Source organism: Halalkaliarchaeum desulfuricum (assembly GCF_002952775.1).
Classification (GTDB): domain Archaea; phylum Halobacteriota; class Halobacteria; order Halobacteriales; family Haloferacaceae; genus Halalkaliarchaeum; species Halalkaliarchaeum desulfuricum.
Window position 1 is genome coordinate 1 of sequence record NZ_CP025066.1, and the last position, 901835, is coordinate 901835.

The 901835-nt window shown below is 63.4% G+C and carries 873 protein-coding genes, 15 tRNA genes, 10 pseudogenes and 2 CRISPR repeat arrays (1 of these 900 running past the window's edge); of the genes and pseudogenes, 455 read left to right on the top strand and 443 right to left on the bottom strand.

All coding sequences use genetic code 11. The features are described 5' to 3' along the window. The first annotated feature begins 349 nt into the window (after window positions 1-349). Complete coding sequence (locus AArcSl_RS00005; RefSeq protein WP_119813500.1) at window positions 350-2212, top strand: Cdc6/Cdc18 family protein; 1863 nt, start codon at window positions 350-352, stop codon at window positions 2210-2212. 34 nt (window positions 2213-2246) lie between these two features. On the opposite strand, the gene AArcSl_RS00010 is transcribed toward AArcSl_RS00005, so the two are convergent. Next, window positions 2247-3248, bottom strand: a complete 1002-nt coding sequence (locus tag AArcSl_RS00010) for a S24/S26 family peptidase (RefSeq protein ID WP_154670795.1) — start codon at window positions 3246-3248, stop codon at window positions 2247-2249. A 113-nt stretch (window positions 3249-3361) separates the two neighbouring features. Between AArcSl_RS00010 and AArcSl_RS00015 the strand changes: the two genes are divergently transcribed. From AArcSl_RS00015 to mptA, 5 genes are all read left to right on the top strand, one after another. After that, a complete protein-coding gene (locus tag AArcSl_RS00015; RefSeq protein ID WP_119813504.1) occupies window positions 3362-4954 on the top strand; it encodes a DNA-directed DNA polymerase II small subunit in 1593 nt (530 codons plus the stop codon). A 53-nt stretch (window positions 4955-5007) separates the two neighbouring features. Further along, window positions 5008-5628, top strand: coding sequence for a GTP-binding protein EngB (gene engB / locus AArcSl_RS00020; protein ID WP_119813507.1), 621 nt, complete (start codon window positions 5008-5010; stop codon window positions 5626-5628). Between the two features lie 132 nt (window positions 5629-5760). Beyond that, window positions 5761-6999: an NAD(P)/FAD-dependent oxidoreductase gene (locus AArcSl_RS00025; protein WP_119813509.1), complete on the top strand. Its 1239-nt coding sequence runs from the start codon at window positions 5761-5763 to the stop codon at window positions 6997-6999. 111 nt (window positions 7000-7110) lie between these two features. After that, entirely contained in the window at window positions 7111-7527 is a 417-nt protein-coding gene (locus tag AArcSl_RS00030) for a DUF7124 domain-containing protein (protein WP_119813511.1), read from the top strand. A gap of 91 nt (window positions 7528-7618) precedes the next feature. Then, the gene (mptA, locus tag AArcSl_RS00035) at window positions 7619-8554 is read left to right on the top strand and encodes a GTP cyclohydrolase MptA (protein WP_119813513.1); all 936 of its coding nucleotides are present in this window, start codon (window positions 7619-7621) and stop codon (window positions 8552-8554) included. A gap of 37 nt (window positions 8555-8591) precedes the next feature. On the opposite strand, the gene AArcSl_RS00040 is transcribed toward mptA, so the two are convergent. Further along, complete coding sequence (locus AArcSl_RS00040) at window positions 8592-9395, bottom strand: TrmB family transcriptional regulator (RefSeq protein ID WP_119813515.1); 804 nt, start codon at window positions 9393-9395, stop codon at window positions 8592-8594. 286 nt (window positions 9396-9681) lie between these two features. Between AArcSl_RS00040 and minD the strand changes: the two genes are divergently transcribed. After that, a complete protein-coding gene (gene minD, locus AArcSl_RS00045; RefSeq protein WP_119813517.1) occupies window positions 9682-11037 on the top strand; it encodes a cell division ATPase MinD in 1356 nt (451 codons plus the stop codon). Window positions 11038-11061: 24 nt separating this feature from the next. Here the strand turns inward: minD and AArcSl_RS00050 are convergent, their stop codons facing one another. After that, the gene (locus tag AArcSl_RS00050) at window positions 11062-11694 is read right to left on the bottom strand and encodes a DUF309 domain-containing protein (protein WP_245883304.1); all 633 of its coding nucleotides are present in this window, start codon (window positions 11692-11694) and stop codon (window positions 11062-11064) included. A 47-nt stretch (window positions 11695-11741) separates the two neighbouring features. Further along, window positions 11742-13661: an aldehyde ferredoxin oxidoreductase family protein gene (locus AArcSl_RS00055; protein WP_119813519.1), complete on the bottom strand. Its 1920-nt coding sequence runs from the start codon at window positions 13659-13661 to the stop codon at window positions 11742-11744. A gap of 155 nt (window positions 13662-13816) precedes the next feature. Here AArcSl_RS00055 and AArcSl_RS00060 point away from each other — a divergent pair, with 155 nt between their 5' ends. Continuing rightward, window positions 13817-15649: a radical SAM protein gene (locus AArcSl_RS00060; RefSeq protein WP_119813521.1), complete on the top strand. Its 1833-nt coding sequence runs from the start codon at window positions 13817-13819 to the stop codon at window positions 15647-15649. On the opposite strand, the gene AArcSl_RS00065 is transcribed toward AArcSl_RS00060, so the two are convergent. Next, complete coding sequence (locus AArcSl_RS00065) at window positions 15558-16166, bottom strand: undecaprenyl diphosphate synthase family protein (protein ID WP_119813523.1); 609 nt, start codon at window positions 16164-16166, stop codon at window positions 15558-15560. The genes AArcSl_RS00060 and AArcSl_RS00065 overlap by 92 nt on opposite strands. 89 nt (window positions 16167-16255) lie before the next feature. On the opposite strand from AArcSl_RS00065, the gene AArcSl_RS00070 reads away from it, so the two are divergent. Beyond that, window positions 16256-17575, top strand: coding sequence for a DUF92 domain-containing protein (locus tag AArcSl_RS00070; RefSeq protein ID WP_119813525.1), 1320 nt, complete (start codon window positions 16256-16258; stop codon window positions 17573-17575). Between the two features lie 61 nt (window positions 17576-17636). Further along, entirely contained in the window at window positions 17637-18095 is a 459-nt protein-coding gene (locus tag AArcSl_RS00075; protein ID WP_119813528.1) for a DUF5814 domain-containing protein, read from the top strand. Here AArcSl_RS00075 and AArcSl_RS00080 read toward each other — a convergent pair. Continuing rightward, window positions 18082-18483, bottom strand: a complete 402-nt coding sequence (locus AArcSl_RS00080) for a ribbon-helix-helix protein, CopG family (RefSeq protein ID WP_119813530.1) — start codon at window positions 18481-18483, stop codon at window positions 18082-18084. The two genes, AArcSl_RS00075 and AArcSl_RS00080, sit on opposite strands and share 14 nt — an antisense overlap. 88 nt (window positions 18484-18571) lie before the next feature. On the opposite strand from AArcSl_RS00080, the gene hutH reads away from it, so the two are divergent. Continuing rightward, window positions 18572-20176 (top strand): histidine ammonia-lyase, encoded by a 1605-nt coding sequence (hutH, locus tag AArcSl_RS00085; RefSeq protein WP_119813532.1) that lies wholly within the window; start codon window positions 18572-18574, stop codon window positions 20174-20176. 19 nt (window positions 20177-20195) lie between these two features. On the opposite strand, the gene AArcSl_RS00090 is transcribed toward hutH, so the two are convergent. Further along, window positions 20196-20822, bottom strand: a complete 627-nt coding sequence (locus tag AArcSl_RS00090; RefSeq protein ID WP_119821606.1) for an RPA family protein — start codon at window positions 20820-20822, stop codon at window positions 20196-20198. 10 nt (window positions 20823-20832) lie between these two features. Further along, complete coding sequence (locus tag AArcSl_RS00095) at window positions 20833-21762, bottom strand: replication factor A (protein ID WP_119813534.1); 930 nt, start codon at window positions 21760-21762, stop codon at window positions 20833-20835. 190 nt (window positions 21763-21952) lie between these two features. Between AArcSl_RS00095 and AArcSl_RS00100 the strand changes: the two genes are divergently transcribed. Next, window positions 21953-22816 (top strand): AAA family ATPase, encoded by an 864-nt coding sequence (locus AArcSl_RS00100; RefSeq protein WP_119813536.1) that lies wholly within the window; start codon window positions 21953-21955, stop codon window positions 22814-22816. Window positions 22817-22858: 42 nt separating this feature from the next. Here the strand turns inward: AArcSl_RS00100 and AArcSl_RS00105 are convergent, their stop codons facing one another. Continuing rightward, on the bottom strand, window positions 22859-23722 hold the full coding sequence (locus AArcSl_RS00105) for a transcription initiation factor IIB (RefSeq protein ID WP_119813538.1): 864 nt from the start codon (window positions 23720-23722) through the stop codon (window positions 22859-22861). A 166-nt stretch (window positions 23723-23888) separates the two neighbouring features. Between AArcSl_RS00105 and AArcSl_RS00110 the strand changes: the two genes are divergently transcribed. Further along, a complete protein-coding gene (locus AArcSl_RS00110; RefSeq protein WP_119813540.1) occupies window positions 23889-24410 on the top strand; it encodes a DUF7858 family protein in 522 nt (173 codons plus the stop codon). Window positions 24411-24443: 33 nt separating this feature from the next. On the opposite strand, the gene AArcSl_RS00115 is transcribed toward AArcSl_RS00110, so the two are convergent. The 6 genes from AArcSl_RS00115 to AArcSl_RS00140 form a co-directional block, all read right to left on the bottom strand. Then, complete coding sequence (locus AArcSl_RS00115; RefSeq protein ID WP_119813542.1) at window positions 24444-25100, bottom strand: MinD/ParA family ATP-binding protein; 657 nt, start codon at window positions 25098-25100, stop codon at window positions 24444-24446. Beyond that, window positions 25097-25960, bottom strand: coding sequence for a DUF7857 domain-containing protein (locus AArcSl_RS00120; protein ID WP_119813544.1), 864 nt, complete (start codon window positions 25958-25960; stop codon window positions 25097-25099). Before AArcSl_RS00120 ends, AArcSl_RS00115 begins: the two co-directional genes overlap by 4 nt. A gap of 30 nt (window positions 25961-25990) precedes the next feature. Next, complete coding sequence (locus AArcSl_RS00125; protein WP_449267268.1) at window positions 25991-26869, bottom strand: DUF7856 family protein; 879 nt, start codon at window positions 26867-26869, stop codon at window positions 25991-25993. Then, on the bottom strand, window positions 26866-27204 hold the full coding sequence (locus tag AArcSl_RS00130; RefSeq protein WP_119813548.1) for a DUF7855 family protein: 339 nt from the start codon (window positions 27202-27204) through the stop codon (window positions 26866-26868). The genes AArcSl_RS00125 and AArcSl_RS00130 overlap by 4 nt, the downstream gene beginning before the upstream one ends. 71 nt (window positions 27205-27275) lie before the next feature. Next, entirely contained in the window at window positions 27276-27554 is a 279-nt protein-coding gene (locus AArcSl_RS00135) for a DUF7854 family protein (RefSeq protein WP_119813550.1), read from the bottom strand. Window positions 27555-27556: 2 nt separating this feature from the next. Beyond that, complete coding sequence (locus tag AArcSl_RS00140) at window positions 27557-33184, bottom strand: LAGLIDADG family homing endonuclease (protein ID WP_119813552.1); 5628 nt, start codon at window positions 33182-33184, stop codon at window positions 27557-27559. Window positions 33185-33521: 337 nt separating this feature from the next. Here AArcSl_RS00140 and ahaH point away from each other — a divergent pair, with 337 nt between their 5' ends. The 10 genes from ahaH to AArcSl_RS00190 all read left to right on the top strand — a co-directional run bounded on the left by ahaH (window position 33522) and on the right by AArcSl_RS00190 (window position 42782). Continuing rightward, window positions 33522-33854 carry an ATP synthase archaeal subunit H gene (gene ahaH, locus AArcSl_RS00145; RefSeq protein WP_119821608.1) on the top strand — a complete coding sequence of 111 codons (333 nt, stop codon included), beginning with the start codon at window positions 33522-33524 and terminating at the stop codon, window positions 33852-33854. Next, complete coding sequence (locus AArcSl_RS00150; protein ID WP_245883306.1) at window positions 33841-35934, top strand: V-type ATP synthase subunit I; 2094 nt, start codon at window positions 33841-33843, stop codon at window positions 35932-35934. Before ahaH ends, AArcSl_RS00150 begins: the two co-directional genes overlap by 14 nt. Before the next feature lie 257 nt (window positions 35935-36191). Beyond that, window positions 36192-36470 carry a hypothetical protein gene (locus tag AArcSl_RS00155; RefSeq protein WP_119813556.1) on the top strand — a complete coding sequence of 93 codons (279 nt, stop codon included), beginning with the start codon at window positions 36192-36194 and terminating at the stop codon, window positions 36468-36470. Between the two features lie 19 nt (window positions 36471-36489). After that, complete coding sequence (locus AArcSl_RS00160) at window positions 36490-37068, top strand: V-type ATP synthase subunit E (protein WP_119813558.1); 579 nt, start codon at window positions 36490-36492, stop codon at window positions 37066-37068. Next, window positions 37065-38111: a V-type ATP synthase subunit C gene (locus tag AArcSl_RS00165; RefSeq protein WP_119813560.1), complete on the top strand. Its 1047-nt coding sequence runs from the start codon at window positions 37065-37067 to the stop codon at window positions 38109-38111. The genes AArcSl_RS00160 and AArcSl_RS00165 overlap by 4 nt, the downstream gene beginning before the upstream one ends. Further along, window positions 38108-38434 (top strand): V-type ATP synthase subunit F, encoded by a 327-nt coding sequence (locus tag AArcSl_RS00170; RefSeq protein WP_119813562.1) that lies wholly within the window; start codon window positions 38108-38110, stop codon window positions 38432-38434. Before AArcSl_RS00165 ends, AArcSl_RS00170 begins: the two co-directional genes overlap by 4 nt. Window positions 38435-38436: 2 nt before the next feature. Further along, entirely contained in the window at window positions 38437-40197 is a 1761-nt protein-coding gene (locus AArcSl_RS00175; protein ID WP_119813564.1) for an ATP synthase subunit A, read from the top strand. A gap of 3 nt (window positions 40198-40200) precedes the next feature. Next, entirely contained in the window at window positions 40201-41634 is a 1434-nt protein-coding gene (locus tag AArcSl_RS00180) for an ATP synthase subunit B (protein WP_119813566.1), read from the top strand. Between the two features lie 6 nt (window positions 41635-41640). Then, complete coding sequence (locus tag AArcSl_RS00185; RefSeq protein ID WP_119813568.1) at window positions 41641-42387, top strand: V-type ATP synthase subunit D; 747 nt, start codon at window positions 41641-41643, stop codon at window positions 42385-42387. Then, window positions 42384-42782: a DUF6276 family protein gene (locus AArcSl_RS00190; protein WP_119813570.1), complete on the top strand. Its 399-nt coding sequence runs from the start codon at window positions 42384-42386 to the stop codon at window positions 42780-42782. The genes AArcSl_RS00185 and AArcSl_RS00190 overlap by 4 nt, the downstream gene beginning before the upstream one ends. 30 nt (window positions 42783-42812) lie before the next feature. Here AArcSl_RS00190 and argF (AArcSl_RS00195) read toward each other — a convergent pair whose 3' ends face one another. The 11 genes from argF (AArcSl_RS00195) to upp form a co-directional block, all read right to left on the bottom strand. Next, window positions 42813-43766 carry an ornithine carbamoyltransferase gene (argF, locus tag AArcSl_RS00195; RefSeq protein ID WP_119813572.1) on the bottom strand — a complete coding sequence of 318 codons (954 nt, stop codon included), beginning with the start codon at window positions 43764-43766 and terminating at the stop codon, window positions 42813-42815. 24 nt (window positions 43767-43790) lie between these two features. Then, a complete protein-coding gene (locus AArcSl_RS00200; protein WP_119813574.1) occupies window positions 43791-44945 on the bottom strand; it encodes a [LysW]-lysine hydrolase in 1155 nt (384 codons plus the stop codon). Beyond that, window positions 44945-46081 (bottom strand): aspartate aminotransferase family protein, encoded by a 1137-nt coding sequence (locus AArcSl_RS00205; RefSeq protein WP_119813576.1) that lies wholly within the window; start codon window positions 46079-46081, stop codon window positions 44945-44947. The genes AArcSl_RS00200 and AArcSl_RS00205 overlap by 1 nt, the downstream gene beginning before the upstream one ends. Before the next feature lies 1 nt (window position 46082). Next, window positions 46083-47093, bottom strand: coding sequence for an acetylglutamate/acetylaminoadipate kinase (locus tag AArcSl_RS00210; RefSeq protein WP_119813578.1), 1011 nt, complete (start codon window positions 47091-47093; stop codon window positions 46083-46085). Continuing rightward, complete coding sequence (argC, locus tag AArcSl_RS00215) at window positions 47090-48139, bottom strand: N-acetyl-gamma-glutamyl-phosphate reductase (RefSeq protein ID WP_119813580.1); 1050 nt, start codon at window positions 48137-48139, stop codon at window positions 47090-47092. The genes AArcSl_RS00210 and argC overlap by 4 nt, the downstream gene beginning before the upstream one ends. After that, the gene (gene lysX / locus AArcSl_RS00220; RefSeq protein ID WP_119813582.1) at window positions 48136-49062 is read right to left on the bottom strand and encodes a lysine biosynthesis protein LysX; all 927 of its coding nucleotides are present in this window, start codon (window positions 49060-49062) and stop codon (window positions 48136-48138) included. The genes argC and lysX overlap by 4 nt, the downstream gene beginning before the upstream one ends. 2 nt (window positions 49063-49064) lie before the next feature. Further along, the gene (gene lysW, locus AArcSl_RS00225) at window positions 49065-49235 is read right to left on the bottom strand and encodes a lysine biosynthesis protein LysW (RefSeq protein WP_119813584.1); all 171 of its coding nucleotides are present in this window, start codon (window positions 49233-49235) and stop codon (window positions 49065-49067) included. Window positions 49236-49371: 136 nt separating this feature from the next. Further along, complete coding sequence (locus tag AArcSl_RS16725) at window positions 49372-49548, bottom strand: hypothetical protein (RefSeq protein WP_154670797.1); 177 nt, start codon at window positions 49546-49548, stop codon at window positions 49372-49374. After that, complete coding sequence (gene argH, locus AArcSl_RS00230; RefSeq protein ID WP_119813586.1) at window positions 49545-51014, bottom strand: argininosuccinate lyase; 1470 nt, start codon at window positions 51012-51014, stop codon at window positions 49545-49547. The genes AArcSl_RS16725 and argH overlap by 4 nt, the downstream gene beginning before the upstream one ends. 1 nt (window position 51015) lies before the next feature. Next, window positions 51016-52287 (bottom strand): argininosuccinate synthase, encoded by a 1272-nt coding sequence (locus tag AArcSl_RS00235; RefSeq protein WP_119813588.1) that lies wholly within the window; start codon window positions 52285-52287, stop codon window positions 51016-51018. Window positions 52288-52612: 325 nt separating this feature from the next. After that, on the bottom strand, window positions 52613-53290 hold the full coding sequence (gene upp / locus AArcSl_RS00240; protein WP_119813590.1) for a uracil phosphoribosyltransferase: 678 nt from the start codon (window positions 53288-53290) through the stop codon (window positions 52613-52615). Window positions 53291-53421: 131 nt separating this feature from the next. Here upp and pyrG point away from each other — a divergent pair, with 131 nt between their 5' ends. The 5 genes from pyrG (at window position 53422) to AArcSl_RS00265 (ending at window position 57886) form a co-directional block, all read left to right on the top strand. Then, window positions 53422-55122, top strand: a complete 1701-nt coding sequence (gene pyrG / locus AArcSl_RS00245) for a glutamine hydrolyzing CTP synthase (RefSeq protein ID WP_119813592.1) — start codon at window positions 53422-53424, stop codon at window positions 55120-55122. After that, entirely contained in the window at window positions 55122-56039 is a 918-nt protein-coding gene (gene guaA, locus AArcSl_RS00250) for a glutamine-hydrolyzing GMP synthase (RefSeq protein WP_119813594.1), read from the top strand. Before pyrG ends, guaA begins: the two co-directional genes overlap by 1 nt. An 18-nt stretch (window positions 56040-56057) precedes the next feature. Continuing rightward, window positions 56058-56423, top strand: coding sequence for a DUF7126 family protein (locus AArcSl_RS00255; RefSeq protein WP_245883308.1), 366 nt, complete (start codon window positions 56058-56060; stop codon window positions 56421-56423). A 209-nt stretch (window positions 56424-56632) separates the two neighbouring features. Then, a complete protein-coding gene (locus AArcSl_RS00260) occupies window positions 56633-57163 on the top strand; it encodes a hypothetical protein (protein WP_119813596.1) in 531 nt (176 codons plus the stop codon). A 3-nt stretch (window positions 57164-57166) separates the two neighbouring features. Further along, window positions 57167-57886, top strand: coding sequence for a DUF4382 domain-containing protein (locus AArcSl_RS00265; RefSeq protein WP_119813598.1), 720 nt, complete (start codon window positions 57167-57169; stop codon window positions 57884-57886). Window positions 57887-57959: 73 nt separating this feature from the next. On the opposite strand, the gene AArcSl_RS00270 is transcribed toward AArcSl_RS00265, so the two are convergent. Next, a complete protein-coding gene (locus tag AArcSl_RS00270; RefSeq protein ID WP_245883311.1) occupies window positions 57960-58451 on the bottom strand; it encodes a type II toxin-antitoxin system VapC family toxin in 492 nt (163 codons plus the stop codon). Window positions 58452-58457: 6 nt separating this feature from the next. Next, window positions 58458-58769 (bottom strand): hypothetical protein, encoded by a 312-nt coding sequence (locus AArcSl_RS16730; protein ID WP_154670798.1) that lies wholly within the window; start codon window positions 58767-58769, stop codon window positions 58458-58460. Between the two features lie 152 nt (window positions 58770-58921). On the opposite strand from AArcSl_RS16730, the gene AArcSl_RS00280 reads away from it, so the two are divergent. The 5 genes from AArcSl_RS00280 to AArcSl_RS00300 all read left to right on the top strand — a co-directional run bounded on the left by AArcSl_RS00280 (window position 58922) and on the right by AArcSl_RS00300 (window position 64333). Beyond that, window positions 58922-59569, top strand: a complete 648-nt coding sequence (locus AArcSl_RS00280; protein WP_119813603.1) for a class I SAM-dependent methyltransferase — start codon at window positions 58922-58924, stop codon at window positions 59567-59569. A gap of 77 nt (window positions 59570-59646) precedes the next feature. Further along, on the top strand, window positions 59647-61053 hold the full coding sequence (locus AArcSl_RS00285; protein WP_119813605.1) for a signal recognition particle protein Srp54: 1407 nt from the start codon (window positions 59647-59649) through the stop codon (window positions 61051-61053). Window positions 61054-61057: 4 nt separating this feature from the next. Continuing rightward, window positions 61058-62419 (top strand): MFS transporter, encoded by a 1362-nt coding sequence (locus AArcSl_RS00290; RefSeq protein ID WP_119813607.1) that lies wholly within the window; start codon window positions 61058-61060, stop codon window positions 62417-62419. A gap of 55 nt (window positions 62420-62474) precedes the next feature. Continuing rightward, a complete protein-coding gene (gene hemC / locus AArcSl_RS00295; RefSeq protein WP_119813609.1) occupies window positions 62475-63569 on the top strand; it encodes a hydroxymethylbilane synthase in 1095 nt (364 codons plus the stop codon). Further along, window positions 63566-64333 carry a uroporphyrinogen-III synthase gene (locus AArcSl_RS00300; RefSeq protein WP_119813611.1) on the top strand — a complete coding sequence of 256 codons (768 nt, stop codon included), beginning with the start codon at window positions 63566-63568 and terminating at the stop codon, window positions 64331-64333. Before hemC ends, AArcSl_RS00300 begins: the two co-directional genes overlap by 4 nt. Window positions 64334-64350: 17 nt before the next feature. On the opposite strand, the gene serB (AArcSl_RS00305) is transcribed toward AArcSl_RS00300, so the two are convergent. After that, window positions 64351-65004: a phosphoserine phosphatase SerB gene (gene serB, locus AArcSl_RS00305; protein ID WP_119813613.1), complete on the bottom strand. Its 654-nt coding sequence runs from the start codon at window positions 65002-65004 to the stop codon at window positions 64351-64353. A gap of 151 nt (window positions 65005-65155) precedes the next feature. Between serB (AArcSl_RS00305) and polX the strand changes: the two genes are divergently transcribed. Both polX and AArcSl_RS00315 read left to right on the top strand, forming a co-directional pair. Further along, a complete protein-coding gene (gene polX, locus AArcSl_RS00310; protein WP_119813615.1) occupies window positions 65156-66907 on the top strand; it encodes a DNA polymerase/3'-5' exonuclease PolX in 1752 nt (583 codons plus the stop codon). Next, window positions 66868-67407 carry a Mut7-C RNAse domain-containing protein gene (locus tag AArcSl_RS00315; protein ID WP_394337310.1) on the top strand — a complete coding sequence of 180 codons (540 nt, stop codon included), beginning with the start codon at window positions 66868-66870 and terminating at the stop codon, window positions 67405-67407. Before polX ends, AArcSl_RS00315 begins: the two co-directional genes overlap by 40 nt. 46 nt (window positions 67408-67453) lie before the next feature. Here AArcSl_RS00315 and AArcSl_RS00320 read toward each other — a convergent pair whose 3' ends face one another. Continuing rightward, the gene (locus AArcSl_RS00320) at window positions 67454-68428 is read right to left on the bottom strand and encodes a DUF7139 domain-containing protein (RefSeq protein ID WP_119813619.1); all 975 of its coding nucleotides are present in this window, start codon (window positions 68426-68428) and stop codon (window positions 67454-67456) included. Between the two features lie 109 nt (window positions 68429-68537). On the opposite strand from AArcSl_RS00320, the gene AArcSl_RS00325 reads away from it, so the two are divergent. Together AArcSl_RS00325 and AArcSl_RS00330 are read left to right on the top strand one after the other, a co-directional pair. Next, window positions 68538-68825: a DUF5789 family protein gene (locus AArcSl_RS00325; protein ID WP_119813621.1), complete on the top strand. Its 288-nt coding sequence runs from the start codon at window positions 68538-68540 to the stop codon at window positions 68823-68825. Between the two features lie 43 nt (window positions 68826-68868). Further along, window positions 68869-69327: a DUF302 domain-containing protein gene (locus tag AArcSl_RS00330; protein ID WP_119813624.1), complete on the top strand. Its 459-nt coding sequence runs from the start codon at window positions 68869-68871 to the stop codon at window positions 69325-69327. A 12-nt stretch (window positions 69328-69339) separates the two neighbouring features. Here the strand turns inward: AArcSl_RS00330 and AArcSl_RS16940 are convergent, their stop codons facing one another. The 3 genes from AArcSl_RS16940 to AArcSl_RS00345 all read right to left on the bottom strand — a co-directional run bounded on the left by AArcSl_RS16940 (window position 69340) and on the right by AArcSl_RS00345 (window position 72299). Continuing rightward, window positions 69340-69594, bottom strand: a complete 255-nt coding sequence (locus AArcSl_RS16940; protein ID WP_119813626.1) for a preprotein translocase subunit TatA — start codon at window positions 69592-69594, stop codon at window positions 69340-69342. A gap of 60 nt (window positions 69595-69654) precedes the next feature. Continuing rightward, a complete protein-coding gene (gene nreA / locus AArcSl_RS00340; protein ID WP_119813628.1) occupies window positions 69655-70986 on the bottom strand; it encodes a DNA repair protein NreA in 1332 nt (443 codons plus the stop codon). A gap of 347 nt (window positions 70987-71333) precedes the next feature. Then, on the bottom strand, window positions 71334-72299 hold the full coding sequence (locus tag AArcSl_RS00345; RefSeq protein WP_119813630.1) for a transcription initiation factor IIB: 966 nt from the start codon (window positions 72297-72299) through the stop codon (window positions 71334-71336). A gap of 114 nt (window positions 72300-72413) precedes the next feature. Between AArcSl_RS00345 and rnhA the strand changes: the two genes are divergently transcribed. Beyond that, a complete protein-coding gene (rnhA, locus tag AArcSl_RS00350) occupies window positions 72414-73004 on the top strand; it encodes a ribonuclease HI (RefSeq protein ID WP_119813632.1) in 591 nt (196 codons plus the stop codon). Continuing rightward, on the top strand, window positions 72997-73608 hold the full coding sequence (locus AArcSl_RS00355; RefSeq protein ID WP_119813634.1) for a DUF7108 family protein: 612 nt from the start codon (window positions 72997-72999) through the stop codon (window positions 73606-73608). The genes rnhA and AArcSl_RS00355 overlap by 8 nt, the downstream gene beginning before the upstream one ends. Window positions 73609-73680: 72 nt before the next feature. Here the strand turns inward: AArcSl_RS00355 and AArcSl_RS00360 are convergent, their stop codons facing one another. Beyond that, window positions 73681-74040, bottom strand: coding sequence for a PadR family transcriptional regulator (locus AArcSl_RS00360; RefSeq protein WP_119813636.1), 360 nt, complete (start codon window positions 74038-74040; stop codon window positions 73681-73683). Window positions 74041-74294: 254 nt separating this feature from the next. Between AArcSl_RS00360 and AArcSl_RS00365 the strand changes: the two genes are divergently transcribed. From AArcSl_RS00365 to AArcSl_RS00380, 4 genes are all read left to right on the top strand, one after another. Continuing rightward, on the top strand, window positions 74295-74828 hold the full coding sequence (locus tag AArcSl_RS00365; RefSeq protein WP_119813638.1) for an inorganic diphosphatase: 534 nt from the start codon (window positions 74295-74297) through the stop codon (window positions 74826-74828). A 359-nt stretch (window positions 74829-75187) separates the two neighbouring features. Beyond that, entirely contained in the window at window positions 75188-76129 is a 942-nt protein-coding gene (locus tag AArcSl_RS00370; protein WP_119813640.1) for a rhomboid family intramembrane serine protease, read from the top strand. Between the two features lie 10 nt (window positions 76130-76139). Then, on the top strand, window positions 76140-77033 hold the full coding sequence (locus AArcSl_RS00375; RefSeq protein WP_119821612.1) for an endonuclease V: 894 nt from the start codon (window positions 76140-76142) through the stop codon (window positions 77031-77033). A gap of 60 nt (window positions 77034-77093) precedes the next feature. Continuing rightward, window positions 77094-77705, top strand: a complete 612-nt coding sequence (locus tag AArcSl_RS00380; protein ID WP_119813642.1) for an L-threonylcarbamoyladenylate synthase — start codon at window positions 77094-77096, stop codon at window positions 77703-77705. A 38-nt stretch (window positions 77706-77743) separates the two neighbouring features. On the opposite strand, the gene AArcSl_RS00385 is transcribed toward AArcSl_RS00380, so the two are convergent. From AArcSl_RS00385 to AArcSl_RS00395, 3 genes are read right to left on the bottom strand one after another with little or no spacing between them, the layout of a single operon-like run. Further along, window positions 77744-78715: an aminotransferase class IV gene (locus AArcSl_RS00385; RefSeq protein ID WP_119813644.1), complete on the bottom strand. Its 972-nt coding sequence runs from the start codon at window positions 78713-78715 to the stop codon at window positions 77744-77746. After that, a complete protein-coding gene (locus AArcSl_RS00390) occupies window positions 78708-79427 on the bottom strand; it encodes an anthranilate synthase component II (RefSeq protein ID WP_119813646.1) in 720 nt (239 codons plus the stop codon). The genes AArcSl_RS00385 and AArcSl_RS00390 overlap by 8 nt, the downstream gene beginning before the upstream one ends. Continuing rightward, window positions 79420-81072, bottom strand: a complete 1653-nt coding sequence (locus AArcSl_RS00395; protein WP_119813648.1) for an anthranilate synthase component I family protein — start codon at window positions 81070-81072, stop codon at window positions 79420-79422. The genes AArcSl_RS00390 and AArcSl_RS00395 overlap by 8 nt, the downstream gene beginning before the upstream one ends. Window positions 81073-81185: 113 nt before the next feature. Between AArcSl_RS00395 and AArcSl_RS00400 the strand changes: the two genes are divergently transcribed. From AArcSl_RS00400 to AArcSl_RS00425, 6 genes are all read left to right on the top strand, one after another. Then, window positions 81186-81476 carry a winged helix-turn-helix domain-containing protein gene (locus tag AArcSl_RS00400; RefSeq protein WP_119821614.1) on the top strand — a complete coding sequence of 97 codons (291 nt, stop codon included), beginning with the start codon at window positions 81186-81188 and terminating at the stop codon, window positions 81474-81476. A gap of 38 nt (window positions 81477-81514) precedes the next feature. After that, the gene (locus AArcSl_RS00405) at window positions 81515-81829 is read left to right on the top strand and encodes an EMC6-like membrane protein (protein ID WP_119813650.1); all 315 of its coding nucleotides are present in this window, start codon (window positions 81515-81517) and stop codon (window positions 81827-81829) included. A gap of 1 nt (window position 81830) precedes the next feature. After that, on the top strand, window positions 81831-83642 hold the full coding sequence (locus AArcSl_RS00410) for a ribosome biogenesis/translation initiation ATPase RLI (RefSeq protein ID WP_119813652.1): 1812 nt from the start codon (window positions 81831-81833) through the stop codon (window positions 83640-83642). A gap of 428 nt (window positions 83643-84070) precedes the next feature. Next, the gene (locus tag AArcSl_RS00415; protein ID WP_133412108.1) at window positions 84071-84352 is read left to right on the top strand and encodes a hypothetical protein; all 282 of its coding nucleotides are present in this window, start codon (window positions 84071-84073) and stop codon (window positions 84350-84352) included. Next, window positions 84349-84606 (top strand): DUF7123 family protein, encoded by a 258-nt coding sequence (locus tag AArcSl_RS00420; protein WP_119813656.1) that lies wholly within the window; start codon window positions 84349-84351, stop codon window positions 84604-84606. Before AArcSl_RS00415 ends, AArcSl_RS00420 begins: the two co-directional genes overlap by 4 nt. Window positions 84607-84669: 63 nt before the next feature. After that, window positions 84670-84912 (top strand): ferredoxin, encoded by a 243-nt coding sequence (locus tag AArcSl_RS00425; protein WP_119813658.1) that lies wholly within the window; start codon window positions 84670-84672, stop codon window positions 84910-84912. A 15-nt stretch (window positions 84913-84927) separates the two neighbouring features. Here the strand turns inward: AArcSl_RS00425 and AArcSl_RS00430 are convergent, their stop codons facing one another. Then, window positions 84928-86469, bottom strand: a complete 1542-nt coding sequence (locus tag AArcSl_RS00430) for a replication factor C large subunit (protein ID WP_119813660.1) — start codon at window positions 86467-86469, stop codon at window positions 84928-84930. A gap of 52 nt (window positions 86470-86521) precedes the next feature. Then, window positions 86522-87829 carry a cobyrinic acid a,c-diamide synthase gene (locus AArcSl_RS00435; RefSeq protein ID WP_119813662.1) on the bottom strand — a complete coding sequence of 436 codons (1308 nt, stop codon included), beginning with the start codon at window positions 87827-87829 and terminating at the stop codon, window positions 86522-86524. A 189-nt stretch (window positions 87830-88018) separates the two neighbouring features. Here AArcSl_RS00435 and AArcSl_RS00440 point away from each other — a divergent pair, with 189 nt between their 5' ends. After that, window positions 88019-88654, top strand: coding sequence for a GNAT family N-acetyltransferase (locus AArcSl_RS00440; RefSeq protein WP_119813664.1), 636 nt, complete (start codon window positions 88019-88021; stop codon window positions 88652-88654). A 23-nt stretch (window positions 88655-88677) separates the two neighbouring features. Here the strand turns inward: AArcSl_RS00440 and AArcSl_RS00445 are convergent, their stop codons facing one another. Then, window positions 88678-89322, bottom strand: coding sequence for a metal-dependent hydrolase (locus AArcSl_RS00445; protein WP_119813666.1), 645 nt, complete (start codon window positions 89320-89322; stop codon window positions 88678-88680). A gap of 222 nt (window positions 89323-89544) precedes the next feature. On the opposite strand from AArcSl_RS00445, the gene AArcSl_RS16945 reads away from it, so the two are divergent. Then, on the top strand, window positions 89545-89682 hold the full coding sequence (locus tag AArcSl_RS16945; RefSeq protein ID WP_193588483.1) for a DUF7503 family protein: 138 nt from the start codon (window positions 89545-89547) through the stop codon (window positions 89680-89682). Here AArcSl_RS16945 and AArcSl_RS00450 read toward each other — a convergent pair. Further along, window positions 89679-91841: a CHAT domain-containing protein gene (locus AArcSl_RS00450; protein ID WP_119813668.1), complete on the bottom strand. Its 2163-nt coding sequence runs from the start codon at window positions 91839-91841 to the stop codon at window positions 89679-89681. The genes AArcSl_RS16945 and AArcSl_RS00450 overlap by 4 nt on opposite strands. A 194-nt stretch (window positions 91842-92035) precedes the next feature. Here AArcSl_RS00450 and AArcSl_RS00455 point away from each other — a divergent pair, with 194 nt between their 5' ends. After that, the gene (locus AArcSl_RS00455) at window positions 92036-92752 is read left to right on the top strand and encodes a helix-turn-helix domain-containing protein (RefSeq protein WP_119813670.1); all 717 of its coding nucleotides are present in this window, start codon (window positions 92036-92038) and stop codon (window positions 92750-92752) included. Between the two features lie 45 nt (window positions 92753-92797). On the opposite strand, the gene AArcSl_RS00460 is transcribed toward AArcSl_RS00455, so the two are convergent. From AArcSl_RS00460 to AArcSl_RS00470, 3 genes are all read right to left on the bottom strand, one after another. Continuing rightward, the gene (locus AArcSl_RS00460) at window positions 92798-93169 is read right to left on the bottom strand and encodes a thioredoxin family protein (protein ID WP_119813672.1); all 372 of its coding nucleotides are present in this window, start codon (window positions 93167-93169) and stop codon (window positions 92798-92800) included. A 107-nt stretch (window positions 93170-93276) separates the two neighbouring features. Further along, a complete protein-coding gene (gene hmgB, locus AArcSl_RS00465; RefSeq protein ID WP_119813674.1) occupies window positions 93277-94614 on the bottom strand; it encodes a hydroxymethylglutaryl-CoA synthase in 1338 nt (445 codons plus the stop codon). Between the two features lie 111 nt (window positions 94615-94725). Then, a complete protein-coding gene (locus AArcSl_RS00470) occupies window positions 94726-94881 on the bottom strand; it encodes a preprotein translocase subunit Sec61beta (protein WP_119821616.1) in 156 nt (51 codons plus the stop codon). Between the two features lie 127 nt (window positions 94882-95008). Between AArcSl_RS00470 and AArcSl_RS00475 the strand changes: the two genes are divergently transcribed. From AArcSl_RS00475 to AArcSl_RS00490, 4 genes are read left to right on the top strand one after another with little or no spacing between them, the layout of a single operon-like run. Then, complete coding sequence (locus AArcSl_RS00475) at window positions 95009-95479, top strand: helix-turn-helix domain-containing protein (RefSeq protein WP_119821618.1); 471 nt, start codon at window positions 95009-95011, stop codon at window positions 95477-95479. A 25-nt stretch (window positions 95480-95504) separates the two neighbouring features. Beyond that, the gene (locus tag AArcSl_RS00480) at window positions 95505-97511 is read left to right on the top strand and encodes a NosD domain-containing protein (RefSeq protein WP_217563477.1); all 2007 of its coding nucleotides are present in this window, start codon (window positions 95505-95507) and stop codon (window positions 97509-97511) included. Then, window positions 97508-98272 (top strand): ABC transporter ATP-binding protein, encoded by a 765-nt coding sequence (locus AArcSl_RS00485; protein WP_119813678.1) that lies wholly within the window; start codon window positions 97508-97510, stop codon window positions 98270-98272. The genes AArcSl_RS00480 and AArcSl_RS00485 overlap by 4 nt, the downstream gene beginning before the upstream one ends. Continuing rightward, the gene (locus tag AArcSl_RS00490) at window positions 98269-99162 is read left to right on the top strand and encodes an ABC transporter permease (protein ID WP_217563479.1); all 894 of its coding nucleotides are present in this window, start codon (window positions 98269-98271) and stop codon (window positions 99160-99162) included. The genes AArcSl_RS00485 and AArcSl_RS00490 overlap by 4 nt, the downstream gene beginning before the upstream one ends. 65 nt (window positions 99163-99227) lie before the next feature. Here AArcSl_RS00490 and AArcSl_RS00495 read toward each other — a convergent pair whose 3' ends face one another. The 3 genes from AArcSl_RS00495 to AArcSl_RS00505 form a co-directional block, all read right to left on the bottom strand. Continuing rightward, the gene (locus tag AArcSl_RS00495) at window positions 99228-100322 is read right to left on the bottom strand and encodes a dipeptidase (protein WP_119813680.1); all 1095 of its coding nucleotides are present in this window, start codon (window positions 100320-100322) and stop codon (window positions 99228-99230) included. Continuing rightward, the gene (locus tag AArcSl_RS00500; protein WP_119813682.1) at window positions 100315-101496 is read right to left on the bottom strand and encodes a M24 family metallopeptidase; all 1182 of its coding nucleotides are present in this window, start codon (window positions 101494-101496) and stop codon (window positions 100315-100317) included. The genes AArcSl_RS00495 and AArcSl_RS00500 overlap by 8 nt, the downstream gene beginning before the upstream one ends. A gap of 82 nt (window positions 101497-101578) precedes the next feature. Beyond that, entirely contained in the window at window positions 101579-102190 is a 612-nt protein-coding gene (locus AArcSl_RS00505) for a translation initiation factor IF-2 subunit beta (protein WP_119813684.1), read from the bottom strand. A 182-nt stretch (window positions 102191-102372) separates the two neighbouring features. Here AArcSl_RS00505 and AArcSl_RS00510 point away from each other — a divergent pair, with 182 nt between their 5' ends. The 3 genes from AArcSl_RS00510 to ftsZ all read left to right on the top strand — a co-directional run bounded on the left by AArcSl_RS00510 (window position 102373) and on the right by ftsZ (window position 104565). Next, entirely contained in the window at window positions 102373-102984 is a 612-nt protein-coding gene (locus tag AArcSl_RS00510; protein WP_119813686.1) for a double zinc ribbon domain-containing protein, read from the top strand. Window positions 102985-103224: 240 nt separating this feature from the next. Beyond that, complete coding sequence (locus AArcSl_RS00515; RefSeq protein WP_119813688.1) at window positions 103225-103404, top strand: ribbon-helix-helix domain-containing protein; 180 nt, start codon at window positions 103225-103227, stop codon at window positions 103402-103404. 3 nt (window positions 103405-103407) lie between these two features. Beyond that, window positions 103408-104565: a cell division protein FtsZ gene (gene ftsZ, locus AArcSl_RS00520; protein WP_119813690.1), complete on the top strand. Its 1158-nt coding sequence runs from the start codon at window positions 103408-103410 to the stop codon at window positions 104563-104565. A 30-nt stretch (window positions 104566-104595) separates the two neighbouring features. On the opposite strand, the gene ncsA is transcribed toward ftsZ, so the two are convergent. Together ncsA and thsB are read right to left on the bottom strand one after the other, a co-directional pair. Beyond that, entirely contained in the window at window positions 104596-105600 is a 1005-nt protein-coding gene (gene ncsA, locus AArcSl_RS00525; protein ID WP_119813692.1) for a tRNA 2-thiolation protein NcsA, read from the bottom strand. Between the two features lie 87 nt (window positions 105601-105687). Beyond that, the gene (gene thsB / locus AArcSl_RS00530; RefSeq protein WP_119821622.1) at window positions 105688-107328 is read right to left on the bottom strand and encodes a thermosome subunit beta; all 1641 of its coding nucleotides are present in this window, start codon (window positions 107326-107328) and stop codon (window positions 105688-105690) included. 279 nt (window positions 107329-107607) lie between these two features. On the opposite strand from thsB, the gene AArcSl_RS00535 reads away from it, so the two are divergent. From AArcSl_RS00535 to AArcSl_RS00545, 4 genes are all read left to right on the top strand, one after another. Further along, complete coding sequence (locus AArcSl_RS00535) at window positions 107608-107748, top strand: hypothetical protein (protein WP_193588484.1); 141 nt, start codon at window positions 107608-107610, stop codon at window positions 107746-107748. 113 nt (window positions 107749-107861) lie between these two features. Continuing rightward, window positions 107862-107996, top strand: a complete 135-nt coding sequence (locus tag AArcSl_RS17540) for a hypothetical protein (protein WP_281259887.1) — start codon at window positions 107862-107864, stop codon at window positions 107994-107996. Between the two features lie 34 nt (window positions 107997-108030). Next, window positions 108031-108432 carry an ArsR/SmtB family transcription factor gene (locus AArcSl_RS00540; RefSeq protein ID WP_119821624.1) on the top strand — a complete coding sequence of 134 codons (402 nt, stop codon included), beginning with the start codon at window positions 108031-108033 and terminating at the stop codon, window positions 108430-108432. Then, complete coding sequence (locus AArcSl_RS00545; RefSeq protein ID WP_119813694.1) at window positions 108429-109466, top strand: permease; 1038 nt, start codon at window positions 108429-108431, stop codon at window positions 109464-109466. The genes AArcSl_RS00540 and AArcSl_RS00545 overlap by 4 nt, the downstream gene beginning before the upstream one ends. A 14-nt stretch (window positions 109467-109480) precedes the next feature. Here the strand turns inward: AArcSl_RS00545 and AArcSl_RS00550 are convergent, their stop codons facing one another. Both AArcSl_RS00550 and AArcSl_RS00555 read right to left on the bottom strand, forming a co-directional pair. Continuing rightward, window positions 109481-109885, bottom strand: a complete 405-nt coding sequence (locus tag AArcSl_RS00550; protein WP_119813696.1) for a DUF7383 domain-containing protein — start codon at window positions 109883-109885, stop codon at window positions 109481-109483. Window positions 109886-109939: 54 nt separating this feature from the next. Further along, window positions 109940-110143 carry a hypothetical protein gene (locus tag AArcSl_RS00555; protein WP_119813698.1) on the bottom strand — a complete coding sequence of 68 codons (204 nt, stop codon included), beginning with the start codon at window positions 110141-110143 and terminating at the stop codon, window positions 109940-109942. 161 nt (window positions 110144-110304) lie between these two features. Here AArcSl_RS00555 and AArcSl_RS00560 point away from each other — a divergent pair. From AArcSl_RS00560 to artA, 3 genes are all read left to right on the top strand, one after another. Then, window positions 110305-110386: transfer RNA gene (locus AArcSl_RS00560), tRNA-Ser, on the top strand. Between the two features lie 129 nt (window positions 110387-110515). Then, window positions 110516-111301, top strand: coding sequence for an NAD-dependent glucose-6-phosphate dehydrogenase Azf (gene azf / locus AArcSl_RS00565; protein WP_119813700.1), 786 nt, complete (start codon window positions 110516-110518; stop codon window positions 111299-111301). A gap of 64 nt (window positions 111302-111365) precedes the next feature. Further along, window positions 111366-112538: an archaeosortase A gene (gene artA, locus AArcSl_RS00570; RefSeq protein WP_119813702.1), complete on the top strand. Its 1173-nt coding sequence runs from the start codon at window positions 111366-111368 to the stop codon at window positions 112536-112538. On the opposite strand, the gene dph5 is transcribed toward artA, so the two are convergent. After that, the gene (gene dph5 / locus AArcSl_RS00575; protein WP_119813704.1) at window positions 112539-113336 is read right to left on the bottom strand and encodes a diphthine synthase; all 798 of its coding nucleotides are present in this window, start codon (window positions 113334-113336) and stop codon (window positions 112539-112541) included. It abuts the gene before it with no gap. Window positions 113337-113618: 282 nt separating this feature from the next. Here dph5 and AArcSl_RS00580 point away from each other — a divergent pair, with 282 nt between their 5' ends. The 4 genes from AArcSl_RS00580 to AArcSl_RS00595 are packed head-to-tail and all read left to right on the top strand — an operon-like array spanning window position 113619 to window position 116600. Next, window positions 113619-114158 carry a pyruvate ferredoxin oxidoreductase subunit gamma gene (locus AArcSl_RS00580; protein WP_119813706.1) on the top strand — a complete coding sequence of 180 codons (540 nt, stop codon included), beginning with the start codon at window positions 113619-113621 and terminating at the stop codon, window positions 114156-114158. Further along, window positions 114155-114427 carry a 4Fe-4S binding protein gene (locus AArcSl_RS00585; protein ID WP_119813708.1) on the top strand — a complete coding sequence of 91 codons (273 nt, stop codon included), beginning with the start codon at window positions 114155-114157 and terminating at the stop codon, window positions 114425-114427. The genes AArcSl_RS00580 and AArcSl_RS00585 overlap by 4 nt, the downstream gene beginning before the upstream one ends. Further along, a complete protein-coding gene (locus AArcSl_RS00590) occupies window positions 114427-115644 on the top strand; it encodes a transketolase C-terminal domain-containing protein (protein WP_217563482.1) in 1218 nt (405 codons plus the stop codon). Before AArcSl_RS00585 ends, AArcSl_RS00590 begins: the two co-directional genes overlap by 1 nt. Beyond that, window positions 115644-116600 (top strand): thiamine pyrophosphate-dependent enzyme, encoded by a 957-nt coding sequence (locus AArcSl_RS00595; RefSeq protein WP_119813712.1) that lies wholly within the window; start codon window positions 115644-115646, stop codon window positions 116598-116600. The genes AArcSl_RS00590 and AArcSl_RS00595 overlap by 1 nt, the downstream gene beginning before the upstream one ends. Window positions 116601-116626: 26 nt before the next feature. Here AArcSl_RS00595 and AArcSl_RS00600 read toward each other — a convergent pair whose 3' ends face one another. Beyond that, window positions 116627-118009: a metallophosphoesterase gene (locus AArcSl_RS00600; protein WP_119813714.1), complete on the bottom strand. Its 1383-nt coding sequence runs from the start codon at window positions 118007-118009 to the stop codon at window positions 116627-116629. A 133-nt stretch (window positions 118010-118142) separates the two neighbouring features. Here AArcSl_RS00600 and AArcSl_RS00605 point away from each other — a divergent pair, with 133 nt between their 5' ends. Further along, window positions 118143-119798, top strand: coding sequence for an ABC transporter substrate-binding protein (locus AArcSl_RS00605; protein WP_119813716.1), 1656 nt, complete (start codon window positions 118143-118145; stop codon window positions 119796-119798). Window positions 119799-119856: 58 nt separating this feature from the next. Next, window positions 119857-120261, top strand: a complete 405-nt coding sequence (locus AArcSl_RS00610) for a zinc ribbon domain-containing protein (protein ID WP_119813718.1) — start codon at window positions 119857-119859, stop codon at window positions 120259-120261. A 695-nt stretch (window positions 120262-120956) separates the two neighbouring features. Here the strand turns inward: AArcSl_RS00610 and AArcSl_RS00615 are convergent. Next, window positions 120957-121029 (bottom strand) — tRNA-Pro (locus tag AArcSl_RS00615). 173 nt (window positions 121030-121202) lie between these two features. On the opposite strand from AArcSl_RS00615, the gene AArcSl_RS00620 reads away from it, so the two are divergent. The 5 genes from AArcSl_RS00620 (at window position 121203) to AArcSl_RS00640 (ending at window position 126940) form a co-directional block, all read left to right on the top strand. Beyond that, window positions 121203-121826 carry a helix-turn-helix domain-containing protein gene (locus AArcSl_RS00620; RefSeq protein ID WP_119813720.1) on the top strand — a complete coding sequence of 208 codons (624 nt, stop codon included), beginning with the start codon at window positions 121203-121205 and terminating at the stop codon, window positions 121824-121826. A 268-nt stretch (window positions 121827-122094) separates the two neighbouring features. Further along, the gene (locus tag AArcSl_RS00625) at window positions 122095-124419 is read left to right on the top strand and encodes a molybdopterin-containing oxidoreductase family protein (protein WP_119813722.1); all 2325 of its coding nucleotides are present in this window, start codon (window positions 122095-122097) and stop codon (window positions 124417-124419) included. After that, window positions 124416-125036, top strand: coding sequence for a 4Fe-4S dicluster domain-containing protein (locus tag AArcSl_RS00630; protein ID WP_119813724.1), 621 nt, complete (start codon window positions 124416-124418; stop codon window positions 125034-125036). The genes AArcSl_RS00625 and AArcSl_RS00630 overlap by 4 nt, the downstream gene beginning before the upstream one ends. 6 nt (window positions 125037-125042) lie before the next feature. Beyond that, window positions 125043-126113, top strand: a complete 1071-nt coding sequence (nrfD, locus tag AArcSl_RS00635) for an NrfD/PsrC family molybdoenzyme membrane anchor subunit (protein ID WP_119813726.1) — start codon at window positions 125043-125045, stop codon at window positions 126111-126113. A gap of 98 nt (window positions 126114-126211) precedes the next feature. After that, on the top strand, window positions 126212-126940 hold the full coding sequence (locus AArcSl_RS00640; protein WP_119813728.1) for a TorD/DmsD family molecular chaperone: 729 nt from the start codon (window positions 126212-126214) through the stop codon (window positions 126938-126940). Between the two features lie 27 nt (window positions 126941-126967). Here AArcSl_RS00640 and AArcSl_RS00645 read toward each other — a convergent pair whose 3' ends face one another. Next, window positions 126968-129970, bottom strand: a complete 3003-nt coding sequence (locus AArcSl_RS00645) for a DEAD/DEAH box helicase (RefSeq protein ID WP_119813730.1) — start codon at window positions 129968-129970, stop codon at window positions 126968-126970. A gap of 108 nt (window positions 129971-130078) precedes the next feature. On the opposite strand from AArcSl_RS00645, the gene AArcSl_RS00650 reads away from it, so the two are divergent. Next, the gene (locus AArcSl_RS00650) at window positions 130079-130855 is read left to right on the top strand and encodes a sugar phosphate isomerase/epimerase family protein (RefSeq protein WP_119813732.1); all 777 of its coding nucleotides are present in this window, start codon (window positions 130079-130081) and stop codon (window positions 130853-130855) included. Window positions 130856-130879: 24 nt separating this feature from the next. Next, the gene (locus tag AArcSl_RS00655) at window positions 130880-132679 is read left to right on the top strand and encodes a formate/nitrite transporter family protein (RefSeq protein WP_119813734.1); all 1800 of its coding nucleotides are present in this window, start codon (window positions 130880-130882) and stop codon (window positions 132677-132679) included. A 42-nt stretch (window positions 132680-132721) separates the two neighbouring features. On the opposite strand, the gene AArcSl_RS00660 is transcribed toward AArcSl_RS00655, so the two are convergent. The 4 genes from AArcSl_RS00660 to AArcSl_RS00675 form a co-directional block, all read right to left on the bottom strand. Then, window positions 132722-133498, bottom strand: a complete 777-nt coding sequence (locus AArcSl_RS00660) for a metallophosphoesterase (protein ID WP_394337326.1) — start codon at window positions 133496-133498, stop codon at window positions 132722-132724. Continuing rightward, window positions 133495-134988, bottom strand: coding sequence for an RPA family protein (locus AArcSl_RS00665; RefSeq protein ID WP_245883313.1), 1494 nt, complete (start codon window positions 134986-134988; stop codon window positions 133495-133497). Before AArcSl_RS00665 ends, AArcSl_RS00660 begins: the two co-directional genes overlap by 4 nt. Beyond that, window positions 134985-136295, bottom strand: a complete 1311-nt coding sequence (locus AArcSl_RS00670) for a Single-stranded DNA binding protein (protein ID WP_119813738.1) — start codon at window positions 136293-136295, stop codon at window positions 134985-134987. Before AArcSl_RS00670 ends, AArcSl_RS00665 begins: the two co-directional genes overlap by 4 nt. 83 nt (window positions 136296-136378) lie before the next feature. Then, on the bottom strand, window positions 136379-137224 hold the full coding sequence (locus AArcSl_RS00675) for a universal stress protein (RefSeq protein WP_119813740.1): 846 nt from the start codon (window positions 137222-137224) through the stop codon (window positions 136379-136381). A gap of 334 nt (window positions 137225-137558) precedes the next feature. On the opposite strand from AArcSl_RS00675, the gene AArcSl_RS16950 reads away from it, so the two are divergent. From AArcSl_RS16950 to AArcSl_RS00700, 6 genes are all read left to right on the top strand, one after another. Beyond that, a complete protein-coding gene (locus tag AArcSl_RS16950) occupies window positions 137559-137705 on the top strand; it encodes a DUF7512 family protein (protein WP_449267273.1) in 147 nt (48 codons plus the stop codon). A 3-nt stretch (window positions 137706-137708) separates the two neighbouring features. After that, window positions 137709-138755, top strand: coding sequence for a sulfite exporter TauE/SafE family protein (locus AArcSl_RS00680; protein ID WP_119813742.1), 1047 nt, complete (start codon window positions 137709-137711; stop codon window positions 138753-138755). A 1-nt stretch (window position 138756) separates the two neighbouring features. Continuing rightward, entirely contained in the window at window positions 138757-141033 is a 2277-nt protein-coding gene (locus tag AArcSl_RS00685) for an amino acid permease (RefSeq protein ID WP_119813744.1), read from the top strand. Between the two features lie 63 nt (window positions 141034-141096). After that, window positions 141097-141549, top strand: a complete 453-nt coding sequence (locus tag AArcSl_RS00690) for a TIGR00725 family protein (RefSeq protein ID WP_119813746.1) — start codon at window positions 141097-141099, stop codon at window positions 141547-141549. Window positions 141550-141609: 60 nt separating this feature from the next. After that, on the top strand, window positions 141610-142323 hold the full coding sequence (locus AArcSl_RS00695) for a hypothetical protein (RefSeq protein ID WP_193588486.1): 714 nt from the start codon (window positions 141610-141612) through the stop codon (window positions 142321-142323). Window positions 142324-142395: 72 nt separating this feature from the next. Then, complete coding sequence (locus AArcSl_RS00700) at window positions 142396-142716, top strand: hypothetical protein (RefSeq protein ID WP_119813750.1); 321 nt, start codon at window positions 142396-142398, stop codon at window positions 142714-142716. 15 nt (window positions 142717-142731) lie between these two features. Here the strand turns inward: AArcSl_RS00700 and aglJ are convergent, their stop codons facing one another. Together aglJ and aglF are read right to left on the bottom strand one after the other, a co-directional pair. After that, a complete protein-coding gene (aglJ, locus tag AArcSl_RS00705) occupies window positions 142732-143652 on the bottom strand; it encodes an S-layer glycoprotein N-glycosyltransferase AglJ (RefSeq protein ID WP_119813752.1) in 921 nt (306 codons plus the stop codon). Between the two features lie 70 nt (window positions 143653-143722). After that, window positions 143723-144502 carry a UTP--glucose-1-phosphate uridylyltransferase AglF gene (gene aglF, locus AArcSl_RS00710; protein ID WP_119813754.1) on the bottom strand — a complete coding sequence of 260 codons (780 nt, stop codon included), beginning with the start codon at window positions 144500-144502 and terminating at the stop codon, window positions 143723-143725. 176 nt (window positions 144503-144678) lie between these two features. On the opposite strand from aglF, the gene carB reads away from it, so the two are divergent. Next, window positions 144679-147942 carry a carbamoyl-phosphate synthase large subunit gene (carB, locus tag AArcSl_RS00715; RefSeq protein ID WP_119813756.1) on the top strand — a complete coding sequence of 1088 codons (3264 nt, stop codon included), beginning with the start codon at window positions 144679-144681 and terminating at the stop codon, window positions 147940-147942. A 1-nt stretch (window position 147943) separates the two neighbouring features. Here the strand turns inward: carB and AArcSl_RS00720 are convergent, their stop codons facing one another. Both AArcSl_RS00720 and AArcSl_RS00725 read right to left on the bottom strand, forming a co-directional pair. Continuing rightward, window positions 147944-148456 carry a redoxin domain-containing protein gene (locus AArcSl_RS00720; RefSeq protein WP_193588514.1) on the bottom strand — a complete coding sequence of 171 codons (513 nt, stop codon included), beginning with the start codon at window positions 148454-148456 and terminating at the stop codon, window positions 147944-147946. Further along, entirely contained in the window at window positions 148453-148707 is a 255-nt protein-coding gene (locus AArcSl_RS00725) for a glutathione S-transferase N-terminal domain-containing protein (protein WP_119821628.1), read from the bottom strand. The genes AArcSl_RS00720 and AArcSl_RS00725 overlap by 4 nt, the downstream gene beginning before the upstream one ends. A gap of 137 nt (window positions 148708-148844) precedes the next feature. Between AArcSl_RS00725 and AArcSl_RS00730 the strand changes: the two genes are divergently transcribed. Further along, on the top strand, window positions 148845-150227 hold the full coding sequence (locus tag AArcSl_RS00730; RefSeq protein WP_119813760.1) for a hemolysin family protein: 1383 nt from the start codon (window positions 148845-148847) through the stop codon (window positions 150225-150227). Window positions 150228-150259: 32 nt separating this feature from the next. Here the strand turns inward: AArcSl_RS00730 and AArcSl_RS00735 are convergent, their stop codons facing one another. From AArcSl_RS00735 to AArcSl_RS00740, 3 genes are all read right to left on the bottom strand, one after another. Then, window positions 150260-151456 (bottom strand): inorganic phosphate transporter, encoded by a 1197-nt coding sequence (locus AArcSl_RS00735; RefSeq protein WP_119813762.1) that lies wholly within the window; start codon window positions 151454-151456, stop codon window positions 150260-150262. A 4-nt stretch (window positions 151457-151460) separates the two neighbouring features. Then, on the bottom strand, window positions 151461-151595 hold the full coding sequence (locus AArcSl_RS17545) for a DUF7859 family protein (protein ID WP_281259888.1): 135 nt from the start codon (window positions 151593-151595) through the stop codon (window positions 151461-151463). 71 nt (window positions 151596-151666) lie between these two features. Beyond that, complete coding sequence (locus AArcSl_RS00740; protein WP_119813764.1) at window positions 151667-152239, bottom strand: DUF5813 family protein; 573 nt, start codon at window positions 152237-152239, stop codon at window positions 151667-151669. Between the two features lie 123 nt (window positions 152240-152362). Between AArcSl_RS00740 and AArcSl_RS00745 the strand changes: the two genes are divergently transcribed. The 3 genes from AArcSl_RS00745 to AArcSl_RS00755 all read left to right on the top strand — a co-directional run bounded on the left by AArcSl_RS00745 (window position 152363) and on the right by AArcSl_RS00755 (window position 155735). Further along, entirely contained in the window at window positions 152363-153016 is a 654-nt protein-coding gene (locus AArcSl_RS00745; protein WP_119813766.1) for a DUF7119 family protein, read from the top strand. A 97-nt stretch (window positions 153017-153113) separates the two neighbouring features. Next, a tRNA-Arg gene (locus AArcSl_RS00750) sits at window positions 153114-153186 on the top strand. A 1718-nt stretch (window positions 153187-154904) separates the two neighbouring features. Beyond that, on the top strand, window positions 154905-155735 hold the full coding sequence (locus AArcSl_RS00755) for an IS5 family transposase (RefSeq protein ID WP_119813768.1): 831 nt from the start codon (window positions 154905-154907) through the stop codon (window positions 155733-155735). Between the two features lie 112 nt (window positions 155736-155847). Here AArcSl_RS00755 and AArcSl_RS00760 read toward each other — a convergent pair whose 3' ends face one another. After that, a complete protein-coding gene (locus AArcSl_RS00760; protein ID WP_193588487.1) occupies window positions 155848-156186 on the bottom strand; it encodes a hypothetical protein in 339 nt (112 codons plus the stop codon). Window positions 156187-156334: 148 nt separating this feature from the next. Here AArcSl_RS00760 and AArcSl_RS00765 point away from each other — a divergent pair. The 5 genes and pseudogenes from AArcSl_RS00765 (at window position 156335) to AArcSl_RS00785 (ending at window position 159504) form a co-directional block, all read left to right on the top strand. Continuing rightward, a pseudogene (locus AArcSl_RS00765) lies at window positions 156335-157026 on the top strand (IS6 family transposase). 90 nt (window positions 157027-157116) lie between these two features. Continuing rightward, on the top strand, window positions 157117-158106 hold the full coding sequence (locus AArcSl_RS00770) for a hypothetical protein (protein ID WP_119813772.1): 990 nt from the start codon (window positions 157117-157119) through the stop codon (window positions 158104-158106). After that, the gene (locus AArcSl_RS00775) at window positions 158103-158642 is read left to right on the top strand and encodes a hypothetical protein (RefSeq protein WP_119813774.1); all 540 of its coding nucleotides are present in this window, start codon (window positions 158103-158105) and stop codon (window positions 158640-158642) included. Before AArcSl_RS00770 ends, AArcSl_RS00775 begins: the two co-directional genes overlap by 4 nt. Beyond that, on the top strand, window positions 158600-159046 hold the full coding sequence (locus tag AArcSl_RS00780) for a hypothetical protein (RefSeq protein WP_119813776.1): 447 nt from the start codon (window positions 158600-158602) through the stop codon (window positions 159044-159046). The genes AArcSl_RS00775 and AArcSl_RS00780 overlap by 43 nt, the downstream gene beginning before the upstream one ends. Further along, a complete protein-coding gene (locus AArcSl_RS00785) occupies window positions 159040-159504 on the top strand; it encodes a hypothetical protein (RefSeq protein ID WP_119813778.1) in 465 nt (154 codons plus the stop codon). Before AArcSl_RS00780 ends, AArcSl_RS00785 begins: the two co-directional genes overlap by 7 nt. Before the next feature lie 15 nt (window positions 159505-159519). On the opposite strand, the gene AArcSl_RS00790 is transcribed toward AArcSl_RS00785, so the two are convergent. The 3 genes from AArcSl_RS00790 to AArcSl_RS00800 all read right to left on the bottom strand — a co-directional run bounded on the left by AArcSl_RS00790 (window position 159520) and on the right by AArcSl_RS00800 (window position 162456). Next, window positions 159520-160008: an SMC-Scp complex subunit ScpB gene (locus AArcSl_RS00790; protein ID WP_119813780.1), complete on the bottom strand. Its 489-nt coding sequence runs from the start codon at window positions 160006-160008 to the stop codon at window positions 159520-159522. Between the two features lie 73 nt (window positions 160009-160081). Beyond that, on the bottom strand, window positions 160082-160624 hold the full coding sequence (locus tag AArcSl_RS00795) for a hypothetical protein (RefSeq protein WP_119813782.1): 543 nt from the start codon (window positions 160622-160624) through the stop codon (window positions 160082-160084). A 20-nt stretch (window positions 160625-160644) separates the two neighbouring features. Continuing rightward, entirely contained in the window at window positions 160645-162456 is a 1812-nt protein-coding gene (locus AArcSl_RS00800; RefSeq protein ID WP_119813784.1) for an SWIM zinc finger family protein, read from the bottom strand. A 235-nt stretch (window positions 162457-162691) separates the two neighbouring features. On the opposite strand from AArcSl_RS00800, the gene AArcSl_RS00805 reads away from it, so the two are divergent. Beyond that, window positions 162692-163957, top strand: a complete 1266-nt coding sequence (locus AArcSl_RS00805) for an RNA-guided endonuclease InsQ/TnpB family protein (protein ID WP_119813786.1) — start codon at window positions 162692-162694, stop codon at window positions 163955-163957. Between the two features lie 266 nt (window positions 163958-164223). On the opposite strand, the gene AArcSl_RS00810 is transcribed toward AArcSl_RS00805, so the two are convergent. After that, complete coding sequence (locus tag AArcSl_RS00810; RefSeq protein ID WP_119813788.1) at window positions 164224-164892, bottom strand: DUF7509 family protein; 669 nt, start codon at window positions 164890-164892, stop codon at window positions 164224-164226. A 111-nt stretch (window positions 164893-165003) separates the two neighbouring features. On the opposite strand from AArcSl_RS00810, the gene AArcSl_RS00815 reads away from it, so the two are divergent. Next, window positions 165004-165396: a winged helix-turn-helix domain-containing protein gene (locus tag AArcSl_RS00815; protein WP_119813790.1), complete on the top strand. Its 393-nt coding sequence runs from the start codon at window positions 165004-165006 to the stop codon at window positions 165394-165396. A gap of 434 nt (window positions 165397-165830) precedes the next feature. Here the strand turns inward: AArcSl_RS00815 and AArcSl_RS00820 are convergent. Further along, window positions 165831-166984: pseudogene (locus AArcSl_RS00820) on the bottom strand (ISH3 family transposase); the annotation flags it as partial. A gap of 53 nt (window positions 166985-167037) precedes the next feature. Between AArcSl_RS00820 and tnpA the strand changes: the two are divergent. Further along, complete coding sequence (tnpA, locus tag AArcSl_RS00825; protein WP_119813792.1) at window positions 167038-167394, top strand: IS200/IS605 family transposase; 357 nt, start codon at window positions 167038-167040, stop codon at window positions 167392-167394. Here tnpA and AArcSl_RS17725 read toward each other — a convergent pair. The 3 genes from AArcSl_RS17725 to AArcSl_RS00840 are packed head-to-tail and all read right to left on the bottom strand — an operon-like array spanning window position 167348 to window position 170204. Further along, window positions 167348-167779, bottom strand: coding sequence for an aminotransferase class V-fold PLP-dependent enzyme (locus AArcSl_RS17725; protein ID WP_119813794.1), 432 nt, complete (start codon window positions 167777-167779; stop codon window positions 167348-167350). The genes tnpA and AArcSl_RS17725 overlap by 47 nt on opposite strands. A 25-nt stretch (window positions 167780-167804) precedes the next feature. Further along, the gene (locus tag AArcSl_RS00835; RefSeq protein WP_119813796.1) at window positions 167805-169088 is read right to left on the bottom strand and encodes an MFS transporter; all 1284 of its coding nucleotides are present in this window, start codon (window positions 169086-169088) and stop codon (window positions 167805-167807) included. Between the two features lie 3 nt (window positions 169089-169091). Then, entirely contained in the window at window positions 169092-170204 is a 1113-nt protein-coding gene (locus AArcSl_RS00840) for an MBL fold metallo-hydrolase (RefSeq protein ID WP_119813798.1), read from the bottom strand. An 87-nt stretch (window positions 170205-170291) separates the two neighbouring features. Between AArcSl_RS00840 and AArcSl_RS00845 the strand changes: the two genes are divergently transcribed. From AArcSl_RS00845 to AArcSl_RS00865, 4 genes are all read left to right on the top strand, one after another. Then, complete coding sequence (locus AArcSl_RS00845) at window positions 170292-171029, top strand: helix-turn-helix domain-containing protein (RefSeq protein ID WP_119813800.1); 738 nt, start codon at window positions 170292-170294, stop codon at window positions 171027-171029. A 717-nt stretch (window positions 171030-171746) separates the two neighbouring features. After that, window positions 171747-172633, top strand: a protein-coding gene (locus AArcSl_RS00855; RefSeq protein WP_119813804.1) for an IS1595 family transposase whose coding sequence is annotated in 2 segments (ribosomal slippage) — window positions 171747-172212 and window positions 172212-172633 — 888 coding nt in all. Because the reading frame shifts where the segments join, the coding sequence is not laid out codon by codon here. Beyond that, window positions 172630-172995 carry an organomercurial lyase gene (merB, locus tag AArcSl_RS00860; RefSeq protein WP_119813806.1) on the top strand — a complete coding sequence of 122 codons (366 nt, stop codon included), beginning with the start codon at window positions 172630-172632 and terminating at the stop codon, window positions 172993-172995. Before AArcSl_RS00855 ends, merB begins: the two co-directional genes overlap by 4 nt. 81 nt (window positions 172996-173076) lie before the next feature. Continuing rightward, complete coding sequence (locus AArcSl_RS00865; protein WP_119813808.1) at window positions 173077-173967, top strand: class I SAM-dependent methyltransferase; 891 nt, start codon at window positions 173077-173079, stop codon at window positions 173965-173967. Between the two features lie 26 nt (window positions 173968-173993). On the opposite strand, the gene AArcSl_RS00870 is transcribed toward AArcSl_RS00865, so the two are convergent. The 4 genes from AArcSl_RS00870 to AArcSl_RS00885 form a co-directional block, all read right to left on the bottom strand. Beyond that, a complete protein-coding gene (locus tag AArcSl_RS00870; RefSeq protein WP_119813810.1) occupies window positions 173994-174311 on the bottom strand; it encodes a hypothetical protein in 318 nt (105 codons plus the stop codon). 204 nt (window positions 174312-174515) lie between these two features. Then, on the bottom strand, window positions 174516-175151 hold the full coding sequence (locus AArcSl_RS00875) for a helix-turn-helix domain-containing protein (RefSeq protein WP_119813812.1): 636 nt from the start codon (window positions 175149-175151) through the stop codon (window positions 174516-174518). Between the two features lie 108 nt (window positions 175152-175259). Next, the gene (locus AArcSl_RS00880) at window positions 175260-176462 is read right to left on the bottom strand and encodes an MFS transporter (RefSeq protein WP_119813814.1); all 1203 of its coding nucleotides are present in this window, start codon (window positions 176460-176462) and stop codon (window positions 175260-175262) included. Window positions 176463-176604: 142 nt separating this feature from the next. Continuing rightward, window positions 176605-178140: a lipopolysaccharide biosynthesis protein gene (locus AArcSl_RS00885; RefSeq protein ID WP_119813816.1), complete on the bottom strand. Its 1536-nt coding sequence runs from the start codon at window positions 178138-178140 to the stop codon at window positions 176605-176607. A gap of 142 nt (window positions 178141-178282) precedes the next feature. Here AArcSl_RS00885 and AArcSl_RS00890 point away from each other — a divergent pair, with 142 nt between their 5' ends. From AArcSl_RS00890 to AArcSl_RS00900, 3 genes are all read left to right on the top strand, one after another. Next, on the top strand, window positions 178283-179305 hold the full coding sequence (locus tag AArcSl_RS00890; RefSeq protein WP_119813818.1) for a hypothetical protein: 1023 nt from the start codon (window positions 178283-178285) through the stop codon (window positions 179303-179305). Between the two features lie 168 nt (window positions 179306-179473). Next, complete coding sequence (locus AArcSl_RS00895; protein WP_119813820.1) at window positions 179474-179863, top strand: DUF2237 family protein; 390 nt, start codon at window positions 179474-179476, stop codon at window positions 179861-179863. 69 nt (window positions 179864-179932) lie between these two features. Beyond that, window positions 179933-180490 carry a DNA-3-methyladenine glycosylase family protein gene (locus AArcSl_RS00900; RefSeq protein WP_119813822.1) on the top strand — a complete coding sequence of 186 codons (558 nt, stop codon included), beginning with the start codon at window positions 179933-179935 and terminating at the stop codon, window positions 180488-180490. Here the strand turns inward: AArcSl_RS00900 and AArcSl_RS00905 are convergent. After that, window positions 180487-181227, bottom strand: coding sequence for a LiaF transmembrane domain-containing protein (locus tag AArcSl_RS00905; protein ID WP_119813824.1), 741 nt, complete (start codon window positions 181225-181227; stop codon window positions 180487-180489). The genes AArcSl_RS00900 and AArcSl_RS00905 overlap by 4 nt on opposite strands. Window positions 181228-181562: 335 nt before the next feature. Here AArcSl_RS00905 and AArcSl_RS00910 point away from each other — a divergent pair, with 335 nt between their 5' ends. Both AArcSl_RS00910 and AArcSl_RS16585 read left to right on the top strand, forming a co-directional pair. Then, complete coding sequence (locus AArcSl_RS00910) at window positions 181563-182279, top strand: hypothetical protein (protein WP_119813826.1); 717 nt, start codon at window positions 181563-181565, stop codon at window positions 182277-182279. Window positions 182280-182354: 75 nt separating this feature from the next. Continuing rightward, window positions 182355-183098 (top strand): fumarylacetoacetate hydrolase family protein, encoded by a 744-nt coding sequence (locus tag AArcSl_RS16585; protein ID WP_133412109.1) that lies wholly within the window; start codon window positions 182355-182357, stop codon window positions 183096-183098. Between the two features lie 111 nt (window positions 183099-183209). On the opposite strand, the pseudogene AArcSl_RS17730 reads toward AArcSl_RS16585, so the two are convergent. The 4 genes and pseudogenes from AArcSl_RS17730 to AArcSl_RS00930 form a co-directional block, all read right to left on the bottom strand. Next, window positions 183210-183893, bottom strand: a pseudogene (locus AArcSl_RS17730) (response regulator); the annotation flags it as partial. Between the two features lie 71 nt (window positions 183894-183964). After that, window positions 183965-184330 (bottom strand): hypothetical protein, encoded by a 366-nt coding sequence (locus tag AArcSl_RS00920; RefSeq protein WP_119813831.1) that lies wholly within the window; start codon window positions 184328-184330, stop codon window positions 183965-183967. A gap of 103 nt (window positions 184331-184433) precedes the next feature. Further along, window positions 184434-184673 (bottom strand): hypothetical protein, encoded by a 240-nt coding sequence (locus AArcSl_RS16595; RefSeq protein ID WP_133412110.1) that lies wholly within the window; start codon window positions 184671-184673, stop codon window positions 184434-184436. Between the two features lie 241 nt (window positions 184674-184914). Beyond that, window positions 184915-187608, bottom strand: coding sequence for a heavy metal translocating P-type ATPase (locus tag AArcSl_RS00930; RefSeq protein WP_119813835.1), 2694 nt, complete (start codon window positions 187606-187608; stop codon window positions 184915-184917). 206 nt (window positions 187609-187814) lie between these two features. On the opposite strand from AArcSl_RS00930, the gene AArcSl_RS00935 reads away from it, so the two are divergent. After that, complete coding sequence (locus tag AArcSl_RS00935; RefSeq protein WP_119813837.1) at window positions 187815-188876, top strand: NAD(P)/FAD-dependent oxidoreductase; 1062 nt, start codon at window positions 187815-187817, stop codon at window positions 188874-188876. A 32-nt stretch (window positions 188877-188908) separates the two neighbouring features. On the opposite strand, the gene AArcSl_RS00940 is transcribed toward AArcSl_RS00935, so the two are convergent. After that, entirely contained in the window at window positions 188909-190285 is a 1377-nt protein-coding gene (locus AArcSl_RS00940) for a hypothetical protein (RefSeq protein ID WP_119813839.1), read from the bottom strand. A 79-nt stretch (window positions 190286-190364) separates the two neighbouring features. Between AArcSl_RS00940 and AArcSl_RS00945 the strand changes: the two genes are divergently transcribed. The 3 genes from AArcSl_RS00945 to AArcSl_RS00955 all read left to right on the top strand — a co-directional run bounded on the left by AArcSl_RS00945 (window position 190365) and on the right by AArcSl_RS00955 (window position 192207). Next, window positions 190365-191030, top strand: coding sequence for a MinD/ParA family ATP-binding protein (locus tag AArcSl_RS00945; RefSeq protein ID WP_119813841.1), 666 nt, complete (start codon window positions 190365-190367; stop codon window positions 191028-191030). 25 nt (window positions 191031-191055) lie between these two features. Then, window positions 191056-191682 carry an RAD55 family ATPase gene (locus tag AArcSl_RS00950; protein WP_119813843.1) on the top strand — a complete coding sequence of 209 codons (627 nt, stop codon included), beginning with the start codon at window positions 191056-191058 and terminating at the stop codon, window positions 191680-191682. A gap of 108 nt (window positions 191683-191790) precedes the next feature. Further along, on the top strand, window positions 191791-192207 hold the full coding sequence (locus AArcSl_RS00955) for a DUF3054 domain-containing protein (protein ID WP_119813845.1): 417 nt from the start codon (window positions 191791-191793) through the stop codon (window positions 192205-192207). An 18-nt stretch (window positions 192208-192225) separates the two neighbouring features. On the opposite strand, the gene AArcSl_RS00960 is transcribed toward AArcSl_RS00955, so the two are convergent. Next, window positions 192226-193530, bottom strand: coding sequence for an MFS transporter (locus AArcSl_RS00960; protein ID WP_119821630.1), 1305 nt, complete (start codon window positions 193528-193530; stop codon window positions 192226-192228). A 344-nt stretch (window positions 193531-193874) separates the two neighbouring features. Between AArcSl_RS00960 and AArcSl_RS00965 the strand changes: the two genes are divergently transcribed. Both AArcSl_RS00965 and AArcSl_RS00970 read left to right on the top strand, forming a co-directional pair. Next, entirely contained in the window at window positions 193875-194126 is a 252-nt protein-coding gene (locus AArcSl_RS00965; protein WP_119813847.1) for a hypothetical protein, read from the top strand. Between the two features lie 80 nt (window positions 194127-194206). After that, a complete protein-coding gene (locus AArcSl_RS00970; RefSeq protein WP_119813849.1) occupies window positions 194207-195205 on the top strand; it encodes an ornithine cyclodeaminase family protein in 999 nt (332 codons plus the stop codon). 47 nt (window positions 195206-195252) lie between these two features. On the opposite strand, the gene AArcSl_RS00975 is transcribed toward AArcSl_RS00970, so the two are convergent. The 8 genes from AArcSl_RS00975 to AArcSl_RS01010 form a co-directional block, all read right to left on the bottom strand. Beyond that, window positions 195253-195792 (bottom strand): hypothetical protein, encoded by a 540-nt coding sequence (locus AArcSl_RS00975; RefSeq protein ID WP_245883319.1) that lies wholly within the window; start codon window positions 195790-195792, stop codon window positions 195253-195255. Further along, the gene (locus AArcSl_RS00980) at window positions 195789-196856 is read right to left on the bottom strand and encodes an mRNA surveillance protein pelota (protein ID WP_119813851.1); all 1068 of its coding nucleotides are present in this window, start codon (window positions 196854-196856) and stop codon (window positions 195789-195791) included. Before AArcSl_RS00980 ends, AArcSl_RS00975 begins: the two co-directional genes overlap by 4 nt. 65 nt (window positions 196857-196921) lie before the next feature. Beyond that, a complete protein-coding gene (locus AArcSl_RS00985; RefSeq protein WP_119813853.1) occupies window positions 196922-197578 on the bottom strand; it encodes a DUF4013 domain-containing protein in 657 nt (218 codons plus the stop codon). Window positions 197579-197635: 57 nt separating this feature from the next. Then, the gene (locus AArcSl_RS00990) at window positions 197636-198646 is read right to left on the bottom strand and encodes a DUF4013 domain-containing protein (protein ID WP_161945901.1); all 1011 of its coding nucleotides are present in this window, start codon (window positions 198644-198646) and stop codon (window positions 197636-197638) included. Between the two features lie 218 nt (window positions 198647-198864). After that, window positions 198865-199071, bottom strand: a complete 207-nt coding sequence (locus AArcSl_RS00995) for a ferredoxin (RefSeq protein WP_119813857.1) — start codon at window positions 199069-199071, stop codon at window positions 198865-198867. 183 nt (window positions 199072-199254) lie between these two features. Beyond that, complete coding sequence (rqcH, locus tag AArcSl_RS01000; protein ID WP_119813858.1) at window positions 199255-201432, bottom strand: ribosome rescue protein RqcH; 2178 nt, start codon at window positions 201430-201432, stop codon at window positions 199255-199257. 371 nt (window positions 201433-201803) lie between these two features. After that, window positions 201804-202307, bottom strand: a complete 504-nt coding sequence (locus tag AArcSl_RS01005) for a hypothetical protein (protein ID WP_217563486.1) — start codon at window positions 202305-202307, stop codon at window positions 201804-201806. Window positions 202308-202381: 74 nt separating this feature from the next. Next, window positions 202382-203539, bottom strand: coding sequence for a DUF3179 domain-containing protein (locus AArcSl_RS01010; protein WP_119813860.1), 1158 nt, complete (start codon window positions 203537-203539; stop codon window positions 202382-202384). Between the two features lie 144 nt (window positions 203540-203683). Between AArcSl_RS01010 and AArcSl_RS01015 the strand changes: the two genes are divergently transcribed. Further along, the gene (locus AArcSl_RS01015; protein WP_119813862.1) at window positions 203684-204469 is read left to right on the top strand and encodes a sulfite exporter TauE/SafE family protein; all 786 of its coding nucleotides are present in this window, start codon (window positions 203684-203686) and stop codon (window positions 204467-204469) included. A 198-nt stretch (window positions 204470-204667) separates the two neighbouring features. Next, window positions 204668-205159: a redoxin domain-containing protein gene (locus tag AArcSl_RS01020; protein WP_119813864.1), complete on the top strand. Its 492-nt coding sequence runs from the start codon at window positions 204668-204670 to the stop codon at window positions 205157-205159. 18 nt (window positions 205160-205177) lie between these two features. Here the strand turns inward: AArcSl_RS01020 and AArcSl_RS01025 are convergent, their stop codons facing one another. Together AArcSl_RS01025 and AArcSl_RS01030 are read right to left on the bottom strand one after the other, a co-directional pair. Continuing rightward, window positions 205178-206656, bottom strand: coding sequence for an AMP phosphorylase (locus AArcSl_RS01025; protein WP_119813866.1), 1479 nt, complete (start codon window positions 206654-206656; stop codon window positions 205178-205180). 293 nt (window positions 206657-206949) lie between these two features. Next, entirely contained in the window at window positions 206950-207543 is a 594-nt protein-coding gene (locus AArcSl_RS01030; protein ID WP_119813868.1) for a 2Fe-2S iron-sulfur cluster-binding protein, read from the bottom strand. A gap of 124 nt (window positions 207544-207667) precedes the next feature. Between AArcSl_RS01030 and AArcSl_RS01035 the strand changes: the two genes are divergently transcribed. The 3 genes from AArcSl_RS01035 (at window position 207668) to AArcSl_RS01045 (ending at window position 209627) form a co-directional block, all read left to right on the top strand. Next, a complete protein-coding gene (locus AArcSl_RS01035) occupies window positions 207668-208768 on the top strand; it encodes a DUF2891 domain-containing protein (RefSeq protein WP_119813870.1) in 1101 nt (366 codons plus the stop codon). Between the two features lie 89 nt (window positions 208769-208857). Further along, entirely contained in the window at window positions 208858-209073 is a 216-nt protein-coding gene (locus AArcSl_RS01040) for a hypothetical protein (protein WP_119813872.1), read from the top strand. Beyond that, window positions 209073-209627, top strand: coding sequence for a metal-dependent hydrolase (locus AArcSl_RS01045; RefSeq protein WP_245883322.1), 555 nt, complete (start codon window positions 209073-209075; stop codon window positions 209625-209627). The genes AArcSl_RS01040 and AArcSl_RS01045 overlap by 1 nt, the downstream gene beginning before the upstream one ends. A gap of 43 nt (window positions 209628-209670) precedes the next feature. Here AArcSl_RS01045 and AArcSl_RS01050 read toward each other — a convergent pair whose 3' ends face one another. Together AArcSl_RS01050 and AArcSl_RS01055 are read right to left on the bottom strand one after the other, a co-directional pair. Next, a complete protein-coding gene (locus tag AArcSl_RS01050) occupies window positions 209671-210009 on the bottom strand; it encodes a hypothetical protein (protein ID WP_119813876.1) in 339 nt (112 codons plus the stop codon). A 36-nt stretch (window positions 210010-210045) separates the two neighbouring features. Further along, window positions 210046-211062 carry a DUF7490 domain-containing protein gene (locus AArcSl_RS01055; RefSeq protein WP_119813878.1) on the bottom strand — a complete coding sequence of 339 codons (1017 nt, stop codon included), beginning with the start codon at window positions 211060-211062 and terminating at the stop codon, window positions 210046-210048. Window positions 211063-211193: 131 nt separating this feature from the next. Here AArcSl_RS01055 and AArcSl_RS01060 point away from each other — a divergent pair, with 131 nt between their 5' ends. Beyond that, window positions 211194-211589 (top strand): universal stress protein, encoded by a 396-nt coding sequence (locus AArcSl_RS01060; protein WP_119813880.1) that lies wholly within the window; start codon window positions 211194-211196, stop codon window positions 211587-211589. 22 nt (window positions 211590-211611) lie between these two features. On the opposite strand, the gene AArcSl_RS01065 is transcribed toward AArcSl_RS01060, so the two are convergent. After that, complete coding sequence (locus tag AArcSl_RS01065) at window positions 211612-212859, bottom strand: ornithine cyclodeaminase (RefSeq protein ID WP_119813882.1); 1248 nt, start codon at window positions 212857-212859, stop codon at window positions 211612-211614. 170 nt (window positions 212860-213029) lie between these two features. Between AArcSl_RS01065 and AArcSl_RS01070 the strand changes: the two genes are divergently transcribed. Beyond that, a complete protein-coding gene (locus tag AArcSl_RS01070; RefSeq protein WP_119813884.1) occupies window positions 213030-214097 on the top strand; it encodes a phosphoribosylaminoimidazolesuccinocarboxamide synthase in 1068 nt (355 codons plus the stop codon). Window positions 214098-214145: 48 nt separating this feature from the next. On the opposite strand, the gene AArcSl_RS01075 is transcribed toward AArcSl_RS01070, so the two are convergent. Then, window positions 214146-214412 carry an HAH_0734 family protein gene (locus AArcSl_RS01075; RefSeq protein ID WP_119813886.1) on the bottom strand — a complete coding sequence of 89 codons (267 nt, stop codon included), beginning with the start codon at window positions 214410-214412 and terminating at the stop codon, window positions 214146-214148. Window positions 214413-214470: 58 nt separating this feature from the next. After that, a complete protein-coding gene (locus tag AArcSl_RS01080) occupies window positions 214471-215055 on the bottom strand; it encodes a hypothetical protein (RefSeq protein ID WP_119813888.1) in 585 nt (194 codons plus the stop codon). A gap of 259 nt (window positions 215056-215314) precedes the next feature. On the opposite strand from AArcSl_RS01080, the gene AArcSl_RS01085 reads away from it, so the two are divergent. Further along, complete coding sequence (locus AArcSl_RS01085; protein WP_119813890.1) at window positions 215315-217240, top strand: beta-CASP ribonuclease aCPSF1; 1926 nt, start codon at window positions 215315-215317, stop codon at window positions 217238-217240. A gap of 114 nt (window positions 217241-217354) precedes the next feature. Beyond that, on the top strand, window positions 217355-217783 hold the full coding sequence (locus AArcSl_RS01090; protein ID WP_119813892.1) for a DUF5518 domain-containing protein: 429 nt from the start codon (window positions 217355-217357) through the stop codon (window positions 217781-217783). A gap of 153 nt (window positions 217784-217936) precedes the next feature. On the opposite strand, the gene AArcSl_RS01095 is transcribed toward AArcSl_RS01090, so the two are convergent. Then, entirely contained in the window at window positions 217937-218257 is a 321-nt protein-coding gene (locus tag AArcSl_RS01095; RefSeq protein ID WP_119821636.1) for an MTH1187 family thiamine-binding protein, read from the bottom strand. Between the two features lie 86 nt (window positions 218258-218343). On the opposite strand from AArcSl_RS01095, the gene AArcSl_RS01100 reads away from it, so the two are divergent. The 13 genes from AArcSl_RS01100 to AArcSl_RS01160 all read left to right on the top strand — a co-directional run bounded on the left by AArcSl_RS01100 (window position 218344) and on the right by AArcSl_RS01160 (window position 229683). Next, window positions 218344-218757: a DUF5810 domain-containing protein gene (locus AArcSl_RS01100; RefSeq protein WP_119813894.1), complete on the top strand. Its 414-nt coding sequence runs from the start codon at window positions 218344-218346 to the stop codon at window positions 218755-218757. 38 nt (window positions 218758-218795) lie between these two features. Next, on the top strand, window positions 218796-219212 hold the full coding sequence (locus tag AArcSl_RS01105; RefSeq protein ID WP_119813896.1) for a DUF5809 family protein: 417 nt from the start codon (window positions 218796-218798) through the stop codon (window positions 219210-219212). A gap of 94 nt (window positions 219213-219306) precedes the next feature. Beyond that, window positions 219307-220719: a serpin family protein gene (locus tag AArcSl_RS01110; RefSeq protein ID WP_119813898.1), complete on the top strand. Its 1413-nt coding sequence runs from the start codon at window positions 219307-219309 to the stop codon at window positions 220717-220719. A gap of 106 nt (window positions 220720-220825) precedes the next feature. Further along, window positions 220826-222061: a translation initiation factor IF-2 subunit gamma gene (locus AArcSl_RS01115; protein WP_119813900.1), complete on the top strand. Its 1236-nt coding sequence runs from the start codon at window positions 220826-220828 to the stop codon at window positions 222059-222061. A gap of 33 nt (window positions 222062-222094) precedes the next feature. Further along, complete coding sequence (locus AArcSl_RS01120) at window positions 222095-222457, top strand: PIN domain-containing protein (protein WP_119821638.1); 363 nt, start codon at window positions 222095-222097, stop codon at window positions 222455-222457. Window positions 222458-222633: 176 nt separating this feature from the next. Beyond that, window positions 222634-223218: a DNA-directed RNA polymerase gene (locus AArcSl_RS01125; protein WP_119813902.1), complete on the top strand. Its 585-nt coding sequence runs from the start codon at window positions 222634-222636 to the stop codon at window positions 223216-223218. Next, window positions 223219-223416, top strand: a complete 198-nt coding sequence (spt4, locus tag AArcSl_RS01130; protein ID WP_119813904.1) for a transcription elongation factor subunit Spt4 — start codon at window positions 223219-223221, stop codon at window positions 223414-223416. It abuts the gene before it with no gap. Continuing rightward, a complete protein-coding gene (locus AArcSl_RS01135; RefSeq protein ID WP_394337311.1) occupies window positions 223417-224055 on the top strand; it encodes a GTP-dependent dephospho-CoA kinase family protein in 639 nt (212 codons plus the stop codon). Between the two features lie 69 nt (window positions 224056-224124). Beyond that, on the top strand, window positions 224125-225261 hold the full coding sequence (locus AArcSl_RS01140; RefSeq protein WP_119813906.1) for an RNA 3'-terminal phosphate cyclase: 1137 nt from the start codon (window positions 224125-224127) through the stop codon (window positions 225259-225261). 71 nt (window positions 225262-225332) lie between these two features. After that, the gene (locus AArcSl_RS01145) at window positions 225333-225608 is read left to right on the top strand and encodes a zinc ribbon domain-containing protein (RefSeq protein ID WP_119813908.1); all 276 of its coding nucleotides are present in this window, start codon (window positions 225333-225335) and stop codon (window positions 225606-225608) included. Window positions 225609-225695: 87 nt separating this feature from the next. Next, window positions 225696-226832, top strand: coding sequence for a CBS domain-containing protein (locus tag AArcSl_RS01150; protein WP_119813910.1), 1137 nt, complete (start codon window positions 225696-225698; stop codon window positions 226830-226832). A 77-nt stretch (window positions 226833-226909) separates the two neighbouring features. Then, entirely contained in the window at window positions 226910-227107 is a 198-nt protein-coding gene (locus AArcSl_RS01155) for a hypothetical protein (protein ID WP_119813912.1), read from the top strand. 62 nt (window positions 227108-227169) lie between these two features. Next, window positions 227170-229683: a DEAD/DEAH box helicase gene (locus AArcSl_RS01160; protein WP_119813914.1), complete on the top strand. Its 2514-nt coding sequence runs from the start codon at window positions 227170-227172 to the stop codon at window positions 229681-229683. 24 nt (window positions 229684-229707) lie between these two features. On the opposite strand, the gene AArcSl_RS01165 is transcribed toward AArcSl_RS01160, so the two are convergent. Then, a complete protein-coding gene (locus AArcSl_RS01165; protein ID WP_119813916.1) occupies window positions 229708-229989 on the bottom strand; it encodes an aspartate 1-decarboxylase in 282 nt (93 codons plus the stop codon). Between the two features lie 95 nt (window positions 229990-230084). On the opposite strand from AArcSl_RS01165, the gene AArcSl_RS01170 reads away from it, so the two are divergent. The 4 genes from AArcSl_RS01170 to AArcSl_RS01185 all read left to right on the top strand — a co-directional run bounded on the left by AArcSl_RS01170 (window position 230085) and on the right by AArcSl_RS01185 (window position 233271). Next, window positions 230085-230627 (top strand): hypothetical protein, encoded by a 543-nt coding sequence (locus AArcSl_RS01170; RefSeq protein WP_119813918.1) that lies wholly within the window; start codon window positions 230085-230087, stop codon window positions 230625-230627. Between the two features lie 7 nt (window positions 230628-230634). Further along, window positions 230635-231270, top strand: a complete 636-nt coding sequence (locus AArcSl_RS01175; protein WP_217563488.1) for a transporter — start codon at window positions 230635-230637, stop codon at window positions 231268-231270. A gap of 84 nt (window positions 231271-231354) precedes the next feature. Beyond that, window positions 231355-231600, top strand: coding sequence for a hypothetical protein (locus tag AArcSl_RS01180; RefSeq protein ID WP_119813920.1), 246 nt, complete (start codon window positions 231355-231357; stop codon window positions 231598-231600). A gap of 102 nt (window positions 231601-231702) precedes the next feature. Then, window positions 231703-233271, top strand: a complete 1569-nt coding sequence (locus AArcSl_RS01185; protein ID WP_119813922.1) for an ABC1 kinase family protein — start codon at window positions 231703-231705, stop codon at window positions 233269-233271. 211 nt (window positions 233272-233482) lie between these two features. Here the strand turns inward: AArcSl_RS01185 and AArcSl_RS01190 are convergent, their stop codons facing one another. After that, a complete protein-coding gene (locus tag AArcSl_RS01190; RefSeq protein WP_119821644.1) occupies window positions 233483-234118 on the bottom strand; it encodes a phosphoribosyltransferase in 636 nt (211 codons plus the stop codon). Window positions 234119-234378: 260 nt separating this feature from the next. Continuing rightward, window positions 234379-235032, bottom strand: coding sequence for a phosphoserine phosphatase SerB (gene serB / locus AArcSl_RS01195; protein WP_119813924.1), 654 nt, complete (start codon window positions 235030-235032; stop codon window positions 234379-234381). Between the two features lie 153 nt (window positions 235033-235185). On the opposite strand from serB (AArcSl_RS01195), the gene AArcSl_RS01200 reads away from it, so the two are divergent. Next, window positions 235186-235653: a DUF2267 domain-containing protein gene (locus AArcSl_RS01200; RefSeq protein WP_119813926.1), complete on the top strand. Its 468-nt coding sequence runs from the start codon at window positions 235186-235188 to the stop codon at window positions 235651-235653. A gap of 36 nt (window positions 235654-235689) precedes the next feature. Here the strand turns inward: AArcSl_RS01200 and AArcSl_RS01205 are convergent, their stop codons facing one another. The 5 genes and pseudogenes from AArcSl_RS01205 to AArcSl_RS17555 form a co-directional block, all read right to left on the bottom strand. Next, window positions 235690-236094, bottom strand: a complete 405-nt coding sequence (locus AArcSl_RS01205) for an MFS transporter (RefSeq protein WP_193588530.1) — start codon at window positions 236092-236094, stop codon at window positions 235690-235692. Next, a pseudogene (locus AArcSl_RS01210) lies at window positions 235982-236389 on the bottom strand (MaoC family dehydratase); the annotation flags it as partial. The pseudogene AArcSl_RS01210 and the gene AArcSl_RS01205, both read right to left, overlap by 113 nt. A 98-nt stretch (window positions 236390-236487) precedes the next feature. Continuing rightward, window positions 236488-237639: an NAD(P)/FAD-dependent oxidoreductase gene (locus tag AArcSl_RS01215; RefSeq protein ID WP_119813929.1), complete on the bottom strand. Its 1152-nt coding sequence runs from the start codon at window positions 237637-237639 to the stop codon at window positions 236488-236490. 167 nt (window positions 237640-237806) lie between these two features. Continuing rightward, window positions 237807-238853, bottom strand: a complete 1047-nt coding sequence (locus AArcSl_RS01220) for a Glu/Leu/Phe/Val family dehydrogenase (protein WP_119813931.1) — start codon at window positions 238851-238853, stop codon at window positions 237807-237809. A gap of 132 nt (window positions 238854-238985) precedes the next feature. After that, window positions 238986-239117 (bottom strand): hypothetical protein, encoded by a 132-nt coding sequence (locus AArcSl_RS17555; protein ID WP_281259889.1) that lies wholly within the window; start codon window positions 239115-239117, stop codon window positions 238986-238988. Window positions 239118-239315: 198 nt separating this feature from the next. Between AArcSl_RS17555 and AArcSl_RS01225 the strand changes: the two genes are divergently transcribed. Continuing rightward, the gene (locus AArcSl_RS01225; protein ID WP_119813933.1) at window positions 239316-239672 is read left to right on the top strand and encodes a hypothetical protein; all 357 of its coding nucleotides are present in this window, start codon (window positions 239316-239318) and stop codon (window positions 239670-239672) included. Here AArcSl_RS01225 and AArcSl_RS01230 read toward each other — a convergent pair. The 9 genes and pseudogenes from AArcSl_RS01230 to AArcSl_RS01270 form a co-directional block, all read right to left on the bottom strand. Continuing rightward, window positions 239665-240298 (bottom strand): annotated as a pseudogene (locus AArcSl_RS01230) (IS6 family transposase). The gene AArcSl_RS01225 and the pseudogene AArcSl_RS01230 overlap by 8 nt on opposite strands. Before the next feature lie 76 nt (window positions 240299-240374). Continuing rightward, window positions 240375-241148 (bottom strand): SDR family oxidoreductase, encoded by a 774-nt coding sequence (locus AArcSl_RS01235; protein WP_193588488.1) that lies wholly within the window; start codon window positions 241146-241148, stop codon window positions 240375-240377. A 424-nt stretch (window positions 241149-241572) separates the two neighbouring features. Then, window positions 241573-242139, bottom strand: a complete 567-nt coding sequence (locus AArcSl_RS01240; protein WP_119813935.1) for a DUF7110 family protein — start codon at window positions 242137-242139, stop codon at window positions 241573-241575. 213 nt (window positions 242140-242352) lie between these two features. Next, window positions 242353-242697, bottom strand: coding sequence for a glutaredoxin family protein (locus tag AArcSl_RS01245; RefSeq protein WP_119813937.1), 345 nt, complete (start codon window positions 242695-242697; stop codon window positions 242353-242355). Window positions 242698-242754: 57 nt separating this feature from the next. Then, on the bottom strand, window positions 242755-243402 hold the full coding sequence (gfcR, locus tag AArcSl_RS01250) for a transcriptional regulator GfcR (RefSeq protein ID WP_119813939.1): 648 nt from the start codon (window positions 243400-243402) through the stop codon (window positions 242755-242757). Beyond that, entirely contained in the window at window positions 243389-244465 is a 1077-nt protein-coding gene (locus AArcSl_RS01255) for a glucose 1-dehydrogenase (protein WP_119813941.1), read from the bottom strand. Before AArcSl_RS01255 ends, gfcR begins: the two co-directional genes overlap by 14 nt. Window positions 244466-244628: 163 nt before the next feature. After that, the gene (locus AArcSl_RS01260) at window positions 244629-245219 is read right to left on the bottom strand and encodes an Sjogren's syndrome/scleroderma autoantigen 1 family protein (protein WP_119813943.1); all 591 of its coding nucleotides are present in this window, start codon (window positions 245217-245219) and stop codon (window positions 244629-244631) included. Between the two features lie 85 nt (window positions 245220-245304). Next, on the bottom strand, window positions 245305-245727 hold the full coding sequence (gene sufU, locus AArcSl_RS01265; RefSeq protein ID WP_119813945.1) for a Fe-S cluster assembly sulfur transfer protein SufU: 423 nt from the start codon (window positions 245725-245727) through the stop codon (window positions 245305-245307). Window positions 245728-245796: 69 nt separating this feature from the next. Then, window positions 245797-246930 (bottom strand): ORC1-type DNA replication protein, encoded by a 1134-nt coding sequence (locus tag AArcSl_RS01270; RefSeq protein ID WP_119813947.1) that lies wholly within the window; start codon window positions 246928-246930, stop codon window positions 245797-245799. 202 nt (window positions 246931-247132) lie between these two features. On the opposite strand from AArcSl_RS01270, the gene AArcSl_RS01275 reads away from it, so the two are divergent. Next, entirely contained in the window at window positions 247133-248464 is a 1332-nt protein-coding gene (locus tag AArcSl_RS01275) for an MFS transporter (RefSeq protein ID WP_119813949.1), read from the top strand. On the opposite strand, the gene AArcSl_RS01280 is transcribed toward AArcSl_RS01275, so the two are convergent. Continuing rightward, window positions 248465-248980, bottom strand: a complete 516-nt coding sequence (locus AArcSl_RS01280) for a CBS domain-containing protein (RefSeq protein ID WP_119813951.1) — start codon at window positions 248978-248980, stop codon at window positions 248465-248467. It lies immediately after the preceding gene. 169 nt (window positions 248981-249149) lie between these two features. Here AArcSl_RS01280 and udk point away from each other — a divergent pair, with 169 nt between their 5' ends. The 3 genes from udk to AArcSl_RS01295 all read left to right on the top strand — a co-directional run bounded on the left by udk (window position 249150) and on the right by AArcSl_RS01295 (window position 253414). After that, a complete protein-coding gene (gene udk / locus AArcSl_RS01285; protein WP_119813953.1) occupies window positions 249150-249851 on the top strand; it encodes a uridine kinase in 702 nt (233 codons plus the stop codon). Window positions 249852-250014: 163 nt separating this feature from the next. Next, on the top strand, window positions 250015-251742 hold the full coding sequence (locus AArcSl_RS01290; RefSeq protein ID WP_119813955.1) for a cation:proton antiporter: 1728 nt from the start codon (window positions 250015-250017) through the stop codon (window positions 251740-251742). Then, a complete protein-coding gene (locus AArcSl_RS01295; protein WP_119813957.1) occupies window positions 251735-253414 on the top strand; it encodes a cation:proton antiporter in 1680 nt (559 codons plus the stop codon). Before AArcSl_RS01290 ends, AArcSl_RS01295 begins: the two co-directional genes overlap by 8 nt. A gap of 35 nt (window positions 253415-253449) precedes the next feature. Here the strand turns inward: AArcSl_RS01295 and AArcSl_RS01300 are convergent, their stop codons facing one another. After that, window positions 253450-253923, bottom strand: coding sequence for an MGMT family protein (locus AArcSl_RS01300; RefSeq protein ID WP_119813959.1), 474 nt, complete (start codon window positions 253921-253923; stop codon window positions 253450-253452). 104 nt (window positions 253924-254027) lie between these two features. Between AArcSl_RS01300 and mutS the strand changes: the two genes are divergently transcribed. From mutS to AArcSl_RS01350, 10 genes are all read left to right on the top strand, one after another. Further along, window positions 254028-256706, top strand: coding sequence for a DNA mismatch repair protein MutS (mutS, locus tag AArcSl_RS01305; RefSeq protein WP_119813962.1), 2679 nt, complete (start codon window positions 254028-254030; stop codon window positions 256704-256706). Continuing rightward, window positions 256699-258507 carry a DNA mismatch repair endonuclease MutL gene (gene mutL, locus AArcSl_RS01310; RefSeq protein WP_119813964.1) on the top strand — a complete coding sequence of 603 codons (1809 nt, stop codon included), beginning with the start codon at window positions 256699-256701 and terminating at the stop codon, window positions 258505-258507. Before mutS ends, mutL begins: the two co-directional genes overlap by 8 nt. A 77-nt stretch (window positions 258508-258584) precedes the next feature. Beyond that, complete coding sequence (gene tgtA / locus AArcSl_RS01315) at window positions 258585-260081, top strand: tRNA guanosine(15) transglycosylase TgtA (RefSeq protein ID WP_119813966.1); 1497 nt, start codon at window positions 258585-258587, stop codon at window positions 260079-260081. Window positions 260082-260138: 57 nt separating this feature from the next. Beyond that, the gene (gene arcS, locus AArcSl_RS01320) at window positions 260139-261962 is read left to right on the top strand and encodes an archaeosine synthase subunit alpha (protein WP_119813968.1); all 1824 of its coding nucleotides are present in this window, start codon (window positions 260139-260141) and stop codon (window positions 261960-261962) included. Between the two features lie 126 nt (window positions 261963-262088). Further along, a complete protein-coding gene (locus AArcSl_RS01325; RefSeq protein WP_119813970.1) occupies window positions 262089-262772 on the top strand; it encodes a LysE family translocator in 684 nt (227 codons plus the stop codon). Further along, on the top strand, window positions 262769-263224 hold the full coding sequence (locus AArcSl_RS01330; RefSeq protein WP_133412111.1) for a hypothetical protein: 456 nt from the start codon (window positions 262769-262771) through the stop codon (window positions 263222-263224). The genes AArcSl_RS01325 and AArcSl_RS01330 overlap by 4 nt, the downstream gene beginning before the upstream one ends. Before the next feature lie 80 nt (window positions 263225-263304). After that, complete coding sequence (locus tag AArcSl_RS01335) at window positions 263305-263757, top strand: DUF371 domain-containing protein (RefSeq protein ID WP_119813974.1); 453 nt, start codon at window positions 263305-263307, stop codon at window positions 263755-263757. A gap of 56 nt (window positions 263758-263813) precedes the next feature. Next, window positions 263814-264650: an endonuclease III domain-containing protein gene (locus tag AArcSl_RS01340; RefSeq protein ID WP_119813976.1), complete on the top strand. Its 837-nt coding sequence runs from the start codon at window positions 263814-263816 to the stop codon at window positions 264648-264650. A 99-nt stretch (window positions 264651-264749) separates the two neighbouring features. Then, a complete protein-coding gene (locus AArcSl_RS01345; protein WP_119813978.1) occupies window positions 264750-265763 on the top strand; it encodes a M48 family metalloprotease in 1014 nt (337 codons plus the stop codon). After that, window positions 265760-266944 carry an outer membrane protein assembly factor BamB family protein gene (locus tag AArcSl_RS01350; RefSeq protein WP_119813980.1) on the top strand — a complete coding sequence of 395 codons (1185 nt, stop codon included), beginning with the start codon at window positions 265760-265762 and terminating at the stop codon, window positions 266942-266944. The genes AArcSl_RS01345 and AArcSl_RS01350 overlap by 4 nt, the downstream gene beginning before the upstream one ends. A 31-nt stretch (window positions 266945-266975) precedes the next feature. Here AArcSl_RS01350 and AArcSl_RS01355 read toward each other — a convergent pair whose 3' ends face one another. After that, a complete protein-coding gene (locus tag AArcSl_RS01355) occupies window positions 266976-267272 on the bottom strand; it encodes an amphi-Trp domain-containing protein (protein WP_119813983.1) in 297 nt (98 codons plus the stop codon). 59 nt (window positions 267273-267331) lie between these two features. On the opposite strand from AArcSl_RS01355, the gene AArcSl_RS01360 reads away from it, so the two are divergent. After that, window positions 267332-267655 (top strand): ArsR/SmtB family transcription factor, encoded by a 324-nt coding sequence (locus tag AArcSl_RS01360; protein WP_119813985.1) that lies wholly within the window; start codon window positions 267332-267334, stop codon window positions 267653-267655. Window positions 267656-267748: 93 nt separating this feature from the next. Here the strand turns inward: AArcSl_RS01360 and AArcSl_RS01365 are convergent, their stop codons facing one another. The 3 genes from AArcSl_RS01365 to AArcSl_RS01375 form a co-directional block, all read right to left on the bottom strand. Next, entirely contained in the window at window positions 267749-268198 is a 450-nt protein-coding gene (locus tag AArcSl_RS01365) for a DUF2062 domain-containing protein (protein WP_119813987.1), read from the bottom strand. Between the two features lie 131 nt (window positions 268199-268329). After that, the gene (locus tag AArcSl_RS01370; RefSeq protein WP_119813989.1) at window positions 268330-269721 is read right to left on the bottom strand and encodes a M28 family peptidase; all 1392 of its coding nucleotides are present in this window, start codon (window positions 269719-269721) and stop codon (window positions 268330-268332) included. 86 nt (window positions 269722-269807) lie between these two features. Further along, window positions 269808-270089 carry a DUF5808 domain-containing protein gene (locus AArcSl_RS01375; protein WP_119813991.1) on the bottom strand — a complete coding sequence of 94 codons (282 nt, stop codon included), beginning with the start codon at window positions 270087-270089 and terminating at the stop codon, window positions 269808-269810. 125 nt (window positions 270090-270214) lie between these two features. On the opposite strand from AArcSl_RS01375, the gene AArcSl_RS01380 reads away from it, so the two are divergent. The 7 genes from AArcSl_RS01380 (at window position 270215) to AArcSl_RS01405 (ending at window position 277741) form a co-directional block, all read left to right on the top strand. Further along, on the top strand, window positions 270215-271057 hold the full coding sequence (locus AArcSl_RS01380) for an RAD55 family ATPase (protein ID WP_119813993.1): 843 nt from the start codon (window positions 270215-270217) through the stop codon (window positions 271055-271057). Window positions 271058-271090: 33 nt separating this feature from the next. Next, window positions 271091-271975: a coiled-coil domain-containing protein gene (locus tag AArcSl_RS17290; protein ID WP_245883325.1), complete on the top strand. Its 885-nt coding sequence runs from the start codon at window positions 271091-271093 to the stop codon at window positions 271973-271975. Next, window positions 271968-272396 (top strand): hypothetical protein, encoded by a 429-nt coding sequence (locus tag AArcSl_RS01385; protein WP_245883327.1) that lies wholly within the window; start codon window positions 271968-271970, stop codon window positions 272394-272396. Before AArcSl_RS17290 ends, AArcSl_RS01385 begins: the two co-directional genes overlap by 8 nt. 82 nt (window positions 272397-272478) lie before the next feature. Further along, the gene (locus AArcSl_RS01390; protein ID WP_119813995.1) at window positions 272479-272808 is read left to right on the top strand and encodes a transcription factor S; all 330 of its coding nucleotides are present in this window, start codon (window positions 272479-272481) and stop codon (window positions 272806-272808) included. A gap of 116 nt (window positions 272809-272924) precedes the next feature. Then, window positions 272925-274643, top strand: coding sequence for a cation:proton antiporter (locus tag AArcSl_RS01395; RefSeq protein ID WP_119813997.1), 1719 nt, complete (start codon window positions 272925-272927; stop codon window positions 274641-274643). After that, window positions 274636-276279, top strand: a complete 1644-nt coding sequence (locus tag AArcSl_RS01400) for a cation:proton antiporter domain-containing protein (protein WP_119813999.1) — start codon at window positions 274636-274638, stop codon at window positions 276277-276279. Before AArcSl_RS01395 ends, AArcSl_RS01400 begins: the two co-directional genes overlap by 8 nt. A gap of 91 nt (window positions 276280-276370) precedes the next feature. Beyond that, window positions 276371-277741: an isochorismate synthase gene (locus AArcSl_RS01405; protein WP_119814001.1), complete on the top strand. Its 1371-nt coding sequence runs from the start codon at window positions 276371-276373 to the stop codon at window positions 277739-277741. Window positions 277742-277796: 55 nt separating this feature from the next. On the opposite strand, the gene AArcSl_RS01410 is transcribed toward AArcSl_RS01405, so the two are convergent. After that, on the bottom strand, window positions 277797-278537 hold the full coding sequence (locus AArcSl_RS01410; protein ID WP_119814003.1) for a proteasome assembly chaperone family protein: 741 nt from the start codon (window positions 278535-278537) through the stop codon (window positions 277797-277799). Between the two features lie 138 nt (window positions 278538-278675). On the opposite strand from AArcSl_RS01410, the gene AArcSl_RS01415 reads away from it, so the two are divergent. Both AArcSl_RS01415 and AArcSl_RS01420 read left to right on the top strand, forming a co-directional pair. Further along, on the top strand, window positions 278676-279584 hold the full coding sequence (locus tag AArcSl_RS01415; RefSeq protein ID WP_119814005.1) for an RsmB/NOP family class I SAM-dependent RNA methyltransferase: 909 nt from the start codon (window positions 278676-278678) through the stop codon (window positions 279582-279584). Next, a complete protein-coding gene (locus AArcSl_RS01420) occupies window positions 279581-280120 on the top strand; it encodes a DUF7122 family protein (RefSeq protein ID WP_119814007.1) in 540 nt (179 codons plus the stop codon). The genes AArcSl_RS01415 and AArcSl_RS01420 overlap by 4 nt, the downstream gene beginning before the upstream one ends. Before the next feature lie 37 nt (window positions 280121-280157). On the opposite strand, the gene AArcSl_RS01425 is transcribed toward AArcSl_RS01420, so the two are convergent. Next, on the bottom strand, window positions 280158-281333 hold the full coding sequence (locus AArcSl_RS01425; RefSeq protein WP_119814009.1) for an inorganic phosphate transporter: 1176 nt from the start codon (window positions 281331-281333) through the stop codon (window positions 280158-280160). A 116-nt stretch (window positions 281334-281449) separates the two neighbouring features. On the opposite strand from AArcSl_RS01425, the gene AArcSl_RS01430 reads away from it, so the two are divergent. Together AArcSl_RS01430 and AArcSl_RS01435 are read left to right on the top strand one after the other, a co-directional pair. Beyond that, window positions 281450-282736 carry a S8 family serine peptidase gene (locus tag AArcSl_RS01430; protein WP_119814011.1) on the top strand — a complete coding sequence of 429 codons (1287 nt, stop codon included), beginning with the start codon at window positions 281450-281452 and terminating at the stop codon, window positions 282734-282736. Between the two features lie 73 nt (window positions 282737-282809). Further along, window positions 282810-283424, top strand: coding sequence for an ArsR/SmtB family transcription factor (locus AArcSl_RS01435; RefSeq protein WP_217563489.1), 615 nt, complete (start codon window positions 282810-282812; stop codon window positions 283422-283424). Between the two features lie 36 nt (window positions 283425-283460). On the opposite strand, the gene AArcSl_RS01440 is transcribed toward AArcSl_RS01435, so the two are convergent. Together AArcSl_RS01440 and AArcSl_RS01445 are read right to left on the bottom strand one after the other, a co-directional pair. Next, window positions 283461-284759 carry a BGTF surface domain-containing protein gene (locus AArcSl_RS01440; RefSeq protein WP_119814013.1) on the bottom strand — a complete coding sequence of 433 codons (1299 nt, stop codon included), beginning with the start codon at window positions 284757-284759 and terminating at the stop codon, window positions 283461-283463. 90 nt (window positions 284760-284849) lie between these two features. Next, the gene (locus AArcSl_RS01445) at window positions 284850-286247 is read right to left on the bottom strand and encodes an NAD(P)/FAD-dependent oxidoreductase (RefSeq protein ID WP_119814015.1); all 1398 of its coding nucleotides are present in this window, start codon (window positions 286245-286247) and stop codon (window positions 284850-284852) included. Between the two features lie 160 nt (window positions 286248-286407). Here AArcSl_RS01445 and AArcSl_RS01450 point away from each other — a divergent pair, with 160 nt between their 5' ends. The 14 genes from AArcSl_RS01450 (at window position 286408) to AArcSl_RS01515 (ending at window position 302383) form a co-directional block, all read left to right on the top strand. Beyond that, complete coding sequence (locus AArcSl_RS01450) at window positions 286408-287760, top strand: sodium-dependent transporter (RefSeq protein ID WP_119814017.1); 1353 nt, start codon at window positions 286408-286410, stop codon at window positions 287758-287760. Window positions 287761-287840: 80 nt separating this feature from the next. Next, window positions 287841-288035, top strand: coding sequence for a methytransferase partner Trm112 (locus tag AArcSl_RS01455; RefSeq protein WP_119814019.1), 195 nt, complete (start codon window positions 287841-287843; stop codon window positions 288033-288035). 169 nt (window positions 288036-288204) lie between these two features. Continuing rightward, window positions 288205-288795, top strand: a complete 591-nt coding sequence (locus tag AArcSl_RS01460) for a DUF7524 family protein (RefSeq protein ID WP_119814021.1) — start codon at window positions 288205-288207, stop codon at window positions 288793-288795. 133 nt (window positions 288796-288928) lie between these two features. Beyond that, complete coding sequence (locus tag AArcSl_RS01465; RefSeq protein WP_119814023.1) at window positions 288929-289567, top strand: 50S ribosomal protein L1; 639 nt, start codon at window positions 288929-288931, stop codon at window positions 289565-289567. Continuing rightward, the gene (locus AArcSl_RS01470; protein ID WP_119814025.1) at window positions 289564-290610 is read left to right on the top strand and encodes a 50S ribosomal protein L10; all 1047 of its coding nucleotides are present in this window, start codon (window positions 289564-289566) and stop codon (window positions 290608-290610) included. Before AArcSl_RS01465 ends, AArcSl_RS01470 begins: the two co-directional genes overlap by 4 nt. 15 nt (window positions 290611-290625) lie before the next feature. Continuing rightward, entirely contained in the window at window positions 290626-290961 is a 336-nt protein-coding gene (gene rpl12p, locus AArcSl_RS01475) for a 50S ribosomal protein P1 (protein ID WP_119814027.1), read from the top strand. A 79-nt stretch (window positions 290962-291040) separates the two neighbouring features. Beyond that, on the top strand, window positions 291041-292279 hold the full coding sequence (locus tag AArcSl_RS01480) for a tripartite tricarboxylate transporter permease (protein WP_119814029.1): 1239 nt from the start codon (window positions 291041-291043) through the stop codon (window positions 292277-292279). Window positions 292280-292451: 172 nt separating this feature from the next. Further along, on the top strand, window positions 292452-296105 hold the full coding sequence (locus AArcSl_RS01485; RefSeq protein ID WP_119814031.1) for an ATPase, T2SS/T4P/T4SS family: 3654 nt from the start codon (window positions 292452-292454) through the stop codon (window positions 296103-296105). Beyond that, entirely contained in the window at window positions 296102-298147 is a 2046-nt protein-coding gene (locus AArcSl_RS01490) for a type II secretion system F family protein (protein WP_119814033.1), read from the top strand. Before AArcSl_RS01485 ends, AArcSl_RS01490 begins: the two co-directional genes overlap by 4 nt. Further along, window positions 298144-298665, top strand: coding sequence for a DUF7287 family protein (locus tag AArcSl_RS01495; protein ID WP_119814035.1), 522 nt, complete (start codon window positions 298144-298146; stop codon window positions 298663-298665). Before AArcSl_RS01490 ends, AArcSl_RS01495 begins: the two co-directional genes overlap by 4 nt. Next, window positions 298665-299273 (top strand): DUF7288 family protein, encoded by a 609-nt coding sequence (locus AArcSl_RS01500; RefSeq protein WP_119814037.1) that lies wholly within the window; start codon window positions 298665-298667, stop codon window positions 299271-299273. The genes AArcSl_RS01495 and AArcSl_RS01500 overlap by 1 nt, the downstream gene beginning before the upstream one ends. Further along, entirely contained in the window at window positions 299261-300259 is a 999-nt protein-coding gene (locus tag AArcSl_RS01505; protein ID WP_119814039.1) for a hypothetical protein, read from the top strand. Before AArcSl_RS01500 ends, AArcSl_RS01505 begins: the two co-directional genes overlap by 13 nt. Then, window positions 300252-300770, top strand: coding sequence for a DUF7266 family protein (locus AArcSl_RS01510; protein ID WP_119814041.1), 519 nt, complete (start codon window positions 300252-300254; stop codon window positions 300768-300770). Before AArcSl_RS01505 ends, AArcSl_RS01510 begins: the two co-directional genes overlap by 8 nt. Before the next feature lie 71 nt (window positions 300771-300841). Continuing rightward, the gene (locus AArcSl_RS01515) at window positions 300842-302383 is read left to right on the top strand and encodes a DUF7289 family protein (protein WP_119814043.1); all 1542 of its coding nucleotides are present in this window, start codon (window positions 300842-300844) and stop codon (window positions 302381-302383) included. Window positions 302384-302401: 18 nt separating this feature from the next. On the opposite strand, the gene AArcSl_RS01520 is transcribed toward AArcSl_RS01515, so the two are convergent. Beyond that, a complete protein-coding gene (locus tag AArcSl_RS01520) occupies window positions 302402-302884 on the bottom strand; it encodes a DUF7321 family protein (protein ID WP_119814045.1) in 483 nt (160 codons plus the stop codon). Window positions 302885-302973: 89 nt separating this feature from the next. On the opposite strand from AArcSl_RS01520, the gene AArcSl_RS01525 reads away from it, so the two are divergent. The 7 genes from AArcSl_RS01525 to AArcSl_RS01555 all read left to right on the top strand — a co-directional run bounded on the left by AArcSl_RS01525 (window position 302974) and on the right by AArcSl_RS01555 (window position 307316). Continuing rightward, the gene (locus tag AArcSl_RS01525) at window positions 302974-303831 is read left to right on the top strand and encodes a DUF308 domain-containing protein (RefSeq protein ID WP_245883330.1); all 858 of its coding nucleotides are present in this window, start codon (window positions 302974-302976) and stop codon (window positions 303829-303831) included. 88 nt (window positions 303832-303919) lie between these two features. Continuing rightward, the gene (locus tag AArcSl_RS01530; protein ID WP_119814047.1) at window positions 303920-304564 is read left to right on the top strand and encodes a halocyanin domain-containing protein; all 645 of its coding nucleotides are present in this window, start codon (window positions 303920-303922) and stop codon (window positions 304562-304564) included. A 3-nt stretch (window positions 304565-304567) separates the two neighbouring features. Then, window positions 304568-304960 carry a DUF7318 family protein gene (locus tag AArcSl_RS01535; protein WP_119814049.1) on the top strand — a complete coding sequence of 131 codons (393 nt, stop codon included), beginning with the start codon at window positions 304568-304570 and terminating at the stop codon, window positions 304958-304960. A gap of 1 nt (window position 304961) precedes the next feature. Then, window positions 304962-305756 (top strand): cytochrome b, encoded by a 795-nt coding sequence (locus tag AArcSl_RS01540; protein ID WP_119814051.1) that lies wholly within the window; start codon window positions 304962-304964, stop codon window positions 305754-305756. A gap of 1 nt (window position 305757) precedes the next feature. Then, window positions 305758-306543, top strand: coding sequence for a cytochrome b family protein (locus AArcSl_RS01545; RefSeq protein ID WP_119814053.1), 786 nt, complete (start codon window positions 305758-305760; stop codon window positions 306541-306543). 37 nt (window positions 306544-306580) lie between these two features. Next, window positions 306581-307048 carry a DUF7315 family membrane protein gene (locus tag AArcSl_RS01550; protein WP_321167770.1) on the top strand — a complete coding sequence of 156 codons (468 nt, stop codon included), beginning with the start codon at window positions 306581-306583 and terminating at the stop codon, window positions 307046-307048. Next, the gene (locus tag AArcSl_RS01555; RefSeq protein WP_119814055.1) at window positions 307041-307316 is read left to right on the top strand and encodes a DUF7314 family protein; all 276 of its coding nucleotides are present in this window, start codon (window positions 307041-307043) and stop codon (window positions 307314-307316) included. Before AArcSl_RS01550 ends, AArcSl_RS01555 begins: the two co-directional genes overlap by 8 nt. A gap of 23 nt (window positions 307317-307339) precedes the next feature. Here AArcSl_RS01555 and AArcSl_RS01560 read toward each other — a convergent pair whose 3' ends face one another. From AArcSl_RS01560 to AArcSl_RS01580, 5 genes are all read right to left on the bottom strand, one after another. Further along, on the bottom strand, window positions 307340-307780 hold the full coding sequence (locus AArcSl_RS01560) for a DUF7313 family protein (RefSeq protein WP_119814057.1): 441 nt from the start codon (window positions 307778-307780) through the stop codon (window positions 307340-307342). A gap of 104 nt (window positions 307781-307884) precedes the next feature. Beyond that, window positions 307885-308565: an NAD(+)/NADH kinase gene (locus AArcSl_RS01565; protein WP_133412112.1), complete on the bottom strand. Its 681-nt coding sequence runs from the start codon at window positions 308563-308565 to the stop codon at window positions 307885-307887. 118 nt (window positions 308566-308683) lie between these two features. After that, on the bottom strand, window positions 308684-310033 hold the full coding sequence (locus tag AArcSl_RS01570; RefSeq protein ID WP_119814061.1) for a M28 family metallopeptidase: 1350 nt from the start codon (window positions 310031-310033) through the stop codon (window positions 308684-308686). A 68-nt stretch (window positions 310034-310101) separates the two neighbouring features. After that, window positions 310102-311412 (bottom strand): MFS transporter, encoded by a 1311-nt coding sequence (locus tag AArcSl_RS01575; protein ID WP_245883332.1) that lies wholly within the window; start codon window positions 311410-311412, stop codon window positions 310102-310104. A gap of 243 nt (window positions 311413-311655) precedes the next feature. After that, on the bottom strand, window positions 311656-312111 hold the full coding sequence (locus tag AArcSl_RS01580) for a halocyanin domain-containing protein (protein ID WP_119814063.1): 456 nt from the start codon (window positions 312109-312111) through the stop codon (window positions 311656-311658). 140 nt (window positions 312112-312251) lie between these two features. Between AArcSl_RS01580 and AArcSl_RS01585 the strand changes: the two genes are divergently transcribed. Both AArcSl_RS01585 and AArcSl_RS01590 read left to right on the top strand, forming a co-directional pair. Further along, window positions 312252-312635, top strand: coding sequence for a helix-turn-helix domain-containing protein (locus tag AArcSl_RS01585; protein WP_119814065.1), 384 nt, complete (start codon window positions 312252-312254; stop codon window positions 312633-312635). After that, complete coding sequence (locus AArcSl_RS01590; RefSeq protein ID WP_119814067.1) at window positions 312632-312916, top strand: DUF7521 family protein; 285 nt, start codon at window positions 312632-312634, stop codon at window positions 312914-312916. The genes AArcSl_RS01585 and AArcSl_RS01590 overlap by 4 nt, the downstream gene beginning before the upstream one ends. Before the next feature lie 63 nt (window positions 312917-312979). On the opposite strand, the gene AArcSl_RS01595 is transcribed toward AArcSl_RS01590, so the two are convergent. Further along, window positions 312980-314281, bottom strand: coding sequence for an MFS transporter (locus AArcSl_RS01595; protein WP_119814069.1), 1302 nt, complete (start codon window positions 314279-314281; stop codon window positions 312980-312982). 9 nt (window positions 314282-314290) lie between these two features. Further along, window positions 314291-315790, bottom strand: a complete 1500-nt coding sequence (locus tag AArcSl_RS01600) for an MATE family efflux transporter (protein WP_119814071.1) — start codon at window positions 315788-315790, stop codon at window positions 314291-314293. A 163-nt stretch (window positions 315791-315953) separates the two neighbouring features. Between AArcSl_RS01600 and AArcSl_RS01605 the strand changes: the two genes are divergently transcribed. Next, the gene (locus AArcSl_RS01605; RefSeq protein WP_119814073.1) at window positions 315954-317168 is read left to right on the top strand and encodes a cystathionine gamma-synthase; all 1215 of its coding nucleotides are present in this window, start codon (window positions 315954-315956) and stop codon (window positions 317166-317168) included. A gap of 72 nt (window positions 317169-317240) precedes the next feature. Continuing rightward, on the top strand, window positions 317241-318188 hold the full coding sequence (locus AArcSl_RS01610; protein WP_119814075.1) for a D-2-hydroxyacid dehydrogenase: 948 nt from the start codon (window positions 317241-317243) through the stop codon (window positions 318186-318188). 45 nt (window positions 318189-318233) lie between these two features. Here AArcSl_RS01610 and AArcSl_RS01615 read toward each other — a convergent pair whose 3' ends face one another. Then, window positions 318234-319187, bottom strand: coding sequence for a radical SAM protein (locus AArcSl_RS01615; RefSeq protein WP_119814077.1), 954 nt, complete (start codon window positions 319185-319187; stop codon window positions 318234-318236). 145 nt (window positions 319188-319332) lie between these two features. Between AArcSl_RS01615 and AArcSl_RS01620 the strand changes: the two genes are divergently transcribed. After that, window positions 319333-320325, top strand: a complete 993-nt coding sequence (locus tag AArcSl_RS01620; RefSeq protein WP_119814079.1) for an AI-2E family transporter — start codon at window positions 319333-319335, stop codon at window positions 320323-320325. Window positions 320326-320355: 30 nt separating this feature from the next. Here AArcSl_RS01620 and AArcSl_RS01625 read toward each other — a convergent pair whose 3' ends face one another. The 4 genes from AArcSl_RS01625 to serS all read right to left on the bottom strand — a co-directional run bounded on the left by AArcSl_RS01625 (window position 320356) and on the right by serS (window position 322802). Beyond that, window positions 320356-320529: a 50S ribosomal protein L37e gene (locus AArcSl_RS01625; RefSeq protein ID WP_119814081.1), complete on the bottom strand. Its 174-nt coding sequence runs from the start codon at window positions 320527-320529 to the stop codon at window positions 320356-320358. Beyond that, complete coding sequence (locus tag AArcSl_RS01630) at window positions 320526-320753, bottom strand: LSM domain-containing protein (RefSeq protein ID WP_119814083.1); 228 nt, start codon at window positions 320751-320753, stop codon at window positions 320526-320528. Before AArcSl_RS01630 ends, AArcSl_RS01625 begins: the two co-directional genes overlap by 4 nt. A gap of 61 nt (window positions 320754-320814) precedes the next feature. Further along, complete coding sequence (locus AArcSl_RS01635) at window positions 320815-321417, bottom strand: tRNA (cytidine(56)-2'-O)-methyltransferase (RefSeq protein WP_119814085.1); 603 nt, start codon at window positions 321415-321417, stop codon at window positions 320815-320817. 2 nt (window positions 321418-321419) lie between these two features. Next, on the bottom strand, window positions 321420-322802 hold the full coding sequence (serS, locus tag AArcSl_RS01640; protein WP_119814087.1) for a serine--tRNA ligase: 1383 nt from the start codon (window positions 322800-322802) through the stop codon (window positions 321420-321422). Between the two features lie 89 nt (window positions 322803-322891). Between serS and AArcSl_RS01645 the strand changes: the two genes are divergently transcribed. The 3 genes from AArcSl_RS01645 to AArcSl_RS01655 all read left to right on the top strand — a co-directional run bounded on the left by AArcSl_RS01645 (window position 322892) and on the right by AArcSl_RS01655 (window position 325422). Then, complete coding sequence (locus AArcSl_RS01645; protein WP_119814089.1) at window positions 322892-323647, top strand: proteasome assembly chaperone family protein; 756 nt, start codon at window positions 322892-322894, stop codon at window positions 323645-323647. A 150-nt stretch (window positions 323648-323797) separates the two neighbouring features. Next, a complete protein-coding gene (locus tag AArcSl_RS01650) occupies window positions 323798-324964 on the top strand; it encodes a thiolase domain-containing protein (RefSeq protein ID WP_119814091.1) in 1167 nt (388 codons plus the stop codon). Continuing rightward, window positions 324961-325422 carry a Zn-ribbon domain-containing OB-fold protein gene (locus tag AArcSl_RS01655; RefSeq protein ID WP_119814093.1) on the top strand — a complete coding sequence of 154 codons (462 nt, stop codon included), beginning with the start codon at window positions 324961-324963 and terminating at the stop codon, window positions 325420-325422. Before AArcSl_RS01650 ends, AArcSl_RS01655 begins: the two co-directional genes overlap by 4 nt. 38 nt (window positions 325423-325460) lie before the next feature. Here AArcSl_RS01655 and AArcSl_RS01660 read toward each other — a convergent pair whose 3' ends face one another. From AArcSl_RS01660 to AArcSl_RS01670, 3 genes are all read right to left on the bottom strand, one after another. Further along, window positions 325461-326387: an alpha/beta fold hydrolase gene (locus AArcSl_RS01660; protein ID WP_119814095.1), complete on the bottom strand. Its 927-nt coding sequence runs from the start codon at window positions 326385-326387 to the stop codon at window positions 325461-325463. A 108-nt stretch (window positions 326388-326495) separates the two neighbouring features. Next, window positions 326496-327350 (bottom strand): 3-hydroxyacyl-CoA dehydrogenase family protein, encoded by an 855-nt coding sequence (locus AArcSl_RS01665; protein ID WP_119814097.1) that lies wholly within the window; start codon window positions 327348-327350, stop codon window positions 326496-326498. Between the two features lie 142 nt (window positions 327351-327492). After that, window positions 327493-328650 (bottom strand): signal peptidase I, encoded by a 1158-nt coding sequence (locus AArcSl_RS01670; protein ID WP_119821654.1) that lies wholly within the window; start codon window positions 328648-328650, stop codon window positions 327493-327495. A 155-nt stretch (window positions 328651-328805) separates the two neighbouring features. On the opposite strand from AArcSl_RS01670, the gene pan2 reads away from it, so the two are divergent. Together pan2 and AArcSl_RS01680 are read left to right on the top strand one after the other, a co-directional pair. Then, window positions 328806-330029: a proteasome-activating nucleotidase Pan2 gene (gene pan2, locus AArcSl_RS01675; protein ID WP_119814099.1), complete on the top strand. Its 1224-nt coding sequence runs from the start codon at window positions 328806-328808 to the stop codon at window positions 330027-330029. 70 nt (window positions 330030-330099) lie between these two features. After that, complete coding sequence (locus AArcSl_RS01680; RefSeq protein WP_119814101.1) at window positions 330100-330579, top strand: pyruvoyl-dependent arginine decarboxylase; 480 nt, start codon at window positions 330100-330102, stop codon at window positions 330577-330579. Window positions 330580-330688: 109 nt separating this feature from the next. Here the strand turns inward: AArcSl_RS01680 and AArcSl_RS01685 are convergent. The 3 genes from AArcSl_RS01685 to AArcSl_RS16960 all read right to left on the bottom strand — a co-directional run bounded on the left by AArcSl_RS01685 (window position 330689) and on the right by AArcSl_RS16960 (window position 331752). Then, window positions 330689-330773: transfer RNA gene (locus AArcSl_RS01685), tRNA-Ser, on the bottom strand. A 69-nt stretch (window positions 330774-330842) separates the two neighbouring features. After that, window positions 330843-331490, bottom strand: coding sequence for a DsbA family protein (locus AArcSl_RS01690; protein WP_119814103.1), 648 nt, complete (start codon window positions 331488-331490; stop codon window positions 330843-330845). Between the two features lie 88 nt (window positions 331491-331578). After that, complete coding sequence (locus tag AArcSl_RS16960; protein ID WP_193588489.1) at window positions 331579-331752, bottom strand: hypothetical protein; 174 nt, start codon at window positions 331750-331752, stop codon at window positions 331579-331581. Between the two features lie 311 nt (window positions 331753-332063). Between AArcSl_RS16960 and AArcSl_RS01695 the strand changes: the two genes are divergently transcribed. From AArcSl_RS01695 to AArcSl_RS01705, 3 genes are all read left to right on the top strand, one after another. Next, window positions 332064-332426 (top strand): DUF555 domain-containing protein, encoded by a 363-nt coding sequence (locus tag AArcSl_RS01695; protein ID WP_119814105.1) that lies wholly within the window; start codon window positions 332064-332066, stop codon window positions 332424-332426. A 74-nt stretch (window positions 332427-332500) separates the two neighbouring features. Further along, window positions 332501-333979 carry a cysteine--tRNA ligase gene (cysS, locus tag AArcSl_RS01700; protein ID WP_119814107.1) on the top strand — a complete coding sequence of 493 codons (1479 nt, stop codon included), beginning with the start codon at window positions 332501-332503 and terminating at the stop codon, window positions 333977-333979. A gap of 87 nt (window positions 333980-334066) precedes the next feature. Beyond that, window positions 334067-334573: a DUF2062 domain-containing protein gene (locus tag AArcSl_RS01705; RefSeq protein WP_119814109.1), complete on the top strand. Its 507-nt coding sequence runs from the start codon at window positions 334067-334069 to the stop codon at window positions 334571-334573. Between the two features lie 55 nt (window positions 334574-334628). On the opposite strand, the gene AArcSl_RS01710 is transcribed toward AArcSl_RS01705, so the two are convergent. Continuing rightward, entirely contained in the window at window positions 334629-334913 is a 285-nt protein-coding gene (locus tag AArcSl_RS01710) for a DUF357 domain-containing protein (protein ID WP_119814111.1), read from the bottom strand. Window positions 334914-335024: 111 nt separating this feature from the next. Here AArcSl_RS01710 and AArcSl_RS01715 point away from each other — a divergent pair, with 111 nt between their 5' ends. The 4 genes from AArcSl_RS01715 (at window position 335025) to AArcSl_RS01730 (ending at window position 340529) form a co-directional block, all read left to right on the top strand. Then, on the top strand, window positions 335025-335657 hold the full coding sequence (locus AArcSl_RS01715) for a thymidine kinase (protein ID WP_119814113.1): 633 nt from the start codon (window positions 335025-335027) through the stop codon (window positions 335655-335657). A 61-nt stretch (window positions 335658-335718) separates the two neighbouring features. Next, window positions 335719-336330 carry a YIP1 family protein gene (locus tag AArcSl_RS01720; RefSeq protein WP_119814115.1) on the top strand — a complete coding sequence of 204 codons (612 nt, stop codon included), beginning with the start codon at window positions 335719-335721 and terminating at the stop codon, window positions 336328-336330. Between the two features lie 110 nt (window positions 336331-336440). Continuing rightward, window positions 336441-338711: a DHH family phosphoesterase gene (locus AArcSl_RS01725; protein WP_119814117.1), complete on the top strand. Its 2271-nt coding sequence runs from the start codon at window positions 336441-336443 to the stop codon at window positions 338709-338711. Window positions 338712-338807: 96 nt separating this feature from the next. Beyond that, window positions 338808-340529: a tRNA uridine(34) 5-carboxymethylaminomethyl modification radical SAM/GNAT enzyme Elp3 gene (locus AArcSl_RS01730; protein WP_119814119.1), complete on the top strand. Its 1722-nt coding sequence runs from the start codon at window positions 338808-338810 to the stop codon at window positions 340527-340529. A 2-nt stretch (window positions 340530-340531) separates the two neighbouring features. On the opposite strand, the gene AArcSl_RS01735 is transcribed toward AArcSl_RS01730, so the two are convergent. The 3 genes from AArcSl_RS01735 to AArcSl_RS01745 form a co-directional block, all read right to left on the bottom strand. Beyond that, window positions 340532-341191, bottom strand: coding sequence for a hypothetical protein (locus tag AArcSl_RS01735; RefSeq protein WP_119814121.1), 660 nt, complete (start codon window positions 341189-341191; stop codon window positions 340532-340534). A gap of 523 nt (window positions 341192-341714) precedes the next feature. Continuing rightward, window positions 341715-341788, bottom strand: a tRNA-Thr gene (locus tag AArcSl_RS01740). Window positions 341789-341863: 75 nt separating this feature from the next. Then, entirely contained in the window at window positions 341864-342349 is a 486-nt protein-coding gene (locus tag AArcSl_RS01745) for a GNAT family N-acetyltransferase (protein WP_119814124.1), read from the bottom strand. A gap of 95 nt (window positions 342350-342444) precedes the next feature. Here AArcSl_RS01745 and AArcSl_RS01750 point away from each other — a divergent pair, with 95 nt between their 5' ends. Next, the gene (locus AArcSl_RS01750) at window positions 342445-343809 is read left to right on the top strand and encodes a DEAD/DEAH box helicase family protein (protein WP_119814127.1); all 1365 of its coding nucleotides are present in this window, start codon (window positions 342445-342447) and stop codon (window positions 343807-343809) included. Window positions 343810-343833: 24 nt separating this feature from the next. On the opposite strand, the gene AArcSl_RS01755 is transcribed toward AArcSl_RS01750, so the two are convergent. The 3 genes from AArcSl_RS01755 to AArcSl_RS01765 all read right to left on the bottom strand — a co-directional run bounded on the left by AArcSl_RS01755 (window position 343834) and on the right by AArcSl_RS01765 (window position 345577). Then, complete coding sequence (locus AArcSl_RS01755; protein WP_119814130.1) at window positions 343834-344241, bottom strand: hypothetical protein; 408 nt, start codon at window positions 344239-344241, stop codon at window positions 343834-343836. A gap of 82 nt (window positions 344242-344323) precedes the next feature. Next, window positions 344324-344995, bottom strand: coding sequence for a CPBP family glutamic-type intramembrane protease (locus tag AArcSl_RS01760; RefSeq protein WP_119814133.1), 672 nt, complete (start codon window positions 344993-344995; stop codon window positions 344324-344326). 81 nt (window positions 344996-345076) lie between these two features. After that, a complete protein-coding gene (locus tag AArcSl_RS01765; RefSeq protein WP_119814136.1) occupies window positions 345077-345577 on the bottom strand; it encodes a hypothetical protein in 501 nt (166 codons plus the stop codon). A 121-nt stretch (window positions 345578-345698) separates the two neighbouring features. On the opposite strand from AArcSl_RS01765, the gene AArcSl_RS01770 reads away from it, so the two are divergent. From AArcSl_RS01770 to AArcSl_RS01785, 4 genes are all read left to right on the top strand, one after another. Beyond that, window positions 345699-347249, top strand: a complete 1551-nt coding sequence (locus AArcSl_RS01770; RefSeq protein WP_119814139.1) for a DUF790 family protein — start codon at window positions 345699-345701, stop codon at window positions 347247-347249. Between the two features lie 71 nt (window positions 347250-347320). Further along, a complete protein-coding gene (locus AArcSl_RS01775) occupies window positions 347321-348088 on the top strand; it encodes a topoisomerase DNA-binding C4 zinc finger domain-containing protein (RefSeq protein ID WP_193588490.1) in 768 nt (255 codons plus the stop codon). Window positions 348089-348165: 77 nt separating this feature from the next. Continuing rightward, window positions 348166-349272, top strand: a complete 1107-nt coding sequence (endA, locus tag AArcSl_RS01780) for a tRNA-intron lyase (protein WP_119814142.1) — start codon at window positions 348166-348168, stop codon at window positions 349270-349272. 13 nt (window positions 349273-349285) lie between these two features. After that, window positions 349286-350863: a tryptophan--tRNA ligase gene (locus tag AArcSl_RS01785; protein WP_119814145.1), complete on the top strand. Its 1578-nt coding sequence runs from the start codon at window positions 349286-349288 to the stop codon at window positions 350861-350863. A 26-nt stretch (window positions 350864-350889) separates the two neighbouring features. Here the strand turns inward: AArcSl_RS01785 and AArcSl_RS01790 are convergent, their stop codons facing one another. Together AArcSl_RS01790 and AArcSl_RS01795 are read right to left on the bottom strand one after the other, a co-directional pair. Then, window positions 350890-352185 (bottom strand): hypothetical protein, encoded by a 1296-nt coding sequence (locus AArcSl_RS01790; RefSeq protein WP_119814148.1) that lies wholly within the window; start codon window positions 352183-352185, stop codon window positions 350890-350892. A 32-nt stretch (window positions 352186-352217) separates the two neighbouring features. Continuing rightward, window positions 352218-352820: a conditioned medium-induced protein 4 gene (locus tag AArcSl_RS01795; protein WP_119814151.1), complete on the bottom strand. Its 603-nt coding sequence runs from the start codon at window positions 352818-352820 to the stop codon at window positions 352218-352220. A gap of 82 nt (window positions 352821-352902) precedes the next feature. On the opposite strand from AArcSl_RS01795, the gene AArcSl_RS01800 reads away from it, so the two are divergent. The 6 genes from AArcSl_RS01800 to gyrA all read left to right on the top strand — a co-directional run bounded on the left by AArcSl_RS01800 (window position 352903) and on the right by gyrA (window position 363013). Next, window positions 352903-353484, top strand: a complete 582-nt coding sequence (locus tag AArcSl_RS01800) for a biotin transporter BioY (RefSeq protein ID WP_119814154.1) — start codon at window positions 352903-352905, stop codon at window positions 353482-353484. 45 nt (window positions 353485-353529) lie between these two features. Next, window positions 353530-354258 carry an energy-coupling factor ABC transporter ATP-binding protein gene (locus AArcSl_RS01805; protein WP_119814156.1) on the top strand — a complete coding sequence of 243 codons (729 nt, stop codon included), beginning with the start codon at window positions 353530-353532 and terminating at the stop codon, window positions 354256-354258. Continuing rightward, window positions 354251-354982: an energy-coupling factor transporter transmembrane component T family protein gene (locus AArcSl_RS01810; protein ID WP_119814159.1), complete on the top strand. Its 732-nt coding sequence runs from the start codon at window positions 354251-354253 to the stop codon at window positions 354980-354982. Before AArcSl_RS01805 ends, AArcSl_RS01810 begins: the two co-directional genes overlap by 8 nt. 78 nt (window positions 354983-355060) lie before the next feature. After that, on the top strand, window positions 355061-357217 hold the full coding sequence (locus tag AArcSl_RS01815; RefSeq protein WP_119814162.1) for a heterodisulfide reductase-related iron-sulfur binding cluster: 2157 nt from the start codon (window positions 355061-355063) through the stop codon (window positions 357215-357217). Window positions 357218-357332: 115 nt separating this feature from the next. Continuing rightward, complete coding sequence (gene gyrB, locus AArcSl_RS01820) at window positions 357333-360548, top strand: DNA topoisomerase (ATP-hydrolyzing) subunit B (protein WP_119814165.1); 3216 nt, start codon at window positions 357333-357335, stop codon at window positions 360546-360548. Further along, window positions 360548-363013, top strand: coding sequence for a DNA gyrase subunit A (gene gyrA, locus AArcSl_RS01825; RefSeq protein WP_119821658.1), 2466 nt, complete (start codon window positions 360548-360550; stop codon window positions 363011-363013). Before gyrB ends, gyrA begins: the two co-directional genes overlap by 1 nt. A 39-nt stretch (window positions 363014-363052) precedes the next feature. Here the strand turns inward: gyrA and rocF are convergent, their stop codons facing one another. Beyond that, window positions 363053-363958: an arginase gene (gene rocF, locus AArcSl_RS01830; RefSeq protein WP_119814168.1), complete on the bottom strand. Its 906-nt coding sequence runs from the start codon at window positions 363956-363958 to the stop codon at window positions 363053-363055. A 115-nt stretch (window positions 363959-364073) separates the two neighbouring features. Here rocF and AArcSl_RS01835 point away from each other — a divergent pair, with 115 nt between their 5' ends. Further along, window positions 364074-364556 carry a DUF5793 family protein gene (locus AArcSl_RS01835; RefSeq protein ID WP_119814171.1) on the top strand — a complete coding sequence of 161 codons (483 nt, stop codon included), beginning with the start codon at window positions 364074-364076 and terminating at the stop codon, window positions 364554-364556. Further along, a complete protein-coding gene (locus tag AArcSl_RS01840; protein WP_119814174.1) occupies window positions 364553-365188 on the top strand; it encodes a uracil-DNA glycosylase family protein in 636 nt (211 codons plus the stop codon). The genes AArcSl_RS01835 and AArcSl_RS01840 overlap by 4 nt, the downstream gene beginning before the upstream one ends. Window positions 365189-365473: 285 nt before the next feature. On the opposite strand, the gene AArcSl_RS16965 is transcribed toward AArcSl_RS01840, so the two are convergent. Continuing rightward, the gene (locus AArcSl_RS16965; RefSeq protein WP_119814178.1) at window positions 365474-366766 is read right to left on the bottom strand and encodes a DnaJ domain-containing protein; all 1293 of its coding nucleotides are present in this window, start codon (window positions 366764-366766) and stop codon (window positions 365474-365476) included. A 120-nt stretch (window positions 366767-366886) separates the two neighbouring features. Here AArcSl_RS16965 and AArcSl_RS01850 point away from each other — a divergent pair, with 120 nt between their 5' ends. Beyond that, on the top strand, window positions 366887-367918 hold the full coding sequence (locus tag AArcSl_RS01850; RefSeq protein WP_119814181.1) for an MBL fold metallo-hydrolase: 1032 nt from the start codon (window positions 366887-366889) through the stop codon (window positions 367916-367918). 32 nt (window positions 367919-367950) lie between these two features. Here AArcSl_RS01850 and AArcSl_RS01855 read toward each other — a convergent pair whose 3' ends face one another. Further along, window positions 367951-369183 carry an asparagine synthase C-terminal domain-containing protein gene (locus AArcSl_RS01855; protein ID WP_119814184.1) on the bottom strand — a complete coding sequence of 411 codons (1233 nt, stop codon included), beginning with the start codon at window positions 369181-369183 and terminating at the stop codon, window positions 367951-367953. A gap of 22 nt (window positions 369184-369205) precedes the next feature. Next, a complete protein-coding gene (locus AArcSl_RS01860) occupies window positions 369206-369904 on the bottom strand; it encodes a PHP domain-containing protein (RefSeq protein ID WP_119814187.1) in 699 nt (232 codons plus the stop codon). Between the two features lie 131 nt (window positions 369905-370035). Here AArcSl_RS01860 and purL point away from each other — a divergent pair, with 131 nt between their 5' ends. Together purL and argF (AArcSl_RS01870) are read left to right on the top strand one after the other, a co-directional pair. Continuing rightward, the gene (gene purL, locus AArcSl_RS01865; protein ID WP_119814190.1) at window positions 370036-372273 is read left to right on the top strand and encodes a phosphoribosylformylglycinamidine synthase subunit PurL; all 2238 of its coding nucleotides are present in this window, start codon (window positions 370036-370038) and stop codon (window positions 372271-372273) included. Between the two features lie 97 nt (window positions 372274-372370). Beyond that, complete coding sequence (argF, locus tag AArcSl_RS01870; protein ID WP_119814193.1) at window positions 372371-373258, top strand: ornithine carbamoyltransferase; 888 nt, start codon at window positions 372371-372373, stop codon at window positions 373256-373258. Between the two features lie 7 nt (window positions 373259-373265). Here the strand turns inward: argF (AArcSl_RS01870) and AArcSl_RS01875 are convergent, their stop codons facing one another. Beyond that, entirely contained in the window at window positions 373266-374609 is a 1344-nt protein-coding gene (locus AArcSl_RS01875) for a cyclic 2,3-diphosphoglycerate synthase (protein ID WP_119814196.1), read from the bottom strand. 305 nt (window positions 374610-374914) lie between these two features. Between AArcSl_RS01875 and AArcSl_RS01880 the strand changes: the two genes are divergently transcribed. Further along, window positions 374915-376087, top strand: a complete 1173-nt coding sequence (locus AArcSl_RS01880) for an ABC transporter ATP-binding protein (RefSeq protein WP_119814199.1) — start codon at window positions 374915-374917, stop codon at window positions 376085-376087. Window positions 376088-376092: 5 nt separating this feature from the next. Here the strand turns inward: AArcSl_RS01880 and AArcSl_RS16970 are convergent, their stop codons facing one another. Continuing rightward, window positions 376093-376239 (bottom strand): DUF7550 family protein, encoded by a 147-nt coding sequence (locus AArcSl_RS16970; RefSeq protein ID WP_193588491.1) that lies wholly within the window; start codon window positions 376237-376239, stop codon window positions 376093-376095. A gap of 207 nt (window positions 376240-376446) precedes the next feature. Between AArcSl_RS16970 and AArcSl_RS01885 the strand changes: the two genes are divergently transcribed. Further along, window positions 376447-377019 (top strand): DUF7344 domain-containing protein, encoded by a 573-nt coding sequence (locus AArcSl_RS01885; RefSeq protein WP_119814202.1) that lies wholly within the window; start codon window positions 376447-376449, stop codon window positions 377017-377019. 18 nt (window positions 377020-377037) lie between these two features. On the opposite strand, the gene AArcSl_RS01890 is transcribed toward AArcSl_RS01885, so the two are convergent. Next, window positions 377038-378039, bottom strand: coding sequence for a TIGR04024 family LLM class F420-dependent oxidoreductase (locus tag AArcSl_RS01890; RefSeq protein ID WP_119814205.1), 1002 nt, complete (start codon window positions 378037-378039; stop codon window positions 377038-377040). Between the two features lie 80 nt (window positions 378040-378119). Here AArcSl_RS01890 and AArcSl_RS01895 point away from each other — a divergent pair, with 80 nt between their 5' ends. Next, the gene (locus AArcSl_RS01895; protein WP_119814209.1) at window positions 378120-379589 is read left to right on the top strand and encodes a cryptochrome/photolyase family protein; all 1470 of its coding nucleotides are present in this window, start codon (window positions 378120-378122) and stop codon (window positions 379587-379589) included. 19 nt (window positions 379590-379608) lie between these two features. Here the strand turns inward: AArcSl_RS01895 and AArcSl_RS01900 are convergent, their stop codons facing one another. The 3 genes from AArcSl_RS01900 to AArcSl_RS01910 all read right to left on the bottom strand — a co-directional run bounded on the left by AArcSl_RS01900 (window position 379609) and on the right by AArcSl_RS01910 (window position 383837). Next, a complete protein-coding gene (locus AArcSl_RS01900) occupies window positions 379609-381435 on the bottom strand; it encodes an ABC transporter permease (RefSeq protein WP_245883334.1) in 1827 nt (608 codons plus the stop codon). A 95-nt stretch (window positions 381436-381530) separates the two neighbouring features. After that, complete coding sequence (locus AArcSl_RS01905) at window positions 381531-382763, bottom strand: extracellular solute-binding protein (RefSeq protein WP_119814212.1); 1233 nt, start codon at window positions 382761-382763, stop codon at window positions 381531-381533. A 72-nt stretch (window positions 382764-382835) separates the two neighbouring features. Further along, window positions 382836-383837, bottom strand: coding sequence for a substrate-binding domain-containing protein (locus AArcSl_RS01910; RefSeq protein WP_119814215.1), 1002 nt, complete (start codon window positions 383835-383837; stop codon window positions 382836-382838). A gap of 79 nt (window positions 383838-383916) precedes the next feature. On the opposite strand from AArcSl_RS01910, the gene AArcSl_RS01915 reads away from it, so the two are divergent. Further along, window positions 383917-384918, top strand: a complete 1002-nt coding sequence (locus AArcSl_RS01915; RefSeq protein WP_119814218.1) for a substrate-binding domain-containing protein — start codon at window positions 383917-383919, stop codon at window positions 384916-384918. 67 nt (window positions 384919-384985) lie between these two features. Further along, window positions 384986-385645 carry a flavin reductase family protein gene (locus AArcSl_RS01920; RefSeq protein ID WP_119814221.1) on the top strand — a complete coding sequence of 220 codons (660 nt, stop codon included), beginning with the start codon at window positions 384986-384988 and terminating at the stop codon, window positions 385643-385645. A gap of 35 nt (window positions 385646-385680) precedes the next feature. Here AArcSl_RS01920 and AArcSl_RS01925 read toward each other — a convergent pair whose 3' ends face one another. Next, a complete protein-coding gene (locus tag AArcSl_RS01925) occupies window positions 385681-386859 on the bottom strand; it encodes an ABC transporter ATP-binding protein (RefSeq protein ID WP_119814224.1) in 1179 nt (392 codons plus the stop codon). 135 nt (window positions 386860-386994) lie between these two features. On the opposite strand from AArcSl_RS01925, the gene AArcSl_RS01930 reads away from it, so the two are divergent. Further along, window positions 386995-387960 (top strand): ABC transporter substrate-binding protein, encoded by a 966-nt coding sequence (locus AArcSl_RS01930; protein WP_119814227.1) that lies wholly within the window; start codon window positions 386995-386997, stop codon window positions 387958-387960. A gap of 814 nt (window positions 387961-388774) precedes the next feature. Here AArcSl_RS01930 and AArcSl_RS01940 read toward each other — a convergent pair. Beyond that, window positions 388775-388969, bottom strand: coding sequence for a hypothetical protein (locus AArcSl_RS01940; RefSeq protein ID WP_119814232.1), 195 nt, complete (start codon window positions 388967-388969; stop codon window positions 388775-388777). Window positions 388970-389190: 221 nt separating this feature from the next. Here AArcSl_RS01940 and AArcSl_RS01945 point away from each other — a divergent pair, with 221 nt between their 5' ends. Together AArcSl_RS01945 and AArcSl_RS01950 are read left to right on the top strand one after the other, a co-directional pair. Then, window positions 389191-389877: a helix-turn-helix domain-containing protein gene (locus AArcSl_RS01945; RefSeq protein WP_119814235.1), complete on the top strand. Its 687-nt coding sequence runs from the start codon at window positions 389191-389193 to the stop codon at window positions 389875-389877. Between the two features lie 161 nt (window positions 389878-390038). Next, window positions 390039-393398 (top strand): PAS domain S-box protein, encoded by a 3360-nt coding sequence (locus AArcSl_RS01950; protein ID WP_119814238.1) that lies wholly within the window; start codon window positions 390039-390041, stop codon window positions 393396-393398. A 93-nt stretch (window positions 393399-393491) separates the two neighbouring features. Here AArcSl_RS01950 and AArcSl_RS01955 read toward each other — a convergent pair whose 3' ends face one another. The 7 genes from AArcSl_RS01955 to AArcSl_RS01985 form a co-directional block, all read right to left on the bottom strand. Then, window positions 393492-393770, bottom strand: a complete 279-nt coding sequence (locus tag AArcSl_RS01955; RefSeq protein WP_119814241.1) for a hypothetical protein — start codon at window positions 393768-393770, stop codon at window positions 393492-393494. Window positions 393771-393841: 71 nt separating this feature from the next. Continuing rightward, complete coding sequence (locus AArcSl_RS01960; protein WP_119814244.1) at window positions 393842-395536, bottom strand: aldehyde ferredoxin oxidoreductase C-terminal domain-containing protein; 1695 nt, start codon at window positions 395534-395536, stop codon at window positions 393842-393844. A gap of 85 nt (window positions 395537-395621) precedes the next feature. Beyond that, entirely contained in the window at window positions 395622-396566 is a 945-nt protein-coding gene (locus tag AArcSl_RS01965) for an amino acid ABC transporter permease (protein ID WP_119814248.1), read from the bottom strand. A 1-nt stretch (window position 396567) separates the two neighbouring features. Then, a complete protein-coding gene (locus tag AArcSl_RS01970) occupies window positions 396568-397362 on the bottom strand; it encodes an amino acid ABC transporter ATP-binding protein (RefSeq protein ID WP_119814251.1) in 795 nt (264 codons plus the stop codon). Further along, on the bottom strand, window positions 397359-398132 hold the full coding sequence (locus AArcSl_RS01975) for an amino acid ABC transporter permease (RefSeq protein ID WP_119814254.1): 774 nt from the start codon (window positions 398130-398132) through the stop codon (window positions 397359-397361). Before AArcSl_RS01975 ends, AArcSl_RS01970 begins: the two co-directional genes overlap by 4 nt. Beyond that, a complete protein-coding gene (locus tag AArcSl_RS01980; RefSeq protein WP_119814256.1) occupies window positions 398132-398920 on the bottom strand; it encodes a transporter substrate-binding domain-containing protein in 789 nt (262 codons plus the stop codon). Before AArcSl_RS01980 ends, AArcSl_RS01975 begins: the two co-directional genes overlap by 1 nt. Window positions 398921-399024: 104 nt before the next feature. After that, on the bottom strand, window positions 399025-399849 hold the full coding sequence (locus tag AArcSl_RS01985; protein ID WP_119821662.1) for a COX15/CtaA family protein: 825 nt from the start codon (window positions 399847-399849) through the stop codon (window positions 399025-399027). 169 nt (window positions 399850-400018) lie between these two features. Between AArcSl_RS01985 and AArcSl_RS01990 the strand changes: the two genes are divergently transcribed. Next, complete coding sequence (locus AArcSl_RS01990; RefSeq protein WP_119814259.1) at window positions 400019-401164, top strand: M24 family metallopeptidase; 1146 nt, start codon at window positions 400019-400021, stop codon at window positions 401162-401164. A gap of 36 nt (window positions 401165-401200) precedes the next feature. Continuing rightward, window positions 401201-402277, top strand: a complete 1077-nt coding sequence (locus AArcSl_RS01995; protein ID WP_119814262.1) for a DUF7544 domain-containing protein — start codon at window positions 401201-401203, stop codon at window positions 402275-402277. 21 nt (window positions 402278-402298) lie between these two features. Here AArcSl_RS01995 and AArcSl_RS02000 read toward each other — a convergent pair whose 3' ends face one another. Together AArcSl_RS02000 and AArcSl_RS02005 are read right to left on the bottom strand one after the other, a co-directional pair. Further along, window positions 402299-402877: an adenylate kinase gene (locus AArcSl_RS02000; RefSeq protein ID WP_119814265.1), complete on the bottom strand. Its 579-nt coding sequence runs from the start codon at window positions 402875-402877 to the stop codon at window positions 402299-402301. Next, entirely contained in the window at window positions 402877-403158 is a 282-nt protein-coding gene (locus tag AArcSl_RS02005; protein ID WP_119814268.1) for a DUF5789 family protein, read from the bottom strand. Before AArcSl_RS02005 ends, AArcSl_RS02000 begins: the two co-directional genes overlap by 1 nt. Window positions 403159-403253: 95 nt before the next feature. Here AArcSl_RS02005 and AArcSl_RS02010 point away from each other — a divergent pair, with 95 nt between their 5' ends. The 6 genes from AArcSl_RS02010 (at window position 403254) to lpdA (ending at window position 410165) form a co-directional block, all read left to right on the top strand. After that, window positions 403254-403763 (top strand): PadR family transcriptional regulator, encoded by a 510-nt coding sequence (locus tag AArcSl_RS02010; RefSeq protein WP_119814271.1) that lies wholly within the window; start codon window positions 403254-403256, stop codon window positions 403761-403763. Between the two features lie 80 nt (window positions 403764-403843). Further along, window positions 403844-404776, top strand: coding sequence for a lipoyl synthase (gene lipA / locus AArcSl_RS02015; protein WP_119814273.1), 933 nt, complete (start codon window positions 403844-403846; stop codon window positions 404774-404776). A 119-nt stretch (window positions 404777-404895) separates the two neighbouring features. After that, complete coding sequence (gene pdhA / locus AArcSl_RS02020) at window positions 404896-406005, top strand: pyruvate dehydrogenase (acetyl-transferring) E1 component subunit alpha (RefSeq protein WP_119821664.1); 1110 nt, start codon at window positions 404896-404898, stop codon at window positions 406003-406005. Between the two features lie 2 nt (window positions 406006-406007). Beyond that, on the top strand, window positions 406008-407006 hold the full coding sequence (locus AArcSl_RS02025) for an alpha-ketoacid dehydrogenase subunit beta (RefSeq protein WP_119814276.1): 999 nt from the start codon (window positions 406008-406010) through the stop codon (window positions 407004-407006). Continuing rightward, a complete protein-coding gene (locus tag AArcSl_RS02030) occupies window positions 407003-408637 on the top strand; it encodes a 2-oxo acid dehydrogenase subunit E2 (protein ID WP_119814279.1) in 1635 nt (544 codons plus the stop codon). The genes AArcSl_RS02025 and AArcSl_RS02030 overlap by 4 nt, the downstream gene beginning before the upstream one ends. A 100-nt stretch (window positions 408638-408737) precedes the next feature. Next, window positions 408738-410165: a dihydrolipoyl dehydrogenase gene (gene lpdA / locus AArcSl_RS02035; protein ID WP_119814282.1), complete on the top strand. Its 1428-nt coding sequence runs from the start codon at window positions 408738-408740 to the stop codon at window positions 410163-410165. Window positions 410166-410206: 41 nt separating this feature from the next. Here lpdA and uvrA read toward each other — a convergent pair whose 3' ends face one another. Continuing rightward, window positions 410207-413227 (bottom strand): excinuclease ABC subunit UvrA, encoded by a 3021-nt coding sequence (gene uvrA / locus AArcSl_RS02040; RefSeq protein WP_119821666.1) that lies wholly within the window; start codon window positions 413225-413227, stop codon window positions 410207-410209. A 227-nt stretch (window positions 413228-413454) separates the two neighbouring features. Here uvrA and AArcSl_RS02045 point away from each other — a divergent pair, with 227 nt between their 5' ends. From AArcSl_RS02045 to AArcSl_RS02060, 4 genes are all read left to right on the top strand, one after another. After that, window positions 413455-413847 (top strand): ArsR/SmtB family transcription factor, encoded by a 393-nt coding sequence (locus tag AArcSl_RS02045; protein ID WP_119814285.1) that lies wholly within the window; start codon window positions 413455-413457, stop codon window positions 413845-413847. A gap of 243 nt (window positions 413848-414090) precedes the next feature. Beyond that, the gene (arsB, locus tag AArcSl_RS02050) at window positions 414091-415314 is read left to right on the top strand and encodes an ACR3 family arsenite efflux transporter (protein WP_119814288.1); all 1224 of its coding nucleotides are present in this window, start codon (window positions 414091-414093) and stop codon (window positions 415312-415314) included. A gap of 40 nt (window positions 415315-415354) precedes the next feature. Further along, entirely contained in the window at window positions 415355-416284 is a 930-nt protein-coding gene (locus AArcSl_RS02055) for a universal stress protein (RefSeq protein WP_119814291.1), read from the top strand. 74 nt (window positions 416285-416358) lie between these two features. Then, complete coding sequence (locus AArcSl_RS02060; protein ID WP_119814294.1) at window positions 416359-417414, top strand: PrsW family intramembrane metalloprotease; 1056 nt, start codon at window positions 416359-416361, stop codon at window positions 417412-417414. A gap of 25 nt (window positions 417415-417439) precedes the next feature. Here the strand turns inward: AArcSl_RS02060 and AArcSl_RS02065 are convergent, their stop codons facing one another. Then, window positions 417440-417790, bottom strand: coding sequence for a cell division protein SepF (locus AArcSl_RS02065; protein WP_119814297.1), 351 nt, complete (start codon window positions 417788-417790; stop codon window positions 417440-417442). Between the two features lie 137 nt (window positions 417791-417927). On the opposite strand from AArcSl_RS02065, the gene AArcSl_RS02070 reads away from it, so the two are divergent. The 4 genes from AArcSl_RS02070 to AArcSl_RS02085 all read left to right on the top strand — a co-directional run bounded on the left by AArcSl_RS02070 (window position 417928) and on the right by AArcSl_RS02085 (window position 421639). Further along, on the top strand, window positions 417928-419742 hold the full coding sequence (locus AArcSl_RS02070) for a S8 family serine peptidase (protein WP_119814300.1): 1815 nt from the start codon (window positions 417928-417930) through the stop codon (window positions 419740-419742). Between the two features lie 122 nt (window positions 419743-419864). Continuing rightward, entirely contained in the window at window positions 419865-420722 is an 858-nt protein-coding gene (locus AArcSl_RS02075; RefSeq protein ID WP_119814303.1) for an NAD-dependent epimerase/dehydratase family protein, read from the top strand. Window positions 420723-420894: 172 nt separating this feature from the next. Beyond that, window positions 420895-421224, top strand: coding sequence for a DUF5783 family protein (locus AArcSl_RS02080; RefSeq protein ID WP_119814306.1), 330 nt, complete (start codon window positions 420895-420897; stop codon window positions 421222-421224). Window positions 421225-421273: 49 nt separating this feature from the next. Beyond that, entirely contained in the window at window positions 421274-421639 is a 366-nt protein-coding gene (locus tag AArcSl_RS02085; protein ID WP_119814310.1) for a NifU family protein, read from the top strand. A gap of 601 nt (window positions 421640-422240) precedes the next feature. Here AArcSl_RS02085 and AArcSl_RS02095 read toward each other — a convergent pair. The 12 genes from AArcSl_RS02095 to AArcSl_RS02150 all read right to left on the bottom strand — a co-directional run bounded on the left by AArcSl_RS02095 (window position 422241) and on the right by AArcSl_RS02150 (window position 431066). After that, the gene (locus tag AArcSl_RS02095; protein ID WP_119814313.1) at window positions 422241-422576 is read right to left on the bottom strand and encodes an ArsR/SmtB family transcription factor; all 336 of its coding nucleotides are present in this window, start codon (window positions 422574-422576) and stop codon (window positions 422241-422243) included. Window positions 422577-422648: 72 nt separating this feature from the next. Continuing rightward, the gene (locus AArcSl_RS02100; RefSeq protein ID WP_119814316.1) at window positions 422649-422891 is read right to left on the bottom strand and encodes an MTH895/ArsE family thioredoxin-like protein; all 243 of its coding nucleotides are present in this window, start codon (window positions 422889-422891) and stop codon (window positions 422649-422651) included. 55 nt (window positions 422892-422946) lie between these two features. After that, on the bottom strand, window positions 422947-424110 hold the full coding sequence (locus tag AArcSl_RS02105; RefSeq protein ID WP_119814319.1) for a permease: 1164 nt from the start codon (window positions 424108-424110) through the stop codon (window positions 422947-422949). An 89-nt stretch (window positions 424111-424199) separates the two neighbouring features. Next, window positions 424200-424559, bottom strand: a complete 360-nt coding sequence (locus tag AArcSl_RS02110; protein WP_119814322.1) for a 4Fe-4S dicluster domain-containing protein — start codon at window positions 424557-424559, stop codon at window positions 424200-424202. 59 nt (window positions 424560-424618) lie between these two features. Then, complete coding sequence (locus AArcSl_RS02115; RefSeq protein WP_119814325.1) at window positions 424619-425875, bottom strand: M20 family metallopeptidase; 1257 nt, start codon at window positions 425873-425875, stop codon at window positions 424619-424621. 48 nt (window positions 425876-425923) lie between these two features. Beyond that, a complete protein-coding gene (hcsS, locus tag AArcSl_RS02120; protein WP_193588492.1) occupies window positions 425924-426106 on the bottom strand; it encodes a halo-CC-star protein HcsS in 183 nt (60 codons plus the stop codon). Further along, window positions 426103-426471: a halo-CC-star protein HcsL gene (gene hcsL, locus AArcSl_RS02125; RefSeq protein WP_119814331.1), complete on the bottom strand. Its 369-nt coding sequence runs from the start codon at window positions 426469-426471 to the stop codon at window positions 426103-426105. The genes hcsS and hcsL overlap by 4 nt, the downstream gene beginning before the upstream one ends. An 11-nt stretch (window positions 426472-426482) precedes the next feature. Further along, a complete protein-coding gene (gene arsA, locus AArcSl_RS02130) occupies window positions 426483-428387 on the bottom strand; it encodes an arsenical pump-driving ATPase (protein WP_119814333.1) in 1905 nt (634 codons plus the stop codon). Between the two features lies 1 nt (window position 428388). After that, window positions 428389-428715, bottom strand: a complete 327-nt coding sequence (gene arsD, locus AArcSl_RS02135; protein WP_119814336.1) for an arsenite efflux transporter metallochaperone ArsD — start codon at window positions 428713-428715, stop codon at window positions 428389-428391. A gap of 173 nt (window positions 428716-428888) precedes the next feature. Then, on the bottom strand, window positions 428889-429524 hold the full coding sequence (locus AArcSl_RS02140; RefSeq protein WP_119814339.1) for an alpha/beta hydrolase: 636 nt from the start codon (window positions 429522-429524) through the stop codon (window positions 428889-428891). A gap of 9 nt (window positions 429525-429533) precedes the next feature. Further along, window positions 429534-430280, bottom strand: a complete 747-nt coding sequence (locus tag AArcSl_RS02145; RefSeq protein WP_119814342.1) for a DUF5806 family protein — start codon at window positions 430278-430280, stop codon at window positions 429534-429536. Window positions 430281-430346: 66 nt separating this feature from the next. After that, window positions 430347-431066 (bottom strand): DUF1405 domain-containing protein, encoded by a 720-nt coding sequence (locus AArcSl_RS02150; protein WP_119814344.1) that lies wholly within the window; start codon window positions 431064-431066, stop codon window positions 430347-430349. Between the two features lie 90 nt (window positions 431067-431156). Between AArcSl_RS02150 and AArcSl_RS02155 the strand changes: the two genes are divergently transcribed. Further along, window positions 431157-431576, top strand: coding sequence for a hypothetical protein (locus AArcSl_RS02155; protein WP_193588493.1), 420 nt, complete (start codon window positions 431157-431159; stop codon window positions 431574-431576). Then, a complete protein-coding gene (locus AArcSl_RS02160) occupies window positions 431573-432583 on the top strand; it encodes an alpha/beta hydrolase (protein WP_119814348.1) in 1011 nt (336 codons plus the stop codon). The genes AArcSl_RS02155 and AArcSl_RS02160 overlap by 4 nt, the downstream gene beginning before the upstream one ends. Window positions 432584-432625: 42 nt before the next feature. Here the strand turns inward: AArcSl_RS02160 and citZ (AArcSl_RS02165) are convergent, their stop codons facing one another. Continuing rightward, window positions 432626-433765 carry a citrate synthase gene (citZ, locus tag AArcSl_RS02165; RefSeq protein ID WP_119814351.1) on the bottom strand — a complete coding sequence of 380 codons (1140 nt, stop codon included), beginning with the start codon at window positions 433763-433765 and terminating at the stop codon, window positions 432626-432628. A gap of 128 nt (window positions 433766-433893) precedes the next feature. Beyond that, entirely contained in the window at window positions 433894-435036 is a 1143-nt protein-coding gene (locus tag AArcSl_RS02170) for a thiolase family protein (protein WP_119814354.1), read from the bottom strand. Between the two features lie 297 nt (window positions 435037-435333). Between AArcSl_RS02170 and AArcSl_RS02175 the strand changes: the two genes are divergently transcribed. The 5 genes from AArcSl_RS02175 to AArcSl_RS02195 all read left to right on the top strand — a co-directional run bounded on the left by AArcSl_RS02175 (window position 435334) and on the right by AArcSl_RS02195 (window position 441016). After that, on the top strand, window positions 435334-435915 hold the full coding sequence (locus tag AArcSl_RS02175; RefSeq protein WP_161945902.1) for a response regulator transcription factor: 582 nt from the start codon (window positions 435334-435336) through the stop codon (window positions 435913-435915). Continuing rightward, entirely contained in the window at window positions 435912-437126 is a 1215-nt protein-coding gene (locus tag AArcSl_RS02180) for a HEAT repeat domain-containing protein (RefSeq protein WP_119814359.1), read from the top strand. The genes AArcSl_RS02175 and AArcSl_RS02180 overlap by 4 nt, the downstream gene beginning before the upstream one ends. A 14-nt stretch (window positions 437127-437140) precedes the next feature. Then, window positions 437141-438616: a glycosyltransferase family 2 protein gene (locus tag AArcSl_RS02185; RefSeq protein WP_119814362.1), complete on the top strand. Its 1476-nt coding sequence runs from the start codon at window positions 437141-437143 to the stop codon at window positions 438614-438616. A 91-nt stretch (window positions 438617-438707) separates the two neighbouring features. After that, on the top strand, window positions 438708-440174 hold the full coding sequence (locus AArcSl_RS02190) for an ATP-binding protein (RefSeq protein ID WP_119814365.1): 1467 nt from the start codon (window positions 438708-438710) through the stop codon (window positions 440172-440174). Next, window positions 440174-441016 (top strand): MBL fold metallo-hydrolase, encoded by an 843-nt coding sequence (locus AArcSl_RS02195; RefSeq protein WP_119814368.1) that lies wholly within the window; start codon window positions 440174-440176, stop codon window positions 441014-441016. The genes AArcSl_RS02190 and AArcSl_RS02195 overlap by 1 nt, the downstream gene beginning before the upstream one ends. Before the next feature lie 30 nt (window positions 441017-441046). Here AArcSl_RS02195 and AArcSl_RS02200 read toward each other — a convergent pair whose 3' ends face one another. Beyond that, window positions 441047-442903, bottom strand: a complete 1857-nt coding sequence (locus tag AArcSl_RS02200; protein ID WP_119814371.1) for an outer membrane protein assembly factor BamB family protein — start codon at window positions 442901-442903, stop codon at window positions 441047-441049. 84 nt (window positions 442904-442987) lie between these two features. After that, entirely contained in the window at window positions 442988-445078 is a 2091-nt protein-coding gene (locus AArcSl_RS02205) for a M61 metallopeptidase family protein (protein ID WP_119814374.1), read from the bottom strand. Between the two features lie 51 nt (window positions 445079-445129). Here AArcSl_RS02205 and cdd point away from each other — a divergent pair, with 51 nt between their 5' ends. Next, on the top strand, window positions 445130-445567 hold the full coding sequence (gene cdd, locus AArcSl_RS02210; protein ID WP_119814377.1) for a cytidine deaminase: 438 nt from the start codon (window positions 445130-445132) through the stop codon (window positions 445565-445567). Here the strand turns inward: cdd and gnd are convergent. After that, entirely contained in the window at window positions 445564-446463 is a 900-nt protein-coding gene (gnd, locus tag AArcSl_RS02215; protein WP_119814380.1) for a phosphogluconate dehydrogenase (NAD(+)-dependent, decarboxylating), read from the bottom strand. The two genes, cdd and gnd, sit on opposite strands and share 4 nt — an antisense overlap. 89 nt (window positions 446464-446552) lie before the next feature. On the opposite strand from gnd, the gene msrA reads away from it, so the two are divergent. Next, a complete protein-coding gene (gene msrA, locus AArcSl_RS02220) occupies window positions 446553-447089 on the top strand; it encodes a peptide-methionine (S)-S-oxide reductase MsrA (RefSeq protein ID WP_119814383.1) in 537 nt (178 codons plus the stop codon). 31 nt (window positions 447090-447120) lie between these two features. Here the strand turns inward: msrA and AArcSl_RS02225 are convergent, their stop codons facing one another. Continuing rightward, window positions 447121-447690, bottom strand: coding sequence for an SRPBCC family protein (locus AArcSl_RS02225; protein ID WP_119814397.1), 570 nt, complete (start codon window positions 447688-447690; stop codon window positions 447121-447123). A 176-nt stretch (window positions 447691-447866) separates the two neighbouring features. Here AArcSl_RS02225 and hflX point away from each other — a divergent pair, with 176 nt between their 5' ends. After that, window positions 447867-449162 (top strand): GTPase HflX, encoded by a 1296-nt coding sequence (gene hflX, locus AArcSl_RS02230; protein WP_119814400.1) that lies wholly within the window; start codon window positions 447867-447869, stop codon window positions 449160-449162. Here the strand turns inward: hflX and AArcSl_RS02235 are convergent. The 3 genes from AArcSl_RS02235 to AArcSl_RS02245 all read right to left on the bottom strand — a co-directional run bounded on the left by AArcSl_RS02235 (window position 449154) and on the right by AArcSl_RS02245 (window position 452089). Beyond that, window positions 449154-449798, bottom strand: coding sequence for a helix-turn-helix domain-containing protein (locus AArcSl_RS02235; protein ID WP_119814404.1), 645 nt, complete (start codon window positions 449796-449798; stop codon window positions 449154-449156). The two genes, hflX and AArcSl_RS02235, sit on opposite strands and share 9 nt — an antisense overlap. Window positions 449799-449901: 103 nt before the next feature. Continuing rightward, window positions 449902-451125, bottom strand: a complete 1224-nt coding sequence (locus AArcSl_RS02240) for a CBS domain-containing protein (protein ID WP_119814408.1) — start codon at window positions 451123-451125, stop codon at window positions 449902-449904. 193 nt (window positions 451126-451318) lie between these two features. After that, window positions 451319-452089 (bottom strand): alpha/beta fold hydrolase, encoded by a 771-nt coding sequence (locus AArcSl_RS02245; RefSeq protein ID WP_119814410.1) that lies wholly within the window; start codon window positions 452087-452089, stop codon window positions 451319-451321. Window positions 452090-452320: 231 nt separating this feature from the next. On the opposite strand from AArcSl_RS02245, the gene AArcSl_RS02250 reads away from it, so the two are divergent. Then, window positions 452321-452629 (top strand): Hsp20/alpha crystallin family protein, encoded by a 309-nt coding sequence (locus tag AArcSl_RS02250; protein WP_245883336.1) that lies wholly within the window; start codon window positions 452321-452323, stop codon window positions 452627-452629. After that, window positions 452626-454887, top strand: a complete 2262-nt coding sequence (locus AArcSl_RS02255; RefSeq protein ID WP_119814413.1) for a CDC48 family AAA ATPase — start codon at window positions 452626-452628, stop codon at window positions 454885-454887. Before AArcSl_RS02250 ends, AArcSl_RS02255 begins: the two co-directional genes overlap by 4 nt. 30 nt (window positions 454888-454917) lie before the next feature. Here AArcSl_RS02255 and AArcSl_RS02260 read toward each other — a convergent pair whose 3' ends face one another. Then, window positions 454918-456315, bottom strand: a complete 1398-nt coding sequence (locus tag AArcSl_RS02260; protein ID WP_119814416.1) for a YncE family protein — start codon at window positions 456313-456315, stop codon at window positions 454918-454920. Between the two features lie 391 nt (window positions 456316-456706). Between AArcSl_RS02260 and AArcSl_RS02270 the strand changes: the two genes are divergently transcribed. Next, the gene (locus AArcSl_RS02270) at window positions 456707-457126 is read left to right on the top strand and encodes a hypothetical protein (RefSeq protein ID WP_119814422.1); all 420 of its coding nucleotides are present in this window, start codon (window positions 456707-456709) and stop codon (window positions 457124-457126) included. A gap of 171 nt (window positions 457127-457297) precedes the next feature. Here AArcSl_RS02270 and AArcSl_RS02275 read toward each other — a convergent pair whose 3' ends face one another. The 7 genes from AArcSl_RS02275 to AArcSl_RS02305 form a co-directional block, all read right to left on the bottom strand. Then, window positions 457298-458350, bottom strand: a complete 1053-nt coding sequence (locus AArcSl_RS02275) for an outer membrane protein assembly factor BamB family protein (protein ID WP_119814425.1) — start codon at window positions 458348-458350, stop codon at window positions 457298-457300. A gap of 182 nt (window positions 458351-458532) precedes the next feature. Next, window positions 458533-459198: a helix-turn-helix domain-containing protein gene (locus tag AArcSl_RS02280; RefSeq protein WP_119814428.1), complete on the bottom strand. Its 666-nt coding sequence runs from the start codon at window positions 459196-459198 to the stop codon at window positions 458533-458535. Between the two features lie 120 nt (window positions 459199-459318). Beyond that, window positions 459319-460347 carry a uroporphyrinogen decarboxylase/cobalamine-independent methonine synthase family protein gene (locus tag AArcSl_RS02285; protein WP_119814431.1) on the bottom strand — a complete coding sequence of 343 codons (1029 nt, stop codon included), beginning with the start codon at window positions 460345-460347 and terminating at the stop codon, window positions 459319-459321. Between the two features lie 337 nt (window positions 460348-460684). Further along, window positions 460685-461647 carry an electron transfer flavoprotein subunit alpha/FixB family protein gene (locus AArcSl_RS02290; RefSeq protein WP_119814435.1) on the bottom strand — a complete coding sequence of 321 codons (963 nt, stop codon included), beginning with the start codon at window positions 461645-461647 and terminating at the stop codon, window positions 460685-460687. Then, entirely contained in the window at window positions 461648-462412 is a 765-nt protein-coding gene (locus AArcSl_RS02295) for an electron transfer flavoprotein subunit beta/FixA family protein (protein ID WP_119814438.1), read from the bottom strand. Window positions 462413-462476: 64 nt separating this feature from the next. Then, window positions 462477-464996: a GcvT family protein gene (locus AArcSl_RS02300; RefSeq protein WP_119814441.1), complete on the bottom strand. Its 2520-nt coding sequence runs from the start codon at window positions 464994-464996 to the stop codon at window positions 462477-462479. 291 nt (window positions 464997-465287) lie between these two features. Further along, window positions 465288-465680, bottom strand: coding sequence for a cupin domain-containing protein (locus AArcSl_RS02305; protein ID WP_119821668.1), 393 nt, complete (start codon window positions 465678-465680; stop codon window positions 465288-465290). Between the two features lie 136 nt (window positions 465681-465816). On the opposite strand from AArcSl_RS02305, the gene AArcSl_RS02310 reads away from it, so the two are divergent. From AArcSl_RS02310 to AArcSl_RS02325, 4 genes are all read left to right on the top strand, one after another. Next, complete coding sequence (locus tag AArcSl_RS02310; protein ID WP_161945903.1) at window positions 465817-467769, top strand: ASKHA domain-containing protein; 1953 nt, start codon at window positions 465817-465819, stop codon at window positions 467767-467769. Further along, window positions 467766-468581 (top strand): DUF1638 domain-containing protein, encoded by an 816-nt coding sequence (locus AArcSl_RS02315; protein ID WP_119814446.1) that lies wholly within the window; start codon window positions 467766-467768, stop codon window positions 468579-468581. Before AArcSl_RS02310 ends, AArcSl_RS02315 begins: the two co-directional genes overlap by 4 nt. Before the next feature lie 179 nt (window positions 468582-468760). Then, window positions 468761-469591: a methylenetetrahydrofolate reductase gene (locus AArcSl_RS02320; RefSeq protein ID WP_119814449.1), complete on the top strand. Its 831-nt coding sequence runs from the start codon at window positions 468761-468763 to the stop codon at window positions 469589-469591. Between the two features lie 107 nt (window positions 469592-469698). After that, on the top strand, window positions 469699-470619 hold the full coding sequence (locus tag AArcSl_RS02325) for a tetrahydromethanopterin S-methyltransferase subunit H family protein (RefSeq protein WP_119814452.1): 921 nt from the start codon (window positions 469699-469701) through the stop codon (window positions 470617-470619). Window positions 470620-470666: 47 nt separating this feature from the next. Here AArcSl_RS02325 and fdhF read toward each other — a convergent pair whose 3' ends face one another. Next, window positions 470667-472784, bottom strand: coding sequence for a formate dehydrogenase subunit alpha (gene fdhF, locus AArcSl_RS02330; RefSeq protein ID WP_119814454.1), 2118 nt, complete (start codon window positions 472782-472784; stop codon window positions 470667-470669). 162 nt (window positions 472785-472946) lie between these two features. Here fdhF and AArcSl_RS02335 point away from each other — a divergent pair, with 162 nt between their 5' ends. Further along, window positions 472947-473516, top strand: a complete 570-nt coding sequence (locus AArcSl_RS02335) for a hypothetical protein (RefSeq protein WP_119814457.1) — start codon at window positions 472947-472949, stop codon at window positions 473514-473516. 32 nt (window positions 473517-473548) lie between these two features. Here AArcSl_RS02335 and AArcSl_RS02340 read toward each other — a convergent pair whose 3' ends face one another. The 3 genes from AArcSl_RS02340 to AArcSl_RS02350 form a co-directional block, all read right to left on the bottom strand. Further along, a complete protein-coding gene (locus tag AArcSl_RS02340; protein WP_119814460.1) occupies window positions 473549-475258 on the bottom strand; it encodes a formate--tetrahydrofolate ligase in 1710 nt (569 codons plus the stop codon). A gap of 268 nt (window positions 475259-475526) precedes the next feature. After that, a complete protein-coding gene (locus AArcSl_RS02345; RefSeq protein ID WP_119814463.1) occupies window positions 475527-476984 on the bottom strand; it encodes a trimethylamine methyltransferase family protein in 1458 nt (485 codons plus the stop codon). Between the two features lie 84 nt (window positions 476985-477068). Then, window positions 477069-477962, bottom strand: a complete 894-nt coding sequence (locus AArcSl_RS02350; RefSeq protein ID WP_119814466.1) for a bifunctional methylenetetrahydrofolate dehydrogenase/methenyltetrahydrofolate cyclohydrolase — start codon at window positions 477960-477962, stop codon at window positions 477069-477071. Window positions 477963-478360: 398 nt separating this feature from the next. Here AArcSl_RS02350 and AArcSl_RS02355 point away from each other — a divergent pair, with 398 nt between their 5' ends. Continuing rightward, a complete protein-coding gene (locus AArcSl_RS02355) occupies window positions 478361-479071 on the top strand; it encodes a corrinoid protein (RefSeq protein WP_119814469.1) in 711 nt (236 codons plus the stop codon). Between the two features lie 220 nt (window positions 479072-479291). After that, entirely contained in the window at window positions 479292-480911 is a 1620-nt protein-coding gene (locus AArcSl_RS02360) for a BCCT family transporter (RefSeq protein WP_119814472.1), read from the top strand. Window positions 480912-481019: 108 nt separating this feature from the next. Here the strand turns inward: AArcSl_RS02360 and AArcSl_RS02365 are convergent, their stop codons facing one another. Further along, a complete protein-coding gene (locus AArcSl_RS02365) occupies window positions 481020-481457 on the bottom strand; it encodes a universal stress protein (protein ID WP_119814475.1) in 438 nt (145 codons plus the stop codon). A 242-nt stretch (window positions 481458-481699) separates the two neighbouring features. Between AArcSl_RS02365 and ilvA the strand changes: the two genes are divergently transcribed. Then, window positions 481700-482935 carry a threonine ammonia-lyase gene (ilvA, locus tag AArcSl_RS02370; protein ID WP_119814478.1) on the top strand — a complete coding sequence of 412 codons (1236 nt, stop codon included), beginning with the start codon at window positions 481700-481702 and terminating at the stop codon, window positions 482933-482935. A gap of 32 nt (window positions 482936-482967) precedes the next feature. On the opposite strand, the gene AArcSl_RS02375 is transcribed toward ilvA, so the two are convergent. From AArcSl_RS02375 to AArcSl_RS02385, 3 genes are read right to left on the bottom strand one after another with little or no spacing between them, the layout of a single operon-like run. Further along, window positions 482968-483933 (bottom strand): cation diffusion facilitator family transporter, encoded by a 966-nt coding sequence (locus AArcSl_RS02375; RefSeq protein ID WP_119814481.1) that lies wholly within the window; start codon window positions 483931-483933, stop codon window positions 482968-482970. Between the two features lie 30 nt (window positions 483934-483963). Further along, window positions 483964-484593 (bottom strand): 5-(carboxyamino)imidazole ribonucleotide mutase, encoded by a 630-nt coding sequence (gene purE / locus AArcSl_RS02380; protein ID WP_119814484.1) that lies wholly within the window; start codon window positions 484591-484593, stop codon window positions 483964-483966. Next, window positions 484590-485807, bottom strand: a complete 1218-nt coding sequence (locus AArcSl_RS02385) for a 5-(carboxyamino)imidazole ribonucleotide synthase (RefSeq protein WP_119814487.1) — start codon at window positions 485805-485807, stop codon at window positions 484590-484592. Before AArcSl_RS02385 ends, purE begins: the two co-directional genes overlap by 4 nt. A gap of 312 nt (window positions 485808-486119) precedes the next feature. Between AArcSl_RS02385 and AArcSl_RS02390 the strand changes: the two genes are divergently transcribed. After that, on the top strand, window positions 486120-487865 hold the full coding sequence (locus AArcSl_RS02390) for a BCCT family transporter (RefSeq protein ID WP_119814490.1): 1746 nt from the start codon (window positions 486120-486122) through the stop codon (window positions 487863-487865). 346 nt (window positions 487866-488211) lie between these two features. On the opposite strand, the gene AArcSl_RS02395 is transcribed toward AArcSl_RS02390, so the two are convergent. Continuing rightward, a complete protein-coding gene (locus AArcSl_RS02395) occupies window positions 488212-490029 on the bottom strand; it encodes a flippase activity-associated protein Agl23 (RefSeq protein ID WP_119814493.1) in 1818 nt (605 codons plus the stop codon). 152 nt (window positions 490030-490181) lie between these two features. Between AArcSl_RS02395 and ribH the strand changes: the two genes are divergently transcribed. Together ribH and AArcSl_RS02405 are read left to right on the top strand one after the other, a co-directional pair. Further along, entirely contained in the window at window positions 490182-490586 is a 405-nt protein-coding gene (gene ribH / locus AArcSl_RS02400) for a 6,7-dimethyl-8-ribityllumazine synthase (protein WP_119814496.1), read from the top strand. Further along, on the top strand, window positions 490583-491731 hold the full coding sequence (locus AArcSl_RS02405; protein WP_119814500.1) for a pyridoxal phosphate-dependent aminotransferase: 1149 nt from the start codon (window positions 490583-490585) through the stop codon (window positions 491729-491731). The genes ribH and AArcSl_RS02405 overlap by 4 nt, the downstream gene beginning before the upstream one ends. 46 nt (window positions 491732-491777) lie before the next feature. Here the strand turns inward: AArcSl_RS02405 and AArcSl_RS02410 are convergent, their stop codons facing one another. After that, entirely contained in the window at window positions 491778-492917 is a 1140-nt protein-coding gene (locus AArcSl_RS02410; protein ID WP_119814503.1) for an acyl-CoA dehydrogenase family protein, read from the bottom strand. Between the two features lie 120 nt (window positions 492918-493037). On the opposite strand from AArcSl_RS02410, the gene AArcSl_RS02415 reads away from it, so the two are divergent. Further along, entirely contained in the window at window positions 493038-493847 is an 810-nt protein-coding gene (locus tag AArcSl_RS02415; protein WP_119814506.1) for an RIO1 family regulatory kinase/ATPase domain-containing protein, read from the top strand. Window positions 493848-493868: 21 nt separating this feature from the next. On the opposite strand, the gene AArcSl_RS02420 is transcribed toward AArcSl_RS02415, so the two are convergent. Next, window positions 493869-494882 (bottom strand): aldo/keto reductase, encoded by a 1014-nt coding sequence (locus AArcSl_RS02420; protein ID WP_119814509.1) that lies wholly within the window; start codon window positions 494880-494882, stop codon window positions 493869-493871. A gap of 112 nt (window positions 494883-494994) precedes the next feature. Between AArcSl_RS02420 and AArcSl_RS02425 the strand changes: the two genes are divergently transcribed. After that, window positions 494995-495261 (top strand): hypothetical protein, encoded by a 267-nt coding sequence (locus tag AArcSl_RS02425; protein WP_119814512.1) that lies wholly within the window; start codon window positions 494995-494997, stop codon window positions 495259-495261. Between the two features lie 36 nt (window positions 495262-495297). On the opposite strand, the gene tsaA is transcribed toward AArcSl_RS02425, so the two are convergent. Next, window positions 495298-495735 (bottom strand): tRNA (N6-threonylcarbamoyladenosine(37)-N6)-methyltransferase TrmO, encoded by a 438-nt coding sequence (tsaA, locus tag AArcSl_RS02430; protein WP_119814515.1) that lies wholly within the window; start codon window positions 495733-495735, stop codon window positions 495298-495300. 107 nt (window positions 495736-495842) lie between these two features. Here tsaA and AArcSl_RS02435 point away from each other — a divergent pair, with 107 nt between their 5' ends. Further along, a complete protein-coding gene (locus tag AArcSl_RS02435) occupies window positions 495843-497363 on the top strand; it encodes an aldehyde dehydrogenase family protein (RefSeq protein WP_119814518.1) in 1521 nt (506 codons plus the stop codon). Between the two features lie 12 nt (window positions 497364-497375). Here AArcSl_RS02435 and AArcSl_RS02440 read toward each other — a convergent pair whose 3' ends face one another. The 10 genes from AArcSl_RS02440 to AArcSl_RS02485 form a co-directional block, all read right to left on the bottom strand. Beyond that, on the bottom strand, window positions 497376-498170 hold the full coding sequence (locus AArcSl_RS02440) for a 2-amino-3,7-dideoxy-D-threo-hept-6-ulosonate synthase (RefSeq protein ID WP_119814521.1): 795 nt from the start codon (window positions 498168-498170) through the stop codon (window positions 497376-497378). An 88-nt stretch (window positions 498171-498258) separates the two neighbouring features. Then, window positions 498259-499200: a tryptophan synthase subunit alpha gene (gene trpA / locus AArcSl_RS02445; protein ID WP_119814524.1), complete on the bottom strand. Its 942-nt coding sequence runs from the start codon at window positions 499198-499200 to the stop codon at window positions 498259-498261. Beyond that, window positions 499197-500471 carry a tryptophan synthase subunit beta gene (gene trpB, locus AArcSl_RS02450; RefSeq protein WP_119814527.1) on the bottom strand — a complete coding sequence of 425 codons (1275 nt, stop codon included), beginning with the start codon at window positions 500469-500471 and terminating at the stop codon, window positions 499197-499199. Before trpB ends, trpA begins: the two co-directional genes overlap by 4 nt. Then, window positions 500468-501295: an indole-3-glycerol phosphate synthase gene (trpC, locus tag AArcSl_RS02455; RefSeq protein WP_119814530.1), complete on the bottom strand. Its 828-nt coding sequence runs from the start codon at window positions 501293-501295 to the stop codon at window positions 500468-500470. The genes trpB and trpC overlap by 4 nt, the downstream gene beginning before the upstream one ends. Window positions 501296-501397: 102 nt before the next feature. Then, window positions 501398-501622, bottom strand: coding sequence for a hypothetical protein (locus AArcSl_RS02460; protein WP_119814533.1), 225 nt, complete (start codon window positions 501620-501622; stop codon window positions 501398-501400). A gap of 89 nt (window positions 501623-501711) precedes the next feature. Next, window positions 501712-504069 carry a phosphoenolpyruvate synthase gene (ppsA, locus tag AArcSl_RS02465; protein WP_119814536.1) on the bottom strand — a complete coding sequence of 786 codons (2358 nt, stop codon included), beginning with the start codon at window positions 504067-504069 and terminating at the stop codon, window positions 501712-501714. Window positions 504070-504158: 89 nt separating this feature from the next. Further along, window positions 504159-504476, bottom strand: coding sequence for a DUF5785 family protein (locus AArcSl_RS02470; protein WP_119814540.1), 318 nt, complete (start codon window positions 504474-504476; stop codon window positions 504159-504161). Window positions 504477-504563: 87 nt separating this feature from the next. Continuing rightward, window positions 504564-504647: transfer RNA gene (locus AArcSl_RS02475), tRNA-Ser, on the bottom strand. Between the two features lie 80 nt (window positions 504648-504727). Further along, entirely contained in the window at window positions 504728-505492 is a 765-nt protein-coding gene (locus AArcSl_RS02480) for a hypothetical protein (RefSeq protein ID WP_119814543.1), read from the bottom strand. 30 nt (window positions 505493-505522) lie between these two features. Continuing rightward, window positions 505523-506194: a uracil-DNA glycosylase gene (locus AArcSl_RS02485; protein WP_119814546.1), complete on the bottom strand. Its 672-nt coding sequence runs from the start codon at window positions 506192-506194 to the stop codon at window positions 505523-505525. Window positions 506195-506342: 148 nt separating this feature from the next. Between AArcSl_RS02485 and AArcSl_RS02490 the strand changes: the two genes are divergently transcribed. The 3 genes from AArcSl_RS02490 (at window position 506343) to AArcSl_RS02500 (ending at window position 510537) form a co-directional block, all read left to right on the top strand. Next, window positions 506343-506417, top strand: a tRNA-Met gene (locus AArcSl_RS02490). Window positions 506418-506695: 278 nt separating this feature from the next. Further along, window positions 506696-508090 carry a DNA polymerase Y family protein gene (locus AArcSl_RS02495; protein ID WP_119814549.1) on the top strand — a complete coding sequence of 465 codons (1395 nt, stop codon included), beginning with the start codon at window positions 506696-506698 and terminating at the stop codon, window positions 508088-508090. A gap of 95 nt (window positions 508091-508185) precedes the next feature. Next, window positions 508186-510537 (top strand): ATPase, encoded by a 2352-nt coding sequence (locus tag AArcSl_RS02500; protein ID WP_119814552.1) that lies wholly within the window; start codon window positions 508186-508188, stop codon window positions 510535-510537. A 6-nt stretch (window positions 510538-510543) separates the two neighbouring features. Here AArcSl_RS02500 and tpiA read toward each other — a convergent pair whose 3' ends face one another. Further along, a complete protein-coding gene (gene tpiA, locus AArcSl_RS02505) occupies window positions 510544-511188 on the bottom strand; it encodes a triose-phosphate isomerase (protein ID WP_119814555.1) in 645 nt (214 codons plus the stop codon). Window positions 511189-511326: 138 nt separating this feature from the next. Here tpiA and AArcSl_RS02510 point away from each other — a divergent pair, with 138 nt between their 5' ends. The 3 genes from AArcSl_RS02510 (at window position 511327) to AArcSl_RS02520 (ending at window position 514045) form a co-directional block, all read left to right on the top strand. After that, window positions 511327-512067: a DICT sensory domain-containing protein gene (locus AArcSl_RS02510; RefSeq protein ID WP_119814558.1), complete on the top strand. Its 741-nt coding sequence runs from the start codon at window positions 511327-511329 to the stop codon at window positions 512065-512067. A gap of 838 nt (window positions 512068-512905) precedes the next feature. Further along, window positions 512906-513280 (top strand): DUF7344 domain-containing protein, encoded by a 375-nt coding sequence (locus tag AArcSl_RS02515; RefSeq protein WP_217563490.1) that lies wholly within the window; start codon window positions 512906-512908, stop codon window positions 513278-513280. Between the two features lie 321 nt (window positions 513281-513601). Next, window positions 513602-514045 carry a hypothetical protein gene (locus AArcSl_RS02520; RefSeq protein WP_119814561.1) on the top strand — a complete coding sequence of 148 codons (444 nt, stop codon included), beginning with the start codon at window positions 513602-513604 and terminating at the stop codon, window positions 514043-514045. A gap of 666 nt (window positions 514046-514711) precedes the next feature. On the opposite strand, the gene AArcSl_RS02525 is transcribed toward AArcSl_RS02520, so the two are convergent. From AArcSl_RS02525 to hisC, 4 genes are all read right to left on the bottom strand, one after another. Continuing rightward, a complete protein-coding gene (locus AArcSl_RS02525) occupies window positions 514712-515245 on the bottom strand; it encodes a multiprotein bridging factor aMBF1 (RefSeq protein ID WP_119814564.1) in 534 nt (177 codons plus the stop codon). A 63-nt stretch (window positions 515246-515308) separates the two neighbouring features. After that, the gene (locus AArcSl_RS02530; RefSeq protein WP_119814567.1) at window positions 515309-515911 is read right to left on the bottom strand and encodes a CDP-alcohol phosphatidyltransferase family protein; all 603 of its coding nucleotides are present in this window, start codon (window positions 515909-515911) and stop codon (window positions 515309-515311) included. Next, window positions 515908-516495 (bottom strand): adenylate kinase family protein, encoded by a 588-nt coding sequence (locus AArcSl_RS02535; RefSeq protein WP_245883337.1) that lies wholly within the window; start codon window positions 516493-516495, stop codon window positions 515908-515910. Before AArcSl_RS02535 ends, AArcSl_RS02530 begins: the two co-directional genes overlap by 4 nt. Continuing rightward, window positions 516488-517591, bottom strand: coding sequence for a histidinol-phosphate transaminase (gene hisC, locus AArcSl_RS02540; RefSeq protein ID WP_119814573.1), 1104 nt, complete (start codon window positions 517589-517591; stop codon window positions 516488-516490). The genes AArcSl_RS02535 and hisC overlap by 8 nt, the downstream gene beginning before the upstream one ends. Window positions 517592-517734: 143 nt before the next feature. On the opposite strand from hisC, the gene AArcSl_RS02545 reads away from it, so the two are divergent. Continuing rightward, window positions 517735-518292: an HAD family hydrolase gene (locus tag AArcSl_RS02545; RefSeq protein WP_119814576.1), complete on the top strand. Its 558-nt coding sequence runs from the start codon at window positions 517735-517737 to the stop codon at window positions 518290-518292. Here the strand turns inward: AArcSl_RS02545 and AArcSl_RS02550 are convergent. Then, window positions 518289-518540: a DUF5822 domain-containing protein gene (locus AArcSl_RS02550; protein ID WP_119814579.1), complete on the bottom strand. Its 252-nt coding sequence runs from the start codon at window positions 518538-518540 to the stop codon at window positions 518289-518291. The genes AArcSl_RS02545 and AArcSl_RS02550 overlap by 4 nt on opposite strands. A 129-nt stretch (window positions 518541-518669) precedes the next feature. Here AArcSl_RS02550 and panB point away from each other — a divergent pair, with 129 nt between their 5' ends. Continuing rightward, window positions 518670-519482 carry a 3-methyl-2-oxobutanoate hydroxymethyltransferase gene (panB, locus tag AArcSl_RS02555; RefSeq protein WP_119814582.1) on the top strand — a complete coding sequence of 271 codons (813 nt, stop codon included), beginning with the start codon at window positions 518670-518672 and terminating at the stop codon, window positions 519480-519482. A gap of 33 nt (window positions 519483-519515) precedes the next feature. Here the strand turns inward: panB and AArcSl_RS02560 are convergent, their stop codons facing one another. Beyond that, window positions 519516-520484 (bottom strand): sugar phosphate nucleotidyltransferase, encoded by a 969-nt coding sequence (locus tag AArcSl_RS02560; RefSeq protein WP_119814585.1) that lies wholly within the window; start codon window positions 520482-520484, stop codon window positions 519516-519518. A gap of 59 nt (window positions 520485-520543) precedes the next feature. Here AArcSl_RS02560 and AArcSl_RS02565 point away from each other — a divergent pair, with 59 nt between their 5' ends. Beyond that, window positions 520544-520858, top strand: coding sequence for a transcriptional regulator (locus tag AArcSl_RS02565; protein WP_119814588.1), 315 nt, complete (start codon window positions 520544-520546; stop codon window positions 520856-520858). A 72-nt stretch (window positions 520859-520930) separates the two neighbouring features. On the opposite strand, the gene hpt is transcribed toward AArcSl_RS02565, so the two are convergent. The 4 genes from hpt to AArcSl_RS02585 form a co-directional block, all read right to left on the bottom strand. Continuing rightward, window positions 520931-521497: a hypoxanthine/guanine phosphoribosyltransferase gene (gene hpt / locus AArcSl_RS02570; RefSeq protein WP_119814591.1), complete on the bottom strand. Its 567-nt coding sequence runs from the start codon at window positions 521495-521497 to the stop codon at window positions 520931-520933. Between the two features lie 69 nt (window positions 521498-521566). Further along, entirely contained in the window at window positions 521567-523255 is a 1689-nt protein-coding gene (locus tag AArcSl_RS02575) for a cation:proton antiporter (protein ID WP_119821672.1), read from the bottom strand. Then, window positions 523248-525002 (bottom strand): cation:proton antiporter, encoded by a 1755-nt coding sequence (locus AArcSl_RS02580; protein WP_119814593.1) that lies wholly within the window; start codon window positions 525000-525002, stop codon window positions 523248-523250. Before AArcSl_RS02580 ends, AArcSl_RS02575 begins: the two co-directional genes overlap by 8 nt. Before the next feature lie 361 nt (window positions 525003-525363). After that, window positions 525364-525774 (bottom strand): hypothetical protein, encoded by a 411-nt coding sequence (locus tag AArcSl_RS02585; RefSeq protein ID WP_119814596.1) that lies wholly within the window; start codon window positions 525772-525774, stop codon window positions 525364-525366. Between the two features lie 157 nt (window positions 525775-525931). Between AArcSl_RS02585 and AArcSl_RS02590 the strand changes: the two genes are divergently transcribed. Both AArcSl_RS02590 and AArcSl_RS02595 read left to right on the top strand, forming a co-directional pair. Further along, a complete protein-coding gene (locus tag AArcSl_RS02590; RefSeq protein ID WP_119814599.1) occupies window positions 525932-526213 on the top strand; it encodes a DUF211 domain-containing protein in 282 nt (93 codons plus the stop codon). After that, window positions 526210-526797, top strand: coding sequence for a VIT1/CCC1 transporter family protein (locus AArcSl_RS02595; RefSeq protein WP_119814602.1), 588 nt, complete (start codon window positions 526210-526212; stop codon window positions 526795-526797). The genes AArcSl_RS02590 and AArcSl_RS02595 overlap by 4 nt, the downstream gene beginning before the upstream one ends. 109 nt (window positions 526798-526906) lie before the next feature. Here the strand turns inward: AArcSl_RS02595 and gfo6 are convergent, their stop codons facing one another. Next, a complete protein-coding gene (gene gfo6 / locus AArcSl_RS02600) occupies window positions 526907-527974 on the bottom strand; it encodes a D-xylose 1-dehydrogenase Gfo6 (RefSeq protein WP_119814604.1) in 1068 nt (355 codons plus the stop codon). A 123-nt stretch (window positions 527975-528097) separates the two neighbouring features. On the opposite strand from gfo6, the gene AArcSl_RS16735 reads away from it, so the two are divergent. The 5 genes from AArcSl_RS16735 (at window position 528098) to AArcSl_RS02620 (ending at window position 533591) form a co-directional block, all read left to right on the top strand. Then, a complete protein-coding gene (locus AArcSl_RS16735; RefSeq protein ID WP_154670799.1) occupies window positions 528098-528247 on the top strand; it encodes a hypothetical protein in 150 nt (49 codons plus the stop codon). A 67-nt stretch (window positions 528248-528314) separates the two neighbouring features. Continuing rightward, window positions 528315-530051 carry a urocanate hydratase gene (gene hutU, locus AArcSl_RS02605; RefSeq protein WP_119814608.1) on the top strand — a complete coding sequence of 579 codons (1737 nt, stop codon included), beginning with the start codon at window positions 528315-528317 and terminating at the stop codon, window positions 530049-530051. Next, window positions 530048-531088: a formimidoylglutamase gene (gene hutG / locus AArcSl_RS02610; protein ID WP_119814611.1), complete on the top strand. Its 1041-nt coding sequence runs from the start codon at window positions 530048-530050 to the stop codon at window positions 531086-531088. The genes hutU and hutG overlap by 4 nt, the downstream gene beginning before the upstream one ends. Continuing rightward, the gene (gene hutI, locus AArcSl_RS02615) at window positions 531085-532377 is read left to right on the top strand and encodes an imidazolonepropionase (protein WP_119814614.1); all 1293 of its coding nucleotides are present in this window, start codon (window positions 531085-531087) and stop codon (window positions 532375-532377) included. The genes hutG and hutI overlap by 4 nt, the downstream gene beginning before the upstream one ends. Window positions 532378-532409: 32 nt before the next feature. After that, window positions 532410-533591, top strand: coding sequence for a 3-dehydroquinate synthase II (locus AArcSl_RS02620; RefSeq protein WP_119814617.1), 1182 nt, complete (start codon window positions 532410-532412; stop codon window positions 533589-533591). A 6-nt stretch (window positions 533592-533597) separates the two neighbouring features. Here AArcSl_RS02620 and AArcSl_RS02625 read toward each other — a convergent pair whose 3' ends face one another. Beyond that, on the bottom strand, window positions 533598-534068 hold the full coding sequence (locus AArcSl_RS02625) for a DUF7575 domain-containing protein (RefSeq protein ID WP_119814621.1): 471 nt from the start codon (window positions 534066-534068) through the stop codon (window positions 533598-533600). Between the two features lie 166 nt (window positions 534069-534234). Here AArcSl_RS02625 and AArcSl_RS02630 point away from each other — a divergent pair, with 166 nt between their 5' ends. Together AArcSl_RS02630 and AArcSl_RS02635 are read left to right on the top strand one after the other, a co-directional pair. Continuing rightward, window positions 534235-535281, top strand: coding sequence for an NAD(P)-dependent glycerol-1-phosphate dehydrogenase (locus tag AArcSl_RS02630; RefSeq protein WP_119814624.1), 1047 nt, complete (start codon window positions 534235-534237; stop codon window positions 535279-535281). Window positions 535282-535347: 66 nt separating this feature from the next. After that, window positions 535348-536688 carry an NAD(P)/FAD-dependent oxidoreductase gene (locus AArcSl_RS02635; RefSeq protein WP_119814629.1) on the top strand — a complete coding sequence of 447 codons (1341 nt, stop codon included), beginning with the start codon at window positions 535348-535350 and terminating at the stop codon, window positions 536686-536688. Here AArcSl_RS02635 and AArcSl_RS02640 read toward each other — a convergent pair. Next, on the bottom strand, window positions 536680-537372 hold the full coding sequence (locus AArcSl_RS02640; protein WP_119814632.1) for a metallophosphoesterase: 693 nt from the start codon (window positions 537370-537372) through the stop codon (window positions 536680-536682). The genes AArcSl_RS02635 and AArcSl_RS02640 overlap by 9 nt on opposite strands. Before the next feature lie 121 nt (window positions 537373-537493). On the opposite strand from AArcSl_RS02640, the gene AArcSl_RS02645 reads away from it, so the two are divergent. Then, window positions 537494-538279, top strand: a complete 786-nt coding sequence (locus AArcSl_RS02645; protein WP_119814635.1) for a DUF7839 domain-containing protein — start codon at window positions 537494-537496, stop codon at window positions 538277-538279. A gap of 31 nt (window positions 538280-538310) precedes the next feature. Here the strand turns inward: AArcSl_RS02645 and AArcSl_RS02650 are convergent, their stop codons facing one another. After that, window positions 538311-538976 carry a J domain-containing protein gene (locus tag AArcSl_RS02650; RefSeq protein WP_119814638.1) on the bottom strand — a complete coding sequence of 222 codons (666 nt, stop codon included), beginning with the start codon at window positions 538974-538976 and terminating at the stop codon, window positions 538311-538313. 76 nt (window positions 538977-539052) lie between these two features. Beyond that, window positions 539053-539310, bottom strand: coding sequence for an MTH865 family protein (locus AArcSl_RS02655; RefSeq protein ID WP_119814641.1), 258 nt, complete (start codon window positions 539308-539310; stop codon window positions 539053-539055). A gap of 145 nt (window positions 539311-539455) precedes the next feature. On the opposite strand from AArcSl_RS02655, the gene AArcSl_RS02660 reads away from it, so the two are divergent. Both AArcSl_RS02660 and AArcSl_RS02665 read left to right on the top strand, forming a co-directional pair. Then, window positions 539456-540583 (top strand): M42 family metallopeptidase, encoded by a 1128-nt coding sequence (locus AArcSl_RS02660; RefSeq protein ID WP_119814644.1) that lies wholly within the window; start codon window positions 539456-539458, stop codon window positions 540581-540583. 73 nt (window positions 540584-540656) lie between these two features. After that, window positions 540657-541286 (top strand): halocyanin domain-containing protein, encoded by a 630-nt coding sequence (locus AArcSl_RS02665; protein WP_119814647.1) that lies wholly within the window; start codon window positions 540657-540659, stop codon window positions 541284-541286. Window positions 541287-541301: 15 nt separating this feature from the next. Here the strand turns inward: AArcSl_RS02665 and AArcSl_RS02670 are convergent, their stop codons facing one another. Then, window positions 541302-542357: a glycosyltransferase gene (locus AArcSl_RS02670; RefSeq protein ID WP_119814650.1), complete on the bottom strand. Its 1056-nt coding sequence runs from the start codon at window positions 542355-542357 to the stop codon at window positions 541302-541304. A gap of 45 nt (window positions 542358-542402) precedes the next feature. After that, window positions 542403-544337 carry an SLC13 family permease gene (locus tag AArcSl_RS02675; protein ID WP_119814653.1) on the bottom strand — a complete coding sequence of 645 codons (1935 nt, stop codon included), beginning with the start codon at window positions 544335-544337 and terminating at the stop codon, window positions 542403-542405. 143 nt (window positions 544338-544480) lie between these two features. Between AArcSl_RS02675 and AArcSl_RS02680 the strand changes: the two genes are divergently transcribed. From AArcSl_RS02680 to AArcSl_RS02690, 3 genes are all read left to right on the top strand, one after another. Beyond that, the gene (locus tag AArcSl_RS02680) at window positions 544481-546283 is read left to right on the top strand and encodes a S9 family peptidase (protein WP_119814656.1); all 1803 of its coding nucleotides are present in this window, start codon (window positions 544481-544483) and stop codon (window positions 546281-546283) included. 77 nt (window positions 546284-546360) lie between these two features. Further along, window positions 546361-547116, top strand: a complete 756-nt coding sequence (locus AArcSl_RS02685) for a GNAT family N-acetyltransferase (RefSeq protein WP_119814659.1) — start codon at window positions 546361-546363, stop codon at window positions 547114-547116. 106 nt (window positions 547117-547222) lie between these two features. Next, window positions 547223-548086, top strand: a complete 864-nt coding sequence (locus AArcSl_RS02690) for a P-loop NTPase (RefSeq protein WP_161945904.1) — start codon at window positions 547223-547225, stop codon at window positions 548084-548086. Here AArcSl_RS02690 and AArcSl_RS02695 read toward each other — a convergent pair whose 3' ends face one another. Together AArcSl_RS02695 and acs are read right to left on the bottom strand one after the other, a co-directional pair. Continuing rightward, window positions 548087-548551, bottom strand: coding sequence for a universal stress protein (locus AArcSl_RS02695; protein WP_119814666.1), 465 nt, complete (start codon window positions 548549-548551; stop codon window positions 548087-548089). Between the two features lie 28 nt (window positions 548552-548579). Continuing rightward, window positions 548580-550577, bottom strand: a complete 1998-nt coding sequence (gene acs, locus AArcSl_RS02700) for an acetate--CoA ligase (RefSeq protein ID WP_119814669.1) — start codon at window positions 550575-550577, stop codon at window positions 548580-548582. Window positions 550578-550740: 163 nt separating this feature from the next. Between acs and AArcSl_RS02705 the strand changes: the two genes are divergently transcribed. Together AArcSl_RS02705 and AArcSl_RS02710 are read left to right on the top strand one after the other, a co-directional pair. Continuing rightward, a complete protein-coding gene (locus tag AArcSl_RS02705) occupies window positions 550741-551853 on the top strand; it encodes a glycosyltransferase family 4 protein (protein ID WP_119814672.1) in 1113 nt (370 codons plus the stop codon). 30 nt (window positions 551854-551883) lie between these two features. After that, window positions 551884-552990 (top strand): glycosyltransferase, encoded by a 1107-nt coding sequence (locus AArcSl_RS02710; protein ID WP_119814675.1) that lies wholly within the window; start codon window positions 551884-551886, stop codon window positions 552988-552990. 52 nt (window positions 552991-553042) lie between these two features. Here AArcSl_RS02710 and AArcSl_RS02715 read toward each other — a convergent pair whose 3' ends face one another. Beyond that, complete coding sequence (locus AArcSl_RS02715; RefSeq protein WP_119814678.1) at window positions 553043-553513, bottom strand: hypothetical protein; 471 nt, start codon at window positions 553511-553513, stop codon at window positions 553043-553045. Window positions 553514-553545: 32 nt separating this feature from the next. On the opposite strand from AArcSl_RS02715, the gene AArcSl_RS02720 reads away from it, so the two are divergent. The 5 genes from AArcSl_RS02720 (at window position 553546) to AArcSl_RS02735 (ending at window position 557448) form a co-directional block, all read left to right on the top strand. After that, on the top strand, window positions 553546-555072 hold the full coding sequence (locus AArcSl_RS02720) for a restriction endonuclease (RefSeq protein WP_394337312.1): 1527 nt from the start codon (window positions 553546-553548) through the stop codon (window positions 555070-555072). 69 nt (window positions 555073-555141) lie between these two features. Next, complete coding sequence (locus AArcSl_RS02725; protein WP_119814681.1) at window positions 555142-555405, top strand: hypothetical protein; 264 nt, start codon at window positions 555142-555144, stop codon at window positions 555403-555405. Next, window positions 555402-555533, top strand: coding sequence for a hypothetical protein (locus AArcSl_RS17560; RefSeq protein WP_281259894.1), 132 nt, complete (start codon window positions 555402-555404; stop codon window positions 555531-555533). The genes AArcSl_RS02725 and AArcSl_RS17560 overlap by 4 nt, the downstream gene beginning before the upstream one ends. Before the next feature lie 434 nt (window positions 555534-555967). After that, window positions 555968-557236 carry an RNA-guided endonuclease InsQ/TnpB family protein gene (locus AArcSl_RS02730; protein WP_119814684.1) on the top strand — a complete coding sequence of 423 codons (1269 nt, stop codon included), beginning with the start codon at window positions 555968-555970 and terminating at the stop codon, window positions 557234-557236. A gap of 137 nt (window positions 557237-557373) precedes the next feature. Continuing rightward, a tRNA-Val gene (locus AArcSl_RS02735) sits at window positions 557374-557448 on the top strand. A gap of 125 nt (window positions 557449-557573) precedes the next feature. Continuing rightward, window positions 557574-559576: direct repeats of the CRISPR family, unit length 37 nt; unit sequence GTTTCAATCCCGTGCTGGGTTTTCTCCCTGCTGCGAC. A 125-nt stretch (window positions 559577-559701) separates the two neighbouring features. Here the strand turns inward: AArcSl_RS02735 and csa3 are convergent. Further along, a complete protein-coding gene (csa3, locus tag AArcSl_RS02740; protein ID WP_119814686.1) occupies window positions 559702-560352 on the bottom strand; it encodes a CRISPR-associated CARF protein Csa3 in 651 nt (216 codons plus the stop codon). Window positions 560353-560478: 126 nt separating this feature from the next. On the opposite strand from csa3, the gene cas6 reads away from it, so the two are divergent. From cas6 to AArcSl_RS02795, 11 genes are all read left to right on the top strand, one after another. Next, window positions 560479-561372: a CRISPR system precrRNA processing endoribonuclease RAMP protein Cas6 gene (gene cas6 / locus AArcSl_RS02745; protein ID WP_119814689.1), complete on the top strand. Its 894-nt coding sequence runs from the start codon at window positions 560479-560481 to the stop codon at window positions 561370-561372. Next, window positions 561365-563863 carry a type I-D CRISPR-associated protein Cas10d/Csc3 gene (cas10d, locus tag AArcSl_RS02750; RefSeq protein ID WP_119814692.1) on the top strand — a complete coding sequence of 833 codons (2499 nt, stop codon included), beginning with the start codon at window positions 561365-561367 and terminating at the stop codon, window positions 563861-563863. The genes cas6 and cas10d (AArcSl_RS02750) overlap by 8 nt, the downstream gene beginning before the upstream one ends. Continuing rightward, a complete protein-coding gene (cas10d, locus tag AArcSl_RS17565; protein WP_119814695.1) occupies window positions 563860-564303 on the top strand; it encodes a type I-D CRISPR-associated protein Cas10d/Csc3 in 444 nt (147 codons plus the stop codon). The genes cas10d (AArcSl_RS02750) and cas10d (AArcSl_RS17565) overlap by 4 nt, the downstream gene beginning before the upstream one ends. Further along, window positions 564300-565295: a type I-D CRISPR-associated protein Cas7/Csc2 gene (gene cas7d / locus AArcSl_RS02760; RefSeq protein WP_119814698.1), complete on the top strand. Its 996-nt coding sequence runs from the start codon at window positions 564300-564302 to the stop codon at window positions 565293-565295. The genes cas10d (AArcSl_RS17565) and cas7d overlap by 4 nt, the downstream gene beginning before the upstream one ends. A 4-nt stretch (window positions 565296-565299) precedes the next feature. After that, the gene (cas5d, locus tag AArcSl_RS02765) at window positions 565300-566007 is read left to right on the top strand and encodes a type I-D CRISPR-associated protein Cas5/Csc1 (protein ID WP_119814701.1); all 708 of its coding nucleotides are present in this window, start codon (window positions 565300-565302) and stop codon (window positions 566005-566007) included. Then, window positions 566004-568109, top strand: a complete 2106-nt coding sequence (gene cas3, locus AArcSl_RS02770) for a type I-D CRISPR-associated helicase Cas3' (protein WP_119814704.1) — start codon at window positions 566004-566006, stop codon at window positions 568107-568109. The genes cas5d and cas3 overlap by 4 nt, the downstream gene beginning before the upstream one ends. Beyond that, window positions 568106-568714: a CRISPR-associated protein Cas4 gene (gene cas4 / locus AArcSl_RS02775; RefSeq protein ID WP_119814707.1), complete on the top strand. Its 609-nt coding sequence runs from the start codon at window positions 568106-568108 to the stop codon at window positions 568712-568714. The genes cas3 and cas4 overlap by 4 nt, the downstream gene beginning before the upstream one ends. Beyond that, window positions 568711-569715, top strand: coding sequence for a CRISPR-associated endonuclease Cas1 (gene cas1 / locus AArcSl_RS02780; protein ID WP_119814709.1), 1005 nt, complete (start codon window positions 568711-568713; stop codon window positions 569713-569715). Before cas4 ends, cas1 begins: the two co-directional genes overlap by 4 nt. A 2-nt stretch (window positions 569716-569717) precedes the next feature. Further along, the gene (cas2, locus tag AArcSl_RS02785; RefSeq protein WP_119814712.1) at window positions 569718-569990 is read left to right on the top strand and encodes a CRISPR-associated endonuclease Cas2; all 273 of its coding nucleotides are present in this window, start codon (window positions 569718-569720) and stop codon (window positions 569988-569990) included. A 110-nt stretch (window positions 569991-570100) separates the two neighbouring features. After that, window positions 570101-572605: a CRISPR direct-repeat array (repeat unit 37 nt; unit sequence GTCGCAGGAGTCAGAAAACCCGAACCGGGATTGAAAC). 96 nt (window positions 572606-572701) lie between these two features. After that, a complete protein-coding gene (locus AArcSl_RS02790) occupies window positions 572702-572926 on the top strand; it encodes a hypothetical protein (protein WP_119814715.1) in 225 nt (74 codons plus the stop codon). Between the two features lie 201 nt (window positions 572927-573127). Next, a complete protein-coding gene (locus AArcSl_RS02795; RefSeq protein ID WP_119814718.1) occupies window positions 573128-573820 on the top strand; it encodes a hypothetical protein in 693 nt (230 codons plus the stop codon). A 28-nt stretch (window positions 573821-573848) separates the two neighbouring features. Here the strand turns inward: AArcSl_RS02795 and sppA are convergent, their stop codons facing one another. Together sppA and AArcSl_RS02805 are read right to left on the bottom strand one after the other, a co-directional pair. Then, window positions 573849-574859, bottom strand: coding sequence for a signal peptide peptidase SppA (gene sppA / locus AArcSl_RS02800; RefSeq protein WP_119814721.1), 1011 nt, complete (start codon window positions 574857-574859; stop codon window positions 573849-573851). Between the two features lie 85 nt (window positions 574860-574944). Then, window positions 574945-575868 (bottom strand): coiled-coil protein, encoded by a 924-nt coding sequence (locus tag AArcSl_RS02805; protein ID WP_119814724.1) that lies wholly within the window; start codon window positions 575866-575868, stop codon window positions 574945-574947. Between the two features lie 325 nt (window positions 575869-576193). Here AArcSl_RS02805 and AArcSl_RS02810 point away from each other — a divergent pair, with 325 nt between their 5' ends. From AArcSl_RS02810 to AArcSl_RS02825, 4 genes are all read left to right on the top strand, one after another. Further along, window positions 576194-576568, top strand: a complete 375-nt coding sequence (locus AArcSl_RS02810) for a methylglyoxal synthase (RefSeq protein ID WP_119814727.1) — start codon at window positions 576194-576196, stop codon at window positions 576566-576568. An 86-nt stretch (window positions 576569-576654) separates the two neighbouring features. Further along, on the top strand, window positions 576655-577284 hold the full coding sequence (locus tag AArcSl_RS02815) for a helix-turn-helix domain-containing protein (protein ID WP_119814730.1): 630 nt from the start codon (window positions 576655-576657) through the stop codon (window positions 577282-577284). Between the two features lie 160 nt (window positions 577285-577444). Then, window positions 577445-577912: a DUF7332 family protein gene (locus AArcSl_RS02820; protein WP_449267270.1), complete on the top strand. Its 468-nt coding sequence runs from the start codon at window positions 577445-577447 to the stop codon at window positions 577910-577912. A 100-nt stretch (window positions 577913-578012) separates the two neighbouring features. Further along, the gene (locus tag AArcSl_RS02825) at window positions 578013-578471 is read left to right on the top strand and encodes a PaaI family thioesterase (protein WP_119814735.1); all 459 of its coding nucleotides are present in this window, start codon (window positions 578013-578015) and stop codon (window positions 578469-578471) included. A gap of 3 nt (window positions 578472-578474) precedes the next feature. On the opposite strand, the gene AArcSl_RS02830 is transcribed toward AArcSl_RS02825, so the two are convergent. From AArcSl_RS02830 to AArcSl_RS02855, 6 genes are all read right to left on the bottom strand, one after another. Beyond that, the gene (locus tag AArcSl_RS02830; protein ID WP_119814739.1) at window positions 578475-578936 is read right to left on the bottom strand and encodes a DUF5790 family protein; all 462 of its coding nucleotides are present in this window, start codon (window positions 578934-578936) and stop codon (window positions 578475-578477) included. Between the two features lie 73 nt (window positions 578937-579009). After that, window positions 579010-579357 (bottom strand): dihydroneopterin aldolase family protein, encoded by a 348-nt coding sequence (locus AArcSl_RS02835; protein ID WP_119814742.1) that lies wholly within the window; start codon window positions 579355-579357, stop codon window positions 579010-579012. Window positions 579358-579431: 74 nt separating this feature from the next. After that, on the bottom strand, window positions 579432-580148 hold the full coding sequence (locus tag AArcSl_RS02840; RefSeq protein ID WP_119814745.1) for a type 1 glutamine amidotransferase: 717 nt from the start codon (window positions 580146-580148) through the stop codon (window positions 579432-579434). A gap of 94 nt (window positions 580149-580242) precedes the next feature. Then, window positions 580243-581025: an alpha/beta fold hydrolase gene (locus AArcSl_RS02845; RefSeq protein ID WP_119814748.1), complete on the bottom strand. Its 783-nt coding sequence runs from the start codon at window positions 581023-581025 to the stop codon at window positions 580243-580245. Window positions 581026-581031: 6 nt separating this feature from the next. Beyond that, the gene (gene alaS, locus AArcSl_RS02850; protein ID WP_119814751.1) at window positions 581032-583812 is read right to left on the bottom strand and encodes an alanine--tRNA ligase; all 2781 of its coding nucleotides are present in this window, start codon (window positions 583810-583812) and stop codon (window positions 581032-581034) included. Window positions 583813-583916: 104 nt separating this feature from the next. Beyond that, the gene (locus AArcSl_RS02855; protein ID WP_119814754.1) at window positions 583917-586103 is read right to left on the bottom strand and encodes an elongation factor EF-2; all 2187 of its coding nucleotides are present in this window, start codon (window positions 586101-586103) and stop codon (window positions 583917-583919) included. A gap of 170 nt (window positions 586104-586273) precedes the next feature. On the opposite strand from AArcSl_RS02855, the gene AArcSl_RS02860 reads away from it, so the two are divergent. Then, on the top strand, window positions 586274-587020 hold the full coding sequence (locus tag AArcSl_RS02860; protein WP_119814757.1) for a DUF5781 family protein: 747 nt from the start codon (window positions 586274-586276) through the stop codon (window positions 587018-587020). Between the two features lie 21 nt (window positions 587021-587041). On the opposite strand, the gene AArcSl_RS02865 is transcribed toward AArcSl_RS02860, so the two are convergent. From AArcSl_RS02865 to AArcSl_RS02875, 3 genes are all read right to left on the bottom strand, one after another. Continuing rightward, entirely contained in the window at window positions 587042-588421 is a 1380-nt protein-coding gene (locus AArcSl_RS02865) for a PQQ-dependent sugar dehydrogenase (protein WP_119814760.1), read from the bottom strand. Window positions 588422-588542: 121 nt separating this feature from the next. Further along, a complete protein-coding gene (locus AArcSl_RS02870) occupies window positions 588543-589172 on the bottom strand; it encodes a 30S ribosomal protein S7 (protein WP_119814763.1) in 630 nt (209 codons plus the stop codon). Then, complete coding sequence (locus tag AArcSl_RS02875; RefSeq protein WP_089672529.1) at window positions 589172-589600, bottom strand: 30S ribosomal protein S12; 429 nt, start codon at window positions 589598-589600, stop codon at window positions 589172-589174. Before AArcSl_RS02875 ends, AArcSl_RS02870 begins: the two co-directional genes overlap by 1 nt. Window positions 589601-589922: 322 nt before the next feature. Here AArcSl_RS02875 and AArcSl_RS02880 point away from each other — a divergent pair, with 322 nt between their 5' ends. After that, window positions 589923-591047, top strand: coding sequence for an RAD55 family ATPase (locus AArcSl_RS02880; protein WP_119814766.1), 1125 nt, complete (start codon window positions 589923-589925; stop codon window positions 591045-591047). Window positions 591048-591060: 13 nt separating this feature from the next. Here the strand turns inward: AArcSl_RS02880 and AArcSl_RS02885 are convergent, their stop codons facing one another. The 7 genes from AArcSl_RS02885 to AArcSl_RS02915 all read right to left on the bottom strand — a co-directional run bounded on the left by AArcSl_RS02885 (window position 591061) and on the right by AArcSl_RS02915 (window position 600814). After that, window positions 591061-591891 carry a DUF7537 family lipoprotein gene (locus tag AArcSl_RS02885; RefSeq protein WP_119814769.1) on the bottom strand — a complete coding sequence of 277 codons (831 nt, stop codon included), beginning with the start codon at window positions 591889-591891 and terminating at the stop codon, window positions 591061-591063. A 92-nt stretch (window positions 591892-591983) separates the two neighbouring features. Then, on the bottom strand, window positions 591984-592403 hold the full coding sequence (locus AArcSl_RS02890) for a NusA-like transcription termination signal-binding factor (RefSeq protein WP_119814772.1): 420 nt from the start codon (window positions 592401-592403) through the stop codon (window positions 591984-591986). A gap of 6 nt (window positions 592404-592409) precedes the next feature. After that, entirely contained in the window at window positions 592410-594305 is a 1896-nt protein-coding gene (gene rpoA2, locus AArcSl_RS17735; protein WP_449267269.1) for a DNA-directed RNA polymerase subunit A'', read from the bottom strand. Then, window positions 594244-597177, bottom strand: a complete 2934-nt coding sequence (locus AArcSl_RS02900) for a DNA-directed RNA polymerase subunit A' (RefSeq protein WP_119814778.1) — start codon at window positions 597175-597177, stop codon at window positions 594244-594246. The genes rpoA2 and AArcSl_RS02900 overlap by 62 nt, the downstream gene beginning before the upstream one ends. Before the next feature lie 7 nt (window positions 597178-597184). Beyond that, entirely contained in the window at window positions 597185-599011 is a 1827-nt protein-coding gene (gene rpoB / locus AArcSl_RS02905; protein WP_119814781.1) for a DNA-directed RNA polymerase subunit B, read from the bottom strand. Window positions 599012-599021: 10 nt separating this feature from the next. Next, window positions 599022-600587: a DNA-directed RNA polymerase subunit B'' gene (locus tag AArcSl_RS02910; protein WP_119814784.1), complete on the bottom strand. Its 1566-nt coding sequence runs from the start codon at window positions 600585-600587 to the stop codon at window positions 599022-599024. Then, window positions 600584-600814, bottom strand: coding sequence for a DNA-directed RNA polymerase subunit H (locus AArcSl_RS02915; protein ID WP_119814787.1), 231 nt, complete (start codon window positions 600812-600814; stop codon window positions 600584-600586). Before AArcSl_RS02915 ends, AArcSl_RS02910 begins: the two co-directional genes overlap by 4 nt. Window positions 600815-601060: 246 nt before the next feature. Between AArcSl_RS02915 and AArcSl_RS02920 the strand changes: the two genes are divergently transcribed. Then, window positions 601061-601972, top strand: coding sequence for an MBL fold metallo-hydrolase (locus tag AArcSl_RS02920; protein WP_119814790.1), 912 nt, complete (start codon window positions 601061-601063; stop codon window positions 601970-601972). 85 nt (window positions 601973-602057) lie between these two features. Next, entirely contained in the window at window positions 602058-604031 is a 1974-nt protein-coding gene (locus tag AArcSl_RS02925; protein ID WP_119814793.1) for an AMP-dependent synthetase/ligase, read from the top strand. A 62-nt stretch (window positions 604032-604093) separates the two neighbouring features. Here AArcSl_RS02925 and AArcSl_RS02930 read toward each other — a convergent pair whose 3' ends face one another. The 4 genes from AArcSl_RS02930 to AArcSl_RS02945 form a co-directional block, all read right to left on the bottom strand. Continuing rightward, window positions 604094-605116 (bottom strand): disk-shape morphogenesis protein volactin, encoded by a 1023-nt coding sequence (locus AArcSl_RS02930; RefSeq protein ID WP_119814796.1) that lies wholly within the window; start codon window positions 605114-605116, stop codon window positions 604094-604096. 131 nt (window positions 605117-605247) lie between these two features. Beyond that, window positions 605248-606150 carry a DUF1648 domain-containing protein gene (locus AArcSl_RS02935; protein ID WP_119814799.1) on the bottom strand — a complete coding sequence of 301 codons (903 nt, stop codon included), beginning with the start codon at window positions 606148-606150 and terminating at the stop codon, window positions 605248-605250. A gap of 118 nt (window positions 606151-606268) precedes the next feature. Beyond that, entirely contained in the window at window positions 606269-606478 is a 210-nt protein-coding gene (locus tag AArcSl_RS02940; RefSeq protein ID WP_119814802.1) for a hypothetical protein, read from the bottom strand. A gap of 132 nt (window positions 606479-606610) precedes the next feature. After that, window positions 606611-607150 (bottom strand): DUF5815 family protein, encoded by a 540-nt coding sequence (locus tag AArcSl_RS02945; RefSeq protein WP_119814804.1) that lies wholly within the window; start codon window positions 607148-607150, stop codon window positions 606611-606613. Between the two features lie 126 nt (window positions 607151-607276). Between AArcSl_RS02945 and AArcSl_RS02950 the strand changes: the two genes are divergently transcribed. The 3 genes from AArcSl_RS02950 (at window position 607277) to AArcSl_RS02960 (ending at window position 609475) form a co-directional block, all read left to right on the top strand. Further along, a complete protein-coding gene (locus AArcSl_RS02950; protein ID WP_119814807.1) occupies window positions 607277-608092 on the top strand; it encodes a shikimate dehydrogenase in 816 nt (271 codons plus the stop codon). Between the two features lie 85 nt (window positions 608093-608177). Continuing rightward, entirely contained in the window at window positions 608178-608648 is a 471-nt protein-coding gene (locus AArcSl_RS02955; RefSeq protein ID WP_119814810.1) for a helix-hairpin-helix domain-containing protein, read from the top strand. Window positions 608649-608755: 107 nt separating this feature from the next. Then, window positions 608756-609475: an ArsA family ATPase gene (locus tag AArcSl_RS02960; RefSeq protein WP_119821676.1), complete on the top strand. Its 720-nt coding sequence runs from the start codon at window positions 608756-608758 to the stop codon at window positions 609473-609475. Window positions 609476-609520: 45 nt separating this feature from the next. On the opposite strand, the gene AArcSl_RS02965 is transcribed toward AArcSl_RS02960, so the two are convergent. After that, window positions 609521-611395: a TIGR04190 family B12-binding domain/radical SAM domain protein gene (locus AArcSl_RS02965; RefSeq protein WP_217563491.1), complete on the bottom strand. Its 1875-nt coding sequence runs from the start codon at window positions 611393-611395 to the stop codon at window positions 609521-609523. Between the two features lie 190 nt (window positions 611396-611585). On the opposite strand from AArcSl_RS02965, the gene AArcSl_RS02970 reads away from it, so the two are divergent. The 11 genes from AArcSl_RS02970 to hypF all read left to right on the top strand — a co-directional run bounded on the left by AArcSl_RS02970 (window position 611586) and on the right by hypF (window position 622498). Further along, window positions 611586-612809 carry a hydrogenase small subunit gene (locus AArcSl_RS02970; RefSeq protein WP_119814816.1) on the top strand — a complete coding sequence of 408 codons (1224 nt, stop codon included), beginning with the start codon at window positions 611586-611588 and terminating at the stop codon, window positions 612807-612809. Between the two features lie 39 nt (window positions 612810-612848). After that, window positions 612849-614387 (top strand): nickel-dependent hydrogenase large subunit, encoded by a 1539-nt coding sequence (locus AArcSl_RS02975; RefSeq protein ID WP_119814819.1) that lies wholly within the window; start codon window positions 612849-612851, stop codon window positions 614385-614387. Continuing rightward, window positions 614380-615333 (top strand): cytochrome b/b6 domain-containing protein, encoded by a 954-nt coding sequence (locus AArcSl_RS02980; protein WP_119814822.1) that lies wholly within the window; start codon window positions 614380-614382, stop codon window positions 615331-615333. The genes AArcSl_RS02975 and AArcSl_RS02980 overlap by 8 nt, the downstream gene beginning before the upstream one ends. Window positions 615334-615335: 2 nt before the next feature. Further along, the gene (locus tag AArcSl_RS02985; RefSeq protein ID WP_119814825.1) at window positions 615336-615887 is read left to right on the top strand and encodes a hydrogenase maturation protease; all 552 of its coding nucleotides are present in this window, start codon (window positions 615336-615338) and stop codon (window positions 615885-615887) included. Between the two features lie 121 nt (window positions 615888-616008). Further along, the gene (locus tag AArcSl_RS02990) at window positions 616009-616215 is read left to right on the top strand and encodes a hypothetical protein (RefSeq protein WP_119814828.1); all 207 of its coding nucleotides are present in this window, start codon (window positions 616009-616011) and stop codon (window positions 616213-616215) included. After that, a complete protein-coding gene (locus tag AArcSl_RS02995) occupies window positions 616215-616625 on the top strand; it encodes a HypC/HybG/HupF family hydrogenase formation chaperone (RefSeq protein ID WP_119814831.1) in 411 nt (136 codons plus the stop codon). Before AArcSl_RS02990 ends, AArcSl_RS02995 begins: the two co-directional genes overlap by 1 nt. Beyond that, window positions 616618-617721: a hydrogenase formation protein HypD gene (gene hypD, locus AArcSl_RS03000; RefSeq protein ID WP_119821678.1), complete on the top strand. Its 1104-nt coding sequence runs from the start codon at window positions 616618-616620 to the stop codon at window positions 617719-617721. Before AArcSl_RS02995 ends, hypD begins: the two co-directional genes overlap by 8 nt. Window positions 617722-617723: 2 nt before the next feature. Further along, a complete protein-coding gene (hypE, locus tag AArcSl_RS03005; protein ID WP_119814834.1) occupies window positions 617724-618824 on the top strand; it encodes a hydrogenase expression/formation protein HypE in 1101 nt (366 codons plus the stop codon). Then, window positions 618824-619225 carry a hydrogenase maturation nickel metallochaperone HypA/HybF gene (locus tag AArcSl_RS03010; protein WP_119814837.1) on the top strand — a complete coding sequence of 134 codons (402 nt, stop codon included), beginning with the start codon at window positions 618824-618826 and terminating at the stop codon, window positions 619223-619225. Before hypE ends, AArcSl_RS03010 begins: the two co-directional genes overlap by 1 nt. Before the next feature lie 8 nt (window positions 619226-619233). After that, entirely contained in the window at window positions 619234-620127 is an 894-nt protein-coding gene (gene hypB, locus AArcSl_RS03015; protein WP_119814840.1) for a hydrogenase nickel incorporation protein HypB, read from the top strand. Window positions 620128-620131: 4 nt separating this feature from the next. Further along, a complete protein-coding gene (gene hypF, locus AArcSl_RS03020; protein WP_119814843.1) occupies window positions 620132-622498 on the top strand; it encodes a carbamoyltransferase HypF in 2367 nt (788 codons plus the stop codon). A gap of 221 nt (window positions 622499-622719) precedes the next feature. Here the strand turns inward: hypF and AArcSl_RS03025 are convergent, their stop codons facing one another. The 5 genes from AArcSl_RS03025 to phnD all read right to left on the bottom strand — a co-directional run bounded on the left by AArcSl_RS03025 (window position 622720) and on the right by phnD (window position 627649). Then, window positions 622720-623478 (bottom strand): YncE family protein, encoded by a 759-nt coding sequence (locus AArcSl_RS03025; RefSeq protein WP_119814847.1) that lies wholly within the window; start codon window positions 623476-623478, stop codon window positions 622720-622722. A 275-nt stretch (window positions 623479-623753) separates the two neighbouring features. Beyond that, on the bottom strand, window positions 623754-624569 hold the full coding sequence (gene phnE / locus AArcSl_RS03030; protein WP_119821680.1) for a phosphonate ABC transporter, permease protein PhnE: 816 nt from the start codon (window positions 624567-624569) through the stop codon (window positions 623754-623756). Beyond that, on the bottom strand, window positions 624569-625384 hold the full coding sequence (phnE, locus tag AArcSl_RS03035; protein WP_119814850.1) for a phosphonate ABC transporter, permease protein PhnE: 816 nt from the start codon (window positions 625382-625384) through the stop codon (window positions 624569-624571). Before phnE (AArcSl_RS03035) ends, phnE (AArcSl_RS03030) begins: the two co-directional genes overlap by 1 nt. Before the next feature lie 43 nt (window positions 625385-625427). Next, window positions 625428-626258, bottom strand: a complete 831-nt coding sequence (gene phnC, locus AArcSl_RS03040; RefSeq protein WP_119814853.1) for a phosphonate ABC transporter ATP-binding protein — start codon at window positions 626256-626258, stop codon at window positions 625428-625430. 281 nt (window positions 626259-626539) lie between these two features. Beyond that, entirely contained in the window at window positions 626540-627649 is a 1110-nt protein-coding gene (gene phnD / locus AArcSl_RS03045) for a phosphate/phosphite/phosphonate ABC transporter substrate-binding protein (RefSeq protein WP_119814856.1), read from the bottom strand. Window positions 627650-627840: 191 nt separating this feature from the next. Here phnD and AArcSl_RS03050 point away from each other — a divergent pair, with 191 nt between their 5' ends. Both AArcSl_RS03050 and AArcSl_RS03055 read left to right on the top strand, forming a co-directional pair. Next, complete coding sequence (locus AArcSl_RS03050) at window positions 627841-628767, top strand: hypothetical protein (RefSeq protein WP_133412113.1); 927 nt, start codon at window positions 627841-627843, stop codon at window positions 628765-628767. 103 nt (window positions 628768-628870) lie between these two features. Further along, window positions 628871-630220: an aminomethyltransferase family protein gene (locus tag AArcSl_RS03055; protein ID WP_119814862.1), complete on the top strand. Its 1350-nt coding sequence runs from the start codon at window positions 628871-628873 to the stop codon at window positions 630218-630220. A gap of 45 nt (window positions 630221-630265) precedes the next feature. On the opposite strand, the gene AArcSl_RS03060 is transcribed toward AArcSl_RS03055, so the two are convergent. The 4 genes from AArcSl_RS03060 to AArcSl_RS03075 are packed head-to-tail and all read right to left on the bottom strand — an operon-like array spanning window position 630266 to window position 634315. Next, window positions 630266-631291 (bottom strand): ABC transporter ATP-binding protein, encoded by a 1026-nt coding sequence (locus AArcSl_RS03060; RefSeq protein WP_119814865.1) that lies wholly within the window; start codon window positions 631289-631291, stop codon window positions 630266-630268. Between the two features lie 40 nt (window positions 631292-631331). Continuing rightward, window positions 631332-632228, bottom strand: a complete 897-nt coding sequence (locus AArcSl_RS03065; RefSeq protein ID WP_119814868.1) for an ABC transporter permease — start codon at window positions 632226-632228, stop codon at window positions 631332-631334. After that, window positions 632225-633154 carry an ABC transporter permease gene (locus tag AArcSl_RS03070; protein WP_193588494.1) on the bottom strand — a complete coding sequence of 310 codons (930 nt, stop codon included), beginning with the start codon at window positions 633152-633154 and terminating at the stop codon, window positions 632225-632227. The genes AArcSl_RS03065 and AArcSl_RS03070 overlap by 4 nt, the downstream gene beginning before the upstream one ends. An 18-nt stretch (window positions 633155-633172) precedes the next feature. After that, complete coding sequence (locus tag AArcSl_RS03075) at window positions 633173-634315, bottom strand: extracellular solute-binding protein (RefSeq protein WP_119814871.1); 1143 nt, start codon at window positions 634313-634315, stop codon at window positions 633173-633175. 209 nt (window positions 634316-634524) lie between these two features. On the opposite strand from AArcSl_RS03075, the gene AArcSl_RS03080 reads away from it, so the two are divergent. The 4 genes from AArcSl_RS03080 (at window position 634525) to AArcSl_RS03095 (ending at window position 639087) form a co-directional block, all read left to right on the top strand. Continuing rightward, window positions 634525-635235 (top strand): HAD family hydrolase, encoded by a 711-nt coding sequence (locus AArcSl_RS03080; protein ID WP_161945905.1) that lies wholly within the window; start codon window positions 634525-634527, stop codon window positions 635233-635235. A gap of 222 nt (window positions 635236-635457) precedes the next feature. Then, a complete protein-coding gene (locus AArcSl_RS03085; protein ID WP_217563492.1) occupies window positions 635458-636279 on the top strand; it encodes an HAD-IIA family hydrolase in 822 nt (273 codons plus the stop codon). Window positions 636280-636383: 104 nt separating this feature from the next. Continuing rightward, window positions 636384-637571 (top strand): Cdc6/Cdc18 family protein, encoded by a 1188-nt coding sequence (locus tag AArcSl_RS03090; RefSeq protein WP_119814877.1) that lies wholly within the window; start codon window positions 636384-636386, stop codon window positions 637569-637571. Window positions 637572-637596: 25 nt separating this feature from the next. Continuing rightward, window positions 637597-639087: an FGGY family carbohydrate kinase gene (locus AArcSl_RS03095; protein WP_119814880.1), complete on the top strand. Its 1491-nt coding sequence runs from the start codon at window positions 637597-637599 to the stop codon at window positions 639085-639087. A 5-nt stretch (window positions 639088-639092) separates the two neighbouring features. On the opposite strand, the gene AArcSl_RS03100 is transcribed toward AArcSl_RS03095, so the two are convergent. Then, window positions 639093-640364: an MgtC/SapB family protein gene (locus tag AArcSl_RS03100; protein ID WP_217563493.1), complete on the bottom strand. Its 1272-nt coding sequence runs from the start codon at window positions 640362-640364 to the stop codon at window positions 639093-639095. A 517-nt stretch (window positions 640365-640881) separates the two neighbouring features. Here AArcSl_RS03100 and AArcSl_RS03105 point away from each other — a divergent pair. Continuing rightward, entirely contained in the window at window positions 640882-641592 is a 711-nt protein-coding gene (locus tag AArcSl_RS03105) for a glycerophosphodiester phosphodiesterase (RefSeq protein ID WP_119814894.1), read from the top strand. A gap of 38 nt (window positions 641593-641630) precedes the next feature. Here AArcSl_RS03105 and AArcSl_RS03110 read toward each other — a convergent pair whose 3' ends face one another. Together AArcSl_RS03110 and AArcSl_RS03115 are read right to left on the bottom strand one after the other, a co-directional pair. Then, window positions 641631-643226 (bottom strand): BCCT family transporter, encoded by a 1596-nt coding sequence (locus tag AArcSl_RS03110; protein WP_119814897.1) that lies wholly within the window; start codon window positions 643224-643226, stop codon window positions 641631-641633. A 389-nt stretch (window positions 643227-643615) separates the two neighbouring features. Further along, entirely contained in the window at window positions 643616-644815 is a 1200-nt protein-coding gene (locus AArcSl_RS03115) for an iron-containing alcohol dehydrogenase (protein WP_119814901.1), read from the bottom strand. Between the two features lie 192 nt (window positions 644816-645007). On the opposite strand from AArcSl_RS03115, the gene AArcSl_RS03120 reads away from it, so the two are divergent. Then, window positions 645008-646519 (top strand): aldehyde dehydrogenase family protein, encoded by a 1512-nt coding sequence (locus tag AArcSl_RS03120; RefSeq protein WP_119814904.1) that lies wholly within the window; start codon window positions 645008-645010, stop codon window positions 646517-646519. 18 nt (window positions 646520-646537) lie between these two features. Here the strand turns inward: AArcSl_RS03120 and AArcSl_RS03125 are convergent, their stop codons facing one another. From AArcSl_RS03125 to rdfA, 3 genes are all read right to left on the bottom strand, one after another. After that, window positions 646538-647338: an IclR family transcriptional regulator gene (locus tag AArcSl_RS03125; protein WP_119814907.1), complete on the bottom strand. Its 801-nt coding sequence runs from the start codon at window positions 647336-647338 to the stop codon at window positions 646538-646540. Between the two features lie 216 nt (window positions 647339-647554). Then, on the bottom strand, window positions 647555-649510 hold the full coding sequence (locus tag AArcSl_RS03130; protein ID WP_119814910.1) for an archaea-specific SMC-related protein: 1956 nt from the start codon (window positions 649508-649510) through the stop codon (window positions 647555-647557). 41 nt (window positions 649511-649551) lie between these two features. Next, window positions 649552-650163 carry a rod-determining factor RdfA gene (gene rdfA / locus AArcSl_RS03135; RefSeq protein WP_119814913.1) on the bottom strand — a complete coding sequence of 204 codons (612 nt, stop codon included), beginning with the start codon at window positions 650161-650163 and terminating at the stop codon, window positions 649552-649554. 307 nt (window positions 650164-650470) lie between these two features. Between rdfA and AArcSl_RS03140 the strand changes: the two genes are divergently transcribed. After that, on the top strand, window positions 650471-650893 hold the full coding sequence (locus AArcSl_RS03140; RefSeq protein ID WP_119814916.1) for an FAD-dependent oxidoreductase: 423 nt from the start codon (window positions 650471-650473) through the stop codon (window positions 650891-650893). Window positions 650894-651251: 358 nt separating this feature from the next. Here AArcSl_RS03140 and AArcSl_RS03145 read toward each other — a convergent pair whose 3' ends face one another. Genes AArcSl_RS03145 through AArcSl_RS17185 form a run of 3 tightly spaced genes read right to left on the bottom strand, consistent with a single transcriptional unit; the run spans window position 651252 to window position 652500 of the window. After that, window positions 651252-651776: an arsenate-mycothiol transferase ArsC gene (locus tag AArcSl_RS03145; protein ID WP_119814919.1), complete on the bottom strand. Its 525-nt coding sequence runs from the start codon at window positions 651774-651776 to the stop codon at window positions 651252-651254. A gap of 27 nt (window positions 651777-651803) precedes the next feature. Then, window positions 651804-652034: a hypothetical protein gene (locus AArcSl_RS03150; protein WP_119814922.1), complete on the bottom strand. Its 231-nt coding sequence runs from the start codon at window positions 652032-652034 to the stop codon at window positions 651804-651806. After that, window positions 651961-652500 (bottom strand): substrate-binding domain-containing protein, encoded by a 540-nt coding sequence (locus AArcSl_RS17185; RefSeq protein WP_217563494.1) that lies wholly within the window; start codon window positions 652498-652500, stop codon window positions 651961-651963. Before AArcSl_RS17185 ends, AArcSl_RS03150 begins: the two co-directional genes overlap by 74 nt. 193 nt (window positions 652501-652693) lie before the next feature. Between AArcSl_RS17185 and cysK the strand changes: the two genes are divergently transcribed. Next, the gene (gene cysK / locus AArcSl_RS03160) at window positions 652694-653638 is read left to right on the top strand and encodes a cysteine synthase A (RefSeq protein WP_119814925.1); all 945 of its coding nucleotides are present in this window, start codon (window positions 652694-652696) and stop codon (window positions 653636-653638) included. Window positions 653639-653663: 25 nt separating this feature from the next. Here cysK and AArcSl_RS03165 read toward each other — a convergent pair whose 3' ends face one another. The 6 genes from AArcSl_RS03165 to AArcSl_RS03195 form a co-directional block, all read right to left on the bottom strand. Then, complete coding sequence (locus AArcSl_RS03165) at window positions 653664-654185, bottom strand: fasciclin domain-containing protein (RefSeq protein ID WP_119821688.1); 522 nt, start codon at window positions 654183-654185, stop codon at window positions 653664-653666. A gap of 74 nt (window positions 654186-654259) precedes the next feature. Continuing rightward, a complete protein-coding gene (locus AArcSl_RS03170; RefSeq protein WP_119814928.1) occupies window positions 654260-655405 on the bottom strand; it encodes a metal ABC transporter permease in 1146 nt (381 codons plus the stop codon). Next, complete coding sequence (locus AArcSl_RS03175; RefSeq protein ID WP_119814931.1) at window positions 655402-656145, bottom strand: metal ABC transporter ATP-binding protein; 744 nt, start codon at window positions 656143-656145, stop codon at window positions 655402-655404. The genes AArcSl_RS03170 and AArcSl_RS03175 overlap by 4 nt, the downstream gene beginning before the upstream one ends. A gap of 6 nt (window positions 656146-656151) precedes the next feature. Next, on the bottom strand, window positions 656152-657552 hold the full coding sequence (locus AArcSl_RS03180; RefSeq protein WP_119814934.1) for a metal ABC transporter solute-binding protein, Zn/Mn family: 1401 nt from the start codon (window positions 657550-657552) through the stop codon (window positions 656152-656154). Window positions 657553-657634: 82 nt separating this feature from the next. After that, entirely contained in the window at window positions 657635-658333 is a 699-nt protein-coding gene (locus AArcSl_RS16980) for a twin-arginine translocation signal domain-containing protein (RefSeq protein WP_193588495.1), read from the bottom strand. A 1033-nt stretch (window positions 658334-659366) separates the two neighbouring features. Then, window positions 659367-660044 (bottom strand): winged helix-turn-helix domain-containing protein, encoded by a 678-nt coding sequence (locus AArcSl_RS03195; RefSeq protein WP_245883340.1) that lies wholly within the window; start codon window positions 660042-660044, stop codon window positions 659367-659369. A 599-nt stretch (window positions 660045-660643) separates the two neighbouring features. Here AArcSl_RS03195 and AArcSl_RS03200 point away from each other — a divergent pair. From AArcSl_RS03200 to AArcSl_RS03210, 3 genes are all read left to right on the top strand, one after another. Further along, window positions 660644-662026 carry an ATP-binding protein gene (locus AArcSl_RS03200; RefSeq protein WP_119814940.1) on the top strand — a complete coding sequence of 461 codons (1383 nt, stop codon included), beginning with the start codon at window positions 660644-660646 and terminating at the stop codon, window positions 662024-662026. Window positions 662027-662254: 228 nt separating this feature from the next. Then, entirely contained in the window at window positions 662255-662824 is a 570-nt protein-coding gene (locus AArcSl_RS03205) for a hypothetical protein (RefSeq protein ID WP_119814943.1), read from the top strand. Further along, a complete protein-coding gene (locus tag AArcSl_RS03210) occupies window positions 662811-663866 on the top strand; it encodes a tyrosine-type recombinase/integrase (RefSeq protein ID WP_119814947.1) in 1056 nt (351 codons plus the stop codon). Before AArcSl_RS03205 ends, AArcSl_RS03210 begins: the two co-directional genes overlap by 14 nt. 83 nt (window positions 663867-663949) lie before the next feature. Here AArcSl_RS03210 and AArcSl_RS03215 read toward each other — a convergent pair whose 3' ends face one another. Continuing rightward, window positions 663950-664384: a hypothetical protein gene (locus AArcSl_RS03215; protein WP_133412115.1), complete on the bottom strand. Its 435-nt coding sequence runs from the start codon at window positions 664382-664384 to the stop codon at window positions 663950-663952. A gap of 183 nt (window positions 664385-664567) precedes the next feature. Next, window positions 664568-664702: a hypothetical protein gene (locus tag AArcSl_RS17570; protein WP_281259895.1), complete on the bottom strand. Its 135-nt coding sequence runs from the start codon at window positions 664700-664702 to the stop codon at window positions 664568-664570. Between the two features lie 268 nt (window positions 664703-664970). Here AArcSl_RS17570 and AArcSl_RS03225 point away from each other — a divergent pair, with 268 nt between their 5' ends. Then, the gene (locus AArcSl_RS03225; RefSeq protein WP_119814956.1) at window positions 664971-666512 is read left to right on the top strand and encodes a hypothetical protein; all 1542 of its coding nucleotides are present in this window, start codon (window positions 664971-664973) and stop codon (window positions 666510-666512) included. Between the two features lie 121 nt (window positions 666513-666633). Here the strand turns inward: AArcSl_RS03225 and AArcSl_RS16600 are convergent, their stop codons facing one another. The 4 genes and pseudogenes from AArcSl_RS16600 to AArcSl_RS03240 all read right to left on the bottom strand — a co-directional run bounded on the left by AArcSl_RS16600 (window position 666634) and on the right by AArcSl_RS03240 (window position 671035). Continuing rightward, a complete protein-coding gene (locus tag AArcSl_RS16600; protein ID WP_133412116.1) occupies window positions 666634-667098 on the bottom strand; it encodes a hypothetical protein in 465 nt (154 codons plus the stop codon). 344 nt (window positions 667099-667442) lie between these two features. Next, on the bottom strand, window positions 667443-668600 hold the full coding sequence (locus AArcSl_RS03230) for a hypothetical protein (protein WP_119814959.1): 1158 nt from the start codon (window positions 668598-668600) through the stop codon (window positions 667443-667445). Beyond that, the gene (locus AArcSl_RS03235) at window positions 668593-670347 is read right to left on the bottom strand and encodes a DEAD/DEAH box helicase (RefSeq protein ID WP_119814962.1); all 1755 of its coding nucleotides are present in this window, start codon (window positions 670345-670347) and stop codon (window positions 668593-668595) included. The genes AArcSl_RS03230 and AArcSl_RS03235 overlap by 8 nt, the downstream gene beginning before the upstream one ends. 56 nt (window positions 670348-670403) lie before the next feature. Then, window positions 670404-671035: pseudogene (locus tag AArcSl_RS03240) on the bottom strand (IS6 family transposase). Between the two features lie 101 nt (window positions 671036-671136). Here AArcSl_RS03240 and AArcSl_RS03245 point away from each other — a divergent pair. Further along, window positions 671137-674433, top strand: coding sequence for a hypothetical protein (locus tag AArcSl_RS03245; RefSeq protein WP_133412117.1), 3297 nt, complete (start codon window positions 671137-671139; stop codon window positions 674431-674433). A gap of 415 nt (window positions 674434-674848) precedes the next feature. Here the strand turns inward: AArcSl_RS03245 and AArcSl_RS17190 are convergent, their stop codons facing one another. Beyond that, a complete protein-coding gene (locus tag AArcSl_RS17190) occupies window positions 674849-675187 on the bottom strand; it encodes a hypothetical protein (protein ID WP_217563495.1) in 339 nt (112 codons plus the stop codon). An 81-nt stretch (window positions 675188-675268) separates the two neighbouring features. On the opposite strand from AArcSl_RS17190, the gene AArcSl_RS17195 reads away from it, so the two are divergent. Then, window positions 675269-675571 carry a hypothetical protein gene (locus tag AArcSl_RS17195; protein WP_217563496.1) on the top strand — a complete coding sequence of 101 codons (303 nt, stop codon included), beginning with the start codon at window positions 675269-675271 and terminating at the stop codon, window positions 675569-675571. Between the two features lie 330 nt (window positions 675572-675901). Further along, window positions 675902-678583 carry a DUF6259 domain-containing protein gene (locus tag AArcSl_RS16605; protein ID WP_133412118.1) on the top strand — a complete coding sequence of 894 codons (2682 nt, stop codon included), beginning with the start codon at window positions 675902-675904 and terminating at the stop codon, window positions 678581-678583. A gap of 695 nt (window positions 678584-679278) precedes the next feature. Here AArcSl_RS16605 and AArcSl_RS03255 read toward each other — a convergent pair. Together AArcSl_RS03255 and AArcSl_RS03260 are read right to left on the bottom strand one after the other, a co-directional pair. Then, complete coding sequence (locus AArcSl_RS03255; RefSeq protein ID WP_119814968.1) at window positions 679279-679794, bottom strand: hypothetical protein; 516 nt, start codon at window positions 679792-679794, stop codon at window positions 679279-679281. Window positions 679795-679942: 148 nt separating this feature from the next. Further along, window positions 679943-680614, bottom strand: coding sequence for a hypothetical protein (locus AArcSl_RS03260; RefSeq protein WP_133412119.1), 672 nt, complete (start codon window positions 680612-680614; stop codon window positions 679943-679945). A 453-nt stretch (window positions 680615-681067) separates the two neighbouring features. Here AArcSl_RS03260 and AArcSl_RS03265 point away from each other — a divergent pair, with 453 nt between their 5' ends. Next, window positions 681068-682240: a homing endonuclease associated repeat-containing protein gene (locus AArcSl_RS03265; RefSeq protein ID WP_119814974.1), complete on the top strand. Its 1173-nt coding sequence runs from the start codon at window positions 681068-681070 to the stop codon at window positions 682238-682240. A gap of 746 nt (window positions 682241-682986) precedes the next feature. Here AArcSl_RS03265 and AArcSl_RS03270 read toward each other — a convergent pair. The 7 genes from AArcSl_RS03270 to AArcSl_RS03300 form a co-directional block, all read right to left on the bottom strand. Then, window positions 682987-683892, bottom strand: coding sequence for a hypothetical protein (locus tag AArcSl_RS03270; RefSeq protein WP_119814978.1), 906 nt, complete (start codon window positions 683890-683892; stop codon window positions 682987-682989). A gap of 79 nt (window positions 683893-683971) precedes the next feature. Beyond that, the gene (locus AArcSl_RS03275; protein ID WP_119814981.1) at window positions 683972-687526 is read right to left on the bottom strand and encodes a UvrD-helicase domain-containing protein; all 3555 of its coding nucleotides are present in this window, start codon (window positions 687524-687526) and stop codon (window positions 683972-683974) included. Next, window positions 687519-688760, bottom strand: coding sequence for a PD-(D/E)XK nuclease family protein (locus tag AArcSl_RS03280; protein WP_119814984.1), 1242 nt, complete (start codon window positions 688758-688760; stop codon window positions 687519-687521). Before AArcSl_RS03280 ends, AArcSl_RS03275 begins: the two co-directional genes overlap by 8 nt. Then, entirely contained in the window at window positions 688757-689251 is a 495-nt protein-coding gene (locus tag AArcSl_RS17310) for a hypothetical protein (RefSeq protein ID WP_245883342.1), read from the bottom strand. Before AArcSl_RS17310 ends, AArcSl_RS03280 begins: the two co-directional genes overlap by 4 nt. A 386-nt stretch (window positions 689252-689637) precedes the next feature. Then, window positions 689638-690282: an HNH endonuclease gene (locus AArcSl_RS03290; protein WP_245883343.1), complete on the bottom strand. Its 645-nt coding sequence runs from the start codon at window positions 690280-690282 to the stop codon at window positions 689638-689640. A gap of 127 nt (window positions 690283-690409) precedes the next feature. After that, window positions 690410-690913, bottom strand: coding sequence for a hypothetical protein (locus AArcSl_RS03295; protein ID WP_119814994.1), 504 nt, complete (start codon window positions 690911-690913; stop codon window positions 690410-690412). Beyond that, window positions 690910-691281: a DUF7344 domain-containing protein gene (locus AArcSl_RS03300; protein ID WP_119814997.1), complete on the bottom strand. Its 372-nt coding sequence runs from the start codon at window positions 691279-691281 to the stop codon at window positions 690910-690912. Before AArcSl_RS03300 ends, AArcSl_RS03295 begins: the two co-directional genes overlap by 4 nt. 462 nt (window positions 691282-691743) lie before the next feature. Between AArcSl_RS03300 and AArcSl_RS03310 the strand changes: the two genes are divergently transcribed. Both AArcSl_RS03310 and AArcSl_RS03315 read left to right on the top strand, forming a co-directional pair. After that, window positions 691744-692976 (top strand): AAA family ATPase, encoded by a 1233-nt coding sequence (locus AArcSl_RS03310; protein WP_119815003.1) that lies wholly within the window; start codon window positions 691744-691746, stop codon window positions 692974-692976. Then, a complete protein-coding gene (locus AArcSl_RS03315; RefSeq protein WP_119815005.1) occupies window positions 692976-694736 on the top strand; it encodes a 5-methylcytosine restriction system specificity protein McrC in 1761 nt (586 codons plus the stop codon). The genes AArcSl_RS03310 and AArcSl_RS03315 overlap by 1 nt, the downstream gene beginning before the upstream one ends. A gap of 4 nt (window positions 694737-694740) precedes the next feature. On the opposite strand, the gene AArcSl_RS03320 is transcribed toward AArcSl_RS03315, so the two are convergent. From AArcSl_RS03320 to AArcSl_RS03330, 4 genes are all read right to left on the bottom strand, one after another. After that, window positions 694741-695124 (bottom strand): hypothetical protein, encoded by a 384-nt coding sequence (locus AArcSl_RS03320; protein WP_119815008.1) that lies wholly within the window; start codon window positions 695122-695124, stop codon window positions 694741-694743. A gap of 155 nt (window positions 695125-695279) precedes the next feature. After that, window positions 695280-695417, bottom strand: a complete 138-nt coding sequence (locus AArcSl_RS16985) for a hypothetical protein (protein ID WP_193588496.1) — start codon at window positions 695415-695417, stop codon at window positions 695280-695282. A gap of 2 nt (window positions 695418-695419) precedes the next feature. Then, the gene (locus AArcSl_RS03325) at window positions 695420-695971 is read right to left on the bottom strand and encodes a type II toxin-antitoxin system death-on-curing family toxin (protein ID WP_119815012.1); all 552 of its coding nucleotides are present in this window, start codon (window positions 695969-695971) and stop codon (window positions 695420-695422) included. Window positions 695972-695980: 9 nt separating this feature from the next. After that, window positions 695981-698662, bottom strand: a complete 2682-nt coding sequence (locus AArcSl_RS03330) for a DUF1156 domain-containing protein (protein WP_119815015.1) — start codon at window positions 698660-698662, stop codon at window positions 695981-695983. A gap of 486 nt (window positions 698663-699148) precedes the next feature. Between AArcSl_RS03330 and AArcSl_RS03345 the strand changes: the two genes are divergently transcribed. Continuing rightward, on the top strand, window positions 699149-700756 hold the full coding sequence (locus AArcSl_RS03345) for a hypothetical protein (RefSeq protein WP_133412120.1): 1608 nt from the start codon (window positions 699149-699151) through the stop codon (window positions 700754-700756). A gap of 82 nt (window positions 700757-700838) precedes the next feature. Here AArcSl_RS03345 and AArcSl_RS03350 read toward each other — a convergent pair whose 3' ends face one another. From AArcSl_RS03350 to AArcSl_RS03365, 4 genes are all read right to left on the bottom strand, one after another. Next, window positions 700839-701783 (bottom strand): helix-turn-helix domain-containing protein, encoded by a 945-nt coding sequence (locus tag AArcSl_RS03350; RefSeq protein ID WP_119815027.1) that lies wholly within the window; start codon window positions 701781-701783, stop codon window positions 700839-700841. Window positions 701784-701853: 70 nt separating this feature from the next. Next, window positions 701854-705060 carry a DUF499 domain-containing protein gene (locus AArcSl_RS03355; protein ID WP_119815030.1) on the bottom strand — a complete coding sequence of 1069 codons (3207 nt, stop codon included), beginning with the start codon at window positions 705058-705060 and terminating at the stop codon, window positions 701854-701856. Window positions 705061-705544: 484 nt separating this feature from the next. Next, window positions 705545-705988: a hypothetical protein gene (locus tag AArcSl_RS03360; RefSeq protein WP_119814561.1), complete on the bottom strand. Its 444-nt coding sequence runs from the start codon at window positions 705986-705988 to the stop codon at window positions 705545-705547. Between the two features lie 572 nt (window positions 705989-706560). After that, window positions 706561-707241 (bottom strand): hypothetical protein, encoded by a 681-nt coding sequence (locus tag AArcSl_RS03365; protein ID WP_119815033.1) that lies wholly within the window; start codon window positions 707239-707241, stop codon window positions 706561-706563. A gap of 427 nt (window positions 707242-707668) precedes the next feature. Here AArcSl_RS03365 and AArcSl_RS16990 point away from each other — a divergent pair, with 427 nt between their 5' ends. The 7 genes from AArcSl_RS16990 to AArcSl_RS03395 all read left to right on the top strand — a co-directional run bounded on the left by AArcSl_RS16990 (window position 707669) and on the right by AArcSl_RS03395 (window position 711687). Next, on the top strand, window positions 707669-707845 hold the full coding sequence (locus AArcSl_RS16990) for a hypothetical protein (RefSeq protein WP_193588497.1): 177 nt from the start codon (window positions 707669-707671) through the stop codon (window positions 707843-707845). After that, on the top strand, window positions 707838-708503 hold the full coding sequence (locus AArcSl_RS03370) for a recombinase family protein (protein WP_119815036.1): 666 nt from the start codon (window positions 707838-707840) through the stop codon (window positions 708501-708503). The genes AArcSl_RS16990 and AArcSl_RS03370 overlap by 8 nt, the downstream gene beginning before the upstream one ends. Window positions 708504-709080: 577 nt before the next feature. Further along, window positions 709081-709278: a hypothetical protein gene (locus AArcSl_RS03375; RefSeq protein ID WP_119815039.1), complete on the top strand. Its 198-nt coding sequence runs from the start codon at window positions 709081-709083 to the stop codon at window positions 709276-709278. After that, complete coding sequence (locus AArcSl_RS03380; RefSeq protein ID WP_119815041.1) at window positions 709268-709561, top strand: type II toxin-antitoxin system RelE family toxin; 294 nt, start codon at window positions 709268-709270, stop codon at window positions 709559-709561. The genes AArcSl_RS03375 and AArcSl_RS03380 overlap by 11 nt, the downstream gene beginning before the upstream one ends. Window positions 709562-709650: 89 nt before the next feature. Then, a complete protein-coding gene (locus tag AArcSl_RS03385; RefSeq protein WP_133412121.1) occupies window positions 709651-710121 on the top strand; it encodes a hypothetical protein in 471 nt (156 codons plus the stop codon). Between the two features lie 330 nt (window positions 710122-710451). Next, window positions 710452-711204, top strand: coding sequence for an adenylate/guanylate cyclase domain-containing protein (locus tag AArcSl_RS03390; protein ID WP_119815047.1), 753 nt, complete (start codon window positions 710452-710454; stop codon window positions 711202-711204). A gap of 3 nt (window positions 711205-711207) precedes the next feature. Then, on the top strand, window positions 711208-711687 hold the full coding sequence (locus tag AArcSl_RS03395; RefSeq protein WP_119815050.1) for a Pycsar system effector family protein: 480 nt from the start codon (window positions 711208-711210) through the stop codon (window positions 711685-711687). A gap of 683 nt (window positions 711688-712370) precedes the next feature. Here the strand turns inward: AArcSl_RS03395 and secY are convergent. Genes secY through AArcSl_RS03520 form a run of 25 tightly spaced genes read right to left on the bottom strand, consistent with a single transcriptional unit; the run spans window position 712371 to window position 726915 of the window. Next, a complete protein-coding gene (gene secY / locus AArcSl_RS03400; protein WP_119815052.1) occupies window positions 712371-713837 on the bottom strand; it encodes a preprotein translocase subunit SecY in 1467 nt (488 codons plus the stop codon). 3 nt (window positions 713838-713840) lie between these two features. Continuing rightward, window positions 713841-714332, bottom strand: coding sequence for an uL15m family ribosomal protein (locus AArcSl_RS03405; RefSeq protein ID WP_119815055.1), 492 nt, complete (start codon window positions 714330-714332; stop codon window positions 713841-713843). Next, entirely contained in the window at window positions 714329-714793 is a 465-nt protein-coding gene (locus AArcSl_RS03410) for a 50S ribosomal protein L30 (RefSeq protein WP_119815058.1), read from the bottom strand. Before AArcSl_RS03410 ends, AArcSl_RS03405 begins: the two co-directional genes overlap by 4 nt. Next, window positions 714793-715440 (bottom strand): 30S ribosomal protein S5, encoded by a 648-nt coding sequence (locus AArcSl_RS03415; protein ID WP_119815061.1) that lies wholly within the window; start codon window positions 715438-715440, stop codon window positions 714793-714795. Before AArcSl_RS03415 ends, AArcSl_RS03410 begins: the two co-directional genes overlap by 1 nt. Continuing rightward, window positions 715433-715990 (bottom strand): 50S ribosomal protein L18, encoded by a 558-nt coding sequence (locus AArcSl_RS03420; protein ID WP_119815064.1) that lies wholly within the window; start codon window positions 715988-715990, stop codon window positions 715433-715435. The genes AArcSl_RS03415 and AArcSl_RS03420 overlap by 8 nt, the downstream gene beginning before the upstream one ends. Then, window positions 715990-716448 (bottom strand): 50S ribosomal protein L19e, encoded by a 459-nt coding sequence (locus AArcSl_RS03425; RefSeq protein WP_119815067.1) that lies wholly within the window; start codon window positions 716446-716448, stop codon window positions 715990-715992. Before AArcSl_RS03425 ends, AArcSl_RS03420 begins: the two co-directional genes overlap by 1 nt. Further along, the gene (locus AArcSl_RS03430; protein WP_119815070.1) at window positions 716445-717149 is read right to left on the bottom strand and encodes a 50S ribosomal protein L32e; all 705 of its coding nucleotides are present in this window, start codon (window positions 717147-717149) and stop codon (window positions 716445-716447) included. The genes AArcSl_RS03425 and AArcSl_RS03430 overlap by 4 nt, the downstream gene beginning before the upstream one ends. After that, complete coding sequence (locus AArcSl_RS03435; protein WP_119815073.1) at window positions 717150-717689, bottom strand: 50S ribosomal protein L6; 540 nt, start codon at window positions 717687-717689, stop codon at window positions 717150-717152. It lies immediately after the preceding gene. Between the two features lies 1 nt (window position 717690). Then, on the bottom strand, window positions 717691-718083 hold the full coding sequence (locus AArcSl_RS03440; RefSeq protein WP_119815076.1) for a 30S ribosomal protein S8: 393 nt from the start codon (window positions 718081-718083) through the stop codon (window positions 717691-717693). A gap of 2 nt (window positions 718084-718085) precedes the next feature. Continuing rightward, window positions 718086-718286, bottom strand: coding sequence for a 30S ribosomal protein S14 (locus tag AArcSl_RS03445; RefSeq protein WP_119815079.1), 201 nt, complete (start codon window positions 718284-718286; stop codon window positions 718086-718088). Continuing rightward, window positions 718283-718813 (bottom strand): 50S ribosomal protein L5, encoded by a 531-nt coding sequence (locus AArcSl_RS03450; protein WP_119815082.1) that lies wholly within the window; start codon window positions 718811-718813, stop codon window positions 718283-718285. Before AArcSl_RS03450 ends, AArcSl_RS03445 begins: the two co-directional genes overlap by 4 nt. Next, complete coding sequence (locus AArcSl_RS03455) at window positions 718810-719652, bottom strand: 30S ribosomal protein S4e (RefSeq protein WP_119815085.1); 843 nt, start codon at window positions 719650-719652, stop codon at window positions 718810-718812. Before AArcSl_RS03455 ends, AArcSl_RS03450 begins: the two co-directional genes overlap by 4 nt. After that, entirely contained in the window at window positions 719649-720005 is a 357-nt protein-coding gene (gene rplX, locus AArcSl_RS03460; RefSeq protein WP_119815088.1) for a 50S ribosomal protein L24, read from the bottom strand. Before rplX ends, AArcSl_RS03455 begins: the two co-directional genes overlap by 4 nt. 3 nt (window positions 720006-720008) lie before the next feature. Further along, window positions 720009-720407: a 50S ribosomal protein L14 gene (locus AArcSl_RS03465; protein ID WP_119815091.1), complete on the bottom strand. Its 399-nt coding sequence runs from the start codon at window positions 720405-720407 to the stop codon at window positions 720009-720011. Then, window positions 720407-720751, bottom strand: a complete 345-nt coding sequence (locus AArcSl_RS03470) for a 30S ribosomal protein S17 (protein ID WP_119815094.1) — start codon at window positions 720749-720751, stop codon at window positions 720407-720409. Before AArcSl_RS03470 ends, AArcSl_RS03465 begins: the two co-directional genes overlap by 1 nt. After that, entirely contained in the window at window positions 720742-721188 is a 447-nt protein-coding gene (locus AArcSl_RS03475; RefSeq protein WP_119815097.1) for a ribonuclease P protein component 1, read from the bottom strand. Before AArcSl_RS03475 ends, AArcSl_RS03470 begins: the two co-directional genes overlap by 10 nt. Before the next feature lie 2 nt (window positions 721189-721190). Continuing rightward, entirely contained in the window at window positions 721191-721406 is a 216-nt protein-coding gene (gene rpmC, locus AArcSl_RS03480) for a 50S ribosomal protein L29 (RefSeq protein WP_119815100.1), read from the bottom strand. A gap of 2 nt (window positions 721407-721408) precedes the next feature. Then, window positions 721409-722398: a 30S ribosomal protein S3 gene (locus AArcSl_RS03485; protein ID WP_119815103.1), complete on the bottom strand. Its 990-nt coding sequence runs from the start codon at window positions 722396-722398 to the stop codon at window positions 721409-721411. A 1-nt stretch (window position 722399) separates the two neighbouring features. Further along, window positions 722400-722873 carry a 50S ribosomal protein L22 gene (locus AArcSl_RS03490; protein ID WP_119815106.1) on the bottom strand — a complete coding sequence of 158 codons (474 nt, stop codon included), beginning with the start codon at window positions 722871-722873 and terminating at the stop codon, window positions 722400-722402. Between the two features lie 3 nt (window positions 722874-722876). Continuing rightward, window positions 722877-723299, bottom strand: a complete 423-nt coding sequence (locus AArcSl_RS03495) for a 30S ribosomal protein S19 (RefSeq protein ID WP_119815108.1) — start codon at window positions 723297-723299, stop codon at window positions 722877-722879. Beyond that, window positions 723296-724018 (bottom strand): 50S ribosomal protein L2, encoded by a 723-nt coding sequence (locus AArcSl_RS03500; protein WP_119815111.1) that lies wholly within the window; start codon window positions 724016-724018, stop codon window positions 723296-723298. The genes AArcSl_RS03495 and AArcSl_RS03500 overlap by 4 nt, the downstream gene beginning before the upstream one ends. Before the next feature lie 2 nt (window positions 724019-724020). Beyond that, window positions 724021-724275: a 50S ribosomal protein L23 gene (locus AArcSl_RS03505; RefSeq protein ID WP_119815114.1), complete on the bottom strand. Its 255-nt coding sequence runs from the start codon at window positions 724273-724275 to the stop codon at window positions 724021-724023. Next, complete coding sequence (gene rpl4p, locus AArcSl_RS03510) at window positions 724272-725018, bottom strand: 50S ribosomal protein L4 (protein WP_119815117.1); 747 nt, start codon at window positions 725016-725018, stop codon at window positions 724272-724274. Before rpl4p ends, AArcSl_RS03505 begins: the two co-directional genes overlap by 4 nt. Window positions 725019-725024: 6 nt before the next feature. Continuing rightward, entirely contained in the window at window positions 725025-726041 is a 1017-nt protein-coding gene (locus AArcSl_RS03515; RefSeq protein WP_119815120.1) for a 50S ribosomal protein L3, read from the bottom strand. A gap of 4 nt (window positions 726042-726045) precedes the next feature. Then, complete coding sequence (locus tag AArcSl_RS03520; protein ID WP_119821694.1) at window positions 726046-726915, bottom strand: putative RNA uridine N3 methyltransferase; 870 nt, start codon at window positions 726913-726915, stop codon at window positions 726046-726048. A 251-nt stretch (window positions 726916-727166) separates the two neighbouring features. Here AArcSl_RS03520 and AArcSl_RS03525 point away from each other — a divergent pair. After that, window positions 727167-727237 (top strand) — tRNA-Gly (locus AArcSl_RS03525). Window positions 727238-727630: 393 nt separating this feature from the next. Beyond that, on the top strand, window positions 727631-729256 hold the full coding sequence (locus AArcSl_RS03530; RefSeq protein ID WP_119815123.1) for a serine hydrolase: 1626 nt from the start codon (window positions 727631-727633) through the stop codon (window positions 729254-729256). Window positions 729257-729446: 190 nt separating this feature from the next. Here AArcSl_RS03530 and AArcSl_RS03535 read toward each other — a convergent pair whose 3' ends face one another. After that, the gene (locus tag AArcSl_RS03535) at window positions 729447-730688 is read right to left on the bottom strand and encodes a Fic family protein (RefSeq protein ID WP_119815126.1); all 1242 of its coding nucleotides are present in this window, start codon (window positions 730686-730688) and stop codon (window positions 729447-729449) included. A gap of 546 nt (window positions 730689-731234) precedes the next feature. On the opposite strand from AArcSl_RS03535, the gene AArcSl_RS03540 reads away from it, so the two are divergent. Both AArcSl_RS03540 and AArcSl_RS03545 read left to right on the top strand, forming a co-directional pair. Next, entirely contained in the window at window positions 731235-731447 is a 213-nt protein-coding gene (locus tag AArcSl_RS03540; RefSeq protein ID WP_119815128.1) for a DUF7333 family protein, read from the top strand. 111 nt (window positions 731448-731558) lie between these two features. Then, entirely contained in the window at window positions 731559-732158 is a 600-nt protein-coding gene (locus tag AArcSl_RS03545; protein ID WP_119815131.1) for a twin-arginine translocation signal domain-containing protein, read from the top strand. Between the two features lie 80 nt (window positions 732159-732238). Here AArcSl_RS03545 and AArcSl_RS03550 read toward each other — a convergent pair whose 3' ends face one another. Together AArcSl_RS03550 and citZ (AArcSl_RS03555) are read right to left on the bottom strand one after the other, a co-directional pair. Further along, a complete protein-coding gene (locus tag AArcSl_RS03550) occupies window positions 732239-732661 on the bottom strand; it encodes a CBS domain-containing protein (RefSeq protein ID WP_119815134.1) in 423 nt (140 codons plus the stop codon). Window positions 732662-732731: 70 nt separating this feature from the next. Next, window positions 732732-733907, bottom strand: coding sequence for a citrate synthase (gene citZ / locus AArcSl_RS03555; RefSeq protein WP_119815137.1), 1176 nt, complete (start codon window positions 733905-733907; stop codon window positions 732732-732734). A gap of 193 nt (window positions 733908-734100) precedes the next feature. Between citZ (AArcSl_RS03555) and AArcSl_RS03560 the strand changes: the two genes are divergently transcribed. The 4 genes from AArcSl_RS03560 to AArcSl_RS03575 all read left to right on the top strand — a co-directional run bounded on the left by AArcSl_RS03560 (window position 734101) and on the right by AArcSl_RS03575 (window position 737350). Beyond that, window positions 734101-735018 carry a substrate-binding domain-containing protein gene (locus tag AArcSl_RS03560; RefSeq protein WP_119815140.1) on the top strand — a complete coding sequence of 306 codons (918 nt, stop codon included), beginning with the start codon at window positions 734101-734103 and terminating at the stop codon, window positions 735016-735018. A gap of 24 nt (window positions 735019-735042) precedes the next feature. Continuing rightward, window positions 735043-735768: an ABC transporter permease gene (locus tag AArcSl_RS03565; protein ID WP_119821696.1), complete on the top strand. Its 726-nt coding sequence runs from the start codon at window positions 735043-735045 to the stop codon at window positions 735766-735768. Then, complete coding sequence (locus AArcSl_RS03570) at window positions 735765-736571, top strand: ABC transporter ATP-binding protein (protein WP_119815143.1); 807 nt, start codon at window positions 735765-735767, stop codon at window positions 736569-736571. The genes AArcSl_RS03565 and AArcSl_RS03570 overlap by 4 nt, the downstream gene beginning before the upstream one ends. Before the next feature lie 65 nt (window positions 736572-736636). Continuing rightward, window positions 736637-737350, top strand: coding sequence for a TOBE domain-containing protein (locus tag AArcSl_RS03575; RefSeq protein ID WP_119815146.1), 714 nt, complete (start codon window positions 736637-736639; stop codon window positions 737348-737350). Between the two features lie 45 nt (window positions 737351-737395). Here the strand turns inward: AArcSl_RS03575 and AArcSl_RS03580 are convergent, their stop codons facing one another. Then, on the bottom strand, window positions 737396-738994 hold the full coding sequence (locus tag AArcSl_RS03580) for an amidohydrolase (protein ID WP_119815150.1): 1599 nt from the start codon (window positions 738992-738994) through the stop codon (window positions 737396-737398). Window positions 738995-739070: 76 nt separating this feature from the next. On the opposite strand from AArcSl_RS03580, the gene AArcSl_RS03585 reads away from it, so the two are divergent. Further along, window positions 739071-740198 (top strand): tRNA (guanine(26)-N(2))-dimethyltransferase, encoded by a 1128-nt coding sequence (locus AArcSl_RS03585; protein WP_119815153.1) that lies wholly within the window; start codon window positions 739071-739073, stop codon window positions 740196-740198. A gap of 22 nt (window positions 740199-740220) precedes the next feature. Here the strand turns inward: AArcSl_RS03585 and AArcSl_RS03590 are convergent, their stop codons facing one another. Next, window positions 740221-740898, bottom strand: a complete 678-nt coding sequence (locus AArcSl_RS03590; RefSeq protein WP_119815156.1) for an HAD-IIB family hydrolase — start codon at window positions 740896-740898, stop codon at window positions 740221-740223. 211 nt (window positions 740899-741109) lie between these two features. On the opposite strand from AArcSl_RS03590, the gene thsA reads away from it, so the two are divergent. The 3 genes from thsA to AArcSl_RS03605 all read left to right on the top strand — a co-directional run bounded on the left by thsA (window position 741110) and on the right by AArcSl_RS03605 (window position 744092). Then, the gene (gene thsA / locus AArcSl_RS03595; RefSeq protein ID WP_119815159.1) at window positions 741110-742756 is read left to right on the top strand and encodes a thermosome subunit alpha; all 1647 of its coding nucleotides are present in this window, start codon (window positions 741110-741112) and stop codon (window positions 742754-742756) included. 195 nt (window positions 742757-742951) lie between these two features. Beyond that, window positions 742952-743764, top strand: a complete 813-nt coding sequence (locus AArcSl_RS03600) for an alpha/beta fold hydrolase (protein WP_161945906.1) — start codon at window positions 742952-742954, stop codon at window positions 743762-743764. 88 nt (window positions 743765-743852) lie between these two features. Continuing rightward, window positions 743853-744092, top strand: coding sequence for a CDGSH iron-sulfur domain-containing protein (locus tag AArcSl_RS03605; RefSeq protein WP_119815165.1), 240 nt, complete (start codon window positions 743853-743855; stop codon window positions 744090-744092). A gap of 21 nt (window positions 744093-744113) precedes the next feature. Here AArcSl_RS03605 and AArcSl_RS03610 read toward each other — a convergent pair whose 3' ends face one another. The 4 genes and pseudogenes from AArcSl_RS03610 to AArcSl_RS03620 all read right to left on the bottom strand — a co-directional run bounded on the left by AArcSl_RS03610 (window position 744114) and on the right by AArcSl_RS03620 (window position 751736). Next, window positions 744114-745208, bottom strand: coding sequence for a DNA topoisomerase IV subunit A (locus tag AArcSl_RS03610; RefSeq protein WP_119815168.1), 1095 nt, complete (start codon window positions 745206-745208; stop codon window positions 744114-744116). A gap of 16 nt (window positions 745209-745224) precedes the next feature. Beyond that, window positions 745225-749265: pseudogene (locus AArcSl_RS03615) on the bottom strand (LAGLIDADG family homing endonuclease); the annotation flags it as partial. Continuing rightward, window positions 749260-750981: pseudogene (locus AArcSl_RS17740) on the bottom strand (hypothetical protein); the annotation flags it as partial. The pseudogenes AArcSl_RS03615 and AArcSl_RS17740, both read right to left, overlap by 6 nt. Window positions 750982-751094: 113 nt before the next feature. Next, entirely contained in the window at window positions 751095-751736 is a 642-nt protein-coding gene (locus AArcSl_RS03620) for a ZIP family metal transporter (protein WP_119815171.1), read from the bottom strand. A 176-nt stretch (window positions 751737-751912) separates the two neighbouring features. Between AArcSl_RS03620 and AArcSl_RS03625 the strand changes: the two genes are divergently transcribed. The 3 genes from AArcSl_RS03625 (at window position 751913) to AArcSl_RS03635 (ending at window position 756942) form a co-directional block, all read left to right on the top strand. Continuing rightward, window positions 751913-752731: an HD domain-containing protein gene (locus tag AArcSl_RS03625; RefSeq protein ID WP_245883405.1), complete on the top strand. Its 819-nt coding sequence runs from the start codon at window positions 751913-751915 to the stop codon at window positions 752729-752731. 79 nt (window positions 752732-752810) lie between these two features. Further along, the gene (locus AArcSl_RS03630; RefSeq protein WP_161945907.1) at window positions 752811-753695 is read left to right on the top strand and encodes a DMT family transporter; all 885 of its coding nucleotides are present in this window, start codon (window positions 752811-752813) and stop codon (window positions 753693-753695) included. 154 nt (window positions 753696-753849) lie between these two features. Next, the gene (locus AArcSl_RS03635; protein WP_394337313.1) at window positions 753850-756942 is read left to right on the top strand and encodes an FAD-binding and (Fe-S)-binding domain-containing protein; all 3093 of its coding nucleotides are present in this window, start codon (window positions 753850-753852) and stop codon (window positions 756940-756942) included. 119 nt (window positions 756943-757061) lie between these two features. Here the strand turns inward: AArcSl_RS03635 and AArcSl_RS03640 are convergent, their stop codons facing one another. Further along, window positions 757062-758852 (bottom strand): L-lactate permease, encoded by a 1791-nt coding sequence (locus tag AArcSl_RS03640; protein ID WP_119815181.1) that lies wholly within the window; start codon window positions 758850-758852, stop codon window positions 757062-757064. Window positions 758853-759034: 182 nt separating this feature from the next. Between AArcSl_RS03640 and AArcSl_RS03645 the strand changes: the two genes are divergently transcribed. From AArcSl_RS03645 to AArcSl_RS03655, 3 genes are all read left to right on the top strand, one after another. Beyond that, window positions 759035-759658 (top strand): LUD domain-containing protein, encoded by a 624-nt coding sequence (locus AArcSl_RS03645; RefSeq protein ID WP_281259901.1) that lies wholly within the window; start codon window positions 759035-759037, stop codon window positions 759656-759658. 76 nt (window positions 759659-759734) lie between these two features. Next, window positions 759735-761933 carry an LUD domain-containing protein gene (locus AArcSl_RS03650; protein ID WP_119821702.1) on the top strand — a complete coding sequence of 733 codons (2199 nt, stop codon included), beginning with the start codon at window positions 759735-759737 and terminating at the stop codon, window positions 761931-761933. 79 nt (window positions 761934-762012) lie between these two features. After that, window positions 762013-762312 (top strand): PRC-barrel domain-containing protein, encoded by a 300-nt coding sequence (locus AArcSl_RS03655; RefSeq protein ID WP_119815187.1) that lies wholly within the window; start codon window positions 762013-762015, stop codon window positions 762310-762312. Window positions 762313-762384: 72 nt separating this feature from the next. On the opposite strand, the gene AArcSl_RS03660 is transcribed toward AArcSl_RS03655, so the two are convergent. Further along, window positions 762385-763857: a DHH family phosphoesterase gene (locus AArcSl_RS03660; RefSeq protein ID WP_119815190.1), complete on the bottom strand. Its 1473-nt coding sequence runs from the start codon at window positions 763855-763857 to the stop codon at window positions 762385-762387. 98 nt (window positions 763858-763955) lie between these two features. On the opposite strand from AArcSl_RS03660, the gene AArcSl_RS03665 reads away from it, so the two are divergent. The 3 genes from AArcSl_RS03665 (at window position 763956) to AArcSl_RS03675 (ending at window position 764635) form a co-directional block, all read left to right on the top strand. Then, window positions 763956-764029, top strand: a tRNA-Lys gene (locus AArcSl_RS03665). Between the two features lie 252 nt (window positions 764030-764281). Next, on the top strand, window positions 764282-764491 hold the full coding sequence (locus AArcSl_RS03670) for a hypothetical protein (protein WP_119815193.1): 210 nt from the start codon (window positions 764282-764284) through the stop codon (window positions 764489-764491). Window positions 764492-764561: 70 nt separating this feature from the next. Then, window positions 764562-764635: transfer RNA gene (locus AArcSl_RS03675), tRNA-Phe, on the top strand. Window positions 764636-764919: 284 nt separating this feature from the next. On the opposite strand, the gene AArcSl_RS03680 is transcribed toward AArcSl_RS03675, so the two are convergent. Together AArcSl_RS03680 and AArcSl_RS16995 are read right to left on the bottom strand one after the other, a co-directional pair. Beyond that, window positions 764920-765435, bottom strand: a complete 516-nt coding sequence (locus AArcSl_RS03680; RefSeq protein WP_245883350.1) for a hypothetical protein — start codon at window positions 765433-765435, stop codon at window positions 764920-764922. Further along, window positions 765432-765974 (bottom strand): DUF7342 family protein, encoded by a 543-nt coding sequence (locus tag AArcSl_RS16995; protein ID WP_193588499.1) that lies wholly within the window; start codon window positions 765972-765974, stop codon window positions 765432-765434. Before AArcSl_RS16995 ends, AArcSl_RS03680 begins: the two co-directional genes overlap by 4 nt. A gap of 361 nt (window positions 765975-766335) precedes the next feature. On the opposite strand from AArcSl_RS16995, the gene AArcSl_RS03690 reads away from it, so the two are divergent. From AArcSl_RS03690 to AArcSl_RS03705, 4 genes are all read left to right on the top strand, one after another. Continuing rightward, window positions 766336-766572: a hypothetical protein gene (locus AArcSl_RS03690; RefSeq protein WP_119815196.1), complete on the top strand. Its 237-nt coding sequence runs from the start codon at window positions 766336-766338 to the stop codon at window positions 766570-766572. A 129-nt stretch (window positions 766573-766701) separates the two neighbouring features. After that, window positions 766702-767286: a DUF4382 domain-containing protein gene (locus AArcSl_RS03695; protein ID WP_119815198.1), complete on the top strand. Its 585-nt coding sequence runs from the start codon at window positions 766702-766704 to the stop codon at window positions 767284-767286. A 153-nt stretch (window positions 767287-767439) separates the two neighbouring features. Beyond that, complete coding sequence (locus AArcSl_RS03700; protein WP_245883351.1) at window positions 767440-767829, top strand: hypothetical protein; 390 nt, start codon at window positions 767440-767442, stop codon at window positions 767827-767829. A gap of 76 nt (window positions 767830-767905) precedes the next feature. Continuing rightward, window positions 767906-769984, top strand: a complete 2079-nt coding sequence (locus AArcSl_RS03705; protein ID WP_119815202.1) for a hypothetical protein — start codon at window positions 767906-767908, stop codon at window positions 769982-769984. Between the two features lie 144 nt (window positions 769985-770128). Here the strand turns inward: AArcSl_RS03705 and AArcSl_RS03710 are convergent, their stop codons facing one another. Beyond that, the gene (locus tag AArcSl_RS03710) at window positions 770129-770422 is read right to left on the bottom strand and encodes a PadR family transcriptional regulator (protein WP_119815205.1); all 294 of its coding nucleotides are present in this window, start codon (window positions 770420-770422) and stop codon (window positions 770129-770131) included. 196 nt (window positions 770423-770618) lie between these two features. Further along, on the bottom strand, window positions 770619-771080 hold the full coding sequence (locus AArcSl_RS03715; RefSeq protein ID WP_119815208.1) for a copper resistance protein CopD: 462 nt from the start codon (window positions 771078-771080) through the stop codon (window positions 770619-770621). Window positions 771081-771232: 152 nt separating this feature from the next. Between AArcSl_RS03715 and AArcSl_RS03720 the strand changes: the two genes are divergently transcribed. Next, window positions 771233-771979: a carbonic anhydrase gene (locus AArcSl_RS03720; RefSeq protein WP_119815211.1), complete on the top strand. Its 747-nt coding sequence runs from the start codon at window positions 771233-771235 to the stop codon at window positions 771977-771979. A 15-nt stretch (window positions 771980-771994) separates the two neighbouring features. Here the strand turns inward: AArcSl_RS03720 and AArcSl_RS03725 are convergent, their stop codons facing one another. Beyond that, entirely contained in the window at window positions 771995-773302 is a 1308-nt protein-coding gene (locus AArcSl_RS03725; RefSeq protein ID WP_119815214.1) for a PQQ-dependent sugar dehydrogenase, read from the bottom strand. Between the two features lie 141 nt (window positions 773303-773443). Here AArcSl_RS03725 and AArcSl_RS03730 point away from each other — a divergent pair, with 141 nt between their 5' ends. After that, the gene (locus AArcSl_RS03730) at window positions 773444-774643 is read left to right on the top strand and encodes a UbiA family prenyltransferase (RefSeq protein ID WP_119815217.1); all 1200 of its coding nucleotides are present in this window, start codon (window positions 773444-773446) and stop codon (window positions 774641-774643) included. A 23-nt stretch (window positions 774644-774666) separates the two neighbouring features. Here the strand turns inward: AArcSl_RS03730 and AArcSl_RS17320 are convergent. Next, window positions 774667-775278, bottom strand: a pseudogene (locus AArcSl_RS17320) (dicarboxylate/amino acid:cation symporter); the annotation flags it as partial. Between the two features lie 137 nt (window positions 775279-775415). Between AArcSl_RS17320 and AArcSl_RS03740 the strand changes: the two are divergent. Both AArcSl_RS03740 and AArcSl_RS03745 read left to right on the top strand, forming a co-directional pair. Continuing rightward, window positions 775416-775871, top strand: coding sequence for a YbhB/YbcL family Raf kinase inhibitor-like protein (locus AArcSl_RS03740; protein ID WP_119815220.1), 456 nt, complete (start codon window positions 775416-775418; stop codon window positions 775869-775871). A gap of 176 nt (window positions 775872-776047) precedes the next feature. After that, window positions 776048-777175 carry a methionine synthase gene (locus AArcSl_RS03745; protein WP_119815222.1) on the top strand — a complete coding sequence of 376 codons (1128 nt, stop codon included), beginning with the start codon at window positions 776048-776050 and terminating at the stop codon, window positions 777173-777175. Window positions 777176-777199: 24 nt separating this feature from the next. Here AArcSl_RS03745 and AArcSl_RS03750 read toward each other — a convergent pair whose 3' ends face one another. After that, on the bottom strand, window positions 777200-778081 hold the full coding sequence (locus AArcSl_RS03750; RefSeq protein WP_119815225.1) for an MOSC domain-containing protein: 882 nt from the start codon (window positions 778079-778081) through the stop codon (window positions 777200-777202). A gap of 66 nt (window positions 778082-778147) precedes the next feature. Beyond that, window positions 778148-779485, bottom strand: coding sequence for an MFS transporter (locus AArcSl_RS03755; protein WP_119821710.1), 1338 nt, complete (start codon window positions 779483-779485; stop codon window positions 778148-778150). A 69-nt stretch (window positions 779486-779554) separates the two neighbouring features. On the opposite strand from AArcSl_RS03755, the pseudogene AArcSl_RS03760 reads away from it, so the two are divergent. After that, window positions 779555-781032 (top strand): annotated as a pseudogene (locus AArcSl_RS03760) (heavy metal translocating P-type ATPase); the annotation flags it as partial. Between the two features lie 25 nt (window positions 781033-781057). On the opposite strand, the gene AArcSl_RS03765 reads toward AArcSl_RS03760, so the two are convergent. Continuing rightward, a complete protein-coding gene (locus tag AArcSl_RS03765) occupies window positions 781058-781510 on the bottom strand; it encodes a hypothetical protein (RefSeq protein WP_119815228.1) in 453 nt (150 codons plus the stop codon). 138 nt (window positions 781511-781648) lie between these two features. Between AArcSl_RS03765 and AArcSl_RS03770 the strand changes: the two genes are divergently transcribed. Then, window positions 781649-782191, top strand: coding sequence for a type IV pilin (locus AArcSl_RS03770; protein ID WP_119821712.1), 543 nt, complete (start codon window positions 781649-781651; stop codon window positions 782189-782191). A gap of 16 nt (window positions 782192-782207) precedes the next feature. Here AArcSl_RS03770 and AArcSl_RS03775 read toward each other — a convergent pair whose 3' ends face one another. The 3 genes from AArcSl_RS03775 to AArcSl_RS03785 all read right to left on the bottom strand — a co-directional run bounded on the left by AArcSl_RS03775 (window position 782208) and on the right by AArcSl_RS03785 (window position 783872). Then, entirely contained in the window at window positions 782208-782828 is a 621-nt protein-coding gene (locus tag AArcSl_RS03775; protein WP_119815231.1) for a methyltransferase domain-containing protein, read from the bottom strand. Between the two features lie 61 nt (window positions 782829-782889). Next, the gene (locus AArcSl_RS03780) at window positions 782890-783315 is read right to left on the bottom strand and encodes an RNA-binding domain-containing protein (RefSeq protein WP_119815234.1); all 426 of its coding nucleotides are present in this window, start codon (window positions 783313-783315) and stop codon (window positions 782890-782892) included. Beyond that, complete coding sequence (locus tag AArcSl_RS03785; RefSeq protein ID WP_119815237.1) at window positions 783312-783872, bottom strand: AAA family ATPase; 561 nt, start codon at window positions 783870-783872, stop codon at window positions 783312-783314. Before AArcSl_RS03785 ends, AArcSl_RS03780 begins: the two co-directional genes overlap by 4 nt. Window positions 783873-783974: 102 nt before the next feature. Here AArcSl_RS03785 and AArcSl_RS03790 point away from each other — a divergent pair. Together AArcSl_RS03790 and AArcSl_RS16740 are read left to right on the top strand one after the other, a co-directional pair. Further along, window positions 783975-784078: transfer RNA gene (locus AArcSl_RS03790), tRNA-Arg, on the top strand. Between the two features lie 413 nt (window positions 784079-784491). Further along, window positions 784492-784662 (top strand): hypothetical protein, encoded by a 171-nt coding sequence (locus AArcSl_RS16740; RefSeq protein WP_154670800.1) that lies wholly within the window; start codon window positions 784492-784494, stop codon window positions 784660-784662. Window positions 784663-785065: 403 nt separating this feature from the next. Here AArcSl_RS16740 and AArcSl_RS03800 read toward each other — a convergent pair whose 3' ends face one another. Then, window positions 785066-785482, bottom strand: a complete 417-nt coding sequence (locus tag AArcSl_RS03800) for a type II toxin-antitoxin system VapC family toxin (protein WP_119815240.1) — start codon at window positions 785480-785482, stop codon at window positions 785066-785068. Then, the gene (locus AArcSl_RS03805; protein ID WP_119815243.1) at window positions 785479-785694 is read right to left on the bottom strand and encodes a DUF7557 family protein; all 216 of its coding nucleotides are present in this window, start codon (window positions 785692-785694) and stop codon (window positions 785479-785481) included. The genes AArcSl_RS03800 and AArcSl_RS03805 overlap by 4 nt, the downstream gene beginning before the upstream one ends. Before the next feature lie 434 nt (window positions 785695-786128). Between AArcSl_RS03805 and mntA the strand changes: the two genes are divergently transcribed. After that, complete coding sequence (gene mntA, locus AArcSl_RS03810; protein WP_119815246.1) at window positions 786129-786563, top strand: type VII toxin-antitoxin system MntA family adenylyltransferase antitoxin; 435 nt, start codon at window positions 786129-786131, stop codon at window positions 786561-786563. A 78-nt stretch (window positions 786564-786641) separates the two neighbouring features. After that, entirely contained in the window at window positions 786642-786992 is a 351-nt protein-coding gene (hepT, locus tag AArcSl_RS03815; RefSeq protein WP_245883407.1) for a type VII toxin-antitoxin system HepT family RNase toxin, read from the top strand. Between the two features lies 1 nt (window position 786993). Here hepT and AArcSl_RS03820 read toward each other — a convergent pair whose 3' ends face one another. Genes AArcSl_RS03820 through AArcSl_RS03830 form a run of 3 tightly spaced genes read right to left on the bottom strand, consistent with a single transcriptional unit; the run spans window position 786994 to window position 787787 of the window. Next, the gene (locus AArcSl_RS03820) at window positions 786994-787179 is read right to left on the bottom strand and encodes a hypothetical protein (protein WP_119815249.1); all 186 of its coding nucleotides are present in this window, start codon (window positions 787177-787179) and stop codon (window positions 786994-786996) included. A gap of 49 nt (window positions 787180-787228) precedes the next feature. After that, window positions 787229-787513 carry a type II toxin-antitoxin system RelE family toxin gene (locus AArcSl_RS03825; protein ID WP_119815252.1) on the bottom strand — a complete coding sequence of 95 codons (285 nt, stop codon included), beginning with the start codon at window positions 787511-787513 and terminating at the stop codon, window positions 787229-787231. Further along, window positions 787506-787787 (bottom strand): ribbon-helix-helix domain-containing protein, encoded by a 282-nt coding sequence (locus AArcSl_RS03830; RefSeq protein WP_119815255.1) that lies wholly within the window; start codon window positions 787785-787787, stop codon window positions 787506-787508. The genes AArcSl_RS03825 and AArcSl_RS03830 overlap by 8 nt, the downstream gene beginning before the upstream one ends. 236 nt (window positions 787788-788023) lie before the next feature. Between AArcSl_RS03830 and AArcSl_RS03835 the strand changes: the two genes are divergently transcribed. Then, window positions 788024-788533 carry an AN1-type zinc finger protein gene (locus AArcSl_RS03835; RefSeq protein ID WP_161945908.1) on the top strand — a complete coding sequence of 170 codons (510 nt, stop codon included), beginning with the start codon at window positions 788024-788026 and terminating at the stop codon, window positions 788531-788533. Between the two features lie 175 nt (window positions 788534-788708). On the opposite strand, the gene AArcSl_RS16890 is transcribed toward AArcSl_RS03835, so the two are convergent. Next, a complete protein-coding gene (locus AArcSl_RS16890; protein WP_119815263.1) occupies window positions 788709-788930 on the bottom strand; it encodes a DUF5615 family PIN-like protein in 222 nt (73 codons plus the stop codon). Then, window positions 788927-789211, bottom strand: coding sequence for a DUF433 domain-containing protein (locus AArcSl_RS03845; RefSeq protein ID WP_119815266.1), 285 nt, complete (start codon window positions 789209-789211; stop codon window positions 788927-788929). Before AArcSl_RS03845 ends, AArcSl_RS16890 begins: the two co-directional genes overlap by 4 nt. Before the next feature lie 256 nt (window positions 789212-789467). On the opposite strand from AArcSl_RS03845, the gene AArcSl_RS03850 reads away from it, so the two are divergent. The 8 genes from AArcSl_RS03850 (at window position 789468) to AArcSl_RS03880 (ending at window position 794020) form a co-directional block, all read left to right on the top strand. Beyond that, entirely contained in the window at window positions 789468-789836 is a 369-nt protein-coding gene (locus AArcSl_RS03850; protein ID WP_119815269.1) for a nucleotidyltransferase domain-containing protein, read from the top strand. After that, window positions 789829-790065, top strand: a complete 237-nt coding sequence (locus AArcSl_RS03855) for a HEPN domain-containing protein (protein ID WP_119815272.1) — start codon at window positions 789829-789831, stop codon at window positions 790063-790065. Before AArcSl_RS03850 ends, AArcSl_RS03855 begins: the two co-directional genes overlap by 8 nt. Before the next feature lie 46 nt (window positions 790066-790111). Beyond that, window positions 790112-790246 (top strand): hypothetical protein, encoded by a 135-nt coding sequence (locus AArcSl_RS17580; RefSeq protein WP_281259896.1) that lies wholly within the window; start codon window positions 790112-790114, stop codon window positions 790244-790246. 60 nt (window positions 790247-790306) lie between these two features. Further along, window positions 790307-790507 (top strand): hypothetical protein, encoded by a 201-nt coding sequence (locus AArcSl_RS03860; protein ID WP_119815275.1) that lies wholly within the window; start codon window positions 790307-790309, stop codon window positions 790505-790507. 57 nt (window positions 790508-790564) lie between these two features. After that, window positions 790565-791584 (top strand): HhH-GPD family protein, encoded by a 1020-nt coding sequence (locus AArcSl_RS03865; RefSeq protein WP_119815278.1) that lies wholly within the window; start codon window positions 790565-790567, stop codon window positions 791582-791584. A gap of 64 nt (window positions 791585-791648) precedes the next feature. Beyond that, window positions 791649-792206, top strand: coding sequence for a class I SAM-dependent methyltransferase (locus AArcSl_RS03870; RefSeq protein ID WP_119815281.1), 558 nt, complete (start codon window positions 791649-791651; stop codon window positions 792204-792206). A gap of 55 nt (window positions 792207-792261) precedes the next feature. Further along, the gene (locus AArcSl_RS03875) at window positions 792262-792531 is read left to right on the top strand and encodes a BolA family protein (RefSeq protein WP_119815284.1); all 270 of its coding nucleotides are present in this window, start codon (window positions 792262-792264) and stop codon (window positions 792529-792531) included. Window positions 792532-792613: 82 nt separating this feature from the next. Next, window positions 792614-794020 (top strand): class II fumarate hydratase, encoded by a 1407-nt coding sequence (locus AArcSl_RS03880; RefSeq protein WP_119815287.1) that lies wholly within the window; start codon window positions 792614-792616, stop codon window positions 794018-794020. Window positions 794021-794526: 506 nt separating this feature from the next. Here AArcSl_RS03880 and AArcSl_RS03890 read toward each other — a convergent pair. From AArcSl_RS03890 to AArcSl_RS03915, 6 genes are all read right to left on the bottom strand, one after another. Further along, window positions 794527-795120: a flavin reductase family protein gene (locus AArcSl_RS03890; RefSeq protein ID WP_119815290.1), complete on the bottom strand. Its 594-nt coding sequence runs from the start codon at window positions 795118-795120 to the stop codon at window positions 794527-794529. Window positions 795121-795367: 247 nt separating this feature from the next. Further along, on the bottom strand, window positions 795368-796252 hold the full coding sequence (locus tag AArcSl_RS03895; RefSeq protein WP_119815292.1) for a dihydrodipicolinate synthase family protein: 885 nt from the start codon (window positions 796250-796252) through the stop codon (window positions 795368-795370). 26 nt (window positions 796253-796278) lie between these two features. Next, entirely contained in the window at window positions 796279-797145 is an 867-nt protein-coding gene (locus AArcSl_RS03900) for a hypothetical protein (protein ID WP_119815295.1), read from the bottom strand. Window positions 797146-797322: 177 nt separating this feature from the next. Beyond that, window positions 797323-797784 carry an aspartate carbamoyltransferase regulatory subunit gene (gene pyrI / locus AArcSl_RS03905; protein ID WP_119815298.1) on the bottom strand — a complete coding sequence of 154 codons (462 nt, stop codon included), beginning with the start codon at window positions 797782-797784 and terminating at the stop codon, window positions 797323-797325. After that, window positions 797781-798704 (bottom strand): aspartate carbamoyltransferase, encoded by a 924-nt coding sequence (pyrB, locus tag AArcSl_RS03910; protein ID WP_119815301.1) that lies wholly within the window; start codon window positions 798702-798704, stop codon window positions 797781-797783. The genes pyrI and pyrB overlap by 4 nt, the downstream gene beginning before the upstream one ends. Window positions 798705-798845: 141 nt before the next feature. Beyond that, on the bottom strand, window positions 798846-799190 hold the full coding sequence (locus AArcSl_RS03915) for a 2Fe-2S iron-sulfur cluster-binding protein (RefSeq protein WP_119815304.1): 345 nt from the start codon (window positions 799188-799190) through the stop codon (window positions 798846-798848). A gap of 131 nt (window positions 799191-799321) precedes the next feature. Between AArcSl_RS03915 and mvaD the strand changes: the two genes are divergently transcribed. Together mvaD and AArcSl_RS03925 are read left to right on the top strand one after the other, a co-directional pair. Continuing rightward, a complete protein-coding gene (gene mvaD, locus AArcSl_RS03920) occupies window positions 799322-800317 on the top strand; it encodes a phosphomevalonate decarboxylase MvaD (RefSeq protein WP_119815307.1) in 996 nt (331 codons plus the stop codon). A 94-nt stretch (window positions 800318-800411) separates the two neighbouring features. Further along, window positions 800412-801644: an NAD(P)/FAD-dependent oxidoreductase gene (locus AArcSl_RS03925; RefSeq protein ID WP_119815310.1), complete on the top strand. Its 1233-nt coding sequence runs from the start codon at window positions 800412-800414 to the stop codon at window positions 801642-801644. 40 nt (window positions 801645-801684) lie between these two features. Here the strand turns inward: AArcSl_RS03925 and AArcSl_RS03930 are convergent, their stop codons facing one another. Beyond that, window positions 801685-803022: a putative ATP-dependent zinc protease gene (locus tag AArcSl_RS03930; protein ID WP_119815313.1), complete on the bottom strand. Its 1338-nt coding sequence runs from the start codon at window positions 803020-803022 to the stop codon at window positions 801685-801687. 607 nt (window positions 803023-803629) lie between these two features. Between AArcSl_RS03930 and AArcSl_RS17585 the strand changes: the two genes are divergently transcribed. Next, complete coding sequence (locus AArcSl_RS17585) at window positions 803630-803752, top strand: hypothetical protein (RefSeq protein ID WP_281259897.1); 123 nt, start codon at window positions 803630-803632, stop codon at window positions 803750-803752. Window positions 803753-803901: 149 nt separating this feature from the next. On the opposite strand, the gene AArcSl_RS03935 is transcribed toward AArcSl_RS17585, so the two are convergent. From AArcSl_RS03935 to AArcSl_RS03965, 7 genes are all read right to left on the bottom strand, one after another. Then, window positions 803902-803973 (bottom strand) — tRNA-Ala (locus tag AArcSl_RS03935). Window positions 803974-803996: 23 nt separating this feature from the next. Further along, window positions 803997-804593 carry a rhomboid family intramembrane serine protease gene (locus tag AArcSl_RS03940; RefSeq protein ID WP_119815316.1) on the bottom strand — a complete coding sequence of 199 codons (597 nt, stop codon included), beginning with the start codon at window positions 804591-804593 and terminating at the stop codon, window positions 803997-803999. Between the two features lie 82 nt (window positions 804594-804675). Next, window positions 804676-804984 carry a 30S ribosomal protein S10 gene (rpsJ, locus tag AArcSl_RS03945; protein WP_119815319.1) on the bottom strand — a complete coding sequence of 103 codons (309 nt, stop codon included), beginning with the start codon at window positions 804982-804984 and terminating at the stop codon, window positions 804676-804678. A gap of 3 nt (window positions 804985-804987) precedes the next feature. Further along, window positions 804988-806253 carry a translation elongation factor EF-1 subunit alpha gene (tuf, locus tag AArcSl_RS03950; protein WP_119815322.1) on the bottom strand — a complete coding sequence of 422 codons (1266 nt, stop codon included), beginning with the start codon at window positions 806251-806253 and terminating at the stop codon, window positions 804988-804990. A 248-nt stretch (window positions 806254-806501) separates the two neighbouring features. Beyond that, complete coding sequence (locus tag AArcSl_RS03955) at window positions 806502-807485, bottom strand: homoserine dehydrogenase (RefSeq protein WP_119815325.1); 984 nt, start codon at window positions 807483-807485, stop codon at window positions 806502-806504. Beyond that, window positions 807482-808057, bottom strand: coding sequence for an amino acid-binding protein (locus AArcSl_RS03960; RefSeq protein WP_245883357.1), 576 nt, complete (start codon window positions 808055-808057; stop codon window positions 807482-807484). The genes AArcSl_RS03955 and AArcSl_RS03960 overlap by 4 nt, the downstream gene beginning before the upstream one ends. A 167-nt stretch (window positions 808058-808224) precedes the next feature. Then, on the bottom strand, window positions 808225-810564 hold the full coding sequence (locus AArcSl_RS03965) for a DEAD/DEAH box helicase (protein ID WP_119815327.1): 2340 nt from the start codon (window positions 810562-810564) through the stop codon (window positions 808225-808227). 364 nt (window positions 810565-810928) lie between these two features. Between AArcSl_RS03965 and rio1 the strand changes: the two genes are divergently transcribed. Next, complete coding sequence (gene rio1 / locus AArcSl_RS03970; protein WP_119815330.1) at window positions 810929-811837, top strand: serine/threonine-protein kinase Rio1; 909 nt, start codon at window positions 810929-810931, stop codon at window positions 811835-811837. Window positions 811838-811860: 23 nt separating this feature from the next. Here rio1 and AArcSl_RS03975 read toward each other — a convergent pair whose 3' ends face one another. After that, window positions 811861-814341: a sensor histidine kinase gene (locus tag AArcSl_RS03975; protein WP_119815333.1), complete on the bottom strand. Its 2481-nt coding sequence runs from the start codon at window positions 814339-814341 to the stop codon at window positions 811861-811863. 316 nt (window positions 814342-814657) lie between these two features. Here AArcSl_RS03975 and AArcSl_RS03980 point away from each other — a divergent pair, with 316 nt between their 5' ends. Beyond that, window positions 814658-815200, top strand: a complete 543-nt coding sequence (locus AArcSl_RS03980) for a KH domain-containing protein (protein WP_119815337.1) — start codon at window positions 814658-814660, stop codon at window positions 815198-815200. A gap of 46 nt (window positions 815201-815246) precedes the next feature. Here AArcSl_RS03980 and AArcSl_RS03985 read toward each other — a convergent pair whose 3' ends face one another. Continuing rightward, window positions 815247-816149: a PhzF family phenazine biosynthesis protein gene (locus AArcSl_RS03985; protein WP_119815340.1), complete on the bottom strand. Its 903-nt coding sequence runs from the start codon at window positions 816147-816149 to the stop codon at window positions 815247-815249. Window positions 816150-816250: 101 nt separating this feature from the next. Between AArcSl_RS03985 and AArcSl_RS03990 the strand changes: the two genes are divergently transcribed. The 4 genes from AArcSl_RS03990 to AArcSl_RS04005 all read left to right on the top strand — a co-directional run bounded on the left by AArcSl_RS03990 (window position 816251) and on the right by AArcSl_RS04005 (window position 819225). Further along, on the top strand, window positions 816251-817594 hold the full coding sequence (locus AArcSl_RS03990; RefSeq protein ID WP_119815344.1) for an alkaline phosphatase family protein: 1344 nt from the start codon (window positions 816251-816253) through the stop codon (window positions 817592-817594). Between the two features lie 98 nt (window positions 817595-817692). After that, window positions 817693-818244: a GMP synthase subunit A gene (locus tag AArcSl_RS03995; RefSeq protein ID WP_119815347.1), complete on the top strand. Its 552-nt coding sequence runs from the start codon at window positions 817693-817695 to the stop codon at window positions 818242-818244. A 70-nt stretch (window positions 818245-818314) separates the two neighbouring features. Then, window positions 818315-818686: a universal stress protein gene (locus tag AArcSl_RS04000; RefSeq protein ID WP_119815350.1), complete on the top strand. Its 372-nt coding sequence runs from the start codon at window positions 818315-818317 to the stop codon at window positions 818684-818686. Continuing rightward, window positions 818683-819225 carry a GNAT family N-acetyltransferase gene (locus tag AArcSl_RS04005; protein WP_119815353.1) on the top strand — a complete coding sequence of 181 codons (543 nt, stop codon included), beginning with the start codon at window positions 818683-818685 and terminating at the stop codon, window positions 819223-819225. Before AArcSl_RS04000 ends, AArcSl_RS04005 begins: the two co-directional genes overlap by 4 nt. A 30-nt stretch (window positions 819226-819255) precedes the next feature. Here AArcSl_RS04005 and AArcSl_RS04010 read toward each other — a convergent pair whose 3' ends face one another. Continuing rightward, complete coding sequence (locus AArcSl_RS04010) at window positions 819256-819702, bottom strand: universal stress protein (protein WP_119815356.1); 447 nt, start codon at window positions 819700-819702, stop codon at window positions 819256-819258. A 121-nt stretch (window positions 819703-819823) separates the two neighbouring features. Here AArcSl_RS04010 and AArcSl_RS04015 point away from each other — a divergent pair, with 121 nt between their 5' ends. Next, window positions 819824-820258 (top strand): universal stress protein, encoded by a 435-nt coding sequence (locus AArcSl_RS04015; RefSeq protein ID WP_119815359.1) that lies wholly within the window; start codon window positions 819824-819826, stop codon window positions 820256-820258. Window positions 820259-820333: 75 nt separating this feature from the next. After that, window positions 820334-821395: a zinc-dependent alcohol dehydrogenase family protein gene (locus AArcSl_RS04020; protein ID WP_119815362.1), complete on the top strand. Its 1062-nt coding sequence runs from the start codon at window positions 820334-820336 to the stop codon at window positions 821393-821395. Window positions 821396-821408: 13 nt separating this feature from the next. On the opposite strand, the gene AArcSl_RS17000 is transcribed toward AArcSl_RS04020, so the two are convergent. Further along, window positions 821409-821561 (bottom strand): hypothetical protein, encoded by a 153-nt coding sequence (locus tag AArcSl_RS17000; RefSeq protein ID WP_193588500.1) that lies wholly within the window; start codon window positions 821559-821561, stop codon window positions 821409-821411. A 291-nt stretch (window positions 821562-821852) separates the two neighbouring features. Here AArcSl_RS17000 and AArcSl_RS04025 point away from each other — a divergent pair, with 291 nt between their 5' ends. Then, on the top strand, window positions 821853-822176 hold the full coding sequence (locus AArcSl_RS04025) for a hypothetical protein (protein ID WP_119815364.1): 324 nt from the start codon (window positions 821853-821855) through the stop codon (window positions 822174-822176). A gap of 74 nt (window positions 822177-822250) precedes the next feature. On the opposite strand, the gene AArcSl_RS04030 is transcribed toward AArcSl_RS04025, so the two are convergent. The 3 genes from AArcSl_RS04030 to AArcSl_RS04040 all read right to left on the bottom strand — a co-directional run bounded on the left by AArcSl_RS04030 (window position 822251) and on the right by AArcSl_RS04040 (window position 826123). Then, complete coding sequence (locus AArcSl_RS04030; RefSeq protein ID WP_119815367.1) at window positions 822251-823231, bottom strand: AIR synthase family protein; 981 nt, start codon at window positions 823229-823231, stop codon at window positions 822251-822253. Window positions 823232-823373: 142 nt separating this feature from the next. After that, window positions 823374-824714: an aminotransferase class III-fold pyridoxal phosphate-dependent enzyme gene (locus AArcSl_RS04035; protein WP_119815370.1), complete on the bottom strand. Its 1341-nt coding sequence runs from the start codon at window positions 824712-824714 to the stop codon at window positions 823374-823376. A gap of 107 nt (window positions 824715-824821) precedes the next feature. Next, window positions 824822-826123 (bottom strand): MgtC/SapB family protein, encoded by a 1302-nt coding sequence (locus tag AArcSl_RS04040; RefSeq protein ID WP_119815373.1) that lies wholly within the window; start codon window positions 826121-826123, stop codon window positions 824822-824824. Window positions 826124-826256: 133 nt separating this feature from the next. Here AArcSl_RS04040 and AArcSl_RS04045 point away from each other — a divergent pair, with 133 nt between their 5' ends. After that, window positions 826257-827558: an AI-2E family transporter gene (locus AArcSl_RS04045; protein ID WP_119815376.1), complete on the top strand. Its 1302-nt coding sequence runs from the start codon at window positions 826257-826259 to the stop codon at window positions 827556-827558. 72 nt (window positions 827559-827630) lie between these two features. Here AArcSl_RS04045 and AArcSl_RS04050 read toward each other — a convergent pair whose 3' ends face one another. After that, the gene (locus tag AArcSl_RS04050; RefSeq protein WP_119815379.1) at window positions 827631-827903 is read right to left on the bottom strand and encodes a PadR family transcriptional regulator; all 273 of its coding nucleotides are present in this window, start codon (window positions 827901-827903) and stop codon (window positions 827631-827633) included. Window positions 827904-828122: 219 nt separating this feature from the next. On the opposite strand from AArcSl_RS04050, the gene AArcSl_RS04055 reads away from it, so the two are divergent. After that, window positions 828123-828398 carry an amphi-Trp domain-containing protein gene (locus AArcSl_RS04055; RefSeq protein ID WP_119815382.1) on the top strand — a complete coding sequence of 92 codons (276 nt, stop codon included), beginning with the start codon at window positions 828123-828125 and terminating at the stop codon, window positions 828396-828398. A 241-nt stretch (window positions 828399-828639) separates the two neighbouring features. On the opposite strand, the gene AArcSl_RS17005 is transcribed toward AArcSl_RS04055, so the two are convergent. Next, entirely contained in the window at window positions 828640-828786 is a 147-nt protein-coding gene (locus AArcSl_RS17005; RefSeq protein ID WP_193588501.1) for a hypothetical protein, read from the bottom strand. A 129-nt stretch (window positions 828787-828915) separates the two neighbouring features. On the opposite strand from AArcSl_RS17005, the gene AArcSl_RS04060 reads away from it, so the two are divergent. Continuing rightward, entirely contained in the window at window positions 828916-829590 is a 675-nt protein-coding gene (locus AArcSl_RS04060; protein ID WP_119815385.1) for a helix-turn-helix domain-containing protein, read from the top strand. Between the two features lie 52 nt (window positions 829591-829642). Continuing rightward, window positions 829643-829861, top strand: coding sequence for a helix-turn-helix domain-containing protein (locus AArcSl_RS17745; RefSeq protein WP_119815388.1), 219 nt, complete (start codon window positions 829643-829645; stop codon window positions 829859-829861). An 8-nt stretch (window positions 829862-829869) separates the two neighbouring features. Here AArcSl_RS17745 and AArcSl_RS04070 read toward each other — a convergent pair whose 3' ends face one another. The 3 genes from AArcSl_RS04070 to AArcSl_RS04080 all read right to left on the bottom strand — a co-directional run bounded on the left by AArcSl_RS04070 (window position 829870) and on the right by AArcSl_RS04080 (window position 832521). Continuing rightward, on the bottom strand, window positions 829870-830064 hold the full coding sequence (locus AArcSl_RS04070; RefSeq protein WP_119815391.1) for a cold-shock protein: 195 nt from the start codon (window positions 830062-830064) through the stop codon (window positions 829870-829872). A gap of 203 nt (window positions 830065-830267) precedes the next feature. After that, window positions 830268-832166: an acyl-CoA dehydrogenase family protein gene (locus tag AArcSl_RS04075; protein WP_119815394.1), complete on the bottom strand. Its 1899-nt coding sequence runs from the start codon at window positions 832164-832166 to the stop codon at window positions 830268-830270. A 136-nt stretch (window positions 832167-832302) separates the two neighbouring features. Then, window positions 832303-832521: a hypothetical protein gene (locus AArcSl_RS04080; RefSeq protein ID WP_119815396.1), complete on the bottom strand. Its 219-nt coding sequence runs from the start codon at window positions 832519-832521 to the stop codon at window positions 832303-832305. A 75-nt stretch (window positions 832522-832596) separates the two neighbouring features. Here AArcSl_RS04080 and AArcSl_RS04085 point away from each other — a divergent pair, with 75 nt between their 5' ends. Both AArcSl_RS04085 and AArcSl_RS04090 read left to right on the top strand, forming a co-directional pair. Beyond that, window positions 832597-832872 (top strand): AbrB/MazE/SpoVT family DNA-binding domain-containing protein, encoded by a 276-nt coding sequence (locus tag AArcSl_RS04085; protein WP_119815399.1) that lies wholly within the window; start codon window positions 832597-832599, stop codon window positions 832870-832872. Then, window positions 832869-833357, top strand: coding sequence for a type II toxin-antitoxin system VapC family toxin (locus AArcSl_RS04090; RefSeq protein WP_119815402.1), 489 nt, complete (start codon window positions 832869-832871; stop codon window positions 833355-833357). The genes AArcSl_RS04085 and AArcSl_RS04090 overlap by 4 nt, the downstream gene beginning before the upstream one ends. Before the next feature lie 462 nt (window positions 833358-833819). On the opposite strand, the gene AArcSl_RS04100 is transcribed toward AArcSl_RS04090, so the two are convergent. The 5 genes from AArcSl_RS04100 to AArcSl_RS04120 all read right to left on the bottom strand — a co-directional run bounded on the left by AArcSl_RS04100 (window position 833820) and on the right by AArcSl_RS04120 (window position 837728). Next, window positions 833820-833890, bottom strand: a tRNA-Gly gene (locus tag AArcSl_RS04100). 68 nt (window positions 833891-833958) lie between these two features. Beyond that, entirely contained in the window at window positions 833959-834537 is a 579-nt protein-coding gene (locus tag AArcSl_RS04105) for a GNAT family N-acetyltransferase (protein ID WP_119815409.1), read from the bottom strand. A gap of 71 nt (window positions 834538-834608) precedes the next feature. Continuing rightward, on the bottom strand, window positions 834609-835757 hold the full coding sequence (locus AArcSl_RS04110) for an acyl-CoA dehydrogenase family protein (RefSeq protein WP_119815412.1): 1149 nt from the start codon (window positions 835755-835757) through the stop codon (window positions 834609-834611). Between the two features lie 62 nt (window positions 835758-835819). Further along, complete coding sequence (locus AArcSl_RS04115) at window positions 835820-837109, bottom strand: alanine--tRNA ligase-related protein (RefSeq protein ID WP_119815415.1); 1290 nt, start codon at window positions 837107-837109, stop codon at window positions 835820-835822. Between the two features lie 97 nt (window positions 837110-837206). After that, window positions 837207-837728 (bottom strand): helix-turn-helix domain-containing protein, encoded by a 522-nt coding sequence (locus AArcSl_RS04120; RefSeq protein ID WP_119815418.1) that lies wholly within the window; start codon window positions 837726-837728, stop codon window positions 837207-837209. Between the two features lie 80 nt (window positions 837729-837808). Between AArcSl_RS04120 and AArcSl_RS04125 the strand changes: the two genes are divergently transcribed. From AArcSl_RS04125 to AArcSl_RS04140, 4 genes are all read left to right on the top strand, one after another. Next, complete coding sequence (locus AArcSl_RS04125) at window positions 837809-838348, top strand: CBS domain-containing protein (RefSeq protein WP_119815421.1); 540 nt, start codon at window positions 837809-837811, stop codon at window positions 838346-838348. 17 nt (window positions 838349-838365) lie between these two features. Further along, on the top strand, window positions 838366-838830 hold the full coding sequence (locus AArcSl_RS04130; protein WP_133412122.1) for a molybdopterin-binding protein: 465 nt from the start codon (window positions 838366-838368) through the stop codon (window positions 838828-838830). A gap of 64 nt (window positions 838831-838894) precedes the next feature. Then, a complete protein-coding gene (locus AArcSl_RS04135) occupies window positions 838895-839350 on the top strand; it encodes a DCC1-like thiol-disulfide oxidoreductase family protein (protein ID WP_119815427.1) in 456 nt (151 codons plus the stop codon). Window positions 839351-839370: 20 nt separating this feature from the next. Then, a complete protein-coding gene (locus AArcSl_RS04140; RefSeq protein ID WP_119815430.1) occupies window positions 839371-839847 on the top strand; it encodes a GIY-YIG nuclease family protein in 477 nt (158 codons plus the stop codon). A gap of 297 nt (window positions 839848-840144) precedes the next feature. Here the strand turns inward: AArcSl_RS04140 and yjjX are convergent, their stop codons facing one another. The 3 genes from yjjX to AArcSl_RS04155 form a co-directional block, all read right to left on the bottom strand. Further along, window positions 840145-840711, bottom strand: a complete 567-nt coding sequence (gene yjjX / locus AArcSl_RS04145; protein WP_119815433.1) for an inosine/xanthosine triphosphatase — start codon at window positions 840709-840711, stop codon at window positions 840145-840147. A 26-nt stretch (window positions 840712-840737) separates the two neighbouring features. Beyond that, a complete protein-coding gene (locus tag AArcSl_RS04150) occupies window positions 840738-841484 on the bottom strand; it encodes a helical backbone metal receptor (protein WP_119815436.1) in 747 nt (248 codons plus the stop codon). Between the two features lie 80 nt (window positions 841485-841564). Continuing rightward, entirely contained in the window at window positions 841565-841885 is a 321-nt protein-coding gene (locus AArcSl_RS04155; protein WP_119815438.1) for a hypothetical protein, read from the bottom strand. A gap of 43 nt (window positions 841886-841928) precedes the next feature. Between AArcSl_RS04155 and AArcSl_RS04160 the strand changes: the two genes are divergently transcribed. Continuing rightward, entirely contained in the window at window positions 841929-843119 is a 1191-nt protein-coding gene (locus AArcSl_RS04160; protein ID WP_119815441.1) for a coenzyme F420-0:L-glutamate ligase, read from the top strand. A gap of 362 nt (window positions 843120-843481) precedes the next feature. Then, window positions 843482-843667, top strand: coding sequence for a hypothetical protein (locus tag AArcSl_RS04170; protein WP_119815447.1), 186 nt, complete (start codon window positions 843482-843484; stop codon window positions 843665-843667). Between the two features lie 181 nt (window positions 843668-843848). On the opposite strand, the gene AArcSl_RS04175 is transcribed toward AArcSl_RS04170, so the two are convergent. Further along, window positions 843849-843921: transfer RNA gene (locus AArcSl_RS04175), tRNA-Val, on the bottom strand. Between the two features lie 93 nt (window positions 843922-844014). On the opposite strand from AArcSl_RS04175, the gene AArcSl_RS04180 reads away from it, so the two are divergent. Both AArcSl_RS04180 and AArcSl_RS04185 read left to right on the top strand, forming a co-directional pair. Further along, window positions 844015-844527, top strand: coding sequence for a DUF192 domain-containing protein (locus tag AArcSl_RS04180; RefSeq protein ID WP_119815450.1), 513 nt, complete (start codon window positions 844015-844017; stop codon window positions 844525-844527). A 43-nt stretch (window positions 844528-844570) separates the two neighbouring features. Further along, window positions 844571-846298: a rhomboid family intramembrane serine protease gene (locus AArcSl_RS04185; RefSeq protein WP_119815453.1), complete on the top strand. Its 1728-nt coding sequence runs from the start codon at window positions 844571-844573 to the stop codon at window positions 846296-846298. A gap of 35 nt (window positions 846299-846333) precedes the next feature. Here the strand turns inward: AArcSl_RS04185 and AArcSl_RS04190 are convergent, their stop codons facing one another. The 8 genes from AArcSl_RS04190 to AArcSl_RS04225 form a co-directional block, all read right to left on the bottom strand. Beyond that, window positions 846334-847932 carry a preprotein translocase subunit SecD gene (locus tag AArcSl_RS04190; RefSeq protein ID WP_119815455.1) on the bottom strand — a complete coding sequence of 533 codons (1599 nt, stop codon included), beginning with the start codon at window positions 847930-847932 and terminating at the stop codon, window positions 846334-846336. Then, window positions 847929-848801, bottom strand: a complete 873-nt coding sequence (gene secF / locus AArcSl_RS04195) for a protein translocase subunit SecF (RefSeq protein WP_119815458.1) — start codon at window positions 848799-848801, stop codon at window positions 847929-847931. Before secF ends, AArcSl_RS04190 begins: the two co-directional genes overlap by 4 nt. Window positions 848802-848873: 72 nt before the next feature. Next, entirely contained in the window at window positions 848874-849710 is an 837-nt protein-coding gene (speB, locus tag AArcSl_RS04200) for an agmatinase (protein WP_119815460.1), read from the bottom strand. Then, window positions 849710-850087, bottom strand: coding sequence for a translation initiation factor IF-5A (locus AArcSl_RS04205; protein WP_119815463.1), 378 nt, complete (start codon window positions 850085-850087; stop codon window positions 849710-849712). Before AArcSl_RS04205 ends, speB begins: the two co-directional genes overlap by 1 nt. Before the next feature lie 95 nt (window positions 850088-850182). After that, a complete protein-coding gene (locus AArcSl_RS04210; protein WP_119815465.1) occupies window positions 850183-850419 on the bottom strand; it encodes a hypothetical protein in 237 nt (78 codons plus the stop codon). Then, entirely contained in the window at window positions 850416-851501 is a 1086-nt protein-coding gene (locus AArcSl_RS04215) for an aminotransferase class I/II-fold pyridoxal phosphate-dependent enzyme (RefSeq protein WP_119815468.1), read from the bottom strand. The genes AArcSl_RS04210 and AArcSl_RS04215 overlap by 4 nt, the downstream gene beginning before the upstream one ends. Window positions 851502-851525: 24 nt before the next feature. Continuing rightward, complete coding sequence (locus AArcSl_RS04220) at window positions 851526-853226, bottom strand: sensor histidine kinase (protein ID WP_119815471.1); 1701 nt, start codon at window positions 853224-853226, stop codon at window positions 851526-851528. 87 nt (window positions 853227-853313) lie between these two features. Then, window positions 853314-853949: a metal-dependent hydrolase gene (locus AArcSl_RS04225; protein ID WP_119815474.1), complete on the bottom strand. Its 636-nt coding sequence runs from the start codon at window positions 853947-853949 to the stop codon at window positions 853314-853316. 131 nt (window positions 853950-854080) lie between these two features. Here AArcSl_RS04225 and AArcSl_RS17675 point away from each other — a divergent pair, with 131 nt between their 5' ends. From AArcSl_RS17675 to AArcSl_RS04260, 7 genes are all read left to right on the top strand, one after another. Beyond that, entirely contained in the window at window positions 854081-855385 is a 1305-nt protein-coding gene (locus AArcSl_RS17675) for a hypothetical protein (protein ID WP_119815477.1), read from the top strand. Window positions 855386-855439: 54 nt separating this feature from the next. After that, window positions 855440-857881, top strand: a complete 2442-nt coding sequence (locus AArcSl_RS17330; RefSeq protein WP_119815480.1) for a hybrid sensor histidine kinase/response regulator — start codon at window positions 855440-855442, stop codon at window positions 857879-857881. A gap of 129 nt (window positions 857882-858010) precedes the next feature. Further along, window positions 858011-858982: an AAA family ATPase gene (locus tag AArcSl_RS04240; protein WP_119815483.1), complete on the top strand. Its 972-nt coding sequence runs from the start codon at window positions 858011-858013 to the stop codon at window positions 858980-858982. 33 nt (window positions 858983-859015) lie between these two features. After that, complete coding sequence (locus tag AArcSl_RS04245; RefSeq protein WP_119815486.1) at window positions 859016-860119, top strand: DUF58 domain-containing protein; 1104 nt, start codon at window positions 859016-859018, stop codon at window positions 860117-860119. Further along, window positions 860116-862413 carry a transglutaminase TgpA family protein gene (locus tag AArcSl_RS04250; RefSeq protein WP_245883359.1) on the top strand — a complete coding sequence of 766 codons (2298 nt, stop codon included), beginning with the start codon at window positions 860116-860118 and terminating at the stop codon, window positions 862411-862413. The genes AArcSl_RS04245 and AArcSl_RS04250 overlap by 4 nt, the downstream gene beginning before the upstream one ends. Before the next feature lie 48 nt (window positions 862414-862461). Further along, window positions 862462-862755: a stress response translation initiation inhibitor YciH gene (gene yciH / locus AArcSl_RS04255; protein ID WP_119815488.1), complete on the top strand. Its 294-nt coding sequence runs from the start codon at window positions 862462-862464 to the stop codon at window positions 862753-862755. Between the two features lie 129 nt (window positions 862756-862884). Further along, complete coding sequence (locus AArcSl_RS04260) at window positions 862885-864111, top strand: ArsA family ATPase (RefSeq protein ID WP_119815491.1); 1227 nt, start codon at window positions 862885-862887, stop codon at window positions 864109-864111. Between the two features lie 22 nt (window positions 864112-864133). Here the strand turns inward: AArcSl_RS04260 and AArcSl_RS04265 are convergent, their stop codons facing one another. Further along, window positions 864134-864958 carry an SDR family oxidoreductase gene (locus tag AArcSl_RS04265; RefSeq protein ID WP_119815494.1) on the bottom strand — a complete coding sequence of 275 codons (825 nt, stop codon included), beginning with the start codon at window positions 864956-864958 and terminating at the stop codon, window positions 864134-864136. Between the two features lie 135 nt (window positions 864959-865093). On the opposite strand from AArcSl_RS04265, the gene AArcSl_RS04270 reads away from it, so the two are divergent. Further along, window positions 865094-865444 carry a hypothetical protein gene (locus AArcSl_RS04270; RefSeq protein WP_119815497.1) on the top strand — a complete coding sequence of 117 codons (351 nt, stop codon included), beginning with the start codon at window positions 865094-865096 and terminating at the stop codon, window positions 865442-865444. 114 nt (window positions 865445-865558) lie between these two features. On the opposite strand, the gene AArcSl_RS04275 is transcribed toward AArcSl_RS04270, so the two are convergent. Beyond that, entirely contained in the window at window positions 865559-865942 is a 384-nt protein-coding gene (locus AArcSl_RS04275) for a VOC family protein (protein ID WP_119815500.1), read from the bottom strand. Window positions 865943-866135: 193 nt separating this feature from the next. Here AArcSl_RS04275 and AArcSl_RS04280 point away from each other — a divergent pair, with 193 nt between their 5' ends. Beyond that, window positions 866136-866522, top strand: a complete 387-nt coding sequence (locus AArcSl_RS04280) for a hypothetical protein (protein ID WP_119815502.1) — start codon at window positions 866136-866138, stop codon at window positions 866520-866522. 43 nt (window positions 866523-866565) lie between these two features. On the opposite strand, the gene AArcSl_RS04285 is transcribed toward AArcSl_RS04280, so the two are convergent. Continuing rightward, window positions 866566-867807 (bottom strand): DNA double-strand break repair nuclease NurA, encoded by a 1242-nt coding sequence (locus AArcSl_RS04285; protein WP_119815505.1) that lies wholly within the window; start codon window positions 867805-867807, stop codon window positions 866566-866568. A 6-nt stretch (window positions 867808-867813) separates the two neighbouring features. Then, complete coding sequence (locus tag AArcSl_RS04290; protein WP_119815507.1) at window positions 867814-869160, bottom strand: dihydroorotase; 1347 nt, start codon at window positions 869158-869160, stop codon at window positions 867814-867816. A gap of 148 nt (window positions 869161-869308) precedes the next feature. Here AArcSl_RS04290 and AArcSl_RS04295 point away from each other — a divergent pair, with 148 nt between their 5' ends. The 4 genes from AArcSl_RS04295 (at window position 869309) to AArcSl_RS04310 (ending at window position 871536) form a co-directional block, all read left to right on the top strand. Continuing rightward, window positions 869309-869932: a helix-turn-helix domain-containing protein gene (locus tag AArcSl_RS04295; protein ID WP_119815510.1), complete on the top strand. Its 624-nt coding sequence runs from the start codon at window positions 869309-869311 to the stop codon at window positions 869930-869932. Window positions 869933-869983: 51 nt separating this feature from the next. Continuing rightward, a complete protein-coding gene (locus AArcSl_RS04300) occupies window positions 869984-870517 on the top strand; it encodes a 2Fe-2S iron-sulfur cluster-binding protein (RefSeq protein WP_119815513.1) in 534 nt (177 codons plus the stop codon). Between the two features lie 74 nt (window positions 870518-870591). Further along, a complete protein-coding gene (locus AArcSl_RS04305) occupies window positions 870592-870801 on the top strand; it encodes a hypothetical protein (protein ID WP_119815516.1) in 210 nt (69 codons plus the stop codon). 84 nt (window positions 870802-870885) lie between these two features. After that, window positions 870886-871536, top strand: coding sequence for a potassium channel family protein (locus AArcSl_RS04310; RefSeq protein ID WP_119815519.1), 651 nt, complete (start codon window positions 870886-870888; stop codon window positions 871534-871536). On the opposite strand, the gene AArcSl_RS04315 is transcribed toward AArcSl_RS04310, so the two are convergent. Then, window positions 871533-873047 carry a carboxypeptidase M32 gene (locus tag AArcSl_RS04315; RefSeq protein WP_119815522.1) on the bottom strand — a complete coding sequence of 505 codons (1515 nt, stop codon included), beginning with the start codon at window positions 873045-873047 and terminating at the stop codon, window positions 871533-871535. The two genes, AArcSl_RS04310 and AArcSl_RS04315, sit on opposite strands and share 4 nt — an antisense overlap. A gap of 58 nt (window positions 873048-873105) precedes the next feature. Then, window positions 873106-874332: a M20 family metallopeptidase gene (locus AArcSl_RS04320; RefSeq protein WP_119821720.1), complete on the bottom strand. Its 1227-nt coding sequence runs from the start codon at window positions 874330-874332 to the stop codon at window positions 873106-873108. A 196-nt stretch (window positions 874333-874528) separates the two neighbouring features. Between AArcSl_RS04320 and AArcSl_RS04325 the strand changes: the two genes are divergently transcribed. Next, window positions 874529-876388: a GAF domain-containing sensor histidine kinase gene (locus AArcSl_RS04325; protein ID WP_119815525.1), complete on the top strand. Its 1860-nt coding sequence runs from the start codon at window positions 874529-874531 to the stop codon at window positions 876386-876388. Window positions 876389-876430: 42 nt separating this feature from the next. On the opposite strand, the gene AArcSl_RS04330 is transcribed toward AArcSl_RS04325, so the two are convergent. Together AArcSl_RS04330 and AArcSl_RS04335 are read right to left on the bottom strand one after the other, a co-directional pair. Next, on the bottom strand, window positions 876431-877462 hold the full coding sequence (locus AArcSl_RS04330) for a threonine aldolase family protein (protein WP_119821722.1): 1032 nt from the start codon (window positions 877460-877462) through the stop codon (window positions 876431-876433). An 85-nt stretch (window positions 877463-877547) separates the two neighbouring features. Further along, complete coding sequence (locus AArcSl_RS04335; protein ID WP_119815529.1) at window positions 877548-878279, bottom strand: DUF7504 family protein; 732 nt, start codon at window positions 878277-878279, stop codon at window positions 877548-877550. Between the two features lie 115 nt (window positions 878280-878394). Here AArcSl_RS04335 and AArcSl_RS04340 point away from each other — a divergent pair, with 115 nt between their 5' ends. Both AArcSl_RS04340 and AArcSl_RS04345 read left to right on the top strand, forming a co-directional pair. Further along, a complete protein-coding gene (locus tag AArcSl_RS04340; protein ID WP_119821724.1) occupies window positions 878395-879354 on the top strand; it encodes a succinylglutamate desuccinylase/aspartoacylase family protein in 960 nt (319 codons plus the stop codon). Continuing rightward, window positions 879354-880535: a pyridoxal-phosphate dependent enzyme gene (locus AArcSl_RS04345; protein ID WP_119815532.1), complete on the top strand. Its 1182-nt coding sequence runs from the start codon at window positions 879354-879356 to the stop codon at window positions 880533-880535. The genes AArcSl_RS04340 and AArcSl_RS04345 overlap by 1 nt, the downstream gene beginning before the upstream one ends. A gap of 127 nt (window positions 880536-880662) precedes the next feature. Here the strand turns inward: AArcSl_RS04345 and AArcSl_RS04350 are convergent, their stop codons facing one another. After that, window positions 880663-881634, bottom strand: coding sequence for a transcriptional regulator (locus AArcSl_RS04350; protein WP_119815535.1), 972 nt, complete (start codon window positions 881632-881634; stop codon window positions 880663-880665). A gap of 159 nt (window positions 881635-881793) precedes the next feature. Between AArcSl_RS04350 and AArcSl_RS04355 the strand changes: the two genes are divergently transcribed. Beyond that, window positions 881794-883164, top strand: a complete 1371-nt coding sequence (locus AArcSl_RS04355; RefSeq protein ID WP_394337314.1) for a tRNA(Ile)(2)-agmatinylcytidine synthase — start codon at window positions 881794-881796, stop codon at window positions 883162-883164. A 24-nt stretch (window positions 883165-883188) separates the two neighbouring features. On the opposite strand, the gene AArcSl_RS04360 is transcribed toward AArcSl_RS04355, so the two are convergent. The 3 genes from AArcSl_RS04360 to AArcSl_RS04370 all read right to left on the bottom strand — a co-directional run bounded on the left by AArcSl_RS04360 (window position 883189) and on the right by AArcSl_RS04370 (window position 889094). Then, window positions 883189-883977: a polyprenyl synthetase family protein gene (locus tag AArcSl_RS04360; RefSeq protein ID WP_119815538.1), complete on the bottom strand. Its 789-nt coding sequence runs from the start codon at window positions 883975-883977 to the stop codon at window positions 883189-883191. A gap of 78 nt (window positions 883978-884055) precedes the next feature. After that, window positions 884056-886491 carry an efflux RND transporter permease subunit gene (locus AArcSl_RS04365; protein ID WP_119815541.1) on the bottom strand — a complete coding sequence of 812 codons (2436 nt, stop codon included), beginning with the start codon at window positions 886489-886491 and terminating at the stop codon, window positions 884056-884058. Beyond that, window positions 886488-889094 (bottom strand): COG1361 S-layer family protein, encoded by a 2607-nt coding sequence (locus tag AArcSl_RS04370; protein WP_119815544.1) that lies wholly within the window; start codon window positions 889092-889094, stop codon window positions 886488-886490. The genes AArcSl_RS04365 and AArcSl_RS04370 overlap by 4 nt, the downstream gene beginning before the upstream one ends. 246 nt (window positions 889095-889340) lie before the next feature. On the opposite strand from AArcSl_RS04370, the gene AArcSl_RS04375 reads away from it, so the two are divergent. Then, window positions 889341-890216, top strand: coding sequence for a TrmB family transcriptional regulator (locus AArcSl_RS04375; protein WP_119815546.1), 876 nt, complete (start codon window positions 889341-889343; stop codon window positions 890214-890216). A gap of 21 nt (window positions 890217-890237) precedes the next feature. Here the strand turns inward: AArcSl_RS04375 and AArcSl_RS04380 are convergent, their stop codons facing one another. The 6 genes from AArcSl_RS04380 to AArcSl_RS04405 form a co-directional block, all read right to left on the bottom strand. Further along, the gene (locus AArcSl_RS04380; RefSeq protein WP_119815549.1) at window positions 890238-890492 is read right to left on the bottom strand and encodes a glutathione S-transferase N-terminal domain-containing protein; all 255 of its coding nucleotides are present in this window, start codon (window positions 890490-890492) and stop codon (window positions 890238-890240) included. An 85-nt stretch (window positions 890493-890577) separates the two neighbouring features. Continuing rightward, complete coding sequence (locus AArcSl_RS04385; RefSeq protein ID WP_119815552.1) at window positions 890578-891294, bottom strand: phosphoribosyltransferase family protein; 717 nt, start codon at window positions 891292-891294, stop codon at window positions 890578-890580. Between the two features lie 133 nt (window positions 891295-891427). Continuing rightward, window positions 891428-892270, bottom strand: a complete 843-nt coding sequence (locus AArcSl_RS04390) for a polyprenyl synthetase family protein (protein WP_119815555.1) — start codon at window positions 892268-892270, stop codon at window positions 891428-891430. Window positions 892271-892338: 68 nt separating this feature from the next. Beyond that, window positions 892339-893292: an electron transfer flavoprotein subunit alpha/FixB family protein gene (locus AArcSl_RS04395; RefSeq protein ID WP_119815558.1), complete on the bottom strand. Its 954-nt coding sequence runs from the start codon at window positions 893290-893292 to the stop codon at window positions 892339-892341. Continuing rightward, entirely contained in the window at window positions 893289-894083 is a 795-nt protein-coding gene (locus AArcSl_RS04400; protein WP_119815561.1) for an electron transfer flavoprotein subunit beta/FixA family protein, read from the bottom strand. Before AArcSl_RS04400 ends, AArcSl_RS04395 begins: the two co-directional genes overlap by 4 nt. A gap of 83 nt (window positions 894084-894166) precedes the next feature. After that, window positions 894167-895441, bottom strand: a complete 1275-nt coding sequence (locus tag AArcSl_RS04405; RefSeq protein ID WP_119815564.1) for a helix-turn-helix transcriptional regulator — start codon at window positions 895439-895441, stop codon at window positions 894167-894169. A gap of 242 nt (window positions 895442-895683) precedes the next feature. Between AArcSl_RS04405 and AArcSl_RS04410 the strand changes: the two genes are divergently transcribed. Further along, window positions 895684-897021 (top strand): DUF7096 domain-containing protein, encoded by a 1338-nt coding sequence (locus AArcSl_RS04410; protein ID WP_119815566.1) that lies wholly within the window; start codon window positions 895684-895686, stop codon window positions 897019-897021. Between the two features lie 30 nt (window positions 897022-897051). On the opposite strand, the gene AArcSl_RS04415 is transcribed toward AArcSl_RS04410, so the two are convergent. Further along, window positions 897052-897948 (bottom strand): Vms1/Ankzf1 family peptidyl-tRNA hydrolase, encoded by an 897-nt coding sequence (locus tag AArcSl_RS04415; RefSeq protein ID WP_119815569.1) that lies wholly within the window; start codon window positions 897946-897948, stop codon window positions 897052-897054. 38 nt (window positions 897949-897986) lie between these two features. Next, window positions 897987-898331 carry a DUF5802 family protein gene (locus AArcSl_RS04420; protein WP_119815572.1) on the bottom strand — a complete coding sequence of 115 codons (345 nt, stop codon included), beginning with the start codon at window positions 898329-898331 and terminating at the stop codon, window positions 897987-897989. A 148-nt stretch (window positions 898332-898479) separates the two neighbouring features. Between AArcSl_RS04420 and AArcSl_RS04425 the strand changes: the two genes are divergently transcribed. After that, window positions 898480-899340: a helix-turn-helix transcriptional regulator gene (locus tag AArcSl_RS04425; RefSeq protein ID WP_119815575.1), complete on the top strand. Its 861-nt coding sequence runs from the start codon at window positions 898480-898482 to the stop codon at window positions 899338-899340. Between the two features lie 272 nt (window positions 899341-899612). Here AArcSl_RS04425 and AArcSl_RS04430 read toward each other — a convergent pair whose 3' ends face one another. Continuing rightward, entirely contained in the window at window positions 899613-900134 is a 522-nt protein-coding gene (locus AArcSl_RS04430; protein WP_119815578.1) for a peptidylprolyl isomerase, read from the bottom strand. 229 nt (window positions 900135-900363) lie between these two features. Between AArcSl_RS04430 and cooS the strand changes: the two genes are divergently transcribed. Further along, window positions 900364-901835 carry the 5' portion of an anaerobic carbon-monoxide dehydrogenase catalytic subunit gene (cooS, locus tag AArcSl_RS04435; protein WP_119815581.1) on the top strand. Its footprint extends 409 nt past the window's final position, so the window shows 1472 of its 1881 coding nt (coding positions 1-1472); its start codon is at window positions 900364-900366; the stop codon falls past the right edge of the window.

The following is a 901835-nucleotide window of genomic DNA, read 5'->3' on the forward strand; positions in this document are numbered from 1 at the left end:
GATTGATTCGGGAAGGGATCGGTTCCAGGACGCGTCCGTCGCCACCGACGGGAACGGTTTCAACTGGAATTAATTCACCGGAGAAAACCGTCGGTGGGATCAGTTCCGGACGAGTGAAGTCGGAAGACTGGACCGTGGTATCGATCGGACAACGAGTTGTCTGATCGGTGAATGGGAATCGAAATCGTTCGAGGACAACGCTTTTATGCCGCCTCTTCGTCTGCTTCGTTTGCATCATCTGGACTTCGGGTGCGAACCGAACCCTCGAGAATTCGGGCCGACGGTCGGGGAACCCGTCGTGTTACGGTTCGCGCACCGAGGTTCTCCACTCGAAACGAAGGGGTGCAATATGGACGAGGACGACACGAAGCCAGTCGACGACGGCGACAGCAGGGACGACGAATCACCGGTATCTCCCGGGGGGGACCGAACGGACGACTCGCAATTGGTGGGTGATCCGGAAGGGACGGGTGATCCAGAAGCGACGGGTGATCCAGAAGCGACGGGTGATCCGGAAGGGACGGGTGATCCAGAAGCGACGGGTGATCCGGAAGGGACGGGTGATCCGGAAAGGACGGGTGACTCTCGGGAAGCAACTGATTCGAACACCGGCAGTGTCGACGACGTGTTGACAACGGGGACGAGCGTGAAGGGATCGGACGGGACGACGGTCGAATCGAGAAGTCGCGACCGATCCTCGCCGGAGGTCGACATCGGGAGCATGGTGCTCGAGGACGACGAGGAGGACGACAAGGGACTGTTCGACGACCTGTTGTCCGGGGAACCGATCTTCGAAAACAAGGAGGTACTCCGGCCGTCGTACACGCCACACAAGCTCCCGCACCGATCGGATCAGATCAACCAGATGGCGACGATTCTCGTGTCCGCCCTCCGGGGGGAGACGCCGTCGAACATCCTGATCTACGGGAAAACCGGGACAGGGAAAACCGCGAGCGCGAAGTTCGTCTCCCAGGAACTCGAATCCACCTCGCAGAAGTACGAGGTCCCCTGTGATGTCGAATACATAAACTGCGAAGTGACAGACACCCAGTATCGCGTGCTCGCTCAACTGGCGAACAAGTTTATCGAGAAGAACCAGGATCGAATTCAGGAGCGGCTCGAACGGCTTCGCGAGGTCCGTTCGGACGTCGTTCGCAACGGTGACGCCCGGGTGGACGAAAGCGATCTCGAAGTGAACGAGGGCGATCTCAGGGTGGACGAGAACAGACAGTCGGAGTCCTCGGACGGGGTCGATATCGTGAAGTTCGACAGCGTCGGGGAGCTCGACGACCGGATCGAGCGCCTCGAGGCGGACGCCGACGGGATGGAGGAAGTTCCGATGACCGGATGGCCGACCGATCGCGTGTACTCGACGTTTTTCGAGGCGATCGATTACCGCGAGCGCGTCGTCGTCATCATGCTCGACGAAATCGACAAACTCGTCGAAAAGTCGGGCGATGACACGCTGTACAACCTCTCGCGGATGAACTCCGAACTCGAGAACTCCCGGATCTCGATCATGGGAATCTCGAACGACCTGAAGTTCACCGACTTCCTGGATCCTCGCGTCAAATCGAGCCTCGGCGAGGAAGAGATCGTCTTTCCGCCGTACGACGCGAACCAGCTCCGGGACATTCTCCAGCACCGCGCGGACGTCGCGTTCAAGCCGGACGCACTCACCGAGGACGTCATTCCGCTGTGTGCGGCGTTTGCGGCCCAGGAACACGGCGACGCCAGGCGCGCGCTGGATCTGCTCCGGACGGCAGGCGAACTCGCCGAGCGCAGTCAGGCCGATCTCGTGCGGGAGGAACACGTCAGACAGGCCCAGGACAAGATCGAACTCGACCGGGTCGTGGAGGTCGTCCGAACGCTTCCCACTCAGAGCAAGATCGTCCTGTTTTCGATCATCCTGCTCGAGAAGAACGGCGTTCACAACATCAACACCGGCGAGGTGTTCAACATCTACAAGCGACTCTGTGACGAGATCGACGCCGACGTGCTCACTCAACGTCGCGTAACGGACCTCATCTCCGAACTCGACATGCTCGGTATTGTCAATGCTGTCGTCGTCTCGAAGGGGCGGTACGGCAGGACCAAGGAGATGAACCTCTCGGTGCCGACCGAGGAGACGGAGGCAGTTCTCCTTTCGGACTCCCGGCTCGGGGATATCGAGAACGCACAGCCGTTCGTTCAGGCCCGCTTCGACAACTGATTCCTGGTCCTCCCGATTTCGCTGAACCGGACCGTTAGTTCCACCGGTTCATCCAACCCGCGTTTCGTCCGGCAGCGACCGCGCTCGCCCCGGACGCGACCAGCAGGGTCTCCGGCTCCGGGAAGGGGACGGAGGGAAGCGTCCCCGCGAACGGCCCGGCCTCGCCGGTGAAGATCAGGCGGATCCACCCCAGCATCGGGACCCGAACGCGAGCCACGCCGGTCACCCAGTCCTCGTGGACCACCGGGGCGATGCCGTTGTGTTCGTAGTCCTGATCGTACCACCGGTTGTGATCGCCCTTGGTGATGAAGCCGTCATGCGGCGCGGGACAGGTTGCAAGCTCCTCGCAGCTGTCGGCGTTCATCGCGTCCTGGTCCACCCGATCGTACCAGTTTTCGCCCTCTTCGACGTGGTGATGCGCGCGGTGAATGATCGGCGATCCGGTGCGATCGGGCGGATCGAAGACGATCACGGACCCCGGCATCCCGAACGTTTCATAGCTCACCTCGGCGCCCTGTTCGTAGGTCACGACACCGGTTCCGGAGACGGCGGCGTCCGGCGCGTACCGTCCGGGTTCGGTAACGAGCACGAGATCACCCATCTTCATGTTCGGCTCCATGCTGGTACTCTCGACGGCGACGAGTGGCGGCCACACCCCACTTATCGCGAACAGAACCAGGCCGATCACGAGTACAACCGCGACGCTCAGCAAGACCTCTCGAACGACCATGTACGGGCCGTCCTGGTCGTTCAGAAAGCGCTCAAGCGGGGTGCGGTCGTTCCGGTCGGGGTCGTCAGTGGATTCGTCGTCGATGGATTCGTCGTCGATGGATTCGTCGTCGATGGATTCGTCGTCGATGGATTCGTCGTCGTGATCGCCATCGACCTGGTTTATGTCGACCTCGGAACCCGACAGACCCTCTGACTGGACGACTTCGTCGACGTCGGCTTCCTCGCCGGTACCTTCGTCCGATGGAAACGACTCGCTACCGTCGCTGTCGTCCTCGTCAGCAGGGGACCGTTCCCCGGATGTCATCGGAGAGTGTTCGTCACCTCGTCGTTTGAACCTTCTGGGTTCGAAACCGACGTTGATTCGACTGGTCGGAGCGCTCCGGCACGCTTTTGAGCGGCCGAATCCATCCGGAAGACGTGCCGCTGGAGACGCCCTCGCGTATCGTACAGGAACTGGCGAGCCAAGGCTACAACGCGGAACGCGAGGCCGTCACCCTCATCGCCGGCGCGTCGGACCCGGACGCCGTCCTCGAGGCGACGGTCGACCGGACTCCGGGGGACGCGCTCAGAGTGACTGCCGACACCGTTCGCGAAGTCCTCGAAGCCGACCCGACTAGCCGGGGGCGAAACGGGAACAACAACCCCTCTGTTTCAACTGGAAATACAACCGGTTTTTCAACCGATGACGGAGGGTCGTCTCCAGTCGAAACGAAGGGGTCTTCGGACCGGGAAAGCGGACCGTCCAAACGGGGGTCGTCCAAACGGGGGTCGTCCAAACGGGGGTCGTCCAAACGGGATTCGTCCAAACGATCGGTCGAAGTAACCGGGGACATCACGGGACGGTCGACGGGTACCGGATCGTACGAGGACTTCGTTGCGGTGTTTCGTGACCGGTTCGAGAAGCTCTCGAAGAAGCTCAGAAATCGGGTCAACCACCGACCAGCGGAGACAGTTTCCGCGATGTCGGGGGGAACCGACGTCGAGATCATCGGCCTGGTGAACGAGATCCGGTCGACGTCGGGCGGACACTGGATCGTGGAACTGGAGGACACTACCGGCACCGTTCCGTGTCTGGTGATGAACGACCGGGACATCGTAGAACTCGTCGACGATCTCCTGCTGGACGAGTGTATCGCCGTCTCCGGAACGCTGTCGGACGACGGCGAGATCGTATTCGTCGACGCCATCCACTTTCCCGACGTTCCACGCAGCTACCGTCCCTCGACAGCGGACCGTCACGTGCAGGCGGCGCTCATCTCGGACGTCCACGTCGGCAGCCAGGAGTTCGCCGCCGACGCGTGGCATCGATTCACCGACTGGCTCCACTCCGAGGAAGCCGCGTCGGTCGAGTATCTCCTGATCGCCGGCGATATGGTCGAAGGCGTCGGCGTCTATCCGAATCAGGACGAGGAGCTTTCGATCGTCGACATCTACGACCAGTACGAACGGTTCGCGGAGTATCTCAAGGAGGTACCTGGTGATATGGAAATCGTGATGATCCCCGGGAACCACGACGCGGTCAGACTCGCGGAACCGCAGCCGGGCTTCGACGACGACCTCCGGGAGATCATGTCGGCACACGACGCTCGGATCTACGGCAACCCGGCGTCGGTGTCGATCGAGGGGGTCACTGTGCTCATGTATCACGGCGTTTCGCTGGACGAACTCATCGCCGAACTCCCCGAAGAGAAAGCCAGCTACGAGGAACCACACCGGGCGATGTACCAGCTGCTCAAAAAGCGTCACATCGCGCCACAGTACGGCGGCCACATGCGGCTCGCCCCCGAAGAGGAAGATTACCTCGTCATCGAGGAGATTCCGGACGTGTTCCACACCGGCCACGTTCACAAACTCGGCTGGGGGAAGTACCACAACGTTCTCGCGGTGAACTCCGGCTGCTGGCAGGAGCAAACCGGCTTCCAGAAGTCCGTGAACATCGACCCCGACTACGGCTACGCCCCGATCCTCGACCTCGACACCCTCGAGTTGACAGTCCGAAAGTTCGTGTAGCTATCCGTCGACGAACTGCCAACTGTTATCCATCCTGCGCTGGTAGAGCATTTATGTTTGAGAACCGTCCGGATCGCGACGTCGAAGTCGTGCTCGTGGGACGATCGAACGTTGGTAAGTCTACAGTCATGCGCGAACTCACGGGCCACGACGTCACGACCGGAAAAAAGCCCGGCGTCACCCGTGAACCGAATTACTACGACTGGGCGAGCGAGTCGTTCATGTTCACAGACCTTCCGGGGTTCGGCTTCATGTCCGGCGTAGAAGAACACCGGCGGGAGGAGATCAAAACCGACGTAGTCAGGTACATCGAGGAGTACGCAGACCACATCATCGCCGGCATCCTGGTCGTCGACGGGAAGGCGGTCATCGACATCATCGACCGTCACCGGGCCGACGGCGAAATCCCTCACGACGTCGAACTGTTCCACTTTCTGGAGGACGTCGGTGCCAGTCCGATCGTGGCAGTCAACAAGATGGACAAGGTGGACGATCGCGACGAGCGGCTCGACACACTCTGTGACCGACTCGGCTTGTTCCCCCCGTGGCAGCAGTGGCAGGAAACGATTGCACCGATCTCTGCGAAGCAAGGACGGATCGAACCGCTCCTCGACTGTCTCCGCTCCAGGTTCGAGGCGGAAAAGCGGGCGGACCTGTTAAAATTCGTCACCTGATCCCCGTCGCTTTCCGGAATGTGCCACTAATTTCCCACCTCTATTTAAAGACCTGAAACCTGTGTTATCATTCCTCACGATTTGTCATCGATATAGCAATCCACATTAACCCCGAACACGAAATCTCCGCTCATGAGTGAATCGTTCGTCATCATCGGCGACGGAATCGCTGGTTCGTCGGCCGCAGAAACGCTCCGCGAAGAAGCACCGGACTCAGACATCACGATCCTCACCGACGAAGGTGAAGCGCTGTACAACAGGATCCTCATAAAGGAATACGCGAAAGGTAAGCTTCCCGAGGCACCCGTCTCGATTCACGACACCTCGTGGTACGATGAGCGCGACATCGACCTCCACTTGAACACGCTGGTCACTGACATCGACGTGGAGAACGACCAGGTCGAGACCCACGAAGGCGAGACGTACGGCTACGACAAACTCCTCGTCGCCATCGGCGGGACCCCCCAGCAGCTCCCAGTGCCGAACGCGGACGCCGACGGGATCCACCACTTCTGGACGTTCCAGGACGCGCGGGCGATCCGGGAACACGTCGAGCAGGCCGACAGGGGTGTCGTCGTTGGGGCCGGGCTGCTCGGGATCGACCTCGCGGCGATCTGTGGCGCCCAGGATCTCCCGTCGCATTACCTCATGCGCGGCAAGTGCTGGTGGCGGTACGCGCTCTCGGAGGAAGGCGCGGAGATCATCCACGAAGCACTCCGTGACATCGGCGTCACTCCGGTCTTCGAGTCCGGTGTCGACCGATTCGAGACGGACGAGGACGGCAAACTCGTCGCCGCGATCGATCCGAACGGGGAACGGTACGAAGCGGACTTCGGCGGCGTCGCGATCGGACTCGATTTCAACACCGAACTGCTCGAGGATACTCCCGTCGAGACGGACACGGGAATCTACGTCGACGAGTACATGCGGACTGACGTCGACAACATCTTCGCTGCGGGAGACGTCACCGAGTTCCACGACACCATCCTGGGCGAACGCGGCCAGAACGGTGCGTGGGGTTCGGCAAAGCAGCAGGGGACGATCGCCGCGAAGAACATGATCGACTACGGCAGCGAGGAGTTCCGCTGGGTGTCCTCGTACTCGATTACGCACTTCGACTTCCCGTTCCTCTCGTTTGGTCACCCGACGATGGGCGAAGAGACGGTCGAGCGGAAACACTCCGAAAACGAGTGGCGGCGGCTCGCGTTCAAGGACGGCAAGATCATCGGCGGCGTCCTGATCGGCGATCTCTCGCCACAGTCGGCGTACAAGCAGTTGATGCGGGAAGAACGGGTCGTTGCAGACCAGAAGGACGTCCTGATGCAGAAGGGCTTCTCGGTGGACGACCTGTCGGCTCCCCAAAAGCAGTAACGCGACGGGCAAAGCGATTCTGACGGCGCAATACGGCACAAGACAGTATCTGTGCAGAAGTGTGCAAGAGAAAGCGAAGCGGTTTTCGGCGCAGCCCGGTTTCTCTCCGGTATGGACCCCGGATCCAGCGACATGACGCTGGCGTTCGAGCTCGAAGCGCTCAAGGAGCTTGCCGATCCGAACGCAGTCATCAACGACGCTCGTCAGTGGACGAAATATCTCGGCGTAGTCAGTGAGAAACCGACCTACGTGGTCACCAACTTCACGCGGAAACACCGGATCCGACAGGACTTCTTTTCGGGCCCCCGGGGCGTCACGGAGAGCCTCGAGAACGTCAAGGACCAGTTCGACACGGAACGCTACGTGCTCGTCGGAAACTCCGAGGACGTCGAAGACATCGCCGCGGATGTCGGCTGGGAGTATCTACCGCTGTCCGACGCAGCGGAGGCAGCCGAGTGGGATATCGCAGGCGGAGAGGGGGACGATGTCGATCCGTTCCAGGACGACGAACGGGACGACTGGCCCTGACTGCCGGCTTCTCCGTTCCGGGTCTCGTGGGCTGCTCTCACGCACGGCAGCATGGAAAGGTCTAACAGCGCAGACCCCCTCATTTCGGGAGATGAGTCACCAGCTGCCCGATGTTCAGGCGAGTCGTCCGGACGTGACTGTCGGCCTCTCTCAGGTCGGTGTCACAGGGGTTCAAAAGCTCGTCAAACTCTCGCGCGGATCGCTGCGCCCGATCGTTCTGATGGCGGAGTTCGAAGTGTTCGTCGACCTCCCGGCCGGCCGAAAGGGGATCGACATGAGCCGGAACATGGAAGTCATCGACGAGATCCTCGAGGACATCACCCGCGAGGAGGCGTATCGTGTCGAGGACGTCTGTGGCGACGCGGCCGAGCGCCTTCTCAGCAAGCACGACTACACGTCGACGGCGGAAGTCCGCATGACCGCAGACTACATGGTCCGGGAGCGAACGCCAGAAAGCGACCGACCGACCCAAAACACGGCGGAAATCATCGCCAGCGCGATCGCGACTGACGAGGGGACGCGCTCGGAGATCGGCGCAGAGGTCACCGGAATCACCGTCTGTCCCTGTTCACAGGGAATGTCCGAATCGCGCGCCAGAGAGCAGCTCGAGGATCTCGGGGTCGACGAGGAAACGATCGACCAGTTCCTCGACCGCGTTCCACAGCCGGGACACTCACAGCGCGGTCACGCGACGCTCACCGTCTCCGACGAGGGATCGCCGGACGTCGACCTCGTTGAATTGATCGACATCGCACGGGACGCGATGAGCGCCCGGATCTACAACCTCGCGAAACGACCCGACGAGGACCACATGACCTACCACGCTCACGCGAACGCGAAGTTCGTCGAGGACTGCGTCCGATCGCTGGCGGAGGACGTCGTCGACCGGCTGGATCACCTTCCGGACGAGGCCGTGATCCGGATGAAGCAGTCGAACGACGAGTCGATCCACCAGCACAACGCCCACGCCGAGCGGGAGGTCACGATGGGACAGTTGCGGGATGAACTCGACGGAAACGGAATCTGACCACGTTCCGAGATCTGCCAACGGTTCCGGGATCTGACTACAGGTTCAACGGTTTCGCGTTCTCCCATCTGGGCTCGAACGACTCCCGGACGTCACTGGCGAACTCCGGGTCCTTCAGATCGATCATCGCGAACGCCTCGCCGGGATCCAGCGGATTCGACACTTCGATGCAGACCTCGACGTCGTCGATCAGCTCGAAGGTTCCCTGCAGACCGGTTGCGACGCGCACGGAGAAGTTCTCCCGCTGGGCGAGCCGTTCGGTGTATCGTCGCCCGACGCTTCTGGGGAGCCCGTCGACGACGTCGGGCGAGAGCAGCAGGGAGACGGAGACCCCCCGATCGAGCGCTTCCTCGAGCTCGTCGGTGATCTGTTCGCCGATCACCCCGAGGTCCAACCCCGCGGCGGGCGCGCCCGCCACCATGACGATCTCCCGTTCGGCCGTCGAGATCCGTTCGAGCAACAGATCGAGCGTTTCGTCGGGCCCCACCGCCGCAGTCCAGAAGTGGCCGTCGACCGGTTCGGCGGTCTCCAGTTCCTGTGACAGTTCGTCGACGACCTCTTCGTACTGTTCGGCCTTCCGCTCGAGCTCCTCTTTCCTGTCCGCGAGCAGACGATCGAGACCCGCGTCGGGTTCGACGGCGACGTACTTCTTCGGCCGGCTCGCCGCCTGGCTTCGGACCAGGCTGTACTGCTCGAGGCTGTTCAACACGTCGTAGATCCGTCCCATCGGGACTTCGCTCGCACGCGACAGCTCCTTTGCCGTTGTCGGTCCGAGACGCAGAAGCGATCGATAGGCACGGGCCTCGTACTCCGAGAGCCCGAGATCGCGGAGACTCGCCATGCCCGAACGTTGCCGTCTCAGAGTATAAACGCACCGAAAGTTTACGGGAAGTGGGTGTGTCACCTTCCCCCGTGTCTCTGGGATTCCGGCGTTTTCCCGTTTATAGACGCCGATCGAGATGTCCAATCTGGACCAACGCGTCAACTTTCGTCTCGTTTCTCTCGGGAGGGGGAATCGTTTCCCCGGCCGATAGTGGCTTTTCGATCGGTTCTGCTTTTTCGATCGGTTCTGCTTTTCTCCCTGTGACGCCTGTACTTTTATATTCCCTACCGAATTCGTCGAATACATGAGCAAATCGTTCACGGTTGCCAGCGCGAAGGGCGGCGTTGGCAAAACGACGACGACGGCGAACCTGGGGGCAGCGCTCGCGGCGGCCGGCCACGATGTAGTGATCGTCGACGCCGACATCGGCATGGCAAACCTCGGAGCGATGCTCGGGATCGTTCCCGAGGGACCGACGCTGCACGACGTTCTTTCCGGTAATGCAGCGCTCGAGGAGGCGCTTTACGAGGGTCCCTGTGGAATGCGCGTGGTTCCGGGAAGCGTCGAACTCGAGGCGTACACGTCCGTCGATTCGGCGAAGCTTCGGGAAGTGGTCGAGACGCTCTCCCAGTTCGACGGCTACGTGCTCGTCGACAGCAGCGCCGGATTGAGTCACGACAGTTCGCTTCCGCTCGCACTCGGCGACGGGACGCTTCTCGTGTCGACGCCGGATCGAGCTTCGCTTCTCGACACCGAGAAAACGCGGGAACTGACCGCTCGACTCGGCGGTTCCGTGCTCGGCGTCGCCCTCACGCGGGTGGAACCGGACCATCCGATGTTGGAGTCGGCACCGGAGGTGTTAGGCGCCGACGTGATCGCGGAGATTCCCGAAGACGATTCGGTGACCTCGGCTGCCGCCGCACAGGAGCCGCTGGAGATCCACGCGCCACAGTCCCCGGCTGCGGTTTCCTACCGCGAACTCGCCAGGGAACTCACCGGTGAAGCGATCCCCGAACCGGAACCAGAGGCGGAACCGGAACCAGAGGCGGAACTAGAACCGGAACCGGAGTCCGATGTGCAACAGGTCTCAGGCGTGGCGGTTGCCGGCGATTCGGATTCCGGGAGGGAATCTGCAGCGGAACCAGGTGAGGGAACCGACGTGGATTCGGGATCAGAGCGGGAAACGGAACCGGAACTCGAACTGGATGAAGAACTGGAAACGGAGCCGGACGAGTCAGAGGGTCTGGAGTTGGACGAGGAGCCAGAACTGGATCAGGAACTCGACGCGGATTCGGATGCTGAGGCGGACGACAACGGTACCGAAGACGACATCGAACTCGAAGAGCCGATTCTGGAGGCCGACTCCCAGGAACGCACAGACGAACCGGAGGAAACCGAAACCGTAACCGAGTCCGACGGAGACGAACCGGAGGAATCCGACGGGGAACTGGCGGAACCGATCCCAGACGCGGAGCCGACGGACCTGGAGGAGGACACAGACGAGTACGAACGAGAGGACGACGAATCCCTCGAAGAAACGGACGAAAGCGAGCCGGACGAAAGCGAGCCGGATGAGGGCGACGAGGAATCTGTAGAGGAGGAAACAGGCGAAGAGACAGAAGAGAAGCGCGGCTTTTTCAGCCGGTTGTTCGGTCGATAACCGAGTCCTCTCGATCGTTTCGGCCTACTTTTCGAACAACCCCTTCACGTCGTCGCGTTTCCGTCGCCGTCGCTGCATCCGGGAGCGCAACTGGTCGTAGACGAACTCGCGGGACGGCCCCTTGCCGGCGACGAAATCGAAAAGCAGCGTCGTGACCGCGGCGCGTCCAACCTGCTGTTCCTCTCTGGCGACCTCGACCGCCTCGGTCAGTATCTCCGCCTCGTAGGCCTCGTACTCCTCGGCCAGCGCCTCGACCGCCAGAACGAGCCCATCGAGTTCCAGATCCGTCGGTTCGAGAACGCCGCCCCGATACGAGACTGGATCCGGCGGACCGCGCTCGATCCGTTCGGGATCGCGTGCGAGCGCATCCAGGAACGCGACGGCGTCTGCGACGGCCACACCGCGATACTGATCTGGAAGGCCGACGAGATACTCGCGACCGCTCTCGGCCAGGCCCGTCGCGCCGCTCCAGTTGCGGTTGCGGGCGTGGTGTACCGCCGCCGTATACTGGATCAGGCCGTGAAACAACTTCTCGTCGGTGGTTCCTTCCTCGAGTTCCAGCCAGACGTCCTCCCAGGGGTCGTGTGCGGCGTGATACTCCCCGGTCGCGTACAGCACGAGCCCGGCCCGAAGCGATTCTTCGATCGATGCGTCCATGACGTTTCCTCCATGAGGTTACATCGGCCGTCCGACACCGACAGCGTTCAGGCGGTCATCTCGTTTGTGACCCCGATCTCCTCGCCGATCTCGGGGAGATCAAGCTGGGAGAGGGTCTCGCGGAGCGGGACGCCCTGGGTGTCCCAGCCGCGGACGGCGTAGTACCGGTCGAGTTCCCGCTCGTACTCCTCCTCGTCGATGAACGCGCCCTCGTTGGGTCCGTTCGGAACCGTCTCGGTGAACCGCGGCGGGAGCCGATCGTCCTCGCGACCGAACCCTTCCCGCACGTTGAACGCCTTCGAGAGGTTGTACATCCGCTCGCCCGCGGTGAGGAACTCCGACCGGGAGAGGTCGAAGCCGGTCATCGCGTTGACCAACTCTCGGACCCCTTCCGAGAGGGTGATCCCGCGAGTGAATTTGCAGACGCCCGTGATGTCGTAGACCGCCATCAGATCCTCCATCTCCTTTAGCGCGATGGCTTTGCCCTCCATCTTCGTGCGGTCGTAGTTCTCGAACTCCCAGAAGTCGCCGCCCATCTCCAGCGCGTACAGACAGGAGGTGAGGTGGTCGGCTCCGCGCGGGGAGACGCCGAACGCAAGCGCCATCCCCTTGATGCCCCGGGCCTCGAACCCGGCGGGGGCCTGGTTTTTCACGTGGACCGCGAACTCCTCGCCGGCGCCGGTCCGCTCTGCAGCCCGGACGTGCCCGTCCATCAGTAGCTGTCCCAGTTCTCCCTCGCCGTTGGCCATCCGTCGCAACAGCTCCAGCAGCGTATCGGCATTGCCGAACTCGAGGCTCACGCCGTCCGTTTCGACCTCGAGCAGTCCGCGATCCGCAGCCTCCATCGCCCACGCGATCGCGTTGCCGGCGTCGATCGTGTCCAGTCCGAGCCGGTCGCAGATCTCGTTGGCCTTCGCGACCGCCTCGATGTCGTCGACTTCGACGTTGCCGCCAAGCGCGTACTGGGTCTCGTACTCCGGTCCGTCGACGGCGATGTCGCCGTACTTCGTGTCCTCGGCTTCGAAGAACTGGCTACACGGCTTCGTACAGTACGGGCACGGCCGCTTGGTGTCGACGTACTCTTCGGTCCAGTACCGCGGATCCAGGGAGACACGGTCCTCTTCTGGATCGTCGAGTTTGTCGTATGCCCGTTTGAAGAACCCGGACTGCCAGTTCCGCGTCGGGAAGATCCCGAGTGCGGTGTTTTTCGCGTCGAACGCCTCGCCGGTGCCGTACTGGACGTCGACCGTCGGGTTCCCGGTGCCGGTGATGTCGGTGTCGCCCCGTCCGGTCGTCTCGAGGCGCCACTTCTTGTTGAGCTCCTCCAGTTCCTCGGGGCGGGCGACCGGGATGTCATTCGTCCCCTTGACCGCGATTCCCTTCAGGCGCTTCGAGCCCATCACGGCGCCCGGACCGCCCCGGCCGGCCTGCCGGTCTTCACACTCGATCATCGAGATCCGAGACTCGTGTTCCCCGGCCGGACCGATGACCGCCGTCCGGAAGCCGGAGCCGTACGTCTCCTTGAGTTGTTCGCCGGTTTCCCAGGTGTCGAGCCCCCACAGGTCGTCGGCGGGCTCGACGCGGACGTCGTCGTCCTCGATGACGAGCGTCGACGGCTCCTTGCAGGCGCCTCGCACGATCAGCGCGTCGTAACCGGCCCGCTTGAGCTGGTCGCCCATCTTCGCCCCAACGACCGACTTGCCGTACCCGCCGGTGAGCGGGGACTTGAACCCGAACGTCGTCTTCGACCCCGTCGGCACCGATGGGCCCACCAGCAGCCCGGGTGCGATCGCGAGCACGTTTTCGGGGTCCAGCGGGTCGACCTCCGGACCGACCTCGTCGTAGAGGATCCGGGTCGTGAAGCCCGAGCCCCCGAGATAGTTCCTGACGTAGTCGTCGGACAGCTCTACCGTCCGGTGTTCTCCGGTCGTCAAATCGACGTCGAGAAGCCGTTTCCAGTGACCCATATCAGTACGTAACTCGTTCCGGGAGTAGCATAACAGTTGTTCTATTTCTCGCTTGCTTCCCACCGACGGTTCTATTTCTCGCTTGCTTCCTACCGACGCGACGCCATTCTTTTTACCGATCGGTTTTACCGTCTCCAGCCGGTATCTCCCTCAAGATGGCCGATTCGGATCTCGACGTCACTATCGTCGACGGCTACGTCGACGAGCCGGCACATTTCGGCGTCCCGCCGTATATTTCGACGTATCCTCGGTTCACAGCGGGCGCACTCGTCGACGCCGGCGTCGATCCAGCCCGGATCACCTATCACACGATCGACGCGCTCCGGGACGACAGAAACCGGTGGCGAGACGTCGCCGAGGCGGACCTGCTCGTCTACGTCGGCGGGATGACGGTTCCCGGGAAGTACGTCGGAGGGACGCCGGCCGAACCCGATGAAGTCAGGGAACTCGCGTGGACTGCCCGTGGGACGACCCTTCTCGGGGGCCCGGTGCGGTTCGGCGTCGGCGAGGAGAACGCCGGCGCACAGGAGACCCGCCGCGAGGATCTGGACTTCGACTTCGTCGCGAAAGGGGACGTCGAGGCTGCCGCCCACGACCTCGTCGCGAACGGCCTGGAGGGCTTCAACGACCGGATGCGCGACAACGACGAACTCGACCGGTGGGCGGCGGACGGCGCGTTCGTCGTCGAGGGACATCCGAACCATCCGGACTACCTGATCGCCGAGATGGAAACCTCCCGCGGCTGTGCGTACCGCTGTTCGTTCTGCACGGAGCCGCTGTACGGCAACCCGTCCTTCCGGACGCCGGAGTCCGTCGTCGAGGAGGTACGGGCGCTCGCCGACGCCGGCGTCCGTCACTTCCGTCTCGGACGACAGGCGGACATTCTCGCGTTCGGTGGCGACGGCGAGGCTCCCAACCCCGAGGCGATATCCCAGCTGTACGGCGGGATTCGGGAGGCAGTCCCCGACATCGGCACGCTGCATCTGGACAACATGAACCCGGTGACGATCGTCGAGTATCCCGAGCGCTCCCGGGAGGCGATCCGGATCATCGCCGAACACAACACGCCGGGGGACACCGCCGCGTTCGGCCTCGAGTCGGCGGATCCGGTTGTCCAGGAGGAGAACAACCTGCTCGTTTCTGCCGAGGAGTGTCTCGAAGCAGTACGGATCGTCAACGAGGTCGGCGGGTGGCGGCCGGGGGACGATCCGGAGCCGGGAACTGGCGACCCGGACGGTGCCGACCGACGGTACGGTCCCTCGACGGACCCTGCGCCGGGGCAGCGACTTCCGAAACTGCTTCCGGGGATCAACTTGGTCCACGGGCTCCAGGGCGAACGCGAGGAGACGTTCGAACACAACCGACGGTTCCTCGAGCGCGTCCTCGAGGAGGGGTTGATGGTCCGGCGGATAAACATCCGGCAGGTGATGTCCTTTGAGGGGACCGAGATGTCCGACGTCGGCGCCGACATCGCCCGCGATCACAAAAAGCAATTCAAACAGTACAAACGGGAGGTTCGGGAGACGATCGATCGGCCGATGCTTCGACGCGTTGCCCCGCCGGGGACGGTGCTGCCGGACGTCCACCTCGAGTACCATCAGGACGGGAAGACGTTCGGCCGGCAGCTCGGCACGTATCCGCTGCTCGTCGGGCTACCGGGCGAGCGACAACTCGATGACGTCGTCGACGTCGCGATCGTGGACCACGGCTACCGGTCGGTGACGGGGATCCCGTTCCCGCTGGACGTAAACGCGGCTTCGATGGACGAACTCACCGCGATACCGGGAATCGGGCGCTCCCGGGCGGGGGACATCGTCGTGAATCGCCCACACGAAACCCTTCCCGAACTGGACGACGGGAGCGCCGAGGGGGTCGACATCGGTCTGTCGAGGTTTCTCACCGTCCGAACCGACGCTGCCGGTTCTGAAAGTCCAGAAGTGCCCGGAGATAGTCCCGCTTCCGGAAGTCCCGCCAGTTCACGTCGGTGAAGTACAGCTCCGCGTAGACTGACTGCCAGATGAGAAAGTCCGAGAGCCGCTCGGCCCCGGTTTTGATGAGGAGATCCGGTTCGTCGGGAAACACCAGCCGCTCGCTCACGTCAGCCTCGCAGATGCTGTCCGGATCCAGGGTTCCCGCCTCCACGTCGGCGGCGATTTCGCGTACAGCTCTCGCGAACTCCTGCTTTCCGCCGAGGCCGATGTTGATCGTGATCGGGGCGTTCGCCGGCTCCGTCGACTCCGGCGTCCGAACCGCGATCGGTCGCGGGGCGTCGACGTCTCGCAGTTCCCGTTCGAGAGTCGGCACCACGACTTCGTCGAGCACGCTCACCGTGATTGTCACCCGCTCGCCGCCGTACTCGAACGCCCACCCGAGAAACGACTCGAGCGTGTCGTACGCGCCCTGTTCCAAAAGGTCACGCTCGGTAATCGCGACGGCGACGTGGCGCGGCGGCTCCGCGTCGTGTAGTCGGTGGCGGACGGCGAGGTATCGATCGTACAGCCCCACGTCGATGTCCTCGTGGCGCGGGCCAAAAAGGACGCCGTTTCGGGGGCGATGTCGGGAGCGTTAAGTGCGCGTCGGCGATACCTCGTGACGTGACGAACAGGCTCCGCCGTGCCGGGGGATTCGCCGCGGTTTCGACGCTCGCGCTTGCGGCCCCCGAACTCGGACAGGCGGCCGCCGTCCCCTTTGCGGCTATCGCGGTCCTGGCCGCGTTCGTCGTCGACGACGGCCCCCTTTTCGAGCTGTTCGCCCGCCCGAATGACCACCGGGAGGGACGGCTCTACGGCCTCGCTGGCTTCTCACTCGCGGCAGCAGGGCTCGCGGTGTTTGCGACGATTCCGACGGTTCCGATGTCCGAAAGCGTCTTCGCGGCCGCCGTGATCGTCGTCGGATTCGGAAATCTCGGACGCGCGCTGGTCGCCGAACTCTCTACCGAGGAGTTTCTCGGGGTCGCCGGCTTCGTCGCGGTCGGGTGTCTGGCCGCGACCGCCGCCCAGCTGATCGTCGCCACTCAGCTTCCGGAGCCGCTCGATCTCTCGCGTTTCGCCTTCCTCGGGGCGGTCGCCGCGCTGGTCGCCGCGCTGTTGCGATCCATGCTGTTTCCGCGGGACGATCCGCTGGTGGTGCTCTCGGTGGGACTCGTCCTCTGGCTGTTCGCCGAACTCGTGCTCGCGGTGTCCCCGATACTGGTCGGTGCTGGACTCGCGATCACCGTCGTGCTCGGGTACGTCTCGTACGCCCTCGGGACTGCCTCCGTTCCGGGAATGCTCACCGGCGTGCTGCTCGGCCTGCTCGCGGTGGTGCTCGGCGGGGTCGGCTGGTTCCTGGCGCTCATGGCCTTTTTCGCGATCGGGGGGCTCTCTTCGAAGTACCGTTACGAGGAGAAGAAGGCCCGCGGGGTCGCCGAGGAGAACGAGGGGGCCCGCGGCACCGGAAACGTCCTCGCGAACTCGGCGGTCGCACTCGCTGCCGTTCTCGGGTTCGCCGCCACCGCACACGGCGACGTTCCCGCCTGGCCGCTGGCGCTCGCGTTCGCGGGGTCGGTCTCGACGGCGCTGGGCGACACGCTCTCCTCGGAGATCGGCGGACTGTACGACGAGCCGCGCCTGGTGACGACGCTGGAACCGGTCGAACCGGGCACCGACGGTGCGATCACCTGGCAGGGGGAACTCGCGGGGCTTTCCGGCGCGGCGATCGTCGCCGCGATCGCGGCCGTCTCCATGCCGCTTGGATTCCAACCGATCGTCGGCGCCGGAATCGTGCTCGCTGCGGGGTTCGTCGGGATGACCGTCGACTCCCTGCTCGGTGCCGCAGTCGAGGGCGACCTGCTCGGAAACCAGGCGGTCAACTTCGCCGCCACGCTCGCTGGGGCGATCGCCGCCGTCGGGTTCGGGGTTCTCCTGGCCTGGTAACTCGATTTGAGTGCGCGAGACGCCTCGTTTTTAACGCTCGGTCGCGTACCGGTCGATAGCAGTGGCCATCACCGACAAGATCTACGTCAAGAACCACAGACAGCTCGCCTCGCAGCTGGAGACGAACCTGCCGAAGGGGGCGTTCGCGGGGGCGACGCTGGATCTGCTGTTCACCGGTGACGGGTTGGCCGACCTCGATGAGGCCACCCGGGAGCGGGTGCTCGACTTCGCCGAGGACTTCCTCGATTGCGACTGCGACAACAACCCGTACTGCGGCTGTCCGGAACGGAAGTTCATCCGGTATCTGCTGGAGTTGCGCGCCCAGGGGATGGGCCCGGACGCGATCGTCGACACGATGACCGCAGAGTACATGGTGTACGCGTATCCGGGCGACGTGCTGTCGTTTCTGGACAGCGCGGTCCGGCGGCTCGAGGCGGTCGAGTCGCTGGCGGCGGTCGAGGGAAACGACGAGATGGAACGGACGGCCCGCGAGGCCCGGCAGGCGCTCACCCGAGCCTGAACGACGGCTCGTCCGGCTCCCCGTCGAGGTCCTCCAGCTGAATGACGTCCTCCTCTTCGTCCTCGAGCTGCTCGCGGAGGTAGTTCACGTAGCGTTTGTGTTCCTCGAGCTGCTCGCGGAGGTGTTCGGCCTCGAGTTCGAGGCGCTCGTGTTCGCGGATGAAGCTTTTGGGCACCTCGACTTTCGGCGGGAACGACTCCCCGCCGTCCATGTTCTCGAGCTCGTGTTCCGGGACGACCCGAACCTGGCCGCCGTGGGCAACGAGGGTGTCCACGTAGTCGCGGAACACCGCCGACAGGGAGATGTCGCGCTCCTCGGCGATCTCGCGGAGCGTCTCGAACGCGTCCTCGTTGACGCGAAACGAGATTGTCTTGTTCTTGTTGCCCATCGTATTACCCACTCTACGCCCCGATTACTTAACGGTTTGTCAGACATCGACCAGAATATCCTTCTTGGTTCGTCCCCACACGGGGGACATGACTATCGAACTCGACGGTGACTCCCTCGCGATCGACGACGTGGTGGCGGTGGCCCGCCGCGAAGAACCCGTTTCGATCGCTCCCGGTGCCCGGGAGGCTGTCCGAGAGGCCCGTAAACGGGTCGAAGACGTCGTTTCGGCCGGCGATCCCGTCTACGGTGTAACCACCGGCTTCGGCGAACTCGTCGACGAACGGATCCCGCCGGAACGGCTCGAGGAACTCCAGTCGAACCTCCTGCGGAGCCACGCGGTCGGCACCGGGCGAGAACTCGCCCGCGAGGAGGTTCGGGCGATGCTTCTCACCAGGCTGAACGCGCTTCTTGCCGGCTACTCCGGGGTGCGGACCGACGTCGTCGACGCGCTCGCCGCACTGTTAAACGAGGGCGTCCATCCGGTGGTGCCGTCCCGGGGGAGCCTCGGAGCGTCCGGCGATCTCGCGCCGCTGGCCCACCTGGCCCTCGTGCTCGTCGGAGATGGTGAAGCCGACGTCGACGTCGACAGCGCAGGTGTGGAGGACGGCAGTCCTGACGGGACACGACGGCTTCCGGGAACGGAGGCGCTCGCAGCTGCGGGGCTCGAGCCGCTCACGTTGCGGGCGAAGGAGGGGCTGGCACTGATAAACGGAACACAGCTCACCCTCGGACTGGCGGCGCTTTTCGTCCACGACGCCGAGCGGCTCTGTCGGGCGGCCGACGCGGCGGGAGCGCTCACGACGGAGGTGACGATGGGAACGACTGCCTCCTGTGCGCCGGCGATTCACGACGCGCGACCCCATCCGGGAAGCGGTGACAGCGCCCGCATGGTCCGCCGGCTCACAGCCGGCTCGGAGGTGGTCGAATCCCACCGGAACTGCGACCGGGTGCAGGACGCCTACTCGATCCGGTGTCTCCCGCAGGTTCACGGCGCCGTCCGCGACGCGATCTCCCACCTCCGGGACGCCGTCGAGGTCGAACTCGACAGTGCGACCGACAACCCACTGGTGTTCTCCCGCGAGGCGGTCGACGACCGCGCGTCGGGAACCGACCGTGGTGCTGTTGTCTCTGCCGGCAACTTCCACGGGGCACCGCTGGCTTTGCCGCTGGATTACGCGGTCGGCGCGATCACGGAACTCGCCTCGATTTCGGAACGCCGCGTCGATCGGCTCCTCAACCCGGCGCTCCAGGAGCCGCATCTCCCACCGTTTCTCGCTCGCGACCCGGGCGTCGAATCGGGGTTGATGATCGCCCAGTACACCGCCGCGTCGCTGGTGAACGAGTGTCGGAGCGTCGGCCGTGCGTCGACGGACAACATCCCCGTCTCGGGCAACCAGGAGGACCACGTCTCCATGAGCGCGACCGCCGCACTCGGTGCCCGACGAACCCTCGATCGCGCCCGACGGGTCGTCGCCATCGAACTCCTGTGTGGCGCCGAGGCGACCGAGTACCTCGACCCGAAGCTGTCGCTGGGAACCGGTACCGAATCCCTCCGACAGCTCGTCCGAGAGTTGGTCCCGCCGCTTTCGGGTGACCGGCGACTCGACGGCGACGTCGAGGCGGTCGCGACGCTGATCGAGGACGGGCTCCTGGAAGACGTCGTTCGCGAAACGGCAGGAGATTCCGAGTAGCTACTGCCGCCGGGAGTAGCTATACTCCTGCGCCCGCCGTCGGCTCGGAATCGAGTTCGTCGGAGCCTTCCGTCTCCTCGAGACTCTCGAGCGCCGCGATAGCCGCGTCTCTGTACTCCTCGACCGGGGGATCGTACTCCTCGCGGGCCATCCGGGCGTACTCGTTGCCCTCCTCGTCGAAGGCGGCGATGCGGTCGATCGTCCGTTCTGCGGTCTCGACGACCCACCGGTCGCGCGTCTCCGCGTCGACTTCGGTGATCGCCTCCGGGCGGACGGAGACGTTCACGGTGCCGTCGTCGGTCTCGAACGTGCGGGGTTTGCCGACGACCGAGACGTACGCCGGCGGCTCCAGGTCCCGGAGAACGCTGGCCGCCTCGGGCTGGTACTGCCCGGCGTACACGAAGAACGTCCCCGTCGGGTCGACGATGCGACCGCGCCAGTACTCGTTGTCCTCGCCGACGTCCTCCTTCTCGGTGAGGGTGCCGACCAGGAACACTCGGTTGGCCCGCTCCCCCGTCGGGAGCAGCAGATAGACGGGCGCGCGCTCGTCCTCGGATTCCTTGAACGTGTAACCGGCGTCGTTGAACTCGCCTGCGAAGACGCGCCGGGCGACCTCTCGCGTGGGTGTCGTTTGGCTTTGACTCATCGTGTTCACCTCAAAGCGATCGTGCCTTGACAAGCACCTGTTCGGGGTCGACCGGACCCGGCGATTCCTGTTCGTCGACGAGGAGGTACCGGCCGAGCATCGGCCCGCTCACCCGGTAGTACTGACCGAGCACCCGCCCGGCCATCTCGTCGGCGACCACGGTCGTGTCCAGCGCGTCCATCGCCATCTCCTTGGCCTCCTCGATGGCGATTCCGGTGAGTTCCTCGGTGGCCTCCTTGTCGAAGATGACCTCCTGGGTCTCGACGCCGTCGTCGAGGACGCCCTTGATCCGGAGGTCGAACTCGCCTTCGACATCGCCGTGTTCGGAACACCGGCCGTTCTGGAGGACCCGCGTGCAGTTGTCCTCCGGACACCGCTTTATCAGGCCCGAGCCGGACTGGATGTCCACGAGCGCGCCCTCGACGGTTTCTGCGTCGTCGCCGACCTCGATCTCCTCGTCGAGTTCGGTGATATCGGTCGTGCGATTGAGCTTCACCGAGTAGCGCCCCTGATACTCGTCGGTGACGACGTTCGAGAGCGCGTAGGCTTTCCCCTCCTCGAGGTGTTCGAGGTCGGAGGTCTCGAAGGCGACGAACTTGATCGTCCCCGACTCGTCGCCCAGCAATCCGACCTGCGCGATCGAATCGCTATTGGGCTCCCACAGGTCGACGACTGTCACCCGCAGGTCGACCCACTGTTCGTCCTCCTCGATGTCGCTTACTTGGACCTGCTGGCTCCCGCCGCGGCTGCTGACGTCGTCGCGTTCGAGGCCCGCTTCGTCGAGGTAGCTGTTGTAGACGCTCCGGCGTGCCTCGTCGACGGGCACGCGGTATTCGCTCACGAGGTTGTCCAGCCGCTCTTCGACCTCGTCTACGTCCACGTCCAGGTGATCCGAGAACTGTTCTGCTATCTCCGCTGCGTGTTGCCGCAACTCTGTCATAGGGTATCCCGCCTCCACTTTGTTTTCAATGGGAGGCACACGGTGGTTGGTGCGTCATGGCTTAAAAGGCATCGGCACCGGACCGGAAGTAAACTCTGTGGGCCGCAAACTCCACAATGGAGTAGTCCCCACGAACAGTTTCCGACACACAAGAGAAGATTTTTAATTTAAAAGTAACTGAAATAAATCCATGGTAGAAACGGACGACGGGGAGAGATCCATCGTCGCGCTCGTCGGAGCGACCGGCGGTGCAGGGACGACGCGAACGGGAATCGAACTGGCGGCAACGCTCGCGCGGGACGGCCGGACTGTCGCCGTCGTCGACGCCGCGTTCGCCACTCAGGGGCTTTCCGAGTACGTCTCCGGACGAATCGCGCCCGACGTGACAGCGCTTGTCACCGACGATCCGAACGAACCGATTCCCTCGGCGACCGTCGAGCTGTCCGATGCGAGGTCGCCCCTCGACGACGAAGCACAGCGTTCGTTCGGCAGCGTCGAACTGCTCCCCGCGTACGCCCCCTTCGAACGGCTGGCGCGTGCCAAGACGCCCGCGGCCGCAGAGCTGTTCGAGGAACTGGTCGAGGAAGCGGCAGACGCGTTCGATCACGCGATCGTCGACGTTCCGCCCGTGGCGTCGAACCAGGCGATCGCGGCGGTGACCGTCGCCGACACGGTCGTCGCGGTGACGCCGGCAGACGATCACGGAACGGACGCGCTCGTCCGGCTCCGCGACCGGCTGGCGGATCTCGACATCCCGGTCGACGCCGCCGTCGCCGTCGGCGGCGACCCACGGAGCGTGGAACCGTCAACTGCGGACTCACAGACCGTGGACCTGTCGCTTCCGGAGACCGATCCGTCCCCGTGCGACGCTCCCTCGTGTCTCGAGGACGACCGCTACGGGGAGGCGCTCGTCGAACTCGCGGAGTCGACGTTCGGTGTTACCCTTTCGATAGAATTCGAGGCGACGGGCGTGCGTGACCGCGTGGCTGCAGCCCTCACGGATCGTGTGGGTTCGAACGCAACGGTGGGATCGAACGCGACGGACAGTTCTTGACCGGATCGACAGTCGCTGGCTGTTCTGGAACCGACCCCCAACTCACTCCCGGAGGTCGTGGAACGTGTTTCGGATCGTCACTGGGGTTACGTCGGCGACCTCGGCTGCAGCCTGCTGTGTGAGCTCCGAGGAACCGTGCACACGCGCGGCGGTGTACAGACAGGCAGCGGCGACGCCACTGGGATCGCGACCGACGTCGATCCCTTCATCGCGCGCGCGATCGGCCAGCTTTCGGGCCCGGCGTTCGGTTTCGGGGCCGACGTCCAGCTGTGACGCGAAGCGGGGGAGATATTCCGCCGGTGGAACCGGCCCGACCGGGAGGCCGAGCTCGCGGTTCATCGCGTCGTAGGCCGCCTCGTGTTCGTTCGGCGTTGCTTTGGCGACGTCGACGACCTCCTCGACGGTCCTGGCCAGCCCCGCGACCCGACACGCCGCGTACAGACACGCAGAGGCGAACCCCTCGATCGACCGGCCGCGGAGCAGCGACTCCCCCTGGGCGGACTCGAACAGCGTACACGCCTGATCGCGCACGTGCTCGGGTAGCCCCAGCACGTCGGTCATACGCCGGATCTCCGTGAAGCCGTACACCTGGTTCCGTTCCCGCTTCGAACGAATCTTCGTCCGATCGTGCTGTCTGCGGAGTCGCGCGAACTTGCGACGCTTGCGCCCTTTCACCCTAGTGTGGCCGATCTCGGTCGAGAGCCCACGGTCGTGACGCGACCGGGTCAACGGCGCGCCGGTTCGCTCGGGGTTCGTGTCGTCGTCAGCGAACGAGCGCCACTCGGGCCCGCGATCGATGCGGTCGGCGTCGACGACCAGCCCACAGTTCGAACAGACCGTCTCGTCGCCGTCTGCGTGCAGTCGACCGTCACATTCCGGGCAACCAGCGGCTCGTGCCTGGCTCATACGTGAAGGTTGGTCGCGATGGTTTACTTAAACGGGGGATGAACGGCGGTTCGAACTCCGGAAACCACGCGTCGAACCTACCGGTTACCGGTGGGTTCCATCGACGAACCGGCGGATCTCGCGACGAACACGGAGGTTTATCTGTAATGAGCGGACAGTCGTTCACGTGACGCTGTCGGACATCGCTTCGGGACTGGAGGTGACGACGAGTCAGCGGAAGGCGGAAAGCCGTGGCGTCGCGACCGTCGACGGGACGGAAGCGACGCTGCAGGAGCGGATCGAACCGCACGCGGACGAGCTTCCCTGTACCGCAAGCGCCGCCGCGACTCTGCTCGAGTCATACGAGCGCGGCACGAGCGTCGGGGAGAGCGCACGGGAGGCGGCGGTTGCACCGATGACGGCTGCGAAGGCGCTCCACCGGTGTGGGGTGTCGGGGATCTGTCCGCTGGCGCCGACGAAACGTCGGATCGTCCGGGACTGGCTCGCCGGCGACATCTCGCGGAGCGAGGCGCGATCGCTTTCCGGCGCCGACGAGCCGGAGTTCGCGCTGGCCACGTACGTGGAAACCCACGATCCGATTCCAGCGCTGGTGGACGCGGTCGCGACCGCGGACCGCGGCCGGGACCCTGCGGTCGAAAAGCGGGACGCGCTCGCGGGAACGATGAGCGACGCCACCGAACTGCGGTAGCCTTCCGCCGTCCCGGTCGTTTCTGGATGTTTTTCACCGGCAGGAATCCACCGCTCTGGCGAGTTCCCGGATCCGTGCGGCCGCCGTGCTTCCCGGGGCGGAGTCAGTGATCGGTGTCTCCGTCCGGACCGATCGGCCCAGGCGCGGGTCGGCCGGCACCACGGTCACCGGCCCGCCCAGCGCAGACGCCATCGGCTCCGTCGGCGGAGGATCCACGACGCGGTTGCACGCCGCCCCGGCCAGCCCGGTACCGAGTTCCCGCGCGAGTTCTCGGGTCCGGACCGCGTTCGCGAGCGCGAACGGCTGGGGGGAGACGACGAGCAGACACGCGTCTGCAAGCGCCAGCGGGACGCCCACGTCAGTGCGCAGCCCTGCCGGACAGTCGACGACGAGGGTCCCGCGTTCCCGTTCGAGCGTTTCGAGCACGTCCCGAAGCCGTCCCAGATCCGACGCCCGCGCGCCGGAAAGCGATCGACCGCAGGGGACGAGCGTGACTGGTCCCTCGCGAACGCACTCCGTCGGGGCCGCGCGCCCGGCGAGCGCGTCGTGGAGGTCCGGCCCCCGTCCTGTCGGGAGGTCGGCCATCCCGAGATCTGCGTCGACGGCCAGGGCATCGAGCGCGGCGGCGAGGTTGTACGCGACCGTCGTCTTGCCGACGCCGCCCTTCCCACCGGCGATCGCGAGGATCACGCGAACCGCTCCAGCGCGTCGAGTGGGAGGTCGACAGACCGTGCCACCTCGGCCCGCGATTCCGCCTGGGCTGCGTTCTCCTCGGCTCGATTGGCCGCCCGGCGGAGCCGGTCCGCTTTCGAACGGAGCCGCGACGCTTCCCCTTCGAGCGTCTCGACGTCGGCCTCGAGCGCCCTTTCGAGAGCTCTCGCGCCCGCGATTCCTGTGCCCCCAACAGGATTCGTCTCATCGCCGACGAGATCCGTCTCTCCCTCGACGAGATCCGTCTCCACGAGTTCTTCGAGCACCTCTGCTGCATCCTCGACCCCTGCCGACGCCAACTGCGCTGCGAGTGCTACCCGTCGGGTCGCCCGTTCGACATCGTCGTTTCTCTCCTCGGAACCGATCCGTGTCCCGTCATCCGGCTCGTGTCCGCCATCCGACTCCGGGCCGCATTCGTCGACCGCGAGCGAGTCCCGGTCGTCACGTGGGGACTGATCCGCGTCGTCGTCGCCCGACACCGCCGGTTCGGTGACGACCATCCGCGGCGGCCGGAACGTCCCGAGGGATCGCCGCGCACGGGACTCCGCGTCGTCTTCCGGGGCTGGTCCCCGGCCGGTGGACTCGATTTCGACGGCCGGATCCGACGGCGGCGACGAACACGCGTATCCGATCCCGACCGTCTTTTCGGCGGGAACCGTGAGCGTGACCCCCGCCTCGTCCCAGCCGCGCTCGGGAACGCCGTTACGCCGTGGCGGTAACACCGTCCCCTCGAGCCGGTTTTCCACCCTCGCGTGCCGCGTCACAGGAGCGGGGTTGTAGACGGTTGCCGTCACGAACGTCACCCCGTCCCGTCGTTCGGTGTCGTGCTCCAGCTTCACGACGATGGGTGCCTCCTCTTCCGGTTTGAATCATCCCTCACAGAGCCACACGTCGACATCCAGGAGGCGGGCCGCCCGTCCGGCGTCGTCGATGCCGGTCTCGCGGGCGTCGATCACGATCGGCACCCCGAGATCGGCCAGCGTGACGGCGGCAAACTGTGACGCTGTCCCTGCAGACTTCGACCCGACCGTCTCGAACGAATCCGCCTCGACGAGCGATTCAACGCGCTCCCGCACCGCGGTGAACTCCTCCGACAGCGCGTCCGCGAGGACGGCCCTCGCCTCCCGACGCCGGTTGTCGAGGCGATCCTGCAGCTTCATCCGGCGATCCCGAACACTCCGGGCGCTTCGAGCCTTCCGCCGGGCTGCATCGAGTGCCTGTTCGGCTGCGATCCGGCCTGTCGACGCCTCCGCCAGATCCGCGGCAGCCGCCTTGAGCTTCTCGACTGTCTCCTCGGTCGGTTCGCCGAGCTCCCGCTCCGTCCGGAGCCGGCCACGGAGCGCAGCGATCCGCTCGCGCAGTTCGGTTTCGTTCGTCGATGCCTCGATGACGCTCCGTTTCGCTGCGTCGACTTCCGTCTCGGGCTCCGGCACCTCGATCGACGCGAGTTCCGATTCGAGCTCCCGGATCATTTCGTCGTGGGATGTCGTCAATCCGCGGGTTCGTGCCGCGGCGGCCACCAGGCGTCGGACGGTCGTTTCGGGGTTCCCGACCGGTCCGAGCACGTCGTATGCGTCCGGTTCGTCCGGACGTCGCTCACCCACACCCCGTCCGAGTCGATGATTCGTGACCGACTGTTCGGTTCCCGTTCCGTCCCGTATCGCAGCGTGAGCGGCGGCCGGTGACACGTCGAGACCACGCAAATCACGTCCCCGCCTTCCGGGCGAACACTCCCGTAGCCGGTTCACAGCTCCTGCCCCCGGAGTTCGTCCGGATCCGGATGCTCGGTGCCGGCGGCGAACTTTCCGTACGGCGTGCTCGGTTTCGCCCGTTCCTCGTAGGTTCTCGCCGCTGTCCGCACCCGCTCGGGAACGTCTGCGAATTCGTTGAAGGGCTCGGTTCGCTCGATCTGGACGTCGTCACCGTGCTTGTACCGCATCCGCAGTGCCAGAAAACCCGAAAACGCCGTCTCCGATAGTAGGGCCGCCCTTCCGAACCGGCGGACGACAGCGTCCTCGTGTGATCGACAAACGTTTCGAAGCGTCGTTCGAGCCTCCCGCGAATACGTCGCCACGAACAACATATATTCGACAATAGATTACCTTCAAATATAACTTTCGAGAATAGATACAATAACGACAACAGGAGAATATATCACACGTGTTCGATGTCGACTTCGTCGCGGTCGCAGTCGAGATCACGGAGGCTGACGATCCGTTCGGCGGCGGCGTGGGCCGACGGTGCGACGACCACCGCGCCGGCGGCGGCGTCGGGGGCTGTCGCCCGAAACAGCGATTCCTCGCCCTCGAAGTCGGTCGCGTACGTCCGCAGGACACCGACCACTCGCTTCTCGGTCGTCGCGAGGTCCGCCTCGCCGTCTTCGAACGCGCGAAGCGCCTCTTCGACGTTCCGGAGTGCGGAGATCCGATCCATCGTCACGTGGTTCGGAGGTGGTTCTGCCGCGGTTCGTACACCTCGCCCTTCCGACGGAGCTTCTCGATTTCGTCTTCCGCTTTGGTGGGGTCCATTCCCACATCGTCGGCTCGCTCGAGCACCTCGTCGATCGGAGCACCCTCCTCGAACTCGTCTTCGAGTTCCTCGATCAGCCCTTTGAGGTTCTTGATCCGATCGCGCTGGCTCTTCGAGGTGCCGGTTTCGATCACGTCGGCGTCGAACTGGCCGGTCTCGGGATCCACGCCGATGTCCTGGAGGCTCGACTCGACGATGTCGATCACCCGCTGTGCGTCCTCGTGGTCGACGGTGTCGGACAGCCGGACGCGGGCACTCGCCTCCGAGAGCCGCACCAGCGCCTCCAGCTTCCGGGCGGTCACGGGGACGGGGTCGTCCTCGTCGGCGCCCTGGGCGCGCAGGTCGACGTAAAAGTCCCGGATGGCCTCGCGCGCCTCGTCGGTCATCGTCGGGAAGCAGTTGCGCTTCGCGTAGGCGATGTACTTGCGCAACAGTTCGGCGTCCAGCACCGGCTCCACCTCCTGGGTGGCCTGTTCGACCTCCGACTCGGTGAACTCCGAGGTGGCGAGCCGCTCTCGCTGGGTGTTCATCTCCCCGGCGTAGTTCGTCGTGAGGATGTGATCCGCCAGCCGGGCGTCGTGGTCGGGGTCCGGCTGGTCGGTGACGGTGAAGATGAGGTCGAACCGCGAGATCAACGCCGGCTCGAGGTCGATCTGTTCGCCGAGGGGTTCATACTGGTCGAACCGGCCGTATTTGGGGTTTGCCGCACCCAGCAGCGAACAACGGGACTTGAGGGTGGCGTTTATTCCGGCCTTGGATATGCTGATCTTTTGTTGTTCCAATGCCTGGTGCATGGCGGACCGATCCTCGGAGTTGTGAACGATCATCCCGTTCGCGACGAAGTTGTGCGTCCCCTCGACGGTGAGGTCGTAAACTCGGGGTGTAGCGTACGAATTCATTTCATCGAGGGTCGCTCGGATCCGCTCTCTGAATTGTTTTATTTGCCTGACTGCGACGTTTTGAACTTCCTCAAAGCGATCTGTGTCGACAACCCCAGTAAACCACCGTGACACAGTTGATGCGGAAACATCCAAGCCGTCCGACAATTCGGCAAAGGATATCTGATGCCGTTGTAATTCTTTTCGTAGTGACTTCCAATCGTTCCCAATTTCAATGTCGTTTTTCAGAAGTTTGCGTGCGTTCGATTCCGCAAGATCAACTGAACATCCGAGCATATCTGCAAGTTGTTCTCTGTAAATTGGGATACGGTCGGAAGACGAATTAGCACTCACGACTTCGGTGCTTTCGACCTTTCGCCATTTGACGTCTCCTTTGATAAGAACAGACAGGGTTGACAAGTCTACAGTAGCTATTTCACGCAGGATTGATTTGAACCGTTCTACGATGGTTTCCCGCAGAACTTCATCATCTCCCCATAGTCGAGAGATTTTTTGTTGACTGAATGGTGTTCCGATAGCAAGTTCCGACTGCGAAACATGATATCGACCTTTGAGAGTCGTAAGCACTGACCAGGTCGGTTCCCTATCCAGAACTTCCTGATCTGTTTCTGCTCTTTCTTTCCGACGCTTGAATGTAGCGAGGATTGTTTTTGCACGCTGGATTGATACATTCGCCTTACCGCTCTCGAAGTCACAGTATGTTCCCTTATTTATCCCACACTCAGACTGATGGAGACGAAGATTTCCACGGATTTCCTGTAGATAATCTCCGATCTCGGGAACGACATTGAGAATCGTTCGATCCCCGTCTACGATCTCAAGTACGTCCATTAACGCATTCTGCTTCCGGGTGAGTGTGAATCCAATGTGGCGCGCAAAGCGGTTGAGGGAATCGGCGTCGGTTATCGTTAATACATGTAGATCACGTTTCTCTTTGCGCTCTCTCGTTCGTAGTTGGCTGGTAATCCCGAACTGTAGAAGAAGAATACGGGTCCCACATAATATTTCCCGACTCGAGGAGTACACTCTGACATTACCTGTCTGAGTATCGACCGACCCCTCGCTGTCAACGAGAGCGCGTACGAACGCCTTTTTCTCTCTTGTGGATCCTTCCGTAACCCACGTCGGAAACGCTTTTCCATCGTAATTCTCGAGATTCATTCCGGCTTCGAGAACGGAGTCCGCATACCTTCGACCGTGCAGACGTACCGTTTCGACGCCATCTTCTCGTTGTTCACTTTCATGTCTTACAGGATCGGAACCGAAAGCAGTCAGACACGCTGATTCAAAGTCCCGCAATAATTCTTCCTCTGAATTCGTAAATCGGATTCCGTAGCAGCCACCAGAGCGATCGTATACGATATTTCCATCACCGGAAAGATAACCGAGTATGGCCGCTTTTGCCTCCTGTGGGTCTGAATATTGGTGATTTACTTGGGTTTGTGGCTTGCTGTTGGTGTCAATTTCTGCAGTAATGGGACCTCCGTCACACGCCGGGGTAGGTATCGTGCGTGGGACATACACCCAGTCGTCCTTTTCAAGGTCACTTGCTGCACGTGTCTTTCGTTCTCCACCTTCCAACACGAAGAATGGATGGTCCTGGGTAGCGGTGAGTTGCTCTCCTGTCTGTAGAGTCACTTTGCACAGGCTTTCCGGAGCGTGGTATGCATGAATTGCCGTGACAGGTCTTTTGACGAGATTCCCGTCCTCTGCCATTGTCCACACGGTGAAGTCGACATCCCGAATGGTCTGTCCGTTTTGCAGTTGTTCTATCTCACCGGATGATTTGGCCTCTCGAGCCAGTTCTCCGATTTGCCGAACACTCCCATCACCCACACTCACAAGAGTTTCACCAGTCACACACCGCATTTTGTCCAGTTCGTCGACTGCGGCGATCCCCTTATCAGCGAGCACGAGCGCCCCGGCCTCCAGTGTCCACTGCTGGCCGTCGCCGAAGTCGTCGCGTACAGCTGCAGCCGTGTTGTGCGTGACGATCCCGTTTCCGACGAAGTTGTGCGTTTCCGGGACTGTCAGATCGAATACTTCTTTTTCACCGGTGTCGACCGCAGAAACAACTTTGTCCCAGACCAGTGAAGCTTCGGCTACTTCCTCAACGAAGGGACGATAATCCCCGAGATCACGCTCGGCGAGGATGTTATTAGTGCGTTCTCGGCTTGGGTTGTTCCCTCGAATAATATTTTGATAATAATCCCCACCCGCTCCGTCCGTTTTTATGAGCGTTTTTCCGATTGGGAGCCGCTCCCCACGTCGGGTCGTGTCCTCTACGATGGTCTTTAACGCTGCCTCTTTTTTTGTCGAGTTGAACCCTATTTGCTCAGCAAAGACATCGATATCCTTTCCATAAATAGTGAGATGGGTTTGGATCGATTTGGATTCGATTTCGTATCCATTTTTAAGTACAGTAGTTCCTCGTCGGTCGCGTTCTCTTCGCCGTGCACGTATGCCGTACGACTCGAGCATACGTTGGATCTGACGGGCAAACTCATCATCTATTGTCGAGAATTGGATGCTTGAGCCACCCTGTCTTCGAGCCGAGACACAGCCGTCTGCGTCAAACAGCCCTTGAAGGAACGCGTCAGCGTGTTCTGCCGTCATCAGGCGCGGTTCGAGGCCGATATCGGTTTTTGGTGACTCGACGCCGAGGTTGCTAAAGAACCGCGCGACTGTCACACTATGGAAACGAATACATGGGACTCGATTCTCCTGATATTCGATTTCTACTGATCTATCGAACGTCGATTTGATGCACTCGGCTGCCTTTCGGAGAAGTTCTTCGTCCGAGTTAGAGATCCGAACGTGTCCTCTGTTTTCACCCCTTGAAGAGACGGATACATCACCATCACCGAATACGAGTCCAATAAGGTACATCAGGTCTTCATCGAATCGGTCCGGAATACGGATATCGTGGCCATGACGAAGCATCGCCCGGTCTATCTCGATATCCTCGAGATCCGCATCTATCGCCTCAAGAATCCGGTCAAGTTTATCAAGAGGTAGGTACCGATTCGCAAGGGAGTCATATATAAAGTCCTCCGACAAGTCAAGCGCAGCAGCAGCTTCACGGAGTGTACCGAACCTCTCAAAAAGCTGCTGACGCAGGAATGTAATCGACTCTTCGGTCGGTTTGACCTTCTCCTGTGTAAACTCGATGAAGTCACGAACTGGTGGACTGTGTTTATTAACCTCTTTGTATTTCGGTACTGCCACGTGATCGCCTGATTTGATATCCGAAATCTCGCGCCACTCGATCCCCCTCTCGCCACAGACGAGGACGGGCGTGTTGACCGATGCTTCCAACTCCTTTCCGTGCGCTGTTTCGATCCGCCGGCACGGCTTCTCGGGCATTCGCCAGACGTGAGAACTCTCGCGTAGTTCCATCTCGCCGCTTTCGCGGTCGAAGCTGTAGACTTCGTGGTCGCTTTCGGCAGCGGTGTCTTCGTCTACGGGATCAGGGTGGTGTTCCTCTGCAAGTTCGCGGATTGGCATGAAGCCTTCCGCGGTGTGAATCTTCGTATCACCGGTCACGCACAGCCCTGCTGAGCTGCTGCCTTTCCCCGAGGTGTACACCGATCTCGGGGCGATATTTTGTATGTATGAAAGTAGCTGGGACTTCCCAGTACCGGGGTCCCCGATCAACAGCATGTGCAGGTCCCCCCGGATCCGGGAGCCGTCGGGGAGGTGTTTGGTAACGCCGGAAAACAACTGGAGAATCATCGCGAGCTTCTCCTCTTCGAAACCGTAGATCGACGGCGCGACCGAATCCACCATCTGCTGGTAGATGTCCTCCTCGCTCGACCGCTCGATGATGTCCTGGACGTCCTCCTGGGTGATGTCCATGTCCTCGAACTCCTCGTCCTCGATCGAGATGGAGACGCCGTCCATGTACAGATCGAAGACGGGAGTTTTCTCGTTGCCGTCGGTCATCTGCTCGATGTGCAACACGCCGACGACGGTGACGTGGTCGCCCGGCGTCACCTTGCCGGTGATGTCGTCTACGATGTCGACGTCGATCGCCTGCGGGGTCTGACCGCCGCGCAGCCCCTCGGGCGACTCCTGGACGCGGAGCTTCTGGGAGTCGATGAACTCCGACTGGTCGTGGTTCACGCGGAACGGGCCCTGTCGCTCACAGCCCTGACACTCGTGGGGCTCCTGGAACCCCGACTCCGACTGGGGGATGTACGTCATCGTGCCGCAGCGCTGGCACTCGAAGGCGGCCTCGGTGACCTTCGGACGGACGTCGGTTGCCTTCCGGACGATCCCCTGGACGGCGATCATCCGGCCGATGTGGTCGTCCTGGACGCGGATTCCCCGGATGTCGATCGTCTTCGACCGCGGGAGGTTCTCGACCCGAACGTGCGCCTGGCCGAGACTCACGTCCGCCGGGAGGTCGTACAGCCGCAGCGCCTCCTCGGCGTACTCGCGGAACTGCTCGGGCTTTGCGAGGTAGTCCTCCGCGAGGTCGGGATCGAACGTGTACAGGTCGTCGTAGTCGACGTACAGCGACCGCTGTTCGTTGGGGTACCGCTGGGCGAGTTGCCCGATCTCGTCGCGGTAGTAGTTGCGATAAAACTGGATGAATCGCTCGGTGAGTTCGTCCGTTCCAGCCGTGGCCATCGCGACGGGATACGTCGGCATCACGTATGAACCTCATGTTCGCAGCGCGAAAGTGAACGCTCGCCCACCCGGGGCAGCGAGTCGCAAAGGTTTCCGTGCTCAATCTGGAACGGAGCCACATGCAGGTTGAGGCGCCGCACGTCGCGTGGTTCCTCGGCCAGACGCCGACGCCTACCGGCCAGTTGGCCAGTTCGAGCTCCTGTCCGGACTCCCCGTGTGGGCACAGGTGCTCGTTATCCTGCCGTTCTCGTCGGCGGGACGTTCGGACGCTACCGGCCGGTGCGTCCGGGTTTCGCAAACACCTTATACGCCGATTTGCATGTTGTACACGACGAATATGGCGAGACCCGAAGTTCTCGAACGAGTGAAGGCCGCCGAGCGCGAGGCCGACCAGATCATCGAGGAGGCCGAGACGGAGGCCGACAAGATCATCGAGGAGGCCCGCGAGGAGGCCGGCCGAATCCGGAGCGAGGCCGAACAGGAGGCCGAAGAGGCGGCCCAGAAGCGACTCGAGGAGGCCCGCGAGGAAATCGAAGCCGAACGGGAGGAGATCCTCGAATCTGGACGGGAGGACCGGGCCGAACTCGAAGAACGAGCCCGAGACCGGTTCGACGACGTGGTCGACCTCGCGTTAGAACGGTTCGAGGAGGCGGTACATGCTCAGACCTGAGCGGATGAGCAAGGTCTCGGTGACGGGATCCAAGCGGGTGATGGACGACGTCATCGAGGCCGTTCACGACCTCAACCTGCTCCACATCAGCGAGTACGACGGCTCCTGGGACGGGTTCTCCCCGGGAGATCCGATGGAGGGCGCCGAGGAGACGTCCGAAAAGCTCGTGACTGTTCGCGCCCTCGAGAGCATTCTCGACCTGGATCCCGAGGACGCCGGCGCACGCAGAGTCCTCTCGGACGACGACATCGAGGCGGAACTCGAGGAGGTCCGCGAGCGGGTGAACGAACTCGACGACAGGCGCGAGGAGCTGAAAGACGAACTCCGGGAGATCGACGAGAAGATCGACTCGATGGAACCGTACGCCGACCTGGGGATCGATCTCGATCTGCTGTCGGGCTATGACACCCTCGCGGTGGCGGTCGGGCTCGGCAAAGCCAAGGACGCCGAGGCCGCACTCGAGGAGGCGGAGTCGATCGGTCCGTTCGAACTGTTCTCCGGCGACCGGACAGTCGCGGTGTTCGCCCGGCCGACATCGGGCTCGGAGGACCCGATCGCGGACGCGCTCGTCGGTGTCGACTTCCAGCCCCTCGACGTTCCGACAGCCGAAGGAAGCCCCGAAGACTACGTTCGGGAGCTCCGTTCGCGGCGTCGGCAGGTAGACTCGAAGCTCGACAACGTCGAAAGCGAACTCGAGGTCGTAAAACGGGAGGCTGCGGACTTCCTACTAGCAGCCGAAGAGGAACTCTCTATCGATGCACAGAAGCGCGATGCACCGCTTTCGTTCGCGACGACCGCCAACGCGTTCGTCGCCGAAGGGTGGATCCCGACCGAGCGCTACGAGGAACTCGAAGACGCGATCCAGGACGCGGTCGGCGACCACGCGGAAGTCGAGGAGATCGAGCGGGCGGAGTTCGCTCCCGACGGCGACCACCACAGCGAAGCAGTCGGCGAGGCCGCGACGGACGGCGGATACGAGACGACCGACGAGAAACCACCGGTAGTCCAGGACAATCCCCGGGTCGCTGCACCGTTCGAGACGCTCGTGAACGCGGTCTCTCGGCCGAAGTACTCGGAGTTCGATCCGTCGCTGCTCGTTTTCCTCACGTTCCCGCTGATGTTCGGATTCATGATCTCCGACATCGGCTACGGGGTTCTCTACGTCGCCATCGGCTACTACTTCTGGTCGAAGTACGACACGACAGGGATGAAAAACGTCGGTGCGGTCGCGATGTGGGCCGGCGCGTTCACGATCTTCTTCGGCTTCCCGTTCGGCGGCGACGTCTTCGGTCACCACCTGCTGGATACGGAGATGGCGAAGGGTGTCGCGCCCGGGTACACCAGTTGGGCCCAGGCGTGGCTGGTCGTGACGGTACTGTTCGGCGTGCTCCACCTGAACATCGGCTACGTGCTGTCGTTCGTGAGTACGATCCAGCATCACGACTTCAAACACGCCATGTACGAAGCCGGATCGTGGCTGCTCCTGTTGAACGGCCTGTGGGTGTGGGTGTTCAGCGCCCACTACTACGAGGCGAAACCCGAGATCCTGTTTGCGGCGTTCGAGACGACCCTCGGGATCCAGACGCAGGGGCTCCCAGAGATCGTCGGTCTCGCCGGTCTCGTTGCCGTGGCGGTCGGCGCCGTCCTGCTCGCCGTCGGGGAACCCCAGGAACTACCCGAGGTGCTGTCGCCGCTGGTGAACGCGGTCTCGTACACCCGGATGACTGCCGTGCTCCTCGCGAAGGGCGGGATGGCGGTCGCCGCGAACCTGCTTGCGTTCGGCGCCTACATCGAGGACGGCAGTTTCGTCTTCATGTTCACTCCCTCGAACCTCGCAGATGCCCGGGCGGCCGGCCAGGACATCGTCTTCGCCGGACTGACGACGCAGGGTGCCGTCGGCGTCGTTGCGGGCATCCTGGTTGCGATCCTCGGTCACATCGTCGTGTTGATGCTCGGGATCACCGCCGCCGGCATTCAGGGAATCCGTCTCGAATACGTCGAGTTCTTCAACAAGTTCTACGAGGGCGGCGGTCGGAAGTACGACCCGTTCGGCTACGTCCGTCGATTCACGAGAGGCTGACGGCGGCTCGTCGGTTCTCTTTCCGACGTTTTCCATCCGAACTCCTTGCTGACGGCCGTGACGATTTTGTTCGGCACGATCGAGCCCTCTTTTCAAGACCCGTCGCTCCTGTGCATGTACTTCACACATTCGATATCGGAGAAAACAGCCGGTTAGGCCCCTGCGACGAACGTCTTTGGGAAGCTTTATGGCACTTCTGGCAGCAATAAACTACTGTTCGGAGAGCGGCGAACACTACTCGAAGTGGATTGATACCAATGCTCGAAATCGCATACGAACTCGGAAGTTTCGCACTGCAGAACGGCGCTGAGACTGGCGGCTGGGATCCGGAGGCGGCCCAACACCTCGCGAGCGCCGCGGCGGCGATCGCCGTCGGCCTCGCGGCCCTCGGATCGGGATACGCCGAACGCGGGATCGGTGCCGCCGCGGTCGGCGCGATGGCCGAAGACGAAGATCTGTTCGTCCGCGGCCTGATTCTGACAGTCATCCCGGAAACGCTCGTCATCCTCGCGCTGGTCGTCGTGTTCCTGGTCTAAACGACCACGGGTTTCACAAATGAGTCTGGACACTGTCGTTGAGGACATTCGAGAGGAAGCCCGCGCGCGTGCGGACGAGCTACTCGACGAGGCCAACGCCGAGGCCGAGGAGATCGTATCGGAGGCCGAGGCCGACGCCGAGCGTCTCCGACAGGAACGCGAGGCGGAGGTCGAGCGCACGATCGCCCAGGAGCGCGACCGGTCGCTCTCGAGCGCCAAACTCGAGGCGAAACAGGAACGGCTCGAGGCCCGCCGGGACCTCCTCGATGAGGTCCGGGAGGAGACCGAGAGCGCGCTGACGGAGCTGGAAGGCGATCGTCGCGAGGAACTCACCGGAGCGCTGCTGGAGGCGGCGCTCGCGGAATTCGACGAGGAATCGGTCGTCGTTCGCGGACGCGAGGAGGACGCCGAACTGCTAGAGCGGCTGCTGTCGGACGTCGAGGACGCCCACGTCGGCGACGCCTACGACTGTCTCGGCGGCGTCGTCGTCGAGGGCGACGGGTCGCGGGTGAAAGTGAACAACACGTTCGACTCGCTGCTCGAGGAGGTCTGGGACCGGAACCTCAAAGAGTTGAGCGACACACTGTTCGAGCAATGATTGCTTCCGGGAGTTCGAACACTGAGTACGTCGTCGCCCGGGTTCGCGCCCGGCGTGGTTCCCTCTACAGCGACGAGGAGTACCGGAAGCTCATCCGGATGACGCCCGCGGAGATCGCTCGGTTCATGGAGGAGTCGACGTACAAGTCAGAGATCAACGCGCTCGGGACGCGGTACTCCGGGGTCGATCTCATCGAGTACGCGCTCAACCGGAACCTGGCAAAGCAGTTCAACACCATTCTCGGCTGGGCAGAGGGGCGGCTGTACAACCTTCTGGCGCAGTATCTCCGGAAGTTCGACGCCTGGAACGCGAAAACCGTGCTCCGGGGGATCTACACCGACGCCTCCCGCGAGGCGATCGAGTCGGACCTCATCCGCGCCGGCGAGTTCGACGATCAGATGATTTCCCGGCTGCTGGAGGCCGGCACGATCGAGGCCGCCGTCGACGTGCTCGAGGACACGCTGTTCGGCGAGGACCTCGCTGCGGCGTTTGCCGACTACGAGGAGGAGGGAGTCCTGGTTCCGCTCGAGAACGCGATCGACCGGGCGTACTACGATCACCTGATCACCGACATCGCGGTCGACGAACCGACCGCGCAGTACCGGGAGTTCCTCCAGGCGGAGATCGACTTCCGGAACGCCCGAAACGCCCTCCGGCTCGCGCGATCGGCGGCCGCCATCGACCCTGCCGAATACTACATCTCCGGGGGCAAGCTCTTCACGGAGTCACAACTGGCCCAGCTCGCGAGCAACCTCGACGAGCTGGTCGGCTACATCCGGGAGAGCGAGTACGCAGACGAGCTGTCCGACGCACTCGGACAGCTCGAGGAGGCCGACAGCCTCATCGCGTTCGAGCATGCGGTCGACGCCGCCTTGCTGGAGTACTCCGACCGTCTCGGCTACGTCCACCCGGTGTCGATCACGCCGATCGCCTCGTACATCCTCGCGAAGGAGCGCGAGGTCGAGAACATCCGAGCGATCGCGCGCGGCAAGGAAGCAGGGCTATCCGAGGAAGAGATCGAACGGGAGCTGGTGATCATATGAGCCAGGAGATCGCCGTCGTCGGTAGCCCGGAGTTCACGACTGGGTTCCGTCTGGCCGGCGTCAGGAAGTTCGAGAACGTCGCCGAAGAAAAGAAGGACGAGGACCTCGACGACGCCGTCGAACGGACCCTTGCAGACGACGACGTCGGCATCATCGTGATGCACGACGACGACATGGAGCATCTCTCCCGGGACGTCCGGGAGGCCGTCGAGACGAGCATCGAACCGACGCTCGTGACGCTGGGCGGCGGCGCCGGCAGCGGCGGGCTGCGAAACCAGATCAAACGCGCCATCGGCATCGATCTGATGGAGGAGGAAGACTAAACATGAGCCAAGCGACACAACAGGAGACCACCGACACCGGTGTCATCCAGCGAGTCAGCGGACCGGTCGTGGTCGCCCGCGATCTCGACGCCCGCATGAACGACGTCGTCTACGTCGGCGACGAAGGGTTGATGGGGGAAGTCATCGAGATCGAGGGTGAGACCACGACCATACAGGTGTATGAAGAGACCTCGGGGGTCAGCCCCGGGGAACCCGTCGAGAACACGGGCGAACCCCTGACGGTCGACCTCGGCCCGGGGATGCTGGACGCTATCTACGACGGCGTCCAGCGTCCCCTGGACGTGCTCGAAGAGAAGATGGGGAGCCCGTACCTCGATCGCGGGGTCGACGCCCCGGGGATCGACCTCGAGGCGACCTGGGAGTTCGAACCGACCGTCGAGGAAGGCGACGAGGTCGAACCCGGAGACGTCGTCGGCATCGTCGAGGAGACGATCACCGTCGACCACAAGGTGATGGTACCGCCGGACTTCGAGGGTGGCGAGGTCGCCGCGATCGAGGCCGGCAGCTTCACCGTCGACGAGACCGTCGTCGAACTCGACAACGGCGAAGAGGTGACGATGCACCAGGAGTGGCCGGTTCGGGAGCCGCGTCCGACCGTCGAAAAACGGACGCCCCGGTCGCCGCTGATCTCGGGACAGCGCATCCTCGATGGACTGTTCCCGATCGCGAAGGGTGGTACGGCGGCGATTCCGGGACCGTTCGGGAGCGGAAAAACTGTCGCCCAGCACCAGCTCGCCAAGTGGGCCGACGCGGACATCGTCGTTTACGTCGGCTGTGGCGAACGCGGCAACGAGATGACCGAGGTGATCGAGGACTTCCCCGAACTGGAGGACCCGAAAACGGGCAACCCACTGATGGCCCGCACCTCGCTTATCGCGAACACCTCGAACATGCCCGTGGCGGCCCGGGAATCCTGCGTGTACACCGGCATCACGATCGCCGAGTACTACCGCGACATGGGCTATGACGTCGCGCTGATGGCCGATTCGACCTCCCGATGGGCGGAAGCGATGCGGGAGATTTCCTCCCGACTCGAGGAGATGCCCGGCGAGGAAGGGTATCCGGCGTACCTGGCGGCCCGTCTTGCGCAGTTTTACGAACGGGCCGGGTACTTCGAGAACGTCAACGGCACCGAAGGGTCGGTGTCGGTCATCGGTGCGGTGTCGCCACCGGGCGGTGACTTCTCGGAACCGGTAACCCAGAACACACTGCGGATCGTGAAGACGTTCTGGGCGCTGGACGCCGACCTCGCCGAGCGCCGTCACTTCCCGGCGATCAACTGGGACGAGTCGTACTCGCTGTACCGCGAACAGCTCGATCCCTGGTTCACCGAGAACGTGGCCGACGACTGGGCGGAGATCCGCCAGTGGGCGATCGACACGCTCGACGAGGAGGGCGAACTCCAGGAAATCGTCCAGCTGGTCGGCAAGGACGCCCTGCCGGAGGACCAGCAGCTCACCCTCGAGGTGGCACGCTACCTCCGGGAGGCGTACCTCCAGCAGAACGCGTTCCACGACGTCGACACGTACTGTGAGCCAGCGAAGACGTACCGCATCCTCACTACCATCAAGGCGTTCAACGACGAGGCGTTCTCCGCGCTGGACGCCGGCGTTCCGGTGGAGGAGGTCACCGACGTCGACGCCGCGCCGCGGCTCAACCGCATTGCGGTCCAGGAGGAGTACGAAGAGTACGTCGACGAGCTCGTCGACGACCTCACCGAACAGCTCCGTGCGCTCTACTGAACCATGAAAGAGTACCAGACTATCACAGAAATCAGCGGCCCGCTGGTGTTCGCCGAGGTCGACGAGGCGATCGGCTACGACGAGATCGTCGAGATCGAGACCCCACGAGGGGAGATCAAGCGGGGCCAGGTGCTGGAATCCTCGGAGGGTCTCGTGGCCATCCAGGTGTTCGAAGGCACCTCCGGTATCGACCAGAACGCGTCCGTCCGGTTCATGGGCGAGACGCTGAAGATGCCCGTCACGGAGGACCTGCTCGGACGGGTGATGGACGGCTCGGGGCAGCCGATCGACGGCGGTCCCGACATCGTTCCCGAGGAACGCCGCGACATCGTCGGCGCGGCGATCAATCCCTACTCCCGGGAGTATCCCGAGGAGTTCATCCAGACGGGCGTCTCCGCCATCGACGGGATGAACACGCTCGTTCGCGGCCAGAAGCTGCCGATCTTCTCCGGATCGGGGCTGCCCCACAACGAACTTGCACTCCAGATCGCCCGCCAGTCGACTGTCCCGGAGGAAGACGTCGGCGGCGATGATGGTGGCGAAGGGGGCGATGGCTCCGAATTCGCGGTGATCTTCGGCGCGATGGGGATCACCCAGGAGGAGGCAAACGAGTTCATGGCCGACTTCGAGCGCACCGGTGCGCTCGAACGGTCGGTCGTGTTCATGAACACCGCCGACGACCCCGCCGTCGAACGGACGGTCACCCCGCGGCTGGCGCTCACCACAGCGGAGTACCTGGCGTTCGACAAGGGGTATCACGTGCTCGTGATCCTCACGGACATGACCAACTACTGTGAGGCGCTTCGGGAAATCGGCGCGGCCCGCGAGGAGGTGCCGGGCCGCCGCGGCTACCCCGGATACATGTACACCGACCTGGCGACACTGTACGAGCGTGCCGGCCGGATTCAGGGCCGGGACGGGTCGGTCACGCAGATTCCGATCCTCACGATGCCCGGCGACGACGACACCCACCCGATCCCCGATCTGACCGGCTACATCACCGAGGGGCAAATCTACGTCGACCGCGACCTCAACTCCCAGGGGATCCAGCCCCCGATCAACGTGTTGCCCAGCCTCTCGCGGCTGATGGACGACGGGATCGGCGAGGGGCTCACCCGTGCGGACCACGCCGACGTCTCGGACCAGATGTACGCCGCCTACGCCGAGGGAGAGGACCTCCGCGACCTCGTGAACATCGTCGGTCGCGAGGCCCTCTCCGAGCGGGACAACAGGTATCTCGATTTCGCCGACGCGTTCGAAAACGAGTTCGTTCAGCAGGGGTACCAGACGAACCGCGTCATCGACGAGACCATCGATATCGGCTGGGATCTGCTCTCGACATTCCCGAAAGAGGAGCTCAACCGGATCGACGAGGAGCTGATCGAACAGCATTACCGCGAGGAGGAGACCGACCGCCAGGTCGTCGAAGCGGAGTAATCATCCATGGCCAAGGACGTCAAACCGACGCGCAAAAACCTCATGGCGATCGAGGACCGGATCGATCTCTCCGAGCGCGGCCACGACACGCTCGAGCAGAAGCGCGACGGCCTCATCATGGAGTTCATGGACATCCTCGATCAGGCCCAGGACGTCCGGTCGGAACTCGACGCCGACTACCAGACCGCACAGCGGAAGATCAACATGGCACGGGCCATGGAGGGCGACGTCGCAGTCCGGGGTGCGGCGGCGGCGCTGAAGGAGTACCCGGAGATCACGACTCAGTCGAAGAACATCATGGGCGTGGTCGTCCCACAGATCGAGTCAACCAAGGTTCGCAAAGACCTCGACGAGCGCGGCTACGGGCTGCTCGGCTCCTCGGCCAGGATCGACGAGACCGCCGACGCCTACGAGCAGCTCCTGGAGACGATCATCCTCGCGGCCGAGGTCGAGACCGCGATGAAAAAGATGCTCGAGGAGATCGAGACCACGAAGCGTCGGGTCAACGCCCTCGAGTTCACGCTGTTGCCCGAACTGTACGACAACAAAGAGTACATCGAGCAGAAGCTCGAGGAGCAGGAACGCGAGGAAATCTTCCGCCTCAAAAAGATCAAAGCGAAAAAAGAGGAGGAAGAAGCCGAGGAGAAAGCCGAGGCCGCGGCGGAGGCCGAAAGTGCGGAGAAAGCCGAAGCCGCAGCGGAGGACGAGACGCCCCGCCTCGGACAGACCGACTCCGAACGGTCGGATAGATGACGCCCGAACCCTGTTCCCGATGTGAGGCTCCCACCGTCGCCTTCACCGTCCCAGCGGAACTCAGGGAACACGTGGACGATGTGATGGCGGCGTCGATCTGCACCGACTGTCTGTTGCTCGAACCGCAGGACGAGCCCGAAGCGACTGCGTCGCCAGAAGACGCCGAATTCGGAACGCTTCCGTTTCCCGATGGCGAGGGCGGGGTCGCAACCGCGATTGCTGTCGGTCTGCTCGAGTCGCTTGCGCTGAACCGTCCGGCGATCGAAGCGTGTCTCGAGTACGCCGAAGGCCAGGGCGCAGACGTCTTTCTGGCGCTCGACCGGCTCGCCGAAGCCGACGTGAACCCGTCGTTCGATCCGGCCAGACGGAAAGCACAGCTCGAAAATCTGCTGTAGTCCACCGGTTCAATTGGCGAAGCGGTGTCGTTACTCCGCGAGCAACTCGACGATCAGCGCCTTCTGTGCGTGAAGCCTGTTTTCCGCCTGGTCCCAGACCAGTACGCGGTCCGATTCCATCACTGCGTCGGTGATCTCCTCGCCGCGGTGGGCCGGCAGGCAGTGCATCACCTTCGTATCGGTTCCCGCGAGCAACTCCTCGTTCACCTGGAACCCGTCGAAGGCGGCGAGCTTCCGTTCGCGTTCGTCCTCCTGGCCCATGCTCACCCACACGTCCGTGTAGACGACGTCGGCGCCGGCAATCGCGTCCTCGGGATCCGTCGTCACGGTCGGTGCCCGCCCGAGTTCGCCGGCGCGTTCGATCACGCCGTCTTCCATCGCGTACGCCGCCGGCGTCGCGACCGTCACGTCGATCCCCGCCATCGCCGCCCCGAGGACGAACGACTGCCCGACGTTGTTGCCGTCGCCGATCCAGGCGACGGAGACGTCGTCGTCGAAGTGTTCCTGCAACGTGAGCAGGTCGGCGAGAGTCTGACACGGGTGGGCGTCGTCGCTGAGGCCGTTTATCACCGGACAGTCGGCGTACTCTGCGAGCGTCACCACGTCCTCGTGGTCGAACACCCGCGCCATCACGATGTCGACGTACCGTCCCAGCACCCGCGCGGTGTCCCGCAGCGGTTCGCCGTGGCCCAGTTGGATATCGTCGGGGCCGAGGAACATCGCGTGGCCGCCGAGCTGTGTCATTCCGGTTTCGAAGGAGACGCGCGTTCGCGTGCTGGGCTTTTCGAACAACATTCCGAGAGTGACGTCCGACAGCCGCGATCCGTCCTCGCTGGCTTTCATCGCGGCGGCCCGATCGAGAACTCGCTGTAGCTCCGCCGGCGTGAGGTCGTCGATGTCGACGAAGTCGGTCGCACTGATCCCGGAGGGAGAGCCCTCCGACGTTTCTCCGGCCGCGGTGTCGGGGTCTTTTGAGTCTGTCATCGTCCAAATCGTCTTGTTCGAGCGTTAGTCGTCGTTCGATACGAACCGTTCACAGACGGCAGTCAACACGCGGACGCTCCGGTCGAACTCCGAAAGCGACAGGTGTTCGTCGGGAGCGTGATCCAGCGCCGAGTCGCCGGGGCCGTACGTCACCATCGGGCGGTCCCAGGCGGCAGCATACAGGTTGACGTCGCTGGTGCCGGTTTTTCGCAGCAGCCGCGGATCGCCGCCCTCGCCGCGGATCGCCACCCGGAAGGCCCGGGCCAGCTCCCCCCGCGGATCGCCCATCACCGGCGGGATCGGCTCCTTCCAGGTGACTGTTCCCCCTTCGAGTTCCGCCTCGGCACGTTCCCGAACCGCCTCGACGGTGGTCGAGGGAGGGACCCGAAGCTGAACGTCGACGGTCGCCTCCACCGAGAGGCCGTCGGCCGAGAGCCCGCCGTCGAAACCGACGGGTTTCGTCGTCACCTGCTCGAAGACCGGCGTCCACTCGTCGGGCTCGAACGCCTCCTCGACCCGGTTCCACCACGCGATCGCGTCCTGAATCGCGTTCGGCTCCGGCCGGGAGGTGTGTCCCGACTCGCTGGTAGAGACGTAGGTTCCGGCCAGGAAACCGCGATAGCCGAGCGTGACGCCGTCCCAGCCGGACGGTTCGCCGTTTATCACCGCCTCCGGCGGGGAGCGGTCCTCGACGAGGTGACGGGCCCCCCGGGAGTCGGTCTCCTCGCGGACGACGCCGACGAACGAGGCGCCGGTACGGACCGCCGTGACCGCCATCGCGGTGAGGGGGCCCGTCGCGTCGACGCTTCCCCGGCCCCACAGTTGGTAGTCATCCTCGCTGTCCGCCTCGTCACCGTGGTCACCGTCAGCGTCCGTCTCGGCCTCCCGGATCTCGACGGGAACTTCGCCCGGAACCGTATCGACGTGGGAGGTCAAAAGTACCGCGTCGTCCCCGGGTGCCCGGACGTTGCCGACGTCGTCGAGCCACACCTCCCGGCCGTTCGCCTCGAAGAAGGCGGCGAGCCGTTCGGCCGCCGCGCGCTCCTCGCCCGAGGGCGACGGGATCGACACCAGGTCGTACAGCAGGCCACGACCGGTCGTGTTCAGCGCCGGGTGGTGCCCCTCGTCGCTGGCGTCACCCACGTCGGTCACGCCGTCGACGGTGTCGGGAGCACCCATCACGAGAGAACCTCCGTCACGGCGTCGACGACCCGGTCGGCGTGGGACTGCTCGACGACCAGCGGCGGCAGGAACCGAACAACCGTCCGGCCGGCCGGCAGCGCGAGCACCTGCTGGTCGATCGCGAGGTCCCTGAGAACCCGGTTTGCCCCCCGCTTCACCTCGATTCCGACCAGCAGCCCCGCTCCGCGGACGTCACGAACGGGGAGCTCCTGCTCCTCGGCGGCCGAGGATAGTTCCTCCCGGAAGTACGCCCCGACTTCGCCGGCGTGAGCCGGCAGGTCCTGTTCGACGATCGTTTCCAGGGTCGCGTTCGCAGCCGCACACACCACCGGGCCGCCGGAGAACGTCGAGCCGTGGTCGCCGGCGTCCTCGGTGATCCAGTCGGCACACAGTGTTGCTGCCGCCGGCAGTCCGTTTGCGAGCCCCTTTGCGGTCGTGAGCATGTCGGGGACGACGCCGGCGGCCTCGCAGGCCCACAGCGTCCCCGTCCGACCGAGGCCGGTCTGGATCTCGTCGAAGACGAGCGCCGCGCCCGCCTGTTCGGTTATCTCCCGGGCCCGCTCGAGATAGCTGCCCGATGCGGGGTGGATTCCGCCTTCGCCCTGGACGGGTTCGAGAAACAGCGCCGCCGTCTCCTCGTCGACGGCCGCCTCCAGCGCCTCGGCGTCGCCGTACTCGACGAACTCGATCCCGCCGGCGAGCGGCTCGAACGGCGCCTTGTACTTCTGTTTCCAGGTCATCGCGAGCGCCCCCATCGTCCGGCCGTGGAACGCTCGCTTCGTGGCGACGATCTTTTCCCGGCCGGTCGCGCTCCGGGCGAACTTCATCGCCGCCTCGTTCGCCTCCGTGCCGGAGTTGCACAGCCAGACGTTCGCCAGGTCGCCCGGCGCGATCGACGCCAGCCGGTCGTACAGTTCCGTCCGGACCTCGACGGGATACGACGCCTGGACGTACGTCAGCGTCGCGGCCTGCTCCTGGATCGCATCGACCACCGCGGGATGGGAGTGGCCGAGTGGCGTCACCGCATACGAGGCGCCGAAGTCGAGGTAGCCGGTGCCGTCGGCGGACTGCAGATGGACGCCGTCACCCGACTCGATCTGGATGGGCTTTTCCGAGAAGACGAACCCGCTCATCTCACGCCTCCGTCTCCGAGGTCGTCTCGGTTTCCGTTTCCGCGTCGGTTTCCGCGGCCGCGTCGGTTTCCGGGTTCGATGCGTTCTCAGCATCGACATCGTCGGCGTCGTCGCCGTCGTCGAAACCGAGCGCACCCGGGTCGATCCGGGTGCCGGCTCCGCCCAGCGCGGCGACGACCGGATCCCGGAGGTTGGCGTCCGACACAGTCACGCCGGCTGCACCCCCCTCCAGGGCCTCGACCGCGGCCATCACTTTCTTGGTCATGAATCCCTCGGCGGCGGCCTCGAGCGCCTCGAGTTCCGCGGGTGTGGCGGTCGACTCGATCAACGTCTTCGGATCCTCCGGGTCCGCGTATATCCCGTCGACGTCGGTCAAAAGCACGAGTTCGGCGCCGATTTCGGCGGCGATCGCGCCGGCGGCGCGGTCGGCGTCGGTGTTTACGGGCGTGACGCCGCCGTCCGACTCCTCGCCGGCCATCGGCGGGGAGACCACCGGGACGTAGCCCGCCTCGAGCAGCAGCGACAGTAGCTCGCCGTTGACCGACTCGAGTTTCCCCGAGTGCTCGCCGCGCTTGATCTTCTTTTTGCCGTTCTCGCGCACCCGGACCGCCGACTTGCGCGGCCCCGAAAGGAGCCCCCCGTCCACGCCCGAGAGCCCGACGGCGTCGACGCCGGACTCCTGCAGAAGCGCGACCAGGTCGGTGTTGAGCTTTCCGGGCAGCACCATCGAGAACACCTCCATCGTCTCGGCGTCGGTAAAGCGCCCGGAGACGCCCGAGGGAGTCTCGACGTAGGTCGGCTCCTTGCCGAGCCGTTCGAGCGTCTCGTCGACCGCAGTCGAGCCGCCGTGGACGACGACGACGTCCCGGCCGTCGGCGACGAGATGTGCCACGTCGCCGACGGCGCCCTCCGGATCGACCGCCTTCGCGCCGCCGATCTTCACGACGACGGGTGGCGCTCCGTTCGCCGACTCCGATACCCCTCCCTGTGCGGATAGTTCTGCTCCTGTCATGGCGATCCCACGGGGTGAAGCCCCCCGAACTCCAGGCCGGCGGTTTCCTCGAACCCGAACGCGACGTTGGCGGCGTGGACCGCCTGTCCGGCCGATCCTTTCATCATGTTGTCGATGGCCGAGAACGTCACGACCCGTCCGTTTCCGGGATCGAGTTCGAAGCCGACCTCGGCGTGGTTCGTTCCGGCGACGGCCTTGGGCTCCGGATAGCGATAGACGCCGGATCCCCCGGCGACGAGCCGGACGAACGGTTCCTCCTCGTAGGCCTCGCGGTAGGCCGACCAGAGGTCGCCCTTCGAGACCGGTTCCGGGAAGACGTGTCCCGTCGCGGATGCGCCCCGAACCATGTCCACCGCGTGGGCCGTAAAGGCGACGTCGAGACCGAGGAACGTCTCGATCTCGGCTTCGTGACGGTGACCTGTCGGGGCGTACGGCCGCACGACCCCGGACCGCTCTGGATGCGAAGAGGCCGCGCCCCCTCCCGCGCCACCCTCCGAAGAGCCGACCTTCACGTCGACGACGACGCGGTCGTCGGCGGCGAGGAGTCCGGCGTCGACGAGCGGTTTCAAGCCGAGTATCGTCGCTGTCGCGTTGCAGCCGCCCGACGCGATCAGGTCGGCACCCGGCAGCTGCTCGCGGGTGAGCTCCGGCAGGGCGTACACCGCCCGATCGAGGTACTCCGGCGCGTCGTGACCGTCGTACCACTCCTCGTACGCTTCGGCGGTGTTCAACCGGAAGTCCGCAGAGAGGTCGACGACGGTGTCCGCGGCGTCGAAGAACTCGTCGATCCGCTCCATCGAGACGCCGTGGGGCGTGGCCGCAAACAGGACGTCGACGCTTTCGAGCTCCGCCGGGTCGGTAAACCGGAGGTCGAGTTCCCTGAGGTTCGGATGGACCGAGCCGACGGTCTTGCGGTCGTACGAGCGGGAGGTCGCCTGCACGATCTCGAAGCCGGGATGGCCCGCGAGCAGGCGAAGCAGCTCTCCGCCGGTGAATCCGGATCCGCCGACGACCGCTGTGGAGAGCGCGTCGCTTCCCTCGCTCATACGGCTGATACCTCTGTATCGTCGGTCTCGACTTCGTCGTCGGCGTCTTCGGTTCCGTCGGTGGCTGCGTCGGCTTTCGTCTCGAGCCAGTCGACGACAGCCGCGGGAACGTCGATGTCGACGGTTTCGTTCAGCGCTTTGAACTCCACCGTGTGGTTCACCTCGTGGACCGTGTACTCGCCGGACTTCGCGCCGCCGACCTCCATCAGGTCGACGCCGAGCAGGCCGCCGCCGACGGCGTCGCTTGCCCGTTCGACCAGTTCGAGCGCCGTCTCGTCCAGTTCGAACGCCGCGGTTTCGCTTCCCTTGGCGGCGTTCGTGAGCCAGTGGTCCGACGTGCGCGTCATCGCGGCGATCGGTTCGCCGTCGGTCGCGAGCACGCGCACGTCCCGCCCCGGCTTGTCGACGAACTCCTGGACGTAGAACACCTTGTGCTCGTAGTGTCCGAGCGTCGCCTTGTGCTCGAGGATCGCCTCGGCGGCCGACCGGGACTCGACTTTCGCCATCAGGCGACCCCACGATCCCACGACAGGTTTGAGCACGCACGGGTAGCCGAACTTCTCGATCGTCTCGAGGGCGGCGTCGGTCGTGAACGACACCTCTGTCTCGGGCGTGGGAACCCCCGCGTTCGACAGCGCGAGGGAGTTTTTCACCTTGTTCGCGCAGATGTCGGCCGTCTCCGGGCCGTTGACCACGGGGACGCCGTAGCTGTCGAGGAACCGGGTCGCGTACAGCGACCGGCTCGTCGCGAGACAGCGATCGACGACGAGATCGAGCCCCTCGACGGGCGCCGAGGTCTCTTCGAGTCCGAACTGGTGTTTCCGGACGTCGATCTTCTCCACCTCGTGGCCGCGGTCGCGCAGCTCCGAGAGGAGCAGTTTCTCGTCCTTGCGGATCCGGGAGTAGAGGATTCCGACCTGCAAGTTTACTCCCCCCAGTCCTCTTCGAGCTCCGGGGCTCGGTCGAGGACCGGCGGGTTGACGTCGATTACCTCCAGCTCCGCACCGCAGGTGTCACAGTCGAGTATCTCTCCGGCCTCTAGGTCGTCGTACAGGGTCACATCGGCCCCGCACTCGACGCATTCTGCCTGGCTCATGTCTGTAGGTGATTCTATCGCGGAGAACCCACATAAGGGTTGCGAAACTAAAGTAATTCTTACAATTTCTCAAAGCCGATGCTAAGCGCGTATTACCTGCAAACCGCCGCCATTAGAAATCCGGTATCAGATTTCGTTAGTGTATTTTTGTCCCCTCGCGGGGACGGCGGCGAAAGCGGGACGCCGACCGGCCGCCCGGTGGTCGGTCGGGACCGCCGTCGCGGTCGTCGCGGTCGGGACCGCCGTCGCGGCCGGACGACCGCCGGTCGCGGTCGTCGCGGTCGGACGGCGGTGATTCGGGATCGTCGCTCACACATACGTTGCCACCTCCGCCGCCAGCGTTTTTCTCGCGGTTTCGATCCGGTCGCGACGTTCGTTCGCCGCAGTTTCGTCTGCAGAAACTCCGTCTGTCGCCGCCTCGACCGCAGCCTCGACCTCGTATTCGGCGGGCCCGCCGACCGAGTCGCGACTCGCGACGCTTTCGGCGGGATCGAGCGCGGCGCGGACGTCCTCGCGGCTCACGTGGGCAAACAGCGACTCCCCGGTCACCTCTTCGGCGACCGCGTCAATCTTTGCCGCCGAGACGTCGTTTTCGAACCGTTCGGCCGCCGTCGCGACCACCTCGTGGGCCGTCCGGAAGGGGATTCCTGCCATTGCAAGCAGGTCGGCCACGCCCGTCGCCGTCGAGAACCCCTCGCCCGCGGCGTCGGCAAGCGCCGTCTCGTCCCACGACGCGGTGGCGACCGCGCCGCCGGCGACGTCGGTCGCGTCGATTACTGCATCGACCGCGTCGAAGGCGTGGGGGTGCACGCGCTGGAGATCGCGGTTGTACGCCCGGGGGAGCCCTTTCAGGCTCGAAAGCGTCGCCGTGGCGGCGCCGACCGCATCGCCCGCGACGCCCCGCACGAGCTCCAGCGTGTCGGGGTTTTTCTTCTGGGGCATGATCGAGGAGGTGGACGCGTAATCGTCGTCGAGTTCGAGGAACCCCCGATTCGAGAAGAGCACCAGATCCTCCGCGAGCCCCGAGAGCGTGACGGCGTGGGTCGCGAGCGCTCCCGTCGCTTCCGCGAGGAAGTCCCGGGCGGAGGCGGCGTCCATCGAGTTGCGGACGATCCCGTCGAAGCCGAGCAGCGCTGCGGTCCGTTCCCGGTCGACGTCGAACGGCGTGCCCGCGAACGCGGCGGCGCCCAGTGGCGAGCGGTTCGTCCGGCCGTACGCGTCAAGAAGCCGGGCGGTGTCGCGTGCGACCGCCGACTCGTAGGACAGCAGGTAGTGACCGACAGTCGTCGGCTGGGCCGGCTGCAGATGGGTGTAGCCGGGCATCACCGCCCCGACGTGTTCCTCGGCTGCGGAACACAGCACCTCCCGGAGCGCGATCGTCGCCTCGATCGCGTCCAGGAGGTCCGAACGCAGGCGATACCGAATACACGTCGCAACCTCGTCGTTGCGCGAGCGGGCGGTGTGCATCTTTCCGCCGTCCGGGCCGATCCGGTCGATGACGGCGGTCTCGATCGCCTCGTGGACGTCCTCGCCGGCGGGCAGTCCGTCGTGGCCCGACGCCTCGACGTCGTCGAGGGCCGCGAGGATCTCGCCTGCGGTCTCCCCGTCGATGATTCCCTGTTCTGCGAGCATCACTACGTGGGCACGATCGACCGCGAGGTCGGCGGCGAAGATGCGCCGATCCCCAGCGAGACTCGAGAGGAACTCCCTGGCGGGGCCGCCGCTGAAGCGGTCGCGGCGAACTGCCGTCCCCTCGTGGTCCTCGCCGGCTCCGTTCATTTCAGTTTGTGTTCAGGTCCGATCCGTGTGTGTCGGTTTCCTCGGTTCCGATTTTGTCCCCGCCGTCGGCCGCCAGTTCCGCTTTCGACTCGGCCACCTTTTTCGTGACCTCGTTTGCGAGCCGGCTCTGGAAGCCGTGGTACTTGGCGACGCCGGTGGCGTCGGACTGTTCGATGCCGTCGACGGTTTCGGTGTTGAAGGAGGCGGCCGATTCGGAATACACCGCGTAGTCGCTTTCGCGGCCGACCACGCGTGCTTGTCCCCCCTCGAGTTTGATCGTCACCGTGCCGGTGACCTTCGTTTGGGTCTCGTCGATGAAGCCCTCCAGCGCCGCCACGACCGGCGCGTCGACGAGCCCTTCGTAGCCCTTTTGTGCCCATTCGTTGTCGACGGTCGTCTTGAAGTCGAGCTCCTCTTTGGTCAACACGAGCTGTTCGAGCCCCGCGTGGGCGTTCAAAAGCACCGTTGCGGCGGGGTGCTCGTAGTTCTCGCGCACCTTCAGGCCGAGCATCCGGTCTTCCATCATGTCGGTCCGGCCGACCCCGTGGGCGCCGGCGACGTCGTTGAGGTGCTGGATCAACTCGGCGGAGCCGTACTCCTCGCCGTCGACTGCGACCGGATAGCCGTCCTCGAAGGTGATCTCGAGCAGTTCGGTCTCGCCGGTCGGCGGCTGGGTCCACTCGTAAATCTCCTCGGGCGGAACGTAACTCGGATCCTCGAGTTTACCGCCCTCGACCGACCGGCTCCAGAGGTTCGTGTCGATCGACCAGACCCCCTCGTTGCCGCTCTCGACGGGGAGGCCCTTCCCCTCGGCGTACTCGATCTCCCACTCGCGGGTGAGGCCCAGATCCCGAACCGGTGCGGCGACCTCCATCTCGGAGGCGCGCCACACCGCCTCGAACCTGAGCTGGTCGTTGCCCTTGCCGGTGCAGCCGTGTGCGAGCGCGTCGCAGTTCTGCTCTTTTGCGACCTCGAGGATCGCCTTCGCGATCACCGGGCGAGCGAGGGCGGTCCCCAGCGGGTAGCCCTGATAGGTCGCGTTCGCGCGGACACTCTCGAGACACTGGTTTGCGAACTCCTCTCGCGCGTCCACGACGTAGTGTTCGACGTCGAGCGCTTCGGCCGTCTCGGCGGCCTCGTCGAACTCCGCTTCGGGTTGGCCGACGTCGACCGTGACGCCGATGACTTCGTCGTATCCGTACTCCTCTTTGAGCAGCGGGACACACACCGTGGTGTCGAGTCCGCCGCTGAACGCGAGTGCCGCGCGTGTCATGTAGTTCACTCTGTGGGCTCGCACACCTTAAATTCGTCGCTTTTGTTTACGAAATTAAATGAACTGGATGACTCTGGGGACGCGAAACGGGTGGGGACAGGAAGACAAACTGCAGCCGACGACGGGGTGGGGTTTATAAGTGGCCTCAAAGGGCCGGTCGTCGTCGGGCCGGGCCGGTCGGTCGACCCGGTCGCGACGCTCGTCGCTCTCGGAGAAGGGCGGGACTGCGACGAGCGGTCGCCGTCATTACTGCGTCATAGCGTCGGAACCGTACTAAAAGCTTTCGGGAGGCGGACGACGGTCGCCGTGCAGTCCCCGACTCGCGTCACTTCGTCCGGAACGCCCGGTCGCCGGCGTCGCCCAGTCCGGGAACGATGAACCCGTCCTCGTCGAGTTTCTCGTCGATCGCGACCGTGAGCAACGTCGCCTCCGGGAACTGCTCGTCGACCCGAATCAGTCCGGCGGGCGCAGACAACGCAGACAGCACGAACAGGTCCTCCGGGTCGTTCGCGTCCTCGAGGACGTGATCCAGCACCGCACACATCGTGCTGCCGGTCGCGAGCATCGGATCCGCCACGATCACCGTGTCGTCTGCGGTGATCTCGGGCAGTTTCACGTAGTCGATCGAGATCGGGAACTCGCCGTCCTCGTTCATCCCGGCCTCCTCGTCGCGTCCCGCCGAGATCACGCCCTGTTTCGCGCGGGGGAACGCCTTCAACAGTCCCTCGACGAACGGCGTCGCCGCACGGAGCACGTTGATGATCACGACGTCGTCCAGCCCCGTCACGCGTTCGCCGGTCGTCTCGGCCAGCGGGGTTTCGATGGCGACGAACTCCGTCAGCATCTCGCCGTCGATTATCTCGTAGCCGCAGATCCGGCCGAGTTTGACGAGTCCCTTCCGGAACGCCACCTGTTCGGTCTCGACGCTTCGGAGCTTCGAGAGGGTGTCCTTCGCGAGCGCGTGGGTGATGAGTTTCGCGTGGTCGCGGTCCTCGATGGCCATACCCCTACCGGAGTTCGGGGATCCCTTAAAAGAGGGCGATCCTGCGTCGAGATGCAAGCGGGCGTGGGGATAGTCGCCACTATCCTCGGTGACTCCGAAACGGTTTAGTCGCGCGCTCGCGCACCGTCGGTATGCCGACAGAACCCAACACGGGGTACGATCCATCGCTGGGTCGGAAGTTCGTTTTCGTCACGGGGGGCGTAATGTCGGGGCTCGGGAAGGGCATCACGGCCGCCAGCATCGGCCGTCTGCTCGTCAACGCTGGCTTCGACGTCACCGCCGTCAAGATCGATCCGTACCTCAACGTCGACGCCGGAACGATGAACCCCTACCAGCACGGGGAAGTGTACGTGCTGAAAGACGGGGGCGAGGTCGACCTCGACCTGGGGAACTACGAGCGGTTCCTCGGGATCGACATGACCTCCGATCACAACGTCACCACGGGCAAGACGTACCAGCACGTGATCCAAAAGGAGCGCGCGGGTGATTATCTGGGCAAGACCGTCCAGATCATCCCCCACATCACCGACGACATCAAACGTCGCGTGCGCGAGGCCGCCGAGGGGACCGACGTCTGCCTCGTCGAAGTCGGCGGCACCGTGGGCGACATCGAGGGGATGCCGTATCTCGAGGCGCTTCGGCAGTTCGCCCACGAGGAAAACGAGGAAGACATCCTCTTTACCCACGTGACGCTGGTTCCCTACTCGAAGAACGGCGAACAGAAGACCAAACCCACTCAACACTCCGTAAAGGAGCTTCGCTCGATCGGACTCCAGCCGGACGTGCTCGTGGGGCGCTGCGAGGACGAACTGGAGCCGTCGACCAAGGAGAAGATCGCCCTGTTCTGTGACGTCCCCACCGACGCGGTGTTTTCGAACCCCGACGTCGAGGACATCTACCACGTTCCGCTGGTCGTCGAGGACGAGGGGCTCGACGAGTACGTGATGGAGCAACTGGATCTGGCCGACGAGGCGCTCCCGAAGGCGGACCGCAGCACGCGGTGGCGGGAGCTTGTCACCCGCGAGCGGACCGGGAGCGTCGAGATCGCGCTCGTCGGGAAGTACGCGCTGGAGGACGCGTACATGTCGATCCACGAGGCGCTCAAACACGCCGGGATCGAACTCGGCGTCGAGGTGGACACCCTGTGGGTCAACTCCGACGAGATGCGGGACCACCACACTGAACGGCTCCAGGACGCCGACGGGATCGTCGTCCCCGGCGGATTCGGCTCCCGCGGCATCGAGGGAAAGATCCGTGCGATCCAGTACGCCCGGGAGAACGGCGTCCCGTACCTCGGGCTGTGTCTCGGCTTCCAGCTCGCGGTGATCGAGCACGCCCGCAACGTGCTCGGGCTCGAGGGGGCCCACTCGGCCGAAATCGATCCCGACACGCCGCATCCGGTGATCGATCTGTTGCCCGAACAGTACGAGGTGGAGGACCTCGGCGGAACAATGCGGCTGGGTGCCCACACCACCGAGATCAAACCCGGGTCCCTTGCGGCCCACGTATACGGCGACGACGCCTGTACCGAGCGACACCGGCATCGGTACGAGGTGAACCCCGAGTATATCGAGGATCTGGAGTCGAGCCCGCTTTCATTTACGGGGCGGGCGGACAACCGCATGGAGATCCTCGAGCGCGACGATCATCCGTTCTTTTTCGGGACGCAGTTCCATCCGGAGTTCCGTTCGCGGCCGGACCGGGCGAGCCCACCGTTCGTCGGCCTCTTGCAGGCGGTGATGGGCGAACTCGACACCCGTGAGATCCTCGACGAGAGCCGTCCCGAGACAGATCGTTCGAACGCCGAGGCCGACGAGGAGGTGCGTGCCTGATGGTCGATCCCGAACCGTTCATCGAGGAGGCGATCGAGGAGATCGAAGCCGAGGTCGGCGACGCGAACGCGGTGATCGCGCTGTCGGGCGGCGTCGACTCCTCGGTGTCGGCGACGCTCGCCTACCGGGCGATCGGCGATCAGCTGACGCCGGTGTACGTCGACACCGGCCTGATGCGGAAAGGCGAAACCGAGGAGATTCGGGAGACGTTCTCCTTCATGGACAGCCTGCGGATCGTCGACGCGCAAGACCGGTTCCTGGACGCGCTTTCGGGCGTCACCGACCCCGAGGAGAAGCGCCACGTCATCGGGGAGGAGTTCATCCGCGTGCTCGAACGGGAGGCCCGCGAGACGGGCGCGGACTACCTCGTCCAGGGAACGATCTACCCCGACAGAATCGAGTCGGAGGGTGGTATCAAATCCCACCACAACGTCGGTGGACTCCCGGAGGTCGTCGACTTCGAAGGGATCGTCGAGCCGGTGCGGGACCTCTACAAAGACGAGGTGCGCGAGCTCGCCCGGGAGCTGGAACTGGAGTCGGTGATCTCCGAACGGATGCCGTTCCCCGGCCCCGGACTCGCTGTCCGGGTCGTGGGCGAGGTCACCCGCGAGAAGGTCGAGGTGGCACGCGAGGCGTGTCACGTCGTCGAGGAGGAGCTGGAATCGTACGAACCCTGGCAGGCGTTTGCCGCCGTGGTCGGCAAGGGCACCGGCGTCAAGGGGGACAACCGGGTCCACGGCTGGATCGTCGCCGTGCGGTCGGTGGACTCCCGCGACGGGATGACCGCCCAGGCGCAGGAACTCGACTGGGAGACGCTCCAGCGGATCCAGTCGCGGATCACGAGCCAGCTCGACAACGTCTCCCGGGTCGTCTACGACGTGACCCACAAACCCCCTGCGACGATCGAATACGAGTGACGACGCGAGTGAGAACCCATGACATCTACTGATGCGGACACGGCCGAAACGAATCCGACGAACGCGCGCGTGATAGTCACCGGTCCCGACGAACACGGGCTCGCCGCCGAGCTCGAGGACCGGGGCGCGACGGTCTCCCGGATCCCCGAGATCGTCAACAGCGAAACCCTCGCCGAGGCAGGGATCGAGTCGGCGGCGATCCTGGTGTTGACCGACCTCGGGGAGGCCTCGGCGATCCCGGTCGCAAAGGAGCACAACCCCGACGTGCGGGCGGTGTCGTACAGTCGCCAGTCGCTGCCGGAGTACGCGAAGGCGCAGGCGGACCTGGCGATCGATCCCGATCTCCTTTCGGCCGACGTCGTCGCCGAGGAACTGCTCGGGTAGCTCCAGTTCGGCGAGATCCGCCCGTCCTGCCTCCGGCGCGCGAGGGGACGCGAACGCTCGAACCCCCGTTCGATCCGTCGCTGTTCGGAAACTCCCGGTCGGTTCCAACTTAATTCGGCTTAATTGGCCGGATGACGGATGCAAACCCCGTGAATCCGGCTTTGCTACGTCCACGGTTGAAGTAGGTCTCCACGAAAGGATCGATCGCAATGAATGGAAAAACGCTTTTCGCGATCGCCACTGCGGTCGCGGTTCTGTTTGCCGGCCTCGGCGCAGTCGGCGCCGTTGCTGCCGACCAGTCTCCCGAACAGCCAGGCGACGACGAACTGCCCGAATCCGCCGACGAAGCTGCCGACCACGATCGCGACGCCGATCGCACGAACGAGTCCGACCGTGACCAGGTTCGCGAACACGTGAACGACACCGACGGCGAGTACGGCCCGCACCACGCCGGTGACGGACACGGCCCGCACCACGCCGGTGACGGACACGGCCCGCACCACGCTGACGACGCCGTCGACCGACCCGGTGACGCCGGCCCGATGTGGGGCGTTTCCGACCGCGTTCCGAACCACGTGACGCAGATGCACAAAGAAATGAAGTCGTACTTCGACGAGGAGCCGCCCTACCGGTTCGGTGAGACGATCCGCTCGATCGCCGGCGGCGAGCACCCCTGGAACGACGACCACCCGCGTGACGACCGCGCGGACGACAACCGCCACGGCAACGCAGGTACCTAATCCATGACCGACAGTTCACTCCTCGACCGACGGACGTATCTGAAGGCAACCGGCTCGATCGCTGCGATCGGTAGCGCCGGGATCGCTGGTTGTCTCGACGACGTACCGGAATCCGACGCAACCGGAACACTCGCCACCCGGGTGACCGACCAGCCCGGTGACATCGGCGACTTCGAATCGTGTGTCGTCACGATTCGGGGAATGTGGGTAAAGCCCGCAAGCGACGACGGCGAGGAAGACGAGGAAGACGAGGAAGACGAGGAAGACGACGGCGAGGAAGACGAGGAAACCGACGAAGACGCCGAGGAAACCGAAACTCCCGACGAGAGCGACGCCCGGGAGTACCACGAGTTCGACGAGCCGCAGGAGGCCGACCTGGTCCAGCTTCAGGACGGCGAAACACAGCTCGTCGACGAGCAGGAACTTGCGGCCCGCGAGTACGAGTTCCTCCAGCTCGACGTGATCGACGTCGACGGTACTCTGGTCGACGGCGGCGACGCAGACGTCTCCACGCCCGGGAACGCACCCTTGCAGTTCAAACACCGGTTCGAGATCCGCGAGGGGCAGCGGACCGTCTTCACCGCCGACTTCACACCCGTGCGGCGGGGCGCGACCGAGTCGTATCTCCTTCAGCCCGTCGCGCAGGGAACGACGGTGGAGTACGAGGACGTCGAAGACGAGGAGGACGACGCGGACGGCGAAGACGATTCAACTGAATCGTAATCCCGAGTCGAACTCTCGGTGACTGATCGACGAGAATCTGCTTCGGCAACTACTGTTCACGGCGGGGAGGATGTCACTCTTGGTACGGGAGAGTCGTCACATCGAAGGTATTGTAGTGGCGGTCATAGGTGAGAATGTGATCGATTTCGAGGTGGTCCATATGCGTAGCGATTATGAAGTCAGTGAATGACGCATTTAGGTCGGTCCACTCGACGAACGTCGCTTTGGCGTCATTGAAAACGTCCCCGGTGACGGATTCGAACTGATAGAGTGTACTCTCGTCGAGAGTTGTCAGAAACGACGTTGCGTTCCGCATCGATGCCTGCTTTTTCAGTCGCGTTGCTGCCTCGTCGACGATATGATCGTTGACGACGAGGCGACGATATGGAAGGTCACCATCGCGAACAAAACCCATAAACGCCCGAGAAACTGCATGCATCTGATCTCGGGGGTTGAACAACGCGTACAGGAACTTCGGCCCGACGACGACCTGATGACGGACGTGGCCCGGTCGAAAATGCTCGGGCGTGACCGTTCCCATCGGTGTGTCGACTGGCTCTGCCATGCGAATTCAGGATTGCGCGGACGGATCGTCGGCGAGTGTGAACGACTTGTCGCTGCCGTGCCACTCATCGACGAGATCGTCTTCGTCGCGAGCATCCGTTTCTGACGACTCTGGCAGAGAGTCCGCCTCGAGCTCGTCGAGGACGGTGAACGCCCGATCGTTTGGATCCGGTCGCTGCTGTCGTTCGATCCACTCGATAACGGCCTCGTGTCCAGCTTCTTTGAGTGACAGCCCGTGTTCTCTCGCGAACTCTCGGAACCGTTCGTATTCGTCCTCGTTCAATTCAGTTTGGACGTACTTGGTGTCGTTACTGCTCATACGAATCACTGGTGCTACTACTCTCTATTATCTCATGACCTATAAGATGTTCACATGAAATAGTTCATGTGACCTCTACCGGTCCCTCGGCCCTCCATCGCTGTTCGCCTTCGAACCGGGCGAATTATCTCCCGTGCGGTTCCGTTTCGCCTGTGACCGACGACCGCGACAAATGGAACGAGCGGTACAGGGACGACGACTTCGATCTCCCCGACGAACCCGTCCCCGAGCTTGCGCGCCGGATCGATACGCTCCCGGACGGCCGGGCGCTCGACGTGGCGACGGGAAGCGGACGGAACGCGCTGTTTCTCGCCGAGCACGGCTACGACGTCGCGGCGGTCGACGTCTCCGACGAGGCACTCGCGCAGGCGCGTGCTCGCGCCGAGGAGCGCGGTCTCGACGTCGATTGGATCCGTGCGGACGTCACCGACCCCGAGGGTGATTTCCAGCTCGAATCCCGGGCGTACGACCTGGTCGTCATGAGCTTCTTTTATGCTCCCGAGCTGCTGCCGGAGCTCACGGAGGCGCTCGCACCCGGGGGCGTGCTGGTGTACGAACACCATCTCCGATCGAGCGATCCCATCGAGGTCGGCCCCTCCGACGACTGGGTTCGCTACCGGTCGAACGAACTGCTCCGGGCGTGTCTCGATCTCACGGTGCTTCACTACGCGGAGGCGACCCGCCACGGGAAGGAGGACGACAGGCCCTCGGCGATCGCGACCGTCGTCGCACGCAAGTCCTGTGGCGGCGCTCAGTCGTATCCGGCCGAACGCGACATGCGGGACGTTCCCCGGGAGTAGTCGCAGTCTCCCACGGCGCAGTCGGGCGGAATCGTGAAGGGAAGGCTTTACCGGCCTGACGGCGTACGAGCCGTCAAATGGTACTCGACGACCTCGGGAGTTCCCTCCGGGGAACGCTCAACGACCTCCGCGGGAAGTCCCGCATCGACGAGGACGACGTCGGGGAGGTCGTAAAGCAGATCCAGCGCGCCCTCCTGCAGGCGGACGTCGAGGTCGGGCTGGTGATGGAGCTGTCCGACAGCATCGAACAGCGTGCGCTGTCGGAGGATCCTCCGGCGGGAACGACCGCGCGCGATCACGTCCTGAAGATCGTCTACGAGGAACTCGTCGAACTCGTCGGCGAATCCACGGAACTTCCGCTGGAGCCACAGACGATCATGCTCGCCGGCCTGCAGGGGTCGGGGAAGACGACCACCGCCGCCAAGATGGCGTGGTGGTTCTCGAAGAAGGGGCTCCGACCGGCAGTGATCCAGACGGACACGTTCCGTCCGGGCGCGTACGACCAGGCCAAACAGATGTGCGAACGGGCGGAGGTGGAGTTCTACGGCGACCCCGACGGGGACGATCCCGTCGAGATCGCCCGTGAGGGAATGGAGGCGACCGAGGACGCTGACGTCCGGATCGTCGACACCGCCGGTCGCCACGCGCTGGAGGAGGACCTCATCGACGAGATCGAGGAGATCGAGGCGACGGTTGCCCCGGACGTCTCGCTGCTCGTGCTCGATGCGGCGATCGGGCAGGGTGCCAAAGATCAGGCCCGGGAGTTCGAGCGCTCGGTCGGCATCGAAGGCGTCGTCATCACGAAGCTCGACGGGACCGCGAAAGGTGGCGGTGCGTTGACCGCTGTCAACGAAACCGACTCCTCGATCGCGTTCCTCGGGACCGGCGAGACCGTAAAGGACATCGAGCGGTTCGAACCCTCGGGGTTCATCTCTCGGCTGCTCGGGATGGGCGACCTCAAGCAGCTCTCCGAACGGGTCGAACGTGCGATGCAGGAAACCCAGGAGGAAGACGACGACTGGGATCCCGAGGACCTGCTCGAAGGGCAGTTCACGCTGAAGGACATGCAGCGACAGATGGAGGCGATGAACCGGATGGGCCCCCTCGATCAGGTGATGGACATGATCCCCGGGCTCGGCGGCGGCATGATGGACCAGCTGCCCGACGACGCGATGGACGTCACCCAGGATCGGATGCGCCGGTTCGACATCGCGATGGACTCGATGACCGACGAGGAGCTGGAGAACCCCCGGACTATCGGCCGGTCGCGCGTCGAGCGCATCTCCCGCGGCTCCGGCGTCGAGGAGGAGACTATCCGAGAGCTGCTCGAACAGCACAAGATGATGGAGCAAACGCTCAAGCAGTTCCAGGGGATGGGCGAGGGCGACATGCAGCGGATGATGAAGAAGTTCGGCGGCGGAGGCGGCGCCGGCGGCATGGGCGATCTCGAGGAGCTGGGCGGCGGCAAGGGCCCGTTCGGCTGACGCCGTGGGCCGAAACTCCGGCGGCGGACGTGGCGTCAGTCGACGTCTCCGCGACCGTCTCGGCCGGCTCGCACGCTTCGACGTCCTCGCGCTGACGGCGGCCATCTGGTTTCTCGCGAAGTTCCTCCGGTACGCGTTCCCGCCGCTTTTCGAACCGTTCCAGGCGACGTATGGCGTCTCGAACGCGGAGGTCGGCGCCGCGTTCACCGGGTTCATGCTCGTGTACGCCGCGATGCAGTTTCCTTCCGGGGCGCTCGCCGACCGGCTGGGATCGGTTCGGGTCGTGGTCGCGGGTGCGTCGCTTGCCGCGGTGGGGGCGCTCGCGGTGGCGATCGGCTCTTTCGCGGGGGCGGCCGCCGGTTTCGGCGTCCTCGTCGCGACGATGCTCGTGATGGGCGGGGGGACCGGCGCCCACAAGACGGTCGCGATCCGGCTGCTCGCCCGTGTGTACCCCGCCCGGACGGGGCGGGCGCTCGGCGCGTTCGACACGGTCGGAACGTTCGGGGGCGTGGTAGCGCCGATCGCTGTCGTCGCGTTCACCACCGGGCTGCTTTCGGGGCTGCCGGGCGATCCCTGGCGGTGGCTCTTCTTTTCGGCGGGGCTCGTCGGCGTCGCCCTCGCGGTCGCGTTCCTCCGGCGGGTTCCCGGGCGGCTCGAGGCCGACCACGCCGGGGCCGAACGCTCCGGAACGGAAACAGCCGACACCGATCCCGGCGACGCAGTCGGCGACGAGCGATCCGTCGGGAAGAAGACTGGCTCGAACCCCGGCTTCCGTCGGTACGTGACGCTGTTTTCCGATCCGCGTCTCGCCGCATTCGTCGCCGTGACGCTGTCGTTTTCCTTCGCGTACAACGGGCTGGTGGCGTTCCTCCCGCTGTATCTCACCCGCGAAGCCGGCCTTGCAGCAGCGACCGCCGGCGGGCTGTACAGTTTGCTGTTTCTGGTCAGCTTCGTCCAGCTGTTCTCCGGCGAGGCGAGCGACCGGGCCGGACAGCTCCCCGTCATCGTTGCGGCACTGACGCTGGCCACGGTCGGGGTCGCTGCGCTCGTGGTGCTCCCGATCGCCGGAACGCCCGGCGGGGCCATCGCTGTTGCCGTTGCGGTCGCCGTCGGCGGGCTCGGAATGCACGGATTCAGGCCGGTGCGTGGCTCGTATCTCATGTTCGTGCTTCCCGACGACATCGCCGGCGGCGCGCTCGGGGTCGTCCGCACCGGGCTGATGGGCGCGGGTGCGGTCGCCCCCGTGATCATCGGTGTCATCTCTGACGGGCTGGGGTTCCGGCCCGCCTTCGGGCTGCTTGCGGCCGCGATGGCTGCGGCGGCGACGATCGCCGCGGCGCTGTGGCTCACCAGAGAGCGGGCGTGATCTCGGCGCCGATCGGAACTGGTGTCCTTTTCACCTCGCGCCGATCACACTCTGTATGGACGAGGGAACGTTACGGCTCGCGACACGGGGATCGGTACTCGCGCGCCGACAGGCGACGACCGTCCGCGACTCACTGTCGAGTCGACGACTCGACGTGGAACTCGTGGAGATCGAAACGCGCGGGGACCGCATCACCGACGAACTGATCCACCGGCTCGGCCGAACGGGGGCGTTCGTCAGAGCGCTGGACGAGGAGGTGCTCGAGGGGGACGTCGACGCGGCCATCCACTCGATGAAGGACATGCCGACGGAGTTCCCCGGGGACCTGGCCGTCGCCGGCGTCCCGGAACGGGCACCCGCCGGTGACGTGCTCGTCACGCCCGACGGGACGCCGTTCGAGGCGCTTCCCGACGGCGCGACCGTCGGTACGTCGTCGCTTCGTCGGGGCGCACAGCTCTCCAACGCGCGTCCGGATCTCGAGATCGACCCGCTCCGGGGCAACGTCGACACCCGATTGGAGAAGCTGCTCGCCCCCTCGCTACAGCGGGAGCACGAACGGCGGCTGAACGCCGAATCCGACGAGGCGTTCGACGAGGACGTCTCGTTCGACCGCACCACCGACGAGTGGTTCGACGACCTGACTGAACTCGAGCGGAACGCGCTGGGGCGGACGGTCGACTCGGAGTACGACGGAATCGTGCTCGCGGAGGCCGGTCTGCGTCGGAGTGGCCTGTTCGACGACGTCGAGACGGAGCGGCTCGAACGCTCGCGATTCGTCCCCGCCCCCGGACAGGGGGCGATCGCGGTGACCGCCGCCGATCCGGACGTGATCGACCTGATCCGGTCGCGCATCGACCACCCGCCGACCCGGATCGCCACTACCGCCGAGCGGACCGTCCTCGCGGAGCTCGGTGGCGGCTGCATCGCGCCGATCGGCGTCAACGCCATCCTGCAGGGCGAGTACGTCCACACCCGGGCACAGGTGTCGAGCACAGACGGGGAGACGGTCATAAACGACACCCGGGATCTCCCGGTCGAATCACACGCGGAGGCTGCCGCGGCGTTCGCCGACGACCTCGCAGACCGGGGCGCAGCCGACCTCATCGAGGAGGCCCGCGAACGCGCCGAGGAAGAGGGGGGAGACGCGTGAGCTCACGGCCACGTGTCGCGGTGTTCCGCCCGGACGACGACCGCATCCGGACGGCGGTCGAGCTGCTCGAGGAGCTGGGGGCCGCACCGATCGCCGATCCGATGCTTGCAGTCGAGCCGACCGGCGCCGTCCCGCGGCCGGCGGAGTTCGTCGTTCTCACGAGCAAGACCGGCGTCGAACTCGCTGCCGAAGCGGGCTGGTCCCCCGAAAACGCCGGCCCGGATGGCGAGGCGGCGATCCTCGTCGCGATCGGCCCGGCGACGGCAGCGGCAGCCCGCGAGGCGGGCTGGTCCCCCGATGTCGTTCCCGAGGAGTACACCTCGGCCGGGCTCGTGGAGACGCTCGAGGGCCGGGTCGACGGCCGAACCGTCGAGGTCGCGCGCAGCGACCACGGCAGCCCGGTGCTTCTCGAGGGGCTCCGGGCGGCCCGTGCCGACGTCCACGAGACGATCCTTTATAAACTGGTCCGCCCGCCCGAGTCCGGTCGATCCGCCGAACTCGCCGCGCTCGGCGACCTCGATGCGGCGGCGTTCACGTCGTCGCTGACGGTCGAACACTTCCTGGAGGCGGCCGAGGATCGGGACGTTCACGAGGACGCCCTCTCCGGGCTCGATCGCGCAATCGTCGGCGCGATCGGCGATCCGACACGGGACACGGCCGAGTCTCACGGCATCGCCGTCGACGTCGTGCCGGACGAGGCCACCTTCGAGGCGCTCGCCCGCGCCGTGGTCGAGGCCGCGACGCGCCGGGCGGAGTCCGAATAGCTCCCGAAAACAGCGGGCTATCGTTCGTTTCGAGCCGAAAGCAGGCCTCGTTCCTCGAACACGCGCGCGAGCCGGGACATCGAGGCGACGACGACGTCACAGGCCGGGCGGACGGCGTCCTTCGGGAGATACCCCACCGAAAGGCCGGCGACTTCCAGCATCGGGAGGTCGTTTGCGCCGTCGCCGACTGCGACGGTTCGCGTCATCGGCACGCCGACTTCCTCGGCGAGGTCCTCCAGTGCCTCGTCTTTCGTCCCATCGACCAGCGGGCCGCCGACGTTCCCGTTGAGCCGGCCGCCGCGGATCGGCAGCCGGTTTGCGATCAGGTGATCGACCTCGACGCCGGCGGATTCGAGTGCGGCCTCGACGCCCCGGTCGAAGCCGCCCGTGAGAATTGCTACGTTGTGGCCCTCCTCCCGGAGCCGTTCGATGAGCCGTGCGGCACCCGGGCGCAGGGTCACCTCTCCGTAGGCTGCCGTCACGTCCTTCTCCGGGAGACCTTCCAGCAGTGCCGCACGCTCGCGGAGGCTCTCGGCGTAGCTCAACTCGTCGTTCATCGCCCGCTCGGTGATCTCGGCGACGTCCGCTTCGACGCCGGCCCGTCGAGCCAGCAACACGGTCATCTCCGAGTCCGAGAGGGTTCCATCGAAGTCGAACGCGATGAGTCGCATGATCGATACTGGCGGCCCGGTTCCTTTTATATCGAGGTGATCGCCGTCGGCCCGAGTTGGCCGATCACGACCGGCGAGAACCGCCTCGATGGGGTCGGAGGAACGGCGAACGGGCACAAAGTGTCTTGGGCCGCAGGAACGAACTGCGAGTATGAGCCGCAACGACGAGGTCGCCCGTCGCCTCGAGGAGTTCGCGGACCTGCTGGAGGCGCAGGGCGTCGAGTACAAGCCGAACGCCTACCGGCGCGCCGCCGAGAACGTCCGGGAGTACCCCGAACCGATCGAGGCGCTGGCGAAAGCCGGCGAGGACGCCGTCGCCGAGATCGACCGGGTCGGCGACGCCATCGCGGCGAAGATCGTCGAGTACGTCCAGACCGGCGGAATCGAGGAACTCGACGAACTCCGCGAGGAGCTGCCGGTCGACATGGGCGCGCTCACCAGCGTCTCCGGCGTCGGCCCCAAAACCGTCGGCACGCTGTACGAGGAGCTTTCGATCACGACGCTCGAGGAGCTGGAGGCGGCTGCCGAAGCGGGAGAAATCCGGGAGGTGAAGGGGTTCGGCGCAAAGACCGAAGAGAATATCCTTGATAACATTCCGTTCGCCCGGAAATCACAGCAGCGATCACGGCTCGGAAACGCCCGTCCAGTCGCGGACGACCTGCTCGCGACGCTTCGGGAGTCTTCAGCGGTCGAAACCGCCGAAACAGCCGGATCGATCCGGCGGTGGCGCGAGACCGTCGGCGACGTCGACGTCCTCGTCGCGAGCGCGGACGGTCCGGCGGTGCTCGAGGCGTTCGCCGAATGGGACGCCGTCGACGCGGTGATCGAGTCGGGCACCTCGAAAGGGAGCGTTCGCGCCGACGGCATGCGGGTCGACCTCCGGGTCGTCGATCCCGACGAGTTCGGGTCGGCGCTCCAGTACTTCACCGGGAGCAAGGACCACAACGTCCACCTCCGCAACCTCGCGATCGATCGCGGGCTCAAGATGAACGAGTACGGCGTCTTCGACGTGAGCGACGTCGACGATCCCGACGCGGGTCAACGAGTCGGCGAACGGATCGCCGGCGAGACGGAGGCGGAAATGTACGACGCGCTCGATCTTCCGCTCGTCCCGCCGGAGCTGCGCGAGGACCGCGGCGAGATCGAGGCCGCACAATCGGGTGACCTCCCCGAACTCGTCGAACCCGACGACCTGCGGGGTGACCTCCACACCCACACCGACTGGTCCGACGGAAGAGACGATATCGAGACGATGGTCGCGGCGGCAGCTGAACGCGGCTACGACTACTACGCTGTCACCGACCACGCAGCGGGGCCGGGCGTGTTCGGTAACGCGGGGCTTTCGGACGGCGAGATCCGAGAGCAGGCCGACGCCGTCGCGTCGGTTGCCGAAGACGTCGACCTGGAACTGTTCCACGGGATCGAAGCGAACATCGATTCGGACGGTGTCGTCACGACGGACGACGACGTGCTCGCGGAGTTGGACCTCGTGATCGCCTCGCCACACAGTGCGCTCGATCAGACCGGCGAGACGGCGACGCAGCGGCTCTGTCGGGCAATCGAACACCCGCACGTCGACGTGATCGGTCATCCCACGGGGCGGATCATCAACAGCCGCCCCGGCCTCGACGTCGACGTGAGTCGTGTCGTCGAGGCGGCCGCCGACCACGGGGTCGCACTCGAGGTGAACGCCAACCCGGCACGCCTCGATCTGGCGGACGAACCGATCCGACGTTGCGTCGAAACGGGCGTCCCGATCGTCGTCAACACCGACGCCCACAGCCCAGGCGAGTTCGACTACCTCCGGTACGGGGTTCACACGGCCCGACGGGGATGGGCCGAGGCGGCGGACGTGCTCAACACGTGGGAGGGGTCCGCGATACGGTCGTTCCTGGAGTCGTGAACCGACTGTCGAACTCCGGGGACGAACGCCGGCTCCTGCTGGACGCCATGCTCGGCAAGCTGACGACGTACCTCCGGATGTGTGGGTACGACGCCGCGTACGCCCTCGATCGCGGGATCGAACACGACGGGGAGCTGCTCGCCGTCGCCCGCGAGGAGAACCGGACGCTTCTCACCCGGGATCGCTCCCTCGCCGACCGGGCGGCAGCCGATCAGCAAGACGACACAGCCCCCGGGTCGGTGCTATTGTCCGAACGCGAGGTGACAGACCAGCTCCGGGAACTTCGGGACGCCGGCTTCGACCTCTCGCTTTCGGATCCACCGACACGGTGTGGTCGATGTAACGGACGTCTCGAACCTCCGGCATCCGACGACCCTCGTCCCGAGTACGTCCCCGACCAGGATCCAGTCTGGCGGTGTCGCGACTGTGGGCAGTGGTTCTGGAAGGGAAGTCACTGGGAGGACGTCGCAGCACGGCTCGAGGACGTTCGAACCGGTTGATGGGGGTCGGCGTCAGCGACCTCGTTGAGCCAGCGACCTCGTTGAGTCACCGACCTCTGGGCGTCCAGTCCTCGCAGGCGTCCATGTCGTCCATCCGTTCGTCGTGGAAGTCACAGTACGGCTGCATGCCCTCCGGGGTTCTGACGTACCGGAACTGCGTACACGAGCCGCAGTACTTGTCCGCGGTGGATTCGGACGCCCGATCGGATCTGCCTTTCGAACTTCCCCCTGGTGATTTCCGCGACCGTTTCGACGTTCCTGTCGGGGAGTCGGTCGAGGACGTGGTGTTCGGAGAAGACGTATCCAGCGGCGAGGAGATGTCCGCCGCGTCGGCGCCGCCGTCGCTCGAGGGCGCGGTCGTCGGCGACGGCCCGCTGGACGGTCCCGTCGACCGACCCGACCGGCCGACACCGCCCCGGTTCGTCTGTGTGTCCACGTCGCCGTCCGGGGTCGATCCGAGGAAGCCGATGCCGCCGAGCCCGCGGGAGCCACGTTCGACCTCGACGATCTTCGTTTCCCCTTTGCGCGTTATCTCCATCGTCACCGTCCCGCCCGGGTCGTTCCGGCGTTTGAAGTTGGCGACGCCGACGAACAGACACCAGAACGTCGTCACGGTTCCAAGGAAGTAGATGCTCGAGGTAGCCAGCGTCAGGTCGGCGAGCCCCTCCCCGCAGTTGGAGCCGATCCACTGGCACGGGTATGCGTGATAGAACATCGCGACGCCCAGGATCGCGACTGCGGCACCGACGGTCGCCGCGGCGCGGGTCGCCCGACTCGCCGGAAGCACGGCGAAGATACCCAGAAACACCGCCGGGACGCCGAGCCCGCCGAGCACGCCGCCGTATAGCCGAGCCTCGCCCAGCGAGTACCCTCTCGTGGTGAGGATCTCGGTCCCTGTCGCGAGTATCCCGGCGACGACGAGTAACACCCCCCCGAGAAACAGCCCGATCCCGAGGTACAGCCGTCGGAGGTCGACCTCCGTCCCCGGCCCATCCCCGTACGCCTCCGAGAGACTGGTCATACGCGCGAGTACGTAATCGTCCCTCAAAAGGATATGTCAGACGCACGCACGACGGCCAGTGCCGATGCATCCCGAAAGGACTACTATCGTCGGCAGAAGAGGTGCGGACATGAGCGACGAGGAATCCGAGGAGCCGGAGGAACCCACCGTCGAACTGGGAGAGGGCCCCGACGTCGAGGGGGCGCCGCTTTCGCGTGTCGCCTCCCGGCTGACGTGGCCGCAGACGAAAAGCGACGTCGAGGCCCAGGAGGGCGACGCCGAGATCCGGACCCCCGACGGACCGACATCCCTCTCGGAACTGCTCGAGGACGTCGACGAGACGTATTTCGACTCCAGACAGGCGTTCGTTGCGGAGATCGAGGCCGCCGCCGGTCGCGGCCCCGTCGCGACCGAGTAGCCGGCCGACGAAGGCTTTTGCTCGCTCGGCTCTACCGGTCGGTATGTCGTTACCCTTCGATCCCGACGAGATCGATCCCGAGGAGTACGGCGAAACGCAAACGACCCTCGAGATGGAACACGAGGCGGCCATCGAACACGTCCGGGAGGTCTGTGAAGAGTCCGGATTCGGGATCCCCGTCGAGTTCTCGCCGTCGGAACTACTCAACGAGAAGGTCGACGCCGACCGCGATCCCTACTACGTTCTCGGGGCGTGCAACCCGGCCGTGGCCGATCGTGCGCTGGACGCGACCGACGGCCGGATCGGCGCGCTGTTTCCGTGCAACATGGTCATCTGGGAGCGGGAGCCGGGAGTGCAGGTGGTGTATCACGTGTCGATCATGCGGATCGCGCGACTGCTGGGAATGGCAGTCGACGACGCGGAGATGGACCGAATCGTCGCCGACACCGGAGAACTCGCCGACGACGTCTTCGAGAAACTCGAAAACGAACGGGGCGAGTGAGGGTTCGTAAGGTCACGACTCGCTATCAGTTCGCCCTCGTTCGTTCCGTTCTGCGTCGAGTTCCGACTCGAGTTCGTCGATTCGTCGGTCCTGTTCCTCGAGTTTCGCCCGCAGTTCCGCGTCCGTCTCGGCCGTCGAACTGTTCTCTGTCCCACGGCGCAGGAGGAACACGGCGACGATAACTGCGACTCCAACGAAGGCGCCGAAAAAGGCGAGCATGAGCAGGACGATGAGTAGTTCCGGTCCGCCGGGAACCTGGAGCACCATACCTGGGACACGGCAGGGAACCTAAAAAAACCGTTCCGGGGAGCAGACGGCGGCCAGGATTCACGACCGTTGCGATCCGAAATCCGCCAGCGACGTCTGTAATCCGGCACACAGTCTCGATTTCCGGCGGAGATCTGCGAGGGAAACCGGGAGGTGGGGTGTGATTTCCCGGATTGCCTCGCCGAACGTCTCGGTTTCCCCAGGCTCGTCGTCGAACGCGTTCCGAACCGTCTCCCGGACTTGCCAGACGCCGACTGGCCCCCAGTAGTCGTCGGAGACGTGTCTGAGCACGAGCGCCTTGGCCTGACGATTCCGATCCTGGAGGTGTTCGAGAACTGCCAGTCGGGCGGCGTAGTAGGCGCCGGCGGTCTCTTCGACGTATCCCGTTCGACCGTCCCGGCCTTCGGCGTCGGCAGCGAGCCAGACGCCGGCCTCGGGATCCGGGTTCCAGATCGATCCCGGCGCTTTCATTTCCACGAGTTCGAATTCCCAGTTCCCCGGCGCGAGAACGATCCAGAAGGCGTTTCCGAGATAGTCGTTTCGGTGGACTTCCACGGTGTCGATACTCTGTGTGTTCCGGATCGTCCCCCGAAGGAACTGCCCGACGGTGTCGTCGACGGCGGTGATCGACCACCGCGTCGGAACCAGCCGGCGGTTCTCCCGCTCGCCGAGCGCGCCTGCCGACAGGATCGTGTTTATTTCGTAGACGTCGAACCCCCGGCGATAGAGGTAGTTCATCGCGCCGGTCGCCCGCCAGTCGTCGTCCTCGAGAGTTTTTTGAACCGGCCGGGGGACGTGCGGGTTCTCCGTGAGGTCCGCGCTGTCGGCGGGCGCCCGCGGTCCGGTCGGCGTCGACACGTCGGCGTCGTTCACGTCGAAATCGAGATCGGGCCGGTCCTCGAGGCCGATCTCGACTCCGACGGGTCGGTCGGCGATCGCGACCTCCCGCTGGGTGCCGAGAAAGCCGTCCCAGGCGTCGTAGACGGACCCGCACCCATCTCCATCCCCGGCGGCGGTTCGGTTCCCGAATCCGGTGGCACCCTCGGTGACGTCGACACGATTCGTGGAGTTGAGGAGACTCGTCCGGCGCTGGAATACCCCCTCGATCGAGATGTCTTCGTCGTACCACTCGGCGCTGGTCTCGAACCGGGCGGCCTCCTCCTCGCGGCCGACCGGAGAGAGGATTCCAGTCGACACCCGCGGGTAGTTCGTTCGGCCGACGAAGACGGACGGCGAGACGCTCCCGACGACGGCGTCACCCGAGACCGTCTCCTCGAAGCGGTCCTGGAACGTTTCGAGGTGATCGAGGATGTCGTAGGACTTCTCCTCGGCGAGCTGTCGCCGGCGGGCCCGCTCGTTCACCTCGAGGTCGAGATACTCGTCCAGCCGCATTCATCGATGGTTGGCCGGGGGTACGCTTCAACGTTTCTTCGGTGGCGCTCCCGGTCGGCCGGCGACATTCGGCCTGGTTTCGAAAGAATGGCGAACAGCCGGTGTATTCCCGTTCCCGCGGCGGCACACCGGACTCCCGCCGAGTCCACTCGACTCACTTCGTTCGTTTCGTTACCTCGCCGACTTCCCCCTCGCTTGCTAGCGCTCGCTCGCGGGAATCCCGCCGGAACCGCGCGCGGACTGATCGTCAGGTCACGGTTCGGCTGGTTCGCGATCGTATAAAAGCGTGGACGCGGATTCCAGAATCGGGCCGGGCCGGCGACCGAATGTGACGAGGCGGTGGCCGATCAGCTGTGGATGCCCATCGCTTCGATCTGTTCCTGGTAGCGGTTGCGGATGGTGACTTCGGTGACCTGGGCGACGTCGGCGACTTCGCGCTGGGTTTTCTTCTCGTTGCACAGAAGCGAGGCAGCGTAGATCGCGGCGGCGGCGTAGCCCGTGGGGGATTTCCCCGAAAGGAGTCCCTTCTCGGCGGTGGTCTCGATGATCTCGTTTGCTTTCCCCTGTACCTCCTCGGAGAGTTCGAGTTCCGAACAGAACCGGGGGACGTACTTCTTCGGATCGACCGGTTTCATCTCCAGGCCGAGTTCCTGGGAGATGTACCGGTACGTCCGACCGATTTCCTTGCGCTCGACCCGCGAGACCTCCGAAATCTCCTCGAGCGACCGGGGAATCCCTTCCTTCCTGCAGGCGGCATAGAGGGCGGCGGTGGCGACGCCCTCGATCGAGCGGCCGCGGATGAGGTCTTCATCGAGCGCGCGCCGGTAGATGACGGAAGCGACCTCCCGGACGGAGCGTGGCACGCCCAGCGCCGATGCCATGCGGTCGATCTCCGAGAGGGCAAACTGGAGGTTGCGCTCGCCGGCGTCCTTGGTGCGGATGCGTTCCTGCCACTTGCGCAGCCGGTGCATCTGCGAGCGCTTCTTCGAGGAAATGGACCGCCCGTAGGCGTCCTTGTCCTTCCAGTCGATCGTGGTTGTCAGCCCCTTGTCGTGCATCGTCCGGGTCGTCGGCGCGCCAACCCGCGACTTCTCCTGGCGTTCGGAGTGGTTGAACGCCCGCCACTCCGGCCCGGGATCGATCTGCTCTTCCTCGACGATGAGCCCCGTCTCCTCGTGTATGAGTTCCCCGTCAGCCGTTCTGACCAGGTCTTCCGGATCGACCTCGTCGAGATCGAGTTCCTCCTCGGCGGCCTCGTCTTCTTCCTGCCACGTCTGCTCCCGTTGCTCCCGCTGACGCGTGGGCCGTGTCATCGCATTTTTATACTATTCCGGTATACATACTTAAAGATTGATTCATGCGGCGAAAAACACCGGATCCGCACCGGCAGACGAACCAGCTAAACGTCCGCGCGTCCGACGGCAGATATGCCGGTTATCGAGGCTGATCCGGCCGCCGCCCGCGAGCGTCTCGAGGCGGCCGGCGTCGACGTATCGCCGGGCAACACCGACCACGAGGAGTGGCGCGCCGAGCGGGGGGGCGCCGTCGCGGTCGCGTACGCCGACAAGATCGTCGTCCAGGGCGCCTCGCCGACGGATCTCACCCTCCTGCTCGAGGAGGGAGGTGGCCGGGCACACGTCTACTTCGACGGCGCGAGCCGGGGGAATCCGGGTCCGGCGGCGGTCGGGTGGGTACTGGTCACGAGCGACGGCATCGTCGCCGAGGGCGGCGAGCGGATCGGCGAGGCGACCAACAACCAGGCGGAGTATCGCGCCCTCATCAGGGCGCTCGAGGCGGCCCGGGACTACGGGTTCGACGAGGTCGACGTCCGCGGGGATTCCGAACTCATCGTCAAACAGGTCCGGGGGGAGTGGGACGCGAACGATCCGAGGCTGCGCGAACTTCGGGTCAGGGTTCGCGAACTCCTGTCGTCGTTCGATCGGTGGTCGATCGCACACGTTCCACGTGAAATAAACGACCGCGCCGACGAACTGGCGAACGAGGCGCTCGATGACTGACGCGGAATCGAACGGAAACGACGGAGGCTCGGCCGAGAAACTTCCCGAGGCGACCGTCGACGAGGTAGAACGGCTCACTCGCCTCGCCAGACGGGCGTCCGACGACGACGAGGCCGCCCTCTACCGTCGTGAACGAGATCGACTCCTCCAGGAGTACGGGTTCGCGCCGCGATATCGCGAGAGTGACGACACGCTCGTCTGTTACCCGAGCGAGTGGATGGCGGACGGCACCGCCCAACTGGACCGGATCGAGGATCCGGATCGGGCCAGCGAAATAACGCTTTCCGGACCGGGAGATCCCGATCGCTACGACGAGGTGGAGACACACAACGCCGAGATCGTCGAAGCGGTGGCCGACCAGTACGGCGCCGTCCACGGGGCGAACGCCCGCGCGTTCGCCGACTTCATGGGGAACCACTACGTCAAGCGGGTCGATCGGGCGACGGCAGACGAGATCGCGGAGTTCAGAGAGGAATACTTCCCCAGAAACGCCTGGCCGAGCGACGAACAGCGCGATCGGATCGCCCAGTCGCTTTCGTACGTGTTCGAGGCCGCCGACGGGTCGCTTCCTCCGGGGACACAGCTCTCGGAGGAATTGGAGTGAGTTCGTAGCGAGTCGTTGTCCCGAACCGGCCGTGCCCGAAGCGGCCGGCGTCGACGTCGTTCGTGCCTGAAACTACAGCTGTTCGTCGACGAGCGCTTCGATCTCCCCGGCGCGCTCCTCGTCGGTGACGAACTTCTCGAAGACCCACTCGAGCTGGCTCAACACGGCGTCCTGCCCCGCACGGGTGAGCTCGTACTGGTTGGTTCGTTTGTCGAGTTCGCTCTTTTCGATCAGGCCGAGTTCGACGAGGTCGTCGAGGTTGGGGTACAGCCGCCCGTGGTTGACTTCCGTCCCGTAGTATGCCTCGAGTTCCCGCTTGATCGCGAGCCCGTACATCGGTTCCTTCGCCAGGATGGTCAGTATGTTCTGCTGGAACGCCGTGAGGTCACGCACCACGCCTACTTCGTCCTCAACTGTTTGTGCCTCTGACATACCCGACCGAAGGACATCCGCATATTTAACGTTTAGTAACTGGGAGTAAGTTTATAGTAGTTTATTATTATATTCCTGCACTGTGGATGCTGAATACCGTCGAAAGCAACGGATCGTAGAGAATTATCATTGGAAAAAACATCCGTTTTCGATCCGACCGCTGTCGGTCCCACCGTTTTTCGATCTGAAACGGCTTCCCGACAGGCCCCGCGTGTCGAAAGGACTTTGCTCCCGTTGACGGAAGCGTAGCGTGCATGACGAACCTCTGGAAAGACCTCGAGACGGGACCGAACCCGCCGGAAACGATCTACGCTGTCGTCGAGTGTCTGAAAGGCGAACGGAACAAGTACGAGTACGACAAGGACATCCCCGGTGTCGTCCTCGACCGGGTGCTCCACTCGAACGTCCACTACCCCTCCGATTACGGCTTCATCCCGCAGTCGTACTACGACGACGAGGACCCGTTTGACGTACTCGTACTCGTCGAGGATCAGACCTTCCCCGGCTGTGTCATCGAGGCCCGTCCCATCGCACTGATGAAGATGGACGACGACGGCGAGCAGGACGACAAGGTGATCGCGGTCCCCAGCGAGGATCCGCGGTTCGACCACCTCCAGGATCTCGAAGACATTCCCCAGCAGACGGTCGACGAGATCGACGAGTTCTTCGCGACCTACAAGAACCTCGAGGAGGGCAAGGAGGTCGAGACGCTCGGCTGGGAGGACCGCGAGGCCGCCCTCGATGCGATCGAGCACGCACAGGAACTGTACGAAGAGCGGTTCGGGTAGTCGCCGCCCGGCGTGGCGTATTCGATGTACACATCCGAGCCACATATGAAATAACCGCGAGTTTTCTGCATGCGGTTCAGTTATCGGACGACTGCGACGCATGTGTTATGCGCATGGGTAATTTTTAGGGTGTGGAGAGCGTACCTGTTATCGAGATGGCTACCACTACCTCCCGCGTCGGTATCGACCACCCGACCGTCGTGCCGACCAATTTCGACCCCGAGGAGGCTCAGCACCTCGTTGACGACGGAAACGGGAACCGCGACAGTGCGTGAGCGGCCCGAACGCGGCTTACAGCCGTGACTACCGGCGGCGTCGAGAGGGGAATCCATTTTAGTGTGACCGCGTAATCTTGGGTGATGGCCACCTGTGACGAGTGCGGGGAGTACGAGAACCTGCCGTACCAGTGTCATCGGTGTGGGCGGACGTTCTGTGCGAACCATCGGCTCCCGGAGAACCACGACTGTCCAGGGCTCGACGAGTGGAACGATCCCGGCGGCGTTTTCGACTCGGGATTCGACGACAGCGTCCAGGACCGTGGCGGACCGTCCTCGGGCGGCGGTTCGGGGTTCGGGACGCGGGTGAAACGGCGCGTCGAACGGGAGACGTCGACCGGCGGGCTGGTGAGTTACTTCCGCGGGAACATGACGTTCGTGTTCCTGGGATTGATGTGGGTGACGTTTTTCCTGCAGTTCCTGGTCGCGCTCCTCTTCGGGGGGGCGGTCTCGGAGAGCCTGTTCGTGCTCCGCTCGGCGAACCTGGAGTACGTCTGGACGTGGATCACCTCCATCTTCGCTCACGGCGGGTTCGGACACATCGCCATAAACAGCATCGTGTTGTACTTCTTCGGCCCGCCGGTCGAGCGCCAACTCGGCACCCGACGATACGTCGGGCTGTTCCTCGGCGCGGGGATCATCGCGAGCGCGGCCCAGATCGGGAGCGGGTTCCTGCTCGGGGATCCGGTCGTGGGCGTCGTCGGTGCCTCCGGGGCGATCATGGCTGTAATGGGCGTACTCACGGTGCTGAACCCGAAACTGAAGGTGTATCTCTACTTCGTCCTCCCGATGCCGCTGTGGCTGCTCACCGTCGGCTTCGCGGCGTTTAGCATCTTCGCCGGGCTCGGTGCACTCGACGACAACGTCGCCCACTTCGCGCACCTCGGCGGGCTGGTGGTCGGCCTCGCGTACGGACAGTATTTGAAGGACGAACTCCGCGCCCCCAACCGGCTCCAGTTCGGCGGCGGGGGCGGTTCGGGGGGATCGGGAGGCCCAGGTGGACCGGGCGGACCCGGTCGGTTCTGAGGATGGACTTGTGAAACCTGTTCGTCCCCAGTTCGTCCCCGAACCCGGCCTCGATCGGGAGGAGATGCTCGCCCTCCAGCGGGAACTGACGGCGGCCGCAGTCTTCGAAGACGATCTGTCGTTTTCCCCGGCGGAGGTCGCGCTCGTTGAGCCTGTTCAGTCCCGGGGACCGAATCGATCGGGGGATCACACGCTTGCGTCGTTCTCGAAGGGGGACTCACTCACTCTGGAGGGGGACACACTCGCCTCGAACGGCGACGCGTTCGCGGACGTAGATCCGGGCGGCCCCCCAGTCGTCGCGGGCGTCGACCAGGCGTTCATCGACGACCGCGCGATAAGCGCCGTCGTGCTGCTCCAGGGCCGCGACGTCGTCGGGTGGGCCCACGCGGTCTCGGAACCGCCGATCCCGTACGTCCCCGGACTGCTGGCGTTTCGCGAGGGTGGTCCGATCGTCGACGCGCTCGCCACACTCGCCGTCGAGCCCGATCTGCTCGTGTTCGACGGCTCCGGTCGCATCCACTTCCGGGAGGCGGGCCTCGCAACCCACGTCGGCGTCGTCTTCGACTGCCCCGCCGTCGGCGTCGCGAAGTCGCTTCTGTGCGGGACTCCCGACGAGCCGACCGACGGGCGGCCCGAGGGCTGGTCGACCCCCATTCGGGTCGGTGCCGACGACGACGTCACTGCCCCCGAGGGGACAGTCATCGGGTACGCGTACCAGTCCAGACAGTACGACGGCGAACCGCGGATCAACCCCCTTTACGTGAGTCCCGGTCACCGCGCCAGCGCCGAGACGGCCCGGGAGCTCGTCGCGGCGCTTTCGGCGGGATACAAGCTTCCAGAACCCACCCGGCTCGCCGACCGGTTTGCGGACGAACTGAAAGGCAAGCTCGCGAACGACACATAGCAACTGTCCGACGAACGCAACGAACGCAACGCTTTTTCAGTGTCCGTCGAACCGACGGACATGGACGACACCCGCCTCGACGAGGGGACGGCCGCCGCCGTTCGCGAGGCAGCTGGAGCGATCGCCGGGGGCGGGACGGCCGTTTATCCCACCGAAACCGTCTACGGCCTGGGGGCGGACGCGCTCGATCCCGACGCCGTCGAACGGGTGTTCGAGATCAAACGGCGCCCCAGATCCGAACCGCTCTCGCTTGCGGTCCCGACCGCCGAGGACGCGTCGACAGTCGCCGAAATCGACGACCGCACGGAACGGTTCATGTGCCGGTTTCTCCCGGGGCCGGTGACAGTTGTCGTCCCCCGGACGGCGGGGGTTCCGGACGTCCTCACTGCCGGCATGTCCCGGGTTGGAATCCGGGTGCCCGATCACGCCGTCGCGCTCGCATTGCTCCGGGAGACACCGCCGCTCACCGCGACCAGCGCGAACCGGAGCGGCGCCGGCAGCGCCCGCCGGATCGAGGAGATCGATCCGGACGTACGCGAGGCCGTCGACGCGATCGTCGACGGCGGGGAGACGCCGGGCGGGGAAAGCACAGTCGTCGATCCCGGCCGAAACGAGATCATCCGTCGGGGGCTGCTCGCCGACGAGATCGAAGCGTGGCTCGACGAGAACTGACCGGCAGCCGCGGTCGGACGGCTCTTGTGTGTCCCCTGTCAGTAGAATTCGGATTCGATCCGGTCGTCGAACAGATGGGCGAGCAGCCGGGTCACCGGACCGCCCGGGTAGAGTTCGTGTGAATCCTCCGAAAACGGGCCGCCGCCTCCCGACGGGCCGACCGGCTCGCCGTCGACCGACGCGACGGGCCAGACCTCCCCGGTCGTGTTCGTGATGAACACCTCGTCGGCCTCGCGGACCTCGGCCGGTGAGAACGTCCCTTCGTCGACCGGGATCCCCTCCTCGCGGGCCAACTCGATCACCACCTGCCGAGTGACGCCGGGCAGAACCGGGCCATCGAGGCTCGGGGTGTGCAGCGCCTGGTCGTCGACGAAGAAGACGTTGCTCGTCGTTCCCTCCGCGACGTTGCCCTCGACGTCACACAGGAGCGCCTCGTCGGCGTCGGTTCCCCGAAGTTCCAGTCGGGCCAGGATCCCGCCGAGGTAGTTGTGTGTCTTCAGATGTGAGGGCATCACGTTCTCGGGGGGTCGCCTGACGTCGACGGTTCGGAGGGATGCTGGTCCGTCCCACCGCGGCTCTCCGCCCCGGTCCGGTCGGCCTCCGCGGGGCAGCGGCTTCGCGATGACGATGACCGTCGGATCGACCTCCGGATCCGGCGTCAGCTTCCCCGGCTGGACGCCCCTGGTGATCGACAGCCGGACGTACGCCTCCTCGAGGTCGTTTGCTGCGAGCGTCTCGTCGATCCATGCGCGCAGGTCCGCGTCTTCGAGGCCGTGATCCAGTTTCAGCGTCTCGCAGGTGTTTGCGAGGCGTTCCGCGTGATCTCCCCACCTGAAGAGGTCGCCCCCGTAGGCGCGAAGCGTCTCGAACGCCGCGTCGCCGTACATGAACCCTCGATCGTTCACCGCGACCGACGCCTCGTCGGCGGGGACGAGTTCGCCGTCGACGTGGTAGGTGAGCGGTTCCGCCTCGCCGTCCGTTCGCGTTTTCGAGTTGCCGTTGTCACTCATTCTCCCACCTCTCGCACAGTTTCAGGAAGTTCCAGATCATCCGTTTGCCCCCCTCGGTGAGAATGCTTTCGGGATGGAACTGCACCCCGACGTGGGGGCGCGTCTCGTGTCGAACGCCCATGACGACCTCCCGTTCGTCGTCGGTCCGGGCCGTCTCCACGAGCTCGTCGGGGAGGTCGGTCCGCTCGACGCACAGCGAGTGGTACCGCCCGACCTCGAACCGTTCGGGGAGGCCGCCGAACAGCCCCTCCCCGTCGTGTGTCACCGTCGAGGGTTTCCCGTGGACGACGTCTGGCGCGTGTCCCACGGGTGAGCCGTGAGAGGCACACATCGCCTGGTGACCGAGACAGACGCCGAAGATCGGACGGTCGAGCGCGTCGAAAAGCGGGATCGAGATGCCTGCCGCCGCCGGCGTTCCCGGCCCCGGTGAGACGACGACGCCGTCGGGGTCGAGGTCGCGGACCTCCTCGACGTCGACTGCGTCGTTTCGAACGACGATCACTTCCGCTGCGAGTTCGCCGACGTACTGGACCAGGTTGTACGCGAACGAGTCGTAGTTGTCGACGACGAGCACCGTCGCGTCCACGTCGCGTTCGTCCGGTTCCGGAAGATACGCGTCTTCGTTTATCGTCTCCGTCGGCTCCCCGCGGGCTGCGGCGGGAACGGTCCCGTCCCGTTCGGGCGTGGACTCGACGGCGTTCGGTTCAGTCATCGCTCACCTCCGGTTCGTCGACGCGCATCCGGCCGGCTGCGAGCGCCTCGTCGATCGCGGTCACGAGCGCGCGTCCCTTCGCCAGCGTCTCCTCGTACTCGAAGTCGGGATCGGAATCGTGGACGATCCCCGCACCGACCCGGAGGTGATACTCGTCGCGCCACCGCGTCAGCGTCCGGATCACGATGTTGCTCGTCGCGGTCCCGTCGAAGCCGGCGACGAACATCGAGCCGGTGTACGGCCCGCGACGGGTCTTTTCCACCTCGTCGATGATCTCCATCGTCCGGGGTTTGGGGGCACCGGTGATCGTCCCCCCGGGAAACGTCGCGCCGAGCGCGTCGGCGAGACCGACGTCCGGGCGGGCAGTTCCGTCTACCAACGACACCAGATGCATCACTTCGGAGTAGCGATCGACTCTGCGGTACTCGGACACTTCCACGGTGCCGTACTCGCAGACCTTCCCGAGGTCGTTGCGCTCGAGATCGACGAGCATCGCGTGTTCGGCGCGCTCCTTCTCGTCGACGAGGAGGTCCCGCTCGAAGTCGGCGTCCTCCGCGAGCGTCTCACCCCGGGGACGGGTGCCCGCGATCGGTTCGGTGACCAGCCGGCGGCCGTCGCGGTGCAAAAGCAGCTCCGGGGAGGCGCTCACGAGGTCGACGCCGAGCGTCTCGCCGGGCCCGTCGTCCCGCCCCGTGTTTCCGTTCTCTCCTCTCCCCCGATCGCGGGCGAACTCCAGCAGCCCGGAGTACGGGGCGGGGTTCACCTCCCGGAGGGCGTCGTACGCCTCGACGGGGTGCACTGCCGCCGGGGCAACCAGCCGCTGGGAGATGTTGGCCTGGAACGTGTCGCCGTCGCGGATGTACGCTTTGACCTGCCGGACACGGTCGGCGAACGCCGCCGGCCCACAGTCGCTCTCGAACCTGGCCTCGGTCGCGTCGACCGGTGCGGGCCCGACGTCGGGATCGCCATCGAGCGCCCGTTCGGCCAGGTCGCGGGCGCGTTCGACCGCCGCGTCGTAGACGGCGTCGAGGTCCTCCTCGGAATCGGCGGGAGCGGAATCAGCGGGAGCGGAATCAGCGGACCCTCCGACCGTCGGACACGCCGTGACGTGGAGCGTGACGTCTCCCTCGTGGGGTTCCTTCCAGGCGGCCAGTCGGTCGAACAGCGCGGCCTGGAGCCGGGGGAGCTCCCGCTCGTTGTCGGTTTCCTCGGGCAGCGTTTCCAGTTCGCGGGCGACGTCGTACGAGAGCCAGCCGACGACGCCGCAGGGGTACGGCACCGAACAGCCCCCCCGGGCGAGGTCACCGGCGTCGAGAACGCCCGACAGCGCCGACAGCGTCGGAGACGGTCGACGGTAGTCGGCGTACGTCCCGGCTTCGGCGTCCGCAGCGAGATCGGGATCCGCGACGACGGCGTCGGGACTGACAGTCAGCCGTTCGGCCGGATCGACGCCGAAGTAGCCCCAGCCGGACTGACCGCCGGTCGTCTCGAGATAGATCCCTCCCGGGCCGTCGCGAGCGCGTCGGTACGCCCCGTAGGGATCCGGAACGGTCACTCGAAGCTCCACCGGAACCCGTGCGCCGGGTGGGGCCGCTGCGGCCGTCGCGCGGAACGCGGCTCGATCGGTTTCCACGGCGATGCGCATGGCTATCCGTTGTCTGCGGCCGGGGAAAAGATTGCGACAGTCGGCCGCGGTGTGTCAGTCTACTGTTCATTCCGAGCAAGGTTTATGCCTCAGCACTGTTTCGATTCGTAATGATGGCTGGAACCGACTCGGAGGATCTCGAGGATCTTCCCCCGAGCGCCAAACTCGTGTTCAAGGTGCTCGAGTACAACGGCTCGTTGACACAGAAAGGGATCGTCGAAGAATCGATGCTCTCTGCCCGGACGGTACGGTACGCGCTGGAGCGGCTCGAAGACATCGGCGTCGTCGACGAAGACGTCTACTTCGCGGACGCTCGGCAGAACCTCTATCAGCTGAACGGGGCCGCCGCGGAGTTCACCGGTGAGGACGCCGAAAACGACGCCTGCAGGGCCGACGCGGACTAAACGAACGGCTTTTCCCGGCGGCTACCGCACTCACCAGTATGGCAACCGAGACGTCGTCCAGGTACTCCGACCACACGCGGGGGGTGACGGTCACGACGGTCGCGTGTCTGGCGGGCATCGCGTCCGCGATCGTCGCCGCGTACCTGTTCGGTACAACGCCGGACGCCGCACAGAACACGTACGCAGTCGTCGTGATGGCGGGGTTCGTGTTGATCCAGTTCCCGGTACTCAAGCTCATCGGGATCGACATATCGGAGTTCGGCGTGAAGGACAACCTCTACGTCACGTTCATGACCTTCACGCTGTGGTTCATCACGTACACCGTGCTTCTCACCTCGGAAGTGACGCTGTAGTATGGCCGACGACAGCATCGCGGTCGTGGACCTGGATCGCTGTCAGCCGGACCGGTGTAACTACGAGTGTGCAAACTACTGCCCGCCGAACCGCACCGGAAAGGAGTGTATCACGCTCCGCGGCGAGGACACCGAAGCGGGCGATCCCGACCAGATCCGCATTTCCGAGGAGATCTGTCTGGGCGAAACCTGTGGCATCTGCGTTCAAAAGTGCCCGTTCGACGCGATCGAGATCCGCAACCTCCCCGCCGAGCTCTCGGACGATCCGGTCCACCGATACGGCGAAAACGCGTTCGCGCTGTACGGGCTGCCGCTGCCCGAACCGGGCCGGGTGACCGGAATCCTCGGTCCGAACGGGATCGGGAAGTCGACTGCGGTCCACGCGCTGGCTGGCGAACTCGTCCCGAACCTCGGCGATCACGCGGCCGACGCCGATTGGGACCGCGTTCTCGATCGATATCGGGGGACGGAGCTGCAGAACTACCTGAAACGGCTCATCGCCGGCGACGTCACGGTCTCGCGGAAGCCGCAGTACGTCGACCGCATCCCCGATCAGTTCTCGGGGCGGACCCGCGAACTGCTCGAGCGGACCGACGAGCGTGGCGACCTCGATCGGATCGTCGATCGGCTCGGAATCGATCCCGTAATGGAGCAGCCGATCGAATCGATCTCCGGCGGCGAACTCCAGCGGGTGGCGATCGCGGCGGCGCTGGCCCGCGAGGCGGACTTTTACTTCCTCGACGAGATCACGCCGTATCTCGACATCAGCCAGCGGATGACCGTCGCCCGGCTGATCAAGGAACTCGCCGAAGACGAAAATCGATCGATGCTGGTGGTCGAACACGACCTGGCCATTCTCGATCTGTTGACCGACTCGCTGCACGTCGCGTACGGACAGCCGGGGGCGTTCGGCGTCATCACCGATCCCAAATCAGTGCGAAACGGGATCAACGAGTACCTGAAAGGCTACCTCGAAAACGAGAACATGCGGATCCGTCCCTCCCGGATCGAGTTCGAGGAGCACGCTCCGCGGACGTCGTCGACCGGGAACCCGCTCGTCGACTACCCCGACCTGTACAAGTCCTACGGCGAGGGCGAGTTCGAACTGACCGTCGAGGGCGGGACCGTCTACGAGTCGGAGGTGCTGGGCATCGTCGGCCCGAACGGGATCGGGAAATCGACGCTGGCGAAGCTGTTCGCCGGGCGGCTCGAGCCCGACGAGGGTGATCTCGACTTCCGGCTCGACATCGCCTACAAGCCGCAGTACGTCGAGATCGACCAGCCGATGCGGGTCGACGCGTTCCTCTCGTCGATCACGGACGACTTCGGCACCTCCTTCTGGAACACCGAGGTCGCCCAGCCGCTCCAGCTCGAGCGGATTATGGAGCAGAACCTCACCGACCTCTCGGGCGGGGAGCGCCAGCGGGTGGCGATCGCGGCGTGTCTCTCGGAGGAGGCGGATCTCTACCTGTTGGACGAGCCGTCGGCACACCTCGACGTCGATCAGCGGGTGCAGGCGACGACGGCGATCCGACGGTACGCCGAGAACCACGACGCGACGGTGATGGTGATCGACCACGACATCTACATGATCGATCTGCTCTCCGACCGGCTGATGGTGTTCGACGGCGAACCCGCGGTTCGGGGACACGCCTCCAGGCCCCAGGAGATGCGTGCGGGCATGAACGACTTCCTTTCGGACCTGGAGGTCACGTTCCGGCGCGACGAACGCACGAGTCGGCCGCGGATCAACAAACCCGGCTCGCAGAAGGATCGACAGCAAAAGCGGGACGGCGAGTACTATTACGCCTGACGACCGACCTTTTTTAACGAGGGCCTCGGGGACGAGATTCTCGCTTCGCTCACGGGTCGCTCCGCTCCCCGTTCGCCGTCTCACCGGTATTCCGGCCTTCGAGTGAGCGGTGGCTCCGGCGCGCGAGAAAACGGACATCGCGCTATTTCGGTCGGTTCGTCGATCGGCGTCCGGAACAGTCACCGAAACATGTGGTCCGTTCGTAGTTATACTGATGCAGAAGAAACAGCCTCAAAAATACGGATAAAACTTCTAAGCGTTTCTGAAACAGCGATAAACGGTTGGGAAAGTTAACTAAAACGTAGCGTGGGTCTGAAACAGTCGTGAAAACGAGTTCGATCGACGACAAATCGGGCGAATCCACGACAACGCTCTGGGGCTTATATGGGAGTGTGGGACCGTGTATCCAGTGACGAAGGTGAACTCCAATGTCCGGCAGCACACAACCCTCCACTGACCGATTCCCCGTCCCCGGAACCGCGGGGACGATGGCAGAAAGCGCAGTCAGCCGCCTCGGCGAAACAGTCCGCGTCCTCGCGTTCTGGGGCGCTATCCTGCTTCCGCTGGCGTACGTCCCCGTGTTGCACGAATCCGTCGCCGGACAGCGGGTCGACCTGTTTTTGCTCCTGCTCGTGTTGCACGTCGCCTGCATCCTGGTGGGCCACGAGCGGGCCCGCAACAGGTCCCCTGGGGCAGGTGAGTCCCGATGAGCGCCCACTCCTCTACGTCCGGAGCGCTCCCCGACTCTCCGAAAGCCCGCAGACTCGTGAGTCATCTCCGAAAGAAGGCCGCCGACGCGGACGGGGAGCTCTACTTCAAGAGCAAATTCATCGCCGACGACGTCGACCTCTCAGCGAAGGAAATCGGCGCGTTGATGGTGCAACTGGAGGGAGCCGTCCCCGATCTGACGATCGAACGGTGGTCCTACACGAGCGCGACGACCTGGCGAGTCGAACCACGGTAGCCGGCGTCCGGTCGGCTGTGCCGACGAAACTAACTTGCTGGGGGGCGGAGTTCACCTGTCACAATGCGCATCGAGTTCGATCGGAACACCTGCATCGGGATGTTCCAGTGTGTCGACGAGTGGGACGGGTTCGAAGAGAACGTCGACGACGGAAAGGCCGACCTTCCCGGCGCCGAGGAAACAAAAGATGGGGTGTTCGTTCTCGAGGTTCCCGACGGCGAGGAGTTCGAGGCGGAATTTTCCGCACGGGTGTGTCCCGTCGACGCCATCTCTGTGTTCGACGACGACGGCGAACAGATCGTCTGACTGCTGCAACGGTCGTCAGGTGAAGTCGCCGAAACTCAACTGTCCGTCGTCCTCGCCGTCCGTATTTTCGCCGTCACCGGTCTCTGCCTCGCGGTTTTTATCCTCACTGGGGTCGCCATCGCCGGGGACGCCATCGCCGGGGTCGCCATCGCCGGGATCCGCGTCGGATTCGCCGTCGGACCCGATGTCTGACTCGGTGTCGTCGACGTCGGACTCGGTGTCGTCGACCTCCCGGCGGGGTTCGAACGCGCCCCCGGCGTGATCCGCTATCCGCTCTTCGCGCAGGCTCTCGGCGTCCTCGACGATCGACTGGACCTTGTTGGTCGACTCGCCCGAACCGGTGACGAAAGAGACGTGTTTCTCCTCGAACTCGTAGGCAGCCGCCATCGCGACCGTGAGCTCCCGCGGCTTGCAGTGGTGGGTGACCGCCGAGAGGTACGGCAGGATCTCGCGGCGGGCCGTCGCCATGCTCGAACCGTTCGCGGCCGCGATCTTCCGAACGACCTCCTCGGCGGTCGCGTCCGAGGAGCGCCAGAACTGCGGGCGTCCCCACCGCGTCCACCCACCTTTGGTGCCGTCGCGCGAGGCGGCGACACCGGCGGCGACGTTGTCGGTGACGTACCGCCAGTACGAGTAGTCCTGGGTCGCTCGAACCCGGCCGAGCCAGACGTCGGCGTTCGAGAGGAACTCGTAGGCGCGGGCGGCCTCGCCTGTGTCGTACGCCTTCAGGACGTTCCCCTCGACCCACTTGGCGAGATCGTCGGGCGTCTCGTCGACGTCGTACCCCGACTGGAGCGCCTCCTCGGGGGTTTCCTCTTTCAATACGGCGTCGAGGAACGGGAAGATTCCGATCGTCCGATCCCGGTCGCCCGTGACGACCGCCTCGATGGTGATCCGGTCGCGTCCCTCCGCGATCGCCTGGAGATCGTTTACGGCCCCGCGGAGGTCGCCCGCGTTTTGCTCGGCGATCCGCTGGAGCGCCTCCGACTCGAAATCGACGTTCTCCTGCCGGCAGATGTTCCGCAGCACGGGCACGATCGATCGGGGGGAGACGTCCCTGAACTCGATTTCCCGGCAGGCGTTGCGCAGTCCCCGGGACATCTCGTAGTAGTCGTTCGCGATCAATACGATCGGCTGGTCGGCCTCCTTCACCAGCCGGGTTATCGCCCGTGCGCCCCCGCGATCGTAGTTGCCGTGGATGTTGTCCGCCTCGTCGAGGATCACCAGCTGCCGCGAGGCGGTGTCGCCGCCGCGTGCGCCCCCACCGGCGGCACTCCCCGCGAGCGTGGCGTTTTTCGCCGCCCGTCCCGCGAACCGCTCGATGACGTCGGCGGTTCGCTGGTCGGAGGCGTTCAGTTCGACGGTCTTCCACCCCATGTCGCTTGCGAGCGCGTGCGCCGCCGAGGTCTTTCCGACGCCGGGGCTGCCGTACAGGACGACCGCCTCCCGGTGGTCGTCCCAGTTTTCCGCCCACTCGCGGAGCTTCTCTCGGGCCTTGTCGTTGCCCCGAACCTCCGAGAGCGTGCGGGGACGATACGCTTCGGTCCAGTCAGTCATGCGGACGTACAGGGGGTTTCGAGTGCGGGGCTCAAAAGACGCGCGGAAACGCCTACAGCCGATCGAGGAACGAATCGAACGCCCCGCTTTCGGGGTGGACGTGGGCGTACGTCCCCAGCGACCGGTGTTCGGTGAGCCCGTCGAGGCCGTCGGCGATGCCGTCGCCTCGCTCGACTTCGAAGACGAAGTTTGCGTCGCCCGCGACGTCGGCACTGGAGTAGTGAAACTCGTGACCGCGGAGGCGTCCACCCGTCGGCGCGGTGAGCGTTTCGTTCCGGGCGCGCAGCTGGACGTGGTCGAGCGCGCGATACCGGTCGTGCATGCGGACGTCCGCCGGCAGGATCCCCGCCATGTCGTGTTCGTCCCCCTCGACTGTGGTGAGCGTCTCGGAAAGTGCCATCAGGCCGCCACACTCCCCGAAAACCGGGAGGCCGTCGGCCGCCCGGTCGGCGAGCTGTGCGACTGCCGGGCTCCCGGAAAGCGCCTCCGCATGGAGTTCCGGGTAGCCACCGGGAAGATACACCCCGTCACAGTCGGGTACGTCGTCGCCTGCGGCGGGCTGAAACGTGACGAGTTCGCCGGCGTCGCGGAACCGCTCGATCGTGGCCGGATAGACGAACCGAAACGCCGCGTCGCGAGCGACGGCGACTCTGGGCCCGTCTCCGGAGGACGGAGAGGGTTCCCGAACTGTTTCAGGCCGGGGTGGCTCCCGTGCGAGTTCGAGGAGCCGGTCCGCATCGAGGTGTTCGGCGGCCTCGTCCAGTGCCCCCTCCGGGAGCGGGGATTCCTCGCCCATGTGCAAGCCGAGATGGCGCTCCGGAATCTCCAGGTTCTCCTGTGGCGGGATTCGTCCGAAGTACGTCAGTTCGTCCGGAAGCGCCTCGCGGATGCCTCGCTCGTGTCGGCCGCCGTGGGCTCGCTGGGCGATGACACCGGCGACGTCGACGTCGAGGCCGATCCGGTCGGCGTACTCCCGAAAACCGAGCGCGGTGGCAGCGACGCTCTCCATGCCGGCGCTGGCGTTTGCAACGAGGACGACCGGGAGGGACAGCGCCTCCGCAACCGCGGCCGTACTGGAGACGTCGCCGTCGTACAGCCCCATCACGCCCTCGACGACGCAGACGTCCCCCTCGCCCCGGTGGTAGTTTCGTCGGAGCCCGTCTTCCCCTTGCATCCACAGGTCGAGCGTCCGGGAGGGACGACCGGCCACGCGCTCGTGATGACTCGGGTCGATGAAGTCCGGGCCGGCCTTCGCGGGTTGAACCGCACAGCCGGCGTCTGTCAGCGCCCGGATCACCGAAAGCGTCGCGACGGTCTTTCCGACCCCCGAGCGCGTCCCGCCGATCACGATTCCGTTCATGGCGTGGTTCCGTTCATGGTGTGGTTCCGTTCATGGCGTGTGTCGGCTCTCCATTACACTGTCGTTTGTACAAATGTACTTGAATCAGTCGATAGAGCCGATCGCTCCGGGCGACGCCGGTCCGTGTTTCCCCGAAAACGTGTCACACACCGCAGCAATCCTTTTTATACTCGAACGAAACCGCGATGTATGTTCCCCGACCGAATCGAAACCGAGCGCCTCCTGCTCGAACCGCGGATCCCGGAGAACGTCGACTATCTCGAACTGTACGAGTACTGTTCGGACGGCGACGCGATCGAAGAAGTCACCGAGCACGTCACCTGGGAGCCACACGACCATCCAAAGGAGTCCCTCGAGTTCCTGGAGGGCGGGGTCGACGGCTGCGAGAAGGGGACCGTCGCCGACTATGCGATTCGGCCCCGGAACGGCGAGCCTGGCGCCGGCGACCTCGCCGGCTTTTCCGGACTCAGATTCGAGTGGGACCACAGACGGGCGGAGATGGGGATCTGGCTCCGCAAACGCTTCTGGGGTCGCGGCTACTCCGGGGAACGGGCGGGGGCGCTTTTGGATCTGGCACTCGGACAGTTGGATCTGGAGGTCGTCCGTGTGACCCACCACCCCGACAACGAAAACTCCCGTAACGCCGTCGAACAATACGTCGACCGCTTCGACGGTCGGCGGGAGGGGAGGTTCCGAAACGCGATCAAATTCGCCGACGGGAGCGTCCACGATCAGATCGCGTATTCGATCAGTCAGACCGAGTGGCGCGAGGCCGTCGAGGCGATGGCCGAGCCGCCGGCGGTACACTACGAGTGGGATCGGTAGCTGCCGGAACCGCGTTCGCCGTATCAGGTTCCGCCGCCGCGCCGGTGCTCCCAGATCCGGTAGGCGACGACCGCGAACCCGATGACGGTGAGCAGGATGTGTTCCCCGGTTTCGGCGAGATACACCACGCGTTCGGGATCCTCCTCGGGGCTGGGGGCCGGGGCCGGGTCGACGGCGGTGGTGTAGTGAACGTCACCGGAGCCGCCGCGCTGGGTGGTGCCGTCATCACCGAGGTCGATCACGTCCTGGACGAACCCCCGCTGGTCGGAAACGAGTAGCTCCCCGGAGAAGTCGTACAGCTGGTCGTGGATCGGCCAGAACAGGTTGACGCCGTTGTAAAAGGCGTCGAGCAGGATGTGGCCGAACGTGACCGCGACGATCGTCACCCAGCCGACCCGCCAGCCGTACTCTCCCCACCGGGAGAGCACGTACGACTCCGACCGGAACTTCACGTCCCACGCGAGCAGCGCGAACGCCCCGATCGGGATCCAGAGGTTGTGCAACGCGGCGCGATGCGTTCCCGACCAGTAGACGGCCAACAGCGCGTCGAGGTCGAGAGCAGCGCTGGCGACGAGTACGAGTAGTATCGCCTTCGTGTCGAAGTGGTGTTGCAGCAGGGCACAGGCGATCAGCCCCGCGATCGCCACGTGTACCGTGGTCGGCGGCATGTCCGGAGATACGGCCGAAGGAATATCCGGGTTTCGGCCGGTTCGAACCGCCGACCACGCCGGATGCCGTCCTCGATTCCCCCCAATTATTAGTAGAATCCCGTTGAATCAACGAACATACCAGGGCGTAGTTTATTCCTTTTTACGTACCTTAATATAGATTATTTATAGTCAGATTTATTTAAATATTATTTTAATATTGCCGGCGGAAGCAGTTCATGTATGTCCGAAACAGGCATCAGCGAATACCTGGCACAGCACCCCAAGATGATCGGCGTCCTCTTCACGATTACCCTGCTGTTGACGCAGGCCGGGAGCGTGGTGGCGAACGGCGGCGGTATGGCTACACCAGGTCCCTAAATATTCGATGGCGTAAGCTCGTTCGACCAGAAGAGTTCACCGTCGACTTCGATCGGCGTTGCCGTATCCGTCAAAAGATCCGCTAATTCTGCACTTGATAGACGATAAGGGTCCTCGGTACCAGCAACGATATGCATCAATTCTTCTTTCTCGTACATAAACGTCATCATACTTCCTATGCCGTAACCTATCGTTGGATAGGAGACGGACGTAACATCGAAGCCGTTCTCCCCCGTGCGTTCGATCCGATACAACGTCGGGACCCCATCCGTATTGTAACAGAGCGACGCCCGTCCGTCGCCGATGATGCCGTACATTCCGCCGCCGATGACGCTGTCGCGCCCCGCCGCGAGCGCCCCGTACAGGTCGAAACCGGCGTCCAGCAGTCGGGCGAGTCGCCGGCCGAACCGAGTGGCAAGCGAGTTGTACACCTCCGCGAGCGTTACCACGCCGCCGCGACTGCCGGCGTCGACTAACGCCTCCCCCTGAGAGAACGACGTGCATGCGTTGAGGAAGAACAGTTCCACGCCGGTGTATTCGAGCTCGTGGAGGTCGAGCCAGCCGTCGTGGCACCGCATCCCGTCATCGTCGACGTGGCCCACGTAGTGGAAGAAGTCGAACTCCTCGTGGAGGGCATTGCGGAGTTGCTCCGTCGAGAGATCGTACCGTACGTCGATGTCGAACTCGAAGAAGTCACGGAAGCCGTAGAGGTCCTCGCTCTCCTCGCGCATCTCCGAGTCGTTGCAGACGACCAGGATCCGGATCCATTCCGGATCCTCCTTGTCGGGTTTCGAGTCGAAACGCCGCTCCAGTGACTCCAGTGTCGGTTTGCCTGCTCGGACCGGATACTGGTCGGCGATCCACATGTGTGTATCCGTGTCGACCTCCGGCGGCGATACCACCTCTCCCGGGCTCCGGCGACGTCGGTCGGACGTACCGGCCGAACGAGACCCCATTGCGAGCGCAGGCCGCGGGGCGTGGGCGGTCGGTTCCGGAGCGTTTCGGTCGGTCGACCGGAAAAAGTCACCGGCGTTTGCGCTCGAGGCAGTCAATTCCTCGTCAGCGCCGGACGGATCGTAGCTCCGGATTTGCGAGAGTTCTGCCACTGCGTACGGTAGGTACTTCGCGAACCGGAACGAGGGCACGATATCAGTGGTCGAGTGCCATTCGAGGAGGTCGTCAATGACGTGTCCGGGGACCTCGAAATACGCGCCGATCCGATCGGGAAGCGGAAGATCGTACAGGTGCTGGAGATCGACGTCGACGTGTTTCATCAATCGCTGTTTTTCACTGAGATTCACGTCGTAGAGGCCTGCCGTCCGGACCACGCAGTCGAGCGCGAACTGCCGCTCCAGGGCCGCCGCGGCGCCGTCCATGAGCGCGCGGGCGTTCCGCGGGGCGTCCTCGCCCGTCAACGGGAACCGCTCCCCGTTCGCGAGGATCGCCGGCTCCGAGCCGGAAACGATCCGCGCACCGAGATAGTACGAAAGTGACGCGACCGTGTACACCGACTTGACGTCGGGCGGAACCGCGATCTCGATTCCGGTCTCCGGGGGCTCGATACCGGGCGGGGTGGAGAACTCTTCGCCGACCTCGAGCCGCGGCGGATGACCGCGAAGGGTGGGAAACGACCGCTCCGGCGAGAACGTCTTGACTGCAGAGCCGAACGAAGAGACCGCAGTCATCAGGTCCTCGACCGACTCCGTCGTCGTGATCGTTCCGGCCGGGCTGGAGTGAAGCGACCGCGCCCCGATCCGGACACGCCGTTTTCCGTCGAATTCGAGTACCGTCCCCGGCTCCGTTCCCTCCGAACGGTGGGCGACGTCGAACGCCCCCTCGAAAGAGAGGTATATCTTTAGGGGAGTCCCACCGATATCGACGTCATACGTACCATCTGCAACGAAACCGTCCGTCGCCGGCTTTATCGTGCGAACGAACGACTCATCGTCCCGATCGTACACGAACAGCCCGAAGTACTCCGGTACGACGATCCGGCTCGCCTCCACCTCGATCCCGGCGGTCACCGGAAAGGCGAACCGGTCCGGCGAAATAGGCTCGACGGCGCCGCGATCGGGGAGATGCAACTCGAAGGTGCGGTCCTCGATGTCGTCGACCGCTTCGACCCCCCGATTAGTGTCAGCAAATCGTACTTTTTTCATGCTCGTTCTGCCTCCCCGCCGGCGTCGCCGGGAGTGGACAGCCCGCGGGATCTGAACCGTTGTTGGGAACTCTTCTTCGCGGAGTGTTAAGAATCAACCGACGTCGACTCGAAAAATCATCCCAATGTCACTTTCGACGCGCGACGAACATGGGGTTCGATACGCTTTTCGGCACCGATTGCGACGTCTCGCGTATGGACAACGGAGATCGGGAGGCGACTCGGGCGGACCTGGCCCGCCGGATCGCAGGCGAGATCACCCTGAGCGAGGATCCCGGCGCGACGCTCCGGAAGTGGCGGACCGACTTCGACGTCTCCCAGACCGCCCTCGCAGATCAACTCGACGTCTCCTCGTCGGTCATCTCCGATTACGAGAGTGGCCGGCGCAGTTCCCCCGGAATCGGCGTCGTCTCGCGGATGGTCGAGGCGCTGCTCGACATCGACGAGCGACGGGGCGGCGGACGGATCCGTCAGTACGCCCGGGTCATCTCGGCCGGCTTCGAAAGCGACGTCGTCTACGACCTCCGGGAGTATTCCACGGCGCTGCCGCTGTCGACGTTCTACGAGGCGATGGGGGCGACCGAAATCGTCCGTGGGGACCGGGACACCGTAAACGGCCACACCGTCATCAACAGCATCGCGGCGATCACGCGGCTCTCCAGCGAGGAGTTCTACCGGCTGTACGGGCAGTCGACGAACCGGGCGCTCGTGTTCACGGGGGTCACCCGCGGGGAGTCGCCGCTCGTGGCGATGCGTGTCGTGAATCCGACGCCGAACGCGGTGGTGCTCCACGGGATCGACGAGGATGACCTCTGGGAGTACGCGCCCGATCTGGCCCGGGTCGACGGCTTCTCGCTCGCCGTCTCGACGCGGGAGATCGAGGAAATCCTCGAGGATCTCGGGGAGCTTTGAAGATCGGCGAACCGACCACTCGACGACCGACCACCCGACGACCGACTACCCGACGATCGATCCCTCGAGCGTCGCGTTCGGTGGCAGGTTGGATTCGACGAACGAGAGGATCGCCTCGGCCCCCTGGAACCCCTCCGACAGCGTGGCCAGTTGCTCTCCATCGTAAAACAGCACGAGCGTCGGAACGCTCGTGATCGAAAACCGGTCCACGAGGCCCATGTCCGTCTGTGGGTTGCAGACGCCGACAGTAACGTTGGTCTCGCGGTGGACGTGCCCCAGGACCGGTTCTATCGACTGACAGATTCCGCAGTTGTTCGTGTAAAACTCCAGCAGGACGATCGGTTCGCGGGCAACGAGGTCGTCGATGTCGTCGCCGTCCTGCAACTCGATGGGTCGGGAAGACGTATCGGCGGTCATGGGAGACGTAGGTGGGGCACAAATAAAAAGGCGGCGTGGGGCTGCTCCGTGATGGGCCGTCTCGATACGAGACGGCGTCCGTTCGGGGCGGAACTACCCCGAGAAGATCACTCGACGTACTCGTACTTGCGCTCGTTCATCCGCCCCCAGCCGGTGAAGGCGAACTCGCCCTCCGGCTGAGTGAACGCGTCGACCTCGACGTCCTTGTCGAGGTCGTGGACGTTGTGGATCTGTTCGTACTCCTCGAACGTCAGATCGTAGCGGTTCTCGAGCTGCTGGTCGATGTCGATCGCCTCGATCTCCTCCTTCCAGCCGGACTGGATCGTCTCCGCGTGGATCTCCGCCTGGGCGCCCGACCCGTAGGATGCGACCAGCAGGCTCTCGCCCTCGAAGTTCCGGTCCTCGTCGGCAGCGGTCATCAGGGCACTTGCGCGGGCGATGTGGACGGATCCGGTGTACCAGTTGCCCACCTGCGAGGAGATCGTGAGGGTGGGTTCGATGACGTCGGCGTACCAGCTCCGGTACCGCTCGGTGCCCTTCAACGCGTCCATGTACTCGCGAATGGCCTCCTCGTACTCGTCGTGGGAGTCGTACTCCTCCTCGCGGGGTTGGCGGCCGATCTCCTCGGCGAGTTGGTCTTCGATATCCGTGTTGCGGGTGATGTGACGATACGCCAGCAGGCCGGCCTTGCGAACCATCCCCGGGAACGGCGTGTGGAACGGCGCATACGCGAAGTCCTCCTCGTAGACGCGTCCGGCGACGGACTCGTAGTCCTCCAGCGCCTCCCGCATCCGGGAGAGGTACACCTGGACCGATCGCTTGCCGTCGACGCTCGGGAACTGCTGGTTCGGTTTCAGGAAGTCAGTCTCGTCCATGCTTCCGAACCCCTGTTCGTCTGAAAGCCCGAGGACGTCCGGGTCCTCGTCGATCAGCATCGCGACCGCGCCCGCACCCTGTGTCGCCTCGCCGGGATCGCCCCGTTCGTACAGCGCGGTGTCGGTAGCGACCACGAGCGCGGCCCGATCCCGGTTGCGGCCCGCCCGGATCCAGTTGTACGCGTCGTCGACCGCCTGTGTGCCCGAAACGCACGCGAACTTCCGCTCGCCCTTGTTGGCGTGCCGGAAGTCGTCCTCGAACACCTGTTCGAGGCAGCCGGCGATGTACGTCGACACCGGCTTGGAGTGGTCGAACGCCGACTCGGTCGCGACGTCGATCCGGCCGATGTCGTCCGGCTCCAGGCCCTTCCGCTCCATCAGCCGCTTCGAGGCGTTCGCCCCCATCGTGACGATGTCCTCGTACACGTCGGGGAACGAGGATGCTTCCAGGCCCAGCCCTTTGCGATACTTGTCGGGGTCCTCCCCCTTCACCGACGCGAACGTCTCGGGTAAGTCGAGTTTGAGGTTGCCGCTCCAGATCTCGATGGCATCGATGCCGACGGCTGTCATACTCGGAGGTTCACCGAGCGCCCATAAGGGTGTGTCGATGTGGGTTACGCCGATCGTCGAACTCGGACGAGAGACGTGTCGGCGGTGGCTCGATAGAAAACGGGGAGCCGCTCAGACAGTAAGGGAAAGGACCTGCACGAAGACGCCGAACAGGAGCGCGAAGGCGATCAGCGTCTTCGGATCGATCGTGATGGCGTTCCGGTCTTCGGCATCGAAGTACCGAACGAGACCGGCACTCGACATCAGTCCGCCTTGATTACCGCTCATAAAGATCACTACTGTCCGTGCCCGCGTAAACGTTTCGTTCCGTTTCCCCTGCGGATCGACGACCACCATAAGTATTGTTTAGTATTCACAATACTTTTCACAACAGTTGCCGTAGACTGGAATGGATATGTCCGACTCCGTGGCAGAGGTCCTCAGAAACGAACTGGAGTGTGAGGGGTTGCTCGAGTGTTTCCACGGGTTGAACTCGCTGGACGAGCGGTGTTTCCGGACGATCGCCGAAAGCGACGAGCCGCTCACGGTCGACGAGATAGCCGATCGCGTCGACAGGGAGCGATCGACCGTGTATCGCTCCATCCAGCGGCTGTACGACGCCGGGTTCCTCCGCAAAGAGCAGATCAACTACGATCAGGGTGGATACTATCACGTCTACAGGCCGGCCGAGCCCGAGCGCATCGCTTCGAACCTCCGACGGATGCTCAACGACTGGTACGCCCAGATGGGACAGCTGATCCACGAGTTCGAAACGGAGTACGGACGACGAGAAGGGGCAGGATACGGACGACGGGAAGAATCAGGGAACCCGGAGGACGGCACCGGTTCCGACCGGGACGTTCGAGAACCATACCAGAGGGGCTAACTCCACAGATCCGCGAGGGGGACGTGTGTCGTGGAGTACTCCCCGGTCGCTCGCGGTGGCCGGGATCGTTCTGGCGCTGCTTTTCGGACTCGGAACACTCGGACTGTTCGTCGTCGACGCCGGCGCGACCGAAACCGAGCCGGTTCCGTTCGACGAGACAGTTACAGTCGGGCTGACGAGCGAAACCGCCGCGACGCTCGATGAAAACGTCTCCCTTCCCAGGGTCCAGGTGTTTTACTCGCAGTACCGGTACGTCACCGGCTACTACGGCGTCGGGACGTACGCCGACGTGAGCAGCCAGCCGGGACACGACGCCCAGTTCGGCTACCCGATGGCCGTCCACGTCACCGATTATGCGGGCACCGGGATCCGCCTCGACGAGGACGGCTATCCCGCACCCATGCGAACGCCGGGATGGGTCGCCGCCGACGAGGCCGTCTACGTCGTCGAAAGCGACGCCCGAAGCCCCGACGGGGGCGCTACCGTCCCGTTCTCGAACCGGGGTGAGGCGGAGGCGTTCGTCCACGATCACGGCGGTGAGGTGGTCGACTGGGAAACCGCGCTCGACCGGAGCGAGGAACGATCGGGCGCCGAGAGCGTCCGAAAGTCGGTCGACGATCGCAGGGTCCAGGCCGACACCGAGGTCGACTCCCGGACCCAATTGCTCGACGAGGAGGCCCGCCCCGTCTCCGTCGTCGTCGGCGAGGACGCCGACACGATCCAGGCTGCCGTCGACGCCGCCGAACCGAACACGACGGTGGTCGTCCCGCCCGGGACCTACGAGGAGCACGTCGAGATCGACCGCCCGATCACCCTCGTCGGCGTCGACGGGAACGGCTCGCGGGTTCACCTCAGCGGCGACGGCAACGGAACGGTGATCCGGATCACCGCCGACCGGGCCGCTGTGGCCGGCGTGGCAATCTCGGGGGTAGGAAACGAAACCCGGGATCCCGACGCGGTCCCGACGGACGCCTGGGACGCCAACGTGGAGCTGGGGTACGGCCACGGGGACGCCGGGATCGCCGCCGTGGACGCCGCGGACGTGCTGATCGCCGGAGTCGCCGTCGACACGCCCGCAAACGGGATCCTGCTGCGGGACAGCCCCGGTGCAGTCGTCCGGGACGTCGACGTCGTCGGAGCCGACGAGTGGCTCGACGGCTTCATGGGGGTGATGGTGATGCGCTCGCCTGCAGTCGTCGAGAACTCGACGTTCGCCGGCGGCCGGGACGGCGTGTACACACACCGCTCTCACGGGGCGGTCGTGCGCAACAACTCGATGGACGGGATGCGATACGGCGTTCACCTGATGCACACCGACGACGCGCTGATCGCTGACAACGTCGTCAGGGGTGGCGCGTTCGGCGGCATCACGATCATGACTGATCCCGCCGGGAACGCGATCGTCGGCAACGACGTCACGAACAGCTCGACCGGGATCTCCCCGTCGGGGAGCGACGTCTACGTCGCCGAAAACGTGCTCGTCGACAACGACCGCGGGATGTCGACGGCGACCCGGACGTCGCTGTACGAACACAACGTCCTGGCGAACAACGACGTGGGCGCGCGGGTGTCGAGCATTCTCCCGACGAATCGGATCGTCGCGAACGACTTCGTCGGGAACGAACGGCACGTGTACGCGAGCGGGATCGGACCGCTCCGGATCTGGACCCACGACGGTGCCGGGAACTACTGGGACGGCGCGCTCGGCGACCTGGACGGGGTGAACGAGCCCGGTGATGCGACGACGCTTTCACGCGAGTACGTCGCCACGGATCCAGTCGACGAACGACTCGGCCGGACCGCCGGGGCGACGACGTTGGCTCGCTCCCCGGCTGTTGGCGCGCTGCGGTCGCTTTCCGACGCCGTTCCCGGTCTCAAAACCGGTGGCGTCGTCGACGTCGCTCCGCGTGGCTCCCCTGCAAACCCGGAGGTACTGGAGAGGGCGAAACTGCTCGAGTGGATCGACGACACGGAGACAGCAGCCGACACCGGGTCGGAGAAAACGGAAGACCGAACCGAGGAGGAACGATGACCGAAACGGAACGCGAACAGACCGACGAGCCGGTCCTGGCCGCCGAAAACCTCACCCACAGCTACGGCGACGTCGCCGTCCTCGACGGTGTCACCCTCGAAATCCCGGAGGGGAGATTCACCGCCCTTATCGGGCCCAACGGCGCGGGAAAGACCACCCTGTTGCGGCTGCTCGTGGGGCTGGAACGTCCCGATGGTGGGCGGATACGCTACGACGGTCCGGACCGACCGCGCCGGATCGGCTACCTCCCACAGCGACCGGCGTTCCGTCCGGAGTTTACGGCCGCGGAGACGCTGTACTTTTACGAGTCGTTGCTCGGCGTCCCGGAGCCGCAGCCGCGTGCACACCTCGAACGTGTCGGGCTGGCTGCGGCTGCCGATCGTCCGGTCGGCGCTCTCTCCGGCGGAATGCGCCAGCTGCTCGGGATCGCACAGGCAGTGATCGGTGACCCACCGGTCGTCGTCCTGGACGAGCCCGCCCACGGGCTGGATCCGGGGATGCGATCCCGGATCTTCGGTGCCATCGAAGAGCTCGCGGCGCGGGGGGTTGCAGTTCTCGCGACGACCCACGACCTGAACGCGGTCGAGCGCAGTGGGGACCGCATCGGGGTGCTCGACCGCGGGCGTGTCGTCCGCGTCGGGACGCCCGCGGCACTGCGGGACGAACTCGGAGTAGAAACGCTGACCGAGGCGTACGACGCCTCCGTCGCCGGCGCCGCAGGAACCGTCTACGTCGAGGAATCCGGAGGTGAACAACAGTGACCGACGAGGCTACTGGAGCCTCCGTTGATGAACGTATCCAGAGCCAGGGAGACGGGTCGCCGCCGGCAGGTCGCCGGAGCCTGACGGCACCGATCGCGGCGATCGCCGCACGCGAGCTCCGATCGACGATGCGCAGCACCGGCGGCCTCCTGTTTGCCGCGGCGCTTTCGGTCGCGATCGTCGGCGTGGCGTACGCCGGCGGCGGCTATCGGTCGAGCTATCTGGCGACGAGCGTGGACCTCCTTGCGGCGCTGGAGGTGTTGTTGCCGGTTGTGGCGGTGGCGTTCGGCTACCGGACGCTGCTTTCTGACGCACGAAGCGGCGAGCTCGACGTGCTGTTGACGTATCCGGTCGCCGCCTGGCAACACGTTCTCGGCGCGTATCTTGGGCGGGCGATCCCGCTTTCGGCGGTGGTGCTCGTTCCGTTCCTGGCCGTCGCCGGACTGGTGTCGGTGTCGACGGCGCCGGAGGCATCGGTGTTCGCGACCCACGCGGGGGCCGATTCGCCGATCCTTTTCGCGCGGCTCGCCGCGTTGAGCCTGTTGTACGCGCTCGTCGCGCTTTCGGTCGGCGTCGCGGTGTCGGCGGTGGCGACCTCGGCCCGTGTCGGAATCGCGCTGTCGGTCGGTGCCGTCGTCGGGATCGTTCTGGTCGCCGACCTCGCTATCGTCGGCGGCCTCGCGAGCGGAGCCATCGGGGGAGAGTCGATCCACGCCACGCTGGCGCTGTCCCCCGCGAGCGCGTTCCGTGGGCTGGTGTTCGAGACCGTTATCTCCGTTGCCGGCGGGGCTGGGCCGGAGACGGCGTCGACGACGGCGAGCCTCACCGGACTCTCGGCCTGGCTCGTCGGCTCTCTCGCCGTGGCGGTGGTGGCACTCCGACTCCGATAACGCGGACGGCTCGTCGATTACGGAGATTCAAGGAGAAAGCCTCGCGCTTCAGCGCGCGGAGGATGTCAATCGCCCCAGGTCGCAGCCAGCACCCGCCGCCAGTTCCCGTGGGCGAGCAACACACACTCCCGGCGGCTGTATCCGCGCGCCTCGATCGCGTCGAACAGTCCGGGGAGTCCGGCGACGTCCTCGACGGACGAAAGCACCGTCGCGCCATCGAAGTCCGAACCGAGACCGACGTGCTCGACGCCGGCGACGTCGACGGCGTGATCCAGGTGATCGAGGAGGGTCGAAAGCGGGAGATCCCGATCGTCGTCGCCGTCCGGGTGGAGAAACCGGGTCGCGAACGTGAGCCCGACGATCCCGTCGCGGTCGGCGATCGCCCGCAACTGTCCGTCGGTCAGGTTCCGCGAGGAGGGACAGATTTCGTGAACTCCAGCGTGGCTCACGACCGGCGGGTGCTCCGTTTCGGCCAATACGTCCCGAACGCCGGCCGCGTTGAGGTGGGCACAGTCGACGATTAGCCCCCGGTCGTTGCACGCCCGGACCAGCGTCCGTCCGGCGTCCGTGAGGCCGGGGCCGTGGTCGGGGGTCGATCCGTGGACGAACGGCACCCCGCGAGCGAACGCGTTCGGTCGGCTCCAGACGAGCCCGACCGACCGGAGCCCCGCGTCGACGAGGACGTCGAGGTTCGACAGGTCGGCTGCGATTCCGCCTGCACCCTCGACGTGCGGGATCGCCCCCACGCAGTCGCCGGCCAGGCAGGCGTCGAAATCCGCGATCGAATCCACGATCCGGAACCGGTCGTCCGCGGCGGCCCACCGGGAAAGCAAAGCGAGTTGGGCGCGAGTCGCGCGTGCCGCCACCGCCGGATCCACCGGCGGCGGTACGTCGCCGGCGTCGAAGTCGACCGCGGAGAGATCGAGTGAATCCGGATCGAGGTCGTTGGAGACGAACGCGGCGAAGAAGCCGGCAGCCAACCCACCGTCGAGCGCGCGAGGGAGATCGACGTGTCCGTCACGACCCTCGAGGAACGATCCGACATCGCCGCCGGGAATCGCCGGCTCGTCCTCCGATCCCTCGAGCAGCTCCTCGTAAACGCGCAACAGCACGTCGTTGTGTCCGTCGACGACGCGGTATCCGACGGTGTCCTCACCCATCGATGACGTTCGACTCGAGATCCCGGGGATAGTAGGTGAGCCATTCGGTCCCCGACTCGGTGATCGCGATGGTGTCGGAGTGGCGGTATCCCGCGTCGTCGGTGTACAGCCCCGGCTCGATCGTGTAGATCTGTCCGGGCGCGAGCTCGGTTGCACTACCCTCGTACCGTTCGCTCCAGCCACGGTCGAGGTACGGCGGCTCGTGACCCTCCATCCCGATGTTGTGGCCGACGTGGTGCTGCGCCAGCTCCGTCACCCCCTGTTCCTCGAAGTACTCCCACACCTGTCGATCGACGTACTCGACGGATACGCCGGGGGAAAGCGCCTCGATCGCGATCGTCTGCGCCTCCAGCATCAGCTCGAAGTAGTGTTCGTCCTCGTCGGTGTAGTCGCCGACGAACATCGTCCGCTCCAGCTCCGAGTGGTAGCCGTCGACGTTCGCGGAGGCGCCGGTGATCAGCACGTCCCCCCGGGAGAGCCGTTCGTTCGGGGTGTGGCCGTGGGGAAGCGCCGTCTCCTCGCCGGAGATGTAGCCGGCGTGAACCGGGCCGCTCCCGCGGACCCGCACGGCGTACCGTTCGCCGAGCGTGTCGAGCATCGCCCGCGAGGCGTCCATGGAGGCGCGCTGGCTGACCGTGGCAGGGTGGGCGCCGACCTCGGTGTACTCCGCGAGATACCGGTGTCCGAGGTTGGCCCACTTGGCGGACTCCCGAACCAGATCGACCTCCGCGTCGGTCTTCTCCCACCGCATCCGGGAGATCCACTCCTGGGTGTCGACCTCCAGGAACTCGGACAGCGCCGGCCCTTCGTATCCCATCACGCCGGGTGCACCGTCCGAGTCGGCCGCGACGCGGTCGACGTCGAGTTCCCGAAGCATCTCGACTGCGGTCTCGATGGGTTTCCCGCCCGGATAGTCGAAGTAGTGATACACTGCATCGATGCGAGGATTCGGTTCGACGCGCTCGAGTTCGAGTCGCGGGACCGTGATCGCGACGCGGTCGGACGTCACCGCCAGACAGACAGGACGTTCGGTCTGGATGTGATAAAAGCCGGTGAGATACTCGATGCTCGTCGACCCGAACCAGACGGCTGCGTCCGCTTCGGCCTCGGACAGCCGGCCGCGGATCTCGGCCAGTCGAGCGCGGAACTCTTCGGGGGGAACGCGGGTCGCCATACGCGTGGAATGCGCCCCCGTCGGCAAAAACTATCGGGAGCCGGAACGGAGAAGCTGCACGATCGTCCGCCGGACCGTCGGCCTACGTTTTCCGTGCGAACGCGAGCGTCCCGCTCACGCTTTCGACGTACGCCCGGACGGTTTCGCCCTCGCGCGCGCCCGAGACGAAGATCGTGTATTCGCCCCGTTCGGCGACCCCGTCTCCCTTTCGACCGGTGCTTATGATCTCGAGTTCGTACGTCTTGCCCGACTCGACGGTTTCCCGCTCCGTCCGGTTCGGTGTGCTCACGTGACCTTTGGCGACGGGGCGGAACGCACCGCAGGCCTCACATCGGAGCATCTCCGTCCGGTTTTCGGTGACGAGTCGGGTGTCCGGCAGGCCACACTCCGAGCAGGTGACGTATCGGGAGACGTACCCTTCGACGGCCTCGTCGAAGTCGGCTCCGCTGAAGTTCCCGTTGTATCGTGCCCGCCCAGATTCGAACTGACCGGCCGTTCCCAGTTCCTGCTGGACGTGACTGTGGAGGTGTTCCGGATCGCGCGAGAGCGCATCCGCCACCGCAGAAATGTTCGTAAAGCGCGTGAACGCGCCGTCGGGTTCCGCCTCCGCGTCCGGTATTCGCAGCCGCGCCTCCTCCCCACCGAGTTCCGGCATGGCATCGATCGCTCGATCCAGGCTCGCTTCGTAATCCATGCCTCGAGTGAGGGGAAGGAGACGGAAAGCCCTTCCGCGAGTCTCGCTCACACAGGGAAATGACCCGTGCGAGCGGTCGCGACTGACTACCGACAGACACCGACTGACCACCGACTGACGTTTGACAGACGTCTGTCGGACAGGAAGGAAGATTAAAATACTGGGGAACGAATTGTGGAACGATGAGCAAGATCACCTTCCGCGCGGACGACGACCTCGTCGAGCGGCTGGAGGCGTACGACGCCTCCAAAAGCGAGGTCATGCGGGAGGCACTTCGCACGTACCTCGATGCGTCCGACGGCAGTGAAACAGGGGGCGTTTCCTCCGGACCGTCGCCGGAGAGCGCGGCGGACGGCCGGGCCGGCGTAGCGGAGGACGGTATCGACGCACTGATCGCCCAGCGAGTCGACGAACTCGTCTCCGAGCGGCTCGACGCCCGATTCGGATCGTTTGCGCCGGCGTCAGCGCCGGAAGTGACCGTAAACGTCAGTCTCGAGGGTGCTGCCGCCGAAGATGCAGACTCGACTGTCACACACGAAACGGAGAGTGATACGGACGGGGACGCGCGTAAGACGGAGCGCGAAAACGCGGGTGACCAGGCGAAAACGCCGCGTAAGACGTGCGCGCAATGTGGAGATGAAGTACCGGGAGAGCACGTGTACTGCCCGAACTGCGGCGAAAAGTCGTCGCGTCGCGTGTTCTGTGACTGCGGAGACGAGCTCCGGTCTGACTGGTCGTTCTGTCCGAGTTGCGGCCGTCGAACGCCGGCTGCGGACGTCCTCGATCCGAGATAAGCAGCTATACCGAACGTGCAAACGTCGAAAACGAACGCCTCGAGGCTGTTTACGGCCGATATTCTATAATGTCTTACGTTAGCCGGTACTTTTAAGTATATCCCATCGGTGGGTATGATTGCGTAAGACGGTCGTCTTACAGCGTGACGCCGTTCCGGGGTGGGTCGTCCACGTCGGGCGGTTTTCGCGTGTAAGACGGGTGCCAACATGGCCGGCCGTCTTACCGGGGGAACATAAAATATGGAGCGTGTGACACTTCGCATCCCGAAACAGCAGATCGAGGAGGTCGAACAGATGGTCGAGACCGGCCAGTTCCCGAACCGCTCGGAGGCGATCCGATCGGCGGTGCGGGAGATGATAAACGAAAACGACGGCGAAGCCGACTCGCGTCGCCGGAACCACAACTGGGCGAAGGTGTAGACGATGCAGGATATCGTCAAAGACGCGATGGAGAACGCCCGGATCGAGCAGCGCGAGATGGACGACGCCATGGACGACGAGGACTTCGGAGATCCCCGGATCGTCATCGTCGGCTGTGGCGGCGCCGGAAACAACACGGTGAACCGACTGTACAACATCGGCGTCGACGGCGCCGACACCGTGGCGATCAACACGGACAAACAGCACCTCAAGATGATTGAGGCCGACACGAAGATCCTCGTCGGCAAATCCCTGACGGCCGGGCTCGGCGCGGGTGGCGACCCCGACGTGGGCGAGCGCGCGACCGAAATGGCTCAGGGCACGATCAAGGAGGTACTCGGCGACGCCGACCTGGTGTTCGTCACCGCCGGCATGGGTGGCGGCACCGGGACCGGCGCGGCGCCGGTCGTCTCGAAGATCGCCAAAGACCAGGGCGCGATCGTCGTCGGCATGGTGTCGACGCCGTTCAACGTCGAGCGCGCCCGCACAGTGAAAGCCGAGGAGGGGCTCGAACACCTCCGCGGCGAGGCCGACTCGATCATCGTCCTCGACAACAACCGACTGCTGGATTACGTTCCCAACCTGCCGATCGGGAAAGCGTTCTCGGTGATGGACCAGATCATCGCCGAGACGGTCAAGGGAATCTCCGAGACGATCACCCAGCCGTCGCTGATCAACCTGGACTACGCGGACATGTCCACGATCATGAATCAGGGCGGCGTCGCGGTGATGCTGGTCGGCGAGACCCAGGACAAAAACAAAACCCAGGAGGTCGTCAACGACGCGATGAACCATCCGCTCTTGGACGTGGATTATCGCGGCGCGTCCGGCGGGCTCGTCCACATCACGGGCGGCCCCGACCTCACGCTGAAGGAGGCCGAGGGCATCGCGGACAACATCACCGAACGGCTCGAGGCGAGCGCCAACGTGATCTGGGGTGCCCGGATCCAGGACGAGTACAAGGGCAAGGTCCGCGTCATGGCGATCATGACCGGCGTCCAGAGCGCGCAGGTGCTGGGCCCGTCCACGCAAAAGCAGGCCGACAAGTCCCGCGCGAGCATCGACGACGAGTCGTTCGACGCCGCCGACCGCGCGTCCTGGGAGTCCGACGGCGGACGCGAACCGCAGGAGACGAACAACGGTCTGGACGTCATCCGATAGCGTCGGGATCGAACGCAGTTTTCGTCTTTTTCAGACGCCCTCGACCGCCTCGAGCAGCCGGCATTTCCGACAGACGTCGCCGCTGGTCGAGGAGCCACAGCGCTCACACTCGGAGAGTTCCACGCGGTCACCCCCGGCGCCGCCGTATCGCTCGGCCGCGAGCGAGGCGAGCTCCTCGTAGCCCGAGAGGATCGAGTGGCGAGTTCCCGGGTGGTTCTCCTCGAGCTCCTGGAGCAGCGACTGGATCTCACCGCGGTACGCCTCGTTCGCGTGGGGACACTCGGTGATGTGGGCCGGCAGTTCGCGCAGGTGGGCGTACAGCGCAACCTCCTTTTCGGGGACGTCCCGGAGCGGCTTCGCCCGGGGGACGAACGTCTCCTGCTTCTCGCGCCGCTGCCGGTCGTCGACGTCGAGGGAGGTGCGTTCGTCGAACGGCCCCAGCGAGGCGTCGAAGTGTTTGGCGATCTGTCGGACGTCGCCCTCGAGGACGTTCATCATCGCGGTTTGCGCCTCGTCGTCGAGGTTGTGGCCCGTGAGTAGTTTGTCGGCATCGAGTTCCGCGGCGTACTTCTCCAGCAGATCCCGACGGAAGACCCCACAGTAGGCACACGGCGACATCCCCAGCGGGTCCTTCTCGGCGACGTCGTCCATCCGGACGTCGAACTCCTCCTCGTAGTGGACGACCTCGTGGCGGATCCCGAGTTGCTCGGTGAGATCCTGCGAGGCCGACAGCGACTCGTCGCGATAGCCGTCGATCCCCTCGTGAATCGTGAGCGCCAGCAGTTCGATTCGGGGGTCCTCGCTGAACGTCTCCGAGAGGATCTGGGTGAGCACGACGCTGTCTTTCCCGCCCGACAGTCCGATCAGCCACCGGTCGGGCTCTTCCGGCGTCGCACCGTCAGGAACGAGCCCGTCCTCGCGGATCCGTCGCCGGACGCGCCGCTCGACGGATCGGCGGAAATGTTCCCCACACAGGTGCGATCCGCTGTAGGCGGCGTGCATCACTGCCTCGCGGTCACACTTCGAACACTCCATCACCGTCACGTACGTGCGAGCGCCGATACGGGTTTCGGCACGCGTTCGAAAAAAATAGATCGTTGCTGCGAGTGGTTCGGCCGGCCGTTACATCGCGCCGCCCATGCCACCCATACCGCCCATGCCGCCCATGCCGCCGGCACCGCCGGGTCCACCCTCGTCGCCGTCGCCTTCGGTGGAGAGATCACCGGCGGCGATGATGTCGTCGATCTTCAACACGAGGTTGGCGGCCTCGGCGGCGGAGGCGATCGCCTGCTCCTTGGCGTGGGCGGGCTCGACGACGCCGGCGTCGAAGGAGTCGTCGATGTCGCCGGTGTAGGCGTTCAGTCCGACGGCCTCGTCGCCGGATTCGTGGGCTGCACGCAGGTCGACCAGCAGATCGATGCTGTCGAGCCCGGCGTTCTCCGCGAGCACGCGGGGAACCAGCTCGAGGGCGTCGGCGAACGACTCGACGGCGAGCTGCTCGCGGCCGGAGACGGAGTCGGCGTAGTCGCGCAGCCGTCGGGCGAGTTCGACCTCGATCGCGCCGCCGCCGGGGAGCACGCGGCCGTCCGAAACCGTCGTCGAAACGACGTCGATCGCGTCGTTGATCCCGCGTTCGAGTTCGTCGACGACGTGGTCGGTCGAGCCGCGCAGCAGGAGCGTGACGCCGTGGGAGTCGGGCCCCTCGACGTAGAACAGTTCGTCGTCGTCGTCGCGCCGGACCGTCCCCTCCGCGACGTCCGCCTCGCTCGCAGCGTCGAGGTCGGTGACGATCGTGGTGTCGAGAACGTTCTTGAGGAACTTCAGGTCGGACTTCTTCGTCCGGCGGACCGCCAGGATCCCCTCCTTTGCGAGGTAGTGCTGAGCGAGGTCGTCGATCCCCTTCTGGCAGAAGACGACGTTGGCACCGGTCTCGGCGATCTGGTCGACCTTCTCGCGCAGTTGCTGTTCCTCCTTGTCGAGGAACTTCTGGAGCTGGTCGGGCGACTCGATGCTCACCTGGGTATCGACGTCGGTTTCCTCGACCTCGATCGGCTCGTTCACGAGCAGGATCCGGGCGTCCTCGAAGTCGGTTGGCATGTCGTCGTGGACTGGATCCTTGTCGATGACCGCACCCGTGAGCAGTTCGGACTCGCCCGCCGACCGTCCCGTCTGGGTCTCGATCTTGAGGTTCTGCAGGTCGACGACGTGAGAGCCGTCGTCGGCCTCGACGGTGACCTGCCGGACCGCCCGGACGACCAGGTCAGCGAGCACTTCCTTCTCGAGTTCGGCGCCCTTGCCGGTCATTGACGTCTCGGCGACCGACTTGAGCAGCTCCTCGTCGTCGGGGTCGACCTCGGACGCGACGGCGTCGACTTCCTCGCGGGCGCGCTCGCTCGCGAGATTGAATCCGCGGATGATCGCGGTCGGGTGGATGTCCTGCTCGAGGAGGTCCTCGGCGTTCTTGAGCAGTTCGCCCGCAATCGCGACCGCGGTCGTCGTGCCGTCGCCGGCCTCGTCCTCCTGGGTTTCGGCGACCTCGACGATCATTTCGGCGGTCGGGTTGTCGATGTCCATCTCGGTCAGGATGGTCACCCCGTCGTTGGTGACGGTGACGTCGCCGAGCGAGTCGACGAGCATCTTGTCCATCCCTTTCGGCCCGAGCGTGGAGCGTACCGCCTCCGCCACCGCACGCGCGGCGGAGATGTTGTACTCCTGGGCGTCCTTGTCCTTGACGCGCTGGGAATCCTCTCCGAGAATTATCATCGGCTGGCCCTGCATTCGCTGGCTCATAGTACAGCGGTTCGTTGTTTGTGATTCTATATAAACGTTGTGCTAACGGCGCGAGTACGGTGTTCGATGAAGCGAGCGATAGCGGAAGAAAACGCCGGACTGAAAGCCGATGATCCGACATTTGTGGTAGCTACTCACATGGGAGGGGCCTCGGTATTGGCCGCTCTTTTGAGGGAAAACGTCCCGGTTTGTGAGGTCGAGTGGGAGCAACAGCCGCAAAGGACTTGCATCCGTATCGAGAACTCCCGATACATGGGACACGGGATACTCGTCAGTCACCTCGTCGAGAAGTTCCGGGACGACGAATCCGACGACGACGGGAACGGATCCGACGATGACGGGAACGAATCCGACGACGACGGGAACAGTTCCGACGACGACTCGACGGCGTGAACTGACCGAAGAAATCGGCTGGACGACTTTTGAGCGGAGAGGAGGTCAACGGCAGTCTGTACTCGCGAGAACAGACGCAAGCTATTTATTTATATCGAGATAACTCGATTTGTATGAGTTCCACGTCGATCATCGGTCGCCTGGTAAACGCGTTCAAAAGCGAGGGATCGGACGGCAATGACGGTTGTTCGTGTGGCATGAAAATCGAGGAAATAGAATCCGAACCGACCGAAACGGACGGAAAGTGAGGGAGACGCGAATGAGAGCGCTGGAGGAATGCAGATGAGCGGCAACGGGAGCACGGAGTCGGTCAGTCACTCGCTCGGTCGCCTCGGCGAGTGTGGCTGTGACGACGAGTCACTGATCGACGCCAGGCGTGCAGACGGTGAGACCACCGCCGAACAGCTCGCGGTGTTCAAGGCGCTCGCGAACGAAAACCGGATCCGGATCCTCGAAGCGCTGCGCGACGGGGAGCTTTGTGCCTGCGAACTCGAAGAGGTCCTCGATGCGCCCCAGTCGACCGTGGCGTCGCATCTCTCGACGCTCCGGGACGCGGGGCTCGTTTACACCCGAAAGGAGGGAAAATGGACCCATTACCGGATCGCCGACACCGCAAGCCTGCAGCTGCTCGATCTCGCCGCAGCGATGGGTAGAAACGCCGGTGAAACGGGGGACGACGAATGATCCCGACGGGATACGAGACCGCGCTGGCCGAATCGCTGGATTACTTCGTCTACCTCGCGGTCAGGCTCGGACCGCTTTTCATCGGCGCGTCGTTCCTGGTCGGCCTCGCCAAGGAGTATCTCCCGCCCGAACGGGTCGAGGCGACTCTTCGGTCCCACGACGAGGGGACCGGAAACGTCGCGGCTGCCGGATTCGGCGCGGTGACCCCCTTCTGTTCGTGTTCGACGGTTCCGATCCTCGCGGGACTCATCGGAGCGGGCGCACCCCTCGGGCTGGCGTTTTCGTTCCTGCTGGCGTCGCCTCTGGTCAACTGGATCGCGGTGGTGTTACTGTTCGGGCTGTTCGGGCCGTTCATCACGATCGCGTACGTCGTCACGACGCTTTCCGCGGCGATCGTGGGCGGCGTCATCATCGGACGGCTCGACCTCTCGATGTACGTCAAGGACGTCCGCATCACTGCCGACGGACGGGAGGTCACGACCACCGCCGGGACGGGCGCCACGGAGGGACCGGCCGAAGCGACCACCGACGGCGGGACGCCAAAGCCGGCAGCCGGCGGAGCGTCGGAGACGACCGCTGACGGCGGCTGTGGCTGCAGTTCCGGCGGGAACGACACCCACCGGAAACGGTTCGCCACCGCCGGAGTCGGAGCCCTGTCGTTCTTCTGGAGCACGCTCCCGTACCTCATCGCCGGGATCGCGATCGGGGCACTGATCCACGGAGCAGTGCCGACGAACGTGCTCCACTGGATCGCCGGCCCCGAGAACCCGCTTGCCACGCCGCTTGCCGCGGTCGCCGGCGCGCCGATCTACGTCGGAATGAGCGGGATGCTCCCGATCGCCGCGGCGCTTTTCGATCAGGGGATCCCGATCGGAACAGTGCTCGCGTTCGTTGTCGGCGGCGCCGGGATCAGCATTCCGAACCTGATCCTGCTGAACAAACTGTTCGAACGGCGGCTGCTCGCTATCTACGCGGGGACAGTCGTCGGAATCGGGATCGCGGTGGGACTGCTGTTCAACGTACTATTTATCTGAGATAGCTGTCGCCACTACTCGGTGTCCGCTTCCTCGACCGGTTCCTTCCAGTGAACGGTCACCGTTCCGACGGCGAAGGCGTCCCGGCTTTCGGCGTCGCGGGCGATCTGCATAGTGTTGACGCCCTCGACGAGCGACGTCCCGGTGAGGGTGTCGACCCAGTACTGCCACCCGTCGTTCGGCGGGATGTCGAATCCGGACATCGCCTCGCCGTTGACGATGATCTCGTGGCCGTACGCGTCGACATCGAACGCCTGGACGCCGACGTACGCGTCGCGCGGATCGGCCGTCGGTACCTCGAACTCGTGGGTGTCGGTTCGGTCCCCGACATCGGTTGCCCAGTCGAGATCCAGCTTCCGCTCGTCGGGCGCGAGCTGTGCGCCGACGTAGATCGTCGCGTAGTTGGCGCGGGCTCTCACGTTCTCCCGTTCGGGGCGGAGTACAAAAAGAACGACGTGTTCGGGACGGCGCTGTCAGCCGTCGATCCAGTCGAAGCTGTCGGTCCCGTCGAACTCATCGAGGTCGGAGGGATCTACCAGATACTCCGAGTCGATCTCCTCGGGGCGCATCGCCGGCGGTTCCTCGTCGGCGCGAAGCTCTCGTTCCGCCAGGTGCCGCTCGAGCTGTCTCCGCTTGTTACGACCAGTTCGTTCGCGGCCTGTCTTCGTATCTGGCATCGTCACCTGTGTTAACTATTCCCACGGTAATAAGCTTTCCCGAAAGAGAGATCCACGATCGGCTGTCCCAGTCGTTCGTGTCGTCCCCGTCCGACCACCGCCTGTGCCGCCGTCACACGAAAAGAAGGACTTAACAGTCTCAGCGGAGTAAATTGGAACGAGCCGGGATGGCCGAGTGGAAAGGCGCACGCCTGGAAAGCGTGTTCCCTCACGGGATCGAGGGTTCGAATCCCTCTCCCGGCGCTTTTTTGCGGCACTCAGTCGTCGAGTGCCGCGTACAGCGGTCACTGGAGGGGATTCGAACGAAACGACACGCAGCCCTGACCGGAGAACCACACGATATTTCCCCTCGCTCGTCGGAATAATAGTCGAATGGACGAGCCAGTCCTGTTGACGGGCGCGGGAGGCCGGGTCGGACAGGCCATCCTGGACGGGATCGGCGAGCCGTACGACTGGCGACTGTTCGACCGGGAACCGCTGTCGGCCGAGGAGCGTCCACCCGGAGTTAGCCGCGAGGACGTCGTCGTCGGGGACGTCACCGACGAATCGACGGTCGCGGAGGCGGTCGACGGCTGCGGTGCGGTGATCCACCTCGCCGGCGACCCCCGGAAGACGGCGCCGTGGGACAGCGTCCTCCGGAACAACATCGACGGCACGCAGGTCGTGATGAACGCGTCGGTCGAGGCAGGCGTGGAGAAGTTCGTGTTCGCCTCTTCGAATCACGTCGTCGGCGCCTACGAGACCGACGACCGGACCCCCGGAATGTACCGGACAAGCGACGAGTTTCGACTGGACGGCACCGAGCTCCCGCGCCCGGGGAACCTCTATGGGGTCTCGAAGGCGACCGGCGAGTTCCTCGGCCGGTACTACCACGACGAACACGATCTGTCGGTGGTGTGCGTCCGGATCGGCAACCTGACTCGGGAGCATCCGCCGCCGGAGTACGAGCGCGGCCACGCGATGTGGCTCTCCCACCGGGACTGTGCTCACCTGTTCGATCGGTGTCTCCGGGCCGACTACGGCTTCGAGATCGTCTACGGCATCTCCGACAACGACCGCAAGTACTACTCCATCGACCGAGCGCGGGAGGTTCTGGGGTACGATCCGCAGGACAACTCCTCGGAGTACCGGTTCGACGGGACGCCGAAGGGCGAATGACGATCGACGGGACGCCGAAAAACGAGTAACAAGGGATTTACTCACCCATCCCGTTATCGCGGATATGCACGGCACCGCCCCCGGATCAATACCCCCGCCGGCCAGCCTCCTCCAGGTCGGCCCGGACGGGCTGTTCGAGGTCGGCCCCGTTTCCGACGGGCTGGCGTGGCTCTCGATCGGCCTGTTCGTGCTTGCGGCCCTACTGGAGTGGCGGCAGCGCCGGCGAGCCGGGACGAGCGGTAGCCTCGCGTCCGGGGCGTCGATCGGGAAACCAGTCCGGGTGGTCGCGTTCGCGGCGTGGCTCGTCTTCGCGGCGTTCTGGCTCAACCTGGTCCCCCACTTCGCGTTCGTCCACCAGTCGTACGTCGAGGGGATATTGAGCCTCGTCGCGGTTCCGGCGTCCGCGTACGTCGGCTGGCTCGTCTACTCCGGCCGGGACACGCTGTTCGTTCTCACCCGTGCGGTCGCGGTCATGGGCGTCGTCTACCTCCCGTTCGAGACGATCCCCGCGCTGTCGATCGCGGGGGTTGCACTCCCCGCACCGAGGCAGGTGTTGATCGAACACACCGCCGTCATGACCGCATTCGTGATGGAGGCGGTCGGATACACGCCCGAGATGATCGAGAGCAGCGAGGGCTACGACGCCACGTTCCGGTGGCTCTACGCCGACGGCGGCGAGGAACACGCCATCTACGTCACCGTCGTGCTCGCGTGCACCGGAATCGGGAGCATGTCGATCTTCGCGGGACTGATCGCGGCGGTTCGGGCGCCGCTGGTCCGCAAACTCCGTGCGCTCGCGCTCGCGATCGGGATCATCTACGTGCTTAACGTGCTCCGCACCTCGTTCATCACGATTGTGACCGGCAACCAGTACATGCGCTGGTTCCCCGAGGCAGTGCTGTTCCTGTTCGGCGAGACCAACCCGTACCGCGTCTCGTTTCTGGTCTCCGATCGGATCATCAGCCAGGTGCTTGCAGTCGTCGCCTTGATCGGCGTCACCTATCTGGTGGTCCGACAGCTTCCGGAACTCCTGATCGTTCTGGAGGACGTCCTCTACGTGCTCACCGGCGAGGAACACGACCTCCAGGAGGTAATCGACCTCCCGCGGGAACCGACGAACCTCGAAGACCGCGGACGACCCGCGACCACGGCGTCAGTGGACACGGCCGGCGGGGGGGCAACGGAGGCAACTGGGGGCGAGGTGGGCGAGGCGAGTGATCCCGACGGGGTGGACTGATCACTCCCCGAGGAGTTCCGCAGGGGCGCCCGCCAGTCCGGCCAGCGCGTCGGCCTCGACGTGATGGAGATCACCGGGGACGACGAGCAGGTGGAGCGGATCCCCGAACGACCGGTCTGCAAGGGCCGACAGCCGATCGGCTGCGACGACCGGATCGGGACTCCCGGCCCGGGCGACGACGACCCCCAGTTCGTCGCGCCACGCCGACGCGAGCAGGTCGGCGGCGACGTCGGCAGTCATGTACTCCTCGTGATCCGGATCCGGTCCCCGCGGACCCGTGCCGACCTTGATGTCGAGATACACCAGGGTGTGGAGACCCCGATCGCGATTGGCCTCGACCGAATCGAGCACGCTGTCGGGGACCCCCTCGCCGCCGTGAGCGTACGGAAACGGGAGCGTGACTGCCTTCCCGAACCGGTAGTTCTGCAGGCCGGTGAGCCCCGCGGCGGCCGACTCGGCGGTTACCCCGTGGATCACTCGGGTATCGATCCCGCGTTCGTGGGCGCGCAGCCGGAGGTCGACGTGCGTCGTCGAGATCATCGTGTCGCCGGCCGTGAGAAACGCCACATTTCCTCCGGCTGCCGCCTCGAGAATCGGCTCCGGATCCCGTTCGACCCCCTCCCGGTCCCGGACCTCGATCTCGGTCCCGTGGTACGCCTCCAGCGTTTCGATGTCGGTCCCGATCAGTCGGCTGGTGTAAAACTCGGCGAAGGCGCGGTCCGCCGACCGGAGCGCCTCCTGTCCCTCGACGGTGACGGACCGCTCGTCGTAGAGCCCGAGCCCGATGAACGTGAGCATACCGGCGGAAGGCAGACTGGGAAGATAAGCCCCCGGCATCCCGGTCGAAGGTGGACACTCCCGCGAACGATCGCTCGAAAGATACCACGCAACAGTAATATAATGTAAAAACATGATAGAGTCCTCATAGTTCGAACCACTCCCACCAATTGGCGGACAGTTCTCCGATACCCCCATTATCTTTCATCAACATTACAACGATCTGATATGATATAGTCCCCCAACATAGCGGGAATACGTTGACCGGGATCGGTTCCCTACAGTCAGCTGGGAGACGCTCGTATGCAGGAAATCAGAATTCACGGTCGCGGAGGACAGGGGTCGGTGACGCTGGCTCAGCTCATCGCGGGTGCTGCCTTCGAGGGATCCAGTTGGGCGCAGGCGTTCCCGGCGTTCGGCGTGGAGCGCCGGGGCGCGCCGGTCGAGGCGTACGTCCGGCTCGACGAGAACCGCATTCGGGTGCGGAGCCAGGTCACCGCACCCGACTACGTGATCGTCCAGGATACGTCCCTACTCGATATCGTCGACGTGGCCGACGGGATGAGCGAGGAGGGATTGCTCCTGGTAAACAGCACGGACTCCATCGAGGAGCTCGGCCTCGATCTCGACGTCGAGGTCAAAACGATTGACGCCACCGCGATCGCCCGCGAGCACCTCGGAGTTCCGATCGCCAACACCGCTCTCATGGGCGCGTTCGCGGCAGCGACCGGGCTCGTCGAGCCCGATTACGCCAAGGCTGTCGTCCGAAAGAAGTTCGACGAGAAAATCGCCGAGAAGAACGCCGCCGCGATCGACGCCGCGGTGCAGGAGGTGTCGGCATGAGCGCCGACGAGCAGCTGACGCTGGGGGGGGTCGTCGAGCCCCGAACGAGTCTCGCAAACGAGACGGGCAGCTGGCGCTCACAGCGTCCGGTGTTCGACGCCGAGACCTGCATCGGCTGTGGGCTCTGCGAGCGGTTCTGTCCCGACGGGGTCGCACAGGAGGTCGAGGGGGGCGCGTACGACGTAGATCTGACCTACTGCAAGGGCTGTGGCATCTGTGCCGGGCAGTGTCCGGTGGACGCCATCGAGATGGTACCGGAGGTGAAATGATGACGCGGGAGATCATAAAAGGCACCGACGCCGTCGCGAAGGCCGTCGTCGGCGCGGACCCGGACGTCGTCTCGGCGTACCCGATCACACCTCAGACGGGGATCGTCGAAGGGATCGCCGATCTGGCCGCTGACGGCCACTACAACGGAGAGTTCCTGCGCATCGACAGCGAGTTCAACGCCGCCTCGTCGGTGATCGGCGCGAGCGCCGCCGGCGCGCGGACGTTCACCGCCACCTCCTCGAACGGGCTGAAGCTGATGAGCGAGCCGCTTTTCACCGCCGCGGGGATGCGGCTTCCCCTCGTTTTGGCGGTCGCGAATCGCAGCATCTCCGCACCGCTTTCGATCTGGAACGACCACACCGACACGATGGCCGAGCGTGACTCCGGGCTGATTCAGCTGTACGCCGAGGACGTCCAGGAGGCAGTCGACAACACGCTGATCGCGTTCCGCGTCGCCGAGGAACTGAAGCTGCCGGTCATGTCGAACCTCGACGGGTTCGTCCTCACGCACGTCCAGGAGCCGGTCGACGTGCCCGAACCCGAGCCGGTGGAGGAGTTCCTGCCGCCGTACGAGCCCGAACAGACGCTCGATCCCTCGGAGCCGAAGACGATGGGCGCGTACGCCCGACCCGAACACTGGACCGAGGCGAAGTACGTCCCCCACGAAGTGTTGCTGCGGGCCGGCGACGCCATCGAACGTGCCACCGCCGAGTTCGAGGAGGTGTTCGGCCGCTCGTACGGCGACGCAGGCGGGCTTGTCGACACCTACCGGCTCGACGACGCCGACGTCGCGTTGCTCACTCTCGGCAGCCTGGCGGGAACCGCAAAGGACGCTGTCGACCGGGCCCGAGAGGACGGGATCCGCGTCGGGGTTGTCCGGCCGCGAGTGTTCCGGCCGTTCCCGGGCGAGGCGCTGCGCGAGGTGCTCGGAGGCGTCGAGGCTGTCGGCGTCCTGGAGAAGGCGATTTCGCCGGGATCGGGGGGGCCCCTCTCGATGGAGCTCAAGTCCGAACTGTACAACCTTCCGGACCGCCCCCTGGTCCGCGACTTCGTGATCGGTCTGGCCGGCCGTGACATCACCGTCGAGGACGTCGTCGGCATTGCCGACGAGCTGTACGTCGACGCCGACGTCTCTCCCCACGAGTTCGCGCCCGACGAGGAGGAGGTCTGGCCGCAGCTCCGCGAGGAGATCCTGCCCGAGGAGGTGTCCCACTGATGTCCACAGAGCAACTCGATGAGAAACTCGACGACGTATCTGAGTTCGACTACGACGACGCCGGCTTCGCGCCGGGTCACCGCGCCTGTTCGGGGTGTGGGCCGGCGCTGGTCGCGAGACACGTCGTCGAGGAGGCGGGCGAAAACACGATCGTCGTCAACCCGACCGGCTGCATGGAGGTGGTATCCTCGCCGTTCCCCGAAAGCGCCTGGGGGGTCAGCTGGATCCACAACGTGTTCGCCAACGCCCCCGGCGTCGCCTCGGGGATCGAGGCGGCGTACCGGTCGTTCTCCCGCCAGGGGCGCGAAGAGTTCGAGGACCACGAGGACGTGAACTTCATCGTGTTCGCCGGCGACGGCGCCACCTTCGACATCGGGATGCGCAGCCTCAGCGGCATGTTCGAACGTGGACACGACGTCCTGTACGTCTGCTACGACAACGAGGCGTACATGAACACCGGCGTCCAGCGCAGCGGTTCCACCCCGCCGGGAGCGCACACCACCACGACCCCCTCCGGCGCGTACAGCACCGGGGAAGACAGCCCCAAAAAGGATATGCCCGCGATCGCGGCCGCCCACGGCGTGGAGTACGTCGCGACCGCGAGTATCTCCGACCCAATCGATTTCCGGAAGAAGGTCAGCGCCGGCCTGGAGATCGACGGTCCCGCCTACGTCCAGGTGCTCTCGCCGTGTCCGGTCGGCTGGGGATTCGACGCGGAGGAGACGATCGATCTGGGCGAATTGGCGGTCGAAACCGGCGTCTATCCGATCTACGAGATGGAGAACGGCGAGGTGACGGACGTGAAGACGGTCCGCGATCGGAAACCGATCGAGGAGTATCTCGAGCGACAGGACCGGTTTTCGCACCTGTTCGACGGCGAGGAGGGCGAGGAGACGATCGAAACGATACAGGCCGAAATCGACGCACAAGCCGAAGCACTCGACATCGACGGCTGATCGGCCGGCCGACGTCAGGGGCGGTTTCACCGACTGGCACGGGCGACCGCGTCGGCCGCATCGTCCCCCGAATCGTCCGTTGCCGCATCGTCCGTTGACGGATCGGCGTCGGACGGCACGACCGTCCGGTCGGGAAGCGTCGGGTTCGGCTCGCGGCCGAGTGTCAATAGTCGCTCCGTGAGGGTGAGCTCTTCGGAGACTGGGCTCGGTTTTTCGATCCCCTCGTACTCCACGGCCACGCCCTCCGGATCGGACTCGATCCGGACAGCACACAGCTGGTAGGAAGGATAAAAGACCGGGGGGAGTCGTCCGGCGATGACCTCCCGTCGGTGGAGTCGCTTCAGCCAGGTCCCGGTGTTGACCAGCAGGCCACCGTCGACCTCCCGTACTTTCGGCCGGTGGGTGTGGCCATAACAGAAGATCGCTGTTTCGGGGTTCTCAGAGAATATCTCCCGGGCAGCCTTGCGGTACGGCCGCTCCGGGTCGACCGTGATCTCGGTCTCGAAGACGCCGAACCGGTCGATCGTCTTCCGGGCGTCACGCAGGAAGAGGTAGGCAGGAATCCCAACGAGCAACAGCAGCCCGGCGATCGCGACGTTCACCGAAAGCAAGAGGTGGGCGGCCGCGCCGGCCAACCCGAACTCGCCGAGGAACGCCTCGGTGCGGTCGACCGGCATCGACCAGATCCCCGCCAGGTCCAGCCCCGCCAGCACCGCCAGCACGAGGCTGATGTTGAACAGGAACAGAAACGGGATCGCGGCGTACCGCAACAGGGGGTTCATCTCCCGATAGAAGTACTTCGAGACGAGCCAGTTCGGCATGCGCTCGGTGGGGGTGACCGCCTGGACGTCCTTCAGCCAGTTGAACCGGCCGCGGTCCGAGAGGTGGCCGGCACGGCTCACGACGTGGGTGTTGTAGAAGTAGCCGATCGGCGTCATGTGCGGGTTGCCCCAGTCTTCGATCCGGTTGTTGGGATCCTGCTGGTGGCCGTGTTCGAAGTGGATCACCCGATCGCCGACAGGGCGGGTGATCGATCGATCCTGCACGATCTCGACGTTGTACTCGGCGAACCGGTCGACGTACTCCTCGTAGGCGGCGAGTTCGTGGTCGTGGTTGCCGGGGAGCATCGTGATGGGGACGTTCTCGCCAGTGTCCCGGAGCTGCTCGAACAGCTCCGGATACGTTTCCTCGAGGACGTCGAACTTCTCCGGACCGTCGATACCGGTGAACTCCCAGAGCCCGAACGCGTCGCCGTTGATGATCAGCTCGACGTTCTCGTCGGTCTCTTCCAGTCGCCCCAGGAACTCGAGCAGTTCCTCGATGAACTCGATTTCCTCGAGCTGTTCGTCGCCACCGATATGGAGATCGCTGATCACGTAGTAGACCGGATCCTCGCCCTCGGCAGCCATATCGGGTGCTCCGGTTCCGGCGTATTAGGGATTGTCTTCGAGAGTGGACATCGGAGGAGTCTCCGAGATGTCGGTGATATTTGGCCGGTACGACAGGAACAGTTCTTTAGAACCCCTGTATTATCGTAGTTCGATGTCTCAAAAAGACGAACGGACGGTTCGACGACGCAACGTGCTCCGTATCGGTGCCGGTATTACTGCGCTCACGCTGGCGGGGTGTCTCGAGGACGCCGAACCCGCCGACGGGGAGGCGGATCCGGACGATGGGAGCGACGGGACCGACGGAGAGGACGCATCCGAGGAACCACGCGATGGGGGCGAACTGATCTTCGCACAGCAGCAGACGCCCCTCCAGCTGGATCCCATCGAGATCAACGACATCTACTCACAGCAGATCGCCTCACAGCTGTACGAGCCACTGTTCGACTTCGACGAGGGGACCGAACCCGTCCCGAAGATGGCAGCGGAGTTGCCGACGGTCGAACGCGACGGCGAACGGTACATCGTCGAACTCCGCGATGGCCCACGGTTCCACAACGACGAACCGGTGACCGCGACCGACGTCAAACACTCACTGGAGGCGCCCCTCGAAGAAGAAACCGCCAACGCCGCCGACGTCGAGATGATCGAATCGATCGATCTCGTCGACGAACAAACCGTCCAGATCGACCTGGAGTTCGGCTACGGCCCCTTCTTCACGCTGGTGCTCACCCGGAACATCGTGCCGCGGGACGCCCGGATCGAAGACCGGACGGCGTTCAACAACGAAACGCCGATCGGCTCCGGCCCCTACGAACTCGTCGACTGGACGGAAGGCGAGTTCGTCGAACTACAGCGGTGGGACGACTACTGGGACGAACTCCCCTACGCCGAGCGCCTCCGGTTCGAACCGATCGAAGAACAGACCACCCGCGTGACGGTGCTTGAAACCGGCGACGTCGACGTCATCGGCGGGATCCCACCGCAACTGTGGGAAACCGTCGAAAACAACCAGCAGGCGACGATCGACGACGCCCCCGGCATCTCCTACTTTTATCTCGCCTTCAACACGAACGAGGGGCCCGCCGCCGACCCGCAGGTCAGGGAGGCGATCGACTACGTGTTCTCCATGGATCAGGCCGTCGAAAACTTCGTCGAACCCGCCGGCGTCCGAAACTACGGGCCCGTCCCGGTGCCCGTGGCCGAAACCTGGGACTTCCCCACCGACCAGTGGGCCCAGATCCCCCACGACCGCGACCTCGATCGCGCGGCCGATCTGCTCGAGGACGCCGGCGTCTCGGAAGATTACGAGTTCACTATCCTCACGCCCCCCGACGACATCCGCGAACAGATCGGCGTCAGCGTCGGCAACGGCCTCGAAGAAATCGGCTACAGCGCACAGGTCCAGCGGCTCGACTGGGGGACCTTCACCGACACCTACAACACCGGCAACGAGGACGACTGCAACATGTACACCCTCGGCTGGCTCGGCGGTCCCGATCCCGACAACTACGTGTACAATCTCTTTCACGAGAGTCAGGAAGGCAGCACCAACGGCGTGTACTACCGCGACGGCGACCTGATGGAGCAGATCCTCGAAGCGCGGCGGGGCGGCAGCATCGAGGAGCGCCGGCCGCTGTACGAGTCGGCCATCGAGACGATCCTCGACGAGCGGTTGCACCTTCCGGCGTACAGTCTCAGCGTGTCGCTGGGTATCCGGGATCGCGTGAACGATCTGGTCGCCCACCCCCGCGAACAGCGCAACCCGCGGATGGTCAGCGACTACAACAACGTCTGGCTCGACGAGTGAGCCCCTCTCCCCCCCGCCCCCGGAAAGGATTATTTGGCCGCCGTCGGTAGACGGGCGTATGTCCCTGCGAACTGCCCTCCTGGCCGTCGGCATCCTCGTCGTCGGCTACGTGTTGTTCGTGACGGTGCTCGCGATGGGTCCCCTCGGCTGGATCGTGGTCGGAACGATGCTACTGATCGGGATGATCCAGGTGTATCGAAAGCGGCGTGGCCTGAATCGCGATGGAGAGACCCCTCCGCGGTTTTGCGCCAACTGCGGGGCGGAACTCGCCCCCGAATTCGGAGAGGGGGACGTCGAAGGCGAGGACAGTGAGTTCGGCGTCAACTACTGCAGTTCCTGCGGGGCGCCGGTGCCGTCGGCCGCCGACACCGCCACGGAGAAGCGACGGTGCAACTGCCCCGACTGTGGCGCACGGAACGACGCCGATCGATCCGAGTGTGACTACTGTGGGGCAGTGTTGTGAGGTCTTCCAGGAACGAGCGTAGCGCGGCCGGTGACCGGCCGTCTAATAAATGGTTGCGAAGTGCGGAAAAGTGGGCCGGCGCAGATGTCGAACCGGAACCAGAGGTTCCTGCTCGTCGCTTCGCTCCTGTGCGGGCTGCCTCTGGTAGGGTTCGAATCTGCTTGGCAGAGGACTTTTCACGCACTACGGACCGTTCGCTCCGCTCACGGTTGCGAAGTGCGGAAAAGTGGGCCGGCGCAGATGTCGAACCGGAACCAGAGGTTCCTGCTCGTCGCTTCGCTCCTGTGCGGGCTGCCTCTGGTAGGGTTCGAATCTGCTTGGCAGAGGACTTTTCACGCACTACGGACCGTTCGCTCCGCTCACGGTTGCGAAGTGCGGAAAAGTGGGCCGGCGCAGATGTCGAACCGGAACCAGAGGTTCCTGCTCGTCGCTTCGCTCCTGTGCGGGCTGCCTCTGGTAGGGTTCGAATCTGCTTGGCAGAGGACTTTTCACGCACTACGGACCGTTCGCTCCGCTCACGGTTGCGAAGTGCGGAAAAGTGGGCCGGCGCAGATGTCGAACCGGAACCAGAGGTTCCTGCTCGTCGCTTCGCTCCTGTGCGGGCTGCCTCTGGTAGGGTTCGAATCTGCTTGGCAGAGGACTTTTCACGCACTACGGACCGTTCGCTCCGCTCACGGTTGCGAAGTGCGGAAAAGTGGGCCGGCGCAGATTCGAACTGCGGTTACGGCCACCCGAAGGCCGAAGGATACCAAGCTACCCCACCGGCCCGCATATTGATACAGTTCCGTTCGTCGTTTAAGGCTTCCGGATCGACGGGGGGCGGCGGCCTGCGAGGCGCGAAAGACACCGGCCCTGTCGGTCGAAATATTAAACACTTCGCCAGTTTTCTCCACGGGAAAAGCCACGGGGGATTATTACAAGAAGTGAGTGAATTTTCTCACATGGGATCGGGAACCTCCATCGACAAGCTGCTCGGCGATTCCCGCGAGTTATGCGCCAAACTCTCCGTCCGCTTGCCCGAAGATCACCCCTGCCCGCTCACGGACGCGTGTCCGTGCGTGACCGATATCGAAAAGGCGAGCCTGAACGGTGACTGTCACCTGATCACGAAGGCGTCACCCGTTCGATCGTCGAACGACTCGGTCCGATACGTCAGAACCGAGATCGAGGAGTCGTGTTTCTGCAACGCCTTCACCGAACACGACTCCGTGGCGGTGATCGCCGACCGGAAAAAGGGCGAACTGACCGTCGAGACGTATCCCCCGGACCGATTCACCCTGATGGACATCGTGCAGGATCTCTCGGAGATCGCCGACGTGGAGGTCCAGCAACTCTCTTTGGTCTCGGGCAGCGAAAACCTCCACGAACTCCAGACAGTGAACGTCTCCCGACTGACCGACCTCGAGCGCGAGACCGTCGACTGGGCGATCGAACACGGCTACTACGAGCGCCCCCGCGAGGTCGGCCTCGACGAGATTGCCGACGAGTTCGGCGTCTCGAAATCATCCATCTCTCAACGACTGCGCTCCGCCGAGCGAAAGCTCGTTCTCGACGCGATGAGATAGCAAAAAGGGATCGGAGGCAGACCTCTCTCCCGACTGTCCAACCGACTGTTCCCCCCGACCGTCCCTATCCGAGAACCCACGGTTTGACACAGGTATACACCCTTCACACGTCCTCAGTTTAAAAAGACAGTATATCCGCAACAACCGGGATCAGGATCCAATCCGTATTCTCACCTGTGGTGGTCACCGTGACATCGAACCAGGTGCCGACACGGCGTAACGCCGGAGAGATGCCGGCGTCCGCCGTATACGAACGGAGGGAGCACTGATGAGTGAACGCGTCGGACCGTCCGAAAGCCAGGCAGTCGAACCGACCGGCGGCGGGCGCGTCAGTCGCCGAAACTTCCTGAAGACCAGCGCGGCAGCCGGGGCCGCCGCCGCCGTCGGCGGTGGTGCCATCTCGACGGAAACGGATACGGTCGCCGCCCAAGAGCAGACCGACCGCGAGATCGTCCACGGAAACTGCTGGATCTGTCGGGCCTCCTGCGGCCAGGAGATCGCGGTTGAGGACGGCAGAGCCATCGACCTCACCGGCGTCGACGGTCACCCGAAGGCCAGCGGCGGCCAAGGTCGCGAGGGGACACTCTGCTCGAAGGGCGTCGCCCAACTGGACAAGACCTACAATCCCAACCGGATCCGGCAGCCGTACATCCGGAAAGACGGCGAACTCCAGTCGGCCTCCTGGGAGGAGGCCATCGAATTCGCCGCCGAGCGGCTCGAACAGTTCCGCGAGGAACACGGCGCCGAGAAGATGCTCCGCTACCAGGGCTACCCGCTTACCGACACACACGACAAGCTCTTTCAGCGGATCTACGGCGCCGCGATCCAGGTCGGCCGGAAGACGACGTGTCACGGACCCTTCTCGGATAGCTGGGGCTGGATGGGCGGCTACGGTCGCGAGTGGCCCGACTGGCAAAACTCCGAGTACATCATCGCCTGGGGTCGCAACCCCATGGAGTGTTTCCGCGGGCAGTGGGAGCCCAAAGGCATCCTCGATGCACAGCAGAACAACGACGCGACCCTGGTGACGATCGACCCCCGATACACCAAGACCGCCGAGAAGTCGGACCGGTGGCTCCCGATCGAGCCCCGGACCGACGGCGCGCTCGCGCTCGCGATGGGCCAGGTCATCATCGAGGAGGGTCTCTACGACGAGGAGTTTGTCGAGGAGTGGACCTACGGCTTCGAGGCGTACCGCGAGAACGTCGCCGACAAAACGCCCGAGTGGGCCGAGGAGATCACCGACATCGACGCCGAGGAGATCCGCGAAATCGCGATCGGCTTCGCGAAGGCCGCCCCGAAGGCGGTGGCGTTCCCGTGGACGGGAATCGCCTACCAGGGTAACGGCTTCAAGAACGCCCAGGCGATCCATGCGCTCAACGGGCTCGTCGGAAGCATCGACACCGAAGGAGGCACCCGCCACTACGGCGGACCGGGCCTGAACGATCCCCACGCCGAGCGCGGGATCGACCTGCCGGACGCTCACGAGGACGCCGACCTGCCGGACTACGACGACTACCCCTTCCAGCGGCACATCCGGAACTACTGTCACAACTACGTGCCGACGATGGTCGAAAAAGGCGACATCAAGGGGTACGTCTCCAACTGGTCGATCTCGCCCAAGAGCGGCAACACCCAGGAATGGATCGAGGCGCTCGAGGAGATGGAGCTGGTAATCGTCGTCGACGCGTTCTGGACCGCCGTCAGCGAGAACGCCGACGTCGTCTTCCCCGAGTCGTCACAGATCGAACAGCCGTTCCTCGACAGCGGCGGGGACAGCTGTTACCCGACCCAACAGTGGGTCACCGCGTCCCCCGCCGCGATCGATCCGCTGTGGGACACCAAACCGTCGTTCGATATCTACAAAGAACTCGCCGAGGAGATGGGCTACGGCGAGTACTTCCCGTGGGACTCCGAGGAAGAATACCTCGACGAGAAGCTCGACGCGATCGACATGAGCTTCGACGAACTCGCCGAACAGAGCTACGCGCTCGTCGACGAGTACGGCTACCAGCAGTACCGCGAAGACGGGTTCAACACCGAAACGGGGCTGTTCCAGTTCGACCTGGAGCCGCACGAGAGCTACGCCGCCCTGGCCGACGAACTCGGCGTCAGCACGGCCCCCGAGTGGCAGCCGGTCGACGACGACCTCTACGGCGAAACGACCGACGACGAGTACCCGCTGCTGTTCACCGACGTGTTCGTCGAGCAGATGTCTCGCGGACACTGTCAGGCGCTGCCCCAGTCAGTCGAAGAGTACCAGGACCGTTACGGCTTCGACAGCTCCGATTACGGGGGCAACTTCCTTCACATCAACCCCCAGGACGCACGTCCGCGGAACATCCAGAACGGGGATATGGTCCGCGTGGAGTCCCGCGACGACGCCATCGAGCTCCCGGCGAACGTCTACGAGGGCGTCCGCCCCGGCTGGGTCGGCACCGAGAACGGCTTCGGAGAGGGGTCGTCCCATCCCGAGGAGGCAGGTGCGAACTCCATGATGCTCAACAGGGAACGACACGTCGAACCGGTGTCGGGCCAGGTCGACAGGAACCATCCTGTCGAAGTAACGAAGATCGGAGGTGACGGCGCATGAGCCGCCAGTGGGCCTTCTACTTCGACACCCAGAAGTGCATCGGCTGTCACGCCTGCTCGCTGTCGTGTCGCGTCCGCAACGACATCGACGCCGACGGGCCGAAGTGGCGCCGGATGGAACACGTCGCCGAGGGGTCGTTCCCCGACTACGAAGAGACGTCGGTGTCGATGTCGTGCTTCCACTGTGCGGAGTCGCCGTGCCGGCAGGTCTGTCCCACCCACGCGATCGAAAAACGCGAAAGCGACGGGATCGTCACCGTCGATCGCGACAAATGTATCGGCTGTCACTACTGTGCGTACGCGTGTCCGTTCGGCGCCGCCCTGTACGACGACGAAGGGCTGCTCTCGAAGTGTCACCTCTGTCTGGGCGAGGGCGCCGGCGACGGACACGGCAAGCCTGCGCGGCAAAAGCCCGAGGACGGCGGCGCCACGCCAGCGTGTGTCGACAACTGTGTCGGCGACGCACTGAAGGCCGGCCCGATCAACGAGATCCTCCGGGAGGCTTCCAAGGAGGCGGCCAACCGCTACAGCGAAAGCGATGTCGGGCCGGCGCTGGTCGTCGAACCAGTGACCCAGGAATCGCACGACTCGATCGAAACCACCGACCCGACCGGGTGACACCACATGCCCTACCACCCTGACGGGTTGATCTGGATACTCGAGCACCACTGGGACCTGAAGATCGCGATCTACCTCTTCTTCGGGGGCCTGGCCGGTGGTGCCTACCTCACCGGCTTTGCCGCAGACGTGTTGAGCCGGCGGGAAGACGGGACAAAAGCCGAAGCACTGCGGGCCACGAGCCGGTGGGGGATGATCGCCGCAGTCGTCGGTATCGCCGTCGGCGGGGTCATCCTGTTTACCCACCTGGGTGCGCCCCTGCGCGCGCTGCTGTTCCCGATCCTGTTCGTCAACTTCGAGTCCTGGCTGGTGATCGGCACCTGGACGATCGTGCTGTTCACCCTGGTGGCAATGATACAGGCGTTCTGGCAGATCTGGGGCCAGGAGACCGACGACGATCCCAGCACCTTCGCCCGGTGGATCACCCGCTGGATCGAGACACGGTTCGAGGTACCCCTCGAACACTGGCTCACCAGGCTGGGCCGGCTCACCCGTCCCGGAGAGCGTCTCCGGCTGGCGGTCCACGCCGGAGGCGCGTTTCTGGCGGTGTTGCTCGTGGTGTACACGGCGCTGTTGTTGAGCGAGGTAGCGTGGCTCTACCCCGCCTGGGACGGCACCCTTCTGCCGTTCCTGTTTCTCGCCAGCGGCCTCTCGATGGGCCTTGCCGCCACCGCCGGCCTCACGGGCATCTTCGAGGGCGTCTTCGGCACCGGCGTCCACGAGTTCAGCCTCGTCGACGACCTCGTGATCCTCGCGGAGATTGTCATCCTCGGATCGCTCGTGTGGACCCTCTCGCAGGGCGGCCCCGCAGCCCAGGCCACCTTCGAACTGCTGAGGACCGACATGGCACTGCTGTTCTGGGGCGGCGTCGTCGCCCTGGGACTCCTCGCGCCGCTGGTCCTCTCGGCGGCGCTCCTCGTCGCCGAGTGGCGCATCGACCTCCAGGCGACCCCGAAACTCCAGCGACTCGCACAGGCGACGTACACGGCCAAGTTCGGCCTGGTCGTACTGGGTGGGCTCCTCCTGCGATACGTGGCGCTTTTCATGGCCGTGAAAGCGCCACTCGTGGTCGCCTGAGAGGCAAGCCCTCTCCCGCTGCGCTGTCCCGCTGACTCCTCTCGTCTCTCCCTCGCACCGTCGCAGAAACACCGACGCGAAATCCGAACCGATAACCCATGACGAATCCCGACGCGACCACCGAACCCGTTCCGGAACTGGCGAACAGCGACGACTGGGCGCAGCTGTGCAGCCTGCTCGCCGAGTGTCTGAAACACCCCGACGAGCGGTTCTTCACCGACGTCGAGGCGGGACTGCTCGACACGGAGATCGACATGCTTGTCGATCGCCTGGATCTCCCCGAACCGGAGGGCGGCCCCGCGACCGAACTGCTGCCGGAGACGGTCGGCTCCCTCGACAACGAGTACATCCGGCTGTTCGAAGGGCTCGAATCCCCGTACGCGATCCCGGTGGAATCCCCCTACCGGGAGTGGCACGCCGGCACCGGACGCGAAGGCCTCCTCGAGGGACCGCCCGCCGACGAGATGCGCCGACGCTACGACGCGCTCGAAGCCGAGATTCCCGCCGCGTATCCCCCCGACCACCTCGCGCTTTTGCTCGATTACGCCTCCGTGCTCCTGGAGTCGGGCGGCCCCGACGAGTATCGTCCGTTCTTCCGGGACCACTTCGACTGGCTCCCGGCGTTCCAGCGGCTGCTCGAAACCGCCGAAGCCGACGCACCCTTCCACCGGTGGTGTGCGAGGCTCGCCTGCGAGTGGATCCCGATCGCTCGAAACCGACTCGACCTCCCCGAACCCACGGCCGGGGAACTCGACGAAATGGTCGAACGCGTCGACGCCACCGCCTCCAGCACCGGCGTCCCCGACGAAAAACAGTTCCGAGAGTAGACCAAGCTTCGTCGGCTGCCTGAAAAGTCAATCCCAGAACGACTGTGTTCGGGCGTACTGGCGCTCCTGCTCGAGAATGTCCCGGTAGAAGTCGTCCTCGTTTTCCCGAAGCTTCGCGATGATACGCGCGGCGTTGTGCGGCCCGACCCCGCGGGCCGCCATCGCGATCACCGCCTGCTTGCCGTGGCTCTGGACCAGGTTTGCCGAACGATACGCCCGTTCGGTGAGTCGGCGCTGTTCCTCGTCCTTCTCGCCGGACCGGACCGCAGCCGGCGTCTCCTCGTCCCACGGGTTGAGCGCGGCGATCCTGGTGGAACCGCAGTCGGGACAGTCCGGCTGGTCTTTCACCCGACGGACGGCTCGAGTTCGCTCCCACTCGAGACAGTGGAGACACAGGAGCCTGACGCGATCGTCCATGATCCGGTCCCGCACGGCGTCGATCACCGACGCGTCCGCGTTTTCGGGCACCAGGAACTCGCGTCCGCCGGACCGTCCTCCGGTGCCGAGTGGGGTCCGTTCGCCGACGATCGCGAGTTCGAGCGTCCGATCGCCGTTTCTCTCTTCGACGTCGTCGTTCGGGTCACCTCCTCCCTCCGCCGGCGTCCGAAGGCGACCCAGAAGCTCCGCCGTCGGCTCGACAGCCAGATCTCGATGGAACACTTCCCGAACAGCCTCCTCGAACACCGGCGTGTCCGAAAGCGCAGCGAGCAGCCGATCGGCGCCGAACCGGTGATCGCCCTGGTAGCGTTTCAGGGCGCCGAACTTCGCGGCCACCTGCGCGAGAGTGAACTTCAGGGTGTCCGACCGCTTCAAGGCGAGTTCGAGCAGCGGCTCGAGGTGGTCCGGGTCGGTTTCGAGAAGCACCTCCCGGAACGTCGACGGCCCGACCGACGGCGGCACCTCGAAGGAGATCCGGTAGGGATCCACCTCCATGCCGACCGACGAGCCGGTCCGCTGGCCGACCAGCGCCGCGAGCAGCCGTCCCAGCGTCTCGTTGATCTCGTGGCCGAACGTCGCGTTCAACGCGACTGTCCGCGCCTCCCCCTCCAGCAGGAGCCGTCGGTCGGTCGGCAGCGGCGCCCCCGACTCGACGTGTCGCTCGATCGGTTCGAGGGCGTCCGCGATCGTCCGCGCGTCCGCGGGGTATCGGCGGGCGAGTTCCCGGGCGACAGACTTCCGACTGCCGCCGGCCGCGATCTGCCTGCCGGCGACCCGGCGCAGTTCGCCGACCTCGCATGCCACCGCCGCCGGCACCGGGATCTCCTGGCCCACCCAGGAGGGAACCTCCCCGCCCGGGTCCTCTACCGGCGACACTTCCACCCGGCTCTCCTCGTCGTCGATCTTCGTGATCCGCCACATCTCCCCGCGCTGGATAAACGTCGCCCCCGGCTCGGCGAAGTTGACGACGAACCGCTCGTCGAGGGTTCCCACGCCCGTCCGCGAGGAGACGTCGTACACCTCGTAGGTCTCCTCGTCGGGGATCATCGAGAGGTTGGCGTAGAAGTACTGCCAGGAACCGCCGGTCTTCTCGATCCGGTCGTGATCCGTCTCGTTCCAGACGAGCCGGTTGCCCGCGATCTCGTCGATCACTTCCCGGAGTTGTTGCTCCGTGAGCTCCCGGAACGGGTACGCCGCAGTGAGTATCTCGTGGGCGTCGCCGACGGCGATCTCCCCGAAGTCCATCACGAACCCGACGAGCTGGTTCGCGACGACGTCGAGGCTGGCGTGATGAATCGCCGAGGGTTCCACCTCACCGTCCCGGGCTCTACGGGCGATCGCGAGCGCCTCGAGCGCGTCGTCGGGATCGCTCGTCAGGATCGTTCCCCGCGAGACCTCGTCGCGTCTGTGGCCCGCCCGGCCGACCCGCTGGAGCAGCCGGGCGACCTCTCGGGGACTGTTGTACTGGACGACGTGATCGACCCGCCCAACGTCGATCCCCAGTTCCATCGAGGAGGTGCACACGAGCGCGTCGATCTCGCCGGTCTTGAACCGGTCTTCCACGTCGATCCGGACTTCCTTCGAGAGCGATCCGTGGTGAACTTCGATCGGCGCATCGAGCTGTTTGAACCGCGATCCGAGCGCCTCGGCGGTCTGTCGGGTGTTGACGAATATCAACACCGATTCGTTTTCCTCGACTACGTCCCGGATAAATCGGACGTGGCTTGCGATCTCGGGATCGGTCGCGAGTTCGCCGGCGAGCCGCTCGTCCTCGTCTGTTACCATCGGTTCGGTGACGGTGAACTCAACGCGGCTGCCGACGTCGATCTCGACGATTTTACAGTCGCGGTCCGCCCCTCGCGGCCCCCCCTCGTCTTCGGTCGCCGGGTCCACGGCGGCGGCCGGGTGATCCGAATGCGGGGTTCCGACGCCGACCAGGAATCGGCCGACTTCCTCGGGATCGCCGACCGTCGCCGATAGTCCGATCCGCTGTGACGGTCCGGCGACAGCCCGGAGTCGTTCGAGTCCGACGGTCAACTGGGCGCCTCGTTTCGCCGCAGCGAGTTCGTGGACCTCGTCGACGACGACGTGATCGACGTCGGCAAGCGCCTCGCGCATCCGCGATCCAGTCAGGATCGCCTGGAGGCTTTCGGGCGTCGTGATCAACACGTCCGGGGGATCCTCTGCCTGTTTCTGACGCTGGTAGCTCGTCGTGTCGCCGTGACGAACCGCGATCTCGACGTCGAGCCGCTCGCCCCACCACTCGAGTCTGTCCATCATGTCGCGGTTGAGCGCCCGCAACGGGGTGATGTACAGCGCCCGAATCCCCCCGAGCGGTTCTTTCCCACGATCTCGGGTGCGCGCCCGGCGACGGACGATCGCATCGAGCACCGGCAACATCGCGGTTTCGGTCTTTCCTGTGCCGGTGGGTGCGACGACTAGGGCGTTTCGACCCGTCGAAAGCGTCGGGATCGCCAGGCGCTGTGGCTCCGTGGGGGTGGTGAACCCGCGGTCGGACAGCGCCTCGCGGACGGAGGTCCCGAGCGCGGCGAACGCGTCCATCCCGGCATCGACCGATCGCCCCTCTGGCATCGTCAACGGTAACGGGGCGACGCGATTAAGGCCACCGCTTCGACGGTTCCCAGTCCCAGCCCCAGGGATTGCCCGACCTTATAAGTCGGTCGCGTCCGGCGATCCAGTATGGACCTCGGGCTCACGGTCGGGGACGAACTTGAGCGGATCGACGCCGCGGATGGTCGATACGCCTTCCTCGAACTCTCGATCGGGGACAGCTTCCTCCCGCCGACGTCGATCGACCGCGACCGTCTCGAGACGGCGCTCGACGGACGCGACCTGTACGTCCATCTGCCGTTCGACCAGCCGGTCGTGACACACGTACAGGAACTGAACGAGGCGATCGTCGACTACCAGACCCGGCTGCTGTCGTGGGCCGGGGACGTCGGCGCCCGGAAGGCGGTGTTGCACGGAACCACTGCCGACCGGGACGACGTCGACCTGCGGGAGCGGTTCGCCGAGCAGCTTTCCGTCGTCGTCGACGCGGGCGAACGCGCGGGCGTGGAGGTGGTCGTCGAGAACGTCGGACACCAGCATCACGGCGTCCAACTGTCCGTCCTGGGCGAGGTCGCCAGGGAAGTCGATGCGCCGGTGTGTTTCGACGTGGGGCACGCGTACATGGAAGCTGGAAACGACGGAATAACGCGATTCCTGCGGAGCCACGGCGATCGAGTCACTCACCTGCACGTTCACGACGCGCGTCGGCGTGGGGACACTCACATCCCGGTCGGCGCCGGCGAGATCGACTACGAGATCCTCTCCGAACAGCTCTCCGGGTTCGACGGAAGCGTCGCCGTCGAGGTGTTCACCGACGACGCGGCGCTTCTCTGGGACTCCGGGAGACGAGTGCGCGATCGACTGACGCCCGGTTCGACGACATCCGACGAGAAGGGAAGTTCTTAGTTCCCACGCGGTGTTGACCCGGCAATGAATAGCGACGGAACGTCGCCGGTCGACGAGCCGGCGGCGAGAACCGAAGGCGGAATTCCTGTCAGGGGCGAAGTCATCGCCGACCGGTTCTCCTCCGACGAAGTGTTCCAGCGGATCGTCGCCGACGCCGACCACGAAATCACCTCCAGCGTCCGAGAACTGTTTTTCAGCGGCGTCGCAGCCGGATTCGCGATCACCATCACGTTCCTGCTGTACGCCTCGATGACGACCAAGACGGACAGCAGTATCGCCGCTGCACTACTGTATCCGCTCGGGTTTATCTACATCATCATCGGCGGCTATCAGTTGTACACCGAAAACACGCTTCCCCCGGTAGCGCTGACGCTGGAGCGGCTGGCCTCGATTCCCGCGCTGTTGCGTCACTGGTCGATCGTGCTCGCGGGCAACTTCGCCGGCGGGGCAGTCGGCGCGGTCGCGCTCGCGTACGGCGGCGTGTTCAGCCCGGAGGCCACAGCCGTCGCGATCGATCTCGCAGAAAAAGGCGTTGCGACCCCGGCATGGGATCTCTTTTTCAAGGGCGCGTTCGCCGGCCTGATCGTCGCCGGCGTCGTGTGGATAAACTTCGCCTCGCAAGACACCATCTCCCGGTTAATTGTGGTCTATCTCGCGTTTCTGGCGATCCCCCTCGGCGACCTCTTTCACGTGGTAGTCTCCTTTACCGAAGCGCTGTATCTGATGATGGTGGGTGATCTCGGATTCGTGGTCGGCATGTGGGGGTTTGTTATTCCGGTTCTGCTCGGCAACACGATCGGTGGGGTGTTGCTCGTCACCGTCGTCAACTACTACCAGACCAGCGAGCGGCGACTCGAAGTCGAGCGGTTCGAACACGTTCGCAGACTGTCGATCCGCGAGTGGCTGCTGGGTAATCTCGCCGGACGGTCGTACGTCCCGGTAGTCGATACCGTCGAGGACATCGTTCGTGATCCCGACGACTATCGGATTCTGGTTCCGATAGCAAACCCCCGTACAGAATCGAACCTGATCAAACTGGCCAGTGCGATCGCCGAGACCCGAGGGGTCGGGACCGTCCACGCCGTCAACATCGTCCAGGCACCCGAGCGGATGACCACCGGATCGCAAGCGAGGCGAATTACCCACGAATCGGAGCAATTGCTCGAGGACCTCGAACGCCACACCGACGGTTATGACGTCACGTTCGAGTCGTCGACGATTGTCTCCTCCAGATCGTTCGAGGAGGTGTTCGACCGGGCGAGGCGGACGCGTCCCGACCTGGTGCTCCTGGGGTGGGGACCTGACCGCCTGTGGGACTCTGCCCGCGCCGAACGCCCGATCGACGAACTGACCAACACACTCCCGTGTGACTTCCTCGTCGTGAAGGACCGTGGACTCGACCCGACGACGATCCTCCTTCCGACCGCCGGTGGGCCTGATTCGGACCTGAGCGGGGAAATCGCCTGGGCGCTTCAGGAGAGCGTCGATTCGGAGATCGAACTGTTACACATCGTTGATGGCGAAGATGAGCGAAAGACCGGCGAACAGTTCCTCGAACGGTGGGCAGAGAAACACGACATCGAGGAGGCCATCCGGACCGTGGACACCTCCGGCGACATCGAGAGGACGATAGAACGGAAGGCCGAAGACAGCACGATGGTCATACTGGGTGCAACCGAGCGTGGCATGCTCTCGCGGCTGGTGACCGACTCGTTGCACCTCAAGATCGTAGACGAAGTGGACGCCTCCGTCCTTCTGGCGGAGCGCCCCGCCGATAGATCGCTCGTACAGCGGTTGTTCGGTCGCGGACGGCGACGGAAGTGAACCGCGGAGCGGACAGAGAGTGCCGTCGCTGTCGGTGCAAAATCAGATGGTCCCGAAGGGTCCGAGACGCGTCCCGTCCAAGAGGTAGGCGTCGGCGTCGGCGAGTCCCACCGGCAGAAACGGTGAGAGAAACGACTGTCCATCGACGTTCACCCATGTCCCCCCCGACCGGTCGTTGAACGCCGGAAAGACGACGAGTTCGCTTCCCGAAACGGCGGCTCCGTCGGCGATGATTCCTTCCTCGCGGAACGGTTCCGGATTGAGTTGGCCGCGGAGCCACGCCCGCTCCATCCGGGTGCCACCCACCTCGTCCCGGAGCCTGACCTGCGGGTGTTCGTGTCCCATACAGACGACGTCCGCCTCGAATACCTCGGGTGCGGGCCAGGTGTGGCCGTGGACGAGTCCGACGTCGCCATAGACGGTCCCGTCGGTAGGTGTCACGTCGATCCGGTCGGCGAAGGCGGCCGCGACGCCGCCGTCGTGGTTCCCCTGCACGAGCGTCAGGGGGACCCGGTCGGTCACTGCATCGATCAGCGTCTCGATCTCCTCGCGCTCCTCCCCGTCGGGGGCGCGGATCCGGTGGGCGAGATCGCCCAGCACGATCACCCGATCCGCTGCCGTTCGGTCGAGAAGCGACAACAGTCGCTCTCTGCGACGGTCGGCCGCCGATTCGAGTTCGACGCCGCGTTCGTACCTGAGTCCGATCTCGATGCCGGCGTGGTAGTCCGCGACTGCAAGCGCCCGCTCCCCGTCGCCGTCGACGATCGCCGCCGCCGCGTTCGCCACCGGCTCGACTGGCGTGGGCGTCACCGTCGTCAGATCGCCTTCAGACGGTCGTCTCCGGGTTCATAACAGAGGCCGCCCATCAGGGCGTCCTGGATCGCGTCCTCGACTGCACCCGGATCGACACCGTACTCGTCGACGACGCGGGCAACGACCGCCTCCCTGTCGGCGCCGTCGCCGTCGTCGATCGCCTCGATCGCCTCGATCGTCGCCGATTCCAGGTCGACGTCCGCCGATTCAGGCTCGTCGGTCGCCTCGGGTTCTTCAACCGCCTCCGGTTCGGAGGCGTCGATGTCCGCGGTTTCGTCGGTGTCACCCGAATCGATAGCCTCGTCGACAGTTTCCGCATCGCCCGCCTCGTCGCCGGCGCCCGCCTCGTCGCCGGCGCCCGCCTCGAGTTCGGCCGCCAGTTCGTCGGCGTCGGGGACGTCGATGTCGGCCTCGCCGGGGTCGTCGATCTCGGAGCCGGTTGTGAACTCCGCCCCGTACTCGTCTTCGACCTCTTTCCGCTCCTCCTCGTCGAGTTCGTACATCCCGCCGTCGTCGAGGTCTTCGTCGACGTCTTCGTCTTCGAGGTCTTCCCCGCCCGCGATGTCGTCGTCCGACGACCCACCGACCTCGGTGTCCTCGATCGGCTCCGTCTCGGCTGCACTCACGTCAGCCGCTGCCTGCGTTTCGTCGAGTTCGGATTCCTGCGTTACAGCCGTCCCATCGTCCACGTCCGCGATCGTGACGTCGGTCTCCGGCAACGGACCGATCTCCGTGAGACCCACGTCGCCCGGTTCCCCCGGCGCGAGCGAGGGACGAGTCACCTCTTCGCGATCGCCGGCAACGAGTTCGAGCGCCTCCACGGCCGTCCGACGGATCGCCTCGACGTAGGCGGGCGAGGTGTCGTACGTCTCCAGTGCCTTCGGGATCCCGGCCGCAAGCGCCGGGGAGGCCCCGCCCGCAGCCAGTGCCTCCCGGAGCCGATCCCCGCGGTGCTGTGACTCCAGCGCGCGGACGAACACCGCGAGCCGGTCGAGAGTGGCTTCCGCAGTCGAGACGACCCAGCGATCGCGCGTCCGGGCGTCGACCGCGTTGAGACTCTCCGGGCGCACCGACGTGAACACCCGATCGGAGTCCTCCGGTTCGAACGTCCGGGCCTTCCCGGTGAGCGCGACGAACGCCGGTGGGTCGGCACGCTCGAGGAACGCAGCCTCGTCCGGCTGGTACTGTCCCGCGTACGTGACGAACGCCCCCGTCGGGTCCACGATCCGTCCCCGGCTCGTCTCCTCGTTTACCGCCTCGACTTCCGTCAACACGCCCACCGCGAACAGCCGGTTGACCCGCGCTCCGGTCGGCGTCACGACGTAGTTCGGGGCGCGCTCCTCGTCGCTTTCCGAGTACGACAGCGTCGCGTCGTCGAACTCCGCGGCGAACAGCCTGTGGGCGATCTCCCGTCCGCCACCACCGAAGGATCCACCGTCGCCCGATCCGCCATCGCCCGATCCGCCGTCGCCCGAACTTCCCTCGCCGGCGCTCATCGGCGCTCACCTCCGTCGGCAGCGGGACCGCCAACTGGAGTCGAACCCAGTCGTTCCAGGGCCGCTTTCGCCTCCTCGGCGGGATCGTCCGCTACCGGCTCGAACGCCTCGGCGTTGAGGTTGGCGCCGTAGTCGTCGACCGAGAGGTTCCCCCGGACACGGAACGTTCGTCCCTCGATCCGGTTTGCGATCTCCGCCGCGACGACCTCCTTGTCCATCGCGTCGCGCGCGGCGGATTTCGCCTCTTCGATACCGCCGCCGTACACCTCCGCGGTGAGTTCGGTTCCCAGGATCGCAGTTAACGTCCCTGTCCCGTCGTCGACGATCGCCTTCACCCGGAGGTCGTCCTCGGCCTCGACCGCCCCGTGGCTCCGGCACTGTCCACCCTGAACCACGCGTCCACACTCGGGACACCGCTCGATCAACCCCGAGCCATCCCGCAGTTGGATCACGGTGCCGACGACTTCGACGTCGTACATCCCGCCGGTCTCGACCGCCCGTCCGACCGACAGCTGGGGGGCGTCCTCGCGCACCGCGACCGCCTCCGGCAGCGGTGTGACGGTCGTAAACTCCGAGAGGTTCACCGACGGCACGCCGCGGAACTCCCGGACATACACGTCCTCGATCCGGAGGTCGGCGCCGGGCTCGATCTCGGCTCTGGGCGACCAATCGGTGAACGGCAGCCGGCCGGTTTCGTCGCCGACCTCCCCCGAGAGGATCTCGGTTTCCCCGTCCCGGCCGTCGATCGTCCGCCGCTCCATCTCGAGGACCCGAACCTCGATCGTCCGCCCGCGATCGCCGGGTTCGAGGTCGATCAGGCTCGACTCCCCGCCGACCTCGTAGGGAACCTCGAGGTCGTCGGCCACCGCGACGCTCGTGTTCTCGCCGAGGTTGAGTTCCGGCTGTCCGTCCCACTCGCGAACGCCGGCGTTGCCCACGGTGATCGAGTCGCCGGGTTCGAACCCGAAGTCCTGCCAGGCGGTGTAGGAGATCACACCGGTCTCGTCGGCGAGTTCCCCCTCTCGGATCTCGACGTCTTCTCCCTGATAGCGAATCGTCCGTCTGCCCACGGTCAACACTTTCCCGGTGACGGTGACGTTCGATTTATCGGGCGTCACCTCCGCGACGTCAAGGGAGACGGGTTCGGCGGAGCCGCCACCGCCGTCGCCGTGTTTGCGCCGGATCGACTGTTTGGCTTCCTCGATCGGTACGCTGTACTGGAGCAGGTTCTCCAGGTCGGATCTGACCTCCGATTTGTCGACGCCGAGAGCGGAGGCGAGCTCCTCGGCATGTTTGTCTACGTCCATCGGCCGGGAATTGGTCGTGGCTTCCTATAAAGGATTGTTCGCTCAGGGGGTCGATCGGTGGCTCGTTCGATCACGCCGTCGGATCAGGCCGTCCGCGGCGGCGGGACGAGAAAGACGTTCCCGTTCGCACGCGCGACCACGTCTTCGGAGACGCTGCCCAAAAGGAGCCGCCGGAGCCGACTGTGTCCTCGTGATCCGAGCAACACCGCCGTCGGGTCGTACTCGGACTCGGCTGCGAGGATCTCTTCGGCGGGATCGCCCCGGCGAACGTCGGTCTCGACCTCGATGTCCCACTCGTCGAGCCGTTCGGCGAGTTCATCCAGGCGATCTGCCGGGGAGAGTTCGCCCTCGGGATCCGGATCCTTCGGCGATCGGACGTGTACGAGCGTCGCCTCCTGTGTGGCGTGCCGGAGATACGAAAACGACTGGAACGCACGGTCGGCGTTCTCGGAGAAATCGGTGGCAAACAGCACGCGCTGGAAGAGATGTTTCCGGACGACCTCGGGATCCTCGGCCCCGCGTTCGACCCGGTTGACCACCAGCGGCACGACCGTCGTCCTGGCGAGGTTCCGGGCGGTCGAACCGATCACCCGGTTCTCGAGCGGGCTCTTCCCGCGGGAACCGACGACAGTCAGGTCGGCGTTGACCGTTCCGGCGACCCCGTTGATCCGTCGGTGTGGCGTCCCGCGGACCACGTGCGTCTCGACGTCGAACCCTGCGTTCTCCATTGTTCGACTGTATCGGGCGAGTCCCCGCTTTCGCCGCCCCTCGAAGTCCAATCCGGGCATGCCCGCGTGGACGTTCGAAGGGACGACAGTTACCAGATGCACCTCCTCGACGCCGATGCGGCCCAGACAGCCGAGACAGGTCTCGTTTTCGATCGCCGCCTCGCTGGCCGCAGAAAGGTCAGTAGCGTACACCGCTTTCATACTCGTGTTACGGACGGGGGATATAATATTGTTTTGATAACCCAATATCGGTGAGTCGAAACGCTCCAGTTTGCGCGGGGGAGATCGGCGGCCACCTCCGCAGATACGCCCGTCTGGTTTCATCAAATCCCCCCATATTTCGGAAACTTATGCGGATATTCCCGTGGGATATCGATGGCATTCTTTGCAGTAATATTGTCTATCAATCCCAAAACTGTTATTACACCGCGTCGGTTATGAACGAGCGAGTGAGAACGCGTGATTCGCACACGATCCGACAGCACGCGAGGTGGCAACGAATGACAACTAAACTGAAGGGAGGTGAACGCGAGTGATCGAGGCGCTCGGACTGCCGGCATGGTTGCAGGCTGCACTACTCGTCGGCGTCGTGCTCGTCGAGGCCGTCCTGCTGTACGTCGGCTACGGCTATCTCGAAGACCGGGCTGCACCACGCGTGATCGAGACGATACAGAACGCCTGATCGATGGAGCTACTTGGACTTACCCCAGAACTGCTTGCACTGTTCGTCAGCTTCGGGTTCATGGTCGGGGTGTTCTTCGGGTTCTTCGGCATGGGTGGTTCGTTTCTGGTCACCCCCGCGCTGTTGATCCTGGGGTATCCCGCACCGGTCGCGATCGGTTCTAGCATGGCGTTCGTCTTCGGGACCGCCGTCATCGCGACGCTGAAACACCACGACGTCGGCGAAGTGGACTACAAACTCGGCGCCCTGATGTTCGTCGGGATCGCGCTGGGCATCGAGGCGGGGAAGATGATCGTGCTGTTTCTCGATCGGCTCGGTCAGGCCGAACTCGTGGTCGGGATCGCCTACATCCTGTTGCTGGCGGCGATCGGCCTCATCTTCACCCGAAACGCCCTCAAAAAGAACAGCGAGAGAGACGCAAACGACGAGTCCGGTGACCACGGGACACCCGACGACGAAGACGACATCCCCGACATCGCCAAAAAGATCAAGTCGTACAACGTTCCGCCGATGGTAACGTTGACGGACGGAAGCAAGGCCTCGATGTGGACGATCTCGGGTGTCGGCGGCGGCGTCGGGGTCGTCTCGGGTTTCCTCGGAGTGGGCGGCGGATTCATCCGCATGCCCGCGATCTACTACCTGATCGGCGTCTCGCTCACAGCCGCGGTCGGCACCAGCCTGTTCGGCGCGCTGATGTCCGGCGCCGTCGGCGCGTTCACCTACGGACTCTCCGGCGTCATCGACCTGGGTGTCGTCACGGCGCTTCTGGTCGGCAGCGCGCTGGGCGCCCGGATCGGCTCGGCTTCGACGGCGTACGTCGACGAGGACGACGTCACGATCTACTTCGGGATCATGCTGCTTCTGGCCAGCACCGCCGTCGCGTTCGGCGAACTCGCCACCTGGTTCGAAATGCCGATTCTGGACACCGTGAGCTTCGTTCTGCTGATTGGCTCGTCGGTGTTCGTAACGGCCGTGATCCTCTATTACGGCGGCGTGGCGTTGCGGGAAAAGAAGGCGACGACGACAGTCGCTCCGGGAGGTGACGACTGAAATGGTCACGGAACTCCGGCGTGACCTCGGCCTCCCGGCGACGACTGCGATCGCGATCGGCGCCATGGTCGGCTCCGGTATCTTCATCCTCCCCGGTATCGCGTACGCGGCGGCCGGGCCCGCCGTCGTGGCGGCGTACCTGATTGCGGGGATCCTTGTGCTCCCTGCGGCGCTGTCCGCCTCGGAGATGGCGACCGCGATGCCCGAGGACGGCGGGTCGTACGTGTACGTCGAACGCGGAATGGGACCGATACTCGGAACCATCGCGGGGATCGGAAACTGGTTCATGCTCTCGTTTAAAGGGGCGTTGGCACTCGTGGGCGGGGTTCCGTACCTGGTGTACGTGGCCCCGACACTCGCGGAGTACATCCTGCTGATCGCGCTGGGGCTCGCGGTGGCGTTCACCGTACTCAACGTCGTCAGCACGAAATCGACCGGCGGCCTGCAGTTCGCCATCGTCGGGATCATGATACTCGCGATGGGATACTTCGTGATCGGCGGCGTCGGCGGGATCTCGCCCGCACAGACCGCCGGATCCTTCGATCTCGCCTCCGAGGGGATCCTCGCGGCGACTGGGCTCGTGTTCGTCTCGTATGCGGGCGTGATCAAGATCACCGCCGTGGCAGAGGAAGTGAAAGATCCCGGACGGACGATTCCTCTCGCGATGATCGGTGCGCTGGCGTTGACCACCGCAATGTACGTGCTGGTCGTCTACGTGGCGATCGGCGTCGCGCCCGACCTCTCGCCGGGCGGGGAGTTCGTCCCGGCCGGCGGCGAGGAGGTCGCCTCCATCGCCTACGCCGCAGACGCCGCCCTCGGCGACATCGGCGTCGCGATCGTCGTCCTCGCGGCGCTTCTCGCGCTCGCGTCGACCGCAAACGCTGGATTGCTTTCGGCCTCGCGGTTCCCGTTCGCGATGGCCCGCGACGGGCTCGCGCCGCCGCAGTTCGAGCGACTCAGCCAGCGGTTCAAGACGCCCGCGCTGGCTGTCGGCATCACCGGCGGGATGATGATGGTGATGATCGCGACGCTGCCGATCGAGCAGGTCGCAAAGCTCGGCAGCGCGTTCCAGATCCTCGTGTTCGTCCTGGTGAACCTCGCGGTGATCGGGTTTCGGGAGGGCGCCGTCGAGAACTACGATCCGGAGTTCGTCGCGCCGCTGTATCCGTGGATGCAGGTGTTCGGCATGGCCGGCGGGCTGATCGTGTTGACCCAGATGGGAACCGTCCCCCTGGCGGGGGCGGCGCTCATCACGGTCGTCGCGATCGGATGGTACTTCGTCTACGCACGCCCGCGGGTCGACCGAGAGGGAGCCGTCCGGAAGGGCGCCCGCGAGAACGTCGGCAACCGAGCAATCGAGGAGACTCGACGGCTGTTCGAGTCGGACGAAACGTTCGACGTTCTGGTCGCGATCACCGACGACACGTCTCCGGCAATGAAACGAGAACTGGTCCGAACTGCGAACGACATCGGTCGACTCCGGACGACCTCCGTCTCAGTTGTCGAGTTCGTCGACGTCCCCCACCAGATGTTTGCCGAAACCCATCCCACCGTCTCGACGGAGGCGCCTGAGTGGTTGAATGGTGTGCGAGCCGACGGCGGATCGCCGGCGAACAAAGGCGGCCTCCAGTACCGACGGATCGAGGCAGAACACCCCGCACAGTCGATGGTCGACTACGCCACCTACGAGGGCCACGACCTGCTGGTGATGGAACGTGACAGGGCCGACTTCCACAAGCGGCTGTTCGGCAAGGGAACCGACTGGATACTCGAGAACGCCCCCTGTGACGTGCTCCTGGTCGACGAAGGCTCCGATCCGGCGGCGAACGACCATCCCGGCGTAAACGACGTCTCGGAGGTGGCGGTGGTCGCAAACCGCGGGCCGTACGACCCCGTGAAGCTCCTGATTGCAGACTCGATCGCCGAGGAAGCCGGCGCCGGAATCCATCTCCTGCAGGCGATTCCTGCGGACGCCCCCGAAAGTAGACGGGAGACGATCGAGTCGTACCACGATCGGTTGATCTCGACGTTGACCGTCCCGACCCGATCGACGGTGATCGAAACCGACGACGAGATCACGGGACTCGCGCGGTTCGTCGGCGACGCGGAACTACTCGTCACCGGGGTCGACCGTACGGGACTCACCGCACGACTGCTCGGGCGGCCGGGCAACCGGCTCGTCGACTCCGTCGAGGCGAACGCCGTGATGGTGAAAAGCCACGCCGACCGGAAACCGGGGCTGGTTCAGCGGTTCCTGATGGACCACGTCTTCGGGTGAGCGGCGGACGATCGACCACGGCCTCACAGAGCCTTTTTGGGCCCACGACCGATCGAAACAGGTATGCGAGTGAGCGTGATCGGCGGGAGTTCGGTCCCCGAACGGACCGCAAAACAGGCGGAGACGGTGGGGCGGCTACTGGCCGAACGGGGTCACACGGTCGTCTGTGGCGGACTCGGCGGGGTGATGGAGGCGGTCTGTCGGGGTGCCCGCGAAGCCGACGGTGAGACGATCGGCATCCTTCCGACTGACCGTCCCAGCGACGCAAACGACCACGTCGAAACCCCGATCGCGACGGGGCTGGGTCACGCAAGAAACGCGCTCGTGGTGATGAACGGCGACGCAGTGATCGCGATCGACGGCGGTCCAGGAACCCTCTCGGAGCTCGGACTCGCCGGTGTCTACGATCGGCCGATAGCCGGGCTCGGAACCCACGACGTCGGTGACGTGACCGGTATCGAACCAGTGGACGCGCCGGAGGCGGCGGTATCGTACGTCGAACGGTCCCTCGATTGAAATCATGGGGACGTCGGGCGCCCGAACAACGGTTAACACCGCGGAAGCCCAAAGTGGGGTATGCCAATGAAAGGCTCCGGGGCGGCCGAACTCGATGTCATCGATCGGTGGGACGCCGGCGTCGGGTGGCTGGCGTATCCAGCAGAGACCATGCAGCGGGCGAGTCACGCGGTGGCGGTCGACGGGGACGTGTGGGTACTCGACCCGCTCGACGCCGATGGAGTCGACGAACTGCTCGAGGAGTTCGGCGACGTGGCGGGCGTCGTCTGCTGTCTGGACCGCCACAAACGCGACTGTGCGGCGATCGCGAACCGACACGACGTCCCCGTGTTCCTCCCCGAGTGGATGACCGGCGTCGCCGACGCGTTCGACGCGCCGACGCGCCGGTTCGGCAGGTCGCTTGCCGACACCGGGTTCCGGTCGATCCGGATCCGGAACTCGACGGTGCCGCCCTGGCAGGAAGTCGGGCTGTACGCCCCACCGGGGGACGATCCCGAGGAGGATCCGGTTGCAGGAACCCTGTACGTTCCGGAGGCTGTCGGCACGTGCTCGTACTTCCGGACGGACCAGGAACGCCTGGGCGTCCATCCGATGCTCCGACTGTTCCCGCCTCGGGCGGCACTCGAGGGGCTTCGTCCCGAACGAATACTGGTCGGCCACGGCGAAGGCGTGATGGAAGACGCTCACCGGGAGCTTCGGGCGGCGCTGGAACGGTCCCGGAGTGAAACGCCGTCGCTGTACCTGAAAACGCTCAAAAGCGCGGTTCTCGGGTGAGAACGTCGCGGAAAAACGGGGGCTGACCGACAGTCGCCGGTGTTTTTATCCGGGCGGTGTAACCCGTCGGCGATGGCAGTGAGACCTCCCGGGGACGATTCGGATCCGGATCACATCGAGTTCGGTATCGCCGCGCTCGCCGCGAGACTCGAGGAGGCCGACATCGAGTACCCGGCGACGGCCGACGAGATCTGTGCCGCCATAGACAACACCGAGGTTCCCTACGACGGATCGGGCAACACGCTGGAGCTACGGGAGGGTCTCTCGGAGCTGGAAACCGAGCGGTTCCAATCGGAGGCGCAACTCCTCGAGGAGATCCATCCGGTGTTCGAACGACACCGCCGTGCCGGCGGCGGTCTTATCGACCGGATACGGGGACTGCTTCCGTTCTAGCCCGTCGGTTCGAACTCAGTCGCTCTCGATTTGCTCGATTCGGTCGAGTTGTTCCCGGTGGAGCGTGAGGATCAGATCCGACAGCACCCCGAAAATCAAGAGTTGGACCCCAAAGAGGATTCCGAACGCCGCAACGAGCGCGAGGACCTCGTGGCTGATGCCGACCACGAACCAGCGATATCCCACGTACAGCCCTATGAAAGAGCCAACCACCGTCGAGACGAGTCCGACAGAGCCGAAGTAGAAAAGCGGATTGTTCGTCTTCGTTCGTCGGTACAGCTCCAGGAAGATGATTCCCCCGTCGCGGATCGGATGCAGGTTGGTGCTCGATCCGTCGGGGCGGGGAAGATACGAAATCGGAACGACAGCCACCTCGAGGTCCTGCCTGGCGCATTCGACCGCGAGCTGCGTCTCGATGCCGAAACCGTCCGCGGTCACGTTCATCTCCCGGAACGACTCCCGCGTGAACGCCCGATAGCCGGAGAGAATGTCCCCGTACGATTGGCCGTGGATGGCCGCAAACGATCGGTTTATCGCCCGGTTACCGATCCGGTTGAGCCGGGTCATTGCACCCTCTCGCATGTCCGCGAACCGGTCTCCGACGACGTGATCGGCCTCCCCGGAGAGCAACGGCTCGAGCATGGCCTGGGCGTCTTCGGGCCGATAGGTGCCGTCGCCGTCGACCATCAACACGTACGACGCCTCGACGTGCTCTGCAACCGCCTCGCGGACCGCCTGCCCCTTCCCGGACCCGGACTGCTCGATGACGCGTGCACCGGCCTCGCGGGCGAGTTCCCGGGTGTCGTCGCTCGAACCGCCGTCGACGACGAGGATCCGGTCGAACCCCTCCTCCCGGAACCCGGCGACGACGTCGCCGATCGTCTCGGCCTCCTCGAGCGTCGGAACGAGAACGCAGACGTCGTCGGTCGAACTCATCGTGAGGGTCGTCTACGCACGGGCGTATATCTCTGTTCGTTCGCGCCGGGCCGCACGCCGGACGAGGTGATCACTCGCCGTCGGCGGCTTCGACGGGTTTTTCCTCGTCGCCGGACGCCGACTCCGCTTCGACCTCGGCAGCCCCGGTCAGTCGGCGCTCGGCCTCGTCGCGGTCCTCCGGGTAGCCGACGTCGATCCGCCAGCCGTCCATCCGGATCGCGTCGATCGTCCGCCCGCTTTCGATCAGTAGATCGATCGCCTCGCTGATCTCGTACTCGCCACGGTTGGACGGCTGGACGAGATGACACGCGTGGAAGATCGCCGGCGTAAACGTATAGAATCCAGTCATCACGAGGTTCGTCGGGGGCTCTTCGGGCTTTTCGATCACGTTCGTGATCTCGCCGTACTTGTTCGTGTCACACACTCCGTATCGGGAGGCCTCCTCGTAGGGGACCTCCTCAACGAGGAACGCCGCGTCGGCGCGTTCCTCCCGCTGGCGGCTGACCACGTCGCCGAGGTTCGCCCGGAAGACGTTGTCCCCGAGCATCAGCATGAAGTCGTCGTCGACGTGTTCCTCTACGGTTAACAGCGCGTGGGCGAGCCCCTTCTGCTCCCGCTGGTGGGTGTAGGTGATCGGAACCCCGCGGAATTCGTCGCCGTAGTGGCTGATGATGTCCTCCTTCCGGTAGCCGACGACGACGACGAACTCGTCGGCGTCCATCTCTGCGAGCTGTTCGAAACAGTGGGTCAAAAGGGGCTTGTCCGCGACTTCGACCATTCCCTTCGGTTTGTCGTCGGTGAGTGGCCGGAGTCGGGTCCCCTTCCCGGCGGCGAGCACGACAGCTTTCATAATTTTGACTCTCTTGGCTCGTACACAAATACTTTCGGCTCTGTGATTTGTGCCACCTCCCTCGAGAAACTGATTCGCGTCCCGTGTTACCAGTTGACTTGCGATTTTCGAAATTTTGCTGCGAATATCGTATTATATCGCCGGCCTTATTACGATGAACACACTGTAGACTGGTGATGACCGACGAGAACTCCCCGGGTGGAACCCACGCGGGGTCGGACGACCGGACCATCCTGCTCATCGGTAGCGGACCGATACAGATCGGACAGGCTGCGGAGTTCGACTACTCCGGCGCGCAGGCCTGTCGAGCCCTGCAGGAAGAGGGTGCCCGAGTCGTTCTCGTCAACTCGAACCCGGCAACCATCATGACCGACCCGGAAATGGCCGACCGGGTGTACATCGAGCCGATCACGACGGAGGCGATCTCGGAGATCATCCGGATCGAGGAGCCCGACGGCGTGATCGCCGGCCTCGGCGGACAGACTGGCCTCAACGTCACAGCCGAACTCGCCGAGCAGGGCGTACTCGAGCAGTACGACGTCGATATCATGGGGACGCCGCTGGACACGATCTACGCCACGGAGGACAGGGATCTCTTCCGCCAGCGGATGGAACGGATCGGCCAGCCGGTCCCACGCTCGACGACTATCTCGCTTTCGGCGGGCGAGTCCGTAACCGAATTCGACGAAAGAGCGCTCAGAGAGCGCGTCGAGGCGGCCGTCGAGGAGGTCGGCGGGCTCCCGGTGATCGCCCGGACGACCTACACCCTCGGCGGCTCGGGGTCCGGGGTCGTCCACGAGATGGACGAACTGGTCGAGCGGGTCCGGAAGGGACTGCGCCTTTCGCGCAACGACGAGGTGCTGATCACGGAGTCGATCGCCGGCTGGGTCGAACTCGAGTACGAGGTGATGCGCGACGCCGGCGACTCGTGTATCATCATCTGCAACATGGAGAACATCGACCCGATGGGGATCCACACCGGCGAATCGGTCGTCGTCACCCCCTCGCAGGTGATCCCCGACAGGGGCCACCAGGAGATGCGCAACGCCGCACTCGAGGTGATCCGGGAGCTGGGGATCCAGGGCGGCTGTAACATCCAGTTCGCCTGGCGCGACGACGGCACGCCCGGCGGGGAGTACCGCGTCGTCGAGGTCAATCCCCGGGTGTCCCGGTCGTCGGCGCTCGCCTCGAAGGCGACGGGATATCCGATCGCCCGCGTGACCGCGAAGGTCGCGCTCGGCAAGCGGCTCCACGAGATCGAAAACGAGATCACCGGCGAGACGACCGCCGCCTTCGAGCCGGCGATCGACTACGTCGTCACGAAGGTGCCACGCTGGCCGAAGGACAAGTTCGACGACGTCGAATTCGATCTCGGGACTGCAATGAAGTCGACCGGCGAGGCGATGGCGATCGGCCGGACGTTCGAGGAGTCTCTTTTGAAGGCGTTGCGCTCCTCGGAATATGATCCGGCAGTCGACTGGGAGGACGTGAACGATTCCGAGCTCGAAGGTGAGTACCTGGAGACACCCACGCCGGACCGTCCGTACGCGATCTTCGAGGCGTTCGAGCGGGGGTACACGATCGAGGATCTGGTGGAACTCACCGGAATCAAAGAGTGGTATCTCGAGCGGTTCGAGCGCGTCGCCGACGCCGCCGAACGCGCTCAGGACGGGGAGTTCACGCCGGCGGCGACCGCCGGCTACACCGACGCTGAAGTCGCCGCGGTCGCGGGAGCGGATGTCGGAACCGTCGAATCGTCGGTCCCCGATCGGGCTTTCAAGCAGGTAGACACCTGCGCGGGCGAGTTCGAGGCGTCCACGCCGTACTACTACTCCTCGCGTCTGCCGGAGTTCCTCGCGGGGGGCGACGACGACACTACCACGGGGACCGACGAGCTCCAGGTCGACCGGGACGCCGAAAGCGTCGTCGTGGTCGGCGGCGGACCGATCCGGATCGGCCAGGGCGTGGAGTTCGACTACTGTGCCGTCCACGCGGTGACGGCGCTGCGGGAGCTGGGAATCGACGCCCACGTGGTCAACAACAACCCCGAGACGGTGTCGACCGACTACGACACCTCCGATGGGCTGTTCTTCGAGCCGATCAGCCCCGAGGAGGTCGCCGACGTCGTCGAGGCGACCGGTGCAGACGGCGTGATGGTGCAGTTCGGTGGCCAGACGTCTGTCAACGTCGGGGCGCCGCTGGAGGCGGAACTCGAGCGCCGGGGACTCGACTGCGAGATCATGGGAACAGGCGTCGAGGCGATGGACCTCGCGGAGGACCGCGATCGCTTCAACGTCCTGATGGACGAACTCGGGATCGCCCAGCCGGAGGGCGGCACCGCGACGAGCAGGGATGGTGCGCTCGAGCTCGCTCACGAGATCGGGTATCCGGTGCTGGTTCGTCCCTCTTACGTGCTGGGCGGCCGGGCGATGCGGGTCGTGCGCGACGACGCCGAACTGGAGACGTACATCGACGAGGCGGTTCGGGTGGCACCCGACAAGCCGATCCTCGTCGACGACTTCCTCGAGAACGCTATCGAGCTGGACGTCGACGCCGTCTCGGACGGCGAACGCGTGCTGATCGGCGGCATCATGGAACACGTCGAGTCGGCGGGCGTCCACTCGGGCGATTCCGCCTGCGTCATTCCGCCCCGGTCGCTGGATTCGACGACACTCGGCCGCGTTCGCGAGGTGACCGAAGAGATCGCCCGGGCGCTGTCGACGGTCGGGCTGTTGAACGTCCAGCTCGCGGTGACCGGCGTCGGCGATCCGAACGCGGCGGCGACCGTGTACGTACTGGAGGCGAACCCCCGCTCCTCGCGGACCGTCCCGTTCGTCTCGAAGGCGACCGGCGTGCCGATCGCCAAGCTCGCGGCGAAAGTGATGGCGGGCCGGTCGCTGTCGGAACTCGACGCCGAAGAGCGGATCCCGGAGCACCACAGCGTCAAGGAGGTCGTGCTCCCGTTCGACCGCCTGCCGGGCTCGGATCCCCGCCTCGGGCCGGAGATGAAGTCCACCGGCGAGGTGATGGGCACCGCCCGGTCGTTCGGCAAAGCCTACGACAAGGCACAGTCGGCTGCCGGTTCGGGGATTCCCCGGGCGGGAACGGCGGTGGTCGATCTGTCTGCGCCCTCGGTGCTGGGAACCGAAACGGACCCGGAGACGGAGTCGGCGCTCCGGGATGGGTTCACACAGCGGTTCGACCTCGCGGAGTACGACGACGAGACGGCGCTTTGCGACGCGCTTCGGGCCGGCGAGATCGATCTTTTGGTCACCCGGGATCGGGAGGCGCTTTCCGTCGCTGTCGAGGAGGACGTGCCGTACTGTTCGACGATCGCGAGCGCCCGGGCTACCCTGGAAGCGCTTGTACACGCCGACGAGCCGCTCGACGTGATGGCCGTCTCCGACCGGCCGCGCCGGGTCGGCGAATGGGGCCGGTAGGTCACGCGAGCCGGTCGATCTGTCGCGCTATCTCGTCGTAATCGGGGAATTCGGGCCACTCCGAGGCGACCCAGGCGTACTCGATCGTCCTGTCGGTGTCGAGCAGAAACACTGCCGGTCGCGGTTCCTCGATTCCGGCCATCCCGTCGAGGTCGTGGGCGATTCCGTACGCCTCGGCGACGCCGTTTGCCGGATCCGAGAACAGTCGAGAGTCGATTCCCCGTTCTTCGACGAACGACGTGTGCTCGTAGGGCGTCGAAATGGAGACGCCCACGACGGTGGCTTCGGTTTCCCACCCTCGATCGCGGATCTCGTTCCAGAGATACGTCGCCGGGAACGCACCGTCCATCGGATGAAAGACCAGAACCGTCGGCTCCGGCCCGACCAGTTCCGAGAGGGACCTGTCCTCCCAGTACTCGTCGTTCACCAGCGGCCGGGTGAAGTCGGGGGCCGTCTCCCCTTCAGTCGGGTGATCCGCCGGCGGGAGATCGACGACGTCGAACTCGACCATCAGTTTTCCCCGTACGTTCGCTGCAGGTACTCTACGATGTTTCCGCTCTCGGACATCGTGACACCCGTGTTATCGTCCACGATCGCCGGGACGCTCCGTTTTCCGGAGGCGCGTTTCACTACGTTCCGGTCGGAGTGCATCGGTTCGACGAACCGGGATCGGTACGGCAGATCGAGTTCGCGGAGGAGTCGCACGACGCGTTCGCAGTACGGACACGCCTGGAGCCTGTACAGGGTGATGTCGGCCGAGGTCATGGCATGACTGTCGGGCTGCATCCGGGTAACGGCTTCGACGGCGGGAATCCGTTCCGAGCGCGAGTTCCGCAACCGAGCCCGCACATCCGGGTGCGGAGGGCAATCCTTAATTTTCCCGCCCAGGAATGACTAACGGTATGGGCTTGTCGCTGTCGACTTCGTCTGCGCCTGCAGTGGTTGGTGATCCACCGGCCGTGCTCCAACTTCTGGGGTCGGATCCGACCACGATCACAATCCTTGGCAGTATCACGATCCTGGTGTTGCTCGGGCTGTCCGCCTTCTTCTCCTCTTCGGAGATCGCGATGTTCTCGCTGCCCCGCCACCGGGTCGACACACTCGCCAACGAGGGCGTCAAGAACGCCAAGACGGTTCAACATCTCAAGGACAACCCCCACAGGCTGCTGGTCACGATCCTGGTCGGCAACAACATCGTCAACATCGCGATGTCCGCGATCGCGACGACGCTTTTTGCGATCTACATGAGCGAGGGCCAGGCCGTGCTGGCGACGACGTTCGGCATCACGGCACTTGTGCTACTGTTCGCGGAGACGGCGCCGAAATCGTACGCGGTCGAACACACCGAATCCTGGGCGCTGCGGATCGCGCGTCCCCTCAAGTACTCCGAGTACGTGCTGCTCCCGCTGGTGATCATCTTCGATCACCTCACGCAGGCGATCAACAAGATCACTGGGGGCCGGGCCGCGATCGAGTCGACGTACATCACCCGCGACGAGATCCAGGACCTCATCGAAACAGGCGAACGCGAAGGTGTAATCGAGGAAGAGGAACGCGAGATGCTCAACCGGATCTTCCGGTTCAACAACACCATCGCGAAGGAGGTGATGACCCCCCGGCTCGACGTGACCGCCGTGCCGCGGGACGCGACCGTCGAGGAGGCGATCGAGACGTGCATACAGTCCGACCACGAGCGCGTCCCGGTGTACGAGGGTAACCTCGACAACATCGTCGGCATCGTCACCGTCCGCGATCTGGTCAGAGAGCAGCGATACAGCGAGGGGGAGCCGTCGCTCACCCGGGTCGTGAAACCGACGCTGCACGTCCCCGAGAGCAAGAACGCCGACGAACTGCTCGAGGAGATGCAGGACAACCGGCTCCAGATGGTGATCGTCATCGACGAGTTCGGGACCACAGAGGGACTGATCACGCTCGAGGACATGGTCGAGGAAATCGTCGGGGACATCCTCGAGGGCGACGAGGAGGAGCCGATCGAGTTCGTCGACGACGACGAGGCGCTGGTTCGGGGGGCGGTGAACATCGACGAGGTGAACGAGGCGCTCGAGTTAGAGATCCCCGAAGGCGAGGAGTTCGAGACGCTCGCCGGCTTTATCTTCAACCGGGTCGGCCGACTGGTCGAGGAAAGCGAGGAGATCGAGTACGACGGGATCACGATCAAAATCGAGGAGGTCGACAACACCCGGATCATGCTCGCGCGGATCGTCATTCACGAGCGACCCGGCGACGGCGACGACGGGGACGCGACCGTCGAAGTCGAGGACTAACAACTCGGCGACGTTCGGTCCGGGGCAGTGAATCAGCCGACGATCAGATCGACCGCAGAGAAGATTCCGAACCCGAGCCCGAGCGCCAGCGCGAGCGAACCGACCCACGCGAGGACCGTATACCCCATCTTCCGGCGCGACACGCCGGCCTGGCCGGCCGCGTAGCCGGCGCCGACGATCGCGGAGACGATGATCTCGTTGAACGAGACCGGGATGCCGAACGCGACGGCGGTCTGGGCGATCGCAAACGACGGGATCAACGCCGCAATCGACCGTCGCGGACCCATCGAGGCGTAGTCCTGGGCGATCGCCTTGATCATCCGCGGGGCGCCGGTCCAGGAGCCCAGCAGCAGTCCGAACCCGCCCCCGACCAAAAGCGCAAGGAGGGGAACGCCGCTCCCGTCGAACAGCGGCACCAGTGGGCCGATCGCGAGGCCGACCTGCGATCCGCCGGCCGAAAAGGCGACCAGTCCCCCCATCACGAGGAGGAACCGACGCTGTCCCCCCGCGAAATCGCGTCGCAGATCCGCAGCGAGCAGTCCGGTCGCGAGCAGGGCGATCCCGAGTGTCGCCGCCGGCACGCCGGGATCGATCCCCGCGGCGTTCGGCAATGAGACCGCCGCCGCGACGGTTCCGGCGATCGAGCCGTCCTCGCCTGCCGGCCCGAGCACGGCGAAACCGACGTTGGCCAGAACGGCACCCACGACCCCGGCGAGGCCGGCCGTCACCCGGCGTTCGTCGAGCCGCCCCCAGTCGAGTAGTTTGACCGTGCCGTACGCGACTCCGCCGCCGACGAACGGGGTGAGGACCCACAGCGCGAGGATCTCGGCGTACTTCGCCCAGGCGGGGTCGCCGCCGAGCGCGAGGCCGACACCGACGACGGCGCCGGTGACGGTGAAGGCGGTGGCGATCGGATAGCCGCTGAACACGCCCACGGCAACCAGCGTCGCGGCGACGACGAGCGCGACGATCGCGGCGGTCGCAGAGAGGCTGACCCCGCCGATCAGCTCCGTGCCCACTGCCTCAGTCACGTTCGCCCCCTGCAGTACAGCGCCGAGGAAGCCCAGAATCCCGACGATCAATCCCGCCCGCAATACCGAGATCGCGTTCGCCCCGACCGCCGGCGCGAACGGCGTCGATCCCGATGAGCCGGCGCCGATCGCCCACGCCATAAACAGGCTCGCCATTCCCGCGACCAGGAAAGTCGCCGCCGCCTCGATCCCGACCATCAGGTCACCGCCGTTGACCGTCCTGGTAGCCCTCTCGGAGACCCATCAGCGTCCGGCGGACCAGGAGGTACGCGAAGAAGAACAGCCCGAGCAGGAACAACAGCAGGAGGATAAAGACCAGATCCAGATCGGTTAGCATACCCGGCGATATCGCGCCCGACGGCAAAGGCGTTTCGCCACGCCGCACTGAGCGGTCGTCCTCGGGGTCGATCACTCAGACGGGTTCGAGACACCGTCGCTACCGCCGGTCGCGTGGGCCTGCGAGAGGAGATCCGCCACGGGCTCTTCGTAGGCGTAGCCGGGGATGATACCCTGGACGTACGTGCCCTCGACGTAGTTGACGATCGCGACGGCGTCATCGACGCCCCGTCGAGTGTCGCGATCCCGGAGGGTCGCCTCGACGACAGCAATCCGAGTTTCGGCATCGTCGATCGACCGACGGACCGACGGGGAGACATCTCGATCGGCTTTCAGTACGCCGGCGACATCGGCGACGCGGAGTTCGAACGTCTCGTACCAGCCGTCCTCGACGACGTCGGCGACGCGATCGCTCGTCACCTCATCGAGCATCGGGACGCGGACGGAGATCTCAAACCTGACGACATCTCGATCGTCGGGATCAGGACTGTCGACGGCAGGATCATCATCCACGTCGCTGGTTGACGCCGTCACGGTTGCGTCGAACGGCGTCGACGTAGCCCGGAACCGGCCGGGCTCTGGTGCGGGTTCGAAGGACGGGTGCTCGCGGAACGCCCGCCGGACGCGTTCGGGGAGTTCACTCATGGCGAGGGAGAGGGGATCCGGCGACAAAAGCGTCGCGTTCGGCGTCACCGAGCTGCGGTCGAACAACCGGTCGACGTTGCCACTCGCGAGACGTTTTACTATCTGGATCCCCTGGATATGTCAATGACCGACAGGGGAGCAGACCGCGAGGATCCGATCGGTAAGCCCGTCGTGCGCTCGGATCCGGCGGTCACCGGCGAGCGGGCCGCGGAGGCGGTCGGATTCGATCCGGACGATCCGGACGACCTGGAGGCGGCCGCACGGACCGTCCGGGAGTTCGCGAGCGACGCCATCGGCGACGATCACGTGTTGATGCTCCGGGGTGCGGCCGCCTGTGCGGCGCTGGTTCGGGGGCTCGATTCGTACACGGCGGCGGCCGAGCGCGCTGGCGACGGGGTGTCTGTGGCGTTCGTCCGCAAGTGGGCCCGGGTACACGCGCTCCCGCAGTCGATCCGGCGGCACGTCGCCCGCGGGGAGATCGCCCCCAGCGCGGCCAAGCACATCGCCCGCGTGTCGGGCGAGCCGCGGTACGTGCTGGCGTTTGCGATCCTCGATGGCGGCCTCACCGTCAGGGAGGTGCGGGCGATCGCCTCGGAGGTGAACGACGGGCGACCGATCGCGGAGGCACTCCAGGAGCGGGACGTCACGCTCGGGGAGGTTACGGTCGCGCTGCCGGAGGGGACCTACGTCGAACTTCGGCGCCGAGCCTCGATCGAAAACACCGACCCTGGTGAGATCGTCGCCGAGGCGCTGTCGGCGTACTTCAAGGAGAAGTGAGCGTCGCGTTTTCGAGGCCAGCTCATCGCGGTTCCGTCCGGCGACTGTCGGGAGAAGTCAGAAACGTTAAACGCACGGCGGTGATATCCCGGCGTGAGGGCGCGTAGCTCAGCGGACAGAGCACTTGGTTCCGGACCAAGATGCCGCGGGTTCAAATCCCGTCGCGCCCGTTCGTTCACTTCGTTCACTCACGAGCGCGACTTACCCCCGCTCGCTCCGCTCGCGGGGATCCCGTCGCGCCCGTCAACTTCTAACCGCATGACGGTGGCGGGGTGTTTGCCGTGATATCGAAAGGCGCATGCTTTCGTTCGATGGTCGAACGCTCAATGGTGTCCCAGTAGGGCTCACGTACATCCAAACTGGAGTGTGGAGTGAAAATCAATCGCCGATTGAGTCCATTAGCTCGCTTGCTCGAAGAGCGAGTCTGAATTCTCTTGGAGCCCACCTACCAGATCAAGAATAACTTTCTTGGGAATGTCCTCACCAGACACGATCCCGTATGAATCAATTGGTGACTTCGGACTGCGTACTGACTGCTAGAACGTCTCTCAGTTTTAGAGATGTTCTGAGCGCCGTACAAGATGTAACGCGCGAGTCTTGCATTGGAATTGTTTCCATTTGAACTCATATCTTATCTGGAATGATGTGTATAGACCATGGACACATCAATTCGCAACTATTCTTCCCATCCAGTATCCTCTGAAACAGCCGATCAATAGGTTTGCGAATTGACTACTCTTTTAAGCGGGTTGTGACGTCGTGTATCGAATTCCAGCAAAGTATAGGCCACAGACAATCACACTAATCAGAAACCCAGTCGCGACACTTACTGTTACCCACTCGTACGGTGAGATAGTAATCGCTCTCGATTTGAGAAGCTGGAAGTATATGTATCCAAGTTGATCTCCGTATGCGTACGGAATGAGAAATCCTCCGAAACAACTGGTAGCAAAGCCAATTGCCAATAGTAGACGCTTTGCTGAAGAGAATCCACGCTGACTGGTATCAAGGTAGATTCCGACGAAGACGAGGATACCGACGAGTAAACCCCCGCCGATCAGGATTCCCAGATAGATGTTACTCACACAAGATACTCTGCAGCCTACTCGTTAATAAGGTGGGATTCCGTTATTGATACGTCTGATCTCGCTATCATCTGAATAGACCGATCTGAATCGTCGATCTTCATCGAACACTCAGTGCAAGACTCGCCCCTTGGACACAGCAGTGGTTGAGTGTCAACTCGAATTTACGAATTGAATCGATTGAGGCAGACAGATCTTAAACTTCAATTTGTGACTTTTCATTCACAGAACTCTCTCTAATACCGTCGATCAATAGGAATGCATAATCTGGGATGACAAGTGACTCAGAGGAGACTACTAATCCACATCAGAATGGAAACGACAAATCCGCTGATAAATGCTACCAACAGGAAGATAGCGACCCACCGTCGTCCGTTATCTGGGAGATATGGGATCTCACTTGGGTAAATTGGGGAAAGTGTCCCTTTTTTATCTGAACCGCGTCCATCCATATACTGAGAAACAGACTCTACACTATTGTTACTTCTGCTGCCGGTAGTGAACGATCTCAGCAAGACTGATTTCCATATTTCTTGGTGATGTGTTCGCCCAATGTACACATCAGGCTGTTTCTGACAGGATACTGCAATGAGAAACTTCGTCTGCAACATCAATCCTCTGTATCTTGTACAGCTGTCTTACCAGTTGGTGGATAGTTCGGAGTGTCCCGCGTTAGATCGTTCCTCTGTGCGGACCAGAACCCAGTTCAGATATATCTCTTTCTGAGGCTCCATTGAATCGCCAGACATCGCCGTAGTAAGTCGTAAAATCGAAGAAGTTGAGGCGAGTGAGTAGCAGTTTGGATGAACCTTACCACCCGCCTCACCGAGGAATTAGTCTCGCTCGCCAAAAGTTATTCCGACGATGCTGAGGAAGCTGCCGCCCCGGAAGGTGGCGGCAGCTTCGCTGAATGGGCGATGATTTCGCTTCACGGCTTGCGAATTTTCCTTGAGAAATCCTACGTGATGACAATCGACCTGTTAGAGACAATGACGCAAATTCTGGAGATTATTGGCCTTGAACCGGACGATCTCCCGGCACCATCCACGTTGAATAAGTGGCTCGACAGGATTGAGATGGCAGTTTGGCGAGTGCTGCTGCGCCACTCGGCGCAGTTGCACAATCCCTCTCCCGACGCTGCCGTTGACGCTACCTACTACGAACGCTCTCCGGCCAGCAAACACTACTGTGACCGCACGAACTACCGCGTTCAGACCATCGAGGCGACGAAACTCGTCGATACAGAGACGCAAGCGATCCTTGACGTACACTGCACCACGACCAGAGAAGGGAGTGACGCCGATGTCTGTGCGCAACTCGCCCGGCGCTACCCGGGCGAGTTACGCACGCTTGCCGCCGATAAGGGCTACGACAGCCAAGAGTTACGCGAGCAACTCCGTGAACTCGGCATCAGACCACTCGTCAAACATCGTGTGTTCGCGCCCTACGATCACGCACACAACGCCCGAATTAACGACGATCTCTACAATCAGCGCTCGATGACCGAAACCGCCAACTCCTCGGTCAAGCGCTCGTACGGCTCGGCCGTCCGAGCGCGTGAATGGTACCGCGAGTTCCGCGAGATTGCCCTGATGTGTCTCGTCTACAACATCAAACGCTACGTCAAACCATGAATTCTAACGTCTTACAGCGATTCAATGGAGCCCTTTCTGAGGATTTCAACAAAGCCGCTTTGTTGGATCAACAGATTCTCGAAGTACTCGGCGTGCTCCTCGCAGGCAGTCGCTATTCACCGACGCTGTTGAGCGCGCTGTTCAGCTCAAAGAGTTCACGAACCACCTCGCTGTCTGCGACCCGGTATCGGTGCGGTGACGTGTTCGGAACTTCCTCGATCAGTTCGACCTCAATCAAGAGGTCGGTGTAGTTACCAACGGTCTGGCGCGTTACACCAGCGTGTTCTGCGAGTTCGGTTTTGTTGAACTCGCGGTTCGGCGGAAGATCGAGCAACGCGTCTACGAGAATCGGGATCGCGTCGTGTTGCGTGAGGTAGAGCCACCCGCTCGGGTGTTCCTTCCGGAGCTGCTTCTTCGCTCCCCGGTCATCCGCCTGCTCCATACTGCTCATACAGAGAGACACCAGTCGAGTGTGTATAATTGTTCCCACTGGCGTAAACGGTCATTAACAGTCTTTATATAAGAGTGGATTCATCTCCCTCTATGGGGCACTGTTAAATCGAGAGTGAAGTAGATGGGAGTTCTTCATTCGAGTGTCCATGCTCGAAGAACTCCCACTCGATCCAACGGAGTCATCAGATGTAGCGTTTTTGGATGATGAGCGCACGCCAGCCTGGTTGGTTCGGCTGGCGTGCGCAGCTCATGCTGCGTCGGCGTCTCTGTCAGAATGTAGTGACCTGCTTGCCTGGTTCGGCGTTGATCGAACCAGGCAAGCGATTTGGTACTGGTATCAAGCCTACGGAGAGTACCATGACGAGGAATTCACGGCCGAACCAGATCGCGTTGCTGTCGACGAAAAACAGGTCAAACTCGAAGGTGGTGAGAAGGTCTGGTCGTATGCAGCGATCGACGTTGATTCGAAGATCGTGCTCCACGTCCAACTTTCGGAACATCGGGGAACTGACCCTGCTGCGGAGTTTCTCGTGAGCTCAAAGAGAAACACCGCGTCACCGACGCGGAGTTTCTCGTCGATGGGATGGGCTACTTGACAGCTCTTGCTCGGACTGGACTCGCTGGTGACCTCAACTACTCTGACCGCAACATCGTTGAAAAGCTCTTCCAGACCTTCACCATGCGAATCGGGCGTTTTCACGAGATTTGGAACGGCAGTCAGGCCAGCGCTGAACGCTGGCTGACTGCCTACACCGCCTACTATAACCACTTCCGAAGTCACCAAGCACTCGACAATGAACCCCCGATTAAACACGCTACATTAGCGGATGCAATTTAACAGTGCCCGTCGAGTGAATGCGCAATTTTCCCAACGTGGACGGTTCCCGAACACAAATACGTCTTGCCCTCGCACGTTCTCACACGAACGATGCCCCACGAGTGTGATGCCTGCGGCGACACGTTCACCACGCTGAGTCGCATTCGCCTGCACGACTGTCCGGCAGAGGACTCAGAGAGTCAGGATTCACTGTCTTCGTTTGACGCCTTCCTCGATTCGATTTCGGACGCGCTCGAAGCGGACATGCAGCGAAACGTACAGGAGCGTGAGAAGCGAGGGCTGGACGCCGCGAGCGAGACGTTGAAAACCAACCTCGAGACGGCCGCCCAGGGAGACGTCGACGCTGCGTACAGGTTGATTGGCCAGTACGAGCGAGAACTCCAAGAGTACCACGCCGCCGAGGACTACGACACGTATCGCGGGATTTTCTGGGCGTTTTACGAACCGGCCACGGAGACTCTCGACGAAATCGCCGCGCGCGAGGGATGGGAGTTTCTCACGGAACTGATCGAAGCCTACCCGCGCGTGAGTACCGACGACGAGCCCCTCGCGAGTCCGGTCATCGAGAACGTCGTCGGGAGACACGTCATCCGGACACGTCTACGCGATGGTGTCGAAGCAGTCCCTGTTGATGCGCTCGTATATCTCGGTTCGTTCTGGGAATCGATGGGTGAAACCAGTGGCGAAGAGTCGTTCGCGTACGGCTGGGGTATCGGCCATCCGGATCACTCTGTTGCGGATCACGTCCATGATGTCGTCACTGAGGACCTGTTCTGGGTTCGAGGTACGCTTCCGCACGCGTTCTACGCCGACCAACACGCCGCGGCCGATCTACTCGAATCGCTGCTCACCACGGATCGAATCGACTACGAAGATCGATACATGCTGGCGTCGATTCTGGCCACGGTTGACCAAGATTCGACGCCGAAAATCCCCCGCTACTGGGACGTTCGCGAGGAACTGGACTACCGCTTCGAGTGGGACGAGTCGACCAGGGCTCGATTACGTGAGACCATCGAAGACGAGAGATTTCACGAGCGTCTGCCCAAAAACTGGACGTTCGGCGATATGGAAGTATGAGCGACACAGAGAAGTTACTCGAAGAGATGCCGCCGGAACTGCTCCGTGGGTTTCTCGCCCGGGAGCTGGAAACTGATCCGGATCTCGAACGCCGATTGCATTCTTTTCTGAACACGTCCGACCTCGATGTCTACGAACTCCGAGCCGAAATCGAGTCCAAGTACGGGTATCAGACGGCCCCGAACTTCACCCAGCACGAAAAGCGAGCAGAGTCGTACATTGAGAAGGGACGATATCGCGACGCGGAGACCATCTACCGCGCGATGTTCGAGGCGATGCGCGATCACCTCCACGAGTTCGACTCCCATCGAGGTGGATTCGAACACGACGAAACCTTTCAGGACGCGATCGCGAGCTACGCAACCTGTATCCACGACGCGAACCTCCCACACGAGGAGAAATGCGAGTACATCGAGTACTGTTTTGACCAGTGGGTCGACGAACACGAAGAAGGAGGCTTCCCACAACATTTCAGGGAAGCACTCTGGGAGATGTGCACGACCGAAGACGACTATCGCTACTGGCATCCCTGCTGAGGGGTCGACTTGACGAGCGGCTCGAGTCCGATCGCATCTACGGTGAGCACTACGATGACGACACGGATGCATGGCGTCGCGGTGATCTCACTACTCCCGCCGACGAGGACGAGTTACTCGACGGCTACACCGAAACCGCATGGCTGCGGGGCTTCGTCGAACTGCTCGACCGCCTCGACGAGGAGGCGGAACTCGGGGGCATTCTCGCACGACACTATCCAGCATCTCGACACCTCTGTCTCCGATACGCTCGTTTCCTCGCTGATGAGGGCGAACAGGAGGCAGCCGTTACCGTCGCCGAGTATGGGTCGACTCGTTCTCGGGGTCGGATACGGTACCGCTCCGCGAATTTCTTGTCGATCGATACGAGGCGACTGACCCCGATGCCTTCCGAGAAATGTTAATCGATCTGTTTGCCGAGCGAACCGACTGGACGTACTACGACCGGCTGAAAGTGGCAACCCCAAACGACGAGTGGGATCACGTCGTCGACACGATCGTCGATCGACTGGACAGGCGGTGGGCCGCCGAGACGATCGTAGAGATCTATCTGCGAGAGGAACGCATCGAGGACGCATTCGAGACGGTTACCGATGTTCAGGATCTTGACCTGTTCGAGGCGTATATCGATCAACTCGGAGATCATGATCCCGCTGCGTACTTTGATGCGTATCGTCGGGAGATCAAGAACGCCGCTGCCGACGCAAGTCGACGAAAGTACTACCGACAGGTCGCCGAGCACCTCCAGACCATACGGACGCTGGGGCGTGATCGCCGGTTCGAGAACCTGGTCTCATTCCTGCGAGACGAGTACTCGAACCGGCCGGCGTTTCTCGATGAATTAGAGAAGGTTGGAGTCTAAGTCTCGATTTCCGTCTCATCTGAAGTAGCTCGGAATGATGCCATATGTTCTGGCAACTGAGACGATCTCTTCGCGAAACTCCTCGGAGTCCTCACCGTGCGAGTCCGCAAGTGCTTCTACGTCGTCGGAATACGCCTCGCGGATCGCTCTGGCTTCGGCCCGTCCCTCGACGGTCGGTTTCCAGACGGCTGTCGTACCATAGTCACCTGGCTCGAACGGTGGACCGGGGCGCTCGCGTTCCCCGACACGCTCGATCAGGCCCCGGTCTTGCAGTGTTTGAAGGGCGGCTTCGACCTCGGGTTCGAGTTCCGCGTCCATCGAGAGAAGCTGCTCGAGTGACGGCCATTCGGACCCACCTTCCGTCATGATGGCATCGAGTTGTGTACAGGCTGCCACAAGATCGTCAGTCGTCTTTTCAATACCACCGTAGTCGTGTTTGTATCGTCTATCGTGGGTGGTGAGTTGGACGATGAGTAGCCGCTCGATCCACGTCTCGGTTTCCATGTCTGTATCCTACAATCGGAGCCTACAAAGCGTGTCGTACGATGCTGCGTGTCGGAAAGAACAACGTCCACTGTCAGTCAAGTTCTGCCTGCTCTTTCAGCTCACCGATTAAGAGATCGAGAATCGCTTCTTTGTCTTCGTCGGGGACCGGTCTCCCATCGAGTTCGTCGAACTTCTCTTCCCAGTGGTCGATCCACGATTCGAACACGTCGTCGAAGGCCGCTTCCGGATCGTCTGCAGCCCTCACGTCCTCGATCCCCATTTGGATCATCTCTTGGGGTCCTCCGGCCCCAAGCTCGGCTTCGATCACCAGCCACGGCTCGTACTCGAAGGTCGAAGAGAGCTCTTCGATATGCCACGTCTCGTCGGTCAGGTCCAGTTGGTACTCCGTCAGAACGTGAAATCGGGCGGGTGATGTATCGACTCCTGGCGCACCCATGTCCGAGAGGTACATCGTCGGATGGCGCTCGATCCGAAACGAGAGCATCTCGCCTGATTCAAACTGAAATCCGAAGGCCCGTTCACGAATCTTCTCCAGTGTCAGTCCATCTTTGGGCAGGTCGATGCCATACTCGTCCAAAGCGGTGAGAACGCGGTCTCTGGTAGTCCTGTCCATCCTTTCTCACCTGGGTTCGATTACTTCGCGAATTCCTCCAACAGTTCCTCAAGCATCGGACGGAGCTTGTACTTTTGATAGTGTTCGTCCCGGAGATCCTCGACGTAGGTACGCCACTCGTCGAGTACGCCTGCGGCCTCGGCTGCTTTGCCAGCGATTTCCAGCCAATTCACGGCGTGATGATACTGCTGTGATTGGCCTTCATCGATGATCGGCTCGGCCTGCTCCTTGCAGACGTCGATCGTCCAGTGTGGGTGCTCCTCCCAAACGTCCTCGACGACCGGCTCGACCACCTTGTAGTCGTCAAAGCAGTCTGCGATGGCGATCGCCTCGTCGTACCGGTCCGCATACAGGAAGATCTCGGCGTGTCGCGGCGCGACCCGCTGGGTCGTGTCCTTGTTTCGAAGAGACGTCAGTAACTCCTCACGAACGTCCGGCCACTCTTCACCGGCGAGTTCCTCCGTTGCTTGGTAGGCCGAAAGCGTCGGGGAGGCGTTGAACGCCGCGATAGCCGCCTCCAGTGCGACCTCGCGTTCGCCCAGACTGCTGGCTCGGTCGCGCAGCCATTCGGCCAGTTCCGCCTTCCCGCTCCCCTCGAGAGTCAACCCATTCTGGGCGATCTCCAGGGCTGCCTGTGGCCGGTCGTGGTTCCGGAGTGCTCTGGCCAGCGTGAGTGCTTCGTCTGGCGAGTACAGGTTGTTATGGCCGTACTCAATCGCCTCGTCGATCCGGCCTTCCTCGACGAGCTTGGTCACGTACGCGTCGATCAGGTCGGCGGCCGCCGCCAGATTCAGGTACTCCTCGATGCGGTCCTGGCGTTCGAGGACGTTGAGGCGGGCTCTGATGAACTCCTCGGCGTACCAGGGTGGATCGCCTTCCCAGAGGTCGGCGTAGCTGGCATCGCCGCGCATCGCTCGCTGGACCGGCTCGAAGTTCCACCCCCGCTGGGCGGCTTCGAGGGCGACGCTGTACGGTGGCTGATGCGTATAACTCCCCATCTCGTTCTCCCACCGCCAGAGGCGGTCCTCCCAGTCGGCGCGTCCCGATTCCGAGAGATCGGTTGTGAGTAGCGCTTCGGCCAACGCCCTGTCGACCTCGTCAAAAAATTCGAAGATTGCGTTGGAATCGTCGTATGAAAGGGCCAGCCACTCTCCGTCCATCAGTTCGTCGGCGAGGGGTTCGAGGATGTCCAGCGCCGTCTCGCCATCGCCGGCGTTGATCGCGGACCACGCTTGGTGGAGGAGATCCCGGAGCTTCCCGACGTCGGTCTCGACGGCCGCATACGGGTCGTACGCGTGGGCGCTTTGTCCTTCCGTTGGACGAAGGACGTACTGCACCTGCTGTCGGATCGACTCCCGGTTGATGTCGGGTGTTCGGTCGTATGAGTCGCCGTCTACGTCTCCGGATTCTGCTGTTTCGAGTCGAGATTCGACCTGGTCTGCCAGTTCCGGGTACTTCTCCACGAGATCGACGAGCAGATCCCGCAGCAGTTCGGGATCCGTATCGGCGATCAACTCAGAGGTGGGCGGTCGCTGATCGATCTCGTCGGGATCGCGGACGTACGTCAGGAGGACGGCGACGCGATGCTTGCAGATCCCGCCGTGATCGTACGGACAGGAACACGCCGTGTCGACGATACCGGTTTCATCGAGTTCGATCTGCACTTGGTAGGGTTCGTACTGGCTCCCCTCGACCTCGGCTCGCAGCAGAGTACCACGGCGAGCAGCGTCGATGACTGCGCCCCGCTCGTAGTAGTCTTCACCCCGATCAAAGGACTGCGACCGTGCCAGACGCTCGATTGCTGCTTCAGTGAGTGTCGGGTTCTGTTCCATCGCGTACTCCCTCTTTATCCGATCAAAAACCTCGTCGCTCTCAAAATAGTGTTTGAACAGGTACTCCTCGTCGACCTCGAAGACGTTTACGGAAATTCGAGGCGAAGGCCTCGCGGTTCACCGCGGGGATGAAGCCGTCACCTGAAGCGGGATCCACGCCCGGATCCGTGGGAGGATATTCCACGGAGAGGAGTCATCCGCAACTATTATGTAAGAAACCATACGACGCTTACATATGTCGAATCAGGTCGTCACTCGGACGTTCAAAGCGAGTATCTGCAATCACTCGCAAGTCCGTGAGGACCTCGATTCGCATGGCTTTGCCGCATCGAAACTGTGGAACGTCGGGCGGTGGACAATCCAACGTGTCTGGGATGCCATCGGCCAGATTCCCAGTGGGGACGATCTCTGTTCGTATCTCAAACACCACGACTGCTACGGGGATTTGCACTCACAATCCAGTCAACGAGTTCTTCAGGAACTCGGTGAAGCGTTCGACTCGTGGTACGGGCAGGACGACCCGGATGCGAACCCCCCCGGCTACCGCAAACACGGCGACGACCATCCACGCTCGACGGTGACGTGGAAAAACCACGGCTTCAAACTCGACACCGAGCACAGCCGTGTTCGTCTCTCCAAAGGGACGAATATGAAAGCCTCTCGGTACGCCGCTGACTACATCCTGTGTGAATACAGGCTCCAGACGGACGACGGTCGGACGCTAGCTGCTGTCGACAGCGTTCAGACCGTCCGTGCTGTCTGGACTGGCGAGCAGTGGGAGTTGCACTTCGTGTGTAAACTGCGGAGTGAGACCGCCGAGTCTCCCGGTGAGAAAACCGCGGGCGTCGACCTCGGGATCTGCAACACTGCAGCTGTCTCTGTCGGTGACGAGACGCTGTTGTATCCGGGAAACGCGCTGAAAGAAGACGCCCACTACTTCCGGCAGGAAGAATACGACACACAGGGCGAAACCGGGCCGAGCCACCACGCACAGTGGGCGCGAGAGAAGAACTCCCGACGGAAAGATCACTTTCTGCACGCGGTATCGAAAGATATTGTCGAGCAGTGTGGTGACCGGGATGTCGGGACAATCGCAGTCGGGGATCCGAAAACCGTTCGTGAGGACCAAGACTGGGGACGCCACGGGAACAAGCGGTTGCACGACTGGGCGTTTGAAACGCTTCTCAGCTACATTGAATACAAGGCCGAAGACCGTGGGATCGAGGTTGAACGGGTGGATGAAGCGGGACTGAAAACGTCGAAAACGTGCTGTGTGTGTGGGAGGGAAGCTGATTCGAACCGCGTCGAGCGTGGGCTGTACGTCTGTGATGAGTGTGGACTGGTGGCGAATAGTGATCTGAATGGGGCGGAGAATATGCGAGCGACGGTAACTCCGAATCCCGCACGGGATAGGAGTAACGGCTGTTTGGCACAGCCATCGGTGCGCCTGTTCGACAAATCAACGGGGCAAGTCGCCCCACAAGAACAGGTCGTCTCGTAAACCCTAATATCCCAATCAAGCGGTGCGGGGCCGTGGGAATCCTCGCGCTTCAGCGCGCGGAGGATGTCAACTGTTCTTGACTTGCTCGGCGGAATCCCACCATTTCATATGTCAGAAAGTCCCATACATTATTGAATTTTCCGTCAGTAGCGGTTCTGACTTCCGTTTTCCGCGTACTACGAACCAGTTGGGAGACAAACAGACGATGTATCGTAGGGCCTGACGACATCTTTTCGATCGGTCTCATCAAACTGGCGGGGAGGCGATCAGTCGAGGCGATCGAGCGAGCCATAGAGCTCTTCGTTCTGAATGTGGGTACAGAACTGCGCGCAGAGTCGACAGCAGTCCTTGGCATCGGTAAACGTCCGGACGCTGGCGTCCCAGCGGGTATTGACGGCTCCAAGCATTGCACTTCGAACCGATGGTTCGGTCGCGACCATGATCCGCCGTGCGCGCTCTGGTGGGGTCGCGTCGGCTGCGGGGCCTCGCATCGCATCCGTTGATAGGAGATCCTCGAGGACGCTTCCGATCTCGATCCCGACACCGAGGTTATCGCCGACCTGCGGGGCAATGAAAATTGTTGCATTACTCGCCTGCGCAAACGCGATACTCTGTGTGGCGGCATCTATCTCATCGAGGGAGATTCCGACGTCGATCGCGAGGAAGGCATTGAATCCACGGTCGCGGAGACAGTCTCGAGTTTCCTGAAGGAGCCGCAAGACGTCGTCTTCGGCGTACTCCCCGCTGGTCTCGTCCCACGTAGCAAACGACGGGGCATCGGTTTCGACATCGGCGTCTGCCGGAAGCAGCGCGTCGACATCGAACGTCCGGTACGGTCCCATCAGGTAGACGAGAAACTGTTCCCGCCGGACTGGGGCAAGCGCATCCGAGTCCCTGGTAGCACGAGGGAGATTGTCGATAATCCGTTGCCGCATTCGAGTCACCCGTTCGAAACGGCAGTATATAACTATCGGTGTTCTCAGGAATATTCTAGTCGAGAACGACTAAGTATGTAGCGTCCCAACGTACACTCGAGGCACCCCCAGATGTCCGAAACCGATCGCCATCCAACAGCGGACGTTCGCCAACCGGAGCCGCCGCTTCCCGAAGAGAGTGGGCTGACGCTTGAGGAGTACCTCGCGATGCAACAGGCGATCGGACATCCGACTCGATTTCGGATCCTGCGCACGATCGTCGCCAACGACGAACTGAGCGCCTCGGATCTCAAGGCTGCGGTTGACGTCGAATCACACAATTTCCATTACCATCTCGACGAACTGGTCGATGTCGGACTCGTCGACAAGCGCCAGCGGCGGACTGCTGACAGCCACGGCTTCTACACGTATTATCGACCGACAGCGATGGGGAGCGGCATCCTCGAACACGGTGTCGAGGAGCTGATGCGCCGTGAACGAGAGTTCAACGACGCTTATTCTTGAGATCCTCCTCCATATTGTCGTAGAAGTAACCGTTTCTTTTAACCAACAATTGATTCTCTTTATGAGTCTGTTGGTTAATTCGATCAATAGAATTCTCTCTTATTTCTTTGTTACGAAAGATATATATTATTAGAATATGCTGCGGAATGATATGGTGAAAGAGAAGAATCAGCTTTTAGATGAGGAATGCAATCTAAACAATATCGGTAGTTCCCATCACTCCAGATTCCTGACTGGATTTCTGGGGAAGTCTGAGGGAGATTAGATTGACTCTTTCGCTGGGTTGGACAGAGACGGCGATCTCACGCCAGTGAGAACGCCGTCAAGCCTGCCAAGACGCGAAGCCATCGCTCAGTAACAGGGCATTCGCTGGACGCGGGCCAAATCAGCCCGCGTCTAGCTGGCTGTATGTTGGGGGAATTCCGACACGGTTGGTCGGTGCTTCCCACTTCCGATCTAGGTGCTTCCCACTTCCGATCCAACGTGTCGTCGAGTGCGTGGTCAATCCACTCACGAAACACCTCAAAACGGAACCAGACGGGCAGTGCTCGCCCGCCGCGTCGCGGCGTGGCGAGCACGCCCCATCGAACGATTACCCACAGATTCCGCAACAGAAAGCTCACCAGCATGAATAACAACCGAACGACTGGATCCGTGGTACTCGTCCGTGCACGCGCTTCGCGCATGGTCCGGAACGCTGTCTCGATGGCTGAGCGTTTCCGGTAGAGGGCTTCGACTTCCTTCGGCGTGCGATCGGTCAGATCGCACGCCACGGACGCTCGGACGAGTAAGCCGTGCTTGTCTCGCTTGCCCTGCTGGTAGGAGACACAGACCGCGAGCGGGAACTCCGCTTCCGCTCGCTTCCTTCGTACATCACGTACTCCGTCCAGTAGGAGACCGTGGTGTCGAGTTTCTCGGCCATCTGTTTTCCACGACGAATGACTGGAAGAGCGACTGGCGCGACGGCGTCCAGTCGCTCGATGGACGTTCCGTCGTAGAAGCCACGATCAGCGAGGAGGCCAGCTACGTCGAACGGAAGGGCCGCGACGTGGTCGAGCAGACGCTCGACCGCGTCGCTTTTGGGTTCATCGCCACGAACTGGCGTAACCGCGACGACGAGTGGTTTTGCCCGACAAAGAACGAATCCAGCGAGGTAGCGATGGCACTGGGAGGTGCCATCGCGGGGTTTTGTGCGACAGAGTTCGCTAGCGTCGGTGTGTGGACAGCCGTGGTAATGGATATCGACGAAGTCGACGCAGATGATCCTCGGCCCCGGCCCGAGGATCATCGACACTTGCTGAGCGAACAACTCGTTGACGATAGCTTCCAATTCGTCCGGTGGAACGGTGTGCAACTGAGCGAGAGTGTAGTCGTCAGAATACGTTCCACGAGTGGTATCAGTGACGGCCTTGATCGATTTCTGATCGACGGTAGCTTGGAGGAGCGTCCGTCGAATGATCCCGGAGTCGAAGCTACAGCCTTCGACTCCGGGGATCGGAATCTCTGCAAGTAGACCAAGCGCTAACGTTTCAAGGTCAGAGGCCGTAAGAACGGTGTCTGGGTGGTATAGGCAATTCACAACACCCATCCAGACGCTTTCTGAGAATCTAAGGCTGTCACTACTGACTATCCGCTGACTCGATGGGAACTACCGAATGTCCAAAGTATCGCCACTCAGTGCTTGATGAGATAGAACAGTCGTTAGATACATCGTTCAGAGAGGTGTGTAACGAGTACAACTACGAGATATTATCGTTGCATATCTCGCCCGACCACGTACATCTGTTTGTTTCAGCACATCCGAAGAATTCCCCGAGCGAGATTGCACGGAAAATCAAGAGCATTACAGCCAGAGAGATGTGGCAGCAACACGAATCTCTTTTGGAAAACTACTTCTGGGGTGGTGGATTCTGGGAAGAGTCGTACTACATTGGAACGGCTGGTGAGGTATCTAGCCAGACGATTGAACAGTATATCGAACGTACTGAACACGTCTAATAGAGCTTACGGCATTCACCCTCGGGGTCAAGTCGTTCGAGAATCGGAGATTCTCGTGATCCCGAAATTCTCTGATTTTCGGACGACCCCGAGGCACTCTGCCTGCTTTCTCTGTAGACGTGACCAGGTGTCCACGCGTGTTGTGATCGAACACGCCTTTGAGTGCGAGGTTATCGGCTTCACTTCCTCCACCGGTCACGACAATTGATTCCGTCGATGTCCCAAGCAGGTCTGCCACCTGTTGTCTCGCCGTTCGGACCCCGTCAGCGGCACTCGACGCGTACTGGGCGGACGGGTTGTGATACTGCTCTCGCAAGTACGGCTCCATAGCCGCAATAACGTCGTCGTGGGGTTTCGTCGTCGCAGCGTGATCGAGGTAAATCATATATCGGTATTGAGAGAGTGTCTACTTAATCGTCTGCCTGTGAGAGCGATGGCCGTTCGTGCGTTCCAAACTCCGGATGCGTTTCCTCCAGCAGCAGGACAACCAGCCCACCGGAGATGAACATCGCTATCGCAGTTCCATAGAAGGCTGCCTCGATGTACAGCAGATCCATCGTGAGACCGATCAGGATTGCTCCGACCGCGTAGCCAAGGTCGCGCCACAACCGATAGACCCCCAGGCCCGTCGAACGCCAAAGGGGATGGGCAGCATCGCTGGCAACCGAAATCAGGTTCGGGTAATGTAACGCCATTCCCACACCGGCGATGCCGGACATCACGGCCCAGGCCAGATAGCCTTCGACAAACATCATTCCGAGGATGCCGCCGCCGGCAAGGAAGAACCCGACGACAATCGGTGGCTTTCGACCGATCTGGTCACCGAGTCTGCCGGTATACACCTGCAAGAAGTACGCCGCACTGTGGACACCGACGACGACACCGATCTGTGCCGTGTCAAGACCTTGTGCAAAGAGGAACAGCGGGAAAGCGATCCAGACGAGTGTATCCACGAAGTTTTCGACGTGGCCAGCCTGCGCAGCAGTAAACAGTGTCCGGTCGCCGTAGGTCGCCTGTTTGACGATTTCCGCGAACGGGAGATCCGCATCGTCACTCGGTTGCTCGTCCCCACCGTCGGGTTGTGCGGCTTCCGCCTTCGCATACGGCAGCGTCTCCTCGATAAAGAAGATGGCAATCAGCATGGCAACGATAAGCACCAACAGCAGGAAGTAGAACGGTTCCGGTCGGAGACTGTAGGCAGCGGCGATGACGCCGGTCAGCCACGCCCCGACAGCGACGCCGGTGTAGCCGAACGCCTCGTCGATGCCGGCTGCCAGCCCACGCTGCCCTGGACCGGCGAGTTCGATCTTCGAGATCATACTCATGCTCCAGGCGACACCCTGGTTGACGCCGAGGAGAAGGTTTCCGGCGACGATCCACTCCCAACTCGGAGCGAAGATCAGAATGAACGGGATCGGGAGTGCCGACACCCACCCCAGAATCAGGATCGGCTTTCGACCGTACGCATCCGCCCATTTTCCGGAGTAAAGATTGAGAACTGCTTTGACGATGCCGAAGCTCACGACGAACGATCCGATGACGAGGAACGATGTGATTCCGAACGTCTCCTCCCCCATAACGGGTACGACGGTTCGTTGTGACCCCATCGTGAGACCGACCGCAAACACCGTCAGCACCTGGAGCAAGAACTGCGTCCAGTTTGCTCGAATCCCTTGTGTGTAGCCCGAACTCATAGATTATTCAGCAGCACAGCGGTTCGGTCCCAGTTCGAGACTTGATAGCTCGTCATCATCGACGGATTCGTCCCCAATATTAACTCGCTTGACACGCTGGAAATTTGGGGGGTGGTCCGGAATATCGGACGCAAGATCTTCGATGAACGATTCGCGGTTTCGTCCGAGGTCGTCGTTCTGCGCTTCGACCTCGCTCAACCGTGCCGTAACTGGAGGTTCGGGAGATGCCGGATCATGTGCCGGAAGAACTAATGGATTACCGCTACGCTGCCGGAGTCGCTGTAGGCTCTCGTACAGCGTGGCTGCATTCTCTTCAACATCCGTGTCTTCGATGCCCGCTTCGACACCGAGTTCGACCCGTCCGACGCTTTTATGGAAGAGCGTATCGCCGGTCAGGAGTCCATCACCACCGACTGCGTACGTTACGCCACCCGGGCTGTGTCCCGGTGTATGGATCACCTCGACACTCACGTTCCCGATAGTGAGCTGCTGACCGTCTTCCAGTGATGTCGCATCAAGCAACGTTGCATCCGCGGGATGAAGATGGTACGGCACGTCATTTCGGTCAGCAAGGTCGCGTCCGCCGGAGACGTGATCGGCGTGAGCGTGCGTATCGAAGACGCCAACGAGTTCTGCACCCTCGTCTTCGATACGTTCTTCGTACTCTTCCGGATAGTGTGAGGGCTCGAATACAGCCGCCTCACCATCCGAGATAAGAATGTACGAGAGACAGCCTTTGCCCGGGCGGGCGACCTGTAGCAGGTTTCCGTCGATATCGATATTCACAGGTGCGGAACGATGCACGCGACTCCAGCCGTTCATTCCATCGACGAGCGTCAGTGCGTCCCGTCCCATCTCTTCGAGGAGTTCAGTCGCCGTCTGCGAAACACCGCCAGCAGCACAGACCGTCACGATATCCTGATCGGATGGGAGCTCTGAAAGCTGCGATCGGGCCGCTTCGGCGTCTTCTGTGAGTTCATCGTAAACGTCGATGTTTTTGCTTTCGGGAATATGCCACTCCTCGAACTCATCACTGTGCCGAATATCCAGAATCAAGGGTGGTTCCTGGCTGCCGAATAGCCGATTTCCGAGTGTGCCGGGTGTAATCGATGGCATCGTACTATCTGTAGTGCCAAGAGGGGTATATGAGTACTGCAGGCTATAACCGGCATTCCTAATTGATTGGACGACATACGGGCCCGTATGGGACTCCATCAGGCGTCATTTCGTATCCGCCACGAGTGTCCGTATCGAGAACTCGCAGAACGATATCCTGACCTGACGATCCGTGAGTGGTATTTGAGCGACTGTCAGGTGCTGGAGCTCTCTTCGGCTTCGGCCCCAACCGAAGACCTTCTTGGTGACATCGGTCATCTCGGCACAGTACTCCATCAGTCGGTCGATGATTCAGGATTGCACGTCGTGATGCAGTCGTGTCTGTGCTCACTGGAGGATTCGATCATCGAACTGTTCGAGAAACATAACTGCCTGTACCAACCACCGACCGTCCATCGTCACGGCTGGGAACACTACACAGTAATCGCATTCGAAGAGGAGGCTATCCGTACTGTATACGAGGAGCTCGAAGCCGATCGGGAGATTGAGGTGCTTTCCAAGACAGGCCTGGAGGAAACACAGATTCCCCACACCATGTTAGCGCCCGTCGATCAACTCTTCGAGAGCATTACTGATCGGCAACTCGAGGCCCTCCGTCTCGCGTTGGATAATGGGTATTACGAGCAACCGAGACAGACGTCAATCACCGATCTCGCAGCGCAGACAACAGTCGCTCGTTCGACGTACGAAGAGCATCTCCGGAAGGCTGAAAACAAACTCATCAAGAACGCCGGACAGTTTGTCCGCCTTCTGATCGGCACTGAAGGATCGAGTGGTCTTGATGCGACCACGTCTTCCACAGTCCCAGTCGCTGAAACTGACTGAGCCTGCACAGTACTGGCTCGTTTTGACCGCATTCGATTTCGGATTTGTCCCCTATTTTAACGGTGGTCCAAACCCGTGGACGATTCATTCGACAGTCCAATTGCGCCTGTCGCGCCCGCTTTCTGTCCGAACGATGTGGGACGAAAGCGATATCCAAGGATTTGAATGAGGCCAGACGCGGCCGCGTATTGTTCAGGTAACCGAATTCATGAGGACGAAATTCAATATAACTACTCGTCGGTGGTTGTTATTTCGAGTTTTCGAACCTACCGGTGCTAAGCACGGAAAAGGCCTCCCCGCAGGTTGGGAGTCACGCCAAAGGACGCGGCGGAGAACCCCTGTAGTATGTCACAGGACTCGTGTTCCTGCTGTGGTGCCTCCAACGAAGAGACCGAAACAACCGAAAAAAACACGACAAGTGAATTCACGGACAGACGAATCGTGGATTCGGCCCCGCTGAAAACGGAACTTCCGCCGGAATTACGGTCGGCTCTGGGCCGCTTTCTCGGGGTCGAATCCGTCGATACATTAGGTGCCTGGGCGAGGGCGGTTCGACAACGCCTCGATGGTGACTCGATCAGTATCGAAGAACTCTGTCTGACTAACGAGCAGACCCCACACTGGGGAACGATAGACGACGAACGATACCATTTCGCGTGTTCGCTCATCCCGACCAGTCGTAACTTCCAGTAGCGACGAGTCCATTAGTTGCTGTTGATGGATAGGGATTCGGTAGAAGTGTTCCTTCCTGATCCGGACGAGTGTTATGAGCGACTCCGTCGCGCCCGCTTCGGCGCGACGGTGTCGTGCGTCTACTGCGGGGAGAGTGATCCGGTCATCAAGAAAGGAACGACGGGGAAAGGCGCCCAACAGTACCGCTGTAAGGAGTGCGAGACGTATTTTAATGATCTCACGGGCTCGTTTTTCGAGCATCGGAAGTTCCCGATCGAGGAGATGTTCTACATGATCAAGGAGATGCGATCTGTGCCGACCGCACAGATCGCCTCGGAGCTTGAACGGGACTACGAGGCGGTGTTGAACTTCCGCCACGATCTGCAGGAGTTGTGCGGTGAGCTGGATGATCTTGTGCTTTCAGATGTGTGTGAAGCCGACGAGATCTATGTGACGGCAGGTGAGAAAGGGATCGAAAAGGAAGATGAGAGTCCGCGCTCGCGCGGACTCAAAAAAAGGGACGAGGAAGCTTCGAGTCGGACAAACCGCCAGTCGTGACACTCGTCCGTCGGAGCGACGGACGAGTTGAGTTTCTGGTGCGAGAGAATCTCCAAGATGTGGACGAAGAGATCGCCGACAAAGGTGACAAGACGGTAATTCTGTGTACGGACGATTACACGATCTACGATGAGATCGACGAGTACGACGGGATTGATGCTCATCTGGCGATCACGCACGATGAAACGTACGTGATCGGCGACGCTCACGTCAACAGCTGCGAGAACCGCCATAGCTTCCTTCGCCAGTGGCTGGCGAAGTTCAGAGGCGTCTCGAAGCATCATCTTCAGGGATACCTCAACTTTCTGTCGCTCTTGTTGAACGATCGAACCGACTGGTTCAGCAAAATCTTGAGTTACGAGTCATCGAGATGAGCGTCGCGTGTTTTTACGACGCAGTCATCCTGGCTGCGCTCTCGGATCGGGAGGTCGACATTCGCACTGAAAGTCCCGACGGGACTGTCATCGAAGCGCGTGCCGTCGGGAGTGACCAGCTTACGGTAACACCCGGGGGCGCCGTGTTTTCCTTCGGAATCGACGAGGGTGTGAACCCCCCACCAGACGGGGGACCCACGCTCGAACAGGGATACGCGGCGATCTGCCCGTACGTCAAAGCGTTTCCGAGCCGTGAAGCATACCGACGCTGGGCCGAGACCGTCCCTGCCGCCACTGTCGCGATGCCGCTTTCGGGGGCCACTGAACTGGCGGGAGAACTCGTGGGAGACCAGTCTTCGTGACTGGACTTATAAACCATCCCCAGACGCTGGGAGCAATCGTCTGGTGGGGCCAGTACGTCGATAGGGATAGGTGAACCAGCCATGACGGAATCAGACACCGATGCTCGGAATAACGAACGGACGGACGAAACGAACGCCAGCTGTGCGATCACCCCGGGCGAGGACGGAGACGCGGGGATATCAGCCGACTGGGCGAAGCGGGTGTGGTCGGCCGGGTCCTACGCGGAGACCGCTCCCAGCTACCTCTCGATGGCGGCAGCGCTGGTGGAAAAGACAGCCGTCTCCCCGGAGGACGAGGTGCTCGACGTCGGCTGTGGCACTGGAAACGTCGCCATCACTGCGGCCCGTCGAGGAGCAAGCGTAACCGGGATAGATATCTCGCCCACGCTGCTGGAGCAGGCCCGAACCAACGCCGAAACCGCCGGTGTCGAGGACGTCTCCTGGCAGGAGGGGGACGCCACGGCCCTCCCGTTCGAGGACAACTCGTTCGACGTGGTGCTGTCCAACCTCGGTCACATGTACGGGGATCCCCCCGAGGCAGCGACCCGAGAACTCCTCCGGGTAACCCGGCCAGGTGGACGGATCGGCGTTACCTCCTGGACGCCCAGCAGCCTGTATCCGTCGATGGGTGGCGTGGCCATGTCACTCCTTACGCCGGAAGACCTCCCGGACTTTTCGGCACCGCCGTTCCTGTGGGGCGACCCCGGAACCGTCCGCGACCGGTTCGGGGACGCGGTCGAGACGCTCCAGTTCGAAACGGACACGGTACAGTATCCGGCCCTCTCTCCGGACGCCTTCCGAGAACAGACGGTGTCGACCTCGGGACTGTTCATCGAGATTCTCGATGGCGTCGACGACAGTGACCGTCAAACTCTCCGAAAACAGCTGACCGAAACCATCGAGCCATACTTCGACGAACGGGCGAACGCAGTCGAACTGGAGTATCTGCTCTCGACGGCAACCGTCAACTGATCGGATCTGGGCGATCTCACCCTCATTCAGAAACGTTCCTCACAGTCGAGCGTGTCACTGTCGTACGACTGGTCGCGAGCGACGACCGTGTCGGGTTCGAACCGGATGAACCGCCACCGTGTTTCGTCCCACGGTCCAGTGAATCGCTCGTCCCAGCCAGTCTGGTCGTCGCCCAGGTACTTCCCCAAGAGTCGTTCGACCCGCTGTTCGTCCAGCCCTTCGAGTGTCGCCGCTCCCCGCATACCGACGTGCTGGACGAGGCCAGTCGCGGGATCGAAATCGACGATCGCGATGGCTGTCCGTGGATTGTGCTCGACCCTTACTGGATACGACTTCGTTTCCATGTCCGCGAGGATCTGTCGTCGACGATTTCCATGGGTGAAACTGTGACTGAGTCCAGAAAAATTGTCTCCACACCCACAGTCGGTTATCATCATCGCTATTGTTGTCATTATTGTAACACCGAGGGAATGCTGCCGGTCCACCACGAGGGGGAAACGAACTGGAGCCCCGAATCGAATGGCGGACACCCAAACCGTCTCCGGGGGCTACTCGAGGATCTCACTCAGTACGTTCCGCTCGGCGCGCTGGAGATGCTCCGCGACGGTCGAGGGATCGAGATCCAGTTCGGCGGCGACGTCGTCGGTCGAGGCTTCGCGTGGGACCTCGTAAAAACCCATGTCGTAGGCGGTCTGGATAACCTCGTGCTGGCGATCAGTGAGTGTATCCCCCGGATTGTCTGTTCCCTCGTAGCTCCCGAGTTTCCGGAGGTCGGGAGACACTCCCGCTGCTTCGTACTCGCGGATCGTCCCGGAGATCGACTCCTGGGAACCGACGAGCGACATTGTCGTTTCCTCCGCCGAAAGCTCCGGATCGCAGGTACCGATCAGGTCTTCGGCCGCCGATGCGAGGCTCTCAGGGAGTTCCGGCGCGGTGAACTCGATGACGTACAGATGTCCGTCATCCGTCTCCGAAACGTACTCCCAGTCGTCGACACACGAAAGCTCCGCGAGTCGTTCCTCGTCGTACCGCGACTCGACGACTACCTGCACGATCGCGCCGGTGCCCCGGCAGGCGAGTTCCTCGAACTCCCGGATTCCCGCCTCCCGTCCGAGCGCGATCAGTTCACCGATCCCCATCGCCTCGAACTCCCCGTCGCTGACAGAGACGTTAGCTTCTCTCATAGTCTTGTGCTCCGTTCTGTCTATAGCCGCTAAAGAATTGTGCCCAATATATTGGGCCCCACACGTCAATCGGTTGTCGACTCGAATACCCGATAATAATCTCGAGCGTTACCGTCCAGTAATGCTAAAGTCGGGCTCGGAGTCGAGTTCCCGACGAAGCAACCAGAGGGAGCCGAGACCGACCACCACCCCGACGAAGAGGGTTCCGAACGCGGCAGCAAATCCCGATCGATCCAGTGCAACACCGAAGACGACCGGGGAGATCATTCCCGGGATAAATCCGAGAAGGGACTGCCCGGCGAGCGCCGCGCCGACGTGGTCGTCGTCTGCGATTTCGCTCATCGCGGTCGAAAGGGGCGCGCTGTCGGCCGCGAGAACGATCCCATACACGAGGATAACGCCCGCGAGAACGGCGACGATCGTCCAGTCGAAGATCCCCAACGAGACGGTGATCACACCGCTGGCTGCGAGCGCACCGCCACTCGTGGGGATGCGACCGAGCCGATCGCTGAGCCACCCCCCGAGCACGTTCCCCGGAGCACCGAACGCGACGAGAACCCCACCGAGAACGCCGGCAGTTACCTCCGGTGATCCGGTGGCAACCACCGCCGGCGTGGCGACGAGGAACGCGACGATCCAGTTTTGGACGCCGAACAGCTCCCAGTTGTGGCTGGCATACGCGGTTGTCACGTAGAGGTACTTCTTCTCCCGGAATACCGAGAAGTCGAACGCGACGTCACCAGTCCCCGTCCCTGTGGCGTCGGCAGCCAACCACAGAACTGCGAGGCCGGCCGGAACGGCGACGCTGCTCGTGACGGCGATCGCGAATCGCCAGTCGTCGACCGTCGCCAGCCACGTCGAGAGGGGATAGGCGACCCCGCTTCCGAGCGAAAGGACACCGACATAAAGACCGAACGCTCGCCCGCGGTCCCCGGCGTCAAACCAGTCGCTCAGCAGTTTCATTCCCGGAACGTACACGCCCGCGAAACAGGCGCCGGCGAGGATGCGAAACACACTGCCCGTGACGACGCCGACAGTGAGATACGCGAACGCGACGCTGAAAACCCCGGTACCGATGGCGGTGATTCCAACCAGTCGGCGTGGGGAGTCCCGATCCGCAATGATCCCGGCCGGCAGAATAGCCAGGACGTATCCCACGAAATACGCCGAATAGATAACGCCCGCTTCAGTTCCCGAGAGAGTCAGGTCCGCAACGACGAGGGGCAACACAGCGGAGTAATTCGCCCAACTGAACGAGATAACGCCGACCGACAGGCTCAAAACGACCAGTACCCGCGTCCGAATCTGCATTCCCGTTACATCTCCATCGGCGGGGAGGTAGTTTCTTCGGTTGATCAGCGGATTGAGCCGTCAGACGCCCAGATGCAAATGGTGCGATGGAGCGGTGGAACGGCGGAGTAGCAAAGCGGGGGATCGAAGAATAGTTCCCGGCTCAGCGTTGCGCTCGACCCCGAAGATTCGTCCAGTACCCCATCGCGAGTTCGCGAACGACGAATCGGTCTCGAGGATCCACACCGAGGACGTGTAACGCCGCCAGATAGGTCGCGATCCCGACGACGATCCCGGGAACGACTGCGAGGCCACCGGGAATCGCGAGTCGGATCGCCCACATCCCGACGCCAGCCATCACGCCGGCCGCGATCGGGGTGAGGAACGTCCGGTCGAACAGCCACAGTCCCTCGAACCGGCGCAACAACACTACCTGGATCCCGTTCTGCACGGAGATGGCGATGGACGTTCCGAGGGCCGCGCCGACGAGTTCGAACTGCAGGATGAACGCGTACGTCAACACGACGTTCAACACCGCGAGCAGCCAGTCGAGGATCATCCGGGCGTACTGGTGATCGGTCATCATCAGCAGCCAGCCGGTCGCCCCGACTGCGCTACCCACGAACACGCCGCCGAGGTACACGACGAGCGGGACGTACCCCTGCGTGTAGGTCGGCCCGAACAGCGCGAGAAGTTCCCGCCCGTAGACGACGAGAACCGCGAGGAAGGGAACGACGGTGGTGACGATCAGCCGAGTCACCGACGTGTAAATCGCGTTGAGCGTCTCCATCCGATCGTCCGAGTACAGGTTCGAGGCGACCGGCGGCAAAAGCATATTGAACGACTGGAGCGGGATCCACGCGATTGCGATCAACACCAGCAGGGCGTTGTACACGCCGGCCGCGACCGCCGTGAGCAGCGCCCCGACCAGAATGACGTCGATCCGGTTTTGAAACACCTTGCCGAGGCTACTCATCGCGACCGGGGCCGCGTGGTTGTAGAACCGCTCTGCCTCGCTTCTGACCGCTCGCAACGACGGTCTGATCGCCGTCACGCGTGCCGCAATCGGAACAGCGACAACCGCAAGAATCCCCGTCCCGACGACGATTGCGCCAGCGACGCCAACCACCGAGTAACCGAGCGCGAGTGCGACCGTCGCACCGACGAGGCGAACCCCCGGCCGGAGCAGTTTGTTGAACAGCACTTCACCGCGAGCGGAGCCGATCGCCCGGAAGATGGCGGACACGATCATGACGACACCGAGGAGAACCACGAGAAATCCGAACCACCGCATCGTCGGGACGAACGCCGGCTGGTCGACGGTGACGGCGCCGATCCATGGCGCCAGCCACCACACGCCCGCCGCGATAACGGCGCCGAACCCGACAGTGGTCGCGTAGGCCAACCCGACGACGGTTGCCCGGCGGTTTGGATCGTCGTCGTAGGCGGGGACGTATCGCTGCAGCGCCGGCACGCTCCCGAACGTGACTAGCCGAACGAGGATCTGTGCGATCCGCCAGGCCAGCGCGTACACGCCGTAGGCTGTCGGACCGAGCCCTCGTGCGAGGACGACCTCGACGGCGGTGATCAGCGCTCGCTGGGCGGAGACCCCGCCGGAGGTGACGACGGCGCCGTGTGCGATCGTCAGCAGGGCCTCGCGTTCGTCCTCGGGAATCGCCTCTTCGCCGTCTCGACGCACGCGTCGTAATCATCCGAATTCACCGGGGTCAAAATAAAAATGGGTCGATCTGGATGGCGGTACAGCATTTCGACTGTGTTTGTATTTTTCGAAGAATAGTTGGTAGCAAAGATATTTGTTCGAACAAAATGATATCAAAACGATGTATCGGTTCACTCCGGACGAAATCGATCGCGAACGCTCCCACCACCAAGCCGTCATCCAGGGATCCAATAACCTGGACGTAAAGCGTATCGGGAACCTCGGTGAACTCGCGTTCGAGCAGTTCTGTCGCGAGTACTTGCCTGTCGAAATGTGGGAGTGGAAAAATGAGGAAGCGATCCGGCGGTGTAACTCCGAGAGTTTCTCCGGTCACGATTTCGAAGTGTTTGGTTACAAAGTGGACGTGAAGTCGTCACGCGATGTCTCGGCGTTTCTCCCATCCTCCCTCGTGGAGCGAGATCCAGACGACGACATCGTGGTGATGATCTGGCACCGGGACAACGAAGACAGCCTCATGTTACTCGGCTGGGAACGACTGGAGACGCTCAAATCGAAGGTCAAAACTGAAGACGAGTATTCCGGTGAATCACCTGAAAAGCTCGATCACCTCGCGGCCCGACCGATGAACGAAATGATCGAACTCGGGCCGAACACCGCCCACATGAACCAGAAGCCGAAAAACCCGTTCCAGCCGGGCGATCGTGTTGTGAAAAACAGCGACGATGATCAGTCAGTGGGAGTCGTTGTCGAAGTAATGCCTCCCGAGAAAAACACCGGAGCCTTCGGACAAGAAATGGATGGAGAAGCGGTGAAAGTTGCGTTTCCGAGTTCGCTCGACAAGGGGCCAGGCGACTGGCGCAGCTATCATCCGGCTATCCTCGCGTCCTACTGCGACGATCAAGAAATCAAGCTCTGGACGTACAAACACGAGAACCTCGAGTTCGCGGAGAACCCGTACGTTCCGGGCGATCGAGTGATCAAGACCAGCCACGACGACCCCAATACGGCCGTCGTGGTCGAGAGTCCGGGTGGTGCCGGCGGTGAAGAGGTTACGGTTGCGTTTTTGGGAGATTTCGAGGAGGAAGATGTCTGGCCGGGGGAATTGAGGGAACACTGTGAAGAAAACGGGATCAAGTCCTACACGTACGAACACACGGAACTCGAGTATTCGTCGAACGTATGAGCAGCTGTCTGCTGTACTGATATCCGCACTCCGAATCGATAATCAGATACCGTGTTACGCAATCAAAAGAGGAGTTACAGAAGGGCATCAGAGACGGAATAGAAGTCACCCACCGAAGGCAACCGTCCTCGGGAGAGGAGTTTTATTCGCTGAACCAAAGCAGTCTGCATGCCCGAACGGAACGTTCTGGGAGACGAACTCGAACCCTGTAGTGTTGACCCGGTGACCGGCTTCGAGCGCGACGGCTGCTGTGGAACCCATCCGAACGATCGCGGGAGACACGAACTCTGTGCGATGATGACCGACGAGTTCCTCTCCTTTAGCGAACAGCAGGGCAACGACCTCGTCACGCCGCGCCCAGAGTTGCAGTTTCCCGGGCTCGAACCGGGCGATCGCTGGTGTCTCTGTCTCGACCGCTGGATCGAGGCGCTCGAAGCCACCCGAACCCACCGCCTTCCGGAGACGACTGTCCCACCCGTGATTCTGGAAGCCACGAACGAGGCAGTGCTGGACTCGGTCGAGAAGGAGACGCTCGAAAAACACGCTTACGACGTGTGATATCGGACGGCACTTGGTGACTGCAGCGTCCACGAGGTATTTACTTCCGACGGCCCGAAATTAATCAAAATGCAGCCGCTGAACGAGGATTCGGTGATGGCCGAGCTGATCGAGGTACACGGGGACGTGACGGTAGAGCCGGCGGAGGACATGTTTCGACGCATGACCGTCTCGATCATCAACCAGCAACTCTCGACTGCCTCCGCCCGGGCGATCCGAGAGCGGGTGTTCGACCACGTCGAGGTGACGCCCGAAGGAATACTCACAGCCGAACCAGAGGAACTCCACGACCTGGGGCTCTCCGAGTCGAAGGTCGAATACCTCAAAAACGTCGCCGACGCGCACGTCGAGAACGGCTATTCTGTGGCCTACTTCGAGGGGATGACCGACGAGGACGTGATCGCAGAACTCACCGAAATCAGGGGCGTTGGAACGTGGACCGCGAAGATGGCGCTCATATTCTGCCTTGGCCGAGAGGACGTCTTCCCCGTCGAGGATCTGGGAATCCGTCGAGGGATGGAAACAGCCTACGGGATCACCGAGCGGGACGCCATGGTTCAAAAGGCCGAGGAGTGGGCTCCATACCGGAGCTATGCGAGTCGGTACCTGTGGCGTGCTGTCGATTAATCTCGAACCGACGCCTCGCCGAACGCGACGAACCCGGTGACCACGAGATCAACACCGTCGCGATCCACGGTCGCACCCTCGAGTTCCACGGTCATATCGTCCCCGATCGCTCGGCGTGGACGATCGTCCGCGGCCGAGCCGAGTATGGGTATGACTTCCATCTGGACTACCCAGTCCCGGGGAACGATTACCTGGGCCTCACCGAAGAGCACCGTCAGGTCGACCCGGGCGGGCCGATCCGTGAGCTGGGCGTCCCGGAGATCCAGGGTGGTTTCGCCGAAGATGGTCGTCAGATCACCGCCGACGAACGCCTCGGAGGTGTTCCGCTTCTCGACGCCGCCGAATACCGTCACCCCGGAGGAGTAGCTCGCGTCGGAACGCCGGACGCTTGATCGGTACTGTCCCATCGCGATCGACAGGCCGAGTGCGATCACCAGCACGGGCCAGTAGACGACAAGCTGCTCGGCGGTGGCGTACCCGAGAACGATCAGCTGAACGGCACCGGCGACACCGACGATGACCACCGGGCCCACGAGGCTCCGGAAGCCGCTCTGGACGAACAGCCAGATTCCCAGCAGGACGAACAGCGAGGGAACGTACTGTAAGAGCTGTCGGGTCTCGAAGACGCCGGTAGTCTGGAACAGCAGGAGCACACCCACCAGAATGACCAGCGCTCCGAGGAGGAACCGACCGGTGGGGAGGCGTTGCGATCGTATCGTGGAAGATACAGTAGACATAACAACCATACGACGGAAGAGGAGATATAGCCATACTATCAGTATCATTCCGCGGGAGGTGCGCCGTTGTCACACGGTGCATGGCTTCGGAGTGAAAGGAGACCCGGCGTCCGCGATGGTGTATCACCCATTTATAAGCCATCCCACATCGAAACGACGACAGAACGCCGAGGAGGCCGAGACTCATCGATGACCTGGAACGGAACCGGACCCACCGCCGCACGCTGTGTCGGCCACCGCTTCCCACGCCGCCCCGCTCGTTGCTTCACACGCCGGCCCGCACGCCTCACTCGCAATATGAACGCGGGAATGACCCGATACGGGGGAGGTGACCGATGTTCGCGACTGTCGCCGGACTCCTCCTGATCGCGCTCGGTCTCGCGATGGGGTGGTACGGCATCCGACCCCTCCTCGCGGTACCGCGGCTGCTCGCGACCGAAGTCCGCGAGCCCCGAAGTCTCAGGGCGACTGGCGGGTTCGTCGCCTGCCGGGGGCGGGCTAGTGCGGTCGAGGAGCCGATCGAGGCGCCGTTTTCGGGCACCGACTGCCTGGGGCTCGAGTACGAGGTGACCGAACGGCAGCCGTTCGGAATCGCCTGGCCGTGGATCGACGCGTATCTCGACGACGGGGTGGCTACAACAGCGTTCGACCTCGTAAACGACCGGGGGAGGATCCGGGTCGATCCCGCCCCGCATCGGTTCACACTCGACGTATCGGAGGAGGTCATCTCCTTCGCTACCGAGAACGCTCTCCCGGATCGGGTCCGCCGGTTCCTCGAGATCCGTGACGTCCCCGACACGCCCGAGTGGCTACAGTCGATTCCGGGCCTCGGGCGGCGACGGTTCGTCGAACGGCGGATCGATCCCGGCAGGGAGTACGTCGTCTTCGGGCGGATCGAGCGCCGGGACGGAACCGTCGCCCTCGGGGGCGATCTCGTGATCGGCGAAGGGAGCCCCTCACAGATCGCCATGGGGAGGATCTGGTCGGCGGCGTTTCCTCTCGGCGTCTCGCTCGCGTTCCTGATCGGCGGCGGACTGCTGCTTTTCGCGTGACCGTCGGACAATTCGCCGGACCGGACCGTTCGCCGCCTCACGAACCCTTTTGAATGCTGACGTGGAGTTTCAGCCATGCACTACGCGAGATTCCGCGATCCAGCCGGCTCGGTCCGGAACGGAACGTTCGATCCCGACGCCGAAACCGTCTCGTTCGGGGGGGCGAGCTACGAGGTCGAGGATTCCGATATCGACGTCCTGCCACCGTGTGAGCCGTCAAAGATCGTCTGTGTCGGGCGCAACTACGCCGACCACGCCGAAGAGATGGGAAGTGACGTCCCGGACCGGCCGCTTCTGTTTTTGAAGCCACCGAACGCGCTCGCGGCCCACGGCGACACCGTCACCGCCCCCGCCGACAAGGAGCGCATCGACTGGGAGGCGGAACTCGCGGTCGTGATCGACAACCAGTGCCGGAACGTCGACGCCGCCGACGCGATGGACGTCGTGGCCGGCTTCACCTGCATGAACGACCTCTCGAACCGGGAGGACCAGCGACAGGAGCAGAACTGGGTTCGGGGGAAGGCGTTCGACAACGCCGCACCTCTCGGCCCCTGCGTCGCGACCCCCGAGGAAGTGCCAGACGACGCGGCCGTCCGGTTGCGTGTGAACGGCGAAACGAAACAGGACGGCTCCCGGGCGCAGTTCATCTTCGACGTCCCGACGCTGATCGAGGAGATCACCGCGTATCTCACCCTGGAGCCGGGCGACGTCATCGCCACCGGCACACCGGAGGGCGTCGGCGCGCTCGCGGACGGTGACTCCGTCGAAATCGAGGTCGAAGGCGTGGGAACCCTCGAACACGACGTCGTCGTTCCGTGAAATCAGACCGCTTTGCCCGTCAGTTGCGATCGAGTTGGCCGTTTCCATCAGCCTCGATCGGTCGATCCGGATCGGACAGTCCCCCCCGTTCGACAGGGCGTCGACCTCGGACAGGAATCCGACGAAATGGGTGACCTCCCCGGCTTCGTTTCCGATCGGAGCGACGTCGATTCGGGCCTGGAGTTGCGTTCCGTTCTCCCCGTAGCCGATCAGCTCTCCGGAAACCGTTACCTCTGCCAGGGTCGCCTCACAGAGCCGCCTGACCGGATCGTTCGCGGAGCCGTTCTCCAGGATCGATCGACAGTCCCGTCCCAGAATATCACCGGAATCAAACCCGGAGAGTTCTCGAAACCTGGCATTGGCGTACACCACTGACTTGCGTTCCTGGCGTACGTCCGCCAGAAGAACCCCGAAGGGCGCGGCGTCGAGCGCCCGATAGCCGCGTTTCATCCGCGTCTCCGCCCGGTGCTGGGAGACGACGTTCCGGATCCTGTTCGCGAGCACCTCGTACTGTTCGGTGCCGGACTCCTTTTGAAGGTACTCCGTGACGCCCAGCGAGATCGCATCGCTTGCGATCTCCTCGGGTCCTTTTCCGGTGAACAGGACGAACGGAGTATCGACGCCCCGTTCTCGCAATACTTCGAACAGTTCGAGCCCGTCGAGTCGCGGCATCTGGTAGTCGCTGACGACACAATCGAACACCCGTGCGGTCAGGAGTTCGGCCGCTTTTTCGGGATCCGTCGTCGTCAACGTGTAATAGTTAGAAATACAACCACTACGAAACAAATATAACACAGCTAACAGGTGTTCCGAAAACGTGAGAGAGAGGTCGTGAAAAACCGGCCGCGAAAGACGAAATCCGGTGGTCAGGCCTGTTCTTCGATGACGTCCCCGTCGCTCTCCGGCCCGATCTCGATTTCGAGATCCTCGCCATCGCTTCGGAACCGGCGTGCGGCGATGCCGACAACAGAGATGATCGAGACGACGCCCACGAGTGTCAGGAGTGTCCGGAACCGTCCTCGGCCGGATCGTCCCTCAGCCGTTTCTGGTTCCGATTCCATTTCCGTTTCCGGTTCCGATTCCATTTCCGTGTTCGTTTCCGTGTCCATCTTCATTTCGTCGCCCGAAGCGTGCGCTTCGATCGCGGCAGTATCATCGGTGAAGTCCAGACTGGAGGGGCCGATTTGAGCGCCGTCAAAGTGCAGTTCGAACATGGTGATTTTGCGTGCCATACATACAGGACGCGCTCTGAGTATATATATTCGTACTGACACCGAATAGCAGGAGTGCCCGATCCGCCGGGACGCGGTAACGAAAATCAGCTATCTGTTCCCCTCACGGCTCCGGGACGTTACGGTCTGGGAACTGCTCGCGGAGGTCTTTCGCCCGGATGTCTATCTGCCAGTCGTCCGTCAGGTCACGTGGCCCCTCCTCGGTTGAGACGATTCTGAGTCCGGATCCACCCCGGTTGATCGTCGCCCGATCGCCGAACTGCAGCCGGTTGAACGTCCGGCGTGGAACGAACGATGTCGGGATACGCTGCGGGCTCCCAGCCGAACACCCGGCTGTGCCCATCCGACCACAGCCAGCAGAGTGCGGCGCCGTATCCCCGACCGTCCGCGTCGAGCCATCGCACGCTGATCGCTTGATAAGAGAGGACAGCGTCCTCGAATCCGGGAATCCTCCCGAGACAGCCGCCGATCGTGGGGAGCAGGGACGCCCCGAAGGCCGTTCCGAGCAGTGTTCGTCGCGTCGGCATTCAGCTGTGACAGCTTCGTATCGAGAGGATATGTCTGCAGCGGATCGCCCCGAGCGTTCAGTTCCACAGCGCCCGGAACGGCTTGAGTACCGCGAGCGTGTAATCCTCGTGGGGATCGTACCCGCGGAACGCAAGCGAGTTCGCCATCACCGACACCGACGAACCGGCCATCGCCAGCCCCGCCAGCGCGGGGTTCAACAGTCCGAGCGAGGCGACCGGAATGAGCGTCGCGTTGTAGGCGAACGCCCAAAAGAGGTTCTGCCGGACCTTCGAGATCGTCGCCTCGGAGATCCGCAGTGCCTTCAACACGTCCGCCGGGTCGTCGCGCATCAGGGTTACGTCCGCAGACTCGATTGCGACGTCGGTGCCCGAACCGATAGCGATACCGACATGGGCGGCGGTGAGCGCCGGCGCGTCGTTGACGCCGTCGCCGACCATCACCACGCGGGAGCCGTCCGCCTGGATGTCGTCGACCACGTCCGCCTTGTCCTCGGGGAGCACCTCCGCACGGACGTTGTCGGCCGGAATGCCGACCTCCTCGGCTACCGCCCGGGCGGTCCGCTCGTTGTCGCCGGTGAGCATGTGAACGGCGATCCCGCGGTCGGACAGCGCCTCGACAGTCCGCTTTGCGCTCTCCCGGACCGTGTCCGCGTTCGCGAGCACGCCCAGCAACTGCCCGTCGAGTGCGACGAGCATGGCAGTTTTCCCGTCCCGTTCGAGTTCGAGCAGCGTTTCCTCGGCGGGTTCGGGGTCGATCCCCTCCTCGCGAAGCAGTTTGCGATTCCCCACGAGTACCTCCCCGCGGGGGATAGTCGCCCGAATGCCGTGGCCGGGAACGTTCTCGAATTCGATGGGGTCATCGAGATCGAGTCCGCGCTCGCGAGCGCCGGCGACGATCGCCCGCGCGAGCGGGTGTTCCGAGCCCGACTCGGCGCTTGCAGCGACCGCGAGCAACAGCGACTCGGCGTCGAGCGAGTCACCCGGAGATTCCGAGCCTGTGGCCTCCGAGGGATCGGCAGTCTCCGTAGGATCGCCGACCTCCGAGGGGTCTGCCGTTGCCCCACCGTCCGCGTGGGGCTCCAGCGCGACCACGTCGGTGAGCTGCATCTCGCCGTGGGTCAGGGTGCCGGTCTTGTCGAAGACGACCGCGTCGACGTCGCGGACCTTCTCGAGTACGTCGCCGCCTTTGAACAGGACGCCGTTGGTGGCCGAGATCGTCGACCCGACCATCGTCGCCGCCGGCGTCGCGAGCCCGAGCGCACAGGGACACGCGATCAAAATCGCGGAGGCGAGCACGACCATCGAGAACTCGATGATCGGAATTCCGCCGAGTTCGACGCCGATCGGACCCCCGCCAACCGGACCCCACAGCGGAAGCGACGTGACGAACGCGTACAGCGGTTCGGGAAACAGGAACCACAGCGTCGACCAGAGCACCGCGTTGAAGATGACGGCGGGCACGAAGTAGGCGCTGACTTTGTCGACGAGCCGCTGGATCTCCGGCTGACGCGACTGCGCCTCCTTTACCCGCTCGACGATCTGCTGGAGCGCGGTGTCGCGGCCGACCTTCGTCGCCTCGACGACGAGCACGCCGTTTTCGTTCACGGTCGCCCCGACGACCTCGTCGCCGGGCGACTTCTCTACCGGGACGGACTCCCCGGTCAACATCGACTCGTCGACCGCGGAGTCTCCGTCCACCACGACCCCGTCGACGGGAATCTTCTCACCCGGTCTGACCTTGACCCGGTCGCCGACCTCGATCTCTTCTACGGGTACCTGGTGCTCTTCCCCGTCCCGGATCACCGTCGCCTCGTCAGCCTGCATCTCCAGGAGTTTGCGCAGGGCGTCGCTTGCCTGCGCCTTCGAGCGCGCCTCGAGCCAGTTGCCCAGCGTGATGAACCACAGGATGAACGCGACCGCCTCGAAGTAGAGGCCCCCGGCGACCTGGTAGCCGATCAAGGCAGGGGCGGCAAGGACCGCCGTCGAGTAGACGTAGCCGACGCTCGTCCCCATTGCCACAAGCGTGTCCATGTTCGCTTGACGGCTCTTCGAGAACGCGCGCCAGGCGCCCCGGATGAACTCCCGACCGAGCGTGGCCATCAGGAGCGTCGCCAGCACGAACTCCAGCCAACCGACGCCGACGGAGAGACCGAAGACCGGGATCGCGTCGGGCAGAAAGCCCGGATAGAACATGTCGATCATCACCAGGACGAACGGCGCGGTCAACACGCCCCCGCCGACGGTGAGCTTCCACTGCTTGCGCATTTCCCGCCGGGCGGCGGACTCCCGTGCCCCAGACTCTCCCTCCCCGGTGCCGTCGTCTCCCTCCGCGTCCCGGATCGGCTCGTAGCCGGCGTCCTCTACGGCGGCGTAAATCTCCGACAGTGAGACGTCGACGGGGTTGTACCGCACCCGAGCCTCGTCGGACGCGAAATTGACGTCCGCCGAAAGCACGCCCGGCAGTGCCTCGATCGCCGTCTCGTTCGCCTGCGAACAGTTCGCACACGACATGCCCGCGATGCCGACCGTTCGCGACTCCGTGAGCGGCTCGTACCCTGCCTCGGTGATCGACTCGAAGATCTCCTCCAGCTGGACGACCTCGGGGTCGTACTCGACGGTCGCCTCGTCGGTCGCGAAGTTGGCGTCGGCCGCCGAAACGCCCTCGAGCTCGAGGGTCGCGTCCTCGACGGAGGCGGAACACGTCGCACACGACATGCCCGTGATCTCGATGTGCGCTCTGCGAATACCCATTACGAATACTACTATGGGGTGCCTCGTTAAACCGGGTTGTGGTTTCGTCCGTAAATATTTTCGACGATAAAACGTTGGGGATGGCGGATCTTCCGATCCGAATCTTTCGCATCCAAACCGGCCGCCGCGGACCGCCCCTTGCGATGGTTGTGTATAGTTGGAGCAATATCAAAACGTACATACGCGGGACGTGCGAACGGAAGGGTATGTCGGAAGACGTGGTCGAACACCGCAAGCTGATCATCGCGGGGACCGGGATCGCCGGTCTCAGCGCTGGCATCTATGCGGCTCGCGCGAACAACGAGCCGCTGTTGATCGAGGGCGACGAACCGGGTGGACAGCTGACGCTCACCACAGACGTGGAGAACTACCCCGGATTCCCCGACGGTATCTCCGGACCGGACCTGATAAACCGGATGAAACAGCAGGCCCGGAAGTTCGGTGCCGACGTGAAAAACGGCATCATCGAATCGGTCGACGCCGACGACCGGCCGTTCGAAGTCGAACTCACGAACGGCGACGTGTACACCGCAGACGCGGTCATCGCCGCCTCGGGCGCCTCCGCCCGGACCCTGGGAATCCCCGGCGAGGACGAACTCATGGGGTATGGCCTGTCGACGTGTGCCACCTGTGACGGGGCGTTCTTCCGGGACGAGGACATGCTCGTAATCGGCGGCGGCGACGCCGCGATGGAGGAGGCGAACTTCCTCACCAAGTTCGCCGACACGGTGTATGTGGCCCACCGACGCGAGGAGTTCCGCGCGGAGGACATCTGGGTCGACCGGACGATGGAGAAGGTCGACGAGGGGGAGATCGAACTCCTGTTGAACACCGAAGTGACCGAACTCCACGGCAGCCCCGAGGAGGGGATCACGAGTGTGACGCTCGTGCAACACCCGGACGGCCACCCGACCGAGAAACTCGACGACCCGACGACAGCTGACGAGGTCGACGAGTTCGAGTTCGAGGTCGGCGCCGTCTTCTACGCGATCGGCCACACGCCGAACACCGGCTATCTCGAGGGGACCGGCGCCGAGTTCGACGACGAGGGGTATCTGTTGACCGAGGGCGGCCGCGGCGGCGGCCAGACGAAAACCGGCGTTCCGGGGCTGTTCGGCGCCGGCGACGTCGTCGACTTCCACTACCAGCAGGCGGTCACCGCCGCAGGGATGGGAGTCGAGGCAGCCCTCGACGCCGACGAGTACCTCACCGAACTCGAGCGCGTGCGGAAAGCCGACGCGACCCCGACGGCCAGTTCCGACGACTGAGCGTCGCCCGAACTCTCCCCTTCCCGCCACTCTCACCGGTCGTCCGGTTCCTCGCGTGCAGATTCGACCCAAGCGGGGGGGCTCACGGTCGTCCGATCCAGTTTCGAGACCCGCTGTGTGTACCGGACCGATCGATCGACGTCGCTTCGCTCGTAGGTGACCTCGAGCCGGAGGACGACGCCGTCGGGGCGAACGATCGCCCGGGCGCGATACGACTCGACGGTGTCCGGTAGCGACGCTGGCGGCTCGGTCGCGAAGACGACGTACCGGGTTTCGGTTCGCTCGGTCGCGACCTCGACCCGCGTAGCGTTCGAGTCGAGATAACGGGGGATTCGGGTCGCCGACGGCGTGTCGGTCGGGGAGAGGAAGGTACCGACCTGGAAATCGCGATACGTGTACTCGCCGGGACCGGTCGTTTCGTTTCCGGAATCGTCCACTCCGTTCTCGATCTCCTTTTCGTGGATTCTGATATATTCCCGGTCCCCATCGGCGAACACGTCGGTTCCGCGTTCGTGCAGTTCGTCCTCGTTCGCGAGCGTGGCGGACGTTGCTCCGCGGTATCGGATCGAGGTTTCCGCTTCCCACGTCGTGCTCGTGACGACGAGCCCCTGATACCCGACCACGTCCGGCGGCCCTTCGAACGCCATCTCGAAGGTGCGGCTGGTCGGCAGCGATCGACGGTGGGCGTGGGCCAGACGCGTCGCGTCCTCGACCCCGGAAAGAGACAGGCCTGGAGGGAGCGACGAGTTCCGGTCAGCCAGTCGATCGTCCTCCGTCACCTCCGACCGGGCAGAAGCGTCGGCCGAGGCAGAATCTTCCCAGGTCGTGGTCGACGCTCCCCCGGACGTGGCCGGCCCCTCACGCGCGTCGAATGGATCCCCCGGGAGCCCGACACCGGAAAGCGAGACGACGACCACTGCAATGGCGAGTACCACAAGGGCGACGACAGCCGGGGACGCCACGGCACTTCCTACCGGTGACTGCGTGGATTCTTCGACGACGAGCGGCGTTTCGAGGTACTCCCGGGCGAGCCGGTCCCCGGTTTCCCGGTCGACACCGTACGCGAGAAGTTGCCTGAGCTCCGTCGGGGCGAGTCGCCGAACGGAGTCGTTTCGAGGGGACGAGAAACCGCTCCGATCGCCGAAGGCGTCGACGAGGACGTCAACTTGCGTTCCTCTCTCGCTCCCCGAAATCCGGGCGACAATGTCGGCGTAGAGGCGATGGATACGGGAGCCGGCGGTCGCCCCGATCCGCACCTCATCCCCGTCGCGGGACGCTACGATCACCTCACCCTGAATAGTCGTCTCGAACCCACGTGCCGCCCACAGCGCAGCCAGGAATTCGAGCCGCTCGTCGGCGTCGAGCGCCCGGAACCGGCGTCCGATCTTGCGTGTGTCAACGAGCGTCACACATCGGCTAGCCACCACACCGACACAAGCGTTTTGACGACCCCTCGAATTCATATACGGAACCGAGCCAGCAGCCCACATGCTCGCTGTCGCCGGCGGAAAGGGAGGATCGGGGAAGACGACCACGACGCTCGGGCTGGCACGGGCCCATCCGGAGGAGGTTCTGGCCGCCGATCTCGACTGGGACATGCCGAACCTCCACGCGATTGCCGGCGTGGACCGGAGGGCCGTCGGAGGTGAGGGTGATCTCTGGGGACCAGACTGGCCGGGGCGCAGTCGCGTCGGGGAGTTCGACTGCGAGGTGCTTCCGGCCCCTTCCCCTGCCGACGGCGAACGGGTCGACGTGTTGTCCGGACTGACCAGAGTGCAGGGAGCCGAGCCGCCAGTGCTTTTGGACTGTCCCTGCGGTGTCGCCCCCGACGCGGTGAAGCCGCTGTCGCTCGCCGATCGAACGGTGATCGTCACGACGCTGTGTCGCGCAAGCGTCAGGGGGGCGGTGAAGACTGCAGCGGCCTCCAGGGCGGTGGGTACGCCGGTGGCCGGCGTGATCGCGACGCGGACGACGGCCGCCGGCTCCCGGCTCGAATCGCTGCTGGACGCCCCCGTCCTGGCGACGGTCCCGGAAACCGACGACCGGCCGCTTTCGTCACCGGTCGTTCGGGAGTCGTATGCCCGGGCCATCGACAATCTGGAACCCGAAAAACCGCCCGATTATCAGACGTGCAAAACCAGGAACAACAGTTAACTCATTCCCCGGTGAAGCCACACGTATGCCGAACCGACTGCCGACCGGAATCACCGTCCTCGACAGACAGCTCGACGGCGGCGTCCCGGCCGGCAGCATCGTCCTTTTGAACGCCGACCCCGCGAGCCAGTCGGAGCTGTTTCTGTACGAACTGTCGGCGGCCCGGGGAACGCTGTATCTCACAACGGTTCGATCCGAACACGCTGTCAGGGACGCACTGGACCGGACGACCGCCCGCACCGGAAAACCGACGATCCGCGATATCGGTGCCGACGCACCGCTCGATCATGCCAACCGCCTCGTGGGCGCGCTTCCAGAGGAGTCGAACCTCATCATCGATACGCTGGACCCCCTGGAGTCGTCGGACTCGGCGCGGTATCGGAACTTCCTCAACAGCGTCCAGACGCACATGGCAAACACCGGCGGTCTCGCGGTCCTCCACGGTTTGACAGGCCGCAGCGTGTCCGAGAACCGCGACATGACCGAACACATGGCCGACGTCGTCTTCGATCTGGAGACGGAGGTCCGCGGAAGCGAGATCGTAAACCGGCTGGCCGTGCCGAAGTTCCGCGGCGGCCGCGCCCCCGGCGAGACGATCAAACTGAAACTCGAGGAGACGGTCGCGGTGGACACGAGCCGCGACATCGCCTGATCGACGCGGCCACTCCCCCACCCCTCCCTCCAGCCGCTTCGGCCCGTCCGCCGGGGCCGGCGCGTCCGAATCCAGTCAAGTCTTAACTCCCGAGCGTAAACTCCGGATATGGACATCGCGTCGCTCCTCGAAGAGCGGATCGATCCCGGAACGTTACCGATCGCCGTGGGCGACATCGTGTTCCTGCTCGCCTTTCTCACCATCGGCGCTCTGCAACACAATCCCGGCGACTACCTCGTGGAGAACCCGCTGGTGTGGGCGGGCATCGTCGCGCCCTTCCTGATCGGGTGGATCGCCGTCTCCCCGCTGGTGGGAGCCTACTCGCCCGGCGCGGGCGAGTCAGCGAAGTCGTCGATTCCGCTGGCTGTCAGGTCGTGGATACTCGCTGCAGTCGTCGGGATGGCGCTGCGAGCATCGCCGCTTTTCGCCGGCGGGTTCGCCGTCGTGTTCGCGGCCATCATGCTCGTTGGCGGCGCCCTGTTCCTCGGCGGGTGGCGATATCTGTACTTCAAACTGTTCGGATAGGTCGATCGGACGCGAGAACTATTTTGACCGCGCCAGATACAGCCCCAGTAGCGACGCCGACGCCGCAAACGCCGCGAGCACGAAGAAAAGTGCCGTCGAGTCTGCGTACGCGAGCACGGTTCCGGCCACGGCGGCGCCGAGCGATCCGACGCCGAACACGCCCAGATACGTGTAGCCGTACGAGAGCCCCCGCGTTCCCGGCGGCGTGTACTCTGCAACCGTTGCCTGGTAGAGCGGTTGCACGACGAACAGGAACACGCCCAGGAACACGCCGAAGACGGCCAGCGGACCGATACCCATCCCCGAGACGATCGGGAACGACAGTGCGAGCACTCCGAGCATCCCGAACGCCCCGGCGATGCCGTACTCGACGGGGAACCTGTCGGTGAGTTTGCCGCCGATGTACTGTCCGACGACGCCGATCATCAACAGTCCGGCGTAGAAGTAATCGCCCGGTTCGAGCGTCTCACCGTCGACGGGATCGACTCCCAGCAGTTCCGCGACGGGACCGGGGAGCAAGTCCGCAACCGGGATCGCCTCGAAGCCGGGCAGCGCCCGGAGCAACTCCGGCAGGAACGTCAACACGCCCCGGTAGTAGAGCCCCGAGAACATCACGATCAGAAACACGAACACGAAGCTCCCCGCGAACAGCCGCTTCGACTCGGTTAGAAACTCGGCGATCGACTGGACGCCGCTTTCCGCTTTCGAACCTCCGTCGGCGGCTGCGTCGCCTGCCGTCCCGTCGGGGGCGGTCTCGTCCGGTCGCTTTACGGCAGCCTCCGGATCGAACCGGGCACGGTGAGCGAACACCGCCGCGAGCAACGCGGGGATCGAAAGCGCAAGCGCCACCGACCGCCAGTCGAACAGCAACAGCAGTATCGCGGCCACGAGCGGACCCAGCCCGATCCCCAGGTTGCCGGCGATCCCGTGGTACGCGAAGCCGGTCCCCCGCTCGTTGACCCCCTTCGAAATGAGGGACAGTCCCGCCGGGTGATAGACGCTCGCAGCGACGCCCCACAGGACGATCGCCGCGGCGACGGCGAGCAGGCTCGGGGACAGCCCCAAAAGGAGGTACGAGCCGCCCATGCCGGCGAGACAGGCGGTGATCAACTGGCGAGAGCCGATGCGGTCGACCAGCACGCCCCCCGGAAGCGCCCCGAGCCCGAACAGCCCGTAGCCGATCGTCAACACGACCCCCAGCGTCGCCTCGTTGACTGCAACCGACGTGAAGCCGAGCGACAGCGTCTCGAACTCCAGCAACCAGATGGTCACGAAGATGGGGAACGCCATCTCGTAGGTGTGGACCATCGCGTGGGCGATCATCACGAGCGCGGTGATCGCTCTGTCGTTGCGGTTCACTACTGATTTCTCTCGTCGGCGAACTGTTTAACTGTTCGATGGCGGCACGCTCTGCAGCGACTTCCCCGACAAACGAGTGCGGATGCCCGGCCTCCAGCGCGTTTCGAAGCGGCCGATTATTACCCGAGAATAAACCACGCTACACGTGAGCACACAGGTGATTTAACCAGCTATAGCAGCCTCAAATACACCGAAATCGGAATCTCCATTTCATAAGTTATACACAATTTACGAGATGGTGTTTGAATGGTCATTGGTTGGTCACGGGAAAATTTTATATACCAATTTTACATAGTATGCGATAGATTATGACTGGGTACTACGACCACGTTCTCGGGCTCATCCCCGTATCGCTGATCGGAATCACTGGGATCCTCAGCGCGTACGGGTTGCCGTTGTCGGCCGCCGTGTTCGTCGGGGCCCTTCCCTCCCTCGCCTTCATGCTCCATGCGCTCTTCGTTGCGGCCCCGACGACCGAATGGGAGAACCGCTCGCCCGCCCAGCGGTCGACACCTTCGACAGTCGGACGGAGCGAATCGGGGGCGACACAGGCGGACTGATTTGCGTTTCTGTTGCGTTTTTCGTTCCAACGGTCGAGTCGGCCGAACACGTTTTGACGTCGGGAACCGCAATCCCGAGTATGACCGAAGCACTGTTCCTTCGAAGCGACGAGGTGGCCGATCTCGCAACGCCGGCAGAGTACGTCGACGCGGTTCGGGAGGCGTATCGACAGCGCGGCGAGGGAGCCCCGGCCGAGCCGCGGACGAAGCTGATCCGCGAGGACCCAGCGGGGATGTTCACCGGCTACGCCGCCGTGTTGCCCGAAACGGGGGCGATGGGCGGATACATGTACTCGGCCGGGTTCGGCGCCGGCGACGCCTGGTTCGTCACACCGCTTTTCGACGCCGACACGGGGGAGCCCCTCGCGATCGTCGACGGGGCGTCGATGAACCCGTTCAAAACCGGCGCAGCCGGTGCAGTCGGGATCGACGCGCTCGCCCGCGGGGACGCCACCGAACTGGCGATCATCGGCTCGGGCGCACAGGCGCGGGGACAGTTGAAGGCGGCAGTGACGGTCCGGGAGTTCGATCGCGTTCGGGTGTACTCACCGACGCCGGCGAATCGGGAGGCGTTCGCCGAGGAGACGACCGACGCCGTCGATCCGGCGGTCGAGCCCGTCGAGTCGGCGGCTGCCGCCGTCGACGGCGCCGACGTCGTCGTCACGGCGACGAACGCGTCCGAGCCAGTGCTCGCCGACGCCGACGTCGAACCCGGCACGCACGTGACCGCGATGGGACAGTACACGCCCGGAAAAAACGAACTCGAACCGGAGACGATCGCGCGAGCGAGATACGTCCCCGACCTCCGCGAGAGGGCGACCCAGGACGCCGGCTCGTTTTTGGCCGCGCTGGAGGCGGAGCTGATCGACGAGGATCACGTCCACGCCGAACTCGGCGAAGTCGTCGCCGGCGTCGAACCCGGACGCACGGGTCCCGAGGAGGTGACGGTGTTCGACTCCGGCGGGACGGGAATCGAAACCACGGCTGGGGCGTATCTGCTGTACCGACGTGCCCGAAAAGCGGGTCGTGGCACCGAGATCGATTTCGCACCTGCGAGTGAAGCGCTGACCGGGAAATGACGGGGGCGTTCGTCCCTTCTGCTCCTCGAAATCCTGTTTGACACGCCTCAAACTCGCCGGGCCGGCTTCGTCGTCGGGGAGCCGTACAGCGCCCGGTACGCCCTCGGGAAGGCTGCAAGCCCGGCCACCTCCACGGTCCCACCGGCGACCATCGCAAAGAGGAACGCTCCGGCGGTGTCGAAGGTGGAGACGGCGACGGACGCGATCCCGAGCGTCGCGACTGCGAAAAGTGCCGAAAAGTAGACGAGCCTGAACGGCACCGACGAGAGCTCCCCGCGACGGGGCCACTCGCCGACGTCGATCCGCCGGCTCCGGAAGATCGCAAGCGAGAGCACCCCGAGTGCGATCGCGCTCAGCCCCGCCAACGGAACGAGGTCCGGATACCTTGCCTGGGCGAGAAACGCGGGTAGAAACGCCGGCGTCGACAGAACTGAAAACTCCACGCCAGCGAAAAACAGCATGTCGGACCAGTAGGTGAGTCGGTCGGTCGCCCGCGAGCGGAACGAGGACGGTTCCTCTTCCGCTTCGGGAGTGGATCCGTCGGCCGCCTCGGGGGACGTATCGTCAGTCGCGTCTCCGTCCGTCATTGGAGTCGATATCTGAGCAGGGCGGCGATCCCGCCGAGGTTCTTCAGCTGTTCGCCGGGTGCGAACTCCGAGGAGAACACCACGACCTCACCCCCCTGCTGTTCGACCCGCTCTATGACGTCGTCGGCGTCGACCTCCCAGTCGCCCTCCCCGTGTCGTTCGGTTCTGAGCCGTTCGTCGAGTACGAGCAGGGTTTCGACGGCGCCGAACTCTGCCGCCTCGGCCACCGCTTCCGGGCCGTAGGAGGCTTTCTCTCCCTCGGCGATTCGCTTCGTGAGTTCGTCGATCAGTTCGGCCTCCCTGGCGATCCGTGTCTCCGTCTGGACCTCCTCGACTGCACCCCGTTTGAGCACCTCGTGAACGCCGCGGTCGCCGACGCTTGCGGTGTCGACCATCGAGATCCGATCGGAAAGCTCCGACTGATTCTCCTCGATGTACTTCCGGGCGTCGGCCTTCGTGAACCCCGGCCCGGCGAGGATGATCGCGTCGGGGTCCAGATGCGAGAGCGCCTCCCCGAGCTCCGAAAACAGCTCCGCACGCGGCCTCGCGTACTCGCCTTTGCCCGTCGGTCGCGTGATCGAGGCGTACTCCTCGGTGCCGTACTGCTGGACGGTGTGGATCGAGGCGGCACCCTCCTCGACGGTCGCGATGGCGACTTCGGGGTTCTCTGCGGCTCCTTCGGCCTCTTCGAGCCGGTCGATCTGGTCGGGTTTGAACACCTTCTCGACGGTGATTTCGTCGTGCTCCTCGACGTTGAGCGTGTGGTGGTGACCGAGCTGGTCCTCCCGGGAGCAGTCCACAATGACTCCCCCGACCCGGAGCCTGTTTGCGAACCTGGCGAACTCCACGTCCTCGATTTCGATAGTGACGTGAAGGTGTTCGCGCTGGCCACCCGTGTCCCGGAGGTTCTCCTCGTCGCGCTGGATGCGGCGGGTCGTGTCACCCTCGATTCGGTCCCCGGGCTCGAGGACGTGCGAGAGATGCCACAGGTCGTCGACCGTCTCGGGCACGACTGTGATCCGTTCGCGGCCCTCCTCCCCGCGGCCGCGCTGGACGATGCGCATGAAACGGGGTTCGACACCCCGGCTAACAACGCTTCCGTTTCGATCGCCCCGTGGAACCGCCCACGTCAGGCCGGCCGCGGCAGCCCGGCGGCGTTCCGCCCGTCGGCGTATCCCTGAGCGAAGCAGTAGTAGACGGCGATCTGGACGTAAAACAGCACGAAAATACCGATGAGCAGGAAGCTGAGGAGCATCCCGACGATGCCGCCCACGATCGCGACGAGGATTCCAAACAGGATCCCGCGGGCGTACTCGGCAGTTGTCACGATCTCCCGGAGCGTACCGAACTCGAATGCGGCGCCGATCGAGTCCTCGACGGCGAAGTTGGTGACCGCCGCGGGAACGACGTACGAGACGACGATCGCGTAGCCGAGCGCGACCAGACCCACGAGCAGTCCGATGACGGCACCGGCCCCCTCGCCGACGGCGGCGCCGGCACCACCACCGATCGCCGAGAGCACCATCACCGGGATTCCGATCAACAGCCCGTATCCGAGCCCGACGACGAAGAGTTTGAGCCCGTCCACGAAGAGATCACCCCACTCCGTGAACGACGGAGCCGTCGCATCCCGACGCGACACACCCCGAAGCACCCGGACGTAATATCCCTGCACGAGGAAGATCGGGATGAGCAGGAACTGAAGAATCAACAGGATCCCGCCGATCGCGATCGTCGGAAGCCAGTCGTCGTTCGTCCGCGGATACGAGATCGCGTCTCCGAACATACTCGTTGGTTCTGAAGCCTCCTATTTAAGTAGTGTCCCGGAAACTAACGCTGTTCTTCACTGATCGTCGACGTCAGCCCACTCGAACGACGCGGAATCGTCCCCCGTCTCTTCGGCTCCGTTTCCGTCGGAGGGATCGGCCTGCAGCGACTCCCCTTCCCTGGCCGCGGCCCGCGAGAGCACGTCGCTCGCGGTGAGAGGTACCCGACGCCCGACCTGGATCTCCGGGCTCGGTTCGGGAGGGATTTCTCCGTCGATGGCTACCGGCTCGACCCCGCCGGCCGATCGTTCCGGATCCGTCGGGTCCCTCGCGTCACCCGGGACGGTGGAATCGAGCGTCTCGCTGGCTTCCTGACCGAGCGTCTCGCTGGCCCCGCGACCGTACAGGTTGTGCGCGACGACCCTGACGACGAACAGAAGCGGGAACCCGATCAGGACGGCCACGAACGGTCCGACGAGAACCAACCCGGCCAGTGTGACGAACATCGCGACCAGCCATCCGGTGGCGAACCCGCCGGAGGCGGCCACGCGAAGGATCCGCCGAGGGGAGAGCCCGGCCGCGAGCCGACCGGTGGCCGCAAAGCAGGAAAGCGCCGCGGGACGGAGATACAGGAACGCCAACAGGTAGCCGACCAGCAGCACCGAGAGGAACGCGATCGAAACCGCGTAGACGGGTTCGGCCATCCCGCCGAGATCGACCCGTCCGAGCTGGATGACCGCGCCCGCGGCGCCACCGAGTGCGACCAGGACGGCAGCCGGAAGGAGTAGCGCGCCCGAAAGCAGCAGGCTGGCGACGCCGGTCCGGTAGAGCCCACCCCATCCGACGAACGACGGCACGCTCGTTTCCCCCGCGAGCCCGCTCTGGATCACCCGCACGTAGTAGCCACGCAGGACCAGTGCCGGCGCGAGCGCGATCGGCGCCGCGAGCAGGGCAACGGGTGTGGCAACCAGTAACGCGACCCACAGCGGAACGACGACGACGGTCAGAAAAAGCAAAACCCCGCCGACGATCGCCGTTCCGATCCCGTCGTCGGAGCGGGGGAGCACCGAAAGCGCGTCCCGGAGCATACGGTATTGTCTTGACGTTGGTGTATAAAAGAGTCGACCAATCGGACCAGGTCCGAACCGGTCGGAACGAGACATTCACCGCCGTCAAAACCTGCGGCAGACAGACACTCCCGTGTGAATTGTTCGCACGGGGGAACCGAATAAAGCGGGGGAGGTGACCCGTGTGGCGACCGGAAAAAATCCGCGATCGAAACGACGTGGTTCGTCCGTGTGCGACGTTACTCGGAGACGGTGATCGCGTCGACTGGACAGGCCTGCTCGGCCTCCCGGGCCATCTCGACGAGCGACTCGTCGTCGAGTTCCTCATTGCCGTCGACGACGTACGCGAGCCCGTCCATGTCGTCCATCTCGAAGATGTCCGGCACGGTCGACGCACAGATTTCATCGCCAATACACAGGTCTTGATCGACTTCGACGGTTACCATCGGAAGATCCCTCGTCCCCGAGTATGGCGGGTTTTCGGATTAACTATTAGGCTTTTTATTTAACACCTATAAGTTACCTCGGGGTTTTGAGTCCGGGGTTCCCTCAGGTGTTCGGTACGTCGCGACGGCGCTGTGGCCGGGATCGGAGGACAGGTTCCCGTCTCACGAGGTCACTCCACGAGGTCACTCCACGAGCTGGCTTCCGCCAGGGGGGAGGAACTCCTGTATTCGGTCGGCACTGGCGACTTTGCGGACGAACGACTGGTCGGTAAACCGGTCTTTGAGCTCCCGGTAACACAGCATCGCGGCGTCGTTCTGGGCATATTTCCCGGGCCGGAGCCGGATGCTCGTGGCCGTTCTGGGCTCGATTGCGCTCGGCGGTCCGCCCAGCACACGCGACTGCGGCTCGACCTGCACGCCGACGGCGACTTCGGCGGGGACGTCACGATAGTACGTCCGGTCACCCCGAATCGCGAACCCGCCTTTTTCGAGGTACTCTCCGCTTTCGGGTGTTTTCGACACTTGCTCCGGCGAAACGGCGTACGCGTCTCCCGCGCCGCGTCCGTCCTTCCACACCGAGGAGTAAGAGACGGCAAACTGCGCCGCCTCCTCGAGGCTCGTCTCCGGGAACTCGACCTCGCGGGAGCGTTCGCTCGGCCCCGTCGCCTTCAGGACCGTCACCGGTCCGCCGTGGGCCTGCGCGTGGAAAAAGCGGTCGTTCGACTCCATGTACTTCTTGACGAGTTCCTCGTTCTGGTCGGCATTTCGCCCCCCGATCACCAGGAACCCGTCGCTCGTGTGGAACCATCGGAACCGCTCGTACCACTCGTCGGACTTCCGGATCGGTATCGACGAACGTGCGAGCCAGTCGGGCGACCGTCGTTCGCCGTCGCCGTCCTCGCCGTCGTCCCTCTCGCCGTCGCCGTCCTCGCCGTCGTCTGCCTCCAGTTCCCCGCGTTCGCGCCGCTTTTTGCGCTCTTCGAGCCGTTCGAGCTCCTCGCGCGTCTCCTGAATCGCCTCGAGGGCTCCCTCCTTTTTCCCCTCGATCCGCTTTGCCTCCTTGTACTGCAGGTCGGCGTTGCGCTCGACGCCGACGTCCGCATCGAGCTGGACGCGTTCGTCGTCGAGCTGGAGCGTCACCGTCCCGTCGCTGCCGTCGACGTCGACGACGGCCTCGGCGGCCGGGATACCGCGGTCGGCGCCCGTCACGAATTTCTCTTCGATTGTGTCCCACGGAACCCCCTCCTCGCGGGCCGACTGGACCGTCGAGAGCACCTCGTCGACGAGGTCGTAGTTCTCGTACAGCAGTTCTGCGCGCCGTCGCTTTCGGTTCGCGTCCTCCTCGAACCCCTCGATCGCGCCCTTCTGCTGATCGATTATCCGTCGCTTGCGGGCGATTTCCTCTTCGAGTTCCGGCCCGTCGTCGCCGGCGTCGCCGTCGCTTTCCTCTGTGAGCTCCAGTCGGTGGAAGTAGCTGTCGAGGGCAGCGTTAAAGGAGTCGTACGGCTCGCTTTTCAGGGACTGTGACTCCCGCTCCTCGAGGGGAAACGGCGTGACGTCGACGACGCGTCCGTTTTCCTCGGCGGTTTCCTCGTCCCCGTCGTCGCTTGCCGGCTCGAGGTACACTCGCGGATCGAACTCGCCGGACGACAGCCGTTCTCGAAGCTGTGACAACGCGTCGTACACCGCCCGGTACAGCTCGTCGTCGGCCTCCTCGATGGGCGTTGTCTTCTCGATCCCGGCCCTGGCACACACTTCCTCGGCGTACAGACCGCCGAGGTTGAGCTGTGTCGCAAGCGTGCGGACCACGTCGCTGTCGGACTCGTCCATCCGTCGGGAGAAGCGATCGAAGCCCACCGTCAGCGGGTTGAGCCGGGAGGACGGGTACTCGTACTGGACGCCGGGGGCGACAGTTCGAGACTTGAGTCGTAGCGTCTCCAGCGAGCCGATCACCTCGCCGTTCTCGTCGAGGGCGGCGATATTGCCCTCCCCGAACAGCTCCACGACGAGCGTGGTATCCTGATCCTCCCGCTCGAACTCGAAGACGAGAATGCGGTCGAACTCGTACTGCTCGACTGCAGCCAGGTCCGCCCCCGCGATTCGGTTTCGAAGCATCTTCGCGAAGTTGGGTGGCCGCCCCGGCGCGTCCGCCACCCGTTCGGGATCGGAGACGTGCACGCGCTTTATTTCCCCGACCTCGGCGAGCAGTTCGACGCGACCACGATCGAAGTCCCGAAGCTTCAGTCGGAGCAGATCATCGCCGTACAGATACGCCTTGTCGACCTTCGCGCCCTCGTAGCGGTGCAGTTCGGTGACGAGGGCCGCAAGGTCGATGCTCGACAGCTCCTGCTTCGGTTCCATACCGGTCGGTCGTGCGGCGACGAAAAAGGCGTGTCGTCTCGGGACTCCACCTTTTTTAACGGGGGCCTCGAGCGCTCGGCGAGCGCTCTCGACCCCCGCCAAAAAATCTGGACCAAAAAAGCCGCTGGCTCGTCCCTCCGGTCCTCGCCAGCGGTAAACCGATTTGCTTCGCTCACGGGTCGCTCACGGGTCGCTCACGGGTCGCTCACGGGTCGCTCACGGGTCGCTTCGCTCCCCGTTCACATTTCCGAGGCGCTCGTTTCACTCGCGCCTCGCTTCGCTCCCCGTTCGCAGTTCCGATGCGCTCGTTTTACTCGCGCCTCGCTTCGCTCGGCGTATGCTACTGCTTGAGATAACGAACGAACGTACTTTTAAACCGGCGCGCGTTCGGGGTCGATCTGTCGGCTTATCAACAGCAGCGTCGCCAGCAACAGGATCACCGCAATCGGGATCAGGAGTTCGAAAGCGAGCAGGAGTCCGCCGGTCAGTTGCACCCCCAGCAGAATGACGATAACCGGGGCACAGCATGCCGAGCCCGACAGTAGCGCCGGAATCCCGGCGAGCGCGCCAGCCGACCGGGAGCCGAGCCCGCAGGCGGCGGGCTGGCGCCAGGCGAGATACGACACGCCCAGATTGACCCCGGCGAGCGCGGCGAGCGCCAGCCCGAGAACCGTGTTGAAGGAGAACAGGTAGGTGACGACGCCGAGTCGGAAGAGGGCAACTGGCTCGTAGGTGAACGTCCCGAACGTGCGCCGGAACAGCATTGCGGCTGGATCGCTGGCGATCACGACACCAAACCGACCGTCCCCGACCTGGAGCTGGTCGATCGCATACAGGTAGACGAAAAGATACACAGCAGTCGTGAGACCGATCACTCGGCTCGCCCCACGGTGCCGAAACGTCAATCGAAGCGCAGTAACTGTCCGGCGTAACGTTTTCATCGAGTAACTCACTCGTATACAGCAGTTTGTGGATAGTATGCGAACCACCCGAACCAGAACGCATCGAACGAAAGCGCCCGCTCGAGTGGGAGATCCTCCGGCGGGTGTTCGTTCCCATTTTGATCGTGTACCAGACCCTCTGCAAACTCGAAGGTCTCATCGTCCGGGTTCCGGTAGACGATTGCGGTGTCAAGTCCCGGATCGTAGACTGCGACGTGTGGGACGTCTCCGACCGCGCCGTGGACCACGCCGGACTCGAGGACCGAATCGGCAAGATACGCAGCCGCACCGGATTCGTTTCGAACGCCATACACCCATCGTTTCGAATGGTATCGGTCGCTCTCGTGGATGTTTCCGAATATCGTGTTGTCGTTCTGGTAGTATCCCCGAGCACCGTACGGGTCGCGGTCGTAATTCCGGGCGTAGCCCGTCGCCTCCGAGAGGACGACCGTGTCCGGATGTCGGTTCCGCCAGGCTCGCCACGTCGTCCGGACGACGTCGAGTTCGCGAAGCGTCGCACCGCCGGGCGTATCGTGCCAGGGTCCGGGGATCGAAACCGCCGGGATCTGGGGCCACCAGCGATCGAGGTTGCGATCGTACATGATCAGATTGTTGTTGAGCAACATCCCCGAGACGCCGAACTCGGTGTCGCCACGCTCGAATCCTAACGCGGTGCCGGTGAGCGGACAGTACGTTACCGCGACAGGGACACCGTCGAGGTGGTCGTTGACGATCTCGTGTTGAACGAGCACCCGACGTGGGTACGCCTTCGCCTCGTCGTCGCCGACGATTCCGAGGACGATCACGTCGTCATCGGGGGCCTCGGCGTCCCCCACGTCGAGGAATTCGGGGTCGTCGATCGACGGGATCCCGTCCTTCGGCGGCCCGCCGTCGGTCGCACGGTCACGCAACTCGGCTGGCGAGAGGGGCAACGGGAGCACGCGGTCGCCGAATGGGGGCGCGTCCGACGGTTCCCCGTCGGGGGGATCCTCACCCACGAGAACGGGGTCGAAGTCTTCAGGAACGTCGGACACGGTGTCCCCCGCGGAATCGATCCCCGAGTCCGCTCCACCGGTCACCGGACGGGCCGTACTGGTACAGCCGGCGAGGAGACCCGCGCCGGCGACTGCCGCGAGTACCGATCGCCGGGAGCTGTAACGTGTCATCATATACCAATGAGGTCGCTAGGGGGGATTACGGTGGCGCGGTTGTGCAGTTCGGTTACACGGGGCGCTCGCGCTCCGGCTCGCTCGTGCCACCGAGTCGCCAATCCGGCGACCACTTAACTGGATCTCCGGAGTATACCCGACGTGTCGATTGCGTTCACGCCGGAACTCGTCGTCGCCGTCGCAGCGGTGGCCGCCGTCGCCGGTGCGGTAAACGGCGTCGCAGGGTTCGGATTCGCCGTCGTCGGGACGATGGCGCTGGCGACGGTGCTCGATCCGGCGGCGGCCGTCGTGTTCATGATCCTCCCGATCTTCGCCGTAAACCTCTCGTTGGTGGGGGAGCTCTCTGGAGCACAGCTTCGGACGTGCGGCCGGCGGTTCGGGCCGCTGTTGGGTGCAGCACTGCTGGGTACGATCGTCGGGATGGTACTGCTCGAACGGCTCCCGGAGGCGCCGTTGCGGGTGGGCCTGGGCCTCGTCTCGCTCGGGTTCGTCGCGACCGCACAGCAATCGGTTTCGATTCCGGGAATCGGTCGGATTCGGGAGGGCTGTTTCGTGGAATCTCCGGGGGCGATGGCCGGCGTCGGTGGTGTCTCGGGGGTGCTGTTCGGCGCCACCAACGTCGGCGTCCAGCTCGTGGCGTACGTTCGCAGCTGTGACCTCTCCCACGGGCTGTTCGTGGGCGTCGTCGCGATGGTGTTTCTCGGACTCAACGGCGTCAGGGTCGCGGCCGCGGGGGTCCTCGGGCTGTACCCCGATCTCGCTTTCGTGGCGGGATCCCTCGGGGCCGTCGTTCCCGCCGTTCTTGGCGTCCGGGTCGGAGCGCGGTTCCGCGACCGGGTGAGCGAAACGCGGCGGCGCGCAGTCGTTCTGGGCCTGCTCGCGGTGATCGGAATCCGGCTTCTGCTCGGCGGGTTCGGGGTGGTGTAGGGGAATGGACCGGCGGATCGACGCCTTCGAGCGGTTAGCGGCCTGACGCCCGGCAGCGCCGGGGACGCTCCCGGCCGATTACTCCATTTTCGATTTTTTCGTCGACACCGTATTCGACCGTGCCGACGATAATCGACCGTGCCGATGATAGCTGGTAGTTTGCCCAAAAGGCTTGTAGTCGCGCGCTTAGATTGCAATATGGTTTCAGTCGGAGACACCGCCCCCGACATCGTGGGATCGCTCGCCGACGGTGACCTCTCGAAGTTCACCCTCGAAGAACACCTCGGGGATGGTCCCGTCGTGCTCGCGTTCTTCCCGGCAGCGTTTTCGTCCACCTGCACCGACGAATTCTGTCGGTTTCGGGACGAATTCTCGACGTTCGCCGAGGTAGATGCGACCGTTTTCGGCGTGTCGACCGACCTCCCGTTCGCACTGAACGCCTTCCGGGAGGAGCACGACCTCCCGTTCGGCCTCGTGAGCGACACGGATGCATCCGCGGTCGACGCCTACGGGGTTCGGGATTCCTTCGACGGGATCGGCGTGCCGACCGTCGCCGGGCGCGCGGTGTTCGTGCTCGACGAGGCGGGAACGATTACCTACAGCTGGATCGCCGACGATTCGAGTCTGGAACCCCCCTACGAAGAGGTCGAAGACGCGGTCGCGTCGGCAGCCGACCGAACGGACGGCTGAGGGTCCGCCCAACCCCCCTCAAAGCTGCTCGATCAGCGTCTCGTCCGGGTGAAGTATCCTGATCACCTCCGCCCGTTCGGAGAGCGCAATCGCGTCCTCGAGTTTCGGCTCCGAATCCGCGTAGACCGTCACCACTGGGTCGCCCGAGGTGATTTCTTTTCCAACTCCTGTATGCATCTGCAGTCCCGCCGCCATGTCCTTCGGCGCACCCGCACGCCGTGCCAGTTCGCTCACCACCGAGTTGTCGACGTGTGCGACCACGCCGTCGCGGCCGGCAGTGAGTGTCCGGGTGTGTTCTCCGACCCGAATGTCGTCGACCGAGACGTCCGGATCGCCGTCCTGTGCGGCCACGATCGATCGGAACGTCTCGAGGGCTCGCCCCGACCCGAGGATCTCCTCGGCGTCGGCGTCGACGTCACACTCCGAGAGCAGAATGGACGCGAGCCGAACGCCTTTCGATCGCAAGTCCGGCGGTCCGTCCCCCTGCAGCACTTCGAGCACGTCCTGGGCCTCGTGTGCGGGACCGATCCCCACTCCGATCGGGCCGTCCCCTCTGGTGATCGCACACCGAATCCGCATGTCGAGTCGCTCGCCGACGCGCTTGAAGTCCCTCGCGAGCTTCCGTGCCTCGGTGTGGCTCGTAACTTTGGCGCTTTCCCCGTACGGGATATCGATCACGACGTGGGTCGAACCCGCGCTGCGCTTTTTCGAGAGCACCGACGCGATCACCTGGCCCTCGGGATCGAGCGATAGCGGCGTCTCGACGCGGATGATGCGGTCGTCGACGGGCGACAGCTCGATTGCCCCACCCCAGACGAGACAACCGTTGGTTTCCCCGACGACTCGACGGATCTCGTCTGCGTCCAGTTCGACGTCACAAAACACCTCCATCGTGTCGGCCGTCCCCGCCGGAGACGTGATTCCTCGCGAAGAAGTTTTCGGGATCTTCACGCCCGCGGCCGCGACGATCGCCACGACGATCGGTGTCGTCCGGTTTCCAGGCACGCCACCGATGCTGTGTTTGTCCGCCACGACCGGCTCTCCCCACTCGATCCGATCCCCCACGTCTGCCATCGACTCGGTCATGTGGATTGTCTCCCCCAGTGACATCCCGTTGGCGTACACGCCGGCGATGTACGCGGACAGTTCGACGTCCGTGAGCCGATCGTGGTAGAGGTCCTGCACGATCGTCCGGATCTCCGAGCGGTCGAGCTCGATGTCCTGGAGCTTGCGACGGATGTACCGCAACGACTGTGGCTGCGGGGCCGGCTGGACGCCGACGCTTCCCTGGAGGTGTGTAAGCGGATGAGTGACGCCGATCTGTCCGACCGCGACGAGTCCGGTCGTGACTTTCACGACGCCGATGGCGGTCCCGTCGTCGTAGCGGAGCTGGACGCGATCCATCGGATGAATGCCCAGTTCCCGGGCGTCCTCCTCGTGGAGCACGACCGTCGGGGTTTCAGTGTCGAGATCGATCTGTACGGTTTCCAGTTCCATGTCCTCCGGTCGTCCGGAGCCGACAAGACAGTTTCCCGATCTGTGCCGATTCAAAACCCGTGAGCGTTCCGGATGGTTGGGTTCGCGAAGTGGCGCTATTCGGCGGTATCGGCGGACAGGCAGTGCTCGCAATCGGCGTGTTCTGGTGGGTGCTCTCCAAGAGCGCGACGCTCGGCTACGCCCAGACCACCGCGCTCACGACGATGGTGGAACGACGGCGATGTTCGTCGGCGAATGTCGCTGTGAGACACGATCGGTCGGGGCGCAGTGATCGGTCGGGGCGCAGCGTTCGGTCAGGGCGCTTCGCTGGTCTCCAGCGAGAATTCTTCGCGGGGGTACGCAACGCAGGTGAGGGTGTATCCGTCCTCCAGTTCCGCCGCTTCGAGCATCTGCTGGTTGTCGTGGACGACGTAGTCCTCGGAGGGACCGTCCGCAATCCGACCGGCACACGAGACACACTGGCCCTGCCTGCAGGCGTACGGCATGTCCCACCCTTCGTCCTCGCCGGCCTCGAGCAGCGTTTCGTTGTTCGCGACCTCCACCGTCTTGCCCTCATTCACGAACTCGACGTCGAAGTATTCGACCTCGTCGTCGGGGATCTCCCCCGGGCTCGTTTCCTCGTCGGCGCCACCCTCGAGTTCGGCTTCGCCGGTCCCGCCGCCCTCGCCGCCGGCGACGGCGCCTGCTGCTGCCGCCGAAGCGCCCCCACCGATCGAGCGGTTCATCGGCTCGGGGAAGTCGGTCTCGGGAACGGTCTTCGCTCGACGTTCGAGCAGTTCGTCGGTGATGTCTTCGGCAGACTCCCACTCGGTCCCCCGCGCGAAGTGTAAGACGACCACCACGAGAACGATCGTGACAGCGAGTCCCAGTGCCAATGGGTCAACCATGGACTGGGTTATGGAAGGTGTCGTTAAAAAGGATATGTTCCCAGAACAGCCTGCGACGGCGATCACGTGTGAGATTGACAAACTCGCATGAAATACTTATGGTGACCGAGAAAATCCGGTGACAATGAATCCGTTCGACACAGTCGACGAGAGCCTGATACTCCGTGGGGAAAGCGACTGGTTCACGCCGGATCTGGCGGAGCGTCTGGCTTTTCACCCACTGGAGTGCGTCGACACGGAGTTCCCCCACTACGTTCGCTCGATCGACTCCCCGGACGGTGTCGTCCGCCCTCGGGAGCGTCATCCGGTGTTCTTCGGCTGTTACGACTGGCACTCGGCGGTCCACAGCCACTGGGCGCTGATCCGCCAGCTACGGCTGTTCGACGACCATCCCGGGGAGTCGCAGATCCTCGAGAGCATAGACGGGCGTCTCACCCCGGAGAACGTTCGGCGGGAGGTCGACCACTTCGAGGAGAACCCGTCGTTCGAGAAGCCGTACGGTTGGGCGTGGCTCCTCAGGCTCGCCGCCGAACTCCACTTGTGGGAAGAAGAGCCGGCGGACGAGTGGCGCGCTACCCTCGAACCGCTGGAGGAGACGATCCGAGACCTCGTCCGTTCTGAGTTGCTCACACGGGATCGACCCTTACGGGATCGACCCTTCAGGGTCGGAACCCACGGCAACACCGCATTCGCGCTGGCGGCCGTGCTGGATTACGCGACCGTGGTCTCCGATCGCTCGCTGGAGTCGACGACGGTGGAGACCACACGGGAGTTCTTCGGGGACGACCGCGAGTATCCCGTCGAATACGAACCGCTCGGGTGGGATTTCATCTCCCCTGCACTGACGGAAGCGGATCTGATGCGCCGGGTGTACGACCCCGAACCGTTCGCAGCGTGGCTGGAGGAGTTTTTCCCCGACGTGACCGAAGCGCCGTTCGATGCGATACTCGAACCGGTTCAGGTGAACTCCGACCCCGACGAGGAACTCGCGCTCCATCTGGTCGGGCTGAACGTTTCGAAGGCGTGGTGTCTGGCCGGGATCGCGTCGACGCTGGACGCCAGCGGAGGACACCGGTACGTGGAACCGTTCTCCGAGAGCGCGAAGAGACACGCGAATGCTGGCCTCGAGGCCGCGTTCACGGACGACTACGCGGGCTCACACTGGCTTTCGTCGTTCGTGCTGTATCTGCTCACCAGAAACGACGGCGGAATCGCCCCGGATTGACGTCCTCCCCGCCGCGGGTTTCACAACAGGAGTTCGCAACCGGGGCCGATGCCGTCGCGTTTTTATCCGTCGGGCGATCATCCAGTTGTATGACTCGCTCGGACGCCGGCCGGTCGATGGCGGGGGCTGTGGTGTTCGATCACGTCCCCGAGACCGACCAATCGTTCGAGAACGTTCTCGCGAAGACCCACGACGATCCGCCAAACGGTCCGACGCTGGGGCCGAGAGTCGTCGGGGCTCCGATACTCGAACCGGACAGTGACGACGACAAAACGGCGACATCCGGGAGGTCGATCCGACCGTGATGGCCCCAACTCACGTCGCCGTCGGCGCGTCGCTCGCGTTGCCACTCCTCGCGGTCGCTCCGGAACTCGCGGTCGTCGGCGCGCTCGCGGGGATCGCCGGGGGGGTCTTTCCGGACCTTGATCTGTTCACGGGGAAACACCGGAAAACACTCCACTTCCCCGTCCTCTACTGGATCGTTGCCGTTCCCGCTTCGGGTATCGCCGCGTTTTTCCCCTCGCCTGCGACAGTCGCGGTTGCGGTGTTCTTCCTCTCGGCGGCCGTCCACTCCGTGCTCGACTGGTTCGGTGCCGGAGACGAGCTCAAACCGTGGGAGGGAACGTCGAGGGAGGGCGTGTACGTTCACGTCATCGGTCGGTGGCTGGAACCGAAGCGGTGGATCAGATACGACGGGTCTCCGGAGGATCTGGCGCTGTCTGCGGGGGTTGCAGCCCCCGGCCTACTGCTGTACGGGACGCCGATACGGGAACTCCTCGTGGGTGCCCTCTTCGTCGGCGTCGTGTACGCTGTGATCCGACGCCGGGTTCCCCGGTACGTCGGCCCGTATCTGGAGTGACGTTGCCGTCGGCGCTCGTTCGTCGGCGCTCGTTCGTCGACACTCACTCGCCGGCCGGGTCGGCCGGATCCGTGCCCGGCCGGATCGAGTCGACTCGCCGGAGCTGATAGGAGAGGCCGGCAGCCGCGAACAGCAACACTGCGAGGTTGAATCCGGCCTTCACGACCGGCTCGTAGGGCTCGGCGATCCACACTTCGATCGCGGCGCCGACCTGGAAGTAAAACTGGAGCGCGGCGACCGCAGCGAGCAGCAGGAACGCCACGAGCAACGCCCTGTCGAGGTAGCGGCGGAGCCGGTTCGTGGTCGTACTCGATTCGTCCGGCTGTTCGTCGAGTGGCTGTTCGCCCTTCGGTTCGTCTGCGGGGGAGTTGGGATCGGTCATCGTGGGGAGTTCCGCTTGTGTCTGTATCGGGGTCAGTTACCGTTCCGTCCGGCGCGAGCGAGCCAACAGCAGCGCGAGCGCGATCACCGCGACGAGGGCAGCGACAGGTCCGAACCCGGGGGTTTCCTCCTCTGCGTCCCGGGGGGCGGGCGTCGCTTCGGGGCGGGGTTCGTCCGCCTCCTCTGCGAACTCCTCGATCTCGAACTCGATCTCCTCGCGCGTTTCGTCCACGTCGAGCGTCTCCTGGGGGTCGAGGTTCGCCGCCTCGCGCGTCTCGTCGATGATGACGTCGTCGCGAACCAGCGCGGCGTCGACGTAGTAGTTGTAGCCGTCGGGGACCTCGACGGTCGCGTCGACGGAGTGTGTCCGGCCGGGTCGCAGTTCGCCGACCGGTTCGACTGTCTCGTCGGCGACGACGTTCGAGTCGGCCTGGCGGAGCACGATCCGGAGTTCGACGTCGTCGACGGGGTCGTCCCCGCCGTTGGCGACCAGCGCGGAGATCCGCAGCGTTGCCGTCCCGTCGGCCGCGTCCTCGACGCCGACCGACAGCGACGGCAGGACCGGCCGGTCGGCAAAGGAGACGGTGGTTCGTTCGTACGGCGGTTCGAGCGCTTCGACCCCGCGGATCGTCGTCGTCGAGGTGTCGAGCCGTTCGGTTCCCCGGAACACGGTCGTCTCGAGGCGGTAGCCACCCTCACGAGGGACCGAAAGCGTCGCGTCGACCGACTGTTCGCCGTCGACGTCGACCTCGCCCACGTCGACGGTCTCCTCTGCGGCGAGGAGCCCGGAATCGGCGTCGTAGGCGCGGTGACGGACGGTCACGTTGTCCGCGGCGTTACCGCGGTGGGCGAGCGCAGTCGATAGCTGGAGCTGGACGGTTTCGCCGGTCACTTCTGCCGGAGAGACGGCCACCTCGGCGATTCCGACGTGGCCGGGCTCTACGGGATCCTCGACGCCCGGATCCGCGAGCACGCCCGGTCCGGCGAGGGCGGCGATCGCGACGACCACGAGCAGACCGAGCGCGGCCGCCGCGAGGAGGGCTTCGCGGTTCATGCGCGGAGGAATTTACGACCGAGGGGTAAGTCTTTTGTGCCGGAAAAATATCCGCTCTTCCTCTCCCCTCCCAAAAGCGACACCTGCCGACTCCCGGACCGATTATATGCTCCGGCAACACACGCACTCGTATGACGACGTTCGTTCTGGCGACGAATGGGGTTCACGTGAGCTCGACGCTGTGTGATTATCTCGACGACCGCCTCGAGGCGGGCGACACCGTCCACGCGGTGAACTCACAGCGCGGAGGCGACGACACCAGCGCCGAGGATGTCCGGGACGGCGAGGAGGCGCTGAACGTCGTCTCCTCCCGGCTGGGAACGCTCGCAACCGTCGAAACCCACCAGTTCGTTCGCGGCAACCCTCCGGCGACGGACGTCCTCAGGTTCGCCGAGGAGATCGACGCCGACGAGCTCGTCATCGGGGTTCGTGACCGATCCCCGGCCGGGAAGGCGCTGTTCGGCAGCGTCGCACAGAAGCTGCTTTTGAATACGGACCGGCCGGTCGTGGTCGTCCCGCGGGAATAAGCCGGTCGCCGGCGCGTCCGAACTACGGTGTCTCCTCGATGAGGAACTCAGCGAGCGTCGGCACGAACGTTCCGATGTCGGTGACCATTCCGATGGCCTGCGAGGAGCCGCGATCGAGCAACTGCGTCACCGTCGCGGGGTTGATGTCGACACAGACGGTCTTCGTCGTCGACGGGAGACAGTTCCCGACGGCAACCGAGTGGAGAAGCGTCGACAGCATCAACACGAGGTCCGCCTCGTGTGCCTGTTCCCGGATGGCGTCCTGTGCTTCGACCGCGTCGGTGATCGTGTCGGGCAAGGGTCCGTCGTCACGGATCGATCCCGCCAGCACGTACGGCACGTCGTTTTCGACGCACTCGTACATCACCCCGTCCGTAATCACGCCCGCCTCGACCGCCTCGGCGATGCCGCCGTGCCTGATCACCTCGCTTATGGTGTAGATGTGGTGTTTGTGTCCCTTCCGTGGATGTTCGAGCGTGTCGACGTCGACCCCCAAAGACGTCCCGTACAGGTTGCGCTCGATGTCGTGTGTCGCAAAGCCGTTCCCTGCCGACAAGGCGTCGACGAACCCCGCCCGGACGAGCCGCGCGAGGTCTTCTCCCGCGCCCGCGTGGATCACTGCAGGTCCGACGACCACGAGTACGTTCCCCCCAGACTCGTGGGTGGCCTCGATCTCCTCTGCGACCTCCCGGATCGTCGACTCCGAGGGACGTTCCGCCGAGACGCCGCCCTGCATGAACCCGAACGGGCCCGAGGCGTCTCGGGGTCGCTCCGGCGGGCGAACGCGGATCCCCGTCTCCCCGACGACGACCAGGTCGTCCTCCTCGATCGCGTTCAGAACCTTCGTGTACGCCCGCGGTTCGGCCGTCCCTTCCTCGCCCCCAGGGTCGACGACGATCGCACAGTCCATCTCCACCCGTTCGACCTCGAGCCATTCTCCGTTGTATCGCACCGCAGTCGGATGGTTCGTGGTGGAGTAGAACCCGGGCGGGACCACCTGGTCGGCCGGCGCCGCCTCGAGTGTCGCGTCCCGCGGATTCGTGAGCATCGCCCCGTTCTGGTGGAGCTCGTGGATGATCGACTGCAGAGTCGGCTCCTCCTCGGCGGTGACGACCATCCGGCAGTAGGAGGTTTCGTCTTTCCGCGTTCCGACATCGAACTGCTCGACCTCGAAGGTCCCTCCGAGCTCCATGATCGCAGCGAAACACTGCTGCATTGTCCCGGAGTCGATGATGTGCCCCTCCAGTTCGACTGTGCGCGAGTAGGTCATGCACGGGCGAACGGCGTCCGTCGGTATGTGGGTTGCGACACGACCGATGTTTGCTCAATTCTGTCGATATCCACTATTGTGGATATAACCCCCAGATAGCTACCGATATAACGGCACCAAAGTGGGATGATTGGGACACATTGATACGGAAGGGCCCCGCGTACACCCACATGACGAGCGTGAAGGAGTTCCGGATCGAAACCGAGCCGACTGCGACTGACGCGGGCCGCGGCCGGTTTTACTTCACCGACGCGTACTCGGTGTTCGACTGGGGGCAGATGCCGGATCCGATTCCGAACAAGGGGGCGAGCCTCTGTGTGATGGGTGCAGACAACTTCGAGCGGCTCGAAACCGAGGGGATTCCGACCCACTATCGGGGGGTCGTGCCTGCCACGGGCGACGAAGCAGCCGGAAATGCCGAGGCGACATCGCTTTCGGCCGCCGCCGAGACGGTCACGGTCGGCGGGGCCGAACCGCCACGCGAGATGGCGATCGAACTCACGCAGGTTCCCGACCTGCCGTACGACGGCGAGTCGTACGGCTACGACGCGTACCACGCCGAGGCGGGCGACAACTACCTCGTCCCGCTGGAGGTCGTGTTCCGCAACACCGTCCCCGTCGGATCGAGCCTCCGATCCCGGACCGACCCCGGCAATCTCGGATTGGACTTCGACTCCTGGCCCGACGAGACGGTCGAACTTCCCGAGCCTGTGGTCGAGTTTTCCACCAAGTACGAGGAGCAGGACCGGTATCTCGACCGGGGCGAGGCAGACGAGATCGCAGGGAAGGCCGACGTCGACGATCTCGAGGTGCTCGCCCGCGAAGTGAACGATATCGTCACGGAACAGGCGACTGGGGCGGGATTCGTCCACGAGGACGGGAAAATAGAGGTCATGTACCACGACGGCACGCTTCGCGTGGCGGACGTCGTCGGGACGTTCGACGAAAACAGGTTCTCCTACGGCGGACAGGAGCTCTCGAAGGAGGTCATCCGACAGTGGTACAAGCGGGAACAGCCCGAGTGGGTCGACGCCGTCGCGGCCGCAAAGCGGGAGGTCGCACAACGGGAGATCGCCGACTGGCGGCAGCTCTGTTCGGTCGAACCGACGTCGCTTCCGGCGAACGTCCTCGAGGTGGTTTCGAACCTGTATACGGCCGGTGCGAACGCGTACACCGGGCGCGAGTGGTTCGACGCACCCCCGATCGGTGACGTCGTCGAAACCGTCCGACGGCTGTAGCACTCGACAGCGAACGCGCTCGTGACGGACGTCACCGTCTGGAGCCGCCTACACTGCCAGTTCGCCTTTCGCCTCGATGACCGTCAGGTCCTCGGCGTCGATCGTGTCCACGTCGAGCCAGGTGGGGACGTACTCCCGCTTCTCGAACGACTCCCGTTCGTCCTCCGTGCCGATCGTACACCACAGCTGTACCTCGTCGGGACCGTGCCAGTCGCCCTGGCGTTTGACGGTGAAACAGACGACTTCCTCACCCTCGAACTCGATTACGGCGTCCTTGCGGATCCCCGGATCCCCGCGAACGATGAGGTGTTGCATACCTCCTGATTCTGTAGGCCCGGGCTTGAAGTCTTCGAAGATCTGCCCTCGATCGCACTCAGCAGTCGACCGCAAACGGCGAGGCCCCCTCGCGCCACTCCCAACCGGGAAGCCGGGTCTGAAACCCCGCCGCGAGCGCCGCGTCGAGATCGTCGAGTCCCGCGGTGTCGTCCTGGGGGTCGTCGAATCCCGCGGTGTCGTCCTGGGGGTCGTCGAATCCCGCGGTGTCGTTCCCGGAGGACGGAGCGGGTCGTCCGTCGTCGGCATCCAGTTCCGCGTAGTGGACGTGCGAGTCCGCATAGTGAAACGTCGCCTCCGCCAGCAGCGCGAGGGGCTGTCCGCCAGCGATCGTGGACGCCAGGTTTCGGCCGAGAACCTCGTCGACGACGAACCCCGGATAGTCGCCTTCGACGTCGAGATCCCGGAGGAGACGGACGTAGCCGGCGACGTTCACCGCGCGATCGCCGTCGGCGAACACCACCTCGACCTCGCGGCGGTACTGCTCGTGATCCACCGCACCGACGTCGGTCTCGAACAGTTCCCCGAGCGCAGTGCGAGTGTCGTTTATGAGTGGGACGACGATCGGTGCGCGCTCGCGGATCCAGTCGCGTTCGCTGACGACAGTGTCGGGCGTTATTCGCATACGCTCGGATCGATCGCTGTTCTCTTAAGTTGCAGGCCGAACGTTGGCCGCCGCGAATCGAAGCTTTGCGAAGGCTTTTATAATAATCGGGGTGTATCATTGTACGAGCGGGTTTTCCTGCACTGTTCCCGCACTGCAGTCCCGGATACGAACCCGGATAGACTACCACTATGTACCCACGTGGCTCGACCGTCCCGGCGACAGTCCTATCGAGTAGTGACGTCCGGCGGTCGGCCGCGGCAGGGGAACTCTTCGAGCTATGAGCGCAGTCGACAAACAACTCGAGCAGATACGAGACGAGATCGAACAGGAAGTACCGCCGGACATCCACGTTTCCGACGTCAAGTACGAGGGGCCGGAGGTCGTCGTATACACCCAACATCCCAAGGAGTTCGCGCAGGACGGCGACCTCGTTCGGCGGCTCGCGTCGAAACTCCGAAAGCGGATCACCGTCCGTCCCGACCCCAACGTGTTGACGCCGCCGGAGGAGGCGGAAGCCGCCATCCAGAACGTCATTCCGGACGACGCCGGCGTGACGGATCTCGATTTTCACGCCGACACCGGCGAGGTCGTGATCGAGGCTGAAAAGCCGGGGATGGTGATCGGTCGACACGGGTCGACGCTGCGAGAGATCACCCAGGAAGTCGGCTGGACCCCGGAGGTCGTCAGGACGCCGCCGATCGAGTCGGCGACGGTGTCGAACGTCCGAAACTTCCTGAAACAGGAGCGCGAGGAGCGCAGAGACATCCTCGAACGGGTGGGCAGACAGATCCACCGCGAGGAGATGGCCGACGAGCAGTGGGTCCGGATCAGCACGCTCGGCTGCTGTCGGGAGGTCGGACGCGCCGCGTTCATCCTCTCGACGGCGGAGACGCGGATCCTCATCGACTGTGGCGACAAGCCCGGCGCGGAGGGGGAAGTTCCGTACCTCCAGGTGCCCGAGGCGCTGGGAGCCGGCGCGACCAACATCGACGCAGTCGTGCTCACCCACGCTCACCTCGATCACTCGGCGCTGATCCCGCTGCTGTTTAAGTACGGTTACGACGGTCCGATCTACTGCACGGAGCCGACGCGGGACCTGATGGGGCTGCTGCAGCTCGACTACCTCGACGTCGCCACGAAGGAGGGCCGGACGCCGCCGTATCAGTCGGAGATGGTCCGGGAGGCGATCAAACACACCATCCCGCTGGAGTACGGCGACGTCACCGACATCGCCCCCGACGTGAAGCTCACGCTCCACAACGCGGGTCACATCCTCGGTTCCGCAGTGTCGCACTTCCACATCGGCGACGGGCTGTACAACGTCGCCTTCTCCGGGGACATCCACTACGATGACACCCGCCTTTTCAACGGCGCGGTCAACGACTTCCCCCGAGTCGAGACGCTGGTCCTCGAGTCGACGTACGGCGGACGAAACGACTACCAGACCGACCAGGAGGACTCCGAGCGCAAGCTAATCGACGTAATCAACCGGACGACCGACGAGGGTGGGAAGGTTCTGATCCCGGCGTTCGCTGTCGGGCGATCACAGGAGATCATGCTCGTTTTAGAGAAGGCGATGCGCAACGGGGAAATCGAGGAGATGCCTGTCCATCTCGACGGGATGATCTGGGAGGCGACGGCGATCCACACCACCTACCCCGAATACCTGCGTGACGATCTCCAGAACCGAATCTTCCACGACGACGAGAACCCGTTCCTCGCCGAGGAGTTCAACCACATCGACGGCGGGGAGGACGAACGACAGGAGGTCGCCGACGGCGGTCCCTGCATCATTCTCTCGACGTCGGGGATGGTCACCGGCGGCCCGATCATGTCCTGGCTCCGCCATGTCGGAACCGACCCGGAGTCGCGACTCGTGTTCGTCGGCTACCAGGCCCAGGGGACCCTCGGCCGACGGATCCAGAACGGCTGGGACGAGATCCCGATCAACGACCGCGGCAACCATGGCCGCGCGGAGACGCTCCAGTTGGAGATGGACGTCGAGACGGTCGACGGCTTCTCCGGTCACGCCGACAGACAGGGGCTCGAGAACTTCGTCCGAACGATGAATCCCCGCCCCGAGAAGGTGCTTTGCGTCCACGGCGACGAGCGTTCCGTCCAGGACCTCTCCTCGGCGCTGTATCACGAGTACAACATGCGGACGTTCGCACCGAAGAACCTCGAGACGTTCCGGTTCAAGTGATCGAGGCGAGGGGTTCTCTTCACCGCCCTGCGCAGGTGCCTTAAAAACAGACCCATCTCGTTGGGAGCAATTCCTACCGACGAGCGACGCCTGGGTCGTGATGGGTAGCAACCAATGAGTGTGTCAACCCATCCAACGGAGAACCGTGAATCGAACAGTCAATCGAAGTCGGGGCCGAACGCACGACTCGGACTCCTCCGAAACGGTCTCGTCGGGGGCGCCGTGGCCGTGCTGTTGTCGTTCCTGCCGCTTTCGACGGTCCTGGGGGGCGGCGTGGCCGGCTACCTGGACCGCGGCGCCGGTCGGCTCGGAGCCGGCGCCGGGACGGTCGCGGGGATCGTCGCCTCGCTTCCGTACGTCCTGGTCGGCGTGTATCTGGCGCTGTCGCCGGCAGTCACCCTCCCGGGGCCCGATCTGGCGCTGTCACCCGTGATCGTCGTTGCCGGAACGACCGCGTTCGCAGTCGTGTACGTCGTGGGGCTGAGCGTGTTGGGGGGTTTGATCGGCGGTTACATCCAGGAAACCGAGGTGTTCTCGCAGTAGCCACGACCGCGAGAACACGTCGCCAAGTTCTTCTGATACAGTTCTTCTGATACTACACTGAGTACTGGACCAATCACTGTATTGGACCGTAGTTGACTCCCTCACAGTCAATCTGTCACGAGGATTAGGATCACCACCACCTTCCATTCTGCCTTACTCGGACGTTCGCTCGCGCTTCGCCGGGCGGCCGAGTTCCCGTTCGACTGCCTCGACCTTTTCGCTCGCGCGCTGGTCCCGCGTCCGTTTGTCGTCGATCTTGAGGACGGTGCTCACCCGGTCCCCGTCGACGGCCTTGTGAGCCGCGCCGACGGCCGCAAGGAGGGTGTCGACGTCGTCGGCCTCGATCACCGTCCCCATCGGGTTCGTCTCGTAGCTCACGTCGAACTCCTCGAGGGCGGCGACCGCCTTCGCCACCTCGCCGGACATGCTCTCCTCGGTCACCGGTGCGACACTCAAAAGGGCGATGACTGTCATGTATTCGGGTTCGTCCGCCCGAATCATAACCGTGCCGCCGGCAGCGCGGAAAACCGTTTTCCGCGTCGGCGACCTCCACACGGACAATGGGATACGCGTGTCCAGTCTGTGTGGTCAAACAGCCCGACGGCGAACACCTCGCACATCACCTGGCGTTTACGGCGATGCTTCACGGCGACGAACACGAGACGTGGCTGGATGAGCACGCCCCAGGCTGGGAGAACTGCGGGCCCGAAGAACTGGCCGAAACCGTCGTCGAGGACGCGCCCGAGGCCGACGTCCCGGACGTGGATCACGCACACTCCCACGGGGAGTCAATTCCGGCCCACGACCGACGGACGCCGGCGGGCAGGGGTGGCGGATTCGACGACGAGGCGGCCTCCGTCCTGCAGGAGGCGCAGGCGCTCACTCGAGCGATGATGGACGACGAAGAAGAGAAAAAGGAAGAGGAAGATGACGGCGACGCGGGCGGAAACGGCGACAGCGACACCCACGAGTGACCGACGAGCCTTTTGAACCCCCGTCCCGAGAAGGACCCATGGAGACGACGGGAGTGTACGAACCCGAGACGATCGAGGAGGCACGGGAGGCCTACAGGGAGGCCGGCCCGGCGGCGAAAGTCGTCGTCCGCGAGACCGCAAGCGCAATGGCGTTCGACAGCGCCGAGTACGAGTCCCGCGTGACGAGCGAGGTCGTCGAGACCGCCCGCGACGCGCTGTTCGCGTCGTTGCTTTCCGTCCGGGTCGGGAGCCGCGAGGAGTTCGAGGAGTGGTGTGCGGATCGACCATCCTACGACAGCCGGGTCGTCGGCGGGGAGAACGTCGATCGGGTGGTCTGGCACGCCGCGCCGTTCACAGAAGAGATCGTTGCGGCGACGTTTCAGGACGCCCGGGAGGCCGCGATCGCGACGGTTAGGCGGCAGGCGTTCGGCGAGATATACCGGGATCGGTTGTAGCGACACCGCGGGCAAACTGCCAGCCAACGGGATGTGTCAAACGGCCCTTTGTGCCTACAGAAGGGCTTCAAGTAGACGGACCGAACATAAAAACATGAACCGACGACGCCTACTCGCCGTGTCGGCCGCCCTCGCCGTCGGCGGGGTCGCCGGCTGTGTCGGCGACGGCCCAGGCGACAACGGCGGGTCGATGACCCCCGCCGGACCGCTCCCCGATGTCGACGACGAGACGCTCGCGGCGACGATTCGAAACGCCAACGGGTTCACCTTCGACCTGTTCGGCCGACTCGCCAGCGCTGCCGACGAGGACGGGGATCCCAACCTGTTTGCCTCCCCGCTGTCGGTGTCGACGGCGCTCGCGATGACGTACGCAGGGGCGAGAGGAGAAACGCGCGAACAGATGCGCGCGGCGCTGCGATACGATCTCGGCGACGTCGGGAACGACAACGGAGAAAACGACGATGGAAACGGCGCCCCGAACGAAGCGCTCCACGGCGCGATCGCCGAACTGCTCTCCCGGCTGAACGAACGGGGCGAAGCGATCGATCCGGAGGACCTCCCGTCAGCGTACGACGAGGAGGACGATCCCGTTCCCTTCGAACTGTCGATTGTCAACGCCGTCTGGGGCCAGGAAGGCTACCCGTTCCGCGATGAGTATCTGGAGTTGCTCGAGACATACTACGGCGCGGGACTTCGAGAGGTCGATTACGTGAGCGATGCGGAATCCGCCCGCGAGGACATAAACGAGTGGGTGGCCGGACGGACCGAAGACCGAATCGACGAGCTCCTCCCGGGAGGCGCGCTTGACGAACTCACCCGGCTCGTGTTGACCAACGCCATCTACTTCCAGGCCAACTGGGCCGAGCCGTTCGAGGAACAGGCGACAGAGACCGCGCAGTTTACCACACTCGACGGGGAGTCGGTCGACGTTCCGATGATGCGGCACTCGGAGATTTCTGTTCCGTACGGAGAGGCCGAACTGTCCGGAGGCGACGTCGCGGGGGTCGAACTTCCGTACGTCGGCGACGAGGTCTCAATGCTAGTCGTTCTCCCCGAAGACGGGGCGTTCGAGTCGGTCGCCGACAACTTCGACGGCGACGACCTCGCCGCAGTCATCGAGGAACTGGAGCAACGGGAGGGGCGAGTCGAACTCCCGCGGTTCGAGTTCGAATCCGGCTTCCAGTTGCGCCCCGCCCTCGAGGAGCTCGGGATGGTCGAGGCGTTCGACCGCAATGAGGCCGACCTCACCGGGATGTACGATCCCGACGACCCCGCTGCCGGAGGCGAGAACCTCTTCGTCGACGACGTGTACCACGACAGCTACGTCGCCGTCGACGAGGAGGGGACCGAGGCGGCCGCCGCCACCGCCGTCGTCGTTTCCGCTGATTCGGCGCCGGCTGATCCCTTCGAATTCGTCGCAGACAGGCCGTTCCTGTTTCTGATCCGCGATCGGCCCACAGACGCGCTGCTGTTTTTCGGTCGCGTCGGCGATCCGACCGCGGAGTGAACTCCCGGCGGCGATCCGTTTCCGTTGCCCGCTCGGAGATCCATAACAGCAACTTTATCACTCGCAGAGAGCGAATCACGCACAAGATTACTCCAGGAGGTACACGGTGACACGAAACCACAAACAACCGGAGGTGAACATCGGACTGGTCGGTCACGTCGACCACGGCAAGACGACGCTCGTACAGGCGCTGTCGGGGTCGTGGACCGACCAGCACTCCGAGGAGATGAAACGCGGCATCTCCATACGGCTCGGGTACGCGGACGCGACGTTCCGCGAGTGCCCGGGGATGGAAGATCCGGAACGATACACAGTCGAAGAGGAATGCCCCGACGGGGAGGAAAGCGAGCCGCTGCGGACGGTGTCGTTCGTCGACGCGCCGGGCCACGAGACGCTGATGGCGACGATGCTGGCGGGCGCCGCGATCATGGACGGCGCGGTGCTGGTGGTCAGCGCCACCGAGGACGTCCCCCAGGCGCAGACCGAAGAGCACCTGATGGCGCTGGACATCATCGGCATCGACAACATCGTCGTCGCCCAGAACAAGATCGACCTCGTGGACCGCGACCGCGCAGTCGACCACTACGAACAAATCCAGGAGTTCATCGAAGGAACGGTAGCGGAAGGATCGCCGATCATCCCGGTGAGCGCCCAGCAGAACGTGAACATGGACCTGCTCATCCAGTCGATCGAGGAGGAAATTCCCACGCCTGAACGGAACTCGGACCGCGCATCGCGGATGTTCGCGGCCCGATCGTTCGACATCAACCGACCGGGCGCGACCCACGAGGACCTGGTCGGCGGCGTCGTCGGTGGCTCCCTCGTCCACGGGACACTCTCGGTCGGTGACGAACTGGAACTCCGTCCCGGCCGCCAGGTCGAAGAGGGTGGGCAAACCGAGTGGCGATCCCTCGAGACGACGGTGCGGTCACTACAGGCCGGCGGCTCCCCCGTCGAGGAGGCGTCGCCGGGTGGACTTCTCGGCGTCGGCACCGGGCTGGATCCGAGCCTCACCAAAGGCGACGCGCTCGCCGGACAGGTCGCCGGCGAACCCGGAACGCTCCCGCCGACCCGCGAGTCGTTCGAGATGGAGGTCGAACTGCTCGATCGCGTCGTCGGAGACGGCGACGGTGACGGCAACGTCGAGGAGATCTCCACGGGCGAACCGCTCATGCTCACCGTCGGCACCGCCACGACCGTCGGCGCGGTGACGAGCGCACGCGACGGGGAGTGTGAGGTGAACCTCAAGCGTCCCGTCTGCGCCGAGGCCGGCGCCAAGATCGCGATCAACCGGCGCGTCGGCGCGCGGTGGCGGCTCATCGGCGTCGGGACGCTCGAGTGAACGTGAGCGTGAGATACCGTGGCCACCGTCGTGATGGACACGAGCGCCCTGATGATGCCGGTGGAGTGTGGCGTCCGCGTGTTCGAGGAACTCGACCGGCTCCTCGGGGAGGTCGATCCGCTCGCGCCCCGTCCGGTCGTCGAGGAACTGGAGTCGCTTTCGGCGGGCGCCGGCGAGGAGGCGACCGCCGCCAGCGTCGGCCTGGACCTCTCGAGACGGTGCGAGGTTCGCGAGACCGACGCCGGCTACGCCGACGACGCCGTCCTGGAGCTTGCAGTCGCCGAGGACGCGTACGCGGTGACAAACGATCTCCCCCTGCGGGACCGGCTGCTGGAGGCGAACGTTCCAGTAATCGGTTTAAGGGGTCGGAACACACTGGCGATAACGGAGCCGTGAGCCCGCGTCCGGCGGCCGCGGTTCGGCGTCCCCGGAATCGGAACTGCCGGGAGCGACCCGGGAAAACCAGGGAGGTTATACGGCGGCGACGAGACAGCAACCCTACAGGAAGACAGTCACAGGGAGACGAACGGTACGAGATGACGAACGTCACAGGAATGCGAGGTATCTGATCCATGTACAAACGCGTACGACTCAAGGACACGGTCGAGGTTCCGCCGAAACATCTGGCGGACGTCACCCCCCAGCGGGTGAAGGCCCTGTTGCAGGAGAAGCTCGAGGGACGAATGGACGAGGACGTCGGGAGCGTCGTGAGCGTCGTCGAGGTGCACGACATCGGCGACGGCGCCGTGCTGCCGAACCGTCCGGGAGTGTACTACGAGGCGGAGTTCGACGCCATCACCTTCGATCCGGAGATGCAGGAGGTCGTCGACGGCACCGTCGTCGAGGTCGTCGAGTTCGGCGCCTTCGTCGGCATCGGCCCGGTCGACGGGCTGTTGCACGTCTCGCAGATCTCCGACGAGTATCTCGCCTACGACGGCGCCAACCAGCAGCTCGCCTCCAGCGAGTCGGACCAGTCGCTCGGGGTCGACGACCCCGTTCGGGTCCGGATCGTCACGAAGAGCATCGACGAGCGGAACCCCCGCGACTCGAAGATCGGCCTGACGGCGAAACAGCCCGGACTGGGCAAACACGAATGGCTCGAGAAGGCTCGCCGTCGGCGCGAGCAGGAGGGCGAAGCCTCGGCGGGGGGCGAATAGATGGCGTCCGATCGCCTCGCGTGCCGGGAGTGTCACTTCGTCAACCACGGTGACGCACAGAGCTGCAAGCTGTGTGGGTCCTCGTCGCTGACGGAAGACTGGGCCGGCTACGTCGTCGTCACCCACCCGGAACAAAGCGAGATCGCAGACGAGATGAACGTCACTGAACCCGGCAGTTACGCCCTGAAAGTCCGGTAGGTGTCCGTCGTGGCCGATCTCGCGTCCGACGGTGGTGCCGACGATCCGACCTTGTTGTGTCTCCCGGACGAACTTCGAACGGAGTTGAAAGACCCGCTCGGAGCGATTTACACCGATGCGAACGAGTTGCTTTCTGCGATCGACGAGTTCGCCGCCGAGCACGGAGACAGTTCCAACAGCCGGACCCCGAAACTGGTCGCGGTCGGCGACGTCGTCACCGCCCACCTCCTGGACACCGGTCGACGTCCCGACCTCGCGGTCGTCGACGGGCGAACCGAACGGGAAAGCGCGCCCGAATCCGTACTCGAGACGATCGAAGACGCGACAGACGACTGCGTCGGGAAAACCGTCGAAAACCCCGCCGCGGTTTTGCGCCACGAGCTGCTCGTGGCGCTCCGTGAGGGCCTCTCCTCGCAGGAACCGACAGTCGTTCGCGTCGACGGCGAGGAGGATCTCGCGGCGCTTCCCGCCGTGCTGGCGGTCCCCGTCGGATCGAGCGTCGTGTACGGACAGCCCGGGGAAGGAATGGTTCACGTCGCCGTCACCGACGCAGTGAAACGCGAGGTTCGCGAGTTGCTCACCAAGTTCGACGGCGACAGCGAGGCCGCGTTTCGAGTCCTCGAACCGAAGCGATCCTGAAACGTTCCACCGACAGAATTCTGTTCGCCCGTCGATACGGCTTTGTCGGTGCCGGAACGCGAGTTTCGTATGGACGATTCAAACCAACCGGAGCTCACGCTGGACGGAAGTGTCGGTGGCGGGCAGTACTTCCGGTCGGCGCTGTCGTTTTCGGTGCTGACCGGCCGGGACGTCGAGATACGGGACGTTCGGGGGGCACGCGAGAACCCGGGGTTGAAGCCACAGCACGTCGCCGCAGCCGAAGCACTGTCGTCGATTGCGAACGCGGAAACCGACGGCGTCGAACGGGGGAGTCGGACCGTCTCGTTCCACCCGAGCGAGGTGCAGCCGGGGCGATACGCGGTCGACATCGAGACCGCCGGCAGCGTCCCACTCGTGGTCGACGCGGTGTTGCCGCTTTCGCTCGTGACGCCGGGACCGGTACGGTTGCAGGTAACCGGCGGAACGGACGTGAAGTGGTCGCCGCCGCTTTCGTACCTGCGCCGGGTGAAGCTACCGCTCCTCCGGGAGGCGGGAGTGCTCGCGTCCGTCGACGTCGGTAGACGCGGATTCTATCCGGTCGGGGGCGGCGAGGTGACGCTTTTGATCGGTCCATCGAAGCTCACACCCCTTTCTCTGGACGAGTCGGGCGAACGGCGCGGGCTCAGAGCGCTTTCGACCGCGTCCGAGGACCTCACAGAGGCGGACGTCGCAGAGCGTCTCGCGGACACTGCCATCGAACGGATCGGCGACGACTGGACCGTGCTCGAACGCACCGTGACGTACGTCGACAGCGACTCCACGGGGGCGGTGGTCGTTCTCGTCACAGAACACGCACCCGAGACCGGGGAATCGTCCGGGACCGGGGAATCGTCCGGGACCGGGGAATCGTCGGCGGAGATCGAAGCCGGGTTCGAGCCCACGTGCCGGTTCGGCGCCAGCGCGCTCGGGGAACCCGGGGTTCCCGCCGAACGGGTTGCAGGCGACGCCGTCGACGCCCTCCGGGAGCCGATCGACGCCGGGGCAACTGTCGACGTGCATCTCGCCGACCAACTGCTCCCGTTCCTTGCCGTCGCAGGCGGGCGGTTCCGGGCACCGCGGCTCTCGGAACATCTCGAGACACACCTGAAACTGCTCGAACAGTTCGGGGCCGCCGTCGAATGGACCGAACGGGACGACGGGACGGTCGACGTGTCCGCAACCGGAAACTCACCCGACCGGTGGTGAGCGCGCCCTCGGTAGCTACTGTGCCTACCGGGACCGATACACAATAGTCACCACGGAACGTACGATCGGACGTGTCGGATCTGTCTTCGCTCGCGCTCGGGTTCAGACTACTGACCGCGGCAGTAGCCGTGTTCGGACCGACGGTGCTGTTTCTCTGTTTGCTTCGGTTCCTCGAGTGGCTCCGGGACGACGCGCTCGTGACTCGACTCACAGCCCGCGGGATGGATCCCGAACCGGAGCCTGCGCCCGTCGATTTCCTCTCCCCGCTGGGTGCGGAGAGCTCGTCGGCGCCGGGATCTGGAGAGAAAACGAGGGAAACAAACGAGACGGACGATTTCCCGGGCTGACAGGTCGGACAGGCAACGTGAACCCATAGTCCAGGCCGACAGGAACCAACTTTCAAGACCACCCGCATCTAACCGCCGAATACCGCTATGAATATCACTGATATTGCTGTCGAGGAGTACGTCGAGGTCGACACCTCCACTCGACTCGGGAAAGTTCGGTCTATCTTCGAAGAAAAGAACCCGAAAGGAATCGTCGTCACCGAGGACGGCGAGTACGCGGGCGTCATCGGCGAACGGGACCTCATAAAGTCGCGCATCGAGGACGACACGAAGGCGTCCGTCGTGATGAAAAACGCCCCACGGGTGAAGCGAACCGAGCACATTCGGGAGGTCGCGCGGATCCTCGTCGAGGGGAACGTCAAGATTGCGCCCGTGTACGAGGGCGAGAAGCTCTACGGGATCGTCACGGAGGACGGAATCCTCGAGGCCGTGCTCGACAACCTGGACGCGATCACCGTGGAGCAGATCTACACGAAAGATGTCGTCACCATCACCGAGGAGGGCCACGTCGGGCAGGCGATCAATCGGCTGCGGGAGAACGGCATCTCTAGGCTCCCCGTGCTCAACGAGAACGGTCGGCTGACCGGCGTGATCACGACCCACGACATCGTCGAGTTCGTGATCCGGGGGGAGAACCGTCTGGGCCGTCACGACCGGTCGGGCGACACCGACCGGATGCTCGACATCCCCGTCTTCGATCTGATGTCGAACCCCGTGTTGACGGCCACGCCAGAGGAGACGGTGAAGGCGGCCGTCGAGCGAATGTTCGAAAACGACATCGCGGGCCTGGTCGTCAGCGACGACGGTGAGGCCGTCGACGGCGTCGTGACGAAGACGGACGTCCTCCGGGCGCTCACGTTCACCGAGGAGGAGTCGATGGACGTCCAGATCACCAACATCGCGCTTCTGGACACGATCTCCCGGGAACACATCGTCGAGTCTATCGAATCCGTCTCCGACAAGTACCAGGACATGGCCGTCCACCACGCCCACGTTCGGTTCCACGAACACAAAGAGAAGCTCCGTGGCACTCCGTTGCTCCAGTGTCAGATTCGACTCCGGACGAGCGAGGGGCAGGTCGCCGGCTCCGGCGAAGGGTACGGTTCCGAACACGCCTTCCACGTCGCACTCGACAAACTCGAGCGCAACGTCCTCGAGATGAAGGGATTCAAGGCAGACGAGGAGTACCGCGGACAACTCCTGCGGAAGCTCGGTGATCTGTAGGTTTCTTCCCCGGCACTTTCACTCGGATAGAATCGGCGCAACGGTTTTTACGACTGACCGAATGGTACAAAACGACCATGAATCAGCGTTCGCGCCGGTTACGGCTCGCCGAATGGGCCGATCTCGTCGACGAGGAACTGCCGGAACGAGCGCTCGAACGTCCCACACTATCGGCGTTCCCGGAGGGCCACGCGGGCGGCGAGGACGGCGACGGCGGAGAGGGAAGCCGGCAACCGCGGGGTGACGGTCGCGGACTGCACAGACGTTCGAGGTAGCCGCCGTTCACTTCCGCCGCGCTTGGGGAACCCTTTTCGAGGATGCCGCCATAGACCCGACGATGGCGGCCACCGAAGACGTCGCGTACGTGGATCATCCGCTTTTGGCCCCCGGGCTCGTCGAGCGCCGCGGCTACCAGCTCGAACTGGCCGCGCAGGCACGGACCGAACACACGCTGGTCTGTCTACCGACCGGGCTCGGCAAGACGACGGTGAGCCTGCTCGTGACGGCCGAGCGACTCCACGACTGCGGCGGGACGGCGCTGTTTCTCGCGCCGACGAAGCCGCTGGTGACACAGCACGCCGAGTTCTACCGGCAGGCGCTTTCGATCCCCGACGACGAGATCGTGGTGTTCACCGGCGAGGTCAGCCCCGACGACCGCGGCGAGCTGTTCGAGCGCGCTCGGATCGTGATCGCAACGCCGCAGGTCATCGAAAACGACCTCGTCGGCAACCGGATCGACCTCGCGGACGTCACCCACCTCACCTTCGACGAGTGCCACCGGGGAACCGGCGACTACTCGTACGTGTACATCGCCGACCGCTACCACGCCGACGCCGACGATCCCCTGGTCACCGCGATGTCGGCCTCCCCCGGCGGCGACGGCGAGGAGATCCGGACCGTCTGTGAGAACCTCGGCGTGGGCAACGTCGCGGTGATGACCGAAGAGGACGCCGACGTCGACGAGTACACCCACGACACGGACGTCGAGTGGATCGAAGTGGAACTGCCGGAAACAGTGATCGAGATCCGGGACGCGCTCAACGAGGTGATCGAAGACCGACTGGAGAAATTGAAGTCACTCGGCGTGACGAACACGACCTCGCCGGACCTCTCACAGAAGCAGCTCAACCGGATGCGGGGCAAGCTCCAGAAGATGATGGACGAAGACCAGTCGGCCGGCTACAAGGGAATCTCCACGCACGCGGAGGTGATGAAACTCCGGCGGGCGGTCGAACTCGTCGAGACGCAAAGCGTCGACGCCCTGTGTCGGTACTTCGAGCGCCAGCGTCAGGCCGCCCGCTCGTCGGGCGCCTCGAAGGCGAGCCAGCGACTGGTCTCGGAGCCGAAAGTCAGAGAGGCGATGCGGAAGGCGGAGTCGTTCGACGGCACCCACCCGAAGTTCTCCCGGACGCGCATTCTGTTGGCCGAGACCCTGGGCATCGGCGGCGGCGAGCGTGTTATCGTGTTCACCGAGTCACGCGACACCGCGGAGGCGCTTTCGGCGTTCCTCGGGGAACATTTCGACGTCCACCGGTTCGTCGGCCAGGGGGACAAGGAGGGCTCCGACGGAATGACGCAGAAACAACAGGCTGAGACGCTTTCGGCGTTCCGGAACGGGGAGTTCGAGGTTCTCGTCTCGACGTCGGTCGCCGAGGAGGGGCTGGACGTGCCGGAGGTGGACCTGGTGTTGTTCTTCGAGCCGGTTCCGACCGCGATCCGGTCGATCCAGCGGAAGGGGCGAACCGGACGGCAGGCGGCCGGGCGCGTCGTCGTGCTCATGGCGAAGGACACCCGCGACGAGGCGTTCTTCTGGATCGCCCGGCGGCGAGAACAGCGGATGGAGTCGGAACTCCGGGAGCTCAAGCAGTCGGCAGACGAGATACAGCAGGAACTCCCCGGAGAAAGCATCGACGACAGCGGCATGGGCGGAGACGACGGCAGCGAGGGCGGAGACGACGGCAGCGAGGGCGCCGACGACGGCAGCGAGGGCGCCGACGACGGCCGGAGGGACGGACAGCCGGGACTCTCCGATTTCGCGACCGGATCGGAGACGACGGGGGACGGTAGCGACGACGACAGCGACGAAAATGAACCCGGCGAAGGCGACAGCGACGGTGAAGGCGGTAGTCCCAGCGAGGACAACAGTGACGACCAGAGTGACGAGGAAGGGATCGTCGCGACTGCCGAGAGCGAGGAGGGGGCCGAAATCGTCATCGACCAGCGCGAACTCGACTCCCACATCGCCCGGGAGCTCTCCACCCGCGAGGGGATCTACACCCGGCTGGAGACGCTGTCGGTCGGCGACTACGTGCTGTCGGACCGGGTCGCAGTCGAGCGGAAGTCCGTCGACGACTTCCTCGACACGCTGACGGGCGGCGACCGATCGCTGTTCGAACAGGCCGGCGACCTGGCCCGCAACTACTCGCGACCGGTGTTGATCCTCGAGGGCGAGACCGACCTGTACGGCGCACGGAACGTCCATCCGAACGCGATCCGGGGGGCGCTCGCGAGCCTGGCGATCGACTTCGACGTGAGCGTGCTCCGGACCGACGGGACCGAAGGGACGGCGAACATGCTGGAGACGATCGCCAGGCGAGAACAGGAAGAACGCGACCGCGCTGTGAGCGTCCACGGCGAGAAGGGGAGCAAAACGCTCCCCGAACAGCAGGAGTACGTCGTCTCCGCGATCGCCGACATCGGGCCGATCACTGCCAGAGGTCTGCTGGAGGCGTTCGGCAGCGTCGAGGCCGTGATGACCGCAGAGAAAGAGGACCTCCTCGAAATCGACGGCATCGGCGAGGTCACCGCAGACCGGATTCGGGAGGTCGTCGCGAGCGAGTACGTCCGGTGATCCGCCCGGGACCGTCGAACCTGACTACTCGATCGGTTCGTTGTTATCGTCGAGCCTGACGACCGTCGGCTCGAGGATCTCGTCGTCGAACCCGCCGTATGCCATAATGATGAGCCGATCGCCGACCGCAGCCAGCCGGGCGGCCGCGCCGTTGAGACAGATATCGACGTAGTCGCCGGGAATCGCATACGTCTCGAACCGCTCGCCGTTGTCGACGTTCACCACCTGAACCTTCTCGTGTACTGCGATGTCGGCCGCCTCGAGTTTCGAACCGGTTCCCCACCAGAAAGCAGTTCGCGGATCCATCCGAGCTGTCGGAGCAAATCGGCTTAATCCCGGCTAATTCGCTTTGAGCGTCTCGATCATATTTATCCCGCTGGCCCTCAGCACCGACTGCGATCATGAACCTAGATTCGACGACCCTCCGAAAGGCCATCGGGCGAAACGAGGTCCGTTCGGCGAGCAAGCTACTGCTTTCGGCAGTCGCGCTCGTGTTCGTATTGTACCTCGCAACGCTTTTGCCCGGTATCGATCGGCTCGTGCCACAGACGCCGGTGACGTTCGCGGCGGTCGTGACCGCGATCGCGACCGTCGTCGTCGTGGGACTGCTCGTGTACACCGCACCGAAATTTGCGTCAGTCGTTCGGCTGGTGCTCGACGGCCCGAAGGACGTCGTTGAGAACCTCGCGTCGGTCGTCCACTGGCTCGTGGTTCTTGTCGCCGTGATCGTCGCCCACAGCGGCCTTACGGGCATCTCAGCCCCAGTTTTCGACGGGTTCGAGTGGCTATACGACGGGATCTTCCTTTTGCTCGCGCTCCCGGTGTTGGCCGTGATCGCGGCGCGGCTGTACGCCGGCCTCGATCCCAGCGCCGACCTGATCGCCGACGCGATTGTCGGAGACGGGGAAAAGGATCCCAACACCGAAGGCGACGGAACGAGGTAGATTACTCGTGAGCAATAGTGAAACCACGATCCCGGGGGAACCCGAGAACGGAACCGACGACGCGGACGGTACCGGGACGGTCGACAAAAGCGAGATACCGCTCGTCGAGGGTGCCGCGGCCGGCCTGCTCGCGTGGATAGTCGGATACGTCGCCACGTATCTGGTGGTCGCACCTGGCGTGCGCGATTCCCCGTTGAATCAGATCATCCAGGCGCTGGACGGGGAGCCGGCAACCTACGAGATGGTCGGGTGGGTGTTTTACAACGCCCACTTCGTGAACACCGTCTTCAGAGACATCCCGATCGTCGGGGGCCATACGACCTCGTACATCGGCGGCGAGGAAGGGTTCACCGTCATCCTGTATGTGATCCCGGTCGTGTTGTTGCTGCTGGCTGGGCTTGCAATCGGTCGGTATCAAGGGGCATCGGACCCGACCGACGGGGCGATCGCTGGAGTGACCGTCCTGGTCGGCTACCTGGTGCTGTCTATCGTCGGCCTGTTCGTCTTCGAAATCTCCGTCGGCGGGGCCAGTGCCGCACCCGACCGGCTGGCGGGCGTCGCCCTCGCCGGGATCGTCTATCCCCTGGTGTTCGCCGGCGCCGGCGGGGCCGCGTCGGCGCTTCTCGAAGGCGACCGCTCGTAGGCCGCAAAACAACGGATGCAGTTCCGGGCGAATGAGAATTGACAGCAGTTCCTTACGGTTGGGCATCGTTTCTCCAGACGAGGGATGGTCGACTACTACGACAAACTCCTCGCGGCCGTTCCGGCCGCGCTGGCGCTGGGTGCCCTCGCGAGTCTCCTCGACCCCCTGGGGTTCCATCAGGGACTCGCGCTCGGCAGCCTCGCAGCCACGATTATCCTGTACGAGGCAATCGTTCGCAACCCCCCGATCGAGCCGACGGCGGCCAACGTCACGGCGTCGACGATAACCGGAATCGGGTGGTTGCTTGCGATTCTGCTGTATCTCTTTTGAGTGGATTCGGAGGCTGGTCCGGCACCGGTCTTATAAGTACCGAACGGGCGAACGTCGGTCTATGAGCCGCAAGTGGACCGCCCCCCGTCCGGTTCGACGGCGATGAGGGGGCTATACTACAGGTACCTCGTCGTTCTGGTGCGGTTTCTGCCGTTCGCACTCGCGTTCCTTCGGGACCGGCGCCGGTTCCTTTTGTTCGGCCCGCCGCGTCGCCCGGACGAGAAGATTCACCACCAGCGGGCCGAACGGATACGAGATACGCTGCTGGAACTTGGCCCGGCATTCATAAAGGTCGGACAGGTTCTCTCGACGCGCCCCGACATCGTCCCGCCGACGTACGCGACAGTGTTCGGTACGCTCCAGGACGAGGTGCCGGAGGGGGTCGGTGGCGACCCGCTGACGGTCCTGGAGGAGGAACTCGGCGACGAAATCGACACGATGTCGGCCGACTCCGTCGCCGGCGGGTCGCTGGCGTTCGTCTATGCTGCCTCCTACGACGGGGGCCGCATCGCTTTGAAAGTTCGACGCCCGGGGGTGAAAGCCGTCGTCGAGCGCGACCTCCGCGTTATGGCCGGGTTCGTTCCGCTGATAGCGGCGCTGGCGCCCGAGCGACAACAGTACTCGATCCGCAACGTCGCCGACGACTTCGAGGAGATCATCCTGGACGAACTGGATTTCGAGCGGGAGCGAACGATGATGGCCGAGATCCGGAACAACTTCGCCGACGACGACCGCGTCGTGATCCCGGCTACCCTCGAGGAACTCTCCTCCGACCGAGTGCTCGCGATGGAGTACCGTGCGGGACGAAAAATAACCGACGACGACGCCTTCGATGGAGTCGACGTCGACGCCCCGGAGATGGCCCAGCGGATCGTCGACGTCTATCTCGAGATGGGAGTCGTCGACGGCATCTTCCACGCGGATCCCCATCCGGGAAACCTCGCAGTAACCGACGACGGACGCCTGCTAATCTACGATTTCGGAATGAGCGAGCACTTGCCGCCAACCGTCCAGGAGCACATCGTCGGACTCTACCGGGCGCTGGTCCGGCGCGACGTCGACGGCCTCGTCGACGCGCTCGTCGCCCTGGACGTGCTCGATCCGGGCGTCGACCGCACGGAGGTCGGTCGAATACTTCAGCTCGTCATCGAGAACCTCCAGGGACGCCCCGAGATAACCTGGCGGGCGATACTCACTGAAATGACGTCGATGCTCCGGGATTTCCCGTTTCGCATCCCGCCCGACGTAATGCTACTCATCCGGGTCGGCACCGTAGGCGAGGGGGTCTGTCGCGAGCTCGATCCGGAGTTCGATTTCCTGGAGGCCGTCCGGTCGTTCCTCGTCGAACAGGGGCTCATCGAAACAGAATTTCAGGCGCTGCTCGATGAGACCACGAGGGACCTGCAGACGGCTCTCCCGGCGCTGTTGCGAACACCGGCGCGACTCGAACGAACAGTCGAACAACTCGAGCGCGGGGATATCCTCGTGCGCACCGAGGCCGTCGACGACCGCCGTACCGATCCGTACCTGGGGTATGCGGTACTCGCCGGGGCCTTGCTCGTCGCGGGCTCGGTGTTGAGCCTCCAGGAGGGACGGTATGCACTGCTCGCGTTCGCGCTCGCGACGGGGTTCGTCCTCGCGTATCTTCTGGGACGCCATTTTTCGGCGTGATCGCCTCGACTCGATAGCAAGGGGGCAGCCGCGGAACGCGTCGCGATCGAGATCAACGCCCAACCAGAACGTCAACGCCCAGCCCGAACGCCCCGCGTTGGTGGTCTCGACGAACGCCAACACCGCCGACGAACTCGCGTACATGCATCTCGGCGTCGCACAGGCTCGTCGCGGCTGGTGTGAGGCGAGCGATGTCCTGAGGTCCGTCGGGCTACTCGAGGTACGCTATCGCCTCCTCGTCGGACACCTGATCGAACCGTCGGTAGAACCCGCCGACTCCAGTGAAATACCCCGGTCTCTCCAGACAGACCACCTCGTCGGTAATCTTCGCTAGTTCCTCGATCGTCTCGGGAGGACCGACCGGAACGGCGAGAACGATCCGTTCGGCCCCCGCGTTGTGCAGTTGTTCGATACACGCACGGGCGGTCGAGCCCGTTGCTACCCCGTCGTCTACCAGGACGACCCGCTTTCCGGCAACCTCGGGTTCGGGCCCGCCCTCGCGGTATCGCTCGGCTTTTCGCCGCGCGTTCTCCGCTTCCTCGTCCCGCTTTCGCCGGAAGTACTCCTCGTCGACCGGGCGCCTCCGGAACGCCTCCTCGTTGCGCCAGACGCTTCCGTCGCTCGCGACCGCCCCGATGGCGTACTCGGGGTTCCCGGGTGCGCCGATCTTCTTGGCGACGACGACGTCGAGCGGCACTCCCAGTTCGTCGGCGACTGGCCGCCCCAGCGGCAAGCCTCCCCGCGGGATTGCGAGCACCAGGTCGGCCTCGACGTCCCGCTCGCGAAGTTCCGCCGCGAGACGCTCGCCCGCATCCGTTCGATCGTGGAATGGAGTCTGCCCGGACATATCCATTAGTTTGTTCCGTGACACCGTGTATTGATCGAAGGTTCCCGACGAGCGGGAAAACGTTCTGTTTTCTGCGAGCTTGCGGCCGCGAGGTCCCTCAGGCCAGCGGGAGCCGGGCGTCCCGAGCACCGCCGGAAACCCGTCGGCCTGACCCGCCGTTCCCGACGTCGATTAATGATTATTGTAGCGATTTACCGGTCGATCGGCCATCCGGCCCGCCGATCGTCCGGTTACGGCCTAGAATAATCATTAGATGACGTTCACTCCTCGTTGCCGACGTCGATGACGCCGTGTTGCTCGAAGTAGAGTCGAAGTTTCCGAATCGACGTGACGACCTCGTCGGCGTACTCTTCCACGAGCGGTTCCGGCTGGAACCCGATCGCTGTTCCGGCGGCCCGTAGCATCGGCAGGTCCATCGCGCCGTTGCCGACCGCGATGACCTCCCCCGCGTCGACGCCCTCGGCGGCGGCCAGCTCCTGGAGGGCCCGATCCTTGCCCGCGTCGACGAGCAGTCCCTCGATTTCGCCAGTGAGCGCGCCGTTTTCCATCGGCAACTCGTTCGCGACGAGGTGATCGACCGCGACACCGGCCCGTTCGAGCGCGGCCTCGACGCCGTCCTCGGGTGCACCGGTGACGATAGCGACAGTCACCCCCGACCGTCTGAGGGCGGTTATCAGTTCGGCGGCACCCTCCCGTAGTTTGCACCGCTCGAAGGCCGCCTCCACCTCGCGTTCGGGCATCCCCTCGAGGAGGGCGGCCCGCTGTCGAAGGGACCGTTCGAACTCCACCTCGCCGCGGAGTCCCTGCTCCGTCAAGCCCCGGATCTCGGAACCGACGCCGTATTCGCGTCCGAGCAGTACGGTGGCGTCCGTTTCAGAGAGCGTCCCGTCGAAGTCGAAAACCACGAAGCTCATATTCCATTCTACGACCCCGGATGACATAACTTGAGGGTGATGACACGGCGGTGTGCGCGTGACCGGCTCGAAACCCGCCGACACCGATCCCGTTCTCAGCCTGCAAGAACCCACACCTAAATTAATGATAGTCCCGGTGAATCTATCAATTGTATGAACTTCGATGAATTCACCGGGACCGTACAGCACAGACTCGAACTTCCGGACAGCGGACGGGCGGTGCGCGCGATCCGGGCGACCCTGATGACGCTGGGTTCCCGGATCCCCGAAGAGAACGCCGAGGATCTGGCGGCCTCGCTGCCGATGGAGATCAAGTGGTACCTGACCGGCGCGGTCGAAGAGCACGGCCAGCGGTTCGACTGGCGCGAGTTCATCGACCGGGTAAGCGAAATAGAAAACGCCGATCCGCCAGACGCCGCCCACCACGCCAGGATCGTTATCGACCTCGTCCACTCGGAGGTGCCGGAATCCGACTTCCGACAGCTCCGGGATATGCTGCCGGAAAGCGAAGACGACGAGAACTGGCGCAAACTGTTCGAGATCGTCGATGCCGGCGGCTGGAGCGAGGCCCACGAGGCCCAGACCGGGGGGGGCCCGCAGCCCGAGTCAGGTTCCGAGTGATTCGGCGTCCGCCCGGTTCGGCTACTGGATGAGAGTTTATCGACCGATTTGTCGGACGCCGAACGCGAGGACAGATCCGAGTATCGCAATCACTGCGAGCACCACGAACAGCACATTGACGTCGGCGTACGTCAGGACGGTTCCGGCCAGCCCGGCGCCGAGAGCGCCGATCCCGAAGATGGCGAGGTACGTGTAGCCGAACGAGAGTCCCCGCGTCTCTGGTGAGGAGTAACTCGCGACCGTGGCCTGCTGGAGCGGCTGGATCGTAAACAGCGCGACGCCGAGACACAGGGCGATCGCCAGGAACGGGACCACACCGACGGCGACTGCGGGAACTGCTCTCGCGTTTCGACAGCACCTCACTCTCGGCAAAGATGGTGTCGCCGTGATACACCGGCGCATGGTGGCGAACGTCGTCGTATCCCAGGTTCGCGGTCGCATTGATGGAGACGTCGATAACGCTCATCCCGACCGCCAGGGCGATGACGAACGTCCCGTCGACGAGGCGCTCGCCGAACTCGGTTTCGGCGGCGTACGCCTCGTTGAAGTGCATCGGGTTCAAGTTCATCGTCAGGTTCGTCAGCCAGACGTTGTCGGTCTCGGTGACCGTGCGACCGAACGGGTGTTTGTAGACCTCGCCAGCGGTGAAGTCCTCGAAGTAGCGCCCGTGCCAGCCCTCGACGAGCCGTTTCGGCGTCGATTCGGTGTCTGTCGTGTCGTCGGGTTCGTCAGTCACGATCCGACACACGCCGCAACTCGACGTAAGTGTATGGCCGGACGACTACTCTGTTTCGCTCGAACGGTCACTCGACCACCCCACTCGACGGTTCCCAATCAGTCGATTACGGTCCCCTCGTGGAGCTCCGCGTCGCGTTCGAAACGGTCGGCAGAAAGCGGGGAGACGTCGACCGTTTCCGGCGTGTCATCGAGGATCAGTTCTGCGACCACCTGTCCGGTCGCCGGGGCGTGCATGAACCCGTGTCCCGAGAACCCCACGGCGTTTACGAATCCGGGGATCGGTTCCTCGACGATCGGGTGGTGATCCGGCGTCACCGTGTACAGCCCCGCCCAGCCTCGGACGACCGCCGTCTCCGGACCGAAGTAGGTGGCGACGTCGGCGGCGCGCTCCAGCGTGTCGACGGTCCAGTCGGGGTCGTTCGAGGTCCGATACCGATCGGGGTCGTGCTCCGGGTCCCCGTCGGCGTTCCGACCGCCGACGATCGCTGCGCCGTCGGACTCCGGGCGGAAGTGAACGCTTTCGTCCACGTCGACCGTCATCGGGGCGTCCGGTGGGAGTGGCGGCTCCGGCTCCGCAAGGAGCAACTGTCGACGGCGGGGTGACACCGGGAGATCGAGGCCGACCATCTCGGCGATCTCGCCCGCCCACGGCCCCGCGGCGTTGACCACGAAGTCGACCTCGGAGACGCCGTCCTCGGTCTCGATCCGTTCGACCCGGCCGTCGCGGACCTGGAGGTCCGTCACTTCGACGCCGGTGTGGATCTCGGCGCCCGCTTCCCCGGCGCCGCGCAGGAACCCCTGGAGGGCGAGGTGAGGATCCGCGAACCCGTCCGTGGGGCTGTAGGCGGCACCGACGTACCGATCGGCGTAGAGGCCGGGACAGTGCTCGATCGCCTCCGACGGGGAGAGATAGTCGCTGGGGACGCCGAGATCGTTCTGTCTGGCGACGTTCTCCCGGAGGTGCTCGGCGGTCCCTTCGGTTCTCGCGAGAAACAGATACCCCGTTCGGCGGTAGCCGATCTCCACGCCGAACGTTTTCTCGAACGACCCCCAGACGGGCATGCTCTCCCGGGAGAACCGCACGTGTATCGGCGAGGTGAACTGGGCGCGAATCCCCCCGTTCGCCCGACCGGTGCTCCCGCCCCCGATGGAGTCCTTCTCGTAGACGGCGACGGAGACGTCCCGATCGGCCAGGTAGTACGCGCTCGCCAGACCGACGATCCCGCCGCCGACGATCGCAACGCGCATGTCACTGGCAACGTGGTCACATCAGTTAACAGTTGACAGCACAATGGACGAACTGCCGGACGCGTCAGAGCGGGAGAAGACGACTCATACTGATTATTGTAGCGATTTACCGGTCGATCGGCCACCCGGCCCGCCGATCGTCCGGTTACGGCCTAGAATAATCATTATCAGGCCGGCGTCGCGAGCGGGTCGCGCCCACGTTCGAGCCGTTCTTCGGCGTACTCCCGGGCGGCCTGCAGGGGGGTCACGCCACGATCGTCGGCGCGCTCGTACAGCTCGATTAGCCGGTCGCCGATCGCGTCTGCCTTCTCGAAGGCGTCCTCGATCGTGCCATCCACGTGCTCGGTGTGGACGGTGATGAGTCCGCCGGCGTTGATGACGTAATCCGGGGCGTACCGGATCCCGCGGTCCTGGAGCATCTCCGCGTGGTCGCGACGCTTCAGTACGTTGTTCGCTCCGCCGGCCACGATCTCGCAGTTCAGTTGCGGGATCGTGTCGTCGTTCAACACGCCGCCGATCGCACACGGCGCGAACACGTCACACGGCTCCGCGTAGACGTCCTCGGGTGCGACGGTGGCGACGCCGTATTCGTCCGCGAACGACTCCAGCTGGTCGGTGTCGACGTCCGACACCGTCACGTCGGCCCCCCGCTCGAGTAGCCGTTCGGCCAGCCCCGTCCCGACCTTGCCGATGCCCTGGATCGTCACCGAGAGCTCCGACACTGGTCGATCGAGTTCGTATCTCGCGGTCTCCTCGACCCCGCGAAAGACGCCGTAGGCGGTCACCGGCGACGGATCGCCCAGCCCGTCGCTTACACCCACCACGTGGTCGGTATGGTCGGCGATGACGTCCAGGTCTTCGACGCCGGTGTTGATGTCGACCGAGGTGATGTAGCGACCACCGAGCGCGTCGACCGCCTGTCCGTAGGCGGCCATCATCTCCGCAGTCTTCTGTTCCGGGTCGCCAACGATGACGGCCTTGCCTCCCCCGAGGTCCAGGTCGGCGGCCGCCGCCTTGTACGTCATCGCCTTCGAGAGACGCAACACGTCCTGGAGCGCGTCAGCCTCGGTGTCGTACGGAAGCATCCGCGTTCCGCCCAGCGCCGGCCCGAGCGTGGTGTCGTGTACGGCGACGATCGCCTGGAGACCCGTCTCCGGGTCCGAAACGTACGTTACCGCCTCGTGGCCGTAGTCGGTCATCCGGTCGAGAACCATGCCCTTATATTATGAATATTCCTTAAAGAATACTGCGGTTTGGCTGGAGGGACGGTGTTGTCCATCCCGACGTGAACGAGGAACCGGGCGAGGCGGCGAAAGCGAGAAAACAACGGCGCTACAGGCGAGCCCCTACAGAAAGCCGCCGACGTGGACGGCCGCGAGCGCCTCCAGAAATGCGGGAAACCAGAGGCTGAGGAACCAGAGCAGAACGACGACGGTGAACGCCTTCATCAGGAACGTCCGTGGGTCGGATGGAATCATCGTGAACTCGTGTTTCGACTTCTCGAGTGGACCCTACACGGGTATCTCGTAAAGAACTCCCGATTGTTTCCGACCCTCTGAGCAACCAGTCACTGTACTTCGGTGTCGCGGCTCACTCGCTGATGAACTTGTTCCTGTCAGCAAGGTCAAGAAGTATTATGAGTATGTCACGACAATTAGCAGATAGGTTAAGCACCGATGAGCAACACCCATGAACGCAACCAGCAGGTCAACGTTGTCGTCACAGAAGACCAGAAGGCACGGTGGAAACAGCATCTTGATGAAAATGGTGCGGAGTTCCAAAGCCTGTCTCACCTCATCCGACAGGCAGTCGAAAAAGAGGTCAGTAGTAACGAACCTGACACACAAACCCAGTCAGGACCAACCCGAGACAACAGCGAGGTTCTCGAAGCGATTGGGCGTCTCGACGACAAACTGCAGGGCTTCGAGACGAGGCTGGCGAGTATCGAGAACGGCGTTCGTCACGACCCCAACGTAAGAGAAGTCGCAAACCAGCTCTTCGAGCACCTCCCCACGAAGGCAGTGTTCAGATAAGCTGATTCCATGCGAAGGCGAAGGCTCGAAGCCAATCGTCGGCGGTGTCTGCTTCGGCGTTGCTGAAACAGTTTGAGAAACAGATAGTTCGTCGTTTTACCTCTCGAAAGAGACGTTCGACGCTGTTCCGATTTCCATGTTTACCGGAGCTGAAATCGAGGCCGTGCCGGCGGCAGGCGTCTTTCAGTGAGTGGGAGCCATCGACGAGAAGCACGGCGCGTTCGACGTCGTGTTTCTCGCGGAGTTCAGAAAAAATGCGTGAGCAATCGCTTGTTTGTGGTCGCATCAAGCCTTGTGTGGAGCAATTCATTTGTTTCGGGATCGACAGCAGCGTACAGCCAGTACTGCTCATCATTGAGCTGGATCACGGTCTCGTCAACCGCAACGTGACCCGGACTCTGTCCAGATTCGGGCTGTAGATCTGCCTTGTGAACCCAGTTGTGAACAGTAGACCGTGCACGTTCGACACCAAATATTTCAAGAATAGATACAGTATTTGAAAGAGACTGTCCAGCAAGATGCAGCTGAATACTGAGCTTCATCAGAAAACGTGGTGTCGCTTCGCGTTCGACAAACTCTAAGTCGATCTGGTCGATATTACCGCTGAGGCAGTCGTTTTCGGGCATAAGTCACTTTGAAAACGCACCGCCACTTTTCACTCCTTATCTGAACACCACCAGCGTGGGGGGTGTGATGAGTCGCTTACCCCGAACTGCTCATTCCACCATCCAAGACGAGTGATTCCCCGTTGACGTAATCGCTCAGGTCGCTTGCCAGATATAGCGCCGCGTCGGCGACATCGCCCGGCGTTCCTGCACGACCACTCGGAACATTCTCGAGAAACTCATCTTCCGCGTCAGTCCCAAGAATCGGCACATCTTCAGTCGTCATCTTGGTTTCGATGAGTCCCGGATGAATCGCGTTGACTCTGATTCCTTCCGGGCCGAGCGCGTCAGCGGAGGCGTAGGTCATCAGTCGGACTGCGCCCTTACTGGCACAGTAGGAGACGTATGCGCCGGTTCCTTCCAGTCCGGCAACGCTGGAGAGGTTGATAATCGATCCGCCACCGTTGTCGACCATCCGTTTGGCTGCTCGTTGTGTCCCGAAGTAGACTCCTTTCACGTTGATATCCATCAGCCAGTCGAACTCCTCCTCCGAGAGACTCAACATATCTTCGGACCGGAACACGCCGGCGTTGTTAACCATCGTATCGACGCCGCCAAACTCTTCGGCGGCATCCATTGCACTGTCAAGGTCATCGATACTGGTCACGTCACACTCTACGAAGGTTGCACTCGCCTCTGTCTCTTCTTCGACACTTTCGTGTGTCGGCGTTCCGCCTTCACGTGGTTCCACCTGAATATCCGCAACAACAATATCGGCACCGTGTTCCGCGAATCGGTGAGCCATCGCCCGTCCGTTCCCGCTCGCTGCCCCAGTGATTACTGCCGTTTGTCCGCTGAGCATTGCTGTCATTGGCTGAACACCGTTTTGTTATTGGACAAGTACTGGAATAAAGATATGTGTCGGTTTAAAGGTATTTTTCAGTTAAGCTAATTCCATGCGAAGGCGAGCAATCTAAGCCATTCTTCAGCAGTTTCTGCTCTGGTTTTGCTGAAACGGTTTGAGAAACTGGTAGCTCTGCATTTTATGTCACGCAAATTCTGGCTTGTAACAACCCCCACGTGGAGCGTTTGTAGCGACAAAATGGGGCTTTTCGTCTCTGTCCAACGGCTGTCCCTGATTGAGACGTATCTACGTGATTTGCTACGTCAAGAGGCAGAAACGGCCTCTGGATACGGACAAAACCGGAGAGGAGATCGCGGCTAACTCGGTGCCCATTTTACTCAAGCACAGAAGTCACTACTGACCTAGACAAATGTAGAACTCTTCTATATTGTCACTCCGAAATGAACTTGTTGTCCCGCCAGTTCACGCCGCCCTCCCCGTCGCCGCTGCGGGGGCTTTCGACCACTTCCACGCTCGCGGGACGTTCCTCCCCCTCGACGATCCGGGTCGCCTGGAGTTCACCGTCGGACTCGGTGATCGCGGTGAGCGTCCCCTTCTCGGACAACAGCGCGATCTCACGGAGCACCAGGAACATCGGATACTGGAGGGCGGTGTTTTGCAGCACCGTCTCCCGGTCGCCTTTAAAACAGGCGAACTCGACGAGCTCGGAGGGGATCTCCTCTTCCTCCTCGCGGGCCCACTGCGGGCCGCCCGCCCGGGGGGGCTCCTCCTCGTAGACGCGCGTTTCGGTGACGCTCGCCTTCAGCTGTGCCGTCGGCGTGTACTTGCTGATGCTGTCGTCCGCCGAGACGGCCTTCAAAATCAGCGTGTTGTTCCGCCGGGTGATCTCGACGTCTTCCACCTCCGGCGGCAGTTCTGGGTCGTCGTCGAAGAACGATTCGACGTCTTCGAGGGGCAGTTCCAGCGTCGAGTGAAGTCTGAATACGCGGCCTGACATGGATTGAAGCGGTCGTTGATCGATCGGATTCCGGCGTGTCGGGGGCAGCGGTACACCCCGCACGGCGACGGTGTCTACTCCCTAGTACGCACCGAGGGGTTATATGAGCTATCCTTCAGGACGCCCCACAGCTTCGAGGGAAGCGTCACGCGTCCGAAAGCGTCACGCGTCCGAAAGCGTCACGCGTCCGAAAGCGTCACGCGTCCGAAAGCGTCACGCGTCCGAAAGCGTCGACTCGAGTTCGCCCCGTTCGTCGAGCTCTGCGAGCACGTCGCTCCCGCCGACGAACTCGCCGTCGACGAACGTCTGCGGGATCGTCTCCCATCCACTGTGAGATTCGAGAGCCTCCCGGTACTCGGGAAGCGCCGGCAACACATCGACCACCTCGAACTCCTCTGTGTACTGACCGACGAGCTGGAGCGCCCGCTTCGAGTAGCCGCACTGTGGCATCAGTCGGTTCCCCTTGATGAACAGTACGACGTCGTTCTCCTCGATCGCTCTGTCGACTCGCTCGTCGACTTCCGCTTGAGACAGGTTTCCGCCTGGCTGGAACGTCATCGACTTCCGTTAGAAGTTGACAGGGAAATGCGTTCCGCCGCCGAGAGTCGAGATCTGTTATTCGCTGTCGCTCTCGCGGGCGACCTGGACGACGTTCACAAGCGAGTAGACGGGCACGTCATCGATCTCCTCGACGCCCTGTTTGTCGACGAGGACACAGCAGGCGACCGGGGTGCCTCCCTGCGCGCGGACCGCCTCGACCGTCTCTGTGAGCGTCGTCCCGGAGGTGATGGTGTCGTCGACGACGTAACACTCCCGGTCGCGGATCGTCGCGAAGTTCTGGGAGAACCCGCCGCCCTTCTCGGCGATGTCGCCCTCGTCCCACTGGTGTTTCGCCGGCGCGTACGTCCCCAGGTCGGTGTCGAGTTCGCGCGCGACGGTGGTCGCAATCGGCGCACCGGCCTTCTCGATGCCGATCGTGAGATCGACCTCCTCGCCCTGTTTCGAGAGCAGGTCCGCCATCGCCCGGCCGACGTGGGTGAGTCGGGCGGAGTCGCGGCCGATCGCGCTCCAGTCGACGTGGATGTCGGCGGGACGGGCGGTGGCGGGCTCCGGCGTGGATTCAACCCGGTTCGCGCCGCTGCGTTCCACCAGCCAGCTTGCGGTCTCCCGGGAGACGTTCAGTTCGTCTGCGATCTCCCCTTTCGAGAGTCCGCGTTCCGCGAGTTCGGCTGCGCTTTCGATCAGGTCGTCAACGTTCTTCATGAGATGCAAATTCGACGGCTGTTTTTATAGTCGTGTCGTCATCCGCGAACGCCGTCTCGTACTCGTCGAGCCCGTAGACGCCGGTGACAAGCCGGTCGAGGAACGCCTCATCGAGGCCGGCAAGCGTGTCGATCGCCGCCTCGAAGTGGCCGGCGTGGGAGTTCACGCTACCCACGAGCGCCTTGTTGTGGAGGACGAACTCCCGATGGAGCTTCCCCCCGTCGATCTCGAACGACCAGTCCCCGGGGACGCCCAGTAGCGCGCCGACGCCGTTGGGCGCCAGCGCCTCGATCGTCTCGAACGCGTGCGGGGCGTAGCCGGTCGCCTCGTAGATCAGATCCATCGCCTCGTACGCCGCCGGGATCTCCGACACCGGCGTCTCCGTGGAGTTGACGTACGTCGAACCGAGCCACTCGATGATGTCGATCGTCGGATCCGGACGCTCGCGCCGGCCCAGACAGTACGTCCGGTCGTACTCCCGTTCGAACGCCGCCAGGGTGATCAGTCCGAGACTGCCGTTGCCGAGCACGAGCGCCGATTCGGGCTGCCAGTCGAACGCCGACCGCGTGGCCTCGGCGTGTTCGACCGCCTTTTCGGTGATCGAGAGCGGTTCGACCAGAAACCCCCACTCCGCGAGTTCCGGCGGCAGCCGTACCAGATACTCCGCAGGGGAGGTGAAGTACTCCGCCATGAACCCGTGGGCACCGACGATCCCCCGCTCGAGGTACTGTCCCTCGGGCGCCATGTCGGGCTCTCCCCGTTCGAAGTAGTCGTTCGTCCCGTTCGGTGGGCGTCTCACCGTCGGTACGACCAGTTCGCCCTCCTCGAGGGCGGTGCCGTTCGCGTCCTCGACCACGCCGACGGCTTCGTGGCCGAGCACGAGGTGGTCCTCCCCTTCGGGGAAGTCCCCGTGAACCCCCTCGATGACCTCGTGGTCGGTGCCGTCGACGCCGACGCGGAGCGTCCGGACCAGCGCCTCCCCCGTGGACGGTTCCGGACGGGGCTTTTCGATGCGCTCAACGGTGGCGTTCCCGCCCTCGCGCCGAACCGCTATGGCTTCCATGTGTCCATGCAAGTGGAGGAGGCACAAAAGATTTATTCTATATCGAGTAAAGACTGCATCCCGGCAGGGGGCGAACGGACCAGAAGCTCCAGCACCGCACGACGAGTCCTCGAAAACGAAGCGGGGAATCCCCAAACGGCGGGGCGACAGCGTCCGAGATCAGCTATCGTCGCAGCACGTCGAGCGTCTCGGCGGCCTCCCGCGCCGCCGACAGCGCCTCTCGCGCGCGTCGCGGGTCGTCAGTGGACTCGGCGGCGCGCGAGAACTTCACGACCGTCCGGACGAGCGAGTCGTGGGCCTGTGAGAGCCCTCCCTCGACCGGCGGGGAGTCGACGGCATCTGACGGATAATCGCCAACGCTTTCGGATGTGTCGCGAGCGTTCGACGAGGAGTCTCCGGCGGGTCCGCCGGCCGTCCCGGACTGTTCCGGCGACATCTCCCGTCTATCCGAGGCGTCGACAGCACTCCGTTCGGCCCCCGTCGGACGTTCGTCGGCAGTCGTCGTCTCTCTCGTGTCTTCAGGGAGCTCTTGGGAGCCGCCGTCGTCACCCTCCGAACGCTGGCAGGTCGGACAGAACTCCTGTCCGTCGTACCGGAAGATGGGATCGCCGCAAGTGTCGCAGTGACGATTGGTCATCGTCGCTCCTTTCAGGAGGAGGTCGCTCATCACCTGCGTCGACTGACGCTTCTCTCGGTCGCGTTCGTACTTCTCGCGGAGTTTCTCCCGCTCGGCTTCCTTGTCGAAATCACTCATATCCGTACACACGGCCCTAAAAAGGAAAAAGACGACGGAAACGGGGACAGAGCGATACGAGCCAACAGAACGAGAAGTTCCGCGTTCAGTCTTCGGTTCGGGTCGGCCCCAGATCGTCGACTTCGCCGCGGTGGAGTTTGGCGCCGTCCTGGGCGACCTGCCGCGCGAGGACGGCACACTTGATCCGCATCGGGGAGATGTCTACACCCAGCATCTCGGTGACGGTGTCCGTGTCGAGTTCGTCCAGTTCCTCCAGAGTCATTCCCTGAAGACGATCGGAGAGCATGCTCGCACTCGCCATCGAGATCGCACAGCCGTCGCCGGTGAAGGCCACGTAGTCGATCGTCTCGCCGTCGTCCTCGAGTCGCACGTCGATCCGGATCGTATCGCCACACGAGGGGTTCTCCCCCACGTGGCTGAAGTCGGAATCCTCCAACTCCCCGTAGTTGCGGGGGTTCTTGTAGTGATCCAGGATCTGCTGGCGATACATGTCCGAGCCCAGTCCCATTGTGGGTCGAATTAGTCGAGTGCCGCTCAAAAGGGTTCCGGGGTGGAACTACAGTGGCGGCGGGGAACCTTAGACGTCTTCGAGCCGGTCCAGCACGGCGTCGGCGTCGTACTGGAGTTCCAGCGAACGCGACCGACCCCGCCCGTCGACATCCGTGTACTCTGCCTCGATGAGGTTGAGTCGGTCGAGCTTGTTCACGATCTCCGAATACCGCGTGTAGCCGAGGTCGGTCCGTTCGTGGAACGCCTCGTACACCTCGCCCGCCTGTTCGCCGTCGTGGTCGGCGACCACGGCCAGAAGCGTCCGCTCGGAGTCGGTCAACCCGCGGAGCGACCGCGAGAGGTGCACGTACTTCGATTTGTCGTACGCCTCCTCGATGTCCTCCGTCGAGACGGTTCGGGAGGCGCGCATCTCCGCGTTGAGCCCCGCGCGTTTGAGCAGATCGATCCCCACCCGGAGATCGCCGCTTTCGGCGGTCAGCTCGGCGACCCGCTCCAGTTCCGGCCGACCGGCGACCCCGTCGTGGAACCCCCGCTTTGCCCGCTCGTGGAGGATGTCGTAGATCTCGTCGACGTCGTACACCGGGAAGTACACCTCCTCGGGGCGGAAGACGCTCTGGACCCGGGAGTCGAGCGAGTCGACGACGTCCAGATCCAGATCCGAGGAGATCAAGATCACGCCGATCTTCGCGCCGGAGTGGGCCTCGTGGGCGCGCAACAGCGAATAAAGCGTGTCGGACGCCTCGTTTTCATAAAAGAGGTAGTTCACGTCGTCGAGCGCGACGACGAGGACGTCGTCCTCCTCGACGAGCTGCTCTGCGACCTGGCGGAACAGCTTCTTGAAGGAGACACCCGAGGAGGGCGGCTCGTAGTCGAAGATCGCCTCGAACAGCCGGGAGAACACTGCATACCTGGTCGAGTCGACCTGGCAGTTGACGTGGACCGTTCTGACCTCCGTCTGGGCGCGAAGCTCCCCGAACAGCTTCTGGACGGCGGTCGTCTTCCCGGTTCCCGGCGGCCCACGAACCATCGTGTTGAGCGGTCGCGAGCCACGGACGGCCGGGCGAAGCGCGTACTTCAGGCTCTCGAGCTGGCTCTCGCGGTGTTTGAACGTCTCGGGAACGTAGTCGATCTCGAAGACGTGCTCGTCGCGAAACACCGATTCGTCCCACGAGAGCATCCCATCGTCGTGGCCGTCTCCCATCGGCTGTATCACGGATCGCCGGTCACTTAACCGTTCCCCGGCCTCGGAGTGGAAGTGAAATCCTCATTTTTAGGGCCCGCTCGCACCCATTAGTTGACGTATCTCGTTCAGTTTCAGGGCGCTGTCGGAGCCGCGTCGCTGCGAGTCACCGCGCGTTGTCGGAGGGGTCGTTTTTTTACTGCGTTCCTCGCAACTGTGGGCCATGGCGAAGGAGACGGCGGAAGCATCCGGTCCGATCGACGCGTTCCGGCAGTTCTTCGCCCTCCAGCGCGACGTGCTGGTGCTCTCGCTGGCGATGTTCGCGTTCAGCCTCGGGTTCCAGATGACGAACCGGTTCCTCCCGGAGTACATGGTCGCGCTCGGAGCGACCGGGTTCGTCGTGGGACTGTTCGGCACGTTCGGCAACATCATCTCCGCCCTCTATCCGTATCCCGGCGGAGCCATCTCCGATCGCATCGGCTCCCGGTACGCGCTTACCGTCTTCGGGCTCTTTTCGACGCTCGGGTTCGCCGTCTGGCTGTTCGCGCCGACCATCGGGGCGTTCACTGTCGCGGGCGTCACGATCGAGCCGTGGGTCTGGATCTTCGTCGGCCTCCTGCTCGCCCAGGCGTGGAAGTCGTTCGGGCTGGGCGCGACCTTCGCGGTCGTCAAACAGGCGACGGATCCCTCGCGGCTTGCGGCCGGCTTCGCCAGCACCGAAACGTTTCGTCGGACAGCGTTTCTCGTCGGACCGGTGCTCGCAGCGATCCTCATCGATCTCCACCCCGACTTCACGGTGAGCTTCCGGTACGTGCTCGCGGTGGCGGTGGTCTTCGGCGTCGTCGGGACGGTCGCCCAGCATTTCCTGTACGACGCCAGCGCGGACACGATCGGCGGCTCCTTCGAGGGGATCGCGCGCATCCGTCGGGACCTGCGGGAGATGCCCGAGGAACTTCGCCCCCTGCTCGTCGGCGACACGCTCGTTCGATTCGCCAACGGGATGGTGTACGTCTTCTTCGTGCTCGTGGTCACGCAGATCCTCCAGGTCGGCCTTGAGACGACGATCGCTGTCGGCGGGTTCAGCTACGACGTCAGCCTCTCGCCGGCGGCCTTCTTCGGCTACCTGCTCGGCGTGGAGATGTTGATCGCGCTGCTGGTGATGGCCCCCGCCGCGAAATTCGCCGAGTCTGTCGGACTCAAGCCGGTCGTCGCGGTCGGGTTCGCGGTTTACGCGATCTTTCCGGTTGTACTCATAAACACCCCCGCGAGCGCGGCGGCGTTGGTCGTGGTGTTCGCGTTTTCGGGGCTGCGCTTCGCGGGACTCCCCTCGCACAAGGCGCTCATCGTCGGCCCCGCCGAGAGCGGCACAGGCGGTCGGGTCACCGGGACCTATTACCTGCTGCGGAACACGATCGTGATCCCGAGCGCGGCGATCGGCGGCGCCCTCTGGGAGTTCGTGAGCCCGGAGGTCGCGTTCACGATCGCCGCCGCGATCGGCGTCGTCGGCACGGGCTACTTCCTGGTGTACGGAAAAGAGTTCGAGGCGTACGCGTGATCAGAACCCGTCGCCACAGTCCGGACAGACCAGTTGCCCGTTCACGGACGTGAGCTCCGGGGACAGCGAGCCACACACCTCACAGATGCTGTTTTCGACCGCCGGATCGGATCCCTCGTGGATATGTGTCGGCTCCCGAACTGTCGTCGTCGCCGCGAGCAGGTCCCGCTCGGTGATGACGCCGATCGCCTCGTTCTCCTCGGTGACGATCAGCTGTCCCGCGTCTTCCCCGAGCAGGAGTTCCTCGACATCCGCGAGGCGCTCTTCGGCCGACACGGTCGGTACGGGTGGCTCCATGACCGCGGAGACGTCGTTTTCCAGCGATTCCTCGGAGAGCACCGCAGCGAGAACGTTGCGGGCTGAAAGCGAGCCGACCGGCTCGTGACCCCGCAGGACAACGAGATAGTCGGCGTTCTCCTCGATCAGTAGCTCGGCGGCGTCCTCGAGTGCGTCCGACTCGCTCACCCCCAGGAACTCCCGGTGCATCACGTCCCTGACGGTCGGTTCGTCCCTCATATCCGTATCTTACCGTCCATCCTGTAAAAACTGCCCCCGGTACGGTTATATCGGTGCTGCACGTAGTTTTATAATCTGCGTCGATCGGTCGGGACAGCGACAACCCGTCGGCCTTCCGGATCGTCGACGACCCGTCGCCCTTTTGCGTCCAGATGTCGCTCGTACGAACATGACCATTCCGTCGTTCGTGATCGGAATCGCCGGGGGGACGGGGGCTGGAAAGACGACTGTCGCACAGTTGGTTACGGAAAACGTCGAGGACGCCGTCACCAGGATTCCGCTTGACAATTACTACGAGGACCTCTCGCATCTCGATCTGGAGGAACGTTCGGACGTCAACTACGATCACCCGTCAGCCTTCGAATGGGAACTGCTTCGGGAGCAACTGACTCACCTGCTCGAGGGACGAACGGTCGAGATGCCCCAGTACGATTTCGAGATCCACAACCGGAAAGACGAGCGAATCACCGTCGAGCCGACCGACGTCATCGTGCTCGAAGGGATCCTCGCGCTGTACGACGAGCGGATAAACGAGATGCTCGACCTTCGGCTGTACGTCGAAACCGACGCCGACGTTCGGATCCTCCGGCGGATCCAGCGGGACGTCGTCGAACGGGGACGGGATCTCGAAGGCGTGATGCGACAGTATCTCTCGACGGTGAAGCCGATGCACGAGCAGTTCGTCGAGCCGACGAAGAAACGCGCCGACCTCGTCGTTCCCGAGGGGGCAAACAGCGTCGCCGTGAACCTGCTCGAAGAGAAGATACAGGCGGAAGTCGAGGGGGACGCGGTTCGGTCGTGGGATCGCGAGACGATCGAAAAACGGGTTTCGGAAGGGTTCGACCTGGATTCGGCACAGACGACAGAGTAGTTGCTCAGCGGTCGTCGCGTATCCTCGTCGCTCAAGCGCGGAAGTAACACTTTACTTGAGAGGCCCACTTTTCCGATGCACAACTCGACTCGATGATCCCAGATATCCAGGAACGGGATGCGAAGACCTCGTTGGGTTGCTCGGCGCTACAGGAGATCGATAGATGGTAGCAGAAGCGATCGAACCCGGGTTACTCACGGATTTCGGGTATATAATCGTCGCCGCAGCTGTCGTGGGGTTTCTCGCGGCCCGCACTGGACAGCCGACGATCATCGCCTACATTCTGACGGGGCTGCTGCTCGGGCCGGCGGTTTTCGGGCTCGTCTCGCCCAGTGTCCTGACCGAGACGATGGCCGAACTCGGGCTGGCGTTTCTCCTGTTTCTCCTCGGGATCAAGATGCGCATCGACGAGATCAGACACGTCCTCGCGCCGATCGTCAAGATCTCGATCCCGCAAATGGCGCTCGTGGCCCTCGTGGGCTTCGGGACCGCCCTCCTTCTCGGGTTCAGTCAGTGGGAGTCCGTCATCATCGGACTGGCAGTGATGTACAGCTCCACCGCTGTCATCATCAAGATGCTGACCGACAAGGGGACTGCAACCACGTTGCACGGCAAGATCGACATCGGTGTCCTGCTGGTTCAAGACATCGTCGTCGTGATCCTGCTCGCCATCCTGGCGGCGGGCCAGCCCGACAGCGCGGTCGACGTGTTGACGACGCTGGGGATCGTTCTCGCCCTCGTCGTGGCGATCGGCGTCGTCGCGATGGTGGCATCGAGATACGTCCTCCCGCCGATATTCCGGCGGATCGCCGACGACACACAGGTGTTTTTCCTCATTGCGATTTCCTGGGTATTCCTGTTTTTGTTCGTCTCCCAGGAACTCGACCTCTCGATCGAAATGGGGGCGTTCCTGGCAGGGATCGCAATCGCACAGATGCCGTACAGCAAGGAACTGCAAGCAAAGGTCGCCCCGCTTACGGACCTGTTCATCCTGGTGTTCTTCGTCTCCGTGAGCCTAGAGCTGGAGGCCGCGGATCTGTTCACGTTCTGGCAAGAGGCCGTCATCGCAGCGCTGGTTCTCATACCCGCGAAGTTCGTCGTGTTCTTCTACCTGATCGACTGGCAGGGGTTCGACATCGAGACGACGTTCCTCGGCAGCGTCAACATGATGCAGGTGAGCGAGTTCGGGCTGATCGTCGGCGCGGTTGCCGTCACTGGTGGATTCATCGACGAGGGGATCCTCGGCTTTCTCACCCTCGTTGCCCTGTTGACGATGAGTCTCTCGGTGTACTTCATCAAGTACAACGCTTCACTGTTCGAGCGTGTCAGGCCGGCCCTCGATCGGTGGGCCGGCGACGACGAAGGACGCCCAGAACTGGACGAGTATCACGACCACGTGGTGGTCGTCGGGTTCGACGAGATCGCCCGACGGGCGATGCTCCTGCTCGACGACCGCTACGAGCAGATCGTCGTAATCGACAGAAACGTTTCAGAGATCGACGCGATCGAGGCGGCGGGATACGACGCCATCTTCGGGGACGCGAAGTACGAAAAGATCCGCAAGGAAGCGAGGGTGAAGTACGCAGACTTCGTGTTCTCCTCGTCGGTCCAGACCGACGTTAACGAACTCCTCCTCGAGGACGCCGGGGCGGACACCACCGTCTTCGTCGAGGCCGAATGGCCACAAAATGCGATCGAGCTCTACGACCAGGGTGCCGATTTCGTCGCCGTCACGCCGCAGCTGTCCGCCGAGCAACTGCAACAGTATCTGGTAACGTACCTGACGAACCCGTCGGAGTTCGAGGACACGCTGCGTGCGGATCTGGAGATCCTGCGGTCGGAGGAACTGTTCCCACAGACCTGCGCCACCTGGAGGAGTTCCGATGACTGAACTACTGACCGTCATTTCGATCGTCTTTATCATCGCCGGCCCGTTCCTCCTTCTGGCCAACTACCTCCGGCTGCCGACTGCGCCCGCACTGATCGTCGCCGGGCTGGCCGCCGGGGGGTTCATCGATCCGCAGCTCAAACTCGAGATGGCGCGGCTGGGGATCGCGCTCCTCGTGTTCACCTTCGCCGTTCGCATCCAGACGACCGACCTCCAGACTGCGATCGGCGACAGCGAGGTCGTCGCGCTCGCACAACTGGCGATCGTCGGGCCGGTAGGGTTCGGTGCCGGATTGCTTCTCGGTCTCGGTCCCGGACAGGCGATCTTCCTGGGGATCGCGACAGCGATCTCGTCATCCATAGCCGGGTCCACATTGTTCTTGCCCGGAACTCTGGAGTTAGTTCATGATCGGCTCTCTGAATCCATCCACTCGATACAGGACTTCACCGCACTGATCCTCTTGCTGATCGTGAGTGGAGGCGCGTTCGCCCTGGACCCGATCGCGAACCAGTTCGGCTACGGTGTCATGTTGTTGTTGCTCGCGATTGCGATAAACCGCTACCTGTATGACCTGCTCGTTCGGTTCTCCGGGGGCGTCGACGAGTCGCTGCTCATCGGAACGATCGCCCTGTTGCTTTTGTTCCTCGGAGCAGCCGAATTCGTGGGGCTCTCGATCGTCGTCGGCGCGTTCGCGGCCGGCGTCGCAGTCCCCCACGAGGGCGTGGAGTACTCCGGCGTACTCAACGGCCTCGAACCGATAAACAACTTCTTCGCCGGGATCTTCTTCATCACGGTCGGTGCGCTGGTGACCCTGCCGACGTGGGAGGTGATCGTGACGACGCTGGTTCTCGTCGGCGTGGTCGGAATCATCAAACCCGCGGTGACGATAGCCCTGCTGATATACAAGGGGTACGAGCGGCGAACGGCGACGCTTACGGGATTCAACCTCGATCAGATCGGCGAGTTCGCCCTCATCATCGCGATCGAAGGCCTCTTTCTGGGCCTGCTCGCCTCGTCGGTCTTCGATGCGATCATTCTCGCCGCCGCGATCACGTTGCTCACCTCCAGTTTCACCCGCCAGTACGACGAGGAGATCTACCATCTGCTCGCCAATAACGGACTGCTGGGCCGCCATGGAAGAACCGTCGAACGGTGGAGCAACGTTCCCGAGGACCTCACCGATCACATCGTCATCGTCGGCTACGGACGCCACGGTCGACGGCTCGTGGAAACCTGCGAAGAGCACGATCGATCGTACGTCGTGATCGAGAGCAACCCCGCACTCATCGACGACCTTCAGGAGAACTGTCGGGCCCACGTCTTCGGGGACGTAGTCGAGCCGAAAACCCTCGAAAAGGCCAGGCTGACCGAGGCGGATCTGGTGATCTCGACGGCCGACTCGCGCCCGGTGAACGAGCACGTGGTTTCGTATTCCAATCGGGTCGACGTCATCGTCAGGTCGAAAGACAGAGCCAGCGCCAGGGAGCTTCTCGACAGCGGGGCGTTCTACGTGAGTGTCTCGGACCTGCTCGCTGCCGATCGCCTGGAGGAACGGTTCGAGGGTCTGATCGAAGGGAACTACGACAGGGAGATGTTACGCCAGGAGGCACTGGATTCCATCGATGAGTACAGTGGTGCTCCGTATCGCGCGGCCGACGAACGAGTCAGCGTTTGACATCTATCCGTACTGTGGGGACTGATGCCTCTCGGTCATCCCCCTTCGATCCCGCGCAACGTCTCGGCGACGTCTTCCGGCGTCGCCGTCTTCGCCTCGACACGGTGATCCGGGATAAAAAGCGGCGTCGGGTTTTCATCGAGTGCGTCCCGGACAGTTTCGACGTCGTCAGGTTCGTCCGGATTTAGCCCCGACAGCTGGACCACCTGGCTCACGGTCGCCGTCTCGCCGTACGGGATCTTCCGGGTCGCCTCGAGGACCCGTCGTCGGTCCGTCGCCAACGTGAGCGCGACGCCGACATCCTCGAAATCATCGCGTTCGCCCCCGAGATACGCCCCGATCCGATCGAGGAGCGGATGGTCCGTGTCGGCGTCCGCCGGCGCCGACTCGGGGAACGAGACGCTGATGACGCGCCCGCTCGCGAGGCCGAGCTGGACCACACGGCCGATGCGGTCGAACTGCCGGGCGAACACGCCGGTCGATCCGTTCAAACTCCCGTCGAATTCCACGTTCGATCACCTGTGAGGTCCTCGGTCGTCACCGGCCTTAAACGCTCGAGTCGTGACCGACGGCGTGGCGTTTATGCCCTTGCCGCGCACGTGATCGAACAACGATGGCGAAAGCGGGGATCGACGAGGAGAGCGTGACTGGAGTGCCGCCGTCGATGGCACCAGTCGCCCACGAGCTGACGCCGATGCTTACTCAGTACGTCGAACTGTGTGCCGACCACGAGGACGCACTCGTCTTGTTTCAGGTCGGCGACTTCTACGAGGCGTTCTGTGAGGCGGCCGAGGCGGTCGCACGGATCTGTGAAGTGACCCTGACGCAACGCGAGGACTCGACCGGCGAATACCCGATGGCCGGGATCCCGATCGACAACGCCGCCTCCTACCTCGAGCCGCTACTGGAGGCAGGCTACAGGGTCGCGATCGCCGACCAGGTGGAGGACGCCGAGGAGGCGACAGGGCTGGTGGATCGCGCCGTCACGCAGGTGATCACCCCCGGGACGATCGTCGACGACGAACTGCTCGACAGTGGCGCAGCGAACTACGTCGCTGCGGTCGCCGGCACGAAGCCGACCGACGGGACCGCAGAGAGCAGAGCCACTGACGGCGAGCTCGTCGGGCTCGCTGCCGTCGACGTCTCCACCGGGGAGTGTCTGGTCACCGACGGCGACCGCGCAACGATCGCCGAAGAACTCCAGCGGATCGCTCCCGCCGAGCTCCTCCGGTCGCCCGACGCCCCAGAATTCTCGCCCGACACGGCAGGCGTCGACTGGGACGTAAATGCGTACGATCCGGCGGCGTTCGAACTCGACCGCGCGAGCGACAGGCTCGGGGAGTACGTCACCGATCCGGAACGCCGGTTTTCGCCGGCACAGCGACGCGCTGCCGGCGCCGTGCTCGCGTACGCCGAGTACACCCAGGGGGACGACGGGCCCCTGGAGTACGTCTCCCGGGCCCGGCGGTACGACACGCGGGATCACCTCCGGCTGGATTCGGCGGCGCTCAGGTCGCTGGAACTGTTCGAAAACCGCGGCAGCGTCGACGGGACCACGCTGTTCGACAGCCTGGATCGAACCGTCTCGGCGCTGGGACGGCGACGTCTCGAGCGCTGGCTCAGACGACCCCTCGTGGACCGGGACCGGATCGAGGCCCGCCACGACGCCGTCGCGGAACTGGCCGACCGGCCGATCGTCCGCGAGGAGATCCGCGACCGCCTCGCGGCGGCGTACGACCTCGAACGTCTCGTCGGCCGGATTTCCAGGGGGCGCGCGGACGCACGCGATCTCCGGTCGCTTTTCGCCACCCTCGAGATCGTGCCCGAACTCCGGGATGCGCTTTCAGACGGCGACGCGACGGACGCGGAAGGCGACGCCCCCAAAAGCGACGCCCTCGAGAAGCTCCACGACCGGCTGGATCCCCTCGCGGACGTCCGCGAACTGATCGACGAGGCGATCGCCCCCGACCCGCCCACGGAGATCACTGAGGGCGGAATCGTCCGCGAGGGGTACGACGAACGGCTCGACGAGCTCCGGGCGACCGAACGCGACGGCCGGGCCTGGGTTGCGGATCTCGAGGCCCGCGAACGGGATCGGACCGGCATCGACTCGCTGAAGGTCGGTCACAACCAGGTCCACGGCTACTACATCGAGGTGACCGATCCGAACCTGGATCGGGTGCCGGACGACTACCGCCGGCGGCAGACGCTGAAGAACGCCGAGCGCTTTTATACCCCGGGGCTGAAGCGGCGCGAAGACGAGATCCTCGGGGCCGCCGAGCGCGCCGACAGCCTCGAATACGAGCTGTTCACCGACGTTCGATCGAGCGTCGGCAGCGAGGCCGACCGGATCCAGGCGCTCGCGTCGGCAATCGCCGAACTCGACGCCCTCGCCTCGTTTTCGACCGTCGCAGTCGAGCGGGAGTACGTTCGGCCCTCGGTTCGATCCGACGGGAAGATCGAGATCGAGGGCGGACGACATCCGGTGGTCGAGCGAACCAACTCGGAGTTCGTTCCCAACGACGCCACGCTTCCCCGGGGGAGCATTGCCGTCATCACCGGTCCGAACATGAGCGGGAAGTCGACGTATATGCGCCAGATCGCGCTGTGTGTGGTGCTCGCGCAGTCGGGGAGCTTCGTTCCCGCCCAGCGGGCACGGCTTCCGGTCGTCGACCGGGTCTTCACCAGGGTGGGCGCGAGCGACGACATCGCGGGCGGGGAGTCGACGTTCATGCGGGAGATGGCCGAGCTGACGGAAGTACTCCACGACGCGACGCCCGACTCGCTCGTCCTGCTGGACGAGGTCGGCCGCGGCACTGCGACGACGGACGGGCAGGCGATCGCCCGTGCCGCCGTCGAATTCGTCCACGATGAGCTGGAAGCGACCACGCTGTTTGCGACACACTACCACGACCTGACGACGCTCGCCGACGAGTACGAGCGGGTGTTCAACCTCCACTTCACGGCGACCCGGGAGGACGGCGACGTGACGTTCCTCCACCGGGTGGCCCGCGGGCCGTCCTCGTCCTCCTACGGCGTCGAGGTCGCCGAGATGGCAGGCGTCCCGGATCCCGTCGTCCAGCGTGCGCGGGAGTTCCTCGAGGCAACCGACCCAGGGGAGCCCTCACGAGTCGAAACCGCTGACGCGGACGAATCCGGCCAGGGGGAAGACTCCCCGAGTTCCAAGCAGGAAGTGCTCTCCACGCTCCGGGAGGTCGACCTGGCCCGGACGACCCCGATAGAGGCGCTGGTCACGCTCCAGGAGCTACAGGAACGGCTCGACGATGAGTGACGAAGCTACCGAAAACGGGGTCGAGCCGTCCAGAGTCCGCGAGCTGGACGCCGACACCGTCGAACGGATCGCCGCCGGCGAGGTGATCACCCGGCCGGCGCGGGTGGTCGCCGAACTCGTCGAAAACGCCCTCGACGCCGGCGCATCCAGGATCGAGATCACGGTCGACGGAGACGGGACGGACCGCGGGAACGCGGGGACGCGGGGAGACCACGGCCGGCAGGGACGGGACGACACCCGCCACGGACGGATCCGCGTCGCCGACGACGGACGCGGAATGAGTCGCCGGGACGCCGAACTCGCGGTCGAACCCCACACGACGAGCAAGCTCGGGACGGCAGCCGATCTCCGGCGGATCGACACCCTCGGCTTCCGGGGTGAGGCGCTCGCGGCGGTCGCTGAATCGGCGACGCTCGACATCGTCACCAACGACGGCGGCGACCGGGGGACCCGCGTGCTCGTGGAACGCGGCGACGAGACCGTTGCCGACGCGGGTCGGGGTCGAGGCACCACCGTAGAGGTAACCGACCTGTTCGCCGACCGACCGGCCCGGTTGGCGTCGCTTGCGGATCCGGGCACCGAGTTTTCGCGGATCTCGACGCTCGTCGCGGATTACGCGCTCGCCCGTCCAGACGTTGCGGTCTCGCTGGTTCACGACGGCCGGGAGACGCTGTCGACGAACGGCGACGGTGTTCGGGGGGCGCTGTTGTCCGTTTACGGCAAAGAAGTCGCCCGCCGGGCAATCGAACTGGACCGGACCGTCGAACTCGACGTCGAGGATGTCGAGCAGGTCGCTCCGGATGACGAATCGCGTGAAGGTTCGATCGAGTGTCGGATCCAGGGGGCGATCGTCCCGCCGGTCGAGACCCGTGCCTCGCGGGGCGCCACCCGAATCGCGATCGGGGATCGTCCCGTGTCGAACGAGGAACTCGCCCGCGCAGTCGAGTCCGGCTACGGGACGCTGCTCCCCGACGGGCGCCATCCGATCGTCGCGATCGACGTGGGGCTGCCCTCCCGGCTCGTCGACGCCAACGTCCATCCGGCGAAGCGGAGGGTCGCCCTGTCCGTCTCAGGGGCGGTCGAATCAGCTGTCGAGACGGTGGTTTCCGAAGCTCTCGAGACCGCAGACGTCGAGCGGGCCGCCGCCGCACCCACCGATCTCGCGACGCCGCTTGCGGCCGAGGGCACCGCCGACGCAGCCGGTCCCGCGGCGTCGCTCGCCGGCGCAGAAGTTATCGGCCAGTACAGGGAGCTGTATCTGCTGTGTGAACTCGACGGCGACCTGATCGTCGTCGACGGCCACGCGGCCCACGAACGGGTGAACTACGAGCGGCTCCGGGCGGCACTCTCCGGGGAGGCGATCCCGCAACGCGATCTGGAACCGCCGGCAACCGTCTCGCTTGATCCAGGACATCCCTCCGTGTTCGAGGCCAACGAGGAGACGATCCGGGAACTCGGCTTCGACGCCGAATCGTTCGGGGGCAACCTACTCCGGGTTCGTGCGGTGCCGGCCCCGCTGGGGCGGGAGGCGGATCCCGACGTGCTCTGTGACGTGCTGGATCGGCTGGCCGGCGGCGGCGATCCGGACCGGAGACGGGACCGCTTGCTCCGAGACCTCGCGTGTCACCCGTCGCTGAAGGCGGGACAGACGCTGACCGACTCGGCGGCGAACGCGCTTTTAAATCGGCTCGCGGAGTGTGCGGAGCCGTACGCCTGTCCGCACGGTCGGCCCACGCTGTTGCGAATCGAGGAGGCGACGCTCGCCCGGGAGTTCGACCGCGAACAGACCCGGTTCGGGTGAGCGTTGGAGGCCCGAGGACTGCGGCCGGGGTCGATCCCACTCGAAAGGCTTAGTGACGCGCCCGCTCCACGACGGGTATGCGCGACTGCTTCGAGCTGCGGGACGCCGACTGTCTCGGCCGAATCGGGGAACTGTCCGTCCCCAGGGCCGACGCAGTCGTCGAGACGCCGGCGCTGATGCCGGTGATCAACCCGAACCTGGAGACGATCGCTCCCTCTCGTCTCCGCGGGGAGTTCGGCGCTGAAATACTGATCACCAACTCCTACATCATCCACTCGAACGACGATCTCCGGGAGCAGGCCCAGTCTGTGGGGCTCCACGAGATGCTCGGGTTCGACGGCGTCATCGCCACCGACTCGGGTTCGTTCCAGCTCGCCGAATACGGCGACATCGACGTGACGACCGAGGAGATCCTCGCGTTCCAGCGGGAGATCGGCTCCGACGTCGCCACCCCGGTCGACATTCCGACGCCACCGGCCGCGAGCCGCGAGCAGGCCGAACGCGACCTCGAGACGACCGAGACGGCACTCGCTGACGCCGAGGCCGCAGACACCGGCGAGATGCTCGTCAACGCACCGATCCAGGGGTCGACGTATCCGGACCTCCGGGAACGGACCGCCGAACGCGCCGCCGAAACCGACCTCGACGTGTTCCCCGTCGGCGCCGTCGTTCCCCTGATGAACAGCTACCGCTACGACGAGATGATCGAGGCCGTCCTCGCCGCAAAGCGAGGGCTCGGACCGGCCGCCCCCGTCCACCTGTTCGGCGCGGGCCACCCGATGACGTTCGCGCTGGCGGTCGCGGCGGGGTGTGACCTGTTCGATTCCGCGGCGTACGCGATCTACGCCCGCGACGGGCGATATCTCACCGCCTCCGGCACGGAGCACCTCTCGGAGCTGTCGTATCTTCCGTGCTCGTGTCCGGTGTGTGTCGAGCACACCCCCGACGAACTGCGTGACGCACCCGAAGCGGAGACCGAACGGCTGCTCGCCGAGCACAACCTCCACGACAGCTTCGCGGAGCTCCGCCGGATCAAGGAGGCGATCCGGAAGGGGCGCCTGCTCGAACTCGTCGAGCGGCGGGCCCGGGGCCATCCCGCACTGCTGGACGGCTACAGGGCTCTGCTCGACGGCGCAAAGCAGCTGGAACGGGAAGATCCCACCTCGAAAGGCACGTTCTTCGCCGTCTCCCCCGAGAGCGCACGTCGACCCGAGGTTCTCCGACATCACGACCGTCTCGACCGTCTCGACGTTCCCGACAGCGTGCTGATCACCGAAGGTGGAGTGCCGAGAACACACGAATACGACGCAGTCTGGCGGATCAATCCGCCGTTCGGGCCGTATCCCCGCGAACTCGCGGAGACGTACCCGCTGACGGCCGAGACGCCCGATCGGGCCGACGAACGCGCTCAGCGAGCCGCCGCCGACGGGGTCGCTCGGCTGGCCGACGTTGCACCCGACAGCCGGATCCAACTCGCACACGACGACTGGGTCGACTCGGCACTCGACTGCGTCCCCGGGGGAGTCGAACTCGAGAACCTAGCGGAGATCGAGCGCCGGGACGACGAGGAGTGATCGACCGGACGACGACGGAACGCAAAAGCTTCCCGCCTCCGGGTTCGATCCGTTTTCATGACCGACTACTTCGAGGTCCTCGAACGGGACGGCCCCGCCCGGATCGGGGAGCTCCGGCTCGACCCGCCGGTCGCGACGCCGGCGACGATCGACGACCGGCTCCGGGACGCCGGATCGCTGTGGGCTGCCGATCGGGAGATACCCGAGCCGGACGACTCGGTGTTGACCGTGCTTCCCCACCGGGCGTTCCCGTCGGGGACGCCGCCCGACGTCCGCGACGCGTTCGCGGTCGATCCGGCCGACGTCGACGCACCGACCGCCGCGGTCGTCTCCAGTGAAGCCGCCGAACGTTCGGGTGGGGAAGCGTCCGAACTCGCTCCCGACGACGGCGTCGACTGTCCACCGGACGCGTACGTCCTCTCTGACGTCCAGGGATTCATCGGGCACGCGTTCGGCCTGAAAGAGGCGGTACTCGCAATCAAGGAAGCGGTTCCGGCCGACACCGCACTGTCTCTCTCCGGCGTGGCGACGCCCGCGAACGTCGCGACGCTTTCGTACGTCGGCGTCGACCTGTTCGACCGGACGTACGCCCGGATCGCCGGCTCCCGGGGGCGATACCTCACCGCCGACGGCGAACACTTCCTCGAGGATTTGACCGAGCTTCCCTGTTCGTGTCCGGCGTGTCAGGGTCCCCGGGAGGAGTTCACCCGTGAGGACTGCAGCCAGCACAACGTCAACGCGCTGGAGGCGGAGCTCCGCCGGGTTCGCGAGCGGATCCGTGCCGGGCGGCTCCGGGACTACATCGAGGGGCAGGCCCGCCACGAGGCGTGGCTGACCGCGGCGTTCCGGGAGTTCGATCAGCAGTACAGCTACCTCGAACAGCGGACCCCCGTCGTGCGCGACACCGAACTGCTCGCGGCAAGCGAGGACACCATCCGGCGGGTGGAGATCCAGCGGTTCGCCGACCGGGTGACGACCCGGTACCGAAATCGGTTTTCGGCGCCGCTGGCGTTGGTTCCCTGTTCTGCGCGCAAGCCGTACTCCGACTCCCAGAGCCACAAACAGTTCCACGATGCGATCGGCTGGCGAGCCCACATCGTCTCGATGACCTCCCCGATCGGGGTGGTCCCGCAGGAGCTCGAATTGACATATCCGGCCCAGCATTACGACACGGTGGTGACGGGCCAGTGGTCCGAAGACGAGAAGGGGTTCGTCGCGGAAGTTCTGGAGCGGTATCTCGAGGGCAACGACTACCCCCGGGTGATCGCGCACGTCCCCGACGAGGGCTACCGCGAGATCTGCGAACGGGTGGCCGAGGAGGTCGACGTCCCGTTCGAGTTCACCTGCGATGGCCACCCGACCTCGGCCGACTCGCTGTCGAATCTCCGGGAGGTGCTGGAGGGGGAACTGGCGTACGCGAAGCGCCAGCGGGAGCACAACACGGTCCGCGCGATCGCCGACTACCAGCTCGGCCCAGGCGCCGGCGAAGACGTCTTCGGCGACGGCGCGATCGAGACGACCGGCCGATACCCGAAGCTCCAGATCCGCGCCCGCGACGTCGACCGAGGCGGGGACGACAGCGATCAGCTGGCGACTGTGGTCCCGCAGTACGGCACCCTGGCGTTCACGCTCGCCGGCGCACGCCGGTGGGTCGAAAGCGACGCGCCGACGAAACGCGTCGAGATCGACGGGTTCGTCCCCCACGGGTCGGTGCTCGCGCCGGGCGTCGTCGACGCCGACGACGCGATCCGGGTCGGCGACGAGGTCGTCATCGAGGGGCCGAAGGCGTTCGGGGTCGGGCGGGCGGCGATGTCGGGCCCGGAGATGGTCGAATCGACGCGGGGCGTCGCCTCCGCGGTACGGCACGTCGAAGAGAAGTAGCGCCTGTCGTCGGGCTAGTTCGGTGAGGGGCGATCACACCCGCGGCCCGATCGTCGGTGGCAGGTGTCGTTCGATCATCCGGATGGAATCAGTCCATTTATCGGGGTTGCTGTCCGCCGATACGGTGTGGTATCGACGCTGAGTTCGCTGCTGCTTGGAACCGTCTTCGGCCTGGCGCTGGCTGCGCCGCCCGGCCCGATGAACGCGATCATCGCCGAGGAGTCCGTGGTCCGGGGGTGGCGGGAAGGATTCATGGCCGGACTGGGGGCCGGCGTCGCCGACCTGCTTTTCTTCGTCCTGGCGTCCGTCGGCGTCGTGGCAGTCGTCGAGCGGTTCGAGACTCTCCAGGCCGTGATGATCGGCGTGGGCGGGCTGTTCATGCTGTACTTCGCGTACGACGCGATCCGGAGCGCACGCGCGTCGTTCCGGCCGACCGACGGGACGCTCCCCGAGAGCCGCGGATTCCGGAAGGCGCTGGTCCTCGGACTGTCGAACCCCTACCAGATCCTCTTTTGGCTCACGATCGGCACGGCCCTGTTGCGTCCGGGTCGGGTCGACCTGTTCGCGCAGGTGCCCTACGTCGGCGAGGCGCTTGCCGGAACCGTCATCGTCGAAACCGGGTCGGCGGCGCTCGTCGGCGGGCTGTTCGTCGGGATCGGGATCTGGATCGTCGCCTACCCGGCGGCGCTTGTGTACGCCGAACGACGGATCGACAGCATGGCGCCGGTCGTCGCCGTGCTGTCGGCGCTGGTGCTCGTGGGGTTCGGCGTCTACTTCCTGTCGGACGCGGCCGCGACGTTACTGGGTTGAGCACCGATCGCAGACCTCCCGGAGTTCCGGCGAAAGCCGACCTCCGAGAACAGGTGGTCGCGGGGACGCGAACCCCGTCAATCGACGCCTCCGACCCGGTGACGTTCCAGAGAGCCTACGCCCACATGGAGGCGGAACGAACCGACGTGGAGGGATCCGGAACCGGCGGCGATGGCTGGTACACGGAGCGCTCGTTGCGAGACGGGGTGCAGTTCGCCGACGTCGACTTCGTCGTCCAGAGCCTCGCAGTCGTCCACCGGGACGGTGACCGCGAGTACCGGCTCAAGTTCGATCGACTGGGCGGGTTCAATCTCCGGATCGTGCTGCCGGCGGGCGAGGAAATCCCCGAAGACGAGTATCGGGAGACGTTCAGACGCATGTTCGCGGACGCGGGTCTCGATCCCGATCACGTCGACGAACTGTCGTTCGAGTACACGCGCTCGATGTGGTGAGGTGCGGTGGATCTCGCGAGGTGATGACGTTCCGAGCGAAGGTCGTCAGGGACTTGGTTCTCAGGCGGCGATGGCCGGGTATGGACGACGCCCACACCGAGACGGTCCGGGCCAGGGGTCACGAGAACGTCCGCGGCGAACACGAGAGCACCTTTGAGGTGACAAGCGACGACTGGCTCACGCCGGCGGGAGACTGTATCCTCGCCGTCGACGCGGATCGAACACCAGCGGACTTTTCCGCAGAATTCGTGGCGGCCTGCAGGGACCGGAACACCACAATCACTGCCCGACTGGAGGTCGCTCCCGTCGGCTCGAACGGCGAGGCGGAGCCGCTCGTCGAGACCATCACCGGACGCGGCGATCCGGAACTCACCTTCGAGAGCGACCGGAGCCTGGTCGGGCGCACGAGCGACTACGTCGACGATCGGACGGTACTCGTGGAGGCGGACTCCGCCGCCGTCGATGTCGACAGGGAACTCGTGGCTGCGCTGGCCGAGGGGGCCGACGTGACGCTGACGCTGACCGTCGAGTGAGAGGGCGGACATCGAGTATGAAAACGTTCTCGTCGGCCGAGCCCATACGGCGCATCATGGCCGAAGAACCCGCCGAGAACATAAGCGGTGGCGCCGGCGGCGGCGGCCGCGCGGAGGCGTTTCCGGACGGCGACCCGGAGACGCGGGCGGAGGCTGTCATCGACGAACTCGGAGACATGTACTGGGAGAAGGCGTACGGGGGACAGGCAGCCTTCGAGTGCCTCGTCCGAACAATCCTGTCACAGAACACCTCCGACAAGGCAAGCCAGCCCGCATTCGAGGAGTTGATGGCCCGATACGGCACGGACGGGAACCCGGAAGCGGGCAAACCGGGAACCGACGACCTCGCCCGGGCGCTCGCCGACGCCGAACGATCGGAGCTGGCGGAGACGATCTCCTCGGCGGGGCTGTACAACCAGAAGTCGAAGGTGATCGGCGAGGCAGCCGAGTGGGTACTCGACTCTTATGGGTCGGCGGTTGCCTTCGACGAGTACGTGACGACGGGCGATCCCGGGGAGGTCCGGGAAACGCTTCTGTCGATCCGGGGAGTTGGACCGAAAACTGCCGACTGCGTGCTCCTGTTTTCGGGGGGTCAGGAGGGGGTTTTTCCCGTCGACACCCACGTCCACCGGATCGCCCGGCGGACGGGTCTCGCACCGCCCGACGCCGACCACGAGGAGGTTCGCGAGCAGTTGGAGGCGGCGGTGCCCGGCGAGAAGTGCGGCTTCGGCCACACTTCGATGATCCAGTTCGGTCGAGAGTACTGCACGGCTCGGGAGCCGGCGTGTCTCGACGGACCCGAGGCGTGTCCCCTGTACGACCTGTGTGACCGGATCGGTATCGACGAACTCGCGGGTGAAGTGGTGGATCCGGCGGACGCAGTCGAGCGATAGTGGACCGGAGCGCAGAGCGGTTGGATGAGCCGCCCCCTCCTCGATCGAACCGAGTATTTTAATGTCATTTGAGAGCTATTCGTACACACCTGCCCTCCCATGTCCGCCGAGGACCCCGCTCTCAGACGCCGGATCCTGATAGCCACCGCCCTCGTGGTCCTCCTGCCGTTCGGATTCATTTACGCGTTCGTGGCCGCGATCAACCACGTGCTCCTCCCGTTGCTCGAGTCGTTCGGTCACGGACCGTACCACGGTCGCGTCTACGTCAGTCCCCTGCTGGCTGTCGTGATCGTCGCCGGCGGACTCGCGACACAGGCCTGGTTCGGCCCGTCGACGGTACTTGGAACACTCGGTGCTCGCCGCGTCAGTCCCGAGGAGCGCCCGGAGCTACACGCCAGGGTGACCCGGTTGGCACAGGCTGCAGACGTCGAGCCTCCCGACGTCGCCGTCGCGAAAAACGACGCCCCGAACGCGGCTGCAGTCCGCGGACCGACCGGCGCCTCGATCCTCGTGACGACCGGGCTGCTCGACCGGCTGGACGAGACGGAACTCGAGGCCGTCCTCGCCCACGAAATCGCCCACCTCAAGAACCGCGACGCGACCGTCATGACCGTCGCCTGGCTGCTGCCGACAGTCACCTACTATCTGGCGCTCGCGGCGGCGTATCTGCTGTACGGGACCTACCGTGCGCTCGGCTCCGGACGCTCATCCGGCCGGAGTAGCGACGGGCTGGCGAAGGCGGTGCTCGTCCTCACGGTCACCGCCGTCGTCACCATCGCCATCTCGGCGATGTTCTGGGCGGCAAGCGTGCTGATCCATCGGATCCTCTCTCGGTACCGTGAATACGCCGCGGACCGTGGTGCGGCGGCGTTGACCGGCGAGCCGGCCGCACTCGCGAGCGCGCTCCGAACGCTCGAGGCGGAGATGCCCGACGTCCCGGATCGGGACCTCCGGAAACTCGACGGCGGCGCCGAAGCGCTGTACGTCGCGCCGCTTTCGGGGCGCTCGTTTACCGACGCGGATCTCGTTTCGACGGACATCTTCCCCGACACCCACCCGCCGACCGAAGAGCGCATCGATCGGCTCCGCGAACTGGCAGGTGAACTCGAATGAACTGGAATCGACGACGGCTCCTCGCCGGACTCGCGACCGGGACCACAGCAGGGGTCGCCGGCTGCGGATACGCACCCGGCGGCGGCGACGTCCGGGGCGAGGCGTCGCTTCTCACGGGGATCGGAGGCCCGGGCGGCAGCAACCGCTTCGACGTTGCCGGGAACTGGGTCGCCGCCGCAAGAAGCGGCCAGCAGTGGGTGGGCGAGTTCGGCGACCGGTCGTTCGACACAGCGACGACCGTCCGCATCTCCGACCGGGACGGCAACGAGATCGGCGAGTTCGTTCACCTCGAGCCGTCCCGGGACCTGGCGCTCGGGGAGCGGCTCTATCTCCTCGATGAGGCCAACCGCCTCGTCGCCACCGATCCGATCTATGACGGTGAAGATGGCGAGGACAGCGAGGACGGCGAAGCCAACGAGGTCGGTGACAACACCGACGGTATCGAAGCGGCATGGCGCGTGGAACTCGACGAGCCGGACGCGCCGATCGCCGCCCGTGACGGGACGGCGTACGTGCCCGACGGAAACCGACTCCTCGCGGTTCGAGAAGGCACCGTCGTCTGGGAACGGGACGTTGCAGAACCAGTGGAGACACTCCGCGTTGGAGACGGGATCGTGCTGGCGTCGACCGAGTCGGCGGCGCTCGCGCTGGATGCCGACGGCGAGACCATCTGGGAGTTCGACATCGACGGCCCGGCGACGTTCGCGACGACCGGGGAGCAGACTGCGGAGGGGATGACCGTCGTCCGGGCGCGCGGGAGGCTGTTCGACGACCAGGACGACCTCGCAGTCGTCGACACGCTAAACGGGGAGGTACACTGGTCGACGAGCGTTCGAGGTGGGAGCGCCCGGCCGGCTATCGCCGACGGTGGGGTTCACGTCGTGACTCACGGAACTGTGACCGCCTACGATCTGGAGGACGGTGTCCGCCGATGGGAGAGTGGCGACGTCGGTGCCACTGCCCCGATCGTAGCCGGACCCGCTGGGGTCTACTCGCTCGGGGATAACTGTGAGGCGATCGGGGCGGATGCAGACGGCCGACGCTGGAGTCACACTCTCGACCGCCGGAACTGTGCTGTCGTCGACGGCTGGATCGACGGTGAGACGGTCGCGTTTCTGCTCGAAGCCGGCGGGATCGTCTGGTTCCAACGGGTCGATGAAGAGCCGGGACTCCTCTTTTGAGGTCCCCGACACGCCGCCGGTCAGTCGATACTCACTCGATTTCTGGGCTCTCGGTCTCGGTCTTGCCGGTGAGTTCGATCTCGATTTCGAGTTCCGGTTCGCCATCACCCTCGAATTCGATCTCCAGTTCCACCGGCTCACCGAACGCGAACGGCAACTCCCAGTCGTCGCCAGTGATCGTTAGTTCCTCCCCCTCTTTGAGCTGTTCGCCGAGTTCGATCAGGAACTCACCCGCATCTTCCGCGCTGACGTAGTACTCCTCCTCGAAATAGCCGTCAGTGATCGTTTCAATCGTCGGTTCCGCGTCGTCAGTCGGGACTTCGGGCATGGTTCAGTCGACACTTGCCGCCCAAGATTGATAAATTTTCATTGGAATAATATCTCTATATGGATTCGCTCGAACTGCTCGGCTCGAAAACGCGGCTCGAACTGCTCCGTGCACTCTCCCGGCGCGACATGTACGTCTCCGAACTCATGGAAACCGTCGGGATGGACGGGAAAACGGCGACACACCATCTCGACACGCTGACTCGAGCCGGACTGCTCGACTCGTATAAAGAGGGGCGGAGACGCTACTACACGTTAGTCCGGGACGTCCGCCTGGAGATTTCACCGTCCCCGGACCGACGGTTCGTCGTGCAGTTCCCACACGCTCTCGAAGAGAGTGACTCGGAACCGAACGGTTCCAGCGAACGAAAGAGCTGCCAGTGACGACGGATCCGGACGGCACCGAGTCGAACATCGCAGGAGGGATTAGGAAAGACAGTTCCGTCCCCGCGGTGGGTTCGGCGCCAGATGAGACTGCTACTTTTTATAGCGACGAACCGCCCGAACACCGTAGTGAGCGAAAGCGTAGCCGACCAGAGCGAAGACGACCGCTATGATCGCGTTTCCGGCGAGGAGCCGAACGAGGATCTCACGCCCTGCGGTCAATCCGATCTCTGGATTCGTAATACCGGGCGGCGAGCCGAGCAGTATCGTCCCGAGGATGAAACTCATCGAGTACACCCCAGTTTTTGCGACCGGATTTAAGACCACGACAGCAGCGAACAGTGCCAGGTTGTTCGCCCACGCGTACCGATACCCGATGGCTGCGAGGACGATCAGTCCGGTTCCGAGCGTCGGCAACGTCGTCATGAACACGCCGATCGCAAAGCTCACAGCGATGAAGTGAGGTGGGTGGTCCTGTGAAAACGTCGCTCGAAGGCGCGTCTGCACCCGTTCGCGATACCCGACGACGCGATCCCGGATCATTACACTCTCGCTTCCGTAAAAGCGGTTTTCGTACCCAGAAGGTTAATCCTCCGTATTGTGTTCGGGCCCTGTATTCTGGAGAATCCGCGAAATCGAGCTCTCCGTTCGGTTCGGTTCGACGAACCTCGAACTCACTCCCACTTTTCGGGCCACAGCCCGGCCGCGCGCATGCCGACCTCGAAGTCGGCCTCACGGAACGCCTCCGAGAGTTCGACGTCGTCCAATCGCGGGAGCTCCCGTTCGCCGAGTTCGAACGCCAGAAGCGCCGTCAACATGGCGTGTTCGCGCACGTTTCGGTCGTCCACCTTGTCCCGGGTGTCGGCGTGGGTGTGGCCCCATCCCCGCCCGCGCTCGCCGCTGTCGCTGTGGAGCTGCAGCGCCGGCACACCCCGCCGGACGAACGGCCACTGATCCGAGAACGGATGCGGTTCCGGTTCGATTTCGATCGGCTGGCGGGTCGCCTCCGACACCGCCCGCGCGGCCCCCGCCGTCGCCTCCGAGCCGTGGGAATACGCCACCAGGTTCCGGTGGCGTCCCGCGCCGTCAACGTTGATCACGCCGTGGACGTCAGTCAGGTCGAGCCGCTCAGCGAGTTCCTCTGCGCCCAGGAGCCCGACCTCCTCGCAGCCGACGCCGGCAACCCGGACACCGATCGAGAGCTCGTCTTCGACCGCCGACAGTATCCGGGCGGTCTCGACCACGGTCGTGATTCCGCAACCGTTGTCCAGTGCCCCCTCGGCGATGTCGTGGGCATCGTAGTGGGCGAGCAACAACAGCGTCCCGTCGGTGTCCGGACCGAGACGACCCACGATGTTTCGGCTCGTCCCCGGCGCCGTCGACGCCTCCACCGCGAGGCGAACCTGTCCCGCTTCGCCGGGAGTGTTGACCGCGTACTCTCGGAGCCATGTCCCGGTTTCGCTGCTGACGCCGACCGCCGGAGCAAGGGCCTCCTCGCCGAACGTGAGCGCCCCCGTCGGCGGCAGCTGTCCATCCACGTGGTTTGCGAAGACGAACGCCTCCGCACCCTGCTCGATCGCGTAGCCGAACTTCTCGACCCGGTGGATGAACCGCCCGCCCGGCGGGGTCGTCGTCGAGGCGACGGCGATCTGTCCCTCGAGGGTGACGTCGAGGTCGTCGATCTCACCGGGCGTGCCGTACCCCACGTCGACGAGTTCTCCGGTCACCTCGCCCGACGGGGAGTACGGCAGCGCGATCGTCTCGAACGGGCGCTCGCGTGGCGACAGCAGTTCCAGCGTCGACTCCCCTCGCGTCCAGCCGGTCAGCTCGAACGTCTCTTCGGTCACCTCGGCGACGCCGGCGTCCCGGAACCCCCGGGCGACCGCCTCGGCTGCCCGTCGTTCCCCGGAGCTGCCGGCCATTCGGCTCCCGATGGCGGTGATCTCGGTGAGAAACTCCCAGGCTGTCCGATCGGTCCACGCGCGTCCGAGGGCGTCGAGAAGCGCCGAAGGATACGTCCCCGTCGCACCCGCTGTGGACGGTCGCTCGGCGGATTCGTCTGACATGCGGAAACCCACGGGACGGGGGCGCAAAAGACTGCGGAAAGCGGTCGATCAACCTGCGTTCCGATCCGTTTCCGGACCGGTCGTTCTCAGTCGTCGACGATTACCTCGACCGGTCCGTCGTCCTGCTCCTCTTCAGTGTCCGCGTCGCTGCGGGATTCTCGGTCGTGCCACAACAACACCGCGATCACGCCGAGCGCGATCCAGGACCGCCAGTTCGCGAGGTTCAGCGTGTAGCCGATGCCGAACGGCTTCTGGACCAGCATCCCCTTGCCGGGCTGCCAGTACGCCGAGAGCATCCGTCCGAGGCTCGGTCGCTCGAAGTTGTACGGGACGCCGAAAACCTCGCCGGATTCGGGTTTATCTGCCATACGAAGACCAACGTCGGGACGGGATAAATCGTTTGTGTCAGTGTTCGGTTATGATGGCGCCGCATCCCTTGCCGGCCGCCCGAGTGCCGTAACGGCTAAGCGGCCGGCGAAACCACACGGTTGTTATGGGGAGCTTACCGCTGGGCGTGGGACGACTCGACAGGCTTCTCGGCGGGGGGGCGCCGTCGGGAAGCGTCGTCCTGCTGGCCGAGGAGTCGGGTGCCGGCGCACGTGAGTTTCTGTACACGAGCGCAGCGATGAACGCACTGTCACACGCGGATCCGGAGCTGTTTTCGCTGCACTACGGCGACCTCGATCCGGACGTGTCGGTTCCGCCGGAAGTGCACTACATCTCGTTGACAGAGGGATCAGAGTCACTCCGCCGGGATCTGGAATTCACAATGACAGAGGAAATCGTCGACGCGGCCACAGACGAGATCCAGTTCCGAGACTTCTCCCCCGAGTACTTCCAGCTGTCGCCGCTGCCGCGGGACTGGTATCTCGGAGACGCCACGACGATCGGGGACATGGGAGAGCGCGGACGGCGGGAGGGGCTGCTCAGCACGCTGGGGGAGTATCTGAGCGATCACGCGACGGGGAACCTCGTCCTGCTCGACTCGTTGACCGACCTCACGACCGCGAGGAGCGACGAGATGGAACGTGGGTGGGACGACGTCATCATGCTCGTTCGGGGGATCAAGAAAGCCGCCTTTCATTGGGACGGACTGATACTGCTTTTGGTGAGCGAGGACGCGATCTCCGACCAACAGTTCGGCGCGCTGATGGACGCCGCGAGCGGAACGTTGCGGTTCTCCTGGGAGACGGGGGGATCCCAGCGGGCGAGAACGATGGTCGTCCGGGAGTTCCGGGGCGTCCTGTCGCGTCTCGAGGAGGAGGACATCGTGCAGTTCGAGGTGGAGATCCACGAGGGAGGACTCGACATCAGCGACGTGAGGAAGATCCGATGAACCGACACCGCCATCGCTCCGGAGGGATTGAGAATGTCTGACACGGGAGAGAGTACGTCCACACCACAGCTCCGTGAGGATCTGGACGCGTGGCTGGCCGACCGCGTCGAGGGGACCGACAGAACGACCGACAAGGAACTCGAACGCATCGTCGCAGTCTATCGGTTTGCTACCGCCGGTGCGGAGACGGAAGCCGACGACGAAGAACTGCCAGACGCCGAGTCGCTCGCGCGTCTTCCGGACCGTCTCGACGAAACCCGGGAAGATCTCGAACGGGAGATCGAAGACGTTCGGGAGCGCGTGATTCAGGTTCTCGAAAAGACCCACGACCGCGCGGAGAAAGGTCACGCTCACCCGGAACTCGACGACTCGATCGACGACCTTGCGGCCCGGCTCGAATCACTCGAGGAGTCGCTTACTGAACTCGAGAAGTCGATGGCAGCCGAAGAGCTGGGTGCGGAGGTCGATTCGCTCCGGACGGATCTGGAGGCGACAACCGACCGTCTCGAGGGATTCGAGGAACGCCTCGGTGGCGTCGGCGATCACAGCGAGGGGATCGAAGGGAAACTCGACACGCTCGCGAGCGCCATCGTCAGACTTCGAACGCGGACCGACCGGCTGGAGGTGAAGGCCGAAACCGAAGACCGTCTGGACGAACTCAGGCGGGAGGCAAACCGAACGGGCAGCCGAACCGCCGACTGCGGACAGTGCGGTCGGTCGGTCACCGTCGCGCTGCTTTCGGGGCCCAACTGCCCCCACTGCGAGGCGACGTTCCGGGGGCTCGATCCGTCGCGGGGCTTTTTCGGATCGGCGACGCTCGTGGCTGAAGACCGGCCAGCACTGGAAGGAGAGACCGCCCCGGAATCGGACGTCGACGACGAATCCGACGATCCCACGGAGGGCGATCACCATGAGTGATCCGGACCACGATCCCGACGAGAAGGATCAACCGTTCGAGGAGATCGATCAGGACGAACCGTTCGAGGAGATCGGTCGAACGGATCCGTTCGCGGAACTCGACGACGAGGGTGACCCGCTCGAGGATCCGTTCGAGGAAATGGACGACGAGATGTCGATAGAGAACGTCTGGGAGACGCTCGGCGAGGAGGGTGGCGAGGTCGATTCGACGCTCGCTCCCGTCGAGGGAGAAGGCGGTCCCGACGTGGAAACCGTCGAGAAGCGGTCGTTCTGCCAGCGCTGCCGCTACCTGTCTGCGCCGCCGACGGTGGAGTGCACCCACGAGGGAACCGAGATCCTCGAGGTCGTCGACAGCAACAACTTCCGGGTTCAGAACTGTCCGATGATCGAACGCGGCGGGCCGGAGTCGTCGACACGGTGACTCTCGGAAGGGCACGGATCCGTCCGGAGGCGACGCTCGTCATCCCCAGGGTTAACAGTAATGAGGGCCTATCATAGCCGACATGCAGTTCTGTGACGAATGCGGATCGATGATGGTCTCTCGGGACGGCCGAATGGCGTGTACGAACGAGGATTGTGGCGCGACCGCCGATCGGGACGAGGGACGCGCCGCGGAGTTCGTCTCGACGGACGAACAGCAGAACGATGACGTAATCGAAACCGAAGAGGGGTCGAACTTCGAGGGGAAGCCGACCGACGACGACGTCACCTGTGACGAGTGTGGTCACGGCGAGGCGTGGTACACGATCAAACAGACCGCCTCCGCCGACGAGCCGCCGACGCGTTTTTTTAAATGCAAAGAGTGTGGTCACCGGTGGCGGGAGTACAACTGAGTGGTGTACCCGAAGCGATACTTCAGTTCGATACCGATTCCGCGAGGGTTCGGAGGGAATCGATCCGATCCTTCGATACAACTATTACCGAGTGCCAGTCACGAACGAACGCGTAGATGAGCGCCGAGATCACGCTGGCCGCGGACGTCGGAATCATCATCGTGGTGGCCGCGATCGGCAGTCTGGTGGCGAAACAGACGGGGCAGCCGACAATCGTCGCCTACATCCTGGCTGGGCTCCTGCTCGGCCCCGCGGCCCTCGGGATCGTCGAGGTCGGCGCGCTCACCGAAACGATGGCCGAACTCGGGCTGGCGTTTCTCCTGTTCCTTTTGGGCATCAAGATGCGGTTCGAGGACATCCAGCACGTTCTCCGCCCGATCGTCGCGATTTCCCTCCCGCAGATGGCCCTCGTTTCGACCGCGGGGTTTCTCACCGCCTACGGGCTGGGCTTTACCGTCTGGGAGTCCGTGCTGATCGGTCTGGCGGTGATGTACAGTTCGACCGCGGTCGTCATCAAGATGCTCAAGGACAAAGACACCGCAACCTCCCTGCACGGCAAAATCGACGTCGGCGTGTTGCTCGTCCAGGACATCGTCGTCGTGATCATTCTCGCGGTGCTCGCCGCGGGGCGACCCGACAGCGCGGCCGAGATCGCCCTGACGCTTTTCACGGTGCTTGCACTCGTCGCGGGGATCGGGATCGCCGCCGTCGCCGCGTCCAGATATCTCCTTCCAGTGATCTTCCGTCGGATCGCAGGGAACAGGGACGTCTTCTTCCTGATCGCGATCTCGTGGGGGTTCCTCTTCGTGCTGTTCGCCCAGGAGTTCGATCTCTCGATCGAGATGGGCGCGTTCCTCGCCGGACTCTCGATCGCGCAGTTGCCGTACAGCAAGGAGCTACAGGACCGGATCAATCCCCTGACGGACCTGTTCATCCTGGTGTTTTTCGTCTCGGTCGGCCTCCAGCTCGACGCGGCAGACCTCTTCGCCTTCTGGGAGGAGGCCGTCCTGGCATCGATCGTGCTGATCCCGGTCAAGTTCCTGGTGTTTTTCGCGCTCATCGACTGGCAGGATTTCGACGTCGAGACCACGTTCCTCGGCAGCGTCAACATGATACAGGTCAGCGAATTCGGGCTGGTCGTCGGTGCCGTCGCCGTCGCCGGAGGGTTCATCGGCGAACCGGTACTCGGCTTCCTGACGCTGACCGCCCTGTTGACGATGAGCGTCTCCGTCTATGTCATAAAGTACAATCAGCAACTGTACGATCTGGTGTCCCCGTTCCTCGAGCGCCTCGATAGCGCGGACGACCGCGATGTCGAACGCAAGCAGTACCGGAACCACGCTGTCGTCGTCGGGTACGACGACGTGACCGAACCCGCGTTGCCGCTGCTCGCACAGTATTACGACGACGTCGTCGTCGTGGATCGGAAGCCGGACCACATCGAGAAGCTCGAAGCAGCCGGGTTCGAAACCCTATTCGGGGACATCAGTCAACAGACAATCCGAAAGAGCGCCGAACTACCGTACGCGGATTTCGTGCTCTCCTCGTCCGTTCAGCCGGCCGTAAACAGAATGCTCCTCCAGGAGGTGGCCGAAGAAACGACCGTCGTCGTGAAAGCCGAGCGGGTTTCCGACGCCCGTGACCTGTACGATCTCGGGGCCGACTACGTCGTATTGAGTACACACGTCGCCGGCGGCCGACTCGCCGAGTTCCTGGAGGCATATTATCAGGACAGGAACCGCTTCGAAGAGATGCTCCAGACCGACGTCCAGCGCCTGCGAACGTTCGTGTCGTCCGATTCACCGTCCGCTTTCGGGGGTGAAACGGATGACTGAACTCCTGACGGCCGTCGCGATCGTGTTCATCGTCGCCGGCCCGTTCCTCCTCGTGGCCAACCGGCTGGACATCCCTGCGGTCCCGTTCCTTATTCTCGCAGGGATCGTCGCCGGCGTCGGTGTCGACGAGGAGATCACGCTCGAGTTGGCCCAGTGGGGGATCGCGCTTCTGGTGTTTTCCTTCGGCCTCCAGATACAGTTCGACGCCGTTCGAGTCGTCCTTGGTGACGGCGAGAAAGTCGCGATAGCCCAGATGCTGTCCGTCGGTTTGCTGGGCGTTGTCGTCGGCGTCCTGTTCGGTCTCCCGCTCGAACAGGCGATGTATTTCGGGATCGTCGCGGCGTTCTCCTCGACGATCGTGGGTACGGCCCTGCTCCAGCGGGACATCCGAAAGAACCTGGTCCGTGGACGGCTGGCGGAGTCGATGAATTTCGTCCAGGACATCGCGGCAGTGCTCGTCGTCCTCGTGTTGGGTGCCGGCGCGTTCGACGCGGATCTGATCGCCATGCAGGTGGGCTACGGCGTGTTCTTGCTTTTGGCCGCGGTGTTCGTCAACCGGATCCTGTTCGACGTCCTCGAGCGGCTCTCGAAGGGGTCCGACGAACAGCTAATCGTCAGCGTGATCGCGCTGCTCGTGGTGTTTCTCGGTGCCGCGGAGCTGTCCGGCATCTCGATCGTCGTCGGCGCGTTCGCAGCCGGGATCGCCGTCCGGTACGATCCCGACGAGTACTTCGGCGTGTTCGACGGTCTCGTGTCGATCAGGGACTTCTTCGTCGCGATCTTCTTCGTCACGGTCGGCGCCCTCGTGACAGTTCCGACCGTCGAGGTGTTCGCTCTCGCGGTGGGACTCGGGCTGTTGACAGCCGTCGTCAAGCCCGTGGTGACAACCGTGTTCCTGATTTACAGCGGATACGAAGCACGATCGGCGACGCTGACCAGCCTCAGCCTCGATCAGGTCAGCGAGTTCTCGCTTGTCATCGTCATCGAGGCACTCATCCTCGGGATCCTCCTCCAGTCGGTGTTCGATGCGATCATCATCGCCGCCGCCGCGACGATGATCACCTCGAGCCTGAGCCGGGCGTACGACGAACAGATCTATCGTGTGCTCGCCGACTGGCGGCTATTCGAGGGACGCCATGAGAAGATCGACGAGCGGAGTTCGGTTCCCGAGGACCTCACCGATCACGCGATCATCGTCGGATACGGTCGACAGGGACGAACACTCGTCGAGACCTGCGAACGCCTCGACATCCAGTATGTCGTCGTGGAAAACGACCCCACCCGTCTAGAGGATCTCCGATCGGAGTGTGACGCGTACGTCTTCAGCGACGCGAACGAACCGTACGCGTGGGTAAAAGCAGACGTCGACGAGGCCCGGATCATCGTTTCGACGGTCAACTCGCCGCCGGTCTCCGAATACCTGTTGCGGTTCGCGAACGGAACCGACCTGATCCTCCGTACTGACGACGTCGAGTTCGCTCGGGATCTCCTCGATCGGGGTGCGATGTACGTCTGTGTCGACGACACGCTCGCATCCGAACAGCTGATCGAATATATCGAGCGGCTCGAAGACGGGTCACTACCCCAGGAGACGTTGCGGAAAGAGCAGATCGCATCGCTCAGTGACCTCGCGTAGCGAACAGTTGCCGGGAGGAAACCATCCCGAACAGGTCCCTCGACTCGGCGGATAGTCAGCCCTAAGAGTCCGGCACCCTCACTGTTCGTCGATGGAGTCGCCCCGAACGAGGAACCGCTCAGGGCTGGTCAGTCGGGCCAGACAGTTGCCGGAGACGTCCCTCCGGACGGCGTTCGACGCCCTCTCTCCGCCGCGGATCGTCTGGGGTCCCCCCGAGGGAGCACTCGTCGTTGCCGGGGGAGCGGCCGCCACGATCGAAGCGAGGGAGGGGAACCGCTTTCGCGAAGTCGCGTCGGCGACCGAGGCGCTGTTCGACTCGGGTGACGTCCACGCGGGAACCGAGGCGGCTCGGCCGCGGGTGTTCGGCGGCTTCTCGTTCAACAACGGCGACGGGAAATACCGCGAGAGCGACGGCGGATCGCCGTGGGACGGATATCCGGACGCGCGGTTTCTGTTGCCCCGTGTGCAGGTCACGATCACCGATCGCGGCGCGTGGCTGACAGTCACCGATGCTGGCGAGAACGCCCGGGTCGAGGACGTCGAGCGGCGACTCGACGCCGAGTTCGACCGACTGACCGGAGCGACGTCGACAGGGACTCGCTCGTCTCCGCCGGGGATCGCCGAGCGACGGCGGACCACGACCCGCGAAGAGTGGAGTTCGTCGATCCGATCGGCGCTCGACCGGATCGAGCGAAACGAACTCACCAAGGTCGTGTTCGCCCAGGCGCTCGAAATCGACCTCGAGGGACAACTGGATCCCGCCTCGACTCTGGACCGGCTCGGCGAGGCGTATCCGGACTGCTACCGCTTCTGTTTCGAAACCCCGGACGGCGAGGCGGCGTTCTTCGGGGCGACGCCGGAACGGCTGGTCTCGCTGCGCGGTCGGACAGTCGAGACCGGCGCACTGGCCGGCACGATCGGTCGCGGCGAAACCCCCGCCGAAGACGAGTGGCTCGCAGAGCAGCTTCGAACGGATCCGAAAAACGCCCACGAACACGAACTGGTTGTCGAGGCGATCCGGGAGCAGCTGTCCCCGTTTTCGGCCTCGGTCGCGACGGGAGACCGACGGATCAAGCGACTCGCGACCGTCCAACACCTCTGGACGCCGATAACCGCGGAACTGACCGACGACCGCGGCGTACTGGAACTCGTGGAGGCGCTCCACCCGACCCCGGCGGTCGGCGGCGTTCCGCCCGAACGCGCACTCGAGACGATCGGGGAGACGGAACCGTTCGACCGCGGCTGGTACGCCGCACCGGTGGGGTGGGTCGACGCCGCCGGCAACGGCGAGTTCGCGGTCGCGCTCCGGTCGGCGCTATCGACCGGGTCGAGAGCGACGCTGTTTGCCGGCGTCGGCGTGGTCGGCGACAGCGATCCCGACGAGGAGTGGGACGAAGCTCAGCTCAAGTTCCAGCCGGTTTTGAACGTCCTCGATGACGGCGACGAGAGAGAAGAGACGTAGTCCCCTCTCCCCTTTTTCCACTCCCCATCGCACCAGAGGAGTATCTTCGAGAACACTACTGGTACATTCGAAGCGGCTGCACCTGGGTGCTCTCCTCGCCGCCGCCCTGCATCTGCTGTGCGAGCTGTTCTTTCGCCTGTCTGATCTCGTCTGCGCGATCGACGAGGTCGTCGACGGGAAACTCCATCCCCGTCAGCGGTTCGATCCCCTCCGTGATGACGATCCGGGCAGCCTCCGGATCGGGGAACTGCGGGTCCGATTCGACGACGAACCCGACCGCGGTCGTGTCGTGTTCGACCGCGTGAGCCAGCATCGCCCCTGTCGGCCCGGTCACGATCCCGGTTTCGGTCGGGTCGCCGATGTCGACCTCCGAGAGCAGCCGTCCGCCGTCCCCCGCACAGATCCCGTACAGCTCCGGCGGTTCGGCGTCCTTTTCCCGCGGGATGCCCGAGAGATACACTGGAGTGACGCCCTCCTCGTCGAACCAGCCCTGGATGCAGTTTGCGATCTCCGTCGCCGCGTCCGGCGAAACCGGGATGTCGCTTTGCAGCACGAGCAGGTCGCCGGCATCATTTGCGTACAGTCTGAGCGGTGTCGAGAGCGTCGGGTCCCCTTCCTCGTATCGAGCGACGGACGGAAGTCCGGTACAGTGGACGTCCGCGTGTTTGGTCATTCCGAGCGCCTCGATCAGGTGGTCGGCAGCGATCTTGCCGACCAGTCCAACGCCCGGAAGCCCCTCGATCATGTACGGTTCCGCCAGTTCGACGTCGTTCTCGAGGATTCGAACGTGTGCCATACTCGGGACAACTCGGCGGGAGCTATAAAGTGTGGTGCGCGAGTGCAGACCCCACGACACGGGCTGTGAGGCCGAACAGGGACCGTTTCCCACGGTTGACTCCGAAACCGACAAACGCCTCCCCGCCGAGGGAGGAGTATGAACCCACTCGAGCGGTACGAACCGCTCGTCGACGACCCGGCGGCGTTCCGGGCCGCCTGTGACCGTCCGCTCCCGTCGGTCGTCCGCGTCAACACGATCAAGGCGACCGTCGAACGAGCCCGGCAGGGGCTCGACTCCGAGGGCGTCGAGTACGACCCCGCCGACTGGCACGAGGGACTGTTCCGGCTCGACGGGCACAGCCCCGGGCGCAACTGGGCGTACGTCCACGGCTGGCTCCACGGCCAGGAGGAGGTGTCGGTGTTGCCCGGCGTTGCACTCGCCCCCGAACCCGGCGAACGCGTACTCGACCTCTGTGCGGCCCCGGGGAGCAAGACGAGCCAGCTCGCGGCCGCGATGGACGACCGCGGAACGCTGGTCGCCAACGACAACAACCTGGGCCGGCTCTCGGCGCTCCGGCACAACTGCGAGCGCCTCGGCGTCACCAACGTGGCGGTGACGAACCAGGACGGGCGGAACTTCTCGGTGAAACCGTTCGGCTTCGAAACGTTCGACCGGGTTCTCGTCGACGTCCCCTGCTCGTGTGAGGGGACGTGTCGAAAGAACCCGGACGTCCTCGAGGAGTGGTCGCTCGATCACGTGGAGTCGATCGCCGGAATCCAGAAGGGGCTGCTCCGGCGGGCGGTCCAGCTGACTGCGCCGGGCGGTCGAGTCGTCTACTCGACGTGTACCTTCGCCCCCGAGGAGAACGAAGCCGTCGTCGATCACGTACTCGAACTCGAACCGTGTCGGGTCGAGCCCGTCGACCTGCCGCTCGTGACTGCCGAGGGCGTCACCGAATGGAAGGGGGAAACGTACGACGAACGCGTCCGGGACACCCACCGCGTGTACCCTCACCACAACGACACCGGCGGCTTCTACTGTGCGACCCTGGAGGTGACGGGATGACAGACGAACCGGAGTCGGCCGACGCTCCCACGAACGACGGACAGCGGTTCGACAGACTGCCCGAAACTGCCGAGGAACGCAGGGTCCCCGGACGAGCCACGCGGGCGGAGGTGCTCGAGTGGTGGGACGACCGGTTCGGAGTACCGCCGTCGGCGTTCGACGAGCACAGCTTCTGGGAGAAGGGCGCCGGAAAGATCTGGGCGTACAGCGGCGAGGCCCCCTCGCCGATCGAGATCGAGGGGCTCGGACTCGCGTTCCTTCGGACGAGACAGGAACACTGGAAACCGACGACGAACGCCGTCCAGCGGTTCGGCGGCGAGGCCAGTATAAACGTGATACAGCTCGAGGGCGAAACCGCGACCCGGTTCCTCGCGGGGGAAGACCAGGAGATCGACTGGGACGGCGACTGGGGGTATCTGATCGTTACACACGAGTACGCGGGCGAGCCGGAGCCGATCGGTGTCGGGCTGTACCTGTACGGGGAACTCAGATCGGTGGTTCCGAAAGGACGGCAGGAGTCCCTCGAACCGCTATAAAACGGTCTGCGCTGGTGCAGGGAGTCAGTCCCTCCACTCACCACCAGAACGAAAACAGCACCCAGAACGTCGCGTACGCGCCGACCGTCGAGATGATGGGAACGAGGTTCTGCATCACGATCACCCGACCGGTGGTAGTCGGGTCGAAGAGATCCGCAGCCGAGGGGATGTCTTCCGGCTCCTCCTCGCCGATTCCGGGCGCCTCCTCGCCCGGCTCGTCGGCCGCGAGAGCCCCGACGGAGACGGTCGGCTGCTCTTTGCCCCGGAGCCCCTCCGAGACCGTGACCGAACGGGTGGCCCGTCCCCAGCCGAGGCCGACGATCGACATCGTCGCAATGATGACGAACGACGCCGGGATCCCGATCGCGGAGAGCCCGACGACGATCGCAGACGAGACGACGGCGACGACGATCGCCGCCGTGAGTGGGAGGTCAGTGATGTCGTTTCCGAGCGTGTCCAGCGTCCGGCGGGCGATCGTGAACGCACCCACCGCGACCGCGGCGCTGCCCAGCAGGATCAGCGGGTCCATCTCGACGCCCGCGCCGTACAGGGGAGCGATCGCGTTCGCGATGTTCGACGTACCCGAGGAGAACGCCATCAGACAGCCGATACTTATCAGGATCACGACGCCGACGAACTCCCGGGTGGTCGTCTCCGGTCCCTTTCTGGGAACAGGAACCGCCCCCGACCGATCGAGTTCGATCAACGCGCCCTCGGTTTGCGTGATCGACACCCAGCGGTTGATTCTCGTATAAAAGTACCGGCCGATTACCCCGGAGACCCAGAACCCGATGATCGGCGCGACGATCCACCAGACGGCGATCTCCCCCATTACGGCCCAGTTGAGTTGTCCGGTCGCAATGCCGAGACCGGCGATCGCGCCGACGGCAGTCATCGACGTCGACGCTGGAACGCCGAAGTAGTTACCGATAAACAGCGCCCCGCCGATGAAAAACAGCACCACGATGCTCGCCTCGATGGTGAAAACACCCGGATCGTGAACGAGTTCCTGCCCCAGCGTGTCGACGACGCGCCGGCCGATCGTCCACGCGCCCACGAGAAAGAACACCGACATCAGCGCGGCCGCCATCCCCTTCGAGATGACGTCTGCACCGACCGCGGGCCCGAACGCCGGCCCGGTCGTCGCGCCCCCGATGTTGAAACCGACGAACAGGGCGACGACGAGCCCGATCAAAAGAAGCGGTTCGATCATAACACAATCGATCACATCCGCCGGGTTAAAAGATGCGACTTTGGGAAAGAGCTACCAATCTCCGTTGCGTATCACGACCGAACTGACGGGAACCTCTCTTCGAGGAGGACGGACCAGTGAACAGACGGGAGTTCGCGGTCGCGCTGTTCGTGCTCGCGAGCGTGGCGGCAGTGACCGTCGGCATCGGTGCCGTCGCCCTGGCTGTCGATAACCCCGAAGCGGGGGAGGACCGAACCGCGACGATCGACGACGACGGATCGATCGCGGCGGTCCACGAGGCAGGAGTGACCGGCGAGAACGTTTCGGTCGGCGTACTCGACGTCACCGGGTTCGATCAGGACGCGATAGACGGGGAGATCGCCGGAAGCGAAACGTTCGGCGACGGACAATCGGTCGACGGCGGAGACCGTCACGGTACGGCGACGGCGATGACGGTCGCCCGGACCGCCCCCGACGCGGAGCTGTATCTCGCCACGTTCGAAACACCCGACGACTACGCGTCAGCCCTCGACTGGATGCTCGAACGCGACGTCGACGTGATCGTGACCCCGGTGGCGTACGCCGGGACGCTCGGAGACGGGACCGCCAGCCTCGACCGGGCAACGAGGGATGCAGTCGATCGGGGTGCCGTGGTCGTCGCTCCGACGGGGAACTTCGCGGCCGGCCACTGGTACGGGGAGTACGAGCCGACCGACGAGGGCCTCCACGAGTTCGAGGTCGGACCACTCAACGAAGTGCACGGTCCACCGGGGAGGGCCGAATTCTGGCTCGCGTCGGACGCTCCCGGTGACTACACGCTCGAACTCCACCGCCTGGAGGACGACGAAACCGAACTCGTCGCTCGGTCGGTGGCCCACCGGAACGAAAGCCAGCGGTTGACCGTCCAGCTCGACGACGACCGCTACGCGATTGCAGTCAGAGGCCCCGACGGCGCCGAGGTGGACGGGGATGTCATCGACGGGGACGGGAACGAAATCCGGGTCGCGACCACGACGCACGCGCTGGCCGACGCCCGTCCGGAACGGAGCATACCGTCCCCCGCAGCCGCCCCGGGTGTGATCGGCGTCGGCGCGATCGATCCGACGACGGGTGAGGTGGAGCCGTTCAGCGGACGCGGTCCGACCGCTGACGGGAGGCTGGGCGTCTACGTCGTCGCGCCGAGCAGTCAGCCCACGGACGGGGGACCGTTCGTCGGCACGTCCGCATCCGCAGCCTACGTCGGCGGCGTCGCCGCCCTCGTCGTCGACGTCGGACCGGAACTGGAGCCGGACGAAGTGCGCTGGACCCTCGCGTCGACAGCCGGCTCCCAAAACGGCGTGGACACGCGGGCAGGACACGGCCGGGTCGATCCGGCAGCCGCGATCGCCGAGGCCGCAGAGCGCTCCGATCGGAACGACGAGTAGCGACGAACGGTCGCTCAAACCGGGATTTAACCTACGGAAAGGTATGTGTCATTCGAAAACGAACTGGTGACCGATGTCGACGCTCACCGATATCCTCCCGACAGGTCCACCGACGTCGGAGGCCCGCACCCGGATCGTCGAGATGGACGCCGAAGAGGCAGACGACGTCCTCGACGTCCTCGCGAGCGACACCCGCAGGGACGTGTATCGGCGTCTGCTGGAGGAGCCGGCGACCACCTCCGAACTGGCCGACGGCCTCGACACCTCCCTCCAGAACGTGTCCCACCACGTGTCTACCCTCGAGGACGCCGAACTCGTCGAGGCTGTGGGTCGGCGCTACTCCGAAAAGGGAAACGAGATGGTCGTGTACGGTCCGACCAGCGATCCGCTCGTGTTCGTCGGGCGAGAGGAGCTCCACTCCCGGCTCGATCGGTCGCTGTCGGACGTCGTCGCGGGCATCGGGTTGCTCGCCGGCGGAGCGCTGTTCGTCCAGTGGGGCGCCTACCAGCTGTTCTCCCCGGATCGGGCGGCGGCGACTGCGATCGATCCCGCGAGCTATGCGGGCGGGTCGAACGACGCCGGCGGGTTGCTCGTGTGGCTCGTCTTCGAGGCTGGCGAGCCGGGACTGCTCTTCTTTTTCGCCTGTCTGCTCGTCGCTGCGGTCGCGACGGTGGCGTGGCGACGGTGACTACAAAAAGCTAAAGCGGTGTGTCGGTGTGCGAGGCTACTGACGGCGGCCGATTCCGAGGATTAGCCCGATCCCGAGGACCGCGATACCGGCCCCGGCGACGAGTGCACCGATGCCTCCGAGCGCGTCTCCCGGAATAGAGAGTGTCCCGTCGTCGGACTCGCCATCGTCGATCTGGGTATCTGTTTCGCCGTCGCCACCGTCACTCGCACCGTCGGTGGACTCGACGACGACGCCGGGCGCCGATCCCTGTACGTCGGGATCGTCGTCCGCCCGCACGTGGACAGTAAATTCGGTTCCGGGTGAGATTTCGTCGAGATCCACAGTGACCTCGAAGGTGCCGTGTTCGTCGACGGTGGTCTGGTTCGTGACGAGGAACGAGATGCCGTCCGACTCGCCGCGGACCCGAACGCTGACAGATTCGCCCTCCTCGAGGTCAGCCTCCCCGGCGATCCGCTGGTCGGGTGCGGCCTCGAGTTCGAGCAGGTCGCCCTCGTACACGAGAACGACACCGTGACTCTCCTGAGTTCTGTCATCGTCATCCGATTCGCCGGCCGTCGAATCCACGACTGTCCCCGTCGTGGAGCCGACCGTCTGGTTGTCGTGGCGGGCAGTCACCTCGAAGTCGGCACCGGGCTGGACGTTGCTCGCGTCGAACGTCGCCTCGAACCGCTCGTCCTCGACGACGGCCTCCTCCGACAGCAGGAACGCCCCGTTTCCGGTCGACCTGACTCGGACCTGTATCCGCTCGCCGTCGTCGAGGTCCGCCTGACCGGCGATGGTCTGACTCTCGTCGGGTTCGAACTCGTCGATCCGGTCGAACACGACGATCGGTTTCACTTCCAGAACGGCGTGATCGAGGGTCTCGTTGCCGACGGAAATCCGCAGATCGTGGAGCCCGCCGGGCGGCCGGTCCCGCTCGAGTTCGTTCGCGTGGACCGCGACGTTCTCGAGGCCAGCGTTCTCCGCCGAGAGATATTCGTCGGGATCCTCCGCGCGAACGTCTCCGGTGGCGAGAAGGATCCTCACGTCGTCGTCGTGATCGACGACGGTCGCTTCGAGGTGGAACTGGTCACCCATATCGATCTCGATCTGGAAGGGATCCTCGCCGGGCGCGTCGATCCCGAGCGTCGCCTTTTCGGGGGGCGCAACGCTTACGAGCTGTTGATCGAATTCGGGAGTTTCGGTCGTCTCGTTCTCGGTCGTGTTCGTCTTCGTGTCCGCTGCAACCGTTGCGGGAACCGCGAGGGCAGCCGCGACTGCGAGGACTGCAACGAGGAGCACTGCGCGCCTCGAGTCCAGCCCGGTCACAGCCTGTTGGAGGGTTTCGGGCATCGTTTCCCCGTAGGACGCAATCCGTAGTTAAACCAGGGATAGCTAAAACGAAGCGTTGAGCGATGCCCATTTCGGCATGCTCGGACGGCGTCAGGACGTGTACACGTACTCGTCTTCGGTCAACTGTGCGTACGCGCCACGGAGCTTCCGCTTTTGCCACTTGTATGAAAGCACCAGTTTGGCGGCCTGGAACCCGGCCGAATACGTCCGCTCGACGAGCCCCCTCCCGGCCTCAGCCGCGAGCATCGCGTCGGCACACGAGATGACACGATCCCAGTCGTCCGGCGTGTATCCGCGAACCACCTCTGCCATCGTGAGGTTCCGGAGCACCTCGTCCCCGATCGCCTCGTGCCAACGGTCGTTGTAGGTGGAGAGGTCCCCAGCTGCGGCCAGTTCGCCGGCGATCGCGCCGGTCCGGACGGCGACGTGATCGCCCCCCTCGTGGAACGCCGACGTCGACCCCATCGCCCCGCCTGCCACGGCGATCCCTGCCTCCACCGGCGATTCGATCGGGCTGGTCGAAGAGATCGAGTACGTCTCCGTGCCGTTCCGTTTTCCGGTCCCGTCGACGATGGGGAACTCGTCCTCGATGTCGTACTTGTCGCCGTACTGCCACTCCAGCAGCCGATGGATGTACTCGCTGCCGCCAGGGATGCTGTCGTCTTCGGGGCGGAGCAACCTGTAGGAATCACGGGCCTCGACGTCGTCGATGTCGAGGCCGATCGGCATCGTCAGCCCGACGCGACACACCCGATCGTTGTTCGGAAACACCCACGGATAGGCGGTGTGGCCGGGCATCACGCCCCACCAGAACCGAATGCTCGCGTCGACGTCCGCGAACGCCTCCTCGGGGAATCGCCGGTACTCCTGATAGGCGATGTGGTTGACGTCCCGCGAGGCGAGAATCTCCGAGGCAGTCCGTCCCTCGGGGAGGAACCGATCGAGCACGCGGTTCGTGACGGTTCGCTGGGGGCCGTCCGCGAGCACGAGGAAATCGGCGCCGATCGTCTCGCCCGACGCCAGATCCATCTCGTGTCTGGGATCGGCAGTCCCCGGACCGGCCGAGAGATCTGTTCGAACGTCCTTCACCGAGACGCCGACACGATACTCCGCACCGGCGTTTTCGGCCCGTTCCCGGAGCCAATCGTCGAACCTGGCCCGGTGGAAGGTGTAGCCGAAATGCTCGTACGAGGAATCGATCCCAGTCCCGTACAGCGTCGCCTTCGTGTTCGGCCCGACGAACTCCGCTCGATCGAGCGTGCGCTGGACGACCCCGTCGGGGAACTCGTCGGGATGGATCCCCATGATATCGACCCAGTAATTCAGGATACCTGCGGCGTCCGTCGAGTCGGGACCGAGCCCCTCGCGGTCGGCGCGGGGGACGCCCCTCTCGCAGACGAGCGTCTCCGCTCCACCGCTGGCGGCCGCATGTGCCGCCGAAGAGCCGGCCGGTCCGCCTCCGACGATCGCGACGTCGACGCGTTCCATACACGCTACCGGCGCCGTTTCAGTATTAAACCCACGGAAGCTGAATAGTCCCCGTACCGCAGGCGAAATCCACAGCCGACACCGATCCCTATCGAAAGATCATCAAAAACGACCTTTTCAAAAGGACAGGTTTTTGGTTACCGTGAAGGGACCGCGTCGCATGGCACGCGAAACGTGGGCGACCCGCATCGGATTCATCCTGGCCGCGGTGGGGAGCGCGGTCGGGCTCGGAAACATCTGGCGTTTCCCGTTCCAGACGGGACAGGAGGGGGGCGCGGCGTTCCTGCTGGTGTATCTGCTGTTCGTCGTTGCGATCGGGTTCCCGGCGATCCTCGTGGAGTTCGTCATCGGTCGCCGGACCAACCTGAACGCGGTGGGCTCGTTGCGCGAGCTCGGTGGGGGCGCCTGGCGGTACGTCGGCTGGCTGTTCGTCGTGACCGGCTTCGTCATCCTCTCGTATTACAGCGTCGTCGCCGGCTGGTTCGCGCGGTATCTCGTCGTCGGCGTCACCGACGGCTTTACCGTCACGACTGAGGCCGAGGCCGCAGAACTGTTCGGTATCGTGTCGACGGGGCTCGACTCGCTCGTGTTCCACGCCATCTTCATGGCGCTCGTGATCGGCATCGTCGCGATGGGGGTTCGACGGGGGATCGAACTGGCGGTGAAGGTGATGGTGCCGGCGATAATCCTGTTTTTGATCGGCCTGGCGGCGTACGGGACGACGCTCGACGGCGCGGGAGCTGCGTACGCCTACTACCTCTCGCCCGACTTCGGCGTGGTCGTGGACAACTGGACGAGCCTGCTGCCGGCGGCGGCGGGGCAGGCGTTCTTCACGCTCTCGTTGGGGATGGGCGTGATGATCACCTACGCGTCGTATCTCGGCGAGGACCGCAACCTCGCGACGGACGCGGGCGTCATCGTCTTCCTCGATACAGCGATCGCAGTCCTCGTGGGCTTCGTGGTGTTCCCGTTCATCTTCGCGGCGGGGACCGACCCCGGACAGATCGCCGTCGGTGCGATCTTCTTCAGCCTCACGCAGGCGTTCGCAACGTTGCCGTTCGGCACGTTGCTCGGGATCGTGTTCTTCGGCGTCGTGACGATCGCCGCACTCTCGAGTGCGATCAGTATCCTCGAGGTGCTGGTCTCGTATCTGATCGACGAGCACCCCATCGATCGCCTCCCGGCGACGCTCGGCGCCGGGGGAGCCATCTTCCTGCTCGGCGTGCCGGTGACGCTGGATCTGGTGTTCCTCGACCTGCTGGACGGGCTCGCAGACGGCGTGTTGCTGGTGCTGGGCGCGTTGATCCTCGTCGTGTTCGTCGGCTGGGTGATTCCCGACGTGGGGCTCTCGGAGCTGGGGCAGGGGATCACGAGCGTCGACCCGTGGGACGACATCTGGCTGTGGATGGTCCGCCTCCCGATCGTGATCGTGCTGGTCGTCGCGCTCGCCCTCGGCGCGCTCGATTACCTCGAGTTCCTCAGGGTCGACTTCGCGGCGTGGCTCGGAAGTTGATCCGTCCTTCCCTCTACCGATAACCCGGTCGGTAGATCGGATCCACAGACTTTTCCTGACGCCGACCGTTCTACCGGCCGATGAAGGAGTCGCTACTGGACATCCTCTGTTGCCCGGTTGACAAAGCCGACCTCGAACTCGATGTCGAGGATCGAACCGACGAGGAGATCCTCGAGGGCAGTCTCACCTGCACCGAATGTGACGAGGTGTACCCGATCGAGGACGGGATCCCGAACCTCCTCCCGCCGGACATGCGCGACGAAGCGGCGGCGTGAAGTTCGGGCCGCCGGCGCGAGGTTCGGACCGAGACAGGTCCGAACGCGGCTCGCTTCGGAGCGACGCTGGCAGGGGCCGGAACGCTCCGGGCAAAAACGGATCGAATCGGGGGATCTGCGGTCCGATGGAGCCTGAACCTTTTTGCTCCGTCCCTGTGACTCCACGGACGTGGCAACCGTTCCCGTCGATCTCAACCGCGGCCGAACTCACCAGTTCGACGTTCCCGACAGCGTCACGGTTGAAGGCTCGTTTACTGTGGAGCTCGAAAACCACGGCGCGCCGACCCACGTGCATCTCAACTTCGACGACGACCTCTCCCGTATCGCCACTCTCACGGATGGCAACCACTACGTCGAAGGCGACGCGACCCACGAGGTGTTCGTCGACGTCGAACCGATCTCTGAACCGGTCACCGGCCGTCTGAAGGTCGTTACCGGGTACGGAACCGAGACGGAATACGTGTCCGTGACCGTCGAACCCGGGCGGGCCGGAAAGCCGCCGGTCGAAGTCGACGAGTCGCTGGGCAAGCCGAACGCCGGAAAGTCGGCCGGATCGAAATCCCCCGATTACGTCCCGCTCCAGGAGCGGGCCGAGGAGGCCATCCCGGAGGGGCCACAGCTCGCGGTCGGGATCGTCGCGGCCGTCGCGGTCGTGCTCGCGGTCATTGTCGGACTCTCGATCGGCTCGACGGCCGTCCTCGTCGGGACCGGGATCGTCGTCGGCGCCGCGATCGCGGCGGTGTTGCTCTCCCGAGAGTAGCGGTGTGGAGGAGTGACACCCGTCCGACCGCTTCGACGCTTTTAAGGCCGTGATCGGCCTCCATCCGATGAGACAGGCGCAGCCTGTTTCACTGACCCGTAGCAGCGGTCACCGCGTACTACGGAGGTGAATAATGGCAGACTCAATCGAACAAGCAGTTACTCGCGCACTCGAGGAAGCGCCGCCCCGGGAGTTCCGGGAGACGGTCGACCTCGCGATAAACCTGCGCGATCTTGACCTCAACGATCCGTCGAATCGCGTCGACGAGTCGGTGGTTCTGCCGGCCGGAACCGGACAGGACACCACCATCGTCGTCTTCGCGGAGGGCGAAACCGCCGTCCGCGCCAGAGAAGTCGCCGACCAGGTACTCGACTCCGACGACCTCGAGGACCTCGGCGACGACGACGACGCCGCGAAAGATCTCGCGGACGACACCGACTTCTTCGTGGCCGAAGCGAACCTGATGCAGGACATCGGCCGGTATCTCGGGACCGTGCTCGGTCCCCGTGGGAAGATGCCGACCCCGCTTCAGCCCGACGACGACGTCGTGGAGACGGTGAATAGAATGAAGAACACGGTACAGCTCCGCTCCCGCGACCGGCGCACGTTCCACACGCGTGTCGGCGCGGCGGACATGTCCGCCGAGGAGATCGCCGACAACATCGACGTCATCGTCCGTCGGCTGGAAGCTGACCTCGAGAAAGGGCCACTCAACATCGACTCCGTCTACGTGAAAACCACGATGGGGCCGTCCGTGGAGGTGCCCGCATGAGCTCGGAGGCCCGTCAAACGGAGACGATCCCCGAGTGGAAGCGGGAGGAAGTCGACGCAGTCGTCGACTTCCTCGAGTCCTACGAGTCGGTCGGCGTCGTGGGCGTCACCGGCATCCCGAGCCGGCAGCTGCAGGCGATGCGCCGGGAGCTGCACGGCTCCGCGGAGCTTCGCATGAGCCGGAACACGCTCGTCGTCCGTGCGCTGGAGGAGGTCGACGAGGGGCTGGAGACGCTGACCCAGTACGTCGCCGGCGAGGTCGCCCTCGTCGGGACCAACGACAACCCGTTCGGCCTCTACCAGCAGCTCGAGGAGTCGAAGACCCCCGCCCCGATCAACGAGGGCGAGGTTGCGCCGAACGACATCGTCATCCCCGAGGGGGACACCGGCGTCGACCCGGGACCGTTCGTCGGCGAGCTCCAGCAGGTGGGGGCCTCGGCCCGCATCATGGACGGCTCGATCAAGGTAACCGAGGACTCGACGGTGCTCTCGGAGGGTGAAGTCGTTTCCGACCAGCTCGCGAGCGTGCTCGCCGAGCTCGGTATCGAACCGAAGGAGGTCGGACTCGACCTCAAGGGCGTCTACTCCGAGGGCGTGCTGTTCGAGTCCGAGGAACTCTCGATCGACGTCGACGAGTACCGCGCGGACATCGAGTCCGCCGCCGCCGCCGCTCGGAACCTCTCGGTCAACGCGTCGTACCCGACCGCAAGGACGGCCCCGACGCTCATCGCGAAGGCGACCGGCGACGCGAAGGCGGTCGGTCTGTTCGCCGAGATCGAGAGCCCGGACGTCGTTCCGGACCTCATCGGCAAGGCCGACGGTCAGCTCCGCGCGCTCGCCGCGCGGATCGACGACGAGGAGGCGCTCCCCGAAGCGCTGCAGGGCGTCGACGCGCCCGAAGCCGAAACGGAGACAAAAGAGGAACAGGTCGACGAAGACGAGACGGAAGACGCCGAAGAAGTCCCCGAAGACGGCGACGACGAGGACGACGACGAGGACGACGACGAGGACGGTGCCGAGGGGCTCGGCGCGATGTTCGGATAACAACAGAGAAGAACAATGGAATACGTTTACGCAGCACTCATCCTGAACGAGACGGGCGAAGAGATCAACGAAGACAACATCACCGCGATCCTGGAGTCGGCCGGCGCCGACGTCGACGAGTCGCGCGTCAAGGCGCTCATCGCGGCGCTCGAGGACGTCGACATCGAGGAGGCCATCGAGACGGCCGCAGCCGCGCCCGCCGCGGGCGCCGCGGCAGCCGGCGACGCGGACGAAACCGACGAGGTCGAGGAAGTCGACGAGCCCGAAGACGAGGAAGCCGACGAGGCCGAAGACGAGGAGGACGATGAGGAAGAGGCCTCCGGAGAGGGCCTCGGCGAACTCTTCGGCTGACGCCGGAAGCGGAAACCCGACCGAAACCGGTCGCTCGATTCTTCCTTTTTATGTAGGATGACGGATCCATCCGTGAGCGATGGATCCGGCCGTCCGCCTCGTCGTCGATCCCGGTTTCACGCTTGCAGCGCTCGCGTTCCTGTTCGGCGGGGCGGCGCTGGGTGCGGTGTCGGGGCTGGTTCCCGGTCTGCACGCGAACAACTTCGCGCTGCTTCTCGCGGGGATCGCACCCAGCATCCAGGCGGATCCGTTGCTCCTCGGCGTCGCGATGCTCGCCGCGGGCGTCGTCCACACGTTTCTCGACATCGTTCCGGCGCTCGCGTTGGGCGTTCCCGACGCGGCGATGGCCGTGGCCGCGCTTCCGGGGCACCGACTCGTGCTCGCCGGCCGCGGACGGGAAGCGCTCCGGCTCTCGGCGGTCGGCTCCGCTGTCGCGGTCGGCCTCGCGGTCCCGCTTGCAGTCCCGGTCACGTGGGCGATGGTCCGGGCGTATCCGACGATACGAGCGCACCTCCCGTTCGTACTGGCGGGGGTGGTGGCAATCCTCCTGGTGACGGAGTCGTCGCGCAGGGCGGCTGTCGCCGGTGGGATGGCGTTTCTGGCCAGCGGGATGCTGGGCCTCGCCACGCTGGATCTGGATCCCGCCGCACCGTTGGGGTCCGGCGGAATGCTGGTGCCACTTTTCACGGGACTGTTCGGCGCTCCCGTTCTCGTCGAGGCGCTTGGCGGGAACGGCGTTCCACCCCAGGCTGACGCCCGGATCACGATGCGTCCGCGATCGCTGGGGACGACAGCCGGCGCCGGATCGTTCGCAGGCGCGCTCGTGGGATATCTCCCTGGCGTCTCGGCGGCCATCGCGTCGGTACTCGCGTTGCCTGCGGTGCCGACGGCCGACGCCGATCGGGGATTCATCGTGTCCACGAGCGGTGCAAACACGGCAAACACGGTCTTCGCCCTGTTCGCGCTGGTCTCGCTGGGAACGCCACGGACAGGAGTGATGGTCGCACTCGACCGGATCGAGGTGCCGTTCGCGCTGCCGGTGTTGCTGGTCGCGACGGCGACGGGAGCCGTCGTCGGGTTCACGCTCGTATTGCTCGTCGGCGACGTCTACCTTCGGGTCGTCGGAACGGCGGATTACACCCGCGTGTCGCTGGGAGTGCTGGCGGCGCTCGTCTGTCTGTCGGGGCTGTTCGCCGGCCCGATCGGCGTCGCCGTGTTCCTGGTGTCGACGCTGCTCGGTCTTGTCCCCCCGCGACTGGGAGCCAGACGCGTACATCTGATGGGAGTACTCATCCTTCCACTCGGGTTGTCGACGTGACGAAACCGCACCGCGGGGCAGTTTTCAGAAACGATATTTAGGAACTCTCCTGTGGAAAGAAAGCATCTACCCGCCCACATTCCCACTATTACAGATTACCTGTAATCCGGTATAAATATCTCCGATGAGAACGGTCGGAACGCTTTTTGAGGGTGGCGGTTTGGATAAAACGATGACAGACGAGGACGCCGACGGCCCCGAGGCAGGGGAATCGACGGGGGAAGAGGGGGTCGAGTCCTCGCCTCTCGAGACCGACGCGGACGCGGACGCCGAGGAGTCCATCTCAGAAGAGAGTGGTCCCGAGGGGGGAGACCCCGAAGAAGCCGACTCCGGGGAACTCGACTCGGAAGAGGTCGACTCCGGAGGTTCCGACGCCGACGAACCCGATTCGGAAGAACCCGAACCCGAGGAGATCGACGCCGAGGATGGAAACCTCCCCGAACCCGCCGAAAGCGAGACGGAACTGGCTGCCGAGTCGAACGAGGAGGGGACGACGGCTCTCGATCGACCAGAGGACGAAACCGACGACAGGGTTGATGAGAGCGAATTCGGACAGACAGACGACGCAAACGAATCCCCGGAGGCGCCGGAACTCGAGGGAGAAACTGCCGACTCGCCGCCGGACGAGCCCCCAAAGCAGGAGCCCGAAGCGGTTCGAGACGAGGAACCGAGCCAGCCGTCAGAGGAACCCGATCCGTCGGTAGCCACCGCCGTCGTCGGCGAATACACCTGGGACGACTTCCTTCGGGAACACGGCCACGAGGAGGCTGCCGAAGCGCTGTACTCGCGGTTCGACACTGCCCCCGGGAGCGAACGGTGGGGTGACGGGGAGGTCGATCGGAGCCTCGAGCAACGAGACTGGGAGCGTGCCGGCGTCGACCCCGCCGAATACCTCGGCTTCCACCCCGACGAACTCCCGTGGCGGCTCGGGGCCGCCGGCGCGGTCGGCTCCCGGCTGCGGGAACTCGCCTCGGAGATACACGACCTCTCGAAGACGCCGCCGATAAAGGGGTACTACTCCTGGGAGGATTACAAAAAGGAATTCTTCTACGACGAGGAGGGGAATCCACCGACGGACGAGGAGGGGAACCAGCTGGAGTTCGATCGCACGGAGGCGCTCGGGTTCGATCCCGACGGGATCGAAAACGTGCTTTCGGCCGGGGAGGAAACCGCGAAACGGCTGCTCGATCTCGAGGACGAACGCACAGTCGACGTCCAGGAAGAGCTCGACGAAAGCGAGTTTTTCAGTACGACGGAAGGGAACACGACGCTCGTCAACCGATACGACCTCGAGAAGGCAGTTCCCATCGAGAAGAAGACCCACTTCAGCGAGGTCGAGCGCTACTGGGTGAACAAGCCGTACTCGTTCGTGATCATCTTCCACTCCCGGAAGGAGAACGAAAAGAAGTACTACGCGGTCCAGCCGCACATGAACGAGATCGAATCGCGGATCCAGGAGTACCTCACCGACAAGATCCGCACCTCGATCAAGTACTCCGACGAGAACGTCGCCGGCGCGGGCGAGGGGGAACGTCGCGACGTGATCAAAAGCGAAGCCTACCAGCTCCTCGATCGATACGACCTCTACGAGCGCGAAAACGAGCCGCTCGGAAACAAGCTTCAGGGGGCGCTCGGGCTCGAACACGACGGCTGGATCGGGAGTGTGCTCGACGCGATCGGATACGAGGAACCCTCGAGTGACGTCGAGCACCTCGCCGGCATCTCCGCGCGGCCCGAGCGTGCGGTGATCGAGGACGATGCCGAGACGTTGGCCGAGTACCAGGTCGAGAAGCTGCTGTATTACCTCATCAGGGACTTCATCGGCTACGAGCGGATCGACCCAATAAAACACGACATCAACGTCGAAGACATCTCCTGTGACGGGTACAACTCCCCGGTGTTCGTCTACCACAGCGATTACGAGCAGATCATCTCGAACGTCTACCACGGCGAAACCGAACTCGACGACTTCGTGGTGAAGCTCGCCCAGCGTTCGGGGAAGGGGATCTCCAAGCGGTCGCCGCAGGTGGACGCGACGCTTCCGGACGGCTCCCGTGCCCAGCTCACGCTCGGGAAAGAGGTCTCGGGCCACGGAACCAACTACACCATCCGCCAGTTCAAGGACGTCCCATTCACGCCGGTCGACCTGATCAACTGGAAGACGTTCGCGCTGGATCAGATGGCGTTCCTGTGGCTCTGTATCGAGAACCACAAGTCGCTGATCTTCGCCGGCGGGACTGCCTCCGGGAAGACGACCAGCCTGAACGCGGTGTCGCTTTTTATCCCCTCGAACGGGAAGATCGTCTCGATCGAGGACACCCGGGAGGTCGAACTCCCACAGCGCAACTGGATCGCGTCGATCACCAGACCCTCCTTTACCGCCGACGACAAGGGAGACGTCGACGAGTTCGACCTGCTGGAGGCGGCGCTGCGCCAGCGTCCAGACTACATCGTGATGGGAGAGGTCCGAGGGGAAGAGGGACGGACACTGTTTCAGGTCATGTCGACGGGCCACACCACGTACACGACGTTCCACGCGGACAACGTCGGTGAAGTGCTCAAACGCTTCACGACGGATCCGATCAACGTCTCGAAGACGATGTTCACCGCACTGGATCTGGTTTCGGTCCAGTCGTCGACGCGGGTCAGAGGGAAGAAAGTACGGCGGAACAAGGCACTCACGGAGATCAACCACTACGACGCCGAAAACGACGAGATCAACGTCCAGGACGTCTTCCAGTGGCAGGCCGAGACCGACGAGTTCCTCAAGATGGGAGCCTCGAACACGCTCGAGGAGATCAAGTTCGACCGCGGGTGGAAACAGGAGCGACTCGAAGAGGAACTGTTCAAGCGCCGGGTCGTGCTCGCGTACCTCATCGTCAACGGTCTCAACACCTACGCTGAGGTGGCGGCGACGCTACAGGCGTTTATTAACGATCCAGACACGATCATGGCGCTCATGGCCAACGACGGCCTCGAACGGTCGCTCGAGGATCTCAGAGAGATGGAGTCGGTGCTGATCGACGTCGATCCGGAAAAAGAGGAGATGGTGCCCCGTCCCGACCCCGACGAGGAGGGACTCGCCGAGGCGCGGAGAATCCTCGAGGAGGCCGAGGAGCTGTTCGAGGAGTACCGGGACGTCGAACCCGGCGACGTGGCGGACGCGCTGTTCGACATCGACGGAGAAGGCACCGTCGAGGCGTCCGCCGCCGACGACCGCCCGGCACTGGAGTCGGCAACCGCAGGCGTCGACGAGGAGACCAGCGAACCCTCCGGAACGGCGGAGCCGCCGTCCCCGGAGGCGGAAGACGCTGGGCCGCCCAGGATCGCCGGCGACGGCGACGGAGTCGAAGCGTCGGGTGAACTCGAGGGACGGGCCGCCGCCGAGACCGACGGCAAACTCGACGGGACAGCTGTTGCGGGCGAACTCGACGGGGAAACCGCAGACGACGGGGACGGCTCGTTTGGGCCTCCACCCGAAACTGGCGACGGGTCGGAACCGTTCGAAAGCACTTCCGGAGCCGACGACGACGATGCCGATCTGGAGGGACTGTTCGACGACATCGACGGCGGCGCGGAGTCGGCTGACGACGTCACGTTCGACGAACCCTCGTTCGACACCGGCGTCGAAAGCGTCGATGCGGGATCGAACGTCGGCGACGACAGTCAGGACCGGGAGAAATCGGACGTCTCGGCCGAGTCGGACGGCTCAGGCGACGAACTCGACGAATGGGGATTCGGCTCGGTCGACGCGGAGGACGACGCAGCCGGCAGTAACGGCACGGCCGACGACGCGGGAGGTACCGGTACGAGGGAGGACGAATGAGCCTCGAAACGGGATCTTCCGGCGGCCTCGGCGGGGACGCAGATCCGATCGCGAGCGCCTTTTATCCGGTGTTCAAGCGGCTGTTCGACGAGGACGGCGACTTCGTGAGCGACATCGACGTCAAGCTCACCCAGGCCCGGATCCCCGATCCCGTCGAGATGTATCTCTCCCGTTCACTCGGGCTCGGGATGCTCGTTGGCGCCGTCTTCTGGATCGTCGGCACGGCGATCGGGTGGGCCATCTTCCAGTTCGGCCTGATCGATCCGGAAACGCTCGGGCTCGGGGTCCCAGTGCCGACCGCCGAGATGGGCGCGCTGTTGCGCTCGCTCGTGGTCCCGATCACGATCGGCACAACAGGGATCGTCTTCGGCGGGATCGGGTTCGCGCTTGGGTTCGGAACGCTGATCGCGATCCCGTATTCGCGGGCGTCCGCGAGGAAGCGGGAGATCAACATGCTGCTTGCCGACGGCGTCTCCTTTATGTACGCGCTGTCGGTCGGCGGGATGAACCAGCTCGAGATTTTGCGGGCGATGGCGCGCGCCGAGGACACCTACGGGGAGGTCTCTCAGGAGTTTCAAAGCATCATCAACGAGACGGAGTTTTTCGGCACGGACTACCGGAACGCGATCAGACAGCAGTCGATCGAAACACCCAGCGACGAACTCTCGCAGTTCCTCACCGACATGCTGTCGATCATCAACTCCGGCGGGGACATGGAGCAGTTCCTGAAAGACAAGAAGGAAAAGCACCTTCGGACGGCCAAACAGCAGCAGGAGATGACCCTGGAGACGATGGAGCTGTTCGGGGAGATGTACATGACACTGTCGCTGTTCCCGCTGTTGCTCATCATCATCCTCGTCATCATGAGCATGCTCGGCGACGCCGAAACGTTCCTGTTGTACGCGAGTGTGTACGCGCTGATCCCGCTAACCGGGGTGGGGTTCCTCGTACTCGTCTCGACTGTCAAACAGGACGAACCCGGCGACGGCTACCTCCGTCCGCAGGGCGGCAGCCAGCGCCTCCACGAGACCAGCCAGGAGAGCCTCCGCCACCTCGGCCTGATCGAAGGGTTCGTCGGCAACTTCAAGATCTTCGACCGGATCAAAAGCCGAGAGGGGACCTACCTCACGAGCGAACTCCTCAAACAGCCGCACCTGTTCTTCCGTGACAACCCGCTGTACACCCTGGCGCTTACCGTCCCGGCCGCGCTGGTGCTTTTGGCGATCGCGATCACGTCGGGGCGGGCACCACTCACCCCCGACGGCTGGATCTCGAACCCCGTCTGGAGTACGTTCATCTGGGTGTACGTCCCGCTGTATCTGGTGTTGATTCCGCTCGGGGTGTTCCACGAGTGGAACGTGCGATCGCGGGCGGCGGTCACGGGGAAGCTCTCGGAGAACCTCCGGAAGCTCTCGTCGGCGAACGACACCGGACAGACACTCCTCGAGTCGATCAACTCCGTGGCGGAGACCTCCTCGGGGAAACTCGCCGACGAGTTCGACATCATCTACACCAAGGTGAACTACGGGATGAGCCTCCGCGATGCGCTCGTGGAGTTCAACAACAAGTACCACATGCCCCGCGTCGCGCGGACGGTGAAGCTGATCTCGGAGGCACAGGAGGCCTCCTCCCAGATCACGGACGTGCTCTCGACCGCCGCCCAGGCGTCGGAAAATCAGGACGACATCGAACGGGAACGGCGTTCCCGCACCCGGATGCAGGTGGCGATCATCCTGATGACGTACCTGACGCTGCTTGCGGTGATGGCGATCCTCCAGACGCAGTTCATCGATGTCATGGCCGAGCTCACCGCCGGCGCCGAGGAGGCCGACGGCGGCGCAGCACAGCAGGGCGGACCCGACTTCGGCGCCGGGGTCGATCCGTCGCTGCTGTCGCTTTTGTTCTTCCACGCCGTGACGATTCAGGCGGTGCTGTCCGGGTTCATCAGCGGCTACATCCGGAACGCCGACATCGTCTCGGGGGTGAAGTTCGTCGTCGTGCTGGTCACGTTGGCGCTCGCCACGTGGGTGGTCGTCGGATGACCCCGAATCCGGATTTCGATGGGTCGCGGCGGAATGCTGGGCGATCCTCGCGCGCGCAGACCACCCTGGATTTCGCGATCGGCGCCGGGGTGTTCCTCGTTGCGATCGCGTTCGTCGTCGCGTTCGTCCCCGGGATGTTCGTCCCGTTCGACGCCGATACGGGGACGATCACCGCCGACAGGGTGGCCGATTCGGCCGCCAAGGACCTGCTGGGCGATCCCGCAGAGCCCGGCGCGCTGGACACCGAGTGTACGGTCGGGTTCTTCGAGCAGATGAACGGCGGATCCGCGCCCGAGGACTGTCGATTCGACGAGGACGCCGGCACGCCAGGGGAAGTGTTCGGCGTCGACGACCGGCTCAATATAACGATCGAAGAGCGGGACGGAACCGTAATCCACAAGGACGGACAGGATCTGGCGGCCGGCGGCGATCCCGCCACCGCCGAGTCGGTCTCGACAGTCCGTCGAACGGTGCTGTTCGACGGGGGAGCCAAACGGCTCATCGTGAGGGTCTGGTAATGACTGACTGGAAACGGACGCTGCGCGGGCAGGCACACACGCTGGAGGCGGTCACCGCCGCACTCCTGGTGTTGTCGGCGGTCGTCTTCGCGCTTCAGGTGACTGCAGTGACGCCCCTCACAGGCAGCACCTCGAGTCAGCACATCGAAAACCAGCAGACGGAGGTCGCCGAAGGGCTCCTCGCAGCGGAGGACCGTCAGGGCACAATAAGTGAGACCCTGCGGTACTGGAACGAGTCGAACGAACGGTTCCACGGGGCACAATCGGACGGCTACACTTCGGGCGGTCCCCCGACAGCCTTCGGTGAAGCGTTGAACGAGACGTTCCTGGATAGAGGCATCGCCTTCAACGTTCACGTGCGGTACGTCCGGGACGACGGCTCCCGGGGCAGCGAGCAGGTCGTCGACCTCGGCGAACCGAGCGACCACGCAACGACGGCGACGCGGCTGGTCTCGCTGTACAACTCGGATCCGCTGATCGACGCCGACGCGACCGAAAACGGGACGGCGACCGTCGGCGACGGGGTATTGTACGTCGAACACGACGTCTCCCCCGAAACCGACCTGTTCTCCGTCGTCGAAGTGGAGGTGGTGGTATGGCGGATGTGAGCCAGTTGCTTCCTCGCGGTGACGACCACGACCGTGGACAGCTGTTCCTGGTCGGTGCGCTCGCGCTCGCGGTGACGTTCGTCGTGCTGGCGCTGGTGATGAACGGCGTCATCTACACCGAGAACGTCTCGGCACGCGACCTCGCGACCTCGACCGCGCCAGCGATCGAGTACGAGAACGAGGCCAAGAGCGTGGCCGCACACCTCGTGACCACGGAGCGAGGCGACGACTACAGCCAGCTGGAAGCGAACGTTGCCGGAGGGCTGTCGGCCTGGAGCAACACCACCCAGCCGTTCGGCGCGGTCGAGGGACGCATCGCCGGGGTCGAGGACACGACTGGCAGCAACGGCACCGCGCTGGCACAGGACAACAGTACCAGGAACTTCACCAGCGGGGATGAGACGGTGTCGTGGACGCTCGCGACCGACGTGAAGACGCGGGACGCGTGGATCAACGCGACGCCCGAAGTGACAGAAGACGATATCGACGGTGAAGACTACCAAGACCTGACTGCTGACGACGGCCCGTTCCACCTCAATATCACCGACGGCGGAGGGCAGGTCGTTACCCTATTCGTGTACGAAAACGGTGGAGACGCCTGTGTCGCCGTATTCGACGACGAAACGTATGAAAACAGCAGTTGCACCCCCGGAACGGATACCGTCTACGTCGACCTCGTGTCCGGAACGTACGGCGAGAGTCCGGACGACCAAAGCGAGGAACATGAGTGGCTCCAGGTCCTCGAACGCGCCGGACCAGACCACACCCTCGAGTTCGGCAACGCCGACGAGGTAACCGGAACCTACCAGTTCGTCGTCGACGCTGAATACGACGACGTCGAAGCGAACTTCGGATCCGACCCCGATGCCGAGCCGTACGCCGAGAAAGTGCTGTACGTCGTCGAGTTCCAGGTCAGGTACCGAACGCAGAACGTCCGCTACGAAACGACGGTGTGCGTGGCACCGGGGGAGCCGTCGTATGAGTGACGCCCACACCCGGCCAACCGGCGAAAAAAACCGGTCGAGGGATCGGGCTCTCTCCACGACGGTCAACTACGTGCTCGCACTTGCCATCACGTCGATCCTCATTTCCGGACTGCTCATCGCCGGCAGCGGATACATGGAAAGCCAGCGGACCATCGCCGTCGGAAACGCCCTGGAGGTGCAAAACGAACAGCTTGCCGACTCGATCGGTGAAATCGACCGACTCGCAGCCACAATTGAGGATGATGAGGGCGAGGCAGCGATCCGGGTAAACCTGCTCGACCGGGTGATCGACCGGTCGTACGAGATCGCGGTCGTAAACGAGACCGGGACAGACGACCTTCGATACACCTACCGTCTCGAGGCAACGAGCGGTGACGTCGAACGGGACACGCTCGTCAAAACGTCGACCCCGATCCAGGAAACGTCGATCCGGGGCGGATCGACGGTGATTCACTACGACACCGAGATCGGTGATCCGGTGCTCGTCATCGAGTCGGACGACGGACTATAAAATCGCCCGTAAACCCTCCGAAATCCGGGTTTAACCGATCATTTAATATATTTATGGCACGGTTATTCGGTATGACTGGGGAGGAGGGTGCGTCCACGGCGATCCGTTCGGTTTCCTACGAGAGGACCGAGGACCGGGCGGTGAGCGAGACGGTCGGCTTCGTCCTCCTCGTCGGGATGGTGTTGTTCGGGGCGACCGCAACCGTGGCGGTCGGTTCCCTGGCAGTTGGAGATTCACAGAACGCAGCCGAGCTGCAGCACGCAGAAAGCGCGATGACACAGTTTGACTCCAAGGCGTCGATGGTCGCTCTCGGCGACTCGGACAGACAGACCGTCCGGTTCGGGAACATGGATGGGGATCTCACCGTCGACGAAACAGCGGGTCACATGGAGGTGTGGCATCTCAACCACACCGGGGACGGCCATAACGAACAGATCTACAGCGGCTCACTCGGCGCCGTGACCTACGAACGATCCGACGCAAAGGTCGCCTACCAGGGCGGCGGCGTGTGGCAGATGCGAAACGGATATGCCCGGATGGTATCGCCGCCCGAGTTTCACTACCGGGGGTCGACGCTGACGCTTCCGATCGTCCAGGTGACCGGCGACGCGACAGCAGTCGGTTCACGGAGCGTTCGAGTCGAGAAAGACGAGATGACTCGCCACTATCCGACGAACGACCAGAACGACCGGTACGACGCCGACGACACGCAGTACCGCAATCCGGTGACGAACGGAACTGTGGTCGTCGTCCTCGAAAGCGAATACCACGAGGCGTGGGAGTCGTTCTTCCGGACGCGAACCAGCGGGGAGATACTCGACGCGGATGAGGTCCCCAATGAAATCGAAACCGACGTCAACCTCGACGGCGACGAGACGGTGATCCTGGAGCTCCGAACCGTCGGCGCAAGCGGAACCTTCGACTTCCCGCACGACGGCGACAAACTGCCGATCAGGGGGATCGGCGACAGTCACGCGATCGATGTGTTGGAGTTCAGTCTCCAGACGAACAACCTCCACAACCGGTGGGTGTCGTTTTACGCCGAGACGGATGAGGGAGAGCAGTTCGAGGTGATCCTCGACAATCCGACCCAAAACGAACTGAACGACTGTGAAAACGCGGAGATCGGGATCGAAGTGCTCTATCGGGACGGTGCTGGGCCACAGTACTACTGGGAGGGAAGCACGAACGCGAGCACGGGAGACATTGAGATCTCGGACTGCGATTCGACGCTCGAAGGCGATCTCATGGGCGGCGACGAACTGGAACTGTCGTCCGACGGACCCGCCGACCGGGGATCGCTGGACTGGGACGAGGACAGCTCCGCTGACACTGTAGAGATTGTTCATTCCGGTGGAGAAACGGAAACATACGAGGTGAATGATGGAGATACAGTTACATTATCGGAACTTGTGGGCTACTATTTCTCGAACATCGGCCCGGAATACGATCTGAAGGTCGACAGTGGGGCTGGGCCACAGTCGAACAACCAGGGCTTTTTCACCCAGATGGAGGACGGATCGACGCTCACAATCGCATACGACGGCGGTGATGGGTACTACATCACGTACCTCCACCTCACGGAAAACAGGATCGAAGTCGCGGTCCGGTGAGCCGACCGGGTCACACAGTCACACGAACACGTACAGCTGCAGATACCGGTAGATCCCGCTAACCCACGCACACAACCAGAAGAACGTGTACCCGAACACGCCCACCCGGAGCCGGGCGCGCCAGGCGCCGACGTTCTCGTGGAGATCCGACAGGGAGATCTCCTGATCGGGTCGGCGGTAGAGATCCGCGTCGCGTTTCGCCTGATAGATTCGCGCGATCCCGGTGAGCCCGACCGCAAGCAGCGCGTACGCCTGGAGTCCGAGGAAGGCGTGTACTGCGGCGATCCCCGAGAGCTGGTCGAACAACCGGGGGATCATCCAGCCGACCGTGGGAACCGTCGTCAAGGCGAGCCCGACACTGACGAACTTCAGGTGGTGGACCAGCACGCCCCAGGTCACCTCGCTGGCGCGAAGCATGATCCACGTGCCGTAGAGGTAAAACGGGAGGCTCGCGCTCACGACGGTGCCCACAGCCGTCGCGATCGTCGCGTCATCGACCATCGACCGTCGGTTCGGGTGGGAAGCGCTAAAGCGTCCGGATTCCGCCCGGGCGAAAAGCGTTTTCCCGGGTGCGACCCTACTCCGGCGCAATGACCGACGCAGAGCCGCCGGAGGAAACCCCGTCCGCGGGTGCTAGCGACGACGAAGTCGGGGAGCCGGAGCTTTCGGCGCTCCGGGAGGAGGTCGAGCGGAAGTACGACTTCGACGACTTCGGGCCCGAGGACATGATGGAAATGACAGCCGAGGAGTGGGAGGCTGTCTTCGACGACGAGGCGTGGGTGACAGGAACGGAACTGCTCGATCGGGTCGAGGCGGAGCTGAAAAACCGGATCGCACGCCGGGAGGTGTTCGCCGTACTCGAGCGGGCAGGCGAAGGAAACGACGAGCGGGTGCTCGCTTACTCCGATGAGGGGTACGCGGTCGTCTACGCCGACGGCAGTCTCGAGGGCGAGGGGACGGTGTTTCGCGACGTCAAGCCGTCACTCGTGCTCTGTTCGATGCCGGAGTTCGAGGTGGCGGAGCCGCCGGAAAACTACGGACTCCCCGACCCCGATGACGTCCCCGAGGGGTCCGGCGAGTTCGGCAACACCATCCTCCAGATCGTCGCCGCCGCGCAACTGATTGCCGGCGTCGCGCTGCTTTCCGCGTACTTCCTGATCGACGATCTCACAACGATCGTGGCCCCGATCGCCGGCGTCGCCTTCCTCCTCGCCGGCGTATTCCTGTTTTTCGTTGTCGCAAACGCCCGACTCTCCGACCGATTCCGGACGGAGGAGTACAGAAATCGGCTCCGAGCGATCCAGTTCGACGACGGGGACCGGCCGGATTTCGTCCCCGAAATGCCGAAAGCGTCCACGGTCAACGGAAAGAGCAGAGCCGGCGACGGAAACGACGAGGACGGAGACTACGGAGATGGAGACGACGAAGACGACGACAGCGATCGGTGAGCCCCGCTAGTTTTCCGACGCGAGCACCGCCCCTCGGCACCCCGATAGTCGGTGGGTTTAAGCGCGTCCCATCCTGACGAATGTCCGTATGAGACGGCGGGAGTTTGTACGAACAGCCGGTGGGGCAACAGCCGTCGCAGCGGCAGGGACGGCGACGGCCGGATCCGCCAGCGCTCAGGAGGAGGTCGAGCCCGACTTCGAGGGGTATCTCGACGGGATCGGCGGCGGCTACGCGGACCTCCGCGGGCAGGAGGAAGTCACCGTCGAAGTCGGCGCCGGCGACGGGCTTCAGTTCTCACCGGCCGGAATCTGGATCGACGAGGGAACGACTGTAATCTGGGAGTGGACCGGGCAAGGCGGCGAACACAACGTCGTCACCGACGCCGAAAACACCGACTTCGAGAACACGCACGATTTCAACAGCGGCGACCCCATCGACGAGGCTGGTCACACGTTCTCACACACCTTCGAGGAAGGCGGTCGCACCGGCTACGTCTGTGAGCCACACCGCGGGGTCGGCATGTTCGGGGCCGTCGCCGTCGGCGACGACGTCCCGATCGTCGAGCCGGCCCCCGACGACGGGTGGCCCGAAAGCGTCCACGATTACGGGGTTCCATTACACCCACACTGGGTCGGGATCATGTCGGCGCTCGCGATCGTCGCAACGTTGATATTCACATTCTACGTGGTGAAGTACGGAGAATCCGCCCACACGGGCACGGGGAGGAACTGAACGATGTCCTCGTCAGGATCCACGTACGGCGATGTCCATCGGTACGAACCGGCCCGAGAGAGCACAGCAGCCGCGATCGCGATCGTGCTTTTGACCCTCATCGAGATCGTGTTCGTGTTCCTGTTCACGTACGGACTCATGCAGGGATGGGCGCTGTCCGAGTTCGGCAACATGTTCCTGGGCGGTGTACTCGCGCTCATCTTCATCGATCTGGCGTTCATCCTCGCGCTGTATCGCAAGGAGTTCCTCCCGGACGTCGTGATCGTAAAGAAGCGACGCCGCAAGTGGGAGGACCTCTACATCCGTGAAGAGCAGGCCGAAGGCGAGCGGCTCGGTGGCGACATCGACCCCTGGGAGACGGTGAAACGCGCAGTGTATCCGTACTACAAGCGATAACATGAGCCTGGAAAAGAAAGACGAACACGACCACAAAGCGTGGCTCGAGGAGCGGGATCTCACCGCGGTCGAGAGCATCTTCCTCACGTCGCTGATCTGGCTGGATCGCCGGTTCCGCATCGTCGACTACCTCGAAGCGCTGGAGACGATGTACTACCGGGTCAACCTCCAGATGCCCAAGAGCCACACCGAACAGTACAACCTCGACAACAAGTTCTGGTACTGGTATCCGCTGTATTCGCTCGGGTTCCTCTCGATCGTCGCGTATCTCGTGGCAGCCGTAACCGGTGCGATACTCGGCTTCTACTACGCGCCGTCGACGGGCGGCGATCCCAGCGCGGCGTACAACAGCATGCTGTTCATCATGGAAGACCTCCAGTTCGGCTTCATGCTGCGGTCGATCCACAGGTGGTCAGCCCAGTTCATGCTCGCTGCGGTGTTCCTCCACATGCTGCGAGTCTACTTCACGGGCGCATACAAGGAGCCCCGCGAGCTCAACTGGCTGCTCGGCGTCGTGTTGATCTCGCTTACCCTGCTGTTTGGCTACACCGGCTACCTGCTGCCCTGGAAGCAGCTGTCGTTCTGGGCCGGCCAGATCGGCGTCGAGATGGCGCTTGCGACCCCGCTGGTCGGCGAGTGGGCCGCACAGCTGATCTTCGGTGGCTTCACCCTGGGAGAATCGACCCTGATACGGATGTACATCCTGCACGTGTTCGTCCTGCCGTTCGTCGTGACGGCGCTGATCGCGCTGCACGTCGGCATCGTCTGGGTGCAGGGAATCGCGGAACCGCACTGATATGACCGGAAACGAATCCACCTCCGAGAACCGAACCGACGAGCAACTACGGACCGACGGCGGGCCGCCCGCGACGGTGCCGCCGGACGACGAGACGCCCACCTGGCGCGAGCGAAAGGAGCGCACACAGGGACTCTCGCGGCTCACTTACGAGTACTTCGAGCGCGCCCGCCGCGAGGATCAGGACCTCAGACAGGAGTCCGACTACGTCGAACGCGACGTGCTCGCGTTCCCGACGTGGCCCCACGAGATCATCCGGAACCTCGCGATCACGAGCTTCTTTATCGGAATCATGATCCTCGTGTCCGCGGTCGCACCGCCGCATTTCGGCGATCCTGCGGATCCCGCGAGCACGCCGGCGATCATTCTCCCCGACTGGTATCTCTACTGGTCGTTCGGGCTGTTGCATCTGGATCCGATCAACCCCGAACTGGCGATCCTTGGAGACGAGAAGATCATGGGCGATGAAATGTACGGCGTCCTGGCGAACGGCGTCGTTGTCGGCGCGATTGCGCTTGTCCCGTTCCTGAACAAGGGTAGCGCCCGGCGCCCAGTCGAGCAGCCGTTCTGGGCGGCGGTCGGGGTCGGCGGCGTCGTGTTCTCGATCACCCTCGGCGTGCTTGCGATCCAGAACCTGGTTCCGCTGGATCTCAACGTCATCTTCGATCTGACGTTCCTGCTGCCGGTGATCGCGGGGATCATCACTTATGCGGTGTTGAAGACGATGCGAGAGGGGTACATGTACGATCTCAACCGGCGGTACTACCGGCTCCGTCCGCCGAAATAACGAAAGGTTCCTTTTCGTTCCCGACGTCGGTGAGTGTATGAGCGACGAGGGGACATCCGAGACCGCCGGCGGCGAACCGCCATCAACCGGCGACCGCGTCCCAGCTGATGACGACCGCGTCCCAGCTGATGACGACCGCGTCCCGGCTGGCGAGGACCACGTCCGTACTGACGACCGGGGACGTCGGGAGGTGATCGTACCGCTGCGGCTGTACAAGACGGTGACGGTGTTCTCGACGCTTTTGGCCGTCATCGCGGTCGTGCTCGGCTTTCTCCTGCTCGACGCGGCGACGCTGCAGGTCGGCGTGTTTCGCCGCCTGGCGGCGGGACTGTTCGGGGTTTTCGGGGTCGACGTCGCCGCCGGGACGCTGGACGCGCTGCTTGCCGGTGCGGGACTGGCCGTAATGGCGCTCGGCGCGGCCGTCTACGTGCTCGGAACCAGATTTCGGGCCCCCGACATGGGAAAGTCTCAAGAGGATTCCCCCGAAGGAACTGATAATGGCTGACGAGTTCATAAAGGGGCTCGCCTTTTTCACCGTCGGCGGGCTCGCGTGGATGACGTTCGCCGGCTGGTATCAGACCCCGACGTTCGACACCACCCGACAGCTGATCGCGGAGCCGCCCGAGCCGAACAATTTCTTCGACGTGCTGGGGATTCTCGGCGCGGAGGTGTTCCTGTGGGTGACGCTCCTGGGGACGCTCACGTTCTGGGTCGGGATCCCGGCCGCACGCGAACTCCGGCGGACCCTCGAAGAGCGGGAGTCGACGAACTGAACGGCGTCGAAAACGGACAGTTCTCAAACGACGAGTTCCCAGAACGGCGCGACGAACTCGAAGAACGCCTGGTACGCCGCATACAGGAACGCGAGCCCCCAGGCGGTAAGCGCCGACTTGGGGCGTTCTATGGCCAGTCCGTTCCGGGCCTCGACTTGACGCGCTTCGTACTCGAAGATGTCCGCGACGAACATTGTCAAGAGCAACGCCGTCATGATCAACCCGCCGTGCAGGTGATGAAGCACGAACAGCAGGCCGAGGACGACGAGAGCGACGTTCAAAGCGGTGTGCGGGAGGTGTCTGGTGAGGTTCTCGTCACCGTCGTCCGCGTTTCGCGTGTGCGATTTGTGGGCCTGGTGTCGGGTGATCCCGTTCACCACGACCAGTGCGAAGATCGCAAACGGCAGGTACTCGCCGATCGCGTCCACCCAGCCGAGGGGGACGATGAACTGGAGCGGATCCATACCACCCTGTGAGGGGACGACTCATTAGAGTTTTTCCAATCGGCAGCTCTGCGGGGGAACCGTCGGATCGGGTCACGACCGCCGATATATAAGGGTTTGACTCGTCAGGAACGTAGGAGGGTGACCGGATCGGTCCGCGTTACCGCCACCGACTCGTCGCAGCCGACACTGCAAACGTCTGCGCCGTCCGCGATGACCAACACGTCTTCCTCGCGGGTGACGGTCACGCACACCTCATCGGCGACGACCCACGCCTCGGGATGTGTGGTGAACGGCGATATCGGGACGACCGAGATGCCCGAACCAGGGGAGAGCACCGGTCCGCCGGCCGACCGTGCGTATCCGGCACTTCCCGCCGGCGTCGCCGCCACGATCCCGTCGGAGCGCACAGTTCCGAGCGGATCCCCGTCGCCGACGACGGCGTACTCGGAGATGCGGGCGGGTTCGTCCGTCACCAGTGTGAGGTCGTACAGCGCGGTTGCGACCCGCTCACCGTCGATCTCCACTCCGAGCTGGTAGTGTCGGGTCCGTCGCGCGCGCCCCTCGAGCACCGCAGCGAGAGCGCCCTGCGCATCCGGTTTGGAAACGACGTGGTCCCCTTCCCCGGCCGCGATCGGAAGGACGGGCACCTCCAGACCGGGACAAACGAGATCGAACAGTGCAGACTCTCCAATCGCGACGACAACGTCGGCATCCGAAACCGGAACGACGGAGCCGCCCCGCCGTGCGACCACGTCGGCGAGATCCCCGACGATCGAATCGTCACCGGCGAACGCGACGTTCATCGACGGCCCTCCCGTTGCTGCATACACGCAGGTGCGTGTTCGGGGAAGAAAAACCCACACGCATTCGGTTCGGTTCCCACCTTCGGTTCGGGTTTCGGGAGAGATCGGAACGCGGGTTTCACTCCTCGAACGGCCAGTCGCCGGTGACTTTCATCCCCGCTGCAGCTCCGTCCGCCTCCAGATCGGCGGCGATCTCCGTCCGGTCTCGGCGGGCGATTTCCGTCTCCCCGTCGGCGAGTTCGACGACCAGTTCGGTCAACAGTATCGCCTGCTCGCGGAGGTTCCGCGATTCGAGTTTGTCGAGGGTGTCGGCGTGGGTGTGTCCCCACCCTCGGTCGCGCCCCTCCGTCGCACCCGAGACCATGTAGCCTGGAACGCCTTCCCTGACGAACGGCCAGTGGTCGCTGTGAGGAACCGGGGAGCCGTCGACCCGTACCGGATGATCGAACCGATCTGCGACCGCCTCCGCAGCCGCCTGCAGTTCGTCGAAACCGTGGTAGTCCAGTTTCACCGTCCGGGCGGCGACGTTGCTGTCGACGTTGACGATTGCCCGGATCGCGTCGAGATCGGTCCCATCGGCCGTCAGACTCGACCCGACGAGACCCACTTCTTCCGCACCGAAACAGCGGAATCTGACACGGGTATCGAGTTCGTCCTCCCGGTCCACGAGCGCACGGGCGACCTCCACGACAGTCGCCGTGCCGGCGCCGTTGTCCATCGCCCCCTCGGCAATGTCGTGTGCGTCGACGTGCGAGGAGACGACTACCTCCTCGTCGGACTCCGGCCCGATTTCGGCGACGACGTTGCCGCTCTCTGCGGGGGCGATCTCGGCGTCGACCTCGACGGTGATCGACTCCCCGACCCGCTCGCGTGAGAGTTGGGCGCCGAGTTCCTTCGAGACGCCCATCGCGGGGATCTCCCCGATCGGACTTTCGTCGCTGCCGACACTTCCCGTTGGGGGGAGCCCGCCATCGACGTGGTTGGCAAACAGGAACGCGGTCGCACCGTGTTCGACGGCGTAGTAGTACTTCTCCCGCCGGTGGATGAACCGATCGTAGTCGTCGGGCACGGTCGTGGACACCATCACGACGCTGCCGTCGATCTCCCCGGAGCGCTCCTCGAAATCCGAGGGAAGCCCGTGATCGAGATCGAGCAGTTCCCCCGTCACAGAACCCTCGGGGCTTCGGGGCAGCGCGATCTGATCCCGTCGCGGGCGAATCTCCCCGTCGTCGGCGAGGAGTCGACTGTCGCCCCGTTGCCACCCCTGGACATCGAAGGGCTCGATCCGAGCGTCGCGAACACCGGCGGTATCGAGCGCGTCGCGGGTGTGTTCCAGCGCCACGCGTTCCCCGGTAGTGCCCGCCATCCGATCCGGGATCGCCACGAGTTCCTCCAGCAGCTGCCAGCCCACGTCGCTCGTGAACGTTCGACCGATCCAGGACACATCAGCGTCGTCGAACTCGTCCATGGTCACCGGCCCAGCGCCAGCAGTAAAGCGGTTCGCATCCAGGTTCGTCTCTCCGGAAGGCGCTGTTCTCACTCGGGGGCGTGACGGTGGAGCCACAGCGCACACCCGATCGTCGCCAGCCCGGCGACCGCCGCAATCGCGAACGCAACGCGGTAGCCGGTGACAGTGTACACCCGGACGCCGCCGACGATGTCCCCGGTCCAGTAGGTGTCGAGCACGATTCCCATGAGCGTCGGGAACGCCGCGGCGCCGAAGAAAGACGCACCGTTTATCGTGCCCAGGGAGATGCCGCTGGCCCGTTCTTCGTGACGGCGTTTGATCATCGGATACGTGAGAACGAACGCACCCAGCAACGCCCCGGCGACAAAGAACGCGATCCCGACGACGAAAAGCGGCGGAGTCCCGAGCAGCGCGATCACCCCGAGCGTCGCGGTGTAGACGACGGTTCCGGCCACCACGAACTCGGTCCGGTGTCCGATCCGATCCGAGAGTCGGCCGATCGCCGGCGGACCGACGACGATCCCGACCCCGCCCAGCAGGGTGACCGTGGAGGCGACCGTCACCGACGTGTCGTACAGTTGCACGACGTACGGGATGCCCCAGAGACCGAACAGCGTGAGGTTGATCCCCCCGGTGACGAAAAGCAGGGCGCTGACAACCCACGTCCAGGGATCCCGCAGAACCGCCGAAACGAACCGCCGGGCTTCCCCGAGCGTGATCCGTGAGCGTTCGGGGATTCCCTCGATCGGCGGAAACCCCGCCCGTTCTGGCGAGTCACGGACGAAAAGGAGCGTCGCGACTGACAGTCCCAGTCCAACGACCGCGAGCCCGAGAAACGACGTCCGCCAGCCGGCAGCGTCGACGAGCAGCGCGAACGGCGTCGTCGCGAGGATGCCCCCGACCCCGCCGACGGCAAACGAAAGCCCGTTCATCGTGCCGAACTCGTCGGGTCGAAACCAGTTCGCGCTGAACCGCAGCATCGACACGAAGATGACGCTGCCGCCGAGACCGATCAACAGTCGAGCCCCCACGGCGGGTCCGTACGTAGACGCCAACGCGAACCAGATCGCGCCCACGTTCATCACGGCCGCCCCCGCAGCCGCGGTGATACGCGGGCCGACCCGGTCGACGAGTACGCCGGTCGGGATCTGCATCACCGCGTAGACGAAGAAGAAGACGGCGTGCAGCGTACCCAGTTGTGCGCCAGTCGTTCCCAGCGAACCCATCAAGGAGTCCGCGATCACTGCGGTCGACAGCCGATAGACGTTCACGAGCAGGAACGTCGCCGCGATCAGCCCCCACAACAGCCAGCGGAATCGGCGGGCCGACTGTCGGGAGTCAGACGCCAGGAGAGAAAGGGAGGTCGATCGACGTGTCACGGTCCGAGTGTCCGCGTGGAATACAAAGGAGTTGTCGATGACGACCGCTCCCTGGATTCACAAAACGTCGGGGGAAGGAGTGGGGAGCAGACGGCGTCCCGAAGACGCCGTAGGCGCTGTCGGCACCTCCGTGCCGGAAGGGGAATCGGAAGGGAATGGACGCACAGGTGCCGACATGGTATTGTATATATTGTACATTAATATAACTTTCGGGGTCGTCCACTGGCCGGACAAAGCTGCCGCCTACACCACGGTGACTGCGCCTTTCATCCCCACTGCTTCGTGGGGCGTACAGACGTACAGATACGTCCCGGTTTCCTCGAAGGTGTGGCTGAACTCGTGACCGGCTGCAGCGGTCGTCTCCGACTCGAAGGCACCGTCCTCCTCGACGACGTTGTGGTCGCCGCCCTCGCCGGTCCATTCCCAGACCACGCGGGTGCCGGTCGAGATCTGGACGGCGGGCGGCTCGAACTGGAGTCCGTCGCCGGCGCCGACGTCGATGCGCACTTCGCCTTGGTCCGTGGCGTCGACTGTCCGGTCGTAGTTCGGCACGTCGTCGAGATACCCTCCGTAGTCGGGCTCCTCGTCGACGTAGTCGTCCTCGCCATCGTTTCCGTTGCCTGCACAGCCGGCGAGCGAGGCTGCGAGTGCAGCGGCGCCCGCGGCTCGAAAGAACGTTCGTCTGTCGGTCGAATACATCTGTTATTCTATTGGTTCCAGAAGGACAAAAGCCTGGTGCCGGTCGGACCGTTCGCCCGGAACATCGGCGCGGCAACGCACCGACGCCGGCGGGTTCGGACGGACAAACTTATCGCCCGGGGTGTCAAATGAAAGGGTAGATGGTCCGGAACGCGTCGGGACGGGAGAGACAACCGGAGCCCGGCCCGGAGATTGTTCTCGACGCACTGGCCGACGATGCGGCACAGGCGATCATCAGCGAACTCGAGGAACCGATGACCGCGAGCGAGTTGTCGGACGCCTGTGATATCCCACTCTCGACGACGTATCGGAAGCTGGAGCTATTGACCGACGCTGCCCTCCTGACGGAGACGACGGAGATACGGCGGGACGGACAGCACACGACGAGATACTCGCTCGCGTTCGACGAGGTCAGGGTTCGACTCACCGAGAACCGTTCGCTCTCGGTCGAGGTCGAAGCCAGAGACCGCGGACGTGACGAGCGACTCGCACAACTGTGGAAGGAGGTGCAAGAAGAAACATGATAGAATCCATACTCTGGGACGTTATCCTCGTAGTGTCACAAACCGCTATCGTCGTTCTCGGCGGCAGCATAAGCTACTTCGCGTACAAGGCGTACAACCGGACGGCAAACCCCGCGCTTCGGGCGCTCTCGATCGGCTTCGCGATCGTGACGATCGGCGCGGTTTCCGCGGGAGTCTTGCATCACCTCCTGAACATCGGGTTGGAGGCCGGCATCGCGATAAATAGCATTCTGACGGCGATCGGGTTCGCGGTCGTGACCTACTCGTTGTACGTCGAGTGACCCAAGACAGAACAGGCAAAACAGGCAGAACAAGCAGGACAGAACAGACAGACGGACACAGCGTCACGGTTTCGCGGAGCTTCGACCGGGAACGAACGTCCCGGTTTCCGTTCGGACGCCGACGAGCAACACCCCACCGGCGAGGAGCGGAATCACCGCACAGGCGGCATAGACCGGGGCGAACCCGACGATTTCGACGAGCGGTAGCGACACCATCGGACCGAGCCCACCCCCGATATCTCCGAACACGTTGTTCGTCCCCGTCGCGCGACCCATCCGTTCGTTGGGCGTCAGATCCGCCAGAAGCGCCATCAGTGGACTGCTCGTCCCGCCCTGGCCGGCACCGATGAACAGACACGAAAGTGCGAGTTCGAATAGCGTTCCAGCCCGTGCAAGCAGGATGAATCCGAGAAAGGAAACGACGAGGAATCCAACGAGCACAGGGGTTCTGGCGCCGTAGACGTCGCTGAGACGACCGCCGGCGATCGTCATCGCACCGGCGGCGAGCACGGTTCCAGCCATAAAGATCCCCGAGGTCCCCTGGGCGTCGAGGCCGAACACGGCGATGTCGTTCGCCCCGAGGAACAGCACGAGCGTCGCAAACAGCGCCCCGATGTACGCGAAATACAGGCCGAAGTTGACGACCCCGACGGTGACTGCGGGGACGCTCAGGTCGACGTCCCATGGCTTCACCGAGGTCGACCCCCCGCCTTCGACGTGCGTCTCGGGGACGATCAGATACGCGATCAGCGACGCGAGCAGTGCAAAGAGGGCGGCGACGATAAACGCCGTGGCGTTGCTGTACACTGCGCTCACGACGCCTCCGAGCACCAGTCCCGCGGGGAATCCGAGGGTGATCCCCGCGCGGACGACACCCATGTTTGTCCCGCGGTCGCCGGCATCGCTCACGTCGGCCGCGATGGTGTAGGCGGTCGCAAACACCAGGGCACTGCCGAGCCCCCACAGGATTCGGGCCACCATGAACCACGTTTCGGGTGCGAGCGCGAACGCGACGAGGATCGACGCTCCCGGCGCAGGGTCGGGGACCAAAAGCGCCACCACGTAGCCGAACGTGGCGACGCCCTCGATGACGAGACCGATCACGAACGGTTTCCGGGTCCCGACCCGATCGACGAAGGCGCCGGCCGGGGCGTTGGCAACGAGCCTGACGAACCGGTTCGCCGAGAGGATCAACCCGACCATGAACGCCGATATCCCCAGCACCACTCCCAGGTTCGGAAGGATGGGGAAGACGACGCCCCCGCCGAAACCGACGAAGAACGTCGAGATGATGACGGCCGCGATAATTCGTCGATTGGAAACGGAATCCGACGTCGACGGTTCGGTGGTGGTGGTATCGGACATGATCGATCCTCAGTCGCTCGGGGTAGCCGGCACGGACGGTCGGTCGTCGACGACGTTCGACGTCCAGGTTCCCCGCGAGAACCACAGCGCCGTCGTCGCAAGCGAGCAGACGTACGAAACCACGAACGCGTACCAGACGCCCGTAATCCCCATGCCGAAGACCGACAGGAGGACGTACGCCACGGGGATTCTGAACAGCCACAGCTCCTGAATCGAAAACACCATCGCGGTCCGGGTGGATCCGGCACCCCGAAACGCGCCGAGCAGGATCTGGAACGCACCGAGGAACACGTACGACGGGCCGGCGATCGTAATAAAGGCCGCACTCATCGCGATCACCTCGCCGGCGTTCGGCGTCGTCTCGTCGATGAAGAAGCCGGCGATCGCCTCCGCGAACGGATACGCCAACGCAACCACCGCCACGAAGACGGCAACGACCATCCCGACGCTCAACGCCACGGCCCGCTTCGAGCGCGCGACCTGTGAGGCGCCGAGGTTCTGTCCCACCACGGTTTCGGTGCCGCGGGCGAGCCCGAGCGCCGGCAGAAACAGGATCGACGAGAGCCGCGTGGCGATCCCGTAGGCCGCCACCGCGTCGGTGCCCGCAAGCGCAACCACGGCGGTGAGGACGGTGATGCCGAACGCCCGGACGCCCTGCTCGACCGCAGTCGGCCCCCCGATGTCGAGGATCCGACGGACGGTCTCGAGCTTCAAGATCAGGTCCGAAAGCGACGGCTGGAGGCCGACCCGGCCGCTGAACAGCAGGTACAGGCCGATGAACGCCGCGAACCCGCGAGAGAAGACTGTCGCGTACGCGGCGCCGGCGACCCCGAAGCCCGCAAAGCCGGTTTCGGCGAGCAACGCCGCGCCCAGCGACTCGAGTCCGACCCACGAGAAGACGGGGTTGCCCTCGAATCCGAGAATGAGAAACGGATCGAGAACGACGTTGAGCGTCACCGATATCGCCATCAAATAAAGCGGTGTGCGGGTGTCCCCCCATCCCCGGGAGAGCGCGTCGTAGATGAAAAACCAGAACATGAACACGACGCCGGCGAAGATGATCCGGGTGTACTCGACGGCGAAGACGTACGCGTCACCGCCCGGCTGTGCGCCGATCAGCCGAATCATGTCCGGGGTGAAGATCCACCCGAGCACGCCGAACGCCAGCGCGACGACCGTGACGAACGACAGCGTCTGCCCGGCGACGTGATGCGACTGGGCGAAATCCTTCGCCCCTTTGTGCTGGGCGATCAGAACGGTTCCGGCGACGGTGAGTCCGCCGCCGATGCTGACCATCAGGAAGACGACCGCCCACGAGTACGACAGCGCCGCCACCGCGTCCGATCCCAGTCGACCGACCCAGTAGGTGTCGGCGACGTTGTACGCCACCTGGAGCACCTGCGAGCCGACAATCGGAAGCGAGAGCAAAAGCAGCGGACGAAACAGGGCGCCGTCAATGACGTTCACCGACCGGTCGCGGCCCGTATCGGGCCGACCCCCGTCCGTCATTCGATCGAATCACCACCGGTCGGGCCGACCCATCTCATTGACTGATTAGTCAGTCAGCCCGGTTCAAATGTATTTCGTTTCGAAGGGCACCCGACAATCGACCAGGGCCGACACGACGGCAAGAACGGAAAGAGTCAGGGCGCCTCGCGTGCACGTCTCGTCCATGAACAATAAACCGCCAGCCGGACGGGACGTAACACCCCCATCGGCGATCGACAGCCCGTACGACATCGAAACCCGCGCGATCCACGCGGGACAAGAGCCCGACGCGGAGACTGGCGCGTTGATGACGCCGATTTATGCCAACTCGACGTACGAACAGGACGCACCCGGCGACCATCGCGGCTACGAGTACTCCCGGACCGGGAATCCGACCCGGTCCGACCTGGAAGCGAACCTGGCGTCCCTGGAAAACGGAAGCCACGCTCGATGTTTCTCCTCGGGAATGGGCGCGATCAACACCGTCTTGAATCTGCTGTCTGCGGGGGATCACGTCGTCGCCGGCGACGACGTGTACGGCGGCACCCACCGGATCCTGACGGGTACCTACGAGCAGTACGACGTTGAGACGACCTTCGTCGACACGACCGACCACGATGCCGTCCGCGAGTCGATGCGCGAGGGGACGGAACTCGTGTGGGTCGAGACGCCGACGAACCCGCTGATGCGCGTGAACGACATCGCTGCGCTCTCGGAGATTGCCGACGAGTACGACGCACTGTGTGCTGTGGACAACACGTTCGCGACCCCGTACCTCCAGCGTCCACTGGAGCACGGCGCCGACATCGTCTGTCAGTCGCTGACGAAGTATCTCGGCGGTCACTCCGACACCGTCGGCGGCGCGTTGATCGTCGACGACGCCGAACTCGACGAGGAGATCGGCTACTACCAGAACGCGGTCGGGGCGACGCCGGGACCGTTCGACGATTTCCTCGTGTTGCGGGGGACGAAGACGCTGCCCGTGCGCATGGACCGTCACTGCGAGAACGCCCGCGAACTCGCACAGTGGCTCGATGAAAACGAGGATGTCGACCACGTGTACTATCCCGGGCTGGAATCGCATCCTCAACACGAACTCGCCGCCGCACAGATGGACGACTTCGGCGGCATGCTCTCGTTCGAATTCGATGGTAGCCTCGAGGAGGCGTCGACCGTCGTCAGCGAAACAGAGGTGTTCACGCTCGCAGAGTCGCTCGGCGGCGTCGAGAGCCTCATCGAACAGCCGGCAGCGATGACCCACGCCGCAGTTCCCCGGGAGGAACGGCTCGCCGCCGGACTGACCGATGGACTCATCCGCGTGTCGGTCGGGATCGAGTCGATCGACGATCTGAAGCGTGACCTGGAGTCGGCGTTCGATGCGGCAAGAACGCAGAGATAGCGATCCGGAGGCAACCGCGAACGGGCTGCCGAGTGACACACCTTCTTGTGGACGCTTCTCGAACGGAGGAGCATGACCGAAATCGCCGTGTTGCGACAGCACATCCACGGCCTGCCGGCGGAGACGTACGCGGCGGAGCTCCGGGATCGACTCCCCGACGCGGACGTCCGGATCGCAAAAACCCCGGCGGAGGAGCGGGAACTGCTCGAGACCGCCGAGATCGCGACCGGACTCCAGCTTTCACCGGAGGAACTGGAGGCGGCGCCGTACCTGGAGCTGTTCGCGTGTGTGTACGCCGGAACGGGCCACCTGGAACTGGACGCGTTCCGCGAGCGCGACGTCGCGGTCACCAACGGATCCGGCGTGCACGGCCCGAACATCGCCGAGTACGTGATCGGCTCGATGATCGTCTTCGCCCGGGATTTCAAGCAGGCCTGGCGACAGCAGGAGCGCCGGGAGTGGCGGAGCTTCCCCACCACGGAGGTTCACGGTTCCACGGTGACGGTGGTCGGCCTGGGCGCGATCGGCGAGGCAGTGGTCACGCGGCTCGAACCGTTCGGTGCGGAACTGCTCGGCGTTCGGTACAGCCCCGAAAAGGGCGGGCCGACCGAGGAGGTGTACGGGTTCGACGAGGTCTACGAGCCGCTCTCCCGGTCCGATTACGTCGTGCTGGCGTGTCCGCTCACCGAGACGACGGAGAACCTCATCGACGAGGAGGCGCTGCGGACGATGCCGACCGACGCGGTGCTCGTCAACATCGCCCGCGGGGGGATCGTCGACACCGATGCGCTGGTTCGACGACTCCGCGTGAGCGGGCTCCGCGGGGCCGCCCTCGACGTTACCGACCCGGAACCGCTCCCGGAGGATCACCCGCTTTGGAGCTTCGGAAACGTCCACATAACTCCACACAACGCGGGGCACACGCCCGAATACTTCTCTCGGGTGGCGGATATCCTCGCCGACAACGTCGAACGGATCCGCGAACGCGGATACGAGGATCTCAAAAACCAGGTCGTATAGCAGGGCACCTCGCAGGTTCGGAACGGGAGTGCAGTGTCACTCTCGTCACAGCCAGGAGCGCTCTCCGAGGAGGCGCTCGTCGACCTCGATGCGGGACAGCCCCAGCTCCCGCGCGTGTGAAACCACCTCGCGGTACTCCTCGGATCTGATGCCGCGACTCAGTTCCTCGTACTGTCCCGGCTCGCTCGCGCGGTACGCCGGCCGGTACTGCGACATGAGGTTGACGTACGTCTCCCTGGAGAGCTCTTCGGCGATGAACGTCAGCACCTGCTTCGAGCTCTCGACGTGGTTCGGCATCACGAGATGGCGCACGAGCATCCCCTCCACGGCGAGCCCGTTCTCCAGCCGGAGATCGCCGACCTGCCGGTGCATCTCGCGCAGGGAGTCTCTGGCGTTCTCCCAGTAGTTGGGCGCCCCGGAGTATCTCGCGGCCGCGTCGTCGTCGGCCCACTTCACGTCGGGCATGTAGACGTCGATGATCCCCTCGAGGAGTTCGACGGTTTCTGCGCGCTCGTAGCCGCCACAGTTCCAGACGATCGGGATATCGAGGCCCCGATCGCTGGCGATTTTCACCGCCTCCGCCAGGTCCGGGGCGAAGTGGGTCGGCGTGACGAAGTTGATGTTGTGACAACCTTTCGACTGGAGGGACAGCGCCATCTCTGCGATCTCTTCGGCCGTGACCTCCCTGCCGACTCCCTCCTGGCTGATCTCGTAGTTCTGGCAGAACACACACCGGAGGTTGCACCACGAGAGGAATATTGTCCCGCTGCCGCGGTGTCCCGAAAGCGGTGCCTCCTCCCCGCGGTGGGGGAACGCCGAGGAGACGACGGGCGTGTCGTCGGCCCGACACCGCCCCAGCTCCCCGGCCGTTCGGTCGACCTCGCATGCGTGAGCGCACAGATCACACTCCCCGTACCGTTCGCGGAGCCGATCGACCCGGCTGCTGAACTCGGCGTCCGAGAGTCGCCGGTAGTTCGGGACGGTCGCGGTGTCGCTCATACAAGATGTAGATGTGCTGCACGGATAGGCGTGTTGTCGTTTCCCACAGTGTGGGGACATCCGTGCCCCGGATTCGGACGTGGGGATCCGTCAGGGATACGCTCCGCTCGGCCGAATTTAAGTATCGGGTCGACGCAGTGGGAATATGAACACCCAGCGCGCATTCCTCATTCTCCTGATTGCGCTTTCGGCGCTGGCGACGCTCGCCGTGGTGATGCCGTTCCTCCAGTACATTCTCGCGGCGGTCATCCTCGGGTACGTACTGTACCCGCTCCAGCGGCGGCTTGCACCCAGCGTCGGCGAGCGTGCGGCACCGATCCTGTTGATATTTGGGGCGTTCTTCGTCGCCGGTGTTCCGCTCTTGTACATCTTTCTGATATTCATTCGGGACCTGCAGGCGTTTGCCCAGGGGGAAACCGGTCTCCAGTTGGGCGAGATCGAGGCGACGATCGCCGATCTCACGGGCGTTGAAGTCGACCTGCGTGCGGCCGTAATCGAAACTGGTGACAACCTGATCGACGCGCTGTTCGGCAGTATCTCGGAGGTGTTTACGGTCGCGCTTCACGGCGCGCTGGGTGTCGCGCTTGTACTGTTTATCGTCTACTACGTGCTCCGGGACGGCGAGGAGTTCGTCGGGTGGCTCCACACGATCATCCCCCTGTCGCCGCCGATGACACGGAAGCTGTTCGATCGGATCCACCGGACGACGTGGGGAGTGGTGATCGGTCACATCTTCGCGGCCGTGCTCCAGGGAATCGTCGCCGGGATGGGTCTCTACTTCGCGGGGCTTCCCCGTCCGGTGTTCTGGACCACAGTGATGATCGTACTCGCGTTGCTGCCGCTGATCGGCGCGTTCCTGGTGTGGGGCCCGGCGGCCGGCTACCTGGTGTTGATCGGCGAACCCGCGACGGGGCTGTTGCTCGCGCTGTACGGCGTGTTCGTGGTGAGCATGATCGACAACTACGCGCGCCCGATCGTCATCGACCAGCAGGCCCGACTGAACCCGGCGGTGATACTGATCGGGGTGTTCGGCGGCGTGTTCACGCTGGGATTCACGGGCCTGTTCGTCGGGCCGATCGTCATCGCCGTGTTCGCGGCGACGCTCGTCACCTTCAGGGACGAGTACGACCGCTTATAAGGAGTACGACCGCTTATAAGGAGAACGCGATCACTCGCCGGCCTTCGACTGCCACTCGTAGTCGCGCCGTTTGGCGGACTTTCCGAAGCCGCACGAACTGCAGACTTTCTTTTTCGTGTGGTAGGATTTTTCGCCACAGCGTCGACATTTGACGTGTGTCGTTTTGTTCTTCTTGCCCTGGCTGGGAGTCCCTGCGCCGGTCATGTGCTTATCGTCACGACGTTATCGCCGCGTATAATGGTTGTGTCTTGGACCGCCTCGCCCGGCTCGTCTGCGAACGCCTCGACGTCGTCGACCGCCTCGAGGACGAGGTTCATGTGCTGGTCGTATCCCGCAAGGATGCCGTGGTAGATCGCCCCGTCCTTGAGCTGAATCGTCACGGTCGCCTGCAGGGTCTCTTCGAGCACGTCCAGGGGTCGTCCACTCATGGATTGAACCCCACGATATTCAGTATTAAACGTACCGGAGGCAGTTCGGTAGTTGTCGACATCAACGGTCGTGGCCGTCGTCCTCGTCCGATCCCTCGGCCGAAACGACTTCCTTGCCCGTCTCCCGGGGCACGACCCGTCGGTCGGCGTCCTCCCACTCCCGGTCGAGTTGCCGCCCCTCGAACAACCGATCCAGGAAGACGGCGAGCCCGGCGACCTCCGAGTGGGGCTGGTTCGTCACGCCGACGTTGTAGTCGGCCCGCTCGTACAGTTCGAACGGGACTTTCTCGCCGCCGACGACGATCAAGAGCGGCTCCCCGTCGTCCATCCCATCGTCGTCTCCACCGTCGTCGGATCCGTGCTGTTCCCTGATCTCCGCTTCGACCTCCTGGATCGGTTCGCCGTACATCGTGAGGTGGACGACGATCCCGGCCCAGTCGCGAACGATCGCCCGCTGGTCGTCGCGGAGTTCGGAGACGAAGGGGCCGCCGAAACGATCGGTGACGCTGTCGACGGTCTCCTTCGACTGGGTCGCGTTCGACGGGAAGATCACTCGATCGGCCCCGAGTGCTCGGGCGGTGAGTCCCACGTGTGTGGTCATGCGGTCGTCCCGACCCGGACGATGGCCGTACCGGAGCACGACGACCTCGGGATCTCCCTGCACGATCAGTTCCCGTCGCCGCGACCCAGCGCCGACTCGCCGACCGAGTCGTGACCCTCGATCAGTTCCTGACCGTCCATGTACGGCCGCAGTGCTTCCGGCACTTCGACGGTGCCGTCCTCGTTTTGGTAGTACTCGAGGATCGCCACCATCACCCGGCCGATCGCGGTGCCGGAGGCGTTGAGCGTGTGGAGATGTTCGGCCGACTCGTGGTGTTCGCGCCGGAACCGGATCCCCGCCCGTCGCGCCTGGAACGCCTCGAAGTTCGACGCGCTGGACACCTCGAGCCACCGTCCGCCACGGTCCGGGCCGTCGGGCATGTCGTCGGCGGGCGCCCACACCTCGACGTCGACGGTCTTCGCGGAGGCGAACGTCAGATCCCCCGTACATAGGTCGAGAGTCCGGTACGGAAGCTCCAGCCGGTCGAGCACCGCACACGCCTCGTCGATGAGCGCCTCCAGCCGGTCGTCGCTGTTCTCGGGCCGGACGAAGTTGACGAGCTCGACCTTGTTGAACTGGTGGACGCGGACGATTCCCCGGGTTTCGGTGCCGTGTTCGCCCGCCTCGCGCCGGAAGTTCGGGGTGTACGCCTGGTACTTCAGTGGGAGGTCCTCATCGAGGAGGATCTCCTCGCGGTGCATGTTCGTCACCGGCACCTCCGCGGTGGGACACAGCCACAGGTCGTCGTCGTCGTACTCGGCGTGTTCGTCGCCGCCGATCCGGTAGGCGTCGTGGTTGAACTTCGGGAGCTGACCCGTCCCGCGCATCGACGAACTCTTGACCGGGATCGGCGGGAAGAGGTCGTGATACCCCTGCTCGCGGTGGACGTCCATCATGAACTGGATCAGCGCGTGCTCGAGGCGTGCGCCGTCCCCTTTCAGGAAGTAGAACCCGGATCCGGTCGTCTTGGCGCCGCGCTTTTCGTCGAGTATCTCCAGCGTTTCGCCCAGTTCGTAGTGGGGAACCGGATCCGCCGGGATCTCCCGGAGGTCCTCGAATCCTGCTCGGCGACGCTCGACGTTGTCGGACTCGTCCTCGCCGACCGGCACCGACTCCTGGGGGATCTGCGGAAGTTCCAAAAGCAGTTGCTCGAGTTCCGTCTCGAGTTCGTCGGCGCGGGCTTCGAGTTCGGAGAGTTCCTCCTTGAGCTCGCTGGACTCCTCGATCGCCTCCTGGGCTTTCTCCTCGTCGCCTTCGGCTTTCAGCTCGCCGATGCGGCTGGAAACCTCGTTTCGCCGGTGTCGGAGGTCGTCCCCCCGGGCCTTCAGCTCGCGCCACTCCTCGTCGATCTCGAGGATCCGGTCGAGATCGACGTCCTCGGTACCGCGGGCAGCGAGCGCCTCACGGACGGCGTCCGGGTTCTCCCGGACGAACTGTCGGGTCAGCATGGGCGTTCCTTCTGCGGGGACTCGGAAAATCGTATCGGGTCTGTAGTGTACCGACACGCCCAAGGGGCGTGCTCCCGCGAGTGACGCCTATGGAAGACATCGAGATCGAATGCGTGGCCGACGCCGAGATCGGAGATCCCGTGCTCGTCGAGGGGCTCCCGGGAGTCGGACACGTCGGGAAGCTCGCGGCCGAACACCTCCTCGAGGAGTGTGACAGCCAGCTCGTGCGGCGGGTGTATGCGACCGACTTCCCGCCGCAGGTGAACGTCGACGAGGACGGCGTCGCGGACCTCGTCTGTGCGGAGTTTCACGCGATCGAAACCGAGGGCGCCGACCTGCTCGTGTTGACCGGGGATCACCAGGCGTCCTCGAACGAGGGCCATTACCGGCTCACCGACGCGTTCCTCGACATCGCCGAGGAGTTCGGCTGCGAACGTGCCTTCGCGCTCGGAGGCGTCCCGACCGGAGAACTCGTCGAGGAGTACACGGTGCTGGGTGCCGTCTCCGACGCGGAACTGCGCGGGGAACTGGAGGATGCCGGCGTCGAGTTTCGCCCCGACGAACCCGCCGGCGGGATCGTCGGCGTCTCCGGACTCCTGCTCGGGCTCGGAAAACGCCGGGGAATCGAGGCGACGTGTCTGATGGGCGAAACCAGCGGCTACCTCGTCGATCCCAAAAGCGCACGCGCCGTACTGGAGGTGCTGGAAGCCGCACTGGAGTTCGAACTGGGATACGAACAACTCGAGGACAGGGCCGAGGAGATGGAGGAAGTCGTCGGCAAGATCCGGGAGATGCAGGAGGGAGGCTCCGGGATCCCCGACGACGAACTCCGATACATCGGCTAATGGTGACAGCGCAGAAACGGGCCACTCCGGCACACATATGAGCGTCGTTACGGTACCTACTGGTATGACGAAACGAGACACGACAGCGGCGGCAGACGGAACCCAACGGTTCCGCCCCGCCGACACGGAACGCGGGAGGGATCGACCGCGATGACGGCGGTTCGAGTCGCGGGCGTCGGGTTGACCCATTTCGGACAGATCCCGGAGCGAACCGGGCGGGACCTGTTCGCGGAGGCAAGTCAGTTGGCGTTCGAGGACGCGTCAGTTCCCCGCGAGGACGTCGCCCAGCTCAACTACGGCAACTTCATGGGCGCGCTCGCGGAACACCAGGGACACCAGGCGCCGCTGATGGCCGAGGCGGCCGGACTCGACTGCCCGGCGACCCGATACGAGGAGGCGTGCGCCTCCGCGGGCGTGGCAGTCAGGGAAGCCGTAAAGACCGTCCGAAGCGGCGAGGCCGACGTCGTGGCCGTCGGCGGGATGGAACGGATGACGAACCTCGGCACCGCCGGTGCGACCGAGGGGCTCGCGATCGCCGCAGACGACCTCTTCGAGGTGCGCGCGGGGATGACGTTCCCCGGGGCGTACGCCCTGATGGCGTCGGCGTACTTCGACGAGTACGGCGGCAGCCGGGAGGATCTGGCTCACGTCGCCTCGAAGAACCACGGCAACGCTGTCGAGAACGAGTACGCCCAGTACCAGCGGGCGGTGTCCGTCGAGAAGGCGATGGATGCCCCACCGGTCGCGGAGCCGCTTTACCTGTTCGACTGTGCGCCGATCACCGACGGCGCCGCCGCGCTGGTGCTCGTCTCCGACGATTACGCCGAGGCGAACGACCTCGACGCTCCGGTCGGGATCGTCGGCAGCGGCCAGGGCACCGACAAAATGGCGCTCCAGGATCGCGACGACCTCGCGTGGACGCCCGCGACCGAGCAGGCGGCGGAGATGGCCTACGCCGACGCCGCGATCGAGGCCGACGACGTCGAACTCGCGGAGGTGCACGACTGCTTTACTATCGCGGAGGTGCTGGCGCTGGAGTCGCTGGGGCTTTACGAGCCGGGCCACGCGATCGGAGCCGCCCGCCGCGGGGAGACGGCCGCCGACGGCGACCTCCCGGTGAACCTCTCGGGGGGGCTGAAGGCGAAAGGACACCCGGTCGGGGCCACCGGCGCCTCGCAGGTGGTGGAGATGACCCGCCTGCTCAGAGGGGACCACCCGAACAGCGACGCCGTCGACGACGCCAGGCTCGGGATCACCCACAACGCCGGCGGGACGGTCGCGAGCGCTGTGGTTCACGTACTGGAGGTGCTCGCATGACCGAGCGAAACGACCGCCTCCGCACAGACGGCGGCGAGGAGCAGGGCGACGGCGGGGACGAACCCGGCGACGGCGGGGACGAACCCGGCGACGCTGGCTTCGACGAATGGCTCGCGGCGATCGACGACGGGGAGGGCTACTACCTCGAGTCGCCGACCGGCGAGGGATCGCTGCCGCCGCGCCGGATCTGTCCCCACAGCGGCTCTACTGACATCGAAGAGAAACCGCTCCCCGAGACGGGAACGATCGAAGCCGTCACCGTCGTCCACGTCGCCTCGCCGCAGTTCGCCGAGGACACGCCGTACGCGACTGCCGTAGTCGACTTCGGTCCGGTCCGACTGACGGGCGTCGTTCGGGGGGTCGACCTCGAGGCTGTCGAAACCGGAACGACGGTCGAACCGAGCGTAGAGGAGCGCGAGACGACGGGCGATCCGCTTTTGGTGTTCAGGCCGGTCTGAATCGACATCACGAACAGATCGTCACCGCGGGCAGGTCTTCACTCGCTTTCCATCGACGTCCGGATTTCGTCGACAAACTGATCGGGATACTCGACGTGCGGGAGCAGTTTCGCGTCGTCGAAGACGACGAGCCTGGCGTCGGCGGTTTCGGCGATCTCCCGGCCACGCGACAGCGGCGATACCTCCGCCTCGCGGCCCCAGATCACGGTCGCCGGGACGTCCAACTCCGCGAGCGCGGCCCCGAGGTCGATGTCGACGTTGAGATACCCCGAGAGGAACGCCGCCGGGGCGAACCGTGCGTTCGGACGGTGTCCTGTCTGCCATTCGTACTCGACCCACTCGTCGGTGAGCTTCGCGGGGTCGTAGTAACCGTGGTCGGCGTTGAAGTACCGGATCGCCGGCTCCGAGACCGAGAGATTGAACAGCGCCTCACCGATCACTGGCGTCCAGAGCAGCTCCCGGAGCCAGGCTTTCGGCGGCTCCGGGCCGCCGGTGGCGGAGGGACAGACCAGAAACAGCCGGGAGACGTCGACGTCTTCGGCGGCGGCGACGGCGTAAGCTCCCGTAAGCGACGACGCCAGGACCGCCGGCTCGTCGTACGGCTCGAGGAACTCGCGGATGAAGTCGACGTACAGCTCCGGCGTATAGTCGATCCGCGGACGGTCAGAACAGCCGAAGCCCGGGAGGTCCGGCGCGACGACGTGATACTCCTCGGCGAGGCGGCCGAACACCTCGCGCCACTCGCCGCTCGACGCGACGGCGCTCGTCCCGTGAAGCAGCACCAGCGTCGGGTCGCCTGGATCGCCCGCGAGGGTGTGTGCGATCTCCATGCCTCGCCAGCGGTAGCTCCGCTGCTCGCCGGGCAACGGCGGATCGAGCGGTTCGGTTCGTCGAAGTCCCCGGTTCGTGGCGGCAAGCGCTCCAGCAGCGAGCGTGGCGTAGCTCGCGATTCGACGGAAATTCATGCCCGAACGTTAGTTCGCCAACAGCTTATATCCGGCCGTTCCCGAGCGGGAACACCCGTCAGTATACGAACGCGAACACCGATCGAACGGAGGAGAAAGACAGCCGGCTCAGTACTCGTAAAAACCCCGTCCCGTCTTCTTCCCGAGATCGCCCGCTTCGACTTTGCGCTTGAGGAGATACGCCGGCCGATATCTGTCGCCGAGCTCTTCCTGGAGCGTTTCGCTCGCGTGCAGACAGATGTCGAGCCCGATGTGGTCCGCGAGCTCCAGCGGGCCCATCGGAACGTTCGTCCCGAGTTTCATTCCGGCGTCGATGTCCTCCTTCGTCGCCACGCCCTCGTCGTACGCCCGGATCCCCTCGTTGATCCACGGCATCAAGATCCGATTGGTCACGAAGCCGGGTTTGTCGTCCGACTCCCAGGTCTTCTTTCCGAGCGCCTCTGCGAACGCGTGGGCGAACGAGGCCACCTCCTCGTCGGTGTGTTCCCCCACGACGACCTCGACACCCTCCATAAGCGGGACCGGGTTCATGAAGTGGAGCCCGACGACGAGCTCCGGGCGATCGGTGGCGGCCGCGACCGACGTGATCGAAAGGGTCGAGGTGTTGGTCGCGAGCACGACGTCGTTCGGGAGCTGTTCGTCGAGCGCCTCGAACACGTCGCGCTTGATGTCGAGTTCCTCGACGACTGCCTCGACGACGACATCGGATCCGGAAAGTTCCTCGAGTTCAGTTACACCGGTGATTCGCGACTGGATTTCCGCGGGCGAATCGTCGAGTCGATCCTTCCCCGCGAGGCGTTCGAGGCTCGAGTCGATTCGATCGAGCCCGTCGTGGACGTACTCCTCGGTTACGTCGCGCATCACGACGTCGTAGCCGGCGGTCGCTGCGACCTGGGCGATCCCGCTGCCCATCGTTCCCGCGCCGACGACGCCGACAGTACCGATTTCGGATAGTCCGCGCATGTTCGGCGTTGCGAGCGGACGGATAGTAAGCGTGGTGTCCTCGGCGTGGTGTCCTCGGCGTGGGATCCCCCTACGTGGGATACCCCGGCGTGGGATCCCCCGGTGTCGAATCCGCAGAAACGACGGAATCGAGGACTGCTACTCACTCGTACAGCGACCGGAGGATCCGCCGATACCGCCGTCCGCGGGGTTTTCGGTTCCGATCGCGGATCCGTCCGGTACCGAGCAACAGCCGTCCGACCCCGTAGATCCCGCCGGCGAGAACGGCGTTTATGACGACGAGCGGGAGCCAGGGATGGATCCGGTACAGCGTGTCGATCACCGGAGCGGGCAGGACGGCGAGATAGCGTCGTTCGGTAACGAATCGCCGATATGCACCGGTCTCCTCGGGTGCAGACAGCGTGAGCGTCGCCGTGGTCTCGACCCGGGAGCCGACGTAGGTGTACTCCGGCTCGACGGCTACCCCCTCGCTTGCGGGTTCGAGGTAGACGTGGACCGGCACCAGTCCGGCGTTGGGTACGAGATACGGAAGTTCGGAGGCTGTACCCCGCTCGATGACGGTGGGGTTTTCGGACTCGAACTCCGCGGAGACGATCGTGAACTGCTCTGTTCCGGCCGGAACGATCATCGCGGCTGTGGCGGTGATCACGAGGACGAGCGCGAGCACGAGAAGCAGGGTCCGGGCGGACGTCCCCGTGTTCCGAGTGCGCTCTCGGAGTCGCTTTTTTCCCGCCGAGCCGAACAGCAGGTAGTCGGCCGCGTACGCCAGGACCGACAGCGCAAACAGCACGTACGCGATCCCCTGTGGCCCGAGCAACGCCCGCGTTCCCAGCGCCGCCGCAAGCTGGCGCTGAACCGTCTCCAGCCCCGCTTGCAGACCCATCACCGCCGTTCCGAGATGCGGGATGACGACGACCGATCCGCCGAACTGGAGCGCTGTCGCGACCACCTGTGCGTCCCGCACGACCGGCTCGTCACCGTCCTGATCGGTAAACGGGTTGGCGTCCCCGCGGGTGATGTACCCCTGCTCGGTGACCTCGACGACGCGGTGGGTGGTGAGCCCGCCGCCCTGGATCTCCTCGGCGTGGAAGACGATCACGTCACCCTGCTGTATCTCGCCGGATAGCTCCGCCGGAACCGCGACGAATCCGTCCCCCGGTTCGAGCGTCGGCTCCATGCTGCCCGTCTCGACGAAGCTCAACAGGATCGGCTGGCCGAGCAACTGCCCGGCGACGAGGGCGATGACGACCACCGCGAGCGTGAGCTGAAGCGTCACCGAAAGCGCGCGTTTGAGATCCATCCGGAATTGGTCCCCCGAGGCGTCGTGCGAGTGATCGGCGGCCGGGACTATAAGCACCCTGCCCGATGCGGGATGGACGCCCCGCTCGAGAAGAGGACAGACACACGCGTCGACCCAAAGGCACATTTAGGCAGGAGACAAACTTAGGGTAAGAGATGTCCCGGAGCCCGTCGCTCCCCGACCGCCCGCGCCTGGAACTCGACCCCGAGATGAGCGACGCGGAGCGGCTCGACGCCATCCGCGAGCACTACAGGCGCATCGTTGGCGTAAACGAGGAGCTGGAACAACGGCTGGCACAGACGCGGAGCCGTCGGGAGCAGCTCCGCGAGAAGGTAGACAGGTTGAAGCGGCGCAACGAAGCGCTGAAAACCTCAGCGCTGTACATCGCCAGCGTCGAGGAGTTGACCGACGACGGCGTGATCATCAAGCAACACGGCAACAACCAGGAAGTGTTGACCGAGGCGACCCCGAAGCTCGAGGACGCCCTGGAGGCGGGCGACAGGGTCGGAATCGACGACTCGTTCGGCATCCAGACGCTGCTGGACGACGAAACCGACGCCCGGGCACAGGCGATGGAGGTCGAGGAGTCGCCGGACGTGACCTACGACGACATCGGCGGGATCGACGAACAGATCCGGGAAGTGAAGGAAGCAGTCGAGGACCCGCTTTCCCACCCCGAGATCTTCGAGACCGTCGGCGTGGAACCTCCCTCGGGCGTGCTGTTGCACGGCGCACCGGGGACGGGCAAGACGATGCTCGCGAAGGCGGTCGCAAACGAGACGGATGCGACGTTCATCAAGATGGCCGGCTCCGAGCTGGTACGGAAGTTCATCGGCGAGGGCGCCCGGCTGGTCCGTGACCTGTTCGACCTGGCGGCCGAGCGGGAGCCGGCAGTGATCTTCATCGACGAGATCGACGCGGTGGCCTCCAAACGGACGGACTCGAAGACCTCCGGCGACGCGGAGGTCCAGCGGACGATGATGCAACTGCTCTCGGAGATGGACGGCTTCGACGACCGGGGCGAGGTGCGGATCATCGCCGCCACAAACCGGTTCGACATGCTCGACGAGGCGATCCTGCGGCCCGGGCGGTTCGATCGGTTGATCGAGATCCCCAAACCCGATGAGGACGGCCGGCGGAAGATCCTCGAGATCCACACGCGGGAGATGAACGTCGACGACGACGTCGACTTCGCCGATCTCGCATCGAAGCTGTCCGACTACTCTGGGGCCGATATCGAATCGCTGGTGACCGAGGCGGGAATGTTCGCGATCCGGGACGGCCGGACGACAGTGGAACGCCGGGACTTCGAGGACGCCATCGAGAAACTCGACCACACCGACGACGGACCCGACGGCGTCGTCCACTACCAGTACTGACGCCGGCGCCACGATCGTTTTCTCGTCGCGGAACGCAACTCCTTAACCCGTCGCCGACCCAGATCAGGTGATGAATCGGATCCACGTCGCCGGCGGCGTCGGGGTCGCCCCAACGGAGATGGCCGCCTACGATGCGGCGCTTGCCGACGCGAACCTCCACAACTACAACCTGGTTCGCGTCTCCTCTATCGTCCCCGCCGGGGCGGCGGTCGAACGCGTCGACCGGGCGCCGGATCTCGGGCCGGCCGGCAACCGCCTCACCGTCGTGGAATCGCGGATCACGGCCCCACCGGGGGCGAGCGACGACCCGCTCGTCGCCGGACTCGGATGGGCGACGGGTCCCGGACCGGGGCTGTTTTACGAGGCGACCGGGCGGGACCCGACGGCGGTCCGACGGGAACTCGAGGACGGCCTCGACGCCGGGAGCGAACTCCGGGACTGGGCGCTGCCGGACCGGGAGTTCGAGGTGACGACCGCTCGCCCCGAAGACGGCGCCTGGACGACCGTCGTCACGGTCGCGGTGTACGGCGAGAGCGAGCCGGTGCTGTAGACCACCTTTGCTGCGGTCGCTCGCCGGTCGGCTCGTTCAAATCCCCGGCGTCAGCTCGCTCGAGTGGACAACGGACGTACCTGTCGCTACCCAACCTACTCCCTGAAAACGCCGAGGGGGAGATTTGAACTCCCGAGTCCTGACGGACAGTTGCTCTCGAGGCAACCGCCTTGGCCGGGCTAGGCTACCTCGGCTCGTTTGTAATTCCGCGGCGGGACGTTTTAAGACTTACCAACGACGCCGATCGGAGCCCGTCGTCGACGTCACAACCGGTCGTCGATCGCCTCGGCGATCGCCTCGAACTCCGGGCTCACCTGCTGATCGTCGACGAACACCGTGGGCGTTCCGCTCACGCCCCTGTTTACCCCCTCCTCGCGGTCGGCACTCACCACCGCTTCGTAGGGTTCGAACTCCGCGTCGGCGATGGCGAGACAGCCGTCGTCGCCGATTGCCTCGGCGTGCTCGCCGATCGCCTCGTAGGAGTAGTCGTCCCCTCGAAGCTGTTCGAAAAGCAGCGTCGAGTACTCGAAGTAGGTTTCGTCGTCGAACCGGTCCTGGATCCCCCGAGCGGCATTTGCGATCGGCTCCGACCATTCGCCGTCCGCCGGGATCGGGAAGTCGTACTGGCGAAACTGGACGAGCCCCTCGTCGACGTACTCGGAACGGAACTCGGGGAACTCATCGAGTTTGAACGTCGCACAGTGCGGACAGGCGAAGTCGTCGAACGCCGAGACGACGACATCGGCGTCGTCGGGGCCCAGCGTCGGCCGGTCGAGGTCGGTCACCGGGTCCGGTTCGGTCAACTCGCAGTCGTGTGACTGATCCGCGCCGCCGAGACAGCCCGCGACGGCGACGGACGTCGCCCCGCCGAGTGTCGCAAGCACTGCCCGCCGGGAGACGGTACGCTCCATACGCGAGTGTCGGTGCGGGCGAACTTAACGCCTGCGAGCTGTTCTCCTCTGAATCGAAAATCAGTCGTCAGTTGTCAGTCGTCAGTTGTCAGTCGTCAGTTGTTTCTTCGGACACGGTCTGGACCTCCTGGAGCAGCCGGTGGAGCGGGAACCGCAATCCGATCCGATTGGCGAGGAGTGCGATCGGGAACAGGACGATCCCGACCGCGACGGTCAGTTGGTGGACAGCGAGCATCACGGCACTGCGTACGCGTTCGATCATTGCCTACCCGGCGGTGGGTGCTCACCCATATATAAAGGTGTCGAGAGGCAGGCGTCAGTTACCCCTCCGCTGTCTTTCGGTTTTCTGGATTCCGGCTGTATTCGGGTAGAAGATCGTCGCCAGTCGTTTCACAGTCAATCACCTGGAGTAGCTTTCGGGTGGATATCCGTAACTTATCGCGAATGAAACCGTCTCGTGCGCCTCTCGAACGGGGAAGTTCGGGGCTCGAACGGGGAAGTTCGGGGCTCGAGCTCCCGAAACATGGTCCGCGAATCGTAAGACACGACCCTCCGGGTCTCGTTGAACGTCGTATGAGCAATTACCTCGTTGCGATGGAGGCGGCCTGGCTGGTTCGCGACGTAGAGGACATCGACGACGCGATCGGCGTGGCGGTAAGCGAGGCTGGACGGCGCCTCAACGAACAGGACAAAGAGTTCGTCGAAGTCGAGGTCGGGGTGACGACCTGTCCCGCCTGCGGGGAGCCGTTCGATTCGGCGTACATCGCCGCGGAGACGGCGCTCGTGGGGCTGTTGCTGGAAATCGAGGTATTCAACGCCGAAGGCGAGGAACACGCCAGCCGGATCGCGAAAAGCGAGGTCGGCGGCGCGCTCCGCGACGTCCCGCTTTCGGTCATCGAGGTCGTCCAGACCGAGGCCGACGAGGACGACGAATAGCGGGGAGTCGCTCCCGGCCACGATTCCACGATTATTCGACGCTTTCAAACGCGCGCCGTGGGTAGAGGCTCCCGATGACCCTTTCGGTGACAAACACCCTGTCGGGCGAGCGCGAGGCGTTCGAGGTCGACGACGGCGAAGTGCTGCTGTACGTCTGCGGGCTGACGGTTTCGGACGACGCCCACCTCGGCCACGCCCGGGCGTGGGTGCACGCCGACATCATCCACCGGTGGCTCGAGTATCTCGGCTACGACGTCCGCCACGTGGAGAACGTCACCGACGTCAACGAGAAGATCACCGCGCGGGCGGGGGAGCGCGACGACTGGGACACCGAGGCGGACGTGGCCCGCCACTTCACCGCGGATATCTTCGAGGACATGCGCGGGCTGAACCTCCTGCGCGCGGAGGTGTATCCACGGGTCTCCGAACACGTCCCCGAGATCATCGATCTGGTCGAGACGCTCGTCGACCGGGGGTACGCCTACGAGTCGAACGGTTCGGTGTACTTCGACGTCACACAGTTCGAGAGCTACGGCGACCTCTCCAACCAGGAGCTCGAGGAACTGGAAGCTCAGGGCGAGCCCGACGAACGCTCCGAGAAGCGACACCCCGCCGACTTCGCGCTGTGGAAAGCCGACGGCGTCAGCGAGTCGGCGGTTCGGGAGCACCGGAAACACGAACACGAGGGAGCGCTTCCGACCGGACAGACCTGGGATTCCCCCTGGAGTGACGGCAGACCCGGCTGGCACGTCGAGTGCTCGGCGATGTCGATGACACACCTCGGAGAGACGATCGATGTCCACATGGGCGGGCGCGACCTGGTGTTTCCCCACCACGAAAACGAGATCGCCCAGAGCGAGGCCGCAACCGGCGAGGAGTTCGTGCGCTACTGGCTCCACAACGGCCTGCTCGAAACCGAAGGCGAGAAGATGAGTTCGAGTCTGGGCAACTACTGGACTGTCTCCGACGCGCTCGAGAAGTTGGGTGTCAACGTTGTTCGAACGTTCTATGCGGGGGCGCAGTACCGAACCGATCAGGCGCTCTCCGAGGACGCACTCGAGGAAGCCGAGGAACGGTTCGAGCGTCTCCAGCGAGCCTACGAGACCGCCGTGGCGGCGGCCGACTCGGTCGACGCGGTGACGAAAGCCGAAGACGAGGCCCTCCGGGACGCCGTCGAGGCGACGCGGACGGAGTTCGAGGCGGCGATGAACGACGATTTCAACGTCCGCGAGGCGACGGCGGCGATTTTGGACCTCGCCGCCGCAGTCAACCGCCACGTCGAATCGAACGAGACGTACGACTACCCGGGACTCCGGCGGTCGATCGAGACCCTCGAAACGTTCGGGGAGGGCGTCCTCGGTCTCCAGTTCGACGCCGTCGACGACGGCGACGCCACGCTGGCGGGCGAGCTCGTCGAACTCGTGTTGGAGATCAGAGAGCAGGAACGCCAGGCCGGAAACTACGAGCGTGCCGACCAGTTGCGCGACGCCCTCGACGAGGCAGGAATCGAAGTCGAGGACGCCCCGGACGGACCGACCTACCGGTTCGAGTGATGCAACCGCGGATCGACCGAGGTTGCAACCGCGGATCGGTCGGGCCGGCGACAGCTATTTTCCCGACGGTAGCGTATTCCGTATCCAATGATCGTCGAGCGCGTCGGGGAGTATCGCAGGCGAATTCACGCCGAACTCAAGCGGGCATTCGCCGACGAGCACACGCCCCGCGAAGTCGCCGGAAGCTTCGCGGTGGGAGTGTTCATCACGATGTTGCCGACCCTGGGGACAGGGCTGATACTCTTCGTCGTACTCGTCGCGCTCTTCAAGTCGATCAGCAAGATCGCCCTGTTCGCGTCGGTGCTCGTATTCAACCCGGTCGTCAAGTGGGGGGTTTACGCTGCTAGCTTCTCGCTGGGCACGCTGCTGCTCGGACCAGTCGAAGGTGTTACGATGACCGACGTCTCGCTTTCGGCCGGACCGGAGATCGTCGTCAGGCTGCTGGTCGGTAATCTGATCCTCGCGGTCGTCGCGACGGTCCTCGGCTACGTCGTCGTCTACCGTCTCGTCGTTTCCTACCGGGAGCAACTGGAACCGCTGGAGGAGGCGATCGAGGAGGTCGTCGACCGGACGCTGGACCCGGACGCAGCCTGAATCCGCGCGGGACTAACTGGTAGCTAACCGGTGCTAGCTGGTGACTAGCTGGTGACTAGCTGGTGAACAGGTCGCTGTCCTCGGGAACCGAAAACAGCCCCATCCTCACGCCACAGTCGAGCCACCCGTAGCCGTACGAGTACGACGCCAGTGCGTTAACCGGGTCGTCCTCCTCCCTGAAGTGACGGCCGTCCTCGAGGTAGGATTCTGCCATTTCCCGACAGCCACTCGCGGCCTCGTCGAGGGGCGTCCCCTCGGGGACGGCCCGATCGGCGACGTCGAGCGCGTCGGCGAGCATCCGTTCGTATCGATCGACCTTCTCCTCGAGTTTCGCGGGCATACCTCGAATGAGTAGGGCGATCCCGATAGACGTTCCCCCGGAGATCGATTGTCTCTTCGTCCGATGTATCCCTTCGAAACTGTTTTGCTCGTGGCCGAATCGCCCGTACCTATGCACGCCATCACGCGCTCGGGGTGGATCGAGGTAATCACGGGGTCGATGTTCTCTGGGAAGACCGAGGAACTGCTTCGGCGGCTACGGCGTGCCGATATTGCGGGCCAGGAGATCGTCGCGTTCAAGCCGGCGATCGACGACCGATACGGCGAGTCGACGATCGGCTCCCACAACGGGCGCCAGTGGGACGCACGGATCGTCCCCAACGAGGGCGAGGAGGTGTGGGAGCTGTACGACCGATACGACGGGGAGGAAGTCGTCGCGATCGACGAGGCCAACTTCTTTTCCGGCGAACTCGTCGAGGTTTCCCAGACACTTGCGTCGGAGGGCGCACGCGTCATCGCCTCGGGGATCGACCAGACGTTCCGCGGGGAGCCGTTCGATCCGGTGCCGCGCTTGATGGCCGTCGCGGAGTACGTCGACAAGCTCCAGGCGATCTGCTCGGTCTGTGGCGAGCCAGCCACCCGAAACCAGCGGCTCATCGACGGCGAGCCCGCCCACCGGGACGACCCGACGATCCTCGTCGGTGCGGAGGAATCCTACGAGGCCAGATGCCGGGACTGTCACACCCTCCGGACCGGACCGCGGGAAGAACAGGCCGAGCGATCCGCCCCCGAAGCTGACGAGTGACACGCTCCACTGGCGAACGGAACGAGTAACCGTCATACGGTTCCGGCACGTAACCGGGACAGTGACGACCTGGATCGACACCCCGGAGGGGGGACGGGACCGCGGTCCACGGGCGCTCGTTCGCGCCTGGATCGAAGTGCTCGTCCGCCCGCGTCGGTTCTTCGTGAGCGCGATCGCCCCGGCCGACCAGGCGCCGGCGCTTTTCTTTGCGATGGCCGTGGCAGCGACCTCGATCGGGGGGCTGTTCCTCGCCGTCCCCAGTCTGCCCCCGACGGTCGCGGGCAGTCCCCTCGTCGGCGGTGCCGTCCTGGGTGGCTTCCTGGTGTTGCTCGTGACGCCAGTGACGTTACATCTGACTGCCGCGATCGGAACGATCGTGCTCGTCGTGCTGGCTCCCGATCGGGGCGGCGTCAGTGAAACCGTCCAGCTCGTGGGATACGCGAGTGCCCCGCTGGCGCTGGTCTCGGTCCCGGTCGCGCTCGTCGGAGTCCCGGTCGCCACCGCGGTGTGGGCCGGGATGGCTTACGCTGCGGGACTGCTGATCGTCGGGATCGCTACGAGACATCGGACGGGGACGGTCCGTGCGGTGCTCGCTGCGGTCCCGCCGGTCGTCTTCGCGGGCGCAGTCGTCACCGCAGTTCGGGTCGGGAACGCCGTCGTGTTTGGCGGTTGAACGGGCACCTCCGCGCGGTTGTGACGGGGAAACGAGCCAACCGCTCCCGTGTATCATCCCGCGCGGGCTTTCGACAACCGTTTTAGGCCGCGGCTATTTGTTCCGTTCAAATGGGTTCGTGTATCATCTGTGGTGCGTCTGTCGACGGACGAATCTGCGACAGCCACCAAGAAGACGTCGTTTTCGAATTTCGTGGAGACTCCCCGGACCAGCTGGTTCCGGGTCGATACTACCGTGGCACCGTCGACGGCTACGCCGACTTCGGCGTGTTCGTCGATCTCGCCCCCGGTGTCACCGGACTGTTGCACCGCAGCGAGCTCGACCGCCGGCTGGAGTCGCTCGACTGGGAGCCCGGCGACACGGTGTTCGTCCAGGTGAAGAACGTCCGTGACAACGGCAACATCGATCTCGGCTGGTCGATCCGGCAGGAGAAGCGGGAGTTCCGGGGCGCGCTGGTTCAGGACGGCGAAACCGATCGGGAACCGGAGCCGGAACCGGAACCAGAACCGGAACCGGAACCGGAATCGGAACCGGTACCAGAACCGGAACCGGAACCGGAATCGGAACCGGAACCGGAAACCAGCGACCGAGAGCAGACGGAATCGGACGTCGAGAAGGAGACGGTAACCGGCGGTCAGGACGTGGTGACACCGACCAGTAGCGGCAAGGACGGGGGGACAGCCGACGACCGGCCGACCTCCCGGAGCACCGAACCCGACGACACCGGTGATGACGGGGCGACGGAAGCGTCGGAAGCGTCCGGCGATGCGGGTGCGACTGCGGTCGCGAAACCGGAGTCGGGAGCCGAACCATCAACAGAAGCCGAATCATCGGCCGAACCCGCAACCGGAGCCGAATCCACGGCCGAGGTCGAACCAGGAACCTCCATCGAACGGGTGTCCATCGAAGAGCTGTCGGACGCCGTCGGCGAGACGGTCCGGCTCGAGGGGGAGATCGTGAGCGTGCGTCAAACGGGCGGACCCACGGTGTTCGAACTCCGCGACGAAACCGGCGTGGTGGACTGTGCCGCGTTCGTCGAACCCGGCGTCCGCGCGTACCCGGACGTGGGAGTCGACGACGTCGTGCGGCTCGAGGGCGACGTGGAGCTCCGGCGCAACGAGATCCAGGTCGAGACCGGCGCGCTCGTCGCGCTCGAGGATGACGACCGCGAGGAGGTGGTCCAGCGGCTCGAAGACGCCCTGGCCGCGAAGGCACGCCCGGACGCCTTCGAACCCATCGGGGACCACGAGACGGTCGAGACGCTACGCGAGCCGATCCTGGACGCAGCCGAGGCGCTCCGCCGGGCCGTCCTCGAGAGCCGGCCGATCGTCGTCCGACATCCGGCGACGGCGAACGGCTATCTCGCCGGCGCCGCCGTCGAACGCGCGGTGTTGCCGCTCGTGGCCGAGGAGTACACCGGCTCCGACGCCGAATATCACTACTTCAAGCGCCGCCCGCTGGAGTCGTCGGTGTACGACATGGACGACGCGACGATGGACGTCACGCGGATGCTCCAGGACCGGGACCGGCACGACGAGAAGCTCCCATTGTTTCTCCTGCTGGGTGCGGGAGCGACCGCCGAGTCGGAAGACGGGCTGGACCTGCTCGACATCTACGACGCCACGCGGGTCGTCGTCGACTCCGAGCCGGCGGACCCGGAAGCCGGCGACCACGCCGCGGTGCTGGTCGCACCCGAGGAAGACGACGGCGCCCTGTCTGTAGGCACACTCGGCTCGGAACTCGCCGCGACGATCGACGCCGACGCCAGGGACGAACTCCGCCATCTCCCGGCGACGAGCTACTGGGAGGAGGCGCCGGAGGCGTACGCCGAGGTGGCCGACGAGGCCGGCTACGACGCCGACAAGCGGCGGGACCTCCGCGAGGCGGTCGCACTGGAGGCGTACTATCAGTCCTACGAGGACAAACGCGAACTGATCACGGACCTCCTGTTCGGCGAGGGAAGCGAGGATCTCGCCGGGCACGTCGCCGAGCAGTTCCGCGTGAAGGTCGACACCGAGGTGGCGACCGCTCGAGAGAACCTCGATCGAACCGCCCGCGGCGGGGTCGAGTTCGCGCTGCTGGACACCGACGCCTACACCCACCGGTACGACTTCCCCCCGACGTCGCTGCTTCTCGACGAACTGCACCGTCGGGAGCGAACCGACGGGGCGTTCGCGACGGTCGGCGTCGGTACCGACGAGCTGTTCGTCCGGTCGACGTTCGATCTCGACCTCCGGGCGGCCGTCGACACCGCCAGAGAGACCGTTCCCGAGGCGGATCTCGGGGTCGCAGACCTTCGCGACGGGCGCGTGGAGTTCCTGGCCGGCCGTCGGGACGACGCCCGGGACGCGATCGTCGACGCCATCGTCGACCAGGCCTGAACAGGCCGGTCGACTCGGTGGGATCGCCGGCGGTCGCGGTCGGCGCGACGGCCCGCAACGACACCCTTATTCGCTTCACGCCGTGACTGTGTGCCGATGAGTACCGACGCCGACGACGCCGACGACGTCGACGCCGACGATGTCGACGAGACGCACACGCAGGTGTGTAAAGAGCTCGTCGAGCGGATCCTCGCGGGCGAGGTCGACCGGGAGAACCTCGAGTCCGCCAAGCTCGACGTCTGCTCGGCCCACTCGGCGTCGACGGTGCCGAAAAACACCGAGCTTCTGGATCACGCACCCGACGACCGACGGGAGGTAGTGAAGGCGGTGGTCCAGCGCAAGCCGGTCCGGACCGCGTCGGGCGTCTCCCCGGTGGCGATCATGACGTCGCCACAGCTGTGTCCACACGGGAAGTGTCTCTACTGCCCCGGCGGGCCGGCCTCGGAGTTCTCCTCGGCGCAGTCGTACACCGGCCACGAGCCCGCCGCCGCGCGGGGAAAACAAAACGAGTACGATCCCTACGGCCAGGTGACCCTCCGTCTCGAACAGCTCCGGGCGATCGGCCATCCGGTGGACAAAGTCGAGCTGATCGTCATGGGCGGAACGATGACCGCACGCAGCCACGACTATCAGGAGTGGTTCCTCAAGCGGGCGCTGGAAGCGATGAACGACTACGACGTCGAATCGGATCCCCAACCCGCCCAGGACCGCAGTTTCAAACCCGACCCCGATGAGTACGAGTTCCGGTACTTGGAGGACGTGATCGCGGAAAACGAGACCGCCGACGTCCGAAACGTCGCCACGACCTTCGAGACGAAGCCCGACTGGTGTGACCCCGAACAGATCGACCGGATGCTGGACCTGGGCGGCACGAAAGTCGAGGTGGGCGTCCAGACCACCTACGAACGGATCAACCGGGAGATGCACCGGGGACACGGAATCCAGGCGTCGAAGGACGCCAATCGACGGCTCCGGGACGCCGGCTTCAAGGTCGGCTTCCACATGATGCCCGGCCAGCCCGGGATGACCGAGGAGATGTGCCGGGAGGACTTCCGCCGGCTGTTCGAGAGCCCGGAGTGGCGGCCCGACTACCTGAAGATCTACCCCACACTGGTCGTGAAGGGAACGAGGGTGTACGACATGTGGAAACGCGGGGAGTACGAACCGCTCTCGAACGAGGAGGCCGCCGACGTCGTCGCCGACGCGATGGGAGAGATCGCGCCATACACCCGCCTCCAGCGCGTCCAGCGGGACATCCCGGCCGACTTCATCGAGGCCGGCGTCTGGAAGTCGAACCTCAGACAGCTGGCACGACAGCGCGCCGAAGAGAAGGGAATCGAACCGCGGGACATCCGCGCCCGCGAGGTGGGGATGAACGACGCCGATCCGGATCCGGACGACATCGAGTTCGACGTGCGACAGTACGAAGCCGGCGGCGGCACGGAACACTTCATCAGCTTCGAGGACGCGAACCAGGACCTGCTCGTGGGGTTCTGTCGGCTCCGGTTCCCCTCCTACGCCCCCGGCCAGCCCGGCGCACCCGAGGGTGCAGACGATCCGGTCCGTCGGGAGCTCGAGGACGCCGCGATCGTGCGGGAGCTCCACGTGTACGGCAGCGAGGCCGCGCTCGGCGACGAGGGCGACTGGCAACACCGCGGCTACGGTCGGCGACTGATCGAATCGGCCGAGGAGATCGCCGCAGACGCCGGCTTCGAGAAGCTCAGCGTCCTCTCGGGGATCGGCGTTCGCGAATACTACCGGGAGAAGCTCGGCTACCACCAGGACGGTCCGTACGTTTCTAAGCGGCTCGATGGGTAGCGTTACTGGCTGTGAGTTGCGGGGCTGCTGGAGTTCCGGCGGCGAGTGACTCGCCCGGCAACGAACAGTGGGAGGCTGCAAATCGCGGTGATCGGGATTGTCACGAGTACGACCGGGAGGGTAAAGAGCAAAGCGAGAATCAACCACCCTCCCTCAAGGAGGGCGAGGAGCAGAATGCCGACGAGCATTATGAGCGGAATTACCCCTATTCCTGCGAGTACGAGATAGCGGTGTGTTCGTTTTTCGGCAACCCCGAGGGGGAATAACCAGGCAGCAACGTAACAGACGTAAACAGGAGCAGGTGCCAGCAGGTCGGGTCTGATCGTGCTTTCGCGGAGGACATCGGGCACGGAAACGACCACGACGCTCGAGACGAACGCGACAGCTGCGATACCGAGAGTTCTCCGAAACGACAGCCGCGGCAGCCATTCAGTCCGGTTCCGCATGATGAGGACAGCGCCGAAGCAGAGATGAATCACACCGAGGCCGGCCGCTGCCCAGCCGATGAGGTCAACGGCGTCCCCCGGCAGTCCTCCAATAGAGACGCCGGGAACAGCAGGAAGCTGGGCGATACCGAGCCAACCGATCCCGATGACTACCAACCCGACGCCAGCCCATCGGCGGAACCGATCGAAATACTGTTGGACAGACTCTCCAGGCATGCCACTCGATCACGAGTGGTACTCATTCGGCCGACGGATAACGGTTCGCGTTACTCAAACGTCGGATTGGCCCACGGAATGACTCGGTTGATCGGACAGTCAGACCAGGGCGATGTGATTCTTCGGTCTCGCTTCGCTCGACCAGCAGAGCCAGGGCGGGGATTGTGAACCACGCCGAGACGGTCCTGCTCGCTTCGCTGCGCGGGCTGCGACTCGTCTCATTCAAATCCCCTTCAGGGGTGGCTCTTCGGTCTCGCTTCGCTCGACCAGCAGAGCCAGGGCGGGGATTGTGAACCACGCCGAGACGGTCCTGCTCGCTTCGCTGCGCGGGCTGCGACTCGTCTCATTCAAATCCCCTTCAGGGGTGGCTCTTCGGTCTCGCTTCGCTCGACCAGCAGAGCCAGGGCGGGGATTGTGAACCACGCCGAGACGGTCCTGCTCGCTTCGCTGCGCGGGCTGCGACTCGTCTCATTCAAATCCCCTTCAGGGGTGGCTCTTCGGTCTCGCTTCGCTCGACCAGCAGAGCCAGGGCGGGGATTTGAACCCCGGAAGTCTCGATTACAAGTCGAGTGCATGAACCACCCATGCTCCCCTGGCACGTCGTCGCCGTGCAGGCGTTTCTACTGTGTCCTCCTTTGAGTCTCTGTCGTTTTTCGCCACCGAACGACGGTGTCACTCCTCGAGTCGCTTTTCGAACTCGATCCGGTGTGGCCTGTAGCCGTGCCGCCGGTAAAACCGACGTGCGCCCTCGTTTTCGGCCATGGCGTCGAGCGACACCGCCTCGGCCCCCGCCTCCCGGAGTGTCCCTTCGGCGGCTTCGAGGAGCTGTGACCCGACACCGCGATTTCGAGCTTCGGGGCGAACGTAGAGGTTGTCCACGATTCCGCGGGCGACGTCCTGGCGATAGCGCCCCGTCTCCATCGAGAACATGACGAATCCCAGAGGCTCTTCGAGGTCCTCGGTCGCGGGTTCGTCGCCCTCCGGACGCGCAACCAGAACGGTGCCTGCGACGACTCCCCGTCCGATGACCTCGCGGATCAGGTCCCGGTTCGCCTCCGAAAACAGATGCGAGTCGTACGCGCGCTGCTCGGCGGCGAGTTCGACCCACCAGTCCGCGAGCAGATCCACCTCCGACAGCGTGGCGGGTTCGACGTTCACGGAGCCGAATTGGGAGAGACGCCTAATAAGACTGGCCGGAGAACGCGTCCGACTGCGGCGACGAAACTTTATCGGCGGCAGTCGTTCTCTACAGCGTGGCGATCGAACTCCGATACCGGGACGGGACGATCCACCTCGCCGACGGGGAGGACGACCGCTCTTCCGACCTCGAATCCCTCCCCGGTGTCGAACCGGATCCGCGATCCGGCGGCTACCGTGCGCCGGCCTACCGGTACGCCGATCTCCGTGACGCCATCGAGAAGGGTGGGCTGCCGTACGAGGAACGAGTGTTCGACGCTCGCGGCGGGGACTCGCTCGACCTTGCTACCGACTACCGGCTCCGGGAGTACCAGACCGACGCACTCGACGCCTGGGAGGACGCCGGACGACGCGGCGTGATCGAGCTCCCGACCGGCAGCGGGAAGACCGTGATCGCGATCGCTGCGATCGCGGCGGTCGGGCGCCCCACGCTGGTGGTCGTTCCTACAATCGACCTGTTGAACCAGTGGGAACGAGAGCTCGAACGGGAGTTTTCGGTGCCGATCGGCCGGTTCGGCGGCGGCGAGCAGCGACGGGAGCCGATCACCGTGTCGACGTACGACTCCGCGTATCTCCGGGCCGACGACGTCGGCGACGCCTTCGAGTTCGTCGTCTTTGACGAGGTTCATCACCTCGGCGGCGAGGGATACCGCGACATCGCTCGGCTGCTCCCGGCGCCGTATCGGCTGGGATTGACGGCGACGTTCGAACGCCCGGACGGCGCCCACGAAGTCATCGCCGACCTGGTCGGCGACCGGGTGTACCGGCTCGACATCGACGACCTCGCGGGCGATCACCTGGCGGCCTACGACATCAAACGGATCGAAGTCGAACTCACTCCCGAGGAGCGACAGGAGTACGAGACGGCACAGGAGACGTTCGTCGACTACCTCAAGTCGACGAACCTCCAGTTACGCAGCGGCAGCGACTACCAGAAGCTGGTGCTTCGCTCGGGCAACGATCCCCGAGCGCGGGAGGCACTGCTCGCCAAACAGCGGGCGCGAAACGTGATGATGAACGCCGACGCGAAGGTCGACGCGCTCGAACGGGTTCTCGACCGGCACCGTGGAGACCGGATCATCGTCTTTACCGCCCACACCGAACTGGTGTACCGACTCTCCCGGCGGTTCCTCTTGCCGGCAATCACCAGCGAGACCGGGGCGACGGAGCGCCGGCAGATCCTCGAACGCTTCAGGGACGGCGACTACTCGCGGGTCGTCACCGCGAACGTGCTCGACGAGGGGGTCGACGTCCCGGACGCGAACGTCGCGGTCGTGCTGTCGGGATCGGGCAGCGAACGCGAGTTCACCCAGCGCCTGGGGCGGATCCTCCGGCCGAAGGATGACGGCGGGCGGGCGCTTTTGTACGAGGTAGTGAGCGACGAAACAGCCGAGGAACGGGTCGCCAGCCGGCGGCGATAGCTCCTCCGGAAGCTGGAGGAACCTTCAACAGTCGACAGCGATGCCGTCCCGCGGGTCGCCGTCCGCTTCGAATCCCTCCGTACGGTAGACCGTCTCCGCTTCGTCGACGAAGTAGTGCGCCTCAACCAGGTAATCGACGTGTTCGTCCGGCCCCTCCTCCTGGGTTCTGGTGGCGCCGAAGGCGGTTTCGAGCTCGAAATACGCTCCGCCATCGCGAGTGTCGCTGTCGACGACGGCCGGGTCGAGCGGGTCGTCGATCGTCAGGTCGGGGTCGTCCAGTAGTTCGGTTTCGATGTGTTCGATCTCGCAGTCGATCACCCGGTCTTCGACGGTGGCGGGGTCGACTGTGTTCTCGGGACCGTTGCCCAGACAGCCAGCGAGGAGCGTCCAGCCGCCGGCCCCGATCGTCGCGAGCGCAGTTCGCCGGTTCATACGTGTCGCTACTGGGGCGACAAATAAAGGATTCCTGAAGGCTCAAACAGTTGCTGTCGTCTCCCGGCGGTATCGACGGACGTCACAGCGGTATCGGAATCCAGTCGAGGTAGCGCAACACCAGTTCGGGCGGGAGTATCGGGTCGTGAAGGACTAGCCAATCGAGCAACACGAGTCCACAGCCGTGGGCGACCACGGATGGGAGAATCGAGTTCGCGTCGTAATCGACGGCACCGAACAGCACGTCTGTCGGGCCCGACAGGAGGAACTCGATGGGTGGGCTGTGTCTGTGGATGAGTATGTATACGATCGGGCTGATGAACACGCACTTGAATCCGATCTCCCGGACACCGACACACAGCAATCCCCGAAAGTACGTTTCAGTTGCCAATGCGAGTATAAAAAGCTGAACGGCGTGTGGAATAAACGCCCCGAGCTCGGGGGTCACATACCAGATCGGATAGTGCTGTCGGATCGTCGGCAGCGTCGAACCGACCAGGTAAAACGGGAGGACAAAAAGCGATAACGCGATCGTGTTCCGTATCGCTCGTCGATCGACCCGCCAGCCGAGATGTCTCCCGGCCGCGATCCCGAGTGTGCCCGGAATGATGAGGTAGATAACCGTGTCACGAATGACCCGTTCGGTCATCGTGGACGTACTCGTCAGTTCCCAGAGAATCACGATGATCCCGCCAGTTACGAGTGACGCCGCTATCCATCGGCGTCCCGTGAGGTTGTCAGCTACCGTCGTCATCTACAGTCTCCCGATGTTGGTCGATCCGGTGGCCCAGCTACGGTCGGGAGTTCCGTCTGCGACGTATTATACATCTTCGAATCACTCGGCTGTATGCACGGTCGCGTCGATGACACCGTCGGCGGCGAATCGCTCGTACTCGACCCCGGGACGCAGCTCGTAGCTCTCGACATCACCAGCAGCCACCGTGATTTCGCGGGTCACCACAAATTCTTCCTCGCCTGCGAACACCCTGACAATGAGTCGACCATCCCGCTCGTTGTCGGCGACATTTTCGACGACGACTGTCACCAGCAGCATCTCCTCCTCGTCCGCTTCGAAGTCGACAGAGTCGACCCGAAGATCTCCCGGGGGATCGGTGGGTTCCGGATCGTCCTCTTCGTCGGGATCGTCCGGCGTGTCGCCCTCCTCGTCGGTTTCCCTGTCCTCCCCTGCCGGATCGACGTCTTCCTCGAGGGACTCCTCCCGGGGAGCGTCGGGTGGGGTCCGGGGTCCCGTCGGTGACCGCTCGTCACCGATACAGCCCGCCACCGACCCAGCGAAGAGTGCGGCACTCGTCCCGAGGAGTCGACGCCGTCGCATATCCACTCGTTTCGGGTTCCGGTATGAAAACACTCCGGCCTCGCCGGTCCGACGGCGCGTTCGAGCGCGGTCGGTGCCGCGAACGGTACCATATTTATCCGGCAATCCCCTAGCCTGGACCGTGCTGCGAAAGGAGTTGCTCCGGGTTTCCCGGGCCGGCGGCGGCTATCATCCACAGTTCGTGGGACGGGAGGAGCGACCCCTCGCCGCACGCGCGATCGGGACATACCAGGGCCACGTCGGCGAGCGTCGCGAGCGTCTCGACGCCGCGATCGAGGAACTCGAGCGGGAGTCGGACGACTTCAAGCTCGTCCGGGGGTTCGCATCGCTGCTCGACCGGGAGGCTGTCTTCGAGACCCGCGCGCCGATCCCTCCGGAGCGCGCCCGTCGGGTTGCATTCGAACGTGCAGAAGCCGTCGGAGTCGCAACGGAACAGGAGCGATCGCGAGCCCGTTCCGACGCCGCAGAACGCCTCGGCGTCGATCCCGACGACATCGAGCAGTCGCTGTACGCCGATCGAGAGCCGAACCAGTACCTCGCGTCCTTCGAGAGTCCGTGGAGTCCCGACGAGTTGCTGGACCGCTACAACCTCTCGCTGGCCCAGACCGCGCTGTTCGACGCGACCGAGGTCCGGATCGAAAGCAGCGATCCCCGCAGGCTCGTGTCGGCGGTAAAGCGGCTCGGGCTCCTGTACGAACTCCGGAACACCGAAGTCGGGCGTACGCTTTTCGTCACCGGTCCGGACGCGCTGTTCGGCCGGACCCGTCGCTACGGCACCGCGTTCGCCCGGTTGCTCGCTTCGGTCGCAAGCGCCGAGGAGTGGTCGCTGCGGGCGACGATCGACGACCGGGGGACCGAACGCGAGCTGAAACTGGAAACCGGAGACGTGGTTCCGCCCACCGGGGAGCCGATCGCGGAGCCGACCTACGACAGCGGCGTCGAGGCAGACTTCGCTGCGCGGTTCGAGGCGCTCGACCGTCCCTGGCAGCTCCGTCGGGAGCCGGAGCCGCTGTCGGTCAACACGAGCGTGATGATCCCGGACTTCGCGTTCGATTACGAGCACGCCGACTTCCGGGTGTTCTTCGAGGTGATGGGCTTCTGGACGCCGTCGTACGTCGAAAAGAAGCTCGATCAGCTGGCGAACGTCGAGGACGTCCAGCTGCTGGTCGCGGTCGACGAGACGCTCGGACTCGATCCGGAATCCTCGACCGAACGGCGGACGGAAACGGGCGAGGCGGCGGCGGAGGTGAAAGCCCGGGACCACCGCGTCGTCACCTACTCGGGGAGCGTCCGCGTGAAGGACGTCGTCGACGTGCTCCGCGAATACGAATCCGGGTTTATCGAACGCGAGGCCGAGCGCGTCCCGGAGGAGGTGGTTCCCGATGCCGACGTCATCTCCCTCGTCGAGGTCGCCGCCGAATTCGGCGTCAGCGTCGCCGCCGTCGAGGAGAAGGCGTTTCCGGAGCATCGAGTCGTCGGGCGAACCCTGGTCCGGCCGGCGGTCCTGTCGGAGATCGACGAGAATCTCGAACCGGGGCAGTCACTGGCGGACGTGGAGTCAATTCTCGAGTCCAGGGGGCTTTCGGACGCGAGCGCGGTGCTGTCTACACTCGGCTATCGGATCGAATGGGAGGGTCTCGGCGGCGGTCGACTCCGTCGGCGAAAGAAGTGATTCGGCGGTTCCGCCCGGAATCACTGGTACAACCCGAGCGTTGAAACCCGAAGACGCGACGACACCGTGCCATGTCCAGCGAACTCAGACTGTTCGCGGGGGAGTGTACGACCACGTTCGAGGGCACCCGGTCGAGAACACAGCACGGATACGTCGTCGTGATGGTCAAGCCCGACGACACCGTGCTGGTCCACGACGCGGACGGCTACCAGCCGGTCGCGTGGCTAACCAGACCCGATGAGGCGACAGTCGAGCATCACGGCGACGGGACGGATACTGGAGACGCCGAGTTCACGATCACTGCCCGGACCGGCGACCAGAACCTCACCGTCGAGTCGTGCGGGAAAGGGGCCGTCCGAACGATTCCGGTCGGGGAAGCGGGAGTTCCGGTGGGCGACTGCGTCGAGTCCGACTGTGCGGGAACGCTTGCGAGAACCGGCGGAGACGTCGCCTGCGTCGACTGTGGGATGCGCTACGGGCTGCCTGCTGGGGCAACTGTGCTCGAAAAGCGGTGTGACGACTGCGGGCTCCCGCAGATCCGGGTGGAGCGAGGCGAGACGTTCGAAGTGTGTCTCGATTACAGCTGCGAGTCGCTGAACGACCGGATCCGGGAACGATACGATCGCGCGTTCGACTGTCCCGACTGCGATAGCGACCTCCGGATCCGGGTCACGGACGGCCGCCCGTTTTTCGGCTGCGAGGGCTATCCCGACTGCGAGACCGCCTTCTCGATCCCCGCCGGCGTCGTCGTCGGCCTGTGCGACTGCGGGCTCCCGGTCTTCGAGACGGCGACCGGACAGCGCTGTCTCGACGGGACCTGCGACAGCTACCGCGAGTGACACCCGATCGCGACCGCAACGGCGTGCCGGTGCGACCGGACCGGTGGTCATAAGCGGCCGCCGGTCCGGGATCCCGTATGCAGATCCACGGAACCCTGCACGACGGGGAGGTCCACGTCGGCGGGGACGCGCGCCAGCGCTTCTACGACGCCAGGGGGTATGGTCGACCGCTGGGGGGCAACGACATCGCCCTCACCCGGGTCGAGGCGGCACACCTGCTGTTTCGGGGTGATCTCGACGGCGTCGAGGTCGACGGGCAGTCGTTGGCGTTCGAGGAGTTCTTCGTCGACGCCGCCGCGGCGGGCGACCGGTTCGCGCTCCGCTTTCTGGTGTATGCGGACCTCCGGGAGCGCGGGTTTTATCTCTCGCCGGTTCGGGACGGGTGGCCAGGCGAGCGGGCGCTCGATCCCGACGCGCCGGGACGAGCCGATTTCGCCGTGTACGATCGAGGCGATGGACCGCCGAACGGATCGGTGGCGTACCGGGTTCGGGTCGTCGGCGAGCGAGAGCGGCTTCCGGCAGTCGAGCTGTCGGGCGTGCTCGCGATCGTCGACGAGGAGAGCGATCTCACCTACTTCGAAACCGGGACGCAGGCGTTGGACGGATCGACGACGTACGAACTCCCGGCGACGATCGGGGGAGTGCTGCTGGAGGATCGGGTCGTCGTCTGGGACGCTCCCGAACCGCTGTACGAGCGGGGTTTTTACGGCCAGCCGCTGTCCGGCCGGACCGGCCCCGTCGAGGACGCGCTCCAGCTGTCGCTGGTCGAGGCGGCCTCCCTCGCAGCCGAGGGGGTGCTGTCGCTTTCTGCCGTGATCGGTGGGGACGAGTCGACGAACGACTCCCCGGCGCTCGCGTCGATCGTCGAGCGGGGACGCGATGTCGAGGGCGACCGGTTCGATCGGCGGCTCCGAGTGTACCGGCAACTCAGGGACGCAGAGATCGTTCCGAAGACTGGATTCAAATTCGGCGCCGACTTCCGCACGTACGCGAACGTGGAGTCGGTCGAGGAGCTCCCTCACTCGGAGGCGCTCGTTCGAGTGTTGCCGCCGGAGCACGTCTTCGACCCGCGCGAACTGTCGCTGGACGTCCGGCTGGCGGGCGGCGTTCGCAAGCGAATGGTTTTTGCGTTGACCGACGGGAGTACAGTCGAGTACCGTTCGGTAGCTCGACTCACGCCATGACCGGAGCCCAACCATGACCGACGAGACCGAAGCCACGGACGGAGGCAGCGACACGGCAGCCGGCGCGGACGACCTGGCGCTGGACCCGTGGGGTTCCTCGACCGTCTCGGATTACCGGAAGCTGTTCGAGGAGTTCGGCATCGAAGAGTTCGAGGAGGTCCTGCCGGGAGTGCCGGACCCCCACTACCTGATGCGCCGGGGCGTCATCTTCGGCCACCGGGAGTACGATCGGGTCGCCCGGGCGATGGCAAACGACGAGCCGTTCGCGGCGCTGTCGGGCTTCATGCCGACCGGCGACCCCCACATCGGCCACAAGCTCGTGTTCGACGAGTTGATCTGGCACCAGGAACAGGGCGGGGACACCTACGGTCTCATCGCGGACCTGGAGGCCCACTCCGCGCGGGGGATATCCTGGGAGGAGATCGACGAACACGCCCGCAACTATCTGCTGTCGTTGATCGCGCTCGGGTTCGACCCCGAAGAGGGCGAACTCTACCGGCAGGCGGATAACACGGAGGTTCGGGATCTCGCCTTCGAACTCGGCTCGAAGGCCAACTTCTCGGAGTTCCAGGCGATCTACGGCTTCGGCGGGGACACCAGCATCTCGCACATGCAAAGTGTCGTCACCCAGATGGCCGACATCCTCTACCCGCAGCTGGCGGAGCCGAAGCCAACGGTGATCCCGGTCGGACCGGATCAGGATCCACACGTCCGGTTCGCCCGCGATCTGGCCGCGCGATTGCGCTACTTCGGGATCACGGAGGCGTTCGCGAGCTTCGAGGTCGACCCCGACGAGCGCGGACTGCTCTCTCGGGCGTACGAGGCGCTGTCGCGAGACGGTTCCGCGGACGACGGCTCCGACGAACCGCCGCGGTGTGAGGACGCAGCCGACTGGCTCGAAACGAACCAACAGGAGTCACCGGTACGGGAGTCGGTGGTCGGGAAGCTCCGGGCCGCCGGGAAAGAGCCCCTCCGGCCCCGGGTTCGGTTCCTCGACCGCAACGCCACCGACGAGGCGTTCGAGGCGCTGATCGAGGCGGTAGAGGGCGACAAGCGCGTCTTCGACGAGCACGTCGACAGCTTTGACCTGTCCCGACCGGAGGCCGAGGAGCTCGCCCGCGAAATCGAGATCGACCACGGCGGGTACGGGTTCATGCTCCCCTCGTCGATCTACCACCGGTTCATGACGGGGCTTACGGGCGGAAAGATGTCATCGTCGATCCCCGCGAGCCACATCTCGTTGCTTGATGACCCTGAGGAGGGGTACGAGAAGGTGAAGGCGGCGACCACCGGGGGGCGCGAGACCGCCGAACTACAGCGCGAACTCGGCGGCGAGGCCGACGACTGTCCAGTGTATGAACTGTATGCCTATTTGCTGGCCGGCGACGACGACGAGTTCGCTACCAGGGTGTACGACGAGTGTGTCGGCGGGGAGCGGCTCTGTGGCGGCTGCAAGGAACAGGCCGCCGAACTGATGCGGGAGTTCCTCACAGAGCACCAGGAAAAGCGCGAAGAAGCAGAAGAGATCCTGGAGGATCTGGACGTCGAACTCGAGGCAGAACGGCGAGGCGTTCCCGGCGACGAGCACTGACGTCGGACGATCGAACCCGACGTCTGCTACAGTTCGTTCACGAGGTCGATCACGTCACCGATCGCCTCTGCATATCGGCGTGCCCCTTCGTACAGAAGCAGCGCCCTATCGAGTTGCATCGCCCACTCGCTATCGTCGACTGTGTGGGCGTCCTCGATGAGGCCATCCAACCGGCTGTCGGTCCGTCGCAGCGCACCGAGCGGAACGGCTGCAAACAGTGACACAAGCGGATCCTCGGTACCGAGATACTGTTCGACCACATCGATCGTAGCCTGCTTCTCCTCGCGAAGGTCCGCGGGCTCCGCCCCGAGTTCGTAGTCGTACTCCTCCCACCAGATGAAGTCGGGGACGTCCGCAAACGCCCCGTACAACGGCACGGTCGGGAGCAATAGTGCGTATGTGAAGGCTGCGCGTGCAAAGTCACCGTCTTCGAGAAGTCCTCTTGCGATCGACGGAGTTGCACCGAGGTTCCGCATGGACCGTTGCAATGGCGTCGTGGCCGAGAACACGAACGTCGACCTGGCGTCGTCGATTCCGGAGACATCGTGATGATCGGGGGCGTCTTCCCTGCGCCGGTCGTATTCGGCGACGAGTCCGTCGGCAATCCGCTGGACATCGTTGGCGTAGTCCGTTCCATTCCGGGCAGTGGCGAACGCTTCGGCGTCTTCGATCGCCGCCGTCGCTCGTTCGAGTTCTCGCCACCGGTGTGCGTATTCGTCTCTCTCACCTGCATTCTCGAGGTGACTCTCGGCAGCGCCGACCAGTGACTCGATAGTTGCACCAGCAATGATAGACTCCCCGAGCGTGGTTCCCTGGTAGGGGACTGCGAACGAATCGATGCGCTGGCCAACGATCGCAGACCGTTCCTGGAAGGTCTCCGGAGGAAGTTCTTCGGGTGACTCGTAGGCGAGGATCCCGGCGAGACGCCCCCGAACCCGGCGATACGTGAAAAGCGCCTGCCGGTTGGCGTAATGCATGGCTGGAGCGCCACGTGGCCAGATGGTCACGTTTTCGGGGGCCCTGTCGGCCAGCCGGGTCCGGAGATTTTCGATGAACTCCTCGGAATATCGATCGTACGGCGGTTCGAGACGCGCTTCGATCTCTTCGAACCGCTCGTCTGTCCGGTCGTATGACGCTTCGAGCAGTGACGGGGTGATGATCGGGTCGTCTTCGATTCTCGGAACCTCGCTTTCGACGACGTTGTCGAGTGCGCGTATCGTCGGAAGCCGTCCGAGTCGCCGCCGTTGCCAGTAGCCGACGCCGAAAACGCCGGCGCCGGCAGCGGCTGTCGCAGCGAGGAGGTGTCGTCTGTGGAGGGCCATGGCAGCACCCGTGAGATTATCGCGCCGAATACTTAAAAGGAAACGTCGGTTTCGATGTCCTCGGTCGCCTCCTCCAGGCCGTCCTCGTGGGCGTCCTGGGCGAGCGGCCCCTCGATGTCCGCGTCGGTCAAAAGCCCCCGGAACTCGTCGCGGAACCGATCGTTCGCCCGGGTCGACTCCATGTCGGCGTCCACGACCGCAGAATATCGCCGCACAGTTTCCTCGTCGGCGTCGAGCGTTTCGATCCGCGTTTCTATCGGTGCGTCGTCGGCGTGGAGCTCCATAAGCGTCTCCAGTTCGAACGGCGCCTCCCGGTCCCCGTCGGTGACCAGATGGAGGTCCATCCGGGCACGGAACACCTCCTGCGGCTCGGTTCCGAGGTGCTCCGCGATCGTGTCGTCGGCGGCGCCGTCGAAGTGGCACCGAACGACGTCGACGAGTTCCCCGTCGGACAGCGACGAGTCGAACTCGTACCGCTCCCGCATCGTCCCGACGAGCTCGGACACCCGCTCGAGGACCGCCCCCTCGTCCCCGTCGGTCAACGAACCGGGCGACTCCATCTGGGTTTCCGTCACCGATTCGGAGCCGGTGGCGTCGATGAAGATCTCCCGTAGCTCTTCGGTCTTTTCGTCCATGGCTCCGAAAAAACGTGTCGTACATATAAAAGGTTGCTGTTCGAATCACAGGGTTCAAGCGCGTCCCGAAAAACGGGCATCCATGGCAACGAGGGCCGAATCGGTCGAACTCGTCGAGGAAGGCACCGTCACGAACCTCGCCAGAGCCGGGCTGGTCGCCGCGCTGGTCGGGGCGTTCGCGTACGTCGCGATCCCGACGCCGTTCTCGCCGGCTCCGGTGACCCTGCAGGTGCTCGGGGTGTTTCTCGCCGGCATCCTGCTGGGACCGGCGTGGGGCGGGTTCTCGATGGTGCTGTACCTGTCGGCCGGCGCGCTGGGGGCGCCGGTGTTCGCCGGCGGCACCGCGGGCCTCGGCGTACTGGTCGGAGAGACAGCGGGCTACCTGTGGTCGTACCCGATCGCAGCCGCCGTCGTCGGCGCGATCGTCCACCGTGGAATCGAACCCCGTCCACCCAAAGAGGCGAGCGTCGCCCTCCTCGTCGGCGCCATGGTCGCAGGCGTCGTCGTCATCTACGGGATCGGGACCGTCGTGATGGCGGCCGTGCTCGGGCTCACGCTCGTCGAGGCGTTCCTCCTGGGGGCGGCCGCTTTCGTCCCGTTCGAGGCCGCGAAGATCGCCGCCGCCGTCGGGATCGTACACTCGGATCGCCTCGCAGCGGTTTGAATCGATGACTCGACTGTCGCCGACGCGGGGTCGGACTGATCGCGGATGATCGAAGCCCGAAACGTCACCGTGAGCTACGACGACGTCGTCGCCGTCGACGGTGTCACGCTCCGGGTCTCCGACGGCGAATTCCTCGCGCTGGTGGGGGCGAACGGCTCCGGAAAGACGAGCCTCGTGCGGACGTTCAACGGACTCGTCGCGCCCCACGAGGGGGAGGTCCGCGTCGACGACCTGGACGTCGGATCGAACCCAGTCGCCGCCCGGACTGCCGTCGGGATGGTGTTTCAGGACCCCCGCGACTGTTTCGTCGCGGCAACCGTCGGCGACGATGTCGCCTTCGGGCCGGAGAACCTCGGCCTTCCCCGTCCGGAGATCCGCGACCGCGTTGAATCGGCGCTTGCAGCCGTGCGAATGGACGGGCGAGAAGCCGAACGGATCGACGCGCTGTCCGGCGGCGAACGCGCCAGGGTCGCGATCGCTGGGGCACTGGCGATGGAGCCGGCCCACCTCGTCCTCGACGAGCCGTTCGCCGGGCTCGATGCGCCGACGCGGGAGACCGTCCGGGACCGGCTCCGGGCGCTTCATCGGGACGGAACTGGGGTGGTCGTCGTGACACACGAAGTCGGTAGCGTGATCGAACTGGCCGACCGCGTCGTCGCGCTCGCCGACGGGGAGATCGCGCTTGAGGCGGACGTGAGCGGGGACGCAGCTCCCGATCCCGCGGTCGCAGATCGGCTGACAGCCCTCGGCGTTCCCCTGCACGAGCATGAGTAGCGTGCTCCAGTATCGTCCCGAGGACACGATCGCACACCGTCTGGATCCGCGGGCGAAACTCGCCGCCCAGATCGCGTTCGTCGCCACCGCGTACGCCTACACCACGCCGGAGGGGTTGGCGGCGCTGACGTTCGTCGCGCTCGCGACGCTTTTCGCCGCCGGCACCGGCCCGCTCCACACGCTGTACGGCTTCCGGTTCGCGCTTCCGTTTCTGGTCGTGGCGCCGATCGTCGCCGGCGTCACCGTCGGCCCGCCGTGGTTCTCGATGGGCGACGCGTTCGTCACCGGCCTGGCCTCCTACCGGGTTCTGCTCGTGTTGCTCGTGAGCGCAGCGTACGTCCGGTCGACGTCGATCCGGGAGTCACGGGCGGCGATCCAGCGGACAGTTCCCGGCCGTCCGGGTCAGTTGCTCGGCGTCGGCGTCGCCGTCACGGCTCGATCGCTGCCGCCGTTGCGGCGGGAACTGCTGGCCGCGCGACGGGCAATGCGTGCCCGCCTGGGCGAGAACCGGTCGCTCCGCGAGCGGATGGGTCTGCTTGCCGTCGGTGGCGTCTCGCGAGCCCTCTCCAGGGCGGACCGGCTCGCGCTCGGACTTCGGGCACGGTGTTTCTCCTGGAATCCGACGCTTCCGGCGCTTTTGTTCTCGCCGGTCGATTACCTGCTGACTCTGGGATCAGTGGTCGTTGTCGCGTTCGTTCTCGTAGATAATTCACCAATATTTTAGACCCTAATAAACCACCTACTTAATCACATTAATAGAATCTTGGCAAGATTTAACCTGTGCGTGACCACGTGAGCATATATGACGATTCTACAGGCGGCGACCCGCGAAACGTACTGGACGATCAGTCCGACCGGCAAGGCGGTGTTTTACTTCCTCGCCGCGGTCGCGATCCTGATCTTCCTGTACGGGGCCTACGAGCGAGTCACCCGATACACGAAGGGATCGGAGGATCCGATCCCGCGGCTCGACGACCTCCCCGGACGCATACTGGATGCGACGAAGATGGTCGGATCGAACGAGAAACTGTTCGATCGGGACGTCTACGCCGGGATAATGCACACGTTCATCCTGTGGGGGTTCCTGGTGCTTCTCATCGCGACGTCGATCCTGGCGTTCGACGAGTACGGCTGGCAACTGCTTCTCGGCGAGTCATTCTGGGTCGGTGACTTCTATCTCTCCTATCAGTTCGTCGTCGACCTGTTCGGCCTCCTGTTCGTCGTCGGGCTGGGAATGGCCATCTGGCGGCGGTACAGGAACCGTGACGGCCGCGTCTGGGGCAAACACACCGACCTCGACGACGACTTCCTCGTGTGGTCGCTGTTCTTCCTGGGTGTGGGCGGTTTCCTCGCGCAGGCGCTTTCGATCATCGGTCAGCCCCAGCGCGCAAACGAGATCGTCAGCTTCGTCGGCTACGGGATGGCACAGGCGATGATGGCGGCGGGGGTCACCCCCGAACTGGCGGCGACCGCGTACTGGTGGACCTGGTGGTCCCACGCGATCGTAGCGCTGGCGTTCATCGCGTGGATCCCGTACGGCAAGCCGCTGCACATCCTGTCGTCGTTCGCGAACGTCGTCGCCAAAGACGAGAAGGCGGGCACGCGCCTACCGAACGTGCCGGCCGACCTCGAGGAGACCAACGCCGAATCGATCGACGATTTCACCTGGAAGGAACTGCTCGACCAGGACGCGTGTACGAAGTGCGGTCGGTGTTCGTCGGTGTGTCCGGCCAAGGCCTCCGGACGGCCGCTGGACCCGCGGGACGTCATCCTCGATCTGAAGACGTACCGGGAGTCGCTCGACGGCGACAACGGCGGCGAGGAGGTCCCGATCATCGCCGACGGCGGGGTGATTCAGCCGGAGACGATGGAGTCGTGCATGGCGTGTATGGCGTGTATGGACGCCTGTCCGGTCGAAATCGAGCACCTCTCGTCGTTCACGCGGATGAACCGACAGATCACCGACGAGGGGATGGTCGATCCGAGCATGCAGGACGTGTTCGGCAACGTGATGCAGCGGGGCAACACGTTCGGCAACCAGCAGAGCGCCCGCGCCGACTGGGCCGACGAACTGGAGTTCGACCTCGAGGACGCCCGCGAGGAGGAAGTCGAGTACCTCTGGTACGTCGGCGACTACCCGAGCTTCGACGACCGGAACAAGAAAGTCGCCCGGGCACTGGCCCGGATCTTCGAGGCGGCCGACGTGGAGTTCGGCATCCTCTTCGAGGACGAGAAGTTCGACGGCAACGACATCCGCCGGGTCGGCGAGGAGTTCCTCTACCTCGAACTCGCGGGCCACCACGTCGAGACGTTCGAGGAGTGTGACTTCGAGAAAATCGTCTGTACCGACCCCCACGCGTACAACACGATGAAAAACGAGTACCCCGAGGTCGACTTCGCGGCCTTTGCCGACGATCCGGTGATGCCGTTCGAGTACGACGAACAGTGGAACGCCGACGGCGCCGTCGACGTGCTCCACTGGACGCAGGTGGCCGAGGAGCTCGTCGCCGACGGTCGACTCGACCTCTCGGGAGCCGAACTGGACTACACCGTCACCTACCACGATCCGTGTCACCTCGGCCGGATGAACGACGAGTACGAGGCGCCTCGGGAGGTCATCCGCGCGACCGGCGCCGACCTCCACGAGATGCCGCGCAACCGGAACGACTCCTACTGCTGTGGCGGCGGCGGCGGAGGGCTCTGGCTCGACATCGACGAGGAGACGAAACCCAGCGAGGAGCGTCTCCGCGAGGCGCTGGAGGACACCGCCGCCGGCGACACCGTCGAGAAGTTCGTCGTCGCCTGCCCGATGTGTACCACCATGTACGAGGACGGCCGCAAGACCGGCGGCTTCGAAGAGGAGATAGAGATCGTCGACGTCGCCGAACTGCTGATCGAAGCGCTCGAGGCGAACGGCACGCTCGAGATCGGAGAGGAAAGCGGAGAGGCGGCGGCCTGATCGGGTGTTTATTACCGATATTTTTCGGCGATAATATCCGTCCTCGATCGTATTCGTCATACGCGCGCGTGCGAGGGCTTTAAGTCGGAAGCCGAGTAAAGCCGTACATAGTTCTATGTCAGAGGATACCGAGTACGGGGCCGGGCAGATCAAGGTCCTCGAGGGTCTCCAGGCCGTACGGAAACGCCCGGCGATGTACGTGGGGTCTACGGACGGCCGTGGACTCCACCATCTCGTCTACGAGGTCGTCGACAACGCCATCGACGAGGCGCTTGCAGGGTACTGTGACACCATCGAGGTCACGATACACGAGGACGACTCCGTGAGCGTCAGCGACGACGGTCGGGGGATTCCCGTCGATCCCCACGAGGAGTACGACAGGCCGGCACTGGAGGTTATCATGACGGTGCTGCACGCCGGCGGGAAGTTCGACAGCAAGTCCTACCAGGTGTCGGGTGGCCTCCACGGGGTCGGCGTCTCCGTCGTCAACGCCCTGTCGGCCCGACTCGAGACGGAGGTGAAACGCGACGGCTACCTGTGGCGCCACCGGTTCGACCACGGCGAACCCGTCGAGGGCGCCTTCGAGCGGGTCCGCCCGCTGGAAGACGACGAAGAGACAGGGACGTACCTCCGGTTTTGGCCCGACGACGAGATATTCGAAACCGTCGACTTCTCCTTCGACACGCTCTCGTCTCGCCTCCGGGAACTCGCCTTCCTGAATCCCGGCGTCGAGATCACGCTCGCCGAGGAGGAAACCGGCGAGATCGAGGTCTTCGAGTACGAGGGGGGGATCAGAGAGTTCGTCCGCTACCTCAACGAGAGCCGTTCGCCGCTACACGAGGAGGTGATCTTCTTCAGCGAGGAGGAGCAGGGCGTCCACGTCGAGGTCGCAATGCAGGCGACCGAAGAGCTGCAGGGATCGTTACACGCGTTCGCGAACAACATCAACACCAGGGAAGGGGGGACACACCTCACTGGATTCAAGACGGCGCTCACCCGCGTCGTGAACGACTACGCGAACGAACACGACCTGATCGGCGACATCGACGGCAACCTCAAGGGGGAGGACGTCCGGGAGGGGCTGACCGCGATCATCTCGGTGAAACACCCCGACCCACAGTTCGAAGGGCAGACGAAGACGAAACTCGGCAACAGTGAGGTCCGCGGAATCGTGGAGTCGGCGATGCACGAGCACCTGAGCACGTACTTCGAGGAGAACCCCGACGTCGCTCGGGCAGTTGTCTCGAAAGCTGCCGAGGCCGCCCGGGCGCGGCAGGCCGCTAAAAAGGCCAAGGAACTCACGCGCCGGAAGTCGGCCCTGGAGTCGACGGCGTTGCCGGGGAAGCTCGCGGACTGCCAGACCCGCGATCCGAGCGAGGCAGAGCTGTTCGTTGTGGAAGGCGACAGCGCCGGGGGGTGCTTCACCGGAGATACGGAGATTGCACTCGCCTCCGGTCGGTCGATCACATTCGAGAAACTACTCGAAGAGCACCAAAACGGCGAGACACATTACTGTTACACAGTACAGTCCGACGGAAAAATCGGATTGGAACGGATCGAGAACCCACGTATTACCAAAGAGGATGCAAATCTCGTTCGAGTGACTCTCGATAACGGCGAGACGATACGGTGTACTCCCGATCACGAGTTCATGCTCAGGGACGGGAGTTACTGTGAAGCACAGCATCTCGAGGAGGGACAGTCCCTCATGCCACTGTATCGAAAAAGGTCGGATACTTCTGAGGAAAACATCACGATTGACGGGTATGAGATGGTCAAACAGCCAGTTATGAATGATTTCTGGAAATTCACCCATCTCCTCGCCGATCAGTATAATCTGGACCATGGAAGGTACGAGAGGAGTTCAGGTGAGCACAAACATCACACAGACTTCGACAAACGCAACAACCGTCCAGATAATATCGAACGGCTTCCAAAAGAGGAGCATCTCGAACTACATCGAGAACAGGCAGCAAAAACTCTCCACACTAAAGAAGTGCAGGAAAAGCTCCGCGAACTCAGACGAAGCGATGAGTTTCGAGAAAAAATGAGTCAGCGGATGCAACAGGAAGAAACCGTTAAACTGCTCCGCGAGCAGGCAAAAGAACAGTGGGACGATGAAGAATATCGTGAGTACATGCGCGAGGCCTGGCGCACATACTACGAAAATACACCGGAATACAGAGAACGCGTACGCCAACGTCTCACTAAAGAGGCCCAAGAGTATTGGGCAGAGGAAGAGCATCGAAAAGAGCAGTCTGAACGGATAGAGCAGTATTACGAAGAAAATCCCGAAGCCATCGAAGAACGTCGGAAAGAAGCAGAAGAACAATGGGACGACGAAGAGCTTCGAGAATGGCGGAGTAAAAAAACAGAAGAGCAGTGGACCGACGAGTTCCGAGATCAGCGGATGGAAGCTTACAACGAGACGTACTTCGAGAATACCATCCCATTCATGAAAGAAGTTCTTGAAGAGGAGGGTGATCTCGAGAACTACGATGAACGCAGACGTGAGGAGGGTGGTCCGAACACCTTGACGAAAGAAACGACGATAGAGAAATTTTTCGAGAGTAAAGAAGGGCTAATAGAAACAGTTCGAGCCCACAACCACACCGTCTCCTCAGTCGAACCGCTCGAAGAGACCGAAGACGTCTACGACATCGAAGTACCCGGGACGCACAATTTCGCCCTCGAATCGGGGGTATTCGTTCACAACAGCGCCAAACAGGGCAGAGACCGGCGCAACCAGGCGATTTTGCCGCTCAAGGGGAAGATCCTCAACGTCGAGAAGCACCGACTCGACCGGATCCTCGAAAACGACGAGATCCGTGCACTCATCACCGCGATCGGCACCGGGATCGGCGAGGAGTTCGACATCGAGGAGGCCCGCTACGAGAATATCATCCTGCTGGTCGACGCCGACGTGGACGGCGCCCACATCCGGACACTGCTTTTGACGTTCCTCTACCGGCACATGAAGCCGCTGCTCGAGGCCGGCTACGTGTACGCAGCCCAGCCGCCACTGTATCGGGTCCGGAACGGCGGGGAGACGTACGACGCGATGACCGAAGCCGAGCGCGACCGGATCGTAAAAGAGGAGTGCGGCGGCGATCCCGACCAGGTGCAGCGGTTCAAGGGGCTCGGGGAGATGAACCCCGACCAGCTGTGGGAGACGACAATGGACCCCGAAAACCGGATCCTGAAACGGATCGCCATCGAGGACGCGGCGGCCGCCGATCGCACGTTCAGCGTGCTGATGGGTGACGCCGTCGAACCGCGGAAACAGTTCATCAAAGAACACGCGAAGGACGCAGAGTGGGTGGACATCTGATGAGTTCCGAGATATCCGACCCCGACGACGATCACGCAGCGGAGGTACAGGTCGCCCGCATCGAAGACGAGATGGAGCAGTCGTACATCGACTACGCGATGTCGGTGATCGCGGGCCGAGCGCTGCCGGACGTCCGCGACGGCCTCAAACCCGTCCACCGACGCATCCTGTATGCGATGCACGAGGCGGGCGTGACGAGTCGGGCGAGCCACCGGAAGTCCTCCTCGGTGGTCGGGGAGACGATGGGTGATTACCACCCGCACGGTGATTCGGCGATCTACGACACGCTCGCCCGGATGGCCCAGGACTTCTCGATGCGGTATCCGCTGGTGGACGGCCAGGGGAACTTCGGCTCCGTCGACGGCGATCCACCGGCCGCGATGCGGTACACCGAGGCCCGGATGGCCCCGATTGCAGAGGAGTTGCTTGCAGACCTCGACCGGGATACCGTCGACTTCTCGTCGAACTACGACGACCGGCTCGAGGAGCCGGATGTACTGCCTGCGGCGTTCCCGAACCTGCTGGTCAACGGCTCTTCGGGGATCGCCGTCGGAATGTCGACGAACATCCCGCCGCACAACCTCGGCGAGGTGATCGACGCGACGATCCACCTGATCGACCACCCCGACTGTACGGTCGAGGACCTGATGGAGCACGTTCCGGGGCCGGACTTCCCGACCGGGGCGAACATCGTCGGCCGCAATGGCGTCTACAAGGCGTACAAGACCGGCCGCGGAAAGATCCGGGTGCGAGCCGAGTTCGAGGTCGACGAGGAGGACGGACGGATCGTCATCACGGAGCTCCCCTTCCAGCAGAACAAGTCCCGGCTGGTCGAACGGATCGCCGACGACGTAAACGAGGGGACGATCCCGGGGATCCGCGACCTCCGCGACGAGTCCGACCGGGACGGTATCCGGATCGTAATCGAACTCAAGCAGAGCGCGATGCCGGACGTGGTGAAAAACCAGCTGCTGGACAACCATCTCGAGCGAACGTTCGGCGTGATCAACCTCGCGCTGGTGGACGGCGCACCCCAGGTGCTCACGCTCAAAGAGACGCTCCAGGAGTATCTCGACCACCGGCGGGAGGTCGTCCGGCGACGCTCGCAACACGAACTCGAAGAGGCCCAGGACCGCGCACACATCCTCGAAGGACGGCTCCGGGCGCTCGAGAGCGTCAACGACGTCGTGGAGATCATCCGGAACGCGACGGACCGCGACGCGGCCAAGTCGGCGCTGCGGGAGGAGTACGGCTTCTCCCAGCCCCAGGTCGAACACATCGTCGCGATGCAACTCGGCTCGCTCACCTCGATGGAGGCCGAGGAGATCGAACGCGAGTACGAGGACATCCAGGCTCGAATCGAACGCCTGAACGAGATCCTCGAAGACGAGTCGGAACTGCTCGGCGTCGTCGAGGGCGAACTCCGGGAGATCAAAGAAGAGTACGACGACGAACGCCGCACTGCATTCGTCGAGGACGACGGCACCGTCACCCACGAGGACCTGATTCCGGAAGCGGAGATGGTCGTCACGATGTCGGAGGACGACTACATAAAACGGATGCCGCTGTCGACGTTCACGGCACAAAACCGCGGCGGAAAGGGCATCATCGGCACGGATCTCAAAGAGGGTGACAGCGTCTCGTCGGTGTTCGTCGCGAACACCCACGATCTCCTGTTGGTCTTTACCACCCACGGCCAGATCTACGAACTCAAGACATATCAGATACCAGAGATGTCGAGGACCGCCCGGGGCAAGTCCGCGGTAAATCTGTTGGACCTCGAGGACGGCGAGGAGATAACCGCGGTAGTGAACACCGACGAACTGTCAGACGAGCAGTACCTGACGATGGTGACCCGTGGCGGCTACGTGAAACGGACCTGCGCGAGCGAGTTCGGACACATTCTCTCGACGGGGATCCGCGCGATCAGCCTCGAAGACAGCGACGAGTTGGTCGACGTCGAGGTGACCGACGGCGATACCGACCTCGTGATCGGTACGCGCGGCGGGATGTCGATCCGGTTCGACGAAGAGGAGGTCCGACCGATGGGACGAAACGCCCGCGGTGTCCGCGGAATACGTCTCGAGGAGAGCGACCGCGTTGCCGGGGTAGCGGCGGTGGATCCGGACCGTCACAGCTGGGTGTTGACGGTGACCGAAAACGGGTACGGCAAGCGCAGCGACATCGACGCCTACCGCGTACAGTCGCGCAACGGCAAGGGGCTCATCGACATCAAAACGAACGAACGCAACGGCGAAGTCATCGGGATCGCAACGGTCGGCCCGGGCGATCATCTGGTGACGATGAGCCGCGGGGGACAGATCATGCGTACCCGGGTGGAAGACTTCTCGATCGTCGGTCGAAACACGATGGGCGTAACGGTGATGGAAGTCGTGGCGGACGACCGCGTCGCCTGCATGGAGGTCGTCCCCGCCGAGACGATCGACCCGGACGACGACGAATAGCTCCGAAAACCACCATTCCGCTATCGGAGCGATCTGTTGCTACAGGACGCGTTTTCCGAACGCGCTGGCGGCGAGTTCGGTCGCCAGTTCTGCGGTCTCGTTGTGCTGGTCGAGCGTCGGGTTCACCTCGACGAGTTCCATCGAACGGAGCACGCCGGTGTCGGCGACCATCTCCATCGCGGAGTGGGCCTCCCGGTAGGTGACTCCGCCCCGAACCGGCGTGCCGACCCCGGGGGCGACGTTGGGATCGAGCCAGTCGAGATCCAGGCTGACGTGGAGCCCGTCGACTCCCTCGGTCGCGATCGACAGCGCCTCTTCGACGACGTCGGTGATGCCGTGCTCGTCGATGTCGGACATGGTGTAGGCGGCGAACCCACGTTCGCGGAGCAGTTCCTGCTCTGCGGGGTCGACGCTCCGAAGCCCGACGAGCGCGATGTTTTCGGGAGACAGCCGCGGCGCGTTCGCCCACTCCGTGTCGGCGAACTCGTCGATACCCAGCGCCGCCGCGAGGGGCATTCCGTGGATGTTGCCCGACGGCGAGGTCGCCGGAGTGTTCAGGTCGGCGTGGGCGTCGAACCAGACGGCGCCGACGTCCGCCTCGCGTGCGGTTCCCGAAAGCGAGCCGATGGCGACGCTGTGGTCTCCACCGAGCACGAGCGGCGTCTCACCGTTGGACAGCGCTCGTGCCACCTCGTTTCCTAGCTGTCTCGAGACTGCAGCCGTCTCCCCGAGAAACTTCGCGCGACCGTCCGGGGGTGCGTCCGCGTCCGGATCCCGCTCTTCTGCCCGTGGGACAAAGAGGTCACCGCCGTCCATGGGTTCGGTGTCCGCCGACTCGAGTTCGTCGGCGAGCCCTGCATAGCGGATGGCGGACGGTCCCATGTCGACACCGCGTCGGTTCGCGCCGAAGTCCGTCGGCGCTCCGATGATCCGGACGTTCCTCATGGTTCGTGTCGGACACTCCGACAGCTTGAACCTCCCGGTCGGGCGCGCGATAGACGCCTGGAGCCGGTGCGGGCGTCAAGTTCATACCGTCCCGTTCCCAACGAACGGACAGGAAATGCGGCGTGACTACTTCGAACTGGACGTCCAGAACGTCGACTGGGTCGGGGAGGACGGAGAGCCGAAAAAGCCGTTCGTCCGCATCGACTTCCACGGCCCCGAAAGATTACTCAGAGAACAACTCGCCGACGTCGACGAAGGCGACGGGGAACTGCTCGAGGCGGAGAACGTCGACGTCTCCTTCCGGCTGCTCGAGACCCACGATAACGACCCCGACGCCGAGGGGGTGGTGAGCGTGACCAACAGGCTCACCGGCGACTTCGTCTTCGAACTCAACGCCACGGCCGGGGACGTGCTCCAGTTCATCCGCGCCGCACGCGAGTACGGCCGCTCTGCCGACTCCGACGGCCAGTACCGCATCGAGATCGATTTCGAGGGATCACCGCTCGTCGAGTACGAGAAGGACACGTTCCTCGTGTACGACGCCGACGGCAACCTGCTTCGACGCGAGAGCCTCATCCCCTCCGGGATCGAGCTGTGAGAAACGTCACGGACAGGCAGCGGAACCCGTTCGGAATGGCCCCGCCGTGCGATCGCTACGTTCCGGGGTACGGCGACGCGAACGCCGACTTCCACGTCGTCGGCGACCACCCCGGCGTCCACGGCGGCGTCGAGACCGGTGTACCGTTTACCGGCACCGCGTGGTCGGAATCGTTCCTCGCGACGCTCGTCGACGCCGGCCTTCTCCTCGACGACGATCCCGAACGCCCCCAGGTGGCGGCGACGTTCTGTTCGTACCTCCACACCTGCGTTCCCGACGGCGAACCGCCGACACCGGGGTCGTACGCCGATATGGAGCGGTTCTTCGACGCGGAGCTGCGGGCGATCGCCGCCCACGTGCTGCTCCCGGTCGGCCAACGGGCCACCGAACACGTGCTCGAAACATACACCGCCAGAGATCCAGAACTCGCCCGGGAGATGGATCGGATCCACGGAACGGAGCTGCACGGATCCGGCTTCCTCGTCGTGCCGATCAAGGAGCCGGCCGACTGGACGGACAGCGACGCCGACTGGCTCGTCGAGGCGCTCGTGGCGCTGCAGTCGACAGACTACCGGCGAGAGTCCGATCTCGGCCGGTTCCTCCCCGGTGGAGATCCGTATTTCGTCAGATGACATACGTCCGTCCACGCTCCGTTCCTACGCCGATAAGTGACCGTACGCCCGAATTAACCCCGTATGAGTTGTCATTCAATTACATATCTCTCCACTGTCGGTGAATGTTTCCACGAAAGAAGGTATAAACTTCACATCACCCTACGCCTCTGATGGCGCGATGAAATCGCGCCGGCACGGACTAGTGCTCCAGTGGCTTGGTCAGTCAATCGACCGTTTCAGGTCGTCCTCCCGGCCCGTCGGTCGGGAGGATCCGTGTTACCACGGACGCGGTCTAGCCGACAACTATCCTGCCCGAAGATATCTCCCGACGTCGACGAGGAACGCCACGACCGCCCCGACCGGAATCACAACGAGCAAAAGCGCCGTCGCCGCGACCGGGACGCCCTCGGCCAACACCGCGGGAACAGAGACGCCCGCCGCCGCGAACGGAATCTCGCTCGCCAGCACGAGCCACACCGCAGGGAAAAGCGCCGCGACGCCGTACAGTCGGGCGGTGCCGCGACCGAACCGGAGCACCGTCGTGCCGACTGTCAACGGCAGGAGAGCGACCCCTGCAGCGAACGCGATTCCGGTTACCGATACCGACGATGCCAGAACGTATCCGATCGGATCAGCGAGACCGGCGCTCGCGAACAACGTCTCCAATGGTGCGACCGTAAATCCGTTCACGAGGGAGGCGAGAACGGAAGCGTTGGCGAAGAGATACGCGAAAAGCCCCGCGAGATACGCGAAAAGCCCGACGAGGGACGCGTACAGGCCGCGGCGGAGGCCGACCCGGTGGGGGTTGACCTGTTCCGTCTCGCCGTGTGCGTCCGGTGCCGTCGCCGAATCTCCCACAGCGGCCCCAGCCTCCGTCGCGTTCGCCGTCCCCGTCGCGTTCGTCGTCCCCGTCGCGTTCGCCGTCCCCGTCGCGTTCGCCGTCCCCGTCGCGTTCGGCGCCGCGCCGTTCGTTCGCCGATCGGCCGTTCCGACTCCCGCCGAATTGCGTCCACCCCCAGGAGCTGTCGAACCGGACGTCTCCGTCGTGGATCCGCGGGTCGACGCGTTGCCGCCGGTGGTCGACCCGGAAGTTGTCGACCCTGAAGTTGCCGATCCGGAAGTTGTCGACCCGGTAGCCGCCTTCGAGGCCGTCGAGGTCGTCGTCGAACGGCCGGCGGTCGAAGCCGTCGCCGCGGAACTGTCCGCGTTGGCCGTGCGGCCGTCCCATCTGCTCGATCCGCCGGCTGACCCGGTAGATCGGGCGGTCGCTTCGGTCCCGGCGGCAGCCGAATCCGTCCCCGATGAGTCCGCACCGTTCGACCCGTCGTCGACAGTCGAGACGACGGTCGTCGGAAGCCCGCCGAGCTGTTCCCGGACGTACGACCGGTGGCCGAGTCGGTCGTACCGTGCCCGCTCTTTCGGGTTCGAGAGCGTCTCGTAGGCGCGCTTTACGACCTTGAATTGGGCGTCTGCGTTCTCCCTGTCGTTGACGTCGGGATGGTATCGGCGGACTGCTCGCCGATACGCGCGTTTCAACTCCTCGTCGTCGGCGTCCTCGTCTACCCCCAGCAGATCGTAGAAGTCCGCCGACATCATCTGGAGGTGGATTGAGAGTCCGCCCGTTTCAACGTACCTCCCAAAATATCAATACTGAAATTGAGAGGCATTCATAGGGCTTTCCGTACGTTCATATTCGTTCCCGTCCGATCGAGAGACGTGCAGCGAATACAGCTCGGCAACACCGTGTTCGAGGGCGAAAACGATGTCTACGTGTTCGACGGCGAGACGACGGCGTTGATCGACACCGGCGTCTCGCTGCCGGCGGTGCGGGACGAACTGCGGTCGGGGCTTTCGGATCTCGGCATCTCTTTCGGCGACGTCGACGAGATCTTTCTCACCCACTGGCATCCGGACCACTCGGGGCTCGCGGGCGAGATTCAGGCGGCCTCCGGCGCGACCGTCCGGATTCACGGGGCGGACGCGCCGCTCATCGACGGCAGCCAGCAGTCGCTTTTGGAGGATCCCGCCGCACAGCGCGCCCAGTTCGACGCCTGGGGGTTGCCCGAAGCACCGAGAGCGGAACTGCAGGCGTTCCTCGGAAACGTGATGGAGGACCTCCGCGGCGAACCGGTCGACACCACGCCCCTCTCGGACGGGGAGACGTTCGCGGTGAACGGCACGCAGTTGACGGCAGTCCACCTGCCGGGACACACGGCCGGAAGCGTGGCCTACGAGTTCGAGACCGAGGAGGGGGACCCGTCGAACCGCGCCGATCGGACCCGGAGACGCGAGGCGTTCGTCGGCGACATCATCCTGCCGGAGTACACCCCGAACGTCGGCGGTGCCGACACTCGCGTCGAGGATCCGCTCGGGACGTACGTCGAGAGCCTGGTTTCGATCCTCGAGCGGGACTGGAGCCGGGCGTGGCCGGGGCATCGATACCCAATCGACGACCCCGCCGCCCGCGCGGCGACGATCCTCGAACACCACCGCCGACGAACCCAGCGAGTCGTCGACAGCCTCCGGGAGGAGGGACCGGCCGATGTCTGGACGATGTCGGCGCGGCTGTTCGGCGACCTCGAGAACATCCACATCCTCCATGGCCCCGGCGAGGCCGCCGCCCATCTCGACCACCTGCAGCGGGCCGGAATCGTCGAACGCGACGACGACGGGGAGTACACGCTCTGCTGTGAGTCGCCCGACGTCGACGCGCTGTTCCCGGCACCGGCACGGAGTTCGAACGCTTAACCGCGGCCGACACCCAGAGGCGATCGCCGGCGCTACCGCCCGTCCTCGACGAGCGACTCGACGTATCGATCCACGTGCCGATCCATGCGTCGCTTGAATCCCGCCTGTCTCGCGAGCCGATCCAGTTCCCGGGAGACGTAGGTACCGTACTGGAGCGCCTTCTTCTCGGCCGTCCATACCGATCTCGGAACGTCGTCGGTCTCCTCGGCGAACCGACGGAGTGCGGCCTTCCGAGTCCCGCCTGCGACGAGCAGGTCCCCGGGCAGCCGGAGCGCCGCATCTACCACCCGGTCCTGGAGGAACGGCGCGACGACGTCGACGCCGGCCGCACGGATCGCAGGCACATCCCGGGCAAGCTGATCGGGCAGCGTCTCTATCGTCTCCCGCACCGCCCCTCGAACCGTCCCCGCGTCGACCCGGTGATCGTCGGCCGGGTCGACGACCTTCGCGTAGCCGCCGAACAGCTCGTCGGCCCCCTGTCCGACCGCGAGCAGTTCGTAGCCGTCGGCCGCCGCGCGCTCGGCGACGATCGACAGCGGGATCGCGATGGCGACGTCCATGGCGTTCGTCCGTCCCGTCGCGGAGACGACACGCGGGACCCAACTGCGGAGCGTTTCGTGTGTGAGTTCGATCACGCGCAGGTCCCCGAGCCGGCCCATGGCGTCGGCCGCCTCCCGTGCGGCAGCGACGTCGTGACACCCCTCGAACCCGACGACGTACAGCGGGGCCTCCGGATAGCCGGCCGCCACGAGCGCCGAGTCGATCCCGCCCGAGAACGCGACGGCGATGTCGTCCTCCGAATCGGCGGCTGCCCCTGACGGCCCGCCATCGTCCCTTTCGATCCCGAGCGCCGGAGCCAGCGTCCCCTGAAGCCGTTCGAGTGCGGCGCCGGCCGCGTCCGGCGACCGCGTCGGCAGGGTCCAGCACTGCGTTCGGTTCGACCACTCGCCGTCGCTGTCGGGCGACCACGTGACGCCGGCGGGAAACAACAGCGGATCCTCCAGCGCCGCCGGCTCGAACGCCCAGTCGACGGTTTCCGGACGAGAGGCTGGCCCGTCTGCTTCCGATGTCTCCCAATTCGGCTGACGCTCGAGAAACAGCGGTTCGCGTCCCAGAACGTCCCGAAACAGGGTCGCGTCGACTCCCCCCGAAAAGCCGGCGAGCGACGGCGGATACCCCCGGCGGGCGCCGGGAAGCGGCTCGCGATCCTCGATGGCCCGCCGAACCGTCGACGGGTCGGCACCGCGAACGTCGGTTCGGGTCATGCCAGGATAGTGCCCATCCGGTTCACCCGCGGACGGTCCCGAGGAGTTCGTCAACCCGACGGTGAAGCCGGCGCTTCGCCCCGCCGGCGGCCTGCCGGAAGCTGATACGCCAGGGGGTGCGCTTCCCGACGACGCTTGTTTTCCCCGCCGCGACCGCCTCGAGGATCGCCCCGGACGTCCGGGCGTCGGCGTCGACATCGGTGACCGCCTGACCGACCATCTCGGAGATGTGCGCGTCGCTGCCGGCAGTCATCGAAAGCCCGCGAGCCCGGGCGAACCGTTCGGCCTTGCGGTTCGCCCGACCCGTGAGCAGCCGGGAATTGTACACCTCGATCGCGTCGGCGCCCGCGAGCTGGTCGTCGGTGACATATGCTGCGACCCCGTGACGCGACTTCTGGAACGGGTGGGGAATCACGGCGATCCCACCCTGTTGGCGGATGCGGTCGAGCGTCTCGTCGTACGGGAGACCTGCTGGAACGAGCTCCTCGACACCCAGCGCGAGGACGTGTCCGACCGCACAGGTCACCTCCATACCCGGAATGCCGACGAGGCCATACTCCGGTGCCAGCTCGGCGGCCTCGAGGCTCGCGTCGATTTCGTCGTGGTCGGTGACAGCGAGCGCGTCGAGCCCGACGGCCTCCGCCTGCCCGAGGAGGAGTTCCACCGGATCCCGTCCGTCGTGAGACAGCGACGAATGCGTGTGTAACTCGACCGATAACACGAGTGCGGGTAGGAACGGTGACTTAAAAAGAATCACGGTACCGGCCCCTGATCGGGGATCATTCCCTCGGGGGAACGCACGTTCGTGCATATAGAAAAGCATTAATTCGCTGTATCTGACCATATAAGTGGATGAGTCTCTCCGATTCGGATCACGAGCGCATCACCGCCGAACTGGGCCGGGAGCCGACGCCGGTCGAGGCGGCGCTTTTCGAGAACCTCTGGAGCGAACACTGCGCGTACCGCTCCTCCCGGCCGCTTTTGGGCGCGTTCGAGAGCGAGGGACCCCAGGTGGTCGTCGGCCCGGGGGACGACGCCGCAGTCGTCGCAGTGCCGTCCCCGGAGGCGGCAACGCGTCCGCCGGGCGAGCGGAGCGAGGACGACTACACGGACACGTATCTCACGTTCGGCATCGAGAGCCACAACCATCCCTCCTACGTCGATCCGTTCGACGGGGCCGCGACCGGGGTGGGCGGGATCGTCCGGGACACCATGAGCATGGGAGCGTACCCGATCGCACTGGCGGACAGCCTCTACTTCGGCTCGTTCGATCGAGACCACTCCCGATATCTCTTCGAGGGGGTCGTCGAGGGGATCAGCCACTACGGAAACTGTATCGGCGTCCCGACGGTCGCCGGGAGCGTCGACTTCCACGAGGGATACGAAGGGAACCCCCTCGTGAACGTCGCCTGCGTTGGCCTGACCGACGCCGACCGGTACGTCACCGCTGAAGCACAACAGCCGGGGAACGCGCTCGTGCTGGTCGGGAACGCCACCGGCCGGGACGGACTCGGCGGCGCGTCGTTTGCCTCCGAGGACCTCGGGGAGGACGCCGAGACGGAGGATCGGCCGGCAGTCCAGGTCGGGGATCCGTACGCCGAAAAGCGGCTCATCGAGTGCAACGAAGCGCTTCTCGATGCGGAACTCGTCGTTTCGGCCCGCGACCTGGGTGCGGCGGGACTCGGCGGAGCTTCCTCGGAGCTGGTGGCGAAAGGCGGACTCGGTGCACACATCCAGCTGGAACGGGTCCACCAGCGGGAGCCGAACATGCGACCACTCGAGATCCTGCTTGCTGAGTCCCAGGAGCGGATGTGCTACGAGGTCCGACCCGAAGACGTCGACCGGGTTCGCGAACTCGCCGAACGGTTCGATCTGGGCTGTTCGGTTATCGGGGAGGTCACCGAGGGGAACTACGTGTGCACGTTCGCAGAAAGCGAGGAGGGAGGCGAACGACAGGGAGACGACGCCGAACGAGAGACCGTCGTCGACGCTCCCGCCGAGTTCCTCGCTGACGGTGCGCCGATGAACGACCTTCCGATGACCGAACCCGAGACGCCCTCCCGGGAGCTCCCCGACGTCTCCCTGGAGACGGCAGTCGACGAGGTGGTTTCGAGTCCGACGACGGCCAGCAAGCGGTGGGTGTACAGGCAGTACGACCACGAGGTAGGGGTTCGGACGGCGGTGGGCCCCGGCGCGGACGCGGCTGTACTTGCGCTTCGAGAACTCGCCCCCGAGCCCGACGAGAACGCCGGCGACGGCGTCGGGCTCGCGATTACGGCGGGCGCGAATCCGAACTGGACGAGCACTGCGCCATACGACGGCGCCCGGGCGGTCGCCATCGAGAACGCCGCAAACCTCGCTGCCGTCGGCGCCCGCCCGCTCGCCGCCGTCGACTGTCTCAACGGGGGCAACCCCGAAAAGCCGGACGTGTACGGCGCGTTCGGGGCAGTCGTCGACGGGCTCGCCGACGCCTGTGCCGGGCTCGACGTGCCTGTCGTCGGCGGCAACGTCTCGCTGTACAACGACTCGGCGGCGGGCCCGGTGCCCCCGACGCCGACGCTCGCGATGATCGGAACGAAACGCGGCTACGACGCGCCCGGGATCGAACTCTCGGGGCGGCCGGACACGGAACTGCTCGTCGTCGGGAAGGGATCCGATCGCCTGGGGGGCGCCGAGTATCTCGTCCGGTGTGGGGGGAGCGATCGGTTCCCGGCGCTGCCGGCGGATCCGGCCGACGCCGTGGAAGCGCTGGCGACGGTCGCCTCCCTTGAATCGACAGTCGCTGCCCACGACGTGAGCCACGGCGGGCTCGTCGTCACGCTCGCGGAGATGGTGACCGACGAAGCGGGCGTCGACGTCTCGCTTCCGGACCGGACCGCGGCGTTCGAGGAGGCGCCAGGACGGCTCGTCGTGGAGACGACCGACCCGGACGCAGTCAGGGGGGCTGTCGGGGACACCGTCCCGGTGGAATCTCCGGGGGAGCCCACAGACGTCGGTCGCTTCTCTCTGTCCGTGGACGGCGAGACAGTGACGCTGTCTGCCGTCGAGATCGCCACAAAACGGGCGGTCATCGAACGGGAACTCTCATAGCCCGGAGTTTCGGCGATTTGAGACGTGCCTGGTTCGACCGCTGTGAACTTTTCTTTCGAAGTAATAATAATAAGCAATACGACACAACTTCCGAACGATGCACCAGTTGATCGACATCCACGACCTGACCCGCGAGGAGATCGAATCGCTGTTCGAATGCACCGATCAGATGAAATCCACGCCGGTGAAGTTCTCCTCGGCGCTGAAAAACAACACGCTCGTAATGCTGTTTGCGAAACCCTCGACGCGGACGCGGCTGTCCTTCGAAACCGGAATGACAGAGCTCGGCGGTCACGCCATCTTCTTCGAGATGGGGGAGTCCCAGCTCGGGCGGGGCGAGCCGATATCAGACACGAGCAAAGTGATGTCCCGGTACGAGGACGCGATCATGGCCCGGCTATTCGATCACGAGGAGATCGTCGAACTGGCCAAACACGCGACCGTTCCGGTCATCAACGGCTTGACCGATTTCCTCCATCCGTGTCAGGCACTCACCGACCTGTACACCCTGTACGAGCGGGACCTGTTGGACACCGTCGCGTTCGTGGGTGACGGGAACAACGTCGCCCACTCATTAATGCAGGCCTGTGGAAAGCTGGATGTGTCCTGTCGCGTCGCCACACCCCCGGAGATGGAGCCCGACGAAACGATCCAGAACCGGGTTCGCGACGCCGACGTGGTGGTCACAAACGACCCCTACGAGGCCGTCGACGGGGCCAGCGCGGTGTACACCGACGTGTGGGTGAGCATGGGCGAAGAGGAACAGCGCGAGGAGAAACTCGCCGCGTTCGAGGGGTATCAGGTCGATCGAGATCTGATGGACGCCGCCCGCGATGACGCCGTGTTCATGCACTGTCTCCCGGCACATCGCGGCGAGGAAGTGAGCGCCGAAGTCATCGACGGCCCACAGTCGATCGTCTTCGATCAGGCGGAAAACAGGATGCACGTCCAGAAAGCGCTGCTGTACACGCTGCTCGAGGAGTGAAAACTGGCTACAGACCCAGAACGTCTGCGTGCTCTTCGAGGACGGCTTCGAAGTCGAGGTCGCCCCTTTCCTCGATCTCATAGCGAACGCGCACGATCGGCGTGTCGACGTCGACGATCTTCGAGAGGTCGATGGGCGTGCCGGCCAGGACGACATCACAGTCGACGTTCGCGATCGACTGCTCCAACTCGGCGAGCTGTTGCTCGCTGTATCCCATCGCCGGGAGGACGTTACCGAGGTGGTCGTAGTCCTCGAACACGTCGGCGATGCTGCCGACGGCGTGCGGGCGAGGATCGACGACTTCCCCCGCCCCGAACTGCTCGGCCGCGATCGACGCTGCACCCACCGAGGTTCCGCCGTGGGTGAGCGTGGGTCCGTCCTCGACGGCGAGAACGCGGGCGTCCTTGACCGCCGCCTCGTCTTCGACGGTGATGACGGAGTCGGCGTGGATGATGCCGGCGTCGGGGTTCGCGGACTCGACGTTGTCGACGATCGTCTGGATGTCTTCCTCGTTTGCGGTGTTCTCCTTGTTGATCACGACGTAGTCGGCGATCCGGAGGTTCGCCTCGCCAGGATGATACCGCAGTTCGTGCCCCGGCCGGTGGGGATCAGCGAGCACGAAGTGAACGTCGGGAACGTAAAAGGGGAGTTCGTTGTTGCCGCCGTCCCACAGGAGGATATCGGCTTCCTCCTCGACTTCCGCGAGGATGTCCTCGTAGTCGACCCCCGCGTAGACTACGTGTCCTTCCTCGATGTGGTGTTCGTACTCTTCGCGCTCTTCGATGGTGACGTCGTGGCGTTCGAGGTCCTCGAGCGTCTCGAACCGCTGGACGCGCTGGTTCTCGAGGTCGCCGTACGGCATCGGCTCGCGGACCACTATCACCTCCTTGTCGGTCTCCTCGCGGAGGATTGACGCTAGTTTCCGGGCGGCCTGTGACTTCCCACAGCCGGTCCGGACGGCGTCGACGGCCACGACCGGGATGTCGGCCTCGTACATCATCCGGGTGCCGACGAGGCGGAAGTCAGCGCCCGCCGAAATCGCGCGCGAGGCCTGGTTCATCACGTACTCGTGGGAGAGATCCGAATACGACAACACGACCTCGTCCACGTCGCGCTCTTCGACGATCGTTTCCAGTTCGGACTCCGGGAGGATCGGTACCCCGTCCGGATAGTTCTCCCCCGCGAGTGAGGCAGGATACGTCCGCTCGGGTATCTCGTCGAGTTCGCCGATGTTCTGGGAGAACGTCTGTGTGAACGCGACGACCTCGTGGTCGTCGTCCTCGCGAAACACCGAGTTGAAGTCCTGAAAGTCCCGCCCTGCAGCGCCCATGATGACGACTCGTCGGGTCATAGTTGCAGTTCGTCTGTTTCGCCAGTGAAAAGATAAAATTTCGGGCAATAACGTGTGCCGTATCTGGACGGGCCGATCATCGACATGTCCGACACTCTCCGGCCCGAAACCGATCGAAGCTGACACTGAAAAGTCGACGGGCTATTGCACAGAGAGGTTTCCCAGCGACTGAATCCGAGCGACATACTTTTAGGTCCTCCTAAAAGACCTACTGGTAACGATGGCTCCTCGCGTCCCCCACAGGCCGACACCTTGTCGCTGTTGGATGGCAGGATCGGTGTCACAGCCGGAAGTCGGAGAGTCACATGTCACACAGTAAGCCACTGCAGCACGACCGGCCGGACGCCCGAACGACCGCCCCGGAGACCGAAACCGGGAGCGAGGCGTCCCGCGAGCCGGAGGGAGAAACCCTCCTCGAACTCGACGGCGTGTTCAAGGAGTACGACGCCGAAACCGCGGTCGAAGACGTCTCACTTACCGTAAAACAGGGAGAGCTTTTGACCCTCCTGGGTCCGTCGGGCTGTGGGAAGACGACGACGCTGCGTCTCATCGCGGGACTCGAGCGGCCGACGCGAGGGACAGTCACGATCGGTGCAGAAACCGTCGCCGGGGGCTCGGCGTTTGTCACCCCCGAAGCCCGTGACGTCGGTATCGTGTTTCAGGACTTCGCGCTGTTTCCGCATCTGACCGTCAAGGAGAACGTCGCATTCGGGCTGACCGACGCCGACGAAGAGGAGCGGGGCGCCAGAGTCGAGGAACTGCTCGATCTCGTGAACCTCCCGGAACACGGCGAGAAGACGCCGGACCAGCTCTCCGGGGGACAGAAACAGCGCGTCGCGCTCGCCCGGTCGCTGGCGCCGGAGCCGGAGGTGTTGCTGCTCGACGAACCGTTTTCGAACCTCGACGTCCGCCTCCGCGTGGAGATGCGCGAGGAGGTCCGCCGAATCCTCAAGGAGGCAGGGGTTACCGCGGTCTCCGTCACTCACGACCAGGAAGAGGCGCTGTCGATCTCCGACCGGGTCGCGGTGATGAACGAGGGACGCGTAGAGCAGATCGGCGATCCGGCCGCGGTGTTCGAACAGCCGGAATCGAAGTTCGTCGCCTCCTTCCTGGGGCGGGCGAGCTTCCTCGAGGGGCGGCTGTCCGAGGGGAAAGTCGAAACGGGGATCGGCCGGTTCGACGCCGCGACGCTGGAGGGGTACGACACCACCTACGACAACGCCCCCGTCGACGTCCTCGTTCGTCCGGACGACGTGCGCGCGACGCCCGCCACCGGCGAGGAAGCCGACGGCTACGTGCTCAGACGCCAGTACGTCGGCCCGTCGTTCATCTATCGGGTCGAACTCGACTCCGGTGAAACCGTCCACTGCCTCCACAACCACGTCGAGAACTTCGAGACGGACCAGCGGGTAGCGGTCGATCTCGTCGCCGACCATCCGCTCGCGTGGTATCCCCGTCAGGAAGAGCCGCCGCGATAGTCCAGTCAGGCCAGCGCGAGCGGGACGCCGAAGGCGATCGCGAGCCCGACGAGCAGTACGACCAGCCCGAGCCCGACCTGCTTCGTCGTGAACTCCTGCATCGGGGAAGTGACGCGCGCGTCCGGGTCCGGTTCGTCGTCGTGATCTGCCATACTCGACGGTGCGAACGGTGGGTACTAAAACGCATCCGTTCGATCCCGATGAGCTATCCCAAATGATAGACTAATTGATAATTAATGGAAGCGTTTATGTCAATATAATCATAATGTATGGACGTAAATAATGGGATTGCAAATAGAGATAGATCCCGCTTCAAAGTTCACGGCGAGTGACCGCCGTCTGAGCGAGTTGGGGGACTGATGGGTACGGACGCCCCTGACCTCTCGACGGCGTCCGGAGGGGAAAACGCGACCGAGAACACCGAGGTCGGTCTCACGAAAGACGAAATCTTCGGAACGCTGAGCAACGCCCGTCGCCGATACGTGCTTTCGGAGCTGAAGCAGTCCCCCGAGGGGGAATCGACGATACGGGACCTCTCACGGGCGATCGCCGGACTGGAGAACGACATCGAGCCCGAGGAGGCGACGTACGCACAGCGCAAGCGGGTGTACACGTCCCTGTACCAGTCTCACGTGCCCCAACTGGCCCGGCGGGGGATCATCGACTTCGACGCACGCAGCGGGACTGTCACGCTGACGGACGTTGCAACCACCTTCGACGTCTACCTCGAGGTCGTCGAGGAAAAGGAACTGACGTGGGCCGAGTTCTACGTGCTGCTTTCGGGTTTCTCAGCCGTGCTTCTGCTCGCCGTCGCCGTCGAGGCGGTGTTTTTCGCCGGTCTGTCCGGCCTCGCCGCGGCGACGCTCATCGCAGTTGGCTTTGGGTGTGCGTCGATCGCCCAGCTGTACCAGACGCGAAAGAATCGCATTTGATCCGCGTCGATCGGGCGATCAGGGCGACAGCGCATCGAGCGTCGCGCCGATTGCCTCCTGCTTTGCGCCACGCGGGAACGACACCGCGACGGCGTCGACTCCCTCGAGCGCCTCGAACTCTGCGACCCGCGATGTTACCTCCTCGGGCGTCCCCGCAGCCGCGAGTTCCTCGAGGAGTTCGTCGTCGATCGCAGAGAGTGCGGCCCGCCGGTCACCCTCCTGCCAGGCGTCGTGGACCCGGGTTGCAGTTTCCTCGTACCCCTGCCTGGCCAGCGCGTCGCGGTAGAACGTCCCCATCCCGCCGACGTAGAAGGCGAGATGCTGGCGGACGAGGTCGCGAGCGGGTTCCGGATCCGGAAGCGCACAGCAGGTGACCGAAAGCGTCACCCGAATATTGTCGGGGTCCCGCCCGCCGAGTTCGGCGCCGCGCCGGAGATCCTCGAGTCGGTCCGCGAGCCCGTCGGGCGTCAAAAGCAGCGCGTGCCAGCCGTCGGCGAACCGTCCCGCCAGTTCGACCGACTTCGGTCCGAGCCCGGCTGCGTCGACCGGCGGCGCCGGCTCCGGCGGATCGAACCGGAGCCGGAAGCCAGAGAGGTCGAAGATCTCCCCGTCGTAGTCGACCTCCTCGCCCGCACAGACGCTCCGCACGATCTCGGCGTACTCCCGGGTCCGCCGCAGCGGGCTCTCGAACGACTGACCGTGCCACTGCTGGATCACGGCCGGACCGGACGGGCCCAACCCCAGACGGAAGCGTCCCTCACTGGCCTCCTGCAGCGTCGCTGCGGTCTGTCCGACCAGGGCTGGCGACCGAGAGTAGACGTTCGTGATGCTCGTCCCGAGGCCGATCTCGTCGGTCCGTTCGGCGGCGACCGAAAGCGTCGTCACCGCGTCCCGCCCCCACGTCTCCGGGAGCCAGACCCGATCGTAGCCCGCGTTTTCGGCGCGTTCGACCATCGAGACGATCGCCTCGAGGGACGGCTGTGCGGCCACCGGCAGCGAGAGGTCGCGTGCGGCGTCCATGTTCGGGACTGCTCACACGAGGCACATGAAGATAGGGGACGATCCCCTACCTTCAGGGGAGTGGCGCCCCATCGGCATCCATGGATCTGTTCTGGCACCGGCGGGACCTGCGGGTCGCCGACAACCGGGGGCTCGCAGCCGCCGGAGACGACACTGGCGAGGTCGCCTCGATCTTCGTCTTCGACGACGCCGTCCTCGAGCACGCCGCGCCGCCGCGGGTCGCGTTCATGCTCGATGCGCTGTCGGCGCTGCGGGACCGGTATCGAGAGCGCGACTCGCAGCTACTGCTCGCCCGTGGCGATCCGTCGACGATCCTGCCGGCCGTTGCGACGGAGCTGGAGGTCGACCGGGTCGTCTGGAACCGCGACTACTCCGGGCTCGCGCGCGAACGCGACGCCGGCGTCCACCGGGCACTCGACGCAGTCGACGTCCCTCGGGAGGCGTTTCACGACGCCGTCCATCACGACCCCGACGCGATCCGGACGAACGCCGGCGATCCCTACTCGGTGTTTACCTACTACTGGAAGAAGTGGCGCGAACGCGAGAAGTCACCGCCGTATCCGGCCCAAACACCGGAGGATCTCGTGGACGCCAACGCGGTTCGGGAGGCAACCGCCGAACTGGACGCAGCACTCGAGACGCTCCCGTCGATCGAAGACCTCGGCTTCGGCGAGCCCGAGGCGGAGCTCCAGTCGGCCGGCACGGCGGCGGCGAGGCGGCGACTCCAGGAGTTCTGTGACGGACCGATCTACCGGTACGAAAGTCGGCGAGACTACCCCGCAGACGACGCGACCTCGCGGCTGTCGACCGACCTGAAGTGGGGGACGATCGGCGTCCGGGAGGTGTGGGAGGCGACCGCCGAGGCAGCCGAAACCGCCGAATCCATGACGGAGACGGACGTCGGCGAGAGCGATCCGGAAGCCGCGGTCGAGGAGTTCCAGTCACAGCTCGCCTGGCGGGAGTTCTACACGCAGGTGCTGTTTCACAACCCCGAGGTCGTCTCGGAGAATTATCGCGCGTACGAGAACCCGATCGAGTGGGAGAACGACCCCGAACTGATCGACGCCTGGAGGGACGGCGAAACGGGGTATCCGATCGTCGACGCCGGGATGCGACAGCTCCGTACAGAGGCGTACATGCACAACCGGGTGCGGATGATCGTCGCCTCGTTCCTGACGAAAGATCTGCTGATCGACTGGCGACACGGCTACGATTGGTTCAAAACGAAGCTCGCGGATCACGACACCGGAAACGACACCGGCGGCTGGCAGTGGGCCGCCTCGACCGGGACGGACGCCCAGCCGTACTTCCGGATCTTCAACCCGATGACCCAGGGCGAGCGGTACGATCCCGACGCGGAGTACATTCAGACGTACGTGCCGGAACTTTCCGGCGTCGAGCCGAAGGTGATCCACGAGTGGCACGAACTGTCGGAGACGGAGCGTCACCGGATCGCGCCCGGTTACCCCGAACCGATCGTGGATCACTCCCGGCGGCGGGAGGCGGCACTGGAGATGTTCGAGCGGGCGCGGGGGGAGACGGAGGAATAATACGTAAGAGACAACGTGACTACCGACGCTGGAGATCGTGGAAGCTGATCCCCATCTGCCGCAGTCCCAGCAGTATGAAGAAGGTCATCCCGATGAACAGCGTCGAGAGCGCAGACACCAGTTCCAGGTTCGCCTCCTTCGTCCAGAGGTGGAACACTTCGATCGCGATGACCTCCGTTCCCGACGTGTACGTCATGATCGGGATCGTGAGTAGCTGGAAGATGTGGATCAACAGGTAAAACCAGATGACTGCAGCAGTGTTCCTGAACAGCGGCAGGAACACCTCGCGCATCCCCTGGAGCCACGAGGCACCGAACAGCCGGGCGGATTCCTCCAGTTCGTCGTGGATCTGTACGACGTTACCGATCGCAATGCGCGAGGCGTACGGAATGAAGACGATGATACAGCCGATCATGATGATCCACAACGTTCCGTACAGATCGAAGATCGGGTGTATTTTCCCGACCCACAGCCCCGTGAAGATGACCGCTGTGCCCATGATGATACCGGGGACCGCAAGCGGAGACAGACAGAGGAAATCGACGATTCCCCGCCCTCGATATTCTGTCCGTTCGGTAAAATACGCGACAGCCACGACCAGTGCAGTCCCGAGCGTTGCGCCACCCAGAGAAATAGCGATACTGTTCAGGAACGCCCGACGAACGTTTCGGTCGGTCACCGCCTCGAGGTAGTGTGCCAGTGTGAGGTCGGAAAGCGTCGGGATCCCCGTCCAGAAGGAGTGAAACGAAACGAGAATCATCACCAACACCGGGAGGACCCAGACGATGAAAAGCACTCCCCAGATCGACAGCGCCAGCGGCCAGCGCCAGCTCCCGAGTTCCCACTTCTTCGGCTTGTAGGACCGTCCAGTCACGGTCATATAATCTTCTTTCCGACTCGTCACGGACCGATAGTAATAGGTGAGCACGGCGGTTACGGCGATGAGACTGAACGAGAGCGCTGCCGCCATCCCGTACTCCGGGGGCGCCCGCAGCGAGACTGCAGACCAGATGGCTGTCGCGTACACGTCGAATCCCTCCGGCGCCCCGAGGATCGCGACGACCGAAAACTCACCCAACCCCCTGAGGAACGTCACCGTGAAGGCAGCCAGGATCGCCGGAACGACCAGCGGGAAGCTGATCGATCTAATCGTTCGGAGGATGCCCGCACCGTGGATCCGGCTCACCTCCTCGAGCTTCGGATCCATCTGCTGGAGCGCCGGAGCCGTGAGAAGGTAAAACGACGTCACAGCGTTGATACCGACGACGAACGCGATTCCCCAGCCAGTGAAGAGATGGCTCGACACAGCCTGGACGCCGGGCACCCAGCTCAGCGCCGACGTCACGAGCCCGTTATTCGGCCCGTAGGTCGCGATGTACATGATCGCGTAGATGTATCCCGGAACCGCGTACGGGGAAACGATCACCAGCTCCATTGCACCCCGCGTCGGCAGGTCTGTCCGCACGAAGAGCCAGGCGAATCCCAGCCCGAACGTCATCGCGATCAGCGTCATGCCGACGGCGACGAAAAGCGAATTCGCGAACAGCCCGGTGACGTCGTAAACTTGTTCGAGATACACCAGTTCGAAGTTTTCAAGGGTGAACGAGCCGCTGAAATCCCCCGGAAACCCGGACCAGAGACTCGACCAGAGCAGAAAGACGAGCGGAACGACGGTCAACACGACGAGCGCGACGACGGCTCCTCCGAGAATGCCGTGTTTGACGACAGTGCCTCGAGTCACGCTTTCGACCGTGTCGGGAGCCATACCTGGCATCACGCCGATCGCACGGAGTGTCAGCTCACGGAGGGAGCTCACTGTCGCTTTGGCCGCTTTTTTGCCGTCCATCAGTGTGTCGAAGGCGATATCGTTGTCTCGAAATCAGCCGGGGTTAGATCGGGTCGAACCGATTCATCGACGGTTCGATCCATCGTCTGACCCGATTACCGGTCTTCGATGACGTTTGCGATCACTCGCTCGCCGACAGCGGTAAACTCGCCCTCATCCTCGAAGGTAACCAGAGAGACGTCCGCGTTCAGTAACTCTTCGTAGTACGGATCCACGTCGAGATCCGAGTAGTCGACATCGAGCCGACTGGGTGCAAACAGGTCGACGTCCTCGAGGATCCGACGCTGGACCGGGACTTCGACCGCCGCGCTCAAGAGGAACCGGGCGGCCCACGGGTTCGGAGCTTCGCTGTTGATCGCCAGGTGTCCGGAGCTCATCAGCGCCTGGATGTCGTCGGGGTAATGGATCTCGACCGGCAGGTCGTCGATCACCTGACGGACCGTCCACGGGAAGTTGTAGAACATGAACGGAATGTTCCCCTGTCCGACCTCCCTGGCACCCCGCGTGTGGCTCTCGACGCCTTTGAAGTCGAGGTGATCCATCATCTCGTGTAGCCACTCCTCGTCGTCCATACCGAGCTGCTCGGCGTGGTGTCGGACGATCCAGCCGATCCGGCTCGGCACCACATACGACGGGAAACACGTTTCGAGGCCCTCGTACTGTTCGTCCAGCAGGTCGTTCCAGGTGTCCGGATAGTCGAGCCCACGCTCCTCGAATATGTCCGCGTTGATCGCCATGCACGTCGACGGACCGCCGTTGAGCGCCGACACGTACCAGGGTTCGGTCATCTCGTCGGGGAGCGCCTCGGAGAACCAGAAGTTCTCGTCGATGCCGAGTTCGTAGTAGTCGCCAGCCTCCATGTCCTCCTCGTGGATCTGGTCGTACAGCGCCGTCCCCTGTGAGATGATGTCGGCCTGGTCCCGGTCGGCCTGCCGTTCCTGGATCACTCGTTGGGCGACGTCGCCGCCGTCGCTGACGTACAGGTCAGGATCCAGGGAGGTACCGAACTCGTCGTTGACGACCTCGACGAGTTGCGTCCACGCGTCGCGGGTGCCGGCCGCCGCGTAGATAGTGAAGTCGGGGTCGTCGCCGACGACTTCAGACAGTTCCTCGGTCGTCCACGGCGGCTCGGGGGCGTTCTCCTCCTCGGTTTCCCCGTCGTCTGCGGTGCCGAGAAGACCGGTACATCCTGCAAGCGCCGTCAACGCCGCCGCACCGCCCCCGGCAACGACGGCGCGCCGCGAACGGGACATCGACACTCCGTCCCGGGACCTCTCGTCTTCCGTTTCCGTGTCCGCCTCCGGTACGGCACCTGATTCGGAATTCATTTCTATGTTATAGGATTTCTGTAATAGATAATAAAAACCTTCCGCTGTTCGTTTCCTCGGATCTCACGCGGGTCACAGAGACAGCGTCGAATCGACGAACAGTTTCTCGGGCGCGACCTCTCGGTGAATCAGTCCCTGCTGGTGGGCGTATTCGAGAAACGTCTCCAACTCGATCCGGGTTTTTTCAATGATCCCGTACTCCCACACCGACGCTTCGGCACCCAGAGCCTGTCGCTGTCTCGCGGCTTCGATGTGCCCCCACGTGAGCGCCATGTGGGTGCTAGGACTCCGGGCCCGCTCGAGACCGAAATCTCGCGCAGCACAGAACGCGTCGTACAGGTTCACCGCAACCCAGGGATGTTCCTCGAGCACCTCATCGCGGATTGCGATTACGTGCATAATCGGGTGGATCCCGGTTTCCTCGAAATAGGCCTGCTCTTCGGCCTTCGGGTCATCGAAGAAGAACTCCACCTCCTCGGCGTCGGCGACGGCGTGAAACAGCGATCCCGCCGGATCCATGGCGGCGTCCAGTTCTCCCGAAAACAGCAGTTCCGTCATGTCCGCTGGATCATCGACAGCGTCGGGGTCCGAACCGCCGGAGAGCGAACGGATCTCGAACCGATCGGGGAGTTCGACTGGAACGTCGTCTTCCCGACGGCGGACCCAGGTTACCGCCTCCAGATCCAGTCCGTAGTGTTCCGCAAAGATCCCGCGGAGCCAGACGTTTGCGGTGGTTTGCCAGGACTGCACACCCACCTTCTTTCCGGCCAGATCGGCGGGCTCCGCCGCATCGACGTCGGTGTGTTTGTAAAAAAACGAGTGCCGGAACCGTCGACTCGGGAAGACGGGTATCGCCGTGAACGGATACTCCTCAGGTTTTGCACGCGAGGAGACGTACGACGCAAGCGACACTTCACACACGTCGAACTCCCGGTGTCGGAAGAACCGGCGGTGCCGACGGGGAGGGTACTCCGTCATCGCGGTCAGATCGACGCCGTCGGGTTCGATCTCGCCGGTGAGCAACGCCCGGGTGAGATCGCTATCGCTGCCGCAGAACGTCAGTTCGACGGACATACCGTGGAGTGCTTGTGTGTCGTCCGTAGTTCTGTCGTTTTCCCACCAGCTATTTATTCGCGGTGCAGAGATCCGACCTATGGCGGTCGAACTCACGCTCAACTGCGACGACACCGACATCACCCGGGCGCTGTTGACGGGGGAGGTCGACCCCGACGGGATCGACCTGACCGCGGACACGACATACCCGCCGCGGCGCCACCGGCGGTTCTGCCGCACCGACGCCTACGACGTCGCCGAGCTCTGTCTCGCCTCCTACGTCGCCTCCCGGGCCGAACCCGAGGAATACCCCTTCACGGCGATCCCGGTGTTCCCGAGCAAAACCTTCAGACACGCCTTCTTTTACAGGCACGTCAACGCCGACGTGGACGAGCCGGCCGACCTGGCGGGAAAGAAAGTGGGCGTGCAGTCCTGGCAAACCGCGGCCAACGTCTGGATGCGCGGGATCTCCACGGAGCATCACGGACTCGACCTGGAGAGCGTGACGTGGTACCGGCGCCGACAAGACGACGTCGACCGGACCGCCCCCGACCGGTACGACGTCCGGCCGGTTCCGGGCTCCCAGGGCGGCGATGCGATCGACGAGCCGCGCGACATGCGGGAGCTGTTGTTTGCGGGCGAGCTGGACGCGGTCATGGACCCGTCGGGCTCCCTGCTCGAGGCAGTCTTCGACTCCGACGATGTCGAGTTCGTGTTCGACGACCCACTGGCGGCCGAACGCGACTACTTCGAAGAAACTGGACTGCACCCGATCATGCACGTGGTGGCGATCCGCGACGAGGTGCTCGAGGAACATCCGTGGGTCGCCGAGCGGATGTACGAGGCGTTCTGTGAGGCACGCGACGTGGGACTCGAACGAGTCCGGCGACCGAGCTACAACATGTCGCTCACGTGGGCACACCTCCACCGCCTCGACCAACGCGAAATCATGGGCCCCGGCGAGGAGGTTTGGGAGTACGGGGTAACGGAGCGAACACGACGAGAACTGTCGAAGTTCGTCGAATACGCCGACGACCAGGGAATAGCCGATCGGGAATACGAGCCCGAAGAGCTGTTCGTCGCTGATCTGGCCGCCGAGTGACCGTCTCCCCCTGAGACGATCCGAACGGAATAGACACCCTCTTGTTCGTAAAACCGAACGAAGGGACATGTCGCAGCCGACACCGACCGACCGCTTCGACGAAATCTCCGGCATCGACTCCAAGGCCCTCCTGAAGCCGAAGCCGATTGCGCTCGTTGTGACTCAAAGCGAGACCGAGGGACCGAACCTGATGACTGCAGCGTGGTGGATGGTCGCGGGGTACAACCCGTTCCGGTATCTGCTGGGAGTGAGCCAGAAGACCTACACCTACGATCTCATCGAGGAGAATCCCGAGTTCGTTCTGTCGGTTCCGTCGACGGAGCTGATCGACGCGATGATACTCTCCGGAATGGTCAGCGGACGGGAACTCGACAAGATCGACCACCTGGACCTCGAGACGATCCCCGGCGCGGAGATCGACGTCCCGATCCTCGCGGACGCCGTCGGCAACATCGAGTGTCGCGTCCTCGACTCCTTCGAGTTCGAGAACACCACCTACTACTTCGGAGGCGTAGAGAAAGCGTGGGTCACCGAAGGTGGCATGGACGGACGCCTGCTCTCGCTGGAAGAAGACGTGCTCGCGTACATGGGCAGCGACTGGGCCGACGAGGACGACGACACCAAACACCGCTTTTACGCCGACCTAAGCCCGGAGAACCTCGAATCGTTCCCGGGCGACGACGTGCTCGAGGGGCTCCCGGAGGAGCTACAGGAAAAACACCGGTAGTACACCGATGATACGGGACGGTTCCGGCACCGCCATCACTCGCCTGCCGAATACAGTTTGATCGCGTCTGCGGGCGCTCGGAGGAGAACACGATCCCCACGGTCGAAGTCGCGGACACGATCCGACCGGACGACCACCTCGGTATCGGCGTCCTCGAACCCGACGGTCACCTCGTAGAGATCCCGCGAAAGTCCCGCCGCGAGAACCGTCCCCCGACGGGAGAGCGCGGCGGGCGCGTCGCCCGCCCCGACGACGTCGGCACCGACGAAGATGCCGTCTGTACCGGCTGCGCGTCCGCCGTCGGCTGCAGACTCCCGCTGGACGGCGGCGTCCCTGGGCCGAAGGAAACAGTGGACGGGGCCGTCAACGTTCGCCGAGTGGACGACGTCGACTGCGTCGACGGGCACCGTACCGAGATCGGTCCGGACGACCCTGCTCCCATCCGAGTCCCACTCGACCGAGCCGTCGAGGCGGTTCCATTGGCCGACGAAGTCGCGGGTGAACGCCGAAGACGGGCGACGATACAGTTCCCTTGGCGCCCCCCGTTCGACGATATCGCCCTCGTTCATCACCAGTACCTTGTCGGCCAGGTAGAACGCCTCCTCCTGGTCGTGCGTGACGTACAGCATACTCACCCCGACCTCCTGCTGGAGCTTCTGGAGCTCGTACCGCATGTTCGCCCGGAGCTTCTTGTCGAGATTCGACAGCGGCTCGTCGAGCAACAGGAGGTCCGGATCGTGCGCCAGCGCACGCGCCAGCGCAGTGCGTTGCTGTTGTCCCCCGCTGAGATCCGTCGCAGGCTGGTGTTTCAGCTCGGCGATGTCGACCAGTTCCAGAAGCCAGTCCACCCGTGACTCGTACTCGTCTTTCGAAAACGAATGGTCGGCATACTTCAGCGGGAACACCACGTTCTCGTAGACGGACTTGTGTGGCCAGATCGCGTAGTTCTGGTACACCATCCCGATTTCCCGATCCTCGGGGGGATGCGACACGTCCGACGAGTACACCGTCTCGCCATCGATTGTGATCTCGCCCCCGTCAGGGGACTCGACGCCCGCGATACACCGCAGCGTCGTGGTTTTCCCGCAGCCGCTGGGGCCCAGCAACGCCACGATCTCGTCTTCGGCGACGTCGAAACTGACCGCCGAAAGGATCGACTCCTCCCCGAAGCTCTTGTCGAGGTCACGCACCTGGAGCCGGTTCGTCTCTGTCATGTGTGGAGTAGGTCGCCTGACCGATGTGCCGCCGGGATCGACCGTTCGTATTCCATATTACAAGTTCCATGTAATAAACGATGGGGTTCCCGATCGTTCGGTGCGAATATGGTTCACGGGCAGAAACCCCAGAGCATGCTCGACCTCTCGCTTGCGTGTGGTCGGTACGAGTGGACCCGCGGACTGTGGGATGGGAACGTCTCGCCGGAGGGAATCGACCTCTCGATCCTGGAGTATCACAACCCCGAGCGGTTCGTGCGGATGGCGAACAATCTGGAGTTCGACGCATGCGAACTCTCCATGGGCACGTACCTCGCAACCCGATTCCGCCCGGAACAGTACCCGTTTACGGCGATCCCGGTGTTTCCGCACCGACGATTCAGACATTCGTACATTTACAGGCGGATCGACGCCGACATCGACACACCACAGGATCTGGAGGGAAAACGCGTCGGCGTCGTAAACTGGCAGACGACGACCGGAATCTGGCAGCGCGGGATCCTGCGGGAGCAGTACGGACTCGACACGAGGAGCGTCGACTGGCACCGCGTCGGATCCGAGATCGTCCCGATCGAAATCCCCAATGAGTATTCGGTGACGGATCTCGATCCGGGCGGCGGAACCGTTCCGTACATGGAGGAACTGCTTCGATCGGGTGACCTGGACGCAGTGTTGCATCCCGTGCCGTTGCAGGTGCCGGAGGCCGAACGATTGTTCGAAGAACCCATCGCCGAAGAGCAGGCCTATTTCGAGGAAACCGGGATCTTTCCGATCATGCACGCGATCGTCCTGAAGGACGAACTCCTCGCGGAACACCCGTGGATCGTCCAGAAGCTCTACGACGCTTTCGAAAACGCAAAACAGGAGTGCCTTCGACGGCTGGAGCGTCCACAGTGGGTCCCGCTTCTGTGGGCCGATATCCACGCCGAACGACAGCGCGAACTACTCGAGGATCCCTGGGAATACGGACTGACGGAGACCAACCGGAACGTACTGAACACGCTGGTGGAGTACGCACACCGACAGGGAATCGCAGACCGTCGGTACGACCTCGAGGAACTGTTCGCCACCGAATCGCTGGAAATCGGGACGTTCGGTTGAGACCCGCCGCTCTCGAAGCGAACCTCAAAAACGGAAAAACGACGACGAAAAACGGTCGTTTCCGCGGTTATTCGCCGTCCGGACCGAACCGGGAGGCGAGTTTTTCGAACGGACTCTGCGTCTGCGACAGCAGTTCCGAATCGACTGTTCCCATCAACTGTACGTTTTCGAACGAACGTGCGCTCTTATGCGACATCGTATGTAAACTTAGTACCTAGAACCGGATAAACCCTTTCGTACATAGTTTTAAATTCGGAAAAATAACCCAAACGTTCATACTATACATCGAACAATCATGAACGATTTTCGAAAGGACTGGGCCAGCACGTGTCGTCGAAAGAGAACTCGTATCGGTCGGCGATTCCGATCTCGGTTCCCACGTCGATGTCGACGCATGGAATCTTCAAACGAAAATTTATTAATATACATACATTTGGAAGAAAATATGAACACCGAGTATTGATCGGCGGAGTGCTCCTCACCTAAATACCCTTGCGCACCAGGCAGCAACCTCTTGAGGGTGGTATAAGTTATTATGGGACATGGATGTACTTCTGAACGAAGTCACACACACGGTACACAAATACGAACGGGACAAGTCGGATTTTCAAACCGAGTGTGGGATCCATCACCACCTCTCTCATGACAATCTCCAACCCACCTCGGACGACCAGCTACTGACTGCAAAAAACGCCAGTAAATGCGGCCGATGCTTCGATGGCGAAGGCGGCTACTGACGTAGGTGTTCTAAAGGAAACAGCGAGAGTTCCACGGGTCACCCGACCCGTGGTCGTTTACTTCCCGGGAGCCGTACTTATTTGTCGTCGAGGTCAGTAGCCAGTTCGTCAATCACCACGTCCCAGGCGTGCGTTCTTCCGTTCGTTTGAAACTCCCAGGCACCGCGCACATCCACGTCTGCCTGGACGGCTTGCTCGATGGCCTCGGCGAGAACCGCCTCGAAGTCGTCGCCACTGGTAATCGAAATGTCGCGGTGTTGATCGCGTGTCATGATTTGATGACCACAAGCCTCAACTCGAAGAGATGGGGACTACCCGCGACCACATCCTCACCACGTCGGCCACACTTCGCGAAGGGCGTTCGGTCCATCTGCTTTCAGCGACACACACCTTAAGGGCTGTCGCTCTGCATGGCTCACCATGCTTTTCTCCCCGGGTTGGTCAACCAGGCCACCTATATTTACCAGTATCGATCACAATCATCGATCAAGGAATGGCAGTCATCGCGCATCTTCGGGTTCCGGCTGACTCGTTCGAACTCGGTCGGATCCTCGAACTGGAAGCCGACGGAACGATCGAACTCGAAAACATGATTCCGATGGGCGAGAAAGCCGTTCCGTTCTTCTCAGTGAGCGAGGACGTCCGAGAATCCTTCGAGCGAAACGTCGAGAATCACCCATCGGTCGATCGCATCGTCGAAGTGACGCGCCACGACAGCGAGCGACTGTATTCGCTGGACTGGAACGTTTCCCGCGACGTATTCTTCCAGGGGATCATCGATCTGCAGGGACAACTCCTGAGTGGCACTGGAACAGTCGACACGTGGGAGTTCGAGATTCGGTTTCTCACCCACGAGAGACTCGGTGAGTTTCAAGACCACTGTTCGAATGCGCACATCCCCCTCGAAGTCGGACGCATCTACAACCCCGTCCGTCCGGGGACCGGTATGTGGTACGGAGTGACAGGACCGCAGCGTGAAGCGCTCATGTGTGCTGTGCAGGGTGGATACTACTCGATTCCGCGAGAGATGTCCACGCAGGAACTGGCTGACGAACTCGGGATCTCCGATCAGGCTGCCACAGAACGACTGCGGCGGGCGATCGAGACGCTCACCGAAAATACACTCGTTGCAATGCAAGAAGAGCGCGACGAGGAGTTCGAGCAACCCCTGGATTCCTGATGCGTCTCCTCCCTCTTCGGACTCGGGTGAGGACTACTGTTTCGTGTACTACTTAATAACAATTGTACATCATGCATCGAAAAGAACCGTGAGAGAACTGTATAGAAGCGCATGAGAATATTGTCTCGATTTCATCAAAGCGAGCCTGAGGCGAAGGCACTATGACCGCACCAGTAACGGACGGGGCTACGACAGCAACACCCAAAGCGGCCAGAAAAGAACTCTACGAGATCTTCCGAGAGGACACTCCCTTCGAACAGAAAGCGCGTGAAGCCCTCGAACTCGGCAGGCAGTACCTCGGCGTAGACAACGGGCATCTCACCAGGATCGATCAGGAAACCGACCACTGGGAAGCGATCGTCAGCACCGACTCGTCAGATGGACGCTTTCCCACAGGGCTGGAACTCGATCTCGGCACCACATACTGCCGTCGAACGATCGAGACCAACGCTCAGCACACACTCCACGATGCACCGAACCAGGGGTGGGAAGACGACCCGGCGTTCGAAGCCCACGGCCTGGCCTGCTATCATGGCACGTCACTCGTTCTCGATGATGAACCCTACGGTACGGTTTGTTTCGTCGGTGAAGACCCGCGAGATCCGTTCAGTGACGACGAAAGCATGTTTGCAGAACTCATCGCCCGGAATCTCGAACGCGAACTCGAACGCGAGCACCACGAAGCCCAACTCACGAGACAGACCAACCTCGCCACGGTTCTCAACCGGGTGCTTCGACACAATCTCAAAAACGACATGTCCGTCATTCGGGGGTATACTCAGCTCATGTCCGACGAGTTGGGCGCTCCGTCGTACAGTAAGACCACACTCGACAACATCGATAACCTTCTCGACTTGAGCGAGAAGGCCCGCGAGTTGAATCGGTTCGTCAATACCGACTTCGAGCGCACACCCACAGAAATTACGGAACTCGTCGAGGACCTGGCCCAAACGGTGCGTGCGAACTATCCAGATGTGTCAATCACTGTCGAATACGACGACGACATCACCGCCGCAGTCCTTCCGAGTCTGGACCGGGCGCTGACCGAACTGATCGATAACGCCGCCAAGCACGGCGGCGACACGGCCATCGTGACGGTCACTGTCGCGTCCGTGCCGAACGCCGTCGAGATCCGAATCGTGGATGACGGACCTGGGCTGGACGACGAAGAAGCCGAGGTACTGAAGACGGGGAGCGAGACGCCGTTAGTTCACGGCAGCGGACTCGGATTGTGGCTGGCTCACTGGATCGTCTCCAGTCACGGCGGGTCGATCGACGCAACCAGCTCCGACGACGGGACGAGCATGACGGTTTCCGTCCCGCGAAAGCCGACGGCAAACGTCGACGAAGAACTGACGAAACTCACGCAGGCCCGCGACCAGTATCAGGCCGCCTTCGAAGGGGCTTACGACGCGATGATCATCGTCAATGACGACGCCCAAATCATCGATGCCAATTCGAAAGCAAGCCAGATCTACGGTATGGACGAACAGGAGTTGCTCGGACAACCACTCGCACGCTTCTTCCCGGACGACTTCGATTTCGACGCGTTCTGGCGGCAGTCCCACGAGCAAGGAACGGACCTGAACACGATGATGCTCCTCGGTGCGGATGGCGTCGAACGGACCGTCGAATACTCTGCCGCAAACAAGATCGTCCCCGGCCAGACCCTCCTCGTCAGTCGGAACGTTACCGATCGCCTCGAACGAGAGCAGGCACTACAGGAGACGACCCAGCAACTCGACGCGGTTTTCGACGCGTCTCCGGATCCGATCATTGCTGTTGATATTGACGGAAGTATCCAGCTGTGGAACGACTCCGCCGAATCCCTGTTTGGCTACAGCCAAGGGGAAGTCAAGGGCCAGCAGATCCAGGGTCTCGACCTGTTTCCTGCCGGGACGGAATCTGACTTCCAGGCCCGCTTCGAACGGGCACTGGATGGCGAGGTGTTCGAGAATCTCGAAGTCGAGCAACGCAGCAGGGACGGTAAACTGATCGATCTCAGCATCTCGACGGCCCCACTCCGCGACGAGATGGGTGAGGTCTCCGGGATCATGGCCGTTGTCACAGACATCACCGAACGCAAAGAGCGCGAACGGGGGTTACGCGAAACGAAACAGCGTCTCGACCTGGCGCTCCAGGGATCTGACACGGGTGTCTGGGACTGGAACATGGACACTGACGACCTCTACTGGGATGAGACCATGGAACGACTATTCGCCCTCGAACCCGGCACCTTCGAGGGAACGCTCGACGCGTTTATCCGACGAATCCATCCGGCTGACCGAAGCCATGTCGAGACTGCCATCCAGGAGAGCATCGAGTCCGAAGAAGGGTACGAAGCCACATTCCGTATCCAGCGTGACGATGGCGAACAACGCTGGATGAACGGCCGCGGTGAAGTCTGCTTCAATGACGGTTGCGAGCGATTGATCGGTGTCCTCACCGACGTCACCCAACGGAAGGAACACGAACTTGCGGTGGAATCGGCAACAGAGCGATACGAGTCCTTACTGGACGCAGCTCCGGATCCGGTGTTCGTCGCGGATACTGAGACGGGTGAGATACTCGAGGCCAACGAGGCTGCCGAAACACTGACCGGAGAACCGAAGGAACACCTCATCGGCCGTCACCACTCGACAATTCATCCCACTGGGGACGCCGAGTTGCATCGGGAGGCGTTCACACGGGCCAAGGAAGAACGGACGACTGTCCAGGCGCTGTCGGATGGCTCGCAGCTGGAGATGGAAACAGCCGACGGGGGCACCATCCCAATCGAGATCAGCGTCAATACGGTCTCACTCCCGGATGGGGATGTCACGTTCGGTATCTTTCGAGACCTGGAACTGGCACAGAAAAAAGAGCGGCTGGAAGCGGTCGCCAGTATCCTGTCTCACGACCTCCGAAACCCACTCAACGTCGCCCAGGGGCGGTTGGATCTACTGAAAGAGGAGTACCAAAGTGAGCATATAGCACCCATCGAGAATGCGCACGATCGCATCGAAGTGCTGATCGAAGACGTGTTGACACTCGCCCGCAACGGTGACACGGTGGGGGAAACGGAGCCACTCTTGCTTTCGGACCTCGTCGAGTCCTGTTGGAGGACCGTTGACACGGCAGACGCCTCGCTCGTCGTCGAGACGGAACGGACGATCCAAGCCGACAAGAGTCGTCTGCGGCAACTCGTCGAGAACGTGTTCCGGAACAGCGTGGAACATAGTTCCACGAGCAATCGGCCGCAGGCCGATGACGCGATCGACCACGGTGGTGACGACGTGACGATCACTGTTGGTGATCTGGATGACGGATTCTACATCGGAGACAACGGCCCCGGTTTCCCGGCAGACGAGCGCGATCGAGTCTTCGAATTTGGCTACTCGACGACCACCGAGGGGACGGGCTTGGGCCTTGCGATCGTCCAGGAAATCGCCGAGGCACACGGCTGGGATATCTCCGTCACCGAGAGCGATTCCGGTGGGGCACGATTCGAAATGACTGGCGTTGCGGTCGCTGCAGAATAGACGCTCTTGATTCGGCGGGTGAGCTGATCCGGGATCGAGCGAGTCGAGAGACGTCGATCCTCTTCATGGCGGAAGACGTCAACTACCAGACGTTCACGTGGCACTCGGTCCACCGTCTCTGTAGATTCGAACCTCCTCGGCAGTGATTGCGACCCAGTGACCCCAGATGCGGGTGCTCAGACGAACCGGGCGGCAAGTCCAGTCGAGAGTCTCGAAGACGTCAGCCTCGACCCAATCGTGGAGCGTCGTCGGTTTCTCGTGTACATCGACCTCGACAGCGAGGAAGGCATTTACTACTGCCTCAGTTATTTCCTCTCCGCTACTAAGCGAGTACGAAACCAGGAGATCGGGTTTCCGTTCGCTCGAGGACATGCTCGAAATTGGACGGTCAATACAGAAATCATACTGGTCTTGCACACCAGGGTTTTTATTTGAACCACCACTCAGGGCGAATCTACTGCCGGAACGGCCCCCGCGTCGACCGCGTCGTCGGGAACAGTCCCGTCGGGGTTCCAGCCGCGTTCCTCGTAGTACTCTTCGATCGCCGCCGCGAGATCGGGGATTTCGTAAGGTAGTCGGTCGTCCGCACGATCTTTCCCCCGTTTGTTGTTGAAGTGACGCTCCCGTTCGACCGTCCTGGCGCCCACTGCGAGCAGGTTCTCGTAGTCCGCACCGAGAAGCGCCGCCAGTCGCTCGTCTGTGATGTAATCACCTGAGAACGCACAGATGATGGCCGAATCCCGAACCGCGTTGCGGTTCTCCTTTTTCACCAGCAGTTCGCTTTTCCCGAGTGTTCCCTCTGGATCGATCTCGCCGTTATACTCCGGACCCAGCATCCCGCCGTACATGTGGTCTGCACCGCGGTTGGCCACCGCATACGACAGACCCTGCCCGTGGAGCACGCGGCCGTCGTGGGCGGCGAACTCCATCCCTTTTACCGTGTAGTTGTCGACGCCGAGTTCCTCGTGGGCGCGGGAGACCCCCTCCGCGAGCAGGTCGCCGATTCCCTCCCGGTGGGCGATCCGTTCGGTCACCTGGCGTGCGAGTTCGGCGTCGCCGAAGGCGTCCTCGCTTTTGAGGTACGCGGCGACGGTCACGCCCGCCGAGATGGTGTCCATCCCGAGTTCGTCACACAGCTCGTTTGCCTTCATCACGTCCACGATGTCGCCGACGCCCTGGCTGGAGCCGAACGCGTACACCGTCTCGAACTCCGGGCCTTCGGTCTCGATCCCTTCCGTCTCGTCGCGAGTGGGGAGCTTGCAGGCGTAGGCACACGACGAGCAGGTGCCGGTGCGATACTTCTTCTCCTCGACTGCGTCGCCGCCGATCCCCGCGGCGTCCTCGAAGTGGTACTCCTCGAAGTATCGGGTCGGAAGCGAGAAGTTCTCGTTGATGAACTCCGTGCCGCCGGTGGTGCCCTGGCGTTTCATCCGGTCGTCCGAGGTCGCCGCCTCCCGGTGGATCTCCGACTCCGGCGGATCGGGAACCTCGAGTTCGGGTCGGGAGTCGCCAGCGAAGGTGACGCACTTGACGTTCTTCGAGCCCAGCACCGCGCCGAGGCCGCCGCGACCGAACGCCCGCGAGTCGAACGTCATCACGGACGCGAACCGGACCAGGTTCTCGCCCGCCGGGCCGATCGCAATGCAGTTTTCGGGTCCGAGATCGTGGTAGTCCTCCATGTAGTCGGACGTCTCCGAGACGGTCGCTCCCTCGAGTTCGGGGACGGATTCGAACGTGACACGGGGTCGGCCCTCCCCGTCGGAATCGCGAACGTGTACTGCGAGTAGTTCGTCGCTCGCGCCGACGAGTTCGAACACCGAGTAGCCGGTGTCCGCGAAGTTCCGCGAGAGGAATCCCCCGGCGTTCGTCGAGGCGAGCCCGTCGGAAAGCGGCGACAGCCCGGTCATCGACATGCGTCCGGTGAACGACGTTTGACTCGTCTGTAACGGCCCCGTCGCGAGGTACGCCCGGTTTTCGGGCCCGAACGGATCGGCGTCGAACGGGATCCGCTCGTGGGCCAGCGCGGTCGCGACCGCCCGGCCGCCGATGTGGCTAGCGAGGAGGTCGTCGATCTCGGTTGCGGTTGCGGTCCGCTCGCTCACGTCGACGGTGAGAAGCGGCCCCTTCGCGTGGAGCATACTCGAAGCATCCGACCGGGCAGTCTTAAACGCTGGCGTGGGGGGCGACACTGCCGGGACGACCGACCCGCCACGAGTCGGCCGCTCACCGCTCGCTTCCGGTGCCGACCCCGGGAATCGCGGTCTTCCGTTCGATCCATGCCATCACGTTGGAGGCAGTGAGCACCAAGGCGAGATACAGTAGGCCGACGACGACGAATATCGCGGTGTACCGGAACGTATCGGAGGCGATCGCGAACGCCCGGTAGTACAGTTCGGGGACAGTGATGAATGCCGCGAGCGAGGAGTACTTGATGAGGTAGACGAACTCGTTGGTCCAGGAGGGGATCGCGTACCGGAGCCCTTGCGGGAGAACGACGTAGTAGATCGTCTCGATCTTCGTGAGCCCGATCGCCCGACCCGCGGTTATCTGTCCCGTCTCGACGCTCTCTAACGATCCACGGATGTACTCCGCCTGATAGGCGGCGCCGTTGAGGATGAACCCGACGATCGCGACCCACACGACGTTCCGCGGGAACACCCCTTCGAGGAACGTCGGGACGTATCCGCCGATGTTGAGACCGAAGTGGAGCACGAACAGCTGTGCGAGAAGCGGCGTCCCCCGAAGCAGTTCCGTGTACGCGAGTGAAGCGTACGCCGAATAGTTGCCGTACACACGCGTCACCGCGAGCGGAACTGCAATGAAGAAGCCGACGAAGAGGCTCGACAGCGTGATCAACACGGTGAGCCACAGCCCGCCCGCAAGTCGGGGGAGCGTCTCGACGGCGAAGGCGATCCCGCCGGCGTAGGCTCCCATCACCGGCAGTCCCGCCAGTGCCGCTTCTACTGCCGCCGCTGGAACCATCGGCTCCCCGTCGGGCACGAACGGCTCCCCGAGCCACCGGTTCACCCACCGGAACAGCACCCATCCCCAGAACACCGCGCCGGCGACGTACAGCGCCAGCCGACCGACCGAGGGCGTCGCCTCGTCGACGCGGCCCCGAATCGTCGCGGGACGGGTCGTACCCGAGGGTGTGGTGGTGTCTGGCATGTCAGTCGTGGAGCTGCGTGATCCGGCTGAGAAACTGCGCGGTCCGATCGCGCTCGGGGTGTTCGAACAGCTGTTCGGGGGGCCCGCGCTCGACGACGGCGCCGCCGTCGAGGAAGACGATTTCGTCGGCGACAGATCGGGCGAAGCTCATCTCGTGGGTGACCACGAGCATCGTCATGCCCTCCTCGACGAGGTCGTGCATTACCTCGAGCACCTCGCCGACGAGTTCGGGGTCCAGCGCGCTGGTCGGCTCGTCGAACAGCATCAGCTTCGGCTCCATCGCCAGCGCCCGCGCGATGCCGACCCGCTGTTTCTGCCCGCCGGAGAGCTCCGCCGGATACGAGTCGACCTGCGGGGCGAGTCCGACCTGTTCGAGCTGCCGTCGGGCACGATCGCGGGCCGTCTGCTTGTCGAGGTCCAGCACGCGCTGTGGCCCGAGAGCGACGTTCCCGAGTGCAGTGAGGTGAGCGAAGAGATTGATGTCCTGAAACACCATCCCGACCTCGCGGCGGAGACGATTTACGTCCATGTCGGATGCGGTGACCAGTTCGCCGTCGAGGTAGATGTCGCCCTCCTGGGCGTCAGTGAGTCGGTTTACACACCGGAGCATGGTCGACTTCCCGCTGCCGCTGGGGCCGATAAGCACGGTGACGTCGCCTTTCTCCATCTCGAAGCTGACCTCTCGCAACACCTGCTCGTCCCCGTACCACTTCGAGACGTTCTCGACCCGCAGTAGGTCGTCCTGTACGCCGTCCAGTTTCCGTTCGGTGTCTGTACTCGTGTCGTCTCGTCTCATGTCGTCTCACCCGAGGGGATCGCGTAGTAGTCGCTGACGTAATCCAGCGCGCGGTTCGTCGAGAACGTGAGCACGAAGTAGATCGCACTGATAAACAGGATGATCTCCAGCACCGCGGTGTTGCCCTCCGCGGTGGTGAACAGCTGATAGCTGCGGGTCAGTAGCTCCGCGAGGCCGATCGCGAAGACAATACTCGTGTCCTTTAACACGATGGTCACTTCGTTTTGAAAGCCCGGCACCGAGCGTCGGAGCGCCTGCGGAACGACGACGTGTCGAACCGCATTGCGTTTCGTCATGCCGATGGCCCTGGCCGCCTCGAGCTGGCCGCTGTGGACGCTTTGTAAAGACGCGCGAAAGATCTGTGACTGGTAGGCGCCGCTACGGAGGCCGAGCCCGAGGATGCCGGCGACGACCGCGCCGGAGATGGTCGTAAAGCCGAAGTAGAGGTCCGGAGCGCGAAGGATGAAGTACATGAAAATCAGGATAACGACGATCGGTGTTCCCCGGAGAACGATACCGACCGTCTCGACGAACGTCCGGCTGTACCGGCCGCCGTACACCTCGATCGCGCCTGCCGGGAAGCCGACTGCAAATCCCAGGAGGATGCTCGCGATCGTCAACCCGATCGTGACGACCAGCCCGCCGAAGAGGTAATCCAGGTTGTCGAGGACGTACAGCCAGTCCTCGAGGTCGCCGACGAACAACAGCGTGTCGGCTACTGGACCGAATAGCGAGCCCGGGATCGTCACGGAACCCGCCGCGGACGGCATTACTCGCCGAACCAGCGGGCGGTGATCTCCTCGTAGGTTCCGTCGTCCTGGACCACAGCGAGGCCATCGTTGAGCCCGGCCTGGACGTCTTCGTCGGCCTGCCGGATGCCGAACCCGAACTGCTCGCCAGTCTCGAAGACGAACGCGACCTCGACGTCACGCTGGGCGGCGAACGTCTCGGCCACCGGCTGGTCGAGTACGATCGCGTCGATGTTCTCGTTTTCGAGGTCCTGGACTGCCAGCACGTAGTTCCCGTACCGACTGAAGTCGTCCTCGGTGATGATCCCCGGCTCGATGAGCTCGCTTTCGACGACACCCGCTCCGGTGGTCCCCTCCTGGGCGCCGACCGTCACACCATCGAAGTCGCCGAAGGAGGTCGGCTGGAAGTCGCCGCCCTCACGGACGAGAACCGTCTGGTCTGCGCTGTAGTACGGGTTCGAGAAGGCGATCGACTCCTGGCGATCCTCGGTGATCGTCATCGCGGCGGCGATCACGTCGATCCGCTCGTTTTGCAGCGCCGGAATGAGCGAGGAGAACTCGAACTCCTCCCACTCGTCGAGTTCGTAGTCGGTCTCGGCGACGACCGCCTCGAGCAGGTCGATGTCGTACCCGACAAGTTCGCCGTCCTCGATCATCTCGAACGGCGGGAAGCCCGGGGCGGTGCCCGGCGTCAGCAGGTCGTCGCCACCCAGACAGCCTGCGGTGGCAGTCAATCCGGCGACGGCGGACCCTCCAGTCAGTTGCAAGTACGTCCGACGGCTTACGGAATCGGTGACGTGGCGTGTCATACTCAGTTGCAACGGCGAGGAGCGGTTTCAACCTTTCTGGTGTCGACGCACTCGCAAATTTTGCACGGGCAAGGCGACAACCGGCGATGATTCGACTCGGCGGATCAGTCCGCATCCGTCACGCCGGAACGCGAAGCCGACGTTGGAGATTCCCGCCCGAGCAGCCACGCGGCGGCGGCGACGCCGACGAGCGCCCCGGCGAGCACGAGCAGGTTGACGAGTTGCCACGTCGCGTCGTAGAGAACCAAGTCACGACCGAGCAACAGCGTCCCAACGAGCAGCGCGATCGCGGCGATGGTGAGAGCGCGGACCCGGTCCGAACCGGGAAATCCGCCCCGTTCGTACGTGTCAACCACGACCGAGAGCAGCGCCAGATATCCGGAAAGCGACAGACCGTAAAACCACGCTTGCGCCCCGGGGGAGTACGTGAGCAGGGGGATCGCCCGGGAGAAGACTGCGCCGGCCAAAAGCAATCCGAGCGCGGCGAAAAGCGTCAGCCGAACCCGGCGAACCGAGGGGCCCCTACCGTCGGATCCGGCCCAGAACGTCGCGAGCCCGAGAAACGTGAAGATGAGCAGCGCGACCACCAGATGGAGCGCATGAGTCGACATCGTGTAGCCGCCGGGGACGAGCCCGCCGACGGTGACGGTGACGGCCCCGACTGCGATCTGCAGCGGCAACACGACCACTGCGAGGGTGGCTGCAAGCCGGATTCGGCGGTCGTCCAGTCGCCACGCCCAGCCCGCCATGCCGATGATGAAAAACCCGGTGACCATCGCCCACACGCGGTGGAACCACTCCACGAAGTCGGGATTGAACGTGAGCGCCGGCACCAGCTGATCGGAACAGAGGGGCCACTGCGCCTGACACGCCAGCCCGGATCCGGTCGCGGCCGTGTACACGCCGATTGCAAACAGCGCGAGCGTCATCCCGGTGGTGAGGCCCGCGTACCGCCGAAACGTGAGCCAATCGGGGCGGAGACTCATTGAAACACTGTCGGGGTGGCGGCTACTTGAGCGTTTCAGTCGCAGGAGTCCACCTGATTCGAATCCCGCAGGGCACACGCCGCATTCAAGTCGGCGACAACGAAGCTACAGTATGGTCGATCTCGACGAACGGGCCGCCCGACTCGACGGATTCCTCGAGGAACGTGGCCTCGAGGCAGTGTGGTTCGCCCGACCCAACGGCTTCGCGTGGCTCACCGGCGGCAGCAACGTCGTCGATCGCGACGCCCCGGTCGGCGTCGCCGCCGCCGGCTACGACGGGGAGTTCCGCGTCGTAACCGACAACATCGAAGGGGAGCGCATCGCCGCGGAGGCGGTTCCCGACGCCTTCACTGTCGAGGAAACACCCTGGTATTCGAGCAGTCTCGCAGAAGCCGTCGCCGAACACTCCCCGACCCCGGCGGCGGCGGACGTTCCAGTTCCCGGATTCGACGAGTTCGACCCGGGTCGGCTCCGGCAGCCGCTCTCCGAGACGGACACGGATCAGTATCGCGAACTCGGAGGGGAGGTCGCCGCAGCCGTCGAGAGTGTCTGTCGGGAACTCGAACCCGGGGACACGGAACACGAAGTCGCCGCGGGGATCCGGATTGCGCTTGCCGCCGGGAACGTCGAGGCGCCGGTCGTGCTCGTCGGCGGCGGCGAACGCGCACGGAAGTACCGACATTACACGCCCACCGACGCCGAACTCGGCGACTACGCGCTGGTATCGGTCACCGCCGAGCGGGGCGGGCTGTACGTCTCCTGTACACGAACCGTCGCGTTCGATCCGCCCGACTGGCTCCGCGAGCGGTTCCGGACTGCTGCACGAGTCGAAGCGACGGCGCTTGCGGCCACGCGGGCGGCCGCTGAACGCGGCACAAACGAACCAGGGACGAACGGCACTCCCGAAACCGCCGGCGACGTGTTCGCAGCGATCCAGCGGGCGTACGACGCGCTCGGCTGGAACGGAGAGTGGCGCGACCACCATCAGGGAGGCGCCGCCGGCTACGCCGGCCGGGAATGGATCGCAACGCCGGACGCCGAAGAGCCGGTGTACGCGCCGATGGCGTACGCCTGGAACCCCACCGTCCAGGGAGCCAAAAGCGAGGACACCGTCCTGATCGACGATGGATTCGAAACGCTGACGGAAACCGGAGACTGGCCGACCCTCGAGGTGGAGGCTGTCCCGGAAGCGCTACCGGAATCGGTCGAGTCACCCACGCTGAGCCGACACGCTCCGGTCGATTTCAGTGGCCGATGAGAAACCTATTTGTCGAAGGGCTGATACAGGGCGGACATGACCTGGTACGCGATCGACGCGGTCGACGACGCGATCGACGCGACCCGTCGGTTCCTGTTCCCGTTTAGCCTGGTCCGCTGGGTCAAACTCGCGGTGATCGTCCTCTTCATCGGCGGCGGCAGCGCGAGCAACGCCTCGAACGTTCCCTCCGCGGGCGGGGAGTTCACGCTGCCCGACGGGTTTCCGGCAGACGGACCCGCGGCTCCGAACGGAGCCGCTCTGCCCGGCGATCCGTTCGCCGTACCGGAGTTCCTCCTCGCGATCGTCGCCGGGATCGTCGTCCTTGCGGTGTTGCTTTCGATCGTCTCGACGGTACTGGAGTTCGTCTTCTATGACGCCCTCCGGACGAACGACGTCCTGCTTTGGGATCCGTTCAAGCGTCGGTTCCTCCAGGGCATCCGGCTCATCCTCTTTCAGATCGGCGTCAGCGTGCTGGTCTTTGCGCCGGTTGCCCTGGCGGGCTACGGCCTGTACGTGGCCGACCCGGCGGTTCCCTCCCGGCTGGCGGTGTTCGTTCTGGCCGGCCTGGTGCTGTTGGGAGTGTTCCTGCTCTGGCTGCTGGTGTTGACCTTCACTGACGACTTCGTCGTCCCGATCATGGTGCTCGAAGACGAGACCGTCCTCGGCGCCTGGAGCCGGTTCTGGCCGACGCTTTCGGGCGAGTGGGTGCAGTTTCTGGTGTACCTGGTGGTGTACTTCCTTCTGGCGCTCGGCATCGGCATCGGCCAGAGCATCGTGACGCTCGTTCTGGCGGGGATCGTGGTCGCGCTGGGAGCGATCGCCGGGCTGGTGATCGTCGGTCTCATGGGTGGTCTCGCCGTCGCAGTCGAATCCGCAGTCGGCCTTGCGCTTCTGGGACTGCTGGTGCTGTTCGTGATCCTCGCGCTGGCCGTGGTGATCCTCCCCATCCGGATCCTGGTGGTAACCTACCTGACGACCTACCAGCTTGCGGTTCTGGGCGGCGCAAATCGGACGTTCATGCTGCTTCCCGACTCGGTACTCCCGGATCCCGACGCGATAGACGACGGTGGGGACCGCGGCGGGAATCGAGGCGAGGCCGACAGCCCAGCCTAGCGGAACGGAACCGGCCTGGCGTCACTCGACGGGATCGCCCTCGGTGACGATGGCGACGAGGTCCGCGGCTGCGTCCTCGATGGAGGACTCGTTTTCGACCATTCGAACCGGCGCGTCCGTCTGCATGGCGTACGACATCGCCGCCGTGCGGGTCAGGTCCTGATGGAAATCGATCGAGTGGACGCCGGTCTCGCGGTAGGACCGGTAGCTCGCCTCCTCGCGTCGCGAGGCAATCGTCTCCGGCGACGCCTCGATCAACACGAACCGGTCGGGATCGACGTCCCGAAGCGACGACCTGGACAGCCCGGGCAGATAGCCGTGGACCGTCGCGACCGCGAGATGAGTGTTGAGGATCACTGCCCGTCCGCGGGCGCGACCTGCGACGTACTCGGCAGATCGACGCTGCAACAGCTGGAGGTCGCGCTGACTCAGCTTCGAAAGTTCGTCACGGTCCCTCGTGAGACCGCGGGCGGCGGCCTTCTCGAGCATTACGTCGCCGAAGTTGATGAGTTCGTATCCGTCGCCGAGTTCCGCCCGTGCGGTTCGACACACCTCCGAGGCGCCGACACCGGGGACGCCGGAAACGACAGTGAGATCCATCAAAACGACACCTCCTCGTCGGTTTCGGGGTTCATGCCCCTGTCGTCGTAGAACTTCCGTCCGATGTACTGCTCGCCCACGAACGTGATCAGCGCGTCGTACAGTTCGTCGACGCTGTCGAACTCCGCCTGATCGGTGCGGGAAAGCACCTCAGCGATGGTCTCTGGATCGCCATACATCGCGTCGAGTTCGACATCGCCGACCCCCTCGATTACGGTGTCCCGATGGGCCGGGAAGTCGAACTCGCGGATGAACAGGTCCCGGGTCTGTGGAAGTCTCATGCAGATTGTTATTGTCCCACATGACATATAAGTGTGTCAGGCCCCCATCACCGCAACCGAAACGCTTTCACGGCGATGTACGGAAGCGATAGACGATGCGGAAAAGTGGTCCGCCGAAGGGGTTGATCTCGTATCTCGTGCTCGAACTACTCGAAGAGAAACCCCGATACGGGTACGAGATACTCAAGGAAATTTCCGAAATAAGCGGGGATCACTGGGAACCGTCGTACGGGTCGGTGTATCCGATCCTTTATAAGTTCGAGGAGAAGGAGTGGGCCCGGCGGATCGAACGGGAGGACGAACCGGACCGCAAGTACTTCGAACTCACCGACGACGGCCGGGCCGAACTCGAGGGGAAGCGGACCGAGACCGCCGGGAAAGCCAAGGACTTCGCCGACGTCATTCTGGGTTTCTATCACGTGTACGCCGCCGTCGGGACCGACGACCGCTTTCGGGTTCCCCAGCGGGACGGTGAGTGGCAGTTCGACGAGGAGTTCAGCGCGTGGATCGTCGAACAGATGATCCGCCACCACGAGCGCGACTTCGGGGAGTTCGAGCGGATCGACCTCACGCCCGAGGAGTTCACAGAACGGCACGGACTGTGAGCCCCTCGATCCGAGAGGTCGGCTCCCGTCACGGAGCAGTCGATCCGCACGTTTTTGATTCCACGCACCAACAGTAGCGTATGAGCACCAGGCGCAAGCCGGAGTGGCTGAAGATGCAGGCGCCATCGGGCAACCGGTTTACGGAGGTCAAATCAGCCCTCCGCGACCGGGATCTCCACACGGTGTGTGAGGAGGCAAACTGCCCGAACATGGGCGAGTGTTGGAGCGGACGCGACGGCCCCGGAACGGCGACGTTCATGCTGATGGGCGAACGCTGCTCGCGCGGGTGCAACTTCTGTGACGTCCAGACCGGCGGGATGGACCCGCTGGATCCCGACGAGCCCGCCGACGTCGCGGCGGCAGTCGAGGAGATCGGACTCGACTACGTCGTCCTCACCTCCGTCGACCGCGACGACCTCCCCGATCAGGGCGCGGGCCACTTCGCCGAGACGATCAGGGAAATAACGCGGGCGGCCCCCGAAACCCTCGTGGAGGTGTTGATCCCGGATTTTCAAGGCGAGCCCGACCTGGTCCGGAAGATCATCGACGCCGAGCCCGACGTGATCGCACACAACGTCGAGACCGTCGAACGGCTCCAGTGGCCCGTCAGGGATCGGCGGGCCGGCTACGAACAGTCGCTTTCCGTGCTCGATCAGGTCCGCCGCGAGTCGGACGCGTACACGAAAACCAGCATCATGCTCGGACTCGGAGAGTACGACCACGAGGTGTACCAGACGCTCGTCGACCTCAGGGAGATCGGCGTCGACATCGTCACGTTCGGCCAGTACCTGCAGCCCTCCAGGTCACACCTCGACGTTTTCGCGTACGTCCACCCCGACGTCTTCGATACCTGGCGGCGGGTCGCAGAGGAGGAACTCGGCTTCAGCTACTGCGCCTCGGGCCCGATGGTCAGATCCTCCTACAGGGCCGGCGAACTGTTCGTGGAGGCGCTGGCCCGGGAAGAAGAAAATCTCGACGAGGCCCGTCGCATCGCCCGAGCAGCGAGCCAGTAGCTGGATCAACGGCGACCCCGGTACCGTGGCCGGCAGTATTTCTCCCCATGAAAAATTATTTACGAAACTTCTATTACTCGAGCGGCGAGATTCACCCGTATGCGTAGGTGGGTCCGACCGTGAGCGTACTCGAGCGCGATCCAAGGGACGACATGTATCGAATTCTCGACGAGGACGGCACGGCTGTCGGTGAGGTTCCCGATCTCGAGGAAGAAACGCTGGTCGGCATGTATCGGCACATGAAACTCGCCCGCCACTTCGACAAGCGGGCGGTCAGCCTCCAGCGCCAGGGGCGGATGGGGACGTATCCGCCGCTGTCCGGACAGGAGGCCTCCCAGATCGGGAGCGCGTACGCGCTGGACGAGGACGACTGGATGATCCCCAGCTACCGCGAGCACGGTGGGGCGCTCGTTCGGGGACTCCCGCTGGAGAAGACGCTGTTGTACTGGATGGGTCACGAGGCGGGCAACTCAGCCCCCGAGGAGGCGAACATCTTCCCGGTCGCGGTGCCGATAGCCTCCCAGATCCCGCACGCGACGGGGGCAGCGTGGGCCTCCAAACTCCGCGGCGAGGACGACAAAGCGTTTATCTGTTACTTCGGGGACGGCGCCACTTCCGAGGGCGACTTCCACGAGGGGCTCAATTTCGCGGGCGTGTTCGATACCCCGAACGTCTTCTTCTGTAACAACAACCAGTGGGCGATCTCGGTTCCCCGCGAACGTCAGACCAAATCGGAGACGCTCGCACAGAAGGCCACAGCCTACGGCTTCGAGGGGATCCAGGTCGACGGGATGGATCCGCTGGCGGTCTACGAAGTCACGCGGGAGGCCGTCGAGAAGGCGAAAGATCCCGACGAGGGCCAGCGCCGACCGACGATGATCGAGGCGGTGCAGTACCGGTTCGGCGCACACACAACCGCCGACGATCCCAGCGTCTACCGCGACGAAGAGGAAGTCGAACGCTGGCGGCAGAAAGATCCGATCCCGCGGCTGGAGACGTATCTGAAAAGCGAGGGAATCCTCGACGACGACCGGATCGAGGGGATACAGGAGTCGATCGAAGCTCAGGTGGCCGACGCGATCGACGCCGCGGAGTCGACTGCGCGCCCCACCCCCGACGAGATGTTCGAGAGCGCGTACGCGGAGCTGCCCGATCGGCTCCAAAAGCAGTACGAACAGTTCGAACAGCTTCGCGAAGAACTCGGTGACGAAGCGTTCCTGGAGGAGTAATCATGGCAAGCGAACGAGAGACACAGAACCTCACGCTGGTACAGGCGGTACGGGACGGACTCTACACCGAGATGCAACGCGACGAGGAAGTGATCGTTCTCGGCCAGGACGTCGGGAAGAACGGCGGCGTCTTCCGTGCGACTGAGGGCCTCTGGGAGGAGTTCGGCGAACAGCGGGTGATCGACACGCCGCTGGCGGAGTCGGGGATCATCGGCACCTCCGTCGGTATGGCCGCGATGGGAATGCGTCCGGTGCCGGAGATCCAGTTTTCGGGCTTCATGTATCCCGGTTTCGACCAGATCATCTCCCACATGGCCCGGATGCGAACCCGCACCCGAGGACGGTACACGCTCCCGATGACGCTTCGAGCCCCGTACGGCGGCGGGATCCGCGCGCCAGAGAGCCACTCGGAGTCGAAGGAGGCGTTCTACGTCCACGAGGCCGGCCTCAAAGTCGTCGTTCCCTCGACGCCGTACGACGCAAAAGGGCTTCTTTCGGCCTCGATACGGGATCCCGACCCAGTGGTCTTCCTCGAACCGAAACTCATCTACCGGGCGTTCCGGGAGCAAGTGCCCGAAGGCGAGTACACCATCGAACTCGGCGAGGCGAAGACTCGAAGGGAGGGCGAAGACGTCGCCGTGTTCACCTGGGGAGCGATGGCGCGCAGGACGCTGGAGGCCGCAGAGAACCTCGCCGAGGACGGCATCGAGTGTGAGGTGGTCGACCTCCGGACGCTGTCCCCCCTCGACGAGGGGGCGATCCTCGAGGCGTTCAAGAAGTGCGGCCGTGCGGCGGTCGTCCACGAGGCGCCCCGAACCGGCGGACTCGCCGGAGAGATCACGAGTATCATCCAGGAGGAGGCGCTTGCCTACCAGGAAGCCCCCGTAACGCGGATAACCGGTTTCGACGTGCCGTATCCGCTGTACGCGCTGGAGGATTACTACCTGCCGAACGAAGCCCGGATCGAGGCGGGCATCAGGGAGGCGGTCGAGTTCCCATGAGCACCAAAGAATTCAAGCTCCCGGACGTCGGCGAAGGGGTCGCGGAGGGGGAACTCGTCTCCTGGCTCGTCGAACCCGGCGACGCCGTAAGCGAGGACCAGCCGGTCGCCGAGGTAGAGACCGACAAGGCGCTCGTGGAAGTGCCCTCGCCGTACAACGGCACCGTAAAGCAACTGTACGTCGAGGAAGGCGAGATGGTTCCGGTCGGCGACGTGATCATCAGTTTCGAACTCGACGATGGCGACGACGACGACGGCGACGAGACAGTCGAGGCGGCCGTCGAACCCGACGACACCGAAATGGAGGCGGCCGAACCCGAAACGGAACCCGAACCCGCCGCCGAACCGGAGCCGGCGGGAGTCGAGTCAACCGACGGGGAAACAGCGGACGTCGAAACGCCCGAGGGTCGGGTGTTCGCGCCGCCGTCGGCCCGTCGGATCGCCCGCGAACTCGGCGTCGACATCGCGGCAGTGTCCGGCAGCGGACCGGGAGGCCGCATCACGGAGACCGACGTTCGCGAACACGCCGAGGCGACGGCGTCTGTGGAGCCCGAACCGACGCCGACCACGGAAGTCGAGACCAGAGACGCCGAGACCAGAGACGCCGAGACCAGAGACGCCGCGACTGGAGAGGCCCGGACCGCAGAGGCCGCGACCCCGACCGGCGTCGAACCCGCAGGCAGGGACAACACGCTCGCGGTGCCGGCGACGCGCCGGATCGCCCGCGAGGAGGGCGTCGACATCGACGATGTCCCGACCGACCTGACCCGGGACGGGGAGCCCTTCGTCACCGAACAGCAGGTCCGGGAGTACGCCCGGGCCCTCGAGGCGGCTGTCGAGGCCGAAGCGGCTGCGGAGCCGACCGCGGGGACGGATACCGCCGACGCGGGCGTCGAAACCGCGACGCCAACCCCCGGAGAGCCCGGGACTGCCCAACGGCCCGAAGAGACAGTTCCGTATCGCGGGGTCAGGCGAACGATCGGCGAACAGATGGAGGAGTCGAAGTACACAGCGCCACACGTTACCCACCACGACACGGTCGAGGTGTCGGCACTCGCGGATGCGCGCGAACGCCTGAAACCCCGCGCAGAAGAGCAGGGCGTCTCGCTGACGTATCTCCCGTTCGTGATGAAAGCGGTCGTGAAGGGATTGAAGGAGTACCCCATCCTCAATTCCCAACTCCGGGAGGAGGACGAAGAGATCGCACTCAAAAAGTATTACAACGTCGGCATCGCGGTCGCGACCGACGCCGGACTGATGGTGCCGGTCGTCGAAAACGTCGACGAAAAGGGGCTCTTCGAGCTCTCGAGGGAGGTTCACGACCTCGCCTCCCGGGCGCGGGAGCGGAAACTCGATCTCGAAGAGATGCGCGGCGGGACGTTCACGATCACGAACTTCGGGGCGATCGGCGGCGAGTACGCGACACCGATCATCAACTACCCCGAGACCGCGATCCTCGGGCTGGGTGCAATCGAGAAGCGTCCTGTCGTCGAGGACGACGAAGTGGTCGCTCGCCCGACGCTGCCGCTGTCGTTGACCATCGACCACCGCGTCATCGACGGCGCCGAGGCGGCGGCGTTCACCAACACGGTGATGTCCTCCCTGAACGAGCCATTGTTGTTGTTAGAGTAGCGGTTCGACGGCGCGGGTTGTTGTTGGAGTAGCGGTTCGCCTTGCGAGGAATCCAACCGACCGACTTAAGGAACGATTCGACGCATATCATACACGAACAATGGTTGTTGGAGACATCTCAACCGGAACGGACGTACTGGTTATCGGCGCCGGACCGGGCGGCTACGTCGCCGCCATCCGCGCGGCGCAACACGGCCTCGACACCACGCTCGTCGAGCGTGACGCCTACGGCGGGGTCTGTCTGAACTACGGCTGCATCCCCTCGAAGGCGCTGATCACCGGCGCAGGGCTGGCCCACGAGGCGGGCAACGCCGAACACATGGGGATTCACGCCGACCCCGCAGTGGACATGGAGGGGCTCGGCGGCTGGAAGGACGACGTCGTCGACCAGCTCACCGGCGGCGTCGAGAAACTGTGCAAGGCCAACGGCGTCAACCTCGTGGAGGGCGAGGCGTCGTTCGCGGACGAAAACACCGTCCGCGTCGCCCACGGCGGCGACGGGCAGGGATCGGAGTCGATCGAGTTCGAACACGCGATCGTCGCCACCGGCTCGCAGCCGATCGAACTCCCAGGTTTCGACTTCACGGACGAGGAGGTGTGGACCTCGCGGGACGCGCTCGCGGCAGACACGATCCCCGACCGGCTCGTCGTGGTCGGCGCGGGCTACATCGGCATGGAGCTGGCGACCGTATTTGCAAAGCTCGGTACCGACGTCACGGTCGTGGAGATGCTCGACGACGCGTTGCCGATGTACGAATCCGACGTCGCGCGAGTGGTCCGAAAGCGCGCGAAGGATCTCGGCATCGAGTTCCAGTTCGGCGAGGGCGCAAGCGAGTGGCAGGAGTCGCCCGACGGCGGCATCCAGGTCGTCACCGAGACCGAGGACGGTGTCGAGTCGACCTACGCCGCGGACAAGGTGCTCGTCGCCGTCGGACGCCGGCCCGTCACCGAAGGCGTCGGGCTCGAGGCGGCCGGGATCGAGACCGACGACAACGGGTTCATCGAGGTCGACGACCGAATGCGCACGAACAGAGACCACGTGTTCGCGATCGGTGACGTCGCCGGCGAGCCAATGCTCGCCCACGTCGCGAGCCACGAGGGGATCGTCGCCAGCGAGGTGATCGCCGGCGAGCCCGCCGCGATGGACGCCCAGGCGGTGCCTGCGGCGGTGTTTACCGATCCCGAGGTCGCCACGGTCGGCATGACCGAGGCCGAAGCCGAGGAGGAGGGATTCGAGCCGGTCGTCGGCGAGATGCCGTTCCGGGCCTCCGGCCGGGCGCTCACCGCCGACCACACCGACGGCTTCGTCCGGATCGTCGCCGACGAGGAGACGGGACTCGTGCTCGGCGGACAGATCGTCGGCCCCGAGGCCTCCGAACTGATCGCGGAGGTGTCACTGGCCGTGGAGATGGGCGCGACGCTCGAAGACGTCGGATCGACGATCCACACTCACCCGACGCTTGCGGAGGCGGTCATGGAGGCCGCCGAGAACGCACAGGGGCAGGCGATTCATACCCTGAACCGCTGAGACTGCCGAACAGCTGAACAGTCCACCCGTCGAACCGCGTTTCAGTCGTCGCCGGTCGCCTTCGCCGGCTTCCGTCGGTCGCTTCTGGGCCCCTCGGCGTCGACATCGGGGAGGTGATCGCGGAGATATCGGCCGGTGTACGACGCCTCGACTCGGGCGATCTCCTCGGGCGTGCCGGTGGCGACGACCTCGCCGCCGCCTTCGCCGCCCTCCGGCCCGAGGTCGATCACGTGGTCGGCGTTCTTCACGAGGTCGAGTTCGTGTTCGATCACGACGACGCTGTTGCCGTCGGCGGTGAGCCGGTGGAGTACGTCGATCAGCTTCCGTTCGTCCTCCTTGTGGAGCCCGGTCGTCGGCTCGTCCAGCAGGTAGAGGGTGTCGCCGCTGTCCTTCTTGCCGAGTTCCTCGGCGAGTTTCACGCGCTGGGCCTCCCCGCCGGAGAGGGTCGTCGAGGGCTGGCCCAGTTGCATGTAGCCGAGTCCGACGTCCTTCAGTAGCTTCAGCCGGCGGCGGATCCCGGTGTGCCCCTCGAAGAAGTCGTACGCCTCGGCGACGCTCATCTCGAGGACGTCGGCGATCGTCGCGTCCTTGTAGGTCACCTCCAGCGTCTCGTCGTTGTACCGGGCACCGTCACACTCCTCACAGGGGACGTACACGTCCGACAGGAAGTTCATCTCGATCTTGACGGTCCCCTGGCCGCCACACTCCTCACAGCGGCCGCCCTTCACGTTGAAGGAGAACCGACCCTTCTCGTAGCCGCGCTGTTTGGAGCGTTTGGTCTCGGCGAACAGCTCCCGGATGTGATCGAAGACGCCAGTGTAGGTGGCCGGGTTCGATCGGGGGGTCCGGCCGATCGGCGACTGATCGATGAGCCGGACGGTCTCGATCTCCTCGAGGCCGTCGATCGCGTCGTGCTCGCCGGGGTTGACGTCAGTGTCGTTCATCCGCCGGACGAGTCCTTTATAAAGAACCTCGTGGACGAGCGTCGACTTCCCGGATCCGGAGACCCCCGTGACCGCAGTGAACTGACCGATCGGGATCTCGACGTCGAGATTCGACAGGTTGTGCTGGCGCGCGCCGCGGACGACCAGTTCGCCGTCGCGCTCGCGGCGCTCGTCCGGGACAGGGATCTCCCGTCTCCCAGCGAGGTAGTCGCCGGTGATCGACTCCTCGCAGTCGACGACGTCCTCGAAGTCGCCCTGGACGACGACCTCGCCGCCGCGCTTTCCGGGGCCGGGACCCATATCGATGATCGAATCCGCCCGGCGCATCGTCTCCTCGTCGTGTTCGACTACGAGCAGCGTGTTGCCCAGATCACGCAGCCCCTCGAGGGTGTTCAAAAGGCGGTCGTTGTCGCGCTGGTGGAGCCCGATCGACGGTTCGTCGAGGACGTACAACACGCCGACGAGCCCGGAACCGACCTGGGTAGCAAGGCGGATCCGCTGGCTCTCCCCGCCCGAGAGTGTTGAGGCCTCCCGATCGAGCGTGAGATACTCCAGGCCGACCTCCTCCATGAATCCCAGCCGGGCCCTGATCTCCTTGAGGATCTCTTCGGCGATCGTGCGTTCGCGGTCGGTCAGTTCGGCTTCCAGCCCCTCGAAGTGAGCGAGCGCGTCGCCGATGCTCATCCGGTTGACCTCGGTGATCGAGGTGCCGGCGACGAGCACCGACCGCGACTGGGGGTTGAGCCGAGTCCCCTCACACGCCGGACACGTCGTCACCGCCATGTAGTCCTCGATGTGTTCGCGGGTGCGTTCGGACTCGGTTTCGACGTATCGCCGTTCCAGGTTCGGGAGAACCCCTTCGAACCGCTTTTCCTTCCGGCGGACGCCGTTTTTGGTCTCCCGCCTGAAGACCACCTGCTCGTCGGTGCCGTAGAGGAACTGGCGTTGCACGTCATCGGGGAGTTCCTCGAACGGGGTGTCGACGCTCACGCCGAAGTGCTCCGCGACTGCGTCGAGTCGGGTCCGGTAGTACGACCGGCTGTAGCTCCACGCCTCAAAAACGTCCCTGATGGGTTTCGAGGTGTCCCGGACCACCAGCTTCTCGTCGATCTCCTTGGTTTCGCCGATGCCGTCACACTCCGGACACGCCCCGTGCGGGGAGTTGAAGGAAAACGACCGCGTCTCGATCTCCGAAAAGTCGATCCCGCAGTGGGAACACGCGAGTTCCTCGGAGAACTCGACGTCGAGGCGGTCCTTCCCGGCGTCGCCGTCACCGTCCCAGGAGGACGACGCGTCATCGCCCGCGGTGTCTGTGTCGGCGTCGTCCGCCCCCGAGAGGTCCCCGGTCGCCCGGGCGACGGAGCCGCCGAGCTGCTCGCCAGCTCCGTCCGGCGGATCGGGAACGATCAGCTTCAACACTCCCTGCGCCTTCTCGAGGGCAGTCTCCACGGAGTCGGTGATCCGGGAGCGTTCCTCCTCGCGGATCACGATCCGGTCGACGATCACGTCGATCGTGTGATCGTAGTTCTCGTCGAGGTCGGGGCGGTCGAACGAGAGGTCGAACGACTCGCCGTCGACCTCCACGCGGGTGTACCCCTCCGCGACGAGGTCGTCGAACAGATCCTCGAAGGCACCCTTCTGGTCGCGCACGACCGGGGCGGCGATCATCGCTCGGGTCCCCTCCGGCAACGCCATCACCCGTTGGACCATCTGCTGGGCGGACTGCTCGCCCACCTCGCGGCCACACTCCGGACAGTGCGGCGTCCCCACGCGGGCGTAAAGCAACCGGAGATAGTCGTGGAGTTCCGTGACGGTGCCGACCGTCGAACGCGGGTTGTTTGCGGCGTTCTTCTGGTCGATCGATATCGCCGGCGAGAGACCCTCGACGGCCTCCACCTGCGGTTTGTCCATCTGTCCGAGGAAGTTCCTGGCGTACGCCGACAGCGATTCGATGTAGCGGCGCTGTCCCTCCGCGTAGACCGTCTGGAACGCGAGCGACGACTTCCCGGATCCCGACAGGCCGGTGACGACGTTGAACTGTTCGCGCGGAATCGAGATGTCGAGATCCTTCAGGTTGTGCTCCTCGGCTCCCCGGACGTCGATGTAGTCTTTGCTCATACTCTCTCGTTCGGCGTGTTCCGACAATTGGCGACGGTCGGATCGCGCTTCGTCATTATCCAACGTCAGGGGTTGCGGACACTTATCGTATCGGATCCGCTCCAGCGAAACACCGTTCATCCTCCACCCTAGTCCCCTTCCTTCAACCTCTACCCTCTCACCTCAGTCCCCGCCGATCGACCAGAAGACGGAACACTTATTTGAACAAACATGCAAATTTTCTCATAATGACTGAATCCGTCGAACGGCTTCGCCGATATCTGGAGGACGAACTCGGCGAGTGCCGGAGCGAGGACCTGCAGGGGCGCATCGAGGAGCTCGACGATCTCGAATCCCTGCTCGATCCCGACGTCATCTCCACCGACGTGGAGACGCTCTCGGCACTCGGCAACGACACCCGGTACACGCTCGTCCGGCTGCTGGTCGAGGCGGACGGGGAGCTGTGCGTCTGCGAGATCACGCCGCTGCTCGACGTCAGCGACAGCGCAATCAGCCACGCGCTGTCGACGCTTGCGGACGCTGGACTGGTGACGAAACGCAAGGATGGACGGTGGCGGAAATACCGGGCGACGAACCGGGCGAACGCGATCCTCGCCGTTCTCGACGGGACTCGGACGTAAGTCTCGACGGGATTTGAACGTTAATCTCGACCCGACTCGTTTTAAAGGAAAGACCACCCGTAAGAGCGTTTCGGTGTTTTCGAAGGGGTGAGAACCCAATTCCGAGAGCGGAGCATTTATAGATGAACAGTTGTTCAAGTGAGATATGAGACGTTTGCGTCGGGAAAGCGAACCAACAACGTTCCGTGACGGGACGGCGACGGTTCAGACAGTTTCCGCCAGATCGATGGAGGGGAGACAACGATGAGCGAACTCGATCACGAACACGGGCCGGATTGTGATTGTCCGGACTGCGGAGATCCGCGGTCGATGGACTTCCTCGACAAGTACCTCACCGTCTGGATCTTCCTGGCGATGGCGATCGGGGTCGGGCTCGGGTTCCTGGCCCCCTCCGTCGTCGACCCGATCCAGCAGTACCACCTCGTCGAGATCGGGCTCATCATGATGATGTATCCGCCGCTGGCGAAGGTCAACTACCGGCAACTCCCGCTGGTGTTCAGCAAGTGGCGGGTGTTGAGCCTGAGCCTGATTCAAAACTGGTTGATCGGGCCGACGCTGATGTTCGCGCTGGCGGTGATCTTCTTCAGCGGGATCGTCCCGTGGTTCCCCGCCCGGCCGGAGTACTTCCTCGGGTTGATCTTCATCGGAATGGCGCGGTGTATCGCGATGGTGCTGGTCTGGAACGACCTCGCGGAGGGTTCAAGCGAGTACGCTGCAGGCCTGGTGGCGTTCAACAGCGTCTTCCAGATCCTCACCTACGGGGTGTACATCTGGTTCTTCGCGCTGTTCCTTCCGCCAGTACTGGGGCTGGACGCAATGGTCGTCGGGATTGACGCCTTCGACATCACCGTCGAGCAGGTGTTCTGGGCGATCGCCATCTTCCTCGGGATTCCCTTCGCTGGGGGCATCCTCACCCGTCTAGGCGGCGTTCGTTCCAAGGGCGAAGAGTGGTACGAAGAGCAGTTCGTGCCGAAGATCAGCCCCGTCACCCTCATCGCGCTGCTGTTTACGGTGATCGTGATGTTCGCCACGCAGGGAGACAATATCGTCGCCCAGCCGCTAGACATCGTCTGGCTCGCCGTGCCGCTCACGATCTACTTCGTGGTGATGTTCCTCGTGAGCTTCGGGATGGGCCGGGGGATCGGCGCCGACTACTCGACGACGACCGCGATCGGCTTCACCGCCGCCTCGAACAACTTCGAACTCGCGATCGCCGTCGCAGTCGCCGTCTTCGGCGTCGGCTCCGGGGTCGCATTCGCGACCGTCGTGGGCCCGCTGATCGAGGTGCCGGTGTTGCTGGCGCTGGTAAACGTCGCCATCTACTTCCAGGAGAAGTTCGACTGGGCCGGCTACGAGACCGGCCAGCTGGAAAGCACCAAGCCGGCAAGCGAAGGCACCAAGCCGGCAAGCGAAGGCACCAAGCCGGCAAGCGAGGAATCGACACCCTCCAAAACTGACGACGACTGAATACCGACAACTGAATCCCGACAACTGAACACTAATTACGATGACATTCGAAACTCTCCTGATTCCGACCGACGGCAGCGATCGCGCAGAAACCGCCGGGCGTCGAGGGTTGGACCTGGCCGGCGCACTCGACGCGAGCGTCCACGTTCTCTCGGTTGCGGACAGCTCCGTGGCGACGGGGACGGGCTATTCGGGCGATTCGCCCAGGGTCCGCGAACGGCTTCGAGAGCAAGCGAACGCCCGAGCGACCTCCTTCAGTGAGGAAGCCGCCTCGCGGGGGCTGGAGGCGACCGCTGCAGTCCGGGAGGGGATCCCGGCCCGAGAGATCGTCGACTACGCCGACGAACACGGGATCGACGCCATCGTCATGGGCACCTCCGGCCGGGGCGCGGTCGTGCGGGCGATCGTCGGGAGCGTCGCCGACAAAGTGGTCCGCACCGCGTCCGTTCCCGTCATGACGATCAACTCGGAGGTGGTCGATCCGAAGGTGACCCGGCCGACGGCGACCTCCGCGGGAATCGAGACAATACTCCTCCCGACAGACGGGAGCGAACCCGCGAATGTCGCGGCCAGCCGGGGGCTGGATCTGGCAGCCCAACTGGACGCAACTGTCCACCTGCTGTCCGTTGCCGACGCTGACGTCGTGGACGCCCTGATCTCGGCGTTCGACGGCGAGAAGGGCCGTGCGGAGCTGGTCGAGCAAGCGAGCGAGAACCTCGCCGCGACCGGAGAGGAGGCCCACGACCGTGGGATCGAGTTCGTGACGGCGACCACCGAGGGGAATCCCGCCGAGGAAATCGTCGACTACGCCGACGAACACGGAGTCGACGCCATCGTGATGGGGACACACGGACGCGGCGGGTTCGAACGGTTCGCCGTCGGCAGCGTGGCCGACGGGGTCGTCCGGACCGCGTCCGTGCCCGTCCTCACGGTCACGTCGTCCCTGTCGGCGGAAACCGACGACGACTGATAGTAGCGGTCGTATTTGATATGGACGACTGGATCGCCGCCAGAGCTTAACCGACGGCGTCCCTTTTGGGAACGATGAGTTCCCGGGAAGACCCGATCCAGGCTGCGGTCGACGACGACGATCGGGACCTGTACGACGTCGCCACCTGGGAAGAACGGACCTCTCTCGACGGGCTGGCGGTGGCGCTCCACTGGCTGTTCGTCCGGGGGGCGAAACTCGCGGTCGTCCTGCTTGCGGCGCTGATCCTGGTTTCTATCGGTGCGATCGGGGTGCTCTCGGAGCCGCCGATCGCGTTTCTGACCCTTCTGTCGGCGATCCCGGCGCTGGGGCTGACCGGCTACGTCTGGTACTCGGACGTGACCACCAGCGAACCGCTCTCGCTTTTGGTTGCGACGTTCCTGCTTGCGGTGTTGACCGCGACGTTCGCCGCCGTCGTCAACGGGCTCGCCCAGGGGCTGTTCGCGCCGCTCGGCGGGCTCGGACTCCTCCTGTTTTTCTATCTCGTGGTCGGCCCGGTCGAAGAGACCGTCAAACTGCTCGCGGTTCGGCTGTACGCGTACACCGACAAGCGGTTCGACGCCGTCATCGACGGCGCGGTGTACGGCGCAGTCGCGGGGTTGGGGTTCGCCACGATCGAAAACTCGCTGTATATCGCCCGGAACGTCGAAATCGCCGACCTGACGCTCGGCATCGCACTCGTGGGTGCCGGAGACGGCATCGCCGGGATCCGTGCGCTTGCGGGGCCGGGACACGTGATCTACTCGGCGTATGCCGGCTACTACCTCGGGCTCGCGAAGTTCAACCCGGAAAACAGGGGGCCGATCATCATCAAGGGGCTGTTGATCGCGGCGGTCATCCACGCGACGTACAACGCGACCGCCGGGTTCGGCACCGCGACGATCATGGCTGGGACCGGCCTCCCGTTCCTCGCGGCGTTTGCCCTCTTCGTAGTGCTCTATCAGGGCTTCTTCGGCGGAATCCTGTTGCGGAAGCTGTGGCAATACCGGACCGTGTATCTGGAGACGAGAGGGGGTACGGGAGCGGAGACGGCAGCCGGTCGGGCCAACGCTGACGAGGACCCGACCGAGCCTGAAGCGGCGGAGCCCGAACTGACGGAGTTCGAGGAGTAGCCGGGAACGGACGTCTACCGCCGAGCTACAGTTTCTCGCGGGAGATCCTGACGCCCGTCGGCGTCAAAACCAGCTGGTCGTCGCCTTTCTGGACGATGTCGCCGTCGACCTCGCGGGCGACCTGCCGGAGTTCGTCGACGATGTGTTCGATCGTCCGATCGCTCGTCGAGTGGCGGGTGATGTCCGCAATGACGAAGTCGCCGTCGTACACGGCGTCCTTGATCGGGATGACATCGCTTTGATCGCTGATCTCGGCGATGTGGACCGACATGTTGCTTTCGGTGACTGCTGCTTCCGCGTCGTCGATATCGAGTTCGACGTAGTCCTCGGTGCTGTGGCTTCCACCCGCTCCGAGGATCTTGCTCATGATGCCCATAGGATACACACGCGGCGTTGTAACAATAGTTCTTGCGTCAGACGCACAGCACGCATACAGGTTCGAGTACGGGAAAATTTTCTCTCACATTTCGGAAGATAACATTAAGAAGGCAGAGTGACAGGATAAGCTACCGCATGTCACGAGAGGGCATATCAAGGCGAGAGGTGCTGAGATACACGGGCGGAGCCGTGGGGGCGGCGGGCCTCGCAGGAACAGCGGCGGCCGACGATCACGTCGAGGTGAACGTCGGATTTGCAAACAATCGGGGGCGACGAGCAGCGCTGGAAGTGGCGGTGTCGGTCAAACGGGAGTTCTCCTTCAACGCGCTGACGATGACAGTCCCGGAGGAGGCCGTCGACGGGTTGGCGGCGGATCGGAACGTCCGGTACGTCGAGGAGAACGGCGAGATGTATGCTCACGACCAGACGACGCCATATGGGATCGAGATCACGGATGCCGACGTCGCGATCGACGACGGCAACACGGGCGAGGGGGTGTCGGTCGCGATCCTCGACACCGGGATCGACGCCCAGCACGAGACGCTCGAGGAGAACCTCGGCGAGGGGTGGGCGACCGACGACGCCGAATGTACCACCGATTGTCAGGGTGGTCCGTTCGGCGGCAACAACATCGACGAATGTCTCGAGGAGTGGGACGACGACAACGACCACGGCAGCCACGTCGCCGGGACGGCCGCCGCGGCCGACAACGGTGTCGGCGTGCTCGGCGTGGCTCCGGACGCGACCCTCCACGCGGTGAAGGTACTGGAGTGTGACGGCGGTGGAACCTTTGATGACATCGCTGCGGGAATCGAGTGGTCGGCCGACCAGGGGCACGACGTACAGAACATGAGTCTCGGGGCGGATTCCGATTCGGAAGTTGTCTCCGACGCGATCGAAGACGCCGCCGACAAGGGCGTCGTGCTGGTCGCTTCCGCTGGTAACGACGGGGAGTGTACCGACTGCGTCGGATTCCCGGCGCGACACCCGGAGGTAATCGCGGTGTCGGCAACCGACGAGGACGACGAACTCGCCGACTTCTCTTCGACGGGCCCCGAAGTCGAACTCGCCGCGCCGGGCGTGGACACGCTTTCGACCATTCCCAGGGACGACTACGATGAGTTCTCCGGCACGTCGATGTCCGCGCCGCACGTCTCCGGCGCGGCCGCGACGGTGATCGCCGACGGGACGACCGACCGCGAGGAGGTCCGTGAGCAACTGAAGGAAGCGGCCGACGACATCGGCCTCGACGAAAACGAGCAGGGTGCCGGTCGACTGAACGTTGCCGATGCCGTGGACGCCGAAAGCGACGATGATGACGACGATGACGACAAGGAAGAAGAGGAGAACGTCTCAGTCGTCACTGACGAGGCGACAGACGTCGGCGAGACGTCAGCCACCTTGAACGGCGAGGTGACGGAACTGGAGAACGCCGACGAGGCCGACGTCGGCTTCGAGTACGACGAAAGCGGCGGCGATCTTTCGAACACAGTCGACGCCGGCACCGTCTCCGGAACCGAGAAGTTCGATGCGACGGTGGACGGACTCGATTCCGGCACCGAGTACGAGTTCCGCGCGGTCGCGGAGACTGCAGAGGACAGCGACGAGGGCGACGTACTGGCGTTTACGACCGACGAAGAAGAGGATGATGACGAGGAATCGACGGCTCCCGTGATCGACCAGTTCGACCTGACGGACACGAGCAACCCCCGGTGGGCCCGCGTCGAAGTCGACTGGGCCGTCTCGGACGACGACGGGAACCTCGATGAAGTCACGTCAGTGCTGAAAGACGGCATCGACAGCGAGACCTCGTCCGTCAGCGGCGACGCAGCTTCGGGCACACACGAACTCCGCGAACGTGACGGCCACGGCGAGGCCGAGGTGACGCTCACCGTCACCGACACCGACGGGAACGAGACCAGCGACACGAAGTCAATTACGCTCGGGTAACCTACCCGTAGCACTCACTAACTACGATCGGCGCTTCAGATATTATTTAAAAGAATTACGTTTCAGCGTCCGCTTTTTGAGTTCCGTATACTTCATACCAATTTCGGGCTAATTGAGTAGACATGCAAGTCCTGATTACTGGGGCCCACGGTCAGGTTGGCGACGGGCTGAAACGGTATCTCGGAGATCGAGGAGACTACGAGTTGACGTACCTCGACCGCGACGATCATCCCGACTACGACACCCACGTCGCCGACGTGAACGATTACGACGCGATTCGACCGGCCTTCGACGGGCAAGACGCGGTCATCCATCTGGCTGCGTATCCGACGACCGACGGGACGTGGGAGCAGATCAGGGACAGCAACCTCCACGGCACTCATAACGTGCTCGAGGCAGCGGCGGACGCCGGTGTGAGCCAGTTCGTCTTCGCCTCCTCGATTCACGCTGCCGGGATGTACGAAGAAGAACACGCACCCGAACTGTACGAACTGGACTTCGATCTGACGGTTACCCATGAGGATCCCGAGCGTCCCGACTCCTACTACGGCGCCTCGAAAGCCTTCGGCGAAGACTGGGGCCGGTATTTCATCGAATGTCGTGAGTACCCCGAACAGTTCTACGCCATCCGGATCGCGAGCATCCGGGAACCGCCATACGACAACCCGTACGGCGACGCAGAGAAGGGCGTCGAACGCGGCGACTGGGAGCGCGGAAGCCACGAGTACGAAACACAGGTCAAGCGGCTACAGGGGACGTGGCTCTCGCAGCGTGACTGGGTGCAACTGGTCGAGTTGTGTTTGGCAGACGACGAACTGGAGTTCGGGATCTTCTTTGCGACGAGCGAAAACGAACGCGGCTGGTACGACATCACGCACGCGAAAGACGTGCTGGGCTACGAGCCACAGGACCAGGGCGAAGCGTGGACCGAGCCCCCGCAGGACCTCGTCGAACACGTAGAAAACAACCGAGAAATCTGAGGAGAGTTGCTCTACTCCCCGATTTGGGGTACTGACGTCAATTTATTCTATAGAAACCAATAATATGCCCAATAGTTATGATTCGGGAGTGGAAATTTTATATCGCGATATAGGATTTATCCCCCCTGCTCGGTCGCGTAACCGTTATTCCCGTCGGGCGGAACCGTGATGCATGGCCGACTTCGATCCCGAGCAGTTCGAGGACAAGTACGCGAACTACTTCCCCGAACTCCAGCGCGCGTACAAGAGTGCTTTCGAGACAATGAACGACGAGTACGACTCCGAACTGATCCACGCGATCGATCAGGCCGTACTCAACGAATCGGAGCCGTTCTACCGGGAGGGTGAATTCGTCGTGGAACTCCCGAAGAATCCCCACGACCGGATCGAAGGGGTGGGCGTGATCGTCGAGGAGGATCGGGTCGAACCCGTTCTCGATCGGTACGTCGATGAGATCGAAGGAGAACTGCACAGGGTATTCGGGGTCGAGCGAACCGACTGACCCGGAGACCAACCAAAGCCTTTAGCCCATACATCGCTAACTCCGGCGTATGAGCACCGACTCGGCGGATGCGGAAAGCGAGCTTCGCGAGGAGATCACCAACTTCCTGCGCCGGAACTTCCCGCAGATTCAGATGCACGGCGGAAGTGCCGCGATCAGCCACCTCGACACCGAAACCGGCGAAGTCCACGTCCAACTGGGCGGCGCCTGCTCGGGGTGTGGCATCTCCCCGATGACGATCCAGGCGATCAAGTCCCGGATGGTCAAGGAGATTCCCGAAATCGAGGAAGTTCACGCGGACACCGGCCTCAACGGCGGCGGTGGCGGCGGCATGGGCGGAATGAGCCCATCGTTCCCGGGCGAGGAGGGCGACGACGCCGGCGAGGAAGACGAAGGTCCGCAGGCGCCGTTCTAGCTTTTTTCGCGCTTGTAGAGCAACGGCAGTCGACGTAGGCTGTTTGTCGAAATCGGGCCTCAGGAACGGTAGTTCTGCCCATCTCGTACGAGCCGACGTCGGTGCCTCGCGCGCTTAATAAACTACATTTCGCGATAACAAATCGGTGGCCGAACCACTTCGCTGGGAACCTGGGATGCAGTAGCGTGGGGCTATTTTTTCGGTTCAGGTACTATCGAGCTGACTCGATTTCGTCGAAGAGGGAACGTACTCGCCGTTCGATCTCGTCCCGGATTTCGGTGACCTTCGTCGGCGATTCCCCGGCGGGATCCTCCAGGTCCCAGTCCCGGTTCTCCCCGGCCTACCCGGCAGGATAGACGTCCTCTGCCGAACAGCCCATCGTGATGACGTAACGAGTGCGATCTCGCGGCTGCGCCCCCGACGCGTTACCTTAACGTTTCCCGCACGCGTAGGCCATCTGTGGTCGACCGGCGTTCTGGACGCAGACGAACACGATCCGTATCGTATTTTCCGACTGGCCGTTCGGGTCAATATATCGGAGCCTCGACTGGGCGGGAATAAAACAAGAGATCTCGAGAGGGTCAGGTCTTGACGACCTCCGTCAACAGAGACGATGGACGATATCGACGACATCCTCGCCGCACTCGGTCGGTCGGTACGTCACGTAGTTACCCTCCCGGTCGGCCGTGACGAGTCCCGCCTCCTTGAGTTGTTTGAGGTGATAGGAGAGTTTCGAGTACTCGATGTCGAACAGTTCGACGAGGTCACAGACGCAAAGCTCCGATTCCTCGAGCAATCGCAAGATGAGGATTCGGCGATCGTCAGCGAGGGCCTTGAAGATGCGGTGAGCCGTCTCGACGTCACACGTCGAGACGATCGCCTCCATCTCGGCCATCGTCTCCGAGGAAACCCGGAAGTCGTTCGATTGTGAGGACATGCGTTTCCGTGTGCGGATACGGGCCACCCACAAATTAGTGTGTGCATCCGGCCGGTGCCGACAGGAACGCACCTATGTCGCCCGGAAGAGTTCGACGAGTTCCTCGACCTCGGGAATCTCACCCTCGATCTCGATCTCCTCGTCGACGGCGACGGCGGGGGTGTGCATCACGCCGCGATCAATGATCTCCATCTGTTTGTCGATTTTCTCGACGTCCGCGTCGACATCGTCGTCGAGCCGATCGAGTGCCAGGATCACGTGCTGTTCTGTCTTCTTGCACCTGGGACAGCCAGGTCCGATGACTTCGATTTTCATGGTTGGGTTGGATCGTATTTCCGTGTCGTGTTCGTGTTGGACAGCTGTCGAATCGTTACAGCAGCAGGCCCCACATGAGGGCCGCGACCGTCGAGGCGACCGCGACGAGGGCGATATAGAGGGCAGTCTGTTTGGTGCCGATCGTCTTCCAGATGACGATCATGTTCGGCAACGACAGCGAGGGGCCCGCAAGCAGCAGCGCCAGCGCGGGACCGTCAGCCATCAGGCCGTTCGTGTAGCCGAACAGCGAGCCGACGATCGGAACCTCGAGCAACGTCGGCATGTACAGCACCGCGCCGATGACCGACGCCACCCCTGCCGACAGGACCGTCGTTTCGCCGAAGAGTTCCTGGGTCAACAGCCCGGGCGCGACCTGATGGGCGGCGAAGGTCTCGCCGCCGTTGGTCGTGACAGTCTCGAGGGGAGCCATCCCCTGGGCCACCGCGGCGATCCCACCGATGATCCCGATGATAAACGTCCCGACGATCAACAGCGGAAAGATCGTCCGGGTGAAAAACCACGTCTCCTGGAGCCAGTCGTCGATCTCGTCGCGGGAAAACTCCGAGTACAGTAGATACCCCAGCATCGCGAACAACGGTGCGAGGATCGGAGCCTTGATCGCCCAGGTGAGCAGCCCAGTCGCCGCGATCAGCAGGATCGCGACCTGCGTGCCGAAGAAGCCGGCAGTCACCCATTTCGGGCGCTGGGACTCGGCGGCGTACCCCCCGTCGGTGGCGACGGTCTGGTTCTCGGGGCGATCCTCGTCGTCATCGCTCACGAAGACCAGCGCCATCGTCAGTCCGATTGCAGCGGCCATCACGACCGCGAAAAACGCTCGCGCACCGCCGAGGGGCAGTCCGAGGACGCGAGCAGTAAACACGACCGCCAGCACATTGATCGCCGGCCCCGAAAACAGGAAGGCGGTTGCAGGGCCGATCCCCGCGCCCTTCTTGTACAGGCCGGCGAACATGGGCAGGATCGTACAGCTACACACCGCGAGTGCGACGCCCGAAACCGACGCGATGGAGTAGGCCTGCAACTTCGGGGCCTCCGCGCTCAGGTACTTCGTGATGAAATGGTCGGAGAGGACCGCCGAGATCCCGCCGGCGATAAAAAACGCCGGCACGAGACACGTGAGGACGTGTAGCGTAAGGTACGACAACGTCTCGTCGATTCCTGCCCGCAATATCTCAACGAGGAGTTCGATCTCCGGAACCATTTCAATTAATCTTAGAACGAAGGTAGGATATGTGTTTTTTGGTTTTTAATTATTTTAAAACGATTGTCCGCGCCTATCGCGGACCCGACTCAATCCCCTGCCGACCTCGCTCCGAACTCGTCTTCGAGTTGCTCGCGGGCCCGGGCGAGCAACCCGTGTTCGCGAATCAGTTCCCCGACGTACTCCTCGTCCGGGAACTCGATCGCCCCGGTCGGACAGTACGTCCCACACGTCGTGCATCCGACCTTGCACCGGTACGGGTTTTCGACAGTAGCCACCTCCTGCTCGTCGTCGTATCCGAGAACGTTCCGGCCGCAATTGATTACACAGAGGCCACACCCCCCACAGGAGTCCGAATCGATCGTCGGATGCCACTCGATGGTTCGTCGGTCGAGACCCATCCACTCGGCGAATTTCTCGGGGAGATCTCCGGACCGGTTACTCACCATTTCAATTTATATTTGAATGGTCCGGGAGATAAGCATTCCAGCTTAAAATTTATTTAAAATCATTCGTCAAAAGAGCGTGTGGCAAACAACGGCGGTAGCTCCAGATACCACGCGGCCGTTCGTTCGAGTGCCTCGACGGAAACGTACTCGTCGACCTCGTGGGCGGTTCCGCTACCGACGGCAGACTCGACGGCCGGAACGCCCGCGCCGCGAAGCTTCTTCGCGTCGCCGCCGCCGGTCGCACAGCGGGCAAGCGGCCGGTCCGGGAGGACGTCCTCGGCCGCCGCAGTGACGGCCTCGACGATCGGAGCCGACGGCTCGACGTAGGTTCCCTCGGCCCAGGAAACGTCCCGGATCGAGACGCTCTCCCGGGCGTCGATACACGACCGGATCTGATCCAGGACAGCCTCGGTTGACGCCCCCGGCGTTACCCGAACGTCGAGTTCGGCGGTCGCAGTCTGTGGGACGCTGTTGACGGTGTTGCCCCCGACCAGACGCCCGAGGTTGAACGTGGGGTGTTCGAAGAGCTCCTCGAGGTGTGTCCCCGCCCCGCATGGACAGGATCCGTAGTACGCCCGAGACTCCTCAAGGATCCGTTCGATCGCCGGATCGTACTCCAGTCGACGTGACGTAATCGACTCCCGACAGGAATCGATCACCGAGTAGAGGTAATCGATCGCGTTCTCGCCGTTCATCGGCCGGGAGCCGTGGGCGGCACGGCCGGTCGCCTCGAGGGTGAGCCAGATCCGGCCCTTGTCGGCGACGGCGATCGAGTAGCGGTCGTCGACGCAGGTCGTCTCTCCCACGACGGCCCCGTCGGCGCCGATCGCGTCGGCCTCGAGGACGGCGTCGATGCCGTGGGTCCCGCCGGTCTCCTCGTCGCTGACGAATGCGAACTGCAACGTGACCGGCGGCGGTTCCGCCGCCGTCGCAAACGCCCGCAGCGTTTCGAGCATCACCGCGACGGTCCCCTTCATGTCGGTCGCCCCGCGGCCGTAGACGCGGCCGTCACGGATCTCCCCGAGGGGATCGAGAGACCACGCCTCGCGGTCGAACGGCACCGTGTCGAGGTGCCCCTCGTACAGCAGTGTCCGGTCGGATCTTCCGGATAACGTCGCGACGAGGTTCGGCCTGGAAGGATCGGGCGCGATCCATTCGGTTTCGACGTCGAACTGCGAGACGCGTTCGCGCACCCACTCCAGGACCGACCGCGTGTCCCCCGGCGGATTCTGGGTGTCGAAGGACAACAGCTCCGCTGTCGAGTCGAGGAGGCGCTCACGCCGCCGGTCCGTTCTGTGGATCTGGTTTCGATTCATTTGCGTGCTCCCGATAGCGCGTTCAGTGGACACCCCCGCGCGACTCGATCAGCAACAACTGTCGTCGCCACACACCGCCCCGTAGTCGATCCCGATCTCCTGTTCGATTGCCTGGTTACAGCGCATCACGAGGCCGAAGAACCGCTTGCGGTCGAGGTCCTCCTGTTCGGCAGCGAGGGCGTCACCGAACGCCTCGGCGGCCTCGAGCACGTCGGATTCGGCGGTAGTCAACAGCACCCACCTCCCATCGACCGGGCGAACTCCTCGCCGATCCGGTCGCTGATCACGTCGTTGGTCCGGTCGAGCAGTGCGATCAGTTCCTCTTCGGCTTGCATGTACTCGCTGATCGTTTCGTCGTCGTTCATTTCCTGTTGGATGTCCCGAAGTTCGGCCATCACTTCGGGATCGTGGCCGCCGCGTTGCAGTTGCATCTGTTTCTGCTGGAACCGTCGGAGCAGTTGCTGTGCCCCCTCGTCGTCGTCGAGACGTTCTCGCGCGTCGACGAATCGCCGATACTGTTTCGAATCCCTGATCGCCTCCACGAACTCGTGCAATCGCGCGTTGACCTCGTCGTGAGTCGATTGTTGTTCGCTCATGGGTTGTTCGCTCATTGGAGTTCCGGCTGTGGTTTCTCTGCGGTTGGTTCACCGAGTATCTCGGCCCCGAACGACTGGAGGTCGTCCAGGCCGGTCGGTTCGTCCTTTCGCAACGGGACGAGCAGCATCGGTACCTCGAAGCGGTCGTCGATCCGGTCGAGATACTCCCGCTGTTGCCGGCGGCGGCTCTCGAAGAAGGCGTTATCGCCGTACTCCTCGGGGAGCAGGTAGTTGACCGCCACCAGCGAAGTCTCGATCCCCACCTGATCGCGGAGGTCCTCCGCGGCCCGATAGGCCTCCATCATCGGCGTGTACTCGGGATACATCACGAAGACGAACGAACTCCGCTCGGGATCGCGCATCGTCTCGATGACCCGATCGTAGCGCTGTCCCGATTCGGAGGCCTCCTTCGTGAGCGAACCGAGATCCATAAAGCCCTTCCAGTCGGAAGGCAGTTCCAGCAACCGAAGCGTGTGGCCCGTCGGCGCGGTGTCGAAGACGACCACGTCGTACCCCTCGACCTCGAAGTAGTCGACGAACTTCTCCAGTGCGGCCATCTCTTCGGCACACGGCGACTCCAACTCCTCTAAGACCTGCTGTTGGGCCGCTTCGAGGTCCCCGCCCTCGAAGGACTGTTCGACCTGTTCGAGCGTCCGCGCTTTGTACTCTTCGAGGGCCTTCTCCTGGTCGATCCGGGCGGCATGCAGCCCGTCGAGACCGACCGCCGTCGGTTCGTGCTCCACCTCGGTTCCGAATACGTCCTTGAGGTGGGCTGCCGGGTCGGTCGTCACGATCAACGTCTCGTAGCCCCGTTGCGCGAGTGAGGTTGCCGCCGTCGCCGCGGTCGTGCTCTTTCCGACGCCACCCTTGCCGGTGAAAAACAGGTATCGGGTGTCCTCGTGTGGTCGAAGCTGCTCCATGACGGCGTCGGTGTCGGTCGTCGCATCGAGGGTTCCGACGGCGTCGCCGCCCGACGGAGTCGATTCGACGTCGATCGTCGGCTCGAACCCCTCATACAGGGCTGCGGCAACGTCCGAGAGTAGCTCCGAGCCCGTGATCTCGCCGGGTCGGAGCGGGTACGTCACGACGGGTTCGTCCGCGAACTCGCGCTCGACGTATTCGAGGACCGCCTGTTCGTCTGCTCGCTTGCTCTCGAAGAAGGGGTCCTCACAGACCTCCTCGGGGAGATAGCCGTTGACGACGACCAGGTCCGTGTCGATTCCCAGCGCCGCCAGTTCGCCGGCGCTGCGCTCGATCTCGTTGATCGCGGACTCCTCGGGCTTGCCGACGAAGACGAACGAACTCCGGTCGCCCTCCAGCGTTTCGATGGCGTTCTCGTAGGTTTCTTTCTGGTCGACCAGCGAATCCGCCGGCCCGACACAGGTCGCGCCACCGTCCTCGAGTTCCTCGTTCCACCCACTCGGGAGTTCCATGAGGCGGATGGTGTGCCCCGTGGGGGCCGTATCGAAGACGATCACGTCGTGGTCGGGATCGTCCATGAACTCGACGAACTTGTCGAAGGCGGCGATCTCCTCGACACAGGGGCTGTCGAGTTGTTCTTCGACGGTCTGGAGCTGTTTTTCGTCCAGCAACTCTCGCAACGGTTCGAGGGTCCGCTGGCGGTACTCCTCGGCGGCCCGATCGGGATCGATCTCGATGGCCTCGAGGTTCTCGACGCCGTGGATCCCCGTCACCGAGTGGCCGATCGACTGGTCGAAGATGTCACCGAGGTTCGGAGCGGGATCCGTCGTAACGAGCAGGGTGTCATAGCCCTCCTCGGCGAGCCACTGTGCGGTCGCACAGCTCACTGTACTCTTGCCGACGCCCCCTTTACCGCTGAAGAACACGAACTCGGTCGCGTCGCCGGCTGGTTCGACAAGCTCTCGTGGTGTTTCTCGTGGTGCGTTTTCCGTCATATTAGGCCGTTCGAGTGAGCCGCCGTGAGATCTCGTCGTCGAACTCGTCGTACGTGAGATACGCACCCTCCGCGACGATCTCGTCGTCGACGGTGATGACCGGAAGGACTTCCGGTCCTTTCTCCTGAACGGTGTCGTAGATCCGCTCGTTCTCGAGGAACACGCCGACATCGTGTGCCAGGCTTGCCCTGGTCACGTCGAGTTCGTCGTACTCCTCTTCGAGCCTGTCGACCGTTCTCGTGATTCGAACGAGTTCCTCGTCGGGATCGGGACCACAGACTCCCGTCGGACAACACATCGCTTCCTCGAAAATGGTTACGTCGATCATATCTATATTTGAACTGTTGTTTGAGCGTCGAGAGTGGCTACGGATCCCAGGGAACGTATTTTCCGGGGTATCTGACGCCATCTCGAGTTAATCGCTACAGAGACATTTTAGCTTTCGTTAAAATAAGGGCTTCGATGATTCTCCGGGAACCGAAATTCGAGTCTCACGTCCCGCTATCCGGCCAGCCGCGTCCCGAAGAACTCCCCGATCCGCTCTGCCGCCCGGCCGTACCGGCCGACGAACAGGTGATCCGCTTCGAACTCGGCGAGTTCGATCACCCGATCGACGTCCCCGCCGGACAGTTCTTTTGCCCGGTCGACGACCGGTTCCCAATCGGCGACCGAGTCCCGCGTCCCGTAGACGATCAGGACCGGGGCCGAGATAGATTCCAGCGTCCCCTCAGCGTCGACGTCGGCGTTGACCCGGGCGGCCGGCGCCAGCGACGCCACGCCCATCAGGTCGGGCCAGGCGGCAGCAGTCACCAGTGCGACGGTTCCCCCAAAGGAGAACCCGAACAGTCCGACGCGGTCGTACCGCTCCCGCGCCCAGCCGATCGCGTTGTCGACGTCCGTTGACTCGCCGTACCCCTCGTCCCACTCGCCGTAATCGATCCGGAGACAGTCGATCCCCCGTTCGACGAGCGCGTCGCTGACCGCCATCAGCCGGCTGTCCCGACGCGTCCCGCCCATCTGAGGGTGTGGCGGGCAGGCGACGACGACTGCGTCGGCTCCGTCCGCCCCCGCGGTTTCGGCGCGATCCAGCGACGCCCGGACATCGCGTGCGCCCGGGATCAGAACGCTGTCACCCATGGCGCCGACTCACTCCTGCGGTTCGTGGACGTGTCCGCAGTTCGGACACTCGACTTCGCTCGCACGGAGTTCGGCACTCGACTGCCGGACTTCCCGCATCACCTCCGAGATGCGCTCCTCGGTGTCGAGTTCGTCCTCGACTGCGAGGTCGACCCCCTCGACTTCCAGGAGGAACTTCGCGACCTCGGTCACCTCGTACATCAGGTCGTCGAGTTCCTCGGCGGTGAAAAAGCCAGACATCGCACCGTAGAGGAACGTTGCCCCCGCCTTCGTCACCTTGTCTTCGAAGGAGGACCGCGCCTGGTTGACCGCCTGCGGGCTGTAGGTGTCGGTCATGAACGGCACCAGCTCGGGAAGGTTCTCGCCGATTTTGGTCATCTCGACACCGGTTTCGGTCCTGAAGTCGGCACACAGTCGGGCGATCGCCCACTCGCGGGCGGTGACGTACGTCCGGTCCCGGAGGAACTGGTTGACCCGCTCGTACTGGGCCCCGTCCATCTTCTTGAAGCGCTCGTAGCGACGGACGTCGACCGGGATCGCCGTGTTCCCGTCATCGCCCTCGTCTGGGGCGTCCCCAGCGGTCTCCGTCCCGACATCGTCGTTCGACGCTTCCACCGTATCTGCTCCCGGCTCAGGTTCCGATTCCGAGTCCGGTTTCAGTTCCGGTTCGGAGTCGGGCACCGGCTCCCGTTCAGCTGGATCCTGATCAGTCTCGTCCGCTTCCGGATCCGACCCCGTCGTTGGGTCCTCGGCCATGGGATGGCTTCCGGAGCGGGGGGCAAAAGGATTGCGTGCCCGTCAACCGACGACCGCCCGTTGCTCTCACAGACGTGGGATGTCGGAACCGCCGTCGTCCATCCGGACCTCGAGTTTCTTCGCCCGCGTCGCGAGCGCAAAGAACGTCGGCAAGACGGTGAGGATCACCGCCGCCCAGGCGGCCGCGAGGAACGCGGTCGTCCCGAGATACGGATCGTTGGGAGCTGCGGGGAACCAGGTATGGGTAAAGCCACCGAAGACAGGATAGAAGAAGTCGAACGTGAGATCCACGGTGTACCACGCCAGCGCGACCCCGACCGCCTCCGTCGGGAACTCGGAGATCCGGTGGAGCAGAAACGCCTGCGCGACCATCCCGAGATGGCTCACGAACAGGAACGCGTACATCGGGATCGGATTGATCTGGAGGAACTGGTCGGCAAAGACTGCAAGCACCCACGGGGTCCACAGTCCGAGTTTGATGTTGCCGTAAAACGCCAGCGCGTTGAGGTACTCGTTGCGCCGATCGAGCGCCCACAGCGCGAGCGCCAGCGCGATGAAAAGCGTCGCGAGCGGGCTGTCCGGGACGAACGGCCACCCGGCGATCGGGGTGTTGGAAAGCTGAACGCGGTAGTACCAGAACCCGAAGGCGGTGCCCAGGAGGTTGATCCCGACGATGACCCACACCCACCGAAGCGCGAACGCCTCGAGCCGGTCGGGCAACGGCGCGAGCCAGCGGGGCAGCGACTCGGGCTCCGGCTCCGGTGTCCGGTGACCGCGAGGATCCATACCGGATCCTGTAGTCCGTGCGACAAAGCAGTAGTGGTTCCTGGGCGCACCGCCGGTAGGGATTTACCGCGGCCGGACGGTGTGTGTAGTATGACCGACATTCAGGGGATCGAAGCGGAACTCCGGAGCAACGGGATACACGTCGAATCCATCGACGCGGGCGAGCCCGTCGATCTCACGTACATGACGGCGTTCCCGGGAACGGAAGTCGACCGCGGCGAAGTCGGTCGGGTCTGCACCACCTTCATCGACCTGTACGAGAACGAACGATGGGAGCCCACCCGGATCGACGCGACGGTCGTGCGCTCGGCCGACGACGTGCTGGCGTACTGGCACGCCAACCCCGAGTGGATCGAAGACGTCGCGAGCGGGGAGCTCTCCGAAGTCGAGTTTTCGGCGCTGGTCGTCGAGACGATCACCTACCCCGAGTCGTCGGGAACGAACCGGGAGGAACGCGAGGCAAACGACGAAAACGACGCAAACGACACAACAGACGGAGGAGAGCCGTGACCAGGCGACGACCGATCAATCGGAGCCAGCGATCGCTTCGCCGTCCGGCCAGGGAGCGGTACGCGGTCCGGCAGGTCGGGTTCGACAGCGACGGAACCCGGGCCCGAGGGTCGCTGTACCTCCCCGACCGCACCGACACGGCGCCGGTCGTCGTCATGGCGCCGGGGCTGGGTGCCGAACGGTCGTTCGGTTATCCCGCCGTCGCCGAGCGGTTCGCGGAGGCGGGCTATGCCGCGTTCCTGTTCGATTACCGCCACCACGGGGAAAGCGACGGTCGCCCCAGACGGCTGGTGTCCACGTCGAAACAACTCGCCGACTACGACGCCGCGATCGATCGCGTCCGCAGGATCGACGAACTGGACGCCGGCAGGATCGCCGTCTGGGGCCACTCGCTTTCGGGTGGACACGCGCTGGTTACCGCCGCCGACCGCAGCGACGTCCGGGCAGCCGTGACGATCGCACCGTTCACCGACGGGCGGATCTTCCTCCGGACGCGGTCGATTAAATACCTCGCCCGCGCGACGGCGCTCGGCGCGCGTGACGCGCTCGGCGGACTCCGCGATCGGCTGGTTCGACGGATCCCCGGGGGAAACGGCGCCGACGAGAGGGAATCACGCCGAGCACGACGGGTGCCGATCGTCGGTGACACCGATCGGACGGCGGTGATCTCGGAGCCGGGAACGAGGCGGGCGTACCTGGATCTGGTGGATCGACACTCCGAGTGGGAGAACGCGACGCCTGCGCGGTGCCTGCTCGATCTCGTCCGATACCGGCCGATCGAGCGGTTCGAGGACGTCGACGTCGACGCGTTCGTGTTCGTTCCCGAAGACGATCGGATCCTCCCGCCTGCCCGGATGACCGCGGCCGTCGAGAACCTCGACCGGGCGACCGTGGTTCGCGCGCCGGCGGATCACTTCAGCGTCCTGGCCGGGGACTTCGAGGAGACCGTCGCCTACCAGCTCGCGTTTCTGAACCGGGCCGTCGGAAAACCAGAACGTTCACGGTGAGCGTTTCGGAGGCTCCCGTTCCGGAAACCTCCATTCTGCAAACTACCGTTCCGCAAGCGGCGGATACGACCGGTCGAGTTCGCCGACGTACCGTGCCCGCGGGCGGATCAGTCGGTTGTCCTCGTACTGTTCGAGCACGTGAGCGATCCAGCCGCCGACCCGTGAGATCGCGAAGATCGGGGTGTACAGGTCGATCGGGATCCCCATCTGGTAGTACGTCGTCGCCGAGTAGAAGTCGACGTTCGGCGGGATCCCCTTCTGTTCGGCCATGTACTCCTCGATCGCGACGCTCATCTCGTACCACCTGGTGTCGCCTGCCGCCTCGCCGAGTTCCTCGCTTTTCCCCCCGAGGATCTTCGCCCGCGGATCCTTCACGTCGTACACACGGTGACCAAACCCGGCGACCCGCTCCCCGCGGTCGAGCGCGTCATCGACCCAGTCAACCGGATTCATAGCAGAGTCGTCGACCTCTTTCAACATCCGCATCACGTTGGCGTTCGCACCACCGTGAAGGCTCCCCGACAGCGTCCCGATCGCCGATGTCACTGCGGCGTGAATGTCAGCGAGCGTGGAGGCGGTCACCATCGCCGAGAACGTCGAGGCGTTGAGGCCGTGATCCGCGTGCAACACCAGTGCCATGTCGAACGTCTCCGATAGCACCGCGTCGGGAACCTCGCCGTTGAGCATGTACAGGAAGTTCTCGGCGTGATCCATCTCCGGATCGGGGTCGACCGGCCCGTCGCCGTCCCGGAGCCGCTTGAACGCCGCAAGCGCCGTCGGCATCTTCGCGGTGATCCGCTTGCCCTTCCGGAGGTTCGCCTCGAGGTCGGTCACCGCCGTTTCGTCCGCGTCTTCGTCAGCTGCCGAAAGTGACGACGTTATCGTCCGGAGCGCAGCCATCGGCTCCTCCCGCTGGTCGGCAAGCTCGCGAACGACGTCCATCGTCCCCGGCGCGAGGGAACGCTGGGTGGCCATCTCATCGGAGAACCGTTCGAGCTGTGCGGTTGTAGGTAATTCGCCGTGCCACAGGAGATACAGCACCTCTTCGTAGCTCGCCTCCCGCGCGAGATCCTCGATCGCGTAGCCCCGATAGACGAGTTTCCCGGCCTCGCCATCGATGTAGCTCAGCTCCGACTCCGCGACGAGGACGCCTTCCAGCCCCGGTCGTAACTCCTCGGACATGACGTAGAGATTCACAGACAGGGGGAAAAACATTGCCGTTGGACAGCCGATTCAACGGCTCGTCAAAGCTGTTTTCGTCGATCGACGAACAAAGTAAGAGCGTGAGAGAACCGCTGGCTGGAGGGCGGCTATCGCGAGAACTCGATGGCCGCACCCTGGCCGAAGCCCACACACAGCGTCGCCAGCCCCCGGTCAGCGTCGCGTTTCAGCATCTCGTGGATGAGGGTCACAGGCAGGCGCGCCCCGGAGGCGCCTAACGGATGTCCGATTGCGATCGCTCCGCCGTTGACGTTGAACTTTGCTTCGTCGATCCCGAGTTCGCGCCGGGAGTACTCACACTGGGAGGCGAACGCTTCGTTGAGTTCGACCAGGTCGTAGTCGTCGATCTCCCGTCCCGCGCGCTCGAGCAGGTTTCTGGTGGCGGGAACTGGACCGATACCCATCACGGTCGGATCGACGCCGGCGACGGCATTGCTGCCGATCTCGGCGAGGACGTCGAGGCCGTGGTCCTCGGCGAAGGCGCGGCTGGTCACCAGAAGCGACGCCGCGCCGTCGGAGATCTGCGAGGAGTTGGCCGCCGTGACGGTGCCGTCGCCCGTAAACGCCGGCGGAAGCTCCGAAATCGTCTCGACGTCGGTGTCCGGGCGGATCCCCTCGTCCTCGTCGATCAGGCCGTCGTCGGTCTCGACGGGGACGATCTCGTCGTCGAACCGCCCGGATTCGGTCGCCTCCGCCGCGCGGTGGTGGCTGCGAACCGCGTACTCGTCTTGCGCCTCCCGGCTCACGCCGTACTCCTCGGCGACTTTCTCTGCGGTCATCCCCATCTGGAGCTGGAACACGTTGTATTTGTTCGACAGCTCCGGGTGGAGATGCTGGTAGGAGTCGCCGTCCATCGGGACCCGAGTCATGTTCTCGGCGCCGCCGACGAGCACGCAGTCGCGGTTGCCCGCGCCGATCGCATCGCCCGCGCTGACGATCGCCTGCATCGAGGAGGCACACCATCGGTTGATCGTGGTCGCGGGGGTCCCTTCCCCGAGCTCCGAGAGGAGCGCGATCACGCGCGCGACGTTGTTGTCCTGTTCCTTGCGCTGCTGGGCGATCCCCCACATCAGGTCGTCGATCTGGTCGGCCGACAGTCCCGTCTCCGCGAGCACGTGATCGATCAGCGTGACCGACAGGTCCTCCGTTCTGGTCTCCGCGAACACGCCGTCCTCCCGTCCCTGGGGGGTTCGGTACGCCGCCGCAACGACCGGTGTGGTATCGTCACTCATGTACGGGGGAGTCGTCCCTCACGGTCTTAAAGAGGGATGGAACGTGAAGGAATGGAAAACGAGTTTTCGATTTAGTCGGCGACGGACGCTATCAACGTGAGTGAGAGGGATCTATCGGTTATCGGTACGTCATGTCCGCCGAGAGCGACACCGATCCGCGAACCGGCAATTTTCTCGTGCTCAAATATGATATTTGAAAACTCGGTCGATAGACTAATGTTAATGCTATCACCAGTTGAGAGCACTCGATAGCCTTATCGATTCCAAAAAAACGGTCGTCGTGGAATGCAGGGGACTATGAAAGAACACGGACCGGAGAGAGATAGCGATTATCGACTGCTGGTGGTCGACGACCAGACGGCGATCCGCGACCTGCTGGAACATCGGCTCGAAACCGAGGGATTCGACGTCGAGACGGTGTCCGACGGACGGTCGGCGCTAGATCAACTCCGCGAGGAGGGGACCGCCTTTGATGCCGTCGTGCTCGACGTTTCGATGCCGAACATGGACGGCTTCGAGACGCTCCGCCGGATCCAGAACCTGGACCGCCCGCCGCTCACGATGATGGTGAGCGGGCGCAAAAGCGAACGCGAACAGATACGGGCGTTCGAACTCGGAGCCGTCGACTACGTGACGAAACCGTTCAAACCACGCGTGCTCGTCGTTCGACTCGAAAGTCATCTGGATCGCTACTGGGGGAACGCGCCGGGCTCGGACGGGGACTCGACGGCGCGAAAAGCGACGGAGGAAGAGACAACGGCGAAGACAACATCAGCGGCGGAAACAGGCTCCGAACCGGAAACAGACGCCGAAACAGAGGACAGTGAGGGAGACGACTGGCCAGGCTCCTGGACACCCGGAGTGGAGGGCGACCAATGACGCTGATATCGGCGACAGATGCGCCGGCGGCTGGGGTGCCGGCGACAGGGACCCCGACGCCAGTCGTTCCCGCACAGGCGCTAGACGCACATCTCCCGCTGGAAATTGTCATCTGGGCAGGGGTCATCGTGCTGGCGCTTTTGATCGTGTCAGGGACGATGACACTCGGGAAGTCGATCTCGGAATACTACGCCGATCGTCGCCGCGAGGCCGTCGAGCAGGCGGTCAGAACCCAGTTGTACGAGCGGATCGACGCCGACAACCCGAGGAGCCCAGAAGATGACGACGAGTCCGGGAGAGACGGACAGTCCGACCTGGAGTCGTGGATAACGTCGCTCTCGGAGACGGAGCGCGACGTCCTGGAATCCCAGATCCGCGATCTCGTGGGGGTGATCTCCGGAAGCGACCGCGATCGGCTCGTCGAGATGGCGGAGCTACTCGGGCTCCGGGAGGAAGCCGTGGCGGGGATCGAGTCGGGCAACCGCCACGAGCGGCTCCGGGGACTGTCGACGATTCTCGCGTTCGACTGGACGCTCGAGACCGAGTGGCTCGCCGACACCCTCGGGGACAGCCGGGCCGAACGCGAGGCGGCGATCCGTCTCCTCGCGGTGCAGCCGACCGAAGACGACCGCTGGCTCGGAACCGACCTCGCGTTCGCAGGGGGACAGCTGTCTATCTACGGCGTCGACTCGCTGTTCCGACTCGTGCGGACTGACCCTGCACCGCTGTTGCACCACCTCGACCGGGGAGAGATCGAGGACACAGAGCTGCTGGTACAGGCACTGCTCGTCGTCGGTCACGCAAAGACGACGACGGGCGATCCGCCGATGGAGGGAGTGGTGCGCCTGCTGGACCACGACAGTGCCCCAGTTCGGGCGGAGGCGTGCCGGGCGCTGGGTGGCTACGGCTGGCGCGAGAACATCCGGAACGTGGTGGACGTGGGTGCACTGGCGTCGGATCCCGACCCGAAGGTCCGCATCGGGATCTATCGGACGCTCGTCGAGTGGAGGGACCGCGACGCGGTGGACCAGCTTGTGGAAGCGGCCCAGCGGGAGACCGATCCGCGGGCGAAGCTTACCGCGCTCCGGGGGCTCGGCGATGAGGCGGCATGGGTGCTCGAGACGGACCTCGATCGCAAGTCGGCCGCCAGATTGCAGCCGTGGATCGATGTCGAGGGAACCCTGCAGCCGCGGCGGGACACAGTACTCTAAGATCGTGATCTACAATGCTCCGTGAACTCTTCGCGACACTGCTCGTCTCCTCGGCGCTCGTGGTTCTCGTTTTGTACATCGTGATCAACGGCTACTACTTGCTGATACACGTGCTGTCACTCTTCCAGCTCCGCGACGAATACCGAACGCGGCAGTCGGACCCCGCGTACGGTACGTACGAGAGTCCGTTCTTGCCGGGGATTGCAGTGATCGTCCCGGCGTACAACGAGGAGGCGACCATCGTCGACAGCGTCCGGTCGCTCCTGGATCAAAGCTACCCCGAGCGAAGCGTGATCGTCGTCAACGACGGCTCCGAGGACGCCACACTCGATCGTCTCCGGGAGGCGTACGACCTCGAGAAGATCCACGACCGGGCACCCTGGGACCTGCCCTGTGAGCAAGTCCACGGGGTGTATCACTCGGTGAGCGTCGACGATCTCCTGGTGATCGACAAGGAGAACGGCGGGAAAAGCGACGCCTTGAACGCCGGGATCGGGCTCACGGAGCAACCGCTGTTCTGTTCGATCGACGCCGACTCGCTGATCGACAGGGACGGGCTCTGGCACGTCGTGCGGCCGTTCCTGGCACACCCATCCGAAACCGTGGCGTCGGGCGGGGTCGTCCGGGTGGCAAACGACTGCGAGATCGAGGGCGGGCAAGTGCTCGAGGCGAACGTCTCGGAACGGTCGCTGATCGGGCTCCAGGAGATCGAGTATCTCCGGGCGTTTTACTCCGGCCGGCTCGGACTCGACCGGCTCCGGAGCCTGCTGGTCATTTCGGGGACGTTCGGCCTGTTCGAAACCGAGGCGGTGCGGGAGATCGACGGCTACGCCACCGACATCGTCACCGAGGACCTGGATCTGGTGGTGCGGCTCCACCGACAGATGCTCGAGAACGATCGGCCGTATCGGGTCGAGTTCGTCCCGGAACCGGTGGTCTGGACCCAGGTGCCGGAGACGCTTGCGGATCTGAGCACACAGCGCCGACGGTGGTACCGCGGACTGCTGGAGGTGTTCGCGCGGAACCGCGACATGATCGGCAACCCCAACTACGGCGTCGTCGGGACGGTGGCGATGCCACTGTACCTGCTTTCGGAGGGAATCGGGCCGCTGATCGAAACGTACGGCTACGTTGTGGTGCCGGTCGCGTTCGCGCTGGGGATGGTGAACCTCGAGTTCTTCGCTTTCTTCCTGCTTGTGATCGTCGGCTTCGGGGTGTTCCTGTCGTGGTTCGGCGTCTTCAGCGAGGTGTGGAGCTACCGGCGGTACGACGACCCGCGCGAGATTGCGATCCTCCTGGGGAACGCTGTGATCGAGAACGTGGGCTACCGACAGTGGAAGGCGTTCGTCTCCACGAGGGGTTTTCTGGAGTTCCTCCGGAACGACACCTCCTGGGGGGCGATCGAGCGGCAGTCGTTTTCAGACGAGACGGCGGAACCGAACCCGAACGTGGAGCCTGACGTGGATGCCGACATTGATGTCGAGGGATGAGGCGGCGTGCACGTCTCGGGGTTGCGTCTATCCCTGCTGGCGTATCCCGTCTTCGACGCGCTTAAACGACTCGGCCGTGTAATTCGGTAGGATGAACGACCCCGCTCTCGACGTGGTCGAGTTTGTGTTGACGGCTCACTGTTACACCGAAAACCGTCAACTCGAGGAGAGCGACCTGCCGCCGCGGTTCCGCCAGGTGTTCTGGTCGGACGGCGAGATCGAACGGCCGCTCCGACCGACGGAAGCAACGACAAAGACCGCAACCGGCGTCGAGCGCCCCTGGGAGGCGATCTCGGATCTGCTGTTTACCGGCCGCGAGGAGTTCTCCGGCGAGTTACAGCTCACCCAGTCGGAGATGGCACTCGAGTGGTTCCTCGAGCGCACTGACCCCGAGCGTCTCCGGACGAACCCGACGCTCGCGTTCGCGGCCGAAGCGTTCCTGGAGGGGGAAGCGCCGGCGGACGTCGACCCCGAGGTCGCCGAGATCACCCACGAACAGGCCCAGGAGAACGTCCGGCCGATCCAGGCCGACCGGGTGTGGATCGACTCGCTGCTCGAGGAGTACTTCGACGAGGAGGAGGACGCCGAGATGCTCGATCTGGTCACTATCAAGGCGCCCGAGGAGATCGAAACCACGCTCTCGGATCTGGTGTTGACTGAAGACCAGGAAGACGAGATCGCAAAGCTGGTGCAGGCGATCGAACACCGCGATTACCTCGCCTCGATCGGGCTGCGAGAGATCGGCAAACTGCTGTTTGTCGGCCCACCCGGAACCGGAAAGACGACGATTTCCAGGGCACTGGCCCACGAACTCGGCCTGCCGTTCGTCGAGGTCAAGCTCTCGATGATCACCTCCCAGTACCTCGGCGAGACCGCCAAGAACGTCGAGAAGACCTTCGAGGTCGCGAAGCGACTCTCCCCGTGTATCCTCTTCATCGACGAGTTCGACTCCGTGGCGAAAACCCGGCGCAGCGACGAACACGCTGCCCTCAAACGGGCCGTGAACACCCTGCTCAAAAGCATCGACGAGGTGTCGCTGATCCGCGACGAGGTGCTTTTGATCGGCGCCACCAACCACCCCGACCAGCTGGACGCCGCCGCCTGGCGCCGGTTCGACGAGATTGTCAACTTCCCGCGGCCCGACGAGGGGATGCGTGCGGACATTCTCCGGGTGATCACCCGCGAGATGGAGATCGCCTCCTTCGATCCCGCGGAGGTCGCCGCCCGGACCGAAGGCCTCACCGGCTCGGACCTCCGGATGGTGATGCGGGAGGCCGTCCTCGAGGCGCTCGTGGAGGGACGCCGCGAACTCACTCAGGACGACGTCCTCGCGGCCGTCGAGGACTTCGAGGAGCGCGACAACCTCAAGAACATGGACATGATCGAGGGCGAGGGGGCCGCGATCACCGGCGCCTCGGGCGGTTCAGCTGGCGGGAAGGGTCACGGTGACGACCACGACCACGATCACGACCACGACCACGACCACGATACGGCGAACGGAGAGGGTCCCGATTCGAAGATGTCGGCCGAGCAGCGGCAGGATCCGGCGCAGCACTGATGCGCGTTACGCTGCTTGGAACCGGCGACACGACGGGCACGCCGACCGTCGGCTGTGACTGTGACACCTGCAGCCTCGCCCGGGAGCGGGGCATCTCCAGGACCCGGTTTTCGGTCCACGTCGAAAACGAGCGGACCGGCGAGTCGCTGCTGGTCGACGTGAGCCCGGACTTCCGGACGCAAATGCTCCGTCAGGGGGTTTCGCTCCCCGACGCCGCGATCGTCACCCACATCCACTTCGATCACCTCGACGGGCTCGGCAACGTCTACCGGACGATCGACGACCTGGCGGTGTACGCCGCAAACGAAACCGACCCCGAAACGGGCGAAAGCGTCGCCGAGACCGTCGAACGTCGGTACGATTACCTGGCGAGGCGGCTCGAGATCCACCACGAGACGCCCGGCGAGCCGTTCCGGGCCGCCGGGTTCGACGTAACGCTGGTTCCGGTGTCGCATCCGCCGCTTTTGTGTTACGGGCTCCGGATCGAGGAGCCACCCGTGGACGGGGACGGCGACCCCGCGGTGCTCGCGATCACCGGCGACACGAGTTACGACATCCCCCAGGCGAGCCGCGAGGCGCTGTCGGATGCGGACCTGCTGCTCGCCGACGCCATCGTCCCGGCGAGCTCCTGTGTTCACCATCCGATCGGCGGGAACCACCACGACGAAAACGGTGTTCCGCACACGTTCGGAACGAAACACATGACCCGCGAGGGCGCGCTCCAGTTGGCCGAGGAGCTGAACGCAGACAGGATCCGGCTGGTCCACGTCGCGCACTTTTATCCCGCCGACGAGGCGTTCGAGGAGCCACTCGCCGTCGACGGCGAGCGGTACGACCTGTGAGAGATCGGGAGACCCCTCGAAAACGGCGGCTCAAACGAAAAAGACCAGCATTCCGAGCAGGAACGTCACGAGCCCGTAGATCGGGACGGCGACGAACGCGAAGACGACGTGGACGATCGCCCACTCGCGTTTGATCCGGCCCGCCGGACGATCGAGCGCCGTCTCGTGTTCCGGTAGCCACCGATACGCGATCACCGCCCACGGTCCGCCGATCGCAAGCGCCGCAAACACCGGCGGCCAGAGGAACAACGCCCCCAACAGCAGTGGCCCGGCCACCCCGCCGAGCGGGCCGAACAGGCGGGGGAGTCCCAGCTGAATACCCAAGAATAGCGCCCCGAAGACAGTCGAGAGCGCGACGCCCGCCAGGAAGTGAGCGAACACGGCGTCCCGCCGGGAAACCGCCGCGAGCGGCCGGCGGCGGAGTTTCCCGGCGAAGATCGTCGGCGGAAGCCGCGAGTAGTTGCCCAGCCGGATCAGTCCCCACGTGAGGCCGGCCCCGACGAGGCCGCCGAGGAGCCCGCCGACGGCCCCGAAGCTCGCCATGCCGAGTTCGGCGTTGTCCCTGAGCCATCGCACCAGGTCCACGACGCCACCTTCCCTCGCGTCCCCGCCCTCGGTCAGCGCCTGCGTGGTTCTGACCATGTGGGTCGCGTAGACGGTGTCGTCGACGACCGCGAGCTCGTTGTCGGTCCCTCCGTAGGGATCGCCGGGGCGGTGCTGCCATGCGAGGGTGCCCGACTCGCGATCGATCGCGTAGATCGCGTCGCTGTCGGAGATGTACACGTGTTCGCTGCCGACCGTCGGTGGGGATCGCGGATCGTCGACGCTCCATTCGGTCCAGACGACGTCGCCGGCGTCGGTGTCGAACGCCGCCACGCCGGCAGGCTCCTCGTAGCCCGTGCTCGTCGGGTAGTACAGGGTTCCGTCGGCGTACGCCATCGGCGTGTCGTAGTGGACGTCGATGTCGTACTCCTCGCGGATCTCCCCCGTGTCAGGATCAACCGCATAGAGGCGCTCGCTCGTGTGGGTGTACAGGGTACCGTCGGCCAGAAGGAGGTGACGCGTGTACCCGTCGACAGACTGCGTCCACTGGAGTTCCTCCGAGTCACGGTCGAACGCGTGCAGAACGGTCGGATCCTCGGACGTCCGCTGTTGCCCGCCCAGCGAGTAGACCGCGTCGTCGGTCACCACTGGGAGGCCAGCCTGCCCCTCGTGGGTGACCCGCCACAGGTCGGGCCACTCGTCCTCCGGCGGCGTCGGATCGACGCCGAGGATCACCCGTTCGCCGTTGTCGGTTCCGGCGACTGCAACGCTGCCGTCGTCGGCCACGGTCGGCGATTCAGTCACGTCGAAGCCCAGTTCGTACTCCCACTCGATTTCGCCGGTCTCCCTGTCCAGGGCCACGAGCGTGTCCGCCATCTCCCATCCGACGTGAACTGCGAGCACGCGAGTGTCGGTCACTGCGGGCGTGGTCCAGACGCCACCCTCCAGTTCCGTCTGCCACTCGACGCTGCCCGACTCGGCGTCCAGCGCGATCACGTCGCCGTGCCGATTGCCGGTGTAAAGCGTGCCCTCGGAGACGGCGGGGCCGCCGCCCGTCGCCCCGGTCCGAACGATCCAGGCCGGCCCGACGTCGTCGGCCGGGCCGGGCGCTCCCGGATTCGCTCCCGTCAGTGCGGGACCGCCGCGCACGGACGGCCAGTCGTCCCCGACGACCGGCTCCGCCTGGGCCACAGCCCCGTCGATCGCCCCCGAGTCGACAGAAGAAAGTCCGGGACCGATCGCCCCGACGGCGACGCCCGCGATGAGAACCGCGAGGACGAATCCGACGACGACTGCCGCGACGCGCCACGGCGGAACTGTGGCTCGAAGCGAGTGATGGCCCATATGAAGATCGCCTCCGCGAGAAACCTTAGTTATATGGACGGTCACCGCTCCGCGGATCCTCCTCGATCCCGCCGGTCGGGAGCGTCACCGACGCCTTCCGAGAACGGCCAAAATCACCGCGGCGATCGCGATCACTGCCGTCGCGGGACCGAACCCGGGTGTTCGTGTGGCCGTTTCCCCGGGCTCGGTCGGCGTCGGCGTCGGCGACACGGAAATTGTCCGCGAGCGATCGCCGACCCGCACCGTCACCTCGCCGTCGTGTTCGGGCTGGATCGCCCACTCGAGTGTCTCCACCCCGTCGACGTCGAGGAACACCTCCCTGGGTTCGCGTTCCTCGCCGTCGACGGCGACGGCGAACGTTCCGCGGGCGGGCAGGCGGGCGTCGTTTCGGACGGTCGCGGTGACGGTCGCCGTCTCGCCGAGGGTGAACGCCGCCGGCGAGACGTCGACGTCGACGACCGTCGGCTCGGCGGGTTCGCGAACCACAACGGAGAGCCGCTCCCCGCCGACGTTGATCTCGTGGTCGCCCGTGGAGTCGAACTCCCGCTCGAACCGTTCTGTGATCGTCTCGCCGGCGCCGATCCGGCCGTCGCGGCTCTCGATTACCCGGCCGTCCTCCACCATCGTCAGGTCGTACTCCCCGCCGGTGCCGCCGGTGTTTTCGATCTCGACGGCGAGTTCGAGCGTCTCCCCTGTCACCAGGACGACCGGTTCGCGGGCGACCGGCCGATCCCGATAGGAACCGCTCGCGCGCACCGCGTCGTCGGCCGCGATCGAGTAGCCGATGCGGGCGGGGAGTCGGCCGAACGCCTCGTCGTGCGCTTCGCGATCCCACATCGAGGGCACCGCCTCGGTCGTCGTGAACCGGTCGGCCTCGGCGGCGACAGCGCTGCCGCCGGCGTCGTCGACGAGTCCGAGAACCGCCGCCCCGTCGACGGGCTCGTCGCGGGCGTTCATGCCCCGGAAGACGGTCGCGAGCGTCGCCTCCCCGTCGGTGGCGAGCCGGACCCGTCGGTCGACCTCTCCGGCCACCAGCGCACCCTTGGTGTAATCGGCGTTGTTCTGCCAGGTGGTGGGATCCGCGAGCACCGACCCGGACTGTGGGGAGCGCTCGCCGCGAGCCAGTACCCGCCGGAAGGTGTCGAAGTCGACGTCCCCGCGCTCGAGAGTCAGCAAGGCGGCGTAGTAGGTGGCCGACCCCTCGGTGAACCACCGGGCACTCGGGTTCGCCTGGTACCCCTGTCTGGAATGGACGTACTCGTGCATCCAGACGTTCTCCGGATCGTCGAGGCGTTCGAGGTCCCGTACCCACATGTCCGCCGGGCCGGTCTGGAGTCCACGCACCGCCCACGCGACGTCGTCGGTCGGCGCCGCGACGACGAACACCGACGGATCGCGGCTCCCCACCCGGAGGGCGTCCGAGCCGTCGGCGAACGCGTCGAGGACTGCCTCTGGAGGTTCCTCCATATCGGCCGCCTCGGGGACGACGAGCCGGAAGCGCTGACCGTGGGCCTCCCGAACGTGCTCTTCGCCCGGGCCCAGGTACGCTACCACGTCGCCCGCGGCACCCTCCCCGTCGACGGCGGTCTCGCGGTGGAGCCGGACGTCCGCACCGCGCCATCCCCAGCCGACGCGGAGGTTCGGCACCCGGACGAGCCCCCACTCGTCGGTGTCGACGAAGAGGTGATCCCCGTCCCCGGCGAGCGGCCCCGGCTCGCTCGTCCGGTTTGCGTCCACCCGGTACCGCAACCACGGCTCGTCGGTGGATCCGTCCCACTCGTAGGTCGTTCCGTCGTCGGTCTCGAAGCCGGTCGCCTCGACCGATTTCGCCTCCGTGGGCAGGGTCACCTCGATACGGCTCACGCGGTCGGGAACGGCAAACCGCGTCGTCGCACCGTACTCCCCGGCGAGGTCGACCTGCCGGAGTTGGGTCCGCATCGTGATGTCGTCGTCCGTCGACCGGGCGGGATCGACGATCCCGTCATCGCCGATCAGGAGCGCGGGGCCCTCGTCGGGAGCGGTGTCGACGACGGCGTCGAACCCGTCCACGTCGGAGATCCCGTGTGTGTCCCCGTCCACACCGGCCGGACCGATCCCCGCGGCGACAGCACCACCGCCGAGAACCAGAACCGCGAGAAAAAGTCCGACGAGCCACCCCGGTGGGATCGGACGCATGCCCGATCACGGACGCGGAGACTTATAAGTCCACTCGCCGGAACGGGAGCCATGGACGAGACGAACCCGATAGAGGACCTCCTCGAACGCGCCCGGGAGGCGCTCTCGAACGCACACGCTCCCTACTCGGAGTACCGGGTCGGGGCAGCCATCGAAACCGCCGACGGGACGGTGTACACCGGCTGCAACATCGAGAACGCCAACTACTCGAACAGTCTCCACGCCGAGGAGGTCGCGATCGCGGCGGCGGTAACGCGCGGCCACGTCGACTTCTCGCGGATCGCGGTCACCTCCGGCGCCCGGGACGGTGTCACCCCCTGTGGAATGTGCCGGCAGACCCTCGCAGAGTTTTGCGGGGAGTCACTGGTCGTGCTGTGTGACGAGGGGGAAAACGAAGCGCCGAGCGAGTACACGCTGGGAGAACTGCTGCCGAACACCATCTCACAGGACACCCTGGAAGCGTCGGCGGAAGCTGACGGCGACCGTTAGCTGTCCCGTCGAGCGACCTCGTGTCGACCGAAGCCGTACCGCAGCCGGTTCGCGAGCCGGCGCGAGAACCGGGCGTCTGCCCTGGAGCCGAACCGCTCTGAAAGCGCCGTGTAGATCAGCGGCAGCGGCACCTCCTGTTCCAGCGACTCCTGGACCGTCCAGGTGCCCGTCGAGCCGCCGGCGACGTGGTCGGCGACGTCACCGAGGTCGGAGCCCTCCTCGCGGAACGCCTCCTCGCACAGCTCCAGCAGCCACGACCGGATGACTGCGCCGTTGTTCCAGGTGCGGGCGACCGCCTCGAGATCCAGATCGTACCGCCCTTCGTGGAGCAGTTCGAACCCTTCCCCGTACGCCTGCATCAGCGCGTACTCGACGCCGTTGTGGATCATCTTCACGTAGTGGCCCGAACCCGACTCGCCCATGCGGTCGTGCCCCTCGGGGCCGGTTGCGACCGCGTCGAAGGCCGGCGCGAGTGCTTCGTACGCCCACGCCGGACCGCCGACCATCAGCGAGAAGCCGAGTTCCGCCCCCGCGGGACCGCCGGAGGTGCCACAGTCGAGGTAGGCTGCGTCGGTTTCCTCCGCGCGACGGAGTGAGGCCTCGAAGTGGGAGTTGCCGCCGTCGACGACGACGTCCTCGTCCCCGAGGTGGGGTTCCAGTTCCGCCAGCGTCTCGTCGACCGGATCGCCCGCGGGAACCATCAACCAGATCCGCTTCGGCTCCGCGAGCCGGTCACACAGGTCCCCGACCGAGTCGGCCGGGGATGCACCCAACTCCGCGGCCGCGGCCGTCGCCTCCGCCGAAACGTCGTACGCGACGACCGAGTGATCCGCCGCGAGCAATCGATCGACGACGATCCGTCCCATGCGCCCGAGTCCGATGACGCCCAGTTCCATATCGGGGGCTCACCGCCCTGGCGGTAAGCCGTTGCGGTCTGGGTTCGCGGCGCGCGCCATTCATGTCTCTCGAGCCCCAAGGGACGTCGATGACGAACCAACTGGAAACCGCGACGTTCGGCGGCGGCTGCTTCTGGTGTATCGAGGCCGCACTCGAGGAGCTTGCGGGCGTCCGGCAGGTCACCTCCGGCTACGCCGGCGGACACACCGAAGACCCGACGTACGGGGAAGTCTGTTCGGGCGGAACCGGCCACGCCGAGGTCGTGCAGGTCGAGTACGACCCCGACGAGATCGGATACATCGATCTGCTCGAGGTGTTTTTCACGATCCACGACCCGACGCAGTTGAACCGGCAGGGGCCCGACGTCGGGACCCAGTACCGCTCGATCGTCCTCTATCACGACGACGAGCAACGCCAGCTTGCAGATGAGTTCATCGAGGCACTCGACCGAGTGTACGACGACGACGTGGTGACCGAACTCGAACCGCTCGAGACGTTCTATCGGGCCGAGGACAAACACCAAAATTACTTCGAGAAGAACCCCAACGACGCCTACTGCACGTTTCACGCACAGCCGAAAGTGGAGAAGGTGCGAGAGAAGTTCGAGGCGAAGATCGAGAGCTGAGCGCGCCGGAACCGGTGGCGCATCAGGTCGACTACAGCCGCTGTGAGTCGACGTGAACGTCGAGTTCGACCGCCCGGGGCTGGCCCTCGAGATCGGCGACCGCACGGGAGACGATGCGTTCTGCCTCGCGTTTTATTCGGGGGATCACCTTCGAGAGCACCCAGTCGAAGGAGACCAGCGCCGGGAGATCGAAAACCCCCGCGCGGGCGGAGTCCGGATCGAAAAACACCTGGAACGTCACCTCGCAGGCCTCCCCCTCCGGATTGCCGGAGACGGCCGCCGCGTCGGTTTTCAGCGTCTCCGCTGGATCCAGCTCCAGCGGATCGACGTGCCAGTAGCCGTAGGCGTCGATGTCCTTGGTGAGCCGCCAGTCGATACGGTCCGGCGAATCGACGTCAGTTACTTTCGAGTGGGCGGTGTACGATAGCTGCCACCACGAGAACGTGAGTCCGTATCTGGTTCCCGGACCGCCGTCGCCTTCGTATGTTTCGACGGCTTCGAGGTACTGGGAGTACTCCGCGTATCCGGGGAAGTCCAGAAGGAACTCGAACGCCTCCTCCTGGGGCACGTACACGACTGCGGAGACGCGAATCTCGTCCACGATGGCGGTGTTACTCACCGAGGTTTAAAAACACCAGTGACGCGACGACCGCCGATCGAACCGGAATCGCTCTCCTGTCGGGGCGGGTTTAAGGTGATCCAGCACCAACTTTTCACCTGAACAGTGCAGAACATCCGCAGACACCAGGACGCCCCGGCACGCCAGGACACCGACGCATGAAGGCAATTCTCGCAAAGCGCGTCGACAGCGGTACGGCCGATCTGACGGAGATCGAGGACCTCGCGGTTTCGGCTGGATACGACGTAGTGGGTCGACTCACCCAGACCCGAACGGAGGACGCGGCGTACCACTTCGGCGAGGGGAAAGTCGACGAACTCGCCGAACTGGTCGAACGGACGGACGCCGACGCTGTCATACTCGACAACGAGGTCGGCCCGTATCAGACGTTCAACATCGGACAGAAGCTTCCGGAGGGCGTCGAGGTCGTCGACCGGTTTACGCTGATCCTCGACATCTTCGGACAGCGAGCCAACACCCGCAAGGCGCAGCTACAGGTCGAACTGGCACAGCTGCGATACGAACTGCCGCGGGCGGAGGCGAAAGCCAGCCTCGCGAAACGCGACGAACGGCCCGGATTCATGGGACTGGGCGAGTACGACGAGTCCCGAGAACAGGACATCAAACGCCAGATCTCCGAGATCCGCGAGGAGCTGGAGTCGATCGCTGACAAGGAACGGTCCCGCCGGAAGCAGCGTCGCGACTCCGGGTTCGACCTCGTCGCGTTGGCCGGCTACACCAACGCGGGCAAGTCGACGCTGCTGCGCCAGTTGGCCGCGGAACTCGACGTCGACGAGAACGAGGACCGCCACCCCGATCTCGCGACGACTGCCGAATCCGAAGACAGGCTATTTACGACGCTGGGAACGACGACCCGCCGGGCGAAGATGGAGCGGCGGGACGTGTTGCTTACCGACACCGTCGGGTTCATCTCGGATCTGCCACACTGGCTCGTCGAGTCGTTCCAGTCGACGCTGGACTCCGTCTACCGGGCCGACCTGGTGTTGCTGGTCGTCGACGCGGGTGAGCCGACCCGGACGATGCGCGAGAAGCTCGTTACCTCTCACGACACGCTCTACGAGCGCAACGAGGCGCCGATCGTCACCGTTTTCAACAAGATCGATCGGATCACCGACGAGGAACTCGCGGAGAAGCGTTCGGCGCTGTCGGACATCGCCCCGAACCCGGTGGCCGTGTCGGCGAAAACCGGCGCCGGGATCGACCGCCTGCGCGAGCGCGTCGAGCGGGAGCTGCCCGACTGGCAGCGGGAACGGCTGGTGTTGCCGCTCTCGGAGTCGACAATGGGCGTCGTCTCCTGGATCCACGACAACGCTCACGTCGAAGAGGAGTCGTACTCCGACGACTACGTCACCCTGGAGTTCGAAGCCAGGCCGGCGGTCGTCTCGAAGGCCCGGGCGAAAGCAGCCGAAATCGCCCCGGCCGAATCAGTCTGAGAGGATCGGTTCGAGCAGCTTCGTCTGGGCGGCCGCGAGGTGTTCTGCGAACGTGGAGTGACTGATGCCGAGCGCCTCCGCGACGTCGCCGGCGTTCGTCCCGCTGTCGTAATCGAAGTAGCCCATCGCGAAGGCGGTCCGGATCACCTCCCGCTGTCTCTCGGTGAGGTGGTTCCGATTGACGAGGACGTAATCGTCGCCACTTTCGTCGTTTTCCCGGACGAGATGGCGCAGTTGCACGTCGCCGAACTCCGCCTGGAGGTCGGCAACGATAGACCGGATCGACTCGACGTCGGACGCATACAGCCACAGGTAAAGCGAGCCGTTCTCCGCGCGGATCGACGAGATGGGGTTTTCCGAGCGTTCGATCACCTCACAGACACAGCCGTCGGCAGTCTCGCGTTCGAATCGGTAGACGTCGACACCGTCGACGGAGAACACCTTTCGGACGTCCTCATCGGAGAGCCCGTCTGAATCCCCGGGCGAGGCCACCTCGAACTCCTCGAAGATCGCGTCCGATCCGACCTGCGAGGACCGCGAGACGTCATCGATCGGCCCGTCGACCTCGGTTGACGCCCGCGCGAGTGGACACCCCATCGCGTCGCCCACGACGAACGACGCCCGTATTCCGCTCATGGCATATAAAAGAGGCTACTGCACCAAAGAGTAGGCCGACCGTTGCCAAAAACTGGGAACGGCTGACATCCCCGGTTAGCCGGGGAACGGATGGTGGAGTCGATCAGCTTTCGAGCCACCAGCCGAACCGCTTCTCCCAGAACTCCTCGTCGCGCGGCTTTTTGCTCTTGCCGTAGGTTTTCCGGTCCTGGATCCGCCGCTGGAGCACCTCGCGTGCCTCGCCGATGGCGTGGCTCGCACCGTACCCCTCGCCGGACGCCATGTACAGCCCGCGGTCGGTGTGCAGGCGGATCCGCGCGAGCAAAAGCGGCGTCCCTCGCAGCGTCTCGTCGTGCTCGTGGAGGTGGATCCTGGCGTCGAGCACCGTCATGTCCCGGTCCCGCTGGTCGAACGCGTCGATCATCTCCACGACCTCCGAGTAAGTCATGTCGTCCAGCAGGTCGCTGCCGTACAGCTGCACCGCCCGAGTGCCCTCCGCCTCCCAGGTGAGGACGTCCAACAGGTCCGTCTTCGTGACGATCCCGTTTGCGTTTCCGTCGTCGACGACGACCAGCGCCGAGCCGCCGACGTCGAACATCTCCCCGACGGCGTCCTGGAGCGTCCGGTCGGGGGTGATCGTGCGGACGGGCGAAACCATCACGTCTCGGACCGAGAGTTCGAGCATCCGGGCGAGTTCCCCCTCCCGGGCGCCGTATCCGCCACGCCTGGTGCGGCCGGCGCTGTGGGCGATCTCCCCGCCGAACGGGTCGGTGCCGGCGGCGTCCCCACCCTGGCTTTTGCCCTCCGATCTGACGACGATTCCCATGACGTCGTACAGGCTGAGGATACCGACTGCCTCGCCGCCGTCGACGACCGGAAGGTGGGCGATGCGATTGTCACGGAGCACGTGCAACGCCTCCCCGAACGTCGAGTCGGGGGTCACCGAAACGAGATCCTTGCTGTAGACGTCGGCGACGGTGGCCGCATCCAGGAACGGTTCGACCGCCTCGAGTATGTCGTCTGCGGTGACGGCTCCGACCAGTTCACCGCCGTCGATCACCGGGAGATACTGAGAGTCGCTTCCGGTCATCAGCCGCGCGACCTTGCGGACGTCCTCGTCGGGCGCAATCTGTGGAACGTGCCACACCAGCGACCCGAGTTTCTCGTCCGGTGGGTGATACGAACTCGCGAGCTGGCGCCTCGTGACCACGCCCTCCACGTCCCCGTCCTCCTCGCGGACGACGACCCCCTTGACTGTCGGATCCTCGAACGTCCCGACCAACTTCGAAACCCGGGTGTCGGGCGTAAACTCTACGTACTCCGTCGAAACGATGTCGGCAATATCCATGGTCTGTAGTTGGGTTCGCTCGGGGTATCTCCGCTCCGGTGCTTGCAACGCGGGATTCCGCGATTCGGGTCTCCCAGATGGATGTTGGTCGACCAGTTCCAAGTAATTCGGGGGTTGTTCCCATCCCACGGGAAGAATACGATCGGTGAAGCCGGCCCGATCGGTGAAGCCGACCCGTTCGACCGGGTGTCGACTACAGTCGCGAGAGGAACTCCTCGAGAGCGGCGTTGAACGCGGTCGGCTGCTCGAGCATCGCCAGGTGCGCGGCGTCTTCGACGTGGGCCAGCCCGCAGTCGGGAATCTCCTCGGCCAGATACTCGTGATACCACGGCGGAGTCAGCTTGTCGTGTTCCCCGACGATTGCAAGCGACGGGACGTCGATTCCGTCGAGACGGTCACGGATGTCGAACGTGTGACAGGTCCGGAAGTCCCGTTCGGTGACCGCCCGGCCGGCCGTCCGCATCGACTCCCGCGAGAGTTCGAGCAGTCGCTCGTCCGGGTCGTGAAACAGTCGGTCCGAGGCGTGAAGGAACTCGATGACCCGATCGAAGTCCTCGGAGAGCCACACGAGCAGGTCCTCGAGCACCGAGAGCTTCGCACCTGTGCCGACAAGCACCACTCCGTCGGGATCGAACTCGCGTTCGAGCGTGACCCACATCGCCACCGCGCCGCCGAGCGAGTTGCCGACGAGCACGTCGGCACCGGTTTCCTCGGCGACTGCCTCGACGTCCGTCGCGTACGCCGAAAGCGCCTCGGTTCCAGCGCCGGCGTCGACGTTGTCGCTCTCGCCGTGTCCCGACAGGTCCAGCGAAACCACCCGGTAGCGGTCCGCCAGCCGGGACTGACTCTTCCAGACGCCGTGGCTTCCCCCGCTGCCGTGGATACACAGAAGCGTCGGCCCCGTCCCGCCGCGGTCGGATACCCGATAGGCGGTTTCCCGCCCGTGATGGCGCACTCGTTGCATACGTACTGATCCGACACGCGGAGGTAAAAATCCCCACTAGCCCACCACCTCCGACCGATCGATACAACCGGGTCACACCGACGGACCCGAACGGCCCGAACGGTGTGAACCGCAATTCCATCGTTACACCGTGAAAACCGCCGAATTATCGAGATATCCCGCTCGAGTCACGCGGTTATGCTGTTCGAAACTCTTAAATACTAATGCGCCTAACCTATCGTTAGGATACTAATGAACCACCATCTACAGATCGATCGAGACGAAGGATTCCTGCGCCGGTACGACTACGGCGACAGGGTCGTCATCGCCGCCGACCTGCCGGTCGCCGACGAGGCAGTCGACGTCGACGTCGTCGGCGACACTGCCATCGTCGTGATCGAACGAAACGGCCGGATCGCGGAGTCCGAACTCGATCTTCCCCACGGCGAGACCAGCGCCGGAGTCAACAACGGCGTGCTCACGATCGAGATCGAAACGGACCGGACCGAAGACGCTATCGGATCAGGAGACGATTCGACCGAACTGGACGAAGACGCATGAAACTCACCGTCAAACCACTCAAACAGAAGGACGCCGGGCGCCGCCTCGCGGCGATCGATCGGGTCGCCGCCGACGAGATGGGGCTTTCGGGCGGGGACTTCATCCGCATCGAAAGCAGCGACGGCACCGCCGTCGCGCGCGTGTGGCCCGGATATCCCGATGACGACGGCACGGGTGTCGTCCGGATCGACGGCCAGCTCCGACAGGAGGCCGGCGTCGGGATCGACGACCGCGTGACCGTCGAGAAGGCCGACGTCGCGCCCGCCGAGCGCGTCACGATCGCGCTGCCCCAGCGGCTCGGCATCCGCGGGAACCTCGAGTCGCTCATCCGGCGCGAGCTCGGCGGTCGGCCGGTGACGAAGGGACAGAACGTCCAGCTACCGCTGGGGTTCGGCTTCATGGGCGGACAGTCGCAGGCGATCCCGCTGAAGATTGCCTCGACGACCCCCTCGGGGACGGTCGTGGTCACCGACTCGACGGAGGTCGAGATCAGCCAGCAGCCCGCCGAGGAGATCCGCGACGCCGGACCGGCAGACGCCGCGGACACGCCGGACGTAACCTACGAGGACATCGGGGGGCTCGACCAGGAGCTCGAGCAGGTTCGCGAGATGATCGAGCTGCCGATGCGGCACCCGGAACTGTTCAAGCGACTCGGCATCGAGCCGCCCAAGGGCGTGTTGCTGCATGGGCCGCCCGGAACCGGAAAGACGCTGATCGCGAAAGCGGTCGCAAACGAGATCGACGCCTCCTTCCACACCGTCTCCGGTCCGGAGATCATGTCGAAGTACTACGGCGAGAGCGAAGAGCAGCTCCGGGAGATCTTCGAGGAGGCCACCGAGGAGGCACCCGCGATCATCTTCATGGACGAACTCGACTCGATCGCCGCAAAGCGCGAGGAGGCAAGCGGCGACGTCGAGCGCCGGGTGGTCGCCCAGCTGCTCTCGCTGATGGACGGGCTCGAGGAGCGCGGGCAGGTGGTCGTCATCGGCGCCACCAACCGCGTGGACGCGATCGATCCCGCGCTGCGCCGGGGGGGCCGGTTCGACCGCGAGATCGAAATCGGCGTCCCCGACCGGGACGGCCGCAAGGAGATCCTCCAGGTCCACACCCGGAACATGCCGCTTTCCGACGACGTCGACCTCGACGAGTACGCCGAAAACACCCACGGCTTCGTCGGCGCCGACCTCGAGAGCCTGGCGAAGGAGGCGGCGATGACCGCGCTCCGGCGGATCCGCCCGCAGCTCGACCTCGAGAGCGACGAGATCGACGCGGAGGTGCTGGAGTCGATCCAGGTCCGCAAAGGCGACTTCAAGGAGTCGCTGAAGGGGATCGAACCCTCCGCGCTGCGGGAGGTGTTCGTCGAGGTGCCCGACGTCAGCTGGGAGGACGTCGGCGGCCTCGAGGACACCAAAGAGCGGCTCCGCGAGACGATCCAGTGGCCGCTGGAGTACCCCGAAATGTTCGAGGAACTGGACATCCAGTCGGCGAAGGGAGTCCTCATGTACGGTCCGCCCGGAACGGGCAAGACGCTGCTCGCGAAGGCGGTCGCAAACGAGGCCCAGTCGAACTTCATCTCGATCAAGGGGCCGGAGCTGCTCAACAAGTTCGTCGGCGAATCCGAAAAGGGCGTCCGCGAGGTGTTCTCGAAGGCTCGAGAAAACGCCCCGACGATCGTCTTCTTCGACGAGATCGATTCGATCGCGACCGAACGCGGCAGCCACACCGGCGACTCGGGCGTCTCCGAGCGCGTGGTTTCACAGCTGCTCACGGAGCTCGACGGGCTGGAGGCGCTCGAGGACGTCGTCGTGATCGCGACGACCAACCGGCCGGACCTGATCGACACGGCCTTGCTGCGCCCGGGTCGCCTCGACCGCCACGTCCACGTGCCCGTCCCCGACGAGGACGCCCGGCGGGCGATCATCGAGGTCCACACCCGCGACAAGCCGCTCGCGGATGACGTCGACCTGGACTCGTTGGCCCGCCGAACAGAGGGCTACGTGGGCGCCGACCTGGAGGCGGTCGCCCGCGAGGCCGCGATGGCCGCCTCCCGGGAGTTCGTCCACAGCGTCTCCCCCGAGGAGGTCGGGGAGTCGGTCGGCAACGTCCGGATCACCGCCGACCACTTCGAGCAGGCGCTCGACGAGGTGAACCCGAGCGTCACGGCCGAAACACGGGAGCGCTACGAGGAGATCGAACAGCAGTTCCAGAAAAGCGACGTCGAGCGCGACGACGCGGAGCTGGGCCGGACGTTCCAGTAACGACTCGCGAAAAGACCGCTTTTTTAAGAGTCAGTCGTCCGACGCGCCGTCGACCTGTCGGACCCCTATTCCGTGGAAGTCGGCGTCCGGATTGTCACCCGCGGGCTGGAGCAGGTTCACGCGCTCTCTCGTTTCGACGTCCATCACGGCGACGCCGGGATTGACGCCGGTCGCGGCGTGCGGATCGCCCGAAAGCGGATTCGGCCCCCGGAGCGTGACGAACATGTACTCGTCGTCAGGTGAACTCCACATAATATCTGGGGAGTCGCCGCCGGGTGCCGGCGAGGTGTCAGGCCCGAATTCGTCGATCGTTTCGACACCCTCTTCATCATCTTCACCGGGCCCGGTGAGGGTGTCGTCAGCAGGATCGACAACGATCCCGTCGTTCGTCTCTCTGTTGAGCAGCCACAGTTCCAGATCGTCTGGCTCTGCGAACCAGAAGCCGTGTGCGTCGACTCCATCGGAGTCCCGGGCGATGTCTTCAGGATCAATATCATCCTTTGTCTCTACGGTGGAACCGTCGGTGTTGATCGGCAGATGTTCTGACGTATCGAAGACGTACCATTCGCCGACGCCTTCGGCGGCTTCAGGGTTCTCATCGGGATCGGCGTCCGGATCCGATGGCAGTCCGGCAGTAAGGTAAAACCGCTCCCGCTCCGGGTGGGCGATCGTCCCACAGTTCGTCGGGACTTCGGTGGGCGGGAACGCCGCTTCGAGTTCAAACGTCTCGATATTGAGAATCACTAGCCCGGCGTTGTGGTAACTGGGTCCAAGCGTGTGATACGAGTGGCCTTCCCCGGTGTAGTCGTGGCAGATCGGACGCAGCGCCCCATCGTCTTTCTCGAACTCTGCGTATCGGTCTTCGTCTCCGACCAGTTCCTCAACCTTCGCGGTGATGTCAATATCGTCACCGATCTCGAACTCCTCGTCTTTGAGGTTAGCGTCGACACGGACGATCTCACCTTCGCCGATGACATCGACGAGCAAGTACTCGTCGTCCGGCGAGAAACTGGCAAAGTGAGAGCCTGCACCCGTGTCGATGGTTTCGACGACCCGTTTTGTCTCGGTATCGATAACTGCTACGTTACCGGATCCGGTGTTGGCGACGGCCGCATAGCTGTCATCCGAAGAGAAGGACACCATGTGCGGTGTTTGAATCCCGTGGGGATTCAGTGGGATCGTTTGCTTTTTTACGAATTCGTCGTCCTGTCGTGGATGTGGCTCGTATACGTGGATTTTGTTTTGTCCCTCGCCCTGGTCGAGCGCCCATACCTCGTAAGCGCCGCCCGCGCCGGTTTCGTTTTGGGGACCGTTACCTTGCCCACGTTCGTTTCCGCCACCGTTTCCGCTTGCGCTTCCCGGTACCGTTCCAAGGACGATTCCGCCGGTCGCTGCTTTCACCACGTCGCGTCTTTTCACTGGGTGCATCGTGGGCTATAATAAAAAGTCCCACAATAATGAGGCTTGGGTATGTAACCAAATCAGCTGCTATCTCGGAGATGGTGATACTGAAATGCGTAACGCCCCGAAACAATCTCGGGTACTCCCTGGCGGGCCGTCCGGAGGGAACAAAAAAGATGGCTCTTACCGAACAGAGTGAAACAACAGTATTCATCCGGGAATTGGCAGGTAGTGCAGTGGAAGATACAACGCGCATATTCAGCACCGACGCGGTTCTCCACCGTAGCTGGTCGAATCGATCAGTGCAGATCGAAATTCAGCACCTCAGAACCGAGTCGACCAGGTCGGTCGATGTGATTATACAATAAGCATTTGAGTTTAAATAAAATATATGAATTACCCGGTCAGAGTTTGCGTTATGAACCGTCGAACAATCCTCGCGTCACTCGTCGCCTCGATGTCGGGGGTTGGACTCGCTGGCTGTCTCGACAGCCCATCAGTCACATCTAATGACCTAGACGGCACAACCACGTCCACACCCGAGACGATCTCGAAAGATGAGGCGAAAAAGCGAGCGTACGAGGCAGAGGAGGAGTTCGTTATTGAAATCGTAAAAAACGCAGAGTGCGTGACAAGCGATGTCGGGACTGGATATCCGTACACTGAATTTACCAGTATCGACGACCGAACGGAAGAAGGTGTGTACGTCGCCGTTGAGCTGCCGTACTGGTACAAAACGGGAATCGCCCACGTCCACACCAAGACTCAGGCGACGTACTTCGTCACGGATGATACTGTCGAACGTGTGGACGGTGACGAAGTGACAATCAAATGTTAAAATCATGTTCATCGACCGGATGATTCAACGCAACCCGGTCGAAACAAATGAGGTAAGCGTGCTGCATCCATCTGCTATCTTGTACTGAACTACATACCAATCACCCGATAGGTTCTACTGTTTCACTAAGTTTGGGAAGGGCCACTTGAGAAATGCAACCGTTGTCGACCGTTAGGGTGCCCGAAAAGCGCGCACTAGACCATCGCTCGTCGTGTAGAGGAGGTCGTCGACAAGCGCGAACCGCTCGCCGACATCTGGGGCGGACCGGGACCACTGTTCGTTCCCGTCGTCGGGATCGAGACGCGTGAGTCCGCGATCACGACCGGCCGTCGGCACGAACAGGGCGTCGTCGGTCGCGACGACCGGTCCCCGGGCGTTGACGTCGGCGTGCCACGCCCGCGAGCCGTCGATCAGCGCGTAGGCGTACAGCCCGGGCTTCTCGCCGTCGTTAGCGTGGACGTAAACGCGGTCGGGCGCGATCGTGAACCGACCGAACCCGTGGGCGTTGGGGCGAGCGATCCAGTCGGGGCCGTGGACGTTACCCTCCAAGTCGCCGTGAACGAGATGCCCGTCGCGAACGGCGAGGCCGCCGGGGTGTCCCCCCGGGACCGAGTCCGCGAGGATCGTCCCGTCGTCGTCTAGTTCGAACAGTCGTTCGAGGTCGGTCCGCCACCCCTTCGCCCCTTCAGTCGGATCGAGAGCGACGACGTGTGTCGATTCGCCGCGCCGGTCGAGGAGGTAGACACCATGTTCTGAGACGGCGACCCTTCGGAGGTCCATCGGCTCTGCGATCCACACCTGTTCACCGTTGTCGTCGAGCGCCACGACACGTTCATCGGTCTCGACGTGGATCCGTCCCGCGGCGTATCGGACGGCGTCGACCACCCCATCGACTGCAGCCGTCCACAGTTCGGTACCGTCACGGGCGTCGAGCGCGAAGAGCTCCCCGTCTGCAGTCCCGATGAAGACGATGCTGTCGACCACAATCGGCGTCGTCGGCTCCGCGCCGGTTTCGACGCTCCAGAGTTCCGCGACCGGTTCGTCTGGTCCGGACGACGCAGGCGTGTAGTGTGTCCGACCGTGATCGGCCGCCGGCATAGGCCAGTCTGCGTCGAGGGCGTCTGGCGGGTCAGGTTCTTCTGCGGACGGCGGTTCGTCGCCGAGACAGCCGGTGATCCCGACGAGAGAGCTACCGAGCAGAGTAAGGAGGGAGCGGCGGTTCATAACTGGCGCTTACAGCGTTATAAAAAAAGAATTCTGTGGAAACACGATTCGTTGTTTGAGTCTATCTGCCGGCTTGTGCTGCATTCATGCTCTCCATCTTGCACGCCAACCTGCGACAATTTCACTAGTCCAATGGTTGTTTCACTAGCGCAGACAAGAGCCAAAGGGACCTCGAGTGCTTGTCACTCCACCCGTTCTTTGTCGGGATCGACGATCGTCATGCCGATGAGCCGCGTGAGGCCACGGCGAAGCCGCCCACTTGCGGCAGCAGGAGAGATGCCCAGTTCGTCCGCGAGTTCGACAAGCGAAATTCCCCGGGGTTCTTCGAAGTAACCGCGGTCATAGGCCGTCACGAGCGCCTCGTGCTGTTCGGCGGTCAGGCCGTAGCCGTCGTCGTGCTCCCGCTCGCTGATCTGGTGGAGTTCCAGCACGTCGAAGGTAAAGGAGTTCTCCCTGGCGTACTCCCAGATCTCCGCCAGCACCTCGCGGTTGGGGAGCTGCCAGCGTTCGATCCAACCATCGGAAAACGACCTGGCGTCCAGCGACATCCCACCGACCTCAGTGACTTTCGGGGCGATGAGCTTCGCATTGTCGGTGAAGATGATACCGTACACGAGTTGATCACCGTAATCGGACATCAGCTTGGATTCTGCGACCGTATGATCCTCCTCGAGGATCTCGCCGATCGGCTCGTCGAGACTCCCCTCGAACACGATGAAGTACATGTTGTGCTCGGGATCGGTCGCGACCTCCGGAAGTACCCTGACGTCGCCGTCCGAGAGCGTCCGGATGGTATGAGAGAGGGCCATATCCGGATGAGAGAAATGGATCTTCGTGATGGTACTCATTTGGGTTCCCTTTGGCGAGCGTCCCTATAATTGTTCAGTGTTTCACCCAAAAGGTGATACTCCGATAGCACGTTCTATTGACGATCCGCCGTACCAACGTCCCTGAACTGCGAAAACGGGTTATGCCGTCTCGACTTCACCGGCGTCCATGGCCGCCTCGACGGCTTCGACGGCCTCGACCATGTTCTCGAGCTTTTCGCGGGCGATCGGTCGCTTCACCGGCTTGAGCCCGCAGTCGGGTGTGATCGTCAACTGTTCGGGCGGGACGAGCGACACCGCCTCCTCGATCCGGGCGCGGATCTCCTCGATCGAGTCGACGTCCCTGTCCTGAGGATCGACGACCCCGAACCCAATGTCCACGTCGCCGTCCCACGCTGCGAGCACGTCTGCCGGGTCGTCGGCGTCGTCGCTCGCGAACTCCAGATCCACCTCGTCGACCGGAAACGAGAACATCTCCGGGGCGAGGTTGTCGTAGTTGCCCGAACAGACGTGAACGCCGAGCCGAACGTCGTCCGGCACCTCCTCGGCGATCCGCGAGAGGCTCTCGTGGGCAAGCTCAGAATGCGGTGAGATCCCCAGCCCCGGTTCGTCGATCTGGATCCACTCGACGCCGGCGTCCACGAGCCGCGCGACTTCCGCGGCAACCAGTTCCGCCAGGTCCGCTGTGAGCTCTCCGACGTCGTCGTACGCCTGCGGCTGGCTGAACGACGCGAGCGTGAACGGCCCCGTGACGGTTACCTTGACCGGGCAGTCGGTGACCGACGCGGCGAACCGGTAGTCGTCGACCAGCCACGGCTCGCTCGAGGAGACCTCGTCGACGATCGTCGGCATCCCTGTGTTCCAGCCGGTTCCGTCCCCGCCGCCGTCCTGCTCCATGTTGTCGATGAACCGCGCGAAGTACTCGATCATCCCCTCCCGACGCACCTCCCCGTCGGTGACGACGTCCAGCCCCATCCGGTCGAAGATGTTCACGGCGGCCCGACTGGCGTCGTCGAGCGCCTCCTCGACGGTCCCCTCGGGGACCGATCCGTCGGCGTGGGCGTCCTCGATCTCGGGAAGCCAGGCCGGCCGAGGGTAACTGCCGACGACTGTCGTCAGAAGGAAACTCTCCGTTTCGTGATCGGGGGGACGGAATCGTTCACGTGTCATTGCCCCATCCTACGGGGCGGCCGGAATAATCGTTTGGCTTACCGGCACGATCGGCAAAACTAACAAATAAATAATAATTCTGAATAGACATAACTTGCAAACAGGAATCACAACGAGGAAACAAGAAATATAAGCGGTACTCGCGGGAGGCGATATAGTAACACAATCTCAAAATTTGAATGGATGTTTTCTCGGGTTGTAATATAATTGGGGGACTTCAACTCTAATAATTTCAATAATTCAGTTTTCCAATCAAACCAGGAATGAGCAGATCTCGTATGGTATGGAGTAACTACAAGATATTATATACGATGTGGGTCCCGGGCGACGGGGTCGTCTACTCTTCGAGCTCTTCGTTGAGCCGCGGGACGACCTCGTGGAGGTCGGCGACGACTGCGTAGTCGGCCTTCTGCATGATCGCGGCTTCCGGATCGGTGTTGATCGCGATCACGTTCTCGCTGCCCTTGGCACCGACCCAGTGCTGGACCGCACCGCTGATGCCGGCCGCGATGTACACCTCGGGGGCGATTTTCGCGCCGGTCTGTCCGATCTGGTCGTCGTGGGGCCGCCAGCCTTCGTTGACGGCCGCGCGGGTCGCGCCGACCGTCCCGGTGAGTTTGTCCGCGAGTGCCTCGAGCTGGGCGAACTCCTCCTCGCCGCCGACACCGCGACCGCCACCGATGACGACGCGAGCCTCCGACAGGGGGATGCCTTCCATGTCGGACTCCTCCTGACGAACGACGCGCACCGCGACGTCCTCGTCGTCGAGTTCGGGCGCGAACGGCTCCACGGCAGGGTCACTCTCGGCCTCGGCGGGTTCGGCGGACACCTCGTGGGGAACGACAGTGAGCAGCTTGACGTCCGCCTCGAGTTCCGCGTGTTCGATGAGGCTGCCACCCCAGCGCTGGCGGGTGATCCCGTACACGTCACCGGCCTCGACCTCGGTACAGCTCGTGGCCATCGGCACGTCGAGCTTCGTCGCGAGATGTACGAGCACTTCGTGGCCGCGATCGCTACCCGGAGCGACGACCGTCCCTGCCGACAGCTCCTCGACCAGTTGGGCGAGACTCTCCGCGTAGCCTTCCGGCGCGTAGGCGTCCAGCAGGTCGTGCTCGATCGCACACACCTGGTCGACACCGTACGCCGAGAGGTCGTCCGCGATGTCTTCTGCGCCGTCACCGAACGCGGCGGCGACGAGCTGTTCGTCCTCCTGTATCGCGACGTCCCGCGCGAACGTGACCGTCTCCAGGGAGACGTCATCGACCGCGCCGGCGTCGTGTTCGACGAGCGTGAGTACCATTTACACCACCTCCAGGTCATCGAGCACTTCGACGACGTCCACGGCCGCCTCGGGAGTGTCCCCGAGCACTTCCGCGGGACTTTCGTCCCGTTCGGGCACCTCGAGTTCGACCTTCCGCACGTCGGTGACGTCGGCCGGCTCGGCGCCGCTGCGGTCGACGTCCGTCTGGCGGGCCTGCATTCGGCTCCGCATCGACGGGTACCGGGGAGTGTTTACACCCTCCTTCACGGTGACGACGGCGGGCATCGGCACCTCGAAGACGTTGTTGCCGCCGGGCACCTCCCGCTTTGCGATCACGGTGTCGCCGTCGACCTCGACGTCCTTGATCCCGGTGACGACGGGAACGTCGAGCTGGTTCGCCACGCGGATGCCGACCTGGTAGTTCTGGGCGTCGGCTGACTCGTTGCCGAAAAACATCAGGTCGTACTTCGGCTCCCCGTCCTCGTCGCTGACGGCGTCGGCGATCTCGCGGGCTGTCGAGATCGGACCCCACTCGTGGTCGCCGGCCTCGAGCAGCTTCGCCTCGTCGACACCCATCGCGACGCCGGTGCGGAGCTGCTCGGTGGCGTCCTCCTCGCCGAGCGTCAGCACCGTCGACGTGCCGCCGTGCTCCTCGACGAGTTGGACGGCCGCCTCGACGGCACACTCCTCGTGCGGGCTGATGGTGTAGCCGATGCTGCTTGCATCGACGTCTTGCTTGTCGTCGGTCAGTACGATCTTTGCGCCCGTGTCGGGCACGCGCTTGATACAGGCTATAGTTTCCATCGTTGTGTGTATGAGTGTTCGGTGGAACGCTAAATAAACCGGCGGTTTCAACGCCCCTACGGGCTTACTGGAGGATCCGCTCGTTGCTCGGATCGAACAGCGGCTTGCTGCCGACCCGCTCGACGGTCACCGGGTACTGGGTGCCCATGTACTCGACCTGCAGGTCCTGCCCTTCCTCGGCATATTCCTGCGGGATGTACGACATGAGGAGGTGCTTGCCGAGCGACGGCCCCGTGCCGGCGCTGGTCACGTACGAGCGGCGACCTTCCTCGTCCTCGAGGACGTTGCCGTCGAGGTCGAGGATCGGTTCGCCGCCGGTCATGAACCGCGGCTCGCCGCCCTCGGGGGCGTGGTCGTCGACGGTGAGGGTACACAGCGTGGCGACGTTCTCCTCGTCGATCGCCTCGGCGTACGCCTCCTTGCCGATGAAGTCCTCGTCTTTGACGCCGTGGAAGGTGAGACCGGCCTCGGCGGGGTTGTACTCCAGCTCGAGCTCGTGGCCGTACAGCCGGTAGCCCTTCTCCATGCGACCGGTGGTGCCGTAGACGCCCATCCCGACCGGCCGGATGTCGTAGTCCTGACCGGCCTCGTAGATGATGTCCCACAGGCGGCCGCCCTGCTCCATCGGGGCGTACAGCTCCCAGCCGAGTTCGCCGACGTAGGAGATGCGGAACGCCCAGACGTCGACCTCACCGAGCGTGAGGTGCTGGGCGGTGTACGGCGGGAACGCCTCGTGGGAGACGTCCTCTTCGGCGACTTCCTGGACGACGTCCCGAGCGTTGGGGCCCCAGACGCCGAGGGTGGCTAAGGAGGACGTCTGATCGACGATGCGGACGTCCAGACTGCCGATGTTGTTCCGGAACCACCGCTTGTCGGGACCGGTTTCGCCGCCGCCGGTCATCACTCGATAATGATCGTCGGCCAGGCGGGCCATCGTCAGGTCGGAGATGAACCCACCGTTCTCAGCGAGCACCGGTGTGTACACCGACTCGCCGACGTCGATGGCCGTGTCCGCGACGAAGATCTTCTGGGTGAACTCCTCGACGTCGTCGCCGACCAGGTCGATGAGGCCAAAGCCCATGTCGCCGATCATGCCGACGTTGTCGCGCATGTGGAGATGCTCGCCCAGGATGATCTCCGACCACCAGCGGCTGTCCCACTCGTTGGGGCGCTGGAGGCCTTCGAGTTCGTCCTCGTACTTCTCGAGGAGGTCCTCGTTGGACTCGAACCACTGCGGGCGCTCCCAGCCGGCCGACTCGAAGAACTCCGCACCGAGATCCTCCTGCCGGTCGTAGAAGGCGCTTTGCCGCAGCGGACGGGACGACTGCCACTGCTCGCGCGGGTGGACGATGTCGTAGATCTTCTGGAACCCTTCGTGGGCGCGCTCCTTGACGAACTTCTTGGAGGTGCCGTAGCCCTCGAAGCGGTTGACGTCGGACTGGTGGAGGTCGACCTCGGGGTAGCCCTGCGTCATCCACTGGGCGGTGTACTTCGCGAACGCCGGTGCCTCCTTGATCCAGATCGCCGAACACGACCAGAGGCCGTCGACGTCGTCCATCGGGCCCACGAGCGGCATGCCGTCCGGCGTGACCGAAAGCAGGCCGTCGATCGCGTGACGGATCTCGGCGTCCTCGAGGATCTCGGGCATGATTTCGAGGGCGTGCTCCATCGACGGATCGAACGCGTCCTGGGTCAGCGGCGGCTGGGTCGGCGACAGCGGCGCCTCCTCGTTGGACGGCACGTCTTCGACGTCCCACAGGATCGGCCGGTGTTCGTAGGAACCGACCTCCATGTCGTTGCCGCTCGGACGCTCGTACATCTGGGTGTCGACGTCCCGAACGATCGGGTACCCGATTTCCTCGCCTGTCTCCTCGAGGACGTCGATCGGGCCGACGCTGATCATCTGGTGGACTGCCGGTGTGAGCGGGATCTCGGTGCCGGCCATCTCGGCGAGCTTCGGGCTCCACAGGCCGGCGGCGATGACGACCTCGTCGGCCTTCACCGTGCCGCGGTCGGTCTCGACCGCCGAGATCGCGCCGTTCTCGACGTGGAGATCGGTTACCTCGGTGTTGGCGAACGACTGCAGTACGCCCCACTCCTCGGCCTCCTTGCGCTTGATCTCGCCGAACCGGAGCGGGTCACAGACGCCGGCCCGGGGCTCCCAGAATCCGCCCTCGATAATGTCCTCGTTGATGTACGGAACCATCTCCTTGACCTCCTCGGTCGAGATGATCTCCGCTTCCTGCCCCCAGGACTTCGAGGACGCGATCTGACGTCGGAACTCCTCCATTCGCTCTTCGGTCCGGGCGACCTCGATGCCACCGCTTTCTGTGTAGAGGTCTTCCTCCTTGTACTGCTCCATCGCCTCCTGTGTCAACAAGGCCATCTCCTTGTTGTGTTCGATGGGCATGATGAAGTTGGAGGCGTGGCCGGTCGATCCACCCGGGTCCGGGAACGGCCCCTTGTCGATCAGAACGATGTCCTCGCGCCCCTGATCCGCGAGGTGATACGCGAGACTCGTTCCGACGATCCCTGCGCCGATAATGACGGTGCCTGCCTTCGACGGCAGCTCTTTACTGCTCATACGTGAACTACATTATCCGCCTGCCCTAAAAAATACTATCCCATCAAGATTTCACGTCTTTATTATTCCCGACGGCAAAGGCAGAACCGACGCGTCACGGTCGGACCGAACGGAGAAAACCGAACGTTGTGTAGCCCCAGTCTCCGCAGTGATCTTAATTATAATTAACTATACACACGTAACTCTTGTCGTTAAATAGTTCGCCCCTTTAAGTGCTCCATTACAACAGTAGGAATGTTATCGTACCGACAACCGCCGGGGCGCCAGACATCGGATCGAACGGTTCGGTTCTCATTCCTCGTCGACCACAACGTACTCCCCGTAGTCCTCGACAGTGCCGACCGTCGGCGCACCGAGCATGAGCCACACCGCCTCACCCTCCTCGGCGTCGTTCAACAACTGTCGCGGCGTCTCCGAGGGGACGCGAACGACACCCCACTTCGGCACGTCGACGAGATCCCCGCCGATCCGCGCCCTGCCAGGACCCGACAACAACACGAACACCTCCTCCTGACGCTCGTGTCTGTGATACCCGGTGACGTCTCCGGGAGACAGTCGGATGACGTTCACCCGCATCTCCGTCGCACCGAGCGCCTCCGTCAGTTTTCTGTGGTTTAGTCCGGACTCGGGAAACTGGTCGGGTTCGATCTCGTCGGGATCAACGACGGTGTACTCGTCTGACATCGTCCGTGAGATGCAATCCGCCGGAGATATAGTTTATGTCGGTGATACTTTGCTTTCGGACGTGGTTCGTGGCGGGTTAGCAAATCACGGCGACACCCTTTTGACGGGGCATTCCTGTTCTCCAACAGAAACCGACATGAGTGACGAACCGACTGTGCGATTTTCTCCCTGGGAGACGAGCGTCGACGTCGAGGAGGGAACGACCGTTCTCGAGGCCGCCGACCGGGCAGGTCTGTCGATCGAAAGTCTGTGTGGCGGCGAGGGTCTCTGTGGCACCTGCAAAGTCGTCGTCGACGACGGCGCGGACTGTCTGTCCGCCGTCACGGACGCAGACGAACTACTGCTCTCCGAAGAGCAACTCGAATCGGGCTACCGACTCTCCTGTCGTTCGGACGTCGAATGTGGCCCGGTCGACGTCACGGTTCCGAACGTCTCGCAAAACACCGGCGGCGTCGTCCTCACCGAAGGCAGAGAACTGGAGGTCGATCTCGATCCCGTGGTCACGAACTACCACCTCGAGCTGTCGCCGCCGTCGCTTTCGGACAACACGGCGGACCTCGAACGTGTGGGGGAAGCGCTCAAAGAAAACTACGAAGTATCGATCGAAGAGATCGATCGGGTCGTCCATCAGGAGCTGCCGAACCTGATGCGCGGTGCGGAGGTCGAGGACAAACTCCACGCGACGGTGACGGTGTACGACGACGAGGAGATCATCGACGTCACCCCGGGATGGGACGAGACGATGTACGGGTTGGCTATCGACATCGGGACGACCACGATCGCCGTCTATCTCGTCGATCTCCGGACCGCCGACCGCGTCGCGGTGAGTTCGCGGATGAACCCACAGAGCACGTTCGGCGGCGACATCATGAGCCGGATGCGACACACTCGACGAAGCGAGAACGGTCGCGAAGAGCTCCAGGACGCGATCGTCGACGGTGTAAACGAACTGGTCGACGAGGTGGTCGAGGAAGCCGAAATCGACCCCGATAACGTTTACGAGGCGGTGTTCGTCGGGAACACCGCGATGCATCACCTCTTTCTGGGGATCGATCCCCACTACGTCGCCGGCTCCCCGTACGTGGCGGCCAACCACGCCCCCGTCACCGTCAAGGCCCGGGAGCTGGACATCGACATCAACCCGGCCGGCTACCTCTACTGGCTCCCGATAAGCGGCGGGTGGGTCGGGCCGGACAAGGTGTCGGTGCTTCTGGTGTCCGAGCACCACAAACGCGAGGAACTCACCGTCTGTGTCGACATCGGAACCAACGGCGAGATTTCGGTCGGGAACAGCGAACGGATGTGGTCGACCTCCGCGCCGGCCGGTCCCGCACTCGAGGGCGCGGAGATCACACACGGTGTGCGCGCCCGGGACGGCGCCGTGGAGTTCGTCACGATCGACGACGAGACGCTGGAACCCGACCTCGAGGTCATCGGCGACGAGCCGCCGATCGGTATCTGTGGGTCCGGGATCATCGACGTCCTCGCGGAGCTGTTCGAGGCGGGCGTGATCGACCAGCGGGGACAGTTCCAGGAGGAACTGCTGGATCACCCGCGGCTCAGGCGCAACGCCCACGATGTCCTCGAGTACGTGCTCGTTTTCGCAGACGAGTCCGGGATCGACGGTGACGTCGTCGTCACCCAGAACGACCTCCGGGAGATCCAGCAGGCGAAGGCAGCGATCCAGGCCGGTACCCGCGTGTTGATGGACGAACTCGACATCGACACCGTCGACAGGGTCGTTCTCGCGGGGGCGTTCGGCAACTACATCGATCCGGAGTCCGCGATGACGGTCGGACTGTATCCCGACGTCGACTTCGACGCGGTCGAATCCCTGGGTAACGCCGCCGGGATCGGGGCACAGCTCGCGCTGTTGAACCGCGACAAGCGAGCGGAGGCCATGGAGATCGTCGACCACGTCGAGTACTTCGAGATCGCCGGGACCGACGTGTTCCGGAACAACTTCATGGAGTCGATGTACGTCCCCCACCAGCGGATCGAACTGTACCCCAGTGTCCGGGAACGGATCGGTGAGTTCGACGAAGGGCGGGGTGTCGTCGTGCGCGAGGGACGCAGCGCCGAACGATGAGCGATCTACCCCGACAGGACGCACTCGGAATCGTCGCCTGTGAAACCCTGTATGCGGAACTCGACCGGTTCGCACCCGATGCGACGGTTCGGTACGTCCCCCAGGAGTATCACGAGTTTCCGGTGAACGTTCCCCGGAACGCAGAGATTGTCGAGGTTATCGAGCGACACGTCCGGGAACTCGAAGACGCCGATATCGACCGGATCCACCTCCTGTACGACGCCGACGACGAGGCGCTGTCCGGGATCCAGACGGAACGGGTACCGCTGTACCGCAGCCGGGCCGGCGACTGCGTTTCGGTGTTCCTCCACGGGATCGAACCGCTCGAATTCGGCGAGCGGAAGGCCAGCGGGACGTACTATCTCACACGCGGGTGGATCGACCGCGGCCTCGACGCCCACAAACTGTACCGGGGATTCCTCGGGGAAGGGGAGCAACTGATCGAACAGTTCGACCGCGCGGCAGCCGACACCGACGAACTCACGATTACCTGGCCGGACGCCGACGGGTTCGAACGCGCAGTCGAACGCGGGCAGGGGATGTCCCGGGAGGCGATCGGGCGCTTCTTCCACGATGTCGTCGGGTTCTACGACCGGGTGGTTCTGGTCGACACCGGCACGTGCCGCGAGTTCCACCGGGAGTACGCCGAGTCGTTCCGGGAGTTCGTTGCAGAACTCTCCGCCGAACACGGCGACGGACACGACGTGACGCTCTCGGTCGTCGACGGCGACACGTCCGTGCTGGAATCGATGCTCGAATCGGATGGAGAAACCGAACACCTCGAACGGTATCCAGCCGGAAAACCCATATAGCTGCCATCGGACCGCCTCCACCGTCCTCCACCCCACCCCCGCGGCTGGAAGCGCGCAGCGGTGGGACCGAAATACTGTTTCTCGAACCGCGTGTTTCTCCCCGAGATAGCAAAGTATTATTTCATTCTTCCAAACATATATCCCGGCTTCACTCATACTAAAAGAGGAGATACCGAGAAATGACACGCGACGACATCACAGCCTTACTCACCGATCCGCGCTTCGAGTTGTTACCGTTCGACAGCTTCTACGATCAGGCCGACCAGCTGCCGGAGGGATCGAAGATTGCGGTGACCGCCTCGCCGGATCTGGGAGTCGACAGAACCGTCGAGGTGTCGCTCGACGCCGTCGAGCGCGGCTTCGAGGTGACCCCCCACATCGCCGCCCGGGGTGTAAGCGACGTCGACCACCTCCAGGACATCGCCGACCAGTACGAGGAGGCAGGGATCTCGGATCTGTTCGTCGTCGGCGGGGACAACGAGGAACCGGTCGGCGAGTTCGAGTCGGCCCACGACGCGCTCGTGGCGCTTGCGGAACACGGCTACGACTTCGAGGAAGTCGGCATCGGCGGCTACCCCGAGGGCCACCAGAAGATCGACGACGACACCCTCGCGGAGGCGCTCGAGAAGAAATCTCCGTATGCCACGTACGCGGTCACCCAGCTGTGTTTCGACCCCGAAGCGATCATCGAGTGGACCGACGAAGTCCAGGATCGGGGGATCGACCTCCAGGTACACGTCGGAATACCCGGCGTGGTGAAGTACCAGCGGCTGTTGCAGATCTCCCGGAAGGTCGGCGTCGGCGACTCGATCGGCTTCCTGCGCAAGACCACCGGCATCATCGGCTTCGTCAAACAGCTCGTCGGATCGCGCGGCAACTACACCCCCGACAGGCTCGTCGAGGAACTCGCGCCGTACGGTGCGGATCCGGATTACCCGATCGAAGGCGTCCACCTGTACACGTTCAACCAGGCCGCCGATACCGAGAAGTGGCGACGCGAACTGGTGTAGCAACCACCAAGGAACGCCGGGGACTCGGCCGGGAGCGAGGTCCGACAAAAAAGACCCGCCGAATAAGTTACAAAGAAATAAGGGTGCCCTCACAGTACCTGTACACGATGTTCACGTTCGAAGCGGAGCAAGAGGTGTACGACATTAATGGCGTCAAGATCGGTGGGCAACCCGGCGAGCATCCCACCGTGATGGTCGGCAGTATTTTCTACAAGGGCGACTCCCTGCTCGAAGACCCGAAAACCGGCGAGTTCGACGAGGAGGGTGCCCGCGAGGCGATCCGGATGGTCGAGGAAACCTCCGAGAAGACTGGCAACCCCGCAATGCTCGACGTGATCGGCGACACGCCCGAGGCGCTGATCAAACACGTCGACTTCGTCGCCGAGGAGACCGACATCCCGATCTTCATGGACGGCCCGACCCCAAATATTCGATCGAAGGCCGCCAAACACGTCGGCGAGATCGGCATCCAGGACCAGATCATCTACAACTCGATCGAGTCCAGCACGAAGGAGGTCGACACCGAGATCGAGGCGATCCAGAACGCCGGCATCGACGCCGCCGTCCTGCTCAGCATCGACACCAAGAACCTCACCCTGCAGGGCCGGTTCGACGCGCTCGACAAGAACCTCGAGGTCGCCGAGGAGGCGGGCATCTCGAAGCCGATCGTCGACCCCGCAGTCATCGACATCCCCGACTCCGGGTTCGCCGCGAAGGCGATCCACGAGATCAAGGACCGGTACGGCATCCCCGCCGGCTGCTCCCCGCACAACGAAGTGATCCGCTGGGAGATGGAAGACCCACTGAGCCCGGACACCAAGAAGCTCCGCCAGGCGGTCGCCAACTCCGTCATCGTCCACCTCGGGGCCGACTTCAACCTCTATGGAACGATCCACAGTGCTCCCGAGATGTACTCCGTCGTCTCGCAGGCCGACGCCTACGTCGGCTACGCGGCCCAGATGACCGAGCGCCGCCGCCCCTCCCAGGATCACCCGCTGTACAAGATCTTCCGCAAGGGCGGAAACTGAAACTCCGATACGCTGGTCGAAAAACGGCGCTTTTGGGCTTCGTCTTTTCAGTCGTCCGCGGGCGCGTCGTCCGGTGCCTCCGCGGGTTCGATCCCGATCTCGACCTCCGCGGCCGCGGCCTTGTACTCGGGGATCTTCGCCCGCTCGTCGAGCACGTCGTTCGTGAGCCGGTTCGCCGAGGCCGCTGCGAAGTGTGGCGTCGTCCAGACGACACCCTCTTTGATATCCTCAGTGACCTGCGCCAGGAGCGTGATCTCGCCGCGGCGGGACTTGAGCTTCACGTACTCGCCGTCTTCGATGCCGTACCGCTCGGCATCGTTCGGATGGATGTCGACGAAGTTCTCTGGGTGCTGCCGGTTCAGCGTCGGCGACCGCCGACTCATCGTCCCCGTGTTGTAGTGCTCCTCCAGCCGCGCGGTCGTCAACACGAGGGGGTACTCCTCGTCCGGCGTCTCCTTTGGCGGTTGGTGGGTGACGCCCTCGATCTGCCCGAGGCCGTTCTCCGTGTCGAACTCATCTTCATAGAGGAACGTGTCCCCTTCGTCGCCGGGTTCATAACAGGGCCACTGGAGCCCTTCCTCGCCCAGCAGGTCGTAGGTCATCCCGTGGTAGATCGGGCAGACCTGGCGCAGTTCCTCGAATACCTCCTCGACGTCATCGAACCGGAACTTCTCATCGCCGAACAGCCGGGAGCCGACCTCCATCATGATGTCGAGGTCGTGTTTCGTGTTCTCGTGAACCTTCTCGACCCCCCGCATCCGCTGGACGCGACGGTCGGTGTTGGTGACAGTGCCGCCGCGTTCGGCCCACGTCGTCGCCGGCAGGATCACGTCGGCCAGCTTGGCGGTTTCGGTCATGAAGATGTCCTGGACGACCATGAACTCCAGTTCCTGGAGGCGCTCTTCGACCCGGTTTCCGTCGGGCTCGCTCATGATCGGGTTCTCCCCCATCACGTACAGCCCGTGGACGGACTTTCCGGCCTCGTGTGAGATCTCCACGTTCGTCAGGCCCGGTTCCGGAGGCACTTCGAAGCCCCACTCCTGCTCGACACTCTCGCGGGCCTCGTCGTCGTCGACGAGCTGGTAGCCCGGAAGCACGTTCGGCATGGCGCCGACGTCGCAGGTCCCCTGGACGTTGTTCTGGCCGCGAAGCGGATTGACGCCCGTCCCCGGCCGGCCGAGGTTGCCGGTGATCAACGCCAGGTTGATCTCGTTTTGGACGTTGTCGACTCCGCAGGTGTGCTGGCTCATCCCCATCCCGGTGAAGATGGCGGCGTTGTCGGCGGTGGCGTACTTCTCTGCGGCTGCTTCGATGTCCGAAAGCGGGACGCCACACTCCTCGGCGGCAGCCTCCTTGTCGAAGTCCTCGAGCGTCTCCGTCAGGTCGTCGAACCCCTCGGTGCGCTGTTCGATGAACTCCTCGTCGATCCAGCCGTTCTCCAGGATCGTCTTGAGAACGATGTTCAAGAGCGGGATGTCGGTCCCGGGCTTCAGCTGGAGGTGCATGTGCCGGTCGGTCTCGTCGATCTTGAACGACCGGGTCGTCTTGTTGGCGTGGGGATCGACCTGGATCACCGTCGCCCCCTCGAGCACTGCCTGCCTGAAGTACTGGCTGTTGGCGATCGGGTGCTGCTCGCCCGGGTTCGCACCCTGGATCCACAGCACGTCCGCCTCGTCGCGGAGGTCCGCCATACTGTTTGTCATCGCGCCGGCGCCCAGGCTGGTCCGCAGCGCCCACACTGTCGACGCGTGGCACATCCGCGTGCAGTTGTCGACGTTGTTGGTGCCGTAGCGCCGCGCGAGCTTCTGGAGGAGGTAGTTCTCCTCGTTCATCACCTTCGAGGAGCCGAAAAAGCCCATCGCGTCCGGCTCGTGCTCCTCGCGGATCCGCTGCATCTCCGAAACCACCAGGTCGTACGCCTCCTCCCAGGTGGCCTCGCGGAACTCGCCGTCCTCCCGGATCAGCGGGTCGGTGAGTCGGTCTTCGTGGTCGACGACCTCCGTCGCGGCACCGCCCTTGATGCAGACGCGCCCCTCGTTGACCGGGGCCTCGCCCCACGGCATGAACCGCATGTCGCCCGGCTCCGCTCCGGGTTGGACGGAGATACCACAGCCGACGCCACAGTACGGACAGATCGTCTTCACCGGCTCGTCGTCACTGGACATTTCTATCACTCCAGAAGGTAACCGGTTTTAGTTTCTCCCGTCCCGTCGTCCCCGGGCTGGCGATCGTGTGTGGATGTCGAGTCATACGTCTCAACCTGCGACTCCAGAGACATGAATCTTTCTCGGGGAAACGTTCACCCCGCTGGACCCCTTGCCCGCCGTATGGAACTCTCGCCCTCGCTGGTCGCCGAGAAAGCCGCCGAGTACCGGAGCGTGGAACCGCTGTACGCAGTCGAGGCCGACCACCTCGAGATCATGCCGAAGACGTTCGACTCCGGAGAGTACGGCCGCCGCGACGCCCAGTGGCCGGTGCGATGGTACTACCGCCGTCACCTCGGGGCGTTTCCGGACCGCGACCGACGCGACGCCGAGAGCCGGTTCCGGGAGAACGACTTCGAAGCGGTGATGGAGTCGATCGAGGCCGCGAAACGATCGGAGTCGGCCGCCGACGCCGTCGGTGAGCTCACGGCGCTTTCGGGCGTCGACGTCGGCGTCGCCTCGGCACTCCTCTTTTTCAGTGATCCCTCACAGTACGTCGCCGTCGGTGCCCGGGAGTGGAACACCCTCGGAACGGCCGGAGAGCTTTCCGAGCCGTACCCGGATCCACTCTCCCCGTCCGACTACGAACGGTATCTCGGCGCGTGTCGCCGGGTCGCCGATCGTGTCGACTGCGACCTGTGGACGCTTTACCGGGCGCTGTGGCGACTGTCGGACGAGTCGACAGCCCCATAAAAAACGGAAACGTGTGAAAAGCGACCGGCGGCCTAGAAGAGGCCGGAGATGGTGCCGTCTGCGTCGATGTCCATGTCGGCGGCGGCGGGACGACCCGGCAGGCCGGGTAGGTCCATCACGTCGCCAGTTAGCACGACCAGGAAGCCGGCGCCAGCAGACGGGTACACTTCACGCACGTCAAGCGTCCAGTCTTTGGGGACGCCCTTCTTCGAGGGGTCGTCGCTGAACGAGTGGAACGTCTTCGACATCACGATCGGCATGTCGTCCAGACCCAGCTCTTCCATCCGCTCGATGTCGTCTTCGGCCCCGTCGACGTAGTTGACGCCGTCGGCGCCGTAGATCTCCGTCGCCACCGTCTCGACCTTCGATTTGATCGACTCTTCGGTGTCGTACAGGAACTCGAAGTCCGCCTCGCTCTCCTCGACGGCACCGGTGATCTTCTCGACCAGTTCCACGCCGCCTTCCCCGCCCTCGGAGAAGACGTTCGAGACGCCCGCCGGGATCCCCTGGGATTCACAGTGGTCGACGACCGCTTCGATCTCCTCGTCGGTGTCCTGCGGGAACCGGTTGATGGAGACGACGACCGGCACGCCGAACTGCTGGAGGTTCGCGGCGTGCTTGTCGAGGTTCTCCAGGCCGGCCTCGACGGCCTCGACGTCCGGCTCTTCGAGTTCGTCCATGTCGGCGGGCCACATGTCCTTGCCGTGGTACTTGAGCGCACGCACGGACGACACCAGCACGATCGCCGACGGCTCGACGTCGCCGAAGCGGCTCACCACGTTGAGGAACTTCTCGGCGCCCAGGTCCGAGCCGAAGCCCGCCTCGGTGAGCACCCAGTCGGCCATCCCGAAGGCGGCCTGGTCGGCGATCAGCGAGTTGGTGCCGTGAGCGATGTTCGCGAACGGCCCCGCGTGCACCAGCGCCGGCGTTCCCTCCAGCGTCTGCACCACGTTCGGCTTCAAAGCGTCGCGAAGCAGGATCGTGGCGGCGCCGGTTGCCTCGATGTCGTCGACGGTGACCGGCTCGCCTTCCTCGTCGTAGGCGACGATGATCCGGCCGACGCGTTCCTTGAGGTCTTCAAGCGAGTCGGCAAGCGCCAGCACGGCCATCAGTTCGGAGGCGGCCGTAAGCAGGAAGCTCGCCTCGCGAGTCTGACCGCCCGACTCGCCGCCCAGCCCGATCACCATGTTGCGCAGCGCGCGGTCGTTCATGTCGATGGCGCGCTTCCAAGAGATGTTGTTCGGGTCGATGTTGAGCTCGTTGCCCTTCGAGATGTGGGCGTCCAGCATCGCGGAGATGAGATTGTGCGCCGCAGTCAGCGCGTGAATGTCGCCCGTGAAGTGGAGGTTGATGTCCTCCATGGGCAGCACCTGCGAGTAGCCGCCGCCGGCGGCGCCGCCCTTGATACCGAAGACCGGTCCCAGCGAGGGCTCGCGGATGGCGATCATCGCCTGCCGGCCCGTGTGGTTGAACGCCTGGCCCAGGCCGACGGTGGTAACCGTCTTGCCCTCGCCCATCGGCGTCGGCGTCATTCCCGTGACCAAAACGAGGTTCGAATCCTCCGACCGCTGGTCTTTGAGACGCTCGACCGCATCCATCGAGAGTTTGGCCTTGTAGTCGCCGTACAGCTCCAGGTCGTCCTCGGTGAGACCGAACGGCTCGACCACGTCAGTGATGTGTTCCAGATCGGCGTCCTGTGCGATTTCGTAGTCCGTCGGGAATCCGCTATCGTCTTCAGACATAGCTAGGAGAGACAACAGTGTCCACCATTAAGAAAGGTTCTGTTTAGTCCTTGGCTCGTTTAAGTACACCCGAGGAATAATTCATCTGATTGGCGAATAATCGTGGAAAACGTTGACAAACAGGGGGATTCGCCTGAAATCAGTAGACGGGGGTCGAACGGAACGGAGGGGGATTGAACGCAGCGAGCGACGAATGAGAATCGGGAGGGGAGCAGGTCACGCCCCGGCGGCGTGGCGGCGTCGGTGCAACCAGCGGATCGATCTCGGTTCAGTAGGCGGTTTCGGTGGCTTCCGCGACGTACGCCTCGAGGTCCTCCTCGATCTCCTCGTCGATCGGCGGTCGTTCGTACTCCTCGAGCCGGGTTTGCACGCGATCGTGCCCCATCTCGAACCCGGTCTTTTCGCCGTCCTCCTCCCAGTCACCGTGGGAGCGCTTGTCGAACACCTCGGTGCGGAAATGCTCGTCGCGAGAGTGCGTCAGCGTGTGTCGCTTGCTGAGGTAGTGGCCCGCGGGTTCCACTTCCGAGATGAGGTCGAACGCGAAGCTCTCCTTGTCGATCTGGAACCCCTCGTTGATCCGTTCGAGGTTCCGGATCAGCTCGCAGTCGAGGACGAACTTCTCCGGGGAGATCGCCGAGTACGACTCCAGGATGCCACACGAGTGGAGCACGAAGTCGATCCCCGAAAACTCCGCGGCGGTGAGCGTCATCATCGATTCGAAGCCGGCCTGGTAGTCGACCGACTTGGAGTCGGAGAGGCCGCCGCCGCCCCGTGACGGGACGCCGTAGTACCGCCCCATCTGCCCGGCAAACGAGATGAACAGCGCCGACTCGGGGCTACCGATCGACAGCGAGCCGTACCGGACGTCGATGTTCGAAGAGGGGACGCCGTACACGACGGGCGTGCCCGGATTGACGAGCTGTGCCAGGGTGATCCCCGTGAGGTTCTCCGCGTTCGCCTGTGCCATCGCGCCCGAAAGCGTCGCCGGCCCCGACGCGCCGGCCATCGTGAACGAGGAGACGACCGCGGGCTGGCCGTTCTTCGCCATCGTGAGCAGCCCGCCCAGCATCTTCTTGTCGAGGCTCCGGGGTGGGACCGTGTTGACCAGCGCTGCCGCGTACGGCTTCGACAGGTCCGGATCCTCGTGTGCAATGCCGACCATCTCCAGGCCGGCCTCGGCCCGGTCTTCGCCGTACGCCGACACCATCGGCACCTTGTCGGTGAGCGTCAGCGACCGCTTTACCATCTCCAGGTGTTTGACCTCCTGGTCGACGTCGTTCGGCTCACAGACGTTGTAGCCGGCGGAGTTGAGCACGTCCTCGGTCTGGACGAGCTTCATCATCGTCTCGTAGTCCTCGATCGTCGACTTCCGACGACCGTCCTCGAACGTCCGGACGTTCGGGGCGCCGTAGCCCGGCGCACGCAGCGGCTCCCCGGAGTCGCCGCCGATCGTGACGTTGTTATCCGGATTGCGCGCGTGGAGCGTGAACGAGGAGGGGGCCGTTTCGACGGCGTCCTCGATCACGTCGCGGGGGATGGTCACGACGTTGTCCTCGTGAACCTCGGCGCCGTGTTCCTCGAGGACCTCGATCGCCTCCTCGTGGTTCAGCTGGATCCCGATCTCCTCGATGATGCGGATCGCTGCCTCGTGGAGCGCTTCCTCACCTTCCTCCGTGAGTCTGTCGAAGGATGGCACCGGCTGTGTTTCCGTATCGTATTCTTTCACGTCTGGTTGTGATTACTTGTGACTCCCCCATAAACATTTCCAGGTGCGGCCCGTTGCCGCAGAAAATTCACTGCAGGGTCCAGCTCAGGGAAGTTCGATGTCGACGTCGTGCTGGAGGCTCGCGGCTTTGACCGTGTTGTACAGGAGCATCGTGATCGTCATGGGTCCGACGCCGCCTGGCACGGGCGTGATCGCGGAGGCTTTCTCCTTGGCGGAGTCGAATTCGACGTCGCCAACCAGTTCGTAGCCCTTCTCGTTGTCTGCGTCCACGCGGTTCACTCCGACGTCGATGACGACCGTGTCCTCGGTGAGCATCGACCCGTCGACGAACTCCGGGACACCCACCGCGGCGATGACGATGTCGGCGTTTCTCGTCTTCTCGGCCGTGTTTTTCGTCCGCGAGTGACAGACGGTGACCGTGGCGTTGCCCAGTTTCGTCTTCTGGATCAGCAGGTTCGCCATCGGCTTGCCCACGATGTTCGACCGACCCACGATCACCGCGTCTTTCCCTTCGGTGTCGACGCCGGCCGATTCGAGGAGTTTCTGGACACCGAACGGCGTACAGGGTTTGAATCGGGCGTTACCCGCCACCAGTTTGCCGACGTTTTCCGGGTGGAAGCCGTCGACGTCCTTCATCGGGTCGATGTACTCCAGGACCGCACGCTCGTCGACGTGGTCCGGTACGGGCATCTGGACGAGGATGCCGTGTACCGCGGGATCCTCGTTGAGCTCGTCGATCTTCTCGAACAGGACGTCCGCGGGCGCGTCCGGATCGATCTCGTGGTGGAAGCTCTCGATGCCGATCTGCTCGCAGGCCTTCTGCTTCATCGAGACGTACGTCTCGCTTGCGGCGTCGTCGCTCATCAACACCGTCGCCAGCCCCGGCGTGACGCCCTCCTCCTCGAGGGTCCCGATGCTCGATTCCAGCTCCGACTTGATGCGATCGCCGACCTCGTTTCCGTCGATTATCTCTGTCATAGTTGTGGATGTTCGCGCGCACGAGTCGAATCAGCTGTCGCTCGACCCGTCGCCTTCCGTTCGAAAATTTCTCTGCGATGCTAAGTAAGTTGTTGCTCGGTGTTTCGGGCGTTTATAAGCGAGGCCCGAGTTCCGCCGGCGACACGCAGCGGAGGCGATCCACTTGACCGATATACAACAATGGTTCTCGGTCGGTATACAACCATAGTGGGACTTGTGAATCTATAATTGTACTCCAATCGAACCAATCTAGCATGGAATGGCGCCTCCCGTAAATCAGCTATAGAGCGCCTACTTCACCAGTTCTCGTCATTGAAAGGAAATGAATCCGGCGGTCGTGTCTGATAAGAAAAACAAGCTTTATAGACAATCATAATCTTTCTCCGGGTACTGGATACATGACCGACACCAATGGGGGAGAAAACGATGCCGAGGAAGAAGTCGAGGACGAACTGTTACTCGAGATCCAGCAGTCGATCATTGATCTCGAGGAGGATCGGACCGAAGAGTTGACCAAACAGGCGATCGACGAGGGGTACGATCCGCTCGACATCCTGCAGAAGGGCCTGACGAAAGGCGTCAAGACCGTCGGCGACAAGTTCGGACGTGGGGAAGTCTTCCTGCCCGAGCTGGCGATGTCGGCAGACTGCATGCGTGCCGGCGTCCAGCACGTCGACCCACTGCTTGCGGATCTGGAACTCGACGACGAGGACACCGGCGGGAAGTTCCTCATCGGCACCGTCGACGAGGACATCCACAACATCGGGAAGAACATCCTCATCACGATGCTGAAGGCCAACGGCTTCGAGGTCGTCGACCTCGGCGTCGAGATCCCCAACGAAGAGTTCGTCGAAGCCGTCAAAGAACACGACCCGGACATTCTCGGCATGTCCGCACTGATGACGATGACGATGGACCACCAGGAAGAGGTCATCGAACTGCTCGAGGAGGAGGGCCTCCGCGACGACCTGAAGATCATGGTCGGCGGCGCCCCCACCTCAAAGGAGTGGTGCGAGGAGATCGGTGCCGACGGCTACGGCGACAACGCCGACGCCGCCGTCGAAGTCGCGAAGGAATTGGTCGAAGAACACCGGGCCGCGAAGGCGTAACCGACGGCAGATTTATAATAGATCCGCGAATTGACTCTAGATGACCCTCGCTGATGGTGGGGTCGTTTGACGAGATCGATCATGTCACGGACAGTCGAACCGTATCGGCAGAAGAAGTCGAAAAATACCGTACGGACCGACGGCAGTTTTATAACAGATCAATGAGTCGTTTGGAAACGACCCTCACATGGGTTCACTGGAACGTAAATAACGATTAAATATGAGTCAACAACAATCGCAAGGCTGGATGGAGAAGTTCACGAGCGAACTGGACTACGTCGTATTCGGTATCGGCGTGGTCGTGGCAGCACTGGCGGTCGCGGCGTTCGTCCTGCGCGAGGAGGCGGCGTCAGCGGCGATGTGGGACGTAAACGACTTCCTGTGGACGAACCTGGGCTGGGCGTACCTGCTCATCATGTTCGTCCTGGTGCTGATGGTCTTCTTCCTGATACTCGGGCCATGGGGGAACATCAGGCTCGGGAAGGAAGACGAAGAACCAGAATTCACGTTCCTGTCGTACTTCGTGATGCTGTACTCGGCAGCGATCGCCGCAGGGATCGTGTTCTGGGGCCCCACGGAGGGCGTCGTCTTCTTCGGTGACCCCTTCGAGCAGGGAATCGGGTACCTCGGCTTCCCAGGAGAGGGTGATGCAGCAGTCGGTGCGATGCAGTACACCTTCTTCCACTGGGGCATCTCGGCGTGGTCGGCCTACGTCGTGATGGCAATCCCGATCGCCTACCTCGCGTACCGGTACGACGCGCCGCTGCGCATTTCGACGGTGATCGCCCCGTGGGTCGGGCTGGACAACCTCGACAGCGTCTGGGCGAAGATCATCGACATCGTCGCAGTGTTCGCCACCATCGGCGGCGTCGCGACGACCCTTGGACTCGTCGGCTCCCAATTCCTCGTGGGGTTGGAGTACGCCTACGGGATCGAGCTGGGCGATATGGGGACGGTCATCACCATCACCGGATTGACCATCGCGTTCACGATCTCGGTGGCGGCCGGGATCCAGAAGGGGATCCGCCGGATATCCTACTTCAACATGGCGCTGTTCGCGCTGTTGATGGTCGTCATCTTCTTCGTCGGCCCGACCAGGTTCATCATGACCACCGGGACCGAAGCGCTCGGCGGCTACATCAACGACTTCATCAACATGAGCCTCTACACCGAGGCATCCATGGTGGATCCGGTTGGCTTCGTCGGCGGCTGGACCGTCTTCTACTGGGCATGGTGGTTCTCGTGGGCGCCGTTCGTCGGGCTGTTCATCGCCCGCATTTCCCGCGGTCGGACGGTCAGGCAGGTCGCCTTTACGGGCGTCTTCGCCGCGACCGGCGTGACCATCCCGTGGTTCGCGACGATGGGCGGCACGTCGATCTACATGGAGATGAACAACATCGCCCCGATCCTCGACGTGTATGCGGACTTCGGCTTCGACGAAGCCGTGGTCGGCTTCCCGATGTTCGAGGCCCTGCCGCTCGGCGGTGTGTTCATGTTCCTGTTCCTGGTGTTGATCACGACGTTCTTCATCACCTCGGCCGACTCGTCGACGCTGGCCCTGGGGATGCTCACCACCGGCGGCGCTGAGAGCCCCTCGACGGTCAACCGCGTCATCTGGGGAGCGCTCATCGGACTGCTGGCCTCGATCTTGATGGTCGTCGGCGGCGTCGACGCGCTGCAGGCCGCAGCGATCATCACCGGCGGACCGTTCGGCCTCATCCTGCTTGTCGCCGTGGTGGCGATGGCCGTCCTGTTCGGGAAGCGGCGTCCGATCTTCATGCAGGAAAGTGACGACTCGCTACCCGGCACGTCGGTGGACTTCGTCGAATCCGACGACTGACCGACGCAACCGCGTTTTCCGGTTTTTTTTTCATTCGCCGTCAGCCACGGCTCCCGACGAGTACGTATCGATTGACCGAAAGAAACCGAAATCGAACGCGGCCCGTTACTAGAGCTTCGGTCGGCGGATCGTCACGACCGGCACGTTCGACGTGCGGACGACCTTCTCCGTGACGTTGCCGAGGAGGTAATCTTCGATCCCGCTGCGGCCCCGAGTCCCCATCACGATCGCGTCGATCGCGTTCTCGTCGGCGAAATCGACGATTTCCTCGTAGGGCTTGCCCTTACGAATCGCGGTTTCCGCCGTGAGGCCCGCCTCCTCGGCCCTCTCGGCGATCCGGCCGGTGAGTTCCTCGCCGTACTCCTCCATCTCGTCCATCGACGCGGCCTGTTGCATCGACTTCGATGGAAGCCCACTCACCTGAGACTCGATGACGTACAGGACACAGACGTCGGCGCCGAGATCCTCGGCGAGATCGAGACCGTGTTGTGCGGCTGCTTCGGCTTCGTCGCTACCGTCCGTCGGGATCAGGATCTGCTCGTACATGTGTAAGTTGCCTCCGTGACAGGTGTAATGTCTAACGGAGGTTATAAAATTCTTTGTGTGAAGAGTTGAGCCCGGTAAGTCCCTCCCGAGAAAACTCGGCGAATAGCAAATTTTCTCCCGGACGCGTTCTACGTCGAGACGGACGTGGGGCGACCTGTGTCGTCACCGGTGCACTTATACTACGGTCGGCACGAGTAGCGTCCGTTCGGATCGACGATACACGACAGACGATCACGCGAACGATGACAGGAGACAACACGCGAGTACGGTACGAGGACATCGAGCGGGCCAACGAACGGCTCGACGATCCGACAGTGGTAAAGCGGACGCCGGTCGAGCAGAGCACCTCGCTTGGAGCGGTGGTCGATGCAACCGTCCACCTCAAGATGGAGCACCTCCAGTGGACGGGGTCGTTCAAGACCAGGGGCGCATTCAACAAGATCTCACGGGCCGTCGAGGAGGGCACGAAGGAATTCGTCGCCGCCAGCGCCGGCAACCACGCGCAAGGCGTCGCACTCGCCGCGACCAAGTGTGGTGCGGATTCGACGATCGTGATGCCCCGAAACGCCCCCCAGGCGAAGATCGACGCCACCCGGGAGTACGGCGCGACCGTCGAACTTGTCGGCCAGGACTTCCAGGAGGCGATGACCCACGCGAAATCGCTCGCAGGAGACGGCGACGTCGAGTTCGTCCACGCCTACGACGATCCGGACATCGTCGCCGGCCAGGGAACCCTCGGCATGGAGATGTACGACGATCTCCCGGACGTCGACACCGTCGTCGTTCCGATCGGCGGCGGCGGACTGATAAGCGGGATCGCCGTGGCGTTCGACCACCTCGCACCGGACACCCGGATCGTCGGCGTGCAGGCGACCGGGGCGGAGACGGTCCACGAGAGTCTGGACAAGGGAATGCCAGTCACCCTCGGGGAGGTGAACACGATCGCCGACGGGATCGCGACTGGCGGGATCTCCGATCTCACGCTGGGGCTCATCGAGGAACACGTCGACGAAATCGTCACCGTAACTGACGAAGAGATCGCGAAGGCGATCCTGCTCCTGTTAGAGCGGGCAAAACAGGTCGTCGAAGGTGCCGGGGCGGCGTCGGTCGCGGCGCTTCTGGGCGATCAGCTCGACGTCGAGGGCGAGACGGTGATGCCGCTTCTGTGCGGGGGCAACCTCGATATGACGATGCTGCGGACGGTGCTCGTTCACGCGATGACCGAGCGCAGACAGCTGCTCGACCTCCGGGTCAAGATCGACGATCAGATCGGCGTGATGGAGGAGCTGTCGGGGATTCTCGCCAACCAGGGGGCGAATATCCACAACGTCCGCCACGACCGGTCGGTCCAGGACCTGGCAGTCGGCGAGGCGTATCTGGTCTTCGAAGTCGAGACCAGCGGGACCGAACACGCCAGCGCGATCGTGGAGGCGATCGAATCGGCCGGCTACCCGGTCACGGACGTTACCCGGAGCTGAGACGGCTCAAAAAACGGCTGCCGGTCTGCCGATCACCGGCTCTCCTTCCACTCGCCGATCCCGCCCGGATCGAGGTGAACGTGGACGTCGCCGACGCCCGCGATCGCACCGACGTCCTCCATCAGCACGGTTTCGACGTCGTGTGCCTCCCGCAGCGTCAGGTCGCCGTCGACCTCGACGTGAACCTCCACCTCGAGGGCGGTCCCGTCGTAGTACACCGCCAGGTCGTGGATGCCGTTGACCGCCGGATGCGACCGGAGCCGCTCCTCGATCTCGGCTCGCTGATCGACGTCCGGTGCTGCACCGACGAGATAACCAACGTTCTCGCGGGCGATTTCGACGCCCTGGTAGATCACGAGACCACTCACGAACGCCCCCGCGAGCGGATCGAGCCGCGGAACCTCCAAGAGCACGCCGAGAACACCCACGAGCGCGGCGATCGAGGTGTAGATATCGTTCCGACAGTCGACCGCAAGTGCCGCCAGCGCGGTCGACCCGATGTCGGCGTTCACCAGATCCGTGTACCGGTACACGAGGTACATGTCGACGATCGCGAACGCGAGTGCCCCGACGAGAAGCCAACTGAACTGGACGTCCGTCCCGAACAACAGCCCCCGCGCCGACTCGTACAGCAAGGTACCCCCCAGGAGAACGATCACCGCACCGACGAACAGCGCCGTGAGCGGTTCGATCCGCTGGTGGCCGTGAGGGTGTGACGTGTCGGGTTCGTCGTACCGACGGCTCCCCCAGACGAACACGACGATCGAGGCAACGAGATCCGCGATCGAATGGGCTGCGTCGGCGACCAGTGCCGCGGAGCCGAACGCCAGTCCGGCGGCACCCTCGACGACGATCTTCGCCGCGTTGCCGAGAACGTTGACGAGGGAGGCCCGCTGGAACCGACCTCTTTCCCCGTCGACGTCGACCGTTCCGTCCCCGTCGACGTCGACCGTTCCGTCCCCGTCGACGTCGACCGTTCCGTCCCCGGCGCCGTCCATAGGGGTACTGTCCGGCGCGTCGTATTTAAATCACTCCGACCGGTCGGCGTCCCACTGCCGAAACCCCTCGATTCCGCGGTCGTGCAACGCCGCCGAGACCTCTCCGACGCCGTCGACGAGGCCCTCGTGATACTCGACCAGCCGGTCCTCGATCTCGGGATGTTTCCGGGCGAGTATCTGGGCCGCCGACAGCGCCGCGTTGAACGACTTGCCGGCGTCGACGGCGGTGATCGGCGCGCCGGTTGGCATTCCGATAACCGAGGCGACGGATTTCTCCTGGACCGGGACGCCGATCACCGGAAGCGGGTACGCGATGGAGGCAGTCATGTTCGGCAGGTCCGCCGATTTTCCGCCCGCGCCGGCGATGACCACCTCGAGCCCGCGATCCCGGGCGGTCTCCCCGTAGGCGTACATGAGATCCGGGGTGCGGTGGGCCGAAACGACGTAGCTCTCGAAGGAGAACCGCGCGTCCGGCGGATCGGCGAAGTCGGTCTGCTCTTCGAACCCGAGTTCGAACAGCGCCTCGTAGGCGCCCTCCATCGTCGGCAGGTCCGAGTCCGACCCCATGATGATCCCGACGTCTGGGGTCGTCTCCGGGTCCCGACGCTGGTTCGCCTCCGATTCGAGCCGATCGATGAGTTGTTGAACGCGTTCGCTCATTGTTCCTCCCCGGGCCGATCGTCGACCGTTCCCTGCTTAAAGGTGAGCCCGTCGCGGAGCAGCCGGGCGCGTTCGAGTACCTCGGGGGCAGCCTCTCCGTCGACGTCTGCGCCCCCATCCACGTCGTGAGTCCGTCCGGTGACGGCGAGATGGCCCATCTTTCGGAGCGGGCGAACCTCGCGTTTCCCGTACCAGTGGAGGTGGGCGTTCGGCGCCGAGAGGACCGATTCGACGCCCGAAAGCGTCGCCACCGTCGTCTCCTCGACGTCGCCAAGCAGGTTCGCGATCGCCGTCGGGCACCGGTGGGTGGTCTCGCCCAGCGGCCAGCCGAGCGTCGCCCTGACGTGCGTTTCGAACTGCGAGCAGGTCGCCCCCTCGATCGTCCAGTGGCCGGAGTTGTGGGGGCGGGGGGCGATCTCGTTTACGAGCACCTCCCCCTCCCGGGTCTCGAACAGTTCGATCCCGTAGACGCCACGCCCGTCGAGTTCTGCGAGGACGTCGCGTGCGACCGCCTGTGCGCGCTCGCGGACAACCTCGCCCGCCCGAGCCGGCGTCACCGTCTCCCGGAGGATCTCCTCGCGGTGGATCGTCTCGGTCGTTGGGTAGGTCCGGACCGCCCCGTCGCCTTTCACGCCGATCACGGCGAGTTCGCGCTCGAAGTCGAGGAACTCCTCGGCCATAGCGTCGCCGCCGATAGCGTCGAACGCCTGCCCGGCCGCCTCGGCCGTCGCGACCGGGACGTTCCCCCGGCCGTCGTATCCCCCCTTCCGGGCTTTCAACATCACGCCGTCGTGTCGTTCGACCGTCCGACGCACCGCTTTTGCGTCCTCGACCCGTTCGAACTCCGGCACCGGAATCCCCGCCGCCGCGAGCGTCTCCTTTTGAACGAGCTTGTCCTGGATCGTCCGTAACGTCGACGGATCCGGCTGGATCGGGACGCCGGTTTCCTCACGGACCGCATCGAGGAGGTCCGGATCCGCGAGTTCGATCTCGAAGGTCAGGAGGTCCCCGCGTTCCGCGAGTTCCCGCACCCCCTCGGGATCGTCGAAGTCGGCGACGATCTGGTCGCGCGCCACCGGCGCCGCAGGACAGTCGGGCGTCGGATCGAGAACGATCACCTCGACGCCCAGCGGGGCGGCCGCCTCCGCCAGCATCCGACCGAGCTGTCCACCGCCGACGACCCCGAGCGTCGGTCCCGGTAGTGTCAGTGTCACGGCCGGAGGTTGTAGACGATCCTGCATAAGTATTCCCACTCATAAAGAAATAGTTGCACTGTCGTGTGTATTCTCGGGCGGTGCCGGGGTCGAACGCCGACACGGAGATAGAAGGATTCAAAACTTCCGGTCGGAAACATCCGTAACGGGCCGGACAACGAGACAGCGGGCCGGCAGCCGATTCGCGGGTCGATAGCCGCCGAAAGCGCCGCGGCAGCGGTGCGTCCGACGATCGACAGGAGAAGGTTCCATGAAACCGAGCATTACCGATACGTTCGACCGGGAAACCGATCACCCGCTGGAGGGGCGAAAATGACCGACGACGACAGGATCGAGGGAATCAGACACCTCTTCACCGCCGATACCGATCACGAACCGGGGGAAGACAACGTCGAACGGCTGGGATTCGACGTCCATCCCTACGTCTTCTTCATCTCCGGGTTCGTCATCGTGGCGTTCGTCCTCCTTTCGGTGCTGTTCACCGAGCAGGCGGACGCAGCCTACGAGTGGGCGTTCGAGTCGATCAACCACTACTTCAACTGGTTTTACGTGATCGCCGCGAATCTCATCGTCGCGGCGGTGGTGTACTTCGCGTTGAGTCGCTTTGGCGACATCCGAATCGGCGGCGTCGACGCCGAAAAGGAGTTCAGCGACATCTCCTGGCTGGCGATGCTGTTCAGCGCCGGGATGGGGATCGGCCTGATGTTCTTCAGCGTGGCCGAACCCCTGTGGCACTTCGACGATCCGCTGTTCGGCGTCGAGAGCCAGTCGGAGGCAGCAGCCCAGATGGCGATGGTGGTCACGTACTTCCACTGGGGCTTTCACCCGTGGGCGATCTACGGACTGGTCGGGCTCAGCCTGGCGTTTTTCATGTACAACAAGGGGCTGCCGCTCACGTTCCGGTCGGTGTTCTGGCCGGTGTTGGGCGAGCGGATCTACGGCTGGCCCGGCCACCTCATCGACGTGTTGACCGTCTTCGCGACGCTGTTTGGCATCACCACGTCGCTCGGTCTCGGGGCCCAGCAGATCAACGCTGGCCTCTCATTCCTGGGGGAAGAGGTCCTGGGTACCACCATTCCGGTGGCGACGCCGATCCAGCTGGTGATCATCACCGTCATCACGACGATCACCGTCGTCTCCGTGCTCGTCGGGCTGGAAAAGGGAATGCGCCGGCTCAGCAACCTCAACATCGCGCTGATCCTCGTGATGATGGCGCTCGTGCTTCTCATCGGGCCGGCGCTGTTCGTCGTCTCGCTGTTCCCCCAGGCGCTGGGATCGTATCTGGGCCAGTTCTTCGAACTGTCGGCGTTCACCAACTCCTTCGGGAACGTCCCCTACGAGGGCTGGCAGGGCTCCTGGACCATCTTCTACTGGGGCTGGTGGATCGCGTGGTCCCCCTTCGTCGGGATGTTCATCGCGCGCATCTCCCGGGGCCGGACCGTCCGCGAATTCGTCTTCGGCGTGCTGTTCGTCCCGGCGCTGTTCTCCTTCACCTGGATGGCAACGCTCGGAGGGACCGCACTTCACTTCGAGCTGTTCACCGAATCGACGATCGTGGAGACAGTCACTACCCAGGGTGAGGAGGTCGCCATGTTCGAACTGTTCACGATGCTGCCGCTGACGCTCGTGTTGTCCGTGCTGGCGGTCGTGCTCGTGACGACGTTTTTCGTCACCTCCGCCGATTCCGGATCGATGGTGCTTGGCCACCTCAGCTCCGGTGGCAAACACGATTCCCCCAGGAACCAGCGCGTCTCCTGGGCGATCGCCGAGGGGGCGATCGCGTCCGTGCTGCTGCTCGGCGGGGGATTGACTGCGCTACAAACCGCTTCGATCACTGCCGGACTCCCCTTCGCACTCGTGTTGTTGTTCATGGCGGTGTCGCTGAAACAGGGTCTCGAGGAGGAGTACCAGGTACTCAACTCCGAGGAGTTCGATAGGCTGATCGAGGAACTGGAAGAGTCCGGAGAGATCGAGGTCGACCGTGCCGGCGGTACCGTGGTGACCGAACTGGAGCCGATCGGCGACCGGGAGGATGACGTCCAGCCAGGGACAGACTGAACGAAGAGATGGATCGGATGGAGCAACCTCCGGTTCCGAATCCGTCGCGAAAAGGGAAACAGATAACTCAGCTATATATTCTGTTGTTGTTAACTTTTGTCCAAGCTTTCGGGGTTCGCGCTGATACTCTACCGAAACACAGTTCGGATTATCCCGTATATCGTCGTGAAATATCCCCAAAAATCGTGTGTAATCCAATATTTGTAAAATTTTGAGAGTGTAGTTCGAAAGATATCTTACCCGCTCTCAGCTCCTCGAAATGGAACGACTCGTATTTAAATACAACTGATTGCTTATGATACATCAAAGTAGATATTCTTTCGATACTTCTGTCAGTCTGTGAAAGTCAGGAGGGAACCGGCCGATCGGCAGCGGCCAGCGCGTCTTCCTCGAGGAAGATCGCGATCCGAAAGCCCCACAGCCTGGCCTCGTGTTCGCGGACGACGTAGCCGTCGAGGTGTGGGGAAAGCGCCTCGCGGTCCTCGGCGACGGCGATCAAGACCGGCGGCGCACCGTCGGCGACGTCGGCGGGGTCGGTCCCGGGAGCGCTGCTGTCCACGTCGGCGCCGGCACGTTCGAGATACCACGGCAGCGGGAGTCGGTCGTACCACCCGGCTCCGGCGGGTTTCTGGTCGTTGTCGGACTCGTCTTCGACGTAGAACGTCATCCCGCGGGCGGAGTGGTCTGCACCGACAAACAGCACGTCCGGATCGTCGTCGTGGACGGCGACGATCGCCTCGACGTCGTCGAGCGACTCCCGGAGGTCGTTTTGCGGCTGGGCGAACTGGACGAGCTCCGTGTGATCCGGGTTCGTGGAGTTCCAGTAGGTCGCCGTCGGGAGGAGTACCCCGGCGAGAGCACCGACGAGCAGGAGGCCAGCAAGCGCGACAGCGACCGCGTCGCCCGAGATAATCCGACCGGATCCACCCCGGAGTCGATCCCGGAGCGCCGCCACGTCGATCCCCGCGAGGAACTGCCGGGCGACGAACGCGACGCCGACGGCGGCAGGAATCGACAGGGGGACGACGACGTGCGTCGCTGTCCAGCCGGCCTCGATGTCAGTCGCCGCGGGATAGCCGACGAAACTCGCGACGCCCCAGTAGAAACAGAACGCGACGAACAGGCGGTTCCGGCCATCGAACGTGTCGACGACCATCCCGACTACGGCGAACACCGAGACGACAGCCGCGGCGTTGGCCATCGTCGAGGCCAGCCCGAAGGCGTACTCGAGGTAGTCGTGCTCCTGCATGTCGCCGGTCAGCCAGAGGTCGACGAGTTCGCGAGCGCTCCCGACGGTCGCCTCGTAGAACACGCCCGACAGAAGCGACGGGTCCGAAAGCGCCCCCCACAGTGCCGGCCGCGGGGCGAAAAACCAGACGATCACCGCAAGGAACGTGAGCGCTATCCCGGCCCCGTGGGCGACGGTCCAGGCGACGGTTCGCCGGCGCGACGCCGGCTGCGGCTGTGTGGCGCCGATCTCGCCGGCTGCGGCCAGCCGCAGGGTCCCCCAGACGTCAGCTCCCCACCCGCGGATGGCGGTTCCGACCGGCCGACCCTGCTTGCGAGCCCGAACGAACAGGTGATCCACGATCAGCGCCGTCGCGCCGGCATAACAGAGCAGATACAGCAGTGCGTTCCCCTTCGTCGTGAACGCAAGCGCGACCAACGCGGCGGCCGGGTACAGCCGACGGATGTCCCGGGTCGACAGCGCCCGGATCGCGAATCCGAGCGCGAACACGGAAAACGCCGCCACGAGGATGTCGTTGCGCATGAACCGTCCGTAGTAGACGAGCACCGGGTTACCGGCGAGCAGGATCCCCAGCGCGATCACCTCGAAGTCGTCCAGGTGATCGCGAAACAGCCACGCCGCAAGCGGCAGCAGGCCACCGACGACGGCGACGATCAGCCGGGCGACGGCGTCGGTCGGCCCCAGCAGGTCGAAGACCGTCGAGTTCACTAGCGGGAGGAACGGCCCGTGGATGATCGGGTTGTACTCGAAGATCCCCGAGTCGGCGTACCGGAGCGTCCAGTAGCCCACGCGGCCCTCGTCCCAGTGAAACACGCGGGTTCCGAGGCCGACGAACCGGACGAACAGCGCTGCCGCCGCGACGACACACAGCGAGAGGAGCGTCCGGTCGACCTCGCGGAGCCGTTCGGGGCGCATGTCCGGAAATCCGCCCGGGGGAATACAACTTTTGTGTTCCGTGTCGACCACGGCATCGGGGATCAGTCCTCGTTCGCGAGGGGAAATCCCAGCGAGTGGGAGAACCTGACGGGAACGGTAGTTCTATGATCGGTGGACTTCCTCGTTCGGACATGGTAACGCTCGGCCTCGTGGTAGCACAGTTTAACTCGGAAGTGACCGAAGAGATGGAGACAGAGGCGCTCGCGGCCGCACAGGAACGCGGCGCGACCGTCGCGGAAACGGTGCACGTTCCCGGCGTGTACGACTCTCCGCTGGCTGCAGACCGGCTCGCGCGCCGGGACGCGGTCGACGCGGTGGCCGTCGTGGGCGCGATCGTCACCGGCGATACCGATCACGATCGGGTGATCGCCGACGCGACCGCCCAGGGACTCACGCAGGTGAGCCTGGACCGCGACACGCCGATTACCTTCGGCGTCAGCGGCCCGGGAATGTCCGGCGCCGAGGCGAGAGAGCGGACCGACAAGGGCGCTGAAGCCGTCAACGCCGCCGTCGACATGGTGGGGGTGGCAGCATGAGCGACGAGTTCGCCGCCCGCGTCGAACGCGTCGAACCCAGCGCGACGCTCGCAGTGTCGAACCTCGCGTCCGAACTGGAGGCGGACGGCGCCGACGTCGTCGACCTCTCAGTGGGTGAACCGGACTTCGACACCCCCGACAACATCGTCGAGGCGGGAAAAGCCGCCATGGACGCCGGGCACACCGGCTACACGCCGTCGAGTGGCATCCCGGAGCTGAAGTCGGCGATCGTCGACAAGTTGACCGGCCAGGGGATCGACTGCGGCCCCGAGAACCTCATCGTCACCCCAGGCGCGAAACAGGCGCTGTACGAGACGTTCCAGACCGTCGTCGACGACGGCGACGAGGTCGTCCTGCTCGACCCGGCGTGGGTCTCCTACGAGGCGATGGCGAAGATGGCCGGCGGCTCGCTCGACCGCGTCGACCTCGCGGCCCACGACTTCCAGCTCGAACCGGCGCTGGATGAACTCGGGCAGGCGGTCTCGGACGACACCGAACTGCTCGTGGTCAACTCTCCGTCGAACCCCACCGGCGCAGTGTACTCCGACGCCGCCCTCGAAGGGGTTCGCGACCTCGCAGTCGAGCACGACGTGACGGTGATCTCCGACGAGATCTACGAGCAGGTCACCTACGACGCGGATCCGACGCCGCTCGCGACGATCGACGGGATGGAAGACCGGACGGTGACGATCAACGGCTTCTCGAAGGCGTACTCGATGACCGGCTGGCGGCTCGGCTACCTGTGTGCCCCCGAGGAGCTGATCGCGCAGGCGGGCAAGCTCCACTCCCACTCGGTGTCGTGTGCGGTGAACTTCGTCCAGCACGCCGGGATCGAGGCGCTCGAGGACACCGACGACGCGGTCGAGGAGATGGTGGCGGCGTTCCGGAGCCGGCGCGACCTGCTCGTGGACCTGTTCGACGACCACGGCGTCGACGTCGCCGTCCCCGACGGGGCCTTTTATATGATGCTGCCCGTCGACGACGACGACCAGTCGTGGTGCATGGATGCCCTCGAGGACGCCCACGTGGCGACGGTGCCCGGCGGGGCGTTCAACGCGCCCGGCTACGCGCGGATCTCGTATGCCGCGAGCGAAACGCGGCTGCGGGAGGCGGTCGACCGGCTGGCAGCGGGCGGCTTCATTTAAGGTTGGATCCGTCTCCCCGTACTCACCCCGGAACTCCTCCGAGCAATTACAAGCCGAGTTCCCGTCCGATCACAAGGTGCTGGATCTCGCTTGTCCCTTCGCCGATCTCCATCAGCTTCGCGTCCCGGTAGAACCGCTGTGGAGCGAACTCCTCGGTGTAGCCGTACCCGCCCAGCACCTGCACCGCGTCCTCGGCGACCTCCCGGGCGGCCTCGCTGGCGTCGAGCTTCGCCAGCGCCGACTCGCGGGTGACCCGCTCGCCGCGGTCGTATTTCGAGGCTGCACGGCGGGTGAGCAGCCTCGCGCGCTCGGTCTTGCGGTGCATGTCGACCAGCTTGTCCCGGATCGCGTCGAACTCGCTGATCGGCTGGCCGAACTGCTCACGCTCCAGGGCGTACTCCTTCGCGGCCTCGAAGGCGCCCTGTGCGAGCCCGGTCGATAGCGCCGCGATGGAGATCCGACCGCCGTCGAGCGTCTTCATCGTCTGTTTCCATCCCTCGCCCGTCTCGCCGAGCAGGCGGTTCTCGGGGAGCCGGACGCCGTCGAACGTGATCTCGCAGGTGGGCGAGGAGTTGAGCCCCATCTTCTCCCAGACTGTCGTCACCTCGAAGCCGTCGTCGTCGGGCGAAACGATGAACGTCGAGATCCCGTCGTATCCCGCCCCGGGGTCGGTGACCGCCTTCACGAGCACGCTGTTTGCGACGTTGGCGTTGGTGATGAACTGCTTCGTGCCGTTCAGTACCCACTCGTCGCCCTCCTTCCGGGCGGTCGTGTCCATGTCGGAGGCGTCGGATCCCGAGCCGGGTTCGGTGAGCGCCCACGCGCCCAGCTTCTCGCCCGACGCCAGCGGCTCGAGCCACTCGCGTTTCTGCGCGTCGGTGCCGAACAGTTCGATCGGCTTGCTGCCGAGCGAGACGTGGGCCGCATACGACAGCCCGATCCCGCCCGAGACGCGTCCCAGTTCCTCGGTCACGAGCGCGTACATGAGCTGGTCGCCGCCGAGTCCGCCGTACTCCTCGTCGATCGGAACTCCCATTACGTCGAGCTCTCCCAACTGCTCGAATATCTCGGCCGGGAACCGGTGCTCGTCCTCGATCTCCCCTGCGATCGGCTCGATCTCCGCTTCGCAAAACTCCCTGACGGTGTCGCGGATCATCCGGTGTTCCGCCGGCAGCTCGAAGTCCATACGTTCACGTTCGAGTCCGGGCGCATAAATAGTCCGAACGATCGTGACAGATCGCCGGTCGTCGCGACCCCTCCATCGTTCGGTGCGATTTATAACTTCCGAGCACGTCGTACGCACGTGATGGAACTTCGCCGCCTGGTTCGTGGCCGCCTCGACTGGCCGCGGCTGGAGGCGGTCGCGATGGAGCTTGCAAAGCGGTACGACCGCGACTGCGTGCACGTCAGGTTCCTGGAGGCGGACAACTGGCTCTCGACGCCGATGGTGCTCGACGAGGACCTGTTCGTGAAGGTCATCTCCCGACAGAACACCCTCGTGCACACCCTGTTTACGACCGGACGGAACCTGGGGGCGTTCTCGGCCGGGACGGAGGGGTTCTTCGAACGGTTCAAGACACCCTACGAGATGGCGGAACACGAACTCGAGGCGACCCGGCAGATGCGCGAGCTGGGGATCAACGCACCCGAGCCGATCGAGGCCGTCGAGATCGACGGCCTCGGCGTGGTGGTGCTGGAGTACCTCCCGGAGTTTCGGTCGCTCGACCAGCTCGACGGCAAGGAAGCACGGGACGCCGCAGTGCAGCTGTTCGACTCGCTGTGGACGCTTCACGACGCGGGGCTTGCACACGGGGACCTCAGGGCGGAGAACGTGCTCGTGCTCGAGGGAGAGGTGTACTTCATCGACGCGACGAACGTCAGCGCCGACGCCCGCGAGGACGCCCGGGCGTACGACCTCGCGAGCGCGCTGGCGGCGCTGGAGCCGGTCGTCGGGCCCCGGGAAACGATCGACGCCGCGTTGTCCGCCTACTCGACGGACGAACTGCTCGCGGCGCGGCGGTTCCTGGACTTCGTTGCGATCCGGCCCGACCACGAGTTCGACACGACGGCCCTGAAAGGGGAGCTCGAAAAACGGGCGGATGGGACGCCGGGATAACGTGGGCGAACGCGCGATCGACTAGAGACCGTCGTACGGCCCGGCCTTCGCCTCGGTGAGCCGGTCGACCTGCTCATCGCTGAGGTCGATCGTCGCCGCCGCGAGGTTCTCGGTCAGCTGCTCGACCGTGCGGGCGCCCACGATCGGCGCCGTGACGCCCTCGCGGTGGATCAGCCACGCGAGCGCGACCTGGGCCGGCGTGGCGTCGACCTCCTCGGCGACGGCGTCGAGTTCCTCGTGGAGATCGAAGTTCTCGTCGGTGAGGTACGCCTCCCGAAACCGGCTCGATTCCGCCACCCGGGAGTCGCCCTCGAGGCCGTCCTCGCGGCTGTACTTGCCGGTCAAAAATCCCTGGCCGAGCGGGCTCCACGGACAGACCGCGAGCCCGCGCTGTCTGGCCATCTCGAGGTAGTCGCCCTCGATCTCCCGATCGACGAGATTGTACCGGGGCTGCAGCACGGTAAACGGCTCCCAGCCTTCGCTGTCGGCGATCGCGTTCGCCCGGGCGACCTTCCAGGCGTTCGGTCGCATCGTCGAGGCGCCCAGGTAGTGGACCTTGCCCGACTCTATGAGGCCGTTCAGCGTTTTCATCAGCTCGCGGGTGGTCGTGGCGTCGTCCCACCGGTGGATGTACAGCACGTCGACGTAGTCGGTGTCGAGCCGGTCCAGCAGGGCGTCGATCCGGTGGCGGATGTTCTTCCGGTTGGTTCCCCCGCTGTTGGGATCGCCCTCGCGGATCTGCCAGTAAATCTTGGAGGCGACCGTGAACCGCTCGCGGTCGCGACCGTCGAGCCACTCGCCGATCCACCGCTCGCTGTCGCCGCCGCCGTAGACGTCGGCGGTGTCGATGTACCGGCCGCCGGCGGCCTCGTAGGCGTCGAGCAGCTCTTTTGCGCGCGCCTCGCCGATCTCCACGTTCCCTTCTTCGGTCTCTTTGCCGAACCGCCAGGTGCCGAACTGCAGTTCGCTGGTGTGGAGGCCGGTTCGGCCGAGCGGGACGAAGTCGAGATCGATCTCTTCGGAGGATCGTGCCATCGGTGTACTGTTGGTGGGTTCGGGGAAAAACCTGTAGCAACCGGAAACCCCCGGCGGAATGGACAGACGAAAGCCGCCTACGTTTATAAGTGCTCATCAAGTACAAACGTGTATGGAACCGGGTCGGTTCGTGAGTTACGTGTTCGTCTACCTGGGCATCCTGTGGCTCGTCGAGTACGCCGTCTTCTACCCGCTCCAGTTCGGGTTCCCCGACGTGATGTATCTGGGTGGCGGGATCTTCTTCACCTGGTTCGGCCTGTACAGGCGGCTGAAGCCCGAGACTCACGAGAAACACCCGAAAGAACACGGGATCGAATCGTACGGGTTCGCCCTCATCGCACTCGTGTTGACGGTGATCTTCCTGCTGCAGTTGCTGTGAGCGCTCGCGAGACTCACCGTCTCACGGTCTCCGCGATCAGTCGCCCATCCACCCGATCTCCAGATCGTCCAGATCCGTCATTTTCGGAGCGTACGGTTTGATATCGAGGATCGGCGTCCCGTCCGCGAGATCGAGGTTCGAAACCGTCAGCTCCGTGCCGGATAGTTCAACCAGTTCCACGACGGACGTTCCGATCGGGTTCGGGCGCACCGTCCCCGACGTGGCGAAGATTCCAACCTCCCCCCGCGAGGCGATCGGCGTGACCCGAAGGCGAGTTTCCGCGACCTCGTGGAGATGCGAGACCAGGACGACGTGTGAAAACTCCTCCAGCCCCTTCAGGCCGGCTTCGTACTCGGGTTTCAGGTGAACCGTCCCGGTGGCGTCGACGAACTCGTCGGACGGCCGCGGGACCTCCTCCGGCTTCGAGAACGGCGATTCGACGACGCCGATCGGATCGTACGTTACCGGTTCCATACTGGAGAAAAACCACGAGGGAGGTAACCGCTTTCGGTTTCAACGAGGGCAACAGGCGGTGGCGGGGGAGATGCCTTTTTGTCTCGCCGGCCGTTCCGTACTGATACATGTCCGAACCGTACAACCATTACATCGACGGCGAGTGGACCGACGGCGCCGGCGACGAGACGTTCGAGAGCGAAAACCCCGCGACCGGAGAGACGCTCGGTGAGTTCCGACGGGGGACACCCGAGGACGTCGACCGCGCATCGCGAGCCGCCGAGGAGGCGTTCGAGGAGTGGCGCCGGATGTCTCACATCGACCGCGCGGAGTATCTCTGGGACATCTATCACGAACTCCGCGAGCGGACCGACGAGCTCGGCGAGATCCTCACCAGGGAGAACGGCAAAGAGATCAGCGAGGGGAGAGCCGACGTCGTCGAGGCCGCCCACATGGTCGAGTGGGCCGCCGGCGACGCCAGACACCCGAAAGGCGACGTCGTTCCCTCCGAGATCCCCGAAAAGGACGCGTACATGCGGCGGAAGCCGCGGGGCGTGGTCGGCTGTATCACGCCGTGGAACTTCCCGGTAGCGATCCCGTTCTGGCACATGGCCGTCGCGCTGGTGGAGGGCAACACCGTCGTCTGGAAACCCGCCGAGCAGACGCCGTGGTGTGGGCAGGTCATCGCCGAGATGTTCGAGGACAGCGGCATCCCCGAGGGCGTGTTCAATATGGTCCAGGGGTTCGGCGACGCCGGTGCGGCGATCGTCGACCACGACGCCGTCGACACGATCCTGTTTACCGGCTCGGCGGAGGTCGGCCACGAGGTCGCTCAGAAGGTCGCCGCCGACCCGAAAAAGCAGGCCGCCTGCGAGATGGGCGGGAAAAACGGGATCGTGATCACCGAAAACGCCGACCTCGACGTCGCCGTCCACTCGGCAGTGATGAGTTCGTTTAAAACGACCGGCCAGCGGTGCGTCTCCTCCGAGCGCCTGATCGTCCACACCGACGTGTACGACGAGTTCAAAGCGCGGTTCGTCGACGTCGCCGAGGACGTCGCCGTGGGCGATCCGCTCGAGGAGGACACGTTCATGGGGCCGCTGATCGAGGAGGCCCACGTCGAGAAGGTGACGGAGTACAACGAACTCGCCAGAAAGGAGGGGGTGAACGTGCTCGTCGACCGAACCGAACTGGACCCCGAGGAGATCCCCGCGGGTCACGAGGACGGTCACTGGGTCGGGCCGTTCGTCTACGAGGCCGATCCCGACGAGGACCTCCGGTGCACCCACGAGGAGGTGTTCGGCCCCCACGTCGCGCTCCTCGAATACGAGGGTGACATAGAGCGCGCGATGGAGATCCACAACGACACCGACTACGGGCTGGCAGGGGCGATCATCTCCGAGGACTACCGCCAGATCAACCACTACCGCGACAACGCGGAGGTCGGGCTGGCGTACGGCAACCTCCCGTGTATCGGCGCGGAGGTCCAGCTGCCGTTCGGCGGGGTGAAGAAGTCCGGCAACGGCTACCCCAGCGCCCGCGAGGTGATCGAGGCCGTCACCGAGCGCACCGCCTGGACGCTGAACAACTCCAGGGAGATCGAGATGGCCCAGGGCCTCTCTGCGGACATCAAAACCCGCGACGAGTAGGACGCTGCGTTCTCACTCGCCGCCCGCGAAGCCACCCTGCTGCAAGGCCTCCTCGACGCCGGCGTCGTCGTGGACGACCGCGGAGACGGCCCGTGCGATTGCGCCCGGGTCGTCGTGCTGGAAGATCGACCGTCCCATCGAGACGCCCGCGGCGCCGCCGTCCATCGCCCCGCGCACCATCTCGACTGTCTCCCGATCGGTTCCCTTCGAGCCACCCGCTATCACGACCGGCAGCCGGGTCGACTCCGTGACGTGTGTAAACGAGTCGCCGTCGCCGGAGTAACCTGTCTTGACGACGTCGGCCCCCAGCTCCTCGGCCAGCCGCACCGCGTGGCCCAGCGCCTCGGGATCCGACTCGTCGACGCCGGGACCCCGGGCGTACGCCATCGCGAGCACCGGGATCCCCAGGTCGGCCGCCTCGGTCGTGAGCGTTGCGAGGTCCTCGATCTGTTTCGGCTCGTACGTCGAGCCGACGTTGAGATGCATCGACACCGCGTCGGCTCCCGCGCGAACCGCGTCCCGCACTGTGCCGGTCATCCGCTTGTCGTTTTCGTCGGGCCCGATCGTCGTCGAGGCGTTCACGTGGACGACGTAGCCCGCGCCGTTTTTGTTCGGATGGACGCGAGGGGCGATCCCCTTCTGGGTGAGCACGGCGTCCGCGCCACCGGCCGTCACCGCGTCGATCGTCGATTCGATGTCCTTCAGCCCTTTTACCGCCCCCATGGTGATACCGTGGTCCATCGGGACGATCAGGTACCGGCCGTCCGTCGAAATTCGTGTGAGCCGCGCGTCGATTCCCGGATTCATCGTTCGTATGTTAGAGTGTATCAATCGTCGGTATGTAGCTTGCGAAGCGTGCTCGCGTAAGGCCGTTGCGGTCCCGGCGGGGGTTGCGTCATTCTCGCCCGCGCCTTGCCCCCGCCTTCAGTTCACGTGCCTTCGCTTCGATCCGGTCGGCGACGACGTCGGCATCATCGCCGTTTTCGACCCCCTCGGCGACGATGTCCACCAACGCGGAGCCGACGATGATCCCGTCGGCGCCGGCGGCGACGATCCGTTCGGCCTGCTCGCCGTCGGCGATCCCGAAGCCGACCGCCTTGGGCACCTCCCAGTCGGCGACCCGCGCGAGGCTCTCTTCGGTCCGGTCGGACACGTCCGTCCTGGCGCCCGTGGTTCCCAGCCGCGCCTGGACGTAGACGTAGCCGGACACCAGTTCGCGCATGCGGTCGAGCCGCTCCCCCCGGGTCGTGGGGGCGACGATGAAGATCAGATCCAGCCCGAACTCGTCGCACGCCTCCCTGAGGGGCCCCGCCTCCTCGGCGGGCAGGTCCGGGACGACGAACCCCGAGAGCCCGGCCTCCGCGGCGCGCTCGACGAACGCCCGGGGGCCGCCCTCGCCGGCGGCGGCCTCGTACTCGGCGTCCTCGTCCCCGGCGGCGGCCTCGTACTCGGTGTCCCCGTCCTCGCCGTCCGGCGCCGAGTGGCGGCCGTACTGATAGATCAGGTTGTAATAGGTCATACAGACCAGCGGGACGTCGACGTCGAGGTCCTCGACGAACGCGAAGAAGCGCTCGGGGGTCATGCCCGCCTCGAGCGCCCGGACGATCGCCCCCTGGATCGTCGGTCCCTCGGCGATCGGCTCCGAGAAGGGCAGTCCGAGTTCGATCACGTCGGCGCCGCCACGAGCCAGCGCCTCGACGTACGCCAGCGACGACTCGTAGTCCGGATCCCCCACCGCGAGGTACGGCACGAACGCCGGCTCGCCCGCGAAGGCAGCCGCGAGCGCCTCGTCGTTGGCGACCGTCCCGACGGCCCCGGTCGCATCCGGGCGGCTCATCGGAGCCCTCCCGAGAACAGCGACATGTCCGGCGCGTTCCCGATCTCGCGTTTCTCTGTCTCCTCGATCACTGTCTCGAGGTCCTTGTCGCCCCGCCCGGAGACGGTCACGACGACGAGGTCACCGAGTTCGTCCTGCCGCTGTTTCAGGTAGCCGAACGCGTGGGCGGTTTCCAGCGCCGGGATGATCCCCTCGTCGGTCGAGAGTCGGTGGAACGCCTCGAGGGCGGCGTCGTCGTCGACGTTCGCGGCGGTCACCCGCCCCTCGTCGGCGAGCGCAGCCAGTTCGGGGCCGACGCCGGCGTAGTCGAGCCCCGCCGACACCGAATGTGACTCCATGATCTGGCCGTGGTGGTCCTGCAGGAGCTTCGTCCGCGCGCCGTGAAGCACTCCCTCCCCACCCGTCGACAGCGTCGCCGAGTTGGGCGCCACACCCGCCTCCTCGTCGACGGACAGCGAGGAACCCCCGGCCTCGACGGCGTACAGATCGACGTCGTCGTCTCCGATGAACGCCTCGAAGGAGCCCATCGTGTTCGACCCGCCGCCGGCACACGCGAGCACGGCGTCGGGAAGCCGTCCCGTTTTCTCCTGTACCTGCGCTCTGGCCTCCCGGCTGATAACCGCCTGGAACTCCCGGACCATCGACGGGAACGGGTGGGGGCCCACCACGGAGCCGATCACGTAGTGGGTGTCCTCGACGGTCGCCGCCCAGTCGCGCATCGTCTCGGAGATCGCCTCCTTGAGCGTCCCGCGGCCGGTGGTCACGGGCTGTACCTCCGCTCCGTTTATTTTCATCCGGAAGACGTTGGGGCGCTGGCGGTTGATGTCCCGTTCCCCCATGTAGATGGTGCAGGGCATGCCCAGATGCGCCGCCGCCATCGCAGTCGCGGTGCCGTGCTGTCCGGCGCCGGTTTCGGCGATGATGCGGTCTTTGCCCATGTACTTCGCCAGGAGAACCTGTCCCAGGGCGTTGTTCAGCTTGTGGGCGCCGCCGTGGAGCAGGTCCTCGCGCTTGAGATACACCTCGGTGTCGTACCGCTCGGAGAGGCGATCCGCGCGCTGGAGCGGCGTCGGTCGCCCGCCGAAGTCGTCGAGCCGGCGGTGGAACTCCTCCAGGAAGCCGTCCTCGTTTTCGAGCACGTACCGGCCGTAGGCGTCCTCGAGCTCCTCGAGCGCCGGCATCAGCGCCTCGGGAACGTACTGGCCGCCGTACCGGCCGAAGCGTCCGTCGGACTCTGCGTTCTCGTCGTCGGTGTGGGTTGCATCGGTCATGTGCGCTCCTCGGTGGCGGCAGCGAGCCGCCGGGTGTTCTCCTCGGGATCGCCGTCCATGATCGCCGACCCGATCAACAGTGCGTCGGCGCCAGCCGCCCGCATCCGCCTGACGTCCGCGGGGGTCGACACGCCCGATTCGGCGATCAGCGTCACGTGGTCGGGAACCTCCGGGGCCACGCGCTCGAACGTCCCCAGATCGACCTCGAGCCGGGCGAGATCCCGATTGTTCACGCCGACGATCTCCGCGTCCGCCGCAATCGCGTTTTCGAGTTCTGTGACGTCGTGGACCTCCACGAGCGGCTGGAACCCGCGATCGCGAGCCGCCTCGATCATGTCGGGAAGATCATCCTCCAGGAACCGCGCGATCAACAGCACGAGATCAGCTTCGACGGCGTCGAGCTGGGCGGGCGACAGAAGGAAATCCTTCCGGAGCACCGGCACGTCGACCGCCTCCCGGACCCGTGCAAGGGACTCGGGACTCCCGCCGAAGTGGTCCGGCTCGGTGAGCACCGAGATCGCGGCAGCGCCGCCCGCGACCATCGCCCGCGCGAGTTCGGCGGGATCGTCCGTCCGTTCTCCCTCAGTCGTCGGGCTGGTGGGCTTTACCTCCGCCACGATCGGCACCCGACCGTCGGCCGCCGCCGCGGCGAACGCGTCTGCCACCGGCCGTGCGTCGACCGCGATCCGACCGGAGTCTGTCCTCCGAGACGCGGGCGGTACTCGGCTACGGACCGACTCGAGAATCGATCGCACTTCGGGCGCGAGTTCCTCCTCTCGCTTCTCACCTCGTTTTTTCCCTCGTTTTTTCCCTCGTTTCACCATCTATGTTCATCAATGTACGTTTGTGTTCATAAGGCTGTCGCTGTCGTCGGTACGAACGGGTCGCAAGAACGTCGCGTTCGTCGGCTCAAAAACCCGTCACAGTCATCCACTGGACTCGCCGGTTTCGCCGGGATCGCCGGGATCCGGCTCCGCGCCGGCAATGGCGTCCTCGAGGCCGTCACGGACGGCTTCGTCGATCCTGTTTTCCCCCCGAATTTCGCGGTCGTAGTTCTCGTTTTGTGGCTCGGTGACACGTTCGTCCCCGGTGACGTTGACGAACAGGTCGGCCAGTTCCCGCGTCCTGTCGCTCGAGTTACTGCTGCTCATACCTCCTGTTTGGTACGAATAACCATAGCCTCGGCACCTACCCAGTCAGGGTGTCAGAAGAGTTGGAGACGGCCTCGGAGCTTCGAGACCTACCGCACCGAGTCCAACAGCAGCTGCTGTTCGACGCGTTTCGCCTCGTGCTGAACGTCCCGAACGGCGTCGATGTTCGCCGAGATCGAGGAGACACCCTCCTCGACGAGGAACCGGACCATCTCCGGCTTCGAACCGGCCTGCCCGCAGATGCTCGTCGCGACGTCGTGTTCCCTGCAGGTCTGGATAGTGGATCCGATGAGCTGTAGCACCGCAGGGTGGAGTTCGTCGAACCGGTCGGCGACGTTCTCGTTGTTGCGGTCGACCGCGAGGGTGTACTGGGTGAGGTCGTTCGTCCCGAAGGAAGCGAAGTCGATGCCGGTCTCGACCAGTTCCTCGATCCGGAGTGCGCTGGCGGGCGTCTCGATCATCACGCCCCAGGTGATTGCGTTCGGATCGATATCCTCCTCGCGCATGAGTTCCGCGGCGCGGTCGGCGTCGGCGGCGTCGTTCACCAGCGGAAGCATCAGTTCGACGTTGTCATAGCCCATGTCGTAGAGCCGTCGGAACGCCGCCAGCTCCGCCCGGAACACGTCCGGCTTGTCCAGGCTCCGGCGGATCCCCCGCCAGCCCAGCATCGGGTTGTGCTCGTTGGGCTCTTCGTCGCCGCCCTCAAGTTCCTTGAACTCGTCTGTGGGTGCATCGAGCGTCCGCGCCCGAACTGGTCGGGGGTAAAACTCCTCGGCGACCTCGCGGATGCCGTCGACGATCTCGTCGACGTACGCGCGCCGCCCGTTTCGCTGGATGTAGCGTTCGGGCGTCTGCCCCAGCGACAGCACCATGTGCTCGATCCTGAGGAGGCCGACGCCGTCGGCGCCGGTCGCCGCCGCGCGCTCGGCCGCCTCGGGGATCGAGACGTTCACCTTCACTTCGGTGGCTGTCATCGGTTTGACCGGGGTCTTGGGTCTGACCTCCTCGGTAGGCTCGAACTCCTCTGCGGGTTCGGCATCCTCGTGTGCGCCCTTCCGGACTGTCCCCTTGTCGCCGTCGATGGTGATCTGCTGGCCGTTCGTGAGGGTCCGGGTCGCCGATCCGGTGCCCACGACCGCCGGCACGCCGAGTTCCCGTGAGACGATCGCTGCGTGGCTGGTCATCCCGCCCTCGTCGGTGACGATCCCGGCCGCGCGTTTCATCGCCGGCACCATGTCGGGCATCGTCATCTCGGTGACGATGATGTCGCCGTCGGCGACAGAATCGAGGTGGTCCAGTTTCGTCACGATCCGGACGGTGCCGGAGACGACCCCCGGCGAGGATCCGAGCCCGCTCAACAGAACGTCGTCGTTCGGAGCCCCGTTCCCCTGATCGTTCACTCCGTTGCCACCGTTCGGGCTTCCTTCGATCGGATCGAGCGTCCCCTTCTCCTCGTCGTCCGCGTCGCGCTGTGACCCGGCTCGTGAGCCGGTTTCCGACTCCGCGATCGTCGTGACCGGTCGCGACTGGAGCATATAAATCTCGTCGTCGACGATCGCCCACTCGACGTCCTGCGGCTCGCCGTAGTGGGACTCGACGCGTTCCCCGATCTCGACGAGCCGTTCGATCTCCGCGTCCGAGAGCACGCGCTCATTCCGGCGGTCCTCATCGAGTTCGACCTCGACCGTTTCGCCGGTGTCGGGGTCCTTGCACATCTTCGTCTTCTTGTCGGCGACGGTTACGTCGAGAACCTCGTCAGTCCGTCGGTCGTACACGTAGTTGTCCGGCGACACCGACCCAGAAACGACCGCCTCGCCGAGCCCCCAGGCGGACTCGATGACCGCTTCCGGCTCCCCCGTCGAAGGGTGGCTGGTGAACATAACGCCGGACTTCTCGGCGTCGACCATCCGCTGAACCACGACCGCGATGTCGACCGATTCGTGGTCGAACCCCTGCCGGTTGCGGTAGTAGATCGCCCGCTGGGTGAAAAGCGACGCCCAGCAGTCCCTGATCCGCTCGAGGAGCTTCTCTTCGCGGACGTTGAGGTACGTCTCCTGCTGTCCGGCAAATGAGGCCCCCGGAAGGTCTTCTGCCGTTGCCGACGACCGCACCGCGACGAACGCCTCCTCCTCGCCGCCGAAGCTCCGGTAGGCTTCGAGGATTTCTCGGGCGACGTCCTCGGGAATCTCCGTTCCGGTTATCAGCCCCTCGGCGGTCTCGGCCGCTTCCCTGAGCGCTGCGGAGTCCTCTGGATCGACGTCAACTGCCGAGAACAGTTCCTCGTCGATGCCGGCCTCCTCGATGAAGGTCCGATACGTTCCGGCGGTGACGACGAAGCCCGGCGGAACGGGCAGGCCCGCGTCGGTGAGTTCGCCAAGCGAAGCGGCCTTGCCGCCGACGGTTTCCACGTCGTCGGCTCGAACGTCGTCCAGCCAAATTACTGCCATCCTGTATCGGGAGGATTCACGACACGCCATATCAAAGTTCCGGAGGCAAAACCCCCGAAAAAGCGCTCACTCGGAGCTGAGTAGTGGTTTCAGGCGTCTCCACCGACGAACGCCTCGGCGCCCTCGTAGTCCCAGAATCCGCCCGCTCGCATCGCCTTGCCGACCGCTCTGTGGAGTTCGACGAAGTCCGCGAACTCCTCCTGTTCGATGCCCTCGAAGATGTCCCGGAGCGCGACGACCCGCTCGTGGTTGATCCTGATCGGGTCGTCGCCGTATTCGTCGACGAACTCCTCGCGGGAGAGGGGGAAATCCTCCTCCTCGTCGACTTTCTTTGCGATCACTGCGTGGCCGTATTTGCGCATCCCCTCGCTGCCCTCCTCGCCGTCGGGATCGTGTGGCCAGTCCATACGGGCCCGTACTCACACCCGCCCGATAGAACTTGCGTTCCGGGCGAATGGATTGTCTTCGGTAAAACGAAGGTATCGTCGAAAACGCGGTGGGACTGGGATTCGAACCCAGGAGGCCTGACGGCCACCTGCTTTCAAGGCAGGCGCGATAGTCCACTCCGCCATCCCACCGCGTTCGATAGTTGTACGCGACTCCGCAAATGCGTGTCGGTGTCGGTCTCGGTGCGGTGTCGATCTCGCTGCGGTGTCGATCAGTCAGACACCAGCGTCGGCTCGCCGTTCTCGATCGCGACGTCGACGCCGAACTCCGAGAGGACAGTCGCAGTGTTGACGGGAACGATCCGTTCGGAGTCGACTCTGGCACGCAACTGGACCAGGACCGCCGCCAGGTCGCGTCCAGTTTCGATGGTCGGTTGCATTCCGACGAAGTCGACGTCGAGTTGCGCGTCCACGGCCCGACCTGTAAGCGTCGACAGCGCCGGCGGCTCCCAGGCGTCCGCGAAGTCGACCGGTTCGCGGAAGCCGGCGTAGTACACCCGTCCGCCGGGCGCCGGGCCGAAAACTGCGCCGGACTGTCGCAGTTTCATCGATGCGGAATCCAGCACCGTTCGAAAGAGAAACGGAACGGTGGGTCGCACGATGGCGACCGAACTGGCCTCCTCCTCCCGGAGCAGATGCGTCGCGGTGTTGCCCGCCCGCGCGGAAAACGAGGAGCCGACCTGGGGCTCGAACCGAACCGAATCCCGGAACTCTGGATCGTCGACCTCGTCGACGACGAGCGTTCGAAGCTGCGCCTCCGGCGGGGTGTCGTCGGCGACCTCGTCGGGGAGATCACCTGCCGGAGCGTAGTTCACGAGCAGCGATCCGGCAGAACGCTCGACGGCGTGTACCGTGTCCCGAAACAGCGCCTCGTACAGTTCGACGGCGTCGGCGGGAGAAAGCGGACTCGTCTCCACCAGCTGTGAGAGAACGTGGCCTTCCTGTGGCGGATCAGCGAGAACGGCGACGATCGTCATAGCCGCGGTTCGTGCCGGGATTCCTTGAACTCACCGTTCCTGACGTCCTTTCGTCTGTCTGTAATCCCGGCCGAGCACCGCCTCCGTGAACTGCCTCACCCACGCGTCCAGTTCGTCATCGCTCGCGCGTTCCGGGTCGACCATCGGCACTAGTTCGAAGCCACGACCCCGGATCGTCGTCGCGTGTACTTCCTCGATGTCGAACGCCTCCGGGGGGCTGGTCGTGTACTCGACGGCGAGCGCCCCCAGCGTTCGGCCGCCGATGGGGACGATGACGTGTGGATTGATCATCCTGATTTCGGCAGTCAAAAACGGGTCACACGCGGCGACCTCCCGATCGGCGGGTTCCTCGGGACCGTGGCACCGAACGAGATGCGTGACGTACGCGTTCTCGAGGGGAAGCCCTCCAGCGCCGCCGGCGTCTTCGGGGGAGGCTTCAGCGGAGGCTTCGGGGGAGGCTTCGGCGGCGTCTACGTCCACCAGTCCGACCGTATTCAAGATCCGACCGAGTTCGGTACGCTCGAGAACCGGGCGTCCCGTGGCGTCGTCGTCTGGCGACGGCGCCTCGGCGACGAACAGGAAGTCGGCCGCGACGTCGCCGTAGCCGTGGATCACGTTCGATCGTGTCTCGCAACGTCGACAGTTCTCGCAGGCCTCGTCCATGCCGAACGGGTTCGTCGGCGTGTCCTGTCTGGCGTCCACGGCCTCCCGTTCGACCGGACGGACAAAACGCTGTGGGTCGGCATACCCACGCGACAGCGTCGCAGAATGACGGATCGAGCGGTGCGGAGAACTGGCATACGGCGAACGAATCACAACCCTTAACCGTCATACCCGATTTTTTTCTGGTAGCGGGATGGGATAGCCAGGAGATTCCGCCGGGCTCATAACCCGGAGATCGGTAGTTCAAATCTACCTCCCGCTACTTTTCGAGCGAGACTAAGACTCAAAGCGGAGCGTGAAGTGTCCCGCGTCCCGAGCCCCGGAAAGATTTGAATGAGGCGAGACGCGCGCAACGTCGTGAGCACGTCTCGACGTAGTTCAAATCTACCTCCCGCTACTTTTCCGCCGTCGCTCCGTTCGTGAGCCTTCGCTGTCGGGTTCGTGGGTCGCGAACCGGGCCACGCTCCGTTGTGAATCCGACAGTATAGTTTCACCGCAGACGGGGAAGGTTAACGGTCGTCCGGCCCCCAGTCGTCATCGATGGAGGCAGCGCGGCTGCCAGGCACCCCCGACGAGGTCGACGAGCGGATCGTCCTGCACGTCGACATGGACTGCTTTTACGCCTCCTGTGAGCGGCTGCGCGAGCCCGAACTCGAGGGGGAGCCCGTCGTCGTCGGCATGGGATATGAACCCGGCGAGACGAACGGCGCGGTCGCGACCGCGAGCTACGAGGCACGCGAACACGGCGTCGAGAGCGCCCAGCCCATCTCGCAGGCGCTCGAACAACTCCCGCGGATGGAAGCCGACGTGAAGGACGAACAGTCGGATCCTCGGGGATACTACCGTTCGGTGGATCTGGAGTTCTACCGGTCGGTCGCGGCGGACGTGAAGGCGGTACTCCACGACTGTGCGGACGTGGTCCGCGAAGTGAGCATCGACGAGGCGTACCTGGACGTCACCGACCGAACGGGGTGGGATCCGGTCCCCGGCGGCGACCCGAGCCGGTCGGCCGGGCCGGCGGAAACTCGCCGGCTGGCCGAGGGGTACGCCAGACACGTGATCGAGCGGATCCAGCGGGAGGCAGGCGTCCCAGCGAGCGTCGGTGTCGCGCCCAACATGTCGACCGCGAAGATCGCCTCCGATTTCGACAAGCCGAACGGGTTGACGGTGGTTCCACCGGGTCACGTCAGGTCGTTCCTCTCGCCGCTTTCGACCGCCGAAATCCACGGCGTCGGCCCCGTGACGGCCCGCGAACTCTCGGAACTGGGAATCGAGACGGCCGGCGACCTGGCGGCGGCGGATCCGACAGAGCTGGAAGCGCGGTTCGGCCAGCGGGGACGGGAGTTGTACGCCCGAGCCCGCGGCGACGACGACCGCGAGGTAACCCCCACCGGTCGGCCGAAGAGCCTCTCGCGGGAGTCCGCCTTCGCCGAACCCGTCCGGGAAGTGGCGCCGAAACGGGAGACGGTCCGGGCGCTCGCGGCCGACGTCGCAGACCGTGCCCGGAGTCGGGAGGCGCTGTACCGGACGATCGGGATCAAGGCCGTCGAGCCGCCGTTCGAGGTCAACACCCGCGCAGAGTCGCTTTCGGGACCGGTCGACGATCCGGAACTTCTCGAGGAGATCGCCCTGGAACTGCTCGAGGAGTTTCACGAAACGCGGGTGCGCAAACTCGGCGTGCGCGTCTCGAACCTCTCGTTCGAGGCGGGCGATCAGGCGACACTGGGGGGATTCGAGGACGCCGAGATCGAAGCTACCGGACCTGCAGACGGGAACGGTTCGGTCGGCCCGCGGGAGAGATCGACCGACGAGCGGTCCAGTTCGAGGCCGTCGCGATTCCGTCGAGGGGTCGACCAGTCGGCGCTCGACGAGTGGACACGAGACGAAGAGGCACGAAACGAAGAACCCCGAGACGAAGAGGCACGAAACGGATGACGCGCTCGACCAGTTACGCGCTGACTTGCTCGCCCGTCTGACGTGCGTCTGACGCCGGGCAACACCTTTGATGCCGCCGCGTGGAACCTAGGCCAATGAGCGACGACGTCGAGGACGAAGAAACGATTCACGTCGCGGAGGCCAGCGCCGGACCGGGCGCATCCCCGGACGTCGAACCCGGATCGCCGATCGAGATCCCGGCCGTGGAACTGCTCACCGGGCGGGGGTTCGTCACCGGAAAGTCGGGGTCGGGCAAGAGCATTCTCGAGGGCACGCCCGTCGAGACGCCCGAGGGGCCGAAACCGATCGAGGAAATGCGGAAGGGCGACCAGGTTCTCTCGTTGAACACCGACACTCACGGGGCCGAGTTCCGGCGAGTGCGGGCGACGATCCAGCACACCGATGACGACCTGCTCTGTATCGAGCTGGAAGACGGCACCGAGGTCGTCGGTACCGGGGACCACAGTTTCCTCACCCTCGAGGACGGGGACATCGTCCCGATCCGCGGCGACGAACTCGATGTCGGTGCCTGGATGCCGACCGCCCCCGAGTTCGTCGACGGCGATCCATCAATCTCCCGAACCGACGGAGGAATCGTATCCCTCGATAGTGCCGACAGTCCGGTCCACGAGGACGGGCCGCAAAACACCGACGACATCCTGTGGCAGCAGGTCGTCTCGATCGAACCATACCCGGGCGAACGCGAGGTGTACGACCTCGACGTGGTCGGGACGGACACGTTCCTCGCGAACGGGGTGTTCGTCCACAACTCCAACACCGCCTCCGTCTTCGTCGAGAACCTGCTTGCGGAGAACCTCAACGTCCTGATCGTCGACACCGACGGCGAGTACTACGGCCTCAAAGAGGAGTACGAGATCCTCCACGTCGGCGCCGACGAGGAGTGTGACATCGTTGTCTCGCCGGAACACGCCGAGAAGCTGGCGAACCTCGCGCTCGAACAGAACGTGCCGATCATCCTCGACGTCTCGGGCTACCTCGAGGAGGATGTCGCCGACGAACTCCTGCTGGAGACAACCAAACACCTCTTCGCGAAGGAAAAGAAGCTCAAGAAGCCGTTCTTGCTCGTCGTCGAGGAGTGCCACGAGTACATCCCCGAACGCGGCGGGATGACCGAAACCGGAAAGATGCTCATCAAGGTCGGGAAACGCGGGCGGAAACACGGGCTCGGAATCGTCGGCATCAGCCAGCGTCCCGCCAACGTCAAGAAGGACTTCATCACCCAGTGTGACTGGCTCGTCTGGCACCGGCTCACCTGGGACAACGACACGAAGGTCGTCGGCCGGATCCTCGGTTCCGATTACGCCGACGCGATCGAGGACCTCGACGACGGGGAGGCGTTTTTGATGCGCGACTGGGCGGACTCGATCGACAGGGTGCAGTTTCACCGCAAGCAGACGTTCGACGCCGGGGCAACGCCGGGGCTCGGCGACTTCGAACGCCCGGAACTCAAGAGCGTCTCCGGGAACCTCGTCTCCGAACTCGAGGAGATCAGTGACGAAGCGGAGCGTCGGGAATCGGAGATCGCCGACCTGAAACAGGAACTCGACCGCAAGCAGGCGCGGATCCAGCAGCTCGAACAGGAGCTCGAAGAGGCGAGAGACCTCTCGCAGATGGCCGACCAGTTCGCCCAGGCGCTTCTGGGTCGAGCGGAGGCCTCCTACCGTGGTGGGCAGGGACGAAACCTGCACCGCGAGGAGGTAGCCGATCAGTCGGTGCTCCCGGAGTACGAACCGGCCGGATCCGACGGTCCCGAAGATCGGAATTCCGACACTCGAACGGAAACGGCGGGTCGAGGGGAAACGGAGGTTCCAGACGAAGCCGGAGCTCCAGACGAAGCCGGAGCTCCAGACGAAGCTAGTTCTGCAAACGAAACGGACCCTGGAGACGAAACGGAGGTTCCGGACGCGGCAGATGTACCGGGCAGCCGTGCCGCGAACGGCGGTCCGATTCCCCCGATCGACGCCGACGACGTCGCGGAGGTGGCCATGGAGTTCGCGGCCGACGTCCGGCTCGGCACCAGGGAGGCGGTCATCCGGGAGCTGCGCGGGCGGATCGAGTCCGTGCCGGAGTTGTCCAGACGGATGCTCGATCACTACCGTCGAGAGGGCACGAGCGAACCGATCGCCGCCCACATCGACGCTGGCGGCGACGGCGACAGACAGATCGCCTACGGACGCAACCGTCCGCTCAGAACGACCGGGCTGATCCGACACGCCGGCCAGGGAGAGTACACCTACGCGATCCCGGACCTGGTCCGGGACGCGTACGCCGACCGGTTGGGCGACGACGAGGTCGACGAGATGGTCGATGCGATCGAAGCGGCGTTCGACGGTGAGACCCGTGAAGAAAGCCGCGACGAGGACCGCGACGAGGATCGCGACGAGGACCGCGACGAGGATCGCGACGAGGACCGAGATTCCCGGTGACTCCTCTCAGATTTCACTGACCAGGTCCCACAGCACAGCCTCCGGATCGTCGGCCTTTGCGACCCCCGACGCGAGTAGCACGCCCTCGGCGCCTAGTTCACCTGCGGCGGCGACGTCCGAGCCCGTCGAGACGCCGGCACCACAGAACACCGACACGTCCTCGTCGACGGCGGTTGCTGCATCGACGGCGTCCTTGACGACACCGGGATCGGCAGTCGACACCGAGACGTCGCCGCCGATGAGCTCCGGCGGTTCGACCGCGACGGCATCGGGGGCGAGGGCGGCCGCGGCGCCCACCTGCGCGGGGTTGTTCGCACAGACGACCGTCTCGAGATCCGCCCGATCGGCCGCCGAGAGTGCGCCGTCGATGTCGGCCAGACGGAGCCGGCGCTCGGAGTGGTTTATCAGGGTTCCCACCGCACCGGCGTCGGCAACCGCCTCCGCGAGCGTCGAGCCGGTGTGGCTCCCCTGTTCGACCGGGGAGACGTGCTGGGCCCACGTCTCTGCGCCTGTGTCGTGGATCGTCTCGAGCTGTGCCGCCTGCGGTGCGACTGCCATCCGGACGCCGGATTCCTCGCTTACCTCCCGAACCGCCCTCGCGACAGCGGGTCCGTCACACGGGTACGCCTTCAGGTTAACCAGAACGAACATATCGGTGATGGTGGTCCGCGTGGGCAAATAGCTTCACGATCCGGACACACTTCGCGTCGAACGAGCCGGGACGTGCGCCGAATCGACGAGTGTGAGTAATTGTCAAATACCCGCCTCTCCAAGGATCGAACAGAAGAGATGTCCCTCACGGAACTCATCGCCGGCGTCGAATCCTACGAGAAGACGCTGACGGTGATCAACACCGACGGCGACGTCGTCGCGGACCTCCGCGACCGGTTTTCGGATCGGAACCTCGAGATCGAGACGGCGACGATGGACGGGGGCCCCGAGTCGTTCGGCGTGCTCGGTCAGGCGGGGACGTTTCTGACGGCGATCGACCTCGAAGAACTGGCCGACCCCGGAACGCAGCGGGATCCGGAGTTCGTCGCCGGGACGTACCGTCCGATCCTGGATCACCTCGACCAGACGATGTTCACCTCCTACTCTGCGGGGGAGATGCTCGCCGCTTCCCGCGAGATCGAGGACCGTGCCTGGCGGGTCGGGGCGGGAGAACTCCACGCAGGGTTCCAGACGCTGGAAGTGTTTTCGGGGGAACTGCCCACCTACGAACGGCTCGCAGGCAAGCAGGGGCTGTCGGTACACGCGTACGCAGTTCCCGAAGGGACCCTCCCGAACATGAAAAACGTCACCCTCCACGTCGAGCGTGACAGCGAGATACGGAAGACATGGTTCGTCGCTTACGACGGCGCCGGCGTCGACGAGAGCAAGTGCGCGCTGCTGGCTGAAGAGCGCGAGGACGGACACTACTACGGCTTCTGGAGCTACGATCCATCCACAGTCGACTACATGATTGACCATCTGACCTCGACGTACGGATTCGCGGAGTCGGACGAACACGGCGGCACGACGCCCTACTAACTCGAGGCTCTTATCGAACCCAGTGAAACACCCGCCGACTTAGAGATATTGTCACCGGTTGGCGTGAAAGATGTAGAGAATGGGTGTTGCAGACAAAGGTTTTTGTAGCAATAATCTGCCACAAACTGCCTGATGTGTACAATGGCGAACACATCATTGAGGAGCATTGGATCGAGGAGGAGTCTAGGTTTACGATAGTTGAGTGACTGTCCGGATTCAATCTAAAAGTTTCAAGAGTTCATCAGAAACCTGCTGCAAGATACATAGCGGGTATTCAACAGGCGACCTCTTCCAAAGAGAAGTGAGGAGCAAAGACCTAGGTTGTAGGGTGCTATTATCCCACATGGCACAGCGTGGTTCAGCATAATCACTCGAATGCCGGTGTACGCGGTGAAAGTACAACAATGGAACCGGTGGGTATCAGGGACGGCACCTCATCAATTCAAACGGCGAATGTGACATGATGGAAACGGGCTTCGGAGGGCCGCCCTGCCCTCATGGGGAGCACACTAAAGAGTAGGTCCGCTCAGTGAAACTCCCATCTCAGCGTTGTGAATACCTTCTGTTCCCTTTTTTCAGCAGTTACACAGATGACAGATTCGAGGGCAGATTGGCCCCTACGTGATGGATACTATGCGTTTATCGGCCATCGGTTTGACGGGTAGCGTGACCCATTCACCGTACTGCCGGACGAAGGAATACGAGAGAGTAGAACGGCTGGCTTACCACCCTGTGGGCCCTATCTGAAAGAGACAGCCTCCAAGTCGGACGATTTTTTATTAGTTAATCTTATACATATTACACAATAATTATATAAGTTCCAGTTCGATGTTAGTGTATGACACACAATGAGGGAGGATTTACTGATTTACCGGACTCAGTGAGTGACGCGTCGGAGAGTATCCTGTTCCGTTCGGGGATGGCTCGCAAACTCGATATTCTGAGTGAAAGTCATCGCCGGATGATTCTTCTGTTGTTGAAAGAGGGAACTATCGAAACGCAAGCCGACGTTAAGGTTCGGAGTGGGGACCAGAAAAAAGAGGTGGAAAGGGCCCTCATTCATACCCACCTGCCGAAATTAGACGATGCAGGATACATTGAGTGGGACCGGGAGACGGGCGAGATATCGAAAGGGCCACGTTTCGACGAAATCGAGCCACTGCTTGAACTGATTGAGAGTCATTCCGACGAACTGCCCCCGGACTGGCCCTGACTGGATCACCCTGCTGAACTCACGCTCTGTATCGGGCGCTGCCCTGAAGTCCTCTAAGCAAACCATCACGTGGTGAGTGATGAATACAAGGGGCATACGCATCACCCTGGGAGTCCGTAACACGTGTAATGAACTTCGTTTGTGTTAGGATAAGAACTGACTGAAATCAAATAAATCTTATCAGGAGTCAATCAGAAATTCGGTACAAGATACACAACGTGTATCTCGTAGGTTGTTTCGGTCTGAGCGAAAAGAGTTCATTTCTCAAACACGTATTTGTCCTACCACAATCCTATTATTCCGCTACTCGTATCTGCAAGTATGGCACTTTCACACTCGATAACGGATATCGAGCGAGGGGATCTCGTCTCGCATGTCCTCGTCCTTGCTGGGTTTGGACTGATCGGTATAGGAGCAGTCCTTCCGTGGATCGACAAAGAACTCCCGTTGAAGGTGTATGTGTTAGGCGAGCAAATGGGAGTTGAGCGAATCTGGGTTCGACGATTACTCGTCGTAGCAGGTGTCGGTGCGCTTGTCGAAGTTGGTCGTTTCCGGAGTTCGGAGTGGCGATCCGTCTTCGATCTCGTTTTGGTTGGGATTGGCGGACTCGTAGCGGTGATTACGATAACCCAAAGTCCACTTATTGGCAAATGGTTGCCGGGACATGGTGTCTATCTCACTCTCTTTGGGAGCGTCCTTGTCACGTTCGGAGCCAGCATCTCACTCATCACTACGCAACTTGACAGCCCCTCGGAAGCGCTTTGATCTGTTGGAGGCAGTGTCATATCACGAATTTCGAACGAGCAGTCCGTACCGTCCACAGTAAAGCTAGTTCAGTACATCTGGAGCTAAATGAACGCGATTGCCATGCTGAATTGATCCTCTGTATGTTGCACAGTGCCGAGAACATCATGTGATACTGGTAAGACCCTCACTGACCAGTTTACATCTCCATTTGCCGTCCGTTCCAGTGTTTTCTGAGTAAACGGAACAATTGCTCATTGATGTGTGTACCGTCTATACACATCATTCCAATTAAGATATAAATATAAATGGAAACAACCCCTGCGCAAGACTCGCGCCCTGTAGCTTGCACTGGCCTACCCACACATCTCTCGATATATTCCGCTGTGTCACCGTATTCAGTAAGAGCCTCACTTAAGAAACACACCACCGAGCATACGCCGAGCGAAGCGAGGCGTTTCACCGCCGGAGCGGGCGACGCCCGCGGAGGCGGCTTTTTTGATCGAGATTTTTTGGCGGGGGTCGAACGAACGCAGTGAGTGAGGCCCCCGTTAAAAAAGGTCGGAACGCGAGGCGTTTCACCGCCGGAGCGGGCGACGCCCGCGGAGGCGGCTTTTTTGATCGAGATTTTTTGGCGGGGGTCGAACGAACGCAGTGAGTGAGGCCCCCGTTAAAAAAGGTCGGTGTTTAATCCTTCCGCTTCACGACGTCGCCAAGCGTCATCGTTCCCGAGGAGTCGCTCGACCACTCGGAGTCTTCCACGTCCTCGCCCTCGAGGAGCGAGATATCGAGTTCCCGCTCGAGTTTCTTTTGGACGTCGTCGCTGGGGAGGATGTCGCCGCGCTCGAGCTTTCGGATCAGGCTCGCCTTCTCGTTGAGCTTCTTCGCGAGGTCCTCCTGACTCATCCCGGTCGACTCCCGCGCGTTCCGGATCCGGGTGTCGTAGTCGGCCGCGAGCTCGTCCATCTCGTCGAACATGTCCCGCCGGCGCGAGGAGGAGCCTCCGGATCCCGAAGCGCCGGAGCTCCCGCCGCCGGAACCGCCCGAGGACGTGCCCGAACTCGAGGTCGTCGAGTACTTGCTCCCCGACGAACTGGTGGACTCGGTGCGGACCTCCGTGCCGAACTCGGAACAGGAATCACAAAGCTCCAGTTCGGCGCCTTCGACCTTGGTCGTGGTGAGGGACGACTTCTCCGCACCACACATCTCACACTGGGGCATACACGTCTGTACCGCCGCCGAGAGTAAAAACCACACGCACGCCACGCCGGCCGAATTATCAGCTCACAGATCCGACCACGCGCCGTAGAACCGCTGGAGCGCAGTGAGGTGACCCACGATCGCGAACGCGACGAGCAGGAGTTCGACGATCGTCAGGCCGGCGACCAATTCCCCGGGGACGATCGCCGCAACGACGCCGACGACGCCAACGAGCGCGAGCCGATCCGCGCGCCCGAGCGCGCCGCCGTACTCCCGGCCGAGGCCGACCGCCTGGATCTGGGTGCCGAGATACGACGTCATCAACACGCCGGTTACGGCCAGAAAACCCAGTAGATACGCTCCCATCCCCGCCGCGAGCCCGGCGATGATCGCGATGTCCGCGTAGCGATCCAGCACGTGATCCAAAAGATCCCCGCCCGCCGACGCCTCCCCCTGGCGACGGGCGAGCGCGCCGTCGACCAGGTCGAACCAGCCGTTCGCGAACACCAGCACCGCGCCGGCGACGAACCAGACCGGCTCTGCGATCGCGAACGCCCCGCCGGCAGCCAGCGCACAGACAAACGCCAGCACACTCACCCCGTCCGGGGAGAGCCCGACCGCGTCGGCGGCGTCGACGAACGGCGTCAGCGCCCTGTCGGCGATCGGACGGAGCCGATCCAGCGTCACCCGTCGATCCCTCCCGGAAGATACTCGAGGTAGTCGACTTCGCCGGCGCCCGGTGCCCGCTTTCCGAGCACGACTGCGACGATCTCCTCGGCGACCGCCGAACTCGATCGGTCGGTGGTGTCGATCTCGTACACCGACGCCCGACCGTGGCGTTCGACCGCCTCCGAGAGGATCACGTCGAGCGCCTCGCTCTCGCGGTTCTCCCGTGCCTTTCCGGGTGACTCCCCGCGGTTCAGCAGGCGCTCTTCTAGCACGTCCGGGCGGCACCGCAGCACTACCACCCGGTCCGCCTCGAGGTGGTGGGCGACGTGCGACTCGACGATCCCGTCCCAGTCGCCCAGACGGTCGCGCACCGCCCCGAGGTCGACGACGAGGGTGTCTCGCTCCTCGTCGCGGTCTGTCCACAGCCCCTCGGCTTTCACGAGATCGTTGAGGTGGACGACGTCGATGTCGAGGTCCCCGACCTCGGCGACCTGCTCGGTCGCGGACGTCTTTCCGGTGCCGGGCGTTCCGGTCACGACGATCCGACGGGCACGGGTCCCGGGTGGCGACAGCTCGTCGCCGCCGTCCGTCCGGTCAGCCACGCGTCCCCACCCCGGCGACGTCGGCGTCGGCGAGCACCTCATCGAGCGTCTCGACCGCGAGTTTCGTCTCCTCGCGGGTTCCACAGGAGATGCGGACGTACTCGGGGAGCCCGAAGCTCGTGCAGTCGCGGATCACTACACCCGCCTGTTTGCTTCGTTCGGCGACCGTTTCGGCGTCGCCCACGTGTGCCAGCACGAAGTTGGCCGCGCTCTCGACGGTCGGTGCGTCGAGTTCCGTCCGGAGGTACTCCCGGCTCCATCTCGCGGTTTCGACGGACGTCCGGAGGTGATCGTGGTCCCCGAGCGCCGCCATTGCCGCCCGGCAGGCGAGTTCGTTCACCGCAAACGGGGTGTTCACCCGGGCGTAGGCGTCCCCCCACGCCTCGGGGACGACAGCGTAGCCGACCCGGAGTCCGGCGAGCCCGTACGCCTTCGAGAACGTCCGGGTCACCGCGAGGTTCTCGTGGGAGTCCAGTAGCTCGATGTTCGATGGGGACTCGCTGTACTCGCCGTACGCCTCGTCGACGACGACGAGCGTCCGGTCCTCGACCGCCGAGAGCAGCTCCAGAAGTTGCTCCCGCGAGAACTCGGTTCCCGCCGGGTTGTGGGGCGTGGTCACGTAGACGATCCGCTCGCCGTCGTAGGCGGACAACACGGCGTCTGCGGTCCCGGCGAAGTCGTTTGCGGGCGAGAGCTCGTAAGTCGCCACGGCACCGTGGTGGTACCGGGCACTCATCGGGTAATACGCGAATCCCGGTTCGGGGGCGAGTACCCGATCACCCGGAGACAGCATCGCCCGTGCGAGGTAGTCCAGCGCGCCGTCGGCGCCCGGGGAGAGCCACACCTGCCGGGAGTCGACCCCCCACTCCTCGGCGATCCGATCGGTCAGGTCGGCGTGGGCGGCCTTCGGATACTGGTGAATCCGGCCGGCGTGCTCCTGTATCGCGTCGACGGCTGCGGGGCTGGGTCCGTGTGGGTTCTCGTTCGAGGAGAGCGCAACGAGGTCGTCGGGATCGACGCCGAGTTCCCGGGCGACCTCCTCGATGCCGCTTCCGGGGACGTACGGCGAGTGTGAAGAGAGGTCCCGTGGGTGCATGTCGAAAACCTCGGGACCGCGCGACTTAAGGGTGCTCAAGCGGGATCGGCCCCACGGCCCGGGGTCGATTTCGCGCCGTTATTTTTTGCTTTTTCAGTGGCGGCTTTCGTGGCTCCTTTGTTCGTTCGCTCCCTGGAGAGGGCATGGACGATTACGACGCTATCGTGTACGATCTCGATGGCACCCTCGTCAGGCTCGACGTCGACTGGGGGGCAGTCACCCAGGAGGCGGTGACGGTGTATCGCGAGGCGGGAGTCGACCCGCCGACCGGAGACCTCTGGACACTGCTGGACGACGCCGAAGCACACGGCGTCGGCGAGGCGGTCGCGGGACTCGTCTGCAGGCGGGAACGCGAGGGGGCACGCCGGTCGGAGCGACTGTTTCTCGCCGACGACCTCCGCGAACGCGCCGGGGACGGCGTTCCTGTCGGCGTCTGTTCGCTCAACTGCGAGGACGCCGTCCGGATCGCGCTCTCGGAACACGAACTCGCCGGGTCGGTCACGGAAGAAGCGATCGTGGGACGTGACACGCTCGCGACGCGCAAGCCTGATCCGGAGCCGTTGCGTTCGACGTGTCGGGCGCTTCAAGTCGACCCCGGCCGAACGCTGTTCGTCGGCGACTCGCCCAGAGACGAGCAAACTGCAGAGCGTGCCGGCGCCGGGTTCGTGTACGTCTCCGAACTGGAAGGAACGCTTCCCTAGACAGCGTCGGAGATCCGGTATCGTTTCGCATAGGCGAACACCGCGATCGCCGTCACGAACCAGATCGGCGCGCCGACCCGTATCGCGAACGCGGCGCGTTCCCCCCACGTCGCGAGTTCGACGCCGGTTCCGGAAGCGAGCAGCGCGACGACGGGCGCGCCCACCAGGATGGTGACGACGAACGTCACCTGCATCACCCAACCGTAGTCGACTCCCTCGGGGTCGGTCTCCTCGACGACTCGTGGCACGGCCGGGCGATTGGCGGGGTGGCGAGTAAGAGCTACCGGTTTTCCGTCCCGCTGCCGCCCCAGTCGTGTCGTCGAACCCGATCGACGCTCACCGGACGCTTTATTCTCCGGGTGGCTGAACGTGGGCGTATGGTGACGACACGTGACCTCCGCGAGCGCGCCGGCGAGGAGCCGATCACCATGCTGACGGCGTACGACGCGCCGACCGCAGCGATCGTCGACGAGGCGGGTGTCGACGTGATCCTGGTGGGCGACAGCATGGGAAACGCAGTGCTCGGATACGACACGACGCTGCCGGTGACACTCGAGGAGATGCACAGCCGGACGGCTGCGGTCGCCCGGGCGACCGAGGAGGCGCTGGTCGTCGCCGACATGCCGTTTCTCTCCTTCGGCGTCGACGCGGCCGAAAGCGTCGAAAACGCCGGGCGACTCCTGAAGGAGGCGAACGCGGACGCGATCAAAATCGAGAGCGGCCGGCACACGGTCGAACTCACCGAGCGACTCACTCGGGTCGGGATTCCGGTGATGGCACATGTCGGGCTCACGCCACAGCAAGTCAACCAGCTCGGCGGGTACGCCAGACAGGGGACCACGGAGAACGCCGCCAGAGATCTGATCGAACTCGCGATCGCCCATCAGGAGGCCGGGGCGTTCTCGATCGTGCTGGAACACGTCCCCGCGAACGTCGCAGCCAGGGTGACCGACGAGCTTTCCATTCCCACGATCGGGATCGGCGCCGGCGGCGACTGCGACGGACAGGTGCTCGTGATCACCGACGTCCTCGGGATCGAGGAGGAGTCGCCGTCGTTTTCGAAACAGTACGCCGACCTCCGGGGCGAGATGGCACGGGCCGTCGAGGCGTTCAAACGGGAGGTCGAATCCGGCGAGTTCCCGGCCGAGGAACACACCCACGTCGAGGAGGATCTCGGAGAGCTGAATTGAGTGGCTACGCCCCCGGGCGGCGGGCCGGCGACGTTACTGCCCGTTTCCGATCCGGCTGTGGGCCCCGATGAGCGCGCCGGCGAAGTCGAGCCCCTCGATGTGGGTGTCCTCGTCGATGATCGATCGTTTGATCTCCGCGTCCCGGATCGTCACATCCGGAAAGACGATCGTCTCCGAGAGCGACGAGTCGTCGACCGAAGAGTCGGCCATCACGTGGACGTTCTCGCCCAGCCGGGAGTTCTCGACGGTCGCGTCGGGATGAACGCGACAGTCGCCGTCGAGCTTCCATCGCACGGCGTCGAGATAGCTTTCGGGGGTGCCGATGTCGAACCACGCGCCGTCGAAGGTAAAGGCGTACACCGGGTTTCGCTCCTGGAGCCACTGGATGAACCACCCGGGTTCGTCGGGGTTGTTTCCCCCCTCGAGATACGTCTCGAACAGCGACAGCGACGCCGCGGGGAACGCGTAGCAGGCGATCGACACCAGCGTCGAGTGGGGGTCGTCAGGCTTTTCCTGAAAGTCGATGACGCGTTCGCCGTCGAGTTCGACCAGCCCGTAGGACTTGGCTCGCTCGCGAGATCCGACGTCGTAGGCGGCGAGGGCGGGTGTCTCCCGGCGCTGGTAAAAGTCGACGAACTCCGCGAGGTCGAAGCTGATGAGGTTGTCGCCGGCCACCACCAGCAGGTCGTCGTCGATCCCCTCCCGTCGGATGAGTTGTGCGAGCGCACCGATCACGCCGAACTTCTCCGACTCGTTTTCGGTGTCCTCGACCGAGAGGCTCGGCTTCTCGTAGGGGGCCTCGGCGAGATACTCCCTGAAGTCCTCCTCGAAGCGTTCGTTCGTGCTGACGTACACCTCCTCGATCCGGTCGTCGACCTCCAGATCTGCGAACGTCTCGTCGATCACCGTGTTCTCGCCGACGGGGAGGAACATCTTCGGCCGGTTTTTCGTTATCGGCCACAGACGCGTCGCGTACCCGCCCGCGAGCACGATCGCCTTCATGACTACAGGGTTACTGCCTGCCGGTAAGTCTCTTTTCCTCGGCGGCCGTGGCGGTGAACATGAGCGAGGAACCGGTCGACGGACCGACGAGCCGTACCACCCGCCAACGGATCGCCGACGCCCTCCGAGAGAAGGAGGCGAGCGCGAGCGAACTCGCCGCCGAGGTCGACGTGCCGGTTCCGGTCGTCTACGACCATCTCACCCATGTCGCGAAATCGTTGTCCGGAAGCGGCGAGGAGCTGCTCGTCGCGCCGCCGACGTGTCGCCGGTGCGGCTTCGACGGGTTCGACGACCCCGCAAACCAGCCGTCGCGGTGTCCCGAGTGCCGAAGCGAAGACATCGCAGAACCCGTTTTTACGATCGGGGAGGCGTGAAGGGAACCCGCGTTTACGCTCGCTGATGAGTGAGTGGAATCCACAGGCGACCGAAGATGGACCGACGGCCGGCTATCCGTCACCGCGGGGATCGTCGATGATGACCTCGCCGTTCTCGACGGAGACGTTGATGAGCGTCTTCACCCGGTAGTCGGTGTCGTCGAGCTCGTTGGGACCGGTCTTCTTGATGACGGCGACGATGTCGATGATCTCGGCGCCGATGTCCGAGAGGGCCTCGAGAATTCCTTTCATCGTGCCCCCGGTCGAGAGCACGTCGTCGAGAACGAGCACGCTGTCGCCGGCCTCGACGTCGTTGATAAACATCTCCGACTCCGAGTAGCCGGTTTTCTTGGCCAGCGAAACTTCTCCCTCGAGTCCGTACTCCCGCTTGCGGATGACGACAAGCGGGATGTCGGTCATCAGCGAGACGGCAGTGGAGATGTGGATCCCCATCGCCGCGGGAGTGACGATCTTGTCCACATCTTCGAGTTCCGCCTTCCGAATGATCTTGATGACGATCTCCCGGAGCAGTTCCGGTTCGAGCATCGGGACGCCGTCGCTGATGGGGTGAACGAAGTACTGGTATTCGCCCTTCTCGATGATCGGGGCGTCGAGCAACGACTGTTCCAGTCGATCCATGTCGTCGGTAGCGGGCAGAGTGGGGTAAAATGTGACGGTTCTCGAATGAGTGGTCGACAGGACCGCCACTCACCCGTACCGTCGCTCAGTTTCGAGGACCTCCATCAGATCCAGGAACTCGCGGTGGTCGGCCTCCAGTGTCGCCACCATGCGTTCGTCGCCGAGCACCCGTTCGACGTTCTCGACCAGTTGATCCGACGCCAAGATGTCGGGCACGGCGACGAAATCCGCCCCCGCGTCGAGTAGCTCACTGGCGACGGTGGACTGGTCGGCCCTGAGGATCACGTCGGCGTCGGTGTCGTGTTCCAGCAGCGATTCGGACACCGGCCTGTGGTCGACCGTCGAGACGACGAGGCCCGCATGTCGGATTCGGGCCAGCTCCATCGGATAAGACGCCATCGCGTCGCCGAAGACGTAATTCCGACAGTTCTCGCGGAGATTCCCCCGGACAGTGGGGTCGTTTTCCACGACGACGTAGGGCACCTCGAGTTCCTCGAGCGTCTCGACGATACGTCGCCCCTGACGTCCGTACCCGATCACGACCACGTGTTCAGCGATCCCCTCATCGATGCTGCTATTGGTGTCGATGTGCCGTGTCTGCCCCTCGAGGAACCGCGACAGCACTATCTCGTAAAACAGCTGCTCGTACCGTCCCGCAACGGAGCTCAACAGCATCGTCGCGGCGCCCGCGAGCACGATCGCATCGAAAAGCGGCGTCGCGATCGTTCCGAGCAGCCACCCCTGTATAGCGATCACGAGCGACAGTTCGCTCACCTGGTTGAGATTCGACGCCGTCAGGAAGGCGGTTCGACCGTCGTACCCTTCCAGAACGAACGCGGCGGCGTGGACCGCAGGATTGACGGCGACGACAAGCAGCGTGAGGACGGTTGCGAGCACGAGCACCTCCGGAGTCGGGACGCTGACGAGCGCGCCGAGCGTGACGAAGAAGATCGCGGCGAAGAAGTCCTTGATCGACTCGATCCCGTTGCGGACCCCGAGAGACTCCACACCCTCGCTCCGGACTGCGAGCCCGGCCGCGAACGCGGCGACGACAATCGAGATTCCGACAGCCTCCGCGGCGGCGATGAACGCGATCAAAATCGAGATACTGCCCATCAGGATCAGCTCCTCCCCGCCGTCGGCCACACGAACCAGTGCCGGGTAGCCGTGGCGGTAAATGAGCAGCCCGGCGAGGACGAACAACACGCCGTAGCCGATCTTCGAGGTGACGAGTTGCGAATCCGCGAGGACGTCAGCAGAGAGAATCAACACCGCCCCGAGGGCGACCACGTCGTCGAAGAAGTGGATCGACGACGCCAGGCGACCGTACAGCATCCCCTCCCGGATCTCCCGTTCGAGGATCTGCGATCCAACGAGCGTCGAACTCAACGTGGCCGCCGCGCCGAAGTACAGGGCGTTCCGGAACGGATCCTGGAATCCGTACAGGTCCCCCAGCGCGTACCCGACCACGATCGCGACCGGGGCGACCACGATCAGTTGGGCGAACGCGGCCACCTCACCGTCGCGAAGCACCGCCTGGAGGTCACCGATGTCGACACGGATGCCGAACACGAACACCAGGAAGGCGATCCCCCACAGCGCCAGATCCACCAGTGCTGGCTGACCGACGACGAGACCGGTTAGCAGCCCGGCGATGATATAAAACGGCACGATGGGGAGTTCCAGCTGGTTTGCGACCAGCAACAGCGCTCCGGCAGTGACGAACACCACCGCGAGGGCGATCACGATGTCAGTCATCGCCACCACCCCAGTGGCGTGGATCGACCTCGATGTCGAAGCTCGGCGCATCGAGGACACTCACCCGACTGGCTTTCCGTTTGATCCGGTCGATGTCGTCCGCGATCCGCCGTTCGAACGTTGCCCTGTCCCTGAAGTACAGTTCGAGGTAGTCGCTTAGCTTCGCTGCGGCCAGGTAGGTGTCCATGATAACGTACGCTGCACCCCTGTCGTAGAGATCGTGGGCGTCGGCGATCCGGTCGGCCTCGGCGAAGACGACAGCGTCGTCCCGGACTTCCTCGAGGATCACCCGGTTGATGTCGGTCTCGACAGTGGAGCTGAGGACGAACGCGGCCTCCGATAGTGCAGCCGCCTTCCTGATCTCCGTGTGTCGAACGTCACCGAACACGTAGTCGTACCGGTCTTCGGCCTTCAGTTGGGCGATGTGCTCGGTCTTCCGGTCGACCACAACGACGGCTCCATATCGCTCCTGTAACAGTGGCAGCGCCTCCTCGGTGACTTCGTCGTACCCGATCGCGACGGCGTGGCCCCGGTATTCACTGACCTCCGCGTCCACCTTCTCCTCGCTTTCGAACCGCCGGAACCACGGCTGGAGCCGCTCGTAGAGTTCGTGGTTGTAGGTGATGATGTAGGTCGAGGCAGTCATCGTCAACAGCGCCATCAGAGTCAGATAGCCCAGCACGTCCGGACCGATGTATCCCTGCTGGATTGCCAGCGCGCCGACGACGAGCGAGAACTCGCTCACCTGCACCATGTTGATGCTGCCCACGAACGACGTCTCCACGCTGAATCCCTCTCGGTCGATGAGGGAGAACATGATCCAGAAGTTGCCGACCATCAGGACGACTGAGGCGATAATCGCCTCCTGCCAGTACGCCAGCAGGCTCGCGAGGCTCTCGATCTGGAGGCCGATGGTCGCGAAGAACACCAGGATGAAGAAGTCGGTGATCGGCGTGATTCGATCCTCCAGTTCCTTGCTGTAGGGGAGCTGTGCGAGGCTGATTCCGGCCAGGAACGCGCCGACCTCTACAGAGAGATTGAACACTTCTGCGATCGAAATAAACAGGAACGCCCACGCGATCGCGACCACGAGGAAGACATCCTTCCGATCGGCGATTCGACGAAAGAGATGCGGAAGGAGATACCGTGAGGAAGCCAGCGAGAACAACCCGATGAACGACATCATGACGAAGATCACACCGAGAGTCGTCGCGATCTGTGCGGGATCGTCGAGGCGCTCGGCTGAGAACAGCGCGAGAACAATCACCAGGTAGATGTCCTGAATGATCAGGACGCCGACGTCGATCTTGCCGGGGAGCGACGTGATCTCGTTTTTGTCGGTGAGCAACTTGACGATGATCGGCGTCGCGCCGAAGACGGTCGCCAGTGCGATGACGATGACCTCCGTTGTGCCGAATCCGAGCAGCCAGGCGACCAGGAACGCCAGTGCCGTCTGCAGGATCGTCTGCCCAACGGCGATGTTGGTGATCGGGCGGAGTATCTCTTTGATGTCGTCAAACCGCATCTTTAGACCGAGAAGGAACAACAGGAACCCGAGTCCCAGTTCGGCCATCACTTCCACGAGTCCCCCGATTGTGACGAGGTCGAGCGCTACCGGACCGAGCACGACCCCGGTGAAAATGTAGGCGACGATAGTGGGTTGGCCGAGCTGGCGGGCCAGGATGCCGATCGCCGTCGCCGCAACGACGATGAGAGCGAAATCTGCCGCGAGAGTAACCTCACTCACGGCTGTCCTCCCAGGCGCTTACGGTGGCACCGGACTTGACGGAGACGAAGCGGACGATGGTTTTCCCGCCGTGACGGTTCGCTTTCCGATCGTTGTCGCATCTGTCGATTGCCGCGTCTCGTGACGGTTGACTCTTTCGTGATCAGCCGCGATAGTGGGAGATGCATGGCAACGCAGTTTGCTTGTTCGGCTCGGTACCGATCCGCAATCATCACCTGTGTTCACTCCTCTCTGATCACTTCTCTGCGATCACTTCTCTGGGGTAACTACGTTGCGATCACTTCTCTGGGGTAACTACGTTGCGATCACTTCTCTGGGGTAACTACGTTGCGATCACTTCTCTGGGGTAACTACGTTGCGATCACTTCTCTGCGATCACTTTTTCGGCGCGGCTACTGACCCGCTCGAAATACTCCAGAACGTTCTGACGGTTGCTGTCAATCGTTTGCGCGATCTGGGTCGGAGTCTGTCCCCATGCCGCGTACATGTAGGCGGCGATTTCGGCGGTCCCTGCAACAGCGACGTTCACGGGAATCCCGCCCTCGCCGACGCCCCCGATTCGGAACCCGTCGACCACGGTGTAAAGGTCGGCAAACAGTCGCGCTCTGTCCTCGTCCTCGAACGTCACGGCCTCCCGAACCGGCGCATGAAACCGGAACGACCGGCCCTCATTCGGGTGGTCGCGCTCGATGAGGAAAACCTCCGCTGGGTACTCCTGCAGGATCGATTCGTGCTCGTCCAGGTCCGGATCCGTGTTTAGATACGACGTCATACGTGATAGTCTTCGCCCACCCGCTTTAATACACCCCATGAATTGTATCGCCTGAGAACCCCTATCATCCCCCCGCCTCATCCGACGCCGATCAAATGGTCCGCGACACAGAGCCACCAATGCTTTTGTGAGAACTCACCCAAAATCCTTTCAAACGATGATTCGACGACTCGTTCTCGACGTCTTGAAACCTCACGAACCGCCGATGGTGACGTTCAGTTCACAGCTCAGTCAACTCGAGAGCGTCTCCGGGGTCACCACGAAACTCGTCGAGATGGAAGAGGACGTCAGAACGGTCCGGGTCGCCATCGAGGGCGAGGATCTCGACCTCTCCAAAATTGAAGCATCAATCGAAGATCTGAGCGGTTCGATTCACTCGGTCGACGAGGTATCATGTGGCGACCGAATCGTCGATGATCCCTGGCTCAATCGCGGATGACCGCGACAACCAGCAGCGCGAGAATCCGGCGCGTCTTCAAAAAGGACGACGTTCGATCGCTGGCTCGACGGTATTTCATCGCCAATAGCTTCGACGGAGTGCTCACCAGCCTCGGAGTTATCATCGGCGCGTATCTCGGTGGGATCACGGACGGGCTGACGGTTGTCGGGATCTGTCTCGGCGCCGCAGTCGGTCTCGGAACGTCGGGCATCTGGAGCGTCTGGGAGATCGAACGTGCCGAAACAGCCCGAGAGCGTCATGAGCTCGAATCGACGCTGCTCACGTCGCTGGAGGGGACTCGCTACGATCGGGAGCTCCGCAGCGAACAGTTCGTCCTTGCTCTGGCGGCAGCCACGGGACCGGTTCTCAGTATCGTGTTTACCCTGCTGCCGTTTCCCCTCGAGGGAATCGTTTTCACGATGTTTCAGGCGGTGCTGGTCTCGATCGGACTCGGGATGTTGTGGTTGGGGGCCATCGGCGCCTACATGGGACACATTTCACAGCAGCGATGGTACGTGTCTGCAATTCGCATGGCACTTGCGGCCATCGTCGTTGCCGTGATCAGTATCGTCTTGCCTGGGTGATCGCTCCCACGGCCCGCGAGGATTAAAAAAACCCGTCATCAGCCCTGCGACCCCCGGTTATGCCTAAATCCCGCGATCGAACTTCATCCCGCCATCGGCGTTAGTGCCGCTAATCGATCCCGACCCGACTCCCTTGCTCGGCTGCCCTGTAGACTGCCATCGCCGTCTCGACGTCGACGAGCCCGTCTCGACCGTCGGGTTCTGGCGGCGAATCCGTCAACAGACAGTGAGCGAAGTAGTCGAACTCCTCGACGGTCTCGTCACTGCCGAACCCCTCCAGTTCGACCGTTCCGTCGTCGGTTTCGACGACCAGGGTCCGATCGGCACCGACCCCGAACGCGTCGCGTAACGCCACCTGACCGTCGGTTCCCAGCATCGAGAGTTCGGCGTTCGAATGTCCGCTGAAACTTGCCGAGAAGTTCCCGACCGCGTCCGGGAACTCGACCCCAAAGTCGACGTGTTCGTCGACGTCCCCAAATGGCCCGCTCGTCCGGGTCGTACCCCACACCGATACCGGATCCGCATCGAGCAGGAACCGCGCGGTGTTGAGCGGGTAGACGCCCACGTCCATCAGCGCGCCCCCGCCAGCCAGGTGCTCGTCGAGCCGCCACTGGTCAGGCCCCTTCGAACCGCCGAGCACGTCGAAACTGAAGTTTCCGAACAGACGGATCGGTTCGCCGATGCCGCCCTCCCGGACGAACTCGCGCAGCCGACGGACCAGCGGGTCGGTCTGCATCCGGTAGGCAGTCATCAGCGTCACCCCGGCGTTCTCGCAGGCCTCGACCGCCTGTCGGGCTCGGTCGGCCGTCGCTTCCAGCGGTTTCTCACAGACGACTGCCTTTCCGTGCTCGGCGGCGGTCTCGACGTGTGGCAAGTGCTCGCGGTTCGGCGTCGCCACGTACACTGCGTCGTATTCGTCGGTGGCTGTGCCGTCGGCGTACTCCGCGTACGTGACCCCGACGGCGTCGTACTCCCGGGCGGTTTCGATCCGACGCTGTTCGGTCCCGCTCACGACGACTGACGGAACGCAGTAGTCGCTCTCGGCGATTGCCGGGAGGGAGACCTTCCGGGCGTAATTCCCGAGCCCGACGACGGCCATTCGAACGATCCCGTCGGGACCGGTGTCCCAGTCGCGGCCATCGGCTCCAGTGAAGACGTCCAGCGATGTGTCCGACATGGATCGCTCTTCTCCCCGGCGGCGGTAAGTAGTTGTGCCGGCTCGCGCTCTCCGACGCCTCTCGTAGTATGGTATAAGATGGCAAGCGACAGGATTCATGGTAGTGGGCTGCGTATATGAACCATGGACGAACCGCGACCGCCATCGTCGGAGGAGACGCGACGTACTCGGAGACGACTGCTCACGGTCGGCGTCACGGGACTGCTCGTGCTGCTTGCGGGTTGTTCCGACCCCGACGACGACGGCGACGACGAGAACGGCGGCCCGTACTGAACGACGGCGACGACGAGAACGGCGTCGGTGCCTTTTCAGTACGGCCGGTCGTACGTGCACTGTTGCCATGGACACCAACCGATCCACCTCCGGCTCGCGGTCGGCTCCCAGCGAACAGTGGCGCGAGTACCGGGGGGCGCCCACCGGGACCGATCTGGAGTGTGAGGGGTGGCGACAGGAGGCGGCGCTGCGGCTGCTCAACAACAATCTGGATCCGGAGGTGGCCGAAAACCCAGAAGAGCTTGTCGTGTACGGCGGCACCGGGCGGGCGGCCCGGTCGTGGGACGCCTACGACGCGATCCTCGAGCAGCTCCGTGATCTCGCAGACGACGAGACGCTTCTGGTTCAGTCGGGCAAACCCGTCGGCCGGTTCGAAACCCACGAACGCGCCCCGCGGGTGTTGATCGCGAACTCGAACCTCGTCGGCAAGTGGGACAACTGGAGGCACTTCCACGAGCTGGAGGCGGAGGGGAAAATCATGTACGGCCAGATGACCGCCGGCTCGTGGGCCTACATCGGGACGCAGGGAATCATCCAGGGAACCTTCGAGACGCTTGCAGAGTTGGCCCGTCAGCAGTTCGATGGCGACCTGGCCGGCAGGGTCGTCGTCACCGGGGGACTCGGCGGCATGGGCGGGGCCCAGCCGCTTGCGGTGACAATGAACAGGGGCGTCTGTATCGCCGCCGAAGTCGACGAAGACCGGATCGATCGCCGGATCGAGACGGGCTACTGTGAAGAGAAAACTGACGATGTCGAGGAGGCCCTCGATCGTGCCAGGGAGGCAGTTAGGGCAGCGGAGCCGTACAGCGTTGGCGTCCACGTGAACGCGGCAGACCTGCTCGAAGAACTGCTCGAGCGCGACTTCGTTCCCGACGTGGTCACGGACCAGACGAGTGCACACGACGTTCTCGAGGGGTATTACCCGTCGGGATACACGGTCGAAGCGGCCGACAGGCTCCGGGAGGAGGACCCGGACACGTACCGGAACGAGAGCCTCGACACGATGGAGCGGCACGTCGATGCGATCCTCGAACTCCAGAAGCGGGGTGCTGTCGCGTTCGAGTACGGGAACAACATCCGGGGACAGGTGGCCGAACACCGCAACCACGAGGCCGCGTTCGACTTTCCGGGGTTCGTCCCGGCGTACATTCGGCCGCAGTTCTGTCGGGGCAAGGGACCGTTCCGGTGGCTCGCGCTGTCGGGCGACCCCGAGGACATCTATCGAACCGACGAGGCGGTCCTCAAACTGTTTCCCGAGAAGGACCACCTCCGGCGCTGGATCGAACTCGCACAGGAACAGGTCCAGTTTCAGGGACTCCCGAGCCGGGTGTGCTGGCTGGGCTACAACACCGAGGGCGAAGGGACCGAGGGGCTCACCGAGCGCGCCCGCTTTGCCCTCCGGATAAACGAACTCGTCGCAGACGGCGAAATCGCCGCCCCGATCGTGGTCACTCGGGACCACCTCGACGCCGGCAGCGTCGCGAGCCCGTACCGGGAGACGGAGGACATGAAGGACGGCACCGACGCCGTCGCCGACTGGCCGATCCTCAACGCGTTGCTCAACTGCGCGGCGGGGGCAGACATCGTCAGCGTCCACGACGGCGGCGGCGTCGGAATCGGCAACGCGATCCACGCCAACAACCACGTCGTGCTCGACGGAAGCGATCTCGCCGCAAAGAAGGCGAGGGCGGTGTTCACGACCGACCCGGGGACCGGCGTGATCCGTCACGCCGACGCCGGCTACGAGGAAGCGATCACGGAGGCCCGAGAGTCGGGTGTCGAGATCCCGATGGACGAGCGATGATCGACGGCATCGTTTCCCCCGACTGGGAGGGCTGGGAGGGGCCGTCCGACGATCCGAACGACCGGCAGTTCGGCGACGTGATCGAACGCGCAGAATCGGCGGGCGTCGACACCTCGACGGACGCCGTCCTTATCGGCGAACCGTACGACGGAGGGGTGATCGGTCGCCGGGGCGCACGGGAAGGCCCCCTGGCGATCCGGCGGTCGCTCGCGGGAGCCAAGACCGCCCACTGTAGCACAGGACGGGACAGTCCACTGTCGGCGGCGCGGATCGTCGACCTCGGCGACGTCGCGCTTCCCGGGGACCTCGCGGTTTCCGAGAACGATCCGGGCGACATCGCGGGGGGCAGTCCGGAAGACTCAGTGAGCGCAGTCCAGTCGCACGTCCGAGACGTTGCCCAGGCTGTCCACGGGCTCGACGCGGTTCCGGTTTTTCTCGGTGGAGATAACTCGCTCACGCATGCCAACGTGGCCCCCCTGCTGGATCGGGGACGGATCGGGGTCGTGAACTTCGACGCTCACCTCGACTGCCGGGAACTCCATGACGGACCGACGAGCGGTACCCCGTACCGGCAACTGCTCGAGGAGGGTCTCGACACCTACGTCGCCGTGGGCGCCCGCCACTTCGAGACGTCCGGCGCCTACGTCGAGTTCGTCCGCGAACGGGGCGGGACAATCGTCCCGGCAGACGCGTTCGCCCGCGGCGCCGACGCCGTCGTCGACACGGTCCGCGAAGCGGTCGCCGACGCGGATCTGCTGTACGTCAGCGTCGACTGTGACGTCCTCGATGCGGCAGTCGCGCCCGGCGTCAGTGCGCCGACGCCGGGCGGTATCACGTCCAGGGAGCTTTTTGCGGCCACCGGTGAACTGGTCCGCGACGACAGGCTCGCGGGATTCGAGGTCGTCGAGTGTGCGCCGCCCCTGGACGTCAATAGACGAACCGTCGATACTGCTGCGAGAACTGTCGCACACGCGCTGTACGGTGCGCTCGTTCGCGGACACGGAGACGAACATCGCGACAACAGACACAACCCATGAGCTACACGATCGTATACGACGCGGCGGAACTGGTGGTCGGGCCGGCGAATGACGTCAGCGGGGGGGTCGACGCCGTTAGCGTCACGATCGAGGAGGGGAGCGTTCTCGACACCCGATCCGACGCGGCAGTCGTCATCGAGGACGGCGAGGTCGCCGAGATCGGAGCGAGCGACGAACTCGTCCGGCAGTACCCGATCGAAAACGCAGCCACAGCCGTCGACGCAGCCGAACGGTGCGTCCTCCCGGGGTTCGTCGACGCCCACACCCACGCGCTGTTCGTCGGCGACCGGTCCGACGAGTTCGAGGCCAAACTCCGCGGGCAGACCTACCAGGAGATCCTCGCGGAGGGGGGCGGGATCCTCCGGACGGTCAGAAACGTTCGGGACGCGAGCGAGGAAAAACTCCGGAATCGGCTGCTCGACCACCTCGACGTGATGCTCGCCCACGGAACGACCACGGTCGAAGTGAAGTCCGGCTACGGGCTGAACACGGAAACGGAGCTGAAGATGCTGTCGGCGATCGCCGGGGGCGACGACGGTCACCCCGTCGACGTGGTGCCGACGTTCATGGGCGCACACGCGATCCCGGAGGGGGCCGACGCCGACGACTACGTCGATGCCGTCGTCGACGACCAGCTGCCGGCCGTCGCCGACCAGGGGATCGCCCAGTTCTGTGACGTCTTCTGCGAGGAAGACGTCTTCACGCTGGAGCAATCCCGTCGCGTGCTGGAGGCAGGAGCGGAACACGGGTTGACGCCGAAGATCCACGCAGACGAGTTCGAACGACTGGGCGGGACCAGGCTGGCGGCCGAACTCGGCGCCGCGAGCGCCGATCACCTGCTCCAGTCGACCGACTGGGACGTCAGAGCGCTGCTCGAGGCGGGCGTCACGCCCGTGTTGCTTCCGGGGACCGCGTTCGGGCTCGGCGAGGGGTATCCGGACCTCGAGCCGTACCGGAAGCGGGGGGCCGTTCCCGCAGTCGCGACCGACTTCAATCCGAACTGCCACGCGCCAAGCCCCGGGTTCGCGGCGACGCTGGCCTGCGTGGGGATGGGGATGACCCCCGGGGAGGCCATCCTCGGGATCACCGAACGCGGCGCGGCCGCGATCGATCGGAATCGAGCATCCGACGGTGCCGCCGGTACCGCCGGTACCCTGACCGTCGGCGCGCCCGGCGACCTCGTCGTGATCGACGGCCCGTCACACCGCCATCTCCCGTACAACTTCGGGGTCAACGTCGTCGAGACGGTGCTGAAGAGCGGTGAACCCGTCGTCTCGCGCCATCCGTAGTTTTCAAGCCCCGTGGCGTCGTGTTCCCGGTAATGACACGGACGGTCTGGGTAAAAGCCGACGACGATGTCGGCGACTGGCAGGCGCGAAAGCGACGCATCACGGCGGGAATAGAGGCGGGAGTCGACTGGGTACTGGTCGACGAACCGGACGTCCCCCGGGTGCGGGAGCTGGGGGACGTAAACGTCGCGGCGTTCCTGCCGGACGCCGACGTGGTCGACGCCGACGCCGTCGACGAAGCGGAAGAGGTCGAGGCTGACGTGTACCTCGTCGGCAAGGACGGCGAGGGCGACGGAACGATCGGCCTGCCGTCGGACTTCTCCGGCAGCGCGGACCTCACCACGCTCCGCGGGAACAACCGCGCACAGGGGACGTACGTCCGCATCCTCGATGAGGGATACGAGGCGTTCGCCGAGGAGGCCGCCAGGGACGGCGAGTACACGCTCGTGATCGGCTCCGACTGGACGATCATCCCCCTGGAGAACCTCATCTCGCGGGTGGGCGAGGACACCCACCTCGTGGCCGGCGTGACCTCGGCCGCGGAGGCGGAGACCGCATTCGAGACGCTCGAGATCGGCGCGGACGGGGTACTGCTGGACAGCGACGACCCCGACGAGATCCGCCGGACCGTCGAGGTGCGCGATGCGACCGAGCGCGAACAGCTCGAGCTCACTATCGCGGAGGTCACCGCCGTCGAGCGCACCGGAATGGCCGACCGCGTCTGCATCGACACCGGCAACCTGATGGAGGACGACGAGGGGATGCTCGTCGGGTCGATGTCCAGGGGGCTGTTCTTCGTGCACGCCGAGACCGCCGAATCGCCGTACGTCGCCTCCCGCCCGTTCCGGGTCAACGCCGGTGCTGTCCACGCGTACGTCCGTGTCCCGGACGGAGAGACGAAGTACCTCGCCGAACTGCAAAGCGGCGACGAGGTCCAGATCGTCGACACAAACGGCCGGACCCGCGAGGGGATCGTCGGCCGGGTGAAGATCGAAAAGCGCCCGATGTTCAGGGTCCAGGCCGAAATCGAAACCGAGGACGGAACCGACAGGATAGAGACGCTGTTGCAAAACGCCGAGACGATCAAGGTGGCGACCGCGGAGGGACGAACCGCCGTCACCGATCTCGAGGAGGGCGACGAGGTACTCGTCTACTACGAGGACGTCGCACGCCACTTCGGGGCGTCCGTCGAGGAGAGCATCATCGAGAAGTAAGCGGCGCTACGATTCAGGTTCTTCTTCTGCTTCGGCGAACCTCCCGGTACACCACGTACAGAAGTCGAGCTCCGGATCCGTCTCCTTGCCGCAGTGTGGACAGGTGACAGTTGCCGCTTGCTCGCCGTCCGTCGCGGCAACCGGCGTTTCCCCGTCTTTGAGATCGGTGGGAACTGAGACCGAACTTGACGCGTTGGTTTGCCGGACCGAAACGAGGTAGGCGTCGACGACACTGATAAAGAGAATGAAGAAGATGCCGGCGATAACCGTCGGCGGGAGGTCGAACACCGACGAGGGGACGGTGTCTCCGGCGGCCGAGACGACGAGCGCAGCGCCGCCGAACAGCGCCAGAAAGAACCACAGCAGCGCACGCTTCCACTCCCGGAGGTAGGCGTGTCCGACCCCGGCGACGCCGAACACCGCCCCGCCGACAGCGAGCAACACGGTGATCACCGACCGACGGCGGTTCTCGTTCATGCCACACAGTTGGAGCGGTAGATGAATTATAGCCTGCGGTGTCGAGATCCCGCCGACCCGTCGACGCCAACCGGTCCATCGCCCCGACCGGTCCATCGCCCCGACCGGTCCATCGCCCCGACCGGTTTACTCCAGCTTTTTTACCCTGCTGTCGAAACCACCGTGCATGTTCGACAAGCGGACGTGGATCAAACTCCCCCGGAACGTCGTCGTCGGCCACGACGTCCTCGACGAGTTGGGCGAGGCGGTCGGCGAACTGTCGCTTCCTGGTTCCCCACTGGTGGTCACCAGCCCAACACCGGACCGGCTCGCGGGCGAGAGGGTACGCGCACAGTTCGACGACCCCGAAACAGTCTCGATCGAGGAGGCGCGCTTCGACACGATCGAGGAGGTGGTCGAGGCGGCCCGCGCGACGGAGGCGGGATTCTTGATCGGCCTCGGCGGGGGCAAACCCATCGACGTCGCAAAGACCGCGAGCGACCGGCTCGGCGTCGGGTTCGTGTCGGTCCCGACAGCCGCGAGCCACGACGGGATCGTCTCCGGCCGGTCGTCCATCCCGGAGGGGGACACCCGCCACTCGGTGGCAGCGGACCCCCCGCTCGCGGTGGTCGCCGACACCGAACTGATCGCCGAGGCGCCCTGGGAACTGACGACCGCCGGCTGTGCCGACATCATCTCCAACTACACCGCCGTCAAGGACTGGCGGCTGGCCCAGCGCCTCAAAAACGTCGAGTACAGCGAGTACGCCGGCGCGCTCTCGGAGATGACCGCCGAGATGCTCGTGGACAACGCCGGATCGATCAAGAAGGACCTCGAGGAGTCGGCCTGGATCGTGGTGAAGGCGCTGGTCTCCTCGGGCGTGGCGATGTCGATCGCGGGTTCCTCCCGGCCCGCCTCCGGCGCGGAACATCTCGTCTCCCACCAGCTCGACCGCATCGCGCCGGGACGCGCGCTGCACGGGCACCAGGTCGGCGTCGCGTCGATCGTCACCGAGTACCTCCACTCCGGCGAGGATGGACAGTGGCGGGCGATCCGGAACGCGCTCGCGAGCATCGACGCCCCGACGAGCGCCGACGAGTTGGAGGTCACCGACGAGGAGTTCCTCGAGGCGCTCACGACCGCCCACACGATCCGCGACCGGTACACGATCCTCGGGAACGGGATCAGCGAGGCCGCCGCCCGGGAGGCCGGTCGGGTTACGGGCGTGATCTAGGCGAGGGCCTCACGCACCGCTCCGGTGCTCGCAGTGCCTTTGTAGTCGGCGGCCGAACCGAAGCGTATGACAGACGACGTGATCGTGGTCGGCGGGGGGCTGGCCGGCCTCGTCGCGACCCGACGCCTGGCGGAGCGTGGCGCCGACGTGACGCTTCTGGAACGGCGCGAAACCGTCGGCGGGCGGGTGCGAAGTCGACAGCGGGACGGGTTCACCCTGGATCGCGGGTTCCAGGTGCTTTTCACCGGCTATCCCGCGGTGAAACGCGAGCTCGATCTCGAGGCGCTGGACCTGCGCCGGTTCAAGCCGGGGGCGATCATCGCCCGCCCGAGCGAACGATCGGTGCTTTCGGATCCGCTTCGCGATCCGACCGCGGCCGTCGAGTCGCTTTTCAACCACGAGATCCCGCTGAGCGACAAGCTCAGGACGCTGCTGTTGCGCCGCGAACTCCGGAGTCGGGATCTCGCGTCGATCTTCGAGGGGCGCGACACGGACATCCGGTCGTTCCTCCGGGAGTGGGGGTTTTCGGAGGCGTACGTGAACAACTTCGTCGCCCCGTTTTACGGCGGGATCACGCTCGATCGGTCGCTGTCGACCTCCAAACGGGTGTTCGAGTACACCTTCGCCGTGCTGTCGGAGGGACACACCGCCGTCCCGGCCGACGGGATGGGCGCGATCACCGCCCAACTCGCCGATCGGGCGACAGCCGCCGGCGCGACGATCGAGACCGACAGGCGGATCACGGGGGTGGATCCGACCGACGACGGGACGGTGGAGGTACGGACGCCGGAGGGGGTCCGGCGTGCGACGGCGGCGATCGTCGCGACCGATCCACGGGCGGCCGCCGATCTGACCGGAATCGAATCCGTCCCGACAGACGGGCGGGCAAGCGTCACCCAGTACTACAGCCTTCCGGCCGGCGCGGGTCCGGGTACAGATCGTCGGCTCCTGTTGAACGCGAAAGGGGGCGCCGAAAGCGAGGGTGACGCCGCGACGGGCGGGGAGGTTCCGGGCGTCGACACGCCGAACACGATCGTGCCCCTCACGGAGGCCGCCCCGGAGTACGCCCCCGGGGATCGGGAACTGCTGTGTGCGACGTTCCTCGGCGAACGGCCGGTCGAAGTCGGCGACGGGGAACTGTTCGAACGGGCCCAGCGGACCCTCGAATCGTGGTATCCCGAACGGACGTTCGGGGGGCTCGAGCGCGTCTGGACCGACAGGATCCGGTTCGGGCAGTTCCGGCAGCCGCCGGGGATCCACGAGACGCTCCCGGACGTGCGCGATCCCGACGGCTCGGTGTACCTGGCCGGCGAGTACACCCAGTGGTCGTCGATACAGGGCGCCATGGAGAGCGGCCGAGTTGCAGCGGAGGCGGTGCTGGCCGACGAGTTCGGCGATTCACAGTAGCCGACGGAGCTTCGAAAGCGGCGGAAACCTGAGCGTCTCATGGCTGTCCGGATCGTAGACGATCGGGCGGAACGCGTCGATGTCGCGAACCAGCGGGCTGGAAACGTCGGGGTTGTACACCCCGTTCACGTCGACGCCCGGTGCGAGACGGTTGAACGCCGGCAACACCAGCACGTCCGCGCCGGCGTACGCCTCCGGACCCCACAGGAAACAGGGGCGGGTGTGACCCTCGATTTCTATCGTCGGATGGAGGTGGCCGACCACGTATCGGTCCCCCTGGATCGAGGGCTCCTCGTGACCGTGACAGACGACGGTCCCGTCCCGCAGCGCGTACGCATCGTGGACGGTCTCGTCCGACGCCGCCGAAAGCGTCGTGTCGTGGTTGCCGCCGACGAGAACCGGCCGGGCATCCGTACGCCGACAGGTCGACACGAGTTCGCGCAACCCCTCGCGTGCGGGCCGTCCAACCCCATCGAACCGGTGGAACAGATCTCCGGCGAAGACGACGGTTTCGGGCGCGAAATGGGCCAAAAGCGCATCCAGACGATCGACGAGATCGTCCCGCTCGCCGAGCGGGAACTGCACGCTCGAGGCCTCGTCGCGCCCCGCGTGCACGTCCGCGACGACGAGGGCGTCAGCCCCGGGCAGGAACGCGGCGCGATCCCGGACGGACAGATCCCTCATACCCGCCAGTACGCCGATTCGATATATATCCCTGCCGGCCCCTCGAATCAGGTGACCCATCCCTGCCGACGCTCCGGGTCAGTTGAGGGGGCTTTTTATCGATTCGTCTCGTTTCGCCGGTATGAGCGACGCCCTGCGGGACAAACGCACGGCGACCCGATTTCGGATCCTCTCGGAGATCGCCGATCGACAGCCTGCGGTCAGCCAGGGGGAGATTGCCACGGAGGTCGGCGTGACCAGCCAGGCGGTCAGCGAGTACATCCGCGAGCTCGTCGAGGAAGGGCTCGTGACCAAGGACGGACGGTCGCGTTACCGAGTGACCAAGGAGGGAGTCGACTGGCTCTTCCAGGAGGCCAGAGAGCTCAGGCGGTTCGCCGATCACGTGACCGAAGACGTCCTCGACAGCGTTCACGAGGACGCCGCGATCGCCGCCGAAGCGATCGAAAGCGGAGAGACCGTCACGCTCGTCGTGACGGAGGGGCTGTTGTATGCCCATCCCGGTGAGGAGGGCCCTGCCACCGGGATCGCGACGACCGACGCCGAGCCCGGGGAGGACGTAAGCGTCACCGGGTTCGAGGGCGTCATCGACATCGAACCGGGAACGGTCACCGTCTTCCGCGTCCCGCCGGCCCGATCCGGGGGGAGCGACGCCGTCGACGAGGCGGCGCTTTCGTCGGCCGTCTCGGCGGCCGACCTGGTGGTGGCTGCCGGCGTGGAAGGGGTGGTCGCACTCCGAACGATCGACATCGAGCCGGCGGTGACCGCTGCTGCCGGCGAGGTCGCAGCCGAGGCCGCAATGCGCGGACGGGACGTGGCCGTCGTGGCAAGCGCCGACGCCCTGGGACGGGTGACCGACGCGCTGCGGGACGCCGGCGTCTCCTACGAGGTCGCCGGCGCCGACGCGTAGCTCACCCTCGCCGACGCGTATCCCGACGCCGTCACGGCGCCGAACCCCCGGCGCGTGCGGTGTAGTTGCGTGCGGTCGCGTACGCCTCGCTGACCCGTCGGAACGCCGCTTTACTGCCTCCCTGGTCGGGATGGACGTCCTTGACCCGCCGCCGGTAGGCGTCCCTGACTGCCGCCACGTCGGTCGTCCGGTCGATGCCGAGCTCCGCAAACGCGACGTCAACGGACTCCGCCCCGACCGGAACGTCTCCGGCGCCGGGAGGGCCGACTCCGGCACCGACCGACTGGCCGATGCCGGAAACCTCGAAGGGGAGCCGACGGCCGAGATGGTGGACGGGCATTTCGTGTTCGTACAACACCGCGTACGTGTCGGCCTCCGCAAGCGAGAAGTACACCTGCGCGTCGAACGTGATGGCGACGTCTCGCCGGGGGAGATAAAAGTCGACCTCTTCACCGTGGGCGACGTACCCTTCGAAGAACTCTTCGTCGATCCCGCCGAGATAGTTTCGGACGTCCGTCCGGCGTCGGGAAGAGCCGTCACCGTCGGCCCGATCTCCGGACGCTGTCGCCGTTCCAGGGGCGGGAAACAACCGAGCGCCGACGAGAAACGCTCCCGCGATCAGAACGCTCAACAGGGTCCCGACGACGAGACCTGCGAGGAGCCACGCAGGAGCGGCCGTCACCCAATCGACGATCACGGACCCACTTGGCGATAGTCAGTGAAGAGTTTCTCGCCGACAAAGAGGAATATTCGATGCCGCGTTAGTTCGCGAGCTAGATCACGTCTTCGGCTTTGAGCCCCTCGATGATGTCGTCGACGAGTTCTTCGACCGTCTCGTACGGGAACTCCTGGTGGTCACCGAGCTTCGAGGCGAGTTCCATCGCAGAGATGGTGACCCCGTCGGCCTCGAACTTCGTGCCGGGACCGTCCGGCAGCGCCGGAACGAGATCCATCTGGTTGTTGACCGGGTAGTCAGCTCCCTCGAACGCCTCGATGAACTGTTCGCGCAGTTCTGATTGTACGTCTGCCATACGTCAACATGCTCGGAAGACCCGCAAAAGCGTTCCGAAACCCGAAACAACAACTCAAGAGTTGTTAATTCGGTGATCCGAGGATGCTACCGGACGCACGTGCCGGTATCTCGGTGCTTTTGCTCCTCGCTGGAGAGAGAGGAGTATGGAGCACGATTTCGAACTCCTCGAAGAGCTGACTGAAGCGCGCGGCGTCCCCGGCTACGAGGACCGGATCCGGGAGATCGTCCGACGGGAATTCGATGAGACGGTCGATCGGGTACGGACAGACGCAATGGGGAACGTGGTCGGAACGATCGAGGGAATCGGCGACGGGAACGAGAGCGCCGACGGAAGTGAGAGCGACGACGGAAGTGAGAGCGACGACGGAAGTGAGAGCGACGACGGAAGCTACAGCGTCGCCGTCGCTGCACACATGGACGAGATCGGGTTCATGGTGAAACACGTGACAGACGAGGGGTTCCTGCAGGTGGACGCACTGGGCGGGTTCGACCCACGCGTGCTGCGCGCCCAGCGGGTGACGGTCCACTCCGACGACGGCGACCTGACCGGCGTAATCGGATCGGTGCCGCCACACACGCTCACCGAAGAACAGCGCGAGAAGAAAGACGAGGTCGAGGACGTCTACATCGACGTGGGGCTGGACGGCGACGCGGCAAGCGAGCAGGTTGCTGTCGGGGACCTGGTGACGCTGGATCAGACGACCGTCGAGATGGGAGAACTCGTCACCGGGAAGGCGCTGGACGACAGGGTCTGTGTGTTCCAGTTGCTCGAGGCCGCCCGGCGGATCGAAGATCCCGACGTCACGATTCACTTCGCAGCGACCGTCCAGGAGGAGGTCGGCCTCCGGGGAGCACAGGCGCTCGGGGTCGACGTCGATCCCGACCTGGCGATCGCGCTGGACGTCACCGTCGCGAACGACGTCCCGCAGATCGGCGACGAGTCGAAGCAGGTGACCGAGGTCGGCGAGGGGACGGCCGTGAAGTTGAAGGATTCGAGCGTCATCACGAACCCGAAGGTGAACCGTCGGCTCCGCGATGTGGCCGAACGCCGGGAGATCGACCACCAACTCGAGGTGCTCCCCGCCGGGGGGACCGACACCGCCGGCTTCCAGAACACCCACGGCGCGAAGCCGGTGGGGGCGATCTCGATCCCGACCAGATACCTCCACACGGTGACCGAAAGCGCCCACGTCGACGACATCGACGCCGCGATCGACCTGCTGGTCGCGTTCCTCGAGACAGAGACTGGCGAAAACGATTACACGCTCTAACTCCCGCCGAGATCCCCACATCCCCACCTCCGAAACCGCAGTATTCACTACGGGGGATCCCTAACGGGTGTCCATGTCCGGAAATGAGGTCTCCCGACGCGCGTTCGTCAGGACGGCCGCCGGTGCGACGGCGGCCGCCGGCGCCACCGCGGCGGGGGCCGGCACCGCGAGCGCACAGGAAGAACCCGACTTCGAGGGGTATCTCGACGGGATCGACGGCGGCTACGCGGATCTTCGCGGCGAGGAGGACGTCACCGTCGAGGTCGGCGCCGGCGACGGGCTCCAGTTCTCCCCGGCCGGGATCTGGATCGACGAGGGGACGACAGTCACCTGGGAATGGACCGGCCAGGGCGGCGACCACAACGTCGTCACCGACACCCAGAACGACGACTTCGAGAACGCCCACGACTTCAACAGTGGCGATCCCGTAAGCGAGGCGGGCCACACCTTCACACACACCTTCGAGGACGGCGGTCGCACCGGCTACGTCTGTGAACCACACAGAGCCGTCGAGATGTTCGGCGCCGTCGCCGTCGGCGACGACGTTCCGACGGTCGACACGGGCAACGGGGTCGAGGCCACGGTTCCCCAGGTGCCCGACACCGCACGCGCACTCGCGGTCGCTACCTTCATGGCGATGGTCGCGACGCTGGGACTCGCGTTCTTCTTCCTGAAGTACGGCGGCGACTACGACGAGCAGTAGGCTCCAGGGCGCGAGTTAAAACAGCCCGTACGCCTCGATCTCGTCGCGGTAACAGTCGAGATACTGTTCGAGAACGGCCCTTCGATCGTACTCTTCGAACCGGTCGTCGACTGACCGTCGCTCCAGACTGCCTGCGGCGACGATCTCGTCGGCAAGTTCCTGGGGGCTGGTCACGAGCGTCGACCGTCCGCGACCTTCAACGAGTTCGTGTGCACTGGAGTCGGCCTGATACTCGACGAGGCCGACACAGCCACACGCGAGCGCCCACAGCAGGTCGTGGGCGAACGGTTCGTACCGGGCGGTCTGGGCGAACACGTGGGTTCCCTTGAAGATCTCCACCCGTTTTTCGATCGGGAGCGAGCCGAGGAACTCGACCCGGTCGTCGATCCGCAGGTCGGCAGCCGTCTCCTCGACGTCGTCGCGGGCAGGACCGTCGCCGACGACCGCGACCCGCCAGTCGCGTCGGCGCAGCTCCGCAAGCGCCAATAGCAACGTCTCCACGTTGGCGTCCGCGTCCAGCGGGCGGGAGTAAACGACGTCGAACCGATCGTCGACGTCCGCCGACCGGACGAGCGAGTAGTCGATGCTCTCGGGGACGACCCGAACGTCGGAATCGTTCGCCCCGCGCTCCCGGACCTGGGTTTTGACCGTGCGTGACGGGGTTAGTACCCGGCTCGCCCCTCGAATCGCCCGTCGATAGGGGCCTCCAGCGCCCGGATCGACGTCCCACCAGTCCAGCAACAGCGGTAGACGCTTCAGTCGGCAGGCGACGCCGGCGGCGGCCGCCCCCAGCGGCGGCGTCACGACGGCCTGTACCACCTCCGGGTCGAGACGCTGGATCGCAAGCGGCAGCTTCGAGGCGAACCCCCGCCGCGATGGCCGGTCGACGATGGCCCGGTAGGTGATCCCGTCGTCGTCGAACTCGCGAAACCTGCCGTCCCACCACTTCGCCGACAGCACCGTGACGTCGTGGCCGCGATCGGCGAGCAGACGCGCCGTGCGCCGCGTCCGACGCCTGGCCGGGGTTTCACCGTGGTGGGTCGTCTCCATCGACACGAACGCGACGCGCATTTCATCGGATGGTGAACCCGGGCATTTAAAAAGGCTCGCGGTCCGTCACGCCGCGACCCCCCAGATGCCCCAGATCCCCACGGTGACCACGATCGCGATCAGGAACTGCAGGGGGCCACCGACCCGGAGGTAGTCGACGAACCGGTAGCCTCCGGGGCCGTACACCATGAGGTTGGTCTGGTAGCCGACCGGCGTCATGAACGCGGCGCTGCTGGCGAACATCACCCCGAGGAGAAACGAAAAGGGGTCCCCGCCGGCGACGGCCGCGGTGTCGACGGCCACCGGAATCATGAGGATCACGCTCGCGACGGGCGTGATCACGTTCGACAACAGCCCGGTGAGAACGTAAAAGACCAAAAGGAGTCCGACGAGGGAGATCACGCCCGACAGCGCCTCCAGCAGTCCGGCGAGCCACACCGTGCCGCCCGTCGCCTGCATGGCAAGCCCGAGCGGGATCACGCCGGCCAGAAGGAAGATCACGTTCCAGTTCACCGCCTCGTAGGCGTCGCTGGTCGTGAGACAGCCGGTTGCGAGCATGACGAACGCGCCACCCAGCGCCGCGATCACGATCGGGAGGAGCCCGATCCCGGCGACGATCACGACCCCGGCCATCGTCGACAGCGCGATCGGCGCGGTGGGCGAGAGCGGCTCCGGTTTCTCCGCGTCGAGCGCCTGGAGTTCGGCGGCGAAGCCACCGGTGAGCAGGAACTCGTCGTCGTCAGCGATGAGCCGTCCGCCGTCGTCGGTGGTCTGGAGCAACAGCGTGTCCCCCGGCTCTAGGACGAACTCCGCGAGCCCCTCGTGGTGTAGTTTCTCCCCGCGGCGGACCGCGAGCACAGTGGCGTCGTACCGGTCCCGGAGCGAGAGGTCGCCGAGGCAGTCCCCGATCGCGGACGACTCCGGGGAGACCAGTGCCTCGACCAGCCTGCTCTCGACAGCCCCAGACCGTAGCGTCTCGTCGGTGACCGTGGCACGGCGGGCCCGACGCAGTCCGTACTCCGCGGCGAGTTCCCGGAGGCGCGCGCGGGGTGCGCGGACGACGAGCTCGTCGCCAGGTTCGATCGGTCGGTCCGAAGTCGACCCGTGAATCGTCTCGTCCGCACGCTCCACGAGCAACAGCGCGACGCTGTCGTCCTCGATCGGACCCTCGGCATCGGACGCGTCCGTTTCGTTGGCGAACGCCTTCCGGATCGGAACGCCCACGAGTGGGGAATCGTCGCGAACGACGAGCCTCGAGAGGTACGGCTGGACGTCGAACCGATCGACTGCGGTGGCTTTCGCCGGAATCCGCTCGGGCGTGAGCCGCCGGCCGACAGTCAACAGGTACGCTGCCCCGACCACCAGCACGACGATCCCCAGCGACGTGAACTCGAACATCCCGATCGGCCGGCCTAGAAGCTCCCGCGAGAGCCCGCCGGCGAGGATGTTCGTCGACGTGCCGATCAGCGTGAGCGTCCCCCCGAGCATGGCGGCGTACGACAGCGGCAACAGTAGCTTCGATGGAGAGATCCCGGACCGCTCTGCCAGCCCGACCACCATCGGGATGAACACCGCGACGATCGGCGTGTTGTTGACAAAGCCGGCCGAGAGGCCGGTCGTGCCGACAGTCGCGGCCGCGAGCCGCCGCTCCTCGCCCCGCGTGACACGGGAGATCGCCGCGCCGAGGCGTTCGACGATCCCCGTCCGGTTTACTCCCTCACTGAGAATGTACATCGCGATGATCGTCACTGTCGCCGGGTTCGCGAACCCCTGGATCCCCGCGGTCGCGTCGACGCCGGTGTACGGCTCCAGAACGACCAGCGAGACGATGACGCCGATGGCTGTGACGTCGTTTGGAAACAGCTCGGTGACGAAAAGCACCAGCGCGACGAAGATGATGCCGAACACGACAAGCGCCGATCTCGGCGGGGCCGAGAGGGCAACCGGGGCGAAGTCGGTCGCGATCGGCGTATGGAAAGCCCCTGCCGAACCAGCGTCCATGTCCTCCCCCGCGAAGCCCGTCGACTATAGCCTTTCGGGGCCGGAAGACGATCGACACCATCGGCTCGGCCTCTCGGCGCGAGGAAACGCCGCCGGGTTCCGCCACCCGAAGAGGTTTGCCCGCCGGTAACGTGGCTCCGTGCATGCCGGACGTTAGCCGATATCTCAACGTGCGAAGCGCGGCCGGGGCGGATTTCGGTCCCCACGGCGACCGACTCTCGTTTCGGCTCGACGCCACCGGGACGTTCCAGGTGTGGTCCCTCGAGGAGCCGGAAGGGTGGCCAGAACAGCACACGTTCTTCGACGAGCGCGTGACGTTCGCCTCCTGGTCTCCAGAGCGCCCGGAGCTGATCTTCGGGATGGACGAGGGAGGAAACGAGCGGGCACAGCTGTTCCGGCTCGAGCCGGCGACAGGAGAGATCACCGAGCTCACCCGTCGGCCGACCGCGAAACACCGCTGGGGCGGGTGGTCCAACGACGGCGAGCGGTTCGCGTTCGCGTCGAACCGCAGAGCAGAGGCCGTCTTCGACGTGTACGTCCAGAGTCGGGAGGAGATCGGAGAGGACGCAACGGTTGTTCAGGAGGGCGACGGCTGGCTCACGGTCGCGGGATGGAGTCCGGACGACAGCCGGCTTCTGGTCGTCGAATCCCACTCCAGTTTCGATCAGGACATCTACGTACTCGATCTCGACGATGGCTCGTTTTCGCATCTGACCCCTCACGAGGGCGACGTCCGCCATCTCAGTCCCGAGTGGGGACCCGACGGGGAGGGGATCTACCTCGTCACCGACCGGGACGCCGACAGCCTGCAACTGGAGCGGCTCGACGTCGCCTCGAAGACGTACGACGTCGTCGAAGAGGGGGGCGACTGGAACGTCGACAGCGTGACAGTCCACGAGCCCTCACGCCGGGTGGTCTACACTCGAAACGTCGACGGCTACACGGAACTTACGGCCGGGGAACTCGTCGCCCCGGACCGAATCGACGAGTTTCCCTCCCCCGACTTACCCGAGGGAGTTGCCGGCGGAGTCGCCTTCGACCCCGAGGGCGACCGATATGCCGTCACAGCGACGGGCAGCACCAACAACCCGAACGTCTACGTGGTGGAGGCGACGACCGGCGACGCGGCGCGGTGGACCCGGGCGTCGACAGCGGGGATTCCGCCCGAGACGTTCGTCGAGCGCGAACTCCTCCGGTATCCCACCTTCGACGGCCGGGAGATTCCGGCATTCTTCTCGACGCCCGCGTCCCCGGCGCCCGAAGGCGGCTACCCGGTGATAGTCGACATTCACGGGGGGCCCGAGTCGCAGCGGCGTCCCTCCTTCAGGGCGGTGACGCAGTTCTTCCTCGCGGAGGGGTACGCCGTGATGGAACCGAACGTCCGTGGGTCCTCGGGGTACGGGACCGCGTACAGTTCGCTGGACGACGTCGAAAAGCGGATGGACTCGGTCGCCGACATCGAGGCGGGCGTCGAGTGGCTCCACGACCACCCGGAAGTCGACGACGACCGGATCGTCGCCATGGGCGGCTCCTACGGCGGGTTCATGGTGCTTTCGGCGCTCACGGAGTATCCGGAACTCTGGGCCGCCGGCGTCGACATCGTCGGAATCGCGAACTTCGTGACGTTCCTCGAGAACACCGGCGACTGGCGGCGGGAGCTCCGGGAGGCCGAATACGGGAGCCTCGAGGACGACCGGGAGTTCCTCGAGGAGATCTCTCCGATCGACAACGTCGATCGCATCGAGGCGCCGCTGTTCGTCCTGCACGGCGAGAACGATCCCCGCGTCCCCGTCGGGGAAGCCGAACAGGTCGCAGAGAAAGCCAGGGAGGCGGGCGTACCAGTCAGGAAACTGATCTTCGAAGACGAAGGCCACGGCTTCTCCAAGCTGGAAAACCGGATCGAGGCGTACTCCGCGATCGTAGAGTTCCTCGAAAACCACGTTTGAGATCCGGATCCGTTCGCGAAGGGATCCGGATCCGTTCGCCGGAAACGGTTTTGTGATCGCCGACTGTACATCCAAGCATGAACGTCCGCGAAGCGACGGTCGACGACGTCGAGGCGATCCGCCGGGTCGCCCGCGAGTCCTTCGAAGCGTCCTACGAGGACGCGCTGGGGGCCGAACGGATCGAACGCGGGTTCGAATCGTGGTACTCGAGTGAGACGCTCCGGGACGAACTTCGGGACGAGGCACGGCCGTTCTTCGTCGCGACGGAGGGCGGCGACGTCGTGGCGTTCGCACAGAGCTATCTCGCCAGCCGTCGGGAGACAGTCGGCGAGATCGACTGGATACACGTGACCCCGGAGTACCGGGAGAGAGGGATCGGTTCGCGTCTGCTCGAACGGGTCGAACGCGAACTCCGCGACCGCGGGGCAACCCGGATCGAGGGGCGAGTTCTGCTCGCAAACGAGACCGGAACCGCGTTTTACGAGCGTGAAGGCTACACGGACGCGGGCGAACGCGAAGTCGACATCGGCGGGGAGACGTTCCGGGAGCGACTCTTCGTGAAGTTCGTCGCCGGAGACGGGGAACAGGTGCTCACGGAGGCTCGCTCGGGCCCGGACGGCACCCTCCGATACGTCGCCTTCGACGAGGCGGTTCGCGCCTCGCAGGGCGCGTTCTACCCGGCGTACGCCGACCGGGAACGCGACGAGCTCCACGGATGGATGTGCGGGAACTGCGAGTCGTTTGACGTCGCGATCGACACCATGGACCGGTACGAGTGTGTCGACTGTGGAAACCGGCGGAAGCCGGCGCGGTGGGACGCTGCGTATTTATAAGGCAGAAGAGGTGTCTCCCCCGAACGAAACGACCGATTAAAACCTGATGGTCAGAATTGATAATTCGCCCAACACAGTTAAACTGAAAGGAACGAAATCTGTTCCCATGCCCGCGCGAACGCTCGCAGTCGCCGGCGCGAAGGGGGGCGTCGGAAAGACGACGACGAGCATCAATCTCAGCGCTGCGCTGGCAGAGGCGGGGCTGGAGGTTTTGGTCGTGGAGACGGATCTCGCGATGGCGAACGTCGTCGACTTTCTGCGTTTTTCTCCGGAGGAAACTCTCCACGAGGTGCTTGCAGCCGACGCCGCCCCGAGGGACGCGATCTACTCCGTTCCCGGCGGTTTCGAGGTGCTCCCGAGCGGCACGACAGTCGAGGGATTCGTCAACGCGGACGTCACGGAGATACCCGCGGTTCTCGAGGCCGTCGAAGACCGATACGACGTGGTCATCTTCGACACCGGTGCGGGCGTGAGCCACGAGTCGCTGCTCCCGCTGGGACTGGCCGACAGGACCGTCATCGTCTCCTCGCCCCGGGTCGCGAGTGTTCGAGACGCGAACAAGACCGCCGAGCTCGCCGAACGGCTGGGCGGCGAGGTCGCCGGCGTGCTGTTTAGCAAGTCGGGGACCGGACGCTCTCCACCCCCCGAACAGATCGCCTCCTATCTGGAACTCCCGCTTTTGGGACACGTTCCCGAGGATCCCGCCGTGCCCAGCGCACAGGACAGCGGTCGACCGGTGGTGACAGTCTCTCCCGATTCGCCGGCAGCGCGGGCGTACCGCGAGGTCGCGGGGACGCTGTTCGAGGAAAAGGCGGACCGAGCGGCCCGAACGAACGGCGATTCGACGACCGCCCACAACCAGGGTGCACGGAACCGACCCGATGGCGACAGCCGGGACACGCGGAACCGGCCCGACAGCGACGACCGGGCATCGTCCGGAAGCATCGACACTGCCGTCAACGACAACTGATCAGTCGTCGTCCTCGCCTGCGTCGACGACGAGTACCGGAACCGTCGTCGTGCGCAGTACCCGCTCGGTGACGCTGCCGAGCAGCGCACGGCGGATTCCCGACCGTCCGTGAGACCCCATCACGATCATTCCGACCCCGTGTTCCTCGGCGTAATCGGCGATCGACTGGTGGGGATTGCCACTCACAACGCGTTCGACGACGTCAACTCCCCGCTCGGCTGCCCGTTCGGCGACGCTTCTGGTGGCCCGTTCGGCGAACTCCTCGATCTCGTCGAACTGCCCGAGTTCACCGTCGTCGATTCGGTCGACCTGCTCGGAGGACAGCGACATCTCCATTGCGTCCGTGTCGACGACGTACAGCGTGTGGATCGTCGCGCCGTACGTCTCCGCCAGATCCAGCGCGTGATCGACAGCGTGCTCTGCGACTTTGCTTCCGTCCGTCGGAACGAGAATGGTCTCGTACATGTTCTACGGATCGCTCGGGGGCGACGACTCAGGCGTCCCGAACTTTCTCCTGGATGTCTTCGACGACACCCGGGTTCTGGAGCGTGCTGGTGTTGCCGAGTTCCTCGCCGTTAGCGATGTTTTCGAGCAGGCGACGCATGATCTTTCCGGATCTCGTCTTCGGGAGATCGGGCGTGAAGATCACCTGCTCGGGGCGAGCGATCGGGCCGATCGCCGACTCGACCCCGTCGACGATCCGTTGTCGGAGCGTCTCGTCGCCCTCGTAGCCGTCTTCTGTGATGACGTACGCGTACACCGCCTCCCCTTTGAGTTCGTGATCGCCCCCGACGACGGCCGCCTCCGCGACACCCTCGACGCCGACGATCGCCGATTCGAGCTCCATCGTGCCGAGCCGATGCCCCGAGACGTTGAGCACGTCGTCGACGCGGCCGAGGACGGTGATGTACCCGTCCTCGTCGATCTTCGCACCGTCCTCCGGAGAGTACACCCAGTCGTCCATGTCGTCGGAGTCGAGATCGGAGTACTCGGCCCAGTACTCCCGGATGAATCGCTCGTCGTTGCGGTACAGTGTCCGCAACATCCCGGGCCAGGGCTTTTGAATCGTCAGGTAGCCGGCACGGCCGGCCTCGACCTCCTCGCCGGCTGCGTCGACGACCTGTGCGTCGACGCCGGGAAGCGGCGGCCCGGCCGCACCGGGTTTCATCTCGCAGATCCCCGGCAGCGTCGTCACCATCATCCCGCCGGTCTCGGTTTGCCACCACGTGTCGACGATCGGACATGCCTCGTCGCCGATGTTGGTGTAGTACCACTTCCAGGCCCGGGGGTTGATCGGTTCGCCGACGGTTCCCAGGAGGCGAAGCGACGAGAGGTCGTGACGGTCGGGATACTCCTCGCCCCACTTCATGAACGCCCGGATCGCCGTCGGCGCCGTGTACAGTTGGGTCGCCTCGTACTCCTCGATGATCTCCCACAGCCGGTCGTTGTCGGGATAGTCCGGCGTCCCCTCGTACATCATGGTCGTCGTCCCCAGAGAAAGTGGGCCGTAAACGATGTACGAGTGGCCGGTGATCCAGCCGATGTCGGCCGCACAGAAGTAGGTGTCCTCGGGTTTCACGTCGAGCACCGCCTGCGAGGTCCAGGTGACCCACGAGAGGTAGCCGCCGGTGGTGTGTTTCACGCCCTTCGGCTGCCCTGTCGTGCCGGAGGTGTACATCAAAAAGAGCATGTCCTCGGCGTCGCGTGAAACGGGAGCGACGGTCGCGCCTTCGTGATCGGCGATCAGGGTCGCGTAATCGTGTTGGCCGTCGGCGAGATCGTGTCCGAAGCCGTCGCCGTTGGGGCCGAGCCGGTCGACGACGACGGTGGCATCGACGTCGTAGTCGACGCCGTCGAGTCCTTCGTTTGCCTTCTCGAGGTGATCGAGCGGATCCCCGCGCCGGTAGTAGCCGTCGCAGGTGACCAGATACGACGAGTCAGCGGCGTTCATCCGGGTCGAAAGCGCCTGTGCGGAGAACCCGGCGAAGACGACGCTGTGTGGGGCACCGATCCGGGCACATGCCAGCATCGCGATCGGCAGCTCCGGGATCATCGGCATGTACACCGTGACGACGTCGTCTTCACCCACGCCGAGATCCCGGAGCGCGGCGGCGAACTCGTTTACCTCGCGGTGGAGCTGTTCGTACGTGTACGTCCGGTCAGCCTCATCGGTCGGTTCGCCGACCCACTCGATTGCGGGCTCGTCCCCCCGATCCTCGAGGTGTCGATCGAGACAGTTTGCCGACGCGTTCAGCTTCCCGTCGGTGAACCACTCGTAAAACGGCGGATCACTGGCGTCGAGCACCTGGTCGTACTCCCGGTCCCAGTCGACCAGTTCGGCCGCGGTCTCCCAGCACGCCGGCCAGTTCTCCTCGAACTCCTCGTAGATTTCGGGATCCGTGACGTTCGCCTCCTCGATGAACGCCTCCGGAGGGTCGAACGTCTCACCTTCGGGAAGTCTCGCTTCCAGTACCGTGTCGTCGTCTGACATGGGTTGGGCGTACACAGCCGATGGACGCTATTAAGCAGTCCGCCTAATTATCGAGTATATTAGGATCAGTCGGAGGGTTCACAACGGTGCCCGCCGGGGTAGTCCCTGTCGGCTGTGGGTTCGAGTCGACAGAGCCAAAGTCGCGTCGGGGGTACCTGAGACCGTGCGCGTCTGCAGCCACCTCGAACTCGGCGACCGGCTCGACCGATCCGGGATCGGAGCGGCCGCGAGCCACCAGCGCCGGGCGCTCTCGGAACACGTCGAGGAAGTCCAAGTGGTCGCCGAACCGTGGGCGGGGGGATCGCTCCGCGGTGGCGTCTCTGCGGCGATCCGCGGTCGATATCCGTTGCGGGACATCGACGTCGTTCACTGTAACCTTCCGGGACCCGCCGCGCTGGCCATCGCCCGCCTGGCCCGTCGGCGCGGGGTTCCAGTGGTGTTTCACGCCCACGTGACGAGCGAGGACTTCGCCGGCTCGTTTCGCGGGTCGACCGCAGTCGCGCCCGCACTGCGGCGGTATCTCCGTCGAGCGTACTCACTCGCCGATCTGGTGTTGTGCCCGAGCGAGTACACGAAACGCCGACTCGAGGGGTACCCGATCGACGCGCCGATCGAACCGATAACGAACGGGGTCGATCTCGCGTCCCTCGAGGGGCACAGTCGGCTCGGGGAGGAGTACCGTCGTCGGTTCGGCCTCTCTGGAACAGTCGTGTTCTCGGTCGGCAACGTGTTCGCCCGGAAGGGTGTCGGCGACTTCTGTCGACTCGCCGGGGAGCTGCAGGGAACGTCGACGCCTGCAGTCGCACCCGGGGACGGGGCCGGCTACGAATTCGCCTGGTTCGGACCGTACGACACCGGTCCCCAGGCGTCGTCGCCCGTGCGACGGTGGCTCCGGTCCCACCCCTCGAACGTCACGTTCACCGGGTGGGTAGACGACAAGCGCGGCGCGTTCGGCGCGGGTGACATCTATTTGTTCCCGACACACGAGGAGAACCAGGGAATCGCCGCCCTGGAGGCGATGGCGTGTGGCAAGCCGGTCGTGATGCGTGACCTCCCGGTGTTCAGGGAGTACTACGAGCACGGTCACGACTGTTTGCTGTGTGCGGATCGAGCGGAGATGCGCGAGGCCATCCAGCGACTCGCCGGCGACCGGGCCCTTCGCGAGCGGCTCGGCGCCAACGCCCGCGATACCGCACGAGACCACGGGCTCGACCAACTCGGTGAGCGGCTGGCCGGAATCTACAGGGAGCTGCTGGAGCGAAACACAAGCGATTAACCCGCCGCTCGTGAAGCCGAATCCGTACCCATGTACCGGGTCGCCGCGTTCACGGACACGTATCTCCCGACGGTCAACGGGGTGACCTACACGGTTCGGACGTGGGCGCGCCGGTGGCGCGCACGCGGTGGCCGGATGGACGTGGTGTATCCCGACGCCCCACAGCGGGATCCCGACGTCGGGGAGTACCCCGTCGAGAGCCTCCCGTTTCCCTTTTATGAGGGGTTCCGCCTGGGCGTTCCGTCGATCCCCGCCGACGTGGAGGGGCCGGATATCGTCCACGCGCACACCCCGTTCGCGCTCGGGCTCGCCGCGCGCCGACTCGCCGGCGGCGCGTCGGTGCCGCTCGTGGCGTCGTACCACACGCCGACGCCCGAGTACGCCTCGTATCTTCCCGGGAACTCCCGGATCGAAACCTGCATCAGGCGCACTGCGGCGGCGTACGAACGGTGGGTGCTCGGGGGGGCAGACGCGGTCGTCGTCCCGAGTGAACCCACCGCGGCCGAACTGCGCGAGCGAACCGGGATCGAGGAGGTGTTCGTCGTGCCGAACGGCGTCGACACCGAGCGGTTCGCCCCGGCCGACGACGCCGACGTCCGGGCGTTCCGCCGGCGACACGATCTGGGATCGGGAACGCTCGTGGGCTACACCGGCCGACACGGCTACGAGAAGCGGCTCACCGAGATCCCGCCGGCGGTCGCTGACCTCGACGTCACGCTCGTGGTCGCCGGCGACGGACCCGCCCGCGAGGAGTTCGAGCGGTCCGCCCGGCGCCACGGCGTCGACGCCCGGTTCCTGGGGTTCCTCGATCGGAAGGAGCTGCCGTCGTTCTACTCTGCGCTGTCGGCGTTCCTGTTCCCGAGTCCCGTCGAAACCCAGGGGCTGGTCGCGCTGGAGGCGAACGCCTGCGGCACGCCCGTCGTCGGCGTCGACGCCGGCGCGCTCACCGAGACGGTCTCGGAGGGGGAGACCGGCTACCGCTTCCCCGAGGGCGACACCGAGGGCTTCCGGGACGCGATCGAACGAACCCTCTCGGAAAAGGAGACGCTGTCGAGACGGTGTCTCGACCGTCGAGAGACCGTCTGCGTCGAACGGTCGCTCGACACACTACGTGACGTGTACGAACGACTGGTTTGAACAACTACTGCCGGTCGAACGCCCGACCGATGCAGTTCAGCAGTTCGGCCGTTCAGTCGTCGTCTTCCAGCGCCTGCGCGATCCGCTGGAGCTGACGGGTGACGTCGCGGACCTCGTCGCGGAGCTGACGGAGCTCCCGGACGACCTCCTCGTTGCCGGCCCCCTCGGACTCGCGCTCGCCACGCTCACCGCGGGCGCCCGGCGGCCCGCCCATGCCGCCGCCGGGTCCCCCGCCCATCATGCCGCTCATCATCTGGGCGAAGGGATTGCCCCCGCCGCCCATGCCGCCGCCGGGACCCCCGCCCATCATCTCCTCGGGGGACGGGCGCTCGGCCTCGCCCTCTTCGCGTTCCTCTTGACGGCGCTCGCGGATCTCCTCGACCCGTTCGCGGAACGACTTCTCCTCGTCGTCGCCGTTTTCGCCGTTGCCGCCGTCCTCGTCGGCCCCGGGGGCTTCGGCGGTCTCGTCGGCGTCGACGTTCTCTCGCGTCTCGTCGGCGTCGTCTGCTGGATCGTCTACCATGGCTCCCCGTTCGGCGCTGCGACCGAAAAGCGTTGTTCATCGGAACCGGACACTTCTGGCCGCCCCGAGGCGACCGGGCCGGCGACGCCACGTTTTATACCGAGGGTATCGAACGACCGCGCCGTGACACGAACGAGTGGATCCAGGGCGGAGCGCACGCGGAGCCGTCGCCGCCGATGACGCTGCTCGACGAGCTTTCGGGGTTCGAGTTCGAGGAGTTGATGGTCGACGTGTTCCGGCATCAGGGGTACGACGAGGTCCGGCAGGCGGTACGGACGGCCGACGAGGGTCGGGACGTCACGATGATCGACCGATCGGGTGACGGTCCGCCGACCGGCGTCGTCGTCGAGTGCAAGCACACCGACACCGTCGGCCGACCCGTGGTCCAGAAGCTCCACTCGGCGGTGAAGACGTACGACTTCGACGGGCCGAAACGTGGGATGGTGGCGACGACCGGACGGTTCACCGGCCCCGCCGAGGAGTACGCACGGCGGGTGTCAGACGCGCCAGGCGACGTCGACATCCACCTGCTGGACGGTCGCAAGCTCCGGGAGATCGGCGAGGGGATCGGGATGGACCTGAAGAACGGTCGGATCGAGGTGCTGTGCGAGGAGACGCTTTCGCCCCCGAGGGAACGCGAGGCCGTCCGTCGGGTCCGGGAATCCGCGGACCGAGTGTCGAACCTCGAGCCGGACTCGGCGATCCAGCCGGAGATCGGGATGCAGCTGTTTCCGGCCCTCGTGATCGACACGGAGGTGACCGCAGTCTTCGAGACGTCCGTCGGCGTCATCCACGCGATCGACGATCAGGACCGGTTCCTCGTGCGGGCCGACAGGGAAGGCCCGGGGATCCTGACCGATCGGGTGGAACAGTTCGTGATCGGCGGTCTCGGGGGGGCCGTCCCGATCGACGACGTTCGAGAGCGTGCCGGATCCGGCGACGTGCCGCCGCTTCGATCCGTCGAGCGGTTCTGGCTCACCGAAACGGAGTACAGAGACTGGGCTGTCGAACGACAGCGCGACCGGTACGAGACGACCGTCCGGTACACCGGCGACAACAACGTCACCTACGAACGGACGTGTACGCCGAACCGCTCGGACGTGGTCGTCACGGACATCGAACCCGTGTACGTGCCACACGTGAAAGCGACCGCCGAACTCGGGGAGTACGCCTACGACCATGCGTCGTTCGCGTCGGACGACGACGCCGTCGTCCTCGAAAACGAGTACGACAACTGCGTTCGCTGCGGGCAGACGAGCGAGGAACCGACGTTCGGTGACGGGGCGCTTACGTTCTGTGAGAACTGCGGGAGCATCAACTGTGGCGAGCACGTCCGGACGGAACGGCTCGTCGACGAACCGGTGTGTACCGGCTGTTCGGTGACGGGGACGTTCTTCTTCGCGGAGAAGCACTTCTACGACGAGGAGAACCTGGAGACGTTCAGCGAGGAGTACGCCGCGATGCCGTTCTACCGGAAACCGCTCGAAAACCCGAAGCTGGTTGCGGCCGCCGCCGTCGCGCTCGTGGTGCTTTTGGCGATCGCGGTCGGGACCGTCTGACGAGCGGATCAAAGCGAGACAGCAGGCCGTTCGACCACGGTTTTGTGATGGGGGCGACACGTCGACCGTATGGACGGTCCAGAGCGGTCCGAACACGGGAGGGCGGTCGAGGCCGGTGTCGTGGGACGCCGGGGGCTCCCGGCGTCGACCGCGGTCTGGGGGTGCCTCGCCGTGGCGGGCTGTGTCGGGCGTCCGTGGGCAGGCGATGGCGAGCGCGAGTCGTGGACCGAACACGTCGACGATTCCGGCGAGCTACCGGCGACCGTCGAACTCGTCGTTACGGTGTCACGGACCTATCAGTCGCGAGAGTCTGGACGTAAAACGGCGACGTGAGTGTCTACGGCGTTCCCCTGCAGAACGCGACGCGAACCCGTCGGATGGCGACCGGGAGACTCGAGGACGGAGCCCACGAGTTGACAGTCGAGACGGCGAACGGCACCCTCACGTTGTCGACGCTTTGAGAGCGATGCGACGCTTTGAGAGCGCCGAGGATGACTCTCTCGGTCGTGAAACGGCAGGTCCGCCACGCGAGTGAACAAGGAGGGGGATGACAGCGGGGGGATGGATGCGACAGCGGGGGGGGCGGGCGTGGCGGACCCGTGGAGGGACAGCGTCTGGGGGTGACGCCTGTGGGGGCAGGGGGTGACGACACCCGTCAAACGGGGACTGAGAGGGCCGAAGCGGGTGTCGCAGTTCCACGTAGCGGTGGAATCAGTATATAACTACCCAAGACACAAACGCGCGTTTTAGCTAAAAGAGAGGGCGCTAAGCCCCCGTCCTCAAGGAGCGAGGCGAAGCCGAGCGAGTAGGGCGGGGATACAGCGCCCGCACGATTCACAACCAATTCTACTCAAAACTCTTAATTAACCACAACCACTCGCAGGCAATAAGTCGCATGGAGTACAGTCCACGATACCGACTCTTTCCAACGACCGAGCAACGGGAGAGTCTCGACTGGACGAGAGACACCGTGCGACAACTCTACAACCACGCACTCCAGGAATTCACCCAAATCCCCGAAGAGGAAGGCACGCTTCGACAGCGCGTCTGGCACGTCCGAGACGACTTACCACAACTCAAGCAATGGTGGACTGAGTTGAAACAAGTCTACTCTACTGTCTTGCAGAAAGCTGTCGAACGCATCCGCACCAACATCACCAATCTCGGCAAGCTGAAAGCCAAGGGCTATGATGTTGGCTCGTTGAACTGGAAAGCGCCGCGCGAGTATCGGAGTTTCACGTATCGGCAATCGGGCTTCGAACTCGACAAGAAGAGTGGCCCACGAGACCGTGCGATACTCCGTTTGAAGAAAGTCCGCGATGAAACGCTGGAGATTCCAATCCGACTCCACCGTGACCTTCCAGAGCACGATGCTATCAAGGAAGTCACAGTGAAGAAAGAACCGACGGGAGCGTGGTACGCCTCGTTTTGCATCAGTACCGTCGAACCCGAGAAACCTGCTCCAGAAGACATCGACGCTGAAGATACTGTCGGCATCGACCTCGGAATCCTCAACTTCATTCACGACTCGGACGGTCGTTCCATCAGGCGACTCGACTTATCCGACGAGCGAGAGCGACTCGAACGCGAGCAACGCTCGCTTTCTCGCAAACAGTACGAGTCGAACAACTGGGAGAAGCAGCGCCGTCGCGTTGCCGAGGTTCACGCTCGGATGTCGAACAAGAAGCGAGATTACAAGCACAAGCTCGCACACTTCTACGCGAGGGAGTACGATGCGGTGTTTGTCGAGAACCTCAATGTGAAGTCGATGCTGGAATCAGATGGGAACGCGCGGAACAAGGCCGAAGTGGGTTGGAGTGAGTTCAGAGCGATTCTCGAACACCACTGTGACAAGCACGGCACGCACTACGTCGAGGTGAATCCGAGAGGGACAACGAAAGAGTGCGCGTCATGTGGGGCGGAAACGGACAAGCCGTTATGGATTCGGGAACACTCGTGCCCTTCCTGTGGGTTCGAGACTGAGAGGGATTGGAACGCAGCGTTGAACGTGAAGTCACGTGGATTGTCGAAACTAGGAGTGGTTCACTCCGAAGCAACGCCTGTGAAGACTGCGACCGCTGTGGACTCTGTTTCAGTGTCTGCAAGTCGCGTCGTTGAAACAGGAAGCGCCTGCCTCAAGGAAGCCGCGTTAGCGGCTGAGTAGGCAGGGGTAGTTCACCTACCGGGATATCGCCCGCCACAAGCGGGATGGACAGCGGCGACGGTGGCGTCGGAGCACCGAGTCGAAAGCTTCAATTACGTACCCGGGTAACGGGTGAATGCGACGAACGCAGACTGACCGGGTTGGTGGTCTAGTCTGGTTATGACACCTCCTTGACATGGAGGAGGCCGGCGGTTCAAATCCGCCCCAACCCATACCACTTCCTCCTGCACCTCGAAATCGACAGAATGAGGCTACTTTTCAAGCCTGGAAGTCTGCAATTTGGAGTGGTTTTCCGGTCCAATTGAGGAGGCTGCGAAGGGGTGGTCGACGCCGTCACGTTTCAATCCCGTGCTAGGTTTTCTCCCCGCTGCGACTCGACTCCCTGGTCGGTCCGGAGGTCGCGACGTACGGTTTCAATCCCGTGCTGGGTTTTCTCCCTGCTGCGACGTTCGAACTCTCGACGTGAACGTCCAACCCCTCGCCGCGTTTCAATCCCGTGCTGGGTTTTCTCCCTGCTGCGACCCTCGAGTGAGGAGACGCCGACCTCGACCTCGACGTGTTTCAATCCCGTGCTGGGTTTTCTCCCTGCTGCGACCTTCACACCCTAACGGCCTGTTTCTCAAGGAGTTAGTGTTTCAATCCCGTGCTGGGTTTTCTCCCTGCTGCGACCGGGGATAACCTCACCCCACTCGATCGGGACACGCTGTTTCAATCCCGTGCTGGGTTTTCTCCCTGCTGCGACAAGATGCCGTTGCCGCGTCCACTGGCGGCGGCTGGTGTTTCAATCCCGTGCTGGGTTTTCTCCCTGCTGCGACCCACGAACCCGACGACGATCTCGGAGCGATCCTTTGGTTTCAATCCCGTGCTGGGTTTTCTCCCTGCTGCGACACGTCCCGGATCAAACGGGAGACTCGACTTATCGGTTTCAATCCCGTGCTGGGTTTTCTCCCTGCTGCGACCCGACTCTCCCCGGAGCCGACGACGTCACTCCGATAGTTTCAATCCCGTGCTGGGTTTTCTCCCTGCTGCGACGGGACGTCGGATCCGACGGTCGTCGTCGAGCCGATCGGTTTCAATCCCGTGCTGGGTTTTCTCCCTGCTGCGACTCAATACCGAGAGTCCGACGTATCCACCAAAGACGTTTCAATCCCGTGCTGGGTTTTCTCCCTGCTGCGACACGAGCCTCCGGCTCGTTCGGGCAACAGCAGCCGGGTTTCAATCCCGTGCTGGGTTTTCTCCCTGCTGCGACTTTAGCTAAGACGGTACGACTCGACACAAACGCGGGTTTCAATCCCGTGCTGGGTTTTCTCCCTGCTGCGACACGACTGACGAAGACCAGGAGCGAGCGCGCAGGTTTCAATCCCGTGCTGGGTTTTCTCCCTGCTGCGACGACAAGTCGGACCCGTGGAAAATAGCGATGTACTGTTTCAATCCCGTGCTGGGTTTTCTCCCTGCTGCGACTATGCGGGATCGACTCTCGCCGGACGCGGACGTCGAGTTTCAATCCCGTGCTGGGTTTTCTCCCTGCTGCGACTGGTCCGCATCACCGCGCGTTCGAGGCCGCCGTGATGTTTCAATCCCGTGCTGGGTTTTCTCCCTGCTGCGACCAAAACAAGGGATTTATCCGAGACAAAGACGACGATGTTTCAATCCCGTGCTGGGTTTTCTCCCTGCTGCGACACCCCGCAGAGGTACGTGCCTTCCGCGCGGCTGCTGTTTCAATCCCGTGCTGGGTTTTCTCCCTGCTGCGACCCAGCTGCGGCGGAGGTCGTGCGGCCCGACGAACAGCGTTTCAATCCCGTGCTGGGTTTTCTCCCTGCTGCGACTTCGGGGTCGTTTGTGTGCTCGAGCGAAAGTTCGTGTTTCAATCCCGTGCTGGGTTTTCTCCCTGCTGCGACCCAATCAACCCCGTTCAGGGGTCTGTTCCTTCCGTTGTTTCAATCCCGTGCTGGGTTTTCTCCCTGCTGCGACCCGGCTGAGAACCGGATTCGAGGGACGCTGCAAGAGGGTTTCAATCCCGTGCTGGGTTTTCTCCCTGCTGCGACTCTTTGTTGTCCTCGATCTGCGGGAGCATCAGCGGCGTTTCAATCCCGTGCTGGGTTTTCTCCCTGCTGCGACCCGACTCGCTCCCCGGCTCGGACCGAGACCGATCCGTGTTTCAATCCCGTGCTGGGTTTTCTCCCTGCTGCGACATCAGTGGATGTTGTGCAGTGCTCGGGCTGTGTTCTGTTTCAATCCCGTGCTGGGTTTTCTCCCTGCTGCGACTCGATCGTGTTCAGTGTCTCCCCGAACTCCTCGACGCTGTTTCAATCCCGTGCTGGGTTTTCTCCCTGCTGCGACAGGGGGTCAAAATCCGTCTAGAGAGGCAATAAATCTTGTTCCAGTAGTGGATTTCGATGACTCGTTCGTGGACGGGGGCTATACCGCCCATTCAAAAAGGTCCACGAAGTCGTCCTTCCCTGATGCTATTCCGATCGGCGAAGCAGACGACCAGTCTGAGACAGACAAACGTACTTCGTGTTGTTCTCGAACCGAGTATCAACGACTTCCACGCCGGCCAAATCATCCACGTGGCGACTGACAGTGCTCTTACTCTGATCACTTTCACGCGCTAATTCAGGGAGTGCGATTTCCTCGTTGAACTCTGCGATCAAGTCGAAGGTGGCAACGGCACTCCGTGGGATCTGGGCCGTGAGATGTGGAATTGATACCGTCCGGACCTCCTGATCGACGTCAGTGTATTGGAAGGCACCGTCGATACTGGGAGCGTAAAGTACCGCCGCGATCATGAACGGGAGCAGCACCTCCCGCGCGCCGCCGCCGAAGTTGACGATCAGGTCCCGTTCGTCGTCGACCGCGTTCAGCACGTCACTACACTGCAACACGGTCGTCGTGAACTCACTCGTATCGACCCGTTCGGTCGAGACTGATGCGTCGGGCGCGATCTCTTCGACCATGTCCTCAACGTACCCGACGGCATCTCGTGCCCTGTCCGTATTTCCCTCGCTGGCAGGACGAACGAGGACCACTCGATCACCATCGTCGATCCCGTGCTTGATTACCGGGCGTGTCACTCTCGTCTCGTGGAATCCCAGCGTTGAGACGTACGTTCGCATCTTTCATTCGATCGTAGCCGTCTCACAAAGGCCTTGCGTCGCACTTGAGTGGGACGTGTCTTCTTTGATTTCGTTTTAATACGGCAGTATTTTTATCACAGACCCGTTCGTGTGTGGCGATATTCGATGGCAAGTGAGTTAGCAAACCAGAACGACGGGGCGGGCCGTCTCCGTCGGATCGATCTCACGCTCCGTACCGAGAAGTCGTTTCCCGTGCCTGTATCGGACGGATACACCGTCTACAGCGCACTCCTCGCGGTGCTCGAAGGCGTGGACGCATCCGTCAGCGAACGCGTTCACGACAGCGCGCTCGGGAGCTTGCACTCGAGTGGGTTGGTCGGAACGTTCGGCGGGAGTGATCGACCGCATCACAAGACGGTCCGATCGGGCGAGACGTACGATCTCTCGCTCGGCGTCGTCGATCCCGCCGACGAGGCGATCTTCCGGGCGCTCGTCTCGGGGCTGGTACTGGACGGGGATGCGATCGAACTCTCCCACGGGACGATGCGCGTCGAGAGCTTCGAGAGTGCGAACACCAGTCACGAGGAACTGATTGACGAGGCAGGGGCCTACGACGATCCGACGATCGAGGTGACGTTCCGGACGCCGACGTGCATCGGGGGATCGGGCGACGTAACGACGATGTTCCCCCACCGCTGGGCCGTGTTCAACTCGCTGCTGGGGAAGTGGAACAAGTCCTGTCCCGAGGAGTTGCAACTGGACGTCGAGCGAACGGCGATCGAGGCCCACGTGATCGAGAAACCCGATCCAGACCAGCGGAGCGGATACTGTCTCGATACCCACAGCGTGCTGGTGAGTCGCGGTGAAGACGAAGACGGCGAGAACCGTAACATCTTCAGTCAAGGCTTCACGGGCACGTGCGCGTACGAGTTCAAAGGTGCAGACGAGAGCCTGATGAACGCGTTGACGGCAGTGGCGCTGTTCGGGGAGTACAGTGGCGTGGGGGGTTCAGTTGCACGTGGTTGTGGGAGTGTAGAGGTGACAATTTCAAATGACTGACAAACGATCGCAAGAAGAGATTCTGGAATCGATCCTCGGAAACGTACGCCAAGAATCTGGCGAAGAGACAGGCGGTGATCGATCGGTTGAAGAGATCGTACTGGAGGACTTTCGAACGTCAGTTGATCCACAGATCGTCAACGCCGGCTGGGGATTTGAACCTGCCAAAAGCGTCGAACATGGGAAAACGGACCAATCGCTCCTCAATCACGTTCGGAACGGCGTGTTCGTCCTTGCACAACTGAATGACGCTGTTCGTTCGCTCGACGGATACACGCTGGACGAGGACGATTTGCGTGCCGCCATCGCACTGTTCACGATCCACGATATTCACAAACTCGATCAGGAACGCGACGCAGACCCTCAGTCTCGTTTCGACATACCTACTGAAGAGGTACAACAATATGTCGAGACGTTTGGACTCGATGACGTCGCGCCTGACCTCTCCCCCGAAGATTTCCGCTCGTGTGCGATCGATCATCACGACGACTGGACGGCGAATTACGATCAGACGACGCGTCGGTTCGACGATCTCCGTCCATTCATTCGCGTCGCCGACGGCTTTGCGTCGTGTGACACTCCCGAAGCGGCAACCGACGGGTCCGTCCAGGCGGCAATCGATCGTGCGTATCTTAAGTCGGATTTCGAACTCCGCTATCACGTCCTCGACGACGTAAAAGGAATCCTGACGAATCTTCTCAATAGCGCGATTTCGGAACGTCTCGCTTCGTTCGATTACTATCCACTCACGATCTATCAAGATGGCTGTGTATACCTCGTTCCGGGAGAGGCGGACCGCCCGACGGTAGATCAAGAATTCGTCGGGGATATCGTCGATCAGTTGCAGGTCAATATCCGGAATTCGCACCAGGCGTATGCGGAGTCTAGCGAACTGTCAGGGAATCTGGCAACGCGTTCTCAAGGATTTTATGGGATCAATGACCAGGAATTCTTCTATGCTGGGGCCGAGACAGTCGTCGGCGCAATAGTCCGCAAGGCCGTCGGGGACGCTGATCCCGAGGACGAACCCACCGATAGCATGGCCGTCTCGATGGCGGGTTTGGAACGTCACCTCCCGATAGAGATCGAACGGACGCGCAGGCCCGTCGGCTACGCGAGACTGGCGTACACCATCAAGCGAGCCTTCGTTGATCCGGTCCTCAAGGAAATCGACGACGATCGATCAGGCCTCGAAACCACGTGTGACGTGTTCGACGTCCCGCAGGCGGTCCATGAAGGGCTTCTCTCCGCAAGTGAGGACGACGATCTCTCGCCGACAGCCGGAGGAAAATGGGAGTACTCCTACGGAATCGGACAAGTACTGATCGAAGACGGTGTGATGTCCGTCGAAGCGATCAACGACCGGGTAACGACGGGTCTCGATCGACTCGCCGACGATTGGGTCGAAATCGTCGAAGAAGCCCACGCGGGGAACCTCCGGTCAGAACTCGAAGCATACGTCTCCGACGTGGTATCTATCGAGGGGCGTCCGATGCCCGAAAGCGACGCGGCACTCAGCGATCCGTTCGAGGAATACCACAACACGAGACGAGGGAAAACATGCGTTCTCTGCAACAGAGGGACGACGAGCACGCGCAAGAGCGATCTCGAAGCCCCGAAGTCACTGACGACGCTCCAGGCGGGCTATTCGAATCACATCCCCGTGGACGCAGGCAAGCCCGACGACTTGCTCGCGTGTCTCCCTTGCCAGATCGAACTTTCCCTTCGGGAGACCGGTGCGTCTCGAAGAGAAGGGGGACGGCTCTTTTTTCACCTCATACCGGACTACTTCTATACGCCGCTGTCGTGGCGGTCTTACGACGACGTGCTGAGCGATTTCAGCGGCGAAAGTCGAATCGAACTCGGACGGCTGGCCGAAGCCGTTCTCTGGCTCACCGGTGATCTCGAAGCGACAGACGTCGAGGGATTCGCGAGTGCGCTGTTCGAGACAGACTCCGGCCGACAGATGGCCGAGACCCTCGATCAGGGGTTCGATCCGGGATCACAGTTCGGGGCTCGAACGCTGGGCTATTACAAACCAGAGGACAATGAGACGGAGTTCCAGTTCTTCGGAGTGTACGTTGCCCTCGCAGTCGCGGCCTACGCCGGGCTGCGTGTGTACGTCTCGGAATCGCCGATTCCGGACATCAGAGGACGGGACTTCCAGACGTACGCCCGGATCGGAGCTGGATTCACTCAGGTCCAGGACTTCTACGGGTCCGAGATCTCGCTTTCGGACCTCGAATCTCGGTTGCGTGCTGCGTCGGCACTGATCAAACTCGGTTACGGTGCCGAGCGCAACGACGCGCTGTTCGCGAAGTTCCTCCGAGTCACTCGGAATCAGCTATTGCCCGGATCGCGATTGCTCAAGCGCATCGCGCAGGCCGATGATAGCAGTGACGCTCGTTACCTGCTGGAGGAAGCACGAGTGCTCGATCAGGAAACCGGCATCGACACGACGACCGACACATCCACACCAACCAACGAATGAAAGAAACAAGCGACACGATCTCGGAACTCGCGGCTCGCGCGTTCGACGTGATCCGGCCCGCGCCGGGCAACGACAAACCGTACGCGATCGAACGCGTGTTCCGCGAGAGCGTCAAGGCAGTCAAGGAGTTCGGTCCGCTGAATATCTCGCGGCAGGACGCGATCGACGCGGTCGCCGGACGGGTCGGGAAAGTCCCCGAACGGAGCGAGCAGGTGTATCGCGTCCCCCACGAGGACAGTACTGTGGGCGGCACATATGACGAGCGCGTCGAGCGATACGCGGAGTTCTTCGTCGATGAAGTATTGATCGGAATGTTCGACGGTAAACCATCACAATTGAAACGCCGATCGAACAACCTCGCCGACGGGTTCTATGCGGCAACGCTCCGCCTGCAGCGCGAACAGTTCGAAAACGACGCCGAAGATAACGACGACCAATGATTGACCAAAACACCTACCCCGAACTCGAACCCGGTACCGTTTCCGCAGACGAAATGACGCTCAGACCGCGGAGCAACTTCGTGAACATTCTCGTCCTGCGTGAACTCGAAAGTCACGCCATCTTCACGACGAACGGAGAAGACGCAGACATCGCGACTGTAGCGCTGAAATCCGAGGACGGCCCGATGGATTACGCTCCTGGACTGATGTTTATGCGAAAACAGACGGGGAGCGATCGTCGGTTCGGCAAGGCCCTCCAGCGTGATCTCGATCTCTTCGACGAGGACGAAGACGAGTGCACGATGCAAGTCAACGAGATGTGCCAGGACTGCGTCGAATGTATCCTCTACGGGAGTGCAGCGAGTAGCGACGAGGGAAGTGACGTTTCGATCACTTCGCGGGTGATGTACGATACAGCGTATTCACTTCGAGACGCCAGTGTGGTGATCGACGAAAAGTTCCAGAACGCACCCGGTGGCGACTACGCGAAATCCGCCGAAGCGACAATCCGGGAGCCGGATTTCTTCGAGCCAGGAACGATGTTCCCCAGCGTCATTACGTTGCGGGATGTCACTCCAGCGGAAGTCGCGTTCGTACTCGGAATCACAGCGAAGAACAAGCGCTATGGAGCCGCGACATCGCGCCTGGGCCGGGTGAACAACCGCATCCTCGGCGTGTACGTCGGGAGCGAAGAGGGGCCGGCGAACCTCGAACTCACTCGCGAAACGATCGCTCGACATCGAGCCGACGAGGAGACGGGTTACGAAACCACGATCGACGTAGTGATGGCCGAAGCACTCGATCCGTCTCGCACGGCCGATCACGTCAGCAGCGCGTTCGAGGATGCCATCGACGCGCAAGGTCTCGACCTACAAGCGGTTTCGGAAGAAACCGTCGATGACATCGTCGAGATAGCGACCGGCGACGACTTCGCGGACGTGCTCAACGAACAGCGCGATCACTCGAGAGCGTTCCTCGATCAGGCGGAGTAAAGGGATGGACGTTCTCGAAGCGACCCTTCGGACACGCGGCGAAGTCACCTTCACGTCCCGGGAGGTGGGACGCCTGGCGGACACCGAGCCGTACATTCTCAACACGGCGCTCTACTACGCGCTTGGCCTCGCGAGCGGTCGCTACGTGGACACGTCGTACGAGCCCACATACGTCGAAGACACTGCCGAGGTCACTGACGTGTACGTCTCGCCTGCGGCCCCAGTATCAGGCTCGGCACCGAACTACGTCACGACGACCTATAATGCGACGAGCGATGAGTACGCAGAAGTGAATTATTCGGCACAGGACGATCCGAACGCCAAACAGAATCTCCCATCCTACGGCCGGCGGCGATCACTCGCACACAGTACCCCACTCAGGTTTTTCGTCATCTCGCGCGGTCCTTCGGCTGATAAACTCGACGACCGATTACCGCAATACGTTCGACTGGGCAAAAAACGGGGAAAGGCTCGACTCGACATCCAACGTCGTTCCGCGACGAGAAAGTCTGGACAGTTCAGATTGAACCATCCAATCGGAGCGTACGACTACCCCACGCCACCGGAGGGAAACGTCGTCACGAAGTCGATGAAGCCGACACCGCTCGTGCTACAGGGCGACTATACGGGCAAGTACGTCAGTATCGATCGCGAAGACGACGATCGAGTTCGCTTCCCCGCTGACCTCACGTTCCTCGCCACCAAACGATGACAACACTCGATCTTTCGGGTGTGGCGTTGCAGACGCACGACGAGTCGTATCCGTTCGACGTGTCCCCGTTCGCTCATCAGCGGGAATTACAGCGATTGTTCGAAGAGAGGGATCGATTCGTCGCGGTCAACGACAGCCCGACAGGTGGCGGGAAAACGTCGTCCTGGTTGGCCCCGGTGTTCGCCAACGAGATCGACCCGATCGCGATCTATCCGACGAATGCTCTCATCGCCGACCAACAGGAGGCGATCCAACGAAAAGTCGAAGAGACCGTCGATCACGACGTCGCAGTGTTGAAAGCGACTGCAGCGACACTATCCGAGAAAAGCGACGACTTCGGACCGACGTCACACGGAGCAGTACTCGACGATTGGCTTAGACAGGAGAAACGATACAATAATCAAGTGATTCTTCTCACGAATCCGGATATCTTCGTGATGATGCGTCGTGGGCTTTACCGTAAGGGATCCCGCGAGTACAAGGATTTCGAGGTGGCGGTAGTCGACGAGTTTCACCGTGCCGGTCGAAAAGAACAGAACACGCTCAGGTTTCTGCTCGACGAAATGCAGGCCGCAGACGAGGCGGTCGTCGCACTTCGAAAGGTGGCGTTTCTCAGTGCAACGCCAGATCAGCGCCAAGAGCGACTGTTCGAGAACGCGATGGAAGCACCATACGTCCGCGTGACCGACCACGACAGTCGAGAACGGAAGTCGTACACGGAGTCACCGGGTAATGAGTGGTATAGCGTAATGCCGCCGGTCGAACTCGACGTGCGCACCGCACCGACCTTCGGCACTGGAGAAATCCTTCACGAGGAAGCAGAAGACATACTCCGGTTCTGTCGGAGTGGTAGGACGGTCGTGATGCTCGACGGCATCCACGAAGTCGGCCAAGTCCACGCGTGGCTCGACGAAGAGATCGACGGCAACGTCGAACGGATCGACGGGTTTTATGGGGAAAACAAGGCAGAAAAGCTAGCTCGGTTCGACGTACTCGTCAGCAATTCCGCAGTCGAAGTCGGCATCGACTTTGATGTCGATCGAATCCTATTCGCAGGCCACAACAGGGAAAGCTTCTTACAGCGTCTCGGCCGGCTGCGATCGGCTTCTGACTGGAAACAGGCACGCTGTTACGTCCCTCGGACAGTCGCGAATGCCCTGTCAGAATACGAGGGGCAGACGACCACACGGAGTGAACTCGATGATATCTTAGCCGATGCGTATCCCGATCCCCGCCAGCCTGCCACCTTTGACGCGAAGTATTCGGCGGCCGAGGCGTTCGAACATCTCGACGATCGCCTTCGGAATGCATCTTCGGACGACCAGCAGGCGATTGAACAGTCGACACTCGATCGGATCAAGCGACACTTCGGTGTCGGTCCAGGAGCGGACTTTTCGCTTCAGGACATGGAACGGTTCACTGAGACGCTTGATTGGCGCGTATTGACTTCCTTACAGTGGTACCGGGGCGATAATATCCAAGCGCTCGTCTACGATCGGACGAAAGATCGAGTCACAACCTACGACCTGTTCTATCTACTTCGATACGGAGATGTGAAATTTGTCGATCGAGACTCTTTCGAGCGGCTCGTTCCGTCGGATCAGCGAGCGAAAATCGATCGTCGCGAGCGATACGTTGACGGGTTCTGCGTGTACGACGGGACGATCGAGACAACTGATGAAGGATATGGTCGTAGTGTTTACTTCACTGGTGGTACGCTGAATGCCTGGATCGACGATACGTCCAACACCGGTCGAAAGCCCCAGCTCAAGTCCGGACTACAGATCGGTGTCGATCCGAACGGCAGCGGATCTCGTGTGCCGTCCATCACGAAAGTCAACGCCCGTCTGCGCGAGCGCGGCCAACGGGCGGACGCCGAGGAGTCCGGATTGGTGTGTTATGCGGTTAATGGCCCTCCGAGCCGGGTGAAACGCCAGTACGAACTTGACGACTTTTTCTTCCTCTATCCGATTCGGATACAAAATAAGGACATGCATAGCCTTGCTATTGGAATCGATGCGCTCTATCTACACTGTCATGTCATCGAGCAAGAACAACAGTTGTCCGGCAGCGATGACTCTGATTTCCTCGACAACTTATGACGAAAGCGAGCTTTCGAGACGAACTCGTTCACGTGAGTGCCCTACAGGAATACGTATACTGTCCGCGTCGATACTACTACCAGCGCTATCAAGATCAGATCGGTACCACCTATGAGTTGGTTGACGGGCGCTCGAAACACGCTGCCCAGTCACGGCGAGGGGGGTGGACGACTGAACGCTATTTTCGTTCGGACAGCCTCGGATTGCACGGGAAGATTGACCTCATCGAGAGCGATAGAGGTACACTCACTCCGATCGAACGAAAGCGGGCTGAAAGCGGAGACTACTACCCCAGCGACGAGGTACAGATCGCGGCATACTGCATGTTGCTGGAAGATGCCATCGACGAAGCTGTGAACGTCGGCTACATCTATCTGTACTCGACTGATGAACGTCATGCGATTCACATCACAGGAAAACACCGCAGCGCGGTACAGACGATCATCGATCGTATCCGATCCATGTCGATTAACTCAATTCCGTCGTTCACGAACAACACGAACAAATGTAACGGCTGTTCGGCGCGCGAGTATTGTATGCCAGCCGAAACGGCCCAACTCGAACCCGAACGCGCCCGTGGCACGGGGTGGGAGGATCACCCATGAAGGCGACGGAGGGCATGTTCGACGAGTCGGTCGTCTACGTCACCAAACAGGGAACGCAGGTCCGCACCGACGAGGGGCGGATCGTCGTCTGGGACGTCGACGCCGCCGACGATGAAGATCCGGAACTCGCCACCTATCCGAAAGAAAAGCTCGACACGATCAACGTCTTCGGGGGTGTCAACTTCACCACGCCGTTCGTCGCCGAGGCCAACGAACACGGAATCGTCCTCAATTACTTCACCCAGAACGGCAAGTACCGCGGGAGTTTCGTCCCGGAGAAGAACACGATCGCCGAGATCCGCCGGGCACAGTACGCACTCGATTACACCGAGGAACTCGCGATCGCCAAGGAGATGATCGCAGCGAAGATCCGCAACCAGCGGACGCTCCTCTCGCGGAAAGGCGTTCACGGGACGGACGTACTCAAGGACCTCGGCAAACGCGCCCGAAACGTATCGAACAAGGACGATCTCCGCGGAGCCGAAGGCGAGGCTGCCGAACGGTACTTCGATCGACTCGACGAGACACTCGTCTCGGGGTGGACCTTCGAGAAACGGACCAAACGCCCGCCGGAGGATCATATCAACTCGCTGCTGTCGCTGACCTATACCTTCATGAAGAACGAGTCGATGAGCGCGCTCCGGCAATACAACCTGGACCCGTTTCTCGGTGTTCTGCACGCCGATCGGCACGGGCGGCCGTCACTCGCACTCGATCTCGAAGAGGAGTTCCGCCCGATTTTCTGTGACGCGTTCGTGACGCGACTGATCAATCGAGGCGTGTTCACTCACGACGACTTCTCAAAAGACAACCATCTGAGCGACGACGCGTTCAAAACGTACCTTTCGAAGTTCGACGGTTTTATGCAGGAGACGCTGACCCATCCCCACTTCGAGTACGAGGTCAGTCGGCGGAAGGCGGTCCGGCAGCAAGCGATCCTGCTACGGAAAGCGATCACAGGTGAACTCACCGAGTATCACGCGCTCTCGTTCGATCGATGACCATGCGCCTAGCAATCGCTTACGATGTGAGTGACGATGCGAACCGCCGGCAGGTGTATCGAACCCTCCAGCGGTACGGGGCCTGGAAACAGTACAGCGTTTTCGAACTGGAAGTGAACAAAACCGAGCGCGTTGAACTGGAGGACGAACTCGAAGGGCATATCGATCCCGACGATGGGGATCGGATTCGAATCTATCGGCTGTGTGAGTCCTGTTTGGACGATGTCTCCGAACTCGGGGCCGAGACGCCAGACGAACAGTCGAACGTGGTGTGATCTTCGTCGACCTTTATGAAGTCTCTGTACGGCCCCAGTCGACGAACAAGAGGCTAATAATCACGGTGGGAGCAAGATTTATTGCCTCTCTCGGCGGATTTCGACCCCCTGTCGCAGGAGTCAGAAAACCCGAACCGGGATTGAAACAGTGATGGATACCTATATGTTGGGGATGCTTTAGGGAGTCGCAGGAGTCAGAAAACCCGAACCGGGATTGAAACGGATCCGATCGTCGTCTCTGAGTCGATCAATCATTGTGTCGCAGGAGTCAGAAAACCCGAACCGGGATTGAAACGGCTCGACAGCTTCGATCACTCGCATCCCTCCCGACGTCGCAGGAGTCAGAAAACCCGAACCGGGATTGAAACATCGTTGAGGTCTTCGTCATCCGGGTCGTACTGGTGAGTCGCAGGAGTCAGAAAACCCGAACCGGGATTGAAACGGTGCTTGCGGCCGGCGCGTTCGCGGCCACCATCGCGTCGCAGGAGTCAGAAAACCCGAACCGGGATTGAAACAATGTGTGGGTTCCCGCTCTCCTGAAACTCGAGAACTGTCGCAGGAGTCAGAAAACCCGAACCGGGATTGAAACTATGCGATTTGGTGTGCTGTCTCAAAAATCGCTGGTGTCGCAGGAGTCAGAAAACCCGAACCGGGATTGAAACTCGCCGTCCGACGCATCTTCGGTGTGGTCACTGTCGTCGCAGGAGTCAGAAAACCCGAACCGGGATTGAAACTCGACCGCGTCCTCGAGGAGTCGATCGAGGTCTCTGTCGCAGGAGTCAGAAAACCCGAACCGGGATTGAAACAGCGAGTCGTCGATCGCGTCCGAGTCGATACTCGCGTCGCAGGAGTCAGAAAACCCGAACCGGGATTGAAACAAGAGCCGCGAGAGCGATCGCGAGGATCGCGACGTCGCAGGAGTCAGAAAACCCGAACCGGGATTGAAACATCTCGAGCTCGACCGAGTCCGTTGTTACGTCCTCGTCGGTCGCAGGAGTCAGAAAACCCGAACCGGGATTGAAACAGCTCTCTTTGCCTCCGGAGACCATCTCCCGTCTCGTCGCAGGAGTCAGAAAACCCGAACCGGGATTGAAACGTCGCAATCCTGACGTCGGTACTTCCACACTCGGGAGTCGCAGGAGTCAGAAAACCCGAACCGGGATTGAAACCCGATGGCTCAATTCCTAAAACAGTCGATCCGAAGGTCGCAGGAGTCAGAAAACCCGAACCGGGATTGAAACGATCGAGGATGTCCAAGTGACCGGACTCGGCAGCGGTCGCAGGAGTCAGAAAACCCGAACCGGGATTGAAACAATTTGACCTCCTCTCCGTCGATATCGACCGGGACGTCGCAGGAGTCAGAAAACCCGAACCGGGATTGAAACAAAGCGAGCGTCTCCGGACCATCTCCCCGTCTCGGAGTCGCAGGAGTCAGAAAACCCGAACCGGGATTGAAACTGATCGAGGAAGTTCGAGTACACAGGCGCCCGACTGTCGCAGGAGTCAGAAAACCCGAACCGGGATTGAAACCGCGACTTCGACGCCGAGATGGAGGCCGCCGAACGTCGCAGGAGTCAGAAAACCCGAACCGGGATTGAAACAGAGTAGCGGAAAATATTGCCGTTTGTCCACGCTGGTCGCAGGAGTCAGAAAACCCGAACCGGGATTGAAACATCTCGATGAGTGCAAACGAATCGACGATCGACCGGTCGCAGGAGTCAGAAAACCCGAACCGGGATTGAAACACCTGGAGATCGTCGACGGCGAGGCGTTCGAGCCGTCGCAGGAGTCAGAAAACCCGAACCGGGATTGAAACGTTTACACGGGGACTTATACTTACGGGGTCGCGACACGTCGCAGGAGTCAGAAAACCCGAACCGGGATTGAAACTCTTCGATGTACTGCTCGTACACGTTAACCGTGTCGCAGGAGTCAGAAAACCCGAACCGGGATTGAAACCGATCATCGAGCCGTTCAATGATACGGCACCGTCAGGTCGCAGGAGTCAGAAAACCCGAACCGGGATTGAAACATCGGCGTCCGGCGGTTCGCGTTTTTCGGGCGAACGGTCGCAGGAGTCAGAAAACCCGAACCGGGATTGAAACGCTTTGTCCTCGAGACTGGGCAGTTCACGATCGTGTCGCAGGAGTCAGAAAACCCGAACCGGGATTGAAACACGTATCACGAGCGGATCTATTCGGAGCTGTGGGGCGGTCGCAGGAGTCAGAAAACCCGAACCGGGATTGAAACCTCCAGCCGGTCGCTTTCCGAGCTGTAAAACCGGAGTCGCAGGAGTCAGAAAACCCGAACCGGGATTGAAACAGCATGAGGCTATCACGCCGCGCGAAGATACAGAAGAGTCGCAGGAGTCAGAAAACCCGAACCGGGATTGAAACTGCTGACCTGATCGCCACGGAAGGCAACACCGGCCCGTCGCAGGAGTCAGAAAACCCGAACCGGGATTGAAACCGAGAGTGAACGATCTGCGCGTCGAGATCGCTGTCGTCGCAGGAGTCAGAAAACCCGAACCGGGATTGAAACCGATCGCGATCGGCCTCGGATGGGTTGAACCGGTCGTGTCGCAGGAGTCAGAAAACCCGAACCGGGATTGAAACAGATCTCCGACGAGAGCGCCCGGCGCGAGGGCGAGGTGCAGAAGTCAAAAAAAACCAGACAACACCTATTTGTGAGTAGTCGGCGATAAATGCAGTATGCGTTCTCGATTCGAAACCGCGTTCAGCCGAGCGAAGTACGCAGCGATCGGGGCGGCCGTCGGGGCGGCGCTGGGAGGCATCGTGGGCCGGAACGCGGCCAGCACCGGCGGCGCCGTCGGCGGTCTGGTCGGCGCGACGCTCGGCGAGGCCCGCGTCACGGCCGGCAGCGCCCTCTCTGGACTCCGAGAGAAAGCTACGGACCAGTCGTCCACCGCCGACTGACGCGTTTCGGCCGGCGACCGATCCCGGGCGGTTTCGGCGGTCGCCGCGTGGACAGCGTCGAACGACCGTACCGCCAGATCTTCGACGTACGTTGCTGCAGAGATAAGGTATCGGTTGCCCTCACAGCAGCAATCGCAGTACGGCCGTTTTGCTGTTTCACCCTACCGAAAGTATATCACTCGCCCGGCGAACGAAGCCGCCATGGCCGGTGCCACAATCGAGTTCTGGTTCGAGTCTCCAGCGGACGAAACGCGGTTCCTCAGGGAGTATCTCGCCCCGACGTGGCCCCGCTTCAACTCCAGCGAGAGCTGGGAAACCGGCTGGTTTTGGGCATACGGGCAGTTCCAGCCGTACGACTCGGGTCCCGACGGCGGCCTCGTGCGTCTCGTGTTCGAGGGTGACCCCGACGCGTTCGTCCACGCGGAGTCCGACCGCTGGGTCGAGTTCGAGGGGCTCGTCGACTGGGAGCTGTCGAGAGACGACGAGAAGGGATACGACAGCCTGCTCGAACAGCAGCGCGAGGCGAAAGGCGTCGTCGGCGACGAGTGGGAGTACCGCCTGAAACCCCTCGTGTCGGAGTTTTCGCTGGCGTATCTCCGGGCGTTCGAGGAACCCCTGCCGGTGGTCGGCGAACGCAGCGAGGACAACCCCGTCGGGTTCGGGTTCTGGGCAGTGATCCACTACGCGATGATCCAGTGTGGCCACGACTGGGACGACGAAACCGACGCGTGTCTGATGGCCATGAAAAACCGCCTGGAGTCGATCGCCGCCTACCGGGGCGCCGACGCGGCCAGGGAGGAGTACGAGCGACTCCTCCAGGAGTGGCAGGACCACCGGGCGGAACTGGAGCGCTGGCTCGAGGATCACCCCACCGGGGAAACGACGGTGGAGTGACCCTCGCTACACGGAGATGTGATCCCCGTTACAGCCGGAGTTCGGGCGGCTCCTCGCCGACGATTCGGTCGGCGATGCCGGCACCCAGCGCGTAGGCGACGCCCCGGGCGCCGATGCCGATCCGCTCGGGGAGCGACCGCTGCGGTTCGAACCGCTGGACGCGCGCCTCGGTGGCGTCGATTAACCCCTCGACGTGCTCGCGAACGTCATCGCGGGTGCCGAGATCGTCGACGAGCCCGAGCTCGTGGGCCTCCTCCCCCAGATACACCCGCGCTTCGGTCTCCCGGACGAACTCCGGATCCAGTTCGCGCCCCTCGGCAACTCGCTCGATGAAGCTCTCGTAGAAGTCATCGGTGAGCCCCTGGAGGTACTCCCGCTCGTCGTCGTCTATCTCCTTTAAGGGCACGCCGGCGTCCTTGTACTTCCCGGCGGCAAAGCGCTCGTAGGAGAGCCCGACCTTCTCGGCCAGTTCGGCGGCGTTCACCCGGGAGCTGATCACGCCGATCGAGCCGACGAGGCTGGCGTCCCTGGCCCACAGCTCGTCACAGCCCGCCGCGATCCAGTAGCCGCCCGAGGCGCAGACGTCCGTGGCGTACGCGACGGTCGGCCCCTCGAACTCCATCGCCGCCCGGCGGATGTCGTCGCTGGGCAGTACCTCGCCCCCGGGGGTGTTCAGCTCCAGCATCAGCGCGTCGACGGCGTCGTCGGCGTCGGCGAGTTCGATCTGTTCGACGATGTCGTCGGCGGGCGTTCCCATCCCCCGGGCGACCGGGTTCGGGTTGCCGCCGTCGCGGGTGATCGGCCCGTCGACGCTCACCTCCGCGACGTTGTAATCCGCGATCGTCGATCGGACCACCATCGCGGCGATCCGGAGGAGAACCAGCGCGAGCACGATCGTGAGGACGATCCCGCCGAGATCGACAAGCGATTCCACGAACCAGACGAAGACGGTGTAGCCGACCGCGATCGCGGCGGCGGCGACCACGACGAACACGAGGAGGCCGACGATCGATCGGGTCCTGGGACTCGTTTGTACCATACTCGCAACTGGCCGTCGGCTCACTTAAAAGAGTCACGTCGACGACGGCCGAAAACCCACGGGCGAATCGACCGGGACGGTGCCGTTACAGCAGCCCCGTCTTCTGGAGCTTCATCAGGTCCTCGGTATCGAGGGTCTCGCCTTCCTTGAACTTCTGGTAGATCTCCTCGGCTTCCTTCTTCTCTTCTTCCATCTCCTTTTCGCGCTCTTCCTTGCGCTCCTCTTCCTCTTCCTTGTCGAGTTCGCGGAGTCGCTTCTGGACGCGCACGAAGTCCTCGTGGTGTTTGTCGGCCGCCTCCTGGGCTTCGACGAACAGCTCGTGCATCGCGTCGGCCTCGTCGCGGACGTCGTCGGCCTCGCGGTAGGCCTCGATCATCTTGTTGTGATGTTCCTGAGCCTTGTCCGCGAGCTCGGTCACCTTCTGGTGGTGTTTCGAGGCCTCCGATCGGACCTCCTCGGCCTCCTCGATGAGCCCCTCGAGGTCGCCGCTCTCGTCGAGCTTCTCCTTTTTATCCGCGAGCTTCTCGCGTTTCTCCTCGATCTTCTCGATGAGTTCGCGTTCGTCCTCCGCGGAGAGAACCTCAGTCTGCTGACGGAACTCGAGCTGCTCGATCTCCTCTTCGAGCTCCTCGATCGACTTGCCGTCGGACAGCTCCAGGTCCTGTTTCCGCTGTTCGACCTCGTCGAACAGCTCGTTCGCTTCGGCGTTGAGCTCGTTGCGTTTTTCCTTGTGCTCTTGAACCTGTTCGTTGAGCTCGTCGCGCTTCTCGCGGTGTTCCTGGGCCTCGTCGACCTTCTCCCGCGTTTTCGCGTTGAGCTCGTCGCGTTTCGACGCCCGTTCGGACGCCATCTGGTTGAGCTCGTTTCGTCGGTCCCGAAGCTGGCCAGCCTTCTTGATGAGCTGCCCCTTCGAGTCGTTTTCCAGTTCCTCTTCGGAAACGTCGACATTGTTCGATTCTTTCAATTCCGATACGTCGTACTCGTCGAGTACGTCCTGTTTCGTTACCATGCGTAGTCTGACCTCGATACCATCACCGCTCCGGACACACCAGCGGCTGCGTGGCGTGCATTCGACCGTGGGTAAGAATTCCCGATCATTTTTCGCGCGATGCCACCAGTGCCGGAGGCTTCTGGTAGTTCCCATTACAGTACACCCACATAAAAATACTTCGGTGCAATCGTGCGTGAAAACGCCTTTCACACGGGCTAAAACTCCCGTGTGAAGCACCCACAGGGAATTCACGGGATCGGAGATCCGACATAAATACTCGAGAAGTCGACGAATGCAACACGGACCGACAGCCGCTTGTGGATTCGGGGCGGACTCCGAAAGGATGCGGCTTGCACTCATTGCACACGACGAGAAGAAACCGGAGATGATCGAGTTCGCGCGAAAGCACCGCGAGGCGCTTTCCGCCTGCGAGCTGTTCGCCACCGGAACCACCGGAAAACGGCTCCGGGAGGAAGCCGACCTCGAGGTCGAACGCAAGGCCTCCGGGCCGCTGGGCGGCGACCTCCAGATCGGTGTCGCCATCGCGGAGGGGCGCTGTGACGGTGTCGTGTTCCTCCGGGATCCGCTGCGAGCCCAGCCACACGAGCCGGACATCTCGGCGCTGTTGCGGATCTGTGACGTCCACGACGTGCCGCTGGCGACGAACGTCGCCTCCGGAGAGTTGCTCGTCGATGGGCTGTTGACCGATTGCGGATAATCGCCGAAATCCCGTTGTATAGCGGGCTTTTTTATTATATGAGAATCGTCCGCGCCGTTTTGACTATCCCTTGTCTATCTGTGTGTATGACTGGACTTCGTGCGGAACTGGCCGTCACGGATCCGGGGAACTGTCCGCTCGCGTCGCTGTCGCGGGACGTCTCCGGAACGCTCGAGAACGTAAACTGGACACGGTCGAACGGGGGCCCCGTAACCGAGGAGTTCTCCACCGACACCGAACTCGACAACGAGAACTCGGTTCCGGTGTTCTCGGAGGGACACAAGCAGACCTACCACATCGAACGCGACACGGATCCGTGTGCGTGTGAACTCGTCGAGGAGGCGGGACACCCCCTCGCGAAAGTCGACGTGCGCGACGGGCGGCTCGCGCTCACGCTCAACCTCCCGGATGCGGACGCGCTCCGGGATGTCGTGGCCACGCTGTCGGAGGTCAGCGACAGCGTCGAAGTGCAGTATCTCGTCCGGGACGCAAACGAGGACGCGAGCGACCCCGTGATCGTCGATCGCGGCGAACTCACCGACCGACAACGGGAGGTCCTCGAGGTTGCGTACGCCGAGGGATACTTCGAGTATCCGCGGCGATCCAGCGCCGGGGACGTCGCAGAGAAGCTCGGTATTTCCCGCTCGACGTTCGCCGAACACCTGGCTGCCGCCCAGTCCCGACTGTTCGAGACGATCGCCGGAAACGGACACTGAGAGCACTTATTTGAGGGCCGGACGTTGGTAGGGTGATGGCCGACCCATCCGCACGGGAACCGGCCCCCGTTCGCCGGTCCCTTCGTTTCGGAAGGCCGCAGTCCTGTTCGTCGGAGCCGCACTCGTAGTCGCTTCGCTGCTTCTGCTGACGGGAGTCGCCATCGGAACCGCAGGGGCTACAGGAGCCGCAGGGGCTGCCACCGAACCGGCCCCGGACGTCGACGACCGGACTGCCGTCGAAACGGGTGAATCTGTGACCGACACCGAAGTTCCCGACTCTGGCTGTTTCGCTGGCGAGGGCCGAGCGTTCTCGATCGGAACGGAGGGGCCACGGATCGCGATGCGGCTTCATCTGTCGGTGTTGACCGATCTCGGCGAGCCCGGCTCCTTCGGTGTCGAACTCGCGGGATCGACCGGGCAGTTCGACGTGGTCCACCTGGTCGCTGGCGTGCAGTTTGCTGGCGTCGAAGACGCAGACCGGTTCCTGCGGGACCCCTTCCAGGCGTTCGACCTGGTGTACACCTACGAACTCCGACTCCCGATGCTCGCCGACACACCGGGCGTCGATCCTGTCCACACCGAAGACGAACCGCCCGTCGATGGTCCCGTCGGCGTCGCCGACTGCTGATACCGTCGCGTTCGAATCGTCGATCCGCGGGGGAGAACAACCCACAGTTGGTTGTCGACGGTTCCGCGGTCTACAAGGGATCTCGGGGAGACGAACGGGTATGGACGACGAAATCGAGGACCTCTCCCCGCTCCCCGAGGAGGCCGCAGCGATGGTCGAACACGCAATCGAACAGGAGCACGGCTACCTCTCCTGGCTCGGAACCGAGGTGACGGCGATCGAACGGGGGAAGATCGTGCTCACGGTCCCGTACGACGAGAAGCTCACGAACTCGGACGGCGAGACGATCCACGGGGGCGTCGCCGCGACCCTGATCGACACCGCCGGCGGGATCGCCCAGCAAACCTGCATCGAGAACCCCCTATCTTCGAGCGCCGCGACGGTGAACCTCAACGTGAACTACCTCCGGCGGGCGACCGGCGATCTCCGGGCTGTCGGCGAGGTGATCCGGCACGGAGGAACGATCGGCGTCAGCGATCTCCGCGTCGAGAGCCAGACGCCGGACGGGAACGTCCGCGAGGTAGTCGTCGGGCAGGGTTCCTACCGGCTGTTCCGGTAGCGATCAGTCGGCGTCGTTCGTCGCGTCGTCGGCGTCGTCGCCAGCGTCGTCGGCGTCGTCGCCAGCGTCGCCGCCGGCCGCCTCCTGGAGCGCGCCCCGAAGCTCCGGCACCGTACTCGTGAGCAGGGTGACGTCCTCCCGGGCGGCCTCGATCGTCTCCAGCAGTTCCGACAGCTCCTCGAGGTCGGCCTCCAGGTCGTCGGCGTCCTCGAACGCGTCGGCGCGTTCGCCCATCGTGTACCACTTCTTGGCCTGCCGGAGCTCCTCGGCGGCGTCGCCGACATCGAGCGCCGACTTCAATCCGTTGAGCGCGCCGAGCACGTTGTCCGCGTCCGTCTCCCAGACGTCCGCCGCGGAGGGCAGCTCCGCGCGGGCCGCCGCGAGGTGGGACTCGACGTCCTCGCGCATCTCGTCGGCCGCCTCGCCGAACAGTTCGTCGTCGCCGAACGTGGTCTGACTGCTCATGGCCGGCGGTTCGACGCCGACAAATGTAAATCCGCGCCCGAAAGCGAAAGTGAAATCGGCGGCTGCGTGCCGGCTACTCCCCGCGATCGACGCGTTCGAGCTTCATCAACGGATAGCCATCGGCCATCTCCATGCGGGTCTCTGCGGTGATTCCATCGTACTCGATCCGCATCGTGACGTCCATGAGCGTGCCGGTGAGTTCGGTGTAGCCGTTCCCGTGGTCGATCGCCTCGCGAACCCGGTCGTCGTCGATCCGCACGGTTACCGACTCGCAGTACGGCTGGTTTTCGATCGCCTCCGCCATCGCCGTCTCCAGCGACCGGGTGCTGTCGGGACTGACCGGCGTGCCGGCGAACTGGTGGTACAGCGTTCCGAACTTGATTCCGGCCTCGAAGCAGGCTCGCTGCGCGTCGGTGGGCATATCCGAAGCGAAACGCCCGCCCGCCTAATAGCTCCCGAACCGGGGCGGAACCGGCATCGCCGGACTCGAACAGCTCAGGCCGTGACCCGGCGCGACTCCTCGAGGGACGCAAGGAAGTTGTCGAACAGTTGCTTCACCTCACAGGCAGCCGCGTGGTTTTCCGGCGTGATCTCGGCGAGCACGGCGTCGACTGTCTCGTCGCCCAATCGGTCGCGTTTCCCTTCTGTCACCTCCCTTGCGGTGTCGATGTCGTACTCGGGATGGAACTGGACGCCCCAGGCGTGCTCCTTCCGGAACGCGTGGATCCCGTACTCGTTTTCCGCGAGAACGCGCGACCCCGGCGGGGGATCGACGACGACGTCGCCGTGGGTGGTGAACGCGGTGAACCGGCGGCCGACGCCCGCCAGAACGGGATCGTCGTCGACGCAGCGCCGGATCTCGTTGTAGCCGATCTCGAAGTCGTCCATTCCGGCGACCCGCCCCCCGAGCGCCTCTGCGATGACCTGGTGGCCGTAACACACCCCCAGGATCGAAAGCCCGCGGTCGTAGGCTTCGCGGACGTACTCCAAAAGCGGCGGAATCCAGGGTTCGTCCCAGTACACCGACGAGCGCGATCCCGTGACGACGACGCCGTCGAAGTCGAAGGCGGCGCCGTCGGGGTACCCACCCGGAAGCTCCCCGCCGGCCGCGTCGTATTCGACGAGATCCGCATCGAGCTCCCGCCGGAAGTTGCGCCGGGTGCTCGCGCCGTCGTGGGCGGCGTTCAGCAGGGCGAGGCGAGTTCTGGTCATTGCTTGTCCGTAGCCGACCGACTCAAAAAGAGGTTGCGCCCGGGGCGGAGGTTTGCCGGGGTCCGTGACGCCGAAACTGCGGGAACGACCCCGCTCACCTCCGTCGTTCGTCCAGCCACGCGAGCAGTCGGTCGTTGACTCGTCGGGACGCTTCGACGTGTACGAGGTGGGCTGCGTCGGGAACCGGCTCGTAGACGCCGCGGGGCAACCCCTCCGCCAGTGCACGACCACGGGAGGGCGGACACTGGTCGTCGAGATCGCCGTGGATCACGAGCGTCGGCAGCGTCAGTTCGTGGAGACGATCTTCGACGTCGAACTCCTCGATCGCGGCACGCTGTGCCTCCCAGACCCGCCTGTCTGCGTCCTCCTGTGACCGCCACTCGACAATCGACTCGACGACGTCCGGCTGGCGCCGTGAAAACTCCCTGGAGACCGCAGAACACACCGACGAGCGCAGCGCTTCCCGGTCATCCGGGGGCGCCCACAATGGCTCCGGATCGAAGCCGTCCCCCGACGGGGGCGTGCCGACGACCGCGAGGCTTTCGACGCGCGTGGAGTTGTCCGCCGCCGAAAGCCCGACCATCCCGCCGAGCCCGCAACCGACCAGGTGGGCCTTCCTGACACCGGCGTCGGCAAGTACGGCCTCGAGATCCGCGACGAGTCCCCCGAGCCGATACGGACCGGGCGGAGCATCGGAGTTGCCGATGCCGCGACTGTCGTACACCAGGCTCTCGTACGGGCCGGCGACAGCGGCGTGTTGCCACCCCCATTGCCAGGCGCCGAAGCCGATCTCACCGACGAACGCGACGGTCGACGCTTCGGGGTTGCCGTCCACCTCGTAGTACAGCGATCTCCCCTCGCAGGTGGCGTACGGCACGGTGGGTCAGTCGGCTGCAAGCAGGTTCTTGAGCACGCCAGGGGCCGACTCGAGGGCCTCGTCCAGCCGGTCGACGTCCGGACCGCCCCCCTGCGCGAAGTCCGGCGGTCCCCCGCCGCCGCCACCGACGCTTGCGGCGAGTTCCGAGACGACCTCGCCGGCGTTCACGCCGGCTCCCTCGGGGACCCCCACGACGAACTGGGCCGAACCGCCCGCGCCCGACCCCAGGACGGCGATCTTCCCCTCGTCGACCAGGGCGTTTGCCGTGGCACGCAACTCGTCGGGGTCGCCGTCGAGCCGCTGGATGACGGCCGGAGTGCCGCCGACGTCGATCTCCTCGGCGTCGGCACTGGCGCGCAGCTCCGCGAGTTCGCTTTTGAGTTCGTCGATTGTCTTGCCCCGCTGTTTCCACTCCTCGAAGAACCGTTCGGCCGTCTCGGGAACGTCCAGCGGATCGACATCCAGTACCTCCGCGGCGTCCCGCAGGGCGTCTTCGGTGCGCTGGGTCGCCTCGATCGCGGCCGTCCCGGCGGCGAACACCAGACGTTCGACCCCGTCCTGCACTGGTTCGGTCTTGAGCAGTTTGATCGTCCCGACCTCGCCGGTCCGGGAAACGTGGGTGCCGCCACACGCCTGGACGTCCTCGTCGATGTGGATCAGTCGAACGTTCCGTCCCGGCGGAATCCCTCCCTGGTAGAGGTCGAACCCGTGCTCCTTTTCGGCCTCGTGGCGGTCGGGCCACTCGGCTTTCACCGCGACGTTGTCCATCACGATCTCGTTTGCGACCCGTTCGATCTCCGTCACCTCCTCTCGGGTGATCCGGTCGTAGTGCCGGACGTCGAGCCGCGAGGAGTCGATCCCCTTCTGGGCGCCGGCCTGCCGGACGTGGTCCCCGAGTACCTGCCGCGCGGCGAAGCCGACGATGTGGGTGGCGGTGTGGTGTCGCATCAGCCGCCGGCGGCGATCGACGTCGATCTGTCCCCTGACGATCTCGCCTTTGCCGGGATCGCCGTCAGTACGATGGAGGATCACGCCGTCGTGGATCTGGACGTCCGTGACCTCGACAGTCGTATCGTCGGTCGAGAGTGTCCCGTGGTCTGCGGGCTGTCCACCGCCCTCGGGATAGAACATCGTGCCGTCGAGCACGACGTCGTACTCGTCGTCGTCTCGCTCGAACACGTCGAGCACGACCGCCTCGAACTCGGTGCGCTCCTGGTCGTCGTAGTAGAGCTGTTCGGTTTCCGGGAGATCGGCGATCCGCTCGTCGGTTTCCTCGGCACGACTCCCCGCCTCCTCTTCGTCGTGCCGCTTTGCGACAAGCGAGTAGAAGTCGTCCGGGACGTCGACGGTTGCGCCGCGATCGGCGGCGATCTCCTCGACCATCTCGGGCTGGATCCCGTGGCTGTCGTACAGCTCGATCAGCTCCGGAAGCGGGATCGGCTCGCCGGTGCCGGCGTACTCGTCGGCCAGTTGCTTTACCTTCCGCGTGCCGCGTTCGAGCGTTCGGCGGTATTTCCGCTCCTCTGTGCGGACCATCTCGCGGATCGTGTCCCGGTTCTCGTAGCCGAGTCGCTCGGCCTGCATGTCGACCAGTTCGTCCAGCGGCGCGTCGACGCCGACCCGGTCGACCAGCCGTTTCGTCCGGCGCAACACCATCCGGGCGAGATAGCCCGTCCCGACGTTCGAGGGGACGATCTCGTCGCCGAACATGTACGCGAGCGTCCGACAGTGATCGGCGATCGCGTAGATGTCCTCCAGCGGCTCCATCAGCTCCCGGAGCCGACCGGCGTCGACGTCGAGTTTCGCTGCAACGTCCTCGCGGGCGGACTCGAGATCGTCGATGTCGTCGATGTCCATCCGTCCGGCGAGCTTGGCCGCACGGTGGACGAGTTCGGCCTCCTCGGGCGTGTGCTCGATGTCGGCGTTGTCCTTCAGAAACTCGATCGCGTCGGGATACACCGCCTCGTACACCGTCGGTGTCCCCTGGCTCATCCAGGCCCACCGCTCGAGCCCGTAGCCGGTGTCGACGATGTAGGTGTCCATCTTCGAATACTGGTTGCCGTCCTTCAGCTCGTACTCCCCGTCGGGATCCTGCTCCATCGACATGAACACGAGGGTCGCCAGCTCGGCACCCCGGTAGATCACCTCGATCGCGGGTCCGGCGTTCCCCCCGCCGACCCACGGGTCCTCGATGTAGGTGATCTCCTCGAGGTTCGCCCCCATCGACTCGAAGAATTCGTCGCAGTACCGGACGGTCTCGTCCTTCCAGTACACCTCCCCCTCGTAGGCGTACTGGTCGGAATCTTCGATGTCCTCCCGGGCGTTGAACGCGTGGTGGGCCATCATCTCGAAGGCCATCGTGTGCCGGCCGGTCTTGCCCACGTTGTCGATGTCCTGCATCCGGATGCACGGCTGGGAGATGCAAAGCGGGTTCGCCGGCGGCGGCGTCTTTCCGGAGGTGACGTGCGGCTGGAAGTCGTAGATCGACGCCTGGGTCAACAGGACGTCGTCGCGCCATCGGTTCGCCGCCACCGGGTACGGATCGATCCGTTCGTGGCCGTGCTCCTCGAAAAAGGAGAGGAACGCCTCCCGCATCTCCTCGAGGGTGTACTCCCGGTCGAATCCGGGGTTGTCGATGAACGAGTAGTCCTCACACGGCGGTTCGCCACACAGTTCTCGGTCGTGGTTCCGCGTCCAGAAGTGAGCACCGCAGGAGGGACACTCCTTCCGCTGGAAGCCTTCCTCCTCGAAGTAATCGAGACGGTACTCGTCGTCGAGGTCACTCATTACCCCTTTTTCGCCCGTGATCGATCAAAAGGGTTCCGGGCCGGCGGCGAGAACGCGACCGGAAACCGGAGAGAAATCGAGAACAACTGAGAAACCGAGAACAGCTAGAAGTAGTCGATCGACGGCGGCAGCTCGAGCTTCATGCCCTTGCGCTCGCGGATCTCCATGATCTTCTCGTTCTGGAGGTTGTCGGCCATCACTCGATAGCCGGCGTTTTCGGTGTTCCAGGAGGCGCGTCCCTCCGTGGCCGATCGGATGTCGCTCGCGAATCCGATCATCTCGTCGACGGGGGCGATGCCCTCCACGACCATGAGGTCGCCCTCCTGGTACATGTCGTCGACGCGGCCACGACGGCCCTGGATCTCGCCGGAGGCGGCGCCCATGTGCTCGTTGGGGACGTCGATCCGGACCTGCTGGATCGGCTCGAGCAGGCGGATCTCGCCGTCGATGAGCGCGCGGTGGACCGCCTGCCGAACCGCCGGGATCACCTGTGCTGGACCGCGGTGGATGGCGTCCTCGTGCAGCCGGGCGTCGTGGAGGCGCAACAGCGCGCCCTGGACTGGTTCTGCGGCCAGCGGGCCGTCGTCCAGCGCCTCGACGATCCCCTCGATCACCAGCTCCATCGTCTCGTTGAGGTGCTGGATCCCTTTCGTGTCGTCCACGAAGACGTTCGTCTTGTGGATGTCCTCCACGTTCTGGGAGGTGTCCTTGTCCATGCCGCACTCCTGGAGTTCCTCGCGGCGCTCCAGTTCGGGCATGTCCATCGAGATGTTGCCGAGCTTGATCCCCTCGACGATGTCGTCGGCGAGCGGCTCGACCGTGATGTAGAACCTGTTGTGGCGGTTCGGCGAAATCCCTTCGACTTCGTCGCTATCCTGCTGGGGCTGTTCGCGATAGACGACGATCGGTTCGCCGGTGATCACCGGGATGTCGTTGTTGCGCTCGATGCGCTGGGTGATCACCTCGAGGTGGAGCTCGCCCTGCCCGGAGATCAAGTGCTCGCCGGTGTCCTCGTTGATCTCGATCTTGATCGTCGGGTCCTCCTTGGACACCTGCTGGAGCACCTCGATGAGCTTCGGCAGGTCGTCCATCTTCTCCGCCTCGACGGACTTGGTGATCACCGGCTCGGAGATGTGCTCGATCGACTCGAACGGCGTCATCTCGACCGAGGAGACGGTGGAGCCGGCGATCGCGTCGCGCAGCCCCGTCACTGAGGCGATGTTCCCCGCGGGGACGCGGTCGACCTCCTCGCGCTCACCGCCCATGAAGATCCCGACCGACTGGATCCGGTTCTTCCCGGCGGTGCCGGAGACGTACAGCTCCTGGCCCTTCTCGAGGGTGCCGGAGAACAGCCGACCGGTCGCGATCTCGCCGGCGTGGGGGTCCATCGAGATGTCGGTCACCATGAAGACTACCTCGCCCTCGTCGTCGACGAACTGCATCTGTTCGGAGATATCGAGGGTGTCGTCGCCCCGCCAGATCGTCGGCACCCGTTCTGGCTGTGCCTTCACGGGGTTCGGGAAGTGCTCGGCGACCATGTCGAGCACGACGTTCGAAAGCGGCGACCGCCTGCGGAGCTCGTCGCGCTGGTCGTTGCGTTCCATCTCGATGATTTCGCCGAAGGAGATCCCCGTCTCCTGCATCGACGGCAGCGACACTGCCCAGTTGTACAGCGCGGAGCCGAACGCGACGGTGCCGTCCTCGACGGACACCTTCCAGCCTTCCTCCTCGTACTTCTCTTCTGCCATCCCGCGGATGAGCTCGTTGACGTCGGCGATAACGTCCTGGAGGCGCTGTTGCATCTCCTCGGGCCCCTCCTGGAGCTCGTTGATGAGCCGGTCGACCTTGTTGATGAACAGCGCGGGCTTTACGTTCTCGCGCAGCGCCTGCCGGAGCACCGTCTCCGTCTGGGGCATCGTCCCCTCGACGGCGTCGACCACCACGAGCGCGCCGTCGACGGCGCGCATTGCCCGCGTGACGTCGCCGCCGAAGTCGACGTGGCCGGGCGTGTCGATCAGGTTGATGAGGTGGTTCGTGTCCTGGTACTCGTGGGTCATGGACACGTTCGCCGCGTCGATGGTGATCCCACGCTCCTGCTCGTCCTCCTCGGTGTCCATCGCGAGCTGCTGGCCGGCCAGATCCTCGGAGATCATGCCGGCGCCCGCAAGGAGGTTGTCTGTAAGCGTCGTCTTGCCGTGGTCGATGTGTGCGGCGATGGCGATGTTCCGGATGTTCTCCGGATTGTCCATCAGCCGCTCACACTCTTGTACGATTTTCTTCCGTCGACCCATTATACAGCGTTATACCGAAAGCAGGGTCAAAAGGGTAGTGTTTCGTCGCAGCGAGAACACCCGAGATTCGGTGTGTGAGCCGGTCGCGTGTCGAAACCTCTCGAAGGTCCTGGCTGGGGAACCGACCTCAGGAAAGAGTCATACGTCCCCGGTCCCTGAAACTGGTACATATGGACGTTCGCGTACAGGGGAATGCTATCGCGAGTCCGTTCTTGAGCGCGGTCGACGTGTTCGAGACCGAGTACGACCTCGAGAAGCCGGTGAAGGTTCACGTACGCGAGGACCCCGACGAGCGGACCTGGGCGGCACATTACCCCACCCACCACACACTCAACATCTCTGCGACGGCGGCCACGAGCGCAATGGCCCGCGAACTCGCGCTCCACGAGTTCTCGCATATGGCCCGCTACGAGCAGGGACATCCCTCGCACCTGCAGTCGACCGAGGAGGCGCTGTTTCTGGCACTCGCTGGCGAATCCGTCGAGCGGCACAAACTCGCTCACTGTTACCAGATCGCAAATCACATGAAGGACATCTACGCCGACGACATCACACTCGACCTCGCGCCGGCGGACAAACTGGTGTCGTTTCTGGAGTCGCGACTGGCGGCTGCCGTCGCCGATCGACCGACGGCTCCGCCCCGACCGGGATCGCGGCTCGCGACGGCCGGGTCGGATCCGGAGATCACCGCAGTGAACGCGGCGTTCGCGCTGGCGCTCGTCGAACGTCACGACCTCGTCTCCCGCGAGCATCGCCTGTACGATCTGGCTCGCGTCGCCGAAAGCGACGCCCCCTCGATCGACGTGCGGGCGTTCAAGCGACGGTTCCGAACGCTGGGGCCGGATCCCAGCGAGAGCGGCTATCGGAAGGCGCTGGTGGACGCAACCCGGGCGTACGCCGCCGATCGCGGCGCCTGATCCGGAGGGTTCGGCCGCGTTCTACGGCGGCGTGATTCTCACCAGTCGGTCGTCGCCCTCCTGCGGGAAGGCGTCGCTCGCCCGGCCGTCCCGGTTCGACGTGACCGCATACAGCGTCCCGTCGGGTCCCTGCTCGACGTGCCGTATCCGTCCGTGTTCGCCTTCGAACACCGAGTGAGCGGTCGCCTGCCAGTCGGGATCGAGCCAGTCCTCGTCGTACCGGATTCCCCGTTCTGCGTCCGGTTCGGGCTCGCCGGCCGGCGAGAGCGTCACGACGTACAGTTGTTCGGAGCCGAGCCCGCCCACCAGCAGCCGATTGCGCAGCGACGGCACCGCTCCGCCCGTATAAAAGACCGTCCCGGCCGGCGCCCAGGTGTCGGACGTGCCGCTGTTGATCGCGGGACGGGCGAAGTCGGTGCCCGGATATTCCTCGCCGTCGCGGGCATCAGGCCAGCCGTGGTTCTCCCCCGACGCCAACACGATGACCTCGTCGCGGGCGCTGGGGCCGTGTTCGGAAATGACCGGGGTCCCGTCCGGGAAAAACGAAATCCCCTGGGCGTTCCGGTGGCCGTACGTGAACACACGCGGATCGGCGCCGTCGCCGAGATCAGGGTTGTCCTCGGGCGCGGAGCCGTCGGGTTCGATCCGGAGGATCTTCCCCGCGAGCGACGAGGGATCCTGCGAGTGCTGCTCCGGCGACCCGGCGTCGCCGGTCGCGATCCACAGGTAGTTTTTGGGGCCGAACGCGATCCGACCGCCGTTGTGGATCCGATCGCCGGGGACGTCTTCGAACACAGTCGTGTGAGTCTCTGCGGGTTCGTCCGCGCTCACGTCGTAATAGGCCAGGCGATTGCGTTCGCCGCCGTGACCGTCGTAGGTGTAATAGACGTACAGGAGCGGGACGTCGGGATAGTTCGGGTGGACGGCAATGCCCATCAGGCCGCCCTCGCCGCCGCCGGCCCACCATCCACCCTCGTCCCCGACGTCGATCGCCTCCGCGTCGACGACGTCGTCGGGTTCGGCGATGGCCTCGACTGTACCGGCGTCGTACCGGAGTATCCGTCCGGGACGTTCCGAAACGAACAACTCGCCGTCCGGCGCGAACGCGAGGTCCCACGGGATTTCGAGTCCCTCGACGAGCGTCTCGACGGCGTACTCGTCCTCCGGCGGCTCTGTCGGCGGTTCCCATTCTGGATCGTAGCCGTCCCACGTATTGATGTCGTGGTCGACCGAAAGATCGTACTCTGCTTCGACAGGATCTGGATCGGTCGCCTCCCCCGATTCGTCCGCCTCGGGTTCCCCGTCACTGTCGGGATCGTCGTCTCCCAGACAGCCCGCCGCAACCACTATCGAACCGGTGCCGAGCGCCGAGAGGGCTCGACGGCGCGTCAATCGTTTCATGGAGTCACACGGAGCCCCGGCCACTAACGTGTTACTCTCTGGCGGAACGGAGACACATCGAACGCAGAAAAGAAACGGAACCGAAAAAGAAACCGCCGCCCGAACTCACAACGCGCCGAGGTTATCGCGCCGCGGCGGCGACCCGTTCGCGCTCTTCCTTCTGGGAGATCGGGTACGCCTGGACGTCGTAGTTGGCGGCACCGATCAACTGGGTTGCAAGCGCCTCAGCCGCCGGCGTCGGCGACTTGAACGTGGCGTTCTGGACGCCCTCGGCGATGAACTTCAGCGCCTGGTCGACCCGTCGCTGGGGTGCGACGTCGACGGCCTTCGGGACGGAGATCCCGCCGTACTTCAGCCGGACCGTCTCCTCGCGGGGTGCCGCGTTTTCCACGGCGCGCACGAGTACCTGAACGGGGTTCTCCTCGGTGCGCTCGTGAACGATTTCGAAGGCGTCACGAACGATGTTGAGCGTCTGCTGTTTCTTGCCCGTGTTCTCGTCGGTCTGCATCAGCCGATTGATGAGGCGCTCGACGATCGAGATCTCGCTTTTCTCGAACTGCTTGGACGAGTGACGTCCCATCGTGTGCGCCACCGGCGTGACGTTGATGTACCGCTGCGTGCTCGGATCCGAGTACTCCATGTCGCTTACGTCCCAGACACCGAACAACAGCGCTGTCGACGATCCGTCGGACTCTTCGGCCTCCGCTTCGGAATCGACTTCCGCCTCAGTGTCGGACTCTGATTCGCTCATTATCGAACCGGCTTCTCCGCGTTACCGCGAACGAGTTCGATCATCGACACGCCGTTCACCTTCTCGACTTTGTAGTTCACGCCCGAGAGGTCGCCCATCGCACGACCCTTCGCGCCGCCGATCCCGGCGATCGTGACCTCGTCGTGCTCGTCGATAAAGGAGATCGCGCCGTCGCCCGGACAGAAGGCCGTTACCTGCTTTCCGTTCTTGATCAGCTGAACGCGAACACACTTTCGGATCGCGGAGTTCGGCTGCTTTGCCTCGATGCCGACCTTCTCGAGAACGATCCCGCGTCCCTGCGGGGCGCCCTCGAGCGGGTCGGACTTCTTTTTGAGCCCGCGCTCGCGCCGAGCGTACTCGGAGTCGGACCAGCGTCGCTTCTGCCGGTCCTTTTTGAGCTTGCGGGCGGCGTATTTGCCGTTCGCCATTGTACACCTGAATTCTCCGTGGAACTACTTAAGCACCGTCATTCGAAGACGGCGAAACGGCTCGAGCGGCTGGTAGCGATGGCTATAAAGCGATCTGAGACGGTTTCGCCGACACGGAAAACGGGAACGACGCCAGCTAACCGCCGCCGAGATGCCGAGCGCGTCACAGAAGCAGTCGTTCCCCGACACGGGACCGACGTCGGCCCCCCGCCCACTCCCTCTCCCGACGACCGTTATCAGGCGCGGTAACTTGACAATCATCTATAAATGTTCCCGCAAATACAGCCGAAACGGGACAGCCGACGTCCCGGGGTACGACGGCATGACCGACACCGACGCTGGAGGGGAGACGGATCGGGCGGACGAGGACGGACTCGACCGGTTGTTCCCGTTCGAGGAGAGCCCCGAAGACCCGGAACGCGAGGCCGACGAGTCGGAGGGCGAGGGACACAGTGGAGAATCCGACGATACAGGAGTCCTCGACGATGCCGCTGTCGCTCCCGACGATCCCGATTCGAATGCTGATAGCTCCACCGACCCGCAAATGAACGCCGGCAACGGGAGTTCTACTGCCGACAAGGCGGTGGCTACTGGAGAGATAGGCGATGACGCGCAACTCGGCGAGGACGCAGAACTCGACGAGGACGCAGAACTCGATGAGGACGTAGAACTCGGCGGAGGGACGCTCGGTCCCGCGGGCGATCCCGGACCGACCAGTTCGGGAGAGGGAAAACTCGACGCCGACCTTTCGGCGATCGAAGACGAACCACGGGTCGAACGGGAACAACCGCCGGAACAGCCCGCCGGCAACCGGCTCTCGACGGGGATCGAGCCGCTCGACCGGCAGCTCGACGGGGGGATCCCACCCGGCCGACTCGTCACGTTCGTCGCACCACCCGACACCCAAAGCGAGCTACTCATAAAGGAACTGGCCAGCGAACGGAACACGCTGTACCTGTCGACGATCCGCCCGCGCTGGGAGATCGAAGAGGAGCTCAGAGATCACATCCAGCGAAACCACGACTCGGGGGGCGCCAGAGAAGCCCGGATCGAGCAGCTCCCCACGGACGCGAGGCTCGAAACGGCACGGACGTACATCGACGACCTCGAAAACCGGTCGCTTTTGATCGTAAACGCCGCAAACGAGCTGGAAATCGAGGCAGAACACAGGTACGCCGAGTTCCTGAACGCGGTCAAGGAGGCGCTGTGGGACACCGCGAGCATCGGCCTGTTCTATCAGGTCAAGGACGAACAGTCCCCGCCGGGTCGGACGATAACCCTGCGCCGCTGTGACCTGGTTTGGGAACTCCACAAGTCCATGGAGAACACCGGGATCGACAACTATCTCGAAGTGTCGAAGTTCCGCGGGGGCAGTGCGCTAAGTGACCCGCTCAAACTCAAACTCACCGACGAGGTCGAGATCGACACCAGCCGCGACATCGCCTGAGGATCCTGCCCGATCAGTCGCTTCCGCCGGCTTCCTCGCGGGCGTCTTCGACCCACGCCGGCTCCGGTAGCGTCGTCCCGCCGACGTCCAGGTACTCGCTGGTCTGGACGACGCGGACGGCCTGTCCGTCTGTCTCGCCCTCGAACTCCTGGGTGAGCTCCCGGATGATCCCCCGCTCGTCGACGACGAGCGTCGCCTCGCCGTCGGTCACGGTCTCGGGAACGTCCCGGTCGCCCTCGAAGTCGGAGCCGGAGAACCGATAGCAGGTCAGCTCCCCGCATTGTTGTGTCCCCTCGAACGTGAAGCTCCACTCGTAGATCGCTCCCGTTCCGGTACGGGCGTCCGAGCGCATCTCCTCGGTGAACTCTTCGGCCGTTCGATCGATCGCGTCGGCGGAGTACTGTGTGTCGTCGCCGGCGATCTCGCGAACGTACATCGTGTCACCCTCGGCGTAGAGAGTCAACTGCTCGGGGGTGTCGCGGAACTCGTTGTCGAAGAGCTGGCGCTCGCTTTCGAGGTTCCAGGCGGTGTCGAGCGTCTGGTTTTCGAACCACGGGATCGGGGGATCCTCCCCGTCGTGAGTGCTGGCGATCTCCGAGGCGACTGTGAAGCTCCCCGTGTCCATCACTGCGTCAACGTGAGCCCCCTCGAGCGCATCTGCGTCGAGTTCGCCGTCGTCGATCCACGGCTGCTCGTCTGCCGCGGACTCGTCGTCGGTCTCGGTCGCCGGCGTTTCGGTCGGCTCCGTCGGCGATGCGTCCGGGTCCTCTCCCGGCGCGAGTGCTGTACAACCCGCCCCGAGCAACAGAACCGCGACCGCGAGAATTGCAATCGTTCGTCGCATGGCTCGGTTGCGGGGCTCACGGTACAAAATCACAGCGATTCAGGCGGCCCGATGGAAACCAGTCGGTCGAAAACTACTATCGAGGGGTGAAGTTACGTGAGTTGGACGTCGTCGACGTCGTGGTGCCGTCCCGCGAGCCGACGTGCCGTCTCGATGGTTCGGCCGTCGGTTCCGATCGCGACCCCGCGGTCGGCCGGTTCGACTTCGACGTACGCCACCCGGTCGTTCTGCTCGGAGATCGTGACGGCCCTGACCGCGGCCGGCGCGAGCGCGTTCGCCACGAACGCCTCCGGCGTCTCGGCGTACTCCACCAGCTGGACCCCCCGCCCCAGCTCCGCTTCGACGCGGTCGACGGTCCGACCGCCCGGTCCGATCGCCTCGTGCATCTCCCCGGGGGGAACGACGAACACCAGACGGTCCTCCTCGACCAGGCAGTCACGCGGGGTAACCCCCGTCAGCTCGTCGAACCGACCGATGTAACGGCGCGCCTCGTCCGAAAGCGTCACCCGCATCGACGCTCAGTCGTCCGAGGTCCGTGGGGAGCCGGAGCCGCCGGTGGTCCCCATCCGGAGATCGACGTCGCCGGTTCCCAGCGAGATCGGCTTGCCGACGATGACGTTCTCGATGACACCGTTGAGGTCGTCCCGCTCGCCGTGGATCGCCGCGTCCAGCAGGTGGTTCACCGTCACCTCGAAGGCCGCCCGTGCGAGCACGGAGTCCTTCGAGCCGGAGATGCCGTGGCGGCCGATCGACTCGATCGTGCCGCGGTTCGTCATGATGTCGGCCACCAGCATCAGGTGTCGGACGTTGACGTCGCCCAGCCCCTGCTCCTCGAGGGTGGTGTTCGTCTCGTTGATGATCGTCTCGCGGGCGGCCTCGACGCCGAGCGTCCGGTAGATCTCGTGGATGTTGTTGCACGTCGTCCGGGTCGGGTCCACGCCCTCGATCTCGAGGACGTCCCCGAACGCCGACCCCTCGGTGTAGAGGACGAACTCCTCGCCGGCGTCGATCTCTTCTTTCCGGATGACGACGCGGTCGACCTCCTCGATGCCCTTGAAGACGACATCCCGGAGCTGTTCGACAAGCTGCAGCAGCTGCCGGTAGGAGGGACTCGGCGGGCCGAACTCCACGAGCGTCCCCTGCTGGCGGGTGTCCACCCCCAGCGCGTCCTCGATCGTCTCGGCGATCTCCTCTGCGACGACGTTCGGGTCGTCGTAGGTGGGCCACCGCTCCAGCAGCGTCTCCTCGTTGAGGTCGATCTGGACCAGCATGTCGGCGACGTTCGTCGAGACGTCACCCAGCGCCAGGATCTTCGTCGCCTCGATCGACCACACCACCTCGTGTGCCTTCTCGCGCTCCTTGGCGTACTCGCCATCGAGATGGACGGTCATCATCGGCGTGTCCGGCGTCTTCCGGGCGTCCACCAGCTCGATGAGCCGGGGTAGCCCCTGCGTGACGTCGATTTCGGCGACGCCAGCGTAATGGAAGGTGTTCATGGTGTTGTGAGTCACGACACCTTCCGCGGTCGTGAACGTCTCCAGTCCTTCGACCGAGAGATCGTACACGTGTTCGTAGTCGCTGGTGACTGTCTCGATCGACTCGATTCGATCCCAGACGACTGTATCGTCATACCTGTCGTCTTGAGCAGTCGTCGTCACCGCCACACCGCCGTCGGTTACCGTCTGTTCGGGTTCGAAAGCAGTGAAGTCGGCACGTCCGATGGCCGGATCGAACTCACCCACGACAGGGAGTTCGTCACCGACGTCAAGGGAGTCGCCGGCGACCGGAACGATTTCGTCGTTCTGTTTGATCACGAACGAGTGCGCCTTCGTCGCCCGAATCGTTCGGCCGGATTCGAGTTGGAACTGGAGCAGTTCATCGGGCGTCCCGTGCCGGCTGACCTCCTCGACGGTTTTCCAGCGTACCTGTTCGTCTTCGCCGAGGCTTAGCGCCTCCATTCCCTCGGGGGCCAGCGCGACCTCGTGTCCGTCAAACGTCCGTGTTTCCCGTGAGTCGATGACGCCGTCAACTAACTCACCGATATCGACGATGTCGCTTTCGCCGTCCTTTCGGACGATCACGCGTTCGTCGTAGGGAACGCTCATCTGCGTTCCGGGTTCCCCGATCGACTGTGCGCTCACAGTCCCCACCGGATCGAGTGGATCAACTCGCGTCTGACGGTACCGGTTCTCCACCGCCTCCGCGATGTCGCTTGCTTGCTCTGTGGTGATCGCGCCGTACTCGGCGCACTTCCGGTCGATCGTCTCGTACACCTCGTCCCTGAGCCGCCGCGGGAGTTCCGTGTCCTCGACGATCGCCTCGATGTCCTCGGTGACGTTGTCGTAGTCGGTTTCAGTCATCGGATTCCACCTCCGCGTCGAAACCCTGCGCTTTGTCCAGTCCCGGCCCCGCATACTCCGAGAGGTTCGTCGGCGGCTCCCGCCGGCCGAGGAACTCCTCGCGCTCCGCTTTTGAGTCGAACTCCTCCTCGAGGACCCTGTCTGCGATCTGGTCGACGTCGATGTCGTTGTCCTCGCTCGAGGACACCCGCACCGGGGAGGTGCCATCCTCGCCGAATTCGAACTGGACGATCGTGTCCGATGTGTCCCGAACCGTGCCGTCGTACTGCGACTCCAGTTCCGAGAGCGCGTTGATCAGCCGGCGCTGGAGGTAGCCGGACTTCGAGGTCCGGACCGCCGTGTCGACCAGGCCCTCGCGGCCCCCCATCGCGTGGAAGAAGAACTCCTTGGGCGTGAGCCCGCCCCGATAGGAGTTCTCGACGAAGCCGTGGGCGTCAGCAGAGAGGTCGTTCGGCTCGAAGTGCGAGAGCGTCCGGTCCTCGTAACCTCGGTTGATCCGCTCGCCTCGCACTGCCTGCTGGCCGACGCAGCCGGCCATCTGGGTGAGGTTGAGCATCGATCCCCGCGCGCCGGACTGGGCCATCACGACTGCCGGGTTGTCGTCGGTGAAGTGCTGCTCGGCGATGTCGCCGGCGGAGTCGCGGGCCTTCCCCAGCGTCTGCATGATCTTCATCTCCAACGTCTCGTCGACCGTCCGTCCCGGCAGGCTTTCGAGTTCCCCCGCCTGGTAGGTCTCGATGAGCTCCTCGACCCGGTCGTAGGCGCTTTGAATCGCCTCGTTTACCTGCTCTTCGGCCTGCAGCGGGATCGACTCGTCGTCGATCCCGATCGAGAAGCCGAAGTGCATGATCGCCCGCATCGCCAGCGCGGCGACCTCGTTTATGAACACGCGGGCGCGGGTTCCCCCGTACACCTTCGTGATGGTGTCGACGATCTCGCCGCCGAACTCGCCGACCCCCTCCGAGTCGATGGTCCCCTCGAGCAACTCCCCGTTCTCGACCCGGACGGTGTCGCCCGTCTCGCTCGTGAACTCAATAGAGAGGTCGTCGGGGAGCAAAAGCGAGAAGATGGTCCGGCCGGTCCAGTAGGGGCCGTCCTCGTTCTCGCCGTCCGGCCCCGGCAGTTCGTCGATACGGGTGGCGCGAAGCAGGTCCAGCGCCTGCGTTTCGGTGAACTCGGGATCCTCGTGGGTGAGCAGGTACATCCCGGAGATGTGGTCCTGGATCGCCCCGATGATGTTCTCGCCGAACCGCGGGCTGAGAATCTGCTCTTGCACGCGCATCAACACCCGCGCCTCCGCCCGGGCCTCCTCGTTTTGCAGCGCGTGCATGTTCATCTCGTCGCCGTCGAAGTCGGCGTTGTACGGCGGGCACACGACCGTGTTGAGCCGGAACGTCTTGTACGGCATCACCACGACCTCGTGGGCCATGATCGACATGCGGTGCAGCGAGGGCTGTCGGTTGAAGATCACGATGTCGCCGTCGACCAGGTGGCGGTTGACCTCCCAGTCGACCTCGACTTTCTCTGCGAGCTCCTCGCAGTTCTTCTCGGTCACCTTCAGCCGCCGGCCATCGGGCCGTCGGACATAGTTCGCGCCGGGGTGGTCCTCCGGGCCGTTGCGGACGTACTGCCGGGCCCGATCGAGGTTCCGTTCGGTGACGTTCATCGTCTGGGTCATCTCCATCGCCACTCGGTCGGGGACACCGACCTCGTTGAGCGAGAGTGTCGGATCCGGCGAGATGACGGTCCGGGCCGAGAAGTTCACGCGCTTGCCCGAAAGCGAGCCACGGAAGCGGCCTTCCTTGCCCTTCAACCGCTGGGAGAGCGTCTTGAGGGGGCGCCCCGAGCGGTGACGTGCCGGCGGCGTTCCGGAGATCTCGTTGTCGATAAAGGTGGTAACGTGATACTGGAGCAGCTCCCAGAGGTCCTCGATGATGAGCTGTGGCGCGCCGGCCTCGCGGTTCTCCATGAACCGCTGGTTGATCCGGATGATGTCGACCAGCTTGTGGGTGAGGTCGTCCTCCGAGCGCTGGCCGTTGTCCAGCGTGATCGACGGCCGCGCGGTCACCGGCGGCACCGGCAACACGGTGAGGATCATCCACTCCGGACGCGAGTTCTCGGCGTTGATCCCGAGCACCCGGAGATCGTCGTCCGGGATGTCCTCGAACCAGTCGCGGATGTCGGAGGGCATCAGCTTGTTCATGTCCTCCTCGGTGAGGTCGACGTCGAGTTCCTTCTCGAGCGCTTTGCGGTCCTCCTTTCGGGGACGGAACTCGCCCGAGAGGATCTGGTTGACCCGTTCGAGGGCGATCCCCGTCTCCTCGGCGAGTTCCTGAGGCGAGATGCCGCGGTCGTCCTCGTCGTCCGGGTCCGGCTGCATCGCGTCGGCGATGCGCTCGGAGTAGTTCCCGGCGAGGACGTCCTGGACCTCGTAGTAGGTCGTCGGCTTCTCGTGTTTGATGTCAGCCTGCGGCGACCCACAGTGGGGACAACGACTCGCCTTGCGGGCCTGCCGAACGGCCGCTTTCAACACGTCGTTCGGGTCGTTCCCGAGTTCGCGCGTTCGCTCCAGTTTCTCGCTGAACTCCGCCATCTCGTCGGGCATCAACGCGAGCCGTCCACACTCCCTGCAGGTCGACCGCAGGAGCCGGCGGATGAGCTTCGCGAACCCGACGTGGATCACCGGCGCTGCGAGTTCGATGTGGCCGAAGTGGCCGTTACAGGAGCCGGAGTGTTTCCCGCAGGTGCGACACTCCAGACCCGGATCGATGACGCCGAGTCGGGGATCCATCAATCCCATGTCGATCGGGTAGCCGTCGTCGTCGTACGTGTCCGCCGTGATGACCTTCGTGGCGGACATGTCCCGATACGTCTCCGGGTCCATCAGTCCGAAGCTGATTCCGCCGATCGTTTTGGGTGATTGCATTGCCATGTTAGACTGCGTCCTCCAGTTCGAGTTTCGGCCGGATTCCGAGCGCCTTCATCTCGTCGAGCAGGAGCTTGAACGCGTAGCTCACCTCGATCTCGTGGATGTTGTCGTCGTTTCCGGTGATCGGATCGTACACGCGGCGTTGCTCGACGTCCTCCACGGCGACCATCCCCGTGTCGGCAGAGACGTACACGTCCTCCCTGTCCGAGGAGTCGAGCAGCCGTTCCTTCAGTGCCATCGCGGCTCCGTGCCCGATGAGCACCTCCCGTTCCATTTCGCCGACGCGCAGGCCGCCCTCTCGGGCGCGCCCCTCGGTCGGCTGGCGGGTGAGCACCTGCACCGGCCCGCGCGAACGGGCGTGCAGCTTGTTCGAGACCATGTGGTACAACTTGTGGTAGAAGATGGTCCCGACGAAGATCTCCGCCTCGATCTTTTCGCCGGTGACTCCCGAGTACATGACCTCCTTGCCGCTGGAGTCGAAGCCGTGCTCTTCGAGCGCCTCGCGGAGCTCCTCTTCGTCTTCGCCCTGGAACGGCGTCCCGTCGACACGGCGCCCCTCGAGGGAACCGACTTTGCCGCCGAGCATCTCCAGCACGTGGCCGACCGTCATCCGTGACGGCAGCGCGTGCGGGTTGAGGACGAGGTCCGGTACCACGCCTTCCTCGGTGAATGGCATGTCTTCCTGGGGAGCGAGGTGACCCACGACCCCCTTCTGTCCGTGACGGGACGCGAACTTGTCCCCGAGCTCGGGGATCCGCTCGTCCCGCACCGACACCTTCGAGAGTTTGGATCCGTCCTCGCCCTCCATCAGGGTGACGGTGTCGACGACGCCGTCCTCGCCCGAGCGCATCGTCACGCTGGTTTCGCGCCGTTTCTGGGGGGAGAGCCCGCCCATGTCGTCCGGCTCCTCGAGGAACCGCGGCGGCGACGTCTTCCCGAGCAACACCGAGTTCTCGTCGACTGGCGTCTCGGGGTTGACGAGGCCGTCCTCGTCGAGATGGGTGTACGCGTCCTCCCCGCGGGCGCCGCGGACGTCCTGGCTGGGGATCTCGAAGTGGTCCTCCTGACCGCCGGGATAGCGCCGTTCCTCGCCCTCGTAGGTCCGGAAGAAGTGAGAGCGGGCGAGTGCCCTGTCGACGGAACCCTTGTTCATGACCAGCGCGTCCTCGATGTTGAACCCCTCGTAGGACATCACGGCCACGACGAAGTTCTGGGCGGCGGGTCGCTTGTCGAAGCCGATCTGATCGCTCGTCTGGGTGTTCACCATCGCGAGCTGCGGGTAATGCAGCAGATGCTGGCGGGTGTCCGGGCGGATCCGGTAGTTCGCCGCCGGGAGTCCGAGCGACTGTTTCATCATCCCTGCCCCCATCGTGATGCGCGGCGAGGCGTTGTGCTCGGGGTAGGGGATCATCCCGGCACCGATCCCGAAGATGAGCTGGGGATCGACCTCGAGGTGTGTGTGTTTCGGTGTCAGTTCGTCCTCGTCGACAGCGACGTAGATGTCCTCTTCCTCCTCGGCGTCGATGAACTCGACGTAGCCGCGTTCGACGAGGTCCTCGAAGTCGATGTCGCCGCGTTCGATCGCCTGGATGTGCTCGTCGTCGAGGAGGGGTTCGCCGTCCTCGACGACGATGAGCGGCCGCCGTGCACGACCCGCGTCGGCGTTGACGATCACTTCCTTCGTGCGGGGATTCACCGACACGTTCACCATCTTGGAGACGTCGCCGCGGCGGCGTGCCTCCCTGATCCGTTCTGCGAGCTGTTCGGGGTCGGGATGTGTTCCGACCAGACTGCCGTTGACGAAAACTTTCGCGTCGCGTGCCTGAGCCATGTTGTTGTAGTTAGTCGTCCGCCGTCGTTCGTTCGACGCTCTCGATTCCCGGGATCTCCTCGACACCCATCGATGCCAGTTCCCGTTTGAGCCGCTGTTCGTCCTCGACGTTCTCGGACAGCTCCATCGCCTGCGCGAAGTTCTTCACCAGCCCACAGTTGGGCCCCTCCGGCGTCTCGGAGGGACAGATCCGTCCCCACTGGGTGGCGTGCAGGTCCCGCGCCTCGAAGTGGGGCTGTGAACGGGACAGCGGGGAGCGAAGCCGACGGAGGTGCGAGAGAACGCCCATGTAGTCGGTTCGGTCGACGAGCTGAGAGACGCCCGACCGGCCGCCGACCCAGTTGCCCGTCGCGATCGGGTGTTCGAGCCGTTCTGTCAGGACGTCCGAGCGGACGACCGTGCTGACCGTCAGGTTCCGGTTTCGCATGTTCGCCCGTTCGAGCTGATATTTCACGTCGCGGGCGAGTTTGTTCAGCGCCGTCCGGAACAGATCGGTCATCAGGTCGCCGGAGACCTTCAGCCGCTTGTTCGCGTAGTGGTCCTTGTCGTCGGCCTCCCGGCGATCGAGTGCGAGCTCGAAGCAGGCCTCGGCCATCCTGCAGAGGTAGTACGCCTTGTTGATCCGGACGTCCTCCTCCTCGACCCCCTCCTCGTGGAGGTGCGGCAGCAGGTAGCGGTCGATGACGTAGTTGGCCCGCTTGAGCTGGTAGTTCTTCCCCTGGCCGGAGGCGACGCGTTTGCCCAGCGTCTCGATGGCCTCCTCTTCGGTCTGGACTTCCGCCTCCTCTAAGTTCTCGAGCATGAACTTCACGATCTCCGGATCGTCGGAGACGCGGTGGACGATCTCCTCGTCGGACTCCAGCCCGAGGGCACGAACCAGCGTCACGAAGTTGATCGATCCAGAGACCGACGGGAACGACACCTCGAGGATGCCGTCCCGGGTCCGTTCACACAGCACGAGCGCGCGGTATCCGCGGCGCTGGGAGAACGTCTTCGCAACCTGGATCTCGTCGCCGTACTTGGTGTCGTACTCCGCGAGGATCTTGTTCGGCGCGAGGTCCTCGCTGGTCATCAGCACGCGCTCGGAGCCGTTGACGATGAAGTACCCGCCGGGATCGACAGGGTCCTCGCCGATGTCGATCCGTTCGGCCTCCGAAAAGCCCGCCATGTTGCACTTCTTCGACCCGACCATGATCGGCATTCGACCGACCTTCGTCTCCGTGGAGTCGACGACCGTCTCCGGCTCCTCCTCGCCGCCGCGAACGATCGACATCTCCATGAACACCGGCGCGGCGTAGGTGATGTTCCGGAGTCGTGCCTCCTGGGGGTACAGCAGTTCCTCGCTGCCGTCCGCCTCGCGGACGCGGGGGGTGGCGACCCGGACGTCGCCGAGTTCGACGAAGACGGGTTCCTGTCCCTCTTTGTCGCCGATGTCGGTGTCGATCGTCTCCTTCTCGTCGACGACCTGTTGCATGCCGCGGTCCAGGAAGTTGTTGAACGACCGGAAGTGGTGTTCGGCGAGTCGTTCCTCCGAGAAGTACTCCCTCGAAATGACGCGTCTGTCCTGTCTGTTCATTCAACCACCAGTCGATATACGACTGCTCGGTCTGTCGTTCGGGAGTCCCGAATTACTTTCACCACGTCACCGCGCTCGGCACCGTCGGGCAACGCAGGATCTGTACGCTTGATCTTGGGCAAATTCGTCTTCCGGACGTTGTACTCCTCGAGTACCTCCTCGACCTCCGAGGGATCATCGAGAAGCACGTGCTCCGGGACGAGTTCGTGTTGGCTTACGTCTACCATGGGTCTGGCTCGCTGTGGGGAGAAGCGGTCACGAGATACTACAGCGGATTAACAGGGCCACTCATTTAAGCGTTGCCAACCGCGACAGAGACGAGCGACTCATCGGGCCGCGACGTGACAACTCGAAACACGACCGCGAACGGTAAAAAAGGTGGCGCCGAATACGCCGTTCGAACGTCGGTGTGAGGCCGTACAGCCGAAATACGGACGGAACGTTTTAAGCTCGCTCCGGAGAGCATCCGATACATGGCACGAGGCGAGTTGGAGACTGTTCCCGGAACCGAGGGGCTGTTCTACTACGACACGGGCATGTACGACGTCGACGAGTACGGATCGGTGTACGTCGTCGACGCCGAGAAGCCGGCGGTGATCGACACCGGCATCGGGACGAACCGCGAAGGGCTGTTCGACGCGATTGATGAGGCACTCTCCGGGCGCGTACCGGCGTACGTCCTTCCGACGCACGCCCACCTGGATCACGCCGGCGGTGCCGGCTACCTCGCCCGGAGATATTCGGACGCGACGGTGCTCGCCCACGAACGGGCGGTCCCACACCTCGTCGATCCCGAGCGACTCGTCGAGGGGACGAAGGCCGCCGTCGGCGAGCAGTGGAAGTACTACGTCGAGCCCGCCCCGATTCCGGAGGATCGGATCGACGGGCTCGAAGACGACGACACCATCGACCTCGGCGATCGGACGCTCGACGTCCACGAAGCCCCCGGTCACGCTCCCCATCAGGTCGTCTTCCACGACCGGACGGCCGACGCCGTCTTCACCGGCGATGCGGCCGGGATCTACGTCCGCGACGACGACGAGATCAGGGTAACGTCCCCACCGCCGCAGTTCCACGCCAAACAGTGCATCGACGACGTGAAGATGATCCAGGAGGTCGATCCCGAACTGCTCTGCTTCGGCCACTTCGGTCCCAGAGAATACGACGCAGACGTGCTCGACGAGTACAAACGAACACTCGTGGAGTGGGTCGAAGCTGTAAAGCAGAAACGCCGCGAACTCGACGACGACGAGGCCGTGATCGAACACTTCGTGAAGCACGCCCGGATCGTCGACGCCTGGGGGGGAGAGAAGAGTCGCGCGGAGGCCCGACTGAACACGCGGGGTGCAATCGCGTATCTCGATTACGTCGGCGAGGACGCCTGACTGTCGCCGAGGGGCTGTCACCGACACGGCGTATAAACAGAAAACAGCCCAATTGTTTATTATAGATGGGGGAGAGAATTCGAGCATGGACTGGATACAAGCCGAGGAGGCATTCGAGAGTCCGGTACTCGGGACGGAAACGATCCCGAAAACGTTCGAAGAGAGCGTGTCCCGGAACGGCGGACGGATCGCTCAACAATACAAGGGGGGTGTGTACGATCGATCACTGGTCGCAGCAGGGGTGATTCCGGCTGCGGAGACAGGAGAGTACAGCGACGTCACCTACGAGGAGATGCGTGAAATCGTTCGTCGGCTGGCCGCCGGGTTCCGCGAACTCGGCGTCGAGGCGGGAACGAGAGTGTCGATCTTCGCTCACACGCGCATGGAGTGGGCACAGGCGGACTTCGGGGCGCTTGCCGCAGGCGGGATCGTGACCACCGTCTACCCGACCTCGTCCCGGAGCCAACTGTCGTACCTGCTGGGAGACGCGGGATCGGAGGTCGTCGTCGCCGAAAACCAGACGCTTCTCGAACGGACCCTCGCGGTGATGGAGGAAGATCACGTCGACGTCGAGCACGTCGTCGTCATCGACGAGATCGAGGGATACGACGACCGCGACGACGTGAGTACGCTCGGAGAGTTGCACGATCGCGGTGCGAGGGCGTTCGACGAAGACGCGTACGAATCCTGGCTGGATGAGCGGGGCTTCGACGACATCGCGAGCCTGATTTATACGTCAGGAACGACGGGACAGCCGAAAGGAGTTCAGCTCACACACAAGAATTTTCGATCGAACGTCAACCAGTGTTACCGACGGTTCGGTCCCCGACCGGACCGCGATCCCGAAGTACCAGTCATTAACGCTGACTCCACGGCACTTTCGTTCCTACCACTCGCGCACGTCTTCGAGCGTCTCGCCGGCCACTATCTGATGTTCAGTTCCGGCGCGACAGTCGCGTATGCCGAGAGCCCGGACACACTCAGGGAAGATCTCGCTGTCGTCCAACCGAATGTGATGACCAGCGTTCCCAGAGTGTACGAAAAACTGTACGACGCGATCCGCGAACAGGCCAGCGAATCCCCCGTCAAACAGCGGATATTCGAATGGGCGACCGACGTCGGCCGGGAGTACCACGCAGCCGAAAACCCGGGAACGGTGTTGAACCTGAAACGCTCGCTGGCGGACACGCTCGTCTTCTCGAAGGTGCACGAGGCGCTGGGCGACCGAATCGAGTTCTTCATCTCCGGGGGCGGATCGCTCTCGGCGGACCTCTGTGCGCTGTATCACGGAATGGGGCTCCCGATCCTGGAGGGATACGGCCTGACGGAGACGTCACCGGTGATCACGGTGAACCCGCCGGAGCGTCCGAAAGTCGGTACGATCGGGCCGCCGGTGGTCGACACCGAGGTAAAACTCGACGAGAGCCTCATCGGGGAGGACGTCGCGAAAGATGCCGACGGGCGGGTGGGCGAACTGCTGGTCCGGGGGCCGCAGGTGTGTGACGGCTACTGGAACAAACCCGACGATACCGACGCGGCGTTCGTCACCGACGAGGAGGGGCGCGAGTGGTTCCGGACCGGCGACATCGTCGAACAGCGGGACGACGAGTACGTCACGTTCCGCGAGCGGGCAAAGCAGTTGCTCGTGCTCTCGACCGGGAAGAACGTCGCACCGGGTCCGATAGAGGACGCGTTCGCCGCAAACGAGTTCGTCGAACAGTGCGTCGTGATCGGCGACGGACAGAAGTTCGTCTCCGCGTTGATCGTGCCGAACTTCGAGCGCGTGCGAGAATGGGCCGACGACCAGGGGCACGATCTCCCGGACGACCGGGAGGAACTGTGTCAGGACGATCGCGTCCACGCCCGGATCGAGCGGGAAGTGGACGAGGTGAACGAACGGTTCGAGGAGCACGAACGCATCAAGCAGTTCCGGCTCGTTCCCGAGGAGTTCACCGAGGAGAACGACCTGCTGACGCCGACAATGAAAAAGAAACGACGGAATATCCTCGATCGGTTCTCCGACAAGATCGAGATGATCTACGAGGAACCGACGGGATAGCGGCCGGACCGAAATGCGCCGCGTCGGGCCGCCACATCAGGCCGCCGCGTCGGGCCGCCGCCTCAGTCCTCCGCCGCTTCCATGGGCTCCTCCTGTTCGGGCTGATCTTCCTCCTCCGAGCGGGCCGCGACCAAGGCACCGCTGGCGACGCTGTACAGCGGTTCGTTCGCCTGTCGGACGTCGCTGATGGAGAACGGGATCGAGGCGTCCTCGAGGTGGTCTTCGAACAGTTCCTCGAAGCCGTCCGGGCTCGAGGTGCCGCCGGTGACGACGACCGGAACATCGAGGCCTTCCTCGACGTCCTCCTCGTCGACCTCCCTGGAGATGTGCTCGATGACGTAATCCAGCAGGTTCTCGTAGTAGATCGCCAGTGCGCCCTCGACGCCGCCGACATCCGTCCGGAAGTCGAGTTTGAAGTCGTCCTCCTTGATCGTGGTCACCTTGTCGACCGGGGTGCCGGTCGCCTGTGCGCTCTGCTCGTCGACCCAGTCGCCGCCGCGGGCGATAGAGAACTTCATCACCGGCACCGCGTAGTAGGCGAGACAGACGTTGGTCATGCCCGCGCCGAAGCTGACGCCCAGGCCGGTAAAGTTGTTGTCCGCGAGTTCCGAGTAGATCACGGCCATCCCCTCGTTGATCGGCTCGGGATCGTAGCCCATGTCGCCCAGCATCGACTCGAGGGTCTTCTGGTGGTACAGCGTCGAGAGGTCCGAGTCGATCGGGTCCGCCGGGCTCGAGTAGAACAGCCGCTCGTTCTCGAAGGAGGGCTCGCCGACGACCTGCTCGGTGATCAGCTTGATCATCGGAATCGCCGACGACTCCTCGCTGGAGAGGATCCCGTGTTGCATGGGACGGCGGGTCTCCTTGTTGAAGATGTTCGCGAAGTTCAGGGCGTCGTCGCCGACGACGTACACCTTGTCGTCCTTCCGGATGTGGAGGACTTCACTCCGCGAGAGCATCTGCTCGGCCATATCGCTGTACTCGATCTCCACGAAGGAGTTGCGCTGCTGTACGAACACTGTCTCGGAAGCGTCCTGACGCGCCGAGAGAATGTTCATCGTACCGACGTCGAGTCCCTTTGCCATGCTCGTAGAATCAAACCGGTGGGTCATAAATATTGGTTCTCCACAGACGTCCTGCAGCTCGGTCTCTATCGGCGAAAACCGATCCGGCCTAATCGCCCATTAAATCATGTTAGGAAGACCCTGAAACGGACTCAAAACCGGTCTTTGATTCGATCGAGCAAGCCGTCCGGTTCGGGTTCCGCCTCGCGGTTTTGACGCTGTTTTTTGAGTTCCCGAAGCGCGGACGCCTGATCGTCGGTTCCGGAGCCGCTCGCCGTCTGTTTCTCCCCGCCCTGGAGTTGCCTGAGCCCCGAAACAGCGTCGTCGACGGCGTCGCCGCTCGACCGGGCCGTCTTGGCCGAGTCGACCTCGAACCCGCGTCCGTCTATCTCGTCGGCGTCCGTGTTCAACTCGAGACGCCGGGTCTCCGAACGTTCGATACCGCCCCAGGAAATCTCCGCGTCGCCGAGTTCGCGCTCGATGTCTGCACGCACCTGCTCGTCGGTGACCGTCTCGCCGTCCTCGGCGGCGTCCCCCGGAGAACCCGCCCCAGTTGCACTGTCCGGCGTGACCTCCGGGGTAGCCCGCTGGACGCTGTGGGCGACGAGTGCGGCGCCGGTGGCGGCGACGACGCCCGCGAGTCCGAGGCTGTAGATCCCCGCACCGGTGGCGCTGTAGTCGGGGGTTCCCGAGACGTTCCAGTGGTACGGGTACGCCCAGACGAACAACCCGATCGCCGCCAGACAGACGACGCTGCCGGCGCCTGTGAGATACAGCGCCCGCCTGTCGACCGGCAGCAGGACGACCACACCGGAAAGCAGCGCCGGTAATCCCACCGCGCCCGCGACGGCCGCTACCTGTCTGACGGCGTACAGCCCCATCTCGTCGGCAATGATCGAATCGCTCACGAGAAAGAGGACGACGCCCGCGAACCCGATCGCGATCCCGCCGAAAAACAGTGCAAACCCCGCGTATATGTCGACCGCCTCCTCCGGATCACCGACGTACTCGCGGTAGAGCCGGACGAGACGACCGTCCTCTTCGGAGGTGTCCATACGGACCCCTACAAACTCGATTGGCATGATTGTTCCCCCGTCGGGGCGAGCGTGGAACACCCAGTCGGGCAGAAGCTACACCGGTGGGTGGCGGGACCGGCAGCGAAGTTCACAGACCTCAGGTGTCGAGGCGATAGCGATACGGGTTGTCGGTGATTACCTCGACCTCGCCGCGGCGAGCCCAGCGACCGAGGACGGTTGCGACACGGTGTGTGCTATCGATATCGTCGTCGTCGAGCAGCGCGAGGATCTCCCGCGCCGTCAGCGGCTCTTCGGCGTCGACCAGCACACCCCGTATCCGTTCGAACTCTCGCTGTCGGGTGTGCATATGTCTTACACACGGTCCGTATCGACATATAATTCAGTGAGACAGGGGTCAGACACTTGTCAGACACCGATTTCGAGGGGATACGGGATCCGGCGACGACGTCTCACTGCCCGTCGGCTCGCGACCGCCGGCTCACTCCCGGTCGTCGTACGGCGTCTCCGCCTCGAAGTCGCGGTCGCCGCGGTACTCCTGGACGAACTCCGCGACGTCGAACTCCAGCATCTGCCGTTCGAACTCCGAGAGCGCCTGCTCGTCGCCGTGACTGACCGCGTGTTCCATCAGTTCGACGATCAGTTCGACGAGGATCTCGTGGAGCCGGCGGGAGTCGAACTCGGAGACCCAAAGGAGGCCACAGCCGACGTCGGGCTCGTCCGTCGCGTCGTGTGAGACGACTGACCCCGGGAACTCCTCGATCACCATCCCCATGAGATGGGGCGTGTCGAACTCGGTCATCTCCTCGCTCGTCGTCTCCGTCACTTCCCGGAGCACTTCGACCAGAAACTCCGGAAGGAACCGTGTCGCGGGATGGACGTCCATCACGACGGCGTGTGTGGACCCGCAGTCACAGGCGAACTCCCGCATCCCCAGATCGAGGTCGGTGACAGCGATCGCTTCGCCACAGGAGAGTTCGAGGCGGTCGTCCGACTCCCCCGGAACGCGTGGCTGACTCATACAGGGTCTTGGACCGTCACCGTAAAAGCGGAGCGTTCCCCGTCCTCGACTCGATCGCGGAAACCGACGCTCGAACGATCACCGAAGTCCCGACAACTCATATAGCTGGGCGACGACCCCCCGGTCATGCAGGTGTACGGGCTGGTCGGAAACCCGGTCGGCCATTCGCTGTCGCCCCCGATGCACGAGGCCGCATACGACGCGTGTGGGCTCGACGCCAGGTACGTCACGTTCGAACCCGACGTCGATCGGATCGAGGCGGCGATCGAGGGCGCCGCGGCGCTGGGGATCGAAGGGATCAACGTCACGATCCCCTTCAAGGAGGACGCGCTTGCGGCGGTGGAGGCCGACGATCTCGCCGCCCGCGTCGGCGCGGTCAACACGATCGATTTCACCGAAGCGGGGCCGAGGGGATACAACACCGACACCGACGGCGTCAGGCGGGCGTTCGCCCATCACGACGTCGGGCTTTGCGGCGCCGAGGCGGTCGTCGTTGGCGCCGGAGGCGCCGGCCGAGCGGCGGCGTTCGCGCTCGCGGACGCCGGTGCAGCAGTACACGTCGCGAACCGGACACCGGAACGGGCGGCGTCGCTGGCTGACGCCGCCGGGATGACGACCGATCGGGTGATCACGGCCGGCGGACTCGACACTCTCCCGGAAACCGTTCCGGAGGCCGACGTGCTCGTCAACGCCACGAGCGTCGGGATGGAGTCCGACGAAACCCCCGTCGACGGGGCGCTCCTGCACTCGGGGCTTGCTGTTCTGGACGCAGTGTACAGACCGCTCGAGACCCGACTGCTCCGGGACGCAGCGGCTGCCGGAGCCACGACGATCGACGGCGCGTGGATGTTGCTTTATCAGGGCGTCGAGGCCTTCGAGATCTGGACCGACAAGCGGGCACCAGTCTCCCGGATGAACGAGGCGCTGCGGTCCCACCTGTGACGTCCCGGTCGGCCGAACTCGAGGAGCGACACCGCGGGAGGATCCGGCGGACGTTTAAATACTCCCCTGCCGTACCCATCGCGTAATGGCGCTACTGCAGAAACTAAAAGAGCTTCTGGGCATCGGCGGAGGCGACGAGAGGTCCGAGCGTGGCGACACCGAAGTGACCGTAGAGCGCGACCCCGAACCCGAAGTGGTGGGCGAAGCGGGAGAAGACGAGGCACCCGAAGACATCGAGACCGACGAGGCACCCGAAGACGACGAGGAAGCCGTCGGCGAGGAATCAGAAGAGGAACAACCGGACGCGGACGACGACAAAGATGACGACGGCGAGGACGAGAGCGGAGAGGAACCGGCCACGGAGCCCGACGAGGACGGCGAGCCCGTCCAGAATATAAAGGGGATCGGTCCGGCGTACGCGGAACGCCTCGAAGGGATCGGCATCACCACGGTTACACAGCTCGCTGCCGCCGATCCGGAAGCGGTCGCCGAGGAAGCGAAGATCGGCGAAGGGCGAGCCAGTACGTGGATCGAACGCGCGAACGAGCGACAGTAGCAGTTCCCGGATCCCTCGAAAGTAGTTTTCGTTCGAAGACGGGTCACCGTCGGCGCGTGGCGGGAACCGTCGAAGCGTCCGTATGCCGCTCGAGAGAACTCTCGGACATGGCCTCGCTGAAGGATCTCGAAGACGGTCCTCGCATGGTTGCAGTGACGGGGAAAGGAGGGGTCGGAAAGACGACGTGTTCGGCGGCGGCCGCGGTGCAGTTTGCCGGAACCGGGCAGCGGACCCTGTTGCTGTCGACCGACCGGTCGCCGTCGCTTTCGGACATCCTCGATCGGTTCGAGGGCGACACCTACGACCGGATCGTCTGGGACACGGCACCGGCCGGAAGCACGATATCGCTCCTGGATCTGCAAGAGGAATTTTACGATCGCCTCGGAACCGCGCCGAACATCTACGCCGATCTCCGGTCGCTGGCCCGGGGCGAAGTGAAAAAGCGCCCCGGCGAACTGTTCGAGGAGTGGCGCGAACTTGCCGCCGACTGTCTGGAGATGGTCCAGGGAAACGGAACGGCGTTCGTCGTCGTGACGATCCCGGAAGGGCTCGGCGTCAACGAGACCGACCGGATCATCGCCGATCTCGAGGACCACGATCTCGACGTCCGGCGAGTCGTCGCAAACATGGTGCTTTCGGACGTCACCGAAGCGGACTGTAGCCACCACCGCGAGCGCGCCGACATGCACGCAGAGTACCTGGTGGTTCTCGAGGACCGATACGCCGACGAATACGGGCTGGCGACAGTGCCGCAACTACCCAGGGAGGTCAAGAGGCTGGAGGCGATCGAAACGGTCGCGGACACCCTGTTCGAAAACGAGAGATGAAACGGGCAGAGAGAAACCTCCGCAACCGGAGAGAGGAAATCGCTGTCAGCGCCGGGCAGTATTCGACGACGTCTTCGCGACCACGTCGGACTTTCGCGATCGCTTGGCCGACCGTAACAGCACGCGGAGTCCGACCTTCCCGAGGGTAAACAGGTTCCGGAAGCCGTCGTTGTTCCAGGTGAGCTCCTCGTTGCCGCAGATGCTGTATTCGCCGAAGTCGCCGAGTTCCTCGTGGAGCTGGGCGAGCCGTTCCTGTCGCTCGGCCTCGGGGAGATCGACGACCTCGTCGACCGCCTCGAGCACCTCCTGGGACTTTTCGAGGCGGGTCTTGACCTCCTCGTAGGTCGGCTCGTCGATCACGTCGAACTCGTATTTCACCTCGTTCATCCCGAACGCCGCCTCGTAGGTGGCGTCGACGATCTCGTCGCGGTTCATCCACTCTGTCTCGTAGCTGAGCATGTACTTCCAACTCGGCTGGAGTAGCTGTTCCCGGTGGTCCTCGAGGGATTCACACAGCCGGCGATAGCCGTGTTCTTCGGGGTTCTCGAACCCCGGGCTACCCGGATCGAGGAACGGGGCGAGCGGTGCAGTAAAGGGCGCGATCCGGCCGTCGTCGATCGTCTCCAGCAGGTGGCGGGCGTACTCGACGTCTCCGACCGCGTCCTCGTAGGTCTGGTGGGGCAGTCCGATCATGAAGAACACGTCGATCTTGTTACAGCCGTGATCGAGCGCGTATTCGAGGGTGCGCTCGAACGCCTCGTTCGTGCTGGCGAACTTCCCGACGTTCTTCCGGACTTCCTCGCTGTGTGATTCGATGCTCAACTGGAGGCTGTAGTCGGCTGTCGCCCGATCCATCAGTTCGAACAGCTCCTCGTCTGCGGGGCCGAACAGCTCGAAGATGAACTGATTGTCGACGTCGGCACCCTCGAGCAGATGCAGGAAAGATCGGGCGTAATCGGGGCCGCCCATCCGGATGTCGTTGATGACGAAGATCGGCCCCTTCGAGAAGGCGGTGATGTCGCGCACGTCCCGGATCAGCTGCTCGGGCGACCGGAACGCCGGCGACGTCCGTCCTGTCGTGCGTTCGTAGGAACTCTTCGACCCCCCACAGAACGTACAGTCCCGCGCACACCCCCGGTTCGGCAACAGAAGCGTCATCGGGTCGTCGAGCCAGTTGCGGTACGGGAGCGTCTTCTTGAGGCTGCCGTACTTGACGACCGACCGGAGCACGTACTCGTAGGACGGAAGCGAAACGTAATCCAGCTGTGACGGGATGAACTCCATCGGGTTCGTCACGACCTCGCCGTCGTCTTTCCAGACGAGGTTGTCGACCTCCTGGAGATCTCCCCCGCGTTCGAGCCGATCGATCAGCTGCAGCACCGGCTCTTCGGTGGAATCTCCCCTGACGACGTAGTCGACGCAGTCGTACTCGATCAACTCCTCGTGGAAGTACGAGGAGCTCAGTCCGCCGAAGATCACCGGCGCGTCCGGGTGGTGTTTCTTGACGAGGCGTGCGATTTCGATCGCACCGTGACAGTGGGGCAGCCAGTGGAGGTCGATACCGAAGTACCGCGCCCGGGAACGCCTGATCTCCGCTTCGGCGTCGTAGTCGGGGTCCGACAGCATCTGGTTTGCGAGGTTGACGATCTGTACGTCGTAGCCGTTTTGTTCCAGGTAATCCGCGATGCTCGTCAGGCCGACCGGATACATCTCGAACACCGGAGAGGAGGGGATGACGTCACTGATCGGCCCGAACACCTCTGTCCGTTCCCGGAAATCGTAGACGCTGGGGGGGTGAAAGAAGGTGAGATCGGGGGTCGACTTGAACGGTACCGCACGCGTGGCTGCATCCATTCCCCGTTCGCGTAGTTTCCGCAACTTCGAGCCGCCTACTTCGACATCGGTACTATCCTGAGTCACGTAGATCCCTCACGCCGAGATATAAGCATCGAGAGACCATAATAGGAACGGCTATTCTCACCTAAGGCGAAGATGAAAATCGCAATACGGGAGCGGCTTTGCTTAAACAATATCAATATATGAACGGTATTCTCAGTGCGTGAGAACACACGTGTTGTTTCATGAAAAACAGTTATGTACTGTTATCTGTATGCAAGCTATTCCCGACACCTCTCGACGGAACTTCCTTCGGCTGGCAGGAGCGGCAGCCGCGGGGTCCGTCATCACCAACCACTCGACGGAGATCGCCTCCGCGTTCGAGCGGGCGGTAGAGGGGAACATGGACGTCGTCTGGCTTCAGGGGCAGGCGTGTACTGGGTGTACGATCTCGACGCTTCAGGCCCAGTATCCGACGCTGGAGGAGGCGCTACAGCAGTTCCGGCTCGATGTGACGTTCCATCCGACGATTATGCCGGAGGCCGGCAACGAGGCGATGGACGCGATGAGCGACGAGCCGGACATCCTCATCGTCGAGGGATCCGTCCCCGTCGACATGCCCGAGGCGGCGACGGTCGGTCGGAACCCCGACGGGTCGGCCAAGGCGGTCGTCGACTGGGTGATGGAACTGGCCCCCGAAGCCGATATCGTCGTTGGGGTCGGAAACTGCGCTTCCTTCGGCGGATGGCCCGCAGCACAGAACAAGAAAGGGCTCTATGGCCTGGGGGACAACATCACGGGTGCGAAAGGTCTCCAGTTCGAGAAGCGCAGCGCCGGCGGCGTACTCGGCCCGGACTTCACCTCCGGCCTCGATCTCCCGGTCGTCAACCTCGGCGGGTGCCCGCCGAACCCCGATTACGTACTGTTGACGCTTGCGACAGTACTGAACGGCCACATCCCCGAGCTCGATCGGTACAATCGCCCGAAGCCGTTCTACGAGCCGCTGGTCCACGACAACTGTCCACTGCGTGGCTACTTCGATCGCGGCGAGTGGGCCGAAAAGCCCGGCGACGACGGCTGTCTGCTCAAGGTCGGTTGCGCCGGACCGTACACCCGTTGTGACGACATGAGCCGGCTGTGGAACGACGGGACCAGCGTCTGTCTGAACGTGGGCGCACCCTGTATTGGCTGCATGGAGCCGGGGTTCTGGGATCGGTTCTCGCCGTTCCGCGAGGAGATCGAAGAGAGCGCGATCCTCGGACCGCTCAGCACGACCCAGGCAGGCGCGGCAGGCGTCGTTGCAGCCGCCGCCGGCATCGGCGCCCACGTCGCCCGGAAGGCGATGGGCTACGGGACGTTCGAGGACGGGGAAGAACCCCCCGAAAACCAGGAGCCACCCGGAGATCAGGGACCACCTGGAGATCAGGGACCACCTGGAGATCAGGACCAGCCCGGAAATCAGGACCAGCCCGAGAAGCCGGAGTCGAACGCCGACTGACGGATCAAACTGAGACCGACACGCGAACACACGATACACATGCCAGAAATCACGATCGATCCGACGACGCGAATCGAAGGCCACCACGGAACCACCCTGCAGGTCGAAGACGGGGTCGTTCAGGAGGCGAAAAGCGAGATGAAGATGTTCCGGGGAGCCGAGATAATCACGCTCGGCCGTCCGCCGACGGACGCCGCTCAGATCACCGGGATGGTGTGTGGCGTCTGCTTCCTGTGTCACCGGCTGTGCTCCTCGAAAGCCGCCGAGGACGCCGCAATGAACGCCGGCGTCTTCGACGGTCCGCCACGTAACGCGGTGTTGCTTCGGGACGCCGCCGAAGGGATCTTCTACCTCTGGAACCACGCGGTCCACCTGTTCGCCCTCGTGGGGCCCGACTACAGCGACGCAGTCGCGGGAACCGGATTCGACCGGCTCGACCCGCTCGAGGGCGACGGCTACATGGGTGCCATCGAAAACCAGCGAAAGCTCATGAAAGCGCTCGCGGAGTTCGGCGGCCGTGCGCCCCATCCGGTCGGCTACGTTCCCGGTGGCCTGGCGGTACAGCCCGACGCCTCGACGATCGCGTCGGTGAAGTCCCGCGTGATGGAGGTCAGCAACTGGCTCGGTCCCACCGAGGCAGTGCCCGAGGTAATCGAGAACGTCCAGAACGGGGAGTTCGATCCCGAACTCGGCGAGGGGCTGCACGACATCGTGTCGATCCTCGTGGCTGCCGCCGAGGCGGGTGCCGCCGACATCGGCGAGGGGCCGAACCGGTACTACAGCAACGGCATCTTCGAAGATCCCGACACGGGCGATCTCTTCCTGCCACGGGGGGTCTACCGCGACGGCTCCGTCGAACTGATGAGCAAAGACGAGATTGTCGAGGGGATCACCGAGGACACCGAGTACTCCTGGTACACCGACGATTCGGGCGGAGATCCACGGACGGCGAAGCCGCCGGAGCCCGACCTCGACAAGGAGGAGGCCTACTCCTGGGGGAAGGCACCGCGGTTCGACGGCGAGTCGATGGAGGTCGGCCCGATCGCCCGACTCGTGATCAAGGAAGCGGACCCGTTCGATCTCCGGGAGGCGCTGGGCGGGGGCGCCGCCGAGAGCAACACGCTCAACCGGCTGATCGCCCGCGCCCAGGAAGCGCTTCTGGTCCGCGACCAGGTGGTCGAGTGGCTCGACGCGATCGACCCCGCCGAGCCGTTCATGGCCGACGACTGGACCGACGACTTCACCGGTCGGGGAGTCGGGCTGTTCGAACCGTCCCGCGGCGCACTCTCGCATTACATGGACGTCGAGAACGGCCAGATCGAGCAGTACCAGATCATCACGCCGACGCTGTGGAACCTCGGTCCGCGCGACGGCGAGGGGCAGCCGAGCATTCTCGAGGAAGCACTGGTCGGCGACGAGGTCGACAACGTCGACAACCCGCTGAACGTGATGCGCACGATCCGGTCGATGGACCCCTGCCTGGCGTGTGCGGTCCACGTTCAGGGCCCCGACGGCGAGTTCGAGGCAGAAGTAGAGCCAGTCCGGCCCGGCATGTCGGAGGGGGGATGTGATGTCTGAGAAGAGCGCCGACGCGAGCGACATCCAGCAGGAAGCCACAAGCGGGGAGTCCGGGAGCGTCCTTAGCCGCCTGTGGATCGAGGTCGCGAACAAATACGAGGGATACCAGTACCTCGACAAAAAGGACCGGGAAACGCTCCATCGCCACGGCTGGGGAGCGATCGTCTCCCACTGGGCGATGACGCTTTTCATGCTGCTGGCGATCGTTACCGGCGTCGCCTTCTGGACCGGTTGGTACGGCCCGATGAACGTCGGGATCTGGGACGGCTACTACATCGCCTTCCTGATCCACATCTGGGCAGGGGTCCTGCTCGCTGTCGTGGCATTTGTGGTGTTCCCGTACTACCACGTCGTCGCCGACGGGGACTCCCTGCTGGTGAGCGTCGATCAAATCAAAGAGGAGATCATCATCGCACTTTCGTTCGTCGGACTGGCGAGCTACATCCCCGGGTACAAGAAAGCTCGCCGAACCTACGACGAGGACGAGGAGGAGTGGGCGGGGTACCACCCAATGCAAACGGTGTTCTGGTACGTCACCTGGTTCTTCGTCGCGGTGCTCACCCTCACCGGATTCGCGCTGTGGGAGGCGATCGCGACAGACCCGGTCTGGTGGGTCTCCGCGCTCGGCTTCATGGAGGGCTGGATCGCCTACGAGAACATGCTCCGGATCCACCTCGTGGCCACGTTCTTCGTGGTCGCGGCGGTGGCGATCCACGCCTACTTCCCGATGATGCCGAGCAACTTCGACATGACGAAGTCGATGATCTACGGCAAGCTGAAAGGCTGGTCCGTGGACGAGGAGACGCGACCCGAGCCACAGGGACGTGCGAGAGCCAAAGACGAGCTCGCAAAGCGGTTCGATCCGGTATCGAAACGTCTCGGTACCAGCACTGACGTCCAGGAACAGCTCGACTCCGAGGACGACGAAGAGACGGACTCGAACTGACGATGACCGGATCGTCCCTCGACGCGCGGTCGGCGGCGGCCCAACGACGCGACGACACCGACGGCGCCGGGATCGCCGTGATCGGTGTCGGGAACCCGATCATGGGCGACGACGGCGTCGGGAAGCGCGTGATCGAGGAGCTGGAGGCATTGCCGGACGAACGAACGGGCGGCGTCGGACTTACCCACGCCGGAACGACCGCGTTCTTCGCGCTGGAGGCGATGAGCGGCTGCCGGAAGGCGATCGTCGTCGACGCGATCGAAACCGGAAGCGAGCCCGGGACGGTCCACCGGTACAGATACGTCGACGGGGCCTTCGCCGACGAGATCCCGGAGATGACGATGCACGACTTCTCGTTTGCGGAGGCGCTCCGTGCGGGACGGGAGGCGTACGACATCCCCGAAGAGCTTCTGGTGTTCGGCGTCGAACCCGAGCGGATCGAGGCCTCTCTGGAGCTGAGCGACCGGATCGAGCGTGCGGTGCCGGAACTCGTGGAACTCGTGCTCGAGGAGCTCCCGGAACGGCAAGCGTCGTCTGCAAGCCGGCAGAACTGACTCGAGATTCAGCACGGAACCCGAGGTCGACTCCCCAATCGGGATCAAACATTATGCACTACAAACCTAATGAGAAACTGCGAACGAACCGATCGAACACGACACGGAGGTTGCCCCAACTATGAGCTCACAGTGGTACTGTACGGACTGTGAAACGTACATCGACACCGAAGAGATCGAGGAGCACGAACGCGACGATCACACCGTGAAAGGAACCGTTCGACCCGACAGGCTGCTGGGTAACGATCCGTGGAACATGCAAGTCGAGGCCGACGACGAGATCGACACGGCCCCGAGCGTCCGCAGAGACGAGGGGGGTGAGGAGTGATGTGTCTGGGTATTCCGGGCGAGATCCTCGAGATCGACGGTCTCACGGCACGAGCGGAGTTCTGGAACGTCGAAAAGGAGGTCAGACTCGACATCGTCGGCGACGAGATCGAGGTCGGCGACTACGTGCTCAACCACGCCGGGTTCGCGATCCGGAAGATCCCCGACGACGATGTCGAAGAGACGATCGAACTGTACGAGTCGCTGCTCGCCGGCGACGAGGACGAGGCGCTCGAGGAGATTGGGGCGACAGACGCCACACTCGAGTTCGGCGATCGCCCCACAGCGGTCGACTCGCCGGAGGGGACGAAGACGACGACGATCGACGGGATCGCCCAGCGTCCCGAGGCCGGCTCGCGAACTGTTCGGGAAGAACCGACGGAGAAGCCGGAGCGTGACGCGGATGAGTGAGGAGACGCTCCAGTTTCGCAACCCCGAGCAGGCCGAGCAGTTGGCCGATCGGCTCGAAGCGTTGATGGTCGAGGTCGACGGGCCGGTGAACCTGATGCACGTGTGCGGCTCCCACGAGCAGGCGATCGCGAAGTTCGGGCTCCGGAGCATGCTCCCCGACGGGCTCTCGCTCCGGATGGGGCCGGGCTGTCCGGTCTGCGTGACGAACATGCCCGAGGTCGACGAAGCCGTCGCGGTCGCAAACCAGGGGGCGATCGTCGCCACCTACGGCGACATGTTTCGGGTTCCGGGGACGAAACAGAGCCTCGCGGACGCCCGCGCTGACGGCGCGGATGTCGAAATTGTCTACTCGGCCAGCGAGGCGGTCGAACTCGCCGAGGAGAACCCAGACGAGGAGGTCGTGTTCTTCGCGACGGGCTTCGAGACGACCGCCGCGCCGACCGCGGCGATCCTGGTCGACGATCCGCCCGAGAACTTCTGGGTGCTTTCGGCCCACAAGTACGTCCCGCCGGCGATGGAGGTCGTCGCGGAGATGCCCGACACCGACATCGACGGCTTCCTGGCGGCGGGCCACGCCGCCACCATCACCGGCTACGGTCTGTTCGAACCGTTCGTCGAGGAGTACGAGATCCCGGTCGTCGTCGGCGGCTTCGAGCCGATCGACGTCATGCTCGGGATCGAGCGGTTGCTGGAGTACATAAGCGAGGACGTCGCCGGGCTGGAGAACGCCTATCCCCGGTGTGTGACCCGGGAGGGGAACCGGGCCGCACTCGAGACGATGTGGTCGGTCTTCGAGAAGACGTCCGGCGAGTGGCGCGGAATCGCCGAGATCCCCGGCGCCAACCTCGCGCTGCGCGAGGAGTACGCCGACTACGACGCCCGCGAGCGGTTCGACGTCGAACCGGAGACGGGCGGACCGGACCCGCTGACCGAGCAGTGCGTCTGCGGGGACATCATGGCCGGGAAGGCCGACCCCGACGAGTGTGACCTGTTCGGCGAGGAGTGTACGCCCGGCAATCCGGTGGGCGCCTGCATGGTGAGCAGCGAGGGAACCTGCAAGATCTGGCACGAGTACGGGGGACATCCGGACCTGTGACCATGGCTGGACACACCAACTCGGAGGGAGAAAAACAACAGGTGGAGAACGAAACCGCCGACGGCGACGTCGTCACCCTCGCCCACGGCGCGGGCGGGGAAGCGATGCGGACGCTGGTCGACGACCTCGTCGTGCCCCGGTTCACGGACGCCGATCGGACGGCCGAAGCCGATGGGGCGGGTGTCGGGCTGGCGGCGCTGGACGACGGCGCAGTCCACCCGATCGGCGACGGCTCGCAAGCGATCGTGGTGACCACCGACAGCCACGTCGTTACCCCCAGGTTCTTCCCGGGGGGCGACATCGGCCGGCTGGCCGTGGCGGGAACCGTAAACGACCTCGCGGTGATGGGGGCAACTGAACCGCTCACGCTCACCTGTTCGTTCGTGCTCGAGGAGGGGACCCCGATCGCCGACGTCGAGCGCGTCGTCGAGTCGATGCGGGAGACCGCCCGCGAGGCCGGCGCGGCGATCTCGACGGGCGACACGAAGGTGATGGGCAACGGCGAAGTCGACGGGATCGTAATAAACACCGCCGGCGTGGCGCACGTGGAAGCCGACGACGCGGTTACCGACGCCGGGCTCCGACCTGGCGACGCCGTCGTCGTCAGCGGGACGATGGGCGATCACGGGATCGCGCTGCTGGCCGAGCGCGAGGGGTTCGACTTCACTGGCGACCTGAAAAGTGACGTCGCCCCGGTGAACGACCTCGTCCGGGCCGCGATGGACGCCGGCGAGGTGACAGCGATGAAAGATCCCACTCGCGGCGGGCTGGCGAACGCGCTCAACGAGATGGCCGACAAGGCGGGCGTCGGCATCGACGTCGTCGAAGGCGACATCCCGGTCTCGGGGGCGATCGCCTCCGCGGGAGAGGTGCTCGGGATCGATCCGTTCGCGGTCGCCAACGAGGGGAAGGTCGTGTTCGGAGTGGATCCCGACGACGCGGAGGCCGTCCTCGAGGCGATCCGGGACTGTCCCGGCGGCGAGGAGGTTACGATCGTCGGGCACGCGACCGAGGACCATCCCGGGCGCGTCGTCGTCGACACCGGCTTCGGACGCCGATACATGAGCGAACCAGAGGGGGAAACCCTCCCCAGGATCTGCTGATGCACGAGATCAGCGTCGCCTCCGGGATTCTCGATCGGGCGATCTCGGCGGCCGAGGAACACGGCGCCGACCGGGTCGACGCGATCACGATCGAGATCGGCCGGGCGACCCACGTCAACCCCGATCAGCTGGTCTTCTGTGTGGAGACGGTCGCCGAGGGAACGCCGATCGCGGGGGCCGCCGTCCGAACCGACGTCGTCGACCCGGTCGCGGCCTGTGACTGCGGCTGGCGCGGCGAGCCCGACGACCTGGGGCTGGTCGGCGGGTTCGCACCGGACGTCCGCTGTCCGGAGTGTGGCGAACGGACGGAACTCGTCCGGGGGCGTGAGTGCCGGCTCGCGAGCATCGAGGTTCCGGAAGTCGACGATGAGAGCGGACAGACACCTACCCAGGAGCGCTGAGACGATACATGCATTACCAGAGGACGATCACACCGACCCCACCGACCCGACTGTACGGAACGGCCCGAACGAACCGACACCCCCTACCGCCGGTCCGGTGGCTCGAGGAGCTTGCAGACCGGCTCGGCCCGGCCCGGGCCCATCGGTTCGGCCACGGGGACCACGGCCACGGCGAGAGCGCGACCGACGCCGAGGCCGACGTGCTGGCGGCGATCCGCGAGCGCGCAGATGAGATCCACGAGACGCTTACCCACGACCACGGCGTGTTCGCCGTCGAGTTCGTGGGCAGCACGGGCGGCGGAAAGACGAAACTCATCGAGGAGCTTCTCGAACGCGCCCCAGCGGACGACCGGATCGGCGCGATCGTCGGCGACGTCGCCGGAGAAGACGACGCCACCCGTCTCCGGGAGTACGGAATTCCCGTCGAGAACGTCAACACCGGCAAGGAGTGTCACCTCGATCCGAACGGGATCGAGACGGCGCTTTCGGCATTCGATCTCGAGAAACTGGATACGCTGTTCGTCGAGAACGTCGGCAACATGGTCTGTCCGGCTGACTTTCCGCTGGGCGCGACCGTCCGGGTGCTCGTCGTCAGCACGACCGAGGGCGACGACGTGGTCGGAAAACATCCCCTCCTGGTACAGAAGTGCGACGCGGCGGTCGTGAACAAAGTCGACCTCGCCGAGGCGGTGGGAACCGACCTGGACCGGATCCGGGGCGACATCGACCGGGTCGCACCGGACCTTCCGGTGTTCGAAACCGACGCGAGCACCGGAGCGGGCGTCGAGGAACTCGCCGACTTCCTGGAGTCGAAACGGAACGGGCACGATCACGGTCACGACGACGAGCACGATCACGGCCGCGATCACGGTCACGACCACGGCCACGCCGTGCACGAGTAGGCCGATGGACAGCGATCGAGTTCGAGCCGACGTCACCGTACAGGGCGTCGTCCAGGGTGTGGGGTTCCGGCCGTTCGTCTACCGACGGGCAACCGAACACGACCTGGCCGGGACAGTCCGAAACACGGGTGACGCCGGCGTCGAAATCGAACTGGAAGGGGACAGCGGGAGCGTGGAGGCGTTCCTCGAGGACCTCCGCGAGCGACCGCCACCGCTCTCGCGGGTCGAGTCGGTCGAGGTCGACCGGAGAGACGTCGACGGAGATTCGGGGGGGCAAACGGACGGCGAGTTCCGCATCCTCCAGTCGACCGACGACGACGGTGGATCGGGAACGATCCCGCCCGATACCGGCATCTGTGATCGGTGTCTCGGGAACGTCCGGGATCCGGAATCCCGGTATCACCGCTACTGGGCGACCTCCTGTGTCGACTGCGGCCCCAGATACACAGTCATCAGGGAGTTGCCCTACGACCGCCCGCGGACGTCGATGGACGCGTTCCCGATGTGTGACGCCTGCCGGACGGAGTACGAGAACCCTGCCGATCGCCGCTACCACGCCCAGACGATTGCATGTCCGGACTGCGGGCCGACGCTGTCGCTGCTGGAACCGGGGGAGTCGGCAGGAGACGGCGTCGGTCGGCGAGAGTGTGCGACCGGAACGGACGCGATCGACGAAACCATCCGCCGGCTCGCCCGCGGGGAGATCGTCGCGATCCGGGGGGTCGGCGGCACTCATCTCGCGTGTGACGCGACGGATCCGGCAGTCGTCGACCGGCTCCGAGAGCTGACGAACCGGCCAGGGAAACCGTTCGCAGTGATGTCGCCGTCGATCGGGCAGGTCCAGTCGTTTGCGCGTCTCTCGGATACAGAACGGTCGCAACTCGAGGACGTCCGGCGACCGATCGTCGTGCTCGAACGATCTGACGACGGTTGGCTCGACGCCGTCGCTCCCGGCCTGCACACGGTGGGCGTGATGCTCCCGTACGCCGGACTCCATCACCTGCTGTTCGAAAGCGCCGAGTCGGGCGAAAGAGACGACAACAGTGGTCTCGACGGACCGCTCGTGATGACGAGCGGGAACATGCCCGGAAACCCGATGTGCACCACCACCGAAGAGATATTCGACCAGTTGTCGGAGGTGATCGACGGCGCACTGGTCCACGATCGGGAGATCGTCGCCCGGTGTGACGACAGCGTCGTGCGCGTCGTCGACGGCGACCGACGGTTCCTCCGTCGATCGCGGGGATGGGTTCCACAGCCATTGCCGCGACGCGCCGAGGGACAACCCGTGCTGGCGCTGGGGGCGGAATTCGACGGGACCGTCGCGCTGGCTCGGGATGAGGCGGTGTTTCCCTCCCAGCATCTCGGCGACGTCGACGATCCGACGACCGAGGCGTTCCTCCGGGAGACAGTCGATCACCTCACCGGACTGCTGGGGGTCAATCCGGCCGTCGTGGCCTGCGACGCCCACCCGAACTTCCTCACCAGTCGAATCGCAGAGGAGTACGCCTCATCGACCGACGGAAGTGGAGGTCCGGTCGCCGTCCAGCACCACCACGCCCACGCGGCGTCACTTTTGGCGGAGCACGACCGCAATCGGGCGATCGTCATCACCGCCGACGGCACCGGCTACGGCACCGACGGGACGATCTGGGGCGGAGAGGTGCTCGATTCGACCCGGGAATCGTTCGAGCGTGTGGGCGGCCTCGGGACGTTTCGCCTACCGGGCGGTGAGCGGGCGATCGAACAGCCCGCACGGATCCTCGCGAGCCTGCTTTCGGATCCGGATCGGATCGACGAACTGCTTTCCGATCGGACATCGTTAACTGCCGAGGACGCCACGACCGTCCGACAGAGCCTGGATGTCGGCGTCAATGCCCCCCAGACAACAAGTGCAGGGCGCTTCCTGGACGCGATCGCTGCACTCGTGGGTGTCGGGACAGAGCGACGGTATCAGGGAGAGCCGGCGATCCGACTCGAGGCGACTGCTGCCGGGGGCAAACCGGTCGATATCTCGGTCCCCTACCGGAAACGGGACGACAACCGAGTGATCGACGTTCATCACCTGACCGAGCGTTTGGACGACCTCTCACGGGCGGAGTCCGCCGCCGATGTCGCCGCCACCGCCCAGGATACCCTGGCGAGAGGGCTCGCGGAGATCGCAGTCGCGGAGGCAACCGATCGGGGAGCCGACGCGGTCGGGTTCACCGGCGGCGTGGCATACAACGAGGCGATCTCCCGGCGGATTCGGGAAACGGTCGAGTCAGCGGGCCTTCTCTGCCTCGGTCACGAGCAGGTTCCGCCGGGCGACGCCGGGATCTCGTACGGGCAGGCGGTCGTCGCATCGGTTGAAAGGGGCCAAGTCGAGTGATTTCCTGGGCTTCAAAAGGCAGTCGGTACCATCACCGCGATATGTGTGCTGGTTCGCATTGGTTTGCTCCGATCGAATTACGTAATTGGATTGACTGCCGGTAGCTACACCGCAAGATATGCCCGATAGTAAAGACCTGGCCTCACCTGGACAAAGGGCGATCGAGCTTTAGAAATTGATGGAACCGGGGGATGGTTGGTCGGAGGTAGATCGGTTGATAGTTATCTTCTCTCAGTATCAACTGTCCCGCTTTTGTTGCGAGTTCGGCCGAGTTTGTCGTAAAGCCAGACTCGAAGCCTTTCCATAGCCCTGTTGAAACGTGGAACCCGCGATCGGATGTGACTGCTTCGCCAGACTACCTCGCCGGTGAGATCAATCGCGTATAAGAGTTTCTCAGTTTGGTCATCGATGACATACAGGCGATCACCGGAGTCGTCAAAGGCGATTCCGTTTCTCCGTCCGTGTTCGATTTCGTGTCGGACCGTCCGTTTGCCGGTCTCGGTTTCATAGACGTACACACTGCCGTCCGGGTTCAGCGTCACGACGCTGGCATAGGCCCCGTCATCGGTAATGGCTGTCCCGTGAACGTTTGAATTGAATGCGTCGGCGACGACCTCACTGCCGGTAGCGTCGATGATTACAACATCTCCTCCAGAGGATTTGATACTCCCGGCATCAACCACGATAGCTGTGCCGTCGTCAGCAATGCGCGCCTCGGTCGGCCGTTCAAATGGCTGCGTGGTAACAAGTTCTTCTCGATGGAAGACAAATATACGACAGCTACCGCCGTCCAGAGATCGACCGAAGGCGATTAACCAATCCCCGTTTGGGGAGGTGATCTGGCTGCATTCGAATCGGTGATTGTTGTAGGAAACCTCCCGACTTTCGCCATGGTCGAACTGCCAGGTAAGCTCCGAGACGTCAGGGGGTTCCTCGTCGGTAGAACCGGACTCCCCCTGTCGGCGTGACGAGAAAGTCATATTCTATACTAACGACCGATGATCAAAATACCTGGTACGCTGGGGTGAGGGATCCGCCATTGTAAGAGCCATCCTTCACGACATAAGCCTATGACTTGTTTTTTTGGAACACATAGTGTTGGAAGGGCGAGTTACCAGGAGATCGTACGAACCAGATTTCAAGGGAGCATGGTAATTCGGGAAAGAGCACATGTCGGATCGGGGGGTGAATTTCTGACCGCTATAACTCACACATCTGGAGACACTATCAACTGTGTCAACTTTTCGTCCGGTATTCAACTCACTTTCTTTCGGAAGTAGGCTGAGAGGAGTTCACTGATTATAACGATCCCGAGAATCGCAAAGAGGACGGTGAGGACGCCCCTCCAGTTCAAGAAGTTGACTTGAGTGATCAACTCCATACCGATTCCGCCAGCACCGACAAACCCGATAACCGTCGCTTCCCGGACGTTAATGTCCCATCGGTAGGTAGAGATGCCGACGAAGAGTGGCTTTATCTGTGGGACGACGCCGTAGAGGAGGATAAGTGGACCTGACGCACCCACTGCTCGGATCCCTTCGACCTGACCCGGATCGATTTCTTCGATACCTTCTGCAAGCAACTTCGCACAGAACCCGATCGATCGGAACGCGACAGCAAAGACACCCGCAAGTGCTCCAGTCCCGAACATGACCACGAAGATCAGCGCCCAGATGATGACATTCACCGATCGGGAAGCGACAATGATGAATTTCCCAAGACCATAGGTGAATTTATTGGGGGTCGTGTTTTCGGCGCCAATGTAGGCGACAGGAGCCGCCATGATTAACGCCAGGCCTGTGCCAAGGATGGCGATGTTGACTGTATCTATCAATGGGCCTATTATTTCTGCAGAATAGGCGACGTCTGGTGGGACCATTCTGACAATCAGATCCCAAAGGGCCCAGGGAGCGTCAATAACGTATTCATACCGGATATTCAGCTCCCACCAGGAGAGTACGCCGATAACCAATGCAACCAAGACCAGGACATATCGAACAAGCTGATATTTTGAGTCGTATTTCTTCCACTCTCCTTCCTTGACACCGGATTGTGCGTCTGGGTGTGACATTACTTTACCCTCCTTCGCCACCAAGCACTCGTTGCCTCTCCAACCAGAACCACAGCGATTATTGCCAGAATGATGGTCGCGCTCAGGTCGTAGTCATAGTTGTCGAAGGACGTCAATAGCGTCTGTCCAATGCCCCCAGCGCCGACGATACCGATGATTGTCGCTGCGCGAATATTGATGTCCCACCGGTAGATGGCAAGTCCGATGACCCGTGGCATTACTTGGGGTGCGACGCCATAGAGTAATACCTGTAAGGTACTTCCACCGGTGGCCCGTATCGCATCGACTTGCCCTGTGTCGATATCCTCCAGATCTTCTGCCAACAATTTCGAAAAGAAACCAGGAGTTGCAAAGACCAGTGCAATCACGCCCGCAAGTGGGCCGAAACCAACTGCGATCACCGCGATGATTCCGAGCACGAGTTCGTGGAGACCACGAGAAATCGAAACAATTGCTCGCCCAACGTAATACACTGGCCTTGGAACCAGATTCTCCGCGGCCATCACGGCCACAGGGGTACTCAGGGTGACTCCGATCAATGTCGCCACGATGGCCATCGCAATACTTTCAATCATCCCTTCCCAGACTCGGTCCGTCGCAGTCGGACTCAAATCAGGCGGATACATCCCCGAGACAAGACTGTAGGCGCCCTCAATTCCCGCCAGTAGTCGCTCCAGACCGATACGCATCTCCCACGCGCTCCACAAAACAAACAGGATTATCACTGCGTAAATCAACCACTTCACCGTTTTATTGTAGAAAACGGTCGGTCGTTCCCATGTCGAGGGGACAGCCTCACTGGATTCACCAGTCATCGCGGAAACACCTCAGTATAAGTGATTGTTCCGTACATAGATCTCAGAAGGAGGTTTCTTTCTCGACCTCCGTGACTTCCGCATCAGACCGCTGTTCCCGTTCTGCCGCCCGCTGTTTTTCTAGTGCTTCTCTGGACTCGCCGCCGCGATAGATGTGATCCCGTGCATCCTCATCCAACTCAGTGGCTGGGCCTTCAAAAACGATTTCCCCTTCACGAAGGCCAATAATTCGATCAGCGAATTCTGTCGCGAGATGAACCTCGTGAATATTGATCAGAACGGGAATCCCTTCGTCCTTGGCGATCTCGGTTAAGAGATCCATGACCTTACGTGAGGTCTCTGGATCCAGACTGCTTGTCGGTTCATCCACCAGGAGAATTTTTGGACGCTGAATGATCGCCCGTGCAATCCCCACACGCTGTCGCTGTCCACCTGAAAGTTCGTCAGCCCGATCGTCCTCATGACCGGCCATACCGACGCGGTCAAGTACTTCGTATGCATGGCGGATGTCCTCCTCGTCGAAATTTCGACGGAAGGCCCTCCAGGAACTCATATACCCAAGCCGCCCAGAGAGTACGTTCTCCATAACCGTGAGCCGTTCTACGAGGTTGAACTCCTGAAAGATCATTCCCATGTCTCGACGGGCATTTCGCAATTCGTTCTTCGAGAGATCGGTAATCTCCTGCCCGTCGAGAACGATCGATCCTTCCGTCGGTTCTGTCAGCCTGTTAACACACCTGATCAGCGTGCTTTTGCCGGCCCCACTCGGGCCAATAATCGAAACGATCTCGTCGCCCTCAATATCCATAGTCACGCCCTTGAGAGCTTCTTCACCGGTTGGATAGATTTTTACGAGATCTGATACACCAAGCATTGCTAACAGATGATATACTGTCGCAACATAAAAAATTGTGCACTATTTTCAACCAAAACGGCGATACACCTGACTGCAGGGAGTATCACAATCCGGGGCAGACATACCTGATTATTTTGTTAGCCAGTAAGGATAAAGTATGGTAATCGGCCACCAGTACCCAAAATAACGAAGAATCTCGCACGGATTCAGTACTTGCAGTACCCTCTGTGTAGATTTCATCCGGGACAAAACCTAGCAAAGAAGTAAAATTTGTCAAATTGGGGGAACCAAGTCGCTATTCAGATTTCGTCGACCTCATAGGTAATGTCATTGTCCTGGTGGGTCAGCAGTATCCCATTCCAGTGTGTAGCGTAATCAATCTCTGCGAACCTCCCACGTCCGTCGAAGTGGTCGGCATACTCAGTACCGAAATACTCATGCTCCAACAGCGTTCTTTCAATTCCTTCACGAACCTCGGGGACGAGATTGTATCGGTAAGAGTAAGCTGTCGTCGGAATCGGATCGCTCGACCAGACCACCTTGATGTCGTCAGGATCTGCTTCGTCTTCTTGGAACGGAGGAAGTATACAGTAGCTACACACGGGCGTGGCATCGTAGTCCCCATGGTAGACTGCTAATGCCTGCGTCACATGGTCATCCAGATGACTGATCTCGTAATCTTCACCAGGTTCAACCCCGAACATTTCGCCGAACAGGGCACTGGGCATCAAATGCCCAGAGTTCGACGCTGGATCTCCGTGAGCAACCTGTAGTCCATCAAAGTCCTCGACCGAATTGACGTCTTCATTTTCGACGTGAGTGATCGCCCATAGTTTGTAGCCAAATTCTTCCTCCCCAACTTGGATTCCAACCGGTACTGCGCCTGCGAGATTGACCGCGAAGGGCAGTGGACCCGTCGAGAAGCCTGCGACGTGTAGGCGTTCAGCCCGCATCGCTTCGACCTGGGCAGCATACGTTTCCGCACCGAAATACTCCACTTCCCGGCCAGTTTCTTCCTCCAATGTGTCCATCAACGGATCTGTCAAGTCCTCGTAGATGGCTGGGTCTTCAATCGGTGTCAGCGAAAACACGAGCGGATCCGGGTCGATGAGTTCATCTTCGTCGGTCGGGGGTTCCTGAACAGGGCCCCCATACACAGGTTCATCTCGTTCTTCGAAATCGTCCAACTCATCGATGTGACCGAACTGGAAGCGGTGCTCCATTAACGTGGACAGTCGCTGTGGGAATACCGGATCTTCTGGATCGAAGTCCTCAAACTCGATTTCGTCAGTGTCCACCCCTTCGTCATCGCCTAGACAACCCGCGATGCCGGCTGTGACTGTCGCACCCGTCGCTGCGAGGACATCCCGTCTGCGGATTCGGTTGTGTGGATTGGTGTCGTTGGGCATTTCACATGATTGTTAACATTCTTTATTGAAGTATTTATTGGTAGCCCCTTGGGTAACGTTCAACACACCTGGACGGCCGACTGTATCTTATCTACATCCCTGCTCCCTACACTTTTTACGTAACCTTTTCTAGACTACTGCCTAATGGATCTCGGTAAGTACTATCCATATAAGGAGAAAAATCAGTAAACATGACAGATTCAAAAATTCGGAGTAGGGATGACGTCCTCGGCACGGACTTAGAAGTTAGACGGTACGGTAACAGCGCCCTGTACGCATATCGTGAAGGCGACGATCATGTCATCGTATTCAAAGGGAACGAATCATGGACAAAACGGATTCCTGCACGGCGGAACGCAACGGTACCCAATGAACGGTTATGGACAGTTCCCGAAAACTGGGTGCCGAAACTAGAAATCAAAGGAGACGGCGATCGGGACTACACTGTATACCGAATCCCCGAGAATAAGGTTGACGTGTTAATTTCGGTTCCGGTAACGGTCGACGCGGACGAAGCATGGTATGGTGTAGAATCCGTTGGAAAACTCCGGTTCAGCCTGGACGAAACACTCGATCAGTACGAGTTCTCTGCTGCACTGAGCGATATCGAAGCCCAGAGCAATCACGACGAAGACGTACTGGAAGCCCTGCGGAGGATCGAAAGAAAGTGGCTGATCTTCAAACGGGAATACGAAAGCCGAGTGGACGATTGTTCGCCGGACGTGTTCTGGGATGCGGTGGAAAGCAACGGGACGCCCCGCATCGACGGCCGATCAGTCGATCCCTGGGAAGATTCGTTCGACGTAGCTCACCTCCTTGAAGAGATACTCGATATCGACGAGAACGTTTCAAGGACCGTCAAAGAGATACTCGAGGACGTCGACGCGATTCCTGTTACTCCTTCTATCGAAGTGACCGTCGAGGAGGACGATTCGTTCGCCGATTACTTCGATTTCCAGGGACTGATCGAGGCGGGCTGTTCGCCCGCCGAAGCGGTCGATTACGCCATGGTCGTTCTTACGGAACGTACACCGGAAGAATGGGCCGCGACACGGAACGTGGATCTGAATACCGTCGGAGAGAACATTCAGAAAGCGAGACAGCAGTTACATCGCTGACAGCGGGAATCGAACATCTGGATGATAAAGAACTGGCTTACGATTGATTTACGCTCAATTTGAGCAGTAGAAATAAATATCTCTCCGGCGATGCCAAAAACCGATGGTTTCAGACAGCCTCGAAGCGGCGCTCGCAGCGTCCGAAAACACCGTCGATTATCTTCGAGAAAACCCAGGGAGACATCCCTATCCGGTATCCTCCGAGCACACGAACTGGATCGAGGAACAACAGAGCTGGCGAGAGACGTGCTCGCTTTCGGATCTCTCACACCACCAGCGAGACTTCTACGTCGAGGGCCCCGACGCGCTCGAGGTATTTCTCGACTGTGGGATCAACGACTTCAGCGAGTTTGAAGTCGACCAGGCGAAGCAGTTTGCCGCGTGCAACCCCGACGGCTACCTGATCGGCGACGGTGTGCTGTTTCACCTCGACGACAATCGGTTCAAACTCACCGGGACGCCGGTCCCGTCGAACTGGGTGGAGTACAACATCGAGACCGGAGACTACGACGTCTCGATAGCAGTGGACGAACGGTATTGGGACAAAGACGACCCCGAAAACGACGATCCACCCCGGACGTTCCGATACCAGCTCCAGGGACCGAACGCGGTCGAGGTCATGAAAGCGGCGACGGAAGAAGGCCTCTCTGAACTCCCATTTTTTAACTTCGAGGCGGTCACCATCGCCGGTCGGACGGTCAACGCGTTGCGACACTCGATGATCGCGGAGCCGGGGTACGAGATCTGGGGGCCCTGGGAGTATCGCGACGACGTAAGGGGGGCGATCCTCGAGGCCGGCGAAGAGCACGGGATCCGCCAGCTCGGCGAAAAAAGCTACAAGGCCCAGGGCCAGGAGAAAGGCTGGGTGGCACGCCCGCTCCCGGCAATCTTCGGCGAAGAGATGCGATCGTACAGGGAGTGGCTCGACGCCGACTGCTACGAGGCGACCAGCCCGATCGGCGGCAGTTTCTACGCAACGGACGTGAGTGACTACTATCTGGACCCGGTCGAACTGGGGTACGAGCGGTTCATCGACTGGGATCGTGACTTCGTCGGCAAGGAGGCCCTCAAGCAACGCGCCGAAGACCCCGAACGAACACGTGTGGCCCTCGAGTGGAACGACGAAGACGTTCTCGACATTTTTGCCTCACTTTTCCGGGAAGGAAAGACGTACAAGTACTTCGACCTCTCGATGCCGTACTGGGCTGTGTTCCACTACGACGAGGTGCTAGTGGACGGTGACCACGCCGGCGTCTCGAAGTACTTCGGCTATTCGTATAACGAACGGTCGGTCCTGTCAGTCGGCATCGTCGACGTGGATCACGCTGAACCGGGTACCGAGGTGACAGTCGTCTGGGGGGAGAAGGGAGGCGAATCGCCGAACCCGAAGGTCGAACCCCACGAACAGACTGAGATCCGGGCGACTGTCCATCCTGTTCCGTACGTCGAATGAGCAGTTGACGGTGCGTATCAACAGAAAGACACCGAGAGCGCGCTGTCAGTTCGAAAGGACGTGTATCTCCGTCGGATCGAGTTCGAGCTCGATTGTGTCGTTTTCACTGAGCCGGCCCATTGACTTGTCGAGTTCGATCGAGAGCTCCTGGCCGTCGGGAAGCAAAGCGGTGGCCTGGATGGTTTCCCCTGCATAATAGATGTCCGAAATCGTCGCTTCGATAGGGCCGCGGCCGACAGTGATACCTTCTGGCCTGACGACGACCGTCACGTCGCCGTCGGAAACCGACAACCCATCCGTCCCGAGTTGAGCAAACCCGAGGTCGATCTGGCCGTCGTGGATCGTTCCCTCGAGGACGTTTGCCGTCCCGACGAACTCGGCGACGAACTCGTTTGCCGGCTGTTCGTAGATCTCTTCGGGCGAGCCGACCTGTTCGATGTGACCGTCGTTCATGACGGCGATCCGGTCACACATTATCATCGCCTCGCGCTGGTCGTGGGTGACGTACAGTGCAGTGATCTCGAGTTCTTCGAGCAACGTTCCGATTTCGCGTTCGAGCCGATCTTTGAGTTTGGCGTCGAGACCCGTCATCGGTTCGTCCAGAAGGAGGATTCGTGGTTCGATGGCCAGCGCACGGGCCAGACCGACCCGCTGTTGCTGACCACCCGAGAGCTGTTTTGGGTTTTTGTCGGCGTGTTCCTCGATGCCGACAAGCTCCAGCAGCTCGTTCGCGCGCGTTTCGCGCTCCGCTTTCGCGACGCCCTGCATTTTCAACCCGAACGCGACGTTGTCGAGCACCGTCATGTTGTTGAATAGGGCGTACGACTGAAACACCAGCCCCACGTTTCGATTCTCCGGCGGGACGTCGGTGACGTCCTCGCCGTCGAACAGGACGCGTCCGTCAGTCGGGGTTTCGAACCCCGCGATCGTGCGAAGGGTCGTCGTCTTCCCGCAGCCGGAGGGACCGATGACCCCGAGTACTTGACCGTCCTCCACGGTCAGCGTAATGTCGTCGACCGCAATCTCCTCGGCGTATCGTTTCGTGACTGAATCGAGTGTTACTTCTGCCATCTGTCGTAGTTCTCCCGTGTGGTGACTCCTGGCATAGTTACTATTGTTCCTCGACGGTGGTGAATCCTGCCTTCCCGGCGGTCTGGAGGATCAGTATTGCTGCCGTCACAATTGCAAAGTAGACCGAGACTGCGGCGGCCCCCTGGAGCACCGGCGAGCGGGTAATGTTCTCGAAGAGGAAAAGCGAGAACGGCCGCGGTCCGCGCGCGTGTACCATAAACGTGAAATTGAACTCCGCCGCAGCGAGCGTCCAGGTGATGATGCAGCCGGCGATGATCCCGTTTTTGGCGTTGGGAACGATCACCGTCAGGAACGTCCGGATCCAGGAGGCACCCAGGGATCGGGCACTCTCTTCGATCTGCTGGAGATTCATCGCCTGGAAGGAACTCTGGACGGTCAACACCATGTACGGTGATTTCAACAGCGCGTAGCCGATGATGAGGCCGAACGCTGAACCCCCCATTTCGGGATAGGTCCTGAGGAACGCGACCGCGAGCACGATCCCGGGCACGATCGGCAAAATCGCGAGGGTGTTGATGTAATCCTTCGCGAAGAAGTCGTATCGCGTCAGCGCATAGGCGATCGGGACGCCGACGATGACGTTGATCACCATCCCGCCTGTCGCCAACAGCGTGCTGAAGGCAAGCCCGGAGATCACGCCCTGCCGGACGCCGACCCCCTCGGCCAGTCCCAGCACGGTGAGCCAGTTGTCGAGGTTGAAATAGCCCCGGGGGAGAACACCGGTCCACGTCGTCCCGAACGAGGCGACGATCGTCATGAAGATCGGGAGCATCAGGAACACGAGCGTCCCGACCAGAACCAGTGTGACGAGTTTGCGACCGATCAGGCTGCTGACGTCGAGCCGGTGAATACGGCTCCGCTTTCTGCGACTGGTCCGGAACTCCTCCGTGTCGGATTGGGAGTCGTCTCCGGTCATATTTTCAGTGCCTCGTTATCGAGCAGTTTGACGCCTGCGAACGTAAACGAGAGAATGAAGAAGAAATAAATCAGGCCGATCGCGGCGGCGATCTGACTGTTGAACCCGAGCGACTGGATCTCAAGGGAGATCCGGAGCGTCGCGACGTTCAAGGCGGGTAACACGAGCACCGTCCCGAATATCGCAAGCGCAGTGCGGAACGTGAGTACGAGGGCGGCGACGATTCCCGGCCAAACCTGTGGGAGTGTCACGTAATAGAACGTCAACAGGGGACTCGCGCCCAGCGAGCGGGCGGCCTCTTCGGCGTCCTCGTTGATCTCGGCGAACGCCCCACGCAACACCATCGTCGACCGCGGGATCAGGGAAAACGAGTAGCCGAGAAACAGCCCGAAAACGCTCACCGCCATCGCCAGATCGATCGGGCTCTGTCCGGTGAAAAACGCAACCAGGTTCGTCAAAAGCCCCGTGCGTCCGAAAAGGACGATGATCATGAATGCGACGACAATCCCCGGCAACGCGATGGGGAACGAGATTAATGCGATCAGCGTGTTCTCGAAGGGGAGGTCGTATTTGGCCAGCGCATGGGAGATCGCGACCCCGATGACGACGCTGAACACCGTCGTTGCGACCGCAAACCACAGTGTATTCCAGGCGACTTCCCAGTAGACGGGTTCAGTAAGCAGCGTCCGCCAGGCTTCCATGGTGAAGCCGGCGTTTTCGAAGCGCTCGGTCGAGACACTCATCCTGGCCATGATTGCCAGCGGGACGAAGGCGCCGACCGCCGCCAAAGCGAAGTACGGGAGACACATGATGACGATCCGGCGGCGCTCGCGGTCGGCTTCCGTCTCAGGGAACGCGGCCGACTGCGCTTTCGCGACGACGCCACTCGGGTTTCTGGTGTCAGCCGAAGCGGTCGAACCGGACATAAAACCAGTGAGCGCGCCTCAGGCCTCCACACCCGGCAGCGGGCTCTGGTCGATGATCTCAGAGACGATGTCTTCCTGTTTTTCAAGAAGTTCGATCTGATCGATCTCGAAGGAAGCCGCCGAGTATTGCTCCTGGGGCGGGAACTCGTCGGGCGCGTCCAGTTCGTCAGCGCGGATCGGACGCACGAACCCGTCGAAGAAGAGTTGTTGAACGTCCGGTGAGAGGACGAAGTCCATGAACAGTTTCGCAGTGTCGGGGTTCGGTGCCCCTTCGAGCAGGGCGTAGCCGTACGGTGCCGCCACGGCGCCTTCGCCGCCGTCGGGACCGGTCGGAATCATCACGCCCACGTCTTCTTCGGCAATGTCGTCGTCGTTGTACTTCGTCGAGAGACCGCCGAAGTCGAACTCGGCGTAAGTCGAAATCTCGCCGGCAGTGAACTGCCGGTCGAGGTTTCGCCTGTGTTCCGCGCCATGGTCGGCGATCTCCTCGAGGTACTCGAAGAGCGGATCGAGATCGTCGAGGTCACCGCCGTACGCGTGGTTGATCGAGAGCATCGCGTTCAGCCCCGCCCCTGCGCCCGGGACGTTGATCGCCATGTCCTGTGCGATGTCGGGGTGTTTGAGGTCCTCCCAGGTTTCCGGCTCGTCGAGGCCGCGCTCCTCGTAGACGTCTCGCCTGTAGTTGATTGCCACGGTCATCTGCCGGGTCGCCGTTACGTGGCCGTCGTCGGTCTTGAACTCGTCGGGGACCTGGTCCCAGCCTGCAGGCTTGTAGTCCGTAGTGAAACCGTCCTCCCACGCCTCCAGCCCCACTGGATAGAACCCGTTGTACGCCGAGTGGGTCTGATTGTTGGCGTTGGCCCGGATGTTCGAGAGCGCCTCACCCGAGGTCCGCTGGTCGTCGTGGAGAGGGATCCCGTATTCGTCCTCGAACGCCTCCATGACCGCGTCCCAGTTCGACCAGCCGGTCTGCACCGCGTAAATGAACAGTTCGTCCGGGAAGTCAGCGGAGCTTACTTCCTGTTCGTACTCGCCGTGACCTACTGTGTACGTTTGGACGTCGTCGTCGGGTTCTTCCCCGAGACAACCCGCAATCGTCCCGCCGAGTGCCAGTGCACCGGTCGATTTGAGAATCCGCCGTCGGTTTGTGCGTTGCGGCATACCATGGCTAATGAATTCATCATATATAATATTTATTGACACCCTTCAAAGTAGGAATGAATAACCCCGCGACCGCATTCCACGTCACCGATTTTGACACTCGTATTGGGTGGAATAAATGACGGTGTTTCCATCAGTTCCATCATCCTGGAACGAACGTCGGACGGTGTTCTCAACACTTTTTGTACCCGGAGATGTTCTCTGCGATAATGGCTGACGAACCGTCGGGCAGAACCGCCACCTCCCCCGTATTGTTAGACATGGACGGCGTTCTGCTCCGGGGACGGGAGACCGAACCATGGGTGTACGCCCGGGCCGCCGACTATGTCATTGAGGAACTGGACCTCTCGCCGAGCGACCCACAGCGGGAGTTGCTCCGGAAGCACCGCTGTGATGAAGAGATCGTCGCCGTCTGTGAAACGCTTGGCGTTTCGCTGGAGACGTTTTGGGAACGGAAAGAAGCCCACGCCAGTCGAATCGAAAACAGGAGAATTAGAGACGGGGAGAGAACTCCCTTCGAGGACGCCGAGGCCGTTTTCGAACTCGCCCGGGATCGACAGCTCGGGGTGGTCTCCAACAACCGTCACGAAACGGTCGAGTTCGTGGCCGAGTATCTGGAGTTCGACGAGGTTCTCGAGTACGTACGGGGACGCGATCCGACCGTCGAGGCGTTCCGACAGCTCCGTAAACCGAACCCCCACTACATCTTCGAGGCGCTGGCGTCTCTCGACAACTCCGACGGCTGGTACGTCGGCGACCGACCGAAAGACATGCTGGCTGCAGAACGCGCCGGATTGGACGGGATATTCCTCAGAAGGACATTCAACCAGAAGGAAACACCCGACGTTGAACCCACACACGAGATCGACTCGCTGTACGAACTCAAAACGGTGCTTCCTCCCGAAAACGACGACTGTTGATCTGGAGTCCCCAAGGAAGGGGTCAAATTTCGATCCTCTTCCCCACCTCTCCGTACTACCGAACCCGGGAAGTGTTGGCCCGAATCGCCGTTCAAACGCACAACTGCGTGAGAAAAACTTATTCGGTAGGATCCAGAATTGTTTACTCATGACTACGTTGGTACAGATAACTCAATCGCCACTGTCGGCGACCTTGAGCCACCTGTTCGGACCATCGGCGGGATGGATTCGGATGCAATGGCGACCGAACAGATGACGAGTCCCGAGTACGAAGCTGCGATACTCGATCTGGACGGCACCGTGTATCGGGGCGGTAAACTGCTCGATGGAGCCGCTCAAAGCGTCGACCGGTTTCGAAAATTGGGAACGGAGGTCCTGTTTCTCACGAACAAGGCGATCGCACGGCGAAGCGATTACAGCGAGAAGCTCACGAAGTTGGGCATCGCCGCAGACGTGGACGACGTCGTCAACTCAGGGTGGGTGACTGCACGCTACGCGGCGAAAACGTACCCTGACCGAACGGCGTTCGTCATCGGCGAAACCCCGCTGGTGGAGGAACTCCGCAGTGCCGGGGTCGAGACCACGACGACGACTCCAGGCGATCTCCTCGTGGTATCGATGGACAGGGAGTTTACCTACGAGAAGCTCGACCTTGCGCTCCGGACGCTGGAGGAGGAAGTCCCGTTCCTGGCGACGAACCCGGACCGGACCTGCCCGACCGAAAACGGCGCGATCCCGGACGCCGCGGGCATGATCGGTGCCGTCGAACGAGTGACCGATCGGACCGTCGACGTGATGCTCGGAAAGCCTTCCGAGACCATGCTGGAGACGGCCCTTTCCGAGGTGGGGAGCGATCCGGCCCACTGCCTCGTAATCGGCGACAGGTTGGAAACTGATATCCTGATGGGAGAGCGCGCCGGCATGACGACCGCCCTGGTTCTCTCGGGAGTCACCGACAGAAAAACCCTCGAGGAGGCAGATGTGTCACCGGATTACGTTCTCGACTCGCTTGCGGACATCAATACGGTGTTTTCGGGCAAATGATAGCAACGATACCGTCGGCTGAAGAACAGACCACACGCTACTCTCGACGGAAATTATGAGTGAACGGAAAGTATTACCCTGGAGTAGCCAAACAGGAGTAAAGAATGGATCTCGCTGAGCGGATCGCTCGGCGTCGGAGTCAGGCGACCGAGGACCGTCTCGTCGTCGACTGGGACGCGTTGAACCCCGGCGTCCACCTGCCGGAACCGGTCGGGCGGGAGGCGCTATTTGAGGCGCTGTTCGACGCGATCGATCCGGTTTTCGACGAGACGCTTCCCCCGAACGTGTACGTGTGGGGACCACCGGGATCCGGGAAGTCGGCAATCGTGAGCGCGCTTATACCGACGCTGAAGGAGGTACTGTCCCGACACCAGCCAGTCTACACTGCGACCCGGGGCGGGAGCGAACTCTCCGGAATGCGGTTCGTGTATATCGACGCGAGACAGGCGTCGAGTCGCTTTCGCCTGTACCGACAGACACTGGACGCGATTCGAACCGGGGCCGTACCTGAGCGAGGGATCGGAACCGAGGAACTGCACGAACAGTTACGAGAGGAACTGTCTGTGGTCGAGGGGGCTTTGCTCGCGATCGATCATCTCGAGGAATCGAATACCCCCTCGCTCGAACAGGTCGCGGACGTATTCGGGGACCTCGAGAAGGTTTCCTGGATGGGGATCGGCAGAACACCGCCGGAAGATCTCGCTGTGGCTCCCCCAAGCGCGGGCGTACATATTCCGCCATACTCCTACGAGCTGGTGGACATCCTCACGGTTCGTGCCACTCGTGGACTGTCCCGGAATCTCAATCACGTCCACGCCCGACGGTTGGCCGAATGGGCCGATGGTAACGCCCACGACGCCCTCGGCGCGTTGTTAGTGGCCGCAGTGAGTGCCACGAACGCCGGGAGAACCAGGATCCACGCGGAAGACATCAACCGCGGAATCGATGAGATACCCGCCGACGGGGTTCCCCTCGGACGGCTCGTTGCGCTTTCTGAGAACGAACGGACGATTATCCGGAAGCTGCTGGATCGTCCACACGAAGATGCGCGAACGATTGACGCCCTCGCCGATGACATCTCCGCACAGACGGACCTAACGAGTAGCACGGTCAAGCGTCTACTTTACGAACTCGCACAAAACGACATCCTCAGCCGTGTACAGGTGTCCCCGGACAATCGGGTGGTGGGGCGCAAACCGAGCAAGGTTACGCCAAACTTCTCCCGGACGCTGTTTGAGCATCTTTACGAACCAGACGTTGGGGACCCCCAGCCCATGTCGGGACGTCCATGAACTGCGTCGACCGACAGGCATAGCAATGTCCGAGCGACAGTTCATCGGTGTTATCAACCAGGGGACCACCGGTACGCAGTTCGTCGTCTTCGATCGAGTAGAGCCGGTTGCCGAGGCCTTCTCAGCGGTCGATCGGATGGTCGACGGCTACGACAGGGTGGAGTACGATCCGGAGGACCTGTGGACGAGTACCCTCGATTCCATCCAGCGGGGGCTCCGTCGGGCCGATATCGGTCCGGAGGAACTCGCAGGGATCGGATTCGCGACGCAGCGGCAGACCACCGTCGTCTGGGACCGAAAGACCGGCCAGCCGGTCGGTAACGCGATCGGCTGGCAAGATCGACACACCGCCGGCGGGATTGCGACGTTGGATCGGGGAGAAATCGAACTGATCCGAAACCGGACCGGACTGATTCCAGACCCGTACTTCGCGGGTCCCAAATTGAAGGGGCTCCTCGACACCGACGACGCCCTTCGAGCGCGGGCACACGCGGGCGGTCTCCTGTTTGGAACCGTCGACAGCTGGCTGGTGTACAATCTCACGGGACGCCACGTGACGGACGTGACAAACGCCGCCCAGACGATGCTGTTCGACATCCGCGAGCAGAAGTGGGACGACGACCTCCTCGCCCTGTTTGACGTTCCCCGGGCGATGCTCCCGGAGGTTCGACCCTCGAGTGATCCAGTCGGATTCGGCAGAACCGATCCCGACGGCGTGCTCGCAACTGAGATCCCAGTTACGGGCGTCCTTGGTGACCAACAAGCGTCCCTCGTCGGCCAAGCTGGGTTCGATCCTGGCGACGCGAAGGTGACCTACGGCTCGGGGAACTTCTTCCTACAGAATACCGGGGACGAGCCCGTACAGGCTGGAGACGATCTCTTGACCACGATCTGGTTCCAAGAGGCGGGTGAGGATCCACTGTATGGACTCGAGGGGCCAGTTTTCACGACCGGTTCGATCCTCGAGCGACTCGGAGACGTCGGGTTCCTCGACGAACCGGAGCGGATCACCCGCCTAAGTCGCAGTGTCGATTCCACGGACGGCGTGTTCGTCGTCCCGGAGTTCGACGGGTTTGGCTCGCAGCGCTGGGGACCGGGCAGTCGGATCTCCCTCGTTGGGTTGGCGCGTCACACCCGCAGGGAGCACGTCGCCCGGGCAGCCGTCGAGAGCATCGCGTTCGGGACCCGGGCGGCCGTCGAGGCAGCGGAGACTGCCACCGGCGTCGAACACGACCGTCTCCGCGTCGACGGCGGGGCGATCTACGACGACGAGTTCGCCCGGATGCAGGCGACATTAATCGGGATACCGCTGGTCAGGTCAGCGGTGACTCAGACCGCTGCCCTCGGGGCCGCCGTGGCGGCCGGCCTCGCCCTGGAGGTCTGGGAGTCGCCGACGCAGGTGCGGGAGCAACGGACGATCGAGGAGACGTTCCGACCCGAAGGCAGTGAAACCGACGCCGTTGACCGTCGATACCGGGACTGGCGGGACGTGGTCGACACCGTCCGATGTCTCTAGGAGCGTCAGAGGAACGAAAGCAGCAGGTAGATGCCCAGGCCGACGATCCCGACGATCGTCATCGGCAGCATGGCCTTCAATCGCATCCGGCCGTTGATCAGTTCCACGAGGACGATCTTCGAGGTGAGGCTGGCCATGATTCCGAGCATCACCATGCCGCCGGCTGCCTCGACGCTCGCTGCCCCCTGATTGTACACCGTCGCCGCCGACACCGACACCGCGGCTGAGGACACCAGTCCGCCCGTGTACGCCGTCGCAAGCAAGCCGACGTCGCCGAACAGTTCCTGGGCGGCGACGGAGACGACCGTGATCGCGATGTAGATGGCGGCGAACTTCGCGGCCGACCTGAAGGAGAAGGGGGAGTCGATCTCGATGTCGAAATCGTCGTACTGCTCACCCCACTGAAACAGTACGTACGCGATCGCGAACCCGATGACGATCATCACAACTGCCGGCTGCCAAATCGTCCAGAAGATCGCGAACGCGAGGATCGACGCCAGTCCGACGTTGCGAACGATCATCGAGATCACTGACAGCATAATTCCCGAGGAGGCGGAATCCAGGGCTTCTTTGGACTGGTTCGCCATCCGCGCCATCACCGCAGCTGTAGCGAACGAATTGGCCATCCCCGCAAGCAGGCCCGTGATCTGGAGTCCCTTCGAACCCCCGAACTGACGCATCGAAACGTACGCGGCAAACTCGATCAGCAAAACGAAGATCGCAAAAACCAGGACTTCTCGGAGGCTCACGACGCCGTAGGGGTCGATCGGTTCGGTCGGGAGTATCGGGTACAGGATGAACACCAGCGCGGCCAGCTTCAGGGAATCAGTAAGTTCCTGGTAGGTGAGGTTCTCCACGTACGACCGCATATGGCGCTTCTTGGCGAGGACGAACACGGTGATGATCGCAATCGAGGAGGCTTCGACGTATCGCCCGTATCCCACGAGGACGCCGAGAAGCGCAACGAGAAACACCGTAACCGACGTGGTGAAGCCGAGATCTTCCCTGGCAACGCTGTAGCGCACGGCTGCGACCCCTATCGCGAGGACGAGCGCCAACGTGAGATAGAGACCGGTGAGCTGGGGGTACCCGCTGAGCTCGCCGTAGTAGACGATCACCGGGCCGGATCCACACAGGAGCGCCAGTGTACGCAGTCCGGCGTACTTTTCCTCTTCTTTTTCACGCTCTAGACCGATCAGCCCGCCGATAGCGAACGCCACGAGGAACTGCAAGAGGACCTCGGGTACGTCGAACACGTTCGCTATTTCGACCGGCATTTTCCAATCGCGCAATTATCTCCGGTTGGTTATATTGGTTATGGTAGTAGAATATATAACTATATAGATCTATACTCTCCAGGCGTGACTGTTTCCGCACAAGGCCAGCGCAGAATGGAGCGACCATCGGTTTCGGACTACGTCGCTCGGCATGACAGTAATCAAGTAAATGATATGGTAAATTATGAATTATACATTTTGGATTGTAATAACTCACCTGGAAATAAGGTCTTTAAATATCCATCTTTACCGTCTTTTTGATCTAAATAACACCTAGAAACAACCATATTAGTAAATTTATCTATTTTTAATTATATATATTGTATATTTATAATTCTTGTCTACGTACGGCCGATGGACCGAATCAGGCGACCCCCACGAACGTCTCGCTTGCAGTCAGAGAAGGCGAGGAACACGCCGGTCTAACCGCCTATCGGCCAGAAGCGATTGCCGTCCTCATCAAAAGGGATATGGTATTATATATCCATATATGCCAGTACTGAGCAACGAGTGAAAGATGGGGCGAAGTCAGATCCAGACCGGGCGGCGCCGGCCTCACGGTGTACCGGCTTTACGAATCGGCCACCGCGGCTGTGCGGACCAGTATCCGGAGAACACTGTTACGGCAATCGAGCAGTCGGCACCACACCTGGACGGCTTCGAGATCGACGTCCGCCAGTGTGGCTCCGGTGAGCTCGTCGTCTTCCACGGCGAAACGCTCGATCGGGTGACCGACGGAACCGGTCGCGTCGACGAAACCCCACTCGAGAAGCTCCAGGAGCTCGACGTCCTCGGGTCGGGAGCGTCGATTCCAACTCTCACGGAATTGCTTTCGGCGGTGCCCGACGGGCTCTCGGTCAACCTCGAGCTGAAGGAGCGAGGAATCGTCGACGAGGTGCTGGAGGTCTGTCGCAACGCCGACGTCGAGGTGCTGTACTCGACGTTTTTCGTCCGTGTGCTGCACGAACTCCGGGAAGCCGACGAAACGGCACCGATCGGAGTGCTGTGTCACGAGGGGGTCGATGATCGGCTCGCACTCGCCGAGGAGCTCGAGGCCGTCGCGTTCCACCCGTCAGTCGAACTGGCTCTCGAAACCGACGTCGTCGAGGCGGCACACGACCGCGGGCTTGCAGTGAACGTCTGGGCTGCAGAAACCGAATCCGAGGTCCGCCGGCTCCGCGAGCGAAACGTCGATGGGATCATCGCCGATCGGTGGGACGTTTTTTAAAACGCGGCGCAGAGACGGCGATCAGCCGGTAGCGGAACTCAATCGTCCTCTGCGGCGGGTTCCTGTGAATCCTGTGGCGCCCGCTGGGTCACGAGGGTGTCCTCCGCGGTGCCGTCCAGCGTCTCGCGGTAGTAGTCACGGGCGGCGATATAGCTGGCAGCCGCAATCGCCACGATGAACACCGTAAAGGGGAACGCGAGCACCACCGGGAACGCCTGCATCGCCTCGAACAGCGGAAGCTCGATCGTCATCACGCCGACGAACGCGAGCAGCACGCCCCACCACGCCCGGTTGCGCGGATTGGGGTTTTCGGTGCCGAGCGTGATCGACGACAGGATGAACACGGTGGAGTCGAGCGAGGTGATGACGTAGCCGGTGATCACCAGCACGAACAGCACCGCGATGAGCACCCCAAACTGCGTGAGACTCAGCGCCTCGACGATCCCAGCGGGAATGCCATCGGAAGCGACGGCGTTCGAGACGGGCTCGGCGAAGCCGGGTGAGAGCACCCAACCGCCGATGATTCCGTGTTGCATCCAGAGGAGCACGCCCGGAACGCCCACCAAGACGACGAACGTCTCGCGGATCGTCCGACCCTTGGACACGCGAGCGACGAAGCTGCCGACAAAGATCCCCCAGGCGGCCCACCAGGCCCACCAGAAACTGGTCCAGTAGTGACCCCAGTCACCGGCGGTGGTCGGATCAGTGTAAAACGACAGTCGGAACATGTTGTTCAGCCAGACCCCCGTCGCGTCCAGCCCGATGTTGATCATCGACAGCGTCGGACCGACGACCAGCAACGCCCCCGCAGAAACCATCGCCAGAATCACCGTGATCTTCGCGGCGTTCTGGAGCCCCTTGTGAAGCCCCAGCCAGACGTCGGCGAGAAACACCAGCCCGATGATGCCGAAAAGCACGTACGTGAGCTGGGACCCGGGGAGGGCGAACACGTCATCGAGCAGCGCGGTGAACACCTGGGCCGAAAAGCCCATCGTGGCCGCGATTCCGCCGACGATGGCGATCAACGAGGCGAGATCGACGAACCAGTAGAGTTTGCCGTAGTCGTCGTTACCCAGGAGCGGCCGGAGCATCGAACTGATCTTGTACCTGCTGACGTTCTTGTTGTAGATCGTCAGCGCGAACGCGAGCGCGAACGGTGGGTACCACATCGCGAGCCCCGGGAAGACCTCGTGGATGTACATAAAGGAAAGCGAGAGCGATTCGAGCGAGGACTGCACCGGCCACGGCTCTGGCGGGGGGTACGCCATGATCGAGGCCGGTTCGCCGACTCCCCAGATGATGATCGATCCGCTGTATCCGACGGTAAACACCATCGCGATCCAGCCGAACAGGCCGAACTCGGGGGTTGCGTCCTCCCCACCGATACGGATCTCCCCGTACCTCGAAAACGCCATGAACGCCGAGAACATGAGCAACGCGAACCCGAGAATCATGAACCACCACCCGAAGTTATGCAGCACCCAGTCGTAGGCGCCGAGCATCGCGTCGTTGAACCACTGCGGGCTCGCGATACCGATCGTTCCAAGCGCGATCAACCCTGCTCCCGTGAGGAAAAACAGGAGTTTCTCGTTCGTCTCTGCGTTCTCCAGTCCGAACAGTTTCCAGAAGTTCATGAGTGCAATCGTGTGAAGTGGGGTTCAACCGCCCCGTGTGTGTGACATCCGCGAGCCATCGACAGCACACCGCGTGCCGGACGATTACCCGATGTCGGTAGTTGTGACTCGCAGTCGCTACGCTGTCCCTGCCGTTCCCGAACCGGACCTCGGGGTGTTGTCGGCAGACCGTTCTGCCCGATCATCGTCCGGTGAATGACTCGTGAGTGATTTTCACTGCCACACGGGGGATGGATAGTGATTGATAATAAATCCTTTTATCTATACTGTGTCGTAGTCTGTCAGAAAATTAATGTCAAATATATTTTATTCGCTAGACAGCACTGCGATCCTGCGTCGAACGAACTGGAGAGCTCTCCGGCAGTCAGTCGTCCGGGACGGGTTGCAGTTCAGTAGGCATCCCTGGCAATCGCAAGGAGATCCTCGGCGTCGGCGTCGCGGGGATTGTCGTGGATCTCGATCGTGTACAGCGCGTTTTCGGCGATCTCCGGGAGATCGTTCTCCTCGACGCCCAACTCTGCGAGGCTCTCGGGCAGGTCGACCGCCGCGATCAGCTCCTCGACTGCGGCGACTGCCTCGCGGGCGGCCTCTTCCTCGGAAAGCCCGGAGACGTCCACACCCATCGCCTGGGCGACCTCGGCGTACCGATCGGGCACTTCCTCGAGGTTGTACCGCATCACGGCCGGCGTGAAGGCAGCGATCGCCTCCCCGTGGGGGATCTCGGGGTACATCCCGCCGGTCACCTCCGCAAGCGAGTGGATCGCCCCGAAGCCGGCGAAGTTTTCACAGATCCCCGCCACGTTGGAGGCGAACATCATCCGCTCGCGCGAGGCCATCGTCCCCTCCTCGTAGGCCTCCACCAGGTTCGCAGAAACCAGTTCCATCACGTTGTACGTGAGCGGCTCCACCACCGGCGGCCGGGCCGAGGAGACGTGGTTCTCCAGGGCGTGCGAGAACGCGTCGAACCCGGTCGCAGCCGTCTGGCGGGGTGGCAGCGATGCCGTCAGTTCGGGATCCACCAGCGCAATCTCCGCACCGAGGTACGGCCCGCCCGGATACAGCGGCGGCTGCCCCAGCGCCATCTTGAAGTCGCGCTCCTCGTCGGTGATGACCGCCCAGTAGTCGACCTCGCTTCCGGTGCCGGCAGTCGTCGGGACCGTCACCAGTGGCAGCGGATCCGTCTGGATCGGCGCCTCCATCACGTCGTCGGCGGACTTGACCTCGTAGTCGGTGATGTCTCCGGGATTAGTCGTCATCAGCGACGCGCCCTTGCCGACGTCCATCACGCTGCCGCCGCCGACGGCCACGACCGCGTCACAGCTCTCGGATTCGAGCACCTCGGTCGCCTCCTCGACCATCGACGCCGTCGGATTGGGCTCGACCCCGTCGTAGACGACGTAGTCGATTCCCGCCCCGTCGAGCGACTCCTCGATCCCGTCGAGCAGCCCGACCTCCCGAATACCTTCGTCGGTGACGACCAGTACCGACTCCCAGTTCTGGGAGTCGACGAGCGGGCCCACGCGTTCGCTTTTGCCGTTGCCGAACTCCACCCAGATCGGGAACGAGAGCGTGTATTCGCCGAAACTCATTCCCGACCCTCCATCGTCGCGGCGGCTGCCGCGTTCGAGACGTTCGAACGACGATCGACGGACTCTCCTCTCCGTTTACGTAGGGCTTGCCTTCGCATCTCGTTTGGAGGTTTTTCCCGGGCTTCTTAAAAGTATCCGTACGGCGCGTGACAGGAGCACAAATTTAAGAACACCTGCGTCGATACGCGAACTATGGCAGCGCCACACGGAGAGACAGCCATGCGCGAGCGACACGTATCTGCACACGAGGATGCGACCGAGGGAATCGAGTTTTCCGCCTGGATCGGTGGGGACCACTACCGGACCGAAGAGGGCGTCGAAACCCGCGACCCCGCGATCGACGAGCCGATCCTCGCGGTCCCGCGGTGTCGGCCCGAAGACGTCGATACCGCCGTCGAGGCCGCCTGGGACGCCTTCGATGCCGAATGGGCGTCCACGACGCCCCGGGAACGGTCGAATCTGCTGTTCGAATGGATCGACGTCCTCGAAGATCACGTCGATGAGCTCGCACTTCTCGAGTGTCTCGACACCGGCAAGCCGATGGCGCAGGCCCGCGGCGAGGTCGAGGGCGCGATCGACACCCTGGAGTACTACGCGTCGGTGTGTCGCGCCCAGCGGGCCGATCAGGTCCCGGCGGGCGAGGATCTTCACCTGTACACGAAACACGAGCCGTACGGCGTCGTCGGCCAGATCGTCCCGTGGAACTTCCCGATGTGGGCGGCCGCCTGGAAGCTCGGCCCGGCGCTTGCGGCCGGCAACGCCACCGTGCTCAAGCCCTCCACGGACAGCCCCCTCACCACGATCCGGATCGCACAGCTTTCAAAGGGAATCCTCCCGGACGGCGTGCTCAACGTCGTGACCGGGTCGGGCAGCGAGGCGGGAAGCGCGATCGTCGAACACGACGAGATCCGAAAGGTATCCTTCACGGGGAGCACAGCGGTCGGGTCGGGCGTCATGCACGGTGCCGCCGATCGCGTCGCACCCGTAACCCTCGAGCTGGGCGGGAAGTCCCCGTTCGTCGTCTTTCCGGACGCCGACCTCGACCGGGTCGCGGACGCGGTCGCCGACGGGATCTTCTACAGCACCGGCGAGATCTGTGACGCTTTTTCCCGCGCGCTCGTCCACGAGGACATACTCGAGGAGTTCACCGAACGGTTCGTCGAGAAGGCCGAGTCGTACGTCCTCGGGGATCCCCTCGACGAGGAAACCACGATGGGGCCGCTCACCTCAAAGAACCAGTTCGAAACGGTGACCGGCTACATCGAAACCGGCACGAAGGAAGCCGAACTGCTGTGCGGGGGCGGCCGTCCGGACGACCCCGAACTCGCGGACGGCTGGTACGTGGAGCCGACAGTTTTCGGAGACGTGAAAAACAGCGACACGATCGCTCAGGAGGAGATCTTCGGGCCGGTCCAGACGATCATCCCGTTTTCGAGCTACGAGGAGGCGATCGAACTGGCGAACGACACCCGGTACGGGCTGGCCGCCGGAATCGGCACCGAGCGGACGTCGCTGGTTCACAACGCCGCAAGCGACATCGACGCCGGGCTGATCTACGTCAACGAGTACGGGCCGATCCTGCCGGAAGCGCCCTACGGCGGGTTCAAGGAGTCAGGTGTCGGCAAGGACCTCGGGCTGGAGGCACTGGAACACTACCGGCAGACGAAATCCGTCTACGTCAACCTCTCTGAACCGACGCTGTAGCGGGAGAGCGGTCGACGCTCAGTCGGTTCCGACTGCTGTAGCGATTTCTGCTTCCAGTTCCTCGACGACGTCCCGGAGTGACGCTGGGATGCGTTCCCGGAGGACGTCGCCGGTGAGACGATAGCTCGGCCCCGAGACGCTCATCGATCCGACGGTGTTCCCTGCATCGTCGAGAACCGCCATCCCGACACTGCGGAGCCCCTCGGTGTACTCCTCGTCGCCGATCGCAAAGCCCCGATCGCGCGTCCGTTCGAGTTCCTCGAACAGTTCTTCCCTGTCGGTGATCGTGTTCTCGGTGGGGGCCGCCATCCCCCGGACGTCGAGGATCGCATTCACACGCTCGCGAGAGTACGTCGCCAGGATCGCCTTGCCCGAGGCGGTCGTGTGGATCGGGTAGTACGTCCCCATCCGGGCGCGGTAGCCGTTGGAACCCCCTTCGGCGTACTTGACCCACTTGTGGTACGACTCCGAGACCGTGATGATCCGGCCGTGATCCTCGACGATGAAATCCACTTCCTCGGTCGTCTCCTCGGCGAGTCGGTGGACCGCCTCGTCGATCGCCTGGTTTCCAGGCAGCCGCGTTCGGGCGTGTTCACCGAGGTTGAGAAACCGGAAGCCGACGTGATACGTGTCCCCCTCCTTGATCAGGTACCCCTTCGCGTCCAGCGTCGCGAGGTGTTTGAACACCGTACTCACCGCCAGCGAGAGTTCCTCGGCGAGTTCGGTCATCGTCGCCCCCTCGCGACGCTTGATCGCCTCGAGCAGTTCGAGCGATCGTTCTGTCGTGTCGAGTGTGCTTTCCGGGGATTCAGCGCGCATCGTTGTCCGAAGGAACAGACGCTCGGTAATAAAGATTCACGTAAGCGAAACCGGTTCTCGAGTTCACGTATACGAAAATAAGTCGGTCGGTTACGACACGAAGACGTACAGCAAAAACACACGAGAGCGGACAGAAACACGAATATACGGCGGACCCGGCGAGAACATCTTGACACTACAATTTCCCTATTCGAAACTGAATCGTCCGGCAACGATTCAGATCTCGGTCACGTAGGTGTACTCCTCGGAGAGCGCCTGGGCGTCCTCGGGAAGGAGCGCGATGACGAGGTGGTCGACGTACTCCTCGAAGTAGTCGACGACAGCGGCGATGCGCTCGGAATCGATCGCCTCCAGCGAATCCAGGAGCATCACCGGAAGCATCTCGTGGACGTCGTGGACGAGATACCCCGCGAGCGCGAAGACGAGCCCGGTCACCTCGCGCTCGCTCTCCGAGAGGTTGTCGACGGTGTCACGGTAGGCAGTGCCGTCCGCAGAGCGGACGACGTGGAGGTCAAACGCCGTCCGTTCGACCGACCGGCGGCCCTCCCGGACAGTCTCCTCGCGGCGGTCGATCCAGATCCGGTCGATGTTCTCGTACTCCAGGATCTCCAGGATCGCGTCGATGTGCTCGTTGAACGACTCGACCGCCTCGGCCTCCAGTCGGTCGACCCGGGTCCGGAGATCCGCGAGGTCGTCTGTGATCTCCTCGCGGCGGGTCGAAAGCTCCTCGCGGGCGTCGGTTGCGTTTTCGCGCTCCTGGATGTCGTCGACGACGCTCTGGAGTTCGTTTTCGAGCCGCCCGACCTCGAGTTCGAGCCGGTTCGCCTTCCTGTGTCGGTCGAGAACCTCGCTGTAGTCGGTCTCCTCGAACGAGTCGGTCTGTGCTTCGAGTTCCTCGATTTCGGATTCGAGCGCCTCCCGCTTTTCCTCGAGCGTTTCGATCCGCTCGCGTGAAGACTCCAGTTCGGTCTCGATCCGTTCGAGGCGGCGTTCGTTGCGTTCCTGCTGGCGCTGTTGCTGTCGGAGCTGTTTTCGCTCGGTGGTGAGGTCGTCGATCCGCTCTTCCAGCTCGTTGCGCTGTGAGAGCTGGTCTTTCCGCAGGTCCCGGAGGCGGTCGAGCGTCCCATCGATCCTGTCTACCTCGACTTCGGAACCGCAGGTCCAGCAGACGGTCGTGTCGGCCGAAAGCAGTTCGTCGGTTATCGCCCCGTCGTCGGTCCGGTCGGCGGCGTCCGCCGCCTGGAAGACGCGTTCGACGGTCGCGTCGTCCCCCTCGAGGAGCTCCTCGTTGAAGCTGATGACGCTTTGGAGTTTGCCGATAGTCCCGTCCAGCGCCCGCTTTCTGTCGCGGAGTTCCTCGATCCGCCCTTCGAGCTGTTCGACGCTGCGATCGTCGTCGAGAGCGTCCCCGGTGTCGGCCCGCAGTTCCTCGCGTTCGGCGGAAAGCTCCTGGATCGTCGCCCGTTCGGTTTCGATCTCGAATTCGACGTCCTCGAGCCGAGACTGGGCGTCCCGGATCTCGGAAAACAGCTCCTCGAGTTCCTCTTTCCGGGTGCGACTCTCCTCGATGTCGGCATCGAGCCCCTCGAGTTCGGACTCGACTTCCGCGAGTTCCTCGCGTGTCTCCTCCAGTTCCGTCTCCAGGCTCCGTTTCTTCGACTCCAGTTCGGGGAGGTCCTCCTCGAACCGTTCGAGCCGGGAGATTTCCTGGTCGATCTCGCGTTTCTCGGTTTCGAGTTCGTCGATCTGCCGTTCGATCTCGGCGGTGTCGACGGGGCGCATGATCACCTCGCGGAGGTCGTCGCCCCGCTGGATCGCCCGCCTGGCCTCGTTGTCCTCGAGCAGGAACGCGAACAGATCCGCGAGTTCGGGGTCCTCGAAGTAGGGGTCGCCACCGAACGCGACGGTACCGTTTCGCCGGGTCAGCGTTCGGGTGTAGGTCTCCGATCCCAACTGCAACTCCACACTACCTTCGTCGGCGTCCGCCTTCAGGGAGGGCTTCTCGCTGCCGAACGCCGCCATCAACGCCTGGAGAAACGACGTCCGGTTCGTCGCGTTTCGACCGGTCAAAACGGCGACCCCGGACGGGAGAGTTACCTCAGTTCGATCGATTCCGCCGACGTTTTCCGCGGTGACCGAAAGCGTCTCGTCCACAGACTCTTGTGAGGACATATTGTTGTACAGGCTAATTACAGGAATCGACACTTAAATATTTATCCCGCGTCGCAGCCGCAGCCACCGTCGCGAACTAGGTCGACCAGCGCGTAATCGCGGCCACACTCCTCGCAAACCGCCCGGACTTCCACGAACAGTTCGTACTCCCGGTCGGTGACCTCACCGGAGCGGACGAGTCCATCGAGCGTAGACTGGGCGACTGCGGCGGTACGCCCCTCCAGCCGCTGGAGGGTCTCTACCTTCTGTTCGGGATCGATCGACCGATTCTCGAGTTCGGCCTCCCGGTAGTCTCGGAGATACGAATGGACGGCCTGGTGTGTGACGAAGTCTCCCCGGAGATCATCGACGTCGATCCCCTCCCGTTCGAGTTCCCGCTCTTTCCGCAGGACGTCCGCCCGGGGGACGTCCTCGTCCGTGAGAATCCGGTAGGTGCTCTCGACATCGTACTCGATGGCGACCACGCCGGCGTCCCGGAGCGTCGCCTCCAGCACGGCGCGGTTGAACTGATCCGCGAGATCCCGGAGACTGGTCCGTTCTCCGTCGATCCCGAGCCACTCCGCCTCCAGACGGTCACCCCAGCCGTCGAGATCGTACTCCTCGATGACGCGGGCAACCTTACTGTCGGGGCGATCAGCCGTTTCCGTTCCCATACCGGTCTCCTCGCACGGATGTGTTACAAAGGTAACGGTGTAATGATGACGCCCATAAGGCTGTAACAGGTCCCATCAGCCCGAGAGCAAAGGTTCCGAACGGGGTCTCGACCCGATCCGGGCACGGAACCGACAGCGGAATCCAACGGCGTTTGTATGGAACAAATATCGATCGATACAGTCGCGACACTACGTCCTTTGTGTACGTCGGTTTTATTGGTCGTTCGTGCTTCACAAACGGGAATGAAACAGTGGCCGGACCAGCCCGAGCAGACGGACCAGCCCGAACAGTTCAAAACGAGGCCGTCTGGACGCTCAGTTCGTCACCGCTGGCGGGCACTTCCACCCGGACGATCCGGACGTCGACCCCGATGACCCGAGCTCGTTCAGCGACAGCGTCGACCTCGAGTGGGCGACCGACGCGATGGACGCCCTCGTGGAGATGGCCGACTACTTCGGCCCCGAAACCCGCGTCGCGGAGGGGTGGTCGGGCGTGTACGCGATCTCCCCGAGCAATCACCCGATCATCGAGGAGAGCGTTCCGGGCCTCGTAAACGACATCGCCCACTCCGGGCGGGCGTTCATGCACGCGCCAGCGACCGGACAGATCGTCGCGGACCTGGTCGTCGACGGAGAAACCAACCTCGTCGACCGGACCGCATTACAAACCGACGACGGTGTCGACACGCGGGGACAGCTTCCGATCCCGTACCAGGCGGACATGTACTAATAACAGATAACTTATAGTACCTCATTCAAATTTATTTTCTGGTGTTTATTTAAGTATATATACTCCACGACCGGCCGACCGCCGAAATACGGAGAAGATCCCGGAAAATAACCGAATCTCCCGTGTAAATCTTTCGAGCCGTTACCTGGATACATCGGAGGTGAAAGCGTATTTAAAAGTGAAAATCCGGCTGACGAACCTCCAACACGAGAGAAAGGAGAGTAACGGGCATATTTCCAGCATTCCTCGCGAGATCCAATGAAATACAACTATATTTAAATTACCATTTATAAATAATACTAAAAAGTAATATATAATGGGTTGTCGGCAGCCCTGGAGGGAACTTCCGATCGGGGTCTCACGAGGATCGACCGGCATCGGCTTCGATCTCGTCGAACAGATCCTCGACGAGTCGTTCGATCTCCTCGCGGATCCGCACTACGTCCTCGAGCGGTCGACCGTGTGGATCGTCGAGATCCCAGTCCCTGCCCTCTCCGTTCCAGGTCGCCGGACAGATACCCGAGGCGGAACAGCCCATCGTAACGACGATGTCGACGGCCTCCAGTTCGGCGGGCGTGATCTCCCGGGGCGTTCGATCCGCGATGTCGATCCCGCGTTCGTACATCGCGTCGACGACGACCTCGTGGACGGCGTCGGCGGGGCGAGTGCCGCCGGTGACGATCCGGACGCGTCCCCGCAACCCGCGCCGGTCCCGCTCGCGACGGGCGAAGGCGGCGGCCATCTGGCTCCGGCCCGCGTTCTGCACGCAGACGAACGCGAGCGTGACAGGATCGGTCGCGATCGACTCCGGGTCACTCGTCGGAACCGAACCGTTCGTGGGTTCGGTCGATTCTATAGTCGGTGTGTCGTCGGGCTGTGTCATAGGAGAAGTCGGGATTCGGTAACCGTATCACTTCTGTCCGTGTCGCATCGCCGCCTGCAGGCCGGCTTCGGCGACGTTTGCGCCGTACCTCGCCGTGCGGCTCACGCTATCCAGAACGATACCGAAATGATACCCCTGTTCGGGGTCGAATTCGTGCAGCTCCCGATCGAACTGGCCCGCGTCGTCAACGACCGCGTCCGCCGCCGCGGCCGCCGACCGAAGTTCGGCGTGATCTCCCTCGAAGAGGCCGGTCAGCACCGTCCTGACGACGTCCCGGGAGCGTTTTCCGAGCGTCCGGATGCCGTCTGCGGCCGATCCCTCGACGGGGCCGTCGTGACTGCGATTCCAGGTCGTCAGCGTCCAGTGTCCCGGTATCGAGACTGACCGTCCGCCCCTCCCCGCGGTCGGCCTTTCGGGTAATCAGGCGGCTCGCGCTCTGGATGTCCGAGTTCGCGCGACAGAACTCCTGGAACCCGGCACCGGTCCCCTGCGGGTCGACGTCGACGAGCACGTCCGGATACGCGTCCTGGAAGTTCTCGCCCGCCCAGGAAGTGATCGGCGCGACAGTGTTGCTTCCGGACGCGTCGATCGGTCCCGAGAGACCCTCACCTCCGTCTGCCCCACCAGTACAGCCGGCAACTGCAATCGTTCCGACCGCGCCGACCGCAGCGAGTGCTCTTCGCCGGGTGATCCGTCCAACAACAGGTTCCTTGCTTTGTGCCATCACCGAGTCGTAGCTGTAGCGGGGACAAACACTATTGTAATATTGATATATCTTGGAGCAAAGGGGGATAGAACTCGATAGAGGAGTTGATACCGGTATTGCGGGGTACATAGCCTCAGTACCCCTATATAGTTCTAAAAGTGCTAAATTATGAATCCGAACCCAGAGGCACGTCGGGCGAGTATATCCGACAATGACAGCGAGAGAGTCCACCCAACCGGAGCTGAACGCCGTGGGGTCGGTCGACGAGTTGATCGGCGACACGCCGCTTGTGCGACTCGATTCGTTCGCGGACAACCTCTATTGCAAGCTCGAGTCCGCAAATCCCTACTCGGTGAAGGATCGGATCGCCAGAGAGATCATCGACGCCGCCGAACGCGACGGCGCCCTCCAGCCGGGCGGGACGGTCGTCGAGGCCACCAGCGGCAACACCGGCATCGGGCTCGCGTCGGTGTGTGCCGCCCGGGGGTACGACTGCGTGTTGACGATGCCCGAATCGATGTCCGAGGAGCGCCGGACGATGCTGTCGGCGCTGGGAGCCGAACTGGAGCTGACTCCCGCCGAGGACGGCATGGGCGGGGCCAACGAGCGTGCAGAAGAGATCCTCTCGGAATACGAAAACGCGATCATGGCCCGCCAGTTCGCGAACGAAGCGAATCCCACTGCCCACCGCAAGACCACCGGGCCCGAGATCTGGGCGGACACCTGCGGCGAGGTCGACGCCGTCGTCGCTGGCGTTGGCACCGGCGGGACGATCACCGGCGTGGCCGAATATATCAAAGAAGAGCAGGGGAACGAATCGTTCACCGCAGTCGCAGTCGAACCGGCCGCGTCGCCGACGATCACCGAGCAGTGTTCCGACGGCCACAACATCCAGGGAATCGGGCCCGGATTTCTGCCGGACGTCGTCCGGACGGAGCTGATCGACGAGGTCCGCGGCATCGAGGACGAGGAGGCGAAGCGGACCGCACGGATGCTCGGAACTCGGGAGGGTATCCTGGTCGGGATCTCCTCGGGTGCGGCGTTGTCGGCAGCGCGGGAGTACGCGCTGGAACATCCCGACGAACTCGTTGTCGTCGTCCTGCCGGACACCGGCGAGCGGTACCTCTCGACGGACCTGTTCGACGAGGACGCCTAAAAACCGTCAATTCGCGCCTGCAGCCTCAGGGCAGCAGCACGCCGTCGATGACGTGGATGACGCCGTTCGAGGCCTCGATATCGGTACCGACGATTTCGGCCTGTTCGTCGTTCAGCTCGGTACCGTCGACGTCGACGTCCTCGCCGTTCAACATCTCGACGCGCGGTGCGTTGACGACGGATTCGGAGTATCGGCGGCCCGAAGTGACGTGGTAGGTGAGGATCTCAGCGAGCGATGCGCCCACTTCCTCCTCGAAATCGATTTCACCGACGTTTTCAGCCGTGACACCAAGTTCGCCGAACGCCTCGTCCGTCGGTGCGAAGACGGTCAACTGACGGTTCCCGCTCAGTACGTCCACCAGCCCGGCTTCCTCGACCGCCGCCACCAGCACGTCGAAGTCATCATCCGCGACTGCCACGTCGACAATGGTGTCGTCGCCACTTGCACCGGATCGCCCGCTTGCAGCTGCCGTCCCGACGCCGCCTGTAAGCGCGATTCCCAGTCCCGCCACTCCCCGCAAAACGTTTCGTCTGTTAGTGTATGTCATGGTGTTGTACCACAACATATAGAGGGTTTTTAAGAGCATAACTGGAGTGCCTGACAAGTCAGGGAACCGGCCGCTCAGTGCACCGAGATGCCGCCGATCGACCGATCCGAGGCGGCGACCGCGAGCAGGTAGATCCCGATGGCGACGACGATGATCGAACCGCCCGGCGGGAGGCTCGCCGAGATCGCGAACGCCAGCCCACCCAGTACCGACACCTGACCGAACAGGATCGAGAGAAACAGCGTCTCCCGGAAGCTGTGGGCGATCTGGGAGGCGGCGGCGACCGGGATCACCAGCAGGCCGGCGACCAGGATCACGCCGAGGATCTGCATCGCCCCGACCACGACGACTGCGGTCATCACGATCAACAGCGCGTTGTACCACCGGACGTTCAGCCGGGCGACCCGGGCGGCCTGCTCGTCGAACGTGATGAACAAAAACTGCTTGTAGTTGTATGCAACGAGCGCGACGACCCCCACCGACATGGCGGCCACGAGCTGGGCCCCCTCGGCGGTGACGATCGCGAGGCTGCCGAACAGGAAGTCCTCGATATCGATCGAGATCGCGACGAAGTCCCGCCCCCAGCTGATGAGCAGGGTGCCGACCGCGAAACTCCCCGTCAGCACGATCGCCACCGGCACGTCGCCGTAGGCGTCGGTGTGTTCGGCGAGCCACTGGAGCCCGAGCGCCCCAAGCACGCTCACCACCAGCGCCACGAACAGAAGCGAGCCCGTCCAGCCGGTCACTGCAATAAAGAGGAAGCCGACCGCGACACCCGCGAACGCGGTGTGGGCGAGCGTCTCGCCGATCAACGCCATCTGACGGTGGACGAGATACGTCCCGACCAGCGGGCCGACGATCGCGACCAGCACCCCCGTCGCGATCGCGCGCCACATGAACGGGTGCCGGAAGACGTTCGTCCCCAGCAGTCCATCGAGCACGACGCCGACCGCGAGATAGCGATCGAACGCGAGCGTGCCGAACACTCCCAGCACGCCAGGCGCGTCGCGCAGCCAGTCGATGCCGATAAACGCGAGCATCACCGCCGCGAGCACGGCAGTCAGACCGATCCCGACGAGCTCGACCTGTTCACGGGGAGTCCAGCCACCGACAACCCGCTCGACGGCGGTGTCGGACACGCCCACCGGCTGTTCGGGAGCAACGCTCCCACCGTCGACCGCCGACTCCCTACCGTTTCGATCGGCGTCTTCCCCCGTCATGGATGGTCGTGTTCGAGGATTCCGGCGCCGACGCCGTACGTCTCGGCGATGGCGTCGCTTTCCATGAACGACACCGTGTCGCCGTGGTGGTGCAGCTGGCGGTTGATACACGCCACCGTGTCCACGTGTTGGGTGAGCACGTCGACCTCGTGTTCGATGAGGATGATCGTCATCCCCCGGCGGTTGAGATCGTCCAGTAGCGCGTAAAACTGATCCTGAGAGTCGGCGTCGACGCCGACCGTCGGCTCGTCGAGCGCGAGCAGATCCGCCTCCGACGCCAGCGCCCGGGCGATGAACGCCCGCTGGCGCTGCCCGCCCGACAGCTGGCTGATCCGTCGCTCGGCGAGGTGGTCGATGCCGACGGTTTCCAGTGCCTCTGCGGCGGACTCGTAATCCCGCTCCCGCAGGCGTCCGTGCCCGGCGTGGGCGAACCGGCCCATCAAAACCGTTTCCCGGACGGTGACGGGCATCGCCTCGCCCCGGTCACCCGACCGCTGGGCGACGTAACCGATCCGCTGTCCGTCCTCGAACGCGTGGGCCGGTTCGCCGAACAGTTCGACCGAACCGCGGTCGGGGCGCTTCAGTCCGATCATGAGGTGAAGCAGGGTGGTCTTCCCGGAGCCGTTCGGCCCGATCAACCCGAGGAACGTCCCTTCCTCGACCGACAGCGTCACGTCCTCGACCGCGACGGTGTTCCCGTAGGCGAAGGTGACGTTTTCGACGTCGATGACGGAGCTCACGGTCGGTTATGCCCCCAGTGCCGCCCGGAGCGACGGCAGGTTGATCTCCTCCATCTGTTCGACCCATCCCCAGCCGTTCTCCTGCCACTCCGGGGTCGTCCCCTCTGCGGGGGTAAGCGGCATCGCCTCCTCGATGTCGGTGTGCTCGAAGATGACCTCGACCATCTGCGGAAGCTCCTCGTCCGGATCGTGTGCTTCGAACGGGTCGTACAGAACGGTGTCGATATCGCGCTGCTCGATCACGTCGATGAGCCTGGAGACGTCGTCGAACGACTCCGCGGCGTCGGCAGTCACGCCGACCGGCGTCCGAAGCTCGAAGCCGTACCGCCGTTCGAGATACTGGAAGGAATCGTGTCCGGCGAGGACGGCGACGTCGCGATCGGCCTCGTCCACCAGCGTCTCGAACTGGCTGTCGACCTCCCGCAAACGCTCGGCGTACGCGGACGCGTTCTCGGCGTACTCGTCGGCGTGCTCGGGGTCGATCTCGGCGAGGTCCGCGGCGATCCGTTCGACCGTCCTGACGGCGAGCACCGGATCGGTCCAGACGTGGGGATCGTGATACTCCCTGGCCCCGTCGGATTCCCCGTCCCCATTGGACCCTCCGGCCGTCGACTCCACCACGTCGACGCCGGCTGGTTCATCGGCCGTGTCGTAGACGAGTTCGCCCTCGTAGTAGATCTCGAAGACGACCGCGGTGCTGCCCACCGACCGGCCGTGAAACACGACCCGGTCGCCCCGGGATTCGATCTCGACGACGTCGGCGTCCGCGCCGTCGGCCAGCCGTGCGTCGACCCGATACGGCTCGTCGTCGCCGAGCGGGACGACACGCCCCTGCTCGTCCTCGATGACGATCCCGATCGGCACGGCAGCGTCGACGGCCACGTCGGGGACACCGCCGTGCCAGTGTTCGACGTGCCAGTAGCCGAGTTGCTCGTTCGAGCGCCGGTCGTAGATGTCGAACTCCTCGAACAGCAGGTCTTCAGGGTCGTACTCGGGACCGTAGTCGGGTTCGGGCATCGGGTCCGTGTCGAAGGGGATCAGATACGGCTCCAGTCCCTCCATCGCGTCGATCACGTGGACGTCGTCGTAATCCCGTTCGAGTTCCCCCGCGATGTTTTGCGCCCAGGAGAACTCCGGGGTATCGAGATAGAGAAAACACTCGGTGCCGGCGATGTCCCGCACGAGATCCCCGTCCGGGCTCCAGCCGTGGCCCATACGGCCGACCTCGACCGGGTTCTCGAACGGGAACCGATCGCCGCCGACCTGCTGGGCCCAGTCCCACAGCGCGAAAAACGACGCGTAGCCCCGCACGTTGTCGGAGGTGGCGTCGCCGAGACAGCCCGCCGTCGTTCCGACCGCGGCGGCGCCGAGCCCCGATTTGAGGACGGAGCGACGCGTGTAGTTCATACCCGTACGTACGTGCGGATCCGTAAAAGCATTATTATTTTAGCGAGATAATTTAATAATCCGGAGGGTCGAAGTTCGGGACCTAGTCGGCGTAAACGCGGATCGTTACTGTACCCTCGTGCGATTCGGCGACGGCGTACGCGTCTATTTCGTCGCACTCCTCGACGCCATGTTCCTCGTGGTGGAACTGTCCGTCCACGACCTCGACAGTTCCGCCCTGGGTGAAGAATCCGAAGCGGGAGCTGTCGTCGTGATCGTCGTCGTCGTGGTCGTCGTCGTCGTGGTCGTCGTCGTCGTGGTCGTCGTCGTCGTGGTCGTCGTCGTGGTCGTCGTCGTCGTGGTCGTCGTCGTGGTCGTCGTCGTGGTCATCGACTTCGAATACGACGTATCCACCGCCGTCTTCGAACGTGACGTCGAACGGCAGGTGAGTGGTGTGGATCACAGGAGCATCGTCGCCGGATGAGCCCCCTTCGAGCGATTCGGGTTCGTCGTACTGCATGTGGCCACACGCGTGTTCGATCGCGTGTTCGTCGAGTCCTTCGTCGTGATTGTCGTCGTCTTCGTCGTCTTCGTGGTCGTAATCTTCCCCGACGCCCTCGACGAGAAGCGTTACTGAGTGAGTGTCCGGCTCGGGCGTCGGTTCAGGCGTCGGTTCGGGCGTCTCTTCCGGTTCGTGTGTTCCGTCGGAATCCCCTGGATCCCCCCCGGCACAGCCGGCGAGTGTACCCGCGGCGACGACACCGAGACTGGACTTTACGAACGTTCTCCGTGATCGCTCCATACCACGGGAAGGGAATTGTTACTCAAAAGTGTTACTATAATTTCTCTCTATATTATTAATCTGAGCCAATCTGGAAAGCTCGTTAATAACACGTGGCGGCTGACCGCGAGCACATGCATTACTCGCTATCGGAGGACGGTAGGGGCCCCGCCAGAACATACTCAAAACTCGTGGATGACACCATCGGTACGGTCATGTATTCCTACTCTCAGATGCGTAAAAAGTCACCCCCCACCAGACAGTCGCTGAAGGGTGATGACATCCGAATCGTTCATCCACGTCCGATAAAGTCGTCGTAACTCATAGGGATCATTGAAGTAGTCCATAGCTTTGCAGCAGATTTGTTTAGAAGTTGCCAGAAACGGTGCGCAAGATGTAGCGCGCGAGTTTTGCACTGGGATCGTTTCGATTTGGATTCGTATCTTGTCTGGAATGATGTGTATAGACCATGGACACATCAATTCGCAACTATTCTTCCCATCCAGTATCCTCTGAAACAGCCGATCAATAGGTTTGCGTATGCATAGATTGCCACAGAGGGTGTCTCAATACCTTCGGTGCTACGGCAAGCCATTCTGCGCGTTCAACAAGCTCTCATCATGATTTTTGACCGCTGTCCACCACGTCTTCAGTACAGCAATCGTAACGCGTTTTGGTGGTTGTTCAGCCCCGATACAGGATTGCTTGTGTGCGTCAAGATTAGTAGGTGGGTGAAAATGCCGTATTGGTTTCTTGGTGGTCTTATTCGCTGCCTCGCGTCCGAATCTAAATTCTAGTCCTTCTTCCCGATAGTGGTATTTGTAGTCTCCATTTTCCCACCACTGGATATCGAAATACCCAGCCTGCTTGTGGATTCCAGGCGTAATAGTGACTCGTGCTGTTCTCACGTCTTTTCCGTCACGCGGTTTGAACGGTTGCCCTTTCTGGTATCGGAATCGCACTTTGACAACTCCTCTCCCGAGTTGTTGGTGCATCTGATTCACGCTTTCATCAATCGCTGCTGAATCGATTGGAGAGCCATTCCCCAGTCCCATTATTGGAGTGGGGCCTGATTATTACTGGGTGTTGTTGTTTGATTACCCGTGCGCCTCTCTTCCGGTTCACCGACGATTGACGCCTGCTCTTTTGCTTCTTTCAGGCGGTATGCCGCTCTGAGGTGGCTTAATTCTCGTTCTGCTGTCCGCCAGTGAGAGATGTCGTCGAGTTCATTCTGGTCGAGTTCCTTGTCTGAAATCAGAAGTTCCTCTGGGCCATTCACGTCATATTTGGATTTGTACTCTGTGAGTTCTTGTTTTATTCGCTGGATTTGATTGACAAGCGTTTCGCTGCTGGCGAGTTTCCTGATCTGTTTGAGAAGATGCCACTCTGGATCTCGGCTGTATAGCTTTCCCGAGTCGGTCTGATGACTTCTAACGATGCCTTCTTCAGCAAGCTTGTTGAGTGTCGTTCTGGCTTTTGTTTCTGAGACGAGAGCTGTGTCTGAGATGTCGGACGCCGATTTCGGAGTCGTCGTTCTGTTGATCACCGTGCGAATTCGTTCGTCCGCAGTGCTCTGGTTTTTCCACTCTGCGGCGGCGAAGTCATCGATGTCTTCAAAGTCGTCGTCATCAACACTGAATGGATCAATAGCATCCACGGTCACCGGTTCGTCCGGGATCTCCTCTTCAGAGGGGAACTCGTCGGGGCCGTCGGGAGATGGGTCGTCAGTCATACAATACACTATGCCATAGGCACATATATATTTTTCCGACACACATATATGTGCTTCAGGGTTTGATATCGATGGCCTTGAGAATGAGAGTAGTAAGTCAACCACCTGAATAGACCGATCTGAATCGTCGATCTTCATCGAACACTCAGTGCAAGACTCGCCCATTGTACATATCAAGCTGTTTCTGACAGGATACTGCAATGAGAAACTTCGTCTGTAACACCAATCCTCTACATCTTGCATGGTGATTTCAAAATCTATTCTAACTGTCATATTGAAACCCATGAGAATCTCTGCTGATCACTATCACAAACAACGGACGGTCTCAACCCTGTCCGAACATCTGGCGCACAAAAGGAGAGATGTGTTCAGTGAACATAGCGGCGGTTTTGTCCGGATATGCTGTGAGACCTGAACACGGTTCCGTGCGTTCTGCAACTGTTGAATAGCAGCGTCGTCGCAAGCGGTCACGGTCGGAGTTGCCGTCTGACCGCTCAAATCAAGATATGCATATGAAGCCCAATTAGGCAATTTCAAATTAGCCTATTTTGAAATAGACTATTCGGAAGTATTATTTCTTCTCACGGTGGAATAGGCGTATGGACCACTTCGTGGACCGAGACGATGAACTCTCTCGGCTACGCGGATGTTATGAATCCGATGACGCAGAGATGGTCGTGGTTTTCGGTCGGCGACGTCTCGGAAAGACACAGCTCGTCCAACACTCGCTCTCGGACCGTGACGACGCAGTCGTCTATCAGGCCACGGAGACCACCTCCCAAATACAGCTTGACGAGTTCGTCGATGTCGCCTCCGAAAGCTTTCCCGGCATCACGCAGATCAAACAGAACTGGGAAGCGCTGCTCGGGTATCTAGGAGATCAGGACGGGATCGTGGTTCTGGACGAATTCCCCTACCTCATCGACGCCGACGAGAGCCTCCCTTCGGTCATTCAGCGACTGTGGGACCAGCGGCTCCAGAACACCTCGGGAACGCTCATTCTGGTCGGATCGTCGATCAGTATGATGGAAGAAGCGACGCTTCTCGGGAACAGTCCATTGTACGGACGGTTCACCGAACGACTTGACCTCCGGCCTCTCAGTTTTGCTGCTGCACAGGAGTTCGTTCCGGACGAATATTCGGCCGAAGAACGGGTTTTTACGTGGGGCATCTTCGGTGGCGTCCCGTACTATCTCGATGGCGTCGATCTCGAACAGGACCTCGAAACGATTCTCACCGAGGAAGTGCTCTCCCAGAAGGGATACCTCCATAACGAACCGGAGTACGTACTCCGGACCGAACTCACGGAACCGAACCGGTACTTTGCGATCCTCACCGCCATCGCCGCCGGAAAGACAACGTCGAACGAGATCGCCCAGGCGATAGGAATCGATGGAAAGCAGATCTCGGCGTACACACAGAAGTTGGAGCGTCTGCGGCTCATCGAGCGGGAGGTCCCGATCACCGAAGAGAAGGCGAAGTCACGCCGGGGGCGCTATCGAATCCTCGATCCCCTGTTCCGGTTCTGGTTCCGGTTCGTCTACGGCAAGGAGGATCGATACGAACGGCTCGGAGAGAACGCGTACGACGCCGTCATCGAACCGGAGCTCCCGGACTTCGTGAGTCACGAATTCGAGAGACTTTGCCAAGACGCACTCCCGGGCCTCTACCCCGACGAAGCGTTCCTGGATCTCGGACGATGGTGGTACAAGGAGCACGAAGTTGACGTCGTTGGATTCACCACGGACGGCACGGTAGTCGTGGGTGAATGCAAGTTCACCAACGCTCCGCTCAACTACGGAGCTCTTGCTTCCCTCGAAGACAATGCCGCCGAAATTCGCTGGACGCCGGACATCGGTGAGAAAGACATCAAGTACGCGTTATTCTCCCGGAGTGGTGCGACGCAGTCGGTTCAGGAAGCGGTGTCCGAGCGCGGTGACGTACAACTATTCGAGCTCGAAGATGTCACGAGACACGCGTAGGCTACAGTCAAACACCAAAAAAGCTATAGAGCCGCGATAGCCGCTGCTCAGCGCGAACTAATCGCAGGACACATTGTGAAATTTTAGTAAAACGGCGTAAGAACGTCCAGAACGCGCGTTTGCGTTCTAGAACTGTTTTCAGCTTTGTCCGAACATCTGGCGCATGTTTGGAAGTGTTCTAGATTTATTCTATAAATACTTATTATCCGACCTTCCGAGACTACGCGTATGCCCAGGAACGGGAGAGAACAGATCAACATCGCCGTCCAACCCGAGGTCAAGTCCGAGTGGAAGGATGCCATCGAAGAGACCGGACGATACGAATCGATGACCCAGCTCATCCGCGATTCCGTGGAGAACGAACTGAGACGAATCGGGTACAAGGAAGGAGTCACCGAGGATATTCCCAGCGGAGATTCCCAGTCGATCGACGTCGATATGAGCGGCATCGAAGACGAGATTGCGGAGATGAAGGCTGAACTGCGAGGAGTAAACCAACGGATCGAACGTATTAGCCTCGCTACTGACGCTCAACAGGACACCGAACTGATGGACCTGGCGAGCGAGCTTCACGATGAACTACCTAGAGTTGCGGACCCTGAAGCGTTATCGGAGGAGCCACCGATCGAGTCCGGAGCCTGGGAGGGTCAACCGTGGCGACTCGCACAGGAGGTTGACGGGTCAGAATACGATGTTACCCGGGCTCTGGCGCTGCTCGAACACCAAATGAGCCGCGTAAAGAGTACCACCGTCATCGTGGACGGATCCCCCCACAACGTGTACTATGTCCAGCAATAACGAGGTAGGCGAAAAGCCGGAGGATCTCACCGGCATCCACAAAGAGCTCCACGATAAGTACTGCGCGTTTCTGAAAGGGAGCGGGAAGGACACGACACTCCAGACGCGACGATCGTGTCTCCGCCAGTGGATGGTCTACTGCCAACGCAACGAGATCGACCCGAAAACGTCTAAAGAAAGCCACGTTCGAGAGTTCGTCGATCAGAACCTCCACAAGGCAGATACGATGGTTGCCTCACTCCTGTCTACCGTCTCAGTCTTCTACATCTGGGCCTGTAACCGCAACTACTGTGAGACGAACCCGGCGGAGAACGTCTCACTGGACGACACCGACTACAATCACATAAAGCCGCAAACCTCACAGAAAGTCAAGATCCTAAAGCAACGCGGTGATACCGACGACGCTGTCATCGCCATCCCGCCCGAGGACGTCCAGAAGATATTCGAGCACCCTGGGTCGCCGGCAATACGAAACGAACTGCTACTCCGCTTGCTCTACCAAACCGGTGTCCGATCTGTCGAACTGGCGAACGTGCGACTCCGCGACATCGACTTCGGAAAACGCGAAATCCGCATCAACTCCGCGAAGGCCGACCCAGGCGACGATAACTACATCCGGTACGTCTACTACCACGAGAACTTGGACTACCTGATGCGAGAATGGGTCGAGAAACAGCGTCACTCGTACCCAACCGCGAACGAATCGGACTACCTCTTCCTGACACAGCAATCACCACAGATGAGACCGACCTATATCAGCCGGATCGTCAAAGAGCAGGCCAAGGAAGCGGGCGTCAACGAGCCGATCGGCGAGGACGCGAACGGGAACACGCGATGGCTCGTGACTGCTCACACGCTCCGCCACTCGATGGCCTCTCACTCAGCGAACGGCACCCATCCCGCAGATCCTGACGAAGACGGGATCCCGGTCCACATGCTCGCCAAAGTGCTCGGGCACCGAAAACTGGATACGACGATGAAGTACGTCTCAACCGACTGGCAACAGATCCGGAAGGTCGTTCGAGAGCGCGGTCCACGATAAATACAACCGCTTGTGTTGAGCACCGGTTCTGCTGTGATCCTACAGGTCGAATAGGATCTAGATTGTGTAGTGAGTCACACAGCCTACCGAGATTCGTCGGAAGAATCGTATTCTTCTACTTTCTCAACGAGATTCTCGGCCGGTATGCCTATTTTTCGCGCCCAATTTTTAACCGCTTTATTCTCTGTGTGTAACTTTTCTTCAGGAAGATTTTGCAGTACCTTGAGTCCCTTTTCTAACTGCGGATCACGCTTTTCCTCCTGCTCCTCGATGAGGTTCTCGATCTCCTCTCGTTCTTCTCGGAGCTGGTTGAGTTGTTTTTCCTTCCGTTCGATCTCGCTCTCGATACGATCGAGACGTACCGTGAGTGCGGCCTTCACTTTATGAGGATTGTCACCCTCAGAAAGGTAGTTTTCGATGAGATCGTTAACTAGCCCTGAGAAATTAATCTCACTTCTGCGATCAACCTCGTCCGCGAGGTTCTCATCGATCGTGACTGATTTTCGTCTCTTACTCACGCTGGACACCTCGGTTGAGTTGCTGCCGGCTGGCGAGTGTTACCGTAATACTGACTCGGCCCAGAATCGATCTCCGTGGGAAAGAGATCAGCGGCGAGAAGACCTCTACGTACGTACTTACTGTACTACTACAAATAATACAATAATAATATATCATACTGGCGAGTTCGCCCTCTTTTTCGTTCATTCGTCATCCTCCGACTGGGAAATCATCTGACGAAGATCCTCTATCTCCGCTTCAAGCTCCTGCTGACGGGCCTCCAATTCCTCTATCCGGGCCACCAGATCGGGAATGATCCCTTGGTAAAGCCCGTTCACGTTCTGGTCAACTCGCGTGAGTTCTTCGTTAAGATCGGAATTGTCAGAACTCACTCCGACCACCCCAGGCACGGACAAGACGTGTTTCGCGTGTGGGCGCGCTCCCACGCGTGTGGTGCGTGGTGAATGCGTTTTCGTTGTGCGCAACCTCGTCGAGTGTTACTTTCTTGCATTGCAAGAGGAATTTGGGGGGTGTGGTGTCGGTAGACTGCGCCGGCCCCTTCCTTCCGGCGATGGATTTATGTACCCGCAAAAAAGCCGAGAGGACGTGCGAGATGCAGGACGGACGCACGGAGAGTTGTTTAACGAGGTGCCCAAACTCGGACCCGCGTTGACGTCGTCGATACCGACACCGCGCGAGGGGCACGGACCACCAATCGAACTCGACGTCGAAGCAGACCAGAACCTCAACTCGAAGTACGTATTCTCCGGCACACAGCGGAAGCTGATCAAAACCGGGGACGTGAGTGACCGCTCGGAGCGTAACAAGGGAGTATTGAAGAAGCGAGACCGCCTCCCAGATCGACTACAGCAATTGATCGAGGATGTCGCGCTCCTTCACGACACACCATACCTTTCGGAGGACCGCTGGGAATCCGGAAAAGTCGAGAGCAAGCAGACTCAGTCTCGGTGGGCAGATCTTCATCGACAGTACCGCTCAGCCGAGGAGTGGACGGGTATAGAGGATCTTTCTCCAGAGGAGCGGGAAGTCGAACAATACGAATCACCTTTCGATGGACCTTCTGACCTCTGGGAAGAGTTGATCTCGGTCGATCAACGTGGACAACAAGTCCGAGATGACGTGTTCTTCCACGGTAATTCCGTCGCATCGAGAGAAACTCAGTTCGGATACGAGATCGGGAACCTATTGCGCATTCTGCGTCCAGAGCATGACGAAGATGTTCCAGGCGCTGATTTGATCTGGGGTTTCCTCCTAGCGTTTATCGGACAATCACGTGACTCACTAGATCAAGAACGAGAGAAATTGGATGAGCTTATCACAGTTATGAGAGATAATCACGATTCTCGAAAGAAGGATGCCGAACGTGCCCCGGACTTAGACGAACTCAATGCTTTCTTTGGTTCGGCACGGAAGGTGACTGCAGAGGGAATTGAAGAAGCCGGCTTCGAGCCTCACCCGATACTCGTTCGGGAAGTCCTCCATCATCAGCCGGTTTTGGAAGACGAAACACACCACAAGAATGCGGTGAAGCACCTCGTCTCAAAGATCGCGGACACCGTGCCGCTTCGAGAAGTCGATCAGTTATACGCTCAACTAACGGAAGACCAGTCCACTCTCGAATCACGAAGCGTGCCCGGTATCGAATCGGCACAGCTCGTGATTGAGGGACACATGGCTCAGTACAACTCGGAGTCTCCCGAAGGAGAGACAGGTGATGACGATACGGAAGAACAGGAGGGTGAGACTGGGCCCGACGATGAAGAAACGGGAGCCTCTTTTGAAAAGGAAGGAAACGCTGTTCCGGAATTAACCACGAAGAAGAGGAGTGCAATCGGAAAGTCGATTGGGGTGGATGAAAGTGTGGTTGCAACGATCTTGAATCGACTGTCCGACGAGGGGAACGGGGAACTCTGGACGACGCGGCCGATTTTCAAGAAAAAAGACGACGGATGGCGACCTACCCCTTACGGGAGGTTATTCGCTCACGTGGCTCATCGCCGTCATGGGGAGACAGATTTGCTCTACTGGTTCGCCCTTGGTCCAGAAGAAGTCACACTATACGAGCGAAAGCTGATTATTGAAGCACTCAACGAAAATGAAGACATCTCTGTGAGTCCTCACGATTGAGAAGTTGGGTTTTGTAGACTCAATTGGAGTCCTCCTCAAGTGACAAATTATGACTGCTGTGTCGATACAGATGAAACAATCAGCGGAATAGTCCAAACTATCAGTCGTGTTTTCTAAAATATCAGTGATTAGCTTTATTGATCAAATGATTCAATCTTTCTCGGGGTGGCTTTTCGGTTCCGATAGGAGGTCTATCAGCCCTCTCTTCAACCAAGGGAGCTAATGTCTCCGCAATAACATCCAATCCATCCCGTTCCAACGACTCAGATCCGTATCTGTCGTCCGCCTCTTTTAGGGACTCTGGAATAAACAGTGCGACATGAATATCTCTTTCTTCTTCCCATTCGAATTCGTGGATCCACAGCTGTTCTAAGTTTTCTGAAAGAGTGATTTCGGCGTGAGAAATGTGGTCAATATGTGGAAACACCTCATAAATCCAATCGGGAATTTCTGAACTAGAATAACATACTTCATACACTTCGAGATAAGTGATCCCATTTTCTTCGAACGCTTTTCTATAATTCAAATCATTTGTTTCATCTTCTTCAGTGTCTTCCGGATCTGGATTGACATCAATAGTAACCATTGTCCGTATAATGAGCGTACTATCATATAATTTGTCGCTTTCAGTTATATGAATATACACCGAAAGGTATCCTCCTCGGCAAACACTTTGGAGACCTTGACACCAGTTGGATGGGAGAGCTGTCGGGTCGCCATAAATTAAGTAGTCTATACCATGATCTTCATACATCACCTTCACAGGCAATTCGGGGTGAATCTCTCTGTAAGATTCTCATTATATATCTTAACCAGCTGTCAAAAAATTCATTAAGACTAGATAGGAGATTCACCGGTCAATTTGCAATTTTCACCGACCTACTGCTCCACAGAGGTATCTATCTAAAGAATAGAGTTTCAACAGGACCTCTACGAACAGTCCATACATTGAATTCCATTGTTAACGGTCGCAAGTTGAATCTCTCTAGAGAGCGGCCGGTTGCAAAGATCGCAGTCGATATCTTCCGTAACCCCAACACCACTCCCATATCCGATCGTCAAAGTCACCGAAGCGACATCATCGGCTAGTTCGAATTCGATGTCACCGCGCTCATACTGAACTTCAGTGACAGTAACAGGGGTAACAATCACTTCTAGCGCATGTCGGTCACGGATCTCACGCTGTTGGTTCGGATATCCCTGTTCGCGTCGGCGACGCAACTCTGTGAGGTCGGCATCCATCTCCTCAAGTTCCGATCTGAGCTCCCGTCGTTCTTGGAGTACCTCCACCCGGTCTTCCTGGTCCACGTTTTCGATCGTCTTGCTCAGATCCTCGATCTGTGACTGAAGACGACCGAGCTTTGCTTCTAACTCCTCCTCTCGTTGTTGTTGCAGTTGCCGATACTCTTCGAGTTCGGCGTCGGCAGCGCGTGAGGCTTCTCGATGAATCTCATCGATCATCGGCCGAATATCGGAAACAAGCGATTCACGAGATGCGTCCACCAATTGCTTTATGCGTTCCGGATCGATTGTGACCCCACTTGTAGAGAGGGAGGTGTTTCCCGGCTTCGTCAGGTCTAGAAGCGTTCCATCAATATTCGGAAGGACCTCTCCCGAGCGAACGTCGATTCCGATTCCGCGAAGGAACTCCTGCTGATATTCGCTCACGGTTTCGACACTTACTCGAAAGAGTATGACCAGAGCACTCCGATCGTAATATGGTGTGAACTGGACATCGGTGACCTCGACGTCGCTCTCGCGCAGCCAGTCGGGAATTATGACATCCGTATCGGCGGATTCGATCGTGACGTTTCCAACCGGTGCGCGATCCGCGGCGTCATCGAGAACACGCTGAAAGAACGAACTTTCCGGGTGCAGGAGCTCAGCATCCTCACCCGCTCCCTCCGTAGAGTCACAAACGAGGGTGAACTCTCCTCTGGGTAGTTTCGTATCGACATCTGATGGAATCGTTATTTCCCACTCTTCAGCATGAGTTTTCACGTTTACCTGGCAGCCGAGCGATCGAAGATACCGTTCGGTGAAGTCCTCGACGACAGACTGTGTGATGGGGATCGAAGCGTCAGTCATTGCCGGCCCCCAGATCGAACCCTTCGAAAACCTCACTGTTGAACTCCTCTAGCTTCTCGGCGAGATCGCGTTGCTCCTGGAGATCAACCGCCATCGCGTCGAAGTCGTTCTCTAGATCGACTTCCGAATCCGCATTAACCAACCGCTCGAAGATCTCGTCCTCGAAGCTTCTTCCGGACTCTTCCATTCTCGTGAGGATCTCGCTCAGTTCGCCGACGCTCTGCTGGAAGAGATCGATCTTGTGATACAGCCGTTCGAGAACGTACTCCTCAACGGTATCTTTCAACGCCATGTTGAACACGTAGACTTGTCGGTTTTGCCCGATCCGATGGATTCGACCGATTCGTTGCTCGACGCGCATGGGATTCCATGGGAGATCCCAATTAACAATTATATTACAAAACTGTGCGTTACGTCCCTCCGACATTGCGTCGGTTGAAACGAGAATTCCACCCTGCTCTTCGAAGTTTTTGATGATCTCCTCTTTCTCCTGGCTGGAGTGGCCACCATGGAACGAATGGACAGTGTATCCCTCCGACGCCAATCGTTCCGCGACTCGACGTTGTGTCGCTTTGAACTGCGTGAAGACGATCACTCGTCCCTTCTCGACGGAATCCCGTGCTTCTTCAACGATATCGAGCAAGCGTTCTTGTTTGGTGACTGTGTCAACGTTCTCGATCAGGTCGAGAATCGACTCCAGTTCTTCAGTTTGTGTGAGTTCGGATTGGTCGTCGAGTCGTCGCTGGATCGTCGCCTTTAGCGCCTCGGGACTGCTGACGACCTCCTTTTGGAGGAGCATCAACACCAGTTTCTGCCCTTGGTCCTGACTGTATGCTCCCTTGACGTAGTCGGATACGGCTCGGTAGAGTTCGCGTTCTTCCGGCGATGGATCGAATTTTCGGGTGTCGATCCGTCGTTCGGTGAAGTCCACATCCGTGTCCTCACGACGGTTCCGGATCATCACCTTGTTCAGTCGGTCTTGGAGTTCGTTCCGGTTGACGAGCGTCTCTTGCTCACTGTCCACGAAGTAGTGATGGAACACGTCACGGGTTCCGAACAGGCCCGGGCGGAGCAGTGAGACGATGTTGTAGAGATCGGTGAGTTCGTTCTGTATCGGCGTCGCCGTGAGGAAAAACGCGTAGTTGTACGAGAGTTGGTCGATCAGATCGTAGCGATCCGTCTCCTCGTTTTTGACGTAATGGGCTTCGTCGAGGACAAGCACGTCCCAGTCGCGTTTGAGCACGGTTTGACGATGTCTGTCGCTTTTCGCCGTGTCGATGCTGGCGATGATGTAGTCGTGGCTGTCGAACCCGCGAAAGTCGTCGTCGTAGTTAGATACGAACTCCAGGCCGAACTTCTCCCGGAGTTCCGCTTGCCACTGTTTGGCCAGTTGGGCCGGCGTCAGGATGAGCACGGAATCGTCGGTCTCCCGGAAATGCATCTCTTTGAGGATCATTCCGACTTCGATCGTCTTGCCGAGTCCAACCTCGTCTGCGAGCAACGCTTTCCCGTCCATCTCGAACAGCGCACGATACGCGGCATCGACCTGATGTTCGAGCATCTTGACCGCGTTCTCGTCAAGCTGTTTCAGAGAGCGAAGCTCTGAATCCGGCTGTCCTGCCTGCAATCGAGCCGCCTGAACCGAGTAGAGATGCTGTTCCCCCCGGGATCCTTCCGTTAGGTAACGACAGATCGCATCCGAGTCCTCGTGAGTGATCTCGATGTCCACGAGGTCGTAATCGCCCATGTTCCCGAGGAGTCAGTTAACGGTGAAATACCTTTTGCGCCGTGAACCGGTCGTGTTTAGTTAGTGGCATTGTGCCATCGAGCGAAGGTTTGAAGCCATGATTCGGCAGTTTCTGGTTCAACGTGACTGAAGCAATTCGAGAATGAGGAGGTTCGACGCTTTAGTTCTCGGAAGATCCGTTCGACGGCATTCCGATTTCCGTGGCGACGCATCTGAAATCGGAGCCCAGCTCGTTGGAGCGCGATTTGGAGGTGTTGAGCGCCATCGACGAAAAAGACAGCAGATTCGACATCGTGTTTTTGTCGCAGTTCGCGGAGGAAGATCTGGGTGAGCGATGTTCTGGTCGTCGAAAAGAGCCGGACGTGGAGCAGGTTGTTAGTTTCCGGGTCTGCGGCGGCATACAGCCAGAATTGCTGGTCGTTCCGAATTACTGTCTCGTCAAGCGCGACCTGATTCAGAGATTGGCCAGGTTCTGGCTGTAGATCGGCTTTCTGTACCCAATCGTGAATCGCTTTGCGACTCCGTTGGACACCCAGGATTCGAGTAATTCAACGGTATTCAAGAGCGATAGCCTCGCAACGTGCGATTGAATACCGAGCGCCATCGCCGGCTCGGATGTCCGCTCGCGCTCCACAAACACCAAATCAATCCACTCTCTATTCCCACTGAGGCGGCTGATTTCTGGCATAGACACCAAGAAACCTGTCCGCCTCACTTTTCACGCTTAACTAAACACCGCCAATCAGAATGCCCCAGTATTTATATTATTCCTGTACCGCTATCTCGGTCATGAACTCCGGCAAGGGCCCTTCGATCTCCCGACGACGGTCACTGCAACTCTTACCTCTATCACTTATTGGACTTGGATTAGGCACCACTCGTGAGGCTGCCTCCGAAGGAGTCCGCTTCAATCCGATCAGTGATAATGTCACCATCCCTGCACCAAATCTGGAGGAGGCTTTTTTGCCGACCATGAAAGGAACTCCACTAGTTCCGAGATACGAGGTTGATACTGGGTGGGATGAACTCTCTTATGACGAATTTCTCGATGTTCAGCTTCAGTTCGATCCCGATGTATTTTTGTTCCATCGCAACGCCGGGCGCAGAGGCTCAATCGAAATTGACGGAATTCCGGATAACTTCCGCGAGCTTGGTCGCATGGCGATTGATACTGGAATCCCCGGACTAATGACCCGATCAAATACGCTGTCACCTTGGCAAGCGCAACCCTGGTATGAAGGACTAAACGAGGAAGAGCAGTTCACCTATCCTGATGGGTCGGCGGTGACAGAGATCGACGCACTCGTAGCGAAAAACCGAGACGGTGACCCCCATGTTTTAAAAGAAGAGGATCAGGGAAGCGTCAAAGTGCTCTCTCCTTTCGCAGACGGAACCATTGAGTTCCTTGCTACGCCGATGATTGAGGCGGTCGAATTCGGATATTCCACCTTCTTTATCGACTTCGCTAAACTACAACGGCTGGGCGGTCTCGATCATTCGGTTTGGGCGGAATCAGCGTTTCGTGACCACCTCGAAAAGTTGTCGTCTAATGAACTTCGAACCCTGGGACTGGAAGATGATGATGTCGATTCGTTCGACGTATCGGAATACTTGACGGACCTTGAACTTGGTAATGATGAACCGCCTGCAGTGGACCCCATCTACAGGGAATTCCTCCTCCTGCAGCACAAGGCGATTAAGCAGCAGTTCGAACAGGTCATCGACACCGTCCGGTCGGCAGACCTTCCAACGGAACGTGTTGAATTCTATGCTAACGGGTTCATGGGAGACGACTTCCGGAACACCCCAGACCTCATGCACATTCACGATCCATTTGACCTTGTATTTCTTGAAGATACACCCTCGGTTCCACCCGATTTTGTCAGGGATTTCGTCTACAAGTTTGGGGTTGCGGCTGGCCATTTCCAAAAACCGGTCATCCTCCACCGGTCCATGTGGGAAGGATACGACGCTCTCCAAGGGTTAGATCCGGCGGATGAGTACCCGACCCTATTGCAACTCCAAGTCGCTGAAGCGTACGCTAATGGATGTCGGAAACCACCTAATTTGTCGGGGGGAGCGGGCCACACTCACCGAGAAAAAGTGGTCAATAACTGGGTGCGTGAAGATGGCACAGTTCCGGACGTCTTGCTGGACTTCGTTAAGTTTGTGCGAGTTCACGAGCGATTCCTGATGGACCCCGATCCGGAGAACGATGTCGCTGTCGTCTATTCGCTGCCGACGATGCTCTGGCATTACGCACCCGAGTGGGACTGGTACGCAATGGATCATATTGAGTCGTTCAGGGGCGCAGTACAGATCCTACGTCGGTTGAATTACGCGTACGATGTCATCATCTTTGGCCATGATGACCTCTGGGATGACTCTGAACAACTAGACAGACTCGCTCAGTATGATGCAGTATTGTTCCCAAACGTTGCGGCAATCAGTGACGAGCAAGTAATGGCTCTTAACGAGGCACTAGATCAGGGTACGACTATGATCGCTACCGGAGGGTTCCCGTCCCGCGACGAGCAATATATGACCACTATCGACACCGGCGAGTCGGTGACCCACAGGAATTCAATCGTATTTTCCGACGACTTGACGTCGTCAGCGTTGGACACTACGGTTCCGGATGATCTGAACGCGGCGTTAACAGATTCTGTCACTCGAACGATCCGGTTCTCGGGGGACATTGACGTCGGCCTGACGATCATGGGACAAGCCGACAACGAACAGACTATCATACATTTCGTGAATTACGAATACAATCCGACTGACGATTCCATGGCCGTGCATACTAGTCTCAACGTCACAATCGACTTGGAAGCCGTTACTGGTGTTCACTACTACTCGCCGAAAGGCCGTGGCGAACTCTCAACGGATGTCAATGACGATGGATATCAGGTGACGATTCCTCGACTAGAAACGTGGGTGTTCCTAGTTGTCAATCACTCTACTGAGGATCTTATGCCGCCCGGAAGTGAAGATGAAGCACGAGCCGCGATCGTCGAGGCTGATTCCGCGATCTCGACCGCAGAAGACGAGGGACGGACGTACCGGCTGTACCGCGCAACCCGTCGACGTGAGAACGCGGAAGCCTACTTCGATCACGAGTCTTACAAACTGGCTAAGGAGAACGCAACCAAGGCCAAACAGGAGGCTGAAATGGCCGTTGCGCCGCCCTCTGTCGGATTTTATACCGGACATGATCCGAGAGATCTGTACAGATCAGACGTCATCGATGACTTGGCCTGGTATTTCCGCGGTGTTGAGTTCGACACTGTGGATCACCTTTCCGATCTCGAAGATGGATCATTCAACCTTTTAATCGTCCCGCCAGCTCTGCCTTGGAAAGGGAGCAGATACGAATTCAGCACCGCAGATTTAGACTTATTAGAGGAGTTTGTGGACGATGGGAACGGATTATTGATTGTTGGCAGGGGGGACATAGACTCCGACATCAATCTGCTCTTGGAGCGATTCGATATCGAAGTCGATCTGGCGCCAATTGACAGTGAAAGTCGAGACGTTTACGCACGAACTATCCTTCACCCCCTCAGTAAGTTAACCCCGAAGTTGGATATGACCTTGGGGACTCCGCTATCTACAGTCCCAAACGAAATGACGGTTTTAGCAGAAATTCCGGATGATTCGAACGCGTTTCTGGATCATTCTGGAACCGGGACGAAGGACATGGAGGATGAATCTGCTGCTGGAAAACCTGTGTTTGGTTATCGGCCCTACGGTGACGGCACCGTCACTTACTTTGGGAACAACACGTTGTTCGAGGATATCAACCGAGACAACTATTCATTAGAAAGAGAGGTTGTGTGGAACTATATCGACGTTGTCGGACAGGTCCTAGCCCGAACCGATGCAGGAGAATCAAGAGAAAATAATCTCAATGATGAGGATGATACAGATGAATCACAAGACCAAACGGACAGTGAGGACATCGAGTCTGCGAAGACAGAACAAGTACCAGGATTTGAAATCGGGACAGCAATTGCTGCAATATGTGGGACGTTGTACCTACAAAAACGTCGGTTCGAAGATAGAAGAAGAGATGAAGATTCGTAAATAGAACCTACCAAACACAACATAACAACGGTATCAATCTGGTGGATTGCTGGTAAACTATAATACGTTCATTTACAAGATTACCTATGGAGCCCGCTACCTGAGCTAACCACGGCAACGACTGTATTGTTTTTGCTCGTTCAGTGATACCTAATCGTTGTTCTTGGCGGAAAATCAGCAGCAGGAACTGAGTCGGCAGACAGATCTACCGACAGGCGGGGAGAACGTGAACTGAGAGAGCTGTCGCTCACGCTGCCTGCATCCGGCCACTGAGCGCCGCCGCACCTTCGACTCCGGGATTCTCCGTCAAACGGTTCTGCAAGCCGCTGTCGATCAGAAGTCCATCAAAGCCGTCACCGACACTACTCGTGAAAGCTACCCCGACGATTACACCCTTACACAACTGCACACCGTTCTAGCAGATGACCTCGAATCCACCGTCAACACCCTCTTTGCCCAACAGGCGGCGATGATCCTCGGGCCGGGGCCGAGGATCATCTGCCTCAACTTCGTCGATATCCACTACCACGGCTGTCCACACGCTGAGGCTGGTGAACTCTGCCACACGAAACCCCGCGATGGAACCTCCCAGTGCCATCGCTACCTCGTCGGATTCGTCCTCCGTCGAGCCAAACCACTCATCGTTGCAGTCACGCCAGTCCGTGGTGATGAATCGAAAAGCGACGCGATCGAGCGACTGTTCGACCACGTCGCGGCTCTGCCGTTCACCGTGGCTGGTCTCCTCGCCGACCATGGTTTCTACAACGACGCGTCAATCAAGCGACTGGATGCCGTGGCACCAGTCGCTCTTCCGATCATCCGCCGTGGGAAGCAGATGGCCGAGAAACTGGACACGACGGTCTCCTACTGGACGGAGTACGTGATGTACAAAGGAAGCGAGCGGGAACTGCACTTCCCGCTCGCGGTCTGTGTCTCCTACAAGCAGGGCAATCGGGGCAAACACGGCTTGCTCGTGCGGGCGTACGTGGCGTGCGATCTGGCCGATGTACGCCGAAAGAAGTCGAAGCTCTCTACCAGCACCGCTCAGCCATCGAGACAGCCTTCCGGACGATGCGCGAAGCGCGTGCGCGTACGAATACAACTGATCCGGCCGTTCGGTTGTTGTTCATCCTCGTGAGCTTCCTGCTGCGGAACTTGTGGGTGATCATCCGATGGGGCGTGCTCGCCACGCCGCGGCGCGGCGGGCGAGCACTCCCCGTCTGGTTCCGTTTCGAGGTATTCGGGAGTGGGTTGATCACGCTCTCGACGAGACGTTACGCCGGAAATGGGAAGCGCCGACCAACGGTGTCGGCATCCCGACAACCTACAGCCAGCTGGACGCGGGCTGAGGCCGCCCGCGTCCAGCGATCGTCTCGTGAATAGAGCGATAGCTGTAGGGTTCGTATAGATAACTTCTGAAGATCCCTCCGACATAATTTATTTAAGATTGCCAAGGAATGATCGGATCATGTTAGACGATCCGGTTCACCCTCCACGTAGATGTCTTCTGCAGAGTATCGGGGGGATTATCGCGTTATCACAATTCACTGGGATTGGAGGCGGACAAGAACCCGGAGTCACCGTCAATAAAGACTCTAATGATGTCACGTTATCTAATGAGTTCATCGGCGTAGAATTTAAGCGAGAAAACGGTGGCATCAAACAAATTGAAGCACACCAGACAAACACCTACCTTCGTGATCCAGACGGACCCGCACCCGCCGGAATTTGGGAACTTACGTTTTACCATCCAGAATTTGACCATCTTTCAACTCAATCTTGGCTAAGTGGTGAGCCAAATATTCAAACATCTCAGCAATCGGATATGGCACAGGTCCAACTTTCGTGGGATGTTGATGTCCCAATCAGGACACATGAAGACGAGAGCTACCAAGAGATGTTTACTGGTGTCGTAACGGTGACTACGACGATCTTCGCTGAAGAACCCACTCTGTATTGGACCGTTGACATAGAGAACAATGCTTCTGTAGCTATTCGTGGGGTTCGATGCCCCCATATCACTAATATTACCGAACTTGATTCAAACGGCACGGATGCGATTGTTGCCCCGATTAGGATGGGTCGTCGGGTCGAAAATCCCATTCCACTGAGTCACAGATACGCTGTTCGGTATCCGTCAGGATTCGGGACGATGCAGTTTACAGCATACACCAACCCAAATGGTGGATTCTACTTTTCGGCCCAAGACACTGGTGGGCACATGAAAGAGTTTACCTGGGCATCACAATGGACGGGTGATGAGCACATACACTTTCACCATGAGTATAAAACACCACAGCGGCCTGGTGAAGACATCTCTATCCCATATGATACGGTGTTAAGTCCTCACCAAGGAGATTGGTATGACGCTGCTGATAGATACCGTGAATGGTTCGGGAATAATGGAATGTTGCCGGAATCTGAGCTTTCGGTTCCAGATTGGTACCGTGAGCGGGGAGCAACAATCAGAGGGAGAAGTTATCAACGCGAAGAACAATCCGACGAGCATGATTTGACGTTTGCTGAGACTGCAGAGGGAATCATTCAAGCACGGAAACGCCTCGGTACGCCCATCCAATTTGACTGGTGGGGTTACCAAACGTATGGAAATATTGGGTTCGGTGATTGGTTTCCTCCAAAAGAAGGTTGGGAGTCATTTCGGGAGACTGTCGAAGAGTTGAAAGATCACGATATTTTGCCGTATGGAATTACAAACGTTGCAAACCTCTATGAATCCTCTGATGTTTGGAAAGAACAACCCGAAGAAGCAGAGACCTGGGTACGCCGGAATCCCGATCAATCAAAAAAGAGCCATATCAGCTCACAGGGAATTAAAACGTTCCGTCCGCACTTTACTTCGAAAGGATGGCACGATGTAATCGTAGAAAACTCACAGATTTGGGTAGAGGAAGGGGCAAAACAGTTATGGATTGATGGATTTCCCTGGTATAAACCATTTCGGGAATGTTATGCTGAATCACATGAGCATCCACCAGGACTCTTTGGAAGTTGGTGGGCAAATGAGTGTAAGCTCAAATTTAATAAGTTACGAGAGAAAATTCATGAAATTGATGACACTATTTTATTTAGCGGTGAAGGGATTACAGACTACTTTTTAGGCGAGTTGGATATTCAGCATAGCAGAGATGTAGTCATTGAAACACGTGGATCTATGGGATTTGAGTCTGAGGTTATCCCACTTACTCAATACACGTTTGGGGACTTTCTTTTGATGCGTGGTATTTTACCTTACTGGCTGAAGACGAAACCGTTCACACCAACACCGAAGTATCTCCGCTTGGCCTTAGCGCGGTCAGCAAAATGGGGAGCACTTCCAAATATCCGAGTCGCCCTACGTTCTTACCACTTCCAACAAGACGAATTGTATGATGAGGACTTGATGGAATATGCCTCACGAATAGCATGGCTGTTCTCTCTTCATGGCAGACGATTCTTAACTGGTGGAGAACTACTTCGGAATGTATCAATTGAGTCACCGTCAACAGAAGTAACAGCCACAATAGGAGACCAGACTGAAGGTGAAGAACGGAATTTTATAACATCAAGTATTCACTCATCAGCCTGGGAAACCGCTGAAGATACAGAAAGAGCAGTATTACTAACAAATATCACAGAAGAGACTGAAACAGTATATGTTTCGCTAACCAATCATATTTTTGAGGGGGTTGACGAGCCTCTATTTTATGTCATAAGAAATGGAAAGTACAGTAGGCTTAATAATGCGGATACAAGAAAGGTTGAGCTGGAACTCGGTTTCAATGATGTCGTCATGCTGGTGGCAGCACCAAATACGGACGACCGAGATGCTGCTCTTAACCGCGTAGTTGAGGCTCAAGAGCAATTCTCACCGAACGAAGAGGGAACTGAGTTGATCGCTGCACAGCGTGCGTTTGTTGATGGTGAATTTGATGAAGCAATCAGTATAGCAGAAGATGCTATTGATCAGGCCACAGAAGAAAGTGATGAAGAAGCCGTCGATTCAGAAGATCTTGATGAATCACAAACGCCCGAATACAGTGATACTAGGGTTCCGGGTTTCGGTATCGGCAAGACACTAGTTGGACTTGGAGGAACTGCATATTTTCTCAAACGTAAACTAAATATTGACAAAAAAGACAATACAAATTAACTATTTTCTAGGAGAATAAGGCGAAGCATTGGCACTAGCTTCCGATTGAAAATAAATCAGCTTTAGGAATAGGTTCTTGGTGAGCATTTATTCCAACATGCATTATATATAATAATAGTTGAATGATAGATTGCTCCTCTGAACACCTCACTCGTCCCGACTCGTAAATTCAAATTGACATTCGACCGCTGATGTGTACAAGGGGCGAATACATCAACTAATGATCCCGAGTCATGCAAATTGATTTGTGTGTGTTTTAGATCAATGACTGGCTTGATCTGTTCCATTTCATCGAGAATCAATCAAATACCTGCTGTGAGGTAAAATAGCAAGTCTTACACTGACTAGTTCCGGAATCATGGATAGTATTGAAATGATCAGTATAGTATGAATTTACAGTTATCTTACTTACAGCTGGGAGGGAAGTAAATCGCGTCCGAGTCAGAAATGCGAACGACAACGATTGACTCGCTGCTTAACCTGTCTCCACCCACTTTTTGATTAGTCTCGACCGACTCTAAAGGGTGCGTGTTGACGGACATCTTTTTGTTCGCACCAATTTTACTACCGACATAGAATTGGACATCTATGGTTCCGTGATTGTCGTGTTTCAGTTCGACTTGCAGGAACCGCTGAATGTCATCTTGGCGGTGGTCTCTTTACTCACCTCTTGTGGAAGCAAGACCCTGGTGAGATTATGCAGATATTTCCGATTCACATCGGACAACTAAGCGACGGATGTTTGTGTCGCCAAACAGGCTTGTTGTAATGCCACTACCTTCAATCGTAACGGTGAGTTCAACAATATCGGTCCCCTCGTCCTCACAGGCGATTTTCCCACAAATATCAGCAGAGTCGCCGGAGCCGAATGATCCTTCATCCCACTCGACATCAACAACGTTGGGCTCTTCGTTGTCTTGAGTCGCTACTTTCACGTCCACAATCTCTATGGCGGCGTCCTCTTTGAAGCGGTTCTTAATCGAGACCAAAGATCGCTTCTCGTTTTCACCCGCAGTGACGACGACTTCAGGGAGATTTTCGTCAGAATTTTCGTCCGCCTGCACCTCATATCCAACAAGCGACTCATCGTCAGGGCCGACCTCGGCGTTTACGGCGCGCTCGACAGTTCCACTGCTGAATGCATCTGTACCGAGCGTGAGCGCACCGGCGCTCGTGCCGCCAAGGAGTAGGATGAGGGTTCGTCGGTTCATGAGAAGCGGATATAATTTTACCTCGTGGCGTAAGTGATCTCCGAGTCGCGTGTGTCTCCTGTAGGTCCGGTTATCAGGACTCGATACAGGTCATCCCCGTTTCGGAGACCGGTGGTCTTCCGATAAGGGATAAACCTGTGTTGCCTGCTCAGTCAGCGGTGATCGTTATATCGCCACTCATGTCGTTGCGGCGAATTTCGCTTTGGGCGTAGAAGCTAAGTACCACATATACAGATTCGCCGGGGTCGACGTCTTCGATCGACACCTCGGCGTAATAGTCATCACCTTCGGGGTCGGTGTCTGCGGGGGCGTTCCCGTCAGAATCGACGAGGATTAACCCGACATTTGCCTTCCGGTTCCTCGAAGGATTATCTCCCTCGAATCGAACGGTAACGTTCTGCTTCTGCGTGCCTTGATTCCGAATGCTGAATGCGTGATCAGTTTCAATAACATCGTCCTCCTGCTGCACGAGTAAGCGATCTTCCCAGTGTGACGGCTCGTCGATATTCTTGGGAGGAGTTCCGAGCTGGTATGTGGAACCAGCGTTAATCCCTGTATCCATGCCATTATAGCCGTTACTGAAATCGATTACAAGCGCTTCTGCATCAGCGTCATACCCTCCATATTGTCTCGATTCTGTCGTTACGATGTCGCCTGTCTCCGGTCCCGGTTCTAGACCAAGCAGGCTGACGGAGTCATCAGTGATTTCAACGTTAACCGCCCGCTCGACCTCGGCGGCACTGAACGCACCACTACCCATTGCAGCCGCCCCGCCGGCGGCGAGCGATCCCATACCGATCACGAACTTGCGTCGTTCCATAGGTTCTCTCACCTTCGTTTGCACGCACGCCCATGGCGCGGAACCGCACCGCACCACCCGAGCGCGCTCAGTCCTTCATATACCCCAAACCCATACTGTATTGACCCACCAGAGAAATCTCAAGCCGTCTTTGTGAGTTGTCGCTGGTTGTTCACGCCGTTCTTGAGTATCGGGAGTTGTGTTTAGTGACGTATTTTATCCCATTACGCTAAGCCTGACCGCTGACTTATGAATTCTCTGACAAAAAACGAGGTGAATTAATGGAGATAACGAAAACCCCCCGACATCGAAAGTACATTTTTGTGGGGCTTATATCGGTTCAACGACTGATCTGGCTCAGGCTTAACCTTCGATCGATTATAGGTAGCTCAGACGGTGCTTGAAACCGTCCACGGGATATCACATATGATGGTTCCACCGTTATGGAGGACTACCCGTGTCGCCTTCCGGTAGATGCAAGATGTCTTCTTTAGGACGCCGACCGCCAGTTTCCTGGAAGAACGCCCTTTAACTTTGCAAGAGATCAGTAAGATACATCGAAGTCCTATGGACGCTTCACGCGAAACACTTATTTCGGAATTGCAGTCGATTGTCAGCGAACTGGGGCACGTACCACTCCCGGAAGAGCTCGACGAGTACAGTTCCCACGGACTCGGCGCCTACATGGATGCGTTCGGATCATGGCATAACGCAATTACGAGCGCCGGATTCGAACAACCAATGGGGCGACGGATACCAGATAACGAACTGCTCGCCGAACTTCGGCGTGTAGGTGAAGAGCTTGAGAAAACCCCATCGGAAGGGGACATGACTGAACATGGAGGATATGGCGCAGCCACGTATCGAAACCGGTTCGATTCCTGGTCAAACGCGGTAGCAGCCGCGGGTTTCGATCCACATAAAAGTCGGAAAGAACGCTCACGTGAGGAACTCATCTCAGAACTTCAGCGGTTGGCCGACTCCCTCGATCGGTCTCCATCATACACGGACATGGAGGATCAGGGCAACTACGCCCCAGAAACGTACAACAACGAGTTCGGATCCTGGAATGAAGCCCTCGATGCTGCAGGGCTAGAGAGACGCAGGGTCCAAAAACAATCTCTTGACGAACTGACCACCGAGTTGCAGAGACTGTCAGACCAACTCGAACGCCCGCCACGGAGCATCGACATCGAAGAGCACAGTGACTATAGCGTCGGTGTCTTTTACAACCGCTTCGGCTCGTGGGAATCGGCTCTCGAAGCGGCCGGAATCGATCCGCCGCAATCACCGCCCCGAGAGAAACTCATCGAGGAACTGCAGACCATCGCTGCCGAAACCGATGGCCGGCCTACGGTTGATAGGGTGAATGAGATGGGGACGTATAGCATCTATCAGTATCGCAAAGAGTTTGGATCATGGGGAGAGGCGGTTGAAGCCGCTGGCTTCGAGTCACGCGAACCGTCACGACAAATCCCGACTGAGAAACTCCTCGATGAGTTGCAGTTCCTTGCTGATGATCTCGGTCGAACCCCCCGGATGGACGATATGCAAAAGGACGGTTCCTTCAGTCCGACGACATACTACAATCGGTTTGGTTCGTGGAGTACGGCAATCGAAGCTGCCGGGCTTTCGGAGATGGACTGAGGATGGGACCCTTTAGCCATCAGACTGTATCAGTATTTCCGTCCGTTCCAGAGAATTCCGGGCGAAAAGAACGAATCCGAATTGATGTGTAGAACGTCTATACACATCATTCCAGACAAGATATGAATCCAAATCGAAACAATCCCAGTGCAAAACTCGCGCGTTGTATCTTGCATACCAGTACAAATATCATTTTATCAGGCAGTTCCCCCCGCGATCAGTACACACCGCTACTGATCGGTTGAGAGCAAATCTATGACACACTGAATTTTTGAAGGAGTCTCGGCAACTTGACCAGGAAAGAAGACACTTGCCAACCTTACAGATACAGATGTACCGTCTGTTGTAGAGAATGTAGGAATCGGCTCAAAGGACGAGGAGAAGGTAGCGCCGACATCGACACGGTGCAAAAGCGCGGGGAGGTGTACGAGTTGAAAGGAAACTGAAGAAGGCGTAGGCGCTACGGTTTCACAAATGGTGTCGGGCCCTGAGTCAGTGAGACCGACTGTCAGCACGACTATACAGCAATTGCGTTCTAGTCTGTATACTTACATAAAGGGGTGTACGATGTTTTCGGAGTCGAACAGTCTCGTACACAAGGGTCGGACCCCCTGCTGTACACAGGCACACCCCGGCCGTACACCCGTATCAGAGCAGATGCGTCACCGGTCAAAACGGGGGGTGTACACTCCACATTATTGTGGTATGTAGTGGGGAAGAGACCCCATTCAGGGGCTGTCCCCAGATTATGATTGAAGAATGATATTTGCACGTTTGAACAACCTGAACGCATCGACTCGGTCGCCTTCGACAACTCCCGGAATGGTCCACACCGCGTCATGGGAGGAGTAGTTCGGTGCGCCCTTTCGACTCCTCTGCAGTCGGTCGTTCACCCGCCGCGGAGACCAGTTCGATGCCCGACCGCCGAAGCGACCGCCGTCAAGCGTGATGATGCCGTGATCGATGAGGTGGTTCCAAAACCGTACCATGTGCTGCCTGTTCTCGAAGAGCCAGACTGTGGGGCCGGCTTCCTTCACTCGCCACTGCTCGAATTTGTTGCGCCAACTCTCCGTTTTTCGGTGGTCAGTCAAAACCTCTACGCGCGCCAGCTGCTCGCCGTGGCTCCACAGCCGAAGATCGGGCCTTTGTGGGAGGTTTACTCTCGGGTAGATCTCCACACTGCTGACGCGTTCGAGGTTTCCGAAGAGGTAGGCTGCGGCGAGTGTTCCCTTACGATGTTCCATTAGTTCGTTACCATCCCGGAATGTCGGCGGCCGCGTGTGTTCGTCGAGGACCCACGGCGGATAGATCTGGTCTTGGTTGGAGAAGATGTGCTCGATGACCTCCATACAGGTCTGCGACGGAAGCCACGCACACCGGCGTCCGGCGAGGTAGACGTTTTCGCCTCTCTTTGCGCTTTTGAAGAATCCACGCTCAGTTAGTTGCTGGTGTTCGTCGCTCCAATCGGGTTCCCAATTCTCGCCGCACAGTTCTCGGAGTGTGGGTTCGTAGCCGCTGGCGATTGACCTCAACTGCCCGTGAACTGTGTATGAGACGCCGTTGAACCAGGCGGCAACTCGAAAGAGAATCCGGGCCTGTGGTTTAGTGATTCCGTAGGTCTTTGCTTTGTCGAAGGGTGGTCGTTCTCCCATACGGATGGTTCTGCATCCATCTTTTAAATCTACGCAAAGTTGCGACGCCCATAACCCGGGATCCTGAAATAACTGACGGCTACTGTCGAATCAGAGCCGCGAGCCTCCGTTCGACAATCTGCGACGGCCACGCTGATTCGATTGTGTCACGGTCAACCCCGAGGGTCTCCACGGCTCGACTTACGAGCGGTGGTGAGATTCCCTGTTGCTCAAGGAGGTACGAGTACGTAGTCACCTGGAGCTCGTACCGACGTCGTGACTCCGGCGTTTGATCCGTCAGTGTAATCTTCACGTCGGCCACGTGCCGCTTTCCCGAGGGTAACTCGACGACAAAGTCCGCCTGACCGTGTATCTCAAATTCGACATCAGCTATTTCTACGAGACCGTCTATCGGTCGTTCGACGGAGACCTCGGTCTCCGGGTTCTGGATCAGACTCCAGAGATCGGATTCGAGGAAGTCCTCCAGAACGCTCTCGAAGAAGGTAAACATCCCCTCGCGTTCGTCTTCGCCGACCCTCGGTGTCGCAGCAGTGAGAACCTCGTCGAACGTTCTGCGGACTTCTGGTCCCACGGTTCGGAGGGACCGTTCGGGGACGTCGCGGACGACTAGCTCTGTGAGGACGGCGTGGAGGCAGCTACCGACTTCCTCCGGTCCGAGAAGATCGAACTGAAGCGGTAGATCGTCGGGAACGTCGTTCGTGTCCGTGTGGAGTGGCTCGCCAAGTAAATGCGCGATGGTGTGCTCGTCCAGCGTTTCGGTCAGCGGGTACATCGTACTGGGGTTCAGGAACCGTGGGATCCAGCGTTCGAGACTGTCCCGATGTGGCGGAGATTTGGAGATTTCGTTGTTCGGCGTCTCGGAGGTAGTCGGCCACCAATCCGCGAACAGGTCGGCGTCGTTGACTCCAATCTCGATAACGTCCCTGTTCGGGTCCGAGTTGTCGATCTCAAGTATGTATGAGTCGGTGCCACGGTGGTCGTATTCGAGCCCATCGCGGATCGTGTCGAGCCAGCGATCCCGTAGTTGGTCTTCCTCCAGATCGGAGCGAGGTAACGGGACGACGAGATGATCCCGCGCACGGGTCAGCGCCACGTACAGTAATCGCCAGGCTTCAGCCCGTTCCTCCGACACGACGCGACGGAGCCGGTTAGGGCCGACGAGTTCGTCACAGCTCGCCGTATCGGAGACAGAATCGAGCCATCGAGCTGTTGCCCAACGGAGGCCAGTATCACGGTCCCAGCCGCCCGGGTTCTCGTACAGCCCCCCATCGAACGAGGGAATCGTGATGTCACACGGTATGTTTGTGTTGGTCGGTGGTGCGATCCCGGCGATCGGTCCCTGAGTGATGAACCGCTGAGTATGCGCCCCACGCGACCAGATGTCGAACCCGGGGTCAGCAATAACGATGACGTCATCTTGATCGCCTTTTGCGCTATGGGCGGTTCGGAACTCGACGTCGTACGTGGCTCCCGTCGTGCTCGGTTGTGCCGGGCCGTCGTCAGGATCGTCACGGAACGGCTGTACGAGATCCGTTAGCTCGCTAGGTGGGTAGTGCGTTTCTCCCTCCCATTGCGTGAGGGTTTCGACGAGCGCATCGAGGTTGGCGACTCGCTGTTCAGGATCAGTCCCGGCGACGATCTCGTACGGATCGGCTCTCAATGCGAGAGCTTCCGTGATCTCCTCCACGTACACGCTGGCTGGGTGGCGCTGGAAGAAATCACTCCGATCTCGGAGTCGGCGAAGCTCGCGCAGCGTTCGTCGTTGCGCCTCCGTAAACTCGGCTGCATCGTCGTCGAGGACACGGTCGATATCCCACGAGTGGGCCTTGAACACGTTTGAGTCCTCGACAACGTCCAGCGGTGACTCGGTCAGGAGTGCTTCCGTTCGCTCGGGAGAACCGGGACGTGTCAGCCAGTCGCAGACGGCGAACACCGTTTCGACGGCAGGGCAGTCGAACAGCCCCTCACCCCTGGTGTGAACCCGGAGTCCTTCTGCAGCGAACGCGTTCTCGTAGTCGGACATTCGCGTGCCGCGTCGGAACAGTACCGTTACATTCAGCGGCTCACCGTCCTCGTCACAGAACGTTCCGTCGGCGAACCCTCGTGAGATATGTGTCGCCAGCATGTTCGCCTCTCCGACTTCACAATCGGGGTTCGCCCATGTCTCCGATCCGGGATGGCCAACTCCAGTGAACGAAGAGACATGAATTGCCGGGCTGTCGTCGCCTTCACGGGCTGCGTCCAACGGTGGGTACGAGGTGTCAAGGTGGCCAATACCCCCGCGAGCTGGATCGGTGAACATCGGCTCGGCGATTGCGTTGATGCCTGCGGCGATGTCGGGCACGCACCGGTACGTCGTCGTCGCGGTCCGGTTTTCGTGGGTGTCCCAGTCCACGCCGAGATACTCACCGTCGGTTGTTGCGGCGTCGAACCACGCCGGGTCGGCGTGTCGCCACAGATAGATCCCCTGGAGTACGTCACCACAGGCGAATACGCGCGAATCCGCCGTTACGATGTGTGAGAGTGCTGCGTGCTGGATGGCGGAAACATCCTGAGCCTCGTCGATGACCAGGCTCCGGATCCGTGATCGATACTTCTGAAGGATACGACGGCGATGTGAGCGGTCGATCGTGCGAATTGGTCCCGGGAGATGAGATCGGTCGTCCGACTCATCGAAATACGCGTCTACGAGGTACGCGACGTCGGTGTGTGACACGACGCCGTACTCTCGGACGGTTGCTCGATAGGTGGATCGGTACGCAGAAAGGAGCGTACAGATGTCGTCGATTCGATCACACCACTCCTCGTACAGTTCACGGTCGGCCTCGACGAGGCGTTCCCGATCCGAGCCTTCCACTGCATCCCGGACTTTCTCCCCAATCTCGTTGTCGTTGCCGTGGAAACACTCGACGGATCGGACGATGTCGTCGAACGAGTCGGGCTTCCCGTCGGGATACGTCGAGTTACGTGTCCGCTCCAGCTCCGACCGGAACTCCGCGGTCGAGAGACTCTGGTCCCGACAATACGTTACTGCGGCTTCCAGCATCTCGGCAACGCTGTCGTCGTACTCTCCGGCCGGGTACGCAGTCTCCAGTTCGAGAACCCGCTGTTCGTACTCCGAGTCATTCCGGAGAGCCTCGTAGCAGTCACGGTGAACCCGTTTCAACAGCGCGTCGTTTCCGACCGACGGCATTTCGTCGAACCCGACGTCGTGAGCGACCTCCTGAAGGAGTCCACGTAGCAGGCTGTCGATAGTCCCAACGTAGGGTGCCTGCCGAACGCGCTGGAGGAGGTACTGTAGTTCCTCTTCGGAGACTTCGGACGCAGCCGGAACGAGTTCGTGTTCGACGATCGTCCGGAGACGGTCACAGACATCCGGAATAATGTCTGCTGCCTCGTCTCGGTTGAACGAGATCACCGCAACGTGTTGCTCCGGTGTCGGATCACCAGCCACGTATCGGCGGAGGATGTCCTCGGCAGCGAGGTGATGGGCGACGACCGATTTCCCGGACCCGGGAACGCAGTTGAGCGTGAACAATCCGGTTTCGTGGTCGAAGTAGGCCTCTCTGATCGCTCGCTGTGCATCCTTCAACACGAGGGGATCGATGTCGTCCCCTTCGGTATCGTCAGTCATCGTTTCCCTCCGTTTCCGCGGCGACGAACCCCCGTATTTCCGGTGGAAGTTCCCGTTCACACCCGAGCAGGCGCTGTCGGGCTTCTTCGGTGATCTGTCGTGTATCGAGGTGGTCGAGGAGCGGAGAACGAGGGACGTCGTCGTTGTCGGTCGTTTGCGTGTATCTCGTAACGACGACGCAGCGGTTCGCCGACTGTAGCGTGTCGAGGAACTGGTCGCGGTCGCGGCCACCTGCCCACGCCGGCTGGGGTGCGAGCTTTCCCGACTGTCCGTCCCCCCGAAGGAGCGCTTCCTGAAACTCCGGCGGGAGTGCTGACTGTGACGGTTGTGGCCACTCGTCGGCCGTCAGTCCGAGCGCGATCACGTACGGAACATCGAGTGCCCAGATGTCGTTCGCCTCCAGGATGTCCAACGCACGCGCGTTCGAGTGTTCTCGGCGACCAGGACGCTGCGTGGCGATCACACCAGCGAGTTCAGAGACGTCGCTCCAGGAACGTTCCATCGACCCTTCTTCGAGCCGATCGGCGAACTTGTGCTGTAACTGTCGGACGAGGGTTCGAACGCGAACGACTGCACGGGCGTCGATCTCCGTTTCGAGTAGCGCCGGCGAGTCGGCAGCTTTCGTCTCCGGAAGGCCCCGCTCGGCGTACGCTTCGACGACGTCGTCGAGCAGGGACGTGACCGATTCCGGATCCGGAGACGGTGCGGACTCGACCCACTCCGCGAATTTCCGGAGCCGGTCGTCCACCTCTTCGGCTGATTCGAGCACGTCGGCCCACTCGGAGATCGATCGGGCTTCCTGTGAGAGTGCATCCGTTGATCGATGTAACTCCTCAGGTTCGATCGGCCACGCTTCGGACGTCACTTGCCTCGGCGACCACCGGAGTTCGAGTGGGCGCGTCAATGTCTCCAGATCCGGGGTATCGTTCGCCAGTACCTCACAGACTGCTGTGACGAGTGCATACGGACGAGTCCGCGTCACGCGGAGCTGTGTCCAGAATACTGGTGTGATCCCGTACTGGAGCGCCGCCCGAAACAGCGGCTCCTCGTACGGATCGAGGTCCCGGACGACGACGGCGATATCGCGGATCGGAACGTCCCGTTCTCGGAGTGCAGCTACCGTCGCCATCGCGCTTCGCGCTTCGTCTCGGCGTGTTGTCGAGACAATCTCGACCGCTGGAACGTCGGGCGTCTCGATGGATCGGGAGAGTGCGAACCGGTCCGAGGCTGTCATTCGAACACCTCCAGGCCCGGATCGGCAACGGAAAGGAGATCACGGACGCGACTCGTGAGATACTCCCCGGTTCCGGATCGGAAGTGAACGTGGATCTCGATGGCGGTCGTTTCAAGCAGCCCGTGTACGAGGTCCGTGTGTGGGGCTGAGAAACTACTGAGCCCGAGGAGCGTGAGCCGTTCGATCTGCGGGTACGTTTCTTTCCAAGCTGCTCCGTCGGTTGTCACGATCGACCGCGTCGCGCGCCGGATCAGTTCCGTTTCCGAGATCGCCTTCGACGTACGGTCTCGGAGACGTCTTTCCACGGCAAGCGCGGCTTCGAGGAACTCCTCGGCCTCTCTGTCGATCGGGCTGTATAGCGCGTCGGCCGTCTCCGACCAGGCCGAAATGCGCTCCGGGTGAAAGTTCGTGGCTGTCTCTACTTCTGTCCGGATCTGCTCCACGTGTTGTGGATCACGTGATGCCGCGTCAGACGGCAGTTGGATTTGCATCGGTTCTCCGGGATCCGAACTCTCTAGAACCGACCGGAGTAGAGTAAGACGGTCAATACGATCGATGGTCGTGGTCGGGCGTCCGGCTTCTTCCAGCACCTGTTTACACAGTCCCACCGGATCCTCGAAAATGAAAGCGTCCTTCGGTTGCTTTGCTTCGCGTAGTCGTCGCTGGACGTTCCGTTGGTGGAGTTCGACCGGTGAAACAACGAGTTCCGTCGGGTTCGAACAGCGTCTGGCCCTGTTGAAGAGTCGCTCCTCGTCACCCACGTGTAGCGTCAGCTGCTCGGGAACTCTTCTCTTGTGTACCTCTCTACTATCCATTGATCTGCGACGACGAACCGTCGTTTCCGGACCTACAGCGTGCTCCCCTGAACCGTTGTCGGTCATCGGGAGGACACCTCCTCGAACAGCTTTGCCAGCCCATCGACGACTTCGCCGAAGTCATCCCCGTCCATCAATGCCTCGGAATGCTCATCGTCGTCAAAGGGGACACGTATCGCGCCCGCTCGCTTGCTGATGTAGAACGTTGCGCGACGAGACCGACCGAAGAACAACGCGATAGTCGAGCGAGGAACACCAGCGTCGAGAAGACGACGAAGGAGTTCGTCCCGGAGCCGGTCCATCATCTCCTCTTCGGTCTCCGGGATTCGACCGCGGACCGTTCGTCCGATATCGTCCGGATACCCCCATTCGTCGGTATCCAGATCTTTGTCGATTAGCGGCTGGTCCAACGAGTCCACTTCCTGATCGACCGACATCAACGACCAGAGGCGCTCGATGATCGACGTCCGAGCGGAGCCACTCGTGACCGCCCGAATCTCACTCGTTGTCGCTGGACCGTTTTCGTAGAGGTAGGTCAGGATCTCGATGTCCTTGTACAGCAGGTTGACTTCGGCAGCGACGCCGTCGAGATCGAATGGGAGATCGTCGGCGGTCATTCGGTGGGTGACCAGATGATGACACGGGATACACATCGTCGTCCCGTTGTCAGGATGATCGCGGTCCACTAACTCCGGATCTTCCTGCATATGGTGTGCTTCCAAGTCGATGTTTCCGCCTCGTTCCGGCCCGCGCCGACCACAGACCTGGCATTGATACCCATCTCGCTGCAGGATTTCCTCCCTAACGCCCGCCGGGAACGTGCTGTATCCCTGGTTACGAGCCATCCGCCACCTCCATATCGATGTCGCTCCGATACTGGGTCCCGCTTGCTTCTTCAACAGCGATATCGCTCAACACCATCGTTCGACTCTCGTCCGGAGCGTCCCACCGAGTGATCCACGCGGATGCGATGACGTCCATACTGTCCGGATCAGGATCAAGAGCAACGTCACAGTCTTCGCAGACCCAAGCATCCATGAACCACGTGAGTAGGCCTAACGGTCTCCGAGCGCGGACGGTGACAGATTTGTACGGGACGAGGTTTCGACCACAGTTGCAACAGCTCGTATCTTTCGGAAGCGACCAACCGGTGAGTGCCTGTTCCGCGGCGACCTCAACCTTCTGACGCGAGTAGGACTCGACCACGCTGACGAATGGCTCGCTTTCGCCCTCGTCCACAGCGAGACACTCCAACAACTGGAGGGTTCGATCGACCTGGTACGTCAGTTTCCGAACGACCATTTCGTCGTCCAGATCCTCCTCGGTCACACGCGTCATTCGGATCCCTCCGGATCGTAACACGCACTCGTTATCTCTCGGATGTGGTTGGCGACTGGCTTCGTTGCCTCGGTAGCTTCAACCCGCTTTCCTCTTTCGTCGTAGTCTACGACCCCGAGGTCGTCCATCATCTCTAGGTGAGACTGGATCAACGCGACGTAGACGGTCGTTCGCTGTTCGCCCGTCACTTCGCTGGGAGCGACGAGATTCTCAATCGCAGCGATTTCACGGGCCAGTTCGGAGGCAGTTTGTGGCTCTTCAGACTGCGAAAGCGACAAGAGAACTTGCCGCCGCCGACTGTTCGACATCACGTGGAACGCGTCGTCGGGATCGATCGGGATGCCGTGAGCCTGATCGAGGACAGTCATCGAAGCCCTCCGGCGAGATGCTCCCCACGGCAGGTGAGCACGATTAGTTCGTGGTCCGGTTCCCCGATCAGATCGACGTAGCCGCCATCCGCGAGTTTCTGAAGTCGATCGTTCACCTCAGTGGCGGAGAGATCAGTCCTCGCAACGAGATCCCTCCGGGTAGTCGTACCGCCAATAGCACGTGCTTCTTCGACGATTCGCCTGGATCGTGCATCGTGTTCGGAGACGATCTCCGCGCTCTCGGCGTCCCGAGAGACAGAGTTATGACTCTCGACACGATTAGTGTCATTTGCTGTCATCCTTGGCAGCGATGTTCCCGGTGTTCCCGCACCGGGGGCGTTTTCAGCCGTTTCTAGGTAGTAGATTCATTATAAAAACTATTTGTATATTAATCGAACACCGCTGCTTGAACTCACCAGAGTGAGATGGATTTTATAAGTACTGGGCTGTACCTTTCTGGAAATGGGAAACTCGTCGGACGATACGTACACGCTGGAAGACGCCGAGGACGAGATCAACATCCTTCGACGTGTTGAGGACGATGTCGTGGAAGCGATCGAGAACGCCGCAACTGAAGAAGTCCTCCAGTACCTCATTGCAGAGCAAGAACTGGATATCGCCCACGACGGAAAACGCGGCCTCGGAAAGGTTCGGAAGGCAGTCCTGGAGTCCCGTCTCGCTTCAGATCGACTGAAGCGCCTCGTAAGTCTCCGTGGCGACGAGACGCCCGAGGATATCTTGGTTCCTGAAGACGTCGTTCGGAACGCCAAGGTCGCGCTCGAAGCAGGGAAACCCGTCGTGCTCTACGGCCCGACAGGCACCGGGAAGACGACGTTTGCGAAGCAGTTGGCCCGAGAAACGGGAATCGGCTATTCACTCCACACCGCGACGCCCTCCTGGACCCCGTCGGACATCATCGGTGGAATCAGCCCGGACTACACCGGAGAGTCCCTCAGCTATCGAACCAAACTCGGATGCGTCTCGGAAGGCGTTCGACGTGCCCGTCGATTCGACGTCGAATATGGCGTCATTCTCGACGAAATCACTCGGGCGGACATCTCGAAAATCTTCGGTCCGCTCTACACCGCGATTGAGAACCCCCACCAGACGATCTTCGAGACCGATGAAGGCGAGACCATCGAGCTTGACGAGCGTGTGAACATCATCTGTACGATGAACATGTCGGACCGAACGGTGAACGAACTCGACAACGCGATCACCCGTCGGTTCGCCATGATCGAACTGGACGAGTATGAGGAGGACAAGCGTCGGCAACTGTTCAAGGACTGGATCAATACGCACATTTCGGAAGCGACGGATCTGGCGGACGCCGAAATACTGCGGCTCTTCGAGCGGGACTACGAGGGAATCAACCACGGTCACGAAGCTACTGCGCAGGGCACGATCATGCGGTTCGGTCCGATGCACTACCGGGACGTAGCAGTCTTCCTCGGCGTCGGCTGCCGCGAAGGGGGCGAATACGAATACGATCAGACCGACGCGGTCGGTCAGGCGTTCCGTACCTACATCGTTCCGCGTCTCCTGAACTCGGCCGCGTTCCCGCAGGTCGAACGGATCGCCGAGCACTACCGCACGCTGAACGACGAATTCGAGGAATTCGACCTCACGCCGGCGGCGAAGTTGGCCGAACGCGAACTCGAACAGGAACGGAGACAGATGGGTTCCTACGAGTAATGAGCGCCGTTGACGAAGTCTACGAGTACGGGCAAGACACCTTCAACGTCCCAGAGCGAGGCGAAATCCGCATAGAGGGGTGTCCGTCGTCCATCACCGACCAGCTTCGTCGCGCGTCGTTCACACGCGAGAGTCCAGGCGTGTTCACGAAGAGCCAGGAGGCGCTCGACTCCGATCAGGAGTACGAGGTCATCACAGTCACCGTCGAGGGGGACGACGGCAACGTGCTCCACGTCTCCGCCACTGACATCATCGGCGTGGTGAGCCTGACGCCCTCGTCGAAGGTCCAAGTCGATCCCAAGATCGAGTGGGAGCATATCTTCGACATGCTCCTGGCCGTGTACGACCAGAATCGCTCGTTGGAGTACCACGGTATTCCGTTACAGGACTTCCTCTCCGACGACATCCACCTCGACGACGTGTTCGTCGTGCTGGCGATCAACTATCTCGACGGCCTCGAAACCATCCAGCGCAACGGGTACATCCGCGACCTGATCCTCCGACGAGTTGACAGCCTGGACGGCCGCGGGGAGATCGACGTCGAACAGACGCTGCTCAACCACGCCCGCGGGACGATCGAACCCCACTGGATCCGGAACGAAATAGAGTACGACAACGCGGCGAACTCGCTGCTCCATTACGCCGGGAAGACGCTCCTGCGACTCTTCCGGGAGAACGCTGCCGACCGCGATCACCCCGGGTACGTCCGGCTATTCTCCGAAGTCCACCGAGAGGTCGAACGCCTCGAACGGATGGGCGTTGATAGCGGGCTGGACCGCATCGACGAGTACCGCCGTATCTCGCTGGAAGACCTGCCGAAGCAGCGACGTTACTACCGGACGGCGTTCGACGTGTCGAAAGCGGTGCTGTCGTCCTCGCTCGGTCAGCAGCTCCGGGACGGCCCCCGCGAACTGGTCGTCGATTACGTGCTGAACATGGAGTCGCTGTTCGAGCAGTATTCCCAGGTCGTGATCGAGCGAGAGCTCGCTTACGTGAAGTCGTACGACCACCTCGGAGATCTCGAAGCCGTGACCCCCGTCAGATCGCCGTCAGTGAATCCGTTCGAGGGCGAGAGCCAGATCCGGCACGAACCCGATCACGCGCTTCAGGAGGGCGACGAGACGATCGCAGTACTCGACTCGAAGTACTACGCTGAGGGACACGATCCGGTGAAGGAGTCACCGTCCCGCTCGCGGCTGTTCAGCTACGCGTACCTCTTGGACTCTGACCGGCTTGCGTTCCTGTGTCCCCTCCTCGAACCGAGACGGCGTCGGGTCACGCAGACCGGTGCGGAGCTACGAATCGTCTCCCCGGAGGGCGAGTTCGCGCTGGACGTCTACGATGAGGTCATTCACGAGTACCTCCACGACGTTCTCGTCGAGGACCACCCGGAGCTCGAAGCGTTCCGCGCCGTCGCCGAGAACGACCTGTGTCTCGACGGCGTGGACGAGGGGGACCTGAGTCGGGCCAAGGAAATGAGTGGTCCGTTCACATTCAAGGACGTCCGTGACTTCTCGCTCCGCGTGGTCAAGGCGGCCGCCGACGAGCACTCCTACAACGTCCGGAACCGATACGACCTCGAACAGGACGGCGACTGGACGCGCGATCAGATTGAGGCCCGTTGCGAGCGGCGATACGAGCACACGACGACGTGTATCCCGGTGTTTCACCGCGAAGGCGGGAATGAGTGGATCGACCTGTACTTCCTGCAGAACGGCACCGGCGAGGTTGAGAAGGAAGGTCCGCTGAAGCTTCTGTAGCCAATTAGAATGGAGCAGTCAACCACTCGCCCTCCTCTCTTCGTTCGATCTGTGGGCCGAAGACGTCCTGCAGGGAGTACAGTTCGTCGTCGTACCGGAGGTCGTACGTCTTTCCCCGACGGTGGAAGGACCCATCGACGACGAATTGGACGGTCGGACTCTGGTATTCCAGGTCGTTCGCGCGACGATCCATCTCCGACGCCAACTCTTCGGCCAGATCTCCGTCCACGAAGGCCTCTTCGAGACCGACGACCGCCACTTCATCGGGTACCTCGTCGTTTCGGAGTCGCTCGACGAACTCCGCTACCGGGATCTGATGATCGAAGGTGTCGTACGCGTCTTTCACGACGACGTTGTATTGACCGGGGATTCGTCCGGGAGCTGCCATTACGTACAGAACGTCACCGAAGGGACAAAAAGGGGTGCGGTACCTCAGTCCTTGCGGAACAAGTCTCGCGGAGGTGTCAACTCGTCGAAGTTAGAGGGATCGGTGCGCTCGTCGGCGTCGGCGCGGAGTTCCGAGCGTGGCTGTTTCACGTCGGTTCACTCCCGAGCGAGTTCCTCGTAGATCTCCTCGTGTTCGTCGAGGTCCTGCCGACCGAGGAAACGAATCAGGTATCGGCGTGCCTCCTCGGCGGACATCTCCTCGGGGATCGGCGGTCGTTCACCTTCCGTTGCCATTCTCATTCGTCCCTACGTGAACCGTCGTCATAACCGTTCTGCTCACTTTCCGCCTCGTCGATACCCTCGATATCGAGGTCAGTCGGACGACTTCCCTCTGCACCGATCCGGGAAAGCCAGAGTTCGACGGTGGCCCGGTACTCGGGCGAGAGCGGCTCGGTGTGATCCCGTAAGTACGCGGTCGCGGTCTCAGCTTCGACAGCAGCTTCGTCGGTGGCCAACTCCTTTAGGATCTCCTTGATTCGCCGGTCGTAGTCGAACTCCAGTCCGTTCAACGCGTAGAAGATCCGAACTGACATCAGCGCTGTCCGTTTGTTCCCATCAACGAACGGGTGATTCGAGGCGATGAGCCGGAGGAGTTGATACGCCGTCTCGTGGATCGTCTCGGGTGCCTGTCCGAAATGCCCCTCACGAACCGCTTCCACGGCATACTCGACGTCGCCCCGGGAGGAGACGCCCGGTTCGGTGTCCTCGTTCGACTCGACGATCAGCTCATGGATCGTCAGGATGTCGGCAGCGGACAGGTACCGCGTCGGTTCCGGATCCTCTCCCATCGTTCGACCTCAGTAACTCGTGATATCCCGATCGCCAAGCACCCGCGTGTAGGTGTCGTCGCTGGTCACGTCCGCGAGCCGGCCCGCTAACTCGCGGAGGTCGTCATCGACGCCCCACTTGTCCACGTAGTTCTGGACGGACTGGCCCTTCTCGTAGCGGTACCGGAGGAACTGGAGCTTGTCGAGGTTCGAGAGGTGTTCGCCGCCGTCGCCGTTGACCCGCTCCTGGATGTACGCCTGCCGCTTCTCGTTGTCCCAGGTGCCGAGCTCGAAGCCGTCGTCCTGGTTGTACAGGCGCATCTCCTTGAGGTCCTCCGGCGTGGCGTTCGTCCCGCGGCAGAGCTTGTTGACGTCGTCGTAGGAGACGTTCGGGGTGTCGAGCAGGTCGATGAATACGTCCTCGACGCCGATATCGCTGGCCTCCTGAATGATGCCGTAGATCTCCTGGACGACCTCCTTGGCGGACATGATCTCGCCGTCGCGCTGGACCTTGCCGTGGTGCTTGGAGTACTCACGGAAACACGCGCCCATCTCCATCACGCCGATGTCGCCCCGAGAGAGATCGCGGTTCTCTTCGAGCTGCTTGCGAGTCTGGCGGGCCGTGCGGTAGATGTTGCGGCGAAGCGACTTCCACGAGGTAGGTTCGGTATCGTCGATCGGACGGGCGACGACGACGATGTCGAAGGAGACTGCTTCACCAGTAATGAATTTGTTTATGTCCGCAGTAATTGGGTATGTTGCTGTAACTTCGAACCCAACGTCACATAGTGATTCAAGCAATTCTCCCCATGATTCTGAGTCACTATGGTGGTAAGTAAACGTTAGAACACCATCGTCTTTGAGTGCCTGGTCAATGGTACTGAATGCTTCACGAAGCTCTGATTCAAATTCTTCCGGCCCCTTTCCCTCTGCCGGATTAGAAACTATGCTTTCCGCCCTCGGGGCTGCCTCTGATTCGAAACAGTCGTAATCAGATTTCAAGATGGTCCTCAGCCATACATAAAAGAAATCAGATAGTTCAGAATATAAGACATTGTGATAATACGGTGGATCTGTGATTACCGCATCATATTCATTTTCGGCATCAATCTGTCGCATATCTCCTTGGCGAACTGTTGCATTTGCCCCGATAGGTTGGTTGAAAGGCTCTGATTCTATAGATTCGCCATCCGAGACATACCGCTCAGTAGGAGATCGAGCATATTCTACTCCAGATTTCACCATATCCCAAATGGACTCAAACGTACCTCTACCATATTCTGTACCCCACACATTACCTTCAGTAGGTTGTTGAGGGGGATCAAACGAGTTAGATTTGAATATGTTTATAATCTTATTGTAGGAGTAATCGTAACCGACCATCATCGAATTTGTTCTCAAAGTGCCGCTGAATGCCAGCAAGAGATATTCCTGTAGATTCTGATCTTCGACCTCAGAGATAGATCGAAGTAACTTGGATAAAGAAAGTAATTGTCTTTCATTATACATATCTGTCCAATATTCGATATCATGTATTTCCAAATTCCCTTCTCCACGAGCCGTTGCTTCGAACTTTGGTGAGGCGGTTTTATATCCGTCTCGTATTTCTATATTCGGTGTGAATTTATGGAGGTAATCGTTCGATTCCCATTTGTTTTTCGCCTTTTCAAATAACTCTTTGTCCGTTGTTGTACTTTGTTTATAGCCCTTGAATTCACTCCTGTCTCGCCCATTACTATCACACTCTGAACAATAGTACTCAACGGCATAAAGACGGGTTGAATAACCATTCTGTTCTTGGATCGCATCCGTTATTCTGTATTTTTGTCCACAGGCGGGGCAGTTGTAATTCCCCTGTGATGCATTCCCTTCCTTGGGTACAAATCCGTGGCCACAGTCATTGCAAACGCTATCAGATTGCCAGTCATCTACCAGGGTGACTGCACCACAATCAGGACAGAGGACGTTATACTTATCGTCGTTCTCGTAGCGCCCCTTTGCCACTCGATAGTCCTTAAAAAGCGGAACCGTGCTGCCACAGGAGACACAGTCCAACTCCTTCACCCAGAAGTTGTACATCACGTCCGCGTCGTGGTCGCCGTTCGGACAGGGCGTCTTGTAGTACTGCGTAATCTCGTCGGCGACGTCCTCCTTCACCTGCTCGAAAGCCTCCTCAAGCTCTTCGACGTCAGTCTGGCCCGCTTCGAGTTCCTTCTTCGTGACGAACCACGCGACGGGGTTCAAGTCGTTGCCGACGACCTCCGCGCCGAACCGAGACGCCTCGACGAGTGACGTCCCGCCACCCATGAACGGGTCGAGGATTTTCTTGTCCTCGACGCGGACGTCTTTCGGGTAGAGTTCCCAGAGGCTCTCCGGGTCCGTCATGTCCACGCGTTCGAGCAGCGACGCGACGTCGAGGTCGGACTCGCCATCGTCGTCGCCGTACGCCGCGAGCGTGCCACCCTCGTGACCCGGCTCGTAGACGGAGACCTTCTCGGGATCGTCGAGGAGTGTGTACAGACAGATCGCGCGGAAGACACAGCCCAGGCGGCGCGCCCACCACTTGTGCATCGTGTAGATCGGACGGTAGTACATCTTCGCCCGCCCCTCTTTCTCGGCGATCTCGTTCACGCGCTCGATCGGGAACCCCCGTTCGATGGGGAGTTCCGTACGCTCGTGGCGCTCCTGCGAGGATCCGGATTGCTCAGACATGATTCAGTATGTGGAAGGAATTACGCAGGACCCTCATAAGTGTGGGTTCTCCGGACGCTATGTACGTGTCGGCCGCGACAGAGCCGAAACTTCGAACATGGAAATTACTCCAATAACAACGTGGCTGGGTGGTCCATACGGAGTCTGTCGAGCGGATCCAAATCGATTCACGACTCGTAGTTCATAGGGATTAGCAGAGATTCTCATAGGTTTCAGTATGACAGCTAGTGGAGGTGTTGAAATCACCGTGCAAGATGTAGAGCTTCAATTCAGCTGGTAGACCAAATTTTCATCCGGCGTCGTTCCACCAAAGAATGGGACTCACGCCCACCATCTAATACTTTCACATTTCAGTTACACCATAAGGCAAAATCCTATCCCAACTCACCCACATTAACCATCAAGAACGACTAAATGCCGTGTGCCGATTGTGGGAATCCGCTCATAGTCTGCAATGAATACAACGATCTTCGTTGTCCCTATTGCTTGGACCTTGATATCGAAGACCCTGAGATAATCCATGAAAAAATTGAGAGAGACAGAGATCGTCTTAAAGACGAAAATCTGGTTCAACTCATACAGGAATACAGCAAAGACCACTTACTGTTATACCTAATCGAACGTCTCAACATTACCGCCACAGGGCTCTATGAAAACAGGAGGATTGATCACAGCCTTTTCTCCTATTTGAACTACCTGATTAAGATTATCTTGCCTGTGGACAGCGACGAATTCGGAGACGAATACCTAGACAGAGACCATGACTCCCTTGACCAAGATATCGAACTTCTGGTACAATCCCAGGCAGAAGTAGTCAATGCACTTAATCAAATCGAGGAAGATTTCAGACTCTGTCTTAATTACCCGGTACCTCCTGTCAATGATGATTTTGTCTTCAGTGAATACGACCTTCGTGATACAGAATATCGTCAATGTTACTTTCGAAATCTTAGAAGCTTGATGGGCGGAAAAGAGGAATACGTTGAGTACTTCGATGAAGCAAGCACCGAACTCAGAAACTTTGACTGGCCAGGATTTAGCGAGGATGAATCACTGAGAGAATTCGCCGAAACATCCTATGAATTCATCCTTCCGATGCTGTTCATCGCATCCGCCGATGAAATCGTTGGGGATACATATACGACCTTTCCCCCAGACAATGTCTCCGTCCATAAGATAGACGAGCTTCTGGAGGGTTTGGATCAACGGTTTGTTGACGATGAAGGAAATGTTGTTCTACAAGATTCAACTTTAGCCGTTACTGCCGAAGAAGAATTGGATGAAATCGGTCAAGAGGTATTCCCGGAGAACTGGGGCGACGTCAAACAGTCACTGGTTATCTCGAAAAATAACTTGGACGCCCATCCGTTTTTGTTCAAATTGGACCTTGAAGAAGTTGTACGTGAGGTTTCGGGACGTCCACCTATAACGCGGGAAGTAACGAGGATCGTTTATCCGCGTTTCTATGCCAAAATTCTCCGTTTCCAAATATTCCCGCTGCTGCAGAACGGTGACAAACCCTCTGGAAATGAAATTCTGAATGATATAGCTGTCGAGAGGGGTGAGGAGTTCGAAAAGAACGTGTACAGATATCTTTCCAGTCAAGGATTCGATTCATACTACAGCGCAGAATTACCCGGTGTTGAATCATCTGAAATAGATGTCATAGCCGTGGATAGTGATGAAGATGAACTCTGGTTTATAGAATGCAAATACCTGCAGCCAGTAATCCAGATGAATGCTTTGGAGGGAATTCAAAATTTGAATGAAAAATTCGATCACAAAGTCTTCAACGTTGAGGCAGATGCATATGAGGGCTCACCTACCGGATTACCGTTCCCTGAGAAGGTCCAGCAATGGAATGAATCAGATGTCGAGGATAGATTTACCTGGATTGATCCGGACGGTGAAAGTTCGATATCGGAAAGATACCCACCAACTTGGAAAGAGTATGAAGCTCGGATGATGGTGGTTTCCAATCTCTGTCCCTCTTACAGTGTGAAAGAGGGTGTGGAGTTTTACACAGATATGGAGCTTGTGCAGTTGCTCCACGGCGAATTGGATCTTGCTACTCCAGTCCACGAAATGGTGTGATTTGGACTATAGCTCATGCAACATACGCGCCCTCCATCTTACACACCGGTTTTGGCAACTTCTGAACAGATCTGCTGTAAAGCTATGGACTACTTCGATGATTTCTATCAACCTCGTACTCGGAAGCAAGCGCCTCGAACTCTTCCCACTGCGGCGTTTGTTCTGCTGTGATCTCGCCATCGGTACGCAAAAACTCTACGAGCGACATCACGATATCCTCGATTCCGTAATTCCTTGCAGTCTCTTCGAGATCCTCTTCTGTCAGTCCCGTCTCAGCAACGAGCAAGAGTGCGTACTTCCGGTGTCGTGAGTCGTTCTCTATCAGAAGGAGATGACAGACGAGGTCCGCCGGAGTAAGTGATTCGCGGTCTTCCGAATAGAAGTAGTACTGCTCGGACGTCGTGAAGAACTGGAGTCCGTACTCGGCAAACGCATCGAGACCTGTCCGATGATAATTCGGATCTTCTACGTCACCGTCAGTTCGAACGAGAAACTCGTCGTGGGATTCCCAGACGATCGTTCCGCCTTCGACATCACGCTTGATTGTGACGCGGTGAACGTGATGTCGGAGCTCGTACGCGAAGACGTGGAGCTCGTCGAACTCCGCTCTGAGTCTATACTGACTGTGTTCCTTCGTCACCATTGCTCGATTCGTTAGCGTCCGAAGGTTTCGATAGATCGTCGAGCGATTGTGTCCGGTTCGTTCTGCAAGCTCAGTCGCCGTCCACGGGTCGTCACTGCCAAGGTAGTACAACATGTTCAGCATCGAAGGCGTGAGTAGATCGGCGAAATCGACGTGGGGATTCGCCTTCGTAAGGGACTGAAACACCTCCACACACCGTGCATCGCTTGGCTTGGCGACGGAACGAGTTCCAACACGTTCCCTGGTGATCAGATTCCGTCGTTCTAGGCCTCCAAACGCGTCAGAGATAGTCGCTTCTTGGTACTCTAACTCCTCGGATAGCTCCTGTCTATCTTTTGGAGATTCTAGAGCAGAAAGGACCCTAAACTCTTTCTCATCAATCATGTTGTCTCATATTCGCCCAACACTATATAAGAACTTAGGCGATTATGAGACAAATCATAATATATTTTATCTACTTCTGGAAGCTGATCTCGACCTTTAGACTCGACGCCTCGTCGGGCATCCGCTCGAACAGGTCCTGCACCTTCGTGTAATCCTGCTCAGATCGCAACGTCAAACTGACCTGCGTCCGCTCGATGTCGGCGGTACCCTGCAACGCCCCGGGAACCCCCTCTCTGTCGGGGAGCATGAACGTGACGTCGCCGTACTCGACAGTGCCAGTCTGGTGGTCGCGTCGCCACTTCTTCCGCATCGCGGCGACGTCGTCGCCGTTGTACTCGAAGCGCCACGTCTCCGATCCGACGTCCGGAATTCGGAACGGGTAGCCTGGCACCCAGTCGGACGCCTTCTCCGACCCGGTCGGCCCGACGACGTACACCGGGTCCTCCTCGCGGCCGAGGTTCCCCAAGAGGAATGTCTGCACCATGTCCTCGGTGACGGTGTCGTCGAACCGGTCCGCAACCTTGCTCACGGTGAACTGGTCGCCCGCGTCGAGGTCGTCCAGGTAGTCGAGGATCTGTTCCCCGATGCGGTCCGGCACGGTCGGCACGATCTTCACCGTCGTCGGATCGCGGTCGCCGAGCGATTCCAGGTACCGGCCACCGGCCTCCAGCACGTAGTCGTCCACGAGGAAGTCGTTCACCGCCCCGCGGGCCGCCGTCTCCGTCTCGTCCGGCGGGAGGAACACCGACTCGTCGGCGCGCACCTCCCCGATGATCGTGTCGAGGTTGGCGTATCCATCCTCGTCGATCGCTTCCTCGATCCGGGCCGCGAGATACGACGCGCCGACCGTCCTCGCGCTCCCGACGTCCCGGAGCGTCGCGTCCGACTGCGGTTTGTCGAGGATCTCGTTGCCCTTCACGATCACGTACTGATCCTCGCGGTTCAACCGCCCGATCGCGCGCATCACGACGTCGTGGCTGTCGCCGTCGATCCAGACCTCGCCGTCTTCGACCAGCTCCAACTCGAAGTCCCCGATGTCGATCGCGGTCGTCCCGCTTCCGAACCGCCGCCGGAGTTCCTGTTCGACGTCGTCCACGCCCCACAGCTCCACGTCGTCCTTCCGAACCAGCACCGTATCGAGCGAACTTCCGGAGAGATCGTCGCGGAAGCCGCCGGTGTCCCGGGCGAGCACCGGCTTGTCGGCGAGCGCCTTCACGGTCGCGTTCAGCACGTCGTTCGCACTGCCGGGGATCGGGAGTTCCGGATCGCGGAGGAACTGCTCGTAAATGTCCTCGATGGAGATTTCTCCCCGTCGGTCCAGCAGGTCGTCGGCGACGGGCCAGACATGCGACTGGAGGTCGAGCGGGTCGGCGGACGCGGAGTCCGCGATGTTGTCCGCGTCGAGCTCCGGCCCGTCGATGACGTACACGTCGAGATCCATCGGGGTCATGTCGTCCCAGTCGGTGAGCAGGTTGTCGCCGTCCAGGACCTCCCCGTACAGGAGCTGTAGTTCCTCGCGGAGTTCGTTCTCCTCCTGTTCTTTCATCCCGCGGATGGACTCCCGGATGTCCTCGTCGAGCGACTCGTCAGCGAGTACCTGCCGGGCCCCCTCAATGTACCGCGCCTTGTCGATGTACCGTGTCCCGGACTCAATCGCCTTGTCGCCGGACGGCTGAACGAACACGAGCGTATTGCGCCACTCGCGTCCGCGCCCGTCGTTCCTGATGACGCGTTTCACCTCGTCCTGCGTCCACTGGTCGTCCTTCACGACGATCTTGACGTCGCGGTCGTCCGGCACGTCGCGGATGTCGTCGGTCCGGAACCCGACCGGGTGCGCGTTCGACCCGAAGATGGCTGTGACGAAGTCGGCAATCTCGGCTTTGGCGGACCGCTCGGAGACGTCGGTCGCTGCGTTCCGGATGAGCGCGTTCGGGTTCTGCCGGTCGCGGATGGCGTATTTTCCGTTTAGCTTGTGGAGGTGCCACGCGACACCGTGCAATCGCTCTAGGTTAAGCACGACGTCGGAGACCAGGTCTCCGGTCTCGTACGCCCCCATCACGATCTCCGAGATCTCCGCGCCCTCGCCCTCACTCGGTTTGAGCGAGTACAGGAGGATCGTGTTCAGGATACGGCGACCATGAGGGACGTCGTCAGTATCGACGCGGTTCTCAATGTCGCCCGTCGCGGCGTTCAGTCGCTCGTAGTTGATCTTGGCGAGTTCGTCCTCGAACTCGATCGCATCGATGTCCCCGTGCGTGATCAAGTCCGTCCGGTCACGCATCTCCAGGAGAACCTTCGAGAAGAGGTATATCATCCCCCGGGTGTTCTGGTTCCCCTCGTCGGCGTAGTACCGCGACTCCAGCGCGTCGAGCAGCACAGGGTGGAAAGGGTAGTGATCGTGCATCTCCGACAGAAGTTCATCGGGGATGCTCACGTGATCCGACTGGTCATACGTGTCGAAGTACCCGTTGACGATCTCGCGGGCGGCTGCCTCATCAACGTTGTCGATCAGCCGGTGAAGGAGGACTTGCCGCTTGTCCACCTGGTTGTTCATGTTGACCTCGACCGCTTGTTCCCGGTTCAGGATGTCGTGGACCTCGGAATCCTCGCGCAGGACGGAGACGATAGTGTAGAGTTCCAGGTCGGAAAGCGCGGTGGATTCGAGAAGCGACTGGAGGAACGCCTTGTTCGCGCTCTTGCGGTCCCCCTGCAGCGTGTCGAACCAGTCTTCGAGTTCGTCAACGAGGAACGCCACCGTCTCGTCCCCGACTGCGTCCTGAATGGTCTGCATATCGGGATACCCCCCCGACTCGTAGGTGCCCGGATCGTAGTCCAGTGCCTCGAAGAACGGCTCCCAGAGGTACTCGTACTGCTCGTTCTGCATGGCGACTGTGATCGGGGTCGCCGAGTCGGGCAGCGCGTCCTCGAACCCTTCGATCTCCTCGCCGGCCCACGCACCCGCCGCGGCCGGGTCGGCGAAACAGTGATACATCGCCACCATCTGGTGTGACTTCCCGCTGCCGTACGGGCCATAGAGGATGTGCGTCCCACGCGGGTCGTCCCCGGTGAGGGAATCCCGAAGGATGGAGAGTGCCTCCCGGAGCCCCTGGGTCATCAACGTGCGATCGAAGAAGAGTTCGGCGTCGGACTCGAACTCGTTCTCGTCGTCCACGTTGTAGAGTTTCACTTGGCCGTCGATCTGTCCGTCCTCTCGAAGCTCACGGCTGAGAGTGACTGTGTCGTCGAGAGTCTTGGACAGTGAACCTGCTTCCGACATCTGTTGATACGTATACAGGCTGCCACTGAGCAAATAAACACTATGGTGCAGTCTCCGAGGGATAGATGGATGTCACCAAGTGTAGCTTCAATCGTATCCTGGCGAGTACATCGTCCATGATAAAACTAACAGATTAAATTTATGTTTCTAAAGTCGTGCAAGGTGGAGGGCACGAATGTTGCACTGGAATGATTATGTTTTAAATATATTCTATCTTATATGATGTGTACAGACGGTACACACATCAATGAGCAATTGTTCCGTTTACTCAGAAAACACTGGAACGGACGGCAAATGGAGATGTAAACTGGTCAGTGAGGGTCTTACCAGTATCACATGATGTTCTCGGCACTGTGCAACATACAGAGGATCAATTCAGCATGGCAATCGCGTTCATTTAGCTCCAGATGTACTGAACTAGCTTTACTGTGGACGGTACGGACTGCTCGTTCGAAATTCGTGATATGACACTGCCTCCAACAGATCAAAGCGCTTCCGAGGGGCTGTCAAGTTGCGTAGTGATGAGTGAGATGCTGGCTCCGAACGTGACAAGGACGCTCCCAAAGAGAGTGAGATAGACACCATGTCCCGGCAACCATTTGCCAATAAGTGGACTTTGGGTTATCGTAATCACCGCTACGAGTCCGCCAATCCCAACCAAAACGAGATCGAAGACGGATCGCCACTCCGAACTCCGGAAACGACCAACTTCGACAAGCGCACCGACACCTGCTACGACGAGTAATCGTCGAACCCAGATTCGCTCAACTCCCATTTGCTCGCCTAACACATACACCTTCAACGGGAGTTCTTTGTCGATCCACGGAAGGACTGCTCCTATACCGATCAGTCCAAACCCAGCAAGGACGAGGACATGCGAGACGAGATCCCCTCGCTCGATATCCGTTATCGAGTGTGAAAGTGCCATACTTGCAGATACGAGTAGCGGAATAATAGGATTGTGGTAGGACAAATACGTGTTTGAGAAATGAACTCTTTTCGCTCAGACCGAAACAACCTACGAGATACACGTTGTGTATCTTGTACCGAATTTCTGATTGACTCCTGATAAGATTTATTTGATTTCAGTCAGTTCTTATCCTAACACAAACGAAGTTCATTACACGTGTTACGGACTCCCAGGGTGATGCGTATGCCCCTTGTACACATCAAGCTGTTTCTGACAGGATACTGCAATGAGAAACTTCGTCTGTAACACCAATCCTCTACATCTTATAGCCAGTTTCTATCAAGAGTTGGTACTATCTATCATACGTGAGTGGGATTACAACTTCAGACTTGAGGCTACACTCAGTACTGTCCCAAGCGTGGAGTTACTAGTTGGAAGTTGGCCCAAACTCATTACAGCTCTCAATCAGAAGTAGAGCACACTAGCAAGAGCAGACTTGGGACGGTACTCAGTGTTTATGACACTCTTGATTTTTCTCGATTCAAATTCTTGTTCATAACTGGGAAATCACGGGTCGAAAAGGTTCTTCGTTACTCTTTAGGGATTACGATCGGCGAAGAGTACTCAAACTCCGTTCCAATTCCTGTTTCCACATTACTAGGAAGTCGTTTCCACATCAATTCACCAAGCACGCTGGGAGTTACTCCATGGTTTCGGGCGATAACTGGCACCTCTGGATTTTGGACCGCGTCCGCGAGGACAATGACGTCATCATTCTCGTAGACGTGCCGCACCGCCTCTCTTTCGAGCATCTCTTTGAGGTGGGTACGGGACTTATCGTCAATTTCTGCAATCGTCTCTGGTGGGATCTCAGGGTGTTCCGTTGTGACGACCTCGATGCCGTCCAAGATGCTTGATTTGGGCAGACAAACTTCGTCGTAAAACTCTATTTCGTCTTGCCATGTTTCAAGAAATACTCCAAAGTCTTCATCGGTGGGATGGACAGCATGAGGATCTGTGTCCGGATCAGCAATAACGAATTTTGGTTTAATTTGCCCAATCTCGGACTCCGTGCTGTACCGACCTTTGGACGTGATTTCTGTGGTTCCGTCAGGCCAGATCACGATTCGCTTATTTGAGTTTGTATTCGTTTGATTCTGCTGATACGCGTCAATTACTTTGTCGGGGACTATGTAGATGGCTTCTGGGATTCCTTTTGTGTTTGGTTGTGAGTCGGTAACGTCGTCATCTGTGTCAAGGTTTTGTGTCATCTTGCTCTTGTTCGATTTGGGTGGTGTTTTGTCGATTCTGCCGGCCGTAAGTAGAGATGGTCTTTGCCAGTGCGACTTCCTTTTGTAACTACTTTTAATATTCTGCTATTTATATGCTTTTTGGTTAAATTAAATGTTTTAGAAAAGAATAAGACGTAGATCGCTGATTTTCGAGTATTTGATGTATCTTGTGATTCTAACAATTCGGGTCTAACTTTCACGGCTTCAGGAAGCTCTCCTGCATTTGTGGTTTGCATGGGAGATGATCAACTTCCAAGTTCAGAGTTGATGCTACACTTGGTTTCTAACACATTTATGCCGAACATGGTGGCAGGTTTGGACCTCACTGTACTGTCTCAGAAAGGTGGGTTTCTGATACACATCAGATTATAACTAAGTGTATGGCTACACGAAGTGATAACAGCCCGTGCCCGAAACAACCGTCACAAAGACGACGTCGCAGAGCGGCGACCGTGAGATTGAACAGTACAAGACGACAGTTCCCAAAGCGCTCGCTGAGTCGTTTGGGCTGGAGGGGAAGAAGCTCGACTGGGAGGTCAAGTCCGGAAACAAGTTTGAACTCACGATCGTCAAAGATGAGTGAAACAGCAGTCGGCTATATCCGGCTCTCCCAAGACGGAAAGTCACTGGAGCGGCAGCGCGACGACGTAGAGGAGTACGCCGACGAAAACGACCTCAACCTCGTGGAGGTGTATAACGAAGGGCGACGCGCATCCGGCTTCGATTCCGATCGCCCGGAGTACCAGGCGCTGCTGGAGGACGCCAATAGCGGCGACGTCGCCGCCGTGGTCGTTCCGAACCTCTCCCGTCTCTCTCGGGACCGGAAGGAACGTCTTCGCCTCCTACTGGACCTCGACAATATCGGTGTGGAGCTACACTCGCACGAGCTCGGGCGCGCCGTTGACCTCGACGACGACTGGGAGCTCGTCCAGCAGTCGATCAAGGCAACCACCGACGACGTCGAGAAGCGCAGGGAGATCAAGCGGTCGAAACGGGCCACGAAGGAACGTCTGGAGAACGGTTTCGACCACGGACGTCCACCCTTCGGCCTCCAGTTCGACGACGCCGGCGAGTACTGGGTCCCGGGTGAAGACTTCGACACTGCGCTGGATGTCGTCTCTCTCCGTGAGGACGGGTTCTCGTGGCGGAAGATCGCGGAAGAGACTGGTGTGAACAAGGATACTGCGCGGCGGATATGGCAGAGAAAGGACCGCTACCTGCAGGAGGTTGAGACGGCATGACTGACGACACAAAAGACGAACTGGGAGATTACCGGAAATACGTTCGAAGCGAGAGCAAAGAGGAAGATGAAACTCTGGTTCGTTGAGGCTAACATCGAGCCAGCTTTCGACAGTATCGTCGGCAGTTCCGAGAAGAAGAGGAGAATCCCTTCTCCGGTGATGAACTCGACGACCACCTTCAGTACGTCGAGTTACTCGTGGATGCGTCGGAGCAAGGACCCGAGGTATCTCCAGTAGACCCTGACGATCCGGAGGTCTTGTTCAACCATGACTCCGATATCTCTCTCGAATCTCAGCCGAGATGGTGAGCGGTTTAAAGAAGCGATTCGGGAGCTCGAAGCACAGCGGAAATAAGACGAGAAACACCTCTGCACTTGGGTAGTGGTTCCTGCCCCCCGCAACGCTTTTCATTGTAAAGGTTGTAAGGATTAAACACGAAGCTCTAAAAATGGCGTCCGGGTGGCACCGACCGTCAGAAAAAGAGTTCGTCCCTCTCCCCGAATAACAGGTTCACCGGATAATGGGTTCACGCCTGCTAAAACGGGGATGACATCGTGAACACAAACACGCAATCGCCATGTCACAAGCAAACAAGCGAATTCCAGTCACCGAGGAACGATGGCGCGAACTAAACGAACTCAAACAAGCGGGACAGACCTACGACGAGCTTCTGAAGGAGCTTATTCAGGAGCGGAACCGGCGTCAGCTCGCGGAACGCGCACGTCGCGTGGAAGAAGCCGACGAGGAAGAGTTGACGCCACTCGATGAGCTATAGCATCCTTCTTTCCGAGGAAGCGCAGGAATACTACCAGAGCCTCGACGACAAGAGCCAGCGGATCGTCAAGCAGAACCTTCAGAAACTGGAGGCAGAGCCGTACCCGAAACCGGGTGCCGGCTCAGGCGACCGTGAGAAGCTTGTGGTCGAGGGCGAGGAGATGTACCGTCTCCATATAGGGCGAACCCACACCGCCTTCTACAAAATCCGCGAGGACAAGGAGCAGGTGAGGATCGTCGATATCCTCACTATCGACGAAGCGCACGACCGATACGGTTTCTGAACACGCACATTTGTATTTGCGACCGAGAGAGGATGGTGAATGTGGTTGTCAGCGGTACATAGAATCAGGAAGCTCAATCTTATTAGACTGTGAACGTCCCGTTGGTTATGGGCCCTCCAGACACCATTGCTCCTCTCACAAAAGACCATCACTACACCGAACCGATCAGAATAGAACATACCCGCTTCGGGATCGAACGATTCTTCCATCGAGTACCGTTGGACTGGTTTCTCGTACTCTCCGGTGAGATTGATGCCTGGAGTTATGAATTCTTCCTAGAAAACAGGGACCTTTTCGAGGATGATTATTCAGTGGTAGGTGTAGACATTGATTACGACGTAGACCGTAATCCCGACGGTACTGGGAAACCGTTTCATGTTCTATTCTGTGATTCTGAAGGGGAAGAACGGAAATGTTACCCCCGTACGCATTACCTCCTTTGGCTCCTAGAATACGACGAGAACACTTACGAAGTGGTAGTAGTGGAGCCAACTGATGAACGTGCTGAGGTTGTCGTTGCTATCCAAGAACGGCTACCCCACGTCCCAGATCACGCGTAGACTCACTGGACGGGTGAAACTGCTCTGTGGAAATCCCCTCCTTCAGACATAGTCTCACCTGAACTAACCGGTTGATGAGAATTGCGTATTGAGTGGCGATGTTTCTACCAGCTCAAGGAGGTGTCCCGATAGTCGTACGAGATACGGGGTAGTGTACGGCAATGTCTGAGAGCCAGCCATGACGGAATATAATGAGAAGCGACAAGTCAGTGAGCGAGTTCGTTGGATATGTTGGCAAACGCACGCCTCCATCCCGACGAGCTACAGCTGTACTTTCACCACGCTTCGCGTAACTATACAAACCTCCAATAAGTAACATCAGAGAACAGAATGCCGGATTTCTCGGACTCTCACCAAGAGGAAATCATCGAACGAATTGGGGAGAGAGCAGAGACCGTCGAAGAACGACTTGAAGATATTCCCCGGGGCCGAACTAATCCTTCATTAGGAGATCTCACAATCCATTCTGCGAAAAAATATCGTCTCGGGATTGTTTTCGTCGATATCAACGACTTCAGCAACTACATGAGTAGAAATGACGACGAGGATACGCTGTTTATGCTGAACTTATTCATCCCCGAGATCATGGAACTGGTCCGTGATTTCGATGGAAAGCTTGAGAAGAACACAGGAGACGGCATTCTCGCGTATTTCGGTGCAGGTGAAGATGATGGAGATGCGGTCGAAACACTACTAGAGTACATCGCTACCGTCAAATGGGCGTTGAAGTACCATGTCAATCCGAAACTGGAGGACAACGACGTTGAGACGATATCGATCAGCACCGGGTCAGCGTACGACACAGTCTACATCTCACGCATCGGTGCTCACAGCGGCAACCAGCGGATGAACCGATTAACAGCAGTTTCAACTGGTGCGAATGTCGCGTCAGACCTTGAAGCGATGGCAGGAAAAGACCAGCATTACGTGAACGATGGCGTCTACGAGTATTCAGATGACGAGAACGGGTGGGGGCAATACGTGAAACATGTTGGTGAGCACAATGGATATACCTGGGGTAGTCCGCTGAAAGGGCACGACACCGCCCAGTACTACAAATTCACCGGGATTTGGCAAGAGTAACCTATGCCGTCACCGCCCACTGACTTTTCGGCGCAAACACTCTCTCATCTGAATGAGTACATCAAATTTGCTGATCAGAAAGCGTCTGTCCTCCTAACAGGGCAGTTAGCATTTCTCGGGCTGTTCGTTACCGTCCTTGACGGAAACTGGGCTGGGGCCGATGTCGAGTTCAAGATTCTCGCGGCGATGACGATCGGGGCTACCTTACTCGCAGGGGTGTTCGCAGGCTGGGTGATTTACCCGCAGACAGAGCCTTCTGGCGGGGCTTTGCTATTTTGGGAGAACATCAATGCGAAATGTCTTGATGATTACGAGTCTGAGATCAAGGGTTTGGACGAGGATGCAATGTTAGGAGAGTTGATTGAGGAGAATTACTTGTTAGCGGAAGTCGCATCGAATAAATATTGGCGTTTGAAGGTTTCCTTGGTTTCGACAGCAGGGATTGTGTTTTTCGCTACACTATCTATGGTTTCCCTGTTCTAGCTTGGGTGAGTGTATCCCTGTAGAGTTTCGCCGTCAGACCCGAATTTGTCAACGATTGCAGCCAGTGGCCGGTGTAGTGCGTGTGACCGCATTTCCTCTTCGAGATGATTATACAGGTATGCAAGACCCAACAGACGAGTACTGCTAATCCTTCCGACAATGGACGGTGTTGTGTGGAGGACTCGGTGCGCTGTGTGTCGCAATTAGCATCAATATGCTTTGTTGAATCTGCTCTATTGACTCTAATGACGGCACGGGGATCACGACACCAGAAGGAGCAATTATTTTGCTCTTCGCCGTGGCTGTGTTGATCAATCTACTCAAAGATGTCTACCTTCCTACCTCTCAACCGAGAATACTTTTCAGAATGCTACCGACAGCGATACTGAACTGACCGTATCGTGATCCGATCCCGACGCATCCCACGGATTCAACAGAGCAAAATAGACTATTCTGAGATAGACTATTCAGAAGAGTTGTATCTGAGCACAAAAACGTGCGACTCTGTTCAATCTCGAAGAGGTCACGACACACGCAAAGGGTGGAACCAACCGCCAAAAAGGTGAGAAAGGCTCGATAGCCGATGCTCAGCGCCGAACTAGTCTCGTAACGGGTAAGCCGACTTCAATAAAAACGGCGTAAGAACGTCCAGAACGCGGGATTGCGTTCTATAAATGTTCTATTTATTGGCCGAACATCTGGCGCATCATCGGATGCATCTCCATCAACTGCTCTTCGGCGATCTCCTCGTACAGCTTGTACGTGATCGAGACCGCCAGCAGCAGCCCGGTTCCGGAGACACCCCCGATGGTGCCCAGCATGTTCGCCATCACCGCCAGGAAGCCGACCAGCGCGCCGCCGATGACCGTCACCTGCGGGATGTATCGCTCCATCACCTTCTCTACGACCTGCGGATTCCGACGGAAGCCGGGGATCTGCATTCCGGAGTTTTGAATCTGTTTGGCCGTCGCCTCCGGCCCCATGCCGGTGGTCTCGACCCAGAAGATCGCGAAGATCGCGCCGCCGATCACCATGAAGGTGAGGTCGATCGCGACACGGCTGGCGATCATCCACGGCTCCGCGGCAGTCTCGCCGAGGAACCACATCCACTCCTCGCGCGTCTGGATCGGGTTCGTGTAGTAGAAGAACCCGGAGATCGGCTGCCCCTGATCCCCGTAGACGCCCAGCCACTCGGGCATTCCCGGCCACTGGGAGTTGAGAATCTGCCCGAAGAACTGGATGTTCGCCTGCAGCGCCCGAACGAGTATCATCGGCAGGACTGACGCGTAGATTAGTTTCACTGGGAACCGCCCGCGGGCGCCCTTCACCCGTGCGTGTGACAGCGGGATCTCGACGCGAACCGACTCCGCATACACGACGATCCCAAAGATGAATAGCGTCGTGAATATCGCGAGGATCTCACCCGGTTCGAACAGCAGGGCAAACAGCCCCTCCGTCGTGAACGGGGAGCCGAGCGTCGTCTCGCCGAAGATGATTCCATACCAGCTCGCGAAGAAGCCCGTAGCGCCCAGTCCTCCCCAGCTGAAGAATCCGCCGACGAGCTGCTGACTCACGCTGGCGATAATGAACAGCCCGACGCCGGAGCCGACGCCCCACTTGCTCACGACCTCGTCCATGAACAAAATGAGGACGCCGCCCACGAACACTTGCAGGAACACCAGCGTGTCGATGACACCGATGCTGACGCCGAGTGCTTGCGCCACGGCGGGATCCGACGGAAGGAACTCGCCGGTAAACACCATTGGCGCTGCCGTCATCGCCGTGACGACGATGACGAGCAACTTCTGGAGCCCCTGGTACAGTATCTGGTCGCGGGGGTCGTTCGTGTCGAGTCCGAGCAGGTTGGCGCCGCCCAGCAGCTGCAGCACGATGGACGCGGTGACGATCGGACCGATCCCCACCTGCATCAGCGATCCGTGTTCGCCCGCCAGGATCGAGCGGAACTGCCCGAAGAAGTCCGTCCCCTCACCCGCAGCGAGCCCGAACGGGTTGATGTTGGTGAGGAAGAAGTAGACGATGAGGATCACGGCTGTCCACATCAGCTTCCGCTTGAACGGGACGTGTCCCTCGGGCCGGTCGATCGAGGGCATCCGCGTCAGGACTGGTTCGGCGGCCTCCTTCCAGCTCATGCGTTACGATTCGTCCGTGTCTTCGTCGGATAGGTCTTCTGATTCTGCGGTCTCGGCACGGTCGGAGAGGATCGCCTCCCCGCCGCCTTCCTCGAGGAGTTCGACGGCGCCGGCGGTGAACGCGTCGGCGGTGACGTGCAGCTCGTTGCGCACCTGACCGCCGCCCAGCACCTTCACGACGTCGGCGTCGTAGCCGTCCTCGGCCACGTCGCGCGCGTCGATGACGTAGGCGTCCCCGTCGCGGTCCGCCACCCCGTCGGCGGCGAACAGCGTCGCGTCCTCGTCGAGTTTCCGGACACGCACCTCGACGACGTCGTCCGTGACGTCGTCCGGGCGAGTGAAGCCGTGCTTGCCCAGCGGCTCGTAGTTGTGGAACTCGTGTTTGTCCCGGCCGGCCGCGCCGCGGCCACCCCGGTTCCCGGCGCCGCGCCGGTTCTTCTGTGAGCCGCCGCCGTGCGTTCGGGAGCCCCGCTGGCGTTTCTTTTTGTCCGTCATCGCATCGCCTCCAGGAGCGCGTCGATCTCATCGGTCGAGTGGCGACCCAGCTGACCGCCCTCGGCGGTCGGACGCTTCAGCCCTTTGTGGCCGCCTCGCGGCGGGTGCAGACGGAGCGCGGGGGAGAGCCCCTGCTCGCGAAGCGTCGTCTCCTCCTCGACGAGCGCGGCCGCAAGCGAGTCGACGTCGTCGTAGTCGGTGTTGTCTGCGACCCACTCGTCGTCGATCGTCGCGGTGCCCTCCTCGGGCTCGCCGCGGCGCTCGAGCAACATCGCGACCGTCTCTGCGGTCGGCTCGCCGAACGCGACGTAGTCGTTCACCTTCGTGATCATCCCGCGGTAGGAGTCGGTCTCCGGGACGAACGTGGCGTGGTTGACCCCGTGGAGGTTCAGCATCTCCAGTGTGTCCTGGATGTCGCCACTGATGTTCACTTCCCCGCGGAGCTGGACGATCGCCTGCATCACTCGCCCACCTCCACGTCTCGGTGAACTTCGCGGGCGTGCTGGGGCATCCTCGCCTGCGAGGCGTTCTCCAGGGCGTTGAACGTCGCCTTCGCGAGGTTCACCGTCGTCCGGGTGTTGCCGTTGGATTTCGTCCAGGCGTCCTGGACGCCGGCGAGTTCGAGGATGTTGCGCACCGTCTCGGCGCCCGCCAGTCCCAGCCCCTGTGGGGCGGGGATGATCTCGACGGTCACCGAGCCGGCCTTCCCCTCCGCCCTGCGTGTCAGGGAGTTCACGCCACCGGCCTGGTCCTCCCAGGAGCCGGAGCCGCGGTCCACCTCGATCACGTTCAGCTTCGCCACGTCGATCGCCTTCTGGATCGCCCCGCCGACCTGATCGTCGCGGGCCTGCGCGAAGCCGAGGTAGCCGTCGCGGTTGCCCACCGCGACGACGACCCGGAACTTCACCCGGCGCCCGGAGTCGGTCATCCGCTGGACCATGTTGATGTCCAGCACCTCGTCTTCCAGCCCCGGAAGGAGCTGATTGACGATCTCCGGCTCCTTCAGCGGGAGCCCCGTCTCGAGCGCCTGTCTCATCGACGTGACGTCGCCGTCCTGTACCTTGCGGCCGAGCCGCGTTCGCGGTTCCCAGCCCTCGTCGTTACTCATAGTCTTCCTGGATCCGTGCGAGCACCTCATCGAAGTGCTCGGGTAGTTCAGTGGCGTCGAACTCCCCCGAATACAGCGGCTCGTCGAGCTGCTCGGCGTAGTCGGCGATGTGTTCGCCGCGGTTGCGCGACCAGTCGGCAAGCACGCTGTCGTTGTGGGGAACCTCGAGCCCCGCGTCGATTGCACCTTCCTGTACTGCAAACGTCTTGTTTCCGGGCGTCGCCGTGTTGAGCCCGATGTCGAGGACGGCCTCTTCGAGGCCGGCTTCGACCGCTCGGGCGCCGGCGAGATACCCCGTGAGATACGCGCTGGGGTGGTTCCCCGTTGGAGCCTCCCAACCGTACTCCGCCAGCTCCTCGCTGGAGGCGGCGGCATGGGTCTCGTCACCGTCCGGTCCGGGAGTGACCAGCTGCGCCCTGACGTGTCGGTTGCTCACCCGGGCGACCAGGCGAGGTTTGCCGGATTTCAGCAGGCGCAACCTCTGGTGGTAGTCGGTCCGGACCTCGCGACGACGCCGCATCGGTACTTTATACCGTGGTCCTGTTGCCATTACTCAGTCACCTCAATATCGTAGTTGGTTTCGATGTAGGCTTCGAGCCGAGCGACGTCCTCGAACGAACCGCCGCTTGCTTTGTCGTACAGCTCGCGGTACTGGCTGCGGTCGAGGGGGCCGTCGTCTCGAAGCTCCTTCAGCCGTCGCCGCTGTGCGCGGATCCGGCTGATCCAGTCCTCCTTGGGGTCCTTCCGGGCGCCGGCTTTCCCCTTCCGGGAGCCGGCACCGCGGCGGTGGCCGTACGAGCGCTTCGCGTCGCGCTCGCGGGCCCGACCGCGCGAGTTGGTCTTCGCGTCCTTCGCGCGGATCGTCCCCTCCTCGACGAGTTCGCGGATGTCCTCGCGAGTGATCGCGTCGGCGATCTCTCCCTGTGCCTCCGGGTCGAACCAGACGCGGCTCTCGCCGATGTCGAGGACGTCGGCTGCGAGCCGCTTCTGTGCGCCGAGATCAGTCATTGTTCCACCTCGACTTCGACGTACGTCGGGTTGAGGACGCGGATCTCCCGGTCCTCACACACTTCCTCGATTCGCTCGCGTTTCCGCCCGCCGACCGAGGAGGCGATCCGAACCGCCTCCGTGTCGGGGTCGATTCCATCGAGGTCGTCGGTGTTGAACACGCGAACCTCCTCGAAACCGGAGGGGTGCAGGCCCCGGGCGGCCGTCGGCGAGCGGAAGCCCGCCTCGACGGTGTCGCCCTTGCCTTTGATCCCTCGGCGCTGCTTCGAGAGGTCCCCGCGCGGACGCCGCCACGAGGCGGGCACCCGCTTTTTCTTGTGGTAGTCCTGCCGGTTGAACTGCGGTTTGCCCTCGCGGTGCTTCTGTGCGAGCGCCCGTGCAGTGTCGGCATCGAGGTCCGGCGTCTTGTCGGCGTGTCCCCGGGGGCGGAGTTCGGTTTCGACCTCCGCGTCGGGCTCTTCGTCCTCGTCCGGCTCCTCGACCTCTTCGACTTCCGCTTCGGTTTCCTCTTCGACCTCGAGACCGCCGACGTCGGCCTTGATCCGCGCGGCGAGCGCGTTGCCGATGCCGTCGATCTCCGACAGTTCACCCTGCGAAGCGGCCTTGACGTCCTCGATCGTTTCGTAGCCGGCCTCCCGGAGGGCGTCCGCCTTCGAGGGACCGACGCCGCTTATGTTTTCGAGTTCTTCGTACTCGCTCATCTATGCACCACCCGCCTTCGCCGGCTTCTCGGTGATGTACACGCCGTCCTGGAAGACGCGCGTGTCCTTTCCTTTCACTTTCGTGAGCTGTTCGATGTCCGCGGCGGTCTGTCCGACCGCTTCCTTGTCGGGTCCCGAGAGGACGATCTCCTCGCCGTCGACCTGAACCTCCGTGTCGCCACGGACCGGCGTCCGGCGCGGTGCCTTCTCGCCGAGGAAGTTCTCGATGACGATCTCCTCGCCCTCCACGGAAACCTGCATCGGGAAGTGGGCGTAGAAGACTTCCATCCTGTACTCCCACCCCTCGGTCACGCCGTGGATCATATTCGTGACGTGGCTCTCGAACGTTCCGACCGTCGCGTTCGTCTTCGCGTCGGTCTCCGCCGATTCGATGACGACAGCGTCGTCCTCGACGGAGACGGTCACGTCCGGATACCACAGTCGACGAGTGACCGATCCGTTCGGCCCCTCGATCGTGAGATCGAGGTGATCGATCGACGCGGACACGTCGTCCGGGATCTCGATTTCTACTCGGTTCATATTAATATACGTATGCGATCACCTGGCCACCGATGCCCTGTTCGCGGGCCTCGTAGTGGCTCATGACGCCGTGGCTCGTCGTGACGACGAGCGCCCCGTAATCGCGGGCGGGGAGGAATCGCTTTTCCCACTTCTCGAACTCGTCTGCGCCCGCAGAGTAGCGGGGGTTGACGGCGCCACACTCGTTTATCGCTCCTTTCAGTTCGACCTCGAATCGTCCGGCCTTGCCGTCGTCGACGAACTCGAATCCGTCGATGTACCCGCGGTCGTAGAGGACCTCGAGTACGGAGCCGATGACGTTCGAGGCGGGCTGTACCGTGTACTCCAAGTGGCCGACACGCTCGGCGTTGTCGAGCCCCGAAAGCGCATTCGCCAGTGGATCGTTGCCTACCATTGTTAGCTGTACTTCTTGAATCCCATGTCTCGTGCGACCTCCCGGAAACACTGGCGACAGAGGTTGATGTCGTACTTGCCGACCAACCCCTGTTTGCGACCGCAGCGCCGGCACTCGTGCCGCTGGCCGGTGCGTCGCGTCGCGTGCTCCCCGGTGACGTCGGCGGACTCTTCGGGTTCGGGTTCGCTTTCGCTTTCGCTCATTCGTTCACCTCCACGTCGAACTCCCGCTCGAGGAACGCGATCGCGTCCCCGGGCGTCAACTGGTGGGAGCTCGGGATCGGCCGGGTTTCCCGATCGCGTTTTGCGATCCGGTAGCCCGGACGGACCAGCGCGACGGTCACGTCGAGTCCGTAGATCCCGACCTCGGGGTCGTACTCCTGGCTCGGGAACTCCGTGTGTTCCTCGACGCCGAAGCTCACGTTCCCGGTGTCGTCGAACTGCGACCGGGACAGCTCCGTGAACTCGAAGGCGGTGTCGAGGAACCCGCGTGCGGCCTCCCCGCGGAGCGTGACCTTCGTGCCGATCGGGTCGCCCTCGCGGACGCCGAACTCGCCGATCGTCTGGTTGGCGGTCGTTCGGACGCTCTGTCTGCCCGTGATCTCCTCGATGATCTCCTCGGCGTGAGCGAGCGGCTCCCCGCCCTGGCCGACTGCCATGTGGACGACGACCTTCTGGATTTGCGGCTCGCGCATCTCGTGGAACTCGGCGTCCGACTCGGCGTCGCTCATTCGTCGTCACCTCCGTCGTCTGCGTTGTCCGACTCCTCGGCGGGTTCCGCGTCCGATTCGTCGTCTCCGTCGTCGACTTCATCGGCTTCCTCGTCGGCGTCGACTTCATCGGCTTCCTCGTCGGCGTCGACTCCGTCGGCGTCCTCGTCGTCCGTGAAGTTCTCGTCGATCACGACGACGTACTCCTCGACGGTTTCGAACGTGTCCTCGCCGCTTGCGAGGCGAACCGTGTTCGATCCAGAGCCCATCGTGACCTGGATCTCGTCGACGGTTCCGGTCTCGCCGGCGTGCTGCCCGTCGACGACGACCGCGAGCGCGCCCTCCTCGTACGGGAAGTGGGCGACGACCGCTTTGGTTTCGTTGTCGACCACGAGCGAATCCTTGTTCGAGTACTCCGTGTCGGATTCGACGCGGACGTTCGTGCCATCGTGCAGCGTGAGTTGCACGTCGCCGCCGGAGACGGTTCCCTTGCGGACGACCTTCCCGAGACGGCTTTCCGCGGCGTCGGCATCGATCGGAACGAGCGTCAGGCGGCCCCCCTCGTCGGGGAACACGCGGTAGTACTCCTCCCGCTCGTCGAACGACAGGATGTCGAAGATACCGACGGGTCGCTGTACGTCCGACACGGTTCCGCCGTTGACGGAGACGGAGCCCTGCCGAAGGGCGTACCGCGCTTCTTTCTCGTTGCCGACGTAGCCGAGCACGTCCCGCAGCAGGATCAAGAGTGGAACCCCCGATTCCCCGTGCGGTCCGGCGCCGGCCTTGACGGTGAACGTCGCGGTCTTCCGCTCGACCGGCCAGGAGTTCGGTACCGACAGTCGTTTCTGATGGTTGCTCATTCGTTGTCCTCCCGGAGACGCGCCTCGCGGCGGTCGTCCTCCAGGTCCAGGGCGGTCACGCGGACGTTGCTCGTCGGCAACGGACGGGGGACCTCCTCACCGTCGACCTTTTCGACGGTGATGCCTTCGACGGTGATCCGGGTGTCCCGGAGGTCGACGTCGACGACTTCCCCTTCCTCGCCGGCGAAGTCACCGCGCATGATTTCGACGGTGTCGCCCGCGTTGACGCGGACGTTCCGCTTGCCGTACTCCTCTCGAAGTTCATCCGAGAGAGTGGCACGGACCTGTCGGTGCCGCTCGTGAAGCGGCGCGTTCTCCGTTTCGTTTCGTTGTTTGCGTGGCTGTCGCGTCATAGGTTATACGATCATCGTTGCGGTGCTCGCGATGCTCCCGAAGCGTTCGGCGACCTCGCGTGCGATCGGGCCTTTGATCTCGGTGCCGCGCGGCTCCTCGAGATCGTCGATGATCACGGCCGCGTTGTCCTCGAACTTGACGCGCGTGCCGTCCGGGCGCCGGATCGGCTTGCGCTGGCGGACGATAACCGCCTCCAGCACCTGCCGGCGCATCTCGGGGGTCCCTTTGGTGACCGAGACGGTCACCTTGTCGCCGATACCGGCCTTCGGATGCCGGTTGACTCGGCCGGAGTACCCCTTGACGCTGAGCACCTTCAGCTCTCGCGCCCCGGTGTTGTCGGCACACGTGATCAGCGAGCCCTTCTCGAGGCCCTGCGTGACGTCGGCTTTCAGCGCCTCCATCACTCGTCACCTCCGAGGACCTGCACGACGACGTGCGATTTGGTCTTCGAGAGCGGTCGCGTCTCCGCTATCTTCACTTCGTCACCGACTTCGAGCGGTTCGAGCACGCCCGGCACGTGGGCCGGGATGCGCGAACGACGCTTCATGTACCGATCGTATTTCGGTACGAACACGTCGTACTCCCGCTCGACGATGACGGTCTTTTCCATGTCCGTCGAAACGACCGTCCCCTCCCGGGTCTGGCCGCGGACGGAGAGATGCCCGTAGAACGGACATTTCTCGTAGTCGTATTCCTCCGGATTCTCTGGTTCCGGAGGGGTTGGTACGTCGAGTCCTATCGCCATGTCGAAACACCTGCGTTTTCGGTGCGTTCGGCGGGTCGTGAGAGCAGTCGATCCCCATCCACCGTAACGTAGACCACGTCCTCGCGCTCGCTCCGGGCGGATCTCGCCGGATCCGTCTCGGATCCGGACGAACCGGACTGGCGGGAGAACAATCCCGCAGTATCCGATCCGCGTTCGGACGCGGACCCCGGGGCCTTGCGGTCCCCGGCGGCTTCATCTGTGGGCTCACGGGTCGGGTCCGCCACGAGGGCGAACTCGAAGGTCGTCCCCCGCTTGGGGACGACTTTCTCCCCCGAGTCGGTCGCGATCACGAGGGTCCGCATCGTCTCGCGGACCACACGCCCGTGGATACCGACGGAGTCGGCGCTGGACGCGTCGGCCACCCGAACCGGGAGGCCAGCGAGTTCGTGTTTCGCGATCGTCTCGGGGGTGAGCATCGTTACTGTTCCTCCTCGAGGTCGCCTTCTTCGCGCTGGATCGTCTTGATCCGCGCGATCGTCCGGCGGAGTTCGCGGAGCCGACCCGGGTTCTCGAGCTGGGCGCCCGTCGCCTGCTGGGCCCGCATGTTGAGCAGCTCGGTCTCGAGCTCTTCGAGCTCGACCTCGCGCTCGGCGGTCGTCATGTCCCGGATCTCTTCGGGGTAGAGGATCGCCATTGTTACTCCTCCGTCTCCTCGTCTTCGTCGTCGGTTGTCGGCGTTTCCTCGTCGGCTTCGTCGTCGGTGTCCTCCATCTCGGCGACGAGGTCGGCCGCTTCCTGTTCGATCTCCTCGTCGAGGTCATCGAGTTCCTCCTCGACGTCCTCGGCGGTCGGCGTCTCGGCTTCGTCGGCGTCTCCGGCTTCGTCGGCGCCTTCGGTTTCCTCGACGACCTCCTCGACGATCTCCTCGTCGATCACCTCTTCTGGCTCCTCGTCGGGGATCTCGACGTCTTCGTCGGCGGCGACCGGTTCGGTCTCGGCGTCGGCGACGTCGGGAACCTCTTCCGGCTCCTCCTCGAGCAGGGCGTCGACGCCCTCCTCTTCGATGGTCTGTTCGACCTCGGGAGCCTCGGCGTCCTCCTTGAGACGGAAGTCGTCGGGCAGCTGCGCGCCCGGCGGGATGATCTTGACGGTGACGCCGATCGTCCCGAGCTTCATCACGGCGACCGACTGTCCCTCGTCGACGACCTCCTGGGCGGGCTCGCCGTTGTGCTTGATGTAGCCGCGGTTGAACTTCTCCACGCGGGAGCGTGCGCCCGTGACCTTGCCCGAGAGCACGATCTCCGCGCCCAGCGCGCCGGCGTCCATGATCCGGTCGATCGTCGTGTGCCCGGCCTTCCGGAAGTACCAGCCGCGCTCTAAGGCGTTCGCCAGGCGATCGGCGACGATTCGGGCGTTGAGGTCCGGCTCGTCGACCTCCTGGACGTCGATCTGTGGGTCGTCCATGTCGAACCGCTCCTCGAGTTCGCTCGTGATCTTGCGGATGTTCTTCCCGCCCTTGCCGATGACCATGCCGGGCTTTTCCGCCTTGAGCACGATCTGGGTGCCCATCGGCGTCTTGGCGACGTCCATGCCGCCGTAGCCAGCACGGCCCAGCTCCGAAGCGAAGAACTCGTCGATCTGTGAGCGCTGCAATCCGTTCTCGATGAACTGATGTTCGTCTGCCATGTCAGGCCTCCTCCTCCGTGTCGGGTTCCTCGAGGATCAGTTCGACGTCACAGAGCGTGGTGTTCCACGGTGACGCACGCCCCATTGCACGGGGCTTGCGGCCGGGGCGTTCCCCGACCTTGTGTGGCGCGACGTGCATGATCTCCATCTCGTCGCCGTCGAACCCCTGCTCGGTGGCGTTGTTCTTCGCGTTCTCGAGCAGTTTGAGGAAGTCGTTCGAGGCCTTCTCCGGGAAGCGGCCGGCGTCCCATCCGTCGATGTTCGACCGGTGTCCGACACCGGTGTTGTGCTGACGGAACGGGACTGGCTGCTCCTCGTCGATCACCGCATGGAGGTACTCCTCCGCCTCGGCGACCGTCTTGCCCTTGATCTCGCGGGCGATGGCCTTGCTGTGCTTCAGGCTGATGGGCCGGTCCCTGAGCATCGCTTTCGCGGTCGTGTCGGGGTCGGCCTCGACGCTGTAGTTGATTCCCATGAGTTATTTGAGTGGCACGAACTTCGAGGATCGGGTCGCACCGATTCCGGCCTGTCCGTGCTCGACGGACGTCCGCGTGAGCTGGAACTCGCCGAGGTAGTGGCCGATCATCTCCGGCTCGACCTCGACGCGTTCGAACGACTGCCCGTTGTAGACGGCGAACGTCTTGCCGACGAACTCCGGCAGTACGGGCATGTCGCGCAGATGGGTTCGGATCGGCTCGCTCGCCGTCGCCTCGGCGTCGCGTTGACGCGCTTTCTCGAGCAGCTTCCGGTGCTCGGATCCCAGTCCTCGGGTGATAGTTCGCCGCTGTCGAGCGGGAAGCAGTTCCGCGACCTCCTCGACGCTCATCTCCTGCAACTCGTCGAGCGTGTGACCGCGGTAGGTGAACTCACCATCGCGGCCGGTTCGGTAATCGGAGCTCATTTGTTCTTCCCTCGTCCGGTCCGCTTCGATGCGATGTCGCCGACCTTCCGTCCCGGCGGGGCGTCCCGCGAGACGGATTTGGGTTTTCCGGGGTGCTGTCGGCCGCCGCCACCGAACGGGTGATCGACGGCGTTCATCGCGACCCCGCGAACGCGCGGGTACTTCGTCCCGCGCGATTTGAGTTTGTGGTGCTTCTTTCCGGCCTTCACGAACGGCTTCTCGGTCCGGCCGCCCCCGGCGACCACGCCGATCGTGGCGCGACACTCGGGGTTGAGCCGCTTGACCTGGCCGCTGGGCAGCTGGACGACCGCGACGTCGCGGTCGTGGGTCAAAAGCTGCGCCGAGACGCCCGACGCCCGGGCGAACTTGCCGCCGTCGCCGGGATGGCTCTCGACGTTACAGACGGGGACCCCTTCCGGGATCTCCGACAGCGGGAGCGTGTTGCCGGGCTTGATCTCGGCGCTCACGCCCACTTGCAGCGTCTCGCCCACGCGGATGCCCTCGGGTGCGAGCACGAGCCGGCGGTCGCCGTCCTCGAACTCCACGTCCGCGAGGGGTGCGCTCCGGGCGGGATCGTGTTCGATGCCCACGACCTCGCCGGAGACGGTCTCGTCGTCCTCGTCGGTCTTGTGTGAAAGCTCCGCCTTGTAGCGGTGCGACGGCGCTCGGAACGTCGGGCCGCCGCGGCCGCGTCGTTGTCCCTGGATCCTGCGTCCCATGATCAGAACACCCCGATCCGGGAGGCGATCTCGGTCGCGTCGTCGTCCTCCGACAACGTGACCGTCGCCTTCTTCCGGCCTTGCGGCGTTATCTGCGTGTTCACGTCGACGATGCGGATCTCGAACTGTGCCTCGATCGCGTCGCGGATCTCCGGCTTTGCGGCGTCGATATCGACGACGAACTGGAGCTTGTTCTCGAAGTCCATCTCGTTCATCGCCTTCTCGGTGACCAGCGGATGCTTGATTACCTGTGTCATCGCTCTGTTACCTCCTCGAGGGCGCTTTCGGTGTAAATCGTCAGGCGCCCCGGATGGGTGCCCGGCGCGAGATCCTCAGCGCTCACGTCCCTGGCAGTCGCAACGTCCACACCCGCGAGGTTCCGGGCTGCACGCGACGGCTCCTCACTGGTGACGAACAGGATCGATGTCGGACGCGTGGTCTTGCGGCCGCGGGTCTTCCCACGCCCGGCGCGGATGCGCTTGCCGTCCTCGGAGCGCTCGATGTCGGCGTAGACGCCCAGCGCCTCCAGCACGTCGACGACTTCCTGAGTCTTGACGAGTTCCTCGAACTCGTCTGCGACGACCAGCGGGAGTTCGACGTCGTCGTCGAACTCGTGGCCGCGCTCGCGAACGAGTTCGGGGTCCGCCGTGGCGGCGAGCGCCGAGCGGTTCGCCAGCTTTCGTTCCTTCGCGTTGATTGCTTTGCCCTGGTCCTTCTCGGCCTTCGGCGGGTGCGCTCTTCGCCCGCCGACCGTGTTCGGGGAGCGCCGTCCGCGCCCGTTCGATCGGGGGACGTGCGCCATCCCGCGGCCGGAGCCGGGCGATTCCGCCGGGGTTCGCATCCCGGCGAGTTCGTCGGCGCCGTAGGCCTGTTTCCGGTTCGCCTGGGCGGCGACGACGGCCCGCCGGATGAGGTCCGGGCGGTACGGCGTCTCGAAGACGTCGGGCAGTTCGATCGTGCCCACGTCGTCGCCGTCCAGGTCTCGTACTGTTGCTTCCATGTTATGTCACCCCTGATTCGACGCGGTCGAGACGTACCGCACCTCGGGGTCGAGGCGCGGCTGGTCGTTCGGCCGGATGGCCGGGCGGAACCGCAGTAGCCGCTTGTTCGGTCCGGGCAGCGAGCCCTTCACCAGCGCGTACGGCCCGTCGACCTCGCCGTAGTTGACGAAGCCGCCGTCGGGCGTCGCGTCGCCGTCCTCGCCGACGGAGATGAGCCGCTTGTTCAGCTCTGTGCGCTGGTGGTAACCGGTCTGTCCTTGCTGGGGAACGGTCGAACGCACGCGGGAGGGGTTCCACGGACCGAGGTTGCCGATCCGGCGCCGCCATCCCTGGCGGGCGTGTTTGCCCTTCCGCTTTTGAACGCCCCACCGCTTGACGGGGCCTTGCGTTCCCTTCCCCTTCGTGACGCCGGACGCGTCGAGGTACTCTCCCTCGCGGAACACGTCCGTGAAGGCGTGTACCCCGCCGTCTTCGAGCAGTTCGAGCGCGAAGTCGGTGCGCTCCTCGAGGGAGCCGCCGCCGACGCGCGTCTCCATGACGTCCGGCTTCTTCTTGGGGACGTTCGAGAGGTCCGAGGGTACGGTGTGAGTGATCATCCGCAGATCGTCGACGCTGCCTGCAGCGAGCAGCTCCCGCAGCGCCTCGACGTCCTCGTCGAACGTGTCTTCCGCCGGGAGATCGAGCGTCCGGTCGAGTTCCTCGTGGAACTCGTTCGCCCAGACTTCGGTCACCGGCTTCTTTCCGTACGGCGTCTCTTCGTAGGCACGCAACGCGACGGATCGCATCGGTGGGGTCTCGACGACCGTCACCGGCACTGACTCCTCCATCCCCTCTCGCGGGGAGTTGGCCTCGTCGTTGATCATCACGACGTGGGTCATCCCGGCCTTGTAGCCGGCGAAGCCCTGCAGGCCAGGAGAGCCGTCGTCGTCGGGCCACGAGCGGATGCGCGGCACTTCCGAGACCGCACGCTTCCGCGGGCTGAACCCCAGCGAGCCTTTGCGTGGTCTGTTTGATTGTGGCATGTGTTCACTCCGTGAGTGTGAGCTGTGCGAGGGTGGCGAACATCGCTTCTTCCGTTCGCACGACCTCGCTCGCCTGTCGTGGGATCGTGTTCGACCAGAGGTCGAACCCACGGCCGGGTTCGACTGTCCCGTCGACGACTGAATCCACACCGGAGTCCGCCTCCGGAGGGATCTCGTCGGCGGAGATCCCGAGTATTTCCGGAAGCCCGCGCCCTGGCGAGCCGAAGGCGACGGTGAACCCGTCTTCCAGCTTCGGCGCGAGCGTCGCCAGCCGCGAGATGGTCGTCGGTCGACCGTGTCTCGAGGTGGCGATCCGCGGCTTCGGTCCGCGGGCGAGTGCTTCCGACAGGTCCGTGGAGACCACCTGAAAGCCCTCCTCGGGCTTCCCGGTGATCCGGGCACGGACCGGTTCTCTCGAATCGATTCTGATGGTGACGCGCTCCCCCTCCTCGAGTTCCATTCCGGATGGAACGAGGAGCGAGATCGGGTGTTGCAGTTCGCAATTGACCCGAACGCGACCTTCAGGTCCGACCTCAGTCACGATTCCCTGTGTTGACGACTCGGAACCGTTCGGATCCGAGCCGGCCTCCGACGGAAGCCGAAGCGGCGGGAGCACGCCGACGTACTGCAGCGCGTCGCGTTGTCCCCAGAGATCCTTCCGGAGTTCCGGGGGCGTCGCGGCGTACCGCAGCACGGTTTCGACGAACTCGCCGCCGAAGCGGCGTTCGCCTTCCCGGTCCGGGAAGACGACCAGCCTGCTCGCCCCGAACACCGCCGCCGCGCGGGCGACGGTGCCGAGCTTGCGAGTTGCCTCGCGTTTGTCCTCGGCTTCGCGAACGAGCGAGGACGGCACCAGGATGTGGATACCGTCCATGGCTTCCGTCACGAGACTGTACAAGTCTTACCAAATCAGGCCCTAAAAGGATAGCGAAACCGATCCGGGCTGAAAAGTGTTCACACGGATGATATCGGGGGCGTGCGTCCCCCTTTGGGTGATCGAGTTCGCGGAAATATATTCCGGATTGCAAACTGTCGATCGCATCGTCAGTCGGGTCGTCGGGGTAGTAGTTCGGAAGCCTTAATAGTCCCCTGCCAGTTATTTTCTGATGCGGAGAAACGCAGTACGCGCTGGTAGTGTAGTGGTATCACGTGACCTTGCCATGGTCGCAACCGGGGTTCAAATCCCCGCCAGCGCACTTCTCTCGATCACAACACTGCGAGCGACTCGCGAAGCGATGTCGCTCGCTTCCCGTGTTCGAGTGAATCGATACCTGCGGGCGATTTGAATCAGACGAGTCGCAGCCCGGAACGGCGCGAAGCGCCGCATGCCCGGACCGCTCGGCGTGGTTCAAATCCCCCGCCAGCGCACTCCCTGCGGCCGTGCGCCGGCTGTAGTCCCCCTCGCTCGGCTCACGGCTCCCTTCGGTCCCCGTTCGCACGCCGAGGTCTCGTTTCACTCGACCTCGCACCGCTCGCGGGACTCCACGCCAGCACATAACGCCCGATACAACGCCCGAAACGCCAAGAAGATCTGATACAACCCTTCTCTCGAGGGGAATTTTATACGCTGGTCGTTACAGTACTGAAATATGCGCCCTCCACGACGTGCGGTACTCACCAGCCTCGCCACCGTCCCTGTCATACTGGCTGGCTGCCAGACCCTCCGCCCCGCTGACGACAGTACTCCTGAATCAGACCCCGAGGATATCGAGGATAATGAGACCACACCGAGCCACGGTGAGGAAGCTGCAACCACCACACCTCCGGAGGTCACTGCCAGAATCGACCTTCGAGTCGAACGAACGGTGGCACCCGTCGCAGTTCTGGCGGACGCATCGGAGTCGACCGTTCCGGACGACCGGAACGTGACCTACGAGTGGCAGATCGTCCCCGAAAGTGGACAGCGAGTCAACCGGACCGGCCCCGCACTGAGCTACGGCTTCGAAACACCGGGAACACACCGTCTCTCCGTGACTGTCGTCGCGGAGGATGGAGACACCACGATGAGTGACACCGACGAGACGACTGTGTCCGTCGACGAACGTGGTCCTGACCGCCGACCGGTGACTGGAACGTTCGTTCCGGAGTTTGCTCGACTCGACGAGGCTATGTTGGACTATCTGGAGGCAATGGACGCGACTGCGGGCGCACTCGCGGTCGCTTCCGACGGCGAAGTGCTGCTCGAACGAGGGTACGGCTGGGCAGATGCAGACCAGTCAGAACCAACGCCGTCGACCGCGGTCTTTCGCATCGGAAGTATCAGCAAGGGACTCACCGCCGCACTCGTAGATCAACTCGTTCACGAGGGAACACTGGAGCGTGACGACCCACTCCTCGAGTATCTCTCCATCGACCCACCGGCAAACGAACTCGCCGACGAACGGTTGGCCGAGGTTACGGTCGAACACGCGCTCGACCACCGCGGCGGGTGGAACCGGTTCGAGACGGGCGATCACATCTGGGACGCCTTCGCCATCGCCGAGACGCTGGGGCTGGATGAGCCGCCGGATCTCGAGGACGCCATCGCGTTCCTGCTCGATCATCCGCTCCACTACGATCCGGGAACCGACGCCATCTACAGCAACGACGGCTACGTCATGCTCGGCGGTGTCGTGAGTGGCGTCTTGGGCGTGGACTACCAGGACGCAGTCGAAGACCGATTGCTGGAACCGCTCGGACTCACTGCCGACGTGGGTGTCGCGCAGGCCGACCCGGAGCGACGACATCCTGACGAGGTCTGGTACGATCCCCGCGATAGGATGGGCGAACGAACCGAGTGTCCGAACGCACTGACGCTCGACGAGGACGAGACCGTTCCCTGTCCGGACGGCGGTCGCCTGTTCGATCACGTCCTGCCCGCCGCAGGACACAGGGCTCGACTACGCGGGGTCGCTCTCCTTGCCGACGAAATACCCCTCGATGTCGGACCACCTGACGAGGTCTCCGGGGACTCCGGCGAACGAACACTGTTCGGTGGCGTCCCGGGGGCGTTCGCCATGGCGGGCCGACACTCCTCGGGCCTGACCGTCGGTGCGGCGATGAATCGGCGCGCTGAGGCCGAGAATACCATCGAGGACCGTGTGTTCGGGGGTCTTGACGAGTTGACGATCTCAGAGACGATCCCTGAGATACCCCTCCACGTTACTGCGGAAAAACATCAAGTCAAGTGGATAATAGATTCGTATATGGGGGGAGGCTCATACCGAACCGAGTAGAACAGCAGAATCTATTTGGGAATTCGTAGGGAGGACAATGCAAGATCCTGCGCGCGAATGCAGCAAGATTCGATGCTCAGCGATACTGATAAGCGATTAGCGAAGATATTATCCGCAAAGACCCTAAGGCGATAGACACTTTCATTCATACAGCTACGAAGACATTCTCGACCTGTATCTGGTAACGATTTTAACTGAAATCTTCAATAGACGCCTGCCCGTTAAGGTCCGATGGTGATTGATACTTTTCAAACTCTTCGTCAACGTCATCAACGAGATCTTCAATTGGTTTTTCAATCACGCCAATTATATCAGATGCATGATATACCTTATACCGGTCTTTTCCGGTCACTTCAGTCAGTACACCATCATCTTCAAGTTCATAAATCGCACTTCGAGCAGCCTGGTAACCAACATCTGCCCTGTCTTCGGCCTGGGTTATAGTAATTACTGGGTTTTTAAATAACTCATAGATAATGGTGAGGAGTGTTTCCGACCTCCGTCCCTGATAATCTTCCCGATATTTATCTCTGAGTTCTAACAATTCTTTAGATCTTATGAACACTTCCTTACTCTGGTCAATAACTCCATCAAGGAAAAATGACATCCATTCTTCCCATTCCCCTTTTGAATTCACATTAAATAATCGATCAACATACTCGTCTCGATATTGATTGAAATAGGAACTAAGATAGAGGAAGGGGTCTGGAAGTAACCCCCATTTATCCATTAGGAGAGTTATAATTAACCGTCCCATCCGTCCGTTCCCGTCTGTGAATGGATGGATAGTTTCAAATTGATAATGTATTAGCGAAATATCAATAAGCGGGTCAAATTTTGGTCCATTCTGAATATACTCAATCAATTCCTCCATCTCGTATGTCACTCGATGGGAAGCAGGTGGGACAAACCGTGCCTCTCGAGGATCTCTACTTCCGATTGCTCTTTGATCTGGTCGGAATTCGCCAGGATTTTTTTCACCACCTCTAACATCGCTCATCAGAATTTCGTGGAGTTCTTTCAGGAGTTCAGCTGTAATCTCTGATTCACCAATCCTGTTCAGACCCTGCTGGGTGGCTTTAACATAGTTGAAGACTTCAGCAGCTTCATGACGCGTGGTTCCCTCTATAGCATCTTCTTCTCCAGCTTCATGGGCATAAACAGCCGAAACAGTAGCATATGTTCCTTCAATTCGAGACGAAAAGACTGCCTCTCTTCTAATAAATGGCCCTAGAAGGAGCATTCGAGATTCATAGACCATTTGGCCGATCCCAGCCAGTTTCCCGACAGTACCGCGTGCTTCTGTAAGTTTTTCAATTAATTCTTGTGTGTATTCGAAATCGGGTGGTAACGACTCAGGGTTATAAGTCGGATAGCCCTGTTCCGTACTGATTTCTCCAGGGTAGTTCCCGGTAAAGAGTGTCGGGTCCATCAGTAAAACAACATCGGCTCCTCTAACATTAATCTTCCTCTATTATACAAAGTTAGAGGTGCGGGGTGCGTTCTAATTTTATCTACCATCAACTTAGCGAGGAAATCCGGTAGAAGATACTGGTACGGGAATCATTGAAAAGTAGTTCTCTTAACTTGCTTAGCCTAATTTAGCGTCTCTTATGCCAGTCTAATGTTGGCTCGAATAGCAGGTGAGAAAGTTAGAGCGAAAAGTTGAGTGGAGCTCGACTTTGAAACGCTTACATCATACTCGACCTCAAGTTGTACTGACCGCATTCTCTACATCTTGCACGCTTACAAGAAACTATATCAGTAGACTGGAAGTTAAGCAACAACACAAGCGAAAGTCAACCCAGTGTGGCGCTCTCCAAATCCATGAAACAGCGTGCAGAGGGAGAAAAGAACGGTCGATGAACTATTGGATAACCGGCGCCCCTCGAACCAGGGGAATACTCCACAGTAGATTACCAGCCAAAAACAATATCGCAGGGATAAGATTAGTGTTTCCCGACGAGAATACCCGCATATGAATTTCGACCTGCCCAAAACCGTCGGCGCATTCGTCCTCGTACTCGTGATCGGAATCGGCTCACTGTTCATTCTTCCAGAAGTGACGCCAATGGCCCCGATGACGACACAAACGATCCTGATGATGGTGTTGCCATCGATGGTGATATTCGGCGCGGTTATGGTCCTCATAGGGGTAAAACACGGTGAATACCGAGCCATGAATGTCTGACCCCCGATAGCCCACCCCGATCGCCCGGCAGAGACCTACCAACGGAAACGAAAGTGGCTATTTGCGCCATCTGACAGCTTATGCGGGTCGGGTCCGTACGATCACTCACGCATGAAACCTTCCCGCCGCCAGTTCTTGGTCGCCGGCGCCGGAGCCGGCGTCACCATACTCACTGGGTGTATTGCTGAAGCACCCGAGGATAACGGTGATGAGAACGACGGGACACCCGAGGACCTCCCGGGTCCAGTAACGGACTACACCGTGGTATCAGTCACCAGGGAATACGCCGGCGACTGGTGGCGCGAACCCGACGATGGCCCGGGAATCGCCGTCGTCTTGACCGATCCCGACGAGGTGCGGGCGGTCGTCGAGACCGACGAGGAGGTCGAGCAATTCATCGACGAAACCGACTTCGCCGCAGACGCGGTCTATTACCTCGAGGGCGTCGGCCCCAACGCGTGTTACTCCCGTCTCGATGTGGAAGAACTGGTCGTCATCGTGAATGGTGACTACACGCTCCAGGCTACCGTCCGGGCACGGGATGTCTCTGATGACGACGAGGACTGTCCCCAGGTCCACAGTTTCCCGTCGGTGCTGTTGCGGGTCGAAAGCGAGGTGACGATCGACGACGCCACGTTCCGGATGGTCGATGGCTGGGAAAACGAAGACTCGGTCTCACCCATGGATATCGGAACGTTTGCACAGGAGTGACCTGGACTCACCTCTTATAACAGTCTCGAGCGGTAGGGCGGCCTCGGACTCCACCGGCGGATCCGAGAGAGATCGCGACGTTATCCCTCGTAGGGCGGCGAGTGCGACTGAATGACCTCGGAAATCAGCCCCAGTTCGCCCCCGATCAGTACGAGGACGTCGTCGATCGTGAATATCCCAACAAGTTCGCCGTCCTCGGTGATCGGGATCCGACGGACCCCCGCCTCGCGGGCGGTCTGTAACCCCTCGTAGATCGTGGCGTCGCTCTCGACGGTGACCGGATCGTCCGTCATGACGTCGGCGACGGTCGCCGCCCGCGGGTCGTCGAACTCCCAGATCCCGACGCCGACGTCCCGATCGGTCACGATCCCAACCGGTTGGTCGCCCTCCGTGACGACCACGCTGCCGATGTGTTTGTCCCGCATCGTCGTTGCAACTTCCTCGATTCCGGCGTCCGGCGATACTGTGATTACGTCAGTTCGGGCGATGTATTGAACGGTCATGTGTTTGTATTTCGAGTGGTTTCGCGCGTTTTGTCAAAAATCGGTCGGATGTTCCCGTCGAGCGGTACCGCTACCGTTCCTCGAGCGGGACGAACTCCTGGCTCGTCGGGCCGACGTACCGCGCACGCGGCCGGATGAGTCGATTGTCCTCCACGTACTCGAGGATGTGGGCCATCCAGCCGCCGACGCGGCTCATCGCGAAGATCGGGGTATACAGGTCGATCGGAATGCCGAGCTGGTAGTAGACCGACCCCGAATAGAAGTCGACGTTCGGGGCGATGTTCTTCTCGGGCAACCCGATCTCATCTGTGAGGTAGCGCTCGACCGCGGTGGTGTAGTCGTGCCACTTCGTCTCGCCAGTGGATTCAGCCAGCAGCGCGCTCCGCTCCTCGAGGATCTTCGCGCGGGGGTCCTTGACGTTGTACACGCGGTGTCCCCAGCCGGGGATTCGACCGCCTTCCTCGAGGGTCTGTTCGACCCACTCGATCGGATCGAGACCGCTCTCGTCGAGGTCCATCAGGGTGTACATCACGTCCTGGTTGGCTCCGCCGTGCCAGTGGCCCGCAAGCGCGCCGATCCCGCCGGTGACCGCATTATAAACGTCCGCGTAGGTGCTGACGATCACCATCGTCGTGAACGTCGAGGCGTTCAACCCGTGGTCGGCGTGCAGCGTCAGCGCCATGTCGAACGTCTCGGCGGCGATCTCGTCGGGCTCCTCGCCGGTTAGCATGTACAGGAAGTTCTCGGCGTGACCGAGATCCGCACGCGGTTCGATCGGCTCCTCGCCGCGTCGGTAGCGATCGAACGCCGCCAGGACGGTCGGGATCTTGGCGGTGATCCGCCGGCCGTCCCTGGCCATCGCTGCCATGTCCTCGGGCTCTGCGTCGGGTTCCGGATCGTACGCCGACAGCATCGACACCCCCGTCCGGAGGGCTGCCATCGGATCCTCGTCCTGGCGGGCGAGTTCCGCCATGAGCTCCAGCACGCCGTCGCCGACGGGGCGCTCCTGGGCCATCGGCTCGACGAACGCCTCGAGTTCGTCGCGATCGGGAAGTTCACCGTGCCACAGCAGGTGGAGAACCTCCTCGAAACTCGCTCCCGTCGCGAGGTCTTCGATCTCGTATCCCCGGTATATGAGTCGACCGGCGTCGCCGTCGATGTCGCTCAACGATGAGCTGTCCACGACCACGCCTTCGAGTCCACGGTTCAGTTCCGGCCGCGTGATCTCTTGCAGGAGTTCCACCATACCTCACTGTTCGTAGACCCCCATGAAAATTCATACTACTTTTCCCGGCGCGTCGAAGCGGGGGTAGACCGGGGCAGGTTCCCGCGGGACGACGCTCGGGCCAAGGGTCGCTGTCTCCCGGTGTGAAACTACTAACAGTTACATTATAAGGAAAGTTCTAAGTACGTACCCAGATACGGTTGTATCATATACGATGCAACGCCGCGAGTTCATCGCAGCCGTCACCCTCGGAGCGTCGACAGCCACCGCCGGCTGCGTCACGAGCGGCAGCGAAGGGACCGGGGGACCCGCGGGACTCGATGGCGACACGCTCACGCTCACGACGACGACGAGTACATACGACACCGGACTCGTCGACGAACTCAACGCGAGCTTTCAGGAGCGCTTCGGCGCCACCGTCCACGCGATCGATCAGGGGACCGGCGCCGCGCTGGAAACGGGACGAAACGGCGACTGTGACGTCGTGTTGGTTCACGCGCGGGCGCTCGAGGACGAATTCCTGCGCGAGGGATACGGCGTGAACCGGCGGGACCTGATGTACAACGACTTCGTCGTCGTGGGCCCCGAAGCGGATCCGGCCGGCGTCGACGGCGCCGACGGCGTAATCGCGGCGTTCGAGGCGATCGCCGGTTCGGAGTCGACGTTCGTCTCCAGAGGCGACGACTCCGGAACCTACGCCAGGGAACAGACCATCTGGGAGGAATCGACCGCCCAGCCGGGTGGGGAGTGGTACCGAGAGGCCGGCGCTGGGATGGGCGAGGTGTTGACCCAGGCCGCCCAGTCCGGTGGCTACACACTGGCTGACCGCGGGACGTTCATCTCGATGCGGTCGCAGATCGAGCTCGGGATCCGGCTGCAGGGCCCCATCGAGGACGGCCCGGAACTGCTCTGGAACCGCTACGGGATCGTGGCGGTGAACCCCGCTGTCCACGATGGAGTCGCCTACGACCTCGCGATGGCGTACATCGGGTTCGTCACCTCGCCTGCGGGCCAGCGGATCATCGAGGAGTACACCGTCGACGGCGAGCGACTGTTCGTCCCCGAAGCGGTGTCGGCGGAACCGAACTTCCGACAGTACGTCCCCGAGGGCTGGGACCCCGAGGAGGAGTAACCGATGCCCGCACCGACGGCCGTGATGGTGGTGTCCCTGCTTTCGGTCGTACCGGACGCCAGCATCCTCGCCCTGCTCGTCGATTTTCCGTTCGACCGCAACTACCTGACGAGCATCGTCTACGTCTCGCTGTACGTGAGCCTCACCGCTGTCACGTTGAGCACGCTGTTCAGCCTCCCGATCGCAATGCTCGTCGGCTTCTCGGAGTTTCCCGGCAAGGGGTTCGTCGTAGCCCTGATAAACACCGGAATGGGCTTCCCCAGCGTCGTCGTCGGGCTCGTCGTACTGTTTGCGGTCTCGAGTCAGGGGCCGCTGGGCGCGTTCGATCTGGTGTTCACCAGGGAGGCGATGATCATCTCACAGTTCGTCCTCGCGGCGCCGGTGATCACGGGCGTGAGCCTCGCGGCGGTCACCAGCGTCCAGCAGGGCGTTCGGGACGCCGCCTACGCGATGGGCGGTACCCGGCTCGACGTGGCACTCGTCACAATCAAGGAGGCCCGATACGGGATCGCGACCGGCGTGCTCGCCGGGCTCGGGCGGGCGATAAGCGAGGTCGGGTCGGTGCTCATCGTCGGCGGGAACATCGTCACCGCCGACGGGACCTCGGTCACCCGGACGCTGACGACGGCGATCCAGCTCGAGGCCCGCCAGGGCCGCTTCGAGCTCGCCTTGCTCCTGGGAGGCGTGCTGGTCGCGCTCGTGCTGTTGATCAACGGCGTCGTGCTCCGCCTCGGAGGTGGACGAATATGAGCCACCAGCCGCCCGATGGCGAACCCAGAGCCGAAGCCGCCGGAATTGCGGCCGAACGTCTCCGTCACGGATTCGACGGGGAGGCCGTCCTGGAGGACGTCACCGTGACGGTGAAGCCGGGCGAGACCCTCGCGGTGATCGGCCCCTCCGGAACGGGGAAGACCACACTGTTGCGACTGCTCTCGCTGTTTTATCGCCCCGACGGGGGAACGGTCCGGATCGACGGAACCGACGTGTGGTCGCTCTCAAAGCGGGAGCGTCTCGAGGCCCGTCGGCGGGTGGGGATGGTCTTTCAGGAAGCGAACCTCTTCGACGCCTCGGTCCGTCGGAACGCCAGCTACGGGCTGCGCGTCCGACGGGACTGGCGGGGCCGCCTCTCGGCGTGGCTCGCGCGGCTCAACGGCGGGGGGAAGGCTGCAAAAGTGACCGACAAGCTCGAGATCGTCGGGCTCGAGGACGACGCAGGGCGGGACGCCGCGTCGCTTTCGGGCGGGGAGGCACAGCGGGTCGCGTTCGCTCGTGCGCTCGCGTACGATCCGGACTTCCTGCTGCTCGACGAGCCGACATCGGATCTCGATCCGCGGAATACGGCCGTGATCGAGGAAGCGATCGGGGCCGCCCGGTCCCGCGGGATCGGCGTCGCGATCGCCACCCACGACATGCACCAGGCCGAACGGATCGCAGACAGGGTGGCGGTGATGCTGGGGGGACGTCTCATCGAGGTCGGCCCGACCGACCAGGTCTTCTCCGACCCGACCGATCCGCGCGCACGGAAGTTCATCGAGGGCGAACTCGTGTACTGACCGGCCACATACCGATCACCGAACGAACTCACCAAACCGATCCACCGAACCACCCAACTCACACCATGAACCACGAACCGACCGGACGCGGACGGGCTGCCATCGTCGAAGGAGACGTCGAGTTCGGCGGCCGCGACGCGGAACTCCTCCGGGAGATTCACCGGACTGGATCCGTCGCCGCTGCCGCGACAGCGCTCGAACGCTCTCGTGCGCGGGCGCTCACCCGAATCGAAACGCTGGAGGGAGCGTTCGGACAGCTGGTCGAACGACGCCGCGGGGGATCGGGTGGCGGCGGCAGCCGGCTGACCGATGCCGGACGGAACCTGCTGGACCGGTACGACCGGCTCTCGGCGGCCGTTTCGGCGACGGCGGGCGTGCCGGAGACGGTGCTTTCCGGCGTCGTCCGCGATGTCGACGGCGAGATGGCGACGCTGGAGACGGACATCGGCCAGTTGCGGGGACTCCACGAAGGGGCGACCGCAGGGGACGAGGCCCACCTCCGGATCGGCGCGGACGCGGTGACGCTTCACGAGGCAGGGACGGTTCCGGAACCCGACGCCACCAGTGCCCGCAACCGCCTGGAGGGTGTCGTCTCCGGGGTCGACCGCGGAGAGACCGTCCTCACAGTCCGGATCGACGTCGGCGGAGCCACCTTCCGCGCTCTTCTCACGGAAGACAGCGCCCGCCGACTCGAGGTCGAAGCCGGCCCTGCGGTGGCGCTCACCTGGAAGGCAACCGCGACGCGGGTCGTCGAAGGGATCGCTGGATCCGCGAAGTAGCTGTCGTCGGAGACAGCGGGCTCGCGGGTGTGACACACAGCGAACTCACGACTGCGACACCTGTTCACGACCGTTGTAGACGGTTTCCCCGTCGACGACCGTCATCGTCACGTCGATCTCGCAGATCCGACCGGGCGATTCCCAGGGCGACTCGCCGAGGACCGTCAGATCCGCCCGCTTTCCGGGTTCGATCGTCCCCAGCCGGTCCTCGCCGAAACCGGCGTAGACGGCGCCGTAGGTGTACGCCCGGATCGCCGCAGTCACCGACAGCCGCTGTGGCTCGGCGGGCGCGTTCACCGCCCAGTGGATGCCCACGAGCGGCGACAGCGGCATTCCGTCGCTGCCGAACGCCAGCGGGGCACCCGCATCACGCAGTCTCGCGAGTCGGTTCGTCCGGGGGCGACGGTCGCCCAGCCGCGATTCGTAGAGGCCGCCGGGAACCGCCCACTTGTGGAAGTTGGGCTGGACGGACGCGACGACGCCAAGCTCGCCGAACCGCTCGATCGCCTCGTCGGTGGCAAGCTCGAGGTGTTCGATCCGATGTCGGGACCCCGCGGGATCCACCGTCCGCTCCTCGAAGACGTCCAGCGTCTCGTCGATCGCCTCGTCGCCGATGGCGTGAACCGTAAGCTGGAAGCCGAGGTCGTCGGCGCGGTCGACCAGCGACGAGAGCTCCTCGGGGGAAACGACCCACTGCCCGGTGCCGGCACCGTCGTCGTACGGCGCCGACAGCTTCGCGGTGCGGCCGCCGATCGAGCCGTCGGTGAACGTCTTGACTGCGCCGACCTGCACCCTGTCGCTGCCGTGGTTCGTCCGGAGCCCCAGCTCCGCGAGCGCGTCGAGGTGGTCAGCCCAGTAGTTGAGTCGCACCCGGATCGGAAGTTCGTCGTCGAGAGCCAGCTCCCGGTACACCTGGGGGGCGTACGACCGACGGACCATGTCGTGGACGCCGGTCAGACCGAGTCGAGCGGCGTGTTCGGTCGCCGCCGAAAGCAACCTCCGGGTCTCGTCGGGACCCGGCTCGATGGTGTCGTACACCGGATCGACCGCCTCCTCGACGAGCACGCCGGTCGGTTCCCCGCCTTCAGTTTCGACATCGTCGTCGGGCATCGCCGACCGGAGTCGGTCGAGAACGACCGAGTTGACCGAGGCGACGTGCATGTCCTCACGGAACGCCGCCACCGGCTGGGTATCCGAGACGGCGTCCAGTTCCTCGCGGGCGAGATACCGTGACTCGGCCCAACTAGATTCGTCGTAGCCGAACCCGAGCACCCAGTCGTCGCCGTCGACCGCCCGCTCACGCGCACGGAGCGCGTCGAGAGCGTCGCCGGGGCTTTCGGCGTCCGACAGATCCGCGTGGACGAGATACCGACCGGTGGTCGTCATGTGGGTGTGAGCGTCGACGAAGCCCGGAACGACGGTCGCGCCGTCGAGGTCGACGACGTCGGTGTGTGTTCCCACGAGGAACTCGACGTCGTAGGTCGTTCCGGTTCGGACGATCTCCCCGTTCCTGACCGCCAGCGCCTCCAGGGTGTCGGCGTCCGGGCCGGCGCGGATCCCGTCGTCGTCGACCGGGGTCGGAGCCGTCACGGCGAACGGGTGGATCTCGCCGTCCAGCAGCACGAGATCGGCAGCCTGTGTCATGCCTCCAAGCGGGACCGCCGGGTGGTTAATCGTTCGGGAACGTGGCCTTTTATACCCGCGGTGGCCACCTGCGGGTATGCGAATCGAGGAGGGCGGCGTCGAGATCGACGTGGCCGACGCCCGCGACGGCGCGAGCGACGGCACCGGAGACGGGGTGTTTTTCAACCCCGAACAGGAGCTCAACCGCGACGTGACCGTTGCGGTCCTCCGGGCGTACCGCGCGCGGGACGACCGCGTGGAGTCGTACCTCGACGCGATGACCGCATCCGGGATCCGGGGCGTTCGGGCGGCCGACGAGGGGTACGACGTCACCTGCTGTGACGTGGATCCCGATGCCGTCGACCTGGCGCGCGGGAACCTCGAACGGAACGGGCTGGCGGGGGAGGTCGTCCACCGGAACGTGAACGCGTTGCTTCACGACAGGAATCGGGTGTTCGACGTCGTCGACCTGGACCCGTACGGGACGCCGATCCCGTTCGTCGACGCTGCCTTCGCCAACACCCGAAACCTGGTGTGTGTGACCGCGACCGACACCGCCCCGCTGTGTGGCGCCCACCTCGAAAGCGGGATCCGAAAGTACGGTGCGGTCCCACGGAACACCGACTACCACCCGGAAATGGGCCTGCGAACGCTGCTTTCGGCACTCGTGCGGACCGCCGCCCGCTACGATCGGGCGGCGACGCCGATCTGTTCGCACGTCTCCCGTCATTACGCCCGGACGTATCTCGAACTCGAATCGGGCGCACGCGCGGCCGACACACGTCTCGAAGAGCTGGGTCACATCTATCACTGCGAGGACTGTCTCCACCGGGAGGCCGAGCGCGGCTTCCACGCCGACGCTCCCGACTCGTGTTCGATCTGTGGCGGCGATCGGATCCTCACGGCCGGCCCCCTGTGGCTCGGTTCGATCCGGGACGCCGAGTTCGTCGGGAACGTCCGCGATGCGATCACCGATGACATGGGGGAGGCGAAACGCGCGAGGAAGCTGCTCGAGACCGTCGCCACCGAACTCGAGACGCCGACCCACTACGACCAGCACCGGCTGTGCAAACAGTGGGGGCGACCGGCGATCGGAATGGACGAGTTCATTCGGCAACTCGAGAACGCGGGGTTCGAAGCGACGCGGGCCCACTACAGCGGGACGGCGTTCAAGACCGATGCGACGATCCCCGAGATGCGGGACGCGACCGGCGAGGACGATTGAACGTACGGCGGACGCGAACTGCTCAGTGTTCCCGCTGGCGAAGTTCCCGCAAAAGCGCCGCCGTCCCGTCCATGTATTCTTCGGATACCACCGTGTCGGCAGCACGCCGGGCCGCCTCGTCTGCGTTGCCGACGGCGTACGACTCGGCGACCAGTTCGAACGTCGAGACGTCGTTTTCCGAGTCGCCGATCGCGACGAACGACTCCGCCGGGATGCCGAGTCGATCGGCGATCACCGAAAGCCCCTCGCCCTTGGTCGGTCCCGGAGACTTGAGGTGATACGCGAACCCGGTGTCGACGACGACGAGTCCGAACTCGTCTGCAACCTCCCGGAGCAGCGCCTCGTCGGCAGACAGCGACAGTGCGACCTCGGTCTCGCGCCACCGGTTCACCGTGGACTCGGCCCCCCATTCGAGGGTTCCATCCCGATCGGCGTACGTCTCGAGGGCCCCCCACGCCGCCTCCCGGTCGCCCCGAAGGGTCGTCTCGCCGTCGACGTGGACGACCCCGCCGTTTTCGGCTATGATCCGTTCGGGGAGCCCGAGGAAGTGACACAGCGCGATCGGGTACGGAAACGCCTTCCCGGTGGCCAGCACGACCGGGGCATCCCACCCCGGAAGCAGTTCGAAGACGCGATGATCCAGCCGGCCAGTCGGCGTCGTGAGCGTTCCGTCGATGTCCAGCGCGAGCGGAACAGCCATGCCCGAACGGGTTGCGTTCCGGCACAAAAACACTCCCGATTCCGGCGTGACAGGCAAACAACCTATATAAACGACCCACGTGAACAACTATCATGGGCCGTTCGGCCCGCTGTGTCGTGCGTCCGGACGATCGCTACCAAAGGGCTTATATAGAATCACAAACAATCAGGGGACGACTATGTCTCAGCGACAGCGCATGGGCAATCAGCCCATGATCGTACTTTCAGAGGAGAGTCAACGGACGTCCGGCAAGGACGCCCAGACGATGAACATCACGGCCGGCAAAGCCGTCGCCGAATCCGTTCGGACGACGCTCGGCCCAAAAGGGATGGACAAGATGCTCGTCGATTCGACGGGCAGCGTCGTCGTCACGAACGACGGGGTCACCATCCTCAAGGAGATGGACATCGACCACCCCGCGGCGAACATGATCGTCGAGGTCGCCGAGACCCAGGAGGACGAGGTCGGCGACGGCACGACGTCGGCTGTCGTCGTGGCGGGTGAACTCCTCGATCAGGCCGAGGAGCTGCTCGACCAGGACATTCACGCGACGACGCTCGCCCAGGGATACCGCCAGGCCGCAGAGAAGGCCAAAGAGCTGCTCGAAGAGCAGGCCATCGACGTGAGCGAGGACGACCGCGAGGTGCTCGTCCAGCTCGCCGCCACCGCAATGACTGGCAAGGGCGCCGAGTCGGCCCGCGACCAGCTGGCCGAACTCGTCGTCGACGCCGTCAGTGCTGTCGCCGACGAGGACGACGTCGACATCGACAACGTCTCCGTCGAGAAGGTCGTCGGCGGCTCGATCGACAACTCCGAACTCGTCGAGGGCGTCATCGTCGACAAGGAACGCGTCGACGAGAACATGCCCTACGCCGTCGAGGACGCCAACGTCGCGCTGTTCGACGGGGCGATCGAGGTCAAGGAGACCGAAATCGACGCCGAGGTCAACGTCACCGATCCCGATCAGCTCCAGGAGTTCCTTGACCAGGAGGAAGAGCAGCTCCGCGAGTACGTCGACAAGCTGGTCGACGTCGGCACCGATGTCGTCTTCGTCGGCGACGGCATCGACGACATGGCCCAGCACTACCTCGCCCAGGAGGGCATCCTGGCGGTTCGCCGGGTCAAAAGCGACGACTTCCGCCGGCTGGCCCGCGCGACGGGCGGCCAGGTCGTCTCCAACCTCGATGACCTCGCCGAGGATGACCTCGGCTTCGCCGGCTCCGTCGCCCAGAAGGATATCGGCGGCGACGAGCGCATCTTCGTCGAAGACGTCGAGGAGGCCCGCTCCGTGACGCTGATCCTCCGGGGTGGCACCGAACACGTCGTCGACGAAGTCGAACGCGCGGTTATCGACAGCCTCGGTGTGGTGCGCACGACCCTCGAGGACGGGCAGGTGCTGCCCGGCGGTGGAGCCCCCGAAACCGGACTGGCGCTGGACCTGCGTGACTTCGCCGACTCCGTCGGCGGCCGCGAGCAGCTCGCCGTCGAGGCGTTCGCCGACGCGCTGGAGGTCATCCCGCGCACGCTCGCCGAGAACGCTGGCCTCGACCCGATCGACTCGCTTGTCGACCTGCGCTCCCGCCACGACGCTGGCGAAAGGGCGGCCGGACTGGACGCCTACACCGGCGGCGTCATCGACATGCAGGAGGAGGGCGTCGTCGAGCCCCTCCGCGTGAAGACCCAGGCGATCGAATCCGCCACCGAGGCGGCCGTGATGATCCTCCGGATCGACGACGTCATCGCCGCGGGCGACCTCCGCGCCTCCGGCGACGACGGCGGCGACGACGACATGCCCGCCGGCGGCGCCGGTGGCATGGGCGGTATGGGCGGCATGGGCGGTATGGGCGGCGCAATGTGAAGTCGGTCACCGCCTGACACCCACCCACAGACTGCCGAATCTCCGTTCGGCTGCCGAATCGCTGTCCGATCGCCGCTTCCGCTTTGACCTTCGTTTCTTTCGTCCCCGACCGACTATCGATCAGTTCGTCGTCGGTCCTCCGCAGGCAATTTCATCTGGTTGATGTTTTTATCCCCGCCGGTCCAACTGCTACGCATGGCCGAACACGGCACCTACCTCGTCGGCGATCGCGTGTTCCCGTATTACCGGTTCGGGAGCGGCGACGTTCCGCTCGTCGTACTCCCGGGAATAAGCGACGCACTCCGGCCGGAGGGCACCTCCACCGTCGCTGGCGCGTTGCTCCAGTACGGCACCTTCAGGGCGTACCGCGGGTACGACGTGTGGGTCGTCGGCCGACCGCACGATTTGCCGGGGGACGCGACCACCCAGTCGATGGCCGACGACTACGCCGCGCTGTTGGACCGGATCGGCGAGGCCCACGTGCTCGGCCTCTCGATGGGCGGGTTGATCGCCCAGCATCTCGCGGCGGACCATCCCGAACTGATCCGACGACTCGTCTTGGGGGTCGCAGGAGCGCAGGTCGGTCCCGAGGGACGGGAGACACTCGACCGCTGGGCGGCGTGGGGCGGGAAACATCGGTTCCGGGACGTGTACCTCGACGCCGTCGAAGTGTCGTACACCGGCTACCGGCGGCTACTGTACCCGCCGATCGTGAGGGCGGCGTCCCGACTGTTGCGCGAACCCGCAGCACCGGACGACTTCGTCGTCTCGTGTGCGGCGTGTCGCGATCACGACGGCAGTGAAGCGCTGTCGGAGATCGAGGCGCCGACGCTCGTGATCGGCGGGAGTCACGACCACTTCTTCCCCGAGGCGACCCTGCGTGAGACCGCAGCCGAGATCGACGGGGCGAAGCTGGCACTTTTGGGTGGAACCGGCCACGCGGCCTACGAGGAGCGGCGCGGCGACTGGGACGCGACCGTCACGGCGTTCCTCGCCGAGGAGTTGTGATCGGCGGTCAAAGATCCATCGCGAACCGGTCCCAGCAAATCCGTCCCGTGTCCACACGTTTACCTCGACACGATGTCACGTACACGGTATGGCACGAGAAGTCACACACACCGAAACCGGACCGCAGCGGCTCGACGAGGACGACATGGGCGACGACGGGGCGATCTTCGTCTGTCGATGCGGGCTCTCCGAGAACAAGCCGTTCTGTGACGGCTCACACAACGCGACGCGGGACGAGGAGGAGGACGCGGTGTACAAGTATGAAAACGACGACAGCGACGGTCCGCGACGGGAGATCGAAGAGATCGTGTTCCGCGACGGGGACTGAACCCAGCCGAACCGGTGGTGTTTATATAACTCCCATCTCGTCGAGCCGCTCTGGCAGATACGTGTCGGTCACGAAGTCGAGCCCGCGGGACGCGAGCGCCTGCTGTTCGGCCTTCTTGTCGATGTCGAGCTGGAGCTGAATCTGTTCTTCCCAGAACTCCGTCTGGAACCGCGGGTCCTCCAGTTCGGACTCCAGGGCGTTGACGTCCGAATCCGACAGCGGGTCGGTGGGGAGGTCGTACTCGACGATGTCCTCCGGTCGGATGCCGACGTAGTCCGCCTCCGGCGTCGCCAGGTACTCCGAGAGGTGCGCCGACTTGATCGACCCATACGCGACCGAGCCGTAGATCCGGTAGGACCACGGGTCGCCGTCGGTGAACACCAGCGCCGGGATCCCCTGCTCGTCGTGGAGCCGCTTTATGATGCGCCGGGTCGCCCGGGCGGGCTGGCCCTTCAGGTGGACGACCAGGCAGTTGTACTCCTCGTCGAAGCCGTTCTCGACCAGACGGTCCCGCATCCCGCCGGTTTCGACGGCCAGCATGAAGTCGACGTCGTGATCCAGGAACTCGATCGTGTCGGGGTTGTTCGGGATCTGGTACCCTCCCTCGCCGACATCCTTCTGACAGTGGATCTCCCGCTCCCCGCGGCGGGTCTGCTCGCGGAGCTCGAGGGGCCCCATCAGGGTCGCACCCGACTCCTCGGGCCGCATGTGGAAGTCCTCGCGTGTTACCCCCGAGACGATCTCGAGGTCCTCGACGAGCTGGTTCGACTCGTCCTGCCCGGAGAACTGCGCCTCCTCGTTGTCCCACGACTCCGAGAGGTAGTACAGTTCACGCAGGGTCGAGGAACGGTCCTCCTCGAGCTGGTTGGCGAGGAATTCGATGGTGTAGATGGCCTTCAGCAGCTTCCGGGCGCCGCGAACGGAGTTCGCAGAGCGCGTCGAGGTCCGGTCCCCGTACACCCACACGCCCTTCTCCTCGTCGTACTCGATGTTGCTCTTCGTCCGGGTGGGCAGCGTCATTTCGGGGATCTGCCCGCCGGCGAACTGGTCGTAAAACTCCGCGGCGAGGTCGATGAGTTCCTCGCGTGCGTCCGTGTTTGGGTCCTGTGTGCTCATGTGGATTCCTCCGTCGTTAGGCCTCGATCGTCAGTTTCTCGGCGTCGATCCCGTCGACGTTGATGTCGAAGGTCGCCTCCCCGTCGACATCGTAGCTGAGTCGGGCCTCCTCTCCGGCGGCGACCTCGACCGACCAGGTGAGGAAGTACTCCCCGTCGACCTCTACCGCCGACGCACCGTCGCCGATCGAGGAGGGCTCCCGGCTCACGATCTCGGTGATCTCGAGGTCCTCTCCCCGGTCGGAGTAGTTCTCGACGTGCAGCGTGACGCTGCCGTTCTCGACGGTCCGCTCGACGCTGACGTTGTTCATGATCCGCGCGAGCGCGCCGTCGATGTTGGGCGGTTCCCGGCCAGTCACCTCCGCGACCTTCTGTGCCATTTCAGGGAGGATCCGTCCGAGGACGTCCTGTTTTTCCCGCCGTTTTTGCATCGACCGCCGGCGGTTGAGATACGACTTCAGCTCCCGGGACGCCTCCCGGATCGCCAGTTCGATCTCGTCTTCGATCTCGGGGACGTTCGCGATCGCGTCCTTCGACTCGCTCGTAAACGGGACGTTCGTCGACGCGACGTGCACCATGATCACCGCCGGTCCGTTGGGAACGCCGCTGCCGCCCGGCTGGTCGAGCCCGTAGTTTCGCCAGCCGATCCGTTTCACGACGTCGGTGGTCGCACACGCCCCGCGCTGGTAGACCAGTGGCACCCGGTTGGCGAACCGGAGCACGTCCGCGTTCCCCTCCGCCGGCAGGTCGCCGCCGTAGGCGATGCCAGCCTCGACGATGAACGGGTCTCCACCGTGCACCTCGGCGTCGCGGGTCGCCGCCGCATAGAAGTCGGCGTCGAACTCCTTGCGAAGCCCCGCCTCGACGAGTTCGGCGGTGATCGGTGCCAGACAGTCCGTCGGTGGCGCGAGGATGTTCGTCTCCCGCATCCCCTCGAGCAGGTCTCGGACGGCGTTGCGATCGTCGGCCACCACGTTCACCTTCGGCGGATCGTCCGGGACGGTTACCATCGTCGACCACAGCTTCTCGGTGACGTTCTCGCGGGCGGTGTCGCCGACCGTAGCGCCGTCGTACTCGATCGTCGCCTCGGCCGCGTCGTCGACGTACTTCCGGAGCTCCTTGCGGGTGACACGGTGTCGATCGTTGCCCGACGCGAACTTCCGGGCGATCCGCCGGGAAAGCGCCTCCACGGTGGCGTCGTCCTTCCGCTTGCTCGTCGCCTCGTCAAGCAGGGCGTACAGGTCGGCTGTCAGCCGACTCCGGTCCGTCTCCTCGACCGTGGCGCCGTCCTTTCGGTTGCCGGCGCTTGCGTCCGCCCGGTCGGCCTCGTCGGCGTCCGGATCGTCGATCCCCTCCTCGACGATTTCGCCCCAGGCCGCATCGAGCGCCTTTTCTCGAACCGTTTCGCCGAACGTCTTCCCGGTCTCCTCCTCGATGGCGTCGGCCGCCTCCTCGATCAGTTCTCGAAGCTGGAAGTGCGTCACGCGGTCGCGGTCGGCCAGCGTCTCTGTGACCCGCGCGGCGAACGCGGCGGTCGCCTCCTTCCCCTTGTTGACGACCGCCGCCTCGAGGGCTCCCTCGACATCGGCGTCCTCGTGGGGCCGGGGCGGCGTCCAGGACATCTCCCGGCCGAAGTGGCGATCCCGGAACGCGGCCACGATGCTGTCTGTCGTCTTGCCGCCCACTCTAGTGAACTCGGACTGGAGGAATCCCGACACGGAGTATGAGTCGGTCGCCTCCAGCATCTTGATGAGCGTCCCGAGCTCGACGCCGTGTGGGTGTGGACGGATCTCCTTTGTTTCGGCGGGCAGCTGATCGGTGGCGCGCTCGAACTTCAATGGCTCGTCGAGTTTGGGCTCACGGAGTTCGATTCGGGCGTGGGGGTTGACCACCGCAGTGTGTTTGATGTACTGGTGGAGCTGCGACCGGGCGCGCATGTTCGCCTCCATCTCGAGTTCGATTCGGGTCCCGTGAGGGCGGTCCCAGCTGGTCGGACGCGCCTCCTTGATCTCCGGCTCGTTGTCGTCGGTGTCGATGATCAACTCGACGTACTCGGCCTCCGAGGCTCCCTTGGGCCGGGAGGTGATCTTCGCGGGTTCGCCGGAGGTGAGCTGGGAGTACAGGACGGCCGCGGAGATTCCGATCCCCTGTTGACCGCGGCTGTTCTTGACGCTGACTGCACCCTCGTTGACCACGACGAAGTTCTCGTCGTACCCCGTCGCACCCGGAACCGAGATGTCGTACACGTACTCCGGCGGCTCGGTCTCTGTTATCTCCCGTACCGGAAGGAGGTACATGTCGGTGTCAGTAAGGCCCTGGAGGTTCTTGACGGCCTCCCATAGCTCCTCAAGTTGGGAGGTCGGTCGGTGCTCCTCATCCAGGAGCCCCATTTCGATCAGGTTGCTCACGTACCGGGGTTTCTCGACGTACTCCCCATCGAGAGCGCGTTCGATGAGCGACTGATATACCGCTGCGTGCTCGACGCTCGACCCGACTCCTGCGCCGAGCAGCAGCCCCGGAATCGTGTCCGGTACCGTCTTGGCGGGAACGTGCCCGACCTGCACGGATTCGAGAAGGGACGTCGGGACCCGCTTGTATCCCTGTTCGCCGGCTTCTGTCGTTCTCTCGAACACGTCCGCCAGTTCGGCGTCTTCTCCGTACACCTTGGTTCGATATCGGGTTGCCAACTCGTCCGTGTACCCGGACGTTCCGTTCTGCGTTTCCGTGCTCGCGAGTATCCCTTGCATGTTCCACAGGACAGAGAGCTGGCGTGCAAGCGTCTCACTCGTGGTCGTGTGGGAAAGTTCGTTCGAGGGGTGACTGTCGGAGCCGTCGCCCTGATAGAGCGCTGCAATAAACCGTCGCTGTAGCGAGGGGGACACTCGGAAGATGAACTCGGGAATGTGTTTGTTCTTCGCCGAGTCGCCACAGACCGATTCGAGGAAGAGGGCAAGTGGGGACCCGAACGCCTTGACTCGCGTTGAGTTCCGCTCGCGTTCGACAGTTGTCGTGGACCCTCCGACCGTTGCGACGGCCCGTTCGGTTGCCTCGATTAGTTCGGATTCGTGTGTACCGAAGGTGAATCCGACCTGCCGGTCCCCGGCGTGTCCCTCAGAAATGTAGTAGGCGAGCAACTCGACGAACGGCTCGTCGATGGGAACGGTGACGGGAATTCTCGTCTCCTCGCCGCCGACCTTGTACGTTCGCAGTTCGCAGTCGGCAGCTTTCTGTTCCCACCCGAGATCCAGTACCGTCTCTACCGGTAGGTACCCCTTCTCGAGATAGTTGTTTTTCAGACTATCCCGGAGGATCTCGACTCCGTCGTAGCGATAGTAGTACCTCTTCCTCGAGCTATCGTCCTTCGGCTTTTTCCGGATTTTCTCATCCGTTTCGAGCTCGGCGAGTTCCTCCCTGTCGAATCCGTAGACGTAGAGCCGTCGCCCCTCCAGTTTCTCGCGATCGATGTGTTCGAGCAGGTTGACCTCCTCCACCGTTTCGTCGAATCCGGGGAGTTTGCGGGGCGTAAGCAGCGCGTCGCCGGGCTCCAAGTCGCCGGCGTCGACCTCAGTCGTCTCACCCTCTTTCGTGACGCTGAACAGACTGTGGTTCCCGGTTACCTCGACGGTGCGTCCCTTCTCGAGCGTAATCTCGTAGGTCGGCTCGTCGGTCTCGTGGCGGATCGCGTGGGTCACCGGTTGCCACGTCAGCTCGTGGGTTTCCCGGTCGAAGGAGGGTACCTCGATGTCGTCGGGAACCGGCGCCGTCCCTTCACCCTCCGGCTGCAGATAGGCGTCACACAGCACGCCGATCGAGACGAACTCCACGTCCCCGTTGCGCCGGATCAAGATCTTCTGATCAGGTGTCAGCGACTGCTCACGCTTGTGGAACCTGGAGCCGTACAGGAGTTTTCCGAACACCTTCGGCACCTCCTCTTTCGTGATACCGGGGCCGTTGTCTTCGATCACGAGCCGGTAGTAGTCGCCCGCTTCCTCGATTTCGACGTAGATGTCGGGGAGGATTCCCGCCTCCTCGGTGGCGTCGAGCGAGTTGTGACACGCCAGCGGCGACGTCCCGGCCATGAAGTTCTCGTCGCCAGGAACCGAGACGTCGTACACCCACTCGCCGTCGTAGTCGATCCGCTCGATCCGGGTGACCGGCAGAGCGGTCAGGTCGCTGGCTGCGATCTCTTTTCCCTCGCTTCGGAACTCGACCCGTCCCCCGTCAGCCAGCGCCAGCGCGTGGCTGGTATCGACTCGGGTCTGTCGACCGTCGAGATTGTACGCCAGTTTCGCGTCGTCGACGGTGTCGAGGATCTCGTCCGCCGGGAGTTTCCGCTTCGATATCGACGACTGGTTCGTGCGTACGTATAGCAGATGTGATTCGCCGAACTCGGTTTCGGACCCTTCGAGTTGCCGTGTTTCGCCTTCCTGTAACTCCCGCGTGACGTCGTACCCGATCGAGGAACAGAGGTAGCTAAAACCGGAGGCGAGTTCGTCGGAGGCGGTCGCAAACGTGATCCGATCGGGAGCGACGTCGGAGATACCCTCGCCCGAACGGAGCGTACGGATCAACGCCGACGTCGGATATCCATCACCGGAGCCGTAGCCCAACACGAACCGCTCCCGAATCTCGTGGGGGAAATCGAAGACGAACCGCGGGATCCGTTTGTTTCGGGCACCATCTCCGACGTCGAAGACGTCCGACAGCAGCAGCCCGACCATCTTCGAGGAGATCGTCACGTTCCGGGCAGTCTCGTGAGCGTCGGCGACGGTCGGGGAAACCCCGAACACGGATTCGACGAGTGAACTCGCGTATTCGATCAGTTCGGTTTCGTGGGCACCGAGCGACAAGTAGACCTTTTCGTGGCCCGAGTCACTTCCCGTAGTACATCCCTCGGCGGTGTACAGTCCGAGGAACTCACCGAGTTCCGCAGTTACGGGAAGAACAGCCGGGACGTGATGCTTGCCGAACCGGTAGCCGATCTCACAGTCCTCGTACTCTTCGATGTCGAGATCCAGTTCTCGAACGATGTGGAAGGGGAGCCGATCACACTTCCGGAAATCGCTCATCCGATACTGTGCGACTGCCTGCTCTCTGATCTCGTTTTCGTACTGATCGAGGAGGTGATCGACGCCGTAGAGTCCGATCGGCTCCGTCTTTTCGTCCGGAAGCGAGCAGAGCTCCGACACCACGTCGATCCGTTCCCGGGAGTTTGTCCCCCACTCGGTATCGGGCAGCACAACGTAATCCCCCTCCTCGATACTGCTCGTTTCGACGGAGATGATCTCCCCGTCACGGAGGACGAACACGCTGTGGTAATCCGTGAGTTCGACTTCCCGGCCGCCTTCGACGGTGAGACGATAGATGTCGCTGTTGACCCGATGTCTGAAGACGGAGCTTATCCGTCGGAAGTCCAGATCGTATCCGTCGTCGAACGACAGCGCGTCCATGTCGTCGACGCGGAGCTTCTCCAGGTCGCCGCCACGTTTTCGCTGGACTGCTGCTTCGTTCGATTCGATCAGCTGGTCGATCGTCCGCCCGATCGGTTCGTGTTTCGTCTCCCCGTTCGAGCGATAGACGAACGGGGTCGACCAGGTGAGCGAGTTGTCCACCCCTTCCTTTACCGCTGTAACAAGTCCCCGGGCACCTGAATCGAACCCGAGCATGTGCTTGTTCTTCTCGAAGAACTCGGCGATGGAGATCTGCCGCTGCCCCTCGGCCAGCTCCTCGGCAATCCCGGGGTCCTCGCCGAGCGACGACTGGAAGGACGTCATTCGTGTGCCCGCCTGTTCCCCGCCGGCACGTAAAACCTCTCCGCCATCTCGGTGAAAGTGAACGGAACCGTCGGACGGCTGCCGGCCGATCCACCACGATCGTGCTGTCGACGTCACAATACGACCACTGTGTCGACGACGACGATCACCGCGAAGCCGACGAGGAACGCGGCGGTCGCGGCGTCGGCATAGCCGTGGCCGTGGCTCGACGGCACCATCTCCCGGAAGACCACCGCGAGCATCGCGCCGGCGGCGACCCCGGCAGCGAAGGCGAACCCGTCCGGGACGTTCTGGATCGCGATCACGATCGCGAGCACCAGGGCGACCTCCTCGAGCCCGGAGGCGTAGCCGACACCGATCGCCAGTCCCTCCGGGGCGTTGTGCATCGTGATCGCCGCGCCGACGAGCATCGCCCGCCGGATCGTCGGCGTCAATGACGCCTCCTCGTCGACACCGCCCTCGCCGACGAGCCCGCGGTACTGCGCGTGAAAGTGGGGGATCAATCGGTTGGCGACCAGCAGAAACCCTCCCCCGGCGAACACCCCGGCGACGACGACCGCCAGTGATCCCTCCTCCATGCCGGGGAGAATGAGACCGAAGACGCTGGCGGCGACCATGACTCCGGCGGCGAGCCCCAGCGCGGCGTCGTAGGTCCGATGGCTGACGTCAGTCCGAAAGAAGACCGGAAGGGCCCCCACCCCCGTCGCCGCGCCGGCGACGAACGTCACGACGACCACCGTTGTGAGATCCGTCATTCGAGTCAGTTGCGGGTTTCGTTTTCAATCATATAAAAGGCAACAGCGTTTTCTCCCGGGGCTTCCTCGCAGACGACATGACCGAAAACGTCGACTCCGACGGCGTCGACACCGAGGCTGTGGACTCCAGCGGCGGTGACACCGAGGACGACACCGAGGCCGTCACGCCCGACGAGATGGATCTCCCGCCGGAGTCCGGCGAGGGTGGCGGCGGCCGAGAGTACAATCCCGAAGCGGAACACGACTTCCCGGACGAAAAGCTCAATCGTGTCCTGAAGGCGGTCGAGTCGGATCCGGAGATCCGAACGTACCTCCGGGCACAGAACATCAATCCGGTCGACCGGATGGGGTACAACGACCACGGGAAAAAGCACGTCGAGATCGTCCGCAACCGGGCGCTCAGGCTGTACGACCTGCTCAAACGTGGCGACGTGGAGTTCAACGGCGCCCGCGATCAGGGGCTCGAGGAGGCCGACGAGGCGGTGATCATCGCGCTGGCGGCGACACTGCACGACATCGGCCACGTGGTCCACCGGGACGAACACGTGTACTACTCGATTCCGCTCGCAGCCGACGTCCTCGATCGACTGTTGCCGGATTTTTACGGGCCCGAGGAGGCAGTCAAAGTGAAATCGGAGACGCTGCACGCGATCCTCTGTCACCACACTGCAGAAGAACCACTCACCCGGGAAGCCGGGATCATTCGGGTGGCGGATGGCCTCGACATGGAGCGCGGTCGCTCTCGGGCGCCCTACGAACAGGGTGGTCGCGGGATCAACACGCTCTCCTCGCAGGCCATCCAGTCGGTTCGGCTGGAAGAGGGCGAAACGACGCCCGTGTACGTCGAGATCGAAATGACGAACGCGGCGGGGGTCTATCAGGTCGACAATCTCCTGAAAGCGAAGCTGCAGGGCTCACTTCTGGAGGACCTCGTCCGTATCATCGCGATAAACACCAAGCGAGAGGACCGACTCGTCGAGCGGATCGAACTGTAGCCTCCGCCACGTGTTTCGAATGCGGTCCGGGCGTCCGCAAACGTTCGGTTTACGGTGATCGATGGCGAACTCCGGGACAGTGAAGCGACATACCTTCGGCGTTCTGCTGATAATCGTTGCCTCTGCGGGGTTCGGTACGCTCGCCATCTTCGGCAAGTTCGCGGAAGCGGCGGGACTCAACACGACGACGCTTCTGGCCTTTCGGTTCACGATCGCTGCAGGCCTGCTGTGGATCGGCCTGGCAGTTCTCGGTCGAGCGCGTCGGCTCCCTCCAGGTCAGTTGAAGGTCGCGTTCGCGCTGGGAGTGCTGTACGCCTCCTTTTCGGCGCTGTTCTTCTGGGCTCTCCTGTACATCCCGGCCGGCGTCGCGGCGATCGCCTTCTACACGTATCCGGCGTACGTGTACGCCATCTCGGTGAGCTTTTTGAACGAACAGCTCACCCGGCTGAAACTGATCGCGCTCGTCGTTGCAGTGGTCGGGGTCGCGCTGATCGTCGGCGGCGACACCGTCTCTATCGACCCGTTCGGGATCTCGCTGATACTGCTCGCCGCGCTGGGATACGCCCTCTACATCGCGGGAAGCCGCGCGGCGCTCGGGTCGATCGCCCCGGACCTCCTCGCGGGGGTCGTGCTGATCGCCACGTCGATCTCGTTTGCAGGGTTCGGGCTCGTTTCGGGTCGACTGTTCGTCCCCGTGGGCGGCCAGCAGTGGGGAATCATCCTCGGGATCGCGGTGGTCGGCACTGCCCTCCCGATCTTCCTGTACGTGACCGGTCTCGAACACATCGAGGCCAGCCAGGCGAGCATCCTCGGCACCGCAGAACCGCTCGTGACTGTGATTCTCGGTGTAGCACTACTAGACGAAGTGGTCACGCCAGCAGTCGCCGTGGGCGGGGCACTGGTGCTGCTCGGGGTCGCGTTGATCCAGACGGACGCAGCAGGCGAGGTTCGCACCCCTCAATGACAGAGCGGCGCGAGTCCATCACGAAAGACCACCAATAATTCACTCGTTTTCGGCGTTTTGAAGGGCTCACGCCCCCGTTTTCTTTCCTGGAAGCTTGGAACCGACCGACCGGTTGAAGGGCTTCCTCCCCCATACGCCTGTGAGGGCTATTACCATGGCAGGCAAGCCGACGGAATCCCCGACGATGGATCGCGGGGCGGATCCAGCCGAGGAGCGTCGCGCGAACTACGATTACCGCGGGGGTTCGATACACCGGCCGGACCTCGTCGAGGACCTTCGACCGCAGGTCGACGGCGATGTCCGCTTCGACGAGTTCACCCGGGAGATGTTCGCGACCGACGCGAGCATGTACGAGGCGATGCCGATCGGCGTCGTGTTCCCGAAACACACCGACGACGTAAGCGCCGTCGTCGAGTACTGCGCGAAACGGGAGATCCCAGTACTCCCCCGTGGTGGCGGAACGAGTCTCGCCGGACAGACGGTGAACGAGGCCGTCGTACTGGACTTTTCCCGGTACATGAACGACGTGCTGTCGGTCGATCCCGACGAGCGTCTCGCGACTGCGGAGCCGGGAATCACGCTCGCACAGTTGAACGATCCCCTCGAGGCGCACGGGTTGAAGTACGCGCCCGACCCCGCCTGGGGCGACAAGAGCGTTCTCGGCGGCGCGATCGGCAACAACACCACGGGCGCACACTCCCTGAAGTACGGGAAAGCCGACTACTACCTCGAGGAGGCGGAAGTCGTCCTCGCGGACGGGACGGTCGCGACACTGGGCGAGGTACCCGTCGACGAGTTGGCAGAACAGGGCGATCCGGACGGGAACCTCGAAGAACGACTCTACGCGGCGGCCAACTGGATCCTCGAGGAACACGCCGAGGAAGTGAAAGATCGGTATCCGACGCTGAAGCGCAACGTCTCCGGATACAACTTCGACATGCTGGTCGACGAGGCCGAAGGGAAACGCCGCCTCCCGGACAACTCGGGGCTCGATCCCGACAGCGAACCCGGGACGGTGAACCTCGCCCGCCTGCTGGCCGGCAGCGAGGGAACCCTCGCAGTGGTCACGGAGGCGACGGTCTCGCTCGAGCCGATTCCCGAGACGAAGTCGGTCGTCATGCTGACGTACGACGACGTGATGGACGCGATGAACGACGTCGCACCGATCCTCGAGCACGACCCCGCCGCAGTCGAGGTGATGGACGACGTCCTCCTGGATCTGGCGCGGGAAACTCCGGAGTTCGCCGACGTCGTCGACATCCTCCCCGAGGGGACGGATTCGACGCTGCTGGTGGAGTTTTACGCCGACAGCGACGCAGACGGGAAACGAAAGGTCGCAAACCTGCTCGCGGATCGACTGCCGGATGCGACGCCGACAGTCGATCCCGACGCCGACGCCGGTAACGTCATGGACGACCCGGTGTACGCGAAGCAGGCGCTGGAAGCCCACGACGCAAAGACGCAAAAGGACTTCTGGACGATGCGGAAGGCCGGCCTGCCGATCCTGCTTTCACGAACAGGCGATGAGAAACACATCGCGTTCAACGAAGACACCGGGGTCCCGCCCGAGAACCTCCCGGAGTACGTCGCCGACGTCCGGGAGATCATGGAGGAACACGACACCTTTGCCTCTTACTACGCCCACGCCGGCCCCGGCGTGCTCCACATCCGACCGCTCATCAACACGAAAACCGTCGAGGGGGTCGAGGACATCGAATCGATCGCCGAGGGGATCACCGACCTGGTCGTGGAGTACAACGGTTCGATCTCCGGAGAGCACGGCGACGGCCGCGCCAGAACCCAGTGGAACCGGAAGCTGTATGGCGAACAGCTCTGGGAGGCGATGCGGGAACTGAAGACGGCCGTCGATCCCGACTGGATCCTGAATCCGGGAATGGTGTGTGGGGACGTCAAACTCACCGAGAACCTCCGGTTCGGCCCGGAGTACGAGTTCGACTTCCCGTTCGAACCGACGCTGAACTGGGAGAACGACAACGGCTTCCAGGGGATGGTGGAGCTGTGTCACGGCTGTGCCGGCTGCCGTGGCGACCAGGAGCACACCGGCGGGATGATGTGTCCCACGTTCCGCGCCGCAGAAGAGGAGGTTCTCTCGACCCGGGGACGGGCGAACATGCTCCGGAACGCGATGAACGGCAACCTCGACGACGACGTGCTGTTCAGCGACGAGTTCGTCCACGAGGTGCTCGACCTCTGTGTGAGCTGCAAGGGCTGTATGAACGACTGCCCGAGCGGCGTCGACATGGCGAAGCTGAAGGCCGAAGTCGAGTACCACTACAAGCGAAAACACGGCGGCGCGAGTTTCCGTGACAAACTGTTCGGCAACGCCGAAACGATGCTGAAGGTCGGCAGCGCCTTCGCTCCCCTGTCGAACGTCGCGATGCGGCTGCCCGGCGTCGGGGCCGTGATGGAGAAGACGGTTGGCATCGCCAGGGAACGGGCGTTACCTGAATTCAAACGTAACACCTTCACCGACTGGTTCGAGGGACGCGGCGGCCCAGCGGTGCCGGAGGCCGACGCCGACCGTCGGGTGCTGTTCGTTCCGGATCCGTACACGAACTACATGTACGTCGAACGGGGCAAGGCGGCGGTCCGCGTGCTCGAGGCGGCAGGCTGTCACGTCCAGTTGCCGGCGGGAGTGACGGACACCGGTCGGCCGGCCTACTCGAAGGCGCTCGTGGACGTCGCCCGCGAGACGGCCCGCGAGAACGTCACGCGGCTCGCCCCGAAAATCAGCGAGGGGTGGGACGTCGTGACCGTCGAGCCATCGGCATCGGTGATGTTCCAGTCCGACTATCCGGACCTGCTGTCGGGCGAAGGCGTCGACGCAGTCGCACAGAACAGTTACTCGACCCTCGAATATCTCGACGCGTTCGGGCTCAGCGAGAACATGTCCTTCGGCGACGTCGACGAGTCGATCACGTATCACGGAAACTGCCTCCACAAAGCGACCAAGAAGGGCCATCACGCCGCGACTGTAATGGCCACGGCCGGCTATGACGTCGAGTACCTCGACAGCACCTGCTGTGGAATGGCCGGGTCGTTCGGGTACGAGGCGGAACACTACTCGCTGAGCCAGTCGGTGTTCGCGATCCTGCGCAAACAGATCGACGACAGCGACGGCGACACCGTGGTCACCACCGGGGCGTCCTGTACGAAGCAAATCGGCGACGGACTCGGCGAGAAGCCATCCCATCCCGTTCAGAAGGTCGCAGACGCACTGGAGTAAGGAGAAACACGGTAGCGTGTCCCGTGTTCTGTTGGATCGTTTTTAAAAAATTAAATCCGGCCGGAGCCGGACGGGTTGACGACGAGCCGCGACCGCAAACCGGAGATCCTGTTGCGGCCTCAGAACAGGCCGGGGAACAGGATGTAGCTGAACAGCATCGTCAGGATACCCACCATCAGCGCGTAGTAGAACAGCGGGATCAGATTGAGCCGCATCACGCGACCCTCCTGCCCGACGAGGCCGACCGTCGCCAGCGCGGCGACCACGTTGTGGATCGCCACGAGGTTACCGATCGCACCTCCGACTGCCTGCGCGCCGACGATGATCTGCGTCGAGATACCCAGTTCCTGTGCGGCGGTGAACTGGAAGCCGCCGAACGTGATGTTGGAGACGGTGTTCGAGCCGGCCATGGCCGCCCCGAGCGCGCCGATGAGCGATGCGATGAACGGATACGCGCTACCGAGCGCGCCGGCAGTCGCGACCGCGAGCACCTCGATCATGCTCTGTTCGAACGCGGCGGTTCCGGCGAACGTTTCCGGATCGACTGCCGGCAGCCCCGAAGAGAGCATGACCTCCACCATCGCGATGACGAACACCAGCGCGATGAACGGCGAGACGATCTTTTCGGCCGCCTCGCCCCAGGCGTCTTTGACCTGCTGTCCACTCATGCCGAACAGCGGGATCGCAATGATCGCCGACAGGAGCAGCCAGAAGCCGGGGACGTTGACCCAGTCGATACTGTCAGTAAGCCCCGTACCCAAGATGTCTTCCCACACGAGAACCATTCCGATCGTCACGTCACCGATCGTGACGCCCAGATCCGCGTCGGTGATGAAGCCGCTGATCTGATCAGAAACACGGGTGACCACGAGGAGCAGCACGAGGATGATGTACGGGGACCACGCCTTGAGCAGCCCCATGTCCTCGGTCTCCACGTTCGCCTGGACGCCCTCCGCACCGGGTTCGATCGTCCCAACCCAGTGGCTCGGCCACTCTTCTCTCGGCGGGAAGTCCCATTCATCGTCTGGAAGCAGGTATCCTCTCCGCAAGAGTGCCACCGTGATACCCCCACCGACCATCGATCCGATGAGCGCGGGGAACTCTGCTGTGATGAACCACGCCGAGGCCCAGTACGGAATCGAGAAGGCGATCCCGGCGAACAGGGCCAGCGGGATGATCTCCTTTACCGGTTCCAGCGACCGGTCGTCCGGATCGCCGAAGAAGTACACCACCATCCCGACGGCGAACAGCGGCATCACGAACCCGACCAGCGCGTGGTAGGTCGCTGCCCACGCGGCAACGTCGTTCGAGAACTGTGTGACCGCCGCCGCCTCGTCGAGCCCCGCATACGGGGCCCCTTCCATGATGCGATCGATGTACGGGGGTCCGTCGAGCGGGTCCCGGATACCGATGACGATCGGCGTCCCAACCGCGCCATAGGTGACAGCGATGATGTGGCCGATCAGCGCAGCGACCACTGCAGCCAACGCCGGGAAGCCCAGCGCGAGCAACAGCGGTGCCACGACGGCTGCGGGCGTCCCGAAGCCTGCTGCGCCCTCAATGAACGTCGCGAGGAAGAACGCCAGCAGGATGATCTGGACGCGTCTGTCGTCGGATATTGCGGCGAATCCCTGGTTGATGACGTCGATGGCGCCCGCCTGCATCAGCGTATACAGCAACACCAGGGCGCCGAAGACGATCCAGAGGATCGTCAACGCCGTTATAACCCCGGTTATCGAGGCCCCCGTGAGCCATAATGCGGAGTTTTCCCACACGAAGTAGCCGACCAACAGTGCCGCGATCCACGCGAGCGGCATCGCGCGGGTCGCCGGCCACAGGAACCCGACGAGCAGGATCCCGGCGATCAGCAACGGCGACGCCGCGAGGAATAGTTCGACTGCGCTAACCATGGTTCTCCTCCTTCGATAGGCCGATCAGTACAACCCCGTTACGTGTGTGTGCCTGCCACATACCTCATCAAATCTGACAAAACCTCGTGACATAAAGACTTCCCTAATTGTCACCGTATAATTAGATATTCGGCGTCAAACTACACGAATAATGGTTATAATAACGTGTCGGCGTCAATATAATTGTCTCGCGCCAGTCGAAAGAGGAATCCAGCCGCGCATTTATTGCGAACTCGATCGAACGTGACGGCATGGTAACGAGCGTTGTCGGGACCTTCACGTCGAAGCTCGACGAGATCGACGTGGCCGTCTCGCAGATCGAACGGGGAGAGCTCGCGGAAACGATCGACCGGGTGGTTCGAACGCCGGCGGTGGGCGTTCCGGTCGATGTCGACGGTGGATCGCTCCCCGACGTCGTAGAGGTCGAGCCGACCGTCGACGACGTCCGGGCCGCTCGCACCGGCGTAACGCCGGCGACGCTCGGGATCGCCGAGTACGGGAGCGTCGTCCTCGAGGCGGATCCGTTCGGAAGCGAGGTGGCGAGCCTGTTTCCAGAGCTTCACGTCGCCGTCCTGCGGGAGTCGGACGTTGTCGGAGAGATGCGCGAGGCGTTCGAGTGGCTCGGGCCCAGACTCAGGGAGGATCGGTCCTCGGAAATCATCGCAACCGGACCGAGCGCGACCGCCGACATGGGTGGACTCGTACGCGGGGCACACGGTCCCGAGGCGGTGCACGTGATACTCCTTGCCGACCGAGTGGAGGAAACCGTCGAACGAGGATCGGAAACGGAGGTCGCCGATGAGTAGCGACGTTCATTCCGGGGACGGGAAGGCGAACCGTGGATCCAAACGGGCAAAGAAGGCCGCCCGGATCCGCGAGATCATGGAATCGGAGGGCGACGCAGTCGGTGAGAACACCCGCGGATTCAACCAGGGGCGGTACGACTCGGTCGCGAAGCTGGAGGCCTACGAGGAGCTCAAATCGGAGGCCCGCGCGATCAAGGAGGACGCGATCGAACGGCTGCCGGAACTGCTCGATGAACTCGAGGAGACCGTCGAGGAGAACGGTGGGACGGTGTACTTCGCCGACGACGCCGAGGACGCGAACCGCTACATTCGGGAGGTCGTCGCCGGGAAGGACGCCGAGCGGCTGGTGAAGTCGAAGTCGATGACCTCAGAGGAGATCGAGGTCAACGAGGCGCTCGAGGCCGACGGCGTCGAAGTCGTCGAAACCGACCTCGGGGAGTGGGTGCTGCAGGTTGCCGACGAGGCGCCCTCCCACATCGTCGCGCCCGCGATCCACAAATCCAGAGCGGAGATCGCGGCCCTGTTCAACGAGGTGTTCGACCCCGAGGATGAGCTGGAGACGGCCGAGGAACTCACGAAGTTCGCCCGCGACCGTCTGGGCGAGTTGATCGAGGGGGCCGACGTCGGGATGACGGGCGCGAACTTCATCACCGCCGACTCGGGAACGATCGCGCTGGTGACAAGCGAGGGCAACGCCCGGAAATCGGCGGTCGTCCCCGACACCCACATCGCGGTCTCGGGGGTCGAAAAGGTGATCCCGCGTGTCGAGGACCTCTCGCCGTTCGTCGAACTCATCGGCCGGTCGGGCACCGGACAGGACATCACCTCCTACATCTCGCTTTTGACGCCGCCGGGCGCCTCGCCGGTTCCAAACTTCGAGGACGGCGATTCCGCACTCGCGGGCGATCACGAGGGGATCGGCGCCGGCGCCAACCCCGATCGGGAGTTTCACCTGGTGTTGATCGACAACGGTCGGCTCGCGATGCGCCAGGACGCGGAGCTGAAGGAGACGCTGTACTGCATCCGATGTTCGGCGTGTTCGAACTCCTGTGCGAACTTTCAGAGCGTCGGCGGGCACGTCTTCGGGGGAGAAACCTACTCCGGCGGCATCGCAACCGGCTGGGAGGCCGGGATCGAGGGACTCGACGTTGCCGGCGGGTTCAACGACCTCTGTACCAGCTGCAGCCGGTGTGTAAACGCCTGCCCGGTCAAGATCGACATCCCGTGGATCAACACCGTCGTCCGCGACCGGATCAACCGCCAGGCCGACGGGAACGCCGACTGGCTCGTCGAGGGACTGGTCCCCGACGAGGAGCCGGGCGGAATGGACGTCCAAAAGCGGCTTTTCGGAAACTTCGAGACGTTCGCTGGTCTCGGATGTGCGCTGGCTCCCGTCTCGAACTGGATGGCCGACCTCTCAGTCAGTCGCCGGCTCATGGAACGCGTCTTCGGCGTCGACCGGCGGCGGGAGTTGCCCTCCTTCCAGCGAACGACCCTCAAGAAATGGTACGACGAGCGGGGGCCGAAGGTGTCGGCGCCGAGACGGCAGGTCGTGCTGTATCCGGACCTGTACACGAACACGATGCAGGTCGATCGGGGGAAAGCCGCGGTACGGGCGCTGGAAGCGATGGGTATCCAGGTCGTGATCCCCGACGTCCGGTCGACGGGGCGGGCACCGCTCTCGCAGGGAATGATCGCGACCGCCCGCGAGCACGCGGAGGACGTCTACTCCGGGCTCGCGCTGCACCTGGACTCCGACCGCGACGTCGTGGTGATCGAGCCGAGCGATCTGGCGATGTTCAAAAGCGAGTACGAGAAGCTGCTTCCGGAGCGGTCGTTCCGGCGGCTCGCCGAGCACAGCTACGACGTGATGGAGTACCTCCTCGAACTGGCCGAGGAAGACGGTGGGCCAGGCTTCGAGGCGCTCTGTTCGCCCGATGACGGCCGGTCCGGGGAGGTCGCGTACCACCCGAACTGTCAGCAGAAAACGATCCGGAAAGCGGAGTTCACGGTGGCGCTGCTCGAGGAACTCGGCTACGACGTCGTCACGTCGGACGTCGAGTGCTGCGGGATGGCCGGCTCGTTCGGCTACAAGACCGAATACTACGAACTGAGCATGGACGTCGGCGAGAGCTTGAAGGGCCAGTTCACGGCGCCCGAAACACGGGAACGGACAGTCGTCGACAGCGGAACCTCCTGTCACAAGCAACTCGAGTCGCTGCTACCGCGGGAGAGTCGCCACGCCGTCGAGTTGGTGGCCCCGGAATCACGGTAGGCTACCCGGGCTACCCAGGCGTCGGACGGACGTCTGCCGACAACGAACGCTTATTAGCCGGGCACACTACGTTCGGAGCATGAACGGGGATCCACAGGAGATCACCACGCTCGTGGGTCGTGAGGTGTACTCGAACAACGGCGTATTCGTCGGCGAAATCGAGGACGTCAGACTCAATCTCGACCAGGAGGTCGTGACCGGCCTCGCGGTGGGGGAAATAAACAGGGAACTGTTCTCGACGCAGGTCGAACCCGGAAAGGGCGTCCTGGTCCCGTACCGTTGGGTTCGGTCGGTCGGGGACGTCGTGCTCGTAAACGATGTCGTCGAGCGGATGAAAACCGGCGACGAGAACTCAGAGGACGAAGAAGCAGTCGTTTAGCGGTCGTCTAGCGGTCGTCTAGCGGTCGTCTAGTGGTCTTTCACCGGTCGTTTGAACTGACTCGCCCCCAGGTCAGGAACCGTTCCCGCTTTCGCCCGTTCCCTCCACGCCCATCGCGTCGAACAGCCCCCGCCGAACCGCCTCTTCGGTGAGTTGCAGCAAGGTATCCCGGTTCTCCCCGCTGGATTCGATCCCCTGGAAGATGCCCAGCGGGATCTCCACGTTGCCCTGGGTGGAGTGGCCTGCGGCCTCGCCCATCTCCGTGAACGCGTCCTCGAGGACGCGGCCGATGTTGATCCGGATGTCCTTCGATCGGGCCGCGAGGTAGATCCGCTCGTCGGCGATTCCGAGCACGGCGGTCGTGGTGATCCCCTCCAGGTTCAGGAGGTGCTGTGCCGCCTGGCTGAGCGCCTCCCGATCCCGGATGAAGCCCGCCGAGGAGAACAGGTGTGATCCCTGTACCTGGCGGTTCTGGATCGCCTCCGCGAGCACGTCCAGCGTCTCGGGGCTCATCGACGGCGACTCCACCTGTTCGAGGGTGTCGTGGTTGGCAAAGGGATGGAGATACGCCGCGGCAGTGAGGTCCGCCGGGGTGGTGTCGCGCTTGAAGTCGAGCGTCTCCGCGCGGATGCCGTACAAAAGCGCGGTCGCGACCGTCTCGGAAGGGGAGAGGTTGAACTCCTGGAGATACTTCGTCAGCACCGTCGACGTCGAGGAGACGTTCGTCCGGACGTCCGCAAACCGGGCCTCGAGTTCCTCTTCCGGCTCCACGTGATCGAGATAGACGTCGATGTCCGGCGGTTTTGGGGCGTCGCCGTCGGTGTCGCGTTCGGCGCTCGCGTAATCGACCAGAGCAATAGTGTCGTACTCCTCGATCGGGCCGGTTTCTTCGCGAGAGAGCAGTTCGATCCCGAGCAGGTTGACGAACGCCCGATTCTCCTGGTGGCCGATCTCGCCGTCGTAGACGATGTCGGCCTCGACGTCGTACGCCTCGGCGATCGACCGCAGCGCCGTCGCGGAGGCGATGGCATCCGGATCGGGCGCGTCCTGGATGAGGATCGCCATCCGGCCGGTCGACTCGGTGAAGATCTCCGCGAGCTGGCGGGCCTTGTACTCGAGTTCGCCGGTTTCGAGGCTCCGGAGCGCGGAGTCGGCGATCACCGTCGAGGGGTTGATGACAACGTCGGCACCGAGCTCGTGGAGTTCGTCCTCGCTGATCGGATCGGAGGCCCGCGCGACGACGTACTGGTCGCCACCCCGGTCGCGGATCGCGGAGACGGCCGCCTTGTTGGCTTCGACGTCCGAGGCGAGCACGAGGATGATATCCCGATCCGAGACGACGTCCGCGACTTCGGGGTCGCTGATGTCTTGGACCTGGGCGTTGAGATCCTGATCGCGAAGCGCCTCGACACGGGGTTCGTCGTAGTCGAGCAGGAGGACGTTCTCACCGTCTTCCACGAGTGATTCGGCGACTGCGTGACCGACGCTCCCGCAGCCCAAAATAGCGTACGTCGACCGCGAGGAGCCGATGCCGACAGCGCTCATTACGCTCGTCTTTCTCCGGCACGACACTTAACGCCACTCGTTTGCGGCCGGTCAGGAATGGAAATCCCTTTACCGCCCCCTGTGTTATCCGGATTCGAGGGCCGGTAGCTCAGTTAGGGAGAGCGACGGACTCTTAATCCGTCGGTCGGGGGTTCAAATCCCTCCCGGCCCGTGCAACGAACCGCCGAGTGACAACGAGGCGGTGAGTGAACCGGCCGGGAGGGATTTGAACCAGACAGCGAGGAGTCCCGAGCGAAGCGAGGGAAGCTCGCTGGCGAGGTTCAAATCCCGGTCGACGTACTCCCAATAGACGTGCGCCGACCGACTTCCTGCTCGATTGAATCGCGGGAATCCCTCCCGGCCCGCGTTTATAACGACGGACGCCGACGACACCGTTTTCTTTCACACTCCCGTCAAGCAAGCCATGCTGGAGTGGCTCCGATCGGACGCAGGCGTGTACACCCTTTCGGGGCTGTTCTCGGTGCTGGTGTTCGTCGGCGCCGTGGCGCTGGTGATCGGCACCGGGACCGCCAGTCCGGGAGATCCGGCGTTTTCGGGGTTCCTGGTCGGGTTCGGAGCGTTCGTGGCGGTGTATTTCATCTCGCTGGGGATCTGGCACGCAGTGTCGGAGTGAGGAATCGACGAGATCTCGTTGCCGGCTTTCGAAATCCTTTTGTCCCGAATCGGCCTTGAGTAGGATGCACGCCGCCTTAGCTCAGACTGGGAGAGCACTCGACTGAAGATCGAGCTGTCCCCGGTTCAAATCCGGGAGGCGGCATTTTCCTGCGAACAAGGTGAGGGAGCGAAGCGACCGAACCGTAAGCAGTGAAAATGTCGCTTCCCGAGCGGATTTGAACCCTGGAAGTCACAGCCCGGGAGCGCAGTGAAGCGAGCACCCCGGACTGTCTTCCCCCGGTTCACAATCCGGGAGGCGACATTATACCCACAGTTCAACTGCCTGCGAGCGTCGCGTCTACGGAGCAGGTGTCAGTCGGCCTCCCTTCGACGTGACAAGGGGTCGACTCGAATATGTACTGTTTCCGCAGCCTGCTCTTTGCTTGTTCACTTGGAGTCGTCGATCTGATCATCGAGCGCGTCCATCATCTCCCACAGGAGCCCAACAACCGAGCGTGCGTCAAGCGAGACGGGTTCGTACGTGTACGTGTCGTTCTCGTGTCCCCGCTCCTGGTAGTGGAGCAAGCCATCCACGTGCGGGTTCGGTTCGCAGTGGAACCCACAGTCTAACCCGCCGGATTCGCTGTAATGGAGGGTGTAGTATGCCCGGATCGGCGTCCGCATCCACGTGTCGTTTGCACGGTCGGACGCCTCGGGACCAGGTGAAGGGTCCGGGATCCACGTTACCCGGAGTGACGCCGTCCCTGCTTCGCGACCGAACCAGGATGGATCGAGCGTCGCCTGTAATTCCCGGCTCTCCTCGGGCGGCTTACCTTCAACAGAGCGAACGGCAGGATGTCTCGTCAGCTCGCCGCGTAACTCGCGCAGTATTCGGTGTCGATCCGAACCAGAATTAGTCCCTCCATCGGGCCGGTTCCGCCGCGAATCTCGGCCACCGGTCATACTGTAACCGACGACGAATCCGACATCCAAGTATCGTAGTTCTCGATCGCGTCCTGCACGAGCGAGAGCCGATACCGCGCGAGTTCCCAGTCGCTCGCGGCCTGAACAAGTTCGTACGCCTGATCGGCAGTGGTGTCGTCCGCGGCTGCTCGTTCACGCAATATATCTGGGGAGTCAGCGTCGTACTCTGCCTCCCAGACTGCAATATCGTTTTTTAATTGGGCGGCCTGCTCCGAGAGTTCCCGTTTGGTCCTCTCCCGAAGTAATTCCCGAACATCACGAAGTCGTGTGTATAGTGGATCCGGATAGTAGTGACGGGTTCCGTCTTTCTCGATTGGAGTCACTACACCGAGATCAATGAGTCGGTCGAGGTGATCCCGCGCCGTGTTCGGCGAGACAACAGCCTCCTCTGCGATCCATGGAGCAGGCCGGGGGTCCGTGAGCGTCATTGTGACCGATTTTACGCGGTCGAATGCTGATGCGTGCTCCTTCCAGGTCCGTTCCCAACTGGCTTCTCCATCGGCTTCATCCTCGGACATCGTAGTCGAATATACCACCCCTAACGTAATAATTTCATTCCTACGCAAATTATTTCGTTTTGAAGCCGAGAACCCGGGCAATAGAGTTTTGCGTGACATCGGAGCCTGAACTGGTTTGCAGCCGTCGGACCAGACTATGTCGAACGGAGAAGAGGAACCCACAGCGTGTGAAGTCAGCTATCCCGAAATGCGCACGAGAGAGATTCCAGTAACAGACCGCCGAATGTGAGTCCGAAAACTGAAATCGACCAGGTTCCTTCCCAAACCCGAGACAATCCCGAGACAAAGCAATTTAACTCGGGTGAATCCCATCCGACGGTCTCTCTTCTTTATCCCGCTACACCCGCTGCTATTGAACACAATGGCACAACCAGAAACCGCGACCGAAACAGCACAGAACGGAGCAAACGACGCAGCGAGTCAGGGACCGCCTGCCGGCCTCCCGGAAGGGGTTCCTGATTTCGTCAGTGATGTACTTGGTGAAATCAGTGCAGGCGCGACGGGCCTGGGAGAAGCAATCAGCGAAATCGCATCGAGCGCCAACTCCGCCGAGGTCGCCGCCGTCGCCGCTGATGTCGCCGCGGCCATCCCGCTGTAATACGGTGAATAACTGACACCCACAATGTGCCCTGCTACCGACAGCACTCACGGTGGGTGACTGTTGTAAACCATGGTGTATACTGCAACGAACTAACCCGAATTCAAAACATAATCAATAACGCAAATCATGACGAAAAACAACATCTCAACCGAAAGACGAACGTATCTGATCGCGGCCGGTGCCGTCACCGCCGGAATGGTCCCACTGTCGGGCTGTCTCGGCGATGACCCCACCGGGACGCTCGCAACACAGGTCACCGACCAGCCTGGCGACATCGCCGACTTCGAGTCGTGTATCGTCACGATCGTCGGCATGTGGCTCGGCCCGGAGGACGCCGAAGCCGGCGACGACGAGGACGCCGAACCGGCGGGGCGAGAGTACCACGAATACGACGAACCACAAGAAGCCGATCTCGTCGAACTGCAAGACGATGCCACGCAACTTATCGATGAGCGCGAACTCGGGGTGGCCGAGTACGAATTCCTCCAGCTGGAGATCGACGAAATCGACGCCACGCTCACCGATGGTGAATCCGCTGTCGTCGAGGTGCCGGGCGAGGCCCCGCTGACCTTCAACGAGCCCTTCGAAGTCCGGGAAGATACCCGAACCACCTTCGTCGCTGACTTCACCCCCGTCCGTCGCGGCGAAACTGACGAGTATCTACTCCAGCCCGTCGCCGAGGGGATCACCGTAAGCTACGAAGACGAATAACACAGGTCTGTGAATCGCACGTATCTTATCGGCGGCGCCCTCGTCGTCCTCGTTGTCGCTGTAGCGATTGGTGCAGCTCTCTACACCGGTGTGGGCCCGGCTCCGGGAGGGAATTCGGGGGACGAGATCGAGGACTTCCCCACCGAAGAAGATATGGACGACGGTGAAACGGAGACGACGCTAGACGACGACGCGGAGCCGTTCTCGTTTGTGATCGACGATATCGAGGAGTGTGGGGCGACCTGCCGGGACGTCACCTCGACGCTCACGAATACCCAAAACGAAACCGCGACAGACGTCACCGTCTACATCCGTATCTTCGCCGGCGAGGACAATACCGCTACGGACGACATCGTCTGGGAAGGAACTGAAGAAGCTGGCACCTTGGCGCCTGCGGAGGAGCATACGACGACCGAGCGTGTCGAACTGTCGCTGCAAGACGCTCGAAAGATCGATCGTGAAGACGGATGGATCACCATCCAGACGACCGTCGAATCGGATGAGACGACCGTCACCTACCAGGACAGCGAACAGGTGGCCTAATCCCGATGACTGTGCTCACTCACATCCCGCTGCCCTTTGAGCAATCCCCTATCACCGGGACAATAATGGTACTATCATGACCACTGACGCCCCCACCGCCATCGATCGTCGAACGTATCTCGCGTCCCTTGCCGGGATCGGAACTGCGGCGCTTGCAGGATGCACGTTTCTCGAATCCGGCCAGGACGGCTCGACGACGAGGCTTGAGGATGCGGAGGCGCGGGCCCTTGCAGAGCGGTTCGCACCGTCGTTTTACTTCGATACATACGAAAAGTGGTTTCCGACCGATCCACGTCACTACGAGATCGAAGCCGACGGCGAATCTGTCGTGGGCGGGTTCGAGGCGTTCAACGGCTATCACGAGCGCTTCGACGATCCGGATTCGCCGCCGGATCCCACCGTCTTCTACCACGCTGTCGAGTACGACGACTCGCCACTGGCGGTCGTGCAGTTCTGGCAGTACTCGGCGTTCGACCAGTTCAGCACGAACTTCCACTGGCACGACTGGGAAGTGCTCCACGTCTTCGTCGACACCGACTCCAACGAACCCCAACTCCACGTCGCGAGTTCTCACTCCCGGCGGGTTCCCAACAACGAGTTTCTCGACCCCGACCCCGATCGCATCCCGGCCATTCTCGTCGAGTTGGGCTCGCACTCGAATACGCTCTCGATCAACGAGCAGCGCGAGCGGTTTCAGCGACTCCCACGCGGCGGCGTGCTGGCCGACATCACCAACGGGGCGTTCGATGGGCTCGAGGCCCTCGCAGACATGCCGATCGCGTACGGCCTCCCCCGTGACGAGGGGGGACCCCTGCCGTTTGCACTCCCGGAGCTCGACGGCGTGCCGATCTACGAACACGACCGGCTTCCGTCGGTCGATCGAACCGACCTCCTCGAGGAGTCGCTCGTTATCCGGTCCTACGAAGCACTCGCGTCACCCCCGTCGGACCTTCCACTGCGGGAGACTGGAATGGTGTTCGATCACGTCGACCGGAATGCACCGGACGCGGACGTCGAATACGACCTCGCGCCGGCCAGGGAACTCGAACACATCGAGGAATTCACTGGGCCACAGTTGAGCTTCGAGTTCGCCGTCCCCCAGTTCCTCGAAGACGCGGTTTCCGGACACATCACGTCGGTCGGGGTTCCGTGGCACAGTCCGCGATACGACAACCCGGCGGCGGATATTTCCGACCCGGATCACCGGGGCGCACTGGCCGAACGGTACGAGGCAATCGGAGAACCGTCTCCGGTCAACACAGTCGTCGCATCGGTAACCGAGGCGATCACCACCGACGACGCGCCCGAAGACGAGGGACTCACGACGGAGGACTCCACGGTCGAAAGCGTCGTACTCCTGGAAAGCGAACCCGAGGTCGTCCCGACGTTCGCCGGCGGGGTAACGGTGTTCCGGGGCGTTCCCGACGGCGATCATCGACTAACCGTCAATGGTGCCGGTGTCGCGCCACACAGCGAAGAAGTGTCCCCTCGAGAGGACGAAGAGATTACAGCGGCTGGCGTCAACGGTGAGGTCCCGCTGGTCGCCAACGAACACGCGATCAAACTCGAGGTGGATCCGACCGACGCCGACAGCGAACTCACCGATCTCGCGATCGAGGACGATTTCGCCGGCCGCCTCTACGATGCCCCACTCTCGGAACCAGACGCTGTCTACGTCCATCGGGGCGGCGCCTATACGACCGAGATCAGAGACAGCGACGACGAGATCGGCGCGATCCGGGTCAATCCCGGGAGGGAATCAGAGCGGGTTCGGGTCGAGGACCCACGGACGGGGAAAGCGTCGCTTGCGACGTTTCTCGCGACGATCGCCGAGGAGACGGCGGCGTCTGTCGCGTCCGTCGCAACCGACGAGACGACCGACGATCAGCAGGAGCGGAATACGATATCCGGACTCCAGCAGGCGTTGGCTGCTGTCGCCGACTCCGCACAGCGGGCAGCCGACCAGGCCGAGGCTGGCAACCGTGAGAACGCGGATGCGGCGCTCGATGAGGTTTCCACCCGGCTCGATCGAGTTGCAGAGAGGTTGACAGACGCACGGCAACCGCTCCCCGACGAAATCGCTCGGGCGGTCGAGCGGCGACTCGAACAAGCCCGCAGGCGCACGGAACAGGCGAAGAGATCCGAGAAGCTTTGACATCCTCCCGTATGATTGATAGACATTTGATATGAGTATGCAGGAGGACGTCTATCACCTAATGATCCTCACGGGGAACCACATCGGTCAAAACAGGTAACGAAGGGTATCTGAACTTTTATCGTTCGATCACGAACGTCCGGTTTACGCTACTTGAGCTACCTCGGGGGTGACATACTGGTTTTCCCACTCCCGGCGGGCGTTGAGTTCCCGCTCCCCGCGCTGGGTAATTACGTACAGGTTCGTCCGTTTGTCTTTCTGTCCCTTCTCGACGAGTCCCTTCTCGACGAGGGTGTCGAGGTTGGGGTACAGGTGGCCCTGGTTTATTTCGCTATCGTAGTAGTCCTCTATTTCATCTTTGATCGAGAGGCCGTGTGGTTCTTTTAGCCCCGCTATCGCGATCAGCAAGTCGCGCTGGAATCCAGTCAAGTCGTGCATACACAATGTTAACGATAGCCACAATATAGTTAGTATCCCTTGACTTACCATGTTATTTAAGTGAAGGGTGGAAGTCGACGCAGGCTGATGTCGAGATCACCCCAGCCCCGTTCGCGGAGGGCAGCGCCGCCATTCGCTTCCGGAGACCGGGACCTCCGCCGGGAGGATAGTAACCGGTCCGACCGGCAGACCAGTCTCAGCGGAACGGAACGCCGGTCGCGAGCATCGCGACGGAAAGTGCCGACAGGACTGCGATCGCCGAGGCAATATAAAAGAGGCGCAGGTTCGCGTCCACCGACTCCTGCAGCCGTCCGCCGTCGAGGTCACTATGAAGTTTCCCGGCTCCGGCCTCGATCACGCCAGCCAGCGCGAGCCACAATACGACTTTCCCGATTACCAGCCACCCGTCAGTCGTGTACAGCAACCGGTCGACAGTGTACAGATTTACACCCATCAAAATCCCCGACAGCAACAAGAGCAGAGCGCTCACGCGCGTCACCATGGTCAACTTGTCGAGAAGAGTCTCCAGAGAATCCCGACCCAGCGTCCCCTCGCGAGCCGACGGGAGCACTGCGTAGGTGAAATAGAGGACAGTTCCAACCCAGAGCATCGCGAACAGGTTGTGCAAGAACACCATCGCGGTGGCGAGAATTGACATACTGCTACTGATTCATCGACACTCATCAATGTTGTCACATCTGACCGTAATGCGTCCACGGTTCGACGTGCGACAGCCACACGCACGAGACTGCAGCCGGGAAAACCCCGGTATGAAGGAAGTAAAAGGGGCTAGAGATCCCACCATCAGGTATGCCCGAAACCACCCTGGCAGAACTGCTTGAACGCAACGCCCGCCACGTCGACTCGCTTCCGGAGGGATACTTCTCGACGGTCGAATCCGAACAGGAACCCGCCGCAGTCTCCGTCTGTTGTTCCGATTCCCGCGTGTCCCAAGAAGGCATGTGGGACGTCACCGAACCCGGATTCCTGTTTACCCCGAGTACGATCGGCAACCAGGTGTGGGACCGACACGACGAAAATCTCGTCGTCGACGGCAGCGTCCTGTACCCGGTGAAACACACGGACACCGGCGTGATTCTGGTCGTCGGACACACCGGCTGCGGTGCGGTGACTGCGGCCCTGGATGCGGTTCGACGGCGTCTAGGAGACGGACGGGACCTCACAAACGGAAGCCACGAACGGGCAAACGAGGGCGAAGACGCCGACGAAGCACCCGGGATAACCAAGTGGGTCGACCTCCTGGCTCCAGTCATCAAGGACGGGCTTTCCGACGACCGAATCGATCCAGATAGGGAGGTAAGCCTCGTCGATCAACTCGTCGAGTACAACGTCGACAGGCAGATACAGTTCCTGCTCCAAAGTGACGACGTTCCCGACGACGAAACGGTGTACGGATTCGTCTACGATTTTCAGGGAGTGTACGGCGACGACCGTGGACGGGCGTACCTGGTCAACGCCGACGGGGAGACGGAACTAGACACGCTTCGGGCGCTGGCCCCTGATGCGTTCGCCGACCAGGTTGCGCGCCTTCTTTGACGACGGGACCGCTCCTCACGCCGGATCGATCCGGACGATCACGTCGTCGGTTTCCCGCGGGAATTCGTCGTCTACTTCCGGCCTGATCGGTCCGGTGGTGTTCGACGTGAGCAGATACACCGATCCGTCGGGACCGGGGGCGGCGTGTCGGATCCGGCCGTACTCGTTTTCGTACAGTTCGTGACGCACGGCCAGCCGACGGTCGTCGAGCCACTCGTCGTCGTGAACCTCGGCGGCGTCTTCGGGTGGGCGTTGCTCTCCATCGAGGAACCGAAACAGATGCAACCGGTGTGAGATCAACCCCCCGAGCATGAACGTCCCCTCCCACTCCGGAATGGCGTCGGCGTCGTACACCGATCCGCCTGAGGGCGCCCAGGTGTTCTCGAGCCCGGAGGAGGCGACCGGCTTCGCGAAATCGTGCTCCAGGTACGATTCGTACTCGTCGTCTGCGGGACCGTTCCGTGCGACGTTCCAGCCGTAATCTTCCCCCTCCTGCAGCAGGTGGAGTTCGTCCCGCTGTGCCGGACCGTGTTCGGCGACGACCGGCGTCCCGTCCGGAAGCCAGTCGATTCCCTGTGGATTCCGGTGGCCGTGGGTGACCGTCCGGGGATCCCCGCCGTCGATATCCGCGCCGGCCGGCTCCCCATCGGGCGTAATCCGCAACACGGCGCCGCCCAGCGACGCCGGATCGCGGGCGAGTTCCTGCTGGCCACCGGTGCCGGCCAGGATCCAGAGTCGATCCTCCGGCCCGAAGGCGATCCGTCCCCCGTTGTGGATGTGTCTCCCCGGGATGTCGTCGACGAGGATCTCGATCTCCGGGGCGTCGTCCGTAGCGTCGTACCGGACTACCCGATTGGTGTGATCCTCGGCCTCCCCCGGCTCGCCCACGGTATAATAGACGTACACGTACGGCTCGTCGGGGTAGTCTGGATGCAGATCGATTCCCTGTGCGCCGGCCTCCCAGCTGCTGACGAACCCCGGGAGGTCGACCGGTTCGACCGGGAGCTCCTCGGGTTCTGCGGGGCCGCCCTCCGCAAGAACCTCCACTGGACCGCGCCGGATCCGTCCGACGCGTTCGGTGAAGAACACCTCGCCAGTCCCCGAGAAGACGATATCCCACGGGAGTTCGAGGTTTTGCATCGTCACCGTCTCGGTCACGTCGGCCCCGAGCGCCGAGATCGCTTCGGGGAGGTCCTCGTCGACGCCGTCGTCCCCGTTCGGTCCGACCGCCTCGTCCGCACCGTCCAGCGCTTCCGTACAGCCGGCGACGGTCGGGAGGAGCGCTGTTCCCGCAGCAACGGCCAGATACCGCCTTCGGTTCATGGTTTGACGAGGAGTAGTGACGGAGCCCCATCACGTTTGGGGCTCGATCGGCTTCCCGTCCCCGGACGGCGGCTCGGGAACAGACGACCGAACCTGTCGATCCGCCGACAGCGTTAATCGTATTCAGTCCCTTGTCAACCCATGACAATCGCCCGCCACGAGAGGGGATTACGGGCGGACGTGCGGGCGCTGCTCTCGCAAGTCCACCCCGTTTTTATGCTGCCGCCGCTTGCCGCCTCGTGGTTCGGCGCCGTCGTGGCCGGCGAGTTCTCGGTCGGGATCGGCGCCGTGCACATGGCGGCGATGTTTTTCGCAGTGTACACCGCTCACGTGAAGGACGGCTACGTCGACTACTACCGTCGCGGCGAGGACGACGACCACCCGATGACGGTTCGCGGATGTCGAGTCGCGCTCGTCGGAGCGACTGTCGGCTTCGTGATCTGTACCGCAGTGCTCGGGATCGTCGTCGGGGTCGGTGCAGCGCTCGTCACGCTCCCGGTCTGGTTCATCGGCTACCTGCACGCCCCGCAACTCGACACCAATCCCATCACGGCGACGCTCGGCTATCCGGTCGGGATCGCGCTTGCGATCCTGGGCGGATTTTACGTTCAGACGACCGCAGTGACCCCGACAGCCCTGGGATTCGCGCTGGTGTTCCTGGTGACGCTTGCGGGAGTGAAAGTCATCGACGACGAGCAGGACTACGCGTACGATCGGTCGATCGAGAAGCGAACGGTTGCGGTGCTGTTGAATCCGGTTCGGGCACGGAGTCTGGCGCTTGGTCTCCTGTTTCTGGGACTGGTTGGCGTTCTCTGGGGAACAGTTGGCGGCCTGTTCCCCCCGTCAGCTCCGGCGGGGGCACTCGCGTTCGGGTCAGTCGTACTCGTCGCCCGGCGGGCCCAGCCCACACTGGCGACGATGCTGCTGGTCCGGGGGGCGTACGTCTTCCTCGCGGTGTTGATCGTGTCGGTGTGGTTTCGACCGCTTTCGGGAACCCCGCTCCCCGACATCACGGTGCTGGGCCCCTACACGTATCTCGCCACGGAGGTGCTCTTCGGGGCGATCGCGTTCGGACTGCTGTACTACGCCGACGCATTCCGCAGCGCGGCCCGAACGATCGCGGCCCTGTACCCGATCGCGTATCTCTGGGACTGGTATACACTCGAGGTCGGCGTCTTCGAGATCACGATGCGAACCGGCTACGACCTGTTCGGAATTCCGATCGAGGAGCACCTGTTCATGATCGTCGTCCCGGCGCTCGTGGTGGGTTTCCACGAGACGATCGAGAAGGTTTCTGCGGTGCCGGACGACGGTTCGCCGCGGAAAGACGTCGGGGAGTGATCGGTCCGTTCGCCTCGAGTTTCCGTAAACGCAGTCAGCATGGCGTCCTTCGCTCCGCCGAATGACGCGATCGGTGATTGCCCGAGGATCCCGATCGTCATCACCCCGAGGTACGTGACGCTCATGCGGATGAGAATTCCGATCGCGATCACGGCCACCAGGGCCCCGAGCTGGACGACGCCCCCGAGTCCCTCGGTGCCGATCGAGGCGGCCATCAACGCGAAGACGTGGCTGACGCCGTACTCCATCACGCCCCAGACGATTTTGAAAAGCGCCTGTGTTGCGGCACCGACGAACTCGAAGAACCCATCGATCGCGTCCTCGACCGAGTCCTCGGTCGCCGCCTCGCGGACCATCGATAGCGCCAACCCGAAGAGGACCACAACGAAGATCGTCGCGAGGATGTCGCCTTCGGCCATCGCCGCGATCGGGTTCCGCGGAACGATGCCAAACATCACCTCCCCGACAGTCGGCGGCGTGGCCTCCCGGGCCTCCCCGCCCGTGAACTCGACTGCGCGTCCCGGATCGAACAGGTTTGCGACCGCGAGACCGATGACGGCGGCGACCGTGGTCGTCACGACGTACAGGCCGACGGTGAGTCCACCGACCTTTCCGAGCTTCGAAGGAGTCAGTTTGCCGACGGGGAATCAAGCGCTGTCGCTATCGGTGAGACTCACCGGCGTCCGTGACGTGATCCCGGAAGACGAACCGGCGTAACGTATTTCGGCCAGTCGGGAGAACTGTCGCTTGCACCTTCGGAAGGTGCGTGTCCATGACCGAACTGGCGCTCTCGAGCCCGGCGTTCGACGACGGCGAACGGATCCCGGAACAGTACGGATACACCGAAACGAACGTCAACCCGCCGCTCTCGATCGACAACGTCCCCGACGACGCAGCGTCGCTGGCGCTCGTCGTGGACGATCCCGACGCGGTCGAGCCGGCCGGAAAAGTGTGGGACCACTGGGTCGTCTGGAACGTTCCCCCCGAAACGACGACAATCCCCGAGGACTGGAACCCGACCGAGGCAGATGAGGGAACGAACGACTACGGCGAAGTCGGATACGGCGGCCCGAACCCGCCGGATCGGGAACACACCTACCGGTTCGAGCTGTATGCCCTCGACGCAACCCTCGATCTCCCGGCGAAGACGGACGCGGAGGGCCTCCGATCGGCGATGGAAGGGCACGTTCTGGATCGGGCGCTTCTCGAGGGGACGTATCCGGCCTGACTGACCCGCCTGTGCGAGGCACCCGAGCCTCGCACGACGACTTTCGGATCAGTCGACCGACTCCCGGTGACGCGATACTGGACGTCCGGGCGGGTCTTCCGGCGACCTCGTCGCCAGCCCCCACTTATAAGCCTCCGGTGAAGGTACTACTGAAACGCATAATAATAAACAAAATCATGCGTGATACTATTAAAACAACCCACGTCGGAAGTCTCCCCAGACCGGCCGGACTGCGAGAACTGCTTTCCGGATCGGACACACCCGACCCCGTAGACCTGGATGCCGCCGTGACGGACGCTGTGAGGGCGGTCGTTCGCCGGCAGGCCGAAGTCGGGATCGACATCGCGAACGACGGCGAACAGGGTCGAATGGCGTATTCGGTCGGCGTGACGGACCGACTGACCGGCTACGGTGACCGGTACGCAGACCGGGAGCTACCGGCCGACCTCGCGGAGTATCCCGACTTCGCCGAGGAACTGTTCGGGGACATCGAGAACATCGGCGGTCCGGTCGCAACCGGACCGATCGAGTACGTCGGCGGGGAGGAACTCCGACACGAACTCAGTCGATTCGACGAGGCAGTCGGCGCCGAGGACGCCACCTTCTCGGGTCAGTTCCACACCGCCCCGTCGCCGGGGGCGGTGCTCAGGTTCACCGAATCCGAGTACCACGACTCGATCGAGTCGTACCTCTTCGACCTCGCCGACGCGCTCGCGACCGAGTACGAACTGATCGTCGAATCGGGTCGGACGTTGCAAATCGACGCTCCCGAGCTGCTGGCCGCCTTTACGATCACCTACAGGGACGCCGGTCTCGAGGAGTTCCGCGAGGCCATCCGGACGTACGTGGAGGCCATAAACCGGGCGCTGTCTGACGTCGATGCGGACGAGATCCGCCTCCACGCCTGTTGGGGGAACTATCCCGGACCACACCACCACGACGTCGACCTCGTGGACGTGATCTCCGAGTTCTACGAGGCCGACGTGGGCGGGCTGATTGTCGAGGGTGCGAACCCGCGACACCAGCACGCCTTCGAGGCGTTCGTGGAGCATCCCCTGCCGGACGGCTGGACACTGGTTCCGGGGGTGATCGACGTCAAGACGAACGTCGTCGAACATCCCGAGGTGGTGGCCAACCGCCTGGAACGCTTCGCCGACGCGGTCGACGATCTCTCCCGGCTCATGGCCGCCCCCGACTGCGGGTTCGAGACGGTGCTCGGCGCGGACTTCGTCCACCCCGAAATCGCCTGGAAGAAGCTCGAGTCGCTCGTCGAAGGGGCGGAAATCGCCTCCCGGCGGCTGTGAGACTCTCTTTTTTGAGGTTCGTTCTCACGCGTCGGGTTTCGGACGGATACCGTCGACGACGACGGGGTCACCAACCCTCAACCGCGATCCACGGCCAGCCGGCGGGACGTCGGTGTTTACCATCACCCTGAAGAGGTGGTCGAACCGGTTGGCGTCGGTCCATTCGGGACGCGTCTCCCGCCGCTTTTCGACGAACGTTTCGCGAAATCCCGGCAGTTCCTCGCCGGTGTACGGGTCCCGTGACGGAACCACGCACCGCTGGCAGGGGTTCACCCCGTGAAGGGGAGTCTCGCCGATCCGGAACCGAACGACCTTCCCGTGATCCGCGACCAGACGGTCCTCCCAGAACGGCGGGACCCCGCCCACCTCGAGGTTGGCCCGGAATCGCAACCGGGTCTCGTGGACGTCGAACTCGAACCATTCGGCAATCTCGCGAATCGTCCCCGTCGAGATCACAGTCGGCCCCGGCCTCCCGGTGTCGTCTGGAAACCCGCCCGGGTCCCGACGACACAACCGAACCTCGAATCCGAAGTAGTCGGCTAGCCAGTCGGCGGCGTCCTTCCGTCCCGACTCGCGGTCGAGGGCGAACTCCACGCCGGTTGCCTCGTTGGCTCCCTCCTCGTGGAGTCTGGCGGTTCGTCGGTCCGGGTCGAACGACGCCCGCAGGCGGTGGACAGCAGCAGTTCGTTTGCCGTTGACGAATTCGCCGTCGGTGTCGACGATCGCAAACTCTCGGTCGCCCGTCACCGCTCCCGGGCCGTCGTCGAGCCGGGCGGACTCCACGAAGACGGGATCCAGTGACTTGATCGGAAACTGTGCGATCCGAGTGAGGTGGGGACTCACGGTTTCCCGGTTCGATCCGATCGTCTCGTCGGCAACTGTGGAGTGCTCCGATCGATCGGGCATACGTCACTCTCGAGCGCCGTGGAGTTATACTCGCGGCCATGGGTCGACCGCCGCCCCCCTTGCAGGTCACCACTCGGTGAGTGCGTCCGTGCCGTGGCCGTACACCAGCACGAGCAGGAACGTCGCCGCGCCGGTGAGCGCGAACGCGCCGCCGACGTAGAACACCGCCCCCATGCTCACCTCGTACATGAGCCAGCCACCCAGAAGCGGCGCGATCACGCTTCCGGGGCGCCACACGAGTTCGCGGATGCCGAAGCTCGAGGCGACGCCGCCCTCCTCGGTGCCCTCGTCTGCGAACAGCGCCATACTCGCCGGCTCCCGGAAGCTATCGGCGACCCCGAGCAATCCGGAAAGCACCAGGAGCGGAAGGAACGCCGGCGACACGTCACCCACAAGGTCGACGCGTCCGGGGACCGCCGCCTCGGAGACAACCGGGATCCACCCCGGAAACGTGATTCCGGCTACCGCACTGGGGACCGATAGCGTCAGCTGGGAGGGGAAGCCGATCGCAGCCCCGATCCCCGGCGCGAACGGAACGAACAGGGCGACCACGCCGTAGGCCGCGCCGCCGAAGAAGACGAACAGCGCCCGGCCGTAGCCGTCCGAGAGCCGACCAGTGAACGGTTGACACACCATGTTGGTTGCCTTCTCTGCGACGACGGTGAGCGCGACCGCGAAGCCGCCGTACGCCAGCCCGCCCTGGGCGGCTGCAACCCCTGCGAAGATCGGAATCCAGGTGCGCACCAGCGTCACCGCGAAGGCGTACTGGAACCGGAACGTGGAGAGGGTGAGAATGCGGCGGTTGAGTGCCAGATCCGCAAACGGGAACCCCTCGATCCGCGTTTCGTCCGCGTCCAGAAACGCGAACGTCCCGACCCACGCAACCGTGATCAACGCCACGATAACGAGAAATATCGGCCCGAAACCGAACAGCTCGTAGAGGGTGCCGGCGCTGATGCTGCCCAGGATCGACGCGGCGAAGTTGGCGGCGTTCGCCTTCCCGATCGCGTTCGCTCGCGTGCCGACGTCGGCGAGTTGCCCCACAAGCGACAGCGTCATCAATCCGCCGCCGGTGACGGCGATCCCCTGTAGCGCCCGGATCGCGATGAACGATGCGCTCGAATCGACCTGCGGAAACAGCGCGTAGGTGATGGCGCCAAGTCCCAGGATCCCGAGCAACACCGTGCGTTTGTCGAACCGGTCGCCTGCCCACGCCAGCGGCACGACCGCGGCAGTCTGGGCCAGGGTGAACCCGGTGGTGTAGAGGCCGACGATGAGTCCGGCACCGATCGTCACGCCCAGGATCGTCGTGTCCGAGGGGTCGAGGACGTTGATGTAGTACGGCAACAGTGTGATCAGCGTAATGAACCCGAACCCTTCGGCGAACCGCGCGAGATAGAGCATCCAGAACTGCAGCCGGTCGTGGTTCACAGGTCGATTTCCGGAAGTTCGAACATACGTATTTCGAATCGCAAGGGAGCGATGCTCCTGTTCCTGTTTTCGCTCTCAAACGTGTTACAACACTACGCTATCGGGCGGTCCCGCCGGGCGATCGAGTCGCTCATGGAACTGCGCCCGGAGTCGGCGATCCTGCTCCGGGACGGCGAGGAGGTGTACGGCGGGACGATAAACGGCGACGGCAGCCTCGAGGTCCGGGTGACCCGCGAGGCTCACGAGTCGGCCATCGCCCGCCTGATCCACATGGTCGAGGAGGCCCAAAGCGAGAAAGCCCCGACACAGCGGCTGATCGACCGGTTCGAACAGCCGTACGTGCTGGGCGTGTTCGGACTCACCGCGGCAGCGATCGCGATCCCCCTGGGGTACGCGTTCGACAGCACCTTCTACCGTGCGATGACGCTGATGGTCGCCGCCTCCCCGTGTGCGGTGATCATCTCGACGCCCGCAGCCGTGCTTTCCGCGATCACTGCGGGCGCACGCCAGGGAGTCCTTTTTAAAGGCGGGAACACGTCGAGGTGGCCGCCACCATCGACGCGGTGGCGTTCGACAAGACCGGAACGCTCACGGAAGGCAATACACGGTTGACCGACGCGACCGCGAGGACGGGGGCAGCCGTCGACGGATCATCGGTCACGGACGACCGGCTGCTTTCGCTTGCGGCCGCCGTCCAGGAACGGTCGGAGCACCACCTCGCCCGGGCGACCGTCGAGGCCGCCGAGGAAAACGACCTGAGAATACCCGAGTCCGAAGGGTTCAGATCGACACCCGGCAAGGGCGTCCGGGCAGCCGTGGACGGGGAAACGATCCACATCGGCAACACACGGTACTTCGCGTCACTCGCGGGAACGTCCGAAGAACCCACCGGGGCGTTGGACGACGAACCGATTGAGGGGATCCGGGAGGGCACAGCAGCGCTGGAGTCGCTGCAGGCCGACGGGAAAACGAGCGTCCTCGTGGTCCGCAAGTCTGACGGCGAAGCGTCCGTGCTCGGCTGGCTTGCCTTCACCGACACGATCCGCACGGGCGCAGCCGAGACGATCGAGCGGCTCCGGGCGCTGGGCATCGAACACGTCGTGATGCTGACCGGTGACAACGACCGTGTGGCCCAGCACGTCGGCGAGACCGTCGGCGTCGACGACGTCCGGTCGGAGCTGTTGCCCGAGCAGAAAGTCGAACACGTCGAAGCGCTGGTCGAGCGATACGACGGGGTGGCGATGGTCGGCGATGGCGTCAACGACGCGCCGGCGCTGGCGACGGCCGACATCGTGTTGATGTCCGACGATCTCGAGCAGATCCCGTACGCGTTCGGCCTCGGGCGACGGACCCGACGGACGCTGTTTGCGAACTTCGGGATCGCCTTCGGCGCAATCGCGATCATGCTCGTCGCGATCCTCACCCGGGGGATCCCGCTCCCGATCGCCGTGGTGGGTCACGAGGGATCGACCGTCCTTGTCTCGTTGAATGGGCTCCGGCTGCTCGGCTTTCGGGAGTAGCCTCCGTCACCATCGGCGTCGCTGCTCAACTCCGCCGCCGCCAGAACAGCTTCATCCGGCCGATGACGCCACCCACGACGACGCCAAAGAAGACAAACCCAGGCAACAGCATCACCGCCTGGGAGATCGCGAGGGTGATGTACTCGCCGAACATCCACGTCGCGAGGACGTACTCGAAGCCCGAGGCGACGTACACCCCGTAAACGAGCACGCCGAGTAGATACAGACACCCGCCGAACACGCCCGCCAGCGGGGCATCGACCCATCCGGCGTCGGGTTCGGTGAGCAGCGCAGCGACGGCCGGACCGACCGTCCCGGCGGCGAATATCTCCGGCTCCGTTCCGAAGGTGACGACGTACCACCCCAGGAGGACCGCCTGGAGGAGCCCGCCGACGATCACCGGCAGCCGGACGTGATCGCGAAGGCGGCTGTTGGAAGTGTGCGACCGAACGAACTCGGTCGGGAGGGCGTCGCGCATACGCCGCGTAACGCGCGGATTCCACATATAAATACTGCCGAACTGCCGGTGCGGGGACCGACCTCCGAAACGACGGCTCCGACGGCCGTGCGGATCGAAGTGCCCGCACTTTTATCCGAAAACGCGGGAGTCCGTGACGTGTCGCTCGTCCCCTCTTCCGACAGGAACGGCCTCCGCGCCAGCGCGCCCCTCGGCGTGGTGTTGCTCGTCGGCCTCGCAGTCGCGCTCTCGACCGGCGTCGGTGCGGCCGCGCTGGGAATCGGCGTACTCGGTGCCGGCAGTCTCGACACTGGGACTGCAGGCAGCGGCGAGTTCGGGCTGGGATCGACCGAATCGGCGTCGCTGTCCGCGTCGGCGACCGTCGAGGGACGGATACAACTGGAACACGAGGGGGGCGATACACTCGACGTCCGAACGCTCGATCTCCGGCTCCTGATCGACGGCGAGGAACTGGCTCGGCAGCCGCCGGTGCCGTTCTTCTCGGCTGAAGGGTTCAAAAGCGGACCGACTGGGCCGTTTAATCCGGCAGCGGATCAGACCTGGCGTGCGGGGGAGTCGGCCTCGCTGGAGGTTGCCGGCACGAACGAACCGGCCGTGAGGGACGGTTCTCGGATCGAAATCGAGCTGTACGCCGGCGGAGCGCCGGTGGCAAAAGTAGAGACGACCGCACAGAGAGAATGACCCGGGTTCCGCGAGTTCACTTCGGGACGGTGGCGACCGTTGTGATCGCGACATCGGGGTTCCGCGGCGGACCCATGACGTGGTGTTCGATACCGGTGAAGCCGGCCTCGCGGAACATCCGGTCGGCTTCGTCCTCGTCGTAAAACAGCATGATCGCGTCGGCGATGCGCGCCTTGATCGGGTTCGTCGGGTGGTTCGGCCCCACGACGAGTACCTGACCGCCGGGTTCGACCACCCGTCGGAAATCGCGCAGCGTGGCCACCGGGTTGGGCCAGTACTCGATCGAGCCCGACGACCAGACGTACTCGAAGCTGTCGTCGGCGAAGGGGAGCCGTTCGGCGTCCCCGCGGTAAAACGCCACCCGGTCGTGTTTGCCGAACTTCTCGAACGCCTTTTCCATCTGGTGGCGGCTCTGGTCGAGACCGTGGACGTCGTCGGTGTACTGGAGCAGCCCTTCGGTTCCGAAGCCGGTGCCACAGCCGACGTCGAGTACCCGGTCGCCCTGCTGGATGTCGAGCAGTTCCAGCGCCTCCGCCCGCATCTCCTCGGTCCAGAAGAAGGGATTCACGCGGTCGTACACCTTCGAGAGGTACTTGTAAAACAGCCGCGCGCGGTCTTTGTCCTCGAGGATTCCCATCGCCGTCGGATTGGGGTTCCGACGGTATAACTCCAGCTTTTTGCCGGTCCCGAAAGCGGAGTCAGTCCCGCTCGATTCGACTGGGATCGACCGGCTGTCCGTCCTCGGTCGGCGGTGCGACGTGGTCGACAAACGTCTCGACGTCGGGTTCGCGGACGATCACGTCGACCTCGATGTCGCCGAGTTCGTCCGGGTTACCCACGGCGAAGTTGATCACGCCCTGAAACGCCGCCTGTTTCTTGAGCCGGAACGAAAAGCCGCCCTTGCGGGCGTTTTTTAGGAACTCCCGGCGCGCTGTGTCGAGGATCTCCTGTTCGTGGAGCCGGTCGGAAAAGGGATCCAACGTGTGGGTTTCGGCAACGAGCCGTCCCGGCTGCTGTTCGATCTCGGCGTCCGGGAACAGGTTCCGGACCGCGTCGGCGACCCGATCGGTCACTTCGGTGTCGTTTACGGGCGCTTCGATGTGGACGTCGATGCTGTAGATCATTGTTCGATCGCCTCGGGCCCCTCCTCGAGAATCCGCCGGATCGTCCGGCGGAACGCCTCGAGGGAGTCGGTGTTCTCGACGGTGATGTCGGCGTGCTCCATCGCCTCGCCCATGCCGAAGGATAGTTCCCGTTCGTCGCGGGCCCGCAGTGCCTCGGTTTGAACGTCGGAGGCGTCCCGGCCGCGGTCGCCGAGCCGTTTCGCCCGGAGACCGAACGGCGCCTCGATGCTGACCAGGAGGAAGTCGTCGCCGAACGCCTCCCGGAACCGTTCGACCTCGACCATCGACCGGAGTCCGTCGACCAGCACCGTCTCGGCGGTCTCGAGTTCGCGTTCGATCAGCGGGAGCGATCGCTCGGCGACCGCGTCGGGGCCGTTCTCCTCGCGGAGCGCTTTCGCGATCTCGCCGTGGTGTGTTGCCGGATCGAGCCCGCGGTCGCGACACTCCTCTCGGATGACGTCGCCCATCGTCACGACCGGGATTCCCTCCTCGCGGGCGACCGACGCCGCTTCGCCCTTGCCGCTGCCCGGCAGGCCGACAGTCCCGATAACTCTCATCGGGTGATGATACTGGCGACGTGGACTTATATACACGGATGTCGGTTCGGACGACTTGGACCCAAACTCCTTTAGTATCGACAGCGGGTACGGATACGGTGAGGGCACGTAGCTCAGCCAGGATAGAGCGTCGGACTTCTATCCCGTCCAGGTTTGTGGGTGGGGAAGACATCCGACGGTCGTGGGTTCGAATCCCACCGTGCCCGCTGTCTGCGAGCGCAAGCGAGCAGCAGCGGGACTCGAGATTCGAAGCCTATCAGTCGCGCGCAGCGAACAACGTGAGCGAGTACGTCTGATTTCGGTTCGAATCCCACCGTGCCCGTAAAGCGAGGCGCGACCGGAGGGAGCGCCTCGAAGACGCGAACGGGGAGCCAAGCGACCCGTGAGCGAGCGATCGGCGAGCGCAAGCGAGCAGGACCGTCTCCACTCTGTTCGAATCCCACTGACCCGTGAGAAGCTAGTTGCGCTCGATGTCGGGACCAATATCGACAACGCTTATGGGTATTACGTAGGGAATACGAGCGTATGTCCGACGCTAACGCCAGGGATAACGACGACCCCAAGATGACTACGATAACTGTCAAGGTCCCCCAGGCGTTCCTCGAGGACGGACGCGAACGTGGATCGTCCCGAGCAAAACAGCCGAAAACAACAACAGCGGAAGACACGCAGCGACGAACTCCGGGACCGACGAAAGGAGAAGTTCAGCAGCCCGGACGTCAATCCCGACGGATCGCTGCAAACCCCCGAATACGAGGAGGACATCCAGGATATCGCAACAACACAGTAGAGAGATGAGTCGTCCTCGAACCAACTGCTCTCTCCATCGGCATGGCTCCTGCTGGCGGTAGTTCTCGTCTCAATCGTGGTTATCGTGTACGTCTCTTTATAAACGGTCGCTCGGTTCGGAGTTAATTATCCGGACTCCCTCGTGGATTCAATCTACTTCACCAGGAGTTCCGCTGTCCGATGATCGCCCTCGCGACGAACGGTCTCGAACTCCCGTTCCCGTTCGATGAAGGCCTCAGGGTGTTCTCATAATACGCGAGCCCCGAACAGATCCCCAATCGAAACCCCCGTACTCACCGGCAAGAACGGGAGGATCGTCACCCCTGTCGAGGACCCGCCGTTTTAAATCCAGCAATGTTACCAGGGTCCCCTCGATTCGGGGCGTCCCGGATCGGATCTCCTCCTCAAGGACGATCCGAGGCGTGGATAATATCGACGTCCAGCAACTGGTGAATCGGCACCTTGTCGAAGTCGTTTTTGTTCCGAGTGACGAGCGTGCAATCCGCCTCTCTGGCTGCGGCGGCCACCAGCAGATCGGGGACGGCAAGCGACGTACCGGCTGCTGCGAGTCGGCCCCGCATATTTGCCGCCTGTTGGGCGACGTCCGCGTCGACCGGGATGACACCGTCGACGGACTGTTCGGCCAGCCGTCGTTGTTCCCGAATCGTGTCGTGTGCCGAATACCGCTGGAGAAACTCGAACAGGACGACCGACGGGATCACCCAGATCTCAGTGCTGTGATCGGACAGGTAGGTCGTGACCGCCGGATAGGATTCCTGGGACGCGTAGCGACTGAATACGTCGTTATCCAGGCAAATCATGAATCCATGCGCTCGTCCCAGTCACCACGTGCCGTCTCCCGGGCAGCCTCCATATCCGCGACGACGCCCTCGTCAGCGAACCCGCCGAGATCTTCGACGTCACGGTCCCGGCGAGCGAGACGGGCGAGAAACTCGTCCCAGCTCTCGTCTTCGTTTTTCAGGAGAGACAACATCGACTTTGTATCGTCTGATACCCTGATGGTTGTACTCATGCGTATACGTTGTATACGCGTCCGCTAAATCGTTTCGGTGGGACGTGTTGTACACGTGGTAGCGGAATGCGTCGGTAGTATTCTCGAAATTCTGCTCCCACTCGACAACGGCCTCCCGGTGTTCATCGTCGTACCAAAGACCCGCGAACAGGACCGCAATCGAGATACCGTACTCGCCGGCGAGGACTCGAGAGTCCTCACCTCCTCGATGACCCCCGCGTTAGATCCATCACCGGGACGCGTTTCATCTCGATTCGGGGCGTCCCGAATCGGATCTCCTCGTCACTGACGAGCCGAGCCATGGATGGTTGTCGGCCCCGATCCCGTTGTTCTTGTGGCGGATGGGGCAATTTGGTCGAGTTACTCATCGTCAACAGTTTTCATACTTCATCGCGGCCCGTCACTATATTATGCCGGGGATCCAACCGTCAGCCATGCCCGAAGACGGGGCTCCGACGCTGGAAGGCGTGGATGTCGAGGGGATCCGCGAGTATCTCGAGGGGTGGGAGCTCGAGTTCGCGTTGCTGTTCGGTTCCCGTGCCCGAGGCGATAGCGAAGCGTCCTCGGACATCGATGTCGCGCTCCGGTTTCCCAAAGGGACGGACGAAGGTGAGCGGTTCCGCCGCCGAAACCGGATCGACGCCGCCCTCCAGGCGTATGCGGACGGGTTCGTCGACGTCAGCGACATCGATCGGGTCCCGACCCCTATCGCGTACCGGGCACTTCAGGACGGGGTGGTTCTCCTCGGAGACGAACGGACGGTGGAGGCGTATCGGAAGCGAGTCGAAGCCGAATACGAAGCGACCGCAGAGGAACGGGAGCGGGAACACCGAGAGTTTATCGATCGTCTCGCCAGCGGGGACGTCTGAATGGTCGATGAAAACATCGTCGTAACTAAACTTCGGTACGTCAACGAGTACACCGAGGACCTCAAGTAACTGCGGGGACTGACGAGAGAAGAGTACGTTTCGGACGTCGTTGTCCAACGGGCGGTCGAACGGACGTTCATGAACCTGATACAGTCCTGTATCGACCTGGCACAGCACATCAGAGCAGCTGAAAACCTCGCCCCCGATGGAACCTCGAAACAGGCGTTCGAGTCCCTGGGTGACGCCGGAATCATCTCGCGAGAGACACAGGAGAAACTGGCGGAGGCTGCCGGATTCAGGAACGTTCTCGCTCACAGATACGGGGATGTCGATCACGACCTCGTCTACGACGTCTTGCACAACGACCTCCACTGGTTCGAACGGTTCCAACAGGAAATCGCACAGTGGATCCAACGCCGATCCGAGTGAGTTACGCGTTTTCGTCGAGTTGCCGAACCTGGGCTGCCCAATCGTCGTATTTCCCGTATGCGTCGTCGCCGTACTCCGCCTCGATCTGCTGGAGACCCACCACGCTGCCCACCCGCGAGGCCGCAACGTCCTCGGCGAGCGCCCAAGAGGAAACGACCTTGGGACGAGTTCCGAAAACCCCGTTCATCGAGGATCCGTCCCCTCTGGCGGAACCGCTTTTATAAAAGATCGAGTGGTCAGTCGTCGTCAGCCGTATACGAACCGCCGCGACGCTTGATTCGAGCGACCACTACCCGGCTTTCGTCCCTTTTAAAAACTACGGAGCACCGAAACTCGCCGATACAGATCTTCCTGTAGGGGCTGTTCCGAAGTGGTTCGCCGTAGTCGGGAGGATCACGCCACGGAGAGGTACAGATCTCGTCGAGTTTCTCAAGGATGCGGTCCTGCTCTTTCGCCGGGAGTACCCTCAGATCATCCTGGGCCGTCGATGAGAGTTCCCACGTCCACTCGCCCTCACTCATCGTCCGTTCCGAACCGCTCGCGGGCCTCCTCCGCCTGCATCGTTCGCCCGTCCCGGATATCCGCCTCGGCCTGGAGAAGGGCGACGAGTTCGTCGCGGTCGAACGTCGGGGTCTCGACGGCGTCCCGCAGCGCGTAGCGAATGAACTCGCTCCGACTGTTGAATCCACGTCCCTGCCACGTGTCGTCGATCGCTTCGAGGAACCCCTCCGTGGTCTTGAAATTTACCGTGACGATCTCGTCCTCTCCACCCCCGCTCGTGGTTGCTTCGGACATACGTGTGTAATACGTTAGTCTTACTGATAGTCGTTTCGTCGAATGGCCGAACTCTCAATACGCTGCCGTAGATCCTCCGTCTCGGACGCTATTTGGAAAACCGGATATCGCCGAACGGGCAGATGCCAACGACGTTCAGGAATTCTGTACGTAATCGAGCAAACAGTTTGACCTGCGGTGCCTACCACGCCGATCCAGCCATACGTTTATATTTACTCCCGTTTCACGTCAGAAAAATGACTGACTCCTGCTCCGTTTGCGGCGAGTCCGTCGCCGGTCAATTCAGCTACACCTGCTCCTACTGCGATCGAACCCACTGCACGGACCACCGGCTCCCCGAGAAACACGACTGCCCATCCCTGTACGGCCACAGGTCGTTCGAGACTGCCCGAGACGGGACACCGCCGAAACCCGCCGGCCATCGCCCGACTGAGGAGTCTAGATCGCAATCGACCTCGAAGACGGACGCGACCGGGGATCACCGCGAGTGTAACAGACGAAAACAGCAACAGCGGAAGACGCGCCGTGACGAACTCCAGGCCCGACGGAAGGAGAAGTTCAGCAGCCCGAACGTCAATCCCGACGGATCGCTGCAAACCCCCGAATACGAGGAGGACATCCAGGATATCGCAACAACACAGCAGAGAGATGAGTCGTCCTCGAACCGACTGCTCTCAAGATCGACATGGCTCCTGCTGGCGGTGGTTCTCGTCTCAATCGCGGTTATCGTGTACGTCTCTTTTTAAGTTCGTCAGGAATTCGTTGGATTACGTCAATTCGTGAAAATGCTCGGTGGAGTTCACTCGCCGAATCCAGAACTGCTCAGGCCCACCCGTTCGGGACGTGCCAGACCTCCCCCGCCAGATCCCCGACGTGGCGATCGATGCGCTGAATGGCAGTCACGACAGTTCGGGGCGGTGTTCACTGTTCGTCGAGAAACAGAATGCCCGGGTGATCGCCGAATTCGAAGAAGTCATCGTCATTCGTCAATAGGATCCGATCGGTTTCGCGGCAAAAGCGCACGATCTCCTCGTCTTCGAAGCCGATATCGAGTTTATCCTGCACGCGAACGACATTGAATCCTTCCTGAGTGAGAAGCGTCGTGATGGACCGTTTTTTATTCTCATCGCAGCAGAGTTTCATACACGTTCCGAAGCGGAATCTGGACGATGCTGGTCGTCTCGACCCTCACGAAGTCGACGCTGGCGACGCTCGCGCCAGGGATCCATCGACTCGACGTTGTCGTAATAGTAGGCGAGTGCACGATAGATATCGGCCATGTCGAGGTCGAACTCCGCAGCGACGGTTTCCGGGTCCATCCCCTCTTCGTGGACCCACTCGACGATCTGCAGGACGCTGATTCGACGACCTTCGATCCGGGGCTGGCCGCCCATCACGCCGTCCGTCGAAACAATTCCTCTCATACGAATTCGTTGTCCCTCATCACTGATAAACGGTCGCCCGGCTCGGATCAAACTATACGGACAACCGCAGCGATCTAGTCTCGTTCGCCAGGAGCTCCGCAGTCCACTGCCCGCCCTCGCGACGTGTTGCCTCGAACTTCCGCTCCCGCTCGGAAAACGTACCTGAACGAACAACCGACGAGGAAAGACGAGTGAGGAAACGAAGACACACCCCAGTAATACTTTTAGTGAGCACGACGGAGATTCCGGTAGAGACGTGTCGACCGACGACCATTCCGACCGCGAAGCCCGGGAGCCGGCTCGGCTACGAGAGGCAGCAGCTACTGCGACGGAACGAATCCAAAATCGACTTGGTGACGTTGTCGAGACCGTCACACTGTTCGGCTCGGTCGCCCGGGGTGACGCGACGGCAGACAGCGACGTCGACTTGCTCGTCGTCATCAACGAGACGGCAGAGTTCACCCACGTCGACGATCAGCTTCTCGAAATCGCCTACGACGTGAGCCTCGAATACGACTGCCGCGTCGAGATCCATTCGCTTCGGGCCGATGAATTCACCGCCCGCAAAGAACGGGGAGAGCCGTTCGTGAGTGCCGCCGTCACGGAGGGCAAATCGGATGTCTGACGGCGACGATTCGACCGACGTGCCACGGGTCGATATCGAGCGGGAGCTGGAACGAGCCGACCAAATGCTCTCGGACGCTGAAACAGCCGTTGACATCGGAATTTCGAAGGCAACGGTCGTCAACCGTCTGTATTATGCGTGTTTCCACGCCGCTCAAGCTGCGCTATACGCCCGCGGCCAGAATCCACAGTCCCACGGTCAGGTGCAGACACTCCTCGGGAAGAGCTGATCAAACCTGGAGTTGTTCCCCGAGAATTGGGGCGGTTCCTCAACGAATGGAGACGTATCGGCGCCGAGTCGATTACGGCACGGGTGGCGTCGAGCGCAACACGGACGAGCTTCTGGAGGGAACACGACGATTTCTCGATGCCGTGCGTGCCGTCACCGAAAATAAAGGCCGCTCCGAGTAACGTGTGAGCCGACCGGACCGCCATAATCAAGGAAACCGCCGTCGTCGTCCCGCCAACGCCATGGTAAACTCCCGAATGATACTCGCGCTGGTGCCACACTACCTCGCCATGCTTGTGGCCATCGTGATCGCCGTCTTCCTCCTCCGGACGTACCTGGGACAGGTCGTCCTGCTCGCCGAGTTCGCCCTCGCACTGGTGATCGTCTTCCTGTACCCGTTTGCCGTCCGCCGCCTCGGGATCGAACCCGGAATCTGGGAGTAGGAGGCTCGCACCTGAGATAGCCACACTAATTAGCGTCGAACCCTCCCCCGAACGCGTATGCCGACCACCGGCGACGACGCCGAGACCGCCGACGCCGAGACCGGCGACGCCGAGAACACCAACCCCGAGACCGCCCTCCCGTCGGATCTAGAGCCGATACAGACGGCCCTCGTCGAGTGGTACGAAGATGATCACCGCGAGTTCCCGTGGCGGGAGACGACCGACCCGTATCCGGTGCTCGTCTCGGAGGTGATGAGCCAGCAGACCCAACTCGACCGGGTGGTCGACGCCTGGGAGGCGTTCCTCGAGGAGTGGCCGACCGTCGACGCGCTCGCGGCGGCCGACCGGGCCGACGTGGTGGCGTTCTGGAGCGATCACTCGCTGGGATACAACAACCGGGCGCGCTACCTCCATGAGGCTGCAACCCAGATCCGCGAGGAGTTCGACGGCGACTTCCCCGAGACGCCGGCGGAACTCCAGGAGCTGATGGGCGTTGGCCCCTACACCGCCAACGCGGTGGCGTCGTTCGCCTTCAATGCGGGCGACGCCGTCGTCGACACCAACGTGAAACGGGTGCTGTATCGCGCCTTTTCAGTGACGGACGACGACCGTGCGTTCGAGGAGGTCGCTGATCGACTCCAGCCCGCCGGACAATCCCGAATCTGGAACAACGCGATCATGGAACTGGGCGGGGTCGCCTGTGGGCAGACGCCCCGATGTGACGAGGCGGGCTGTCCGTGGCGGTGGTGGTGCCGCGCGTACGAAACCGGCGACTTTACCGCGCCCGACGTCCCCGAACAGCCGAGCTTCGAGGGGAGTCGACGGCAGTTCCGGGGGCGCGTTATCCAGGCGCTTTCGGAGTACGACGAACTCGTACTCGACGAACTCGGGCCGCGGGTTCGGGTCGACTACTCGCCCGACGGGAACTATGGCAGGGAGTGGCTCCGGGAACTGCTCGACGGGCTGGAAGACGACGGGCTCGTCGAAGTCGAAGCCGACAGCGGGGACCCAACAACCGATCGAGACTCCGAGTACGGCACAGAACGCGACGGACCGACAGTCCGATTGCGGCGGTGACCACTGCTCGGGGGCGGCGGACACACGACCGGCCGGTTATATTTCCGGAGCCCCATCGCCGTTTATGGGCCATCACACGTTCGACATCGACCAGGCCGAAAACCTCGAGGACGAAGGACGCTACCGGTATCTCTCCGCCGAAGAGTTCCGGTCGCTGGTTCGACCAGCCGACGGCGAGACGCTCGCAGATCTCGGCTCCGGAACCGGCTTCTACACCGATCTGATCGCGCCGGACATCGAGCGGCTGTACGCCGTCGACGTTCAAGCGGAAATGCACGAGTACTACCGCGAGAAGGGGCTGCCGGAGTCGGTCGAAACCGTCACCGCCGACGTGGCGGACCTCCCGGTTGCAGACGACGAACTCGACGGCGCGTTCTCGACGATGACCTATCACGAGTTCGTCGGCGACGACGCGCTCGCGGAACTCGCCAGGGTGATCCGTCCGGGCGGGCGGCTAGTGGTCGTGGACTGGTCGGCGCGCGGCGACGGCGAGTCCGGGCCGCCGGTCGAAGAACGGGAGGATCTCTCCGCGGCTGCCGGCGCGCTCGCCGACGCCGGATTTCGGGTCACGCGGGGCGAGGAACGCAACGAGACCTTTCTCGTCGCGGCGATCCGGTCGTAATCTGACAGTTGCGTGACCCCGTCTCTTATACCGCTCGACCCCTGTCCCTACGGGCATGGAGATCGAAGCCATCGAAGGGCGGATCGAGGAGGCGATCGCGGACTCGGAAGCGACCGTCTCGCGCCCGCGCACCTACGACGAGAACCACGAGGACGAACACTTCGCAGCCGTCGTCGTCTCCCCGGCCTTCGATGGGCTCTCGCTGGTCGAGCAACACCAGCTCGTGTACGACGCGCTCGACGAGTGGATGACCGAGCAGATCCACGCGCTGGAGATCAAGACCTACACGCCCGAGGAGTACGAGGAGTTCGGGAGCGAGTCGTAGCCGTCCGAGCGCGGGCGCGAACCCATCGGTTTTCTGACCGATGTAGGTAGTTTTTACTCGCCGACCGGCGGAGGTTCGATTTATGGGAGAGGATTACCGAACCGAATCGGACAGTCTCGGCGAGATGCAGGTACCGGCGGACGCCTACTGGGGGGCCCAGACCCAGCGCGCGGTGGAGAACTTCCCCATCTCGGGGATCACGTTCGGGCGACGGTTCATCCGGGCGCTCGGTGTGGTGAAGAAGTCGGCCGCACAGGCAAACCGCGAACTGGGGCTGCTCGAGGCGGACATCGCCGACGCGATCGTGGCGGCCGCAGACGAGGTGATCGCGGGGGAACACGACGATCAGTTCCCGGTTGACATCTTCCAGACCGGCTCGGGCACCTCCTCGAACATGAACGCAAACGAGGTGATCGCCAACCGCGCGGCCGAGATCATGGGCGCCGAAATCGGCGACCGGATCGTCCACCCGAACGACCACGTCAACTACGGCCAGTCGAGCAACGACGTGATCCCGACGGCGATGCACGTGGCGGCCCTGGAGGCCGTCGAGAAGGATCTCGTTCCCGCCCTCGAGACGCTCCAGGCCGCGCTCGCGGAGAAGGAGGCCGAATTCGACGGCGTCGTCAAGACCGGTCGAACCCACCTCCAGGACGCCACCCCCGTCCGGCTGGGCCAGGAGTTCGGCGGCTACCGCACCCAGATCGAGAAGGGGATCAAACGCGTCACCGACGTCCAGGATCACCTCCGCGAGCTGGCGCTGGGGGGGACTGCAACGGGAACCGGGCTGAATACCCACCCTGACTTCCCCGGACTCGCCGCAGAGTACATTTCCGAGGAGACCGGCACGGAGTTCCGGGAGGCCGACGACCACTTCGAGGCGCAGGCGGCCCACGACGCGATGGGAGAGGCCCACGGCGCGCTCCGGACCGTCGCCGGCTCGATGAACAAGATCGCAAACGACCTCCGCCTGCTGGCGTCGGGTCCACGAAACGGGCTCGGCGAGATCGAACAGCCCGAAAACCAGCCCGGCAGCAGCATCATGCCCGGGAAGATCAACCCGGTGGTGGCAGAGGCGGTCAACCAGGTCCACAAGCAGGTCGTGGGCAACGACGCCGCCGTTTCCGCCGGCGCCGCGCGTGGGGAACTGGATCTCAACCTCTACAAGCCGGTGCTGGCGCACAACTTCCTGCAGTCGAGTGAGCTGCTCGCGAACGCGGCCGAGACGTTCGGCGAGCGGTTCGTCGCGAAACTCGAAGCCAACCAGCAGCATTGCGCCGAGCAGGTCGACCAGGCGATGGCGCTGGCGACCGCACTCAATCCGGCGATCGGCTACGACAACGCCGCAAAAGTCGCCAAAAAAGCGCTCGAGGAGGGCAAGACCGTCCGCGAGGTCGCGATCGCCGAGGGACATCTCACCGAGGCAGAGGCCGACGAGGTGCTCGATCCCGAGAGGATGACTCACCGGGGCATCCTCGGCGACGACTGAGAGGCGCTTTACGCCTCTGCTCGTGGATTCACCCCAGTATCATTTGACAGATAGGTCAATCAGCGTTTTTGAACGGAAGCGCTCCGCTATGCGGGGGTTATCACATCTGGTTGAACTGAACGAGACTCGATCGTACTTCCACAGTCGGGACAAGCGTAATCGACAGTGGTTGAGTTGACCTGGATTATCCAGTCACCAGTAATACGACTTTCGTGTAAGCAATTCGGGCAATAGAGCGTTGCCTTGTGAGGCAGCTGACGCTCAGCGTGGTCAGTTGGGGGAACCATTATCTGTTCTACTGCCTGGATCGGGATAACGATGCCGTTGTCCATCCAGTACAGGATCGAGAACAGATCTCCGAAAATGTGATAGATTCGATACTGGACTTGGTCCGCATTCCGATGCAAGATATGCGTCCTGACTCTTGCAGGTTTCGACGAACTCCCGTGTTGCTTTCAAAATTGGTGTGTGAAAGAGAGGCTGCGTTCAGCAGAAAGAAGAATCTGTCAAAACTGCCGTTCGAATTCAATTGGGTTGGCAATAGTGTAGTACGGGCCGCCCAATCGACCGACGGTATGAAGTTTTTGTGAGTCTATTTTCCTGTCCTTCAATACGTCCTCAGCAATGTGGTAGTGCTGTACGTCACCGAGGATCATCAATTTCTCATATACCTCGATCGTATCGTGCAGCGTACATTCCATCGTAACAGCGGCCTCAGCCACCCGTGGCGGAGTGATTTGCCGACACGCTGCTGGTTCCACCGTAGCGAACTCGAATTCACTCTCTCCCGGGGAGAGGCTCGCAGCTGTCCGGTCCATCTCCTCAATGAGCGCTTCAGTGACGATGTTTACGGCGAACTCTTCGGTTTCCAGCGCGTTTCGAGCAGTGTCTTTCATCCGGCCGGACGCTTCGCTGGGTGAATTGAAGACGACGACTGGCTGGCTCGACCCAACGTAAGTATACGAGCTAAACGGTGCAAGGTTCTCATTGCCTCGTTCGTCCACGGTACTGATCCAGGCAATCGGCCGAGGGGTGACGGCAGTCTGAATAATTCGTTTGTTCTCGTTAGAATCGAGAGCGTTGGCGCTATATTCGTTCATCCTACCTCACCGCGATTCAACCATACCGGTTAAAACCTCGTGTCGGGGGAACCGGTTGTTCACCCGATCAGTACCAAACGGTAAACAGCGTACGTCTGTCTCTACCGAATCGAGCCGTATCTTTCCGAAGACAACCTATTTTGAATATTCGCTCTGTATCTTGCAGGCGGCGAGATACCCCGCAAATACTGGATGAATCTCTCCAGAACTACGGCGACATCGATCTGTTAGAGTACTCGAATCCCCGTTACAGTTCGTCCAGCAGCGCCCGAAGCTGCCCGCGTGCCTCGGCGTCGGGCTCCCGATGTGGCGCCCGTGGATATCCCGCCGGCGCGCCGCGCTCGCGCATCGCCCACTTCAGGCCCGGGACGCTGTAGTCGGCGGTGATCGCCGTGTTCAGCTCCACGAGATCCTCGTTCAGTTCTCTGGCGCGCTCGGGGTCCTCCTGGTGGGCCTCGAACACTTCCGCCGTCGCCGCCGGTGCGAGGTTCGCCAGCGCGAGAACGCCGCCGACAGCGCCGGCGGAAAGCGCCTGCGCGAGGACGCTCCCGCTCCCGATCATGAGGTCGAACTCCCCGGCCGAGCTGACGACGTCGGCTGTCGACTCGGCGATCCGCCGCTTCGTCCGGACGAACTCCGGCAGCGACGCGTGGGAGTCTTTCATCCCGACGAGGTTCGGGTGTGACGCGAGCCTGCCGACGGTGTCCGGCTCCAGTCGGACGCCGGTGTACGCCGGCACCGAGTAGAGGTAGATCGGTAGTGAACTCTCGCTTGCCAGCTCCCGGTAGTACGCCTCGAGCGTCTCCTGGTCGTGATCATAATAAAAGGGCGTGACGACGAGGGCGGCGTCGGCGCCGGCGTCGGCCGCCGCGCGGGTCGCCTCGAGCGTCTCCCGGAGTCCCGGGTTGCCGGTCCCGGCGAGCACCGGAACCGACGCCTCCTCGGCGACTGTCTCGATCACCCGCGCCCGTTCGGCGGCGGTCATGAGTTCCGCCTCGCTGTTGGACCCACACGGCACCAGGAAGTCGACGCCCCGGCCCTCGATCCAGTCGACGAGCTCGCGGAGCCGTCGGTAATCGACGCCGCCCGCCTCGTCGAACGGCGTTACCAGCGGCGGTCCGATTCCGTTCATGTCGACCCCTACGTTCAGGGGGGTCTTTATTCGTCCGGACGGTGCGTCTCGCCCTCGTCGCTTTCCTCCGCCCGGAGTCGTCGGATCGTCGCCGCCGCCTGCGAAGCGTCGTAGCCGAAGAAGACGTCCTTGGCGTACCGGTTTGCGACGTCCGTCGCGTGAGCCAGGTTCTCGACGTCGACGTCGACCGCGTACAGCTCGACCGAGAACGGCACCCCCGAGGGTTCCCCGTCGGGATCGTACGAGCCGCCAAGTCGCGACCGGAACCCGCGGGCGATCGACTCGAGCCAGTATGTCGTCCCGTAGTCCAGATCGTACAGCGGAACGACGAACTCGTCGACCACGTCGGCGAGCGCGTCGACGTCCAGCCCCGATCGTTTCGAGAGGTGATCGGGGTACGGGTCGGGATACAGCGTCAGGTACGACCGGCCGGGAATCCGGTCGACCGCGTCCTCGACGAACTCGGTGATGGCTGCCTCGCGCCACTCGTCGCGGTCGGCGTACGGACTCTCGTCGAACAGGCGATCACACCGGTCACACCGGCAGTACCCTTCCCGAGGGAAGCCGACGTCGTCGAGCCTGACGTCGGGTTCGGCGGCAGCACAGTCCACAATCGTCTCGAGCAATCCCTCTCGATACCGCTCGTGGGTCGGGCAGACGTACGACCAGTCGAAGTACGGGCGCTCCCGGGTGGCAGGCTCGCCGTCGGCGTTGACCGCCGCAAGCGACGGGTCTCCCCGAACCGCGGCGTTGTCCCCGAAGCACGACACCATGTTGACCGCGTCAGCGATCGGCTCACCGCCGCGTCCGGAGACGTCTTTCACCTCGTAGAACCCGCGATCGAACTCCGGCCAGCCGGTCTCGTCTTCGTTCCGCGTGACGACTCCGTACATCCAGCCGCGTTACTCCTGGACTTCGACCTCGACGGGCTCTTTGTCGCCCGAGAAGAGGACGTACACTAATGTCAGGAACACTACGACCAAAAGCAGCTTCGCTTTCGTGGACATACCCGTACGTGCAACCCCCGACGGCTAAAACGCTTCGGCGATCCAGTCCACGCCGGGAGAGCCTCACTCCACCGCGAGGTGATCGGCGATGTCCTCGTGGATGATCGTCCCGCAGTAGTTACACCGAACGCCGTCGGAGATGACCTCGAAGGCGGTCTCGACGGGCTCGTCGGCGTTCGTGATGCAGTTGTGGTTCGGACACGACAACAGCCCCGAAACGCGGTCGGGACGCTCGACGCGGTTCTTCTCGATGACCTCGAAGTCGCGGACGATGTTTATGGTCGCCTCCGGCGCGATCAGCGAGAGGACGTCCACCTCGGACTGACTCAGTTCCCTGTCTTCGATCTTCAGGATGTCCTTTCGGCCGAGCCGGCCGGAGGAGACGTTCATCGCGATCGACAGGCCGTAACCCTCCGAGCCGTCGATCCCGAGGATCGCGAGCACGTTGAGCGCCTGGCCGGCGGCGATGTGATCGATGACGGTGCCGTTCCGGATCTTCGAAACGCGGAGTTGGTGGTCACTCATGAAATCCCCCCATGGTTCTCCAGCAGCATTTCCAACAGCGCCATCCGTACGGGGACGCCGTTGTGCGCCTGCTGGAAGTAGCGTGCGTGGTCGGTCTCGTCGACGTCCGGTGCGATCTCGTCGACCCGCGGGAGCGGATGCATGACCGTGAGGTCATCGCGCCCGGCCGCGAGCGTGTCGGCGTCGATCTGGTACTCGCCGGCGACGGCACGGTACTCGCTCTCGTCGGGGAACCGTTCGCGCTGGATTCGGGTCACGTACAGGACGTCCAGTTCCGACAACACCGGCTCCAGTTCCGTGTGTTCCCGGACCTGTGCGCCGGCCTCGTGGAGGTCGAACCGGACGCTGCGGGGGAGTCGAAGCGACTCCGGACTGATGAAGTGTTGGCTTACCTCGAAGTTCGCCAGTGCCGCCGCAAGCGAGTGGACGGTCCGCCCGTACTTCAGATCGCCCATGATCCCGACCGTGAGGTCGTCGAGGCCGTTCTCCTCACGGATCGTGTACAGGTCCAAAAGCGTCTGGCTCGGGTGCTGTCCGGCGCCGTCGCCCGCGTTGATCAGTGGCACGTCGACGAAGTCGCTGGCGAGTTTCGCAGCCCCCTCGCTGGGATGTCGCAACACGAGCGCGTCGGCGTATCCCTCGATAACCCGTACCGTATCGGCCAACGATTCCCCCTTGGTGACCGACGAGGATTCGACCGACCCCATGTCGATCGTGCTCCCCCCGAGTCGCTTTGCGGCCGCATCGAAGCTCATCTTCGTTCGCGTGCTCGGCTCGAAAAAGCAGAGCCCGAGGACGAGGCCGGGACGACTGTCCCGGTAGGCCGCGAGGTCGTCGGCGATCTCGCCGGCCCGGTCGAGCACCGCCTCGACGTCCGACCGGGACAGCTGTGCCGCCGAGATAAGATGGTCGTGACGCATCACTGTACACCGCGTGGGTCATCGACTTGAATCTCACGGGTCTCGAATCCGAAGGCGTATCCACGGACGTGGATGAACGCCCCGGACGTGGATGAACGCCCCGGACGTGGATGAACGCCACGGACGTGGATGAACGAAGCGTCAGTCGTCGGCGCCGGCGACTTCCTCGCCGGCTGCGGGCTCGCTTTCGTCGCCGTCGATGCTCGGGGGATACTCGCCGCGCCGGAGCCGCAGGTCCGACTGGGGACGGGCCATACACGTCAACGCGAACTCCTCTGCCTCTTTTTCGGTGAGTCCGCGGGCGACTGCGGCCTGCTGGGCCACCTCGCCCTCGAGGATCCGCGCCGAGCAGGCGAGACACATGCCGACGCGACACGAGTACTCGTGGGCGATGCCCTCCTCGATACAGGCGTTGAGAATCGTCTGCGTGTCCGACACTCGAACGCGCTCGCCGGTGCCGGCGAACTCCACGGTGTACTCGGCCATGTCGGATCGCTTCGGACAGCGGTAGCAAAACTCTTGTCACTGTCGGCGCGTCCCCGGGATGCGGACAGTTCCCGGAAGCGACACGAAAAACGGAACGACTAACCGCTCTCCGACCCCCAACCCGGTAAACGATGAAGGCGACAGCGAGAGCACACCCAATCCAGGGGCTCGTGAAGTATCACGGACTCAAGAAAAGCGACCCGCGGATCCCGTACCACGACAGCATCTCCGTGTGTACCGCGCCGACGCACTCGACGACGACGGTGGAGTGGCAGCCGGACGCCGCCGAGGACGTCTTCTACATCGACGGCGAGGAGGTGGAGGGCCACGCCGCAGACAGGATCCAGCTCGTGGTGGACCACGTGCGGGAACTCGCCGGGATCGATCATCCGCTCCGCTTCGAGTCGGTGAACTCGTTCCCGTCGAACATCGGGTTCGGCTCCTCGTCGTCCGGCTTCGCGGCGGCAGCGCTGGCGCTGACCGAGGCTGCGGGCCTGGACTTCTCCCGCCAGGAGGTCTCTGCGGTCGCCCGCCGCGGTTCGCTTTCGGCCGGCCGGTCGGTCACCGGCGCCTACTCCCAGCTGTTTGCGGGCCTCAACGACGAGGACTGCATCTCCCGACGGCTCCCGACAGGCACGGGAGAGGACGGCTTCCACCCGGAGACGGATCTCCGGACGGTCGCAGCGCACGTGCCGGCGTACAAACAGACGGAACGGGCCCACGAGGAGGCCGAACAAAGCCACATGTTTCAAGCGCGGATGGCACACGTCCACGAACAGCTCGCGGAGATGCGCGACGCGCTCCGGGCGGGGTCGTTCGACCGAATCTTCGAACTCGCCGAACACGACTCGCTGTCGCTCACCGCGGCGACGATGACCGGGCCGTCCGGGTGGGTGTACTGGCAGCCGGAGACGATCGCCGTCTTCAACGCGGTCCGGGAACTCCGAGAGGAGGAGGACGTCCCCGTCTACTTCTCGACGGATACCGGCGCGTCGGTCTACGTAAACACCCGAAAGAGACACGCGGACCGGGTCGAAGAGCGGATCGCGGAGATCGGCGTCGACACCGAGGTCTGGAGTGTCGGCGGTCCCGCGGAGCTCCTCGGACCCGGCGACGCGCTGTTTTGAGCTGACGGACCGCCGGCGATGTACCGGCAGAGACGAAGCGACAACTGGGCGACCGCCCCCGGTGCTCAAGAGGTTGCAGACCCTCCGTTCGGGTATGCGAGTCGTGGTTTTCGGCGCGGGCTATGCGGGACTGACGCTCACACAGCAGCTCGAATCGAGCCTCCCGGACTCCGTGGAGTTGCTCCTTGTCGACGAGACGGAAACGCATCTCGTTCGACACGAACTCCACCGCGTGATCCGGCGTCCGGACGTGATCGACGCGATCGAGGTGCCGCTCGGATCGGTGCTCGATCGCGCCCGCGTCGTGACGGGGCGCGTCGACGAGATCGATCCCCAGACCGGTCTCGCGACGTTTCAGGAGGGACACGCGCCGGGGATCGCAAGTGAGGACGGAACGCTTTCGTACGATTACGGTGCGGTCTGTCTGGGCTCCGAGACCGCATTCTACGATCTTCCGGGAGTCTGCGAGCACGCGATCCCGCTGAAGCGGAAAGCACACGCACTGTCGATCCGGGACCGATTTCTCGACCTTTGTGAGGCTGTCGAACAGGGAGAAACGGGTCGCGTCGTGATCGGCGGCGGTGGACTCTCTGGCATCCAGATCGCCGGGGAACTCGCCGCACTTGCCGGAGAGCGGGGCCTTTCGGTCGGCCCGGTCGACGAACCGGACGCCACAGACGAGCCACTGGTCGAGATCGTGCTCCTCGAACAACTGGAGACGCTCGCCCCCGGGTTCGGTTCCGCGTTCCAGCGGGCGATTCGGTCGGCGCTCGTCGACCACGGCGTCGACGTCCGGACTGAGACGCCGGTGCGCGAGGCGACCGCCGACACCGTCGAGACCGACGCGGGAACCCTCGAGAGTGATCTGTTCGTCTGGGCCGGCGGCATTCGGGGGCCGGACGCCACCGCGGGGGAACGACCGACGGTGCGTTCCGACCTCCGGCTGTCCGAGTCGACGTTCGTCGTCGGCGACGCCGGCCGGATCGTCGACGCGGACGGGCGGTCGGTTCCGGCGACGGCCTCGGCAGCCATCCGGGCAAGCGAGACCGCCGCCGAGAACCTCACGCGGCTCGTCGAGCACGACCTCGAGGGAAGCGCCGAGTTCGAACCGTCGCTCGAGCGATACCGGTATTCGGTCCCGGGATGGGCAGTCTCCGTCGGCGACGAGGCCGTGGCTGTCGTCGGCGGACAGGTGCTCACCGGACAGCCCGCCCGGAAGCTGAAAGCCGCCATCGGCGGCGGCTACCTGGCGTCGACCCGCGCGACACGGCAGGCAATACAGCTCGTGCAGTCCGAACTCGGTCTGCCCGGCTTCCCGGGACAGTAAAGCGGTGTGAGAAAACTGAGAGTGCGATACGCCTCGCGACTCACTCCTCGGGGCGCCGATCGGGTTTCGGATCGTCGATCCGGCGGCTCACGTCCAGATGGTAGTGTTTCAGCACGTCGCGACCGAGCAACAGCGGGTGACTCATGTGTGCCCTGTCCACGATGCTGGCTTCGACGGTGTGCTGGGTGCCCCCGATCCCGAGCACGATATCCACGACCGGCCGGGATCGTCCCGTCTTCTGGCTGCCGGAACGCACTTTGCTTACGGTGTGGATCGGCCCCGCGCCGATGTCTGCGGCCAGTTGGAGATCGATCGAACTCCGGTCGGCGCCCGTGTCCGACTTCCCGACGACAGTTCTGGTCCCCCTGGTTCCGGTGACGACGACTTGCTCGGTGAAGCCGATGACGGGGGGATCGACGTATCGTTCCGGCTCGTCTGCGGGCATACAGGAAGGGACAGAGTCGTCGAGCGTCGCCGCCAGGTCGAGCACCTGCTCGTCGTCGACCGAACCGCCGCCGCGTTCGATCGCCAGTTTTGCGATGTAGGGAGCCGGGCTGGTTTCGGTTGCCTCGTAAAGCCCCCGGAACCCAGCGGTGGGGTTTACTTCCAGAACGTGCCAGCCGTCCGGCCCCTCGATGAGGTCGACGCCGGCGTAGTCCAGTCCCAAAACGTCGGTCGCCTCGAGCGCATAGGCCGCCGCCTCCGCCGAAATGGTGTCGGTACAGTCCTCGACCCGTCCACCCCGGGCGACGTTCGTTCGCCACTCCGACTCGGCCGCATGCCGGATCATCGCGCCGACGATTTCCTCGCCGACGACGTACACCCGGAGGTCGCGAGGGGTCCGATCGCCCACCGCAAGCAGTTCCTGCAGGAACGCCCGACGCTGTCCGACCACCGGGCTGAGCGGCTCTGTCGTGTCGACTTTCCATGCACCGCCTCCGTGGGTCCCGATCGCAGTCTTGTACACCGCCTCCGGGCCGAACCCCTCTCGGTTCCGGTTGAGTAGTTCCCCACTAAGCGCGAAGAGAGTGTCGGGGATCGGGATACCGGCGCCCACCAGTCGCGTCGCGCTCGCGATCTTGTGGGTTGCAAGTGCCGTCGTGTGTGGATCGTTGAGTGTCGGCCGCAACGCAGCGATCGTCTCCGCGATTCCGACGTGTTCGGCAGGCTGTTCCGTGCTCGAAAGCAGGAGACGATTGGCGACGACATCGACGTCGGGTTCGAGCCGGATCTCCCCGCCGATCATGTGCACGGCAGTGTTGGCCTCCCGGAGCCACTCGGGGTGATGGCCGAGCGCCTCGATAGCGTTGCAGATGGCCTTGGATTCCTTGCTGTCGTGCAAACTCAACACCCCCACACGAACCGGATCAGGTTCCATGTGTTTTCATCGAGGGGACGGGAGTTAACCATAACTATCGATAATGATAGTATCTGCCTGTAAACGCTCCATCGCCCGGATCCGGGTACCGGAAATAGTCGGGGTGGACGTGAAGTTCACTCCAATCGTTGAGGGGTTCTCATAATGATTATTGTAGCGATTTACCGGTCGATCGGCCACCCGGTGGGCCGATCGTCCGGTTACGGCCTAGAATAATCATTATCAGGGGCGGCCGTCACCACTCGGGCCGCCGCCAGGCCACACACGAGCGGCAGCTTCGACGGGAGCGTCGCTCAAACAGTTCGAATCCCGCGTCGTTTGCGAGCCGGACGACGACGGAACGGTCGACCGCGAAACGACGGTTCTACTTGTCTTGGACCGACGACCGTGCGTCGCCAGCGGGGCACGATCTGGTCAATGCGGCCGCGTCCGGGCTCGATGATCCAGATCCGGAAATCGACGTGGAATCGACGCCCTCGTCGGACGGTGCTTTTCCTGTCCGATTCGGGGGACCGGGGTCTCAGGTTCCTCCGACAAGCCCCTGGACCAGTGATCGAGTCGCATCCGGTTGGGAACTATTTTGAGGCCGCTTCGACAAAAGTGAGATATGCTGAGTACACTGACCACAGTATTGATGTGGGGCCTGCTGATCATCGTCGGCCTCATCGCCATCGGGTCGATCCTGTTTTTCACCTACGACACCGTGGCGACGTTCATGAAAGGGACGTGATTTCCGCGCGAGCGAAGCGAGACGAGTGAACTCGGCGGGATTTGAACCCGGAGGAAGACGGTCGCCTCGCTTCGCTCGGCGCTGCGTCTTCCAGGGCTTCAAATCCCGCTCGTCCATTCTCGCTCCCTCGTAAAACTCGGTCGCTCCGATGGACTCGCTGGGATTTGAACCCAGGGCCTCTTCCTTGCGAAGGAAGCGATCTACCGCTGATCTACGAGCCCGCATACGGTCGAAGTCGTCGCGCTCACTTGTACCTTCTGTTTCGATTTGTCACCGACAGGAGCCCGAGCCGTCCGGCAATCAGGCCGAGCACGAGCCCAGTGAAGTGCGCCACCAGCGCGATGCCCGGCCCCCATGTCGCGATCGTAACCACGACCGCGAGCCCGACGAACAACACCAACTGCATGCGCGGGCTCACCTCGATCCGGTCGAACAGCGCCGCAGACACCCGGTTGCCGGCCAGGAGATACCCCATCAGCGCGAACACTGCCCCGGAGGCGCCCAGCACCGCCCGCGCTCCCACGAGACCGCCGAACCACACCTCCGCGATCCCGGCAATCGCGCCAGTCGAGACGAAAAACAGGTGAAACCGGAGTCGGGTCGTCCGGCGCGCCACGAGCGGGCCCACGATCACGAGCGCGAGAGCGTTCCCGAACAAATGTGCCAGGTTCGCATGAGCATACACGCTCGTGACCACCGTCCACGGCGCGATCGAAACGGGCGCCGACAGCACGAACAGAACCGCCGCAAGCCCTGCCAGCGCCGTGAGACGCTGGAGAATGTACACGATGACGAACGCGGCGAGCGTCTCGAGCGTTGGACTGCGACGGAGCGACGACACATCCCCCAGTTACAACTCTCAATATATAAACGGAGAAGATAGCGTGTGAGATGGGCTCGTGCCCGTGTGACGCCTTAGCGCTTCAGTCTTCCAGGACGATCTCGATGCTCACGTCGTTGGGCACCTGAATGCGCATGAGCTGGCGGAGCGCGCGTTCGTCGGCGTCGATGTCGATGAGACGCTTGTGGACGCGCATCTCCCAGTGCTCCCAGGTCGCCGTGCCCTCTCCGTCCGGGGACTTTCGCGACGGAACCTCCAGCGTCTTCGTCGGAAGCGGGATCGGGCCCGCCAGCGAGACGCCGGTCGAATCGGCGATCTCGCGGACGTCCTTACAGATGTCGTCGAGGTCCTCGGGGCTGGTACCCGCGAGGCGGACGCGTGCCTGCTGCATCGATTATCGCTCGTTGACCTCGAGCACCTTGCCGGCGGCGATGGTCTGACCCATGTCGCGGATGGCGAAGGAGCCGAGCTCCGGGATCTCCGAGGACGGTTCGATGCTGAGCGGCTTCTGCGGGCGCACGGTGACGACCGCGGCGTCGCCGGACTTGATGAAGTCCGGGTTCTCCTCGGCGACCTCACCCGAGGCGGGGTCGATCTTCTGGTCGATCGACTCGATGGTACACGCCACCTGTGCGGTGTGGGCGTGGAACACCGGGGTGTAGCCCGCGGTGATGACGCTCGGGTGCTGCATCACGACGATCTGTGCGCTGAACGTCTCGGCGACCGACGGCGGGTCCTCGGCGGGACCACAGACGTCGCCGCGGCGGATGTCGTCCTTGCCGATGCCGCGGACGTTGAAGCCGACGTTGTCGCCGGGGCCGGCCTCCGGCACTTCCTCGTGGTGCATCTCGATCGTCTTCACCTCGCCGCCGACGTCCGACGGCTGGAAGGAGACGTTGTCGCCGGTCTTCATCACGCCGGTCTCGACGCGGCCGACCGGGACCGTACCGATGCCGGAAATGGTGTAGACGTCCTGGATCGGAAGCCGGAGCGGGGCGTCCGTCGGCGGTTCGGTTTCCGGCAGGTCGTTGAGCGCTTCCAGCAGGGTCGGGCCGTCGTACCAGGTCAGTTCGCCGGAGCCCTCCGAGACGTTGTCGCCCTCGAAGGCGGAGATCGGGATGAACGTGGCGTCGTCGGCCTTGAAGCGGACCTGCTTGAGGAGCTGTTTGACCTCCTCGACGACCTCCTTGTACTTCGTCTCGTCGTAGTCGACGAGGTCCATCTTGTTGATGCCGATGATGAGCTCGCCGATCCCCAGCGTGCGAGCCAGGAAGACGTGCTCGCGTGTCTGGGGTGCGACGCCGTCGTCGGCCGCGACGACGAGCACCGCGTTGTCGGCCTGCGAGGCGCCCGTGATCATGTTCTTCACGAAGTCACGGTGGCCCGGACAGTCGACGATGGTGAAGTAGTACTCGTCGGTGTCGAACTCCTGGTGGGCGATGTCGATGGTAACCCCGCGCTCGCGCTCCTCGGCGAGGTTGTCCATCACGTAGGCGAACTCGAATCCGCCCTTGCCCTTCTCTTCGGCTTCCTCTCGGTGCTGCTCGATTACGTGCTCGGGAACGCTCCCCGTTTCGAAGAGGAGACGGCCCACGAGCGTACTCTTGCCGTGGTCGACGTGGCCGATGATGGCCAGATTCTGATGCGGTTTGTCACTCATGGGTAATCACGCGCTAAGGCGCTGTGTAGGGGTTCTTTCGGTTGAATCCACTAAAACGGTTTCGATACGCACCACAGCGCACCCTATCGCCCTCTTGCGTTTTTCTCCACACCGACGTGGTGGTGGATACCAAATATAAGAAACTCGTCACGTCCGTGGCGGGCGAAAATCGCCCACCCACCTTGCCCGTCCCCTCTCACGGGAGTCGGCCGACGTCCCCGCTCACGGGGGTCGGCCGACATCCCCGCTCACGGGAGTCGGCCGACGTCAGCCAGCACGGCGCTTGCGGTTTCGGGTCCGCCGGCGCCGCGGCCGCTCACGTTCAGGCGGCCGGCGTGGTCGGTGTCCAGTTGGACGATGTTCTGGGTGCCGGTCACCGCGAGCGTCCCGTTTTCGGGGACGAGCCGCGGTCCCACCCGGACCGACTCCCGGCTTGCCTCGCCGACGAGCCGGACGGTTCGACCGTCCTCGGCTGCGAGCTCCAGCGCGCTCCCGGGCACGTTTTCGATCCCCTCGACCGCCGCGTCCGCGAGCGTGAACTCCCGGGCGTCAGCGGGATCGTCGGCCGTCCCGAACGAGAGCACGTTCGCCAGGATCACGCACTTCAGCGCCGCGTCCGTCCCGTTGACGTCGAAGGAGGGGTCGGCCTCCGCGACGCCGAGGTCCTGCGCCTCCGCGAGCACGTGATCGTAATCGAGGCCTTCGGCAGCCATCCGGGTCAAGATGAAGTTCGCGGTTCCATTGAGCACGCCGCGAACCGCCGACACGCGGGCGGGACCGACGTCCTCGACGGTCGAGATCGCCGGGATCGCGCCCCCTACAGTGGCCTCGAACCGCACGTCCCCGGCGCTCTCGCGGGCCAGCGCGGCGAGGTCGCCGTACCGTTCCGCGACGGGGCCCTTGTTCGCGAGCACGACGTGTCTGTCCCGCTCGAGCGCTGCTGCCGCGTGGGAGAACCCGGGCTCTGCGTCCCCCAGCGTCGTCGGCGTCGCCTCCACTAGGACGTCGTAGTCGGCCGCGAGCACGTCGTCGGGATCCGCGTCGCCGACGGTGCCGGCGTCCTCCTTGCGGGTTGAGACGGCGTCGACATCGAGGGCGGCGTTCCCGGACGCCGAGTCGGCCAGAACCGCGCTCTTCGAGTCCGCGATCGCCGTCACGGTGTGGCCGTACGCCCCGGCGAGTTCGGCGACCGATCGGCCGACCGCACCGAACCCGAGGATCGCGAGTTTCACGGCTCCACCCCCACGAGCGGCTCGACGACGTCGAACCCTTTCTCGTCGGCCACCGCCCGCACCGTCTCCAGCGCCCGTTCGGTCTCGCCCGCCCTGGTCACGAGGCGGACTCGCGCGCTGGAGGCGCGTTCGGTTCCTTCCGGCGCGGAAAGCGAGACGTCGGCCACCGACGACGCCTCGCAGTCCTCGATCCGGCGGAGCGTATCCGAGAGGCCGGTGTCGATCAGGTGACCGACGAGGACGACTGTGAGCTCCTCGCTGTACCGCTCCGTGCCGGCCTGAATGACGTTCACGCCGGCGTCCCGGAGCGCGTCGACGATACCCTCGAACCGGTCGTCCGGCGCCTCGAGGTCGATCTCGACCGGGATCCGACCGCGCGGGGTGATGTTTCCGCGCTCGTGGTAGATCGAAAGCAGGTTGCCGCCGTTGTCGGCGATCGGCCGCAGCGCCCGGAGCAGTTCGCCCGGCTCGTCCGCGAGTTCGAGTCGAACGGTGTGAGTCGACGTCGACGCCACTTGGCCGCCGTCGGTGTCGGCCTGCGGACCGGCCTCCGGGCCGTCGCGGGCGGTCACAGCGACACCTCCGAGTCGATACGAGAGACGGCGGTCGTGTCCGTGTGCATACCCGGAGTGAAACGGGCGAGTGGGTATAAGGCTTCGTCGAAGGCAGGCGTTGCCTCTCTTTGGGTCCACCGCCATGGGTACACACGACCGCCGATGGCGGTCCACGCGGGTGCCGATCAGCCGACCTGCACCGTCCGGGTTGCGCGGACCGGCATCAACGGCAGCTCCGGAAAGGTCGCCTCGACGACGTACTCCAGTTCGTCGGCCTCCGGCGTCCCGAACACCGCGGCGGGCACGGTCGAGGCGTCCGAGAGGTACACCGATTTCTTGGTCATCCCGGTCCCGTTTACGGTGACGCGGATTCCGACCCTGGCACCACCACCGACGTTCCGGACAGTTAGTTCGTGCATCTCGTGGGCTCCGCGGTCGACGGCGTCGGGGAACTGCCCCCACTCGACGACGATCCGCGGCAACTCCCGGGCAGCCTCGACGATCCGCGAGGCGACTCCCTCGGACAGCCCCGCCGTCGAGAGCTGTTCGGCCCCGGCGGCGACGACCTCCTCGGGCGACTCGAAGCCGGCGTCCGCGAGCCGCTCGGCGCGCCCGGCGCCGACACCCTCGATCGCCGACAGCGGCACCGCCCGCCGCGACACCCCGTGATCGACCCTGGCCTCGATCCGTCGTGCCAGGTTCGCCGCACGCGGCCCTGCAAACCGGTCGAGAAACTCCGACAGCGCCGCGAGCATCCGGAGCGCGTTCTGTCTGATCACCCAGGCGTCAGCGCTCAGATCGGCCGGGATCGAGTCGTCCATCCCCGCATACAGGATCGCGAGCACCTTTCGATTCCCGCCGTCGAGAGGGCTGTCGACGTCAGAAAGCACCGCGTCGATCGCGTCCCGCTCGGACTGTCTGGCGGACACGGAGTCGAACTCCGCCGCTCCGGCGACCGCCTCGAGGACGTCCTCGACCGAAAGCCGTTCCCGGTCGCCGAGTTCGTGAAACCGGGCGGCCGTCTCCAGGCGGAGGTAGTACTTCGAGGTGAGCCGACCGAGATCGGTGGGGGCGACCGCGAGCTCGTCGGTTTCGACGAACCCCCGTTCGACGAGATCGTCGAGAGTCTTTCGTACTCGATCACGGAGCCCGTCGAACCCGTACTGCGCCGGCTCGGAAGCCGCCCGAACGTAATAAAACGTCGTCTCCAGCCAGGACATCACGTCCTCGAGGTCGGCGATCGTCCCCATCGCGATCTCGGCGTTGAGGTGGGACGGGAGGTCGTCGGCGAGTCGCGACTCGATCGGCTTGCCCCGCTGTAGCAGCGTCCGGTAGCGATCGGCGTCCGACCGATCACAGACGACCCAGCCGTAGCCGACGTCGTCGTAGCCGGGCCGCCCCGCGCGACCGATCATCTGGAGGACGTCCAGCGGGCTGATGTCGGTCTCGCCCTCCAGGGGGTCGTGGTACTTCGTGTCGCGAATCACTACACAGCGCGCCGGCAGGTTCACGCCCCACGCGAGCGTCGACGTCGAGAACAGCAGTTCGACGTGGCCCTCCCGGAACCAGCGCTCGATCATGTCGCGGTCGTCCTTCGCCAGCCCGGCGTGGTGGAACGCGACGCCGTCGAGAACCGAGTTTCGGAGCTTGTCGTTCGAGAGCGCTTCCGCCTCCTGGTGGAACTCGTAGTCCCCGCGTGCGCCCACGGGGACGTCCCGTTCCGCCAGCGCGTCGCGCGCCTTCTCGGCAGCCCGGACGGTGTCCTGTCTGGAGGAGACAAACACCAGTGCCTGGCCGTCCTCCCGGAGGTGCGGCTCTGCCAGATCCAGCGCGCGGTAGAGCCGCCGATACTTGTCGGCGAAGGCGTTCTCGCCGTGAGTGTAGGTTTTGACGCCGGTGTGCAGGTCGACCGGACGGTAGTCGTCGCCGAACTGAAAGGTACACGCCGGCGGTGCGTCGAGCCAGTCGGCGATGTCCTCGACGTTCGACATCGTCGCCGACAGGGCGATGATCCGGGGATCACACAGCCGACGGAGCCGAGAGACGGTCACTTCGAGCACACTCCCCCGGCGGTCCGAATCCAGCAGGTGGACCTCGTCGATCACACAGCAGTCGACGTCCCGGACGAACGAGTAGCGGGGCGACTCGTGTTTTCGGGTGGCCGAGTCGGCCTTCTCGGGCGTCATCACCAGAATGTCAGCCCGTTTTGCGCGTCGGGGGTTGAGGTCGCGCTCGCCGGTGACGACGTACACCGAATAGCCCAGCGCCTCGAACCGCTCCCAGTCGCGTTCCTTCTCGTTCGTGAGCGCGCGCAGGGGAGCGAGAAACAGCGCTGTGCCGCCGTCAGCCAGGGTGCGACAGATCGCGAGTTCCGCAAGCGCCGTCTTGCCGGAAGCGGTGGGCGCGGCTGCGACGACGTTGTCCCCCCGTTCCAGAAGCGCCGGCAGCGCCTCGCGTTGCATCCGGTTGAACTCGTCGAACTCGAAGGCGTCGGCGAATTCGGGGACGGCCTCCGCGACTCTCACGGCGAATCACCAGCGCGGGTTCCCATCAGTACCGACGGGGGGCCTGCCACCCAAAGAGGTTACGGGACGTGTCCCTCGGCAATTCACAGCCGAGGGACGCGGGATACTCTCCCGCGGCGATTATAGCCGCGGAGTGGCAAGCACCGCAGCCGGCTGCGGAGGTTTGAAAAGTGCTGCTCGCATGGACGTGATAGTGACCCTGGCGGATTCGAAGGGCGAGGCCGGGAGGGCGGGGGGAGCCGTCCGATCGACGAACCCGGACCCCGCAAGTACCACAGTGAGTGCGCGACGCGAACTGCCACCTCGACGGAACACCCACAGGAGTCGTCCACACTTTTCACCCGTCCCGACGTAGTACAACCGAATGACCGAGGATTTCGGGCTGCTCGACCCCGACGAGGCCGACGCGTTCGGCGACGAGTGGGAGTCGATCGACGTCGACGACACCGAGGCCGACCAGATCGTCCGCCGGCAGGACCTCGCGTTCGACGAGTTTCGCAAACGAATAAAGGACACAGAGCAGTTCAAAGTCGAGGGGGACGTCTTCGACGACGCCACCCTCGCAGCCATCTACAAACTCGTCCAGGACGGCTACGTCGAGGCGTTCGGCGGCCCGATTTCGACCGGCAAGGAGGCGAACGTTTACGAGGCACTGGGCGACGACCGCGAGGTCGCAATCAAGGTTTACCGAATCACCACCTCCAACTTCAGGCAGATGCGCGACTACCTCGAGGGCGATCCCCGGTTCGAGGGGATCGGCAACGACAAAAAGGAGGTCGTGCTCGCGTGGACTCGCAAGGAGTTCGCCAACCTGAAGCGCGCGCGCCGGGCAGGCGTCAGAGTCCCCGAACCGATCGCCGTCGAGCGGAACGTCCTCGTGATGGAACTCGTGGGACTGGTCGAAGAGCGCGCGCGGCGGCTCGCGGAGGTCCACGTCGAGAACCCCCAGACCGCCTACGAGGTGGTTCGCGAGTACATGCGCCGGCTCTACTCGGCGGGGCTCGTCCACGGCGATCTCTCGGAGTACAACCTCATCATCCACGACGGCGAACTCGTCGTCATCGACATGGGGCAGGCAGTGACGGTCCATCACCCCAACGCCGGGGAGTTCCTCGAACGCGACTGCCGGAACGTCGCGACGTTCTTCACCAGACAGGGGCTGGATGTGACCGGCGAGGAACTGCTCGCGTTCGTCACCGAACCCGAACCGGAACCATCAGAAGATCCCGAAGCCGGTCCGTCAGAGGAATCGGGATCAGGGGAGTCGACGTAGCCGCACTCACGAACCCGAACCGGCTACGAGATGTGGATATCCACGCGCGCGCCACCGTTTCTGCTTTCGGTCATCTCGACGTCCCAGCCGTGTGCCTCGGCGATCCGTTTCACGATCGCGAGCCCGAATCCGGTGCCCTCATTCGAGGTGGTGTACCCCTGCTCGAACACCTCGTCACGTTCTTCCGGAGTGACCCCCGGACCGTCGTCGGCGACGTAGATCAACTCGTCCGTCCGCCCCACCCGAATGGTGACGTCCTCGCCGCCGTGTTCGACGGCGTTTCGGAACAGGTTGGCAAACAGGTCCTCGAGCCGCTCCCGATCCGCGTCGACTTCGCCGAGCTTCCCCGGAACCGACAGCGTCGCGTCCGGTGCGTCGATCGTCTCCCAGCTCCGTTCGACCAGCGGTTCGAGCTGGAGCCGCTCGGTCTCGCCGACCACCTCCCCGTGTCGGGCGAGCGTGAGCAGATCGTCGATCAGCCGCTCCATCTTGTCGTGGGCGCGTTCGATCCGTTCGAAGTGTTCCGGATCGGGATCCTCCCGGACGAGATCGAGGTAGCCGTCCGCGACCGAAAGCGGGTTCCGGAGGTCGTGGGAGACGACGCTGGCGAACTCCTCGAGCCGATCGCGCTCCCGCTTGAGTTCCGTCGCCGTGTCGGCCCGGTCCAGCGCGATCTTCGTGTGGGAACCCAAAAGCGACAACACCTCGGCATCCTCCTGATCGAACGCCCCCCGCTCGGCGGCGAACACCTGTAGGACGCCCATGTCGTCGACCGGGACGGTTATGACGGAGGCGAAAAGGTCCTCGATGAGCGGATCGTTCCGCCGCGGATCCGACGTGCCGTCGTCCACCCACTCGAAGAGGTCGTCGAGACCCCTCCCGCTTCCGGATCCCGTCCCACCGCCGTCGGTCGAAGACTGTGCTCGGGTCGAGGTTCCAGAGTCGGGCGTGCGGGCGGTGTCCGGTGTGATGTCCGCCTGTAGCGTCGACCGGTCGGTGTCGTCGTCTCCATCGGATTCGTCGCCGGACCCGACCGCCGACAGCCACGCGTCCGATCCCCCCTCGGCGGCCGCACCGCGGATCGTGAGATCGTCGACGACGTGCGCCTGTCCGGCGGAAAACACCCGCCTGGCGATGCCGGAACTCACGGCGTCGGTCAACGGACCGTCCCACTGCCCCGTCTCCGTGGTGACCTCGAGTTCGCCGTCGGACGCGAGGAACAGCCGGGCGTGTTCGACATCGAGGATCGACACCGCGCCCTCGACCGCCCGGTCACACACCGCCTCGCGCTCGGCGGCGGACGCCAAATCGTGTGTCACGCCCAGCAGGGCTTCCGCCATCCGTCGACGTCGGGCGAGTGCAGTTTCCGCGCGGGTCCGGTCGGTGATGTCGTGCAGGAGGATCAGGAACCCCCGGTGGCGGTCCGGAGAAGTCACCGTCACCTCGAACGTCCGGGAGCCCGACGGCGTCTCGAGGGTGATCTCCCGCCGGTCGCTGGAGATCCACCCGTCTGATTCGATCACCGAAAGCGGGTCGGGCGGGTCCCCTGAACCCGTCGAAGCCGCGTCACTCGAGCGGTCGGCGGCGGCGGGATCGGAGAATTCGTCTTCGACGAGCGCTTCGACGGTGTCAGCCAGGGACGGGGACAGCGCAGAGAGCGACGAACCGACGAGTTGGCCGGGTGCAAACAGGTCGCCTGCGGCGTCGTTGTGGTCGACGACGTCGTATCGTTCGTTGACGACGATCATCGATTCGGCCATCGAATTGACGATGTCGCCGCGCCCCACCGGCGTGAGATCGAACCAGCGGTACCGGAAGACGCTGGCCGCCGCCGCGAGGACGACCAGCACTGTCGATAGGGCGGCGACGTTCACGCCGGGCGTGGGAACCGGTCCGAGGAGGTAGATCCCGCCGACGACGACGGGCGAAAGGGAGAACACGAACAGCGTCGCCACCTGTTTCCGGAGGACGCCCCGGGAAGAGAGGACCGCAGAGACCAGGAAGGCGGTCGCGGTCGCGAGAAGCACCGTGACGAACGCGAGATACATCCAGAACAGTGGCCCCCACTCGACGCCTACGGTGTGGGGCGCCTCACTCGCGAAGGTAAACCCCGTCCAGAACAACCAGTGTGCCTCGTTCATCGAGATGAGGAGCAGAAACACCGTGGCGATCGCCCCCAGGGGAGCGAACACGGTCGGAGTCAACCAGTCGGTTCGGCCGGTGTACCAGCAGACGTACGCCAGCCACAGGATCGGCAGCGGTACCGTCCCGACGTACTCCATCTTCAGCAGGAACACGGAGCCGGCCGGACCGGTATACACCACCTGTAGCGCGTGGGCGAGCACCCAGACTGCCCCGCTGCCGACCAGCGCAGCAGCTATCCACGCCCCGGTTTTCGGTCCAGAGCGTTCGCGAGCGAGCAGCAGGAAGTACACCGCGAACGCGGCCAATGACACCCCAGCCAGGGCCAGCGGCACGGCGTACAGGTGTGGGTCCCACCCCATCTAGCGAATATCACACACGGAGGGGTCAAATCAGTTTTCATCTATTTTCGTTCATGAAAATAAAAATAACTGACACGTTCGAAGTCGGGGGTGTCTCCGAATTGGGTTCCGGAAAATCAGTCTCAAATAAAAAACAAACACCGTATCTGGCACCGAACTCCAGGTAGCCAGCCACCACACCCCGACAGCCAGCCACCACACCCCGACAGTCTCGCACGCGAGAACCACCAGTCGGTCAGCAAAGCGCCGGCAGTTCGGGATCAACGCCGCGTTCGACCTTGAAACGCTTAACCGTCTCCACCGACAAACAGCAGTCATGCAACACGTGAAGGTCCCGAAGGACCGCATCGGCACGCTCATCGGCGAGGGGGGCGCCACGATGCGGGAGATCGAAGAGCGAGCGGAGGTCCGGCTCGACATAGACTCCGAGACCGGGGCCGTCCGGATCGAAGAGACGGGCGATCCCGTCACGGCGCTTTCGGCACCCGACATCGTCCGGGCGATCGGTCGCGGCTTCTCTCCCGAGTCGGCGCTTAGCCTCCTCGACAACGACCTGCGGATGTTCGACCTGATCGATCTCACGGATCACACCCGAAACGAGAACGATCTCACGCGGCAGAAGGGCCGAATCATCGGCGAAAACGGCCGCACACGCGAACTGATGGAGGAACTCAGCGGCGCCGACGTCGTCATCTACGGCACGACTGTCGGAATCATCGGACAGCCCGACGAGGTCGAGGTGGTCCGCCGTGCAGTGGGGATGCTACTCGAAGGCGCGCCGCACGGATCGGTGTACTCGTTCCTCGAACGCAAACACAACGAGCTGACGAACGACGTGTCGTTCGAACGAACGCACTGAAAACCCCCTCCCCACACCGCTCCGTCCTGTTCTCGACTCTCGGCGTTCAGATTTCGATGATATCGTCCTCGTCGGCGTCAGGTACCGCGATCGAGCCCTCCAGACTCTCGACTGCAGTCCCGCCAACGTGGATCCCGTCGTCGAGCCGGACCCGGACGATCCCGCCCCGGTCCAGGAAGTGACCCTGCTCGAAGCGCAGTTCCTCGGGAGCGTCGCCGTCGAACGCGCCGACGTGGTCGAGATACGCCCCACACGCGCCCGACGCCGTCCCCGTCACCGGGTCCTCCGGGACCCCGACTGCGGGGGCGAACATTCGGGCGTGAAGCGTCGACTCCGCGGACAGGGTATCGAAGGTGAACGCGTAGACGCCGGCGACGTCGTGGGCTGCCGACAGCTCCTCGATCGCCTCGAAGTCCGGGGTCGCGCCGCCGAGGCCCTCGAGGAACGCCACCGGAACGACGAGGAACGCCAGTCCCGTCGAGGCGACGGCGGTCGGGAGGTCGGCGCCGACGTCGGAAAGCGCCGCCGGATCGATCCCGAGCGCGTCCGCGAGTCGGTCGTAGTCGGGATCGACCTGTCGGACGGACGGCTCCTCCCCCGCCATCCACACCGTGCCGTCCTCCTCGAGTTCTATCTCGAGGACGCCGTCGTTCGTCTCGAGCGTGTGGACGCCGGGCGCCAGCTCCCCGTTCGCAGACAGGAGTCCGTGGCTCGCGATCGTGGCGTGCCCGCAGAGATCGACCTCCGTTTCGGGTGTGAAGTAGCGGATCCGACGGTCGGCCGCCGTCGAAGGGAACAGGAACGCGGTTTCGCTGGCGCCGAGTTCGGCCGCGATCGCCCGGAGCTGTTCGTCTGCGAGTCCGTCGGCATCGGGGACGACGCCAGCGACGTTGCCGGACAGCGGTTCCTCGGCGAACGCGTCGACGAGGTGGACGCGACGGATTTCCATACCCATCCGTGGAGAGCCGGGCGGTTAAAACCGGTCGGTACCGGTGTGCGATTCGCGCTGGAACCGGGAAGGTTGATATGGCGTTCGCCGCTATGGCCGGTATGGGACTGTTCGATCGGCTTCGCGGAGCGGACAACCCGCGGGTCGCTTTTATCGGCATCGACGGCGTGCCGTTCCGGCTCATCGAGAAGCACAGCGACCGCTTCCCGAACCTCGCCGCGCTCGCGTCGGACGGCACCGCGGGGGCGATAGAGAGCATCGTCCCGCCGGAGTCGAGCGCGTGCTGGCCGGCACTCACCACTGGGAAAAATCCCGGCGAAACCGGCGTCTACGGCTTTCAAGACCGCGAGGTCGGATCATACGACACGTACGTTCCGATGGGCCGGGACGTCCAGGCGACGCGGGTGTGGGACCGGGTCACCAAGGCCGGGTACGACGCGACCGTGATGAACGTCCCGGTGACGTTCCCGCCACAGCGCAACGTCCAGCGGATGGTCTCGGGGTTCCTCTCGCCGGAGATCGACAAGGCCGCCCGCCCGGACGAACTGCGGGATCGCCTGCAAAAGAACGACTACATCATCGACGTCAACGCCAAACTCGGCCACAAAGACGACAAGACTGCGTTCATGGAGCACGCCCACAAGACGCTCCGGAAACGCCAGAAAGCGTTTACCCACTACCTGAAGGCCGACGACTGGGACCTGTTTTTCGGCGTGTTCATGACAACCGACCGCGTGAACCACTTCCTGTTTCGTGATTACGAAAAGAACGGCCCCAACTACGAGGCGTTCATGGAGTTTTACGAGCAACTCGACGAGTACATCGGCGAGATCCGGTCGCTGCTCCCGAAGGACGTCACCCTTGTCGTCGCCTCCGATCACGGGTTCACCACGCTGAAACACGAGGTCAACTGCAACGAGTGGCTCCGTCGGGAGGGGTGGCTCGAGTACGAGGGCGACGATCACGACTCGCTTTCGGACATCGACGACGACGCGCAGGCGTACTCGCTCATTCCGGGACGCTTCTATCTCAACCTCGAGGGGCGGGAACCCCGTGGCAGCGTGCCCGAAGACGACTACGAATCGGTTCGCTCCGAGCTGAAAGCCGACCTCGAGGCGCTCGAGGGACCCGATGGCAAGTCGGTGTGCAAACGCATCGTCGATCGCGAAACCGCGTTTCGGGGGGGCCACAGCGAGATCGCCCCCGATCTTGTCGTGATTCCGAACGACGGGTTCGACCTGAAGGCGGGGTTCAAACCGAAAGAAGAGGTGTTCGCCGCCGGGCCTCGAAACGGGATGCACACCTTCGACGACGCCAGCCTGCTGATCGACGATCCAAGCGCGAACATCGAGGACGCCGATCTGCTCGACATCGCGCCGACGATTTTGGAACTCATGGACATCGACTACAAGCGGACGACGTTCGACGGCGCCGGCCTCATGTGACCACGTTCGTGTATACCTCCCCGATATAATCGCTGGGAAACGCCACACAGCTGCCCACGCTCCGAGCTACTTTTGCCGATCGACGCCGAACGGGCGGTATGACCCGGATTCTCGTCGTGGACAACCACGGCCAGTTCACCCACCTGGAGCGCCGGGCGCTTCGGGATCTGGGCGTGGAGACGGAACTCGTGGACAACGACACGCCTCCCGAAGCGATCGACGCCGACGGCCTCGTGCTCTCTGGCGGACCGGATATCGCACAAATCGGCAACTGTCCGGCGTATCTCGAACTCGATGTTCCGGTGTTGGGGATCTGTCTCGGAATGCAGCTGATGGCCGCCGAGCTCGGTGGCGCCGTGGGATCTGGAGAGTACGGCGGCTACGCAGACGTAGACGTGCGGATCCTCGACCCCGAAGATCCCCTCGTGGGGTCGCTCGCTCCCGAGACACGGGTGTGGGCGAGTCACGGCGACGAGGTCCGGGAGGTCCCGCCGGGGTTCACCCGGACGGCAACCTCGTCGGTGTGCGACATCGAGGCGATCTCCGACGTCGACCGGGACCTGTACGGCGTCCAGTGGCATCCGGAGGTCGCCCACACCGAACGCGGCGAGGAAGTCTTCGAGAACTTCCGTGCAATCTGTGAAAAGTGAGGACCACAAAAGCGGCAGGACCACCCGTCCGGCCGGGAACGTTTTTATCGTCCCCTCCGACGGGCCACCCATGAGGATACTTCTCGGCCTGGGAACGGGGGACGACTCCATACACACGCTGGAGCGAATTGCGAGACGGGCAACCGCCGCGGGCGACGAGGTGTCGATCGTCGTCGGCGGTCCCGGACCGGTGACGTCGATCGAGGAACTCGAAGAGCGAGTGCGAGCGGAGCTTTCGGGCCTGGACGTCGACGCCGAGATACGGACGCTCGGCGCCGACGAGGACCTGGGTGGATATCTCGTCGAAACCGCAGAACGGGAGGGGTTCGACCGGATCGTCCTCGAGGGCGGGGCACGGAGTCCGATGGGGAAGATACAGCTCAGCAGCACCGCCGAGTTCGTGCTGCTCAACGCCACAACGTCGGTGACTCTCGTGCGATGACGGGACCACGACGCTACCCGGACGAACCGGCCGGACCGTTCCAGGAGCCGCCGCGTGCGTTCACCGATCGGGAGGGACGAGAGATCGAGATCCGGGCCTGTCGGGGGGAGCCAGAGGAGTACGACGCGCTCGTCGAGATGTACACGGGGTTCGATCCCTCCGACCGCGCCCAGGGAATCCCCCCGGCCCAGGAGTCCCGGATCCGGTCGTGGCTCGACACCATTCTCGACGAGGACTGTCACAACGTGGTCGCCTGGCACGGCGAGTCGGCGGTGGGTCACGCGACGCTGGTTCCGGACGACGAAGCCCACGAACTCGCGATCTTCGTGCTCCAGGAGTACCAGAACGCCGGGATCGGCACCGAACTCATCGAGGGGCTTTTGGGCCACGGCGCGAGCGAGGGCGTCCGGAAGGTGTGGCTCACGGTCGAACGGTGGAACCACGCCGCAGTGGAACTGTACCGCAAAACCGGGTTCGAGACGAGCAACGCAGAGAGCTTCGAACTGGAGATGGCGATCCGCTTGGCCGAACCGGAGTGAGAACCGAGCGTTCGAACAACGTTCGAACCGTCACACCGACAGAACGGGCTGGCTGGCGTACAGCAGAACGTATTCGGCGGCCTTCTCGAGCACCTCGCCCGGATCGCCAGACGTGGGCTCCCGTGGGACGACGATGAAATCGGCGTCGATCGATTCGGCGGTGTCGAGGACGACACTGCCGGGGTGGCGGGTTTTGATCCGGGTCGAGAAGCCGTAGGCGATCGAGGTGGAGACGTCGACGCCGCGCTCGTCACCCTGCTGTCGGATCCCCTCGGTGTACAGTTCGGTCTCGTCGGCGACCTCGTCGGCGTCGACCGCGCCGGTTTCGATCGCCCGGACGACCTCCTCCCCGAGGACGTACATCGCGTGGATGGCAGCGCCGTACGTCTCGGCAACAGTGAGGGCGTACTCGACGGCGTCGGAAGACTCGTCGCTGCCGTCCACCGGCACCAGCACGAGGTCAACTTCCAGGGTCATACCGAAGACTGGGTTCGCAGCCCTCAAAAGAGTGACTTCCTCCAGCGGGTCGAATCGAACGCACGTCGATTCGCCATCGCGAATGGGGCATTTAAAGTCGGTGCCCCCGGTATCTCACGCCATGTTCGAGACGGTCGTCATCGCAACCGACGGCTCCCAGAGCGTCCAGCGCGCGGTGGACGTCGCCCTGGATCTCGCCGCACGGTTCGATGCGGAGGTCCACGCACTGTACGTCGTCGACGCCGGGGACGTCGAGTCCTCGCCGGAGGAGATCCGGTCGGAGCTCCGGGACGCGCTCTCCGAGCGCGGACGAGAAGCGCTTTCGGCGGTCGAGTCCCGCGCGGGCCGAAACGTCGTCACGGCGGTCCGGGAGGGACGCCCCGCCAGTGAAATTACTGCGTACGCACGCGAAGTGGACGCCGACCTGGTCGCGACGGGCACCCGCGGCCGACACGGCGAGAACCGCTTTCTCATCGGGAGCGTCGCCGAACGCGTCGTCCGGACCTGCCCCGTGCCGGTGTTGACCGTCCGACAACTGGCCGAAGAGGGCGAATAGCGGATTCTCTCGGCCGGCCCGTCCACTCTCACCCGCAGTAATCTTATTTGACACGTGAGCGTAGTTTACGGTGCCATGAAGGCGGCTATACTCGAGGAGCACGGGGAACCGCTCGCGATCGAGGAGGTCGACGCGCCGTCGGCGGATCCGGAGGGAGCAGTCGTCGAGATCGAGGCGTGTGGGATCTGTCGCAGCGACTGGCACGGCTGGCAGGGCGACTGGGCGTGGCTCGGGATCCAGCCCCAGCCGGGACAGATCCTCGGCCACGAGCCCGCCGGCCGGGTCGTGGAGGTCGGCGAGGAGGTCGAACACGTCCGGGAGGGCGACCACGTCGCGATTCCCTTCAACATCGGCGACGGAACGTGTCCGGAGTGTCAGCGGGGATACTCGAACACGTGTGAGAACCTGATGCCGCTGGGGTTCGTCGAGCCCGTCCAGGGGGCGTTCGCGGAGCTGACGCACGTCCCGGCGGCGGACCACAACGTCGTCCAGCTGCCGGACGGCGTCTCGTCAGTGGACATGGCCGGGTTGGGCTGTCGGTTCATGACCTCCTTTCACGCGCTGGCCCACCGGGCCGACGTCGGCGCCGGCGACTGGGTGGCCGTCCACGGCTGCGGCGGGATCGGGCTGTCGGCGGTCCACATCGCCGACGCGCTGGGGGCGAACGTGATCGCCGTCGATCTGATGGACGAGAAACTCGATCTCGCCACCAACCTGGGAGCCGTAGCGACCGTCAACGCCTCGGAGGCCGACAACGTTTCAGGCGAGGTGGCCGCGATCGCCGGCGGCGGCGCGGACGTGTCGGTCGACGCGCTGGGGATCGCCGAGACCTGCCGGAACTCGGTGCAGAGCCTGGGCAACCGCGGGCAGCACCTCCAGATCGGGCTGACGACCGAAGCGGAGGAGGGCGAGGTGTCGCTGCCGACCGACATGATGGTGATGAAAGAGATCGAGTTCATCGGATCGCTGGGGATGCCGCCGACGCGGTACGACGAAATCTTCCGGATGGTCCAGACCGGGAAGCTGCAGCCCGCAGAGATCGTCTCCGAGACCGTCGCGCTGGAGGACGTGTCGGCGAAGCTCGAGGCGATGACCGACTTCGGGACGACCGGGATTCCGGTGATCGAAGAGTTCTAGGCTCCGGAGGAGATCACGCGATCTCGTAGCGAACGACCGACTCCGTCTCGCACTCCGGACACTCCGAGACCCCTTCCTCCAGCGTCCGTCCGCAGCGTCGACACTCGAAGATCACCTCCGTTTTCTCCCCACGGCCGAACCAGTCACCGCTGGTGAGCCCTCCCATGGGAGCAGCCACACGTCCGACACTGATAAGTATTGGTGACTGTTTATCCCCGCGCTGTACTGCGGTTAGAAGCACTTATAAGCGAAAATCCGGCGGAATTTCCACCCTGTAATAAGGGTCGTTTCCGATCCGAACGCGGACAAAACTCCGAGCTAGTCACCGAAGAAATCGCCGGCTTTCTGAATGACTTTCTTGTCCCCACACCCAGTCGTCCGTTCAGGAGACCAAACGCGATTCCACTGGACGCAGTAGTTCGAAAACCGTATCCGACGCGCGGCCCCCCTGACGGGCATGGGACTCGACGACCTCACGGACGACATCACCGCAGAATACGGCGAACTCGACGACGAGTACCCCCTCGAACTCGACCGGGAGACGAAAAACGAACTCGCGATGCTCGCGGCGGTGTTCGACAGCACGGACACCGACGAACTGATCCGGCGCGGGATCCACGCCCTCTTCCGATCGACGGTCGACACCGGCGACCTCGATTTCCACCTCCGGCAGTCGTACGACGTCACATACGACGAGTATCTCGCCGGCATGACCTACGACGAGATGACCGGCGCCGACCAGTTCCCCCAGCGGGACGACGAACGCCGATACCAGATGTAGTCTCCGAGTTCAGGAGAACGTTTTCGAGCGGGAGCAGGAGCGGTTCCTGTGACCTCGATGCAGGACACCCGCGTTCACGACCACAGCGCGTACATATCGTCCCGGGGCACCTCGGTCAAAAGCGCACCGTCGATCTCGACGCCGGCGGCCTCTCTGCCCTCCACGCCCTCGATTCGACCGATCTCGGCGGCCTCGATCCCCGCCTCGTCGGCGGCCCCCAGGGCGTCGCCGACCGTCTCTTCCGGAACGGTCGCGAGCAATGCCCCGGAGCCGAACGTCCGGAGGGGATCGATCCCGAGTGTGTTCGCCAGTGCTGCTGTCTCCTCCCGGACGAGGATGTCGTCCCGCGACACCACACACCGGACCTCCCCCGCCAGCGCGAGTTCGACGAGCCCCGCCAGCACCCCGCCCTCGGTCGGGTCGTGCATCGCGGTCGCAAACGGACCGATCGCCTCCGCGTCGGGGACGACGCTGAGCCACTCGAAGAAGTCGGCGGCACGGTCGATCGTCGCCTCGTCGACGTCCCCCTCGAGCTCCGCCCGGAAGTCGGTCGCCATGATACCCGTGGCTTCGACGCCGGCGCCCTTCGTGAGCAGGAGCCGGTCGCCCGGCTCGGCGCTGCCGGTGGCGACGTAGCGGTCGGTCAGTCCCATTGCGGTCATCGCGAGCAGGGGACGCTCCAACTGCGCGGAGCGCTCCGTGTGCCCGCCGACGATGGTGGTGCCGACCTCCCGGGCCGCCGCGTCGAGCTGGGCGGTCACCCGGTCGAGCGTCTCGACGGCGTCCGCTTCGGGGAGGAGGATCGTGCTCGTGAGCCACCGCGGGTGGGCACCGGAGGCGGCGACGTCGTTGCAGGCGACGTGGACCGCGATCGTGCCGACGTGCTCGGCGGCGAGCGAACAGGGGTCGGCGTTGATTACGAGCGTCTCATCGCCAATCGGAACCGCGGCGGTGTCCTCGCCGAACGCCGCACCCTGAATCAGATCGGGCTCGGGCGCACCCGTGCGTCCGTACACCAGCCGCGAGATGGTCTCGGGATCGAGTTTTCCGGTCACAGTCCGGTCACTGCCGTTCGGTTCGACGCGGACTGAAAAGGAGTCTTCGACTTCCTGATTCCCGATCGTCGTCGCGTCGCCCCTCCGGTTTCGTCTGGAGACCCGTGACTGTCACGGATCTGTATAAGTCGGCGATCCGCCTCTAGGCGACGTCCCCGATCGCCTTTCGAAGCAGGTCACATCCGATCTCGATCTCGCGTTCAGTCACGTCCAGCGGCGGCAGGATCCGGAGCACCTTGTGCCCACAGGAGAGCGTCAACAGCCCCCGCGCGAACGCGGCCTCGTGGACGTCGTCGCGCAGCTGTTTGGACTCGAACTCGACGGCGAGCATCAGCCCCTTCCCGCGGACGTCCTCGACCCCCTCGAGGTCGGCGTCCCGCATCGTCTCGAGGAACTGCCGCCCCCGCGTCCGGGCGTTCGAGAGCAGATCGTACTCCTCGATCGCGTCGAACGTGAGTGCCCCCTGTGCCGACGAGAGGATATCGCCGGCGCCCCACGTCGAGGAGAGTCGACTCCGCTCGTCGGGGAACACGTCCGCTCGGGAGATCGTCGCCCCGACCCGCAGCGCCTTCGCGCTCGCGATGACGTCCGGCTCGATCGCGTAGTGATCTGCACCCCACATCTTCCCGGTGCGGCCGAGCCCCGACTGGATCTCGTCGGCGACCAGCGTGATGTCGTACTCGTCCGTGAGGGCAGCGATCTCGTCGGTGAACGCGTCGCTGGGGAAACGATAGCCGCCTTCGCCCTGGATCGGCTCCACGATGAGATACGCGACCTCCTCGGGGGTTATATACCCCCGTTCGGGGTGGAGTTGCTCGCGTAGCCGGGACGCGCCGTCGACGAAAAAGCCACACGAACACGTCTCGGCCGTACAGTCGCTATCCTGACAGAACGGGACGTCGTGAATCGATGCGATTTCGGGGAACCGGCGTCGGTACACCTCCTTCGACCGGTTGAGCGACAGCGCGCCCAGCGTCCGGCCGTGGAAGGCGCCCTGGAAGGTGATCCCGTACTTCGCGCCGTCGGCGTGGTCGTAGGAGATCTTGAGGGCGTTTTCGACCGCCTCCGCGCCGGAGTTCGAGAGGAACACCGTGTCCATGTCGTAGTGGTCGGTGGCGTCGGTGAGCCGATCCATCAGCTCCGAGGGACCGGGGATCCCCTCACCCGGTGCGTCGCCGCCGGCGACGTAGAAATCTTGACCCGCGATCTTCAGCGGATCCACCAGATCGAACTCCCGGAGGGGCTCCATGATCTTCGGGTTGTTGTACCCGAGCGGGGCGGCGGCGACGTGGCTCGTGAAATCTAAGAGAACGTTGCCGTCGACGTCGGTACAGAACGGCCCTTCCGCCGGCTTCGTGGAGTCCCACACGAACTCGTACACGTACGTGCTTGGTGCGGCGAACTCGTGGTGGTACTGCACCCACTTCTCGGCTCGCTCTCCCGGCAACTCGTCGACCCGTGGCTCGGCAGTGTCCCGATCCATACGTGTACCCACCAGCAGCGGGATGTTAAATCTGCCCGGTTCGTTTCGGATCGGGAAAATATTGCGAGGCCGGCGTGATGGCGTCCGTTCGAAACGCTGTGTCGGTTTCAGAACGCGTAAATTACGACCGTTCCGACCCCGGCGACCAGGATGGTGACGCCGCTCCAGAGCGCGACCCGCCGGGCGAACGCCCAGGGACCACCGGTCGCGAGCGCCGCCTTGACGACGATGCTCGCAGCCGTCGCAAGCAGGATCGCGACGACCGTCTCGGTCGTGGTGATCGTTCCTCCACGGAACAAAAGCACCGCCGACGTGGTCACGCCCGCCGAGGAGACAAGCCCCGAAATCAGCGCGCTCGCATACAGCCCGCTGGTGCCGAACTGCGCTTCCGCGACCGACGAACCGGCGAGGATAAACAGGAACACCGAGCCGAACGCCAGCGCGTTCTTCAGGGAGAACGGGCTCTCGAGTTCCATCTCGACCTCGGCCGACCAGTCGGCGACGACGTACGCGACGAGGACGCTCCCGACGACGATGATCCCCAGCGGAACGACCGCGTCAATCAAAAGCGGGCCGGCAGCCCCGAAGGTAAACACCAGCGCGAGCGCCAGGTTGCGCAGCGCCATCGCCGCGTTGGCCAGTAACACGCCCGCGACTCCGTACTGGATCCCCTCCGGCTGCTGGCGGACGTGATCCAGCATCGCGCCGACGACCGCCGCCGACGAGGCGAGTCCGCCGAAGAAACCGGTGACGGCGATCCCCCGGCCGCCGTACGACCGTACGAGCGCGTAGTTTACGATCCCGATCCCCGCCACCGAAACGACGAGCAGCCAGGCGATCCGCGGCTCCAGGGGAACGCCCAGGAACTCCATCTGTCCCGGCGGCAACAGTGGATAGATCACGAACGCGAGGATTGCAAACTCGGTCGTCGAGCGGAGCTCTCGACGGGAGAGGTTCCCGGCCAGCCCGTGGAGTTCACGCTTGAGCACAAGCAACGCCGAGGACACTACGGCGACGGTGATCCCCTCGATAATGAATCCGAGCGTGACGAGGATGCCGACCCCGTACGCGACCATAAGGGATACGGCCGTCGTAAGCGCCAGCGGGTCCTCGCCGGTCGACTCGACGTTTGTGAGCCCCTCTATGGACAAAAGCGCCCCGACGACGATCACGAGGAGCCCGCCGACGACCGGAAGCAACACTCCGAGACCGCCGTCGACGGCGACGACGGTGAACACCGCTCCCAGAATCGCCGTCAAGGAGAACGTTCGGATGCCGGCTGCCTTGTCGGACCACTCCCGTTCGAGCCCGAGAAACAGTCCCAGCGCCGCCGCCAGCGCGATGCGAACCACGGGCTCCTCGAAGGGCACCCCGAAGAACACCTGGGCCGGCGTGGCGAGGACGCTCATCTCGGTTGGTTAGATGGACCCCGGGCACATATGTTGCACTATATAGGAATATATACTTCATCCGTCCTGGTCCGGGGCGAGGCAAGCGATGGCTGTCGGCAGTCTTTTGGGTTCCATGGGCGCCACATAGTGTATGTCACGGCTGGAGGAAGCGTCGACGTCGTCGGAATACGGCTGGCTCGCGTTCGGCCTCCTGCTTTTCGCCCTCGTCGGCTACGTTGTCGTCTCCTTCATCGGTGTCGTCGTTTTCGCTCTCTTCCTGTATTACGCGACGCGCCCGGTGTACCGCCGGATCGTCGCACGAACCGGTCACCCGAATCTCGCGGCCGCGCTGGCGCTCGTCGTGCTCGCGTTGCCCGCGATTCTCGTCGTCGGCTACGCGATCGCGATTGCGATCCGGGAGATACAGGAACTCACAGCGATTCCAGGCGTGGATCTCGATGCGTATCCCGAACTCGGTCGCTTCCTTGAAGAACTGGACGATCCCGGAGCGGTGGTGGATCGACTGGGACGGGAACTACTCGAGGGCGATCTGGCGGCGAGTCTACTGGAGTGGCTCACCTCGATCGCCGACACGGCCCTGGTGCTCGCGGTGGCGCTGATCCAGTTGTTCGTGATGGTGGTGCTGGCGTTTTACCTCCTCCGGGACGACCGAAAGCTGACCGCCTGGGTACTCGAGACGTTCGACGACGAAGAGCGGACGCTGCGAGCGTACCTCCTTGCGGTCGACTACGATCTCCGATCGATCTTCTTCGGGAACATCCTCAACGCCTTCATCACCGGTGCGATCGGGGCAATCGTCTTCTCGGTACTGAACGCGTTCGCGCCGGCCGGAGTGGCGATTCCCGCGGCGGCGCTTCTGGGACTGATCGCCGGCGTCGCCAGCCTAATCCCCGTCGTCGGGATGAAACTGGTGTACGTTCCAGTGGCTCTCTATCTCGGACTCCGATCGGTATTTATGGTCGGTACGGAGACACTGTGGTTCGTCGCTCTGTTTCTCGTCATCTCGTTCGTGTTCGTCGACAGTATTCCGGACCTGATCTTGCGACCGTACGTCTCCGGACGGAGTCTCCACGTCGGAGCGGTGATGCTGGCGTACACGCTCGGTCCACTGCTTTTCGGCTGGTACGGGCTGTTTCTGCTGCCGATACTGCTGGTGCTCGTCGTCCAGTTCGCGCGGATCGTCCTGCCGACGAAACTCGGCGAGGAGACCCCCGAACCGCCGCCCGTGGATCCGTACGTCGTCTCCGTCGCCGACGTCAGCCGAGAGATTTCCGGAGACACAATCGGAGACGCGGACGGAGACACGGACGGAGACGCGGCCGGAGACGCCGCCACGGAGACGCCTACTGACGACGACACCGCAAACCGAGAGACGGACGACGATCAGCCCGACGGCGAGACGAACGACGGAAAGAAGCGACCGGAAAAGTAGCCGAGCGCTCGACAGTCGAACTGACGATCGGATCGTTCGAAGCGTTTGAAGCGTTCGGGTCGTTTGGATCGGTCAGTCGATGTACTGCTCTTCCCACTCCTGACGCGCCTCGATCTCCCGGCGACCGCGGCGAGTCAGCGTGTAGTAGTTGGTCCGGCGATCGCGCTGGCCCTTCTCGACGAGACCTTTGTCGACGAGCGTGTCGAGGTTGGGATACAGCCGCCCGTGGTGGATCTCCTTTTCGTAGTAGTTTTCCAGTTCCTCTTTGATAGCGAGCCCGTGCGGTTCGTCGAGTCCCGCGATGACGTACAGCAGGTCTCGCTGAAAGCCTGTCAGATCGTACATCGGTTATATCCATCTGTAGATACAATATCGCATCTCAATAAAGTTGTCGGCTCGAATTTCAGTATGGCCAAGCAACTACGGGTAGAGGTGCGCTACTGGTGTGTTATCGAAATACGATTTCCTGTAAAACAGATGTACTATCGGTGGAAAGGTTGGTCACCCCAGAGTGAATCTCTCCGGGAGTATGAATTTATCTCCCCGCAGCTCCTCAATGCAGATATGCCCGAAGAAGTGATCTTCTCGACGGAACGACGCACCGAACGGTCCGAGATCGCAACGATGCTCCGGTCTGTTGCCGACAAACTCGACGCCGGCGAGCCGGTGACGCTTACGGCCGGCGATCAGTCGGTGACACTCGAGGTGCCACCGCGCCCCACATTCGAGGTCAAGGCGGAACGAGAAACCGGAAGCGGTCCGGCCGAGTTGAGCGTCGAGTTCGAACTCGAGTGGCCGGAAGGCGCTCCCGAGACGGACGAATCGCTCTCCATCGAGTGATCGGTTCGTCGAAAAGGTAGCAAGCCGCGAAAGATCGCGGCTGTGCCGCCCTAAATTGGTCCCCGCTGACGCTTCGGCCCTCCAAGCGAAGCGTCACCCGATTCTACCGATGGGATAGACTTAAAGATGTCGCCGGTGTTCGTCCGCCGGGAACCGGAATGACTTTTTTTTACCCGAGTGGCCCTCGATCGGAGGACGACTTCCGGTGTCGCCACGGGTGAGGTGACGTCGGACGTCGCGACTAGATGTACTCCTCCTCGAGAACCCAGCCCAGCGCTCTCTTGTAGTAGGTGAACATCTGTCTGACTCCTTCGTGGCGCATCTCCTCGCTTTCGAGTTGCTCTTCGAGGAACTCGTACTGCTCTCGGATTTCCTCTTCCTCGCGCATACGTCGAGTCAGGACGGGAGCCGGATCAAACTTCCCCGGCGTCTCCGTCCCACTCTCGGGTTCTCGTTATGTTCTCACGCGACAGGAAAAGGAAAACGTGTCTTAAGACGCGATACCATACCGAAGGGTATGAGTGGCGTTCCCTCGCTGACCCGCGAGGAAAGCTCTCCGGAGGTGGGAGAGGAACTGACGAAGATGGAAGACAGGCGCCTCCGGGTAGAGCTCGAGATAGAACGTGGCGGACCGTGCACCATGGACACCGTCGACGGCAACATCGTCGACGTCGACGTCAGATTCGACGAAGGAGACTGCCAGTGTGACATCGGCGTTCAGAAACGAACCGAAGACGGCGAACAGACGACGACCAAGTACTTCTCGAAAGACATCTGCGATCACTGTCCCGGAATCGTCTTCACCGACCACGGCTGCATCCCGCGGTACCTTCGGATCGGCGACGGGTCGTTCGTGATGGAGACGTACGTCCCGGACACCGAGACCGTCTCCTCGATCGTGAGCGACGTGCGCGAACGCTGCAAGCGGGTAACCGTCCGGTCGATCACCTCCACTGAACGCCTCGAATACCCTCAAACCTGCACGATCGACGTCTCGTCGCTGACTCGCAAGCAGCGCGAGGCGATCCACAGGGCCAAACAGGCCGGCTACTACGATCCGGACACGAAAGTGCCCCTCGAAGAACTGGCCACGGAAATCGGCATCTCCAAATCCGCGCTCTCCCAGCGACTGCAGCGCGCGGAGGCGAACGTCATCCGACAGTTGTCCTGCGAGTGCGACTGCTGGGAATGAAAGCGATGGGGTATTCGAACGGAAGGATCCGCCGGATAGGTTAAAACTTTCATTGGTCCAGAGTATCATCTATCGTCGCCCGAGCCGTTCGGACGACTATCGGAACCCGAAGGGGGCCGATCTTGGTGATGTCGCCGACGAAATCGGTGTGAGCAAGTCTGCCGTTTCCCAGCGGCTCAAAGCCCTCGAACGCAAGATGATGGTCGAGCTAATCGACTCGTGTGTCGAAGAATGCCGCAGTCGGCCAGCGTCGCCGCAAGGCGACGGTTGAAACCGTAGTTAAACGCGAGTGACGTTCGTCGCTCGCGGGCCCTTGGGGGCCTGTTCGATATCGAATTCGATCTCCTGTCCCTCCGTCAGATCTTCGCCGCCGACATCCTCCATGTGGAAGAATACGTCGTCGTCGGAGTCCTCAGTCGCGATGAAACCGTAACCGCCCGTGTCGTTGAAGAAATCAACCTTACCGTTTGCCATTGCAAATAGATGGAGGCCGGTGAGACGGATAAGGATTCCGTATTCGTTTTTAAAACAATATTTCTTTCAAACAGACATTCACTAAACTACGTATTTCGAGTTATATCTATCCACACGTCGGGTTCTCGGTTACAAACCCGCCTGTTTGGCCACTGAATGGGGGACGTCCCGTCGCTCCGCAACTTCCTCGTTTCGCTATCCAGTCAGCCGGACGGCGACTCAGCCAGTCGATTCGGATCGACCTCGTCGTACCGGACGACCGCGTCGAAATACTCCATCGGTAGTGCTTCGCCGGTCGTGACGCCGCGAGCGTCCCGGTCGGAGAACGTCTCCTCGATGAACAGCCGGGCGACGACGGCCTCCCGTGCGTCCGAATCCTCCGCGAGCGATCGCTGGGCACGCGACAACAACAGGACCGCAGTAAGCACGTCGTAGATGTACTCTGTCACTTCCTTCGCCTCGTGTTGTGCGTAGTCGCCGTCCCCTGACCCGAGTGCCACGAGCGCCTCCTGGAGCGCCCGAAACTCCTCGCGCACCGTCGTGGCCTGTTCCTCCAGGAGTGGATGCTCGACGTCGTCGAGATACCCCTCGACGAGCGGGATCAACGCCTCGTGGGCGCGTTCCGTCTCCATTGCCCGGAGGACGTCCAGCGAGAGGATGTTGGCCGTCCCCTCCCAGATTGGAAGCGCCTGGACGTCGCGATAGAGCCGGTGGGTCACGAACTCCCGGACGTAGCCGTTGCCACCCTGGATCTCCATCGCATAGGAGGCGGTGTCGACGGCCGCGCGGGTGGTCACGTGTTTCGACACCGGCACGAGGAGCCGCATGAGCCGGAACGCGCGATCGTCACCGTGGTCTCGTTCGTACCGATCGAACCACCGGGCGGCCTCCATCGCGAACGAAAGCGTCGCCTCGTGGGTGACTGCCATCTCGACGAGATCACGTTGTAACAGCGGGAACTCCCCGATCGGCTGTCCGAACGCTTCCCTGTTTGCGGCGTGGATCTTGCTCTCCAGTAAGAGCCGGCCGATGATCCCGACCGCGCCCACGGAGTTCGTGACGCGCTCCCAGTTCAGCATCGTCGTCATGTACTTGAACCCCCGCTCGGGCTCCCCGACGAGATAGCCGGTCGTCCCGTCGAACTCCACCTCGCCCGTGGGGACGCTCTCGGTTCCCAGCTTGTCCTTGAGCCGGCGATATATCTGGGGGTTCAACTCGCCGCTCGGGAGTTCGTGAGGAACCAGAAACAGCGACAGCCCCTTCGTTCCCTCCGGGGCGCCCGGGCGCCGACCGAGCGCCAGCGTTCCCTGGGCGTCGATGTTCGAACAGAACCACTTCTCTCCGGTGAGTTCGTACGTCCGTGTCTCGATCGGGTCCTCGGGGGCGATCACTCCGCCGTCGCCGTGGACTCCCCTCCCTTCCTCGTCGGTCGCGGCCGTCCCCTCGTCGTCCCGTCCGGTGGCTTCCTCCGTTGCGGAACTCGTTGCTTCGCGGGGGACGCCCACGGGTTCTGCGGTCGTCTCGGCGGCCCCGACGTCGCTTCCACCTTGCTCTTCAGTCAGGAACATTCCCCCCTCGATGACGTCGTCGTACTCCCGGGCGGTGAGCCCCTCGAAGTACTCCTCGTAGTGGTTCCCGTGATCGTGGTTCCGGAGCACAAGCGCCGCCCCGACGGTCATGGACTGCGAACACACAAGTCCGGTGTCGGCATACGACAACAGCAACTGCATCGTCAGCGTGTGGACCAGTCCCAGTGGTTCCTCCCGCCCCGGCGGCGGTTCGAACGCGTCGGCGAGGATCCCGCGTTCGTAGATCAACTCCTCGTTCTCGAACTGCTTCGGGTAATACCGAACCTCGTTCAGCAGGTCGCCGTGTCTGTCGTAGGTCCGGAGTTCGGGTCCGTGTTCGTCGATCAGATCTGCGTTGTCCGCGATCGTGTGCCCGACCACGCCGCCGAACTCCTCGAGGCGTTCGGCTGCCCACTCGAACTCCTCGTCGGGATACACCCGCCCTGCCGCCGCCTGCAACGCCGGGTTCAGTCGCCAGTAGTTGACGTCCTTTCCCTCCTCGTACTCGCCGTACTCGAACGGTGGACCATCCATGTGTTACAATAACAACACACACGATCGTGATGAATATTGGTGAATTCGTGTAGGGTTCTTCCGTGTTTATTCGTGATTCAACCTGCGTTTCTCGAACACGCGGCGCCCTGCATGGATTCCACCAGCTACGACAGTCTCAGTAGCTATCAGTATAGGCGAACTCAAGGAGGTCGGCCGTAGAGAAGTCGTCCTGTCCAGTGGTCGGCCCGGGAAGCGTCGGCGTCCATCCGGGCTGGACGCTCAGGAACGACCCCGGATCTTCCTCGATTAGGCCGACGAATGTTTCGGCGACGATGCGGCTCCCAACCGGTCCGAGGTGATCCCCACCGCTTGCGATTTTGGCCTCGGCGAGCACTTAGACTATAATGGTTCCTCAGGTAGCGCAAGCGTTTTGTATGTCAACATAGTAGTGGGTATCAGGTGATTCGAAATGGGTAAGGATTCGGTCGAGGTGGCTTCCGGGGAAGAAATCACGCTGAAAGTCGATGATAGAGGAAGAGTCACGCTTCCAAAAGAGATTCGGGACCAACTCGGAATCGAGTCGAACGACGAGATTCCTGCACGGCTGATTGGCTCGGTTCTGGAGGTCAATCCCAAGCCGAGTTCGAAGCTCCAGACGGCAACAGCGGACCGCGATTCGTGGGAGAACACGACCCCGGCTGACGCTGGTGAAGGCCTCTTCGGACCGATGGAAAACAACGAATGACCAGGCAAGGAGACTCGCTTCCAACCGAGGTGACGGTCCTCACGGATGTCAACATCCTCGCCATTGCACTCACTGACGATCATCCAGCGTACGATGAGGTCTACCCGTGGATTGAAGATGCACTCGATGGGCCGAATGCGTTGCTCGTGTTTGACTACTACCCCCTTCGAGCACAGTATATTATGACGCAACAATTCGGTGTCGAACCGGTGGACGCCCGAAACGCCGTCCAGTCACTGGTTCAGAGCCCGGTTCGGATAATCAGTGCCACCGACACCACAGTGCTCGATGCATACGAGATCAGTGCCGAGAAAAACCACGACGTGTACGACGCATTTCTTCTCGCGCTTGCCCGGTCGTATGATGCTGACTATCTGCTCACCACTGATGCTGACTTCGAAGAACTCTGTGAAACGGAAGAGGTGACGTATCATAACCCGATTCCGGCAGAGAAACGCGACGTTCTGACCGTCACTGAGGGGTGACGAGTTTTCTGACATGAAGAAGGTTCATCTGGTGAGTCGGATCATTCGGAAATACGATCATAGGTGGTCGATTAAGAACGGGTTCAAGAAGATCAAACGTTTCCGTGTTCGGACAATCTCGATGAAGTACGAGTACCGGTTTTTCAATTTTTACATGCCTGTACGATGTACAACGCGTGGCGGTTGGTTGACCTTCTGGTAAAGGTAGAGATGCCTGAAAAGTGCTGTACGAGACGGAGGAGCGTATGCGCAGGCCGGGAGTCCCGCGAGGGATGCGAGGTCGAACGAAGTGAGACCTCGAAACGTGAACGGCGACCGGAGGGAGCCGTGAACGAAGTGAACGAGTGGGACTACGGGCGGCGCACGAACGGAGCGAGCGGGAAGCCGCGAGCAGGGCGAGGTCGAGCGCAGCGAGACCTCGAAAGGCGAACGGCGACCGAAGGGAGCCGTGAGCCGAGTGAGTGCGCCGGCCGGGATTTGAACCCGGGCCATGAGCTTGGAAGGCTCAGGTCCTACCACTAGACCACCGGCGCTCACGTACAACCAGCCGGTCGCGGTTTAAGGGTGTTACTCTTTCCGGCGCCCGCCACGACGCCGTCCGTCATCCCCGGGGGTCGTACTTATACGTCGCCTCGTCGGGATCGATGCCGAAGTCCTCCGGCGTCTCTTCGGGACCCGCATCTTCGGCGTCGCGCTCTGCTGCCGACTTGAACCGCTCGCGGAGCCGGTCGGGCATCTCGAACCCGTCGACGTCGATCCGCAGCGGCTGAATCTCGTCGCTCACCGTCTCGCGCTTTTCAGTGATTCGCTCGGCGATCGGCGCCGGCAGCTCCTCGGGATCCGCGAACTCGAAGCCGAACTGGACGAGGTACTCCGGCTGATCAGTGAGCGAGTACACCTCCCCGAACCCCTCGTCGCCCGCTTTCTGGAGGAGTCGCTCGATCACGTGGGCGCCGACACCCTGGTCGCGCCAGCCGTCGAGCACGCCGATCCCCGTGATCTCGCAGGCGTCGGGATCCTTGTGGATCCGTATCCGGCCGAACCCCGCCCGGGTGTTCGACTCCTCGTCGACCGCGATGACGTAATCGCGCGACCGAAACGCGGCGTCGTCCAGGCCCATCGCCTCGATGTGGTCCAGAAGCCAGACCTCCTCCCGGTTTCGCGCATCGCGGACGTACATGGTACATCTAACTCCCCCACGGGAGAAATCGTTTGTGGGGAATCGGGCCGTCGGTTGCACTCGACTGCGGGTTACTCAAGTACGCCCCTGGCGATGATCTCCTTTTGAATCTCCGTGGTTCCCTCGTATATTTCGGTGATCTTGGCGTCCCGATACAGGCGCTCGACGTCGAACTCCGTGGTGTAGCCGTAGCCGCCGTGGATCTGGACCGCCTCGTTCGTGACCGCCATCGCGGTCTCGCTTGCGTGGTACTTCGCCATCGAGGCGGCGACGCGGTTGTCCTCGCCGGCGTTCGCCTGCCGGGCCGCCTCCCGGACCAGCAGCCGCGAGGCAGCGATCCGGGTCGCCATCTCGGCGAACTTGTGCTGGATCGCCTGGATGTCCGCGATCGGCCCGCCGAACTGCTCGCGCTCGCCGGCGTACTCGCGGGCCTCGTCGAACGCCGCCTGCGCCAGCCCAACCGACTGGGCGGCGATGCCGATCCGACCGCCAGTGAGGATCCGGAACGCCGCCGAGAGCCCCTTCCCCTCTTCAGTGAGCCGGTTCTCGGCCGGGATCCGCGCCCCGTCGAACCCCAGCGACGTCGTGTCCGAGGCGCGCAAGCCGAGTTTCTCCTCCTTCTTCCCGACGGTCACCCCCGGCGTGTCGCCAGGAACCAGGAACTGCGTGACGCTTCCGGGATCGTCGGGGTCGGTCTTCGCGAAGACGACGTACACACCCGCGCGCTGGCCGTTGGTGATCCACATCTTCTCGCCGTCGAGGACGTACTCGTCTCCGTCCCAGCGCGCGACCGTCGACATCTCGGCGGGGTTGGAGCCGGCGTGGGGCTCCGAGAGCGCGAACGCCCCGACCGGCCGGCCGTCGACCATCTCCGGGAGCCACCGCTCGCGCTGCGCCTCCGAGCCGAACGTCGCGATACAGGAAGTCGCCAGACAGTGGACCGAAAGCGCAGTCGCGACCGCCAGCTGCCCGTAGGCCACACCCTCGTTGACGACGCTGTAGGTGACGCGACCGGCGTCGAACCCGCCGTACTCCTCGGGAACCGTCAACCCGGTGAGATCCAGCTCGGCGAGCCCGTCCCAGACGTCCTCGGGGAACGTCTCCGTCGCGTCCGCCTCCCGGGCGCCCGGCCGGATCTCCTCGGTCGCGAACTCGTAGACGAGATCCCGGATCGCCCGCTGTTCGTCGGTGAGCGCCGAGTCGCTGGGTGGCAGTGACATGGGCACCGTTTCGCTCCGGCGAAGAAAAAGCCCACTCCCCGAAAGTGCGGTCCGGTCCCGGGTCACTTACCGCGCAGCCAGGCGAGCACCTCCTCGGGATCGGCGCCGAGCCCGCCCCCCTGGGCGAACGTCGGGCCGCCACCCCCGCCTCCGCCGAACTGGTCGGTGATCTCCTCGACGACTTCGCCCGCCGCGGGCTCGCCGCCGGTGGCGACCACGACGAACGGCGCGTCGCCGTCGCCGACGACCGCCGCGACGTCCGGACCGTCGTCCTCGCTGGCGATCTGCGACTGGAGCCGATCGCCGACCTCGTTCGGGCCGAACCCCTCGACTGCACCGACCTGCCACCGGGCGCCGTCCCTGTCGACCGTCTCGAGCGACGAGAGCCGGGCTTCGAGCACCTCCCCTTTCAGCGACTCGAGTTCCTCCGAGAGCGCGTCGTTCTCCTCGGCGAGACGGGCGACCGCCTCGGGGAGCTCCTCGATCCCGACGTCGACCTCCCGGGCGGCCGACAGCGCCGCGCGGTGGACCGTCGCGTCGCGCCGGATCCCGACCGGCCCGACCGCGAACTCGATCCGGGTGAGCCCCTCGCCGGGGTTCGACCGCGAGAGCACCTCCACCGGACCGATCTCTTCGGTGTTCGAAACGTGGGTTCCCCCGCAGGCGGCCGCGTCCCACGCCGAGCCGTCCAGTGCGAGCGCCTCTTTTGCCTCCTCGGTGTCGAGCTCGCCGAGGTTCCCCCGCGTGTCGCCGCCGACGGTGACGATCCGGACGGTGTCGGCGCCGGCCATGACACCCTCCTCGGTTTTGGTGTTGAACGCCACCGCCTCGTGATCGCGGGCGGTCTCGACGTCGACCTCACCCCACGAAACCGGATACGAGTCCCACACCGCACGGTTTGTCAACCGCTCGAGTTCGACGAGTGCGTCGTCGTCGACGTCGGAGGGCGTCGCGAAGTCGACCCGGACCTTCCGATCGTCGATGTCGAAGCCGCCGTACCCCAGGTCGTCGAACAGCCGCCGCCCGGCTCCGTACAGCACGTGACTCGCCGTGTGAGCCCGCATGCAGTACGTCCGGAACGTGTCGTCGACGATGCACTCGACTTCCTGGCCAGGCTCGAACTCGGACTCGAGACCGCCTTCCGGGGACGCGAGCCCGTGGTGGACCTCGCCATCGACGTCCCACACGTCCGCCACCGCGGTTCCGTCGATGAACCCTCGATCGGCGGGCTGGCCGCCGGAGGCGGCATAAAAGTACGTCTCGTCCAGCACGACCGCGTCGTCGGTGACGCGATCGACGGTTGCGGAGAACGTTCGAACCGACGGGTCGTCGGGTGCGCGTGAGCCGGTCATGTCCGCCGGAACGTGAGCCGGTTCGATAAAACTGTCCCACTGGCGGTACCTGCCGGAGCCTCGCGTCGGTCACGACGGAATCGCCGGGACGAAACGGCTACTCGTCGACCAGTTCCACGTCGAGGCGCTCTTCGACCGCGCGCACGACGGATCCGCCGACGTTCGCGCGGGCGGCCCGGCCCTGTTCGATCGCCAGCAGGTCGTCCTCGTCGACGTCCAACTCGGCGGCGAGTTCTTCGATGCGGAGCCCGGCGTCCTGTCTGGCACGTTCTGCGCGTTCCCCGTACTCGGAGACGAGATACGGCAGCCGGTCGCTCTCGTAATCGGTGCCTTCCTTTTCCCAGTGGCTCGAATCGCCCTTGCCAGCGTCGTACATTTTGGCCGCCTGCTGGGCCGCCCGCTTTTTCCGGCTGGGCTCGTCGTCGTCGCGGGTACTCTCCCGGTCCCGCTTCTTTTCGGACTGCGTTTGGTTGCTTCCGTGGGGCTCACAGTCGCGACAGACCAGAAGCTCCGCGCCGGCGACGTTGGCGGGCCGGAGATTCCCCGTCTCCCGCCCGCACAGCTCGCAGGCGTCGCCGTCGCCGCCGCCGCCACCCCCGCCCGTGGAATACTTGGCCATGTGTCCGGGTACGCGCCCGGCCTTTTAAAGCATGGGTCGCGGCCCAAAACCTTATCAATAACTCCTGGTTATTTACAGGTATGGAACTGCCGACGCCGCAGGACCTTCGCGAGCGGCGGACCGAACTCGAACTCACCCAGAGCGAACTCGCAGACGCCGCCGAGGTTTCACAGCCGCTCATCGCCCGGATCGAGGGCGGGGACGTCGACCCGCGGCTGTCGACGCTTCGACGGATCGTGGCCGCCCTCGACGAGGCGGAAGGCGACGTGGTTCGTGCAAACGACCTGATGCACGAGTCCGTGGTGAGCGTCGAACCCGACGACTCCGTAAGCGAAGCGGTCGACCTGATGGAGCGGGAAGCGTACTCCCAGTTGCCGGTGTTGCAAAACGGCGTGCCGGTCGGCTCGATCAGCCAGAGCGACGTGATCCACGCCGGCGAGAACGTCGGAAACGAACCCGTAAGCGAGATCATGAGCGAGTCGTTCCCGACGGTGTCACAGGACGTGACCGTCGACGAGATCCGGAACCTCCTGGATCACTACAAGGCGGTCGTCGTCACAGAGGGGGGCGAAGCCGTCGGGATCATCACCGAGGCCGACATCGCCGCCTACCTCTCGTGAGCGAACCCTCGAGATCCATGACACACGACAGTGCGGCTGCGACGGTGACGGTCCGGGGCGACCGGACGATACTGCTCGCGGACACGCCCGCGGTACGCGAGGAGTACGGCTGGGAGTCCCGGCGGTTTACGATCCACTGCCACACCGGCCGGATCGTCACCGGCCGCTGGGCGGGCGTGCCGCTCGGACCCGCGATCGAGGCGGCCGACTTCCCGGACGACACCACCCACGTGCTGGCGACGGGCGGGGACGGCCACCGGGCGTGCATCGAAATCGGACCGACGCTGGACGGCCTGGTCGGCTTCGTCTGCGAGGAGATCGACCGCGGCCACGACGACGAGTTCGACGACGACTGGCGGGACACCCCCCGGCTGCTCTCGCCCGACATCGACTCCGCCCGGACCGTGCGGGACGTGGTGGCGATTACTGCGCTGTCGCTGACCTCCGAGGAGGACCCAGAGACGTACGAGGCGATTGTCTGACCGACAGAGCGGACAGGATTCGACCGCCTGAGCGACTTATCCGTTCGGCGCCCGTAGTTGTCCTATGGACGAACCGAGAACGGGTGATGCATCCGAGATACGGACAGTCCTCATTTACGACGGCGAGTGTCCGTACTGTTCGATCGCGGCGACTGCGGTCCGTCGGCTCGAGGACGTCGCAGTCGTCTCGTGGTACGACGACGCCGCCCAGGAGTTCTTGACGGCGCAGTTCGGGGAGGCGCCGTTCGCGATGGTGCTCGTCGACGCCGACGAGAGGCGCGTTTACGCGGGCCGCAAAGCAGCGCGTGAGCTCGCCGACCGAGCGGGCACACCCAAACTGGTCGGATCGCTCGTTCGGGACAACTACGAGCGGATCGCCTCGGCGATCGGTCGCGCCAGCGGTCGCGACCGCGAGGCGGCTCCGTACCACGAGGAGTACCCGCTCGAGGAGGCGGCCGCCCAGCGGTTCGACGCGCTCGCGGCCGCCGCACGCGAGGCGATCCCGGAGGGACTACGGTAACGCGGGTTCGATCGGCGACGATGACCGAACCGAGTTCGACCCAAGAGGGCCCTCCGTCGAACGGCACATACACGCTCCTGGTCGCCGTCACCGAGCGGTTCGAGGCCGAGGTCGGAGCGCTGGGCAGGAAACGGTTCGACGCGCCGGTTTACTGTTATACGGGGAGCGCATTTGGGACCGGCGGGTTCGGCCGGATCGACAGACACCGACGGCTCGCCGCCGGCGAGAGCGACGCCCGACACTGGCACGTCGATTACCTCCTCGGCCATCAGGCGACGACGCTTGCGGGAGTCGTCAAAACCCACGGCGAGGACGTCGAATGCGTCGTCGCGCGACGGCTCGGCGACGGACCGATTTCGGGGTTCGGTGCGTCCGACTGCGACTGCCCGAGCCACCTCGTCTCCCGGGAGGGTTTCGACGCCGCGATCGCGGAAGTACAGACAGTCCACGCCGACATCGTCGATGCTGCAGCCGTCACTGTCGAACAGTTCGAGTGATACCCGAAAACTGCCGACGTGGCCGGACGCCGGGCACACAGTCCGGCCGGTCGGCGTTTCGTGACGCGATCGTCCGGGCAAACGATCGCACGCCGGGAACGACAGGGCGGTCGGGCAGAACGTCCCGTCGTCGGCTGCCGGATGTCAGAGGCACCCCGGCACCGATGAACATGGCGTTTTTCGTATTTACGTTATCTGTTGCAGATCTGATCAAGATATGAATATACTATTAAAAAACTTCCTTTTATTTATAACTAATACCGGTGTTTGAAGGCGAGTATATAACTCCGACCGGGCCTACTCGTACAGCGAACAGACGAACGGCCCGAGCGCACCGGCGACAGCCTGCGAGAGCGCCTCGGCGCGGTCTATCCGGCCGCCGGTGAACACCCCCGCTGCACCCTGCTTTTTGGCGATTTCGCTGGTTCCCAGGACGTCGTCCATCACCGGACCCAGCTCCTCGCCGGCGTCGATTCGATCGACGATCCTCGCCGGGAGGGCGATACTCGGCCCGGCCGCGACCCCGACACGATCGCCGTCGGTCACAGCCGCCCACATGACGAGAAACCGCCCGTCACGGCCGACGATACGCTCCCGACTGACGTGATCGCGCCCCGAAAACGTCGCCACGCCGCCCTCGATCCCGACGCCGAGATCGTACTTGCCTGTCGCGTACGCTCGTTCGGCGCGGACCTCCGCGCCGGTGCACGTCTCCGCGTGGCCGGTCGGCTGTTCGTCGACTCCGGAGTCGACCTCGACCGGTTCGACGTCGGCCCCATCGCCGAAGTCGTCCGCGTCGCTTTCGATCGCCAGCTGTACCGCCCGGCGCTTCACGGGATTCGTGCTCCCGACGGCGACTCGCATGTCGAGAGGACCGTCCGGAACCGCGTTCAGTCTTCCGGATGCAGTCGATCGGAAAGCAGCTCGATCCCGTCGAGCAGCCGCGGGCTCGGCTGGTTCAACAGGGAGTCGTCGACGACGTGGATTTCGGGGTCGACGCCCCATCCCCTGCCCGCGATCCGGTCGGGCGAGACGCGGTCGCCGTGTCCACAGACGTGCAACACCGCGTGGTCGGGATCTGCGTTTTCGACGGTTTCCCGTCGGATCTCCCGCGAGCGCTCCCCCGGAGACACGAAGGGATACCGGCCGCCCGCGGCCCGGACCGCGTCGGGGACCCAGTTGCCCGCCGCCATCGGCGGATCCGACCATTCCTCACAGTAGACGACGGGGCGGTCCCGGTCGGCGACCCGCGTTTCCACGGCGTCGAGACGCTCTCGCGACGCGCGGGCGAGTCTCGTTCCGGCGTCGGTCTCGCCGAGTACCTCCCCGAGCGCTTCGAACCCCTCGATAACGTCGTCGAGCCGGGCGGGTTCCCGATGGACGACGTCGTACCCCCGGTCGTGGAGTTCCTCGCGGATCTCACGCTGGAGTTCGTCGCTCGTACAGACGACCGCGGGGTCGATCTCGCGGATCCGGTCGTACGACGGGTTCAACCAGCCGCCGACTCTCGTGACGTCGGCCCTCTCCGCGTCCACCGAACAGTGTGTGGTCACGCCCGCGAGCCGATCCGTCAGGCCCATCGCCGCGATCGTCGCGGTCGCGCTCGGTGCCAGCGAGACGATCGGTGACGCGTTCATTATCGGGTGATAGCGGCGTGAGCTTATAAACCGGTGTGGACGCCCCGGGTCGGCAGGGTGGCTGCGATCTCGGAGGTCGTCTAGATCTCGACCGATCGCCAGGAACACCTCGGCGATGTCGAAGCAGTCCCGGAGGAGACGATCGGGCGCGCCGAGTACAGGGATGTCCCCGAACCACAGGGCATTATGGAAACGAGTTCGGGACGATCTGCGAGCGCGAACAGCAGGCCCACCACCGGGTCGTGGAAGGACAGATGAGCCGCGGTCACCGACAGTTGCTGGAGTTTGTCGATCCGGCCGAACACCGGTCGGAGTCCGGAGAGTATCCCCGAGTGTGCGAACGACGACAATACAGTGGAGGACAACGCCGGTAACTCGATCCGGCAAACGCCGAAACACATCGAAACTGGGAACTATTCGAGTACGAAATACGTACTCGTTCAAATGACAGGCATTCCTGACTACGTGGGCCCGTGTGCCTTCGGCATCGAAATGGGCGTTCTCCTCCCGGGATGTGACCTCCAGTCACAGGTCATCGAAGCGCTGGAAGAGGTCGTCGAAGACGGATTCCTCACGGACGGGGACACGATCTGTCTGACCGAATCGGTGGTCGCTCGTTCACAGAACAACTACGTAACGAAGGCGGAGATCGCCCAGGAGATCCGCGAGGGTTGCACGCTCACTCCGGAACAGACGATCGGCGTCGTCTTCCCGATCACAAGCCGCAACCGCTTTGTTCCGATCCTCGCAGGCATAAGCCGGGCCGTCCCGGACGGCAAGGTCATCGTGCAACTGCAATATCCGACAGATGAGGTCGGAAACCGAACGCTCCCACCCGAGGTTGCAGCGGAACTCGAAGCGGAGACGGACGACCATATCACGACAGACGACCTCGACCGGCGCTACCCGCATCCGATAACGGAGATCGATTACATCCAGCTGTACCGGGAGACGATTGCCGAAGAGGGTGCGGAACCGACGATCTTCTTGAGCAACGATCCGGAGAGGATTCTCGAATATCAGCCGGACGCTGTCATCGTCTCGAACGTCCACGAGCGAGAGAAGACTCGAGAAGCTGTGGCCGCATATCACGATAACGTATTGACACTACAGGAGTTGGCTAACGACGAGACAAACGACGCGTGGTCGGAGTGGGGGTTACTCGGCAGCAATATGTCCTCGGGCGAGAAGATAAAACTCGCCCCACGTCGGGCGGACCAGTTTGCCGTCGAATTACAGGAGCGTATCGACGACGAGTTCGACAAACAGGTCCACGTCATCATCAATGGAGATGGCGCGTACAAAGATCCGAGCAGCGGCATCTACGAGCTCGCCGACCCCTGTGCCGTCTTCGGAGCGACGCCGGATCTCGAAGATACACTCCGGGGAGGTGTCAAATACAAGTTCCTCGTCGACAAGTATCACGAGGAAGAAAAATCCAGAGAAGAGATCTCGGAGATACTGGCGGCGGAAGCCGAGGAGCATCACGTGGAGAGTAGCATCGAATCAGAGGGAACGACTCCCCGCCAACTTCAGAATATTATCGCCAGCCTGGCCGACCTGCTGACCGGATCTGCCGACGCCGGAACCCCGCTCGTTCTGGTCAAAGGCATAACGGGGAGTTCGAACGACTGATACTGTCTGTTGGGGGAAGTTACCGTTTCGACCGCCAGACGGACCGCTTCCGCAGAAAACCGTGGAGTCCGCCCTTTCCACCTGATTATCATTTCGTAGTGGATCAACCCGTTTCTCGGCTGTTGAGCCGTTAATTAAATAGTGGCCTGGGAAACCCAGGATCAGTAACGATCCTCAACAGTTTTGCACCCACGTACCGGCTGATACGTGTGATCGATCTCGACGACGAGGGGGCGATCGCGGACGTGTGCGATCGGGATCTCTGCGCCGCTTACGCTGCTCGTCGGCGGCCGGGTCGTCAACCTGACTGCCCCGGGCAGTGCGGGCAATCCGAGCGAGGTGATTGACACGACGTCGCGTTGATGACCCGGGGGCTGGCGAAACTCGCTGGCGATCCCGGCCTCGAACCGGAGCTCCATCCGTTTCCCGCTCGGTTCGACAGAGAGGTCGCCGCTGAGAAACTGGCGGCGATGGACGTTTCGATCGACGAGATCACCGCCGCTCAACGACGATACCACGAACAGTGGGAGGAACACGACGACGAATGATATTCGAATCCTTCTCGCAGAACATTCCGCACTGCTCGCTTCGCTCGCAGGCGGAATGGGCTCGGGCGGATTCGAACCACGGTCGCTCCCGTTCGCTCGCGTTGCTCGCTCACCTCCCGCTCTCTAATTCGAATCCTTCTCGCAGAACATTCCGCACTGCTCGCTTCGCTCGCAGGCGGAATGGGCTCGGGCGGATTCGAACCGCCGATCTCGTCCTTGTAAGGGACGCGTCATAACCACTAGACCACGAGCCCGCATTCGAACCCACCCGTCCCGAGCGAATAACGCTTTCCTTCTCGAACGAACCGGACGACACGCTCATACGTCGGTCGCTCCACGATCCCCCCGTGAACGATCGGGTTCTCGTTGCCGCCGCAATCGCTGTCCTCCTCCTCGCGGGGATAGCGGTCGGGCTGAGTCTCGGCCTCCACGAACGCGGGGAGTACGAGTGGACCACGGTCACGATCGAGGACGGCGACACCGGAGACCGACTCGCGACCGTCGACGCCCGGATCGCCGACACGCCGGAAAAACGGTACACCGGGCTCTCGAACACCGGGGAGCTGGCACCCGAGGAGGGAATGTGGTTCGTTCACGACGAACCCGGCACCTACGGCTACGTCATGCGAGACATGTCGTTCCCGATAGACATCGTCTTCGTCGATGCGGACGGGACGATCACGACGATCCACGAGGCGCCCGTCGAGGAGGACCAGTCGTCGCTCACCACCTACACTGGCTACGGACAGTTCGTGCTCGAAGTGAACCTCGGATTCACCGACGATTACGGCATCGAGGAAGGAGACCGGGTGAGAGAGCCGATCTACTCCCCTGCGGACGAACGGGACGAGACCCCCTGACAGTACCGACTACTTCAAGGGAACAGGGAAACACGTTCGTGGTATGGTAACGGAGTGGTTCCCGCTCCAGCGGCTCGCGGTCGTCGCCGCGGCCCTCCTCGCGTTCGCCATCGTCTATGCAGTCGACCGGCCTCGTGGAGCATGGGGGCGGACCCTCCGCTCCCGATTGTTGTTGGGCCTCCCGTGGGGGACGCTCGTTTCCCTCGGATTCGTCCTGCTGGTGTACCTGTTCGTCCAGGGCGGGGCCGAAAACTGGCACAATCCGGTGGTGTTGCCGTTCCGGGCGTGGTCGTACTTCTACCCGCTGGGAATGGTGACGGCGGGCTTTTCGCATGCGAGTGCGGGACACCTGATCGGCAACCTGCTGGGTGCGCTGGTGCTCGGTACCCTCGCTGAATACGCCTGGGGACATTTCCCACAATCGAGGGGGACCTCGTCGTTCAGTTCGTGGAAAACGAATCCGTACGTCCGGGCGTTCCTGATCGTCCCCGGTGCGGTGATCGGCGCCGGGCTCCTCACGTCGCTGTTCTCGATCGGTCCAGTGATCGGCTTTTCGGGTGTCGTCTTCGCGTTCGGTGGGTTCGCACTCGCCTTCTATCCGCTGGGGACGATCGTCGCTCTGTCGGCGAGCACGCTCGTCCGGTTGGTGTACAACGCGATGCGCCACCCGGAACTCGTCGCCAGTGCAGACTGGGTGTACCAGACGCCCTCGTGGGCGACGATCGCGATCCAGGGTCACGCACTCGGGCTGTTCGTGGGGCTGCTCGTCGGGCTGTATCTTCGTCGCCGTCGGGGTGACCTCCCCTCTGCGCTCCGGCTCGGGACCGGCGTGTTGCTGTACGGCGCGGCGCGATCCCTGTGGGCGGTGTACTGGTACCGCGGCGGCGAGACGTACGTGCTCTATCGGGCAATCGGGCTGGCGCTCGTGATCCTGCTTGCGACGCTCGTCGTGCTCGCGGGCGCAACCCGCGATGAACCGCTGTCGATGCCGACCCTGCCGGCAATGCCGTCCACCCCGTCGATACCGGCTCTGCCGTCGGTTTCATCACGGCTCTCGCTTCCCTCGGTTTCGACATCGAACGCGCGTTCCGGAACCACACCGGCGGCGATCGGGTTCGTGCTCCTCCTTATGGGCGCGGCAATGATCGCTGGGCCGGCAATCCCGGTGAACCTCGTCACCGCCGACGAGGAACCCTTGCCCGGTGATCCGATCGAAGTCCGGGACTATCAGGTGACGTACGCAGAGGACATCACCGACGGGATGGTCGACGTGATCGACGTCGAACTGTTCGGCGAAACAACCACCGTCGAAACCTCCGGCGTCATCGTGAAAAGCCAGGAGCGACACCTCTGGACCACCGCGGTCTCGAAGAACCGCCTGCGTGGCTCCGGACAGGAGCGGATCGGACTCGGGGGTCTCGGCTGGCGCGACTCGGTGTCCGTCCATCGCACTGGCTGGCAGGTCGTCGGGGGGGATCGGGTTTACCGGGTAGAACTCGAACACGACGAGGACCGCCAGGTCGCGTTCACCTCGACCGGATCCCACGCTCAGCCCCGCGTCGACGGCCGGAACGTCACGGTCGTCTCCTGGGCGGACGGGTTCCACCTGCTGGTCGCCCACGACGGCGGGATCGAGACGGTGCAGATACCGGAGACGAACGAGTCGGTCGAGGCGATGGGCGTGCAGTTCGCCCGCGAGGAGGACGACCTGTTCGCGGAACGGGGCGAGACTCGGGTTCGGATCGCCGCGAAGGAGACGTATCGGAGATGAGTTGTCCCGTCGGTCGGTGACCACGAAGAAACCGGCTAGCGGTGAGTGAGACCGCGCCGGAGGATGTCCCCGTACGCGGGCCGGGTGATCAAGACGCCGACGAGCACGCCCAGGATGGTGAAGATTGCGAACCCGGAGAGGTCACCCAGCGAGAGGATCATCAGTGGCGACATCGCGATGATGGTGGTCGCGGCGGCGGCGCCGATCACCCAGAACGCCCGCCTGAACCGCGAGTCGAACACCTTCCTGGATTTCACCTCGCCTTCGCTCATCACCTCGTCGGCGATGATCACGAGGTCGTCCACCCCCGTACCGACCACGGCGATGAAGCCGGCGACGACGGCCAGGTCGACCGGGTACTGAACCAGTGCGGCGAACCCGAGCAGGATGTACACCTCCGAGAACGCGGTCACAGTCATCGGAAGCGCGACCTTGGGCTGGCGGTAACGGAGGAACACCATGCCCGCCACCGCGAGCACCGCGAGGGCGCCGATGATCACGCCGAACAGCCGGAAGTTCTCGCCCTGGGTGGGGGAAATGAACGAGGAAGTCCCCTGTTCGATGCCCAACTGTGCCGGGATCGCTCCGGCCCGGAGGTTCAGCGAGATGCGCTGGGCGTCATCGAAGTCGGTCGCCATCAGCCGGAAGCCGGGATCGTTCGCCCAGGAGCCGTCACGCATGCTGTCCGCCAGTCCCGGCTGCATCCCGAACGCGTTGACGACCTCGTCGTCGACAACGAGCAGGAGACACGGATCGACCGTCTCGCCGACGCCGTCTTCCTCGCTGAAGTAGGTACACTGGGAACCGCCCGGTTGGGCGACGCCGAACTCGGCGGCAGCGTCCTGGAACCGCTCGGCCGCCGGGTTACCCTCCTCGTTGACGACCGACACCGGCACGTACGGCCGGTCAGCTTCGTCGCGCTGGGCGGTGCCGATGTTCTCGAAGTCGTCCTGTACCAGAACCGACCGTTCGGTCGAGTAGCCGTCCTCGACCTCGTCGTCCGGGTAGTAGATGTCGATCCGGACCGTCCCGCGTTCTTCGATGAGTTCGATGACGTCGCTTCTGTCCTCACCCGGCACTTCGACCAACAGGAAGTGTTCACCCGCACCGGGATCGAACACTTGCCGGACGCTCCCACCCGAGAGTCCGGCCTCGTTGATCTTCCCGTCGATCACCCTGATCGCCGCCGAGCGCGTCTCGTCGGTGACACCCGGCGAGATCGAGTCGTACGGGTAGCCTGCCGCCTCGAGCGCGCCCGCAAACTCCTCGCGGCCGACCCCCGCGTCGGTCACTTCGACCTCACCGCCGTCCTCGGTGCGCTGTTCGACGTTGACGTCGGTCGAGTCGGTGTCAGGCAGTTCGTTCGCGACGTTTTGGGCGACCTGTGAGGGGGTGTCTCCACCGAATTCGACGCCGTCGGCGACGAACCCGAGGAGGGGTGCACGGATCCGCGTACCGCCCGCCAGATCCAGCCCGTACTGGAGGTTTGTAAGCCCTTCAGACGCCTGTTGCTCGACGTCGTCTCCTTCGACGACGTCGGGCGACTCAGGCGCCATCGTCGGCGAGAACAACGCGAACGTCGCCGCGAGAATGAAGACGGCGAGCAACAGCAGCCGCCAGTTCTCCTTGATCATCGTTTCACCCCCTCGAACTTGTACCAGCGAAGCAGTGTCACGTTCATCAGATACGTGTTCATCAGGTCGGCGAACAGCCCGACGACAAGGATGATGCCGATGTCACGAAGGAGATCAACCCCGAGGATGGTGGCGGCGATCGCCATCACCGTCATCGCGGCGATCGAGGTGATCGTCATCGTCACACCGGTCCGCATCGCCCGGTGAACCGACTCGTAGAAGTCGCCGGTTCGGCGGAGCACGCTGTTGTTCAACAGGATGTCGGAGTCGACGCTGTATCCGATCAACATCAACAGCGCCGCAACCGTCCCCAGTGTCAGATCGATCCCGAGCAGGTTCATCATCGCGATCGGGATCATGATGTCGGAAAACGCAGACGCGACCACCGCCACGGAGGGGATGAACGTCCGGAACAGCGCGAACACCAGCACCGCCATCCCGAGGAACGCGATACCGACGCCGGTCACAGCGAGCTGTCGCGTGTCGGCCCCGAAGCTCTCGCTGACCTCGTCTAACCCACGTAAGTCGAATCCGGCGGCTTCGACCTCGTCTTCGAGTGTCGACGCATCTGTGACGCCGGCACGGAACGTCACCACGTACACGTCGTCGCCGGGGATCGACCGGATCGTGTCGGGTTCCGCCGAGAACGCCTCCTCGATCGCCGCGTCGGGGTCCTCGACGTCGTCCATGGCGATCCGTACCTCCGTCCCGCCGGTGAACTCCAGCCCGTAGTTCGCGGGGGCGCCGGTCAGGAGGAACCAGCCACCGATGATCAACAGCGCGAGTGCGAGAACCGCGAGCGGAACCACCAGGAGCTGGCGGTTCGAATACTCGGTGTAGTCCACCTCCGGTACCCGCAGTTCGACCATAAACGCGTCTGCGAGTTCGCCCCGAATAAGCCTTCCCGTTTTCCAGTCGCGCTTTCCGGGGACGAGAGCGCCTTATGGGCTGTCGGCGGCGTGTGCGTAGACGAACTCCCGCAGCAGCTTCCCGGCCAGGGCCGCCGCCTGGCCGTCGTCGCGATCGTTCACCTCGACGACGTCGAATCCATCGGATCGGGGCGCCACCGCGCGGACTGCGTCCCGCATTTCCCGGGGCGACAGCCCGAACGGCTCCATCGTTCCCGTCCCCGGCGCGTATCCGGGATCTGCGCCGTCGATGTCGACCGAGAGATACACTGAGTCGACGTCCGCGAGCCCGGTGTCTCCCGCGTTCGTCGCGGTGACCCACTCTCGGGTCGCCTCCGGCGGCACAACTGTGACGTCGTCCGCGTCGGCGCGCTCCCACTCCGCTTTTGAGCCGGTTCTGGCCCCGACGACGACGAGTCGGTCTGCGTGGCCCTCCTCCAGCACCCGGCGACAGACGCACGCGTGACTCCACGGGTTGCCGGCGTATTCGTCACGCAGGTCCAGATGGGCGTCGAGAACGACGAGAACCTCCGGCTCGACGGCGGCGACGCCGGCATAAGTGATCGTGTGCTCCCCGCCTAACGTAAGCGGGACCGCGTCGTCCCAGACGACGTCCCGCAGCGTCCCCTCGAGGAACTCGAGATACTCGGGGACATCGGGCCACGCGTGCACGTCGCCCGCGTCGTGCACCGAAAGGTCGGTGAAAAACTGGTCCGTGCGGCGGTCGTAGTCGTCGTACGTCTCCGCGAACCGGCGGATCCGGTCCGGGCCGAACCGGGTTCCCGGCTGGAACGTCGTCGTCGCGTCCAGGGGCGCGCCGACGATCGCGTACGCCGCCGCCTCGCGGTCGGCCGACGCGCCGGGGAACATTATCCGACGATCTTCCGCTGGTCCTCGTACTCGAGGTACTCGATGGTGTCGTCCGAGGAGAACGACTCGTCTTCGGGCACCCGCATGGTGAACGTCTCGTAGGTGTCCAGGTCCATCACCTGGGCGTCGTTGCCGGACACCGAGACGACCTGCCCCTGTTTCCGCTCGATGATCGGTACCCACACCTTCGCGTCGACGGGCTGAGAGAGCGATCGCTTCTTGCCGTCGAAGACGCCGCGACCCTCGACTCGGGCCTTCGCGCTGCCGTGTTTGCCGGGCTTTGCGGTGCTGTAGGCGTTGATCTTGCAGGGTGTGTCGTCCATCATCACGTAGCTGCCTTCCTGGAGGTCGCGAACCTGCTTTTGCTCTTTCGGCATACACCGTCGTTTTGCCGGCGGCAGTATAAACGGTTTGATCGCCGACGTGCGGCCCCTTCGTCCTCTTTCGGCGGGTTTCGGCGGGTTTCGGTGGGCTAGAGTTCGGGCTCGTACTCCTCGTCGTCGCCTTCGGGAAGCAAGTTGCCGGTACGGAGGTAGCTCGTCGCCATCAGCGCCAAAAAGCCAGCCGCGATCGCGACGATCGTTCGTTCGGGAAACTCCAGTCCGACGGCGTTGCCCGCGAGGTTCACGACGATCAGGGTGAGCGCGCCCGCCCCGAGCGCGATGGACTCCTCCGAGAGGTCGTCTAACCGGTCCGGGAGAACGCTCATCGGGACTCTCCCCGGTTCACGATCGCTTTCGAGACGTAAGAGAGGCCACGCTCCAGTTCGGACGTGGGGAGTCCGAACCCGATTCGGAAGTAGTCGTCGTGGCCGAACAGGTCCCCGGGAGCGAGTACGACGCCCTCCTGCTCGACGACGGTTCGACAGAAATCGGTGCTCGACTCGAAGCCGTCGGGAACGGTGACGAAGCCGTTGACCCCGACCGGATCGTACCAGGACAGATCGTGACGGTCGATCCAGTCGGCGACGATCTCCCTGTTTTCGGCGGCGAGTTCGCGGTTCTCCTCCAGGATTTCCGTCTCGCGCCGTCCCGTCGCCTGTTTTGCGACGTGCTGGCCGAACAGCGACGGCGAGATGGTGGTGTAGTCCTTCCAGTTCCAGGCCGCCTCGATCACCGACCGGTCGCCGACGAGCCAGCCGAACCGCAGCCCGGCGAGTCCGTACGCCTTCGTGAGGCTCGTCGTCGACAGGCCATATTCGCCCATGCTCGCGACCGGCGGAAGCGGGTCCTCGGCGAGCAGCCGGTACACCTCGTCACACAGCAGATACGCGTCGTGGGCGGCGGCGGCGTCGTACAGTTGCTGGATGACCTCCTCGCCGTGATACCGCCCCGTTGGGTTGTTGGGGTTGTTCACGACGACGACCGCGGTGTCGTCGGTGATTGCCTCCCGGACTGCGTCGACGTCGAGGGTCCACTGCGGCGGCTCCAGGTCGACAGTCGTCACCGAACCGAACGCCTCCGGGACGGAGTACAGCGCCTGGTAGGTCGGTGTCACCACGACCGCGTGATCGCCGCCGTCGCCGCCCAGAAGCGAGAGGAACGAAAGGAAGTTCGCCTCCTGTGTCCCGCAGGTGAAAAGGACTTCCTCGGCCGAACGGTCGTAGCGTTCCCCCACCCGGGCACGGAATTCCGGATCGCCGTTCGTGGGGATCACGTACCCCAGTTCCCCCGGATCGAGATCGAACCTGGAGGCGTCCAGCGACCGGATCCCGCTTTCGGCGAGCATGATCTCGGCGTCGTGTTCGTACTCCGCGAACCAGCGTTCGAGGCCGAACGGGGCGATGTCCATACGGACGAGTGGATCGAGACGGTGTTAATTCGTTCGACAGTCGCTCCCGGAGGACCCCTGCCCGTCGGCGATCGGGAGCGCGAGGGTGACGACAGTGCCTCGTGGCTCGTTGTCCGCAAACGAGAGTTCGCCGGCCGAGAGCGACGCAGTCCACTTCACAAGCCACAGCCCGAGGCCGCTGCCGTGAACCAGATCCGTCTCCGTCCGGGTGTTCAGGATCTCCCGTTCCGGCTCCGGGATACCGGGACCGTCGTCGGCAACCCGGACGGAGACCAGTTCGCCGTCGGTCTCGATTCGGACGGTCACCTGGGGGGACGGCCGATCGTGGTGTACGATCGTGTTCTCGATCAGTTCGGCGACAGCCAGCTCGAACAGCTCCTCGTCGACGACGTTCACGTGGACGCCGTGGTCGGTGCGATCCGGGAGTTCGGTCACGAACTCGGCGTTTTGATACGTCTCCCGGGCGTCGGAAACGGCGCGGTCGACAACTGCCGTCGCCGACGCATCCACCGCGCTGTCGCGTGCTTGAAGTGTTTGCTCGACGTGGCGCGCCTGCTCGGAGAATTCGACGACCCGTCTGGAGCTCTCGATTGCGGTTTCGACGTGTTCGGCGTCGCCATCGGACGTTTGTCGCTCCAGTTGCTCCAGGTGACCGAGGACGACGTTCAGTTCGTTGCGGACGTTGTGTCGGAGGATCCGGTTGAGAACGCTAATCCGCTGTTCGTGTTCGACGACATCGGTGATGTCCTGGAGATACACGATCCGCCCGATTTCGCGATCCCGCCCGTCGGTCAGTGGTGTCGACCGCGGCCGAAACCGGCGCTCGTTTCCTCCGCTTTCGACGACGAGTTCGCCGCCGTCGGAGACGACGTTCGACGACAGGAGGTCGTCGGCGGGCTGTCCGACCGCAATCCCATCGAAGATGCGTGCCGCGATCGGGTTGAAGTCCTTGATCTTGTCGTCGGGTCCGACGACGACCACGCCGTCCTCTAACTCTTCGACGAGCCGGTCCCGGGCGATCGGCCGGAGCGAAAACAGGTCGAAGTGAAACAGTGCCAGCGCGAACACCAGCCCGGAGACGGCCAGCGCGGTGGTGGTGAAATCGACCATCGGCTCAGGACCCATCCCGAAATTCATGGCGACGTTCGTCGCCAGCGGGACGAACGCTGCGACGAACAGCAACACCGCCTGCTTGCGATAGACGGCGCCCGACCGGACGATCGAGATCCCGTACAGGAGGAGACCCAGAGCCGTTATCGCGTACAGGTAGCCGAGGCTAATCCAGTACAGGGGGCCAAACTCCGGTACCAGAACCGACGCGCCGCCGACGGTTGCAATCGACAGCGATTGCCAGAAGAGGCCGTGATACGGGTTCGTCCACACCGCCGCGACTGTGATTGAGGGAACGACCGCGAGAAGCGTGTACGTCCGGCGTGATAGCCATCTCTCGTAGCCGGCGTACTGAGCCGCCACGAGGAGATACGCCACTGGCGCGAGGACGGTTCCGGGATACCGAAGCCGATGCCAGAAGGCGACCTGCTCGACGGTAGAATAACCGAGCCCGACGCCGTGCGGGATGGCCCACGCTGCGGCCGCGAACATCAATACCGAAAACGGCACGGCCATCGGGTCCGGTCGTTGCCGGAGCGCGGCGACACCGACCGCGAGCGCCACGACCGAGCCCCCGAACACGATGACCGCGAACGCCGAAACGGTCCATCCCATCTGCACTGGGGTTTATTTCAGAAAGATATGTTATAATCGTTTTTGGCTTTCGTTTGACAGATACGTGTAGGCACGCAGTTCCGGCGACTACCGAGACCGCCGTGAAACCGCGGCGTCGACTTCGGGGAGGTACCGGTCGGGGACGTACTGGCGAACCGCCGCCGGGAGCAGATTCGCGACGACCGGCGCCAGTTCGGCGAGCGTCCGTCGCAGCAGCGTGTACGCGACCGCGACGGCGAGGGCAGCGATCACGACTCCCTGGAAAGGTGCCCCCACGGCGTATATAAGTGGGAGCGCCAGCCCGACAGACAACAGGAGATCCTCCGGCGACCCGTCGTACCGGATCAACCGCCGGGGAGCGATCCATCGGCCCCGGAAGTGGTCGTAGACGGCCCGCGTCGAGTTCCCCTCCCAGGGTCGCAGTTCGAGCCCGCTTCCGAAGACGTCACTGACACAGTGCAAGGCAGCCCCCAGCAGGAACAGCGTCGCCGCGACAGTCGCCGCCGACGGGAAAACGAGCGCCGACAACGTCGCAGGAACGGCAGCGACACTGTAGTACACCGGGTAATGCAGCGTTTTCCGGTGACCGGCGTACATGTCTAGATCGGGGACGATCCCCCCGAGCAGCCCGGCCACGAGCCCGACGGGCGCAAGCTCCGGCGCGACCGCGAAAAGCGGCAGCGCCAGCGCCATCCCGGCGAGCGCGTGGGTCGGAAGCATCATACTGTCGTATCTAAGGCGACACGTATTTATCAGTCTGTCGGGAACGGTTATTGATCTCGCAGTATTTCGAGGCAGAAAAGACGGCCGCACACCCCTAACGATTAGGAAATCCCCCACGTCGTACTAGACGTATGGCGACGACAGACAGGCTCGGGGGAACGCTACTGGAGAGCCGGCGCAATGCGGCTCTCTTTTGGGTACTCGTCGGCGTTCTGTCCGTCTTCGTCATCGAGCGGGTCGCGATCGCGGGGGACGTCCGAACGGCGGTGTTGGCGGCGGTTCTGCTCGTGATCGCTCTCGTTCCGCCGGTCGCGTTCCGAGATCCGACGGTGACGCTGCCGTGGGAGCTGGTCGGAATCGCCTGTCTGCCGCTCGTGTGGGAGTTCCTCGTCGGCGTGCCGTTCCGGACCGACGTCGTGCCCTACGTGGCCGTCGCCGTCGTCGCGCTGTTTCTCGCTGTCGAACTGCACGCGTTCACGCCGGTCCGGATGACCCACCGGTTCGCGATCGCGTTCGTGACGCTCTCGACGATGGCTGCCGCCGCGGTGTACAACGTCGGCCAGTGGCTCTCCGACGTGCTGTTCGGGACCGCGTTCCTTCTGGACGGCCGCGATCCCGACGTCGTGAACGCGGTCGTGATGATCGAATTCACCTACGCGACGGTCGCGGGGATACTCGCCGGGGTCGCGTTCGCGTTTTTCTTCGAGCGTCGGATCTCCCCCGCGAGCGAACGGACGTACGTTCCCCCGTACGCGCCGGGAGAGGAACGCGAGCGACGGGCGGCCGTCGAGGGTAAAACGCTCGCCCGGCGGCTCCACCTGTCGGAACGAACACAGCGGCACCTGACCCGGGGAATGCAGATCGTCCTGGGGATCGTGCTCGCGTACGGGGTCTGGACGCTGCATTTGCCGACGATCGCTAACGCGACCGTCGCGCTGGTGATCACGTTCGTCCCGGCACTGCTCGAACGCGACCTCGAGCTGCCGATGGATCCCGGACTGGTGTTGTGGATCACGGTCGCAGTGTTCCTCCACGCGCTGGGATCGGCCGGACTGTACGACGCAGTCGGGCCGTGGGATCACCTGACTCACGCCCTCTCTGCGTCGGTGGTCGCCGCCGCCGGCTACGCGGGGTTCCGGGCGATTCATCTCCACACCGACGCAGTGTACCTGCCGCCGAAGTTCATGGGACTGTTGATCGGGGTGTTCGTCCTCGCAGCGGGCGTCGTCTGGGAACTGCTCGAGTTCGCCATCGACCAGTTCGCGATCCGGGCGGGCATTCCCGCCGTGCTCGCCCAACACGGGATCGGCGACACCATGATGGACCTGCTTTTCAACCTCGTCGGCGCGTTCGTCACGGCGGTCTGGGGGACGGTGTATCTCGCCGACGTGGCCGACTCGATGTCCGAGCGGTTCGAGGAGTGGGGGGAGAGGTAACGAGGGTTGCACCGAGGGAATCCTTTTTAAGCTGGCCGGGTGGAGTAGGGTGCAATGGATGGGCCGATCCGGGTTCTCCACGTCGACGACGAACCCGACTTCGCCGAGGTGGCCGCCGAGTTTCTGCGACGGCGGGACGGACGGTTCGAGGTGACAGTCGAGACCGATCCCGTCGAGGCCCTCGAGCGACTCCCCGAAGAGAACGTCGACTGCGTCCTCTCGGATTACGAGATGCCGAACCTCGACGGGATCGAGTTCCTCGAGCGCATCCGCGAGCAGTATCCCGACTTGCCGTTCGTGCTGTACACCAGCGAGGGGAGCGAACAGATCGCGAGCGAAGCGATCTCGGCGGGCGTGACCGACTACCTCCAGAAGGAATCAGGGACCGGCCAGTACGCGATCCTCGCGAATCGGATCGAAAATGCCGTCGAGCAGTACCGGGCACGTCGGATCCTCTCGGAACGCACCCGCCAGCTCGAGCGGCTCTACGGCAACCTCCCCGGGATGGTGTACCGGTGTGAAAACGAGCCGGGATGGCCGATGGAACACGTCGGCGGGGCCGTCGAGGAGCTCACGGGCTACGACGCGGCTGCGATCGAATCGGGCGAGGTGAACTGGGGAGAGAACGTTCTTCACCCCGACGACCACGAGGAAACGTGGGAGGACATCCAGCAGGAACTCGAGGAGGGAGCGTCTTTCGAGACGACCTACCGGATCGTGACGAAGGCGGGAGAAACGAAGTGGGTGTGGGAGCAGGGAACAGCCGTGTACGCCGACGACAGTGGCAGGGCAATCGACGGAGTGCACGTCAACGCCAATGACGTCGGCGACGGTAACGGCGACGGTAACGGCGACGGTAACGGCGACGGAACCGAGGACGGAACCAACGCCGAACTCCTCGTTCTCGAGGGGTTCATCACCGACGTCACCGACCAGCGCGAACACGAACGCGAACTCCAACGTGCGTTCGACGAGTTAGAGGGGATCCTCGAGGGATTGAACGACGCGGTCTTCCTCCACGATCTGGACGGGGCGATGCTGTACGTGAACGAGGCTGCAGTGGATCGGCTGGGCTATTCCCGGGAGGAACTCCTGGAACTGTCACCCAGGGACTTCGCCGTCTCGGTAGACGACGACGAGTATCAGCGGCGGCTCGAGGAGCTCGAAACGGAGGGATCGCTGGTGTTCGAGACCGTCCATCTGACTGAAGACGGCGACCGGATCCCTGCCGAGATCAACGCCACGATCACGATGTATCGGGGCGAGCGGGCGGTGCTCAGCGTGGCACGGGACGTCACCGAACAGAAGCGGCAGGAGGCACAGCGACGGCGACGGAGCGCACGGATCACCGCACTTCACGACGTGGCGACCGAGATCGGCAGCAGCGAGACTCGGGAGGAAGTCTACGAACAGGTCGTGAACGCAGCCGAGGATATCCTCTCGTTCGACATCGCCATCGCCGACGCGGCCGAGGGTGACACGCTGGTTCCGATGGCCGTCTCCTCGGAGATTTCGACGGATCAGTACTACGACGAGACCGACGTCGACGCCGACGACAACCTCGCGGCGAGAGCCTACCGAACGGGCGAGTCGTCGGTGGTCGAGGACCTCATGAAACGCGACGCCGCGCCCGCTGACACGGCGTTCCGTTCGGCGATCACGGTCCCGGTCGGTGATCACGGCGTCTTTCAGGCGGTCTCGACGGCCCCCGGCGCCTTCGACGACGACGACCTCGAGTTGGTCGAACTGCTGGTGGCACACGCCGCCTCCCGGCTCGAGCAACTCGACCGGACACAGCGTCTCCGGCGGCGAACCCAGCAGCTCAAGCGTCAAAACGAGCGGCTCGACGAGTTCGCCTCGATCGTCTCCCACGACCTCCGGAACCCCCTGAGCGTGGCCAGCGGCCGGCTCGAACTCGCCCGCGAGGAGTGTGACAGCTCGCACCTCGAGGACGTCGTGCGGTCGCTCGATCGCAGCGAGGCGCTGATCGAAGATCTCCTCACCCTCGCCCGCAAGGGAACCGGAGTCGCCGAGGTCGAACCCGTCGATCTCCGGAAGATCGTCGAGGGGTGCTGGAACAACGTCGAGACCGACGATGTGACAGTGCAAATCGAGACCGAACTCGTGGTTCGAGCCGACGAGAGTCGCCTCCGACAGCTGCTCGAGAACCTCTTTCGGAACAGCGTGGAGCACGGCTCCACGAGCAGTCGGACAGAGTCCGACGACGCCGGGAAAGCCGACCGGAACGTCACGGTTACCGTCGGCGACCTCGACGGCAGCGACGGCTTCTACGTCGAAGACGACGGGCCGGGGATCCCCGAGGGAGAACACGAACAGGTGTTCGAAACCGGCTACACGACCGCCAGCGACGGGACCGGCCTCGGGCTGTCGATCGTCAAGCGCATCGCCGAGGCGCACGGCTGGGAGATCGCTGCGATCGCCGACGAAACCGGCGGAGCTCGCTTCGAGATCTCCGGCGTCGAGATCGCAGACTGAGCCCCGGAAACGTTAGGCGCCTTCGCCCCCAAACGGGGGCATGGAATGGTGTGACGTGACACGCGACCGCCCTCGTGACCTCTCGCAAGACATATCCGACGACAGCCGCGATGAAAGATAGCCAATAGCATGACAGATGCTACCAACCCCGCCGGGACGCCGGTCGGCGAGACGGCGGCGCTGTCGGCGGCCGAGGCGTCGACGATCGCCGAGCGGATCGCCGAGAACGTCGGTCGGGTGATCCTCGGGAAAGGGGAGGTGATCGACCACGTGCTGGTGACGGTTCTCGCCCGGGGTCACCTGCTGCTCGAGGACGTTCCCGGCGTCGGAAAGACGATGCTCGCACGCGCGTTCGCACGGTCGGTCGACTGTTCGTTCAAGCGCGTCCAGTTCACCCCCGATCTGCTCCCCTCGGACGTCACCGGATCGAACGTGTACAACCGAAAGACCGGCGACTTCGAGTTCCGTCCCGGCCCGGTGTTCGCGAACGTGGTGTTGGGCGACGAGATCAACCGCGCGCCGCCGAAAACCCAGTCGGCGCTGCTGGAGGCGATGGAGGAGTCACAGGTGACCGTCGACGGGGAAACCAGACGACTGCCGGACCCGTTCGTGGTCATCGCAACTCAAAACGACGTCGAGCCGGGGCGGACCTACGATCTCCCGATGGCCGAGATCGACCGGTTCACCAAGAAACTCCGGATCGGCTACCCCTCCGAGAGCGAGGAGACGGAGATGCTCGACCGGCTTCGCGGGCGGCACCCCATCGAGTCGATCGACTCGGTGGCCACCACCGACGAGCTCCGACGGGCACGCGAGACCGCAAGCCGAATCGACGCCGGCGAACCCGTCCGCTCGTACGTCTCCCGACTCGCCCGGTTCACCCGGGAACGGGCCGGACTCGGTGCGAGTCCCCGGGGGAGCCTCGCGTTGTTGCGGGCCTCCCAGGCGCGAGCGCTGCTCGAGGGCCGGGAGTACGTCGTCCCCGACGACGTCCAGACGGAGGCGGAAAGCGTGCTCGCCCACCGGGTCCGACCGGAAACCGGCGGAACGACCGGTCGAGAGATCGTCGAGGAGGCGCTCTCGACGGTCGCCGTCGAGTAATCCGATCCCCCGCCGACAGCGCAAACGACTGGAATGCTCCCAGACCGCTTCACCCCCGACGTCCGACTCACCCGCCGCGGGAAAAGCGTCGTCGCCGTCTGCCTGTTCGCAGCGGCGATGGCGTGGATCGCGGGGCCGCGCGCGCTCAACGCCGTCGTCGCCCCCGGAATCGTCGGCCTCGCGGCCGCCTACCTCCAGCTTCGCGGCCTCGAAGCGCCGCGGGTGATTCGCGACCTGCCGCCGGACGCCCACGCCGGCACGAGCCACGAGCTTCGGCTCCGGTTTGCCGACGCCGGCGAGCCGACCGCCGGGCTCTCCGATCCGTTCCTCGCCCGAGTCACCGAACGTGTCGACGACGGGCTCGAGCTGGAACAGTCCGCCGTCGAGGCGGCGATCGGCGAGAGTGACGTGCAGTTCGAGGTGTCGTACCGCCGCCGCGGCGAGCGATCGATCGGGCCGACGGAACTGGTCGCGACCGACGTGTTCGGGCTGCTGTCTCGGGAGTTCGACTGCGATCCCGTCGATAGCGTGCTCGTGTATCCGGAGCGGCGGCCGATACCGAAGTGGTTCCGTCTCGGGCTGTACGACGTCGAGGAAGTCGGCAAGAGCCGCCAGCGGGACGAGTTCGACCAGCTCCGCGAGTACGTGGAGGGAGATTCCCTCCGGGACATCCACTGGCCCGCGACCGCACGGAAAGACGAGCTGATCGTAAAGGAGTTCGCCGCCGACACACAGGGACCCAGCGTCTCGATCAGCGTCGGCGGCCGGGGAGCCGACCGAACTGCGATGGCGGCGACCAGCGTCGCGCTCGCGCTGCTGGAGGAGGGGGTTCCGGTCGACCTCTCGGCGCCGAACGGGCGCGTCGAGACGTTCCCCGGCGGCGACCCACGCCAGCTCCTCGAGCTTTTGACGCGACTGCCCCGCGGGGGGGTTCCCGACCCGGACGCTGACGTCGTGATCGAGGGGACACACCGGCAAACAGAGATCAAAACCGACGGGGAGACTCATCGGTTCGATCAGCTCCGTGAAGGGACCGCACCCGGACAGGACGACGATCGAAGCCAGGGAACGGCCGAAGGACAGACCGGGGAACCGGCCCCCGGAACCGTCCCGGCGGCCGACGGGGGTGAACGATGAAGAGTCCGATCGCCGATCTGGTGCGCCGGGTGCGGCGGCGTCTCGCGCGGGCGGTCGATGTGGTCTTCGATCCGCAGCCGTTCTCGGTCGAGCCACCGCTCGTCGGGGTACTGGTGGTGCTTTCGGCCGCGTTGTGGGAGTTTTACGGCGTCGTCGACGTCGTCGGCGGCGTGGGGCAGTTCGCGCTGACGGTCGCCGTCACGATCGTCCTTGCGGTCGGCGCCGCGAGGACGATCTCGCCCCGCGCCGGGATGTGGATCGGCTCCGGGCTGCTCGCCGTCGGAAGCGCCGTGTACCTGCTCGCCGTGCCGGCGAGTCAGCGGGCGCTGTTCACACTCCCACAGCTCGTGTTCGACACCGTCTCCTTGCTTTCCGGGCTGTCGGTCCTCCGGCTCGCGGAGCCGACAGCGTGGGTGCTCTCGATGGCGCCGGTTCCGACGTTCCTCGCGGTGTACGCCGGCCTCAGGGGTCGGTACACCCTCGCGCTGGTCGCACCGGGCGGTGCGCTCGGGTTTTTCGTCCTCACGGGCGATGCGGGCACGGCGGTGACGCTCGTCGGCGCGCTCGGCGTCGCGCTCGCGCTCGGGTTGGACACCCTCTCGGTTCCCGGCGGGGTCGACACTCACCGGCGGACGCTCGGCGCCGTGCTGCTCGCAATGCTTCTGGTGACGAGTACCCTGACGGTCGTGCCCGGCGGTGCGGCGGGGCCGTTCGTGATGGATCGGGGAACCAGCGGGCTGGAGTCGACGCTGTCGGCCGACGAGGAGGAGCTGGCGATCGTCGGCTCCGTCCGGCTCTCACAGGAGGTCCGCTTTACCGTCGAAAGCGACGAGCCGGCGCAGTGGCGCACGGGCATCTACGACGAATACACCGGTGACGGTTGGGCGCGAACCGGGGAAACGACGCTGTACGACGGCGAGATCGACGGGCCGCCCGGCTCCAGCGAACGCATCACCCAGCTCGTGACCGCCAGAACCGAAATGGGCGTGTTCCCGGCGGCCGCACAGCCGGTCGCGATCGAAGGACCCGCCGCACAGAACGCCCAGGTGACCGAACTCGGCAGCGTCCACCCGTCGGTGACGATCATGGACGGGGAGACCGTCCGGATCGAGAGCGAACGGCTGCGATCCGAGCCCGACGAACTCCGAAACGCCAGCACGGAGTACCCCGAGGAGATCGAAGCGCGGTACACCGACCTCCCCGAGAGCACCCCCGACAGAGTCGGCGATCTGACTGCCGACGTAATCGACGAGGCCGACGCCGACAACCCGTACGACGCCGCGGTCGCGATCGAGCGATATCTCGAGGAGAACAAGCAGTATTCGCTGACAGTCGAACGTCCATCCGGCGACGTCGCCGACGCGTTCCTCTTCGAGATGGACGCCGGCTACTGCACCTACTACGCGACGACCATGACCGCGATGCTGCGGTCCCAGGACGTCCCCGCGCGGTTCGTCACCGGCTACACGACCGGCGAGCGGATCGGCGAGAACGAGTGGGCAGTGCGGGGACAGAACGCCCACGCCTGGGTCGAGGTGTACGTCCCGGAGCACGGCTGGGTCGAGTTCGATCCGACGCCGAGCGATCCCCGCGACAGCGTCAGGGACGCCAGGCTAGTCGAGGCCCGCCAGGGGGGCGTCGAGGGCGTCGACGTCGAGGGATCCGGTCCCGGGGAGTGGACGCCCGACGACGACATCGACGACGAAACCGACGATCCGGTGGACACCGATCCCGAAGACGATCCCGAGGTCGACGACGTTCTCGATCCGGACGCCGCCGACGATCCCGCCGACGCCGGCGACGTCCAGCCCGTCTCGGGCGTCGATCAACGCGAGTTCGAGGACGTCGGTGCGGCACCCGGACTCGACGATCCCGGCGAGGAGGAACGGACGCTCCCCTCGCGCGACAGCGTCGGGTACGGTGCCTTGCTGCTGTTCGGATTCGCCGTCGCGATCCGGCAACGGGGGTGGGATCGGCGGGCATACCGTGCGGTGTGGCTTCGATATCCTGGACGGCGGCGTGACCCCGGATCCGACGTCCAGCGGGCGTTCGCTCGGCTGGAGTATCTGCTCGGCCGTCGGTACCGTCCCCGGCGCCCAACCGAAACGCCACGGACGTATCTAACCGCGATGCAGCTCCGAGGCGCCGACGAACGGATCGAAGACGTGTACGACGCCTACGAGCGGGCACAGTACAGCGGCGAGGTGTCCCGGGCGGACGCCGACGCCGCGATCGAGACGGTCGACGACCTCGTGTGGGAGGCGACGCCGGTGGTTCGGCGGTTCCGGGAATGAAAGCTCCCGACACAGTTTAATATAGCCATCCTGTACATCCAGGTTGTAATGTCGGAAGTCTGCTCGACGTGTGGGCTGCCCGAGGAACTCTGCGTCTGTGAAGACGTGGCAAAAGAGTCCCAGCAGATCAGCATCCGCATCGACGAGCGCCGCTACGGAAAAGAGGTAACGGTGATCGAAGGATTCGATCCGAAGGACGTGGACATGGACTCCCTGTCGTCGGATCTCAAATCGAAGTTCGCCTGCGGTGGCACCGTCGAAGACGATGCCATCGAGTTACAGGGGAACCACTCCGGCCGCGTCGAGGAGTTCCTCCGCGAAAAAGGGTTCAACGTAGCGTGATCCCACTGTAGCACATCCCACACTCGAGCCGTTTTTCTCGTCGACCATGTCGGAGAGTCGACGGCGCGTCGATCGCACCGAACGACCCGGACCGACGGGTACAGGTGGCTCCCGTCCCTCCAGATCCACATGAGCGAAATCGACGTCGAACCGGTCGATCGCGTCGAGGAGAGCGAGGAGACCGACCGGGACGACGCCGTGGACCCGGTCGACGAGGCGGAACCAAACGGAGAGCGGGTCGACGACGAACTCGACGTGGAGCCGACGACCGATCTGCCGGCCGGCGTCGACGCACCGGAGTACGTCCTGTACGGCGGCAAGGGCGGCGTCGGGAAGACGACGATGGCGGCCGCGACGGCGCTGTCGTCGGCCGCCGGCGGGACCGCGACGCTCGTGGTGTCGACGGATCCGGCCCACTCGCTTTCCGACACGTTCGGCGTCGATATCCCGGCCGAGCCGGCCCGCATCCGCGAGGATCTGCCGCTGTACGCCGCCGAAATCGACCCAGACGCCGCGATGGAGGCCGGCCTGTTCGGCGGCGGCGGGGAATTCGGCGGCGGCGCGTTCGGCGAGGGCGAAGGATTCGGCGAGGAGACAGGCGGCGAGGGCGACGGGTTCGCGGGCGCCGGCGGCGCCGGAAACCCGCTGGGGGAGCTACTGGGCGGGGACGGGATCGACCCGCTGTTGGGCGGGACGATGCCGGGCGCCGACGAGGCGGCGGCGATGCAGCAACTGCTGGAGCATCTCGACGACCCACGCTTCGACCGCGTCGTCATCGACACCGCGCCGACGGGGCACACGCTGCGGCTGTTGCAGCTGCCGGAGATCATGGACTCGATGGTCGGGGAGATGCTGAAGCTCCGACAGCGGCTCTCGGGGATGATGGAGGGGTTCAAGGGGATGTTCGGGGGCGGCGAGGGACCGGTCGGCGACGCCGCCGACCTCGAACAGCTCCGCGAGCGAATCGAACGCCTGCGTGCCGTGTTGCGGGACCCCGACCGCACCGATTTCAGGGTCGTGTTGATCCCCGAGGAGATGAGCGTCGTCGAGTCCGAACGCCTCGTCGGCCGGCTCGAAGAGTTCGGGATTCCGGTCGGCACGATCGTGGTAAACAGGGTGATGGAAGAGCCCGACCGTGTCGCCGGCGGGGATCGGAACCTCGATGACGACTGGCTGCTCGCACCCAACCACGAGAACTGTGCGTTCTGCCGGCGGCGGTGGGAGGTCCAGCAGACCGCCCTGCGCCGGGCGACGGAGCTGTTCCGGGGACGGGACGTGAAACGCGTCCCGCTTTTGGCCGGTGAAGTGAAAGGAGACGCCGCGTTGCGCGTGGTTGCGGCCTGTCTCGACGCCTGAAGCACCCGGAGCTGGCTTACTCTTATCCCACAAGTCGGACGACCAGCTCGGTGAGACGATCGCGGACGGTGTCCGGGAGGAACCGCGCGAGCAGCGTCCCCTGCGCGACCGGGCCGACCGGATACCGCGCACGGGGTTTCGTCGCGCTGGCGGCGTTTACGACGTCCTCGGCGATCCGCGCCGGCGAGACGGCACCCGGACTCTCGCCGCCGAGCAGCCCGGTGTCCTCCCAGATCGCATAGAAGGGTTCGTACGCCTCGGTCCGGTCGAGCCGGGCGATCTCATCGTCGGCGCGGCGACCGAACTGGGTTTCGACCGGACCGGGCTGGATCACGACGACGTCGATCCCGTGAGCCCGGACCTCGTTTCTGAGCGCGTCGCTCATCGCCTCGAGGGCGAACTTCGATCCGGCGTAGATCCCCCCGATCGGGTACGACAGTCGCCCCGACACGCTCGAGACGTTGATTATCGTGCCGTCGCCCTCCCGGCGCATGTGGGGCAAAACCGCACGACACAGCCGGTGGACACCGTGAACGTTGACCTCGTACTGACGCCTGGCATCCTCGACAGTGACGTCCTCGATGGGGCCGAACTGGGCGTAGCCGGCGTTGTTTACCAGACAGTCGATTCGACCCTCCTCGTCGAGTATCCGGTTTACGACGCGGTCGACGTCCTCGTCGTCGGTGACGTCGAGCGTCGCGAGCTCGCATCCCCGTTCCCCGAGCGTCTCGATGTCGGCCGGATTGCGTGCCGTCGCGTACACAGTCCACCCCTCCTCGAGGAACGCGATCGCCGTCGCTCGCCCGATCCCCGACGAACAGCCGGTGATGAGAACCGTCTCCTGCACACAGGGGGAGTCGACCGGAAGGGGTATAATACCTGCCGCTCGCCAGCGGTCAGTCGCGGACCCGACCGAGGCCGCCGATCGCCGGCGCACGGTCTCGGGAAATCTTATGTGTCCGCCTGTCGTCGGTAGTAACTAATGAGCGATCAGTCGACCGAGGACCCCTCCCCGGAGGGGAACGGGCGGTTCAGTGCGGGCATGGGCACCATCAAGTCGGGAATGGTTGGGATCGGAACGCTCCTGTTCGTGGTGGTGTTTTTCCCGGTACTCGTGCTGGGAAGCGGTGCAGTACTGGTGTTTCTGACCTGGCCCCTGTTTCTGGGCGCGTTCCTGGAGTACGGATACTTGCCCGGATCCGGACTGAGCGGGAACGAGCCCGTAAGTACGATGTGGTACCTGGTGACGTTCGTCTGGCTACTCGTATTGACGGTGGGACCGTACCTGTCGAAACAGTACGGCGGATTCAGATTCCTCTCGACAGCGGCGTAGCTTCGTCGGTCTCGACCGAGCCGATCGTTCGATTTTCGAGTGAGTTGATCGGGCTGAAGACACGTCGGGAACAGTGTCGGCGATTCCCTCACCCGCGAAGGATAAAATGGCCCTTCAACTGTTGTCGTACGTCCCGATCTCGACGAGGTTCCCGGCTGGATCTCTACAGTATACTGACGTGATCTGTCCGACGGCCCCCGTTCGTTCGACCGGACCAGCGAGGATCTCGATGTCGAGTTCACGCAATTGCGTTTCGATGTCCGATATCGACATCTCGGTTATGAGACAGAGATCGCCGCCGCCGACGGTCGGGGTGTCGGCGACGAGATCGATATCGGTGTCGACCGGGTGGATATTGATCTTCTGTTCGCCGATCCGGACCGCTTTGCGATCCTCGTCGAAGGTCACGACGTCGGCACCCAGATCCTCGTAGAACGCACACGTCGACTCGACGTCTTCGACGGTGAGTACGAAATGGTCGATTCCGGTAAGGTTCATGCCTCTCTGTTCGACGGGCGACGACAAAACATCCCGGAACGGCCACGGTATCTCATCAGGCCCCCATCCGTCGCGGCCTTCCGTCCCGATGTGACCGCGTTCTGAGCACAGTGGGGGCGTTCCGCCACGATGTGGCCGCGGTCGTCGCACACATCGGAGAAAGCTTCATATACATTAAAGTATAATATGTATTATGTATTCTGATGTCGACAACACGGGGGCAAATCACCGAGCGAGGCAAACGGGTGGCGTTCGCGAGCTTCTCGAATCCGGAGCCGTCGGTATCGGGTCACTGATATTCGTCGTGGTGTTTTTCCCGGTGCTCGTCCTTGGAAGTGCAGCCGTTCTCCTGTTCCTGCTCTGGCCGCTGTTCGTCGGAGCACACCTGCAGTACGGCTACGTGCCGGGAACGAACGTGCGAGGACGGGAGACAGTGACCGGGTTGTGGTATCTCGCCACGTTTGCATGGTTGCTCCTCCTAGCATTCGTTCCGCTGCTGTACCGACGCTACCGCGAGTCTCGCAGGGTTCGCCGCATCGAGTCGGTTGCCACGCGCCCGTTCGAACCGCGCCCCCGGTAGGCCGAATTAAACTCCGTGACGTCCCACCGGACGGTAGGCCGAATTAAAACTCCGTGAGGTCCCACCGGACGTCATCGTACGTGTGGAGCTGCTCGCTGTCGAACTGTTCTTCGAACTTCCGCCGGAGTGCGACCTTCTCGCTGGCGCTGACCCGAGCGAGTTCGTCCGCCTTCGCCACTGCCTGCGGCGGTCCCCCGGCGGCAGCGACGTCCCCGACGATCTGATCGGTGAGCGCCGCCCGAATATCGGGGTCTCGCGTGAACGCCGCCGGCGCCTCGACCTTGTACAGGACGTCGTAACGGGGGTCATACAGCACGAAAAACGTAACCTCGTACGCGTCCGCCGGGAGCCGGCGGTCGATGCCGAGCGCGTCGCCGTCGGTTGCGAACGCCTCGTCGGCCCCGTCCCGCGACCGGAACCAGCTGGTAAACGTGAGCGCGTCCCGGTCCCGTTGGCCGTCCGTCCGTCGCTCCAGCAGCCGGGTGAAGAAGCCGGCGTCGTCGGCCCACGGCGCCTCGACCCCCTTTCCCGAGAGCGTTCGAACGATCCTGCGGCTGCTCGGGTTCTTCACGAAGCCGACGAGCGGGACGTCCCGCTCGAGGAACCCCTCGACCAGCCGGACGTAGTTCTCCACCACGGCCCGGGGTTTGGCCTCCCGGGCGAGTTCGCCGAGTTCGGGATCGCGGTCCTCCCAGGTGAGCAGCTCCTTCGGGTAGATCGGACCGTCGAGTATCAGGAGGTCGGTGACCGTGTTCGCGTGGGTTAACGCGTGATCACTTTCGGCCAGATACAGCGCCAGCGCGTGGACCACCCCTTCGGCGTACCGGTTCACCTTCGGGACGTGCAACACCCGTCGCCGGCTGTACCCCCCGTCGTAGGTCACCCAGTCAAGGTCGTGATCGACGGTCGTGTCCGCAGTGTGGACCGTCGCGACGAGGCTCCGCGAGCGGTGCAGATCGAGGTCGCTTGGCGTCGAGGCCATCGCCGCCTGCGCCACGTCGAGCACCAGCCCGTTCTTGAAGGTAGTTGGATTGATCGTCCCCGAGTCCAGCCCGTGGACCGGCTCGAAAGGACGGTCTGCAAGCGCCGCGTCGTCGATCGGCACCGCGCGGAGTTCCTGCTCGTCGACGGGTTCACAGACGACCCGTCCGCCCCGGCGCAGCGGGGAGAGCCACTCGGCCCACACCGTGGCTGCGAGGTCGTCGTGGTCGGTGTCGTCGACGTCCTCGGCGATCGCGCTCGCCAGCCGGGCGATGTTGTCGACGTGGATGGGATCGAGCGTCACGGTCGATCACTCCTCGGGTCTGACGTTCTCGCCGACGGCCGGGCCGAACGTCTCCGCACCGGTTTCGGGATCCCGGGTGTACACGACAGTCCCCCGAACCATGGTGAGTTCCGGGAACACCCCCCACAACCCTTCGAACGGGGTCCAGCCGGCCTTCGAGTGGAGCCCGCCGGCCTGGGTCTCACGCGGGCGGTCGGGATCGACGAGCACCAGATCCGCGTCCCGACCCGGCTCGACTTTCCCCTTCTGCGGGAGATCGAACAGCTTCGCGGGAGTGGCCGCCACGAGGTCCCGGACGCGTTCGGGTTCGAGCCGTCCCTGACGAACGGTTTCCAGAAGCAACGGCAGCATCGTTTCCACGCCCGGAACCCCGCTCGGTGCCTCGAGGAGGGGTTGTTCTTTCTCCTCGACGGTGTGTGGGGCGTGGTCGGTCGCGATCACGTCGACCGTCCCGTCGGCGACACGCTCGAACAGTGCCGCCCGCCGGTCCTCCGACCGCAACGGAGGGTTCATCCGGCCGAACGTCCCCAGCCGAGGGAGATCCTCGCGGGAGAGAAACAGGTGGTGAGGGGTGACCTCGCAGGTCGCACCGGCGTCGACGGCGGCGTCGACCCCTTCGGGCGTGGAAGTGTGGGCGACGTGAACTGGAGCATCGGCGTCGTTTGCGACCGCGACCGCGCGCTCGATCGCGTCGATCTCCGCCTCCGCGGTCCTGTAGGCGCTCCAGGCGTCGGCGGGGGCCGACCGGCCGGTTGGGCTCGAGGGAGGACTGTCGGCGTCGCTGTCGTCTTCGAGCGACTCGATCGCTGCTTCGTCGAACAGGTCCGCGTTCTCGGCGTGGACGGTGACGGTCGCGCCGGCGTCGCGGGCGCGATCGACCGCCTCCGCGAAGAGTTCGGCGTCGATCCCCATCTCGCCCGTCGAGTCGGCCAGGAACACCTCCCCGAGTGCGAATATCGGGCGGTCGAACAGCACATCGGGTTCCCAGTCGGGCGTGACGCCGCCGTTGATGCCGTAATCGACCAGCGACGCCTCCGCAAGGGTTGCCTTCGCGTCGAACCCCGCGCCGGTCGTCGTCGCCGGGTCGGTGTTGGGCTGGTCGACCACGGTGGTGACGCCCCCGGCGGCGGCCGACCGCGAGCCCGTCTCCCAGGTTTCCTTGTGCGGGAAACCCGGCTCCCGGAAGTGGACGTGGACGTCGATCGCTCCCGGAAACAGCAGGCGGCCGTCCGCCGGGATCACCCGCTCGTCGCTGTCGGGCGTCAACCCCCGTTCGACCGCCGAGATCCGTTCGCCCTCGACCCGGACGTCCCGGACCCGGCCGTCGACGAGCGCCGCGTCGGTGATGAGCATACACCCCGATACCGCCGGCCCGAAGGTAAAGCGTCCGGATCGTGCCGGATCGTCTCCGAGAGCCTCCCCCGGGAACCGAGCCCCGCAGGATTTTCACACAGTGAGGACAGTCGCAGCCTTATACTCAAATGATAGATAACTCTCATATATGAGTGCCTCGATCAGCAAACTGCTGAGTAGATCCCGGGATCTGCGTGCCCGTCTTTCGCTTTCACTCCCGGAAGGACACCCGTGTCCGTTCACCGAGGCCTGTTCGTGCGTCGCCGATGTCGAACAGACGACTGTAGACGGGGTTTGCCACGTGATTTGCAAGGCGACACCGAAAGGCACCGACGAAAGCGCGGTGTTGCACACGAGGACCGAAGTCGACGAAGAACAGTGTTTCTGCACCTCGTTCGCCGACTACGATGCAGTTCCGTCGATCCTCGACAAAACGGGAGACGCGGTGATTCTCGAAACGTTTCCCCCGGACCGATTGACATTCATGGATCTCGTCGGGGAGCTCTCGGAGATCGGTAGCGTCGAGGTCCAGCACCTCTCCCTTCTCGAACAGCAGGACGACGACATCTGTGACCTCGAGACGGTCAACGTCTCGGTACTCACCGATCTCGAGCGGGAAACCCTCGAATGGGGGATCGAACAGGGCTACTACGAACAGCCTCGTGACGTCGGACTCGATGAGATCTCCGAGGAGTTTGACGTGTCCAAGTCAACCATCTCGCAGCGATTGAAGTCGGCCGAACGAAAGCTCGTTTCCCAAACAGTGGGGTGACCGACGCGTTCGCCTCGGTGGTTTTATTCGGTCCGATTCCCGTGTACGTTCATGGCAGACGAGAAGGGAGGATCGCAGCCGCCATACCGCGTCGAGTTCGTCCGCGACGACGGCTCCGACGACGTCGTCGAAACGGGGGGCGATCGCTCGCTTTTGGAGATCGCCGACCGGAACGCGATCGACATGCGTCACGGCTGCCGGGAAGGCAAGTGTGTGAGCTGCACGGGCCGACTGCTGGCGGGCGAAGTGAGCTACCGAACAGAGCCCGAGGCGCTCACGGATCGGCTCCGTCGAAGCGGGTTCGTCCTCCTTTGTGTCGCAGCCCCCGTCTCCGACTGTCGGATTGAGATCGGACAGAGCGTGCTCGCGGCCGCGTTCCCGGGGCTGTGGAGCTCCGAGGGGTACACCGGAGTGCCGCAGCTGGAACGGGCCCGGACGGAATTGACCCGGCTCGAAGCCACCGAACTGGACACGGGAGAGCTGGACTATCTCGAGGGATCGCTCGAACCGTACGAGAACCTCCAGAAGATCAAAGCCGCCTACTGGAACGTCCGGAAGGCGAACGACGGTCGACACGACACCTGACAGCACACGATGGCGAGTGATTCGATATCAACAACCATGAGGGTTTATACCACATCAGGCCGTTGTGTACCCGTATGTCGACCGAACGTCTGGACTGTCAAACCTGTGGCGACGCCTGTGCGGACGGTGTAACCGTCGTCGAGAAGGATCCGCCGGGGCAGTTGATCATGATGTGCGATCACACCACAGTGTCGTTCCAGCTGTCGGAGTACGACACCGAGAACCTGCCGCCGGATTCGGAGCTTCCCGACGAGTGGGTGCGGGAGGCCGCAGCCGAGTCGTAGCCGTTCTGCTCCACCCGGAGCCGAACACCGCTCAGAACTGACGGAGGGAACACGCTTATTAGGTGCTGTACCGACCTGTGTCACATGTCCGAAACGGGGCACATTGTCATCGCGGGGGGCGGTCGCGTCGGTCGACGCGTCGCGTCTCGCTTCGCGGACGGCGGAGTGGAAGTCACAGTGATCGAACGGAATCTGGACGGCGTTTCCGAGACTGAAGACGGCATCGAGTACATCGAGGGCGATGCCACCCGGCCGTCGATACTCCGGCAGGCGGTGACCGACGAGACGACCAGGCTCGGCGCGCTGACCGATCGGGGCGACACGAACCTCGCGATCTGCATGGCCGCAAAGCAACTGTATCCGGACATCCGAACCGTCGCCCGGATCGCCGACGAGGACGGCGACGAGTACACCGAGTACGTCGACGACGTCTTCTTCCCGGAACGTGCCAGCATCAAGGCGGCGGTCAACGCCCTCGCAGGTAGCGACATCCGGACCCTCGAAGGGGTCACCGGCGACATCGAGGTGTTCGACGTCCGGGTCGACTACGAGGCGCCGGCGGCCGGCGAGGTCGTCGCCGACGCGCTTCCGGAGGGATCGGTGGTCATCTCCCAGTCCGACGGCGACGTCACCGTCCAGCACTCCACGAAGCTGGTCGGCGGCCGGCGGTATCTCGTCGCCGCCGACAGGGAGGTCGCCGGAGAGGTGCTCAAGCAGTTGCAGGGAGAAGACTAGAGTCCGTACAACTCGCCGTACTTTTCTTCGACGTACTCGGTGAAGTGATCGGCGACGAAGTCCTCGCCGGTGGCCCGAACTACGAGGTCGTTCGTCCGGTACTGCTTGCCGTGAGCGTGGACGTTCTCCGAGAGCCACTCGTGGAGCGGCCCGAACTCTCCCTCGCGGATCTTCCCCTCCAGGTCGTCGATCTCTTCGTCGGCGGCGGAAAACAGCTGGGCGGCCATCACCGATCCCAGCGAGTAGGTCGGGAAGTAGCCGAAGTTGCCGTGGCTCCAGTGGATGTCCTGCAGACAACCCTCCGAATCCGTTTCCGGCCGGATGCCGAGATACTCCTCGTACTTGTCGTTCCACACCTCGGGGACGTCGGCGACCTCGAGGTCCCCCCGGACGAGGTCGCGCTCGATCTCGAACCGGATCACGATGTGGAGGTGGTAGGTGAGTTCGTCGGCCTCGACCCGGATGAGGTTGTCCTCGTACACCTGGTTTGCCGCCTCGTACGCCTCCCGCGGCGTGCCGTCGAACTCGGGGAAGTGGTCTTTCACGATCGGCGTCAGGAGCTCCCAGAACGGCCGGGACCGCCCAACGTGGTTCTCCCAGAGCCGCGACTGCGATTCGTGGACCGAGAGGTCCCGCGACTCGCCCAGCGGCGTGCCGAACTCCCCTTGCGGGAGCCCGAGGTTGTACTGGGCGTGACCGAACTCGTGGATCGTCGAAGTCATCGCGCCCACCGGATCGGACTCGTCGAACCGGGTGGTGACCCGACAGTCGAACTGGTTGCCCGACGTGAACGGGTGCGAGGAGGTGTCGAGCCGACCCCGATCCCAGTCGTAGCCGATTGTCGAGAGAATCTCCCGCGAGAGCTCCTCCTGCACGTCGGCGTCCCACTCGCCCTCGAAGGTGTCGGTCGCCAGGTCGGCGTCCGATTCACGGATCGCGTCGATCATCGGCACCAGCGTCTCCCGGAGCTCCGCGAGGATTTCTTCGGCCCGTTCGAAGGACAGCCACGGTTCGTAATCCTCGAAGAGCACCTCGTAGGGGTCCCGGTCGGGATCGATGTGTTCGGCGTACTCCCGCTTCAGGTCGACGTGCTTCTCGAGATACGGCTCGAACGTCTCGAAGTCGTCGTTTTCCTTCGCCTCCTCCCAGGCAGGCAATGCCTCGGAGGAGGTCTCGGAGATCTCCTCGACGAGCTCGCGGGGGACCGCGTCGGCGCGCTCGTGTTCCCGGCGGATCTCCCTGACGCTTGCAGCCTGTTTGTCGCCCAGATCGGCGTCCTCGAGCTCCGACAGCAGGGAGCCGATCTCGTCGTCGGTGAGCAGCTCGTGGCGCAGCGACGCCAGCGTGGACAGCTGCTTCGAGCGGGCGGGGGTCCCATCCTCGGGCATCATCACCTGCTGGTCCCACGAGAGGACGCCGCTGGCGGTACCGAGATACGAGATACGCTCGTAGCGATCCAGAAGCGTCTCGTAGGCTTCCGGGGCGTCTGTCGATGTGGCTTCGGTTGCCATGCAGGCGCATTATCCTCCGCAGTAAAGAACGGACTGCTTTCCCTGACGGATTGCCGGCTTACGTCTCTCCCGACTCTCGACTGACGCGCTCTGCAGCCCCTCGATAAATCCGGTAACATCGCTCGAGGACGTCGATCGAGACGCTCTCGGTGTCGGTGTGAGCCTCCCCGGGTTCGGCGGGGCCACAGACGACGCAGGCCGTCCCTGCAGCGGCGAGCCACCCGGCGTCGGTGGCGTGGGGTTTGGTGACGTGTTCGGGCGTTCCCGTCTGGGCCGTTCGGGCGGCCTCGAGGATCTGCTCTGCGAACGCGTCGTCGGAACACGCCATCGGCGGGAGGTCCTGGTCGATCTCGAGATCGACGCCCGGGAGTTCGGTCGCACGTTCGAGGTCGGCCCGCTTGCCGGGGACTGTCCGCTCGTCGACGGTGATCTCACAGCGTTCGGGGATCACGTTCCAGGCACTCCCGCCGTCGATCTCGGTGACCGCAAGAGTCGCCTGCAGCCGCTCGCCGAGCACCTCCGCCTGCGGGAACGGCAACTCGCGGACGACATCGACCGCGTCGCTCGCCCGGTAGATCGCGTTTTCGCCCCGGTCGGGTTCACTCGCGTGAGCGGCCGTTCCCCGGGCGAGGAGTCTGCTCGCCCGTCGTCCCTTGTGGGCGACTGCGACGTCGGTGACTCCCGCCTTCGAGTAGTTCGTCGATCCCTCGGCCACCAGCGCGTAGTCGGGAACGAACCCGTCGTCGATCGCGGCACGCGCGCCCTCGCCGCCCGTCTCCTCGCCGACGAACGACGCGAACGCGAGGTCCGGAGCTTCGCCCCCGGCGCCCGCCCCGTCTCCACCGAGGTCGGCGTCCCGGAACGCGAGCAGACAGGCGGCGACTGCGCCCTTCATGTCGGCCGTCCCCCGGCCGTACAGTCGCCCGTCGCGTCGGTCGACGGCGTAGCTGTCGGCGCTTTCGACGGTCCCCGCCGCCACCTGCGACTGGGCCGGCGGGACGACGTCGTGGTGCCCCACCAGCGCGAACGTCGGTCGCTCGTCGTTCCGGATGTCGTCTGCGGGGACGCCGGGAGGCGTCCGACGAGCCAGAACGTTGCCGGCTCCGTCGCGTTCGACGACGGCCCCGGTCTCCCCCCGGAGCCAGCGCTCGATCGCATCCCCCGCCGCTGTCTCGTCGTCGTGGCTCGGTATCTCGACGAGCCGACGGGCGAGTGAAACGAGTTCCCCATGTGCCGCTTCCCCGTCGAACGCCCGTTCGTCGCCGCCCCCGGGAGTGTCGTTCATGATCACTCTGGGACCCGCCGGCTCTTGGAAGTTGGTGTCCGAGTATTTTTTCACTGATTAAAATATAGAAATATCCTACGATATCAAATGTGAATGTCAAAAATCCCTTCATGCTACCATTATTCACATATCTGATAACTGGAGACGAATATTTATATTCGTTGCCGCTCTTTCTACAATAACGGACCGATATCGCGTGAGAAACACACGACGCGTCCTCGTACTCGCCGAGGACGGCCCGTCCGACAGCCTGATCGGGGCGCTCGCCAGGGAGTGGAGCGTCGCAGTCAGACATCCCGGCGAGGTCGACGGCTCACCGGACGCGGACTGTCTGGTCTGCTGTGATCCGCTGAGCCGGGCGTGGGCCGCGACGTCGCCGACGTCGGTTCCGACCGTCGTCTGCGGGGACGCTCCGACGACGCGGGGCGCGGCTGCGGTCGAATCCGGGACCGATCCGGCGGACTGTGACGGCGTCACCTCCGTTCGGGACGCCGACGCATTTCGCTCGCCGGAATCGGTCGTCGAATCGGTGCGCGCCGCGTTGTCCGATGTCGAACGGACCCGCGAGGAACACGAACGACGAGTCACCGAACTCCACAAGGGCGTCACAGAGTTCGCGTCGCTTCGAGAGCCCCAGGAAGCGTTCGAGCAAACCGTCGACATCGCCGAGCGCGTGCTGGAGTTCGATCGATCTGCCGCAATGCGCCACCGGGACGGCGTGCTCGTTCCGGTGGCGCAGTCGGGGGATACCGAGATCGGCGACGCCAGACCCATGTCGGTCGACGAAGGGATCGGGGGCTGGTCGTTCCGAACCGGAAAATCCCGGCTCGTCGACGAGGTGGATACCGAACACGACGCCAACCCCTCGAAGTCGGAGTTCCGCTCCGGGCTCAGCGTTCCGATCGGGGATCACGGCGTCTTTCAGGCGGTGTCCACCGATCCGGCCGCCTTCGACGAGCGAGATCTCGAGTTGGCCGAGCTTCTCGCGGCCCACGCCGGCGAGACGCTCGCGCGGATCGAAACCACCGCCGAGTTGCGAACCGAGCGCGACCGGCTCCAGTCGCTGTTCGAGAACGTGCCCGATCCGGCGATCGATTTCGAGCTGGTCGACGGCAACCCGATCGTCCGACGGGTCAACGCGGCCTTCGAGGAGGTGTTCGAGTACGAAAGCGAAACGATCGTCGGGGAGAACGTCGACGAGTACCTCCTGCCGGAAGACGACGAGGAACGCGAACGGGGCGAGCAGTTCAATCGCCGACTTCGCGAGGGTAAGAACGTCTCCGCGGAAGTTATTCGCCGGACTGCCGACGGACCACGTCACTTCATCCTCCAGGTGATCCCGCTGGAGCTCGACTCCCACAACGTCTCCGGATACGCCATCTACACCGACATCACCGAACAGCAGGAACGCGAGGAGATGCTCCGAAAGCAAAACGAGCGGCTCGACGAGTTCGCCTCGATCATTTCACACGACCTCCGGAACCCGCTTTCGGTGGCGACGGGCTTTCTCGAACTCGCCCGCGAGACCGGAGACGACGACCACTTCGACCGGGCCACCAGGGCGCTGGACGACATGCAGGAGTTCCTCGAGGATCTACTCCAGCTAGCCCGAGAGGGTCGACTCGTCGGCGAACTTGAAGAGACGGAACTGGAAGCCGTCGCGAGACGGGCGTGGGCGAACGTCGCCGACAACGGGGCGACCCTGGAGTTCGATTCGGGCTGTTCGGTCTCGGTCGACGAGGCACGCGCGGTCGAGCTGTTCGAGAACCTGTTTGTCAACGCTGTCGAACATGGAGGGAAAGCCGTCACCGTCCGCGTGGGAACGCTCCCGTGCGAGTCGGCCGACCCGCCGGGGTTCTACGTGGAGGACGACGGGTCGGGGATTTCGGAGGACGTACGCGATCGTGTGTTCGAATCCGGCTACACGACCGACGAGGAGGGCACCGGCCTCGGGCTGGCGATCGTCGAGCGGATCGCCGAGGCCCACGGCTGGACGGTCGAGGTAACCGACGGCGAGGACGGCGGCGCGCGGTTCGAGTTCTCCTTCGAGGAGTGACGGTGCCGAACCGCCCCGGGACTCCGACCGACGAGAAACACCTCACGCCTCGAACGACTCCACGATCGACTCGATCCGTTCGACCGCAGCTTCGATGTCGGCCCCGGAGACGTCGCGATGCGTACAGAGCCGGGTCGTGTACTCGTCGAAGGCGCCGGCGCCGACGCCCGCGTTCTCGCAGGCGGCGACGAACTCCTCGGCGGTCATTCCCAGCTCGCTCGAGTCGACGACGACGACGTTCGTCTCGGGTTCGGGAGACCTGAGTCCCTCGAGGTCGTCGAGTTCGCTCGCGAGCAGTCGGGCGTTCTCGTGGTCGTCGGCGAGTCGATCGACGTTCTCGAGCGCGACCAGTCCGGGGGCGGCGATCACGCCCGCCTGGCGCATCCCGCCGCCGAACAGCTTGCGGATCCGGCGCGCCTCCGCGATGAACTCCCTGGAGCCGGCGAGCATCGAACCCACCGGCGCGCCGAGCCCCTTCGAGAGACAGAACATCACCGAATCCACGTTCTCGACCAGCTCGTCGGCCGGCGTGTCGAGGGCGACGCCCGCGTTGAATAACCGCGCGCCGTCGAGGTGGACCGGAACCCCCAGTTCGCCTGCGGTCTCGGCTGCAGCGTCGACGAACTCCTTCGGAACGGCGATCCCGCCCCGATAGTTGTGTGTGTTCTCCAGACAGAGCAGCCCGGTCCCGGGCCGGTGGAGGCTCTCTTCGACGTACGCCTCCCACACCTGTTCTGGCGTGGGAACACACCGGTCGCCGGCGTCGACGAGCCGCGTCTGGACAGCCGACAGCTGCGCGGCGCCGCCAACCTCCCATCGGTGGATGTGAGACTCCTGTTCGAGGAGGAGCTCCTCGCCGCGGTCGGTGTGGACCCGGATCGCGATCTGGTTGCCCATCGTTCCCGACGGGACGTACAGCGCCGCCTCCGTACCGACGAGTTCGGCCGCGCGTCGCTCGAGTTCGTTCACCGTGGGGTCGTCGCGATAGACGTCGTCGCCGACGTCGGCGTCGCGGGCGGCCTCGCGCATCCGATCCGAGGGCTTCGTGACCGTGTCAGAGCGGAGATCGATCATCGTCGGATCCGACGGCCGGCCCATGGATATAAGATACGGTACCCGACGGCGCCGTGTGTTCGCGACGCCGGATGTTGGGCGGCCTTCATCGCACGTACATCCAGTCGCTCGCGCCGTACTCGGGGAGGTGGATGCGATGGGCCACGGGGCGGGCCTGGATCTGCCGCAGTTCGATCCGGGCGTCGAACGCGGAGGCGAACGGGAGCTCCCGTGCCCGCTCGTCCGACATCGCGACGTGGAAGTGCCCCATCCCGTCTGCCCCCCGAACCGAACTCGTGACGTCAGTGACGAACTCCGAAACCGTCGACGTGGGGTATCGATCGAGCAGGGGGCCAAGCGAGTCGACGCCGACCCGGAGCTGTGCCGGCTCGAGGTCCCGACCCGCCACGCAGTCGGCCATCCTGTTTTCCAGCTCCGCACGGAGGTTCGGGAGGGGATCTTCGCCCTCCGGCGGCGGGAACTGCTCGGGTGTCGGATCGTCGCCGTCGAGCTCGTCCCGGTAGTCGACGAGATGCGTCTCGTCGTCGAGAATCGAGACGCCGCCGGGGAACTTCACGGCCAGCGCGTCGACGTCGTCGCGGATCATCACGAGGATCCGGTACCGCTCCTCCCGAGGTGAACCGAGCAGCCGGGCGGTGATCCGGTCGACTGCGGGACCGCCCGTGCTCTTCGTCACCAGCACGTTACAGCCCCGCTGTTTGATCTGCTGGAGCCGACGGGAGAGTTCTTCGTCCTCGTCGGCGGACTCGTCTGGAGCGGCAGCGTCGGCGGCGGCAGCGTCGGCGGCAGTGTCGTCCTCGCGGTCGCCGGAGACCATTTGTTCGGACTAGTTCGACAGTTTATATAATAGTTTGGAGGGCAGTATTGACTCCGGGCGGGACGCTCGACGACGGATCGAACCGATAAAGGCTCTCGCGTTCGAGTATCGGCCAATGACGATCAGCCTCGGTACCGCAAGCGCGGCACCCGGCGAACGCGACATCGGCCGCCTCGAAGTCGGGCAAGCGCGGGACGGGAGCACGGTCGGGCTCCCGGTCTGTGTTGTGAACGGCGTCTCCGACGGGAAGACGCTGTACGTGCAGGCCGTAAGCGACGGCGACGAGCTAAACGGGCTCGGCGTGTTGACGCGGGTCGTCCCGCAGCTCGACCCCGCATCGATGTCCGGGACAGTCATCGTGGTCGGGATCGTGAACCATTTCGGCTTCCAGGTCGGGAAACACCGCAACCCGATCGACGACACGAAGCTGAACCGGACCTACCCGGGCGACGAGCACGGCTCGACCAGCGAGCGCATCGCCGCCGCAACGTTCGACGCCGCAAAGGACGCGGATCTGATTATCGATCTCCACCAGGGGTCGACGAGCCGGATGATAAACGAGGTCCGGGTTCGCTGCGGCCGGCGTCATCGGATGCACGCCGACTGCCTCCAGCTCGCGAAGGTGTTCGGCTGCGGCCACGTCTTCGACCAGAAGGGTCCGGACGGACAGCTCGCGCGGGTCGCCCCCGACGAGGGGATCCCGACGATCGATCCCGAACTGGGAGGCAGCGTCGGGTGGGACGAAACCTCCGTCCAGAAGGGCGTCGAGGGGATGTTCAACGTGTTGCGATACTACGGGTTAATCGAGGGGAACGTCGACCTGAACCCCCAGACTCGCGCGCGGGGATTCGACCAGTACGGTTCGCCGGTCGGGGGACTCATCCACTTTCGGAAAGACCTCGGCGACCGAGTGGTCGCCGGCGACGTGCTGTTTCGCGTGACGGGACCGTTCGGCGAAGAGAAAGCCCGAGTGACCGCCGACAGCGACGGCGTCTTCTGGCGGTGTCGCCGCCTGCCCCAGGTTGCGACCGGCGAATACGTCTGTTCGGTGGGTACCGACGTCGACGAGTACTGATGAGTGGTGACTCCTCCGAATCCGGATCCGGGCCATCGACGCCGAGATCCCTCATCTGTCCCGTGTGCGGAACACGCTATCCGGACCGGTGGCGGTGTCGCTGCGGGTCGCCGCTCCGGTTCGACTGGGAACCCACAGGCCTCAGCGATGAGCCGCCGGATTCGGGGGGGTTCGACACAGGCTCGGGACTCTGGAGTTTCACGGAGCTGCTCCCAATCGGCGACGACCCGAGAGATCGCGTCAGCCTGGGGGAAGGAATGACGCCGCTCGTGGACGCCGACCGCCAGCCCCCGCAAACGGGAACGGACCGTCCCGCGTGGAACGCCGACTTCAAACTGGAGTACGTGTTTCCGACGGGATCGTTCAAGGATAGAGGGGCGACGACGATCCTGACGCGGGCCCGGGAGCTGGGCGTCGATCGAGTCGTCGAGGACTCCTCGGGCAACGCCGGCGCCGCAATCGCCACCTACGCCGCCCGGGCGGGGATCGACGCCGAGATCTTCGTCCCGGCGGCGACAAAGCAGTCGAAGCTCCGCGCGATCGAGCGCGCTGGAGCGACGACGGTCCGCGTGGAGGGAACCCGCAGCGACGTCACCGACGCCTGCATCCGGGCGGTCGAATCGGGCGACGCCTGGTACGCGAGCCACGCCTACGACCCCGCCTTCTTCGAGGGGGCGGCGACGTTCGCCTACGAAGTTGCCCTCCAGCGCGACTGGAACGTTCCCGACGCCGTCGTCACCCCGCTCGGCCACGGGACGCTGTTTTTGGGCGCGTATCTCGGATTCAAACGGCTCGAGGCGGCGGGCTGGATCGACCGGCTCCCCCGACTGTTGGGCGCGCAGGCGGCCGGCGTCGCGCCGGTGGTCCGAAAGCGTCACGGCGAGGGAGCCGCCGAACCGGACGATGGAGAACACAACGACGTCGCCGACGGCATCCAGATCTCCGAGCCGGTCCAGCTGGACCGGATCCTCGAGGCGATCGACGAAACCGACGGCGACGCGATCGCGATCACCAGGTCCGCCACGGAGCAGGAACTCGATCGGCTCCACGCCGCGGGCTTTTATACCGAGCCGACGTGTGCAGTGGCGCCTGCGGCGCTGCGGGAGTACCGGCGCCGTGGCGTCGTGGCGCCCGACGACGACGTGGTCGTGCCGCTGACTGGCAGCGGATTGAAGACCTGAGAGCCGACGTTTCAGCTCACAGATATCGCGTCCGTGGCACCGAGGTCATCGTCACGAACGACGTGGGGGACGCTACCGAGGAAACGATCTGGGGATGGCAAAATCCATCGCCGTGGAGGAAGCGTTGTTACGCTTCTTTTGGTTCCGTCCCCCGCTCGCGGATGACCTCCCTGATCTCGTCTGGGTCGTCCATCCCGGCAAGCTCCTCACACGAGACCAGCGCCGTGCCGTCGACGGACTCCTTGCGGGCGTCCGACTCGGTGAAGTACACCGACTGTGTCCGGGTCACCCGACCGATCGAAGACATCAGCCGGGCGCGCTTCTCGGCGCTTTTGGTGAACTCCGAGTGGCCAGTGAGCACCCGCATCCGCTGTTCGGCGACGTCCTCGCCGACCGCTTTGAACGGCGCCCGCTCCGTCGGGTGGACCGTGAATCCGGCGCGGGACAGCACCGCGACCACGTGGTGGTCGTCGGGGTCCGCGTCCGGGGCGTCCGGTGTCGGCTCCGCGTCGCGAACCTCCTCGGCCCCCTCGAGTACGTCTACCGGGTTCGAGAAGGGCCGGTCGAACAGGTCCTCCAGCTCGGCGGCGACCTCGATCGAGGCGTTCATTCCGTCCTCGTACTTCGAGACGGTCCGCCGGGAGACGCCAAGCTCCTTGGCGAGCTTGCCCAGCGACCAGCCGCGCTGTTCCCGCTCGTCTGACAGCACGTCGCCGTCGATGCTGACGTACAACCCGCCCGGCGCCGCGTAGATCAGCGGCGGCACCTCCTCGACGAACAGGTCGTAGGCAGTGTCGGGGTGAATGACCGGTACCCCGTGTCTGAAGTACACCACGCCCGGTTTCAGCTCCTCGTTTCGGGTCCGGAGCCCGAGCAGGATCGGGGTCGCCTCGAGGTACTCGCCGAGCCGCCGCATCTCCTCGCCCGTACCGGCGTCCAGCGCGTCGACGTTGCCCAGAACCTTCAAAAGCAGGAGGTCCTCGCCCCGCCGCGCTGCGAGATCGAAACTCTTCGGACGGACGGCACACCGGTCGCTGACGAGGAAGCCGGCGTCCTCGAGCATGGCGACCACGTTTTCGACCAGCGCCATCCGTGACATACTGAAATGTAAGTGACTTCCCGCATATATGTGTTGTGGGAATTTCGGAATACCGGTATTACGCCGTCTGGCGGTTTTACTTCCGAACTCCGGGTCATTTATATTGAACCGCTCTCCGATCGCGTAACCGCCTTATCCGACCGTCAACTACTGCCGACAGTGACGCAGTCGACAGCGACGATCGTGGGCGTCGACGACACCGACTCCCGCGAACGCGGGATGTGTACGACCTACCTCGCGGCACGGCTCGCCGAGCGCATCGAGGCGGCAGGCGGCGGGGTCCGGCGGCAGCTGCTGGTTCGGCTCAACCCGGCAGTCCCGCACAAAACCCGGGGGAACGCGGCGCTCGCGCTGCACGCCGACGTCGACCCCGATCTGGCGCTGGAGCTGGTTCGCGAGGAACTGACCGGGCTCGCGATCGCTGACGATCCCCGAACCTCTCCGGGCACGGTTGTGGCCGACGTCGAACCGGCGGCGGTACCGGAAGACGTCGCGGCGTTCGCCCGCGGGGCGATGCGGGAGTTTCACGACCTCGCGGACGCGATCAATCTGATCGAGCGTCACGGCTGGGAGCACGAGGGGTTCGGCGGTGGAAAAACGGAGGCATCTGGAGAGCCCAGCGCAGACGACGCCGTCGGCCGGGGACGCATCGGCGCACTCGCGGCAGTCGGCGCCTGGCGGGCGTTCGACGACTGGACGAGCGAACACATTGCCTACCGGGAGTTCGACCGGTGTGGCACGCCCCGGGAAGTCGACGTCGACAGCGTCTTCGAGGCCGCAGACTTTGGGTATCCGACCGTGTGGGACACCGTCGACCGGGCGGAGGGGGAGGCGGTCTGCGTGCCGAACGCGCCGGGGCCGATCCTCTATGGCATTCGGGGGGACGACCCCGACGCCTGCCGTGCGGTCGCCCATCGAATCGACGCCGAACCGGTCGAGCGGACGGCGACGTTCCTGACGAACCAGGGGGCCGACGCCCACCTCGCACCCGGAGAGATCGGCTCGCTCCGCGACGGGGCGGGCTACCGGATCGAAGGGATCGTCGCGAGCAAACCGGAGACGCGCCGCGGCGGGCACGTGTTCTTCGAACTCGCCGGTCCCGAGGGGCCAGGGGACGGCCCGTCGGATTCGGAAACGAACGACTCCCCGACCGTCGACTGTGCGGCCTTCGAGCCGACGAAGCGGTTCCGGGACCGCGTCCGGGCGCTCCGGTCCGGGGATCGGATCACCGCCTGCGGCGAACACACCGACGGCACACTCAAACTCGAGAAGTTCGCCGTCAGGGAGCTGGTCGAGACCGAGCGCGTCAACCCGACCTGCCCCGAGTGCGACCGATCGATGTCGTCCGCCGGACGCACTCAGGGGTACCGGTGTCGCGACTGCGGGACCGAGGCCGAACGGAAACGGGAGCAACCGATCGATCGGGAACTCGAGGAGGGATGGTACGAGGTGCCGCCGTGTGCCCGGCGCCACGTCGCGAAACCGCTCGTCAGGGGCGGGTTCGACGCGGACGTGCATCCAGAACGGTAGGACGGAGTTCGCGTTCGTTCGGCGTCACGGTCGACTGCCGGGCTTCACGCAGGCGCGTTCCTCACAGACCCTGGCGGCGATCCGCCGGAGCTTCCGGTGTAATCCGGGGGAGGCCGCCTCCGGACAGCTGTCGACGATGTCGGCGATGGTCCCGTCGAGCGAGTCCCGCGGGCGGGCGACGGCCGCGTTCCCCGTGGTCGCCTCCGTGGCGAGCGTCCAGCCGAACGCGGCACCGCCCTCCTCGAGGCGGTCGAGCGTCGCCCCCTCGAGGCCCCCGAGGACCCCCGCGAGCCGCGCGGCGGCCCCACCCAGGACCGCTGGGGCAGTGTGGTCGAACCTGATCACGCCACCGTCTTCCGGGGACGCGACCGCGGAGAACTGTCGCCCTTCGAACTGGCCTTCGTGGGTCCGGATGCTCGCGCGGGTCAACACCGAGAAACACTGGGCAACCAACGGCGCCGGGGCGTCGAGTCGGCCGAGGCGTTCGAACGCCCGCGCCTGGAGGTAATCCCCCGAGAGGATTGCGCGGTCGTCCTCCCGGGCCGTTCGGCCGGACGGCGACACATCCTCCAGGATCCGTCCGTGAACGAGCGCCTGGAGGTACGAAAGTTCAAGCGACACGGCGGCAGGAAACGGATCGGCGATGTCGGTCCCGACCGCGTCGACGAGCGCCAGAAACAGGTGTCCGCGGACGTATTCGGATGGCCATCGATCGCGGATCGAGTCGAACTCGACGTCGGCGTGCGGGCTGGTGAGTGTCCGCTCCAGGGACCGCTCGATCCGGGCGCTCCGGGCGTCGAGACGCTCGGTCATCGTCGGTCGGACAGTCGACCGCTAGCTATAACGGTTTTTCGGCCATGCCGGGAAATCGACCGACTGAAGCGGGTCGGCTCAGCCGAACCGCCGCTCCCAGACGATCAGGGTCGGCGGCAACACGATCAGCGCGGCCAGATACGAGTAGATCACGCTCACCGACATCAACAGGCCGAACTGCCCGAGCATCGGGCTGACCGCGAGCAGCAGCGATCCGACCCCGCCGGCGGTGGTAATCATGCTGCCGGTGATCCCGCCGCCGGTCCCGCGAAGCGTCGTCAACAGGGCGGCGTAGGCGTCCGGGTCCCGGTTGTACTCGTCGATGAACCGATGGGTGATGTGGACCGAGTAGGCGACGCCGATACCGATCGTGATCGAGAGGATCGTCGCCGTGAGCGCATTAAAGGGGATGTCCAAAAGCGGCATCGTTCCCGCGAGAAACACCACCGTGACGACGATCGGAACGAGGTTGGCGATGCCGAGCGACGCCCGGCGTTCGAGCACGTCGTAGACGACGACCAGGAAGACGCCGGTAACGCCGAGCGCGATCGCAAGGCTCACGATCGCCGACTCGAGGATGAGTTCGGTCAGCGCCTGGAAGACGACGATGCTGCCGGTCGCGGTCGCCTCCAGCCGGTAATCGCTTGCGACGTCCCGGGCGTCACGGGTGACCGGTTCCTGGCCGGCGTCTGCCTCCACCGAATAGATCACCCGCGTCGCATCCAGGTCCTCGGAGATGTAGTTCAGTGCCTCATCGCGGACCGGTGAAGACAACAGTTCGTCGTAGATCTCTTCGAGGTTCCGGTCCGGGACGCCGTTTCCGCTCACGTCGCTTTCCGCAAGCAGCGCCGCGAACTCCGGGTCCTCGTCGGCGTACTCCTGCATCACGGTGACGACGCTGCGTGCGACCGCCCGGTCGCCGTCGGCGACGAACGTCGGCGGGGGGTCACCGCCGGCCCGGTGGATGGACTCGAGCGCGTACGGCTGGCGCAGGGGCCCCTCCGCGTACACCGTCACCTCGTCATCTTCCCCCGTTTCGAAGTTGTCCCCGAGGAAGTTGACCGCCTCCGTCACCGTGTACTCTCCCGGACCGAGCGGTTCGGGGATGGCGTCGATGTAGACGGGCATCTCCTCGTACGGCAGGAAGTCCTCGTCGTCGAACCGGGTCTCGACGTCGGTCGCGAGGACACCCATCCCGGCGGTGGCGACGAGCAACACCAGAAGCATCGCGATCGGTGCCTTCCGTCCTGCGACCGCACCGGCGGGGAGAATCCGCCCCAGCGTCGACTCCTCGGAGCCCAGCGGTTCGTTGCTGAACTCCGGGAACCGGGTCCCATCGCGGAGGTCGTCCAGGAACACTTTCGCGGCGGGCATGAACACCCCGAAGATGAGGAACGTGAAGGCGATCCCGACGCTCGCGACGAAGCCGAACTCCTGGATCGGCCCCAGGTCGCTCGCCATGTTGGCGCCGAAGCCGATCGCAGTGGTGCCGGTGACGATGAAGAAGGCGACGAGCAGCTGGTTCGAGGCGGCTGTCATCCCGTCGTGGATCCCCTCGCCGGCGATACGCTCCTCTCGATAGCGGTTGACAGCGTGGATGCCGAAGTCGATGCCGACCGCGAGCAACAGGGGCGGTACCGCCACCATCATCTGGTTGAAGGGGATCCCCGCGATGCCGGTAAAGCCGAACGTCCAGATGACCGCCATGAAAAGCGAGACGAGCCCCAAAACCAGGTCGACGGGATCGCGGTACGCGACGATCAAGAAAAGCAAGATGAGCAGTCCGACGGCAGGCACCATGATCGAAAGCGAGTCGACGAGTGCGGCCTCGAACTCGGCGTCGAAGATGCCGCTGCCGAAGACGATCACGTCTCCGCCGACGGAGTCAGCGGTCGACTCGACCTGCCGCTGGATCTCCTGTTCGGTGTCGTCACCGCCTTCAGGGATCTGGTGGGTGATCACGCCGATCGTCGCGGAGGCGTGCATCTCGCGCTCGTTGAAGTCGTCCGACAGCGATCGGGTGATACCGGGGTTCTCCTCGACGAGCGTTCGAGCCGCCGCCCGGACCTCGGCCTCGGTCGCCCCCTCGACGGCGTGGATCTGCGCTTCGAGCGTCTCGGCGTCCGAATCCAGCACCTGGGCGACCCCCCGTGCGGGGCTCGACGCCTCGACGACCCGCATGTCCGGATTCCGCTCGATCCGGTGTTGCAACTCGAGCATCCGGAGCACGCCGGTACGTGAGAGCACGTTCTCGCCACGCTGGACGAGCTGTGTCGTCGATTCGTCGTCTTCGAAGGCAGGCTCGAACTCCTGGTCCACCCGGTCGAGCGCCTGCTGTTCGGGGACGTCCTCGGTGAACGCGTCTGTGCCGGCGTCGAACTGGATGTTCGCGAGCCCGCCGGCGAACAGCGCAGTGACGAGAAGAAACGCCAGAATGACCGCCCGGGGGCGCTCGGTGATCCAGTAGTTGACCGTGTCCAGCGCCGGCTGGTAGTCCCACCGACCGCGGCTCATCGGTGGTCGAACGGCGACTCGGTGTCGTCGCCGTCGCCCTCGTCGGGGAGGTCACCCTCATCGCCGCTCTCGGAGCCCTCATCGAACAACCGAGAGAAGGTTCCGGTTATTCCTGGTTCACCCTCGGAACGAACGTCCCTGCGTCTGAGCCGCTCCCATTCCTCGCGAAGCTGGTCCCGATCGGGGAGGCGTTCACGGTACCGCCAGCCCGCCGCGGCAGCGATCACCAGAAGGAGCACCACGAGCCAGAGCGGAACCAGCGGATCGGCCGGTTCGACCACCTCGACGGGCACCCGATAGGTGTCGGAAAGCTTCGTCTCGTCGCGCTCGTCGTCGTACCGGAAGTCTATCGACACGGGATACGTCTTCGCCACCGCACCGCCGGAGGCGCTTACCTCGAACACGATCGTCTCGGTTTCCCCGGGCGCGATCTCCGTGAGGAATGCCTCGTCGTCGTCGCTGGACAGCGGGCTGTTGGTGAACAGCTTCGCGCGGACGTTTCGGAGCGTCTGATCGTAGGTGTTCTCGATCTCGATCGCGATCCGGGTTGTCTCGCCCGGCTCCAGTGTCGCCTCCGCCGGCCGGAGCGCGAACTCGTCCCGATGCGGCTGGACGGTCGCGAACACGTCAGTCGGATCCGACAGCCGGACCTCGCCGCGGTGGTTGCGGTACCGCGTGGTGAGCTCGAGCTGTCTCGGCCCGGCTTCGGCGTCCCGACTCACCCCGATCCGGTACCGGAAGTCGGCTGACTCGCCTGGATCCAGCGACCCGACCGCGTACTGGGTCTCCCGCGGGAACAGGTTCGCCACGTCGCTGTCGTACAGGACGACCACGTTCTCGACAGGGCGCTCGCCCGTGTTGGTCACGGTCCCCTCGAGGGTTCCGTCCTCGCCGACGTGCAGCGAGCTTTCGATGTCGTCGACGGCGAACGTCTGCTCTGGAAGGGGACGCAGGCCGACCGTCCGGGTGCGGGGGGTGAGGTCGTTGTCGTCGGCGTCGCGGCTCTCGACGGTCACGTCGACGGTGTAGTTGCGCTCGAGCGCGTCGTCGGTCGCGCCGCTGCGGTAGTACAGCGTCGCCGTCTCGCCGGCCTCCCACTCGCCCACGAACGCCTCCGATGTCGGCGACCCCGTGCCCTCGGGTTCGAACGTGAACTCCCCGGCGGTGATGGGCTCGCCGGCGGTGCCGGAACCGAACACGATCGCCTGATCGGCCGCCGAAACCGTGACCGCAGCCTCGTTGACGTCCCACGGACCGTCGTTGCGAACCTGGATCTCGAGCACGCCGTCGTCGCCCACTGCGACGTCGTGGTCCATGTCCACGACCTGGTACCGCTGTTTGGCCAGCGGCTGTACCCCGGTCCGGAGGCTGCGTTCGAACGCCTCGTCGTCGGCGGTGCGGTACGCGACGTCGACGTCGACCGCGTAGAACTTCTCGATCGCTTCCTCGGTCGTGCCCGCCCGGAATTCGACGGTTCTGGTCTCGCCCGGTTCCCACTCGCCGACGAACGTCTCCGAACTGGGCCCCCCGGAGCCGAAGAAGACGTCCTGATCCTGCGCAGTCGCCGTGACGGACGCCTCCTGGATCGACTCGCTTCCGGCGTTTCTGATCTCGAGAGACAGCGTCCCCGACTCGTCGACGCCGATCGAGTGGTCGAGTTCCTCGATCCGGAACTGATGAGCGGGGTGTGGTCGAACCGCCGTCCGGACCGACCGGGCCAGCCGTTCGCCGTCCTCGGTGTCGTACTCGAGATCGAGAGTCACGGTGTAGAACGTCCGGATCGCCTCGGGAGTCGTCCCCCCGCGGAACGCGATCGTCTTCGTCTCGCCGGCCTCCCACTCGCCCACGAACGTCTCCGAACTGGGGCCGCCGGAGCCGAAGAAGAAGTCCTGATCCTGCCCCGTCGCCGTCGCCACGACGTCGTCGATGTCCTCGCTTCCCGTGTTCTCGACCTCGAACTCGACGAGCCCGGTTCCGCCGATCCCGACGTCGTGTGTCACGTTCGTGACCTCGAACCGGGCTTCGTCCTCGACTTCGACCGTCATCCGGAACGTCTCCGACCGCTCGCGGACGTCCTCGTCGAAGTCGGCGTCCCCGTCGTCGTAATACGTGTAGTAGACGAACTGCGCGTCGCGGTAGGTCACTTCGACGTCGATCGTGTACTCGCCGGGGTCGGCGTCCTCCTCGACGAACACCTCGAAGGCGTGGGGACCGCTGGACTCGCCGTCCTCGATCGTTCCCACGAACTGTTCGCCCGTTCGGACGTCGATCGGGGCCCCCCTCGTGTCGTCGATGTCGATCCTGACCGATCGCGCCTCCGTGGCCCGATCGATCGCCTCCGAGGGATGCTCGCCCGTCGACTCAACCTCCCCGTCGTTCGCGATGAAGAACTCGAGCGTGTCCGTCTCCCCGGCCGCAACCCGGTTGTCCGGCAACGTCACGTCGAGGTTGGCGCTCCCCTGGACGACTCCCGATCGCGTCTCGTTGGCCTCCACGACGCCGACGCCGGACCCCAGACCGATCCCGACGACGGCGATCACTACCGACAGAAACACCACCGTCGCGACCGCACCGACGACCCCTCGGCGCCACGGGGAACTCATTGTAGAACTGCTCGGGGGTTGTGACGGATAACGGTTTCCAAACCATCAAAAACATAATATCAGTTTTTATATATTTGTTACGGAGCGAGTGTTCGGTTGCGATACCGGGGCGGAAAACAACACCGGGCATATAAGGGGTAAAAAGGGGGTTCGGAATTCGTGCCGCGCGGTCCGGAGAGTAAGTCGCCTGTAATGGAACCACGAGAACTGGTTTATACTGTCCGTGTTTATATACAGAGAGACGCCATGAGCGATCGACGCGAGGGAACGGAGACGCGGATCGGCGAAGGAGAGGCGACGCTTCGGGATCTGGGGTTTTCGAGCTACGAAGAGCGAGCCTATCGGGCGTTGCTTGCGCTGGGATCGGCCACCGCAAGCGAGATTTCGGAGGCGAGCGAGGTCCCGATGGGACGGATCTACGACGCCTTGAGCGGGCTGGAGTCTCACGGGGCGGTCCGGACCCAGGACGGGAGCCATCCGACCGTCTACGCCGCGGTCGAACCGGAGGTGGTCGTCGACAGGGTACTCGAGGTGCGAACCAGGGAACTGCGCGACCGGCTCGAACGGTATCAGTCACAGCGGGAGGAACTCGTCTCTGCGCTCCGCGAGATCGAGGTGCCCGAAGACGAGTTCTGGACGGCTGTGATGGGACCGGAAGAGTCGATGGAGCTGTTGCTCGAGCGCATCGACACCGCCGAGTCGTCGGTGACGCTCGTGGCCGACACCGTGAGCTCCCAGTTCGAGCTCGACGAACTCGGCCCCCGGATCCTGGAGACCCTGTTCGACGCCTACAGGCGGGAGGTCGACATTTCGATTCTGCTTTCCGAGTCCGTTCTCGATCAACTCGGACGCGAGTTGGGCGACGGCGAGGGGCTCGACCACCGGCCGTTCGACTGGTCGCTGTTCGAACTACGGGCGAGCGACGACCTCCACGGCAACTTCACGCTGATCGACGACGCGGAGATCTGCATCGCGATCCCGAACCCGGCGGCGCCGGACGACCTGTTCGGGATGGTAAACTTCCGTGACGCCCACTTCGCGGCCCGGGCGGACGCGACGTTCGAGCGCGCTTGGGGGGACGCGAGACGGATCACCTCGCTGTCCACCGCGCTCGAAGAGTGAAAAACAGCCGGGGGAACCGCGTCAGGTCGCCTCGCCGTACGTCTCCTCGAGATACTCGATGATCCGCGTGCTCTCGGTCATTCCCTCCACGCCGTTCGCCTCGTCGACAAGCACGGGGACGCCGGTCTGACCGCTTATTTCCTGGACTTCCGTTCGCTCCGGGTGCGCCCGTGGGACGGTTCTGGATTCGTACTCGAGTTCTAGCTCCGCGAGCGTCTCGCGGACCATCGCACAGTAGGGACAGCCCTGCAGTTCATATAAGACGAGTTCCGTCATCGGCTCGAGGTAGGCCCCTCGGAACGATTAATTGCCGGGGGTTGTGCCAGAACGGTGCCAGACCGCGAAACCGACGTCGGGCGGTTCACTCCTCGAACGTCGTGAGGGCGCCGACCGGCGCCTCCGTGAACGCCCGGGCACGGTCGAGCCCCTCCCGCCCGACGGCGATCAGCGTGAAGACGCCGGTCACCTCTGCGCCGGCCTGCTCGGCGATGTCCAGGAGTAGTTCCTGGGTCTCCCCCGACCGAATGAGATCGTCGACGACCAGCACCGTCTCGCCCTCGTCGATCGCCGTCGCCGGCAGGTAGTAGGTGAGTTCGATCCCCGAGGCGAGCCGGTGTCGCGACTCGATGAACTCTTCGACTGCGGTCTCCTTGGATTTCTTCGCGTAGGCGATCCGCGCGTCGAAATGCGAGGCCATCGCCGCTCCGAGGGTGATCCCGTCGGTCGCTGCAGTCAACACGACGTCCGGCCGATCGAACTCGAGCGTCTCGACGGCGACCGGCGCGACGAGATCGAGAAACGACTGATCGAAAACCACCGAGGAGTTATCGACGTACCCCTCCTCGTCGACGGTAACTCGGGCGCGAAGCTCCGACGCGAGCGCCTCCCGGCCGACCCCGTCGACCACCTCCCGGGCGCGGTCGGTCCCGGGCAGCACGTGGCCGTTGACGTACCGGTTCAGATCACCCGCCGGAAGCCCGGTCACCGCCGCCAGTTCGTCGTACGTCCGGGTCTGCTTCAGCATTCGCAACACTGCGACCGCCTGTAGCTGCAGGCCGGCCTTCTCGGCTCTGTTCATGATCGCAGTAGCTGATTGCGCAACTATGAGTACTTCGAAACGTTCCCGCGAAGATATTGCACACGTGGATGCAGGAAACGGGCACAGGAAACGGGGCACAGGAAACAGGGCAACTGTGCCGCCGGAAACCGGATCAACGCTCCCGCACGACGACGAACTCTGCGAGGTCGCGGAGATACCCTTTCGCCGCGGTTTCGGGGACGTCTGCGGCCTCCAGCGACTGGAGGGCGAGGTCGGCCTGCCGCTGGGCCCGCTGGTTCGCCTCCTCGACGGAGAGGCCGGTCACCTGGACGAACGAGGGACGGTCCATCTGTTCGTCCTGACCGGTCGGTTTCCCCAGGTCGTCGGCGTCGGCTGTCGCGTCCAGAACGTCGTCCCGGATCTGGAACGCGATGCCGACCCGCTCGGCGTACTCGCCGAACGCCTCGACGGTGAACGCGTCGGCGTCGGCGGCGACGGCCCCCAACTCCGCCGCCGCGCGGAACAGCGCGCCGGTCTTGCGCCGGGCCAGTTCCATGTACGCCTCCTCGGAGTCAGGATAGGAGACGAGCTCGGTCGCCTCCCCCTCGCCGAGTTCGACCATCGCCTCCGCGACGATCTGGGTCGCCCGATCGTCAGCGGAAAACAGCGCGAACGCCTCGCCGAGTAACCCGTCGCTGGTGATCAACGCTGGGCCGTAACCGAACTCGGCCCAGGCGCTCGGGGTGCCTCGTCGAAGCTGCGAGCGGTCGATGATATCGTCGACGACCAGCGACGCGTTGTGAACGAACTCGATGCCGGCAGCGAAGTCGACCGCCTCCGCCGGATCCCCGCCGCACGCCTCACAGGACAGCACCGTCACTGCCGGACGCACCCGCTTGCCACCCGCCAGCACGACGTGTTCCAGCTCCGCAGTGAGCTGTGCGGGTTCGACCCCCTCGATCACCTCGGTGAGACGGTCGTTCACGAGCTCGACCCGATGCTCGAGATACTCCATCACCGGAGAAAGGGGATCCGCGCGTTTGTAGGTGACGAAACCGAGGCCCGGACCGGCGCGCGATTCGACTAGCTGAACTGTTCGGTCAGCTCGGGAACGACCTCGAAGAGGTCGTCGACGATGCCGTAATCCGCGATGTCGAAGATCGGCGCGTTCGGGTCGGTGTTGATCGCGACGATCGTCTTCGCGCCCTTCATCCCGGCGACGTGCTGGACCGCTCCCGAGATGCCGACCGCGATGTACACCTCCGGGGTGACGACCTTGCCGGACTGGCCGACCTGACGGTTCTTCGGCAACCAGCCGTTGTCGACGACCGGTCTCGAGGCCGCAAGCGTCGCGTCCAGCGCGTCCGCCAGCGCTTCGACGATTTCCAGGTTCTCCTCCTCTTCGATACCCCGACCGATCGACACCAGCACGTCCGCATCCGAGATGTCGACGTCACCCTCGCCGACCTCCTCGAATCCCGTGACTCGGCTGCCGACCGCCGACTCGTCCAGGTCGAACTCGAACGGCTCGAGGGACGCGTCGCCCCGGTCTTCCGTGGCTGGCCACTCCCCGCTCCGGATCGTCACGAAGAACCGGTCTGCGTCCACCTCGACGGTCGTCTCGACCTTCGACCCGTACATCTCGCGGGTCACCTCGAGGCCGTCCTCGTACTCCAGTGCTACCGCGTCGGTCACGAGCGGGATCGACAGCCCGTTGGCGACCGCCGGCGCGTAATCCAGCCCGTTGACGCTGTTGGGCGCGAGGATCGCCGTCGCGTCGATCTCCCCGCACAGCGCCTCGACCGCCTGCACGTACACGTCGTGGTTGAACTCCTCGCCCTCGTCGACGGTGTGGACGACATCGACCCCGTCCCGGTCGAGTTTATCTGCGAACGATTCGACGTCGCCACCGATCACTGCGACGTGGAGCTCACCGTCCAGGTCGTCGGCGAGTTCCCGACCCGCAGTGAGCAGTTCGAAGCTCACGTCCCGCAGTTCGCCGCGACGGTGGTCCGCGACCGCGAGCACGGCGCTCATTGGGCACCCACCCCCTTCTCCTGGAGGACTTCAGCAAGTTCACCGGCGGTCTCGCCCGGGTCACCCTCGAAGATCTCGGCGTCGGATTCGCTCACCGGCTCGTACATGCGCGTGAGATCGAGGGCTCCCTCGACGGCGTCTTCCCCCAACTCCAGGTCCTCGAGACCCTGCACGTCGATCTCTTTGCTCTGTGCCTGCCGGATGCCGCGGAGGCTGGCGTATCGTGGTTCGTTGATCCCCGTCTGGATCGTGAGGACAGCCGGCATGTCGACTTCGGTGAGCTCCTCGACGCCGCCCTCCAGTTCGCGGCGAACGTTCGCGACCGTGTCGTCCTCGGTGAGCTCCATCCGGTTTACCACCGCGGCCCACTGGACCCCGAGCTGGCGGGCGAGCGCGACGCCGGTGGCACCGAAGCTGTCGTCGTTTGCCTGCACGCCCGACAAAATGAGATCGGGCTCCTCCTGTTCGACGATCGCCTCGAGCAGTCGTGCCTTCGCGTCGACATCGAGCAGGTCCTGCCGGGCGATCGCATCGTCCCAGACGCGCACCGCCCGGTCGAGCCCTTTCGCCAGCGCCATCCGGATCGTCTCCTCGCTGCGCTCGGGACCGATCGTTACCCCGACGGTTTCGACGTCGTCGCGCTCTTCGGAGAGCTGGACGGCTTCCTCGATGGCGTAATCGTCCCACTCGTTGAGATCGTACTCCAGATACCCCTCCTCGATCTCCGTCCCCGAGATCTCGAAGTCGTCGGCGGCCTCAGCGACCTCCTTCACCGTGACGAGAACTTTCATGAAAGAGGGGTCACTTCCGCCGATGGTAAACGTTTTGATAGCCCTCCCGTTCGCGGTTCAACTGAAATCAACGGGAGACGCGATCACTCGTCGGCGTGGGTGTCACGGTCGGTATTCCCCGCCCCGCCGGTATTTCCCTCCCCGCCGGTATCGCCGCCCCCGCCGGTATCGCCGCCGGTACCACCGTTCCCGTCGGCATCCACGTCGTCCGGCAGCGAAATCAGGTTCTCGCGGCCGAGGCGGAGCTTCTCGATCCAGCCCTCGTCGGCCATCCTGGAGAGCAGTTGGGACACCTTCGCGTCCGACCAGCCAGTCTCCTCGACGATTTCCGCCTGTCGCATCCGCCCGCCGCGTTGCTCCAGCAACCGTTCGACCCGCTCCTCGTCGGAAAGCAGCGAAAGATCGACCTCGTCGTCGGCCGCCTCCTCTTCTCCCGGTCCCCCGACCCCCTCGACGGGTTGCGACGGTACGTCCCCGGACGAATCTTCCCCGGCCGTCGGTACCACGGCGTCCGACTGGACGCCTTCTCCCTCCGTCTTTCGACGATACAGCAGCGCGGCGATCAGGATCGCCACCCCGATCAGGAAGGCGCCGCCGATGATCTCCCAGGAGTCTCCGGCCGCCTCGGTCGGCGTTCCCGGGGTGGGATCCGTATCGACGGGGCTGTACGTTATGATCAGACGGTCCTCGGCGGTGAACAGCTGTGGCCCTTCGATCCAGGCGTTACCCTCTCTGAGGTCAGGGTTCACTCCCGGCGTCGTGTCCACCTGGTAGCCGTCCGGCGTCACGACGACGAGCTGCTGGTTCGATTCGAGCGATCCCAAGAGCGGATCGCCGTCGGCTGTCGTCAACGCGTCGTCGAGAACGAGCTTCCCATCGTCGGACGCGAGAAACGCCGTCCAGGTGAACTCCACGCGGAGAGTCCCGACGTTCCCTTCGCGTTCTGCGGCCCGGCGGACGGCGGTCATCGCCATCTCCCGATCGGTGGAGTCGTCGGCGACTGCGACGATCTGTTCGAACGTCTCGACGTCGAACGGGGCGTCCGCGGTCCCACCCTCGAAATCGGTTGCGAAGTCGTCGAACGCGTCCCGGTCGGCGTCAGTCTCGAGGTGGTACTCGGCCGTCACGTTCCAGGTCGCGTTCCCGTCCCCGTGAAGCACGACGCGGAACGTCGTTTCGGGAGGGTTCTCGGCACCACCGAGGGCTTCCAGAGACTGTGTGTGGTCGCCGTCGACGGACGGCTGCAGGGCGTCAGCTGGATGGACCGGAGAGGGCGTACCCGCCGCGGGGACCATCGCGGCTGCCCCGGCAAACACACCGAACAGCACGACCGCGGCCAAGAGGGCGGAACGCCGCATATGGAGGAAACTAACCGGCCCCAGGCAAAACGCTTTCCATGCTTCCGGGGGTGACTGGATCTGCGTAGGAGAGTTTTTGTAGCGCCGGGGGATAAGCCATCGTACGATGAAGGCCGCCCCGATCCTGCTTTCGGTCCTCCTGGTCGTCGCCACCGCCGGCGTCGGCGCGTTCGCCCCGGACGCAAACGGGGAGCAGCCGGCCATCGAGGCCGGCGACGACGTCCCCCCTCCTGACGCCTTCGATGGCCGCCCCGATCCTGCTTTCGGTCCTCCTGGTCGTCGCCACCGCCGGCGTCGGCGCGTTCGCCCCGGACGCAAACGGGGAGCAGCCGGCCATCGAGGCCGGCGACGACGTCCCCCCTCCTGACGCCTCGATTGCCGCCGTCGGCGCCGAAACCGGGCAGCTGACAGCCCCTGACGACTACACCAGGCAGCTGGAGCCCCGTGGGGAGAACGCAACCCGGGTGCTCGGAATCCCCGACGACGACGTCGACAGCTCGGACGTCAGGCGGGAACACGCCGACATCGGCCCGGCCGTCGGCTACGGCACGGACGCCACCGGCATGGAGATCAAAACGGAATCGATAGAACGACAGATCGAATCCATCGAGGAAACCGACGAGCGACAGCGGCAGATCCTTGCAGAGATTTCCGAGATCGAACAGCGAGAGATAACCCTCAACGGCCGGGAGCGAACCGCCGTCGAGGCGTACAGCACGGGCGAGATCGACGCCAGGGAGCTCGTCGTCCGGCTCGCTCGCGTGAGCATGGAGGCACAGATTCTTCGCGAGCGGCTCGAAATGCTCGGAGAACAGGCAGACGAGACGCCGGACTTCAGTGTCGACGCTCGGGCGAACAACATCGACTTCCAGCTGCGGACCTACGACGGCCCCGTGCGGAACCACGCCAAAGGCATACTCGAGGGGGAACACCCCTCCGAACGAGTGTTCGTCGAGTCCGGCGGCGACGCTGTCGTCCTGTCGATGATACACGACGGCGAGTACGTCCGCGAGGCGAAAGTCCCCGACCGGCAGGACCGGTCGACGACCGGATCGATGGAACTCGAGGGTGCCGAGAGCGTGACGTTCGGCAGCTATCCCGAAATCGCCGCGACCCGGGAGGGTGCCGACTCGATCGGCTCCGACGGCCTCTTTATCGTCCAGGTGCCACACGCCGGCGGCGAGCTAACGACGTTCGTCGATGGGGGCAGCGAACAGGTGTTCATCGATCACCAGCGGATCCCCCTGGACGACACCATCGGTCAGGTGCCCGTCTCCGACGTCCAGGAAGGACTCAACGTGACCGTCGATCGGTCCTACCCCGGCGGTCCCGTCCGGGTGACCGTCCTCGATGTGGAGACCGACGAGCCGGTGATCGGTGCGACAGTCACCGTCGGCGACGCCGTGCAAAGCGAAACCGTGGGAACGACCGATATCGACGGCCAACACTGGGTCGTCTCTCCGCGCGATCCGTTCCTGCTGACCGTCCTCGGCGAGGACACGACGGTGGCGCGACTCGAGATCCAGCCGACCGAGACGCCACATATAGAGGCGTATCAGCTCGAAAACGAGACCGACTGACCCGGGAGGACCTCTGTTCGGCACTCGGTCTCAAAGGCCGTACAGTTTCGTCGTCCAGAACTCCTCGAACGCCGCCGCGAGCGCATCCCGGTCGGTCCCGCCGGCACCGGCGGTCGCGGTGACGTCCACGTCGGACTCCAGTCGCGAGAGCACCGTCCGCTCCCCGACCAGAACCGTCCGATCGAGATCCTCGTCCCGGGTTTTCAGCACGTTCCGGACCCGGTCCACGTGGGCGTCGATCTGTTCGTCCCGGCGGCGCTCGAACCGTCCCTGTGAGAACCCTCCTTTCGAGTGATCCGAGATCACGTCGCTTTCGAACCCCTCGAACGCGTCCAGTTCGTCGCCATCGTAGACGCCGAACGCAAACGTGTCCGACCGAACGAGTCCGAAGCCGAACCGTCCCGTCGGCCGGAACCACTTGTCGGGGAGGCGAAAACAATCCTCCCACTCGGAGAACGGCTCCGGCGGCAGGGGCGGGGCCAGGGCGGCGGCGACGACGCCAGCGTCGTCCGCGAGAACGAGCGCCGGCGCGGCGTCGCGAACGAGCGGGCTCCTGTCGCCGAGGACCTCCCGCACGGAATCCGGAACCTCCGTTTCGACGTACGCTGTCAGGGCACCCTCCCGAGGAGCTTCGAGGCTGCGAAGACGATCGAGTACTGACTCGAGACGGCGGCCGCGACACCGCTCGGCGTGCCGGAACGACAGCTCCTCGTCGCGACCCTCCTCGGCCCGACTGACGCGGTCCTGGAGCTCTTCGATCCGGTCCTCGAGTCGGTTGATCCGTTCTTCGGCTCGCTGTCGCTCGGTCACGGCGTCCGCCCGGCGATCCGACTCGGCTTCGAGCTGCCGTTCGAGATGCTCGTTCGCTTCCTCGAGTTCGTCGATCCGCGCTTTCAGTTCCGCGCGGCCGAGCAGCCTGTCGATCATACCGGGGAGCGGTCCCGCGTGGACTTGAAACAGGGGGATCAGGTGCCGGCGGAGGGCTCCCAGCCCGCATACCGGAGGAGTTCGAGGGCCCGGTCGGCCTTCGCGAGCAGCACCTCGCGGGTCGCCGGCAGCCGGCGTTCGGTGTACGTCGGTGGGAGCGCGAGCGTCCCGGTGGGAACGTCGTCGTCGCCGAGTACGGGGAAATGTCGCCCGTCGAGTTTCATGACCAGCGGCGCGTCGAGCCGTTCGAGACCCTCGCCGGTCGCGTACAGCTGCTCGTTTACCCGCTCGTGATCCGCACGGTTGAGCACCGCATGATCGCCCTCGTGCGGTTCGACGTACATTTCCCCGAGGTAGTATCCGCTGGAAAATCGTTCGAACATACTGTGCAAGTTATTCTCACTCATGACCAGAGATAAAAGTTTCCGGGAACGTTTATATCGTCGCGCAAGTACGTCGCCGGAGTCGGGCGGACCGGCCACCATCGACGACAACGTATTTCATCCCGACTCCCGTAGTTTCGGTCGGTCGATGGCTGCACACGACGACGTTCAGTATCTGGCCGGATCGCCGGTCCGCGCGAACATTCTCGCCGCCCTCTGCGAGGAGCCGCTCCGGCCGACACAACTGACCGACCGCGTGGACGCCACCAGAACGACTGTCCAGCGAATCCTCGCCGGATATCTGGACCGCGAGTGGGTGGTCAAGCGCGGACATCGGTACACGGTGACCGTCACCGGGCGGGGCGTGTATCGCGCCTACGAGTCGCTGTGTGCAGACGTCGAACGGGCCAGCGAACTCGGGTCGTTCGCGTCCCATATCGGCCCGATCGCCGACGATCTCCCGTGGACCGCCCTCGAGAGTGCCGAGGTCACCGCCGCGAGCGACCGGGACCCGTTCTCGACGGTCCAGCGGCTGGTGGAACTCATCTCGACGGCCGACGCCGACCGCATGCGCGCGATCACCCCAATCGTCGCCGAGGTGTTCAACGAGGCAGCCGCCGAGTTCATCGAGGGCGGCGGTCACCTCGAGTTGACGATAGACAGCGGCGTCCTGGAAGCGTCCCGGACCGGGTTTCCCGAGGCCGTCGATCGCGCCGTAGAGAACGGCGACGTCGAGGTCCGGGTTCATCCGGAACCGATCGGGTTCGGCCTGATGCTGTGTGAGGAGTGGGCCTGCCTTGGCGCGTACGACGACGAGAACAACGTCCGGGCCGTGATCGAATCCGACTCGTCGGAGCTGTTCGACTGGGCGAACGAACAGTACGGACGGTATCGATCTCGCACGAGACCGCTCGCGGAGGTACTCGAGGAACAGGCAGTGCGTTCACCAGATCGACCGGCCGACGAACGCCAGCGGCAAGACTCCACCTCCAGCGAACACCAGCGGTGACGGCGTGTCATCGGAAGCCGGAAACGGTCGAAGCAGGGGGGGCCGACCGCCGGGCGACCTGGATCGTGGCCGACATGTCAGAGGTGTTGCGTCAGGGAGGGGTCAAGACGACGCGTTCGGTGGTACCCGATCCGACTCCGTCGGGAGCGTCGGACGAACCGTTGGTCGTCTGCTCCCGTAACTATTCGCTGGGGTCCCGGCTACCTATACGTAACTGGCGATACGTGTTACAGACCCAATAACAAGTTACAGATCCTGTAACAACAGCCGTTTCACCGGTCGATGTCGATCGACTCGATGAGCGCTTCCTCCTGTGGGCGGTCGGCACTGTCGGTCTGGAGTGCGCCGATGTCCTCGACGACGTCCATACCGTCGATGACCTGGCCGAAGACCGCGTGTTTCCCGTCGAGGTGGGGCTGGGCGGCCAGCGTGATGAAAAACTGCGAGCCGTTCGTGTCGGGACCGTGGTTCGCCATGCTCAACACGCCCGGACCGTCGTGACCCAGGTCGTCGTGGAACTCGTCGTCGAACGTGTAGCCGGGGCCGCCCCGTCCGGTGCCGGTCGGATCGCCGCCCTGGATCATGAAGCCGCCGATCACGCGGTGGAACGGGACGTCCTCGTAGAGGGGATCCGTCCGCGTCTCGCCGGTTTCGGGGTGCGTCCACTCCTTTTCGCCGGTTGCGAGTCCGATGAAGTTCTCGACGGTTCGGGGGACGTGCTGTTCGTACAGTTCGACTTCGATCTCGCCGAAGTTGGTGTTGATCGTCGCGGTCGGATTCTCGGGATTCTCCATGGATCTACTGCGGCAGCCATCCCCAAAAGGACTCGCTTCCGGAGCGGACGGGGACTGCGGTTCGACGCCGGAGCGGACGGGGCCACCGGATCGACGCTCCGGTGTCGATCGCTAATAAAGCGGACCCCTGACTGTGAACCCGATTATAAACATATCGCCCCCTCCACCGCCGTGACAACGCCCGGGGGTGCTCATTACTCCTCGCCGTGTACGCCTTCTGGAAAGAACGATGTCTTCACAGACAGAGGGAGAGTACGAATTACCGGAGGATCGTCTCGAGGAGAGCCAGCCGCAGTGTCCGTTCGGCGTCGGGGGCGGCTGCTGCCGGATCTGTTACATGGGCCCGTGCCGGGTGACGGACGGCGCCCACGGGATGGATCGGGGGGTCTGCGGGGCGACGCCGGGGACCGTCGCCGCGCGGAACCTGTACCGCGAGATCGCCGCGGGGGCCGCAAGCCACGCCGATCACGCACGCGAGATCGCCGAGGTGCTCGAAGAGATCGCCGACGGTGGGCTCTCTGCGTACGACATCCAGGATCCCGAGAAGCTGGAAGCGGTCGCAGCGGATCTCGGGATCGAGGCCGAAACCGACGACGAAAACGAACTCGCGAAGCTCGTCGCCGAGGCCGCGATCGAGGACTTCCAGGGTGCAGGCGAGACACTCAACTGGCTCGACCGGATGCCCGACGAGCAGCGGGAGTTCCTCGAAGAGCAGGGAATCCAGCCGAAACCGAGCGTCGACATGGAGGTGGCCCGGGCGATGCACCGCACAACCCAGGGCAACGACGCCGACCCGGTCCACCTGCTTTCGGGTGCGCTGGAAGCAGGGATGGCCGACGGATACGCCGGCCTCACGATGGGGACGGACCTCCAGGACGTCGTCTTCGGCCGGCCACAGCCGGTCGAGACCGAGGCGAACCTGGGGACGCTCGAAAAAGACCAGGTGAACATCGCGGTCCACGGCCACTCGCCGGTGCTCAGCGAGATTATCGTCGAGATGGCCGAGGAACTGGAGCCGGCGGCCCGCGAGGCCGGCGCCGAGGGGATCAACCTCGTGGGGATCTGCTGTACGGGCAACGAACTGGCCGAGCGGCGAGGGATCCCGCTTGCGGCCCACAGCACCCAGGCCGAACTCGCGGTCACCACCGGCGCGCTCGACGCGATGGTCGCCGACATCCAGTGTATCTGGCCCGGCATCGGCGACGTGATCGAGTGTCATCACACGAAGCTTTTGACCACCACCGACTACGTGCGGATCCCCGGCGCAGAGCACGTCAGTTTCGATCCCGAAACTGCCGAGGCGGACGCCCGCGAGATCGTCCAGCGGGGGATCGACGCCTACGAGGACCGGAACAGCAGACAGGAGTACGACGTCGAGATCCCCGACGAGCGGGCCAGCGCGATGGTGGGCATCTCCGAGGACTACGTGCTGGAGGTGCTGGAGGCCGCCTCGCCCGAGGACCCGGTCGCGCCGGTCGTCGACGCGCTCGAGGCCGGCCAGCTGAAGGGAATCGTCGGGATCGTCGGCTGTCCGAACCCGAAACAACGCACCGCCGACATGACCGAGCGGCTGATCGAGGGGCTGCTCGCGGAGAACGTGCTGCCGATCGTCACCGGCTGCATCGGTCACGTCACCGCGCAGGCGGGCTATCTCGATCCCGCCCGGACCGACGAGCTTGCGGGCGATGGGCTCTCGGAGGT

Bases quoted from the DNA above. Each gene is read 5' to 3' on its own strand.
- AArcSl_RS00005 (WP_119813500.1), top strand. From the start codon at position 350: ATGGACGAGGACGACACGAAGCCAGTCGACGACGGCGACAGCAGGGAC.
- AArcSl_RS00010 (WP_154670795.1), bottom strand. From the start codon at position 3,248: ATGACATCCGGGGAACGGTCCCCTGCTGACGAGGACGACAGCGACGGT.
- engB (WP_119813507.1), top strand. From the start codon at position 5,008: ATGTTTGAGAACCGTCCGGATCGCGACGTCGAAGTCGTGCTCGTGGGA.
- AArcSl_RS00025 (WP_119813509.1), top strand. From the start codon at position 5,761: ATGAGTGAATCGTTCGTCATCATCGGCGACGGAATCGCTGGTTCGTCG.
- AArcSl_RS00030 (WP_119813511.1), top strand. From the start codon at position 7,111: ATGGACCCCGGATCCAGCGACATGACGCTGGCGTTCGAGCTCGAAGCG.
- mptA (WP_119813513.1), top strand. From the start codon at position 7,619: ATGAGTCACCAGCTGCCCGATGTTCAGGCGAGTCGTCCGGACGTGACT.
- AArcSl_RS00040 (WP_119813515.1), bottom strand. From the start codon at position 9,395: ATGGCGAGTCTCCGCGATCTCGGGCTCTCGGAGTACGAGGCCCGTGCC.
- minD (WP_119813517.1), top strand. From the start codon at position 9,682: ATGAGCAAATCGTTCACGGTTGCCAGCGCGAAGGGCGGCGTTGGCAAA.
- AArcSl_RS00050 (WP_245883304.1), bottom strand. From the start codon at position 11,694: ATGGACGCATCGATCGAAGAATCGCTTCGGGCCGGGCTCGTGCTGTAC.
- AArcSl_RS00055 (WP_119813519.1), bottom strand. From the start codon at position 13,661: ATGGGTCACTGGAAACGGCTTCTCGACGTCGATTTGACGACCGGAGAA.
- AArcSl_RS00060 (WP_119813521.1), top strand. From the start codon at position 13,817: ATGGCCGATTCGGATCTCGACGTCACTATCGTCGACGGCTACGTCGAC.
- AArcSl_RS00080 (WP_119813530.1), bottom strand. From the start codon at position 18,483: ATGGGCAACAAGAACAAGACAATCTCGTTTCGCGTCAACGAGGACGCG.
- hutH (WP_119813532.1), top strand. From the start codon at position 18,572: ATGACTATCGAACTCGACGGTGACTCCCTCGCGATCGACGACGTGGTG.
- AArcSl_RS00090 (WP_119821606.1), bottom strand. From the start codon at position 20,822: ATGAGTCAAAGCCAAACGACACCCACGCGAGAGGTCGCCCGGCGCGTC.
- AArcSl_RS00095 (WP_119813534.1), bottom strand. From the start codon at position 21,762: ATGACAGAGTTGCGGCAACACGCAGCGGAGATAGCAGAACAGTTCTCG.
- AArcSl_RS00100 (WP_119813536.1), top strand. From the start codon at position 21,953: ATGGTAGAAACGGACGACGGGGAGAGATCCATCGTCGCGCTCGTCGGA.
- AArcSl_RS00105 (WP_119813538.1), bottom strand. From the start codon at position 23,722: ATGAGCCAGGCACGAGCCGCTGGTTGCCCGGAATGTGACGGTCGACTG.
- AArcSl_RS00130 (WP_119813548.1), bottom strand. From the start codon at position 27,204: ATGTTGTTCGTGGCGACGTATTCGCGGGAGGCTCGAACGACGCTTCGA.
- AArcSl_RS00135 (WP_119813550.1), bottom strand. From the start codon at position 27,554: ATGGATCGGATCTCCGCACTCCGGAACGTCGAAGAGGCGCTTCGCGCG.
- AArcSl_RS00140 (WP_119813552.1), bottom strand. From the start codon at position 33,184: ATGGCCACGGCTGGAACGGACGAACTCACCGAGCGATTCATCCAGTTT.
- ahaH (WP_119821608.1), top strand. From the start codon at position 33,522: ATGGCGAGACCCGAAGTTCTCGAACGAGTGAAGGCCGCCGAGCGCGAG.
- AArcSl_RS00150 (WP_245883306.1), top strand. From the start codon at position 33,841: ATGCTCAGACCTGAGCGGATGAGCAAGGTCTCGGTGACGGGATCCAAG.
- AArcSl_RS00155 (WP_119813556.1), top strand. From the start codon at position 36,192: ATGCTCGAAATCGCATACGAACTCGGAAGTTTCGCACTGCAGAACGGC.
- AArcSl_RS00160 (WP_119813558.1), top strand. From the start codon at position 36,490: ATGAGTCTGGACACTGTCGTTGAGGACATTCGAGAGGAAGCCCGCGCG.
- AArcSl_RS00165 (WP_119813560.1), top strand. From the start codon at position 37,065: ATGATTGCTTCCGGGAGTTCGAACACTGAGTACGTCGTCGCCCGGGTT.
- AArcSl_RS00170 (WP_119813562.1), top strand. From the start codon at position 38,108: ATGAGCCAGGAGATCGCCGTCGTCGGTAGCCCGGAGTTCACGACTGGG.
- AArcSl_RS00175 (WP_119813564.1), top strand. From the start codon at position 38,437: ATGAGCCAAGCGACACAACAGGAGACCACCGACACCGGTGTCATCCAG.
- AArcSl_RS00180 (WP_119813566.1), top strand. From the start codon at position 40,201: ATGAAAGAGTACCAGACTATCACAGAAATCAGCGGCCCGCTGGTGTTC.
- AArcSl_RS00185 (WP_119813568.1), top strand. From the start codon at position 41,641: ATGGCCAAGGACGTCAAACCGACGCGCAAAAACCTCATGGCGATCGAG.
- AArcSl_RS00190 (WP_119813570.1), top strand. From the start codon at position 42,384: ATGACGCCCGAACCCTGTTCCCGATGTGAGGCTCCCACCGTCGCCTTC.
- argF (WP_119813572.1), bottom strand. From the start codon at position 43,766: ATGACAGACTCAAAAGACCCCGACACCGCGGCCGGAGAAACGTCGGAG.
- AArcSl_RS00200 (WP_119813574.1), bottom strand. From the start codon at position 44,945: ATGGGTGCTCCCGACACCGTCGACGGCGTGACCGACGTGGGTGACGCC.
- AArcSl_RS00205 (WP_119813576.1), bottom strand. From the start codon at position 46,081: ATGAGCGGGTTCGTCTTCTCGGAAAAGCCCATCCAGATCGAGTCGGGT.
- AArcSl_RS00210 (WP_119813578.1), bottom strand. From the start codon at position 47,093: ATGACAGGAGCAGAACTATCCGCACAGGGAGGGGTATCGGAGTCGGCG.
- argC (WP_119813580.1), bottom strand. From the start codon at position 48,139: ATGAGCGAGGGAAGCGACGCGCTCTCCACAGCGGTCGTCGGCGGATCC.
- lysW (WP_119813584.1), bottom strand. From the start codon at position 49,235: ATGAGCCAGGCAGAATGCGTCGAGTGCGGGGCCGATGTGACCCTGTAC.
- argH (WP_119813586.1), bottom strand. From the start codon at position 51,014: ATGAACGGAGCCGGCGAGGACCACGAGGGGACGGCAGTTCGCCGCGAC.
- AArcSl_RS00235 (WP_119813588.1), bottom strand. From the start codon at position 52,287: ATGACACGCGCGGCACTCGCGTTCAGCGGCGGACTCGACACCACGGTG.
- upp (WP_119813590.1), bottom strand. From the start codon at position 53,290: ATGGCCATCGAGGACCGCGACCACGCGAAACTCATCACCCACGCGCTC.
- pyrG (WP_119813592.1), top strand. From the start codon at position 53,422: ATGCCGACAGAACCCAACACGGGGTACGATCCATCGCTGGGTCGGAAG.
- guaA (WP_119813594.1), top strand. From the start codon at position 55,122: ATGGTCGATCCCGAACCGTTCATCGAGGAGGCGATCGAGGAGATCGAA.
- AArcSl_RS00255 (WP_245883308.1), top strand. From the start codon at position 56,058: ATGACATCTACTGATGCGGACACGGCCGAAACGAATCCGACGAACGCG.
- AArcSl_RS00260 (WP_119813596.1), top strand. From the start codon at position 56,633: ATGAATGGAAAAACGCTTTTCGCGATCGCCACTGCGGTCGCGGTTCTG.
- AArcSl_RS00265 (WP_119813598.1), top strand. From the start codon at position 57,167: ATGACCGACAGTTCACTCCTCGACCGACGGACGTATCTGAAGGCAACC.
- AArcSl_RS00270 (WP_245883311.1), bottom strand. From the start codon at position 58,451: ATGGCAGAGCCAGTCGACACACCGATGGGAACGGTCACGCCCGAGCAT.
- AArcSl_RS16730 (WP_154670798.1), bottom strand. From the start codon at position 58,769: ATGAGCAGTAACGACACCAAGTACGTCCAAACTGAATTGAACGAGGAC.
- AArcSl_RS00285 (WP_119813605.1), top strand. From the start codon at position 59,647: ATGGTACTCGACGACCTCGGGAGTTCCCTCCGGGGAACGCTCAACGAC.
- hemC (WP_119813609.1), top strand. From the start codon at position 62,475: ATGGACGAGGGAACGTTACGGCTCGCGACACGGGGATCGGTACTCGCG.
- serB (WP_119813613.1), bottom strand. From the start codon at position 65,004: ATGCGACTCATCGCGTTCGACTTCGATGGAACCCTCTCGGACTCGGAG.
- polX (WP_119813615.1), top strand. From the start codon at position 65,156: ATGAGCCGCAACGACGAGGTCGCCCGTCGCCTCGAGGAGTTCGCGGAC.
- AArcSl_RS00320 (WP_119813619.1), bottom strand. From the start codon at position 68,428: ATGACCAGTCTCTCGGAGGCGTACGGGGATGGGCCGGGGACGGAGGTC.
- AArcSl_RS00325 (WP_119813621.1), top strand. From the start codon at position 68,538: ATGAGCGACGAGGAATCCGAGGAGCCGGAGGAACCCACCGTCGAACTG.
- AArcSl_RS00330 (WP_119813624.1), top strand. From the start codon at position 68,869: ATGTCGTTACCCTTCGATCCCGACGAGATCGATCCCGAGGAGTACGGC.
- AArcSl_RS16940 (WP_119813626.1), bottom strand. From the start codon at position 69,594: ATGGTGCTCCAGGTTCCCGGCGGACCGGAACTACTCATCGTCCTGCTC.
- nreA (WP_119813628.1), bottom strand. From the start codon at position 70,986: ATGCGGCTGGACGAGTATCTCGACCTCGAGGTGAACGAGCGGGCCCGC.
- AArcSl_RS00345 (WP_119813630.1), bottom strand. From the start codon at position 72,299: ATGACACGGCCCACGCGTCAGCGGGAGCAACGGGAGCAGACGTGGCAG.
- rnhA (WP_119813632.1), top strand. From the start codon at position 72,414: ATGCCGGTTATCGAGGCTGATCCGGCCGCCGCCCGCGAGCGTCTCGAG.
- AArcSl_RS00355 (WP_119813634.1), top strand. From the start codon at position 72,997: ATGACTGACGCGGAATCGAACGGAAACGACGGAGGCTCGGCCGAGAAA.
- AArcSl_RS00360 (WP_119813636.1), bottom strand. From the start codon at position 74,040: ATGTCAGAGGCACAAACAGTTGAGGACGAAGTAGGCGTGGTGCGTGAC.
- AArcSl_RS00365 (WP_119813638.1), top strand. From the start codon at position 74,295: ATGACGAACCTCTGGAAAGACCTCGAGACGGGACCGAACCCGCCGGAA.
- AArcSl_RS00370 (WP_119813640.1), top strand. From the start codon at position 75,188: ATGGCCACCTGTGACGAGTGCGGGGAGTACGAGAACCTGCCGTACCAG.
- AArcSl_RS00380 (WP_119813642.1), top strand. From the start codon at position 77,094: ATGGACGACACCCGCCTCGACGAGGGGACGGCCGCCGCCGTTCGCGAG.
- AArcSl_RS00385 (WP_119813644.1), bottom strand. From the start codon at position 78,715: ATGAGTGACAACGGCAACTCGAAAACGCGAACGGACGGCGAGGCGGAA.
- AArcSl_RS00390 (WP_119813646.1), bottom strand. From the start codon at position 79,427: ATGACTGAACCGAACGCCGTCGAGTCCACGCCCGAACGGGACGGGACC.
- AArcSl_RS00395 (WP_119813648.1), bottom strand. From the start codon at position 81,072: ATGCGCATCGCCGTGGAAACCGATCGAGCCGCGTTCCGCGCGACGGCC.
- AArcSl_RS00400 (WP_119821614.1), top strand. From the start codon at position 81,186: ATGGCTGGAACCGACTCGGAGGATCTCGAGGATCTTCCCCCGAGCGCC.
- AArcSl_RS00405 (WP_119813650.1), top strand. From the start codon at position 81,515: ATGGCAACCGAGACGTCGTCCAGGTACTCCGACCACACGCGGGGGGTG.
- AArcSl_RS00410 (WP_119813652.1), top strand. From the start codon at position 81,831: ATGGCCGACGACAGCATCGCGGTCGTGGACCTGGATCGCTGTCAGCCG.
- AArcSl_RS00415 (WP_133412108.1), top strand. From the start codon at position 84,071: ATGTCCGGCAGCACACAACCCTCCACTGACCGATTCCCCGTCCCCGGA.
- AArcSl_RS00420 (WP_119813656.1), top strand. From the start codon at position 84,349: ATGAGCGCCCACTCCTCTACGTCCGGAGCGCTCCCCGACTCTCCGAAA.
- AArcSl_RS00425 (WP_119813658.1), top strand. From the start codon at position 84,670: ATGCGCATCGAGTTCGATCGGAACACCTGCATCGGGATGTTCCAGTGT.
- AArcSl_RS00430 (WP_119813660.1), bottom strand. From the start codon at position 86,469: ATGACTGACTGGACCGAAGCGTATCGTCCCCGCACGCTCTCGGAGGTT.
- AArcSl_RS00435 (WP_119813662.1), bottom strand. From the start codon at position 87,829: ATGAACGGAATCGTGATCGGCGGGACGCGCTCGGGGGTCGGAAAGACC.
- AArcSl_RS00440 (WP_119813664.1), top strand. From the start codon at position 88,019: ATGTTCCCCGACCGAATCGAAACCGAGCGCCTCCTGCTCGAACCGCGG.
- AArcSl_RS00445 (WP_119813666.1), bottom strand. From the start codon at position 89,322: ATGCCGCCGACCACGGTACACGTGGCGATCGCGGGGCTGATCGCCTGT.
- AArcSl_RS16945 (WP_193588483.1), top strand. From the start codon at position 89,545: ATGTCCGAAACAGGCATCAGCGAATACCTGGCACAGCACCCCAAGATG.
- AArcSl_RS00450 (WP_119813668.1), bottom strand. From the start codon at position 91,841: ATGAAAAAAGTACGATTTGCTGACACTAATCGGGGGGTCGAAGCGGTC.
- AArcSl_RS00455 (WP_119813670.1), top strand. From the start codon at position 92,036: ATGGACAACGGAGATCGGGAGGCGACTCGGGCGGACCTGGCCCGCCGG.
- AArcSl_RS00460 (WP_119813672.1), bottom strand. From the start codon at position 93,169: ATGACCGCCGATACGTCTTCCCGACCCATCGAGTTGCAGGACGGCGAC.
- hmgB (WP_119813674.1), bottom strand. From the start codon at position 94,614: ATGACAGCCGTCGGCATCGATGCCATCGAGATCTGGAGCGGCAACCTC.
- AArcSl_RS00470 (WP_119821616.1), bottom strand. From the start codon at position 94,881: ATGAGCGGTAATCAAGGCGGACTGATGTCGAGTGCCGGTCTCGTTCGG.
- AArcSl_RS00475 (WP_119821618.1), top strand. From the start codon at position 95,009: ATGTCCGACTCCGTGGCAGAGGTCCTCAGAAACGAACTGGAGTGTGAG.
- AArcSl_RS00485 (WP_119813678.1), top strand. From the start codon at position 97,508: ATGACCGAAACGGAACGCGAACAGACCGACGAGCCGGTCCTGGCCGCC.
- AArcSl_RS00495 (WP_119813680.1), bottom strand. From the start codon at position 100,322: ATGGGTGAGGACACCGTCGGATACCGCGTCGTCGACGGACACAACGAC.
- AArcSl_RS00500 (WP_119813682.1), bottom strand. From the start codon at position 101,496: ATGGCGACCCGCGTTCCCCCCGAAGAGTTCCGCGCTCGACTGGCCGAG.
- AArcSl_RS00505 (WP_119813684.1), bottom strand. From the start codon at position 102,190: ATGGATTACGAAGCGAGCCTGGATCGAGCGATCGATGCCATGCCGGAA.
- AArcSl_RS00510 (WP_119813686.1), top strand. From the start codon at position 102,373: ATGAGCAAGATCACCTTCCGCGCGGACGACGACCTCGTCGAGCGGCTG.
- AArcSl_RS00515 (WP_119813688.1), top strand. From the start codon at position 103,225: ATGGAGCGTGTGACACTTCGCATCCCGAAACAGCAGATCGAGGAGGTC.
- ftsZ (WP_119813690.1), top strand. From the start codon at position 103,408: ATGCAGGATATCGTCAAAGACGCGATGGAGAACGCCCGGATCGAGCAG.
- ncsA (WP_119813692.1), bottom strand. From the start codon at position 105,600: ATGGAGTGTTCGAAGTGTGACCGCGAGGCAGTGATGCACGCCGCCTAC.
- thsB (WP_119821622.1), bottom strand. From the start codon at position 107,328: ATGATAATTCTCGGAGAGGATTCCCAGCGCGTCAAGGACAAGGACGCC.
- AArcSl_RS00535 (WP_193588484.1), top strand. From the start codon at position 107,608: ATGGGACACGGGATACTCGTCAGTCACCTCGTCGAGAAGTTCCGGGAC.
- AArcSl_RS17540 (WP_281259887.1), top strand. From the start codon at position 107,862: ATGAGTTCCACGTCGATCATCGGTCGCCTGGTAAACGCGTTCAAAAGC.
- AArcSl_RS00540 (WP_119821624.1), top strand. From the start codon at position 108,031: ATGAGCGGCAACGGGAGCACGGAGTCGGTCAGTCACTCGCTCGGTCGC.
- AArcSl_RS00545 (WP_119813694.1), top strand. From the start codon at position 108,429: ATGATCCCGACGGGATACGAGACCGCGCTGGCCGAATCGCTGGATTAC.
- AArcSl_RS00555 (WP_119813698.1), bottom strand. From the start codon at position 110,143: ATGCCAGATACGAAGACAGGCCGCGAACGAACTGGTCGTAACAAGCGG.
- azf (WP_119813700.1), top strand. From the start codon at position 110,516: ATGGACGAGCCAGTCCTGTTGACGGGCGCGGGAGGCCGGGTCGGACAG.
- artA (WP_119813702.1), top strand. From the start codon at position 111,366: ATGCACGGCACCGCCCCCGGATCAATACCCCCGCCGGCCAGCCTCCTC.
- dph5 (WP_119813704.1), bottom strand. From the start codon at position 113,336: ATGCTCACGTTCATCGGGCTCGGGCTCTACGACGAGCGGTCCGTCACC.
- AArcSl_RS00580 (WP_119813706.1), top strand. From the start codon at position 113,619: ATGCAGGAAATCAGAATTCACGGTCGCGGAGGACAGGGGTCGGTGACG.
- AArcSl_RS00585 (WP_119813708.1), top strand. From the start codon at position 114,155: ATGAGCGCCGACGAGCAGCTGACGCTGGGGGGGGTCGTCGAGCCCCGA.
- AArcSl_RS00590 (WP_217563482.1), top strand. From the start codon at position 114,427: ATGACGCGGGAGATCATAAAAGGCACCGACGCCGTCGCGAAGGCCGTC.
- AArcSl_RS00595 (WP_119813712.1), top strand. From the start codon at position 115,644: ATGTCCACAGAGCAACTCGATGAGAAACTCGACGACGTATCTGAGTTC.
- AArcSl_RS00600 (WP_119813714.1), bottom strand. From the start codon at position 118,009: ATGGCTGCCGAGGGCGAGGATCCGGTCTACTACGTGATCAGCGATCTC.
- AArcSl_RS00605 (WP_119813716.1), top strand. From the start codon at position 118,143: ATGTCTCAAAAAGACGAACGGACGGTTCGACGACGCAACGTGCTCCGT.
- AArcSl_RS00610 (WP_119813718.1), top strand. From the start codon at position 119,857: ATGTCCCTGCGAACTGCCCTCCTGGCCGTCGGCATCCTCGTCGTCGGC.
- AArcSl_RS00620 (WP_119813720.1), top strand. From the start codon at position 121,203: ATGGGATCGGGAACCTCCATCGACAAGCTGCTCGGCGATTCCCGCGAG.
- AArcSl_RS00625 (WP_119813722.1), top strand. From the start codon at position 122,095: ATGAGTGAACGCGTCGGACCGTCCGAAAGCCAGGCAGTCGAACCGACC.
- AArcSl_RS00630 (WP_119813724.1), top strand. From the start codon at position 124,416: ATGAGCCGCCAGTGGGCCTTCTACTTCGACACCCAGAAGTGCATCGGC.
- nrfD (WP_119813726.1), top strand. From the start codon at position 125,043: ATGCCCTACCACCCTGACGGGTTGATCTGGATACTCGAGCACCACTGG.
- AArcSl_RS00640 (WP_119813728.1), top strand. From the start codon at position 126,212: ATGACGAATCCCGACGCGACCACCGAACCCGTTCCGGAACTGGCGAAC.
- AArcSl_RS00645 (WP_119813730.1), bottom strand. From the start codon at position 129,970: ATGCCAGAGGGGCGATCGGTCGATGCCGGGATGGACGCGTTCGCCGCG.
- AArcSl_RS00650 (WP_119813732.1), top strand. From the start codon at position 130,079: ATGGACCTCGGGCTCACGGTCGGGGACGAACTTGAGCGGATCGACGCC.
- AArcSl_RS00655 (WP_119813734.1), top strand. From the start codon at position 130,880: ATGAATAGCGACGGAACGTCGCCGGTCGACGAGCCGGCGGCGAGAACC.
- AArcSl_RS00665 (WP_245883313.1), bottom strand. From the start codon at position 134,988: ATGAGCGCCGGCGAGGGAAGTTCGGGCGACGGCGGATCGGGCGATGGC.
- AArcSl_RS00670 (WP_119813738.1), bottom strand. From the start codon at position 136,295: ATGGACGTAGACAAACATGCCGAGGAGCTCGCCTCCGCTCTCGGCGTC.
- AArcSl_RS00675 (WP_119813740.1), bottom strand. From the start codon at position 137,224: ATGAAAGCGGTGTACGCTACTGACCTTTCTGCGGCCAGCGAGGCGGCG.
- AArcSl_RS00680 (WP_119813742.1), top strand. From the start codon at position 137,709: ATGGAGCTACTTGGACTTACCCCAGAACTGCTTGCACTGTTCGTCAGC.
- AArcSl_RS00685 (WP_119813744.1), top strand. From the start codon at position 138,757: ATGGTCACGGAACTCCGGCGTGACCTCGGCCTCCCGGCGACGACTGCG.
- AArcSl_RS00690 (WP_119813746.1), top strand. From the start codon at position 141,097: ATGCGAGTGAGCGTGATCGGCGGGAGTTCGGTCCCCGAACGGACCGCA.
- AArcSl_RS00695 (WP_193588486.1), top strand. From the start codon at position 141,610: ATGCCAATGAAAGGCTCCGGGGCGGCCGAACTCGATGTCATCGATCGG.
- AArcSl_RS00700 (WP_119813750.1), top strand. From the start codon at position 142,396: ATGGCAGTGAGACCTCCCGGGGACGATTCGGATCCGGATCACATCGAG.
- aglJ (WP_119813752.1), bottom strand. From the start codon at position 143,652: ATGAGTTCGACCGACGACGTCTGCGTTCTCGTTCCGACGCTCGAGGAG.
- aglF (WP_119813754.1), bottom strand. From the start codon at position 144,502: ATGAAAGCTGTCGTGCTCGCCGCCGGGAAGGGGACCCGACTCCGGCCA.
- carB (WP_119813756.1), top strand. From the start codon at position 144,679: ATGACCGACGAGAACTCCCCGGGTGGAACCCACGCGGGGTCGGACGAC.
- AArcSl_RS00725 (WP_119821628.1), bottom strand. From the start codon at position 148,707: ATGACCTCGGCCGACATCACCCTGTACAGGCTCCAGGCGTGTCCGTAC.
- AArcSl_RS00730 (WP_119813760.1), top strand. From the start codon at position 148,845: ATGGGCTTGTCGCTGTCGACTTCGTCTGCGCCTGCAGTGGTTGGTGAT.
- AArcSl_RS00735 (WP_119813762.1), bottom strand. From the start codon at position 151,456: ATGGTCGGGATCGAGGCGGCGGCGACTTTCCTGGTCGCGGGAATGGCG.
- AArcSl_RS17545 (WP_281259888.1), bottom strand. From the start codon at position 151,595: ATGCTAACCGATCTGGATCTGGTCTTTATCCTCCTGCTGTTGTTCCTG.
- AArcSl_RS00740 (WP_119813764.1), bottom strand. From the start codon at position 152,239: ATGAGTGAACTCCCCGAACGCGTCCGGCGGGCGTTCCGCGAGCACCCG.
- AArcSl_RS00745 (WP_119813766.1), top strand. From the start codon at position 152,363: ATGACCGACAGGGGAGCAGACCGCGAGGATCCGATCGGTAAGCCCGTC.
- AArcSl_RS00755 (WP_119813768.1), top strand. From the start codon at position 154,905: ATGAACCTTACCACCCGCCTCACCGAGGAATTAGTCTCGCTCGCCAAA.
- AArcSl_RS00760 (WP_193588487.1), bottom strand. From the start codon at position 156,186: ATGAGCAGTATGGAGCAGGCGGATGACCGGGGAGCGAAGAAGCAGCTC.
- AArcSl_RS00770 (WP_119813772.1), top strand. From the start codon at position 157,117: ATGCCCCACGAGTGTGATGCCTGCGGCGACACGTTCACCACGCTGAGT.
- AArcSl_RS00775 (WP_119813774.1), top strand. From the start codon at position 158,103: ATGAGCGACACAGAGAAGTTACTCGAAGAGATGCCGCCGGAACTGCTC.
- AArcSl_RS00785 (WP_119813778.1), top strand. From the start codon at position 159,040: ATGTTAATCGATCTGTTTGCCGAGCGAACCGACTGGACGTACTACGAC.
- AArcSl_RS00790 (WP_119813780.1), bottom strand. From the start codon at position 160,008: ATGGAAACCGAGACGTGGATCGAGCGGCTACTCATCGTCCAACTCACC.
- AArcSl_RS00795 (WP_119813782.1), bottom strand. From the start codon at position 160,624: ATGGACAGGACTACCAGAGACCGCGTTCTCACCGCTTTGGACGAGTAT.
- AArcSl_RS00800 (WP_119813784.1), bottom strand. From the start codon at position 162,456: ATGGAACAGAACCCGACACTCACTGAAGCAGCAATCGAGCGTCTGGCA.
- AArcSl_RS00805 (WP_119813786.1), top strand. From the start codon at position 162,692: ATGTCGAATCAGGTCGTCACTCGGACGTTCAAAGCGAGTATCTGCAAT.
- AArcSl_RS00810 (WP_119813788.1), bottom strand. From the start codon at position 164,892: ATGCGGCAACGGATTATCGACAATCTCCCTCGTGCTACCAGGGACTCG.
- AArcSl_RS00815 (WP_119813790.1), top strand. From the start codon at position 165,004: ATGTCCGAAACCGATCGCCATCCAACAGCGGACGTTCGCCAACCGGAG.
- tnpA (WP_119813792.1), top strand. From the start codon at position 167,038: ATGGGAACTACCGAATGTCCAAAGTATCGCCACTCAGTGCTTGATGAG.
- AArcSl_RS17725 (WP_119813794.1), bottom strand. From the start codon at position 167,779: ATGATTTACCTCGATCACGCTGCGACGACGAAACCCCACGACGACGTT.
- AArcSl_RS00835 (WP_119813796.1), bottom strand. From the start codon at position 169,088: ATGAGTTCGGGCTACACACAAGGGATTCGAGCAAACTGGACGCAGTTC.
- AArcSl_RS00840 (WP_119813798.1), bottom strand. From the start codon at position 170,204: ATGCCATCGATTACACCCGGCACACTCGGAAATCGGCTATTCGGCAGC.
- AArcSl_RS00845 (WP_119813800.1), top strand. From the start codon at position 170,292: ATGGGACTCCATCAGGCGTCATTTCGTATCCGCCACGAGTGTCCGTAT.
- merB (WP_119813806.1), top strand. From the start codon at position 172,630: ATGAGCGTCGCGTGTTTTTACGACGCAGTCATCCTGGCTGCGCTCTCG.
- AArcSl_RS00865 (WP_119813808.1), top strand. From the start codon at position 173,077: ATGACGGAATCAGACACCGATGCTCGGAATAACGAACGGACGGACGAA.
- AArcSl_RS00870 (WP_119813810.1), bottom strand. From the start codon at position 174,311: ATGGAAACGAAGTCGTATCCAGTAAGGGTCGAGCACAATCCACGGACA.
- AArcSl_RS00875 (WP_119813812.1), bottom strand. From the start codon at position 175,151: ATGAGAGAAGCTAACGTCTCTGTCAGCGACGGGGAGTTCGAGGCGATG.
- AArcSl_RS00880 (WP_119813814.1), bottom strand. From the start codon at position 176,462: ATGCAGATTCGGACGCGGGTACTGGTCGTTTTGAGCCTGTCGGTCGGC.
- AArcSl_RS00890 (WP_119813818.1), top strand. From the start codon at position 178,283: ATGTATCGGTTCACTCCGGACGAAATCGATCGCGAACGCTCCCACCAC.
- AArcSl_RS00895 (WP_119813820.1), top strand. From the start codon at position 179,474: ATGCCCGAACGGAACGTTCTGGGAGACGAACTCGAACCCTGTAGTGTT.
- AArcSl_RS00900 (WP_119813822.1), top strand. From the start codon at position 179,933: ATGCAGCCGCTGAACGAGGATTCGGTGATGGCCGAGCTGATCGAGGTA.
- AArcSl_RS00905 (WP_119813824.1), bottom strand. From the start codon at position 181,227: ATGTCTACTGTATCTTCCACGATACGATCGCAACGCCTCCCCACCGGT.
- AArcSl_RS00910 (WP_119813826.1), top strand. From the start codon at position 181,563: ATGTTCGCGACTGTCGCCGGACTCCTCCTGATCGCGCTCGGTCTCGCG.
- AArcSl_RS16585 (WP_133412109.1), top strand. From the start codon at position 182,355: ATGCACTACGCGAGATTCCGCGATCCAGCCGGCTCGGTCCGGAACGGA.
- AArcSl_RS00920 (WP_119813831.1), bottom strand. From the start codon at position 184,330: ATGGCACGCAAAATCACCATGTTCGAACTGCACTTTGACGGCGCTCAA.
- AArcSl_RS16595 (WP_133412110.1), bottom strand. From the start codon at position 184,673: ATGGGCACAGCCGGGTGTTCGGCTGGGAGCCCGCAGCGTATCCCGACA.
- AArcSl_RS00930 (WP_119813835.1), bottom strand. From the start codon at position 187,608: ATGGGTATTCGCAGAGCGCACATCGAGATCACGGGCATGTCGTGTGCG.
- AArcSl_RS00935 (WP_119813837.1), top strand. From the start codon at position 187,815: ATGTCGGAAGACGTGGTCGAACACCGCAAGCTGATCATCGCGGGGACC.
- AArcSl_RS00945 (WP_119813841.1), top strand. From the start codon at position 190,365: ATGCTCGCTGTCGCCGGCGGAAAGGGAGGATCGGGGAAGACGACCACG.
- AArcSl_RS00950 (WP_119813843.1), top strand. From the start codon at position 191,056: ATGCCGAACCGACTGCCGACCGGAATCACCGTCCTCGACAGACAGCTC.
- AArcSl_RS00955 (WP_119813845.1), top strand. From the start codon at position 191,791: ATGGACATCGCGTCGCTCCTCGAAGAGCGGATCGATCCCGGAACGTTA.
- AArcSl_RS00960 (WP_119821630.1), bottom strand. From the start codon at position 193,530: ATGATCGCCCACGCGATGGTCCACACCTACGAGATGGCGTTCCCCATC.
- AArcSl_RS00965 (WP_119813847.1), top strand. From the start codon at position 193,875: ATGACTGGGTACTACGACCACGTTCTCGGGCTCATCCCCGTATCGCTG.
- AArcSl_RS00970 (WP_119813849.1), top strand. From the start codon at position 194,207: ATGACCGAAGCACTGTTCCTTCGAAGCGACGAGGTGGCCGATCTCGCA.
- AArcSl_RS00975 (WP_245883319.1), bottom strand. From the start codon at position 195,792: ATGACGGACGGAGACGCGACTGACGATACGTCCCCCGAGGCGGCCGAC.
- AArcSl_RS00980 (WP_119813851.1), bottom strand. From the start codon at position 196,856: ATGCGCATCGTCCAGCGCGGCCGCGGGGAGGAGGGCCGCGAACGGATC.
- AArcSl_RS00985 (WP_119813853.1), bottom strand. From the start codon at position 197,578: ATGTTCGGAGACGCGATCTCGTATCCGCGGACGAACGACGACTGGCTT.
- AArcSl_RS00990 (WP_161945901.1), bottom strand. From the start codon at position 198,646: ATGCTCCGGGACGCGCTTTCGGTGCTCCCCCGCTCCGACGACGGGATC.
- AArcSl_RS00995 (WP_119813857.1), bottom strand. From the start codon at position 199,071: ATGGTAACCGTCGAAGTCGATCAAGACCTGTGTATTGGCGATGAAATC.
- rqcH (WP_119813858.1), bottom strand. From the start codon at position 201,432: ATGGAACCGAAGCAGGAGCTGTCGAGCATCGACCTTGCGGCCCTCGTC.
- AArcSl_RS01010 (WP_119813860.1), bottom strand. From the start codon at position 203,539: ATGACACGTTACAGCTCCCGGCGATCGGTACTCGCGGCAGTCGCCGGC.
- AArcSl_RS01020 (WP_119813864.1), top strand. From the start codon at position 204,668: ATGGTTTCAGTCGGAGACACCGCCCCCGACATCGTGGGATCGCTCGCC.
- AArcSl_RS01025 (WP_119813866.1), bottom strand. From the start codon at position 206,656: ATGGAACTGGAAACCGTACAGATCGATCTCGACACTGAAACCCCGACG.
- AArcSl_RS01030 (WP_119813868.1), bottom strand. From the start codon at position 207,543: ATGGTTGACCCATTGGCACTGGGACTCGCTGTCACGATCGTTCTCGTG.
- AArcSl_RS01035 (WP_119813870.1), top strand. From the start codon at position 207,668: ATGAATCCGTTCGACACAGTCGACGAGAGCCTGATACTCCGTGGGGAA.
- AArcSl_RS01040 (WP_119813872.1), top strand. From the start codon at position 208,858: ATGACTCGCTCGGACGCCGGCCGGTCGATGGCGGGGGCTGTGGTGTTC.
- AArcSl_RS01045 (WP_245883322.1), top strand. From the start codon at position 209,073: ATGGCCCCAACTCACGTCGCCGTCGGCGCGTCGCTCGCGTTGCCACTC.
- AArcSl_RS01050 (WP_119813876.1), bottom strand. From the start codon at position 210,009: ATGACCGATCCCAACTCCCCCGCAGACGAACCGAAGGGCGAACAGCCA.
- AArcSl_RS01055 (WP_119813878.1), bottom strand. From the start codon at position 211,062: ATGAACCGCGAAGCCCTCCTCGCGGCGGCCGCGCTCGGTCTGCTCGTG.
- AArcSl_RS01060 (WP_119813880.1), top strand. From the start codon at position 211,194: ATGACGACGTTCGTTCTGGCGACGAATGGGGTTCACGTGAGCTCGACG.
- AArcSl_RS01065 (WP_119813882.1), bottom strand. From the start codon at position 212,859: ATGACCTACTCGCGCACAGTCGAACTGGAGGGGCACATCATCGACTCC.
- AArcSl_RS01070 (WP_119813884.1), top strand. From the start codon at position 213,030: ATGACGAGCGTGAAGGAGTTCCGGATCGAAACCGAGCCGACTGCGACT.
- AArcSl_RS01075 (WP_119813886.1), bottom strand. From the start codon at position 214,412: ATGCAACACCTCATCGTTCGCGGGGATCCGGGGATCCGCAAGGACGCC.
- AArcSl_RS01080 (WP_119813888.1), bottom strand. From the start codon at position 215,055: ATGCGAATAACGCCCGACACTGTCGTCAGCGAACGCGACTGGATCCGC.
- AArcSl_RS01085 (WP_119813890.1), top strand. From the start codon at position 215,315: ATGAGCGCAGTCGACAAACAACTCGAGCAGATACGAGACGAGATCGAA.
- AArcSl_RS01090 (WP_119813892.1), top strand. From the start codon at position 217,355: ATGAGTGTGTCAACCCATCCAACGGAGAACCGTGAATCGAACAGTCAA.
- AArcSl_RS01095 (WP_119821636.1), bottom strand. From the start codon at position 218,257: ATGACAGTCATCGCCCTTTTGAGTGTCGCACCGGTGACCGAGGAGAGC.
- AArcSl_RS01100 (WP_119813894.1), top strand. From the start codon at position 218,344: ATGGGATACGCGTGTCCAGTCTGTGTGGTCAAACAGCCCGACGGCGAA.
- AArcSl_RS01105 (WP_119813896.1), top strand. From the start codon at position 218,796: ATGGAGACGACGGGAGTGTACGAACCCGAGACGATCGAGGAGGCACGG.
- AArcSl_RS01110 (WP_119813898.1), top strand. From the start codon at position 219,307: ATGAACCGACGACGCCTACTCGCCGTGTCGGCCGCCCTCGCCGTCGGC.
- AArcSl_RS01120 (WP_119821638.1), top strand. From the start codon at position 222,095: ATGGACACGAGCGCCCTGATGATGCCGGTGGAGTGTGGCGTCCGCGTG.
- AArcSl_RS01125 (WP_119813902.1), top strand. From the start codon at position 222,634: ATGTACAAACGCGTACGACTCAAGGACACGGTCGAGGTTCCGCCGAAA.
- spt4 (WP_119813904.1), top strand. From the start codon at position 223,219: ATGGCGTCCGATCGCCTCGCGTGCCGGGAGTGTCACTTCGTCAACCAC.
- AArcSl_RS01140 (WP_119813906.1), top strand. From the start codon at position 224,125: ATGGACGATTCAAACCAACCGGAGCTCACGCTGGACGGAAGTGTCGGT.
- AArcSl_RS01150 (WP_119813910.1), top strand. From the start codon at position 225,696: ATGAATATCACTGATATTGCTGTCGAGGAGTACGTCGAGGTCGACACC.
- AArcSl_RS01155 (WP_119813912.1), top strand. From the start codon at position 226,910: ATGAATCAGCGTTCGCGCCGGTTACGGCTCGCCGAATGGGCCGATCTC.
- AArcSl_RS01160 (WP_119813914.1), top strand. From the start codon at position 227,170: ATGGCGGCCACCGAAGACGTCGCGTACGTGGATCATCCGCTTTTGGCC.
- AArcSl_RS01165 (WP_119813916.1), bottom strand. From the start codon at position 229,989: ATGGATCCGCGAACTGCTTTCTGGTGGGGAACCGGTTCGAAACTCGAG.
- AArcSl_RS01170 (WP_119813918.1), top strand. From the start codon at position 230,085: ATGAACCTAGATTCGACGACCCTCCGAAAGGCCATCGGGCGAAACGAG.
- AArcSl_RS01180 (WP_119813920.1), top strand. From the start codon at position 231,355: ATGGTCGACTACTACGACAAACTCCTCGCGGCCGTTCCGGCCGCGCTG.
- AArcSl_RS01185 (WP_119813922.1), top strand. From the start codon at position 231,703: ATGAGGGGGCTATACTACAGGTACCTCGTCGTTCTGGTGCGGTTTCTG.
- AArcSl_RS01190 (WP_119821644.1), bottom strand. From the start codon at position 234,118: ATGTCCGGGCAGACTCCATTCCACGATCGAACGGATGCGGGCGAGCGT.
- serB (WP_119813924.1), bottom strand. From the start codon at position 235,032: ATGAGCTTCGTGGTTTTCGACTTCGACGGGACGCTCTCTGAAACGGAC.
- AArcSl_RS01200 (WP_119813926.1), top strand. From the start codon at position 235,186: ATGAACTTCGATGAATTCACCGGGACCGTACAGCACAGACTCGAACTT.
- AArcSl_RS01205 (WP_193588530.1), bottom strand. From the start codon at position 236,094: ATGCGACCGCGAACCTGGGATACGACGACGTTCGCCACCATGCGCCGG.
- AArcSl_RS01215 (WP_119813929.1), bottom strand. From the start codon at position 237,639: ATGCGCGTTGCGATCGTCGGCGGCGGGATCGTCGGTCTGGCGAGCGCG.
- AArcSl_RS01220 (WP_119813931.1), bottom strand. From the start codon at position 238,853: ATGGTTCTCGACCGGATGACCGACTACGGCCACGAGGCGGTAACGTAC.
- AArcSl_RS17555 (WP_281259889.1), bottom strand. From the start codon at position 239,117: ATGATTCCATCCGACCCACGGACGTTCCTGATGAAGGCGTTCACCGTC.
- AArcSl_RS01225 (WP_119813933.1), top strand. From the start codon at position 239,316: ATGAGCAACACCCATGAACGCAACCAGCAGGTCAACGTTGTCGTCACA.
- AArcSl_RS01235 (WP_193588488.1), bottom strand. From the start codon at position 241,148: ATGACAGCAATGCTCAGCGGACAAACGGCAGTAATCACTGGGGCAGCG.
- AArcSl_RS01240 (WP_119813935.1), bottom strand. From the start codon at position 242,139: ATGTCAGGCCGCGTATTCAGACTTCACTCGACGCTGGAACTGCCCCTC.
- AArcSl_RS01245 (WP_119813937.1), bottom strand. From the start codon at position 242,697: ATGACGTTCCAGCCAGGCGGAAACCTGTCTCAAGCGGAAGTCGACGAG.
- gfcR (WP_119813939.1), bottom strand. From the start codon at position 243,402: ATGAAGAACGTTGACGACCTGATCGAAAGCGCAGCCGAACTCGCGGAA.
- AArcSl_RS01255 (WP_119813941.1), bottom strand. From the start codon at position 244,465: ATGGAAGCCATAGCGGTTCGGCGCGAGGGCGGGAACGCCACCGTTGAG.
- AArcSl_RS01260 (WP_119813943.1), bottom strand. From the start codon at position 245,219: ATGAGTGATTTCGACAAGGAAGCCGAGCGGGAGAAACTCCGCGAGAAG.
- sufU (WP_119813945.1), bottom strand. From the start codon at position 245,727: ATGGGACTGGGCTCGGACATGTATCGCCAGCAGATCCTGGATCACTAC.
- AArcSl_RS01270 (WP_119813947.1), bottom strand. From the start codon at position 246,930: ATGGGAGACGGCCACGACGATGGGATGCTCTCGTGGGACGAATCGGTG.
- AArcSl_RS01275 (WP_119813949.1), top strand. From the start codon at position 247,133: ATGGCGAAGGAGACGGCGGAAGCATCCGGTCCGATCGACGCGTTCCGG.
- AArcSl_RS01280 (WP_119813951.1), bottom strand. From the start codon at position 248,980: ATGAGGGACGAACCGACCGTCAGGGACGTGATGCACCGGGAGTTCCTG.
- udk (WP_119813953.1), top strand. From the start codon at position 249,150: ATGACCATTCCGTCGTTCGTGATCGGAATCGCCGGGGGGACGGGGGCT.
- AArcSl_RS01290 (WP_119813955.1), top strand. From the start codon at position 250,015: ATGGTAGCAGAAGCGATCGAACCCGGGTTACTCACGGATTTCGGGTAT.
- AArcSl_RS01295 (WP_119813957.1), top strand. From the start codon at position 251,735: ATGACTGAACTACTGACCGTCATTTCGATCGTCTTTATCATCGCCGGC.
- mutS (WP_119813962.1), top strand. From the start codon at position 254,028: ATGGCGAAAGCGGGGATCGACGAGGAGAGCGTGACTGGAGTGCCGCCG.
- mutL (WP_119813964.1), top strand. From the start codon at position 256,699: ATGAGTGACGAAGCTACCGAAAACGGGGTCGAGCCGTCCAGAGTCCGC.
- tgtA (WP_119813966.1), top strand. From the start codon at position 258,585: ATGCGCGACTGCTTCGAGCTGCGGGACGCCGACTGTCTCGGCCGAATC.
- arcS (WP_119813968.1), top strand. From the start codon at position 260,139: ATGACCGACTACTTCGAGGTCCTCGAACGGGACGGCCCCGCCCGGATC.
- AArcSl_RS01335 (WP_119813974.1), top strand. From the start codon at position 263,305: ATGGACGACGCCCACACCGAGACGGTCCGGGCCAGGGGTCACGAGAAC.
- AArcSl_RS01340 (WP_119813976.1), top strand. From the start codon at position 263,814: ATGGCCGAAGAACCCGCCGAGAACATAAGCGGTGGCGCCGGCGGCGGC.
- AArcSl_RS01345 (WP_119813978.1), top strand. From the start codon at position 264,750: ATGTCCGCCGAGGACCCCGCTCTCAGACGCCGGATCCTGATAGCCACC.
- AArcSl_RS01350 (WP_119813980.1), top strand. From the start codon at position 265,760: ATGAACTGGAATCGACGACGGCTCCTCGCCGGACTCGCGACCGGGACC.
- AArcSl_RS01355 (WP_119813983.1), bottom strand. From the start codon at position 267,272: ATGCCCGAAGTCCCGACTGACGACGCGGAACCGACGATTGAAACGATC.
- AArcSl_RS01360 (WP_119813985.1), top strand. From the start codon at position 267,332: ATGGATTCGCTCGAACTGCTCGGCTCGAAAACGCGGCTCGAACTGCTC.
- AArcSl_RS01365 (WP_119813987.1), bottom strand. From the start codon at position 268,198: ATGATCCGGGATCGCGTCGTCGGGTATCGCGAACGGGTGCAGACGCGC.
- AArcSl_RS01370 (WP_119813989.1), bottom strand. From the start codon at position 269,721: ATGTCAGACGAATCCGCCGAGCGACCGTCCACAGCGGGTGCGACGGGG.
- AArcSl_RS01375 (WP_119813991.1), bottom strand. From the start codon at position 270,089: ATGGCAGATAAACCCGAATCCGGCGAGGTTTTCGGCGTCCCGTACAAC.
- AArcSl_RS01380 (WP_119813993.1), top strand. From the start codon at position 270,215: ATGGGGAGCTTACCGCTGGGCGTGGGACGACTCGACAGGCTTCTCGGC.
- AArcSl_RS17290 (WP_245883325.1), top strand. From the start codon at position 271,091: ATGTCTGACACGGGAGAGAGTACGTCCACACCACAGCTCCGTGAGGAT.
- AArcSl_RS01385 (WP_245883327.1), top strand. From the start codon at position 271,968: ATGAGTGATCCGGACCACGATCCCGACGAGAAGGATCAACCGTTCGAG.
- AArcSl_RS01390 (WP_119813995.1), top strand. From the start codon at position 272,479: ATGCAGTTCTGTGACGAATGCGGATCGATGATGGTCTCTCGGGACGGC.
- AArcSl_RS01395 (WP_119813997.1), top strand. From the start codon at position 272,925: ATGAGCGCCGAGATCACGCTGGCCGCGGACGTCGGAATCATCATCGTG.
- AArcSl_RS01400 (WP_119813999.1), top strand. From the start codon at position 274,636: ATGACTGAACTCCTGACGGCCGTCGCGATCGTGTTCATCGTCGCCGGC.
- AArcSl_RS01405 (WP_119814001.1), top strand. From the start codon at position 276,371: ATGGAGTCGCCCCGAACGAGGAACCGCTCAGGGCTGGTCAGTCGGGCC.
- AArcSl_RS01410 (WP_119814003.1), bottom strand. From the start codon at position 278,537: ATGGCACACGTTCGAATCCTCGAGAACGACGTCGAACTGGCGGAACCG.
- AArcSl_RS01415 (WP_119814005.1), top strand. From the start codon at position 278,676: ATGAACCCACTCGAGCGGTACGAACCGCTCGTCGACGACCCGGCGGCG.
- AArcSl_RS01420 (WP_119814007.1), top strand. From the start codon at position 279,581: ATGACAGACGAACCGGAGTCGGCCGACGCTCCCACGAACGACGGACAG.
- AArcSl_RS01425 (WP_119814009.1), bottom strand. From the start codon at position 281,333: ATGATCGAACCGCTTCTTTTGATCGGGCTCGTCGTCGCCCTGTTCGTC.
- AArcSl_RS01435 (WP_217563489.1), top strand. From the start codon at position 282,810: ATGTCGACGCTCACCGATATCCTCCCGACAGGTCCACCGACGTCGGAG.
- AArcSl_RS01440 (WP_119814013.1), bottom strand. From the start codon at position 284,759: ATGCCCGAAACCCTCCAACAGGCTGTGACCGGGCTGGACTCGAGGCGC.
- AArcSl_RS01445 (WP_119814015.1), bottom strand. From the start codon at position 286,247: ATGGAACGCGTCGACGTCGCGATCGTCGGAGGCGGACCGGCCGGCTCT.
- AArcSl_RS01450 (WP_119814017.1), top strand. From the start codon at position 286,408: ATGGCACGCGAAACGTGGGCGACCCGCATCGGATTCATCCTGGCCGCG.
- AArcSl_RS01455 (WP_119814019.1), top strand. From the start codon at position 287,841: ATGAAGGAGTCGCTACTGGACATCCTCTGTTGCCCGGTTGACAAAGCC.
- AArcSl_RS01465 (WP_119814023.1), top strand. From the start codon at position 288,929: ATGGCAGACTCAATCGAACAAGCAGTTACTCGCGCACTCGAGGAAGCG.
- AArcSl_RS01470 (WP_119814025.1), top strand. From the start codon at position 289,564: ATGAGCTCGGAGGCCCGTCAAACGGAGACGATCCCCGAGTGGAAGCGG.
- rpl12p (WP_119814027.1), top strand. From the start codon at position 290,626: ATGGAATACGTTTACGCAGCACTCATCCTGAACGAGACGGGCGAAGAG.
- AArcSl_RS01480 (WP_119814029.1), top strand. From the start codon at position 291,041: ATGGATCCGGCCGTCCGCCTCGTCGTCGATCCCGGTTTCACGCTTGCA.
- AArcSl_RS01485 (WP_119814031.1), top strand. From the start codon at position 292,452: ATGACAGACGAGGACGCCGACGGCCCCGAGGCAGGGGAATCGACGGGG.
- AArcSl_RS01490 (WP_119814033.1), top strand. From the start codon at position 296,102: ATGAGCCTCGAAACGGGATCTTCCGGCGGCCTCGGCGGGGACGCAGAT.
- AArcSl_RS01495 (WP_119814035.1), top strand. From the start codon at position 298,144: ATGACCCCGAATCCGGATTTCGATGGGTCGCGGCGGAATGCTGGGCGA.
- AArcSl_RS01500 (WP_119814037.1), top strand. From the start codon at position 298,665: ATGACTGACTGGAAACGGACGCTGCGCGGGCAGGCACACACGCTGGAG.
- AArcSl_RS01505 (WP_119814039.1), top strand. From the start codon at position 299,261: ATGGCGGATGTGAGCCAGTTGCTTCCTCGCGGTGACGACCACGACCGT.
- AArcSl_RS01510 (WP_119814041.1), top strand. From the start codon at position 300,252: ATGAGTGACGCCCACACCCGGCCAACCGGCGAAAAAAACCGGTCGAGG.
- AArcSl_RS01515 (WP_119814043.1), top strand. From the start codon at position 300,842: ATGACTGGGGAGGAGGGTGCGTCCACGGCGATCCGTTCGGTTTCCTAC.
- AArcSl_RS01520 (WP_119814045.1), bottom strand. From the start codon at position 302,884: ATGGTCGATGACGCGACGATCGCGACGGCTGTGGGCACCGTCGTGAGC.
- AArcSl_RS01525 (WP_245883330.1), top strand. From the start codon at position 302,974: ATGACCGACGCAGAGCCGCCGGAGGAAACCCCGTCCGCGGGTGCTAGC.
- AArcSl_RS01530 (WP_119814047.1), top strand. From the start codon at position 303,920: ATGAGACGGCGGGAGTTTGTACGAACAGCCGGTGGGGCAACAGCCGTC.
- AArcSl_RS01535 (WP_119814049.1), top strand. From the start codon at position 304,568: ATGTCCTCGTCAGGATCCACGTACGGCGATGTCCATCGGTACGAACCG.
- AArcSl_RS01540 (WP_119814051.1), top strand. From the start codon at position 304,962: ATGAGCCTGGAAAAGAAAGACGAACACGACCACAAAGCGTGGCTCGAG.
- AArcSl_RS01545 (WP_119814053.1), top strand. From the start codon at position 305,758: ATGACCGGAAACGAATCCACCTCCGAGAACCGAACCGACGAGCAACTA.
- AArcSl_RS01550 (WP_321167770.1), top strand. From the start codon at position 306,581: ATGAGCGACGAGGGGACATCCGAGACCGCCGGCGGCGAACCGCCATCA.
- AArcSl_RS01555 (WP_119814055.1), top strand. From the start codon at position 307,041: ATGGCTGACGAGTTCATAAAGGGGCTCGCCTTTTTCACCGTCGGCGGG.
- AArcSl_RS01560 (WP_119814057.1), bottom strand. From the start codon at position 307,780: ATGGATCCGCTCCAGTTCATCGTCCCCCTCGGCTGGGTGGACGCGATC.
- AArcSl_RS01565 (WP_133412112.1), bottom strand. From the start codon at position 308,565: ATGAACGTCGCGTTCGCCGGTGACGATTCGATCGTCGGGGATCTCGCC.
- AArcSl_RS01570 (WP_119814061.1), bottom strand. From the start codon at position 310,033: ATGGACGAGTTCGACGACGCTGATGTGTCCTGGATCGGTCGAACGTTC.
- AArcSl_RS01580 (WP_119814063.1), bottom strand. From the start codon at position 312,111: ATGTATTCGACCGACAGACGAACGTTCTTTCGAGCCGCGGGCGCCGCT.
- AArcSl_RS01585 (WP_119814065.1), top strand. From the start codon at position 312,252: ATGGTCCGGAACGCGTCGGGACGGGAGAGACAACCGGAGCCCGGCCCG.
- AArcSl_RS01590 (WP_119814067.1), top strand. From the start codon at position 312,632: ATGATAGAATCCATACTCTGGGACGTTATCCTCGTAGTGTCACAAACC.
- AArcSl_RS01595 (WP_119814069.1), bottom strand. From the start codon at position 314,281: ATGTCCGATACCACCACCACCGAACCGTCGACGTCGGATTCCGTTTCC.
- AArcSl_RS01600 (WP_119814071.1), bottom strand. From the start codon at position 315,790: ATGACGGACGGGGGTCGGCCCGATACGGGCCGCGACCGGTCGGTGAAC.
- AArcSl_RS01605 (WP_119814073.1), top strand. From the start codon at position 315,954: ATGAACAATAAACCGCCAGCCGGACGGGACGTAACACCCCCATCGGCG.
- AArcSl_RS01610 (WP_119814075.1), top strand. From the start codon at position 317,241: ATGACCGAAATCGCCGTGTTGCGACAGCACATCCACGGCCTGCCGGCG.
- AArcSl_RS01615 (WP_119814077.1), bottom strand. From the start codon at position 319,187: ATGAGCGACACCGCGACCGTCCCGAACTACCGGCGACTCTCGGACGCC.
- AArcSl_RS01620 (WP_119814079.1), top strand. From the start codon at position 319,333: ATGAACACCCAGCGCGCATTCCTCATTCTCCTGATTGCGCTTTCGGCG.
- AArcSl_RS01625 (WP_119814081.1), bottom strand. From the start codon at position 320,529: ATGACCGGCGCAGGGACTCCCAGCCAGGGCAAGAAGAACAAAACGACA.
- AArcSl_RS01630 (WP_119814083.1), bottom strand. From the start codon at position 320,753: ATGAGTGGACGACCCCTGGACGTGCTCGAAGAGACCCTGCAGGCGACC.
- serS (WP_119814087.1), bottom strand. From the start codon at position 322,802: ATGCTGACCCGACAGTTCGTCCGGGAGAACCCGGACGCCGTCCGTGAG.
- AArcSl_RS01645 (WP_119814089.1), top strand. From the start codon at position 322,892: ATGGAAGACATCGAGATCGAATGCGTGGCCGACGCCGAGATCGGAGAT.
- AArcSl_RS01650 (WP_119814091.1), top strand. From the start codon at position 323,798: ATGACGGCGGTTCGAGTCGCGGGCGTCGGGTTGACCCATTTCGGACAG.
- AArcSl_RS01655 (WP_119814093.1), top strand. From the start codon at position 324,961: ATGACCGAGCGAAACGACCGCCTCCGCACAGACGGCGGCGAGGAGCAG.
- AArcSl_RS01660 (WP_119814095.1), bottom strand. From the start codon at position 326,387: ATGAATTTCCGTCGAATCGCGAGCTACGCCACGCTCGCTGCTGGAGCG.
- AArcSl_RS01665 (WP_119814097.1), bottom strand. From the start codon at position 327,350: ATGCGCGGACTATCCGAAATCGGTACTGTCGGCGTCGTCGGCGCGGGA.
- AArcSl_RS01670 (WP_119821654.1), bottom strand. From the start codon at position 328,650: ATGGATCTCAAACGCGCGCTTTCGGTGACGCTTCAGCTCACGCTCGCG.
- pan2 (WP_119814099.1), top strand. From the start codon at position 328,806: ATGTCCCGGAGCCCGTCGCTCCCCGACCGCCCGCGCCTGGAACTCGAC.
- AArcSl_RS01680 (WP_119814101.1), top strand. From the start codon at position 330,100: ATGAATCGGATCCACGTCGCCGGCGGCGTCGGGGTCGCCCCAACGGAG.
- AArcSl_RS01690 (WP_119814103.1), bottom strand. From the start codon at position 331,490: ATGGAGCGTACCGTCTCCCGGCGGGCAGTGCTTGCGACACTCGGCGGG.
- AArcSl_RS16960 (WP_193588489.1), bottom strand. From the start codon at position 331,752: ATGATCGAACGCGTACGCAGTGCCGTGATGCTCGCTGTCCACCAACTG.
- AArcSl_RS01695 (WP_119814105.1), top strand. From the start codon at position 332,064: ATGAGCAATTACCTCGTTGCGATGGAGGCGGCCTGGCTGGTTCGCGAC.
- cysS (WP_119814107.1), top strand. From the start codon at position 332,501: ATGACCCTTTCGGTGACAAACACCCTGTCGGGCGAGCGCGAGGCGTTC.
- AArcSl_RS01705 (WP_119814109.1), top strand. From the start codon at position 334,067: ATGATCGTCGAGCGCGTCGGGGAGTATCGCAGGCGAATTCACGCCGAA.
- AArcSl_RS01710 (WP_119814111.1), bottom strand. From the start codon at position 334,913: ATGCCCGCGAAACTCGAGGAGAAGGTCGATCGATACGAACGGATGCTC.
- AArcSl_RS01715 (WP_119814113.1), top strand. From the start codon at position 335,025: ATGCACGCCATCACGCGCTCGGGGTGGATCGAGGTAATCACGGGGTCG.
- AArcSl_RS01725 (WP_119814117.1), top strand. From the start codon at position 336,441: ATGGGTTCGTGTATCATCTGTGGTGCGTCTGTCGACGGACGAATCTGC.
- AArcSl_RS01730 (WP_119814119.1), top strand. From the start codon at position 338,808: ATGAGTACCGACGCCGACGACGCCGACGACGTCGACGCCGACGATGTC.
- AArcSl_RS01735 (WP_119814121.1), bottom strand. From the start codon at position 341,191: ATGCCTGGAGAGTCTGTCCAACAGTATTTCGATCGGTTCCGCCGATGG.
- AArcSl_RS01755 (WP_119814130.1), bottom strand. From the start codon at position 344,241: ATGAACCGGCGAACTGCGCTCGCGACGATCGGGGCCGGCGGCTGGACG.
- AArcSl_RS01760 (WP_119814133.1), bottom strand. From the start codon at position 344,995: ATGACGACGGTAGCTGACAACCTCACGGGACGCCGATGGATAGCGGCG.
- AArcSl_RS01765 (WP_119814136.1), bottom strand. From the start codon at position 345,577: ATGCGACGGCGTCGACTCCTCGGGACGAGTGCCGCACTCTTCGCTGGG.
- AArcSl_RS01775 (WP_193588490.1), top strand. From the start codon at position 347,321: ATGTCCAGCGAACTCAGACTGTTCGCGGGGGAGTGTACGACCACGTTC.
- endA (WP_119814142.1), top strand. From the start codon at position 348,166: ATGCAGATCCACGGAACCCTGCACGACGGGGAGGTCCACGTCGGCGGG.
- AArcSl_RS01785 (WP_119814145.1), top strand. From the start codon at position 349,286: ATGACCGACGAGACCGAAGCCACGGACGGAGGCAGCGACACGGCAGCC.
- AArcSl_RS01790 (WP_119814148.1), bottom strand. From the start codon at position 352,185: ATGGCCCTCCACAGACGACACCTCCTCGCTGCGACAGCCGCTGCCGGC.
- AArcSl_RS01795 (WP_119814151.1), bottom strand. From the start codon at position 352,820: ATGGACGAAAAGACCGAAGAGCTACGGGAGATCTTCATCGACGCCACC.
- AArcSl_RS01800 (WP_119814154.1), top strand. From the start codon at position 352,903: ATGGCAACGAGGGCCGAATCGGTCGAACTCGTCGAGGAAGGCACCGTC.
- AArcSl_RS01805 (WP_119814156.1), top strand. From the start codon at position 353,530: ATGATCGAAGCCCGAAACGTCACCGTGAGCTACGACGACGTCGTCGCC.
- AArcSl_RS01810 (WP_119814159.1), top strand. From the start codon at position 354,251: ATGAGTAGCGTGCTCCAGTATCGTCCCGAGGACACGATCGCACACCGT.
- AArcSl_RS01815 (WP_119814162.1), top strand. From the start codon at position 355,061: ATGACGATTCTACAGGCGGCGACCCGCGAAACGTACTGGACGATCAGT.
- gyrB (WP_119814165.1), top strand. From the start codon at position 357,333: ATGTCAGAGGATACCGAGTACGGGGCCGGGCAGATCAAGGTCCTCGAG.
- gyrA (WP_119821658.1), top strand. From the start codon at position 360,548: ATGAGTTCCGAGATATCCGACCCCGACGACGATCACGCAGCGGAGGTA.
- rocF (WP_119814168.1), bottom strand. From the start codon at position 363,958: ATGAGGAACGTCCGGATCATCGGAGCGCCGACGGACTTCGGCGCGAAC.
- AArcSl_RS01835 (WP_119814171.1), top strand. From the start codon at position 364,074: ATGCGGCGTGACTACTTCGAACTGGACGTCCAGAACGTCGACTGGGTC.
- AArcSl_RS16965 (WP_119814178.1), bottom strand. From the start codon at position 366,766: ATGATGTCGGCGGACTTCTACGATCTGCTGGGGGTAGACGAGGACGCC.
- AArcSl_RS01855 (WP_119814184.1), bottom strand. From the start codon at position 369,183: ATGACCCGAACCGACGTTCGCGGTGCCGACCCGTCGACGGTTCGGCGG.
- purL (WP_119814190.1), top strand. From the start codon at position 370,036: ATGAGTCTCTCCGATTCGGATCACGAGCGCATCACCGCCGAACTGGGC.
- argF (WP_119814193.1), top strand. From the start codon at position 372,371: ATGCACCAGTTGATCGACATCCACGACCTGACCCGCGAGGAGATCGAA.
- AArcSl_RS01875 (WP_119814196.1), bottom strand. From the start codon at position 374,609: ATGACCCGACGAGTCGTCATCATGGGCGCTGCAGGGCGGGACTTTCAG.
- AArcSl_RS01880 (WP_119814199.1), top strand. From the start codon at position 374,915: ATGTCACACAGTAAGCCACTGCAGCACGACCGGCCGGACGCCCGAACG.
- AArcSl_RS16970 (WP_193588491.1), bottom strand. From the start codon at position 376,239: ATGGCAGATCACGACGACGAACCGGACCCGGACGCGCGCGTCACTTCC.
- AArcSl_RS01885 (WP_119814202.1), top strand. From the start codon at position 376,447: ATGGGTACGGACGCCCCTGACCTCTCGACGGCGTCCGGAGGGGAAAAC.
- AArcSl_RS01890 (WP_119814205.1), bottom strand. From the start codon at position 378,039: ATGGACGCCGCACGCGACCTCTCGCTGCCGGTGGCCGCACAGCCGTCC.
- AArcSl_RS01895 (WP_119814209.1), top strand. From the start codon at position 378,120: ATGGATCTGTTCTGGCACCGGCGGGACCTGCGGGTCGCCGACAACCGG.
- AArcSl_RS01900 (WP_245883334.1), bottom strand. From the start codon at position 381,435: ATGGACGGCAAAAAAGCGGCCAAAGCGACAGTGAGCTCCCTCCGTGAG.
- AArcSl_RS01905 (WP_119814212.1), bottom strand. From the start codon at position 382,763: ATGAATTCCGAATCAGGTGCCGTACCGGAGGCGGACACGGAAACGGAA.
- AArcSl_RS01910 (WP_119814215.1), bottom strand. From the start codon at position 383,837: ATGTCCGTCGAACTGACGTTCTGCGGCAGCGATAGCGATCTCACCCGG.
- AArcSl_RS01915 (WP_119814218.1), top strand. From the start codon at position 383,917: ATGGCGGTCGAACTCACGCTCAACTGCGACGACACCGACATCACCCGG.
- AArcSl_RS01920 (WP_119814221.1), top strand. From the start codon at position 384,986: ATGTCGCAGCCGACACCGACCGACCGCTTCGACGAAATCTCCGGCATC.
- AArcSl_RS01925 (WP_119814224.1), bottom strand. From the start codon at position 386,859: ATGACAGAGACGAACCGGCTCCAGGTGCGTGACCTCGACAAGAGCTTC.
- AArcSl_RS01930 (WP_119814227.1), top strand. From the start codon at position 386,995: ATGCTCGACCTCTCGCTTGCGTGTGGTCGGTACGAGTGGACCCGCGGA.
- AArcSl_RS01940 (WP_119814232.1), bottom strand. From the start codon at position 388,969: ATGACACGCGATCAACACCGCGACATTTCGATTACCAGTGGCGACGAC.
- AArcSl_RS01945 (WP_119814235.1), top strand. From the start codon at position 389,191: ATGGCAGTCATCGCGCATCTTCGGGTTCCGGCTGACTCGTTCGAACTC.
- AArcSl_RS01950 (WP_119814238.1), top strand. From the start codon at position 390,039: ATGACCGCACCAGTAACGGACGGGGCTACGACAGCAACACCCAAAGCG.
- AArcSl_RS01955 (WP_119814241.1), bottom strand. From the start codon at position 393,770: ATGTCCTCGAGCGAACGGAAACCCGATCTCCTGGTTTCGTACTCGCTT.
- AArcSl_RS01960 (WP_119814244.1), bottom strand. From the start codon at position 395,536: ATGCTCCACGCGAAGGGGCCGCTTCTCACCGTCGACGTGAGCGAGCGG.
- AArcSl_RS01965 (WP_119814248.1), bottom strand. From the start codon at position 396,566: ATGCCAGACACCACCACACCCTCGGGTACGACCCGTCCCGCGACGATT.
- AArcSl_RS01970 (WP_119814251.1), bottom strand. From the start codon at position 397,362: ATGAGACGAGACGACACGAGTACAGACACCGAACGGAAACTGGACGGC.
- AArcSl_RS01975 (WP_119814254.1), bottom strand. From the start codon at position 398,132: ATGCCGTCCGCGGCGGGTTCCGTGACGATCCCGGGCTCGCTATTCGGT.
- AArcSl_RS01980 (WP_119814256.1), bottom strand. From the start codon at position 398,920: ATGACACGCCACGTCACCGATTCCGTAAGCCGTCGGACGTACTTGCAA.
- AArcSl_RS01985 (WP_119821662.1), bottom strand. From the start codon at position 399,849: ATGACGCTCGCGCTGTTTGCAATCGGCGTGTACACGGCCGCGACCGGA.
- AArcSl_RS01990 (WP_119814259.1), top strand. From the start codon at position 400,019: ATGGTCGATCTCGACGAACGGGCCGCCCGACTCGACGGATTCCTCGAG.
- AArcSl_RS01995 (WP_119814262.1), top strand. From the start codon at position 401,201: ATGACCTGGTACGCGATCGACGCGGTCGACGACGCGATCGACGCGACC.
- AArcSl_RS02000 (WP_119814265.1), bottom strand. From the start codon at position 402,877: ATGGATCTCACTGTCGTTTCCGGCGTCCCCGGTGTCGGCGCCTCGGAG.
- AArcSl_RS02005 (WP_119814268.1), bottom strand. From the start codon at position 403,158: ATGAGACTTCCACAGACCCGGGACCTGTTCATCCGCGAGTTCGACTTC.
- AArcSl_RS02010 (WP_119814271.1), top strand. From the start codon at position 403,254: ATGCGGAAAAGTGGTCCGCCGAAGGGGTTGATCTCGTATCTCGTGCTC.
- lipA (WP_119814273.1), top strand. From the start codon at position 403,844: ATGAGCACCAGGCGCAAGCCGGAGTGGCTGAAGATGCAGGCGCCATCG.
- AArcSl_RS02025 (WP_119814276.1), top strand. From the start codon at position 406,008: ATGGCAAGCGAACGAGAGACACAGAACCTCACGCTGGTACAGGCGGTA.
- AArcSl_RS02030 (WP_119814279.1), top strand. From the start codon at position 407,003: ATGAGCACCAAAGAATTCAAGCTCCCGGACGTCGGCGAAGGGGTCGCG.
- lpdA (WP_119814282.1), top strand. From the start codon at position 408,738: ATGGTTGTTGGAGACATCTCAACCGGAACGGACGTACTGGTTATCGGC.
- uvrA (WP_119821666.1), bottom strand. From the start codon at position 413,227: ATGAGCAAAGACTACATCGACGTCCGGGGAGCCGAGGAGCACAACCTG.
- AArcSl_RS02045 (WP_119814285.1), top strand. From the start codon at position 413,455: ATGACTGAATCCGTCGAACGGCTTCGCCGATATCTGGAGGACGAACTC.
- arsB (WP_119814288.1), top strand. From the start codon at position 414,091: ATGAGCGAACTCGATCACGAACACGGGCCGGATTGTGATTGTCCGGAC.
- AArcSl_RS02055 (WP_119814291.1), top strand. From the start codon at position 415,355: ATGACATTCGAAACTCTCCTGATTCCGACCGACGGCAGCGATCGCGCA.
- AArcSl_RS02060 (WP_119814294.1), top strand. From the start codon at position 416,359: ATGAGTTCCCGGGAAGACCCGATCCAGGCTGCGGTCGACGACGACGAT.
- AArcSl_RS02065 (WP_119814297.1), bottom strand. From the start codon at position 417,790: ATGGGCATCATGAGCAAGATCCTCGGAGCGGGTGGAAGCCACAGCACC.
- AArcSl_RS02070 (WP_119814300.1), top strand. From the start codon at position 417,928: ATGTCACGAGAGGGCATATCAAGGCGAGAGGTGCTGAGATACACGGGC.
- AArcSl_RS02075 (WP_119814303.1), top strand. From the start codon at position 419,865: ATGCAAGTCCTGATTACTGGGGCCCACGGTCAGGTTGGCGACGGGCTG.
- AArcSl_RS02080 (WP_119814306.1), top strand. From the start codon at position 420,895: ATGGCCGACTTCGATCCCGAGCAGTTCGAGGACAAGTACGCGAACTAC.
- AArcSl_RS02085 (WP_119814310.1), top strand. From the start codon at position 421,274: ATGAGCACCGACTCGGCGGATGCGGAAAGCGAGCTTCGCGAGGAGATC.
- AArcSl_RS02095 (WP_119814313.1), bottom strand. From the start codon at position 422,576: ATGTCCTCACAATCGAACGACTTCCGGGTTTCCTCGGAGACGATGGCC.
- AArcSl_RS02100 (WP_119814316.1), bottom strand. From the start codon at position 422,891: ATGAAAATCGAAGTCATCGGACCTGGCTGTCCCAGGTGCAAGAAGACA.
- AArcSl_RS02105 (WP_119814319.1), bottom strand. From the start codon at position 424,110: ATGGTTCCGGAGATCGAACTCCTCGTTGAGATATTGCGGGCAGGAATC.
- AArcSl_RS02110 (WP_119814322.1), bottom strand. From the start codon at position 424,559: ATGGTGAGTAACCGGTCCGGAGATCTCCCCGAGAAATTCGCCGAGTGG.
- AArcSl_RS02115 (WP_119814325.1), bottom strand. From the start codon at position 425,875: ATGAATCGAAACCAGATCCACAGAACGGACCGGCGGCGTGAGCGCCTC.
- hcsL (WP_119814331.1), bottom strand. From the start codon at position 426,471: ATGAGCGAACAACAATCGACTCACGACGAGGTCAACGCGCGATTGCAC.
- arsA (WP_119814333.1), bottom strand. From the start codon at position 428,387: ATGACGGAAAACGCACCACGAGAAACACCACGAGAGCTTGTCGAACCA.
- arsD (WP_119814336.1), bottom strand. From the start codon at position 428,715: ATGATCGACGTAACCATTTTCGAGGAAGCGATGTGTTGTCCGACGGGA.
- AArcSl_RS02140 (WP_119814339.1), bottom strand. From the start codon at position 429,524: ATGGGTGACAGCGTTCTGATCCCGGGCGCACGCGATGTCCGGGCGTCG.
- AArcSl_RS02145 (WP_119814342.1), bottom strand. From the start codon at position 430,280: ATGGCCGAGGACCCAACGACGGGGTCGGATCCGGAAGCGGACGAGACT.
- AArcSl_RS02150 (WP_119814344.1), bottom strand. From the start codon at position 431,066: ATGGATCCTCGCGGTCACCGGACACCGGAGCCGGAGCCCGAGTCGCTG.
- AArcSl_RS02155 (WP_193588493.1), top strand. From the start codon at position 431,157: ATGACCGACATTCAGGGGATCGAAGCGGAACTCCGGAGCAACGGGATA.
- citZ (WP_119814351.1), bottom strand. From the start codon at position 433,765: ATGTCCGAGGAGTTACGACCGGGGCTGGAAGGCGTCCTCGTCGCGGAG.
- AArcSl_RS02170 (WP_119814354.1), bottom strand. From the start codon at position 435,036: ATGAGTGACGATACCACACCGGTCGTTGCGGCGGCGTACCGAACCCCC.
- AArcSl_RS02175 (WP_161945902.1), top strand. From the start codon at position 435,334: ATGAAAGAACACGGACCGGAGAGAGATAGCGATTATCGACTGCTGGTG.
- AArcSl_RS02180 (WP_119814359.1), top strand. From the start codon at position 435,912: ATGACGCTGATATCGGCGACAGATGCGCCGGCGGCTGGGGTGCCGGCG.
- AArcSl_RS02185 (WP_119814362.1), top strand. From the start codon at position 437,141: ATGCTCCGTGAACTCTTCGCGACACTGCTCGTCTCCTCGGCGCTCGTG.
- AArcSl_RS02190 (WP_119814365.1), top strand. From the start codon at position 438,708: ATGAACGACCCCGCTCTCGACGTGGTCGAGTTTGTGTTGACGGCTCAC.
- AArcSl_RS02195 (WP_119814368.1), top strand. From the start codon at position 440,174: ATGCGCGTTACGCTGCTTGGAACCGGCGACACGACGGGCACGCCGACC.
- AArcSl_RS02200 (WP_119814371.1), bottom strand. From the start codon at position 442,903: ATGGGCCATCACTCGCTTCGAGCCACAGTTCCGCCGTGGCGCGTCGCG.
- AArcSl_RS02205 (WP_119814374.1), bottom strand. From the start codon at position 445,078: ATGCGTCCGATCCCACCGGGGTGGCTCGTCGGACTTTTTCTCGCGGTT.
- cdd (WP_119814377.1), top strand. From the start codon at position 445,130: ATGGACGAGACGAACCCGATAGAGGACCTCCTCGAACGCGCCCGGGAG.
- gnd (WP_119814380.1), bottom strand. From the start codon at position 446,463: ATGGAACTGGGCGTCATCGGACTCGGGCGCATGGGACGGATCGTCGTC.
- msrA (WP_119814383.1), top strand. From the start codon at position 446,553: ATGACGAACCAACTGGAAACCGCGACGTTCGGCGGCGGCTGCTTCTGG.
- hflX (WP_119814400.1), top strand. From the start codon at position 447,867: ATGAAGGCAATTCTCGCAAAGCGCGTCGACAGCGGTACGGCCGATCTG.
- AArcSl_RS02235 (WP_119814404.1), bottom strand. From the start codon at position 449,798: ATGAGCGGAATACGGGCGTCGTTCGTCGTGGGCGACGCGATGGGGTGT.
- AArcSl_RS02240 (WP_119814408.1), bottom strand. From the start codon at position 451,125: ATGGATATTGCCGACATCGTTTCGACGGAGTACGTAGAGTTTACGCCC.
- AArcSl_RS02245 (WP_119814410.1), bottom strand. From the start codon at position 452,089: ATGCAACGAGTGCGCCATCACGGGCGGGAAACCGCCTATCGGGTATCC.
- AArcSl_RS02250 (WP_245883336.1), top strand. From the start codon at position 452,321: ATGAACCACCATCTACAGATCGATCGAGACGAAGGATTCCTGCGCCGG.
- AArcSl_RS02255 (WP_119814413.1), top strand. From the start codon at position 452,626: ATGAAACTCACCGTCAAACCACTCAAACAGAAGGACGCCGGGCGCCGC.
- AArcSl_RS02260 (WP_119814416.1), bottom strand. From the start codon at position 456,315: ATGCACCCAGTGAAAAGACGCGACGTGGTGAAAGCAGCGACCGGCGGA.
- AArcSl_RS02270 (WP_119814422.1), top strand. From the start codon at position 456,707: ATGAACCGTCGAACAATCCTCGCGTCACTCGTCGCCTCGATGTCGGGG.
- AArcSl_RS02275 (WP_119814425.1), bottom strand. From the start codon at position 458,350: ATGAACCGCCGCTCCCTCCTTACTCTGCTCGGTAGCTCTCTCGTCGGG.
- AArcSl_RS02280 (WP_119814428.1), bottom strand. From the start codon at position 459,198: ATGAGTACCATCACGAAGATCCATTTCTCTCATCCGGATATGGCCCTC.
- AArcSl_RS02285 (WP_119814431.1), bottom strand. From the start codon at position 460,347: ATGACACGTGAACGATTCCGTCCCCCCGATCACGAAACGGAGAGTTTC.
- AArcSl_RS02290 (WP_119814435.1), bottom strand. From the start codon at position 461,647: ATGGTACTCACGCTCGTCGAACACGACGCCGGCGCGGTCGATGACGTC.
- AArcSl_RS02295 (WP_119814438.1), bottom strand. From the start codon at position 462,412: ATGGAAACTATAGCCTGTATCAAGCGCGTGCCCGACACGGGCGCAAAG.
- AArcSl_RS02300 (WP_119814441.1), bottom strand. From the start codon at position 464,996: ATGAGCAGTAAAGAGCTGCCGTCGAAGGCAGGCACCGTCATTATCGGC.
- AArcSl_RS02305 (WP_119821668.1), bottom strand. From the start codon at position 465,680: ATGTCAGACGAGTACACCGTCGTTGATCCCGACGAGATCGAACCCGAC.
- AArcSl_RS02310 (WP_161945903.1), top strand. From the start codon at position 465,817: ATGAGTGACGAACCGACTGTGCGATTTTCTCCCTGGGAGACGAGCGTC.
- AArcSl_RS02315 (WP_119814446.1), top strand. From the start codon at position 467,766: ATGAGCGATCTACCCCGACAGGACGCACTCGGAATCGTCGCCTGTGAA.
- AArcSl_RS02320 (WP_119814449.1), top strand. From the start codon at position 468,761: ATGACACGCGACGACATCACAGCCTTACTCACCGATCCGCGCTTCGAG.
- AArcSl_RS02325 (WP_119814452.1), top strand. From the start codon at position 469,699: ATGTTCACGTTCGAAGCGGAGCAAGAGGTGTACGACATTAATGGCGTC.
- fdhF (WP_119814454.1), bottom strand. From the start codon at position 472,784: ATGTCCAGTGACGACGAGCCGGTGAAGACGATCTGTCCGTACTGTGGC.
- AArcSl_RS02335 (WP_119814457.1), top strand. From the start codon at position 472,947: ATGGAACTCTCGCCCTCGCTGGTCGCCGAGAAAGCCGCCGAGTACCGG.
- AArcSl_RS02340 (WP_119814460.1), bottom strand. From the start codon at position 475,258: ATGTCTGAAGACGATAGCGGATTCCCGACGGACTACGAAATCGCACAG.
- AArcSl_RS02350 (WP_119814466.1), bottom strand. From the start codon at position 477,962: ATGACAGAGATAATCGACGGAAACGAGGTCGGCGATCGCATCAAGTCG.
- AArcSl_RS02355 (WP_119814469.1), top strand. From the start codon at position 478,361: ATGACCGACACCAATGGGGGAGAAAACGATGCCGAGGAAGAAGTCGAG.
- AArcSl_RS02360 (WP_119814472.1), top strand. From the start codon at position 479,292: ATGAGTCAACAACAATCGCAAGGCTGGATGGAGAAGTTCACGAGCGAA.
- AArcSl_RS02365 (WP_119814475.1), bottom strand. From the start codon at position 481,457: ATGTACGAGCAGATCCTGATCCCGACGGACGGTAGCGACGAAGCCGAA.
- ilvA (WP_119814478.1), top strand. From the start codon at position 481,700: ATGACAGGAGACAACACGCGAGTACGGTACGAGGACATCGAGCGGGCC.
- AArcSl_RS02375 (WP_119814481.1), bottom strand. From the start codon at position 483,933: ATGGACGGCGCCGGGGACGGAACGGTCGACGTCGACGGGGACGGAACG.
- purE (WP_119814484.1), bottom strand. From the start codon at position 484,593: ATGAGCGAACGCGTTCAACAACTCATCGATCGGCTCGAATCGGAGGCG.
- AArcSl_RS02390 (WP_119814490.1), top strand. From the start codon at position 486,120: ATGACCGACGACGACAGGATCGAGGGAATCAGACACCTCTTCACCGCC.
- AArcSl_RS02395 (WP_119814493.1), bottom strand. From the start codon at position 490,029: ATGCGCCCCGAACGGCTCCGCGAGGTCGACCGGACGCTCCTCTCGCTG.
- ribH (WP_119814496.1), top strand. From the start codon at position 490,182: ATGGTAACGCTCGGCCTCGTGGTAGCACAGTTTAACTCGGAAGTGACC.
- AArcSl_RS02405 (WP_119814500.1), top strand. From the start codon at position 490,583: ATGAGCGACGAGTTCGCCGCCCGCGTCGAACGCGTCGAACCCAGCGCG.
- AArcSl_RS02410 (WP_119814503.1), bottom strand. From the start codon at position 492,917: ATGGACTTCGAGCTGCCGGCGGAACACCGGATGATCCGCGACACCGTC.
- AArcSl_RS02415 (WP_119814506.1), top strand. From the start codon at position 493,038: ATGGAACTTCGCCGCCTGGTTCGTGGCCGCCTCGACTGGCCGCGGCTG.
- AArcSl_RS02420 (WP_119814509.1), bottom strand. From the start codon at position 494,882: ATGGCACGATCCTCCGAAGAGATCGATCTCGACTTCGTCCCGCTCGGC.
- AArcSl_RS02425 (WP_119814512.1), top strand. From the start codon at position 494,995: ATGGAACCGGGTCGGTTCGTGAGTTACGTGTTCGTCTACCTGGGCATC.
- tsaA (WP_119814515.1), bottom strand. From the start codon at position 495,735: ATGGAACCGGTAACGTACGATCCGATCGGCGTCGTCGAATCGCCGTTC.
- AArcSl_RS02435 (WP_119814518.1), top strand. From the start codon at position 495,843: ATGTCCGAACCGTACAACCATTACATCGACGGCGAGTGGACCGACGGC.
- AArcSl_RS02440 (WP_119814521.1), bottom strand. From the start codon at position 498,170: ATGAATCCGGGAATCGACGCGCGGCTCACACGAATTTCGACGGACGGC.
- trpA (WP_119814524.1), bottom strand. From the start codon at position 499,200: ATGAGCCGCCCGGATGCGACCGGGGCCGTCGGGACGGTCGCCAACGAC.
- trpB (WP_119814527.1), bottom strand. From the start codon at position 500,471: ATGACCGATGCAACCCACACCGACGACGAGAACGCAGAGTCCGACGGA.
- trpC (WP_119814530.1), bottom strand. From the start codon at position 501,295: ATGGTGAAACGAGGGAAAAAACGAGGGAAAAAACGAGGTGAGAAGCGA.
- AArcSl_RS02460 (WP_119814533.1), bottom strand. From the start codon at position 501,622: ATGAGCAGCAGTAACTCGAGCGACAGGACGCGGGAACTGGCCGACCTG.
- ppsA (WP_119814536.1), bottom strand. From the start codon at position 504,069: ATGGCAGTAATTTGGCTGGACGACGTTCGAGCCGACGACGTGGAAACC.
- AArcSl_RS02470 (WP_119814540.1), bottom strand. From the start codon at position 504,476: ATGGACTGGCCACACGATCCCGACGGCGAGGAGGGCAGCGAGGGGATG.
- AArcSl_RS02480 (WP_119814543.1), bottom strand. From the start codon at position 505,492: ATGACGATCGTCGCCGTTCTCGCTGATCCGCCACAGGAAGGCCACGTT.
- AArcSl_RS02495 (WP_119814549.1), top strand. From the start codon at position 506,696: ATGGAGGCAGCGCGGCTGCCAGGCACCCCCGACGAGGTCGACGAGCGG.
- AArcSl_RS02500 (WP_119814552.1), top strand. From the start codon at position 508,186: ATGAGCGACGACGTCGAGGACGAAGAAACGATTCACGTCGCGGAGGCC.
- tpiA (WP_119814555.1), bottom strand. From the start codon at position 511,188: ATGTTCGTTCTGGTTAACCTGAAGGCGTACCCGTGTGACGGACCCGCT.
- AArcSl_RS02510 (WP_119814558.1), top strand. From the start codon at position 511,327: ATGTCCCTCACGGAACTCATCGCCGGCGTCGAATCCTACGAGAAGACG.
- AArcSl_RS02515 (WP_217563490.1), top strand. From the start codon at position 512,906: ATGACACACAATGAGGGAGGATTTACTGATTTACCGGACTCAGTGAGT.
- AArcSl_RS02520 (WP_119814561.1), top strand. From the start codon at position 513,602: ATGGCACTTTCACACTCGATAACGGATATCGAGCGAGGGGATCTCGTC.
- AArcSl_RS02525 (WP_119814564.1), bottom strand. From the start codon at position 515,245: ATGCCCCAGTGTGAGATGTGTGGTGCGGAGAAGTCGTCCCTCACCACG.
- hisC (WP_119814573.1), bottom strand. From the start codon at position 517,591: ATGCACCCACGGGACCTCTCTTCACACTCGCCGTACGTCCCCGGAAGC.
- AArcSl_RS02545 (WP_119814576.1), top strand. From the start codon at position 517,735: ATGGACGATTACGACGCTATCGTGTACGATCTCGATGGCACCCTCGTC.
- panB (WP_119814582.1), top strand. From the start codon at position 518,670: ATGGTGACGACACGTGACCTCCGCGAGCGCGCCGGCGAGGAGCCGATC.
- AArcSl_RS02560 (WP_119814585.1), bottom strand. From the start codon at position 520,484: ATGAAGGCGATCGTGCTCGCGGGCGGGTACGCGACGCGTCTGTGGCCG.
- AArcSl_RS02565 (WP_119814588.1), top strand. From the start codon at position 520,544: ATGAGCGAGGAACCGGTCGACGGACCGACGAGCCGTACCACCCGCCAA.
- hpt (WP_119814591.1), bottom strand. From the start codon at position 521,497: ATGGATCGACTGGAACAGTCGTTGCTCGACGCCCCGATCATCGAGAAG.
- AArcSl_RS02575 (WP_119821672.1), bottom strand. From the start codon at position 523,255: ATGACTGACATCGTGATCGCCCTCGCGGTGGTGTTCGTCACTGCCGGA.
- AArcSl_RS02585 (WP_119814596.1), bottom strand. From the start codon at position 525,774: ATGACGTCGTATCTAAACACGGATCCGGACCTGGACGAGCACGAATCG.
- AArcSl_RS02590 (WP_119814599.1), top strand. From the start codon at position 525,932: ATGATTCGACGACTCGTTCTCGACGTCTTGAAACCTCACGAACCGCCG.
- AArcSl_RS02595 (WP_119814602.1), top strand. From the start codon at position 526,210: ATGACCGCGACAACCAGCAGCGCGAGAATCCGGCGCGTCTTCAAAAAG.
- gfo6 (WP_119814604.1), bottom strand. From the start codon at position 527,974: ATGTCGGACACATCGCTGGACGTCTTCACTGGAGCCGATGGCCGCGAC.
- AArcSl_RS16735 (WP_154670799.1), top strand. From the start codon at position 528,098: ATGGACGAACCGCGACCGCCATCGTCGGAGGAGACGCGACGTACTCGG.
- hutU (WP_119814608.1), top strand. From the start codon at position 528,315: ATGGACACCAACCGATCCACCTCCGGCTCGCGGTCGGCTCCCAGCGAA.
- hutG (WP_119814611.1), top strand. From the start codon at position 530,048: ATGATCGACGGCATCGTTTCCCCCGACTGGGAGGGCTGGGAGGGGCCG.
- hutI (WP_119814614.1), top strand. From the start codon at position 531,085: ATGAGCTACACGATCGTATACGACGCGGCGGAACTGGTGGTCGGGCCG.
- AArcSl_RS02620 (WP_119814617.1), top strand. From the start codon at position 532,410: ATGACACGGACGGTCTGGGTAAAAGCCGACGACGATGTCGGCGACTGG.
- AArcSl_RS02625 (WP_119814621.1), bottom strand. From the start codon at position 534,068: ATGAACGAGAACCGCCGTCGGTCGGTGATCACCGTGTTGCTCGCTGTC.
- AArcSl_RS02630 (WP_119814624.1), top strand. From the start codon at position 534,235: ATGTTCGACAAGCGGACGTGGATCAAACTCCCCCGGAACGTCGTCGTC.
- AArcSl_RS02635 (WP_119814629.1), top strand. From the start codon at position 535,348: ATGACAGACGACGTGATCGTGGTCGGCGGGGGGCTGGCCGGCCTCGTC.
- AArcSl_RS02640 (WP_119814632.1), bottom strand. From the start codon at position 537,372: ATGAGGGATCTGTCCGTCCGGGATCGCGCCGCGTTCCTGCCCGGGGCT.
- AArcSl_RS02645 (WP_119814635.1), top strand. From the start codon at position 537,494: ATGAGCGACGCCCTGCGGGACAAACGCACGGCGACCCGATTTCGGATC.
- AArcSl_RS02655 (WP_119814641.1), bottom strand. From the start codon at position 539,310: ATGGCAGACGTACAATCAGAACTGCGCGAACAGTTCATCGAGGCGTTC.
- AArcSl_RS02660 (WP_119814644.1), top strand. From the start codon at position 539,456: ATGGAGCACGATTTCGAACTCCTCGAAGAGCTGACTGAAGCGCGCGGC.
- AArcSl_RS02665 (WP_119814647.1), top strand. From the start codon at position 540,657: ATGTCCGGAAATGAGGTCTCCCGACGCGCGTTCGTCAGGACGGCCGCC.
- AArcSl_RS02670 (WP_119814650.1), bottom strand. From the start codon at position 542,357: ATGCGCGTCGCGTTCGTGTCGATGGAGACGACCCACCACGGTGAAACC.
- AArcSl_RS02675 (WP_119814653.1), bottom strand. From the start codon at position 544,337: ATGGACGCTGGTTCGGCAGGGGCTTTCCATACGCCGATCGCGACCGAC.
- AArcSl_RS02680 (WP_119814656.1), top strand. From the start codon at position 544,481: ATGCCGGACGTTAGCCGATATCTCAACGTGCGAAGCGCGGCCGGGGCG.
- AArcSl_RS02685 (WP_119814659.1), top strand. From the start codon at position 546,361: ATGAACGTCCGCGAAGCGACGGTCGACGACGTCGAGGCGATCCGCCGG.
- AArcSl_RS02690 (WP_161945904.1), top strand. From the start codon at position 547,223: ATGCCCGCGCGAACGCTCGCAGTCGCCGGCGCGAAGGGGGGCGTCGGA.
- AArcSl_RS02695 (WP_119814666.1), bottom strand. From the start codon at position 548,551: ATGTACGAGACCATTCTCGTTCCGACGGACGGAAGCAAAGTCGCAGAG.
- acs (WP_119814669.1), bottom strand. From the start codon at position 550,577: ATGTCAGACGACGACACGGTACTGGAAGCGAGACTTCCCGAAGGTGAG.
- AArcSl_RS02710 (WP_119814675.1), top strand. From the start codon at position 551,884: ATGTACCGGGTCGCCGCGTTCACGGACACGTATCTCCCGACGGTCAAC.
- AArcSl_RS02715 (WP_119814678.1), bottom strand. From the start codon at position 553,513: ATGGTAGACGATCCAGCAGACGACGCCGACGAGACGCGAGAGAACGTC.
- AArcSl_RS02725 (WP_119814681.1), top strand. From the start codon at position 555,142: ATGGACGGTCCAGAGCGGTCCGAACACGGGAGGGCGGTCGAGGCCGGT.
- AArcSl_RS02730 (WP_119814684.1), top strand. From the start codon at position 555,968: ATGGAGTACAGTCCACGATACCGACTCTTTCCAACGACCGAGCAACGG.
- csa3 (WP_119814686.1), bottom strand. From the start codon at position 560,352: ATGCGAACGTACGTCTCAACGCTGGGATTCCACGAGACGAGAGTGACA.
- cas6 (WP_119814689.1), top strand. From the start codon at position 560,479: ATGGCAAGTGAGTTAGCAAACCAGAACGACGGGGCGGGCCGTCTCCGT.
- cas10d (WP_119814692.1), top strand. From the start codon at position 561,365: ATGACTGACAAACGATCGCAAGAAGAGATTCTGGAATCGATCCTCGGA.
- cas10d (WP_119814695.1), top strand. From the start codon at position 563,860: ATGAAAGAAACAAGCGACACGATCTCGGAACTCGCGGCTCGCGCGTTC.
- cas7d (WP_119814698.1), top strand. From the start codon at position 564,300: ATGATTGACCAAAACACCTACCCCGAACTCGAACCCGGTACCGTTTCC.
- cas5d (WP_119814701.1), top strand. From the start codon at position 565,300: ATGGACGTTCTCGAAGCGACCCTTCGGACACGCGGCGAAGTCACCTTC.
- cas3 (WP_119814704.1), top strand. From the start codon at position 566,004: ATGACAACACTCGATCTTTCGGGTGTGGCGTTGCAGACGCACGACGAG.
- cas4 (WP_119814707.1), top strand. From the start codon at position 568,106: ATGACGAAAGCGAGCTTTCGAGACGAACTCGTTCACGTGAGTGCCCTA.
- cas1 (WP_119814709.1), top strand. From the start codon at position 568,711: ATGAAGGCGACGGAGGGCATGTTCGACGAGTCGGTCGTCTACGTCACC.
- cas2 (WP_119814712.1), top strand. From the start codon at position 569,718: ATGCGCCTAGCAATCGCTTACGATGTGAGTGACGATGCGAACCGCCGG.
- AArcSl_RS02790 (WP_119814715.1), top strand. From the start codon at position 572,702: ATGCGTTCTCGATTCGAAACCGCGTTCAGCCGAGCGAAGTACGCAGCG.
- AArcSl_RS02795 (WP_119814718.1), top strand. From the start codon at position 573,128: ATGGCCGGTGCCACAATCGAGTTCTGGTTCGAGTCTCCAGCGGACGAA.
- sppA (WP_119814721.1), bottom strand. From the start codon at position 574,859: ATGGTACAAACGAGTCCCAGGACCCGATCGATCGTCGGCCTCCTCGTG.
- AArcSl_RS02805 (WP_119814724.1), bottom strand. From the start codon at position 575,868: ATGGTAACGAAACAGGACGTACTCGACGAGTACGACGTATCGGAATTG.
- AArcSl_RS02810 (WP_119814727.1), top strand. From the start codon at position 576,194: ATGCGGCTTGCACTCATTGCACACGACGAGAAGAAACCGGAGATGATC.
- AArcSl_RS02815 (WP_119814730.1), top strand. From the start codon at position 576,655: ATGACTGGACTTCGTGCGGAACTGGCCGTCACGGATCCGGGGAACTGT.
- AArcSl_RS02825 (WP_119814735.1), top strand. From the start codon at position 578,013: ATGGACGACGAAATCGAGGACCTCTCCCCGCTCCCCGAGGAGGCCGCA.
- AArcSl_RS02830 (WP_119814739.1), bottom strand. From the start codon at position 578,936: ATGAGCAGTCAGACCACGTTCGGCGACGACGAACTGTTCGGCGAGGCG.
- AArcSl_RS02835 (WP_119814742.1), bottom strand. From the start codon at position 579,357: ATGCCCACCGACGCGCAGCGAGCCTGCTTCGAGGCCGGAATCAAGTTC.
- AArcSl_RS02840 (WP_119814745.1), bottom strand. From the start codon at position 580,148: ATGACCAGAACTCGCCTCGCCCTGCTGAACGCCGCCCACGACGGCGCG.
- alaS (WP_119814751.1), bottom strand. From the start codon at position 583,812: ATGAGTGACCTCGACGACGAGTACCGTCTCGATTACTTCGAGGAGGAA.
- AArcSl_RS02855 (WP_119814754.1), bottom strand. From the start codon at position 586,103: ATGGGTCGACGGAAGAAAATCGTACAAGAGTGTGAGCGGCTGATGGAC.
- AArcSl_RS02860 (WP_119814757.1), top strand. From the start codon at position 586,274: ATGGACGTTCGCGTACAGGGGAATGCTATCGCGAGTCCGTTCTTGAGC.
- AArcSl_RS02865 (WP_119814760.1), bottom strand. From the start codon at position 588,421: ATGAAACGATTGACGCGCCGTCGAGCCCTCTCGGCGCTCGGCACCGGT.
- AArcSl_RS02870 (WP_119814763.1), bottom strand. From the start codon at position 589,172: ATGAGCGAATCAGAGTCCGACACTGAGGCGGAAGTCGATTCCGAAGCG.
- AArcSl_RS02875 (WP_089672529.1), bottom strand. From the start codon at position 589,600: ATGGCGAACGGCAAATACGCCGCCCGCAAGCTCAAAAAGGACCGGCAG.
- AArcSl_RS02880 (WP_119814766.1), top strand. From the start codon at position 589,923: ATGACCGACACCGACGCTGGAGGGGAGACGGATCGGGCGGACGAGGAC.
- AArcSl_RS02885 (WP_119814769.1), bottom strand. From the start codon at position 591,891: ATGCGACGAACGATTGCAATTCTCGCGGTCGCGGTTCTGTTGCTCGGG.
- AArcSl_RS02890 (WP_119814772.1), bottom strand. From the start codon at position 592,403: ATGCGGGTGACGCTTTCGGACGAGGCGCGCCGTTACATCGGTCGGTTC.
- rpoA2 (WP_449267269.1), bottom strand. From the start codon at position 594,305: ATGCGGGGCCGGGACTGGACAAAGCGCAGGGTTTCGACGCGGAGGTGG.
- AArcSl_RS02900 (WP_119814778.1), bottom strand. From the start codon at position 597,177: ATGCAATCACCCAAAACGATCGGCGGAATCAGCTTCGGACTGATGGAC.
- rpoB (WP_119814781.1), bottom strand. From the start codon at position 599,011: ATGGCTCAGGCACGCGACGCGAAAGTTTTCGTCAACGGCAGTCTGGTC.
- AArcSl_RS02910 (WP_119814784.1), bottom strand. From the start codon at position 600,587: ATGAACAGACAGGACAGACGCGTCATTTCGAGGGAGTACTTCTCGGAG.
- AArcSl_RS02915 (WP_119814787.1), bottom strand. From the start codon at position 600,814: ATGGTAGACGTAAGCCAACACGAACTCGTCCCGGAGCACGTGCTTCTC.
- AArcSl_RS02920 (WP_119814790.1), top strand. From the start codon at position 601,061: ATGGCACGAGGCGAGTTGGAGACTGTTCCCGGAACCGAGGGGCTGTTC.
- AArcSl_RS02925 (WP_119814793.1), top strand. From the start codon at position 602,058: ATGGACTGGATACAAGCCGAGGAGGCATTCGAGAGTCCGGTACTCGGG.
- AArcSl_RS02930 (WP_119814796.1), bottom strand. From the start codon at position 605,116: ATGGCAAAGGGACTCGACGTCGGTACGATGAACATTCTCTCGGCGCGT.
- AArcSl_RS02935 (WP_119814799.1), bottom strand. From the start codon at position 606,150: ATGGACACCTCCGAAGAGGACGGTCGTCTCGTCCGGCTCTACCGCGAG.
- AArcSl_RS02940 (WP_119814802.1), bottom strand. From the start codon at position 606,478: ATGCACACCCGACAGCGAGAGTTCGAACGGATACGGGGTGTGCTGGTC.
- AArcSl_RS02945 (WP_119814804.1), bottom strand. From the start codon at position 607,150: ATGAGTCAGCCACGCGTTCCGGGGGAGTCGGACGACCGCCTCGAACTC.
- AArcSl_RS02950 (WP_119814807.1), top strand. From the start codon at position 607,277: ATGCAGGTGTACGGGCTGGTCGGAAACCCGGTCGGCCATTCGCTGTCG.
- AArcSl_RS02955 (WP_119814810.1), top strand. From the start codon at position 608,178: ATGGCGCTACTGCAGAAACTAAAAGAGCTTCTGGGCATCGGCGGAGGC.
- AArcSl_RS02960 (WP_119821676.1), top strand. From the start codon at position 608,756: ATGGCCTCGCTGAAGGATCTCGAAGACGGTCCTCGCATGGTTGCAGTG.
- AArcSl_RS02970 (WP_119814816.1), top strand. From the start codon at position 611,586: ATGCAAGCTATTCCCGACACCTCTCGACGGAACTTCCTTCGGCTGGCA.
- AArcSl_RS02975 (WP_119814819.1), top strand. From the start codon at position 612,849: ATGCCAGAAATCACGATCGATCCGACGACGCGAATCGAAGGCCACCAC.
- AArcSl_RS02980 (WP_119814822.1), top strand. From the start codon at position 614,380: ATGTCTGAGAAGAGCGCCGACGCGAGCGACATCCAGCAGGAAGCCACA.
- AArcSl_RS02985 (WP_119814825.1), top strand. From the start codon at position 615,336: ATGACCGGATCGTCCCTCGACGCGCGGTCGGCGGCGGCCCAACGACGC.
- AArcSl_RS02990 (WP_119814828.1), top strand. From the start codon at position 616,009: ATGAGCTCACAGTGGTACTGTACGGACTGTGAAACGTACATCGACACC.
- AArcSl_RS02995 (WP_119814831.1), top strand. From the start codon at position 616,215: ATGTGTCTGGGTATTCCGGGCGAGATCCTCGAGATCGACGGTCTCACG.
- hypD (WP_119821678.1), top strand. From the start codon at position 616,618: ATGAGTGAGGAGACGCTCCAGTTTCGCAACCCCGAGCAGGCCGAGCAG.
- hypE (WP_119814834.1), top strand. From the start codon at position 617,724: ATGGCTGGACACACCAACTCGGAGGGAGAAAAACAACAGGTGGAGAAC.
- AArcSl_RS03010 (WP_119814837.1), top strand. From the start codon at position 618,824: ATGCACGAGATCAGCGTCGCCTCCGGGATTCTCGATCGGGCGATCTCG.
- hypB (WP_119814840.1), top strand. From the start codon at position 619,234: ATGCATTACCAGAGGACGATCACACCGACCCCACCGACCCGACTGTAC.
- hypF (WP_119814843.1), top strand. From the start codon at position 620,132: ATGGACAGCGATCGAGTTCGAGCCGACGTCACCGTACAGGGCGTCGTC.
- AArcSl_RS03025 (WP_119814847.1), bottom strand. From the start codon at position 623,478: ATGACTTTCTCGTCACGCCGACAGGGGGAGTCCGGTTCTACCGACGAG.
- phnE (WP_119821680.1), bottom strand. From the start codon at position 624,569: ATGTCACACCCAGACGCACAATCCGGTGTCAAGGAAGGAGAGTGGAAG.
- phnE (WP_119814850.1), bottom strand. From the start codon at position 625,384: ATGACTGGTGAATCCAGTGAGGCTGTCCCCTCGACATGGGAACGACCG.
- phnC (WP_119814853.1), bottom strand. From the start codon at position 626,258: ATGCTTGGTGTATCAGATCTCGTAAAAATCTATCCAACCGGTGAAGAA.
- phnD (WP_119814856.1), bottom strand. From the start codon at position 627,649: ATGCCCAACGACACCAATCCACACAACCGAATCCGCAGACGGGATGTC.
- AArcSl_RS03050 (WP_133412113.1), top strand. From the start codon at position 627,841: ATGACAGATTCAAAAATTCGGAGTAGGGATGACGTCCTCGGCACGGAC.
- AArcSl_RS03055 (WP_119814862.1), top strand. From the start codon at position 628,871: ATGGTTTCAGACAGCCTCGAAGCGGCGCTCGCAGCGTCCGAAAACACC.
- AArcSl_RS03060 (WP_119814865.1), bottom strand. From the start codon at position 631,291: ATGGCAGAAGTAACACTCGATTCAGTCACGAAACGATACGCCGAGGAG.
- AArcSl_RS03065 (WP_119814868.1), bottom strand. From the start codon at position 632,228: ATGACCGGAGACGACTCCCAATCCGACACGGAGGAGTTCCGGACCAGT.
- AArcSl_RS03070 (WP_193588494.1), bottom strand. From the start codon at position 633,154: ATGTCCGGTTCGACCGCTTCGGCTGACACCAGAAACCCGAGTGGCGTC.
- AArcSl_RS03075 (WP_119814871.1), bottom strand. From the start codon at position 634,315: ATGCCGCAACGCACAAACCGACGGCGGATTCTCAAATCGACCGGTGCA.
- AArcSl_RS03080 (WP_161945905.1), top strand. From the start codon at position 634,525: ATGGCTGACGAACCGTCGGGCAGAACCGCCACCTCCCCCGTATTGTTA.
- AArcSl_RS03085 (WP_217563492.1), top strand. From the start codon at position 635,458: ATGGATTCGGATGCAATGGCGACCGAACAGATGACGAGTCCCGAGTAC.
- AArcSl_RS03090 (WP_119814877.1), top strand. From the start codon at position 636,384: ATGGATCTCGCTGAGCGGATCGCTCGGCGTCGGAGTCAGGCGACCGAG.
- AArcSl_RS03095 (WP_119814880.1), top strand. From the start codon at position 637,597: ATGTCCGAGCGACAGTTCATCGGTGTTATCAACCAGGGGACCACCGGT.
- AArcSl_RS03100 (WP_217563493.1), bottom strand. From the start codon at position 640,364: ATGCCGGTCGAAATAGCGAACGTGTTCGACGTACCCGAGGTCCTCTTG.
- AArcSl_RS03105 (WP_119814894.1), top strand. From the start codon at position 640,882: ATGGGGCGAAGTCAGATCCAGACCGGGCGGCGCCGGCCTCACGGTGTA.
- AArcSl_RS03110 (WP_119814897.1), bottom strand. From the start codon at position 643,226: ATGAACTTCTGGAAACTGTTCGGACTGGAGAACGCAGAGACGAACGAG.
- AArcSl_RS03115 (WP_119814901.1), bottom strand. From the start codon at position 644,815: ATGAGTTTCGGCGAATACACGCTCTCGTTCCCGATCTGGGTGGAGTTC.
- AArcSl_RS03120 (WP_119814904.1), top strand. From the start codon at position 645,008: ATGGCAGCGCCACACGGAGAGACAGCCATGCGCGAGCGACACGTATCT.
- AArcSl_RS03125 (WP_119814907.1), bottom strand. From the start codon at position 647,338: ATGCGCGCTGAATCCCCGGAAAGCACACTCGACACGACAGAACGATCG.
- AArcSl_RS03130 (WP_119814910.1), bottom strand. From the start codon at position 649,510: ATGTCCTCACAAGAGTCTGTGGACGAGACGCTTTCGGTCACCGCGGAA.
- rdfA (WP_119814913.1), bottom strand. From the start codon at position 650,163: ATGGGAACGGAAACGGCTGATCGCCCCGACAGTAAGGTTGCCCGCGTC.
- AArcSl_RS03145 (WP_119814919.1), bottom strand. From the start codon at position 651,776: ATGACACAGCCCGACGACACACCGACTATAGAATCGACCGAACCCACG.
- AArcSl_RS17185 (WP_217563494.1), bottom strand. From the start codon at position 652,500: ATGGCACAAAGCAAGGAACCTGTTGTTGGACGGATCACCCGGCGAAGA.
- cysK (WP_119814925.1), top strand. From the start codon at position 652,694: ATGACAGCGAGAGAGTCCACCCAACCGGAGCTGAACGCCGTGGGGTCG.
- AArcSl_RS03165 (WP_119821688.1), bottom strand. From the start codon at position 654,185: ATGACATACACTAACAGACGAAACGTTTTGCGGGGAGTGGCGGGACTG.
- AArcSl_RS03170 (WP_119814928.1), bottom strand. From the start codon at position 655,405: ATGACGGGGGAAGACGCCGATCGAAACGGTAGGGAGTCGGCGGTCGAC.
- AArcSl_RS03180 (WP_119814934.1), bottom strand. From the start codon at position 657,552: ATGAACTACACGCGTCGCTCCGTCCTCAAATCGGGGCTCGGCGCCGCC.
- AArcSl_RS16980 (WP_193588495.1), bottom strand. From the start codon at position 658,333: ATGGAGCGATCACGGAGAACGTTCGTAAAGTCCAGTCTCGGTGTCGTC.
- AArcSl_RS03195 (WP_245883340.1), bottom strand. From the start codon at position 660,044: ATGACTGACGACCCATCTCCCGACGGCCCCGACGAGTTCCCCTCTGAA.
- AArcSl_RS03200 (WP_119814940.1), top strand. From the start codon at position 660,644: ATGGACCACTTCGTGGACCGAGACGATGAACTCTCTCGGCTACGCGGA.
- AArcSl_RS03205 (WP_119814943.1), top strand. From the start codon at position 662,255: ATGCCCAGGAACGGGAGAGAACAGATCAACATCGCCGTCCAACCCGAG.
- AArcSl_RS03210 (WP_119814947.1), top strand. From the start codon at position 662,811: ATGTCCAGCAATAACGAGGTAGGCGAAAAGCCGGAGGATCTCACCGGC.
- AArcSl_RS16600 (WP_133412116.1), bottom strand. From the start codon at position 667,098: ATGGTTACTATTGATGTCAATCCAGATCCGGAAGACACTGAAGAAGAT.
- AArcSl_RS03230 (WP_119814959.1), bottom strand. From the start codon at position 668,600: ATGACTGACGCTTCGATCCCCATCACACAGTCTGTCGTCGAGGACTTC.
- AArcSl_RS03235 (WP_119814962.1), bottom strand. From the start codon at position 670,347: ATGGGCGATTACGACCTCGTGGACATCGAGATCACTCACGAGGACTCG.
- AArcSl_RS03245 (WP_133412117.1), top strand. From the start codon at position 671,137: ATGAACTCCGGCAAGGGCCCTTCGATCTCCCGACGACGGTCACTGCAA.
- AArcSl_RS17190 (WP_217563495.1), bottom strand. From the start codon at position 675,187: ATGGTCGGCGAGGAGACCAGCCACGGTGAACGGCAGAGCCGCGACGTG.
- AArcSl_RS17195 (WP_217563496.1), top strand. From the start codon at position 675,269: ATGGCCGAGAAACTGGACACGACGGTCTCCTACTGGACGGAGTACGTG.
- AArcSl_RS16605 (WP_133412118.1), top strand. From the start codon at position 675,902: ATGTTAGACGATCCGGTTCACCCTCCACGTAGATGTCTTCTGCAGAGT.
- AArcSl_RS03255 (WP_119814968.1), bottom strand. From the start codon at position 679,794: ATGAACCGACGAACCCTCATCCTACTCCTTGGCGGCACGAGCGCCGGT.
- AArcSl_RS03260 (WP_133412119.1), bottom strand. From the start codon at position 680,614: ATGGAACGACGCAAGTTCGTGATCGGTATGGGATCGCTCGCCGCCGGC.
- AArcSl_RS03265 (WP_119814974.1), top strand. From the start codon at position 681,068: ATGCAAGATGTCTTCTTTAGGACGCCGACCGCCAGTTTCCTGGAAGAA.
- AArcSl_RS03270 (WP_119814978.1), bottom strand. From the start codon at position 683,892: ATGGGAGAACGACCACCCTTCGACAAAGCAAAGACCTACGGAATCACT.
- AArcSl_RS03275 (WP_119814981.1), bottom strand. From the start codon at position 687,526: ATGACTGACGATACCGAAGGGGACGACATCGATCCCCTCGTGTTGAAG.
- AArcSl_RS03280 (WP_119814984.1), bottom strand. From the start codon at position 688,760: ATGACAGCCTCGGACCGGTTCGCACTCTCCCGATCCATCGAGACGCCC.
- AArcSl_RS17310 (WP_245883342.1), bottom strand. From the start codon at position 689,251: ATGCAAATCCAACTGCCGTCTGACGCGGCATCACGTGATCCACAACAC.
- AArcSl_RS03290 (WP_245883343.1), bottom strand. From the start codon at position 690,282: ATGCAGGAAGATCCGGAGTTAGTGGACCGCGATCATCCTGACAACGGG.
- AArcSl_RS03295 (WP_119814994.1), bottom strand. From the start codon at position 690,913: ATGACGCGTGTGACCGAGGAGGATCTGGACGACGAAATGGTCGTTCGG.
- AArcSl_RS03300 (WP_119814997.1), bottom strand. From the start codon at position 691,281: ATGACTGTCCTCGATCAGGCTCACGGCATCCCGATCGATCCCGACGAC.
- AArcSl_RS03310 (WP_119815003.1), top strand. From the start codon at position 691,744: ATGGGAAACTCGTCGGACGATACGTACACGCTGGAAGACGCCGAGGAC.
- AArcSl_RS03315 (WP_119815005.1), top strand. From the start codon at position 692,976: ATGAGCGCCGTTGACGAAGTCTACGAGTACGGGCAAGACACCTTCAAC.
- AArcSl_RS03320 (WP_119815008.1), bottom strand. From the start codon at position 695,124: ATGGCAGCTCCCGGACGAATCCCCGGTCAATACAACGTCGTCGTGAAA.
- AArcSl_RS16985 (WP_193588496.1), bottom strand. From the start codon at position 695,417: ATGGCAACGGAAGGTGAACGACCGCCGATCCCCGAGGAGATGTCCGCC.
- AArcSl_RS03325 (WP_119815012.1), bottom strand. From the start codon at position 695,971: ATGGGAGAGGATCCGGAACCGACGCGGTACCTGTCCGCTGCCGACATC.
- AArcSl_RS03330 (WP_119815015.1), bottom strand. From the start codon at position 698,662: ATGTCTGAGCAATCCGGATCCTCGCAGGAGCGCCACGAGCGTACGGAA.
- AArcSl_RS03350 (WP_119815027.1), bottom strand. From the start codon at position 701,783: ATGATTGATGAGAAAGAGTTTAGGGTCCTTTCTGCTCTAGAATCTCCA.
- AArcSl_RS03355 (WP_119815030.1), bottom strand. From the start codon at position 705,060: ATGTCGGAAGCAGGTTCACTGTCCAAGACTCTCGACGACACAGTCACT.
- AArcSl_RS03360 (WP_119814561.1), bottom strand. From the start codon at position 705,988: ATGGCACTTTCACACTCGATAACGGATATCGAGCGAGGGGATCTCGTC.
- AArcSl_RS03365 (WP_119815033.1), bottom strand. From the start codon at position 707,241: ATGACACAAAACCTTGACACAGATGACGACGTTACCGACTCACAACCA.
- AArcSl_RS03370 (WP_119815036.1), top strand. From the start codon at position 707,838: ATGAGTGAAACAGCAGTCGGCTATATCCGGCTCTCCCAAGACGGAAAG.
- AArcSl_RS03375 (WP_119815039.1), top strand. From the start codon at position 709,081: ATGTCACAAGCAAACAAGCGAATTCCAGTCACCGAGGAACGATGGCGC.
- AArcSl_RS03380 (WP_119815041.1), top strand. From the start codon at position 709,268: ATGAGCTATAGCATCCTTCTTTCCGAGGAAGCGCAGGAATACTACCAG.
- AArcSl_RS03390 (WP_119815047.1), top strand. From the start codon at position 710,452: ATGCCGGATTTCTCGGACTCTCACCAAGAGGAAATCATCGAACGAATT.
- AArcSl_RS03395 (WP_119815050.1), top strand. From the start codon at position 711,208: ATGCCGTCACCGCCCACTGACTTTTCGGCGCAAACACTCTCTCATCTG.
- secY (WP_119815052.1), bottom strand. From the start codon at position 713,837: ATGAGCTGGAAGGAGGCCGCCGAACCAGTCCTGACGCGGATGCCCTCG.
- AArcSl_RS03405 (WP_119815055.1), bottom strand. From the start codon at position 714,332: ATGACGGACAAAAAGAAACGCCAGCGGGGCTCCCGAACGCACGGCGGC.
- AArcSl_RS03410 (WP_119815058.1), bottom strand. From the start codon at position 714,793: ATGCAGGCGATCGTCCAGCTCCGCGGGGAAGTGAACATCAGTGGCGAC.
- AArcSl_RS03415 (WP_119815061.1), bottom strand. From the start codon at position 715,440: ATGAGTAACGACGAGGGCTGGGAACCGCGAACGCGGCTCGGCCGCAAG.
- AArcSl_RS03420 (WP_119815064.1), bottom strand. From the start codon at position 715,990: ATGGCAACAGGACCACGGTATAAAGTACCGATGCGGCGTCGTCGCGAG.
- AArcSl_RS03425 (WP_119815067.1), bottom strand. From the start codon at position 716,448: ATGACTGATCTCGGCGCACAGAAGCGGCTCGCAGCCGACGTCCTCGAC.
- AArcSl_RS03430 (WP_119815070.1), bottom strand. From the start codon at position 717,149: ATGAGCGAGTACGAAGAACTCGAAAACATAAGCGGCGTCGGTCCCTCG.
- AArcSl_RS03435 (WP_119815073.1), bottom strand. From the start codon at position 717,689: ATGAACCGAGTAGAAATCGAGATCCCGGACGACGTGTCCGCGTCGATC.
- AArcSl_RS03440 (WP_119815076.1), bottom strand. From the start codon at position 718,083: ATGGTAGGCAACGATCCACTGGCGAATGCGCTTTCGGGGCTCGACAAC.
- AArcSl_RS03445 (WP_119815079.1), bottom strand. From the start codon at position 718,286: ATGAGCGAAAGCGAAAGCGAACCCGAACCCGAAGAGTCCGCCGACGTC.
- AArcSl_RS03450 (WP_119815082.1), bottom strand. From the start codon at position 718,813: ATGAGCGACGCCGAGTCGGACGCCGAGTTCCACGAGATGCGCGAGCCG.
- AArcSl_RS03455 (WP_119815085.1), bottom strand. From the start codon at position 719,652: ATGAGCAACCATCAGAAACGACTGTCGGTACCGAACTCCTGGCCGGTC.
- rplX (WP_119815088.1), bottom strand. From the start codon at position 720,005: ATGACGCGACAGCCACGCAAACAACGAAACGAAACGGAGAACGCGCCG.
- AArcSl_RS03465 (WP_119815091.1), bottom strand. From the start codon at position 720,407: ATGGAGGCGCTGAAAGCCGACGTCACGCAGGGCCTCGAGAAGGGCTCG.
- AArcSl_RS03470 (WP_119815094.1), bottom strand. From the start codon at position 720,751: ATGGCGATAGGACTCGACGTACCAACCCCTCCGGAACCAGAGAATCCG.
- AArcSl_RS03475 (WP_119815097.1), bottom strand. From the start codon at position 721,188: ATGCTCACCCCCGAGACGATCGCGAAACACGAACTCGCTGGCCTCCCG.
- rpmC (WP_119815100.1), bottom strand. From the start codon at position 721,406: ATGGCGATCCTCTACCCCGAAGAGATCCGGGACATGACGACCGCCGAG.
- AArcSl_RS03485 (WP_119815103.1), bottom strand. From the start codon at position 722,398: ATGGCAGACGAACATCAGTTCATCGAGAACGGATTGCAGCGCTCACAG.
- AArcSl_RS03490 (WP_119815106.1), bottom strand. From the start codon at position 722,873: ATGGGAATCAACTACAGCGTCGAGGCCGACCCCGACACGACCGCGAAA.
- AArcSl_RS03495 (WP_119815108.1), bottom strand. From the start codon at position 723,299: ATGAGCTCCGATTACCGAACCGGCCGCGATGGTGAGTTCACCTACCGC.
- AArcSl_RS03500 (WP_119815111.1), bottom strand. From the start codon at position 724,018: ATGGGACGCAGGATCCAGGGACAACGACGCGGCCGCGGCGGCCCGACG.
- AArcSl_RS03505 (WP_119815114.1), bottom strand. From the start codon at position 724,275: ATGACACAGGTAATCAAGCATCCGCTGGTCACCGAGAAGGCGATGAAC.
- rpl4p (WP_119815117.1), bottom strand. From the start codon at position 725,018: ATGGAAGCAACAGTACGAGACCTGGACGGCGACGACGTGGGCACGATC.
- AArcSl_RS03515 (WP_119815120.1), bottom strand. From the start codon at position 726,041: ATGCCACAATCAAACAGACCACGCAAAGGCTCGCTGGGGTTCAGCCCG.
- AArcSl_RS03520 (WP_119821694.1), bottom strand. From the start codon at position 726,915: ATGGACGGTATCCACATCCTGGTGCCGTCCTCGCTCGTTCGCGAAGCC.
- AArcSl_RS03530 (WP_119815123.1), top strand. From the start codon at position 727,631: ATGCGCCCTCCACGACGTGCGGTACTCACCAGCCTCGCCACCGTCCCT.
- AArcSl_RS03535 (WP_119815126.1), bottom strand. From the start codon at position 730,688: ATGGACCCGACACTCTTTACCGGGAACTACCCTGGAGAAATCAGTACG.
- AArcSl_RS03540 (WP_119815128.1), top strand. From the start codon at position 731,235: ATGAATTTCGACCTGCCCAAAACCGTCGGCGCATTCGTCCTCGTACTC.
- AArcSl_RS03545 (WP_119815131.1), top strand. From the start codon at position 731,559: ATGAAACCTTCCCGCCGCCAGTTCTTGGTCGCCGGCGCCGGAGCCGGC.
- AArcSl_RS03550 (WP_119815134.1), bottom strand. From the start codon at position 732,661: ATGACCGTTCAATACATCGCCCGAACTGACGTAATCACAGTATCGCCG.
- citZ (WP_119815137.1), bottom strand. From the start codon at position 733,907: ATGGTGGAACTCCTGCAAGAGATCACGCGGCCGGAACTGAACCGTGGA.
- AArcSl_RS03560 (WP_119815140.1), top strand. From the start codon at position 734,101: ATGCAACGCCGCGAGTTCATCGCAGCCGTCACCCTCGGAGCGTCGACA.
- AArcSl_RS03565 (WP_119821696.1), top strand. From the start codon at position 735,043: ATGGTGGTGTCCCTGCTTTCGGTCGTACCGGACGCCAGCATCCTCGCC.
- AArcSl_RS03570 (WP_119815143.1), top strand. From the start codon at position 735,765: ATGAGCCACCAGCCGCCCGATGGCGAACCCAGAGCCGAAGCCGCCGGA.
- AArcSl_RS03575 (WP_119815146.1), top strand. From the start codon at position 736,637: ATGAACCACGAACCGACCGGACGCGGACGGGCTGCCATCGTCGAAGGA.
- AArcSl_RS03580 (WP_119815150.1), bottom strand. From the start codon at position 738,994: ATGACACAGGCTGCCGATCTCGTGCTGCTGGACGGCGAGATCCACCCG.
- AArcSl_RS03585 (WP_119815153.1), top strand. From the start codon at position 739,071: ATGCGAATCGAGGAGGGCGGCGTCGAGATCGACGTGGCCGACGCCCGC.
- AArcSl_RS03590 (WP_119815156.1), bottom strand. From the start codon at position 740,898: ATGGCTGTTCCGCTCGCGCTGGACATCGACGGAACGCTCACGACGCCG.
- thsA (WP_119815159.1), top strand. From the start codon at position 741,110: ATGATCGTACTTTCAGAGGAGAGTCAACGGACGTCCGGCAAGGACGCC.
- AArcSl_RS03600 (WP_161945906.1), top strand. From the start codon at position 742,952: ATGGCCGAACACGGCACCTACCTCGTCGGCGATCGCGTGTTCCCGTAT.
- AArcSl_RS03605 (WP_119815165.1), top strand. From the start codon at position 743,853: ATGGCACGAGAAGTCACACACACCGAAACCGGACCGCAGCGGCTCGAC.
- AArcSl_RS03610 (WP_119815168.1), bottom strand. From the start codon at position 745,208: ATGAGCACACAGGACCCAAACACGGACGCACGCGAGGAACTCATCGAC.
- AArcSl_RS03620 (WP_119815171.1), bottom strand. From the start codon at position 751,736: ATGACGGATCTCACAACGGTGGTCGTCGTGACGTTCGTCGCCGGCGCG.
- AArcSl_RS03625 (WP_245883405.1), top strand. From the start codon at position 751,913: ATGGATCTCCCGCCGGAGTCCGGCGAGGGTGGCGGCGGCCGAGAGTAC.
- AArcSl_RS03635 (WP_394337313.1), top strand. From the start codon at position 753,850: ATGGCAGGCAAGCCGACGGAATCCCCGACGATGGATCGCGGGGCGGAT.
- AArcSl_RS03640 (WP_119815181.1), bottom strand. From the start codon at position 758,852: ATGGTTAGCGCAGTCGAACTATTCCTCGCGGCGTCGCCGTTGCTGATC.
- AArcSl_RS03650 (WP_119821702.1), top strand. From the start codon at position 759,735: ATGGAATCGGAGGGCGACGCAGTCGGTGAGAACACCCGCGGATTCAAC.
- AArcSl_RS03655 (WP_119815187.1), top strand. From the start codon at position 762,013: ATGAACGGGGATCCACAGGAGATCACCACGCTCGTGGGTCGTGAGGTG.
- AArcSl_RS03660 (WP_119815190.1), bottom strand. From the start codon at position 763,857: ATGAGCGCTGTCGGCATCGGCTCCTCGCGGTCGACGTACGCTATTTTG.
- AArcSl_RS03670 (WP_119815193.1), top strand. From the start codon at position 764,282: ATGCTGGAGTGGCTCCGATCGGACGCAGGCGTGTACACCCTTTCGGGG.
- AArcSl_RS03680 (WP_245883350.1), bottom strand. From the start codon at position 765,435: ATGACCGGTGGCCGAGATTCGCGGCGGAACCGGCCCGATGGAGGGACT.
- AArcSl_RS16995 (WP_193588499.1), bottom strand. From the start codon at position 765,974: ATGTCCGAGGATGAAGCCGATGGAGAAGCCAGTTGGGAACGGACCTGG.
- AArcSl_RS03690 (WP_119815196.1), top strand. From the start codon at position 766,336: ATGGCACAACCAGAAACCGCGACCGAAACAGCACAGAACGGAGCAAAC.
- AArcSl_RS03695 (WP_119815198.1), top strand. From the start codon at position 766,702: ATGACGAAAAACAACATCTCAACCGAAAGACGAACGTATCTGATCGCG.
- AArcSl_RS03700 (WP_245883351.1), top strand. From the start codon at position 767,440: ATGGACGACGGTGAAACGGAGACGACGCTAGACGACGACGCGGAGCCG.
- AArcSl_RS03705 (WP_119815202.1), top strand. From the start codon at position 767,906: ATGACCACTGACGCCCCCACCGCCATCGATCGTCGAACGTATCTCGCG.
- AArcSl_RS03710 (WP_119815205.1), bottom strand. From the start codon at position 770,422: ATGCACGACTTGACTGGATTCCAGCGCGACTTGCTGATCGCGATAGCG.
- AArcSl_RS03715 (WP_119815208.1), bottom strand. From the start codon at position 771,080: ATGTCAATTCTCGCCACCGCGATGGTGTTCTTGCACAACCTGTTCGCG.
- AArcSl_RS03720 (WP_119815211.1), top strand. From the start codon at position 771,233: ATGCCCGAAACCACCCTGGCAGAACTGCTTGAACGCAACGCCCGCCAC.
- AArcSl_RS03725 (WP_119815214.1), bottom strand. From the start codon at position 773,302: ATGAACCGAAGGCGGTATCTGGCCGTTGCTGCGGGAACAGCGCTCCTC.
- AArcSl_RS03730 (WP_119815217.1), top strand. From the start codon at position 773,444: ATGACAATCGCCCGCCACGAGAGGGGATTACGGGCGGACGTGCGGGCG.
- AArcSl_RS03740 (WP_119815220.1), top strand. From the start codon at position 775,416: ATGACCGAACTGGCGCTCTCGAGCCCGGCGTTCGACGACGGCGAACGG.
- AArcSl_RS03745 (WP_119815222.1), top strand. From the start codon at position 776,048: ATGCGTGATACTATTAAAACAACCCACGTCGGAAGTCTCCCCAGACCG.
- AArcSl_RS03750 (WP_119815225.1), bottom strand. From the start codon at position 778,081: ATGCCCGATCGATCGGAGCACTCCACAGTTGCCGACGAGACGATCGGA.
- AArcSl_RS03755 (WP_119821710.1), bottom strand. From the start codon at position 779,485: ATGCTCTATCTCGCGCGGTTCGCCGAAGGGTTCGGGTTCATTACGCTG.
- AArcSl_RS03765 (WP_119815228.1), bottom strand. From the start codon at position 781,510: ATGCGCGACGCCCTCCCGACCGAGTTCGTTCGGTCGCACACTTCCAAC.
- AArcSl_RS03775 (WP_119815231.1), bottom strand. From the start codon at position 782,828: ATGGGAATCCTCGAGGACAAAGACCGCGCGCGGCTGTTTTACAAGTAC.
- AArcSl_RS03780 (WP_119815234.1), bottom strand. From the start codon at position 783,315: ATGATCTACAGCATCGACGTCCACATCGAAGCGCCCGTAAACGACACC.
- AArcSl_RS03785 (WP_119815237.1), bottom strand. From the start codon at position 783,872: ATGAGAGTTATCGGGACTGTCGGCCTGCCGGGCAGCGGCAAGGGCGAA.
- AArcSl_RS03800 (WP_119815240.1), bottom strand. From the start codon at position 785,482: ATGATTTGCCTGGATAACGACGTATTCAGTCGCTACGCGTCCCAGGAA.
- AArcSl_RS03805 (WP_119815243.1), bottom strand. From the start codon at position 785,694: ATGAGTACAACCATCAGGGTATCAGACGATACAAAGTCGATGTTGTCT.
- mntA (WP_119815246.1), top strand. From the start codon at position 786,129: ATGCCCGAAGACGGGGCTCCGACGCTGGAAGGCGTGGATGTCGAGGGG.
- AArcSl_RS03820 (WP_119815249.1), bottom strand. From the start codon at position 787,179: ATGAACGGGGTTTTCGGAACTCGTCCCAAGGTCGTTTCCTCTTGGGCG.
- AArcSl_RS03825 (WP_119815252.1), bottom strand. From the start codon at position 787,513: ATGAGTGAGGGCGAGTGGACGTGGGAACTCTCATCGACGGCCCAGGAT.
- AArcSl_RS03830 (WP_119815255.1), bottom strand. From the start codon at position 787,787: ATGTCCGAAGCAACCACGAGCGGGGGTGGAGAGGACGAGATCGTCACG.
- AArcSl_RS03835 (WP_161945908.1), top strand. From the start codon at position 788,024: ATGACTGACTCCTGCTCCGTTTGCGGCGAGTCCGTCGCCGGTCAATTC.
- AArcSl_RS16890 (WP_119815263.1), bottom strand. From the start codon at position 788,930: ATGAAACTCTGCTGCGATGAGAATAAAAAACGGTCCATCACGACGCTT.
- AArcSl_RS03845 (WP_119815266.1), bottom strand. From the start codon at position 789,211: ATGAGAGGAATTGTTTCGACGGACGGCGTGATGGGCGGCCAGCCCCGG.
- AArcSl_RS03855 (WP_119815272.1), top strand. From the start codon at position 789,829: ATGTCTGACGGCGACGATTCGACCGACGTGCCACGGGTCGATATCGAG.
- AArcSl_RS17580 (WP_281259896.1), top strand. From the start codon at position 790,112: ATGGAGACGTATCGGCGCCGAGTCGATTACGGCACGGGTGGCGTCGAG.
- AArcSl_RS03860 (WP_119815275.1), top strand. From the start codon at position 790,307: ATGGTAAACTCCCGAATGATACTCGCGCTGGTGCCACACTACCTCGCC.
- AArcSl_RS03865 (WP_119815278.1), top strand. From the start codon at position 790,565: ATGCCGACCACCGGCGACGACGCCGAGACCGCCGACGCCGAGACCGGC.
- AArcSl_RS03870 (WP_119815281.1), top strand. From the start codon at position 791,649: ATGGGCCATCACACGTTCGACATCGACCAGGCCGAAAACCTCGAGGAC.
- AArcSl_RS03875 (WP_119815284.1), top strand. From the start codon at position 792,262: ATGGAGATCGAAGCCATCGAAGGGCGGATCGAGGAGGCGATCGCGGAC.
- AArcSl_RS03880 (WP_119815287.1), top strand. From the start codon at position 792,614: ATGGGAGAGGATTACCGAACCGAATCGGACAGTCTCGGCGAGATGCAG.
- AArcSl_RS03890 (WP_119815290.1), bottom strand. From the start codon at position 795,120: ATGAACGAATATAGCGCCAACGCTCTCGATTCTAACGAGAACAAACGA.
- AArcSl_RS03895 (WP_119815292.1), bottom strand. From the start codon at position 796,252: ATGAACGGAATCGGACCGCCGCTGGTAACGCCGTTCGACGAGGCGGGC.
- AArcSl_RS03900 (WP_119815295.1), bottom strand. From the start codon at position 797,145: ATGTACGGAGTCGTCACGCGGAACGAAGACGAGACCGGCTGGCCGGAG.
- pyrI (WP_119815298.1), bottom strand. From the start codon at position 797,784: ATGAGTGACCACCAACTCCGCGTTTCGAAGATCCGGAACGGCACCGTC.
- pyrB (WP_119815301.1), bottom strand. From the start codon at position 798,704: ATGCGTCACGACCATCTTATCTCGGCGGCACAGCTGTCCCGGTCGGAC.
- AArcSl_RS03915 (WP_119815304.1), bottom strand. From the start codon at position 799,190: ATGGCCGAGTACACCGTGGAGTTCGCCGGCACCGGCGAGCGCGTTCGA.
- mvaD (WP_119815307.1), top strand. From the start codon at position 799,322: ATGAAGGCGACAGCGAGAGCACACCCAATCCAGGGGCTCGTGAAGTAT.
- AArcSl_RS03925 (WP_119815310.1), top strand. From the start codon at position 800,412: ATGCGAGTCGTGGTTTTCGGCGCGGGCTATGCGGGACTGACGCTCACA.
- AArcSl_RS03930 (WP_119815313.1), bottom strand. From the start codon at position 803,022: ATGGAACCTGATCCGGTTCGTGTGGGGGTGTTGAGTTTGCACGACAGC.
- AArcSl_RS17585 (WP_281259897.1), top strand. From the start codon at position 803,630: ATGCTGAGTACACTGACCACAGTATTGATGTGGGGCCTGCTGATCATC.
- rpsJ (WP_119815319.1), bottom strand. From the start codon at position 804,984: ATGCAGCAGGCACGCGTCCGCCTCGCGGGTACCAGCCCCGAGGACCTC.
- tuf (WP_119815322.1), bottom strand. From the start codon at position 806,253: ATGAGTGACAAACCGCATCAGAATCTGGCCATCATCGGCCACGTCGAC.
- rio1 (WP_119815330.1), top strand. From the start codon at position 810,929: ATGACCGAGGATTTCGGGCTGCTCGACCCCGACGAGGCCGACGCGTTC.
- AArcSl_RS03975 (WP_119815333.1), bottom strand. From the start codon at position 814,341: ATGGGGTGGGACCCACACCTGTACGCCGTGCCGCTGGCCCTGGCTGGG.
- AArcSl_RS03980 (WP_119815337.1), top strand. From the start codon at position 814,658: ATGCAACACGTGAAGGTCCCGAAGGACCGCATCGGCACGCTCATCGGC.
- AArcSl_RS03985 (WP_119815340.1), bottom strand. From the start codon at position 816,149: ATGGAAATCCGTCGCGTCCACCTCGTCGACGCGTTCGCCGAGGAACCG.
- AArcSl_RS03990 (WP_119815344.1), top strand. From the start codon at position 816,251: ATGGGACTGTTCGATCGGCTTCGCGGAGCGGACAACCCGCGGGTCGCT.
- AArcSl_RS03995 (WP_119815347.1), top strand. From the start codon at position 817,693: ATGACCCGGATTCTCGTCGTGGACAACCACGGCCAGTTCACCCACCTG.
- AArcSl_RS04000 (WP_119815350.1), top strand. From the start codon at position 818,315: ATGAGGATACTTCTCGGCCTGGGAACGGGGGACGACTCCATACACACG.
- AArcSl_RS04005 (WP_119815353.1), top strand. From the start codon at position 818,683: ATGACGGGACCACGACGCTACCCGGACGAACCGGCCGGACCGTTCCAG.
- AArcSl_RS04010 (WP_119815356.1), bottom strand. From the start codon at position 819,702: ATGACCCTGGAAGTTGACCTCGTGCTGGTGCCGGTGGACGGCAGCGAC.
- AArcSl_RS04015 (WP_119815359.1), top strand. From the start codon at position 819,824: ATGTTCGAGACGGTCGTCATCGCAACCGACGGCTCCCAGAGCGTCCAG.
- AArcSl_RS04020 (WP_119815362.1), top strand. From the start codon at position 820,334: ATGAAGGCGGCTATACTCGAGGAGCACGGGGAACCGCTCGCGATCGAG.
- AArcSl_RS17000 (WP_193588500.1), bottom strand. From the start codon at position 821,561: ATGGGAGGGCTCACCAGCGGTGACTGGTTCGGCCGTGGGGAGAAAACG.
- AArcSl_RS04025 (WP_119815364.1), top strand. From the start codon at position 821,853: ATGGGACTCGACGACCTCACGGACGACATCACCGCAGAATACGGCGAA.
- AArcSl_RS04035 (WP_119815370.1), bottom strand. From the start codon at position 824,714: ATGGATCGGGACACTGCCGAGCCACGGGTCGACGAGTTGCCGGGAGAG.
- AArcSl_RS04040 (WP_119815373.1), bottom strand. From the start codon at position 826,123: ATGAGCGTCCTCGCCACGCCGGCCCAGGTGTTCTTCGGGGTGCCCTTC.
- AArcSl_RS04045 (WP_119815376.1), top strand. From the start codon at position 826,257: ATGTCACGGCTGGAGGAAGCGTCGACGTCGTCGGAATACGGCTGGCTC.
- AArcSl_RS04050 (WP_119815379.1), bottom strand. From the start codon at position 827,903: ATGTACGATCTGACAGGCTTTCAGCGAGACCTGCTGTACGTCATCGCG.
- AArcSl_RS04055 (WP_119815382.1), top strand. From the start codon at position 828,123: ATGCCCGAAGAAGTGATCTTCTCGACGGAACGACGCACCGAACGGTCC.
- AArcSl_RS17005 (WP_193588501.1), bottom strand. From the start codon at position 828,786: ATGCGCGAGGAAGAGGAAATCCGAGAGCAGTACGAGTTCCTCGAAGAG.
- AArcSl_RS04060 (WP_119815385.1), top strand. From the start codon at position 828,916: ATGAGTGGCGTTCCCTCGCTGACCCGCGAGGAAAGCTCTCCGGAGGTG.
- AArcSl_RS04070 (WP_119815391.1), bottom strand. From the start codon at position 830,064: ATGGCAAACGGTAAGGTTGATTTCTTCAACGACACGGGCGGTTACGGT.
- AArcSl_RS04075 (WP_119815394.1), bottom strand. From the start codon at position 832,166: ATGGATGGTCCACCGTTCGAGTACGGCGAGTACGAGGAGGGAAAGGAC.
- AArcSl_RS04085 (WP_119815399.1), top strand. From the start codon at position 832,597: ATGGGTAAGGATTCGGTCGAGGTGGCTTCCGGGGAAGAAATCACGCTG.
- AArcSl_RS04090 (WP_119815402.1), top strand. From the start codon at position 832,869: ATGACCAGGCAAGGAGACTCGCTTCCAACCGAGGTGACGGTCCTCACG.
- AArcSl_RS04105 (WP_119815409.1), bottom strand. From the start codon at position 834,537: ATGTACGTCCGCGATGCGCGAAACCGGGAGGAGGTCTGGCTTCTGGAC.
- AArcSl_RS04110 (WP_119815412.1), bottom strand. From the start codon at position 835,757: ATGTCACTGCCACCCAGCGACTCGGCGCTCACCGACGAACAGCGGGCG.
- AArcSl_RS04115 (WP_119815415.1), bottom strand. From the start codon at position 837,109: ATGACCGGCTCACGCGCACCCGACGACCCGTCGGTTCGAACGTTCTCC.
- AArcSl_RS04120 (WP_119815418.1), bottom strand. From the start codon at position 837,728: ATGGCCAAGTATTCCACGGGCGGGGGTGGCGGCGGCGGCGACGGCGAC.
- AArcSl_RS04125 (WP_119815421.1), top strand. From the start codon at position 837,809: ATGGAACTGCCGACGCCGCAGGACCTTCGCGAGCGGCGGACCGAACTC.
- AArcSl_RS04130 (WP_133412122.1), top strand. From the start codon at position 838,366: ATGACACACGACAGTGCGGCTGCGACGGTGACGGTCCGGGGCGACCGG.
- AArcSl_RS04135 (WP_119815427.1), top strand. From the start codon at position 838,895: ATGGACGAACCGAGAACGGGTGATGCATCCGAGATACGGACAGTCCTC.
- AArcSl_RS04140 (WP_119815430.1), top strand. From the start codon at position 839,371: ATGACCGAACCGAGTTCGACCCAAGAGGGCCCTCCGTCGAACGGCACA.
- yjjX (WP_119815433.1), bottom strand. From the start codon at position 840,711: ATGCGAGTCGCCGTCGGGAGCACGAATCCCGTGAAGCGCCGGGCGGTA.
- AArcSl_RS04150 (WP_119815436.1), bottom strand. From the start codon at position 841,484: ATGAACGCGTCACCGATCGTCTCGCTGGCACCGAGCGCGACCGCGACG.
- AArcSl_RS04155 (WP_119815438.1), bottom strand. From the start codon at position 841,885: ATGTGTTTCGGCGTTTGCCGGATCGAGTTACCGGCGTTGTCCTCCACT.
- AArcSl_RS04160 (WP_119815441.1), top strand. From the start codon at position 841,929: ATGACAGGCATTCCTGACTACGTGGGCCCGTGTGCCTTCGGCATCGAA.
- AArcSl_RS04170 (WP_119815447.1), top strand. From the start codon at position 843,482: ATGACCCGGGGGCTGGCGAAACTCGCTGGCGATCCCGGCCTCGAACCG.
- AArcSl_RS04185 (WP_119815453.1), top strand. From the start codon at position 844,571: ATGGTAACGGAGTGGTTCCCGCTCCAGCGGCTCGCGGTCGTCGCCGCG.
- AArcSl_RS04190 (WP_119815455.1), bottom strand. From the start codon at position 847,932: ATGATCAAGGAGAACTGGCGGCTGCTGTTGCTCGCCGTCTTCATTCTC.
- secF (WP_119815458.1), bottom strand. From the start codon at position 848,801: ATGGTCGAACTGCGGGTACCGGAGGTGGACTACACCGAGTATTCGAAC.
- speB (WP_119815460.1), bottom strand. From the start codon at position 849,710: ATGTTCCCCGGCGCGTCGGCCGACCGCGAGGCGGCGGCGTACGCGATC.
- AArcSl_RS04205 (WP_119815463.1), bottom strand. From the start codon at position 850,087: ATGCCGAAAGAGCAAAAGCAGGTTCGCGACCTCCAGGAAGGCAGCTAC.
- AArcSl_RS04210 (WP_119815465.1), bottom strand. From the start codon at position 850,419: ATGAGCGTTCTCCCGGACCGGTTAGACGACCTCTCGGAGGAGTCCATC.
- AArcSl_RS04215 (WP_119815468.1), bottom strand. From the start codon at position 851,501: ATGGACATCGCCCCGTTCGGCCTCGAACGCTGGTTCGCGGAGTACGAA.
- AArcSl_RS04220 (WP_119815471.1), bottom strand. From the start codon at position 853,226: ATGGGATGGACCGTTTCGGCGTTCGCGGTCATCGTGTTCGGGGGCTCG.
- AArcSl_RS04225 (WP_119815474.1), bottom strand. From the start codon at position 853,949: ATGATGCTTCCGACCCACGCGCTCGCCGGGATGGCGCTGGCGCTGCCG.
- AArcSl_RS17675 (WP_119815477.1), top strand. From the start codon at position 854,081: ATGGCGACGACAGACAGGCTCGGGGGAACGCTACTGGAGAGCCGGCGC.
- AArcSl_RS17330 (WP_119815480.1), top strand. From the start codon at position 855,440: ATGGATGGGCCGATCCGGGTTCTCCACGTCGACGACGAACCCGACTTC.
- AArcSl_RS04240 (WP_119815483.1), top strand. From the start codon at position 858,011: ATGACAGATGCTACCAACCCCGCCGGGACGCCGGTCGGCGAGACGGCG.
- AArcSl_RS04245 (WP_119815486.1), top strand. From the start codon at position 859,016: ATGCTCCCAGACCGCTTCACCCCCGACGTCCGACTCACCCGCCGCGGG.
- AArcSl_RS04250 (WP_245883359.1), top strand. From the start codon at position 860,116: ATGAAGAGTCCGATCGCCGATCTGGTGCGCCGGGTGCGGCGGCGTCTC.
- yciH (WP_119815488.1), top strand. From the start codon at position 862,462: ATGTCGGAAGTCTGCTCGACGTGTGGGCTGCCCGAGGAACTCTGCGTC.
- AArcSl_RS04260 (WP_119815491.1), top strand. From the start codon at position 862,885: ATGAGCGAAATCGACGTCGAACCGGTCGATCGCGTCGAGGAGAGCGAG.
- AArcSl_RS04270 (WP_119815497.1), top strand. From the start codon at position 865,094: ATGAGCGATCAGTCGACCGAGGACCCCTCCCCGGAGGGGAACGGGCGG.
- AArcSl_RS04275 (WP_119815500.1), bottom strand. From the start codon at position 865,942: ATGAACCTTACCGGAATCGACCATTTCGTACTCACCGTCGAAGACGTC.
- AArcSl_RS04280 (WP_119815502.1), top strand. From the start codon at position 866,136: ATGTATTCTGATGTCGACAACACGGGGGCAAATCACCGAGCGAGGCAA.
- AArcSl_RS04290 (WP_119815507.1), bottom strand. From the start codon at position 869,160: ATGCTCATCACCGACGCGGCGCTCGTCGACGGCCGGGTCCGGGACGTC.
- AArcSl_RS04295 (WP_119815510.1), top strand. From the start codon at position 869,309: ATGAGTGCCTCGATCAGCAAACTGCTGAGTAGATCCCGGGATCTGCGT.
- AArcSl_RS04300 (WP_119815513.1), top strand. From the start codon at position 869,984: ATGGCAGACGAGAAGGGAGGATCGCAGCCGCCATACCGCGTCGAGTTC.
- AArcSl_RS04305 (WP_119815516.1), top strand. From the start codon at position 870,592: ATGTCGACCGAACGTCTGGACTGTCAAACCTGTGGCGACGCCTGTGCG.
- AArcSl_RS04310 (WP_119815519.1), top strand. From the start codon at position 870,886: ATGTCCGAAACGGGGCACATTGTCATCGCGGGGGGCGGTCGCGTCGGT.
- AArcSl_RS04315 (WP_119815522.1), bottom strand. From the start codon at position 873,047: ATGGCAACCGAAGCCACATCGACAGACGCCCCGGAAGCCTACGAGACG.
- AArcSl_RS04320 (WP_119821720.1), bottom strand. From the start codon at position 874,332: ATGAACGACACTCCCGGGGGCGGCGACGAACGGGCGTTCGACGGGGAA.
- AArcSl_RS04330 (WP_119821722.1), bottom strand. From the start codon at position 877,462: ATGATCGATCTCCGCTCTGACACGGTCACGAAGCCCTCGGATCGGATG.
- AArcSl_RS04335 (WP_119815529.1), bottom strand. From the start codon at position 878,279: ATGGTCTCCGGCGACCGCGAGGACGACACTGCCGCCGACGCTGCCGCC.
- AArcSl_RS04340 (WP_119821724.1), top strand. From the start codon at position 878,395: ATGACGATCAGCCTCGGTACCGCAAGCGCGGCACCCGGCGAACGCGAC.
- AArcSl_RS04345 (WP_119815532.1), top strand. From the start codon at position 879,354: ATGAGTGGTGACTCCTCCGAATCCGGATCCGGGCCATCGACGCCGAGA.
- AArcSl_RS04350 (WP_119815535.1), bottom strand. From the start codon at position 881,634: ATGTCACGGATGGCGCTGGTCGAAAACGTGGTCGCCATGCTCGAGGAC.
- AArcSl_RS04360 (WP_119815538.1), bottom strand. From the start codon at position 883,977: ATGACCGAGCGTCTCGACGCCCGGAGCGCCCGGATCGAGCGGTCCCTG.
- AArcSl_RS04365 (WP_119815541.1), bottom strand. From the start codon at position 886,491: ATGAGCCGCGGTCGGTGGGACTACCAGCCGGCGCTGGACACGGTCAAC.
- AArcSl_RS04370 (WP_119815544.1), bottom strand. From the start codon at position 889,094: ATGAGTTCCCCGTGGCGCCGAGGGGTCGTCGGTGCGGTCGCGACGGTG.
- AArcSl_RS04375 (WP_119815546.1), top strand. From the start codon at position 889,341: ATGAGCGATCGACGCGAGGGAACGGAGACGCGGATCGGCGAAGGAGAG.
- AArcSl_RS04380 (WP_119815549.1), bottom strand. From the start codon at position 890,492: ATGACGGAACTCGTCTTATATGAACTGCAGGGCTGTCCCTACTGTGCG.
- AArcSl_RS04385 (WP_119815552.1), bottom strand. From the start codon at position 891,294: ATGAACAGAGCCGAGAAGGCCGGCCTGCAGCTACAGGCGGTCGCAGTG.
- AArcSl_RS04390 (WP_119815555.1), bottom strand. From the start codon at position 892,270: ATGGAGTATCTCGAGCATCGGGTCGAGCTCGTGAACGACCGTCTCACC.
- AArcSl_RS04395 (WP_119815558.1), bottom strand. From the start codon at position 893,292: ATGAGCGCCGTGCTCGCGGTCGCGGACCACCGTCGCGGCGAACTGCGG.
- AArcSl_RS04400 (WP_119815561.1), bottom strand. From the start codon at position 894,083: ATGAAAGTTCTCGTCACGGTGAAGGAGGTCGCTGAGGCCGCCGACGAC.
- AArcSl_RS04405 (WP_119815564.1), bottom strand. From the start codon at position 895,441: ATGCGGCGTTCCGCCCTCTTGGCCGCGGTCGTGCTGTTCGGTGTGTTT.
- AArcSl_RS04410 (WP_119815566.1), top strand. From the start codon at position 895,684: ATGGCCGCCCCGATCCTGCTTTCGGTCCTCCTGGTCGTCGCCACCGCC.
- AArcSl_RS04415 (WP_119815569.1), bottom strand. From the start codon at position 897,948: ATGATCGACAGGCTGCTCGGCCGCGCGGAACTGAAAGCGCGGATCGAC.
- AArcSl_RS04420 (WP_119815572.1), bottom strand. From the start codon at position 898,331: ATGTTCGAACGATTTTCCAGCGGATACTACCTCGGGGAAATGTACGTC.
- AArcSl_RS04425 (WP_119815575.1), top strand. From the start codon at position 898,480: ATGGCTGCACACGACGACGTTCAGTATCTGGCCGGATCGCCGGTCCGC.
- AArcSl_RS04430 (WP_119815578.1), bottom strand. From the start codon at position 900,134: ATGGAGAATCCCGAGAATCCGACCGCGACGATCAACACCAACTTCGGC.